We start from the raw sequence: 917,162 nt of genomic DNA on the forward strand, positions 1-917,162 counted from the left end.
GCCGGGGCCGTAGATGGGGCTGTAGCGCAGGACGGTGGACGCGAGGCCGTGCAACCGGGCGTAGTCGCGGGCCAGCAGCTCCTTGGCGATCATCGACGTGGTGTAGAAGTGGCCCGCGCCCGTGGGCAGGAACGGTTCGTCCTCGTCGATGGCCTCGATCCGCATGGCGTTGTACACCCAGCAGCTGCCCGCGAGGACGACGCGGGAGACACCGGAGGCGGCCGCCGCGTCGAGCACCACGGTGGTGCCGGTGACGTTGACGTCCATGGCGGTCACCGGGTCGGCCAGCACGGCGCGGGCGTCGGCGACGCCCGCGAGGTGCAGGACCACGTCCGGCCGCCAGGAGGCGAACAGGTCGGTCAGCTCCCGCCGCGCGGTCACGCTCAGCGCCGCGCCCGGGAAAGGATCGTCGGGCGTCCACCGCGTGTCGACGACGAGGACCTCGTGGCCCTCCTCGTGGAAGCGACGGGCCACGTGGCGGCCGATGAAGCCGGAGCCGCCGGTCACCAGAGCTCGCATCAGGTCCCCTTGGGGGTGTGGTGGGTGGTGGGGGCGGACGCCGGGCCCACTGCGCCGGCTGTCTCGGTCAGCCGGGAGTGCCATTCCGCCGCGCTGTCCACGGCGCAGCCGTCGTCCGCGTCGGGGGTGCGGTCCAGCAGCTCCAGGAACGCGCGGTCGGTGAGGTCCTCGGTGGGGTGCCGCTGCGGCAGCCGGAAGTCGCGGCGGGTGCGCTGCTCGTGCGGCATCAGCCGCCCGGCGCTGCCCAGGCAGTTGCGGCAGGCCCGCAGGGGCTCGGGCGACCGGAGGTAGGCCAGCAGCCGGTCCGCGAACCCCGGGTCGTCCGTGATCTCCAGCGCGTCCTCCCACGGGTCCGCGACGTCGTCCAGGACCCGGGGGAGGAACACGGACTGCGGGCACTTGAAGAAGTGGCCCTCGAACACGGTGTGGCAGCGCCACACGTGCGCGATCTGGCACGTCGAGTAGATCCGCCGCACCAGTCGCTCGTCTCCGGTGCCGAACTCCGAGTAGGAGTAGCGGAAGTGCGAGTAGTGGAGGAGGGTCAGGGTGACCCCGTGGTCCGTCGCGAGGTCGCGGATCCGGGCCATCTTCTCCTCGGGGATCTCCTTGCCGGGGTAGACGGAGATCTCCACCTCGTCCACCGCCGCCCAGAAGTCCTCGCGCATGCGCGGCAGCAGCACGCCGTTGGTGCACACGACGATGCGCGGCGCGATGCCGCTGGCGCGCACCGAGCCCAGGATGGGGACGAGCTCCCGGTGGAGCAGCGGCTCGCCGCCGAGGACCTTCACGAACTGGGCCCGGAAGGACTTCGCCAGCAGGGCCAGGTCGTCGGCCGCCGTCTCGGGCGCCACGAAGGACCTGGTGAAGACGGGGGAGAGGTGGCTGCACGAGGCGCAGCCGAGGTTGCAGTGGTGGGCGACGTTGAGCTCGCACCCCTCCGGGGTGACCACCCTTCCGTTCTCGATGTGATACGTCATCGGACCGCCTCGGGTTTCTGATCGGAGGCGTCCCCGGAGTCCCGCCAGGAGAAGGTCGGGTCGAAGGGGAGGGAGAAGTTGTTGGAGTAGCCGCCGAGGTAGTAGCGCAAGGTGGCCCTTCCCGTGCAGGACACCGGCTCGGCGCGGGTGCGGAGGTCCATGGCGAGCTTGTCGTCCTCGCCGATGGACTCGGCCTCGTCGTGGGCGTCGTAGACGTCCTGGAAAGGCACCTCGAGGAGCAGGTCGCGGGCCAGCAGCCACTCGCCGGTGTCGACGGAGACGACGGGATCCTCCGTGCCCGGCGGGTCGAGCCGGTCCCGCCGCACACAGCCGCCGGGGGACACGACGCCCTTGGCGCGCATCCGCGACCACTGGGCGCGGCCCTCCACCGGGTCGCGGGCCCAGGGCTCGCGCGGCTCCAGGTAGGGGCTGCCGTCGGCGTTGAGCATCCGCAGGTGGGAGTGGACGGCGCGATGGCCGGTCCGCCCGGCGCACTCCAGCAGGCTGCTGAGGTGGTCCGGTTCCCATTCGTTGTCGTCGTCGAGGAAGCCGATCCAGGGGGCGCGGCTCGCGCGGACGGCCATGTTGCGCAGCCGTGCCGAGCGTCCCGGCCCGGAGACGTCACCGGGGCCGCGCCCGGCCAGCAGCCAGCGGACATTGGCGGGCAGCGGCTCGCGGGAGCGCAGGAACGTATAGGTCTCGTGGCAGTCGTCGATCACGACGAGGTGCCGGAAGGGGGCGTCGAGGTCCTGCCGCTGGACGCTGCGCAGGGCGCGCTCCAGCAGGTGGGGTCGGTTTCGGGTGAGGGTGACGACGGTGACCAGCACGGCTGGATCGCCCTTCGCTCGGTGTGCGTTCGTGTGGCCGATGGGGGTGGTGGGAGCGGTGGTTCACAAGGGCAGGGCGACGGCCCGGGAGCCGTGCTCGGTGAAGCGGAAGCGCAGTTCCACAAGGCCCGCGCCGGTCATGGCCCGGCGCACCGCCTGCCGCCGGTCGGGGGCGCAGACCAGCAGCAGGAACCCGCCGCCGCCGGACCCCAGCAGCTTCCCGCCGGCGGCGCCGGCCGCCAGCGCCCGGTCGTGGAGGCCCTGGAGCCAGGGGCTGCTGACCCGGGTGCCGAGCCGTGATTTGAGCCGCCAGTGCTCCTCGACGAGGGGGCCGACGCCGTCGAGGTCGCCCTTGCGGAGGCAATCGGCCATGTCGTCGGCGATGCGCCGGATCGCGTGGAGGCGCTCCAGCGCGTCGCCGTTGCCCTGAAGCGTGCGGCGGTTCTGCTCGGAGAGGATGTCCCCGGCGTCGCGGCTGATGCCGGTGTAGAAGAGCAGCAGCCGCTCCTCCAGCTCGGCGCGCACGCCCGGGTCGAGGTCGAGGCGTTCGGTCTCCACCTGCCCGGAGGGGGTGAAGCGGAGCAGCCGGACGCCGCCGTGGGCCGCCATGTAGTGGTCCTGTTTGCCGACGGCCCGGCCCAGGTCCTCGATCTCGATCCGGCTCGCCGTCTCCGCGAGCGCGTCCGCGTCCGGGGCGTGGGCGTGCGGGTGGGAGGCGGCGTGGAGCACGGAGACGGCCAGGGCCGCCGAGCCGCCCAGCCCGCTGCCGCTGGGCACGTCGCCGAAGACGGTGACCTGGCGGTCGCGGAGCAGCCCCGCGCGCGTCAGGCAGGCCCGCAGCATGGGGTCGGGGTGCCGCGCCGCCTCCGCCACGGTCTCGCAGGAGTCCGCGGCGGTGCGCAGCCGGCCCCGGAACTCCCGGGGGTGGACGGTGACGCCGACGTAGCGGTCGATGGCACAGGCGATCACCAGTCCGCCGTGGCGGGCGGAGTAGCTGGGGATGTCGGTGCCGCCGCCCGCCAGGGAGATCCGCAGGGGGGCGCGGGCCGTGACGATCTCAGCCATGGGCATCGTGCCCCCGGTCGTGGCCCCCGTCGCACTCGCGGCCCCGGCGCAGCAGTTCGTCCACGGCGGCCCGCACCGCCCGGCGGGGGACGGGGGTGAGGTAGTGCTGGCCGAGGCCGAGCGGGACGCCCAGCGCGCCGAGCAGCACCATCGGCACGTCCGAGGAGGTGTGTGCCTCGTAGCCGCGCTTGTTGTCGAAGCCGATGTGGTGCATCACCGTCTCCGTGTCCAGCCCGGCGGTCAGGCAGCGGCACACGCCGACGCGTTCGATGAGCTCCTCGTGCGTGGCCACGGCGTCCGCGCCCAGCGCGCCGAGCCGGTGGGCGACGTCGGCCGCGACGGCCATGCCGAGTGCCACCGCCTCGCCGTGCTTGACGGGGACGGCCCCCGAGCCGGGCGCGGCGCTGGCGAGTTCGAGGGCGTGGCCGACGGTGTGGCCGTACTCCAGCAGCACGCCCGAGTACTTCTCATGGGGGTCCTCCAGCAGCAGCCGGCTCTTGACCGCCAGGCTCAGCTCGAAGATCTCCTCCAGGTCGGAGGCCGTGTAGTCGGCCCGGGGTCGCAGCAGCCGGCGCAGGGTGGGGATCTGGCCGGGGTCGATGGCGAGCGCGTTCTTGACGGTCTCGCAGGTGCCCGACCGCATGTCGCGCGGGGAGCCCATGGCCACCACGCCGAAGTCGACGACGATCAGCTCGGGCGGGTGGTACAGCCCCACCGTGTTCTTGGCGTGCGCGGTGTTGACGGCCTGCTTCGCGGAGATCACCGAGTCGCAGGCGGCGATGACGGTGGTGGGGACGTGGACGAGCCGGATGCCCCGGAAGAGCAGCCCGGCCAGCAGCCCGGCGATGTTGCCGGGGATGCCGCCGCCGACGGCCACCACGACGGAGCGGCGGGTGACCTTGAAGTCCAGGGAGAGGTCGATGAACCGGGAGAGCGTGGCCAGGTTCTTGTGCGCCTCGCCGGGCGGGTGGGAGAGCAGCAGGGCGGGAGCGGTCTGCTCGACGACGCCCGCGAGCTTGCTCGCGACCACGCCCTGGACGGTGTCGTCGGTGACGAACACGAAGCGGTCCGCGTCCAGTCCGGTGAGCGCCTGGGCCACGTCGTCGAGACAGTCGTGCCCGAGGAGTACCCGGACGCGCCGGTCGCCGAGGGAGAAGTGCCGTTCGGTCAGAGGCGGCGGGGAGTCGTGGGGACCATGAGGGTCGTGGGGATCGGCCTGAGAGTCGCGGGAGTCGGCCTGAGGGTCGCGGGGGTCGGCGGGGGCCGGGGGAGGGAGCTGGGAGTCCATCACCATCACCTTCGTAATGCGTCGATGCGCCGCTCGGCGATCCCGGTCGCCTCGTCCGAGAAGTCGTTGCACGCCCAGGCGCGGCCGGTGGTCTCGGCGGCCAGGGCCGTGGCCCCGGTCCCGGCGAAGGGATCGACGACGAGTTCGCCTTCGCGGGTGAGCAGGCGGATGAAGTACTCGGGCAGCGCCACCGGGAAGCGCTCGGCGTGGGCCCGTTCCCGCTCACCGGACGGATCGCCGGACGCGTCGGCGGGGCCGTGGTCGTCGGCCGCGGAGTCGCCCAGGACGAGGAAGTTGCCGTACGTCCGGGTGAGGTGGTTCTGGAAGCCGCGCACCGCTTTGACGTCCACGGGCACGTCGGGTGTCCTGGCCAGCCAGAACCACGTGCTCACACAGTCGTCGAAGCGCTCCCGGCGCCGGTCGCGCCACTCCACGTCGCTGTCCAGGAAGCCGGGGTTGTACCAGTAGAACTCCTGGAGCAGATGCCAGTCGCCGCCGGCGAGCAGGCCGGTGATCGCGGAGAAGTTCTGCACGGTGCGCACGGGGGCGTCCTTGGCCCAGCAGCAGCCCAGCTCCAGCACGAGACTGCCGTCGGGCCGGAGCACCCGGGCGATCTCCGCCACGAACGGGTCGAGCCACTTGGCGAAGCCGGGGCTGGTGGGGTCGGTGGAGGAGGCCGTGAAGGGGCCGGTGAACCAGGGGGAGGTGACCACCAGCCGGGCGGTGGCGTCGGGCAGGGTGCGCAGGAAGTCGACGGCGTCGCCCTGGGTGAGGGTGCCGCCGCCGGTCGCCGTCACCGTGCGCACGGCGGTGTCCGGCGCTGTACGGGAGTTCATGGCGTGCCCTTTCTACGTGGGGCTGCTCCATGGGGCGGGGCTGCCGGAAACGCGGATTCGCTCGGCGTCAGACGACGCCGAGCCGGGTCCGGGCCGTCTCCAGCGCCGCGGCCACGAGCTCCATGCGCTCCGGCGGGGCGAGGAACATCCAGTGCGGGAGGACGACGGCGTTCTCCCCCGCGGCCTCGGCGACGGGCAGCTCGAACCGCGCCGGGTCCAGCTCCCGGGCCCGCCGGGGATCGGTCCCGGCCCTGATCCAGCCGGAACTGAGCGGCTGGTAGAGGTCGTTGCGGTTCAGTGCCGAGTCGATGGGCTCGATATGCGCCCCCAGCTGCTGGGAGAGCAGCGCGGCGACCTTGTGCTTGGCCCCGTGGCCGAACACCTCGGGACGCAGCCGGACACAGAACTGGTAGGCGGCCTCGGCGGTCAGCGAGGCGGGCCGGACGAGGGGGTACACGCCCTCGATGTCCTTGATCAGCTCCTCCAGGCGCCGCATGGAGGCTCTGCGCCGGTCGTTCTCCTCGTCGAGCCGGCCGAGCCCGTCCAGCGCGACGGCCGCGTTGAACTCGCTCATGCAGTAGTTGTACCCCTGCACGCCGGGCAGCTCCTCCAGCTCCAGCTCGCCGGGCGGGGTGCCCGTCCGGTGCCGGCGGCCGTCGGCCCGTTTGCGGTAGAGACGGGAGTGGATCTCCGGGTCGGAGGTCACCGCGACGCCCCCCTCACCGGAGGTGAGGAGCTTGGTCTGCTGGAGGCTGAACGCAGCCGCGTCACCGAAGCTCCCCAGCCGGCGCCCGTCCCAGGTGGCGCCGTGCACGTGGGAGCAGTCCTCCAGCAGCGCGAGGCCGTGCCGGCGGGTCAGCACGCCCATGGCGTCGAGGTCCACGGCCGAGCCGTACAGATGCACCGCCATGACCACCTTGGTCCTGGGGGTGAGCGCCGCCTCGGCCGCCGCGACGGACATGCACAGGGTGTCCGGATCGACGTCGACGAGCACGGGGGTCGCGCCGACGCGCAGGACGGAGGAGGCGCAGGCCACCCAGGTGATGCCGGGGACGAGCACCTCGTCGCCGGGGCCGACGTCCAGCGCCTCCAGGGCGACGGTGAGCGCCGCCGAGCCGTTGCAGGTGGGGACCGCGTGGGCGGCGCCGAGATACTCGGCGAAGGCCCGGGCGAAGGACTCCTCGAAGGACCGCTCGCCGGTGTAGGCGCCGCTGACCGTCCAGCGGCCCGACCGCAGCGCCGCGAGCAGGCGTTCCTCGGTCTGGGGGGTGTACCTGGGCCACGCGGGCCATGAGTGGGTGTGTGTCTTCAAGCTGCCGGACCTCCGTGTTCACCGGGCCACGAGCGTGGGGAGTGGGCCGAACGCCAACGGTGTCGCGCGCACGCCGTTCCGCTGAAGCGGAACGGGATTATTGAGAAGCGTACGCATGTGCGTGTGGCAGGCGTCAACGACCAGTAGGCGGTTGGCGCATTGACTCGCCTCGGCTCCGATGGCCCTGGGACGTGCGGGAAGCTTGATTGTCCTGCGTATGGTTGAGGACGGGGACAGTTGACGCTTGTCTCAACTGTCCGCTGGGGATTGGACCTTGACCGGAATTGCGCACCGGTGCCGGTGGCCTCCGGGGGGGTGTGGCGGGCGGGGCGTCGCCTCGCGGCGCCGCCCCGCCCCGCGGCTCACCGGCCGTACTCCTCGGTCAGCCGGGCCAGCTGCCGGGGGCCGGGGATGCCGTCCGCGTCGGCCCCCGTGTCGCCGATCATCCGCTGGTAGCGGCGCACCGACTCGGTGTCGGCCTCCGTCCACTCCGGGCCCGGCCCCACCCGGTAGGCGCCGCAGCCCGCGCGCACCAGCATCTCTCCCAGGCGGGTGATGTGCTCGCCGCTGCTTCCCGGGCCGTAGGCCAGGCCGTCGATCACGACCTGGCGGGGGTCGGGGTCGGAGTCGGTGGCGGTCTCGTCCGCCGTGCGCTTTTCCTCTTGCGGTGCGGGGGCGGGGGTGGCGTCGCGGCCGGCCGGGATGTCGGACTCGTCGGCCTGCTCGCCGAAGTGGACGACGCCGGGGCGCCCCTTCCAGTCGGGGTCGGCTACGACGGCCCCCTCGGGGAACTCCGGGACGCCGTACCCGTAGACGTACGAGGACTTGCGCGGCCGGGTCTTGAGGTAGACGCCGTCGCCCTCGGCCGAGCCGGAGTCGTTGGTGTTGCCCTCGATGGTGGTGATCTCGTCGTCGGTGTAGCCGATGCAGATGCCGGTGTGGTTACCGCCGCCGGGGCCGAAGAAGACCACACTGCCGACGGCCGGGTACTCGCTCCAGCGGCCGCGCTCCTGGAACCACTCCACGCCCGCCGGGCACCACGCGTAGCGCGGCACTATGTCGCCGTTCCCGCTGCGGTCCGCGACCCAGCTCACGAACATGCCGCACCAGGCCTCTTCGTTCATGCCGTACCAGCGGCCGAACTTGTTGTCGTTGTCCCAGTGCCCGTCGGAAAAGCCCTCCTGGTATCCGATCTCTTCCCGGGCGACGCTGATGAATTCCCTGGCTCCGGCCATGGTTTATCTCTCCTGGATTCGGTGAAGGATCGCCGACACGCCCTGACCTGGGGTGACGGTCGTTGATCACCATGCCACACAAAAAATCGACGATTCATGAACGTGCCGTCGAGCGTTCTCCTATTTCCTGTCGATCGGCCGTTGATCCGCCCCCGGCAGTATTTGCGGAGCAGGAACGAGAACTCACCGCGCTAAAGATCGGTTGGAACAGGGAAAATGTCTCCGCAGAACGGTCAGATATACGTCCTCCGCTCGGCGACCGGCGTGGTCGCCGACGTCGACCACAGCAATACGGCGCCGGGCACGAGGATCCAGGGCTGGTCGGCCAACGGCTCCCGCGCCCAGAGCTGGGTCTTCTGGGCCAAGGCCGACGGTTCGTGGCTGCTGGAGACGGGGCTGACGCAGGGCACCCACGGCCCCGGCCAGGCGATGGTCCTCGACTACGACTTCTCCAACTGGCGGGCCCACCTGGTCAACGAGCACGGGCAGGCCAACCAGCTGTGGCGGCTGGAGGACGCCGGCGACGGCTACGTGCGCCTCAAGAGCCTGCGCACGGAGGGCGGCGACGCCTACCTGACCGCCGACGGCGCCGGCCGCTTCCTGGGTGTGTGGAAGCTCGACTCCGGCAGCGACGCGCAGCGGTGGCGGCTGGAGAGCGTCTCGTCCTCCGGCCAGGGCGGCCAGCCCGGCCGGCAGCCGCAGCCCCAGCCCCAGCCGCAGCCCGGTGGCGGCGGCTCCGCGGTCGAGCTGATGCTGAGTCTGGTCAACCAGGAGCGGGCGAAGGCCGGACTGCCGGGTCTGGTCCTCGACAACGCGCTGTGCGCGGCGGCCCAGCGTCACTCCGACGACATGGCGCGCAACAACTTCCTGGGCCACGACGGCTCGGACGGCAGCACGCCGTGGAAGCGGATGGGCGACGTGGGCATCGTGAACGTCCCCATGGCCGAGAACGCGGCGACCGGCTCCGACGTGCGCGGAACCATGGACATGTGGATGCGCAGCCAGCACCACCGGGACAACATTCTCGGGCGTGACGTCCGGCGCTTCGGGGCGGCCTTCTCCCCTGGCAGCGGCGGCCGCTGGACGCAGACCTTCGCCGGCTGACGGCACCGCGACGACAGTCGAAGGCCCGAGCAACACCCGAGAGGACACACCCCCCATGGGCATCACCTGGATCCCCGGTGCCGAACGCCTGGGCGACGGCGACATCGGCGGCGACATGGACACCCCCGACGAGCCGGCCCGCGTCGTCTGGCACACCACCGAAAGCGGCGCGGGCGACGCGGAGTTCGACTCCACGGCCGACTACCTGATCGAGATCGGCGCCGAGCCGCACCTGCTCTACGACCCCACGACCGACCGCCTCGGCCAGTTCGGCCCGCTGGACCAGAGCGCCCGCGCCCTGCGCAACGACGGCGACGACCGCACCAACCGCACGGGCCGCGTATGCGTCCAGGTCGAGGTGCTGGCCCGGGCGGGCGACCCCTTCACCGGCTACTGGCAGCCGGGCCCGAACTTCGCCGCGCTGCTGGCGGCCGCCCGCTCCTGGGGCGTCCCGGACGTCTGGCCGGCGGGCGACCTCGCCTCCGACGGCTCGGACTCCACCAGCCGCGACAGCGACACCTGGCACGACGAGGGCGGCCACTACGGGCACGCCAACGTCCCCGGCAACGACCACTGGGACCCGGGCGCCATCTCGCAGTCCGCGCTCCTCGCCGCCGGTTCGGGCGAGAGCCTTGCGGCACGCGACGACGAGCCGTCCGGCACGGCCGCCGACGGCGACGTCACCGATGGCACCGACGTCACCGACGCCCCCAACGTCAGCCTCGCGAACGTGATCGCCGCCGCCGGGACCGACCCCGACGCCCCGCAGGGCGCGACCACCCACCGCGACGACGTCCTCGTCGTCGAGCGGGCCCTGCGCGCGGAGGGCCTGCTGGCCGCCGAGTGGCTGGACGGCTCCTTCGGCACCAGCACGCGGGACGCCTACGCCGAGTGGCAGAGCCGCTGCGGCTACGAGGGCGACGACGCCGACGGCGTCCCGGGCCGGACCACCCTCGAGAAGCTGGGCGCGGAGCACGGCTTCCGCGTCACCGACTAACCCCCACCGACAGCCCCACCCCATTACCGAAAGGCACGGAAGCATGCCCGCCACACCGCAGAACGGCCAGGCGTTCACCCTCAGGTCCGGCAACGGCCTGACCGTCGACGTCAACTCCAGCCAGACCACCACCGGCAACCGGGTCCAGGGCTGGAAGCCCAACGGCTCCAAGGCCCAGCAGTGGGTCTTCTGGGCCAAGGACAACGGCTCATGGCTGCTGGAGACCGCCCTGACCCGGGGCACCCACGCCCCCGGCCAGGGCATGGCGCTCGACTACAACTTCAGCGCCGGGGTCACCCACCTGTTCCCCGAGCACGGCGACGCCAACCAGCGCTGGCTCTTCGAGGACGCCGGCAACGGCTCGTACCGGATCAAGACCGCGCGCGGCAACGAGGGCGACCGCTATCTGACGGCCATCGGCGAGGGCATCGCGCTGGGGCTGCGGGGCCCGGACGGACGGGACCCCGGGCAGCGCTGGGAACTGGTGCCCGTCGGCGCCCCCCAGCCGCAGCCACAGCCGGGCCAGGGCGTGCGGATCACCCTGGACGCCGGGCAGGCCCCCGACCTGGCCGGCTGGCTGGAGGAGCGGAAGCCGGTCCTGGAGGCATGGTTCCCCAAGACGGTCGCGCTGATCATAGGTGACGCCCACGCGGCCCCCGCCGGATACCGGATCGTGTTCGACCGGTCCAACACCGGAGTCGCCTACGCCATGGGCGACATGGTCAGCGTCAACCCCGACTACGTCCGCCGCAACCCGGGCGACACGGGCTTCCTGATCCACGAGCAGGTCCACATCATCCAGCAGAACCGCGTCCTGCCGGGGCACTTCGTGGAGGGCGTGGCCGACTGGGTGCGCAACTACCACTTCGAGAACGGCGGACTCGCCTCCGTCGGGTCGTCCGACAAGTACACCGACGCCTACCGGACGACGGCGTACTTCCTCAACCACGTCGCCACGCGTTACGACGGCGACATCGTGCGCAAGCTGAACGTCGCCGGGCACGACGGCTCGTACGACGGCGACGACCAGTGGTGGCGCGCCCGCACCGGCAAGACCGCCCAGCAGCTGTGGGACGAGATCCCCAAGCGCTGAGGCCCGCCGCCGGCCTGTCCCGCGCCCTCGTCATCGACGAGGGCGCCTTTTTCGGTCACTGGTGCGGGTTATTCGGACATTGCCGTTACGGGCCGCCCGATGTCAGGGCTCAAGGAGCCGCAGGCTCTTCGGGAAAAGGCGGACCGATAGGGTCCGAACCGGACAGATGTACTAGCCATTCATTGGGATACCATCGCGCTGGTAATCGAAGGGAACGGACGGGAGGGACATGCGGCCACGCGTGGACGAGATGCTCGACTACTGCACTCTCGAGGTTGCGATGACCGTCTGCGGGGGTGTCTGGAAACTCAGTATCCTGAAATATCTGTTCCGCGGGAAATTGCGTTTCGGTGAACTGAAGCGCGTGATGCCCGACATCACCCCCCGGATGCTCACCCGCCAGCTGCGCGACCTGGAGGAGGACGGTCTCGTACTGCGGACCGTGTACCACGAGGTCCCGCCGAAGGTGGAGTACTCACTGACCGACATCGGTCTGAGCCTCAAGGGGCTTGTGGACCAGTTGGAGGAGTGGGGCAACTGGTACCGGGAGCGGGTCCGTCACCCCGAAGGCCCGGTGTGCGTTCCGGAGCGGGATTCCTCGCTGGTGTGAGCCCGGCGCGAGTGGAGCCGTGCCGGCCCCGCGAGACAGTGGACGTCTCGTGGGGCCGACCGGTGCGGGCCGCCGGGCGCTCAGCCGGCGGTGGACCGCTGCGCCGCGGGCCGGTCGTCGGCCGCCGGCGCGACGGCCTCGGGCCGGCCGGCCCGCAGGAGGACGGCGACCACGGCGGCGAGCGCCAGCACGACGGCCGCGACCGTCGCGGTCGTGACTGAGAATCCGTGTCTGAACGCCTCCCGGGCGCCGGTGCGCAGGGCGTTGCCCACGGGGCCGGAGAGTTTCCCGGCGAGCTCCACCGCCGTGTTCAGGGAACCGGCGGCCGCGTCGGACTGAGCCGAGGTGAGCCCCTCGACCGGTGCGAGATCCCCCCGGTAGGCCACGGTGGCGATGACGCCCATCGCGGCCACCCCGAGCCCCGCCCCGAGGGAGAAGCCCACCTCCTGCACGGCGCCGGCCTCGGCGGCCCGTTCCGGCGGCGCCGCGCTCATCATGGAATCGGCGCCCAGGGTCATCACGATGCCCGAGCCGAGGCCGACCGCGACCAGCGAGGCGTAGTTGCCCGCCGCACCGGCGGCCGACAACGCGATCAGGGCGAGGGCGAGCACCGCCATCCCGGCCGTCACCCCCCAGCGGTTGCCGACGACCGAGGCCAGCTTGGGGGCCAGCACCCCGCCGACGGCGCTGGCCACCGCGATGGGCACCAGGGACAGGCCCGCCTTGGCCGGAGAGTACCCGTCGACCAGCTGCAACTGCTGTGTCAGCAGGAAGAGCAGCCCCGTATAGGCGCCGTAGCAGCACAGGATCGCCACGGTGGACACTGAGAACCGCCGGTCGGTGAAGAGCCGGATGTCCAGCAGCGGGTTGGGGATGCGGCGCTGACGCAGCGTGAAGATGATCAGCAGGGCCACGCCCAGGACACCCGACGCCACGGTGGCCGGCGACAGCCGCTCGGGCTGCCCGATGTGCTGCAGCGCGTACACCGCGCCGGCCAGTCCGAGGATGGAAAGCACCGCGCTGGGCACGTCCCAGCGGGGAGCTTCGGGGTTGCGGGACTCGGGGACCAGGGCCGCGCCGAAGAGCACGGCGATCACCGCGATCGGCACGTTGACCAGGAACACCGCGCCCCAGGAGAACTTCTCCACCAGCACGCCGCCCAGCACCGGCCCCAGCGCCGCTCCGGTGCTGGAGCTCGCCACCCACAGCCCGTACGCCAGTGACCGCTCCCGCGCGACGGGGAAGACCACCCGGATGATGACCACCGTGCTGGACAGCATCATCGAATAGCCCAGCCCCTGGACGGCCCTGGCCGCGATGAGCTGACCCGGCGCCGAGGACAGTGCCCCGGCGGCCGAGGCGAGCCCGAACGTGGCCAGCCCCGTCAGCAGGACCCGTTTGCGCCCGAGCCGGTCGCCGACCGTCGAGCAGACCACCAGGGTCGCCGCCACGGTGAGCGCGTAGCCGTCGACGATCCACAGCAGTTCGGAGCCCGACGGCAATAATTCCCGCCCCACGGTCGGAAGCGCGACATTGAGAATGGTGAGGTCCATGCCTCCCATGAGCATCCCGGCCAGGAGGACAGCCAGTACCGCCCAGCGGCGATCCGCTGTTTTTTCTTCCTTCATACCGACAATCGTGCAGAGCGTTGTGGGTGCATACAAGTACGGTATTTTCTGTCCCTTAGGGACAGGATGTGTACCACCCGCGAACAGCGGGAACGGCCTCGTGTTCAGATGATTGCCACTCGGTGGAACTCATTCTCGAAGGAATTTCAGGAAAGCCGGATCGGCGATCCCGCGAGGCGCGGGATCGCCAATCCGGGAGATCCGGGCGGCCTACTCGTCGCCGAGGCCATCCACGGGGTCGATCAGCCGCAGGAGTCGCGGCGGCGCAGCCACCGAGGGCAGCGTGGCGATGGACGCCAGGGCGGCGAGCAGGTCCGCCTCCCGGACGACCGAGGTCTCCAGGACCAGCCTGTCCCGCCCCGATTCCGCCCTGCGCCGCCGGACGGAATCCGTCCGCAGCCCGTGCGTCCGCAGGACGACGGCCACCTCCGCGAGGGCCTCGGCGGGATCGGCGACGTCAATCCCGAGGTGGTAGCGAGTGCGCAGGTCCGCCATAGGGCGTACGTGTCCCGGCACGACGACCGGTGGCACGGTCTCGCGGTGGCCGAGGAGCCGTCGTCTGGCCGCCGTCACCAGATCACCGAGGACCGCGCCGGCCGTCGGCGCACCGCCGGCGCCGGCACCGCGGAACAGCAACGGCCCGGCGGCGGCCGTCTCGACGAGCACCGCGTTGTCGGCGCCCCCGACCCCGGCGAGCGGATGCGTGCGCGCGACCATCGCGGGGTGGACCCGTACGAGCACCTCCTCCCGGCCGACGGCCCGCTCCAGCATCGCGACCAGCTTGACGACGCGGTCGCGACTTCGGGCGTCCGCCACATCCGTCGCGGTCACCTCGGTGATGCCCTCGAGGTACACGTCCGCGGGATCCAGCCGAGTGCGGAACGCGAGCGCGGTGAGGATGACGGCCTTGGCGGCGGCGTCCGCCCCTGACACATCGGCGGTGGGGTCGGCCTCGGCGAATCCCTGTTCCACGGCCTCTCTCAGAGCCGGTTCGAAGCCGGAGCCCGTCCGCGTCATACGGTCCAGGATGTAGTTGGTGGTGCCGTTGACGATGCCGGTGACACGGGTGACGTCGTCCCCGCCGAGCGACTCGCGCAGCGGCCGCAGCAGGGGCACGGCCGCGGCCACGGCCGCCTCGTAGAACAGGTCGACGCCCTGCTCGGCGGCGGTCCCGTGGAGGGACGGGCCGTGCTCGGCCAGCAGCGCCTTGTTGGCGCTCACGACCGACGCGCCGTGCTCCAGGGCTGTGACGACCAGTGAGCGGGCCGGCTCGACGCCACCGAGGAGCTCGACGACGATGTCGATGTCGTCCCGTTTGACCAGCGCCAGCGGATCGTCGGTCCACAGCGCCGGGTCGATGCCGGCATCCCGGGGCCGGGCGAGGTCCCGTACGGCGACGCCCGCTATCTCGACGGGCGCGCCGACGCGGCCGGCCCATTCGGCCCCCGCCCCGTGCAGCCGCCGTACGACCTCCGTGCCCACCACTCCGCAGCCGAGCACGGCCACCTTCAGGGGTCGGGTCCTCGCCATGGTCAACGTCCCGTCCCCGCGTGCACGACGGCCTCGCCGGCGGCGTCCAGCCCGAAGGATCGGTGCAGCGCGCGTACCGCGTCGTCGAGCCGGTCGTCCAGGCACAGCACAGAGACGCGGATCTCCGAGACGGAGACCGTCCGGACGCCGATGCCCGCTTCGGCCAGCGTCCGGTACAGCGTCGCGAGGACGCCCGGATCGCTGCGGATCGCCGCTCCCACAAGCGAGACCATGCCCATACCGGTGTCGCACCGCGTGGGCCCGCAGCCGATGCGCTCACGGTGGCGCTCCAGCAGCTCCACCGTCCGTGGGCCGTCCCCGGCCGGTACCGTGAAGACCAGCCCGGACCGTGGCCCGGCCGGGATGTGCTGCACCATGTCCACAAAGATCCCGGCGGTGGCCAGCAGGCCGAGGACCTCCGCCGCCGCGGCCGGATCGTCGGCCACCTCCGCCACGGCGATCCGAGCCAACGACCGGGTATGCGTCACCCCTGTGACGTACGAGCCTTCCACCGCAGCACCCTCCACCGCATCAGAGACAAGCGTTCCCGGGCGGTCCGTGAACGAGGACCGGACACGAATGTCCACGCCGTGCCGCCGGGCGTACTCCACACAGCGCGGCATAAGAACCTTCGCGCCGGTGGCCGCCATTTCGAGCATTTCCTCAGAACTGATGGCTGCCAGGGGCCGTGCGCCGGGCACGATGCGCGGATCGGCGGAGAACACGCCGTCGACATCTGTGTATATCTCACACATATCGGCCTTCAGTGCCGCGGCCAGCGCCACCGCCGTCACATCCGACCCGCCGCGCCCCAGCGTGGTGGTGTCGTCGGTGTCCCGGCTGAGCCCCTGGAACCCCGCCACCAGGGCGACGGCCCCCTGGTCCAGCACCTGGCGGACCCGCACGGGCGTCACGCGGACGATGCGGGCGCCACCGTACGACGCGTCCGTGAAGATGCCCGCCTGCGCACCGGACAGGGAACGGGCGTCGCCCCCCAGGTCCCTGATGGCCATGGCCATCAGGGCGTTGGAGACCCGCTCCCCGGCGGTCAGCAGCATGTCCATCTCCCGCGCGGGTGGGGCGCCGCTCACCCTGCCCGCCAGGTCGATCAGTTCATCGCTGGTGTCGCCCATCGCCGAGCAGACGGCGACGATCTCATGACCGCTGCGGTGTGCTTCGAGAATCCGTCCGGCGATGCTTCTTATCCGGTCCGTGTCCTCCAGCGAGGACCCACCGTACTTCTGGACGATCAGCACTCACTTGCTCCGTTTCGCAATCGTGGGCCGGGTCAGAGGGACGAGGCGAGCCAGTCGGCGACCGCGCGCGCCGTCGATTCGGCGAACTCGTCGATCATCGTGACGTGGCTGCCCGGAACGGTGACCTCGGTGTGCGCCAACGGCCAGGTGGACCGCTTCCCGCCGGAGTCCCCGGGCAGTTCGGACGCCCTGACCATCAGCGTCGGCACATCGCTCCGCGCGGGCGTCCAGCGCCGGAAGAGGCCGAGATGACGGCCCATCGCGGTGAGGTTGGCGTCCTCGACCAGATCGGCCACCTCCGGCTTGGCGGCCAGTTCGTCGAACAGGGTCGACTGGATCCGCAGGATCTCGGGGTCCCCGGGCAGATAGCTGTCCAGCAGCACCAGACCGGAGGGCCGGTCCTCCTCGCGCAGTTCCTCGGTGACCGCCTGGGCGAGCCAGCCGCCGGAGGAGTATCCGACCAGGACGAACGGCCGGCCCGCCGCGCAGGCGCGCACCGCCTCGGCCTGCGCCCGGGCGAGTGCGCCGAGGGACGCGGGCAGCGGCTCGCCGTCGGCGTAGCCCGTGGCGGTCAGCGCGTACACCTCTCGCTCGTCGCGGAAGCCGGCCGCGAACCTGGCGAACTGGTAGGGGCTCGCGGGTGCCACGAACGAGGGCAGGCACACCAGGGTGGTTCCCTCCCCCCGGGAGAAGCGGATCGGGGGCCGTGCCGGCGTGAGCCGTTCGGTGTCCGGACGCAGCCGGGAGACGGCCGTCAGCATGTCCAGTCCCTCGCTGATCCGCCCCGTCGCGCACGCCTCCTGGAACAGGGTCCTGAGCGTCGTGGACGGTGCGACGGACCCGGTCGCGGCCGTGCCGACCCTGGGATCGCCGCCGGTGACCACGCCCGTCGCGGGCCCGTCCCCGGATGCCCGCCCGGTCCCCGTGCCGTCCTCGTCGTCGGCCGTGAGCGCCGATTCCGTGATCAGTTCGTCGAGCACCTTGGTGAGCTGTTCGACGGTCGGGTGGTCGAACAGGGCCGTGACCGGCAGGCGGACCCCGGTGACGGTCGCGATCCTGGTGCGCAGCTCCATCCCCGAGAGGGAGTTGAGACCGAGCTCCGTGAATGTCTCCGTCGGCTCCACCGTGCCGCCCCTGCCCCGGCCGAGCGCCAGCGCGAGCTCCTCGACGACCACCTCGGTGAGCAGCGCGGAGCGTTCCTGGCCGACCAGTCCGGCGAACCTGTCCACCGGACCTCGCGGACGTGCGGCGGTGGTGGTGACGTGCACGCCGGCGCGATCGAGCCAGAAGCGCTCCCGCTGGAACGCGTACGTCGGCAGGCCGACCCGGGACGCGCCCGTCCCGTCGAACACCGCGGCCCAGTCGACGTGGACCCCGTCGGCGAAGAGCCGTGCCGCGGAGCGGAACAACTCGGCGGTGCCGCCGCTGTTCCTGCGCAGCGAGCCGGTGACGACGGCGTCGCCGGCGCCCGCGTCCACTGTGTCCTGGATCCCGATCGTCAGCACGGGGTGCGGGCTGATCTCCACGAACACGGTGTGCTTCGCGTCGAGCAGGGCCTGGGTGGTGTCCTGCAACCGGACCGTGCTCCGCAGATTGCGGTACCAGTAGTCCTGGTCCAGCGCCGTGGTGTCCAGGCGCTCCGCGGTCACCGTCGAGTAGAACGGAACCTCCGAAGGGCGCGGCCGGATTCCGGAGAGACGGGTGAGCACCTCCTCCCGGACGTCCTCCACATGGGGGGAGTGCGAGGCGTAGTCCACGGGCACCATCCGTGCCCTCACCCCGTCGCCGGTCAGCCGCTCACACAGCGCCCGCAGGGCGTCCGCGTCCCCGGCCACGACCGTCGAGTTGGGGCCGTTGACCGCCGCCACCGACAACCGGCCGGGCCGCGGCTCCAGCAGGGTCCGCACCCGGTCGTGGGCCAGAGGCACGGACAGCATGCCCCCACGGCCGGCGATGGACGTCAGGGCCCGGCTGCGCAGCACCACGATGCGCACGGCGTCCTCGAGCGTCAGTCCGCCCGCCACGTACGCGGCGGCGATCTCGCCCTGCGAGTGGCCCATCACGGCCGACGGGACGACGCCGAGCGCCTTCCATGCCTCCGCGAGCGAGACCATGACCGCGAACAGGGCGGGCTGCACCACGTCGTCCCGGTCCAGGCCGGGAGCGCCGGGAGCGCGCCGCAGCACCTCGGTCAGGCTCCAGTCGGTGTGCGCGGCCAGCGCACGCTCGCACCGCGCGATGGATTCCGCGAACTCGGGCGAGGCGTCGAGCAGTTCGGCGGCCATGCCCTCCCACTGGGAGCCCTGCCCCGGGAAGACGAAGACGACCTTGTCGCGGGCGCGGGAGGCGATCGGTACCGCCTCGGAGGCCGCCACGTCGGCGAGCCCGCCCAGCAGTTCCTCGCGGTCGGTGCCGACGACGACGGCGCGGTGGTCGAGGACGGACCGTGTGGTGGCCAGGGAGAAGCCGACGTCGGTCGCGTCCCAGTCATCGTCCCGCGCGGTGAGGTGTTCGTGCAGCCGGTCGGCCTGGCACCGCAGTGCCTCGGGGGACCTGGCGGTCAGGGTCCAGGGAGTGGCGGGGAGCGGAGCGGGCGTGGAGCGCGGTGCCTCCTGGGGTGCCTGCTCGATGATGACGTGGGCGTTGGTGCCGCTGATGCCGAACGAGGAGATCCCCGCCCGTCGGGGCCGTGAGGCATCCCACGGCCGGGCCTCGTCAAGGAGCCGTACCGCCCCCGAGGACCAGTCGACGTGCTCGGTCGGCCGGTCCGCGTGCAGGCTCCGGGGCAGCAGCCCGTGTTCCATGGCCTTGATCATTTTGATGATGCCGCCGACGCCGGCGGCTGCTTGGGTGTGGCCGATGTTGGATTTGAGGGAGCCGAGCCAGAGGGGTTGGTTGCGGTTGTGGCCGTAGGTGGTGAGGAGTGCTTCGGCTTCGATGGGGTCGCCGAGGCGGGTTCCGGTGCCGTGGGCTTCGACGGCGTCGATGTCGGCGGGGGTGAGTTTGGCGTTGTGAAGTGCTTGGGTGATGACGCGTTGTTGTGAGCGTCCGTTGGGTGCGGTGAGTCCGTTGGAGGCGCCGTCCTGGTTGACGGCGGTGCCGCGGATGATCGCGTGGATGTGGTGTCCGTTGCGGCGGGCGTCGGAGAGTCGCTCGATGAGGAGGAGTCCGACGCCTTCGGCCCAGCTGGTGCCGTCCGCGTCCGCCGAGAACGACTTCGACCGGCCGTCCGGGGCCAGCCCCCGCTGCCTGCTGAACTCCACGAACGTGCCGGGCGTGGACATCACCGTCACACCACCCACCAGCGCCATGGAGCATTCGCCCGAGCGCAGCGCCTTCGCGGCCAGGTGCAGGGCCACCAGCGACGACGAGCACGCCGTGTCCACCGTCACCGTGGGACCCGTCAGATCGAACATGTACGACAGCCGGCCGGAAATGACACTGGCCGTGTTCCCCGTCAGCAGCGCCCCTTCCAGCTCCTCCGGCATCTCGTGCACCGGAGGGGCGTAATCGTGGTACATCGCGCCGATGTAGACGGCGGTGTCGGTGCCGCGGAGGGTGTGGGGGTCGATGCCGGCGTTTTCGAGGGTTTCCCAGGTGGTTTCGAGGAGGAGCCGTTGTTGGGGGTCCATGGCGACGGCTTCTCGGGGGGAGATGCCGAAGAAGGGGGCGTCGAAGCGGTCGGCTTCGTGGAGGAAGCCGCCCATGCGGGTGGTGGATTTGCCGGGGGTGTCGGGGTCGGGGTCGTAGAGGTCGGGTGCCCAGCCGCGGTTGGTGGGGAAGGGGGTGATGGCGTCCCGGCCGTCGCGGACGAGGTTCCACAGGTCGTCGGGAGAGGCGACGCCGCCGGGGTAGCGGCAGGCCATACCCACCACGACCAGCGGATCATCATCGACGGGACCGGCGACGGCCCTCGGAGCGGCACTCGCGACGGGCCCGGCCAGCCGCTCGACGACATGGCTCACCACGTCCTCCGGCGTCGGATGGTCGAAGACCAGACCGGTCGGCAGGGACAGGCCCACGGCCGTCCCGAGCCTGTTGCGGAACTCCACGGCCATCAGTGAGTCGAAACCGAGCTGGTGGAACGATTCCTCGGCACGGACAGCGGACGCGTCCGCGTGCCCGAGCACCGCCGCGGCCTCGGCGCGCACCAACTCGCCGACCCGCTCCCGCCGCTCCGCCTCGGGCAGCGCCGTGAGAAGCGGCCCCAGCGGCTCCCGCGCCCCGGCCCGCTCGCGCCGCCGGCGTGTCCGCGCGCCGACGAGCCCGCGCATCGGTACGGGAACACCGCCGCCGGACGCCCCCGCCGAGGCGGGATCGAGCCGCAGGGCCGCGACGACGGCCTCGTCCGTACCGAGGGCACGGTCGAACAGCGCGAGTCCCTCGGCGTGCGACAGCACGCCGACACCGGCCCGCGCCATGCGCTGGATGTCGTTGTCCGCCAACGACTCCGCCATGCCGCCCCGCTGCTCCCACAGCCCCCACACCACCGAGGTGGCCGTCAGGCCGAGTGCCCTGCGGTGCTGGGCGAGCGCGTCCAGGAACGTGTTGGCGGCCGCGTAGTTCGCCTGCCCCGCCGCGCCGATGACACCCGAGATCGAGGAGTACAGCACAAAGGCGGAGAGGTCCAGGTCGCAGGTCAGCTCGTGCAGGTTCCACGCGGCGTCCGCCTTGGGCCGCAGCACGCCGAGCAGCCGCTCGGGGGTGAGCGCGGTCACGACGCCGTCGTCCAGCACACCCGCGGTGTGCACGACGGCGGTCAGCGGGTGCTCCGCCGGGACCGAGGCGAGCAGCCCGGCAAGGGCGTCGCGGTCGGCGGCGTCGCATGCCTCGAGACGGATCTCCGCGCCGAGTCCGGTCAGTTCGGCCACGAGTTCGGTCGCCCCGGGCGCCGCCGCGCCGCGCCTGCTGATGAGCAGCAGGTGCCGTACTCCGTGCCGGGTCACCAGATGCCGGGCCAGCAGCCCGCCCAGTGCTCCGGTGGCGCCCGTGATCAGGACGGTGCCCGCGGCGTCGAACACCGTCGGCTGCCCGGCTGTGTCGCGGGCCGTGTCGCGCGCCCGGACCAGCTCGGGCACCGAGGCCGTGCCCGTTCGGAGGGCCAGCTGGGGCTCACCGGTGGCGACGGCGGCCGCCAGCGCCTCGGCCGAAGCGGGCGTGTCGTCCGTGTCGACCAGGACCACTCGGCCGGGGTGCTCGGTCTGTACGGACCTGATCAGGCCCCAGGCCGTCGCGGCCGCCGGGGCGGTCTCCCCGTTTCGCGTCAGGACCACCAGTGTCCGGGACGCGAACCGCTCGTCCGTGAGCCAGGTCCGTACGGTCTCCAGTACGGTCGTGGCGGTGTCCCCCGCCGGCGCGGCCGGCACTGGCAGGACCACCACCGGTGGCAGGTCCTCCGCTGCCAGGTCCCGGGGCGTCTCCAGGATCCGTGGGGAACCGGCCGGCTCGCCCAGCGGAACCTCCCGCCACTCCATCGTGAACAGCGACACCGGCTCGCTGCTCCGGCCGAGCGCGGCGGCGGGCACCTCCCGCCACAGCAGTTCCTGGACCGTCGCGACCGGGGCCCCCGCCCCGTCGGTGACGGTCAGCGCCACGGTGTCCGCCCCGGTACGGGCGAACTCGGCCCGCAGCCGTACGGCACCCGCCGCGCGCAGGCGCACTCCGGACCACGAGAAGGGCAGACGTGTCGGGCCGGGCTCGGCGGCCGCGCCGGGCAGCAGGACGTGCAGGGCCGCATCCAGCAGCGCCGGGTGCAGCAGGAAGGACGTGTCCGGCTCGCCCTCGTCCAGGTAGACCTCGGCGAAGACCCGGTCGCCCCGGGTCCAGGCCGCGCGCAGCCCCCGGAAGGCGGCGCCGTACCGGTAGCCGTGCTCGGCGACGCGCTCGTAGACATCCCGCAGGTCCACCTCCTCGGCGTCCCGGGGCGGCCACTCGGCGGCCCCGGCCGCCGTCTCCGCCGACTCGGCGGACAGTGCTCCGGCGGCGTGCAGGACCCACTCGTCCTCGTCCGCCCGCCGGGAGTGCACGGTGAAGTCCCGCCGCCCGGACCCGTCGTCCCCAGTGACCGTGAGCTGTACCCGCACACCGCCGCTCTCGGGGATCACGAGCGGATCGGTGAGCGTCAGCTCCTCGACGGCGGCGCAGCCGACGAGGTCGGCCGCGTACAGGGACATCTCGATGAACGCGGTCGCCGGCAGTACCACCGTGTCCAGAACGGCGTGGTCGGCCAGCCAGGGGTGCGTCGACAGCGACAGGTGCCCGATGAACGTGACTCCCTCGCCGTCCGCCCGCTCGACCGACGTGCCGAGCAGCGGGTGGGCGAGCGGGTCGAGACCGGTCGTGGTGAGGTCCCGGTCGCCCGCCGAGGGCGTCAGCCAGTGGCGTTCGCGTTGGAAGGCGTAGGTCGGCAGGTCGACGGAGTGGGCGCGCGAGCGGTCGTAGGCGCGGGCCCATGTGACGTCGATGCCTCGGGTGAAGAGATGTGCGAGGGCGCTGACGAACGTCTTGGTCTCGGCTTGTGCTGTGCGGAGGAGGGGGACGGCGGTGGTCTCGGGTTCCTGGGCGCAGTCGGGGACGAGTGCGGAGAGGGTGGCGTTGGGGCCGAGTTCGAGGAAGGTGCGTACGTTGTGTTGTTCGGCGGTGTGGATGGCGTCGAGGAAGCGTACGGGGTTGCGTGCGTGGTCGATCCAGTAGTCGGGGGTGGTGAGGAGTTCGGGGGTGGCGGGTTGTCCGGTGACGGTGGAGATGATGGGGATGGTGGGCGGGTTGAAGGTGAGGCCGTCGAGGGTCCGGCGGAATTCTTCGAGCATGGGTTCCATGAGGGGGGAGTGGAACGCATGGCTCACGACGAGGCGTTTGGTCCTGTGGCCTTGGGCCGCGAGGGCTTCGGCGATGCTCAGGGCGGTGGTCTCGTCGCCCGCGATGACAACCGATTCCGGACTGTTGACGGCGGCGATGCTCACATTCCCGGTGAGCAAGGGGGTCACGATGGATTCGGCGGCGTTGACGGCGATCATCGTGCCGCCTGCCGGGAGCTCCTGCATGAGTCGTCCGCGGGCGGCCACGAGGGTGGCGGCGTCGGTGAGGGAGAGTACTCCCGCCACGTGGGCGGCGGCGATTTCGCCGATGGAGTGGCCGATGAGGTGGCCGGGTGTGACACCCCAGGAGGTGACCAGGCGGAAGAGGGCGACTTCGAGTGCGAAGAGCGCGGGCTGGGTGAGCTCCGTACGGTCGAGACCGGTGCCGGAGAAGACGGCTTCGCGCAGGGGCAGGTTCGGGAATTCGGCGAGGATCTCGTCGAGGGCCTGGGCGAAGACGGGGTGGTGGGCGTAGAGCTCGGTGCCCATGCCGGCGTGCTGGGAACCCTGGCCGGCGAACAGGAATCCTAAACCGCCCGGGACTTGGGTGGATGACGTTTCGGTGACCCCGGCGAGCCCGGCCAGCAGTTCGTCCCGGTCGGTGCCGACGACCACGGCGCGGTGGTCGAAGACGGACCGTGTAGTGGCCAGGGAGAAGCCCACATCGGTGGGGTGCCAGTCCGTCTCCCGCGTGGTGAGGTGTTCGCACAGCCGCTCCGCCTGCGCCCGCAGCGCCTCAGGGCTGCGGCCCGAGACGACCCACGGCGTGACGGGGAGCACGGCCGGTGCGGGGCTGGGGGTGTCCTGGGGTGCCTGCTCGATGATGACGTGGGCGTTGGTGCCGCTGATGCCGAAGGAGGAGATCCCCGCGCGTCGAGCACGCGGGGTGTCCCATGCCCGGGCCTCGGTGAGGAGCCGCATAGCGCCGGAGGACCAGTCGATGTGCTCGGACGGCTTCTCCGCGTGCAGTGTGGGAGGAAGGACACCCGATTGCATGGCCTTGATCATTTTGATGATGCCGCCGACGCCGGCGGCTGCTTGGGTGTGGCCGATGTTGGATTTGAGGGAGCCGAGCCAGAGGGGTTGGTTGCGGTTGTGGCCGTAGGTGGTGAGGAGTGCTTCGGCTTCGATGGGGTCGCCGAGGCGGGTTCCGGTGCCGTGGGCTTCGACGGCGTCGATGTCGGCGGGGGTGAGTTTGGCGTTGTGAAGTGCTTGGGTGATGACGCGTTGTTGTGAGCGTCCGTTGGGTGCGGTGAGTCCGTTGGAGGCGCCGTCCTGGTTGACGGCGGTGCCGCGGATGATCGCGTGGATGTGGTGTCCGTTGCGGCGGGCGTCGGAGAGTCGCTCGATGAGGAGGAGTCCGACGCCTTCGGCCCAGCTGGTGCCGTCCGCGTCCGCCGAGAACGACTTCGACCGGCCGTCCGGGGCCAGCCCCCGCTGCCTGCTGAACTCGAGGAACATGCCCGGCGTCGACATCACCGTGATGCCGCCGGCGACGGCCAGCGAGCATTCGCCCGAGCGCAGCGCCTTCGCGGCCAGGTGCAGGGCCACCAGCGACGACGAGCACGCCGTGTCCACCGTCATCGCCGGGCCGACGAGGCCCAGTGTGTAGGCGACGCGGCCCGCCATGACGCTCGCGGTGGTGCCGGTGAGCAGATGACCCTCGACGTTGTCGGGTGCCGCGTGCATGCGGGGCCCGTAGTCGCCCGCGGTCGCGCCGATGTAGACGGCGGTGTCGGTGCCGCGGAGGGTGTGGGGGTCGATGCCGGCGTTTTCGAGGGTTTCCCAGGTGGTTTCGAGGAGGAGCCGTTGTTGGGGGTCCATGGCGACGGCTTCTCGGGGGGAGATGCCGAAGAAGGGGGCGTCGAAGCGGTCGGCTTCGTGGAGGAAGCCGCCCATGCGGGTGGTGGATTTGCCGGGGGTGTCGGGGTCGGGGTCGTAGAGGTCGGGTGCCCAGCCGCGGTTGGTGGGGAAGGGGGTGATGGCGTCCCGGCCGTCGCGGACGAGGTTCCACAGGTCGTCGGGAGAGGCGACGCCGCCGGGGTAGCGGCAGGCCATACCCACCACGACCAGCGGGTCATCGTCATCGGGTCCGGCCGCGACGGCCGTCCGCTGCTCCGGCGCGGTCGAGCCCGCGAGCCGTCCGACGAGATAGTCCGCCACCTCGCCGGGGGTGGGGCGCTCGAAGACCAGACCGGTCGGCAGGGACAGCCCCACGGCGGCGCCGAGGCGCGTGCGGAACTCCACGGCGGCGAACGAGTCGAAGCCCAGGTCCGCGAAGGTGTGCCGGGGGTCGACGTCCCGCGCGTCGGCGTAGCCGAGAACAGCGGCGGCCTGTTCGACCACCGTCGTGCGTACGGCACGCGGATCGAGCGCCCCGGTCGGGGGGGCGACGTCGCGTTCCGGAGCGGGGACGGCGGCGCCTTCGGCGGTCCGCGGCTCCGGCTGGGCATGGGTGGCCAGGGTGTCGAGCCAATGGCGTTCGCGTTGGAAGGCGTAGGTCGGCAGGTCGGCGGAGTGGGCGCCTGAGCCGTCGAAGGCGCGGGCCCAGTCGATGTCGGCGCCTCGGGTGAAGAGATGCGCGAGGGCGCTGACGAACGTCTTGGCCTCGGCTTGTGCTGTGCGGAGGAGGGGGACGGCGGTGGTCTCCGGGTTCTGGGCGCAGTCGACGGCGAGTGCGGAGAGGGTGGCGTTGGGGCCGAGTTCGAGGAAGGTGCGTACGTTGTGTTGTTCGGCGGTGTGGATGGCGTCGAGGAAGCGTACGGGGTTGCGTGCGTGGTCGATCCAGTAGTCGGGGTCGGCGAGGAGTTCGGGGGTGGCGGACCGGCCGGTGACGGTGGAAATGACGGGGATGGTGGGCGCATTGAACGTCAGGCCGTCGAGGGTCCGGCGGAATTCTTCGAGCATGGGTTCCATGAGGGGGGAGTGGAACGCATGGCTCACGACGAGGCGTTTGGTCCTGTGGCCTTGGGCCGCGAGGGCTTCGGCGATGCTCAGGGCGGTGGTCTCGTCGCCCGCGATGACAACGGAGTCGGGCCCGTTGACGGCGGCGATGCCGACGTCGCCGGTCAGCAGGGGCCGGACCACCGACTCGGCGGCGTTGACGGCGATCATCGTGCCGCCTGCCGGCAGCGCTTGCATGAGTCGTCCGCGGGCGGCCACGAGGGTGGCGGCGTCGGTGAGGGAGAGCACTCCCGCCACGTGGGCGGCGGCGATTTCGCCGATGGAGTGGCCGATGAGGTGGCCGGGTGTGACACCCCAGGAGGTGACCAGGCGGAAGAGGGCGACTTCGAGTGCGAAGAGCGCGGGCTGGGTGAGCTCCGTTCGGTCGAGACCGGTGCCAGAGAAGATGGCTTCGCGCACCGGCAGTTCACCGAAGGTGGCGCAGACGTCGTCGAGGGCCTGGGCGAAGACGGGGTGGTGGGTGTAGAGCTCGGTGCCCATGCCGGCGTGCTGGGAACCCTGGCCGGCGAACAGGAATCCTAAACCGCCCGGGACTTGGGTGGATGACGTTTCGGTGACCCCGGCGAGCCCGGCCAGCAGTTCGTCCCGGTCGGTGCCGACGACCACGGCGCGGTGGTCGAAGACGGACCGTGTAGTGGCCAGGGAGAAACCGACATCGGTCGCGTCCCAGTCGTCGTCCAGCGTGGTGAGGTGTTCGCACAGCCGCTCCGCCTGCGCCCGCAGCGCCTTCGGGCCGCGGCCCGAGAGGACCCAGGGGATGACGGGCGGGGCCGCCGGGGTACCGACAGCGGTGGGTGTCGGGGAATCGGACACCACTACATGGCAGTTGGCACCGCCCATGCCGAACGAGCTGACGCCCGCGATCAGCGGCTCGTCCGCCGCGCCCGGCCAGTCGGACGCCTCCTGCTGGACGGTCAGCCGCAGCTTGTCGAAGGGGATCTCCGGGTTGGGCGTCCGGTAGTTGAGGCTCGCCGGCAGACGCCGGTGCCAAATGCTCAGCGCGACCTTCAGGAATCCCGTGATGCCCGCCGCGCCCTCCAGGTGGCCGAGGTTGGTCTTCACCGACCCGACGCGCAGCGTACGGCCGGAGCCGGCGGTGCCCACGACGGCTCCCAGGGCGGCGGCCTCGATCGGGTCGCCGACCCTTGTCCCCGTGCCGTGGAGCTCGACGTACCGTACGTCCGCCGGGGCGACTTCGGCGTTCTCGTAGGCCAGCCGGAGGACCTCGCGCTGGGCCCGCTCGTCGGGGGTGGTCATGGTCGATCCGCCGCCGTGGCCGACCGCGCCACCGCGTATCACGCAATAGACGCGGTCCCCGTCGGTCAGCGCGCGGTCCAGGGGCTTGAGCACGACCGCGACGCCACCCTCGCCCCTGACGTAGCCGTTCGCGCGGGCGTCGAAGGTGTGGCAGCGCCCGTCCGGGGAGAGTCCGCCCCACTTGCTGGAGATCACCGATGTCTCGGGCAACAGACTCAGGTTGACGCCGCCGGCGATCGCGAGCTCGGACTCGCCCCGGCGCAGGCTCTCGCACGCCAGGTGCAGCGCGACGAGCGAGGAGGACTGCCCGGTGTCCACGACCAGGCTGGGGCCCGTAGTGCCCAGGAAGTACGACAGCCGGTTGGCGATCATGCCTCGGTGGAGGCCGGGCATGCTGTGCTGGGTGGTGCTCTCGGCCATGGCGTCCCGGTAGACGAGGCGGGCGAAGTCGTCCCAGATGGAGCCGACGAACACGCCGGCCCTGCGCCCGCGCAGCTCGGTGGGGCGCGTCCGGGCGTCCTCCAGCGCCTCCCAGCCCAGTTCGAGCATGAGCCGCTGCTGCGGGTCCATCGTGGCCGCCTCGCGCGGTGACACATGGAAGAAGGCCGGGTCGAAGCGGTCCACGCCGGTGAGGAAGGAACCCCGCCTCGAGACCATCCGCCCGGGCGCCGTGGGGTCGGTGTCGTGGAACGCCGTCGCGTCCCACCGGTCCGGTGGGACTTCCCCGACGGCGTCGCGGCCCTCGTCGAGAAGCCTCCAGAACTCCGCGGGCGTCGCCGCGCCGGCGAACCGGCAGGACAGGCCGATCACGGCGACGGCCCCGGGCACGTACGGAGGGGCTCCGGCTCCGGTCGACGTTGTGTTGTGCACTGTTTCCCCCTTCTCACTCGGGATGGGACGCTGTGGTGTGCGTGATGACCGCGGCGGTCATCCGGGCAGTGGGCCGGCCGCCTGGTGGCCGACGGCGGAGAGCGCGCCGTCCAGTTCCCGCCGGTCGATCTCGATGTCGAGGGTCGTGGTGACACGGGAGACCAGGAAGTACACACCGACCAGCCCGATGATCTCGACGAGCCGCCGGTCCCCCCGGTCCCTTCGCACCGGCTCGAGCGACTCGTCCCCGGCTCGGGTGTGGGTCGCCACGTCCGCGACGAAGGCCAGCAGATCCCGCTGCGGGCCGTCGAAGCACGGGGCGGCGAAGTCCCCCGAGCGGAGCGCGGCGAGCTGTTCGCGGGAGACACCGAAGCGCGCGGCGAGTCGCTCGTGCTGGGCCCAGACGTAGGTCGATCCGAAGCATTGGGAGCTGGCCAGAATCACCAGTTCCCTTTCGAAGTCGGACAGTTCGCCACCGGTGAGCTGGGCGAAGCCGATGTTCGCCACGGCCGTGAGCAGGCCGGGGCTGTGCCCGAGCACGCGGAAGACGTTGAGCAGGGTCGAATCCTGCGGGTCACCGTAGATGTGGGTCGGCATGCGGAAGTCCCGGTCGAACTCCGGGTAGGGGATGCGGGCCACGATGATTCCTTTTCGGGTAGTTCTCAGCCGTCGGCGAGTCGCAGCGTGGCGGCCAACAGCGCGCCCACGGCGCCGGTCTCGGTGAGGAAGCCGTCGTGCCCCTGACGGGAGTCGATCACCGTCAGTTCACGGCAGCCGGGCAGCTTCTCGGCCAGCTCGCGTTGCAGCCGCAGGGGATAGAGCCGGTCGCTCGCGATGCCGGCGACCACCGTCGGCACCGGACAGCCGGCCAGCGCGGCGTCCACGCCGCCCCGCCCCCTGCCGACGTCGTGTCCGTTGAGGGCTCGGGTGAGCACCACATAGCTGGACGGGTCGAAGCGGTCGACCAGCTTGCGGGCCTGGTGGCGCAGATAGCTCTCCACCGCGGACAGTTCTCGGCCGGGCCGCTGCGGAGCGTTGGCGAAGCGCTCGTCGAGTTCGAGTTCCGTGCGGTAGGTGAGGTGGGCGATACGCCGGGCCAGGGCGAGGCCGGCTGTGGGCGCACGGCCGGTCCCGTGGTAGTTCCCCTCCTGCCAGTGCGGGTCGCCGGTGATCGCCTCGATCTGGGTGCTCTGGGTGCCGATCTGATCGGCGGTGGCCCGGGCCCCGACTGCCAGCACCAGTGCGGCGGCGACCCGGTGCGGATGCCCGATCGTCCATTCCAGGGCCCTGGCCCCGCCCATGGAGCCGCCGGCCACGGCGGCGAACCGCCCGATGCCGAGCACATCGGCCAGCGCCGCCTCGGCGGCGACCTGGTCGCGCACGCTCACCTCGGGGAATCGCCCGCCCCACACCCCGCCGTCGGGGTGTGGGGCGGCCGGGCCGGTGCTGCCCCGGCAACCGCCGAGCACATTGGCCGCCAGCACACACCAGCGGCCGGTGTCCACCGCCCGGCCCGGGCCGATCAGCCCGTCCCACCAGCCGGGGGTGGGCTGACCGGGCCCGGCGGGCCCGGCCGCGTGCGCGTCGCCGGTCAGCGCGTGCAGCACCAGCACGACGTTGTCCCGTGCTGCCGAGGGACGGCCCCAGCACTGCACCGCCAGGCGCACCTCGGGCAGCACCTCGCCGGACTCCAGCGTCAGTGGCCCCACGTCGACGCGGCAGGGCCGGCCGTCGGGAGGCGGGAAGTCCACCCGGGGCGCGGGCAGCAGGTCGACGGTCACCGGGCCGCGGCGGCGAACCCGGTACGCAGGTCCGCCAGAATGTCGTCGATCGCCTCCAGGCCCACGGACAGCCGCACCGTGGCGGGGGTGACCCCGGCCGTGAGCTGCTCCGCCGTGCTCAACTGCGCGTGACTGGTCGTGGCCGGGTGCAGTACCAGCGACCGTACGTCGCCGATGTTGGCGACGTGGCTGTGCAGCGTCAGCGCGTCGATGAACCGGGTCGCCGCTTCCTCACCGCCCGCGATCTCGAAGGCGACCACGGCACCCGCGCCCCGGGGGGCGAGCCGCCGGGCGCGCTCGTACCAGGGAGAGGTGGGCAGGCCCGCGTACGCCACTGATGTCACCTCCGGCCGAGCGGCGAGGAACTCGGCCACGGCGGTGGCGTTTTCCACGTGCCGCTGCACCCGGAGGCTGAGCGTCTCGATGCCCTGTCCCAGCATGAAGGCGCTGAACGGGGAGACGGCGGCGCCGATGTCGCGCAGCAGCGAGACCCGTGCCTTGACCGCGTAGGCGGGCGGACCGAGCTCGGCGTAGACCAGACCGTGGTAACTCGGGTCCGGGGTGGTGAAGTTGGGGAACCGGCCGGACGTCCAGTCGAAGGTGCCGCCGTCGATCACCGCCCCCGCGATCGTGGTCCCGTGCCCGCCGAGGTACTTCGTGGCCGAGTGCACCACGACGTCGGCCCCGTGTCGCAGCGGCTGGATGAGATAGGGCGTCGCCACGGTGTTGTCGACGATCAGGGGAATGCCGTGCTCATGGGCGACGGCGGAGACACCCTCGACGTCGAACACGTCGTTGCGGGGATTGGAGATGGTCTCCCCGAAGAACGCCTTGGTGTTCGGCCGGACCGCCGCACGCCACTGCTCCGGGTCGTCGGGGTCGTCGACGAAGGACACCGTGACGCCGAAGCGGGGGAGCGTGTGGCAGAAGAGTGTGTAGCTGCCGCCGTAGAGCCGAGGGCTGGCCACGATGTGGTCGCCGGCCGCGGCCAGGTTGAGTACTGCGAAGGCCACCGCGGTTTGCCCGGAGGAGAGCAGCAGCGCCGCCACACCACCCTCCAGTGCCGCGATCCGCTGCTCGATCGCGTCCTGGGTCGGGTTCATGATGCGGGTATAGACGTTGCCGGTTTCCTCCAGCGAGAACAGCGCCTTGGCGTGCGCGGTGCTGTCGAAGGTGTAGGAGGTGGTCTGATAGATCGGCAGCGCCCTGGCGTGGCTGGCCGGGTCCGGCGTGTGCCCCGCGTGGATCTGCTTCGTCTCGAAGCCCCAGGCCCGGGTGGGATCCGCGGGGGTGCCATCGGTGACGGGTGCGGCGTCGTCAAGAACGGACATGGCTTTCCTCTCATAGGAAGGGAAAAAAGGAACCGGAGCGCGCGTCGGCACGCCGGGCGGCGGCTCGCCGTCGATGCCGAGCGAATTTGGGTGAATCGGGAGGACCGGGAAAAGGGGCCGAGTGCGCTTTCGTTTCGACCGCAAGAGATGCTAACGAGAGGGATCACGGTCCGGCAGGCACGTTCGGTGGACGCGCGAACGGGCGTCCGGCGTGCGCGAAGACGTTATTCAGCCGGTTGCGTCAAGCATTTGTCATGGATTCCCCGGATGCGTTTCCCGAGACGCGCGGGGACCCGTACGGCAAGGTCCGTGAACGCGAAGGGACCCGCCGTGGCGGGACCTGCCGGGATGTGAGGGCATCCCGGCAGGTCCCGCCACGGCGGGTCCGCCGACGGGAAACGCTATGCGCTTGTGGGGTGTACGGTCCGGCTCAAGCCGTCCGGCTCATGCGCTGCTCCAGTTGATCGGCGAAGTCCAGCCATCGCTCGGCGCAGCGGCGTATGAGCTCGGCGACCGGTTCCACGCAATGGGCCGGCACATCGTCGAGCAGCCTGATCTGTTCCTCTGTGTCGACCGCCTGCCGATGCAGCCAGCGCAGCAGGAGCCTGCCCGCCTCGGTGAAGCGGAGCGCCGGATCCCTGGCGAGGCTCCGCAGCAGAACATCCAGGTCGTCGTGGCCCGCGCCCCCGCGCGGGCGCCGTTCGGTCCGGTGGGGCAGGGGCCGGCCAGGCGCCTTGCGGCGGCCGGCCGGCACGGGGTCGTCGCCCCGGTCGAGCCGGCGGCGCACGTCGAGCACCGTGGTGGGCGACAAGCCGACCAGACGGGCGATCTGGCGCAGAGAGGCGTTGGGGTCGCTCGCCATCAACTCGCTCGCCATGCGCCTGCTCTCCGCGCTGTTCACGGGCCTGACCCGGCCGTCCCGGCCGATCCGGTTGTCCGACCGCGCAATCGCGTCGCTTGAACGCCTGCGCAGCGCGGCCACCGTGCGGGCGGACAGCCCCGTGACGGCCGCGATGGACCGATCCGACCACTGCGGGTGGGACGCGATGATCCGGTCCGCGGCGACCGTCCGCTCCATCCTGGTCAGTGGCAGCCCGTGAGTGGTGTTCGCTCTGACCGCGAGGACGTAGGCGTCCTGGGGGCTGCCGGAGAAGAACCGCACCGCGATGTCGGTGTCGCCGCGCAGTTCGGCGGCGCGCAGCCGGTGGGCGCCGTCGACCACGCGCATCGTCGCCTGGTGCACGACGATCGGCGGCAGCTCGGCTCCGGACTCGGCCAGCACCCGGCAGTACTCGTCGTCGGCACCGCACAGTCGGGGTGAATCGCCTGCCGACAGAGCGCCGATCGACACTCTCACGACGCCCTCGGGAGCTCTCGGCGTCGGCTGACCGGATACGTCGGCGCACAGACCGTTCGCGATGCGTGACGTGACAGGCAATTGATCCCCCAGGCCTCGTGCGGCAGACGGCGGATACGTTGCCTCATCACGCCGGCGCGCTGCTTCACCTCGCCTGGAACATACACATCCGGGTCGCGTGCCTGTCAATTGATTCCAGGTCGGCGGAGCGGGCTGTTCCGGGTCTTACCGACCGTGACCGTCATTGCCGCGGAATTCATCCGCGAGGTATGGACACGAGTGATACCGAAGAGGTCTGCGCGGGGAGTGGTATTTGGGCTCCCGGTCACTGTGAGCAGGGTGGGACCGGAATTTCGGACCCGGGACCGGCAGGTGCCCGACAATTCAGTTGAACGCTGTGATATGCATCATGCAAGTATCTGGGGCCGGAATTCGGCCGCCGCGGCGGGAACGGTGTGCCCGTGCCGGATCCGGCACGGGCACACCGTGGGGGCGGGGCTCAGTCCGTGGTCGCCGCCACCGCCTTCCAGGCGGGCGCCAGCAGCTCATGCAGGTCGCGTGCGGGATCGGCGAGGCCGTCGAGCACCGTCTCCGCGATGTTCTCCGGGACGGCGAGGGTCATGGTCTCGAGCCACTTGGCCCGCAGCCGCGCGGCGGACAGCGGGGCACCGGGGTCGCCCGGCGCCTCGGTGAACAGATCGGTGGCCTCCGCGCCGCCGGTGGAACGTACCCGTACATAAGAGGGGTAAGCGGCGGGGGAGCGTCGTCGAGGTCGGGTGCGTGGGTCACCCGGACCCGCCGGGCGAGGGCGGCGCGCGACGGGTCGCCGAGGCGGTCCTCGTTGATCTGTCGTGCGCCCGCGGCTCCCTCCAGGGCCACGGCGGCGAGCACATGCGGGAAGCTGTACTGGGCGTGCTCCAGGGTGCGCGGGTCCTGCTCGGACAGGAAGAGGGCGCCGGCGTGCGTCCGCACCTCGATCTCCTCGATCTCCCCGGCGCCGATCCCCAGGCGGTCCATCAGCGTGCCGAGGCCGTGCGCGGCCGCGTGGATATAGCGACAGCAGGCGTACGCCTTGAAGTACGTCCGCCCGGCCTCGAACTCCTCGCCCAGGCTCGCGACGATCTCGTTCTTCTCGGCGCCGGGGACGTCGAAGGGTGTCGCCGCGAATCCCGGCGGCGCCGGGGGCGTGTACCCGGCCGGGAGGGCGAGGTAGCCGGCTCGGGCCAGCTCCGCCGCCGCCACTCCCACGGAGGCTCCCCAGCCGATGGATTCCTTGGCCATCGGCAGGGCGAAGGTGGCCATGGGAGCGTGCTGCCACGCCAGGACGAGCGCCCGGGTGACGGCCTCGCCATCCAGGCCGCGCAGCCGGGCCGCTGTCGCGGCGGCGCCGAGGCTCCCGGCCGTCCCGGTGCAGTGGTACCAGTCCCCGCTGTGCCGGGGCCACAGCAGCGCCCCGGCACGCAGCCCCACTTCGTACCCCGCGACTTGCGCGGTGAGGAAGTCACGGACGGTGGTACCCGCGGGGGCGGCGGCGAGGCCCGCGGCGACGACGATGGACCCGGGGTGGATCCCGCCGCCGAGGTAGTGGCCGTCCTCGAAGTCCAGTGCGGTGGCCGCCGTCGCGTTGGCGAACGCGGCCCGGTCCGGGGCGGCGGATCCGCCGGCGGCCAGGGGCACACCTCCGGGGCCGGTACGGGCGTAGGCCGCGCCGAGCCGGGCGGCGGTCGTCCCCGCCCCGCCGAACATCACCGCGACGGTGTCCCGGAGCGCGTCGGCCGCCCTGTCGCGCACGGGCTCGGGTAAGTCATGCCAGCGCAGGTGGCTCGCCCAGGAGCCGACGCGCCGGGAGAAATCAGGAGAGTTCTGAGGCACAGGCCGATTCTGGGGCGCACGCCCATGGCGGACAAGTACGGACTTAATTGACCCTTGGTGACGAGATGTGTACCACTCCGGGCGTGCGGAGCCCCGGGGACGGGGTCCTGTCGAAGAGACGCCCGGTACGAGATATCTTGATGTCAAGCAATGTTATAGACGTGGAGCGGAGCACCCGGTGACTGACTCGACCATCATCTATACCCACACCGACGAGGCCCCGGCCCTGGCGACGCATTCCTTCCTGCCCGTGGTCAAGGCCTACGCCTCGCAGGCCGGGGTCACTGTGGAGACCCGTGACATCTCCCTGGCGGGCCGGATCATCGCCGGGTTCCCCGAGTACCTCGAGGAGGGCCAGCGCGTCGCCGACGCCCTCGCCGAGCTCGGTGAGCTCGCCAAGACGCCCGGCGCCAACATCATCAAGCTGCCGAACATCTCGGCCTCGATCCCGCAGCTGAAGGCCGCCGTCGCGGAGCTCCAGGAGCAGGGCTACGCGCTGCCGGACTACCCGGACGACCCGAAGACCGACGAGGAGCGCGACATCCGCGCCCGCTACGACAAGGTCAAGGGCAGCGCCGTCAACCCGGTCCTGCGCGAGGGCAACTCCGACCGGCGCGCCCCCGCCTCGGTGAAGAACTACGCCAAGACCCACCCGCACCGCATGGGCGCCTGGACCGCCGAGTCCAAGACGAACGTCGCCACCATGGACGCCGACGACTTCCGCTCCACCGAGAAGTCCGCGATCATCGCCGAGGACGGCGCGCTGCGCATCGAGCTCGCCGGTGACGACGGCTCCACCACCGTCCTGCGCGAGTCCGTGCCGGTGCTCGCCGGCGAGGTCGTCGACGCCTCCGTGATGCGCGTCGCCGCGCTGCGCGAGTTCCTCACGGCGCAGGTGGCCCGCGCCAAGGCCGAGGGCGTGCTGTTCTCGGTGCACCTGAAGGCCACGATGATGAAGGTCTCCGACCCGATCGTCTTCGGCCACGTGGTCCGCGCCTTCTTCCCGAAGACCTTCGCCGCGCACGGCGGTGCCCTGGCCGCGGCCGGCCTCACCCCGAACGACGGTCTCGGCGGCATCTTCAAGGGCCTGGAGGCGCTGCCCGAGGGCGCCGCGATCAAGGCGTCCTTCGAGGCCGAGCTCGCCGAGGGCCCGGCCCTGGCGATGGTCGACTCCGACCGCGGCATCACCAACCTCCACGTCCCCAGCGACGTCATCGTCGACGCCTCCATGCCGGCCATGATCCGCACCTCCGGCCACATGTGGGGCCCGGACGGCCAGGAGGCCGACACCCTCGCCGTGCTGCCCGACAGCAGCTACGCGGGCGTCTACCAGGCCGTCATCGAGGACTGCCGCGCCCACGGCGCCTTCGACCCGGCCACGATGGGCACGGTGCCCAACGTCGGCCTGATGGCCCAGAAGGCCGAGGAGTACGGCAGCCACGACAAGACCTTCGAGATCCCGGTCACCGGCACCGTCCGCCTGGTCGACCAGGCCGGGAACGTCGTCCTGGAGCAGACCGTCTCCGCCGGCGACATCTTCCGCGCCTGCCAGACCAAGGACGCCCCGATCAAGGACTGGGTGAAGCTCGCTGTCACCCGCGCCCGCGCCACCGGCGACCCGGCCGTCTTCTGGCTCGACGCGACCCGCGCCCACGACGCCAACCTGATCGCCAAGGTCGAGCAGTACCTGCCCGAGCACGACACCGAGGGCCTGGACATCCGCGTCCTGTCCCCGGTCGAGGCGACCAAGCTGTCCGTCGAGCGCATCCGCCGCGGCGAGAACACCATCTCCGTCACCGGCAACGTGCTCCGCGACTACCTCACGGACCTGTTCCCGATCCTGGAGCTGGGCACCAGCGCCAAGATGCTCTCGGTCGTCCCGCTGATGGCGGGCGGCGGCCTCTTCGAGACGGGCGCCGGCGGCTCCGCCCCCAAGCACGTCCAGCAGCTGGTCAAGGAGAACTACCTGCGCTGGGACTCGCTCGGCGAGTTCTTCGCGCTGGTCCCCTCCCTGGAGCACTTCGCGAAGACCACGGGCAACCAGCGCGCCCAGGTCCTCGCCGACGCCCTCGACCGCGCCACGGCGACCTTCCTCAACGAGGACAAGTCCCCGACCCGTCGCGTCGGCGGCATCGACAACCGCGGCAGCCACTTCTTCCTGTCCCTGTACTGGGCCCAGGAGCTGGCCGCGCAGACCGACGACGCGGACCTGGCCAAGGCCTTCGCCCCGCTCGCCGAGACGCTCGCCGCGAACGAGCAGAAGATCGTCGACGAGCTGAACGCCGTCCAGGGGCAGCCGGCCGACATCGGCGGCTACTACCAGCCCGACGTGACCAAGGCCGCGGCCGTCATGCGCCCGTCCGCGACCTTCAACGAGGCCATCGCGACCCTGGCCTGAACCCTGGCCTGACGCGCCCGGAAACCGGGCGGCGGCTCGCCGCCGCCCGGCCGTACGCACGCGACGCCACACCGCCCCGACCGGCGCACGCCGGTCGGGGCGGTTTCATGCCGTTTCCGCGTCGGCGTGGGCTCAGCGCGGGTTGAAGATCACGCTCTGGAAGCCGACGCCCTGCGGCGCCTGCTGCCCCGGGGCGAGCCGGATCGCGTCCCCCTTGCACTTCTTCTTGGAGTAGACGACGACCGGCGACTTCGTCTCGTTCCGGGCGGCGCGGGCCTCCTGGCCCATGTCGTAGCACTTGTTGTCCGGCGGGTTCTGGATGGAGTAGGCCTTCCCCTTCGGGCCCACCCAGAGGAACTGGCCGTTCGCGGCGAACGCGGTGCTGCCGAGCAGCGCGACGGCGAGGGGAAGGCCGGCGAGGGCGGCCACTGCGGTGCGGATGAGGCGCATCACGGATCCTTGGTCTCGATTGCGGGACAGGAGGGCGATTGGGCCCAATACGGTCAACGACGCTCGGCGCTTCCCGACACGCGCCGGACCGCCTCCGGACCGGCCGGTACGTGGCCGGTGAGCGCCCGGCGTGGCCGCGTACCGTTCGCGCGGCGGGGGGCGGCAGGGTAGACATGGGGTATGGCCCGAAGCCAGGGCCGCTCCTGGAGGCCCTCGGGCCGCTGGTTCGCCGTGGCGAGCACCCGCAGCGTCGCCGGACAGATGTTCGTGCTGCAGGTGCTGATCGTCGTGCTGCTCGTCGTGGCCGCGGCGGTCACCCTGCTGCTCCAGGCGCGGAGTGACAGATTCCAGGCGGCGCGCGACCGCTCGCTCGCCGCCGCCGAGGCGTTCGCCCACGGCCCCGGCATGGTGGCCACGCTGCGCGGCCCCGACCCGGCCGCCGTGCTCCAGCCGCTGGCGGAGGACGCCCGCCGGGAGGGCGGCGTCGACTTCATCGTGGTCATGAACCGGCAGGGCATCCGCTATTCCCACCCCGACCCCCGGCTCATCGGGAAGAAGTTCGTCGGCACCATCGGGCCCTCGCTCCAGGGCCACATCACCGTCGAGGAGGTCAACGGCCCCCTCGGAGAGGAGCTCCAGGTCGTCGTCCCGGTGACCGACCGGGGCCGGGTCGTCGGCATGGTCGCGTCCGGGATGAAGGTCAGCCGCGTGAGCAGCGCCGCCGACCGGCTGCTGCCCGTGGTGCTGGTCGCCGGTGCCATCGCGCTGCTGCTGGCCACGGGCGGCACATGGCTGGTGAGCAGACGGCTGCGGCGCCAGACCCATGGCCTGGGCCCGGCCGAGATGACCCGGATGTACGAGCACCACGACGCCGTGCTGCACGCCGTGCGCGAGGGCGTGGTCATCGTCGGCGGCGACGGCCGGGTCATGCTCGCCAACGACGAGGCCCGCCGCCTCCTCGGCCTGCCCGAGGACGTCGAGGGCCGGGCCGTCGACGGCCTCGGCCTCGACCCCCGGATGGCGGAACTGCTGGTCTCCCGCCGGGTCGCCACCGACGAGGTGATCCCCGTCGGGGAGCTGCTGCTGGCCGTCAACAACCGGCCCACCGACCGCGGGGGCGGCCCGCCCGGCAGCGTGGCCACGCTGCGTGACTCCACGGAGCTGCGCGCGCTCGCCGGCAAGGCCGAGGTCGCCCGTGAGCGACTGCGGCTGCTCTACGACGCGAGCGTGGCCGTCGGCACGACCCTGGACGTGCGGACCACCGCCACGGAGCTCACCAAGGTGGCCTCCCCCCGCTTCTGCGACTACGCCACCGTCGACCTCGCCGAGCCCGTCCTCCACGGTGAGGAGCCCCGCCCCTCGACGGCCGGCGCCCCGGAGCTGCGCCGGGTCGCGCTCAGCGGCGTCCGGGACGACCACCCCCTGTACGGGGCGGGCGAGGTGCACCGGTTCGCGGCGCCCACCCCGCAGGCCCAGGGCTTCATGAGCGGGCACCCCGTGCTCGTGGCGGAGCTCTCGGATTCCGTGGGCTGGCGCACCCAGGACCCCGCGCGCACCCAGCAGATCCTGGACTACGGCTTCCACTCGCTGATCACCGTGCCGCTGAAGGCGCGCGGCGTGCTGATGGGCATCGTGAACTTCTGGCGCGCCGAGGGCAGTGAGCCCTTCGAGGAGGAGGACCTGTCCCTGGCCGAGGAGCTGGCCGCGCGCGCCGCCGTGTGCATCGACAACGCCCGCCGCTTCACCCGCGAGCACGCCATGGCCGTCACCCTCCAGCACAGCCTGCTGCCGCGCGGAGTGCCCGAGCAGAGCGCCCTCGACATCGCCTACCGCTATCTGCCCGCCCAGGCCGGCGTGGGCGGCGACTGGTTCGACGTCATCCCGCTGCCGGGCGCCCGGGTCGCCCTCGTCGTGGGCGACGTGGTCGGCCACGGCCTCCACGCCGCCGCCACCATGGGACGGCTGCGGACGGCCGTGCAGAACTTCTCCTCCCTCGACCTGCCCCCGGACGAGCTCCTCGGGCACCTCGACGAGCTGGTCGCCCGCATCGACCAGGAGGCGGCGGAGGCGGCGGAGGCCGGCGAGGAGGCCGCGATCGCGGGTGCCACCTGCCTGTACGCCATCTACGACCCCACCTCCGGCATCTGCTCCCTGGCCCGCGCGGGCCACCCCCTGCCGGCCGTGGTCGGCCCCGACGGCGACGTCACCTTCCCCGAGCTCCCCGCCGGACCGCCGCTCGGGGTGGGCGGCATGCCCTTCGAGGCCATGGAGCTGACCCTGCCCGAGGGCAGCAGCCTGGTGCTCTACACCGACGGCCTCGTCGAGGACCGCCGCCGCGACTTCGACACCGGCCTGACCATCCTCGCCCACACCCTGGCCCGGCCCGGCCGCACGCCCCAGCAGACCTGCGAGGCCGTCCTGGAGGCGCTGCTGCCCGCCGAGCAGACCGACGACATCGCCCTCCTCGCCGCGCGCACCCGGATCCTGGAGCCCGGGCAGTCGGCCGAGTGGGAGCTGCCCGCCGACCCGGCCGTCGTCGGCCGCGCCCGCTCCGACGTCACCCGGCAGCTGGAGGAGTGGGGGCTGGAGGAGGCGCTGTTCACCACGGAGCTGATCCTCAGCGAGCTGATCACCAACGCCATCCGGCACGCCTCCGGCCCCATCCGGGTGCGGCTGCTGCGCGAGCGGGCCCTGATCTGCGAGGTGTCCGACACCAGCAGCACGGCCCCGCACCTGCGCTACGCGGCGGCGGAGGACGAGGGCGGCCGCGGCCTGTTCCTCGTCGCCCAGCTCGCCGAGCGCTGGGGCACCCGCTACACCCCCGAGGGCAAGGTCATCTGGGCCGAACTGCCCCTGACCTGAGCACTACCCGTATACCAGCGCCGTGTTCTCCAGCGGCGGGGTGCCGAGCACGTGGACGCGCCGCAGATGGCGCGGCGAGCGGCTGGTGAAGGCCTCCCGGCCGTGCAGCAGCGTGTAGTTGTCGGCGACGACGACGTCCCCGTCGCGCCAGGCGTGGGCGTACAGGTGGCGCGGGTCGTGGAGGGCCGCCTGCAGCGTGCGGTGGAACTCGGGCAGGAGCTCCCCGGGCACGCCGGTGAACTCCAGGTCCGGGTGGTTGAGGAAGACCTCGCCCGCCGGGACCGGCTCGTTGTAGCGGATCACCGCGCGGCCGCCCGGGCGCGTGGTGACGACGGGCGAGACGCACTCGCCCGCGTACTCCGCGGCCGCCCGGCGGTAGCGGCCGGTGACCCGCTCCCACAGCTCCCGGTGCTCCGGGGCGGCGTCGCGGAGCACGGCCTCGGTCTGCGAGAAGGTGGTCCGGCCGCCGTCGCCCTCGCCGGGCGCGGAGACGCACTGGAAGATCTGGAACTCGGCGATCTGCTCGCGGTACATGCCGTCCCAGTGCAGCGGGACGTAGCGGTGGTCGAAGATGTGGTCGTCGGGCTCGTCGTGCTCGACGAGCTCCAGCACGGGCCCGTAGGGCCACATGCCGATCTCGCCCCAGCGGGCGCTCCACTCGGTGAGCGCCCCGGCGTCGTCGAAGGCGGTGAACCCGCGCAGCAGCACGAGATGGTGACGTGTGGTCAGTTCGCGTAGTGCGGCTATGGACAGTCCGGTGACGTCGGTGCCGGGCGAGGCGGCGTCGACGCGCACGCCGAACGGCTCCAGCGCGGTGACGGGGTGACCGGAGAGGTTGATCATGACTGTGCCCTTCGGTGGATACGGGGTGCCCGGTCAGGCGGCGGGGACCGCGACGGGAGCGGCGGCGGTGACGAGCGCGGGCGCGGGCCGCGCGTAGTGGCTCGGGCGGCCGTCCGCCAGGACCGGCTCGGCGCCCCGCTCCTCGGCCTCGCTCCGCTTGACCAGGACGTACCGGCCGCCGCCGGTGTCCAGCGCCACGCTGTGCCAGGGCGTCAGCCAGTTGTCCGGGGTGTCCACGAGGTGGATGCCGAGCTTCTCCGCGCCGCAGGGCTGCGGGTGGATGGACAGCCGCACGGCTCCGGGGAACCGTTCGGCGAGCAGGTCGCCCCACGCCTTGCTGCGCTGCATCACGGTGTACGCGCGGTTCCGGGCGTCGCGCTGGAGGGCGGCCCGGCTGCCGGCGCGGCCGGGGGTGTCGGCGTCCTCGAACAGGAAGCGCGTCATGGCCCGGTAGAGCGCGACCTCCTCGCCCGCCCGCACGCGCTCCTTCAGCGAGTCGAGGGGCTCGGCGTACCGCTCGGCGAGGAGCTCCCGCATCCGGTCGTGGCCGAGCCCGGCGAACTCGGGGACGTCCTCCAGGTTGAACAGGCCGATGCCGCTCGGCTCCGGCAGCGCGTCGATGAGCCGCTGCATCTCCCGCTGGTAGCCGGTGATGTGGGCGTCCGGGATGCCGACCGCGTCACTGAAGACCCGGCCGTCGGAGCAGATGAGGATCTCGGCCCCCGGCGCGTACACCGCGCGGATCCGCGCGGTCAGCCCGGCGAGGAAGCCCAGCGCCAGCCGCTCCGCCATGTCGGGCAGCGTCCCGAGCACCTTGGCGGCGTTGGGGGACTTGCCGGGGAAGGCCGGCAGCACGAACCGCACCGGCTCGCCGGCCTCGACGTACCGGGTGACGCGGGCGAGATGGGCGTCCCGGCAGTCGGGGCAGGGGGTCCGCGCACAGCCGCCCGTCCGCTGCCCCTTGCGCTGATGACGCAGGACCAGCTCCATGACTCGGCGCGCGATGAGCGCGTCGTCGCCCCTGTCGGCCATCGGTGTCCTCCCGGATCCCGTTCGATGCTGTAAGCGTTCGATGCTGTAAGGAGGGACCATCCTGGCAAGAGCTAGAACTTTCAAGTAATCGCATTCATCCATAGGATGCGGGTTATGGATCTCGAAGTGCGCCACCTCAAGGTGGTCTGCGCGATAGCCGACGCCGGCAGCATCACCCGCGCGGCCGCCGCGCTCGGCGTCTCCCAGCCCTCCCTCACCGCCCAGATCCGGCGGATCGAACGGGTCCTGGGCGGCGCCCTGTTCGCCCGGTCCCGGCACGGTGCCGCGCCCACCGCGCTGGGCGAGTTCGTGCTCGCCAGGGCGCGTTCGGTGCTGCCGTCGATCGAGGCGATCCAGCGCGAGTCCGCGCTGCACACCGGCTCCACCGAGGGCCGCCGCCCCCTGCGGTACGTGGCCACCCCCGGGCCGCTCGCGGTCGGCCTGGTGCGCGAGCTCCAGGAGCTCTTCCCCGGCGCCCTGCCCACCCTGCGCACCGAGCCCAACCTCGCCACCGCCGCCGACCTCGTGGTCAGCGGCCAGCAGGACCTGGCCGCCGTGGCCGAGTACGTCCGGCCGTCCTCCGAGCTGCCGCCCGGTCTGGGATCGGCGGTCGTCGCCACCGAACCGGTCTTCGTCCTGCTGCCCCAGGTCCACCCCCTGGCCGCCCGGCCGGAGCTCCGGCTGGCGGAGCTGGCCGACGCGGAGTGGACCCTCGCGGCCAGTCAGGGCAACGGCCTGTTCGACTCCTTCACCGCCTCCTGCGCCCGCGCGGGCTTCACCCCCAGGGTCCGGCACGATGCCGAGGCCGGGGCGGCCCGCGAACTCATCGCCGACGGCCAGGCGGTGGGCCTGGGCCAGGCCACCTTCCGCGCCACCCCGGGCATCGTCCCGCGCCCCCTGGCGGGCACCCCGCTACGGATCCGCCACCTGCTGCTGTGGCACCGGCAGGGCGCGCTCAGCGCGCACGCCCCCGCCATCGCCGCCCGCGCCGACCGCGTCTACGCCACCGCCGTGCGCCGCAGCCCCCACTATCTCGACTGGCTGGCCGAGAACCCGCCGCTGGAGGAGCGACGGGCGGGCTGACGTCTACTCCACCAGCCCCGCCAGTGCCGCGAGGACCTCCGGCCAGGCGGCCGAACGCGGGTCGATCAGCGCGAAGTGCTCCACGCCCGGCAGCTCGACCAGCGCCACCGGATCGCCCAGCCGCCGGGCCCGGGCGGCGAACGTCCGGCTCATCGCCACCGGAATCTGCTCGTCCGCCGTGCCGTGCACCAGCGTCACCCGCACCCCGGTGGGCAGCAGCCACCCCGGATCGGCGGCGGCGTAACGTTCCGGTACGCCCTCGGGCGTCCCGCCGAGCAGTGCCCGGGCCGCCCCCTCGTCGAGGTCCCACAGCGCCGCCAGGGTCGGCGAGGCGCAGCCCGCGAGGCTGAGCACGGCCGCCTCCGGGCGCGCGGCGTGCCATGGCGAACCCTGCGGCAACCGGTGCCGCGACGCCGCCCACAGCGCGAGGTGGCCGCCCGCCGAGTGCCCGGCCCAGACCTGCCGGCGCGGATCCGCGCCGAGGCGGGTGGCCAGCCCGGCCGTCGCGTCCGCCACCGCCGCGATGTCGTCGAACGTGCCCGGCCAGCCCCCGCCGGGCGTCCCGGTGCGCCGGTACTCGGCCGCGACGACCGCGTACCCGGCCGCGGCCAGGGCGTTGGCCATGGGGCGGATGTGCCTGCGGTCGTACTCGGCCCGCCAGAAGCCGCCGTGGACGATCAGCACCAGGGGAGCGCCGTCCCGGGGCGCGGGCCACAGATCGACGACCTGGTCCCGGTGGGTGCCGTAGGCCAGGGTGCGGTACGGGCGCGGGGCCTGCCGGGAGAGCACGTCCCGGCTCATGGCGCGCCCCGGCTCACGGCGCACCCGCCGGACCGTCCCATTCATGCGACTTCACCGCATTCCTCCCGGTCGTCCCGGCCGTTGCGGAGCAGGTCACGGCCCATCCGAGGCAGGCCGCGGCCGTGCGGGTGCTACGTTCCCTGGTTGACAGATCCTCAGTACGTCAAGCCGTCGTCCAGGCGGCGTTTTTGTCACTTCAGGAGAACTTGTTTACATGACCGCCATCACCACTGAACCCGTCCGCGTCCTCGCGATATCCGGAAGCACCCGTACCGCCTCCGTCAACGCCGCCATCCTGCGCGCGGCCGGCGAACTGGCGGGCGCCGAGGTGAAGCTGGAGCTGTGGGACGGCCTCGCCGCCGTCGAGCCCTTCAACGAGGACGACGAGGCCGCGCCGGGCGCCGGTGTGCGGGCCATGCGCGAGGCCATGCTCGCCGCCGACGCGCTGCTGTTCGCCACCCCCGAGTACAACTCCTCCCTGCCCGGCCAGCTGAAGAACGCCCTCGACTGGGCCTCCCGCCCCTACCAGGCCAGCGCGCTCCACGGCAAGACCGCCGCCGTCATCGGCGCCAGCCCGAGCGGCTACGGTGCCAAGTTCGCCCAGGCCGAGCTGCGCAAGGTGCTGACCGCCTGCGGCAGTGACGTCGTCGGCGACGAGCTGTGCGTGGCCAAGGCCCACACCGCCCTCGGCGAGGACGGCCTGCCCGTCGGCGAGGAGCTGCGCGCCGCCCTGACCGCCCTGGTCGCGGCCGTCGTCGCCAAGGTCCGCGGCTGACCCTCCGGTCGACCGGACGCCGCCGGGCCGGGCACCCGCTCCGGCCCCGCCCGGCCCCGGCCCGGCGGCGTCGCCGGGCCGGAATGGCGTGAATCGTTCGGTCGCCCCCAGAGGTTGACCGGATCATCGCACGCCGTAACGGGTGTGGTGGGAACATCATCGGGTCGTCGCGGTGCGCGCTGAGTGAAAGCTGTCGAGCCGAGTGGGACAAGCGCTCGGTCCGGCGCCGCCGCCCGTGCTTCTCGGCGCAGGTGTACAGGTGTCACGAAGGCGCGGCCGCCCCCCTTGAGTTCGAAGACCGGGAGCCGATGTGGCACTGGACCAGGCGTCCGTCATCTCCGAGTGGGTCCTGCCCGCCGCCGTCTGCGCGCCCGTCACCTGGATCTGCCTGGTCTTCCGCTTCCGCGAGGACGGCAGGCTGCTGGGGACGGCGCGCTCCTCGGCGCTGGCGCTGTGCGTCGTGCTGTGGACCTCCGGAATGGCCGCCCTGGCCAGCGGAGTCCTGCTGCCGCTGACCCCCAGCGTGCCCCCGATGGCCGTGGGCGTCGCCACCGGCTGGGGCGTGAGCCCCCGGGGCCGGGGCGGCGAACGCAACGGCGGCGGCCCCGCCATGGCCGTCCTCACCCTCGGCAACTCCCTGCTGCTCCACCAACTGGCGCTGCGCCTGCGGACGGACCGGGCCGACTGGTGCGAGCGGATGGCCGAGGGCTTCCGGGACTGCTGGCACCTCGACTACTACGCCGACGACATCAGGTCCCACCTGCTGCTGCGGGTCGACGTCCAGGGCCGTACGAACCGGGCCCGGACGCTGGCCAAACGCGAGATCAACGAGCGGCACAAGGAGGTGCGGGCGGCGGCGCAGAGGTGGATCACCGTGGAGACGAAGGTCAAGAAGGCCGCCCGGCTCCAGGACCGGCTGCCCGAACCGGATGAGATCCGCCAGGTCAAGCGGGCGTTCGGGGAGGCCGAGCAGTATCTGCGGCATCTGCTGGAGCTCGCGCACACCCATGGCAAGCGCAGCGACGGGGTGAAGATCCTCGCCATCAAGGAGCGCTATCTGGTCCCGCCGGGCATGGACGAGGCCCTGGGCGGCGGGCCCGGCGCGCCGGACACGGACCCGCAGGGCGTTTCCCGGCGCTGATGCCCCGGCCGTCGAGTCAGCGATGCCGCGAGCGGGTGGCCAGGGGAGCGGCGGGGGCCGTCTCCAGACGGCCGGAAGCGGCGGTGTCGTCCGCCGGATGGTGGGTGGGGGCGCCGGAGGCGTCCCGGAAGGTGATCTCGATCGTGGCGTCGAGGGATTCGGCTACGGCGGCCAGCGAGCGGAGGGTGAGGTTCTCGTCGCCCGAGAGGATCTGACTGACCCGGCCGGGGGAGACGCCGAGCTGCTCGGCCAGTTCCTTGCGGGTCATGTCCCGTTCGGCGAGGAGGCCGGCCAGCGAGGCCGTCGTCTGTCGGGCGAGCCGGGCTCCCGCCGGCGCCGCGCCGTGTCCGCCTTCGTGACCGCTCCTGCGCCAGGCCATGTCGTCCCCCCACCAGCTGAACTTCCGGGCTTTCCTTGGGTGCAGCATGCCACCTTTAGCCCTGACTAAAAGACCAGTCTGGCGCAAAGGCCCGCGCGCGACAACCGGGCGGCACCGGTTCCCGCCCGGTGACCAGGGGATACGTGGTTGACGACAACTTTCGGCCAGATCCGGGGAATTCACCCCGGCGGAGGTGTCGCGGGGGGCGCCGCCGGGCGCGGGCGGAGAGTCTGGTCAACCCCCTTCCCGCCGCCTACGATGCGAACGCTCCCGGTCCCACCGGCCCCGGAAGAGGGCGTGGATTGTCATGAGCATGGCTTGTCTGGGTCGTGTCGCGAGCGTCGCGACCCGCATCGCCGCCCGCCCTCCCGGCCGTCCGGCACATGAGTCACCGGCACATGAGTCAGTCGTCACTCCCGCCGCCCAACCGATTGGAGCGCCATGCCCACCGGTCTTCTCACCGCGGGTGCGATCGCGACCCTGCTCGCGGCCCCGCTGTCCACGCACAATCCCTCCGTCATCACCAACCCGCCGCCGGACAAGATCGTGATCGAGGTCGCCACGGTCAACGGCTCGGGATGTCCGGCCGGGACCGCCGCCGTCGCGGTCTCGCCCGACAACACCGCCTTCACCGTGACCTACAGCGACTACCTCGCGCAGGTGGGCGTCGGGTCCAAGCCCACCGACTTCCGCAAGAACTGCCAGCTCAACCTGAACGTCCACGTCCCCCAGGGCTTCACCTACGCGATCGCCGCCGCCGACTACCGCGGCTACGCCAAGCTGGAGCCCGGCGCCTCGGGCACCGAGAAGGCGTCGTACTACTTCCAGGGCTCGCCCGTCACCACCCCGAGCAGCCACACCTTCAAGGGCGCCTACGAGGACAACTGGCAGACCACCGACTCCGTGCCCATCGCCGCGCTGGTCTGGGCGCCCTGTGGCGAGCTGCGGAACTTCAACATCAACACCGAGCTGCGGGTCAACGCGGGCACCTCCGACCCCACCAAGACCACCAGCTTCATGACCATGGACTCCACGGACGGCAGCCTCAAGACCATCTACCACCTGGCGTGGAAGGAGTGCCCGGCCAGATCCTGACGGGACGCCCCGTCGGGGCCCGCCCCACGCGGGCCCCGGCGGCCGACCTGTCCGAGGCGTCGTGTTCTCCCTCACATCGACTTTGCACCCCAGGCACCCGTCCCGACCTGGGGCTATCGCGCTCAGTGCGCTGGTGGTAACCCAAAGGGTATAGACCTGTGGCGGAAAGGGGGCGAATGTTGGGGGAATCCCTCGCCCGGCGCCCTCGCGCCCCCTCGAACGCCCCAGAGCCTGATGCCTGCATTCCGACGCGACACCTTGAGTCCCTCGCATACGGCCGACGCCATTCCCAGTGCCCACGAGCCGATCGCCGCGTGGACGACCCGCCCCTGGGGAGTCCTCGGCGAGCGGGGCCACGGAGCCCCCTGGTGCGTGCACAGCCCGCCGTCCCTCGGGGCGGCCCGCCGGACGCGCCCGGGCCCGCCGCCCTCCGGCGCGGTCTCCCTGCCCGCCTCGCCCCGCTCCGTCGCGGCCGCCCGCCGCTTCTCCCGGGGCCTGCTGGCCGAGTGGGGCCTCGACGAGCTCGCCGACGACGCCGTCCTGCTCCTCTCGGAGCTCGTCACCAACGCCATCGTGCACGTGCCCGGGGGCGCCGGAGAGGTCCGGCTCGCCCTCAGCCGCACCCCCGCCCAGCTGGTCGTGCAGGTCACCGACGGCGGCGGCCGCCTGCCGCTGTGCGCAGAGGCCGGGCTGGACAGCGAGAACGGGCGCGGCATGTGGCTCGTCGAGCAGCTGGCCGCCGAGTGGGGCCATCACACCTCCGGCGGCGGCAAGACGATCTGGTTCACCCTCCCGCTGCCCGGAGCCGCGCCCCTCCGCTGACCTCCGGCCGCGTGGCCGCCGCGTGGCCGTGGGCTGCGCGGTGGGCGGATTCGGAGAGAACATGGAAGACGCTGCGGCGTGACGGCGAGACGCAGGAGGACCGGGACAGGGACCGGGCGCACACCCGGGCGAGGCCGCCGCACCACCCCGAGCGGGCGGAAGGAGGACCTCGGATGGGTACGACCGACGCGTTCCGGCCGGACCCGGGCCGGGCCAGGGGCACCCCCTACGCGCCCGGCAGCCTGCTGGACGTGCTGAGCGTCGCCGCGGTGGTCCTCGACCAGGACGGCCGGATCGTCCTGTGGAGCCCGCAGGCCGAGGAGCTCTTCGGCTGGACCGCCGCCGAGGCCCTAGGGCGGTACGCCGCCCAGCTCCTGGTCGACGAGGAGAACCTCGACGAGGTCCTGCGCCTGTTCGCCAAGGTCATGGGCGGCGGCGGCAGCTGGGCCGGGGTCTTCCCCGCCCGGCACAAGGACGGCACCACCCGGCTCCTCGAATTCCGCAACATGCGGCTGGAGGACAAGGACGGCCGGGTCTACGCCCTCGGCATGGCCACCGACCAGGAGATCCTCCGGGACGTCGAACGGGACCTGGCGCTGTCGCTGCGGCTCGTGGCCCAGTCCCCGATCGGGCTCGCGATCCTCGATACCGGGCTCCGGTACGTCATGGTCAACCCGGCCCTGGAACGCATCCACGGCATGCCCGCCCGGGCCTATGTGGGCCGGCACGTGCGCGAGGCGCTGCCCTTCCTGCCCGCCCGCGAGGTCGAGGCGGTGGAACGGGCCATGCGCCGGGTCCTCGCCACCGGCGTCCCCCTGGTGGACCACTTCACCGTGGGTCCCACCGCCGACACCGCCGCCGGGGAGCGGGCCCGGCTCGTCTCCTGCTACCGGCTGGAGGACCCCGCCGGCCGCCCGATGGGGCTGGCCACCTCGGACGTCGACATCACCGACCGGCACCGGACGGCCACCGAGGCCCGCCGCAGACTGGCCCTGATCGCCGACGCGTCCGTGCTCATCGGCACCACCCTCGACCTCGACCAGACCGCCCGGGAACTGGCCGGGGTCGTCGTCCCCGACCTGGCCGACGTGGCCGCCGTCGACATCCTCGACACCGCCCTCCACGGCCACGTCACCCCGCCGGACGAACGGGCCGCCGTCTTCCGGGCCCTCGCCGTCGCCTCGGCCGGCGGCGGTGGCGGCGAGGGCCCGGTCACCGACGCCATCACCGCCGCCGTACGGGCCGCCGACCCGCCCGGGGAGATCGCCAAATACGACCCCGACCGCCTGGTCGCCCGGTGCGTGAACACCGCCCGGCCCGTCCGGCTGACCCGCGTGGCCCCCGCGGACCTGACCCGGATCGCCCGCGACGCCCCGTCCGCCGAGCTCCTCGGCCGCGCCGGGCTCCACTCCTACCTGGTCGTACCGCTGATCGCCCGGGGCGAGGTGCTCGGCGCCCTGGACCTCAAGCGCATCACCAACCCCGAGCCCTTCGGCGAGGACGACGTCGTCCTCGCCGGCGAGCTCGCCGCCCGCGCGGCCGTCTGCATCGACAACGCCCGCTGGTACCAGCGCGAACGCGCCACCGTCCTCACCCTCCAGCGGAACCTGCTGCCCCAGCGGCCCCAGAACCTCGTCGGCCTGGAGGTCGCCTACCGCTACCAGCCCGCCGGGGCGGCCGTCCAGGTCGGCGGCGACTGGTTCGACGTCATCCCCCAGGAGGGCGCCCGCAGCGCCCTCGTCGTGGGGGACGTCATGGGCAGCGGCATCAACGCCGCCGCGGCCATGGGCCAGCTGCGCACCGCCGCCCGCACCCTCTCCGGCCTCGGCCTCGACCCCGGCCGGGTGCTCCACCACCTCGACCGCACCGCCAGTGGTCTCGACCAGACCATCGCCACCTGCGTCTACGCCGTCTACGACCACGAGGAATCCTGCTGCCGCGTCGCCAACGCCGGCCACCTGCCCCCGGTCCTGATGCGGCCCGGACTCCGGCCCGTCCTGCTGGACCTGCCCACGGGCGCGCCGCTGGGCGTGGGCGGCGTCCCCTTCGAGAGCGTCGGCGTGGAGCTGGCCCCCGGCGACCAGCTCGTCCTCTACACCGACGGGCTGGTGGAGACCCGCGACGAGGCCATCGACACCCGCCTCGCGGTCCTCGTCGACCTCCTCGACCGGCACCGGCTCGACCTCGAGGCCATGTGCGACCTGCTGCTCACCGAGCTCCGCGAGGACAACGACCAGGACGACGTCGCCCTCCTCATCGCCCGGGTCCGGGGCTCGACGTAGCGCTGCCCGTTCGCCTATGTGGCCGTGGCCGGGGTGAGTTCGGCGCGGCCGAACAGCAGGGCGTAGCCGGTGGGGAGCCGGCGGAGGATGCGGGTGATCAGGTCGGAGCCGGCATAGGCGGCGACGGCGGAGAAGACGGAGCCGGTGTCCCAACGGGTGGTCGCCAGGGAGGCGCCGGTGCGGGCGGCGAGGTCCTTGACGAAGGCCCAGCCGGTCAGCGGCCGGGTGTCGGGGACCTGCGCGGTCAGCACGCGTGCGGCTTCCAGGGGCAGACAGCCGGCCAGGTCGACGCGTTCGTCGCCGGTCAGCTGGCGCCCCAGTCCGGCGAGAACCAGGCGGACGGCTTCATCGGCCCGCTCGCGGGTGGGGTAGGCGCCTTGGTAGCGGACCTTCTCCAGCATCTGCTCGTACGCCGTCCCGTACGGCCGTCGGTGCTGAAGCGGTACGCGCGCGTCGGAGATCACTGCGGTGCATGCCTTTCGTGGTCAGGTGGACTGGGGACGGCCGAAGAGGAGGTCGTAGCCGGCGGGGAGCTGGAGCAGGATCTGGCCCAGCAGGTCCTCGCCGGCCGCGTCGGCGACGGTGGACAGCACGGCGCTGACGTCCCAGGCCGCGGTCTGCTCGGTGGCGCCCTCGATCCACGCGGCGGTCGCGCGGACGAACCGCTCGGGGGACAGCGGCTCGGCGCTCTGCAGCGGGTTGAGCAGGATCAAGGCGAACGTCTCGGGCAGGCGCGCCGCCAACTGGGCGCGAACGCCGCCGACCAGGTGTGCGCCGAGGAGCGCGAGCACCACACGGGCCGCACGCTCGGCCTCCTCCAGGGTGTTGTATTCGCCGCGTTCCCTCACGTGGCCGAGGAACGCTTCGCGTCGCAGGGTCATCTCAGCCGCCACCCCTTCTCGCTCGGGCTGCGAAGGAGGGTGCGGAGAGCGGGATGAGGGGAGGTCAGGTGCCCGCTCTCCGCACCCGTCCGGCCGGTGTCAGCCGGAGATCTCCTTGTGGCCGGATCCGACGCCGATGGAGATCTTGCGGGGCTTGGCGCGCTCGGCGATCGGGATGCGCAGGGTGAGCACGCCCGCGTCGTAGTCGGCCCGGATGTGCTCGGTGTCGAGGGTGTCGGCGAGCACGATCTGGCGGGAGAAGACGCCCAGCGGCCGCTCGGACAGCTCCATCTGCACGTCGTCGGCCTTCGCCACCGGTCGCCGCTCGGCCTTGACGGTGAGCATGTTCCGCTCGACGTCGATGTCGATCGCGTCCGCGGTGACGCCGGGGAGGTCGAAGGCCACCACGTACTCGTCGCCCTCGCGGTAGGCGTCCATCGGCATCGCCGACGGGCGGGACCACGTGCCCGGGCCCATCAGCTGCTGCGCCAGCCGGTCCAGCTCACGGAAGGGGTCAGTGCGCATCAACATCGTGAAAACACCTCCAGTGGGTTCGGGCAGTTGCTGCCAATGCGCCTCACTGACTCCGTTGTAACATGTCATCCAGTGGATGACAAACATCGATGTCGTCCAGGTGATGACAACAGAGGGAGGTGCTCGTGACCGCAGCCGACCAGCCGTCCACGACCAGCACGAATGCCCACGGCCCGGCGTCGTTCCTCGCCGCCGCGGCCGCGCTGCGCGCCATAGACGACGCCCTGCGCGACGCCCGGCGGGAGGCCCCGGACACGCCCGGAGGTGCCGCTCCCGGGCCCGGGCCGGAGCAGGCGCTGGCCTCCCTGGTGCTGCTGCGCCAGGTGCGCGAGCAGCTCGCCGGGTGGGAGACGGGCCTGATCGAGACCGCCCGGGACGCGGGAGCCAGCTGGGCCGATCTCGCCCATCCGCTCGGCGTCGCCAGCCGCCAGGCCGCCGAACGCCGCTACCTGCGCGGCCGCCCCGGCCCCGAGGGCACCACAGGCGAACAACGTGTGACGGCCACCCGCCAGGCCCGGGCCGCCGAACGCACCACCGCCACCTGGGCCCGCGCCAACGCCGCCGAGCTGCGCCGCCTCGCCGGCCAGATCACCGCCCTCACCGACCTTCCCCCCGCCGCCCGAGGCCCGCTCGGCGAGCTCCACGCGGCCCTCGCCCACGACGACCCCACCGACCTCATCGCCCCCCTGGCCGCCACCCGCCCCCACCTGGCCACCGCCCACCCCGACCTCACCGCCCGGATCGACACCCTCACACCCCCCTGAACCGCAGGGCCCTGTAAACTGGCGATACAGCCCTTGACCTGCAAAAACGCAGGCAGGGAGCCTACTTCCGGGAGTACCTCGATGTATCGCACCATGATGAAGTCCAAGATCCATCGCGCCACCGTCACCCAGGCCGACCTCCACTACGTGGGTTCGGTGACCATCGACGGCGATCTGATGGAAGCCGCCGACCTGCTGCCCGGCGAGAAGGTCGACATCGTGGACATCGACAACGGCGCCCGCCTGTCGACCTACGTCATCGAGGGCCCGCGCGGCTCCGGCGTGCTCGGCATCAACGGCGCGGCGGCCCGGCTGATCAGCCCCGGCGACCTTGTCATCATCATCGCCTACGGCACCATGGACGACGCCGAGGCCCGCACCTTCCAGCCGCGCGTCGTCTTCGTCGACGAGCGGAACCGGGCCGTCGACCTGGGCAGCGACCCGGCCGCCGTTCCCGAGGGCTCGGGGCTCTCCCGGGGGGACCGGGTCGCGGTCTGACGGCTGCGTCTACGCCCTGCCGGCGGCCCTGGCGATCGCCCGGGCCGTTGTCCGGCCGGCCGCCAGTACGCCGGGGTCCTCGCTCGGGCGGCAGCGGGCCGCCGCCGGGTCGTACTCCGTCATGATCACGCCCGCGTGGTCCGTCGCCGGCTCCTCCAGCAGCACCGGCCGGTCGCGCGCGGCCAGGGCGTCCCGCAGGTCCCGCGAGCGCTCGACGGGGATCAGGGTGTCCGCCGTGCCGTGCACCAGGGTGACCGGGACGGCAGGTGTCTCCGGGACGCCGGTCAGGTCGGTCAGTGGGGCCGTGCCCGTCGTCCGGTTCGGGAGGTCATAACGCGAGGCGATGCTCACCACGGCCGCCGGGTGCCGGCCACCGACGATGTCCGGCCGCAGCGCGACACCCACCGCGGCCGACCCGCCGGCCGACCAGCCCGCCAGCACGAACCGCTCCGGATCGCCCCCGAGCCCCGCCGCCCGCGCCCGGGCGAACTCCAGCGACGCCAGCAACTGCGCCCGGCCGCCGTCCGGCTCGTCGGAACGCCAGTCCGGTACGAGGACGAGCACCCCCTCGCGCGCGACCGCCTCGGCCAACGGCCGCATGACGTCCCGCTCGTCGGGTCCGACGCCGTGCCAGAGCAGCACGACCGGTACGTGGGCGGTGCCCGGCGCGGGGCGGTGGATGTCGATGAGCTTGCCGTGCGGCATGGTTCGGGTGGTGACGGTCACGGTGCCTCTCGGGGCGGGGTGGCGCGGTTCGTCGGCAGGCCCTCCAACTCGCGTACCCGCTCGATCACTTCGTTGATGGAGTGGAGGCTCTCCGCCGACAGCCCGGCCGCGCGGAGCGCGACCCGCTGGACCTGCGGTTCGCGCAGCGCCACCAGGAGGCCCAGGTCGGCGTTGACCGTCTCCGTCACCTGGTCGTCGAAGAAATAGGCCGGGGCACGCCGAAGAACTTCGCCAGCGCCTCCACATGCCGCAGTGTCGGATTGCTGCGCTGCCCCTTCCGCAACAGCCAGATGTAGCTGCCGGAAATCGAGACACCCCCGGCGGTGATCGCACGCGCCACTTCCTCCGTGGTGTACGGCTCCCGGCCGTCCGGCACCACCGTCCGGAAGAGGTGGTTGAGCTTGTCCGCCAGCGTCCGCGCGGCCCTGGCTTCGGAATCGTTCATGATCGCACCTCCCTCCCGCGGTCAATCTAGCTTACGGGCCGACACGCACGGCCAAGTGCCGAGCCGTGCACGGTCATGTGCCCCGGCGCATAACACGGTTGACAGCGAGCGCGCTCGCTGCCTAGCGTCCTCGGTGTCGGCGGATCGACTGGTGTTGGACGGCCCGGGAGGGCCGTCGGTCACCAGTTGGCGGGGGCGGGGCCTTGGGGCGCCGTGCCCGCCGGGCGCGATCCGCCGTCGGCCGGAGGTTCTTCTGGAGGGGGTTTCGTGACGGTTTCAGGGCCGGAACAGCGGCACACCGTCGTACTCCCCCTCACGTCCCTGCTGCCCGCGGCGTCACCGCGGCTGGCGGGGGAGGACCCCCGCCACGTCCAGGCCATCGCCCGGCTGGACAGCCCCCTGCCGCCCATCGTCGTCCACCGCGCCACCCTGCGGGTCGTCGACGGAATGCACCGGCTGCGAGCCGCTCGTCTACGGGGGGATGAGCGGATCGCGGTCCGGTTCTTCGAGGGCAGCGAGGAGGACGCGTTCGTCCACGCTGTCCGGGCGAACACCCGGCCGGGTGGCCTTCCCCTCACCCGGGCGGACCGGTCGGCCGCCGCCGAGCGCATCATCCGGAGCCATCCGCACTGGTCGGACCGGCTGATCGCGTCGGCGGCGGGCCTGGCCGCCAGCACGGTGGCCACCCTGCGCCGCCGCACCGGCCACCCCGCCGCCCCCACCACGACCCGCACCGGCCGCGACGGCCGCGTCCGCCCGCTCAACGCGGCGGACGGCCGGCGCCGCGCCGGAGCGCTCATCGCCGCCCGGCCCGAGGCGAGCCTCCGGGAGATCGCCCACGACGCCGGCATCGCCGTCGGCACGGCGCGCGACGTCCGGCTGCGGCTGGCGCTCGGGCAGGACCCGGTGCCCAAGAAACTGCGGGACGCGGAGCGGCGGGATACGGGGTCCGTACCTTCCGTCGTCTCTTCCGTCGTCTCCTCCGCCGTGGGGGATGCCGCGTCGGCCGTCGTCGCGCCGGTCGTCGTCCCCTCCTCGGCGGGTGACGGTTCGTCCTCCTTGTCCAGGCTCCGCACGGATCCCTCGCTCCGGCTCACCGAAGGCGGCCGCATCCTGCTGCGCCTGCTCAACGCCCACGCCATGGGCGGCGACCGCTGGCGCCGGCTCCTCGACGCCGTGCCCGCCCACCGGCGGCAGACCGTCGCCCAGGCCGCCCGGCACTGCGCCGCCTCCTGGATGCGCTTCGCCACCGAACTCGAGCGCCGGGGCGGGTGACGGGACAGCGATGAGCGCTATCACGGTGACCGATACGGCGACCCCTGCGGGGGCTCAGGGTGGGTTTCTCGGCGGCGCCGCCTCTCCTGTCACTCTCGCGTTGTTGGGGCCCGTTGCCGCCGGTGTCGGCGGGCGGTCCGTGGCCGTCGACGGGCGCAGACAGCGCGTCGTGCTGTCCCTGCTCGCTCTCGGCCGGGGGCGGGTGGTTTCCGTCCGCACTCTCGCTGATGCGATCTGGGGTGAACGGCAGCCCCTGTCCGCGCGCCCTCAGATCGCGTTGTGCGTCCGGGCGTTGCGCGCGGCGTTCCGGGGCGCCGGACATGTGGAGCCGCTCATTGTCGGTGCGGGTTCGGGGTACCGGCTTTGCGTTGAGCAGGTTGGTGTCGATGTGTTCGAGTTTGACGCGCTGGTTGACGCGGCGGCCTGCTCGGCTGCCGCCGGGTCCTGTGGTGCCGAGGAGGCCGGTGAGCTGTATCGGCTTGCCCTCGGGCTGTGGCGCGGGCCGGCGCTGGACGGGGTGGGCGGGCGCGTCACCGAGGGCGAGGCCGCCCGGCTCCACGCGCGGCGCGCGGCGGCCGCGCGGGCGCTGCTCGACGTGGGGGAGGCCCTGCTGGCGGACGGGTTCTTCGACGAGGCGGAGGGGGCGTTCGCGGACGCGCTGAGTGCCGGTGAGGCGCTCGACGATCTGTTGCTTGTCGGTGAGGGGGCGCTGGCGCTCGGCCGGTTGTGCCGGATGCTGCGCCGTAACGCTGGGGCAGGCCAGTACCTTGCGACGGCTCGCCTTGCGTTTTTGCGGGTGGGGGACGCCTGTGGTGTGGGCAGGGTCTCGGCGGAGATCGTGGCGCTGGCGGAGTGCGTGGCCGAGGCGCCGGGTGCGGTTGATCTGGTGCCGCGTCAGGGGCGGCGGGCTTAGCCTGTCGGTCCGGTCCCGGCTCCTCGCCGTCTCCCTACGCCAGCTCCTCCGCCGTCGGGTACGACGGCTGGGCGCCCGGGCGCGTTACCGATGCCGCGCCGACCCTGACCGCGAAGCGCGCCGCCTCCTCCAGGGTCGCTCCCCGGGCCAGGCGTAGGGCCAGGGCGCCCGTGAAGGCGTCGCCCGCGCCCGTTGTATCGATTACCTCAACAGGGACGCCTGGGATTTGGGTGGGTTGCGCTGCTTCTGTGTCCAGGATCAGTGCTCCTTCGCCGCCCAGGGTGATTACCACCGAACGGGCGCCTCGCTCGCGCAACGCCTTGGCCTGGTCGGTCGGGGTTCCGTCGGGCAGGCCTGAGAGGAGTTCGGCCTCGTGTTCGTTCACCACCAGGGGGTTGGCCGCTGTCAGGAGGTCCGTGTCCAGGGTTTTCGGGGTCGGGGAAGGGTTGAGGACGATCCTTGCGCCCGATTCGGTTGCGGTTTTCACCGCTGCTCTCACCGTCTCCAGCGAGATTTCCAGTTGCAGTGAGACCACCGCCGAGGCGGCCACCACCTCCCGCGCCGCCCGTACGTCGGCCGGGGAGAGGCGGGCGTTGGCGCCGGGGGAGACCACGATCGTGTTATCCCCGTCCGGCCCCACGACGATCATCGCCGTGCCCGTCCTGGCGCCCTTCTCCACCAGTACGTGCCGCAGTTCCGTGCCCGCCGCGTGCTGGGCCTCCAGCAGGAGTTGCCCGAACGGGTCGTCGCCCACCCGGGCCAGCAGTGCCGTCCGGGCGCCGAGTCTGGCCGCCGCCGCGGCCTGGTTGGCGCCCTTGCCGCCCGCGGACTCGACCAGGTCGGTGCCCGGCACCGTCTCGCCCGGGTTCGGGCGGCGGTCCACGCGGACGGTCAGGTCCGCGTTGGCCGAGCCGATCACCAGGACGTCGTAGGTGTGTCTGTCGCTCATGTCGTCACCGTCATTCAAAGTCCGCGTCATTCGAAGTCCGCCGCGTTTCCGCGGGTCACCAGCACCACCGGGACCTTCACCCGGTCGGGCAGCCGTTCGCCGTGCGCGGCCCTGACCGCCCACTCCACCGCCCGCTTGCCCAGCAGCCTCGGCTGCTGGGCCACCGTCGCCGTCAGCGTCCCGTCGCGTACGGCCCTGACGCCGTCCGGGGTGCCGTCGAAGGCCACGATCTTCACATTTCTGTGTCCCAGTGTCTTCGCCGCGCCCAGGGCCATCTCGTCGTTGGCCGCGAACACCCCCGTGATGTCGCGGTGCGCCTGGAGCATGTTGGCCATCACGTCCATGCCCTTGGTGTGGTCGAAGTCCGCCGGTTGTCGCGCCACTACCTCTATGCCCGGGTAGGTTCTGATGCCCGACTCGAAGCCCTTGGCGCGTTCCCGGGCCGCCGACGTGCCCGGGCGGCCCTCCAGGAACGCCACCTTGCCCCGTCCTCCCAGCGCGCCGGCCAGGGCCTTCGCCGCCTGTCGGCCGCCCTCGACGTTGTCGGACGCGATGGTCGAGCCGACCGTGCCGCCGTTGACGCCCCGGTCGATGGAGATCACCGGCACCTTGGCCCGGTTCGCCACGCCCACGGCCGGGACGGCCGCGTCCGAGTCCACCGGGTTGATCACGGCGGCCTTGACGTTCTGGCTGGTGAACGTCTCCATCTGATTGACCTGCTGGACCGGGTCGTTCTGGGCGTCCGTGATGTTGATCTTCAGGCCGCGTGCCCTCGCCTCGGCCCTCGCGCCCTCCTTGATGCCCACGAAGAAAGGGTTGTTCATCGTGGAGAGGGCCAGGCCCAGGTCCGTGTCCCCTCCCCTGTCGCAGCCCGTCAGGGGCGTCAGGAGGGCAGCCGCCGCGAGGGCGTACGCGCGGCTCCTCATCGCGCGCCCCCTCATCGCGTGGCCCTGCGGCGCAGCGTGTCCAGCAGCACCGCCACCGCGATCACCGCGCCCGTGGCGACCTGCTGCCAGAACGCCGAGACGCTCAGCAGGTTGAGGCCGTTGCGCAGCACCGCCAGGATCAGCGCGCCGACGAGCGTTCCGGACGCCTTGCCGGAGCCGCCCGACAGGCTCGCCCCGCCGATCACCACGGCGGCGATAGCGTCCAGTTCGTACCCCGCGGCCGCCTGTGGCTGGGCCGAGGTGAGCCGGGCGGCGAGGACGACGCCCGCGATGGCGGCGAAGAGCCCCGACAGCGCGTAGACGGTGAGCTTGCGGCGGCGTACGTCGATGCCGGACAGCCGGGCCGCCTCCTCGTTGCCGCCGATCGCGAACATCGCCCGGCCCGTGGGGGTGCGCGTCAGGATCAGCGTCGTCAGCAGGCCCGCCGCCGCCATGACCAGGACGGGCACCGGCAGTCGGCCGGCGAGCGTGTCGCCCAGGTGGGCGAGGGAGGACGGGAAGGCGATCGGGGAGCCGCCGGAGATGACGAGCGCGAGGCCGCGGGCCACCGACAGCATCGCCAGCGTGGCGATGAAGGAGGGCAGTTTCCCGTACGCGACCAGGGCGCCCGAGACCAGGCCCGCGACCGCGCCCGTCCCGAGGCCCAGCGGCAGGGCCAGCCACACGGGCAGGCCGTGGCCGGTGGCGGCCCAGGCGACGACCGTGGCGGAGAGCGCGGCCACCGAGCCGACGGACAGGTCGATGCCCGCCGACACGATCACGAACGTCAGGCCGAAGGCCAGGATCGCCGTGACGGATGCCTGTACCCCGACGTTGAGGAGGTTCTGTCCGTTCAGGAAGTCCCGGGAGAGGACGGTCATCGCCGCGACCAGCGCGAGCAGTCCGCCCAGCGGTCCGTTGCGGAGCACCGCCCGTGTGAACCACTGCCCGGTGCTCCCGGGCGTTCGAAGCACCTCAGCCGACATCGGAGCCCTCCATCGCGCTCTCGTCCTGGATGTTCTGCCGGACCGCCAGTTCCATCACCGCGTTCTGGGTGGCCGTCGCGGCGGGGAGTTCGCCGGTCAGGCGGCCCTGTGCCATCACCAGGACGCGGTCGCTCATGCCCAGGACCTCGGGGAGGTCGCTGGAGATCAGCAGGACGGCGTGGCCCGCCGCCGTCAGTTCGTTGACGAGCCGGTAGATCTCGACCTTCGCGCCGACGTCGATGCCGCGCGTCGGCTCGTCGAGGATCAGCAGGCGGGCGCCCGCCAGCAGCCACTTGCCGATGACGATCTTCTGCTGGTTGCCGCCCGAGAGGGTGCGGGCCTCGCGGTCCAGGCCGCTGTGGCGCACCTTCAGCCGGTCGGCGACGGCGGTCGCCGCGCGGTGTTGAGCCCGTCGGTCTACCAGGCCCAGGCGGGTGTCGCGGTCCAGCCGGGCCAGGGTGAGGTTGTCGTCCAGGGAGGCGCCGAGGACCAGGCCCTGGCCCTTGCGGTCCTCGGGGACGAGCCCGATCCCGGCCCGCATGGCCGCCCGGACGTCGCCCGGGGGTAGCTGTTTGTCGTTGATTTCGACTGTGCCCGTGTCGTAGCGGTCGGCGCCGAAGACCGCCCGCGCCACCTCCGTGCGGCCCGCGCCCACCAGTCCCGCCAGGCCCACCACCTCGCCCGCCCGGACGTCGAAGCCGACGTCCGAGAAGGCCCCGCGCCTGGTCAGGCCACGGACGCGCAGCAGCGGGGCGCCGGGTTCCGTGGGGCGTTCGCGGGGGTAGCGGTCGGTGATGTCGCGGCCCACCATCAGCCGGATGAGCTCGTCCTCGGGTGTGGAGGCGGGCACCTCGGCCACCGAGCGGCCGTCGCGCAGGACGGTGACGCGGTCGCCCAGGGCGGTGATCTCCTCCAGGTGGTGGGTGATGAAGACGATGCCCGTCCCCTCGGCGCGCAGCTCGCGCACGATGCCGAAGAGCGTGCCGGTCTCCTCGGCGGTGAGGACGGCCGTGGGCTCGTCCATGATCAGGACGCGGGCGTCCAGGCTCAGGGCCTTGGCGATCTCCACCATCTGCCGCTGGGCGACGCCGAGCCCGGCCACGGGCGTGGTGGGCGGCACATCGAGGCGGACCCGGCGCAGCAGTTCCGTGGCCCGGGTCCGCAGGGCGCGCCGGTCGATCAGGCCGAGGGCGGTGCGCGGCTGGCGGCCGAGGAAGAGGTTCTCGGCGACGCTGAGGCCGGGGACGAGGGTGAGTTCCTGGTGGATGGTGGCGATGCCGAGGCGTTCGGCGTCCCGGCCGGAGCGGATCGTCACCTCCTCGCCGTCGGCGAGGATCCGGCCGGCGTCGGGGCGGTGGGCTCCGGCGAGCAGTTTGATGAGTGTGCTCTTGCCCGCGCCGTTCTCGCCCAGCAGGACGTGCACCTCGCCCGCGCGCACGCTCAAGGACACGCCGTCCAGGGCGCGGACGCCGGGGAAGGACTTCACCACGTCTTCCACGCGCAGCAGTTCGCGTGGCGCGTCGTCGTCGACGCCTGTCATGCCTCGCCCCTCTCGGCCGGCGGTGGGTGGGTCACTCGCCGCAGGAGCGGCGGCGTACGAGCCGGGCGGGCAGCAGGACCGAGCCGGCGGGGCGTCCCGCGATCCGTTCCAGCAGGGTGTGGACGGCGGCCCGGCCGAGGGCCCCGGTCGGCTGGGCGACGGCCGTGAGCGGCGGGTCGAGGTGGGCGAACCAGGGCACGTCGTCGAAGGCCACGAGCGCCATGTCGGCGGGGACGCGCAGGCCGCGCGCCCGGAGCTCGTCCAGGGCGCCGAGTGCCATCAGGTTGTCGGTGGCGAGCACGGCGTCCGGCGGCTCGGCCGTCTCCAGCAGCCGGCGCATCACCTGCCGGCCGCCGGTGGGGCTCGGGTCCGGTGAGGCGCCGACGCGGGTGGGCGGCAGGGCCAGGCCGTGCGCCGCGAGGGCCGTACGGAAGCGGGCGAGCCGTTCGTCGCCGGTCGGGGTGCCCGCCGGGGCGACGATCACGGCGGGCCGCCGCCTGCCCAGCGCGGCCAGGTGCGCGGCGAGTTCGGTGAGCGCGGCGCCGCCCTCGGCCCGGACGCAGGGCGCGGCGACGCCCGGGACGGCGCGGTCGAGGAGGACGAGCGGGGTGCCGGCGTCCACCGCCTCGCTCAGCATCGGGGAGCCGGTGCCGGCGGAGCTGACCATCAGCCCGTCGATACGGCGGTCCAGGAGGGTGCGGATGTAGTCGTCCTGCTGCTCGGGGCTCTCGCCCGCGTTGCCGATGATCAGGCTGTAGCCCAGCCGCCGGGCCTCCTGCTCGACGGCGTCGGCGAGTTCGGTGAAGAACGGGTTGCGCAGATCGCTGACGACGAGACCGAGGGTGCGGGTCCGGGCGGTGCGCAGGGCGCGGGCGACGACGTTGGGGCGGTAGCCGAGCTCCTCGACGGCGGCCAGGACGCGGTCGCGCGTCTCGGCCACGGGGGAACGGCCGTTGAGGACGCGGGAGACGGTGGCCGTGGACACCCCGGCCCGCTCGGCGACGTCCTTGATGTTCGCCACGGTTCCTCCCCCCGTCCCATGCGATCGACAGCGTTTCGTGCAATCGATTTCGCGCCCACAGGAAATCGATTGCACGGATCAGGGGTCAAGATGCGACGGGTGTGACGCCCGTCACCGGGTAGGCGTCACCCGTTCGACCCACGGCCCCGACGGGCGCGGTGAGGTAAGGGCGCGGGCGCCCGCGCACCCCGGGTGGCAATGCTCTGAGTGACGAACGGGAGCTCCGAGTCGCGAGTGGCGCGAGCCGGGGTCATGCTGGGACGACCGTGGCCGACACCGGCCGGCCCGGCCCCCGGAACCCGGCCCGGCCACGGGCGGCCCCCTGGGGCGGTCGCGCCCCCGACGGCGCCCGGCCGGCAGGCACTCCTTGACGCACGAGCGAGGGGACAACTGTGACCATGGCCGAAACCGAGCTCCCTCCCCGCGGGCGCCGCCCCGACTCGCCCGGCACCGAGGAGGCCTTCCGCCGGCTGGCGACCCTCCCCGCCGGCCCGGAGCGCGACCGGCTCCGGCACGACGTGATCGCCGCCTGGCTGCCCATGGCCGAACGCGTCAGCCTCCGCTTCCGCAGGTGCGGGGAGAGCCCGGCGGACCTGCGTCAGGTGGCCGCGCTGGCCCTCGTCCACGCCGTGGACCGCTACGACCCCGGGCTCGGCTACGCCTTCGAGTCCTTCGCCATCCCCACGATCAGCGGCGAACTCAAACGGCACGTCCGCGACCACGTGTGGTCCCTGCACATCCCGCGCCGCGACCAGGAGCTGCGGGCCGCCGTCCGCGCCGCCCGCGCCCGGCTGGAACAGCGGGGCGCGGGCAGCGCGGTCACCCCCGCCGAACTCGCCGCCGAGACCGGCCTGTCGGAGGAGGAGGTGCGGCGCGGGCTCGACGCGGACGGCGTGCACCAGACGCTCTCGCTCGACCACTCCGTCGCCGGCGCCGACGACCTCCCCCTCGCCGACACCCTGGGCCTGGCCGACCGGGCGCTGGACCTGATCGTCGACCGGCAGTCCCTGCGCCCCCTCCTGGACGCGCTGCCCGAGCGCGAACGCTACGTCCTGTACTGGCGCTTCTTCGGCAATCTCACCCAGAAGCAGATCGGGGCGCGCCTGGGCGTCTCCCAGATGCAGATCTCCCGCATTCTCAGCCGCACCTGCGCCCAGCTGCGCCGACAGCTGCTCGCCGCGGCCTGACCCGCCAGGGTCCCCGTTCCCGTCCCATCGCCCCGGTCTCCCCGACGTGAGGGGAGACGTGAGGGAAGGCTCACCGCCATGACGTCAGAGCACTCGCGGCTGACCCCCGACCTGCCGCCGATCGTGGAGATACCCGACCTGCCCGGCGCCGCCGCCGGCACCGAGGGCTCGGTGCCGACGGGGGCCGGACATGGCAGTGGCGCCCATCAGGAGGGAGATGGGCGCCACGAACGCGCGGGGGACGGGTCCGGCGGCTGACTGTGACCCGGGCCCCGGCGCTGCGCGGTCCGGCTGAGACGCGCGCAGAAAGGGGGGTGGTGATCAGCTGTTCACGCAGACGTTGCCGAATGTCGGGTTCAGCAGGGCGATGATGTCGATCGAGTTCCCGCAGAGGTTGATCGGGACGTGGATCGGGACCTGGATGACGTTGCCCGAGATGACGCCCGGGGAGCCCACGGCCGCACCCTGCGCCCCGGCGTCGGCGAAGGCGACGCCGGCGATGCCGGTCACGGCGGTGCCCACGGCGGCGGTCAGGACAGCAGCCTTGGCGATACGCGACATGGCTAAACCTTTCTAAGGGGTGTTGAGAGACGATTGTGACTGCCGTTTCGGTGGGAATTGGGCAAATGTGCTGGATAACGCCCCCAATTAACCCGGAAAGATCAATAAGTCGTATGTGATGCGCGGCGGTTGGGGGAGTGGATCGCGGCAGTTCGCGAGGGCGGCCGGCTCGCTCGCCGGGGTGCTCCGGGCGGCGCCGGGGCGGGGGAGGGGCGCCGTCGGCGAAGGCCCGGCGCACGGCCCGGCCACAAGCTCCCCGGGCAGCGGTTTGGCGCTGCCGCGCTCGGCTACGTACAGTTTCCTGGAAGACTTGTCGAACAAGCGGACTGGGAAACACAGCGGCCATGACCGTCACTGAAGAGAACCGCGACGGTGCAGGCCACCTGTCGATCACCGATCTCCCGGAGATCACGGACGCCGGCGAGCCCGGTGAGGGCGCGGGCGCCGAGGGCGTCGAGGGCATAGCCCCCGAGCGCATGGCCGTCCTCCTGAGCGTGCTCGAGGAGCTCGACCGGCTGCCCGTCGACCACCCCGACGCGATCGCCGTCCGGCGCGCCACCTCCGGCGTCTACCGCACGGTGAAGCAGCGCCGCCGCCAGGAGCGCCGCGCCGCCAAGACCGCCAACGACCGCATGGTCACCGAGGCCACCGCCACCGGCTCCGCCGAGCGGATCGACGACGAGACCGAGGGCATCCTGCCGTCCTCGATCACCGAGGCCGGCCGGATCGCCGGGATCCTCCAGCGCCCGCGCTCCTGCTACGTCTGCAAGACGCGGTACGTCGAGGTCGACTACTTCTACCACCAGCTCTGCCCGGGCTGCGCGACCGAGAACCGCGCCAAGCGCGACGCCCGCGCCGACCTCTCGGGCAAGCGCGCCCTGCTCACCGGCGGCCGGGCCAAGATCGGCATGTACATCGCGCTGCGGCTGCTGCGCGACGGCGCCCACACCACGATCACCACCCGCTTCCCCAAGGACGCCATCCGCCGCTTCAAGGCGATGGAGGACTCGGCGGACTGGATGCACCGCCTGGAGGTCGTCGGCATCGACCTGCGCGACCCGGCCCAGGCCGTCGCGCTCGCCGAGCAGGTCGCCGAGGCCGGCCCGCTGGACATCCTGATCAACAACGCCACCCAGACCGTGCGCCGGCTGCCCAGCGCGTACGCCGCGCTGGTCGAGGGCGAGGGCGCCCCGCTGCCCGCCGGCGAGCTGCCCGCCCACCACGTCATCGGCGCCTTCAACTCCGGCGCGGTCGACGGCCTGGCGGCGCTGCCGCTCGGCGCGAGCGGCCTGGACGCCCAGAAGGTCGCCGACCTCGCCCTGGTCGCGGGCAACGCCAGCCTCGAACGGCACCTCGACGGCACCGCCATCGACGCCGGCGGCCTCCTGCCGGACGTGGTCGAGACCAACACCTGGGTGCAGACCATCGACCAGATCTCCCCGGTGGAGCTGCTCGAGACCCAGCTGTGCAACTACACCTCGCCGTTCATCCTGATCAGCGCGCTGCGCCCGGCGATGGCCGAGGCGGCCCGGCGGGCGGCCAGCGGTCGCGCGTACGTCGTCAACGTCTCCGCCATGGAGGGCGTCTTCAGCCGCGGCTACAAGGGCGCGGGGCACCCGAACACCAACGCCGCCAAGGCCGCGATGAACATGGTGACCCGGACCAGCGGCCAGGAGATGTTCGAGACCGACAAGATCCTCATGACCTCGGTCGACACCGGCTGGATCACCGACGAGCGCCCCCACTACGACAAGCTGCGGCTGGCCGAGGAGGGCTTCCACGCCCCCCTCGACCTGGTCGACGGCGCGGCGCGCGTCTACGACCCGATCGTGCGGGGCGAGGAGGGGGAGGACCTGTACGGGTGCTTCCTGAAGGACTACGGCAAGTCGAACTGGTAGGCCCGCTCACACCGGCCGGCGCCACCCTGAGCGCCGGCCGCCCGCGGGTCACGACCCGAGGAAGGCCACCTGGCGGATGTAGACCCGCTGGTGGCGCGGCACGACCTGGTACACGAACATGCCCGACGCGTCGACGGCCTCCTCCTGCATGCGGGGCGAGACACCCGTGTACTTCGTCCCGTCCAGGTAGAGCGCCGCAGCCGCGCGGACCAGTTCGTCGGCGCGCTCCTCGACCCTCGCGATGAAGGCGAGATTGTCGATGCCGCCGATGACGTAGGCGGGGTCGGGGTCGTATTCCCAGGCCCAAGCGTCAGCCATCGGTCACCGCGGCCCGAGCCTCGTTCCGGACGGCCAGGCATTCGTCCATGGCCGCGCGCCATCTCGGGTCGTCGCGGTCGAAGGAGTTCGCGCCGTCCAGGGCCGCTCGGTAGCGAGCGGCCAGCGCGGGTCTGCGCTCGATCTCGATCTCGGTCGCCCACTTGATCTGGAACATGCGGATCGGGTTGAAGGAGGCGTGCTGGGTGGCGGCGGTGAACGCGGAATCCCGATCCGCCTGGAACTCGGCGAGGCGCGAGGACGCGACGCGGGCCAGCGCGGCCCGCAGCGCCGGAAACGTCGGCTCCGGCCGCGGGACGAGCTCGGCGGGTTCTTCGGCGTGCTGCGCGGTCATGGGTCCTCCGTCCTCGGCGCTCCTCGCACCGTACCGGTTTCGCCGCCGGCGTCCGCGCGGAACCAGTCGGCTACCGCCCCCCCGGAACCCTTCAGCAGCCCCGCCACCCCCTCCAGCGTCGCCCGCAGCGACTCCGCCGGTACGCCGCCCCCCTGGGCCACCTCCGGCGTGCCGCCGCCGCGGCCGCCCAGGAGGGTCTTGACCAGGGAGGCGGCCGACAGGCCGGTGGCCGTGGCGGGGCTGTTCAGGGCGAGGGCCAGGGTCGCGTGGTCGCCCGTGGCCGTGCCGATCGCCGCCACGCCCGGCCGGTCCGCCGGCAGGCGGTCGCGGACGGCCAGCGCCAAGGCGCGCGCGTCGCCGTCCGTCGTCGCCGTGACCACGAGCGTGCCGTGGACGTCGGCCGCCGCGCCCGCGAGCTCCGCCGCGCGTTCCAGCGCGGCGCGGCGACGCAGCTCCTCCGACCGCTGGTCGGCGGCCTTCAGCCGCTCCAGCAGCGCCGCGACGCGGTCCGGCAGCTGCGGGCGCGGGGCCTGGAGCTGCTCCGCCAGCCGCGTCACCAGGTCGCGCTCGCGCGCCAGGTAGCCGAAGCCCTCGAAGCCCACCGCGGCCTCCAGCCGCCGCATGCCCGCGCCCACCGAGGACTCGCCCGTGAGGGCCACCACCCCCACCTGCGAGGCGTGCTCCACATGCGTGCCGCCGCACAGCTCCCGCGACCACGGGCCGCCGATCTCCACGACCCGCACCCGCTCGCCGTACGTCTCGCCGAAGAGGGCCAGCGCCCCCAGCTCCTTCGCCTCGGGCAGCGTCATCCAGCGCACGTCCACCGGCAGGTCCCGGCGCAGCGCCCGGTTCGCCGCCTCCTCGACCTCGCTCCGCGCGGCCGGGCCGAGGGCGCCGCGCCACGGGAAGTCCAGGCGCAGATAACCCGGCCGGTTGTACGAGCCGGACTGCAGGGCCGTCGGGCCGAGGATCTGCCGCAGGGCCGCGTGGAGGACGTGCGTGCCGGAGTGCGCCTGCCGCGCGCCCAGCCGCCACTCGGGGTCGACGGCCGCCCGCACCGCGTCGCCCACCGCCAGCTCGCCCGCCGTCACCCGCACCTGATGGACGATCAGCCCCGGCAGGGCCCGCTGGACGTCCAGGACCTCCGCCTCCACCGACGCGCCCGTCAGCGCGCCCGCGTCGCTGTCCTGGCCGCCCGACTCGGCGTAGAACGGGGTGCGGTCCAGGACGGCCGTGGCGATCTCCCCGGTACGGACGGCCGGCAGCGGGCCGGACGGCCCCAGCAGGGCCAGGACCGTCGAGTCCGTCGTCAGCGCCTCGTACGCCCGCCAGTCCGTCGGCCCGTGCGCGTCCAGCACCGTCCGCAGCGCCGTGGTGTCGAGCGCGCCGCCCGACTTGCGGGCGCGGGCGTCGGCGCGGGCGCGTTCGCGCTGTTCGGCCATCAGGGCGGTGAAGCCCTCGCGGTCGACCTCGACACCCTGCTCCTCCGCCATCTCCAGGGTGAGGTCGATGGGGAAGCCGTAGGTGTCGTGGAGCAGGAACGCCTTCGGGCCCGGCAGCAGCCGGCCGCCCTGGGCCTTGACCTCGGCGACCGCCGTGTCCAGCACGGTCGTGCCCTGCCGCAGCGTGGCGCGGAAGGCGTCCTCCTCGGCGTACGCCTGCTGGGAGATCCGGCCGAACTCCTCGGCCACCTCCGGATAGCTGTGCCGCATGCAGTCCCGGGCGGCCGGCAGCAGCTCGGGCAGCGCCGGGTCCTGGTACCCCAGCAGCCGTACCGAGCGCACGGCCCGGCGCAGCACGCGCCGCAGCACGTAGCCGCGCCCCTCGTTGCCGGGGGCGGTGCCGTCGGCCAGCAGCATCAGGGCCGTGCGGACGTGGTCGGCGACGACGCGCAGCCGCACGTCCGCCCGGTGGTCGGCGCCGTAGCGCACGCCCGTGAGTTCGGCGGCGCGGTCGAGGACGGGCCGGGTCTCGTCGATCTCGTAGAGGTTGTCGACGCCCTGGAGGAGGGTGGCCATCCGCTCCAGGCCCATGCCGGTGTCGATGTTGCGGCGGGGGAGTTCGCCGAGGATCGGGTAGCCGGTCTTCCCGGCGCCCTCCCCGCGCTCGTACTGCATGAAGACGAGGTTCCAGAACTCCATGTACCGGTCCTCGTCCACGGCCGGGCCGCCCGCGCGGCCGAGCGCGGGACCCCGGTCGTAGTAGAGCTCCGAGCAGGGGCCGCAGGGCCCGGGGACGCCCATGGACCAGAAGTTGTCCTCGTCGCCCCGCCGGACGATCCGCTCCTCGGGCAGCGCGGCCACGCGCCGCCAGATCGCCGCCGCCTCGTCGTCGGAGTGGTGGACGGTGACCCAGACGCGGTCCGGGTCCAGCCCGAAGCCGCTCTCGGAAGTGGACAGCTCCCAGGCGAAGGCGATGGCCTCCTCCTTGAAGTAGTCCCCGAAGGAGAAGTTGCCGTTCATCTGGAAGAACGACCCGTGGCGGGTGGTTTTGCCGACCTCCTCGATGTCCAGCGTCCGCACGCACTTCTGCACGCTCGTCGCGCGCGGCCACGGCGGCGCCGCCTCGCCCGTCAGGTACGGCTTGAAGGGCACCATGCCCGCGTTGACGAAGAGCAGCGTCGGGTCGGGCGTCGGCAGCGGCGCGCTGGGGACGACGGTGTGGCCGCGCGCGGCGAAGAAGTCGAGGAAGCGGCTGCGGATGTCGGCGGTACGCACAGGGCGGCTCCGGACGGGTCGGGCGGGGTCGGTGGCTCGGACGTTTCAGGCGGCTCGGGCCGGGCGGGCCACGGGATGGAGGGCCGCGTACGTGAGGGGCGCGGACGGATCGACGGACACATCGAGCGGCGCGGGCTCGGCCCCCGCCCGCACCAGCAGATCGCCGACGGCGGCGATCATCGCGCCGTTGTCGGTGCACAGCCGCAGCGGCGGTACGCGCAGCTCGATGCCCGCAGCATCGCAGCGTTCCCGCGCGAGGGCCCGCACCCGCGAGTTCGCGGCCACGCCGCCCACGACGACGAGCGTGCCCACCCCGTGATCGGCGCAGGCCCGCACGGCCTTGCGGGTGAGGACGTCGGCGACCGCCTCCTGGAGGGAGGCCGCGCCGTCCGCGACGGGCAGCGGCCGGCCCGCCTGCCGGTGCCGCTCGGCCCAGCGGGCGGCGGCCGTCTTCAGCCCGGAGAAGGAGAACGCGTACGGGTCGTCGCGCGGCCCGGTCAGCGGCCGGGGGAGGGGGACCGCGCGCGGGTCGCCCTCGCGCGCCGCCCGGTCGACGGCCGGGCCGCCCGGGTACGGCAGCCCGAAGACCCGCGCGACCTTGTCGAAGCACTCGCCGGCCGCGTCGTCGAGCGTGTCGCCGAGATGGACGATCGGATCGCGGGCCAGGTCCCGGACGAGCAGCAGCGAGGTGTGGCCGCCGGAGACGATCAGCACCATGCACGGGTTCGGCAGCGGGCCGTGCTCCAGGGTGTCGGCGGCCACGTGCCCGGCCAGGTGGTGGACGCCGTAGAGGGGCACGCCCAGCGAGTAGGCGATGCCCTTCGCCGCCGCGACGCCGACCTGGAGGGCGCCGGAGAGCCCCGGGCCCGTCGTCACCGCGACCGCGTCGATGTCGCTCATGGCCAGCCCCGCGTCGTCCAGCGCCGCCCGCACCACGGGCGCGGCCGCGTGGACGTGCGCGCGGGCCGCGATCTCCGGCACGACGCCGCCGAAGCGCGCGTGCTCGTCCATGCTGGACGCCACCGCGTGGCCCAGCAGCCTTCCGTCCCGGACGAGACCGGCGCCGGTCTCGTCGCAGGACGACTCGATACCCAGCACCACCGGCGAACGCGCCACGGCGACCCTCCTGCCTATCAGTAGTAATTGCACAGTCTATGCAACAAGGTCCCGGTCGTGTCCCCGTCACCGCAGGTCAGTAGAGTTCCGGTGCCCCTGATCACCACCTCCTCGAGGGACATTCCGTGACACCAGCCCCCGTGACGGTCGTCGGCATCGGCGCGGACGGCTGGCCCGGCCTCGCCCCCGCCTCCCGGGCGGCCCTGCGCCACGCCGACGTGATCATCGGCGGCCCGCGCCAGCTCGGCCTGCTGCCCGGGGACTGCGCCGGCGAGCGCGTCGCCTGGCCCTCGCCCCTGCGCCCCGCCGTACCCGGCCTGCTCGCCGCGCACGAGGGACGGCGCGTCTGCGTCCTCGCCAGCGGCGACCCCATGTTCTTCGGCATCGGCCGCACGCTCGCCGAAATCGTGGGCGAGGAGCGGCTGGACGTCCTCCCGCACCCCTCCTCCGCCTCCTACGCCTGCGCCCGGCTCGGCTGGGCGCTGCACGACACCGAGGTCGTCAGCCTCGTGGGCCGTCCCCTCGCGGCGCTCACCGCAGCCCTCCACGACGGCCGCCGGCTGCTGCTGCTCAGCGCCGGCGCCGGGACGCCCGCCGAGGTCGCCGCGCTGCTGCGCGAACGGGGCTACGGGCCGAGCCCCCTCACCGTCCTCGAACAGCTCGGCGGCGACCGCGAACGCCGCGTCGAGGGCACGGCGGACGCATGGCCCCACCCGCCCGGCGACCCCCTCAACGTCATCGCCGTCGACTGCCGCCGCGCCCCCGGCGCGCCCCGGCTGCCCCTCACCCCCGGCCTGCCCGACGACGCCTACGACCACGACGGCCAGCTGACGAAGCGCCACGTACGCGCCGTGACGCTCGCCACCCTCGCCCCCGCGCCCGGCGAGCTCCTCTGGGACGTCGGCGGCGGCTCCGGCTCCATCGGCATCGAATGGATGCGGACCCACCCCTCCTGCCGGGCCGTCAGCGTCGAGCGCGACCCGGTGCGGGCCGGGCGCGTCGCCCGCAACGCGGAGGCGCTCGGCGTGCCGGGGCTTCGTGTGGTCACGGGCACCGCGCCGGGCGCGCTCGCCGGACTGCCCACGCCGGACGCCGTTTTCGTCGGCGGAGGGCTCACCGCGCCCGGGATGCTGGAGGCTTGCTGGGAGGCGCTCCCTCGTGGGGGGCGGCTGGTGGCCAATACGGTGACGCTCGAGTCGGAGGCGTTGCTCACGGAGTGGTACCGCGCCCATGGGGGAGAGCTCACGCGACTGGCTGTCTCCCACGCGGTGCCCGTGGGCGGGTTCACGGGGTGGCGGGCGGCGATGCCGGTTACGCAGTGGGCTGTCGTCCGGCCGTGACGCTTTATCCGCGCCTTCGGCGCGGGTTTCGCCCACCAACGTCATTCCCTTGGAGGTCTCCCATGACCGTGTACTTCATCGGTGCCGGGCCCGGTGCCGCCGATCTCATCACCGTGCGCGGCGCCCGGACCCTCGCGCGGTGCGGCGTGTGTCTCTACGCCGGCAGCCTCGTCCCCACGGAGCTCCTCGCCGAGTGCCCGCCCGGCGCCCGGCTCGTCGACACCGCCCACCTCGACCTCGACGAGATCACCGCCGAGTTCGTCCGCGCCCACGAGGCCGGCCAGGACGTGGCGCGGCTGCACTCCGGCGACCCCGCCGTCTTCAGCGCCGTCGCCGAGCAGATCCGCCGCCTCGACGCCCACGGCATCCCCTACGAGATCGTCCCCGGCGTCCCCGCCTTCGCCGCCGCCGCGGCCGCCCTCGGGCGGGAGCTGACCGTGCCCACCGTCGGGCAGACCGTCATCCTCACCCGCGTCGCCCAGCGGGCCACCCCCATGCCCCCCGGCGAGGACCTCGCCACCCTCGGCCGCAGCGGCGCCCTGCTCGTCCTCCACCTCGCCGCCCGCCACGCCGACCGCGTCGTCGAGGAACTCCTCCCGCACTACGGCGCCGACTGCCCGGCCGCCGTCGTCGCCATGGCCAGCCGCCCCGACGAGATCGTGCTGCGCGGCACCCTCGCCGACATCGCCGGGCAGATGAAGGCGGCCGGCGTCGTCCGCACCGCCGTCATCCTCGTCGGCCGCGCCCTCGCCGCCGGGCAGTTCCCCGACAGCTTCCTCTACTCGGCCGAACGGGACCGGGACAGCTGCGGCCGGACGGTCCCGGACGGCGCGAACGGCTGAACGCTTGACCCTCACACCGTGTCAGGCCCGTAACTGAGCTCATCATGTTCACCATCGGAGACTTCGCCCGACACGGTCGCGTGTCCGTCCGCATGCTGCGCCACTACGACGCCATCGGACTGCTGCGCCCCGCCCGGGTCGACCCGTACAGCGGCTACCGCTTCTACGAGGCCGGACAGCTCGCCCGGCTCAACCGCGTCATCGCGCTCAAGGACCTCGGATTCACCCTCCAGCAGGTCCAGGCGATCGTGGACGACGAGGTGGGCACCGAGGAGCTGCGCGGGATGCTGCGGCTGCGCCGCGCCGAGCTGGAGGCCGCCGCCGCGGCGGCCGAGGCCCGGCTGGCGCGGGTCGAGGCGAGGCTCCGCACGATCGAGAGCGAGGGACGGATGAGCACCCACGACGTAGTGATCAAGAGCGTGCCGGCGGTCCGGGTGGCCCGGCTGAGCACACAGGTGGCGAGCTTCGGCCCGGAGGACATCAGCCCCGTCGCCGGACCGCTGTTCGACGAACTGTGCCGTCGGCTGGCGGCCACGGGCGTCGCGCCGACGGGACCGGGCGTCCAGTACTACGAGGACGCCCCGGACGGCGGCGGGATCGTCGTCCACGTCGCCTTCCCCGTCGGCGCGGACACCCACGGCGAGGACTTCGAGGTCGTCGAGCTGCCGGCCGCGCCCACCCTGGCGACCATCGTTCACCACGGTTCCATGGACGACATCGTGCCCACCGCCCAGGCCCTGGCCCACTGGATCGACGCCAACGGCTACCGCTCGACGGGCTACGCGCGCGAGGTGTACCTCGCGTACGGCGAGGGCGACCCGGCGGGATGGGTGACGGAGATCCAGGAGCCGGTGACCCGAACCGGGTGAAACCGGAGGCAGGCTCCTGCCGCGCGTCCCGCGCGCTCACCTGCGGTACGACGTCCCAGGCGGCGAAGCCGGTCAACCGCTGAGTGCGGCTGAGGGCCGTCCGGGGCTGGTCGCGCCCGGGGGGTCCGGGGGTTGCCCCCCGGAAGGTACAGCCTCGCGCCCCTTAGGGCCCCTTCGGCTCCGCGCGCCCCACGATGACGCCCGCGCGGTCGATGCAGATGACGTCGACCGCGACGGGCGCCCCGCGCAGCACGGCCAGCGCCTCGTCGCGGGCGGTCACGGCGACGAGGTCGCCGAGGGGCACGCCCGCTGCCTCGCACAGGCGCAGCGCCTCCAGGCCGGTGTTGGCGCCGGTGACGGCGGCCGCGAGGGCGTCGTCACCGCCGCCGTGCCGGGCGAGTTCCGCGAGGAACTCCTTGTTCACCTGCGAGCGGGCCGAGTGGAGGTCGAGGTGACCGGCCGCCAGCTTGGAGAGCTTGGCGAAGCCGCCGGCGACGGTCAGCCGGTCCACCGGGTGGCGGCGGATGTACTTGAGCACCGCCCCCGCGAAGTCGCCCATGTCCAGCAGCGCGTCCTCGGGCAGCCCGTGGACGGCCACCGCGACCTTCTCCGACGTCGACCCCGTACAGCCCGCCACGTGGGTACGGCCCGCCGCGCGGGCCACGTCCACGCCGCGCCGGATGCTGTCGATCCACGCCGAGCAGGAGTAGGGGACGACGATGCCGGTCGTGCCCAGGATCGAGATCCCGCCGAGGATGCCCAGCCGCGGGTTCCAGGTGGAGCGGGCGATCTCCTCGCCGTGGTCCACGGACACCTCGATCTCGACGTCCCCCGTGCCACCGTGCCGGGCGGCGACCTCCGCGACGTGTTCGCGCATCATCTGCCGGGGCACCGGGTTGATGGCGGGCTCGCCCACGGCCAGCGGCAGCCCCGGCCGGGTGACCGTGCCCACGCCCGGACCGGCCCGGAAGACCACCCCGGAACCGGGCGGCGACAGCCGGACCGTGGCCCGGATCAGCGCGCCGTGGGTGACGTCCGGGTCGTCACCGGCGTCCTTGACTATGGCGGCCATGGCCCACCCGTCGCCCCGCTCCTCCACCGCCAGCGCGAAGGCGGGCGTCTGCCCCTTGGGCAGCGTGATCCCCACCGGATCGGGGAACTCGCCGGTGAGCAGCGCTGTGTACGCGGCCGTGGTGGCGGCGGTGGCGCAGGCGCCCGTCGTCCAGCCGTGCCGCATCCCGGTGTGCTGGAGCTGCGCGGCGCGGCCCCCGGCCGCCGTGCCGTCAGCCATGCTGGCCACCGCCCGTAGGGCCCGTAAGGCCCGTAGGCTGGGCCGACGACCGGACGACGACACGGGGCCGGGCGACGACGGAAGGGCAGTGGATCGTGAACGCCGGCGCCGAGCGCCACATCCTCATCCTCGGCGGTACGACCGAGGCGCGACGGCTCGCGGAGGAGCTGGCCGCCGACCCGGTGCTCCGGGTCACCAGTTCGCTCGCGGGGCGCGTCGCCGCGCCGCGGCTGCCGGCGGGGGAGGTGCGGATCGGGGGGTTCGGAGGCCCCGAGGGCCTCGCCCACTGGCTGCGTGAGCAGCAGGTGGCCGCGCTCATCGACGCCACCCATCCTTTCGCCGGCACGATCAGTTTCAACGCGGCGCGGGCCGCCGCCGCGGCCGGGGTGCCCCTGCTGGCCGTCCGCCGGCCCGGCTGGGTGGCGGGGCCGGGCGACGACTGGCGGGACGTCGCCTCCCTGGCCGACGCGGCACGGGCCCTGCCGGCGCTGGGGGAGCGGGTGTTCCTGACCACGGGCCGGATGGGCCTGGGCGCCTTCGCGCACCTCGAGGATAAGTGGTTCCTGGTCCGCTCCGTGGACGCGCCCGAGCCGCCGGCGCCCCCGCGCATGGAAGTCCTCCTCGACCGGGGCCCGTTCACGCTGGAGGGCGAGCGGGAACTGCTGCGGCGCCACGCGATCGACGTCCTGGTGACGAAGGACAGCGGCGCGGCGGCGACGGCGGCGAAGCTGACCGCTGCGCGCGAGGTGGGGATTCCGGTGGTGGTCGTCTGCCGGCCTCCGGCACCGGAGGGGGTGCCGGAGGCCGGCGATCCGGCTGGGGCGGTGGCGTGGCTGCGGCGGGCACTGGGCTGAGGCCCCGCCTGCGGCGAGCCGTGCCCCGGTCCCGCCCTTCCACCGTTTCCCGGGGCTCCGCCCCGGACCCCGGTCCTCAAACGCCGGACGGGCTGATTTGGCTCAGCCCTCCGGATACCGCCTCGGCGTCCAGACGATCCGCTCCGCGCCGTCCTCGCCCCGGCGCGCCACGCGCGTCTGCGTGGAGCCGACGATGAGCAGCGTGCGCATGTCGACCTCGGCGGGTTCCAGTTCGCCGAGGGTGACGATCCGTACGGACTCCTCGGGGCCGCCCACGTCACGGGCCATGACCACCGGCGTTTCGGGAGCGCGGTGCTCCAGCAGCACGTCGCGCGCCTTGCCCACCTGCCACAGGCGGCTGCGGGAGCCGGGGTTGTAGAGGGCCAGCACCAGATCGGCGGCCGCCGCCGCGCGCAGCCGCTCGGCGATGACCTCCCACGGCTTGAGCCGGTCGGAGAGGGAGACGACGGCGTAGTCGTGGCCCAGCGGGGCGCCCGCCCGGGCGGCCGCCGCGTGGGCGGCGGTCATACCGGGGACCACCCGCACCGGGACCTCCCGGTACGGGTCCTCGGCGGCGACCTCCAGCACGGCGGAGGCCATCGCGAACACGCCCGGGTCGCCCGAGGACACCACCGCGACCCGTCGGCCCTGCCGGGCCAGGTCGAGGGCGAACTCGGCGCGCTCCGACTCCACCTTGTTGTCCGAGGCGTGCCGGCACTGCCCCGGCCGCACGGGCACCCGGTCCACGTACGTGGTGTAGCCGACGACGTCCTCCGCCGCCGCCAGCGCGCCCCGCGCCTCCGGCGTCAGCCACAACGGCCCCGCCGGACCGAGGCCGACGACCACGACCTCGCCCACGACCTCGCCCACGGCCTCGTCCCGGGCGGTCTCCTCCGGACGGTCCGGGAGGGCCGCCACCCGGCTCGGCAGCACGGCCAGCGAGAAGTACGGCACCGACTCCGGGTCGACGTCCGCCACCCGGCCCGTGCGCTCCCCGGCCATCGTCGCGCGCTCGACGTACCGCGCCTCCGCCAGCCGCCCGGAGCGCTCCAGCGCGCCCCGCACCGCGGGGAACGTCCGGCCGAGCTTCATCACCACGGCGGAGTCGGCCTGGGCCAGCCGCGCGGTCAGCTCCTCCTCGGGCAGCGTGCCCGGCAGGATCGTCAGCGTCTCCTCGCCCTCCACCAGCGGGCGGCCCAGCCGGGCCGACGCCGCGCTGAACGACGTCACCCCCGGCACGACCTCCGTCGGATAGCGGTGCGCGAGGCGCTTGTGCATGTGCTGGTACGAGCTGTAGAAGAACGGGTCGCCCTCGGCGAGGACCGCCACCACGCGCCCGGCGTCCAGGTGCGCGGCGAGCCGGGCGGCGGCCTCCTCGTAGAACTCCTCCAGCGCGCCCCGGTAGCCGCCGGGGTGGTCGGTGGTCTCCGTCGTCACCGGATAGACCAGCGGTTCCTCGATCTGGCCGGGGCGCAGATGGCGTTCCGCGATGGAACGCGCGATGCTGCGCCCGTGGCGGGCGCTGTGGTAGGCGACGACGTCCGCCGAGGCGATGACCTCGACGGCACGGACGGTCAGCAGCGAGGGGTCGCCGGGCCCCAGCCCCACCCCGTACAGCCGGCCGGTGGGCGCGGGCACCGACGTGGGCACCGGCGTGGGCGTCGGCATCGGCACGGTCTTGTCGTTCACTCTTCCTCGCTCGCTATCGCGTTGATCGCGGCCGCGGCCATGGCGCTGCCGCCGCGCCGGCCCCGCACCACCAGATACTCCAGCCCCAACGGGCTCTCGGCCAGCGCGTCCTTCGACTCCGCCGCGCCGATGAAGCCGACCGGGATGCCCAGCACGGCGGCCGGGCGCGGCGCGCCCTCCTGGATCATCTCCAGGAGGCGGAACAGCGCCGTGGGGGCGTTGCCCACCGCGACCACCGCGCCGCCCATCCTGTCGCGCCACAGCTCCAGCGCCGCCGCGCTGCGGGTCGTGCCCATGCGCCGCGCCAGCTCCGGCACGGCCGGGTCGGCGAGGGTGCACACCACCTCGTTGTCCGCGGGCAGCCGCTTGCGGGTGACGCCGCTGGCGACCATGTTCGCGTCGCACAGGATCGGCGCGCCCCCGAGCAGCGCCTCGCGGGCCCGGGCCACGACCCCCGGCGAGTACGCGAGGTCCCGGACCAGGTCGGTCATGCCGCAGGCGTGGATCATGCGGACCGCGACCCGGCCGACGTCGGGCGGCAGCCCGCCGAGGTCCGCCTCGGCGCGGATGGTGGCGAAGGACTGGCGGTAGATGGACGCGCCGTCCTTGTCGTAGTCGAACACTGTGCCCTCGCTCGCTGGGTGATGCATGTCGCTGGGTTCTGCGTGGGGTTGGTCGCCGCCGCGGTGCGCTCAGCCGCGCGGGCCGTCGGCCGGCGTCGTCGTGGGGGGTGGGTTCCGTGCCGCCGTCACGGCCTCCGCCAGGCCGGCGGGGGCGGTCACGGCGACCGTCGCCTCTTCCGCCCCGTGCCGCACGGCGACCCGGTAGCCGTCGCCGGTCGCCAGGACGTCGACCCACCGGCCGCCGGGGTGGCCGCAGCGCCGCTCGCACCCGGACCAGTACACGGGCAGCGTCCCGGGCCCGCCAGGGCGCGCGGCCTCCAGGGAGGCGGTCGCGTCGGCCCGTACATCCGCGAGGGACTTGACGCACCCCGGCCGGCCGGTGCAGGCGCCCGCGCCGTGCCACGGGGAGGCGGCGGAGACGACCAGCCCCGCGTCCCCGAGCCCGGCGAGGCGCGCGGCGGCCACCGGGGCGGTGAGCCCCGGGACGACGACGCCGCGCCAGGGCGTCACCCGGAGTTCGCCGGCACCGTCCTGACCGGCCGTACGGGCGAGGAGCCGCCACTGGGCGGAGGTCAGCCGGCCCAGGGGCGCGGCCACCGACAGGGCCCACCGCCCTCCGGGACCCTCCACCGCGCCGGGGGCGGCCGGGGCACCGAGGGGGAGCGTGGCGCGCGGCACGGGCGCGGAGCCGATGCCGGCCGCCGCCAGCCGGTCCGCGAGCCGCTCCGGGCGCGGCCGCAGCGCGGGGGCCAGCTCGCGGACGCGCCACGCCTTGCCGCCGTTCTCGCGCAGCGCCGCCAGGAACTCACGGGCCGCCAGAACCGCCACGCGCGGCGCGTCCTCGACGGCGACGCGCAGGGCGTCGGGGCCGGTGCCGAAGGAGAGGAGGGCCTGGTGGCCGCCCTCGGTTGCGATCAATGTCACATCGGGTGCGAGGGCGGCGATGTCGCCCCGGCCGTCGTCGAGTCCGAAGAGGAAACGGCCCGAGAGGTTCGTGAGGTCGTCCGACGAGCAGAGCAGGCCGTCGAGTTCCCGAACCCAGGGCCGAATGTCCGCGAAGCCCTTTCCGTCCAGGCCGGACAGGGGGGAAGCCGCGACGTTCCGGATGCGGTCGTGCCGGTCGGAGGGCAGCAGCCCGGCCTCGCGCAACCGGGTGCCCAGGGCGGTGCCGCAGCCGTCGGGGAGGGCGCGCAGCTGGACGTTGCCGCGGGAGGTGAGGTCGAGGTGGCCGTCGGACAAGTCGTCGGCGAGATCGGCGAGTACGTCGGCTTGACGCGCCGTCAGGAGCCCGCCGGGCAGGCGCACGCGGGCCAGTGCCCCGTCGTCCGCGGCGTGCAGCCGCAGCGCGCCGGGGCAGGCGTCGCCGCGTTCGCGACCAGGGGATTCGGGGGGAGTGGACATGGCGGCGAGCATACCGACGGGGGACGAAGTCGGCCCCTCCGGCGTTTGAGGAGCGGGGGTCCGGGGGCAGAGCCCCCGGAAGGAACGTCCTGGCTACTATGACTCTCGCCAGCGACGGCGACAGGGGAGGAAGCCGGTGTGATCCCGGCACGGTCCCGCCACTGTGTGCCCGGCAGCGCGAGCGCGCTGCCGCGGTGAGTCAGGAACTCCTGCCGTCCTCCCACCGCCCGGGGCGCGGACCCCGAGGAAGGCATGCCGTGATCCTGCTTCTGTCGACGTCCGACACCGACCTGCTCAGCGCCCGAGCGGCCGGCGGCCCGGTCCCGTACCGGCTCGCCAACCCCGCCCGGCTCGCCCTCGACGACCTCCCGGACCTGCTGGACGGCACCGACCTTGTCGTCGTGCGCCTCCTCGGCGGGCTGCGCGCCTGGGAGGAGGGGCTCGACCAGCTGCTGGCCGGCCCGCGTCCCGTCGTCGTCCTCACCGGCGAACAGGCCCCCGACGCCCAGCTGATGGAGGCGTCCACCGTCCCCGTCGGCATCGCCGCCGAGGCCCACGCCTACCTCGCCCACGGCGGCCCCGCCAACCTAGAGCAGCTGGCCCGCTTCCTCTCCGACACCGTGCTGCTCACCGGCCACGGCTTCGAGCCGCCGGCCGCCGCCCCCGCGTGGGGCGCGCTGGAGCGGGAATCACGCGGTCTGTTCGGGCCCGTCATCGCCGTGCTCTACTACCGCGCCCACCACATGAGTGGCAACACCGCCTTCGTCGAGGCCCTGTGCGAGCAGATCGAGCGGGCCGGCGGCCGCGCCCTCCCCCTCTACGTGGCCTCGCTGCGCGCCCCTGAGCCCGAGCTGATCGACGCCCTGCGCGGCGCCGACGCCATCGTCACCACCGTCCTCGCCGCCGGCGGCACCCGGCCCGCCGACGCCTCCGCCGGAGGCGACGACGAGTCCTGGGACGCCGGCGCGCTCGCCGCCCTCGACGTGCCCATCCTCCAGGCCCTCTGCCTGACCGGCTCCCGGGAGGCATGGGCGGAGAACGACGAGGGGCTCTCCCCGCTCGACTCCGCCACCCAGGTCGCCGTGCCCGAGTTCGACGGCCGCATCATCACCGTCCCCTTCTCCTTCAAGGAGATCGACGCGGACGGCCTGCCCGCCTACGTCCCCGACCCCGAGCGCGCCGCCCGCGTCGCGGGCATCGCCGTGCGCCACGCCCGCCTCCGCCACATCCCCGCCGCCGAGAAGCGGCTGGCCCTCGTCCTCTCCGCGTACCCCACCAAGCACTCCCGCATCGGCAACGCCGTCGGCCTCGACACCCCCGCCAGTGCCGTCGCCCTGCTGCGCCGGCTGCGCGAGGAGGGCTACGACTTCGGCGACGAGGAGGTGCCGGGTCTCGCGTCCGGCGACGGCGACGAGCTCATCTACGCCCTCATCGAGGCGGGCGGCCACGACCAGGACTGGCTGACGGAGGAGCAGCTGGCCCGCAACCCCGTCCGCATCCCGGCCGCCGACTACAAGCGCTGGTACGAGCGGCTCCCCGCCGAGCTGCGCGAGGCCGTCGAGGAGCACTGGGGCCCGGCGCCCGGTGAGATGTTCGTCGACCGCAGCCGCAACCCCGAGGGCGACATCGTCCTCGCCGCCCTGCGCCGCGGCAACCTGCTGATCCTCATCCAGCCGCCGCGCGGCTTCGGCGAGAACCCCATCGCCATCTACCACGACCCCGACCTGCCGCCCTCGCACCACTACCTCGCCGCCTACCGCTGGATCGCCGCCTCCCGTGAGGACGGCGGCTTCGGCGCCGACGCGATGGTCCACCTGGGCAAGCACGGCAACCTGGAGTGGCTGCCCGGCAAGAACGCCGGCCTGTCCGCCGCCTGCGGCCCCGACGCGGCCCTCGGCGACCTGCCGCTGGTCTACCCGTTCCTCGTCAACGACCCCGGCGAGGGCACCCAGGCCAAGCGCCGCGCCCACGCCACGCTCGTCGACCACCTCGTGCCGCCCATGGCCCGCGCCGACTCCTACGGCGACATCGCGCGCCTGGAGCAGCTCCTCGACGAGCACGCGCAGATCTCCTCGATGGACCCGGCCAAGCTCCCCGCGATCCGCGCCCAGATCTGGACGCTCATCCAGGCCGCCCGGCTCGACCACGACCTGGGCATGGAGGAGCGCCCGGACGACGACGGCTTCGACGACTTCCTCCTGCACGTCGACGGCTGGCTCTGCGAGGTGAAGGACGCCCAGATCCGCGACGGCCTCCACGTCCTGGGCGGCGCGCCCACGGGTGAGGCGCGGGTCAACCTCGTCCTGTCGATCCTCCGCGCCCGCCAGATCTGGGGCGGCACGACGGCCCTCCCGGGCCTCCGCGAGGCCCTGGGCCTGGACGAGTCGGCGGCGACGCGCACAACGGCGGACGAGGCGGAGGCGGAGGCCCGCGCGCTGATCGAGGCGATGGAGGCGGCGGACTGGAACCCGGCCGCCATCCCGACCATTGTGGGCAATCGTCCCGCAGGGCGATGGGGGTCCCCCCTGCTCGAGCGAAGCCGAGAGCTTGGGGGAGGGTGGGCACAACCCACGGTGCCGGGCACCGATCCCGTCTCGGCTGTCCTCGACTTCGCGGCACGCGAAGTCGTCCCGCGCCTCGGCCGCACGACCGACGAACTCGACAACGCCGTCAAGGCGTTGGAGGGCCGCTTCGTCCCGGCGGGACCATCGGGCTCACCCCTCCGCGGACTGGTCAACGTCCTCCCCACCGGCCGGAACTTCTACTCCGTCGACCCCAAGGCCGTCCCCAGCCGCCTCGCCTGGGAGACCGGCCAGGCCCTCGCCGACTCCCTCCTGGAGCGCTACCGCACGGACAACGGCGACTGGCCGGAGTCCGTGGGCCTGTCCCTGTGGGGCACGAGCGCGATGCGCACGGCGGGCGACGACGTGGCGGAGGCGCTGGCGCTGCTGGGCGTCCGCCCGGTCTGGGACGAGGCGTCGCGCCGCGTCACGGGCCTGGAGCCCATCGCCCTGGACGAGCTGGGCCGCCCCCGCATCGACGTCACCCTGCGCATCAGCGGCTTCTTCCGCGACGCGTTCCCGCACGTCATCGGCCTGCTGGACGACGCCGTGCGGCTCGCCGCCGGCCTCGACGAGCCGCACGAGCGGAACTTCGTCCGCGCCCACGCCCAGGCCGACCTCGCCGCCCACGGCGACGAACGCCGCGCCACCACCCGGATCTTCGGCTCCCGCCCGGGCACGTACGGCGCGGGCCTGCTCCAGCTCATCGACAGCCGTGACTGGCGCACCGACGCGGACCTGGCCGAGGTCTACACGGTCTGGGGCGGCTACGCCTACGGCCGGGGCCTGGAGGGCCGCCCGGCCCGCGAGGACATGGAGACGGCCTACAAGCGCATCGCGGTCGCGGCGAAGAACACCGACACCCGCGAGCACGACATCGCCGACTCCGACGACTACTTCCAGTACCACGGCGGCATGGTCGCCACGGTGAAGGCCCTCAAGGGCACCGCCCCCGCCGCGTACATCGGCGACTCCACCCGCCCCGAGACGATCCGCACCCGCACCCTCGTCGAGGAGACGTCCCGCGTCTTCCGCGCCCGGGTGGTCAACCCCCGCTGGATCGAGGCGATGCGCCGCCACGGCTACAAGGGCGCCTTCGAACTCGCCGCCACCGTCGACTACCTCTTCGGCTACGACGCCACCACGGGCGTCGTCCCCGACTGGATGTACGACAAGCTGGCCCAGACCTACGCCCTGGACCCGGAGAACCGCGCCTTCCTGGAGGAGGCCAACCCCTGGGCCCTCCACGGCATCGCCGAACGCCTCCTGGAGGCCGAGAGCCGCGGCATGTGGGCCAAGCCGGACGCGGAGACGCTGGAGGCGCTGCGGCAGCTGTTCCTGGAGACGGAAGGAAACCTGGAGGGCGGCGACGACGACTGAGCCGACGGGCCGTTACAGGCCGGTTCCGGCCCGGACCATCCGGGCCGGAACCGCGCGCTCAGCCGACGGGCGCGCCGAACCACTTGGGCAGGTGAGCGATCAGCTCCTGCTGGTCGTCACCGGCCCACGCCACGTGCCCGTCCGGCCGCAGCAGCACGGCGGGCGCGTCCAGTTCCTCGCTGACGTCGACCACGTGGTCGACCCGGTCCGACCAGCCCGCCACCGAGAGCCGGCCGGTCTGGTCGAGCAGCAGACCGCGGCCGCCGCGCGTCAGCTCGTAGAGGCGGCCGTTCTTCAGCCGCACGTCCCGCATCCGCTTGCCGAGCAGCTCGTGGCCCTGGCCGAAGTCGTAGCGGACCCCGACCGCGGTGATCTTCTCGATCAGGTACCGGTTCACCTCCTCGAAGTCCATCAGCTCCGAGACCAACCGCCGTACGGATAGGGGGCCCGCTTCGGTGGACATCAGCAGCATCTGCGCGCGGGTGTTGTCCAGCACGTCGGCGCCCACCGGGTGGCGTTCGGCGTGATAGGTGTCCAGCAGCCCCTCGGGGGCCCAGCCGGCCACCTCGGCGGCCAGCTTCCAGCCGAGGTTGAACGCGTCCTGGACGCCGAGGTTGAGGCCCTGCCCGCCGGTCGGCGGGTGGATGTGCGCGGCGTCGCCGGCCAGCAGCACCCGGCCCACGCGGTAGCGCTCGGCCTGCCGGGTGGCGTCGCCGAACCGGGAGAGCCAGCGCGGCGAGTGCACACCGAAGTCGGTCCCGGCGGTCGCCCGCAGCCGCTGCTTGAACTCCTCCAGGGCCGGCGGGACCGTCCGGTCCTCGGCCACCCCCTCGGCGGGCACGATGACGCGGTACGTCCCGTCCCCGAGGGGCATGGCGCCGAACCGCTGCTGGGTCTTGCGGACTTCGGCCATCACGGCCGTCAGCTCCTCCAGCGGCGTGGTCAGCTCCATCTCGCCTATCAGCGTCTCCACCCGGCTGGGCTCGCCGGGGAAGGCGATTCCGGCGAGCTTGCGGACCGTGCTGCGGCCGCCGTCGCAGCCGACGAGGTAGCGCGAGCGCAGCCGCGTGCTGTCCGCCAGTTCGACCGTCACCCCGTCGTCGTCCTGGCTCAGCCCGACGAGCTCGCAGCCGCGCCGGAGCTCGGCGCCGGCCGCGGTGGCGTGCTCCTCCAGCAGGCGGTCGGTGACGGTCTGCGGAATGCCGAGGACGTACGGATGCGCGGTGTCCATTCCCGTCGGCCACGGCTTGCCGATGGCGGCGAAGAAGCCGCCGACCTTCTCGTACTTCGTGCCGTTCGCGAGGAACGTGTCCAGCAGGCCGCGCTGGTCCATCACCTCGATGCTGCGCACGTGGAGGCCCATCGCCCGGACCATCGCGGCGGGCCGCGTCTCCTTCTCCAGCACGACCACGCGCACGCCGTGCAGCCGCAGCTCACTGGCCAGCATCAGGCCGGTCGGTCCACTGCCCACAACGATGACGTCGATCATCACACATCTCATTTCCGCAGATCCTGGCTTCGCCGGGTGATTCTGCGGCACGACCGGGGCCTTGCGGCAAGGCCCCCGGTGCGCTATATGTTGAGCATGGCGAGGAACGGTTGCGTTCCTCGCCTTTGTCGTTCACGGGGCGGAAGCGCCGCGGCGCCGGGCGAGGAGCGCGCGTAAGTGTTCCGCTCGCTGATGGCCGATCAGGGCCGGGTTGCTGAGGACGTCGTTGAACTGAGCGAGCACGCTGTGGAGTTCGTTTCCCGCTTCGTCGGGCTGGGGGCCGGGTGATCCGGCCTGTTCGTGGAGGGGCTCGTCGTCCGCGCCGGGCGGAGGCTGGTCGGGGTGCTGGGTGGCCGCCTCCCACAGGGGGCGAAAGTGTTCGAGCGGGCCGCCCAGTACGTGGAGGAGAAGGGCCAGTTCGTCCCAGCTCGGTCGTTGAGTGCCCTCGAGGATGGTGGTGATGCGGTCGGAGGGGATGCGCCACCGGGAGGCGACGGCGATGTCGTAGGCGGCGGGCTGTCCCGCCCGGATGTGGAGGGTGCGTAGCGCGGACATCAGGCGGGCCGGTCCGAAGAGGCGATCGGGCTCGGTGATGATCTCGCCCGGCTTGGTGACCACGGGGGCGGGGACCTTCTCCTTGTCACGGAGGCGTTCGCTTTCCCAGACCTTGCGCAGTATCGCGGGGTCGGCGCCGCAGGCGATGGCGAAGCGTTCGGTGAGGGGCCAGGCGGGGACGCGCTCGCCGCTGAGGATGCGTGAGAGATAGGACGCCGAGCAGCCGGCGCGGGCGGCGAGTACCTGGAGCTGGAGTTTCGAGGCCCTGGCGAGCATGGACAGAACGGGGGCGAGCCGGTTGAACGCGGGGGTGTCGGGCGTACGGGCGGACAAGGGGGTGTCCACCGAACCCGGCGGTGGGGCCGGGCAGCCCGGGGCCGGCGGCCGGCCGTAGAGGGCGCTGAGCGAGGCGGGTGCCGCGGGCATATGGATGTGCTGGCTGAGCCGGCGCAGGATGTAGGCGTCGGTGTAGCGGTGGCGCGCGGTGTCCTCACTGATGTTGAGCAGGCGGCCGAGCCGGCTCCAGGTGACCCGGCGGTGGCGGGCGCGTCCGACCAGACCGGCGGTGAGGCTCTGGAGCTGGGCGTTTATCTGCTCGGCCCTGCGCAGGGGCTCCTCGGCGTCGGGGGAGTTCAGGCTGCGCTGGATCTGGCGCACCTCTTCGAGGATGTCCTTGACGATCTCCGCGAGGATCTCGTCGGCGTCCGAGCCGCGGACCGCGGCGTGTGCCGCCGGAGCGTTGCCGACGGGCACCCACCGGCGCGGCAGTGGCGGGCGGTTCTTCCGCGGAGTCGCGTCCTGGCAGGGAACGGAAGCCGCCACGGTGACGTTCTTCCTTGTGCGGTAGGCAGCCTGACGGCACTGGGTGCTGCAGTACTTCTGCGGCCGCCCCACTCTGGGCTCGCTCCCGCTTCGCAGGGGCGTATTACAGAACTGGCAAAAATTCATCCGTGCCGTCCTCGCGCTACGAAAAGGGTTCAGCCGGGGAAGTTCCGTCGCCGGTTTGGCTGGCGTAGACCATCATTTTTATGACGGGGTGAAGGAAATACCCACCGGAATCCCGGGTTTCGTCGTGGTGGGCCGGGCGCCGGCCCCCGAGTGACGGCCGGCGCCCGGCGTTCGCTACGGCCGGTGGATACGCCGCAGCAGACAGCCGCCACCAGCGGCTCCGGCCGCTGTGAGGGCCGCGTAGAGCGACTCCGGCGTGAGGGCGAGCTCGACATGGATGCTGGAGATCAGCAGGAATCCGGTGGCAGGGACGGCCAGGAACCACGCAAGCATGGGGTTGCCAGATCGGTTCAGACGACGGAAGGTTTCGTAGCGCCTGCTACTGTCTGAGTTGTTGGACAAGCGGTGCCGAATCCGTTTGACCGGCCGGCGTCGGGGGGATCGGGTCATGGAGACTCCCTGGTGTTCGAATTGCGGGAAGAACGCGTGCAGGGGCCTGGATGTAGGTTTGGCGACCGTCTGGCGCCCTGCACGCGCCCAAGCGTGACCCTAGCTTTACGCAGTGCGGAAAACGAATCGCACGAATCGCGCATCCCCGGCCATTTCGCGAAACGCCGCAGGACTGCCGGAGTTCCATCAAATAAATCCGGGATCAGCTCACCGGAATTCGCCGAAATCGCCCGCCGCCGACGGGCATATGCTAGAGGCAGTAGCGGTGTTGGGCATGCCGGCCCCTCGTCCGGCGCGCGGGTGTGCGGACAGCACCGTCGGCCGTTTTGAGCCTGGCGCTCGACGGTCACTAGGATCCTTTGGATGATCATCAGAAAACGGCTGGCGGCCGGGGCCTGTGCCCTGCTCGCCGCCCTGGCCCTGGGCGTCACACCGGCGAACGCCGCGGACGGGCCCTCGAAGGATTCCCCGAAGGTCGAGCTGGTCCTCGACGTCAGCGGCTCGATGCGCGCGACGGACATCGACGGGCAGTCGCGCATGACGGCCGCCAAGGAGGCGTTCAACGAGGTCATCGACGGAACGCCGGAGAGCGTCCGGCTCGGCATCCGCACGCTCGGCGCCTCCTACGCCGGTGAGGACAAGGCGCTCGGCTGCCGCGACAGCCAGCAGCTGTACCGCGTCGGCAAGGTGGACAGAGCGGACGCCAAGGAGGCCGTGTCCAAGCTCCAGCCCACCGGCTGGACGCCCATCGGACTCGCCCTGCGCGGCGCCGACCAGGACCTGGGGACGGACGGCGGATCGCGCCGCATCGTGCTCATCACCGACGGCGAGGACTCCTGCGGCCTGCCCGACCCCTGCGACGTGGCGCGCGAACTCGCCGCCAAGGGCACGCACCTGACCATCGACACCCTCGGTCTCGCCTCGGACGACAAGACCCGCGAGCAGCTCAGCTGCATCGCCGAGGCCACCGGCGGCACGTACACCACCGTGCACCACCGCAAGGACCTCGCCAGCCGCATCAAGCAGCTCGTCAAGCGGGCCGACACCCCCGTCGAGACGCCCAAGGCCGTCTCGGGCACCGAGGAATGCCGGACCGCGCCCGAGATCGGCGCCGGCATCTGGACCGACCGCGAGACCTTCGCCCAGCACCGCGTCTACAAGGTCAAGGTCAAGCCCGGCCAGGAGCTGCGCGTCGCGGCGAGCGTGGGCGCCGACCGCCCCGTCGACCGCGACTACGGCGTACTCGTCCGCGCGATGGGCGAGAACGGACAGGAGCTCGTGCGCGGCAGCGACGCGGGCAGCGGCCGCACCGATGTGATGGCCTCCGGACTGCGCTACCCCGTCGCCGAGGACGACAACGACAAGGCGCCGCGGACCGTCTGCCTGGAGGTCTCCAACTCCTTCTCCGCGCCCGCCTCCGTCAAGCGCGACCCCGGACTGCCGGTGGAGCTGGCCGTCGACGTGGTCAAGGGGCCCGACGACCCCTCCGACCTGGCCGCCTTCGGCCTCGGCCGGGGCTGGGTGCTGCTCCTCGTCCTGGGCCTGACCGGACTGCTCGCCGGCCTGCTGTTCGGCTGGCTGGCCCGCTGGCGCATCGCCGTGTGGAGGGAGAACTGATGCGGATGAAACGCGCGTTGACCGCCGTCCTGCTCGCGGGAGCGGCCCTGCTCGCCCCGGCCGGGACGGCCGTCGCCGACGACACCCCCAGTGAGGCCGGCACCGCCTTCCGCACCGCCGTCGCCATCGAACAGGGGCAGAAGGCCACGGCCAACGGCTCCACGGGTGACTACCTGTACTGGCAGTTCCCGGCGGGCGCCGGGCAGCGGCCCACGGTGAAGGCCACCGTCACCCTGCCCGACACGGCCACCCGGACCGGCGCCGCCACCTGGCGGCTCGACGTCTACGACGGACTGCGCCGCCGCCAGGCCTGCACCGCCGGGGAGCAGGCCGCGACGGCGAGCCGGCAGGCCGCCACCGTGGCCCTGACCTGCACGCTGCGCACGGTCCGGCCCTGGTCCGAGCGCTGGTCCAACGACCCGCTGCCAGGCGCGTACTACGTGCGGCTCACTGTCACCGACGCGCCCGACCGCGACCTCGGCCTTCCGGTCAAGGCCGAGGTCCAGGCCACGTCCGAGGACATGGGCGGGGCCCACGCCGAGGGCGGTTCCCTCGGCAAGCCGCTGCACGCGACGGCCCTCGCCGAGCCCAACGGCGGCTGGAACGGCAGCTGGTGGTCCGGCCGTTGGGGCTGGACGATCGGCGGCGCGGTGCTCTGCGCACTCGCGGCCATAGGCGGCTACACACTGACCCGCCACCCCCGACGGCGGTAGCCGCCCCGTAGGGGCGCGGGACTGGGCTGATATGCGGCTACCGCCGCGCGGGCGCGACCAGCCCCCACCGGCCCGCGGTGGACCGGTACACACCCGGCGGTGCCCCCGGACGCGAAAGGCGTCCGGCGGCACCGCCGTCCGCTTCGTCAGCGCCCGCCGCCAGGTTCGGCCGGCGCCGCCCCCTCGACCGCGTCCGCGAACAGGTCGACCAGATCGTCGCCGAAATAGGAGCTGTAGGAGATGTCGGGGGTGTCACCACCGGTGTGATAGCCGCCGATGACGCCGATCACCTCGTACCCGTCGTCGCCGCGCACCAGGAACGGCCCGCCCGACGTGCCTCCGACGTACCCCGCGCAGGCGATCTCCAGGAAGTCGCCGGGAGCGGCCGGATCCGTACTGGTGTAACGGTGCGTGGAGGACGTGCAGTCGAGCGGCTTGGGGTAGACGGCGTCGCTGCTGCCCGGATAGCCGATCAGCCGGACCACGTCGTGCGCGTACCCCGGCCGGATCCCCAGGTCGAAGCCGCCGACGGCCCGCTGGACCGGGGTCCCGTCGGCCCGGTCGCCCAGCCGCACCACCGCGTAGTCCCAGCGCGCCCCGCCGTCCGTGCCCAGGTCGTAGTAGCGCTGGTCGAGGTAGATGTCCTCGACGGGGAAGACGCCGTGCGGCTTGAGGCCGTCGTGGTACTGCGGCACGAACGAGAACTGCTTCTTCGGGTCCGGCGAGCGCAGGCAGTGGGCGGCGCTGACCACGAGATCGCGGTGCGGGCTGCGGACGACCGTCCCGCCGCAGAACCGGCCGGTGTTGTGCCCGTCGGTCCAGAAGAACGTCCCCACCTGCGGCAATCCGTCGAAGGGATGGCTGGGCGGCACGGGCCCGGCGACACCGGCCGCGACGCCCGGCCGTCTGCCGCCGTCCACGGCCGGGACGGCGGCCCGCATCCGCGCGGGCGTCCAGTAGGCGTCGGCCGCCGCGGCCGATACGCGGTGCCCGGCGGGCCGGGCACCCGCCGCCAGCGCCGGGCCCGGCAGGGCGACGGACGCCGCCACCGCCACCAGGCCGGACAGCAGCGCCACGACGCCACGGCGTATGGCGAACGGTCTGGATCCGGGTCTGTTCATGAGCGGTTCCTCCCTGATGCGCGTAAGGCACGAAGGGCACGTACGAGGTGAGCGTGTCATCGTCCTACGGCAGGGGCGCGAGGGGTGAGTCGCCGACGCGACAGGATTCACCGGGACGCCGGACAGACACCGGACAGTGAACCCGGACACGTCGGGCACGGCTGTCGGAGGGTGGCGGTAGCCTGTCGCGGACGGGCGGACGTCCGGTCCGCCCGCTCATGAGGGACACGAGGGGGGAGTCGACTGATGGTCGATCCGGTGTCGTTGGGGGCGATCACGAGCGCGGTCACGGCCGCGGCGGGATCCGTCGGTACGGAAGCGGGACGGCAGGCCTGGGGCTCGCTGGTGGGCATGGTCCGCCGGGCGTTCGGCAGGGGCCAGGCCGGCGAGGACGAGGAGGGCACGGTGGCCCTGCCCGTCGACCCCCGGGACGAGCAGCAGGTCCAGTCGCTGGCAGCGCTGATCTTCGGGCGCGTCTATCAGGACGCCGCCTTCGCCGAGGAGTTCCGGCAGTGGGCCGAACAGGCCCGGTCGGCGACGCTGTCCGTGGACAACAGCACGGTCAACAACACCTTCTCCGGAGGCCACGCCACCAACCTCTACCAGGGCAGGGACTTCACCATTGGCCGGTGAGCCGACGGCGGGTGGGACGAGCAATCACTTCGGGGGGCGGGCGGAGACGGTCATCCAGGCCCGCGACGTGACGTACCACCATCATCACGCGCCCGCGCCGCCCCCGGTCCCGGATCCGCACCAAGTGCCGCCCGGCACGCCATTGTTCGTCAACCGCACCGACGACCTGGCCGACCTCAGAGGCTGGCTGGACCCGGACGTGGGCGGACCGCCCAGGATGGCGTTGCTCACCGGATTACCGGGCGTCGGCAAGAGAAGCACCGCACGGCGCTGGGCGGAGGACACGCGCGGCCGGTACCCCGGCGGCGAGCTCTACATCGACTTCGCCGAGCTGCGCGGCCCGTCGGGCGGCGGCGACCTCTTCGTCGCGCTCGAGCGGTGTCTGCGCGCCCTCGGTGTCGCGGACCGCTACCTGCCCACGGATCTCGGCGAACTGGTCGCGCTCTACCGCACCCGCACCGCCGGGCGCGGCGTGCTCGTCGTCCTGGACAACGTCACCAGCCCCGCGCACGTCCGCACGCTCCTCCCGGCCGCGCCCGGCAGCGCCGTGCTCGCCACCAGCGGCCGCCGCCTGGGTGAGCTCGTCCTCGACGGCGCCCGCCTGCTGCCCCTCGAACCCCTGAGCGCCCACAGCGGTGCCCGGCTCCTCACGGACCTCTGCGGCCCGGAACGGATCGCCGCCGAACCCGAGGCGGCCGCCCGGCTCGTCGAGGGCTGCGGCGGCCTGCCCGCCGCCCTCCACCTCGCCGCAGCCCGGCTGCTGATCCACCGCCGGCTCACCGTCGCGGCGCTCGTCGCCGAGCTGGAGCAGGAGAGCGGCGGGCTCGCCGCCCTCGCCCTGGACTCCGCGAACGGCATGTCCGTGCTCCTCGGCATCGCCTGCCGAGACCTGCCCGCCGACGCCCTGCGCCTCTACCGCCGCCTCGGCCTGCTCCCCGGGCGCGGCTTCGACGCGGAGACCGCCGCCGCGGCCGACGGCACCGACCCCGCCACCGCGCGGCGGCTCCTCGACGTCCTCGACACCGCCAGCCTCCTGGAGGACGCCATGAGCGACCGCCACCGGCTGCACGACCTCGTCCGGCGCCACGCCCGCGACCGCGCCGAGTCCGACGAACCCGCCGCCGAACGGGAAGCGGCCCTTGGCCGGATCGTCGACCACTACACCGTCCGCGCCGCCTTCGCCGACCGGGCCGTCATGGGGAACCGACTGCGCATCACCGACCACGAAGAGCTCCTCACCGGCCAAGAGGACCCCTTCGCCGGCCCCGGCGCGCGCGACACCGCCCTCGACTGGCTGGAGGCCGAACGCGCCGACGCCCTCGCCGTACTGCGGGCCGCCGCCGCCCACGGCCTCGACCGCCGCGTCTGGCAGCTCGCCGAGTCCCTCACCGCGCTCTACCTCCACCACCGGCACCTCGCGGACTGGATCGAGTCCGGCACCCTCGGCGCCGAGGCGGCCGCCCGCACCGGCGAGCAGGCCGCCGAGGCCCGCCTGCGCAGCCTCCTCTCCCGCCCCCTCATGGACACCGGCGACCACGACCGGGCCCGCGAGGAACTCGAAGCCGCCACCACCCTCGCCGACGCCTCGGGCCACCCCGTGCTGCGCGCGTCCGTACGCGAGTTCGCCGGCCGCTACTGGGACCGCTACGACCCGGCCCGCGCCGTACGGGTCTACGTCGACTCCCTCGCCCTCAACGTCGCCGCGGACGAGCCGCGCGGAGCCGCGCTGGCGCGCTTCTTCATGGGCGGAGCGCTCATCGCCTCCGGCGACCGCGAGGCCGGTCTCGCCGCCTTGACGGAGTCGTACGAGGCGCTGAGCGCGCTCGGCGACATACGCATGGCGGGACGGGCGTTGGCGGCGCTGGGCCGCCACGCCGAAAGCGCGGAGGCGCTGGAGCGGGCGGCGGAGATGCTGCGCGAGACGCGGGCGGGGCATTACGAGGCGGAGGTGAGGGAGGAACTGGCGGGCTTGCTGGAGCGCTCCGGGGACGCGGAGGCTGCGCGGGGGCACCTGTCGCGGGCGGTCGAGCTGCTCGCGGCCGGGGGCAGTCCCCGGGCCGGGGAGCTGCGCGAACGGTTGTTGAGCATCAGCCCGTCCGGGGGCCATCCAGCCCCTCCGGCGTTTGAGGAGCGGGGTCCGGGGCGGAGCCCCGGGAAACGGTGAAGGGGCGGGGCTGGGGCGAAATCACCACGTCCTCCTCCCGCGTCCCCACCCGCACCGTGACCACCCCACCCAACTCCCGCCCGGCCCGCAACAACCCGTAGACGACGGCCGCGTGCACCCCCGGCTCCAATGCCGCGCCCGTCGCCCGCGTCTCCACCACCCGCCCATCCCACAGCGCACTCACACACCCACCCGCGAACCCCGCCGTCGCCAGCCGGCACCCCGGCCACCGGGCGAGCGTCTCGCGGGCCGAAGCCGCGGCCGCGGCAGCCCCCGGGGCGGACCCGGTCGTGATCACGGACGCGCTACCCAGCAGCCGCAGATCCCGCTCGTCCTCGTCGCACGCGAGGTGGACGAACACACCGTCGCCCTCCTCCGGCTCGGCGGCCACGACCGGCAGCCGGCTCACCGCCACCACTCCCTCGGCTGCCACCTCCGTGCGCACCCACAGAGCCGTCACCCGCCCGCCCTCGGCCCGTGGTTCGGGTGCCGCGTACAGGGGCGGCGGGCCGGAGTCCGTCGGCTCGGGCAGGCGCAAGAGGTCGTAGACCAGCGACCGCAGCCGCTCCAGCGCCCGCCCGGGGTCGACGAAGGCGCCGGACGCCACCTTGACCACACGCTCCGCGTCGTGCTCGGCCACGGCCCGCTCCAGTTGGGGGCCGATCGGCGCGGACGGGTCGAGGCGCGGGACGACGCGTCCCAGCTCGCCCATCGGCGTCCCCGGTACCGATTCCTCCCCGAACGCGGCGAGGAGGAGTGGCGTGCCGAGGGCCGCGCCGTAGAAGGTCACGGAGCCGTGGTCGCCGACGAGGACGTCCGCCGCGACGAGCGCGGCCTGCCAGCCGCGCTGCGGCGGTACGAGCAGCAGCCCGGCGTCCAGGGCCGCCGCCTCGACCTGGCGGACCTGCCAGGAGCCGTGCGCCGACCACACGTTGGGGTGGACGACGGCGGCGACGCGGTGGTCGTCGGGGGAGAGGGCGGCTGTCAGCCAGGCGGGCAGCCCGGGGTCGGTGCCGAGCAGGGACTGCGGGCCCCACGTGGAACTGAGCAGCACCAGCCGCTGCCCGTCCCGGACCCCCAGCGCCGCGCGGTAGCGGTCGCGCAGCGGCCGGGACGCCATGATCTGGTCGTGGCAGGGGTCGCCGATCAGCCGGGCGCGGGCCGCGAGGGCGGGGTGGTGCTCGGCGAGCTGGGTGATCTGGTCGGGGTGGGAGACGGTGTGCCAGGCGCGCTCGTCGTCCATGACCCCGGAGAGGCGCCGGCCGGTGCCGCGCGCGTCCGGTACGAGCTTGTGGAAGCCGACGCCGTGCGGCAGGACGAGGACGGGGCAGGCGGCGGGGACGGGCGTCAGGTCGATGTTCTCGCTGGCGGAGACGACGAGGTGACATTCCGTGCGGGCCAGTTGTCCCCAGGGCATGATCCGGACGCCGGCGGTGCGGAGGAGGTCGTGGACGCCGTCGCCGAACGCGGAGGTGGGGTCGAAGGCGAAGACGACGTCGAGGCGGGGGTCGGAGCGGCAGAGTGCCGGGAGGGTGTCGAGGAGGCGGACGGTGGAGGTGACGGTGCGGGCCGCCGCGACCAGGAGTCGGTCACCGGGGAACGTCCGCCACCGCCGGGCGTCCGGCCCCACCGGAACGCGCAGATCGCCCGGTTCGCCCGGAGAGCCCGGCTTCCGGCTTCCGGCTTCCGGCTTCCGGCTTCCGGCTTCCGGCTTCCGGCTCCCTATGCTCCCGCCGCCCTTACCGCCTGCCATGCCGCCCCCGCAACCGTTTCGCGCCACTGCGCCCCCCCCGCTTCCGCTGATGCCCCCACCGTAGGCGAACCCACCCCGGACCGATCCGCCCGGACCGCCTCAACCCGTGGTTAAGTCCGTCATCCGCTCGTAACCGCCGACGGACTAGTGCTCGGCGTTCCGGGCATGACAGGATGCCCCTCGAAGTCATCACGGAGTCGTCACGGACTTAACTGGCCGTGAAAGGCAGTAATGAGTCGTATGTCGTACCGGGCCAGGCGGCCGCGGTGCGACGCAACGCGCGTGAAGGAACGGGGCAGATGGCAAACGGGGGGGACAGGCCGGCATCGGCTGGTGACGTGGGCAGCCCGCTCGCGCAGCGGCTCAACTACCTGTTCGCGAACATGCACCCGCCCGGCGCGCCGTACACCAACGGCCACGTGGCCGAGGAGATCAGCCGCGGGGAGGAGTACGGCGACGTCACGCTCACCGAGCAGTATCTGTCGATGCTGCGCAACGGCAAGCGCGCCAACCCCAGCCCGGACGTCCTGCGGGCGCTGGCGAAGTTCTTCGCCGTGCCGGTCGGGTACCTGATGGGTGATCTGTCGGACTCCCAGGCCGAGCGCGTGGAGGAGGAGGTCCGCTTCCTCGTCGCGATGAGGGACCAGCGCGTCCGGGCCATCGCCCTGCGCTCGGTGGGCCTGCCCCCCGAGGTGCAGGACAGCCTGACCACGATCATCAGCCAGTTCCGGCAGCAGATGAACCTTCCGTCCGACCCGCCCGACGCGGGGGGTGCGGAGCGACCGTGACCGTGACAGCGGAGGACGGCCTCTTCACCAACTGGCGGCGTACCGAGGACGAGGACGGTGCAAGCATGCGCGTGGGACGGATACGTCGCCGGTGCAAGCAGCTCATCCAGGAGCTCGCCCTGCCCGCGTCGACCGATCTCCAGGGCATGTGCGACGCCGTCGCGCGCCATGTGCGCCGGCCCATCCATCTGGTGCCCATGAGCCTGGACGGCGTCGTCTCCGGCATGACGGCCACCACGGACGACGCGTACTGGGTCGTCTACGAGCAGAAGACGTCCCCGTGGCACCAGGTCCACATCGTGCTCCACGAGATCGGCCACCTGCTGCTGGGCCACGACCAGGATCCCGCCGTCACCGAGGACGCCCTCAAGGTGTGGACGCCCTCGGTCGACGTGGCCACCGCCATGCGGCGCATGGGGCTGACCATGGGCCTGGCCCGGCACCACTGCTACGACAACCTCACCGAGCGCGAGACGGAGATCCTCGGCACCCTCCTCATGGCCAAGGTGGTGCCTCCGCCGCCGGGCCAGGACGTCCTGCTGGAGGGTCAGGCCGCCGAGCTCGCCGCGTCGCTGGGGCCCGCGCTCCAGCACGTCCGGCAGAAGATCCAGGACGGGTCCGCCGACGGAAGGGGCGCCGGTGTTTGACGCCTTCGACGCCCTCTACCTGAGCTTCAGCGCCGTCACCTGGGCCATCGTCGGCTACAAGGCCCGGGCCTGGTTCCGCGACCGCGGCAATGTCGACCTGGGCCTGACCGCCCTGATGACCTCCGGCGTGCCGATCGTCTTCCTGTTCTCCGCGCCCAGCGTCTACCGCGCCTTCGACCGGCTGACGGGCGTCGCGAACCTGGCGATGGTCTTCCTCTACTCGGCCGTCGTGCTGTTCGCCTCCGGCGCCACCGTGCTGCTGCTGCGCTGGACCAGCCGGGGCGACGAGAAGTCCCACACCCGGGCCGCCGCGCGCAGCCGCCTCGCCGTCTGGGCGGTGGGGCTTACCTGGGCCGTGGCCATCGGCTGCTTCCTCGTCGGCCGCCCGGACGACGTGGAGCACCCGCGCGACTTCAGCACCGCCTACGCCGACGCCCCGGGCGTCGTCGCCTTCCTGGTGCTCTATCTGCTGATCTTCGGCGTGAGCCTCGCCGGGCTCGGTACGCTCTGCCCCCGCTACGCCGCCCAACTGGGCCGCTCCTGGCTCGCCAAGGGGCTGCGGACCCTGGCGGCGGGCTGCTGGCTGGGCCTGGTGTACTGCGCGTGCAAGCTCGTCGGGTTCGTCCTGAGCTGGGCCGGCCACGAGCAGTACTGGCTGTCCAACGGGGTGGCGCCGATGACGGCCTCGGTGGCCGCGCTCCTGGTGCTGCTCGGCTTCTCGCTGCCGGCCGTCGGCCCCCGGGCCGCCGCCTGGCGCCGGCTGCGCCGGCTGGAGCCGCTGTGGCGGGAGGTCACCGCCCACGCCCCGGAGGTCACCATCCCCGAGTCCCGCTGGACGGCCCGCTGGCCGCTCGCGGACCTGGAGTGGCGGGCCAACCGGCAGATGGCCGAGATCCGCGACATCCAGCGCGGCGTCCGCCGCCACGTCGAGCCCATCACCCTGGAGCTCGCCCGGGAGAAGGCCGGCGCCGCCGCCCTCGACGAGCACCGCACCGCCGCCGTGGTGGAGGCCGCCGCGCTCCGCAGGGGCCTGGGCAACCAGACCGTGGGGCACGTGGCCCGGCCGTCCGCCGACAGCGTGGTGATGACCGTGAGCGCCGACCCGGCGGAGGAGCACGAGCACTTGGCGCGCGTCGCCGACGTCTTCCACGATCCGCTGGTCGACGCCGTACTCCTCGAGCTACGGGAGATCAGCGCGGCACGCCGTCCCTGACGGCGCGCGGCCCATGGACGAGGCGGCCCTGGACGGGGGTCAAGGCCGCCTACGACACAGGCCGGCGCCGGATTCCGGCGGATCGACGATCCGCCGGAATCCGGCGCCGCTTGTGCGATTCCGCCCCCGCCCTTCTCGGGTGTCCCGATCGAGATCTCCGGCGTCCCGATCCAGGACAAAAGGACCGGACGGTCCGGTCTAGAGTCGGATCCCATGCGACCGACCGACACCCCACCTTCGACGGCCGACCTGATATCCGACCCCTACGGCACCTACGCCCGGCTCCGCGAGAGCGGCCCCGTGCACCGGTTCGAGGGCCCCGACGGCAAGCCCGCCTGGCTGGTGACCCGTTACGACGACGTACGCGCCGCCCTCGCCGACCCCCGGCTCTCCCTCGACCGGAGCAACGCCCTGCCCGGCAACTACGGCGGCTTCTCCCTGCCCCCGGCGCTCGACGCCAACCTGCTGAACATGGACCCGCCCGACCACACCCGGCTGCGCCGGCTGGTGGTGAAGGCGTTCACCCCGGGCCGGGTGGAGAAGCTGCGCGGCCCGGTGCGGTCGTTCGCCGACGAGCTGCTGGACGCCGTCGAGCCGGCGGGACGGGCGGATCTGCTGGCGTCCTTCGCGGGCCCGCTGCCGGTCGTCGTGATCTGCCATCTGCTCGGCGTTCCCCGGACGGACCAGGTCGACTTCCGGGCCTGGACGGACGCCATGATCACCCCCGACCGGACGCGGCCCCATCTGATGAAGGAGGCGGTCGCCTCCCTGATGGCCTTCTTCACCGCGCTCATCGAGACCAAGCGCGCCGAGCCCGGCGACGACCTCCTCTCGGACCTGATCGCGGTGCAGGAGGCCGGGGACGCCCTCTCCCGGGATGAGCTGACGTCCCTGGCGTTCCTCATCGTGTTCGCCGGCTACGAGAACGTCACCCATCTCATCGGCAACACGGTTCTCGCCCTGCTGGACCGTCCGGAACTGCTTCGGACGGTGCGTAAGGATCCGGACGGTCTCGCGGCGCTCGTGGAGGAGGTCAGCCGGTGGGACGGACCCACTCCGCTGGCGATCCGGCGCTTCCCGGTGGAGGACATGGAGATCGGCGGAGTGACGGTCCTGGCGGGTGAGACCGTCCTGCTGTCGCTGGCCTCGGCCAATCGCGACCCGGCCCGGTTCCCCGACCCCGACCGCTTCGACCTGGGACGGGACCGCTCGGGGAACCTCGCGCTGGGCCATGGCATCCACTACTGCCTGGGTGCCGCGCTGGGCCGGATGGAGACGGAGACCGCGCTCGCCGCGCTGCTGGAGCGCTTCGAAAATCTGGAACTCGACGTTCCGAGGGACGAGCTGACCTGGCGTCCGGCCATCCGGGCGCGTGGCCTGAAATCGCTCCCCGTCCGGTGGTCTTCGGACGGCCGAACAGGTTTTTGATGCATAACCCATCCTTGATGAGGTAGAACTGTCCTCGAGCCCGCCCGGTGTGCATCCCCCGTCGCACCGGGCGGGCCTTCGTCGTCACCCCTCACACGGGTCCGCTCAGGCGCTGCCGGGCGGGAACTTGAGCAGCGTCACCGCCGCCAGCATCTGGAGGCTCACCGCCGCCACCGCCCTGTGGGTGGGCAGATGGTGCTGACCCCGGATCAGCAGCGTGGCGAGCGCGTAGCCGAAGGCCGCCGTGACCGACGCGGCGGCGCGCACCGGCACCGAGCCGGCGGGCAGCCAGGTGTCGAGTATCAGCCGTGGCAGATCGCTCGCCCAGAACAGCACCACGAACAGGCTCGCCGTGGGGGCGAACCTGCCGTTGCCGCCGAGCCGGCGGGCGATGGCGTGGGTGGCGGCGCCCAGCAGCAGACTGGCGAGCATCATCACCAGCGAGCCGATGGCCATGGCCTCCAGCGCCAGCAGGGGGCTGACCCCCCACTGCACCCAGAAGGAGTCGTTGGCCAGCGTCCCCAGCGCCCCGCACAGCAGGGACAGGAAGGCCGCCGCTCCCCAGACGCTCCGGTCCCGCGCCTCGTCGAGGACCTCGACGGGCCGGTACCAGAGCCCGAATATGAGGCGGTGCCAGAGCAGCTTGCGCTGCTGGGCATCGGGGGCGCGTGGGGGAGGGGCAGTGGTCACAGGCATGGGTGCCGTTTTATCACCGTTCGGCCGGACCGCAGGAGTCCGGGCGGCCCGGCCGCTGGAGCCGACGCTCCGTCAGGCGGGGGTGGGCGCCACGCCTCCGGGGCCCGTGCCGGGGTCTGGACCGGGGTCCGTGCCGGGGTCCGTGCCGGGGTCCGGACCGTCGTCCCCCGCGTCGGTGACAGGGCTGTCGGCGACGGCGGTCGCGGGCTCCGCGAGCTCCTGCGCCGAGGCCCCGCCGGGCAGGTAGTCCTCGCTGATCTCCCGTGGCCCGAACGGCCACACCTTCTCCTTCGCCGCCCACAGCGTGAACGCCACGCACCCGGCGCCCACCCAGGCCAGCGACCACTCGATGGGATGGCGGCCGGGGGAATTGCGGTCCGCGAAGCCGTAGATCACCAGCCAGCCCGCCAGCGCCACCAGGCTCGGCAGCGGGTAGAGCCACATCCGGTACGGGCGCGGCAGCGCCGGCTGCCGGCGCCGCAGCACGGTCACGGCCAGCACCTGCGACAGCGCCTGGAGGATCACCATGACCGCCATCAGCAACTGGATGATCGTCGCCAGGTCGGTGTGACGGCCGATCAGGAAGCCCACGGCCGAGACGACTCCCATCGTCGTCAGCGGCAGCACCGGGAAGCGCAGCCGGGGGTGGAGGGCGCCGAAGCGCCGGAAGAAGACGTTCTCCCGCGCGGCGTCCACGGGGATGCGCGAGCCGCCGAGGAGCCCGGTGAAGACGGACGCGAAGGCCGTGATGAGGATCAGCACGGTGACGACGTCCGCCGCGCCCTTGCCCCAGGTCTGCTCCAGCACCGCCGAGGCCACGGAGGAGCCGGCCGTGGAGTCGGGGTCCAGCATCTCCCGCCAGTCGACGACGCCCAGGGTGCCGATCTGCAGCAGCAGGTAGATGGCCATGATGCCGAGGATCGAGTAGATGATGGACCGCGGCATGGTCCGCCCGGGGTCCTTGATCTCGGCGCCCATGTAGGCGACGGTGCTGTAACCCCCGTAGTCGTAGATGCCGATGGTCAGGCCCGCCGCGAAGCCCAGCCAGAACTGACCGGTCGTGAGGTCGAAGGCGCCCGCCGGGTAGGTGAAGGCCCGGTCCGGGCTGAAGTGGGTGAACGCGGCCACGATGACCAGGACGACGGAGACGATCATCACGCCCCACAGCACGGCGGTGATCCGCGCGATGCTCTCCACCCGCCGCCACAGCAGCCCGACGACCACCACGACGAAGCCCAGGCCCGCCAGATCGCCCTGGGTCTGCGTCATCCCCGGCCAGAGATAGCCCAGGTACTGGACGAACCCGATCACACCCGTGGCCATGGCCAGCGGGATGAAGAGCATCGCCGTCCACACGAACAGGAACGGCACGAGTCTCCCGGTCCGGTACTGGAACGCCTCCCGCAGATAGACGTAACTGCCGCCCGCGCCGGGCATCGCCGCGCCCAGCTCGGCCCACACCAGCCCGTCGGCCAGGGCCAGCACCGCGCCCGCGACGAAGCCGATGACCGCGTGCGGCCCGTTGAAGGAGGCCACCATCAAGGGAATGGTGACGAACGGTCCTATGCCGCACATCTGGCTCATGTTGATGGCGGTGGCCTGGAACAGCCCGATGCGGCGGACGAACGCCGCCCGCTCCTCCGGCACCACCGGCTCCCCCGGTTCCCCGGGCCTCCGCTCGACGTCCCCTGCCGTGTCCGCCATTGGCGCTCAGCCCTCTCGCGTCCGTCCCTGGAGTCTTCCTGCACTCGTACACCGGGCCGACCCGCCCGTCCATCACCTGCGAAGTGTCGGGGCCTTGCTGCGAAGAGATGGCAAGTACCACATTTTTGCCCCGGGGATCGGCCGGGACGTTATGGTTGCCCGGCCGTGGTGTTCGGGAAGACCGGTGAGGCCCTCGTGGGCCGACTCCGGAGCGGCCCTCGCCACTGTGATCGGGGAGTGACCGTCCTCTTCCGCGTGCCCCGGCGCGCGGAGCCACTGGCAGCGTCCGGCTGCCGGGAAGGCGGGACGGTAACGCCATCACCCGTAAGCCAGGAGACCGGCCACGGCATTCTCGAAATGATCCACGAGGTGCTGGAGCGTTCACCCCAAGATGTCCATATCCACACAACCGTCCGCGGAACCGTCCGCGCCCGCCTTCCAGTGGCGCCGCGAGGACACCGTGCGGACCGCCGGCCTGCTGGCCGTCGTCGTCGCCCTCCACGTCGTCGCCTTCGGCGTGCTCTTCCTGCTGGTCGTGCCGAACCACTACACCGTCGGCTCCAAGGTCTTCGGCGTCGGCCTCGGCGTCACCGCCTACACCCTCGGTATGCGGCACGCCTTCGACGCCGACCACATCGCCGCCATCGACAACACCACCCGCAAGCTGATGGCGGACGGGCAGCGCCCGGTCTCCGTCGGCTTCTGGTTCGCCCTCGGCCACTCCAGCGTCGTCGTCCTGCTGACGCTGCTGGTCTCCGGCGGCACCCGGCTGGCCGGGACGCTGATGAACGAGGAGTCCACCACCCATCAGACCCTCGGTGTCGTCGGCACCACGGTCTCCGGCGGCTTCCTCTACCTCATCGCCATCCTCAACCTCATCGCCCTCGCCGGCATCATGAGGGTCTTCCGCGCCATGCGCGAGGGCCGCTACGACGAGGCGGAGCTGGAGAAGCAGCTCGACTCGCGCGGCTTCATGAACCGCGTCCTCGGCCGTTTCACCCGTTCCATCAGCCGCCCCGGCCAGATGTTCCCGCTGGGCTTCCTCTTCGGCCTGGGCTTCGACACGGCCACCGAGGTCACGCTGATGGTCATGGCGGGCAGCGGTGCCGCTGCCGGGCTGCCCTGGTACGCGATCATGTGCCTGCCGCTGCTGTTCGCGGCCGGCATGAGCCTGTTCGACACGCTCGACGGCACGTTCATGAACTTCGCCTACCAGTGGGCGTTCTCCAACCCCGTCAGAAAGGTCTACTACAACCTCACCATCACCGGGCTCTCCATCGCGGTCGCCTTCCTCATCGGCACCATCGAGCTGGTGGGCGTGCTCCACGAGAAGCTCGATCTGGACGACGCGGTCACCGGCTGGATCTCCGGGCTGAACCTCGACAACGTCGGTTTCGTCATCGTCGGACTGTTCGTGCTGGTCTGGGCCCTCGCCCTCGGCTACTGGCGCTTCGCCAAGGTCGAGCAGCGCTGGGCCGCACGGACGGCCGCCGCCGGGGTCACGGGCGCTCACAGCCCTGGTTCGCACACGCCTTCCGGGCGCTGATCACCGGCGGACTGTTCCCGGCCGACTCCTCCCGCACCACCACGAGGGCCGGGCCGCCGCAGGTCAGGCACGTCCGGGTCGAGGGATCCCGCTCCCGCTCGATCGCCGCGGCGATCCTGCGCAGGGGGTCGGCGTCGACATCTGACTCGCCTCCGGTGTCGGACATGGGCCATCCCGCTCCACGGTCGTCGCTGCTCGCTCTCCCGGCGGGTGCATCGTGACGCACGACCCCTGATCACGTCAGCGTGTTGGGCCGTGATCACCCTTCACGGGGTGGCGCGGCCCGACAGGCTGACGCTCAGGGGGCGGGTGTTAGTTCATGTTGTTCATGGGCCGGCTGCCGGGAGCGTCACCTCGAACCGGCAACCGCCGGGCACGTTGTGGACGGACGCCCGGCCCGCGTGGGCCTCGACGATGCCCCGGACGATCGCCAGACCCAGCCCCGCGCCCCCGGGCCGGGTCCGGGCAGCCGAGCCCCGCCAGCCCGTCTCGAAGACCCGGGGCAGATCCTCCTCCGGGATGCCGCCGCAGCCGTCCGTCACCGACACCACCACCGCGTCCGCCTCGCGCCGCGCCGCCACCGCGACCGTGCCGTCGGGCGGGGTCCGCCGGATGGCGTTCACCAGGAGATTCCCCAGGACCCGGGTCATCTCCTTGCCGTCCACCTCCACCGGCACGGCGGCCACGCCGTCCCCGTCCCCGTCTCCTTCCCCGACCAGCTTCACCCCCTGCTCGCGCGCCAGCGGCCCGGCGCCCGCCAGGGCCTCGTCCACCAGGTCGTACACCGACATCCGGCTCGGGCGCAGCGGCAGGGCGCCGGCGTGGATGCGGGAGAGCTCGAAGAGGTCGCCCACCATGGTGTTCAGCCGGTCGACCTCGGCGCCGATCTGGCGGTGGTAACGCGCGGGGTCCTCGGCGACGCCGTCCTCCAGCGCCTCCGACATGGCGCGCAGCCCCGCCAGCGGGGTGCGCAGATCGTGGGAGATCCAGGCCACCAGCTCGCGCCGCGAGGCGTCGAGCGCGCGTTCCCGCTCCCGGGACTCGGCGAGCCGGGCACTGGTGGCGGCGAGCTCCCGGGAGAGCGCGTCGAGTTCCGCCGTGGCACCGCCGCCGGGGGCGGCGAACGTGCCGCCCTCGCCGAAGGACCGGGCCGCGCGGGTCAGGTCGGCGCTGCGGGCCACCACCCAGCGGCCGAGCACCAGGGCCGTGGCGAGCGAGACCACGGCGGCCATCGCGCACACCGTCGTCACGACCGTCAGGTCGTGCGCGGACAGGAACATCGCCCGGGCCACGGCCAGCGTCCCGGCCAGCATCGCGGTCACCGACACGGCGGCCACGACGGCGAGGGAGACGGTCACCGAGCGATGGCGCAGGGCGCGCAGCGCCAGCGCGCCCAGGAGGCCGGCGGCGGCCGCGCCGAGGAAGGCGTACAGGGCGATGAGGAGCATGTCGCTGTCACCCATGCCGGGGTTCCTCGAAGCGGTAGCCGACGCCCCACACGGTCCGGATCAGGGCGGGGTTCGCCGGATCGTCCTCGATCTTGGCGCGCAGCCGGCGGACATGGACGGTCACCGTCGACACGTCCCCGAAGTCCCAGCCCCACACCTCGCGCATCAGCTCCTCACGGGTGCAGGCGCGCCCCGGATGGCGCAGGAGGAAGGCCAGCAGGCCGAACTCGCGGAGGGTGAGGGCGAGGTCGGTGCCGTTCTTGGTGGCGCGGCGAGCCGTGGGGTCCAGGGCCAGCCCTGCGGCCCGCAGGGGCGGTGCGCTCGTGGGTGCCGATCGGCGCAGGACGGAGTCCACGCGGAGGACGAGCTCGCGGGGGCTGAAGGGCTTGGTGACGTAGTCGTCCGCGCCCACTTCCAGGCCGAGGATGCGGTCTTCTTCGTCGCCGCGGGCGGTCAGCATGATGACCGGGAGGCGGTCGTGCGTCGCGCGCAGGGCGCGGCAGACGTCGATGCCGTCGATGCCGCCGGGGAGCATCAGGTCGAGGACGACCAGGTCGGGGCGGCGGCGGTCGGCCTCAGCGAGGGCGGCTTCGCCGGTGGCGGCGTGGGTGACGGTGTGGCCGGCCCTTTGCAGGTAGCCGGTGACCACTTCGGCGACGGTGGGGTCGTCGTCGACGACGAGGATGTGGTGCATGCGGCCAGCTTCGCAGCCGGTGGGAGGTCGCGTGCGGTGCGGGTCCGCGCCCCGAAGGGGCGCGGGGAACTGCGCGACCAGCCCCCACCGGCCCGCGGATGACGCCGTCCACTCCCGCGGAGCGCTTAGTATCGGGCTGATGCACGACCCCCTCGTCCGCGTGCGCGGAGCACAGACGCACAATCTCAGAGGCGTCGACGTCGACATCCCCCGCGACGCCCTCGTCGTCTTCACCGGTGTGTCCGGGTCCGGCAAGAGCTCCCTCGCCTTCGGGACGCTGTACGCCGAGGCCCAGCGGCGGTACTTCGAGTCCGTCGCCCCGTACGCCCGGCGGCTGATCCACCAGGTGGGCGCGCCGAAGGTGGAGGAGGTCAGCGGGCTGCCGCCCGCCGTCGCGCTGGAGCAGCGCCGCTCCGCGCCGACCTCGCGGTCCTCCGTCGGCACGGTCACCACGCTCTCCAACTCCCTGCGCATGCTCTTCTCCCGCGCCGGGACCTACCCCGAGGGCGCCGGGCGCCTCGACTCCGACGCCTTCTCGCCCAACACGCCCGCCGGGGCGTGCCCCGAATGCCACGGACTGGGCCGGGTCCACACCGTCACCGAGGACTCCCTCGTCCCCGACCCGTCGCTGTCGATCCGCGACGGCGCCATCGCCGCCTGGCCCGGCGCCTGGCAGGGCAAGAACCTCCGCGACATCCTCGACACCCTCGGGTACGACATCGACCGGCCCTGGCGCGAGCTGCCGCGCGCGGACCGCGACTGGATCCTGTTCACCGACGAGCAGCCCGTCGTCACCGTGCACCCCGTCCGCGAGGCCGAGCGCATCCAGCGGCCCTACAAGGGCACCTACATGAGCGCCCGCCGCTATGTCCTCCACACCTTCGCCGACTCCAAGAGCGCCGCCCTGCGGGCCCGCGCCGAGCGGCACCTGGTGAGCGCGGACTGCCCGGTCTGCGCGGGGCGGCGGCTGCGCCCCGAGGCGCTCGCCGTCACCTTCGCCGGGCGGGACATCGCCGAGCTCGCCGCCCTGCCGCTGGCCGCGCTGGCGGAGACGCTGCGCCCGGCCCGCGACAGCGGAGACGACGGCGTGGCCGCCACCCTCACCCGCGACCTGGTCGCCCGGATCGAGGTGCTCACCGAACTCGGCCTCGGCTACCTCAGCACCGACCGCCCCACCCCCACCCTCTCCGCCGGCGAGCTCCAGCGGCTGCGGCTCGCCACCCAGCTGCGCTCCGGGCTGTTCGGGGTGGTGTACGTCCTGGACGAGCCGTCCGCCGGGCTGCACCCCGCCGACAGCGCCGCCCTGCTGACCGTGCTGGACCGGCTGAAGGCGGCGGGCAACTCCCTCTTCGTCGTCGAGCACCACATGGACGTCGTGCGCCGCGCCGACTGGATCGTCGACGTCGGCCCCCGGGCCGGGGAGCACGGCGGCCAGGTGCTCTACAGCGGGCCCGTCGAGGGGCTCGCGGCCGTAGCGGAGTCGGCGACCCGCCGGTTCGTCTTCCCCGAGGCAGCGCCCGCCCCCACCAGGACGCCCCGGAAACCGTCCGGCGCGCTGCGGCTGCGCGGCCTGAACCGGCACAACCTCCGCGACCTCGACGTGGACTTCCCGCTCGGCGTCTTCACCGCCGTCACGGGCGTCTCCGGCTCGGGCAAGTCGACGCTCGTCGGGCAGGCGCTGGCGGAGACCGTCGCCGCCCACCTCGACGGCACGGCCCCTCTTATTGAAGAAGGTGTCGAGAAGGCCGACGGGCTGGAGGCCGTCGACCGGCTCGTGCGCGTCGACCAGAAGCCCATCGGCCGCACCCCGCGCTCCAACCTCGCCACCTACACCGGGCTGTTCGACGCCGTCCGCAAGGTCTTCGCGGCCACCGACGAGGCCCGCTCCCGCGGCTACACCGCCGGGCGGTTCTCGTTCAACGTCGTCGGCGGGCGCTGCGAGGAGTGCCAGGGCGAGGGGTTCGTCGCCGTCGAGCTGCTGTTCCTGCCCGGCACCTACGCGCCGTGCGCCGCCTGCCGGGGCGCCCGCTACAACCCGGAGACGCTGGAGGTCACCCACCGGGGCGCCACCGTCGCGGACGTCCTCGACATGACCGTCGACGCGGCCGCCGCGTTCCTCGCCGACGTGCCGGCCGCCCGGCGCGGCCTGCGTGCCCTCCAGGACGTAGGCCTGGGCTATCTGCGGCTGGGGCAGCCCGCGACCGAGCTGTCCGGCGGCGAGGCGCAGCGCATCAAGCTCGCCACCGAACTCCAGCGCGCCCACCGGGGCCACACCCTGTACGTCCTGGACGAGCCGACGACCGGGCTGCACCCCGCCGACACCGAGGTGTTGCTGCGTCAGCTGCACGGCCTGGTGGACGCGGGCCATTCGGTGGTGGTCGTCGAGCACGACATGGCCGTGGTGGCCGGCGCGGACCACGTCGTGGACCTGGGGCCGGGCGGGGGCGCGGAGGGCGGCCGGATCGTCGCCTCCGGCACCCCCGAACAGGTGGCGCGGGCCGCCGGGAGCGCCACCGCGCGGTACCTCGCCGCCGCCCTGGGGCGCTGACCGGGCGCTGACGGGCGGGCGGGGGCGGGTGACGCGCTCTGGACGGGCCCCATCCCGTCTGGTTTCGTCCTAGTCACGTGTTCGACCGGCTGTGACGTGTGGGGGGACGGAAGCGGACCATGGCCCATGCCCTGATCATCGGTGGCGGCGTCGCCGGACCCGTGGCCGCGATGGCCCTGCGCCGGGCCGGCCTCGACGCGACCGTCTACGAGGCGGTCCCGGCCGGAGCCGGGCCGTCCGGCTCGTTCCTGACCCTCTTCGCCAACGGTCTCGCGGCCCTGCGCGCCATCGGCGCGGACGGGCCCGTCCGCGCGGTCTCCTGCCCGGCCGACACGGTGGAGTCCTACAGTGAGACGGGCCGGTTCCTCGGCCGGCGGCCCATGTCGGGCTCGGGCGAGGCCGGGCTGAGCCCCCGCACCGTCCCCCGGGCCGTGCTCTGCCGGGTGCTGCGGGAGGAGGCCGTCCGCCAGGGCGTCCGCGTCGAGCACGGCAAGCGGCTCGTCGGCCTCACCACCCGCTCCCACGGCCGGATGGTCGCGTCCTTCGCGGACGGCACCCACGCCGAGGGAACGCTGGTGATCGGCGCCGACGGGATCCGCTCCCGGGTCCGCGCCCTCCTCGACCCGGCCGCGCCACCGCCCCGCCACACCGGCCAGTTCACCGTCTCCGGGCGCACCGGCCCCCGCGCGGCCCTCGGCGGCGCCGAACCGGCACCGCCGCGCACCTACCGCATGTACTACGGGCGGGGCGGCTTCTTCGGCTGCACCACGGCCCCGGACGGCAGCACCTTCTGGTTCGCCAACGTCCCCGGGCCGGAGCTGTCGCGGGCCGCCCTCGCCGCCGCCACCCCCGACGGCTGGCGCCGCCGCCTCGCCGAGGTCTTCGCCGCCGACCGCACCCCCGCCGCCGCCATCGTGGCGGCCACCGGCGACGACGTCGTCGGCGTGAACTGCTACGACCTGCCCAGCACCCCCGTGTGGCACGACGAGCGGGCCGTCCTCATCGGCGACGCCGCCCACGCCACCGCGCCCAACGCCGCCCAGGGCGCGTCGCTGGCCATCGAGGACGGCGTCGTCCTCGCCCGCTGCCTGCGCGACCTGCCCGGCACGGCGCGGGCGTTCGCCGGGTACGAGCGGCTGCGGCGCGAGCGCGTCGAACGCGTCGTCGCCCTGAGCGCCGCCCTCGCCCGCCGCAGACCGGTCACCGCGGAGGAGCGACGCGCCCGCGACGCCGAGGTCGAACGCCGCCTGGCCAGACCGGGCCACCCGGTCCGCGACTGGCTCACGGGCTACCGCATCGACTGGTGACGACCTGGTTTGTGGGCAGGCGTTCCGCAGGGCTGGGGGCACCTCCCAGCGGTAGCTGGGGGAGGGTGGGCACAAACCGGCCCACCGGGCCGCACCCGGCGACGGCGCTCGGCGCCCGCGGAGTTGCCCCGCCGGCAGGGCACGGCAGACTGGACCCATGCCGGAGCTCCCTGAGGTCGAGGCCCTGGCGGGCTTCCTCACCGAGCGCCTCGTCGGCCGCACGGTCGAGCGGATCCTCCCCGTCGCGGTGAGCGTCCTCAAGACCTACGACCCGCCGCCGTCCGCCCTCGAGGGCCGCGAGGTCACCGCCGTACGCCGGTACGGCAAGTTCCTCGCCCTGGCCACCGGCGACGGCGACGGTGACGGCGACGGTGACGGCCCCCACCTCGTTTTCCACCTCGCCCGCGCCGGCTGGCTCCGCTGGCACGACACGCTCCCCGCCGCCCCGCCGCGCCCCGGCAAGGGGCCGCTGGCCCTGCGCGTCCGGCTGGCCGACGGCGCGGGCTTCGACCTCACCGAGGCGGGCACCCACAAGCGGCTCGCCGTGTACTGCGTCCACGCCCCCGAGGACGTGCCCGGCGTCGCCCGGCTCGGCCCCGACCCGCTCGCGCCCGGCTTCACCCCGGACGTCCTCGCCGGGCTGCTGCGCGGCGAGCGCCGGCAGATCAAGGGCGTCCTGCGGGACCAGAGCGTCATCGCCGGCATCGGCAACGCCTACTCCGACGAGATCCTCCACGCCGCCCGAATGTCCCCGTTCAAACTCGCCGCCTCCCTGACGGACGAGGAGCGCGCCACGCTCTACGAGGCCCTGGAGACCACCCTGCGCGAGGCCGTCGAGCGCTCGCGCGGCCACGTCGCCGCCGACCTGAAGGCGGAGAAGAAGACGGGCCTGCGGGTGCACGGCCGCACCGGGCAGCCCTGCCCGGTCTGCGGGGACACCATTCGCGAGGTCTCCTTCAGCGACTCCTCACTCCAGTACTGCCCCACCTGCCAGACCGGCGGCAAACCGCTGGCCGACCGGCGGCTGTCCCGGCTGCTGAAGTGACACCCGCCTTTCACATGTGATGACTTCTCCTGTGATCGAGTGACCTGTCGCTCAAAGGCGGCTCCGCCCTTCCCCGCGCCTCCTACGGTGACGACGCATGGAGTACGCGCGGCTCTTGCGACAGCGCCCCGTGCTGGTCCTGTGGCTGGCGCGCAGCCTGTCCATGCTGGCGGACCGGCTGTACGCGACGGCGGTGCTGTGGAGCGTGTGGGCGGGCACCGGATCCGCCTCGCTCACCGGGCTCGTGGCCCTCCTGGAGTCGCTGCCCTACGTCGTCCTTGGTGTCGTGGGCCGGCGCGTCGTCGCCCGTTTCTCCTCCTACGGAGCGCTGGGCGCCGTCGACGCCCTGCGCGCGGGCGTCGCCGTGGCCCTGCCGTTCGCCTGGTCGCCCGACGCCCGGGGCACGGCCGTCGTACTGGGCGGCGTGTTCGTCCTCGGCGTGCTCGGGGCGCTCTTCGACCCGAACTTCGAGGCGCTGGTGCCCGGCCTCGGGCGGCCCGGCCAGGTCCAGTCCCTCACCGGGCTGTTCGACCTCACCAGCCGCGTGGCCCGGATCACCGGGCACGCCTGCGCGGGCGCGCTGCTGCTGGTGGTCACGAAGAGTCAGCTCTTCACGTGCGTGGGCGCCGCGTTCGCCGTCTCGGCGGCGGCCCTGGCCGGCCTGGCCCGGCTCCTGCCCCCGCCTCCCTCGGCCGCCCCCGCCGAGGGCGGCCGGCGGCCGGCCGTGAGCGTCACCGCGCTGGTACGGGAACGGCCCGACATCGGCCTGGCCATCGGCGTGCACGGCGCCCTGCCGCTGTGCGTCGCCGCGACGACGATCGGGCTGCCCGCGCTGCTCGCCGACGGGCACGACACCCGCGCGGGCGCCTACGGCCTGATCACCGCCGTCTCCGGGATCGGCGCGCTCATCGGCAACCCGGTCGCCGGCGGCCTGCGGCCGCGCGCCTGGCTCGCCGTCTGCTGCGCCGCCTGGGCGGTCGACGGCCTGGCGACCGCCTCCATGGCGGCAGCGAGATCCGACCTCGTCCTCGGGTCGCTGTGCCTGCTGTCGGGACTGGCCGTGCCCGTGGGGACCGTCACCATGCGGGCCCGCCTGGGGACGTACCCTCCGGCCGAACGGCTGCGGCTGATGGCCGTCGAGCACACCGCCACACGTGTGGGAACGGTGGCCGCGATACTCGTCCTCCCGCCGCTCGTCGACGCCTCCCCGGCGGGCGCGTTCCTCACGGCCGGCACGGTGGTGGCCCTGCTCACGGGGGCGGTCGGCGGTCCCGCCCTGGTTGGCAGCGCCCCGAAGGGGCGCGGGACAGTGCCGATGTGCGGCTACCGCCGCATGGGCGCGACCAGCCACGACGCACCGTCGGATGACGTACCGGACTTCCCGTAGAGCGCTCAGTCCCGCGGGATCCCCCGCGCGTCCGCGTGCGCCAGCTCCGAGTGCTTGTACGAGTACGCGAAGTACACCGCCAGCCCGATCACGAACCACACCGCGAACCGCACCCACGTCTGCCACGCCAGATAGGTGATCAGCCAGATCGACGCCGCCACCCCGATCCCCGGCACCACCGGCACCCCCGGGCAGCGGAAGGAACGCGGCAGGTCCGGCCGCTTGTAGCGGAGCACGATCACCGCCGTGCACACCACCGCGAAGGCCAGCAGGATGCCGATGTTGGTGAGCTCCGCCGCCTCGCCGATCGGGACCAGCCCCGCGATCAGCGCCGAGGCGACGCCCACGATCCACGTCACCCGCGTCGGCACGTGCCGCGTCGGGTGGGTGTGCGCGAACCACTTCGGCAGCAGCCCGTCCCTGCTCATCGCGAACCAGACCCGGGTGACCCCGAGCATGAACGTGAACATCACCGTGAGGATGCCGATGATCGCGCCCACCGCGATCACATCCGCGATCCCCGACAGTCCGACCGACTTGAAGGCCGTGGAGAAACCGCTCGCCTTGTCGATGTCCTTGTAGTTCTGCATGCCCGTCAGCACCAGGCAGGCCAGCACGTACAGCACCATCGAGATCGCCAGCGAGTACATGATCGCCCTCGGCATGTGGCGCTGCGCGTCCTTGGACTCCTCGGCCGCCGTGGACATCGCGTCATAGCCGAACACCGCGAAGAAGACCGTGGCCGCGCCCGTGAACGCGCCGCCCAGCCCGAACGGGAAGAAGGGGTGGTAATTGGAGCTCTTGATGTGCATGAAGCCCACCGCGATCACCAGCAGCACCACGATGATCTTCAGGCCCACCACCACGGTCTCGAACCGGGCCGCGTTCTTGATGCCCATGGTCAGCAGATAGGCGATCAGCAGGCACAGCACCATCGCGAACAGGTCCACGCGGTGCCCGTGCCCCGTCCCCGGCGCCCCCAGCATCCACGCCGGCAACTGGGCGTTCGCCTCCCCGAGCAGGAAGTTGATGTACCCCGAGATGCCGATGGCCACGACCGCCACGATCGCCGTGTACTCCAGCAGCAGATCCCAGCCGATGAACCAGCCGCCCAGCTCGCCCAGGACCGCGTAACCGTACGTGTACGCCGAGCCCGCCCGGGGGATGAGCCCCGCGAACTCCGCGTACGAGAACGCCGCCGCCGCGCTCGCGATACCCGCGATCAGGAACGACACCAGCACGGCCGGGCCCGCCACACCATTGGCGATGGTGCCCGCCAGGCTGAAGATGCCCGCGCCGATGATGCCGCCCACGCCGATCGCGGTCAGCTGCCACAGTCCCAGAGTGCGGGACAGCCGCTCGCCGTGCGCCTCCGCCTCCTCCGCCTCCTCGATCGTCTCGATCGGCTTGCGGCGCAGCACACCACGCCCCGTCCCGAGCCCGGCCATAGCCTCGTCCTCTCGTCGGCCCGAGGGGCGGCTCGCCCCTCGGGCGAATCGCCGTCATCATGGCCGAGCGCGGGCCCCGACGGAAGCCGCCGCCCCGCACCGGCCCCCGGGATCAGCCGATGGCGGGCGGTACCGCCGCCGCGCCCGTCCCCCAGTCACCGGGCCGCGGCCCGACCCGGAAGTCCAGCCGCTCACCCTCGCGGAGCGCCTGCGTCGTCACATACGTCCGGTCGTACGCCTCCCCGTCCAGCCGCACCGAGCGGACGTACCGGTCCGTGCGCGAGGTGCCCGGCGCGCTCACAGTGAACCGGCCCCGCGGATAGAAGCGCTTGTCCAGCCGCAGGTCCACCCGCTCGAACACCGGAGTGCTCAGGCCCCACACGTCCGCCCCCGGCTGCACCGGGTACACCCCGATGGCCGACAGCACCATCCACGCCGACATCGTCCCCAGGTCGTCGTTGCCCGTCATGCCGTCCGGGGTGTCCGTGAAGAGCGTCAGCGCGGCGTGCACCACGTCCGTCGTCTTCCACGGCCGCCCGGTCGACAGGTACGTGTACGGCGCGATGAGGTCCGGCTCGTTCTGCGGGTTGTACTTGTCGGCGTTGTAGTAGTCGTACGGGCCGTTCACCCACACCTCGCGGGCGGTGCGCGCCGGGTCCGTCAGCAGCCTGTCGTAGGCGAAGAAGGAGTCCAGGCGGTGGTCCGCCTTGTCCTTCCCGCCGATCAGCTCCACCAGGCCCGGCAGGTCCTGCGGCACCAGCCACTGGTACTGCCACGCCGTGCCCTCGTGGAACCCCGGGCTCTTCGCCGGGTCGGCCGACCCCGCGAACTCGCCGTCGGCGCCGCGCGGCCGGAAGAAGCCCGTTTTCCGGTCGTAGAGGTTGCGGTAGTTCCGGGAGCGGGCCGTGTAGCGGCGCGCGTCCTCGCGATGGCCCAGGTCCCGGGCCATCCTCGCCAGCGCGCCGTCGGCCAGCGCGTACTCCAGCGTCGCCGAGGCGCCCTCGTGGAAGTCCGAGTCCCCCGGCTTGCTCCGCTGCCGGTCGGGCAGGTACGGGACGTAACCGTCCTTGAGGTACTGGGCGTTGCCTTCCCTGCCGACCCCCGGGTTCGTCGGCGGCGGCACCCCGTCCGCGTTCCTCTTGAGCGCGCGGTACGCCTCCTCCTCGTGGCCCGCCAGCAGGCCGTGGTGGAACGCGTTGGTGAGGTACGGCGTCACCGGGTCACCGGTCATGATGTTCGTCTCGACCGTCCCGTACCCCCACTTCGGCAGCCATCCGCCCTCCGCGTCGACGCGCAGTACGGACAGGGCCATGTCCCTCGCCTCGCGGGGCGCCAGCAGGGCGAGGAGCTGGGCCTGGGTGCGGTACGTGTCCCACAGCGACCAGTTCTGGTAGTACGTGAAGCCCCGGGCGCGGTGCGTTCTCTGGTCCCAGCCGGTGTAGCGGCCGTCGACGTCGCTGCCGATGTTGGGGGAGAGGAAGGAGCGGTAGAGGGAGGAGTAGAACGTGCGGCGTAGTGTCCGGGTGCCGCCTTGGGTCTCGATGCTTCGCAGCCGCTGTTCCCACGCCTCCTGTGCCGCGTCCGCCGTGCGGTCGAAGTCGTCCTCCTCCGCGCGCAGATTGCGCTCCGCGCCCGCCGCGTCCACGTAGCTGATCGCGGTCGTCGCCTCCACCTCGCGGTCGTCCGTGGTGTCGAAACGCACCCACGCGCCGTTGCGGCCGGTGGCGGCGGAGGAGGAGCGCGAGTTCTTCGTCACCCGGTCGTCCTTCCAGGTGCCGTAGGCGTGGAAGGGGCGGTCGAAGCGGGTGATCGTGTACACGGTGTACGGGCGGGTGTCCTGGCAGAAGCCGCGGCCGGTGATGGCCGTGCGCACGGTGCGGTTGTCCACGACCTGGACGGAGCTGGAGACCGCCCTGTGCAGCGACTGGCCCGCGTTGAACAGGACGTTCGCCTGCTCGGTGGCGGGGAACGTGTAGCGCTGCCGCCCTGTGCGGGCGGTGGCCGTCAGCTCGGCGGTGATCCCGCCGCTGCCGCCGGGCGAGCCCAGCCGCACCCGGTAGTAGCCGGGGCGGGCGGTTTCGTTCTTGTGGCTGAACTCGGCGGCGTAGCGGGCGTTGTCCGTCTGGGTCACCTCGCCCGTGGTCGGCAGCACGGGGAGGTCGCCGCCGATGCGGCAGCCGACACCTGAGAGGTGGACGGTGCTGAAGCCGCGGATGTGGTGGTCCTTGTAGTCGTAGCCGGTGCTGTGGCCGGTGTCGGGGGAGAGCTGGACCATGCCGAAGGGGACGGCGGCGCCGGGGAAGGTGTTGCCTTCGTTCTCGGTGCCGATGAAGGGGTTGACGAGGCTGGTGAGGTCGCCGTCGGGGGCGGTCGCCTTTGCCGGTGTTCCGGCACCCAGCGTCGCCGCCAGGGCGAGCACCGTCACTCTCCTGCGACGTGTCATGCGCCCGAGGCTCGCGTGGGCGCGTGGGGGAGTCAAGGACGCGGGACAGTCTGATCGGGTGATGTGGGTCGGGGGCGGGGTGGGGCGGACGGGCCCTTACGGGGCTGACCTCTTCGCGGTGCCTGCCACTTTGGTACGGGTTGCCCCGTCCTTGTCTCCAGCGGCGAAGAGCTCTTCACGCCCCTACCAGGGCCCGTCCACCCCACCCCGCCCCCTCACGCCGTTTGTGGGCAGGCGTTCCGCAGGGCGGAACGGGTGGGCACAAACCCGCCCACCGGGCCGCACCACCCACCCCGCGCCGCCAGGCGCGGGCACCCCCATGGCGGGTCAGCCGCGTGACACGACCGTGGAAAGCACGCGCGGCAGCGGATACCAGTCCGCCGTGGCGAAACTGGCATGCGCCCGCGCCATGAGAGCGACCCGCTCGCGCGCCTGCGCCTCCGTAGGCCGGGTGATGTCAATCGCCGGAGGCACGCGGTGCGCGTCCGTCATCACCACGAGGTAGTGACGACGGTCGTACCACCCCGTGTCGATCCCGCCGTTCACATACGTCGCCGCGTCCCCGTCGAAGAGGACGAACCAAGGCCGGAGCGACGCGTCGGCGTACCGCGTCCGAGGGTCACCGGCCACCGCCCCGTGCACCGCCGGGAACGCCGCGGCCGACCCGATCCGCCCGGCCGCGGCGAGGTCGCGCAGGTGCGCGGCGTACTCCCGGTCCGTCCACAGCCGGTCCGCCGGGTTGCCCTCCTCGACCGTGCCGGGGATGAGCTCCACGATGAACTTGCCCGCGAGCGCCGAACGCGCGGGCCAGCCGCCGGCCTGGACGGCCTCGTCGAGGTTGGCGTGCTTGCCGAGCAGGTCGCCCGGGCGGTAGAGGGCGTCGCCGAGCTTCGCCGTCAGGAGCGCGTCGAGCTCGGCCGGGCCGCGTCCGCTGTTGGCGTTGAAGCCGTCCTTCATCTCGACCTTGAGCAGCACCGGCCGGTGGTCCGGGTGGGCGTCGTGCCAGGCGCGGATGTCGGCGAGACAGCCGGACAGCGGCTGGTTGCGGGAGCCCGTGCGGAGCCGGGCGGCGGAGGTGGCGCCCTCGCAGTTGTTGTCGTTCGCGACGGGGTTGGCGTGGGAGACGCGGAAGGCACGGCCGCCGAAGCCGTTGGACCACACGTCCAGTTCGAGGAGGGCGGCCCCGGAGTCGAGGGCGTCGGCGAAGTACGGGTACTTGGCCTTCTCATAGGCGTTGTGCACGCCCACCGACGTGGTGGCCGCGTACGACGCCGAGGGCTCCGCGGCGGCCGCGTCCGTCGCCACCGCCGGTATCGCCAGGAGCGCCGCCGTCACGGACGCGATCATTCCGCTGCGTATGGTCATTTTCCGTTCGTCCCCGTCCCTTGCCGATGTGAACGGTCGGTAGGGTACGGGAACTGACGTGGGGTCACCTATTTGGTTCGGTGGGTGCCGCGTCGCCCTCGAGTAGGTGTTGGGGGACGGACCGGAACGACCAGGCGCCGCCCCGCCGGGTCAGTACCCAGACCAGGTCGAACCGGTCCGGCCAGGACTTCGGCACCCCGGGCGCGCCGGCCGCGCCCAGCCCCTTGACGATGTCCGCGATCCTGGAGTGCTCCCAGCAGATGAGGACGGGGCTTGGAGACATCAGCGCGGCAGTGGCCAGCTTCGCCTCCTCCGTCTCGGAGAAGGACGTGTTGACCGGCAGCCTTAGCTCCTCCGACAGCGGGGTGACGGTCTGCCGCATGCGGCGGGAGCCCGCGTTGGGGCCGTAGTCGGCGGCGGCGAAGATGGTGGAGGGCCGGGGCAGCCCAGCCTGTCCGGAGGCACCTGCTCCGGACGCGGCCGTCGCGGGTGCGAACAACTTCGGGAGGGCCCGGGCCCGCTCCCAGCCGCGCTGCGTCAGCGACTTCTTGTCCGGCTCGCCGTGCTCGTCCATCCCGCGCGTGCTACCGCGCGGCTTCTCCCCGTGCCTGATGATCAGGATGGTGGCGTCGGGGCCGGATCGGGCCGCTGGCGGTGGTTCCGAAGGTGCTGCCTGCGGCGACGAGTCGTTTCCGCAGCCCGTCACCGGCAGTAGCGCCGCACCGGCCAGGACGGTCAGTGCCCGGCGGCGGCCGATGCGTATCGGATCTTCGCCGTCGCTCATGGTTGTGCCCTCCCTGTCCCCCGGCTCAGGCCGCAGCGTAGCCGCTGCGGCCCTGCCTCGTCGCCGATCAGTTCGAGGAGGAGTGGACGTGCGTGGGGCTCACCCCGCCGCGTACACGTCCTCGACGTACCGGCCCGCGTCCGTCAGTTCGCGCAACCACGCGTCGGCGGCCCGGGCGTCCGCGCCCGTCCGTCGGGCGCAGAGGTCGCGCAGCGCGGCCCGGACGCCCGGCGCCATGCGGGCGCCGTCACCGCAGACGTACACCCGCGCCCCCGCCTCCAGCAGCGACCACACCTCGTCGCCCTCGGCGGCGAGCCGGTGCTGGACGTACGGGCCGCCGCCCGCCTCCGGGCGTTCGCTGAACGCCGGGCGTACGGAGACGACTCCCGCGTCCTCGGCGGCGCGGAGCTCGGCCGAGTGGAGGAAGTCCGCTTCCGGTGCGTCACAGCCGAAGTAGAGCAACGCCGGGGCGAGTTCGATGCCCTTCGCCGCGAGGGCGGCGCGGTCGGCGATCGTCCCCCGGAAGGGGGCCAGCCCCGTTCCGGCAGCGATCATCACCACCGGAGTGCGGGTGTCGGTCGGGATTCGGAATGCCTCGCGGCACGGCTGGACGCGGGCCAGCACTGTGTCGCCCGGCCGCAGCGCGGCCAGGTACCCAGAACCTGTTCCCTTGAACACACCCCGGCCCGAGCGCGCCGGGGCCTCCAGTACGGACACCATCAGGTCGGCGTGCCGGGCGTCCACGGCGGGGGAGGAGGAGATGGAGTACGTGCGCGGCCGCAGCGGCGACAGGAGCTCGGGCAGGGCCGCCGCGCCCAGGACGCCGCGCAGGGCCGGGTGGTCCTCGATCAGCTCCAGCGTCGATCGCGGGTCGTCTGCGGTGACCTGCTTCAGAGACGTCCGCTCGGGCGGGCAGGGGTTGCGCTCCGCCAGCGCCGCCAGTTGGCGGGGCGTGGGGCGCTGCGCCAGTTCCAGGTGGTGGGTGAGGAGTTCGCGCACGGTCAGTGGACGGTCGACGGGGAGGGTGTCGCGGGTGGTGCGTCGCGGGCGCAGCGACAGGACCGTGTCGAGATCCGCGCCGAAGAGCTCGGCAGCGCGTGCTACGAGGGACGGGTCATTGGCGGGCAGCACGGCCAGGTGGTCGGCGGTGCGGTACGTGACTCCCTCCGGCAGCGCCAGGCGCAGGAAACGCTTGGTGCGCGGGTGGGCCGGGTCGGTGAGCTCGTACGCCTCGGTGACGGTCATCGACACCATGCCGTGGCGCTCGGCCAGGGCGGTCAGCGGGCCGCCCGAGATCTCGGTGACCTCGTAGGCGGGGCTGTGGGAGTCCTGGGGCTCGGTGACAGCCCCTGCGCTCTCCGGGTCGCCGTGGCGTTCCAGGAGTGTTCGGAACAGCGCGCGGGTGAAGTCCGTGACGGAGCCGGTGAGGTCGCCGGACGCGTCGGCCTCGGCGCGCGGCAGCAGTCGGGTGCCGCCGAGCGCTGCCAGCCGCTCGTCGAGGAGGGTGGGAACGCGCTGGTAGGTGGCGGCCCAGTTGCGGTCGCCGACGCCCAGGACCGCGTAGTGGACTCCGTCGGCGGCACCCGGGTCGGCCGTGCGCTCGGCCCACTCCGCGAAACGGGCCGCGTCGTCCGTCGGCCGGCCGTTGTACGACGCGGCGACGAGCACCACCGGCGAATCCGTGGGCAGCGCCCCCGCACGCTCGTCGAGCGGCGCGGCGGAGGCGTCGAAGCCCAGCCGCGTCGCCTCGTCGGCGAGGTCCCGGGCCAGCTCGCGGCACGTGCCGTAGTTGGAGCCGTGGAGGACGAGGAGTCCCGTGCCGGTGCGGGCCCGGGTGGGCCCGCCTTCGCCCTTCTCCGCCCGGATGGTCTCCGTGCGCGCCGAGGTCGGCAGTGCCGCCCGGTTCACGGCCCGGTCGGCGGGCGTACGGCGGGCGAGCGTGAGGGTGAACGCGTCCGGCTTGAGCGTGAGCGTCTCCTTGATCCGCAGCCGGTAGCCGGCGGAGTCGACGAACCGGTAGCGGTGGATCAGCATCCCCAGCAGCATCGTCGCCTCGTGCAGCGCGAACTGCCGCCCGATGCACGCCCGCTCCCCGGTGCCGAACGGCTTGTACGCGTGCGGCGAGCGGGCCGCCTCCACGGCCGGGTCGAAACGCGTGGGGTCGAACAGCTCGGGGTTGTCACCCCACACCGGGTCCCGGTGCAGCATCGGTGTGAGCACGGCCACGCCCTCCCCGGCCCGCAGCGGGTACCGGCCGCCGAGCAGCGTGTCCTCCCGGGCCTCCCGCGTGAACGCGGCCGCCGTCGGCCACAGCCGCAGCGCTTCCAGCAGCACCTGCCGGGTCCAGCGCAGCCGCCCGACGTCCTCGAACGTCGGCTCGGGGTCCTCGGCGTCGCCCCACAGCTCGTCCGTCTCCCGCTGCGCCAGCCGCAGCGACACGGGGTCCTTGAGGAGGTGGTAGAGCGCGAAGGACAGGGCGCCGGACGTCGTCTCGTGCCCCGCGATGAGGAACGTGATGACCTGGTTGCGGATGTTGGCCGCGTCGAGCGTGGTCCCGTCGGACGGGTGCGGGGCACCCAGCATCAGCCCCAGCAGGTCGTCGGTACGGGTGTCGCCGGAGGCCGTCCGGGCGGCGATGACGTCGTCGACGACGCCCGCCAGGAACGCGGCGTCCCCCCGGAACGCCGCGTCCTCGGCGGTGAAGTCCACGTCGGGGTCCCGGCCCAGCTTGTTCATCGCCCAGTCCAGGCAGCGCACCATCGCCCCGACGAAGGGGTGCGGCTCGGGGCGCGCGAACGACTCGAAGTCGTAGCCGAACCCCGCCAGCCCGATGGTGTCGAGGGTCATGCGTGTCATGTCCTCGGGCACGTCGACAGGGGTGCCCGAGGACAGGTGGCCGTCCCACGACTCGATCAGCCTGCGGGCCACGCGCAGCATCGCCGGGTGGTAGGCGCGCATCGAGCCCAGGGCGAAGGCGGGCATCAGGATGTCGTGCGCCTTCGCCCAGTTCGCCTCGTCGTTGTAGGCGGTGAACAGCCCGTCGGCGGTGAACTCCCGGACGTTCTCCAGCGCCGGGCCCACGGACTTGGTGAACCGCTGCTCGTCGGCCAGCTCCGAGACGAGTTCCAGGGAGGTCACGAACAGGCGGTCCGAGCCGTGCAGCCGCCGGGTGAATATCGGCCCGTGGCGGCGGGCCAGGCGCATGACCTGCTGAAGAGGGGTGTCGGAGGCCCCGACGGCCGTGATGTCGACGAGGGGGACGGCGGAGGTGATGAGAGACGTCGCTGTCATGACTTCAGAGTCACCTCCCCGGACCGAACCGCCGGTACGTTTCACTGCATGATTGTGCAGTGACTCGCGGCGTGTCGCTCTTGCGCCGGCCGCGGGCGCCGTACGAACGAGGGGGACCGGAAATGGTGGACAGCGCGGAGCACGAGGCGTACTTCACCTGGCGCAACTACTTCATGATGCTGATGGACCGGCTGCCCGTCCCCATCGCCATCTGCCGCGCGAACGGCGAGGTGACCGCCGTCAACCCGGCCATGGCGGCCGAATGGGGCCTGACCCCCGGCCAGGTGCGCGGCCGTAACCTCCTGGACCTCTTCCGGCCCAGCGAGACGGCGGCCCCACAGCTCGACCGGCTCACCGAGGCGCTGCGCCTGGGCCGCCGGTCCCGCTACGCCATCGACGTTCGCTGGACGGCGGCCGGTGGGGAAGGGGCGGGATGTGAGGGCGAGCTCGTGGTCGAACCGGTCGGGGACGCGTCCCCGACGTATCCGGCGCTGCTGACCGTGCTGCGCGTTCGATCAGCGGAAACCTCCACGTCGGCCGGCCCGGCGATGGAGGTGAGCGCTGTGGAAGCGCGGATTCTGGAGCTCGCCGCCGCCGGGGCCACAACGGCGGCCATCGGCAAGGCGATCGGGCTCACCGTCGACGGCGTCAACTACCACCTCACCCGCCTCAGCCGCCGCTGGCGGGTGCCCAACCGTACGGCGCTGGTGGCCAAGGCGTACGTCCTCGGCGTGCTCGCCCCGGGGCAGTGGCCCCCGGCTCAGCGCCGGTCGGAGTGACGGGCGGAGTGAGGCGGCGGGTGGCGTAGTACGCAGTCGCCGCACATGCCGCCGCCAGGGACGCGGTAGTAGAGGCAGCAGGTGCGGCGGATGAAGGTGATGTTGTCGGTGGTGGTGAGCGTGCCGGTGTCGTGGAGGAGCGGGTCCGCGAAGGCGCCTTCCGCCAGGGCGATGGCGCGGGCGGCGTCCTCGGGCCGGTGACGGCCGAGCAGCCAGGCGTGGAGGACGCGCAGGGCGCCCGCGAGGGACGAGCCCGCGTTGCCCCAGAGGAGCGGGGAGGAGATGGGGGTGACGGCACGGATGCGGTCGTGCAGCGGGACCAGCAGGCCGTGCAGGACCGCTGAGCCGAGGTGCTCGCCGGGCAGCGCGACGGCGGTCGGCAGCCACAGGTCGTCGGGCGCGGTACGGGCGGGGTCCCAGCGGAGGCCGCCCGCCGCGAGGTCGGGCACCTCGCCGGTCAGCACGGCGGAGCCCAGGCCGATCGACAACAGCCGTCCGGCGATGCCCTGGAACGCGATCGATGCGGCGACGCGGGTGTCGTCCGTGCCCAGTCGCTCCCCGACGGTGGTGACGCGTCGCCGGACGGTCTCCTCGTGGAGGAGGGGGAGGCCGCCTTCGCCGGTGCGGAGGGCGAAGAACGGACCCACTTCGGCGAGTTCGTCGAAGCACATGGGCCGGGCGGATCCTTCGGTCGTGCGTACGGGGATCACCGCACCCTACCGCTCGGGCCCCCTTTGTCCGGCGGCCCTTTGGCGATCCGGGCGGGAACGACGAGAATCGGCCACGTGATCGAGAACACCGCCCCCGCGCTCGCCGACGCGCTCCTCACCACCGTCGCCCCCCTGCCCTTCCCCCAGCGCGTGCGCCACATCGCCCTGTGGGCCCGCGAGCTCGGCGCGCGCGGGGAACTGGGCGCGGCGCTGGACGAACTGTCGGGGCGCGGGACGTACGAACGGGGCGTCGCGGCCACGGCCGCGACAGCCGGCCGTGACGTCACCTGGCTGCGGGACCGGCTGACCGACCCCGATCCGGCCGTCCGACGCCACTCCGTCACTGCCGTCCGGCGGGGGCTGATCCCCGACGCCGACGTCACGGCGGCACTGGACGACGCCCCCATGGCCATCCGCCGCGAGATCGTCCGAGCCGTCGTCGCGGGCCGGCGCACAGCCGTCGCCGAGGCACTCGTCCGGCCGGTCCGCGAGCGCTGGGGCGACGCCGAGGCGGCGAGGCTGCTGCCGGCTTGCGGGCCCGCCACCGTCGCGGAGCTGCTCCCCGCTCTCTTCCACACCACCGTCCCCTGGAGCCGGCTCGCCGACCGCCACCCCGACGCCGTCCTCCGCGAGGCGGAACGCCGGCTCACGGAACTGACCGAGGACCACCGCAGGAGGTGGTGGCAGGCATACGGCTTCATCGTGGCGGCCACCATCGGGACACGGCCCTCGAAGGTGCTCGACCTGCTGGAACGGCTGTGTCCGGGCACGCTGCCCGACCGCGTCCACCAGCGGCTCGGCCGGCTGGCCGCCGCCGACCCGGACGCCACCCTCCGGCTCCTGACGGCACCGGGCCGCGAGGACAGGGAGCTCCACGGCCTGAAGCCGCGCGTACTGCGCCTGCTCGTACGTCACCGGCCGCCCGGCTTCGACGCGCTCGCCCGCGTGATGGGCCGCGACCAGCGCGCCCTCGCACGGATGCTGAAGACGATGGCACCGGCACGGCGTGCCGAGGCTTACGACATCGCGATGGACGGGCGCAGCACGAGCCACGCCGCGCTGTCGCACGGCATCCTCGACGTGCTGCCCAGGGCCCGCCGCCACGCCGAGGCCCGGCGCATGGCCGAGCAGGCCCGCGAGTACGGCGGCAGTTGGCAGCTGATCCTGTCGGCCGTGGCACACCTGCCGGTGGCGGAGGCCCGCGCGGAACTGCTGGCCGCCACCCGCCGCTCCGAGCCCACGGAACGCGCCTACGCCTACAAGCTGCTGGTGCGCAACGCGGCCCTCACCCGCGACCCCGCCGCCGTCACGGAACTCCTCGCCGGCCTGGACCGGCTGCGCAACGAGCAGCAGCCGGTACGCTCCGCCTTCCTGGCCGCGCTCGCCGACCTCCGGCCCTCGCTGTTCGAAGGCGAAGCGGCTCCCCACCTGGAGCGCCTCACCACCGACACCGTCGAGGCCCGCGACTTCTCGTGGCCCGAGAGCCACGCCCTGCGCACCCTGGCGCGCGGGGTGCTGCGCGAGCAGGTCGGCGGGGACGACGAGCCGACGGGCTGGGCGCTCCGCACCCTCGCCCGGCTGCAGGGCGCCGTGCCCTCGCGCGAGGACCTGCGTCCCGGCCAGGAGCACGAGGTCTTCGCCGCGCTGCGCCCCTCCCTCGAAGCCGCCGCCGACAGAGCCGACTTCACGGAGACCATCCGGCTCGCCGACTCCCTCGAGGAACTCGGCCACGGCATACCCGGGCTCCAGGCCCTGCTGCGGCGCGCGATCGAACACGGCACCCCCGACGACGGACAGCAGGCCGCCGCTCACTGGCTGGACGACCCCCGCACCCGGGACGCCCGCCTCACCGAGCTGCTCGCCCTGGAACCGTCCGCCGCCACGTTCTCCCACGTGCAGTGGACGCTCGTGCGCCGCCGCACCGATCTGCTGGACGCCCTGCTGGGCGACACGCCCCCGTACGGACGGTTCCTGATCGAGGGCAGCCACTGGCTGCCGCCCGTCTGCCGCGACACCGCGTCCTGGACGCCGCCGCAGCAGGCCGCCGCCGCACGGCTGCTGGCGCGCGCGGCGGCCGACGACGGCCTCACCATCCACCAGCGCGTCCACGCGCTCCGGCTGGCCGCGTGGATCCCCGGACACGGTGCCGAACTGCTGCTGCGCTACGCCGACGACAGCGACGTGCCGCTCGCCGAGGCCGCCCTCGCGGCCCTCGCCCGCACGGACACCCCCGGGCGGCATCTGCGGCTGCTGCTCTCCCACGCCGGCGGCGACCGGGCCCGGGTCGCGATCCCCGCCGCGTCCCGCGCCAGCCGGTTCGTCGCCCCCTCCGCCTTGGCGGGCGAGCTGAGGCAACTGCTCACCAGCACGAGCGGGACCAAGGTGACCAGCAGGAAGGAAGCCGCCCGGCTCGCCGCCACCGCGCTGCCCGCGCCGGAGGCGGTGGCACTCCTGACCGAGGCGTGCGCGCTGCCGGACCAGCACCACGACGTGCGGGCCGCGTGCGTGGCGGTCGCGAAGAGTCTGCTCGCGCATGACGAGGCATGGGCGCTGCTGGAGACGGCGGCGGCCGGGAGGAGCGAACTCCGCAAGGCCGTCCTGGCGAGCCGGCCCTACGACCTGCCCGAGCACCACCGGTCCCGCTACGCCGCACTCGTGCGGGCCGCGTGCGAGACCGACGACCCCGAGGTCGCGCGGCTCGGTTACCCGGTGCTCGGCATCTGGTCGCCCTGGTCCCCGGACGCCGCGCGCCTCCTGGAGGCCGCCGTCACCGACCTGGAGAACCGGGCGAGCTGGCGCCAGGCCGCCGACGCGCTGTGCGATCTCGTCGCCCTGGCACCCTCCGGCTCTCCCGACGCCGCCCCTCTCCTCCGTACCCTCACGGCCCTCGCCGAGGCCGACGCCCTGCCCGGCACCCCGGACGCGGAGCCCGACCGCGACCGTCCCGCCCGCCGGCGCCTCCGGCACCTGACCGCGGGCCTGGCGGCGAGGAGCACCTGGCAGCCGCGTGCCGTGCGGGCAGCGGCACCGGCGGTCGCCGAACTCCTCCACCGGCTGGGGGACTACGGGCCCGAGGCGGCCGACCTCCTCGCCCGGACCCTCGATCCGCACGCGGCCCCCGAGGCGCTGAGCCTGCAACTCGAGCACCTCGCCCGGTGCCACGACGGCAGGCCCGCGCTCGCCGCCCGTACGGCCGCCTCCCTCAACCAGCACCTGGGCACGCGCACCGGCGACGAGGCCCTCGCCCACGCGGCCCGCGCCCTGACCGCCGCCGGTAGCCACGCCGCCGGCCTGTTCGCGGTCGCCCTCACCACGATGGGAGGCCGCCGCACGCACTGGTCGGCCCCCTGGCGCGACCAACTACGGGCCCTGCGCCGCCACGCCCACCCCGACGTACGCGACGAGGCGCTCGCCACGGCGACGGCGGAGGAGTGACGGTCACGCGGTGAGCGTGGCCGGTACGACGGACCGGGCACGCTCGTGGAGATGGCGGGCGTGGGGGTTCTTGAGGTGGGGACGGATGCGCGTGAACATCTCCGTCATGCGCTCGTCGCACTGGCCCGACTGCACCAGCGGATAGATGTCCAACGCCCTGGCCCAGGTGTCGCACGCGGCTTCCAGATGCCCGATCTGGCACTGTCGCTCGGCGAGCATGGCGAGGTAGCGCACGCGATTGCGCCAGAGCGAATGGTGGCGCAGCCGGTCGGACTCCTCCAACGCCTCGATGGACCCGCGCAGATCGCCGAGTTCGTAACGGACTTGGCCGACGTGGTAGGTGAGCGACGACGGGTTGTAGGAACCGAAAGTCGTCGCCTGCGACTCGGCCTTGTCCATGGCGATTTCCGCTTCCTTGAGGTACATCAGCGCGGTGCTGCGATCCCCGAGCTGCGCGGCGGAGTGCGCCTGCTGCCCGGCGAGGAACGCCCGCATACGCGGCCCGGCCTGCGGGGACGCCGCCGCGGCGGCATCGGCCAGCCGCATGGCGTGCGGGCCGTGCCCCAGGTCGACGGCCTGGACGCTCATGCCGCGCAACGTCGTGCAGAACGTCAGGTGGTCCTGGGAGGCACCGGCCAGGTGCAGGGCCTTGAGGTAGTACTGCTGCGCGAGACCGTGAAGTCCTTCATCGACGGCCATATATCCCGTGAGATAACAGAGGTCGGAAGCGGCGGACATCATCGCTCTGCGCACGGATTCGGGCCCGTCGGCCTTCAGATAGGGCGCGACTGTATTCACGAGGAATGCCGCTGCCATCGGCCGGGCATGCCGCCCGCCGAACTGGTCGTCGAGTTCCGAGACTCGCTCGGTCATGGCGATGACCATCTGCACATCGGGCATTCCGATGCGGCCGATCGCCCCGCGCTGCGCCGCCTCCATCCGCCCCACCACGTCCGGCCAGCCCGGAACCGTCAAGGCCACCGAAAAGAGGCTGTAGCCGAGCACGCTTCGCCGCGACGGGTCCATGTCCTGCCGGCCGAGGTCGACGAGCCCCTCGACCGTGCCCCCGTCGGGGAACCCGTCCGGCGGGGGCGGAAAGCCCGCCTCCGCGTACGTCACCGGACGGTTCAGGCGGCGGGACAGCGCCTCCAGGATCAGCGGGCGGACCTCCTCCTTCGGGACGTAGCCCCTCAGCCACTGGTGGACCGAAGGCTCCTGGTACCTGAGCGGGGTGCCGCGCTCCGTCCCTATGCGGTTCACCTCGCGGGCGAACTGCCGCAGCGTCCACGCGGTCTCGCGGTACAGCCGCTCCAGACCCGTATTCGGCACTCGGTTCGTCAAGGCACTCAACTCCTCGCCCATGGCCCCCGTTTAAAGGGTTTAAGTCCGGCCACCGTCGCCCACAGTACCGCCGCCCACTGACAACCGGTTGCCTGGAGTGCAGGAAAGATCACCGAACGCGACAGGGAATGAGGGCCTGGCCATGGCTTTCCGTATCGGCGACATCGTCGTGGACGCGCGCACGGGCAAGATCGGTCAACTGATGGGGCGTGAGGGGCCGGACGTCCAACTCCGGCCAGTTCGCGGCGGGCTCGAGTGGGACTGCCCGAGGGAGGCGATCCGGGCCCCCGAGCCCACCGAGCTCCTCGCCCGTCCCGCCGGGCCGCCCGCCCCGCGCTGCGCCGTCTGCGCCTCCATCAAGGACCAGCGGCGCGAGGCGGAGGCCCAAGGGGACGTCCAGCGCATGAGCGACGCCGCCGCCCGCATGGGGGTCCATCAGCGGCAGGCGCACGCGCACATGTGACCGCCCCTACCGCCGGTATCACTGAGAGTGGCTGAATAGTCACTCTCCACATGATCCCCGCAGCCTACTACTGTGCGTCGGCGCGGGGGTCAGGTCGGCGCGGACAAGGGGCTTGCTGCGTGTTCTACTACTTCTTCAAGAACGTGGTGTTGATACCGCTGTTGAGGTGGGTCTTCCGGCCGAAGGTCGAGGGGCTCCACCACCTGCCGACGCACGGGTCGGCCATCATCGCGGGGAACCATCTCTCCTTCTCCGACCACTTCCTGATGCCGGTGATGGTGAAGCGCCGGATCCGGTTTCTCGGGAAGATGGAGTACTTCACCGGTCGCGGCGTCAAGGGCAAGCTCGTCGCCGCGTTCTTCCGGGGCATCGGGGCGATTCCCGTCGACCGCTCCGGCAAGGAGGCCGCGCAGGCGGCGCTCGACACGGGTCTCGGCGTGCTGGGCTCCGGCGAGTTGCTCGGCATCTACCCCGAAGGGACGCGCTCGCACGACGGGCGGCTGTACAAGGGCAAGGTGGGGGTGGCGGCGATGGCGCTGAAGTCGGGGGCGCCCGTCATTCCGTGCGCGATGATCGGCACGTTCGAGGCCCAGCCGACGGGGAAACTGCTGCCGCGCGTCGTCCCCATCACCATCCGCTTCGGGGAACCGCTGGACTTCTCGCGGTACGCGGGCATGGAGGACCATCGGGCCGTGCTGCGGGCCGTCACGGACGAGATCATGTACGCGATCTGGCGGTTGTCCGAGCAGGAGTACGTGGACACGTACGCGTCCGAGGCCAAGGCGGCCCTGCGGTCCGTGGACGGCGGGGCGCGCCCGGCGGCCGCCGTCGCGGTCCCGGGTGGCCGGGAACAGGCGGCCGTCGGCCGCTCGGCGGCGGCCTGAACCACGGAACGGGGAGGCGACCCGCGCGAGGGGGTTAGGCTCGGCTGTCATCGCCGATTCCCGGAGAGAACGATCAGCATGCACACGTGGGGCAGGACGCTCACCACCGCAGGCATCCGTGACCCACGTCTGCGCGACGACTACACCCGCCAGCGGAAACTCGTGGCGGGCTACAAGCGGAACGCCTATGTCGCCGTACGGCTGTTGCTGCCCCCGGAGCTCGTTCCGCACGTCATCGCCGCCACGGCGTTCATGCATCACACCGATCTGCTCGCCGAGGAGAGCTCCACCGACCCGGCGGGCGGCGATGACCGGTTCACGGTCTGGGAGAAGGAAGTGCGCGACGGGCTGGCTGTCGGTGACAGCACTCACCCCGTGCTCCGCCCGTTGCTGCACACCGCCTCCGTCCACCCCGGCCTGCGCGAGCACGTCGAGCGGTTTCTCGCCGGGGCGCCGATGGACAGGGACTTCGGTGGTTTCGCGGACGAGGCGGGCTATCAGCGGTACGTCGACGCGTACTCGTTTCCGGCCTTCATGCTCGTGGCGTGCCTCGTCCTCTCGCCCGACGCCGACCCCGAGGACAGCCGTGCGCTGTGCCGTTCCTACATCGACGGCAGCCAGCGTCTGGACTTCGTCAACGACCTCGCCGAGGACCTCGGGGACGGCCGGCTCACCCTTCCCGAGGAGATCCTGACGCGGCACGGGGTCTCCCGCTCCGATCTCGAGCGGAAGCGGGACACCCCGCGCTCCCGCGCCCTGCTCCGGGACCTCCTCGAGCAGAGCCGCCGCGACCTTCTGGCCAGCCGTTCGTTGCCGGAGCTGGCGCCGCCCGCTCACCGTGCCTTCGTGCGGGCCTTCCTCGCGCTGGAACTCCTCACGAACGAGGCGGCGCTGGCGAAGGGCGGCGGAGTCCTGCGCGAATCGGCCGGCCCGTCCCCGCGCGCGGCTCTGGGCGTCCTGCTCCGCGAGTACCGGCGGCGCGGTCGCTGACGAGGGCCGGGGCGGGCCGGTGCGTCAGGTGTCCTCCAGCCGGAAGCCCAGCTTGATCCCGACCTGGTAGTGCGCGATCGCGCCGTTCTCGAGGTGGCCACGGACTTCGGTCACCTCGAACCAGTCGAGTTCCCGGAGGGTCTGCGAGGCGCGGCTGATCCCGTTGCGGATCGCCGCGTCCACGCTCTCCGGCGAGGAGCCGACGATCTCGGTCACCCGGTAGGTGTGGTTGCCCATGTCCCCACCGTGCCCCAGCGGCGGCGCGGGCGCGAAGCGGGTGGGCCATCGGGGGCACGCGGCGGGGACGCGGCCAGGATCGTGTGACCGGCTACGCGCCGAGCGTCTTGAGCCAGTCGTCGACGGTGACGACGTCCGCCCACTGCGGGAACAGCCGCTCGACGAGGGCTTGGTGCAGCTCCGGGTCGGGGTCCAGGCAGCCGTCGGAGAGGACGGTGAGGCCGAAGTCCAGGTCGTTCGCCTGGCACAGGGTGGACAGCACCACGGCGCTGGTGGCGATGCCGGTGAGCACGAGGTTGTCGATGCCACGTGCCCTCAGCACCACGTCCAGGTCGCTGCCCGAGAACGCGCTGGCCCGGCGCTTGGTGACCACCACCTCGCCCGGCCGGGGCGCGACTTCGGGGTGGATCGCAGTGCCCGGGGCGCCCTCGACGAAGAGGCCGGCCCGCGCGATGGCGGCGAGGGGCTTGTTGCGCGTGCCGACCTCCGGGAAGCCGGGGCGCAAGGCGATGACCACGTAGATCACGGGGATGCCGGCCGCCCGTGCCCCGTCGATCGCCCTGCGCAGCCGTGGCAGGTAGCCGGAGCCGTCGTCGACGATGTCCACGATGGCCTGTTGGACGTCCATTACGAGAAGGGCGGTGTTGTTCATCGCCCGACTTTAGCTACTCCGTGGGCAGCTTCGAGGAGTGGTGGTTGATGATCAGCCACCTGTCGCCGCGCAGCTTGTAGACGAAGGTGTAGCGCGCGTCGACCTTGGACCTGTGGCCCTGCTTGTCGGTCAGCGTGAACTGGTAGAGGCCCGTGTCGATGGCGCTGGTGCGGCCCAGGATGTTGATGACCCGCTCCTGGATCCTGCCGACGGGCTTGTTCTCCAGGAAGTGCTTGAAGTAGTCGACCCTCGCCGCCCGGGTCTTGCGGATCTCGGCGGAGACGGTCGGCAGCAGTACGGCGTCCGGGGCGTAGAGGTCGGCGACGCGGTTCGCGTCGAGGGTGCCCAGAGCGGCGTTCCACCGGTCGAACAGATTCCTGATCTCCCGCTCGCTGGGGAGCTGGCGGCGGTGGTCGGCCGCTTGTGCCGCGCCCGTTCCGGCGAACAGGACGGCGACGGTGGTGACGGCGGCTCCGGCTGCGTACGTGTGTCGCCCCATGGGGCGCCTCCCGTGTGGTGTCGGTGATGGGGTGGGGATGTCACCTCAGCCTCACCCGGCACCGCCGATCCGGCACTTCGGGATGGTGCTTACGGCACCACCGTCACCGGCCACCGCCCCGCCTTCACCAGACGGACCGCCACCGAGCCCACGATGCGGTGGCCCGCCTGCTCCGACGCCCCGACGACCACCGCGTCCGCCTTGAGCTCGTCGGCCGTCTCCACCAGCCCGGTGTAGGGGTCGCCGCGGAAGGTGTGGAACTGCCAGCGGACCTCATGGACGCCCCGCAGGCGTTCGGTCGTCTCGCGGATCTCGGCCAGCAGCTCCTCGGCGACCTGCTCGGTCGTCTCCGCCACCGGGGCGCCCAGGGCGGCCCCGCCCACGAGGAGGGGCTGGACGTAGACGACGGCCAGCAGGGCGTTCTGCCGGCGGGCGAGGCCCGCCGCGTAGGCGGCCGCGCGCCAGGAGGTGTCGGAGCCGTCGACACCGACGACGATGACCCTGGGGCCGTCGGTGCCGCGCTCGAAACCGGACGGCAGGGGGGCGTTCCGCCCTTCGTTCGTACCCTCGCTCACGTTTTCGCTCACACGGGCAGGCTAATACCGTGACGCGCGGGCGCGCTCAGGGCACCGGCCAGAGCCGGACGGTGTCGTCGCCGGAGGGACCGGACCCGCCGAAAAGTCCCGCCGCGAGCGTCTTTCCGTCCGGGCTGAACGCCACCGACTGGATCCAGCCACTGGCCTTGTAGGTGGCGGAGGGCGTCCCCGAGGTCGTGTCCCACAGGACGAGCTTGCCCTTCATGTCGGCGCTGGCCAGGAACCGGCCCGCCGGGTGGAACGCCAGGGTCTGGATGATGTCCTCGTGGCCCTTGAGGGTGACGATGTCCTGGCGGGACGCGGTGTTCCACAGCCGGATGGTGGTGAGTGTGTCCGTCATGGCCAGGATCTGGCCGTCGGGGCTGAACACCGCCTTGTTCGCCCCGGCGCTGTCGTTGATGGTCAGCAGCACCTGATCGTCCGGCATCCGCCGCACCTGTACGGGGCTCCCGCCGGCCAGCAGTTTGCCGTCCGGGCTGAAGGCCGCCGCCCCGCCCTTCACGCCCTCGTGGACGGCGAGGCCACGACCGGAGGCCACGTCCCACACGTACTGGCCCTTCGGGGTGCTCGCGGCCAGCGTCCTGCCGTCCGCGCTCTGGCTCATGGAGGAGATGTGGCCGTCCTGGCCCCGGTAGTCCGTGGGGCCGGTGAAGGTGCCGACGGCGCGCCCGGTGGCCACGTCCCAGGCCAGGATCTTGTTCTTGTCCGCCTTGAACAGGAGCTTGCCGTCCCGGCTGAACTCGTTGGCCTGGATGAACTCGGCGGTGCTGACGCGCGTGGTCGTGCCGCGCCTGGTGGACAGGTCCCAGTGCCAGATCTTGCCATCCCCGCTGGAGGCGAGCAGTGTCCTGCCGTCCGGCGTGAAGGCGATCGCGTGCACGCTCACGGCACCCTCGAAGGTGGTGCCGTCCGCGCCCGGACTCCGCGTCGCGGCCTGCCCCGGGGCATCCGGCTCGTCGTCCCCACGGTTCAGGTAGAGGGGTATGCCCACCGAGGCGGCCACGGCGGCGACGCCGAGGCCGCCGAAGAGGAGACCGCGCCGCGACAGCTTGCGCGTCGCGTTGCCCGCCTCGCCCGCGCCAGGCGCGGGGGCGGCGGCCGGGGGTACGGCCGAAGGCGGCGCTGCGGGGTACGGGGGTGCTCCGGCGCTCGGGTTCGCCGCTGCCGGGGGCGCGGGGAGGGGGCGTGTCGGATCGGGGGCCGGTACGGCCCGCGTCCGTTCCGCCGGGGTCAGGACCACCGTCCGCTCCGGACGCTCGGCCGCGGTACCCGAGCCGGCGGCGCCCGCGAACCGCGTGGGGAGCTCGGCGACGAGCGGCCGGTCGGCCGGGTCCTTGGCCAGGCAGGCGGTCAGGAGGCGGCGGAGCTCGCCGTCGAGGGCGCCGAGCTCCGGCGGGTCGTCCAGGATCCGCTGGACGACCGACAGGAGGGTGGGCGCGTCGAAGGGGCTGCGGCCGGTGGCGGCGAAGGCCAGGACCGAGCCCAGCGCGAACACGTCGCTCGGCGGACCGGCCCGGTCGGCGCGTATCTGCTCCGGCGACATATAGGCGTAGGTGCCGATGACCGTGCCGGTCGCCGTCAGCGAGCTGGCGTCCACCGCGCGGGCGATGCCGAAGTCGATGATGCGGGGGCCGTCGTCGGCGAGGATGACGTTGCCGGGTTTGAGGTCGCGGTGGACGAGGCCGCAGCGGTGGATGGCGGTGAGCCCCTCGGCGAGCCCGGCGCCGAGGCGGAGCACCGCGTCCGGGTCGAGCGGGCCGCTCTCGGCGACCACTTGCTGCAGGGTGGGCCCCGCGATGAAGGCGGTGACCAGCCAGGGCGACGCGGCGTCCGGGTCGGCGTCGACCACCTGGGCGGTGTGGAAGCCGCCGACCTGCCGGGCCGCGTCGACCTCGCGCCTGAAACGGGTCCGGAACTGCGGGGTGTCCGCCAGTTCCGCGCGGATCAGCTTCACCGCGACCTTCCGGCCGCCCGGCGACGTCCCGAGGAACACCTGCCCCATGCCGCCCGCGCCCAGCCGGCCCTCCAGCCGATAGGGGCCGACCCACCGGGGGTCGTCGGGCCACAACGCGTCCATGAGTTACCGTCCGTGAGAGGGAATGGGGGCTCCGGTGAGAGGAGCCGAGCGGCTAGGGCAGCTTCCAGAGCTGGATCGTGTGGGCGGCCTCGTCACGCCCGGACGACGCGTTGACGGCGGCCGCCAGGGTCGCGCCGTCCGGGCTGAACGCCAGGACCGAGATCGACGGGTCGTACTTGGACTGCGGCGCGGTGGCGGTCAGCGTCGAGGCGACGCGCCCGGTGGACAGGTCCCAGAGGCTGACGGTCCTGCCGGCGTGGTGGTCCCCGACGTCGGGCTCGCGCGAGCTTCCGGCGCCCGCGATCACCGCCTTGCCCGGGCGGTACGCCGCCGTGCGGACGTACTCGTGGTCGTCGGTGAGCGTCGCGGTGGGACGCCCGGTGGCCACGTCCCAGAGCCGGACGCCGGGCCCGGAGCCCGCGACGGTCTTCCCGTCGGGGCTGAACACCGCCGTCGCGAAGTTCTTCTCCACGTCGGACGTCAAGGTTTTGACGGAGCCGCCGGTGCCGGCGTCCCAGAGCCGGATGCTGCCGTACTTGCCCGTGTCGGCGGCCACCGTAGCGACGGTCTTCCCGTCCGGACTGAACGCGATGTGGCCCATGCTGCCGGTGTGCCCGGTGAGGGTGGCGAAGGAGCGGCCTGTGTCCGGCTTCATCAGCTCGACCCGGCTGCCGACGCCCACGGCGAGCGTCGCGCCGTCCGGGCTGACCGCCAGGCAGTTGACGCTGTCGAACTCGCCGTCGTACGTGGCGAGGACGTCCAGCGGCGCGCCGGTGCGCACGTCCCAGCGCCGCAGCGTCTTGTCGAAGCTTCCGGTGAACAGCGTCCGGCCGTCCCGGCTGTAGGCCAGGGACATGACCCACTCGGTATGGCCCGTGAACGTCGCGATCGCGCGGCCGGTGACGGCGTCCCACAGTCGCGCGGTCTTGTCGAAGCCGCCGCTGACGAGGGTCCTGCCGTCCGGGCCGAAGACGAGGCAGTCGACGGACTGGGTGTGGCCGGTGAGGCGCGCGACGGGCTTGGTGGAGTCCGGGGCGGCGGTGGCCGGGGCTGCGAGCGGGCGGTCCTTCGCCGAGGCCTTCGCACCGGACTCCGGCCACAGGAAGTACGCGGCCCCGCCGGCCGCCGCCGTCGCGGCGACCGCCCCGCCGAACAGCAGGGCGCGCCGGGGGAGCGGCTTGGCGGGGGCGACGGGCGCGGTGGCGGGCGAGCCGCCGGTGACCGAGAGGCGCGAGAGGAGTTCGGCGGTGGACGGCCGGTCGGCCGGCTCCTTGGCCAGGCACGCGGCCACCAGCTCGTGCAGCTCGCCCGACAGGCCGTCGAGCCGGGGCGGTTCGCTGGTGACCCGGTGGACGATGGCCGGCACGGACGTCGCGTCGAAGGGGGCGCGCCCGGCGGCGGCGAAGGCCAGGACCGAGCCGAGCGCGAACACGTCGCTGGCCGGGGAAATCGTTTCGGCGCGTATCTGTTCCGGCGACATGTAGGCGTACGTGCCGATGACCGAGCCCGTGCGGGTCATCGTGTCGCCGGAGGTGTGGGCCACTCCGAAGTCGATGATGCGGGGGCCGTCGTCGGCGAGGATGACGTTGCCGGGCTTGAGGTCGCGGTGGACGAGGCCGCAGCGGTGGATGGCCGCGAGCCCCTCGACGAGTCCGGCGCCGAGGCGGAGCACGGCGTCGGGGGCGAGCGGGCCGCGTTCGGTGACGGTCCGTTGCAGGGTGGGGCCGGGGATGAAGGCGGTGACCAGCCACGGCGACGCGGCGTCCGGGTCGGCGTCGACGACCTGGGCCGTGTGGAAGCCGCCGACCTGCCGCGCGGCGTCGACCTCGCGCTTGAAACGGGCCCGGAACTGCGGGGCGTTCGCCAGCTCCGGGAGGATCAGCTTCACCGCGACCTTCCGGCCCGCCTGCGACGTGCCGAGGTAGACCTGCCCCATGCCGCCCGCGCCCAGCCGGGCCTCCAGCCGGTACGGGCCAATACGCCGGGGGTCTCCGGGGCGCAGCGGCTCGACCATGCGCTACTCGAATCTGCGGGGGGCTGGGGCTACGGGCGGGATCACGCAGGGCATTGAACCATGCCCCGGCGTGCCGGTGCGATGAGATGGTGATCTCACCGCACCGGTCACCGGCCTCCCGTTTCGGCCCCTCTCGTCACACGGGTACCGCCAGTGACAGGGCGAAGCGTCCTTCCCGGTCCGTCCACCAGTGGGTGAGATCGAGGCCGGCCGCCGCCAGCTCCCTCCGCACGCCCTCCTGACGGAACTTCGCCGACACCTCCGTCCGCAGCTCCTCGCCCGGCTCGAAGGTGACCGCCAGGTCCAGCGCCTGGATCTTCGCCACCACCGGGCCCCGGGCGCGCAGCCGCATCTCGATCCACTCCCGCCGCGCGTCCCACAGGGCCACGTGGTCGAAGTCGTCGGGGTCGAAGTCGGCTTCGAGCTCGCGGTTGATGACGGTGAGGACGTTCTTGTTGAACGCGGCGGTCACCCCGCGCGCGTCGTCGTAGGCGGGCACCAGCACGCTCTCGTCCTTGACCAGATCGGTGCCCAGCAGCAGCGCGTCGCCCTCGGCGAGCCCCGCGCGGATGCCCGCGAGGAACACCGCCCGTTCCGGCGGCAGCAGATTGCCGATCGTGCCGCCGAGGAACGCGACCAGCCGCGGCCCCGGGGCGTCCGGGAGCGCGAGCCCGTACTGGAAGTCGGCGACCAGCGCGTGCACCGTCAGCGACGGATGCTCGGCCAGCAGCGTCTCCGCCGCCCCGGCCAGCGCGGACTCGCTGACGTCGACGGGGACGTACACCTCCAGCGACGACAGTCCGTCCAGGAGGTGCCGGGTCTTGTCCGAGGAGCCCGAACCGAGCTCGACGAGCGTACGGGCCCCGGTCGCGGCGGCGATCTCCCCGGCGCGGGCGATGAGGATCTCGCGTTCGGCACGCGTCGGGTAGTACTCCGGCAGCAGGGTGATCTCGTCGAACAGCTCACTGCCCCGGGCGTCGTAGAACCACTTCGGCGGGAGCTCCTTCGGTGAGCGGGTCAGTCCCTCGGAGACGTCCGCGCGCAGCGCGGCCGCCGTCGCGTCGAGGGGGAGGGTACGGGTGAGGACGAACGGACTCACTGAACGGGCTCCTTGCGCGGGGAATCCGGGAAGCGTGCGATGCCTGATGTGGGTGGGGTGAGAGAGGAGACGGCCACGCCGGTGCGGTCGGCCGTCAGCAGCGACCGGTCGGGGACCTCGCTCCAGCCCGGCGCGTCGTCGTACGGCTCGGAGGCCACGACCGTGCGCTCACCGGGCCCGGCGCGGTACCAGAGCGAATCGCCCCACGCCGTGGCGGCGACCTGTGCGCCGTCCGTGAGCAGCAGATTGAGCCGCGACCCGGGGGCGGCCCGCGCCAGCGCCGTGACCGTCCCGGCCAGCGCCCGCCCCAGCGGTTCGCCGCCCAGCAGCCGGTGCTCCACCAGCGCCCAGACGAACGCCGAGTCGCAGCGGGCGGTGAGCCGCAGCAACGCGCCCGGCGGCAGCAGCGGGACCAGTGCCTCCGCCGTGTCCGGCCAGCCGGCGACGGCCCCGTTGTGGCTGAACAGCCAAGGGCCGCCCGCGAAGGGCGCCGCGGCGGCCTCCCCGTCCCCGCCTGCGAACGTCGCGTCGCGCACGGCGGCGAGCAGCGCCCGGGTCCGTACCACCCGGGCTATGTCGGCGAACGACTCGTCGCCCCAGATCGGCCCGGCCCGCCGGTAGCGGGCGGGCAGCGGGTCGCCCGGCGCGTACCAGCCCACGCCGAAGCCGTCCGCGTTGACCGTCCCGTTCCGCTGGTGACGCGGCGCCCACGACTGGCGCACCAGTGAGTACGGCGGATCCGTCAGGCTTTCGGCGAGCGGGGCGTCGGGGCCCAGAACCGCGATGTGGCGGCACATCAGACGGGTTCCGCGTCGCGCGCCGTACGGAAGCCGGAGAAGATCTGCCGGCGTACAGGCAGGTCCCAGTTGCGGAACGTCCCCCGGCAGGCCACCGGGTCGACGGCGAAGGAACCGCCGCGCAGCACCTTCAGGCCGTCGCCGAAGAACACCTCGGAGTACTCCCGGTAGGGGAACGCCCGGAACCCCGGGTACGGCAGGAAGTCGCTCGCCGTCCACTCCCAGACGTCCCCGATCAGCTGCCGCACTCCCAGCGGGGACGCACCCCGCGCGTAGGCGCCCACGGGCGCCGGACGCAGATGGCGCTGGCCGAGGTTGGCGCGCTCGGGGGTGGGATCGTCATCGCCCCACGGATAGCGCCGGGAGCGCCCCGAGGCCGGGTCGTGACGGGCGGCCTTCTCCCACTCCGCCTCCGTGGGCAGCCGCCGCCCCGCCCACGCCGCGTAGGCCGCGGCCTCGTACCAGCTGACGTGCAGCACCGGCTCGTCGGCCGGTACGGGCTCGGTCACCCCGAACCGCCGTCGTACCCACGCGCCGCCCTCGCGCCGCCAGAACAGCGGGGCCGCCAGGGAATGGCGGCGCACCTGCTCCCAGCCCTCCGGACGCCACCAGCGCGGATCCGTGTAGCCGCCGTCCTCGATGAAGCGCAGATACGCGCCGTTGCTCACCGGCAGCGTGTCGATGAAGAACGACGCCACCAGCCGGGGGTGGGCCGGGCGCTCGTTGTCCAGCGCCCAGGGCTCCGTGGACGTGCCCATGGTGAACGGGCCGCCCTCCACCAGCACTTCCGCCGGCAGCAGGGCCGCGTCCGGCGCGGCGGGCGGCGGCTCGGGCGCCGTCAGCGCCGCCGGGCCGGCCCGCAGCTGATGCGTGATGAGCATCGTCTCGTCGTGCTGCTGCTCATGCTGCGCGATCATGCCGAAGGCGAAGCTGTCCGCCAGCAGCGGCCCGCCGCCCTCCACGGGCGCCCGCTCCAGCACGTCCAGCACCCTGCCGCGCACATCGGCCGCGTAGGCGTGGGCCTCGCGCGGGGGCAGCAGCGGCAGCGACGGCCGCTCCGCCCGGGGATGCTCGAAGGCGTCGTACACCGGGTCGAGCTCGGGCCGCAGCGCCTCCTGCCCGGCCACGGCCCGCAACAGCCACAGCTCCTCCTGATTGCCGATGTGGGCGAGATCCCACACCAGCGGGGACATCAGCGGGGAGTGCTGGGCGACGAGCTCCCGCTCGTCCACACAGGTCGTCAGCGCGCCGGTGCGCGCGCGAGCGGCGAGCAGGGCACTCACGGCCCGCTCCCGCAGGGCGGCCGGGCCGGACCCGGGGGCGGGCCTCACGACCCGCCCCCCTGCCGTGCCCCCACCAGATCCAGCAGATCGTCGGCGGGGCAACGGCCCCGTTCCACATACCGGCCGGTGAACTCCTCGACGGCGTCGAGCACCCGGGGCGGCGCCCCCAGCCGGGGCAGCGCCTCCCGCGCGGCCGCGAAACAGGCCACCGCCGCCGCGTGGAGCTCCGGGTCGGCCAGCCCGTGCCGGGCCGCCCGCCGCCACAGCGCGTTCCTCGGCGGCGGCTCCCGGCCCGGGACGTCACCCAGCCCCTTGACCGCCCGGTAGGCGGTCTCCGCCGCCGACGGGTCGTCGAACAGCGCCGCCGTGACCGCCAGCGGAACCACCCAGCCGTCCTCGCCCCGCTGCGCGTCGATCATCCGCAGCTCCAGGTGGCCCCGGGGCCTTATGGGCGGGAACAGCGTGGTCAGGTGGTACGCCACATCGTCGGCCGTGGCCTGCCGGGGATGCCCGGTACGCGTCCACTGCCGCAGCGGCAGCGCCTGCTGCACGGCCCACGGCTCGTCCTCGGACCGGACGAACATCACCTTCGCGTCCAGCGCGTACGCCGCCCAGGCCGCCCGCGGATCGTGCCAGTCCGGCGGGGCCACCGTCCGCCCCGGGTCCATCCGCGCGTAGCAGGCCTGCCGGCTCGACCGCCAGCCGGACGGACGGCCGTGCAGCAGCGGCGAGTTGGCGAACGCCGCCGACAGCACCGCGCCCAGCAGATGGGCCAGCCGCCAGCGCCGCAGATACCCCAGCGGCCCCGGCCCCTCGTACCCGGCGTCCACACAGACCTGCACCGACGCCGTGCGGCACATGACATTGCGCCCGGCGCCGTTGATGCGGTCGTAGTAGACCTCCATCGCGTTGTAGCGAGGGGTGCTGCGGACCCTCGGGGGCTCGCCCCACGGCTCCTTGCCGTACCCGGCCAGCGTCAGGCCCAGATCGCGCAGCTCCGCGCGGGCGAGGGAGAGATCGGCGGAGACGTCCGCGACACAGGCGGCGAGGGACTCCGCGGGCTGGGAGCTGAACTCCAGCTGGCCGCCCGGTTCGACCGTGAACAGCGACCTCAGCGGCAGTGCGCCCACCCGGTCGGCGGCCTCCGCCAGCCGGTGCGGCGCGACGGGGCGGGTGGGGTCGTGCAGATCATGGACGAGCCATTCCAGTTCGACACCGAGAAGGCGGGGCGGTCCGGTCTTGAATGAGATGCCGCGCACATACGCGTCGGCTTCCGATTCACCGACCGGCCGGGTGAGGCCTTCCCTGTCAGCAAAGCAGTCGGTCACGCTCACTACCTCCCGTCCGTTGCTCAGTACCCCCAAAACGGCGGCACCAGTCGACGCGCGGGGAACCTAGCCACGAACCGGTCATTCCGGGGGCCCGACCGGGCCCTGACCGGCGGCGCGCGGGGCCGGGAGCATCCGGACAATTGTCCGCTCCCCTTGACGGGCCCGCCAGCCGGCGACGTACGGTCCGGCCCGTGAGCGCACACCAGACGCACCCCGGCGCGCCCGCCGGCCCCGCCGCAGTGTTCGACCCGGCCACCTACGCCCACGGCGTCCCCCACGCCCTCTTCCGGGAACTGCGCGACCACGCCCCCGTCTGCCGGGTGCCCGAGACGGCCGTCGGGCCGTGGCCGGCGGGACCCGGCTACTGGGCCGTCTTCCGGCACGCCGACGTCAAACACGTGCTGCGCGACGCCGGGACGTTCTCCTCGCACCTGGGCGCCACCCAGATCCGCGACCCGGACACGGCGGGCGACCTCGCCTTCGTCCGGGCCATGATGCTCAACCAGGACCCGCCCGCCCACCTCCGGCTGCGCCGCATCGTCGCCGCCGCCTTCACCCCGCGCGCGACCCGGGAGCTGGAGACCGCCATCGAGGCCCGGGCCCGCGCCCTCGTCGAGGACGTCGCCGGCCGGGGCGAGGCCGACTACGTGGAGCTCGCCGCCGACCTGCCGACCTGGACCCTCGCCCGCATCCTCGGCGTCCCCGAGGAGGACCGGCGGCTGCTCCAGGACTGGGCCGACCGGATCATCGGCTACCAGGACGCCGACCACGCCGGCGCCGCCACCGCCGACCCCGCCACCCTCAGCCCCCTCGGCCGGGCCGCCCTCGCCCACCGGCCCGCCTCGCTCCTCAAACCCGACGGCACGCCGCTGAACCCGCGCTCGCCCGAGGCGCTCACGGACATGTTCGCCTACGCCCACGCGCTCGCCGACGCGCCCCGGCCCGGCAGCGTCATGGCCCGGATGCGCGAGGGCGGTCTCACCGGCGCCGAGTTCGAAACCATGTTCTTCCTCTTCGCCGTCGCCGGGAACGAGACCCTCCGCAACGGCATCCCGGGCGGACTCCACTCGCTCCTGTACCACCCCGAGCAGTACGAGGCGTTACGTCGCCGCCCCGAGCTGACCGGCTCGGCCGTCGAGGAGGTGCTGCGGTACTGGCCGCCGGTGCTGGACTTCCGCCGCACCGCCACCCGTGACACCGAGCTCGGCGGGCAGCGCGTCCGGCGCGGCGAGAAGGTCGTCGTCTACCACGCCTCCGCCAACCGCGACGAGCGCGTCTTCCCCGACCCCGACCGCTTCGACATCACCCGCACCCCCAACGACCACGTCAGCTTCGGCTTCGGCCCGCACTTCTGCCTGGGCGCCCACCTGGCCCGCGCCCAGATCCGGGCCATGCTGCGGGCGACACTGGACCGGCTGCCCGGCCTCGAACGGGCGGGCGAACCGGTCCGGCTGACGTCCAACTTCCAGAACGGCCTCAAGCACCTGCCCGTCAGATGGAGAACAGATCGCTGAACGGGCCCGCCGTGTCGGACACGGCATGGCCGAAGGGGGTGTTGAAGTCCCAGATGAGGAAGAGGAGGAAGGCGATCAGCGCGCTGTAGAGCCCGGCGAGCAGCAACTCGCGCGGCGACCGCCGGATCTGCAGCGTGAAGATCAGGCCCACCGCCACCAGCGCCCCCGCGATCAGCCCGAACCAGACCACGCCCGGCATCGTCGGCCCGGCGTTCGCCGCCCGCGTGTTGCGCGCGGCGTCGGCCGCGCCGATCTGGTCGAGCAACGGCTGGTACGACTGGGCCTCGTGGTCGTCGCGCGGCTGGTACGAGGTGAGGTCGGTGCGCACCTTCTCGAGCAGCTCGGCGCCCTTGTCGTTGAGCTCGCCCGTCCTGAGCATCGACGGCCACTCCGTCTTGACCGTGTAGCTCACATAGGAGTTCACGTCGGCGCGCACCTGCTCACGGGCGGCCGGGGAGTACGCCTGGACCCGCTCGCTCACCTCGTGCAGGGCCTGTGCCTCGGCCCGGGCGGTGTCCTGCGCGCCGTTGTGCGCCTCCCAGACACCGGCGATGGCCAGACCCAGCACGATGGCGTAGACCACCCCGACCATCATGGTCATGTACTCGATGACGTCGGGGGTCTCGTGCGGGTTGTCGTCCGCACTGATCCGGCGCTGCTTCAGGACGGTGATCGACAGGACGACCGCGCACGCGGCGGCCATGGCGAGGGCCAGCATCAGCCACTCGGACAAGGGATACCTCCAAGGAGGGTCGGCGGGGTCGGCGGGGCGGAACCGGGTGGTCAGCTGCCGCCGCCCGCGGCGCCACCACCGCCGCCGCTGCCGCGCGGGCGCAGCAGGGCGGCGGCGAGCACGGCGGGGGCGGTGATCACCAGCGTGAGCGTGACGAGCGAAGCCCCGTTCTTGGCCGGCTTGGTGACGGCCTGGTGGTACGGCCGGCGCACGACGTGCCGCGCCGACGCGGGCGCGCGCGGCGGTGGGGGCGCGGGCGCGGGGCGGGCCGGGGGAGCAGGGGCCGGTGGCGGGGGCTCCTTGCCCGGCGGCTGCTCGGGCGTCACGAGCGGGGCGGGCGGCGGTGCGGGCGCCGCCTTGAGCGGGAGCGGCGGGGTGGGCGAGGGGGATGGCGGCGGGGGCTCCTTGACCGGCGGCGGTGGTGGTGCCGGGGTCGCCGGGCAGAGGGCGGCGAAGGCCATGGTCAGGGTGGATTCGGCACGGGCGATCAGGCATTCGGGCCCGGCGTGCACGAAGGTTTCGCCGGTCCGGGACTCGACGAGGTCGTCGGTGACGACGATCCCGCTCGCGGGCCCCGCGGCGTCGGGCGGCTCCGGGAGCACCCCGGCCCCCACCGTCGCGAAGGCGACCGCCAGGGTCGCGCATCCGGTCCGTGCCGTTCGGCGCCATGCATTCACGACGGGGATCTTGCGGGGGCGGTGGCCCGAATTTCCACCTGTCCGGCCGAATTACTCCGAAGGGGTGAAATTCCGGCTCGCGGGCGTGAAGAACGGGCGCTCCGGTCGTTGCGGCGCCCGGGATTCGACAGCGACGGAGGCCCAGCGCACGATGGAAGGGACGGAGGGAAGGCACGGAGGGTTCAGGGCCGATCGGCAAGGGCTGAGGCACCATGAACTACGCCATCAGACATCCCAAGGGAAAAGTCGCACCGCCCAGCAGGCCGCCCCTGGTCCGTGTCCGGCGCGGGCTGTGCCGCGGGGCCGGCGCCGTCGAGCGGTTCGTCCGAAGACTGCGGGTCCGCATGGCGGCGCGCAGCATGGTGGCGCCGGCCCGGCGGTGGTGGGCGAAGCCGTCGTTGAAGACGTGCGTGCAGCGTCTCTCCTACCTCGGCTGTCTGCTTCTCCTGGGCTGGGTCGGCGAAGGCGCGTACGGAATGATCACCCACCGTCCGTCACCCATGCAGAGATTCTGCGAGCAGGGCAAGAGCAACGGCTGCATGGTGGTGTACGGCTTCATGGCGCCGTTCCTGAGCATCGGACTGGCGACCTGCGTCTTTCTGGCCGTCCAGTACGTCCTGGTGCGCAGACCGCTGAACAAGACGGCCAAGAAGGACGCCCGTCGGCTGGTCCCGACGGCCGGTCCGACGATGGAGGACGTGGTCGGGCGGAAAGAGGTGTGCCTCATCATCGCGCGGGCACTGCGCGACCGGCGCACCAGACGGCCCTACCTGCTGGTCGGCGGTGTGGGCACGGGAAAGACGTCCGTGCTCGTCCAGCTCACGGAGCTGCTGGCCAGGAAAGGGGCCACCCCCGTGCCGGTACGGCTGCGGGACGCCGAACTGGACGGGGCAAGGCTGGACTTCCACGAGATGGGCATGAAGCGCTTCGCCGAGTTGGTGGACCGCGGTGTGCTGTCCAGCCACCAGAGCGAGCGGGTGTGGCGGCAACTGTGCATCGACGACAAAGTGGTGATCCTGGCCGACGGCCTCGAGGAGACCTTCGCCGAAGGGGACGAGCAGAAGGAACGGGACATCCAGATCCGGCACGCGATCGAGCGGGCACGGCGCCAGAAACTCCCCCTCGTCATCGCCTCCAGACCGCACTCACCACTGGAGAACACCCAGGCGGCGATCATCGATCTGGAGCCGCTCAGCGAGGAGGCGGCGCTGGAGTATCTGGAGAAGGACAGCGTCGCCCCGGACGACCACCGGCTGGACTGGATCGTCGAAACGGCGTGCGTGGCGGAATCCCCCTTGTACCTGCAGATCGCACGGCAGCTACGGGACAATCACCTGCTCGACCACCTGGGCGGAGCCAAGGGTTCGGAGAAACTGGACACCCGTGACACCGACCGCGTGGGTTTGCGGCTGCAGTTGCTGGAGACCTGGCGGAGCGCTCTGAGCGCGGGGCATATCCGGGGCAATATCGCGCTGTCCTCCGAGGACCGTGAGACCACCATCGAGGTCGTTTCCGCGCTGGCCGGCATAGGGCTGCTGCGGGACCGGCTGGAAGTCAGGTTCGACGAACTGATCGGGAAGGACAACGACGCGGAGTCGAGATTCCCGGGGATCTGGGAGCGGCTCTCGGAGAGGCTGGGAGTACGTTGTCCGGTGCGCGGGGACATGCGCCAGTGCCGGGTGCTCCTGGCCCTGTGCGCCACGCAGGGCGAACAACTCGGCCTGGTGGAGGCGCACGGCAATCGGGTCCGCTTCCCGCACAGCATCGTCCAGGCGTATCTCGGTGCCGGGTATTTCGACGTCTCCTGCCGCGATTTCTTCTCCAAGGCGCTCGAAGAGCCGGGGCCGGGCCGTGAACTGCTCATCGGGCTCGTCCTCAGGTCCCGGGCGGGCCCGCACGTTTCCCGGTGGGGACACGTCGACTGGCAGGACGTCGTCCGGCGGCTGCTCCACGCGGCCGAGGGCCGCACGGATCCCAAGGCGCTGGAGATGTACACCGCCGCCCTCGAAATCGATCAGGTCCGGAAAGGCGCCGAACTCCAGGCCATCGCGGGGTCCGTCCTCCGGCGCTGGAAGTGGATCAGGTCGGGCGACCCGAGGACCATCGAGGGGGCGAAGCTCACGCTGGTGCACCGGTTCGGCGAGGTCCTCCGGGCGATCGCCGGGGCCGGATCCGGCGAGGACATCGCCGACCGGGTCCGGAACGGCTACGGCGTCCTGTTCTCCATCGCTACCGTCGAGCCCTCGTACCCCATCAGGCTGGCCATCGCACAGGAGATGGGCGCGGGGGGCGATCTGGCCTTCGACGCCCTGCGCGATATGTTCCCGCTGCCGCCCAAGGAGGAGATGTCCCGGGAGGACGACCCCTGGGTGCAGTACGGGAGGGAGACCCGGGACGAGTCGTACGTGGAACACCGGACCCGGGAGTTCTATCTCCGGCAGATGGCGGGCAACGATCAAGTCCGTCAGCAGTACGCGAAATTCGAGAAGGACAGCGTCGAGCGCCGGGCCGAGATCTGGCGGAAGTTCGTCATGCGGGCCTGGCTGGTGCCCCTGATGACCGAATCCGTCGGGGAAGCGCACAGAAGTCAGGCGAAGGAGCGGGTCCGGCTCTGGCTCGGCCATCTGGAGCCGGAGCACACCCACTCGCACCAGGCGGACCTGCCGCTCTCCCTGGAGATCGCCCTGGCACAGGGCTTCAAGAGCGCCGCCAACCGGCGGAAGCTGCACCCGCACGTGAACGAGGAGGCCCGGGATTTCCTCATCGCGCAGGCGGAGGGCATGCTCGCCCACGCGCGTTCCTGGTTCGCACAGCTGATACTCATCCAGGCGCTGTGTCTGTGGGAGCTCCCGGACAGCTCGACGAGAAGCGGAACGGGGAAGCCCGGCCGTACCCACGCGTCGGCGAAAGCCGATCCGGTCCAGGCGGTGCGGCGCTGGCTGGAGATGGCGGGCACCAAGCAGGACCCGCAGGGCCGGAACCAGGACGAGGTCCGGCCCCCCAGAGGAGACCGGCTGCATCCCTTCGTCGCCGAAGCGGCGAACCTGGCGGTGCTCGCCCTGCAGAGCGGTCACCCCGAGCGGTTCGTCTGGATCGACGAGATGGGGACGGTCGGCAACATCGGATCCTCACCCGCCGAACCCGGCGCCTACCGCAAGCACAGCCTCTGGATTCCGCCGTCGGCGGGATGGACCACCCTGCACCCCCGTGCGCAGCAATTGCTCGCCGACGTCATCGTTCTCCTCAACCTCACGGAGCGCGACAAGGAGAACGTGGACGAGCTGGAAGCGCGCCTCAAGCGCGCGAACAGGTCCGCACTGCCGCCCTGCCTCACCAAGGACCGCCGGCCGCTGGACCCCAAGCGAACCGTCGGCATGGCCGAGAGCGCGCCACCGGGCAGCGCCTGCCTGCGTGACTGCCCCTTCGAGCTGTGCCCCTACCCCGCCATGGGCTCCCTGCCGCGCGCGGAGGTGCGCGAGACGTTCTGCCGGCAGCAACAGGCGCTCCTGCGCCCGTACCGCCGGCTGAGCTATGCGAATCCCCTGTCCTGGGTGCGACGCAAACGAGCGCCCTGGCAGGGCATGACGTGCAAGGAACTGCGGGGATTCTGGGAGGCCATGGCGGCCAGATCCCGGACACCTTCGAGCAGTACGTTCTCCCTGCAACGCAAAGGAGCCGACATGGCTGACCGGGAAAGGACGCTCCACGTACGCGTGACGGCGACGGACGACAAGACGCTGCACACCACGCTCCGGGAGGAGCGGCCGGACATCGGTGGCGGCCCGTGCCGCACCGCCGGCCCCGGGGACGAGGTGAGCATCGAGGCATATGTCACCGAGCGCAAGGCCCTGGAGATCGACGGGCGTGACGGCGTCACCGTGCACGTCCTGAAGGACGCGACTGCCACCGGCCGGGCCCGGCAGGCAGAAGTGGGCACCGGAAACCGCTTCGCGGCCCCCGACGCGGTTCCGCACGGGCTCGGGGAGAAGACGAAGGACGAGAGGCGGGAGCGTTGAGATGACGTACCTCAACATCGCCGAAGTCGACTCGGCGGCGGTGAACCTGTCACACGCCTACTCCGATCTCTGCGAACTCGTCGAGCTTCCCGAGACGTCGATCGAGGGAGTCGCCTGCCACGCGCTGCGCGTGGGCGCGCCATCCGCCAATGGCCGTGACTGTGTCGTGCTCATCGGGGGAGTCCACGCCCGGGAGTGGGGAAGCTGCGAGATCCTCGTCGATTTCGCCGCCGATCTGCTGGAGGCGTACAAGTCCGGATCCGGTCTCCGCTACGGCCACAAAAGCTTCACCGCCGACGAGGTGCGTTCGCTGCTGGACAACGTGAACATCGTCGTCTTCCCCCTCGTCAATCCGGACGGCCGCCGGTACAGCCAGACCGTCGAGGCGATGTGGCGCAAGAACCGCAACCCGGCCCACGCGCCCGCCGGTCATGACGGCGACTGCGTGGGCGTCGACATCAACCGCAATTACGACTTCCTGTTCGACGCCGCCAAGGCGTTCGCGCCCACGGCGGGCGTACGCGTGTCGAGCGATCCGTGCGACCCGCAGGTCTACCAGGGGCCTTACGCGTTCTCCGAGCCCGAGACCCGGAACGTCCGATGGCTCCTGGAAGAGAGATTCCCGCACACGCGCTGGTTCGTGGACGTTCACAGCTATTCCGAGGACATGCTCTACGTATGGGGTGACGACGAGGACCAGTCCAAGGACGGTTCCATGGATTTCCGCAACCCCGACTACGACGGACGCCGGGGCCTGGCCGGCGACACCGACTATCGCGAATACATCCCCAAGGACGACTTCGACACCGCGACCGCGCTCGCGCGGAGCTTCAGCGACGCGCTCCACGACGTACGGGGCACCACGTACACCCCGAAGTCGGGCTTCGATCTCTACCCGACCTGCGGGACCAGTGACGACTACGCGTTCTCCCGGCACATCACCGACGACAAGAAGGAGAAGACCTTCGCCTACACCATCGAATGGGGCAAGGAATTCCAGCCGCCGTGGGCCGACATGGAGGAAGTCATCAAGGACGTGAGCGCGGGTCTCCTGCAGTTCTGCCTCAGCGCCGCCGTCCTCCCTCGGTGAAGCGGGCCACCCCCTCCGCCGCCTCCGGCAACGCCCCCATTCCGTAGCTGAGTTCCACGCCCAGCGCCCGCCCCTCGTCCAGCCCCTCCTGGTCGAGGAGCGACGCCCGGTCGCTCCGCAGACAGGTCTGCGGGAAACGGGCGATCTCCGCCGCCAGGTCCTCCGCAGCCGCGCGGGAGGTCCCGGGCGGCACCAGGCGGTTGACGAGCCCCATGGCGTGGGCTTCGACGGCCGGGACCGGGCGGCCGGTGAGGATCAGGTCCATGGCCCGGGAGGCGCCGATCAGGCGGGGCAGCCGGACCGTGCCGCCGTCGATCAGGGGCACGCCCCAGCGGCGGCAGAGGACGCCGAGGACGGCGTCCTCCTCCGCCACCCGCAGATCGCACCAGAGCGCGAGCTCCAGGCCACCTGCGACGGCGTGCCCGGCTATCGCGGCGATCACCGGTTTGGTCAGCCGCAGCCGGGTGGGGCCCATCGGCCCGTCGCCGTCGGGCGCCACGCGGTTGGCGCGGGCGGTGCCGAAGGCCTTGAGGTCGGCGCCCGCGCAGAACGCGCCGCCCTCGCCCCACAGCACCGCGACGCGCGCCGCCGGGTCCGCGTCGAACGCCCGGAAGGCGTCGGCCAGGGCGGCGGCCGTCGGGCCGTCCACGGCGTTGCGGACCTCCGGGCGGGAGAGGACGATGGTGGTCACCGGGCCCCGGCGCTCGGTCCGTACAGCTGTCGTCACGGGATGTCCTTGAGCCGGGCGCGTTCGAGGATCTGCCCCAGGTCCGTGCCGGTCGGCAGGGTGCCGAAGGCGTGGCCCCACTCGCCGCCGAGCCGCGAGGCGCAGAACGCGTCGGCGACGGCCGGGGTGCTGTGGCGGACCAGCAGGCTGCCCTGGAGGACGAGCGTGAACTGCTCGGCGACGCGGCGGGCGAGGAGCTGGGCGCGGTGCGGGTCGGAGAGCTCGCCGAGCAGGGCGCGCAGGCGGGCCACGGCGGCGTCCAGCCGGGAGTCGGCGCCGGAGGCCGCTTCGACCTCCGTGAAGTAGGCGTCCAGCGAGTCGGGTTCCCGGGTCAGTGCCCGCAGCACGTCGAGCGCCGCCACATTGCCCGAGCCCTCCCAGATGGACAGCAGCGGCGCCTCCCGGTAGAGCCGGGGCATGCCGGACTCCTCGACGTAGCCGTTGCCGCCCAGGCACTCCAGGGCCTCGGCGGCGTGGGCGCTGCCGCGCTTGCACACCCAGTACTTGCCGGCGGCCAGCGCGAGCCGGCGCAGCGCGCCCTCCCGGGCGTCGCCCGCCTCGGAGCGGTCGAGCGCCGCCGCGAGCCGCAGGGCCAGCGTCGTCGCCGCCTCGGACTCGACGGCGAGGTCGGCCAGGACGTTGCGCATCAGCGGCTGGTCGATCAGCTCCGCGCCGAACGCCCGCCGGTGCGCGGTGTGGTGGAGCGCTTCCCGCAGCCCGGCGCGCATCCCGGCGGCCGAGCCGGTCACGCAGTCGAGACGGGTCATGTTGACCATCTCGACGATCGTGCGCACCCCGCGCCCGGGTTCGCCCACGGGCCAGGCCAGCGCCTGCTCGTACTCGATCTCCGCCGAGGCGTTGGAACGGTTCCCGAGCTTGTCCTTCAGCCGCTGGAGCCGCATCGTGTTGCGGGTGCCGTCGGGCAGGACGCGCGGCATCAGGAAGCAGGTCAGGCCCTCGTCTGTCTGCGCCAGCATCAGGAAGACATCGCTCATCGGCGCCGACGTGAACCACTTGTGGCCCGTGACCGCGTACGAGCCGTCGCCCGTGGGCACGGCCCGGGTGGTATTGGCGCGGACGTCCGAGCCGCCCTGCTTCTCCGTCATCGACATGCCCGCGATCAGGCCGCGCTTGCCGAGCGGCGGGCGCAGCCCGAAGTCGTACGCCCGAGAGGCCAGCAGCGGCTCGTAGACGGCGGCCAGCTCCGGCTGGGCGCGCAGGGCGGGCACGGCGGCGTAGGTCATCGAGACGGGACAGCCGTGCCCGGCCTCGGCCTGCGCCCAGGCGTAGAACTTCGCCGTGCGCACCAGGTGCGCGCCGGGCCGGGCGTCGGTCCAGGGCGCGGCGTGCTGGCCGCTCCCGACGGCGGCGGCCATCAGCTGGTGCCACGCGGGGTGGAACTCGACCTCGTCGATCCGGTGGCCGTAGCGGTCGTGGGTGCGCAGGACCGGTGGGCTCGCCTCGGCCATCCGGGCCCACTCCCGCACCTCCGCCGAACCGGCCCGCGCCCCCAGCTCCCGGACCTCGGCCTCGCCCCAGCCGCCGCCGTCCCGGCGCAGGGCCTCCAGCAGCGCGGGCTCGTCGGCGGTGGAGAAGCCGGTGAGGGGCGGGGCCTGGTTGAACACGTCGTGCGTGGCGCTCACGGCGACCTCCGGGGGCACGGTCCGAATGGCATTACACTTTTATGATGCGTGATGCGAGGCTGTAATGGATAGGGTTTCGTCAGCCATGGACGCCACCGATTCCACTGATTCCGTCGATTCCGTCGATTCCGTCGATTCCGCCGGTTCCCTCGCCCTGCGGCCGCTGACCGCGCGCTCGGTCGTGCTCTCGACGCTCCTGGGCCACCACCCGCCCGCCCTCCCCGCCCGCGCCCTCGTCCGCGTCGGCGAGCTCTTCGGCACCGCCGAGGGCACTGTGCGCACCGCCCTGACCCGGATGGTCGCCGGCGGGGACCTGGAGCAGCGCGACGGCACGTACCGGCTCACCGAGCGGCTGCTCGACCGCCAGGCCCGGCAGGACGACAGCCGCGCGCCCCGCACCCGCGCCTGGTCCGGCGGCTGGGAGATCGCCGTCGTCACCGCCGAGCGGCGCCCCGCCCCCGAGCGCGCCGCCCTGCGGCAGGCGATGGCCGCGCTGCGCCTGGCCGAGCTGCGCGAGGGGTGCTGGACGCGGCCCGCCAACCTCGTCCGCGACCCGGCGTGGCCGCCCGTCGTGGCCGGGCAGTGCGCGCTGTTCACCGGGGCGCCCGAAGAGGACCCGGCCGCCCTCGCCGCCGGCCTGTGGGACCTGACCGGCTGGGCCCGCCGCGCCCGCGCCCTGGAAGCCGCCCTGGAGGCGCTGCCGGGCGGGCCGGACCGCCTCGCCGAGCGGTTCACGGTCTCGGCGGCGGTGCTCCGGCACCTGCTGGCCGACCCGGTACTGCCCGCGCCCCTGCTGCCCGCCGACTGGCCGGGCGAGCGGTTGCGCGAGCGCTACGAGGACTTCGACCGGGACTTCCGTACCTTGCTGCTGCGGCACATCGGGGTGTAAGTGACGGGGGTCGCTTTATGAGAAGTCGGTGACAGTTCCGGCGGGAGCGAGCCCCCGGGCGCATTCGTGCGAACGAACGACCGATACTGGTGCCCATGTCACGCGTGCTTCTGATCGAGGACGACCGGGCCGTCAGGGAAGGGGTCACCCTCACCCTGCGCCGCCGCGGCCACGAGGTCGAGGGCGCGCCCACCGGCGAGGCCGGGCTGGCGGCGCTGGAGAGCTTCCGCCCCGACCTGGTGCTGCTGGACCTGATGCTGCCCGACAAGAGCGGCTTCGAGGTCTGCCGGCGCATCCGCGCCACCCAGCAGATACCCATCATCATGCTCACCGCGCGCGGCGACGACATCGACGTCGTCCTCGGCCTGGAGGCCGGGGCCGACGACTACATCGTCAAGCCCGCCCGCGGCGAGGTCCTGGAGGCCCGCATCCGGGCCGTCCTGCGCCGCGCCGCCCCCGTCGACGGCGGCGCCGACCCGGCCGTCCCGCAGGCCACCGCCGAGACCCACGGCGACCTGACCATCGACCGCGCCGGGCTGCTCGTCTCCAGACACGGCCAGGACCTCCCGCTCGCCCCCTCCGAGATGAAGCTGCTGCTCTACCTGTCCGCCACCCCCGGCCGGGTCTTCAGCCGCCAGCAGCTCCTCGAGCACGTCTGGGAGCACAGCTACCACGGCGACGCCCGCCTCGTGGACGCCTGCGTCATGCGGCTGCGTACCAAGGTCGAGGAGTCCACGCGCTCCCCCCGCTACATCCAGACCGTCCGGGGCTTCGGCTACCGCTTCGGCCCCGTGTGAGCCGCGGAAAACCCTTCATGAGCCCCTTGAACCGCCCGGTCCACCTGCGCCGCCCCTCCCTGGGACGGCCGGCCCTGCGCACCCTCTTCCGGGGCCTGCGGGCCCGGCTCGTGGTGGCGTTCCTCCTCGTCGCCGCGCTCAGCGCGCTCACCACGGCCGCGCTCACCTTCCGCGAGGCCCGCACCGCGATCCTCAAGCGCACCCAGGACACGGCCGTCTCCGCCCTGCGTTCCCAGGTCAACTCCCAGGTCCCCGACCTGCGCTTCCCGCCCGGCCACGGCGACCTGGGCAGATTCACCACCAACCTCGCCCGGGCCGGCCAGGCGCAGCAGTGGAACATCTACGCCCGCTACCGGGACGGCGCCATGGTCCCCAAGGCCCGCCCCGGCGCCAAGGGCATCCCCGACGGCGTGCAGAAGAAGGTCCACTCCGGCATCGCCGCCTTCCAGCGCGTCGAGATCAACGGCGAGCCCTGGCTCGCCATCGGCCTGCCCGTCGCCTACAGCGGCGAGGGCGGTGAGCTGTCCGGCCTGGAGGTCTACGCCCAGGTGCCCCTCCGCGAGGACGAGGCGAACGTCCAGGCACTGGTCGAAGCGGCCCAGAGCGGCGCCCTGCCCGCCCTCGCGCTGGCCATCGTGCCCGCCCTCCTCGCCGCGCGCGGCGTGCTGCGGCCCGTGCGCGAGCTGCGCCGCGCCACCCAGCGCATCACCGAGGGCGAGCTGGACACCCGGCTGAAGGTCACCGGCAGCGACGAACTCGCCGACCTCTCCCGCACCTTCAACGACATGGCCGCCGCCCTGGAGGAGAACGTCGCCGAACTGCGCCGCATGGAGGCCAACTCCCGCCGCTTCGCCGCCGACGTCTCCCACGAGCTGCGCACCCCGCTGGCCGCGATGACCGCCGTCGTCGACGTCCTCGACGAGGACGCCGAGGCGCTGGACTCCGACACCGCCTACGCCGTGCGCCTCATCAGCCAGGAGACCGGCAAGCTCGCCCGCATGGTCGAGGACCTGATGGAGATCTCCCGCTTCGACGCCGGCGCCGCCGCCCTCCACCTCGACGAGGTCGACGTGGCCGAGACGGTCCGCAAGACCCTCCAGGCGCGTGGCTGGCAGGACAAGGTCACGGCCGACCTGCCCGAGGGCGTCCGGGCCCGGCTGGACCCGCGCCGCGTCGACGTCGTCGTCGCCAACCTCGTCGGCAACGCCCTGCGGCACGGCGGCGAGCCGGTCGCCGTCGCCGTCCGCACGGAGGAGCGGTACGACGGCGGGGAGCACAGCGGCGAGCGGCTGCTGATCGAGGTCGCCGACCGGGGCGAGGGCATCGACCCGGACGTCCTGCCGCACGTCTTCGAGCGGTTCTTCAAGGCGGACGCCGCCCGGGTCCGCTCCGAGGGCAGCGGCCTCGGCCTCGCCATCACCCTGGAGAACGTACGGCTGCACGACGGGACCGTACGGGCCGCCAACGGGCCCGGGGGAGGCGCGGTGTTCACCGTCGACCTCCCGCTGCGGCGCGGAGGTGACGAGTCATGAGACGGCACATGAGACGGCGACGTACGGACAAGCGGCGGGTGGCCGCCGCGGCGGCGCTGTGCGGCGCCCTCGCGGGCGTCCTGGCGGGGTGCGGCGTCGAGCCCACCGACGTCATCGAGGTGGGCCAGCCCGCGCAGGGCGCGAAGCAGCCCGGCGCCCCCGTGCGGGAGGTCCGGCTGTACTTCGGCTTCCCCGGCGGCCTCGAGCCCCGCTCCCGCCCCGCCGCCGGCGAGGTCGGCGCGGAGGAGGCCGTGGCCCTGCTGCTCCAGGGCCCCAACGAGGCCGAGCGGATGCAGGGCCTGTTCACGGACCTGCCGAAGCTGCCGCAGAGTTCCGTCGTCGTCGCCACGGTCCCCGGCACGGTGACGATCCGGCTGCCCCTGGACCCCACCCGGCTCAGCGCCATCGCCCGCAACCAGCTCGTCTGCACGGCCTCCCACAACGGCGTGCCCGACGACCGCCGGCCCGAGGACGTCAAGGTCGACCTCATGGGCAACGGCAAGGGCCTGAAGAACCTCGTCTGCGACAACGAGCTCCTCACGCCCCGGGTCGGCAGCAGCCCCGCCCCGGCCCCCTCGACGACGCCCGCGCCCTGACGTCGCCCTGACGTCGCGGGGCCGTGCCCTGTCGGACCCCCGTGCGATGCTGGAGCGCGTGACACTCGAGGACCTCGTGAGGCTGCGCCGCGCGCGGGACGTGATCGACCGCGACTACGCGCTGCCGCTGGACGTCCCGGCGCTGGCGCGCGTCGCCCTGATGTCGTCCGGGCACTTCTCCCGCAGCTTCCGCGCCGCGTTCGGCGAGACGCCGTACAACTACCTGATGACCCGCCGTATCGAGCGCGCCAAGGCGCTGCTGCGGCGGGGCGACCTGAGCGTGACGGAGGTCTGCTTCGCGGTCGGGTGCACCTCACTGGGCTCGTTCAGCTCGCGCTTCACCGAGCTGGTCGGCGAGAGCCCGAGCGCGTACCGGGCCCGCCGTCACGAGGAGGGCGCCGCGATCCCGGCGTGCGTGGCGAAGATCTACACACGGCCGCTCAGGACCAGGGATCCGGCCGGCGCCGGGCAACCGGTCAGGATCGGAGAAGCGGATCCGGCCGTCGCCTCGTAGCGTCGAGGACATGACCATCAAGCTTTCACAGTGCTTCATCGCCGTCGACGACCATGACAAGGCCCTCGGCTTCTACCGCGACATCCTCGGCCTGGAGGTGCGCAACGACGTCGGGTTCGAGGGGATGCGCTGGGTGACCGTCGGCTCGCCCGCGCAGCCGGACGTCGAGATCGTCCTCGAACCGCCGCTCGCCGACCCCAACGCCTCGCCCGCCGACCGGCAGGCCATGGCGGAACTGCTGGCCAAGGGCCTGCTGCGCGGCGTGATCTTCTCCACGGACGACTGCGACGCCACGTTCGAGAAGATCCGGGCCGCCGGGGGTGAAGTCCTCCAGGAGCCGGTCGACCAGCCCTACGGCGTCCGCGACTGCGCCTTCCGCGACCCGTCCGGCAACATGCTCCGCTTCACGCAGCCGCGCACCAGCGCCCCGTAGGGGCGCGGGGCAGTGCCGTTATGCGGCTACCGCCGCGTGGGCGCGAACGGCCACGGACGGCCCGCAGCCGCACAACCTCACCGGTCGGCGCCGGCCGCTCACGGCTGGAGGCCACCGAGCCGTCCCTCAAGGAGGACGAGCAACTCGGCAAGGGTGTCGGCGAGCTCGTCCTGCCGGTCCTTGCCGAGCCCCGCGAGCAGCGCCTGCTCATACTCCAGCTGGCGCGGGATCAGCACGTCGATGAGCTCCCGGCCGGAGTCGGTCAGCGACAGGTGGGCCACCCGCCGGTCGCGGTCGTCCGGGCGGCGGGCGACCAGGCCGCGCTCCTCCAGCACCCGCAGCCGCTTGGTGACCGCCGCGCCCGAGGCGAACGTCTCCCGGGCGATCTGCCCGGGCGTGAGCTCCCGGCCCGTGCGCCGCAGGGTGCCCAGGATGTCGAACTCCGCCCGCGTCAGCCCCTCGCCCACCAGCGGGGCGTCCGTGGCCTGCTGGAGCAGGGCGGCGCACCGGTTGAGCCTGCCGATCACGGCCATCGGCGCGGTGTCCAGTCCGGGGTGGACCCGCTGCCACTGGCGCAGCACGCGCGCGACGATGTCCTCGGCGTCCTCGGCCACAGTTCTCGATCCTCTCCAGTCGGTGTTCCCCGGTAGATTCTGCCGCGACGCGTGCGGGCGGATCCGTCGAGGCCCGCCGGAGGGGCCGCGTGCCGTCGGCCGGCGTCAGCCGGAGGCGGGTGCGGGGGCGCGGAGGGCGGCCAGGGCCCGGTGTCCCTCGTGCTCCTCGTGGGCGACCCGTGCCTCGGGCAGCGGGTGCCGCCGCCGCTCGCCGGCCGCGACGTCCGCCGCCGCGCGCAGCTCCAGCAGCGCCGCCCCGAGCCGCTCCCGGGCCCGCGCCGGATCCCGCGTGCTGTCATGCGCGTCGGCACGTGCGTCGCGGACCCGGCCGAGGGCGGCCTCCACCCGTTCCACGGCCCGTCCGTCGGCGACCAGCAGGCAGACCAGCACCCCCACCACCGCGCCCGCCACCGTGTCGACGCCCCGGTCCGTCATGGTCCCGCCCGCCGGGTGCGCCCCGGCGAACTCGCCCAGCAGCAGCGCCATCGGTGTCACGAACACGCTGCCCAGCCAGTAGTTCCGGGCGATGGTCGCCTCCGCCGCCACCTGGAGCGCGAGCGCGACCGCCACCATGACGACCTCGCCCGTCCGGGCGAGGGGCAGCAGCGCGGCGAACAGCGCCAGCCCCACGACATTGCCGATCACGCGCTGAGCGCCGCGCTGCCAGGACGCGGAGGCGTGCGCCTGGACGACGGACGCGGCGGTGACGACGGCCCAGTGGGGGTGCGTACCGCCCAGCGCGAGGGCGGCCCACCCGGCGAGGGTGCCGCCGAGCGCGACGCGGGCCGCGGCCAAATACAGCCCGTCCGGCGTTCGAGGGCGCCGCGCGTCGGCGCGGAACGGGGGCCCGGGGGCGAAGCCCACGGCATCGGGAAGGGGCGGGATCGGGGAATTCCCACGGCGCAGCCCCCGCGCCACCTCCCGCAGCCGCCCCGCCTCCGCCTCGGACGCGGTCTCCGCCCACCCCGCCAGCGCTTCCAGCTCGGGCCGGCCCGCGCACGCCCGCCGCGCCCCTTCCGTCGTCACCAGCACCGCGTGCCGGTCGCCCCGGGCCGCCGCCTCCAGGGCCCGCGCCACGGCGATCCGCTCCGGCCCGTGCGGCCGGACGAGGCCCGGGGCCATGCAGATCAGCCAGGCCAGGGCCCCGCTCGCCGCGACCAGCCCGAGGTGCGCGGGCACCTCCGCGACCCGCTGTGGCACGAAGAAGGCCGTCGACGTGACGAACGTCAGCACCACGTTCCCCGGCGGCCCGATCCGCGCGGCATCGCACACGGCCTTGTGGGCCGCCGCGACGAGCGCCGCGAGCAGCACCAGCAGCGGAGCCGAGTGGACGAGGGCGGCACTGGTCAGGGCCACGCCCATGCCCGCGACCGCGCCCAGGACCACCCAGGCCAGCGTCCGGGCGCGCCGGGCGTAGGGCCGGTCGTGCCCGTACAGTGCGCAGAGCGCGCCGGCGGCGGTGTAGAGGGCGAGGTCGAGGCGGCCGAGCGCGAGGAGCGTCACGTCGGGGACGGCCAGCGCGAGGGCCGCGCTCAGCGCCGGCCGGGGCCAGCTGTCCGCCGCCGGCTTCAGCCGGACGACACCGCGCAGGGGCAGGGGAGGGAGCTTCGCCATACAAAAACATTAGCAGGTGTTTTACTGGTGAAAGAGTTCAGTGAAGGAGCTCCAGGGCGTCCCGGCGGCACTCCTCCGGCGACCCCCACGCCTGTCGCAGCGCCCGTGCCTTGCCCAGCCACAGCGACAGCTCGTACTCGGACGTGTAGCCGATCGCGCCGTGCACCTGGAGCGCCGTGCGCGCCGCCGCGTACGCCGCGTCGCAGGCGGCCGCCTTGGCCGCCGCCACCTCCGCCCGGGCGTCCGGGGAGCCCGCCGCCAGCGCCACGGCCGCGCCGTACAGCAGCGGCCGCGCGAACTCCAGGCCGATCAGCGCGTCCGCAAGCCGGTGCTTGACCGCCTGGAACGAACCGATCACCGTGCCGAACTGGACGCGCCGCCGTGCGTGGGCCACCGTCCGGTCGAGGAGCGCGTGCCCCACCCCGAGCGCCTGCGCGGCGGTCGCGTACGCCGCCCACAGCCGCGCGTACGCGGCCGCCGACCCCACGGCGGGCCCGGCCGCCAGCCGCTCCCCGCCCGCCGCCGGAAGAGCCAGACGCCGCGCGAGGTCGACGGACGACAGGACCGGGCCGTGACCGGGCGCCAGCCACAGCTCGGCCGCCGCGCCATCCTTTCCACTCTTGACCACGAACACCGCGTCCGCCGCGTCGGCGTCTAGCGCGTACGGCCCCCCGGCCGGCGCCGCCAAAGTCACCCGCGCCCGGCCCGCGCACAGCTTCGGCACCCACTCCTTCGCGGGCGCAGCCTCCCCGGCCTCCGCCAGGCGCGACAGCAGGGCCGTCACAGCCACCGTCTCCACCAGCGGGCCCGGTACACAGTGCCGGCCGAACTCGACGAACGCGACGCCCACTTCCACCGGCAGCGGTCCCGCCCCGCCCAGCCCGCCGGGCGCCGCCAGCGTGAACACGCCCGCGTCCGCCGCCCGGCGCCACAGCGCCAGCCCCGGCCCGTGCTCGCCGCGCGCCCACGCCCGTACCGCCGAGGGCGTGTCCGCCGCCGCGAACATCCGGTCCAGCGAGCGCCCGAAGGCCGTCTGCCCGTCGTCCAGCGCGAACCTCATCCCCGCCGTCCCTTCGGCAGCCCCAGCAGCCGCTCCGCGATCACATCCCGCTGGATCTCGTTCGTCCCGGCGTAGACCGGCCCGGCCAGGGCGAACAGCCAGCCCTGCGCCCACTCGGCGTCGACGAGCTCGCCGTCCGCGCCCAGCAGGTCGAGGGCCGTCTCGTGCAGCGCGAGGTCCAGCTCCGACCAGAACACCTTCGTCAGGCTCGCCTCCGCCTCCGGCGGTGGACCCGGCGGACCCGACCGCTCCGGCCGCTCCGGCCGCGACACCCGCTCGTAGGCGTACAGCTGGTACGCGCGCGCCTGGATCACCGCGTCCGCGACCCGGTCGCGCAACGCCGTGTCACCGGGATCGGCGGCCGAACGCCACAGCTCCACCAGCCGCCCGGCCGCCGCCGTGAACCGGCCCGGGGCGCGCAGCGCCGTCCCGCGCTCGCTGCCCGCCGTGCTCATCGCCACCCGCCAGCCCTGCCCCGGCTCCCCGACGACGTCCTCGTCGGGGACGAAGACCTCGTCCAGGAAGATCTCGGCGAAGACCGGTTTCCCGTCGAGACGCCCGACCGGCCGTACGGTCACCCCGGGCGCGTCCAGCGGGAACAGCGCGTACGTCAGCCCACGGTGCGGACGGTCCGCCCCCGGGTGGCTGCGGAACAGCCCGAAGGCCCGGTCCGCGAACACCGCCCGCGACGACCACGTCTTGTTCCCACTGAGCAGCCACCCGCCGTCCGTACGGACCGCGACCGAGCGCAGCGCCGCCAGGTCGGAGCCCGCCTCCGGCTCGGACCACGCCTGGGCCCAGACCGTCTCGCCGCGCGCCATCGGCGGCAGGATCCGCGCCCGCTGCTCCTCGGTGCCGTGCGCGAGGAGCGTGGGGGCGAGCAGCGCGATGCCGTTCTGGGAGATCCGGACGGGCGCGCCCGCCGCGTGGTACTCCTCCTCGAAGACCAGCGACTCCACCGGCGAACCTTCCCGGCCCCCGTACACGTACGGCCAGGGGACCGCCGACCAGCGGCCCTCGTACAACGCCCGCTCCCACGCGCGGTGCTCGGCGAAGCCCCGCGCTGTCTCCGGCGGGGCGAGCGGGGCGGCGGGCACGTGCTCCGCCAGCCAGGCCCGCGCCTCCGCGCGGAAGGCGGCCTCCTCGGGGGTGAGGTCGAGGTCCACGTCAGGACTCCGCTCCCGCGCTCCGGCTCATGCTCCGGGCGTCCATCCCCGCGAGCGGATCGCCGGACGTCTCCGCGTTGTGCGCGTGGGCGAGGTGGTGGAGGGCGAAGGCCGAGTCCAGGCCGCTGTGCAGCCCCTGGAGATCCTCGGCCTGGTTGACCGCCCGCTTGGTCAGGGCCAGGCCCATCCGGGGCATCCGGGCGATCCGCCCGGCCAGGGCGCGGGTCTCGGCGGCCAGCGCGTCGCGCGGCACCACCCGGTTGACCATCCCCACCTCGTACGCGCGCCGCGCGCTCATCCGGTCGCCCGTGTAGAGGAGCTCCTTGGCGATCCGGGGCGGCATCACCCACGGGTGGGCGAAGTACTCGACGCCCGGGATGCCCATCCGCACGACCGGGTCGGCGAAGAACGCGTCCTCGCTCGCCACGATCAGGTCGCACACCCAGGCCAGCGTCAACCCGCCCGCCACGCAGGCCCCCTGGACGCTCGCGATCAGCGGCTTGGGCAGCTCGCGCCAGCGGCGGCACATCCCGAGATACACCTCGGACTCGCGGGCGAAGCGCCGCTCGGCGCCGGACTTGCCGGAGTGATCCCACCACAGCCCGGCCCGGCGGGGGAACGGCAGGTGCTCGTCGCGGCCGGGCGACCCGATGTCGTGCCCGGCCGAGAAGTGCTCGCCCGCCCCGGCCAGGACGACGACGCGGACGCCGTCGTCGGCCGCCGCCTCGGAGAAGGCCGAGTCCAGGGCGTAGGTCATCGCGGAGTTCTGCGCGTTGCGGTACGCGGGCCGGTTCATGGTGACGGTCGCGACGGGGCCGTCGCACTCGTAGCGCACGACAGGACCGGCGTCCACAGGGTCAGTGGTCATCAACCATCCTTCCCTAACAAGTGTTTGGTAGGTTAGCGTGGGGCCATGAGCAGCGTCGAGAGCTCCGGCCCGCCGCCCCCGCCACCCGGCCACGACCTGCTGACCGGCCGCACCGCCGTCATCACCGCCGCCGCGGGCACCGGCATCGGCGGCGCCACCGCCCGCCGCTTTCTGGAGGAGGGCGCGAGCGTGGTCCTGGGCGACGCCCACGCGTCCCGCCTCGCACACGTAGTGGCCGGGCTCGCCGGGGAGTTCGGGGCGGACCGCGTGGCCGGGACGCCCTGCGACGTCACCGACGAGGCCCGGGTCGCCGCCCTCCTCGACCTCGCCGAGGAACGCCACGGAACCCTCGACGTCCTCGTCAACAACGCGGGCCTCGGCGGCACCGCCGAACTCGCCGACATGACCGACGACCAGTGGCACCGCGTCCTCGACACCACCCTCACCGGCACCTTCCGCTGCACCCGCGCCGCCCTGCGCCGCATGCGGGCGCGCGGCACCGGCGGCGCCGTCGTCAACAACGCCTCGGTCCTCGGCTGGCGCGCCCAGCGCGGCCAGGCCCACTACGCCGCCGCCAAGGCCGGCGTCATGGCCCTCACCCGCTGCGCGGCCCTGGAGGCCGCCGACCACGGCGTCCGCGTCAACGCCGTCGCCCCCAGCCTCGCCGCCCACCCCCACCTCGCCCGGGTCACCACACCCGGGCTGCTGGAACGGCTGGCGGAACGGGAGGCGTTCGGCAGGGCGGCCGAGCCCTGGGAGATCGCCAACGTCATCGTCTTCCTCGCCAGCGACTACTCCTCGTACATGACCGGGGAGACCGTCGCCGTCAGCAGCCAGCGCGCGTGAACGAGAATGGCACCGTGCCGACCAGCAAGAAGACCACCGCCACGCGGCGCGAGGAACTCCTCGCCACGGCCGCCGAGGTGTTCGCCGAACACGGCTACCGGGCCACCACCGTCCGCCGGATCGCCGACGAGGCGGGCATGCTCGCCGGAAGCCTCTACTACCACTTCGACTCCAAGGAGTCGATGCTCGACGAGATCCTCACCGGCTTCCTCGACGACCTGTGGGCCCGCTACGACGCCGTGCTCGCCGCCGGGCACGGCCCTCGCGAGACCGTCACCGCGCTCGTCACCGAGTCCTTCCGCGAGATCGACCGGCACCGCCCGGCCGTCGCCCTCTACCAGAGGGAATCGGCGCACCTCGCCGGGAACCCCCGCTTCGCCTACCTCGCCGACTCCCGGCGGAGGTTCGAGGAGATGTGGCTGGGCGTCCTCCGGCGCGGCGTGGCCGACCGGGCCTTCCGCGCCGACCTCGACACCCGCCTCGCCTACCGCTTCCTGCGCGACACCGTCTGGGTGGCCGCGTCCTGGTACCGGCCCGGCGGGACGCACAGCGCGGAGGAGATCGCCCGGCAGTACCTGTCCATGGTCCTGGACGGCATCGCCCCACGACCCTAGGAGCCCGCCATGGCCGCACCCGTCACGGCCGAAGCGTTCATCGTCGAAGCGGTACGCACCCCCGTCGGCCGCCGCGCCGGCGCCCTCGCCGGCGTTCACCCCGCCGACCTGGGCGCCCACGTCATCGCCGAACTCATCCGGCGCGCGGGCGTCGACCCGGCGGCCGTCGACGACGTCGTCCTCGGCTGCCTCGACACCGTCGGCCCGCAGGCCGGGGACATCGCCCGCACCAGCTGGCTGGCCGCCGGCCTCCCCGAGGAGGTCCCCGGCGTCACCGTCGACCGGCAGTGCGGCTCCGGCCAGCAGGCCGTCCACTTCGCCGCCCAGGCCGTCCTCTCCGGCACCCAGGACCTCGTCGTGGCCGGCGGCACCCAGAGCATGTCGCAGATCCCCATCGGCTACGCCTTCCACCGCGCCACCGAACCCCTCGGCCTCACCCAGGGCCCCTTCGCCGGCTCCCACGGCTGGCGCGCCCGCTACGGCGACCGGCCCGTCAACCAGTTCCACGGCGCGGAGCTCGTTGCCGACCAGTGGGGCATCACCCGCGAAGCCATGGAGGAGTACGCGCTGCGCTCCCACGAACGGGCCGTGCGCGCCACCGACGAGGGCCGCTTCACCCGGGAGACCGTGCCGTACGGGGACGTGACGGCCGACGAGGGCCCGCGCCGCGACACCTCCCTCGCCCGCATGGCCGCCCTCCAGCCGGTCGTCCCCGGCGGGCGGCTGACCGCCGCCGTCTCCTCCCAGGTCTCGGACGGCGCGGCGGCCCTACTGATCGCGGGCGAACGCGCCGTCCGCGACCACGGGTTGACCCCCCGCGCCCGGATCCACCACCTCTCCGCGCGCGGCGAGGACCCCATCCGCATGCTCACCGCCCCCATCCCGGCGACCGCCCACGCGCTGCGCCAGGCAGGCCTGGGCGTGGACGACATCGACCTCTTCGAGGTCAACGAGGCCTTCGCCCCCGTGGTCCTGGCCTGGCTGAAGGAGACCGGCGCCGACCCGGACCGCGTCAACGTCAACGGCGGCGCGATAGCGCTCGGGCACCCGCTGGGGGCGACGGGGGCGAGGCTGATGACGACGCTGGTGGCGGAGCTGGAGCGGGCGGGCGGACGCTTCGGGCTGCAGGTGATGTGCGAGGGGGGCGGGCAGGCGAACGTGACGATCGTCGAGCGGTTGTGAACGCCCTCAGTCGTCCGTCTTGATCTTCTTCATGACGAGGTGGGAGTCGACCCGGGTGACGGCCCGCAGCCCGATCAGCTTGGTGGTCAGGAACGTCTCGTACGCCGCGTGGTCCTCGACGGCGACACGGATGAAATAGTCCGGGCGCCCGAAGAGGCGGTGGAACTCGACGACCTCGTCATAGGAGGCGATCGCGGACTCCAGCTCCTCGACCGTCTGGAGGTCGTTGACACCGATCTCCACGGCGGCCATCACCTCGAAGTTCCGGCCGGACGCCGCCGGGTCGATCCGGGCCCGGTACCCGGTGATGATCCCCTCGTCCTCCAGGCGCTTGACCCGGCGCAGACACGGCGGCGGCGTCAGACCGACCCGTTTGGCCAGCTCGACGTTGGTCAGACGACCGTCCTGGCGCAGATGGAACAAAATTTCTCGGTCGACGCTATCCATGTAATGAAGTGTCCCACGGGCCTGAAACGGAGGAATGATCGGAAACCAAATTACGCGGTCAAAAACCTAAAATTGCCGCATGAACGCCCCGTCAGACGTGGCCATCGGCTTCGAGCGCCAAGACGTCACCGCACCCCCTCCCACCAGGTCCGACTTCCGGTCGGCCCTCGGGGACTCCAGCTCCGTGGGCCTGGCCCTGTTCCCGCTGGGCATAGCCCTCGGCGTGCTCGTCGTCCACGCGGGGCTGCAGTGGTGGTGGGCGACCGCGATCACCGCCTTCGTGTACGCGGGCTCGCTGGAGTTCCTCCTCGTCGGCCTGATCGCCGCGGCGACGCCGCTGGCCCAGGTCGCGCTCACGGCGTTCCTGGTCAACTTCCGGCACGTCTTCTACGCCCTGTCCTTCCCGCTGCACCGGGTCAGGAGCCGCGCCGGCAAGGTCTACAGCACCTACACGCTGACCGACGAGGCCTACGCCCTGACCACGGGGGAGTCGGCGCACAGCTGGAGCGGCCGGCGGATCGTCTGGCTCCAGGCGCTGTGCCAGGTCTACTGGGTCGTCGGCGCCACCCTCGGCGCGCTCTTCGGCGCGCTGGTTCCGGCGGAACTGACCGGCCTGGACTTCGCGTTGACCGCCCTGTTCGTCGTCCTGGCCGTCGACGCCTACCTCGCCAAGCGCGACATCCCCACGCCCGCCCTCGCCCTGGTGTGCGCGCTGGTCGCCCGGTTCGTCCTGCCGGGGCAGATGCTGCTGGCCGCGCTGGGGCTGTTCACCGCCGGGCTCCTGGCCCGCCGCGCGTTCGCGCCGCGAGGGGAGACGGCCCGTGCCTGACAACGCGACGTACGTAGCCGCCGCCATCGGCATATCCGCCGCCGTCACCTGGGCGCTCCGCTGCCTGCCCTTCGCCGCGCTCGCACCCCTGCGGGCGAGCGACACCCTGCGCTACCTCAGCGTGCACATGCCGGTCGGCGTGATGGTGATCCTCACCGTCTACACCCTCCGCGACGTCTCCCTCACGACCGCCCCACCCGTCGCCCTGGCCCTCGCGGCCACCCTCGGCCTCCACCTCTGGCGCCGCAACGCGGTCCTGAGCGTGCTGGGCGGCACGGCGATCCATGTGGCCTTGGCGAGCGCGGTGTTCAGCCACGGCTGAGCCGGACGGGCTGTATTCAGCCCGTCCGGCGTTTGAGGACCCGGGGGTCCGGGGGGCGGAGCCCCTCGGGAAACGGTGAAAGGGCGGGACCGGGGCCACTACTCCTTGCCCGGCAACCCGATCGGGTTCGGGAACCGCAGCGCGGAGGCGCACGCCTGCGCCAATGGCACGAGCAGGGCGCGTAGTTCGTCGACCTTGCGCCCGTCCCAAACCCGTCCCGCCGCCAGATCCGTCCCCTCCTCCACAACCGCCAAAAGAGCCCGCCCCTCCCGCGTAGCCACCCCGTCCGCTCCGAGCAGCCCCCTCCCCACCAGCCGCGCCCCCGCCGCCTCCCACTCCTCGTCCGTCCAGCCCCGGTAGGGCTGGAGCTCCGAGCGCGGCACGTCGATGCCCGACCGCAGCACCAGCGCCTCGCAGCCGTCGAGCCCGGCGGCGACGAGGGCCGCCACATGGCCGTCGCCCCGGTGCTCGCGCAGCAGCGTCGCCGCGTGCCACAGGCGTTCCAACGGGTCGTCGGGCCAGGCCAGCGCGGCGTGCGCCGCGAAAAGCACCCGACCGCCGGGGTCGAGCCCGCGCGCGGCCTCGGCGAGCAGTTCGCCCGCCCGGGCGGCCTCCTTCTCGCGGCCCGCCAGCAGTCGTTCCAGCGCGGCCCGCGCTCCCGCACGCCGGATCTCCAGGGCCCGCGCAGGCGGAGTGATGTCCCAAACCGATGGCAGCGCCCGGGCGACCGTCCCCGGCGCGAAGCCGAAGAACGCCGCCGTGACCGGCTCCGGGCCCACCGGCCCGAGCGGTGCCGCCCGTCCGGCGAAGTAGCCGCGCCGCCAGCCCCGCAGCCCCGCCTCCTCGAAGGCGGTCAGCGCCTCCGGGGCGAAGTAGACGACGGCGTGGACGGGTTCGTACAGCTCCCACAGCGTGCGGGCTGCCGTGTCGTTCATCGCCCGGACCTCCGATCCGCTCCTACGCTTCCGGCACATGCCGGCCCAATCCTCGCAGCACCCCCTCCGTCTCCGCCATGATCCGTTCGATCAGCGCCGCGCAGGACGGCAGGTCCTCGATGACCCCCGCCACCTGCCCGGCGGCCATCACCCCCAGATCCGTCCGGCCGTCGACCATCGCCGCCTTCAGCAGCATCGGCGTGTTCGCGGCCAGCAGCACCCGCCCCCAGCCGAGTTCCCCGCCGTGCCGCAGGGCCCGCCCGTCGCGGAGCATCCGTCCCCACGTCAGCCCCGACAGCGCCCGGAACGCCGCCGCGTGCCGCAGCGCTCGTACGAGCGTGGCGGTGCGGCCCGCGCGCTCCAGCGCGGTGACGAAGGGGGTGCGCAGCATGCGGTGGGGCAGGCCGTCGACGCGGTCGGTGACGGTGACGTCCTTGACGGACGCGGCGAGGTACGCGGCCTTCACGGGCGCCGGGACCGTGCTGTCGGAGGTGAGCAGGAAGCGGGTGCCCATGGCGATGCCCGCCGCCCCGTAGGCGAGGGCGGCGACCAGGCCCCGGCCGTCGTGGAAGCCGCCCGCCGCGACGACCGGGACGCCGACCGCGTCGACGACCTGCGGCAGCAGCACCGACGTCGCGACCTCGCCCGTGTGGCCGCCGCCCTCACCGCCCTGCACGATCACCGCGTCCGCGCCCCAGGCGGCGACCTTCTCGGCGTGCCGACGGGCGCCGACGGAGGGGATGACGACCACGCCGGCGTCCTTGAGGCGGGCGATCAGCTCCCGCGAGGGGGCCAGCGCGAACGACGCCACCCGCACCCCCTCCGCGATCAGGATCGCGGCGCGTTCGGCGGCGTCGCCCGCGTCCGCGCGCAGGTTGACGCCGAAGGGCCGGTCGGTACGGGACCTCACCTCCCGGACGGCGGCCCGCAGCCGCTCCGGGGTCATGGTGGCCGCGCCCAGGATGCCGAGGCCCCCGGCGGCGGCGACGGCCGTCACCAGCCGGGGGCCCGCCACCCAGCCCATGCCGGTCTGCACGACGGGGTGCCGGACGCCCACGAGCTCGGTGAGGGCCGTCCTCACGACCGCACCGTCCTCACGTCCACCCGCACCGTCCTCACGTCCGCACCTCGCGGTCGCGGAGGCCGTCCGGGTCGACGACCTCGCGGATCAGCCGCAGTTCGGCCGCCGTCGGCGGCCGGGTGCGCGGCACGTCCGACGGCACGTCGAGGGGGAAGCCGGTGGCCGCCCGCACCTCCTCGGCCGTGACGCCGGGGTGCAGCGAGCGGACCCGTAGCGTGCGGTCCGGCGTCTCGAAGTCCAGCACCGCGAGATCGGTGACGACGCGCCGGAGGCCGTGGAAGCGCGTCGCGGCGGGCCCGGCGGCGGCCGCCCGGTCGTAGCCGACGCCGCAGACCATGTCGACGCGCTCGACCAGGACCCGGGGGGAGTGCCGGGGGATCCAGTAACTGACCGGGTGGTTGAGGGAGTTGACGGGCGCGCCGCGCACGCCCAGCAGCTGCCGGTCGGGGCGGCGCGCGTCGCCGATGCGGCTGATGTTCTGGTTGCCGTACCGGTCGAGCTGGCTCGCGCCCATCATCACGTGCCGTCTGCCTTTGGTGACCAGTGCCAGGTGGCGGCGGAACGGCAGCCAGCCCTCGACCACCCGGGCCGGGCGGCCCAGCGCCGGCACGTCGGCGATCAGCATCGCCTCGCCGTCCGTCAGCAGCAGCTCCGGGGCGAACGTCAGCCGCGCCAGCCTCGCCCCGATCGTGGGGACCGTGCCCATCGGGCTCGCCAGGATCTCCCCGTCGCCGCGCCAGGCTTCCGCGCAGGCCACGACGCAGATCTCGGCCCTGCTGACGTTCATGAGGCCTCCCGCCTGCGTGTCGCCCTGCGTGTCGCCGCGACCGCCGCCCGGTACTCGTCCTCGTCGCCGGACAGGAAGCGCGCGACGAACTCCCGCCAGGCCGCCGGGTCGGCCGCCGCTCGCGCGTACGCCGCCTGGAACGCCTCGTCGCGGTCGTAGTCCGGCGCGCACGAGGTGAAGTGCGCGCCGCCCGGCGCCTCGACGACCCCGGTGACGCAGTGCCGCTGGACGAGCAGCGTCTGCGGCCCGCCCTCGTCCGTGAACTCCTCGGTGGTGACGAGCCGTTCGCAGGAGACGTACGCTTCCTTGGCCGCCTCGCAGAACAGGTCGTCGAAGTACGGGTCCGGGCCCAGGTACTGGGCGTTGCCGCGCGCGTCCGCGCGGTTGAGGTGGACCAGCGCCGCGTCGAGGGTCAGCGCGGGAACGGCGACCAGCTCCTCCCCGTCCTCGTACGGCGAGACCACCGTCCGCAGGCCCGGGCCCGCCGTCATGACGTCCGAGCCGAGCCCGGCCCGCACGGGCAGGAACGGCAGCCGGTGCGCGGCGGCCGTCAGGCCCCACATGACCATCGACTCGTCGAGCTCCACCAGCTCCAGCCCGCCACGCTGCCGGGCCGCGCGGAAGTGAGGTTCGAGGGGGATCGAGTCGAGGGAGACGAAGGCCGTCACCAGCTTGCGGATCCGGCCCGCGGCCGCCAGCAGGCCGACGTCCGGGCCGCCGTAGGAGACGACGGTCAGATCGGTCAGCCCGGCCCGCAGCACGGCCCGGACCAGCGCCATCGGCTTGCGGCGCGACCCCCAGCCGCCGATGCCGATCGTCATGCCGTCCGCCAGCCGGGCCACGGCCTCGTCGGCGGTCATCCTCTTGTCGGCCGTCATATCCCCTCCCTCCCCGGGCCCGGCCGGCCGGCGGTGAAGGCGGCGCGGTACCGGTCGCCGACGCCGCCGAGGGCGGCCTCGAAGGTGAAGCCCTGCTCGTAGCGGTAGCCCCGCCGGACGTCGACGGGGTCGATGCCGTTGAGCGCGGCCTTGGCCATGCGCAGCAGCACGCCGTCCTTCGCCGCGATCTCCCGCGCCAGCTCCAGTGCCGCCCCGGCGAGCCCCGGCCGGGGCGTGACGCGCCAGACCGAACCGTGCCGGTGGAGCTCGGCGGCCGTGACGGTGCGCGAGGTGTAGAAGAGCGTGCGCATCAGGTGCTGGGGTACGAGACGGGAGAGGTGGGTGGCGGCGCCCAGCGCGCCCCGGTCGAGCTCGGGCAGCCCGAACACCGCGTCGTCGGAGGCGACGACCGCGTCGGCGTTGCCCACGAGACCGACGCCGCCGCCCAGGCAGTGGCCGTGCACGGCGGCGACGACCGGGACGGGGCAGTCGTAGACGGCGGAAAAGGCTTCGGCGCAGGCGTGGTTGACGTCGACGAGGGCCCGGTGGCCCGGCGTGCCGCCGCCGCTCAGCTCCTTGAGGTCCACGCCGGCGTTGAAGCCCCGTCCGGCGGCGGTGAGCAGGACGCAGCGGGTGTCCGGGTCGGCGCCGGCCGTGCGGACCGCGTCCGCCAGCGCGTACCAGCCGCGGACGGGCAGGGCGTTGACGGGAGGGACGTCCACGGTGACGACGGCGATGCCCGGTTCGGGGCGTGCGGTGGAGATGCCCATCGGCTACCTTTCCACCAAACGTTTGTTAGGTACCGGTCCGTTGTCGACGGTAGCAGCGGACCGTTCGCCGGGGGAGGCGTGGATGAGCGGAACTCCCGGGCCGGAGCCGGACGGCCGCCGGGTCGTTCTCGTCACCGGCGGCACCCGGGGCGTGGGCGCGGGCATCGCGCGGGCCTTTCTGCGCACCGGCGCGCACGTCGTGGTGTGCGCCCGTCGCCCACCCGGGGAGCCGGTCACGGCGGCGGGGCGGACGGCCCGCTTCCACAGCGCGGATCTGAGGGAACCAGCGGCTGTCGAGGAGGTTTTCGCCTGGCTCGCCGCCGAGTACGGCCGGCTCGACGTCCTCGTCAACAACGCCGGCGGCACGCCCCACCGGCCCCTGGACTCGGCGGACGCCGCCCGGCACGTCCGCGTCCTGGAGCTCAACCTCCTCGTGCCGCTCGCCGTCTCGCTCGCCGCCCGGCCGCTGCTGCGGGCGCGGCCCGGCCCGGCGGCCGCGGCGATCGTGATGATCGGCAGCGTCAGCGGCACCCGACCCTCGCCCGGCACCGCCGCCTACGGCGCGGCCAAGGCGGGGCTCGCGAACCTGGCCCGCACGATGGCCGTGGAGTGGGCCCCGGACATCCGGGTCAACACCCTCGTCCTCGGCATGGTCGGCACCCCGGCCGCGCGGGCGCATTACGGCGGCGAGGCGGGCCTGGCCGCCGTCGGCCGGACCGTACCGGCCGGGCGGCTCGCCGAGCCCGACGAGATCGGCGAGGCCGCCGTCTTCCTTGCCTCGGACCGGGCCGCCTACATCACCGGGGCCGCCCTGCTCGTCCACGGCGGGGGCGAGGCCCCCGCCTTCCTCGCCGCGGCACAGGCCGCACAGGGAGGAACGGCATGACCGGAATCCACGCGGGACGGGTCGCCGTCGTCACCGGCGCCGGGCGCGGCCTCGGCCGCGCCCACGCGCTGGCGCTCGCCGCCGAGGGCGCCCGGGTCGTCGTCAACGACCTGGGCGCGGGGCCCGCCGGGCAGGGCGCCTCGGCGGACCCCGCCCGGCTCGTCGCCGAGGAGATCCGCGCCCGGGGCGGCGAAGCCGTCGCCCACGGCGGCGACATCGCCACCGACGAGGGCGCTCGCTCGCTCGTCGCCACCGCCCTGGAGACGTACGGACGCCTCGACGCGCTCGTCAACAACGCGGGGTTTCTGCGGGACCGCATGCTCGTCAACCTCGGCGAGGACGACTGGGACGCCGTCGTCCGCGTCCACCTCAAGGGCCACTTCCTGCCCCTGCGCCACGCCGCCGCCCACTGGCGGGCGCGGGCGAAGGCGGGGAGCGTGCCGGAGGCGCGCGTCGTCAACACCACGTCCGGCGCGGGGCTGCTGGGCAGTGTCGGCCAGGCCAACTACGCCGCCGCCAAGGCCGGCGTCGTCGCCCTCACCCTCGTGGCCGCCGCCGAACTGGCCCGCTATGGCGTCCAGGTCAACGCCGTCGCCCCGGCGGCCCGCACCCGGATGACCGAGCGGGTCTTCGCGGAGGCGATGGCCGCGCCGGAGGACGGCGGGTTCGACGCGATGGCCCCGGCCAACGTCTCGCCGCTGGTGGTCTGGCTGGCGTCGGCGGACGCGACCGGCGTCACCGGCCGGGTCTTCGAGGCGGAGGCCGGCCGCATCACGGTCATGGAGGGCTGGCACCCGGGCCCCACGGCCGACAAACGCGACCGCTGGACACCGGGAGAAGCGGGAACGGCGGTACGGGAGCTGCTGGCAGGGGCGCGGACGGAAGGGCCGGTGTACGGGGCGGAGGAGCCCGGGCAAGGGCTGTGATCGCCGCCACAGCCCGTTCCTGTCACGCCCGTCGCCCGGGCGGTGTCCTCACGGTACGAGCCACAGCGAAAGGAGCGACATCATGAAGGCCGTCATCGTGTGCACCTCCGTCTCCCACGGCAACACCAAGAGGATCGCCGACGTCATGGGCGAGGTCCTGGAGGCCCGGGTCGTCGAGCCCGAACAGATCGACGCGGCCGAGCTCGCCGCCTACGACCTGGTGGGATTCGGCTCGGGCATCTACACGCAGAACATCCACCCGCGGCTGCGCCGGTTCGCCGAGTCGCTGCCGGAGGGCCGGTACCGCAAGGCGTTCGTCTTCACCACCAGCGGACTGCCCGAGCCGCCCTTCCGGCCCCACACCCGCTCCCTCGCACGGCTCCTGGAGCGGAAGGGCTTCGACGTGAACGACACCTTCCAGTGCCGCGGGTACGACACCTGGCTGCCGTTCAAGCTCGTCGGCGGGATCAGGAAGGGACGGCCCGACGCCACCGATCTCCAGGCGGCGCGGGCGTTCGCCGAGGGGCTGCGGGCCAGGACTCTGGCCTGATCAGGACACCACGTCCTTCCCCCGGAAGTGCCGGAACGCCAGCGCGAAGAACACCACCGCGTACGCGACCGACACCGCCGTGCCCTTGACCATCCCGCCGTACTCCGGGCGCGGCTGGAGGGCGTCGGCCCACGCGTACTGCCAGTGGGCCGGCAGCAGGTCCCGCCAGTCGCCCAGCGCCGTGACGGCGTCGAGGACGTTGCCGACGATCGTCAGGCCCATCGCGCCGCCCACCGCGCCCAGCGGCGCGTCCGTGACCGTCGACAGCCAGAACGCCAGCGCCGCCGTGACCAGCTGGCCGACGAAGACGAAGGCCACGCAGAGGGCCAGCCGGCCCGTCGCCGTGCCCGCGTCCAGGGAGCCTCCGGTGGGGATCCGCAACGGCCCCCAGCCGTAGGCGGCCGTGCCCGCCGCGAGCGCCACCAGCGGCAGCAGCACCATCGCCGCCGCGCTGAAGGCCAGCGCCACGGCCAGCTTGGCCCACAGCAGCCGGGCGCGCGGCACGGGCGCGGCCAGCAGGTACCGCAGCGACGACCAGCTCGCCTCCGAGGCCACCGCGTCACCGCAGAACAGCGCCACCGGCACCACCAGCAGGAAGCCCGCCGAGACGAACAGCGCGGTGGCGGCGAAGTTCGCGCCGGAGGCGGTGGCCGTGTCCATCAGGGTCACCCGCCCGTCGCGGCCCTGGCGGTCGCCGCCGATCGCGAAGGCCGCGATCAGGACGAACGGCAGCACCGCGAGCACGGCGCCCATCACCAGTGTGCGGCGCCGCCGCAGTTGCCGCGCCGCCTCCACGCGCAGCGGAAGGGTGCGGCCGGCCCGGTAGCCGGGCGCGGATTCGACAGCCGTGGTGCCGCTCACGCGGAGCCTCCGATCAGGGTCAGGAACGCGTCCTCCAGGCGCCGGTGCGGGCCCACGCTCGTCACGGGCACTTCCAGCCGGACCAGTTCCACCAGCAGTTCCGGCACGGTCGCGCCGTCGAGCCGCACCAGCAGCCCCTCGTCGGCCCGCACGGCCGACGCCACGCCGGGCAGGGCGGCCACCTTGTCCACCGTCACCTCCGACGGCGTGCCCTCGACGCCGACCAGCAGGGTGTCGCCCGAGCCGACGATGTCCGCGACCGGGCCCGCGCCGACCAGCCGGCCCCGGTCCATGACGACCAGATGGGTGCAGGACTGCTCGACCTCGGCCAGGAGATGGCTGGAGACGATCACCGTGCGGCCGGCCGCCGCGTAACGGATCATCACCTCGCGCATCTCCCGGATCTGCGGCGGGTCCAGCCCGTTGGCCGGCTCGTCGAGGATCAGCAGGTCCGGCAGGCCCAGCATGGCCTGGGCGATCGCGAGGCGCTGCCGCATGCCCTGCGAGTAGGTGCGCACGGCCCGGTCCAGCGCGGAGCCCAGCCCCGCGATCTCCAGGGCCTCCTCCAAGTGCGCGTCCTCGGCGGGACGGCCGGTGGCCCGCCAGTACAGGTCCAGGTTGGCCCGCCCGGACAGGTGCGGCAGGAAGCCCGCGCCCTCGACGAACGCGCCGACCCGCGACAGCACGGGCGAGCCCGGCCGGATCGCGTGCCCGAAGACCCGGATCTCCCCGGCGTCGGGCCGGATGAGGCCCATGAGCATCCGCAGCGTCGTGGTCTTGCCCGCGCCGTTGGGCCCCAGCAGCCCCACCACCTGTCCGCGTTCGACCTGGAACGACAGGTCGCGCACGGCGTACCGGTCCGCCGACTTGGCGTACCGCTTGCTCAGCCCGGCGATCCGCAGCGGCACGTCGGCCAGCTCCGGGTCGGGCGCGGGGGCGGTGGTGCGGCGCCGCCCGGTGAGCAGCAGGGCCGCCGCGACGAGCACGCCGCCAGCCGGCAGCCCCCATGTCCACCACGGCAGGCCGGCCGAGCCGGTCCGCACGCCGGGGGCGGTCGGGACGCTCAGCCCGCCGCCCGCGAGGGAGACGGTGTAGGTGGCGGGGTGCGTGGGGGAGGCGTAGCCGAGGTCGGTGGCGGAGAGCACGAGCCGCATCCGGTGCCCGGCCTCGAAGGTGTGGTCGATCGCGGGCAGGCGCAGCTCGACCGTTCTGCCGTCCTTCGCGTCCTCGACACGCACCGGGGCGACGAGCTGTCCGGGCAACTGCTGCTGGCCGCCGGGGCCGACGTCGTAGACCTTGGCGAAGAGGACGGCCTCGCCGGTGTCGGAGGCGACCTTCACCTTCGCGGTGGGCGTGCCGGTGACGCGGACGCCCTCGGCCAGCGGGGCGGAGTCGAAACGGGCGTACTGGCCGGGGAAGTCCAGAGACACCCCGAGGCCGAGGCCCGACAGCTGGGAGAGCCCGCCCCCGACGCCGGGCACGGCGGAGACGGCCGGCGGAGCGGCGCCCGCCGGGTTGGCGAACGACCGCGTGCCACCGGTCAGCGGCACGGTCCGCGTGTCGGACCGCAGCCCGGGGTAGCGGGTGCCGGTCGCCGCGCGCAGCCGCGCCCTGCCGTCGGTGGTGTCGATGCCGCCGGTGCGGCTGACGCGGAAGGCGGGTCCGGTGCCCGTGGACTCGTCGTCCTTGAGGTAGCGGTCGAACCACGCGCGCGTGCGCTGCTCGATCCGGTCCTGCTCGGCCGCGACGCCGGTGTCGTGCCCGCCGGCGATCCAGTCGACGGCCACGGGCGCGCCGTTGCGGCGGATGGCGGCGGCAGCGGCGTCGGACTGGTCGAGGGGGAAGAGGGAGTCGTTCTGCCCCTGGACGATGAGCGCGGGGACCTTGACGCGGTCCGCGACGGCGGAAGGACTGCGGCGCTCCAGCAGTTTCCGCGCGTCCGCGTCGGGCTTCCCGGCGACGGCCACCCGCTCGTACATCTCGCACAGGCTCCGCTCGAACCGGCCGCAGCCGGAGGGGCCGGGGGTGCCCTTGCCGGCCGAGGCCGAGCCGGTGGTCGAGCCGGTGGTGAAGAAGATCCCGGCCCAGAGCTTCTTGAAGACGTCGCCGGGGAAGAGGGAATCGGCGAGGTTCCAGTAGGTGATCTGCGGGGCGATGGCGTCGACGCGCTTGTCGTACCCGGCGGCGAGCAACGCGATCGCACCGCCGTACGAGCCGCCCGCGATGCCGACGCGCGGGTCCCCGGCCGCGTCGAGGCGGACCTCGGGGCGCCGGGCGAGCCAGTCGATCAGCCGGCTGACGTCGGCGACCTCACGGTCCGGGTCGTTGAGGCCGATCCGCCCGGTGGAGTGCCCGAAACCCCGCGCGGACCACGTCAGCACGGCGTAGCCGGAACGGGCCAGCTCCTCCGCCTCGGGCCGCAGGTCGTTCTTGCTGCCGCCGAAGCCGTGCGCGAGCAGCACCGCCGGGCGGCGCTCGTCGGCGGGGCCGGACGTGAAGAAGGACGTGTCGATCCGGACGGTGTCCTTGCCCCCGCCCGGGCCCTCGGGCATGACGATCGACCGGTCCTCGCGGCGCACGGGAGGATCGCCGCCGGTGGCCGAGGCGACCGTCCAGGTGCCGGCACCACCGAGCACGACGACCGCGGCGACGGCGGCGAACAGCCGCCGCCCGCGCGGACGGGGGAGACGCAGCTTCATGTTCGAATGCTAAGCGGAGCCGGTGTCCGGCTGAGCGCGGCGGTCACTCCCCGGCCATGTCCGCCAGCCTCGTCACGGTGTTCCAGTTGCGCCCGGTGCCGGCTGTGCCCAGCCGCCGCTCGGTGAGCACCTTCGCCAGCCGGGAGTCCCGGATGCCGTTCGCGCAGTGGAGATACACCTCGCGCTCACCCAGCGCGAACGCCTCGGGCGCGTACGCCGCCGGGTCGAGATCCGCGACGGTGGCCGGGTCGGCCGGGCCGGCGAGGAAGGTCACCACAAACCGCGAGGGGTCGACCTCCTGCCCGGCGAACGGATTGGCGTCGACGACACGGCGTATCTCACCCGCCTCGCGCACGAGACAGGTCACGGAGAACCCCAGCTCCCGTTCGATGGCCTCCTCCAGCCGCGCGGCCAGTGTCCCCTCGTCGGCCCCGGCGTGGGTGAAGACGGCGTTGCCGCTGTTGAGATGGGTACGGACGGCCTCGCACCCCATGCCGGCCAGCAGCTCCCGCAGGGTCTGCATGGGGACACGCTTCTTGCCGCCGACGTTGATACCGCGCAGCAGCGCCACATACGTTGTCATTGCGTCACCCTAATCACGGGGACCATATTCAGCCCGTCCGGCGTTTGAGGACCGGGGGTCCGGGGGCGGAGCCCCCGGGAAACGGCGAAGGGGCGGGTCAGGGGCTCCCCCACCGCACTGTCCGGTCGCACCACCGCTCCAGCAAGACCGCGTCGTGCCCAACGGCCAGCAGCCCCGCCCCGCTCTCCCGGCGGTACTCCTCGACCACGCCCACCAACGCCGCCGTCGTCGACGCGTCCAGCATCGCCGTCATCTCGTCACAGATCAGCCACCGCGGCCGCGCCACCAGCGCCCGCGCCACGCACGCCCGCTGGAGCTGCCCGTCGCTCACCTCGTGCGGGCGGCGCGCCAGGAGCTCGGCCGACAGGCCGACGACCGGCGCCAGCCCGTCCACCCGGGCGGCGGCCTCGGCGCGGCGGCCCGTCGCCCGCAGCGGCTCGGCGATCAGGTCGCGGAGCCGCAGCCGGGGGTCGGCCGACTGCCGGGGCTGCTGGAAGACGACCCCGAACGCGGTGCGCTGCTCGCGCGGCGCGCGGTGCCGCCAGCCACGGGCGGGCTCGCCGTCGATGACGACGGTCCCCGCGTCCGGCCGGTGCAGCAGCGCGGCCACGCGCGCCAGCGTGGACTTGCCGCAGCCGCTGGGCCCGAGCAGCCCCACGGCCTCGCCGTCGCCGATGGTCAGCGACACATCGCGGACGACCGGTTCGCGCCGGTCGTACCCGGCGGTGATGCCGCGCAGCTCAAGCACGGGGGGCCTCCTCGGCGGCCGGGCGGTGCGGATGGTGGCAGGCCACCCCGCCGACGAGCGCCGGCACGGCCTCGCAAGCCGACGCCTTCACGGCGCAGCGCGCCGCGAAGGCGCAGCCCGAGGGCAGCGCCCCCAGCTCCGGCGGCATGCCTGGAATAGGGGTGAACGCCCGTTCCGGCAGCGCGTCCAGCAGCCCCCGCGCATACGGGTGCCGGGGCCCGGCGGCGCCGAAGAACACGGCCGCGTCCGCGATCTCGACGACGCGGCCCGCGTACATCACGGCGACGCGGTCGGCGATCCGCTCGGCCGCCGCCAGGTCATGCGTGATCATCAGCAGCGCGTGGCCCGCGTCCGCGTGGCGGCGCAGCTCGTCGGCCGTGCGGTCGACGAGCTCGCGGTCCAGGCCGGTCGTCGGCTCGTCGGCCAGCAGCAACGGCGCGTCGCCGACGAGCGCGAGCGCGGTGGCCGCGCGCTGCGCCAGGCCGCCGGAGAGCTGGTGGGGATAGCGGTCGAGGTGACCGGCCGGGAACGCCGCCCGCGCGGCGGCCGCCTCCACGGCCTCCGCCAGCGCGGCCCCTCGGGCGCCGGTCAGCTCCCGGACCGTCTCCGCCAGTTGCGCGCGCACGGTCCGGACGGGCGTGAGGTGCGCGGCCGGACTCTGCGGCACGAGCCCGATACGGCGGCCCCGGACGGTACGGGCCAGCGTCCGCTCGTCGGCGGAGAGCAGCTCCAGGCCGTCGCCGAGGCGCGCCTCCCCGGATGTCTCGGCGTTGCCGGGCAGCAGCCCGAGCAGCGCCGAGGCCAGGACGGACTTGCCGCAGCCGCTCTCGCCGACGAGGGCGAGGCACTCCCCGGCGGCCAGCTCGAACGAGACGTCGCCGACGGCGGCGACATGCCTGCCGCCGGGCATTCGGAACCGTACGGACAGTTCACGGACGGAAAGGACCGTCGTCACAGCGTCAGCTCCGATCGGTGCCGGGGGTTGAGCCGCGCCCGCCACGCGCCGGCCAGGCCCGCGAGGGCGAGGGTGGGGACGATGATGAACAGGCCGGGGAAGAGCGTGGGCCACCAGTCGCCCGCGAGCAGCGAACCCCGCGCGCTGTTGACCATGTTGCCCAGGCTCGCCCGGTGCGTGGGAAGCCCCAGGCCCAGGAAGGACAGCGCCGACTCGTGCCAGATCGCGTGCGGCACCATCAGGACCGCCGCGAGCCCCGCCTGCGGCAGCACCGCCGGCAGCAGGTGCCGCACTGTCACGCGCCAGCGTGACGCGCCACCGGAGACGGCCGCGTCGATGTACGGCCGGGAGCGCAGCGACAGCACCTCGGCCCGCACCACGCGCGCCGTCGACAGCCAGTGGGTGACCGCCACCGAGGCGACCACCGGCCAGATCCCGGGCCGGAACAGGGCGACGACGAAGATGCCGAGCAGCAGGTGCGGCACGGCCGAGAAGAGGTCGACGAGCCGCATCAGCAGCCGGTCCGGCCAGCCGCCGAACGCGCCCGCGAGCGCCCCGGCCGCCGTGCCCACGACGGTCGCGACGAGCGCTGCCACCACACCCACGAGCAGGGAGACGCGCAGCCCGTACACACAGCGCAGCAGCAGGTCGCGGCCGACCTCGTCGGTGCCGAAGGGGTGCGCCGCGCCCGGCGGGAGCAGCTTCGCGCCGAGGTCGACGGCCTGCTCGTCCAGCGGCACGGCGAGCGGTACGACGAGCACGGCGAGGACGACGGCGGCCATGACACCGGCCGAGACCCGCAGGGCCCACGTGCGGCTGACCATCGTGCGGCTACCCATCGAAACCTATCCTCGGATCGACCAGCCCGTACAACAGGTCGGCCAGCAGATTGCCCACCAGCACGGCCGCCGTGGCGAGCACGGTCAGGGCGGCGAGCAGCGGGAAGTCGACCTTGGTGGCCGCCTCGACCGTCGCCGAGGCGATGCCCGGCCAGCTGAACACGGTCTCCACCAGCAGCGCGCCGGTGATGAGCTCGGGCACGCGGGAGCCGATCAGGGTGAGGACGGGCAGCAGCCCGGACCGCAGGGCGTGGCCGAGGAGGACCGTCCGCTCGCGCAGACCACGGGCGCGGGCGCCGCGCACGGGGTCCTCCGCCAGCGCGTCCCCCACGCCCTGACGTACGTACAGCACGAACCACGGCAGCTGGGTGGCGGCGAGGACGGCCGCCGGGAGCACGAGGTGCGAGGCGACCTGGCCGGCCGTGGCGACGTCGGTGCCGGTGTCGGTGAGACCGCCGGCCGGGAGGACGCCCAGCTCGACGGAGAAGAACCAGACGGCGAGCAGCCCCACCCAGAACGGCGGGGCCGCCTCCAGCGTGTAGGCGAGCGCGGTGACCGCCCGGTCGAGCCATCCGCCGCGCCGCCGGGCGGCGAGAACGCCCAAAACCGTCCCCACGGTCACGGCCACGGCGAAGGCGACACCGCACAACAGCACGGACCACCCGACACGCTCGCCGATGACGTGCGAAACGGGCTGGCGCAACGCCGCCGACTCGCCGAGGTCACCGGTGAGCGCGGCGCCCAGCCAGTCCCACCAGCGGGTGACGAACGGCTCGTCGGCGCCGAGGTTGGCGCGGAGTTGGTCCAGGACGTCCCGCCCGGCGCCGAGCCCGGCGGAGCCGGCGTAGGCCTTGGCCGGGTCGAAGGGCGAGGCGGCTGCGAGGGCGAAGACCCCGAAGGTCACGACGGCGAGCAGGGGGACGGCGGCCAGCAGCCGCCGCCCCGCCATGCGGGCCATCGGCCCCCAGGGGAGGGACCGGTGTGTCACTTCTCCGGCTGCCAGTCCTCGACGTTCCACCACGGGCCGGCGCCGAGGCCGTGGTCGTGCGGCTCGACCTGGGTGGTGAGGCCCTTCCGGCCGCCGTTCATCACGTAGAGGTGGTCGACGTGGGTGAGGAAGACATAGCCGGGGTTGTCGGCGAGACCTCGCTGCACCGCGTCGTACGCCGCCTTGCGGGCGGCCTTGTCACCGCCGCGCCGGCCCTCCTCCAGGGCCTTGTCGACGGCGGGGTCGCCGTAGGCGGCCATGTTGTTGAAGCCGTCGAGGGCGAGGGAGGAGTGCAGCAGGTTGTAGAGGTCGAAGTCGGGGTCGGCGGGGTTGCCGCCGCCGGCGAGGACGGCGTCCTCCTTCATCCGCGGCTCGATGACCTCCCAGGTGCCGCTCTGCACCTTGACGTCGACACCGGCCTTCTTGGCGTCGGAGGCGAAGGCCAGGGCGTGCTCCTCGCGGAGCTTGTCACCGGCGGGGAACCAGAGGGTGAACGCGGCGCGCTGCCCGTCCTTCTCCCGGACGCCGTCGCCGCCGGCCCGCCAGCCCGCGTCGTCCAGCAGCTTCTTCGCCTTCTCCAGGTCGTGCGGCCGCTCGGTGCCCTTCGCGAACCACTCGCTGTCCGTGGGCACGGGCCCGTAGCCGGCCCGGCCCGCGCCCTCCAGCAGCTTGTCGACCATGGCGTCGCGGTCGACGGCGAGGTCGAGGGCGCGGCGCACGGCGAGATCGCCGGTGACCTTGTTCGCGGTCGGCAGGGTCACCCCGCGGAAGTCGGTGGTCCGGGCGGTGAGGGTGGTTCTGGACTTGTCGCCCTTGAAGCCCTTGACGAGGTTCGGCGGCAGGATCGCGCCGTCGAGGTCGCCGGAGCGCAGCCGGGTGGCGCGCACGTCGTCGTCCTTGATGATCGCCATGGTGAGCTTCTTGACCTTCGGCTCGCCGCCCCAGTAGGCGGGGTTGGCCTTGAAGGTCAGCTTCTCGCCCTTGCTCCAGCCGGTGAGGACGTACGGCCCGGTGCCGATGGGCGCGGTGTTGAACGAGCCGGTGTTGACGTCCTGTCCCTTGGCCGCGTGCTCCGGCACGATCGGCAGGACGGTCCGCTCGGCGAAGGGCGCGTAGGGGTACTTGAGCGCGAAGACGACGGTGTCGTCACCGGCGGCCGTGACCTTGTCGATCGCGGCGAGCTCGCCCTTGGCGGCGTTGTTCGTCTTCTCGTCGAGGATGGTCCGGTAGGTGAAGACCACGTCCTCGGCGGAGAACGGCTTGCCGTCGCTGAACGTCACGCCCTTGCGGAGCTTGTACGTGTACGTCCGCCCGTCGTCGGTGACCTTCGGCAGCTCGGCGGCCAGGGCCGGCTCCAGCTTCATCGCGGAGTCGCGGCGGAGCAGCCCGTCGAAGATCTTCGAGTTGCCGTCCTTGCCGTAGCCGAGGAGCGGGCTGAGCGTCTCCGGCTCGTTGGCGAGACCCACGACGAGCGAGTCCTTGCCCTTCCCGGCCTTGTCACCGCCGCCGGGCGTCGAACAGGCCGCCGCGCCTGCCGCGAGGATGCCGGCCATGGCCGTGGCGGCCACTCCCCGTATGGACCGGGCCGTCATGCCCACACCTCTAATCAAGATCTCTTGCTATTGCGAACAAAGTGCAATTAAACAGGAGGTCAAGGAGTGGCCATGACTTGGGGGTGTCCGGTTTCCTTCGCGAACGGTAAACAGGGCAACCCCTCGACGGCCGGTCGCGGCCGGGATGGACTCGGCCGTGCCGGTCCACGCCGGTTCCTTTCGGCCACGATGCTTTCGAGGAGCACGCCAGTGAAGCCCACCTCCCTTCGCGCCGCAGGGGTCGCCCTGCTGGTCTCGGCCGCCGGACTCGGCGCGGCGATTCCCGCGACAGCCGCCGGCGCCACCGCCACCGTCGCTGGAGGGCGTGCGCCGTTCGTGAGCGTCGACAAGATCTCCATCGGGCGGGGGAGCATTCCCTCGGTGCTGGTGTCCTTCGACTACGCCTGTACCTCGGCGACCGACCGCCTCGACATCACGCTCACCTCCTATCCGGCCCCTCCCGCCAACGCCACGTGGCTGAAGGCGACGAAGGCCAAGCGGGACCTGCGCTGTGACGGCGCGCGGCACACGGACTTCGTCGAGTGGACGCACAACACCGTCCGCCTGGACACCCCCGCGCGTGCCGCCCTGTCGCTCTACGACACCGGCGGCGAGCTCCAGGTGCCCATGGCGGAGAAGACCATGAAGCCGGGCCCGGGCACCCCGCCGATCCGCGTCAACTGACGGGACGGACGGGGACGGACGCACGGGCGGCCGGTCCGGCACGTGGGGAGCGGACCGGCCGCCCGGCGTCAGGGGCAGGGCGCCCCGGACGGCAGGTCGGTGAGGAGGCTGTGCCACTCCTGGGTGGTGCTGAGCGCGCAGACGCGGGACGCGACGTCGTCGGCGTCGAGTTCCCACAGCCGGCTCGTCCGGTCCAGGCTCGCCGTGGCCAGCGCGCGGCCGTCGGGCGGGAAGGCGAGGGAGACGACGGTGTCGTCGTGGCCCGTGAGGATGGCGGTGGTGCGGTTGCCGCCGGTGTCCCACAGCCGGACCGTGCGGTCGGCGGCGCCGCTGGCCAGGGTGCGGCCGTCGGGCGAGAACGCCAGGGCCTTGACGACGCCGGTGTGGCCGGTGAGGGTCCGGGTGCGGCGACGCGTGGCGGTGTCCCACAGGCGTACGTCCCCGTCGGACCCGGCCGTGGCGAGGACGCGGCCGTCCGGGCTGAACGCCACGGCCCACGTGGTGGCCGACTGCCCGGGAAGGACCGCGACGACGCGACGGGAGGCCACCTCCACGAGCCGCACCCAGCCGTTGGCGTTGCCCTTGGCCAGGGTGCGGCCGTCGGGGCTGAAGGCCAGGGTGACCGTTTCGTCGGTGTCGCCACAGGCGATGACGTCCGAGCTCCACGACGTGGTGTTCCACAGCCGGGTCGTACGGTCGTCGCCCGCCGTGGCGAGGTAACGGCCGTCGGGGCTGAACGCGAGGGCGAGAACGGCACGCGTGTGACCCGTGAGGGTGGCTACCGTGCGCCGGGAGGCCACGTTCCACAGCCGTACGGCCCCGTCCGCGCCCGCGCCGGCCAGCGTCCGGCCGTCGGGTGAGAAGACCAGCCCGGTGACGGCCTCGGCGGGCCCGGCGAGGGTGGTGACCAGCCGGCGGTCGCCGGCGGACCACAGGCTCACCACACCGTTGGCGTCACCGACGGCGAGCGTCCGGCCGTCCGGGGAGAAGGCCACCTGGCGGGGCGTCCGGCGCGCGCCGAGCGGCGTCGTCATCCGGCCCGCCGTCACGTCCCAGATGCCGGCGCCGGGCGCTTCGCCGGAGGTGCCCGCGGCCGGGCCCGGCCCGGGCGGGTCGAGCGACACGGTGGCGAGCGTCCGGCCGTCGGGGCTGACGTGCAGTCCGTTGACGGGCAGTTCGCTGGTCAGGGTCGTGGTCGTCTCGTGGGTGGTGGTGTCCCAGAGCCGGATGGTGCGGTCGTGGCTCGCGGTGGCGAGGGTGCGGCCGTCGGGGAGGAACGCGGCCCGGGCGACTGTCCCCGTGTGGCCGGTGAGCGTGGCGAGCGGGCGGCGGGACGCCACGTCCCACAGGCGCGCGGTGCGGTCCGCGCTCGCGGTGGCCAGCGTCCGGCCGTCGGGGGAGAAGGCCACGGACATCACCGAGTCGGTGTGCCCTTCGAGCGTCGCCGTCTCCTTCAGGGTGACGGTGTCCCACAGCTTGACCGTGTGGTCGTTGCCCGCGGAGGCCAGCGTCCGGCCGTCGGGGGAGAACGCGAGGTTCATCACCTGCTGCTCGTGCCCGGCCAGCTCGGCCGTCTGCCGGTAGGTGGCCGTGTCCCACAGCCGGATCGTGCGGTCGTGCCCGGCGGTGGCGAGAGTGCGCCCGTCCGGGGTGAAAGCCACGTCGAGGACGCCGCCCTGATGGCCCTTGAGAGTGCTGAGCAGTTTGCGCGTCGAGACGTCCCAAACCTTGGTGCTGCGGTCGTGGCTGGCGGAGGCGAGCGTCCGGCCGTCGGGCGAGAACGCGAGCGCGTTGACGCTGTGGGTGTGCCCCCGGAGCGTCGCCAGGACCTCCCCCGACGCGGCGTCCCAGAGCTTGACCGTGTGGTCGTCGCTGCCGGTGGCCGCGACGCGCCCATCAGGGGAGTAGGCGATGGTGTTGACGGTGCCCCGGTGGCCGCCGAGATCGTCGGCCCGATGCCGGGCGTAGGCACTCAGCAGGCTGCCGCGCGCCTCGACGGTGGGTGAGTGACGATAGGCCGTGAGCGCGGAGAGCATCGCCGCCTCGGGGGACTCCCGGACGAGCAGATCCGCCCGCGCCGCGGACTCGCGGGACAGGGCGAGCCGGTGGTTGCTCTTGGCCGACCGCCACTGCTGGAAGGCCAAGGTACCGGCGGTCAGGGCCAGGACGAGGAGCACGGAGAGAACCGACGCCAGAGTTCTCAGCCGCTTCACAGCGCGTTTCTTCGCCCGTCTCTTCGCGCCGTCGTGATGAACGCTGGCGTCCAGGAACACCCGCGTCGCCGAACCGAGCACCGTATGACGCCCCGGAGCGGCCGCCCACTCCCGCGCCGCCGCCAGCCGGCCGCCGCGGTAGAGCAGCCCGCTGTCCCGGCCCTCCGCCTCCCACTCGGCGGCCGTCTCCGCCAGACGCTGATGGATGTGGAGCCCCGCGCGATCGTCGTCGACCCAGCGGCGCAGCCGGGGCCATGCGGTCAGCAGCACCTCGTGAGTGAGTTCCACGCGGTCGGCGTCGTGGGTGAGCAGCCGGGCCCGGGTGAACACCTCCAGCACGGCGGCGGCGTCGGCTTTCCCGTTCGCTTCCCGTTCCGGATCCAGCAGATCGGCCCGGCGGGCGGGACGGCTGGTCTCCCGTTCCCCTTCCCCGGCGACGTTCACCAACTGGAGGAGGACGCGCCGGGCCACCTCCTGCTGAGGAGGGGTGAGGGACAGGTACGCGCGTTCCGCCGTGGACGCCACCGCGCCCGATATACCCCCGGTCAGCCGGTAGCCGGCCACGGTCAGGGCAGCGCCGTCGCGGTGCTGCCACGTGCACAGCAGGGCGTGGGACAGCAGAGGCAGCGCACCGGGGCGCGGGGCGCCACCGTTCGGCGCGAGTCCCGCGTCGCGCAGAAGGATCTCCACCAGCCCGGCCTCCACGGTCAGCCCGGACTGTCGCGCCGGGCCGGTGATGACGTCGCGGAGCTGCGCCTCGTTCATCGGCGCCAGGGCGACGTGGCCCCGCTGGAGGGAGAGCGCCAGGCCGGGGTGGGCGAGACAGCGGTGGTAGAAGTCCGCCCGTACGCCGAGGACGACCAGGGCGGGCGACCGGCCGTCGTCATGGGGCGCGCCGGTTGACAGCGCGAGGAGCGCGTTCACGAAGGCACCCCGCTCGTCCTCGTCCTGACAGAGCGTGAACGCCTCCTCGAACTGGTCGACCACGAGCACGAGGCCGCCCGGCCCTGACCTCACCTCCTGGACGAACTCGCCGAACGTCTCCGGGCCCTGCTCCCACGCGTCGGCCAGCGCTGCGGGGGCGGCGCCGCTCACGGCGGCCAGCTGAGCCAGCAGCGTCTCCAGGGGGCGCTCGCCAGGGGTGAGCACCACCGTCGGCCACGCGTGCGCGCCGCGCGCCGGCAGCGCGCCGCGTGCGAGCGCCGGCAGCAGACCCGCCCGCAGCAGCGAGGACTTGCCGGCCCCGGACGGCGCCACGACCATCAACGGCCCCCCGGCACCGTCCACGAGCCGCTCGGCCAGCCGCGCGACGAGATTGGCCACGGCCTCGTCCCGCCCGAAGAACCACTGCGCCTCGTCGGGCCCGAAGGACGACAACCCGCGGTACGGGCAGACGCCGGAGTCCTCCGACGCGGACTTCCGATCCGACGTGGCATCAGCCGCCCGCGCGAGCCGCTCCAGCGTCCCATCGGTGTCGAGCGCCCGGTCGCACGCCCGGGCCAGACCCAGCGTCAGCGGCTTCTCACCGTTCTCGACCCGGCTCAGATATCCCTTGCTGTAGAAGGCGAGCCGCGCGAGCTGTACGAGCGACACCCCCCGCTCCCGCCGCAGTCGGCGCAGCAGCTCACCGGGCGGGAGCGCCTCGGAAGCCCCGGCTTCGTCGACTCCATCGCGGCACGTCGCCCCATCCGTCACTGTCTTTGGCCTTTCCCGATGACCAGGGCCGTCGCACATCCGCCGGTGAGTGGACGCCTGTTGACATTCGGGAGGAATCATCTCATCAGGTGCCGAGTACGGAGACCCGAGGTATATGCGCAGCTCAGAGGCGGTTTCCCTGGTTGCCGGTCCGCTTGGGAAACCGGGGAACCCGTTGACCGGCCCCTCGCCCGGATCCGACTCTTCGGGCATGTGGGAACGAGATCCCGCACGGATCGATTCCCGCCCACACGGTCTTCGACGACCGGAATTCCCGAGCCGGAAAAGGTAGTGAAAAACAGAATGCTCAAGAGGCAGACCGACGCGGCACGCATGCGCAGGGCAGTGTCGCGCGGGATCGTGGCCGCCACCGCACTGGCCTCCGTCGTCGGCGTCGTCGCGCCGGGCACCGCCGTGGCGAAGCCCTCGGACGCGAAGGTGACCGCCGAGGGAGGGATCAGGACGACCGACACGCAGCGCGTCGACGCGGCGTCCGTCGTCCGCCTCGACCCCAGCCCGGACGTCCTGCTGCTCAGCGACTACGACTTCGTCCACGCGCTCTGGCAGAAGGCCAGGGACGCCGGCCAGAGCCTGGACGCGGTCCGGCTGGCCGCCGAGGACGCCATGGTCAGCGGCTCCGACGAGGAGCACGCGCGGTTCATCACGACCGGAATCCACGAGGCGTACGAGGCCGACAAGCAGCGGGAGAAGGACCGCTCCGACGCGGATCGCGCGGCCCGGCTCGCCAAGTCCCAGGCGCTGATAGCCGTGGGCATCCCGAGCAGCCCGGACCTGCTCGCGCTCGGCGACGACAATTTCATCCGCGCCGTCATGAAGCACGACGCCTCGGGCCCGGAGGTCAAGAAGGCGGCCGCCACGGCACTGGCGGGGGACGCCGCCGCGTGGCAGGAGTTCATCACCAACGGCATCCGTGAGGCCCACCGCGTCGACGTGGCGCAGGAACTCAAGGACCTCGAGGAGAAGAACCGCGAGGAGGCCGAGCGCCGCAGGGAGCTGGCCGCGCGCAAGAACACCGCCGCGCTCTTCGGCGTCACGCCGTCCGAGGCCATGCTCGCCCTCGGCGACGACAACTTCCTCCGCGAGCTGCTGCGCGGCGTCCCCGCCGACGCGCAGCGGACCGAGCTCTACACCACCGCCCAGAAGACGGTACTGAGCTCCGATCCGGCCGAGTGGAAGAAGTTCATCCACACCGGCGCCGAGCAGGCGTACAAACGCGACGACGAGGCCCGCCGCAAGAAGATCGCCGACGGCGACCGCCGGCTCGCCCTGCTGATCCAGACCAGGGCCGAGAAGACGGGCGTGAACCCCTACCTCGTGGCCTCGGCGAAGAAGGCGCTGGCCGGCAGCGACGCGGACGTCGCGCAGTTCCTCAAGGAGGACAGCCAGTACCGGGCGAAGCGCCAGTCCTTCCAGGCGGCCGCCGGCGATCTGTCGGGCTTCTACATCCGCCAGTCGAACGCGGACGGTGGGGAGGCGTTCATCGCTCCTGTCGGCGGTAAGAGCAAGCAGGCCGACCGCGAGGACGCCACCTGGGTCGTCGTCCCCGCGCTGGTCAACCAGGCCGGGTGCTACTCCTTCGAGTCCGCCCGCAAGCCCGGCTACTACCTGACGCAGAAGGACCGCCGGGTGCGGATGGGCGCCGACGACCGCGGCACCGCCTTCCGCAAGGACGCCACCTGGTGCGCCCGCAAGGCCCTGACCGGCTCCGGCACCTCCTTCGAGTCGGCGAGCCAGCCGGGGCGTTGGCTGCGGCAGTACCGGGGCGAGCTCTACGCGGCCGACAAGAGCGGCAAGAACCGCTACGACGCCGCCGAGGACTTCGCCCAGGACGCCACCTGGAAGATCTCGACGCCGCTGGCGCGCTGACGACGCCTGTTCGCTATTTCGCTTTTATCGCTCTATATCGCTCTATAGAAGACAGAACGGAACCCACCCCCATGACTCGGATCACCCGAGCCGCACTGGCCACCGCCGCCGGTATCGCCGCGCTGGCGGGCGTCGCGACGCCCGCGCAGGCCGCCCCCGCCACGCCGTCCGTCGCGCAACTCCAGCCCTCTCACAGCGGCCAGTGCCTGACCATCGCCGACGGCAGGCTGGGCAACGGCGCCAACGCCGTGCAGACGAAGTGCGCCGACGGCGCGGACAACCAGCTCTTCGACCTGGTCCCCGCCGGCGCGGGCACCTTCGAGGTGCGGGCCAAGCACAGCGGCAGGTGCCTCGAGGTCGAGAACAGCGGCACCAAGGCGGGCACGAACGTCCAGCAGTGGTGGTGCGTCTCGGCGACGCGCCGCAGCAGCGCTGGAAACTGCTCCTCGTCGACGTCGCCAAGGAGCTCTACGAGCTCCGGCCCACCCATGTCGAGGACCGCTGCCTGGACATCGCCGGCGGCAGCCTCAAGGAAGGCGCGAACGCCCAGCAGTGGGGCTGCAACGGCACCCCCGCACAGCGCTGGCGCGTCAAGCCGGTCGCGGCCTGACGGCCGCTGAAGCCCTCGCCCTTGCCCTCTCCCTCGTACGAGAACGAACGGAACGGATTCCCACGATGAAACGCCTCACCCTTACCGTCACCCGGGCGGCCCTGGCCACCGCCGCGGGCCTCGCGACCCTGGCCACCGGTACACCGTCCGCGGTCGCCGCGGGGGCGGCCGAGTCGGTCGTCCAGCTCCAGGTGGCGCACAGCGGCAAGTGCCTGGACGTCGACCACGCGCAGAAGGGGAACGGCGTCCTGGTCCAGCAGTGGAACTGCAACAACACGCCTGCCCAGCAGTGGCGCATGGTCCCCTTCGCCGACTCTTCCTTCGAGCTGCGGTCCGTGGTGAGCGGCAAGTGCCTGGAGGTGGAGAACGGCAACGGCATGCCCGGGGCACTGGTGCAGCAGTGGGGCTGCGTCGGAATCCAGCACCAGCGCTGGCGGCTGGCCCTCGTCGACGATGCCAAGAAGCTCTTCCAGCTGCGCCCCATGCACACCGAGAACGGTTGCCTGGACATCGATCACCGCGGCATGGACAACGGCGCCCTCGCGCAGCTTTGGACCTGCAACCAGACCCCCGCCCAGCTGTGGAAGGTCCTGCCGGTCAAGTGACCTCGCGGTCCGGCCGGCCCCTGGGACAGCGCCGTGCGCGGCACGGCGCTGTCCCTCGCCATGTGGGGGCCAAGAAGTGAGTCATACGTTCCTTGGGGGTCAAGAGTGAGTCGTCAGTGGTGGATCGTGCAGGCATTGGCGGTCAGCGTGCTGGCTGGTGGAGTGGCTGTGGTGGACGCGGCGCCGGCATGGGCGGACGCGCGCGTTGAGGCAGCGGCTCCGGCCGTCGAAGGGGACCAACCGACCGATGAGAGCGCTGCCGCAAAGGCCGCGGCGGCCGAAGCGTCCCGTAACTGGGTACTCAGACTGGCGAAGTCGTCCATGCCGGTCGAGGTCCGCACGTCCGCCTGGAACGCTCTGCGGAGCGCGCGCGGTGACGAGGCGATCGCGGAGTGGCTGGCTCCGGGTGGCGGTTTCGACGCCGCCAAGCAGCGGATACGGGATGCCCGTACACGGAACAGGCTGTTCTGCGAGCGGGTGGTGCGTACGCACGCGGTGGAGTTCGCTCCGGAGACGCGGGCGGCGGCCGAGCGCGCGCTGAAGGGTTCGGTCGCCGACCAGGCGGCGTTTGTGAAGACGGGCTATGCCGAGGCGCAGAAGCGCGACCGGGCCGCGCGGGAGGCGGACGTTCAGCACAAGCTGGAAGTCACGGCCAAGGACCGCGACTTCGTGTCGTCGATCGCTGATCACGACCCGGGTGAGCAGGTGCGGGTGGCGGCCCAGTGGGCGCTGCGCCCGGGCGCGACGGACGCGGACGTGGTGGAGTTCTTCGGCTACGGCTGGATGACCGGCGCGACCTTGGACACGGAGGCGTACCGGACGCGGATCGCGGAAGCGGAAACGCTTCGGCACGCCGCCTTGTCCCGGCTGCTCGCGGAAGCCGTCGCGGCGGAGAAGGCCGCGAAGGGTTCGGCGGACGCGGCGAAGGCCCGCGCCGAGGCCGAGCGGGCCTGGAGCACCGTGTCGGCTCACGCCGAGGCCGCGCGCAAGGCGTGGCTGGCCGAGCGGGAGGCGGCAGCGGCGCAGGCGGAGAACTGGAAGAACATCGCCAAGGCGGCGAAGGCGTCCGCGGACGAGCTCTGGAAGAACATCGGCCGGTCGGCCGATGAGAACGAGCGGAACTGGTCGCAGGAGCAGGCGGAAGCCGCGGAGTCGGCCGCGTTCTGGCAGAGCATGTTCGACAAGGCGCAGGCAGGCGAGACGCGCGCCAAGGCTTGATGTCTTGAAGTCCCTCCATTCTTGGGGCGTTTGAGCCCCACCTCTCGGATCCGCGTTCCTTCGGCATTCTTCGGCGGATCCGCCCTGCCCGCGTGCGCGGGTTCAGGGGACTTTCTCTGATTCCTTTCCAGTTAGGGGTTCTTCCCGTGATGGGTAGATTCCGGCCGAGGGCCGGACGGCTACGAGGGGCCGTTTCGGCGGCCGTCGTCGTAGCGATATTGGGTGGTACGACGGGCGAGGCGACGGCGGCCACGACGGCGAAGGCCGAGCCCGTCTCGGCCACGCGGGCGCTGGCGGCGCTGGACCGGCTGGCGGCGTCGCTGCCGAAGCCGGCGGCGGGCGGGCCGGCTCCGGCGCCGCGCACGGAGCTGGACAAGCTCAGCGCCGAGCGCGACCGCCAGCTGGTACAGGACTTCGCCGACCTCGACCCGGAGGAGGAAGTCCGCGAGGCCGCCAAGAAGGCCCTGGAGAGCTCGGACCCGAACGCGATCCGGGAATTCCTGGAACGCGGTGAGGCGGAGGCCCGCAAGCGCGCCCAGGAGAAGAAGGACGGCGCGGACGCCAAGAACCGCGCGGAGATCGAGAAGCTGCGCGGCACGGGCGGCCAGTTCTTCAACGCGGAAGTCGAGCGTGTCCTGGGCCCGAAGGCGACCGCCAAGGACCGCGCGGATTTCCTCGCTTTCGGCGCGAAGATCGCCAAGCAGCGTGATGAGGCGGACAAGCAGAACGCGGCGAAGCGGGCGGAGGAGAACCGCAAGCGCGTCGAGATGCTCGTGGCCTCCGGCGGTCCGGAGGTGAAGAAGGCCGCGCAGGCGGCTCTGGACACCAAGGACGACGCGAAGATCGCGGAGTTCCTGGAAAAGGGCTACCAGGTCGCGGCCCAGAAGGACGCGGACGCCCGCGCCGCCGCTGAAAAGGCCCAGAAGGAGGCGGAGGAGGCCGCGCGCAAACTGCGTGAACTGGCCGAGAAGGCGGCACGCGCGGCCGAGGCCCGTACGAAGCTGATCGCGGCGCACGGGCATGCGGTCAAGGCGCTGAAGAACGCCTCGAACGCGATGACCCAGGCGGCCGCCGCGTCACGCCAGGCGGACCGCATGCTGTCGGCCGACCGCGCCGGCAAGAAGCTGTCGTCGTACGACGACGTCAAGACTGAAGTCGCCCGCCAGGTCGAGAACGCGGGCACGGCGGCCAAGCAGGCGCAGGTGGCCGCGGCGCAGGCGAAGGTCCAGGCGGATGTGCTGGTCGAGACCGGTCTGACGTACGGCACGCAGTGGTCGGAGGTCGCGTCCGGTATCGCGGCGGCTGCGGATGCGGCGGTCAAGGCGAGCGAAACTGCGCAGCACGCGGTGGAGGCCACCGAGGCGGACGCCAAGGGCCTGAACGCCAAGAACGCGGCGGAGCTGCACGAGCAGCAGGCCAAGCAGTGGCGCGCGAACGCCGAGCAGCACGCCGCCACGGCGGCGAAGCTGGCGGAGGCCGCTGACAAGCAGGCCAAGATCGCCGCTGACGCCGCCTCGCGTGCGCGCACCGCGCGGATCGCCGCGGAGCAGGCCGAGAAGGAGGCCTGGGAGCACGCCAAGAAGACCCGCGAGGCCCGCCAGGAAGCCGAACGCCAGGCGAAGATCGCCGCCGAACAGCGAGCGATCGCCGAGCGCGAGCGCGACCTGGCCGCGGCGGCGCGTGCGCGTGCGGAGCACGAGCGCGACGTTGCCGCTGCGGCTCGGGCGCGCGCGGAGGCTGAGGCTCGCACGGCGTCGGCTGCTCGGGCGGAGGCTCAGGCGGCTGCTGCTACGGCGGCTTCGGCTCGGGCGGATGCCGAGAAGCAGGAGGGTATCGCCGCCACGGCGGACGACAACGCCCGTGGCATGGAGACCAAGGCCCGTGAGGCCTGGTACAACGCCCGCACAGCCCGAATGAAAGCCGACGCCGACAAGGCCAAGGCCCAGGCACACATCTCGATGGCGGCAGCGACACAGGGCACGGCCTATTCCGTTCAGGCGCAGACCGCTGCGGCCGCGGCGCGCGTGGATGCTGAAACCTCAAGTGCGGCTGCTGATCAGGCGCAGGGGGCTGCTGACACGGCGAGCGGTGCCGCTGTCCGTGCTCGTGCCGCCGCGACGGAGGCCGCCGGCGCGGCCGCTCGCGCCCGTGCCGCCGCCGCTGAAGCCACCGCGCACGCCGCGCGTGCGAATGAGGCAGCGAACAGGGCCGAGGCTGCCGCAGCCGCTGCCAACGCGGCGGCCAACCGTGCCGAAGCAGAGGCTGCGGCAACCCACGCCGCGGCGACGCGTGCCAACGTCAAGGCCGCCGAGGCCACGGCCCAGGAGGCGCGTGCCGGTGTGGCCGCGCACGAGGCCGCCCGTCTGGCCGGTCTGGCCGCGATCGAGGCGAAGAACGCGCTGCAGGCCGCGAACCGTACGAAGGACGAGGCGGAAGGCGCCACCCGCGAGGCCGCGATGGCCCGTCTTCAGGCCGGTATCGCCGTCCAGGCGTCCACGGCGGCCAAGGCCAGCGCGGCCGGTATCGCCGACCCGGCGAACACCGCCATCGAGCTGACCGCCCCCTTCACGGGCAAGGACATCGACGCCGACTTCGCCACCGAGGTCGCCACCGCCGCCCAGGAGGTGGGGGAGGAGCAGGTCGCCTCTGCCCAGGCCAAGGCGGATGAGGCCGTCAAGGCCGCCGAGGACGCCGAAGCCGCCGCGAAGCGCGCCAACGCCCAGGTCGCCCCGGCCTTCAAGGCAGCGGCCGACGCCGCCCGCTCGTCCGCGAACGCCACGCGCTCCATGGCCGCCGCCATGAAGTCCGCCGCTGAAGCCGCCGTCGACGGCGCCAAGGCCCGAGCGGCCGCGGCCCGCGCCAACCAGGCCGACGCACAGGCCCAGGCAGACGCCAAGGCAGCCCGCGAAGCCGCCAACCAGGCCTACGCCGACGCCGCCGCCGCACGCCAGGCCGCCAACCAGGCCGAAGCCGAAGCGGCCCGCGCCCGAGGCGCCGCCGCCGAAGCCGAGCAGCACGCCGCGGCCGCCGCTGGTGCTGCCGATCTCGCCGAACAAGAAGCCGCCACCGCACAGGCCGCGGCCACCAAGGCCAAGGAAGATGCCGACGCCGCCGGCAAGCTCGCCGAATCCGCCGAAGCCCACGCCAAGTCCGCCAAGGAGGCGGCCGACAACGCCCTCAAGTACGCCAAGGAGGCCGACGAGGTCGCCAAGAAGGCTCAGGCCGAGAAGGACGAACGCGACCGTCAGGACCGCGCGAAGGCAGTCGACGAGGCTGGCGAGAAGGGCAACCTTCCGGCACTGACGGACACCGAAAAGGAGATCCTCAAGAAGGCCGGATACGACCCCGAGGAGTACGAGAGGCTCCGGCAGCTCGCGAACAAGAGCTTCGAGGACTTCCTGATGGAAATCGGCGGTGAGGTCATCAAGGGCCTCATCGACTGGGAGGACGTCAAGAAGTGCTACAAGGAAGGCAACATCGAGGCGTGCTTCTGGGCGCTCGTCAATAACGTTCCCTGGACCAAGGCCCTCAGGGTCGCCGAAAAGCTTCCGGACATCGTCAAGTTCGTCAAGCGCCTCATGGGCATCGGCAAGATGCTCGACGAATCAGCCAAGGCCAAGAAGTACATCAAGGAAGCAAAGGAGGCGATCGAAAAGGGCAAGAAGAAGGTCGATGATATAGATGAGGTAACCGGCTGCCTGACGAAGCAGAAGCTCTTCAACAGCTTCACACCGGACACGCCGGTACTGATGGCCAACGGAGCCTCCAAACCGATCAAGGACGTCCGGATCGGGCAGCGGGTCCTGGCCACGGACCCCAAGACCGGCAAGGCCGGGGCGCGGGCGGTTACCAACGTCATCATTGGCGAGGGTCAGAAGGACCTCGTTGAGGTCGCGATCGATCTCGGTGGTTCAGGAAACGCAAGCCGCACGATCACGGCCACTTCCGCACATCCGTTCTGGGTGGAGAACCGACAGGACTGGATCGAAGCCAAGAGCCTCAAGGTAGGCGACCTGCTCCGCACCCCCCAAGGGGAGCGGAAGAAGGTCGTCAACACCCGTGCGTGGACCGAGAATCGCAAGGTCTACAACCTCACTGTTGACGACATCCACACGTACTATGTGCTCGCTGGCACAGTGCCCGTACTGGTGCACAACACAGGGTTGTGCAAGGAGAAGATCGACAGCGTCTTCAACAACACCAGTAACAGGTCCTCCGAGGCGCAGTTCGAATACCACTGGGACAAGCATGCGAAGGCGCACGGTTTCACGCGTGAGCAGTACCTCAAGGATGCGAAGGACTGGGCGACGGGCATTGCTCAGCCAGAAGGGAGGAAAGGCCTCAACTCCAGCTTGGAGCCTCTGGCTGACGGTACGCGCGGGATAAAATACGTGGACCCCCAGACGGGTAAGGGCGGGATCATCGGCCCCGACGGCAGGGTCGTAACCTTCTGGTATGGTGCCGATTAATGAGAGGATGAGTCGTTGTCGGATTTCATGGAGGACTACGCTCTCTGGCGGCGCTTGCCGTTCCCCGTCCTACGCCGCGGCGGGAATCTGTTGCGCGCAGGCGAGAACCTGGCACTCATTCATGGCGACCTGGCTCTCGCTGACGAACATGTGACCCAGGTGATCCCTTTTGTCGACGAGGGGATATTCCAGCCGTCCCGGGGGGACGTCATGGGCTTGCTTGAAGGGATCATCTCTCGCCTGGAACGATTCGGCGAAGGCGCGGCCACGGAAGAGCGAGAAGTCATCGACGCCCATTATCAGTATGCAGTCCTGCTGTATCGAATCTATGGTGAATTTCTACGCATAGGAGCCCCGTAGCCCGTCAGCTGACCAGCAGGGAACAATGAAGAGCCGCTCACAATGTGGGCGGCTCTTCGTTTCCGTTGGAGCCTTTGTACGCGCGACGGGTATCACCGCGCTGACAACGGTTGCCCGGGGTCCCCGTTCGTACGAGGTGCACGCTCAGCCGTGCCGGGCAAGCCCTGTGCACGTTGCTCATCGAACTGTACGGGACCTGTACCGGACGGGCGAGGAGCTGAGCGTCGTTCGCCGCGCCGCCGGTACCTAGTACGGCATCCCGTTCGCGAAGTCCGTCTTGAACGTCGACTCGACGCCGTTCAGTACGCCCCCGTCGTTGACGATCAAGCCGAGTTCGCGGTTGTTGTTGAGGGAGTTGTCGGAGAAGTTCTGCGAACCCGCGAAGGCCTTGGCGGATGCCGTCCCGTAGTCGGCGACGATCGTCTTGGCGTGGATGAAGAGGCCCTCCGTCGAGGAGAAGGTGACGACCGTGCCGCCGGCTTCCTTGATCTGGTCGAAGTAGGCGGCGTAGCGGTCGGGGTTCATGCCGACGACGCGGACCGCGACGCCGCGGTTCTGGGCCGCTACCACCGCGTCCACCAGGGCACTGGCGCCGAACTCCAGTTGTTCGAGGTCCAGTGAGGAACGGGCTCCGTTGATCAGCGCGAGGAGGCGGTCCTGGGAGTCCGTGGGTGACCAGAGCAGGTTGTCGCCGTCGGAGGGGGTGGTGGCGGTGTGGGTGTAGTCCGCGTCGAAGGTCTGCTCTATGGCGGCGACATCCGCGACGTCCGTGTCGATGATGCCGTAGTCGCGGCCGGTCGCGTAGTACTTCGCGTCCAGGTTGCCCGTCAGGATCAGCGACTTCGCGCGGTCCACGGTGATGGTCTTCTGGTGGGTGTAGACGAAGTCGGGGGAGGAGTACACCACGCCGACGCCCGCGGCGGTGAGGGCCTGGTAGGCCGGTTCGTTCACCGAGGGGTGCTTGGCGTCGAGGATCACCCGGACGGTCGCCCCGGCTCTCTCGCGGTTCACCAGCGCGTTCACGACCTCGGGGTCGTCCAGCTCGTACATGGTCACGTCCACCGACTTCGCGGCCGAGCGTATGAGGTCGTACACCGTGCCGTGGCTCTGATCCGGGAAGACGAGCAGGGAGTACGTGCCGGGGGCCGCCTGGGCCGTGCCCGGGGTCGCCAGTAGCGACATCGAGGAGAGCAGGAGGGCGCCGGCGGCCACGGCGATCCGGCGGAAGGGGTGGGGTGCGCGCATGCCGAACTCCGGTGGGGGCGAGGTGGGTACGTCGGCCCCCATGGTGTGGCCGTCGGCGGTTACATGGGGAGGTGTTGCCGGTGAATTTTTGTCGGTGTCACGACAAGGACCGCCGGCTCCCGGGTGCCACCGCCGTCGACTCGCGCGCCATCAGTCGGGGTGCCGCGTCCTCCACCCATCGCGCCGGGCCGCCGTCCAGCAGGGCGATCAACTCCTCGGCCGCGTGCCGGCCGAAGCCGGCTGTGTCGCGGGTCAGGGCCGTGAGGGTGGGGTGGGTGTTGCGGCAGAGCGCGGAGTCGTCCCACGCGACGATGGAGAGCGCATGCGGTACGGACACGCCGCGCTCCGCCGCCACCGCCAGGCCCGCCACCGCCATCACGTCGTTGTCGTAGACGATCGCGGTGGGCGGACGCTCGCCGGACAGGAGGCGCCGGGTCGCCTCGGCGCCCTGCGCGTCGGAGTAGTCGGTGGTCACGGACGTCACCTCGCGCAGGCCCCGGCGGGCGGCCTCCGCGCGGAGTGACGCGATGCGGCGGCGGGTGTGCGCCAACTCGGCCACTCCCGCCACGTGCGCCACGCGCCGGTGGCCCAAGTCGTGCAGCTGGTCGACGACCGAGGCCATCGCGGCCGCGTCGTCGGCCCGGACGCAGGAGATCGCGGCGCCCGACGGGACGGTACCCGCTCCCGGCGCGCCCACGATCACCGCCGGCAGCCCCAGCTCCGCCAGGAGCGCCGGGCGCGGGTCGTCCTCGCGCGGGTCGACGACGAGGAGCCCGTCCACGCGGTGCTCGGCCCACCAGCGCCGGTAGGCGGCGCACTCGGCGTCCACGTCCTCCACCACTTGGAAGAGGAGGCCCAACCCGCGCACGGCCAAGGCCTCCTGCACGCCCGAGACCAGCTGGAGGAAGAACGACTCGACGCCGAGGGTGCGGGCGGGACGGGCCAGTACCAGGCCGACGGTCGCCGAGCCCTCGCCGGACAGGGCCCTGGCGGCGGCGCTGGGCAGCCAGCCGAGCTGATCGGCGACCCGGCGGATCCGCTCGCGCGTGGCCGCCGAGACGCCCGGCCGGTCGTTGAGCGCGAAGGACACCGCGCTCTCCGAGACGCCCGCGCGCCGCGCTATGTCCTTGATCGTCGGTCTGCGGCGCATCGCTGCCTTCCACTAAAGCGCATTAGTGCCTGACGGCAGTATTGACGCAACTCCCTTGCCGGGTGCAGGTTTTGACCGGCCTCCTACCGACCGTCCGACCCGATCGAAGGAGCTCGTCCGCCATGCCCGTATCCCGCCCGGAGCCGCATAGGCGCCTCGTCGTCACCGCCACCCTCCTCGCCACCGCCATGGCGCTCACCGCCTGCGGTTCGGGCGGCGGCGGGGGAGGGAGCGGGGACGGCGGCATCACCTTCCAGACCTGGAATCTCCGCGCGAACTTCAAGGACTACTTCGAGGATCTGGTAGGCGATTTCGAGAAGGAGAATCCCGGCGTCAAGGTCACCTGGCTGGATCAGCCCGCCGAGCACTACGCGGACAAGCTCAGCGCCGACGCCGCCGCCGGCACCCTGCCCGACGTCGTCAACGTCTCCCCGGACCTGTCCTATCCGCTCGCCAGAGCGGGAATGCTGGTCAATCTCGACAAGGAGAACGCCGCGCAACGCTTCAAGGGCGAATACACGGCGGAGGCATGGCAGGGCAACACGCTCCCCGGGCTGGGCGGTTCGTACTCCTTCCCCTGGTACCTCACCACGGGGCCGCTCTTCTACAACAAGGCCCTCTTCCGTTCCGCCGGGCTCGACCCCGAGAAACCGCCGAAGGACTACGCGGAACTGTTCACCACCGCACTCGCCATGGCCTCCAAGTCCGGCGGACGGATCGCCACCCTCGCGAACACCCCGTCCGTCGAGGACTTCGGCCGCTACGGCGTGAAGCTGATGAACAGCGATGCCACGAAATTCACCTACAACGAGCCCAAGGGCGTGGAACTGCTCACCAAATACAAGGAGCTCTACGACCGCGGCGGCCTCGACCCGCAGGCCCTCACCAACACCCCCGAGAAATCCGGCCAGAAGTTCCTGGAGCAGAAGGTCGCCATGAACCCCGGCGGCGCCAACGACCTGGCCACCTTCAAGGAGAACGCCCCCACCCTCTACCGGAACCTCGGCATCGCGGAAGCGCCGAACAACACCGGAAAGCCCAACATGTACGTGATGGGTGTGGCCGTCAACGGGAAGAGCAAGCGCAAGGCCGCCGCGATCGCCTTCGCCCACTTCGTCACCGACAGAAAGAACCAGGAGGCATTCGCCCACGAGGTCACCGTCTTCCCCAGCACCCGGGGATCGCTCGACGACCCGTACTGGACGAAGGACGACGGCACCGACGAGGGCCGGGTCCGCGTGGCCTCAGCGAGGATGCTGAAGGGCGCTGTCAACTACACCCCCGTGGTGATGAGCGACGAGATGAAGACCGTCCTCAAGAACGAGGTCGCCAAGGCCCTCCAGGGCAAGAAATCCCCCAGCGGGCACTCGACGACGCCGTCGCGCAGAGTGACAGACTTCTCCGGCAGAGCTGAGCCGCCGTCGTGAAGATTCCCGCTGCGACAACGCGCGCCGGGCGAGTCCGCGCCGGGCATACGCGCGCCGAGCGCAGGCGTGCCGGGCGCAGGCGTGCCGGGAAGGACGGGAGCGCCCTCAGCCCCTGGCTCTTCCTCCTGCCCGCCCTCGCCGTCGTCGCCGTCTTCAGCCTCTACCCCTTCCTCACCACCGCCCACCAGGCGTTCACCGACGCCCGCACCCTCACCCCCGGCCGGTGGACCGGGCTCGAGAACTTCCGCGCCATGCTGGACGACGAGCAGTTCTGGACCGCCCTGCGCAACAGCGCCCTCTACGTCCTCCTCGTCGTCCCCTGCACCGTCCTCCTCCCGCTGCTGCTCGCCCTGCTGGTGCGCAAGAAACTGCCCGGCGTCACGTTCTTCCGCGCCGCCTACTACACCCCCGTCGTCGCCTCCGTGGTCGTGGTGGCCCTGATCTGGACCTGGATGCTCGACGACCGCGGACTCGTCAACGGCATCCTGCGCGCCCTCGGCGCCGGGCCCGTCGACTTCCTGGGCGACGCGTGGCTGCTGCTGTTCAGCGCCATGGCTCTGACTGTGTGGAAGGGCCTCGGGTACTACATGATCATCTATCTGGCCGCGCTCGGGAACGTCCCCCGCGAGCTCCACGAGGCCGCCGCCGTCGACGGCGCCGGAGCCCTGCGCCGCTTTCTCAGCGTCACCCTCCCTGCCGTACGGCCGACCATGGTGCTGGTCGCTGCCTTGTCGGCGGTGGCCGCGTTCAAGGTCTTCTCCGAGGTGTACCTGATGGCCGGGCCCACCGGCGGGCCGGCCGGGCAGGACACCACGCTCGTGATGCTCGTCCAGCGCACCGGCACCGGTCTCAACGGCCGCGTCGGCTACTCCTCCGCGCTCTCCCTCGTCGTCTTCGTCATTACGCTGCTGCTGATGCTGCTCGTCCTGCGGGCCGGCCGTGTCCGAGGCGAGGAGGACGGCCGCGCCCGAGGCGATGACGGCCGCTCCCGACGCGAGGAGCGCGGCTGATGCTCCGGACTCCGGGCCGGGAGAAGGTCCTGCGATACGCGCTGATGCTGCTGGTACTGGCCCTCACCGTCGGCCCGTTCCTCTGGCAGCTCTCCACCTCCCTCAAGGACACCACCGAGGACATCTACACCTCACCCCCGCGCTTCCTCCCCCAGCACCCCACCGTCCACAACTACGCCGAGGTCGCCGACACCATCCCCGTCTGGGACTACGCCCTCAACTCCCTCAAGGTCGCCACCGCCGCCGTGCTCACCAACCTCGTCGGCGCCGCCATGGCCGGGTACGCCCTGGCCCGGCTGCGCTTCCGGGGCCGGCGGGCGGCCGGGCTCGCCTTCGTCCTGGCCCTGCTCGTGCCGGTGGAGTCCATCGTCATCGCCCAGTTGACGCTCGTACGCGACCTCCACCTCAACAACACCCTCGTCGCCGTCGTCCTCCCCGGCTCCGTGAGCGCCCTGAACGTCCTCCTCATGCGGAACGCCTTCGCCGCCCTTCCCTACGAGATCGAGGAAGCGGCCGTCATCGACGGGGCGAACGCCTGGCAGCGCTTCACCCGGATCGCCCTACCGTCCGTCCGGGGCACCCTCGCGGTCGTCGCGATCTTCGCGTTCATGGGCGCCTGGGACGACTTCCTGTGGCCGCTGATCGTCCTCTCCGACCAGCACCGCTTCACCCTCACCGTCGGGCTGAACTACCTCCACGGCACGTTCACGCAGAACCCCCGGCTGGTGGCGGCCGGGACCGTCATCGCCGTCGCCCCGCTCGTCGTGATGTTCGCCTGCCTCCAGCGGTACTTCTTCCGCGGCGTCGGCGAGGGCGCCGTCAAGGGCTGAAGGGAGCCCCGACCGTCATGCGTTTCGGCGTCAACTACACCCCTACGCGCGGCTGGTTCCACCACTGGCTCGACTTCGACCTCGACGATATCCGCGCCGACCTCGACTCCATCGCCGCCCTCGGCCTCGACCACATCCGCGTCTTCCCCCTGTGGCCGCTCTTCCAGCCCAACCGCACCCTCATCCGCCCCCGAGCCGTCGACCAACTCGTGCGACTGGCCGACGCCGCCGCCGAACGCGGGCTCGACGTCGCCGTCGACGGACTCCAAGGCCATCTGTCCAGCTTCGACTTCATCCCCTCCTGGACCACCACCTGGCACCGCCGCAACATCTTCACCGACCCCGACGTCGTCGACGCGCAGGCCGCCTACCTCACGACGCTCGCCGCCGCCCTCGCCGGCCGGCCCGGCTTCCTCGGCATGACCGTCGGCAACGAGATCAACCAGTTCTCCGGCCGCCCCCACCCCGACCCCGACCCGGTCACCCCCGCACAGGCCGGCCGGTGGCTGCGGCGGATGCTCGCCGCGTGCGAGGCGGGCGCGCCCGGCCTGCCCCACGTCCACGCGTCCTACGACGCCGCCTGGTACGACGGCACCCACCCCTTCACCCCCGCCCACTCGGCCCGGCTCGGCGCCATGACCACCGTCCACTCGTGGGTCTTCGACGGCACCGCCCAGCGCTACGGTCACGACGCCCCGGCCACCGGGCTGCACGCCGCGTACCTTGTCGAGCTGTCCAAGGCCTGGGCCGACGACCCCGCTCGCCCGGTGTGGCTCCAGGAGGTCGGGGCACCGGCCCCGCACGTTCCGCCGTCGGGCGCGGCGGCCTTCGCGGAGGCGACGATCGAGGCCGTCCTGGACTGCCCGGACGTCTGGGGCATCACGTGGTGGTGCTCCCACGACGTCGACCGGGGCCTCGCGGACTTCCCGGAGCTGGAGTACGGGCTGGGGCTGCTGACGAACGACCGGGTGGTCAAGCCGGTGGGGGAGGTGGTGGGGCGGTACGCGCGCGAACGCGGCCGCCACCCGGTGGCGGAGGCGGGGGCGCGACGGACCGCGCTGGTCCTGGACGCGGGAGAGCCGGAGGAAGCGCCGGGTCGGGGGGTGTGCGCGCCGGGAGGTGCGTTCTTCGAGGCGTGGATGCGGGGGGCCTCCGGCGGGGGGAGGGTGGGGGTGGTGCTCGCGGAGCGGGCGGGGGATGCGGGGTATTTGGCCGCTCGTGGGATCACGGAGGTTGTTGGCCCCTGACCCGCCCTTCCACCGTTTCCCGGGGGCTTCGCCCCCGGACCCCCGCTCCGGGAGGACTCATGAACCTCACCCGCCGCCAGGCCCTCGCGGCCGCGCTCGTCGCCACAGCCGCCCGGCCCGTGACGCCCGCCCCCACCGACCTCCAGCCCTACGCCTCCTACTGGTACCCCGACACCCTCCCACCCGGCACCCCACCCCCCGGTGTCCGTCGGCGCAGTCTCCGCGCCTGGACTCCCGCCGGTGACCCCGACCTCGCCTTCAACAGGGCCACCGTCCCCCTCGCCCCCCGCTTCGTTCCCCCGCCCCCCAACTCCACCGCGCGGCGCGACGAGGCGCGGATCTCCGCGCTCGCCGCATTCGCGCCGACGTCCGGCAACCCCTCGCAGGGGTCGGCCACCGCCGACTACTACGCCCTCACGCACTGGGCCTATCTCGACGAGCTCGTCTTCTGGGGCGGCTCCTCGGACGAGGGGCTGATCCTCGCGCCCAACGCGCCCGTGGTCGACGCCGCGCACCGCAACGGCGTGCCCGTGCTCGGTACGGTCTTCCTGCCGCCCACCGCCTATGGCGGGCGGCTGGAGTGGACCCGCGACCTCGTGCGGCGCGACGCCGACGGCGGCTTCCCGCTCGCCGACAAGCTGGTCGAGGTGGCCCGGGCGTACGGCTTCGACGGCTGGTTCCTCAACGCCGAGACGGGCGGCGGGGACGCCCGGCTCGGGGCCGACACGCGGGACTTCGTCGCGTACCTCCGCCGGCGCGGCGGCCCGGGTCTCCGGGTGACGTGGTACGACGCCATGGCCGTCTCCGGTGACATCGCCTGGCAGAACGAGCTCAACGACCGCAACTCCCCGTTCTTCCGCGCCGCCGACACCATGTTCCTCAACTTCAACTGGAGTCGCACCGGCCTCACCTCCTCCGGCGAGCTCGCCCGGAGCCTCGGCCGGAGTCCGTACGAGTTATGGGCGGGGATCGATGTCGAGGCGAACGGCTGGGACACCCGGGTCGACTGGGACGCGGTGGTCCCCGCCGGACGCCCCCACGTCGCCTCGTTCGGCTTCTACCGCCCCGAGTGGACGTGGAAGAGCCTCCCCGGGACCGATCGCGGCCCCGCCGCGTTCCACGCGCGCGACGACCGCTTCTGGTCCAGTGCCTCCCTGGACCCCGCCCGGCCCGGCACCGGGCCCTGGCGCGCTCCGGCGGCCTCGGTCGCGGACCGCTCCACGCTCACCTCCCTCCCCTTCGCCACCACCTTCAACACCGGTCATGGCCTCGGCTGGTACGAGCGGGGCGTGCGCGTCGCCGACGCGCCCTGGAACCACCTGGGGCTTCAGGACCGGCTCCCCGGCCGCCGCTGGGTCATACGGACGGCCGGCGCCGCCCGGCCCGTCGTCGGTTTCGACTTCGCCGACGCCTGGCGCGGCGGCAGCAGCCTCCTCATCGACGGTGTCGACGGCGTTGAGAGTGTCGACGGCCGCGAGTCCGCGTTTCCCTCCACCGTCGAGCTCTACGCGGCGAGACTTCCGCTGTCACCCGCCACCGTGGCCGAGCTGGCCCACCGCACCGAACCCGGCTCGGCGGCCGTCCGCGTGGAGCTGGCCGTCGCCCTGGACGAGCCGGATCGTTTCACCTACCTCCCCGCAGGCGACCTCCCCACCGGCGGCAGCGGCTGGACCACCACCACTCTCCCCCTGGATCGCCTGTTGCGCGGCCGCGCCGCCGCCACCGCCCACGTCCTCGGCGTCCGGCTCACCGCCCCGGACGGCGGACGCGTCCGCTGGCGGCTCGGCGAGCTCGCCCTCCACGACGGCCCGCCCGTCCCGCCCGGCCCGCCCGACGCGCCGGCCGTCACCGCCTCCGCCCGCAACCCCGACGGCACGGCCGCGCTCCGCCTGACCTGGCAGCCCACAAGGCGGGGCCCCGGGACCGTACGCCACTACGAGCTCCACCAAGTGGTGCCCGGCGGCCGGCGCCGCTTCCTCGGTGGCACCTGTGGGCATGCCTACTACGTCCCGGCGCTGCGTCGCACGGCCGGCGAGGAGGCCACCCGCATCGAGGTGCGCGCCGTGGACGAGCTCTACACCGCGTCGGCCCCCGCTTCCGTCGCCCACCGCTGGTAGCCACCGGACGAAGACCGCGAAGACAGCGAAGACCGCGAAGACCGGACAAGGAGAGGCATGCACAACGACCGCACCATCACCGAGGCCCGGCTCAAGCGGGTCCTGGAGGAGCGCATCCGCCCGGCCGTCCACCCCGAGTCGGTGCCGCTGGAGGTCTCCGTGTGGCACGCGCCCGGCGAGCCGGTGCCCGTCGCGGAAGGGCTGGCGGCGCCGCGCACCCCCGTCGCGGTGGGCACGGAGTGGGGCCCGGCGTGGGGCACCAGCTGGTTCACCGTCTCCGGCGCGGTACCGGACGCGTGGGCGGGGCGTACGGTCGAGGCCCTGCTGGACCTGGGTTTCGACGAGAACATGACGGGCTTCCAGTGCGAGGGCCTGGTCTACCGCCCCGACGGCTCGCCCGTGAAGGGGCTCAACCCGCGCAACCAGTGGGTGCGGATCGCCGAGCGGGCCACCGGCGGCGAGCCGGTGCTGCTGCACATCGAGGCGGCCGCCAACCCCGTCATCCTCGACTACCGCCCCTTCCGCCCCACCGAGCTGGGCGACCGCGAGACCGCCGACGACACGCCCCGCTACCGGCTGACCCGGATGGACCTCGCCGTCTTCGACCGGACGGTGTGGGAGCTCGTCCAGGACCTCGACGTGCTGGGGCAGCTGATGCACGAGCTGCCGGTGGACTCGCCCCGCCGCTGGCAGATCCTGCGGGCCGTCGAACGCGCCCTGGACGCCGTGGACCTCCAGGACGTCGGCGGTACGGCGGAACGGGCGCGCGAGCGGCTCGCGGACGTCCTCGCCGCGCCCGCGCACGCCTCCGCGCACCGGATCAGCGCCGTGGGCCACGCGCACATCGACACGGCGTGGCTGTGGCCACTGCGCGAGACGGTCCGCAAGGTGGCCCGGACGACCGCCAATATGACCGCCCTGCTGGAGGACGAACCGGACTTCGTCTACGCCATGTCCCAGGCACAGCAGTTCGCCTGGATCAAGGAGCACCGGCCGGAGGTGTACGCGCGGGTGAAGAAGGCGGTCGCCGAGGGCCGCTTCGTCCCCGTGGGCGGCATGTGGGTGGAGTCCGACACGAACATGCCGGGGTCGGAGGCGCTGGCCCGGCAGTTCACGCACGGCAAGCGCTTCTTCCTGGAGGAGTTCGGGATCGAGACGGAGGAGGTGTGGCTCCCGGACTCCTTCGGCTACTCGGCGGCGCTTCCGCAACTGGTGCGGCTGGCGGGCGCCAAGTGGTTCCTGACGCAGAAGATCTCCTGGAGCCAGACCAACACCTTCCCGCACCACACCTTCTGGTGGGAGGGCCTGGACGGCACCCGGGTCTTCACTCACTTCCCCCCGATCGACACCTACAACTCCCAGCTCTCGGGCCGCGAACTCGCCCACGCCGTCGGCAACTTCCGTGAGAAGGGCGGCGGCGCGACGCGCTCCCTCGCCCCCACGGGCTGGGGCGACGGCGGAGGCGGCACGACACGGGAGATGCTGGCGCGGGCGAAGCGGCTGGCGGATCTGGAGGGCTCGGCGAAGGTCGCCTTCGAGAAGCCGTCGGTGTTCTTCGAGAAGGCGCATGCCGAGTACGCCGACGCCCCGGTGTGGGCCGGCGAGCTCTACCTGGAGCTGCACCGGGCGACGCTCACCAGCCAGGCCCGCACCAAGCAGGGCAACCGTCGCAGCGAGCACCTGCTGCGCGAGGCGGAGCTGTGGGCGGCCACGGCGGCGGTACGGACCGGGGCGCCGTATCCGTACGAGGCGCTGGACCGGCTGTGGAAGACGGTGCTGCTGCACCAGTTCCACGACATCCTGCCCGGGACGTCGATCGCCTGGGTGCACCGGGAGGCGGCACGGACGTACGCCGAGGTGGCCGCCGAACTCGAGTCGCTGATCGCGGACGCGCTGGCGGCGCTGGCGGGTGACGGCGAGGCGACGGTCGTCTTCAACGCGGCCCCCCACGCGCGGGGCGGCGTGCCGGCGCTCGGAGCGGCGGCCTCGGCGGAGCCGTCGACAGCCCCGGCCACCACCGTGGAGCCGCGCGAGGGCGGCGGATTCGTGCTGGACAACGGCCTGCTGACGGTCGTCGTCGACGAGCGCGGGTTGCTCGTCTCCGTGCACGACCGGCGGGCCGGCCGCGAGACCCTGGCACCGGGGGCCGCCGGGAATCTCCTCCAGTTGCACCAGGACTTCCCCAACATGTGGGACGCGTGGGACGTCGACCGCTTCTACCGCAACACGGTCACCGATCTGACGGACGTCGACACGCTGGAGCTGACGGACGACGGCGCCGCCGTTCTGATCGTCCGAACCTTCGGTTCCTCGCGGGTCGAGCAGCGGATCACGCTGCCGCAGGGGGAGCGCCGGGTGGAGGTGGAGACGGAGGTCGACTGGCACGAGACGGAGAAGTTCCTCAAGGCCGCCTTCCCGCTGGACGTCCACACCGACCGGGTCGCGGCCGAGACCCAGTTCGGCCACCTCCACCGGCCCACGCACACCAACACCAGCTGGGACGCCGCCAAGTTCGAGGCCTGCGCGCACCGGTTCGTCCATGTGGAGGAGCCGGGGTGGGGCGTGGCGCTGGTCGACGACTCGACGTACGGGTACGACGTGACGCGCTCACCGCGTGCCGGGGACACCGGCGGTACCACCACGACCCTGCGGCTGTCCCTGCTGCGGGCCCCCCGCTTCCCCGACCCGCGCACGGACCAGGGCGTCCACCGCTTCTGCTACGCGCTGGTGCCGGGAGCGTCCGTGGGGGACGCGGTACGCGAGGGGTACCGGATCAACCTGCCGGAGCGGCGCGTTCCGGGGGCGGCGGGCGGCGTCGCTCCGTTGGTGTCCGTGGACAACGACGCGGTCGTCGTGTCGGCGGTCAAGCTGGCGGACGACGGGAGTGGAGATGTGGTCGTGCGCGTGTACGAATCGCTGGGCGGACGGGCCTCGGCTCGCCTGACGGCGGGCTTCGAGGTGGAGGAGGTGGCGGTCTGCGACCTCCTGGAGCGGCCGGTCGCACCCGCGACGACCAGCCTTTCCCTCCGGCCGTTCGAGATCGTGACGTTGCGGCTGCGACCCCTTAGCCCCTCCGGCGTTTGAGGAGCGGGGGTCCGGGGGCGGAGCCCCCGGAAGCCGAGCGCTAGCGGTGCCGCACCAGCGGAAACGGCAGCGTCTCCCGGATCGACAACCCCGTCAGGAACATCACCAGCCGGTCCACCCCGATCCCCAACCCCCCGGTGGGCGGCATCGCGTACTCCAGCGCTCGCAGGAAGTCCTCGTCCAGCTCCATGGCCTCCGCGTCGCCCCCCGCCGCCAGCAGGGACTGCGCCGTCAGCCGGCGGCGCTGCTCCACGGGGTCGATGAGCTCGGAGTACGCGGTGCCCAGTTCGGTGCCGAAGGCGACGAGGTCCCAGCGCTCGGCGAGGCGGGCGTCCGCGCGGTGGGGGCGGGTCAGAGGGGAGACGTCGGTGGGGAAGTCCTTGTAGAAGACCGGGAGCGTGGTGCGCTCCTCGACGAGCCGCTCGTAGAGCTCCAGTACGAGGTCGCCGCGTCCGCACTCCGGCCGGTGCGGCACACCCGCCGCGGCGCAGTGGGCGCGCAGGGCCGCGACGGACGTGTCCGCGCCGACCTCATGGCCCAGGGCCTCGGAGAGCGCGCCGTAGACGGTCTTCACGGGCCACGGGCCCGAGATGTCGTGCCGGACGGGCCTGCCGTGCTCATCCGGCCGTACCGCCACCGGGGAACCGTGGGCGGCCGTCGCGGCCTCCTGGACGAGCTCGCGGGTCAGGTCGAGCATCACGTCGTAGTCGGCGAACGCCTGGTACGCCTCCAGCATCGTGAACTCGGGGTTGTGCTTGTACGAGACGCCCTCGTTGCGGAAGGTCCGGCCCAGTTCGAAGACCTTCTCCATGCCGCCGACGCACAGCCGTTTGAGGTACAGCTCGGGGGCGATGCGCAGGTACAGGTCGAGGTCGTAGGCGTTGATGTGGGTGGTGAAGGGGCGGGCGTTGGCGCCGCCGTGGACCTGCTGGAGCATCGGGGTCTCGACCTCCAGGAAGCCCCGGTCGAGCAGGCCCTGGCGCAGCGCCTGGACGGCCGCGCTGCGCGCCCGTACGGTCCGCCGGGCCGCCGGGCTGATCGCGAGGTCCACGTAGCGCATCCGGACCCGGGCCTCGGGGTCGGCGAGGCCGCGCCGTTTGTCGGGCAGGGGCCGCAGGCACTTGGCGATGAGCCGGGCCCGGGTGACGAAGACGGTCAGCTCGCCCCGGTCGGTGGTGCCCACCTCGCCCTCGGCCTCCAGGTGGTCGCCGAGGTCGACGTGGTGGGTGAAGCGGCGCAGCAGCTCCTCGCCGGAGCCGTCCCGGGTGAAGGTCAGCTGGAGGTCGCCGGACCAGTCGCGGAGGACGGCGAAGGCGACGCCGCCGTGGTCGCGGACGAGCAGGACGCGCCCGGCGACGGTCACCCGTTCGCCGGTGCGGGAGGCCGGGGGCAGGCCGGGGTGGGCGGCGCGGATCGCGGCCAGGGTGTGGGTGCGGCGGGCGTCGGCGGGGTACGGGTCGACGCCGGCCTCCCGCAGCCGGTCCAGCTTGTGCCGCCTTACCCGGACCTGCTCCGGCAGGCCCGCGAACTCGTCCGCCTCCGCCGCCCCGGCCCCCTCGCCGGGGGCGAAGCCCAGCTCGGACAGGGAGGGGAGGCCGGCCGTGGAGGCGGGGCTGGCGATGCCCCGGGCCCGTCCCCGGCGCCACAGCTTCCCCAGGCTCGGCACCGCGACGAAGCCCTCCGCGATGCCCGCGGCGAGCCCGATCCGGGCCAGGGCGCCGGCGTCGGCGTAGCAGAGGAAGCGGGGGCGCCATTCCGGGTTGTATTTCACGTTTGAGCGGTAGAGCGCCTCCAACTGCCACCACTTGGAGAAGAACAACAGGAGCCTGCGCCACAGCCGCAGTACCGGGCCCGCGCCGATGCGCGCGCCCTCCTCGAACGCGGAGCGGAAGACGGCGAAGTTCAGGGAGATGTGCTTGACGCCGAAGCGCCCGGCCTGGGCGCACAAGCGGCTGATCATGAACTCCATGACCCCGTTGGGTGCCGCCCGGTCCCGGCGCATCACGTCCAGCGAGATCCCGTCGGACCCCCAGGGCACGAACGACAGCAGCGCGATCATCGTGCCCTCGCTGTCGAACGCCTCGACGAGCAGGCAGTCCCCGTCGGCGGGGTCGCCCAGCCGGCCCAGCGCCATCGAGAAGCCGCGCTCGGTCTCGGTGTCCCGCCAGGCGTCGGCGCGCCCGATGACCTCGCCCATCTCCTCGTCGGAGAGCGCCGAGTGACGCCGTACGCGCACGGTCGCGCCCGTGCGCTCCACCCGGTGGACGGCCTGCCGGGTCACCCGCATCTCCCGGCCCTCCAGGTCGAAGGTGGCCACCTGGAGGATGGCCTCGTCACCCAGTTGGAGCGCGCCGAGCCCCGCGCGGGCGTAGGCCCTGGCGCCCTCCTCGCCGGCGCCCATCACCGCCGGCTGCCAGCCGTAGCGGCCCGCGACCTCCAGCCAGGCCGCGATCGCGGGGTCCCACGCCTCCGGGTCACCCAGCGGGTCGCCGGAGGCCAGGCAGACCCCGGCCTCCACCCGGTAGGTGACGGCGGCCTTGCCGCTGGGGGAGAAGACGACGGCCTTGTCGCGGCGGGTCGCGAAGTAGCCGAGGGAGTCCCGGCCGCCGTAGCGGCCGAGGAGGGCGCGGATGCGCGGCTCCTCGTCGCCGTGGAGGGCCGCTTCCAGGCGCTGCGAGCGGAAGAGCGTCATCGCCGCGTTCAGCAGGGCCAGCGCGCCGAGCAGGCCGAGGAGGAAGAACAGCCAGTGCGGCGGGTGCCCGGCGAAGTGCCGCCCGCTGACCAGACCGCCGCACACCTTGTTGGCCACGAACAGCAGCCGGTTGCCGCCGCCGCGCTCCAGCGTGCCCGGGAACAGCGACACCAGCCCCCAGCCCAGCAGAATCGCCACCGCCAGCCCCGCCGCCAGCACCAGCAGGGCGCGCAGGAACGCGCCGCGCCGGGACGCCGCGTAGAACTCCCGCCGGGCCAGGACCAGCAGCGTCATCGCGGCGAGGCTGAGCGCCAGCGAGGGGATCATGTCCCAGTAGCCCACGGCCAGCAGCACCGCGTCGGTGAAGACCAGCAGCGCCAGGTAGGCCAGCACGAACCAGAGCGTGACCCGCTTGCGGGCGGCGGTCGCGGCGGCGAGCAGCAGCAGGAAGACGGCGTAGGCGAGGTTGGCGGCGGTCGGGATCGTCAGCAGGTCCAGGGCGCGGGTCACCGGCCGCACCGCGCGGCGCAGCGGCGGGATCAGGGCGGTCAGCGCGCAGAAGACGCCGAGCAGGCCGAAGAAGAGCGCGAAGCCGTTGGGCACCCGGTGGAGGAGGCGCTGCCACGCGGTCACCCGTTCGGCGCCCCCGCGCCCTCCCGCGTCGAGCGCGCCCCCGGCGCCCCCGACTCCCGCACGGTGGCGGCGGACCGGTCCCGGACTGTGCGGCTCATTCCGTCAGCCTAGGCATCCTCTGCGTCGTCTGCCCGTCGGAATCCCTCCGTGGGGGCGTCGTCAGTAGGTGCCGAGTCCGCCGCAGACGTTGAGCGCCTGCGCGGTGATCGAGGCGGCCGGGTCCGTGACGAGATAGCCGACCAGGCCCGCGACCTCCTCGGGGGTCGCGTAGCGGCCGAGCGGGATCTTCGCCTCGAACCGCTCCTGGATGCTCTGCTCGCTCACCCCGTAGTGCGCGGCGTAGCCCTGACGCACCCGCTGCGCCATGGGGGTCTCCACATAGCCGGGGCAGACGGCGTTCACGGTGATCCCCGTCTTGGCGAGCTCCTTGCCGACGGCCTTGGTGAAGCCGATGACCCCGGCCTTGGCCGCGGAATACGGAGCGGCCAGTTCCACGCCTTGCTTCCCACCGGTGGAGGCGATGTTGACGATCCGCCCCCAGCCGGCGTCCCGCATCCCGCCGGACCTGAGCACCTCCCGGGTGACGTAGAAGACGCCGTTGAGGTTGGTGTCGATCACGTCCAGCCAGAGGCCGTCCTCAAGTTCGGCGGTCTCCCCGCCGCCGCCCCGGCCCGCGTTGTTGACCAGGATGTCGACGCGCCCGTAGCGCTCCACGGCGGTGCGCACCGCGTTCCGCACCTGTTCCGGGGAGCTGACGTCGCAGACCGTCCCGTCGGCCTCCAGCCCCGTCGCACGCAGGTCCTTGAGCAGGGCGGCCACGCCCTCGGCGCCCCGCGCCACCCCGAACACCGCCGTCCCCCGCTCCGCCAGCAGCCCGGCGACCGCGAGGCCGATCCCGCTGGACGCGCCGGTGACGAACGCGACCCGTCGTGCCGTCCGTGCCATCGTGCTCTCCCGTCGTCGGGGCCGTGGACGCTACGACGGTGGCAACGCCCCCTCGCGAGGTGCTCGACTCCGGATGGAGGGACCGCCCGGGGCGACCGGCCCGGGAATTCCGGCACCGACACCGCAGGCGGACCGGTGCCCGGTGCACCGACCCCTCTACGATGCTCAAAGGGGGCCAGGTACGGGCGAGTTGCGCCCGTCCGCCCGGCCGGACACGGCGACGGGGGCCTCCACAAGGTCACACGCGGGCCGGGCATCCGGGGGCGGGGGCGATGATAAGGATTCTGATCGCGGAGGACATGGTGCTCCTCCGTCGCGCGCTGGCCGAGCTGATGGCGCTCGAGCCCGATATGAACGTGGTCGCCGAGCTCGCCAGGGGCGACAAGATCGTGCCGATGGCCGTCGAGCTGAACCCGGACGTCGCGGTGCTCGACATCGACCTGCCCGGGGTGGACGGGATCACGGCCGCCGCCGCGCTGGGCGAGGCGGTACCCGGCTGCCGGATCCTGATGCTCACCGGGCTCCGTCAGCCGGGGACGCTGCGCCGGGCCCTGGCCGCGCGGGTGTCGGGGTTCCTCCTCAAGGACACCGAGCCCGCCCGGCTGGCCCAGGCCATCAGGGACGTCTCGGCCGGCCGGCGAGTGATCGACCCGGAGCTGGCGCTGGCGGCCCTGGAGGAGACGACGCAGCCGCTCACCCCCGTGAACTGGAGGTGCTCCGGCTGGCCGCGCAGGGCGAGGACCCGGTGAGGATCGCCAACCGGCTCTTCCTGTCCCCGGGGACGGTGCGCAACTACCTCAGCAGCACCGTGATCAAGCTGGGGGCCCGCAACCGGATGGACGCCGTCCGAATCGCCCGCGAGGCGGGCTGGCTGTGACGGCCGGCCGGCCGGCCGGTGGGCGCGGGTGGGGCTCAGGCGACGGTCGCCGAATCCGCCACCCCGGTGTCGTCGTGGCGCTCCGCCCACGCGCCGCCCAGGGGCACCCACGTCGACAGGCGGAACCAGCCCCCGGGCCGTACCTCGGTCTCGAGCCGCCCTTGGAGCGCCTCCATCCGCGTCCGCAGGTTGGCGATGCCGCTGCCCGGGACGGCCGCGCCGAAGCGGGCCCGCGCCGGCCCGGCCACGCCGTCGTTGGCGATGCTCAGCCGCACCGACCGCTCGTCCCGGCGGACTTCGATGACGCAGGTGCGCACACCGCTGTGACGGAGCATATTGGCGACGCCCTCGCGGACCACCGTGGCCAGTGCCGTCTCCACCGCCCGCGACAGGGGGACGTGCGCCACGCGCAGCGTGACGCGGACGCCCGCCGCGCTGAGCGTGGACTCGGCCGCGGCGGTCTCCGCGTACAGCGACAGGTCGCGGTAGCGGTGCGAGACCGCCCGCACGTCCGACAGGGCCTGCCGCGCGGTCTCCAGGATCTCCGTGAGCTCCTGCTGGGCCCGGGTGTTCTTGGCCGGCAGCAGCCGGCGGGTCAGCTCGCTCTTGTAGGCGATCGTGGCCAGGCTGCAGCCCAGCAGGTCGTGGAGGTCACGGGCGAACCGCTGCCGCTCCCGGCCGACCGCCTCCTCGGCGAACTCCCGCCGCGACCCGTGGACTTCACGGACCAGGCCCGACAAGCGGGCCAGCCCGAACACGACGAGGCCGACGAGCAGAGTGGCGCTGGTCACCGCGCCCAGCCAGCGGCTGTCCCAGCCGCCGTGCGACGCCATGAGGCCGGCCGAGGCGACCGACGCCGCGAACGCCGGCCACGCGAGCAGGGCGGGCAGGATCACCAGCGCGGAACCGGCCAGGAACCCCGGCATCGGCAGCCACGCCTCGCCGAACGCCGGATACGGCAGATACGTCAACAGGGCCTGGCAGCCCAGCGTCCAGTACCCGTGGCGTGCCCGGCGGGGCGCCGCCCGGGGCACGGAGTGGAGGAACTGCACGCAGAAGACCAGCGGCACCAGGGCCAGCGCGGCGCCGAGCACCGGCGGCTCCGGCCGGCTCGCGATCACGTAGCAGACGGTCAGCGCGAGGAATCCGCCGAGCACCGCGGCCGTGATCAGTGCGGGCGGATCCAGGGCGGTCTCCCCGTACCGGGTCGCGCGCCGGCCCTCCCGAAGGTCATGGCCATCGGAATTCCGCATCGATTCCCCCGTACGCCGCAGAGCACTCGTGAGAACGCGTGGTCGATCCTATGGCGAGCGTACGAGATTTGGGCCACTCCCGTTCCCGGAGCACGCGCGACCCGTTGACGGGACAGCGCCCCGCCGGGCGGACATCGCCCGTCGTCGGCGCCGGGCGCGGTGACGGACTCACGCCCCGGGCGTGAGGAGTTCACAGGGGCCCACGGCAGCATTCACGGCCCGTTCGGGTCCGTGGCACTGGCCGCGGCGGGAGCCGCCGGGAAGGCTCGAGAGCAGGGGGCGCACGAGCGTGACCACGCGCCCCGCGGGATCGTCATGGGGGAGAAGCCGTGGAGATCAGTCTGCTGGGACCTCTGACAGCCGAAGTGCGGGGCGCGTCGGTCGTTCCCACCGCCGCCAAGCCACGCCAGATCCTGGCGCTGCTGGGCATCCACGCCAACCGCGTCCTGCCGGTACGGACCCTGATGGAGGAGATCTGGGGCGCCGAGCCACCGCACAGCGCCCTCGCCACCCTCCACACCTACATCCTCCAGCTGCGCCGCCGGCTGACCACCGCGATGGGGCCGGACACGACGGTCGGCGCGAAGGGCGTCCTCGTCACCCAGTACGGCGGCTACCGCTGGGAGGCGCCCCCCGGCGCCGTCGACGTCACCCGGTACGAGGCGCTGGTCGCAGCCGGCCGCGCCGCGTCCGAGGCCTCCCGCCACGAGGTGGCGTCCGGTTGCTTCCGGGAGGCGCTGGCGCTGTGGCGGGGACCCGCCCTGGTGGACGTCCGTATCGGCCCCGTGCTGCGGATCGAGGTCGCCCGGCTGGAGGAGAGCCGGCTCGGGGTGCTGGAACGGTGCCTGGAGGCCGATCTGAGGCTGGGGCGCCATGTGGAACTGCTGTCGGAACTGGTCGAGTTGATCGGGCACCACCCGCTGCACGAGGGCCTGCACGCCCAGTGCATGACGGCCCTCTACCGGGCGGGCCGCCCCTGGCAGGCCCTCGACGTCTACCAGGCACTGCGCAGGCGCCTCGTGGAGGAGCTGGGCCTCGAGCCCTCTCCCCGGCTGCGGCGGCTGCACCAGGCGGTCCTCGCCGCGGACCCGGCGCTGGACGAACGGGAGGCGCCGGGCGCCGGAGCGAGGAGCGCCCTGCTGGACCGGCTGACCGGATGACGGGCTGACCGGGGGACGGGCTGACCGGATGACCGGCCTCCGCGTCCTTCACCGGTGTGCGCGCACCGCCCGCGCGGTGCGCGTCAGGTGAGGGACAGGCCGCCGTCGACCGCGACCACGGTCCCGGTGGCGTACCGCGCGCCCGGGTCGGCCAGCCTCACGACCCACCAGGCGATGTCCTCCGGCCGTCCCACGCGGCCCGCCGGCACGCGCTCGGCGATCCCCTTCAGGAACGCGGCGTAGTCCTCGCGGGTCATGCCCACGCGCTCGCCGATGCCGGTGTCGACGACGCCCGGGGCGAGGCCGGTCACCCGGATGCCCCGGGGGGCGAGCTCCACGGCCCAGGTCCGGGTCAGGAAGTCCAGGGCCGCCTTGGCGGCGCCGTACACGCCGTTGTGCGGCCAGGCCCGCCGGCCCAGCGAGCCCGACGACGTGACGTTCACGACCGTGCCGCCGCCGTCGGCCGCCAGGGCGTCCAGTGCCCGGTGCGTCAGGAACAGCGGTGCGAGCAGATTGGTCTCGAACTGGGCCCGCACCGCCTCCGGTTCGGTGCCGGCCAGGGCGCCGGCGGCACCCGTGGCGGCGTTGTTGACCAGTACGTCGAGGCGGCCGAAGGCCGACAGCGCCGCGTCGGTGATCCGTCCGGGAGCGTCGGGCGCGGTGATGTCGGTGGCCAGTGTCCGGACGGTGGCGTGCCCGCGCGCGGTCTCCGCCAGCGTCTCCGGCGTCCGGCCCACCACGAGGACGCCGTCCCCGAGAGCGGCGAAGGCCCGCGCGACGGCCCGGCCGATGCCGGTGCCACCGCCGGTGACGATCACCCCGCGTGTTCCGTCCGTGGTCACGCGCTACCTCCGGTCGTCCCGGGTGACCACGCGCTCCCGGACCAGCAACTCGCCGTCCTGGCGCACGAACACATCGGCGCAGGTGCACATCAGGTGCAGCCGGGGCCCCTCGCCCGGGCGGACGGCCACCACCTGCACATAGCTCTCGGCCAGCAGGGAGCCGTCCCCGCGCGGCCGGACGGCGAGCATGCCGACCCAGTGGCGGTGCGTCTCACCCTCGGCGGCCAGGGCGGCGACCGCCCCGCGCGCCCCCTCGGTGAAGGTGGCCGCCCAGGCGTCGGCCTCCCCGGAGTCCAGCAGACGCATCTGCCGGGCGTAGAAGTGCTCGACCTCCGCGTGGTCGCGGTCCACGGCCGGGTCGGCGAGAGCCGTCATGACGCAATCCCCTCCTGTCGCTTCGTTCCATGGGTTCCGGGCACCTTCTGGCGTGGGCCGGGCCCGGTCACCGGCCGTCGTGCTCCACCAGCCGGCGACGCACCAGCCAGCTGCCCCCGTCGGGGACCAGCGCGTCCTGGCACGAGGCGCTCAGCCGGAGAACGGGGGCCGAGCCCTCCTCGGTGTCCACGACCAGGGCGTAGAAACGAGTGCGCACCGTGCCGTCCGGCGACTGCCGGGCGGTGAGCATGCCGGTGAAGTGCCGGCGCCGCGCCGAGCGCGCCCGTGCCGCGGCCGCGATCGCGGCCCGCCCGCGCAGCGGCGCGGGCCCGGCGTCCTGGGCGAACTCGCCGTCCTCGGCGAAGGTACCGGCCCACGCCTGTCCCTCGCCGTCGTCCAGCAGGCGCATCTGCGCCGCGTAGAACCGCTGCAGGGAGGCGTACGTCGCCGGCGCCACCGGACGGTCCCCCGCGCGCCCCTCCGCGTACTCCTTGGCGTGCCGCATCGTGGTCGTGCTGTTGTGCCCGAGCGCCTGCCGGACGAACGCCCGGGCGTCCTCCGGTGTCGCCGCCTCGCCCAGGACGGAGGCGATCGCCGCCGTGTTGATCACCACGGTGTGGCGGGAGGTGACCACCGACCCGGCCGGGTCCTCCGCCACCGCCCAGCGCCCGGTGTGCACCGACATCAGCGCGGGCGTGCGCTGCTGCTTGTAGACGATCCGCCGGCCGGGCAGGCAGATCCGGAAGGACGAGGTGGTGTGCACCGAGCCGTCCGCCGTACGGGTGTCCATCTCCAGCAGCTGGACGTCCGGGGCGTCCTCCTTGAGCACCACCCGGGCGACGTGCGGGAGCCGCTCCTGCCACAGCTGGGCCTCCAGAAGGAAGGCGTGGACGTCGTCGGCCGGGGCGTCCACCCGCACCGTGTCCTCGAAGGTGAAGGCCGCCCCGTCGGCGCCGGCCCGCTCGGCGGCGGCCTTGAGGGCCGCCAGCTCCGCGCCGCTGTTGCGGTCGATCGCCCGCCTGATCCAGGCCACGTTCTCCGGCAGGTCGCCGACCGCGCGGAAGTCGTGGGTGAGCCGGACCCGGCTGTGCCCGTCCGGCAGCGGCTCGACGATCCACTCGCCACCCATCGACGCGACCGGATGCTGCGAGACCTCCTGACGGAACCGGACGCGCAGCCTCTCGCGGTCCAGGGTCCGGTGGGACGTCCAGCTCTTCGCCTCGCCGTTGGCCGTCGCCCAGAGGCGGATCCGTTCCTCGGCGCCGGCGCGCTCCAGGCACTCGACGTGGAGGGTCGGCGGAAAGACCTGGGGCCAGTCGTCCACGTTCTCGACCAGCCCGAAGACGGTCCCGGCCGGCGCGGCCACCGTGATCGTGTGCTCGGTCTCGTGCACTCGGGCGTGCACGTCGGGTCGGTTCATGCGCTCCCCTCCGCGGTGCGGCTCGATGGTGCGACTCGGTGGTGCGACGACTGCGAGGCTGACAGGGCCCGCTCGAATCGCGCTGGACCGGGCGACGGCGCGGCCCGGACCCGCCGGCCGGTCCACCGGTCTTCGACCCGCTTGCGAGAAACGGGCCGCACGTTGGGGACGCGAGCGCGCCCATGACGCCCTGTCAAGGGCCGTCCGGAAGCGAGGAGTCCAGCACTATGCCCGAACACGACCCCGGTGCGGCCGGCGCCGTCCTGTTCGTCAACAGGTTCACCGTGCACGCCTCCCCCGAGGAGTTCGAGGAGGTCTTCGCGCGGACGTCGGAGTTCATGGCCACGCGGCCCGGCTTCCTCCGGCACACCCTCGCCCGCCACGTTGGCCGGCCCGGACACTACGTCAACGTCGCCGAGTGGGAGGACGCCGAGTCCTTCGAGGCGGCCGTGGCGCACCCCGGCTTCCGCCCCCACGCCGCCGGGCTGCGCGCCCTGAGCACCAGCGAACCCGCCCTCTACGCGACGCGCAGGACGCGCGTCGCGGACCGCCCGGCGCACCGGGACCCGGCATGACCGGGCGCCGGGTGGTGATCACCGGGATCGGGGTGGTGGCCCCGGGCGGCATCGGGACGAAGGCCTTCTGGGAACGCGTCGTCTCCGGCGTCCCCGCGACCCGGACGATCACCGCGTTCGACCCCTCGCCGTTCCGCTCCCGGGTGGCCGCCGAGTGCGACTTCGACCCCCTGCGGGCGGGGCTCGCCCCCGCCGACGCGCGACGGCTCGACCGGGCCGCCCAGTTCGCGCTGGTCTCGGCCCGCGAGGCGCTCGCCGACAGCGGCCTGGACGTCACCGAGGAGAACGCCCACCGGGTCGGCGTCTCCATCGGCTCCGCCGTGGGGTGCACACAAAAACTGGAGGAGGAGTACGTCGCGCTGAGCGACGGCGGACGCCACTGGCTGGTCGACCACACCCAGGGCTCGCCCCACCTCTACGACTACTTCGTGCCCAGCTCCATGGCGGCCGAGGTGGCCTGGGACGCCGGCGCCGAAGGGCCCGCCACCGTCGTCTCCGCGGGCTGCACCTCCGGGCTGGACTCCGTCGGCTACGCCTGCGAGCTCATCCGGGAGGGCACCGCCGACGTCATGGTCGCCGGCGGTACGGACGCGCCCATCGCGCCCATCACCGTCGCCTGCTTCGACGCCATCAAGGCGACGACACCCCGCAACGACACCCCCGAGCGCGCCTCCCGCCCCTTCGACCGCACCCGCAACGGCTTCGTCCTGGGGGAGGGCGCCGCCGTCCTGATCCTGGAGGAGCGCGAGGCGGCCCGCGCCCGCGGCGCCGCGATCTACGCCGAGATCGCGGGCTTCGCGAGCCGGGGCAACGCCTACCACATGACCGGACTGCGCCCCGACGGGCGGGAGATGGCAGCCGCGATCACCGCCGCCCTGGACGAGGCCCGGCTCGACCCCACGGACGTGGACTACGTCAACGCCCACGGCACCGCCACCCGCCAGAACGACCTCCACGAGACCGCCGCCTTCAAACTCAGCCTGGGCGAGCACGCCCACCGGGTGCCGGTGAGCTCCATCAAGTCCGTCATCGGCCACTCCCTCGGCGCGGTCGGTTCCATCGAGGCCGCGGCCAGCGCCCTGGTGATCAGGCACGGGGTCGTGCCGCCCACCGCCGGGCTGCGCGACCCCGACCCCCAGCTCGACCTCGACTACGTGCCGCTGACGGCCCGGGACCAGCCGACCGGCACCGTCCTGACGGTCGGCAGCGGCTTCGGCGGCTTCCAGAGCGCGATGGTCCTCACCGGGCCGGAAGGGCGGCGGACGTGACCACGGCAGTGGTGGTGACCGGGATCGGGGTCGTCGCGCCCAACGGCCTCGGCCTGGACGCCTACTGGACGGCGACGCTGAAGGGCGAGAGCGGCATCGGCCGCATCACCCGCTTCGACCCCGGCCGTTACCCCTCCCCGCTGGCGGGCGAGGTGACCGACTTCGTCGTCCGCGACCATGTCCCCGGCCGGCTCGTCGCCCAGACCGACCGCACCACCCGGTTCGCGATCGCCGGGGCCGACTGGGCCCTGGCCGACGCGGGAGCTCCCGAAGCGGACCTCGACCCGCTGGACCGGGGCGTGATCACCGCCGGCGCGTCGGGAGGCTTCGAGTTCGGCCAGCGGGAGCTGGAGAACCTGTGGGGCAAGGACCCGCGCCACGTCAGCCCGTACATGTCGTTCGCCTGGTTCTACGCGGTCAACTCCGGCCAGATCTCCATCCGGCACGATCTGCGCGGGCCCACCGGCGTCTTCGTCACCGAACAGGCCGGCGGACTCGACGCGATAGCCCACGCCCGCCGCAGGGTCCGCGCCGGCACCCGGCTGATGCTCACCGGCGGCATGGACGCGTCCCTGTGCCCGTACGGGCTCTCCGCCCAGCTCGCCGCCCGGTTCCTCAGCGACCGCGACGACCCCGCCCGCGCCTACCTGCCCTTCGACCGGGACGCGGCCGGCCACGTACCGGGCGAGGGCGGGGCGATCCTCGTGCTCGAGGACGCCGGGCGGGCCCGCGAGCGTGGCGCCCGCGTCCACGGGGAGATCAGCGGCTACGGAGCCTCCTTCGACCCGCACCCCGCCACCGGGCGCGGCACCACCCTGCGCCGGGCCGTCGACGGCGCGCTCGCGGACGCGGGACTCGACGCCTCCGGCATCGATGTGGTCCTCGCCGACGGCGCGGGCAGCCCGGCCCTCGACCGGGCCGAGGCCGCGGTACTCACCGAGGTCTTCGGGCCGTACGGCGTACCGGTCACGGTCCCCAAGACCATGACCGGCAGGCTCTACTCGGGCGCGGCCCCTCTCGACGTCACCGCCGCGCTGCTGGCCCTGCGCGACGGCGTCATCCCGCCGACAGCGCACGTGGACCGGCCGGCGGAGGACTGCGCCGTCGACCTCGTCACCGGCACCGCCCGCCCCTTCACCGGCCGGGCCGCCCTCGTCGTGGCCAGAGGTCATGGCGGGTTCAACAGCGCCATGGTGGTGCGGCGCACGAGTTCCTGACGTCCCTCACTAGATGTCTCTCACGACCATCATGGAGGAAAACCCATGAGTGACTTCACCATCGACGAACTGATCCGGATCATGCGCGAGTGCGCGGGCGAGGACGAGGCGGGCGACCTCACCCCGGACGTGGCCGACCAGGACTTCGACCTCCTCGGCTACGACTCGCTCGCCCTGATGGCCACCGCGAGCAGGGTGGAGCGCGAACACGGCCTCCGGCTCCCGGAGGAGGAGATGGCGGAGATCCGTACGCCCGCCGCGTTCGTCGCCCTCGTCAACGAGGAGCTGCGCCGGACCGCGCGGGCGGCGGAGAGCCCCCGGTGAGCGGCGGCGCTCTCCCGGTCGCCCTGCTGCTGCCGGGACAGGGCTCCCAGCACGTACGCATGGCGGCCGGGCTCCACCCCGGGGTGCCGGAGTTCGCCGCGGCGATGGACGAGGTGTTCACGGCGATGGGGGAGGAGGGGGAGCGGCTGCGCTCCGACTGGCTCGCCGAGCGCCCGGCAGTGCCGATCGACCACGTCACGCGTTCGCAGCCGCTGCTGTTCGCCGTCGACTACGCGCTCGGCCGGCTCGTCCTGAGCTGGGGCGTGCGCCCGGCCGCGTTCCTCGGGCACAGCATCGGCGAGATGGCGGCGGGCGTCCTGGCCGGGGTATTCGACCTGCGGGACGCCGCCGCCCTGGTGCTGGACCGGGTGCGGCGGCTGGCCGCCGCACCGCCCGGCGGCATGCTCGCGGTGGCCGCGACCCCCGCCGAACTGGATCCGTACCTGAGCACCGACGTCGTCGTCGGCGCGGTCAACGCCCCCCGGCAGACGGTCGTCGCGGGGCCGAACGGGCCCCTGGAGAAGACCGAACGGCTCCTGAGAGAAGCCGGGTTCACCTGCCGCCGGGTGCCCTCGCTCAGCGGCTTCCACAGCCCGATGCTGGCACCCGCCTGCCGGGGCGCCGAGGAGCGGATCGCCACCGTACCGGTCCGGGCGCCGCACACGGCGGTGTACTCCGCCTACACCACGGCCCCGCTGACCCACGAGGACGTCACCGACGCCTCCTTCTGGGCACGGCACCCGGTGGCACCCGTCCTGTTCTGGCCCGCCCTCGACGCCCTGCTGGCCGGCGGCGACCACCTGCTCGTCGAGGCGGGCCCCGGCCAGGGCCTCTCCCGGCTGGCCCGCCGCCACCCGGCCGTCCGCCGGGGCGGCAGCCGGGTCGTCCCCCTCCTCCCGGCCCGCCCCGGCCCGCCGGAGCGGGATCTGGCGACACTGACGGCGGCCGCCGGCCTCCTCACACCGTCGGGTCCGGCGAGCGGATACGGCTCGTCCGGCGTCTGAGGACGAACGACGGGACCCCTACGGTCGCGGGGGTGGGGCGGGGCGGGGGCGACGAGAACCCGGTCCCCGCCCGGTCCCTGCCCGGCTACCGTGCCGCGACGGCCGTCACGTAGCGCACCGGCGTGTCGATCGTCAACGGCCCACCGTCCACGCGCAGCGCGTCCAGCGAGGACACCAGCCGCTCCCGGAGCGCCTCCCGGTCCGCCGGGCCCAGGTGCTCCCAGAGCAGCCGCATCCCCTGCGTGTGCGACCACTCCACCCATGCCGTCCCCGACGCCGCCACCAGACGCACGGTCTCGTCCTCGCACACCACGTCCCGGAAGCCGCACCCCTCCAGGGTCCGGACCAGGTCCGCCGGGTCCGCGAGCCAGCTGTTGAAGCGCTGCCGCAGCCGTTCCGGCCGCCACTCGGGCGGCAGGTTCCGCAGCAGCTCGCGCGGGATCAGCTCGGTGAACACCGGCGGCAGGAAGGGGAACGTGTCGTCCGTGAAGACCGGGGTGGTGAAGCCGATCCGCCCCCGGCCGGCGAGCAGCCGTGCGTAACGGGCCAGCGCGGCCGGGGCGTCGGGGAAGAAGATGACGCTGTAGCTGCCCGTGACGACGTCGAACGAGCCCTCGGGGAAGTCCGGGCGCTCCCCGTCCATCACGCGCAGCCGGACGTTGCCGACGCCCTGGCGGGCGGCTTCCTTCGTGGTCTCCTCGATCATGCCCGGCGCGATGTCGATGCCGACCACCGTCCCGTTCGCCCCCACCCGCTCGGCGGCGGGGAAGACACAAGCTCCCCGGCCGCAGCCGACGTCCAGGACGCGCTCGCCGGGGAGCGGCGCGAGACGGTCGACGAGCCGGTGGCCCATGGGGGTGAAGAACTCCACCCCCAGCCTGTCGTAGGCGGCGGCGGCCCGGTCGAATGCGGCGGCCACTTCGGATTTGTAGGTCGACGTGTCCAAGATGCGCTCCCGGTCCGATCGGTCTGTGCCGCCGACGCGCACGGCGCGGCGCCCTCCGGTGACGAGCCCAGCGTCGGGGCGTGATCTCGGGCGGGAATGGAGACCGGTTGGAGCGTCAGTGGACTACGCCTGGCGCGGCGTTGAATCAGGCCCGTGAGTGGCCCGGCGACCCTTGTTCCGCGCCACGGTGCCTCTTGAGAATGGGTCGGCAAGCTTTGGAGCCCATCTGCGAGGAGAGGTTCATGAGCGCGCGACTGGACAGTGTCCGACGCCTGATCGAGGCGTACAACACCGGGAAGACCGACGACGTAGCGGACTACATCCACCCGGAATATCTGAACCCGGGGACCTTGGAATTCACCTCGCTGCGCGGACCGGAACTCTTCGCCCTGAACGTCGCGTGGGTGAAGAGGACGTTCTCCCAGGACGCGCGGCTGGAGGAGGTCGACATCGAGGAGCGCGGCGACTGGGTGCGCGCGAAGCTCGTCCTGTACGGCCGGCACGTCGGCGACATGGTGGGGATGGCCCCGACGGGGCGGCTGTTCTCCGGAGAGCAGATCCACCTCTTCCGGTTCGTCGACGGCAGGATCCGTGACCACCGCGACTGGCCCGACTACCTGGGGACCTACCGCCAGCTCGGCGAGCCGTGGCCCGAGCCGGGCGGCTGGCGGCCCTGAGGCGAGGAGCGAGGCGACGGGGAGACGGGGAGACGGGGGAACGATGGAGCTGGGCGTTCTGGGGCCGTTGTACGTGCGGGCGAACGAGCGGGCGAACGAGCGGGCGGACGAGTGGGTGGACGCGCCGACCGCGCCGAAACTGCGCAATGTGCTGGCGATGCTGATGGTGCACACGGGGCAGGTGGTCTCGGTCGCCTCGCTCGTGCGGGACCTGTGGGACGACGATCCGCCGGCGAGCGGGCTGACCACCTTGCAGACGTACATCCTGAACCTGCGCAAGATGTTCTCGTCCGCCACGGGCATGTCCACGGCCGAGGTCGCGCGCGAGGTCCTGGTCACCAGGGCCGGCGGCTACCGGCTCACCGCCGGGGCGGGGTCGCTGGACGTCCACCGCTTCCAGCGGCTGGCGCGGAGCGGCCGGGAGGCGCTGGCGCGGGGCGACGACGACGCCGGTGTGCACGATCTCGACGACGCCCTGTCGCTGTGGCGGGGGCCCGCGCTGGTGGACGTCCCGGCGGGCCGGGTGCTGGAGTCCAGGCGCCGGCAGCTCGAGGAGTCGCGGCTGGTCACCCTCGAGTACCTGGTCGACGCCGAGCTGCGGCTCGGCATGTACCGGGAGGTGCTCGCCGAACTGGCCGCCCTGACCGTCGAGAACCCGCTGCACGAAGGACTGCACGGCCAGTACATGCGGGCGCTCTACCTCGGCGGCCGGCGTGCCCAGGCGCTGGAGGTGTTCCAGCGGCTGCGGAGGGCGCTGGTGGCCGAGCTGGGCCTCGGCCCGGGGCTCCGGCTCCAGCGGCTGCACCAGGCGGTGCTGAACGCGGACGGTGACATCGACGACAGGGCGTGGCGGGAAGCCGACCCCGATTCGCGCATCCGTTCCACGGTTCACGGCCGAATCGGTGATTCCCACCCGGATGGCGTATGCCCGTCGCACCGGTCCCTGCGGTGAGATGAGCAAGACTGGCGGACGTCCGCTGCCGCACCGAGGAGGTACATCATGGCCGTATCGATTTCCATGGTCCTGTTGCTTCTGATTCTGTCGGTGGTGTTCATGCGCAACGGGGGACTGCGCTTCTCGCACGCGATGGTCTGCGTTCTGCTGGGCTTCGTCCTCGCCAGCACCAGCGTCGCGCCGACCATCTCGCACGGGATCAATGCCACCGCCGAGATCGTCGGCGGCGTCAGGCCCTGACCGGCCGGGTGGCGCCCCTCAGCGCCCGATCTCCACGTCCTCCAGCACACCCAGCGCGTCCGGGACCAGGACGGCCGCCGAGAAGTAGGCGCTCACCAGGTAGGACGACACGGCCTGCTCGTTGATGCCCATGAAGCGCACATTGAGGCTGGGCTGGAACTCGTCCGGAATACCGGTCTGGTGGAGCCCGATGACGCCCTGGTTGTCCTCGCCCATGCGCATCGCGATGATCGAGCTGGTGCCGGTGTCGCTCACCGGGATCTTGTTGCAGGGCAGCAGGGGGACACCGCGCCAGGAGCGCACGGAGGTGCCCAGGAGATCGATGTTCTTCGGGTAGAGGCCTCGACTGGTGCACTCGCGCCCGAAGGCGGCGATCGTCCGCGGATGCGCCAGGAAGACCTGGGTCTTGCGGCGCCGTGAGAGGAGCTCGTCGAGGTCGTCGGGGGTGGGCGGTCCGCTGCGGGTGTGGATGCGCTGGCCGAGGTCGGCGTTGTGGAGGAGGCCGAACTCGCGGTTGTTGATCATTTCGTGTTCTTGGCGTTCGCGCAGGGCCTCGACGGTGAGCCGCAGCTGTTGTTCGAGCTGGTTCATCGGCTCGTTGTAGAGGTCGGCGACACGCGTGTGCACCCGTAGCACCGTCTGGGCGACGCTCAGCTCGTACTCGCGCGGCTTGAGCTCGTAGTCCACGAACGTGCCGGTGATGGCGGGCTCGCCGATGTGGCCCGAGGTCACCGCGATGTCCGCCTCGCCCCGCTTGTTGGCGGGGGGCGCGGGCCGGGACGCGAAGCCCGCGACATGCGCGCGCAGCGCGTCGGAACGATCGGCGATCGCCTCGAACGCCTGCCGGGTGAGCGTCAGCACCGCGCAGCGGGTCACGGCCCGGACGGTGAACGCCCAGGTGCCGTCGGGCTCCAGGGGCAGCTTCTCACCGAAGTAGTCGCCGTCGGCGAGGGTGCCGAGCGCGATCTCGTCCCCGTACTTGCCGGTGCCGGTCTTGGCGAGCTTGCCGTGCGCGATGAGGAAGATCTGGTCGGCGGGCTGCCCCGCCTCCACGAGTGCGTCGCCCGCGGCGTACTCCCGCTGCACGAAGGCGTCCGCCAGGGCCTCCAGGACGTCGGCGTCCTCGAAGCCGCGCAGGACGGGCAGCTCGCCCAGCTCCGGCGGGATGACCCGGATGTCGGCGCCGGTGGAGATGAACTCCACCCGGCCGTCCCCGACGGTGTAGGTGAGCCGCCGGTTGACCCGGTAGGTGCCGGCCGAGACCTGCACCCAGGGCAGGACGCGCAGCAGCCAGCGCGAGGAGATCCCCTGCATCTGGGGGACGGACTTGGTGGTCGTCGCGAGCTGGCGTGCCGCGCCGGTGCCCAGGCTCAGCTGTGCCTGAGCGGCCTGCTCGGTGTTCTCCGGCTCCACTGACGTGGTCATATCTGGTGATCACCCATCTGTGTGAATCAGGCTGTGAAAACGTGGTGCGGAGCACCCCGGAGAGCCGGACGGCGGCTGTGCCCGGACCGACGGGCCCGCCCGGCTGTCGGGGTGACGATCCTCTTCACGCGCTCATACGGGAAGAGGCCTTCGACGGAATTCCTCAGTGCCCGATCTCGACGTTCTCGAGGATTCCGAGGGCGTCGGGCACCAGTACCGCCGCCGAGTAATAGACGCTCACCAGATAGGACATGATGGCCTTCTCGCTGATGCCCATGAAGCGCACCGAAAGGCTCGGCTGGTATTCATCGGGAATTCCCGTGCGGTGGAGGCCGATGACGCCCTGGGACTCCTCACCGGTGCGCATCAGCAGAATCGAGCTGACACCCGTCTCCGTGATCGGGATCTTGTTGCAGGGGTAGATGGGCACGCCCCGCCAGGCGGGCAGGGAGTGCCCGCCCACCTGCGCGCTGTCCGGGTAGACGCCCCGGCGGTTGAACTCGCGGGCGATCGCCGCGATGGTGCGCGGGTGGGCCAGCAGGAAGCCCGGGTCCTTCCAGACCGTCGCCAGCAGCTCGTCGAGGTCGTCGGGGGTGGGCGGTCCGCTGCGGGTGTGGATGCGCTGGCTGAGATCGGCGTTGTGGAGGAGGCCGAACTCGCGGTTGTTGATCATTTCGTGTTCTTGGCGTTCGCGCAGGGCCTCGACGGTGAGCCGCAGCTGTTGTTCGAGCTGGTTCATCGGCTCGTTGTAGAGGTCGGCGACACGCGTGTGCACCCGTAGCACCGTCTGGGCGACGCTCAGCCCGTACTCGCGCGGCGAGGTCTCGTAGTTCGCGAAGACCCCGGGCAGGGAGGGCTCCCCGCTGTGGCCGGAGGCGACGTCGATCGCCGACTCCCCGTGCTCGTTGTGGGGGAGGGCCGACCTGCGGCGATAGCCCTCGACGTGCGCGCTGAGGCCGGGGGAGCCGTCCAGGGCCTCCTGGAACTCCCCGCGCGGCAGCGTCAGCACCGTACAGGCCGTCACCGCCCGGACGGAGAAATCCCACTCGCCCGGCTGCTCGGCGGCCAGCGCCTGATCGCCGACGTACCCGCCGTCGGCCAGGACGCCCAGCACGGCCGGCTCGCCGTACTCGCCCTCGTGGAACTTCTCGGCCTTGCCATGGGCGAGCAGCACCACCTCGTCCGCCGGACGCCCGGCCTCGACCAGCAGCTCACCGGGGCGGAACTCCCGCTGGACGAACCGCCCGGCCAGCGCCTCCAGGACCGCGGGGTCCTCGAAGCCGCGCAGCAGGGGAAGCTCGCCGAGCTCCGCCGGGATGACCCGCACCTCGGCGCCGGTCGTGAAGAACTCCACCCGGCCGTCGCCGAGCGTGTGCGTCAGCCGGCGGTTCACCCGGTACGTACCGCCGGAGAGCTGAACCCACGGCAGCAGCCGCAGGAGCCACCGCGAGGTGATCCCCTGCATCTGCGGAACGGACTTGGTCGTGGTCGCCAGATTACGGGCGGCCTCGGTGCCCAGGCTCAGCCGCCCGGGTGGATTATCCGTGCCCGCGCCGGTCTCCACTGACGTCGTCATAATCGAATGCCCACCCATCCATTACGGAAGTACCCATTGCGGAACCGTCGGGAATTCCCGCTCGCCCCCATTCGAAGCTAGCAGTGCGAATCGATGGGGGCGATCACTCAAAAGGATGGGATTGAAAGGTGATGTCAAGGTCGGATAAAAATGCCCACGCCGTTGGGGACGGGCCGTTCGGCGCCGCCCGACGGATGGTTGCGCACGGTCGGCCGGGCCTCTCCCGGCTCCCGGGCGACGAGCGTCGACGAGCCGCCGCCGTCGAGGTTGAAGCCGTCGGATGCCCCCAGCCCCTTCAGCGCCTGGGCCAGCTCCAGCAGGGTCAGCCCGGGACGGTGGGCGGCGCCGCCGTCGAGCGCCAGCAGCAACAGCCGCCGCCCCCGGTCCGCAAGGCCGGCGGCGGTCCGCACGGCGGCGGTCTCCGCGTCCAGCCCCGGGACCGGCCTGCCTCCGCGTAGCAGGGGGAAACCCCGATCGCGAAGCGCAACGACCCCGAACGCCGGGGCCGCAGGTACTCGTCGACCGTCACCCGGTCACCGACCTTGAGCTTGCGCAGCTGCCGCGCCCCGTCCTCACGCCCCAGCAGCACCACCGAACCCCGTGCGACGGCGCCCCGGCCGGGCCGCTCCGCCACGGCCGCCACCTTGCCCCCGCGCACGGTCAGTTCACGGGTGTCGTCGCTGCACGGCGCGCCCCGGTCGGTGTCCGTGCCACAGGTGGCCCGCTGCCGTGACGCCGCGCCCCAGGCCGGGGTGAACGCCCCGATGCCGTCGACCGGGATCGCGTACTGATTGAAGCCGCTCAGCGGGAACTCGTCGTTCCGCGCGCGTACGGACCCCTGCAGCGTGAGCCGGTCCAGCCGGGCCGTCCGGTCCGCGCCCACGCCCAGGACGTCCTCCGTGGTGCCGCCCGACGGCATGGCTGGCCCGAACCGCTGGCCGTCCGGCACCGCTGCCTTCAGGTCGTGCCCGCCCGCCACGGCCGGCCCCACCGGCGCGCCCGTGGCGTCCACTCCGGGGTGCTGTGCCTCGGCGATGTTGAAGAAGTCCCCGTTCACCCCGCCGACCGCGCCGCTGTCGGCGGCCATCCGGGACAGCCGCTCCCGGGCACCCACCGCGCCCGGATACAGCAGGTCCACCGACACCCGACGGTCGCGCAGGTCGACCGTGAGCAGATGCCCGTACGCCGGTCCGTTCGATCCCTTCAGCGAGAACCCCCGATACGTCACTCCGGGCCCCAGCGCCGACGGCGCGCCCAGCTCCGGCGGGGAGAAATCCTCCGTGCCCGCCCACGCCGTGCCGCCCCCGACCAGCGAGACCCATGCCACCAGTACCGTCAGAACCGCGCGCACGCGGCGTCCACGTCTTCCCACTGTCTCCCCAGAGGTCCCGTCAACTCTGTCACGACGCAAGGGACTTATCCATGCCCCGAAAGAACGACAGGGAAATCTCAGGCGGCGCCCGGCGCAACTCTCGGCCCAGCTCTGTCAAACGGCCCGGTGGGCCCCGATACTCGCAAGCGTCAGCGCGCGCAGCCCGCCCCTATTCGCTCACCGAGCCACCGGGAGGCAGCCCCATGACCCGAACGCGCCGATCCGCCGTCCTCACCCTCGGAGCCGCGCTCACCGGCTCCCTCGCCGCCCCGGCCCTCGCGGCCGCCGCCCCCGCCACTCCCACGCCCCTGCCCGCGCCCACGCTCACGGCGGCGGACGCCGGGCGCGGCAGGCCGCCGCTGCGCCGCGCCCACGCGCACAACGACTACGAGCACCCCCACCCGCTCACCGACGCCCTCTCCCACGGCTTCAACAGCGTGGAGGCCGACATCTGGCTGGTCGGGGACGAGCTCCTCGTCGCGCACGACGCCTCCGGCCTCGACCCCGCACGCACGCTCGAATCCCTCTATCTCGACCCCCTGCTGCGCCGCGTCAGAGCCAACCGCGGCCGGGTCTACCGCGGATACGACCTGACCCTCCAGCTGCTCATCGACATCAAGACCCCGGGCGACGCCACCTACCGGGCCCTGTCGCGCCGCCTGCGCCCGTACCACCCGATGCTCACCGAGTGGTCCGGCAGGCGGGTGCGCCGCGCCGCGGTGACCGCCGTCGTCTCGGGTGACCGCGGCGCCCGCGCCCCCATGGAGGCGGAGCGGACGCGGCACGCCTTCTACGACGGTCGGCTCACCGACCTCGGGGGCGCGCCCGCCTCCTTCGCGCCCCTCGTCAGCGACAACTGGGGGCAGAACTTCACCTGGCGGGGGGTGGGCCCCATGCCCGGCCGCGAGCGGGCCGCACTGCGGCGGATCGTCGCCACCGCGCACGCGGAGGGCCGGACGGTCCGCTTCTGGGCCACGCCGGACGCGCCCGGCCCGGCGCGGGACGCGCTCTGGCGGGAGCTCCTCGCGGCCGGCGTGGACTACCTCAACACGGACGACCTGGCAGGTCTGGAGACGTTCCTGCGCGCAGTTCGTTGAGCACCCGGCACACTTCCGCGTCCCGGACCGCCGGCAGCAGCAGCGCGACCGCTTGCACCAGCCTGCCCAGCACGAAGGTCGTGTCGGGCGTGGCGCGCACCAGCTCCCGTACCCTCTCCGTGTCCTTCCGCCACACGGATTCGAGCAGTACTGCGACATCCGGTGCGGCCTCCTCGTCCGTCTCGACCCAACCCGGCTCGTCCGGCACCCGCTTGACGAGGTGCCGCAGTACCCGGTCGGCGACATCGGGCCGGTAGGCCTTCCGGACGGCCTCGTTGGCGATCCAGACGAGCGCGGCGACGAGGTCCCGGGCCTCCTCGGCCGCCATGGACCCGGGCAGCGAGTCGTCGAACGCCGCCTGATTGCCGTGCCGGAAGGCGAGCAGAAGGCGGGCCGCGCCCGCCTTCGCCTCGACGGCGCGTGTCCGTGTGATCTCGGCAGTCATCGGTCGAATCATACGGTTAACGGATATTTATTCCGGTAATGCCGCATCGTCGGCGGGTCGATGGAACGTCCGGAACGTCCAGGGAACGTCCGGGGAATGTCCGGTTCCCGAGCGGGTCCCGTAGCGGAACGGTCACCGCGCGGGCCGGGCTGCCGGGGCCGGGGAACGCTGGCCGTATGGCCACCCCACCAGGCCCCCCGCTGGGGCCGCCTTCCGGCCCGCCGTACGGACCTCACGGACCGTCCGGCGGCTTCGGCCCCGCCCGCCGGCCGGACCCGCCGCCCCCGTCCGGCGGCGGGGGAGGGCGCCGGGTCGCGACGGCCGTCGCCGCGCTGCTGGGCGTCGCGGTCCTCGCGGTGGCGGCCGTGGTGCTCCTCGCCGGCAAGGATCCCGGCAGGGGCACGCCGAGCCACAGCGCGGTGCCGACCGGGACGTCGGGCACCGCCACATCACCCTTCCCGCTCCCCACCGGGTTACCGTCGAGCCTGCCCAGCGGTCTGCCGTCCGGCTTGCCCACGGTGCTTCCCTCGGCCCTGCCCACGGACATCTTCGGTCTCTGACCGGGCCCCGAAGGGGCGCGGGGAACTGCGCGACCAGCCACGATGCACCCGCAGATGACTCGCCGGCCGGCTGCCGCTAGCCAGCCACCAGAGCGAGCCGCGCAGCGACCCGTTCCGGCGGCCCCGCCGCCGCCAGCCGCTCCGCGTCCTCACGCACCGTCGGCTCCCCGGTCACGGGCGTCAGCTCATGGCCCGGCGCCAGCGCCTCCGCCAGCAGCCGCCGCGCCCGGACCGCCGCCTCCCTCGCGAGGAACGCCAGGGCCTCGACGTCGAGCCCGTGCGCCTCTGCGGCCCCGTCGCCCTCACCGGCGAGGACGGGCGGCCGCCCCGCCACGTCCACCGGCGGCGGGGGATCCGGAAGCGGCGGCACAAGGCCGCGCCCCGCGAACGCCTCACGCGCCGGTATCCCCGCCGGCGGCTCCGGGGCGTGCTCAGCGGCGCGCGGAGAACTGCGCGCTCGCAGCTCCTCCAGCAACTCCCGCTCTCCGCGCCCCCGGAGCAGCAACAGGACGAGCGGGTCGTGGTCGAGCAGCCGGGCGACCTGATGGCACAGCGCCGCCGAATGCGGGCAGTGGTCCCACGCCTCGCAGGCGCACTCGGCCTCCAGATCGCCGATGCCGGGCAGCAGGTCGACGCCCGCCGCGGCCGCGTCCTCGGCCAGGTGCGGCGGCAGTTCCCCGTCCAGCAGCGCCGCGAGGTGCTCCGGACGGTCGGCCACCACGTCCAGGAGCCGGTCCCAGTCGGCCTCCGTGAACTGCTGGACCACCACGTCCGAGCGGTACGGGACGCCGTCCCGGTCGCGGACGAGCGCGGTGATCCGCCCCGGCCGCACGGACACCGCCCCGACCGCTCCCGCGCGGGCGTACCGGCGGCCGGCCTTCACCTGCTTGCCGTCCAGGGCGGAGTCCTCCAGCGCCTTGAGCCAGGCCCGGCCCCACCGGCCGGTGGCGAAGTCCCGCCCGGCCTCCGGAGGCAGGGCCGCGAAGACGCGCTCCCGCCGGTCGTGTGCGGCCGTCGTCATCGTCCGGTCCCCCTCAGCTCCACGAGCTCCGCCAGTTCGGCGTCGCTCAGTTCGGTCAGCGCGGCCTCCCCGGCGCCGCCCAGCACCGCGTCCGCGAGGGCCTGCTTGCGCGCCAGCATCTCCGCGATGCGGTCCTCGACGGTGCCCTCGGCGACGAGCCGGTGCACCTGGACGGGCTGGGTCTGGCCGATGCGGTAGGCCCGGTCGGTGGCCTGGGTTTCGACCGCGGGATTCCACCAACGGTCGAAGTGCACGACATGACCCGCGCGCGTGAGGTTCAGGCCCGTGCCGGCCGCCTTCAACGACAGCAGGAACACCGGGATCCCGCCCTCCTGGAAGCGCCGGACCATTTCCTCCCGCCGTGCCACGGGCGTACCGCCGTGCAGCAGCGCGGTGGTCACGCCCCGCGCGGCCAGATGGCGCTCCAGAAGGCGCGCCATCTGGACGTACTGGGTGAACACCAGCACGCTCCCGTCCTCGGCGAGGATGGTGTCCAGCAGCTCGTCGAGGAGCTCGACCTTGCCGGAGCGCCCCTCGATCCGGGGGCCGTCGCCGACCTCGCCGGGCTTCCCCGGGATGGGCTCCTTGAGGAACTGGGCGGGGTGGTTGCAGATCTGCTTGAGCCCGGTGAGCAGCTTGACGATCAGCCCGCGCCGTTCGAGCCCGTCCGCCTCCGCGATCTCCGTGAGGATCTCCCGCACCACGGCCTCGTACAGCCCCGCCTGTTCCCTGGTGAGCGCGACCGGGTGGTCGGTCTCGGTCTTGGGCGGCAGCTCGGGCGCGATGCCCGGGTCGGACTTGCGGCGGCGCAGCAGGAACGGGCGGACGAGCGCCGCGAGGCGCTCGGCGGCCGCCGGGTCGGTGCCGCTCTCCACGGCCCGGGCGTGGCGCCTGCGGAAGGCGCCGAGCGTGCCGAGGAGCCCGGGCGTGGTCCAGTCGAGGATCGCCCACAGCTCGGACAGGTTGTTCTCGACCGGGGTGCCGGACAGCGCCACGCGTGCCTTCGCCCCGATGGTGCGCAGGGCCTTGGCGGTCGCGGAGGACGGGTTCTTGACGTGCTGGGCCTCGTCGGCGACGACCAGGCCCCAGCCGGTGCCCGCCAGCCTCGCCGCGTCCAGCCGCATCGTGCCGTAGGTGGTGAGGACGAACTCGCCCTCGCCGAGCGCGTCCAGGTCGCGGGACGTGCCGTGGAAGCGGCGGACCGGGGTGCCGGGGGCGAAACGTTCGATCTCGCGCTGCCAGTTGCCCATCAGGGAGGCCGGGCAGACCACCAGGGTGGGGCCGGCGGCCTCCGGCAGGGTCTGGCGGTGGAGATGAAGGGCGATCAGGGTGATGGTCTTGCCCAGGCCCATGTCGTCGGCCAGGCAGCCGCCGAGGCCGAGCGAGGTCATCCGGTTCAGCCAGTCGAGGCCGCGCAGCTGGTAGTCGCGCAGGGTGGCGGCCAGCGCGGCGGGCTGGACGACCGGCTCCCGGCGGGCCTCGGGGTCGGCGATGCGGTCGCGGAGCGCCGCCAGCCAGCCCGTCGCGCGCACCTCGACCGTCTCGTCGTCGTTCCCGGCGGGGGCGCTGCCGGTGAGCGCGACGCCCAGCGCCTCGGCGGGGGTGATCCGCCGGTCGCGGCGGGCGTGGGCGCGGCGCAGCGCCTCCGGGTCGACGAGCACCCACTGGTCGCGCAGCCGTACGACGGGGCGGCTCGCCTCGGCGAGCCGGTCCAGCTCCGCTCTCGTCAGCTCCTGGTCGCCGATGGCGAAACGCCAGCCGAAGGCGAGCAGTTTGTCGGCGGACAGCAGGGAGGGCATGCCCGAGCGGTGCCCGGACGCGTCGTCCTCGTCCGGTGGGCCGACGACGGCGCGGGCGGTGAGCTCGCGGACCAGGTCCTTGGGCCAGTGGACCTCGACGCCGGCCGCGTCCAGCGCCCGGGCGGCCGTGCCGAGGAGTTCCCCGGTCTCCTCGTCGGCGAGATCGACGGCGGTGGGCACGGAGGCCGACACCAGGGGCGAGAGCGCGGGCCAGGCGTGGGCGGCGCGCCGCAGGGCGCGCAGCGCGTTCATGCGGGCGCCGCCGAGCGCGCGGCCCGCCGGGGACGCGCCGGACCACACGTCGGCGGCGTCGGCGACCAGTGCCGGGTCCGAGAGGCTGTGCAACTGCGGCACGGCCCGGAAGCGCGGGCGGAGCTCGTCGTCCGTCCCGCCGGACCCCGTCGGCGCGAGGACCTCGACGCGCAGGGAGAGCCGTACGGCCGTGTCGTACCCGGTGGCCCAGGCGCGAGCGGCGGGCACCCGCTGGGGCTCGGGGGCGGCGAAGGGGCGGCCGCCCGCGGCGAGGGCGGCGGCGGGGGAGCGGGGCAGGCCGTCGGCGACGGCGTCGAGGAAGGACCGGACGAGCCCCTCGGGTTCGGGCAGCAGGGGCATCCCGCCGCCCGGCAGCGGCACGGCGTGCGCCGTGGGCGGCATGGCCGCGGCGAGCTCCTGGACACGGCGGGTGTCGTCGGGGGTGAGCGGTCCGGTCCGCCAGGTGTCGTGGTCGGTGCCGGTCAGCCCGGGCAGCAGCTTGCCGCGCGCGGCAAGCTGGAGGGCGAGGACGGCGACGGCGCCCCAGAAGGCGGCCGTCTCGTCGGCCCGGGCGGCCCGGGCGCGGGTGAGGACGGGGACGGCGTCGCGCACGGGCAGCACGTTCGCCCGGACGGTCGTCGTGGTCACGTCGTCGCCGTCGGGAACGGCGACGGTCAGCTCCTCGACGGCGCCGTCCGCCAGGGGCGGAGTGCCGTCCGGGAGCCAGAAGGCGACCCGCCCGGTGCGGGCGGGGTCCCCGGGGAGGAAGACCGCCTGACAGCGGGCGAGCAGGGAGACGTCGGAGGGTGTCGCGGCAGAGAGCGGAGTCACAGCGCTGCGCATTCCTCAAATTTGACTAGTGCGGGCTTCGGAGCGGCCGAGGGTACAGGAGACACGCGACAGACGAGCCGATTCCGCGGGTGAGCCGCGTCACTCCCCTCCGCGCGGGCCGACGTACGCTGAAACCGTTCGGCAGCCGTCGCGAAGGAGGCACGGACATGACTAAGAGGACGAAGGTCGCCGTGGGCGGTGTGGCGGTGGGGGTGGTCCTGCTGTGGCTGCTGCCCTTCTGGGCGGCGCTGCTGGTGATCGTCGGCATCCCCGTCGGCGCCTATCTGCTGCTCGACCCCTCGCAGCGCACGCGGCTGCGCAGGGTGTCCCGCAAACAGCTGGACCGTTAGGGGCACGGTGACCGTCAGGGGCGCGCGATGAACGCGGGGGCGAGCGCCGCCTCCGTCAGCAGCCGCGCGCGGCCGGAGCCGTCGGCCGGGACGGTCCACAGATCGGAGCCGTAGTCGCCGGGCAGGGAGTACACGAGTGTGCGCCCGTCCCGCCAGACCGCCTGGTCGTCGACGCTCCGCCGCTCCGCCGTGGCGGTCTCGCGCAGGGTACGCAGATCCAGGACGTACAGCCGCCAGGGCGCGTCGGGCGACACGCCCTCGACGCGCTTCTTGTACGCGACGCGCGTTCCGTCGGGGGACAGGGAGGGACATTCGACGTTCTCGTGGAGGGCGCGCAGCGTCCGCTCCGCGCGGTCCCCGCGCACCAGATAGGTCTTGCCGCCCGTGGCGACGGTGGCGTAGAAGTGCCCGGCGTCGGCGAAGGTGACGCCCCAGACGTTGAGGTCCGCCGCCCGGTGGGGCCGGCCGTCCAGGACGAAACGGTAGGTCTCCAGATCCCGGTCCAGTTCCCCGGTGCGGACGTCCAGGACCGAGGTGCGGGTGGAGAACGCGGTGCCCGCGTAGGAGTCGCCGCTGACGAAGACCGTCCAGGCCGCGGCGCGCCCGTCCGGGGAGACCCGCGCGCGGGTGGGGATGCCGGCCAGGTCGAAGTGGCGCAGCGGGCGCAGGCGCGCGTCGAGCACCACCGCCCGGTAGACGTCCCGCAGGCCGCTGCGCACCGACTGGAGGCAGACGCCCGTGCCCGCCGCCGTGTGGAAGCGCAGACAGCGGACTCCGGAGGATGTGCGGGGGCCGGCCGGGTCGGCGTCGGGGACCGAGACGATCTCGTCGCGGTGCGGTCCCCAGGCCATGTTCCGGAAGACGTCGCGGCCGGGGGCGTCGAGGGTGACCGCGCCGGGCCGTACGGGTGGGCCGCCCGCCCGGGGCCGGTCCTTCTCCGCCGCCCGGTCGGCGGCGCGCAGGGTGGCGCCGACCGCGACCCCCGTCAGGAGGAGGACGGCCGCGAGCAGGATCAGCAGTCGGCGGGTGCGGTTCATCCGGTTCGGGTTCTCCGGTTCGGGTTCATTCGGTTCGGGTTCATCCGGTTCAACGGGCGGGCTCCGGTGGGGCGTCGGCGGGCGGGGGTCGCAGCAGTACGGCACTGGCGGCGGCGGAGACGAGGAGGCCGGTGGCCGCCACGCCCAGCGCCGTGCGGTCGCCCCACGCGGTCCAGGCCGCGCCGAAGGCGATCGAGCAGACGAAGCGCGCCGCGGCCTGACCGGTCTGGACGACCGCGAGTCCGCTGCCCCGGATCTCCCGGGGCACGGTGTCGGCGGTCGCGGCGGCCAGTACCCCGTCGGTGGCGGCGTAGAACGTGCCGTGCAGGGTGAGAACGGCGCAGGCCAGGGCGGGGGAGCTCCCCAGGGGCGCGAGCAGCAGCCCGTACGCGCCGAGGAGCGCGAGGTGGCCGCAGAGGAAGAGCCTGCGCCTGCCGAAGCGGTCGGCGACCGCGCCGAGCGGCACCGCAAACAGGAGGAACGCCGTTGCGGTGCCCAGGGGCAGCAGCGGGAACCACGCCTCGGTGACGGCGAGGCGGCGCTGGAGAGTGAGGTAGAGAAAGGAGTCGCTGATGGTGGTCAGCCCGAGGAGCACCGCGCAGGCGGTCAGCCTGCGGACACCGGGGCGGCGCAGGAGGCCCCGGAGCGGAGTCCGCTCGCCGGGGCGGAGCCCTGGACTGTCGGGGTGTCTGGGCTTGCCGAGGCTCGTGGGTTCGTCGGGGCGGGCGGGAACGAACAGCCAGAGGACGAGCACGCCCAGGGCCGCTACGCAGCCGCTGACCGTGAAGACCGCGTCGTACCCCTCGGTGGCGGTCCGCAGGACGAGGAAGGCCAGGAGGGGGCCGAGCAGCGCCCCGGCGGTGTCCATGGCCCGGTGCACGCCGAAGGCCCGAGCGCGGTCGGAGGGTTCGCAGGCCAGTGAGATCATGGCGTCGCGCGGCGCGGTGCGCAGCCCTTTGCCGGTGCGGTCGGCCGCCAGGACGGCGCCGATCAGCGGGACGCCGTGCACGACGAGCAACAGCGGTTTGCACAGCGCGGAGAGACCGTAACCGAGGACGGCCACGGTCTTGTGGCCGCCGTCGCCGCGGTCGGCGAGCCGGCCGCCGACGAGGCGCACGAGCGCGCTGACGCCGTTGTAGAGGCCGTCCAGCAGCCCGAAGCCGAGCGGGGACAGCCCCAGCCCGGCGACCAGATAGAGCGGCAGGACGGCGCTGACCATCTCCGAGGAGACGTCGGTGACCAGGCTGACGGTGCCGAGGGCGAACACCGTGGCGGGCACGGCGGCCCGCCGGCCGGGAGCGGGTTTCCGGCCGACGGTGCCGGTGGTGGTGCGACGGTCCGCGAGATACACGGTCAGCTGTTCCAGACGCCGGTGATGTCCTTGCCGTTCGCGGCGTTTCCGGCGTGCGGGAGGCCGTACATGGTCTCCAGGGTGCGCAGTACGTCGTAGTGGTTGTACGTGGTGTCGGAGGTGGAACCGGGCTTGACCTGCTGGCCGTAGAGGACGGTGGGGATCCGGTTGCCGCTGAGGCGGTTGTCCTCGTCGAAGGTGATCAGCAGCAGGCTGTTGTGGGTCTTGGCCCAGTCCGCGTAGGACTTGAGGTTGTTCTTCAGCCAAGTGTCGCCGGTGCCGATGGAGCAGTCGTGCATGTCGCTGCACATGTTCGGCACGATGAAGGAGACCGTGGGAAGGGCGCTGTAATCCTTCGGGAAGGCACCGAAGGTGTGCGCGGTGCTGGTGGGGACGTTGCCGAAGCCGAACCAGGGGTTGTGCTTCTGGCGGTACTTGCCGCTCTCGCAGGTGGTGGAGCCCTCGGCGGGCAGGGACTCGTTGTAGCTGGCCCAGGTCCTGCCCGCGGCGAGCAGCTCCGAGCCGAGGTTGGGCTCCTCGCTGAAGCCGGGGTCGACGCAGCTGTCGTCGGTGACGCCCTGGGTGTCGCCGGAGAACAACGCGTAGTAGTTGGGCTGACTGGGATGGGTCTCGGCGTACGAGGCGGTCAGGTTCGCGCCGCCCGCCGCCAGGGAGTTGATGTACGGGGCGCTGGAGCTGCCCATGACCTGGTCGTAGGCGCGGTTCTCGAAGACGACGACCACCACGTGGTCGGGTGTGGGAACGGCCGGCGCGGCGGTGGAGTCCGAGGCCCATAGGCCGAGGGAGGTGGCGGCGAGGCCGAAGGCCGTGGCGAGGGCGAGGGAGTGGCGGCGGCGGAGTCGGAGACGGCGGCGGTGGGGACGACGGGCGGGACTGGCTGCGGCGGGCACAAGCTCCTCCGGGCGAAGCGGTATCGGTGGGGGTGTGAGCCGAGTGCGCTGGCAGCGTAGGGCGGCGCGCGGTGGCATGTACACGACTTCAACGTGACGAATCCGGGAACGTCGGCCGAGCGGAGCGCGACAGGCGCCACCTCGGACGGCGCCCCGCGTCAGGCGGCGGGCAGGCCGAGGAGGGTGCGGGCCACCGTCTGGGGAGATTCGTCGCGCTCGCGCGCGAGGGCTATGACGGCGCGGCACGCCAGCTCGTTCACGCCGAAGCTGAGGGCTTCCGGCGAGACCCAGCGCGCCGCCTCCATGCTTTTGTCGTAGTCGTTCTCGGCGCAGGCGGTGACATATGCCGCCGCTGCCTCGAAGAGATTGTGCTGGCGACTCACGAGCGGCCGTGGCGCCGGTGCCCGCCGGGCCTCTTCCGAGTGCTTGCGGAGTTTGTTGAACACGCGGATCACCTGCCCCCGTGAGCGGCAAATTCCTGCGGTCGTTCAAGTGTGCCCCGTGGGCACGGATTTGAACCTCCGGATAATGCGACGGTGTCCGCGGGATGAAGGCTTGTTTGCTCATTTTCCGCGTCATGTCCGCATCCTGTGTCAACTGGCGAACGGATGCGCATCGGAGGGGAGGGTGGGTTGCCCGGAGCGCGGAGGTGGGCAAGGCTTGCACGGCGGTTACGGGGAATTGCCGAACGGGGAGGCGGGCATGGGAATCGGTAAGGAACTCGACTCGATGCTGGACGAGTTGGCCGAGGGGGGCGGCGGGATACGCCACGCATTGGTGCTGTCCAACGATGGGCTTGTGACGGGAGCGAGCGCGAGTCTGACGAGAGAGGAGGCCGAACACCTGGCGGCGGTCGCCTCCGGACTCCACAGCCTCGCCAGAGGAACGGGCCGGCAATTCCGGGCGGGCGGCGTGCGCCAGACCATGGTCGAATTCGATCGGGGCGTGTTGTTCGTGACGGCCGCCGACGAGGAGAGCTGCCTGTGCGTACTCGGTGAGGCCGAGGCCGACATCGGCAGGATCGCCTACGAGATGACCTTGCTGGCCAACCGCATCGGGGGCCGGAGCCGCTGACTCCGGCCGTCGGCGCACCGCTGATCACCCGGGGTGTCCGCCAGGGTTATCCACAGGCTCGGCGGGGTGTCGCAGCCCACCGCTATCGTCGTCACTGTCAGTAATCGGGTGATGGCGGGAGGGCGTCGTGGAGGTAGGACAGGTACGACAAGCACGGCAGGAAACGCGGCGGCCGGAGCCGGCGCGGGGGCGGACCGGGGCGTACGGCCCGGCGGGGCCGGCTGTCCCTTTGGCCCGGGCCGCACGGGAGCTCGGGCTCAAACCGCGCGAGTTCGAACTGGCCGTCCAGCTGGGGGAGGTACGGACCGTCGCGGCCGGCCCGGACGGGCGGCGGAGGGTCCCGGCGGAGGAGATCGACCGGCACAGGTCGAGCGAGGGCTTCCCCGAAGCGCTGCGCTCCCGGCTCTGGGCCGTGGGCACGGCGGAAGGGGCCGAGCTCATGGGCGTCGGTGCCGCCCGCTTCACCCGCCTGGCCAGGGCCGGGTGCTTCACCCCGGTCCGCTTCTACGTCAACCGGTACCGTGCCGTCGTCTGGCACTATCTGGCGGCCGACCTCGCGGAGTTCGCCGACCGCGAACCAGGACTGCTCACCGGCCGCATCCCCGCCCTGCTGCGGACCGCGCTGGACGAACACTCCGACCGCCGCGCCCGGGGCTGGCGCGCCCGCCGGGTCGACCAGCTGACCGCCCAGGCCTCGGACGCCTGGCAGCGGGCGGCCGCCACCGCCGCCGTGCTCGACGCCCCGGAACTGGCACAGGTCGTGCCCGACCCGGGTGAACGGGCGTACCTGATCGCGCTGCGCCCCGAGCTGACCCGGATCCGCTCGGAGGTCCCGGCGGCCCGTGAAGTGATCGAGTCGCTGGTGCTGGCCGAGGACCCGGACGAGATCGACTGGTACCGCCACTGCCTCACGACCACCCTGCCCCAGGCCAGAGCCACCCGGCCCGCACCCGGCACCGACGGGAACAGGAAGACGGCGCAGGCACCGGCGGCCGAGCCGGAGCCCCGGCAGTGTGACGCCGAACCGCCGGCGGCCCGGTCCGTGCGCCCGGGAAGGCTGTGGTCATGGCTGCGCGGGCGTCGGTAGGCCACGGTCCGGCGGAGTGCCGCGCACGCCGCCGGACCATGACCGGGAAAGGGCCCGTGACCAGGAGAGGGTCAGAGCTGGCCGACGTCCATGACGCGGACGACCGCCCGGCCCTCCTCGTCGGAGGCCGCCAGGTCCACCTCGGCGGTGATGCCCCAGTCGTGATCGCCGTTGGGGTCGGCGAAGGACTGCCGGACCCGCCACAGACCGTCCTCGGGCCGCTCCTCGATCCGCAGCAGCTTCGGCCCGCGCGCGTCGGGGCCGGTGCCCAGATCGTCGTACTCGTCCCAGTAGGCGTCCATGGCCTCGCCCCAGCGGTCCTCGTCCCAGCCGGACTCGGCGTCCATCTCGCCGAGCTCGGCGACCTTGTCCAGGGCGGCGAGCTCCACACGGCGGAACATCGCGTTGCGCACCAGCACCCGGAAGGCCCGGGCGTTGGCCGTGACGGGCTTGACCTGGTCGGCGCGCTCCTGGGCCTCCTCCGCGCTCTCCTCCGAGGGGTTGGCGAGCTGCTCCCACTCGTCGAGCAGGCTCGAGTCGACCTGGCGGACCATCTCGCCGAGCCAGGCGATCAGGTCCTCGAAGTCGTCGGACTTCAGGTCGTCCGGCACGGTGTGGTCCAGCGCCTTGTACGCGCTCGCCAGGTAGCGCAGCACGATGCCCTCGGTCCGGGCCAGGTCGTAGTGGGCCGTGAACTCCGTGAACGTCATCGCCCGCTCGTACATGTCACGGATGACCGACTTGGGCGACAGCGGGTGGTCGCCGACCCACGGGTGGCTCTTGCGGTAGACGTCGTAGGCGTGGGACAGCAGCTCCTCCAGCGGCTTGGGGTAGCTGACGTCCATGAGGCGCTCCATGCGCTCCTCGTACTCGACGCCGTCCGCCTTCATCGCCGCCACGGCCTCGCCACGCGCCTTGTTCTGCTGCGCGGCCAGGATCTGCCGGGGGTCGTCCAGCGTCGACTCCACGACCGAGACCATGTCCAGCGCGTACGAGGGGGACTCCGGGTCCAGGAGCTCGAAGGAGGCCAGCGCGAACGTCGACAGCGGCTGGTTGAGCGCGAAGTCCGACTGGAGGTCGACCGTCAGCCGGACGATCCGGCCCTCGGCGTCCGGCTCGTCCAGCCGCTCCACCACGCCGCCGTCCAGCAGCGAACGGTAGATGGCGATGGCCCGGCGGATGTGCCGAAGCTGGTTCTTGCGCGGCTCGTGGTTGTCCTCCAGCAGCCGGCGCATCGCCTCGAAGGCGTTGCCCGGCCGGGCGATGACCGCCAGCAGCATCGCGTGGGTGACCCGGAAACGGGAGGTGAGCTGCTCGGGCTCGGAGGTGATGAGCTTCTCGAAGGTGCTCTCCGTCCAGTTGACGAAGCCCTCGGGAGCCTTCTTGCGGACCACCTTGCGGCGCTTCTTCGGGTCGTCCCCCGCCTTGGCCAGCGCCTTCTCGTTCTCGACGACATGGTCGGGCGCCTGCGCGACGACGAAGCCGGCCGTGTCGAATCCGGCCCGCCCGGCCCGGCCCGCGATCTGGTGGAACTCCCGCGCCCGAAGCGTCCGCACCCGCTGGCCGTCGTACTTGGTCAGCGCGGTGAAGAGGACCGTGCGGATGGGCACGTTCACCCCGACGCCCAGGGTGTCGGTACCGCAGATCACCTTCAGCAGTCCGGCCTGCGCCAGCCGCTCCACCAGCCGCCGGTACTTCGGCAGCATGCCGGCGTGGTGCACGCCGATGCCGTGCCGGACGTAGCGGGAGAGGTTCCGGCCGAACTTGGTGGTGAAGCGGAAATTGCCGATCAGCTTGGCGATCTCGTCCTTCTCCTCGCGCGAGCACATGTTGATGCTCATCAGCGCCTGGGCCCGCTCGACGGCGGCCGCCTGGGTGAAGTGGACGATGTACACCGGGGCCTGACGCGTCTGGAGCAGCTCGGTCAGCGTCTCCGTCAGCGGCGTCGCGCGGTACTCGTACGACAGCGGAACGGGCCGGGTCGCCGAGCGGACCACCGAGGTCGGCCGGCCGGTGCGCCGGGTCAGGTCCTCCTCGAAGCGGGAGACGTCACCCAGCGTCGCGGACATCAGGATGAACTGCGCCTGGGGCAGTTCCAGCAGCGGGATCTGCCACGCCCAGCCACGGTCCTGCTCGGCGTAGAAGTGGAACTCGTCCATCACGACCTGGCCGATGTCGGCGTCCTTGCCGTCGCGCAGCGCGATGGAGGCGAGGACCTCGGCCGTGCAGCAGATCACCGGGGCGTCGGCGTTGACCGAGGCGTCGCCGGTGAGCATGCCGACGTTCTCGGTGCCGAAGATCTTGCACAGGTCGAAGAACTTCTCGGAGACCAGCGCCTTGATGGGGGCGGTGTAGAAGGTCACCTGGTCATTGGCGAGCGCGGTGAAGTGCGCGCCCGCCGCGACCAGGCTTTTCCCCGAGCCGGTGGGCGTCGAGAGGATCACGTTCGCCCCGGAGACCACCTCGATCAGCGCCTCCTCCTGGGCGGGGTACAGCGTGATGCCCCGCTCCTCGGCCCAGGTCGAGAAAGCTTCGAAAAGGGCATCGGGGTCGGCATGGCTCGGCATCTGATCGATAAGGGTCACACCCCCATACTGCCTGGCCCCGGGCCGGATCAGGGAACCGGCCGGTCGAACGATGATCATCCGGGCGTTACGCTGAGTGGCCGACAGGGCGTCAGCGTGGCCCGGCACGGGCCGGCGAAGGGGTGGCACGACGATGATGGGACCGGCTCATTCGCTCTCCGGGGCGGCGGCCTGGCTCGGCGTGGGAGCGGCGGCCGCCGCGCTGGACCACCCGATGCCCTGGCCCGTGCTCGTCGTCGGCGCCCTGATCTGCGCCGGGGCCGCCCTGGCCCCGGACCTCGACCACAAGTCCGCGACGATATCGCGCTCCTTCGGCCCGATATCGCGGATCCTGTGCGGGATCATCGACCAGCTGTCCCACGCTGTCTACAAGGCCACGAAGTCCAAGGCCGACCCGCGCCGCAGCGGCGGCCACCGCACCCTGACCCACACCGCCCTCTGGGCGGTGCTGATAGGGGCCGGTGCTTCGGCGCTGGCGATGACCGGGGACCGCTGGGCCGTGCTCGGCATCCTCTTCGTCCATATGGTGCTCGCCGTCGAGGGGCTGCTCTGGCGGGCGGCCCGGACCTCCAGCGACGTACTGGTCTGGCTGCTCGGGGCCACCAGCGCCTGGATCCTCGCCGGGATCCTGGACCAACCGGGCAACGGCTCCCACTGGCTGTTCACCGGCCCCGGCCAGGAGTACCTGTGGCTGGGCCTGCCGATCGTCCTCGGCGCGCTCGTCCACGACATCGGGGACGCCCTCACGGTCTCCGGCTGCCCGATCCTGTGGCCGCTGCCCATAGCGCGCAAGCGCTGGTACCCCCTCGGCCCCCCGAAGTCGATGCGCTTCCGGGCCGGCAGCCGCGTCGAGGTCAAGATCCTGATGCCGGTCTTCATGATCCTCGGTGGTGTGGGCGGGCTGGGGGCCCTGGAGCTCCTCTGACCTCCCGGGCCCCCGCCCCGCCCGGCGGGCTAGCGGTGCCAGGAGCGCCACAGCGCCGCGTACGCGCCGTCCGCCGCGACCAGTTCGTCGTGGCTGCCCAGCTCGCTGACCCGGCCGTCCTCCGCCACCACGATCACGTCCGCGTCATGGGCGGTGTGCAGCCGGTGCGCGATCGCCACGACCGTGCGCCCCTCCAGCACCTTGGCCAGGGAACGCTCCAGGTGGCGGGCGGCGCGCGGGTCCAGCAGGGAGGTCGCCTCGTCCAGGACCAGGGTGTGCGGATCCGCGAGCACCAGCCGGGCCAGGGCGATCTGCTGGGCCTGGGCCGGGGTCAGCGCGAGCCCGCCCGAGCCGACCTCGGTGTCCAGGCCCTTCTCCAGGGCCCGGGCCCACCCCTCGGCGTCCACCGCGGCCAGGGCCGACCACAGCTCGTCGTCCCCGGCGTCCGGCCGGGCGAGCAGCAGGTTGTCCCGCAGGGCGCCGACGAAGACGTGGTGCTCCTGGTTGACCAGCGCCACATGTCGGCGCACCCGCTCCGTCGGCATCCGGGAGAGCTCCGCGCCGCCCAGCGTCACCGACCCCGTCCGCGGCGCGTAGATCCCGGCCAGCAGCCGGCCCAGCGTCGACTTGCCCGCCCCGGACGGCCCGACCAGCGCCACCCGGGTGCCCGGCCGGACGTCGAGCGAGACCCCGTGCAGCACATCGCCGCCGGGCGCGTAGCCGAAGCGCACCCGGTCCGCCCGCACGTCCCGGCCCGCCGGGCGCACCCGCTCGTCGGCGTCGTCGGCGCCGATCTCCCGTACACCCACGAGCCGGGCCAGCGACACTTGCGCGACCTGCAGCTCGTCGTACCAGCGCAGGATCAGCCCGAGCGGCTCGACCAGCATCTGCGCGAGCAGCGCGCCCGTCGTCAGCTCACCGACCGACAGCCAGCCCCGGAGCACACAGAACCCGCCGAGGAGCAGCACGACGCACAGCAGCAGCGCATGCGACATGTTGACGACGGGGTACAGCACCGAGCGCAGCCACAACGTATAGCGCTCCCACTGCACCCACTCGAAGACGCGACGGTCGGAGAGCGCGACGCGCTCCCGGCCCAGCCGGTGCGCCTCGACGGTCCGCCCGGCGTCCACGGTCTCCGCCAGGGAAGCGGCGACGGCCGCGTAGCCGGCGGCCTCGGAGCGATAGGCGCCCGGCGCCCGCCGGAAGTACCAGCGGCAGCCGACGTACAGCAGTGGCATCGTGACCAGCAGCGACAGCGCGAGCGGCGGCGCCGTGACGGTCAGCGCCCCCAGCAGCAGCCCCGCCCAGACGACGCCGATCGCCAGCTCGGGCACGGCCTCCCGCATGGCGTTGGCCAGCCGGTCGATGTCCGTGGTGATCCGCGAGAGCAGATCACCGGTGCCCGCCCGCTCCAGCACGCCCGGCGGCAGGCCGACCGACCGGACGAGGAAGTCCTCGCGCAGGTCGGCCAGCATCTCTTCGCCGAGCACCGCCCCGCGCAGCCGCACCATGCGCGTGAACAGCGCCTGGACGGCCAGGGCGACGGCGAAGAGGGAGACCGTACGGCCCAGGTGGAACTCGCGCGCGCCCGAGGCGAGGTCCTCGACCAGTCCGCCCAGCAGATACGGGCCCGCCATGGAGGCGAGCACGGCGACCGCGTTCGCCCCCACGAGCAGGGCGAAGGCGCCCCGGTGCCGGCGCAGTATCCCCTTCGCATAGCTCCGGACCGTGGTGCTTCCGGCCACCGGAAGGGTCGTCGCCGACTCCGGTGCGGCCGGGTCGTAGGCCGGCGGTGCCAGGCCGATCATGCCGTTCCCCCGATCTGCTCGCCGATCTGTTCGCCCTCGTCGGCCTCGGCCTTTTCGAAGCCGGCGAGCTCCACGTCCAGCGCCTTGGCGTCCATGTCCAGCGCCTTGTCGTCCATCGCTTTGTCGATCTCTTCGTCCGCCGCGTCCGGTTCCTCGTCCGTCCGGCGGGTGACGACCGCGCGGTAGGCGGGGTCGGTGCGCAGCAGCTCGGCGTGCGTCCCCACCGTCGCCACTCGGCCCTCCTGGAGGAACGCCACCTGGTCGGCCCGGTCGAGCAGCAGCGGGCTGGAGGTGAACACCACCGTCGTACGGCCCGCGCGCAGTCGGCGCAGCCCGTCCGCGATCCGCGCCTCGGTGTGCGAGTCCACCGCGGCGGTCGGCTCGTCCAGTACCAGCGCCTCCGGGTCGGTGATCAGGGAGCGGGCGAGTGCCAGGCGCTGGCGCTGCCCGCCGGACAGCGAGCGGCCGCGCTCGGTGATCCGGGCCCGCATCGGGTCGTCGCTCCCCTCCGCCGAGGACCGGGTCAGCGAGGCCAGTACGTCGTCGCACTGCGCCGCCGCGAGAGCGGCCTCGGCCGCCACGGCTCCCGAGGAGGGCACGTCCAGCAACTCGGCGAGGGTGCCCGACAGCAGTACCGGGTCCTTGTCCTGGACGAGCACGGCCTCGCGCGCCGCGCCGAGCGGCAGGTCGTCCAGCGCCACACCGCCCAGCAGCACGGAGGGTGTCCCGTCGGTGGCGCCGCCGTCGGCGTGACCGCCGAGCCGGTCGGCGAGCCGGCCCGCGGCGTCGGGGTCCCCGCACACCACCGCCGTCAGCCGCCCGGCCGGTGCGAGGAGCCCGGTGACGGGGTCGTACAGATCGCCGCGCGGTCCCGGCCCGGTCGCCTCCCGGTCGCCGTCCGGCGGTCCGACCCGCTCCAGCCCCAGCACCCTGGCGGCACGCGCCGCCGAGGGCCGGGAGAAGGAGTAGGCCTGCGCGATCTCCTCGAAGTGGCGCAACGGCAGCAGCAGGAAGCTGACCATGCCGTAGACCGTGACCAGCTCGCCCACCTCGATCCGGCCCTCCCGGACCAGTCGCACGCCGTACCAGACCACCGCGATCAGCAGCAGCCCCGGCAGCACCACCTGGACCGCCGCTATCAGCGCCCACATCCGGGCACTGCGCACGGCCGCCCTGCGCACCTCCTGGGAGGCGCGGCGGTAGCGGGAGAGGAACAGCTCCTCGCCGCCGATGCCCCGCAGCACCCGCAGCCCGGCCACGGTGTCCGACGCCAGCTCGGTGGCCCGGCCGGCCTTCTCCCGCTGCTCGTCGGCCCGCCGCGTGGCGTGCGGCAGCAACGGCAGTACCGCCAGGGCCAGTACGGGCACACCGGCCGCGACCACCAGCCCCAGGAGGGGCTGGTAGATCGTCAGGGACACGCAGAGCACCAGGGTGGTGAGCAGCGCCGCCATGAAGCGGGAGACGGACTCCACGAACCAGCCGATTTTCTCGACGTCGCCCGTGGACACCGCCACCACTTCACCGGCCGCGACCCGGCGCGTCAGCGTCGCCCCCAACTCGGCGGCCTTGCGGGCCAGAAGCTGCTGCACCCGGGCCGCCGCCGTGATCCAGTTGGTGACCGACACCCTGTGCAGCATCATGTCGGCCAGCGCCATGATCGTCCCGAGCAGCAGCATCAGACCGGCCGCCAGCGCGAGCCGGGCGCCGGAGCGGTCGACCACCGCCTGCACGGCGAGACCCGCCGCCAGCGGGAACAGGGCCACGGACGCCATGTTGACCGTGCCCCAGAGCATCGCCTTGGCCTGGCCGCCCACCTGGGTCCGCCCCAGCCACAGCAGGAAGCGGGGGCCCGACCGGACGTCCGGGCGGCCGGGATCGGCGAACGGCAGATCGCGAATGTGCATGACATCCCGGTTCGGAGTGGGTGGTTGGGGTCCGTGCCAGGCTCTCGGCAGGGGGATGTCCGGTTCAACTGGTTTTCCCGCGCGGGCCGGCCGGTCACGGCCCATCAGGCCGGGTTCGTACTGGTGCGCCACCCGGCGACGCGCTTCACTCCTGCCCCATGAGACGACTGCTTCTGGCGCTGTGCGCCGCGGCCACCGGACTCGCGCTGAGCGCGGGACCGGCCACGGCCGCCGCACCCACCGAGTTCGGCACCACCTGGCACGATCCGATCACTGCCGGCCCACCCGTGGCCACCCCTCGCACCACCTCCTGCACCGTGACCGTCGCCGAGACCGAATTCCGCGACTACACGCCCTACAAGAGCACCTACGCGCCCCCCGGGCGCTGCGGTGACCGCTGGAACAAGGTCGTCCTCAAACTCGACGGCGCCGTCGCCGGGCGGCAGTTCGACCGCCTCGGCTATCTCCGCATAGGCGGTGTCGAGGTATTGCGCACCTCGACACCCGAACCCTCACCCAAGGGCATCACCTGGCACGTCGAGAAGGACGTCACTCGCTACGCCGCCGCCCTGCGCACCCGGCAGCCCGTCGAGATGCTCATCGGCAACCTCGTCAACGAGACCTACACCGGCGTCATCAAGGTCAAGGCGACCCTGACCTTCTACAAGGCCGAGGGACGCGTGAAACCGGCCGCCACCCCGGACCGGGTCCTCACCCTCGACGGCGCGCGGGCGGCGGGCACGGCGTACGAGGGCGCGCTGACCGTTCCGCGCAACAGCGAGCGCGTCGTGGCCGAGGTCTACGCGACCGGATCGGGCGGCGGCTGCGAGGAGTTCTGGTACCTCGCCGTGCCAGAGCCCGCGCCCTACTCCTGCAAGGCCAAGGACGGGCCCACCCGGGAGGTCCGCGTCTCGGTGGACGGGAAGCTCGCCGGGATCGCCGCCCCCTACCCGACGGTCTGGACCGGCGGCTGGTCCAACCCCTTCCTGTGGTACGTGATCCCCGGCCCGCGAGCCTTCGACGTCCGGCCGGTCGAGTACGACCTCACGCCCTTCGCGGGACAGCTGAACGACGGCAAACCGCACCGGATATCGGTCGCGGTGGCCGGAGTGCCCGAGGGACAGAGCGGCTGGGACACCCCCGTCAACGTCCTGGTCTGGCAGGACGCCAAGGCGTCCGTGGTCACCGGCGCGCTCACCCGGCACCAGGACGGCACCGCGCGGGGCGGTGTCGACTACCAGCCCGGCACCCGGCACCGAGTATCGGCCGACGCCGACCACGCGCTCACCGTCTCCGGCTACCTGAACACCTCGCACGGGCGGGTCACCACCACGGTCAGCCGCCGGCTGGCCGCCACCTCCCTGCACCGCTGGAAGGACCGCGAGACCGCCGACGGCCTGCGCGCCCGCTGGACGGACGACGAGACCGTCACGGTCGCCGGCCGAGGACCGGCCACCGTGAACACGGCCCACCGGGTCTACAGCATGGAGGGAGTCACCACCATCGCCCCCGACGACCGGCTGGACACCGTACTGACCATGGGCGACCAGGCCGACCTGCGCACCACGCGGGCGGGCAAACAGCTCACCTGGAGCCGGCTGGACGACACCTACACCGGTAACGCGTCCTACATCCAGAACGTCCCCCGGGAGCGGCGTCACGCCGTGGGAGTCTCCCGTGAGCGCTATCGCCTCCTGGGCCCGGGCGCGTGCTACGACCGCACCCTGGCCACGGCCCAGGGCGAGCTGACGGAGGACAGCCGGCGCTGCTGACCGTCACCCGAAGGGACGCGGGGGTGGGGCGCGCGTTCACGCGCGTGCCACCCCCGCCTCCGTGCGCCGGGTGGCCTCCGTGAGCCGCGTGGGAAGAGCGGTTCAGGGGATGTTGCGGCCCGGGCCCGTCAGCAGCTCGGCGAGCAGATCGCCCAGCACCTCGCGCTGGTCGTCGTCCAACGGGGCCAGGACGTCCTCCACCGCCGCGCGGCGGGCGTCCCGCAGGGCGCGCAGCGTCGAGCGGCCGTGGTCGGTGAGCTCTATGCGGATCACCCGGCGGTTGGACGGATCCGGCACCCGGCGCACCGCCCCATTGGTCTCCAGGGCGTCGACCAGCGTCGTCACCGCCCGGGGCACGACCTCCAGGTGCTCGGCCAGATCCGCCATCCGCGGCGGCGCCTCGTAGTGCGCCACGGTGCGGAGCAGCCGCGATTGGGCGGGCGTGATGCCGACCGGGTCCAGATAGCGCTTCTGCGCGCGATGGAGCCTGCGGGTCAGCCTCAGCAGCTGCTCGGCGAGCTGGCCGGACGTGTCGGGGGCCGTCATGATCGCAATGTTATCAGGACAGCCTTCATTGTGAGCATAGGTAACAGTGAGCTATGCTCTGTTCGGTGCCGGACGTGTCATGCCGCATGAGCCGCCCGGCACCGACCCGGCGTCACCGTGCCGTCCGACTCCCGGACCCGACCTCGCTGAAGGAGCCCATGCCTCACGACACACTGGACTGGACACCACCTCCCGCAGACCCGGAGCGGCCCGCGCAGGTGCGGCGCATCCTCCGCCTCTTCCACCCGTACCGCGGCCGGCTCGCGCTCGTCGCGCTGCTCGTCGCCGCCTCGTCGCTCGTGACCGTCGCCTCGCCGTTCATGCTGCGCGAGGTCCTCGACGTCGCCATCCCCCGGGGCCGTATGGGCCTGTTGAGCCTGCTGGTGCTCGGCATGATCGCCGCGGCCGTCGTCAACAGCGTCTTCGGCGTGCTCCAGACCCTGATCTCCACCACCGTCGGCCAGCGCGTGATGCACGATCTGCGCACCGCCGTCTACGGGCGGCTCCAGAGCATGCCGCTGGCGTTCTTCACCCGGACCCGCACCGGCGAGGTGCAGTCCCGCATCGCCAACGACATCGGCGGGATGCAGGCCACCGTCACCTCCACCGCCACCTCGCTCGTCTCCAACCTGACCAGCGTCATCGCCACCGTCGTCGCGATGGTCGCCCTGGACTGGCGGCTGACGGTCGTCTCCCTGCTCCTGCTGCCGCTCTTCGTCTGGATAGGACGGCGCGTGGGCGACGAACGCAAGAGGATCACGGCCGAACGGCAGACCCAGATGGCCGCCATGGCCTCCATGGTCACCGAATCGCTCTCCGTCAGCGGCATCCTGCTCGGCCGCACCATGGGCCGGGCCGACTCCCTCACCAAGGCCTTCACCGAGGAGTCCGAGCGGCTCGTCGAGCTGGAAGTGCGCACCAACATGGCGGGGCGCTGGCGCATGTCCACCATCGGCGTCGTCATGGCCGCCATGCCCGCCCTCATCTACTGGGCGGCCGGCATCGCCCTGCGGACCGGCGGCCCTGGCATCTCCCTCGGCACGCTCGTGGCCTTCGTCTCCCTCCAGCAGGGCCTCTTCCGGCCCACCGTCGCGCTGCTGTCCACGGGCGTGCAGGTGCAGACCTCCGCCGCCCTCTTCCAGCGGATCTTCGAATACCTCGACCTGCCCGTGGAGATCGCCGAGCCCGCGCACCCGGTCCGCCTGGAGAAGATCCGCGGCGAGGTCGCCTTCGAGAACGTCTCCTTCACCTACGGCCCCGGCAGCGCGGCCCTCAGCGGCATCGACCTCGCCATCCCGGCCGGCGGCAGCCTCGCCGTCGTCGGCCCCACCGGCTCGGGCAAGAGCACCCTGAGCTATCTCGTGCCCCGCCTCTACGACGTCACCGGCGGCCGGGTCCTCATCGACGGGGAGGACGTGCGCGACCTCGACTTCGACACCCTCGCCCGGGCCGTCGGCGTCGTCTCCCAGGAGACCTACCTCTTCCACGCCTCCGTCGCCGACAACCTCCGCTTCGCCAAACCCGACGCCACGGACGAGGAGATCAGAGCCGCCGCCGAGGCCGCCCAGATCCACGACTACGTCGCCTCACTGCCCGACGGCTACGACACCCTCGTCGGCGAGCGCGGCTACCGCTTCTCCGGAGGCGAGAAACAGCGCCTCGCCATCGCCCGCACGATCCTCCGCGACCCGCCCGTGCTCATCCTCGACGAGGCGACCAGCGCCCTGGACACCCACACCGAACACGCCGTCCAGCAGGCCCTCGACACCCTCTCCGCGGGGCGCACGACGATCACCATCGCGCACCGGCTCTCCACCGTCCGCCACGCCGACCAGATCGTCGTCCTCGACGGCGGCCGGATCGCCGAGCGCGGTACCCACCAGGAGCTCCTCGCGGACGACGGGCACTACGCCGCGCTGGTCCGGCGCGACATCCCCCTGGTGGCCAAGGTCTGACCCAGCGGCCGGAGGTCTGGCCCCGCGCGCGAGGCGGGCGGTCGGGCCCGGCCCGGCTTGTCGGCCCGCCCGGCCGCGCGCCACCCCGCCGCCGGGCCTCAGAGCGACTCGAGCGGCACGGCCCCGGCCATCACCCGGTACCCCGCGTCATTGGGGTGCTTGTGATCCCCGCTGTCGTACGCGGGGTCGAGCGTCTCGGCGTCGTCCGGGGCGGCCAGGGCGGCGGCGAAGTCGGCCACCGCGTCGAAGACCCCGGACGTGCGGATCCACTCGTTGAGCGCGACGCGCTTCGCCTCGGCCCGCGGCGTGTGGTACTCGGCGCCCTTGAACGGCAGAAGCGTCCCTCCGATCACCCTGACCCCACGCCGGTGCGCCCGCTCGACGAGCTCCGCGTATCCGGCCGTCAGCTCGGCCACCGACACCAGCGGGTTGGGCCGGTAGGTGGGCAGGTCCACCTCGCTGAACCCGATGTCGTTGAGGCCGACGAGGACGATCACCGAGCGGACGCCGGGCTTGTCGAGGACGTCCCGGTCGAAACGGGCCGGCGCCCGCTCGCCGAACCACGGCGAGTCGTTGAGCAGCAGATTCCCGCCGATGCCCGCGTTGAGCACGGCCCGGGAGCGGCCGGCGGCCCGCAGCCGCTCGGCGAGCGCGTCGGGGTAGCGCCGATCGGCGCCGACCGTCGAGCCGAAGCCGTCGGTGAGGGAGTCGCCGAAGGCCACCACCGTCCCGGAGGCCACGTCGGCACCGCCCGTCACCTCGGTGCCCGTCATCGCCTCGCCCGTCACCTCCACGCCCGTCACCTCCACGTCGGAGAGGTAGTACCAGGAGTGGGTCCGCTCGGTGAAGCCCTCGGCCCCGGCGTCGGCGGTCCGGTCGCCGGGTGCCCTGAAGCTCGTGGCATAGGCCTGCGCGTGGAAGGTCGCCGGTCCCGTCGGGCCCGCGAAGTACACGGTCACCGTGACCGAGGACAGCGGCTCGACCGGGAGCTCCGCCGCGTCGCTGACGACCTCGCCGCCCGCCGGTACGACCACCGACGACGCCCCGTCGAAGGTCAGCGACCGCAGCGTGCCGGGCCGGGCCTCGGCGCCCGCACCGGCCAGGGCGAGCGACGCGGCGTCCACGGTCAGCGGTGCCGCGCCGTAGCGGTTCGACAGCCGGATCCGCGCCCCGGAGCCGCCGTCCGTCACCCGGACGACCTGGCGCACCGACTGGCGGTCGAAGCCGGTCTCCGCCCAGTTCTCCTCGAAGCCGCTGCTCGGCCGCTGCACCGGGGCCGACCAGCCCGCCCGCCACCGGGCCCCCGTGTCGGCTCCGCCCGTCGTCCCGGCCCGTGCCGCCCTGTCGAGGCCCGCTGCCCGTACAGCCATGGTCCGTCCCCCTTCTGGATGGGTCCGCCGGTTCCCCGGCGATCTTCCGCTTCGGGACAGATCCTGCCGATCACGGCCCGGCCCACCCAGCCCCCGGCTTCGCGTACGCACAGCGTGCCTACCACTGGCAGGGTCACCCTCGGCGGGCGCCCGGACCCTCCGGCCCCTCGAACTCCGCGCGGATCGCGGCCGTGTGCTCCCCGAGCGCGGGCACCGCGCCCATCACCGCCTCCCGGCCCGCCACCGTCACCGGCGGCAGCAGCCCGCGCAGCGGACCGGCGGGCGAGCCGAACTCCCGCCACCTGTCCCGCGCCGCCAGCTGGGGATGGGCGGTGAACTCGGCGACCGTACGCAGCCGGGCGGCCGCGATGCCCGCCGCGTCCAGCAGGGCGAGGACGCCCTCAGCCGTGTGCCTGGCAAAGCACTCCTCGATGACGGCCGTCAGTTGCTCGTCATGGGCGTGGCGCAGCGGATTGTCCGCGAAGCGCGGGTCTTCCACCAACTCCGGGCGGCGTAACACGCGTTCGCACAGCGCCCGCCACTCGCGGTCGTTCTGCACGCTGAGGAAGACCTGGCCACCGTCGCCGCACCCGTAGTGCCCGTAGGGGGAGATGGACGGGTGCCGGGCCCCGGTGCGGGTCAGGGGCGCTCCGCCGTACGCCTCCGCGTAGTACGGCTGTCCCATCCACTCGGCCAGGGCGTCGAAGAGGGAGAGGGACAGGGCCGAGCCCTCGCCGGTGCGCTCGCGCTCGTACAGGGCGGTGAGGATGCCGGTGAAGGCGTACATTCCGCCGGCGATGTCGGCGACGGATATCCCGGGCCGGGCGACGGAGTCCGGGGTTCCGGTGAGCGAGACCAGCCCGGCCTCGCACTGCACCAGCAGGTCGTAGGCCTTTCTGTCCCGGTAGGGGCCGCTCGTGCCGTAGCCGGAGACGTCACAGGTGATCAGGCGGGGGTGGCGGGCCCGCAGGGGGTCGGGGGCCAGGCCCAGCCGCTCGGCGGCGCCGGGGCCGAGGTTCTGCACGAAGACGTCGGCGCGGGCGAGGAGCCGGTCGAGCAGCGCCCGGTCCGTGGCGTCCTTGAGGTCCAGGACCACGCTCTCCTTGCCCCGGTTGACCCAGACGAAATAGGCGGAGAGGCCCTTCGCCCTGCGGTCGTAGTCGCGGGCGAAGTCGCCGCGCCCGGGGCGTTCGACCTTGATGACCCGGGCCCCCAGGTCGGCGAGCTGACGGGTGGCGAACGGGACCGCCACGGCCTGTTCGAGGGCGACGACCGTGATGCCGCGCAGGGGTGGTTCCGGCACGCTTCCTCCTTGGGAACGAGCACGGTTGACAAGGGCGGGCGCTGTCAGGAGGGCGGCTCCGGGCTCTCGACGAGGATCACCTCAAGAGTGCGCGGGCCGTGGACCCCCTCGACGCGGTCCAGCTCGATGTCGCTCGTCGCCGACGGGCCCGAGATCCAGGTCAGGGGCCGGACGGGGGAGAGGCGCTCCAGGGCCCGGGGCACCGAGTCCACCACCTGCCCGGGGGCCCGCACCACGCACACGTGGTGGTCGGGCACGAGAGTGATGCGGCGGCGGCCCTGGTCCGGGCCCGCGTCGAGGACCAGGGTGCCGGTCTCGGCGATCGCCAGCGCGCACCCGGTGACCACGCTGTCCACGGCATCCAGCTCATGAGCCGTCAGCCCGGCGCCGTCCACGACCTGTTCGATGGCCGCCTCCGTCAGCCAGCCGTCCGGCAGACCGGCCGGTACGACGACCCGGTGGGCGCCGCGCCGACGGAGCAGCTCCGCGAGCACCGCGGGCAGCCCGGGCGGGTCCGTGCGGTGCACGACGGCCCGGTAGTCCGTCAGTCGTGCGGCGAGCAGGTCGACGGACTCGGCCGACGTCCGTTCGCCGTGCGCCCGCAGATAGTCCCTGGGAACCGGGTGATCCTCGGGGCGCTCGTAGCGCGGCACATCGGCCAGCGCGCGCCGTACGCGCCCCAGGATCCGCGCCCTGCTGGAGGAGCGCGCCGGGCCGTCGGTCATGGCCGCCCTCCCCGGGTGCGGGCCCACCAGTCCCGGAAGGATTCCTCGGGCACTTCCGGCAGTTCGCGGGTGTCCGACCAGGCGCGGCCCGGGCCCGGCAGCCGCCGGGGATGGGCGTGGCGCGTCCGGGCGGCGAGGCGCTGGGCCCGGCGCAGCGCGGCCGGGTGGTCGAAGGTCCAGCCGGCGGCGCGCATCGCGGCGCGCTCCAGGGCGTGGCGCTTCGCGGGCCTGATCACGGTCCGGTTGCCGCCGACGGTGACCGGCCCGCCCTCCACGACCCGTTCCCGCAGATGGACCAGGACCTCGGGGATGTCGATGGCCACCGGGCACACCTCGTAGCAGGCGCCGCACAGGGACGAGGCGAAGGGGAGCGACTCCTCCAGCGGCGAGGCGAGGCCGCGCAGTTGCGGGGTGAGGATCGCGCCGATGGGCCCGGGGTAGGGCGAGCCGTAGGCGTGGCCGCCGGCGCGCTCGTAGACCGGGCAGACGTTGAGACAGGCCGAGCAGCGGATACAGCGCAGCGCCTGGCGCCCGACCTCGTCGGCGAGGGTGTCGGTGCGGCCGTTGTCGAGCAGCACGAGGTGGAAGTCGCGGGGGCCGTCCTCGTCCGTGGTGCCCGTCCACATCGAGGTGTAGGGGTTCATGCGCTCGGCGGTGGAGGAGCGCGGCAGCAGCTGGAGGTAGATCTCCAGGTCCCGCCAGGTCGGTACGGTCTTCTCGATCCCGACCACGGAAATCAGGGTTTCGGGGAGCGTGAGGCACATACGGCCGTTGCCTTCGGACTCGACGACGACCAGGGTGCCGGTCTCGGCCACCATGAAGTTGGCGCCGGAGATGCCGACCTTGCAGCGCAGGAACTTCTCGCGCAGATGCAGCCGCGCGGCCTCGGCGAGGTCGGCGGGCCGGTCGGTGAGCCCTTCGGGTGCCGGGCGGCCCCAGTCGGCCATCCGGTCGCGGAAGATGTCGCGGATCTCCCGGCGGCCGCGGTGGATCGCCGGAACGAGGATGTGGGAGGGCAGGTCGTCGCCGAGCTGGACGATGAGCTCGGCGAGGTCCGTCTCGTAGGCGCGGATGCCCGCCCGTTCCAGGGCGGCGTTGAGGCCGGTCTCCTGGGTGACCATGGACTTGACCTTGACGACCTCGCGCTCGCCGGTGGCCCGCACGAGGTCGGTGACGATGCGGTTCGCCTCGTCGGCGTCGGCCGCCCAGTGGACCGTGCCCCCGGCGCGGGTGACGTTCTCCTCCAGTCGCAGCAGATAGTGGTCCAGGTGGCGCAGTGTGCGGTCCTTGACGGCCGCTCCGGCCGCCCGCAGCCGCTCCCAGTCCTCCAGCTCGGCCACGGCGGCGGCCCGTTTGGCGCGGATGGTGTGGGTGGCGTGCCGGAGGTTGGCGCGCAGCATGCCGTCCCGCGTCGACTCGGCGGCGGCGCGGGGGAAGGCGGGCATGCCCAGGTACGTACGGCTCACGGTACGACTCCGTCCGTGCAGGCAAGGATCTCCGCCAGGTGGAGGGAGCGCACGGGGGAGTTCTCCCGGGCGAGGGTGCCGCCGATGTGCAGCAGGCAGGAGTTGTCGGCCGCGCAGACCGTCGCGGCGCCGGTCCGGGTGATCGCCCGGGCCTTGTCGGCGCCCATGGCGGCGGAGACGGCGGCGTTCTTGACGGCGAACGTGCCGCCGAAGCCGCAGCACTCGTCGGCGCCTTCGAGTTCGCGCAGTTCGAGCCCCTCGACGTGCTCCAGCAGCCGGCGCGGGCGGTCACGCAGGCCCAGCGCGCGCAGACCGTGACAGGTGGGGTGGTAGGTGACGGTGTGCGGGAAGCGGGCGCCGACGTCGACGACGCCCAGTACGTCCACCAGGAACTCGGTGAGTTCGTACGTCCTGGGCACCAGCCGCTCCACGGCGGCACGCAGCCGCGCCGCCTCCGTGGGGCGTCCCTCGGCGGCCGCACGGGCGGCGATCCGGGGGTAGGCGTCCCGGACCATCGCGGCGCACGAGGCGGAGGGGGTGACGACGTAGTCGTGACCGGCGAACGCGGCGGCGGTGCGCAGGAGCAGCGGCTCGGCGCCATGGCGGTAGCCCGTGTTGTACAGGGGCTGGCCGCAGCAGCTCTGCGCCGACGGGAAGTCGACGCGCACGCCGAGCCGTTCCAGCAGCGTGACCACGGCCCGGCCGGTGCTCGGCCGCAGCGTGTCGTTGACGCAGGTGACGAACAGCCCTACGCGCATGACACCTCGGCCATCTCCTCGCGGTCGGTGACGCGGTCGGTGACGCTCCGGCCAGTGATCGTCTCCGCCGCCTCATACTGCCGCAGCGAGCGCCCCCTGGGAAGAACCCGCCGCGTCCGGTGGGCCCTCCGCCAGGAGTGTCCTGATCTCGCGCACGGCGGCGCGCCCGGCGCGGTTGGCGCCGATGGTGCTCGCCGACGGCCCGTAGCCGACCAGGTGGACGCGGGGGTCGCGGACCGCGCGTGTGCCCTCGAGCCGGACGCCGCCGCCCGCCTCGCGCAGCCCCAGCGGGGCGAGGTGGCCGAGGGCCGCGCGGAAGCCGGTGGCCCACAGGATGACGTCGGCGTCGACGGCCGTGCCGTCGGCCCAGGCGACACCGGTCGGTGTGACACGGTCGAACATCGGCAGCCGGTCCAGGACCCCGGCCGCGCGGGCCCGTTCCATCGCGCCCGTCATCGGGAGCCCCGTCACCGACACGACGCTCTGCGGCGGAAGGCCCTCCCGCACCCGTCGCTCCACCAGGGCGACGGCGTCGCGGCCGCGTGCCTCGTCGAAGGGCCCCTCCCGGAAGACGGGCGGCCGGCGCGTCACCCAGGTCGTGGCGGCCGCCACCTCGGCGATCTCCATCAGGTGCTGCACCGCCGAGGTGCCGCCGCCGACGACCACGACGCGCAGCCCGGCGAAGGCGTCCGGCCCGGGGTAGTCCGCGGTGTGCAGCTGACGGCCCCGGAAGCTCTCCCCGCCGGGGTAGCGGGGCCAGAAGGGGCGCTCCCAGGTGCCGGTCGCGTTGATCAGCGCACGGGTCGACCAGACGCCCTCGGACGTCTCCACGCGCAGCCGCCCGCCGTCGCCCTCGCGTACCGCGCGCACGTCGACCGGCCGCCGCACGCGCAGGCCGAAGGCGCGCTCGTAGCCCGCGAAGTACCCGGCGATCACCTCCGAAGAGGGCCGGTCGTCGTCCGCGCCCGTCAGCTCCATGCCCGGCAGGGCGTGCATGCCGTGCACCTTGCCGTAGGTCAGCGTCGGCCAGCGAAACTGCCAGGCGCCGCCGGGATTCGGCGAACGGTCGAGGACGACGAAGTCCCGTTCGGGCTCGTACCCCGCGCGCCGCAGGTGGTAGGCGGCGGACAGGCCCGCCTGCCCGGCGCCCACGATCACGGCCTCGACGTCCCGCACCCCGGTTTCGTTCATGTTTCTACTAACTGTCGGGGTGGGTGATCTCTTCCCGGCAGGTGCCGACCGGGGTCACCGGTACGACGGCGCGCGACATCCGTACGAAGATGGGCGCATGAGCGATACCTTCCGCACCCGTGTCCTGGAGATCACCACCGGCCGTTCCGAGCGCGTGTACGACCTCACCGACCACTGCGAGGCGTTCCTGCGCGAGGCGGCCGGGGGCCGTGACGGCCTGCTCAACGTGTTCGTGCCCCACGCGACCGCCGGTGTGGCGGTGCTGGAGACGGGTGCGGGCAGCGACGACGACCTGCTGGCCGCGCTGCGGGACCTGCTGCCCGCGGACGACCGCTGGCGGCACCGGCACGGCAGCCGGGGCCACGGCCGTGACCACGTGCTGCCGGCCTTGGTGCCGCCGCACGCGACCCTTCCGGTCATCGGCGGGCGGCTGGAGCTCGGAACCTGGCAGTCCGTGTGTCTGGTCGACACCAACGTGGACAACCCGGACCGCCAGGTGCGGCTGAGCTTCCTGGGCTGAGGGTCGCTGAGGATCAGTCCTTCTGCGCCGACTGCGGCAGCTGGCGCAGCTTCAGCTCGGCCTTCGCGTCGGTCTTCGTGCCGAAGGCCCAGTCGAGCATCCGCACGGCGTCGGGGTAGCGGTTCGTGGGGTCGTTGAGGATGACGCCCACGACCGTGCGGTCGCCGCGCCGGGCGGCGAAGACCAGGCACGGGCCGGCGGCCGTGCCGGTGCCGGTCTTGATGCCGATCGCGCCGTCGTAGGACCCGAGCAGCTTGTTGGTGTTGTCCCAGCGGTAGGTGCGGTTGACGTTCACGGCCTTCTGGTTGGTGGTCGTCGTCTTGACCACCGTGGCGAGCGTGTCGTTCGCCAGCGCGTACCGGGCCAGGGTCGCCGAGTCGCGCGGGGTGGTGTAGTTGTCCCCGTTGGCCGATATGCCGTCGAACGAGTCGTACCGGGTGTTGGTCATGCCCAGGTCCTCGGCCGTCTTGTTCATCTTGGCTATGAACTGCCGGGTCCGGGCGGCCTCCGTGTTGCCCAGGCCGAAGGTGTCGGCGAGCGCGTACGCGGCGTCGCACCCGGAAGGGAGCATCAGCCCGTACAGCAGCTGACGTACGGTCAGGGTGTCGCCCGTCCGCAGGTCGGCGGTGCTGGCGCCAGTGCGTTCCACGTAGTCGCGGTACGACTGCTTGATGGTGATCTGCTTGTCCAGGTCGAGACCGCGCTTGTTCAGCACCGTGACCGCGGTCATGATCTTGGTGGTGCTGGCCATCTGCCGCCGGGTGTCGGCGTCCTTGCCCCACAGTTCGCGGTTCGCTCCGCTGTCGAGCAGGAACGCGCCCTGCGCGGCGATGTCGGACGGGCCGCCCTCGGCCTGGGCGGTCGCCGCGGGCAGCGCGACGGCCAGCGCGAGCGCCGAGGCGATCGCAGCCGCGTACCGACGGCGGACGGATCTGCTTCTAAGCTCCATGAATGGACCTTTTCCCTCGTGAATCGGGTATGGCGTGCAGATGATCGCACTATGAATCCACGAGGAAAAAACGGAATGTAAGGTTCATTCCCTACGGCCGTCGAAGACCCACGTATAGGCCCGTTCGGCATCGAACTCCCCCTGGCCGCCCGGGAACAGCAGCCCGGCCGTCCTGAACGCCGGATCCGCGGCCACGGTGGGCGCGTACGGCACACCCACGCACCGCATTCCCGCCCGGTGCGCCGCCCCGGCGCCCGGAGGCGCGTCCTCCACCACCACGCAACTCCCGGGTTCCGCGTCCAACCGCCGTGCCGCCTCCAGGAAGACGTCCGGTTCGGGCTTGCCCCGGGGCACCTCCTCGGCCGAGACCACCGCGGCGAAACGGTCCGTCAGGCCGACGCACTCCAGCACGGTTTGGATGATCCGGCGCGAGGAGCCGGACGCCACGGCCAGCGGCACCCCGGCCGCGTACAGCCGCTCCACGTACGTCCGCATACGGGGGAATGTTTCGGTGCGCGTCCCCGCCAGCTCCAGATACGCGCGGTTCAGCTCGGCGAGCAGCTCGTCCACGGGCACGTCGAGTCGGTGCTCCCGGCGTAGGGTCTCCAGCGTCTCGAGCGTGCCGATCCCGACGAACCGCAGGTGATCGTCCCAGCCGAAGCCCCGTACGCCGTGACGGGCGAGCACGGTCCGGCTCGCCTCGAAATAGTTCGGCTCGCTGTCCACCAGCGTTCCGTCGAGATCGAAGATGACCGCGAGAGGCGCGGAGGGGCTTGCGGACGGGCTTGAAGTGATCACGCGCCCAGCATGGCAGGGCTCTACGGCGCCACGGGCCCGGCGGTCAGGTGGTGCGCTGCGCCGCCCGCCCGACCGACTCCACCAGCGGCACCATCCGGTACGGCACCCGCTCGCGGAGCACCATTTCGGTCCGCGTGCGCACTACGCCGGGCAGCTGCACCAGCCGCTGGATCACGTCCTCCAGGTGCGCCGGGTCCCGGGCGACGACACGCGCCATCAGATCGCCACTGCCCGTTATCGAGAACGCCTCGATGATCTCCGGCACGTCCCCGAGCTCGTTCGCCACGCTGTCCAGATGGCCCTGGGTGACCTCGATGTGGACGAACGCCAGAACCGGGTGGCCGAGCGCGGCGGGGGAGAGACGGGGGCCGGTCCCGGTGATCACACCGTCGCGCTCCAGCCGGTCGAGCCGCGCCTGCAGCGTGCCGCGCGCGATCCCCAGCAGCCGCGCGTACTCCCGAGCGCTCGTCCGCGGCCGCTCCAGCAGCAGTCGCAGGATCCTGGCGTCCAGCGCGTCCACAGCCATGGGCCATCGGCTCCCTTGTGGTCGTTCATTCCGGCCTGCACTGTACCAATGGCTCAGTTTTTCCGGGCACTCTTGAGCCACCCGCCGTAGTGATGGTGTGATGGTCCGGTCGATGGCGCTGCGGATTCCCGCGGCGCCTTTTTCATGCCGGGTTTCCCATACAAGACGTCGAAAGGGGCGCAAAGCAGTGCTGAAGAGGGCGTTCGTGGCACCCGATCCGGGCCGGGCCAGGCTGCGGACCGCCACCCGCGCCGTGCTGGGCGTGGGCCTCGCGGTCACCGTCGTGGCACTGTCCGGGCTGCCGCTGACGGCCTCCATCACCGGCGGGCTCGCCGCGCTGCTCGCCCTGTTCACGGTCGCCGACCCGACCGTCCGCCGCCAGGCGGTCACCACCGCGCTGCTGCCCGCCGTCGGCCTGCCCGTCCTCGCGCTGGCGTCCGCCCTGCACGGGCTGCCGCTCGCCCGGGACGCCGCCTTCCTCGCCGTCGTCTTCTGCGGCGTCTACGCCCGCCGCTGGGGCCCCCGGGGCAACACTCTCGGGATCTTCGGCTTCATGATGTTCTTCGCGACGCAGTTCCTGCACGCCGTCCCCACCCAGCTGCCGCACCTGTACGCGGCGGTGCTCCTGGGCCTGGCGGCGGCCGGCGGCGTCCGCTTCGCGGTCTGGCCCATCGAGCGGCGCACCCCGCCGCCCGCCGCCCCCGCCCCCCTCGGCGCCCGGGGCCTCGCGCGCGCCACCACCCGGCAGGCCTTCCAGACCGCCTTCGCCTGCGGCCTGGCCCTCGCCGTCGGCCAGCTGGTCTCCCAGGAGCGCTGGTACTGGGCCGTCGGCACGGCCTGGTGGATCTTCGTCAACACCGCCTCGCGCGGGGAGACCCTCGTCCGCGGCTTCCGCCGCGTCGTCGGCACCCTCGCGGGCATCGCCGCCGGCCTCCTCGTGGCCGTACCCCTGCACGGCGCGCCCGCGCCCACCGCCGCCCTGGTCGCCCTCTGCGTCTTCGGGATCTTCTACACCGCCGCCCCTTCCTACAGCTGGATGATGTTCTTCGTGACCGTCATGGCCGGCCTGCTGTACGGGCTCCTCGGCGTGCTCCACCCCGGCCTGCTGGCGCTGCGCTTCGAACAGACCCTCGTGGGCGCGGCGGGCGCGGCCGTCGCCGTGGCCGTCGTCCTGCCCGTCACCACGCACGCCGCCACCGACGCCTGGATCCGGCGGGCCCTGCTGGCCGTGCGGCACTGCACCGCCGAGTCCACGCGCCGGCTGGCCGGCGACGAGTCGGCCGACCCCGGCCCGCACGTCGCCGAGCTGGAGCTCCTCCTGACCAAGGTGCGGGTCTCCCTCGCCCCGCTGCTCCACCCGCTGAGCCCGCTGCGGGCGCGCCGCGAGCGGGCCCTGGCGGTCCTCGCCCACCTCGACGACTGCGCCCGCCAGGCCCGTGGCCTGGCGGAGGTCGCCGCCGACCCCGCCGCCTCCCACGACGCCCGGCTGACCGCCGCCTGCGACCGCGTCGAATCCGCGCTGCTGGCCCTGGCCGCGCCCGGGGAGACGCCCGGAGCCGCGACGGGACCCGGCGCCGCCCCGCACCACCACCCCGGCGCCGAGACCGCCCTCGCCCACCTGCGCGACCTGGAGGCGTCCCTCGCCTCGCTGGCCACGCCGCTGCGCGAGGGGCCGCGCGGGGTTTTCGCCTCCGCGGCGTGAGCGGTCGCCCCCCGGCCCCTTGACGTCGGCCCCGCCCCTTGACGTCGGCCCGGGCCCCTGATGTCAGGTCCGGCATCCCGATGAGGCGGCGGCGCGTGGGCCGGGAAACCGGCCGGTCGCGGCGTTGTCAGTGCCGCCGTGTAGCGTCGGAGCCACTGACAGTGATCCGACGCTCGGCGGGCCGCACCGACCCGCCCGGCCGCGAGGGGGAGGACGTCATGACGAAGGACAGCGAAGGACAGCGGCGCCGGTGGGCGTACATCGGCTCGTTCACCGAGGCGGGCGGCCCCGGCCTCACCGTCGCCGAGGTCGACGCCGTGACGGGCGCGCTCACGCCCGTCCACGCCACCGACGCGGTCGTGAACCCGTCGTACCTGGCACTCTCACCCGGGGGTGACGTCCTCTACGCGGTCAGCGAGACCGACGAGGGGGCCGTCGCGGCGTTCTCGCTCGCGGATCCCGCCCGGCCCGCGCTCCTGGGCCCGCCCGTCCCCGTCCGGGGCGACGGGCCCACCCACCTCGCCACCGCCGGCCCGTGGCTGCTCACCGCCAACTACGGCTCCGGCAGCGTCAGCGCCCTGCCGGTCCGGATGGGCGGGGCGGTGGGCGCCCCCTCGGCGGTGTTCCCGCACCAGGGCGGCGGCCCCGTGCCGGACCGCCAGGCCGGGCCGCACGCGCACGCCGTCGTGCCCGACCCCACCGGGCGCTGGCTCCTCGCGACCGACCTGGGCACGGACTCGGTGTGGATCTACGGGACCGACCCCGTCACCGGCGCTCCCGGCCCCCACGGGGAGGCCCGGCTGCGCCCCGGCAGCGGCCCCCGGCATCTGGTCTTCCACCCGCGCGGCGACCGCGCCTACGTCCTCAACGAGCTGGAGCCCACCGTCACCGTCTGCCGCTGGGACGGGGCGACGGGGACGCTCGAGCCCTTGAGCGAGACGCGCGTCGTACCGGCCGGGGCGGAGGGGCCGACGTATCCGTCTGCTCCTGTGGTCTCCGCCGACGGCCGTTTCCTGTGGGCGGCCAACCGGGGCCACGACAGTGTCGCCACGCTCTCCCTCGACTCCTCCGGTGACGAGCTCGTACTGCTCGGCACCGTCGGCTGCGGCGGGCACTGGCCCCGTGACCTGACGGCCGGCCCGGACGGGCGGGTGCTGTACGCGGCCAACGAGCGTTCCGGGGACGTCACCTGGTTCACCGTCGACCCGGACACGGGCATACCGGCGCGGACGGGCTCGGTCGCGATCGCGGCAGCGTCCTGCGTGGTCTTCGCCTGAGCGGCGTTGCGCCCCGCGCTGCCGCGGAGCGGTCCTCGCTCGCGCGGGCTTGTCTTCTGGCGGGGCGCCGGTCCTCGTGGTCGTGGGGTTCTTGAAACGCCGGGAGGGGCCTCCGGCGGTGGAGACCCCTCCCGTGGCGGTGCGGACGGCCGGGTTACCGGGCGGCCGTGGCGCCCTGGGCCGCGGGCAGCGTGATGCCGAGCGCGGCCGCGTACGTGGCGAGGACGAGCTTGCCGAGCGACGGGTACTCGCCCAGCGGCTCGGCGGCGGCGCAGCCGGCCTCCTTGGCGGCCATGGCCGTGAGGGTCTCGTCGACCTCGGGGCCGATGAGGCAGGGGGCCAGCGCCAGGTTCCGGGAGCCGGAGCCGCGCAGCTGGTCGGCGGCGCGGGCGACGGCGCCGTCCTCGTCCAGCGCGGCGGCGAGCACCGGCACCGCGAGGCGGGCGGAGAGCAGCATGCCGGTGATGCCGGCGGACTGCACGGCCTCCTCGCCGCCGACCGTCGCCAGGACGATACCGTCGGCGGCCGTTGCGACTGTGAACAGTCGGGCGCGGTCGGCGCGGGCCAGCCCGGCCTCCGAGAGGCGGACGTGGAGGGCCTCCGCGAGCAGCGGGTGCGGGCCGAGCGCGTCGGTGAGCTCGCTGGCGGAGCCGCTGCTCATCACGGCCTGGCGTATGCGGCGGACGACGGCGCTGTCCGGGCCCGCCAGCAGCGGCACGACGACGGCGTCGGGCGCCTGTGCCCAGACGGCGGCGCCCTCCGGGCCCTCGGCGGCCTCGGCCTCGGCCATGCGGGCGGCGCGCTGGGCGGAGGCGTGGCCGAGGACGGCGTCCAGGGCGGGGAAGCCGTCACCGGCGTCGCCGCCCTCGGTGACGTCCACGTAGCCGATGCGCGCGTCGAGGCCCGGAAGCTCCGAGCGGGCGATGCTCAGCAGCTCCTCGGCGAGGCGGCGTGTGGTGATGTCGGGCGTCCCGGGCACGGCGAGCACCAGCGGGGGAGCACCCGCCGGAGCGGCCGCGGGCTCCGGCCGCCGGTGCCGTCCGGGCTGGCGGGGACGCGGCATTCGTACTGGCAGGCCCGGCGTGGGCCCTGTGGGGGAGCTCATGGCGCCGCATGTTAGCCGTTCATAGGACTCGTCCGTTTAGGTGGGGGTAAATGATCAAGGTCTGTCCGGTTTTATTCATCACCTCAAGCGTTGGGTGCGGATGTGATCAGCAAACGACGCGCAGGAGCGCACCGTCCACCGGCAGTGCGAGACTGTCCTCCGTCAGCGCCGTGGCCACGCGCAATGCCCCCGCGAGGGGGTCGCCCTGAGAAGTCGCCATCCGGGCTTGCGGTAGTTGCATTTGCAACTCTTCCTGGACGGGGGAGAGCAGGGGCTCGCCCATGCGGAACAGCCCGCCCGTCAGCGCCACCTCGCTCGTGGGCAGCGGTGGGCACGCCGCCGCGGCGGACGCGGCGATATGGCGCGCGGCTTCCCGCAGGATGCCCGCCGCGACCGGGTCGTCCGGCGCGCAGCGTCCCACCTCCGGGGCGAAGGAGGCCAGCACGGCGGGCCGGTCCGGCCGGGGATAGAGCTTTCCGGGCAGCCCGCACGCCGGGCCGAAGACCGCCTCCAGGCGGGCCAGCAGCGCCGGTGATCCCCCGGCGCGCCCGTCGAATGCCCGCATCGCCGCCTCCAGCCCGGCCCGTCCGATCCAGGCGCCGCCACCGCAGTCGCCCAGCAGATGGCCCCAGCCGTCGGCGCGCCACCAGCGGCCCTCCGGGCCGAGAGCGGTGCCGAGCGCGATCACTCCCGTGCCGGCGGCGACGACCACGCCCGGGCGCTGCCCCAGGGCGCCCGCGTAGGCGGTCACGGCGTCGCTGGCCAGCGCCAGCCGCCGGGCGCCGAGCTCGGCGCGCAGCACTCCGGGCAGCACGGCGTGGAGGTCGTCTCCGAGGGTCGCCATGCCGGCCGCGCCCACGCACACGGCGTCGCAGCCCGGCGAACCGGCCTCGTGGAGCAGTCGCCGGGCGGCGGGCAGCACCCGGTCGAGCAGCTCCGGGGCGTCGATGCCGCGCCCGCCCGTGCCGACGGGCACGGGCGAGGACCAGGTCAGCGCGGAGCCGCCGTCGGCCGGAGCGAGCGCCACCCGCAGGCCCGAGCCGCCCGAGTCGACGCCCAGGACCGCGCCCGCTCTGCCCCTGCCCGCCGTGCCGGTACGAAGCGACATGGCGCGCACCCTATCGCCCGGGCCGGGGCCCGTGTCAGGCCAGTCGCCAGTCGACCGGCGCCATGCCCTGCTGGGCCAGCAGGTCGTTGGTCCGGCTGAACGGGCGCGAGCCGAAGAAGCCGCGGTCCGCCGACATGGGGGAGGGGTGCGCCGACTCCACGCACGGCACCCCGCCCAGCAGCGGCCGCAGATTACGGGCGTCGCGCCCCCAGAGCACCGCCACCATCGGCTTGCCCCGCGACACCAGCGCGCGGATCGCCTGCTCGGTGACCTCTTCCCACCCCTTGCCCCGGTGGGCGGCGGGCTTGCGCGGGGCGGTGGTCAGCGCCCTGTTGAGCAGCAGCACCCCCTGCTGGGTCCACGGGGTGAGGTCGCCGTTGGACGGCCGGGGCAGCCCGAGGTCCGTGTGCAGCTCCCGGAATATGTTCTCCAGGCTGCCCGGGAGCGGGCGCACCTCCGGGGCGACGGAGAAGCTGAGGCCGACGGCGTGGCCGGGCGTGGGGTAGGGGTCCTGACCCACGATCAGTACTCTGACGTCGTCGAACGGCTGCTGGAAGGCGCGCAGCACATTGGCGCCGGACGGCAGGTAGGTCCGGCCCGCCGCGATCTCGGCGCGCAGGAAGTCGCCCATGGCGGCGATCCGCCCGGCCACCGGCTCGAGCGCCTTGGCCCAGCCCGGTTCGACGATCTCGTTCAAGGGTCTCGCAGCCACGGCTGCCGTGCCTCCCTGTCCTCACGTATGGACGGTGTCGCTCTGAGGCAAAGATCGTACGCGAGACGAGGGCGGCGCCCGTCGGGGATGCCCGGACGGGAGCGCGGACCGGCCGGTGCGACGGTCCCGCGCGTCCTGCGGATTCACCCGTCGTGGTGCCCGGGGGCCCGCCACCGGCTTGTCATCCTTTATGACTTACTTCTGGACGGGCCTTGACGGCGACAGGCCCTCCCCGTGTTGGACCTCGTGTTGGACAGGCGCCCGGACCGCGGGGAATGTAAGCAGGAAGCATGCGCCTTCAGCACCGTCTGCCGGATCCCGGTGAGTCGTGGCGCCCCAGCCGTGCGCTGATCGCGGTGCCGCTGGGGCTGATCGGGCTGATCGTGACGGTGGACCTGCTGACCGCGCCCAACATCCACCTCGGCCCCCTGCTGGTCGTGGCTCCGACGATCACCGCGGTGTTCGCCGGTCCCCGGCTCACCGCCCTCATCGGCGCCCTCGCCGTGGCCGCCCAGATCGTCATCGGCCTCTTCCACGGCGGGCTGTGGACGTCCAACCACCAGGCGCAGATCATCGCGCTGGTGGTGATCACCCTGTTCGTCGTGGCCTTCCGCTCCGTGCACGAGCGCCACCGGATGGAGCTCAGCCAGGCCCGCTGGGTGGCCGACGTCGCCCAGAAGGTCCTGCTCAGGCCGCTGCCGGCACGGCTGGGGCCGTTGCGCATCGCGTCGGTGTATGTCGCGGCGGAGGCCGGGGCGCAGATCGGCGGCGACCTCTACGCGGCCGTCCGCACTCCCCGGGGCGCCCGCGTGATGATCGGCGACGTACGGGGCAAGGGGCTGATGGCGGTGGGCGACGCGGCCCTGCTGCTCGGTGCCTACCGCGCCGCCGCCCACCGCGATCCGCCGCTGCCCCGGCTCGTGGCGCACCTCCAGAACGCCGTCTACTCGGAGTCCGAGGGGACCGATGAGCCTGAGGGGTCCGAGGAGCCCGGGTGGCCCACCGGCGACACCTCGGCCGGGGAACGGTTCGTCACGGCAGCGGTCCTCGACATCCCCGACGACGAGCAGGTGCTCCGGATCATCAACTGTGGCCACCCGCCACCGATCCTGCTGCGCGACGGGGAGCCGACGGAACTGACCGTGCGGGATCCCGCCCTCCCCCTCGGGGTGGGCGGCAGCGTCACCGAGGACGACTACGAGGCCGAGACCTTCCCCTACCGGGACGGCGACCTCCTGCTGCTCTACACCGACGGGGTCGTCGAGACCCGTGACGCCGACGGCGTCTTCTACCCCCTCGCCGACCGGCTCCGGGCATGGCGGGAAACCGACCCCCAGCGGCTCGTCCAGCGCCTCCACGGCGATCTGGTCGTCCACGCGGGCGGCTCCCTGGGCGACGACGTCGCCCTCGTCGCCATCGCCCGCCACCCGGCCGGGACGACCGGCCGGGACGTCAGTTCACCGCCGTCCCCTCCACCGGGCGCGCGGACTCCACCGAGCGCGCGGCGCCGAGGAGGCCCTCCCAGTCAGGGATCTTGACCGTGCCCCGGCCCAGCCGGCGCCCCAGCGTGGCCTCGGCCGCCTCGATGCCCAGCCAGCCCGGCCACTCCACCGGGTCCCCGCCGGCCGCGCGCAGGGCGGTGAGCGGATCCTCGGCCGGGCGGCGGGCCAGGAGGGCCCGGGCGTCGGCGAGCAGGGAGCCCACGGTCTCCTTGGCGCAGGGGCGGTTGGTGCCGATGACGCCGGTCGGCCCGCGTTTGATCCAGCCCGCGACGTACTCGCCGGGCGAGGGCGCACCGTCCCGCAGCACGCGCCCCTGGTCGTGGGGGACGGTGCCGCGCTCGGGGTCGAACGGCAGCCCGGGAATGGGCACACCGCGGTAGCCCACCGAGCGCAGGACCAGCCGTGCCTCGATTTCCTCGAACCGCCCGGTGCCCACGACGCCGCCGTTCCCGTCCGGCGCCGTCCGCTCGAAGCGCACCGCCCGTACGGCCTCGTCGCCCAGCAGGGCGACGGGCCGCAGGAAGAACCGCAGCCGGATCCGCCGGAGCCCGTCGGTATCCGGCCGCCCGGCCCACCCCCGCAGCACCTCCACATTGCGGCGGGCGGCCGCGGACAGCGCGGAGGGGTCGGCCCACGCCGGGTCCAGTGCGGCCTCGTCCGCCCGTACGTGCGCCCAGGCGCCCGGCAGGGTGCCCAGTTCGCGCAGCTCCTTGGTGGTGAACCGGGCCTGGGCCGGGCCCCGCCGGCCCACCATGTGGATCTCCCGCACCCGGCTGGCGGCGAGCGCGGCCAGGGCCGCGTCCGGCACGTCGGTGGGCCGCAGGTCGTCCGCGCGGCGCGCCAGCACCCGCGCCACGTCGACGGCCACGTTGCCGACGCCGATGACGACGGCGGAGCGCGCCTCGAGCGCGAACCCGCCGGGCGCGGCGTCGGGGTGGGCGCTGTACCAGGAGACGAACTCGGTCGCCGAGAAGCTGCCCGGCAGGTCCTCGCCCGGGATGCCCAGCCGCCGGTCGGTGGCCGCGCCCACGCAGTAGACGACCGCGTGGTAAAGATCCAGCAGCCGACGAGGCGTCACCTCGCCCGGGCCGTCGCCCACCGCGACGTTGCCGAGGAACGTCACCCCGGGCAGCTCCAGGGCGGTGCGGAGGTTGTTCTGAAGCGATTTGATCTTCTCGTGGTCCGGGGCGACGCCGTAGCGCACCAGCCCGTACGGGCAGGGCAGCCGGTCGAGCACGTCGACCCTGACTCCCGGCACCGTGCGCTGTTCCACGAGGGACTGGGCCGTGTAGACACCGCTCGGTCCCGATCCGACGACTGCGACGCGAAGCACAGGGGCTCCTTCCCGCGGGTGCGTCCAGGATCCCATCGACGGCCGTGTCACGGCAGGGGCAGAAGGGCCACACGGGTGCGGGTCCCTGAAGACGGGGCGCGCCGGTTCGCGGGTCGGGGGCCGTCGGATCCCCGGTCCGGGCCCGTCAGGCCCCGGTCCAGAGCCGTCGGGTCCCTGGTCCGGAGCCGTCAGATCCCCGGGGCCGGTGGCCGTTCTCCGGGCGGGAAGCCGAGTTCCCAGGCGAGCGCGTACCGCTGGAACAGCTCCGCGCGCAGCCGCTCGGCGGGCATCGGCGCCCCCGGCAGCAGGATGGCCACGACCGCGCCCATCAGCAGGGCGCGCAGCAGGCGGTAGTCGGCCTCCGGATCGGCGGAGCCGTAGTGGGCCATGGTGTCGCGCAGCAGGGCGGCGAGGCGCTGCTGCTCGGGGCACTGGATGAAGCCCTCGGCGGTCAGGATGCCCGCCATATGGGTGCGCATCAGCCGGGGCCGGTCCCGGGCGAGCCCGAGGATCGCGTCGATCGCGCGGGCCAGCAGGGCGTGCCCCTCGCGCGTGCGCGGCTCGTGCTCCAGGCAGGCGGCGAGCTCCAGGTGCATCAGCCGGTGCACGGCGGACTGGAGCAGCTGCCGCTTGCCCGGGAAGTAATAGGAGACCAGCCCGCGCGCGGTGCCCGCCCGGTCCGCGATGTCCGCGAGGGTCGTCGCCTCGTAGCCCCGCTCGTCGACGAGTTCGACGGTCGCCAGCAGCAGGCGCTCGATGGAGCGGCGTCGCAACTCCTCGTTGACCGCTGGGCTGCGCGGAGACATTGCTTTAACTCCTGCGTTGACTGGCTCCGAGCCAATATACTCAGGGGGCGGCCGGTTGTCCCTCCCGGCGGACGGGCTCCGGCGTGTCCGCTGATGTCGGGTCATGCGGGGGATGATCCGACATCAGCGGTTTCGTACCGCCGGTGCCGGTCAGGAGGAGAGTTCCCCGGCGTGCGGGGCGAGGACGCCCGCGCCGACGAGCGCGAAGAGCAGCGGGTGTAGCCGATCAGTAGGCCGCCGCTGATCGTCGCCCGACCGGGAGACGCCCGGGACGAGGGCCATGGCCTGGCAGAAGCCGAAGACCAGGCTGTCCTTGACGTCGAGCTCCGCCAGCCCCTTGCGCACGCGTACGGCCCGGTGGCGGCCGCCCGTCGCGCCGTGATCACGGCCGGCCCGGTGCGCCCGGCGGTCGGTGAGCGAGCGGAACCACGCGGAGACGATGCGCGCGATGTCCCGGCGGAAGTAGATGAGGACGGCGGCCTCAAAGCGGTGGTCGTGGCGTGGACCGGAACGGTCCGCGCCGACGCGGCACCTCGATCCGGTCGATCCGGTGGGACGGCCGCAGAATGTCACGCTTGGTCGAACGTGTGTCTGGGGTGCGGGAGTTCGCGCCGAGTGTTCACTCGCCGGACGGCTGGGCATCGCCAGGCGTTCGCCCGCCCCGGCGCCCGCGCCGCCGCCAGGCCACGAAGACCGCCGCCAGTCCCGTGACGGCCAGGAAGCCCGCCGCGCCGAGGAAGACGGGGGACGTGGGGGACGCCGCGCGGCTGCCCGCTATGACGTAGGCGGCGGTGTTGGGCGCGCTCCCCAGGGCGGTGGCCAGCAGAAAGGGCGCCCAGCCCATCCGGGAGACCGCGGCGCAGTAGTTCACGCCGGCGAAGGGCAGCCCGGGGAAGAGCCGCAGCGCCATCATCGAACGGAATCCGTGGAGGCTCAGCTGCCGGTCGGCGGCCGTCAGCCACCGCCCCCGTACCAGCGGCCGCAGGGCGTCCTGCCCCAGCAGCCGGCCCAGCCCGAAGGAGAGCGCCGAGCCCAGCACCGTCCCCACCACGGCGGCCGTCGTGCCGAGCGGCGCCCCGAAGAGGGCACCCGCCGCCAGGCTCAGCACCGGGCGCGGGACGAACGCCGCCGTGCACAGCCCGTACGCGCCGGCGAAGAGCACCAGCGCCGCCGCCCCGCCCGACAGCCGGTCCGGCCAGCCGCCCGTGAGCAGGCGCTCCGGATGGAGGAGCAGCACGGCCACGACGGCCCCGCCGACCAGCGAGACGAGCAGCCCCAGCCGGACCCACGGGGACAGCAGCGCACGGGCGCGGCGCTCGGCGGGGCCGGGGGACGGCGCGGCGGTATCGAGCATCGAAGGAGCGTAACCGACGTGGCCGTAAGGACGGTGTGATCTCGGTGAGACGGCACAGAAGCAGAAACGAACGGTCATTTTCCGTTCGCCCGGCCGGCCCGCCGACCTGCGGTGAAGACCGGGCGAAAAGCATTCGACGGGCCCCGGGCGGTGCGCGAGCATCGCGCTCGGGGGCCGGTGCGGTCGGGCCCGGGTGACGGGCGACGGTGCCGCGGCGGCGCCCCGTCCACAAGTCCGGAACGAGTCCGGAACGGATCCGAGCCCGGAGAGAGTCCGCAGATCCCGGAGAGAAGGAGCCATGACCCAGCAGGCCTATGCCCGCACCAAGCCGCATCTCAACATCGGCACCATGGGCCACCTCGACCACGGCAAGACCACACTCACCCGTGCCATCACCGCACGCCTCGGCCGCACCGCCGCGCGCCGCGTCCCGCCCGGCCCCACGGTCACCACCACGTACGTCGCGTACGAGACGGACACCCGCCACTACGCCCACGCCGACCTGCCCGGGAACCCCCGTTTCGTCGGGAACATGCTGTCGGGCACCGCCGGGCTCGACGGCGCGATCCTCGTCGTCTCGGCGCTGGAGGGCGTCCGGCCGCAGACCGCCGAGCATCTGCTCCTCGCCCGCCGCGCAGGAGTGGAGCACTTCGTCGTCGCCCTCACCAAGGCCGAGGCCGCCCGGCCGGAGCGCGCCGACGCCGTCGAGGCGGACGTCCGGCGGCTGCTCACCGCGCGGGGCGGCGACGGCGGCCACACCCCCGTCGTCCGGGTCTCCGCGGTGGGCGCGCTGCGGGGCGAGCCGCGCTGGACCGCCTCGATCGAGGCCCTCCTGGACGCCGTCGACACCTGCCTTCCCACGCCGGTCCGCTACACGGACGCGCCCTTCCTGCTGCCGGTCGAGCGCGTCCTGATCGTTCCCCGGCGCGGGACCGTCGTCACCGGAACCGTCGAGCGCGGCACCGTCCGCCCGCGTGACCTCGTCGAACTGCCCGAGGGATACGGCCTCACCCATGTCCTGGGCGTGGAGACCTTCGGCCGCGGCATGGAGGTCGCCCAGGCGGGCGACAGTGTGGCGCTGCTGTTGCGCGGGTTGCAGGGGGACGAGATACGGCGCGGGGACGTGGTCGCCGCGCCGGGCAGCGCCACCGTGCACCGGCGCTTCACCGCGCGGGCGCGGTTGCTGACGCCGGCCGAGGGCGGCCGGCGCACCCCGGTCCGCACCGGCTTCCGGGCCCGCTTCCATCTGCGGACCGCCGAGGTCACCGGCGAGATCGGCCTCGGGCCGCGCGGCAGCGCCGGCCCGGGCGGCAGCGCGGCCCTGACGGTCGGCCTGGACCGTCCCCTCCCGGTGAGGGCCGGGCTGCCCTTCGCGATCCGCGAGGGCGGCCGCACCATCGGCACCGGCACGGTGACGGCCGTAGCGGCGTGAGCGCGTGGCGGGGCGTGGGCGCGTGGGGCGGGGTGGCGCTCCCGGTGCCAGGGGGGACGCCGCCCCGCCACGAGGGGGGAACAATGGGGGAGTGGACGAACCGATACCCGTGACCCGCGAGGTCGACCAGGGCACCGCCAAACTCATGCCCGACGTGGACCGGGCGCGAGCCTGGCTGCTGACCATGGACGGCGCGCCCCAGTCGTACGTCGACCTCGACGAGCCGACCTATCTCGAATTCGAGTACGCGCGCCGGATCGCCCACGTCCTCGACACCGTCGCCGAACCGGGCCGGCCGCTGACGCTGCTCCACCTCGGCGGCGGGGCCCTCACCCTGCCCCGCTACGCCGCCGCGACCCGCCCCGGCTCGGCCCAGCGGGTCGTCGAGGCGGACCGTGGCCTGATCGAGCTGGTCGCCGAACACCTGCCGCTGTCCGACGGATCGGGGATCGAGGTGTGCGCCGGGGACGCCCGGGCCGTGCTGGAGGAGGCCCCCGCCGGTTCCGCCGACATGATCATCGGCGATGTCTTCGGCGGCTCCCGGGTGCCCGCGCACCTCACGTCCCTGGAGTACGCGCGGAGCGTCGCGCGGGTGCTGCGGCCGGACGGCCACTACGTGGCGAACCTCGCGGACGGCGCGCCCTTCGGCTTCCTGCGCGCCCAGGTGGCCACGTTCGCGGCCGTCTTCGAGCACCTATGCCTGATCGCGGAGGCGCCGATGCTGCGCGGCCGCCGGTTCGGCAACGCCGTGCTGGTCGCCGCGCACCGGGAGCCGCCGCTCGCCGACCTCGCCCGCCGGTCCGCCGCCGACGCGTTCCCGGCGCGGGTCGAGTACGGGGCGGGCCTGGAGCGGTTCGCCCGGGGCGCGGTACCGGTCCGGGACGCGGACGCGGTGGCCTCGCCGGAACCGCCCGGCGGGGCGTTCACGGTCGGCTGAGCGGTCGGCTGAGGGGGGCCTGGCGTCGGCCCCCCTTCAGGAGGACCGGCCTCAGGAGGAGGCGAGCGGCCTGAGGGTGCTCATGACCTTCTTGATGGTGTCGTCGGCGACCTCGCGCTGACCGCCCTTGACCCCGGAGAAGACCCAGACGGCGAAGTCGCCGTTGGTGTCCTTGAAGGCCACGGTGAAGGCCTTGCCGTCGCTGGAGCACTTGTTGGCCTGGGGCACGCCGGTCACCGTGGTGGTCGCGGTGGCGCCGCTGATGCCGTGGTCGCTCTTGAAGGCCGTGCCCTTGCCGATGTCGTACTTGCCCTGCTTCTTCTGGTCGAACATCGCCCACGCCCAGGCCGCCGCCTCGTTCTGGGCGGCCTCCTCCAGGCTCTTGGCACCCTGGGCGCCCTTGGTGCCGGCGACCCCGGACGAGTAGGTGTCGTCGGTGCCCCGGTCGTTCTTGACCGAGCACTGTTCCCGCTGGAAGTAGGCGGGCGAGGACATGGCCTCGGCCAGCTTCATGCCCGACGTGTCGGCCTCGTCGTCGATCCGCACGGCCGCCCCGTCCTGCGGTACGTCCCAGTCGGCGGGGACGTCGAAGGCGAGGTGCCGCTTGGAGTTGATGACGACCTTCCAGCCGTCGACGACGGGCTTGACGCCGCTGCCGCCCGCCCGCGGATTGTCCAGCGGAGCCTGGGAGCTCGCGGCGGGCGACGGGGCCTGGGCGGACGCGGAGGGCTTGGCGTCCTTCGCGGCGGGCGCCGGGTCGTCCTTGCCGCCGTCGTCCTTGAGGACCAGGAAGCCGGTGACGCCCGCGGCGACGACCACCGCCGCCGCGACGGAGATCGCGATCACCGTGGTGCGCTTGTCCCGGCCGCCGCCCCCACCCTGCGGCTGGGGCGCGCCGGGCGCCCCCGGCGGGGACCACTGGGGCGCGCCGGGCGGTACGGGCGGCGCCCCGGCGGGCTGCGCGTAGGGGTTGGGCTGCTGGTAGCCCGGCTGCTGCTGATACGGGTTGCCCTGGGGCTGACCCGGACCCGGCTGTGCGTACGGGTTCGCGTTCGGGCTCCCGGTCGGGTTCGCGTTCGCGTTCGGGTCCTGGGGGTTCTGTCCGCCCCCGGGCTGCTGCTGTCCTGGCCACATGGCCGACAACCATAGAGGCCGTGGGTAACGGTTGTGGCCGTCACCCCTTCCCGATCGTGCTACTGATTGGTAACTTACCGGCATGTCACAGACCACGCCCTCGATCGGCGACGCCCTCGCGGCCACCGTGCCCATGGTCCGCACCCTCAACCTCGTCTTCGACGAGATCACCGCCGAGCGCGCGGTCCTCCGGCTGCCCGACCAGCCCGACTACCACAACCACGTCGGCGGCCCCCACGCCGGCGCGATGTTCACGCTCGCCGAGTCCGCCAGTGGTGCGATCGTCCTCGCCGCCTTCGGCGCCCAGCTCTCCCGCGCCGTGCCGCTGGCCGTCAAGGCCGAGATCGGCTACAAGAAGCTCGCCATGGGCCCCGTCACCGCGACCGCCGAACTCGGCCGCCCGGCCGCCGACGTCATCGCCGAACTCGACGCCGGACAGCGCCCGGAGTTCCCGGTGCGCGTCTCGATCACCCGCGAGGACGGCGCGGAGACGGGCGAGATGACGATCTGGTGGACGCTGCGCCCCAACGCGTAGCACCTGGGCTTGCTTTCGCATCGCTTCGGCGGCGGTGACGATTCCCGCCGCCGAGATGTCCGTCCCGTGCCGTACCGCCGCCACGGTGCGGGCTCGGGCATTGTCAGTGGTGGCTGACAGGATTCACGCCATGACCGACGCCGATGCCATCACCGCCTACTGGGACGCCGCCGCCACCGACTTCGACGACGAACCCGACCACGGCCTGCGCGAGGAGACCACCCGTCAGGCGTGGGCGCGCCTGCTGCGCCGATGGATGCCGTCAGGCCCGGCTCGTGTGCTGGACGTGGGCTGCGGCACCGGCTCCCTCTCCCACCTGCTGGCCCAGGACGGACACCGCGTCACCGGCGTGGACCTCTCGCCCCGCATGGTCGGACAGGCCCGGGACAAGCTCGCCGCCGCCGGCCTCGAGGGCCGGTTCCTGGTCGGGGACGCCGCGGCCCCGCCCACCGGGGACGACCTGTTCGACGCGGTGGTCTGCCGGCACCTGCTGTGGACCCTGCCCGACCCGCACGCCGCCCTGCGCCAGTGGACCGCGCGGCTTCGCCCCGGCGGCACCCTCCTCCTGGTCGAAGGGCGCTGGCGCGAGGCCGGCCAGAGCGGCACGCCCTATGTGGCGGGAGCCGAAACCCTCCCCTGGCACCGGGGAATCGCCGCCGAGGAACTCGCGGCCGTCGTCCGCCCCCTCGCCGCCGACATACGCATCGACGACCTCAGCGACGAACCCGGCCTGTGGGGCGGCCCGGTGACGGACGAGCGGTACGCCCTGATCGCCCGCACCTGACCGGACGGTTTCCGGCGCCGCCGCGACCGCGACCTGCGGGCGTGGGCTGCTGCCCGGGCTCGGCCCTCCCCCGATGTCCGTCGCCTTCGGCCTCGGCTCCAGCGGGCCGCTGACCGTCGTCGACGCGACGCCCGGCGCCGCGTACTCCGAAGGCCCCACCCGGTTGCCCGGGTGGGGCCTTCATTGCTTCGCGACCCCGGTCACCGCCTCAGGGGGAGGTAGGCGGTGACCGTTCGATTGTCAGGCTCCGTCAGCGCCGGTCAGGAGGTGGAACCCTTGAGGTCTGCCATGGCCAGCACGTTGACGGTCGCAATGAACTGGAAGGCCGGATTCATCTTGACCGCTTCCTGCGGACGTATGTTGGCGCGCACGAGGATCGTGGCCTTGCGGCGGGCCCGGTTCTTCACCTCGAGGACGATGGACTCGCCACCGATCTCCCAGTCCTCCGGGACGCTCCCGTAGTAGTTGTCGAACTTGAACGACTTGATCGCTGCATCGACAACGTAGCCGTCGTCGTCCTGCCGGATTTCGCCGGGGAATTCGAAGTCGTATTCCACCGTCGCGTCCTGACCGCTCGGGGTGAGGCGGAGCTGGAATTCCTTGGACTTGAAGGACAGTGCCATGTCTTTTCCTCCGATGGGGCTCGGAAATGATGCCGTCCGCCGCGCCGGTGAATTCGGCGTCGGGCGGCTTGCCGGGTCATTGGTAGCACGGCTCGCAACGCATCTGCCAAATCGATGAGGAACCTGCCGTCGGGTTTCGGTCAGCCTCTGATTCCGGTGCGGATTCAACTTTATTGGCGTCATTTTTGAGCCGCTTCCATCCAAGGACGTTTACAGGTGTTTATGCCTGGTCAACGCCGTCTTGACGCCCTGTCGGCCGCAGCGGTAACCGGAGCAGGGATTCTCAAGATCGGCAATGCTGGCTCTACGGCAGTCCACTGGCTCGATACCGCGGCGTTTACCGAAGTGGACTGCTCCGTTTTGCATTTCTTTATCGGCTCACCGGTAATGTCTTCCCCGGCTCGAACGGACAAGTGAGAGGTGGATCGAATGCCCTTCGTCATTGCTCAGGCGTTACCCGTGCCGATGCGTCTCGCCAGGGAGCAGCAGGAGTTCTTCGCGATAGACCTCCGGCTGACGCCCGGTAGTGCGCCGATCAGCGGCAACAAGGAAATGATCTGGGTGGAGTTCCCGGTGGGGGCGACGTTCCCCAAGGATGGGAAGGTCTATTACCACGCCCCGAAGAAGCCCCGGGAGGAACTCGCCTGCTTCCCCTACGACTCGGCGAACCGGCGGCTTCAGTTCAACCACTCCATCCATCTCGGGGACCAGTCCGACGAGGCCGACGGCTACTACTCCGTCAACATCCAGGTGCTGCCCGACGCCCTGGAGGACCTCCTGTGGGGCCGGCTGGGGATCGGGACCGCCACCGCGCCGCTGCGCATCCAGGTCGGGCCGCCCGGGCCCCGCCCCGTGCCCGGGAACCTGCTCAAGAACGGTGGTTTCACCGACGTCCGCTTCCGGCCCGGCAACGACTGGCGCCCCCTGGAGGGAGTCCTCTACGGGCGGGAGGCCCAGAAGCTCGACGCGTGGACCGTCGGCCAGTACAAGGGCCGGGGCGTCTGGGCGGCCTCGAAGACCGGCGAGCCCGGCCGGCTCGTCGACCTGATCAACGGTGACGCCGACGGCCAGTTCCCGGCCGCCGCCGAGCCCCCCTTCGACAAGGGTGAGAACGTCGTCGACATCAACGGTGACAACACCTGCAGCTTCATCGAGCAGACCGTCGACGTCACCCCCGGCGCCTCCTACGAGCTCGCGTTCCACACCGGCTACCACGTCCTGCCCAACCCCGAGGAGCCCTACCGCCGGCCCACCTACCTGAGGGCCGAGGTGCGCTCGGGAAAGCCGGGCGGCGCCAAGACCGTCCTGGCCTGGGACGACTACGTCCAGTACTACACCGGCAAGGGCACCACGGCCTCCCACGACCCCGACAAGAAGCTCAACGACCCCGGCTGGCGCGAGCGCCGGCTGCCCTTCCGGGTGCCCCAGGGCGTCACCGCGGTGACCGTGCGGTTCGCCAACCCCGGGCGGTCCGGCTTCGACGCGGAGCTCGACGCCAACCCCGACGGCAGCTCCGGAATGCTGCTCGCCCACGTACGGCTCAGCGCCACCACCCGGTAACCGCCCGACGGAGCCGGTGGCCCCGCCCGTACGCGAGCCCCACGACGTACGCGAGCTCCGCCCGTGAGTCCGCCCCCCACAAGGGCGGGCCACCGGCTCCCGCGCGCCCGCACGCCATCGCACAAGGAGACGCCCCCAGCCATGAGTACGCCCCATGCAGCAGCGACCCCGCCGGGCGAGGACGACGCCCGCGTCCCCTTACCCGTGTCACCCGGGACCGGCCCCACGCCGGCCGGCACCGCCCACGATCTCGAACTGGTCATCCCGGCCTACAACGAGGAGCGGCGCCTGGCCCCCACCGTGCTCGCCCTCGCCGACCATCTGCGCGTCATGCCCCTGAACGCCTCGCTGCGCGTCGTCGACAACGGCAGCAGCGACCGCACGGCCGAGTGCGTGGACCGGCTCGCCGCCTCCGGCATCCCCATCACCGTCACCGGGTGCTCCCGTCGTGGCAAAGGCGCGGCGGTGGCCAGGGGAATGGTCACCACCACGGCACGCTGGGTCGGCTTCTGCGACGCCGACCTCGCCACCCCCGCCACCGCGATCGACGACGCGGTCGCCCTGCTGCGGGACGGCCGGCAGGTCGTCATCGGCTCCCGCCGCTGCACCGGGGCGAGCGTTCCCGTCCGGCAACCCGCGCTGCGGCGGCTCGGCGGGGCCGGGTTCCGGCTGGCGACGCGGCGGTTCTCCGGGCCGGTCAAGGACACCCAGTGCGGGTTCAAGTTCTTCGAGGCCGGCGCCGCGCGGCGGATCTTCGCCGACGTCACCACCACCGGCTTCGCCTTCGACCTCGAAGTGATCGCCCGGGCCCGCGCCCTCGGGCTGAGCCTGGCCGAGTTCCCGGTCGTCTGGAGCGACCAAGAGGGTTCCAGCTTCCGGCCGTTCGCCGATGGCCGCCGCGTGGCCGGCGAACTGTGGCGGCTGCACCGGACCATGCACCGCCTCCCGCCCCGCGTCGTCCACCACGCCCCCGCCACCCCCGCGACCGAGGGGGCGGGATGAACCCGACGGACTTACGAGCCGCCCTCCCCGCCACTCAGGACTGGCGCGACCGCCACGTCGTCGTGTGCAACTGGCGTGACGGTCGCCACCCCCAGGCGGGCGGTGCCGAGTTGTACTGCGAGGAAGTCGCCCGGCAGCTCCATGACGCGGGCGTCCGCGTCACCTACCTGACCTCCCGCCCCCAGGGCACGGCGCGCCGCGAGGACACCCGCTTCGGCACAGCGGTTCGTGGTGGCGGCCGGTTCACCGTCTACCTCTTCGTCCTGCTGTGGCTGCTGCGCCACCGCCGCTCGGTGGACGCCGTCATCGACTCGCAGAACGGCATCCCCTTCTTCACCCCGCTCGTCGTGCGCCGCCGCACCCCCGTCGTGCTGCTCATCCACCACGTCCACCAGGGCCAGTTCGCCCTGTGGTTCCCCCGGCCCGTCGCCGGTTTCGGTCGCTGGCTGGAGGGGCGGGGGAGCGGGCTGGTGTACGGGCGGCGCGCGGTGTGCGCCGTCTCCCCCTCCACCCGCGCCGAGATCCGCCGACGGCTCGCGGTGCGCGGACCGGTCCACTTCGCGCCCGCCGGCCTCGACACGCCCCCGCCCTCCGCCGGGCCGCGCCACCGCGCGCCCACGCCGCGCGTCGTCTGCGTCGGCAGGCTCGTCACGCAGAAGCGCGTCGACCGGCTCGTCCACGCCATGCCCGCCCTCCGCCGCGAACTGCCCGGCGCCGAACTGCACATCGTCGGCGACGGCGAGGCCCGCGACACCCTCACCGCGCTCGTGGACGAACTCGGCGTCGGCCACTGCGTCGTCCTCCACGGCCGCGTGTCACAGGAGGAGCGCGACGCCCTCGTCGACTCAGCGTGGATCACCGCCACCACCTCCCTCGCCGAGGGCTGGGGGCTGTCGGTGATGGAGGCCGCGGCGGCCGGGGTGCCGGCACTCGCCTACGACGTCCCCGGACTGCGCGACACCATCCGGCCCGACGTCACCGGCTGGCTCCTGGGCCCCGACGACGACCTCGCCTCCGGCCTCGCCAAGGCCCTGCGCACCGTCGAGGCGCCGCAGGACGCGGCCCGCTGGGAGGCCGAGTGCCGCCAGTGGGCGGGCAGGTTCAGCTGGACGGCCACCGCCGCCCACCTCCTCGCCGCCCTCACCGCCGAGGACGGCCGACTGTGCCGGACCGGCCGGGGGAAGGGCGCCGAGCGACGCACCGTGACCGACGCGTGCACCATCGTCCGTGCCCCGGCCGAGCTTCTCGAACGCGCCGAGCTCGCCGCCCTCCGCACCACCGACCTCATCGACCTCACCGGACCCCGCCCCGGGCTGCTCCTGCTCGGCGCCGACGAACGGGACGCCGAGGCCGTCCTGGCCCGGATAGGCGTCGACACCGGTGACGCACGCGTGTCCATCCGCCTCGCCCGCCACTACGACATCCTCGGCTGGCAGGCCCACCCCCCTGCCCGGGCGCGGCGGCATGAACCGGGCCGCCGCCGCGCCACCACAACCTGGGCCGTATGCCTCGGTGCCCTCCTCGCCCTCGCACTCGCCCTGCGCCTGTCCTTCATCAGCCGCTCCTACGACGTGCACGTCGACGAGCTCTACTACACCGCCATCAGCCGCCACCTCGCCGACGGCCAAGGACCCGTCTTCGACGGGCAGTTCTTCGCCCTCCACCCGCCCGCCCTCTTCGCCCTTCTCGCCGCGTTCATACGCGTCACCGGCCGGGCCTCCGGCGACCTGCTCCACCAGGTCCTGGACCTGCGGCCCGTCGTGGCCGCCACGGGCGCGCTGACCGTCGTCGCCGTCACCGCGCTGCTGCGTCGCGCGGTCCGGACCCCGACGGCGCTGCTCGCCGGGCTGTTCCTCGCCCTGGACCCGTTCCTGAACCGCTTCGACAGCCGCGTCATGCTGGAGACCCAGGCGACGGCCGCCGCCGCGCTCGGCATGCTGGTGCTCGCCCGCACCCCGGCGACCCCACGCGGCCGGGCCGCCACCGGCGTGGGCGCGGGGCTGCTGTTCGCCCTCGCGGTGACCACCAAGGAGCCCTACGCGCTGGGCACGTTCGTGCCGGTCACCGCCCTGGGGATCGCCGCGCGCGGCGAAACGCGGCGGATGCGGCTGACGGCGGCCGCCGTCACCGCCGCCGGATACGCGGTCTACGTCGTGACGACCGCCGCCACCGGCAACTGGGCGCCCTGGTGGGCGCAGAAGACCGACGGGATCGCCCGCGCGCTGGGCCTCAAGCAGATCAGCGGCTTCAACAGCGACGACGGCTCGGTCACCTTCACCGACCGGCTGTTCGTCCAGCTCGGCCAGTTCGCCGTCCCCTACGCGCTGATCGCCCTCGGCACCGCCGCGACCGCCTGGTTGCTGTGGTGCCGCGCCCGGCGCCCCGGGCTCTTCGCCGACCGGCCCGCGCGGACCCTGATCACGGCATGGGCCGCGTGCACCCTGCTGCACCTGATGTACGCGATGGCGGTGGGCACCCTTGAGGAGCAGATGTTCTACCCGCTGGTCGTCACCAGCACCGCCGCCCTCGCGCTCGCGGCCGACCTGCTCCTCCGGCCGAGGGGCATGGCGATTAGAACGGTCGCTGTCCTCGCCGCTCTCGCCCTGACCGCGAACGCCGTCGTCTGGATGCGCGTCCACACCGGCCACGACGACGCCCTCCGACGGACCCTGGCCTGGTCGCGCGCCCACCTGTCCGAGGGCAGCGTCGTCGCGGCCACCGACGAGGGCACGTCCTTCGTCCTGCCCGGCGCCCGGCTCGCCGACTGGCGGACCACGGCCGATCTCAGGCGCGACCGCGTCGACTACCTCGTGCTCTCCACCGAACTGGTGAAGCAGGGCTACGCGCGGATCGGTTCCGCGCTGCCACGAGTGCTCGAGCGCGAGGCCCGGCTCGTCCACAGCGAGCGCGGCAGGACCGTCGGCGCGCTGCGCGTGTACGACGTACGGGCCCTGGTCGCCGGCTCCGGAAAGGCGGGGTGACGATGGTGACGACCGCCGCTCCCGCCGCGACCACCGAGTCTCCGGTGACGAGGACGGCCCAGGGAGCCCTGCCCCTCGCCCTCTCCGCCGTGCTGGTCGGCATGGGCAACTACGGGCTCTCCCTGTTCCTCGTCCACCGCCTGCCCGCACCCGACTTCACCGTCTACGCAGCCGTCTCCTCGGTCCTGCTCAGCGTGGGCACCCTCGCCGGCGCCACCGTGCCCTGGGTGCTGGCCCGCGAGGTCGCCGACAGCGCCCCGGGCAGCGCACGACGGCGGTCGTCGGTGCGCACGTGCCTGTGGCTGGCGCTCGGCCTGTCCGTCCTGACCGCCGTCGCGGCGTGCGGGGCCGTCGCCTCGTACGCCGGTCCCGGCCCGCTCGCCGGTCTGGCGGCGGCATGCGTGACGCTCTGGCTCAACTCCGTGGGAGCGGGGTACCTCCAGGGGCAGGAGCGCTTCGCCGGGCTGGCCGCGCTGCGCCTCGCCGAGGTGGCCGTCCGCATCGCCGTCACCATCGGGGCCGTCGCGGCCGGGTGGGGGAGCGCCGGGGCCGTCGGCGCCTTCGCCGCCGGCGCGGCGGTCACCGCGGCGGCCGGGTTCGTCGCCCTGCGGGGGGACGCGGGGAGGCCCGCGGCGATCGACGCGGACGAACCGGTGCGCGGCGACGACCGCGCCGACCACCGGTTGTGGCGGCACGCCACCGTCATCGGCGGCATCCAGGTCCTCACCTGTGTGCTGTTCACGCTGGACGTGGTCGTCGCCACGGCGGTGCGGGGCGGCTCGGCCGGGCTGGCGCCCTATCAGGCCCTGCTCGTCCTCGCCCGGGTACCGCTCTTCCTGTCGACGGCCCTGGCCACCGTCGTCTTCCCCCGGCTCGCGGCGGGCCCGTCCCCGGCGGCACGCGATCGCTTCCGTGACGCCCTGAGGACGCACTGGATCACCGGCGCGGCCGTCACCGTCACCATCGCCACCTGCCCCGACGCCGTGACCGGCCTCGTCCTGCCCGGCCACTACGCCGCGTCGGCCGCGCTGCTGCCGCCGCTGGCCCTGGCCGGGTTCGCGGGCGCCACGACCGCCCTGGCGAGCGTCGTGTTCCAGACCTGGGGACCGGCCCGGCCGGCCGTCGTGACGCTGGGGCTCGGCTGCCTGGCCGGAGGCGCCGGCTACGCGCTCACCGCCGCCCACCCCCTGGCCCTGGCCTGGTGCTCGGCCACCGTGACCTGCGCCGTCGCGCTGGTGACGGTCGTACGGGCGCGGCGCCGGGTCCCCGGACTCGGCCCGGCGGCGGAGGCCGCCGCACCGCTCGGCGCGGGTGCCGTGGCCTGCTGCGCGCTGTTCGCGCTGCGGCCGTACCCCGTGCTGTGGTCCCTCGCGGCGCTCGCCGTCCTGGCCGGAGCGGCGGCGGCCTTACGCACTCGGCCCCGCCGCCCCGGCCCGTTCCGCGTCCTCCACCTGGGCTTCGAGGATCCCCGGCGGCCCGGCGCGGGCGGTGGCTCGGTCCGGACGCACGAGGTCAACCGGCGGCTGGCCGCGCGCGGAGTCGAGGTGACCGTCGTCGTCGCTCCGTGGCCCGGCGCCACCGAGACCGTCCGCGACGGCGTCCGCTACGTACCGCTGCCCGCGCGTCCGGGACCGCTCGCCCGCAGCCGCTTCGCCGCACAGATCGCCTACTTCGCCGTCGTCGTCACTCGGCTGGGCGCGCTGACGCGCCGTCACGACCCGGACGTCGTGGTGGAGGACTTCGCCGCCCCGTTCTCGTCCGTCTGCGTCCCGTACCTGACCCGCAGGCCCGTCGTCGGGCTCGTGCAGTGGCTGTTCGCGGCCGACAAGGCCCGGGAGTTCCACCTGCCGTTCGGCGCCGTGGAGCGACGCGGGCTCGCTTCCCACAGCACGTTGCTCGCGGTCAGTAACCACCTGGGGGAGGAGCTGCGCCGGCGCAACCCGGATGCGCGCGTGGAAGTGATCCCGAACGGGGTCGACCGGGCCGCGTTCATCCCGCCCGCAGGCCGGCGGGGCGACCACGTGCTCTACCTCGGCCGCCTCGAAACGACGTCGAAGGGCCTGGACCTGCTGCTGCGCGCCTACGCCCTCGCCGCCCCGCACACCACCGCCGACCTCCACATCGCCGGTGACGGCCCGCACGCCGCCGACGCCCGCGCCCTGGCAGCCGAGCTGGGCATCGCCGACCGCGTCCGCTGGCTGGGTCGCGTCGACGGCCCCGCCCGCTTCGACCTCCTGGCCTCGGCCCGCCTGGCCTGCGTCCCCAGCCGCCAGGAGACCTTCGGCATGGTGGCGGCCGAGGCCCTGGCCACCGGCACCCCCGTACTGGCCTTCGACATCCCTCGCCTGTGCGACCTGGTCACCGACGACGTGGGAGTACGCGTCCCGCCCGGCGACCTCGACGCGTACGCGGCCGCCCTCGTCGCCCTTACCGCCGACCCGGCCCGCTGCGCGGAGCTGGGGGCCAACGGGCCGCCGAGGGTGGCCCACCTGGACTGGGACCGGATCGCCGCCGCGCAGCTCGCGGCCTACCACCGGGTCACCCCGGGCGACCGGCTCCCGCACGAGGCACCCGTCGCCGACGGGTGACCACACAACAAGAAGAAGGAAACAGAGGAAGAGACATGGCGTTCCACATCACCCAGGGCAACCCGACTCCGCTGATCCTCCAGCCGGGGGCCAACGCCTCGTTCACGATCGAGGTGTACGTCGACGGCAACCCCGTCGGCCCCGGCGAGATCATCCAGGTGAAGCTCCCCGAGGGCCTGGTCTTCCCCCCGACCGGCGAGATCCGCTTCATCAACCTGGACTCCGGTGTCAACCGGCCGCTGCCGATCGAGAGCCGTGACCCCGACGGGCGTCTCGTGCGCTTCAAGGCCGAGGGGATCGGTAACAAGCCGGAGGGCTTCTACTCCGTCAACGTTCTGGCGGCGCCCACCGCTGCCCCCGGCGACCGTACCGTCACGGACGGCCTCACCATCGGCGCCACCTCGGCGAAGCTGAGCTTCCGCGTGAGCGCGCCGCAGCCGGTGGAGCGGCGGGTGTACGGAACCATCGGGGCCAACGCGAACATCATCTCGGGCTCCGGGTTCACCGCGGTCTGGGGAGGGACCTCGACCTTCACGATCACGTTCACCCGCCCCTTCACTTCTCCGCCCGTTGTCGTGGCCACCGCGGCACAGGGCAGCGCGACGGCGATCGTCACGGTCGCGAGCGTCTCCACGACCACGGCCGTGATCTACACGGCGAGCACGAGTGGGACGTGGGGCCGCCTGCCGTTCCACTTCATCGCCATGGGCCTCGCCGCCCCCCAGGTGTAACCGCACCCGCCCTCATAGGCCCCTCCGCCGCCCCCAGCGGCGGAGGGGCCCTTCCCTTTTCCCGCCCCGTCGGATCAGCCCCCCAAGTGCCCCAGCACCGCCCCCATCGCCCGCTCCACCGCCCCCCGCGTCTCCTCGGTGTGGTCGAGCGTCTCGAACCCGTGGTGGGCGAGCGGCACGTCGACGATCTCGACGGCGGCCGCGCACTTCTCGGCGGCGGTCAGGAACCCGACGACCGTCGCCGCGATCTCCGGCCGCTCCAGTTCCACCCGCGTGAGCACGAACGGCAGCCGCCCCGCCCGCTGGATCGCCTTGGCGGGGCGGAAGCGGTCCGGCACGGTTCCCGGCCAGTTCGGCATCGGCGCGAGGACGGGATACGTCGCGGCCACACAGCGCAGCCACGACGGCGGAGCCGACAGCCAGTCCGCCGACAGCAGCCCGCCGCCGGAGAAGAACCAGAGCGCCACGCGCTCCCCGTCGACGCGCGGATCGGCCCGGACGAGCTCGACCGCCGCCGCGACGTCCTCGGCCGCGCGCCCGAAATCGGCCAGGTCGTGCAGCCGGTGGTCCACCGTCACGCCGACGAGGCCCAGGCTCGCCGCGTACCGGCCGTACCCGGTGAAGGTGGCCGAGTCCCGGGGCGTCGGCCGCAGGCCGGCGGGGAACGGCCCGCCGTGGACGAACACCACCGCCGGACGGGGCCCGTCGGCGTCCGGAAGGTGGAGATCGACCCGTCCCACCCGCTCGCGGGGCCGCTCCGGCACGTCCAGCAGGAACGTCGCCTCCTGCGGCTGCTCGTCCAGCGACAGCCGGTGCCCCTCGCCCGCGGCGGCTCGTACGAGCACCTCGGCGAGCTCGGCGGGGCACGAGAGCATCGGCCAGTGCCCGGTGGGCAGCTCGAAGAAGCTCACCCGGGGATCGACGAGCGCCCGCAGCCGGGGGTCGCCGAGCCGCACGAACGCCTCGACCATCTCGATGCTCGAACCGTTGGCGGTGCACAGCACACCGGTCGTCGGCAGGCCCTGGACCTCCTCCGCCAGCCGCAGCGGCTGGGTGAACGTGCCCGCCGGCTGCGGCGCGGCCAGCCGGCTCAGCCGCTCCAGCGCCTCCTGCGGGACGCCGTCGAGGCTTCCCCAGCGCTGCCACTCATCGAGCGCCGGGGCGGGAACCAGCTCGTCGGCCCCCTCCCGCCCCGCCAGCAGCTCGTGGACGGTCGGGTCTGGTACCACCTTGAGCGGCGCGTCACCGTCCTGCGGCAGACCGGAGTCCAGATAGACGATCCGGGCCACGCGCCCCGCGCGGCGGCCGGCGGCGCCGAGCACCGGATGGATCCCGTAGCCGTGGCCGACCAGCACCACCTCCGGCGCGTCCACGGCGTCGATCGCCCGCACCACGTCCTCGACGTGCGTCTCCAGGTCGATCCCCCGCCCCGCCGGAAGGGCCCGGTCGCCCAGCCCCGTGAGCGTCACCGGGTGCGCCTCCGCCCCCGCCGACCTCAGCCCCGCGATCACCTCCTGCCAGATCCAGCCGCCGGTGAAGGCCTCGGATACCAGGACGAATGCCGTCATGCGCGTCTCCTCGTCAACGATCGTCCACAGGCCGGCCGATCATCAGGCCGCCCGCGCTCGCCGGTACGGTAGGAACTCCACCTGGGGGAGGTTCAAGGGCGTGTTCGCCGACGACACATGGAGCATCGGAGAGCTCGCCGAACGCGCGGGCACCACCGTCAAGACCGTCCGCTTCTACTCCGACCGCGGTCTGCTGCCCGAGGCCGGGCGCAGCACCGGCGGCCACCGCCGGTACGGCCCCGAGGCCCTCGACCGGCTCCGGCTGATCCGCTCGCTGCGCACCCTGGACCTGCCGGTCCCGGACGTGGGCCGGGTCCTCGGCCGGGAGGACGCCGCCGACAACCCTCTGGACGGTGCCCTGGAGGACGTCATCGCCGAGCGGCTGCGGGAGATCGGCTCGCGGATGGCCGCCCTGCGCTGGCGCGAGGCCGCCCTCCAGCTGCTCCGGGACTGCCCGGCCGAGGAGCGCGCCGACCGGCTGCTGCTGATCGGCTCCGTCTCCGCCCCGCCCAGCACGACCTCGCTCGTGCGCTTCTGGCGGGCCTGGATTCCCCCGAGGCTCCCGGCCCGGCTCGCCTCCGCGATCATCGACCAGGCCGTGCCCCAGCCCCCGAGGACCCGACGCCGGCCCAGGTGCTGGCCTTCGCCCGGCTCCACGCCTTCGTCTCCGGCGACTGCGACGGAGGGGACAACCGGCCCGCCGTCCACCGGCCCGAGGAGGGCTACCGCCCCGCCGTGCTCTACGACGGCCTGATCGAGGCGTACGCGCTGGCCTCGGCCGAGCTGCGGGCGGGGAGCCCCGCCCGGCCCGGTGAGGCGCTCGACTGCTTCGTCTCCGCCTACGCCCACGCCCGTGGCACGGCCGACAGCCCGGCCTTCCGCCGGTTGCTCGGCGGCCAGCTCGCCGCGGATCTGCGGATCGACCACTACTGGGGGCTCGTCGCCGAGCTGATCAGCCCGCCCTCCGGCCCGCCCGAGCCCACCGCGGGCTCCGCCCACGCCTGGCTCAGCGCCGCCCTGGACGCCGACACGGCCCGGGAGGCCGCCTGAGCCGGGAACACGCGCGGCGAGGACGGTGTGGCGAAGATGTGACCGTCCCGCCTCAACCAGCGGACCCGGATCCGAGTCTTCACCTCCAGGTAGGCTTCCGGGACGCGCGATATGGCGCGCCGGAGGCAGGTCGTACACATCAGGCCGCGCGCGAGCGGGTCGTCAACCGGGGAGGATCCGGCGTTGCACATCCAGGAGTGGCTCGAGACAGTTCCGGCCATCGCCGTCTACCTCCTGGTGGGCGGAGTGATCGGGCTGGAGAGCCTGGGCATCCCGCTGCCCGGTGAGATCGTGCTCGTCAGCGCCACGCTGCTCGCCGCCTCGCAGGACCACATCAACCCGTACGTGCTCGGCGGGTGCGCCGTCGCGGGTGCGATCATCGGCGACTCCATCGGCTATCTGATCGGCCGCAAGGGCGGCAAGCCGCTGCTGGAGTGGCTGGGCCGCAAGTTCCCCAAGCACTTCGGCCCGCACCACGTGGCCACCGCCGAGAAGGCGTTCACGAAGTGGGGCATGTGGGCCGTCTTCGTCGGCCGTTTCATCGCCCTGCTGCGGATCTTCGCCGGTCCGCTGGCCGGTGTGCTGAAGATGCCGTACTGGAAGTTCCTCATCGCGAACGTCCTCGGCGGCATCGTCTGGGCCGGCGGCACGGTCGCGCTGATCTACACCGTCGGCAAGGTCGCCGAGGAGTGGATCGGCAAGTTCTCCTGGCTCGGCCTGGTGGCCGCGCTCCTCTTCGGCCTGGGCTCCTTCGTGGTGATGCGGATCAAGGCCAAGAAGGCCGCGAGCCAGAACGAGGCGACCGCCGGCCGGCCCACCGAGGCCGAGGCCGTCGCCGCCGCGGAGTGACGAGGACGAGCACGTCGTACCGAAGGCCCCCGGTCACCTTCCGTTCTAGTGGTCGTCGCAACACCCCAGCTCAGGGGATGCGATGGACTTCGAGATTCGGGAAGAGCGGAAGGCGCCGGCGAACCGAGGGAGGGATCGGACGATGACGGAACGGGCGCTGATCAAGGCGGTGGCGGGCAGGGAACCCGCGGTCGACCCGGAGGCCTTCACGGCCCCCACCTCCGTCGTGCTCGGCGACGTCACCCTCGCGGCCGGCTCCAGCGTCTGGTACCACGCCGTGCTCCGCGCCGACTGCGGCCCCATCGAGCTGGGCGCCGACAGCAACATCCAGGACAACTGCACCGTGCACGTCGACCCCGGCTTCCCGGTGCGCGTCGGCGAGCGGGTGACGGTCGGGCACAACGCCGTGCTGCACGGCTGCACCGTCGAGGACGACGTGCTGATCGGCATGGGCGCGACCGTCCTCAACGGCGCCGTGATCGGCGCCGGCTCGCTGGTCGCCGCGCAGGCGCTCGTCCCCCAGGGCATGCGGGTGCCGCCCGGCTCGCTGGTCGCGGGCGTGCCCGCGAAGGTGCGCCGGGAGCTGACCGAGGACGAGCGCGAGCACATCCGGCTCAACGCCACGATGTACCTGGAGCTGGCGAAGGCCCACCGCGAGGTGTAGACGAACGCGGCGGTGCTCCGGGTCAGCGGGGGAGACCGACGGTGAATTCCTCCAAGGCCGCCGCGACGGTTTCGGGGGCCTCCAGGGGCAGTAGGTGTCCGCTGCCGGGGACGGTGTCGAGCCGGGCGTGCGGTATGTGGGGCAGCAGACATTCGCGCAGGACGTGGGGAGGCTCGACCTGGTCGGCCTCTCCAGCCAGGACGAGGACGGGAACGCTGACCGCCCTGGCCGCGTCCGTGATGTCGGCGGCGATTCCTCGCAGCGGCCACTCCTCGCGCGCGGCGTCGCCGCCGGCCAGGCTGTCCCGCACGGCGGCACTTCGGACAGTGCCCTCAAGGCGGGTGGCGGTCAGGGCGTGGTCGAGCGCCTCCTCGACCGTCCGCGCCGAGTCGTAGGCGTGCGCGAGGAACCGCTGGTACTCCGCCGTCACGGCAGGCGGCGGCTGCGGCGGCGCGGGAGCCACCAGCACCAGCCCCGCCAAGCCCTCCGGGTGGCGTGCGGCGGCGAGTTGGCTCACCTTTCCGCCCATCGAATGCCCGACGAGGACGAAGCTGTCGAGAGCGAGGCCCTCGACCACGGCGATGATGTCGTCGGCGAGTTGGCCGAGGTGATACGGGCCGGGCAGCGTCCGCGACGAACCCCACCCGCGCTGGTCGAAGCGGACCGTCGCGGAGTCGGCAGGCAGCTTCCCCACGACCGCGTCCCAGGTACCGGCCGATCCGCCCCAGTAGTGCGCGAACACCAGCGTGGGCCCTCGTCGCCCCTGCCTGCGGACGCCGATCGCACCACCGCTCACGGGGACGGGATGAGTTGTTGTTTCCGTAGTCGTCATGGCCTCACGCTATGGTTCCCACGCCGAAGAGACCCGGTCGAAAGGCGCATGATCCTTGTGGAAAACAGACAGCTTCCCTTGGTCCTTCCCTCGGTCCGGCAGCTGCGCTACGCCCCGGCCTCACCTGTGGGACGCGGTGTCGAGGTGCTCGGCTTTGAACAGCTGCGGACCATGGACCATGCCCGCCGGCGCGCCCTGCCCCAACGGCCGGACTTCCACGTCCTGGCCCTGGTGACCTCGGGCGCCGGCCGGCACACGGCCGACTTCGTGGACCACCCGCTGCGGGAACGGACCGTCGTATGGATCCGGCCGGGCGTCGTGCATCGCTGGACCGACGTCGACGAGGTGCAGGGGCCGCTGGTCCTGTTCGAGCCGGGCTTCCTGCCCGTTTCAGGTCCTGCGGGGCAGGCGGCGGCGGATGTCTTCGCCCCTACCAGCTGGCAACTGGGCGACCGAAACTGGCATTTGAGTATGTGCGCCGCCGATCATCTGAGCCACGAGCACGCGACGGCCGTGGCACACCCGGAGCTGGCATCGCCACCCGTACTGGTACACCTGCTCTCCGCTCTCGTCCTGCGAGTCCTGCCCTCGGCGTCGGCCTCGCCACCCGCCGCCGACGCCGAGAACCACACCGTCTTCCGCCGCTACCGGGCCGCGGTGGAGGAACACTTCGCGCACCAGCACCACGTCACCGAATACGCCCGCCAACTCGGCTACGACCCACGCACCCTGACCCGGGCGGCCCGCGCCGCCACCGGCCTGGGAGCGAAACACTTCCTCGACCAGCGGATCCTGCTGGAGGCCAAGCGGCTGCTCGCGCACACCGACCTGCCCGTCGCGCGCATCGCCGGGCACCTCGGTTTCGGGGACTCGGCCAACTTCACCACGTTCTTCCAGCGCCAGACCGCCCTGCCCCCGGCCGCTGGCGCGCCGGGCACGGAAACCACTGACCGCCCGGCGCCGGACGCTTCGTCAGCCCGGCGCCGGGCGGCCTCCGTCAGCCCGTCGCCAGCAGGACCGTTCCCACGAGCGCCAGGCCCGCGCCCGCCGCCTGCACCCCGCGCAGCCGTTCGCTCAGGAAGCCCCGGGCCGCCAGCGCGGTGACCACCGGGTAGAGGGAGGCGAGGACGGCGGCGACGGTCACCGGGCCGTTGTTGGCCGCGATGCTGTACGTGCCGTTGGCGGCCACGTCCGACAGGCCGACGAAGGCGAGCGCGGGCAGCGCCGAGCGGATGCCCTGCCAGCCGTTCTCGGGGAGGGCGGGGGCGCCTCGACGGACGGAGGCGTAGAGGGCGCCCGCGCCCACGGCCACGTTGCACAGGCGCTGGACGAACAGGGCGAGGAAGAGCCCGGTGAGGTTGTGCGAGGCCTCGGCTATCAGCGCCATCACGGAGCCGAAACCGAAGGCGGCGACGAGCGTGAGCACCAGGGTCTGGCGCTGCACGGGCGCGCCGCCCATGCCCGGGCCGCTGGCCAGGACGACACCGGCGACGGCGACCGCGATGCCCGCGACCTGCAGCAGGCCCGGGCGCTCGCCCAGGACGAGCCCGACGCCGAGCGGCACCGCCACACCGCCGAGCGCGCCGAGTGGGGAGACGACGCCCATCGGGCCGAGGGCCAGGGCGCGGTAGAAGGCGAGCATCGCCGCCGGGCCGACGACGCCGGCCGCGACCGCGTACCAGAGCTGGGGGCCGGCCTCGGACCAGCCGCCGGTGGCGACGACGATCGAGCCCAGCGCGCCCACGGCGAGCAGCTGGGAGACCAGGACCACGGTCAGGGCGGGCATGCGCCGGGTGAGCAGACCGCCGCCGAAGTCGGCCAGCCCCCACATGAGGCTGGTGGCCAGGGCGAAGACCGGTGTCATGGGAAGGACCTCGCAGTACAGTGTGGTGAACAGTGGAGTCCGGGACACCGTAGTTCATTCAGTTGAACTTGGCGAAAAAATATATTGGACGGGATCGAACGTGACGGACCTCGACCAGCTCACACAGTCACTCGCCCGTAACCTCAAGCGCTGGCGTGGCGAGCGCAACTTCACCCTCGACGCCCTGGCGGCCCGCTCCGGAGTCAGCCGCGGCATGATCATCCAGATCGAGCAGGCCAGGACCAACCCCAGCGTCGGCACCACGGTCAAGCTCGCCGACGCGCTGGGCGTCAGCATCACCACGCTCCTGGACTACGAGCAGGGCGCCCGCGTCCGGGTCGTCCCCCGGGAGCAGACGGTACGGATGTGGTCCACCGAGGCGGGCAGCCACACCTCGCTCCTCGTCGGCACCGAGGCGCGCGGCCCGCTGGAGCTGTGGGAGTGGCGCATCGTGCCCGGCGACAGCAGCGCCTCGGACGCCCACCCGCCCGGCACGGTCGAGCTGCTGACGGTCACGGCCGGCGAGCTCACCCTCGTCGTCGACGGGACGGAACACCGGGTGCCCGCCGGCAGCTCGGCCACCTTCGAGGCGAACGCGCCGCACGTCTACCGCAACGACGGCTCCGAACCGGTCGAGATGACCATGGCGGTGGCCGTGCCGCCCGCCCGCTGAGGCGTCCCGGCACCGGCCGGACGCCGCGACGACACGTCGAGCGACAGCGCCAGCGAGTGCTCGGCGAAACCGAGACCGCGGTACAGCCGCTCGGCGTCCTCCGAGGCGTGGAGATCGACGCGCGTGACGCCCTGCGCGGCGAACCAGTCGAGCAGCGCCTCTGTCGTCACACGGGCGAGACCCCGCCCCCGGTACCGGACATCGGTGCACACGTTGAAGACGAAGCCGAACAGGCCCGTCGGATGGCCCGGGGCGGGCAGCCGCTCCTCGATCCGGCCGACGCAGCACGCCGCCAGCCTCGGCACCCCCTCCACCGGTTCGCCTTCCCCGGCGAAGCCTTCCCCGGCGAAGCCGTCCACGACGAAGCCGACGAGCCCCGGCCGCCCGGTCTCCGCGAGCTGCCGCCGCGCCGTCTCCTCGGCCGCGGCCTCCCACGGTCCGGGAGAGTCCTCGCCGCTCATCTCGGCGAACATCAGCCGCCGCAGCCGGACGATCTCGGCGGCGTCCTCGGGGCGGGCCATACGCGGAACGATCATGGACTGACGCTAGCGCACGCCCGCCGGGGGGACTTCAGGCTTTCGTAAGGGATTTCATAAGGGGTTCAGGAAAGGACGGGGCCTCGGCGCAGCCGGGGGATCTCGATCGCCGGGCAGCGGTCCATGACCATCGACAGGCCCGCCGCCCGCGTCCGCTCGTACGCGTCCTCGTCGATCACGCCGAGCTGGAACCAGACCGCCTTCGCGCCCACCGCGACCGCCTCGTCCGCGACCGCGCCCGCGAGCTCCGAGCGGACGAAGACGTCCACGACGTCGACGTCGAAGGGGATGTCCGAGAGCGAGGCGTACCCCCGCTCGCCGTGCACCGTCTCGGCCTTGGGGTGCACGGGCACGACGCGCTTGCCGTGGCGCTGCAGGAACTCGGCCACGCCGAACGCCGCGCGCCGCTCGTTGGCTGACAGACCGACCACCGCCCAGGTGGGGCCGGTGCCCTCGATGATCTTCCGGATGATCCCCGGTTCTGCGTACATGCCCGCTCAACGAGCGTCCCCGTCCCCACCATTCCCGGGATCACCCACCAGATCCGGCCAAGATCCGGACGAGTTCCGGGGACGAATTAGGCTTACGGGATGCACGACGAATACCGGACGGTCGCGCGCGAGGGCGTGCACGAGATCGAGATCAACAAGTCGCGCTTCATCTGCGCGCTCGCGCCCGCCGCGACCGAGGAGGAGGCGCAGGCCTTCGTCGCCCGGATCCGCAAGGAGCACCCCACCGCGCGCCACAACTGCTGGGCCTACGTCATCGGCGCCGACGGCTCCGTCCAGAAGGCCAGCGACGACGGCGAGCCCGGCGGCACCGCGGGCGTGCCCATGCTCCAGATGCTCGTCCGGCGCGAGACCCGCTACGTCGTCGCGGTCGTCACCCGCTACTTCGGCGGCATCAAGCTCGGCGCCGGCGGGCTCATCCGCGCCTACGGCGGCGTGGTCGGCGAGGCCCTCGACACCCTGGGCACCATCACCCGGCGCCGCTTCCGGCTGGCGACCGTCACCGTCGACCACCAGCGCGCCGGAAAGCTGGAGAACGAACTGCGCGCCACCGGCCGCGAGGTGCGGAACGTGACCTACGGCACGGGTGTGAGCATCGAGATCGGGCTGCCCGAGGCGGACGTCGAGACCTTCCGCGCCTGGCTCGCCGACGCCACGGCGGGCACGGCCCGCCTGGAGCTGGGCGGGGAGGCGTACGGCGACGTCTGACGCGCGGCGGTCCGCCGCCCGCATTCGGCCGATCGTGCCGCCCGTCTCCCGACCGGATGCGAAACTGGGGGACGGAACTGGACAGAGTGCCGTCCGGAACAGGTGCGACGCGTGCGCACCCCGGGACCGGAGACGACAGCGGAGGGGACGAGACGATGCGGGCCGGAGCCGTCCTGTGAGACTGCTGCACACCTCGGACTGGCACCTCGGACGGTCCTTCCACCGCGTGAACCTCCTGGACGCCCAGCGCGCCTTCGTCGATCACCTCGTCCGCACCGTCCGCGAGCACCACGTCGACGCCGTGCTCGTCGCCGGCGACGTCTACGACCGGGCCGTGCCCCCGCTCGCCGCCGTCGAGCTCTTCGACGAAACCCTCCACCGGCTCGCCGAGCTCGCCGTCCCCACCGTGATGATCTCCGGCAACCACGACTCGCCCCGCCGCCTCGGCGTCGGCGCCGGACTCATCGAGCGCGCCGGCATACACCTGCGCACCGACCCCGACGCCTGCGGCACCCCCGTCCTCCTCGCCGACGACCACGGCGACGTCGCCTTCTACGGCCTGCCCTACCTCGAGCCCGCCCTCGTCCGCGAGCGACTCGGCGCCGCCGGGGCCGGGCACACGGCCGTGCTCCGGGCCGCCATGGACCGGGTACGGGCCGATCTCGCCGGCCGGCCCGACGGCACCCGCGCCGTCGTCCTCGCCCACGTCTTCGTCGCCGGCGGCACCACCAGCGACAGCGAGCGCGACATCACCGTCGGCGGCGTCGCCGCCGTCCCCGCCGAGGTCTTCGACGGCGTCCACTACACCGCCCTCGGCCACCTCCACGGCAGCCAGGCCATCACCGACCGGGTCCGCTACTCCGGCTCCCCGCTCGCCTACTCCTTCTCCGAGGCGAACCACCGCAAGACCATGTGGCTGGTCGACCTCGACGGGGACGGCACCGTCACCGCCGAGCGCCTCGACTGCCCCGTGCCGCGCCCCCTCGCCCGGATCCGCGGCCGGCTGGAGGAGCTCCTCGCCGACCCGGGGCTCGACCGGCACGAGGACGGCTGGATCGAGGCCACCCTCACCGACCCCGAGCGCCCCCACGAGCCCATGGCCCGGCTCACCCGCCGCTTCCCCCACACCCTCAGCCTGGTCTTCGAACCCGACCGGGCCCCCGAGGACCCCCTCGCCTCCTACGCCTCGCGGCTGCGCGGCCGCACCGACCAGCAGATCGCCGAGGACTTCGTGGCACACGTACGCGGCGGCGCCGGACCCGACGAGGCCGAGCGCGCCGTCCTCACCGCCGCGCTCGACTCCGTACGTCTGGACGAGGCCGCCCGCGAGGTGACCCCATGAGGCTCCACCGGCTCACCCTGACCGCCTTCGGGCCCTTCGGCGGCACCGAGCACATCGACTTCGACGAGCTCGCCGGCGCGGGACTGTTCCTCCTCCACGGGCCCACCGGCGCGGGCAAGACGTCCGTGCTCGACGCGGTCTGCTTCGCGCTCTACGGCGGCGTGCCCGGCGCCCGGCAGGGCGCCGGCCTCACCCTGCGCAGCGACCACGCCGACCCCGCCACCCCCACCGAGGTCGTCCTCGAACTGACCGCCGGCGAACGCCGCCTGGAGATCACCCGGCGCCCCGAGCAGCCCCGCCCCAAGAAGCGCGGCACCGGCTTCACCCGCGAGAAGGCGTACAGCGCGCTGCGCGAACTGCCCGCCGGGGCCACGGAGTGGAAGGCGCTCAGCCGCTCCCACGACGAGATCGGCGAGGAGATCACGCGGCTGCTCGGCATGAGCCGCGAGCAGTTCTGCCAGGTCGTCCTGTTGCCGCAGGGCGACTTCGCCCGCTTCCTGCGCGCCGAGGACGGCGCCCGCGCCCGGCTCCTCGGCCGCCTCTTCGACACCGGCCGCTTCGCCGCGGCGGAGGAACACCTCGCGGAACTCCGCCGCGCGGCGGAGGCCCGGGTACGCGCGGGCGACGAACGGCTCCTCGCCCTCGGCCACCGGATGCGGCAGGCGGCGGCCGACCCGTCCCTGCCGGAGGTGGGCACGCCGCACCCGGCGACGGTGCCCGACGCCCGGCGACCAGCCCCCCGGCGGGGCGCGCCCGCGCCCGCGATCGCCTCCGACGGGGCCGCGTTGCCGGAGGAGGCCGGGGGCCGGTCGGCCCCTGCGTCCCGTCGTGCCGGGCGCGTGCCCGGCCCGCGCTCCGGCGCCGAGGCCGTGCTCACCCCCGGCGACGCCGGTCTCGCCGAGGCCGTGCTGGAGTGGGCGGCCCTCGCCCGTACCCACGCGCGGGAGCGGCGGGACATCGCCGACACGGCGGCTCGCGCCGCCGAGCGCGGGCACCAGCTCGCGCGGCAGCGCGCCGACGAGGCGCGCGATCTGGAACGGCTCCAGCGGCGGCACGCGGACGCCCTGCGCCGCGCCGCCGCCCTGGCCGAGGGCCGGGACGAACGGGACGCGGTCCGCGAGCGGCTGGCGCGGGGACGGGCCGCCGAGGTCGTCGCGCCCGCGCTGGAGGCGCGCGACCGGGCCGAGGCCGCGCACCGGGCCGCCGCCCAGGCCGAGCACCGGGCCAGGACACCCCTCCCCGCCGAGCGGCGCGAGGCGGGCGCCGAGGAACTGAGCGCACTCGAACACGCCCTCCGCGAAGAGCTCGGCTCGCTCGCCGCCGCCCGCCGCGCCGAGGACCGCGCCGCGGCCATCGCCGCCGAGACCACGGGCCTGGAACGGGCCGCCGACGCCGACGAGGCCCTCCTCGCCGAGGCCGCCGACTGGCTGACCGGCTGGGACGCCACCCGCCGGGACCACCAACGGCGCGTCGACGCGGCACAGGAAGCGGCCGCGCAGGCCGAACGGCTCGCCACGCGCCTGGAGACCGAACGACAGCGGCTCGCCGCCGCCCGCCGCCGCGACGCGCTCGCCCACGACGTGTCCGCCGCCGAGGCCCGGCTGCTGCGCGCCCGCGAGGAGGCCGTCGCCGCCCACGAGCACTGGCTCGACCTCAAGGAACGCCGACTGCGCGGCATCGCCGCCGAGCTCGCCGCCGGGCTCGAGCCCGGCGCGCCCTGCGCCGTGTGCGGCGCCACCGAGCACCCCGACCCGGCCCGCGCCGCCGCCGGACAGGTGGACCGTGCCACCGAGGAGACGGCGCTGGCCGCGAGCCGGCGCGCCAACGACGCAAGGGACGCGGCGGACCTGGCGCTACGCCCCCTGCGCGAGGAACTGGCCGTGGCCGGCGCCGACGCCGGCGAGGCCACCGTCGCCGAGCTCACCGCCCTCGTCGACGACCTGGCCCGCGCCCACGCCGGGGCCCGCGCCGCCGCCGAGGACCTCCACCGCGCCCGCCAGGCCCTGGAGAGCGCCGAACGCGAGCACGAGCGGCGCCGCGCCGGACAGGAGGAGGCCCGGCTGCGCCTCGCCGCCCACGCCACCCGCCGGGACAGCCTCGACGCGGAACTGCGCGCCCTGACCGAGGAGCTGGACCGGGCGCGCGGCGGCGCCGAGAGCGTCGCCCACCGCGCCGCGCTGCTGGAACGCCGTCTGGGTCTCGTCGCCGCCGCCGCCGAGGCCGCGCGCGAGACGGCCCGTACGGCGGACCGGCTCAAGGAGGCCGACGACCGGCTCGCCGACGCCGCCTACCGCGCCGGTTTCGACACCCCCGCCCAGGCCGCCGCCGCGCTGCTGAGCACCGCCGCGCGGCGGGAGCTCGAGCAACGGGAGGAGGCGTGGCGGCGCGAGGAGGCGGCCGTCGCCGCCGAACTGGCCGACCCCGGCCCGGCCGAGGCCGCCGCGCTGCCGCCCGCCGCACCTGAGGCGGCCCACGCGGCCGCCGACGCCGCGACCCGGCTGCTGCGCCACGCCTCCGCCGAGGAGGCCGCCGCCCGGACCCGCTGCGACGAACTGGACCGGCTCTCCGCCGAGGCCGTCGCCGACGCCCGCCGCCTGGCCCCGCTGCGCGCGGAGTACCACCGGGTGGCCGAGCTCGCCTCGCTCGCCGCGGGCACCTCCGCCCGCAACGAGCGCAAGATGCGCCTGGAGTCGTACGTCCTGGCCGCCCGGCTGGAGCAGGTGGCCGCCGCCGCGACGGTCCGGCTGCGGCGGATGTCGGGCGGGCGCTACACCCTCGTCCACTCCGACGCCCGGACCTCCGGGCGCGGCCGCTCCGGCCTGGGCCTCCACGTCGTCGACGCCTGGACCGGCAGCGAGCGCGACACCGCCACGCTCTCCGGCGGGGAGACCTTCTTCGCCTCCCTCGCCCTCGCCCTCGGCCTCGCCGACGTGGTCACGGAGGAGGCGGGCGGCGTCCGCCTGGACACCCTCTTCATCGACGAGGGCTTCGGCAGCCTCGACGAGCAGACCCTCGACGAGGTCCTCGACGTCCTGGACTCACTGCGCGAGCGAGACCGCACGGTCGGCATCGTCAGCCACGTCGCCGACCTCAGACAGCGCGTCCCCGCGCAACTGCACGTCGTCAAGGACCGGTCGGGCTCGGCCGTCCGCCCGCGGACGGCTCCGCTCCCCGGCTGATCGCCCGGCGGGGCAACGGCGACGAGTACACGACGCTCGTCGTCACCGACCCCAGCGCCCCGATCCGCCCCGCGACCTCCTCCAGATGCCGCATCGACCGCGCCGCGACCTTCAGCACGAAGCAGTCGTCGCCGGTGACGTGGTGCGCCTCCAGTACCTCGGGCGTGGTGTCGAGGAGGTCGTGAAAAGGCTTGTAGTTCCCGTTGGGGTAGCGCAGCCGGACGAAGGCGAGCACCGGAAGCCCGAGCCGCTCGGGATTGACGACGGCCGTGTACCCCCCGATCACCCCCGCCTCCTCAAGCCGCCGCACCCGCTCGGTCACGGCGCTCGGCGACATGTTCACGATGCGGGCCAGCTCGGCGTATCCGACGCGGCCGCTGCTCTGGAGGGCGTCGAGTATGCGCCAGTCGGTGGCGTCGGGCGAATGTTCGGTCATGAGCGCTGTCTAACAGGGGAACCCCCGGCGAATCAAGGGTTTCGCCGTGGGAATCGGCGGCGAGAGGGGTTGTCTCCCGGGGATCGCTGGTTCCTCGACGGAAGCCGCCCGCATAGATTTGCGGGCATGACGATCACCGCCTTCGCCGAACCGGCCGACTCCGCCGCCTACTTCGCCGCCCGCCTCGCCTTCCACACCGACGTCGCCGACGTCCACGCCGCCCTCACCGCCGGCCACGCGGAGTTCACCCTCGTCGACTCCCGCTCCACCGCCGCCTGGGACCAGGGGCACGTCCCCGGCGCCGTCCACATGCCGACGGCCGACATCCCGCGACTGGCCGCCGGACAGCTGGATCCGGCCGTCCCCGTCGTCGTGTACTGCTGGGGGCCCGGCTGCGACGGCGCGACCCGGGCCGCGCTCGTCCTCGCCCGCCTCGGCTACCGCGTCAAGGAGATGCTGGGCGGCATCGAGTACTGGATCCGCGAGGGCTACGAGGTGGAGACCTGGGAGGGCCGGAGCGCCCGGGACCCCGACCCGCTGACCGCACCCGTGGGCGCCGCCGACTGCGGGTGCTGACTCATGGTGACGGCCGCCGCGGGGCGCGGCGGCCGTCACCGTACGTGCCTCAGAGCGCCGACAGCTCCGCCACCAGGTCGTCCAGGCCCAGCGACCCCTGCGACAGCGCCGCCATGTGCCACGCCTTCGCGTCGAACGCGTCCCCGTGCCGCTTCCGCGCCGCCTCACGGCCCGTCAGCCACGCCCGCTCGCCGAGCTTGTAGCCGATCGCCTGCGCCGGCATCCCCTGGTAGCGCACCAGCTCGCTGTCGACGAACTCCGCCGGGCGGCCGCTGTGCATGCCGAAGAACTCCCGCGCCAGCTCCGGCGTCCAGCGCTCGCCGGGGTGGAAGGGGGAGTGCTCGGGGATCTCCAGCTCCAGGTGCATGCCGATGTCGACGATCACCCGCGTGGAGCGCATCATCTGGGCGTCCAGATAGCCCAGCCGGCGCTCGGGGTCGGTGAGGAAGCCCAGCTCGTCCATGAGCCGCTCCGCGTAGAGCGCCCAGCCCTCGCAGTTGGCGCTGACCATGCCGACCGTGGCCTGGTAGCGGGAGAGTTTGTCCGCGACGTGCGTCCACTGCGCCAGCTGGAGGTGGTGGCCGGGCACGCCCTCGTGGTACCAGGTCGACACCAGGTCGTACACCGGGAAGCGGGTCTCGCCCATGGTCGGCAGCCACGTCTGGCCCGGGCGGGAGAAGTCCTCGGACGGCTGGCTGTAGTACGGCGCCGCCGCGCCGCCCGGCGGGGCGATGCGGGATTCGACGCGCTTGACGCGCTCGGCCAGTTCGAAGTGGGTGCCGTCCAGCGCCTCGATCGCCTCGTCCATCAGCTCCTGGAGCCAGACCCGCACCTCCTCGACGCCCTCGATGTGGGTGCCGTGCGCGTCGAGGTGGGCCAGCGCCTCCCACGGGGTCTTCGCGCCCGGCAGGATCTTCTCCGCCTCCACGCGCATCTCGCCGAGTATCCGGTGGAATTCGGACCAGCCGTAGGCGTACGCCTCGTCGAGGTCGAGGTCGGTGCCGTTCCAGTAGCGGGACCAGCGGGCGTACCGCTCGCGGCCCACGACGTCCGGCGCGTCCTCGGCGGCCGGGGCGTAGACGTCCCGCAGCCAGTCGCGCAGCACGGCGAGGCCGCCCGTGGCGGTGAGCGCCGACTCCGCCAGCTCGGCGCGCAGTTCCTCGGGCCCGCCAGCGACGAAGTCGCCGAACCAGCCCGCGCCGGTGCCTATCCACTCCGTCAACTGCCCCAGCACCGTGGTGACCTGGCGGGGGCCGCCGAGCAGGCCCCGTGACAGCCCCTCGGCGAGGGAGGCGCGGTAGCCCTCCATGGCCGCCGGCACGGCGCGCAGCCGCTCGGCGACGGCCGACCAGTCGTCCTTGCCGTCGAGCGGCATGAGGGTGAACACCTCGCGCACCGCGTGCAGCGGCGAGTGGATGTTGCTGACCGCGCGCAGGTGCTCGCCCGCTTCGTGGACGGCGAGTTCGGCGGTCAGCCGCTCGCGCAGCAGCCGGGCGCAGCGCCGCTCGCCGTCGCTGTCCCCGCCGGGCCGCGCCTCGGCCTCGGTCAGTGCCGCCAGGGTGGTGCGGGCCAGGTCGGCGACGGCCGCCTGACCCGCCGGGGAGAAGTCCGGCAGTCGCCGGGAGCTCTCCGCCAGGCCCAGATAGGTGCCGGTGATCGGATCGAGCTCGATGAGAGCGGTGACATGGGCGTCGGCGACCTGACGGGGCAGCGGTGCGCTGATGGTGTTCGGCATGCGCCCATCCTCGTACGCGCGGTACCGCCGCGTCACCGGTTTTTCCCGCGACGGACCGCCGGTCAGCCGCCCGTGGCGCGGCGTACGGTCATCGAACGCGCCGGGGCGGCCGGGGGCCGGGCGGCGAGGCGGGCGGTGATGACGAGGGTGCCCTCCTCGACCTGGTAGTCCAGGGGAAGTCCGAGGGCGCGCATGGCGGCGACGACCCCGGTGTTGGAGGCGGTCGTGACGGCGTAGACGCTTCCGCAGCCCGCCTCGGCGGCCATGGCCACCAGCCGGCGCAGCAGTTCGCCGCCGACCCCGCGCCGCTGCCAGGCGTCCTCGACGAGCAGCGCCACCTCGGTCTCGTCGCCGTCCCACAGCAGATGCCCCAGCGCCACCAGCCGTCCGTTCGTGGTGTACGCGGCCAGGGTGCGGCCGAAGCGGGGGCTCAGCAGGTGGTGGAGATAGCGGTCGGTGTCGCCGACGGGGCCGTGGTAGCGCTGGGAGAGCGTCGCGGGGGAGCAGCGTTCGTGCATCTCCCGGGCGGCGTCCAGGTCGCCGGTGCCGGCCCGCCGGACGGTGATCTCGCCGCCCTCGGGCAGCGTCAGCACATCACCCGGGCGCACCGCGCGCGGGCCCAGGCGGGCGTCGAGCTCGACCAGCGCGCGGGCGCGGGCGAACTCGGTCGGGGTGAAGGGCAGATACGGGCGGTCGATGGTGATGGTGCCGCCGGAGGGGTCGCGCAGCCGCATCACCGTCCCCTCCCACATCCCCTCGTCGGGTACGGACTCGCCGGCGGCGCCGGAGCAGGCGGACGGTATCGAGCGGATGGTGCAGCGGCCCAGCAGCCGGCGGAGGGCGAGCGGCAGTTCGGCGGCGTCCAGGGCGGTGCGGGTGGCGAGGTGGAGGACGCGGGTGGGGACGTCCACCAGGTCGTGGGCGTCGGCCCGCTCCAGCCAGGTGTCCCGGCCGCCGCCCTCGGCGGCGGCCCCGGTGAGTCCGGCGGGGCTCAGGGTGGCGGGGGCGCGCAGCAGCAGTTCGTCGGCGGTGCCGTCGCCCAGCGGATGGGTCTGGAGGGACAGTATGTCGACGCCGAGGTCCGCGAGGGCCAGGCCGAGGGCGGCCAGGCTGCCGGGTTCGTCGCGTACGGTCGTCCGCATCCGCCACAGTGTCGTGGCGCCGCCGGAGCGGGGGGTGGGCGTGGCGCCGGGGGCCGCCGCCGGGGGCGTGGCGGCCGGCGGCGCGTGGCCCCGGCGCCGGGACCACCAGGTGTGGAAGCCCGCCGTGGCCAGCAGGGCCCCGGCGGAGGCCCACAGCAGGACCGGGCCGTCGGGGCCGTGGACGACGGTGTCGGCGACGGAGTCGGCGATGGCGACCGCGGCGAACAGGGCGGCCACTTCCACCAGGTCCCGGCGCCAGTGGTGCCGGTGGGAGCTCTTCGCGATGGTCTCGTCGGTCATGCGGCCCACCCTGGCGGAGCGGTGTTGCCTGATCACGAACGCCCTGTGTCCGATGAGTAAAGGACGCTTCTGTTCACTTCTGTGCCCGCTGGGTTAATTTTCCTGATGTTTACGCGCCCAGGTCGCGCAGCGCGTCCTCCGCCCCTCGGTGGAAGGTCGGGTAGGCGTAGATCATGTGCCGGAGCGTGGTCACGGGCACCTCCGCCTGGACCGCCACCGCCAGGCCGTACATCACCTCGCCGCCCATGGGCCCCACCGCCGTGGCGCCGACCAGTACCCCGCGCTCGGCGTCCGCGACCAGTTTGACCAGGCCCTCGTTGCCCGCCTTGTGGATCCAGCCGCGCGCCGAGTCCGGCACCTTCGACAGCCCCGTGCGCACCCGCAGCCCCTTGTCGCGGGCCTGCTTCTCGGTCAGGCCCACCGCGCCGACCTCCGGGTCGGTGAAGGTCACCCGGGGCAGGGCGCGGTAGTCGGCGTCCGGGCCCTCGCGGCCGAGGATCTCGCGGAGCACGATGTCCGCCTCGTACATCGCCACATGGGTGAAGGCCCCGTGCCCGGTCACATCGCCCAGCGCCCACAGCCCCGGCGCCACCCGCATCCGGCCGTCCGTCGGCAGCGTCCTGACCGACGGGTCGAGGCCGGCGGTGTCCAGCCCGAGCCCGGAGAAGTCCGCGCGGCGGCCCGTGGCCACCAGCAGCTGATCTCCCGTCAGCTCCGAGCCGTCCGCCAGCTCCAGCACGAACGCGTCGCCGTCGTGCCGCACCCGCTCCGCCCGGGTGCCCGTGCGCAGCGTCAGCCCCTCGGCACGCAGCACCCCGGCCAGCAGCTCGCCCGCCTCCGGCTCCTCGGCGGGGATCAGGCCGTCCATCGCCTCGACGACGGTGACGCGCGTCCCGAACCGGGCGTAGACCTGCGAGAGCTCCACGCCGATCGCCCCGCCGCCCAGCACCAGCAGCGAGCGCGGCGGCTCCTTCGCGGCGATCGCGTCCCGGTTCGTCCAGTACGGCACGGCATCCAGGCCCGGCACCGGCGGGATCTGCGGCTTGCTGCCCGTGGCGATCACGATCCCGCGCCGGGCCTCGAAGACCTCGTCGCCCACCGCCACCTTCCCCGGCCCGGCGAGCCGCCCCCGGCCGCGCACCAGCCGTCCGCCCTTCCCGGTGAACCGGTCGGCGGCGACCCTGTCGTCCCAGTCGTCGGTGGCCTCGTCCCGGATCCGGGCGGCGACCGGGGCCCAGTCCGCGTCGACCCGCGCCGAGCCCGCCATGCCGGGGATCCGGCGGGCCTCGGCCAGCAGGTTCCCCGCGCGGATCATCATCTTGCTGGGCACACACGCCCAGTACGGGCACTCTCCACCGACCAGCTCGGCCTCGACGCCCACCACGGCCAGCCCGGCCTCCGCCAGACCGCCCGCGACGTGCTCGCCGCCGGGGCCCATCCCGATGACGACGACATCCACCTGTTCGGCCACGGCACCGCACCTTCCTCGCGACGGGTGAGACCGCCACCATCCCACCGCGCCGCGAGGGCGTCACTGTCCGACGCGCCCCGGTTGGAGCACCTTGGTGAACAGCACGCCGCCGGTCTCGCTCCGCAGCCGCACGGTCAGCTCGCCGCTGCCCCCGTCGATGGCCACCTCGCCGAAGAACTGGCTGTCCTGCCCGGGCGGGACGTTCGCCGTCGCGGGCGCCTTGACGAAGGGCTGCTCCGGCCCGAAGGTGCCGTCCAGCTTCACCGCCGGGAAGCCACCCGCGTTCAGCGGGCCCGATACGAACTCCCAGAACGGCGCGAAGTCCTTGAACGCCGCCCGCTCGGGGGCGTAGTGCTGCGCCGAGGTGTAGTGGACGTCCGCCGTCAGCCAGAGCGTGCCCGTGATCCGCCGGTGCTTGATGTGCCGCAGCAGCTCGGCGATCTGGAGCTCACGGCCGAGCGGCGCGCCCGGGTCGCCCTGCGCGACCGCCTCGAAGTTCACGGGCCCGTCCGTGACCACCAGGCCCAGCGGCATGTCGGAGGCGATCACCTTCCACACCGCGCGGGAGCGCGACAGCTCCCGCTTGAGCCAGCGCAGCTGGCGCTCGCCCAGGATGCCCTGGGCGTCGTCGGGCCGCCGGTTCGGCGAGTTGGCGTTCCGGTAGGTGCGCATGTCCAGGACGAAGACGTCCAGCAGCGGCCCGTGGCGCAGCACCCGGTAGACGCGTCCGTCGGCGTCGGGGCTGAGGGTGGAGAGAGGGAAGTACTCGGAGAACGCCTTCAGCGAGCGCGCGGAGAGGACGTCGGCCCGCTTCTCCGTGTACCGCGCGTCGTCCAGGAGCTGGCCGGGGTACCAGTTGTTGTGCACCTCGTGGTCGTCCCACTGCACGACGGTGGGCACTTGGGCGTTGAAGCGGCGGAGGTTCTCGTCCAGCAGGTTGTAGCGGAACGCGCCCCGGAACTCGGCCAGGGTCTCGGCGACCTTCGACTTCTCCTCGATGGTGAGGTTCCGCCAGGTGCCGCCGCCGGGCAGGGCGACGGTCGCCGGTATGGGGTTGTCGGCGTAGATGTTGTCGCCGCTGCACAGGAAGAAGTCCGGGTCCAGCCGGCGCATGTACTCGAAGATGCGGTAGCCGCCCCGGTCCGGGTTGATGCCCCAGCCCTGCCCCGCGAGATCGCCCGACCACAGGAACCGGACGTCCTCACGGCGCGTGGCAGCCGTGCGGAACGAGCCGTACACCGGGCGGCTCGTGCGCCGGGAGTCGTCGGGGTCGGCGAGGACCACCCGGTAGTGGACGCGCTCCCCGGCGGGCAGGCCGCGCAGGGCCGTCCGGCCGGTGAAGTCCGTACCGGGGCCGACCACCGGCCCGCTCCAGCGGCGGACGTTCCGGAACGACTCGGTCGCCGAGGTCTCCACGATCATCCGGGCCGGACGGTCCGAGCGCACCCACACCAGGCCCGACGAGGCCGTCACATCACCGGCCTGTACGCCCCAGTCGGCGCTCGGCCGCCCCGACAGGAGCTGCGCCGGCGCGGAGAGCACCCGTCCGGGCAGCGCTTGTGCGGGTGTGGCCCCCGCGAGCGGCGGCAGTGCGGCCGCCCCGGCGGCCGCCAGGGAACCCCGCAGCACCGACCGCCGCCCGACACCCGAGCCGCCGTATGCCTTCGCCATCGATCGAAACCTCCTGTGCCCGGCCGATGACTCGTTCATCAGCGGTTCCCTCAGTGGTTCCGTTCCTACCGGGGCCAGGTGCCCGGCAGTCGAACACGCCGTGAACGGCGTTCAGCGCGCGGTGTCCAGCGCCACGCGGGCGACGAGCGCCGGGTCGTCGTTCATGGGCACGTGGCCGCAGCCGGGCAGGCGGACCAGCCGGGCCCCGGGGATCAGCTTCTTCGCCCGCACCCCCTGGCGGCGCGGGAGCAGCCGGTCACGGGTGCCCCAGGCGATGGTGACCGGCACGTCCAGCACGTCGTGGGCGTAGAGCAGCGAGCGCCCGGCGGCCAGGGTGGCTTCGAATCCCGTCGCCTCGCGCAGCGCCCGGGTCTCGGCGACCAGCGCGTCGGGCGAACGGCGGCCCGGCCGGGCGTAGATGGCGCCGACCAGCGCGGCGCGGCCCGCCGCCGTCCGGGCCAGGCGGGCCACCGTGGGCTCGGGCAGCCGCTCCGCGCCCGTCCGCAGGGCCCGCAGCACCGCGTAGGCCCAGAGGCGCTCGCCGGGGGTCCAGAATCCGGCGGGGGAGAGGGCGGTGACGGACCGGACGAGCTTCCGGTGCCCCAGCTCCAGGGCGATCAGGCCGCCGAGGGAGTTGCCCACGACGTGCGGCCGGTCCAGGCCGAGGGCCTCGAAGAGCGCGCCGAGGACGGGGATCACGCCCTTGAGGTCGTAGGTGATCCCGCCGGGCAGCCCCGGGGAGAGCCCGAAACCCGGCAGGTCGACGGCGACCACGTCGTGCTCGGCGGCGAGCAGGCCCACCACCGGGTCCCAGACCTGGAGATGATGGCCGATCCCGTGCAGCAGGACCATGGGCTCCCCGCCGCCGAGGCGTTCGTACACCACCGTCGCCGTGCGCGGTCCGGAAGGCGTGTCGACGGGAAAGGAGATCTTCTCGGCCATGGGGCGGCTCCTCGTCATCCGTGGGGCGACATACCGAGACAGGATGTCAGCAACGGTTACCGCTGGGTAGAGCGTGGGCGCGATCTCCGGCGGCGAGCAGCCTGTGAGACCCGGTTCACGTGGACAACCGCCACCCCCTCCGCTGGGATGAGGAGGTGAACGCAACGGATCCCCTGCTCGACGTCTTCGAGGAACACCGCGCCACCCTGGGCGGGGTGGCGTACCGCATGCTCGGCCGGTTCGCCGACGCGGAGGACGTCGTCCAGGAGGCGTGGCTGCGCTGGTCGGCGGCGGACCGCGAGGACGTCCACGACCCGCGCGGCTACCTCGTGCGCGTCACCACCCGGCTGGCCCTCGACCGGCTGCGCCTCGCGCACACGCGGCGCGAGACGTATGTGGGGCCGTGGCTGCCCGAGCCCGTCGCCACCGACTTCGGCACGACCGTCCCCGACACCGCCGAGCGGGCCGTGCTCGCCGACACCGTCTCCCTCGCCCTGCTCGTCGTCCTCGAATCCCTCTCCCCGCTGGAGCGCGCCGTCTTCGTCCTCCGCGAGGCCTTCGGCTTCCCCTACGCGGACATCGCCGAGGTCCTCGACCGCTCGGAGGCGGCCGTGCGGCAGCTCGCCGGGCGGGCCCGCCGTCATGTGGCCGAGCGCAGACCGCGCTTCGACGTCGACGCCGCGCGCCGCCGCGAGCTCACCGACCGGTTCCTCTCCGCCGCCACCGGCGGCAGCGTCGAGGACATGCTCGCCCTCCTCGCGCCCGGCGTCCGCCTCGTGGGCGACAGCGGCGGCAAGGCCAAGGCCCCGCTGCGCGTGCTGGAGAGCGCCGACAAGGTCGCCCGCTTCCTGCTCGGCGTCGCCGCCAAGCCGCTGCCCGACCCGGAGCTCCGTATCGTCGAGATCAACGGCGGCCCGGCCGTGCTGGTGCTGTCCCGGGGGCTGCCCGACAGCGTCGTCAGCGTCGAGGCCACCGACGGGCTCATCACGGAGATCCACGTCATGCGCAACCCCGACAAGCTGACGGGGGTGCTGCCCTGACGCCCCGGCCGGCGCGCCGGGGCGGGCCGGGGGACGGCTAGAGGCCGCCGGCCACGCGCAGCACCGCGCCCGTGGTGTACGACGCCTCCGGCGACAGCAGCCACGCCACGGCCCCGGTGACCTCCTCCGGCTCGCCGGGACGGCCCATCGGTATCCCGGAGGCCTTGCGCCAGGGGCGGTCGGGGTCGCCCATCGAGGCGTGGATGTCCGTGACGATCATGCCGGGCTGGACGGAGTTGACCCGTATGCCCTCGGCGGCCAGCTCCTTGGACAGGCCCATCGTCATGGCGTCCACGGCGGCCTTGCTCGCCGCGTAGTGCACGTACTCGCCGGGGCTGCCGAGGGTGGCGGCGGCCGAGGAGATGTTCACGATGGCGCCGCCCTGCCCGCCGTGACTCGTCGACATCTCCAGCGCCGCCCGCCGCGCGCAGATCAGCGCGCCGGTGACGTTGACGTCGACCACGCGGCGCATCTGCTCCACGGGGGTCTCCGTGAACCGGCCCAACAGCCCCGTGATCCCGGCGTTGTTGACGAGACCGGTGACCGCGCCGAGCCGCCCCTTCACCGCCTCGAAGAACGCGTCGACCTCGCTCTCGACGCTGGTGTCCACCTGAAGGGCGACCGCCGCCACGCCCTCCGCGCGCACCGCCTCCGCCGTCTTCTCCGCGGCGTCCGCCGAGCGCTCGTAACCGATGGCCACCGCGTGCCCCGCGCGCGCCAGCCGCAGCGCGACGGCGGCGCCGATGCCCCTGCTCGCTCCGGTGACCACGGTGACCTGGTCCGGGACCTGTCGCATCGTCCGCCCCCTTGCCGTTCCTGTCGTTCCGTCGATTTCGACCGACTCGTACTGGTGATCAACAACCGTATCCGACGGTATCGGAAGGCACTGACAGTGTCCGGTTCGCGACGCCATTGGTCTTGACCAAGTACGTCCACCGCCCTATGGTCGCAGGCATACTGCAACAACCTTTAATAAATAAGCGCGCGAAAAGCTTTGCGGAGGGTCAGGGTGGGGAGTACGCAGCTGGAACCGGTGCCCGAGCCGAAGTACTGGCACCTGAAAACCGTCCTCAGCGACGCACTGGACTCGGAGTTCGCGGTGGGGGAGATCCTGCCCAACGAGCGTGAACTCGCGGCCCGTTTCGGCGTCGCCCGGGCCACGCTCCGGCAGGCGCTGGAGCAACTGGAGCTCGAAGGCCGGCTGCAGCGCCGGCGCGGCGTGGGCACCACCGTCGCCCCGCCCCGGATGGGGGTCGCGGTCACCGACCCCGAGCACTCCTGGCCCGGCGCGCCGGGCGACGCCTGGCAGCCCGTCGACGCCGCCGAGCAGACCCCGCCGGGCGCCGTGGCCCGGCTCCTCGACATGGATCCGGCCACATCGCTGCACACCGTCCGCCGCACCCGCAAGACGCGCGGCCAGCCGGTCGCCACCGAGGTGCTGTACGTGCCCGCCGCCGGCGTGCCCGGCCTCGCCGCCGACGCGCCGCCCACCGGGCCGGCCCGCGCCCACGCCGTGCTGCGCGAGCTCCAGCGGCTGCGGCTGGAGGGGCAGGACCAGGCCGTGGAGCTCGGCTCGGCCCGCGCCGACGACGCCAAGCAGCTCGACAGGCTGCCCGGTTCACCCGTCCTCGTCGTCACCACGCGCTACTTCTCGGGCGGCCGAACCGCCGCCGTCGCCGTGGCCACGTACCGCGCCGACACCTGCCGGCTGACCTTCGGGGACGCCACGGCGCCCGCCGTCCAGCTCCTGGCCGGCTGACGCCCCTGACGCCCCTGACGCGCCGTCAATCACGGCCCGCCGGGCCGCCGGTCACCGCCGGGCGGTGACCGTGCTCTCGACCGCGAAGAGCTGCTTCTCGACGTGGTCGAGGGCCAGGCGCAGCGCGCCCGTGGCCACCGCCGCCTCGCCCAGCAGCGACTGGGCCACCAGCGGCGGCCGCAGGCAGTAGCGGGCCAGCCGGGTGCGCAGCGGCTCCAGGATCCCGTCCAGGCCGGCGGCCCAGCCGCCGACCACGACCAGCTCCGGGTCCAGCGCCAGCACCAGCGCCGCCACGTCGTGCACGAGCCGGCGCAGATACCGCTCCACGGCGGCCCGCGCCCGCTCGTCCCCGCGCTCCGCGAGCGCGAACACCTCGGCCACCTGGGCCTCGTCCAGCGGATGCAGCGGTTCCCCGGTGGGGGAGAGGACCTCCTCGGGGGTGGCTTCGCGTCCCAGCAGATGCAGCGCGCCGATCTCCCCGGCCGCGCCCCCGAAGCCCCGGTGCAGCCGCCCGCCGATCAGCGCGCCCGCGCCCGGACTCAGCCCGGCCAGCACGAACACGACGTCGTCGGACTGCCGGGCCGCGCCCTTCCAGTGCTCGGCCACGGCGGCCGCGTTGGCGTCGTTCTCCACCAGCACCGGGCAGCGGAACGAGCGGCGCAGCCGCTCCCCGAGCGGCAGCCCCGTCCACCCGGGCAGCGCCGTGCCCAGCCGTACGGTGCCGTCCGCCTCCACGATGCCGGGGGTGGCCACGCCCACCGCCCGCAGCGAATCGCCGGGCACGCCCGCGCGCTTGAGCAGATCGGTGACGGCCGCCCGCACCCGCTCCAGGCGCTCGTCGGCCGACGCCGTCGCGGAGACCTCCACATGGGCCGAGCCCATGACCCGCCCGCCCAGGTCCGCCATCAGCGCGGCGACGCGGTGCGGGCCGATCTCCACGCCCAGCAGGTGCCCGGCCTCCACCCGGAAGCGGAACCGCCGGGCGGGGCGGCCCTGACGGCGCGTCGCGCTCTCGTCGACGGCCGCCTCCACCACCAGTCCGGTGTCGATCAGCCCCTCGACCACGCCTTCGACGGTCGGCCGGGACAGGCCCGTCACCTTGACCAGGTCCGTGAGCGTGGGGGCCTCGGCGGCGCGCAGCGCGTGCAGCACCACGGCCGAATTGATCCGCCGCAGCAGCGACGGATCCCCGCCGGTGAGCCGCCCCACGTGCCGCCTCCTAGCTTTGCGCGCCCTTTGCCGGACGGATCGTAGCCGGTAGGAGGGCGAGGGGCGAGCGTCAGCCCCCGGTCGCGGCGGCCCGCAGCCTGCCGTACTCCTCCGCCATCCGCGGCAGCGTCCAGTGCGCGTTCAGCCCGCTGGGGTTCGGCAGCGCCCAGATCCGTGTGTCGCCGATCGTCCGCTCCTGCGGCCCGATCCGCGCCCGCTTGTCGCCGAAGGCGACGCGGTAGGCCGTCACACCGGCTATCGCCAGCCACTTCGGCCGCAGCAGGAGGACCTTCTCCTCAAGGACGCGCCCGCCCTCGCGGTACTCCTCGTCGGTCAGCTCGTCGGCCCGCGCCGAGGCCCGGGCCACCACATTGGTGATCCCGAGCCCGTACGCGAGCAGTTCGCCCTGCTCCGCCGGGGCCAGCCGGCGCGGCGTGAAGCCGGAGGCGTGGAGGACCGGCCAGAAACGATTGCCGGGCCGGGCGAAGTGATGGCCCGTGGCGGCGCTCAGCAGCCCGGGGTTGATGCCGCAGAACAGGACGTCGAGGCCGGCCGCGACCACGTCGGGGACGAGGCGGTCGCGGGCGGCCTCCAGCTCTTCGGGGGTCATCTAGAGGATGGACCCCGGCGCGTAGGCGGCGGCCTCCGGGTACCGCTTGCCGATCTCCTCGATCCGGGAGACCACGGTGGCGACCTGGTCGCCCGCCGCGCCCGTGAAGGACAGCTTGTCGGCCATCAGCGCGTCGAGCCCGGCGCGGTCCAGCGGGATGCGCTCGTCGGCGGCCAGCTTGTCCAGCAGCTCGTTGCGCTCGGCGCCCTGCTCGCGCATCGCCAGCGCGGAGGCCACCGCGTGCTCCTTGATGACCTCGTGCGCGACCTCGCGGCCGACCCCGGCCCGCACCGCGCCCATCAGCACCTTGGTGGTGGCGAGGAAGGGGAGGTAGCGGTCCAGCTCACGGGCGACGACGGCCGGGAAGGCGCCGAACTCGTCGAGGACGGTCAGGAACGTCTCCAGCAGGCCGTCGAGCGCGAAGAACGCGTCCGGCAGCGCCACGCGGCGCACCACGGAGCAGGAGACGTCGCCCTCGTTCCACTGGTCGCCCGCCAGCTCGCCGGTCATCGACGCGTAGCCGCGCAGGATCACCATCAGGCCGTTGACGCGCTCGCAGGAGCGGGTGTTCATCTTGTGCGGCATCGCGGACGAGCCGACCTGGCCGGGCTTGAAGCCCTCGGTGACCAGCTCGTGGCCGGCCATCAGACGGATCGTCTTGGCCAGCGAGGACGGCGCGGCGGCCAGCTGGACCAGCGCGGTGACGACCTCGTAGTCGAGGGAGCGCGGGTAGACCTGGCCGACGGAGGTGAAGGCGTGCGCGAAGCCGAGGTGCTCGGCGGTCCGGCGCTCCAGCTCCGCGAGCTTCGTGGTGTCGCCGCCGAGCAGGTCGAGCATGTCCTGGGCGGTGCCGACCGGGCCCTTGACGCCGCGCAGCGGGTAGCGGGCGAGGAGCTCCTCGGTGCGGGCGAAGGCCACCAGCAGCTCGTCGGCGGTGGTCGCGAAGCGCTTGCCCAGCGTGGTGGCCTGCGCGGCGACGTTGTGCGAGCGGCCCGCGACGACCAGCTCCGCGTGGTCGGCGGCCAGCTTGCCGAGCCGGGCCAGGACGGCCACGACGCGGTCGCGGACCAGCTCGAGCGAGAGCCGGATCTGGAGCTGCTCGACGTTCTCCGTGAGGTCGCGGGAGGTCATGCCCTTGTGGACGTGCTCATGGCCGGCGAGGGCGTTGAACTCCTCGATGCGGGCCTTCACATCGTGCCGCGTGATCTTCTCGCGCTCGGCGATCGAGACCAGGTCGACCTGGTCGAGGACGCGCTCGTAGTCGGCGAGGGCGGCGTCCGGCACCTCGATCCCCAGGTCCTTCTGCGCGCGGAGCACGGCCAGCCACAGCCGGCGCTCCAGCTTCACCTTCTGTTCGGGGGACCACAGCACGGCGAGCTCGGGGGAGGCGTAGCGGCCGGCGAGGACGTTGGGGATGCGGGGCTTTGCAGTCACGTGACCGAAGTCTACTGGCGGTTCGCGCAGACGGACGCCCCGCCCCGGTTTGTGGCTTTCTACGAGTGCGCTGGCGCTGAGCCGATTTGGACGCACGCCGCGGTCGCCCCGTCGCGGGAGCTCCCCTACGAGCTCTCGATGGGCGCCGGCGAGTCAGCCGCAGGCGCGTCGTGGCCGGTCGCGCCCGCGCGGCGGAGCCGCATGGTGCGTCACAGCCCCGCGCCCCTGCGGGGCGCTGCCGCTACGACAGCGCCTCGTACGGCAGGAGCTCGGCGCGCTTGGGCGGCCGGTCGTCGCCCGAGGAGCGGCCCGTCAGCCGGCGGCCGATCCACGGGCCCAGGTGTTCCCGGGCGAAGCGCGCGTCGGCCGCGCGGCGGGCGGCCCAGCCGGGGCGCGTGGCCGGGGGCAGGGGCGCCCGCCAGTCGGACTCCGCCGGGTGGCCCAGCGCCTGCCAGACCGCCTCGGCCACCCGCCGGTGCCCCTCGGCGTCGAGGTGCAGCCGGTCCTCGGCCCACAGCCGGGGATCGCCCAGGACGTCGGCGCCGAAGAGGTCGACGACCAGCGCGCCGTGCCGCTCGGCCAGCTCGTCGACGAAGCCGAAGAGCTGCTCCATGCGCGGCCGGAACCGCTCCAGCACCGGACCCCGGCGCCCCGGGCTGCGCATCAGCACCAGCTGCCGGCAGCTCGGGGCCAGCCTGTCGGCCGCCTCGGCGAGGCGGGCGCAGACGAGGTCCACGTCGCACTTGGGGCGCAGGACGTCGTTGAGCCCGCCCACCAGCGTCACCAGGTCCGCGCCCATGGCGGCCGCCTGGTGGGCCTGCTCGTCGGCGATCTGGGCGATCAGCTTGCCCCGCACCGCCAGGTTCGCGTAGCGGAAGCTGGTGGTCCGGGCCGCGAGCCGGGCGGCGAGGAGATCCGCCCAGCCCCGGTAGGAACCGTCCGGCAGGCCGTCGGACATGCCCTCGGTGAAGGAGTCGCCGACGGCGACGAAGCTGGAGTACGGCTCGGGGTGCGTGTACGTGGCATTCATCGGCATGGCGGGGCGATCCTATCGCCCCGCCGCCGGGGAGCGCCGGTCACGGGCCCCGTCATGGACGCCCGTCACCGGCTCCCGTCACGGCCGCGAGCCGACCAGCTCCCGCAGCACGTCCTCGAAGGTGACCAATCCGGCCAGCCGGTTGTCCTCGCCGATGACCGCGGCGAGGTGGGCGCCGGTGCCGCTCATGGCCGTGATCACGTCGTCCATCGGGGTGTCCGCCCGGACGCGCGCGATCGGGCGCATCCGCCGCAGCGGGAAGGGCATGTCCCGCGGCTTGGCGTCCAGCGCGTCCTTGACGTGCAGATAGCCCAGGATGCGGCTGCCGTCGTCGACCACGGGGAAGCGGGAGTAGCCGGAGCTGGCGGAGAGCCGCTCCAGCTCCTCCGGGGTCACCCCGAAGTGGGCGCTGACCACGCGCTCCAGGGGCATCACCACGTCCTGGACCGGGCGCTTGCCCAGCTCCAGGGCGCTCCGCAGCCGCGCGGTGGCCCGCCGGTCCAGCAGGTCCGCCGCGCTGGAGTCGGCGACCATCCGGGCGAGCTGGTCGTCCGAGAACACGGCCGTCACCTCGTCCTTCGGCTCGACGCGCAGCAGCTTCAGCACCCCGTTCGCCAGCCGGTTGATGGCGAAGACGAACGGCCGCAGGGCCCGCGCCAGCGCCACCAGCGGCGGGCCGAGCACCAGCGCGGTGCGCACCGGCTCGGCGAGCGCGATGTTCTTCGGCACCATCTCGCCGAAGAGCATGTGGAGATAGGTGGCCAGGGCCAGCGCGATCACGAAGGACAGCGGGTGGATCATCCCGTCCGGCATGCCCACCGCCTCGAACAGCGGCGTCGTCAGATGCGCGATGGCGGGCTCGGCCACCACGCCGAGGACCAGCGTGCACAGCGTGATGCCGAGCTGGGCCGCGGCCATCAGCGCCGAGATGTGCTTCAGGCCCCACAGGACGCCGCGGGCCCGGCGGTCGCCGTCCTCCGCGTAGGGCTCGATCTGGCCGCGGCGCACCGAGATCATGGCGAACTCCGCGCCCACGAAGAAGGCGTTGGCGACCAGCGTCGCCAGCCCGATCAGCAGCTGGACCAGCGTCATCGCTCCGCACCCCCCTCGGCGGCCGCGCCGCCGTCCGCCTCCGGCAGGGGGGCCGTCAGCAGCACCCGGGCCGCCCGTCGCCCGGAGGCGTCGGTGACCCGGATCCGCCAGCCCGCGACCTCGAGCGTGTCGCCCTCGTCCGGGATCCGGCCGAGCTCGGTGGCGATCAGTCCGGCCACGGTCTCGTACGGTCCTTCCGGCGCGCGCAGCCCGATGTGCTCCAGCTGGTCGGTGCGGGCCGCGCCGTCGGCGTCGTAGAGCTTGCGGCCGTCGGCGTCCCGGCCGGCGGGGGCCAGGTCGGGCAGCTCGTGCGGGTCGTGCTCGTCGCGCACCTCGCCGACGACCTCCTCGATGATGTCCTCCAGGGTGACGACGCCGGCGGTGCCGCCGTACTCGTCGATGACGACGGCCATGCTGCGCTTGCCGGCGAGCCGGTCCAGCAGCCGGTCCACGGTCAGCGACTCCGGGACGAGCACGGGCTCGCGGAGGATCGCGGAGACGGGACGGCGCGGGCGCTCGTCGGCCGGTATGGCCAGGACGTCCTTGATGTGGGCGGTGCCGACGACCGTGTCGAGGCCGCCCTGGTAGACGGGGAAGCGGGACAGGCCGGTGGCGAGCGTCGCGTTGGCGACGTCCTCGACGGTGGCCCGGACGTCGAGCGCGATGACCTGCACGCGCGGGGTCATCACGTTCTCCGCCGTCAGGTCCGCGAGGTTCAGGGTGCGGACGAACAGCTCGGCGGTGTCCGCCTCCAGCGCGCCCTCCTTGGCGGAGTGGCGGGCCAGTGCGATCAGCTCCTGCGGCCCACGGGCGGTGGCGAGCTCCTCGGCGGGCTCCAGGCCCATCCGGCGCACCACGTGGTTGGCGGTGTTGTTGAGGTGGCGGATCAGCGGGCGGAAGGCGGCGCTGAACGCGCGCTGCGGGCCCGCGACCCGCTTGGCCATCGGCAGCGGCCGGGAGATCGCCCAGTTCTTGGGCACCAGCTCGCCGACGACCATCAGCACGACGGTGGAGATCACCGTGCCGAGGATCAGGGCGGTCTGGGACGCCACCGAGGCGGACAGGCCGAGCGCCTCCACCGGGCCGGTGAGCAGGGCGGCGATGGACGGCTTGGAGATCATGCCGATGATCAGGCCGGTGACGGTGATGCCCAGCTGTGCTCCGGACAGCTGGAAGGTGAGGCTCCGGACGGCCTTGAGGGCGCCCTCGGCGCCGCGTTCTCCGCTCTCCGCCGCCCGCTCCAGCTCGGCGCGCTCGACGGTCGTGAGGGAGAACTCCGCCGCGACGAAGACGGCGCACGCGAGCGTCAGCAGCAGTGCCACCACCAGGAGGAGGACTTCGGTCATCGGTTCACCTCCGTCCCATGATCGGGCAGGGGCGGAAGGACCGCGCGATGTCGGCTCCGGGGACTACTGGGGGGCTCGCCCATGGGCGGACGCTCACACCTTTCACTCATGACAGGGTCCGTGACGGGGTCCGTCACAGGGTCGGATCCCTGGGAAACAGGATGGTCACCATCAATGACGACGGTGACCATCAATGGTAAAGGACCAGCAAAGCCGATCGGGTGTGATCAGCCTCGCAGTTCCTCGATCACCGGGGCGAAGGCCTCCAGCGCGGGCTCCACAACGGTGAAGTAGGTGAAGCCGTACCGTTCGCGGTGGCCCCGCAGCTGCTCGGCCATGTCCTTGACCGTGCCGGTCAGGAGGGCCGGGTGGGCCAGCACCTCGTCCTCGGTGAGACCGGGGGTGTCGGCGAGGAGGTCGCGGGCCAGGGCGCGCCGGTCACCGCCGGCCGCCACCGTCCGCACCAGATAGTTGAGCTCGGCGGGCTCGGCCCGCCCGGCCGCGAAGCCCTGGTAGGCGGCGACGCGTTCCTGGAGCGCGTCGGGGCTGATCAGCCGGAGGTTCCCGGCGGCGTCCTTGGCCGTGCCGGTGAAGCCCGCGATGTCCGCGTGCCGGGCGGTCAGCCGCAGCACGCGGTTCCCGTTGCCGCCCAGCAGCAGCGGCACCCTGGGCGACTGGGCGGCCGCCGGGCAGTGCTCCGGGTCGGCGAGCAGCCGGGTGAGCTCGGTGACCGTGCGCTCCAGGTGGTCCACCCGCTCGCGCGGCGAACCGAACGGCAGCCCCGCCCGCTCGTGCTCGGCGCGCACGTAACCGGTGCCCAGCCCCAGCTCCAGACGGCCGCCCGTGAGCTGATCGGTGGAGGCCACCTCGCGGGCCAGCAGCGTGGGGTTCCAGAACCCCGCGTTGAGCACGAACGTGCCGACCCTGGGCCGCTCCGTGGCCTCCGCGGCCGCCACCAGGGAGGGGAAGGGCGCGGGCATGCCGAGGTGGTCCGGCACGAGGATGACGTCATAGCCGAGCGCCTCCGCCCGGCGGCACTTCTCCCGCCACTCGGCGGACGTACCGCCGCTCAGCATGTTGACCGCGAAACGGAACGGACGTGTCATGGAACTCCCCCTCGGTTGTCGTGGCCCACCAACATACCGGAGGGTGCCTCCGTTCAGTGGCCGGTGGGTTCGGCGGGCCGCCGCGCCACCCCCAGCACACAGGTCGCGGAGGGCATCGGCACCCGGGTCCGGGGCATCAGCAGCCGCCGGTACGCGCCGAGCTCGAACCCCGCCCCGGAGAGGGCGGCGAGCGGGTCACGAGCCGTGTGGCAGCCGCCGAAGAGCAACGGCCACACCGTCCGGTCCAGCCCCCGCTGCACATCCGCCAGCACCCGGCCCGGGGCGACGCCGTGCTCGAAGAACCGCAGCTCACCGCCCGGCTTCAGCACGCGCCGCAACTCGCCCAGCGAGCGCCGCACATCCCGGACGGAGCACAGCACGAGGGAGACCACGGCCGCGTCGAACGCCTCGCTCTTGACCGGCAGCGCCTCCGCCGCGCCCGGCACCACGTCCACGGGCACCCCGGCCCGCACGGCGGCCTCCACCGCCATCCGGCGCAGCCGGCGCTCCGGCTCGATCGCCACGACCTCCGACACGGTGCCGGGGTAGTGGGCGAAGTTCAGCCCGTTCCCCGCCCCGATCTCGATGACCCGGCCCGAAAGCCCGGCCAGCAACTCCTTCCGGTGCTCACCCATCCCGGCCCGCTCGTCCAGCACGGGGCTCACCTTCGCCCAGACCTGGGCGAAGACCGGATGGTGCACGGCGTCGTGCGGGTTTCTGATACTGCGGAGCGGCATGGCACACCCCTTCCCGGGGATACGGCGGCTACCGCGATTGTTCCCCGGGGCGGACGGCGAGCACCTTCTTGTCGTCAAAGGCCGGACGGGCTGCTGTGCTCTGTCCTCAAACGCCGGACGGGCTGAATCAGCGCCTTCTCGGCGTCCAGGTGAGTTGTTGCCCGTCGGGGCCGACATGCAGCCGCATCTGCTCTACAGAGGGCCGCCCGTCCTTCTGCCACCGGGAAACGTGCTCACTGATCCGGTCCCAGAGCCGGTCCGTTCCTCGCTGCCGGACCATCCATTGGCCGTCTTCCTGATGCAGGGCCGCCCATGTCTCAGTCTCTACGTCGATCACGAAGTGTTCCGTGCGCCCGTCGCGTTCCAGGGTGAGACGCTGGGCTGTCGGTGCGGCGAACTGCGCGATGAACCGTGCTGTCCAGTCGGCAAGCGCATCGGCCCCCAGCTCCGCCGGCTCCGCGTCGCCCAGGCTGAGGTTCGGCAGCAGTCCTAGCGGCGGCGGGAGCTGCGGCCGGGCGAGCATGAACGTCACCGCGCCTCCGAGGACAGGACCGCTTGCTGTCCCGTCGTCTCCGACTGTCAATCGAATCAGTTCGGATGCGTTCATCCAGCCGCCGACTGTCACCAGGATCTCGCCGCCGGGCCGGGTCTGTTCGACCCACTCAAGAGGGACGGTCCGTACGCCGCAGGTGACGATAGTCCGGTCATAAGGGCTGCCCTGGGGGCAGCCTGCCAGGCCGTCTCCGACCACTCGATTGGGCCGGTATCCGGCGCTTGCCAGCGCCATACCGGCCCGCTCGGACAAGTCGCGGTCCACCTCCACGGTGGTCACATCGTCTTCGCCGACGACGTAGGACAGCAGCGCCGTGGAGTAGCCTGTCCCCGTCCCGATCTCCAGCACCGTCATGCCCTCGGCAGCACGCGACTCCTCCAGCATGCGGACCACGAGACTGGGCAGTGTGGACGACGACGAAGGGACGCCGGTGATTCGTCCTTCCACTTGCTCGGGGAAGACAGCACCGGCCACCTGGGTCACAAGGGTGTCGTCCTCGTACGCCCGGGACAGAGCCGTTGAGGAGTCGGGCCGCACGGGGTGGTACCAGCCGCTCCCGTCATGCTCGAACCAGCCCCGCGACAGGAACGCCTCACGGGGGACCGACGATAGCGCGGCCTCCCACTGCGGGCTTCGGAGCGTGCCCGCGATCTTGAGCTGCTGGACGAGCCCGTGACGCAGATGCTCGGATGACTTGTCGCTCACGTGGGGCACTCTCCGTTCTCCAGTACATCGGCAATCGCGGCAGTGATCGGCAGGCCGGCCGCTTCTTCCAGCCACGCCCATTGACCGTTCGGGTTGCACTCCAGGAACCACCAGGCGCCATCGGCGGTTACGGCGAAGTCAAACGCCCCGAACTTCAGACCGAAATCCTGGACGAACGCCGCCAGGGCGCTGCGCACATCGGTCGGACAGTCGGTCGGCTCGTAGCGCAAGTCGCGGTACTCGGCTCGCCAGTCGAGCACGCCCGGCGGGGCTGTGATGCGCGCACAGAACGTCTGGTTGCCCACAACGACCGCGCGCACGTCGGCCACCTTGGGGACCGCCGCTTGGAACAGGTGAGCGCTGCGCTCCACAGCGTCGTCAATCTCGCCCGGCCCTACTCGCGCAGCCCAGATCCCGGCAGGCTCACCGTTCACCCAGTACGCGCCCGCGTGCAACGGCTTGTAGATCGCAGGCCACTGGTCACAGAACTCCTCAGCTTGTGCCGGATCGTTCGTGATCAGTGTTTCGGGAACCAGCAGCCCGAGCCCCAAGGCTGTTGCGAGCTGAGCGGGCTTGTACTCGGCGCGGGCAATCGCTTGGGGGTGGCTGAGGTAGAGACAGCCGGGCAGTGCGCCGAGCACGCCCCCCAGCCCACGTCGGTTCTCCTGTACAGCGAACCTCGCGTCCTGGCCCTCGTCGGCCGGCTCGAACATGCTCGGCCGTCGATGGTAGAGAGCCCGCACGGCATGCAGCTCGGCCGTGCGGGATCCCATGCTGAGCGTCCCCGACCAACCGCCCTGCCGAGTTCTCGCGGCGAGCACGGCCGCCCCGGGGAAATCCCGCCCCGGATCGAACCGCAAGACGGGCACCCGGCGGCGGTTCAACTCGGCGATGACCAGATCGGCGGTTGGATCCTCATGTCCCGTCGAAACCAGCACCGGGCGTCCGTCCACGGTGTCCCCTAGTCCTGCTCGGCGTCGTGGCCCGAGTCGGGGTCCTGCTTACCGTCCTTGCTCACCTGGGTGGGCGGGTAGGTGTTGACGGACGTACCGTGCTTGCCCAGCTCCATCGGGACGGCTCCACCGTCGTGCCCGAGCCACCGTCCGGTCTGCGTCTCGGGGTCCAGCCCCGCATACGCCGGCGTTGCCTCACCGTTGCGGAGCGGCTGCATGCGGCGCATACCCCATGGCGCCGCCGTTGCCTCGGAATTCGTCATGCTCTCCACGATCACTCCTGGTTGTGGTTAACGTGTTCCGATCCGTCCGAACCTCGTCGCGGGGGCGCGTGCTTCGTGTGCCCCAACGTTCCGCTTCCGAGGCCGGCCGTGTAGGGGCATGGGTAGGGGCAAGTCCTGCTCGAACGTGGGTTCTTGCCGTAGCTGGGGGCAGTGTTAGGGGCAAGATGGACCTATGGCCATCGGCGCATTGATCAGGGACCTCCGTGAGGCACGAGGATGGTCCCAGGGACGGTTGGCGGACGGGATCAACGATGCCTTCGGGACGGGGCTCAGTCGTGAGTACGTCAGCCGTTGGGAACGCTCCAAGGTGGAACCGGGAGCGTTCTACCTCCGATGTCTGTCGGCCGTCCTGGACGTGCCCCTAGCGGTTCTTGAGGGTGAAGTGAAACGTCGTACGTTCCTCTCCGATGTGGCCACCACCGCCATAGCGCCAGTGGTGGCCTCAGACCTGCTCAGTATCGGATTCGCTGCCCGCCTTCGCGGTGGGCCCTCCGTGGACGACTGGGAAAGCAGGCTGGCCACCTACGGAACCGAATACATGAGCCTCGGCGCCGCAGACATTCAGCGGCGCGTGGCCGGCGAATTGGTGGTGATCCAGCAACAGCTCGAAACCCCTCGGCTTTGGGCGGTTGCTTCTCGGCTCATGACTCTTTACGCGAAAACCTTCCCAGGCTCCGACGGAGCCAAGGCTGTGAATTGGTACCGCCTTGCTGCCGAGGCGGCAGACCAATCCGGCGACGACGACGCCCGAGTATGGGTCCGAGGGCGCGCGGCCATCGCCTTGGGTTATGAGGGGGCTTCCCTCGGGGTCGCCGATGTACTGGCCGACCAGGCGATTGCGATCAGCGACAAGCCGTCGCTGGGACTCCTGAATGCGATCATGGGGAAGGCACATGCCGCAGCTGTCCGGGGAGACACCGAGACAGCCCGCCGGCTCATGAACCGGGGTCGCCACGTGTTTGACAGGGCGGCATCCGATGAACAAACCTCCGACTATGCGGTGCCCTGGTGGCGCATGAACGTGTTTGTCTCTCTCCTTGCTGCGCGGCTTGGCGAAGAAAAGGTAGCAGCAGAGGCTCAATCAGCAGCCCGGTCGGAGCTGCCTTCAGCTCTTCCGCGATTCGCTACCCATCTTGAAATGCACCGAGGGTTGATGCTGGCTCGGTCCGGCGATAAGCGTGGTGGCGCCAGGTACGCACGGGCAGCGCTTGACGCGCTTCCGCCGGAAAAGCACTCCCTCACCCTTCGGATGCTTATGGCTGAAGTGGAACAGGCTTAGCCGGCGGTCGCTCGTGGCGGGTGCGTAGACCTCCAGCACTTGGCTCGGGTACCGCTGGATCGGGGTAGCTCCGGACCGTCGCCAAAGGCCGGGGCCGGGGCTCAGACTCCCTGCGCCGCCGCGAAGCGTGCGGCATCCCACGTGCCCGAAAGCTCCGGCGCCAGCCAGTTCACCGCGCCCTGGCGGAAGTCGGCGGGCGCCAACGACCCCGCCCCCTCCGGAAGCGCGCCCAGCAGTGCCGCCCCCGCCGCCTCCGGCAGTTCCGGGAGGTTGCACCGCATGGCCAGATCCGGCGCGGCCGGCCAGCTGCCGATGACCACGCCCGCCCGTCGCAGCCCCCGCGCGGCCAGCGCCTCCGCGGTCAGCGTCGTGACGTTGAGCGTGCCCAGCCCCGCCTGGGCGACGACGAGGACGGGCGCGTCCAGCAGTCCCGCCACGTCCGCGAGGGTCGAGCCCTCCTCGTCCAGCCGGACCAGCAGCCCGCCGGCGCCCTCGATCAGCACCAGGTCGTGGGTGAGCGCCAGTTCCCGCGCCGCCCGGACGATCTCGGCGGGCCGTACGGGCGCGAGGCCCGCGCGGCGGGCGGCCGTCGCGGGGGCCAACGGCTCGGGGAAACGGCCGAGTTCGACCCCGGTCACGGGACCCGCGAGCCGCAGCACCTCCGCCACGTCCCCCGGCTCGTTCACCGCGACCCCGGTCTGCGCGGGCTTGAGGACGGCCACCGAGCGGCCGGCGGCCAGCGCCGCCGCCGCTACGGCGGCCGTCACCACGGTCTTGCCGACCTCCGTGCCCGTACCCGTGACGACCAGCACCGACATGTCCTACCTCTTTCTCGACTCTTCCGCTACGCCACCCGCGCCGCGGCCTCCACCGCCGCGCAGATCCTCGCCACGTCCTCGTCGGCCGTGACGAACGGCGGCATGGTGTAGATCAGGTTCCGGAACGGCCGCAGCCACACCCCGGAGCCGACCACCGCACGGGTGGCCGCCGCCATGTCCACCTCGTGGTCGAGCTCGACGACGCCGATGGCGCCGAGCACCCGGACGTCCCGTACGCCCGGCAGGTCCGCGACGCCGGCCAGGCCGGCCCGCAGCCCCGCCTCGACCCGTTTGATGTCCGTCCGCCAGTCCCCCGAGAGCAGCAGCTCGATCGAGGCGTTGGCGATCGCGCAGGCCAGCGGGTTGCCCATGAACGTCGGGCCGTGCGCGAGCACCGGGACCTCGCCGGAGCTGATGCCCCGCGCCACCCGGGACGTGCACAGCGCCGCCGCGAGGGTGACATAGCCGCCGGTCAGCGCCTTGCCGACGCACATCGCGTCCGGGGTGACCCCCGCGTGGTCCGCCGCGAAGAGCGCGCCCGTACGGCCGAAGCCCGTGGCGATCTCGTCGAACACCAGCAGCACGTCGTGCTCGTCGCACAGCTCCCGCAACACCCGCAGGTACGCGGGGGAATGGAAGCGCATGCCGCCGGCGCCCTGCACCACCGGCTCCACGATCACGGCGGCCAGCCCATCGGCGTGCCGCGCCACCGTCTCGCGCAGGTGCGCGACATAGGCCGGGTCGGCTTCGTCCGTGAAGCCGCCGGGCGGGGCGTCCGCGAAGACGTGCTTCGGCAGCGCCCCGGACCACAGCTCGTGCATCCCGCCGTCGGGATCACAGACGGCCATCGGCTGCCAGGTGTCGCCGTGGTAACCGCCGCGCCAGGTCATCAGGCGCCGCTTCTCCGGCCGTCCCAGCGAACGCCAGTACTGGAGGCACATCTTGATCGCGACCTCGACCGACACCGAGCCGGAGTCGGCGAGGAAGACGTGCTCCAGCCCTTCGGGGGTGATGTCCACCAGGGTGGCGGCCAGCCGGACGGCGGGCTCGTGGGTGAGCCCGCCGAACATCACATGGCTCATCCGTCCCAGCTGCGCCTGGGCGGCCGCGTTGAGGACGGGGTGGTTGTAGCCGTGGACGGCCGACCACCACGACGACATCCCGTCGATCAACTCAGGTGAACCGTGGGCCGGTTCGGCCAGCCGCAGCCGCACCCCGGAGGCGGACTCGACGACCAGCGGCTCCTGGCGGCCCGGCATCGGGCCGTAGGGGTGCCAGACGTGCTGCCGGTCGAGATCGAGCAGCCGGCCGGGGTCGAGCGGCTCAGGCATTGGGCGGCAGGTCCGTCCCCGTGCCCCGGCGGCGCACGGCCACCAGGTCGCTGCGGACGTCGCCGGGCGCGGCCTGCCCCGTCGCACCGGCCGCACCGGCCTCTACGGATCCGACAACGGAGCCGACAGCCTCCGCCACCGGCGCCTCGGCCTCCGCCTCGGTCGTTCCGCAGACGCCCGCCGAGCCACAGCCGCCCGCCGCCGGAGCCGCGGCCTCCGCACCGCCGTCCCCGCACGGGCCGCAACCGCCGCCGCCCGCGTGCCCGCCACAACCACCTGCGGCGGAAACAGCGTCCGCCCGGTGCGCGGGCAGCGTCGACTCGCCCGCGCCCTCGACCTCGAAGCCCGCGTCCGCGATCATCGCCAGGTCGGCCTTGCCCTCCTGGCCCTCACTGGTCAGATAGTCGCCCAGGAAGATCGAGTTGGCGATCTCCAGCGCCAGCGGCTGCAGCGTCCGCAGGTGCACCTCGCGGCCGCCCGCCAGCCGGACCTCGACGTCCGGGCAGACGAACCGCGTCATCGCCAGGATCCGCAGGCAGCGCTGCGGGGTGAGGTGCCACTCCTTGGCCAGCGGCGTCCCCTCGAAGGGGATCAGGAAGTTGACCGGCACCGAGTCCGGGTCCAGCTCCCGCAGCGAGAAGACGACGTCCACCAGGTCGGCGTCGCTCTCGCCCATGCCCGCGATCAGGCCGGAGCAGGCGGACATGCCCGCCGCGTGGGCCTGCCGCACCGTCTCGACGCGGTCGGCGTAGGTGTGGGTGGTGGTGATGGCGCCGTAGGTGGCCTCGGAGGTGTTGAGGTTGTGGTTGTAGGCGTCGGCGCCCGCCTCGCGGAGTCGCTCGGCCTGGCCGTCGGAGAGCAGACCGAGGCAGGCGCACACCTCGACGCCCTCGTTCTGCTCCTTGATCGCCTCGATGGTCTTCGACACCCGGTCGACGTCCCGGTCCGTCGGACCGCGTCCGCTGGCGACCAGGCAGACCCGCTTCGCGCCGCCGGCGACACCGGCCGCGGCGGCCTTCGATGCCTCGTCCGGCTTCAGCCAGGTGTACTTGAGGATCTCGGCCTTGGAGCCGAGCCGCTGCGAGCAGTACGAGCAGTCCTCCGGGCAGAGGCCCGACTTGAGGTTGACGAGGTAGTTGAGCTTCACCCGTCGCCCGAACCACTTACGGCGTACCTTTCCGGCCGCCGCCACCACGTCGAGCAGCTCGTCGTCGGAGGTCGCCAGCACGGCGAGCGCCTCTTCGCGGGTCGGCAGCTCCCGCCGCAACCCCTTCTCCACCAGCGTGTTCAGCAGGTCCATGGCGCAGATCCTCGCGTACTCCACCGCCCCCGGCCAAGGAGAGATCGCACAACAGGCGGCATTCGAGGTGTGTGTATCGCCACATCCTGCCCCGGCCCCGGGACGGCTAGGTTTTATGCAAACCCACCAAACGCGAGGGACGGCCATGCACCGCGACCCGTTCGACTGGATCGACGAGCGGCAGGCGCGGCTGCGCACCGCCGGCCTCGTCCGCACCCTGCGGCCGCGCGCGGCCGACAGCGATCTCGTGGACCTGGCGGGAAACGACTATCTGGGGCTGACCCGCCATCCCGAGGTCACCGAGGCCGCCGCGGAAGCCGCCCGGCGCTGGGGCGCGGGGGCCACCGGCTCCCGGCTGGTCACCGGCACCACCGAACTGCACGCCCGGCTGGAGGAGGAACTGGCCGCGTTCTGCGGCTTCGAGGCCGCGCTGGTGTTCTCCTCCGGCTACACCGCGAACCTCGCCGCCGTCACCGCCCTGTCCGGCCCCGTCGGCAGCGGCACCCTCCTGGTCTGCGACGAGGGCAACCACGCCTCGCTGATCGACGGCTGCCGGCTCGCCCGCGCGGAGAAGGCCGTCGTCCGGCACGCCGAGCCGGAGGCCTTCGCCAAGGCCCTCGCCGCGCACGACGGCCGGGCGATCGCCGTCACCGACTCCGTCTTCTCCGTCGACGGCGACGCCGCACCGCTGGCCGCCCTCGCCGGGGTCTGCCGGGAGAGCGGCGCGGCGCTGCTCGTGGACGACGCCCACGGTCTCGGCGTCCTCGGCGACGGCGGCCGGGGCGCCCTCCACGCGGCCGGGCTCGCGGGCGACGCGGACGTCGTCGCCACCGTCACCCTGTCCAAGTCGCTGGGCGCCCAGGGCGGCGCCGTCCTCGGCCCGGCCCGGGTGATCGAGCACCTCGTCAGCACGGCCCGCACCTTCATCTTCGACACCGGTCTCGCCCCGGCGGCGGCCGGCGGCGCCCTGGCGAGCCTCGCGCTGCTGCGCCGCGAACCGGACCGCGCCGGGCGGGTCCGGGATGTGGCCACCGAGCTCCACCGCAGGGTGACCGAGGCGGGGCTCGTGGCCGTGCGCCCCGACGCGGCGGTGGTCTCCGTGCGGGCCCCCTCGCCCGAGGCCGCCGTGCGCTGGGCGGCGGACTGCCGGGCGGCCGGGCTCGCCGTCGGCTGCTTCCGGCCCCCGTCCGTGCCGGACGGCGTCTCGCGGTTGCGGCTGACCGCCCGGGCGGATCTGACGGACTCGGAGGTCGCGGCGGCGGCCGACACGATCGTACGGACCGCGCCGACCGCCGCCTGACGGTTCCGGCTTTCGTCGTGTCAGGCCCCGTCGGCGCCCTGGACCGGAACACGGACCGGGGCGTGGCCGAGGGCCCGGCCCGGGCCGGCGCCGTCCAGGTCCGTGACGAACGCGGACCAGGTGGTGCGGGGGAAGAGCAGGACCGGGCCGGCGTCGCGCCGTGAATCACGCACGGCGAGCAGCCCCGTACCCAGGAGCGCCGTCTCGACGCAGTTGTTCATTCCCGTGCTGTAGCTGCTGCGGTGCCATACCGCGTCGCACCGAGCGGGCTGGGCCGATGGAGAGGGTACGCACCGAGGCATTGCGGACATGTCGCCTCCCTACGCGCCGTCACTGATCCCGGCGATGTATTCCAACGTTTTCTCGTGCGACAGGGCGTGCGCCCGGAGCGTCGTGAATGCGGAGGCGTACGCCCGGAGGTCTTCTTTCCGCTCCAGATAGAGGCTACTCGTCAAGTGGTCGAGAACAACCACGTCCAGATCGGCGATGCGCGGAAATGAGAAGATAACGAAAGGACCGGTGATGCCGATATGGTTGCCGCTGGTGAACGGCAGTACGTGCAGCCGCACATGCGGCAGCGAGCCCCTTTCCAACAAATGCCGCAGCTGTCCCGCCATTACCTCGGGGCTGCCCACCTCGTGCCGCAGCACCGCCTCGTCCAGCACCGCGCACAGCTGCAGCGGACGGCTTCCCCCGAGCACCGCCTGCCGGGCCATCCGCACCCGCACGAGCTCCTCGACCTGCCGGGCCGGCGGCTCGCCGAGCGCCGCGCGGGTCACCGCCCGGGCGTAGTCGGGCGTCTGCAGCAGCCCGGGCACCACCGTGGTCTCCAGCGTGCGAGCGTGGGAGGCCTCCGACTCCAGGCTGATGAAGTCGAGATACGCCGAAGGCAGCAGGTCGCGGTAGGCGTACCACCAGCCGCGCCGTGATCCCTCCGCGTCCTTCGACCCCGCCCCGCACAGGGCCCCCAGCAGGGCCCGCAGCTCCGGGTCCGACACCCGGTAGACATCCAGCAGCCGGGTCACATCGGCGGGTTTCACGCCACTGCTGCCCGTCTCGATCCGGCTCACCTTCGACTGGTGCCAGCCGACCGCGCAGGCCGCCTCGCGGCTGGTCATCCCGGTCAGCTCGCGCTGGCGGCGCAGTTCCGCGCCGAGTTTGCGGCGGCGCACCGCGGGTCCGTACCGCATCAGCTCTCCCTCCCCGCCGCTCACATGGAAGCGTCGTGATAACCCTCGACGCGTTGTTCACACGCCCCGCGTCAGAGTCAATAAACCAGTGTCACGGCCAAATCCGGTCGCTCGTCGTAGAGTTCACCGCTTTGAGCGACAGATATATCCACAATCCGGTGGATCACACCCATCGTGGCCGTTATCAGTGGGACGCTGGCGCGAAGAGCCGGGCCGAGTCTCGGTGGGAAAGGGACAGCGCCATGGCTGATCACCAGGAAGCAACCGTCACCCTGCCGAGTGTGCCCGCCTCGGTCCGCGCCGCCCGTCGCCATGTCATGGACGTGCTCGCCACCTGGGGCCTGCCGGCCGGGACGGACCTGGCCGACACGATCCGGCTGATCCTCTCCGAGCTGGCCACCAACGCCGTGCAGCACACCCGGGGCCAGTCGCCCACCTTCACCGTGGAGCTCCGGCTGGACCGCGAGGAGCGCCTGCGCGTCGGGGTCACCGACAGCCATCCCCGCCACCCCAGGCGGCTGCCCGCCGACGGCCGGCAGGACAACGGCCGCGGCATGGTGATCGTCCGCGCGCTGACCGTCGAGTACGGCGGCAGGCTCGTCGTCACCCCGACCGCCGACGGCGGCAAGACGGTGTGGATCACGCTGCCCTGGACGGTGTCCGTCCGCTGACGGCAGCGCGGAGGGGCCGGGCGGAAGATCCGCCCGGCCCGGCGCTCTTGTGGAGCCGCACACAGGAACCGGTGGGTTCCGGATGTCGCTGGTGCCGCTGGGGGCACCGCACGGCAGTCGGGTCCGCTGCCACGGTAAGCGCGCCCGGCGCGCGGGGAGTCCGGCGCGACGGGTACGCCGATGGGATTCTGCGGGACGACGGGGGCGGGAAGCGGTAGCCGCGCCGGTCGTCACCCGCGCCGGTGGTTCAGTCGTTCACTCGGCCGTACGAGACGCTTCTGGTCCAGATGCGCTCGAGGCGGACGACCGAACCGGTCTTCGGGGCGTGCCAGATCAGATTGTTCCCGGCGTATATCCCCACGTGGTAGACGCCGCCCCGGCCGTGGAAGAACACCAGGTCGCCCTGTTCCCGCGAGAGGGAGGGGATGTGTTCGGTGCGGTTGTACTGCTCCTGAGCGGTACGGGGCAGCTGCTTGCCGACCCGTTTGAAGGAGTACTGCGTCAGCCCCGAGCAGTCGAAGCTGTACGGGCCCGTGCCACCCCACACATAGGGGGAGCCCGCCTTCGAGGCCGCGATCCACAGGGCTTTGGTGGAGATGGTTGCGGCTTCGGCGTCGTTGACGGCGCCGGGGCCCAGTACCGTTGCGCTGACGGCCGCCAGAGTCAGGGCGGATTTCACGGACAGGGGTACCACCCCGGCCCTGGACAGCCGTGAGGGACGTTTGTGCGCGCCCATGCCAAACCCTTCGTCAGCCGCCTGTGAAGGATGACCTGTCGGGTTCGGGCAGGCGAAGAATGCCCGGCCGCCGAGGCGGCTTCACCCCAAGGGATGGTCCGGTCCCTCCCTCGTCCCGAGGGCTGGTCCGGCCGTCCCGTCGTGCCTGGGTCCTCCATCCCCGCCGATGCACTCGTGTCGACCAGCGCCCGGGCGGCGGCGGGGTTCGGCGTCCGCCCGGACCGCCCCGCCGTGGTGGCGGGGTCTTGTCGTCGGAGGGATCTTGGCGCAGCCGCGCCGGACACGCCGAGGGGATCCAGGCATATGTGAGCCTCGTCACCGTTGGGTAATTCCGGTGGACGCGGGGCGATTTGACTCTCGCGGATCACCCCTGTTGAGCCGGTCACCTGCGGCGCGGACGATCACCGCGAGCGCAAACCGCGCGTACGGCCCGACATGATCACCACGGCTTGTCTACGATCGCATCCGCTGTCTGAAGGAGATCGAGGGAAGAATGTTTCCGCTCCTCAGTTCGCAGCCGGAGGCGGCAAGGTCACCCGCGACGCCCGGCGTTCGCCGTCCAGGACCCGCATCGCCCGCGCCAGCGTTCCCGCGAACACCTGTCGTTCGCCCCGTTCATGCATCGTCGCCAGCGCGTCACGCAGTCCCGCGGCCGCGACCACGAGCCTCTGCGCGGCTCGTAGCCCGCCGTACGTGTCCTGCGCACGCGCCGGGTTGATCCGGCCGAGCTGATCCAGTACTTCCAGATAACGGTCGACCAGCTCGCCCTCGGCCCGGGTCAGCGCGGGCAGCGGCGGCAGCTCCGGAGGGAACCGGTGGGACGGCTGCGGCACCCCGCTCACCTCCCCGCGGCCGGCGCGAGCCGCGCCCGGCGGTCGGTGACCACCGCGTCGGCCAGGCCGTGGGCCACGGCCCCCGCCGCGTCGAGGACGGTGTCGCGCTCGATGTCCCGCCGGACGCGCTCCGGGCTCCGCCCTGTGTGCAGCGCCAGCATCCCCACCAGGGTCTCGCGGGCGCGCAGCAGCTCCGCGGCCTGGATCTCCAGGTCCGAGGGCTGCCCCCGGACGGGCTCGGGCAGGGCCGGCTCATGGACGAGGACCCGGGAGTGCGGCAGCACCATCCGCTTGCCGGGGGTGCCGGCCGCCAGCAGCACCGCGGCGGCCGAGGCCGCCTGGCCCAGGCAGTAGGTCTGGATCTCGCAGTCGACATAGCGCATGGAGTCGTAGATGGCGCACATCGCGGAGAAGGAGCCGCCGGGGGAGTTGATGTAGAGCGCGATGTCCTGCCCGGGCGCCGTGTGCTCGAGGTACATCAGCTGGGCGATCACATCGCCCGCCGTCGCGTCGTCGAGGGCCGTGCCGAGGAAGATCACGCGCTCGGAGAACAGCTTGGAGTAGGGGTCCAGGGTGCGGGTCCCGCTGCTGGTGCGCTCGGTGAACTCCGGCAGGACGTGACGGGCGAGGGGTCGGGGCATGGCTGCGCCTTTCGATCGGTGCGATGGGTCGTCGCGATCGGTCTCTGTAAAAAATGTACAGGACGTACAGGCGATTAGAATGGGGTCATGGCCTACGAGATTCCTGTGACGCAAGCCCGAGCCGAGCTGGCGGACCTCATCAACCGTGTCGTCTACGGCGGCGAGCGGGTCGTCGTCACCCGTCACGGGAAGCCGCTGGTGGCCCTGGTCTCCGCCGACGACCTGCGGCGACTCGAGGAGGACGCGGCGTCCGCCGCGACCGCGCCCGAGGAGCCGGTGATCAGCACGGTCGCCACGGTCCGCCCGATGCCGTCGTCCGCTCCGGGCGAACGCGGCCGCTTCGGTATCGCGGCCGAGCACCGCGACCCGGGGGGTGCCGCGCACCGCTGACGCCCCGTCGCGGACCGGCGCGTGGGTGCCGGTCATGGGCACACCAAAAATCGGTCATCCCGGTTAACGCGTTGGAAAAGCTTGCGCCCTAATCTGCGGTCAGGGGCCGCGGGGAGAAGAACCCCAGGTCAACACTGTGTTGAGGTGGGATACATGCAACTTTCCCCGCACGAGCAGGAACGACTGCTCATCCATGTGGCCGCCGACGTCGCGGAGCGGCGCAGGGCCCGCGGGCTGCGCCTCAACCACCCCGAAGCGGTGGCCCTGATCACCTCGCACATCCTCGAGGGCGCCCGCGACGGCCGTACCGTCGCCGAGCTGATGTCCTCGGGGCGCAAGGTGCTCACCCGTGACGAGGTCATGGACGGCATCCCCGAGATGATCCACGACGTCCAGGTCGAGGCCACCTTCCCGGACGGGACGAAGCTCGTCACCGTCCACGAACCCATCGCGTGACGGGGGGCACCGTGATTCCCGGAGAGATCCTCCACGCCGACGCGCCCGTGCGGCTCAACGAAGGGCCGCGTCGCACCCGGCTGACCGTCCTCAACGCCGCCGACCGGCCCGTCCAGGTCGGCTCGCACTACCACTTCGCCGAGGCCAACCCGGGCCTCGCCTTCGACCGCGCGGCCGCCCACGGCATGCGCCTCGACATCGCCGCCGGCACCGCCGTGCGCTTCGAGCCGGGCATCCCGGTCGAGATCGATCTCGTGCCCATCGGCGGCAAGCGCGTCGTCGAGGGGCTGCGCGGGGAGTGCGGGGGCCCGCTCGATGCCTGAGCTGACCCGCGCCGAGTACGCCGCGCTCTACGGGCCGACGGCCGGCGACCGGATCCGGCTCGCCGACACGAGCCTGCTGATCGAGATCGAGGAGGACCGCTGCGGCGGCCCCGGCCACGCCGGGGACGAGGCGGTCTTCGGTGGCGGCAAGGTCATCCGCGAGTCGATGGGCCAGTCGCGCGTCACCCGCGCCGAGGGCGCCCCCGACACCGTGATCACCGGCGCCGTCGTCCTCGACCACTGGGGGATCGTCAAGGCCGACGTCGGCATCCGCGACGGACGGATCACCGGCATCGGCAAGGCCGGCAACCCCGACACCATGGACGGCGTCCACCCCGACCTCGTCATCGGCCCCGAGACGGAGATCATCTCCGGCAACGGCAGGATCCTCACCGCCGGCGCCGTCGACGCCCACGTCCACTTCATCTGCCCCCAGCTCGCCGACGAGGCGCTGGCCTCCGGCGTCACCACGCTCGTGGGCGGCGGCACCGGACCCGCCGAGGGCAGCAAGGCCACCACCATCACCCCCGGCTCCTGGCACCTCGCCCGGATGTTCGAGGCGATGGAGGGTCACCCCGTCAACATCGGCTTCCTCGGCAAGGGCAACACCGTCTCGTACGACGCGATGCGCGCCCAACTGCGCGCCGGTGCCGTCGGATTCAAGATCCATGAGGACTGGGGTGCCACCCCCGCCGCCATCGACGCCTGCCTGAGCGTGTGCGAGGAGAGCGGCGCCCAGCTCGCCATCCACACGGACACCCTCAACGAGGCGGGCTTCGTCGGCGACACCCTCGCCGCCATCGCCGGACGCTCCATCCACGCGTACCACACCGAGGGTGCGGGCGGCGGGCACGCGCCCGACATCATCACGGTGGTCTCCGAGGCCAACGTCCTCCCCAGCTCCACCAACCCCACCCGGCCCCACACCGTCAACACCGTCGAGGAACACCTCGACATGCTGATGGTCTGCCACCACCTCAACCCCGCCGTCCCCGAGGACCTCGCCTTCGCCGAGTCCCGGATCCGCCCCGGCACGATCGCCGCCGAGGACGTCCTCCACGACCTCGGCGCCATATCGATCATCTCCTCCGACTCCCAGGCCATGGGCCGCATCGGCGAGGTCGTCCTGCGGACCTGGCAGACCGCGCACGTGATGAAGGAACGGCGCGGCGCCCTGCCCGGCGACGGCCGGGCCGACAACCGGCGGGCCCGCCGCTACGTCGCCAAGTACACGATCAACCCCGCCGTCGCCCAGGGCCTCGACCACGAGATCGGCTCCGTCGAGACCGGCAAGCTCGCCGACCTGGTGCTGTGGGAGCCCGCGTTCTTCGGCGTCCGGCCGTTGCTCGTCCTCAAGGGCGGACAGATCGCCTACGCGCAGATGGGCGACGCCAACGCCTCCATCCCCACCCCCCAGCCCATCCTGCCGCGCCCCATGTTCGGCGCCCGGGGCAGGGCACCCGCCGCCAACTCCCTCAACTTCGTCACCCAGTGGGCGCTGGACGACGGGCTGCCCGAACGGCTGGGCCTGGGCAAACGCTTCGTCCCCATCCTCGGCACCCGCCGCCTCACCAAGGCGGACATGCGCGAGAACGACGCCCGCCCCCGGGTCGAGGTGGACCCGGACACCTTCACCGTGTCGATCGAGGGCGAGCTGGTCGAGCCGCGCCCGGCGGTGGAGCTGCCCATGGCCCAGCGGTACTTCCTCTTCTGACGGGCGTCATTCGATGAGCACCATCTCCGACCGGGCGCCTTCCGACCGGGCGCCTTCCGGCAGCGCGCCTTCCGGCCGGGCGCCGATGGGCGTCATGTCCGCCGCGCTCCTCGTCCTGGCCGACGGCCGCTTCCCCGCCGGGGGCCACGCCCACTCCGGTGGCGCCGAGGCGGCCGTCAAGGCCGGCCGGGTCATGGACGGCGCGTCCTTGGAGGCGTTCTGCCGGGGGCGGCTGCACACCGCCGGGCTGACGGCGGCGGGGCTCGCCGCCGCCACGGCCGCCGGGATCGACCCGCTCGCCGTCGACGCGGCCGCCGACGCCCGCACTCCTTCGCCGGCCCTGCGCGCAGCCGCGCGCCGGCTCGGCCGCCAGCTGATGCGCGCCGCGCGCGCCGCCTGGCCGTCGCCCGAACTCGACGCCCTCGCGGCGGCCTTCCCACGCGGCGCCCACCAGCCCGTCGTCCTCGGGCTGGTCGCCCGCGCCGCCGGGCTCGGCCCGCTGGCCGTCGCCCACGCCGCCGCGTACGAGGCGGTGAGCGGGCCGGCGACGGCGGTGGTGCGGCTGCTGAGCCTCGACCCGTTCGAGGCGACGGCGGTGCTGGCGCGGCTGGCGCCGGAGCTGGACGAGGTGGCCGCCTCGGCGGCCGAGGCGGCGCTGCGGGCGCTCGACGAGGGGCTCGACGCCCTCCCCGCGTCGGCGGCGCCGCTGCTCGACATCACGGCGGAGCAGCACGCGGCTTGGCCGGTGCGGCTGTTCGCCACATAGCCGCTGTCACCCGGGGGCTCCGCCCCCGGACCCCCGCTCCTCGAACGCCGAAGGGGCTGAACTCAGCCCGTCCGGCGCTCGAGGACACCAACTCCCCGGAGGACAACCAATGCACCTCGACCACCCCACCGCCTACCCCCACCGCCACACCTACACCGCCGCCACCCCCACCCGCCCCGACGGCACCCGCCGGGCCCTCCGTATCGGCCTCGGCGGGCCCGTCGGTTCCGGGAAGACGGCGACGGTCGCCGCCCTGTGCCGCGCGCTGCGCGACCAGTTGTCCATCGCCGTCGTCACCAACGACATCTACACCCGCGAGGACGCCGAGTTCCTGCTGCGCAACGCCGTGCTGGCGCCCGAGCGCATCACCGCCGTGGAGACGGGCGCCTGCCCGCACACCGCCATCCGCGACGACATCTCCGCGAACCTCGAAGCGGTCGAGGACCTGGAGGACTCGGTCGGCCCGCTCGACCTCGTCCTCGTGGAGTCCGGCGGCGACAACCTCACCGCCACCTTCTCCAAGGGCCTCGTCGACGCGCAGATCTTCGTCATCGACGTGGCCGGCGGCGACGACATCCCCCGCAAGGGCGGCCCCGGCCTGACCACCGCCGATCTGCTGGTCGTCAACAAGACCGACCTCGCCCCGTACGTCGGCGTCGACCTGGAGGGCATGGCGCGCGACGCCAAGGCCCAGCGCGGGGAGCTCCCGGTGGCCTTCACCTCGCTCGCCACGGAGGGCGGCGTCGCCCCCGTGCGGGACTGGGTGCTCGAGCGGCTCGCGGCCTGGGCGGCGGCGTGACACCGTCGGTCGCCATGGCCACGGCGCTCGCGCCCGACCCCGCCGGCGTGGTGGCGGCGGCCCGGATCGTCGCCGCCCCCGACGGCAGGGGCGCCACCGCCCTGCCCGTCCTGGAGGGGGGAGGCCCCTTCGCCCTGCGCCGGGTCGGCGGGCGTGGGGCGGAAGCTCGGGTGGCGCTCGTGGGCGCCATGAGCGCCCCGCTCGGCGGCGACCGGCTGACGCTCGACGCCCGCGTCGAGGCCGGCGCCGCGCTGGCCTTCTCCACCACGGCCGCCACGATCGCCCTGCCGGGCCGTACGGGCGCGCCCGCCACCTACGACACCCGTATCGACGTGGCCGAGGGCGCCGCCCTGCGCTGGCTGCCCGAGCCGCTGATCTCCGCGCACGGCAGCGACGTCCGGACGACCACGCGCGTCGCGCTCGGCGCCGGGGCCCGGCTGCTGCTCCGCGAGGAGCAGGTCCTGGGCCGGGCGGACGAGCTCCCGGGGCGGCTGCGCTCACGGCTGACGATCCATCAGGCCGGGCGGCCGCTGTTCGACCAGGAGCTGCGTTACGGGCCGGGGGCGCCCGGCTGGGACGGCGGCGCGGTGCTCGGGGGGCACCGCGCGGTCGGCCAGCTCGTCGTCGTCCACCCGGTCTTCGAGGAACGGCCGATGGCGGCCCGGCCGCTCGGTGCGACCGCCGCCGTCACACCGCTCGCCGGTCCGGCCGTCGTGGTGAGCGCGGTCGCGCGGGACGCACTCGAGCTGCGCAAGGTACTGGATTCCTGGGCAAGCGAGCTGAACGACATAATCCGGGCGTTTTAGCGCCAGTTGGGGTGAAGGCCACCAGTCGTGTCGCGCCTCGTTACGTCATCTTTACGGATTAGTAAAGAACGCCCTCACACCCTGTCCTTTGTGGCAGGGGAGACGAAAAGATTCCCACCTGCAGACCGCGTGATCATCGCTGCCTTCCGGGCGGCGCACGAAGCAGGGGGAATTACTGTCTTGAGACCCAACGCGATAGCCGGCGCGGCCGGCACCGTGCTGGCCGGCACGCTCGTCGCCGGCTTCCTGGCCGCACCGACGGCGGGCGCGGCGCAGGCCGTGCCGGGAGGCGCTGCCGAGGCCAAGGGCGTGAAGATCGCCGCCGAGCGGGCCGCGAAGTCGGGCGTGAAGTGGCAGGACTGTCCTGCCGACTGGGGGCAGCTGCCGAAGCCCATCCAGTGCGGCTTCGTCACGGTCCCCGTCGACTACGCCAAGCCCAACGGCCGCACCATCCAGATCGCCGTGGACCGGGCCAAGTCCACCGGCACCGCGAGCGAGCGCCAGGGCGCGCTCGTCTACAACCCGGGCGGCCCGGGCGGTTCCGGCCTGCGCTTCCCCACGCGGGTCACGAGCAAGAACCCGCTCTACGTCAACATCGCCAAGGCGTACGACTTCGTGGGCTTCGACCCGCGCGGCGTCGGCCGCTCCGCCCCGATCTCCTGCGTCGACCCCCAGGAGTTCGCCAAGGCCCCCAAGGCCGACCCGGTCCCCTCCGGCGAGGCCGACAAGCGCGCCCAGCGCAAGCTGGCCAAGGAGTACGCGGACGGCTGCTTCGAGCGCAGCGGTGACCTCCTGCCGTACCTGACGACGATGAACACCGCCCGTGACGTGGACGTCGTCCGTGCCGCCCTCGGCGAGAAGAAGCTGAACTACCTCGGTGTCTCCTACGGCACCTACCTGGGCGCCGTCTACGGCACGCTCTTCCCGTCGCACGTCCGTCGCATGATCGTCGACAGCGTCGTGAACCCGGCCCAGGACAACATCTGGTACAAGGCCAACCTCGAGCAGGACATCGCCTTCGAGGGCCGGTTCAAGGACTGGGAGAAGTGGGTCGCCCAGCACGACGACGCCTTCCACCTCGGCACCACCCAGGCCACGGTCCACCAGAACTGGCTGAAGCTCCGCGCCTCCGCCAAGGCCAAGCCCATCGGCGGGGTCGTCGGCCCGGCCGAGCTGATCGGCTGGTTCCAGAAGGCCGCGTACTACGACTCCTCGTGGGTGCCGGTCGCCCAGACCTGGAGCAAGTACGTCGCCGGTGACGAGAAGCCGCTGATCGAGGCGGCCGGCCCGAACATGGCCGACAAGGCCGGCAACATCGCCGCGGAGAACGGCAACGCCGTCTACACCGCGGTCGAGTGCGCCGACGCCAAGTGGCCCACCAGCTGGAACAAGTGGGACCGGGACAACACCCGCGTGGACCGTCAGGCCCCGTTCATGACGTGGTCCAACGCGTGGATGAACCTGCCCTGCGCCACCTGGAAGGGCCCGCAGTACAACCCGATCGAGGTCACCACGCACAAGGGCCTGCCGCAGACCCTCATCGTGCAGTCCGACCGTGACGCCGCCACCCCCTACGAGGGCGCGGTCGAGCTGCACAAGCGCTTCCGCGGCTCGCAGCTGATCACGGAGAAGGGCGCCGGCTCCCACGGCGTCACGGGCCTCGTCAACCCCTGCATCAACACCAAGGTTGACGCGTATCTCCTGACCGGCAAGCTCACCGGCGGCTCCGACGTGACGTGCACCCCGCACGCCACCCCCGAGCCCCCGAAGGCCACCGCCGCCAAGTAGTTCCCGGTAGCGGTACGTCGAGCACCCGTGCCCCGGCCCATTGTGGGTCGGGGCACGGGTGTTTTCGGAGGTGTTTCAGTCCACCCACACGCGGGCCAGGCACCTACGGGCGTACGGGTCGGGCGGGTCGGTGAAGGCGGTGCGGCCGTGCAGCACGACGGTGTTGTCCACCCAGAGAAAGTCTCCCGGACGGAGGGGGACGCGCAGGACGGTGCGCGGGTCGGACAGGATCCGGTCGACGGCGTCGAGAGCCGCCTGCTCGCCGGGGGTCAGGGTCGCGCCGGCTTCGTGCTGGGCGCGTTCGATCCCGCGCCGGTTGTAGTGCACGCGCAGGTCGGCGCCGTGCCGCTGGAAGACGGGGCGGAGCCGGTCGAAGCCGGTTCCCCGGCCGAAGTGGAAGTCCTGATAGAGGCGGGGCAGGGCCCAGGGGCTCTCCGCGAGCAGGCTGTTGTGCACGGTATGGCCGCTGGCCAGCAGCGTCTCCCCGCCTTGTGCCGCCTGTCGCACACACAGCAGCCCCAGCAGCCTTGGCGGATGGGGTGCCGGGGTCCGGTCGGTGTGGAGACCCAGAGCGAGGTCGGTCTTGCCCAGTCCGGCAGCGTCGGACACGGTGATGAGGTCACCGGGGTCCGCCGGCCTCACAGCCCCCAGCGAGGCGGCGAGTTGCCGGCCCATCGCGGCGCACTCCTGATCGGAGCGGCCATCTACCGGAAAGCCGCGGATCACGACGAACCCGCGGCCGTTCCGCAGGCGCCGGGTCACCTGCGCGGCCAGGTCCGCCGGTGCGCGCGAGCAGGCGGGCGGCAGCGGGAGCAGCCAGTCCGCCTCGCCGACGGCTTGGCGATCCCACGCCGTGAGTGCTTCGACCGGGGCGGGTCGGGTCATCCGCTCACCTTTCCGCGACGGCTGCCTGCCGACAGATTCCCTCCAGGAACGTAGCGGACGGTGGAGACCGAGTGCAGTCCCGGTGCGCCCCGTTCCGGGCGGCGACGAAGGAAACCCGGCGGTGCGAGGCGCCGCCCCTCGCCGACATCCGCCGCCCCGCCGCCAGGGGTTCTTGACGGCGCCGGGCGGGTGGGCTGGAATTCCTGGGCCGGACATCCCGCCGGTCGCCGCGCGCGGCCGGCTCGCCGAGGGACGGGGACGATGACTCCACTGCCGCAGGCCGGACCGCCGGTGACGGCCGGGCCGCTTCAGGATCTGCCCCCGCTCGTCTTCGCCGAGGAGTGCGACCGGCTGCGGGACCGGCTCGCGGCCGTCGCCCGGGGGAGGCGTTCCTGCTGCAAGGGGGCGAGAGCGCCCGGAGTTTCGACGGGACGACCGCCGAGTCTGTCGGCGGCATCCTCCGTACGCTCCTCCAGATGGCCGTGGTCCTCACCTACGCGGCCTCGGTCCCCGTGGTCAAGGTCGGCCGGATCGACTTCGGCCGCGTCGACTTCGGCGTGCCCACCGGCTCCGGCGACCCCGGCTCCCACCGGCTGCGCCGGATGTACGAGGCGTCGGCGACCACGCTCAACCTCGTACGCGCCTTCGGTATCGGGGGCATGCCGATCTCCACCAGGTGCACGAGTGGAACCGCGGGTTCGTGACCGACTCCCCGGCCCGCCGGCGCTACACGGAGCTCGCCGACGGGATCGAGCGCTCCCTGCGCTTCATGCACGCGTGCGGGGTCGACCCCAAGGAGGTCCACACCGTCGACTTCTTCGCGGGCCACGAGGGGCGGCGGCTCGACTACGAGGAGGCGCTCACCCGCACCGACGGCCGCACCGGGCTGCCCTACGCGACCAGCGCCCACCTGCTGTGGACCGCCCTGCCCGGCCGGGAGACGGCGGACGACGAGCACCTCGCGTACCTGTCCCGGATCCACAACCCCGTCGCCGTGGAGCTCGGCCCCGGCGCCGACCCGGACACCGTCCTCGCCTGCGTCGACCGGCTCGACCCCGACCGCGTCCCCGGCCGGCTCACCTTCATCACCCGGATGGGCGCCGAACTCGTCCGCGACCGGCTGCCCGCGCTGGTGCGCAAGGCCGAGGGGGCGGGCGCCACGCCCGTCTGGGTCTGCGACCCCGTGCGCGGCAACACCGTCCGGACGGCCGGAGGTCATGTCGTGCACGACTTCGACGCCCTCCTCGACGAGGTCCGGGGCTTCTTCGAGGTCCACCGGGCCTGCGGCACCCACGCGGGCGGCATCCACGTGGCGCTCACCGGCGACCGGGCCGCCCGAGGCGCCCGGCTCGACCGGGCGCACTCTCTCGACCTGGCCTTCCTCGTCGCCGAGATGATGGGGGAGCGGGTCTGACCGACGGCCCCGACGCCGACGGCGGCTTGTTCCGGCTTGTTTTGAAGCGATCGATTCAAAACGTGCTAACGTCCCGTCCCGGGGGTGGACGATCATCGCTGCCCCTATTTTGAAGCGTTCGATTCAAAATGGGAGGGGAACCATGCCGATCGCCGTCTATGTTCTGGGGCTTGGCATCTTCACTCAAGGCACCTCCGAGTTCATGCTCTCCGGGCTGCTTCCCGGTATGGCCGCTGACCTAGGGGTTTCGATTCCTCAAGCCGGGCTGCTCATCTCGGCCTTCGCCATCGGCATGGTCGTCGGTGCGCCCCTGCTCGCCGTCGCCACCCTCGGGCTTCCCCGCCGTACCGCCCTCGTCGGGCTTCAGGCCGTGTTCGTGGCCGCGCACATCGCGGGCGCGCTCGCTCCCGGTTACGGCTTCCTCTTCGCGACCCGCGTCGTCAGCGCCCTCGCCTACGCCGGGTTCTGGGGCGTCGCCGTCGCCACCGCCGTCACGCTCGTGCCCGAGAGCGCCAAGAGCCGGGCCGTCGCCGTCGTCGCCGGTGGCCTCACCCTCGCCACTATCGTCGGCGTCCCCGCGGGCACCGTCCTGAGCCGGCACGCCAGTTGGCGCGCCGCCTTCTGGGCCGTGGCCGTGGCGACCGTGGCCGGCCTCGTCTGCACCCTCATCGCCGTCCGGGCGGATCACGGCGCGCCCGGTGACGCGCCCCGCTCGGTGCGGGCGGAGCTGCGCGGCATGGCTCGGCCGCAGCTCTGGCTTTCGTACGCCATCACCGCCTGCACTTTCGGCGCGGTCATCGTGACCTTCAGCTATCTCGCGCCGCTGCTGACCGACGTCACCGGCATCGGTGAGAAGTGGGTGCCCGCGCTCCTGGCCCTGTTCGGCGCCGGCGGTCTGATCGGTCTCGTCATCGGCGGGCGCACCGCGCATGCCCGCCCGCTCGCGACCCTCGGCTGGGGGCTCGGCGCGCTCGCCGCGGTCTCCGTACTCCTCGCCCTGACCGCACACCGTGCGATCGCCGTCGTCGCTCTGGTGTTCCTGCTCGGCATCGCCGGGTACGTCACCAACCCGGCGCTGCAGTCGCGCGTCTTCGCGCTCGCGCCCGACGCGCCCACTCTCGTCGGCGCGACCAACACCGCCGCCTTCAATGTCGGCAACACCTTGGCTCCGCTCCTCGGCGGCTTCGCGATCGACGCCGGCCTCGGTTACGCCTCCGTCGCCTGGGTCGGTGCCGGCCTCGCCGCCGCCGGATTCGCGGGCGTACTCGGAGCCGTACGCATGCGGCGGAACGCTTCCGTGCCTGCCGGTTCCCTTGAGTCCCGTACCCGTGCCGTGGCCTGACCGCCGCACCCAGAAGAAACCGCCGCACCCTGAAGAAACCGCCGCACCCTGAAGAAGGAGAAAATGCCATGACCTCTTCCCTCACCCGCGTCACCGCCTCCCCCGACTGGTACGCCCCGGCCCGCATCTCGCTCGGCACGCGCGTCGGTGACCTCGTCTTCACCTCCGGCCAGGCCCCTGTCGACGACCACGGCACCACGGTCGCGCCCGGCGACTTCGCCGCGCAGGCCCGGCAGGCCATGGCGCACGTCGGCGCCGTCCTGGAACGCGGCGGATCCGGGCTGGACCGGCTGGTGAAGGTCACCGTCTTCGTCACGGACATCGCGCACCAGGAGCTGTACGAGGCGGTGCGCGAGGAGTCGTACAGCGCGCCCTTCCCGGCCGAATCGTTCGTCCAGGTCGCCGCGCTCGCCGATCCCGCGTGGCTGATCGAGATCGAGGCCGTCGGCGTCGTGCGCTGAGCCGACGCCACGTCAGCCTGTTTTGTACGGCTGTTACAAAACCTCTAGGGTGGGCGTATGGCCAGGCCACGGCAGTTCGACGAGGACCGCGTCATCAGCGCGGCCATGGAAACCTTCTGGCGCCGGGGCTACGAGGGGACCTCCACCCGCGACCTCTGCGAGAGCACCGGGCTCGGGCCGTCCAGCCTCTACAACACCTTCGGCGGCAAGCGGCAGCTGTATCTGCGCGCCCTGGAGCGCTACCACGAGACCGCCACCACCGAGCAGGTCGAGCTCCTGGCCGGGCCCGGGACCGGCCAGGAGCGGCTGCGTGCGCTGATGGCGCACGCCATCGACGCCGATGTGGCCCCGGGTGGGGACGCCGGTACGGACGGGCCGCGTGGCTGCTTCGCGATCAGCGCGGCGATCGAAGCCGCGGCGCTGGACCAGGACGTACGGAAGGTCGTGCGGCGCACCTTCGACCGCGTCGAGGACGCGATCCACACGATCGTCGTCGAGGGGCAGGCCGCGGGGGAGATCCGTACCGGCACCGACGCGCGTACCCTCGCCCGTCAGGTTCTGAGTTCGTATTACGGGTTGCGGGTCCTGGCGCGTGTCCACGACCGGCGGGACCTGCTGCTCGCGACCGCGCTCGCCACTCTCGACTCGCTGCGGGCGCGCTGAGTCCCGCTCCTCGGTCGCGTCGGCCGCCCAGCGGACCTCGCGTTCAGCGCCCCCCGGCCGCGAACACCGACGCGAAGGCCGCCCGGGTCGGCGAGTCCGTCCGCCGGTCGAGGATCGCGAAGACGACGTGCTCGAAACGGTCCGCGAACCGGCCCTCACCTGTCAGGTGCCCGGCGAACGCCGTCGCGACCCGCGCCGGATCGTTGCGGAAGACCCCGCACCCCCACGCCCCGAGGACCAGCCGGCGGTAGCCGTGCGCGGCCGCCACCTCCAGCACCCGGCCCGCGCGCTCCGCCAGCGCCGCCGGGATCCGCGCGGTGAGCTCCGGGGTGCGCTGGGCGATCACTCCCGCGTTGGGCGCCGGGGAGGTCAGGAAGCCCACCGTGTACGGGGTCTCCAGGAGCCCGTCCCGGTCGTCGCGGAAGACCGGGACGCCGGGGGAGTGGATCACCCGGTCGCTGTAGAAGGGGCTGGGGTCCGCGCGGTGGGCGGCGTAGTACTCCGGGGCCTCGCGCAGACATGTGTACAGGGCCGAGCCCCGGCACAGCGCCTCCTCCTGCGCCTGGGCGCCGTTGAGGTAGCCGCCGCCGGGGTTGCGGGCGGAGGCGAAGTTGAGCACCGCGACGTCGCCGTCCGCCGCCAGGCGGCGCGACGCGTCCAGGCTGCCCTCGGCCGTCACCTCGAAGACCGCCGCCGTCGGTTCCGCCGGTCGCACCGCCACCGGCTCCGGGCCGTACAGCCGCGTACCCCGGCGGGCCACCACGACCGCGTCGGCGATGTCCGCCCACCGCCCGCCCGGTGTCGTATAGCCCCCGTCGGCGACGATCGACTCCGTCACCCGCGCGACCTCACGCAGCCGTGCGCTCATTACGTTCCCCCTTGTCAGAAGCTTTTGTACGGACGGGAGCGTACGGACGACCTGCCGTTCACGGCGAGGGAATTTCGCCGCCGGGCCGACGGCCGCCCGGGTGGCCACGACCCCCCACACGGGTGAGGAGCCGGTGTGGTCCCTTGCCCTACGGCGGCCCCACGCGGTGCCCTGACCGGCACGACCGCGCCCGGGAGGCACCCATGTCCGTACGCACCACCGCGACAGCGGCGGCGACCGTCACCGCGACCGCCACCGCGCTGCTCGCGCTGCCTCCCGTGGCGGCGGGCGCCGACAGGATGGACGCGAAGGAGGCGGGACGGCTCCTCCTCACGATCTCCGGCGCGCGCAACACCTGGATCCGCGGCGTCCGGCTCGACTGCCCCGCCGCGGGCGGCCACCACCCCCACGCGGCCGAGGCCTGCGCGGACCTGGAACGGGCGGGCGGCCGGCCCGACCAGCTGCCCGTCAGCCCTGGCCAGGTGTGCACCCGGGAGGACGACCCGGTCGTTGCCACCGTCGACGGGGCCTGGCACGGCGCCACGGTGTCCTGGCGGCGGACCTACCCCAACCTCTGTCTCCTGGAGACCGCCACCGGAGCGATCTTCCACTTCTGAGCGCCCGACCCTCCCCACCCCCGGCGCTCAGTTCCCGCGCGCCGCCATCGCCCCGATCGTCGCCACGCCCAGCACGACCCAGGCGAACCACAGCCAGCCGTCGCTCCCGATCGTCACCGAGTAGGCGGTCACCAGGACCAGCCCCCCGACCGTGAGCGCCGCCATGGCCCTCGTCGATCCGGGCATCCAGCACCTCCTCCACGGCGGCCCCGCCACAGGACGGAAACGAAACGGCCGTACATACGCGCGGACCGCGGTCAGGAGACCATCGTCTCCCCACCGCGGTCCGTACCGCCATACCCCCGCCGGGCCCCGCCTCGTCCTAGCCCTGCTGGCCCTTCGCGTGGAGCGAGGCCAGGTAGGCGTTGTAGGCGTTGAGCTCCTTGTCGCCGCTGCGCTCCTCCGCGCGGTCGGCCCGCTTGGCCTGCCGCTGCTCCGAGCGGTACCACTGGTACACCAGCGCCAGCAGCACCAGGACCGACGGGATCTCGCTGAACGCCCAGGCGATGCCGCCGCCCGCCTTCTGGTCGTCCAGCGCGTCGATGCCCAGCGAGGCCGGCGGGTGCATATACGTGCCGATCATCGGCTCCGAGGCCATCATCAGCGCGATGCCGAAGAAGGCGTGGAAGGGCATGCCCGCGAACAGCTCCAGCATCCGCATCACATAGCCCGGCCGGTGCGGGCCCGGGTCCACACCCATGATCGGCCAGAAGAACACCAGGCCCACCGCGAGGAAGTGCACCATCATCGCGATGTGCCCGGTCCTCGTCTCCATGAGGAAGTCGAAGAGCGGCGTGAAGTACAGCGCGTACAGGCTCGCGATGAACATGGGGATCGTGAACGCCGGGTGGGTGATGATCCGCATGTAGCGGCTGTGCAGCAGGGCTACCAGCCACTCGCGCGGCCCCTTGCGGCCGCGTCCCGCCGCGGGCAGCGCCCGCAGCGTCAGCGTCACCGGCGCGCCCAGCAGCAGGAGGATCGGGGAGAGCATGCTGATCACCATGTGCTGCACCATGTGCACGCTAAACATGACCATGCCGTAGTCGTTGAGCTTGGTGCACATCACCAGCGCCACGCTCAGCACGCCCAGCGTGAACGCCACCACCCGGCCCCACGGCCACGCGTCGCCGCGTCTCCGCAGCCGCACCACGCCCCAGCCGTAGAGACCCAGCCCCAGCAGGCAGCCGATCATGAAGAACGGCTCGCCGCTGAACTGCAGACCCCGGCTCAGCGTGAACGGCGGCATGTCCATGTGCATCATGCCGTGCATGCCCTGCATGCCGTGCCCGCCGTGATCCATCCACTCTCTCCCATTTCGCACCGATGCGCCGGGACCAGACTAGAGGCGCCCCGGGCCGCGCCCACGGCCGGGGGCGCCCCGGGGCGAGGCGGACGGACCGGATCAGAGCACGCAGTCGGCCTCGGCGTAGCGCTCCGCCGGAACCGTCTTCAGCCGCTCGGTGGCCTCGGCCAGCGGCACCAGCGTGATGTCCGTGCCGCGCAGCGCCGTCATCATCCCGAACGCGCCCCGGTGCGCCGCCTCCACCGCGTGCCAGCCGAAGCGGGTGGCGAGCACCCGGTCGTACGCGGTGGGCGTGCCGCCGCGCTGGACATGGCCGAGGATGACGGGCCGGGCCTCCTTGTCCAGGCGGCGCTCCAGCTCCACGGCCAGCTGCCGGGCGACGCCGGCGAAGCGCTCGTGCCCGTAGACGTCCGTACCGCCGGTCTCGAACTCCATCGAGCCGGGGCGCGGCTTGGCGCCCTCCGCGACGACCACGATGGCGAATCGTTTTCCCGCCTCGAAGCGCTTGCCGACGACCGCCGTCAGTTCGTCCATGTCGAAGGGCCGTTCCGGCACCACGATCGCGTGCGCGCCGGCGGCCATGCCCGACTGGAGGGCGATCCAGCCGGTGTGGCGGCCCATCACCTCCACGATCAGCACCCGCTGGTGGGACTCGGCGGTCGTCTTCAGCCGGTCCAGGGCCTCCGTGGCCACGCCCACGGCCGTGTCGAAGCCGAAGGTGACGTCGGTCGAGGCGATGTCGTTGTCGATGGTCTTGGGGACGCCGACGATCGGCAGCCCGGCGTCCGACAGGAGGCGGGCCGCCTTGAGGGTGCCCTCGCCGCCGATGGGGATGACGGCGTCCAGGCCGAGCGCGGCCACGTGCTCGCGGGCGCGCTCCACGCCGCCGCGCAGATCCTCGGGCCGTACCCGGGAGGAGCCGAGGACGGTGCCGCCGGTGGCGAGGATGCCGGCCACGGACTCCAGGTCCAGCGGCCGGTGGTCGCCCTCCAGCAGACCGCGCCAGCCGTCGTGGAAACCGATTACCTCGTCGCCGTGGTCGACGACCGCGCGGTGGACGACGGAACGGATGACGGCGTTGAGGCCGGGGCAGTCGCCGCCGGAGGTGAGCACACCGATGCGCATGACAGGGGGACCTTTTGGATCGGGGCCCCGCGGGGCCGCTGAAGGACCGGACCCCGTCGTCCGGTGGGAATCCCCGCCACCCTAAACCGTCGGGGCGGCGGGGATCACGACCGTCCGCTATGCGGGCTGTGTCGCCGCGGCGATCCGCTCGGCGCGCAGCGCCTCGTACCAGCGGTCGTCGACCGGCGGCAGGGCGTTGACGTCCAGCGCCAGCTTGATCAGCATGTCCGCGATGTGCGGGTTGCGGGCCATGACCGGCCCGTGCATGTACGTACCGAAGACGGTCTCGTTGAACGCGCCCTCGGTGCCGTCGCCGGTGCCGTTGCCCTTGCCGAACCGGACCCGGGCGAACGGGCGGGCCGTCGGGCCCAGGTGGGTGACGCCCTGGTGGTTCTCGAACCCGGTCAGCGGGGCAGGCCCAGCTGGGGGTCGATGTCGGCGAGGACGTCGCCGACGCAGCGCTCGCCCTCGCCCCGGGTGCTGATGACGTCCAGCAGGCCCAGGCCCTGCTCGCGCCGGCCCAGGTCGTTGATGAACTCGTGGCCCAGGATCTGGTAGCCGGCGCAGACCGAGAAGACGATCGCGCCGTTGGCGACGGCCCGGTTGAGACCGCCGTCGCGGCGCAGCCGCTCGGCGGCCAGCCGCTGCGGCCGGTCCTCGCCGCCGCCGATCAGGTAGATGTCACCGGAGGTGGGGATCTGCTGGTCGGAGCGGACGTCCACGCGCTGGACGTCCAGGCGGCGCTGGTGGGCGCGGCGCTCCAGGACCAGGACGTTGCCCTGGTCGCCGTAGGTGCTGAGCAGGTCGGGGTAGACCCACACCACACGCAGACTGTTCTGGCTCATGCTCACAATCCTTTGAGTGCTGCCCGTGGGTCAGTTGCCGACGACGCGGCGGATGTCCTGGAAGGCGGTGTAGTTCGCGATGACCTCGATCTTGCCGGGCGGGGCCATCTGCACCGCCTCGTCGAACGTCTCGCAGACCCGGAAGTCCACGCCCGCGACCTCCAGCCGCACGGCCAGGTCCAGCTTGCGGTCGCCGATGACCATGATCGGGTGCCCGGCGAGCCGGCTGTAGTCCACGTCCCACAGCCAGGAGGTGTCGGTGCCGTCCGCGCCGCGGGCGTTCACCGAGAGGATCACCGGCGCCGGCGGGCCGTCGATCAGCGAGAACGTCTCCAGCCAGCCGGCCGGGTTCTTCGCCAGCAGCAGCCGCACCTCACGGCCGGTGTAGTTCACCACGTCGTACCGGCCGGCCACGGCCTGCACCTGGTACATCCGCTCCAGCGCCACCTGCGGCGGCACGCCGAAGGTCGCGGCCACGGCGGCCGAGGTGGTGGCGTTGGCCTTGTTGGCCCGGCCCGGCAGCTGGAGGTGGATGGGCCACGCGGAGCCGTGCGGGTCGAGGACGTAGTCCCCCGACAGCGCCCAGCTCGGCGTCGGCCGGCGGAAGCCGCACTCGCCGCAGAACCAGTCGTCGCCCGGGCGCTGCATCACACCGCCGCAGGAGGGGCACGACCAGGCGTCGTCCTTCCACTCCTGGCCGGCCGCGACCCACACCACGTTCTGCGACGAGGACGCCGCCCACACGATCAGCGGGTCGTCCGCGTTGGCGATCACCACGGCCTTGGTGCCGGCCAGGCCCTCACGCCACTTCTCCGCCAGCATGCGGGTCTCCGCGGCGCGGTCCAGCTGGTCGCGCGAGAGGTTCAGCAGCGCTATGGCCTTGGGCGAGGTGTCGCGGGCGACACCCGCCAGGTACTTCTCGTCCACCTCGATCACGCCGTAGCGCGCGTCCGAGCCGCCCGCCAGGGCGGAGGTGATGCCCGCGGGCATGTTCGCGCCCAGGGCGTTGGACACCACCGGACCGCTGGCCCGCAGCGCCTCGGCGATCAGCCGGGTCGTGGTCGTCTTGCCGTTGGTGGCCGACACCAGGACCACGTCCAGGTGCGTTGCCAGCCGGGCCAGCAGGTCGGGGTCGAGCTTGAGCGCGACCTTGCCGCCGATCACCGACCCGCTGCCGCGGCCCGCTGCGCGCGAAACCGCCGCAGCCGCCTTGCCCGCCGTCACGGCGAGCTTGGCCCGCGGCGACAGCGGCCCCGAGTTGCCTGCCATCGTCCTAGTCCTCCTTGTTCGGCGCCGGGCCGTAAATTCCTGGTCAGCCGGTGGAACGCCCCCTCAGTGCCGAGGGCCGGCCAGGAGACTCCGGTCGGGGATCAGCCTATCGAGATCCGGCCGCGGGCCCGAACCCGCGGCCCGGGGAACGTACGCTTGGGCCCATGCGACGAGGCACCATTCCCGGCAGTTCAGGACGTGTGCGGCCCATGAGGCTGCTCGGAGACCGGGGTCTCGCGGCACCCTGCGAGGAGGTCACGGCCTTTGACGCGGAGCTCGCCCGGCTCGTCGAGGACATGTTCGCGACCATGTACGCGGCGAGCGGCGTCGGCCTCGCCGCCAACCAGATAGGCGTGCCGCTGCGCGTCTTCGTCTACGACTGTCCCGACGACGAGGACCGCCGCCATCTGGGCCACATCGTCAACCCCCGGCTCGTCGCCACCGACGGCCCCGTGATCCGCGGCCCCGAGGGCTGTCTGTCCGTGCCGGGCGTAGAGGCGGGCACCCCGCGCTTCGACGAGGCCGTCGTCGAGGGCGTGCGGCTGGACGGCTCCCCGGTCACGGTGCGGGGCACCGGCTTCTTCGCGCGGTGCCTCCAGCACGAGTGCGACCACCTGGACGGCGGCCTCTACCTCGACCACCTCACGGGGGCGCGGCGGTGGCGCGCTCTGCGGGCGGCGCGGCGGGCCGGGCTGTCCCCGGCCGAGGCCGGTGCCGAGGCCCCGGCCCTCGACCGCGTGGGCTGACGCCCGCACCGCTGTCGGCTTCTGTCAGAACCCCGGGCCGTCCGCCCGGTCGCCCGACGTGGCCAGGCGGCCCCACAGCAGGTCCGCGAGGTGGCGGACGAGCTGGCCGCGCGGGAACGGGCGCTCCCGCAGCCACCAGTCGCCGGCGGCGTGCATCATGCCGACGATGCCGTGGCCCCAGGTCCGCGCCAGCTCCTCCCCGTCCGGGCCGAGGTCCACGCGCTCGACGATGACCTGCGCCAGCTCCTCACCCATGCGCCGCAGCAGCGGTGCCGAGTGGCGGCCGACGTCGAAGCCCTGGTCCGAGGAGTGGCCCTCGTCGGCCGGGTGCATCAGGAAGCGGTAGACCTGGGGCCGCGCCTCTATCGCCGCCAGATAGCTGTCCAGCGTCGTCTCCACCCGCTCGCGCCGGTTGGTGGGCGCGTCCAGCGCCGCCCGCAGCCCGGCGAGCAGGGCGTCGGTGTGGCGCACGGCCAGCGCCCGGTACAGGCCCCCCTTGTCGCCGAAGTGGCGGTAGAGGATGGGCTTGGTGATCCCCGCCTCCGCCGCGATGGCGTTCATCGACGCCCCCGGTCCCTCCCGCAGCACCACCCGGTCGGCGGCCTCCAGCAGCTCCCTCCGCCGCTGCTCGGCCGCCTTGTGCTGCTCTTCTCGCTGACTGGTCTCCATCAGACGTGTCTCCCCGCCCCAGTGATTCGAAATGCCTGCGCAAAGTAACACCCGATCCACACAGCGGATTCGGGTGGCGGTCCGTTGACAGGCTTTACCCGTGGGTAACATACTGCCGCTACCGTGAGTAGCGCATGCCGGGAGGGGACATGGCCGCCTTCGAGCCGGAGCTGAGCGACGAGCAGGAGACCGTCCGGGACTGGATCCACGGCTTCGCCGCCGAGGTGATGCGGCCGGCGGCCGCGGAGTGGGACGAACGCGAGGAATTCCCCTGGCCGGTGGTCCGGGAGGCCGCCAGGATCGGGCTCTACTCGCTGGACTTCTACGCCCGCCAGTTCTTCGACCCCACGGGCCTGGGCATCCCCATGGCCATGGAGGAGCTCTTCTGGGGCGACGCGGGCCTGGGCCTCGCGATCACCGGCACGGGGCTCGCGGCGGTCAGCGTCTTCACCAACGGCACGGACGAGCAGATCGGCACGTGGGTGCCGCAGATGTACGGCGACGCGAACGATGTGAAGATCGCCGCGTTCTGCTCCTCCGAACCCGACGCGGGCTCGGACGTCTCGGCCATGCGCACCCGCGCCCGCTACGACGGGGCCAAGGACGAGTGGGTGATCGACGGCGTCAAGGCGTGGGCCACCAACGGCGGCATAGCCGACGTCCACGTCGTCGTCGCCGTGGTCGACCCGGAGCTCGGCGCCAGGGGCCACGCCTCGTTCGTCGTCCCGCCCGGCACCCCCGGCCTCACCCAGGGCCAGAAGTTCCGCAAGCACGGCATCCGGGCCTCCCACACCGCCGAGGTCGTCCTCCAGGGCGTCCGGGTCCCGGGCCACTGCCTCCTCGGCGGCAAGGACCGGCTGGACGAGCGCCTCGCCCGCGCCCGCGAGCGCGCGAACGGCGGCGAGCGGAGCGGCAACGCCGCGATGGCCACCTTCGAGGCGTCCCGCCCGGCCGTCGGCGCCCAGGCCGTCGGCATCGCCCGCGCCGCCTACGAGGTGGCCCTCGACTACGCCCGCACCCGCGTCCAGTTCGGCCGCCCGATCATCGACAACCAGGGCGTCGCCTTCCAGCTCGCCGACATGCGCACCCGCGTCGACGCGGCCCGCCTGCTGGTCTGGCGCGCCTCCTGGATGGCGACGGCCGGCCGCCCCTTCACGGCGGCGGAGGGCTCGATGTCCAAACTCTTCGCCGGCGAGACCGCCAAACAGGTCACCGCCCAGGCCATGCAGATCCTCGGCGGCAACGGCTACACCCGCGACTATCCGGTGGAACGCATGCACCGGGACGCCGCGATCTACTCCGTCTTCGAGGGCACGAGCGAGATCCAGCGCCTGGTGATCGCCCGCGCCATCTCGGGCATGCCGATCCGTTAGCACTGCTCGGCGCTGCGATTAGCGTGGCTTCCCACATTCGATCAAGACCGATCGTGGTGGGAAGGAAGTCGTATGCCGGGCTTGCGAAGCAGTCGTCACGGAGGGACTCGGGAGTCCGAGGGGGGCCTCGACACCGACACTCTGCGGCTCGTGGCCGTGAAGGGCCCGCCGTCCCGCGCGGGCGGAGGCAGCGCGTCCGGCCTGGCGAGATCCAGTGCCGTGATGGCCGCGGGCACGCTGGCCTCCCGGCTGACCGGCTTCGTGCGCAGCCTTGTGATCACCGCCGCTCTGGGAACCGCCGTACTCGGTGACGCCTACACCGTGGCCGCCACCCTGCCCACGATGATGTACATCCTCACCGTCGGCGGCGGGCTCAACTCCGTTTTCGTGCCCCAGCTCGTGCGGGCCATGAAGGAGGACGCGGACGGGGGCGAGGCGTACGCCAACCGCCTGCTCACCCTCGTCATGGTGACGCTCGGCGCCATCGTCGCCGCCGCGTTCCTCGGGGCACCCCTGCTGGTCCGGCTGATGTCGAACAGCATCGCCCGGGACGAGGCGGCCGACAGCGTCGCCGTCGTCTTCGCCCGCTACTGTCTGCCCACCATCTTCTTCATGGGCCTGCACGTCGTCATGGGCCAGATCCTCAACGCCCGTGGCCGGTTCGGGGCGATGATGTGGACGCCCGTGCTCAACAACATCGTGGTCATCGCCACGTTCGGCGCGTTCGTCTGGGTCTACGGCACTTCCGGCACGTCGAGCATGGGCGTCGGCACGATCCCGCCGGAGGGGGTGCGGCTGCTCGGCGCCGGGACGCTGCTCGGTCTCGTCGTCCAGGCCCTGGCCATGATCCCGTATCTCCGGGAGACCGGCTTCCGGTTCCGTCCCCGCTTCGACTGGAAGGGGCAAGGGCTCGGCCGGACCGTCCGGCTCGCCAAGTGGACGGTGCTGTTCGTCCTCGCCAACCAAGCGGGCGCGACCGTCGTCACCCAGCTGGCCACCGCCGCCGGCGAGGCGTCCGGCAAGGAGGGCGCCGGCTTCACCGCGTACACCAACGCCCAGCTGATCTGGGGCATGCCCCAGGCCATCATCACCGTCTCCGTCATGGCCGCCGTGCTGCCCCGGCTCTCCCGCGCCGCCCAGGACGGCGACCGGGGAGCGGTGCGCGACGACATCTCCCGGGGGCTCCGGACGTCGGCGGTCGTCATCGTGCCCGTCGCGTTCGCGTTTCTCGCGCTCGGATCGCCGATGTCCACGCTGCTGTTCTCCGGGGTGAAACTCGAAGCCGCCCGGGGGATCGGTCTCATCCTCATGGCGTTCGGCCTCGGGCTCGTCCCGTACTCGGTGCAGTACGTCGTCCTCCGTGGCTTCTACGCGTACGAGGACACCCGGACGCCCTTCTTCAACACGCTCGTCGTCGCCGGCGTCAACGGTGCCGGGGCCGTCGCCTGCTACCTCCTGCTCCCGGCCGCCTGGGCGGTCGTCGGCATGGCGGCCTGTTACGGCCTCGCCTACGCGGTGGGTGTCGGGGTCGCGTGGAAGCGGCTGCGCGAACGCCTGGGCGGTGACCTCGACGGGCCGCGTGTCGTCCGGACGTACGCCCGGCTGTGCGGCGCGGCCGGGCCGGCGGCCCTCGTCGGTGGCGCGGCCGCGTTCGCCGTCACCCGGAGCCTGGGGGACGGCGTCGTCGGCTCGCTCGCGGCGCTGGTCGCCGGCGGTTCCTCGTTGCTCGGCGTCTTCGTCGTCCTGGCGAAACGGCTCCGTGTCGAGGAGCTCGACGCGCTGACGGGCCTGGTCACGGGCCGGTTCGGCGGAGGCCGCTCCGGGGTGCCGAGCCGATAGGCCCCATTGGCCCCGGGTCGCGGTGGATGCACCGCCACGGTTTGATCACCTGAATGTCACAGGAAGCCCACAGGCCCCCTGGTTGGCGAAAACGGCTCTGACCTGCGGGTAAGAATGTGCACGTCAAAAACCGAACCACCACGGGGGATACACCAATGCGTCGTCAGCTCTCCACCGCCGCGATCGTCATCGCACTCGCCGCCACCGCCACCGCCTGCAACAGCGACGGTGTCGACGCCAAGCCCGACAACAGCGCCAGCCAGGGTGCCGTCGCTCCCGACCCGGGCAAGGGCGGGGCCGACAAGGGCGCCGACAAGGGTGCCGGTGCCGGCGCCGACAAGGGTGGCGCCGGGCAGGACGGCGGTCAGGTCGTCGGCAACACCGTCACCATCAAGGCCAAGAACGGCGCCCAGCTCGCCGTCACGCTGAAGAACTTCGCCGACCCGGCCCAGAGCGACAACAAGTTCATGAAGCCCTCGGCGGGCAAGCGCTGGGTCGCCGCGCAGCTGGAGATCGTCAACACCGGCAAGGAGGTGTACGACGACAGCCCGGCCAACGGCGTGAAGGTCACGGACGAGGCGGGCCAGGCCTACACCCACTCCATCGGCTCCACCACCGCCGGTGCCAACATGCCCGCCACGGTCAAGCTCAGCGGGGGCCAGAAGGCCCTCGGCTACGTCGTCGTCTCGATGCCCGAGAACGCCAAGGTCAAGACCATCAGCTTCACCCCGGACTCCGGCTTCGCCAAGGAGACCGCCGAGTGGACCATCAAGAAGTAGTGGAGCTCATCAAGAAGTAGTGGGTCATCAGGAGTAGCGGCGGCGGCCCTGCCGCCGTGTCGCGCCCGCGGTCGATTCGCGGGCGCGACGCCGGAGGTGGCCGCTCCAGTGCGGACGTTCAGGCGGCGAGGCCCTCGGGGCTGAGCCGCCTGACGTCGTAGCGCACCGTGAGTTCGCCGCGCACCGCCGCGGCCGCCGAGGCCGGGCCGGCCGGTACGTCGACGATCGTCCAGCCGGTGGGCCACGGGGGCGTGTCCGGGCCGCCGTTGCCCACGTAGTCGAGGGCGGGGGAGCGGCCCAGGCCCGCGCCCAGCCCCTTGAGGTAGGCGCGCTTGCGGACCCGCAGCCGGGAGTGGACCGCCGGGCGGCGCACCACCGGGGCGGCCATCACCTCGTGGTGCTCGGCGGGGTGGAGGGAACGGGCGGCCTCGGTCACCGTGTGCACGGTCGGGAGCCGCTCGGCGGCCACGCCCACGGGGGCGGCGGCGACGCCGATGAGCACCAGCCCGTCGCCGCGCGCCAGGGAGAAGGAGGGCGCGCCGGGCGCGACCGGCCTGCCGTGCGGCCCGCCACAGCAGGGACACGCCTCGCGGGTGAGCTCCACCGCTCCGGGGGCGACGCCCAGATACGCCCCCAGGATCCGACGCAGCGTCAGATGCGCCGCCACATAGCCCGCGCGGTCGAAGGGATGGGTGAACGAGTCCGCCCGTGCGCGCTCCTCGCCGTCCAGCGGCGCCTCGTCGAGCGCGGCCGCGCCGAGCCACGGTCCGGGGAGCCGGAGCAGCCAGAGGTCGAGCGCTCCGGCGGGCGGGGCGGCGAGGGCCGTCGGCCAGGAGGCGTCGGGGGCGTCCAGGGCGTCGGGGACATGGCCCGGGCGGAGGGCGGTGGCGGGGTCCAGTGGTAACTGCACAGGGCGCTCCGGTAGGTCGGTGACGGCCGGGAGCGTACAGGAGTCATATGTCCCACACATATCGGCTTCGGGGGAGAGCGATACTTCTGAACGTTTTCTATGAAGAAGTGCAAGTTCCTTGTCGAAGTCTGGTCATTCTTCTAGGACTTTCCTGAGCGGAACCGAGGGCAGACTGGCTGAGCGCCGGATTCAACAGCGTTCATCAGCGGTTTCACCAGCCTCCGAAAGGTCAGGACCCACGTGGGAGACAACCAGCACCTGTCGCGCCGCCGTCTGCTCGGCATGGCGGCCCTCAGCGCCGCCGCCCTCAGCGGAGCCACGACGATCTCCACGGCACCCCGCGCGTACGCCGCCGGCCGGGCCGGGGACGGCGGGGGGCATGTGCCCGCCGTGGTGATCGGCACCGGCTACGGCGCCGCCGTCGCGGCACTGCGGCTCGGCGAGGCCGGGGTGGAGACCCTGATGCTGGAGATGGGACAGCAGTGGGACAAGCCGGGCGCGGACGGCAGGATATTCAGCGGCATGCTCAAGCCCGACGAGCGCTCCAGCTGGTTCAAGAAGCGCACCGAGGCCCCGCTCGGCTCGTTCCTCTGGCTCGACCTGGTCAACCGTGACATCACCCCGTACGCCGGAGTGCTGGACCGGGTCAACTACGACCAGATGTCCGTCTACGTGGGCCGCGGCGTCGGCGGCGGCTCGCTGGTCAACGGCGGCATGGCCGTGACGCCCAAGCGCTCCTACTTCGAGGAGGTCCTGCCGCAGGTCGACGCCGCCGAGATGTACGACCGGTACTTCCCGCGCGCCAACTCCACCCTGCGCGTCAACCACATCGACACGAAGTGGTTCGAGGACACCGAGTGGTACAAGTTCGCGCGCGTCTCCCGCGACCAGGCGGGCAAGGCGGGCCTGGGCACCACCTTCGTGCCCAACGTCTACGACTGGGACTACATGCGCCGCGAGGCCGCCGGCGAGGTACCGAAGTCGGCGCTCGCCACCGAGGTCATCTACGGCAACAACCACGGCAAGATGAGCCTGGACAAGACCTATCTGGCCGCCGCCCTCGGCACCGGCAAGGTCACCATCCGGACGCTCCACAAGGTCAAGGCCATCCGGCGGCAGAACGACGGCTCGTACGTCCTGAGCGTCGAGGAGACGGACGCCTACGGCAAGACGCTGGCGGCCAAGGAGATCTCCTGCGGCCATCTGTTCCTCGGCGCCGGCAGTCTCGGCACCACGGAACTGCTGCTGCGCGCCCGGGAGACCGGCGCCCTGCCCGACCTCAGCTCCGAGATCGGCAAGGGCTGGGGTCCCAACGGCAACATCATGACGGCCCGCGCCAACCACATGTGGAACCCCACCGGCGCCAAGCAGTCGTCCATCCCCGCCCTGGGCATCGACGACTGGAACAACCCGGCGGCCCCCGTCTTCGCGGAGATCGCCCCGATGCCCGCCGGCCTGGAGACCTGGGTCAGCCTCTACCTGGCGATCACCAAGAACCCCGAGCGCGGCACCTTCGTCTACGACGCCGCCGCCGACCGGGCGGACCTGCGCTGGACCCGCGACCAGAACGCCCCCGCCGTCGCCGCCGCCAAGTCGCTCTTCGACCGCGTCAACAAGGCCAACGGGACGATCTACCGCTACGACCTCTTCGGCACCCGGCTCAAGGCCTTCGCCGACGACTTCTGCTACCACCCCCTCGGCGGCACCGTCCTGGGCAAGGCCACCGACCTCTACGGCCGCGTCTCCGGCTACGAGAACCTCTACGTCACGGACGGTTCGCTGATCCCGGGCTCCATCGGCGTCAACCCCTTCGTGACCATCACCGCCCTCGCGGAGCGCAACGTCGAGCGCGTCATCCAGCAGGACATCAAGAAGAAGTGACGCGACGCCGGGCCCGCCGTCGTCGTCATCGCCGGCGGGCCACGGCATTCGCCGCGTTCTCCAGGGAACCGACCCGCCCCTCCGCCCGACTCCTTGGAAGTCAAGTGTCGCAAGAGGGAGTTGTGCCATGGAGAGAACCACCCGTCGCGCCCTGCTGGGCACCGCCGCGGCCGGCGCCCTGGCCGTCGGCCTCACGGCCGCCGGCCCCGCCAGGGCGGCGGAGAAGCGCATCCGGGTCGCCGTCCTGCTCTACGACGGTTTCACCGCCCTGGACGCGGTCGGGCCCTACGAGACGCTGTGCCGCCTGCCCGGCGTCCGCGTCGTAACGGTGGCTCGGAGAACCGGCCCCGTCCGCACCGACACCGGTCAACTCGCCCTGGCCACCGAGCGGTCCCTGGCCGACGTCTCCCGCGCCGACGTCCTCGTCGTTCCCGGCGGCGGCAACCGCGGCATCGTCGCCGCCATGGCCGACCCGGTCCTCCTGGACTGGATACGCCGCCTCCACCGGCACACCACGTGGACCACGTCCGTCTGCACCGGCTCGCTCCTCCTCGCCTCCGCCGGCCTCCTCAAGGGCCTCCCGGCCGCGACGTACTGGGCCTCACGGCCCTACCTGGAGAAACTCGGGGCCGTCCCGGCGCCCGGCCGGTTCGTCGAGACCGGGAAGATCATCACCGCCGCGGGTGTCTCCGCCGGCCTGGACATGGGCATCCACCTGGCCGCCCGCCTCTCGGACGAGGCGACGGCCAAGGCGACGCAACTCGCCATCGAGTACGACCCCCACCCGCCGTTCGACACGGGCAGCCCGGAGAAGGCGGACGAGGCGACGCGGCGGCTGGCGCTGAAGCTGGTCGAGGGCCACTAGGACATCAGCGGATCGTCCAGGACCCCGCCGTCGTGGGTGACCCAGTCGGCGACGGCGCCGCCTCCCGTGCCCCTGACCCGGGCGCTGCCGAGCCGTCCGTCCATGCCCAGCACGACCGCCACCACGCGCCCCCGGGAGTCCCGGGTGAGCGCGGCCGTGCCCCGGTGGGGGACGCCCCCGCCGAGCCAGGGGCCCGGACGGCCGGAGCCGGCGGACAGCCGCACCAGCCCGGCGTCGTCACGGGCGGCGAGCACGGTGAGCGTGCCCTCCCGCGCCAGCGCCACCCGGCCGTAGCCGCCGATCGGCGCGCACTGGGCGGTGACCCGCCAGCCCGCCCCGCCCGGCCGCAGATCGGCGACGATCACACGGGAGGTGACGGGTTCGCGCAGGGCCAGGCGCATGCCCCCGCCGGGGACCGCGACCAGGCTCAGCGGGCCGGTCGCGGCCGGGAGCAGGGTCGGCCCGGCAGGACGCGGCGGCCCGCCCGGCTCCGCGGACCGCCAGTGGTGGACGGTCCGGAGGCCGGCCGCGACGACGTGGACGCGCCCCGCGTCGTCGACGGCGGCGTCCAGGCCGTCCCGGACGGCCACGGGCCGCCCGGGGCCCGGCGGCAGGGACCGCCACGCCTCCCACTCGCCGGAGCCGTCGGTGGAGCGGAAGCTCACCCCGCCCGACCGGTTCCGCACGAAGACGAACACCCTGCCGTCCCGGCCCGTCACCGCCACCGGATAGCCCATCTCCAGCGACCCCGAGGGGTCCTTCTCCGGCGCGCCGAGGGACAGCCACGGGCCGAAGGCCGGGGCTCCGGCGGACACCGTGCCGGTCTGGGCCGCCGTCACCACCTCGCGCCGGTGGGGGACACCGGGCGCGGGCAGCACGGTGCGCACGGAGAACAGCCCCAGCGTGCCGTCCGCGTGCCGCAGCGCCTCCACCTGGCCCTCCAGCAGGGAGCCGCCGAGGGGCACCGGCCCGGACCAGACGCCGCTGCCCGCCCCGGTCTCCGTCCAGCAGTGCGCTTGGCCGCCGAGGACCGCGAAGGCCGCGAGCCGCCCGCCCGGCAGCGGCGCCACCCAGGACCGCGCGCCGGGGGCGCGGTGGCGGAGGTTGCTCGTCCAGCGGGAGTCCTTCGAGCGAGCGCCGACCTTGCGGTCGCCGCATCCCGCCGGATCCCCGCAGTTCCGGCCGCCGACCCAGCCGTAGACGTCGAGAACGGCGGCCTTGCGGGCGGTGGTGGCGGCGTCGAGGCTGTCCGGCAGGAGGGCCACCTCGTAGCCGAGGTAGCTGTCCACGGCCGTGAGCCGGGCGGGCCCCCGCCCCCAGTACCGCGCCAGGGCCGCCTGCGCGAAGTGGGCGGAGGCCGTGTGGTCCTGGTGGTCGTAGGTGGCGATGCCCTGAAGCACGGGAGGGACGCCGGCGTAGTGCGGCTGGCGCGGCAGGCGCGTGGGGTTGGGGTCGAGGGTCCGGACGACGGTGGGCCGGTGGCGCTCCAGCACGGCGGCGAGCGAGTCGATCACCTGCTCCCGGGTGTAACGGAAGACCCGGCCCACCGGGCTCGCGGTCGGCATGAGCGTGGGGAGGTCCCGCGTCGCGCCCAGCCACAGGCCCCGCAGACTGTCCCGGCGCGGCGTCCGCAGGGCCCGGGCCTCGACCAGCTCCATGAAGATCAGCTGGACGCGGGGCGCGGCGACGAGCGTCTGCGACTCGACCCGGAAGCCCGGCAGGAGCGTCAGCGGTTCGACGTGCCAGGGGCTGAGCCAGTCGCCGGTGACCATGTAAGCGGTCGCCTCCCGCAGCCCGTTGATCCGCGCGCGGGCGAAGTCGGGCCGCCGCTCGGGCAGTCCGGCGTAGCCGGGGCTGAGGCTCAGCGCGTTGCGGCCGTCGGACTCGCCGCCGGTCATGCAGACCGTCACCACCGGAGCCCCGCCGCGCAGGCACTGTTCCAGCTCCGGGTTCATGAAGTACAGGGAGTCGTCAGCGTGGGCCATGATGTGGACGAACGCCTCCGCCGGGGCGTCCTTCGCGGGCCGCGCGGTGAACCGCCCCCGTCGCGCGCTCTGTTGTGCCCCCGGTGCCGACCACTGGAGGGCGCCCGCCGCGCCCGCTCCGGCGACGAGGCCGCATCCGGCGACCCGGAGGATCCGGCGGCGCGCTATTCGCCCTGACACGACGGATCTCCCCTCGATGTCGGTGTGGGGTGTGCCGCGGAAATGGCCCGCGAGAGAAGGATCCGATCGTATGATCCGCGTCCGCCGGTTTTCCCGCTGTTGTGTAACAGCCGTGCCACGGCCAGTGGCGGTCGCAATCGAAAGCTGTGGCAATGTCCGGGGATTCGATGATCCGCGCCCGTTCTCCGGATAACCGTTTGTCATCGATCTCCGCAGCCCCCCGAAACCGATTTGTATGATCGGCGGCGTCTCCTATTGGATCAGTTGTGTGAGTCATTACCAGCAGCCTCCGGCCGGGCAGAACCCGTACGGCCAGCAGGCCCCGTACGGCCAGCAGCCCCCCTACGGCTACGGCCAGCCGCAATCCCCTTACTACCCGCCGCCGATGCCCCCGATGGGCGCGGGCGGCCCGCCGCCGCAGGCCCTCGCCGGCCAGGGCGCGCGCCTGGGCGCGCGCATCCTCGACGGCATCTTCATGCTCATTCCCATGATCGTCGTGTCGCTGATCAGCGCCGCGATCACGGAGGCCGCCGACGCGGCGGCCCCCCTCTCGGCCCTCGTCTCGATCGTCGGGATGATCGGGGTGTTCGTGCTCTACGAGCCGCTGATGCTCTCGAAGTCGGGTTCCACCTTCGGCAAGCGCATCTGCGGCATCCGCGTCGCACGCCTCTCCGACGGCCAGAACCTCTCTTTCGGCGGCGCTCTGTGGCGCATGTTCAGCTACTTCCTCATGGGCGTCGTGCCGATCCTGGGCCTGCTGAACATCCTCTGGTGCCTGTGGGACAGCCCCTACCGCCAGTGCCTCCACGACAAGGCCGCCAGCAGCGTCGTCGTCCTGCGCAACGCCTGAGCGCGGGCCGCGGGCGCGGCCCGCGCCCCGTCACAGCCGCCGGTCCACCAGGAACCCGGTGAGCGCGACGAGTTCGTCCACCGTACGGGGTGCCAGCGGCACCCCGTACAGGCATTCCCGGGCCGCCGCCACCCGGCTCCGGGCCTCCGCGAGCGCGGCGTTCCGGCCCCCGGCCGCCTCGACCAGCCCGGCCGCGCGCCGGGCGGAGACGGCGTCCAGCGGGATGCCGGGGGAGAGGAGCGCGGCGAGCTCGCGGGCGGCCGGGCCGTCCGCCGCCAGCGCGGCCAGCACCGGAAAGGTCTTCTTCCCCCGGACCAGATCGCCGTGGACCGGCTTGCCCGTCGTGCCCGGATCACCCCAGATGCCCAGCAGATCGTCCACGGCCTGGAAGGCCGCCCCCAGCTGCCGGCCCGCCTCCCCGAGCGCCTCCACCACCGGTGGCGGGGCGTCCGCCAGCACCGGACCCAGCGTCAGGGCGCAGGCCAGCAGGGAACCGGTCTTGCCCGCCGCCATCGCCTCGTACTCCGCCGGGCGCACCGCCGCCGCCCCCGTCCAGGGCCGCTCCTCGAACAGCAGGTCGTCGGCCTGACCCCGCACCAGCTCGCGCAGCGACCCGGCCAGCCGCGCCACCGCCGCCCCGGTGTGCCCGCCCCCGTGCCGGGCGAGCGTCTCGACGGCGAGCGCGAACAGCGCGTCCCCGGCCAGCACCGCGGGCCCGGTGCCGTACGCCCGCCACGCGCTCTCCCGGTGACGCCGCCGTTCGTCGCCGTCCATGACGTCGTCGTGCGTCAGCGAGAACGTGTGCACCAGCTCGACCGCCACCGCCGCCACGACGCCCTCGTCCCCGGCCGCGCCCACCGCCTCGGCACCCAGCACCGCGAGCGCCTGACGGACGCCCTTGCCACCGCCGCCCGTGACCGGGGTGCCGTCGGCCTCGCACCAGCCGAGCGCGAAGGAGGCCATCCGGCGCGGCCACGGGTGGAGGGTGCCCACCGCCTCCCGCAGGGCCGGTTCGACGAGCTCCCGGCAGCGGCCCAGCACCCCGGCCGGTGACACCGGGGGCAGCGGGGTGCGGACGGACGTCACGTCAGCCCTCCGATCCGGCCGGGCCGGGGACGACCCCGAGCTCCGCGCACGCCTTGTCGACCATGTCCCGGGCGTGCAGCAGCCCCAGCCCGCCCAGCCTGCCCCGCAGCTCCTCCAGCTCGGCCGCCGTCTCCGCCAGATCGCGCCCGAGCCGGGCCCGCGCCTTGACCAGGCCGAGCGCCGCCAGCGCCGCGCCCCGCGGCTCGGACATGGCCCGGAACTCCTCCAGGGCACCGGCGTAGACGTCCCGCGCCTCCTCGTACCGGCCCGCCCGGAAGAGCACGTTGCCGCGCATCTTGTGGTTGTAGGCCAGCGCGCCGGCCAGCTTCATCTCCCGGCAGGTGGTCTCCGCCCGGGACAGCAGCGCCAGCGCCCGGTCCGTCCCGCCCCGCAGGGACAGCACGTCGGCCATTCCGCGCAACGCCCAGGCGTGCCCCCGCGCGTCGTCGGCGCCCTCGGCTATCCGGGCCGCCTCCTCGAACATCTCCAGGGCCCTGTCGTGGTCGCCGGTGTTGCGGTGCATCTGCGCGATGCCCTCCAGCGCCCACACCGTGTGCCGGGCCTCGCCCCGCTTCCGGGCCTCCGCCAGGAGCTTCTCGTGCAGTTCGGCGACGGCCCGGTAGTCGCCCTGTATCCGGCCGGTCTCGGCCAGTCCGGCGAGCGAGTAGCCCCGGGCCACGACGTCCCCGCCGCGCTCGGCGAGCCCGGCGGCCAGGGTCAGCAGGCGCCGGGCGAGAGGGAGCGCGCCGCGCTGCCGGGCCAGGGTGCCGCCGCTCCACACCGCCCACGCCATGGCGCCCTCGTCGCCGGCCCGCCGCGCCGCCCGGTAGCTCGCCTTCCACGCCTCCTTGGCCTCGGTGACCCGGCCCAGCCGCCGGGCGGACTCCGCGACGGCCAGCCCCGCGTGCGCCGACTCCAGCGCGGATCCGGCCAGTTCCGCCCGCCGCCGCTGCTCCACCGCCCTGGCCAGCACCTCCTCCAGGGAGGAGTTGACCGACAGCTCGCCGAGCGCGCCCCGGTACTCGGGCGCGAATGCCTTGCCGTACATGTCTGCCTCTCTTCGTGACACCAGTGATCACGAAGCTATGGCCAGGGGCGCAGGGGGCGAATCCATCCGGGAGGCGGTCCCGTGTACCTCTGAGGACTGGTGGCCGAAGTGCGCGTCATACGTGAGATGTACGCGTCCGGAGAGCTGATAGTTTCTGCGCGTTGATCTTCCGTTGGCCATCTGTTGGCCTTCCGTTCACGGAATCATTACTTGTTGAAGGACGCACCAATGCTTCGCCACCGGCTCCGCCGTTTACACCGTCTCGCCTCCTGCGCGGCGGTCTCGGCCGTCGCCCTCGCCGCCCTGCCGGCGGCCCCCGCCCTCGCGGCCTCCTCCGCCACCCCGCACCTCGACGCCGTGGAGAAGGCGCTGCGCGAGGTCTCGCCCGGTCTCGAGGGCGACGTCTGGGAGCGCACCGAGGGCAACAGGCTCGACGCCTCCGCCGATGACCCGGCGGGCTGGCTGCTGCAGACCCCCGGCTGCTGGGGGGACGACAAGTGTGCCGACCGCCCGGGCACCAAGCGGCTGCTGGCGAAGATCACGGAGAACATCTCCCAGGCCAAACGCACGGTGGACATCTCCACCCTCGCGCCCTTCCCCGACGGCGCGTTCCAGGACGCGATAGCCGCCGGCCTCAAGGCGGCCGTCGCCTCCGGGAACAAGCTGAAGGTCCGGGTGCTGGTCGGCGCCGCGCCGGTCTATCACATCAACGTCCTGCCGTCGAAGTACCGGGACGACCTCAAGGCCCGGCTCGGCAAGGCGGCCGACAGCGTCACGCTGAACGTCGCCTCGATGACCACGTCCAAGACCAGCTTCTCGTGGAACCATTCCAAGCTGCTCGTCGTGGACGGCGCCTCGGCCGTCGCCGGCGGCATCAACAGCTGGCAGGGCGACTACGTCGGCACCGAACACCCGGTGACCGACGTGGACATGGCCCTCACCGGCCCCGCCGCCACCTCGGCGGGCCGCTACCTGGACACGCTGTGGACGTGGACCTGCCGGAACAAGAGCAACGTCGCCAACGTCTGGTTCACCTCCTCGGGCGGCGACTGCATGCCCACGATGGAGAAGGACGCCAACCCGGCCCCCGCCGCGCGCACCGGGAACGTCCCCGTCATCGCGGTCGGCGGTCTGGGCGTCGGCATCAAGGGCTCCGACCCGTCCTCGGCGTTCCGGCCCCAGCTGCCGACCGCCCCGGACACCAAGTGCGTCGTCGGCCTGCCGGACAAGACCAACGCCGACCGCGACTACGACACGGTCAACCCCGAGGAGAGCGCCCTGCGCGCCCTGGTGGCCAGTGCCGAGCGCAGCGTGGTCATCTCCCAGCAGGACCTCAACGCCACCTGCCCGCCCATCGCCCGCTACGACATCCGGCTCTACGACCAGCTCGCCGCCAAGCTCGCGGCCGGCGTGAAGGTCCGCATCGTGGTCAGCGACCCGGCCAACCGGGGCGCGGTCGGCAGCGGCGGCTACTCGCAGATCAAGTCCCTGGCCGAGATCAGCGACACCCTCCGCGGCCGCCTCGCCCTGGTGACGGGTGATCAGGGCAAGGCCCGGGCCGCCATGTGCGCCAACCTCCAGCTGGCCACCTTCCGCAGCTCGGACAGCGCCAAGTGGGCCGAGGGCCACCCCTACGCCCTCCACCACAAGCTGGTGTCCGTGGACAGCTCCGCCTTCTACATCGGCTCGAAGAACCTCTACCCCTCCTGGCTCCAGGATTTCGGCTACATCGTCGAGAACCCGGAGGCGGCGAAGCAGCTGGAGAACAAGCTGCTGGACCCGGAGTGGACGTACTCGCAGGCGACCGCGACGGTCGACCACGCGAAGGGCCTCTGCTCGATCTGACCGGGTATTCCGTTCGACCCTCGGGTAATCATCCGACCATATTCACTGAAGAGTGAAAGGAATTTCCTCCCGCGCGGCACCGGGTGCGAGCATGCGCACGCCCCGATCCGATCGTTCGAGGAAATCTGGAGACTCTATGCAGCGATATGGGGGACGACATGGGGGATACGACGCACGGCGGCGCCGCTGGGGAGCGGCGCTGACCGCGTCGGTCGCGGCCGTCGCGCTCGCCCTGCCGGCGGCCACCGCCGAAGCGGCGGGCGGGCCGGCGGGAATCGGCGCCAAGGGCGCCTACCTGCTCGACGGCGGCACGGGCCGCCCGCTGTGGAGCAAGGAGGGCGACACCCGGCGGCAGATGGCCAGCACCACCAAGATCATGACGGCCGTGGTCGTCCTCGACGAACACGCCGGGGAACTGGGCCGCGAGGTCCCCGTCAAGCAGGCATACCGCGACTACGTGGCCCGGACCGGCGCCAGCACCGCCGACCTGCGCACCGGCGACGAACTGACCGTACGCCAGCTGCTCTACGCCCTGATGCTGCCCTCCGGCTGCGACGCCGCCTACGCCCTCGCCGACACCTTCGGCAGCGGGGACACGGAGGAGGAGCGCACCCGCTCCTTCGTCGCCGCCATGAACGCCAAGGCCCGCGAACTCGGGATGCGCGACACCCACTACGACTCGTTCGACGGCATCTCCGGCACCGGCGCGAACTACGGCACCCCGCACGACCTCGCCCTGCTCGCCCGGCACGCGCTGCGGAACGCGGCGTTCGGCTCGGTGGTCCGGTCGCTGAACACCCAGCAGAAGGCGACGAACGTCAATCGCCTCTACACCTGGTACAACACCAACAAACTCCTTGGTTCCTACCGGGGCGTCGTCGGAGTGAAGACCGGGACGACCCAGGCGGCCGGGCCCTGCCTCGTATTCGCCGCCACGGAAAAGGGCCGCACGGTCGTCGGCGTCATTCTCAACGACGCCGCGGCCCGTTATCCGGACGCCGCGAAAATGCTGGACTACGCCTTCGGGGCGAAGACCAGGATGACGCTCCGCAAGCTGCCCAAGGGCGCCCACGAGGACTGATTCCGGCCGGTTCCCGCCGAAGGGTTCTCAGTGCTCCTTGGGCGGGCGCGGCGCGGGCACCGAACCCCGCGCCGGACGCCGCAGGTACTCGACCGGGTAGCAGTAGTCCAGCCCGTCCAGGGAGTCGCCGGAGAAGAAGCGGGTCAGCAGGTCGACCACCGCCGCCGGGCACTCCAGGTGCAGCAGGTGGTCGGCCTCCTTGAACGTGGTGAACCGGGCGTCCGCGCAGCGCGCGGCCGCCGCCCGGCTCAGCGCCGGGGTGCTCAGCGGATCGTGCTCGCCCGTCGCCACCAGGACCGGCACCCGCACCGGCGGGCCCGAGGGCAGCGCCGAGTTCGCCAGCAGCCGCAGGGAATTGTCGCGGTACTTCGTCAGATCGTCCGCGGACATGTCCCGTAGGGCCCGGGCCAGACAGCGGGAGACGGTCGCCCGGCGGGAGACGGTGACCCGCGGCGAGGTGCACATCATGCCCTCCAGGACGCACTGCACGAACTCCTCGTGCCGCTCCTGGTCCGCCAGTTCGAGCGTTCTGCGCACCCGGGCGCGCGCGGCGGGCGTCAGATGCGACATCGTGCCGAACAGGGCGATCCGCCCGGCCCGCTCGGGGTGCTGCCTGGCCCACTGGTAGGCGACCGCGCTCCCGTAGGAGGCGCCGAAGACGTTCACCGGGCAGGGCGCGACCTTGGACAGCAACTGGTCCAGCGCCTCGGCCAGGAAGTCGAAGCCGAAGCGGGCGGGCAGCCGGTCCGCGCCGCCCCAGCCGGGGAGGTCCACCGTGATGACGCTGGCCGCCTCCAGGCATCCCTGCTCCAGCCGCCCCCAGGCGTTCTGGTACTGGAACGCACCGCCCACGAAGACGATGGGCGCGATTCTGGCGTCCGGCTGGTGGACGACCCGGCCGCTGTACGCGTAACCGTCGAGAGTGAGCGGGATGACCTCTTCCAAGAGGGCGGTACGCGTCGGCACGGCCGGTCTCCGTTCGTGGGGGGCCTTCACCAGAGGAACGACGGCCAATGGGGGGACGTTACTGCCCATATGCCGTACAGGGCGTGATAACGGGGGGTCGGCCGTACGGGTCACGATCCGCCACTCAGGGACGCATCGCGTGGATCTCCTCGCGGATGAGCGACGGAAGCCGCGCGGCCAGCGCCTGGTGGCCGTGGTCGGTGACCACGGCCACCACCGCGTGCGCGTCGTGGAGGAACATGGTCACCGCCAGCGCGCGCTCCGGCCCCAGCGGCGGCAGCCCGCCGACGCCGACGAGCCGGGCCGGGCCGATGCCCACACCGGCCGCGTGGGTCGCCACACTGCTGCACAGCAGCGAGGAGTACAGGGGCGAGTTCGCGTACCGGCCGAGGGCGTCGCCCAGCGGCCCGTGCTTCCGGGGCCGCGACGCCACCAGGCGTGCCTGGGCCCGCGCCCGGCGCTTGAACTCCGCCCGCCGGGTGAAACCGTCGACGGCCGCCAGCCGCCGCCGCGGGTCGTCGTGCGCCGGCAGCGGCACGCGGACCGTGGCGTAGTGGTTGCCGAGGACCACCGGACCGTCGCCGTCCCGCACGTCGACGGGGACCATGGCGCAGACCCCCGGCAGCCACGGCAGCCGCCCGGTGGCGCCCGCCGCGCGCAGCGCCCCGGCCGTCGCGGCGAGGAAGACCGCGTTGGCCGACGCGCGTCCCGAGGGCAGGGCGTCCCGGGCCGTGCTCACCTCGGCGAGCGGCACCCGGCTCCAGCCCACCGCCCGCCGGGGGTCCACCGGCCCGTGGAACGGCAGCGGCCGGGCCCGGGGCAGCAGATCGGCCAGCGCGCGGACCGGCCCGAGGCGGGGCGGGTCCGCCCGGCCGGGCGCGGGCCGGGCGCGCGGGCCGGGCACGGCCGGCGCCGGCGCGTCGAGCAGGGCGCGCAGCAGCGTGATGGCCGACACCCCGTCCAGCAGGGCGTGGTGGGTGCGCAGCAGCAGGGCGAAGCCCTCGTCGGTGGGCAGCAGATGGAGCTGCCACGGCGGCCGGGCCGGGCCGAGGGGCTGGGCGAGCAACTGGGCGGCCCGGGCCTCCAGCCCGTCGGGCGCCGTGGACGCGACGACGTGGTGCCCGGCGTCGAAGTCCGGCCCCGGCGTCCACTCCGGCCACGCGTCCGGCGCGGCGCCGGGCGTACCGGGCGTCAGGGACAGCCGCTCGTGGTGCCCCCACCGGCGCAGGACCCGCCCGCGCAGCTCCGGGAGGGACGGCGGCGAGCCCTGGAACCAGGCGACCAGGCACCAGGTGAGGCAGATCGTCCCGCTGTTCTGGTCCCGGTACATCCAGGCGTCCAGCGGCGGCATGGGACGGGCGGCCGGGCGCTCGGCGCCCGGGGCCGGGGCCTCGGCGGCGAGGCGGGCGGGGTGGGGGTGCGGGGTCACGGGTCTCCTCGTCGCGTGGGGGCTTCCGGGGGCGCCGGGAGGCGGGCCCGTCACCGGCCGCGCTCCGCGACCGCGCGGGCCACGGCCCCCGCCCCGTCCTCCAGCCCCAGCCGGGCCGCCAGTTCGGTGGCGCGCCGGGCGAACCGGGGCTCGCCCGTGGCCCGGCGCAGGGCGGCGGCCAGCCGGTCGGCGGTCAGCCGGGCGAACGGCAGCGCCCCCGGGCTCACGCCCAGCCGCGTCAGCCGCTCGGCCCACCACGGCTGGTCGGTGAGGACCGGCACCGGCACCGCCGGGACCCCGGCCCGCAGCCCGGCCGCCGTCGTCCCGGCGCCCGCGTGGTGCACCACAGCCGCCGTGCGCGGCATCAGCCAGCCGTGCGGGATCGGGCCGACGGTGATGACGTCGTCGTTCAGCACGGACAGCCCGGCCCAGCCGGACTGCACCACCCCCCGCATCCCCGCCCGGCGCAGCGCCTCGGCCGTCAGCCCGGCCAGCCGCCCCGGGTCGCCGGGCATCATGCTGCCGAAACCCACGAACACCGGCGGCGGGCCGGCCGCGAGGAAGTCCGTGACCAGCGCCGGAGGCTGCCAGTCCGCGCACTCGTGCGGCCACCAGTAGCCCGCCACGCCCAGCCCGGGCCGCCAGTCGGCCGGGCGGGGCACCACCGAGGGGCTGAAGCCGTGCCAGATGGGCCAGCCGGCGCGCTCCCGCGCCACGCGCAACCGGTGGGTGCCGCGGTGGGCCAGGCCGAGCCGGGCGTGCAGCTCCCGGTTCGCGGCGGCGTAGACCGCGTCCAGCAGGGCGTTCGCCACATGGCCGCGCAGCCGGTTGACGTGCCCCGGCGGCCGCCAGGCCGTCGTGCACGGGGAGAACGCGGAGGTGGGGGTGTCGGGCTGGAGGAAGACGCCCATGCTCGGCAGCGCGTGGTAGTCCGCCACCACCCGGCCCAGCGGCGCCGTGATGGCCGACAGCAGCACCAGGTCGGCCTTGAGGTCGATGCCGGTGAGGATCCCGTCCACGAGGGAGACCGCCGCCCGCTCGGTGGCCCGGACGAACCGCACACCGGCCAGCGGCGACCGCGGGCCGCGCCGCATCCTGGCGTGGGCCTCCAGCAGGTCCTCGAACGGGTCCGCCGCCAGCGCGCGCATCCGCAGCCCGCAGCAGGCCACCACATCCGCGAACTTGGCGTGGGTGACGATCTCCACGTCATGGCCCTCGGCGAACAGCCGGTGGCCGAGACCGGTGTAGGGGGCGACCGAGCCCATCGTGCCCGCTGTGATGATCTGGATGCGCATCTCCCGGCCTTCCTGCCGCCGCCCTGCCGACTCAACGAGGACGCCCCCGGACCGGATACGGCACGGCGGCTATCCGGCCGCGCCGGCCGGCACGGGCAGCGGCTTGGCGGCGCAGGTGGTGTCCCGGGCGGGCAGCTTCCCGTCGAGGAGATAGGCGTCGACGGTGGCGTCCACGCAGGCGTTGCCGTTCTGGTACTGGCCGTGGTCGCCGTCGCCGGTGACGGTGACCAGACGCGAGCCGCGCAGCGCGCGGTGGGCCCGCAGCGCGCCCTCGTAGTAGGTGGCCGGGTCGTGCGTCGAGTTGACCATGAGCGTGGCCGGCAGGCCGGCGCCGGTCACCTTCACCTCGGGCGCGCCCGACCTCGGCCAGAACGCGCACACGGAGGCGTAGGTGAGCTCGCGGGCGCCGAGCAGCGGCAGGTTCACGGTGTCCTTGGCGCTCCGCGCGATCCACTGGTCGAGGTCACGGTTCCACGGGGTGTCGTTGCAGGTGACCGAGAAGTACTCGGCGAAGAAGCCCGGATCGGGGTGCTGGCCGAAGAGCTGCCCGACGAGGCCCTTCTCCTGCGGCGTCGCGTCGTCCCAGTGGTCGAGCGCCGCGAGCGCCCCCGCCAGCGCGGGGAAGTACGAGGTCTTGTAGATCGCCGAGCTCGTCCCGGCGTCGAACATATTGGGGTCGAGGACGGCCGAGCCGACGGTCAGCGGGTGGTCGTGCAGGGCCGCGCGCCGGCGCTCCCAGTTCGCCTTCGCCTCGGCGGCCGTGCGCCCGTAGTGGTACACGCTGTCGTACTTGGCCAGCCACGGCAGGAAGTCCTCGTCGAAGCGGCGCTGGAAGCTCTTCGGCTGGCCCGTCATCCACCGCTCCATCGTGCTGCCGAAGTCGATGTTGCTGTCCAGCACGGCGCGCTCGACGCGCCGGGGGAAGAGCGTGGCGTAGTAGGCGCCGACCGTCGTGGCGTACGACGCGCCGTAGTACGAGATCTTCGGCGCTCCCAGCAGCGCGCGGAACAGGTCCATGTCACGGGCCGTCTGCTCGGTGGTCAGATACGGCAGCAGCCCGCCGCTGCGCTCCTGGCAGTCGTTCACGAACTTCCGCGAGCGGTCCAGCACCGCCTGGATCGCGGCGGGGGAGCGGTCCCGGGAGTCACCGGCCATGAAGGACGGGAACTCGTCCGCCGTCTGGCACACGGCGTGGGTGCTGCGCCCCACACCGCGCTGGTCGAAGCTGACCACGTCGTACACGGCGGCCACCGAGGGCGACGCCTTCGCGAAGCCGCCGGGCCGCAACAGCCCCTTGCCGCCGGGCCCGCCCGCCGCCATCATCAGCACCCCGCGCCGCTTCGCCGGGTCGCCCGCCTTGTGCCGCGAGACGGCGATCGTGATGTCCGGGCCGGCGTCCGGGTGGTGCCAGTCGCGCGGGACGGTCATCGTCGCGCACTCCAGCGACGGGTCACCCTCGCACGGCCGCCAGTCGAGCTTCTGGTCCGCGTACCGGGAGGGCACGGACGGCGCGACCGCCGTCGCGGCCGAACGCGGGTGGGCCTCGGCGGCCTGGGCGGTGACCGCCGGAAGGGCGGCGACGGCCAGGGCGGCCGCTATGGCGCCCGAGACGGCGGACGCGGTACGACGACGGGGCTTACCGGATGCGGACATCGAAATCCTCCTGCGCGATGTGCGGTGACATCGACAATGTTCGCGTTCGGCAGGTACATGATCGATCCCGCTGGTATCCGTTCCCGGGGTGGTACTGGTGCCACCCCCGGTTCCGTGCTGAAGTCGACCGGTCGGACGACCCTTCTCCCTCAGGAGGACCGCACGTCATGGACATCGCCGCACTGCGCGCCGGCACCCCCGGCTGCGCCCACCGGGCCCACCTGAACAACGCGGGCGCCGGACTGCTCTCCCGCCGCACCCTGGAGACCGTGACCGCCCACCTCGAACTCGAGGCCCGCATCGGCGGCTACGAGGCCGCGACCGAGCGGATCGACGCCATCGAGGCGGTCCCCGCCGCCATCGCCGAGCTCATCGGCGGGCGGGCCGGGGAGGTGGCGCTGTTCGACAACGCGACCCACGCCTGGCAGGCCGCCTGCTACGCGATCCCCTTCCGTCCCGGCGACCGGATCCTGACCGGGCACGCCGAGTACGGCAGCAACATGCTGGCCTATCTCCATCTCGCCCGGCGCACCGGCGCCGAGGTCGTCGTGGTCCCGGACGACGAGCACGGGCGGCTGGACACCACCGCCCTCGAGGAGCTCATCGACGAGCGGGTCCGGCTGGTCGGCGTCACCCACGTCCCCACCGGCGGCGGCCTGGTGAACCCGGTCGCCGCCATCGGCCGGATCACCCGCCGGGCCGGAGTGCCGTTTCTCCTGGACGCCACCCAGTCGGTCGGTCAGTTTCCCGTCGACGTCGACGAGATCGGCTGCGACATGCTCGCCGCCACCGGCCGGAAGTTCCTGCGCGGACCGCGCGGGACCGGGTTCCTATGGGTGCGCACCGAGGCGCTGGAGCGTCTCGAACCCCACGTCAGCGAGGTCTCGGCGGGCGTCTGGGACGACAAGGACGGCTTCCTCTGGCAGACGGGGAGCCGGCGGTTCACCACGTTCGAGATGAACTACGCCGCCGTCCTCGGCCTGGGCAGCGCCGTCCGCCAGGCCCTGGAGCTCGGCCCGGCCGTGACCGGCGAACGGACCCTCGCCCTGGGCGCGGCGCTGCGGGAGCGGCTCGACGCGCTGCCGGGCGTCACCACGTACGACCTGGGCCGCGAGCGGTGCGCCATCGTCACCGCCCGGGTGGCCGGGGTGCCCTCGGCCGAGGTCAAGGACGCCCTGGCCCGGCACGGGATCAACGCGAGCCTGACCTCGCCCGACCAGGCGCGGACCGAGGGCCGGGACGTCCACCCGCTGGTGCGGCTCTCCCCGCACTACTACAACACCGAGGAGGAACTCGACCGGGCCGCCGACGTACTGGCCGGGGCGGCGCGGGCGGCTCAGCCCAGGTAGTCGATCTGATAGATGTGGAGGGTCTTCGTCTGGTGCCCCAGGTAGATGACGACGAGGACCTCGTCCAGCACCAGCATCCGCATGATCCCGTCGTCCTCGCCGTACGGGACGGTCACCGTGAACGGGTCCGTGCAGGCCGAGGCGAGGACGTCGCTGAGCCGTGCGCTCACCGACGGCGGGAGGGAGTCCCAGACGGCGGCTATCGTGGCGTCGTACTTGAGCGCGTACACCACCCCAGGTTCTCAGCCGCAGGGGGTCCTGTGGGAGCGAACGAGGGCGGCGTCCTCCTGGACCTTCTGGGTGATGTCGATCCACTCACCGGGGACCTCGCCGCCCGCCGCCTCGGCGGCAGCCGCCTGTCGGCCACGCTCGACGGCGGCGAGCGTGCGCTCGGCGATGCCCTGCCACTTCGCGAAGACGGTCAGCATCTCGTGCGCCGGGGCCCGGCCGATCTCGCCGATGAAGCGTTGGGAGAGGTCGGGGCTGCCGAGAGCGTCGCGAATGCGCTCGATGCTCCACGGTCCGGTGGTCATGGGTCCTCCCCGCGTCGGCGGCTCGACGGCCCAGAGTAGCGAAATTGTCCTCTCCGTATGGCGGGAACCCGATGCGGCCGCGAACTGACGACCGCCTACCGCAGGAGGACCACGCCCGGCGATCCCCGCGCGTAGCCGGGTCACCTGGTCGTGTCCGGGTGCCCGTCGGCGGTTTTCAGGCCGTACACGCGCCGGGCGTTGTCCGCGGCGATCAGGGCCGCGACCCGCTCCGCGTCCCCGGCCGGCCAGGCGCCCTCCCGCACCCACTCCGTCACCAGCCCGACGAGCGCCCGCCGGAAGAGCTCCGCGCCCACGACATAGAGCTCCGCGAGCCCATAGGCGTCCGTCGAGAACAGCAGCTTGCCGAACGGCGTCAGCTCCAGCATCTCCGCCAGCACGGCCCCGGCCCGCGCCCCGGTGTGCGCGAGGGTCAGCCCCACGTCGGCGTAGACGTGCGGGAAGACGGCCGCGAGATAGGCGGCGCCGCGGTGGTACGGATAGCAGTGCAGCAGGACCACCGTGCAACCGGTGGGGCGCACCGCCCGGACGAAATCGGTGAGCAGCAGCGGGTCGCTGCGGCGCAGCCGCAGGTCGGGGTCGCCGAAGCCGGTGTGGATCTGCAGCGGCAGCCCGGTGCCGGCGGCCGACCACAGCAGGTGGCGCAGCAGCACGGGGTCGGTCAGCCGCTCGCCGGGGGCACGGGTGACCAGCCACCGGTCGGCGGCCACGCGCACCTCGGCCGGCCGGGGCCGCTCGGGCGGGAGGTCCAGCCCGTGCCGGTAGGCGGCCAGCGACTTGAAGCCCACGGCCGTGCGGGCCGCGTCCGCCACCGCCCGGTCCAGGGCGTCCAGGAAGGCGGCCGTGCCGTCGGCGCGGTCGGCGAGCCCCTCCGTCAGCGACTCCAGGCGGACGATCTCATGGCACGGGACGCCCCCGCCGGCCGCCGCCAGCTCCTGGGGCGTCGTCAGGTCGCCCGGCAGCCCGGTGTCCACCACATAGGCGCCGATGCCGGTCGCGCCCAGCAGCCGCCGGTTGGCCTCGGCCGCGCCCAGCTCGCGGCGGCGGTCGAGATAGCGGCGGGGCGGGGCGTGCGGCTCCAGGTCCAGCAGGGGAGGGCACCAGCGGCGCACGGCGAAGCCGAGCTGGGTGTCGAAGAAACTGGTGCCGGGCGCTGCGGCCGCGTCCGACTCGGTGAGCCACGCCTCGAAGGCGGCGTCCGTGAGGTCGCCGCGCGCCACGCCGTGGCAGTGCTGGTCGACCAGCGGGGGCAGCGGCGGGGCGGCCACCTCAGTACCGTCCCCGGGTGGCCGCCGCGATCTCCTCCGGCGGAACGCCGTCGAACAGCCGTACCTCTCCCTTGCGGACGGCCACGACGGCCTCGAACAGGGCGTCGCCGAGCGCGTCGCGCAGCAGCCCCGAGCGCTCGAAGTGCTCCACCGCCTCGTCCAGCGAGGCGGGCAGGCGCGGCGCGACGCCCGTGGCCGCCGGGTCGCCGCTCACCGGCGGCGGCAGGGCGAGCCCGGCGTCCAGCCCGGCCAGCCCGGCGGTGAGGACCGCGCCGACGACGAGATAGGGGTTGGCGGCCGGGTCGAAGCACTTGACCTCGGCGTTGGCCGCCCCGGGGGCGTCCGGGGCACCGGTGATGAAGCGCAGCGCGGCCTCCCGGTTCTCCAGGCCCCAGCACTGGAACGCGCCCGCCCACCGCGAGGGCGCGAGCCGCAGATAGCTCGCGGGCGTCGGCGCGCCCAGGGCCAGCAGCGCCGGGAGTTCCGCGAGGATCCCGGCGAGGAACGCCTCGCACTCCCGCGTCATGCCGTACGGGCCGTCCCCGCCCGAGCAGAGGGGACGGTCGTCCTCCCAGAGGCTGAGGTGGAGGTGGGCGCCGTTGCCCACGCCGCCGGGCACGACGACGGGCCCGAAGAACGCGTCGAGGCCGTGGTTCAGGGACACGGCCCGGATCGTCTCCCGGACGAGCATGGCGAGATCGGCCGCGCCCACCGGGTCCGTCGCGGCGACCGACACCTCGAACTGCCCCGGCGAGTACTCGGGGTGGAGCTGGAGGACGTCGACGCGCTGGGCGGCGAGGGCTTCGAGGATGTCGCCGAGATAACCGGACAGCTCGGTCACCCGCGCCATCCCATAGGCCGGGCCGGAACAGGCGTAGGCCGGCTCGGGGCCCTCCGCGCCCGCCCGCGCCACGACCCACTCGGTCTCGAACCCCGTGCGCAGCCGCAGCCCCCGGGCGGCCGCCGCCTCGGTCGCCCGGCGCGCGAACCGCCGCTGGCAGGCGGCGTACGGGCCGCCGTGCTGCTCGTAGCGGTCGGCGGGCGCCCAGGCCCAGCCGGGCCGGGCGGCCAGCACGGTCAGCCGGTCCAGGTCGGGGAAGAGCCGCAGGTCCCCGTCCGGGCCGCCGATGTGGGGGCTGGTCACACTGGAGTCGTCGACGAGGTAGACGTCGAAGCAGGGCGACATGCCCACGCCCCAGCGGGCGGCGTGCGCGAGCCGGCTCGTGGGGACGGTCTTGACGCGGGAGACGCCCGCGTTGTCCACCCAGGCGAGGGCGACGCCGTGGACGCCCTGCGCGGTGAGCTGCGCGGCCGCTTGACGGGCCGCCGACTCCTCCCGCTCCCGGTCCGGTCGTTCCACGGCCGCTCCTTCCGTCGAGAGGACGCGCCGGGACGACGCGTCGGGAATGTCGAGAAGGCGGACCGTGTCCGGGGAACCGGGCACGGTCCGCTCGTATTACACCTCACCGCCCCCGGCTCGCGCCGGAGATCCGGGTCAGCGCAGGGCGGTGAGCTTGTTCAGGGTGTCGCGCGCGGCACCGGTGGGCTTGGCGGGGCCGCAGTACTCGGCCTGGACCAGGGAGACCAGATCGGCGTGCCAGTCGCCGTTGTAGTTGAACGCGGCGGTGTGGCCGCCCTTCTCGTCGGAGACGACGAGGGAGGTCGAGCCGTGGATGCCGCCGCTGTGGCTGAAGACGGTCACCCCGCACGACAGGGTGGCCGACATGATGCCGAGGCCGTAACCGGCCGGCGAGCCCTTGCCCATGGGAATCGTGGTGAGCAGCTCCCGCTGTTGCTTCTCGGGCAGGAGCCTTCCGCTCAGCAGGACGTTGTAGAAGCGGTTGAGGTCGCCGGTGGTGGAGATGATCGCGCCGGCCGCGCCGCCCCAGGACGGGTTGAGCTCGGTGACGTCGTACGTCTTCGCGTCCGGTTCCGTCTTCAGGAGCTTGCTGTAGGCGCGTCCGTGCGGGTTGGGCATCGCGGGCGAGGTGCCGGGGAAGGTGGTGGCGCGCAGCCCGGCGCGGCGGATGACGCGCTGGGTGATCTCGGTGGCGTAGGGGCGCCCGGTGACCTTCTCGACGATCATCCCGGCGAGGATGTAGTTGGTGTTGGAGTAGTGGAAGTCGGTGCCCGGCTCGAAGTAGGGCTCGTGCCGCAGGGCCACGTCCACGAGTTGGCGCGGCGTGCGCGTCTCGAAGCGGCGCTCCATGAACTCCGTGGAGAGGAACTTCTTGACGTCCTCGTCCTCGGTGTAGTTGTAGATCCCGCTGCTGTGGTTGAGCAGCTGGCGGATGGTGACGTGGCGGCCGTCGTGACCGCCGTTGCCGCGCAGGACGCCCGGCAGCCGGCTCTCCACGGTGTCGTCGAGGCTCAGCCTGCCCTCGGCCTCCAGCTGGAGGAGGACGACCGAGGCGAAGACCTTGCTGATGCTGCCGACCCGGAACCGGTCCTCGGGGAGCCGGGGCCGGCCGGTGTTCAGGTCGGCGACGCCGGAGGACCCGTTCCAGGTGACAGTCCTGTCCTGAACTCTCTCCCGGGCCTGCCCGAGGACGCCGGGCACACCCGCCGCGACCTCGGCGTCCATCACCTCCTGGGTCGCGCGGTGGTCGCGCCCCCCGGCGGGCGCGGCGGACGCGGCGGGGGCCGTGGCGGTGAAGGCGCCGGCGGCCGTCGCGGCCACCACGAACCCGGTCAGTGCTCTGCGTAAGGACCGTGCGGTCATCTTCCTGGCCTCTCGTACGGGAACGCGGACATCTCTGCGGACACTTCCCAGGACTCCTGTGATGTCCTGGGAGTTGAGCGGCAGTTGAGAGGCGATCGGGGAGGGGAGGGATTTCGGCCAGGCCGCGTCCGGGCATTCGGTCGTCTTATCGGTCCGGAGATATCCGGGAATTCCCCACTCAGCCGCGTAATCTCACCCGATCGACGGAATGCACCCGGGGTGGCCCGGAATCTACGCTTGGTGTATGTCGATGTGGGGTCGCACAGCGGTACCGCCGTCCGCGTTGCGGGCCGCGGTCGCCGTGCTGGCCTCCCTGCTGCTGGTGCTGACCGGGTCGGCGTCCGCCGGGATGGAGCGCGTCTCCGTCCGTGAGGAGACCCTCGCCTCCGCCTCGCTGTCCGACGACTCGTCCGACGAGTGCGTCGCCTGCGCGCCCGAGCAGCGTGTGCCACGTCCGGGGAGGGTCGGGCGGCCGGCGGGCAGGATCACCTGCCCGCCGGCCTTCGCGTCGTCCGCCGGGGGGACCGGGGGGCTCCCCGGCGGACGGGTCACGTCGCCCGGCGACACCGTAGCCGCGGGCCACGCGCAGCATTCCGTCCTGCGCTGCTGAGCACAGCCACGCCCCGCCCGCCTCGCCGCTGACGCGCGCGCCGGGCGGTGGCGTCGCTGACACCCGGGCTCGTCCCGGCAAGCCGGCAGTTCAGACACAGGAGTGACGCCATGCGCATCGATGCCGCGCGCGCTCTCGGCGCCTATGTGCGCGCCGAGGCCTATCGCGCCGACCGTCCCGCTCCCGATCCGGAGCCCGCCCCCGTCGTCGTCGAGGAACGACCGGACGCGCCCCAGGGCGCGGAGGACGGGGTCCCGTCGGAATCGCGCCGGGCGGGGGTGCTCGCCCGGCTGCTGTTCCTCCGTCAGGGATAGCCTCCGGCACCGGACGGATTTCGCGGCCCGCCGCTCCCGGCGGGCCGCTTCGCTGTGCGGGTGCGGCGCGGACGGTGAGGGCGGGAGGGAAGGGGCCCACCCCGCGAGGTGACTTTAAGGTAAGGCTAACCTAATATCCAGGTTGTCCGGCGGGAGTGATCCCGGACGGCGCCCTCTTCTCGTATTCCAACGCCCGGAGCATCTGATGACCTCGCCCAACCGTCTCCTCCAGTCCGCCCCGCGCCGCGCGGCGCAGGCTCTCGCCGCTGTGGGTGCGGCCGCGCTGCTGCTGACCGGCTGCGGCTCTGACTCGGACTCGGGCTCGGACAAGACGAAGAGCGAGGCGGCGTCCGGCGGCGAGACGCGCACCATCAAGGACGCGACCGGCACCGCCGTCAAGGTGCCCGCCCACCCCAAGCGCGTCGTCACCCTCACCCAGGAGGACCTGGACGCGGTGCTGGCACTCGGCGTCAAGCCGGTGGGCATCACCAACGGGCAGGGCCTGAGCAAGCCCCCGGCCTACCTGGAGGACAAGGTCAAGGGCATCAACGTCGTCGGCAACCTGCTCCAGCCGGTGATGGACAAGGTCCTCGCAGCCAAGCCCGACCTGATCCTCGCCGGTGACATGCAGGACGAGAACGTCCTCAAGCAGCTCCGCGAGATCACCCCGGCCACCCTGGTCACCATGGCGCCGACCGACGACTGGAAGCTGTCCTTCCGGGGTGTCGCCAACGCCGTCAACAGCCTGGACAAGGCCAACAAGGTCATCGCCGACTACGAGGCCAAGGCCAAGAAGGCCGGCGAGGAGCTCGGCGAGAACAAGGGCGCCGAGGTCTCCATCGTCCGCTGGAACCCGGACGGTCCCAGCTGGATGGAGAAGAAGCAGTTCGCCAGCGGCGTCGCCCTGGACATGGGCCTCAAGCGCCCCAAGACGCAGGACAAGGACGGTAACGCCCACACCCCGGCGCTCAGCCTCGAGAAGATCAGCGAGATCGACGGCGACTGGCTGTTCCTCTCCACGCTGACCTCGGACGGCGAGAAGGCCCTCAAGGACGTCCAGGAGAAGCCCGCGTACAAGGACCTGAACGCGGTGAAGAAGAACCACGCCGTGACCGTGAACGGTTCGGTCTGGTCCACCCGTGGCGGCCCGCTCGCCAGCGACGCCGTCATCGACGACATCACCAAGGCGCTCAAGAAGTAGCCACCCCGGACGGGCTGACTTTCGTCAGCCCGTCCGGCGTTTGAGGACAAAGCACAGTAGCCCGTCCGGCGTTTGAGGACACATCGCGCTACGCGCGGCGCGCCGCCGCGAAGTCGGCGGCCGTCCAGGCCATTCCCACCGCCCCGTCGAGGATCGCCCGCTCCGCCTCCGGCGAGACGGCCGCCTCGGCGAACTCCGGCTCGTGCGGGCCGCACGCGCCGCCCGTGATGTCCAGCACCGGGTGGATCGAGGGCACCGCGTGCGAGACGTTGCCCATGTCCGTGCAGGCGAAGGCGTCCTTCCGCTGAGGCTCGGGCCGTCCCAGCGCCCGGGTGTTGGCCGTCCACAGGGCGATCAGGCCGGGGTCGGTGCGGAAGTCCAGGTAGTCCGGCTCGGGACGGGTCAGCGACACCTCGCAGCCGGTGGCCAGCGCCCCGGCGCGGAAGCACGCCTCGACGCGCTCGCGCAGCTCCCGCAGGTCCTCGGCGGCCGACGCGCGGATCTCGTACTCGGCGGTCGCCCGGTCGGGGATCAGATTGGGTGCCGTGCCCGCCCCCGTGGTCACCCCGTGCACCTTCCACTGCGGCGGCAACTGCTGGCGCAGCAGCCCCAGCGCGACCTGCGCCACCGTCAGGGCGTCGGCGGCGTTGCGGCCTTCGTGGGCGTTCAGGCTCGGGTGGGCCGCCTTCCCCCGGTACTCGACCGAGAGCGTGCCCAGCGCGAACGAGCGGAACTCGGCCACCTCGAACGGGCAGGGGTGCACCATCATCGCCGCGTCCACCCCCTCGAAGGCCCCCGCCTCCAGCAGCAGCGCCTTGCCCGCGCCGCGCTCCTCGGCCGGGGTGCCCAGCACCCGGACGGTCAGGCCCAGTTCGTCCGCGAAGGGGGCCAGGCCCAGCGCCGCGCCGACGCCCGCCGCCGCGATCAGATTGTGGCCGCAGGCGTGCCCGAGGCCGGGCAGGGCGTCGTACTCGCAGGCGATGGCCACGGTGACCGGGCCGGAGCCGACGGTCGCCGTGAACGCCGTCTCCAGGCCGTGGGCGGGGGCGGTGACGGCGAAGCCGTGCTCCCGCAGCTCTTCCGCGCACCACGCGGCCGCCCGGTGCTCGGCGAAGGCCGTCTCGGGGTGCGCGTGAATGCGCCGGCTGAGCGCCAGAAGCCCCTCGCGGCGTTCCAGAACGCGCTCGCGTATGGCTGATTTGAGGCCCTCGGCCACGGTCATGTCCGCTCCAGTGTCGTCGTCTTCGCGCGGTGTCCTCGGCAGCCGGACCCACGCTCACAAGCGATCAGAAAATAGCTTAGGCTTACCTAAGCTGACGCACCGGGGGTTACCGGTGCGACCAGGAACGTTCGCCAGAAACCGGGAGTCCCCACGCGATGCGTCACCACCAGGACGAGAACTCCGCCGAACTGCCGCTCCTCGCCGCGCAGTCCGGAATCCTCTACGCCCAGGCTCTCGACCCCGCGAACCCGGTCCTCAACACCGGCGACCGTGTGGAGATCACCGGACCCCTGGACGAGGAGCTCTTCGAGCGCGCCCTGAAGCGGACCACCGCCGAGGCCGAGACCCTCGCCCTGCTGGCCACCGCCGGGGACGGCACCACCCCCGCCCAGCGCCTCGCCGCCCCCGCGCCCGCCCTCCACCGCCTCGACCTGCGCACCGCCACCGACCCCGAGGCCGAGGCGACGGCCTGGACCGCCGCCGACCTCGCCCGCCCCGTCGACCTCACCGAGGGCCCCCTCGTCACCCACGCCCTCATCCGCCTCGCCGACGAGCGCTACTGGTGGTACCAGCGCGTCCACCACTTCGCCGTCGACGCCTACGCCCTGAACCTCATCGGCCGCCGCCTCGCCGAGGTCTACACCGCCCTGGCCACCGGCGCCGAGCCCACTCCCCACCCCTTCGGCACCCTCCGCGAACTCGTCGACGACGAGGCCGCCTACCTGGCGGGCGAACGCCACGCCGCCGACCGCGCCCACTGGCGCGAGCGCCTCGCCGACCGGCCCGAGCCCGTCTCGCTCTCCGACCGCCCCGCCGCCCCCGCCCAGGCCGTCCTGCGCCACACCGCCGAACTCCCCGCCGGCTCCCTCGCCCGGCTGACGGCCGCCGCGGGCACGGTGAAGGCCACCTGGGCCGAACTGCTCGTCGCCGCCACCGCCGGCTACCTCCACCGCGTCACCGGCGCCGAGGACATCGTGCTCGGCCTGCCGCTGAAGAGCCGCACCAACAAGACCGCCCTGCGCACCCCCGCCATGATGGTCAACGTCATGCCGCTGCGCGTCACCGTCCGCCCCCAGGACACCGGCGCCGGATTCCTCCGCCGCGTCGTCATGGAGATGCGGGCCGCCAACCGTCACCAGCGCTACCGCCAGGAGGACCTCCGCCGCGACCTCGGGCTCACCTCCCCCCAGCAGCCGCTGTTCGGGGCGATGATCAACATCAAGCCCTTCGAGAACGAGGACCTGGACTTCGCCGGCCTCCCCGGCGCGCTGACCAACCTCGCCGCGGGCCCCGTCGACGACCTGGCCGTCGGCGTCACCCCGGGCCCCGACGGCACCCTGCGCCTCGGCCTGGACGCCAACCCCGCGCGCTACGACGCCGGCTCCCTCGCCACGCACGAGCACGGACTGCGCCGCTACCTCGACGCCCTCACCGACCTGCTGCTCGACGACGCCCAGCGGCCCGTCGGCACCATCGACCTCCTCGACGCCGACGAGATCCACCGGGCCACCGCCGGCCGCGCCGAGCCGCCCGTGGACCGCACCCTGCCCGAGCTGTTCGCCGCGCAGGCCGCCCGCACCCCCGACGCGATCGCCGTCCGCAGCGGCGCCACCGCCCTCACCTTCGCCGAACTCGACGCGGCCGCCAACCGCCTGGCCCACGAGCTGGCCGACGCGGGCGTCCGCCCCGGCACCGCCGTGGCCCTGGCCCTGCCCCGCAGCGCCGACACCGTCGTCGCCCTCTTCGCCGTCCTCAAGGCGGGTGGCGTCTGCCAGCCCCTCGACCTCGGACACCCCGCCCAGCGCCTCACGGCGGTCCTCGACGACACCCGCCCCGCCCGGATCGTCGGCACCGCCGACGCCGTGCGCGGGCTGCCCGAGCACACCGTCCCCGTCCTCCTCCTCGACGACGAGGCCACCCGCGCCCGGATCGCCGCCCGGCCCACCACGGCACCCGCCGCCCCCGCGCTCCACCAGCCCGCCTACGTCATCCACACCTCGGGCTCCACCGGCCGCCCCAAGGGCGTCCTCGTCACCCACGCCTCCCTCGCCAACCTCCACGCCGGGCACGGCACCGACCACATCGCCCCCGCCCGGATACGCACCGGACGGGACCGGCTGCGGATCGCGCACAGCGCCTCCTTCGCCTTCGACGCCTCCTGGGACCCGGTCATCTGGATGGTCCACGGTCACGAGCTCCACCTCCTGGACGACACCGCCTACCGCGACCCCGCCACCCTCACCGCCTACGTCCACGAACACCGCGTCGACTACCTCGACGCCACCCCCTCCTACGTCGAGGCGCTCATCGCCGAGGGCCTGCTGGCGGAGGGCCGCCACCACCCCGCCCTCGTCGTCGTCGGCGGCGAGACCGTGCCCGACCCCCTGTGGCGCCGCCTCGCCGCCACCGAGGGCCTGAGCCCCATCAACCTCTACGGCCCCACCGAGACCACCGTCGACGCCTACTACTGGCTGGCCGACGACGACGGCACCCCCGTCGGCCGGCCCGTGCGCGGCTCGCGCGCCTACGTCCTCGACAACTCCCTGCGCCCGGCCCCCACCGGCGTCACCGGCGAGCTGTACCTCGCCGGCGCCTGCCTCGCCGCCGGCTACCTGGGCCGACCCGACCTCACCGCCGAACGCTTCACCGCCGACCCCTTCGGCGCCCTCCACGGCGAGCCCGGCGCCCGGATGTACCGCACCGGCGACCTGGTGCGCCGCCGCCCCGACGGCACCCTGGAATTCCTCGGCCGCGCCGACGGCCAGATCAAGATCCGCGGCTTCCGCGTCGAACTCGGCGAGATCCAGAGCGTCCTGGCCGGCCACCCCGCCGTGGACCGCGCCGCCGTGATCGCCCGCGACACCGCCACCGGCAAGCGCCTCCTCGGCTACGCCGTGCCCACCGAGGGTGCCACGCCCGACCCCGAGGAGCTCCGCGCCCACCTCGCCGAGCGACTGCCCGACCACATGGTGCCCACCGCGATCCTGATCCTGGACGCCCTGCCCCGCACCGCCAACGACAAGCTCGACGTCAAGGCCCTGCCCGACCCCGAGCCCACCACCACCGGCCACCGCGCCCCCCGCACCCCCCAGGAGGAGATCGTCGCCGGTCTCTTCCAGGACGTCCTCGGCCTGCCCGAAGCCCCGTCCCCCGACGCCGACTTCTTCGCCCTCGGCGGCCACTCGCTGCTCGCCGGCCGGATCGCCGCCCGCGTCCGCGACGCCCTCGGCGACGACACCATCGGCCTCGCCGACGTCTTCCGCAACCCCACCCCCGCCGCCCTCGCCGCCCTCGCCCGCGACCGGGACACCGACCCCGACCGGCCCACGCTCGTCCCCGTACCGCGCACCGAGCGGATGCCGCTCTCCCCGGCCCAGAAGCGGCTGTGGTTCATGTACCGCCTCGAAGGCCCCAGCCCCACCTACAACATCCCGCTGCTGCTCGACCTCACCGGCCCCGTCGACCAGGACGCGCTGCGCCTCGCCCTCGCCGACCTCGCCGAGCGCCACGAGACGCTGCGCACCCTCTACCCGGCCCTCGACAACGAGCCCCACCAGCTGATCCTCACCCCCGAGCGGGCCCGCCCCGAGCTCCACGTCGCCCCGCTCGACGCCGACCTCACCGTGGCCGTACGCCACTCCTTCGACCTGGCAGAAGAACTCCCGCTGCGCGTCACGCTCTTCTCGGATGGCGGCGAGCGGCACACCCTGCTGCTCCTGCTCCACCACATCGCCGGCGACGGCGCCTCCACCACGCCCCTCGCCCGCGACCTCGCCGCCGCCTACAGCGCCCGCGCCGCCGGCCGGGCCCCCGGCGCGGCCCCCCTGACCGTCCAGTACACCGACCACACGGCCTGGCAGGAGCGCCTCCTCGGCACCGCCGACGCGCCCACCCCCGCCGCCGTCCGCATGCTCGACCACTGGAAGGCGGCCCTCGCCGGCCTGCCCGACCAGCTCGAACTCCCCACGGACCGGCCGCGCCCCGCCATCGCCTCCACCGCGGGCGACACCGTCCCCTTCGAGCTCGGCCCCGAGGCCCACGCCGCGCTCGCCGCGCTCACCCGCGCGAGCGGCACCAGCGTCTTCATGGCCGTCCAGGCCGCGCTCGCCGCCCTGCTCACCCGCTACGGCTGCGGCACCGACATCCCGCTGGGCACCCCCGTCGCCGGGCGCGACGACGACACCACCGCCGAGCTCGTCGGCTTCTTCGTCAACACCCTCGTCCTGCGCACCGACACCTCCGGCGACCCCACCTTCCGCGCCCTCCTGGAGCGCGTCCGCACCACCACCCTGGCCGCCCACGAGCATGCCGGCCTGCCCTTCGACCGGCTCGTCGAGGAGCTCAACCCGCCCCGCTCACTGGCCCGGCACCCCCTCTTCCAGGTGATGCTCGCCTGGCAGTCGATGCCCGACGCCGCGTTCGCGATGGGCCCGGATCTCGCCGCGCGGATGACCGCCGTGCCCACCGGCACCGCGAAGTTCGACCTCACCCTCAACGCAGGCGAGCGGCCCGGCGGCGGCATATCCGGCTTCCTGGAGTTCCGCACCGACCTCTTCGACACCACCACGGCGGAACGTCTCTCCACCCACCTCACCAGGCTCCTCACCGCCGCCGCGACCGACCCCGACACCCCCGTCGGCCGCCTCCCGCTCCTCGACGGGCCGGAGCTCCACCGCTCTCTCGTGGAGTGGAACGCAGGCCGGAGAACGGCCCCTTCGGAGCACCGCACCCTCGTCGAGCTGTACGAGGACGCTGCTCGCCGCCACCCCGACCGCACGGCCGTGACCTGCGACGGCGCGTCCCTCACCCACGCCGAGCTGTCCGCCCGAGCCAACCGCCTGGCCCGGCTGCTCGCCGGACGCGGCATCGGCCCCGGCGCCATCGTCGCCCTCGCCCTGCCGCGCTCGCTCGAACTCGTCACCGGCCTGCTGGCCGTCGCCAAGTGCGGCGCCGCCTACCTCCCCATGGACCCGGACTACCCGGCCGACCGGCTCGCCTACATGCTCGCCGACGCCGCCCCCGCCGCCGTCGTCACCGACACCGCGACCGCCGCCCGGATCCCGGCGCACGACCTGCCGGTCGTCCTGGTCGACGGCACCGACGCCGACGCGTACGCGGCCGGCGACCTCACCGACGCGGACCGCACCCGGGCCCAGCGCCCCGGCGACGTCGCCTACGTCATCTACACCTCGGGTTCCACCGGCCGTCCCAAGGGCGTCCCCGTCACCCACCACAACGTCACCCGGCTGTTCTCCGCCACCGACCACTGGTTCGGCTTCGACGAGAACGACGTGTGGACCCTCTTCCACTCCTACGCCTTCGACTTCTCGGTGTGGGAGATGTGGGGCGCGCTGCTGTACGGCGGCCGGCTCGTCGTCGTCCCCCACCTCGTCAGCCGTGACCCGGCCGCCTTCCTCGGCCTGCTCGCCGACGAGGGCGTGACCGTCCTCAACCAGACGCCGTCCGCCTTCTACCAGCTCATGGCGGCGGACAAGGAGCACCCGGGTCGCGATCTCGCCCTGCGCTACGTCGTCTTCGGCGGCGAGGCCCTGGAACTCGGCCGTCTCGACGACTGGTACGACCGCCACGCCGAGGACGCCCCACGCTCGTCAACATGTACGGCATCACCGAGACGACCGTGCACGTCTCCTACATCGCCCTCGACCGGGCGAGCGCCGCCGGCGGCACCTCCAGCACCATCGGCGTCAACATCCCCGACCTGCGCGTCTACGTCCTCGACCCGTACCTCCAGCCCGTGCCGCCCGGCGTCACCGGAGAGATGTACGTCGCGGGCGAGGGCCTGGCCCGCGGCTACCTCGGCCGGCACGCCCTCACGGCGGAACGATTCGTCGCCGACCCCTTCGCCCACCTCTTCGGCGAGTCCGGCAGCCGGATGTACCGCTCCGGCGACCTCGCCCGCCGCCGCCCCGACGGCACCCTCGAGTACTTCGGCCGCGCCGACCACCAGGTGAAGATCCGCGGCTTCCGCATCGAGCTCGGCGAGATCGAGGCCGTCCTCGCCGACCACCCCGACGTCGCCGACGCGGCCGTCGTAGTCCGCGAGGACACCCCCGGCGACAAGCGCCTCGTCGCCTACGCCGTCCCGGCCCACGACACCACCCCGGCCCTGCTCCGCGAGCACACCCGGGGCGAACTCCCCGGCCACATGGTCCCCTCCGCCGTCGTCCTGCTGGACCGGCTGCCGCTGACCGCCAACGGCAAGCTCGACCGCAAGGCCCTCCCGGCCCCCGACCTCGCCGCCGCCGTCACCGAGGGACGCGCCCCGCGCGGCCCCCGCGAGGAACAGCTCTGCGCGATCTTCGCCGATGTCCTGGGCCTGCCCCGCGTCGGCGTGGACGACAACTTCTTCGACCTGGGCGGCCATTCGCTGCTCGCCGTGCGCCTCGCCGGACGCGTCAAGGAGGCCCTCGGCACGGACACCGGCATCGGCACGGTCTTCCAGGCCCCGACCCCGGCCGCGCTGGCCACCGCCCTCGACGCCCAGGCGCCGGCCACCGACGCCCTGGACGTACTGCTGCCCCTGCGCCCCGCCAAGGACGGCGACAAGGCACCCCTCTACTGCGTCCACCCCGCCGGCGGCCTCAGCTGGTGCTACGCCGGACTCATCCGCCACCTCCCCGCCGACGTGCCGATCTACGGCCTCCAGGCCCAGGGCGTCGGCCCGGCGACCGCCGCCGAAGCGCTGCCGCGGACCCTGGAGGAGCTCGCCGCCCACTACGTCGACCGGCTCCGCGTGGTCCAGTCCGACGGCCCGTACCGGCTGATGGGCTGGTCCACCGGCGGCATCATCGCCCAGGCCATGGCCACCCGGCTCCAGGACCTCGGCGCCGAGGTCGAGCTGCTCGCCATCCTCGACGCCTACCCCGCCGAGGGCTTCCGCGAGCTGCCCGTACCCGACCAGGCCGAGGCCCTGGAGGCGCTGCTCACCATGGGCGGCCACGGCCCGGACAGCCTGGCGGGCAGAGCGCTGGAGCTGGCGAACGTCATCGAGGTGCTGCGCCGCGAGGGCTCCCCGCTGGCCAGCCTCGACGACGCCACCTTCGACGCCCTCAACCGCACCTACCTCAACACCAACCACCTGGTGCGCGCCTTCGACCACCGCGTCTTCAAGGGCGACGTGCTGTTCTTCCGGGCCACCGTCGACACCATCGACGACACCCTCACCCCCGACACCTGGACCCCCTATGTGACCGGGCGGATCGACAACACGAACGTCGCCTGCTCGCACAAGGACATGACCCTGCCCGAACCGATCGCGCACATCGCGAGCGTCATCGCCGACCGACTGCGGAATCTGGAGAACTGACCCCATGAGCGACGCACCCGCCAACCCCTTCGACGGCGACGGGGAGTTTCTCGTCCTCGTCAACGCCGAAGGGCAGCACAGCCTCTGGCCGGGCTTCGCCGCCGTGCCCGAGGGCTGGACGACCGTCCACGGGCCCTGCGCCCGGCAGTCGGCCACCGACTGGATCACCGAGCACTGGACCGACCTGACCCCGGTCTCCGCCCGGTGAGGGGCCTTTCTCCGCGCATCGCCGTCGTGGTCGTCTACACGGCGGCGATGTGCATGAACGGGCTCGACTCCACCGTCGTCAACCCGGCGCTGCTCACCATCGCCCGGGACTTCGGCGAACCGGTGTCGGCCGCCAACACCGTCGAGGTGGCCTTCCTCGTCGCGCTCGCCGTCGCCCTGCCCGTCGCGGGCTGGCTCGGCGACCGCTTCGGCACCAAGAAGGTCTTCCTCGGTGCCCTCGCCGTCTTCACGGCGGCCTCCGCCGTCTGCGGCCTGGCCCAGGACCTGCCGACGCTGGTCCTCGCGCGCGTCGTCCAGGGCGTCGCGGGCGGGCTGTTGACGCCCGTCGGCATGACCCTGCTCTTCCGGGCCTTCCCGCCGCACGAGCGGATGAAGCTGTCCAAGGTGCTCATCGTGCCGACCGCGCTGATGCCGGCGCTCGGCCCGCCGCTCGGCGGCTTCCTGACCGAGCACCTGTCCTGGCACTGGCTGTTCTTCGTGAACGTGCCGATCGGGGCGGCGGCCGTGCTGCTCGGGCTGTTCGGCGTCCGGGAGCACGTGGAGGGCACCGAGGGCCCCTTCGACCTGACGGGCTTCCTGCTGGCCACCCCGGCTCTGGGCCTCCTCACCTACGCGCTGGGCTTCGGCCCCGCGCACGGCTGGACCACGCCCTCCGTCCTGGTCTCCGGCACGCTCGGGCTCGTCCTGCTGGCCTCGGGGTGGGTCCACCTGCTGAAGGCGCGCACGCCCCTGCTGGAAGTGCGGCTGCTCGCCGACAAGGTGTTCGCGTCCGCCACGGTCCTCGCGCTGGTGACCTCGGCCGGGCTGATGGGCGTGCTCTTCGCGTTCCCGCTGCTCTACCAGGCGGCGCTCGGCGCCTCGGCCCTGGACGCCGGGCTGAGCGTCTTCCCCGAGGCGCTCGGACTGATGCTGGCCTCCCAGATCACCGACCGGCTGCTGCCCAGGCTCGGGCCCCGGTGGCTCGCCGTGCCCGCCCTGGTGCTCGCCACGGCCGTCTTCGGCGCGCTGGCCGTGCCGGGTGTGGCCGAGAACGCGTGGGCCGTACGGGCGCTGATGTTCTGCGTGGGCCTGGTGCTGGGGACGGCCGTGCTGACCGTCCAGATCGCCGGGTTCGCGGACGTACCGCCGCCGGCCATGGGCCAGGCGATGGCACTCTTCACCATCGTGCGGACGCTGGGCGGCGCGCTCGGCATCGCGGCCGTCGCCGCGGTGATCTCCGCGTGGGGCGGCTCCGGGACGCACGAGACGGACCCGGCCCCTTACCGGGCGGCCATAGCGGTCACGGCGGGCCTTGTCGCCCTCGGCACGCTGGGCGCGCTGCGGATGCCTAAGGAGGCGCCGGCGCCACCGCCTTTCGACGAGGAGCCGGAGGCTGCGGCAGCCGCCGCCTGACACCGGGAAAGCCCCCACGCGCGACGCGTGGGGGCTTTCTTGTCGCTTCTACGCGGGGTGCTGCTTTCCCAGCAGCCCCACGAGCCCGTCGGCGAGCCCGCCGCGCCAGCAGGCGTAGTCGTGGCCGCCGTTGAACTCGCGGTAGTCCACGTCGTAGCCGCGTGCTTCCAGGACGTTGCGCAGGTGGCGGTTCTGCGGCAGGAGCATCCACTCCTGGAGGCCCACCTCCAGATGGAAACGGACGGGCAGCTTTTCACGCGTCGCGAACTGGCGGGTCAGCCACTCGCTGCCGCCGTCGAACTCGGTCCCGTCCGGCCACCAGAAGGAGCCCGACTGCGACAGCGCGTTCCCGAACCGTGCCGGCCTGCGGAAGGCGGCGAACGCTGCCGTGAGGCCGCCCGCGCTCTGCCCCGCCACGACCGTACGGGCCGGGTCGTCCGTCACCCCGTACTCGCGCGCCGCCCACGGCAGCAGCGTGTCCGCCAGCCAGTCGACGAACTCCTCGCTGCAGCTGAGGTCGGCCATCCGCCGGTCGCGGCCCATGGTCTCCACCATCAGCGTCACGGTTGGCGGGATCCGGCCGTCGTGGTGGAGGTTGTCCAGCGTCGCCCCGAAGTCCAGCACCGGGCCCCACATCTCGCCGTCCAGCAGCACGGCCACCGCGTACGGGCCGCCGCCGGTGGTGTGACCCGCGGGCAGGTGCACGCCGACGCGCCGCCCGTCGACCTCGGCGGCGATCTGTGTGCCGCGCGCTATGGCGTCGCGCGGGGCGGCCCAGTGCTGCGCCGGCGCGTCGGGGAGCTCCAGCACGGAGGACGGGTTGCGGCCGTCACGGGCCGCGAGCGAGGGCCCGGCGGCGAGCGGGTCGGGCAGCGCCTCGTCCAGCACGCGCAGCCAGCTGCGCCGGTCGGTGCGCAGGGCGTCCTCGCGGGTGCCGCGGTGCACGGAGAACTGGTACGACGCCCGGTGATCGGCCCGCAGCCGGTGGCTGATGGCCCACACGTCGGTGCCGGGCACGTTGGTCATGAGGTGCGGGGTGAGGTCGTGGGCGTGGCGGTCCTTGTCCGTGACGGTGTGGAGCAGGGCGAGGACGGCGGAGGCGCTGTCGTCGCGCCAGAGGAAGGTGACGAGGCGCCAGGCCGGATCCCCGGCGGGGTCGGGTTCGACGAGGGGGGTGCCGGTGGCTGTGACGCGCCGCCAGAACGTTTCGGCGGTAGCGGGGGTGTCGGCGAGCTCGCGCAGGGCGGGGCTCTGGAACTCCATGTGACTCTTCCTTTCGGTGGCAGGTGCCGTGGGGAGGAGGCCCCGGTCCCGCCCTTTCACCGTTTCCTGGGGGCTTCGCCCCCAACCCCCCGGGTTGTGGGCAGGCGTTCCGCAGGGCTGGGGGCACCTCCCAGCGGTAGCTGGGGGAGGGTGGGCACAACCCGGCCACCGGGCCGCACCCGAACCCGTCGGGTTCAGACTCGCGCCGCCCCCGACCGCCCCAGCAGCACCCACAGCAGGAACGGCCCGCCGAGAACGGTCGTGACGATGCCCACCGGCACCTCGATCCCGTCGAAGACGATCCGCCCGACCGTGTCAGCGGCGACGATGAGCACGGCGCCCGTCAACATCGACCCCACCACCGGCACCCGCACCGGCCCCGCCAGCCGCCCCGCGATCACCGGTGAGGCGAGTGCCACGAAGCCGACCGGGCCGCAGATGCCCACCGCCAGCCCGGCCAGGGCCACGGCCAGCAGCAGGCAGAACAGCCGCACCCGGGCCGGGGCCACGCCCAGGGACGACGCCGTGGAGTCGTCGAAGCGCAGCACGTTGAGCTGCCGGGCGACCACGAGGGCGAGCGGTACGAGGACGGCGAGGCCGATGAGGACGGGGGTGGCCACCGAGTAGCCGCGCCCGTTGAGGCTGCCGGAGGTCCAGACGTACAGGGAGCTCGCCGAGTTCAGCGAGCGGCGGGTGAGGACGACCTGGGTGACGGCGGAGGCGAGGGCGGACATGGCCAGGCCCACCACCAGGACGCGGTAGCCGCGCTGGCCGAGGCCGCCGGAGACGGTGGTGACGACGAGGACGGCCACCAGCGCGCCGAGGGGGCCGGCCCACCAGGCGCCGAAGGTGCCGGTGAGGGTGGTGGAGATGAGGACGGCCGCCGTCGCGCCGTCGTTGACGCCCAGGAGTTCGGGGGTGGCGAGGCGGTTGCGGGCGAGGGTCTGGGTGAGGCAGCCGGCCAGGCCCAGGGCGGCGCCCGCGGTGAGCCCGGCGACGATCCGGCCGAGCCGGAACTTCTGGACGAGGAGCACGTCGAAGCGGTCGCCCGAGCCGAGGACGGCGTTGAACGTCCGGGTCAGGCCCATCTCGCTCTGGCCCGCGTACGCGGACAGGACGACGGCGGCGACGAGGAGCGCCGCCAGCGCGAGCGCGGCGAGCGCGGCGCGGCGCGGCAGCAGCACGGAGAGCGCGCCGCCGCGCAGGACGATGCTGTCCTCCCGCTCGTCGCGGCGCGCCGGCCGCAGGGCCGCGAACCGCCGCTTGGGCGGCGGCGCGGTCTCCTGCGTGGCGGGGTCGGTCATGCCCATCGCCCCCAGCCGCCGGGAGCGGACGATGCCGATGAGGACGGGGGCGCCGATGAGGGCGACGATGACGGAGACCGGTGCCTCGAAGGGCCGGGAGACCACCCGGGCCAGGACGTCGGCGCCGGTGAGGACGCCCGCGCCGATGAGCCCGGCGAAGGTGATCTGGGCGGTGAGCCGGGGCCCGGCGAGGGTGCGGGCGAGGAAGCCCGCGAGGAGGCCGAGGAAGGAGATGGGGCCGACGAGCGCCACGGCGGAGGCGGTGAGCAGGGTGACGGCCACCGCGACGATCACCCGGATGGTGGAGGGGCGGTGGCCGAGCCCCTTGGCGAGGTCGTCGCCGAGCGCCAGCGCGGACAGTGGCCGGGCGACCAGCAGGGCGATCACGAAGCCGACGGCGAGGACCGGCAGCAGACCGGTGAGCTTGCCGAAGTCCTCGACGCCCGCGAGGGAGCCGAGGACCCAGAAGCGGAAGCGGTCGTAGGTCTCGGCCGAGTTGACGACGATGACGCTGGTGAGCCCGCCGAAGGTGGCGCCCAGCGCGGAGCCGGCCAGCACCAGCCGCATCGGTGAACCGCCGCCGCGCCGCCCCGCGATGAGCAGGACCAGCGCGCTGGCGGCGATGGCGCCGCCGAACGCCCACAGCAGGTGGCCGAGGCCGCTCTGCACCCCGAGGAAGGCGATGCCGGCCACGACGCCGAGCGAGGCGCCGGCGTTCACACCGAGCAGGCCCGTCTCGGCGAGGGGGTTGCGGGTGACGGCCTGGAGGAGGCTGCCGGAGGTGCCGAGGGCGGCGCCGACGAGGAGCGCGGTGAGGGTGCGGGGGATCCGCAGGTCGCCCACGACGAGGGAGAGGCGCGCGTTGTCGCGCGCGCCGTGCCGGCCGAGGAGGTAGTCCAGGACGGCACCCGGGCCGACCTCGCCCGCGCCGACGGACAGGGAGAGGGCGGCGAGCACGAGGACGGCGAGCAACAGTCCGGCGGCGATGGCCGCCAGTCGCCGACGGCCGTGGGACGGTCTGGGAACTGCCTGGTCGGCGGCGGGTTTCGCCTCGGTGTCCACGTGCGCCAAAGTCATAAGGTAAGGCTAGCCTAATGCCCTCCGTCGCCCGGAAGCTCCGGGGTCGTACCGCCGGACACCGGCATGCGAAGCGGTATGTACCGCCATAAAGTGGTCATGCTTTGTCGTCAGCCCCCTCCGAGGAGGGTCGCATGCCCAGCCGTACGCTCAAGGACAAGGTCGTCGTCATCGGGGGAGCGTCGAAGAACCTCGGCGGCCTCATCGCCAGGGAGGTCGCCGCGGACGGCGCGAAGGTCGTCGTCCACTTCAACAGCCCGTCCTCCAAGGAGGGCGCCCAGCGGACCGCCGAGGCCGTGAAGGCGGCGGGCGGCGAGGCGATCGTGCACGAGGCCGACCTGACCCAGGTCGCGGAGGTCGAGGGGCTGTTCGAGGTGGCCGTCGGCGCCTTCGACAAGGTCGACTGCGTGGTGAACACCGCCGGCATGGTCCTCAAGAAGCCGCTGACCGAGGTCACCGAGGACGAGTACGACAAGATGTTCGCGGTGAACTCCAAGGCGGCGTTCTTCATGATGCAGGAGGCCGCGAAACGGGTGGAGGACGGCGGGAAGATCGTCACCATCGTGACCTCGCTGCTCGCCGCCTACACCGGCCTGTACTCCGTCTACGCGGGCAGCAAGGCCCCCGTCGAGCACTTCACCCGCGCCCTGTCCAAGGAACTGTTCGGGCGGAACATCTCCGTCAACAACATCGCCCCCGGTCCCATGGACACCGGCTTCTTCTACCCCGCCGAGACCGACGACTCCATCGCGTACCACAAGTCCTCCGCCATGAACGGCGAGCTGACGAAGATCGAGGACATCGTGCCGTATGTGAAGTTCCTGCTCACCGACGGCTGGTGGCTCAACGGGCAGACCCTCTTCGTCAACGGCGGCTACACCACCCGCTGACCTCCCCGCCCTGCCCGCCCCGGAACGGCTACGACCGCGCCGGCCCGCTCCGGACGAGCGGCACGGGCCCGGTAGCGGCGGCCTCCGACCCCTCCAGCGCGAACAGCCGTATCACCGGCGGGACGACATACGACGGCTCCGCCGCCCGCCGTCCGTCGAGGGCCTCCAGCAGATGGCCGTCCAGCAGGTCGCCGAGGATCCGGTGGGTCCGCGCGGTCCCGCAGCCCAGCAGCGTCGCCGCGCCCCGCAGACCGAACCCCGGCGCCCGGGCCGCCGCCAGCCGGCGCAGCGCCCACCGCGTCTGGTCGTCCAGCACGCCGAACGCCGCCGCGACGGCGGCGCGCACCGTCAGGTCGCCCGAGCTCAGTTCCCGCAGCCGGGTGCGCGGATCGTGGAGGACCTCGTCGACGAGCGTCCGCATCGTCCAGTGCGGCCGCGCCAGCAGCCGGCAGCCCACCACGCGCAGGGCCAGCGGGATCCGGCCGCACAACTCCGCCACCAGCGCCGCCTCCGCGCGCTCCCGGCGCACCCGCTCCTCGCCCACCATCCGCGCCAGGAAGGCCAGCGACTCCTCCGTGGTGAACGCCCCCACGTCGACGCGCCCGGCGCCCGGCAACGCGGAGAGCCGGCGCCGGCACGTCGCGAGCACCGCCGAACCGCCCACCCCCGGGCAGGCGCAGCGCACCTGCCCCTCCGCGACCGCGTCGTCGAGGACGATCAGCACCCGCCTGCGGGCCAGCGCGGCGCGCAGCCGCGCGCCCGCCTCCTCCACCGGGCCCGCCCCGCCCGCCGGGTCGCCCAGGGAGCGCAGCAGGTGCCGGACCACGTCGTCCGGGCCGAGGGCGGGGTGCCCGGCGGGGGAGAGCTGGACGAAGAGCTGGCCGTCCGGGAACCGGGAGCGCATCCGGTGCGCGGCGCGCACCGCCAGTGCCGTCTTGCCCGCGCCCGGATGCCCGGCGACCAGCGTCAGCCGCTGCCCGCACCGGACCCCCTCGGGCGCCAGCGCCCCCTCGATCCCCAGCAGTTCGCGCTGACGGGCCGTGAAATCCGGGGTGTCCGGCGGCAGTTCGCAGACGGGCGCGCCGGGGACGCGCATCCCCGGCGCCCGGCCTCCGTCCGTCCGCGCGGCGTGCGCCGCCGCGTCGTCGCCGGGCCGCTCCTCCGGCGCGTCGTCGGGCTCCGGCGCGAGCCGCGCGGCCCTCGCCGCCTCCACGAGCCGCCGCGCGGCCTCGTCCCCCTGGGCCAGCGCCCCCGCCAGGAGCTCCACGGACTTCCGCTGGGGGCGGCCCGTCCTGCCGCGCTCCAGATCGCCGATCGCGCGCACGCTCAGCGTGGACGCCCCGGCCAGCTCCTGCTGGGTCATGCCCGCCGAGAGCCGGTAGCGGCGCAGCAGCGGGCCGAACGCGAGCCCCTGGCCACCGTCCGTCAACGTCATTCCCCCTCGGGCCCCTTCCCCGCCGGCACACGGCCGGCCACGACCGGCCTGCGGGCCTCCTCGTTACCGGCCCACCCCAGCGTAGGACGCTCATCCCAGCGGTCAAGATGCCCCCTTCGCTCGCCGACGTCCGCTATGGACCGGGCCGCCGGCGCACCGCCGCCTCGCGCCCCGCTCGGTCCGGCGGCGGTCCACCGGCAGTCGCCCGGCAGTCCGCCGGAGAAGACCCGCGAAGGCGTTGCGGGCCGCGCCGCGACTGCCGCACGATGCCGCAGTAGCCAGGGGCCGGAGGGCCCGGACCTCCGCCCGGGAAGGTGGTCGATGACCGCGCACCGGCCCGCCGTCGAGCCCGGGCCCCGCTATGTGAAGGGCCACTGCGGCGGCGACGGCTTCCTCCTCCTGCTCGACCCCGGCAACCGGGTCGCGCTGACCGAGGACGCGATCCGGGGACTGTGCCACCCGCGCACCGGGCTCGGCGGGGACGGCCTGCTGCGCCTGACGGCAGCCGGCCCCGGCAAGGGGTCCGCCCGTCCGCGCGGCGAGTGGTTCGTGGACTGCCGGGACGCCGACGGCTCGCACTCCCTGGCCTGCGGCCCCGGCGCCGGTTTCGTCGCCCGCTATCTGACGGTCGCCGGCCTCGCCGGGCCCGGGGCGCTGTGGATCGGCACCCGCGCGGGCGATCAGCGCGTCACCGTCGACGCCAAGGGCCGGACGACCGTGGAAATGCCCACCCCGCTCGTCCTCGGCACGGCGGGCGTGACGGCGGACGGGCAGTCCTTCCCCGGCACGCTCGTGTCGCTGGGCGCCCTCCACCTGGTGTGCGTCATCGACACCCCCGTGTCGTACCTGGACTTCACCAAGGAGCCGCAGCCGGACACCGCCGCCTTCCCGAAGGCCGTCGGCGTGCTCGTGCCGTCCGCCGACATGGTCTTCGTCAACGTGCTGCCGCGCGGCAGCCTGCGCGTGCGCGCCTACCGGCCCGGGGCCGGGGAGATCCGTGCGGGCGGCGCCGCCGCGTGCGCGGCGGCCGCGGCCGTCCAGCACGCCGCGGGCCGCCGGGAGACCACGGTCGTCGAGAACGTCACGGGGCCGCTGACGGTGGCGCTCGACGCGTCCGCCGTCACGCTCCTCACAGGGTCGGCGGGCGTCGCGGCGGAGGGCGTCCTGGACGCCCGGTGGCTGGCCGCGCTGTGAGGCGGGGGCGTGGCGGGGCGTCAAGTGCGTGCGGCGCAACGCTCGGTTGACAACCTTGCACTGGAGTCACGGCCCGTTCCGGGGTGAGGATCGAGGCATGAACTCCCCTGAGCGGAACACCGCTTCTTCCGATGTCTCCTTCGCCACCCGTGACCAGCTGGCGGTCGTCAGCCAGACCGGGTGCTCCATCACCTTCTTCGACGCCGCCACCCATGAGCGGCTGGACGTCGTCGACGTGCCCGCCGAACCGCACGAGCTGTGCTTCGACCCGGACCACCGGGTGCTGTACTGCGCGAGCAGCTACGTCCACGGCTACTACGGCATGCACGAGGCCCGGGCCCGGCAGATCACCGTCATCGACGCCGACACCCACGCCGTCGTCGACGTACTCGACACCGCCCCCGACCACGCGCCCCACGGCCTCGCCCTCGACCGGGCGCGCGGCCTGCTCTACGTCAGCGTGGAGGCCACCGACACCGAGCCGGGCGGCGTGATCGTCTACGACACGGCGACGCGTGAGCGGCGCGGCAGGATCCCGGTGATGGCCGGCGGCCCCCACTGGGTCGAGATCACCCCGGACGGCCGCCGGGGCTACACCACCAACAAGGAGGCGCCCTTCGTCTCCGTGCTCGACCTGGAGCGCGGCGAGTTCGCCGGGCGGATCGAGGTGCCCGGCAGCGAGGGCCTGGCCGTCTCGCCGGACGGCGCGCATGTCTACGTGGCCGCTCCCAAGGGCGACTTCTCGGGGGCCGAGCCCGCCGCCGACCCGGGCGTCCGGGTGATCGAGACCGCCACGGGGGAGATCGTCCGCACCCTGCCCACCGAGGGCGTGGTCTTCCCGGTGCACACGACGGTCACCGGGGCCGTGCTCGCCGGCGAGCTGCGGATGGCCCGGGGCGAGGGGGGCAAGCTCGGCGCGCAGACCAACGGTGTGCTGACCGTCTTCGCGCCGGGGTCGCTGGAGGTCGTGGGCCGGGTGGAGGTCGGGGTCTTCCCGCTGACCGTCACCTCTTCGCCGGACGGCAGGACGGGCTATGTCTCGGCGGTCATGTCCAGCACGGTGACGGTGGTCGACCTGACCGCCCCGAAGGTGCTCGCCACCCTGGACGTGGGCAGCAAGGGCGAGGCCGGGGCCCATGGCCTGGCGTATATCACCGCCGCCCGCGGCTGACGCCCGGGCACGGCACGGCCGCCCGGGTGCCACCACCCGGGCGGCCCAACCGTCCCGGCCGCCGCGGTTGCGAGAGTGCCCGTCCGGCCCGAGGGTTGGTGTCAAGATCATCGAACCGGTGTCGATGCCGGGGTGAGGTGACGGGTCGCGTCTGCCGACGGGCCGTCATCCGTGAGGAGTCAGCATGTCCGGATACGGTGAGGTCTTCCGGCGTGGTCGTGGGCGCCACCGGCGGCGCCGGCGGGCTCCGCTGAAGACGGCCGCCGCGGTCTCCGCGCTGGTGACGTGCTCGGCCTTCGCGGTGCACGCGGTGGACGACGACCAGGAGGACTGCGTACCGCTGCCGGCGGGCGCCAAGGGCGGCCGCGGCGACCTGCCGGCCTGGTGCCACGGCCACCGTGCCGGGGGTGCCCCGGCGGGCAAGGGCGGCCCCGGTGACACCGGCGACGGGGTGGCCCGCGACGGCGACAGCGGCCACCGGGACCGGCCCGCCGCCCCGCCCGCCCCCGAGGGTGTCTACGACCGCGAGCGCTGCGGCAACACCTCCGGGCGGGTCCTGCTGACGCTGGACGACTGGCCCTACAACGACCCCGAGCGGTCGGTGCGCATCGGCGCCCAGCTCAAGGCGCAGGGCATCCGCGCGGCGTTCTTCCTGATCGGCAAGTTCGCCGCGCAGTACCCGCAGATCACCCGGCAGCTGCGGCAGCAGGGCCACTGGGTGGGCAACCACTCCTACACCCACCGCCATCTGCCCAGCCTCGACGACGACGAGCTGCACGACGAGATCCACAACGGCGTGGCCGGCAACCTCCTGCGGCCGCCGTACGGCGACGCGGGGGAGCGCGAGCGGGAGCTGGCGGCCGAGCTCGGCTTCCGGATCTGCAACTGGACCATCGACACCCACGACTGGGAGAAGACCCAGGGCCACGCGCGGAGCGTGGACGACATCCGCGCGAGCGTCCGCGACGCCACACCGGAGGAGAAGCGCAACGGCGTCGTCCTCGGCCACCTGTTCAGCAACTTCCCCGACGCCCTGCCCGACATCGTCAGCGACCTCCAGGCCCAGGGCTACCAGGTCTGCCGCAACAACGGCCCCGTCACCGAGAAGGTCCCCTACCCCCTGGACTGCTGACGGGCGCGAGGCCCGGGGGCCGGATCCGGCGGATCATGCAGTGCCCCGCGCCCCTACGGGGCGCCGTGGTGGCGCGTGACGAAGATCCGCCGGACGCGGCCTAGTAGCGCACCGGCAGCGCGGCCAGACCGCGCAGGGCCAGGCTCGGCCGCCAGTCCAGCGTCTCCGGGCGGTCGGTGTCGAAGGCCAGGCGGGGGCAGCGCTCCAGGAGGCTCCGGAGGGCGACGGCCGCCTCCAGCCGGGCGAGCGGGGCGCCGAGGCAGTGGTGGAGCCCGTGGCCGAAGGCCAGATGGCCGCGCGCGTCGCGGTGGATGTCGAAGCGGTCGGGGTCGGCGAAGTGGCCGCCGTCCCGGCCGGCCGCGGAGAGGATCACGATGACGGGCTCGCGGGCGGGCAGGGTGATGCCGCCGATCTCCACGGGCTCGGTGGTGAAGCGGTAGGAGGCCCGCTCCACGGGCGCCTGGTGACGCAGGGTCTCCTCGATCGCGCCGTCCAGCAGCGACCAGTCGGCCCGCAGCTCGGCGAGCTGCGCCGGGTGGTTCAGCAGGGAGTACACGGCGCTCGATATGAGGTTGACGGTGGTCTCGTGCCCCGCGACCAGCAGGACGAAGGCCATGCCCAGCAGTTCGGCGGGGGAGAGGCGGTCGCCGTCGTCGGCGGCCGCCGCCAGGGCGCTGAGCAGGTCGTCCTCGGGGAGCGGCGCTTCGCCTCGATGAGGCCGTGGAGGTACTCCGTCATGGCCTGCGCCGCGGCGGCCGCGGCCGCCATGTCGGTGAGCTGGACCATCTCGTTCGACCAGGCGCGGAAGTCCGCCCTGTCGGCCGCGGGGACGCCGAGGAGTTCGCAGATGACGGTCAGGGGGAGGGGCAGCGCGAAGGACTCGACGAGGTCGGCGCGGCCGGTGGCCGGCAGGCCGTCGAGCAGTTGGTCGGTGATCTCCTGGATCCGGGGCCGCAGGGCCTCCACGCGGCGGGCGGTGAACTCCTTGGCGACCAGCTTGCGCAGCCGGGTGTGGTCCGGCGGGTCGGTCTGCAGCATGTTCGTGCCGATGGGGACGCCGCCGTCACCCGTCCAGTCGGGCGAGTTGCGCAGGTCGTTGCTGAAGCGGGGATCGGCCAGGGCGGTGCGGGCCTCGTCGTACCCGACGATCAGCCAGGACTCCTTGCCGTCGGGGGTGCGCATCCGGTGGACGGGGCCCAGCTCGCGCAGGCGCGCGTAGGCGGCGGTGCGGTCGGCGGCGAGGTCCGCGCCGGGGTCGGAGTAATCCATGAGAACGGGTGTGGACATGGTGGAGTCCCTTCCGCGTCCGGAGACGACCGGAGTGAAAGTGGGGTATGTTCCCCGTTTGCCTGGCCGACTGTAGCAGTAACCGGGGAGTGCTCCCCGGATGGCGGGCTCGCGCGGGAGGGCACCCGGTCGGGCGCCCTCCCGCGCGCGGTTCAGCGCGGAGCCCGCCGCGGGACGCCGTCCGGGTCCCGGGAGCCGGGCACCGCCGGGCCGTCCTCCGCGAACTGCCCGCGCTGGAGCTCGTACAGATCGCGGAAGACGCCCGCCGAGGACGGGCCCATCAGCTCCTCGAAGGTGCCGCTCTCCCGGAGCCGGCCGTGCTCCAGGACGTGGATGACGTCGGCGTGCCGCACCGAGGCCAGCCGGTGGGTGATCAGCAGCACGGTCTGGCCGCCGTCCGCGAGCCGCCGGATCTGGTCGAAGACCTGGAGCTCCGCCCGGGCGTCCAGGGCCGAGGTGGGCTCGTCGACGATGAGGATCCGCCCCTCCCGGTAGCGGGCCCGGGCGATCCCCAGCCGCTGCCACTGCCCGCCGGAGAGCTGGTGCCCGCCCTCGTAGCCCCGCGCGAGCAGCGTGTCCCAGCCGCGCGGCAGCTGCTCGACCACCTCGTCGGCGCCCGCGTACCGGGCCGCCGTCTCGAGCCGCTCCTGGGACACGGCGTGATCGGTGCGCCCGATCGCGACGTTCATCCGGCAGGTGAACGGCCACCGGTGGAAGTCCTGGCTGACCATCGCGAAGCGCGCGAACACCCCGGCCCGGTCGAGGCCCGCCATGTCCTGGCCGTCCCAGAGGATCCGCCCCGAGTCCGGGCGGTAGAGCCCGGCCAGCAGCTTCACCAGGGTGCTCTTGCCCGAGCCGTTCTCCCCGACCAGCGCCACGATCTTCCCCTGGGGGATCGTCAGGCTGACGCCGTCCAGCGCGGGCCGCCGCGCGGCGGTGCCCGGATAGCCGAACGAGACGTCCTCGAACCGGATCTCCTTGGGATTGTCCGGCACGGGCTCCCCTCCCTCCGGGATCGCCCGCTCGGCCGCCTCCTGGCACAGCCGCTCCAGGTCCTGCACGTAACAGGCCTCCTCATAGAGGCTGTTGATCTGGAGGATCAAGGAGGCCAGGCTCGCCGAGCCGCTGCGCGTGGCCAGCACGGCGGTGCCCGCGACGGACAGCCGCATCACCCCGGTCAGCAGCAGCCCGCCCAGCGCGGCATAGGTGGCGAGGACGGCCGTCCCCGTCAGCGCCGAGGCGATCAGCCGGACGCGCGCGGCCTCGCGCGAGAGCCGGGTCTGCTCGGCCTCCGAACTCTCCGACATGCTGCGGAAGTGCCGCAGGAGGAACGGGCCGACGCCGTGCACCCGCACCTCCGGCGCGGGCTCCGTCTGGATCAGCAGACCGCTCAGCAGCCGCCCCGCACGCGCGTGCTGCACCCAGTGGTGGAACGAGGAGTAGCGGGCCCGGGCGATGCGCAGCGAGGCCCACGCGCGGGGCACGGTCGTCAGGGCCAGCAGCGGCAGCAGCACCGGGTGGAGCACGGTCAGCACCCCGGCGGCCGCGACGAACGCCACCAGCGCCCCGACGACCCCCGAGCAGTACTTGATCATGCGGCGGGCCGACGACGCCCCGTACTGCGCGGAGTCCAGCAGGCGGTGGAACTCCTCGTCCTCGATGGCCGCCAGCTCGACGTGGATGACCCGCTCCAGGTACATCTCCGTGGCCACGCGCTCGACCTTGGGCTCCAGCCGGCCGGTGCCCGAGGTGGACGCCGACGTCGCCAGCGCGCCCACCACGCCCGTGACGGCGACGACCAGCAGGGCGGGCAGGGCCGCGGTCAGCCGCTGCCCGGTCGGGCCGGCGGCCAGCACCGCGGCCAGGACGTGGTTGATCGCGATCAGGCCGACGGCCTGGCTGACCCCCTGCCCGAGCTCCGCCGCCGCCACCGTGCGCAGCGCGCCGCGATCGGCCCGCGCGGCCAGCCGGATCGTGGCGCCGACGAGGCGCGGCAGCCGCAGCGCCATCGACCACAGGGACAACTCCAGATGGGCGTTCTCGTGCTTGTTCCAGCCCTGGTCGTGCCGGAGCGGCCCGCCGAACAGCAACCGCTCGGACGGCGAGGCCTCTTGGGGACGGGGGTGGCGGGGCGGGCTATGACGCACAGAGCCTCCTCGTTGACGCCGGACCGGACGAGTGCTCGGAAAACGACGCCCGCGAGGGGGCCGCCACGGCCCCCCAAGGGCGCTTTCTCGTCCGGAAGTTCGAGCATGCGTCAAGCGGCGGTGGGGAGGCGGCGGTCCCGCCGGTGATTCACTCCGCCGTGGCGGGTCACCCGATCCGGGGGTTGCGCCGCCGCCACCACGGCCGGACCGGGAGCGCCGGCCGCTCCGGGAAGCGGGCCAGGACCGGCAGGGTCAGCGCCAGCCAGCCCGTGGCCAGCAGCCAGCCGCCCACGAGGTCGGACGCCCAGTGGACGCCCAGCACGACCCGGGTGAGCGCCACCCCCACGGCCCACAGCAGCGCGCAGCCCGCCGCCGCACGGCCGGGCCCGCCCGGGCACCGGCGCAGCAGCGCCCAGGCGAGCAGCCCGCCCGCCAGCGCGCTGGTCGTGGCGTGGCCCGAGGGGAAGGACGCGCCGTGGGCCGCGCTCAGCCAGCCGTCGGCCGGCGGGCGCGGCCGGTCCACGGCGACGCGCAGCCCGATCCGTACCAACTGGCCCGCGCCCAGCACCGCCTCCGCCGCCACGACGCCCAGCGCCCGCCCCGACGCGATCCAACCCGCCACGCCTGCCAGCAGATACGGGACCACGCCCGTGCCCGTCGAGGTCAGGGCCTTCGCCGCCGGGCCGAGACCCGCGCGATGATTCAGGGCCACGTCCCGCACCGCCGTGTCCACCGCGAACGGCGTGCCGCTCCTGGCCAGCACCAGGGCCGTCAGGACGGCCAGCGCGATCAGGGCCGGGGCCGCGACCACCACCGCCACGGGCACGGCCCGGCGGCGGTTCACGCGGCCGTCACCAGCAGCGGCCGCAACCGGCCCTTGCGGGCCCGCTCCACCCAGGGCGCGCCCCGGGTCGCCAGTACGGTCAGGGGCGCCGCGAGCGCCACGCCCGTCAGCGCGCCGGCGGCCACGTCGTGCGGATAGTGGGCGCCGATCCACACCTGCGAGGCGCCCATGGCCGCCGCCGCCAGCCCCGCGACCGCCCCGAGCCGGCGCTCGACCAGCCACAGCGCGGCGGCCGTCGCGAAGGCGATCACCGCGTGGCCGCTGGGGAAGGACCAGTCACCGGGAGCCGGGCACGACTCCAGGGTGAAACTCCGCGGTATCGAACGGCAGGGCCGGTCCTCCCGCACCGCCACCCTCACGACCATGTCCACTCCGTACACCATCGCCACCACCAGGGGAGTGGCCAGCGCCCGGGCCATCATCGGGGAGTCCGAACGCCGGGCGAGCCACCAGGCGGTCAGCATCAGCGCGGCGAACAGCGCCAGTCCGAATGCCGACCACGTGGAGACCGTATCGTTCAGCAGCCACGGCGCGTGCCGCGCGTCCCGGGTGATCTCCGTGTAGAGACCACCGTCGATGCCCGAACCGTCGAAGCCGGGGGAGCCGGGCAGGAGCGCCGGCGATATCACGATCACGAGTGCGGACCCTCCCATGGTCAAGGGCCGGCCGGTGGCCGGCCCCGTGTGCGTCGCCGTATTCCTCGATTCCCGGATCACACCGGGTGGTTCGCTTCTCCCTACATCCGGACATACAAGAATCCCCCCGCCCCGGGGCCCGTACACCCGGAGCGGGGGGAATTCCCGCGGAATCGCGAGACCGTCAGCCGTCGCCGTTGCCCGAGCCGTTGCCCGAGATGATCGGGATCTCGTCGACCAGGTGCGACAGCGGGTCGTCGCCGTCGTTGATCGTGGAGTTGTCCGTGCACTGCTGCTGTTGCTGCGACGTGAGGATCGGCACGTCCTGGACGCCGATGTTGAGCAGCCCGATGACGGACTGGATGCCGACCTTCCCGATGCCCAGGCAGAGCTTGTTGAGCGAGCCCTGGATCAGGCTCATCTGCGGGCTTTCCACGCCCCCGGTCGCCGTGTCGCCGTAGGCGGTCTTCGCGCCGTTGGCGTTCGCGACGTCCTGGTCGTTGCCGATGGCCATCGCGGGGGTGGCGACGGCGCCGACCGCCGAGGCGGTCAAGGCCGCCGTGGCGAGAACCTTCTTGAGCACGTCAATGCCTTTCGATCGATCGATGTTTCCCTCCGGGAAGCGAACTGAGTAACTGCAAGTGAATGGGGAAGTTCCGGAGTTTCACTCATTCGCCCCAGCGAGTCATTTACTTTCCGGGGTATCCAACTCCTTTTGGCCCGGGGCTTACCGGGAAGTGCCGGCCGCCCGCGTCACGGCTTCCGGAGTTCGCGCCGTTCCGGCTGGTAGCGTGCCCGGCGCGGCGGGAACTCCGGCCGTCGGCCCGCTCGGACAGCGCCCCCACACGCCCGCGTCCGGGCGGGCTCGCCGGACGCCGGGAGATTCCGCCGGCGCCCAGGAAGGAGGCCCGCGTTGACCGTCGAGTACGTCCGCTACCGCATCGCCGACCCCGTCCGCCGCGGCACCTTCGAGAAGGCGTACGCCGCGGCCGCCGAGCACCTCTACGCCGCGCCCCAGTGCCTGGCGTACGAGCTGTCGCGCGGAGTGGAGGACCCGGAGCGCTACGTCCTGCGGATCGAATGGACCTCGCTGGAGGACCACGAGCACGGCTTCCGGCACGGCCCGCACTTCCCGCCCTTCCGCGACGCGGTCCGGCCCTATACCGGGGACATCGAGGAGACGCGCCACTACGAGCGGACCCTGGTCGTCGACAAGCGCCGCGGCCGACCGGCCCGGGCGTGATCACCCCGGGCGCCCCACCCGGAACGGCCGGCGCCGATTGTTAACGGCATGTGACGCGTGCCACCCCCGTGCGACGGCGTGATCGCCCGCCGGGGCGTATACCCTTCGGAATGTGAACCCGCTCGTCAAACGCCGCCACGTGGACTTCGTCCGTGTCACGAGCATGTCCTGTCGCCGGTCCGGCTGACCTTCACACCTTCGCGACGCCCGCTTCCAGGGCGGCCGCCCCGCGGTCTTTCCCCGCGCTCTTGGCTTTCTTCGCTTTTCTCTTATTCCTAGCCGCTCCCCGGTCCCGTCGCCGCCGCACACCCTGCGCCGGTCGCACGGGTCGTCCGGCCATCCCCGGACGCTTAACCGGGCCCTCATGCTGTGGACATTTCATGAACAAGCTTCCGGTCATCGACCTCTCCGCCGCCTCCGCGGGCCCCGACGAGCGCGCCCGCCTCCACGAGGCCCTCCACGCCGCCGCCCGCGACGTCGGCTTCTTCCACCTGACCGGCCACGGCGTCACCGCCGACGAGACCGCCGACCTGATGCGCACGATGCGCGCCTTCTTCGCCCTCCCCGAGGCCGACCGGCTCGCCATCGGCAACCTCAACTCCCCCCACTTCCGCGGCTACACCCGCATCGGGGACGAGCGCACCGGCGGCAGCCAGGACTGGCGCGACCAGCTGGACATCGGCGCCGAGCGCCCCGCCCGCGTCCCCGGCCCGGAGGACCCCGGCTACTGGTGGCTGGAGGGCCCCAACCAGTGGCCCGCCGCCCTGCCGGAGCTGCGCACCGCCGCCCTGCGCTGGGTCGAGCGGCTGAGCTCGGTCGCCGAGCGGCTGCTGCACGAACTGCTGGCCGCCATCGGCGCCCCCGAGGACTTCTACGACCAGGCCTTCGCCGACCGCCCCCACCTCCACCTCAAGCTCGTCCGCTACCCCGGCAGCGCCCCCGACGGCGCCGGCCAGGGCGTGGGCGCCCACAAGGACTACGGCTTCCTGACCCTGCTCCTCCAGGACGAGGTCGGCGGACTCCAGGTCGAGGGTCCCGACGGGGAGTTCATCGACGTGCCGCCGATGCCGGGCGCATTCGTGATCAACCTCGGCGAGCTGCTCGAGGTCGCCACCGACGGCTACCTCAAGGCCACCAACCACCGCGTGGTCAGCCCGCCCGGGAACCGGGAGCGCTTCTCCGTCCCGTTCTTCTACAACCCGCGGCTGGACGCCCGCATCGAGCCCGTGCCCTTCCCGCACGCGGACCGGGCGCCCGGCGTCACCCAGGACGTGACCAACCCGCTCTTCGCCGAGTACGGCCGCAACGAGATCAAGGGCTGGCTGCGCGCCCACCCGGGCGTGGCCCGCAAGCACCACCCCGGCCTGCTGGAGGACGCCGGGACCCCCGCCGCCTGATACCCGGAGGAACCCTCCCCCGAAGATCGCTTCAAGGATTACCCTCTCCCTGACCAAGGATTGATCAAGTCGGGACGGGGAATCTCCTTCGCACCGGGCGCGACGCGCCACGGGGGAGCCACGGGGGTGGGGATGAGCACGGTGCTGGGCACCGGCGTCGGCTGGCGGCCGGAGATCGCCGGGGACATCGAACGGCTGCCGGGGATCGACTGGGTGGAGGTCGTGGCGGAGAACGTCTGCCCCGACCACCTCCCCGCCCCGCTCCAGCGGCTGCGCGCCCGGGGGACGACCGTCGTCCCGCACGGCGTCTCCCTGGGCCTGGGCGGCGCCGACCGGCCCGACCTGACCCGGCTCGTCGCGCTCGCCGAGCTGGCCGAGGCCCTCGACGCCCCGCTCGTCAGCGAGCACATCGCCTTCGTCCGCGCCGGAGGCACCGCGGCCGCCCCGGCCGGAGCCCCCCGGATCGAGGCCGGGCACCTGCTGCCCGTGCCCCGCACCCGGGACGCCCTCGACGTGCTCTGCGAGAACGTCCGCATCGCCCAGTCGGTGCTGCCCGTACCGCTCGCGCTCGAGAACATCGCGGCCCTTTTTGCCTGGCCCGGTGAGGAGCTCAGTGAGGGACGGTTCCTCGCCGAGCTGGTCGAGCGCACCGGCGTACGGCTCCTCGTCGACGTCGCCAACCTCCACACCAACCACGTCAACCGCGGCGAGGACCCGGCCACCGCCCTCGACGAACTCCCCCTCGACGCCCTCGCCTACGTCCACGTCGCGGGCGGCGTCGAACGCGACGGACTGTGGCACGACAGCCACGCCCACCCCGTCACCCGGCCCGTGCTGGACGTCCTCGCCGAGCTCTGCGACCGCGTCACCCCGCCCGGCATCCTGCTGGAGCGCGACGACGACTTCCCCGAGGCCGGCGAGCTGGCCGCCGAGCTCGACGCGATACGGGCCGTCGCCGAAGGGGCCCGCTGCCATGGCTGACCCGATCACTCGTGCCATGGCACCCGGCGAGCGGCACCCCGCCCCGGACACCGACGCCGCCCGGCGCCGGCTCGCCGAGGCCCAGCTCGCTCTCCTCTCCGCGCTCGTCGCGGACGCCCCGCCCCCGCCCGGCTTCGACCCGGCACGCCTGGACGTCCAGCGCCGCGCGCTGCTCGCCAAGCGCCTCGGCGTCGTCCGCAAGATCGCCCCCGAACCGGCGGAGATCCTCGGCGACGACTTCCGCGACCTCTTCCTCGGCTACGCCCGGGGCCGCCCCATGACCGACGGCTACCGCCGGGACGCCCTGGACTTCGCCCGCCACCTGCTGCGCACGGGCGCCGTGACCGACCCGGACCGGGTCCGCCGGCTCACCGCGTGGCTGGCCGAACGGACCGGCCCCGCCGCACCGGCCCCGGGGCGCCCGCGCCGCCGGGTGGCCGCCGTCCTGCGCCGGCTGCGTTTCGCGCGCTGACCGAAAGGCAACCGATCCCATGCTCTATGCCCTTCTGGTGACGCTGTGCTGCGCGGCGCTGATCGCCGTGCCCTCCGTCCTGCTGTGGCGCGTCCGCCGGCAGGCCCGCGGCCGGAGCGTCCCGCCCGGCACCGAGGACATCCCGGACCTCCTCGGCGTGGCCTTTCTCCTCGGCGATGCCGAACGCGTCGTCGACACCGTCATCACCGCCATGCACGCCGACGGGCGCGTCACCGTGCGCGACGGCAGGGTGGCCGTGGGGGACGCCACCGCGCACAACGCCGTGGAACGCGCGCTGCTCAAGCACTGCGGCGCGGGCTGGGGCGACTCCCTGCGGACCGTGGTCCAGGAGTTGCGCCGCGATCCCCTCGTCCACGCGGTCGGCCGGTCCCTGGAGAAGCTGGACATGCTGTTGCCCCGGGGCTTGCAGGCCCACTGGGAGCGCGTGGCGCGCGCGCAGACGGCGGGGCTGGTCGTCGGGGCCGTCGCCGGTGTCGTCCTGCTTTTCCTGGCCGCCTTCCGGCCCATGGGCGTCGTCCTGCTGGCGCTCGCCCTGGCCGGGGTCCTGGCCCGGGTGGCGTACGGCCCCCACAAGTCGTGCGACCCCTACACCGACTTCGGCAGGAACGTCGTCCGGTTGATCAACACCGATGCCTCCTGGAGCCGGAAGTCCGTCGGGGAACACCCCCACGGGGCGGCGGGCGTCGTCGCCGTGCACGGCCGCGTGCCGGACAAGAAGCTCAGGGCCCAGTTGATAGAGGCGTCCAGGACCCGGACGAGCCACCGGGCCGGTGCCACGAGCCGGACCGGCCGCTCCCGTCGCTCCTCGGCCACGACCTCGTCGTCCTCCTCCTCGACGTCCTCGGCTTCCTGCGGCGGAGCCGTCCTCGACACCGGCGGCGGCAGCGACACGAGCGGTTCCGGCCACTCCGGGCACTCGGGCGGGCACAGCTGTTCGAGCGGCCACAGCTGCTCCTCCGGCTCCAGCTGCGGCGGTGGCGGCTGCTCCTGACCGGCCCGGGCCCCGGCAACGGCGCTGACCTGCGCATAGATCACTTGTTAATCACGCGTAGACGACTCCGGGGCTACCGTCCGTTCCCATGAACGGAGACGGGGCGAACATGACCGGAACGGACATTGGCGGACTGCGGTTCGCCGTGCTGGGCCGGATGCGCGCGTGGCGCGGCGACGAGGCGCTGGAGCTCGGCTCCCCGCAGCAACGCACGTTCCTCGCGGAGCTGCTGCTGCGCGAGGGACGGGCGGCCTCGGCCGCCGAGATCGTCGACGCCCTGTGGGGCGCGGAACCGCCACCGCGCGCCGTGGGCACTGTCCGCACCTACGCCTCCCGGCTCCGCAAGCTGCTGGAGCCGGAGCGCGCCCCGGGCACGCCGTCACGCGTCCTGGTGTCCGTCTCCGGCGGCTACGTCCTGCGGGTGCCCCGGGAGGCGCTGGACGCGGCCCGCTTCCAGGATCAGGTCGCCGCGGCCGCCCGCGCCCGGGCCGCCGGGCGGCCCCGCGAGGCCCGGGAACTGCTGCGCTCCGCCCTCGCCCTGTGGAGCGACGAGCCGCTGCTCGGCCTCCCCGGGCCCCGCGTCCCCGCGCGCCGGGCGCACCTCTGCGACCAGCGGCTGATGGCGTTCGAGGCACGCCTCGAACTCGACCTGGAGCTCGGCGACCCCGACGCCGCCCTCCGCGAGCTGGCGGACCTGGCCGCCCGGCATCCGCTGCACGAGCGGCTGAGCGCGCTCCACATCCTGGCCCTCCACCAGGGCGGCAGGCGCGCCGACGCGCTCGCCGTGTACGAGGAGACGCGCCGCGTCCTCGCCGAACACATGGGCCTCGAACCCGGCCGGGAGCTCACCGAGGCCCGCCGCCGGCTGCTGACCGCCGACACCGACGCCGGCGCCACTCCGGACGGCCCGCACGAGCCCGTCCGCCCCGCCCGGTTGCCCGGCGGCCTCGCCGACTTCACCGGGCGGGCCGCCGCCGTCGAGGAGGTGTGCGCGGCGCTGATCACGGGAGAGGCGACCGTCGTGGTCTCCGGCCCGAGCGGCGTGGGCAAGAGCGTCCTCGCCGTGCACGCCGCCCACCGGGTGCGCGAGCACTTCCCCGACGGCCGGCTCTACGCGGACCTGCGCGAGCCCGACGGCCGGCCCGCCCCGACCGCCGCCGTGCTCGGCACGTTCCTGCACGCCCTCGGCGTCGCCGCGGCCGACGTGCCCGACGGCGAGGCCGAGCGCGCCGCGCTGCTGCGCCGTCTGCTGGCCGGCCGCCGGGTGCTGATGGTCCTGGACAACGCGGAGGACACCGGCCGGGCACGGCCGTTCCTGCCCGCCCCGCCGGGCTGCGCCGTCCTGCTCACCAGCCGGGCCAAGCCCGCCGGGCTGCCGCACGCCCGGCTGACCGACCTCGGCGCTTTGACGCCGGAGGAGGCTCACGCCCTGCTGGCCCGCGTCGCCGGCGAGGACCGCGTGGCCGCCGAGCCAGGGGCCGCCGCCGAGCTGGTCGAGGCCTGCGGGCGGCTGCCGGTCGCGGTCCGGATCGCGGCGGACCGGCTCGCGGCCCGTCCGTCCTGGACGCTCGGTGCCTTCGTGGAGCGGCTGGCCGACGACGGCCGGTGCCTCGCCGAGCTGAGGACCGCCGGGATGTCCGCCGAGGAGGCGCTCGCCCCGGCCTACGACCGGCTCGACGCCCACCGGCGCCGGGCGCTGGCCCTGCTGGCCCTCGCCGAGGGGCCCGGCTTCTCCTCGCACACGGCCGCCGCGCTCCTCGGCGTCCCGGAGGACGAGGCCGAGCCGCTGTGCGAATCCCTGGTGGACGCCAGCCTCCTGGAGTCCCCGGCCCCCGGCCGCTACCGCTTCCCCTGCCTGTTCCGGCTGCTCGTCCGGGAGCGCGCCGGGACGGCGCTGCCCCCGGCGGAGCGGGCGGCCGCCCTGCGGCGGCTCCTGGAGTCCGCCGCCGCCAGGGCCCGCGCGGCCACGGGCCCCGGGGCCGCCGGCGACCGGCTCCTCGCCGAGGCCCCCGAGCTCCTCGCGGCGGCGGAGGCCGCGGCGGACACCGGCACCGACGACGTCGCCCTCGCCGTCGACCTGCTGTGCGCGCTGGCCGGCCTCCTCGCGTACGGCGCGTACGAGCGGGAGCTGGAACGGGTGGCGCCGGCGCTGGCCCGGACCGCGCTCCGGCTCGCCGACGACCGGTCCGCCGGGCGCGCGTACGCCGTCCTGGCCCGGGTCCACGCGAGCGCCGGCCGGTTCGAGGAGCTCGCCGCCGCCTGCCGGGAGGCGCTCACCCTGAGCAGAGCGGAGGCGGACGCGCCGACCGCGGCGGACTGCCTGGTGCTGCTGGCGCGCTACGCCGTCCACACCGGCTGCCCGGGGGAGGCGTACGAGGCGCTGGCCGAGGCACGGGCCGCCTACCGGGCGTGCGGCGACCGGGCCGGCGAGGCGGACGTGGCGGGCGCCCTGGCCGAGGCCCACCTCGCCCTCGGCCGGACCGACCGCGCCCTGGCGGCGGCCGAGCTGTGCCTGGCCGTCCACCGCCGGCGCGGCACCGGCCACCCGGTGGCGGCCGGCCTGTACCGCCTGGGCCGGGTCCTGGCGCGCGCCGGCCGGGCCGAGGAGGCCGCCGGGCGCTACGCAGAGGCCCTGGACCTCTTCCGGGTCCAGGGCAACCGGCTGTGGGAGGGCCACACCCTGCTCCGGCTGGCGGAGATACGGCCGGACACCGGGCGCGACGCGGGCGTCGATCTCCTGAACGCCTGAAGGGCGGGCGGGGGAACGGCGGTTACCGGACAGTCGTGGCCTTCACCGTCCGTTATGCGCACGCGCTGCGCACAGGGCCCCGTCGCGGGCGAACGTGAGCGTGACCTCTGACGCTCGCCCGGTGGACCGTCGGCGGAGCCGGATCGGGTGGGCGTTCGTGGGTGGTCGTGTGCGACCGGATGTCTTCTTGTGCGTCCGCTTGTCCGGACGGGACACTCGTCCGGCAACTCTTGGCATGCACGCGACGTGCGGTCGCTGCTGTGCCGTACGAATCCTCCGGGCCCGGACGCGCGGTGCGCGCGACGGGCACACCCCCACTCGCAGGAGGTCGACGAGTTGAACCACTCACGCATACCCGGGCGCCGGGCCGCCCTGGCCGTCGCCGGAGCCGTGGTCCTGACCACGGCCTCGCTCACCCTCCAGAGCGCCCAGGCGGCTCCCGTCCCCCACTCCGCCGCCGAACTGGCCTCCGCCAGAGCGGAGCTGAACGCCCACGCCGCCGTTCCCGGCACCGCCTGGGCGGTCGACCCCAGGATCGGCAAGCTCGTCGTGACCGTCGACAGCACCGTCAAGGGCGCCCGCCTGGACCAGGTGCGCAAGGCCGTCGCCGACCTCGGCGACAAGGCGACGATCAAACGGACGGCGGGCATCCTGCGCCCGTTCGTCGCCGGCGGCGACGCCATCTGGGGCAGCGGAGTGCGCTGCTCGCTGGGGTTCAACGTCACCAAGGACGGCCAGCCGTACTTCCTCACCGCCGGGCACTGCGGCAAGGCGTCGGGCGACTGGTCCGACTCGCAGCTCGGCGGGGTGATCGGCTCCACCGAGGCCGCCGAGTTCCCCGGCCACGACTACGCCCTCGTGCGCTACACCGGCAGCGCCGACCACCCCAGCTCCGTGGACCTCTACGACGGCGGCCAGCAGAGCATCGCCAAGGCCGGCGAGGCGCGCGTCGGCGAGAACGTCCGGCGCAGCGGCAGCACCACCCAGGTCCACGACGGCCAGGTCACGGCCCTCAACGTCACCGTCAACTACCAGGAGGGCCAGGTCGACGGCCTGATCGGCACCAACGTCTGCGCCGAGCCCGGCGACAGCGGCGGCGCGCTCTTCGACGGCGACACCGCGCTCGGCCTCACCTCCGGCGGCAGCGGCGACTGCTCGTCCGGCGGCGAGACGTTCTTCCAGCCCGTGCCCGCCGCCCTCCAGGCGACAGGAGCCCAACTGCCCTGAACCCTGACCGGAACGCGACCCGGCGCGCCGACTAAGCGCCGGGTCGCGTCACGGAAGCCGAATGCTCCGCCGGAGCGGCCTCCAGGGTCCAACTGGCCAGCAGCCGCAGCGACTCGGCGGACGGCGAGCCGGGCTCGGCGTGATAGGTCACCAGCACCTGGTCCGGATCGGCGGGCAGGACGAACGTCTCGCACGCCACGGTCAGCTCGCCCACCAGGGGATGCAGCAGCCGCTTCACGCCGTGGCCCTTGTCCCGCACGTTGTGGGCCGCCCAGAGGCGCCGGAACTCCTCGCTCTTGACGGACAGCTCGCCCACCAGGGCCGCCAGCTGGGGGTCGTCCGGATGGCGCCCGGCCTCCAGCCGCAGACAGGCGACGAGGTCGGCCGCCTTGGCCTCCCACTCCACGTACAGCTCGCGCGCGGCGGGGTCGAGGAACAGCTGCCGGATCATGTTGCGCCGCTGCGGCGGCACGGCGGGGAAGTCGCCGAGCAGCGCGCAGGCCAGCCGGTTCCAGGCGATGACGTCCGTCCGCCGCCCCAGCACGTACGCCGGGACGCCCTCCATGGTGTCGAGCAGCTGCTGCAGGGTGGGCCGGACGCGCTGCGGGCGCGCGGCCCGCGAGCGGCTCGGGACGGGCCTGACCAGACGACCGAGGTGATCCCGCTCCGTCTCGCTGAGCCGCAGGGCACCGGCTATCGCCTCCAGCACCGAGGCGGACACGTTCTGCCCGTGCCCCTGCTCGAGCCGCGTGTAGTACGCGACGCTCACCCCGGCCAGCTGCGCCAGCTCCTCACGCCGCAACCCCGGCACCCGCCGCCTGCCCCCGTACGGCGTCAGCCCGACGTCCTCCGGCCGCAGCCGGGCGCGGCGGGAGCGGAGGAACTCGCTGAGCTCGGTGCGCTGATCCATACCCACCAGTATGCGGGGGCGCGCCGGACGGAGGGTGACCCTGCCAGTGGTAGGAACCGCAAGCGTACTTCCAGCCGAGTCCTGGTTACCGGACGAGACGGACCGCAGGATCGAGGCATGACCCACACCACTGTCCACGCATACGCGGCCCCCGCTCCCAAGGCTCCGCTGGAGCGCACCACCGTCACCCGCCGCGCGCTGGGCGAGCACGACATCCTGATCGAGATCAAGTACTCCGGCATCTGCCACTCCGACATCCACACCGTGCGCGGCGAGTGGGGCCACGAGACGTTCCCGATCGTGCCCGGCCACGAGATCGCGGGCGTCGTCGCCGAGGTCGGCGCCGGGGTCACCCGCCACGCGCCCGGCGACCGGGTCGGCGTCGGCTGCTTCGTCGACTCCTGCCGCGAGTGCGACAACTGCCGGGCCGGTCTGGAGCAGTACTGCACCGGCGCGAGCGGCCCGGTCGGCACCTACGCCGCCACCGGCCGCGACGGCGAGTTCACCCAGGGCGGCTACTCCACGCACATCGTCGTCGACGAGAACTACGTCCTGCGCGTACCCGACGGCATCCCTCTGGACGCCGCCGCGCCCCTGCTGTGCGCGGGCATCACCGTCTACTCACCCCTCGCCCACTGGCAGGCCGGCCCCGGGAAGAAGGTCGCCGTCATCGGCCTGGGCGGCCTGGGCCACATGGCGGTGAAGATCGCCCACGCCATGGGCGCCGAGGTGACCGTCCTCAGCCAGTCCCTCCGCAAGAAGGACGACGGCCTGCGCCTGGGCGCCGACCACTACCACGCCACGTCCGACCCGGCCACGTTCGAGGCCCTGGCGGACGGCTTCGACCTGATCCTCAACACCGTCTCGGCCGACCTGGACCTCAACGCCTTCCTGGGCCTGCTGCGCACCGACGGCGTCATGGTCCAGCTCGGCGCCCCCGAGAACCCGCTGCCGGTCGTCTCCGGCTCCCTCTTCCGCCGGCGCCGCACCCTCGCCGGGTCGATGATCGGCGGCATCCGGGAGACCCAGGAGATGCTCGACTTCTGCGCGGAGCACGGCATCGCCGCCGACATCGAGCTGATCGACGCGGACCGGATCAACGAGGCGTACGAAAGGGTCCTGACGAGCGACGTGAGGTACCGCTTCGTGATAGACGCGCAGACGATCTGACGCCGGCACGCGCGGCGGCCCGCCCGGGCCGCCGCGCGAGCGGGCCTCAGCGCCCCCGCTCCAGGACGAGCCGGAACCGGCCGTGCAGCCGCGCGACCCACCGCGGCGCCCACCAATTGAGCCGCCCGGCCACCGTCAAATAGGCCGGCACGAGAACCCCCCGCACCAGCACCGCGTCGACGAGCACCGCTGTGGCCAGCCCCGTCCCCAGCAGCTTGAGCTGCGTCACCCCGGAGGTGACGAGCGCCCCCGTGACCACGGCCACCGCCAGCGCGCCCGTCGTCACCAGCCGCCCGGTCCGCGCGACGCCCTCCACCACCGCTCCCCGGTTGTCGCCGGTCAGCAGATAGTGCTCCCTGACCCGGGAGAGCAGGAAGATCTCGTAGTCGATCGCCAGCCCGAACGCGATGGCGAACAGCAGCAGCGGCATCGTCATGTCCACCGTCCCGGTGGCCGTGAAGTCGCCCACCACGCGCCGCAGATGGCCGTCCTGGAAGCCGAACACCATCGCCCCGAAGCTCGTGCCCAGGCTCAGCGCGCCGATGAGCAGCGCCTTCAGGGGGAGCACCACGCTGCCGGTGAGCACGAACAGCATCAGCCACGTCGTGACCGCCGCGATGCCCGCCGCCAGCGGCAGCCGGGCCCGCACCGCGTCCTTGGTGTCGGCGAGCAGCGCCGCCCGCCCGGTGACCAGGTGTTCGCCCGGCGGGCCCGGCAGGGCGCGCAGCGTCCGCACCAGGTCCTGTGCGCCCCGCGCGTACGGCTCCCGCGCCCCGGCCACCAGCAGCACCGCGCCCTTGCCGGACCCCGCGCCCGCCCCCGACCGGGCCCAGCCCACCGAGCGCACCGACCGCTGGTCCGACACGTCGCGCTCGTACGCCCGCAGCGCCGCCGCGTCCCGCACCGGGTCCACGTCCGGCAGCACGATCGCGAGCGTGCGGTCGGCGGGGGAGGCGAAGCCCGCGCGGATCGCGTCGGCGGTGCGGTGCGCCTCCGCACCGACCGGCAGCATCCGGTCGTCCGACAACCCGAAACGCACATGGGCGAAGGGCGAGGCCATCAGCAGCAGAACCGCCGCGCACACCCCGCCGAACCACAGCGGCCGCCCGGTCACCGTCCGCGCGACGCGCCGCCAGAACGGGCTGTCCGGGCGCGGCGGCCCCGCCGCCCGGCCCCGGCGCAGCGGGCGCGACGGGTCCCAGCGGTCGATCCGGCGGCCGAGGAGGGCGAGCACGGGCGGTACGAGCAGCGTGGCCGCGGCCGCCGAGAACAGCGCGACGGCCATGCCCGCGCAGGCCATCGACCGCAGGAAGGGCAGCGGCAGCACCAGCAGGGCCGACATCGACAGCGCCACCGCGCAGGCGGACACCAGGACCGTACGCCCCGCGCGGCGCGCCGTGCGTCGCACGGCGGCCTCGACAGGCCGGCCGGCGCGCAGCTCCTCCCGGTAGCGGGTGACGAGGAACAGGCCGTAGTCCACGGCCAGCCCGAAGCCCAGCGCGCTGGTGAGGTTCATCGCGAAGACCGACACCGGCATGGCGTAGGTGAGCAGCCGCAGCACCGCCATCGTGCCGACGACCGAGACCACGCCGATCAGGAGCGGCACCAGCGCGGCCACCAGCGACCGCAGCGCGATCACGAGCAGCAGCAGCGTCAGCGGGGCCGCCACCAGCTCGGCCCGTACCAGATCCGGCTTGCTGTACCGCTTCGCCTCCACACTCACCCACGCGGACCCGGTCGCGGAGACGGTCAGCGCCCCGTGAGTGCCGGTCAGGCCGGGCACGAGCGCCTCGGCGGTGCGGGTCGCGTCCCGGTCGCCGCCCGCCAGATCGGCGGTGACCAGCGCCGCCGAGCCGTCCTCGGCCCGTAGCCCCGCGTCCTCGCCCGCCCAGTACGACCGGACGCTCGCCACCCCGGCTGACTCGGCGAGCCGCCGGGTCAGCCGCAGTCCCTCCTCCCGCGCCCGCTCGTCGTCCACGCCGCCCTCGGCGCGGACGAGCAGGACGAGGTCGGGCGTGCCGGCGCCGAAGCGGTCGGCCAGTATCCGGTCGGCGCGCGCCGACTCCGTACCGGAGGCGAAGTAGCCGCCGTTGGCCAGCCGCCCGGAGGCGCCCGCGCCCACCGCCGCCAGCAGCAGCGTGAGCACGGCGGCCGCCGCGGGAACCAGCCACGGGCGCACCCGGCGCGGCCGGTCCGTCGCGGGGCCGCGCGTGTGCGGAGGGGCCCCGGCGCCGAGGGGGCCCGGCGTCAGGGCCGCGGTGTCGAGGTCTCCCGGGGGCGTCACGTGGACCGGAAGAACAGGACGGCGTTCTGGCCGCCGTGGCCGAACGCGTTGCTGATCGCGCCGGCCATACGGTGCCGCCGGGGCACCTTCGTCACCACGTCCAGGTCGATCCCGTCGTCGAGGCGGTCGAGATTGGCGGTGGGCGGGACGAGCTGCCGCTCCAGGGCCAGGACCGTACAGGCGGCGTTGATCGCCCCGGCGGCGCCGAGCGAGTGACCGATCACTCCCTTGAGCGAGGTCACCGGTGGCGGAGCGCCGAACACCGCGCACAGCAGGGTCGCCTCCACCTGGTCGGTGACCGGCGCGGCGGTGCCGTGCGCGATGACGTGGTGGACCTCGTCGACGCCGGCGCGGGCGTCCGCGAGCGCGGCCTCGAGGGCCCGCCGGGCGCCGGCGCCGTCGGGGGCGGGGTAGGTGGGGTGACGACCGTCGCTGGAGGCGCCGTAGCCGGACAGCACACCACGTGTGCGGGCACCCCGGGCACGGGCGTCCCGCGGCCGCTCGAGGACGAGCACGGCCGCCCCCTCGCCCAGCACGAAACCGTCGCGCTCGGCGTCGAACGGCCGGGACGCTCCGGCCGGGTCGTGGCGGCGCCCCGAGAGTGCCCGCATCCGGTGGAAGGCGGCCGAGGCCATGGGGAGCCGGGCGCACTCGGCGCCCCCTGCGATCGCGATGTCGCAGGCGCCGGAGCGCAGCAGGTCGCGGGCGGTACCGATCGCCGTCGCCCCCGAGGCGCAGGCGGTGGACGTGGTCAGGCACGGCCCCAGCGCCCGGAGGTCCGTGGAGATCTCGCCCGCGGCCATGTTGGGCAGCGAGCGCAGCAGGGCGGTGGGGGAGATGGCCTCGATCCGGCCCTCGGCCAGATTCCCGTACTCCCGGCCCCAGCAATCGGCGCTGTTGCCCCCCACGCCCATGACGACAGCCACCCGGGCGCCGTCCCAGGTCGCCGGGTCCAGCGCGGCGTCGGCCACAGCCTCGCGCGCGGCGACCAGCGCCAGGTGGATGAAGCGGTCGTTGCGCCAGGCGACCTGCCGGCCCACCAGCGCCCCGCCGTCGAAGCCCGGCACCCGGCAGGAGAAGTCCACCGGCAGCCCGGCCAGTTCGTCGTCGTGGGCGCCGAGGCCCACGCCCGCGCACAGCCCGTCCCAGGTCGCCTCGCGGCCGATGCCGGCCGGGGTCACCATGCCGATGCCGGTGACCGCGACCTCCCGCTCGCTCACCGTCCCGGCCGGACCGGCGCGGCGGCCGGGGCCGGCGGCTCCACCCTGGCGACGGAGCCGATGCCGAGCTCCTCGAAGGTCGCGTCCGGGGCGATCCGCTCCCCGGGAACGCCGAAGTGGTCGGTGAGCAGACGGGTCATCAGGTCGTACGCGGTTTCCATCGATCGTTCTCCTCGATCGGGACCGGACATCGGGACCGGACTCCGGACACCGGGCAGCAGACATACCGTTCGTCTGATGCCATAGGACTCTTTTCCGGTTGATTGGTGCGCAGCAGCGTCCCACCGGCGACGGGCCCGGCCACCGGCGACACGCACGCGGCCCACGGGCGAGTCACCCGTCCTGCCGACCGTTCCGAGGCTGTCCCGAGGCCGTCCCGCCGACCGTCCCGCCGACCGGGCGGGCGGCGCGGGGGCGGCTCCCCGGCGGCCCGGAAAACCCGGGGCGCCACGCCCCCGCGCGATGGCATGCTGGGCTGCGTGAACGGTCCCGTGATCTTTGTCAGCGTCGCCCCTGAACTGCGGCTTTTCGTGTCCCCCGAGCGCCGGGTGGCGGCCGCGCCGGTGGTCACCGACGGCGTCTCCACCCTGGGGCACGTCGTGGAGTCCCTCGGCGTCCCGCTCACCGAGGCGGGCCCGCTGCTCGTCGACGGGCGCCCGGTGCCGGTCTCGCACGTGCCGGCCGAGGGGGAGCGCGTGGAGATCGAGGCGGTGGCCCGGCCGCAGGAGGTGCCGGGGGCGCCGCTGCGCTTCCTGCTGGACGTCCACCTGGGCACGCTCGCCCGCCGGCTGCGGCTGCTGGGCGTCGACGCGGCGTACGAGAGCGAGGACATCGGCGACCCCGCCCTGGCCGCGCTCTCCGCCGCCGAACGCCGGGTGCTGCTCTCCCGGGACCGGGGGCTGCTGCGCCGCCGGGAGATCTGGGCCGGCGCGTACGTCTACAGCGACCGGCCGGAGGAGCAGTTGAGGGACGTCCTGGGTCGGTTCGCGCCCGAGCTCGCCCCCTGGACGCGGTGCACCGCCTGCAACGGCCCGCTCCAGGACGCCGACAAGGACTCCGTCCGCGAGCACCTGGAGCACGGCACGCGCCACACCTACGACGTCTTCGCGCAGTGCCTGGCCTGCGGCCGGGTCTACTGGCGGGGCGCGCACCACGCGCGGCTGGAGGCGATCGTCGACGGCGCGATGCGCGAGTTCGGGGCCGCGGCGGCCTGACGGGCTTCCGGGCCTGACGGGGCCGCTGCGTCCGGTGTCGCAATCGGGCCGCCTGGTGCACGCTGGAGGGGTAGCGCAGAAGGGGCGGGCCAGAGGAGGACGCCATGACGCAGATCGCTGGCTGGCACGTCGAGGTCGAATTCGACGAGATCGAGAAGAAGACCCGGGCGGCCGCTCTGCTCAGACTCCAGGACGGCACCGAGCTGCGGGCCAAGGGCAAGGCCGTCAGGCACCCCGACGACCCCGAGCAGCAGCGGGTCGGCGAGGAGGTCGCGGCGGCGCGGGCACTGAACAAGCTGTCGCGGGAGCTGCTCGACAAGGCCGGGCACGACATCGAGGAGGCCACTCACATCCCGGCGCATCCGGCGATGTGAAGCGGGTCCCGGGGCGGGCCTTCAGCCGCGTCCCGGGGGGCCCGAGGCGAGCCCCCGAGGCCCTAGGCGAGCCCCCGAGGTGGGCCTCGGGGTGAATCCGGGGCGCCGTCCCCGTGCCGCACGAGGGGAAAAGTGGGGCAAAGGGTAGCTTTTCGGCGTGCCCAAGGGATTCAAGAACTTCGTCATGCGCGGTGACATCGTCACCGTGGCCGTCGGCCTGATCATCGCGCTGGCGCTCTCCACGCTGATCAAGGCGTTCACCGACTTCGTGATCAACCCGGTCATCGCCCGGCTCCAGGGCGGGCACGGCCTCGGGCTGGGCTGGCAGCTCGGCCGCGCGGGCAACCGGGCCACCTACCTGGACATCGGGTCCTTCATCTCGGCCGTGATCTACTTCATCGTCTTCATGGCCGTCGTCTACTTCTTCATCGTCGTGCCCTACAAGCACGTCCAGGCGCGGCGCGGGGTCGTCGTCTTCGAGGAGCCCGGGCAGCTGAAGACCTGCCCGGCGTGCCTCTCGGAGGACCTTCCGGCGGCGGCCGCGAAGTGCCGGCACTGCGGCACGGACCAGCCGTCGGGCACGGCACGCCCGGCCTGACGGGCGGGGCCGGCCGCCCCGCCTCGCCGGGCGGCCGGGCCGGGCTGCCGGACCGTCGGGCCGCCGGGCCCTTCGTCCGTGGTCGTATCAACTTTCGTCGCACGCGCGAGCGACCTTCGGTGCCTGTGCCGGGGTGGGGGAAGTGCCTAGAGTGCGGGGGTGAACGCGACATCGTGGGCCCGTGAACTGTCGGGGCGGCTGACCGATCCGGGGCTGTGGAGCCGGCGCAGGCTGGTGGGGGAGTGCCTGCTCGCCGCCGCCTTCGCGCTGCTCGCGGGGGTGGCCGAGGGCGGCCACGGCTGGCCGCGGATGGCCGCCGTCGCCGTGGTGGCCGCGGTGCTGTCGCTGACGCGCCGGGCCCTGCCGATCACCGCGCTGCTCGCGACGTCGGCCCTGTCCGGGGGCACCGAGGGCGGCGCGAGCCTGCTGCTGATGGCCGTGGGCTGGTCCGCCGGGCACCGGATCGCGGGAGTGCTGCGGGCGTCGACGGCCTTCGGCGCCGCCTTCGCGCTCTATCTGACCCTGAGCCTGTGGCAGGCGGAGCTCTCGCCCGCCGGGACGGTCACGCTCGCCACGGTCTTCTTCGTGGTGACCGCGGTCTTCCCCGGCCTCGCGGGGCGCTACTGGACGCAGCGGCGCACCCTGCTGGACACCCTGCGGCTGCGCAACGCCCAGCTGCTGCGCGAGCGCGAGATGATCGCCGGGCAGGCGCGGATGCGCGAGCGGCAGCGCATCGCCCAGGACATGCACGACAGCCTGGGCCACCAGCTCGCGCTCATCGCGGTGCAGACCGGCGCGCTGGAGGTGGACCGGGAGCTGACCGGCCGTCAGCGCGAGGCGGTCGGCGTGCTGCGCGAGGCGTCGGTGGCCGCCATGCGGGAGCTGCGCGAGGTCGTGGGCATCCTCAAGGACGGCGTCCCGGAGGACGAGCGGCCCGGCTCCCGGGTGGTGGCGGGCATAGAGGGCCTGGTCGAGTCCGCCGTGTCGGCGGGCATGAAGGTGACCCTGGAGCGCTCGGGCGAGCCCCGGCCGCTGGCGCCCGCCACCGATCACGCCGGGTACCGCGTCGTCCAGGAGGGCCTGACCAACGCCGCCAAGCACGCCCCGGGCGCCGCCATCACCGTGGGCGTGCGCCACGAGCCGGACGCGCTGGTGGTGGAGGTGGCCAACGGCCCGGCGGCGCCGACCGCGGCGGCGGAGCCCCGGGCGGACACGGTCAGCGGGGGAGAGGGGCTGACGGGGCTGCGGGAACGGGCCCGGCTGGTCGGCGGCATGGTCTTCACCGGCCCCGGGGCGGCCGGCGCGGGCTTCCGCCTCGCGGCCGTCCTCCCCTATGACGCGGCCGAGGCGCGGGAGTCCCGAGGGAGCGCCACCGGCGCGACCTTCGTCGACCCGGCGGAAGACTTCCGGCGGCAGCCCCGGGCGGGGGCCCCGGGTGAGGGTGGAGCGGTCATCGACCGGCTCGACCCTCGCGAGGAGTTCAAGGACATCATGGGTACGAAGAAGAGCAACGGCTGCCTGCTCGGCTGCGGAATCGCGCTGCTGCTCCTGGTGGCCCTGGTGGTGGCGGCCGTCTTCACCATGGGCAAGGTCATCGACCAGGTCGACAAGGGCATGATCGACCCGAGCACCTACGCGTCCGTCAAGGTCGGCGACTCCGAGCGGGACGTCCGGGAGAAGCTGCCGTCCGGCAAGTCCTTCCTCACCTCCGACGCCAAGGACAAGATACCGGCCGCCCCCGCCGGGACCAGCTGCCTGACGCTGCTGTCCACGGACGACTCCCGGGGGCTGTCCGTCGACACGGTTTACCGCTTCTGCTTCAAGGACGGCAGACTGTCCGACAAGCGCGAGTTCCACGTCAAGAGCTAGCGAACAGCACACCATCCCAGGAGAAGACACCGGTGATCCGCGTCCTCATCGCCGATGACGAGCCGCTCATCCGGGCCGGCATCAGGATGATCCTCACGTCCGCCGACGACATCGAGGTCGTGGCGGAGGCGGTGAACGGACGGGAGGCCGTCGAGCTGGCCCGGCGGCACCGGGTGGACGTCGCGCTGCTCGACATCCAGATGCCGGTCCTCGACGGCCTGACGGCCCTCGGTGAACTGGGCCGGCACGCCCCCGGGGTCCGGGTGCTGATCCTCACCACCTTCGGCGAGCCCGACAACGTCCTGCGGGCGCTGCGCCAGGGCGGGGCCGGCTTCCTGCTGAAGGACTCCGCGCCGGGCGAGCTGATCGGGGCCGTCCGGGCGGCGGCGACGGGCGCCGCCTATCTCTCCCCGGCCGCCACCCGGCACGTGGTGGACTCGCTGGCCGCCGGCCCCGTCGCCACCCGGGGCGAGGAGGCGCGGCGACGGGTGGCGGAGCTCGGCGAACGGGAGCGCGAGGTACTGGCCCTGCTCGGCGAGGGCCTGTCCAACGCCGACGCCGGGCGCAGGATCCATATGAGCGAGGCCACCGTGAAGACGTACGTCAGCCGGATCCTCGCCAAACTGGGCTGTGAGAACCGGGTGCAGGCCGCCCTACTGGCCCGGGACGCGGGCCTGGGGGCGTAGGGCCGTCCACGCCATAAGAAGTTCGGTAAGAACGGCTTTCAACAAAAGAAACAGAGGTTTCGCGCCACCTTCACCTGACATGTGGTGAGCAGAGGGCGGATTCTGCGATATCTTCTACGACGTTCCCTCGTGACCGAGCGTCAGACCCTGACGCCGGAGCGACGCCGAGAGCGGTACCGCACGCCTCTCGCGGAACACACGGGCACCGGCACGTGGCGAGCGACCGCAGTCCTCGCCGCGCCTTCGCCGTGCCCCGGAGACACGCACCCCTGTCCGCATCACCTAGGCAAAGGCCGCATGTCCGTTCACCCGCTATCGGACCTCATACGTTTCACCCGCCGGAACTCACCGTTCTACGCGGAGCTCTACGCCGACCTCCCCCCGGACGTCCGGCACCTGACCGACCTGCCCGTCGTGGAGCAGAGCGCCTTCTGGGCCGCCAACACCCCGGGCGACAACCGGGTGCTGACCGCACCCCTCGGCGAAGCCGTCGTCTACAAGACCGGCGGCACGACCGGCGCCCCCAAGTTCTCCTGCTACACCCGCGAGGAGTGGCGCGACTTCGTCACCGCCTTCGGCGGGGGACTCGTCGAGGCCGGGCTGCGCCCCGGCCACCGGGTCGCCGACCTCTTCTACGCGGGCGAGCTCTACGCCAGCTTCCTGTTCGTCCTGGACTCGCTCGCCCACGCGCCCGTCGACAACGTCCGGCTGCCCATCGGCGGCGGCGCCCCCCTCGAGACCACCGTCCCCACCCTTGAGGACCTCGGCGCCCAGGTGGTGGCGGGCACCCCGACCACCCTCTGCCGGCTGGCCGAGCACCTGATCGCGACGGGTCGTCAGCTCCCCGCCGTGGAACTGCTGTTCTTCGGCGGCGAGGCGCTCTTCTCCGACCAGCGACGCCTGCTCGCCGCCGCCTTCCCCAACGCCGAACCGCGCTCCCTCGGCTACGCCAGCGTCGACGCCGGCCTCCTCGGCTGCCCCGTCCCCGGGCCCGACCCCCGGGTGCACCGCGTCTTCACCCCGCACACGATCGTCGAGATCCTCGACGAGACCACCGGGGAACCCATCCACGAACCCGGCCGCCCCGGCCGCGTCGTGGTGACCCAGCTCTTCCGCCGCCTCATGCCCGTCATCCGCTTCCCCGCCGGTGACCGCGCCGAGTGGACCGACGTCGAGGCCGGACACTTCCGCATCCTCGGCCGCGCCGAGGAGGGCGTCCGCGTCGGACCCGTCTCCCTCTACTCGCAGGACGCGCTCGACGCCGTCGCCGAGGCCGACACCGACGGCCGGGTGACGGGCACTCAGCTCGTGGTGCGCCGCTGGGACGGCCGCGACGGCCTCGTGCTGCGCCTGGCCACCGCCCCCGGCGACGACGACCCCACGGGCCTGGAACCCCTCGCCGAGGCCGTCACCGAACGGCTCAACACCGTCCGTCCGCTCTACCCCGACAGCGTGGCCGCCGGCTTCGTCCACCCCCTGACCGTGGAGTGGGCCCGCAACAGCGACCTCGTCGTCAACACCCGCTCGGGCAAGCTCGTCCGGGTCATCGACGAGAGGCCCACCGCATGACCGCCGTGACCACCGACGAGGGCCGCCGCCCGCCCCTCGTCCTGCGCAACCGCGCCTTCGGCACGGTCTGGCTGGCCCAGGTGCTCACCCAGGCCGCCGTGCGGATGTTCCAGGTCGGCGTCTCCTGGTGGCTGATCGCCTATGCCGTCGCCGACGGACGCGGGCTCGCCTCCGGGCTGTTCATGGCGGTCAGCACGCTGCCCGCCGTGGCGCTCGCGCCCGTCGTCGCCCGGTCCGTCGCCCGCTTCGCGCACCGCTCCGTGCTGCGCGCGGCCGCCGGGGCGGCGGGCACCGCCGCGGCGGCCCTCGCCGTCTGGGCGTACGCGGGCGGGCTGCCGCTCGCCGCCGCCTACGCCGCGACCCTGGCCCTGGCCGCCTGCCAGGCCTTCTTCGACCCCTGCCTGACCACCTCCGTGCCCGAACTCGTCGACGACGAGGACATCGAGGCCGCCACCGGCTTCGAGATGTCCACCCAGTCGCTGGCGAGCCTCGGCGGCGCGCTCATGGGCGCCCTGATCGTCGACGCCGCCGGAGTGGCGGGCCTCGCCGTCGGCTGCGCGAGCGCCTATCTCGTCGCGGCCGCGCTGATCACGACCGTCCGCTTCCGCGCCCAGGCCGCCGCGCCCGGCGCGGAGGATGCCGCCGGGGAGGGCGAGGCCGGTGGACGCCGGTCGCTGCGGGGGATCCTGGCCGGGCTGCCGTTCGTCCGCCGGATCCTGCTCTGCTTCACCGCGGCGAACCTCTTCACCACCGCCGTCTTCGTCGTCATCCCGCTGTACACCAAGTCCGTCCTGGCGGACGGCGGTTCCACCGTCGCCCTGCTGGAGGCGTCGCTGGGTGTGGGCACGCTGATCGGCTCGTTCACCGGCGCCCGCGTCCCCGGCCGGCCCACCACCCTCGGCGCGTGGCTGCTGACCCTGATGGGCCTGGCCCTGGCCGCCCCCGGCCTGTTCACGGGACGGTTCGTCTTCGCGGGCTGCCTGGTCGTCGCGGGCTGGTGCGTCGGCGTCATCGGGGTGCGGTTCGTGGCGCTGTTCCAGCGGCTCGTCCCCACCGCCGACAAGCCGGGCTTCTTCGCCGTCATGCAGGCCGTGCTCGGGGCGACCTTCCCCCTGGCCTCCCTGCTCTTCGGCCTGCTGGGCGACCGGCTCTCCCCGCAGACCCTGTGCCTGATCCAGGCGGCCGGACTCCTGCCCGCGGCCTGCGCGCTGGCCCTCCTGCGCGACCCGGACACCGGCGCCGCCGCCGAGACCGCCGACGCCGCCCAGGACGTCCCCGCTCACCCGTCCGAGCCCGTGGTCACCGGAGGAAAGCGATGACCGTCACGATCGACCGGGCCACGCCCGCCGACATCGCCGAACTGCGCCAGCTCTACTACGCCGTCTACGGCCCGCACTACCCCACCGCCCTGGGCACCGACCCCGCCGAGATGTCCCGGCTCATCGCCGACCCGCACACCCTCTGGCTGGTCGCCCGTCACTCCGGCTCCGGCGGGCTCGCCGCGTCGGCGGCCGTCCACGGCGAGGCCGGCAGCCGCGTCGGCCGGCTGGAAGGGCTCGCCGTCCACCCCGAGCGCCGCTCCGGCGGCCTCGCCCACGCCCTGACCGACGAGCTGTGCCGGCGGACGCTGGACACCGGGCGCCTGGACTCCGTCTACGCCACGGTCCGCACCGTCAGCGCCGGCCCCCAGCGCGTCGTGTCCCGCAACGGCTTCCGGCCCATGGGCGTCCTGCCCAACGCCGTCGACCTCAACAGCCGGGAAAGCCTCGCACTCTACGCGCGTCACTCGCCGGGCGTGCTGGACCGGCGGCTCCCCGTCGCCGAGGTCCCCGCACCGCTCGGCCCCCTCCTGCGCACCGTCGGCGCGAGCCTCGGCATCGACTACGGGCACGTCCGGCGCACCGCGCCGAAGACGGTGCCCGCCCGCCCCACGACGGCGGCCCGGCTGGAGATGATCGAGGCCCCCTCGTTCGTCCGCCGCCGCTTCCACGAGCGCTTCCCCGACAGTGAGCGCTGGTTCTACCCGCTGCACACCCCCAACGCGCTGCTGGCGTCCGACGACGACAGCTTCGAGGTCTACGCCTACCTCAACCGCACCGGACGCTACTGCTCCCTGATCGCCGCCGCGCCCGACCCGGCCGCGGCCGCCGACTACCTGGAGCCCATCACCCGCACGCTCACCCGCGCGGGCGCCGGTTACGTGGAGGCGCTGGTGCCGCTCTCCGAGCACGGAGCGCTCTCGGCGTTCCTCGCCCAGGGCTTCATCCCCAGCGCCCTCTACCCGGCCATGCGCCCCGAGTCCGACGGCGACGGCTTCCACGACTACGTCGTGATGTCCCGCACCGCCGAACAGATCGACTTCCGTGAAGTGGTCGTCGACGCGCCCCTCCAGCCGTTCCTGGACGCCTACGCGGCGGCCTGGGCGTCGACCTACCTGCCCACCCTCGAGGTTGCCTCATGACACCCGTCAACCCCCATCTCGCCCCCGTCGACGTCCCCGACCCGGCGCTGCTGCCGCACGTCCAGCGCCTGTGCGACCTGACGGACCCCTACGCCTCCGGCCCCGCCGAGGAGGAGCTCTTCGCCGCCGCCATGGCCGAGAGCCACGCCTGGCACGCCGAACGCTCCCCGTTCTTCCGCTCGCTGTACCAGGGGACCGCCCCCGAGGAGCCCTACCGCGCGCCCCTGGTGCACGCGAACTTCTTCAAGCGGCACGAGGTCCTGTCGATCCCGCGCGACGACGTCCACCTGCACCTCACCTCGTCCGGCACCACCGGGCAGAAGTCGCAGATGTTCTTCGACGAGTGGACCATCCGCTCCGCCCAGCGCATGGTCGCCCGGATCTTCGAGCGCAATGGCTGGATCACCCCCGATCAGCCGGTCAACTACCTGCTCTACAGCTACGAGCCCGCCCCCGACCTCAAGCTCGGCACCTCCTTCACCGACAACTACCTCTGCGACTTCGCCCCCGCCCGCAGCGTCGAGTACGCCCTCCGCAACACCGGCGGCGGCCACGAGTTCGACCCCTTCGGCTGCGTCGCCGCGCTCCGCCGCTTCGCCGAGGAGGACGTCCCCGTCCGCATCCTGGGCTTCCCCGCGTTCCTCTGGTTCACCCTGGAACGGATGCGGGCCATGGGCCTTCCGCCCCTGAACCTCCCCGAGGGCTCCCTGATCGTCCTCGGCGGCGGCTGGAAGGGCCACACCGACCGGCAGATCGGCAAGCACGAGCTGTACGCCCGCGTCACCGAACAGCTCGGCGTGCCCTCCGAGCGGATCCGCGACACCTTCGGCTCCGTCGAGCACTGCGTCCCCTACATCGAGTGCTCGCACCACAACCTCCACGCGCCCGTCTGGTCCCGCGTGTTCATCCGGTCCACCCGCACGCTGGAGCCGCTCGGGTACGGCGAGCGCGGCTACCTCCACCTGGTCTCCCCGTACATCACGTCCGTGCCCGCGCAGAGCGTCGTCATGGGCGACCTGGCCTCCCTCCACCCCGGCGGTGAGTGCGGCTGCGAGCTGGACACCGACTGGTTCACCATCCACGGCCGCGCCGGAGTGAGCCGCAACAAGAGCTGCGCGGTGGCCGCCGCCGAACTGATGAAGGGCATGTCGTGACGACCGAGACCAACCCGCACTACTGGCAGGGCGCCTTCATCGACGACGAGGAGGCCGGCCGGCGCCTCGCCGCGCTGCCCGCCACCGTCGAGGCCGCGCTCGCCGAACCCCTGGACACCGAGACCGTCCTCGCCGCCTGCGACGCGCTGTCCACCGCCCTCCTCGACCCCGCCCACCCCACCCGCGCCCGGCTCGCCACCCACCTGCCCGAGGGCGAGGACGGCACTCTCCTCGCCGAACTCGGCGCGTTCCTCGCCCGCGACGGACTCACCCGCAAGCTCCGCGGCGAACTCGGCGGCACCGCCCCCCAGCGCCTGAACCGCCCCGACGCCAAGGAGACCGTCTACGAGGCCTGGGCCCCCGTCGGCCTCGTCGCCCACATCGCCCCCGGCAACGCCGCCTCCGTCGCGCCCCTGAGCCTCGTCGAAGGACTGCTCGCCGGCAACGTCAACATCCTCAAGACGTCCGGCGCCGACACCCTCCTCGCCCAGCACCTCCTCGCCGAACTGGCCGCGCTGGACGAGAGCGGGGCCATCGCCCGGCGCGTCATCGTGCTGCGCTTCTCCTCCTCCCGCCAGGAGTGGCTGCGCCTGATGTGCGCGCCCGCCGACGCCGTCGCCGTCTGGGGCGGCGAGACCGCCGTCGAGGGCGTGGCCGCCCACGTGCCGCCCGGCTGCCGCCTGGTGGAGTGGGGCCACAAGATCTCCTTCGCCTACCTCGCCCGCGACGCCTGGCGGGACGAGGCGACCCTGGCCGCCCTCGCCGCCGACGTCTGCCTGCTGGAGCAGCAGGCCTGCTCCAGCCCCCAGGTCGTCTACCTCGACACCGACGACGACAAGGACGTCTTCGCCTTCGCCGAACGCCTCGCCGCCGCCCTCGCCGCCGCGCCCCCCGGCCCGTCCGGCGACGAACTGGACACCGCCGAACAGGCCGAGCTCACCACCACCGAGCTCATCGCCCGCCTCGAGGAACACCTCGGCCTCACCCGCGTCCACACGGCCCCCGACGGCTCCTGGCGCGTCATGGCCGACACCCGCCCCGCGCTCACCGCCTCCCCGCTGCACCGCAGCGTCTGGGTCAAGCCCCTGCCCCGGGAACGGATGCTCGCCACGCTGCGCCCCATGCGCCGCTACCTCCAGACCGCCGGCGTCGCGGGCACCCGCGCCGACATAGCGGAGCTCTCCCGTCTCGCCCTGGCCGCCGGCGCCACCCGCGTCACGCCCGTCGGCTCCATGCTGGGCAGCTACGCGGGCGAGCCCCACGACGGCGTCTACGCGCTCCAGCGCTACAGCCGCCGCGTCGCCGTCCAGGCCGACGAGCGCTTCGCCACCGTCGCCTGCCTCGACGACCTGGTCCGCCCGACCGCGCTGCCCACGCCCACCGGGCCGCTGCTGGACAAGGCCGCCGTCCAGGAGCTCAACGGCTCCGTCGACCGGCGCGACGCCGAGCTGTACTTCCGCAGCGGCGGCAGCACCGGCACCCCCGCCCTGTCCCTGTTCACCTACGACGACTACGACACCCAGATGCGCGCCGCCGCCCGCGGCCTGCTCGCCGCCGGCTACGACCCGAAGCACGACCGCACCGCCAACCTCTTCTACTGCGGCGGCATGTACGGCGGCTTCATCAGCTTCTTCTCCATCCTGGAGCGGCTGGGCGGCACCCAGATGCCCATCGCGGCCGGCCCCGACCACCGCGCCACCGCCGAGGCCCTGGTCGCCCACGAGGCGGACACCCTCTTCGGGATGCCCTCCTACCTCTGGCAGCTCCTTCACGACCAGAGCGACCTGCTGCGCTCCTACGGCGGCATCCGCAAGATCTTCTACGGCGGGGAGCACTTCACGGCCGAGCAGCGCCGCGTGCTCGCCGAGAGCTTCGGCATCGAGACCGTCCGCTCCATCACCTACGGCAGCACGGACCTCGGCCCGCTGGGCTACCAGTGCGTGGAGAGCGCGGGCGGAGTCCACCACCTCCACGCCGACCTCCACACGCTGGAGATCCTCGACGTCGACGCCGACCGGCCCGTGGCACCCGGCGGGACCGGCCGTCTCGTCTTCACCACCCACGCCCGGCGCGGCCAGCGCCTCGACCGCTACGTCATCGGCGACCTCGGCCGCGCCGTCCCCGGCCGCTGCCCCTGCGGCAACCACGCCCCGCGCTTCGAACTGCTGGGCAGGCTCGGCGACGTGATGCGCGTCGCGACGTACTTCCTCAACCACGGGCGCTTCGTGACCCTCGCGGAGGGAGACTGCGGCTACGCCGGGGAACTTCAGGTCCTCCTCGGGAACGGCACGGCGCGCGAGCGCCTCACGGTCCGCGTGGAGCGCTCGGCCGACCCGTCCGCGCTGCGCACGGCCCTGCTGGCCGGGTACCCGGAGCTGCGCTCGGCGGTGGAGGAACGGCTGCTCGACCTCGACGTCGAGGTGGCGGACACGGCGGAGTTCGCGCGCACGGCGACGACCGGGAAGCTCCGGTCGGTGGTCGACTGCCGGCAGTAGACGAGGGGCCTGCGGCGCTCGCCCCTGTCCCACCCCTTCCCGTTTCTTTCAGGGGCTTCGCCCCCGAACCCCCACCCGGGGTGCGAGGGAGCGGAGCCCCCTCGGAAACGGTGAAGGGGCGGGACAGGGGCAAACCCCTCACTCACCCAGCCCCGCCTCCTCCAGGTCCAGCGCCCGCTGCACCCGCCGCCGCGTCATATCGCTGACGCGATTCCCCTCGTACAGCCGCCGCAACTCCGCGCTCTCCGCCGCTATCACCGCCCGTCGCAGCTCGCGGTAGTCGGCCGCCGAGACGCTGTCGCCGTCGTGATCGGCGTCCGCCTGGTCCAGCCGCGCCAGCAATCCCCGCCGCAGCTGGTCGATGACGGTCGCGGAGGCCGCCTCCACGGACTCCAGCTCGGCGAGGCAGGCCAGGCCCGCCTCGGCCAGAGCGGCCCGGCAGCGGGCCTCCTCGTGGGCCGTGTGCTCGGGCTCCAGCGCGATGCCGGACCAGCGGACCACCGGGGCCAGGGTGAAACCCTGGACGACGAGGGTGAGGACGACGACGCCCGTGGTGAGCACGAGGATCAGCGGACGGTGGGGGAGCGGCGCGCCACCCTCCGCCGTGAGCGGGATCGACAGCGCGGCGGCCAGCGGCATCACTCCCCGGGTGCCCGCCCAGGACAGCACCGCCGGGACGCGCCAGGACACCCGCCCGTCGCCCTGCCGGCGCTGTGTCAGCACAGACAGCGGCAGGATGCCGAGCAGGCGGGTCGTCAGAACCGTGCCGGTCATCGCCAGCACCCCCAGCGGCCAGCCGCGCCCGGCGGAGCCCAGCTCGTGAACGAGCGCCGGCAGCTCCAGCCCGATGACGGCGAAGACCACGCTCTCCAGCAGGAAGACCACCGTGCCGTAGACGGCGTGCACCTGAAGCCGGACGGCCGCGTTCGTCAGCCCGTGGCCCGTGCTGCCCAGCACCACACCCGCCACCACCACCGCGGTGACCCCGGACGCCCCCAGGTCCTCGGCGAGCGCGTACGCCGCGTACGGCGTCACCAGCGCGACGACCGTCACCAGCACCGGATCGGCCGTGCGCCGCCGGATCAGCGCCGCGGCCCCCGCGACCGCGCCGCCGACCAGCACCCCGCCACCGCCCAGGACCAGGAACGCGCCGCCCGACGCCACCGGGGACACCGCGCCCGTCGTCACGGCCGTGGCGACGGCGACCTTGAACAGCACCAGCGACGTGGCGTCGTTGAACAGGCTCTCCGCCTGCACCAGCACCCGCGCGCGCGGCGGCAGCGACAGCCGGCGCCCCAGCGCCGTGACCGCCACCGGGTCCGTACTGGCCAGCACCGCGCCGAGGACGAAGGCCGTGGAGCCGCCCAACGGGGTGACGGCGGAGGCAACCACGCCCACGGCCGCCGCGGTGGCCAGCACCAACCCGAAGGCCAGCACGGTCACCGGCCGCCACACCGGCCGCAGTTCGCGCCACGATATCTCCTCGGCCGAGGCGAACAGCAGGGGCGGCAGCACCACGACGCTGATCGTCTCCGGGGCGATCCGGATCGCGGGCACCCACGGCAACATCCCGATCAGCACCCCGCCGACGACCAGCAGCGAGGGCGCGGGGACCCGCCAGCGCCGGGCGCCCGTGGCGATCAGCGTGGCGCAGGAGACCAGGAGGAGCACAGCGGTCAGAGCGGTCACGTGAGGCTTCCCCCATCCGGCGCGCTGGAGCGGCTCGCAGGCCGCACTGCCGCCGACCAGGCTTCCCGGCACGCCCCGAAGAAATCCACCGGGTTCCACCCCGTCCCCCGGTCCCCGCCCCGCCCGTGACCTGGCGAAGTCAGGAACGCGTCAACGTCGGCCCCCGTACCGCCGCCCACGGGCCGGATCGGCCGACGATGGCCGTGTACCCCTCCACACCGGGCGACCCGCCTCGCCCCCGACAGAAGGAACACCCATGGCCCAGGCCGGCGCTCCGCCTGAAACTCCGGGCATCCGCCCCGGCAGACTGAAGGTCTTTCTCGGCGCTGCCCCCGGAGTCGGCAAGACGTACCGCATGCTGGACGAAGGATGGCGCCGCGCCCTGCGCGGCACCGACGTCGTGGTGGCCTACGCCGAGTGCCACCACCGCCCGCACACCGAGGAGATGCTCGAGGGACTGGAGACGCTGCCGCGTCTGCGCCACGACCACCGGGGCCTGGAGTTCACCGGACTCGACGTCGCCGCCGTGCTCGCCCGCCGCCCCGCCGTCGCCCTCATCGACGAACTCGCCCACACCAACGTGCCCGGCACCGGCAACGCCAAGCGCTGGCAGGACGTCGAGGAACTCCTCGCCGCCGGCATCGACGTGCTGACCACCGTCAACATCCAGCACCTGGAATCCCTCAGCGACGTCGTCGAGAAGATCACCGGGGTGCCGCAGCGGGAGACCGTACCGGACGACGTCGTACGCCGCGCCCACCAGATCGAGCTCGTCGACATGGCCCCCGAGGCGCTGCGCCGCCGGATGGCCCACGGCAACATCTACGCCCCCGAGAAGATCGACGCGGCGCTCTCCCACTACTTCCGCGTCGGCAACCTCACCGCCCTGCGCGAACTGGCCCTGCTGTGGCTCGCCGAACGCGTCGACGAGACCCTCCAGCGCTACCGCGCCGAGCACGGCATCGGCGGCGTCTGGGAGACCCGCGAACGCGTCGTCGTCGCGCTCACCGGCGGCCCCGAGGGCGACACCCTCGTCCGCCGGGCCGCCCGCATCGCCGCCCGCTCCTCCGGCGGCGACCTCCTGGCCGTGCACGTCACCCGCAGCGACGGCCTCGCCGGCGCCTCGCCCGCCGCGCTGGCCGGACAGCGCCGGCTCGTCGAGAGCCTCGGCGGCACCTACCACACGGTCGTCGGCGACCAAGTGCCCGCCGCGCTGCTGGAGTTCGCCCGCGCCGAGAACGCCACCCAGCTCGTCGTCGGCGTCAGCCGCCGCGGCTGGCCGGCCCGCGTCCTCGCCGCGCGCGGCGTGGGCGACAGCGTCGTCGAGATGTCCGGCGACATCGATGTCCACATCGTCACCCACGAGCGCGCCGGCCGGGGGCGCGGCCTGTCCGTCCCCGGCAGCGGCCTCTCCCGCGTCCGCCGGATCTGCGGACCCGCGGCCGGACTGCTCCTGCCCCTCCTGCTGACCGCGACGCTGCGCGCGGACGCGGTCGCCGAGGCCGTCGCCCTCAACCTGACCAGCGAGGCCCTGCTCTTCCTCGTCGCCGTCGTCGGAGTGGCCTGCATCGGCGGGGTGGCCTCCGCGCTGCTGGCCTCACTGACGGCCTCCCTCCTGCTCAACTACTACTTCATCCCGCCGACGGGCCGTTTCACCATCCACGGCGCCAACAACATCCTCGCGCTCGTCGTCTTCGCCCTCCTCGCCGTCACCGTCGCGGCCGTCGTGGACCGCTCGCTGCGCCTGAGCCGCCGCGCCGCGAGCGCCACCGCCGCGGCCGAGACCCTCACTTCGCTCGCCGGCGGCATCCTCCGTGGCGAACAGGACGTCCCCGACCTGCTGGAACGTACCCGCCGGACGTTCGGCATGGAGTCGGCCGAGCTGCGGCCCCGGGGCCGCGACCGGGAGCCCCCCACCGACATGGCCCGCGCCGGGTCAGGGCGCGTCCCGACCGAGGAGATCAGGACGCCGATAGGAGAGGACGCCGAACTCGTCCTGCGGGGCCGCGCGCTGCCCTCCTCCGACCGCCGGGTGCTCGCCGCCTTCGCCGCCCACCTGACGGCCGCCGTGGAACGCGCCCGGCTGGCCCGGGCGGCGGCCGAGATCGAGCCGGTGCGGGCCGCCGACCGGATGCGCACCGCCCTCCTGGCCGCCGTCAGCCACGATCTGCGCACCCCGCTCGCCAGCGGCTGGGCCGCCGTCAGCTCCCTGCGCAGCAGAGAGGTCGACTTCTCGCCCGAGGACCGCGAGGAACTGCTGGCCACCGCCGACGAGTCGATGGCCAAGCTCAACCGCCTCGTCGACAACCTCCTCGACATGAGCCGCCTCCAGGCGGGCGCCCTGACCCTGAGCCTGCGCCCCACCGCCCTCGTCGAGGTCCTGCCCCTGGCCCTGGACAGCCTGCCGGAGGCGCCGGAGTGCGAGGTGGCCGCCCCGGACCTGGAACGGGCCCCCGACGTCCTCGCCGACCCGCCCCTGCTGGAGCGCGTCCTGGCCAACCTGGTGGCCAACGCCGCCCGGCACTCCCCGCCCGGCCGCCCGGTCACCGTCGCGGCCAGCGTCCTCGCCTCCCGGGTGGAGCTGCGGGTCGTCGACCGGGGCCCCGGACTCCGGCCCGCCGACCGCGAGCGCGCCTTCGAGCCGTTCCAGCGGCTGGGGGACACCGACAACACCACCGGGCTCGGCCTGGGCCTCGCGCTGTCCCGGGGCCTGACCGAGGCCATGGGCGGCACGCTCACCCCCGAGGACACCCCCGGGGGCGGCCTGACGATGGTCGTCTCCCTGCCCGCCGCCCCGGCCCACGCGTAAAGCCCGGCCGCGCGTAGAGCCGGCCCACGCGTAAACCCGGACCGCGCATAAAGCCGGTCCTCCGGGTAGCCGTTCCGGGAGGGAACTGTTCCGCCAACTCGCCCGCTGTACAAGGTGAATCCCACAACCCGGGGGTCCCGCAGAGGACACCCGACAACCGAGGGGGAGCCATGCGTACGACCCGATCGACCCGATCGACCCGACCCACCTGGCGCTCAGGAGTGGCATTCGCCCTGCTGGCCGCGCTCACCGTCCCGGCCGTCGCCTTCGCGGCCTCCGCCGGGGCCTCCACCCGGTCCGCCGCCACGGCGGCGGACGACGCCCCGCAGACGCACGAGGGCGGCACGTCCTCGGTCGTCGACCGGGTGGCGTCCTTCTACGGCGCCTACGTCGACGCCCGTACGGGCACGCCCGACGCCTCCCTGTCCAACGCCCTGCGCGCGCACTACCTCACCAAGGACTTCCGCGCCCGCCTGGATACCTGGGAGCGTAAGAACGCCGTGGACGGCGTCCTCCGCGCGCAGAACACCCCGCGCGCCTGGCAGGTCACGTACGACAACAGCGGCGCCGGGCACACCTGGACGAAGGTCCGCCTGACCTGGGGCGACGAGAAGAAGCCGACGTACACCTACCTCAGCGTGCAGTCGGACCTCGCCACCAGGCTGATCTCCGACATCAAGGAGGGCACGGCGACGGGCGGCGCCGCCGACGACTGACGGCGGGTCAGCGGCCGTGCGCGGGAGGGGCGGCCCGCCGGACGAAGGACATCCCGTACAGGCCGCCCGGCCCGGCGCTCGCGCCCGAGACGTACGCGGCGTTGGCGCCGTGCCAGTACAGGGAGTCGACCTGGAGGGGCTCGTCCAGGAACCGCGCGGGCGTCAGCGTCCTGCCCGCGAGAGGGTCGCGCTGCCGGTCGTAGGGCCACCGGCGGACCTCGGACTCGCGCAGGGCCGTCCCCCAGGTCATGCCTCGGTCGACGTCCACCAGCCGGAAGGCGATGAGGGTGCCCTCCGGGGTGTCCTCGCGCCGTACGGTCAGCTCGGCGGGACGGCCGTCGAGGTCACCGGCGTAGTGGCCCTCCCCGGCGTACCCGCCGTACCAGTCCCGGTAGTCGCGGAACGGCCGGTTCTCGACGTAGGCGGGGCCCGTGCCGGAGCGGCGGAAGGACAGGGGGAAGCCGCGGCCGTCCCGGACACTCGTCCCCGAGAGCCGGTCGGTGTCCCGGGTGTGCAGCACCAGGGCGCGCAGGGTGAGCGCGGCGGACCCGCGCAGCGCGATGCCGCCGGCCAGGTGGGAGGTCGCGGGGAGGTCCTCGAGGCTGCCGGTGAAGGTCTCGTCCCGGTCGAGGTCGGTGAGGGTGAGGTAGAGGGTGTGGAGGGTGCTGGGGGACTGCCGTACGACGACGATCCTCAGCCGCGCCCGGTGGCCGTCGTACACCCCTTCCCATGTGCCGCCGAAGGCGCGCACGTCCCGGAAGACCCCGCCTTGGCGGGCGGCAGCCGCAGTGCCGGTACCGAGGCCGGCGCAACCCAGGACGATGGCCGTGCCGAGGGCGGATCTGAGGGTGGTGCGGCGGGACGGTGAGCGGTGCTGCATCGGGCCTCCCGGAACTCGCGGAAATCTCCCGTACTGAACGACGCCGCTCATGATGTGCGCTGTCACGGGGACAGCACAGCCCCGAATGAGCCGACCGAGGATCAGCCCGATTCGTAACAGTCGTAGTTGCGCTGGGAGATGATCCGGCCGTCGCGGAACTCCAGGAACGTCGCGATGTGCGCGCGCAGGACGTGCCCGGCGGGCAGCTTCCCCAGGGGCACGGCCAGCGTGCCCGACCAGACGGCCTCCAGGGCCACCCGGTCACCGGCCGCGACCACGCCCGTCACCTCGAAGCGCTGCTCGGAGAGCAGATCGCGACCCCGCTCCGCCGCGGCCAGGACGGCGGGCAGATCGCGCACGACGCCCTCGGGGAAGAGGGCGTTGGGCAGCTCGTGGTGGACGGCGTCCTCGTGGAAGAACCGGGCGAGTTCCTCGCCCGTGGCGAAGCGGGCGACGGCCTCGTGATAGCGCAGGGCCGTCTCGACATGGGGGTGACGCGGCACGTCCGGCATGTCACGACCATAGCGGTGCCCCGCGACGCCGGAGCGTCGCGGGGCACGACTTCGTACGGACCGTCAGGCGGTCTGCTCCTCGGTGCGGTCACCGCTCCAGGGGGTGTGGAAGGAGCCCTCGCGGTCGGTGCGGCGGTAGGTGTGGGCGCCGAAGAAGTCCCGCTGCCCCTGGGTCAGGGCGGCCGGCAGCCGCTCGGCGCGCAGCGCGTCGTAGTAGGCCAGGGCGGCGGCGAAGCCCGGCGTCGGCACCCCGCGGCGCACGGCGGTGGCGACGACCTCGCGCCACGCGTCCTGGGCCCGGCCGACCTCCTCGGCGAACTGACGGTCGGCCAGCAGCGTGGGGAGCTGCGGGTCGGCGGCGAACGCGGCGCGGATGCGGTCGAGGAAGGCGGCCCGGATGATGCAGCCGCCGCGCCAGATGGCGGCCATGGCACCGAGGTCGATGTTCCAGCCGTACTCGTCGCTCGCCTTGGCGATCATGTTCCAGCCCTGGGCGTAGGACACGACCTTCGACGCGTAGAGCGCCTCCTCCACCCGGGCGGCGAACTCCTCGGCCGCGGCGGGGGAGAGGGCCGCGGCCTCGGCCGAGGGCCCCGGCAGACCGTTCGCCGCCTCGCGCAGCTCCTTGTGCCCGGAGACGGAACGGGCGAACACGGCCTCGGCGATCCCGGACACCGGCACCCCGAGGTCCAGCGCCGTCTGCACCGTCCACCGCCCGGTGCCCTTCTGCTCGGCCTCGTCCGCCACGATGTCCACGAACGGGCGCCCGGTGGCGGCGTCCTTGTGGGCGAGCACCTCGGCGGTGATCTCGATGAGGTACGAGTCCAGGCGCCCGGTGTTCCACGTGCGGAAGATCTCCGCGATCCGCTCGGGCGCGAACCCGCCGACGGTGCGCAGCAGGTCGTACGCCTCGGCGATCAGCTGCATGTCGGCGTACTCGATGCCGTTGTGCACCATCTTGACGAAGTGGCCGGCGCCGTCGGGGCCGACGTGGACGGCGCAGGGGGTGCCGTCGGCGGCCTTGGCGGCAATGGACTCCAGGAGGGGCCCGAGCGACTTGTAGGATTCCGCCGATCCGCCGGGCATGATCGAGGGCCCGTTCAGCGCGCCCTCCTCACCACCCGAGATGCCGGCGCCGACGAAGTGGATGCCCTTGTCGCGGAGGTCCTTCTCGCGGCGGCGGGTGTCGGCGAAGTGGGCGTTGCCGCCGTCGATGATGACGTCGCCCTCGTCGAGGAGTGGCGCGAACTCGTCGATGACGGCGTCGGTGGCCTCGCCGGCCTTGACCATGATGATGATGCGGCGCGGCTTCTGCAGGGCGGCGACGAACTCTTCGGCGGTCTCGGCGGGGACGAAGGTGCCCTCGTGGCCGTGCTGCTCGACGAGGGTCTTGGTCTTGGCGGCGGTGCGGTTGTGGACGGCGACGGTGTGGCCGTGGCGTGCGAAGTTGCGGGCGAGGTTGCTGCCCATGACGGCGAGCCCGGTGACGCCGATCTGTGCGGTTGCCGTGGTGGCGGGGGTGCTGGGCATTGCGGTGGTCCACTCCTGTCGCTGTGCAGTCGAAGGCTGGTGCGTGCGTCAACACGGCAGGTCCCGGGGATCTTCCCGGGATCGTCCACGCGGGTGACCGGGCAGCAGCCCGGGCATGCTCGCACGGGGGGCTTGAGTACGACTGGGGGCACGCTGGAGGATGCCCTGAGCCAGTCGCCTTGCTGTAGCCCGTTTGCGTGACCTGGACAAATGCGGAGCGAGGTGCCGTAGTCCATGTTCCGGGGCCTCGATACTGCCCGGGCCGCCCGAAGGCACGGTCTGGCGGTTGCGTGATGGTGGCGCTTGGCGGCGGTCCGGGGCGGGTTCCGACGGGTCCGATGCCGACTTAATGCTGACTTAGCTGACGACTAGTCAGCTATGTGCGGGCGGGCCCTGGCCGGTGCCGTGGCGTCGGCGAAGGCGACAGTGATGCCGTGTCAGGGGTTACGGAGGGTGACGGATGCGCCGGCCCGGCAGTGACACTGCAGGGGTGTCGGCGCCGTGAGGCTGAGGAGCCGTGATTCTTGAGTCGGCGACCCGGCTGGGCCGAGTCGCCACCAGGCTGTCGCAGCCACTCGCGCATGCCCCCGCATGCGTTCCTCGACTCGCCCGACGGCCCGATCACCCTCCGGTCGTACGGCGTCGCGGTGGGCGAGACGGCCTACGGTCCCGGTGGGGCGCGGGGAGTCCCCTGGGTGCCACATGGCACAGGTAGGCGGAAGCGTCTCTTGGCGTCCACGTGGTCCAGACCGTGGCCGTTCACGCAGGTGGGGCCTTTGTGGTCCAGGTGCGTCGACGGAGTTGGTGACAGGAATGTGACAGCTGAGGAACCCCAGCCGGCCAGGTGTCGGCGGGGGTTCTCGCGTTGAGGGACTGACTGGGGCACGGTGTTCGGCGCGATCTTTCTGTGCTCCGGCTCATCGTTCTCGACGCGACAGGAGGGGCGAGGTGGTGGCTGAGGCGACGTATCGAGGGCGCATGTCGGCGACTGGGGCTCGCGATGCGCGCAGGCGCGCTGTTCCGTAGCGACCAAGATCCCGGGGGCGCGTGGGCGCTGCTGGGCCTCATCGAGTATCCCCTCGACGAGGGGCAACGGTGTATTGGTGATCCGCAGGTGGAAAGGATGGCAGCGGTGCTGCCGTCGTGCCGTGATCTGGCTCCTGAGATTTCTGACCCAAAGCGTCCTGATAACCCCCCAAGCCGCTCGCGGGGCGAGGCAGTGCGCATAGACGCTGCTCCGGGGGAGTGTCTGCTCGACGAGGACGAGGGCCTGTCTGCGGATCACGCCGGACAGACCCTCGTACCGAGGAGGGCTCAGCGTTTGGGCGTGGGAGCCCTGCCTCGCAGTGGCATGGCGCTTTCCGGACCCTCCGGCCACGCCAGGGGCTCTTGGGCCGCCGCTACGGAAGGACGCGTCCCAGCAAGCGCGTTCCCGCGGGGCGGCCACGCACGGACGGTACCGAGAAGTCTGAATGTTCATCACCTGGACCACTGACCCCTCAGCCCTGGCGGCCCCTGCTGGGACGGGCGAGCTGTACTGGGTGTCTTGCCGGCAGGCGGCATGCACGGTCGCCAACCTGGGCCTCCCCGAGCTGGGTAGTTTCCTCGTCGGTCACGTCGGAGGCTGGAGCTCGGACAGCTGGATCACCATGGGCGAGCCGGGGCGACGTTCAGAGGTGGCGTCGGTCACTGGCTGGTCGGTGCGCCGTGCCGGGGAGGGTGCCGGCGCTGGAGCGGCAGGACTGAAGAGACACCGCAGGCTGCGGGCTGTGGGGCGCCGAGGGGTGGGAGCCGCATGAGTGATGGCGGCCTCCTGGGAGTGCGCTCGTGCAGAAGGCCGGCCCGCCATACCTCCGATCCCCGGCCGCACTGCCGCCCGTCCCGTCGTGGCCATCCGAGCCAGGGCCCCAGGCCACGAGAGCGCTGTGACCGTTCACGACCGCTCACCGTTTCGGGACGGGCGTGAAGCCCCCGGTTCCGGGGGTGCGGGCGGTGATCTCCGTGTCGATGCCGAGGGTCGCTGCATCCTCGACGAGGCGCTGGTATTGGTCGCCGTTCACCGACACTTTGCGGATGCCGTCCCTCACGCCCTCACGTTGTCCGGTCGCTGCCGCGGGTGAGCCAGCCCTGGCGGCGGATGGTGAGGAGCCCGAAGGCGTCGAGGGCGTGGGAGAGGACGTCGGTGGCCAGGAGCTTGAAGGCGAGGGCCCTCCGTCGGCCGGTGCGGTGCAGTAGGCGGCTGGTGCGCAGGAGACGCCGGCCGCACCAGTAGGTCACCACTACGGCCGGTGCGAGGAGGTGGCCGGAGGTGGCCAGCCAGAGGTAGTACGCCGTGCTGAGGAGGAATCCCAGGCGCAGGATCACCGAGACGGTGACGCAGCGTGCGAGGTAGGGGTGGTGCCAGATCCATCCGCCGGTCAGGGCGCTCAGGTGTTCCCGCCAGCTGTTGCGCTGGTGGCGCAGTCTCTGGCGGACGAGGCCGGTGAAGGTGTCGGGGAAGCGGGACCAGACGTGCGCGTTGGCCTGCAGGACCGTCCGGTAACCCGCCCGGAGGGCCAGGGCGGACAGCCGCGTGTCGTCACCGGGGCCGCAGCGCACGCCCAGGAAGGTCTGCTGGACCAGGTCGGGGCCGACCTGTTCGAGCAGGGTGCGCCGGTAGACGGCGGTGCGGCCGGGGAGGCAGCCCAGTGCCTGTCCTCGGACGGTCTGGGCGGCCATCACCACGATCGGTCCTCGGCCGCGGCGGATCTCCTCCCAGAACGTGGCCGGTTCCAGGACGAACGACTGGGTCGCCACCCCGCCGACCGTCGGATCCGTGAACGGTGCGCTGACCGTGGGCACGAGATCGCGGGCCCAGACCGTGTCCGAGTCCGTGAGAGCGACCAGGCCCGCCGTGACCGCTTGCCAGCCGGTTCGCAGCGCCCGGCGCTTGTCCCGGTCCGCCGTGGTGATCACTCGTACGCCATGCGCCCGTGCCACCTCGGCACACGCGGTGTCGCTCTCATGGATCACACAGGCGACTTCCGCCACGTCGTTGCGCAGCCATGAGCGCAGGGCCCGGCCGAAGAGGGCCGGGTCCTCCCGGTAGACGGGGCACACCACGGCCACCGGCTCCCGATGGCCGCGCCGGGCCGGCCGGTACCGCCTGGCCGCGCGGAGACGGCTGGCCCGTTCGAGGCGGCCCAGGACGGCCAGCGCGATCGCCGGGGCCAGTTGGAGCAGCACCGGCCACGCCGCCGCGGCCGTCATAGCCATGGAGGCGCCGGCTCAGGGGAGGTCGTCCGGAACGGGGTCCGCCGACACCATCAGGTTCATGAAGCCGAAGGCGTCACTGTCGGCGATCTTCAAGTCGTCCGTGTCCATGGCGGACGGGTGCTTACCGCCATCCATGACGAACAGCGAATAGCCCTCGTCCAGCTCGTATGTCACGGGGCGGTGACCACTCATCGGTTCCTCCTCCGGATCGCCCGCCTTCCATGGATTCCACGGATCCCGTGAGAAATCAACGGCTCCTTCAGGACGACTCGAGCGCCAGCGGAAGCTCCACCATGCTGAGCAGTATCGGAACAACGACGAGCAGATCCGCCATGCGCGCGACCTGCGCGTGGGTTCTGCGCGTGGCGACGGGTCGCGCGGTGGCGAGTTGGCCTCCGCCGCGGCCTTCGCCAAGGCGCTGGGGTGCCGGCCGCGCTCGACGAGGACGAGGTGGCCGACGCCGGCGAGGCGTGCGCCAAGGGTGCCGCGGTCAAGGCGCTCGTCCGCGGGCTCGGCGTCGTTCTCGAGATCATCCGTAGGGTGTTCGACGTGGTCGGTGCCTGCGGCGTCGGCAATGTCCTTGAGGAACTCGACGGCGTAGCCGCCGGGATGCGGTCAGTGCTCGGCTGCTGGACATGCGGACAACTGCGGCACGCCCTCGTCGAAGCGGTATCCGGAGGGGAAATTCGCAGGCTGGGGGTCTGCATCTGCCCGTGCAAGGAGGGTGTCCGTGGCGGGAGTCACTGGCGGACGAGGGGTTTGTTCGCGTCTAGGGCCCCTGCGAGGTGTGTCTGGCGCCGTGGGTATGTATGGAGGAGTCCTGGAACGCGACGGCGAGCTCGGCGCTGACGTGCTGCCGTTCGTATACCGGTGGTCGCCTGCTTAGCAGGCCCCGCATACCGTGGTGCCCACGCCGGTCTGTCGCGTCGAGAACTTCTCGGCACACCACGCGCCGATGCTCTGCTCTCCTACGCCATCTCCCGGCGGGCAGGCTTCACGGCGGGGACCGTGATGGACCCGCTGACCGGCGTGCTCTCGCACAAGGACCGCGATTCGCTGGTCCTGCCTGTCCAGGGCGTGGTCTTCCACCAGTACCTCGCCGACTGCCTCCCGCAAGTCATCGAGATCCTGGGCATGGACAACACGCTGACCCATGGGTACACGGTCCTGACGGCACACGGAACGGACAGCTACTTCGGCATCCACACCGACGCGACCAAGATCGAACCCGACCACGACACGATCGTCTTCTTCCCCTCCAGCGCGTTCCGCGAGGTGACGGCCTCCCACTGCCCTTCCGGCGAGTTCGCCGACCACCGAAACACCTATCGAGCGGCCGGGATACGTCAGTACGCCGACGCCCATGACTGGCTGACCAGCATCCACTTGCCGACCTGTGCACCCGATCTCAACCCCGTCGAGGGCATCTGGTCCCTGCTGCGGCGCGGCCCCCTGGCCAACACCGCCTTCGCCGACGCCGACCACCTCACCCGCACCCTCCGCCACGGCTTGCGGCAGATCCACTACCGGCCTGACCTGATCGACGGCTGTCTCACCGAAGCCGGCCTCGCGATCACCCGTCACGACCCGACACCCACGCGAAAACTTCAGTAACTGGCCTGTCTACGTGATGCGTGCCAGGCCGGCGGTCAGGCTGTTGAAGACAGCGGACCGTGAAGGCGAGCGGCCTTGGTTGACGCACCGTCGTGGAGGTGGGCCGGGTCAAGCGCCAAGTACTTCGTCGGCGCTTCGGGGCTCTGTGCGCGGCTGTTGGTTGAGCTTGTGACGCGCGATGGAAGACCGGCGGTAGACCTCTTTGCGGGCCCGCATGATGTTGCCCAGGGGGGCGTGTTCGGCGGTGACCCGCCAGGGTGTGAAGGAGAGTGCGTCCATTTTTTCCAGGTTCTCCGGGCCGGAGATGTCCTGCTGTGGCAGCCGCAGCTTGGCCACGGTGACGGGCGGCGAGAGCTGCTCGGGCCACTCCACGGTGGTGTCCTCCACCGGCATGCGCTCCAGGTCGGTGCAGAGCTGGACCTGGATGCCGAACGCGTAGGGCCGCTCCTGCAACTCGGCTTGCAGGGCCGGTCGGAAGACCTCCTGGGCGGAAGCCGGGTCGATGGTGCGCCGGACCACTGCGGCGGCACTGGAAGGGTCGGGGGTGATGCGCACCTTGGCGATGTAGTCCCCGTGCCGGACCGCGCCCATCGTCCAGTAGCTCGACAGCAGCAGGTTCGCCGGAGGGATCTTCGACAGGCGGAGGAAGGCCAGGAACTCGTCCCATGCCCAGTCGTCCTGGTCCAGGGTTCCCTTTCCGGTCACGAAATCGGTGTAGAAGCGATGTGCGCCGGGTCGGCCCTGGGAGAAGTAGGCCGGTGCGTCCAGGAACAGTTCCTGGATGAACAGGTAGTGCTCGACTGTGTTGCAGAAGAAGACCGGTCCGTTGATGTTGGCGTAGTCGAAGGTGCCTGTGTCCGGTTCGTCTTCCAGCAGGGTTGGGCCGGGGATGTCGAAGATCTTCAGTGCCAGTCCGGTGGCGGCGCCCAGGCGTGCGTCGGCTCCGGCATGGGGCGAGCCGTTGGAGAAACGGATGAGCGCGTCGTGGGTTCCCGGGGTCGCGTAGATTCCTTGGGCGTACTCGGCGGGGAGCCCGGACAGGATCTCCACTTCCCCGCGGACCAGCCCGTAGCCCTTGGCATGAGCGTCGCGGAGGGCTCGTCCGGTGCCGCCGGCCGTGATCGACTCGGCGATGTAGCTCTCGGTCTTTTCGATCACCGTCTGAACGTTGCGGTCGAAGTCCGGGTCGTCGTCTTCGACGTCAGGTGTGTAGCGGACGAACTGTGCTGCCATGACCTTCGACCTCTCCTCGGAGAGCGTGATCGGACCTCAGGGGGGAATCGCTGTCAGTCCTCAAGTTCGGCGAGCCAGCGCAGGGCGCGCAGTCCTGGCACGAAGCAGTACTCGCCGCCGCGGGTGACCACGAAGCTGGGCAGGTTCTGAAGGCGGCGGCGGACCGGCTTCTCCGGGATGGTGACACTGCCGGTTCCGCCGTGATGCCCGGCCACCGGATCCTTCTCGCCGGGGTAGCCGATGAAGTTGCCGTCGTTGACCCACTCGGCCTTGACGAACTCGAACTGCCGCTCCAGGTGGGCTCCGATGAAGACTCCGATCAGGCCGCGCTCGGCGCCGTCGTCCTCCAGCACGCCCTCCGGCAGAGGCGGGCCGTAGGTCGTGCCACGGCGGATCAGGCGGTGCATGCGCGCGTCGCCGATGATGGTGGCATCGCGGGGGTTGGTGCGCCGGATGTGCGCACCGGCGGGGCACCGGTACCCCCGGTCGTCGTTCTCCCGGTACAGGAAGTTGTTGACGCGGTGCGGATCGGCCGCCAGCTCCGGATCATCGTGCTCCGGAGTCAGCGTCAGCGGGGCGCCGCTCGGCCAGCGCCCGACCATCTTGGCCGCCAGGAGCGCCTCCGCCTCGGCGCTGGAGGTGTTCGCGCGCAGGTACTGCCGCCAGGCCGCCACGTTGGTGTGGATCTTGCGGACGGCCGCGTAGGTCCCGTTGCGTCCCAGCACATCGGGTTGGGGCATGGGCGGCAGATTGCCGGTCTCGTCGGGGTAGCCGAGGATGAACTCGCCGGCCTTGATGGGGGCTTCCTGCGGGTTGGAGCCGGGCAGCCCGACGCCCTCGATATTCGGATGGCTGATGCCGTCACGGAAGCCGAAGGTGGTACGCCCGGTCGGGAGCTGGCGGACGTCCTGCTGCCAGATCACCTGGACACCGGGGGTGTCCGCGTAGGCGACACGGGCCCGCTCCAGCTCCTTGTCCAACTGTGCCGTATCGGAGGAGAGAGCGCTCAACGCGATGTGGACATCGCCGGTTCCGAACGGTGCCTCCCACTGGGCGGGCGCACTCTCGCCCGCGTCGCCGATCAACTCCGCCCGAGCGGCCATGCCCTCACGAAACGCCCGCGGAAAGCTGTCCAGCGACTCCTGGGGGAGCCCCAGAGCCCTCAGCCCCTCATAGGTGAAAGCCACCGCGACCCAGGCATCCTGGCTCGGGTCCACGTCGGGCAGACCACCCGCCGTCACCGGAAGCAGCCGCCGCAGCAGGGCGCGCCCGGCGTGGCGGTCATCGACGCGCAGGAAGACGAACTTTCCCTCGTAGGGCACGGGCCGTGGACGCAGCGCCCCGCTCTGGACGTCATCGATCTCAACGCCCATGTCGGCTGCGCCGCTGCTTGCCCTTGCCACCGTGTTCATGATCGCCTGTGCCTCCATATCGGCCCTATCGGCCTCTGCCTGGGCAAACCCGCAGCGGCCGACCCGTGCCCGGCACGGTCCACCGATCGTGGGTCGTTCTGAGGGTTGGTTGTGTCCGACTGCTAGGCCGAGGCTTCCTCCAGCAGCTTCTGGAAGGCAGGCGTGGCCACCAGCTCCGCGTTGGCCGGGTTGTCCAGCATCGCCCGGAACTCGGGGGTATCCAGCACCGCCTGGAACGCGTTGTCCACGCGTTGGTCCTTCCAGATCTGCTGAACGGTCAGATCGGGATAAGAGCTGACGAAGGCTTCTGCGGGGGCTTGGTGGGCGACAAACCAGTCCTTCACCCCTGGGTCAGCGACGCCGGGGAACCCAACGCTGTGCGAGAAGATCTTGTCGAAGTTCGCCCCGACGACCGTCTGGGCGAAGTCGTCGATGTAGGTGTCCCAGGAGCCGTCGAAGACGCTGGCGAACATGAACCGGGTGTCATTGTCGAAGATCACGTGCCGTGCGTCATGCAGGGTGCCGATCTGGCGCAGCGCCGCACGGGAGTCCTTGTCAGACGACCCGCTGGAGAGCGCGGCGAGATCCTTACGCAACGCATCAGCATGGCCCGGCTTGATCTCCGTATAGACGGTGAACTCGCTACAAACCCCATCCGACCTGCCCGGACGCTCGGGGTGAGCCGATTGGGTTGCACCTGTCGTCGCATTCATCGTGCCGTCCTCCTGCCACGGCTCGGTCCGGGGGTCGCCAAGCGCCCAGACATGAGGCGCCATCGCCCTCACCAATCAATCCTCACCACGGACGCACCGCCGCGCATCCCGGGCCCCGGCCGTCGCGGTCACCTCAGGCGGATCCCCGGGGAACTCCGACACTGCGAGGGCCGGCCCGATCCCCCGTCCCGAGAGACTCCCGAGGACAGATCCGGCCAAGGGCAGGAAAATGGAACGAGTGGGACGTACCGAGTATGTCGTCGTCACCATTCCCGGGCAGCCGCTTGCGCACAGCCGGGGAGACGCCGTGGAGACAGTGGATCGTCCGATCGCACACCGACCCGTTGCGCGCCGAGGCGATCGGGCACCCTCTCGCGCCTTGCCCTCCTCGGCCGGATCGCCACCCTGACCTCATGCGGAGGTAACCATGGGCGCAGTTCTCGGTGACGTACTGGGTTTCGCCGCCGCCGTCGCGGTCAGTCCGCTCCCCATCATCGCCGTCATCCTCATACTCGCCACGCCCCGAGGGCGTCTCAACGGGGTCCTCTTCACCGTCGGCTGGATCCTGGGACTCTCGGTGCTGGGCGCGGTGATGCTGGCGATCGCTTCCCCGGCTGGTGCCTCCACCCGCAACCACCCGGCCACCTGGGTGGGAGCCCTCAAGCTCGCCCTGGGCCTGTTCCTCGTCCTCTTCGGCACCCGGCAATGGCACCGGCGCCCAAGGGATCCCTCACAAGCCAAGCTGCCGAAGTGGATGAGCGCGATCGACCGCCTCACGCCGGTCAAGGTCTTCGCGCTCGGACTGGCCCTGGCCGCGCTCAACGCCAAGAACGCCCCGCTGACCATCGCCGCAGGCACCGCGATCGGCTCGGCCGGCCTTCCGGTGGGACAGCAGATCGCATCTCTGGCGATCTTCGTCCTGGTCGCCACCCTCGGCCTGCTGGCCCCACTGGGGGTCTTCCTGCTCGGAGGAGAGCGAGCCAGGACCACGCTCGGCAACTGGAAAGACTGGGCAGCGCAGCACAACGTCGCCGTGATGGCGGTCCTGTTCTTCGTCCTCGGGCTGAAGCTGCTGGGGGACGGTATCTCCGCCCTCACCTCCTGACAGGCATACCAACGCGTGCCGGTGCGGTCTGATCACAGACATGCGACTTCGGAGGCGGGCCATTCAATGCGAGATGCCCCGACAGACCGGCTACCGCCGCTTCAACCAACCGCTACGAGCGGAATCCAGGCAACTACTGGGCCTTCCTTGGACTGGCCGCCGCCTTCTCCTGGTACGAACACCGCAGCCTGTGCGGTACGGGCTGTACGAGGCTCTGCGGATGAACCTGTACACCGACAAGGTCCGCGAGACGGTCGGGTGGGAAGCGGAACCGATGGCGGGGCGGTGGTAGCCATCACGGAGCCGTCGTGAGGGGCCCCGCACCACCAGGACTACGGCAGGTAAGCGGGCTTGGTGAACGCGCTGAGCATCAGCTGGCGGATCAGGGCGGGGTAGCCGATGCCGTCTGCGCGGGCCATGGTCGCGAGGTTGCCCCGGGGCGACAGGCCCGGCAGCGTATTGGCCTCCAGCAGCGTCACCCACCCACTCGGGATGGCCAGGAAATCCCCCCGTAGTACGCCGTGCGCCCCGATCAGCCGGAACACGTGCCGGGCCAGTTGCCCATGCCGGCGGTCAGGTCCTTCGGAAGGACCGACGGGCAATGCTCGGTGCGCAACGAAGCGTCCCGTTTGGCCTGGTTTTCGTAGAACTCGCGGCTGGTGGTCACGTCCAACACCGGCAGCGTGCGAAAGCGCCCGTCGAACTCGACCAGGCCCACGGTGCAGTCGCGGCCGCCGGGCACGTACTCCTCGATCACGAACTCCGTGTACGGTAACTCGCCTGCGGCGGTGGGGATATCACGCACCTGCTGCTCGTCGCGGGCGATGCCCGATGCCAGGCCGGCACCGCCGGAGGCCGGCTTGACGAACACCGGGTAGGTCAGCCCGGCCGAGGCCAGGGCTGCGTCGACAGCGTCGCCCGGCCGCAGCACCGTCCAATGGGGTGTGTCGATGCCCGCCTGCCGGACGAGCCTTTTGAACGTCGGCTTGTGCATCCCCAGGGCCGACGCCAGTACTGCCCCGCGCAAGTTCGCGGAGGGGTGTTCAGCCTGATCAGGCCAATGACACCCGTGCGCTCTGCAGCCATACCGACTACCTCCACATGATGTCGGATGTCTGCGCGTCCGGAGAACATCGCCCGAATGGCCGTCACCTTTGCGGGTGTCGACCGTTGGAGTCTTCGCCCGTCTTTGGAGACTCCTCGAAAGGACACGCATGCCCCATGGCCGTCGCCGCAGTCGCGAACCGGACCGCCCCCGGTACGTGGTCCGACTTCGGATGCGAGGTGAATGCGATACCGCCCGCCGAGCTCTTCGACCGGTACGAGCGCTCCCGCTTCCTCTACCCGGCCAAACGGGCCAGACTCGCCCCCTACTGGCCACTCATCCTGGAGAACTGGAAGCGCGCCCGCCGAGCCGGGGAACTGCTCCACTGGGTCGCGAGCTACGACGAGCCTGACGGCGGCTGGGCCTCGCTCACCTCTTGGCGTTCCACGCACACGGGCTGGCAGATCCAGCACCTGGTCAGTTCGGGCACCCTCGCCGGCGGGCGGGCGGTGATGCTGGCCGCGCAGGCGGCCGGGATGGCCGAGCGGCAGCATGGTGCCGCGCAGAACTGGTTCAGCCCGTCCAACCGCTTCGCCGCCCTCGCGTTCGGCACCATCGCGCACAGTCTCGGCCCCGAGCACTCCCTCGTGGCACCCGGCGACTACGTGATGGTCCCGCTGGCGCTTGCCCACGCGCTCGGTGCGGCCGGAGCGGCCGGGACCGTCGTCGAGCTGGACGGTGGCGCCTGCCCCGAGCTGGCGGAGCTGGCCCGCTACTGCCGGGGCGAGGTGTATGTACGGGCTGAGGGCCTGGACCGCGACGACCTGCGCCTCACCGACGTCGACCGGCTCTACCGCCTCGTCGGGCTGCGCCGCCACCGCCGCGTCTGGGCGCTGTACGACACCTCCGGTACGGTGCGGGCCGCCGCGCTCGCCTACCGGGGGCCGTTGGGCTTCAACTTCTCCTTCCTGGAGAATCGTTGCGACCTGCTGATCGCGCCGGATCTCGACGCGGCCGAGGCCCGGCGGGCGACGGACACCCTGCTGGCGGCCGCCCGCGACGCCTACGCGGACTTCGAGCCCGCCGCCGTCCCCCTCACCACCGCCACCCCGGTCGGCCACCTGATCCTGGCCGGGGCCGAGCCCGTACGCCCGTACACGCGCGCGCTGTGGCTCGCGGAGGCGTACCCGGATTTCTACCGGCACATCGACGAGCTGTACGCCCGACGGCTGAACGGCCGGGGCGCCCACCCGAGGAGCAACCCATGACCGTCCCGTACCTGATGGAGGACCGCCGCGAGGCCGGCCGGCTGGTGGCCAAGGTCGACGCCGACGAGTGGGTACGCACCTACCTGGAGCCGGTGCTGCCGGCCGCCCCCGGGGCCCGCGTGCTGGACGTGGGCGCGGGCCCCGGGCACATCGCCGAGGCCGTGCTCCGGGCCCGGCCGGTGGCGGAGGTCGTCGCCTTCGACGGCAACCCCGAACGGCTGGCGGCGGGCCGCCCGGGGGCGGCGGGCCTGTCGCGGCGCTCCGGCGACGCCCGTGCGCTGCCATTCGACGACGGCTCCTTCGATGTCGTCTACTCGCGTCTGATGCTCCAGTACGTCGCCGAACGGGACGTCGCCGTAAGCGAGATGGCCCGGGTCACCCGGCCCGGTGGCACGGTCGTACTCTTCGACCTCGACGGCCAGCTCGTCTGGCACGACCCCCTGGGCCCCGAACTGCGCGCCCTGCTCGACCCGGTGACGGCCGCGCTCGCGGCAGCCGGGTTCGACCCGCACACCGGGCGCCGTCTGTACGGGCTCGCCCGCCGCGCCGGGCTGACGGACCTGGACGTCCGGGTCGATCCGTACCACCTGATCGCCGGACGGATCGACCCGGTCCAGCGCGCCCAGTGGGAGCTCAAGCTCGACATCGCCCGCCCCCTCATCGCCCGCGCCCTCGGCTCGCCCGAGGCCGGGGAGGAGGCAGTCGCCGCGTTCCTGGCGCACCTGGACAGCGAGGAGACGCTGACCTACTCGGTGGCCTTCACAGTCACCGGCCGCCGCGTCTGAGCCCTGATTCCGGGCACACCTGCTACCGGACCCCGGACTGTGGATCCGCACCTTGGCCGCCGCGGCCGGAGACGCTCCGGGGGAGTCTCGATCGGTGGCTACAAGAAGGTCGAGAACGCGGTGCTGACATATGCGTGCCATGCTCCTCGTGGGTCGGCATCACGTATTGGGCGGACCAGGTAGGCGGCACATAGTCGCAATGGGCGCCGGTCTTGCGCGGCAGTCTGGGGGGGGAAAGCCCGGGTGATGTGACCTTCCAGGCCGCCACTTGACACCAGGTCCAGCTCCGGCCTGGGGGGAGCGCAGTGGCGGGATGCCCCTGGAGGGCAGGCGTGGTGGGACCGAAGGGGGCACGAGTCGAGCGATGCGTGCTGCTGGGCTGACTTCGCCACGCGAATCGAGGAGCTCTGGGAGACGGCACGGGTAGCGCTGCTTGCCGTATGGGTGTTCTTTTTTGGCGGTCCGACGAGGACACCGAGGCTCGCTAACGCGACGGGGACAAGGGCGGGTCCTCCACAGCCGATCCCGATGAACTTCCACTTCGAGCGGGGTGGGGGAGAAGCGCGGGGAATGCTCTGATCGGGCGCGGGCAATGGAGGACTCCCCGGTGTTCGATACCTGGGGAGCGCCAGAGTCCCAGAGGGCTCGCACGTACTTGGCAAGTCTCTTGGGCTCATACGCGAATGTGTGATCAGAGATCTGCGGATGCTGCCAGAATCGGGCAGGCCCTCCGCGGCTGTGTGCGGGTCACTGTCTGTGACAGCGTGTTCCTTGGCTGGCTGGCGAGAGGCGTCTGTGGTTGGTGCTGAGAAGCGATCGCGTTCAGGCGGCCAGTCGGTCGTGCAGATGAGGGCGGTAGCTGACCGTCCGGTGCGATGCTGACGAATTGCTGACCCGGACCCTGTCATGGTGTCGCTGACCTGCGAAAACGCTGGATTCCTCGCTGTTGTGCACCATCTTGACGAAGTGGCCGGCGCCGTCGGGGCCGACGTGGACGGCGCAGGGGGTGCCGTGTATGTTCCTGGTTAGTTGAGTTGACGGCCGCGGCAGTCCCCGCCTCGTCGCTTCACTTCGGCCGGGCGGGGGTGCCATGTCGTCGCAGAAGAAGTATCCGGTTGCCTTGAGTGCTGAGGATCGTCAGGCGTTGGTGCGGGTGACCACGACGGGAGTTCGTAGTGCGTCGATGATCAGGCGGGCGCGGGTGTTGCTCGCGCTGGATATGCCGGTGGGCGAGGTCGATTCGCGGGCGGTGATCGCGGAGCGGGTCGGGGTCTCGTGTGAGTCGGTCCGGCTGGTCTCGAAGCGGTACGCGGAGACCGGTGGCGATGTGTGGGCATGTGGGCCACGGTCGGCCGGAAGGAACGCGCCTGCCCTCCGGTGCCTTCCCCGGTGACCGGTGAGGTCGAGGCGAGGCTGATCGCGCTGGCCTGCTCGACGCCGCCCAAGGGCCACGCCCGGTGGTCGCTGCGCCTGCTGGAGAGGCACGTGGCGCTGATCGAGGACATCCCGGACCTGGACCACTCCACGATCGGCCGGGTTTTAAAAAACGGAACTGCGTCCTCACCTGAGGAAGGGCTGGACCATCCCGCCCGCCGCGAACGCGGCCTTCGCCGCGGCGAAGGAAGACGTCCTGGCGGTCTACCGCCGCTAGTCACGCCGGCGCCCGGGGGGGGACCCTAACCGGCCCCTACGCGCCCCGGGCCCCCGGGCGCCCCGCGCCCCCGGCCCGTCCGGCCCGGCTCTAGCGGATGGCAGGCCGAGGGCCGCGACATGCGGGAACAGGTCGCGGCCCTCGGGGGCGGGAGACGGTGCCGGCTAGCCGAGCAGAGCCTCGCGCCGGGTGGCGAAGAACTCCGCCAGGGAGGCGGGCCGCCGGCCGGTGAGGCGCTCGACCGCGTGGGTGGTGACGTCCAGCCAGCCCTCGCTCACGCTGCCCCAGAACTGGGTGGCGGCGGCGATCATCGCGGGCTCGACGCCGCGCGCGGCGAACGCGGCGGCGGCCTCCTCCTCGGTCTGCTTCTCGAAGCGCACCGCGCGGCCGGTGGCCTCGCCCAGCGCGGCCGCGATGCCCGCGTAGTCCACCGCCTCCGGGCCGGTGATCTCGAGGAACTGACCCGTGTGCCCGCCCTCCGCGAGGACGGCCGCGGCCGCGACCGCGCAGTCGGAGCGGGTGATGTAGGAGACGTGGCCCTCTCCGTTGGCGCCTTCCAGCACACCGGTGCGGACCGCTTCGTTGAGCGGTGCCAGCATCAGCAGCATGTCGGGGTAGATATTGTTGCGGAGGACGGTGAACTCCAGACCCGACTGGGCCAGGACGCGTTCGGTCTCCCGGTGTTCGGGCACGAGCACGAGGGGGTTGCCCGGTTCACCCGCCCGAGTCAGCGAGGTGTACAGCACATGACCGACCCCCGCCTTGGCGGCAGCGTTGATGGCGTTGGTGTGCTGCTGGACCCGCTGTCCCATGGCGTCCGTGCTGACGATCAGCACCCGCTCGGCGCCGTCGAACGCGGAGACCAGCGAATCGGGGTCGCCGAAGTCGGCGGCCCGCACCCGCACCCCGAGATCGGCGATCTTCTCCGGGGTGCGCGTGAGCGCCACGACCCGCGACGCGTCGACGCGCTCGATGAGGTGCTGGACGGCGAGCCGCCCCAGCTTGCCGGAGGCCCCGGTCACCACGAACATGCGAACTCCTCGAGTCAGTACGAATGCGGTCGGCCAGCGGCCGACTCCCCGATTGTCAGCGGCCTTTCCCCGGCCCGAAAGGAGGCACATTCATGTCAGTAGGTAACACCGAGGTGCCCGTGGTGATCCGTGCGGACATCCCCCTGCCCATCGGCGTCGACGACCACCGGGCGTGTCCGGCCACGGACGTCCTGCGCCGGGTGGGCGACAGATGGAGCGTGCTCGTCGTGATGCTGCTCGGCAGGCGCAGCTACCGCTTCAACGAACTGCATCGCGCCATCGAGGGCATCAGCCAGCGGATGCTCACCTTGACCCTGCGCTCGCTGGAGCGCGACGGCTTCGTGTCGCGGACCGTCCATCCCAGCGTTCCGCCGGGCGTGGAGTACGCGCTGACGGATCTCGGACACACTTTTCTCGTCCCGATTTCGGCGGTCGCCGAATGGGCGGCCGCACATGACAGGGAAATCGACGCGGCGCGGGCCCGGTACGACGGAGCCGCCGGGTCGGTGAACCCCTAACCACCGATGACCTGGGCGACTCATCACCTGGGGTGGACAGATGACACAGACATTATCGCCGGCCCGCACCACGGCGCGGATCGTGGGCCTCGGCACGGCCGTGCCGGCATTCTCCTATCCGCAGCAGGAGTTGCTGGACATCTTCTCCATCGAGGATCCGCGGATCCGGTCGGTCTTTCTCAACAGCGCGATCGAACGCCGATTCCTCACCCTGCCGCCCGAACTCCCGGACGGTACGCGCCACATCGAATCCCAGGGCGAGTTGCTCCGGAAGCATGAACCCCAGGGCGGCGAATCCGAGGGACCGCTGCTGCAACTCGATCTCACGTCCTGTACGACCACGCGGCTCGCCCCCGACGCCTCCCAGCGGGAGCGCCATCGCCGGTACCGGTCGGTCAAGAAGCCTCCACACCAGCGCGTCGGCGCCGAGCGCAGGCCGACGATGCGCGGGTTCCCTCTCAGGGTGGCATCCGGGCGGCGTCCCACAGAGCGCAGTGATCCGTCGGGTGATGGCGAACAGTGTCCCGGACCGGTCCGGCGGCCCGTCTCACCCGTTCACCAGGTGCCGGCATGCGCTCCCGACGCACCTGGTTTTGACTGTGCTCGGGGGCGGCGACGATCACCGGAGGGCGTGTGTCCGGACGGGGTGAGCCGCAGGCCCGTGGGCCGCTGCTGAGGCTGGGGGAGTGGTGCGCCCGGCACTTCTTGATCGTCTTTATGGTGTGGCTGGCCGCGCTGGCCGCGCTGGCCGCGCTGGCCGCGCTGGCCGCGCTGGCCGCGCTGGCCGCGCTGCAGGGGCTGAACAAGGCGGTCGGGGGATCGTTCTCCGACAACTTCACCCTCCCCGGTACGCAGTCGCTGACGGGCCTGGACGTGCTCAAGGCGCACAACCCGGCGGCCGGCGGCTATGCCACGCCCGTGGTCCTGCATGACGCGGCCCAGCCCCTGACGGCCTTCTCCTCGCAGATCGGCGGCACGGTCTCGGCCCTGCAGGGGCTGCCGCACGTGCTGGCCGCGACCAACCCCCTGCTCGTATCGCCCACGACGGCGGGTCCGCTGTCGGCCGACGGGCGGACCGCCTACATCACGGTGCGGTTCGACATCCCGCCGACCACCCTGGACAACGACTACCTGAACGGGGTGAACCAGGCGGTGGCACCGCTGCGCGCGGCCGGCGTGGAGGTCGAGTACGGCGGACCGCTGGGCGAACTCGCCCGGCCGCAGCCCAACGACACGCTCAGCGAAGGCATCGGCTTCGCCGCCGCGGTGGTCCTGCTGGCCGGGTTCGGCAGCATCCTGGCGGCCGCACTGCCCCTGCTCGCCGCGCTCGTCGGCGTCGTCACGGGCCTGGCCTGGCTGGGACTGCTGGCGACCGCGTTCACCTTCTCCACCGTCTCGCCGACCCTGGCCACCATGATCGGCCTCGGGGTCGGCATCGACTACTGCCTCTTCCTCCTCACCTGCCACCGGCAGAACGTGATGGACGGCATGGACGTCGCCGTCAGCGCGGGACGGGCAGTGGCCACCAGCGGCCGGGCCGTCCTCGTCTCCGGCTGCACCGTCATCATCGCCCTCGCCGGGCTCTGGGCCTCCGGCATCTCCTTCGTCGGCAAACTCGGCACCGCCGCCGCCCTCACCGTCGTCACCGCCGTCCTGAGCGCCCTCACCCTGGCCCCTGCCCTCCTCGGCCTGGCAGGGCGACGCATCGACCGCTACCACGTCCGCACCCCCGTCGCCGAGAAAGCCCCCGACACCACGGAGAACAAGGCGGGCTGGCACCGGTACTCCCAGCGCGTCGAACGGCATCCCTGGCGGTTCCTGGCCGGCGGCCTCGTCATCGTCGGCATCCTCGCCATCCCGCTGTTCTCCATCCGGCTCGGACGCATCGGCGACGGCGCCGACCCCACGAGCTTCACCGACCGCCGCGCCTACGACCTGATGTCCACCGCGTTCGGCCCCGGCTCCAACGGCCCGCTCACGGTCGTCGTCAACGGCACCCGTGTACCGCCCACCGACTGGAACACCCTCGTCCACCAGGTCACCGTGGCCCTCACCAACCTGCCCGGGGCGGCGAGCGTCAGCCCCCTGCAGACCACCACCGACGGCGATGTCCTCACCGCCACCGTCATCCCCACGGCCTCGCCCCAGGCCGCGAGCACCACCGACCTGATCGACCATCTCAAGGATTCGGTCCTGCCCAAAGCCGTCGCCGGAACCGCCGCCCACGGCTACGTCACCGGCACCACCGCCGTCCAGGTCGACTTCGCCGACCTGCTCACCAGCCGCCTCCCGCTCATCATCGCCATCGTCGTCGGCCTGGCCTTCCTCATCATCCTCACCGTCTTCCACGGACTGCCCGTGGCCCTCAAGGCGGCCCTCCTCATCCTCGCCTCCATCGCCGCGTCCTACGGCGTCGTCGTCGCCGTCTTCCAATGGGGCTGGGGCGGACCCACCCTCGGCGTCAACGGCACGGTGCCGATCGAGAGTTACGTACCGATGATGATGTTCGCCATCGTCTTCGGCCTCAGCATGGACTACGAGATCTTCCTGCTCTCCCGCGCCCACGAAGCCTGGCTGCGCACCGGAGACCCCCACCACAGCGTCGCCCACGCCCTGGAGATCACCGCACGCGTCATCACCTGCGCGGCGCTCATCATGACCAGCGTCTTCGCCGCGTTCATCATCAGCGAGAACATCGTCGTCAAGATGCTCGGCCTCGGCCTGGCCGTCAGCGTCCTCATCGACGCGACCGTCATCCGCCTCGTCCTCGTCCCCGCGACCATGACACTGCTCGGCAAGAACAACTGGTGGACGCCACGCCGGCTCGACCGGCTCCTGCCCCGCCTCGACGCCGAAGGCCACGACGGGCCGGGCAGCGGGTCCTCGGCGTGATGGAGGCACGGCAGGACTACGCCTCCGCCGGGGTCGGTCCTGCCGAGCGTTCCTCGGGACGCTGACAGTTTCGTCGTCTCCACCGTGGCGGCGACCGTCAGGTGAATGCCGCGCTCCATCGCATCGTGTTCCACCCGTCAGCGGGGCGACCCGCGCACTGAGGAGTATGACGAGCGCCGGATTAGGGAGGGCAAGCCCCGTCGCGAATCGTCCGTTGCCTCAAACGCTATGCGGCCCGGGAGATCTTCCACCTGGTCGGACAGCTACAGCCAGGACCCCGCTCATAGCGCTGCTGCGGGGATTTCCGGCGATGATGCCGGCGCTCCGGCTGAAGGAGCGGGTGATCTGCGCGGGGGAGTTCGTGGAAGTCATGAGCTTCTGACGGTGCGGAGTGAATGCCGGGCTCTACGCCACGGCGAGGTCTGTAGGGAACGCGACTTCATGAGCAGTGGTTCCTGGGGGAACGCTGGATTCCACGTGTGGTGAGCAGCGTGCTTGTGTGGCGATCACGAGCAGAGCTGATGTGGCACAAGTCCCGGGAGGGTGTCACCAGACCAGCGTTGCTGGGGCTTTGGTGGCGTTAGCGCTCGACGTGGATCCCCGATCCCTCGGTGCCTGGAGAAGAGAACCAGTCATAGATGTGTCTTGAATACATACGAGATGGGGATCACGTGATGGAAGGTCATATTCCGCCTGGCCTGGGGTGACTAGTACGTAAGCACGACATAGACACCTCACAGGAAGACTGAGATGAGACCCTCTCTCAGACGCGTCGGGCGACTGTTGGTCGTCCCGTTCACCGTCACCGCTCTGCTGGGCCCGGCTCTCGCCCTGACCGCGACCCCGGCCGCAGCCGCAGCCGCGACCCCGGCGGACGCCTACACGTTCACCAACGGTAACGGCACCCTCAACGCGACGGGCAACAACGACGGAAACCAGATCTCCGTCACGCCGGACGGCACCAACTACCAGAACTTCCGCCTCATCAAGCTGGGCGACCCCGGCCAGTTCAACATCGCCAATACGTCGTCCGGGAAATGCGTCTACGCCACCCAGCCGGCCACACAGAAGTCATGCGGTCAGGACGGCGAGCAGTGGCACTTCCGTCCCGTGGACGGCAAGCCCAACACCTTCGGGATCGTCCGCCGTGACGACCGCAGTGGTACCGAGTGGTGCATGGACAACCGGGGCGGCCTGCACCTGTGGGGGATCCTCGCCCAGCCCAACGCCTGCAACGGCAGCGCGACCCAGGAGTGGACGGTTCCCGCGTCGAAGGCGGCCGAAGCCAGGAGCCTGGCGCTGGACTACTACGCCGACCTGTGCTCCAAGAAGACCTCCACCTGTTCGTGGACGCAGAAGTCCGAGGGACAGCCCGAGGCGCTGCCCCGTCAGCCCGCCTCGTCGGTCTGGTACAACGACACCGGCGACAAGGTGACGCAGGTCTTCACCACGATCTATCACTCCGGCTGGTCGCAATCGTTCGGTGTGGGCCTTTCGTCCTCGGCCGGTGTGTCCGTCCCGGTCCAGGCCATGGTCTCCACCCAGCTCCAGTCGACCACCACCTACCAGTCCGACGAGTCGACCATCAACGGCATCGCCGTGACCGTCCCCAGCAAGAACTACGGATGGGTCGACTTCGCGGCCATCGGCAAGAAGGTCACCGGTACGTGGACGTTCGACACCGACAACCAGCCGTGGACGACGGACGCCACCGTGACCGTCCCCGTCATCAATTCGGCGGCCGGCTCCACGATGTACGTCGCCCACACCAGCCCGAACCAGCCCGGCACCGCGAACGTGACGAGCGCTGACGCACCGGCGCTGACCATGGCCACGAAGGCCTCGTTCACCCCGGATCTCCCCGACGGCACCATCGCGTCGCAGGACGGCCCCAACAAGCTGAAGCTCACCGACACCGTCACGGGCAAGACGATCGGCACCATCAAGCCGAGCGCCGTCGTGGACACCAAAGGGACCACCCACTCGGTCGGTCTGACCGTGTCCGGCAACGTCGTCACGCAGACCATCGAGAACGCGCCCGGTGACACCATCGACGGCTCCATGACCATGCCCGCCGTCAGCTACACCACCGCCAAGACCGCTGCGGCCCCGGCCGCCAAGGCCGCTTCGCTCAAGGGAGCGTCCACCGGCATCGAGAACGCCGGGTTCACGCACGCCGCCACCTCGGTCCGGCACACCTCGTTCACGCCGATGGGCACGGTGCGCCCCGCGATATGGCCGATCCCCGAAAAGGAGCACCCCAAGAACTCCGACGAGTGGAACAAATGCATGGCGAAAATCCTTGGCAAGAGCATGGGGGAAGGAGCGATTAAGTCCGCACTGCTGGGCGCTATGGGGACCGGCGCTTCCGTCGGCGCTGCCGCGGGCCCCGAAGGTGCGGCGGCGGGAGCCGCCGTCGGTCTGCTGACCGGCACGGTCACGGGGCTGGGCAAGGCGTACTACGTCTGCGGTACCGACCCGGGCTGATCCACACGATCCGGTGCCGCACGTCGTTGCGGAGGCGTAGACGCCTGAGTAGCGCGCCGTACCGCGTGCCGAACGGACCCGTCGACACGGTTCGGCTCGTCGAAGTCCCTCAACCGCGCGGGTGGCCGAACTCGACGACGAGCTGCCGGTCGGCGAGATCGCCCAGACTGCCGGTGAAGACGAGCCGGGCGAGAGCGTCGTCGGCAGCCTCGTGGCTCAGCCTGCCCCGTCGTACGGCGCGGTCCAAAGAGGCGGCGACGCGGTCCCGGGCGACACGGGCGGCGACGGCGTCCACCTCGCACACCACCGTGTCCAGCCCGGCCCGAGCGCACACCTCGGCGATCCCCGCCCCCATCTGGCCGCCGCCGACCACGCCGACGCGTGCGATGCCCGCGCTCACGCCTGCGCCTCCGGGCGGCGCACGAGGTGGCGGGTGTAGGCGTCCGGGGTGAAGAACAGCGGCAACTCGCCTGTCATCGCCGTCCGTTCGAAGAGGTCGCGGATGTCGTCGACGGGTGCCCACGGGTGCTCGGCGCCGAGCGCGACGAGTTCGTCGTCGAGCAGTCCCGTCACTGTCTCCCGGTCGATCACCCTGTGCCGTAGCCACTGCCAGATCTGCACACGGGCGATCTCGGCGGTGGCCGCGTCCTCCATCAGCCCGTCGAGCGCGACCGCGCCCTGTCCACGCAGCCAGGCGGCGTAGTACCGCAGCGTGACGGAGATGTTGGTGCGCACCCCCTCCGCGGTGGGCTTGTCGCTGATCCGGCGCACGGACAGCAGATCGGCAGGGGTGACCTCGACATCGTCACGGGTGCGGTCGAGCTGGTGGGGGCGTTCGCCGAGGACGTTGTCGAAGACGTCGCGGCAGACGGGGACGAGTGCGGGGTGGGCCACCCAGGACCCGTCGAAACCGTCCTCGGCCTCCCGCTCCTTGTCCAGCCGGACCTTGGCGAACGCGGCTTCGTTCGCGGCGGGGTCCTTGCCGGGGACCTGGGCGGCCATGCCGCCGATGGCGTGGGCGCCGCGCCGGTGGCAGGTGCGGACGAGGAGTTCCGTGTATGCCCGCATGAAGGGCGCGGTCATCGTCACCTTCGCGCGGTCGGGAAGGAGGAAGTCGGTGCGGTGACCGAAGGTCTTGATCAGGCTGAACAGGTAGTCCCAGCGGCCCGCGTTCAGCCCGGCGCTGTGCTCCCGCAGTTCGTAGAGGATCTCCTCCATCTCGAACGCGGCGGTGATCGTCTCGATGAGGACGGTGGCACGGACCGTGCCGCGGGGGATGCCCAGCAGTTCCTGGGCGAGCAGGAAGACGTCGTTCCACAGCCGGGCCTCGTAGCGGTTCTCCAGCTTGGGGAGGTAGAAGTACGGGCCGTATCCGGCGTCGATCTGCCGCTGGGCGCAGTGGAAGAAGTAGAGGCCGAAGTCGACGAGTGCGGCGGGCACCGGGCGGCCGTCGTACCGCAGGTGCTCCTCGTCCAGGTGCCAGCCGCGTGGGCGGACCATGATGGTCGCCGGCCGGTCACCGAGCCGGTACTCCTTACCCTCCTGCGTGGTGAAGTCGATGCGCCGCTCGATGGCGTCGAGCAGGTTCAGCTGTCCGCCGACGACGTTGTCCCACAGGGGTGCGGTCGCGTCCTCGAAGTCCGCCATCCACACCTTGGCGCCGGAGTTGAGAGCGTTGACGGCCATGCGGCGGTCGGGCGGGCCGGTGATCTCCACGCGGCGGTCGGTCAGGCCGGGGGCAGGTGGCGCCGCCCGCCAGGTGGGATCGTCGCGCACGGCAGAGGTGACCATGGGGAAGTCGAGAGGCGAGCCCGACGCCAGTCGCAGGATCTGCCGGCGGCGTTCCTTCAGCAGATCCCGTCGACGCGGCTCGAACGCCTCGACGAGCCGGCCGACGAACTCCAGGGCGGCGGGGGTGAGGATCTCGTCGTGCCGGTGGCCGGGTGCGGCGAGGACACGGACCTGTCGGGTGAGTGCGGTGATGGTCATCGGGCTCTCCTGGGGATGGGAGCGGAGAGGGACGGAGACGGTTCGTCCCCCTCCGCTCGACCGAGGGCCGGCCGGACTCGGGGCGTCTTGCCGGCGGCCTGGTAGCGGCCTGGTGGCGGCCTAGTGGAACTGTTCTTCCTCCGTGGACCCGGCCAGGGCGGTGGTGGAGGAGGCGGGGTTGACGGCGGTGGAGACCAGGTCGAAGTAGCCGGTGCCGACCTCGCGCTGGTGCTTGACGGCGGTGAAGCCCTGCGCCTGTGCGGCGAACTCCTTCTCCTGCAGGTCGACGTAGGCGGTCATGCCGTGCTCGGCGTAGCCGCGGGCCAGGTCGAACATGCCGTGGTTGAGGGAGTGGAACCCGGCCAGGGTGATGAACTGGAACTTGTAGCCCATGGCACCCAGTTCACGCTGGAACTTGGCGATCTGGTCTTCGTCCAGCGCGGCCTTCCAGTTGAAGGAGGGTGAGCAGTTGTAGGCGAGCATCTGGTCCGGGTACCGGGCGTGGACGGCCTCGGCGAACTCCCGGGCCTGCTCCAGGTCGGGCGTGCCGGTCTCGACCCAGATGAGGTCGGCGTAGGGGGCGTAGGCCAGACCGCGGGCGATGACCGGCGCCATGCCGTTGCGGACCCGGTAGAAGCCCTCCGCCGTGCGCTCTCCGGTGACGAACTCGGCGTCGCGCTCGTCGACATCGGTGGTCAGCAGGTTGGCCGCGAGCGCGTCCGTGCGAGCGATGATCACCGTGGGCACGTCGGCGATGTCGGCGGCGAGCCGGGCCGCGTTCAGGGTGCGGATGTGCTGCGAGGTCGGCACCAGGACCTTGCCGCCGAGATGACCGCACTTCTTCTCGGAGGCGAGCTGGTCCTCGTAGTGGATGCCCGCGGCACCGGCGGCGATCATCGCCTTCGTCAGCTCGAAGGCGTTCAGCGGTCCGCCGAACCCGGCCTCCGCGTCCGCGACGATCGGGGCGAGCCAGTCCGTACGGTCCCCGGAGCCCTCGGCGGTGGCGATCTGATCGGCGCGCAGCAGCGCGTTGTTGATCCGACGGACCACCTGGGGAACGGAGTTGGCGGGGTAGAGGCTCTGGTCGGGATAGGTGTGGCCGGCCTGGTTGGCGTCGGCGGCGACCTGCCAGCCGGACAGGTAGATGGCCTGAAGGCCGGCCTTCACCTGCTGGACGGCCTGGCCGCCGGTCAGAGCGCCGAGCGCATGGATGTAGTCCTGCTCGTGCAACTGGCGCCACAGCCGCTCGGCGCCACGCCGTGCGAGGGTGTACTCCTCGCGGACGCTGCCGGACAGGCGGACCACGTCCTCAGCGGCGTAAGTGCGCTCGATGCCCTGCCACCGGGGGTCAGTGGCCCAGCGGCGCGTCAGTTCCTCGGCCGTCTGCGCCCTCGCTTCTGCCATGGCTGTCACCGTCTCCTCGGTCTGTGATGGTTGCCAATCCCGCTGTCAGGATGAACAGAGGTGGCACTGCGTGTCGTATTGCTGGAGGATGCGGCCCACGCTCACCGGGAGGTGGAGCTGAGCAATGTTGCGGGTTGCAGGTCGCTGCCGATACCGGGTCTCCGATGTCAGGGCGGAAATCGCGCCCCGGTTCCGGGCTGTGACTGCCGGGTCCGGCGGGCCGCGCTACGACTCTGGCACTGGCACTGGGTGCCATCAAGCTGGGACGGGTGCCAATCTTTGTGAATCTTCCTGCCGGGATTTGCCAATCCTGCCAAGGGTTTGAAGGCGGATCGTTCCCGTACGCTGACCGGAGTCGGATCCTGGTGGGGAGGAGCGGTTCGGTGAGCAAGACGTACGCGGGTGCGCGGCTGCGGCGGCTGCGCGAGGAGCGTCGGATGAGCCAGGCGGACCTCGCCCGTGTGCTGGCCATCTCCCCCAGCTATCTGAACCAGATGGAGCACGATTCCCGCCCGCTCACCGTGCCCGTGCTGCTCCGGCTGACCGAGGCGTTCGGCGTGGACCCGGGATTCTTCTCCGAGCGGGACACGACACGCTTGCTGGCCGACCTCCGTGAGGCGCTCGCCGGGGAGATCGCCGAGTCCCGGGTCTCCGCCGCCGACCTCGGTGACCTGGCCGCCCGGCTTCCGGACGTCGCCAAGATCCTGCTCGACCTCGGCCGCCGCAACCAGCAGTTGTCCGAGCGCCTGGCCGGTGCGGCGGACGGCAGGGACCGTGATCGAGGCACCGTTTCCTCGCCTCATGAGGAGATCCGCGACTTCTTCTACCGCCGCCAGAACTACCTGCACGAGACCGACCTCGCGGCCGAGCGTCTGGCCGGTGAGATCGGCGTCCGGCCGGGGGAGGTGATCGGGGCCCTCACCGTGAGACTCACGAAGACGCACGGCGTTCACCTGGCCGCGGAGCCCGGCACACGGCTGCACCACTATGACGACAGAAGCCGTACCCTCCACCTCTCCTCGCGGCTGCGGCCCGGTCAGCGCGCGTTCCGCATGGCGACCCAACTGGCCCTGCTGGAACACGGGGAGGACCTCGACCGGCTGGCCACCGAGGACTTCTCATCAGGATCACCCGCCCACGCGCTGGCTCGTATCGGCATCGCCAACTACTTCGCCGCCGCCCTGATCCTGCCCTATGCCGCTTTTCACGCGACGGCCGAGGAAGCGCGATACGACATCGAGCGTCTGACCGACCACTTCGGTCTCGGCTACGAGACCATCTGCCATCGGCTGAGCACCCTTCAGCGGCCGAGGCTGCGCGGGGTGCCGTTCTCCTTCGTGCGCGTCGACAGGGCCGGCAACCTGTCCAAACGCCAGTCGGCGACAGGCTTCCACTTCTCCCGGGCCGGCGGCACGTGCCCCCTGTGGAACGTCTACGAGGCATTCGCCGCCCCCGGACGCATTCACGTCCAGATCGCCGAAATGCCCGACAAGCAGCGGTACTTGTGGACAGCGCGAGCCGTCACCCGGCACCGTGGAGGCTGGGGCGAACCCGGCAAGACCTACGCCGTCGGCCTCGGCTGTGAGATCCGCCACGCCCACAGGCTCGTCTACTCCGACGGCCTCGACCTCACCAACACCTCCGCCGCAACCCCCATCGGCATGGGCTGCCGCGTCTGCGAACGCCTCGACTGCTCCCAGCGGGCCGCACCACCGCTGGGCCGTCCGCTGCTCATCGACCAGAACAGCAGCACCTTCGTGCCCTACCCGGTCGAGAACGACCGGACCGCCGGGTGACCGGGGCGTGCGACCCCGCTGCCTGACCCGCCGTGCCGTTGGAGGGCCGCGCTCCACCGGCCGACGTTACGCGTAGCACTCACCGAGGCGCTGTCAAGCAACGGTTTGACCGGCCGTCAGGTGACTTCTTGAGGCGTTCGTCGCTTGTTCCGGGTCACAATGCGGATGCGCAGCACGAGTCGGCGTGGTTCGAGCAGGGCGGCGACGCGTGCGGGACGGCCGTCGGTCTCGGCTGTGACCCTGCTCCGCGACGCACTTGTGGGCCCCCGCCCCGAAGGGAATGCAGGCGCCCTGCCGGACAGGGGTGCGCTCGGGGAGCCGGCGGTCGGGGGCGGGCACGGTTCAGGCCGGCCGAGCGCCGGCTCCGGGGGCAGGCAGCCCGGCCCTCGCGTTGCGCCGGACGCTGCGGGCCATGGCGCGGAGCACGCGGCCTTCCTCCAGTGCGTCCACCGCGGCGACGAGCACGATGCGCCCGGCTCGGACGGCAGCCGCGAAATCGTGATCCAGCGTTGCCCGAGCCGACGACGAGGACCTTCCGTCCCCGGTAGGGCGTGGGGCTCCGGAAGTCGGTGGAGTGCAGCAGCGGTGCCGTGAAGCGGTCACGGCCGGGCCAGGCCGGCAGCGTCGTCTCCGTTCGGCCACGGCCCTGTTGACCGTGGCATGGCCGGCCCGGGCAGGCTGAGGAAGCGGCGGGGGGACGTGCTGTCATCGGTGCCTCCAACGCGTCGGGACGCGCAAAGTCCGTTCACAGCCGTCCGGTTCCTCTTCCGCTCCGGATCACGAGATGTGGCCTTCTGCCTGTTCCGTGGAGGGCGGCGCCCCGGCCGGCTCCGCCGGTGCGGTGTGCCGGCCGTGGCCCCGGGTGCGGGCGAGATCGACGACGGCCGCCGTGCCGAGGGCGGCCGCGCACCACAGGATCCCGAGGGCGGCGTGTGCGACGCCCGGGTCGGTGTGGGTGAACGCCGCGGCGGTGGCGGTCTGGCCGGGACCGTACAGCGGCAGCAGGACCAGCCAGGGCTGGTCCGCCTGCGGGTTGGCGAGGGGGCTTTGCAACGTGAGTTCCATGAAGACGCACGTGATGATGAAAAACAGTCCGCTCAGCTCGCTGTGCAGCAGTGTGCCGAGCATGGTCCCGATGCCGCCGTAGGCCAGTGCGGCACAGAAGCCAGCCAGCCACAGCACGCCGGGTTGCGGCGCCCCCTCGGCCACCCGGAGCAGCACGGTCACCTGGGTGGCCAGCACCGCGGCCACCAGGGCCAGAGCGACGACTCTCGCCAGCGTCAGGGCGGTACGGGAGTATCCGGCGAGGATCAGTCGCTGGTCCATCTCCCGGGCCTTGAAGGTGGCCATGAACATCATGAAGCCGATCACGGTGGTGGCGCTGGGCAGGGCGCTGGCGACCTGCATGGAGTGGCTGACATCGGTGGCGACATGGAGGCTGAGGGCGGGGAGACGGATGGTGAGAGGCGCACGCGGGGTGCAAGCACCGGCGACCCAGACCCATCCGGGGGTGAAGACCACAGCCATGAGCAGGGCGAGGCGGTTGTTCAGGTGGCCGAGGACGGTGAAGCGCAGCGCGACCGCGAACGAGGTGCCCCAGTGCCTCATGCCGCCCTCCTCTCCGGGTGCAGGCTGCCGGCGCGCAGATGGTGGAGGGTGTCGAAACGGTCCTGGTCGTGGAGGAGGTGAGAGACCACGACGATGGCGCACCCGGAGTTCCTGAGCTTCTCCATGACGGCCCAGAAGCGTTCATAGGCGTCCCAGTCGAAGCCCTGGTGGGGTTCGTCGAGGATCAGCAGGTCCGGTGTGTGCATCAGGGCGAGCGTGAGGTTGAGTTTCTGCCGCGTTCCGCCGCTGAGTTCGCGGGTTCTGCGCTGTCGGCAGTCGGCGAAACGGAACGTCTCCAGGAGTTCGTTCGCCCTGCCGAGGTCGGGCAGCCGGTAGGCGGCCTGGAAGAGGCGCAGATGCTGCCCCACCGTCAGTGCCTCGTCCAGGCGGACGCGCTGGGGGCAGTAGCCCAGGGTGCCCGCGCGTTCGGCCCGCCCGCGGTCGGGGGCGAGTTGGCCCACGGCGATACGCAACAGGGTGCTTTTGCCCGCGCCGTTCTCACCCACCACACCCACCAGGGAACCGGCCGGCACGGACAGGGAGACCCCTCGCAATACCGGTGTACGGCCGTAGGACTTGTGGACCCCGCTCAAGCGCAGCCGTTCCTGTCGGCTCATCTCTCTCCGCATCACGAAGGGTGGTTACTGCCGGATGCGCGGCGTTGCCGGGGCACGGAGGCGGTATCCGTCGCGATGACCCGGGCGATGCGGCGGGCCTCGACACCCGCCTGGTGCAGGGCTCCGCTGAGGAGATTGGTGTAGCCGGCGAAGTACAGGTGCGGTGCGGCGGCGCAGGTCCGCGGTCCGGTGACGACGGGGCGCCCCGAGTCGTCGAGGACGTCCAGTCCCGGCAACAGCTCTTCGAGGCACGGGCGGTAACCGGTCGCGGCGATCACAGCGTCGGGGGTCAGGCGGGACCCGTCGGCCAGGTTCACCCGGGACCCGTCGAAACCGGTCACCGCTGCCACCGGTTGGACGCGGCCCGCCCTGACCGCCGCCACGAACCCGTGGTCCAGCACTGGGTTGTTCCCCTCTTGCGCGTTGCGGGTGAAGGGACCGGTACGGGGGCGGGGAACGCCGAAAGGGGTGAGGTCGGGCAGCGCGCAACGCTGGGTCATCAGTGCGGACCGATCACGCAAGGCCAAGGGCAGGAGCTCTGTCATCCGCCCGGCCAGGTGCCAGCGGCTGACGTCGCGCGGCAGGATGTTCGGAGGGGTGCGAAGGGACAGCCACACCTTCTTGGCCCCTGCGCCCGCCAGCGCGGCCGCGATCTCCGTGCCGCTGTTCCCGGCACCCACCACCAGCACCGACCGCCCCCGGTAGGGGGCGGGGGCACGGTAGTCGGCCGAGTGCAGCAGCGTGCCGCCGTATCCCGCCAGCCCGGGCCAGTCGGGCACACGGGGGGTGTGGCAGCGCCCTGTGGCCACCACTACCGCCCGCGCCGCCACGATGCCGTCGCCGGTGTGCACCCGCCACCGGCCTCCTGGACCGGCCGGGGCGGGCGTGACCTGGTGGACCGCGGTGCCCGTCCGCACCTGGAGCCGGTGATGTTCGCGGTAGTGCTCCAGGTAGCGTACGAAATCGTCCCGCGCCACCCAGGAGCCGTAGCGACGAGGCAGAGGCAGGCCGGGGAGGTGCGAACCACGGCGGGCGGTGTGCAGTGCGAGGTGGTCGTAGTGCCGGGCCCAGCTCGCCCCGATCCGTTCACGCTCCAGCACGACCGACGGCACGCTCGCCCGGCGCAGCATCGCGGCGGCTGCCAGGCCACTCGGCCCGGCTCCGATGATCACGACTGGCGCGGTACCGGTGGCGAACTGTCGGCTCGTCATGATGCAACGTCCCCTGAAGCTGGATGACTTGGTGTCGAAGTCGCCGTCGGCCGGGGCAGGGAAACACTCGCGGAGGAAGATTCGGGTGTTACTGCCCCATTTGCTGCCTGCCCATTATGAGATGGACATATCCTTGGCTTCTCCTCGCCCACTCCGATGAATGTCTGCTCACACGTTCGAGGGGACGTCATCTGTCGGGTAGTCGACAGCGGCCGGCACCTGCGGTCCCCGGCGAGGTGGACCTTGCTGGTCAGCCCGCCCCTGGACCTGCCGAGCAGGGCTCGCTTCAAGCGCAGTCCGCGGCGTCGCCGGACGCGTCGCCCTTCTGCCCGTCGGGGGTCGTTTCCATTGCCCTGCCCATTCTGTCCCTGCGGGTCGCCCCCTTAACCCGATGCCCCGCCGGAGAAGCTTGAGTTCTAGTGGTCGTCGCAACACCCCAGCTCAGGGGATGCGATGGACTTCGAGGTCCGCAAGGTGCGGAAGGCTCAGGGGGCCAAGAAGCTGCATCGGGAGCGGGAGGAATACTTCCGCCTCATGCAGCTGGGGTACTCGAACAAGGAAGCCTGCCGGGTCGTCGGGATCAACCTGAGGACCGGCCGTGAATGGCGGAACGGCAGGACGAGTCCCCACCGGACCGTGGCGCCCGCGCTTGCTCCGCGGACGCCACGGTCCACTGCGTCGCGGTACCTGCGCGAGGACGAACGCATCCACATCGCCGACCGGCTGCGGGAGAAGGCCACCGTCCGCGCCATCGCGGCCGAACTGGGCCGCAGCCCTTCCACTGTCAGCCGGGAGATCCGCCGCAACCGCACCATCGGAACGCGCGGCCAGTGGTACTACAGGCCGCACGCGGCCCAGGCCCGCGCCGATGCCCGCCGGCCCCGGCCCAAGCCCGGAAAGATCGGTCAGAACCCCGAACTGCGGGACTTCATCCAGGAGCATCTGACCCGGCGGTGGAGCCCCGAGCAGATCTGCCACGCTCTGCGCAGGCAGTTCCCCGACCGGCCGGAGATGCACGTGACCCACGAGACGGTCTACCAGGCCCTCTACGTCCAGGGCCGGGGTGAGCTCCGCCGTGAGCTGGCCAAGGCCCTGCGGACCGGACGCGCCCGTCGGCGCCCGCACCGCCAGTCCGGCAAGCGGCAGCCCCGCGCGGTCAGGGACATGGTGATGATCAGCGAGCGTCCGGCAGAGGCCGCCGACCGGGCCGTCCCCGGCCACTGGGAGGGCGACCTCATCGTCGGCACGGAGAACAAGTCCGCGATCGGCACGCTCGTCGAACGCACCACGCGCTACGTGATGCTGGTCCATCTCCCTATCGACCACACCGCGCCGAACACCCGGGACGCCCTGGCCGAGACAGTCAGGACCCTTCCGGCGAATCTGCGACGCTCACTGACCTGGGACCAGGGATCGGAGATGGCCGCCCACCGGGCGTTCACCATCGCCACGGACGTCCCGGTCTACTTCTGCGACCCCGCCAGCCCCTGGCAGCGCGGCACCAACGAGAACACGAACGGTCTGCTGCGGCAGTACTTCCCCAAAGGCACCGACCTGTCCGTCCACAGCCGCGAGGACCTCAACGCCGTCGCCGCCGAACTCAACAGCCGCCCACGCAAGACGCTCGGCTGGGAAACCCCAGCCGAGCGCCTGTCTAAACTGCTCGCGGCCTGATCAACCGACCACGGTGTTGCAACGACCCCTCGAATTCACCGAAGTCCGGCGGGGCATCAGCGGTTCTTGACGGTATCCGCCTCCGAAGAGGCCGGGTGGCCCCGGCGCGGGGCCGTGGGGAAGGCGGTGGGGACGGGTCAGCGGTCGAAGCTGATCGAGCTGGCCTGGTCGTTCATGGCGTCGCCGACGTAGGGGACGGCGCCGCGGTAGGTCTGGCTGAAGCCGAGGAAGTTGGAGTGCTGGAAGAGGGTGATGTCGCACTGGCCGGAGGAGGTGGAGCTGATCGAGTCGTTCCAGCCGTCGTACAGGTTGGCGAACCAGGAGTAGCGCTGGCAGCCTTGGGTGCCGGTGAGGTTGAGCGAGTTGCCGCCGAAGTCCTTGTCGCTGTAGATCGTGGCGAGGACGCGGGACTCGGCGGCCGCGGCGGACCGGGCGTTCTGGACGGACTTCGCGCCGTGCTCGCTGCGCGGACCGCTCAGGCGCTCCTGAAGCTTCTTGTCGTGCGCGGCGGCCCGGGAGTCGTCGGGGGCGTCGGTGACGCGGCCCTTGGTGGCGGCCGAGATGGCCGCTCTGTAGCTGGAGAAGCAGGACTTGCTGTTGGTGTCGGTGTCGATCACACAGTGCTGGGCGGTCGTGGCGCGGGTGGGCTTGGTGTCCTGGGCGACGGCGGGCGAGACGACGGCGGCCATGGTGGCCAGGGTGCCGAGGCCGAGGGTGGCGAGAGCGCGAGCGGTCTTCACGGGTTCCTCCCGGGAACTGTGAGGGGTGGCGGTTGTCGCTGTGCCTCGAAGACTGCCGCCCCGCGTTCACCGCGCGATAAACGGCGCTGTCGCGAGCTCGTCCGGCGCGTGCTCGTCCAGCAGCCGGCGGAGCTCCGCGACGTCCTGCTCGGCCCGCAGCCCCTCGAAGAGTTCCAGCGCGGCCCGCAGGCAGGCGCCGGCGCGGGCCCGCTGCCCCAGGTGGACGAGGCTGCGGCCGAGCGTCCGGAGCAGGCCGCCCTCCAGCATCGCGCTGACCTTGCGGGCGAGCGGCAGGAACGTCTCGGCGGTCCGCGCCGCCAGCGCGTACCGCTCCTCCTCGGCGTGGAGTTCCGCGATCAGGTTGCCCGACGCGGCCTCGAAGGAGGACACGTTCAGGGTGCGGAAGAGCGGCAGGGCGGCGCCGGCCCGGCGCAGCGCCTCGTCCCTGTCCCCGCACAGCCGCAGCACCCGGGCCAGGTAGTACAGGCCGATGGCCTTGGACACCGACTCCCGCCCGCCGAGCAGCTCCGCGCCGCGCTCGGCCGCCGCCCGCGCCTCGGAGAGGCGGCCCTGGCGGGCGTAGTTGAAGGCCAGCTCGCCCAGCGCGGTGCCCTCGGCGGTCGCCGCGTCCAGCGACCGGAAGAACCGTACCGACGCCTCTCCGTGCGCGACCGCGTCGGCGAAGCGGCCGCGGACCCGGGCGTGGGCGCACAGCGTGAGATGGGCCGAGGCGCACAGCCGCAGGTCGGCGTCGTGGCCGCAGAGCTCCAGGCAGCGGTGGAGCTCGGTCTCGGCCTCGGGGAAGGCGTTGGCGTGCCACAGCGCGTTCCCGCGCACGTAACGGGCCAGGGCCTCGGACGGCCGGTCGCCGCGCCGGGCGGCGACCTCGGCGACCTGCCGGGCCTGTTCCGACACCGCCGTGAGGTGGGTGATGCCGGAGAGCACCGTGTTGAGCCGGTCGAGGAGATCGGCGGCTTGGGACAGCGGCAGGCCGTCGTCGGCGGCGCAGGCGCGGGCGATCAGCGCCCGTTGCAGGGCGGTCTCCTCGCGCATCCAGTCGGTGGCCTCCCGGGCGGTGGCGAAGGAGAGCCCGGGGGAGGCCGGTACGACGTCGATGAGCGTGCGTTCGTCCGGCTCGGCGGAGTGCGCGACCGCGTCGGCGTTGCGGGCCGTGGCCAGGCAGAAGTCCAGCAGGCCGGCGAGGGCGCGGGTGATCGTGCCGGGGGAGTCCTCGCGGGCGCCCCGGGCCCGGGCGAAGGCGCGGACGAGGTCGTGGAACTGGTAGCGGTCCAGGCGGTGCGACTCCAGCAGGTTGAGTTCGACGAGGGATTCGAGGAGCTCCTCGGCCTCGTCGGCGCCCAGCCCCAGCAGGGCGGCCGCGCTCGGCAGGGCGAGGTCGGGGACGTCGAGGACCGCCAGCAGCCGGAAGGCGCGGGCCTGTTCGGGGGTGAGGGTGGTGTAGGAGAGTTCGAAGGCGGCGTCCACGGCGGCGTCGCCGGTGCGCAGTTCGTCCAGGCGCCGGCGTTCGTCCGCCAGCCGCCGGACCATGTCCGCCAGTGGCCTGCCGGGTTCGGCCGCCAGGCGGGAGGCGACGATCCGCAGGGCGAGCGGGAGGTGTCCGCAGGCGGCCACGAGTGCGACGGCCGCCTCCGGTTCCGCGTCCACGGCGCGGTCGCCGATGGTACGCCGCAGCAGGTGGAGGGCGTCGGCGGGCGGCATGACGTCCAGCCGCAGGTGATGTGCCCCGGCGAGTCCGGTGAGCCAGGCGCGGCTGGTCACCAGGACGGCACAGTCGGCGGCGCCGGGGATCAGCGGTCTGAGCTGTTCGCAGGAGGCCGCGTTGTCCAGCAGCAGGAGCATCCGGCGGTCGGCCAGCAGGGTGCGGTAGAGCGCGACGCGTTCGTCGGCGTCGTCGGGGACGTCCTCGTCGGCGACGCCCAATCCCCGCAGGAACCCCTCCAGCACGTGGTGGGGGTGGAGGGGTTCGGCGTCGGCGCCGCGCAGGTCGACGTACAGGCGTCCGTCCGGGAACGCGGCGTCGCCGAGCTCGTGCGCCGTGTGCACGGCGAGCGTCGTCTTGCCGACGCCCGCCATGCCGTTGACCGCCGAGACGACGACGGCCGAGGCGTCCGTCCTAGTCAGCAACCCGGTCAGCTCCCGGAGCTGCTCCTCGCGCCCGGTGAAGCCGGGGACGGGGGTGGGGAAGGCGCCGCCCGAACCGGGTGTGCGGGGCCGGGGTCCGCTGTCCTCGGGCAGCCGCAGGGCGGGGTCGCAGCGCAGGATCCGCTGGTGCAGCGCGGCCAGTTCGGGGCCGGGCGGAGTGCCGAGGTGGCGCCGGGTGTCCTCGTGGACGCCCAGCGCCTCGGCCTGGCGGCCCGCGCGGTACAGCGCCAGCATCTGTATCGCGCGCAGCGGCTCGCTGGCGGGGAACTCCATGACCAGGGCGCCCGCTTCGGCGGCCAGGTGGGGCCGGTCGCCGAGCTCGGCGTCGAGGCGGAGCCGGGCCTCCAGCAGGGATTGCCGCGTCCGCTGGAGGCGGGCGCGCAGGGACCGGGTGTGCGGTCCGTGGAGCCCGGCCAGGGGCTCGCCCGTCCACAGCTCCAGCGCGCCGGTGAGGACCTCGCGGGCCTGCCCGGCCGTGCCGCCGGAGGCCCGGATCTCCTCGGCCCGGGCCACGGCGCGCTCGAAGGCCCAGGCGTCCACGGCACGGGCGGGGACGCGCAGCGCGTACCCCCCGCTCCTGCCGTCGCCGACGGTGACGAGCAACGGCTCGGCGGTGTGCCGGGCCAGCGCCCGGCGCAGCCGCCACACATGGGTACGGACCGAGTGCTCCGGACGGGACGGCCGGTCGCCCTCGTCCCACACGGCGTCCACGAGCAGCGGCATCGACACCGTCCGGCCGGCGGCGGCCAGCAGCACCGCCAGCACCTCGTGCGAACGGGGCTGCCCGAGGTCGACCGGCAGCCCGTCGCACCAGGCCCGCATCGGGCCGAGCAGAGCGAATCCCAGCGCCGGGGCGGGGGCCGGGACCGGGGCGGGGGTGTTCACCGGGCGGGGGAGCCGCAGGGGAACTGGAGCCCGTAGGAGGCCGACCAGAGGCGGACGAAGTAGGGCGCCTCACTGTCGGTCGTCGCCAGGATCGACATGTCACCGCCGGATCGGACGGTGAGTTTGGTCCACGGCATGTGCCGGCAGTCGTCGCTGCCGGTACGGCTCTGCCAGAGCGCGCCGCCGTCCGGGGCGGTGACGACGAGGTTGCCGTCGGCGCGCAGCTCGGCCTTGTTGCCCTCGCCGGTGGTCCCGGAGTGCCAGCGCGGCTGCCGGTCCTCTGCGCCGTCGGCACTGGTGGTGTAGAGGGCGAGGTCGCCGTTCTGCTGCATGACGAGGCGGGTGTCACCGGAGGTCAGGCTCGTGCCTGGGGTCAGGGTGCCGCCGTTGGCGAGGGTGTCGGAGGCGGCGGGCGCTGCGGCGCGGGGCATGGCGGCGGACACGGCGGCGGGCATGGCGGCGTTGGCCGCGCCGCCGGTGGCCAGGAGCCCGGTGGCGGCGAGGAGGACGGCGGCCGCGGCGGAGGCGGGGCGCGTGACGGTCGGGCGGCTCGTTCTCAGTGACATTGCGAGACCTTTCCGGCTGGGTGGTACGTCTTTTGCGTACTGGTCTCGACCATCCCGGGTGCCGCTCTACAAACGATCGACAACTCGTTAACGGGTGGGGACTTGCTCATTGCTCCGCTCTGGTGAGGGTGCCTGCGATGAGGGTGGTCAGCATCTCCTCCAGGGTGGTGGTGAACTCCCTTACTTCTCTGACCGACCGGACTCGGTAGGATCCACCCGGAACATGGCAGAAAGAAGCGCTTGACCATGGGAGCGGACATCACCGTCCTCATAGTGGACTGGCACCACATGGCGAACATCCCCGAACTCGAACGCGAGAGCGCGCTCATGGAGGCGGCGGATCCGGACGACGATGACGGACCGGTCGAGGACGGCTGGGCCTGGCTGCCACCGGCCCCCGAGAGGTTCCCGGCCTGGTGCGGACGGTACGAGTTCGGCGGCACCCTGGGCTCGTACAAGCCGCACTTCTGGGCGGGCGAACGGTGGAACGCCATGCGCGAGCACGTCCCGGACGACCTGCGCACCGCGCTGGACGCCTTCCTCGCCGGGCTGATCTGGGACCCGCCCGGCACCGACCCCGGTGAGGACGACGCCGAACCGTGGCACGGCGCCCTGTGGACCTACTGCCCACCCCCCGACGTCCGCGCCCTGGTACAGGCGTGGGACGCGGTCGTCCCCAGGCTCGAAGAACTGCGCGGACCGTTCACCGCCCACGTCACCGCCGACCCCGGGGACTGGGTCGAGCGGTTCGAGGAATTCACCAAGCTGCTCCACGGCTGGGCCGAGGTCGTCGCTCAGGCCCACCGTCGCGGATGGGGGCTGGTCGGGCTGCCCATCTGATCCCGTTCCGCCCCGCGTCGCATCGGACGAAGGTTCGGGCCGGGTCTGCCTGATCGAGGGACTCCTCGGCGGCCGTCCAGTGCCGCGACATGCTCGCTCAGCTCTGCGAGCAGCGGCGGGTTGACGATGCGGACGATCGCCTCGATGTCCTCCTGGCGCGCGGCCGGCCACAGCTGGGCTCTCGCGGACCGGTATTTCACGGCGAGGCGCTCCCGCTTGTCCGGCGGTAGCTGAGCGGCCCGGTCCGGGCGTGAGTTGTGAGCGTTGTCGGAGATTTTCACCAGGGTCGCCTGGGGGTCGGCGGTGATGCGTGCGATCTTCTCCTCGTACGGCATGCCGGGCACGTTGGTCACCGCCTCGACGATCTCGACGACCCGGGCGGGGACCCCGGTCTCACGCAGCCTCTCGGCGGTCCAGTCGGTGTCTTCCAGGATGTCGTGGAGCAGACCTGCCTTGACCAGGTCGTCACCGAACGGGGCGAGCCCGGCGGCCACCGCTCGGACGTGCTCGATGTACGGCACGCCGTTCTTGTCGACCTGCCCGGCATGTGCCCGGGCCGCAAGCAGGTCGACCTCGCTGACGGACTTCATACCCGCTCCTCCCAGCGGCCTCCACCGCGTGTACCGCTTCTTCGCGCTGAACTGTTGTGCGAAGGGCTACCGGGGGCATCTTGCCCGGGGGCGGCGGTGCGGGGCCAGTCGGCACGGTCTTCGTGGGTACAGCCCGGAGCCGGGCTACCGCGTGTGGACCCGGGTCCGGGTCATTGACACGCTCGCGGAGGCGGCCCTGGCGGGCCCCGCGCCGAAAACCCCCGCGCCGGAGGGGGCCACGGCTGCGGACGCGACCGAGGCGACGGACGCGACCCCGGCGGCGGCCGCCGGGCGCGCATCCGTCCCCGAGGTCACCCGCCCCCGGTGGGAGACCGATCCGGGGATCGTGGGGGGAGCGCTTCCGGCTGGAGCGCGGCACCCGGTGACGCCGGACCGCCGCCCACGCGGAGGCGACCGCTACACCCCGGCCGGCCGCAACCCGGCCGGCGCCGGCACCGGAACCGGGGCCGGGGCCGGTTGTCCGAACGGGCGGCCGTCCAGGGTCCAGTGCGGGTCGATGGGTCGGCCGAGCGAGGCGTAGACCTGGGCGGCGACGTCCGGGTGGCGGACGGTGCCGGCGGGCGTGCCCGGCGGGAAGTGCGGGCCGCAGCCCGGGAGCCAGGCCGTGCGCTCCTCGGGGGTGTCGCCCCCGTGGCCGCCCGCGTCCACGTGGCCGTGGTCGGTGACCACCAGGACCGTCCACCACCACCAGGCGGGCCACAACCTCGGCGTCATCAGTCGCTACCCCATCACCGACCGCTTCGGCGAGCCCGCGCCCTCCGGCTACGGCGCCACCGGCGTCACCGTCCGCCTGGACGACACCAAGGGCGTCACCGTCTGGAACGCGCACCTCAACCACACGCCCTACGGGCCGTACGACGCCTGCCTCGACCGGCGGCCGGTCCCGGTGCTCGTCGAGCACGAGAGGGCCTCCGGGCGGGTCGCCGGGATCGAGGACATCCTGCGGGCGATGGCACCCGGCCTCGCGACGCGCGATGCCACCCCCGTTCTTCTCCTGGGCGACTTCAACGCCCCCTCGCACCTCGACTGGACCGAGGCCGCCGCCCCGCTGCACGGCGGGTACGGGCCCGTCGCCTGGCCCGTCAGCAAGGCGGCCGAGGAAGCCGGACTGCGCGACTCCTACCGGATGGCCCACCCCGACCCGGTCAGCGCGCCGGGCGCCACCTGGTCCCCGCTCCACCCCCTGCACGAGGACGGCAGCGGCCGGGCCGAACCACAGGACCGCATCGACTACGTCCTCTTCGCGGGCGACGGCCTGACGGTCCTGGACTCCACCACCCTCGTCACCGGCGGCCCGAGCCCGTACCCCGCCGTCGCCGCCAACACCTGGCCCTCGGACCACGCCGCCGTCATCACCACCTTCGCCGTCCGGTGACGGTGTGGCTGCTCCTCGCCGGAGCCATCGGCGCCGAGGTCACCGCCACCGTCGCCCTGCGCGCCTCGGACGGCTTCAGCCGCCCTCTCGCCTTCGCCGTGGTGGTCGCCGGATACGTCACCGCTTTCTTCCTGCTGTCACGTGTGCTCGCCCGGGGCCTGGCGCTGGGCGTGGCCTACGGCATCTGGTCGGCGATCGGCGTGACGCTCGTGTCGGTCATCGGCGCGGTGTGGTTCGGCGACCGGCTCACCTGGGCCCAGATCGGCGGCATCGCGCTCGTGGCGGCGGGAGTCCTCGCCCTGGAAGTGGGCCGGGCGCACTAGCGCTCGCGCGGGCGGCGGGCCTCGCGGCGGTCCTCCTCGTCGTGGAAGAGGTCGGCCGCCCGCCCGCTGTGCTCGTCTCGCTCGACGGAGGCGTCCTCGTCGTCGGTGTCGACGCCCCGCGCGCGCAGCCACTGGTCTTGCACCTGCACCTTCAGGGGAGGCGTCGAGTCCAGGTCGCAACGACCAGCCCCTCGGGCTGTCAGGCGGGTGTTCCGTTCGCGTTGCGGATCAGTTGCCGGAGCACTTTCACGGTGGTGACGTAGTCCGCGTCGCTGATGCCCTGGTGGAGGGCGGCGCGGATCGCGGGGGCGTTGCGCGCGAGGTCGACGCGGGCATGTTCGCCCTTCTCGGTGAGCAACAGCCGGTCCTCGGCGTCCCGGGTCAGCCAGCCGCGCTCGACGAGCACCTTGGACTCCGCCGACAGGTCGTCCTCCGGCCGGATGTAGGAGGCCATGGCCTCCCGCAGCTCGGTCAGGGTCATCCCCGCGCCGTCGGGCGAGATGTCGTTCGCCGACAGGTTGCGCAGCAGCCAGAACTGGGGCTGGGTGTAGCCCTTCTCGGCCTGCCGGGCGCGGGTGTACGCGATGAGCGCCTCGTAGGCGACGCCGGTCCAGTGGGCGGCCGGCTGCCCGGCGAGTTCGGCGTCGGGGGTCTGCTCGGTCGTCATGGGATGCCCCTCCTGGTGCTTCGGTTCCGCGCCCGCCCATGGGGCAGGCCGTACGGGGACGGTAGGGCCTCAAGTGCGGTTGAGGGCAAGTGTGTGATCTTCCGGACGCCGTCGACGCCACGGTGGCGCCGGGTCCTCGGGACGCAGGGGCCCGGTAGCGCGGGAGCCGGCAGCGGGTGGCGACGTGCTGGACGACCTGCGCAGCATCCGGAGGCATGTCTGTGTAGGACATCTGGTGGCACCTGTCCCACTGACTTTAGGCTCCCGCTCACCTGTGTGCTTTCCACCCATTCGCAGAGAGGACGTCGGGTGTCCGATGAAGCGACCGGCGACGAGAGAGTCACCGAAGGTACCTGGGCCATACCGCTGCTCATCACCATCCCCTTGGTGGCCATCAGGTATTTCTCGAGCATGTCCACGCCGTGGCTGGTGATCGCCTGGGCGCTGTGGGGTCTTGCGGCCCTGCTGGCCGTTGTCGGTTGGGTCAGCGTGGTGCGGCATGGTGTGGGTGACACCAAGTCGTGGTTCACCTGCGCGCTGCTGCACGTCGCTCTCGCCGGCCAGGTTGTTGCGCTTCTGCGCTGAACAGCGGGCCGCTGAACGTGGGTCTGCCTCCCCGGTCAGGTACGACCGGGGAGGGTGAGCGGCTTGTGCCGCCAGACCACCGCCGGCCGCGGTTTTGAGACATTCCCGCGGTCCACGCCCTCTCCCTCATGGTTCCCCCACCCACACCTCTCTCCCAAACTATGTAGCCCCACGACATAGGTCCCGGGCCTGCCCCTTCCTACGGTGTGGCGACGCAACGACGCGTCCCTCGCCCACCCGGAAGTGATCACATGGCCACCCCCTCCCCACACACCCCAACGTCCAACTCGCTCCCCAGGATCGTTGTCGCGAGTCTCATCGGCACCACCATCGAGTGGTACGACTTCTTCCTCTACGGGTCCGCGGCCGCGCTCGTGTTCAACAAGCTCTTCTTCCCCGGCTCCGATCCGCTCGTCGGCACGTTGCTGTCGTTCCTCACCTACGCCGTCGGGTTCGCCGCGCGGCCGTTGGGGGCGCTGGTGTTCGGGCACTTCGGGGACCGGCTGGGGCGGAAGCGGCTGCTGGTGACCAGCCTCCTGATGATGGGTGGTGCGACGTGTGCCATCGGGGCGTTGCCGACGCACGCGACCGCCGGATCCCTCGCCCCCGTCCTGCTCACCACGCTCCGCCTCGTGCAGGGGTTCGCACTGGGAGGTGAGTGGGGTGGGGCGGTGCTGCTCGTGGCGGAGCACGGGGACCCGCGACGGCGGGGATTCTGGGCCTCGTGGCCGCAGACCGGCGCTCCGGCCGGACAGTTGCTGGCGTCGGGCGTGCTGTCCGTGCTGACGACCCTGCTGCCGGACGAGGAGTTCACGGCGTGGGGCTGGCGGATCCCGTTCCTGCTGTCCGGCGTCCTGGTGGTCGTGGGCCTGTGGATCCGGCTGTCCGTGGACGAATCCCCGGTGTTCAAGGCGGCGCGGGCACAGGCCGAGGCGCGGCGACGGGACGTCGGTACGCGCGAGCGGATGCCCGTCGTCGCCGTGCTGCGGGACCAGTGGCGGGACGTCCTGGTGGCCATGGGCGCGCGCATGGCCGAGAACATCGGTTACTACGTCATCACCGCCTTCGTCCTGGTCTACGCGACCGAACACGCCCACCTGTCCAAGCAGACCGCGCTCAACGCCGTACTGATCGGCTCCGCCGTGCACTTCGCCGTCATCCCCGCCTGGGGCGCCCTGTCGGACCGCGTCGGGCGGCGGCCCGTGTATCTGCTGGGCGCGGTGGGCGTCGGGGCGTGGGCCTTCCCGTTCTTCGCCCTCGCCGGCTCGGGGTCGTCCTGGGCGCTGGTCGTCGCGGTGACGGTCGGGCTCGTGTTCCACGGGGCCATGTACGCGCCCCAGGCGGCCTTCTTCTCCGAGATGTTCACGACCGGCGTGCGGTACTCGGGGGCCTCGATCGGGGCGCAGTTCTCCTCCGTGGCGGCCGGCGCCCCGGCCCCCCTGATCGCCACGGCGCTGCTCGCCGAGCACGGCAGCGGAGCCCCGGTCGCCCTGTACGTGATGGCCGCCGCGGCCCTGACCGTGGCGGCGGTCGGCTGTGCCCGGGAGACACGGCACCGCGACCTCTCCGACGACCGGGACGAGCACGACCAGGAGGAGGACCGGAACGACCCGAACGGGCGCGGCACGCCCTCACTCGCCCCCGAGCGCCGGTGAGATCCGGTGCAGGCGCAGCGCGAGCTGGATCTCCAGGGCGCGGGCGGGCGACTGCCAGTCCGCGCCGAGGAGGCGGCCGACCCGGTCGAGCCGCTGCGCGACCGTGTTGACGTGCACGTGCAGGGCGTCCTTGGTGCGGGCCTGGCTCATGCCGCAGCGGAAGTAGGCGTCGAGCGTGGCGACGAGGTCGGTGCCGCGCCGCGCGTCGTAGGCGACGACCGGCCCGATCGTCCGGCCGACGAACCGGCCGGCCGCCTGTGTGCCGCCGCCGGTACCGGTCAGCAGCAGGCCCACGAAGCCGAACTCGTCCGCCGCCGCTCCCTCACCGCCCCGGCCGAGCGCGTGGAGCACCTCCAGGCAGCGGCGGGCCTCCGCGTAGGCGGCGGCGACCCCCTCGGGACGGGCGGCGGGCGCGAGGACGGGAGTGGAGGCGCCCACGGTGACGGGGGAGTGGACGGCCTCGCCCAGGCGACGGGCGATGCCGCCGGCCTTGACGCCGGCTCCGTCCTCGGGGCCACTGTCCTGGGGGCCGTGCGGCAGGAGCAGCACGGCCCCGCCGTCGCGGGCCACCGCCAGGCCCTGCTCCGTGGCGGCCAGGTGGGCGGCCGCGGCCCACAGCCGCTGCCGGTCGGCGGGGGCGTCGGCGGACTCGTCGGCGATGCGGGCGGCGAGGACGACGTGGGGGGCGTCGAGGTCGGCGCGCAGGCGGGCGGCGCGCTCGCGCAGGAGGCGGGGCGCCCGGCCGGGCGCGTCGAGCAGGTCGTCCAGGAGCTCCCCGCGTACGCGCTGTTCGGCCTCGCTCGCCGAGCGCCGGGCCAGGCGCAGCAGCGCGGTGACCATGGCGGCGCGTTCGAGGGTCCGCCGGTCGGCGGGGTCGAGTCCGGGACGCTCGCGTAACCGGATCGCGCCCAGCGGTTCGTCGCCGGCGGACACCGCGGCGACCCAGTCGTCACCGTGCCGGACCGCCCGGCCCTCGGAGCGGGAGCGCTCGACGGCGTCCGGAGGCCCGTCCCCGGAGGCGGGTTCGAGGAACTCGGCCGCACCGCCGAGGACTTCGGCGAGGGTCTCCAGGACGCCGGGGACCCCGCCGCCGCGCAGGACCAGCTCGGTGAGCCGGTCGTGGATCTCGGCGGCGCGTTCGACAGCGGCGCTGCGCTCACGGACGATCGCGTTGGCGGCTTCCAGATCGGCCAGCGCCGAGCGGGTCTCCGCGAGGAGGTCGGCCGTGTCGATGGCGACCGCGGCGTGGGCGGCGAAGGACGACAGCAGCGCGATCTGCTGCTGATCGAAGACACGGGAGCGGCGGTCGGCGGCGAAGAGCACGCCGATGACGCGGCTGCCCAGCCTCAGCGGGACCCCGAGGATGGCGACGAGTCCTTCGTCCCGCACGCCGGAGTCGATGGTCGTGGTGTGCCGGAAGCGGGGGTCCCGCAGGTAGTCGTCGGTGGCGTACGGGCGCGCCGTCTGCGCGACCAGTCCCCCGAGCCCTTCCCCCATGCCGAGCCGCAGCGCCTGGAAGCGGGCGGACACCGACCCGTCGGTGACGCGCATGGAGGTGTCCCCGACGGCCGCGTCGTTGAGGGTGAGGTACGCGGCGTCGGTGCCCAGCAGCGAACGGGCGCGCCGGACGATGGCCCGGAGTACCTCGTCGATGTCCCGCAGCCCCGCCAGGTCGTGGGCGGTGGCGAAGAGGGCCGACAGTTCGGCTTCGCGCCGCCTGCGGTCCTCCAACTCGGCCCGTACGCGCAGCGCGAGGAGCCGGGCGTGCTCGGCCGCGGCGAGCACGCCCGGCGGCGCCCCGCCGGCGCGGGCGCGCAGGACGGGCCGCTCGTAGGCCTCGGCGGGGGCACTGTTCGCGAGGAGCTCCAGATAGGCGGCGGAGGCGCAGCCCGCCGGGCAGCCGGCGAAGCCGTCGGCGGGGGAGGAGACGGGGGAGGAGACGGGGGAGGAGACAGAGGCGGAGACGGGGGCTCCGGCGGGCCGGCGAGTCCACTCCTGGACCTGCTCGTGGGTCTGGTCGTCAGGCATGACGACATCGTCGTGGATCCGCCTCGACGGGCGGTCCATGCGCCGTCGCGAGGCGGCGGGTCATCGTCGCGGGGCGGGAAGGGAGGACGTGGCGATCCGGCCGAGGAGAGTGGCCAGTCGCCGGGGCATGGAGAGGAACGGCGAGTGGCTGCTCGGCAGCCGGTGGACGGAATCGGCGCGCTTGGCGAGCTCGCGTTGCCGGGACGGGTCGAGCGCCTGGTCGCGGTCGCAGACGATGTAGGCGGAGGGCACGGTGCGCCATCCTGCCGCGGTCACCCGCTCCGTGGAGGCGCGGACGCTCTGCGGGCGCAACTGGGCCACGGCGCGGCGGGCCTCGGCCTCGGGCACGTCGTCGAAGAGTATCCGCCGGGCGTCCTCGTACGGCGGGGTGTGACCCGTGCCGTCGTCCGGCGCGGGTGTTCCAAGGATCGTGAGCATGCTTTCGCCCACGTCCGCTTGGAATGCGGCGAGGTACACGGCCCCTGCCACGTTCTTGGCATCCGCGATGGCCTCCGTGGCGGGGACGCCGCCGTAGGAGTGGGCGATGACCACTACCGGGCCGTCGATGCGCCGGAGGCTGTCCCGGATGACGTCCGCGTCGTCCAGCATGCCCGCCGGGCGGGTGCCGTCCCGTCGGTCGGCCGGGTGATTGGCGCTGGGCAGGTCGACGGCGTGGGACCGCCAGCCGTCGGCGTCGAGCGCGGCGCGTACGGGGTCCCAGCACCAGGCTCCGTGCCAGGCTCCGTGGACCAGCAGGAAGGTCGGCCGGTCGGTGTCGGCATGCAAGTGCGGTACCTCCGTTGTCCGAGCTGCGGATGGCGGGAGACCGTGGCGTGAAGCGGGCCGCCCCGCACATGGGTCGCGGGCCGAGTGGCCGCGCTCAGGACTCCCGACGATACGTCACCGCCCTGGTGGACCTCGCGGCCGTTCGAGACGACTGTCACACGGCCCGTCACATGGTCGCGGGCCGACCGTGGTCCGGGGCGGGGCGGGTCGCGAGGTAGAGGGCGATGGCCCAGCCGATGAGGGTGCTGCCGAGAACGAGGTTGATCGTCAGGACGAGCAGCCGTCTGGGATGCCCGCGGCGGAACGCGATGACCGACGGCGCGAGGTACAGGGCCACGATGACGACGCCGAGGACAAGTGCCTCGAACGGTCCTATTCTGCTGAACATCGGCTCAGCCTATCCGGGTGCTCCCGCCGTCGGACAGGAAGCGGAGCGGGTTGCGTCGTGTGATCAGGTCGATCACCTCGTCGCCGACGCCGGCCGCCCGTGCCCTCGGGAGGAACGAGCGGAAGAGGTGCCCGTAGCCGTGGCCGCCCTCTGCCGACAGGTAGGCGTGCCGGGAGATGTCGCAGCTGAGCAGCACCCGGTCGGCGAAGCCGGCCTCGAGGAGGGCGATCAGCAGCCGTAGTCGTGTGCCGTCGTCGGTGTACCGCTCCTTGCCGATCGTGTCGAAAGCGACGTACGCGCCCGCGGCGGCCAGGGCGCGGTGGACGGCGTGGTCGTCCAGCAGGTCCTGGTGGCCGATGGCGACGCGGTGCGCGGGCAGCCGCGCGCCGGTGAGCAACTCCAACTGGGCGGGGCCGCCGACGCCCAGGTGGGCGTGGGTGGTGACGGACAGGCCGGTCGCGGTCGCGGCCAGGGCGGCGGCGGTCAGGACGCGCCGTTCGGCGGCGCTGGGCCGTTCACCGCCGCTGCCGACCTCTCCGATCACCCCGGGACGGACCGCGCCGCCGGCGATGCCGTCCTCGATCTCCCGCACCAGCACCTCCGCGAGGTGAGCGGCGTCGGCGGCGCGGTGGACCTCGGGTGGGAGGAAGGAGCCGTAGTACCAGCCGGTGCCGGCGACCACCGTCACCCCGGACTCCCGGGAGATCCGCGCGAGGGCACGCGGGTCGCGGCCCATGCCGCGGCAGGTGAGCTCGACCACCAGGGCGAGGCCGTACTCCTCGCGGAGCCCGGTGAGCTCCGCCGTGACGTGGCGACCGTGAACATCCGGCCGCAACACGGCCTCCCGGTCGGTGCGCCGGGTGAGGTCCAGCGCCAGGTGCTCGTGGGGGAGGACCGGGCCCCGTACGGCGGAGACGGGCAGCGGTCCCGTGGCGGTGCGCAGACTGCTGTTCATGGGGTAGTGATGCCCTTGCGGCAGCGGCAGCGGCAGCGGCAGCGGCAGCGGCAGCGGCAGCGGCGTCGGGCAGAGGGTTGAGGATTGTGGCGGCGTGAGGTGCGGCGGATCGCCGAGGCGGTCGAGGGGTGTGCGGCCGAGGGCGGCGGCTGTGTGCTCGCCGCGCTCGACGGCCGGGCGGGGGCCGGGAAGTCGACGCTGGCGGCCCTGCTGGCCGAGCACCTGGGCGGGACGGACCGCGCGACGGTGGTGCACGGCGACGACTTCCTGCACCCGATGCCCGACGACCGGCGGTTCTCGCTGGACACCGTGGAGGGCTACCACGGCTACTTCGACTGGCCGCGGCTGCGCGACCAGGTCCTCGCGCCCCTCACCCGAGGACAGCCGCCGCGCGGCACGGTGATCGTCGAAGGCGTCCTGACCGCCCGCCCCGAGCTGGCCGGCTTCTACGACCTGACCGTTTTCGTGGACACCCCGAGCGAGGTGTGCCTGCAGCGCCTGTACGCCCGGGGCCGCACCCCACGGCGAGAGGCGTGGATCGCCCGCTGGCGCGCGCCGTCGAGGAGTACTACCTGACGTCCACCGGACTGCGCGAACGCGCCCATCTCACCGTCCAGGCCGTTGAATCCGTCCACCGCCGGTGAATCCGTCCACGGCCGGTGAATGGCCCGGGCGAGGTCGTTACGATGCGGGGATGCTGTCGATGGTGGTGGCGCCCCGGGGGAGCGGACCGGTGGTGTCGCGCAACGCGGACGTCCCCCACGACGCGGCGAGCACCATGAAGGTGGCCGTGCTGGCGGCTCTGCACCGCAGCGGCCTGGACCTGGACACACGGATACCGGTGGTCAACGAATTCCGTTCCGTGGCGGGCGGCGGCAATTACGGCAACGACCCCGCGTGGGACAGCGATGAGCTACCGTGGCGGCGGCTCGGCGAGCCGGTCTCACTGCGCTGGCTCGCCGGCCGTATGGTCACCCACTCGTCCAACCTCGCCACCAACCTGTGCCTCGCCCAGGTGGGGCAGGAGGCCGTGGACCGGGTCTGGCGGCGGGCCGGTGCCACGGCCGGGGGCAGCCCGCGCGGGATCGAGGACTACGCGGGTCGCGACGCCGGCGTGCACAACCGGGTCTCCGCGCGGGATCTCGTCCGGCTGCTGGAATCCCTGGAACCGGAGGTGCTGGCGCTGCTGGAGCACAACGTCCACCGCGTGGACATCGCGGCCGGGCTGCCGCCGGGCACGCGGCTGGCCGGGAAGAACGGCTGGTTCCCCGGGCTGCGCCACAGCGCCGCCGTCGTCCATCCCACGGACGCGCCGCCGTACGTCCTCGCCGTCTGCTACACCGGGCCGCTCGCGAACGGCCGCGCGGCCGACGATCCGGCGGCCCGGCTGCTGGCCCGCCTCTCAGCCGGAGTGTGGCGCCACCGGCACGCCCTGGCCGGCCACGTCACCACCTGACACGCCACCACCTGACGCCAAGCTGTCGACGGTGGCGGCCAGCGCCTCGATGGCGGCCCGGTTGAGGAGGTTGACGCGGACGTAGCCGGGGTGGCCGTCGAGTTCGAAGTGCCGCTCGTCGAGCGCCAGGAACCAGCGGTGCGGGACGTGCGGCCGGGCGAAGAGGAAGAAGCCCGTCTCGACCGGCATTCGCGCGGCGAGCGCGCCGCTCGCCGTGAGCCGCGCGTGGTTGTCGCGGATGTGCCCGACCAGGTCGCCGTTGCCGTGCTGTGTCATGACGTCCACGGCGCGGTGGGCGAAGAGGCGGTCGGAGACGGCGACGTCCCCGTGGAGGTTGATGTGGAGGTCGGCCAGCTCCTGGCGCAGCGCGGCGGGCACCAGCAGGTGGGCGCAGCGGTATCCGTGGATCGACAGGTACTTGGTGGGGCACACCATGCGCAGCGTGCGCTCGACGGGCAGGCGGGCGCTGGCCTCGCCGGGTCTGCCGTCCCAGGGCATGTACTGGAACGTGCCGTCCACGAACACCAGCGAGCCGGTGGTCCGCTGCCATGCCGCGATCGCGTCCAGGACGTCCTGCGGCACGCGGCGACCGGCGTACCAGACGGGGTCGGTCAGCACGAGGACCGTTCGCTCGTCGGGCAGGCTCAGGTCGAATTCCGGCTGGTACGCGTGGCCTGACGCCACCGGAACCGGCTCGATGCCGAACGCGCGGAAGAGGTACGCGAGTTTGTAGTAGACGGGCGCCACGTAATGAACCCGCCGGTGGCCGTTCATGGCCAGCCAGGTGACGAACGTCCCGAGCAGACTGCTCGAACCGCCGGACGGGACGACGTTCCGCTCGCTGTAGGCCACTCCGTCGTACCGCTCGTGCATCGCCGCGATCCTGGACCGGAGCCGCACGTCCTCGTCGAGACCGGCGTAGCGGGTGATGTCCGCCAGATGGCGCGGCGCGGTATCGGCGAGTTCGCCGAGGTACTTCTCCACATAGGGGTGGTCGCCGTTGTAGTCGGACAGGAACACGCGAGCGCCCGGTTGTTGGCGTTCCGCCTCGATGTGTTCGTGCCACTCCAGCATGCGGAACAGCGAGGGGCTCGCCGAACGTCCTGGACCGGTGTGTCGCATACTCTCCCCTGACGTGGCCGGAGATGGACCGGGCCTACCCGCCGTGTGCGCGTCCGGCCGGCAGCACGCCCTTCCTACCCGCCCCGTCCGCGCGGGAAGCGGGCGCGCCCGAGGATGACGCGGACAGGTAGCCGGCCACCCGCCGGACCCCGTCCGCGCCGGCCTCGGACACGGCGCCGAGGACCTCCGGTGCCAGCGCGACCGGGACGCCCAGCCGTTCCACGCACTCCCGCGCCAGCCGCCGGCCCGCCGCGGCGATCGGCTCCGTGTCCAGGAAGTACGGAAGCTTCATGCCCCGTTCCGTGGCGACGAGGAGCGCCATCTCCGCGAAGCGTTCCGCCGCGTCGTCCACCGTCATCGTCTGGATGGGCTCGCGGCCGGGCGCGAAGACCGCGTACGGATCGCTCTCCGCGGGGGCGTCCTCGGTGAGGAGTCCGGCCAGGTGGCGGGCGATGGCCGGGGCGCTGTGGAAGCCGTCCCGGTAGGTGCCCGTCGCGAAGAGCAGGCCGCGCATCGGCGCGCGGCCCAGGAGCGGGAAGGTGTCCAGCGTGACGGGCCGCAGGCCGTAGTGCCAGTGCCGCACGGCCGAGAACGCGATGTTCCGGTCGAACTGCGCGACGCAACCGGCCAGCAGTGCCTGGACGATGCCCAGTCGCGGCCCGGCGGGCGCGTCGAGCAACACGTGGTTGGTCGCCCCCAGGTACTCGGCCTTTTCCCCGAGCGGCACCGCGTGCAGTCCGCAGCCGCCGACGAGGGTGGGCGTGCGCACGACGTACGGCACGGCCTCGCCCAGTACGCGTTCGGTCTCCAGCGCCACGCCCGTACCGTTCAGCATCGGCTGCACCATGCCCGGAGGCAGCCGCTCGATCAGACGCCCGGTCGCCGCGCCGGCCGCGAGGACGACGGCGCCCGCCGCGAGCGTCGTTCCCGAGGCCAGTCGCACTCCGGTGACCGCGTCCTCGGCCGAGGACGTCACCAGGGACGTCACCTCGTCGGCGACGCGCGTGACGCCGAGCCCGGACGCGGCGGCGTCCAGCGCCGCGAGCACACGCCGGGCGTCGACCGCCCCCTCGTTCTCCAGGTACAGGGCGTCCACGGGCTGATCGCCCGCCGCCGCCTCCAAGAAGCCGATGCCGTAGGGATCCACGTCCTCGCACGGCTCGCCGTGCTCCTCGGTGGCCGCGCGGATCGCCCGCATGCCGCCCACGCCGTCACCGGCGGAGCGCGCCCCCAGCACGACCAGCGTTCCCCGGGCGCGCCCGACCGGCATCGCCGCGTGCCGTGCCGCCTCCGCGAGCCGGGCCGGCCAGTCCGGCCACAGCCGGGCCGCTTCGCGCGCCAGCGCGAACTTCGCCCGGGACGCCGGATGGTCACCGGTACGCTCCGTGACCTCGGCGAAGCAGTTGAGCATCGCTCCCGCCGCCACCGACGCGGAACCCGGGCGCGGCTCCGGGCCGACCACGGCGATCCGCAGGGCCGGATCGCGCAGCGCCGTCTCGACGGCGACCGACAGACCCAGCGCCCCGTTCCCCACGATCATCACATCGGCTGTCACGGCCTTCACCATCCCGGAAGACAACAGGACGCGTGTGCCGAGCGGAAGGCCGCGAACGAGACACGGCGGCCGTTCTGCCGCCGTCCCCCGACGCGGAGACTGGACCGTTCGCGCTACTCCCGGCACGGTGGAGACGGCGGCAATGCCCGATCCACGCACGCTCCCGCACTCGGCCGGCCCTGGAGGCAGCGTGATCCACATCAGTGAGACCCTGGTACTGCAGACCGTCGAGGACTTCCTCGTCGCCGACGAACTCTCCCAGCTCCGCAAGGTGATGGCGGAGGAGCGGCAGGCCGCCGGCTGGGTGCCGCGCCACCAGGCGGAGGTCGTTCCGGCCCCGGCGGCCGCGCAGGAGGTCCTGCGGCAGGCCACCGAGCGCGCGCTGCCCGTCATCCGCCGGGTCATGCCCTCCGTCCGGGCCGCCGCGCCCTGGGGCTACACCGAGCTCGGCACGGGCGAGCGGGTGCCCACCCACCTGGACGGCATCCCCCGGCCGTCGGTGGCGCCCCGCCGCATCGGCCGTATCCGGGTGGTGCTCGAGGAGGCGGACGACGGAGGGGACTTCTACGTCGAGACCACGTCGAGCGGTTCGGTCTGGACGGGCGAACTGGCCGGCGAGGCGGAGGGCTTCCAGCCCGCGACGGCCCTGACGCACCGGCTTCCGCACGCTCCCGGGCCCGACACCCACCAGCACGACGCGGAGCCCGCGTGGCTGCGGGGCGCCCGTCGTACCCGGTGGACCACCGCGGCCGGGGCGGGCGTCGCCGTCGCGTACGGCGCCCAGGTGATCCACGGCGTCTCTCCCGTACGGGCGGGACGCGTACGGAAATTCGTCACCGACCTGCTCGACACCGGGCGGGACTGAAACCCGGACGCGCTCGCGCCCGGGGGCGGTGGTGATCCACCGCCCCCGGGCACACCCCCGTGGCCACTGGTCCCCGTGGAGGGGAGCTGGTCAGGGCTCGTACCAGACGACTCCCTCGCCACCGTCCTGGGCGATGGTCTTCGTCATGACGTTGCCGTCCCGCTGGTACTTCGGGTGCTGCTGCAGGAAGCCGCCGATGGACGACAGCGCCGTCGCGTCGCACACGCCGTCGGTGCGGATGCAGAAGCGCCGCACCGGGATGCCGTCGAACTTCTCCGGGCCCGGGCCGGGAGAGGTGAAACCGAAGGCGCTCCAGCCCTTGGGCAGCTTGGCCCAGATGCCCGTGCCCGGCTGCATCGGGTCGGAGTAGAGCTTGCCGCTCACCAGGGAGCGGGGGATTCCGGTCTCACCGCTCGCTATCTTCTGGAGGACCTGGTCGGCCGCCTGCGCGCCCTGCGAGTAGCCGACGATCGTCAGGCGGGCGCCGGGGTCGCGACGGTGGGTGTCCTCGGCGGCGGCCAGCAGATTGCGGTAGCCCTCGCGGACGCTGGTGTCGAAGCTCGGCGCGGTCGGGTCCGGGAACTGGTTGTGGCCGTTGAGCCAGGGGCCGGCGCTCGCCGGGTAGCACACCGGCACCGGAATGCCCCCGTCGAGGTGCTGGTTGGCGAACGCGTAGCTGCCGGTGCAGCCGGGCGCGGGCGCCGCCGAGCCGGTGCCGCCCAGCTCCAGGTAGTAGTGGCGCGCCGGATCCGCGTGGGCGACGGTGGGCACGGCGGCGGTCATGGCCACCATGACCGCCGCCGCCCCGGCGACGATCGCCTTCCTCCATCTGCGGGCCAGGGTCATCGCTCTGTGTCTCCTTGTGGTCGTCGAGCCGGATCAGAACCGGCTTGGAACGCTTGGACGTTAGGGGCCGCCGTTGACATCGTGATGAAACCGCTCGCCAGGCCGCTGCTGGTTCGCCGAGAGTTCAGCGTGCGCCGCCGCCCGGGCCGAGGCGCTCCACGAGCGCGCGGAGGACGGCGGTGTTGGGGATTCCGGATTCGGTGGGGGACGGTTCGTGCCACGTCCCGTCGATGTCGAGCGCGACGACTCCCGGCCCCGGCCCGGTCCGGAGGCAGCGGACCCGCGACCACCGCGCGCGGACCTCTCCCCACCCGATCTCCGCCCCGGTGAGCCAGACGGCCCCGAAGACCAGGCGCTCGCCCCCGGCCAGCGCGGCCAGCGCCCGGGGCAACTGGGCGCGGACGACGCCCCGCTCGACCTCGGACCACCATTCCGGCGCCCCGCCCGGCCTCGGACCGCCGGGCAGCCGCAGGACGACCCGCTCCCCGTCGACGTCCGTGAGCGCGCAGGCCGCGCCCGTACGGCCCGCATCGCCCGGACGCGCGGCTTCCGTCCGGAACACGGAGGTCGTGTCGTAGCGGACGACGTGGATCCGGCCCTTGACGGCGACCGTCATCCCGTTCTCGTACAGGTCCAGGCGCGCGGCGTCGCGCGCGTTCGCCGCTCCGGCGGCCCCGCCGTGCCGGACGAGGGCCAGCAGACCGCGGATGCCCGCGTGCGCCGCGCGTGCCGTGCGCGCGGCCGTCGCGTGGGTGGCGCGCCGCCTGCCGAGCCCCTCGCGGCCCGCGGCCGCCGAGATCCTCGCCAGCAGCAGCTCCTCGCCGCGCGTACGCCGCGTCGGGTCGCTCACCGCGTCGTTCCGGTGAGACCGAGGCGGATGTCGTCCCCGCGCAGAATCGTCCGGTGCGTGTGCCGCAGCAACCGGCCCGGGGAGACGCCCAGATCGTCGGCCAGGCGGCGGCGGGTGCGGTCGTAGACGGTCAGCGCGTCGCCCTGCCGGCCGCTGAGGTACAGCGCGCGCATCAGCATCGCGGCGACGGGTTCGTTCAGGGGCTGCGCCACGGCCAGGGCCGACAGCTCGGCGATCGCCTCGGCGTGCTGGCCCAGCCGCAGCTGCCAGTCGAGCTTGCGCTGCACGATGACGATCCTGCGCTCGGTGAGCCGCAGCCGCTCCAGCTCCGCGAAGGGGCCCGGCTGGCCGGCCAGCGGCTCGCCGCGGAACAGGTCCAGCGCCTGGGAGCAGGCGCGGACCGCCTCGGCCAGATCGCCCGCCCGCTCGGCCCCGCCGGCCGCGGTGACCAGCTCCTCGACGCGTGCCACGTCCACGCCGACCGCGCCGGGGAGCAGCCGGTAGCCGCTCCGGTCGCGCTCGATCACCGAGTCGGGGCCGCCTCCCGCGTGGAGGGCCTTGCGCAGCCGGTAGATGTACACCGGCACGACGTTGGTGTTCGGCGGTTCCTCCCCCACACCCCGTCGGTCAGTTCCTGCCGGCTGACCGACCGGCCCAGGCACAGGGCCAGCGCCGCCAGCACGGCTTGCTGGCGCAGGTGGCCCAGGTCCAGGGGCTGCCCGTCGCGCCAGGCCCGCAGGGGGCCGAGCACCGAGATCCGTAGCCGCGGGCCGGGGGCGTGGCGGGCGGCGCCGGCCGGTGGCGGGGGGCTCGTCGCCAGCGGGCTCGTCCCCGGCAGGCTCGTCGCCTGCCTGCGGGGGCCCCGGCCGGGGGCGACGAGGCCGCAGTCGAAGGCGTGGACGATCGCGGCGGCCCGGTCGCGCAGCCCGAGCGCGGCGAGGATCCGCGCGAGGTGTCCGGCCACGGCCTCTTCGGGGATGGCGAGGACGGTGGCGATCTCGTCGTCCCGCAGGCCGCAGCCGACCGCGTAGAGGACGTCGCGCTCCTGGCGGCCGAGCGGGACGGCCTGCCGGCCGGTGGTCTTGGTGATCGGCATCGTGGCTGCTCCCCGTGAGTCGAACCGCTTCCGCTTTCCGCGGTGGATCACGTCGAAGGTGGCCCCGGGGGAGGGGGAACGGACAGGCCAAACGACCGGCCGTATGCGGCCGGTGGCCACGCTAGAGTCCGTCACCTGGTGAAACACCTGTCCGAGTGGTCGAGAGTTCGACGGTTCGAGGGGGAGGCCGTGATCTGTGGCCAGTGAGTTCAGCACGCTGTTACGGCGGCTGCGGCGCGACGCGGGAATGACTCAGGAGGCATTGGCGGAACGTGCCGGGGTGGGCGTGCGCACCATCCGCGGCCTGGAGACCGGCGAGCGAGTGGACCCGCGAGTGACCACGGTGCGGCGCCTGGCGGAGGCGCTCGCGCTGGCGCCGGCGGAGAGCGACGAACTACTCGCCGCCGCCGTCCGCCGCACCGGGCCGGAGGCCCGGGCGGAGGGACGGGCCTCCGGTCTGCCCGACGGTCTGCCTGACGGAGGGCCGGGCGAGTGGTCCGGCGACCGGTCGGACGGTCGGCCCGACGGGCGGCCTGACGGCCAGACCGAGGGTCGGCCTGACGGTCTGCCCGGCAGCCGGTCCGACGGCTGGCCCGGCCGCGCTCGACCGGCCACGGGGCGGCCGGTTCCGGCCGAAGGGGGCACCGGGCCGTCGGCCCCCGCCGAACCGGCCACCGGACGCTCGGTTTCGGCCGAACAGGCCGCCGGGTCGTCGGCTCCCGCCGAACCGGCCACGGGGTGGCCCGTTTCAGCCGAGCAAGCCGTTGGGGCCTCGGCCTCCGCCGAACCGATCCCTGGACATCCGGGATCCGTCGAAGCGGCCACGGGACCATGGCGTCCAGCCGAACGCGCCGAGGGAACGTCGGCTTCCGCCGGTCCCGTCGCGGGGCGGCCGGTTCCCGTCGGCTCGGCCACCGGGGGGCCGGTCCCAGCCGAGTCGCCCGCCGGGCGCCCGGCCCCCATAGAGCGGGCCGCAGGCCAGCCCGCTCTGCGTGACACCCTCGCCGGCGTCGCCGAGCAGCTCGCTCACGCGGTGGCGGCGCGGTGGCAGCGGGAGGAGGAGCAGCGGCAGGTGCATGATCCGTATCCGTTGCCCGTGCGGTGGGGGGCCGTGGCCGAGGAGTTGACCGATCACTGGGCCAACATCCGGCGGCTGCCCGCCGGAGCCGCGCGCGGCGGCGCGCACGGGCCGTTGGCGCTCGGGGGGCGGCTGGACGAGGTCGTGGAGGTATACCGGCGGATCCCCTCCGGGCGGCTGGTCGTGCTGGGGCGGCCCGGTTCCGGGAAGTCGATTCTCACCACGAGGTTCGTCCTCGATTACGTCGCGTCGAGGAGCGGCGGCGACCCCGTACCCGTCATCTTCGGCATCGGCGCCTGGGACCCCACCGCCATCACCTTCCGGGACTGGCTCACCGCCCAGCTGATCCGCGACCACCCCGGCCTCGCCGGCGCGGCCGCGCCCGGTGGGCCGAGTCTGGCCGCCGCGCTGGTCGAGGCCGGCCGGGTGCTCCCCGTGCTCGACGGCTTCGACGAGATCGCCGGGGGACTGCACCGCCCCGCGCTGGAGGCGCTCAACGCCACCACGCTCCCCCTGCTGCTGACGAGCCGCCCGGCCGAGTACGCCACAGCGGTGGCGGAGACCGACGTGCTCACGTCCGCCGCCGCCGTGGAGCTGACGGACCTCACCCTCGACGACCTGGCCGACTACCTGCCGCGCACCACGCGCAAGGCCCGTGGCGGGGACGCCGCGACGACCGGGTGGCACCCCGTGCTGAGCGCGCTGCGCGAGCGGCCGCGCGGCCGGGAGGCCGAGCAGCTCGCCGCGGTGCTGACCACCCCGCTGATGGTCACGCTCGCCCGCGCCGTCTACAGCGACACCCCGGGCCGCGACCCGGCCTCGCTCCTCGACATCCACCGGTTCGCCGGCCCCGGAGGAGTGGAGGACCACCTTCTGGAGACGTTCACCGCCACCGCCTACCGCCTCCGCCCGGAGCACCGCCCGGACGGCGCCCCGCGCCGCGGCGTCGACCCGGAACGGGCGCAGTACTGGCTCGGCTACCTCGCCCACCACCTGACCCGGCTCGACACCCCCGACCTGGAGTGGTGGCGGCTCGGTTCAGGAGTGCGCCGCCCGGCGCGCGTCCTGGTGACCGCGCTGCTGACCTGTGTGGTCGTCGGGGTCGTCGACTGCGTCGTCGGCCTCCTCTTCGACACCCTCCGCTTCCAAATCGCGGAGGGGCTGACGACGGGGTTCCTCTCCGGGCTCATCAGCGCGCTCGCCTACTGGCTCCTCGTCGCGGGCAGGAACACGGAGGTGCCGCCGTCCGGCATGCGCGTGAGGGTCTTCGGCAGGGCCGGCGCGGCGTCCGGCCGGAGGGCGAGGGGCCGCATGGTGCTGGGGCTGCTGTGCGGGCTCGTCTTCGGGATCGGCTACGGCTTCCAGCACGGCGTGCTCAAGGGCCTCCTCCGGGGCACCGGCCCGCTGGGCATGCTGTCCTTCGGGCTCTACGACGCCGTGTTCTTCGGGTTCGTGTTCACGCTGGGAGGCGGCGCCGCCCTGGGGCTCCTGGCCTTCCTCGAAACCCCTCTCGACATCAGGTCCGCCGTCAACCCGGTCGGCCTGCTGCGGACGAACCGGCGGACGGTCGTCGCCCAGTTCCTCGTCTGGGTACCCGCCTTCGGGCTCCTGGCCGGCGTCGGGTCCTCGCTGGCGGTCCGGCCCCTGTCGGTGCTCCTGGGCCCGCTCGTCTGGGGCGCCGGGGCCTCGGTCAAGCTCGGCCTCATCAGCGGGCTCTGCGTCGCCATCGGCTACGTCTTCGCCCTGAGCGCGTGGGGCCAGTGGGTGGTGTTCTGCCGGATCTGGCTGCCGCTGACGGGCCGGCTGCCCTGGGCCGTCGTCGCCTTTCTGGAGGACGCCTATCAGCGGGGCGTGCTGCGTCAGGCGGGCGCGGTCTACCAGTTCCGCCACGCCCGCCTCCAGGACCACCTCGCCCGCACCTACCGGGCGCGCCGCGCCGCCGCCCCCACTCGATGACGGTCGTTCGGCGCCGCCCTCAGGCGGCGCCGAACACCACCGCCGAGTTGTGGCCGCCGAACCCGAAGTTCTGCTTGACGGCGACGCCGATCGGGGCGGGGCGGCCCACGAGTGGGGTGTAGTCCAGGTCGCAGTCGGGATCCGGGTTCCGCAGGTTCGCGGTGGGCGGCACGTACTTCTCCCGGATGGCGCGCAGCAAGCCGACGCTCTCCAGGATCCCGCTCGCGCCGCACGCGTGGCCGACGACCGACTTGGGCGCGGTGATCGCCACGCGCCGCGCGTGCGCGCCGAACGCCCGTTTGACGGCCGCGGTCTCGGCCCGGTCGCCCTGCGGCGTCGAGGTGCCGTGGGCGCTGACCAGGTCCACGGCGGCGGTCTCCAGGCCGGCGTCGGCGCAGGCCAGCTCGATCGCCCTGGCCGCCACCGCGCCGTCCGCCCGGGGCGCCACGGGGTGGTGGGCGTCGCAGGTGGACGCGGCGCCGAGCACCTCGCCGTGGACGGTCGCGCCCCGGCGCAGCGCGGACCGTTCGGACTCCAGGACGAGCACGGCGGCGCCCTCGGCCGGCACCATGCCGTCGCGGTCACGGTCGAACGGCCGGGAGGCGAGCGCCGCCTGTGCCGCGGGCCGCTGGGAGAGCGCGTCCAGCAGACGGAACGAGGCCAGCGCCGGTATGTCCAGCCAGCTCTCCACACCGCCGACGAGAACCACGTCGGCGGTGCCGTCGCGCACCGCGCGCAGGCCCGCTCCGATGGCGTCCGTCGAGGCCGCGCAGGCGGTCGAGAGGGTGAGCACCGGGCCCGTGACGCCCAGTTCCTGGGCGACGAGCCCGGCGGCCTGGTTGGGCAGCAGCCGGAGCAGCCCGAGCCGGTCCATCCGGGGCCACCCGCTCCGGTTGAGTACGGTCACGAGTCGCGCGGTCTCGTCGAGCCCGCCGCCACCGGTGCCGACGTACAGGGCGCCCGGCGCGGTGCGCAGCCGCGCGTCGTCCCGTGCCTTCATCGCCGCGGTGAACAGCAGTTGCTGGAAGCGCGAGGTGCGGCGGACCTGCTGGGCGGACATGTGCTCGCGGGGGTCGAACCCCCGGATCACGCCCGCGACCTGGCAGGGCAGGGGCCCTTCGAGCTCCAGCGGCGAGATCGCGGGCCGCCCCGCGGCCAGGGCGTCCCACAGCTCGTCCGGTGTGCCGCCCGCGCACGACTCGACGCCGATGCCGGTCACCAGCACGCGGTGGCGCGCCGCCCGGGGTGTCACGGCGTCCCCGGGTGTCACAGTGCCGCTGGGTGTCACAGTGCCCCCGCCATCGCGTCGGCCACGTCCCCGACCGTGTGGAGGTCGGCGATCCGGATGCCGGTGTCCGCCAGCTCGACCCCGAACTCCTGCTCAAGGGCACTGATCAGCTCCAGCGCCTCCATGGAGTCGAGGCCGAGCACCGGCTGGCCGGGGTCGGCCGCGTAGAACAGCGCGGAATCGCGGGTGACGGCCGTTCCGGAGTCGCCCAGATCCGGCCGGATGCCGGTGATGGCGCGGGTGACGACGTTCCATACCTCGGTCATGACGAATTCCTTTCGTGGCGTGACGTGGGGTGTTTCACGGCCGGGCGGCGGAGAAGTAGACGCAGCGCCGCGTGATGGTGAACGGGGTGCGCTCGTACAGTTCTTCCAGCGTTTCGGTGAGCAGTTCCGCGGCGATGTGCGGCGCTACCCCGGGTAACGCGGCGGTGGCGAACATCGGGGTCGAGCACAACGCGGTGAGAAAACGCGGGCCGAGGATGAACGCCCGCTCGTCGGTGACGACATGGGTGAATCCGGCCACCGCGAGGGCGGCCTGGTAGTCCTCGGCCGTCCTGCGCAGCCCCGAGGGCCGGCCGGCGACCGACCGGGTCAGGGGGAGTCCGCGCTTCCGGGCGGTGGCGCGGGCCGTGCCGACCAGCTCGGCGTACCGGGGCAGGTCGGCCGGAGACTCCGCGCCCGAGTAGAACGCCGAGTTGAACACCAGGCGCCCGCCGCCGGCGAGGACCCGCCCGATCGCGTCCAGCGCCTCGGCCAGGTCCGGGACGAGATGGACGCAGTTGGCCAGCACGACGACGTCGAAGACCTCCGACGGGAACAGCCGGGAGACGGACGAGGCGTCACCCACGGCGAACCGGGCCCGGTCGCCCAGCCGGGCCCGCGCCGCGTCGAGCAGCGCCGGGTCGGGGTCGACGCCGACCAGGGACGTGGCCGGGTCGCGCCGCAGCAGGAGCTCGCTGACGGCCCCGTCCCCGCACCCCACGTCGAGGACGGCCGGCGCCGGGCCGGCCGGGACCAGGCCGAGCAGCGCGCGGTTCAGTTCGGCGTATTCGGGGTCGCGGCGCAGCGCGGCGTAATCCGAGGACGGTTGCGGGAACGGTGCGTTCATGAATTGACCCTCCGTCGGCCCGGCCGGGAAATGGCGCGGTGCGGATCGAATGACGGGGGCAGACGCTAGCAGCGCGTTTGGCGGGCAACAAGGCAAGTTTTTTCCGGGCCGCCGTCCCGGCCTCCGTGATCAGCGAAAAGATCGCTCCTTCATTTTTGTTTCATCGTGCCCGGATAGCTTCCGCAGGCCACACCGGGGATTTCTCGCCGGGGGTTTATCGAGGAGGGAATCCTTGGAATTCACAGAATTGGGCGACAGCGCCGTTCCCGCCGGCCGACTGGTCTTCTGGACACCGGCCGCCCCGGCCTCGGCCTGGGCCGACGACCCCCGGACGCCCGCGCTCGTCCACGAGCACCACGTGCGCACGGCCGCCGCCCGGGGGCCGGGGTACGTGGAACCCGCCTGGATCGGGGTGTCGTTCGCCGTGGGCCGCGCAGGCCGGCACCAGCTGGGTGCCGCGCTCACGGCCTGGCTGCGCGGGCACGAACACCTGCGCAGCACCCTGGTGCCGACCCCCGGGCACTGCGTGCGTCGTACGCTCCCCGCGGGCGCCGTCACGCTGCGGCAGGAGGACGCCGGCGTCTTCGCCGACGGCGCCTCGGCCCGGCGGCAGATCGAGGCCTTCTTCGACCGGAGGGCCGACCCGCTGGGCTGGCCGCAGATGGTCTTCGCGACGGTCGAGGGCGCGGGCGGGACGACGGTGTTCGCCGGGGCGGATCACGGCGTCGTGGACGCCTACACGCTCGCCATGGTCCCCGGGCAGATCCGCGCCGCCCTGACAGGCCGTGCCGAGGGCCGGGCCGGGCCCACCTACCTGGACTTCGGGGCCGAGGAGCGGGACCTGATCGGCCGGCTGCCGAGAGGGCCCGAGCGCACGGACCACTGGGAGGCCCTGCTCGACGACGCCCGTGGCGGGACGCCCGCGTTCCCCCTGCCGCTCGGGACGTCCGGGACACCGCTCGCACAGCGCAGCGCCTACCGCCGGCTGCTCGACGGACCGGCCGCCGCCAGGTTCGCCGCCGCGTCACGCGCGAGCGGCGGCACCACCGCCGCGGGCATGCTCGCCTGCCTGGCGCTCGCCACGGCGGACGTCGCGGGGGAGCGGCCCCTGGCGGCGATCGGCCTGGCCAACACCCGCACCGGCCCGTGGCGTTCGGCGCCGGGCTGGTTCGTCGGCCTCCACCCGGTGCGGATCCCGGCGGCGGCCGGGGCGCCCTTCGCCGGCACGGTCGCCCTCGCCGCCGCCGAACTGCGCCGGCGCGGGCCCGGACCGGGCAGTTCGCCGCCGCACATCAGCCGGATGCTGCGCCGGGAGATCCGCCCCCGGTTCGTCGTGTCCTATATCGACGTACGCCGCGTGGCGGGCACCCCGCCCCAGCGGGGGGACACGATGCTGCGCAGCCGCGTCCACGGCCCGGCCGAGGTGTACGTGTGGCTGACCAGGAGCGACCACGGCGTGCACCTGTCGACCCGCTTCCCCGACACACCCGTCGCCCGCGCGAACGTCGAACGCTTCGTCCTGGCCACCGCGCACGCCGCCACCCGCGCCGCCGACGGCCACCGGGCCGAAGCCCTGCCCACCCCCGCCTAGGCGCTCCGCTGGAAGTCCGGTACGTCACCTGCGGGTGCGTCGTGGCTGATCGCGCAGTTCCCCGCGCCCCTGACGGGGCGCGGTACCGCAATGGAGAAGGAGCCCCGCAGTGCGTATGACCCAGATCCTCGACTGGCGGCCCGAGCCGGGCGAAGTGATCGAGTTCGAGCCGGCCACCGACCGGGCCCCCGTCCCGCACGACGTGCCCGCGTCGCTCTTCCAGAGGTCGCACTTCGAGCTGGCCGCCGCCCACCGCGCCATCGGGCGACGGCAGTCGCCCTGGGTGGCCATGACGTTCGACCTGGAGGGCCGGGCCGACCTCGACGCGCTCACCGGCGCGTGGCAGGGGCTCGTCCGCCGGCACGAGGCCTTCCACAGCTGGTACGAACCGGAGGACGGGAACCCGGCCGGCTTCCGCCTCCCACCCGATTCGCTCACGGTGCGCCCGGTGCGCGTGGGCGACTTCACGGACGGGGACGACCTGCGCGCCCACGTGCACCGGAGGATCGACGAGCAGACGGCCGTGGGATGGCCGAGCCTGCTGGCCGGAGTGATCCGCCGGGACACGGTGTCCACCGTGTACTTCGCGATCGACCACGCCTACACCGACGGGCACTCGCTGGCGCTGCTGTTCCACGAGCTGCGCGCCCGCTACCACGCGGCCCGTACCGGCGCGGCGCTCCACCTGCCGCCGGCACCCGGCTACCTGGACCACAACCGCCGCGAGCGGGAACGCTCCGCGTCGCTGACGGCGGACTCGCCGGAGCTCGCCACATGGTCGGAGTTCCTGGCCGCGGGGGACGGCGGCTTCCCCGGCTTCCCCGTCGAGCTCGGCAACGACACCGACGAACTGCTGCCCGGCGTACGCCACGCGTACCCGGTGCTCACCAGCGACGAGGCGCGCGCCTTCCGCGCCCACTGCGCCCGGCACGGCGGCGGGTTCGCCGCAGGCGCCTTCGCCGCGCTGGCCCTCGCACAGCGGGAGTTCACCGGCAACGACGTCTACCGTGTGCTCACCGTCGTGTCGACCAGGGGCACCCCCCGGATGCTGCACGCGCACGGCTGGCTGGTGAACTTCGTGCCCCTGATGTTCCGGCTGCCCTCCTCGCCACATCTCGCCGACGCGATCTCCGCCGCGCAGCAGGGCTTCCAGCGCGCCCGCACGGGCTATGACGTGCCGCTGCACCGGGCGCTCGAACTGCTGCTCGACGGCCGGGAGGCCCCGACCATCCCGCCGATGGTGTCCTACCTGGACGGGCGGTCCGTGCCGGGCTCCCGTGACTACCTGAGCGCGGACGCGACGGTCCTGGCCGGCCCCGACAACGCCCGTGGCGTGTCGCTGTGGTTCAACTGGTTCTCCGACCGGGCCGAACTGGTGGTCAGCATGCCCGACACCCCGCAGGCCGCGGCGGGTGTGCCGAAGTACCTGGACCGGGTCAGGGAGATCATGCTCGCCGCGGCGGCCGGCTCGCCGCGCGTGCCCGGCCCGGTCGGCGTCGTCACCGGCACCGGGCGGCGGGTCGCGCAGGGGGTGTGAATCCGGCCTCTCCGGGCAGGAGCCCGTTCTCGCGGAGAAGCGAGGGCGGGCTCCCGCCGTACCGGGGAGCCGTACCGGGAGCGGGCCCGGCGGCTGACCCGATCGGCGGCGCTCTCCCTGCGCGGACGTACGCCCGGTGCCACGGTGAGTCGTGGAGACGGAGGTGGGAGCGGTGCCGGGCGGCCATCCGCTCGCGCGCCGGCCGCGGTGGACCGAGCGCGTGAACCCCGGTGAAGCCCGCAAGAGCACGCTCGAAGGGAGAACCATGTCCGTCAAGGTGTCCGACCATCTCCTGCAGCGCCTGCGCGAATGGGGTGTGGAGCGGGTGTTCGCCTATCCGGGGGACGGCATCAACGGACTGCTGGCCGCGTGGGGCCGGGCCGACGACAAGCCCCGCTTCATCCAGGCGCGCCACGAGGAGATGGCGGCCTTCGAGGCCGTCGGCTACGCCAAGTTCTCCGGCGAGGTGGGCGTGTGCGCGGCCACGTCCGGGCCGGGGGCCATCCACCTCCTCAACGGGCTCTACGACGCCAAACTCGACCACGTGCCCGTGGTCGCCATCGTCGGGCAGACCAACCGCAGCGCCATGGGCGGCTCCTACCAGCAGGAAGTCGACCTCCACACCCTCTTCAAGGACGTCGCCTCGGACTTCTGCGAAGTGGTGACCGTCCCGGAACAGCTGCCCAACGTCCTGGACCGGGCGATGCGCACCGCGCGGGCCAAACGGACCGTGACCGCCCTGATCATCCCGGCGGACGTCCAGGAGCTGGACTACTCCGCGCCGACGCACGCGTTCAAGATGGTGCCGTCCAGCCTGGGCGCCCCCGCGTACGCGCCGGTGCCGGCGGACGAGGAGATCACCCGGGCCGCCGAGCTGATGAACGACGGCGAGAAGGTGGCGATCCTCGTCGGCCAGGGGGCCCGGTCCGCGCGGGCGGAGGTGGAGCGGCTCGCCGACCTCCTCGGCGCCGGCGTGGCCAAGGCGCTGCTCGGCAAGGACGTGCTCCCCGACGATCTGCCGTATGTGACCGGCGCGATCGGCCTGCTGGGCACCCGGCCCTCGTACGAGATGATGCGCGACTGTGACACGCTCGTCGTCGTCGGCTCGAACTTCCCCTACACCCAGTTCCTGCCGGAGTTCGGGCAGGCGCGGGCGGTGCAGATCGACATCGACCCGTTCATGGTGGGGCTGCGCTACCCCTTCGAGATCAACCTCGTCGGCGACGCCCGCGAGACGCTCACCCGCCTGCTGCGGCAGCTGAAGCCGAAGAAGCACGGCGGCTGGCGGCACGGCATCGAGAAGAACACCGCCCGCTGGTGGGAGGTGATGGAACGGCGCGCGGCGGTCGACGCGGACCCCGTCAACCCCGAGTACGTCGTCCACGCGCTGGACAAGCTGCTGCCACGGGACGCGATCATCACGGCGGACTCGGGTTCGGCGGCGAACTGGTACGCGCGGCACCTGCGGATGCGCGGGGACATGCGCGGTTCCCTCTCCGGCACGCTGGCGACGATGGGACCGGGCGTGCCCTACGCGATCGGCGCCAAGTTCGCCCACCCCGACCGGCCCGTCATCGCGCTCGTGGGCGACGGCGCCATGCAGATGAACGGCCTGGCCGAAATGATCACGGCCGCCAAGTACTACCGCGAGTGGCAGGACCCCCGGATGGTCGTCGCCGTCCTCAACAACCACGACCTCAACCAGGTCACCTGGGAGATGCGGGCCATGTCCGGCGCCCCCCAGTTCCTGCCCTCGCAGTCCCTCCCGGACGTGCCGTACGCGGACGTGGCCCGCTCCTTCGGGCTGGACGGCGTGCGCGTCGAGAAACCGGAGGAGGTCACCACCGCGTGGGAGCGGGCCCTCGCCGCCGACAAGCCCTTCGTCATCGACTTCCGCACCGACCCGGCCGTACCGCCCATCCCGCCGCACGCCACCCTCGACCAGATCGAGGCCGCCACGGCCTCCGTCCTCAAGGGCGACAGCGACCGCGCCGCCATGGTCCGGCAGGGGTTCAAGGCGAAGATCCAGGAGATGCTGCCCGGCGGCAAGCACCGGGGGCACGGGACGGAGGAGGGGAAGTGATCCCGCGCTCCCGGAACCCGTTCGCTCCGGCCCGGCTGGCGCGCAACGTCCGCCACGGCCGCTTCGAACGCTCCCTGTCCCTGCTGACGGCGGCCGGCTCGGTCATCACCGCCGCCGAGATCTACCTGGAGCACGACCGGGCCAGCTTCGGCAACCGGGTGATGTGGTGGCCGGTGGTACTGGGCCCGGTCGGGGCGGCCGCCGGCGTCGCCGGGTTCCTCAGCGAACGGATGGCGCGCACCGCGCTGCCCATCGCCTCGGCGGCCATCGCCGCCAACGGCCTCCAGGGCGCGTACCTCCACGTACGCGGCATCGCGGAGAAGCCCGGCGGCTGGTCGCTGGCCCGCTACAACATCGAGACGGGCCCCCCGCTGTTCGCCCCGCTGCTGGTGACCATGGTCGGCGGCATGGGGCTGCTGGCCGCGCTGCTGCGCAGGGAGCGATGACCCGTGGCACGCGAGGGAGGGCGCGGGGGGCCGCCGGGGACGACACCGGGCCGGCGCCCCTCCCGGTTCGCCGGCCATGACGTCCTCGCACAGGCCGGCACCTGGGACGCCACGACCTCGGCCGTGGTGTTCGCCCGCACGGCCCGCCAGCCCGAGCCGCGGTTCTTCACCCTCGCCGAGGAAGCCGTCGCCACCCCGCTCTTCGACCACCTGCTGGCCCAGTGGGACGACCCCAAGGTGCCGGTCCTGGAGATGATCGACGCACGGCTCGCCGAACGGCAGACAGACGGGTGGCGGTTCGAGGACATGCCCGAGGACGACACGGCGTGGCGGCTCTCGCTGCGCGGCCTCGACGACGACGCGCGCGAATGGTACGACGCCCCCTTCGCCGAGCTGCCGCGGGAGCGGCGGGGCGCCCTGATCGAAGCCGTCCGCGCCCGGGGCGCAGGCCGCTGGCGCGGCCTGACGGCCGGTCACGTCTGGGGCCTGTGGACCCGTTACACGGCCACCGCCTTCTACTCCCACCCCTGGGCCTGGAACGAGATCGGCTACGGCGGCCCCGCCTACCCGCGCGGCTATATGCGCCTGGGCCTGGGCCTCCGCGAGCCCTGGGAAGTGCCGGACACCGAACCGGGGGAGGCGCCGCCCGAGGACGACGGGAGCGAGGGCGAGAAGGACGACGACCTGCCCGCGCGGCCCGGCGCGCCGCGCACGGGCATCGCCGGCCTCCTCAGGAGCGCGACCGAGACCCTCCGGCAGACCACCTCCCCCCTGGGCCGGGTGCGCGACCGCAACGCCTCGGCCTGGCTGCTCCCCCGGGGCGACGCCCGCTTCGACCGCCGGCTCGTCGACGGCATGCGGCGCTTCGACGACCGCGACGAGGTGGACCTCGTCGTCGTCGGCTGCGGCGCGGGCGGCGCGACCCTGGCCCAGCGCATGAGCCGGTACGGCTGGTCGGTCGTCTGCCTGGAGGCGGGCCCGTTCTGGGACCCCGACAGCGACTGGGTCAGCGACGAGGCCGCCTCCCACCACCTGTACTGGAACGACCCCCGGGTGATCGCGGGCGAGGACCCCGTCCCCCTGGGCGCGAACAACTCCGGGCGGGGCGTGGGCGGCTCGACCGTCCACTTCGCCGGGTACGCCCCCAGGTTCCACCCCTCCGACTTCCGGACCTACACCGAGGACGGCGTGGGCGCCGACTGGCCGCTGGACTACGCCGACCTGCGGGCCTCGTACGAACGGATCGAGCAGGAGCTCCCGGTGGCCGGGCAGTACTGGCCCTGGGGCGACCCCCACCCCTATCCGCACGCGCCGCACCCCGTGGGCGGCAACGGGGAGGTGTTCCTGCGCGGCGCCGCGGCGCTGGGCCTCGAGGCCCGCGTGGGGCCGGTCGCCATCACCAACGGCCGCTTCGGCAACCGCCCGCACTGCGTCTACCGGGGCTTCTGCCTCCAGGGCTGCAAGGTCAACGCCAAGGCGTCCACCCTGATCACCCATGTGCCCGACGCCCTCGCCCACGGCGCGGAGATCCGCGCCCAGTGCATGGTCACCGGCGTCGAACTGGACGAACAAGGGCGCCTGGCCACCGGCGTCCGCTACGTCCGCGACGGCCGCGAACGGTTCCAGCGCGCCCGTACCGTCGCCGTCGCCGGATACTCCATCGAGACGCCGCGCCTGCTGCTGAACTCCACCAGTCGGCGCTTCCCCGACGGCCTGTGCAATGACCACGACCTCGTCGGCCGCTATGTGATGGTGCAGGGCGCGCCCCAGACCTCGGGCCGGTTCACGGAGGAGGTGCGCTCCTACAAGGCGCCGCCGCCGGAGGTCACCAGCGAGGAGTTCTACGAGACCCGCTCCGACCGGCCCTACCGGCGCGGCTTCTCTATCCAGAACGTCTCGCCCCTGCCCATCGTCTGGGCCGAACACGTCACCGCCCAGGGCCACTGGGGCGAGGACCTGCGCCGCTACATGCGCGACTACGTCCACTGGGCCACCCTAGGCGCCCTGTGCGAGCTGCTGCCGCAGCCCGGCAACCGCGTCACCCTCGCCGAGGAGAAGGACCGTTACGGGCTCCCGGTGGCCCACTTCAGCTACAGCCAGTGCGAGAACGACCGGCAGGTGATCCGGGCGGCGGAGGCGGTGATGGAGGACATCCTGCGGGCCGCCGGGGCGAGCGAGGTGATGACGATCAACCGGTACGCGCACCTCGTCGGCGGCTGCCGCATGGCGCGCGACGCCGAGCACGGCGTCGTGGACGCGGACCTGCGCACCTTCGCGGTGCCCAACCTGCTCCTCACGGACGGCAGCGTGCTCCCCACCCAAGGCAGCGCCAATCCCGCGCTGACCATCATGGCGCTCGTGGACCGCGCTGCCGGAAGGCTGGCCGCCGGGGCCCGCGCCGGACTCCGCACCCCAGCCGGGGGCCGGCGATGACCCCGGTGGTGGGCGGTGTCGAGACCGCCGTCTACACCGTCCCCACGGACGGGCCGGAAGCCGACGGAACGCTGGCCTGGAACTCGACGACCCTCGTCCTGGCCACCGTCCTCTCCGAAGGCACCACCGGCCTCGGCTACACCTACGGCGCGCCCGCCACGGCCGACGTGATCGCCTCAGAGCTCGCCCCGCTCCTCGTCGGCCACAGCGCCTGGGACGTCCCCGCCGCGCAGGAGACGATGAGCCGGGCGGTGCGCAACATGGGCCGGCCCGGGCTGGTCGCGGGCGCGATCTCCGCCGTGGACCTGGCCCTGTGGGACCTCAAGGCCCGGCTGCTGGACCTCCCCCTCGTCCGGCTCCTCGGCGCCCACCGGGCGGAGGTCCCCGTCTACGGCAGCGGCGGCTTCACCACGTACGACGACGAGCGGCAGGACCGCCAACTGCGGCACTGGGCCTCGGAACAGGGCATTCCACGCGTCAAGATCAAGATCGGGGAGGACCGGGGCCGGGGGGAGGGCCGCGACCGGCACCGCGTCGCCCGCGCACGCGGGAGCGTCGGGGACGGCGTGGAGCTCTACGTCGACGCCAACGGCGCCTACACCCGCAAACAGGCCGTCCGCGTCGCCCGGTACCTCGACGACCACGGCGTCACCTGGTTCGAGGAACCGGTCTCCTCCGACGACCTGGCCGGCCTGGCCCTCGTCCGCGCCGCGACCGCCGTGGACGTGACAGCCGGTGAATACGGCTACACGCTGCCGTACTTCGGCGCGATGCTGGCCGCCGGAGCCGTGGACTGCCTCCAGGCCGACGCCACCCGCTGCGGCGGCCCCACGGTCTGGCTGCGCGCCGCCGCCCTGGCGGAGGCCCGCGGACTCCACGTGTCGGCGCACTGCGCCCCTCACGCCCACGCCCACATGGCGGCCGCCGTGCCCAACCTCCGGCACGTGGAGTGGTTCCACGACCACGTCCGGATCGAGAACCTGCTCTTCGACGGGACCCTCGACCCCGAAGGAGGCGTCATCCACCCCGGCCGGGACGGCACCCCCGGACACGGGCTGACGCTGCGCAACGACCGGGCCGGCCCCTACCGCGTCCGCTGACCCACGCACCCGGCGAGAACACACGCACACGAGCGAGAAAAGGCGAGAAAAGGGCAGACACCATGCACGAGACGGCCTCGGCGGCGACCCCGCCCCCCACCGGCGGCTCACCCCGCGAGCCGCGGAGCCGGACGCGGGGGTGAAGGTCTCCACCGCTCAGGCCGAGCCCGCCACGCCGCTCGCGCCCGGCCCCGGGCCCGGCGCGAAGGGGCTCAGGGCCGGTGCCCTGGGGCTGTTCTCCTCGGTGGCCATCGGCATGGCCTCCACCGCCCCCGCGTACAGCCTGGCGGCCACACTCGGCCTGATCGTGGCCGGCGTCGGCCTCCAGGCACCGATCATCACCATGCTGGCCTTCGTCCCCATGCTGCTGATCGCGTACGCCTTCCGGGAGCTCAACGCGACCGACGCCGACTGCGGAACCACCTTCACCTGGGCCTCCCGCGCCTTCGGCCCGCGCGTCGGCTGGATGGGCGGCTGGGGCATCATCGTCGCCGACATCATCGCCATGGCGAACCTCGCCGAGATCGCCGGCATCTACGGCTTCCGGCTCCTGGGGTACGACTCGCTCGCCGGAAGCCGGCTGTGGACCACCGTCGCCGGCATCGCCTGGATCGCCCTGACGACCGCCGTCTGCTACGTCGGCATCCAGGTGTCGGCCGTCCTCCAGTGCTGGATGGTGTGCGTCGAGGTCGTCGTGCTGCTCCTGTTCGCCGTCACCGCCCTGGTCAGGGTCTACGGCACCGGCGCCCCGCCGACGTCGCTGCCCGTCTCCGCCTCCTGGTTCAACCCCCTCCACGTCCCCTCCGCCAAGGCCCTCACCGAGGGCATCCTCGCCGCCGTCTTCATCTACTGGGGCTGGGACACCGCCGTCGCCGTCAACGAGGAGACCGCCGACAGCAGGAACACCCCCGGGCGGGCCGCGGTCGTCTCCACCGTGCTCCTGCTCGTCGTCTACGCCCTGGTGGCGACCTCGGCACAGGCGTTCGCCGGCATCGGCACCGACGGCACCGGCCTCGGCAACGCGGCCAACGCCGGCGACGTCCTCTCCGGCCTGGGCGGCGCCGTCTTCGGCACCCAGGGCTCAGGCTGGTTCCTCACCAAGCTGCTCATCTTCACCGTGCTGACCTCGGCGGTCGCCTCCACCCAGACCACGATCCTGCCCCTGGCCCGCACCGTCTTCTCCATGGCCGCCCACAAGGCCGTCCCCTCCCGCTTCGCCCGCGTCCACCACAGATTCCTCACCCCCACCTGGTCCACCGTCGGCGTGGGCGCCGTCTCCATCGGCTTCTTCGCCCTGCTCACCGTCATCAGCGGCGACGTCCTCGCCGACTCCATCAAGGCCGTCGGCCTCGCGATCGCCTTCTACTACGGCCTCACCGGCTTCGCCTGCGTCTGGTACTACCGCGCCCTGCTCACCCGCAGCCCCCGCGACTTGCTGTACAAGGGACTGCTGCCGGGCCTCGGCGGGCTCATGATGCTCTGCCTGTTCTGCTACGCCGCCTTCGTCGTCTACGCCGACCCCCACTACGGCGCGACCTCCTTCGACCTGCCGATCATCGGACGGACCGGCGGCGTGAGCGTCGTGGGCCTCGGCGCCCTGCTCATCGGCGTCGTCCTGATGCTCGTCATCACCCGCGAGCACACCGCCGCCCTCAACCTCCAGCGCGACCTGCTGCCCCGACACCTGCCCGCGCTCACCGGCGTCGAGACGGCCAGCCGCTACCTGCCCGCCGACAGCCGCTCCGGCGTGGGCGGCGACTGGTTCGACGTCATCCCGCTCTCCAGCGCCCGGGTCGGCCTGGTCGTCGGGGACGTCATCGGCCACGGGCTGAGCGCCGCCGCCACCATGGGCCGACTGCGCACCAGCGTCCGCGTCCTGGCCCGGCTCGACCTGCCGCCGGACGAACTCCTCGACCGCCTGGACGACGTGGTCGGCCAGAACGCCGAGGAACAGGCCGCCGAGGAACGGGCGCGCGGCCACGCCCGCGCCGGGCCGGACACCGGCCGCGACGAGGCCCTCGGCGTCACCTGCCTGTACGCCGTGTACGACCCGGTGTCCGGATTTTGCAGCATGGCGCGCGCGGGACACTCGCCGCCCGCCGTCGTCGACCCGGGCTGCGGCGCCGTCAGCTACCCGGACCTCCCGGCGGGACCGCCCCTGGGCCTGGGCGGCCCGCCCTTCCAGAGCACGGAATTCCACCTGCCCGACGGCAGCCTGCTCGCCCTGTTCACCGACGGGCTCGTCCAGACCCCCGACCACGACACCGAGACCGGGCTCCGCCTGCTCACCCGCGTCCTCACCCACTGCCACCGCCCCCTCGAGGAGCTCTGCGACCGCACCGTCGCCGCCCTGCTGCCCGGCCCGGTGGACGACGACGCCGCCCTGCTCCTGGCCCGCGCCCGGCGGCTCGGCGAACACCAGGTGGCCGTCTGGGAACTGGAAGCCGAACCGACCGCCGTCGCGGACGCCCGGGCCGCCACGACCCGCCGGCTGCGCGAATGGGGCCTCGACGACCTGGCGTTCACGACCGAACTGATCGTCAGCGAGCTGGTCACCAACGCCGTCCGCTACGCCGCCGGCGGTCCCGTCCACGTCCGGCTGATCCGCGACAGCAGCCTCGTCTGCGAGGTCTCCGACACCGGCCACACGGCGCCCAACCTGCGCCACGCCGCCGCCGACGACGAGGGCGGCCGGGGCCTGTTCATCATCGCCCAGATCACCCAGCGCTGGGGCACCCGCTACACCCCCACCGGCAAGACCATCTGGACCGACCAGCCCCTGCCGGCGACGGAGTGAGAACCACTCCCCGACTACTCCCTGCTCCCGAAGTCCTGTGTCCAGAAGGGCCCTTCGGGGCCGGCGGCGACACCGACGCCCAGCTCCCGGAACGAGCAGTCGAGGATGTTCTCCCGGTGGCCCGCGCTGCCCATCCAGGCGTCCATCACCGCGGCCGGGGTCGCCTGGCCGCGGGCGATGTTCTCCCCGTAGGCGTCCCAGTGGTAGCCGGCCGCGGATATCCGGCTCCCGGGGCCCGCGCCGCCCGGGTCCGTGTGGCTGAAGAAGTGCCCCTCGGCCATGTCGTCGGAGTGCTTCTGGGCGGCGGCGGTCAGCTGGGGGCTCACCCGCAGCGGCGAGCAACCAGCGGCATACCGCTGGGCGTTGACAAGGGTGACGATCTCCTTCCGGAGGGACTCCGTCGTCGCCGCCTGGGCGGCGGGCGGCCGGACGAGGCCGCAGACGGCGACGGTGGCGAGGGCGGTGGCGAGGGCGAGCGGGGCCGGACGGAGGGCGTGGATCGCCGGACGAGGGCGCACGAGGACTCCCGGTGGTCGAGGCCGGCTCTTCGCGGGAGGGCAGGGCAGGGCGGGGCGAAGGGGCCGGAGCGGCGTGACGGCCGTTCCAGGATTCCCGACGCTCCGGGTCCGGTGAACCGGCGTTTCGCCGCTGACGGGGGCGCGCGGCGGGGCCCGTGCGGGACTGGGCGCGCCGCGGTCGTTCTGTTGCGGCGGCTGCGACGCGTGGGATCCCCGTGCGCGGCCCCGGGGCGGTCAGGCCCCCCAGGTCCAGTCGGCGACCTCCGGGAGGTCCGTGCCGTGTTCGCGGATCCACGTGTGGTGGCGGGTCCGGGCGTCCTCCATGGCTTGGCGCACCCCGGTGGCGCGGACGGCGAGGCCGGGGACGCGGTCGATGACGTCCATGACGAGGCGGTAGCGGTCGAGGTCGTTGCGCACGACCATGTCGAAGGGCGTCGTCGTGGTGCCGATCTCCTTGTAGCCGCGGACGTGGAGGTTGGCGTGGCCGGCGCGGCGGTAGGCGAGGCGGTGGATGAGCCAGGGGTAGCCGTGGTAGGCGAAGATGACCGGTTTGTCGGTGGTGAAGAGGGCGTCGTACTCGCGGTCCGGCATCCCGTGGGGGTGCTCCTCGGTCGGCAGCAGCCGGGCCAGGTCGACGACGTTGACCACGCGGAGCGTCAGCCCCGGCAGATGGCGGCGGAGGAGCTGGGCGGCGGCCAGGACCTCCTGGGTGGGGACGTCCCCGGCGCAGGCGAGGACGGCGTCGGGTTCGCGGGTGCCGTCCTCGGTGCCGGCCCATGCCCAGGTGCCGGCGCCCCGGGCGCAGTGGGCGCGGGCTTGTTCCAGGCTCAGCCAGTCGAAGCAGGGCTGTTTGCCGGCGACGACGACGTTGACGTAATCGCGGCTGCGCAGCACGTGCTCGGCCACCGACAGCAGGGTGTTGGCGTCCGGCGGGAGGTAGACCCGTACGGCTTCGGGGCTCTTGTTGAGGATGTGGTCGATGAAGCCGGGGTCCTGGTGGGAGAAGCCGTTGTGGTCCTGACGCCAGACGTGCGAGGTGAGGAGGTAGTTGAGGGAGGCGATGGGTCGGCGCCAGGGGAGGCGGCGGGTGACGCGCAGCCATTTGACGTGCTGGTTGACCATGGAGTCGACGATGTGGACGAACGCCTCGTAGCAGGAGAACAGCCCGTGCCGGCCGGTGAGGAGATAGCCCTCCAGCCAGCCCTGGCAGGTGTGTTCGGACAGGATCTCCATGACGCGGCCCTGCCGGTCGAGGTGCTCGTCGACGGGCAGTACCTCGGCCTGCCATGCCTTGCCGGTGGCCCGGTAGACGGCCTGGAGCCGGTTGGAGGCCGTCTCGTCGGGGCCGACGAGCCGGAAGTCACGGCGCTCGCGGGTGGCCTCCATGACGTTCGCCAGCAGTTCGCCCAGGACGCGGGTGGGTTCGTGGAGGCTCGCGCCGGGCTTGTCCACCGGCACCGCGAAGCGCTCCAGCGGGGGCAGGGGCAGTTCGCGCAGCAGCAGGCCGCCGTTGGCGTGCGGGCTCGCCCCGAGCCTGCGGGTGCCCTCGGGAACGCAGGCGAGCACCTCGGGCCGTGGCCGGCCCCGCTCGTCGAAGAGCTCCTCCGGGCGGTACGAGCGCAGCCAGGCCTCCAGTTGCTCCAGGTGCTCGGGGTTGTCGCGGACCCCGGCCAGCGGCACCTGGTGGGCGCGCCAGGTGCCCTCGACGGGCAGGCCGTCGACCTCGGCGGGACCGGTCCAGCCCTTGGGCGTACGCAGGACGATCACCGGCCAGCGGGGGCGCCCGGTGGCGCTTTCCCGCCGGGCGGCGCGCTGGACGACGGCGATCCGGTCGAGGGCGGTGTCCAGGGCGGCGGCCATGGCCCGGTGGACGGTCAGGGGGTCGTCGCCGGTGACGTGGAGGGGTTCGTGGCCGTAGCCGCGCAGCAGGTCGTCCAGCTCCTGTTCGGGGAGGCGGGCGAGGACGGCCGGGTTGGCGATCTTGTAGCCGTTGAGGTGGAGGATCGGCAGGACCGCCCCGTCGTGGACGGGGTCGAGGAACTTGTTGGAGTGCCAGGAGGCGGCCAGCGGCCCGGTCTCGGCCTCGCCGTCGCCGATGACGCAGGCGACGAGCAGGTCCGGGTTGTCGAAGGCGGCTCCGTAGGCGTGGGAGAGGGAGTAGCCCAGCTCCCCGCCCTCGTGGATCGATCCCGGTGTCTCGGGGGCGACGTGGCTGGGCACGCCGCCGGGGAAGGAGAACTGCCGGAACAGCCGTTCCATGCCCGCCGCGTCACGGCCGACGTCGGGGTAGGTCTCGGCGTAGGTCCCCTCCAGCCACGAGTTGGCCAGTACCGCGGGGCCGCCGTGGCCCGGCCCCCAGACGCACAGGGCGTCCAGGTCGCGGGCCCGGATGACGCGGTTGAGGTGGGTGTGGACGAGGTTCAGGCCCGGCGAGGTGCCCCAGTGCCCCAGCAGCCGGGGCTTGACGTGCTCGCGACGCAACGGCTCCCGCAGCAGGGGATTGCCCATCAGGTAGATCTGCCCGACGGCCAGGTAGTTCGCGGCCCGCCAATGGGCGTCCAGGCCCCGTAGCTCCTGGTCGGTGAGGGTGCCGACCGGGGCCGGGGTGGTGGCCGGGGTGGTGGTGGCCTCCCGCATGACAGCCTCCGGGAAAGGGGACGGGCGTGCGACGATGCCGTCCCAGCTTGCTCCTCGCCCCGGGCGGGGTGAAGACCGCCCTGCCGGAATCGGACTCGGGTCCGGTGGATTCAGGCCCGGTGGACTCAGGTCTGGCTGTCGCGCCTCAGCTTGGCCGCCCGCTCGGCGGCCTTGAGAGCACGGTCGAGAGACTCCGCCGTGCCCCGCTTCGCCTCACGCATCGCCTCCTCCTCCAGCTCCGTGATCTCCTGGGACCGGTGGGCGGCGTCGCGTGATTCGGCGGCCGGTTCTGCTTTCTCGCGCTTGTCCTTGTCGCGCGGGGTGTCGCCCATGCGGATCAGTCCTTCCGTGAGCCGTGACCTGCCTGGCGATCCTCCGGCCAACATCGCACGGTCCGTCCAGCCCCGCCAACGCACATCGGCCGTCTCCGGTACGCGTTTCCCGATCCGCACGAGTCATGCGGTTTTGGTCCGGCCGTCGAGGGCACCCGAAGGGACCGGAAGGAACGGTTCATCGCGACCTGACGAGAGGAAGGGCTCACGTGGCCGCCCATCACGAGCCGTCGCACCGGGACGCCCGGACGGCAGAGGACCCGAAGGACGAACAGCTGACGTGTTTCCGCGCGGCGCCGGAGCACGACGCCCTCACCACCGACCAGGGCGTACGCGTCGACGACACCGACAACGCGCTGCGCGCCGGCACCCGGGGCCCGACCCTGCTGGAGGACTTCCACAACCGTGAGAAGATCACGCACTTCGACCACGAGCGGATCCCCGAGCGGGTCGTCCACGCCCGTGGCGCCGGGGCGTACGGGTACTTCGAGCCGTACGCGTCCCTGAGCGAGTACACCTGCGCCGACTTCCTCGCCGAGGCGGGCCGCCGCACCCCGGTGTTCGTGCGTTTCTCCACCGTCCAGGGCCCGCGCGGCTCGGCCGACACCGTCCGTGACGTACGGGGTTTCGCCACCAAGTTCTACACCCGCGAGGGCAACTACGACCTGGTCGGCAACAACATGCCGGTGTTCTTCATCCAGGACGCCGTCAAGTTCCCCGACTTCGTGCACGCGGTGAAGATGGAGCCGCAGCACGAGATGCCGACGGGGGGCTCGGCCCACGACACCTTCTGGGACTTCGCCTCCCTCCAGCCCGAGACCACCCACATGCTGATGTGGCTGATGTCGGACCGGGCCATCCCGCGCAGCTTCCGGATGATGCAGGGCTTCGGGGTGCACACCTTCCGGTTCGTGACCGCCGACGGGCGGGGCACCTTCGTGAAGTTCCACTGGAAACCCCTGCTGGGCGTCCACTCGCTCGTCTGGGACGAGGCCCAGATCGCCGCAGGCCGCGACCCCGACTTCAACCGGCGGGACCTGTGGGAGGCCATCGAGGCCGGCTCGTACCCCGAGTGGGAGCTGGGTGTCCAGCTGGTCCCGGAGGAGGACGAGTTCTCCTTCGACTTCGACCTGCTCGACGCCACGAAGATCATCCCCGAGGAGCAGGTGCCGGTCCGCCCCGTCGGCAGGCTGGTCCTGAACCGCAACCCGCAGAACTTCTTCGCCGAGACCGAACAGGTCGCCTTCCACACGGCGAACGTCGTGCCCGGCATCGACTTCACCAACGATCCGCTGTTGCAGGGGCGCAACTTCTCGTACCTCGACACCCAGCTGATCCGGCTCGGCGGCCCGAACTTCAGCCAGATCCCCGTCAACCGTCCGCTCGCCGACGTCAACCACAACCACCGGGACGGCTACGGACAGCAGATCATCCACCCGGGCACCAACTACTTCCCCAACTCGCTGGGCGGCGGCTGCCCCGCCCACGCCGGCGCGGGCGGCGGCCCCGGCGTGTTCCGGCACTACGCGGAACGCGTCGAAGGGCAGAAGATCAGGGAGCGCAGCCCCAGCTTCCAGGACCACTACAGCCAGGCCGCGCTCTTCTGGAACAGCATGGCCGAGTGGGAACGGCGCCACATCGTGGAGGCCTTCCGCTTCGAACTGGGCAAGGTCGAGTCCGGCCCGGTCCGCGAGCGCATGGTCGGCAACCTGACCCATGTCAACGGCGACCTGGCCGCGGCCGTCGCCGACGGGCTGGGGCTGCCCGCCCCGGAGGCCGAGGCCGGCATCACCGCGGCGTCGTCGCCCGCCCTGAGCCAGGAGAACCTGCGCGGGGAGAACGCCGCCCGGACGCGCAAACTCGCCGTCCTCGTCGCCGCCGGCACGGACGCCGGCCAGGTCGCCTCGGTCCGCGAGCGGCTGACGGACAGCGGTGTGCTGGTGGAGGTCCTGGCCGCCAAGGACGGTGAGGTACCGGCCGTCGGCGGCGGGACCGTGAAGGTCGACCGGGCGCTGCCCACCATGGCCTCCGTCCTCTACGACGCCGTGCTCGTCCCGGACGGCGCCGAGGCCGTGAACGCGCTCGCCGCCGAACCGGCGGCCGTGCGCTTCGTCGAGGAGGCCTACCGCCACGGCAAGCCCCTGGCCGTCCTCGGCGAGGCCACCCGTCTGCTCACCGCGGCCAAACTGCCCGGGGACGTCGTCCTGGGCGAGGCGGCGGCGGAGTACGGCATCCTCACGGCCAACGGCACGGCGGCCCCCGGGGAACTGGCCGACGCGCTGGTCCAGGCCCTGGAACAGCACCGCTTCCCGTACCGCCCCGGACTGCTGAACTGAAGCGGGCCGGACCGCGGCGGGGGCCGGGCCCTTCCCGCGCCCCGCCCCGCACGACAGACGGGTTTACCGCGGCGGTGTCCGGCAACCCGACGCTGGATGGGCCCCGTACGCCCGAGACCCGTACTGCCCGAGCCCCGTACTTCCGAGGAGGGACGCGCCCATGCCGAGCCCTGACGACGCCCCCGGGCGTCTGCGACGGAACCTGGAGGAGGAAGGCGAGGCCTACACCGGCGGTGAGGACCACCCCTTGGGGGCCTACGCCGGAGCGATGGGCGTCTACGTGGCCTCGATCGCCGCGCTGGCGGCCGCCGCCGGAATGGTCTTCGCGCCGCGCGCGACACGGCTGGCGACGGCGACGCTCACCGCGCTCGCCTGCTCGGACCTGCTGCACTTCGCGCGCGTGCGGACGCAGCGGACCGCCGAGGAATGAGGGGCCCGGCGGCGTGCCCGCCTCCCCGGGGCGAGCTCTCCGCGGCACTGGCCGAGACCCTCGCCCACGCCCCGGGCCGCCGAGCGCTGCCCGGCCCCGGGCTCGCCGAGCGGGCGGACGTGTACGGGGACGACCTCCAGCTCGCCCTGCACCTCTGTTACGAGCTCCACTACCGGGGCTGGGCGGGCGTCGACGAGCGCTGGGAGTGGGACCCGGCGCTGCTGGAACTGCGTCAGACCCTGGAGCGGCGCTTCCTGTTCGCCCTCCGCGCCGACGTCCCGCAAGCCGGTGACGTGGAGGACGCCCTGCGGGAACTGGTGCTGGACCGGGCGGACGGCCAGGACGTGACACGGTTCCTGCGGGACCAGGGCGAGCGGTGGCACCTGCGCGAGTACGCGGCCCACCGGTCGCTCTACCAGCTGAAGGAGGCCGATCCCCACGCGTGGATGATCCCCCGGCTGACAGGCCGGGCCAAGGCCGCCCTGGTCACCGTCGAGTACGAGGAGTTCGGCGCCGGCCGTGCCGAGCGGGTGCACGCGGAGCTCTTCGCCGGCCTGCTGCGGGACCTGGACCTCGACGACTCCTACGGCCACTACGCGCCCGCCGTCCCGGCCGTCACCCTGGCCACCGTCAACCTCATGTCGCTCCTGGGGCTGCACCGGGTCCACCGGGGCGCCCTGGCCGGGCACTTCGCCGTCCTGGAGTGCACCTCCCCGCCCGGCTCCCGCCGGCTCGTCGAGGCGCTGCGACGACTGGGCGCGGGGGAGGCGGCCATCGGCTTCTACGCCGAGCACGTCGAGGCGGACGCCGTGCACGAACAACTCGTCCGCCACGAGGTCATCGGCGACCTGCTGGAGAAGGAGCCCCGGCTGGCGCCGGACGTCGCCTTCGGGATCGCCGCCACCGTATGGCTCGAGGAGCGCCTCGCCGAGCACCTCCTCACCGCGTGGAAGGCGGGCAGGAGCTCCCTGCGCGCACCCCTCGACTGATCACGCGGCGTGACGTCATCCTCCGTCGCGGTCGGAGGCCGGACGGTTGCGGTGACTGGTGTCGCACCACGGGAGGATCTGGCTGCGCCCGCAGGTGCACAGGGCGACCACGGGCCGGTCCGAGCGCGTGATCGTGCCGTCCTCGGCGACGGCCTCGACGGGGCCCTCGACGAGCACGGGGCCGCCGGGTTCCTGCCGTACCCGCGTCGCCCGCGGTTCAGGGGCGCTGTGCACGGATCACCACCAGTTCCTCCGTCTCCTGCCCGGGCGCGAGGAGCCCCCGTCGGCGGAGCCAGTCGGTACGGGAGCGCGTCATCGGGCCCAGGGGCACGACGCGGCGCTCCATGACGTGGGGGCGCAGCCCCGCGGCGGTCAGCAGCGCGAGGGTGGGACCCACCCCGCAGAGCGCGGAGTGCACGAGCAGCAGCACGCCCGACGGCCGCAGCACCGCGGCCACGTCCGCGCACAGCCGGTCCAGCACCACACGGCCGTCCCGGCCGCCGTCCAGGGCCCGGGCGGCCCCCGCGGCGGACACCGGCCCGGGGAGTGGGCAGGTACGGCGGATTGGCGAGCACGACGTCGAACCGCTCGCCGGCGACCGGGGACAGCAGGTCGCCGCGCACCGCCCGGATACGACGCCGGGCCAGCAGCCCGTTGAGACGAGCCGTGAGCACGGCCCGGGCGCAGACGTCGACCGCCGTGACCTCGGCGGCCCCCTGCCGGGCGGCGGCGATCGCCAGGACGCCGCTGCCCGTACCGACGTCCAGCACACGGGCCGCGCGCGGCAGGCCCTCCCGGCGCAGGGCGGCCGCCAGGAGACGGGTGTCCTCCTGCGGCCGGTACACGCCCGGCGGAACGAGAAGTCGCATCCACCACGAGTGACCCGGACGCCCCTGCTTCAAACACCGGACGGCCCCCGTCGGATGGCGGGCGGCTCAGGGCTCTTCGACAGTGGACCCATGCCCGCCCCGCCGCGATGACCCGTGAGGAACGCGCCGACGATGCCCCGACGGCCCCGTGCACGTGAAGCCCCCGACACCGCGGCGGCCTTCGCCCGGCTGAGGAGGCTCAGACCCGGCGGGCCGGAACACGAGCGCGTCCGCCGGGAGATCATCGAAGCCTGGCTGCCGATGTCCGAACGGATCAGCCGGCGCTTCCGCGGCCGTGGCGAAACCGCCGCCGACCTGCGGCAGGTCGCCGCGCTGGCCCTGGTGAAGGCGGTCGACAACTTCGACCCGGACCTGGGCCACGCCTTCCCCTCCTACGCGGTCCCCGCCATCACCGGAGGACTGCGGCGGCACTTCCGGGACTTCGTCTCGACCGTGCGCGTCCCCCGCCACCTCCAGCACGCGTGCTCCGTCCTCCGCGAGGCCCGCGCCGCCCTGGAGCAGGAGCTCCGCGCCGCTCCCACGGCGGCCGACCTGGCGGCGGTCACCGGCATGAGCGAGACGGACGTACGCGAGGGCCTGCGGGCCGAGAGCACCCAGCACACCCGCCTCCTCGAGGACTACGGCAGCGCGTCCGGGCCGTCACTGGCGGACACGATGGGAGGAGCCGACGGAGCGCTGGACCTCGTCCTGGACCGGCACGCGGTGCGGCCGCTGCTCGCCGCCCTCCCCGAGCGCGAACGGCGCGTGCTGTACCTGCGGTACTTCGAGGACCGTACGCAGAAGGACATCGGTGCCGTGCTCGGCGTCTCGCAGATGCACGTCAGCCGCATCCTCACGAGGGCCCTCGGCAGTCTGCGCCGCGGTCTCACGGCCGGCGAGGGTGGCGTGAGCGACCCCACAGGCGGCGCGCTTCCCCTGGCGGGGAAGCGCTTGTGACCATGCCGGGGATGCCGGAACCGGCCCAAGAGGCGCCGCTCCGGGCCGCGATCACACGATCGCGGCCCAGATGAGGACGGTGACGGCGAAGAGGAACACCAGGGCGCCGATGACGAACACCGGACCCTTGGCCCAGCCCCGCGAGAGGTCGTCGCGCGGGCCGGCGCCCCCGGTGCTGTCCTCGCCCGGCGGGGTCTCACCGGGCGGTACCCCGCCGCCCGGCTCCAGACCGGGGGTGCGCTCGGGTTCGGGATCGTGCGTCATGATGATGCCCCGTTTCCTCGGTGCGCGGGACCGTGCGGGTCCGGATCCGCCGATCGTCCCGTTCGGCCCACCTTCACACGCTCCGGTCCCGGACGCGCGCCGGGGCGCCCAGGGGTGTGAACCTGTGTGGGAACCTCCGGCCACGCCGATGACATCGCGGACGCCGGCCAGGACTTCCGGGACCCCGACGCGCAGGAGCAGCGGGTCCGGCACGTCACCGTGCGGATCCCCCGGGGGCCCCGGGTGCCAGAGTGCCGCGTGCCTCGGCGAAGGGGGCGGGCCCCACAGGGCCGGGGCGACGGGCCCGAAGAGGGTGACGCTGGGCGTGCCGTGGGCGACCGCGAGATGGGCGAGGCCCGTGTCCCCGCTGACCACGGCGGACGCCCCGGCGACCAGCGCCGACAGCACCCCGAAGGGCAGGCCGCCCGGGAACGGCTCGGCCCCCGGCATCGCGACGGCGCCCACCAGCTCCTCCTCGCCGGGGCCACCGGTGACCACCACCCGGTGCCCCCGCCGCAGCAGCCCGCGTACGACGGCGGCGTAGCGCCCGCCCGGCCAGCGCCGGGCGGCGGAAGCCGCGCCCGGGTGCACCAGGACCGCGCCCGGGGCGGGCGAGGCGGCGGCCGGGCGCGGCAGCAACAGGTCGCGCGCGTCGGCGGGGATGCCGTAGGCGCGCAGCAGCCGGCACCAGCGCTCGCGTTCGTGCTCGTGGGGAGTCCAGGGCGGGCCGTCCACCTCGGGCGTCTCCGGATGGGCGAAGGCCAGCAGCCTGGCGGGGCGCAGCGCCTGCAGCAGCCGGTGGCTGGGCGGGCCGTTGCCGTGGAGGTCCACGGCGATGTCGGGTGGCGGCCCGGTCCAGTCGAGGGCCGCCGGCACGGCGCGCCCGGGGGCGGCGGCCGGGAGCAGGGTGTCCACGGCGCCGGTCGCCGCCACGGCCTCGCCGAGCTCCGGCGGGGCGGCGAGGACCAGCTCGTGCCCGGGATGCGCGCGGCGCAGGGCCCGCAGCGCCGGCACCCCGGCGAGCAGGTCGCCGAGGCCCAGCGCCCGCAGGACCAGCAGCCGCCGGTTCACGACGGCCGGCGCGCGGCGGCCGCGCGCGTGGCGAGCAGGGTGCTCGACCGGCCGTCGACGTACGGCAGTAGCACCGCCTGCCCGCCCCACGAGGCCAGTTGCGCGGCCTCCGGCATCTGTTCCACGGAGTAGTCGCCGCCCTTGACCCAGACGTGCGGGCGGAGCCGGGCGACCAGGTTCTCCGGGGTGTCCTCGTCGAAGGCGACGACGGCGTCGACGCACTGCAGGGCCCGCAGCACCCGGATGCGGTCCGCGAGCGGGTTGATGGGCCGCCCGGGGCCCTTGCGGCGGCGCACCGAGGCGTCGGAGTTGAGGCAGACGATCAGGCAGTCGCCGATGCCCCGGGCCTGTTGGAGCATGCTGACGTGTCCGGCGTGCAGCAGGTCGAAGCAGCCTCCCGCCGCGACGACCGTGCCCCCGGCCGCCCGGACCCGCCGGGCCAGCCGGACGCCGTCGTCCCGTTCGTCGCCCGCGTCGGCGGGCGCCTCCGGGACGTCCTCCCGGACGGCGGTACGGGGCCCGCCCTCGGCGACGTACCGGGTGGCCGCCGCCACCGCGCCCTGCACGGCCTCGGCCGGCAGCGCGCCGTCGCCCAGCAGCCCGGCGGCCGTGGCCGCGAAGCAGTCGCCGGCTCCGCACGCGTCGCCGTCGTAGCGGGCGGCCGCCGGTACGAGCAGGGGGCTGTCGCCGTTGGAGAGCAGCGCGCCGCGCGGGCCCAGGGTGACCGCCACCCCGGCGGCCCGCCACCGTACGACCAGCTCCTCCGCCATCCGGGCCGTCGCGCGCAACTCCGCGCCGCCCTCGGTGTCGTGGCCGAGGAACCGGCGGGCCTCCGCGCCGGTGGGGGTCACCAGCCGGGCTCCCGGAACGGGGGGTCCGCCACGGGGGTGAGGGTCCCATACGAGGGTCGCGCGGCGGGCGCGGGAGGCGAGCTCGTCCCGCAGCGCGTCGGCCGTGCCCCGGGCGTAGTCGGCGACGAGCAGTGCCGCCGCCCGCGACACGGCCCGGCGGGCCGTGTCGGTGGCCGCCGCGGCCCGGCCGGTGCCCCGGTCGAGCCGCACCATGGGCCGTCCGCCAGCCAGGACGCGCGTCTTCTCGGGCAGCTCGCCGTCGAGGGGCAGCGCCACCACCGTCATGACGGCCTCCAGGAGCCCGCGCACCCGCAGGCTGGCCGGGTCCGTGCCGAGCGCGGTGACGAGGGTGACGGCGCGCCCGGCGCGGGCGGCGAGGCAGGCGGCCAGGGCCGCCCCGCCGGGCCGGACGTGCTCCGAGCAGTCGTCCAGGACCGGCACGGGGGCGTCCGGCGCCAGCCGCTCGGCGGTGCCCACGAGGTCCCGGTCGAGCAGGGTGTCCCCGACGACCACCAGGGGACTCGTACCGGTCGTGCCGTTCATGGGCGACAGCCCCTTTCTCGCTCCGCTCGTTCTCACACGCCCAGTTCGGTGTCGAAGGCGCCGCACATCAGGTGCACCGCCACCAGGTGGAGTTCCTGGACGGTCGCGGTGGAGCCCGCCTCCACGCACAGCGTCTCGTCGCCGGCCTCGGCCAGCGGGTTGGGGGCGGGTCCGGTCAACGCCCATACGTGGGCGGCTGATTCGTGCCCGGCCCTCGCGGCGGACAGCAGGTTGGGGCTGGCGCCGCTCGTGGACATCAGGATCAGCACGTCGCCGGGGCGGGCGTGCGCCCGTACCTGGCGGGCGAACAACTCGTCCGGGCCGTAGTCGTTGACGATGGCGGTGCAGCTGGAGGTGTCCGCGTGGAGGGCGATGGCGGAGAAGGGCGCCCGGTCCACGCGGTAGCGGCCCACGAGCTCCGCCGTGAGGTGCTGGGCCTGGGCGGCGCTGCCGCCGTTGCCCGCCGCGAGGAGCCTGCCGCCGGCGGCCAGCGTCGTGGCCAGCCGCGCCCCCCAGCGCTCGGCGGTGGCCGCCTGCTCGGCGCGGAACCGTTCCAGGGCGGTCAGGAGACGTCCGCAGTGGTCGCCGTGCGCGGCGAGGGGCCTGCTCGTGCGGGTGGCGGTCATCGGGCACCTCCGGAGGAAAGGGACAGCGGGGCGGCGACCCGGTCGTAGACGCTCTCCACGCCGTCCGCCACGTGGTCCCAGGTGAATCCGCCGAGCATGCGCGCCCGCCCGGCCGCGCCGAAGGACGCGAGGCGCCGCTGTGAACCGAGGAGACTCCGCACCGCCCGGGCGAGTTCCGCCGGGTGGTCCGGTTCGACCAGCAGTCCCGTCTCGCCGTGCGCCACCGTGTCCCGGTGCCCGCCGACGTTCGTGGCGATCACCGGCACGCCACAGGCCATGGCCTCCAGCGGCACGATCCCGAACGGCTCGTAGACCGGGGTGCACAGCACCACGTCGGTGCTGCGGATCAGGGCGGGCATGTCCTCGTGCGGCACGCAGCCGAGGAGGAGCAGCCGGTCGGCGACGCCCAGCCGCCGGGCGAGGGCCGTCAGCCGTGCCGCCTCCGGGTCCTCCGGGACGCCGTCGGCGGGTGGTCCTCCCGCCACCAGGAGTTCCGCGTCGGGCACGTCCGCCAGCGCGCGCACCGCGACGTCGACGCCCTTGCGGGCGACGAGCCGGCCGATCGCGAGGAGCCGGTGCCGGTTCCGCCGGCCCGGGGCGGCGGCCGTCCCGCCGCGGGCGGTGAAGTGCTCGGTGTCCACGCCGCACGGCACGACGGAGCAGCGGTGCCCGGGGATGCCCATGGCCCGCAGTTCCCGCACCTCGTCCGAGCAGGTGGCCAGGACCCTGGAGCAGGACATGCCGATCCGCCGCTCCACGTCCGGCCGTCCGGCCGGGCTGGTGTCGGCGGCGCCCTGGTGGCGCCGCTTGACGGTGCCCAGCGCGTGGTAGGTCTGCACGACCGGCACGGTGAGGTGGGTGGTGGCCAGCAGCGCGGCGAGGCCGGACATCCAGAAGTGGGCGTGCACCACCTCGGGCGGTTCCGCCTCCCACGCGTCGGCCAGCCGGGCGCCGAAGCACGGCATGTGCGCGTACAGCTCGTCCTTGGGGACCGCCCGCGCGGGACCGGCCCGCACGTGCTCGACCACGGCGCCCGACGGGAGGGGGACGCGGTCGGGCAGGGCGTCGTCGTCCCGGCGGGTGTAGACGGTCACGTCGTGCCCCCGCTCGGCCAGCCGGCCCGCCAGCCGGGCGACGTAGACGTTCTGCCCTCCGGCGTCCGGCCCGCCGAGGGCGGCGAGCGGGCTCGCGTGCTCGGACACCATGGCGATCTTCATCGGGTCACCTCCTTGAGCAGCCGGTCCCAGTCGTCCAGGAACCGGGGCAGGCCGTAGCGGGCGAGCGCCGCCGCGCGGGCCGCCCGGCCGGTCTCCCGGGCCGCCTCGCGGTCGGCGACGAAACGGCGGAGGGCGTCGCGCAGGACGTCCAGCCGGTTGGAGACCACCCCGGCGCCCGCCGGGACGGCTTCGGCGACCTCGGTCGTGGCCAGCGCCACCACCGGCATGCCGAGGTGCATGGCCTCCAGGAGCGAGAGGCCCAGGGACGTCCAGCGCACCGGATGGAGGTACGCGCGGCGCTCGGCCATCGCCCGGTGCAGCGCGGCCTGAGGCAGGTCCTTCCCCCGGCACCGCTCGGGCGGCAGGCCGAGGCGCTCCGCGACGTGCTCGGTGCGCATCCCGAAGACGTCCAGCGGGGCCGCCTCGGAGAAGTGGCCGAGCAGGTCGGTGCCGGTCGTACGGCCCCGCCGCAGCGGCTCGTTGACCACGACGGCGACCCGTGGCAGCTCGCCGGTCCACAGCGGTCCGGGATCCACGATGCCGTGCTCGATCACCGTCGTGGGCGTCGTGCCGCAGTCCCACAGCAGCCGGTTGAAGTGGGTGACGTGCGCGATCGTCAGCTCCGGCCGGTCGGCGGCGGGGTGCCGGGTGTCGGGCACGGGCCCGCCGGGGGCGTTGTGCTCCAGGTAGACGGTGGGCACGTCCCGTCCGGGACGTCGGCCGAGGAGGCGCCGGACGAGCTCGAACTCGCGCGGGCGCTGGAGGACCAGCAGGTCGACGTCGGTGTCGCGCAGCCGGTCCACGGGCACCTCGACGACGGAGGCGGGCCAGTCGAAGGTGGCGGCGCGCCCCCGCCCGTCGGGCCCCCGGTCCGGGGTGACGGGCACCAGGTAGGTGTGCGGGCCCTGGACGAACGCCGTCGTCCACGAGCCGTGCACGTGCCACAACAGGATCCTCACGGTGACCACTCCATCCGGTCGGCCGGCTCCGCCCCGCCCGGGCCGGGCTCCAGGCCGGGCGCGCGCCCGGTGAGCTTCTCCACGGCGGCCAGCACGTCCTCGGGGGACACCTCGTTCAGGCACGGATGCCCGGCGACGGGGCACACCCGGGCGCGGCTGCCGGCGCACGGGGCCCGCTGGTCCCCGAGGAGCACGTGCGGCACGCCGAAGGGCGCCCACCGCTCGGCCGGCACCACCGGGGCGAACAGGGACACCACCGGAGTGCCCACGGCGGCCGCCAGATGGGCGGGCCCGGTGTTGCCGGCGACGACCACGGCCGCCCGGGCGAGCACCTCGGTGAGTTCGGCGGGCGTGGTGCGGCCCCCGAGGTCGAGGGCGGAGCCGTGGGCGACGGAGGCGGTCAGCTCCCGTTCGCCGGGGCCGCCGGTGACCACGGTCCGGTAGCCCGCCCGCGACAGCAGCCGCACGGTCGTGGCGAGCCGGTCCCGCCCCCAGCGGCGGGCCGGCACCGCGGCGCCGGGGTGGACGACCACGTAACCGTCCGCGCCGGCCGGGCGGTTCCCCGGCGGCGTCCGGCGGACCGCGAGCCGCCCGTCGTCGCCCTCCGGCAGCGGGAAACCCGCCGCCCCGGCGAGGTCGAGCGCGGCCTCCACCTCGTGCCGGTGCGGCAGCCTGCGGTGCCGCAGGTCCAGCAGCGCGCCCGGGTAGTCCTCGCAGTCCGCCGCCAGCCGGCGTGCGCCGGCCATGCGCAGCAGCAGCGCCAGCGGCAACGGGCTCTGGTGGTACGACGTCAGGACGAGCGCCACGTCCGGCGGGTCCTGCGCGACGCGCCCGACGAACCGCGCCACGTCGGCCGCGTCCACCGGCGGCGGCTCGAAACCCACCCAGGGGGCGTCCCACTCGATCACCTCGTCCACCCCCGGCAGCATCCGCGCCGCCGGGGCGCCGAGCGGGCCGCACAGCAGCGTGACGCGCTCGGCGCGGGCGGCGACGGCACGGATCGCGGGCCCGGCGAGGAGAACGTCGCCGAAGCTGTCCAGCCGCGCCACCATGGCCTTCACCGCCGGCCACCCCCCTCCGGCACCGGCAGGACGGTCGTGCCCAGGGCCAGGCGCGCCGCCGTCGGCAGATCGGGTGCCGGGCGGAGCGCGCGGGCGACCTCCTCGGGCCGGGTGAGCGGTGTCGGCACGAGCACACCCGTCGCCCCGGCCGCCGCCGCGGCCTCCATGTCGCCGCCGATGTCACCGATCACCACGCACCGGTCCGGGGCCACGCCCAGCGCCCGGGCGGCCGACAGGACCAGCCCCGGCGCCGGTTTGCGGCAGGGGCAGCCGTCGTCCGGATGGTGGGGGCAGATCCGCCACACGTCGAACGGCCCGAGCAGCCGCTCCACCCGGGCGTTGACCGCCGCCACCTGACGTGCCGTCAGCAAGCCCCGGCCGATGCCCGACTGGTTGGTGACCACACCGGTGCGCACGCCCCGCCACCGCAACAGCGCGAGAGCCTCGTGGGCACCCGGCAGCGGCACGACCCGGGCCGGGTCGCCGTTGTAGGGGACGTCCTCGATCAGCGTGCCGTCCCGGTCGAACAGTACGGCGGCGGGCAGGGCGCGGCCGCTCATGCCGGGGGCCTCACGGGTGCCGCCACCGGTTCCGGGGGCACCGGGGGTGGGAACCGGCCGGGCAGCGGCCGCCGGCCGCGGTGCCGGAGGGTGCCGCGCAGCCGGTGCCAGACGGCGAGCGGCGGAATGGCGACGCTCGTGGCCACCATGGCCGTGACCTCCCTGGGCGTCCGGGGGCCCGGCGCGATCCGCGCCCACGCGAACTCGGCGGTCCCCGCCGCCCAGCCGAGTGCGGCCGCCGCGCCGAGGGCCGGGCGGCGGGCGAGCGCCAGGGCGGCCGCCCCCGCCCCGGCGGCGGTGATCAGCGCGTGCCGCCGCAGCCGCCCGCGCGGCGCCTCCGCCCGCCCCCACCAGTCGCGCCCGTGGAGCCGCACCATCAGGGCGTCGTCCGCGTTGCCGGCCTGCTGCCGCAGCGAGACCAGGAGGCCGGACGGGCGCACCGGGTGCCGGGTGACGCGCGTCCCCCGCTCCAGCCGCCACCCGACGGCCATGACCCGCAGGGCGAGGTCGGCGTCCTCCCGGAAGGCCCGGGGGAAACGCTCGTCGAAGCCGCCCACGGCGTCGAGCACGGAGGTGCGGTAGGCCATGTCGGCCGTCGCCCAGCGGGCCCGGGCCAGCCCGGCGGTGCCGCGTTCCCAGTCCGTGGGCCGCCGGTCGGTGGGCAGGGGCACGTCGAGCACGCCCTGCACGCCGCCCGTCCACGGCTCCGCCCGGGCCAGGTCGCGGGCCAGGTCGGCGCGCCAGGCGGGGGTCACCCGCACGTCGTCGTCGAGGAACACCACCCAGGGCGTGGTCACCGTCAGCCAGCCCGTGTTGCGGGCGGCGGCGGGACCCCTGCCCCCGCTGTGGGCCGCTCTGGCGACGCCGCGCAGCTCGCCGAGCGCGTCCAGCGGCAGCGGCGACAGCCCGCCGCGCGGCCCTGGCCGGTCGTCCACGACGGCGACCTCGCGGGGGGCGGGGCCCACGGATCCGGCCAGCGCGGCCAGACAGCGCTCCAGACAGGGGCGCCCGAGCGTGGGAACGACGACCGCGTAGGCCGGCGGGGTGCTCATGGCTCCTCCGGCGTGCCGCAGAGCAGGGTCCGGCGCACGGCGTACGGGCCGAGCGCCAGCAGGTCCACCGGTGCCGAGCCGAAGCACTCCAGCGCGTCCCGGGGATCGTCGACCATCGGCCGGCCCGCCGTGTTGAGACTGGTGTTGACGACCACGGGCAGGCCCGTCCGCCGTTCGAACGCGGCCAGCATCCGGGCCACCAGCGGCTCCCGCGCCGGGTCGACCGTCTGGATCCGCGCGGTGCCGTCCACGTGCACGACCGCCGGGATCCGGTCCCGCCACGGCCGCGTCACCCGGTGGACGAAGAGCATGTACGGGCTGGGCAGCGGCCCTTCGAAGATCTCGGCGGCCCGGTCCGCCGCGACCATCGGGGCCACCGGACGGAACTCCTCGCGCCCCTTGACGTGGTTGAGCCGTTCCAGGTTCGCCACGTGCCCGGGATGGGCGAGCAGCGACCGGTGCCCGAGGGCGCGCGGCCCGTACTCGCTGCGCCCCTGGAACCAGGCCACGATGCCGTCCCGCGCCAGCTCCCGGGCCACCGCCTCGGCGATGTCGGGAGGCCGTTCGTACGGCACGCGAGCACGCTCCAGCCAGCCCCTCAGCTCCTCGTCCGACCACTCCCGGCCCAGGTCCGCCCCTTTCATGGGAGTGGGCAACAGGCCGCCGTCCGCCTCCAGTTGCAGCGCGCCGCCCAGCGCGGTCCCCGCGTCACCGGCCGCCGGCTGCACCCACACCCGACGGAAGGGGCCCTCCACGGCGAGCCGCGTGTTGGCCACGCAGTTCAGGGCCACCCCGCCCGCCAGGGCCAGCGTCCCGGCACCGGTCCGGCCGTGCAGCCAGCGCGCCAGGTCCAGGAGCACCTCCTCCAGGCACGCCTGGGTGCTCGCGGCCAGGTCGGCGTGGTCCTGCGTCCACTCCCGCCCCGCCGCGCGGGGCTCGGTGAGCGCCTCCCACGGCACCGCGCGGGCCAGGAAACCGCCGTCCCCCGTCGCGTGGATGTGGGTGCGCAGCTCCGGCAGGAACCTCGGCTTCCCGAAGGCCGCCAGCGCCATCACCTTGTACTCGTCGCTGCTGCGCAGGAAACCCAGATGCTCCGTCAGCTCCTCGTAGACCAGCCCCAGCGAGGACGGCAGATCCTGCGCGGCCAGCACCTCCAGCTCCCCGCCCCGGTACACCCCCGCCAGATGCGAGGCGCACTCGCCGCGCCCGTCCAGGACCAGGACGGCGCTGTCGCGGTCCGGCCCGGCCAGCGCGGCGGAGGCGGCGTGGGCGACGTGATGGGGGACGAAGCGGACCTGCTCCGCCGCCAGGCCCGGCAGCGCGTCCGCCAGGAACCTGGGCGCCTCCCGGGCGTACGTCTGCCGCAGCCCGTCCCAGGGGTCGTCGAGCCCCATGGCGTCCGCCGGGCGGGCCAGCGCGGGGTCGTAGGAGTAGGCGACCGCGTCGAGATCGGCCGGGCGCAGCCCGGCGCGCTCCAGGCACCACGCCGCCGACCGGACCGGCTGCTCCCAGGCCGCGAACGGCACCGGTCGCTTGCCGTGCTTCCGCCGGGAGAACCGCTCCTCCTCGGCGGCGGCGACGATCCGCCCGTCGACGACGAGGGCGGCCGCGGGGTCGTGGAAGAGCGCGTTGATTCCGAGGATGCGCATGGCGTGCTCCGTCTTCGGCGACAGGGGGCGGCCGCTCGAGGGAACGGCGTTTCAGGGGGGTGAGGGGTTCTCAGGGGGCGAGTGGCCGGGTGAACCACTCGACGGTCCGCTTGAGCCCTTCCTCGCAACTCACGCGCGGCCGCCAGCTCAGCAGCCGCTCGGCCGTCGTGGTGTCGGGACGGCGCTTTCCGGGATCGTCCACCGGGCGGTCGACGAAGCGGACGGTGGACGCCGAACCGGTCAGGCCGATGATCCGCTCGGCCAGTTCGAGGACCGGCTCCTCGTCGGACCCGCCGATGTTGACCGGTCCCGGGTAGCCGCTGGCGGCGAGGGCGAGAATGCCGTCGACCGTGTCGTCGACGTAGGTGAGGCAACGCGTCTGGCTGCCGTCCCCGGCGACCGTCACCTGTTCCCCCGCGAGGGCCTGCCGGATGAACGTGGGCACGGCGCGCCCGTCGTCGGCCCGCATCCTCGGGCCGTAGGTGTTGAAGATGCGGACGATGGCGGTGTCCGCGTCGTACGTGCGCCGGTACGCGCTGACCAGCGCCTCCGCGTAGCGCTTGGACTCGTCGTAGACGCTGCGCGGGCCGATGGGGTTGACGTTGCCCCAGTACCGCTCGCGCTGAGGATGCTCCAGAGGGTCGCCGTACACCTCCGAGGTGGAGGCGAGGAGGAAGCGGGCATGGTCCCGCAGGGCCCGCTCCAGGGCCGTGTGGGTGCCGACGCTGCCGGCCTCCAGGGTCTCGATGGGCAGCCGGAGGTAGTCGCGGGGGGACGCCGGGCAGGCCAGGTCGAGGACCAGGTCGACCGGCCCGGGTATGGAGTCGAGGGCCGCCGGGTCGGTGACGTCGGCCTCGACGAAGCGGAAGCCCGCGCTGCCCGTCAGGTGTCCGATGTTCTCGCGGGATCCGGTCGACAGGTTGTCGACGCAGTGCACTTCCGTCCCGCCGGCCAGCAGCCGTTCACAGATGTGGGACCCGATGAAACCGGCTCCGCCGGTGACCACCGCGCGGTTCCACTCTCCGCCCATGACGGCCCTCCTTCGCACAGTGCGCGGCCGACAAGTCCGGCGCGGGGCCGGGGAGATGAGGGGGACCGTCGGCAACGCGGGATCGATTCCGGCCGCTCGCGCTCCTGGCGCGAAAGATGGAGGCCCGGGGTCCGTTGCTTTTCGGGGGGCTGCTCACGGGCCCGATCACGGATGCCCGGTCTGTGCAGCGAGTAGCGACTCATCACAGCTTCGCACAGCACCCCGGACCACTCCACTCGGGACACGATTGCCGGTCCGGGGGAGCGGGGCGAGCCTGGAGGGGCGACGAGGAAGGGAGCGGCTCCATGCGTGTATCCGTCATCGGCTGCGGCCATCTGGGCATCCCGCACGCCGTCGCGATGGCCGAGATCGGCCACGAGGTCATCGGCGTCGACCTCGACCGGCCGAAGATCGACCGCCTGACGCGAGGTCAATGCCCCATCCACGAAGGTGGGTTGGCCGACCTGCTGGCCCGGCATGCCGGCACCGGACGGCTGCGCTTCAGCACCGGCTTCGCCGAGGCGGCCGCCTTCGCGGACGTCCACTTCCTCGCCGTCGGCACCCCCCTCGACGCCGCCGGACGCGGCTACGACACCACCCAGGTCCTCGGCGCCGCCGAAGCCCTGGCCCCCACCTGACCAGGCCCTGCGTCGTCATCGGCAAGTCCACGGTGGCCGTCGGCACCACCCGCGAGCTGGCCGGACTGCTGGCCCGCCGGGCACCGGCGGGGGAGGGCGTCGAGGTCGTCTGGAACCCCGAGTTCCTCCGTGAGGGACACGCCATGGAGGACACCCTCGCGCCCGACCGCATCGTCGCCGGAGTGCCCTCCCGGCACGCCGAGGACGTCGTCCGCGAGCTCTACGGCCCCCTGCTGCGCCGGGGGATCCCGCTGTGCGTCACCGACCACGCCACGGCCGAGCTGATCAAGAGCGCCGCCAACGCCTACCTCGGCCTGAAGATCGCCTTCATCAACGGGGTGGCCGACATGTGCGCCGCGGCCGGAGCCGACGTCCAGCAGCTCGCCGAGGCCATCGGCCTCGACCCGCGCATCGGCCGCGGCGGCCTGACCGCCGGGCCCGGCTACGGCGGCGGCTGCCTGCCCAAGGACATCCGGGCCTTCACCGCCGCCGCCGAAGCCCTCGACGCCCCCGAGGCGGCCGCCCTCCTGAACGCGGCCGAGCGGGTCAACGACTCACGGCCCGCCGCCGCCCTCCGCCTCGTCGAGGAGACCCTGGGCCGCGCCGTCACCGGAGCGAAGGTCACGGTGTGGGGCGCGGCCTTCAAGGCCGGCACGAACGACATCCGTGAATCCCCCGCCCTCGCGATCGCCACGCTCATGCACCGGCGGGGCGCCGCCGTCACCGTCCACGACCCCCTCGCGGTGCCCACCGCGCTGACCCACCACCCCTACCTCACCTACGAGACGGACCTGGAGGCGTCCGTCACCGGGGCCGAACTCGTCGTCCTGGCCACCGAATGGCCGCACTTCCGCCACGCCGCCCCCGACCGCCTCGCCACCCTCGTCGCCAGGCCGGTCCTCGTCGACCTCCGCAACCTCCTCGACGCCGGCACCTGGCGCTCGGCGGGCTGGACGGTCCGCCAGCTCGGCCGCCCCGCTCACGAAGGGCGGTGACCCCGCCCCCCGCCGGGCCCCGGGGCGGCGACCACCCGCACGCTCCGCACGGTCGTGTCGGCGTCCATGAAGGACCGCCTTCCCCGGTCGGCGGCGGACAGACGTCCGTGCGGCGGATTCCCCTACGCGTTCCCGACGCGGAGCGTCGGTGTGGCGGGCAGCGGCGGCCGGGGCCGGCTCGCGAGCGACGGGTCCACCCGGGCGCAGCGCCACAGCTCCTCGGCATAGGGGACGGCGACGCACAGGGCGACGGACGCCAGGACGCCCGCCCGGGCGCGGCCGGACAGCGGCCGGGCCTTGGGGCGCAGTGAGAAGTCCGGACGCGCGGGGCCCCGCCCGAAGAGCGCCAGGGCCTGGTCCCAGTGGAGGGCGGTCAGGGAGAGGACGGCCATGAGCGGCACGGTCTCCAGCAGGCTGTGCACGTGCTGCTCGGTCGTCGTGACCCGGCGCCGCTCCTCCGCGTACGCCACGTCCCAGAACGCCGTGGCCTGATGGGCGCACAGCCCGAGCAGGGCCCACGCGAGCACGCCCGCGTCGACCTGGCAGAACAGCCCGAGCACCACCGGGAACCCGGCCTCGGTGAGCATGACCGCGTGGATGACGGACTCCCGGGTGCCGGCGGTGCTCTCGATGCCGGAACGCCGGTGCAGCCACCAGTCGGCCAGGCCCGCGCCGATCCACAGCGGCACCACGAAGCCGACCAGGATCCGCCGCGTGGCGTCGTCGACCCCGGCGTGGCGCCGGGCCTCCCGGTTCACGAAACGCTCCGCCCCGGGCACCCCCGCCCCGAGGAACCGCCGCAACCGCCGTCGTAACGTCACCCTCACCGCAATGACCTCCACTCCAGCCGGGAATCTCCACCCCACGCCGCCCGGCCGGCGTCCGCAACCGGGACGGACCGTCCAAACGGAGCAGGCATGGCGGGCACCGGCCCGGGGCAGGTGCCAGCCTGACCTGTGAGGACGGCACCGGCCGTCCCCTCGACCCCCGATCGCCTACCCGCGACCTCCGAGGCGGTAACCATGACCGCGTACGACGACATGACCACCGCCGCCCGGTCCCCGCACCCCCGCGCGGCGGTCTTCGACGTGGACGGCACGCTCGTGGACACCAACTACCTCCACGCCGTCTGCTGGTGGGAGGCCTTCCAACAGCAGGGCCACCGCGTCGCCATGACGGACATCCACCACACCGTCGGCATGGGCTCGGGCCGCCTCCTGGACCGGCTGCTCGGCGAGGACCGCGACCACGAGGGCGACGACGCCCTCGACGCGGCGCACAAGTCCCTCTACGCCACCTATTTCGACCGCCTCCCCGTGCTCGACGGAGCGGCCGACCTGCTGCGCGCCCTCGCCGACCGGGACTGGCGGATCGTCCTGGCCACGTCCGCGCAGGGCAGCGAACTCGAGGCGCTGCGGCGCGCGATCGGCGCCGACGACGCGATCCGCGACGCCACCAGCGCCGACGACGTGGACGCGAGCAAGCCCGCGCCGGACCCGGTGCGGCAGGCCCTGGAGGACGCGGACGTGCCCCCGGAACGGGCACTGTTCGTCGGGGACACCGTCTGGGACGTCGAGGCGGCGCGCAGGGCCGAAGTGGGCTGTGTGGCGCTGCTGTCCGGGGGGATCGGCCGGGCCGAGCTCGAGGAGGCGGGCGCGATCGCCGTCTACCGCGACCCCGCCGCGCTCCTGGCGGACCTGGACGCCAGCCCGTTCGGCCGGATGGAACGGGCCTGAACCGACAGCCGTACGTGTGGGTTCCGGTTTCCGCCCACCGATGCCGGGAAACCGGAACCCATGGCGCGAATCGGCTACACGATGATGACGGAACAGGCAGGACCGAGGGATCTCGTCGCCCATCTCGTGGGCGCCGAGGAGGCGGGTTTCGACTTCTCGGTGATCTCGGACCACTACTTCCCCTGGCTCGCCTCCCAGGGACACAGCCCCAACGCGTGGGCCGTCCTCGGGGCCGCCGCGCAAGCCACCTCCCGCATCCCGCTGATGACCTTCGTGACCTGCCCCACCACCCGCTACCACCCCGTCGTGGTCGCCCAGCAGGCGGCCACCGTCCAGGCACTCTCCCAAGGGCGCTTCCGGCTCGGGCTCGGCTCCGGGGAGAACCTCAACGAGCACGTGGTCGGTGAGGGCTGGCCCTCGGTCGACATCCGGCAGGAGAAGCTGGCGGAGGCGGTGACGATCATCCGGGCCCTGTTCGAGGGCCGGACGCTCACCCACCACGGCGCCCACTACGACGTCGCCCACGCGAAGCTGTGGGACCTGCCCGACCCCGTCCCGCCCATCGGCATCGCCGTCTCCGGCGAGGACTCCTGCCGCATCGCCGGCCACCTCGCCGACCTGGTCATCGCCACCGAGCCGCGCAAGGAACTCCTCGACTCCTTCGACAGCCACGGCGGCTCCGGCAAACCCCGCGTCGGCCAGCTGCCCGTCTGCTACGACCGGGACCGCGACGCGGCCGTCGCCCGCGCCCACGACCAGTTCCGCTGGTTCGGGCTGGGCTGGCCGGTGAACGCCGAGCTCCCCCACGACATCGCCTTCGCCTCGGCGTCGCGGTTCGTCACCAAGGACGACGTGGCGGACGCCATCCCGTGCGGCTCGGACGTGCGGGACTTCGTCGAGGCCGTCCGCCCCTACGCCGAGGCCGGGTTCACCGAGATCGCCCTCGTCCAGATCGGCGGCGGCCACCAGGAGGAGTACCTCCGCTGGGCGGCCGCCGAACTCCTCCCGGCCCTGCGCGAACTCTGAACCCCGCGCGAACTCCGAGGGCCGCGGACGCCCCGCGTCAGCCCAGCAGCCGGGCCGCGACCTTCAGGTCCGCCACCAGCCCCGCGTGCATCGCGGCCCGCTCCTCCGCCAGCCACGGCTTGCACGCCCTGATCTCCTTCAGGTCCGGCGCCTTGTGGATACGGCGCTTGCCGCGCCGCGCCGGCTCGAACTTGAAGTGCTTGACGGCGTTGGTGACATACGTCCCCTCGGGGTCGATGCCGGCCTCGCCGAGGGCCCGGTCCAGCACACCGCCGGCGGGGCCGACGAACGGCCGGCCCTGCCGGTCCTCCTGGTCGCCCGGCTGCTCGCCCACCAGGAGCATGCGCGCCGAGGTGTCACCGGCGCCGAAGACCGTCTGGGTCGCCTCCCGGTACAGGGGACAGCCCTGACAGCCCGCCGCCGCGTCCCTCAGGGCACGCAGGCCGGCTCCTTCGGGCACATAGGGCCCCGCGTCGTAGCCCTCGGGTCCTTGTGACATGTCGATCCTCCCTGGGGTCGGTCACAGTGTCGCCCCCGCACCGTCCGATCGGCGGCTCTCGCCCTGCGCCGTGGTGTCGCCAGTGCCACGGTGGGCATGTGCGTGAATGAGCGAGAGGAGTCGGTGATGCCCAGGGGTTCCAGCTCCAAGCGTGAGCGGCAGTACGAGCACATCAAGGACAGCGCGCTGGACCGGGGGAGAGTACGAAACGGGCGGAGGAGATCGCGGCGCGCACCGTCAACAAGGAGCGGGCCCGCTCGGGGGAGTCGAAGACGGCCAGCCGTTCCTCGCTCCAGGACATGTCGTCCTCGCAACGCGGCGGGAAACGCTCGCACTCCGGCTCCCAGGGCCCGACCAAGGAACAGCTCTACAACGAGGCCAAGCAGAAGAACATCGAGGGCCGCTCGAACATGAACAAGGACGAGCTGAAGCGGGCCCTGGGCCGGAGCTGACCCGGTCACGGGGGGCCGCATGCCCGCGAACGGAGCAGCCGGAACGGACCCGCCGGAAGCCGAGGGGCCCAGGCGGGACGGCCGTCACGAGTCCCCGGCCCAACGGGCGGACCGCCGCTGGACCGAACTGCTCCAGGAAGTACGCGTCACCCAGACAGGTGTCCAGATCCTCTTCGGCTTCCTGCTCACCGTCGCCTTCACCCCCCGCTTCGCCACCCTCGGCGACACCGACCGTGCCATCTACGTCGTCACCGTGGTGCTGGGCGCGGCCACGACCGGCGCCCTGGTGGGGCCGGTGGCCTTCCACCGGATCGTCAGCGGACACCGGCTCAAGGCACAGACCGTGACCTGGGCCGCGCGGCTGACCATGGCCGGCGTGGTCCTGCTGCTGGCCACCGTCACCTCGGCGCTGCTGCTGATCCTGCGGATCGCCCTCCACAACGCGGCGGTGCCCTGGGTGGTCGGCGGCGTGGTCGCCTGGCTGGTGCTCTGCTGGTTCGGGCTCCCCGGCTGGGCGCTGCACCGGTACGAACGCAGGAAATAACCGCGGGACCGGACCCCTGGGAAAGGAGTGTCACCCGAGATGCGCATCGCGTTCCTCGTGGCACCGGAAGGTGTCGAACAGATCGAACTCACCGACCCCTGGCAGACCGTGCGGGACGCCGGAGGCACCCCCGAGCTGGTCTCCACCAAAGCGGGGCGCGTCCAGGCGTTGCACCACCTGGACAAGGCGGACACCTTCGCCGTCGACACCGACCTGGACCGGGCCCGGCCCGACGACTACGCCCTGCTGGTGCTGCCGGGCGGAGTCGCCAACCCCGACGCGCTGCGCCTGGACGAACGCGCCATCGCCTTCATCCAAGCGTTCTTCACCGCCGGGAAGCCCGTCGCCGCGATCTGCCACGCCCCGTGGACGCTGGTCGAGGCCGACGTCGTCGACGGTCGCACCCTCACTTCCTGGCCCAGTCTGCGCACCGACATTCGCAACGCGGGCGGGAACTGGGTCGACGAAGAGGTCGTCGTCTGCGGTGACGGCCCCAACATGCTGATCACCAGCCGTAAGCCCAAGGACCTCAAGGCGTTCGGCGCCGCGCTGACCGAAGAACTCCGGAAGCAGCGCGGCGGGTGAGTCTCAGCGGGTGAAGCGGTGGTCCTCCTCGATGACCGGGGCGGCCGGAGGTGGCGGCTGGGTATGCCGGCGTTTGAACACGCTCACATACGCGGCGGTGCCGAGGAAGCCGACCGCCATCAGGATCAGGCCGACAAGCGTGATGTTCATGCCTTGTACGTGCCAGTCCACGGCGAAGCTGAGGATCGCGCCCACAGCGATGAGGCCGATGCACCATCCCATGCCCATGGTTGATTACCTCCATCGGTTCGGCTCAGGAGCGCGTACCCCCGGCCGGGAGAGTCAACCATCGGGCCTCTCACGTATGACCGCGGCCTCCTACCAATAGTGACGCCGGCCGCCGACGGCGTGACCCGCCGCCCCCAGGACCCACAGAATCAGGCCTACGACCAGCAGGATGATGCCGATCGTCCACAGGATATGGAGACCCAGCAAGAATCCGACGATGAGAAGGATGACACCTAGGATGATCACGACGATCTCCTGAGTTTTACTCGGTTGTTTCATCAAGTTTCAGGATATCTCCGGGGCGGTGCGCCGGGAAGGCCCGGGAGTGCCGCCGGGGGCGGCGCTCCCGCATCGCTACTTGCCGGACTTCCTGACCTTGGCGGCCGCCTCCTGGGCCTTTCCCTCCAGCTTCTCGATATGGCCCCGGGCCTCTTGCTTCGGGTCACCCGTGACGCGCCCGGCGGTTTCCTTCAGGGTGCCCTTGACCTGCTTGGCCTTTCCCTTCGCCTTGCCCATGATCCCCACTCCAAAGGACGGAAAGGACGGAATTGCCTGTGCCTCCAGCTCACTCCTTGCCTTCCGGGACCGCAACCGGGGTCCGGCGCGGGCGAACGGGTGACGCTCCCGTGCCCGACGGCTGAATGCCCCGTTTACCGGTCACGGCCGCAGGGAACGGAGAGGCGATGCCGCAGCTGGAGATCGATCGCGTCCTGGAGCCCCCGGAGGACTCCTCCGACCTGGGCGGCGGCCTGGGCGGCCGGATCAGGGAATACCTCACCACGACCGATCACAAGACGATCGGGAACATGTACCTGGTGACCTCCTTCGGGTTCTTTCTGCTCGGAGGCCTGCTGGCGATGCTGATGCGGGCGGAGCTCGCCCGGCCGGGACTTCAGCTCTTCAGCACCACCCAGTACAACCAGCTGTTCACCATCCACGGCACGATCATGATGCTGCTCTTCGCGACCCCCACGTTCACGGGGTTCGCCAACGCCGTCATGCCACTCCAGATCGGCGCCCCCGACGTCGCCTTCCCCCGCCTGAACGCCCTGACGTACTGGCTGTTCCTCTTCGGCGGGCTGATGGTCGTCTCCGGGCTCGTCGTGCCCGGCGGGGCGGCGTCCTTCGGCTGGTTCGCCTACGCCCCGCTGAACGGCGGCGTCTACTCGCCGGGCGCGGGCGGCGACCTGTGGGCCATGGGCCTGGTGCTGACGGGAGTGAGCACGACGCTGGGCTCGGTCAATTTCATCGCCACGATCCTGTGCCTCCGGGCCCCGGGGATGACCATGTTCCGGATGCCGCTGTTCACCTGGAACGTCCTGCTCACGGCGGTTCTGGTGCTGCCCGCCTTCCCCGTGCTGACGGCGGCCCTGTTCGCGCTGGAGGCGGACCGGAAATTCGGCGCCCACGTATTCGACGCCGCGAACGGCGGGGCCCTGCTCTGGCAGCACCTCTTCTGGTTCTTCGGCCACCCCGAGGTCTATATCGTCGCCCTGCCGTTCTTCGGCGTTGTGACCGAGATCGTGCCGGTCTTCAGCCGCAAACCCGTCTTCGGTTACACCGGAATGGTCGGCGCGACCATCGCCATCACCATGCTCTCGGCCACGGTCTGGGCCCACCACATGTTCGCCACCGGCGCCGTACTGCTGCCGTTCTTCTCACTCATGTCCTTCCTCATCGCGGTACCGACCGGGGTGAAATTCTTCAACTGGATCGGCACCATGTGGCGGGGCAGTGTCTCCTTCGAGACACCCATGCTGTGGTCGGTCGGATTCATGGTGACCTTCCTGCTGGGCGGGCTCAGCGGAGTCGTCATCGCCTCCCCGCCCCTGGACTTCCATCTGACCGACAGTTATTTCATCGTCGCCCATCTCCATTACGTCCTCTTCGGCACCATCGTCTTCGCCATGTTCGGCGGCTTCTACTTCTGGTGGCCCAAACTCACCGGGAAAATGCTGGACGAGCGCATCGGCAAGGTGCACTTCTGGACGCTGTTCACCGGATTCCAGACGACATTCCTCGTCCAGCACTGGCTCGGCGAGATGGGCATGCCCCGCCGCTACGCCGACTATCTGGCGGCCGACGGGTTCACCGTCCTGAACACCGTCTCCTCCATCGGCGCGTTCCTGCTCGGCCTGTCCACCCTGCCGTTCCTGTACAACGTCTGGAAGACGGCGCGGTACGGCGAGAAGGTCGAGGTCGACGACCCCTGGGGGTACGGGCGCTCGCTGGAGTGGGCCACCGGCTGCCCACCGCCCCGCCACAACTTCGAGGCGATTCCACGGATCCGCTCCGACTCGCCCGCCTTCGACCTCCACCACCCGGAGGTCCGCGCCCTGCCGGCCGGCTCCGGCAAGGCCGAGCCGACCCCCGACACGCTGGGAGAGCACAGCGAATGAAGACCGAGGCCTGTCTCTTCGCCGGTGTCGCGGTCTTCTTCCTCCTCACCGACGCGGTCTACATGTGGTTCGCCCGGGAACCGGCCGGCGGCGCGGCGCTGACCGTCTGCTTCCTCATGGCGTCCGTCATCGCCTTCTTCTGCGCCGTGAACCACCGCCGCAAGGGCGGCAGACCGGAGGACCGCCGCGACGGGCGGATCCACGAGCGCGGCGGCGCGCTGGACTTCTTCCCGCCGCACAGCGGCTACCCGCCCCTCACCGCCCTGGGCGCGGCCCTGCTGGTGCTCGGCATCGTCTACGGGCTGTGGCTGTTCATCATGGGAGCCGCCGTCACCGTCGCCGGAATCCTCGGCATGGTCTTCCAGTTCGTGAACGCGGACGACTGACCCGGGCGCCCCGGCGCCTATTCCTCCTCCGCCCCCGGGAGCGGCCCCAGCGTCCGGCCCGAGACCTGGAGCCGCTGCTCGGTGGTGGCCGGCATCTCCACCCGGTCCCGGTAGTACCAGGAGCTCAGCGCCGCCCGGAGCCGGTACCGGCGCGGCGACCCCACCGCCGGGCGGGACAGCGGCGCCGGGACGTCGCGCACCAGCAGCCGGTAGCGGTACGCGGCCCCCAACGGCCGGCTCCCCTCGCGCATCCGCCCCTCCGGCGACTGGCTGACCGCCCCCGTCTCCTCACCCTCCCGCAGCAGCTTGCGGTCGTGGGCCTGCAGCGCCAGGCAGACCCGCTTGGTGACGAGGAAGGCGAGCGGCGGCCCGGCGACCACCGCCACACGGTAGATCCAGGTCAGCGTCTCCAGGGACACCCGGAAGATCATCGCTGTGACGTCGTTGCCCGCGGCCGCCAGCAGCACCGCGTAGAACACGACGGCCGCCACGCCCAGGGCGGTGCGCACGGGCCGGTCCCGGGGACGGTCGCACAGATGGTGCTCCATGAGGTCCCCGGTGACCCACCTCTCGAAGAAGGGGTAGAGGTAGAGCACCAGGAAGAGCACGCCGGGCAGCACCACCGCGGGCAGGAGGACGTTCCACATCAACGTGTGACCGCCCACCACGTTCTCCCACGGCGGCATGAGCCGCAGGGCGCCCTCCAGGAACCCCACGTACCAGTCCGGCTGGGCGCCCGTCGACACCTGGTCGGCCCGGTAGGGCCCGTACAGCCAGACCGGGTTGACCTGGGCGATGCCGCCCAGCAGCGCGAGCACACCGAAGACCGTGAGGTTCAGCCCCACCGACCGGGTGGCGAACTGCGGGAACATCGGCATGCCGACCGCGTTGCGGTTCGTCCGCCCCCGCTCCGCCCAGTGGGTGTGCTTCAGATACACGACCAGCAGCAGGTGCGCCGCGACCAGCGCGATCATCAGGCCCGGCACGAGCAGCACATGCGCGATGTACATGCGGCGCATCACGATGTGTCCCGGGAACGGCCCGCCCCACACGAAGAAACTCAAGTAAGTGCCGACCACCGGGATCGACATCACGATCGTATTGGCCGTCCGCAACCCCGTGCCCGACAGCAGGTCGTCCGGCAGCGAGTAGCCGCAGAAGCCCTCCAGCAGCGCGAGCATGAACAGCGTCACGCCGATCATCCAGTTGAGCTCACGCGGCCGGCGGAACGCGCCGGTGAAGAAGACCCGCAGCATGTGCACACCCAGGGCCGCCACGAACACCAGGGCCGCCCAGTGGTGCGTCTGCCGGATCAGCAGCCCGCCGCGCACGTCGAAGCTGATGTAGAGCGTCGAGGTGTAGGCGTTGGAGGCGAGGAGCCCGCGCAGCGGCCCGTACGAACCCTGGTAGACCTCCTTGCTCAGGTCCGGGTCGAAGAACAGCGTCAGATAGGTGCCGGTGATCAGCAGCACCATCAGGCTGTAGAGCGCGATCTCGCCCAGCAGGAACGACCAGTGGTCCGGGAACGCCTTCCTGAACAGCGCCCTGGCCACTTCGGAGACCGGGGCGCGGCGGTCGAGCCCGACGTACCCGGTGAAGGCGGCCTGCCGCGCCCGGGCCCTGAGCATCGCCCTCCGCTTCCGCAGCAGCATGCGTTCACCACGCTCCCTCCGGGACCGGTCCCACCGCCGGTGGACAGATGTCGACAGATAGATCACGGCACGGCCCCGGCCGTGCGCCGGAGAGCCCCGGCCCGACGGGCCGGGCGTTCCTCCCAACGGGTGCTGCCGATCGGCCCAACCGCCGCGCGGTTCCGCCCGGAGAGGGGAAGGAGTGAGGCACACGAGGCAGCCCCCGCCCGCCGGAAGGAGCACGGTGCCCAGGGACCCCGCGGACGCGGACCTCATCGGCGAACTCACCGCCGACCACCTGAAGGTGCAGCGTCTCTTCGAGCGCGTCCGCGCCGCCGCCCCGGGCAGCACGGAGCGCAAGGAACTGACCGAACGCGCCACCATCGAGCTGGTGCGCCACGGGGCCCTGGAGAAGCAGCACCTGTATCCCGCCGTCCGCGAGCACCTGCCCGGGGGAGCGGAGTGGGAGGGGCGGGAACTCGCCGAACACGCCGGCATCGAGCGCGTCCTCGCGGAGCTGGAGCGACGCGGGCCCGCCGAGGAGGAGTTCGACCTCCTGCTCCTGGCGCTGGTGGATCAGGTCACCGCGCACGTGCTGGAGGAGGAGCAGCGGCTCTTCCCCCGGATGCAGGCCGTCTGCCCGGCCGAGGTGCTGCGGGAGCTGGGCGAGAAGGTCCGCGCCGGGAGGGCCACGGCCCCGACCCGGCCCAGGCCGCCGGCCCCGCGCGCCGAGCCGGCCGTCAGACCGCTGGTGCCCGGCACGGGGCTGCTCGACCGGGCCAGGGACTTCCTCACCGGCCGGGGCCGGCGGGCCTCCGGGTGAACCGTCCGCCGGCCCGCCGGGGCTCACCGGCGCGGCGGGCCGGACGGGCGGTCGAGAAGAGGCCGTTCAGGAACGGGCCGTCCTGGGCGGGCGGTCAGGAACGGGCCGTCCTGGAGCGGAGGCCCACCATCCGCCAGATGCGGATCTCCCGGACGAGCCCCGGGAACTCCTTCACCAGGATGCCGAGCGTCACCGCTCCGGCCACCAGGGCCTGCGTGATCAGCAGTCGTCTGGCCATGAGTCGCACTCCTTCGGTCGACGGGCGCCCGGCTCAGCCGGGCGGGATGTTCGGCATGACGTCCAGGAGGGCGTCGTGCCCCTTCGCGTGGATGCCCGTCGACCGCCGGGCGTCGGACGTGCCGTCCTCGTGGTGGCCGGTCTGGCGGGTGTGCGGGCCCTTGTTGCCCTCGTGGACGCCCCGGACGTGGGTCGGGGTGTCGGGTTTGACGTCGGCCTTGCCGACCCGGATGCGGCCCATGCGCTCTCTCCTTACCTCCGGGCGTCCTCGCCGCGTTCGGCGAGATCCGCGAAGAAGCCCTCGATCGCCGGCCGGATCCGGTCGCCGCCGGACAGGCCGCGCCACTCCCGCCGTACCAGGGCGACGAGCCGGTAGCAGTCGTCGACGGGGATGATCCAGTGGTCCTGCCGTCCCCGGGCGGTGTTGACGAGCAGGGCCTCCACCTCGGGGACGAGCGTGCGCAGCGGCGGGCACCGGTCGACGACCTCGCGCCAGCTCTCCGGGACGACCTCCCAGCGCGTCGCCCCGGCCGGGCTCGGATAGTGGGCCGTCACCTCGCCGTCGGCGCGCGGGACGAAGAAGGCGAGCCCCACCGGCACGCCGAGCCCCTCCGTGGGCACGGGCGGAAGGCGGACCCGGCGCGTCGGGATCAGCAGGTAGTGGTCCTCACCGGCCGCCTCGGGGGTCTCGCGGGTGAAGAGCAGGGCGCACGCCCGGCAGGCGCACAGCACCTCGGCCCGTCCGGTGCCGTACAGATGCCGGTGGCCGTCCTCGGCGGGGACGCCGCACAGATCGCAGCGGTCCGGGTCGTCGGCGGGCCCGGCGGCCGGCCGGGCGATGACCCGGGCCAGGGCCCCGCCGGTCACGAGGGCCTCCCGGCGGTCGCCGCCCGGGTGCGCACGGCGTCGAGGGGGACGAACGCGCCGGGCCGTCGCTCGTCCGGCGGCCGTTCCTCGTCCTCCGGCGCCCGGCGGACGTCCGACAGCTCGGGGGCGAGCGCGAGCACGGCCTCCCGGACGGCGTCCGCCAGACCGGCGGCGGAGGAGGGACAGCCGGACGTTCTGAGCCGGACGGTGGCGACACCGTCGGCGACCCCGGCCAGGCGCAGCTCGCCGCCCCGGTCCCGTACGGCGGGCCGGACGGCCTCGACGGCCCGGGCCACCCGCCGTTCGACCGGCTCGGGGTGGATGCCGTGGAGCGCCAGCAGATGCCCGACGAGCTCGTCGTCGGCCAGGCGCTCCGCGAGCGCGGGACCGGCCGCGTCCAGCACCCGGGTCAGGGCCTCGCCGTAGAGCTCGGTGAGGACCCGGACGGCCTCCAGGGCGGTCCGCGCGGTGGGCCCGGGGGCGGCCTCCAGCTGCCCCAGCAGGTCGTCGGCGCGGGTCAGCAGGGGCGTGGGGTCAGCCATGGCCGGCGCCGAAGGTCGGGGAGTGCACGGTCTTCCGCACCTGGCCGCGGCCGAGGTACATGTGCACCCCGCAGGGCAGACAGGGGTCGAAGCTGCGGACGGTGCGCATGATGTCGACGCCCTTGAAGTCGTCCGGCCCGTTCTCCTCGAAGATCGGTTGCCCCTGCACGGCGTCCTCGTACGGGCCGGGGGTGCCGTAGCTGTCGCGCGGGCTGGCGTTCCAGGGGGTGGGCGGGTAGGGGTGGTAGTTGGCGATCTTCTTGTCCTTGATCACCAGGTGGTGGGAGAGGACGCCGCGCACCGCTTCGTGGAAGCCGCAGCCGATGGCCTCGTCCGGCACCTCGAAGTCGGTGAAGGTGCGGGTCTCGCCGGAGCGGACCATGTCCATGGCGCGCTCCAGGAAGGTGAAGGCCATGGCGGCGGCGTAGGCCACGAAGTAGGGGCGGGCCCGGTCGCGTTCGATGGTGTTGCTCCACCGGGGGATCTTCCACTCCAGCGTGGTCTCGGGCAGCTTCTCGCTCCTGGGCAGGGTGATCCGCACGCTGTGGCCGGTGGCCTTGACGTAGGGGGTGTCGACGAGCCCGTTGAGGGCGGTGGACCACAGCCGGGCCAGGGGGCCGCCGCCGGTGTCGAGGGCCAGGTGGTTGCCGGTGCCCTGGTCGTACCAGCGGGGGCTCATCACCCAGCTGTAGTTGCCGTCGAAGTCGCGCTTCTGCGGCTCGGGCAGGGTGGTCTGGTTCCACGGGTGGCGGATGTCGACGGGGTTGCCGAGCGGGTCGTGGGTGACGAACGGCTCCTCGGCCGTCCAGTCCCCGTAGAAGGAGCTGCCCAGCAGGACGCGCAGGCCGAGGTTGATGTCGACGAGATTGTTGGTGACGAGCTTGCCGTCCACGATGATGCCGGGGGTGACGTACATGGCCTTGCCCCAGTCGTTCATCGTCTCGTAGCGGTAGTCGCAGACGTCGGGGTTCTGCCAGGCGCCCCAGCAGCCGAGGAGGATCCGGCGGCGTCCCACCTCCTCGTATCCGGGGAGGGCCTCGTAGAAGAAGTCGAAGACGTCGTCGTTCATCGCCACCGACTGTTTGACGAAGTCGAGGATCCGCATCAGGCGGGAGAGGTACTCGGTGAAGGTGGTGGGGGTGGGCTGGGTGCCGACGCCGCCGGGGTAGAGGGTGGAGGGGTGGACGTGCCGGCCCTCCATCTGGCAGAACATCTCGCGGGTGATCCGGCTGATCTTGAGCGCCTGCTTGTACACCTCGCCCTCGAAGGGGTTGAAGGCGCGCATGATGTCCGCGACGGTGCGGTAGCCGTGGATCTCGCCGCGGGGCGCCTGGGTGCGTTCGGCGCGGGCGAGGACACCGGGGTTGGTGGCCTTGACCATCGCCTCGCAGAAGTCCACGAACACCAGGTTGTCCTGGAAGATGGTGTGGTCGAACATGTACTCCGCCGCCTCGCCGAGGTTGACGATGCTCTCGGCGAGCGGCGGGGGCTTGACGCCGTAGGCCATCTGCTGGGCGTAGTCGGAGCACGTGGTGTGGTTGTCGCCGCAGATCCCGCAGATGCGCGAGGTGATGAAGCCGGCGTCCCGGGGGTCCTTGCCCTTGAGGAAGACGGAGTAGCCGCGGAACAGCGACGAGGTGCTGTGGCACTCGGTCACTTCGCGGTTGGCGAAGTCGATCTTCGTGTAGATGCCGAGGTTGCCGATGATCCGGGTGATGGGGTCCCAGGACATCTCCACGATCCGCGCGGGTTCGCGCTCCCCCGTGGACCGGTCGGCCGTTGCCGTCATGTGAGTTCTCGCCTCTTCGTTCGTGTCGTCGCCCGGGTCTTCCGCGGTGCGTGGGTGCCGCGCGAGCGCCAGGTGGGGTCGTAGCCGCTGGTCAGGTCGGGGCCGTTGTGGTGCCACTTGGGCTCGCGGTTGACGGCCGTGTTGGTGATGCCGCGCAGGCGCCGGACCAGCGCGCCGTACGGTTTGATGAGCGTGGCGGAGAGGGCGCCGCCGGTGGGCTCGTCCATGAACGGCATGAAGGCGTCGGGGAAGCCGGGCATGGTGCAGCCGATGCAGATGCCGCCGACGTTCGGGCAGCCGCCGACGCCCGCCATCCAGCCGCGCTTGGGGACGTCGCAGTTGACCACCGGGCCCCAGCAGCCGATCTTCACCTGGCACTTGGGCGAGTTGTAGTCCATGGCGAAGTCGCCCTGCTCGTAGTAGGCCGCCCGGTCGCAGCCCTCGTGCACGGTCCTGCCGAACAGCCACTGCGGGCGCAGCATGTGGTCCAGCGGTGGCGCGGGGGCCGTGCCGGCGGCGTGCTGGAGCATCCAGCCGAGGGTCTCCATGAAGTTCTCGGGCTGGATCGGGCAGCCCGGTACGTTCACCACGGGCAGCCCGGCCCTGGACCGGAAGTCCCAGCCCAGGTAGTCGGCCAGGCCCATGCAGCCGGTGGGGTTGCCCGCCATGGCGTGGATGCCGCCGTAGGCGGCGCACGTCCCGGCGGTCATCACGGCCCAGGCCTTCGGCGCCAGCCGGTCGATCCACCAGTTGAGGGTGAGCGGCTCGCCGGTCTCCGGGTCGTTGCCGAAGGACGTCCAGTAGCCGTCGCCCTCGATGATGTTCTGGTTGGGCACCGACCCCTCGATGACGAGGACGAAGGGCTCCAGTTCGCCCCGGACGGCGGCCCGGAAGGGGGCCAGGAACTCCTCGCCGCCCAGGGTGGGGGAGAGGACCTTGTTGTGGAGGTTCACCTTCGGCAGGCCGGGGACGAGCCCCAGCAGCACGTCCTCCAGGGCGGGCCGGTCGGCGGCGGTCAGGGAGACCGTGTCGCCGTCGCAGCTCATCCCCTCGGAGATCCACAGGATGTCGATCTCGTCGAAGCCCGTCGCCTCGCCGGTACCGGCGGAACCGTTGTCGCCGCTCATGTCCTCGTCCTCCCTCGTTCCCGGTCATGGACCTGGTCGTGGGTGCTCGCGGCCAGGGGCCGTACCTCCTCCGGCCGGAAGTAGTGGAACCGGCCGTACCAGTCGTGGAGTTCCGCCGCCGGGTCGTCCTCGATCGTCACCGCCAGCCGCACACTGCCGTCCACGTCGTGGAAGACCCCCGCCACCCGGGCGGTACGGCCGGCGAGGAACATGTCCTGCGCGTCGGCGCCCCGGCCGCGCGGTGCCAGCACCACCCTGCCGCCCGCCGCCACCACGACCCCGTCGACGAGCACGCTGTCCGTGGCCGGGCAGACCCCGTCGTCCCCGCCCTCCCGCCACCACGGCACCGGCGCCCCGGTGGCGCGCGGCCCCATCGAACGGATCGCGCCGTGCAGCCGGCCGAACACCTCCGGCGGCATGGTGTCCACGCGGTCGAGGATCTCCGCGGCCCGCCGGTCGGTGGCCCGCGCCTCGCGTTTCTCCTCGTCGGTCAGGAGCAGCGTGCGCAGGGTGAGGATCTCGTCGATCTCGGCGGCGTCGTGGAGATCGCCCGGGCTCTCCGGGGCCACCCGGGGACGGTCGGGCAGGATGATGGGCGAGGAGAGGACGAGGTCGCATGTGCCGGGCTCGCCCGCCAGCACCGGGAAGGTGTGGAGGTTCCGGCAGCCCGCGGCGTGCGCGCGCGCCCACGGCGGCGGGTCGAGGAGGGAGAGGAAGCACAGGCCGTCGCCGCCGATGACGGTGTGGGTGGCGATCAGCGCGTGGCGCAGCGCCTCCTCGCGCGTGCTCCGAGGCCCGGCCGCCCCGGTGTTCTCCGTGCGCACCCTGAGCCGGAACAGCCCCTTCCGGGCGTCGAGGCGCTCGGCGCGCAGCAGCGTCCGGGCCCGCAGCGGCAGCCGCTGCCGCACCACCCGCCCGGCGCCCCCGTCCAACTCCTCGGTCTCCGTCCCGCCGGGCGCCCCCACGGCGAACTCCCGCTCGTGCGCCAGGAGGTCGGCGAGCGGGACGGCGATGTCGCACTCGTGCGGGACGGCCTCGTCGAAGGGGACGTGGACGGCCCCGGCCACCTCCAGGGTGTCGACCGGGGCGTGACCGCCGGTGGGCGTGCGCCGCTCCACCCGCTTCCGCCGCACCTGGAGGAACCGCACCCGTACCCGCACCACGGGGTCGGGGCCCGTCGCCCGGACGAGGCACTCGGTGCGCTGCCGCCACGAGTCGGCGGAACCGGCCACGCCGGGCGTCTCCGGCCCCTGGGCCTCGGCCCAGTCGCGCGGCGCGAGCACGCCGAACTGCCAGCGCACCCTGTTCTTGCCCGACGAACGGCGGTAGGGGTAGAGCAGATAGCCCTCGTAGAGGACGGCGTCCGCGACGGCGCGCACCCGGTCGAAGGCGGACTCCGACGGGGAAGCGGGATCGGCTGCGGTGCCCACCCGGTTCGGTGCCAATGCGGTCTCCCTAGTGCGCGCGGAGTCACCCCACTTTCACATGATCTGTCCGGATGTGCTCGCTCCGGCGCGCAGTGGTGTGACCGGGAGCCGGACGGGTACCCGGAAGGGCGTGACGATCCGGCACCCGGCCGAGCGCGGTGGTGAACGACGGCCCTTCGAGCGGCTGGCGGAGAAGGCCTCCCACTTCACCAGCTCCCGCGCGTTCTTCGGGCTGTGCTTCCTGCTGGTGGCCAACTTCGTGGCCATGCACGTCGTCCAGCTGTCCACGGAACTCGAACTGCTCGCCGCCGGCCTGATGACCAGTGTGACGCTCCTGTTGCTCGCCCTCCTCAAGAACTCCGAGCTGCGGGCCGAGCACGCGATCCAGCGCAAGCTCGACGCGATCGCCAAGGCCCTGCTGGCGCACCACGAGGGAAAGGAGGGCGGCGAGGCCTTCGACGAGCTGCGCGACGCCATCCGGATGGAGGAGGAGATCTGAGCGCCCTCCCGGGGGTGCCCTCAGCAGATCCGGGGCAACTGCTCGCCCACCGGCAGGTCCACCACGCGCGTGCCGCCCAGCCCGGTGCGGGCCACCACCATGCCCGGGTGCTCGGCCACGCACTCCCCGATGACGGCCGCCCCGGCCCCCTGCGGGTGCGCGCGCATCGCGGCGAGTACGGCGTCCGCGTGCTCCCGGGGGACGAAGGCCACCAGCCGCCCCTCGTTCGCCACATAGAGCGGATCGAGGCCGAGGAACCCGCAGGCGTTCGCGACCGCCTCCGGCACCGGCACCGCCTCCTCGGTGAGGACGACGCCCGTCCCGGAGGCGGCGGCGATCTCGTTGAGGGCCGCCGCCACGCCGCCCCTCGTGGGGTCGCGCAGCACGTGCAGATCGCGGGTGGCGGCGAGCATCGCGGCGACCAGGCCGCCCAGCGGCGCGGTGTCGCTGACGACGTCCACACCGAACTCCAGGCCCTCGCGCACACTGAGCACGGCCACGCCGTGCAGCCCGACGGGCCCGCTGACGAGGACCACGTCGCCCGGCCGGGCCCGTTGCGGGCGGATGTCCACCCCGTCCGGGACGAGCCCCACGCCCGAGGTGGTGACGTAGATACCGTCGCCGTGCCCGGCGTCGACGACCTTGGTGTCCCCGGTGGCGACGACGGCCCCGGCCGCCTCGGCGGCGGTGCCGATCGCCCGGGCGACCCGTTCGACCACCGCCAGCTCCGTGCCCTCCTCCAGGACGAGGGCGCAGGAGAGGTAGGCGGCCCGCGCCCCGCTCATGGCCAGGTCGTTGACGGTGCCGTTGACGGCCAGGTCGCCGACGCAGCCGCCCGGGAAGAACAGCGGCCGCACCACGTAGGAGTCGGTCGAGAAGGCCACCCGGGCCCCGCCCAGGGGCAGCACGGCCGAGTCGCCGAGGACGGCCAGGATGTCGTTGCCGTAGGCGGGGGCGAACACCTCGGTCATGAGCTCCGCCGACAGCGCCCCGCCGCCGCCGTGGCCCATGACGACGACGGGCCGGTCCGGCAGCGGCGCGGGGCAGCTCCACTCCGCCGGGTCCGGCAGCGCGCCGGCCGTCTCCACGATGCCCTCAGCCAACGGAGCTCGCCTCCTTGCCGGTCGTGGCCGCCGGACCGTGGGCCAGGCGGCGGTAGAGGTAGTAGGCCGCGCACGCCCCCTCGCTGGAGACCATGGTCGCCCCCAGGGGCGTGCGCGGGGTGCAGGCCGTGCCGAAGGCCTCGCACTCGTACGGCTTGAGCAGGCCCTGGAGCACCTCGCCGCTGCGGCACGCCGCCAGTTCGAGCGTCCTGACGTCCGTCACGGCGAAGCGGTGCTCGGCGTCGAACTCCCGGTAGTCCTCCGCCAGACGCCAGCCGCTGGCCGGGATGGTGCCGATGCCGCGCCAGGCGCGATCGGTCACCTCGAAGACCTCGGCGAGCATGCGCAGCGCGGCGGTGTTGCCCTCGTCGCGGACGGCGCGCGGGTAGGCGTTCTCCACCCGGTGCTCGCCGCGCTCGAGCTGGCGGACCGTGCGGCGGACGCCTTCGAGGATGTCCAGCGGTTCGAAGCCGGTCACGACGATCGGCACCCGGAACCGCTCGGCCAGCTCCGGGTACTCGCCCACGCCCATCACGCTGCACACATGCCCGGCGGCCAGGAATCCCTGGACCCGGCAGCGGGGCGAGCTCATGACGGCCTCGATCGCCGGTGGCACGCGGACGTGGGAGACGAGCAGGCTGAAGTTGCGGACGCCCAGCCGGCGCGCCTGGTGCACGGCCATGGCGTTGGCGGGCGCGGTCGTCTCGAAGCCGATGCCGAAGAACACCACCTGCTTCCCCGGGGTGCGGCGCGCGATCTCCAGCGCGTCCAGCGGCGAGTACACCACCCGCACATCGCCGCCGGCGCCCTTGACCCGGAACAGGTCCCGGCCGGTGCCGGGCACGCGCAGCATGTCCCCGAACGAGCAGAAGACGACGTCCGGGCGGGAGGCGATGGCCAGCGCCTTGTCGATCACCTCCAGCGGGGTGACGCACACCGGGCAGCCGGGGCCGTGGATCAGCTCCACCTCGGCGGGGAGCAGCTGGTCGATGCCGTGCCGGATGATCGAGTGGGTCTGGCCCCCGCACACCTCCATCAGCGCCCAGGGCCGGGTGACGGTCGCGTGGATCTCGTCCAGCAGCCGCCGGGCGAGCGCGGGGTCGCGGAACTCCTCCAGATACCTCACCTCGGCACCTCCGGCTCTCCCGCCTCGGCGGCCGCGAGCCCCCACGCGTCGCCGAACTCCTCCTCCAGCGCGCCCATCCGGGCGAACAGCTCCAGCGTCGCCAACGCCGCCTCCTCGTCCAGCCGTTGCAGGGCGAAGCCGACGTGCACGATGGCGTAGTCGCCGACCTCGATCTCCGGCAGATAGGCCAGGCACACGTCCTTCACGACGCCGCCGAAATCCACCTTGGCCATGCGGGTGCCGTCCCGCTCCTCAACCCCGACGACTCTGCCGGGCACCGCAAGACACACGGTCCTCTCCTCTCCGCTCGCCCGCCCGCGCGGCCACGAGCAACTGACCCAGCGCCAGCCCCCCGTCGCCGCAGGGCACGTTCCGGTGCCGCACCACCGTGAAACCGGCGCCGGCCAGCCGCCGGGCGCACTCCTCCTCCAGCACCGCGTTGGCGAACACCCCGCCGGTCAGCGCCACCGTGCCCACACCGGACCGGCGGCGGACGACCGCGCACACGGCCGCCACCGCGTCGGCGACGGCCAGGTGGAAACGGGCGGCGACCACCTCCACGGGCGTCCCGGCGCGGACGTCCGCCACGACCGCGCGCAGCACCGGCGCCGGGTCGAGCAGCCACGGCCCGTCCTCCGCCGCCCGGCCGCCGCGCAGCGCGAACGCGTACGGCGGGCCGTGATCGGCCAGGCCCCGGGCCGCGTACGCCTCCAGCTCCACCGCCGCCTGCGCCTCGTACCCGGCCCGGTGGCGGACGCCGGTGAGCGAGGAGACGGCGTCGAAGAGCCGCCCCATGCTGGACGTCGGCACGCACGCCACCCGCCGCTCCAGCTGCTTTGCCAGCAGCCGGAGTTCGTCCTCCGCGCAGGCGGCCACCGCCGGAAGGGCCGGGTCCCAGGGGAGCCGGGCGCTCCGCAGGTGGGCCAGGGCCATGCGGCAGGGGTTGCGGACGGCCGCGTCGCCGCCGGGCAGCGGCACATAGGCGAGGTGGGCCGCGCGCCGGTGGCCGGTGTAGTCGGCGAGCATGACCTCGCCGCCCCACACCGCGCCGTCGTCCCCGTAGCCGGTGCCGTCGAAGGCGACGCCGATGACGGGCGCGGTGCCGTCCAGGCCCGCGTCGGCCATGGCGGAGGCGATGTGGGCGTGGTGGTGCTGCACCAGCCGCAGCGGGCGCCCCCGGGCGCGTTCCCGGGCCCAGGCGGCCGAGCGGTAGCGGGGGTGACGGTCGGCCGCCAGCGCCTCGGGCCGCACTCCGGTGAGGCCGGTGAGGTGCTCGACGGCCCGCTCCAGGGCCGTGAGCGCGGAGAGTTCACCGAGGTCGCCGATGTGCTGGGACATCCAGGCCGAACGGCCGAGCCCCAGGCAGAAGGCGTTCTTCACGTCGCCGCCCACGGCCAGGAGGGGCGGGATGTCGAAGGGCAGGGCGAGCGGTTCGGGGACGTAGCCGCGCGAGCGGCGCAGCGGCAGGACGCTGCCGTCGGCGCGCACGCGGACCATCGAGTCGTCGCACGGCGCGTGGATCGGCCGGTCGTGGGCCAGGCGCGCGTCGGCCAGTTCCGACAGCCGTTCGGCGGCCTCCGCGTCGTCGGTCACGATCGGCTCGCCGGACCGGTTGCCGCTGGTCATCACCAGGACCCTCGGGCCGGGCGGGTCGCCGGGCAGCCCGAACAGCAGCCGGTGCACGGGGCTGTAGGGCAGCATCACCCCGATGTCGGGGGCACCAGGGCAGACGGAGGGGGCGAGCGGCACGGCGGGTGGGCCGGCCCGGCGCAGCAGGACGACGGGGGCCCGGGGCCCGGTCAGCAGCCGCTCCTCGGCCTCGCCCACCGGGGCGAGGGACCGGGCGGCCGACAGGTCGGCGGCCATGACGGCGAAGGGCTTGCCACCGCGCTCCTTGGCCGCCCGCAGCCGGGCGACGGCGTCCTCGTCGCCCGCGTCGCAGGCCAGGTGATAGCCGCCCACCCCTTTGACGGCCAGCACCGCGCCGCGCGCCAGCAGCGCCCGGGCCTCCGCCATGGCCCCGGCGCCGTACCGCGTGCCGTATGCCGTGTCGGGGCCGTCTTCCAGCCGCAGCCGGGGGCCGCAGCCGGGGCAGCACACGGGCTGCGCGTGGAAGCGCCGGTCGGTGGGGTCGGCGTACTCGCCGGCGCACCGCTCGCACAGCGGGAAGGAGGCCATCGTGGTGCGCGGGCGGTCGTAGGGCAGGCCGGTGACGAGGGTGAACCGCGGCCCGCAGTGGGTGCAGGTGATGAAGGGGTGCCGGTGGCGGCGGTCGGCCGGATCGGTGAGCTCCGCGAGGCAGCCGTCGCACAGGGCCGCGTCGGGCGGCACCCGGGTACGCCCGGGGCCCGTCCCGGACGGGAGGATCGTGAACCCCGCCCCGCCGCCCCGGGCGGGCAGGGCCCGCTGCGAGACGGAGACGACCACGGCCAGCGGAGGGGGCGCGGCGGTGAGCCGTTCGCAGAACGCCCGCACCGGCTCCGGCGCTCCCTCCACCTCGGTGACGACGCCCTCCGGGTCGTTGACGACATAGCCGGAGAGGCCGAGCTCACGGGCCAGGCCGTGCACGAACGGGCGGAAGCCGACGCCCTGCACCGTGCCGCGCACGACCAGACGGCACCGGACGGGGGACGCCTGACGGGCCGTCGTCACGGCAGGCGGCCCGCCGGGTCCCCGAGGGGGAGGGCGTGCCCGCCATCCGTGCCATGGGAGTGCGCGGGGGCGGCCGCCGCCATCACCGGCCGGTGGACGGCCGCTCCCCGCACCACCGCCAGCACCCGGTCCACCAGCGACTCCACGCCTTCCCCGGACCGCGCCGACGTCTCCGCGATCTCCACCCCGGGATTGACGCCGGTGACGTTCCGTACGAACGCCGCCCGGTCGAAGCCCACCGCCCGCTCCAGGTCGGTCTTGGTGAGCACGACCAGATGCGCGAGGCCGAAGGCCGTCGGGTACTTCAGCGGCTTGTCCTCGCCCTCCGTCACCGACATCAGCGTGATCCGCAGCGTCTCGCCCAGGTCGTAGGAGGCCGGGCAGACGAGATTGCCGACGTTCTCCACGTACAGCACCCGGGTGCCGGCCGGCAGCCAGCCCTCCAGATGGGCGCGGAGCTGCGCGGCCTCCAGATGGCACAGCCCGCCGGTCAGCACCTGCCGGACGGGCACGCCGGAGCGGGCCAGGCGGCGCGCGTCGTGCTCCGTGGCGAGGTCCGCCGTCAGCGCCGCCGTGGGCACGCCCCGCGCGCTCGTGTGCGCCAGGACCCGCTCCAGCAGGGCGGTCTTGCCGCTGCCCGGACTGGACAGCAGGTTCACCACGATCGTGCCCAGGCCGGCGAGTTCCTCGCGCAGCGCACCGGCCAGGGTGTCGTTCTTCGCCAGGACCGCCCGTCGCACATCCACCACGCGGCACATCACCCGCTCGCCTCCTCGAGTTCGATGGCGGTGACCTCCAGCTCCCGGCCCCCCAGCAGTTCCCGCGACAGCTCGTCGCAGCGCGGACACCACATCGAAGGGGGCGAGCCGACGGCGAAATCGCCGCCACAAGGCGCGCAGCGGGCCAGGGCCGGGACGTCCCGCACCACCAGCCGCGCCGATTCCAGCGCGGTGCCCGCCCTGGCCAACTCGAAGGAGAAGCGCAGCGCGTCGGGTACGACGCCCGCCAGCTCGCCCACCCTCACCCGCACCGCCGTGACGCGTCCGCCGCCGTGGAGCCGGGCGGTCTCCGCCGCCCGTTCGACGATCGCCTCGGCGATGGACAGCTCGTGCATCCGCCTCGCCGCTCCCGTCGCCCGTGACCGTCAAGTGCCCCACGGGAGCACGTACGCCCCCACAGTGACCGGCTCGCGGCGCCCCCGGCCGTGCGGCGGGGCCGGAGCGGTCCATGCGGCCGCACGTATTCGCCCGCGCGGCGCAATCCCGCACACCCGCACGGCCGCGCGCCGTCGCGCCCCGCCGCCGCTCGGTGACGATCGCCTCGGGAACGGCGGGCCACACCCGCCCCCCAGTCCCCATCCGACGCATCCCACACGGGAGGACGGTCGCCGTGCGCATTCTGCTCGTCGCCAGCGCGTTCAACAGCCTCACCCAGCGGGTCTTCGCCGAACTCGGCGACCACGGCCACAGCCCGGCCGTCGCCGTGGTGGACGACGAGGACGCCGTGCGCGCGGCGGTCGACCGCCACCCGGCCGACCTGGTCGTCGCGCCGATGCTGCGCACGGCGATCCCCCGGGACGTCTGGTCCCGGCACACCTGCCTGGTGGTCCACCCAGGGCCGCCGGGGGACCGGGGCCCGTCCTCCCTCGACCACGCCCTGCGCGACGGCGCCCGCCACTGGGGGGTGACGGTGCTTCAGGCCGAGGAGGAGATGGACGCCGGGGCCGTCTGGGCGGACGAGGGCTTCGCCGTGCCCGACGGGGTGGCCAAGAGCGACCTGTACCGGGGGGAGGTCGCGGACGCCGCCGTCCGGGCCGTCCTCCTCGCGGTCGAGCGTCACGCCTCGGGCCGCTGGACACCCCGCCCCCAGGCCGGCCTGCCCGTGCGGGCCCGCCCGTACCTGCGGCAGGAGGAGCGCCGGATCGACTGGCGGGAGCAGCCGACCGAGTCCGTGCTGCGCGCCCTGCGGGCCGCCGACTCTCAGCCGGGGGTACGGGACGAACTCCTGGGCGCCGAGTGGTTCCTGCACGGCGGCCACGCCGAGGACCGGCTGCGCGGCCGGCCCGGGCGGGTGCTGGCCACCCGGGCGGGCGCCGTCTGCCGCGCGACCGCCGACGGAGCGGTGTGGATCCCCGAACTGCGGCGCTGCCGCACGGAATCCGGTCCGCCCGGCCTGAAACTGCCCGCCGCCCTCGCCCTCGGCGACCGCCTGCCGCCCGTCCCCGAGATCCCGGCCCCCCTCCAGCCGCCGCCCGGCCGGCACACCTGGAGCGACATCCGCTACACCGAGGCCGGACCGGTGGGCTTCCTCCGGTTCCGCTTCCCCGGCGGCGCGATGAGCACGGCCCACTGCCGGCGCCTGCTCAACGCCTACCGCCAGGCCTGCCGGCGCCCCACCGCGCTGCTGGTGCTCGGCGGCGAACGCGACATCTTCTCCCACGGCATCCACCTCAACGTCATCGAGGCCGCGGCCGACCCCGCCGCCGAGTCGTGGGCGAACATCAACGCCATGGACGACCTGGTCGAGGCCGTGCTGACCACCACCGACCGGCTCGTCGTCGCGGCCGTCGGCGGCGGCGCCGGCGCGGGCGGGGCCATGCTGGCGCTCGCCGCCGACGAGGTGTGGTGCCGCGACGGCGCCGTCCTCAACCCCCACTACCGGCTGATGGGCCTGTACGGCTCCGAGTACTGGACCTACACCCTGCCCCGGCGCGTCGGCGCCGAACAGGCGGCGGCGCTGACGGAACAGGCCGCGCCGGTCAGCGCCGCCCGCGCCCTCGTCCTCGGGCTCGTCGACCGCGTCCTGCCCGCCTCACCGGGGGAGTTCGCGGCCGCCGTCGCCCGCACGGCCGACGCCCTCACCCGCCACACCGACACGGCCGCCCGGATCGCCGCGAAGAAGGCGGCCCGCGAGAAGGACGAGCGGATCCGGCCGCTCGCCGCATACCGCGCCGACGAACTGCGCCACATGCGCGCGGCCTTCTTCACCCCCGACGCCCCCTACCACGCCCTGCGCTCGGCGTTCGTCCGCAAACAGCCGGCACCGGGCGCAGGGGAACACCTGGACCGGCTCTCACGGCCGCGCCCGGTCCGCCGTTTCCCGGAGCGGCGGCGGTGACCGCCCCGGCCCGCCCGCGCGTCCTCGTCGCGGGCATCGGCAACATCTTCCTCGCCGACGACGCCTTCGGCCCCGAGGTGATCGCCGCCCTGCGCGAGGCCTCCCTGCCGGACGGCGTGGACGCCGCCGACTTCGGCATCCGGGGCATGGACCTCGTCTACCGGCTGCTGGACGGCTACGACGCCGCGGTCCTCGTCGACGCCGTGCCGCGCGGCGGCGCCCCGGGCACCCTGTACGTCCTGGACGTCGACGGACCCGGTACGGACCTCGCCCCGGCCGTCCCCGAGGCGCACGGCATGGACCCGGTGAAGGTCCTGGCCACCGCGCGCGAACTGGCCGGTTGGGAGGGTCTGGCCTTCCCCCGCGTGGTGCTCGTGGGCTGCGAGCCGCTCACGCGCATGCGCGGCGACGAGCCCGACGTCGTCCACGGCCTCAGCGACCCCGTCCGCGCGTCGGTCGGCGAGGCGGTACGGCTCCTGGAGACCGTCGTGGCGGAGCTGCTGCCCGGGCACGCGGCCGAGCGGCTGCCGGGCTGACGCCCGACGACCGCGTGGTCGTCGCTCAGGAGTCCCCGGCGGCGAGGACGAACTCCCGCAGCGCGTCCGGAGCCGGCGCCACCACCTCCGCGAGCCTGCTGCCGCCCCGGAAGGCGATGAAGGCGGGCACGGGACCGACGCCCGCCTTCTGGACGACGTCGTACGCCTCGTCCACGTCGACGCTGTAGAAGCCCACCGCGCGAGTGAACTCGGGCAGCTCCGAGAGCTTCTCGAACACCGGGACGATCGTCCGGCAGAGATTGGCCCAGGTGGCGCAGAAGCACACGACCACGGGCCGCTCCAGGGCGATGGCCCTCTCGAACTCGTCCAGGCTCGTCAACGACGTGACCGACATGCTTCCGCATCCCCTCGCGACGGGTCGGCTTCCGCGGCGGCCCGCGGCACCTCGCCACACCGTTCCACGAGTCCGGCCGCCCCGCACGTCGGCGGAGCGCCGGACACCGGACCGGCGGCGAAACCGCGACACACCATCACCATTCCCCTGGTCCCCATCGCCCGGAGGCCGATACTGGGGCGCGTTCTCGCCGGGCACGGAGGTGAAACCGGGTGCGGATCAAAAGCGGCCCGCTGGAGGCCGCCGGCTGGTGGGCCGGGCTCACCGCGCTGTGGATCATGCTCATCAGCACGGTCGACGTCCTGGAGCTGGCCGTCGGGGCGGCGGCGGCCCTGGCCGGGGCCTGGGCGGCCCGCGCCGCCCGGCGCGCGGCGCGCGAGTGAACGGGTGGCTGGCCGCCGCCGCGCTGCTCCTGATCGCCGGTGTGGGCCCGAGCCTGTGGGGCGCCGCGCGGGGCGCCCCCGGGCGGCGCGTCGTGGCGCAGAACTACGCGACGCTGCTGCTGTGCCTGGTGTTCCTGCTGCTGGCGCAGGGCTACGGACGACCGGCCTACGTCGACCTCGCGCTCGTCGTCTCGGTGCTCGGGCCCGCCGGGACGCTCGTCTTCGCCCGGCTCCTCCTCGCCGGGGAGGAAGGTGAGCCGCCCGGGACGCGCCGGCTCACCCCCGTCGTCGCCGCCGGCACGGCCGCGACGGTCCTCCCGCTGTGCGTGGTCACCGGACCGGGCCGCGCGACCGTCAAACTGCTGGTCATCGGCGCGCTGCTGCTGGCCGGGGGAGTGGCCACGACCAAGGCGGTGCGCCATGGCTGACCCGGCCGTCGACGACGTCCTCGTCGTCGCCTCGCTGCTGTTCGTCGCGGCGGCCGCCACCGCCGCCGTCCTCAACCGGGACCCGGCCCGCCAGGCCGTGGTCCTCTCCCTGCTCGGCCTGGGGCTCGCCGTGCTCTTCACGGTCCTCCAGGCGCCCGACGTCGGCCTCTCCCAGCTCGGCGTCGGATCCGCCCTCACCCCGCTGATGATCCTGCTGACGGTGCGCAAGGTCCGGCGGCAGCGGGAGCGGCACGGCGGAAAGCGACACGAATGAGCCGGCGCGCGCGGCTGTGCGTCCTCGCCGCCGGCCTCCTGGCGACGGCGGCACTGCTGGTGGCCGCCGTCCTCCGGATGCCGTCCTTCGGCGGCCCCTGGCACCCCTACGGCGACCGCGCGGTCGAGGCCGCCCTGCGCCGGAACACCGCCAACACCGTCTCCGCCGTCAACTTCGACCAGCGCGCCTTCGACACCCTCGGCGAGGAGAGCATCCTCTTCGCCTCCGTGCTCGGCACCGTCGTCCTGCTCCGCCGCACCGAGGACGAGCGGACCTCGGAACCACGCCCCGTGCCCGTGCCCGCCACGATGCGCCGCTACGGGATCGCCGCCCTGCCGGTCACCCTCCTCGTCGGGCTGTACGTCATCGCGCACGGCCAGCTCAGCCCCGGCGGCGGATTCCAGGGCGGGGTCGTCGTCGCCACCGCCTTCCACCTGCTGTACGTCGCCATCGACTACCCGGCGCTCAAACGCGTCCGGGCCGTCGGCCTGTACGAGATCGGCGACGCCCTGGGCGAGGCGGCCTACGTCCTGACCGGCGTGGGCGGGCTGGTCGCCGGCGCGGCGTACCTCGCCAACGTCCTGCCGTACGGAACCTTCAACACGCTCGCCTCCGGCGGCACCGTCCCGCTGCTCAACGCGGCCGTGGGCGTGGAAGTGGCCTCGGCCGTCGTCGTCCTGCTCGCCCGTTTCCTGAGCCAGGCCCTGGAGATCGAAGGAGACCGGGAATGACGGTGCTGCCCTACCTCGTCGCGGGATGGATCTTCCTGGTCGGGGTGTACGGCCTGGCCACCAGCCGCGACCTGGTGCACGCCGTGGGCTGTCTGGCCGTCGCCCAGTCCTCCACCTATGTGCTGCTGCTGTCCGTCGGCTACCGCCACGGCGGCACCGCGCCCGTCTTCTCCGACGTCAAGCCCGGCGTCACCGTGGTCGACCCGGTCGTCCAGGCCCTGGCCCTGACCGACGTCGTCGTGGGAGCGACGGTGACCGCGCTGCTGCTCGCCCTGGTCGTCCAGACCGCCAAACGCTTCGGCACCACCGACCCCGACGAACTCTTCGCGCTGAGGGGCTGAGGGGCCATGGACCGGTTCCTGCCGCTGATCGTGGCGGTACCCCTGCTCGGCGCCGCCCTCCTGGTGGGCGCGGGCCGGCGGATGGCACGCCCGGTGGCGGAGTCCGTGGGCCTCGCCTGCGCCGCCGGCAGCACCGGGCTCTCGGCGGTGCTCCTCACCGGGGGCACGGCCGTGACCTGGGTCGGGGACTGGACGCCGCTCCACGGGCACAGCGCGGGCATCGTGCTCGTCGGCGACCGGGTCGGCCTGGGCCTGGCCGGGCTGACGTCCCTGCTGGTGACCGCCGTGCTCGTCTACTCCTGGCGCTACTTCGACGAGCCGCCGCACGGCCACCCGGGTGCCTACCCCGCGCTCGTCCTGCTCTTCCAGGCGGGCATGTGCGGCTTCGCGCTCACCGGCGACCTCTTCGACGCGTTCGTCTTCTTCGAGCTGATGGGCGTCGTCGGATACGCGCTGACCGGCTACCACGTCGAGGAGAAGCGTCCGGTCCAGGGCGCCCTGGCCTTCGGGTTCGTCAACTCCCTCGGCGGCTACGCCTCGCTGCTCGGCATCGCCCTGCTCTACGCCCGCACCGGCGAGCTCGGCATGGCCCAGGCGGGCCGGCAACTGGACACCCGGCCGCGTGCCGACGTCCTCGTCGTCACCGCGTTCGTCCTGATCCTGACGGGGCTGCTGGTGAAGGCGGCCGCCGTGCCCTTCCACTTCTGGCTGCCGGACGCCCACGCAGTCGCCCCCACCCCGGTGTGCATGCTGCTGTCCGGGGTGATGGTGGAGATGGGCGTCTACGGGGCCGCGCGCGTCCGCACCACCGTGTTCGCCGGACCCGGCGGCGTCCCGGCGGGCGACGCCCACCGGGTCCTCCTCGTCCTGGGGGTGACGACCGCGCTGGTGGGCGCGGTGATGTGCTGGCAGCAACGGCACGTGAAGCGGTTGCTCGCCTACTCCACCGTCGGGCACTCCGGGCTGTTCCTCGTCGCGCTGGCCGCCGCCGAGCCGGAGAGCACGACGGGCGCGTGCCTGTACGTCCTGGGCCACGCCGGGGCCAAGGCCGCACTGTTCGCCTGCTCCGGCATGCTCCTCGACCGGTACGGCAGCGTCGACGAGTGCGAACTCCACGGGCGGGGCCGGGACATGACGGGCATCGGCCTGCTCTTCGCCGCCGGCGGCCTCGCGCTCGCCGGGCTGCCCCCCTTCGGCACGGGCCTGGGCAAGGCCCTGGCCGAGGAGGCGTCCCCCTGGTTCGCCGCGCTGTTCGTCCTCGTCTCCGCGATCACGGGCGGCGCGGTGCTGCGCGTGACCGCGCACGTCTTCCTGGGCGCCGGGCGACAGCCCAGCACCCAGGAACCGGAGACCGGCGGCGACGAGGAACCCGAGACCGGACGCCCGGTGCGCAGACCGCCCCCGCCGATGGTGACGGTGGCGGCCCTGCTCCTCGTGGGCGCCCTCGCCGTGGGCACCGTCCCCGCGCTCGCCCGGGGCGTCGCCGGCGCGGCACACGCGTTCACCGACCACGCGGGCTACGCCGCCGCCGTCCTCGACGGCCGGGCGACGGCGTACCCCGGGGCCACCCCGTGGTGGACCTGGTCCGGCGCGGGCCTCGGCCTGCTGTCCGCCGCGCTGGCCACCGGCATGGCCGCGGCGGCCGTACGCACCGGCCGGCCCGGCGGGCGCTGGAGCGCCCCGCTGCGCCGGCTCCACTCGGGCCACGTCGGCGACTACGTGGCGTGGGCGGCGGCCGGCATCGGGCTGCTGGCGGCGCTCGCCCTGTGGCCCGCCGGCTGAGGGGCCGCCCGCTCAGGAAGGGCCCCTGCGCGCGGTGACATAGCTGAACGGCGCGGACACCCCGGCGCTGTGGTGACCGGCGGCCGTGAGGGCCAGGGACAGCCGTGCGCGCGGCTTGAGGCCGAAGCCCGCGGTGGCGTGCAGTGCGCCGAGCGCGAGTTCGCTGCCGCACCCCACGGCCGCGTAGCCGTCGGCCGGTTCGGCGATCTGGTAGTCGTCGTAGACGGTGAACAGGCGGCCGTATATGCCGACGAGGAACGTCCCGGCCTGCTCCTGCTCCGAGTCCTTGCGTGCCCAGCCGCCGTCCTTGAGGCAGGCGCGCAGCTTGTCGACGAAGACGGTGGTCATGAACCGGTCCAGATCCCCCTTGGGCCGGGGCGCCTTGAACGCGTGGTGCAGCAGCTGACCCATGCGGAAGCTGGTGGTGAACCCCATGGCGTAGGGGCCGTTGCGGAAGACCTTCGGATCCCGGCGGACGGTGATTCTCAGCCCGGCGACGCCCGCCGAGTCCCCGCCCAGATGCACCCGCCCGTTGTACGCGAGCCCGACGATCACCGTCATGTCCGCCCCCTCCTCAGTGGCCCCCTTTCGATACTTCGCCGACGGAATCGGGCGGAAACCGGGCAACGGCACCGGCCTTCCCGTCACATGTCCCAGCCGTACGGCGTCGACTCCCTGGGGGAGGGAGCGGCGCCCCTGGCCTCGACGTCGTGCTCCGCCGTCCGCAGGAGCTTGCCGCCCAGGTCGCGCAGGGCGCGGGCCGCGGCGAACTCGTCGCCGATGTCCGGCACGTCCTCGTCGCCGGCCGCGCGCCGGGCGGTGCCCGTGCCGGTCAGGGAGGACGTGCCCGTCTCCAGGACCGCTCGCGCCGTCGTCTTTCCTTCGTCCTCGAAGAGGTGGAGGCGGACCTCCCAGTCGGCTGTGTGCGGCATGCTCGCTCCTCGGTCTCAGTGCGACAGTTGCGCGTCCTCGTGCATGACCTCCCTGATGTCGTCACTGGCCTTGGCCAGCAACTGTTCGGCGAGGTTGTTGAGGGCCCGGGCGGCCGCCACCTCCTCGCCGACGCGCTGCTGGCGGCGGTCGTCCGGATTGCGGTTGGCGATGCCCTGGGCGCTCATGCCGGAGCCGTCGTGCATCCGGAGCCGGACATCCGCCTGGGTGGTGGCGTCGATCTCCCGGAACTGCATGTCGATGGCGCAGTCGACGATCTTCTCCATGGTGCTCACCTGCCGTATGACGATGGTTCAGCCCGCCGGGGCGGGCGGTGCCGCCAGGTGCCCGGTGAACCACTCGCGGGCGAGGTCCGCCACGGCGTCCAGAGTCCCGGGCTCCTCGAAGAGATGGGTGGCGCCCGGCACGACGGCCAGGCGGTTCTCGCAGCGGAGCGCGGCCGCCGCCTGCCGGTTGAGGTCGAGGACCGTCTCGTCCCGGCCGCCGACGACGAGCAGGGTCGGCGCGGTGACCTGGGCCAGCCGGTCGGCCCCGGCCAGGTCGGGGCGGCCGCCCCGGGACACCACGGCGGTGATGTCCTCGCCCTCGCCCCGCGCGTGCTCCTCCGCCGCGTCGGCGGCGGCCAGCAGGGCGGCCGCCGCGCCCGTGCTCGCGCCGAAGTAGCAGACGGGCAGGGCCGTGTGGCGCCGCAGCCAGCGGGTCACCTCGGTCAGCCGGCGGGCCAGCGGCCCGACGGCGAAGACGTTCGCCCGGTCGGCCTCCTCCTCCGGGGTGAGGAGGTCGAACAGGAGCGTGCCCAGCCCCGCCTCGGCCAGCGCCTCGGCCACCGCGCGGTTGCGGGGGCTGAAGCGGCTGCTGCCGCTGCCGTGGGCGAAGACGACGATGCCGGCGGCCCCGGCGGGCATGTGCAGATCGCCGGGCAGACGGACGCGCCCGTCCTCCACCGGCAGCTCGACCGGGCCGGTACGGGACCGGCAACCCCCGTCGTTCCCGTCGCTTTCGTCGTCCCCGTCGCCGCCGGATTCCTCGGCGTTCCTGTGCAGCAGGGCGACGACCTCCTCGTCGGCGGTCTGCGAGAAGTCGCGGTACCACTCGCCCACGGCGGAGAAGAGGGGCGGCGTGCTGAGGCAGATCAGTTCGTCCACCTCCGGGCCGATCCGCTCGGCCGCGTCCGGGGGCGCGACGGGCACGGCGAGCACGACCCTGGCCGCCCCCTCGGCCCTGGCCACCCGGCAGGCCGCCGACGCGGAGGCGCCGGTGGCGATGCCGTCGTCGACCACGATCACGGTCCGGCCCGTCAGCGGGATCCGCGGCCGTCCGCCCCGGAAGCGCTTCGCCTGCCGGGCCAGCTCCGCCTCCTCGGCGCGCTGCACCTCGGCCAGGTCGTCCTCGTCCACCCGGCTCATCCGCATGATGTCCTCGGAGATGACGCGTATCCCGCCCTCGCCGATCGCCCCGAACCCCAGCTCCCGGTGGTAGGGGACGCCCAGCTTCCGGACCAGGATGACGTCCAGCGGGGCGCCGAGCGCGTGCGCCACCTCGAAGGCGACCGGGACCCCGCCGCGCGGCAGGCCCAGCACCAGCGGATCGGCGTCGCGGAGGTCCTCCAGCCGGCCGGCGAGGCGCCGGCCCGCGTCCACTCGGTCGTCGAATCGCATGCGCACACCTCCGGCCCCCGTAATCCCAATATGACCGGATCGGGGGTGATAGTCCACGCGGGACCTTCCGTGGTCCAGTCCAGGTCCGGCCCAGGTCTAGTCCTCCAGCGCCGCCCGGACCCGGGCCGCCACCTCCGCCGCCTCGTCCTGCGACGCGTAGCGCCCGCGCGGCCAGAAGAAGCCGCGCAGACCGTCCTTGCGGTCGCGCGGCACCACATGCACATGGAAGTGCGGCACGGACTGGCTGACCCGGTTGTTCGCCGCCACGAACGACCCCGCGGCGCCCATGCCGCGCTCCACCGCGCCCGCGATCCGCCGCACCCGGGTGAAGAACGGACCGATCTCCTCCGGCAGCAGGTCGGTGAGCGTCTCGGCGTGCCGCCTGGGCACGACGAGCACATGGCCGGGGAACAGCGGACGGGCGTCGAGGAACGCCACCGCCGTCCCGTCGTCGAGGACCCGGTGTCCGTCGGCCTCGCCGGCCGCGATCGCGCAAAAGAGGCACTCCACGGAGACCAGTGAACTACGCGCGCCGTCCCGGGGCAGGGATCACCCATGCCCCTCCTCGTCGGCACCTCGGGATGGCAGTACAAGGACTGGCGCGGCGGCCTCTACCCCGCCGACGTTCCGCAACGGCTGTGGCTGGAGGAGTACGCGGGGCACTTCGCCACCGTCGAGAACAACAACGCCTTCTACCGGCTCCCCACGCCCGAGACCTTCGCGGACTGGCGCGCCCGCGTCCCCGACGGGTTCGTCATGGCCGTCAAGGCCAGCCGCTACCTCACCCACATCAAGCGGCTGCGCGAACCGGAGGAGCCCGTCGACCGGCTGATGCGGCACGCCGCCGGGCTGGGGGACCGGCTGGGGCCCGTGCTGCTCCAGCTCCCGCCCACCCTCCGCTGCGACGCCGCCGCCCTGGACACCGTGCTCGGCTGCTTCCCGGCGGGCGTCCGCGTGGCCGTCGAGCCCCGGCACGACAGCTGGTGGACGGACGACGTCCGCGCCGTCCTCACCGGCCACGGCGCGGCGCTGTGCTGGGCGGACCACGGCTCCCGGCCGGTGACCCCGCTGTGGCGCACGGCGGACTGGGGGTACGTCCGCTTCCACTGCGGCGCGGCCGAGCCGTGGCCCCGCTACGGCCGGCAGGCGCTGGCGAGCTGGGCCGGGCGGATCGCCGACACCTGGCCCGACCGGGCGGACGTCTACTCGTACTTCAACAACGACCCCGGCGGCGCCGCCGTCCACGACGCGGCCGCCTTCGCCCGGGCCGCCGCCCGGCTGGGCCGCACGGTCAGCCGCACCCCGGCCGACTCCCGGTGAGGGCTTCGTAGGAACCGCAGGGCTTTGTAGGAACCGCACAGGCCCGCCCCCGCAGCGCTGACAAGGCCCCGGGGCCGGGAACGCACCGTGATCGGTGAGGATGAGCGGGTGCCCGAAACCCTGAACCCCGCGGACCCCGGCTTCGCACACGACCCGTACCCGTACTACGCGCGGCTGCGCGCCCGGGGCCCCGTGGCGCGGGTGGCCCTCGCCAACGGCACGCACGCCTGGCTCGTCACCGGCTACGACCGGGCGCGGGAGGTCCTCGCCGACCCCCGCTTCTCCAATGTGCCGCCACCCCGCGCCGGGCGCCCCAAGCCGGACTCCCCGGCCCGGCGGGCCCAGGCCTGCCTCGCCCGCCACATGCTCAACTCCGACGCCCCCGACCACCTCCGGCTGCGCCGGCTGACCACGGCCGCCTTCACCCCGCGCCGCGTGGACGCCCTGCGCCCGAGGATCGAGCGGCTGACCGACGGCCTGGTCGCGGAGGTGTCCAGCCTGCTGGCCCGCGAGGGGACCGTCGACCTGGTGGACGCCTTCGCCTTCCCGCTGCCCGTGCTCGTGATCGGCGAGGTGCTGGGCGTGCCCGAGGCCGACCGGGCTTCCTTGCGGGAGTGGACCTACCGCGTCGGCTCGCCCACCGACGCCCTGGAACGGGGGGCGACCGACGAGGCGTGGGCCGCGCTCCACGCGTACTTCACCACGCTGATCGCGCACAAGCGCCGCTCCCCGGGCGACGACCTCTTCAGCGCGCTGGTGCACGACGCGAGCGAGGGCGGTCTCGACGACGGCGAACTGCTGGCCATGGCGTTCCTGCTGCTCTTCGCGGGCTATGAGACGACCATGAACCTGCTGGCCTCCGCGTCGCTGCTGCTGCTCACCCACCCGCGCGAGCTCGCCGCCGCCCGGGAGGGCGGCGAGGCGCGGTGGGCCGCCGTGGTCGAGGAGACCCTGCGGCACGCCAGCCCCCTGGAGGGCACGACCTGGCGGCGTACGACGGAGCGCGTCGACCTCGGCGGGGGAGCGGTGATACCGGCGGAGGAGTCCGTGCTCGTCGTGCTCGCGGCGGCGGGCCGCGACCCGGAGCGCTTCCCCGACCCGGACGCCTTCCGCCCCGCCCGCTACCTCGCGGGCACGGCGACGGGCGACGGCACGGCGACGGACGACGGCGCGCGACGGGACGAGGGCGGGGAACGGGACGCGGGCGTGGGGCGGCCCGCCCCGCACCTCGCCTTCGGTCACGGGCCGCACTTCTGCCTCGGCTCCCGCCTGGCCCGGATGGAGGCGACGATCGCCCTGCCGCGGCTCTTCGACGCGCTCCCCGGACTGGCCCTGGCCACCGAGCCGGAACGGCTGCCGTACCGCCCGGGGCTCCTGGTGCGCGGCCCGCGCGAACTCCCCGTCACCCACGCCGCACGGCATTGAGGTCCCCTGCCCCGCCGGGCCAACGCCCAATCCCCGGGCGGGTGTTGTTCATCAGGACGGGTGGACGGGGCCCGGACGCCTTGCCGGTCACCCTCCGTGTTCGAGAGGCTGCGGTCAGTAAGTATGGCCGTCGTGCCGCGGGCTCCCACAGGCGCCGGACCGACGCGCTCCGGTGATGCGCGCCCGTATCGAGCCCGTCGGCAGGTGACCCATGCGAGCGGTCCGGTCCGCCCTGGCAGCCCTGGTGGCGGCCGTCCTCCTCACGGTGTCCGCCATGGCCCCGGCCGTGGCCGCGCCCGCCGCCGTCCGGGCCGTGCGCGGCGGCCCGGAGGTCACCGCGATCGAGGTCGCGCCCGGGGTGCGGCTCCGGGCGGAGGTCCACGCGCCCGCGGGCCCCGGGCCGCACCCGCTGGTTGTGATGCCGGCCCCCTTCCCGTACCCCGCAGCCCACCAGGACCCGGCGGCCCGGCGGCTGGCCGCCGCCGGGTACGTCGTCGTCGGCTACCGGCCGCGCGGCCTGCCCGGCTCGGGCGGCGCGTTCGGCATGGCCGGGCCGCGGGACGTCGCCGACGCCTCCGCCGTGATCTCCTGGGCGCTCGCCCGCACCCCCGCCGACGCCCGGCGGGTGGGCCTGTACGGCACGGCGTACGGCGCCGGCATCGGGCTGCTCGCCGCCTCCGAGGACCGGCGGGTACGGGCGGTGGCCGCCCTCGGCGGCTGGGTGGACCTCCTCGACGGGCTCTACGGCGGCGGCACCAGGCGGCGGGCCCACCCCCTGTTCCGGGCCGCCGCCCGCCCCGGGGCGGTCCGGCCGGACCCGGAGGTCCGCCGCGCCCTGCGGGAGTACGCGGAGCACCCCGACCCCACGCCCGCCTTCCGCTCCTTCGCCCGCGCCCGTTCCCCGATCACCCACCTGGACCGGCTCAACGCCCACGCCCCCGCCGTCCTGCTGGCCCACACCTGGTCCGCGACCGTCGAGTCACCCAACCGGAACGGGCGGTACTTCAGCCGCCTCCGCACGGCCAAGCGCCTGGAGTACCGGCGGGACGACCACGCCACGGAAGCGCCGCCGGCGAGCGCGGAGCGCTGGTTCGACCGCCACCTGCGCGGCCGGCCCGGCGGCCCCGGCACCGAGCCGCCCGTCTTCCTGGAGGCCCGGGGCCGGCCCCCCGGCCACCCCGGGGAGCACTACGACGACCTGTGGGCGACCGCCTCCGCCAACCACGTCCCCCCGCTGGAGCCGAGGACGGGCCCAGACCCCGTCATCCACACCGGCCCGGACCGCGGCCCGCACGCCGACGCCCCGTCACCCGGCCACGGCACCGCCGCCCTCTGGTGGACGTCCCCCGACCCCCGCCCCCGGCGGCTGCGGGGCATCCCCGCCCTGCGCACCCGGGTGACCCCCTCGGCGGCGGAGGGGACCCTCGTCGCGCGCCTCTACGACCTGGCCCCCACCGGCACCGCCACGCTCGTCACCCACGCCCCGTACTCCTTCGCCCACCGCGCCCCCGGAACCCCCTTCGAGGCGTCCTTCGACCTCTTCGCCACCGTCTACGACCTCCCCGCCGGCCACCGGCTCGCCCTCGTCGTCACCGGCACCGACCCGCTGTACGTGGCGCGCAACCCGCCCGGGGCCACCCTCGCCCTCCACTCCGCCGCGACCGGACTCGCCCTGCCCGTCCGCTGAACGGGTGACGCGAATCGCGCGCGGGCGGGGGCTGCCGGAAGGTTGAGGGTGTGAAGGCTGCCTCCCCGACCCCCGACGACCACGTCATCGTGCTCTTCGGCGCCACCGGCGACCTCGCCCGGCGCAAGCTGCTCCCCGGCCTCTTCCGGCTCGCCCTGGCCGGCCTGATGCCCCGCGCCTACCGGGTCGTGGGCACCGCGCCCGCCTCGGAGGCGCTCACCGACGAGGAGTTCCGGGAGCGCGCTCGGGGCGCCGTCGCCGAATTCTGCTCCGCCAAGCCCGTCGGCGAGGAGTGGGAGGCCTTCGAACGCGCCCTGAGCTTCGGGGCCGCCGACCCCAAGGACACCCGGCCGCTGCTCGACGCCGTCCGCGCGGCCGAACGCGACCTCGGCGGCAGCCCCCGCCGCCTCCACCACCTGGCCGTGCCGCCCGCCGCCTTCGCCTCCGTCGTCGAGGAACTCGGCCGCACCGGACTCGCCAACGGCGCCCGCGTCATCGTCGAGAAGCCCTTCGGCACCGACCTCGCCTCCGCGCGCGCCCTCAACGACACCCTCCACACCGTCTTCGACGAGGAACGGGTCTTCCGCATCGACCACTTCCTCGGCAAGGAGTCCGTCGACAACATCCTCGCCCTCCGCTTCGCCAACGGCCTCTTCGAACCCGTCTGGAACCGCGACCACATCAACCATGTCCAGATCGACGTCCCCGAGGCGATCGGCATCGAGGGCCGCGCCTCGTTCTTCGAACAGACCGGCACCTTCCGCGACATGGTCGTCACCCACCTCTTCCAGGTGCTCGGCTTCGTCGCCATGGAACCGCCCGCCGACCTCGGCGCGAAGGCCCTGCGGGACGAGAAGAACAAGGTCTTCCAGGCGATGCGGCCGCTCGACCCCCGCCGGGCCGTGCGCGGCCAGTACGACGGCTACCGCGCCGAGCCCGGCGTCGACCCGCGCTCCGGCACCGAGACCTTCATCGCCCTGCGCGCCGAGATCGACAACTGGCGCTGGTCCGGCGTCCCCTTCTACCTCCGCTCCGGCAAATCGCTCGCCCACCGGCGACAGGTCGTCACCCTCCACTTCAAGGAGCCCCCGCTGCGGATGTTCCCCGGCGCGCAGCCCCCGGCCGACTCCTGCGCCAACGCCATCGTCGTCGACTTCGACGACCCCGGCTGGATCGCCGCCCGCTTCCTCGTCAAAGAACCCGGCCCGAGCATGCGGCTCGGCCCCGCCAGGATGACGTTCCGGTACGCCGACTCCGTCCGGCGGCGGCACGGCCTGGAGGGCTACGAACGGCTCATCCTCGACGCCATGCTGGGCGACCAGGCCCTCTTCACCCGCTCCGACGGCATCGAACGGCTCTGGGAGGTCTCCGCCCCCCTGCTGGAGTCGCCCGGCGACGTGCTGCCCTACCCGCCCGGCTCCTGGGGGCCCGACGCCGTCCGCGACCTGATCGCCCCGCACCGCTGGTACCTCCCGGATGACATCGGTGACAGCGGGGAAGGCGCCACACCATGACCCGTCTCGGCCTGCCCGACACCGTCCACGCCTGCCTGTTCGACATGGACGGCGTCCTCACCCGCACCGCCACCGTCCACGCCGCCGCCTGGAAGGAGACCTTCGACGCCTTCCTGAGCCGCCGCGACGGAGCGGACTTCCGCCCCTTCGACGCCACCGACTACGACCGCTACGTCGACGGCATGCCCCGTGCCGACGGCGTCCGCACCTTCCTCGCCTCGCGCGGCATCCACCTCCCCGAGGGCAGCGAGGACGACCCGCCCGACCGCGACACCGTGCACGGGCTCGGCAACCGCAAGAACGCCCTCGTCCTGACGAAGATCCAGGAACTGGGCGTCGAGGCCTTCCCCGGCTCCGTCCGCTACGCCCGGGCCGCCCGCGACGCCGGACTGCGCCGCGCCGTCGTCTCCTCCAGCGCCAACTGCCAGGCCGTACTGGCGGCGGCGGGCATCGAGGACCTCTTCGAGGTGCGGATCGACGGGATCGTCGCCGCCGAACGGCACCTGCCGGGCAAGCCCCACCCCGACACCTTCCTCGCCGCCGCCCACGACCTCGGCACACCACCCGGGGCCGCCGCCGTCTTCGAGGACGCCCTGGCGGGCATGGAGGCCGGCCGCGCCGGCGCCTTCGGCTTCGTCGTCGGCGTGAACCGGGCCGACCAGGCCGAGGAACTGCGCCGGCACGGCGCCGACGTCGTCGTCGACGACCTCGCGGAACTGCTGGAGGAGGCCCCGTGATCACCCATCCGTCCTATATGGTCGAACCCTGGTGCCTGCGCGAGACCGAGCTCAGCATGGACGTGCTCTCCCAGAGCGAATCGGTCTTCGCCCTCTCCAACGGCCACGTCGGCTGGCGGGGCAACCTCGACGAGGGCGAGCCCCACGGCCTGCCCGGCTCCTACCTCAACGGCGTCTTCGAGTTCCGGCCGCTGCCGTACGCCGAGGCGGGCTACGGCTACCCGGAGTCCGGCCAGACCATCATCAACGTCACCAACGGCAAGCTCATCCGCCTCCTCGTCGACGACGAGCCCTTCGACCTGCGCTACGGGAAGTGCCACAAGCACGAGCGGCTGCTCGACTTCCGGACCGGGCTGCTCCACCGCACCGCCGAGTGGACCTCGCCCAGCGGCCGCAGCGTCCGCGTCCGCTCCACCCGGCTGGTGTCCTTCAGCCAGCGCGCGGTGGCGGCCATCGCCTACGAGGTCGAGCCGCTCGACGACGAGATGCGGATCGTCGTCCAGTCGGAGCTCGTCGCCAACGAACAACTGCCCCGCGCCGAGGGCGATCCGCGCGCCGCCGCCGTCCTGGAGACCCCGCTGGTCTCCGAGGAGCACGCCGCCCACGGCAACCGCATTCGGCTGCTGCACCGCACCGCCCGCAGCGACCTGCGGGTCGGCGTGGCCGCCGCGCACTTCGTGGACGGCCCCAAGGCCGAGACCGCGTCGGAGAGCGTCGACGACCTCGGCCGCTTCACCGTCACCTCACGGCTGCGACCGGGCGAGAAGCTGCGCGTGGAGAAGATCGTCGCCCACGGCTGGTCGGCGGTGCGCTCGGCGCCCGCCGTACGCGACCAGGTCGACGCCGCCCTCGCCGCCGCCACCAGCGCCCGCTTCGCGGGCCTGGCCGCCGAACAGCGCGCCTACCTGGAGGAGTTCTGGGCGGGCTCCGACGTCGAGGTGGACGGTGACGCCGAGATCCAGCAGGCCGTCCGCTTCGCCCTCTTCCACGTCCTCCAGGCCGGTGCCCGCGGCGAGGCCCGCGCCCTGCCCGCCAAGGGCCTGACCGGCCCCGGCTACGACGGCCACTGCTTCTGGGACACCGAGACCTTCGTCCTGCCCGCGCTCACCTACACCGCGCCCCAGGCCGTGGAACAGGCCCTGCGCTGGCGGTACAACACCATGCCCGAGGCCCAGGAACGGGCCCGGCAGCTCGGCCTGGCGGGCTCCGCGTTCCCCTGGCGGACCATCAACGGCAGCGAGTGCTCCGGCTACTGGCCGGCCGGCACCGCCGCGTTCCACATCAACGCCGACATCGCCGACGCCGTCGTCCGCTACATCCGCGCCACCTGCGACGACGCCTTCGAACGCGAGGTGGGGCTGCCCCTGCTGGTGGAGACCGCCCGGCTGTGGCGCTCCCTGGGCCACCACGACCACCACGGCGACTTCCACATCGACGGGGTCACCGGCCCGGACGAGTACAGCGCCATCGCGGACGACAACGTCTACACGAACCTGATGGCCCAGCACAATCTCCGCGAGGCCGCGGCCGCCGCCGAACGCCACCCCGACCTCGCCTCGAACCTGGGCGTGGACGACGAGGAGACCGCCGCCTGGCGGGACGCGGCCACCCGGATGACCCTCCCGTACAACGACGAGCTGCTGGTGCACGAGCAGTCCGAGGGCTTCACCCGCCACCAGCTCTGGGACTTCGCCCGCACCCACCCCGACCAGTACCCGCTGCTGCTGAACTTCCCCTACTTCGACCTCTACCGCAAACAGGTCGTCAAACAGGCCGACCTCGTCCTCGCCATGTGCCTGCGCGGGGACGCCTTCACCCCGGAGGAGAAGGCCCGCAACTTCGCCTACTACGAGCAGCTGACCGTGCGCGACTCCTCCCTGTCCGCCTGCGGACAGGCCGTGATGGCCGCCGAGGTCGGCCACATGCGGCTCGCCTACGACTACGTGGGCGAGGCCGCGATGATGGACCTCTCCGACCTGGAGGGCAACACCCGCGACGGCATCCACATCGCCTCCCTCGCCGGCACCTGGTTCGCCCTCGTCATCGGCTTCGGCGGGATGCGCGAGGACGACGGGCTCATCGCCTTCAACCCCCGGCTGCCCGAACAACTCGGCCGCCTCGCCTTCACCGTCCAGTTCCGCCAGCGCCGGGTGCGCGTGGAGATCACCGGGACCACCGCCACCTACACCCTCCTGGACGGCGACAGCCTCGACATCCGCCACTGCGGCGAGCGCATGACCCTCCTCTGCGCCGCCCCGGAGTCCCGCCAGATCCCGCCCATCCCCACCGGCCCCGCCCCCGAGCAGCCGGCCGGCCGCGCCCCCGCCCGCCGCGGCCGCGCGACCGGCCACGAGGTGGACGGGGCGCGCTAGCCGCGACGGGCGGCCGGCGGGCGCGTCCGCTACCCGGTTCTCATCGCAGTGCACCGGGCTTTAGCCTGGTGGTGAAGCGATTCCGAGAAGTGCTCTGACTCGCGCTGTGCGCACGGGTCCGCGTTGTCGACTTCAGCTCGGACGGGCCGGTTCTGCTGCTCGATGTACTGCTTCACGATCGACAGTGGAGCCCCGCCGACCGACCCGGTGAAGTACGAGCCGGACCACAGCCGCTGTGCCCGCCAGTAGTGTCGGACCAGTTCCGGATACTCCTGGCGGAGCCTGCGAGAACTGACGCCCTTGAGGCTGTTGACCAGCTTGGACAGGGCAACTTTCGGAGGGAAGTTCACGAGCAGGTGGACGTGGTTGTTCTCGCCGTTGAACTCGACCGGCTCGCATTCGAAGTCGGCGCAGACGGCCCGCATGATCTCTTCCATGCGCGTCAGGTGGGCGTCCTTGAAGACCTTGTGCCGGTACTTCGTCACGAAAACCAAGTGTGCGTGGAGGATGAAGACACAGTGCCGGCCAGTGCGGATGTCCTGATACTCAGACATAAACCAACTGCAGTAGGGTGATCGGTATGCAGTTGAGGTACAGCTTCCGCCTGTATCCGAACGGTCCTCAGCGCTCAGCGCTGGCCAGGGCGTTCGGGTGTGCGCGGGTGGTCTACAACGATGCGCTTCGCGCCCGTGAGACCGCCCACGCCGCAGGCGAGGCGCTCCCGAAGACCGGGGACCTGTCCAAACTGCTGATCACCAAGGCCAAGCTCACCGAAGAGCGCGTGTGGCTCGGCGAGGTGTCCGCCGTCGTCCTCCAGCAGTCCCTCCGGGACCTGGACACCGCATACCGGAACTTCTTCGACGGCCTCAAGGGCAAGCGCCCGCGCATGGGAGCGCCCCGGTTCAAATCCCGCAAGGACAACCGGCAGGCCGTACGGTTCACCGCGAACGCCCGATGGAAGATCACGACCGGCGGGGACCTGTCCCTGCCGAAGATCGGCGACGTGCGGGTCAAGTGGTCCCGTAACCTCCCCTCCGTGCCGTCCACGGTAACCGTGATCAAAGATGCCGCCGGGAGATACTTCGCGTCCTTCGTTGTGGATACCGCCCCCGAGACGCTGCCCGACGTGGCATCCGCCGTCGCCATCGACCTGGGCCTCGGGCACTTCGCGGTCCTCTCCGACGGTACGAAGATCGACGCCCCGCGCTTCCTGCGCCGGGCCGAGAAGAAACTCAAGAGGGAACAGCGCCGCCTGTCCCGCAAGGCCAAGGGATCGAAGAACAGGGACAAGGCCCGCACCAAGGTCGCCCGCGCTCACGCGCGGGTGGCCGACGCACGGCGCGAGTTCCACCACCAGCTCTCAACGAGGATCATTCGCGACAACCAAGCGATTGCCGTTGAGGACCTGGCGGTGAAGGGGCTCGCCCGTACGCGCTTGGCCAAGTCCGTCCACGACGCGGGATGGTCCGCGTTCTTGACGATGCTGGAGTACAAGGCCGCGAAGTTCGGCCGCGGCTTCCTCCCCATCGGACGGTTCGAGCCGACCTCCCAGGCCTGCTCGCAGTGCGGCGTCAAGGACGGCCCCAAGCCCCTGCACATTCGCGTGTGGGAATGCGGGGCTTGCGGGGCCGTCCTCGACCGGGACATCAACGCGGCTGTCAACGTAGCCAAGGCCGCCGGACTGGCGGTGTCAGCCTGTGGAGCGCAGGTAAGACCGGTACTCGTACCGGCCCAGCGCGGTGAAGCAGGAACCCACCGAGACGGTTAGTCGACCGTGGTAGGAATCCCCGGGCTCCTAGTCCGGGGAGCGGAAGTCAATCGACCCGCTGCCCGCCCGTCGCGCTGCGCCAGCCGTAGCCCGTGCTGCGGAGGCGGCGCTGGACGCGGTGGAGCGTCGGGTGGCGGTCGCGTTGTTCGCGGGCGGCGCGGTCCAGCTCCTCGGCCAGGCGCTCGGTCCGTTTCTCCACGTCGAGCTCGTCCAGGATCCGGTCCATCTCCGCCAGCAGCGCCCCGTGGAGCTGCCACTGGCGCGGGTGCCGCCGGACGCCCTGGAGGAGCAGCTCGGCCGCCCGGTCGCGGCTCTCGCGGCCGGCGGCCAGTTCGGCGACGAGCCGGGACTCGGCCTCCTCGGCGTTGGCGCTCACCTGGGTGGTGATCAGGACGGCGAAGCTCTCCACCGCGCGGGCGAGGTGGAGGAACACCTCCCGCAGGGCCTCCGCCACATCGGGGGCGAACAGGGTCTCCCCGGTGCGCTCCTTGGCGAGGTCGGTGAGCGTGCGGCAGATGACGCGCAGGACGACTGCGGTGATCTCCAGGGCGTCGAGGCCGGTGCGCAGTACGACCCGGTGGAGGAGCCCCTCCCTGACCCGGGGGTTGAGGCGCAGGCTGTCCTCGGCCTGCCGCAGCGAGGCGTCGACCTGCACGATCTCCTGGTCCAGGCGGCGCGCCTCGTGGAGCCGGGCCGCCGCCTCCGCGACCGGGGTGTGGCCGACGAGCTCCTCGCCGACGCGCTGGAGCAGCCGTCCCATCCGGCGCGAGAGGTGCTCGATGGCCTCGCTGGCGGGTTGCACCCACACCGGGGGGACGAACAGGACGTCGAACAGCAGGCCGACGACGGCGCCGATGAGGGTCTCCAGGACCCGGTCCCACGCGGTGTAGCCCACCCGGGTCACGCCCAGGACCAGCATGGCGCTGATCGCCACCTCGGGCACGAATTCACCCGCGCGGACGAACCGCCCGATGATCAGCGAGGCCAGGATGATCAGCCCCAGGCTCCACCAGGTCAGGCCCACGACGACGCTGAAGCCGATGGCGATCAGCACGCCCGCCACCACGGAGTTCACCCTGCGGATGCCGGTGGTGAGGGTGGAGTACAGGGTGACCTGCACCACGAGGATCGCGGTGAGCGGGGCGGTGAGCGGCGCCTGCTCGCTGCTCAGCTGGAGGGCCACCACATAGGAGATCACCGCCGCCAGCGTGGAGCGGACCGCCTGTACGACGGCGGGCTCCCGGTGGCGCCGCACCAGGGTCGTCAGGGGGTCGGGCAAGTCGGGCAGCACGTTGTGCCTCTTCCCTCGTCCGGGTCCGCGGCTGGTTCAATCACCCGCATGGCTGATCACATAGTGGTGCGGGTGTTCACGGGACCGGATGGCGGAGGCGGCAATCCGCTCGGGATCGTCGAGGACGGACGCGCGGTCCCCGGGGAGTCCCGGCAGGCGCTCGCGGCGGAACTGGGCTTCAGTGAGACGGTGTTCGTCGACGACCCCGGCACCGGCCTCGTCGACATCCGGACGCCCGGTTCCGTGCTGCCGTTCGCGGGGCATCCGCTGGTCGGCGTCGCGTGGTGGCTGCGGCGGCGGGGGCGGGGAGTGGACGTGCTGCGCCCGCCGGCGGGGGAGGTGCCCACGTGGCAGGAGGAGGAGACGACCTGGATCCGGGCGCGGGCCGGGTGGGCGGCAGGGCGGCGCACCCAGCGGTTCGCCTCGGTCGCCGAGGTGGACGCGCTGCCCGCGCCGCCGCCGGGGGAGGGCTGGTTGTACGCCTGGGCCTGGGAGGACGAGGCCGCGGGGCGCGTCCGGGCCCGGGGCTTTCCCCGGCGCGGCGACGGGATCGTCGAGGACGAGGCCACCGGCGCCGCCGCCCTGACCCTCGCCGCCGAGCTCGGACGGGACCTCGTCGTCCGGCAGGGCGTGGGATCGGTGATCCTGACGCGTTGTCACGGGGACGGCACGGTGGACCTCGGCGGCCGCGTGACCGTCGGCTGACGGCCGGCGGCGTCGGGGCCTGCGGGGTCACGGCCGGCAGTGCCGGGACGTGGGCGCGCGGTTGGCGGTGATGGCGCGGTCGAGGTTGGTCGCGGCGCTGATGAGCGCGAGGTGGGTGAAGGCCTGGGGGAAGTTGCCCAGGGCCTCGCCCGCCGCGCCGATCTCCTCCGCGTACAGGCCCAGGTGGTTGGCGTGGGTGGTCATCTTCTCGAAGATGTACCGCGCTTCGCCGACCCGCCCGGCCCGGGCCAGCGCCTCGACGTACCAGAAGGAGCAGAGGTTGAACGTGCCCTCCCGGTCGAGGAACCCGTCGGTGCCGTCGGTCCGGTAGCGGTGGACGAGGCTGTCGCTGACCAGCTCGTCCTCCAGCCGCCGGACCGTGGAGAGGAACCGGGGGTCGGACGGGCCGGCGAACTTCACCAGCGGCATGACCAGCAGGGACGCGTCCAGCGTGCGGCCCTCGGCGTACTGGACGTACGCGCCGAGCTCCGGCGACCAGCACTCCTCCTGGACGTAGCGGTACGCCGCGGCGGCGGCGTCGCGCCAGCGCTCCACCGGGGCGGGCATGCCGCGGTGACGGGCGATGCGCATGGCCCGCTCGAAGGCGACCCAGGTCATCAGCGCGGAGTAGGTGAAGCGCCGGCGGCCGCCGCGCGTCTCCCAGATCCCGTCGTCCGGTTCCTCCCAGTGCTTCTCCAGCCATTCGAGCTGGCGGCTCAGCGCCTCCCACAGCTCGTAGGAGATGGGCTCGCCGTGCTTGTTGTAGAGGTAGACGGAGTCCATCAACTCGCCGTGGATGTCGAGTTGGAGCTGGTTCGCGGCGGCGTTGCCGATGCGCACCGGGCGGGAGCCGCGGTAACCGGCGAGGTGGTCGAGCACGGTCTCCGGCAGCTCGGAGCGGCCGTCGATGCCGTAGAGCACCTGGAGGCCGGTGCCCGGTGGCGCCTCCACACAGCGGTGGTGGAGCCAGTCGATGAACGCCGCGGCCTCCTCCGTGAACCCCAGCCGCATCAGCGCGTACAGCGTGAACGCGGCGTCCCGGACCCAGGTGTAGCGGTAGTCCCAGTTGCGGCCCCCGCCCAGCGACTCGGGCAGTGAGGTGGTGGGCGCGGCGACGAGGGCGCCGGTGGGCTGGTGGACGAGGAGCTTCAGGACGAGCGCGGAGCGCTCGACCGCCTCCCGGTAGCGGCCCTGGTAGGTGGAGCGGCGCAGCCAGCCGTCCCAGTAGCGCAGGGTGTCGTCCAGCAGCCGGGACGCCTCCCCGCGGCCGAACGGGCGGACCTCGCCGCCCCACTGGGCCGCGAGCTCCAGCGTCCGGCCCGGTTCCAGCACGACGGTCGCCACGGCGGCGTCCCTCTCGGCGCGCAGCGGCACGGTCGAGCGCAGCACCAGCGTGCCGGCGGGGCTGGTGAAGACGGCGCCGACGCCCTCGACCACCTCGACCGTGTGCGTGGCGCGGGCGTAGTCGAACGCCGGCCGGCACTCCACCTCGACCGTGGCGCTCCCGCGCACCATCCGCACCTGGCGGACGATCTGCCGGACGTCGCTCGCCGGGCAGGACGGATGGTCCGGCACCATGAAGTCGTACAGCTCCGCGACCGCGGCCTCGGCGAGGAAACGGGTCAGCAGCACATTGGAGTCCGGCAGGTACATCTGTTTGGTGCGCTCCACGTCGCGCACCCGGACCGAGAACGAGCCCCCGCGCCCGGTGTCGAGGAGGGCGCCGAAGACCGAGGGCGCGTCGAAGCGGGGCAGACAGCACCAGTCGATGGTGCCGTCGACGCCCACCAGCGCGACGGTGTGGAGATCGCCGATGACGCCGTGGTCCTCGATGGGCGGCGCGACGGCCTGCCGCGGCCCGATGTCGTGTTTCATGACCGACCCTCCTCGGCGGAGGCGCGACACCACCCGTTATACCTCCGGGGGCGCGGGCACGACAGCGCGCGGAACGGCCGGGGCGTCGGCCGGGGCGTCGGCCGGGGGTTACGCGTCGGGGTGCGAGCCCAGCTGGAGCCGTACCTCCAGCTCGTGCTCGCCCGGCACCGTGCCGTGGTCCTCCACCCCGAAGACGACGCCGAGCTCCTCCTTGACCTGGCGCACCGGGTCGGCGGCGCCGAAGAGGTCGACGGTGACGGGCGACGCCAGCCGGGCCGGCGCGACGGCGCGCGGGGTGGCACGGGTCCGCGCGTCGACGATCATGCACCACACCGTGGCGCCCCCCTTGGCCTCCTCGGCGGGTCCCCGGCCCGTCGTCCCCGGCTCGCCGACCTCGGGGAACGCGGCCTCCAGCGCGCCGAACACGGTACTCGCGTCCTCCTTGGCGCAACCGGTGAGGTGAACGCTGACATGGTCCGCAGTCTCGAGGCCGCTCATCACCCGGTGCTCCTCCGCCGTCCGCTCAGACTTCGTCGGGTTCGACGGTAGGAGAAGCCGGGCCGGCCCGCCACTCAGAGCTCAAAGGATTCCTTTGATCCAATAACGGAATTCATTATTCGACTTATGGGTCGAATCTCGGTAGCGTCGCAGACGTTGGTTTTCCCGACCCGTCAGAGGCGGTGTTTCCGTTGGTGGGCGAGCGCCGAGTGGCGACCCCTTGGAAGTTCATGGCCGCGACCGCGATCCTGTGGGGCTCGGCCTTCCCGGCGATCCGTGTCGCGCTCGACGGCTACACGCCGACCGCCATGGCCGTCCTGCGGCTGGCCGTCGCCGTCGTCCTCCTGCTGCCGTTCCTGTTCACGGGCCGCGTCAGCAGGCTGCGCCGCGGCGACATCCCGCGCATGGCGGGCTTCGGGCTCACCGGCATGACCGCCTATCAGCTGCTGCTCTACGCCGGCGAACGGCACGTCGAGGGCGGCACGGCCGCCATGCTCGTCGCCACCTCCCCGGTGTTCGCCACCGTCCTGGGCATGCTCGTGCTGCGCGAACGGCCCGGCGCCTGGGGCGTCGGCGGACTGCTCGTGGCCCTGACCGGCGCCCTGGTGGTCGCCATGTCCGGCGGCGGCGGAGGCGGTTCGCACTCCGGCATGATCATGGTCGTCCTCGCGGCGGCCGCCCAGGCGACGTCCTTCATCCTCCAGAAGCCCCTGCTGTGCCGCTACTCCGGCATGGACTGCATCTTCTACGGCAGCCTCTTCGGCCTGGTGCCCCTGCTGCTCTTCGCCCCGCGGGCGGTGGGCCAGGCGGCGGCGGCCGGCTGGCACCAGAGCGCCGCGGTGGTGTGGCTGGGCCTCGGCTGCACGGCGCTGGCCTTCTGCACCTGGTCGCGCGTGCTGGAGGCGGCCACGGCCTCGACGAGCTCCCTCGTGCTCTACGCGGTGCCGGTCGCGGCGCTGGCCCTGGACGCGGCCCTCATGGGCGTCCTGCCGACCCCCGTGGCGGCCCTGGGCGGCCTGATCGTCCTCGCCGGCGTCGGCATCGCAGCCGTCCGCCGCCCGTCGGGGCGCAGCCGCGTGGTGGCCGGCTCGGCCCCACGCGAGCAATCCGGCGCGGCGGTCCCGGCCGACGCGCCGAAGACCCCCGCCACCCGCTGAACCGGCGTCGCCGGACACCGCACTCGGTGTCCGGCGACGCCTCGTTCACCCTCTCTCCGGGCCCCCGAAGACCGCGTGGTGGGCGGCCGCAGACCCGTGTGGACTGTGATTGTCGGACCCCGGTGCGACACTCTCCGTCATGAGATGGGCGGTGGCCGAGACGGACGACGGGAGCGCGCGCCTGTGCCCGGTGGACGGGGAGGGGCGGGCCGCCGGGCCCGTCGAGACGGAGAAGAGCCTGGCCGAGGCGGTCCGGTCGCGGCCCGGCGTGGACCGCTGGGTGTGGCGGTCCACGGCCGAGGCCTACGGGCGGCTGCTCGCGGCCGGCGTCCGGGTCGAGCGCTGCTATGACGTCGAGGCCGCCGAGGCGCTGCTGATCGGGCACGAGGAGGGCCAGTCCGGCCAGCCCCGCTCACTGCCCGCCGCCTGGGCGCGGCTGCGCGGGCTGCCCGTGCCCGCCGACCCGCCCGCGCGGGCGGCGGAGACCCAGCCGTCCCTGTTCGCCCCCGGCCCGGTGCCCCTGCCGCCGGGCACGGACGAGCTGACGGCCCTGCTGGAGGTGTACGCGGAGCAGCTGGCCCGGACGGAGCGCACCGCCCACCCCGGCCGGACGCGCCTGCTGACCGCCGCCGAGTCCGCCGGCACCCTGGTGGCCGCCGAGATGGGCCGCGCCGGGGTGCCCTGGCGGGCCGACGTCCACCACGAGCTGCTGCTGGCGCTGCTGGGCGAGCGCTATCCGGGCGGTCAGGAGACCCGGCGGCTCGCCGAGCTGGCCGACGAGGTGTCCCGCGCCTTCGGGGACGGCGTGCGCGTACGGCCCGACCTGCCGGCCGACATCGTGCGGGCCTTCGCCCGCGAGGGCATCGCCCTGTCCTCCACCCGGGCCTGGGAGCTCCAGGAGATCGACCACCCGGCGGTCCCCGCCCTGCTGGAGTACAAGAAGCTCTACCGGCTGCACACGGCCCACGGCTGGTCCTGGCTCCAGTCCTGGGTCCGCGACGGCCGCTTCCGGCCCGAGTACCTGCCCGCCGGCACGGTCACGGGCCGGTGGACCACCAACGGCGGCGGGGCGCTGCAGATCCCCAAGGTGGTGCGGCGGGCGGTCGTCGCCGACCCGGGCTGGTGCCTGGTCGTCGCCGACGCCGACCAGATCGAGCCCCGGGTGCTGGCCGCCGTCTCCCGCGACCCCGGGCTGATGGACGTCGCGGGCAGCGGCCGCGACCTCTACGCCGACCTGGCCGAGCGCGCCTTCTCGGGCGACCGGGAGCGGGCCAAGCTCGCCATGCTGGGCGCCATCTACGGGCAGACCTCCGGCGACGGCCTCAAGCACATGGCCGACCTCCGCCGCCGCTTCCCGGCGGCCGTCGCCTTCGTGGACGACGCGGCCCGCGCGGGCGAGGAGGGCCGCCTGGTGCGCACCTGGCTCGGCCGCACCTGCCCGCCCTCCGCCACGGCCGGGGCGTACGACGAGGCGGGCATCCCGCAGGACGAGGAGCCCGCCGCCCCCGGCGGCACGGCGGGCGCCCGCGCCCGGGGCCGGTTCACCCGCAACTTCGTCGTCCAGGGCAGCGCGGCCGACTGGGCGGTGATGGTCCTCGCCCTGGTCCGCCGGTCCCTCGCGGACATGGCGGCGGAGCTGGTCTTCTTCCAGCACGACGAGGTGATCGTGCACTGCCCCGAGGAGGAGGCCCCCGCCGTCGCGGCGGCCATCCGCGAGGCGGGCGACCGCGCCGGGCGCATCGCCTTCGGCGACACGCCCGTGCGGTTCCCGCTCACCACGGCGGTGGTGCGGTGCTACGCGGATGCCAAGGAGTAGGCGGGCGGCCGGCAACGACATCGGCCGGACGGGCCGTCGGCTTCAACCAGTCCCCGCGCGGGCGCGGGTGCCCAGGGCCGAGGCCAGTTCCCGTGCGCCGACGGTACGGGGATGCCGGTTGATCAGGTCGTCGGCGACGCGCCGGATGGCGGGCCGGTCCCGTACCTCCGCCGGGGAGACACGCAGGGCGTGGAGGAGAGCGTCGGCGGTCTGCTGAGGTTTGTCCCACTGCCACCAGGCGCGGGCGAGGTCGGTGTGCATGCGGGCGCGCCGTTCGGCTGTGGAGAACTGCGCGGGGTGCAGGCTCCGGCCGGCGTGGAGGGCGGTGCCGGCGTCACCGACGGCCCAGTGCACGCCGACCTCGTAGAGAGTGACCGCGGCCGGGCTGATCGAGAACACGGCGCCCGCCGCCGGCTGGTCGGGGAGGCGCGCGGCCGCACGGCCGGCTTCCCGCACGAGTGTCAGGGCCCGGTCGCGATCACCGGCGCGGGCGGCGGTGTACGCGGTGGTGCAGAGCATCTGGGCGTATGCCATCGCCTGTGCTTGTGTGGCCAGCCCCGTGCGCTCGACGGCGGTCAGGGCGCGGTCGACCAGACGCTGGGCCGCCTTCGGCTGATCCTGATGCCGGAGCACGATGCTCAGCTCGCGGGACGCCTCGGCTGTGGCGAGGGCGCTGCCGGACAGGTCCGCGTAGGTCAGTGCCCGGTCCGCGGTCAGCCGGGACCGCTCGTAGCGACCGATCTTCGTCAGGACCCGGGAGGCCAGGGAGTAACACGACGACACGGTCGCGTACGCCGTCCGCGACCCGGTGCGGGTGGCGGCGTGGGCTTCGGCCAGCAGCGTCGGCAGCGCTTCGAGGAGCCGGGCGTGCCGGCCGGCGTCGAAGAGGGCTTGGGCCTGTGCCAGGCGGGGAGGGCCCGGCGCGGCCCCGCCTGGTGAGGTGGGGATGGCTGCCAGGGCGTCGTCGATACCGGCCGGCAGTTGGATGGTGCCCGCCACTCCGGCAGTGGTGAGCAGTGTGCGGCGGCGCAACGGGTCCTCCTCACGACGCGGACCAGACGGCGCCACTGTAGTGGCTGCCGCCTCGGTGAGGCCGATGGCGGTGGCCAGAACATCTGTCGGTAACCCCACCTCGCGCGCGGCGTGTCGGAGCAGGCCGAGGTCGCCCGTCCCGTGGCGTTCGAGCCGGGAGACGGTGGAGGCCGAACACCCCAGTCTCCGGCCGAGGTCGGCCTGGCGCCAACCGCGGCGGGTCCGGCCGAGCCGGATGAGGGCGCCGACCTGACGTCCTTCGGCCAGGGCGGAGGCCTCGGCCGTCCTCCACAGCGGATCGGTGCTCATCACACCCCCAATGGGCGCGGGACCGGCGCGCCCACGGTACGCGTCGCCGCGGGGCGCGTCGAGGGCGTGTGCAGCATCTGCACACCGTGTGCGACCTGCGGCAATGGATCACCGAGAGCGGCGTGGGCGCGGTGCACTGAGGGAGCGCCCCGGCCGTGGGGTGAAGGCATCGGACCAAGGAGGACAGCATGGCAACGGCAGTCGAGGGCAGGCCGAAGGTCCGCGACCCCCGGGAGTACGTGAAGCCGGAGGTGTGGGAGCGGGAGATCCTGCTGCTGATGCGCGACTACCCCTTTGACGAGGTGTACGCGAACCGCCTGTTCCACGCGGCTGTGTCGTACCTGATCACCGCGATGGACAAGTGGGGTCAGCAGCTGGAGATGTGCTGCGGCCGCACCGTGGACATCGCCGTTCACACCTTCATCCTGGACACCAGGAACTACCGGGAGTTCTGCGCCGAGCACTTCGAGGGCCGATTCCTGGAGCACATCCCGAGATCGAGTTCAAGTACGACGGCTCGGTGGAACGCACCGCGAAGATCATCCACGACAACGGGTTCGAGGTGGACTGGAAGCTCTGGGAAGCCGACTACGCCAAGTGCGGCCCATGTGCCCCGGGCACCAGTTGTCATTGAGCGAACCGGAAACGGTCAGGCCCGGGGGCGCCACGAGCGCACCCGGGCCGCTTCATGGGCCAAGCGGGCGGAGTCCGGCGAACACGCCTCGGCGGCAGGGCGGTGCCGGTACGGTGGCGAACTCACGCGGCCCGCCGTTCCTCGCGAGGAGGCCCATGTCCCGCCCGCCCCTCACCCCCGCCGAGTACTGGGACCTCTACAAGCCCCACCGGGGTGAGGGCGCGCAGCCGGCCCCCGAGCCGGGCCGGTTCGAGTGGACGCAGTTCCCCGGCCACGGTCCCGGCCCCGAACTCCTCGGCGCGCCGCGCACGGTTCTCGAACTGGGTCCCGGCGAAGGCACCGACGCCGTCCACCTGGCCCGCCGGGGCGCCCAGGTCACGGGCGTCGACTTCTCCGCGTTCCAGACCGAGCGCGCCCGCCGCTGGTGGGCGGACGAACCAGGCGTCACCTTCAATCACGCCGACGTGTGCGACTTCCTCGTCACCGAGGCCACGGAGTACGACGCGATCTATTCCATGTGGGGCGCGGTCTGGTTCACCGACCCCGAACAGCTCCTCCCGCTGGTCGCCAAGCGGCTGGCGCCGGAAGGCGTCTTCGTCTTCAGCCACGCCGAGCCCGGCCCGGACGCCTACGGCCCTCAGCGGATGCACGGGAAGTGGCTCGAAGGCCGGCAACGGGAACTCACGGTCCTGCGCTGGCAGTACCCGCCCGAGATGTGGGCCGACCTGCTCAAGCGCAGCGGCTTCACGGACGTCGACGCGCGCGTCGTGCCCCCGCCGGGCGACGAGGCCCTGGGAACCCTCCTCGTACGCGCCGTCGTCGCCTGAACTCGGCAGGACGCCAACCACACCACAGCGACCGTGAGTCCCGGGGCGCCGGATCGGCTGCTCACCCACGTGTCGGGCGACCGCACGGGCGCATCGCCTTCGGCGACACGCCCGTGCGGTTCCCGCTCACCACGGCGGTGGTGCGGTGCTACGCGGACGCCAAGGAGTAACGATTCGCCCGCCCTGGCGCGCCCGTCACGCCGCGGCCCGCTCCGCCTCCGCGCGCAGCCGGTTCTTGTCCGGCTTGCCCGCCTCGGTCAGCGGCAGCGCCTCGGCGAAGGTGAGGCGGGCGGGCTCGTACATGGCGCCACGGCTCTCGCGCACCAGCGCGCGCAGCCCGGCCTCGTCCACCTCGGCGCCCGGCCTGGGGACGACGACGGCGTGCACCTGTTCCATGCGGTCCGCGTCGCGGACGCCGAAGACGGCGCTCTGCGTCACGTCGGGGTGGGAGTTGAGGAGGTCCTCCAGCTCGGAGGTGTAGACGTGGCCGCCCACCACGATGATCATGTCCTTGAGCCGGTCCACGACCGTCAGGAAGCCCTCGTCGTCCAGCCGGCCCACGTCGCCGGTGTGCAGCCAGCCGTCGCGCAGTACCTCGGCGGTCAGCCCGGGCTGCTTCCAGTAGCCGTTCATGACGTGCGGGGAGCGGACGCAGATCTCGCCGAGCTCGCCGTGCGGCAGCACCCGCCCGGACTCGTCGCGTATCTCCACCTCGACGTCCGGCAGGATCCGGCCCGCCGTGCGCAGCAGCTCCGGGCGGGCCAGGTCGTGCTGATCGTGCAGCAGCATGCTGATGCCGCCCACCTCGCTCTGCCCGTAGAACTGGACGAGCACGGGGCCGAAGCGCCGGATCGCGTCGGCGAGCCGGGCGGGGGAGGCCTGGCAGCCGCCGTAGGTGAGGGAGCGCAGGCTGGAGGTGTCGGTGGTGGCCGCGTCCGGGTGGTCCATCAGCCGGTAGAGCAGCGGCGGCAGCAGGAAGAGGTCGGTGATGCGCTCGCGCTCGACGGCGGCGAGCACCTGGGCGGGGTCGAAGTCCTCCTGGAGCACCACGAAGCCGCCCGAGTGGAGGGTGGTGTCGGCGAACATGCCCCCGGCGTGCGCGACGGTGGTGCACAGCAGCTGCCGGCGCGGGTAGTCCTTGGGCCAGATCCGGTGGGAGGCGATCTGCCCGAAGGTGGTGCAGATCCCCTTGGGGTGGCCGGTGGTCCCGCCGGTGTGGCGGATGGTGCAGAAGTCGTCCGGCCGCGCCTCGCCGGGCAGGGGCTCCGCGGACTCGGCGGCGGCCAGCTCCAGGAGGTCCTCGCCGAGCGGCGCGGGCCCCAGGGTGAGGACGTGCTTCACCGGCGCCTGCGCGCTCACCTCGACGGCCCGGTCGGCCCAGCGCGGGTCGACGATCAGGGCCCGGGTCTCGACGTCCTCGATGATGGCGGCCTGCGACTCCGCCGACAGCTTGTTGTAGAGGTGGTTGACGGTGCAGCCGAGGAGATTGGCGGCGTACCGGGCGGCGATGACCTCGGGGAGGTTGCCGCTGAGCAGGGTGACGGTCTGTCCGCGACCGATGCCCAGCCGGCGCAGGGCGCGCGCCATGCGGAAGACGAGAGCGCGGAGTTCACCGGCCGTCACGGTCCGGCCCTCGTGCTTCAAGGCGGGCCGGTCCGGGGTGGTGTTCAGGGCATCGAGGATGTCCTCCACGTAATTGCGGAAGGTGATGGGGGTGGCGGTCATCAGGGTTTCCTCCCGGCGGCGGCGGTGACGGCCGCCGCTCACATAGTTACCTGGGGCAAATATATGAGCGGTCCATCTTTCGATCAAACCGGAGGACCGGTTTCCTGATGCCGGGTGTGGGACGCACCGGCGCCCGGCGCCGTCGAGGACGTCGGCGCCGGGCACCGGCGAGGGCTCACCGCCCCATGACCCTCACGAAGGCCGCCGGATCGGCGTCGAATCCGTGGACGCCGCCCCGGAAGGTCCAGGCCCCCGAACCGTCGCGGACGAACTCCGCGACCCTCGCCGCCGTCGCCCCGCCGACCCCGGAGAAGTCGTCCTCCGCCAGCTGCTCACGGCCCTCCCGCACGTGCACGCTCGTCCCCGCGACGCCGCCGAACGTCAGCCGCCCGTCGCCCTGCTGTATGGCGACGCCCACGACGACCCGGACGTAGTCGGGGCTCAGCCGGTCGAGCTCCAGCGTCAGGACCTCGTCGTCGCCGAAGCCCTTGCCGTCCTGGCTGTCCCGGTTGAGGGTGATCGTGCCGTCGGGGGAACGGCTGTCGAAGTGCACGAGGTAGGCGGGCTCGCCGTGGGGGTCGCCGGCGCCGTACGTCGCCGCGATCAGGTCCAGATCGTGGGGAGCCGCGCCCGGAGGGCTCGGATCCCACCGGAGGGCCACCACGACCCGTTCCAACCCCTTGTTGAGACCGCTCCCCTTGTTGGGACCGCTCGCGGAACTCTTGTCCAGACCGCCCACAGGACCTCCCCTTTCCTCGGCGCGCCGACCTTCCATGGTGCCATGACACACCCGTTCGCCGACGGCCGACAGCCCACCGTCCGGGCGGGGTTGACGGGCCGTCTTCGACGCTGACCGAATACCGGTGACCGCGCGCCCGCCGCACCCCACCATCCGGAGTGGATCCCCGACCACCGCGGCACACCGCGGAGCCGGTCGCATCGCGGGGATCGCCGTCCGGGAGGAGAGCGCGTTGCAGATCCGCTTCATCGGTGTCCTGAGGCCGGCGGTGGTCCTCACCGTCCTGGCCCTGGCCGCCCTGTGCACCACATCCGCCGTCGGCGCGGCGTCCTCCGCGCGCTCGGCGGCCATCGGCCTGCCGGCCGGAGTGAGCGCGGGCATCGCGGTGTTCGACCGGCAGACCGGCACGTTCACCGAGCGACTGAACGCCCGGGCCCGGTTCCGTTCCGCCTCGGTGGTCAAACTGCTGATCGCCCTCGACTACCTGTGGGACCGCGGTCCCTCGTACCCCATACCCGACGCCGACCGGGCGCTGCTGGACGTCATGCTGCGCAGCAGCGACGACGGCGCGGCCGGCACGTTCTGGGACCGCGACGGCGGTGGCGCCATCGTCGAGCGGATGGTGGCACGGCTGAAACTGGCCGACACCGCGCCGCCACCGGCCGACCGGCCCGGGTACTGGGGTTACACCGCCCTCTCGGCGGAGGACACTGTCCGGATCTACCGGTACCTCCTCGACGAGGCGCCCGCGCCCGTCCGCGACTATGTCATGGGCAACCTGCGCGCCTCGACCCGCTGCGGCACGGACGGCTACGACCAGAGCTTCGGCATCGCGGCCGTCTTCGACCGGCCCTGGGCCGTCAAACAGGGCTGGTCCGGCTTCGACTCCAACGGCTGCGCCACCGGCCCGGCCGCCACCCGGCCCCCGGCCCCGGCCCGGACGCCCGCCCGGGCCCCGGCCCCGGCCGACGGCGTGGACCTGCGCCGCCCCGCCCTCCACACCACCGGCACCGTGGGCGCCGCCGACCGCACCATCGTCGCCGTGTTCACCCTCCACGCCGAAGGCACCCCCTACGGCAAGGCGTACTCCGACCTCGGCGCGGTGGTGCGGCAGCTGAACGTCCCCGGCGCCACCCGCACCCCCGGAAGCTGGTTCGGCACCTGGGGTTCCGGCGTACGAGTACGGGCCCGGGCCGGCACCGACTCCGCCGTGCTCACCACGCTGCCCGCCGGGGTCGACGTGCTGGCGGGCTGCCAGAAACGCGGACAGGTGGTCACCGTTCCCCCGTACACCAACGACTGGTGGGCCTACCTGCCCAAGTACGGCGGCTGGATCACCAACATCTACGTCTCCTCGCCCGGCGACAAGCTCCCGGACGTCCCCGACTGCTGACCCGCCCGGCCCCGCCGGGGGAGCGGCCGGCCGCCGGACCCGCCGAGGGCGGGCCCCGGCGGCCCCTCGGCTAGCCTGAAGGCACAATGAACCGTTTCACGACGTCACGGGGTGAGTACGAGCTCACCCGCTTCCCCGAGGACCCCCGCGACACCCTCCGCGCCTGGGACTCCGCCGACGAGTACCTGCTCGAGCACCTCGCGGAGGCCGGCACGGACCTCTCGGGCACCGTGGTCGTGGTGGGCGACCGGTGGGGAGCCCTGGTCACCGCCCTCGCCGGGCACCGGCCCACCCAGATCTCCGACTCCCACCTCGGCCAGGAGGCCACCCGGGCCAACCTGGCGCGCAATGGCGTCCCCGCCGGTGACGTCCGGCTGCTGTCCACCCGCGACACCCCGCCCGAGCGGATCGACGTCCTGCTCGTCCGCGTGCCCAAGAGCCTCGCGCTCCTGGAGGACCAGCTCCACCGCCTCGCGCCCGCCGTCCACGAGAACACCGTGGTCATCGGCACAGGCCGGGTCACCGAGATCCACACCTCGACGCTCCGGTTGTTCGAGACGATCCTCGGTCCCACCCGGACGTCCCTGGCCGTGAAGAAGTCCCGGCTCATCTTCTGTACGCCGGACCCCGCCGCCGCCCGCCCCGCCAACCCCTGGCCGCACCGTTACGCCCTGCCCACCGGCATCGGCCCGGCCTCCGGGATGACCGTCACCAACCACGCGGGTATCTTCTGCCCCGACCGCCTCGACATCGGCACCCGCTTCTTCCTCGCGCACCTGCCGGAGCGCCGAGGCCCCGAGCGCGTCGTCGACCTGGGCTGCGGCAACGGCGTCGTCGGCACCGCCGCGGCGCTGGCCAACCCCGAGGCGGAGCTGCTGTTCACCGACGAGTCCCACCAGGCCGTGGCCTCCGCCGAGGCCACCTTCCGGGACAACACCGGACCGGACGCCGTCGCCACGTTCCGCGTCGGCGACGGCCTGGAAGGCGTCCCCGCCGCGTCGGTTGACCTCGTCCTGAACAACCCGCCCTTCCACAGCCACCAGGCCACCACCGACACCACGGCCCGGCGGATGTTCGCCGGCGCCCGCGCGGCGCTGCGCCCCGGCGGGGAGCTGTGGGTCGTCGGCAACCGGCACCTGGGCTACCACGTCCGGCTGCGCAGGCTCTTCGGTGAGTGCGAGGTCGTCGCGAGCGACCCGAAGTTCGTGATCCTGCGGGCCGTCAAGCGCTGACCCGCCCGTACGTGGACGTCCCGTCCCCGCCACGCGGGGGCGGGACGTCGCGCGTAGGCGTCAGGTGTTCTGCGCCGTGTCGTAGAGGTTCTTGGCCTCGTCGCCGAAGTAGGGGCCGAACATCGTGTTCGGCAGGAACGTGTAGCCGAAGCTGTTGACCGACGCCTGGAGCCCGGCGCCGGTGGACTCGTCGAAGGACGTGAACCACGGGCCGCCGCTGGACCCGCCGGTCATATTGCAGCCCAGGCCGTGGTCCTGGGTGAGCAGGAAGTCCTTCGTGGACGTCCCGCTGCAGTAGATCAGCTTGCTGCCGTCGTACGGGGACGCCGCCGGGAACCCGAAGGCGTACATGTCCTTGTTGTAGCCGCCGTTGAACTCGAGGCCCTGGCCGCCGACGACGTCGGTGAGCCGCTTGCCGTCCACCGGGCCGACGACGGCGGCTCCGATGTCGTTGTTCATGTCCTCGCTGGCCGTCCACTGCGGGGTGGAGAGCGTCTTGGCCGCCGCCCAGGTGCCGTACGGCGACTGCCCGTCGTGGTAGCCGGGGACGAAGACCCAGTTGGTGTGCCAGCTTCCCTGGTACTTCACACAGTGCCCGGCGGTGAGCACGACACTGCCGTTCTTGCTGGTCACGGCGTCGCCGGAGCAGGAGGCCGTGCGGTTCTGGAAGGTGAAGAACACTCGCCCGATCGTGTGGGTGACGGCGCCGCCCCCGGTCCACGGCCCGCCGGCCTGCGGGATGGACGCCACCCGGGTGGACGGGACGGCCGGGGCGGTGGGCGCGACGGTGGACACCGCGCCGCGCGACTCCGCGGCGGGACGGACCGCCGAGGCGGCCGGACCGTCCGGGGCGGCGGCGGGCAGGTCGAGCGGAGTGGCCGAGCGCATCCGTTCGGGGGTCCAGAAGGCGGTGGCGTCCCGCTGGGCCGCGCTCGTGTGCGCGGTCTCCGGGGCCCGTTCGGCCCCGGCCGGCGCGGCGCCGGACGCGGTGGCCGGAGTGCCCAGGGCGACCAGGGTGCCGGCGGCCAGCAGGATGCCGGAGGTGCTGCGGTGGGGACGTCTCACGCGTACTCCTTCTGCCGAGGCCGGGCGCGTGGGGCGCGGGGCCGTGTGGGGGGCCGGACCGGCTGCCGGGGTCCGGGCAGACGAGTGGTGCGGATTCGACGGTGCGTCAGAAAAGCGTGCCACGCACGGCGAGGGATTGACAGGGGCGCGTCAAAGGCGTGCGGTCGGCCCCGGCCGTTTTCCGCCGTGATCGCGGCCCATCGCTTACGGTTCCGGTATGACGATCCACCGCACCGGCACTCCGGCCGCGCCCACCGACGGCGACGGACGCAGGACCCTGGTCGTCGGCGCGGGGATGGCCGGGCTATACGCCGCCCGGGAACTGCGCCGCGCGGGCCACGACGTGACGGTCCTGGAGGCCCGGGAGCGCACCGGCGGGCGGCTGTGGACCGAGGAGTGGGAGGGGCTCCGCATCGACCTGGGCGCCTCGTGGATCCACGGCGTCGAGGACAACCCCGTCGCGGAGCTCGCCGAGGAGGCGGGGGCCGCCACGGCCGTGTACGACGTCGGCACCCTCGACTACGGCAGCCAGGACGGCACGGTCTCCTACACCCCCGACGGCCGGCGCCTCACCCGCGCCGAGGCGGAGACCCTGGGGAAGGACCTGAAGACCGTCGGCGGTGCGCTGGAGGCCCTCGCCGCGCGGGCCGAGCCGGGGCTGTCCCTCGCCGAGGGGCTGCGTGCCGTGCTGGGCGCCGCGGGCCTGCAGCCGGCGCGGGCCAGGCGCGTCCTCGAGGCGTGCGGCCGGATGGCGGAGGACGACTGGGGCGCGGGCATCGGGGAACTGGCCCTGACCGCCGTGATCTGGGGCAAGGACTACGAGGGCGTCGAGGCCGTCTTTCCCGGCGGCTACGCACAGCTGACGGACCACCTGGCCAGGGGGCTGGACGTACGGCTGGGCCACCGCGTCACCCGCGTCGAACACGGAGGCGGCCAGGTGGAGGTGCACACCGACGGCCAGGGCGTCCTCACCGCCGACCGGGTCGTGGTCACGCTGCCGCTCGGGGTGCTGAAGGCCGGCGCCGTCACCTTCGCCCCGGAGCTCCCCGAGGCCAAGGCGGATGTCATCGAGCGCTTGGGCATGGGCGTCTACGACAAGCTCTACCTGCGCTTCGCGGAGGCGTTCTGGGACGACAGCGACGTGATCCGCCTGGAGGACACCCCGCACGGCGCCTTCGCCAACTGGTTCGACCTCCGGCGTGTCACCGGGGCCCCGGTGCTGGCCGTCCTCCACGGCGGGCCCGTCGCCCGCCGCCTTGAGGAGCTGGACGACGCCACCGTGGTGGGCGACGCCCTCGCCGTCCTGCGCGGCGTCTACGGGGACAGGGTGCCGGACCCCTCGGCGTACCGGCTCACCCGCTGGGCGGCCGACCCCTTCGCCCGGGGCTCGTACTCCTTCCCGGCCGCCGCCTTCGAGCCCGGCGACCACGACGTCCTGGCCGAACCCGTCGGGGACCGCCTGTTCTTCGCGGGCGAGGCGACGAGCGCCGACCACAGCAGCACGGTCCACGGCGCGCTGCTCTCCGGCCGCCGCGCGGCCCGGAGCGTCCTGGCGCTCTGAGCGGCCCGGGGGCGGCCGGGGGCGTCGTGGGCCCGGGACGTCAGCCGGCTCTGTCCTCCCGGACGGTGGTCCTGTCGCTCCACGCGAGCTGGATCGACTCCAGGAGCCGGGCGTTGCAGCGGCTCGGGTCGTCGCTGAAGCCGGTCAGCCCGGCGGCCCAGTCCCGGATCCGGACCAGATCGGCCGTCACCGGCCGGGTGGTGGGGTGCTGTTCGGCGAGGGCCGCCGCGATCTCTTCGATGTCCGTCCATCGCATGGGCCAGAGTGTGGCGGAGGGTGCCCGCGAGGTCCAGGGAGCCCTCCGGCGGGGCGCTCGCCGGACACCGGTCATCGTCCGGTCATCGTGGGCTGTCCTGCGGCGATGACCGGGCGATTACCGCACGGTGGGCACGGGTTGGGTGACTGCGCGTTACGGTCGGCGCGGGATTGACGCACGGTCAAGTGCGACAGCGAGAACCCTCCCGAAAGAGAGCATGAGCGCCATCGTCCTACTTGTAGGTGCGGATCAGCCGGGCCAGGTGCCGGCCCGCCGTCAGCAGGGGCTCCTCGCTCCGCAGTACCTGCGCGGTCAGCTCGGCGCCCTCCAGGGTGCTGATCGCCGCGCAGGCCAGATCGCGGGCGGTGTCCTCGTCGAGGCGGCCGCGCAGCTTCTCGGCGACCAGGTCCGTCCAGTGGCCGATGGCCTCGGCGCAGGCCTGCTGGATGGCGGGGGCGCGCCCGACGGTCTCGAGGGCGGTGGCCGCCACGGGGCAGCCGTCCATCCAGTCGGACTCCCGCAGGGAGTCGGCGAGCAGCCGGGTGCAGGCGGTGATCGCCTCGGCGGGGTCGTCGTCGGCGGCCAGTCCGGTGCGCAGGATGTCGGCGAACTCGCGCTCGCCGTGCTGGATCGCGGCCACGGCGAGCTCCTGCTTGCCGCCGGGGAAGAAGTGGTAGACGGAGCCGAGGGTGGCTTCGGCGTCACGGGCGATCTGTTTGATGCCCGTCCCTTCGTATCCCTGGCGCTGGAGCAGCCGGGCCGCCGCCCGGACGATCCGGTCCCGGGTGCCGACGGCGGCGTCCGTTCCCTCGGTGGCGTCGTGTCGCGGCTTGGTCGTCTGCATTCCATGAGTTTAACGGATAGAGCGTTCGCTCTAGCGCTGTGCTATGTTTCTTCTGGGTAGAGCGTTCGTTCTAGAACGGGCGGACCGCCGCCCCTCCGTCCTGCTGCACCCCCGTCAGGACGGCGGAGCGACACCCAGCGGTATCAGCGGCACAGCGGTATCAATCGCGGTAACAATCAAGGAGAACCAGTGAGCAAGCAGGCAGTGACCGTCATCGGGCTCGGCCCGATGGGCCAGGCGATGGTGACCGCGTTCCTGGAGAACGGCCACCCTGTCACCGTGTGGAACCGGACCGCGAGCAAGGCCGACGAGCTCGTCGCCAAGGGCGCCGTCCTGGCTCCCTCGATCGAGGACGCCCTCAAGGCCAACGAGCTCGTGGTGCTGAGCCTCACGGACTACGACGCCATGTACGCCATCCTCGAGCCGGCCACGGCCGCCCTCGAGGGCCGGGTGCTGATCAACCTCAGCTCCGACACCCCGGAGAAGGCCCGCGCGGCCTTCGAGTGGGCCGCCGGCCACGGCGCCAAGCACGTCACCGGTGGCGTCCAGGTGCCCCCGCCCCTGATCGGCAAGGAGGGCTCCTCCACCTACTACAGCGGCCCGCGCGAGGTCTTCGACACGTACAAGGAGACCCTCGAGGTTCTCACCGCCGCCGACTACCGCGGTGAGGACCCGGGCCTCGCGGCCATGTACTACCAGGCCCAGATGATCATCTTCTGGACCAGCATGCTGAGCTTCTACCAGGCGCTGGCGCTGGGCAAGGCCAACGGGGTCTCCGCCAAGGAGCTGCTCCCCTACGCCTCCAACATGATGACGATGATGCCGCACTTCCTGGAGCTCTACACCCAGCACGTCGACAACGCCGAGTACCCCGGCGACGTGGACCGCCTGGCGATGGGCGCGGCCAGCGTCGACCACATCCTCCACACCAGCGAGGACGCGGGCGTCGACACCACCCTGCTCAAGGCCGTCCAGGACATCTTCCAGCGCGGCATGGGCAAGGGCTTCGAGGCCAACAGCTTCTCCAGCCTCATCGAGGTCCTGAAGAAGCCTTCCGCCTGACCCGGGCGAAACAGCGAAAACGCCCCCCGCCGAAGCCTTCGGCGGGGGGCGTTTTCGCTGTCAGCGGCGCGTCAGTGGCGCGTCAGCGGCGCGGAGGATCAGCCCGCGAGGGTCGCCGCCTGCTGCGCGGCGCGCAGGCCCGACTCGATCGCGCCCTCGATGAACGCGCCGTGCCAGCCCTTGGCGATGTCCGCGCCGGCGAAGACGATCCGGCCGTGCGGCTGCTCGATCTGCGGGAACAGCTGGAGCAGCTGGTTGGGACGGCGCATGCCCCAGCCGCCCATCGCGTACTTGTCCTCGTGCCAGGCCGTGGCCCGGTAGTCGGACACCTCGGCCCCGGGCAGGAACGCCTGGACCGCCGTCTGGACCTTCGCCTTGTCGTTGGTGTCCAGCGACGGACCGCCGAAGGCGACGAAGAGGCGGCCCTCGGGAAGCTGCTGCTGCGGCACCAGCATCAGGATCGGCGAGCCCTCGGGGGCCTGCCCGTAGACCGCGTCCACCTTGCCCTTGACCAGCACCCAGATCTTGGTGGCGTGCGGCACGCCCATGCCCTGGGTGGTCGCCTGGGTGTGCGCCTTGGGCAGGCCGGGGTTGAAGGTGATGGACTTCCAGACGTTGGCCGGGGTCGCGACGACCGCCACGGGAGCGGTGTACGCGCCGCCGCCCTGGACCTGGACGGTGACCTTGCCGTTGGCCTCGGTCACGGAGCTGACCGGGGAGTTGAGCTTCACCATGGCCTTGGAGTCGGCCAGCATCGCCGTCAGCAGAGCGGTCATACCGCCGACGGGCTTGATGCCCATCGTGGACTCGAAGCCCTCGTAGGTGCCGCCCGCGAGCTGGTACCACTGGGCCATGCTGGTCAGCCCGGCCCAGGAGCTCGAACCACCGGCGTAGACGGCGGAGCCGCCGTTGAGCCACTTCAGGTCGACGGGGGAGACCGACAGCTGCCGCAGCCGGTCCTCGAGCGAGAGCGGGTCCACCGCCGCCAGCAGGTCCTTGCGGAACAGCGGGTCGGCGGGGTGCTCGAAGTAGGACTCGGAGTTCTTGAACAGCTCCTTGAACAGCCCGGACAGCCGGCTGGACACCGTGGAGAGGTCCGTCCCGACCAGGCCGGTCTCGCCCGGCATCATGGCGCGGTCACCGGGGGTCTCGTAGAAGGTCTTGATCCCGTAGCGCGCCACCTCCTTCTGGGCCAGCTCCTGCTGCGGGCCGAGCCAGCCGCCGCCGAAGTCGACGGTCTGGCCGGCGAAGCTGCCGGTCCATATCCGGCCGCCGATGCGGTCGCGGGCCTCCAGGACCAGGGTCCGCAGACCCTTGGCCCCCAGCTCACGGGCCACGGTGCCGCCGGCGTAGCCGGCGCCGATGACGATCGCGTCGAGCCGGGTCTCCTCGGCGGCCCGCGCGGTGCCGGCCAGGACCGGGCTCAGGGAGGCCGCCAGGGAGGTGGCTCCGACGGCCTTCAGCAGCGACCGGCGGCCCAGCCGGCGGTCGGTGACCTTCACGGAGCCGGAGTCGTGAGCGTTCATGGCAATCCTTCGATGGGATGTCGGATGGCCGTGTCGTCGGAGCGCCGACGGCACGGCCGGGGAAGGGAGCGGGTGGGGGAGCGAGGGCCCGAGGGGGCCGGGCCGTGCGGGGGTCGTACACGTCGTGCGGTCATGCGCGAGGACCGGCGGAAATGCCCGCCGGTCCTCGCCCGTTCACGCCACGGGTCGCCGCGGCGGCGGATCAGATGTAGTCGGTGCCCGGCTCCAGGCCGAGGAGGACGCGGCCGTGCGCCTCCAGGGAACCGACGGGCGTCAGCAGGCCGTGCAGCGACAGCGCCGCGATGTCACGGAAGCTCCGCTGGAACGGCGCGCCGCGCAGGATGGCCGACGCCGAGCTGATGTTGAACAGCGTCTCGACGGCCTCCTTCGTGGCCTGGACGACATAGCCGACCTGACCGCGGACGGCGACCTTCTCCTCCGTCGTCATCTTCTCGCCGGCGTCGGTGGGACGCTGCATGGCCTCCAGCCAGACGTTCTGGAGCGCCTCGCACGCCGCGATCTTGTTGGCCGCGTGGGCCACCTGGACCTGGGTGTAGGGGTGCTCGGCCTGGTCGGTCCAGTTGGTGTAGGTGATGGCCTTGCCCGGGGTGCGCTCCAGGAACAGCTCCAGGGCGCCCTTGGCCAGACCGAGGTACACCGGGGCGCAGGTGGCCAGGATGTAGCTGGTGAGGTTGTAGTTGCGGCCCTTGAGGTCGGCGTTCCAGCGGTCGCGGGTCGAGGCGTCGTACACGTCGACACCGACGATCCGGTGCGCCGGGACGAAGACGTCCTTGGCCGTGGAGGTGGCGCTGCCGGTACCGGAGGCACCGAAGACGTCCCAGTCGTCGGCGATCTCGATGTCCGAGGTCGGCACGATCGCAAAGAGCTCCTCGTGCTCACCGCTCTCGTTCTCCACCAGCGCGGCGTGGACGTTCCACTGGGCACCGGGGACACCGGTGTTGAAGCGCCAGGTGCCGTTCAGGATGTAGCCGCCGTCCACCGGCTTGAGGGTGCCGCCCGGCGTGAAGCCGCCGGAGATGCGCACCGAGCCCTCGGCGAAGATCTCCTCCTGGGCCTTGTCCGGGTAGAGGCTGGCGATCCAGGCGGTGGAGATCCACACCATGGACACCCAGCCGGTCGAGCCGCAGCCGCGGGAGATCTCGGAAATGATCTCGGCCTGGTCGGCCACCGGGAGGTCCAGGCCACCGAATTTCTTGGGCACGGCGACACGGAAGACGCCCGCCTTTTCCAGCAATTCGATGTTGTCGGCCACTATCCAGCGCTGGTCCTCGGTCTTCCGGCCGTTGTCCCGGAGCGTCGGAACAATGTCCCGGACCGCTGCCAGCACCTCGGCGGCACCGATTTCTGACGCGCTCATCCTGCCTCCTGGCATTGATAATTGGTGCAAGGGGCCGCCCCGGCGGGCGTCCCTGTCAGTCCAGCGGCGACTGTACCTGCGGCCTGCATCGACATCGGGCGGGGACGGTAACGCGACGGTCATCGCGGGAGCGGCCGATGAATGCCCGATGACCGTCGGATGAGCCGTTGATGGGAATTACCCCCGAACCGGCGCGGGGGCAAATCCGGCAGTGCCGCGCAATGAGCCGAATGGCCTCGCCCCAGGCCGCGAGGTCCCGGGCCGGGGCCCCGCGAGGGCCCGTCCTTCACTCCTGTGGGTGCATTCCCCGGCCCGGCGAATGCACCTTTCCGGCGTGGGAATAGCCAGTATGTCCGGGACTGTTCCGTCGGGCGGCCCGGGGCCTCCGGCACGAGATGAGGACGTGAACGCGCATGACCGCTTCCTTCCCGGAGTCGTCCCAGGCCGAGGGGGCCGCTCCCGACCGCCGTCCCGGCGGCGTGGTGCACGACTGGCCCGTGGAACCGCTGCCCGCCCTCGAATTCGACCCCCTGCTCCACCGGTTGCTGCGGGAGGAGCCCATCGCCCGCGTCCGGATGCGCTTCGGCGAGGGGGACGCCTGGCTGGTCACCCGCTACGAGGACGTCAAGACCGTCGCCTCCGACCCCACCCTCAGCCGCGCCCTGACCGTCGACCGGCCGGTCACCAGCATGACCCCGCACGTGGTGGCCCCCGCCGGCGGCATCGGCCGCACGGACGCGCCCGACCACACCCGGCTGCGCCGCCTGGTCGCCCAGACCTTCGGGCGCAAGCGGGTGGCCGCCCTGCGCCCCCGCGCCCAGGAGCTCGCGGACCGGATGACCGAGCGCATGGCCCGCCAGGGCCCGCCCGCCGACCTGACGGAGTGCCTGACCGGCCCGCTGCCCGCCCAGCTGATCGGCGATCTGCTCGGCGTGCCCACCCGCGACATCGACCTCCTCCAGAGCTGGCGCGCCGTCATCCTCTCGAGCGACCACACCCAGACGGAGAGCGAGGCGGTCAAACGCGAGATCGCCGGCTACTTCCGCACCCTGGCCGACCGTCGCCTCACCGACCCCGGCGACGACCTCTTCAGCGCCCTGGTCGCCGCCCACGCGCAGGAGGAGCTCAGCCGCGCCGAGCTGGTCTCGCTCGCCGTCATGCTCGTCCTCAACGGCATGGACGCCGTGCGCAACCAGGTCTCCAACATGGTCTACGCGCTGCTCACCCACCCCGCGCAACTGGAGCGGCTGCGCGCCGAGCCGGAGCTGCTGCCGGGGGCCGTGGAGGAGCTGCTGCGCTACATCCCCCACCGCAACGGCGTCGGCCTGCCCCGCATCGCCACCGCCGACCTGACCGTCGCCGACACCACCATCCGCGACGGCGACGTCGTCTACGTCTCCTACCTGGCCGCCAACCGGGACTCCTCGGTCTTCACCGACCCCGACCGCCTCGACCTCGGCCGGGACGAGGCACCCAACCTGTCCTTCGGCCACGGCGCCCACTACTGCGTGGGAGCGCTGCTGACCCGGATGGAGGCCGAAGTCATGCTCTCCACCCTGCTGGACCGCTTCCCCCGGCTGCGCCTGGCCGTCGAGCCCAAGGACATGCGCTGGCGGCGGGGCTCCATCAACAGGGGTCCCGAGACCCTGCCCGTGGCCTGGTGAGCGCGGGCGCGAGCCCTCAGCAGCCGTCCGCCGGGCCCGGCTCCAGCCGCTTCAGCTGCTCGGCCGTGACGCCCTCGGGGACGGGCACCGGCGCCGGCGTCCGCAGCGGCGGCTGCCAGCCCGCCTCCCGGTCCCAGGTGCGCACGATCCGGGCGGGCGCCCCCGCGACCACCGCGTGGTCGGGCACCACGCCCCGGACGACCGCGCCCGCCGCGGCGACCACGTTCCGGCCGAGCCGCGCGCCGGGCAGGACCACCACCCCGGTGCCCAGCCAGCTGCCGGAGCCGATCTCCACGGCCTCGCTGCGCGGCCACTGCTTGCCGACGGGCACCTCGGGGTCGTCGTAGCTGTGGTTGGTCGTCGTGATGTACACGCCCGGGCCGAAGAAGCAGTCGTCCCCGATGGTCAGCGGCGCGTCGGCGATCACATGGCTGCCGCGCCCCAGCACCACGCCGTCGCCCAGCCGTACGATCGTCTCCCGCCCCAGGTCGAGCCCGGGCAGCATCCCGGCGGTGAGCGTCACGTCCTGGGCTATGACGCAGTGCTCCCCGATCTCGATCCACGGCTCCCCGAAGATGGTGCCCTGCGGAAACGCGAGCCGGGAGTGCCGGCCGAGCCGGCGGAAGCGGTACGGGCCCGGGCACTCGGCGGTCACGGCCCCGGCCTCCCGCACCCAGCGGGCGCCGCGGTGGACGGCCGCCGAAGCGGCCCGGCGCCGCCAGCGCGCCAGGGTGGGGAACACGTTCTGCATGGGCACCCGCTCACCGTACTCAGCGCCCACCGGCCGGATCCCGCCCCGCCCTGTGATCTTCGCCCCACCCCGACCCCCACCCCGGCCTCCACCGCCGGCCACCGACCACCGGCCACCGCCAAGGAGACCTCCCGATGCCCCGTCGTCCGTCCTCCCCGGCCCGGCACGCCCTTCTGCGCGGCGCGCTGGCCGCCGCGCTCGCCACCACGGCCCTCCTCGCCCCGGCCGACCGGGCGACGGCCGGCGGGGGCGGCACCTATCTGAGGTTCACCAAGCACACCCCGGACGACTCCCGGCTCACGTACGTCCGGCACGGCCGGCCCGTCGTCACCTACCGCGCCGGCTCGGGCAAGGTGCCCGACGAGTGCCTGCGCGGCCGCGGCTGGCTGCCCGACGGCACGTACACCCTCGGCCGGCACCACCGGGCATATGACGGCAACCTCATCAAGGGCTACGCCGTCGAGCTCGGCACCAAGCGCTGCCACGACGGCACCGACCGCACCGAGCTGTTCATCCACAGCCAGATGACCCGCTCCGGGGGCCAGGGCCGGGGCGGGTACCAGCGCTGGGACGGCCCCGCCGACTACACCTCCCACGGCTGCGTCAAACTCCGCCCCGCCGACATCAAGGAGCTCTACCGGATCCTCGACCGCCACGGCTGGCCCACCACCCTGCGGGTGACCGGCGGCTGAGCCAACACGCCCCCATCTCCGGCCGGTTCGCCCCCGCGACCGCACCGGAGCCGCCCTGGCGCGGAACGTACCTGTCACCGGGTATATGCCTGGCCGCCCGCCGCACCCGGCTCATACGATTGCCGTAACCGGGGGAGAGGCTGGGAGCCATGGCGGGCACGGCGGCACGGCTGGGGCGGGGCGTGGAGAACGCCGTCGCCTGGACCATCAGGAACCTCGACGGCGTCATCGCCCTCGGCGCGGCCCTGACCATCGGCGTCCTCGACGTCCTCGACATGCCGGTCAAGGACAACATCACCTCCGGGGCGATCCTGCTGGTCCTCGCCGCGCTGGTGCTGGGGACGCTCACCGAGCGGCGGCGCCGGACGACCGACATCCGCGCGGCCATGAGCGGCACCCGGCACGCCCTGGAGGACCTCACCATGGTGCGCTCCCTGTCCGGCGCCGAGCTGGAGGCGGCCCTGGACCGGGCCCGGCTGACCACGGACCGCTGGGTCTTCAAGGGCGGCACCGGCACCTATCTGCGCGCCGTGACCCTCCCCGTCTGCGTCCGCGAGGCCCAGCGGCAACGCCGCTCCCTCACCATGAAGATAGACATCGTCAGCCCGGCCGACGAACAGGCCTGCGCGGCCTACGCGCGTTTCCGCCAGACCTTCGCCCACCGGCTGCACGCGGTGCCCGCGGAGGCCTGGACCGCCGAGCGGACCCGCAGGGAGTCCCTCGCCACCGTGCTCGCCGCCTGCTGGTACCGGCAGCGCCTGGACACCCTGGAGATCGACGTCCATCTCTCCTCCGTCGTCCCCACGCTCCGCTTCGACCTCTCCAGCTCCTGCCTGATCATCACCCAGGACGACCCCCAGCGCGTCAACCTGCTGGTGGAGCGCGACCGTCCGCTCTACGACTACTACCTCACCGAGCTCCACCAGAGCCGGGAACAGGCCCACACCCTGGACCTCACCCGCACCGTCCCCCTCGGCGACGAGCCCACGGTCGACGAGGTCGTCCGGCTCTTCGAGGGGCTCGGCCTGCCGCTCCCGGCCTCCTACACCGACCGCGACGTCGGCGACATCATCGACAAGGCCCTGCACGCGGAGAACCCCTACCGGAGGTGAGCTTCCAGTGCGCAGCCCCGTGGACTGCCGCGGCGTCGAAGCGGCCATGGCGAGGGGGACGAGAGACGGGGCGGCGGTCGGCGAGCTGTTCGCGGCGGCCGTGACGGTCCTGGAGGAGGTCGCCTTCGGGCGGCGCGCGCTGCGCGCCGTCCGCCATCCGCTGGGGTTCCTGTGCCTGCCGGTGCGGCGCGAGGGCGACCGGGGAGTGTGCGTCCACGTCTTCGGCGACGCGCCGGCGGGCCCGCCCGCCCGGCCGACCACCTCGCCCGTGCACGCGCACAGCTGGGACCTGACCAGCTGTGTGCTGTACGGGGAGGTCGGCAATCTGCGGGTCCGGGTGCGCGACGAGCCCGACCGTCCCACGCACCGGCTCTTCGAGGTGCGCAGCACCGCCGCCGGCCCCGGCCCGGCCGGTGGGCCGTGCGACGCGCCGGCGGTGGACGAGATCCGGCCGACTCCCCGCCTGGTGAGCTGCGCGCCCGGCCCCGAGGAGACCGGCGTCGCCGGCGGGATCTACCGGCTCCCGGCGGGGGAGTTCCACACCACCGTCGTCCCGCCGGGCACCGTCGCGGCCACGCTGCTGCTCGGCCGTTCCCTGCCCGGGCGCCGCGACCTCACCCTGGGACCGGTGCATGGCCCCGCGCACCGGGTGGTACGACAGACATGCGACGCCGCGCAGACCGCCCGGACGGCCCGCACCGTCCTGAGGAGGATCGATGGACACCACTGCCGATGACGACGGCCGCGCCGGGTCCCCGGACCCGGGCGGGCCGGCCGGTTCCCTGGCGGCGGAGCGCCGGGTGGCCGTCGGCGCCGCCCGGGAGGCGGGCGCGCTGCTGCGCTCGCGCTTCCACGACGACTACGGCGTGCGGGCCAAGGACGACCGGGGCGACGTGGTCACCGAGCTCGACCTGATGGCCGAGAGCCTGGTGGTCGGCCGGCTCCGGGAGAGCTTCCCCGGCGACCGGATCCTCTCCGAGGAGGCGGGCCCCGTCCCGGCGGCGCCCGGCGGCGAGCGGACCGGCCGCACCTGGCTGGTGGACCCCCTCGACGGCAGCAACAACGTCGTCATCGGCCTGCCCGCCTACGCCGTCGGCATCGCCCTGTGCGTCGGCGAGGCGCCCGTGCTCGGCGTCGTCCACGACCCGGTGACCGACCGCACGTGGACGGCCTCGGCGGGCCTCGGCGCGTACGGGCCGCGCGGCCGGCTGACCGGGCCGGCGGGCCGCCCGTCCGCCGCCGGGCCCCTGCTGGCCTGGACGCAGGGCCACGCGGTCGCCCGCCGGGACCCGGTGGCGCGCGCCCTCAAGGACGCCCTGGAGGCGCGCTCCCGGCGGGTGCTCCAGCTGTGGGCGCCCCTGCTGGCCTGGGCGATGCTGGCCCGCGGCGACATCGACGGCTTCGTCGGCTACCGCGCCGAGGCCATCGACCTGCCCGCCGGGGCGCTGCTGGCCGCCGAGGCGGGCCTGGCCATCCGGGCCCTGGACGGCGGCGCCTTCCACGGGGGCGTCGGCGGCCCCGACACCGACCGCAGTTTCGTCGCCGGGCGGCCGGAGGTTCTCCCCGACCTCCTGGAACTGGTCGCGGAGGGCCGCCCCACGACGGCGCCCACGCCGTAGGGCTCAGCCCGTCAGGGCCAGCGCGCCCACCGACGCCAGCAGGGCCCCCACGGCCAGCACCGCGCCCGTCCCCATGAACCGCCCCGGGGACACCCGAACGCCCTGCGCGTGACAGCGCTCGAACCACAGCAGGGTCGCCAGGGAGGCCCACGGGGTGATCACCGGGCCGACGTTGGTGCCGATCAGCAGGGCCAGCAACTGGTCGTGGTTGCCCACCGGCACGGCCGACTCGCCCGCCAGGTAGACCGGCAGGTTGTTGAGGACGTTGGCCAGTCCCCCGCCCACGCCCGCCGCCCGCAGCATCCCCGGCAGGCCGCCGTCCGTGCCCACCGCCCGCGCCAGCAGCTCGTGGAGCCCGTTGACATTGACCGTCTCCACCACCAGGAACAACCCCGGCACCAGGATCAACAGCCGCCACGGCACCAACGACAGCCGCAGCGCCGCGCGTCGGCGTACCGCGAAGGCCGCCACGGCGAGCGCGGCCGCCACCGCCGACGCCGTCCACAGCGGCACCGCGTCGATCAGGATCGCCAGCAGGAAACCCGCGCAGGCCACCGCGCACACCCGGAACAGCACCCGGTCGGCGGGCCGGTGGACCTCCGGCGGAACGTAGCACTTCGCACCTCGGCGGCCCCGGCGCCAGTAGAAGAGCCACAGGCAGCCCATCGTCACCGCGATCGACGCCAGTTGGGGCGCCCACATCCGCTCCGCCAGCCCCATGGGCGAGAGCGCCACCCGGTCCGCCGCCAGCAGGTTCGTCAGGTTCGACACCGGCAGCAGCAGACTCGCCGTATTGGCCAGCCACACCGTCGTCATCGCCAGCGGCACCGCCGCGATCCCCACCCGGCCCGCCAGCGCCAGCATCACCGGCGTCAGCAGCACGGCCGTCGTATCGAGATTGAGCGTGATGGTGGTGGCCGAGGCGAACACCACACACAGCACGAACAGCCTCGCGTAACTGCCCCGCCCGACCCGCGCCACCCCCGAGGCCACCACGTCGAACACCTCGGCCCGGCTGGTGAGTTCGGCCAGCACGATCACCGTGCCCAGGAACGCCAGCAACGGCGCGATCCGCCGCATCGCGTCCCCGGCCGGCCCCGCCGGAAGCAGCCCCGTCGCCAGGGACAGCAGACCACAGACCAGGATCCCGCCCGCGAGCCAGTCCAGGGGATGAAGACGCGAGGACAGCCCTCGTAAGACACGCACGCCCCGAGCATGACACAGCGTTCATGACGAACACAGTGACCCAGGAGAACTCCGTTCCTAGGATGGGGCCATGGTGGCACGCCAGGAAACCGACGAGCGGCAAAGGCCGTTGGACTTCTTCATCAGCTACTCCCCGGCGGACGAACGCTGGGCGGCCTGGATCGCCTGGACCCTGGAGGAGGCCGGATACCGCATCGTCCTCCAGGCATGGGACTTCGTACCGGGCACCAACTTCGTCGACTTCATGGACCGGGGCGTCAGCGAGTCCGCCGCCGTCATCGCCGTCCTCTCCCGCAACTACGAACGCTCCCGCTACGGGCGCATGGAGTGGCAGGCCGCGCTGCGCGCCGACCCCGACGCCCCCGAACGCAGACTGATCACCGTGCGCGTGGAGGACATCCCCGTCGAGGGCCTCCTCGCCACCATCACCTACGTCGACCTCGTCGGCGTCCACGACACCGCCGCCGCCCGGGAACTCCTCCTCACCCGCGTCGGCCACGCCCTCGACGGCCGCGCCCGCCCCGACCACCACCCCGGCTTCCCCGGCCACCCCCACGGCCCCGCACCCACCCCCGTCATGAGCGTCCCGCCCGCCGGGCCCGGCCCCGGCAGCCCCGGCTGGGCCGGCCGCCGCCGCCCCGCGACCGCCCCCGGCTACCCCCAGGCCGCCACCGGCCACCGCGCCCGGGACACCGTCTCCGTGCTCCACCTCGCCGGCCCCGGCTTCGGCCGCGGCGCCGACCCCGCCGAACTCCAGGCCGCCGTCTGGGGCGACCTCGTGGAGCTCACCGACGCCGGGGCCCCCGCCCCCGACCTCCTCGTCGTCACCGGCGACCTCACCGCCTCCGGCAGCCCCCGCGAATGCGACCAGGCCCTGACCTTCCTCACCGGCCTGCGCGCCCGCCTCGGTCTCGCCGCCGACCGGCTCGTGATCGTCCCCGGCGGACAGGACGTCAGCGAGGCCGCCTGCCGCGCCTACTTCGCCACCTGCGAGGCCGACGAGATGCGCCCCCGGCCCCCCTACTGGCCCAAGTGGCGCCACTACGCCCGCCTCTTCCGCGAGCTCTACCAGGGCCTCGACGCCGTCTTCGACGGCGACCAGCCCTGGACCCTCTTCCCCGTCCCGGCCCTGCGCACCGTCGTCGCCGGACTCAACTCCTCCATGGCCCACAGCCACCGCCCCGAGGACCAGTACGGACTGCTCGGTCCCGAACAGGCCGCCTGGTTCGCCCAGGCCCTGCGCCCCTACGAACGCGACGGCTGGCTGCGCCTCGGCGCCCTGCGCCACGCCCCGGAGACCCGTGGCACCCTCGCGCCCGATTCCGGCACCGCCCCGGACCCCGCCCCCACGGCCCCCGCGCCCGGCCGTGCCCTGGGCCCCGACCCCGGCCGCCTTGGCGGCACCACGCCCGGCCGGCGGCCCGCCGCCGCGACGCTGCGCGACACCGACGTCCTCACCCGGCTCACCGCGCCCCGGCTCCACCTGCTGCTCCACGGCCCCGCCACCACCGCCCGCGCCGTCGGCCCGGCCGGGGCCGGCGCCGCCGTCCTGCCCCTGGCCGGCCGCGACCTGCCCGTCCTCGGCGCCGCCGCCCCCGGCCACTACCGCCTCCTGGAGATCACCCGCGACGGGCTCACCCGCTGGCCCGAGAGCCCCGGCGAGGCCCCCCGCCGCTACACCCTCGGCTGGCGCGGCTCCCACCACGTCTTCGCCCCCGAACAGCCGGCCGCCCCGGCCCCCGACGATCCCGGCACCCCCGCCCCCGACGCGCCGCCCACCGGACCCGACGAGTCCCGCGCCGCCCCCGGACCCCAGCAGGCCCTGCTCTCCCGCGTCGCCGAGGTCTGCCGCGTCCGCCACCAGAACGTCCAGCTCCGCCGCCTCCCCGGCGACCCGCCCGGCCTGCTCGTCACCTGGACCGAGTCCGGCTTCGTCCGCCAGCAGCGCGTCGGCGTCCTCGTCGGCACCCCCCGCGCCGAGGACGTCGACAGCTTCATCGACCACGTCCACGCCTCCGGCGCCGAACCCGACGCCGAGCTCGTCCACGACGGCCCGCCGCCCCCGCGCGAGCTCCGCGAACACGCCCGCCGCCGGGGCGTCCTCGTCCGCAGCTTCACCGAGTTCCAGGGCCTGCTCGACCTGCGCGGCTACGTCGCCGCCCAGACCGAGCGGCTCGCCGCCGACCCCCAGTACCAGCCCTCCCTCTACCTCCCCCAGCGCTACCGCGAACTGGAACGCCCCGGCGGCACCGAGCGCGACGGGCTCGTCGACGACGTCCTGCGCCTCCTCGACGCCGACCACGGCCGCTTCCTGCTGCTCCTCGGCGACTTCGGGCACGGCAAGACCTTCGCCCTGCGCGAGATCGCCCGCCGCGTCCCCGCCGAACTGCCCCACCTCGTTCCCGTGCTCATCCAGCTCAGCGGGCTCGACCGGGCCCACACCCTCGACGGGCTCGTCGCCGCCCACCTCGCCGGCCAGGGCGTCGACACCATCGACCTGCGCGCCTTCCGCTACATGCTCGGCCAGGGCCGGATCGTCCTGCTCTTCGACGGCTTCGACGAACTCGTCAACCAGGTCACCTACGACCGGGCCGCCGACCACCTCCAGGTCCTCCTCGACGCCGCCGTCGACAGCGCCAAGATCGTCGTCAGCAGCCGCACCCAGCACTTCAGCTCCCAGGCCCAGGTGCTCACCGCCCTCGGCGAACGCGTCGGGCTGCTCCCGCAGCGCCGGGTCCTCGCCGTCCAGGAGTTCACCCCCCAGCAGATCCGCTCCTACCTGGTGAACCGCTACGGCGACGAACAGGCCGCCGACCGTCGGCTCCGGCTCCTGGAGGGCATCCCGGACCTGCTCGCCCTCAGCCGCAACCCCCGGCTGCTCAGCTTCGTCGCCGACCTCGACCACGACCGGCTGCGCGCCGTCGCCGGCGCCGGCCGCGCGCTGAGCCCCGCCGGGCTCTACGAGGAGGTCTTCACCTCCTGGCTGCGCTTCGAGGCCCGGCGCGGCCGGGGCGGGCCCGGCGCCGTCCCCGGACTGGACCTGGCCCAGCTGTGGCAGGCCGTCACCACCCTCGCCCTGCGGCTGTGGGAGAGCGGCGAGAGCGCCCTGCGCCTGGACGAACTCAACGACGTGGCCGAGACCCTCACCGAGCTCGCCGACTCCCGGCTCTCGGTGCCCCAGGCGGCCCACTCCGTCGGCTCCGGCAGCCTGCTCGTACGCACCGACGACAGCCTCTTCCGGTTCATCCACGGCTCCGTCGCCGAATGGCTGGTGGCCCGCGAGGCCGCCGTCCGGCTCGGCCGGGGCGAGACGGGCGAGGCCGACCTCCTGGCCCGCCGCCCCTTCAGCCGCCTGGCCGTGGAGTTCCTCTGCGACCTCGCCGACCACCGCACCTGCCAGCAGTGGGCCGAACGGGCCCTCGGCGGTGAGGACGGCGCGGCGGAGGGCGCGGCCGGCGAGACGGCCCGGGCCAACGCCATGAAGATCCTCAGCAGGCTGCGGATCCCCGCCCACACCGACCTGCGCGGCGCCGTCCTCGCCGGGGAGGACCTCTCCTACCGCGACTTCTCCGGCGTCGACCTCACCCGCGCCGACCTCACCGACGCCGGCCTGGTCGGCGCCGACCTCTCCGGCGCGATCCTGCGCGACACCCGCCTCGCCGGCGCCCGCCTCGACGACGCCGATCTGCGCGGCGCCGACCTGCGCGGCGCCGACCTGCGCCGGGCCCGGCTCATCGGCACCGACCTGCGCGGCGTCCGGGTCGACGGCGGCCGCTGGCACCGCGCCGCCCTGATCAACGCGGTCACCGAACCGGCCGTCCTGGACACCCCCGAACTCCGCGCGGCCGCCGTCGCCCCCGGCCTGACCGCCGAGCCCGGATTCCGCCCCGCCGCCGTCGGCGTCCCCTACGGCTTCGACACCCGCACCAGCCGGCTGCCCGAACCCGTCTCCTTCAGCCCCGGCGGCGAACTCCTCGCCCTCGGCAGCGAGGACGGCGGCGTCCTGGTCTGCGACGCCGCCACCGGCACCGCCCTGCGCACCCTCCACGGCCACACGGGCCGCGTCTACGCCGTCAAGTTCCGCGGCGGGGTCCTCGCCACGGGCGGCGCGGACGGCACCGTACGGCTGTGGGACCCCGTCTCCGGCCGGTGCCTCCACCGGCTCGAGGTCCACGAAGGCGGCGTCTGGCCCGTCTCCCTGGACCTCACCGGGGAACGGCTGGCCACCGGCGACGCCGACGGCACCGTCACCCTCTGGGACGTCACCGGCGGGACCGCCGAGCACCGCCTCCCCGGCCACAAGGCCCCCGTCTACACCGCCGTGTTCAGCCCCGACGGCACCGTCCTGGCCACCGGCGACGCCGCCGCGTGCGTACGGCTGTGGGACACCCGTACCGGCCGGCTCCTCGGCGAGCTCGACGGTCACCGGGGAGCCGTCTACCGCGCCCGCTTCAGCCCCGACGGCACCCTGCTGGCCACCGGCGACATGGGCGAGGGCGACGGGGGCACGGTCCGGGTCTGGGACGTCGCCACCCTGCGGCAGCGACACGCCTGCGCCGGCCACCCGGGCCGCGTCTACACCCTGGACTTCCACCCCTCCGGCACCCTGCTGGCCAGCGGCGACACCGAGGGCCACGTCATGCTGTGGGACCCGCGCACGGGCGAGGCCGCCGGGCCCCCGCTGCTCGGCGGCGGGGCCGTGTACCAGGTGGTCTTCGACCCCGAGGGCGGCATGCTCGCGGCCGGCGGCAGCGACGGCTCGGTCCGGCTCTGGCGGATCACCCAGGCCGCCCCGCCCGCGGCCGGCTGGACGGCCGCGCCCCTGCGCCGGCAGCCCGCCGACCACCAGGGCTCGGTGTGGGCCTGCCGCTTCCGCCCCCACGGCGGCCCGGCGGCCCCCGAGTCGGGACCACTGCTGGTGTCGGCCGGCAACGACGGCTCGGTCCGGCTGTGGGACACCACCACCGGCCGGGGCCGCAGCGTCCTGCGCGGCCACGGCCGCAAGGTCGTGAGCCTGGCCTTCGGCGCGTCGGGCGACCGGCTCGCGGCCTGCGGCAACGACGGCGTCGTCCGGATCTGGGAGCCCGCCACCGGACGCCGGGTGCGCGAGCTCACCGGCGACAACGACCGGCTGGTCTCCGCGGTGTTCACCCCGAACGGCCCGCTGCTCGCCACCTCCAGCAGCGACGGCGACGTCTATGTGTGGAACGCCGAGACCGGCGAGTACCAGCGCGAGATCGACGCCGAGACCGACCACGTCTGGGCCGAGACCTTCAGCGCCGACGGCGAGATCCTCGCCACCGCCAACGACGACGACACCGTCCGGCTGTGGTATCGCAGCACCGGCGCCCATGTGACCACCCTCGGCCAGCACCGGGGCCGGGTGCGCTCCCTGTCCTTCACGGCGGACGGCAGGGGGCTCGCCACAGGCTGCGACGACACCTACGTACGGCTGTGGGACCTCACCGAGAGCCGGCTCGTCGCCGAACTCGCCGGCCACACCGACCGGGTGTACGCCGTCGTCCACGGCCCCGGTGACGCCTGGCTGGCCAGCGCCTCCTGGGACGGGCAGGCCATCGTCTGGCGGGACGGCGCCGTCGCGCACCGGCTGCGCGGCCACACGGGACGGTTGTGGACGGCCGCCGCCCACCCGCACCGCTCCCTGCTGGCCACCGCCGGCGACGACCGGACCGTCCGCCTGTGGGACCCGCTGACGGGCACCGGGACCGGCAGGCTGACCGGGCACACCGGCCGGATCCTCGCCCTCGCCTTCAGCCCCGACGGCTCCCTGCTGGCCAGCGGCGCCGAGGACGGCACGGTACGGCTGTGGTCCCTGCCGGAGGACGGCGACCCGGCGGCGCGGGCCACGCTCATCGGCGTCCCGGGCGGCTGGGCCGCCCTCAACCCCTCGGGGGGCTACAAGTTCGACGGCGACATCGCGGGCGAGTTCTGGCACGTCGTGGGCATGTGCCGGTTCGAGCCCGGCGAGCTCGACGGCCACCTGCCGGGGGTGCGGCGGCTGGCCATGGACGACGAGCTCTGACGGCCCATCACCGGATGGTCCTGACCCTGATCCGCAGGAAACGGGGGCGGTAGACGCCCGCGCGGTCGATCACGTCCCGGGGGACGAGGCTGTTGACGTTGTAGGAGACGACCAGTTCGTCCGCGCCGCGCTCCAGCTCCGGGTGCTCGTGCGGGTTGTACGCCAGGACGTTCGGGTTGCGGTAGCCGCCGTCCGGGCCCGCCTCCGGCGCCGTGTACACCGTGCGCTGCGCCGTGAAGGGCCCGCCGGGGGAGCGCGCCCAGGCCAGCCGCAGCTCGGCGCTGAACGGCTGGTCCGTCCGCTGGGTGACCAGGGCGTACCAGGCCCCGTGCCGGACCACGCTCAGCTCGTCCGAGACCCGCGGGGCGGCCCCGCCGGGACCGGTGAGCCGCGCGGCCCGCGACTCCTCGCCGGACCAGGAGCCGTCGGCGGCCCGGTACCGCCACGCGCCACGCAGGCCGGGACCGTCGACCCGGGCCAGGTGGAGGTAGGAACCGCCGGAGGGGGCCGCCTCGGTGCCGTAGACGTAGGTGCGGTTCCCCTCCCGGGCCAGCCACGCGCCCCAGGAGATCCCGGCCGACGACGGCAGCGCCGTGACCGACTCCGGTCGCGAGAGCCGCTCCTCGCGGAACCGCGCCAGCACCGAGCCGCGCCAGGCGATGTCCAGCGGCCCGGTGCCGGTCCGCGCGTACCGGGCGTAGACGACCGCGACGCCCCGGCCGTCGGGGATCCCCGCCCGCGCCCAGTACCACTCGCCCGCCTCCGGCGGCGACACCAGGGCGTCGGGCCGCCCGGCCCGGTCCCGGCCGGTCACCGTGCGCGGGGCGCCGGAGGGGGGCCACAGGACGAAGCTGTTGTGGACGAACGGCGTCGTACCGCCCTCCCCGGTGACGGGCGAGCGGGAGCCGTCGGGCCGTACCGTGCCGAGGAACGTGTCCGAGAAGACCCACAGTTCACCGGCGGACGCCGGCACCGAGTACGTGCTGTCGCCGCCCGTCCAGTGGCCCGGATCGCGCACCCGGTCGGCGTACTTCCCGAACGCCTCGTCGAGCGCCGTCAGCGGACGCGCCGAGACGACCTCGGGCGGCCCCCCGGTGTCCGGCACCGCCCCCGGCGGCAGGAAGGCGCAGACCACGGCGGCGGCCACGAGCGGCAGCCGGGACACGACCGGCCGACGGCGCGTCCGGTTCGCCATCCACGAGATCAACATGGCGCACAGTCAACCGGCGCGTCGGCCCGCGACCCCGGCGGCCGTTCCCGGCGCTCCGCCGAGCGGGTGATAAATGGCAGCACGGTCAGAGTGCACAGTGACGGCCGCGCACCCGGGGCGCGACGATGCCGTGGGCCGGGACCGTACGTGTGGTCCCGGATCCCCCCGTCCGTTCGTGGAGGTGTCCGTGTACGCAACCGAGTTGGCCGTCAAGGCGCTGGAACCGACCCCCGAGGAGGAGCGCCTGGCCGAGGACTACGTCACCATCCTCGGCTCGCTCTCCGCCATGGAGCAGGCAGTGCGGGAGGGCGCCTGGCACCGTCTGCGCGAGGAGGCCGACGAGCTGATGAGCGCCGCCGAGGAGATGTGGGCCGGTCTCCCCGGGGCCGACGACGAGGGCGTCCCCGTCCGGGCCGCCCATGTGCCGTCCCAGGCCGACGGCTCGAAGATCCGCCAGCTGATCGCCGTGTACGCCCAGCCCTACGCGCTCGGCCGCGTCCTCTACCCGACGAGCCTCATCCAGGACGCCCAGCTGCGCCGGGCGGTGGAGGAGGAGAACACCGAGCGGGAACACGCGGCGGAGCACACGGCGGTGGAGTGAGGGCCCGCCGGGCCGGCGGCCCCTCACGGCGCGCCCCGGCGGGCGTCCGGCAGCGCCACGGCGATGTTGTCGGCCCGGTGGATCCGCAGGCCGTCGCGCCACACACTGCCGTCGGCGCGCACCAGCACCGTGCCGCCGGCCGCGCGGACCTCGCGGATGTGGACCTCGCCGCGCACCCGCCGGTGCCCGCGCAGGATCTGGCCCCGGTAGGTCCAGCGCAGCTCCTCGCCCGGCACGGCATCGGGGCCCGGCCCCGGCGGCCCGTCGGTGAGCCCCGTGTACAGCGCGAAGGCCCGCACGGCCTGGAAGAGCATCTGCACACCGACCGACCCGGGCAGCACCGGGTCGTGGGGGAAGTGCCGGCCGAAGAACCAGTCGCCGGGGTCCACCGCCTTGGCGCACAGCACGTACCCGGCGCCGTGCTCCCCGCCGCCGGGGACCAGCACCACGTCCTCCAGCAGCGCCAGCCGGCCCCGCCCGAGCCGGCCGTCGTGCCGTACGTCCGGCCGACGCGCCCCGGCCGGGGCGACGGGCCGCCTCTCCAGCCACGGGAGCGTCTCCGTGCCGCCGTCCAGGCCCTGCCGCAGGGCGAGCACCTCGGGCGTGAGATAGCCGTGTGCCGCCTCGCCCGTGCAGAAGACCTCGCCGCCGGTGCTCAGCGAGAACGCGTACCGGTCGACCACCGCCCCCGGCAAGACGGTCGCGGACAGCAGCACGGACTCCTGGACGACCGTCGACGAGCGCGGGTCGCACGCCCGGGTCAGCCGTGCCCGGCCCTCGAGATTGCGGCACACGAGGGGCCGGTCCGGATGCGCGTGCGCGGCCCCGGAGAGTCCGCCCAGGAGCCCGAGGGGCTGCAGGGCCATCTCCATCAGGGCGAAGACGGGTAGGCCACTGCCGTGTTCCCGGGCGTACCAGGGGTCCGCCGGGACGTCGTGCTCGGTGACCAGCCGGGCGCCCGCCCGCTCCGGTCCGTCGCTCCGGTGGAGGTCGACGACCCGGTCGACCATGCGCAGCCCCGCGCGCGGCAGGCGTGGCCGGACCGGTGCGGTGACCGCCGCGCCGAGCGTGCCGAGCTCCGCCGGATCGCCCTCGGCGGTGTGGGCGATGTGCAGCTCGTGGTAGCGGGCCCGGGCGCCGGAGGACGTCTTCCGGCAGCAGCCCCGCTCCGGATGCGGCGCCAGGCCGGCGCCGGGCCGCTCCCGTACCGTCGCGCCGAGGTCGTGCAGCCGTGCCACGACCCGCCCGCCGGAGGTGATCTCGCAGTCGGCGACCGCGTACGGGCGCGGCAGCAGCCCGAGTTCGACGACTTCCACCGTCAGCCGCCACGGCTCGCCGGGCGTTTCCGGCCCGGCCGGGCCGCCCCGCCATTCGACGCGCACGGGACGGCCGGGCAGCGGGAGCACCCGGGCCCCGGGCAGGCACAGATGCAGCCCCTGGTGGAAGGCGTACACGCGCAGCGCCTCCAGGGCCGCCGCGACCGGGTACGGCCACCGCGGACCGACGTTCCCGTCGTCGGCCGGTCGTGCCGTGGCGGTCAGCAGGCCCTGGCCGTACCGGCCCGCGCGCGGGCCGACCGTGATCTCCTCCAGCAGCCGGGCCGGCCAGGGCGCGGGCAGCTCGTCCGGCTCCAGGCCGCGCTGGTCGTGGGCGGGGCCGAACACGCCCGCGACGTCCCCGGCGGCGAGCGCGTCGAGCTCCGCGCGGGTCAGCCGGTGGATGTCCGTCACCGCGTGCGGGTGGAACTCCTCCGGGAACCGGGGCACCTGACGCCGTGGCGGCCCCTCGTCGGTCGCGTCGTCGGTCGCGCGGAGCGTGAGGATCGCGCGCTCGCCGTCGAGGACCTCGCAGGCGCCGTCCGGTGCCGAGTGGGCGCGGAGCGGGGCGGGCGCGTACGGCACCGGATCGTGCCAGGTCGCGGTGAACACGCCGGGGCACGGGCGGGGTGCCATGGCCTCGGCCAGCGCGCGCGCCGCGGCGCGCAGCGCCGACGCGGGGCCGCCCCACCGCTCCCACACGTCGGGCACGCCGCCGGGGCGGGGGGCCGGGGCGAGGAGGGTGCCGGCCGCGACGAGGCCGGCCTGCCAGGCGCTGAGGGCGCGGTGGGCGTCGAGCGCCGCCGCGTGAGCCCGCTGCGCTTCGCGCGCGAGCATCCGGGCGATGCCGGTGGGTGTGGCCGTGCCGTCCGGCACCGGTGCCGCCGGGTCGTGGTCCGGGCGCGGTCGGTGGAGTGGCTCCAGGGGGATGCCGTCGAAGTCGAGTTCGTCCACGCCGTCCTTCCCTCTCAGCCCGTCGTCGGGGCGGGGCGGGGTGCGGTGATCCGGGCCTTGAGTTCCTCATCGGTGAAGGAGACCAGCGTCAGGCCCGTCCAGCGCTGGAGCACCCGGCCGTCCGGGGCGCACGCGGTGACGTCGCACCGCAGGTCGATGACCGACGCGGCCCCGGGTTCGGCCACGATGAAGAACGGCTCCCCGTCGGGCAGCGGGGCGAACAGCTCCACCCGCTCGACGCCGACGGGCGCCGGGGCGCGGCCGAAGCGCGTCATCCCCAGCAGGGCCGCCGCCTGGACCAGCAGATCGGCGAGGCAGGGGCTGTACAGCCGTCCCCCGTACGCGCCGTGCGCGAGGCCCGGGTCCCGCAGCGCGGCCCCCACGACCAGCCGGTCCGGGCCCTGTTCCAGCACCGCCTTGAGCCCCCGCAGGGACGGCCCGTGAAAGAGGCCGCCGTCCGCGTAGACGGGGTGCGGCTCGTCCCGGAACGGGTGCGGCGGCAGGTTCCGCCGGGGTGGCTCGGGCGGCGGCCCGGCCGCTCGGTAGCGGCCCTCGTAGAGCACTCGGGTCTCCCGGCCGTCGTCCACCGCGCACACCGTGACGACGGCGGCGCCCGGGTCAGCCGGGTCCGGCACCAGCCGGGCCAGGGCGTGGCCCGGCTGGGAGCCGTCGAGGTACAGACCCCGCCGGACGCGGAAGTCCCGGCACTCCGTCACCGGCCCGGCCGCGCCCCGGCACCGCTCCAGGACGTGGAGGCCCCAGCCGACGGCGGCGGTCAGCGGCAGCAGCGCGGCCCCCGACCAGCGGTGGTCGCGCAGCGCCGGTTCCGTCTCCAGGCCGGCGAGGGCGCGCCGGGCGGCCAGGCCCGAGGCGGGCGGCTCGGTGGCGAGGGTGAACGGCGCGCGCAGCGGCCCGACGAGGACGGTGCCGTCGGGGTGGTCCGGCCGCGTCAGGTCGAGGAAGTGCTCGCAGCCGGTGCTCCGCGTCAGTACGGGGAAGCCCTGCCGGCTGTAGAACTCGCTGAGACGGGCGGCCATGCCGCCCTCCCACGGCCCCCAGACGACGGGTGTCACCCGGCAGTGGGGGTGCGCCGCCGCGAAGGCCAGGCCGTAGCGGGTGAGCGCCTCGTTGGCCAGGGCGTAGTCCGTCTGCCGGACGTTGCCCCAGTAGCCCGACACGGAGGAGAAGAGGACCAGCCGCCGCAGCCGGTCCGGGGCGAGGCAGGAGAGCACGTTGTGCAGTCCGGCGAGTTTCGTGTCGACCACCCGGGCGACGGACTCGGCCGTCAGCTCCCCGAGCGTCGAGTCCCCCAGCACACCGGCCCCGTGCACCACTCCCGTGATGCGGTCGGCGTACGGCGCCAGGGCCGTGGCCAGGGCGGCGGCGTCGCGGACGTCCGCCGCGACGTAGTGGGCCTCGGCGCCCCGGGCGCGCAGCTCCTCGACCAGGGACCGGATCCGGCGGTGGGGCGGCGGCTCGTCGGCCCGATCGTCCTCGTCGGCGAGCTCCGTGCGGCCCAGCAGCACGAAGCCGCAGGGGAGTTCGGCGCCCAGGGCGGCCACGCACCACGCGGTGATGCCGGACGCCCCGCCGGTGACCAGCAGCAGATCCTCGGGTGAGAGGCCCGCCGGATCCGGCCGCGCGGGCACGACGGGGTCCGGGGCGTCGGCCAGGACGAGGGCGCGGCGCAGGGTGCCGTCCCAGCCGACCTCGCGGACGTCGGTGGCGCAGTCGGAGACCTCCGCCAGGAACGCCGCGCCGATCGCGTCGGCCGACAGCTCCGGGGAGACGTCCAGCGCGCGGCAGAAGAGCGAGGAGGCCTCCAGCGCCACGGACTTGACGAGTCCGCCGAGGCCCCCGGCCAGTGCCGCCACCGGGTCGCCGCCCGCGCCCGCGTACCCGAGACGCCCGTCCAGCCCGGTGAGCGTGACGAACGCGGCCCGGGTGCCGCGCGCGGCGGACTTCCGCAGGGGAGGGCACAGGTGCTTGGCGACGAGGACGGCGTGCCGCAGCCGGGCGATCACCTCGTCGGCCTCCGCGCCGGCGGGGCGGCTCATCGCGATGGCGCACAGGTCGACGTGTTCCGTCGCCGACAGCAGCGTGCCCACGCCGCGCGCGAGCGCCTCCTCGGACAGGTCGGACAGGACGTGGCCGTCCTCCGCCACGGCTTCGGCACCGGGCGGCAGCAGCCGGAGGACGCGCCAGCCGGCGGGGCGGAGCGCCCCGGCCACCGCCGCGCCGAGCGGGCCGCCTTCGTCCAGCAGGACGGCGCACGGCCGGTCCGGGTAGGCGTCCGTCCGCACGTCCACGGCGGGCAGCGGGCGAAGGACGGGGAAGGCGCGGCCGAGCGGGATGTCCTCGGTGTGGCGGAGCGCGCGGGCCGGTTCGGCGAGGATGCGTTCCAGCATCTCGGTGAGCTCGGCGACGGTCCGGGCCTCGCTGAACCGGAACAGTTCCTCCCTGGTGATCACCGGGTAGCGGCGCCAGACCTCCGCCGCGATCTCCACCTGCTTGAGCGAGTCGATGCCGAGGTCCTCCTGGATGGAGAGATGCGGTTCGATCATGTCGACGTCGTAGCCGGTCTTCTCGGCGACCACTTCGTGGAAGACCCGCGTCACTTCCGCCCGGTCGGCGGCCGTCGGTCCGTCGGGCGCCGGGCGGTCCGGTTCGCCGCTCCGGTGGGCGGCGACGAGCTCGGCGAGGGCGGAGCGGTCCGGTGACGGTAGGTCGGGGGCGGCGACGGGTACGGCGTCGTCGTCGGCCGGAGCCGGGGGCGGGGCATCCGGGCTGAGCAGCCGGGCGACGACCTCGCTCGCGTGGGTGTGGGCCCGGGCCACCGCCACGTCGTGGTCCGCGATGGCCCGGACGGCCGCGGCCAGGGAGGCGTAGACCCCGCCGTTCGCCGCGCCCGCGCGCAGCAGCCGGCCCAGCTCCTCGGAGGTGGCCAGCTGGCCGTCCAGGAACCGGGTGTGGGCGGCCAGGTGCTCGGCGGCGGCACGCGTCAGGGCCACCGCGTCCGCCGGGGGAACCACCGCGCCGGACGAGGCGGGCCGCCGCTCGGCGGCCCCTTGCCCGGTGGTCCCCTGATGGGCGGGCCGCCGCTCCGCCGCCCGCCGCGCCGCCACGGCCGCGAAGTTCGGGCCCTCCAGCCGCCGGGCGACCTTCGAGGGCGCCGGCCGCTCGGGCGGGGGAGGGGCGTCGTAGCGGTTGAGCCCCACGAGCGGGAGGCCGAGCACGGCGAGCCGGAGCGCCGCTTCCTTCAGGGCGGCCGCGCCGTCGGCCTCCGGCCCGGTGTCGCAGGCCACGGTCTCCACCCGTCGCCCGGCGAGCGTGCGTTCCACGAGCGCGGTCAGCACGCTCCGGGGGCCGAACTCGACGAACACGCCGACGCCGTCCTCACGCATCTCCCGCACCCGGGCCGCGAAGTCCACCGGCCTGCGCAACTGCTCGGCCAGTGTCCGGCGGTCGGCGTCCGGGCCGTGCCCGTACGCCGCGCCCGCCGTGTTCGCGTACACCCGCAGGCGAGGCGCGGCGAAGTCCGTCGTGGCGCACGCGGTGGCGAAGGCGTCGTGGGCCCGCGCCACGAGCGGGGTGTGGAAGGCGGCGGCGACCGGCAGCCGCCGGACGGGCACCGAGAGCTCGGCGCAGTGCGCCACGAAACGTTCCAGCAGGGCCGTGGGGCCGCCCAGGACCTGCTCGTCCGGGGCGTTGCGGCAGGCCACCACCAGCCCCGGGCACGCGGCGAGAAGCTCCCGCACTCTCTCCTCCGGGGCGCGCACCGCCACCAGCCCGCCCGGGTCCGCTCCTTCGGTGGCCTCCGCCATCGCCAGCCCCCGGGCCCGTGCGAGGGCCGGGAGGGCGGCGTCGTCCAGGACCCCGGCCGCCCACAGCGCCGTCAGCTCGCCGAAGCTGTGGCCGAGGACCGCGTAGGGGTTGAGTCCGAGCTCCGCGAGGTACCGGTACTGGCCCATCGCCAGCGCGCCGACGGCCGGCTGGGCGTAGGCGGTGCGGCGCAGGCGCTCCTCGGCCCGCCGGGCGTCGACGGCCGGGCACGGCGGCGGGAACACCGTGCGGGCGAGGGTGTCCGAGGGCGGGAAGAGCGCGCCCGCCGCGTCGAAGGCCGCGCGCACCGGGGGCAGGGCGAGCAGCGCGCCCAGCCCCATCCCCACGTACTGGCTCCCCTGCCCGGCGAACAGCGCACCCACGCGGGTCCCCTCCGGGAGCGCCGCCCGCCGGTAGTGGACGCCGCGCCGGTGCCGCCACGCCTCTCGCCCGGGGCCGTTCCGCAGGTGTTCGACGGCGGTGGCCAGGAGCGCGGCCCGGTGCGCGGCGTCACCGGCGACGAACCCGAGGCGCGCGTGCCCGGGCGGGACGGGCCCCTCGTCCGGGGGCTCGCCGCGCTCCAGCCGGGCGAGGAGCTCGTCGGGGCCGGGCGCGTGCCACAGCAGCGCCCGGGGGACCCGGTGCCCGGCCGGGGGCTCCGCGCCGGGGCCGGGCCGGTGCTCCTCCAGTACGGCGTGGTAGTTGACCCCGCCGAACCCGAAGGCGGACACCCCCGCCCGGCGGACCGGCCGCCCCGGGTCGTGGAGCCAGGGCCGCGCGGAGGTGCTGAGGTAGAGGACGCTGTCGGCGCGGGCCGCCTCCGGGCCGGGCCGCTCCACATGGAGCGTGGGCGGCAGCACCTTGTGGTGCAGCGCCAGGGCCGCCTTGATGAGCCCGGCCGCGCCGGCCGCCGCCTTGGTGTGCCCGATCTGTGACTTGACGCTGCCGACGGCGACGAACCGGTCGCCTTCCGCCCCGCCGTCCCCCGCCCCGTCGTCCGTGGTCCCGTCCACCGTCCCGTCCGCCGGGCCGGTGGCCATGAGCCGGTTGAGGGCGGCCAGTTCCGCCTCGTCCCCGGCCGGGGTGCCCGTGCCGTGCGCCTCGATCAGTCCCACCGAGCGGGGCGCGCAGTCCGCGTCGCGGTAGGCGCGGCGCAGCGCCGTGAGCTGTCCGGTGCCGCTGGGCGCGTAGATGCTCGTGCCCCGGCCGTCGCTGGAGCCGCCCAGGCCCCGCAGGACGGCGTAGATCCGCTGGCCGTCCCGTTCGGCGTCGGCGAGGCGGCGCAGCGCCAGCATGCCGACGCCCTCGCCGATCAGGGTGCCGTCCGCCCCGGCGTCGAAGGGGCGCACTCGCCCGCTCGGCGAGAGCGCGGGTGTTTTGCTGAAGCACATGAACGAAACGATGGAGTTGTCGGCGTCGCAGCCCCCGGTGATCATCAGGTCGGCCCGGTCGGAGACCAGCTCGTCGACGGCGGCCCGCAGCGCCGCCAGCGAGCTGGCGCAGGCCGCGTCCACGGTGTGGTTGGCCGCCCCGAGGCCGAAGCGGTTGGCGATCCGCCCGGCCACGACGTTCCCCAGCACCCCCGGGAAGGAGTCCTCGGTCCACGCGGGCAGCCGCTCCAGATACGTCCGGACGACCCGCCGGGCCTCCTCCTCCGGCGTCCCGTGCTCCGTGACGGCCCGGGCGAGGGCGGGGCCCAGCAGCCGCGCGGCCAGCGGTATCAGGGTGGAGTTGGTGCCGCACACGCCCAGGACCACGCCGGTGCGGGCGGGGTCGTACCACTCGGCGCCCGGGCAGCCGGCGTCGCGCAGCACGTCCTCGGCCACCATCAGGCCGAGCAACTGGACGAGCCCGGTGGAGTCCACGGTCCGCGGTGTCATCCCGAAGGCGCGCGGGTCGAACAGCGGGGGCGTCAGGAACGCGCCGCGGCGGGCGTAGGTGCGGTCCGGGGCGAAGGGGTCCGGGTCGTAGTGGTCGTCGAGGCTCCACCAGGCGGGCGGCACCTCGGCCGTGCAGTCCCGGCCGGAGACGATGTTGTCCCAGAACTCCCGGACGTCGTTTGCCTCGGGGAACATTCCGGCGATGCCCACGATCGCGACGGGGGCGGCGGCGAGCGGACGCATGAGTCGAGTGTTCAGCGACCGGTGGCGCGCCCCAATAGGGCGGACGGAAATATTCACGACTTCCGCGCATAAAGGGACATGTCGCTCCTGGCTTCTCCGTACCCGCTTCACGAGTCGGGCAGCGCCCGGCCGGCGGCGCGAACCACACCCCTCCGGGGCGTCGTTGGCGCGCTCCCGTCCCCTTCCGGCGCGCCCCATCAGCACATCCCGGCCAACTTCGCACACCTGTCCCCATGGGGTATCGAGCCACGCACCAGCAACGTACGCCACATCACCGGGCTAAACCTTGGCTGATCCTCATCCGGGGGTGCTGTCAGGTCGCGGTCGCGTGTCTACTGTCCTCGGCCATGCGCTCACAGAGATTCAGACGCCTCGGTCTGTCCGCCACCCTCGCCCTCGCCGCCGGCCTGACCTGCATGGCCCAGCCGGCCTCCGCCGCCCCCGCCGCGCCCATGACGGTCACCGTCGACAAGGCGACCGCCAAGCCCGGCGACACGGTCACGGTGACCCTCACCTTCACCAACGACCAGACCACGAACACCCAGTTCGTGTACCAGTCGATCCAGCCCACCTGGAACACCTCGCAGGACCCCGCCCTGAAGTACGCGTTCAAGTCCTGCACCGGCGACACCGTGCAGTGCGACGTGGCCAACCAGAGCGGCACCCTGCGCTACCACGTGCCGGTCCTCCCGGGAGCCACCCGCACCGCCAAGCTGACCTACCAGATCGCCCCCGACTCGGCCTGCGGCCCCAGCCGGAAGATCGAGCTCTACTCGTACCTCTACTACGAGTACCAGGGCGGCCAGGCGAAGAAGGACGGCGTCTTCCAGACGAGCACCGACATCGCCTGCGCCACGCCCGCCCCGGCGGCGGCGCACAAGTAGGCCCGGCGGCACCCGGCCCCCGGGCCGGGGCGCACGCGCGGTGGGAGCGGTTCCGGCGGCGGCCGGGCCGCTCCCGGCGAATCCCCTTCTGAGCTGGGGCGATTGTCAGTGCCCGGCAGTAGAATCGGGGGTGTGGAGCAAGGGTCCACGACCCCTGAGGAGGACGCCCATGGCCGCTGCCGTCGCGACACCGCACCCCAACCTGCCGAGCCTTCCCACCCTGCCCAAGAAACGCCTGCCCGCGGGACAGCCGCGCGACTGGTACGAGACGTACAACCGCCAGCTGAAGGCGATGCGCCTGGCCATCGCCCTGCTGCACTCCGGTGTCTACACCCCCGACCGGGCGACGGACCGCAGGATACGGACGGCGGCCGTCCAGATCGGGGTGCGCGAGCCCTCCGTGACCACCTGCCGGCTGGTGCGCACCCTCGTCGCCCGCGGCACCCCGTCCTGAACCCCGGCCGGCCTCGACCGACCCCGGTCGAGGCCGGCTCGCTTCCCGCCCCGGGGCTCCCAACCCCGGGGCGGAACAGACGCATTCCCTCTACCGTTGAGCCCGAGACAGCATGTTTCGCAGGTGAATCGCAGGAGGGCATGTGACCAGCGCGGTCGAGCACAGCACGGTCGAAGTCAACGGCATCAGGCTGCACATCGCCGAACAGGGGCGAGGACCGCTGGTCCTGCTGCTGCACGGTTTCCCGGAGAGCTGGTACTCCTGGCGCCACCAGTTCGGGCCGCTGGCCGAGGCCGGCTATCGCGTGGTCGCGCCCGACCAGCGCGGCTACGGCCGGAGCGAACAGCCCGAGGCCATCGACGCCTACAGCATCTTCCACCTCACCGGCGACGTCATCGCCCTGATCCACGCCCTGGGCGAGGAGAGCGCGGTGGTCGTCGGCCACGACTGGGGCGCCCCCGTCGCCTGGCACACCGCCCTGTTCCGCCCCGACGTCGTACGCGGCGTCGTGGGCCTGAGCGTGCCGCCGGTCCCGCGCGGCCCCGTGCCCCCGCTGACCGCCCTCGGGTCGGTGCTCGGCGACGGCTTCTACCAGATCTACTTCCAGGAGCCCGGCCGCGCCGACGCCGAACTGGCGGCCGACCCCACGGCGGTCTTCCGCCGGCTGCTCGTCGGCGCCTCCGGCGACAGCCCCGTCACCGACCCGCCCCGACCGTGGGTCATCGTCAAGGGCGAGTCCCTGCTGGGCACCATGCCCGAGCCCGACGGCCTCCCCGGCTGGCTCACCGAGGACGACATCGCCGCCTTCGCCCGGGAGTACGCCAACCACGGCGACCACGCCTTCACCGGCGGCCTCAACTGGTACCGCAACATCGACCGCAACTGGGAGCTCACCGCCCCCTTCCAGAACCGCGCCATCGACGTGCCCGCGCTGTACATGGCGGGCGACCGCGACGTGGTGCGGTCCTTCCCCGGCATGGACCAGGTCATCGCGAACCTGGAACACATGGCGCCGAAGCTGCACAGCAGCGTGACCCTGCCGGGCTGCGGCCACTGGACGCAGCAGGAGCGCCCCCACGAGGTCAACGCCGCGCTCCTGGACTTCCTCGGGACGCTGCCCGCCGCGAAGTGACCACCGCCGGCCCGGCCGTCCGGCCGGGCCGGCGGCATGGTGTCAGCCGCCGTGACCACCATGACCGTCATGGCCGCCGTCATGCCCACCGCCACCGTCGTGACCGCCGTCATGACCACCCGACATGCCGTGGTGGAAGGCCATCACCTCGCGCGGCATGACGACGTACGGCCGCATCATCCCCATGTCCTCGTGCTCCAGCAGATGGCAGTGGTACATGAACCGGCCCTTCGCGCCCTCGAACCGGCCGATGACCTTCACCAGCTGACCCGGCGGCACCTGGATCACGTCCTTCCAGCCCGCGTCGCTCTCCGACACCGGCGCCGCCCCGCCGTACTCCAGCGGGGCGCGCGTACCGCCCAGCGTCTGGTCGAAGCCGCTTCCCGCGCCCGTCGGATAGAGCTCGCGGCCCAGGACCTGGAAGTCGATCAGATGGATGTGCATCGGGTGCATGGGACCGCCCAGGTTGATGAAGCTCCACTGCTCCCACGCGCCGTGCTCGACCATGAAGCCCAGCGCGTCGTCGAAGGTCGTGGCGCCCCGGCGGTAGGTGCGCACCGTGCCGTCCGGGCCCTTGATCTGGATCACGCCCTCGCTCGGCACGGCCACCGCGCCGGGCTCCACCGGATGCATCTCCCACAGCCCCGGGTGGCCGCTGCCCGCGGTGCCGGGCGGGGTGAGGGCGAGCAGCCGGTGGCCGTGCTCCGGCGCGGTCTCGTGCGTGATGCGCCGGAACGAGCCGGAGACGACCTCCGGCAGCGTGAACGGGTCCCGTACCTCCGCCTCGTCCACCCGGAACTGCATGATCTGCGGATACCGCACCCCCGCGGCCGCGTTGACCAGCCGGACCCGGCGGCCGCGCAGCGCACCGAAGTCGATCAGCACGTCGAGGCGCTCGGCGGGCGCCACGGGCAGCGGCTCGTCCAGGGCCACGGGCCGCGGCAGCAGCCCGCCGTCCGTGCCGATCTGCCACATCGCGCCCCGCACCGGCTCGCCGGTCTCGTCGTCGACCAGCCCGATCTCGAACGTCCGGGCGTTCGCGGCGTTGAGCACCCGGAACCGGTACCACCGGGCCGCCACGTCCAGATGCGGCCAGATGACGCCGTTGACCAGCGTGTACGGGCCGGTGAACGCCCGGGTGAGGTTCCCGCCCTGCGCGTCGTGGGCCACGACGACGGTCTTGTGCAGCAGCCCGCCCGTCAGCCGGCCGTCCTCGTCCCGGTCGAGATTGCGGTCCTGGACGATCAGCGGGATCTCGTACGCGCCGCGCGGCAGCCGCAGGGCGTCCTCCTCGTCGTCCCGCACCAGGTACATCCCGGCCAGGCCCGCGAAGACGTTCCAGCGGGTGATGTCCATCGCGTGGTCGTGGTACCACCAGGCCACGGCCCGGTGGTCGTTGGGGTATTCGGCGAGCTGGCTGTCGCCGGGCGAGACGGCGTTCTCCGTCCAGCCGTCGTTGCCGCCCCCGGTGTTGGCGCCGTGCAGATGCGTGACCGTCCACGCGGGCAGCGCGGCCACCTCGGCCAGCGGCTTTGCGCCGCCGCGCCCCGGCTCGTCCGCCGGGTCGGGCCCGCCCGGCACGGGCACGGCCTCGACGGCCACCACCGGATGCGCGCCCGTCAGCCGGTTGCTCCAGGCGACGCGGAGCCGGCGGCCCCGCCGGACCTCGATGGTCGGCCCCGGGAAGTGGCCCTCGTACGTCCACGCCCGGGTGGGCGGCAGCTGCGAGTGCAGGCGCGCCCAGGTGGTGGTCTGGTTGATCTCGATGCCCCTGAGCGCCTCGGCGCGGCCGGGCCGCAGCACCGGCGGGACGCGCAAGGCGTCGACGAAGGGCGTGAGCTCCGCTGCGGCTTCCTGCTTTCCGGCAGGGCCGAGCACTGTTTCGGTCATGCGGTACCCCCGTACACGCTTCCCCCGTGCCGCCGGCCGGAGCCCGGCGGCAGCTGTCACCACTCAAGACGCTTTTGCGCACAACAGGGTTGCGTGTAAACGGGAGTTCGAGTCAGAGCCAGCCGAGCCGGGCGCGTGCGGGCGGCCGGGCGCCGCGCAGCACCTTGCCCTCCGTGCTCAGATAGCCGCGCGCGTAGTCGAAGCGGGGGGTGTCGGAGAAGGTGAGGTAGAGCCATTTGAAGTTCTCGGCGAAGACGTACGCGGGGCAGTGGTCGCCCTTGGTCATGGGCCGGCGGGTGACGTCCGCGACGACCGTGTAGCCGCCGGGCACGCGGTGGTGGGTCTTGAGGTTCTCGAAGTAGCGCCACGCCGTGGTGCGGTAGAAGGGGTCCCCGGTCTGCCAGTACAGCTCGAAGGCGCAGTTGGCGTACTCGGGCCGCAGCTCGTTGCGGGGGTCGGTGACCTTCAGCCCCGGATACTCGATCTCCTCGGGGATGACGGCGTACTTGTCGAGGACGGCGGTCCAGGAGCGGTAGTAGTCGGCCGCCAGGACGTTGTCGCCGCCCACCGGGAGGATCGCGACGGCCAGCGAGGACTGGCGCCGCCCCAGCGGGGCGCCGGTGCGGAAGTCCACCCGCCGGAACCACAGCAGCCCGTCCGACCGCTCCGCCTGATGCTTCTTGATCGCCGCCGTGAGCGTCCGGAACCACTCCCGGCAGTCCTCGTCCCGGAACATCGTCCAGGCGCCCCACAGATATTCGTAGAAGGAGTCCACAGGGGGATTGACGGCGATCGCCGCCCGGTCCGCCCACTCGCCCGTCTCCACGTTCATGGTGGTGGCGAGCAGATCGAGCGAGGACCGCCGCCGCACCACAGCGCCCAGCGCGTCCTTGGCGGCCCGAAGATAGCGAGGATCACCGGTGAGTTCGGACAGCAGACCGAATTCGAGGATGTGGGTGCCGATCTCGGCCAGCGGCACGGTACGGCCCGATACCGCACCCGTGCGGAGGTTGACGAACCGGTAGGGCATGCCGGTGGGGGAGCGGGTGAAGGCGGGCAGCAGCCGGTCCGTCAGGTCGGCGCACAGGTCCAGCAGCGCCCGCCGGCCGGTGACCAGATGTCCCGCGAGCAGCCCGCCGACCAGCCGGATGGTCGTCTCGAAGACCTGGAAGGGGGCGTCGATGTCGAAGTCGAGCCGGTCGTCGATCCAGTCGAGGCACAGGCCCACCTCGTCGTCGAGCCCCATCAGGAAGTGGGTGTCGAGCGCCTCGACGATCGACAGCCCGACCGGGTGCCCGGCGGCGAAGAACTCCCGGTGCCCGCCCGAGACCGGCAGCACCTCGTCGTGCCCCCACGCGAACCGCTTGTAGCCCGACCAGGCGTGGAGGAACTCGGCCCGGATCTCCCGCGCCTTCCCCATGTCGGCCCCGGCCCCGGCCCCGGCCTCGGCACCCCGTTCCCGCGCCGCCGCACCCGTCCCTCCCCCCACGGCGACCCCGCCGGCGGCCGCCAGCGCGTACAGCAGCCTGCGGCGGGTCGTGCTCGCGGCGAGCGATGTGCTGATCATGACCCGTGGCCCTCCTGACGACCCGGTTCCGGTCCGGCGCCGTGATCGCAGTATGCGGCCGCCCGGACCGCTCCGGGGGCGTGACACGTCGTCGAGAGGCCGGTTCAGGCCCCTCCGACGGCTGTCGGCGCCGGGCGGCCGGAGCGGCCCGCCGTGTCGGGGCCGGAGCGGTCGCGGGCGCGGTGGCGCGTGGCGGGCCACCAGTTGGCCCGGCCGGCCAGCGACATGATCGCGGGGACGAGCAGGGCGCGGACGAGCGTGCAGTCCAGGAGCACGGCCACGGCCAGCCCGAAGCCGATCAGCTGGAGCATGACGAGGTCGCATGCGGCGAGGGAGCCCATGACGACGGCGAAGACCAGCGCGGCCGAGGTGAACAGCCGCGCGGTGCGCTGGAGGCCGACGGCGACCGCCAGGTCGGTGGGGCTGCCCCGGCGGTGCTCCTCGAGGATCCGGGAGAGGAGGAAGACCTCGTAGTCCATGGAGAGGCCGAACGCGGTGCAGAACATCACCGCCGGGATGACCACATCGGTGGTGCGGGGGCCGTCGAGCGGCCCCAGCAGCACGTCGAGCCGGCCCTGCTGGAAGACGGCGACGATGATCCCGAACGTCGCCGCCAGGCTCAGCGCGTTGAGCAGCACGGCCTTGACGGGCACGAGCAGGCTGCGGGTGTAGACGAACAGGAGCAGCAGCGTGGCGGCCACGGTGATCAGGACGGCCGCGGGCAGCCGGTCGCCGAGCGCGTCCTCGGTGTCGGTCAGCCGGGCGCCGGGCCCGCCCACCAGGGCGGCCGTGGGCGCGGGCGCCCGGCGCAGCCGCTCGGTGAGCAGCCGGCCGTCGGGGGAGAGGACGGAGACGCCGGCGTCCGGCATCACGCTCAGCCAGGTGCCGGCGGGCCCGGTGAAGCCCGCCGCCCAGGGCCCGGGCTCCACCGCGCGGCGGCCGTGGGCGTAGAGGCCCGTGGCCGTCCGTACCTGCCGTACGCCGGGGAGACGGGAGAGGCGCGCGGCGTAGGTGTCCACGGCGGTGGTGGAGGCGTCGGGTGGTCGGGGCGTGCCGGGCGCGTCCGCCGCGTCCTCGGGATCCGCCGCCTCGGCCGCACCGGCCCCCGCCTCCGCCGTGGCCCCCTCCTCCGGCCGGGGCGTGACGCGGAGGCCCGGGAGCACGACGCTCGCCGCGTTCCCGCTCTCGTCGTCGAAGTCCGCGCGCAGCCGCTGCGAGGCCCGGGCGACCGGCGAGGACGCCGGGAGGATCCGGTCGTCGTACATGCCGAACCGCGCGTCCGCCCCCGGCGCGGCCAGCAGCCCGAGCAGGAGCAGCGTGCCGAGGGCGACCGGCGCGGGCCGCCGGGTCACCCACATCGCGAGCCGGTACCAGCGGCCCTCGGCGAAGGCGCGCCGGCCGCGCCGGCGCCAGCGGGCGAAGACGTCGTAGCGGTTGATCCGGGGGCCGAGCAGCACCAGCAGCGCGGGGAGCAGCAGCAGCGCCCCGGCCGCCGAGCACACCGCGACGGCCGCGCCGCCCAGGGCCAGCGAGCGTGTCAGCGGCAGGGGGAAGACCAGCAGGGCGCCCAGCGCGGCGGCCACGGTGGTCGCCGAGAAGGCGACGGCCCGGCCCGCGGTCGCGAGGACCCGCTCGGCGGCCCGTACGGGCGTCGCCCCCGCCGCGAGCTCCTCGCGGTAGCGGCTGACCATCAGCAGGCAGTAGTCGACGGCCAGCCCGAAGCCGAGCGCGGTGGCGATGTTGAGGACGAAGACGGAGACCGTCATCACCTCGCTCAGCAGCCGCAGCAGCGCGGTGGTGGTGACGACGGCGAAGGCCCCGACGACGACCGGCAGGAGCGCGGCCACCAGGCTCCCGAAGATCCACAGCATGATCAGCAGCACCAGCGGGGCGATGATCATCTCGGCGAGCGTGGCGCCCTCGGTGCTCAGCCGCTCCATCTCGGCGAAGAGCGCCGCCTCCCCGGCGACGGTGACCTCCAGCGGCCCCGACCGCCCGGACTCGCGGGCCGTGACGGCCTTGGCGGCCGCCAGCACGGCCCGCTCGTCCCCGCTGAACCGCACCCCGACGGCGGCGGCGCGCCCGTCCCGGCCGCGCAGCTCGGGCCGGGACCCCGGCCAGTAGCCCCGCACCCACGCGGTGTGCGGGTCGGCGGCGAGCCGCTCGGTCAGCGCCCGGCCCGCCCGGGCGGCCCCGGGCTCGTCGACGCCGCCCCGCGCCGTGGCGAGCAGCACGAGGTGCGGCCGGCCGGCCCCGAAGCGCTCGGCCAGGAAGGCGTCGGCCCGCGTGGACTCCGCCCGGGCCGGCGTCCAGCCGCCCGGGGCGAGGCGCTCCGAGACCCCGTGGCCCCCCACCGCCGCGAGCAGGGCGACCAGCCCCAGCAGGACGAGCGTGGCCAGGGCGCGGTGCGGGGTGCCGTGGGCACATCGCGTGAGGAACGACAGACGGGGCCGGTGGAGGAGCATCAGGGGGCGTCCTTCGCGGGTCGGCAAACGCGCGTTCGTAGGCCCCATAACGTAGCGCCGATATGTGTAAATATGCCGGATTTACGGTGCGTCGTGGGGTGTGCTCTGTCCGCTGATCGGAGGAGTCGGGGTCTCTTCGGGGGCCATTGGGACGAATGAGTGAGTGCTCGGAACCTCTCCGGAACGCCGCAGTTACTCAGGTCGCCTCCCGCGCGGGAGGAACACTCGACCGAGAGGCAGGGACGTGCTCCACAAGGTACTCGCGACGGTCGCCCTCACCGCCACGGCGGTCGGGGTCTCGGCCACCCCGGCCGTGGCCCTCGATCGCGACGGCAGGACCACCCTGAACGCCAACGGCGCGGAGACCGAGCACGGGGCCACGGCGACCGGCGGTCAGCAGAGCCCGCAGATGACCGCCGTCCAGGGCAGCCTCGACAAGGTGTGCGTCGGTATCGGGAAGCTCGGCCTCCAGTCGGTCCTGCTGCTGATCAATGTGGGCCTCGAGGACATCCCGGTCCTCACCTCGCAGCAACAGCAGCAGTGCACGGACAACTCCACCCTTCAGGACGGCGACGACCCGCTCTCGCACGTGCTGAACGACATCCCGGTGGTCAGCGGCAACGGCTCCGGGAACGATGAGGAGCCCTGACATGTGACCCTGATCACCAGGGTGCGGAAGGACACAGGGGCCCCGGCAGCGCCGGGGCCCCTTTCCGGTGCCCCGAGCGGGCTCCAAGATCGCCCCGGGACCGGAAAAGCACCGTATGCAGGCGCAAATGGGCGGCCCGCCCGGAGGCGCGGGGGATAGGTGGAATAGGCAGCGATATCCACCCGCCGTCAATGATCCGTAGCGGAAAGTCAAAAAGGGCGCACGTCGGGCCCCGCCTAGTCCGGGCTTTCGAAAATGTCAACTTTCCGTTAACCCTTGACGGAATCCTTGCGCGCCTCTCACCATTCACGGCATGACCTCGTGAAACACCACCGAGGACCGGCGTCGCCAGCCGGTTCCCGGAATGAACACCGGGCCATCGCCGGGAAGCCCCGGCGATGCAGGGGAGAGGGCCGTGCGCGGCCGTTCCCCGGGCATGGAGGTCACCCCCACATCAGCGTGCGGCCCGGTCCTGCCTCCCCCACGGAACGAAGGCGAAGAAATACATGAGTGACCGCACCCTCACTGCGGCCGACACCCCGGCTCCCGCCGCGACGTCCTCGCACGTCGACGCGGGTGACGCGGGCTACAGCAAGGACCTCAAGTCCCGCCACGTCAACATGATCGCGATCGGTGGAGCGATCGGCACCGGCCTCTTCCTCGGCGCCGGCGGCCGTCTCCACACCGCGGGCCCGTCCCTTTTCATCGCCTACGCGGTGTGCGGCCTCTTCGCCTTCTTCGTCGTCCGGGCCCTGGGCGAGCTCGTCCTCTACCGTCCGTCCTCCGGCGCGTTCGTCAGCTACGCGCGTGAGTTCATGGGGGAGAAGGGCGCCTTCACCGCGGGCTGGCTCTACTTCCTGAACTGGGCCACGACCGGTATCGCCGATATCACGGCCGTCGCGACCTACACCCATTACTGGAAAATGTTCAGCGACATCCCGCAGTGGGTGCTCGCGCTGATCGCCCTCGCGGTCGTCCTCACGGTGAACCTGATCTCCGTGAAGTACTTCGGTGAGATGGAGTTCTGGTTCGCGATCATCAAGGTCGCCGCGATCACGATCTTCATGGTCGTCGGTATCTTCCTGCTGGCCAGCAGCCACAAGGTCGGCGACAGCACCCCGGGCATCTCGAACATCCTCGACCACGGTGGTGTCTTCCCGACCGGTGTGATGCCGATGCTGCTCGTCATCCAGGGTGTCGTCTTCGCCTACGCCTCCGTCGAGCTGTGCGGTGTCGCCGCGGGCGAGACCAAGAACCCCGAGAAGATCATGCCGAAGGCGATCAACTCGATCATGTGGCGTGTCGGTCTCTTCTACGTCGGCTCGGTCATCCTGCTCGCGTTCCTGCTGCCGTACACCGCCTACCACGCCGGCGAGAGCCCGTTCGTCACCGTCCTGTCGAAGGTCGGCATCCCCGGCGCGGCCGGTGTGATGAACCTCGTGGTCCTCACCGCGGCGCTGTCCAGCCTGAACTCCGGCCTGTACTCCACCGGCCGCATCCTCCGCTCGATGGCGATGTCCGGCTCCGCGCCGAAGTTCACGGGCCTGATGAACAAGGGCCAGGTGCCCTACGGCGGCATCCTGCTCACCGCGTTCTTCTGTGTGCTGGGTGTCGGCCTGAACTTCGTCGTCCCGGCGGACGCCTTCGAGATCGTGCTGAACTTCGCCGCCATCGGCATCATCGGCACCTGGGGCATGATCATGGTCTGCTCCCTCCTCTTCTGGCGCCGCTCCAAGGACGGCCGGGTCACCCGCCCCGGCTACAAGCTCCCCTGGGCCCCCTACACCCAGATCGTCACCCTGGTCTTCCTGGCCGGTGTGCTCGGTCTGATGGCGGCCGAGCCGGGCGCCGGTCGCGACACGGTGTTCTGCCTGCCGGTCATCGTGGCCGCCCTGGTCGGCGGCTGGTACCTGGTCCGCGGCAAGGTCGCCCGCGCCCAGCAGGAGGCCGCGGCCGAGAAGGCCGTCGCCACCGGCGACAACGCCTGATCCACCACCGCCGCGCCCCGCGCGGCACCTGACGGCCGAGGGGCCGGACACCCGCTAGGGCGTCCGGCCCCTCACCGTTTCCACCCCGGCAAGCCTGTTCCCTCCGTGTACCACCCGCCGTCACACTGACGACACCACCGCTTCCCCGGCGCTGGATGCTCTTGGACCACTCTGCTGCTGCCAGCCCTCACACCCGAGAGGTCCCTCACCCATGGCTGAACTCAATCGACGGCGCTTCCTCCAGATCGCCGGCGCGACCGCGGGCTTCGCGGCCCTCTCGGACAGCATCGGCCGTGCCGCCGCCATCCCCGCCCGCCGCCGCTCCGGCACCATCGAGGACATCGAGCACATCGTCGTCCTGATGCAGGAGAACCGGTCCTTCGACCACTACTTCGGCTCCCTCAAGGGCGTCCGCGGCTTCGGCGACCCCCGCCCGGCGACCCTGGGCGACGGCAGGACGGTCTTCCACCAGCCCGACGGCGCCAAGGACGTCCTGCCCTACCGCCCCGACGCCGAGAACCTGGGCATGCAGTTCATCGCCGGCCTCAACCACGACTGGGCCGGCGGCCACAAGGCATGGAACAACGGCAGGTACGACCAGTGGATCCCCGCGAAATCCGCGGGCACGATGGCGTACCTGACCCGCGAGGACATCCCCTTCCACTACGCGCTCGCCGACGCCTTCACCGTCTGCGACGCCTACCACTGCTCCTTCATCGGGGCCACCGACCCCAATCGCTACTACATGTGGACGGGCCACACCGGCAACGACGGCAAGGGCGGCGGCCCGGTCCTCGGCAACGAGGAGGCCGGCTACGGCTGGACGACCTACCCCGAGCGGCTGGAGAAGGCCGGGATCTCCTGGAAGATCTACCAGGACCGGGGCGACGGCCTGGACAAGGCCGGCTCCTGGGGCTGGATCAGTGACGCCTACCGCGGCAACTACGGCGACAACTCCCTCCTGTACTTCGACGCCTACCGCGACGCCAAGCCCGGCGACCCGCTCCACGAGAAGGCGCGCACCGGCACGGACGTCAAGAACGGCGACGGCTACTTCGACATCCTGCGGGCCGACGTCCAGGCCGGCCGGCTCCCGAAGATCTCCTGGATCGCCGCCCCCGAGGCCTTCTCCGAGCACCCCAACTGGCCCGTCAACTACGGGGCCTGGTACATCTCCCAGGTCCTCGACGCCCTCACCTCCGACCCCGAGGTGTGGAGCAGAACGGCCCTGTTCATCACCTACGACGAGAACGACGGCTACTTCGACCACGTCGTCCCGCCCTTCCCGCCCGCCTCCGCAGCGCAGGGCCTCTCCACCGTCGACACCGCCCTCGACGTCTTCAAGGGCAACGGCCACTACGCCGCCGGCCCCTACGGCCTCGGCCAGCGCGTCCCGATGATCGTCGTCTCCCCGTGGAGCACCGGCGGGTTCGTCTGCTCCGAGACCTTCGACCATACCTCGATCCTCCGGTTCATGGAGCGCCGCTTCGGGGTCGCCGAGCCCAACATCTCGCCCTGGCGCCGCGCCATCTGCGGCGACCTCACCTCGGCGTTCGACTTCGGCCTCAAGCGCACCGAGTACGACGGGCTGCCGGACACCGACGCCTACGCCCCCAAGGACCGCGAGCGCCACCCCGACTATGTGCCGAAGCCACCCGCCGACCCCGCCATGCCCCGGCAGGAACGGGGTACGAAGCGCACCCGGCCGCTGCCCTACGCACCCCTCGCGGACGGCGCCGCGACCCCCGCCACCGGGCGCTTCACCCTCACCTTCAGCGGGGGCGAGTACGCCGGGGCCGCGTTCACGGTCACCTCCGCGAACCGCGCCGACGGCCCGTGGACGTACACCGCCGAGGCCGGCAAGAAGATCTCCGACACCTGGAACACGGCGTACTCCAAGGGCGCCTACGACCTGTCGGTGCACGGCCCCAACGGTTTCCTGCGCGTCTTCAAGGGCCCCGGCACCACCGCGGCCCCCGAGGTCACCGCCCGCCACGACGGCCGCCGCGGCCGCCTGGAGCTGACCCTGACCAACCCGGGCGGCGCCGACCGCAGGCTGACCGTGACCGACGCCTACGGCGGCGGGCGCGCGACGATCACGGTGCGGGCGGGCCGGACCGTGACCCACACCGTGGACCCGCGCCACGGCAAGCGCTGGTACGACGTCACGGTGGTCTCCGAGACGGACCCCGGCTTCCTGCGCCGGTTCGCCGGACATGTCGAGACCGGCGAGCCGGGTGTCAGCGACCCGGCGCTCCATACGGACTGAGCGCTCTGCCGGGAGGACGGTGTCCGGTCACCGCGGGCCGGTGGGGGCTGGTCGCGCCCGCGCGGCGGCAGCCGCATATCGACACGGCCCCGCGCCCCTTACGGGGCGCCCTCGTGCGTACGCGGGAGGCGGCCCCTCGCTACACCCACGTGCCGGTCACCGCCACCGTGGTGACCCCGGGCCCGAACGCCACGACCAGCCCCTGGGCGCCGGCGCGCGGCGGGTCGTCGAAGGTCTGCTCCAGCACGTCGAGGACGACGACGCTCGCGGTGTTGCCCCGCCGGGTCAGGGAGTTCTCGCTGAGCTCGAACATGGCCGGCGGGATGCCCAGCCCCTTGCTGACCTCGTACATGATGCGCGGCCCGCCGGTGTGGCCGACCAGGAAGTCGGGCTGCGGAGCGAGCACGGGCGTCTCGTCCTCCAGCCAGCGCCGCAGGCCGGGCATCGCCTCCGCGACCACACGCGATATCCGCGGGTTGGTGTCGAAGTGGAAGCCGAGCTCGTCGACCTCGTAGGAGATGTGGCCCAGGGTGTCCGGCGCCAGGTCCTCGTAGGAGGCGTCGAGCCGTAGCCCGGGCCGGTCCTCCCGGACGACGCAGGCGGCCGCCGCGTCGCCGAAGAGCGCGGTCGAGACGAAGGAGGCGATCCTGTCGTCCCCCGGCTGGTACGACAGTGAGCACAGCTCGACCGCGACGATCAGGGTGACGGACCCCGGGCGGACGGCGGCCAGCTCCCGGGCGCGCGCCAGCGCGTACGCGCCGCCCGCGCAGCCGACCTGGGTGAAGGCCAGCCGGCGGACGTCCCGGCGCAGCCCCAGCCGGCCCGCCACACGCGCGTCGAGCCCCGGCAGGAGATACCCGGTGCACGAGACGAGCACGAGGTGGTCCACCTCGTCCGGCGCCGTGCCCGCCTCGGCGAGCGCGCCCCGGGCGGCCCGTGCGCCCAGCTCGGTACCGGCCTCCGCGTAGCGGCGCATGCGCTCGCCGAACGTCCGTGGGCGTACGACGTCCGCGAAGGGGTCGACGAGATGCCGGGTGCGCACCGAGGTGTTGCGCATCAGCCGCTGGGCCGTGCCGATCCTCGGATGCCCGGAGTGCAGCGCGCCCATATGGGAGACGGCCTCGTCGAGGGTCACGGTGTGTTCGGGAAGACAGAGCACGGGTCGGCAGACGGTGGACACGGAACTCCCTGGGAAAAGGCGGGCAAGAGAAACACGGATGGCCTCGGAAAGCCAACCACGCATGCGACGGAACGTCAGGTCACGCCGTGTTACAAGTTCCTTACGTCAAGCCCCCGCGCCTCGTGCGATAACACCAATGCATTGCCGGAACTTTGCGCTCCATAAATGTTGCTGGCCGAAACGCTTCGCCGGACACCACTCGGACCCCGGTCGCGCGGCGCGTCGATCGCCCTCGTCGCCGCAGCTCAGGGGCGTTATCCAGGAAGGAGCGCGGCGCCGGGGAACGTTCTCGTCCGCTGTCCGGAATCACTCGTTGACATGATTTGACCTGCCCGGATAGCGTGATCACGCCTTTACCGCCAGCGAATTCCCCTCCACTTCCTCGCTTCCGGCTCACGCCGTTCTGAAAAGCGCCTGCGCTCGTGTTCGCACCTGCCTGGAGGAAACACCGTGGCCCTCGTAGCGGAAATAAGACGGACCCACCGGCTGAGCGGGCCGGACCGCGAGAAATTATGGAAGCTCTCCGAAATGGCCGCCCGCTTCCCCGACGCCGGGGCGGGTGCCATGTCCTTCCTCCGCCTGGACCTGCCACCGGCCCTGCGCGAGCCCCTCGTCGACTTCGCCGAGGGCACCTCCCCCCACGGTCACTTCCTGCTGCGGGGCCTCGACGTCGGCGACGTCCCGCCCACCCCGGCCGGCCAGGGCACCGCCGCCCTCGACGGCCACCCGACCGACGGGACGCTCACCCTCGTCGCCGACCTCCTCGGCTCCCTCGTCGGATACCAGGACGAGAAGTCCGGCGCCCTCATCCACGACGTCCACCCCGTGCCCGGCGAGGAGACCCGCATCGAGAACAGCGGCTCCGTGGCCTTCGACTTCCACACCGAGAACGTCCATCACCCGCTGCGTCCCGACTTCCTCGGCCTGCTCTGCCTGCGCCGCGACCACGACGGCGTCGCCGCCACCCGGGTCGCCTCGGTCCGCGAGGCGATCGCCCACCTGACGCCCGAGGACGTCGAGGCCCTGCGGCGGCCCGTCTACCACAGCGCCTACCCCTCCTCCTTCACCCGCGACACCGCCGCCGGGCCACCACCCCTCTCGGGCCCCCACCCCGTCATCTTCGGCGACCCCGACCGGGCCTTCCTGCGCTTCAACTCCCACCACACCCGCGCCGCCGACACCCGGGGCACCCGCGCCCTGGACGCCCTCGCGCGGGCGCTGGAGACCGTGTGCCGGGACATCGTCCTCGAACCCGGCGACCTCGTCATCGTCGACAACCACGTCGCCGCGCACGGCCGTTCCGCGTTCGCGCCCCGCTACGACGGCGCGGACCGCTGGCTGCGCCGCTTCTACTCGCTGCGCTCCACCCCCCTGTGGGCCCGGCGCATGATGCGGCGCCCGCGCGTGATCCCACGGATGGCCGACATCCGGGGCGTGGTGTGATCAAGGTGCCCGCCGGGCCGGCGGCGGGCACCAGGCATCGTTCCGGCACGTGAAATCGAGGACGACATGGACTGGTACGACGTGGCCGGGCTGCTCCTGGCCGCGGGCGCCGCGGGCTGGGTGGACGCCGTCGTGGGCGGCGGGGGAGTGCTGCTCATCCCCGTACTGCTGCTGACGTTCCCGCAGTTCCCGCCCGCGACCGCGCTGGGCACCAACAAGATAGCCGCGATCATGGGCACGACCACCGCGGCCGTCATGTACGCCCGCCGCACCGAACTGGACCGGTCCGTCGTCCTGCCGGCCGCGGGACTGGCCATTCCCGCGGCGGCACTCGGCGCGCTGTCCGCCGCCAGCGTCCCCACCCACTGGTTCCGCCCCGTCATCATGGTGCTGCTGGTGTCCGTGGCCCTCTTCGTCGCCTTCCGCCCCAACTTCGGCGTCCAGAGCCTGCAGTCGGCCACGAGCACCCGCCGCCGCATGGGTGTCATCGCCTTCGCGGGCTGCGGCATCGGCTTCTACGACGGCCTCTTCGGGCCCGGCGTCGGCACCTTCCTCATCATCCTCTTCACCTCCCTGCTGGCCAAGCAGTTCCTCGAGAGCGCGGCCATGGCCAAAGTCGTCAACGCCGGTTCCAACCTCGGCGCCCTGGCCGTCTTCGCGCTCCAGGGAAACGTCCTGTGGGCCCTGGGCCTCGGCATGGCGGTCGGCAACATAACCGGCGCGCTCCTGGGCTCCCGCATGGCGCTCAAGAAGGGCTCGGGATTCGTCCGCACCGTCCTCGTCCTCGTCGTGACGGGCATGGTGGTGAAGATGGCCTTCGACCAATTCGCCTGACATTCGGTTCGCCTGACATTCGGCCGGCAAGTGAAATTCCCTTTCCCCGGAGGACATTCAAGTGCCAGCACACAGAGAACTCGCCGGATTACTGACCCTGCCCGACTTCGAACGCGCCGCGGAAACCGTCCTGTCCGCCGACATCCGGGCCTATGTGGCCGGCGGCGCCGGCACCCAGGAGACCGTGCGCGCCAACACCGCCGCCTTCGACGAGGTGTGGCTGCGCCCCCGCGTCCTCACGACGGCCGGCACCACCCCCGACACCCGCACCGGCGTCCTCGGCCAGCAACTCTCCCTGCCCGTGCTGCTCGCCCCCACCAGCCCCCAGCGGCTGCTCCACGAACACGCCGAGATCGCCACGGCGCTGGCCGCCGAGGACGCCGGCACCATCTCCGTCGTCAGCACCGACAGCCACTACCCCTACCCCGAGATCGCCGAATCCGCGCCCGGCGGAAGCTGGTTCCAGCTCTACGCCTACCGCTCCCTCGACGACGTCGACGCCACCGTCGCCCTGGCCGAGAAGGCCGGGGCCTCGGCCCTCGTCGTCACCGTGGACGCCAGCCACGCGGCCCGCCGCGTCTCCACCCTGCGGTCCGGGTTCCGCACCCCGCCCTTCGTCGACTTCGGCACCCTGCGGGCGCTGGGCATCCTCGAAGGCGACATCCCCGCCAACGCCCGCCTCGACCGCCTCGCCCTCACCTGGGACGACCTGCGCCGCATCCGCGAGCGCACCGCTCTGCCGCTGCTGGTGAAGGGCGTCCTCAGCCCCGAGGACGCCCGCCGCTGCTTCGACCTCGGCGCCCAGGGCGTCATCGTCTCCAACCACGGCGGCCGCCAGCTCGACGGCGAGATCCCCAGCCTCGTCGCGCTGGACCAGGTCGCCTCCGCCGTGGGCGACCGGGGCGTCGTCCTGGTCGACGGCGGCATCCGCTCCGGCGTCCACGTCGTCAAGGCCCTCGCCCTGGGCGCGGACGCCGTATGTCTGGGCCGCCCCTACCTCTGGGGCCTCGCCCTCGCCGGGCGCGCCGGCGTCCGCGCGGTGCTGGAACTGCTGCGGCGCGAGATCGAGGACACCCTGCTGCAGCTCGGCGTCGAAAGTGTCGCGGACATCGGGCGCGACGTCGTCGTCCCCGCCGGCCGCGGCTGAGCACTCAGTCCGACGCGCGGTCAGTCGGCCGCGGGCCGTCGGTGGCTGGTCGCGCAGTTCCCCGCGCCCCTTACGGGGCCACAGACTACGGAGGCACCCATGTTCCCCTTCTCCCGCGGCATCCCCCCGCGCGAGGCCATCCCCGCGCAGGAACTCGCCGCCCAGGCCGCGGCCGTCCTCGCCGAGCAGCCGGACGACGTCTTCCAGTACGCACCCATCGGCAACCACACCGGCGACCTCGCCCTGCGCGAGGAACTCGCCAAGCTCCACACTGCCGACCCCGAGCGGATCTTCGTCACCAACGGCTCCCTCCAGGCCCTCGACCTGCTCGCCGCCCACCTCTTGCGCGACACCGGGCCGGACGTCTACGTCGAGGCCCCCACCTACGACCGCGCCGTGCAGATATTCGAGCGCCACGGCGCCCGGGTGACGGGCATCCCGCTGCGCCACGACGGCCTCGACCTCGATGTCCTGCGCGAGCGGCTCGCCGAGCGGACGCCCGCCTTCCTCTACGTCATCCCCGACTTCCAGAACCCCAGCGGCGTCACCACCAGCGAGGACAAGCGCCGCGCACTGGTGGGCCTCGCCGAGGAGCACGGCTTCGTCATCGTCGAGGACATCCCCTACCGGGAACTGCGCTTCGAGGGGACCGCCCCCACCCCGCTCGCCGAGCTCTCGCCCGGCGGGCGCGTCCTGACCGTGGGCTCCCTCAGCAAGATCCTCAGCCCCGGGCTGCGCGTCGGCTACGTCATCGCCGAGCCCCACACGGTGACCGCCCTCGCCGCCCTCGCCGAGGGCACCTACCTCTCGCCCGCGCCCCTGCTCCAGGCCGTCGCCGCCCGGAGCCTGGCCGCCGGGCTGGCCGCGAGCAACATCGAGCGGGCCGTCCGGTTTCTGAAGCCCCGTCATGACGCCGCCGTGGCCGCCGTCCGACGGCACCTCGGGGAGGACGCGCTGATCGCCGTCCCCGAGGGCGGCTACTACGTCAGCGTCCACCTGCCCGTCCCCACGGACGAGAAGACGTTCCTGGCGGCGGCGAAGAAGGACGGCGTGCTCCTGACCCGGGGCTCGGCCTTCTATCCGGGGTCGGCCGCCCCGCCCGCCGGCACGGTCTTCCTCCGCCTCCCCTTCCAGGCGCTGACGCCCGAGGAGTTCGCCGCCGGCGTCGAGAGGCTGGCCGCCGTCACCGCGCGCCTCGCCTGACCCCGGCCGTCACCGGCGCCCGGTGTCCAGGACGTGCGGCAGCCCCCGCCGCCAGCGCTCCCGGTCCTCGCGCTTGAGCACGGCGAACTCCGGCGCCTCGTACCCCCGGAACGTCCGTACCTCGGGCGCCTCCGAGGCGCCGGCGGCGGTCAGCACCCCGGCGGCCGCCCGCCGGCCCGCCTCGTTGGCCGTCTCCATCGAGGTGAAGTCCACATTGGCGTACGTCCGGACGTAGTCCGCGGCGAGGAACAGATTCCCGACGGCGGTCACGGCGTCCGGACGCAGCTCCCAGGAACTCGTGCTGTTGAGGAGGTACGGGTCGTCCTCGCGCAGCCCGTCCGGGCCCTCGGTGATCGCCTCGTCCAGGTACCACGAGTGCAGCAGGGAGTCGTCCAGGACGGACCGGCCGGCCCGGCCGAGGTGGGCGCGCATCTGCGCCCACACCTCCCGGGCGACCTCCTCGCGGGTGCAGTGCCGGGCGGGCCTGCCGTAGAGGATGCCCGGCGTCTCCCAGTCGGAGATGTCCACGGACAGCGACTCCCGTACCTGGCCGTCGCCCCACGTCCGCTCGAACGGCGCGCGCCAGAGCTTCGACTGGCTGATCGACACCAGTTTCCACGGGGAGTCGACGTGCACGATGTGCCCGGCGATGACCGGCGCGGGGCGGCGGAGGAAGTACTGGACGCCGTTGCACCAGGTGTGCCGCAGCCCGTCCATGGCCGCGAGCCGGGGGTCGGCGGCGCGCAGGGCGGCGTTCCACAGCCGTACGGCCCGGTCGGCGGGGACCGCCGCGACGAACCAGTCGGCGTCGATACGGTCCGGCGCGCCCCGGTGGTCGCGGGCGGTCGCGGAGACGACGCGTCCGGCGCGGCACTCCAGCCGCGTAACCGTCCGGCCGAAGGCGAACCGGACGCCCAGGGCGCGCAGATGGGCGACCCAGGGGCCGATCCACTCCTCGCTCGTGGGCCCGGCGAAGATCCGGTCGGCGGGCCCGTCGCTGCCGCGCCCGAGCAGGTCGTAGAAGATGGCCTCCAGGCCCTGGCCGCAGGTGCGGGTGCTGGCGGTCGGGGGCCGCAGGGCCTGGAGCAGCTGCGCCCCGCCGCCGAGCAGCTTTTGATAGTCCTCGGACATGCGGTCCGCCTGGATGTAGTCCCACCAGGCCAGGTGTTCCCACTGGCCGAACCGGCGCTCGTCGCAGCTGGTGAAGAGGGTCACGGCCAGCCGGGCGAAGTGGGCCGCCTCCCACGGCGGCAGCCGCAGCCCCTCCGCGAGCAGCCCGCCGAGTGTGGCGACCAGCAGCGGCGCGCCGGACAGCGAGAGCGAGCCGGGTCTGACGGGGAGGGGGATGTCCGGTCGGTTCCCGGTGCGGGCGAACTCGATCCAGGTCACCGGCGTGAGCCGGCCGAAGACGCTGCCGCCGCCGGGCAGCGGGATCCGCCGGAGGGTGTCCGGGAGGTTGTGGTAGAAGCCGAAGACCCCTCGGTGGCCGTGCTCGCCGGGCAGGTCGCGGCGGCCTCCGGTGCCGCTGTGCGGGACGTACAGGGACCGGGCCTTGCCGCCGGCGACGGCGCGGCGCTCGACCACGGTCACCTCGAAGCCCCGCTCGGCGAGCTCGTGGGCGACCGTCAGCCCGCCGACGCCCGCGCCCAGCACGGCCACCCGGCGGCCGCCGCGCCGCCCGCTCCCGCCGCCGCGCGGGGCGGCGAACGCGGCGGCGGGCCCGGCGAGGCCGGCGGCGCCGGCCCCGGCCGCGCCCGCCGCCCCGTACCGCAGGACGTCACGGCGGGGCGGCCGTCCGCCGCCCGGCCCGGATCCGGTGGCGATCCCGTCAGCTGTCGTCATGTCCCCGTCCCCCTCGACGATCCCCGCACATCCCCCGCACACCGTTCACGACCGGACGCTACGTGTCCGGTACGGGGGCGGGGGAACGAATCGGCGCGGGATCCGTCGATCGGGTAGTCGACGCGGGCCGGAGGTTTCGGGCCGGAGGTTGTGAGGCCGTGACGTCCCGTGAGGTGACGCACGAACAGGGCGTCCGGCCGCCTACTGGCTGTATCGCGCAAATGTTTCGATTCCCCGTGCAACCGTACAAGCGTGCAGATCATCTGTAGAGGTGTCTGTCGCTGCGAGAAAGGGTCATTCACGTGCACGTCGGAACGGGCCGTCGCTCCGTCCTGTGGGCCTCCGCCCTCATGGGCTCCCTCGTCCTCACCGCCTGCTCGGGCTCCGGTTCCGGGGCCGACGCCGGGGCGGAGGCCAAGGTGACCATCACGCCGGGGAGCGGCACGGCCGTCAAACTCGGCTCGCCGATCTCGGTGAAGGCCGACGGCGGGCGGCTCACCGAGGTGGAGGTGAAGGACGCCAAGGGAAACAAGGTCGAGGGCAGGATGTCCGGCGACGGCGCCTCCTGGACCTCGGACGGCAACGCCGGCCCCGGCGCCACCTACACCGTCCACACCAAGGCCAAGGGCGGCAAGAGCGGCAAGGGCAAGGAGTCCACCGCCTCCGCGACCTTCACCACCGAGCAGGCCGAGAAGGTCAACAAGCTCACCAACACCCCCGGCAACGGCACGACCGTCGGCACGGGCATGCCGGTCTCCATCCTCTTCGACCACCCCGTCGACAAGGACAAGCGGGCCGGGATAGAGAAGTCCCTGACCGTCACCACCCAGCCGAAGGTGGAGGGCGCCTGGGGCTGGGTCAAGGACTGGTCCGGCCAGGACCGCATCGACTGGCGGCCCAAGGACTACTGGCCCACCGGCACCAAGGTCTCCGTCAAGGGCAACCTGTCCGGCGTCGACTCCGGCGAGGGAGGCTGGTTCGCGCGGAACTACGACTTCGGCTTCTCCATAGGCGCCGACCGCAAGGCCGTCATCGACGTCCCCGCCCACAAGCTGACGATGATCGAGGACGGCAAGGAGGTCGGCCACATCATGGGCTCCGCCGGCTCCCCGACGGACCCCACCCGCGGCGGCATCCACACCGTGCGCAGCAAGAACGCCGCCGAGACCATGGACTCCGCCACCATCGGCTACGGCAACCAGTGGATGCTGGACTCCAAGTGGGTCACCCACCTGACCGCCTCCGGCACCTTCCTCCACTCCGCGCCCTGGAACAACTCCATCGGCGTGGAGAACAACAGCCACGGCTGCTTCGGCATGACCACGAGCGACGCCAAGAAGATCTACGACTTCCTGCTGATCGGCTCCACCGTCGAGGTCAAGAACACCGACAGCACCAAGATCACGGACGTCGGCAACGGCCTCGAGGTCTGGCAGGAGACCTGGGACCAGTGGAAGAAGCGCAGCGCCCTCAAGTGACGCGACCGCCGGGTACCGTGCGGAGCAGCCGCACCATGGAGGAGAAGTGGGAGGAGAAGTGAAGGCCGTGCCCGCACCTGACGACGCTCCCGTCGACGCCCCCGTGATCCGGAGCGACGAGCCCGGCTCGTTCGCGTGGGAGGTGTGGGCCAAGCGCCACCCCGCCCTCGTCCAGCGGCTGCGCGACGCCTCTCCTTACGGGCCGGACGGGCACCGGGCCCTCGACGCCCTGCTGGCCGAGCTCGCCGACGGCGTGATCGAGCCGCTGCCCGCCGGCGCCCACGACCACGAGCGGTGGCGGGCCTGGGACCGGGGCCACCTCGGCACCTCGTGGTTCGCCGCGCCGTTCCTGTGGGCCGAGAGCTACTTCTACCGCAGGCTCCTCGACGCCGTCGGCTACTTCGCCCCCGGCCCGTGGCAGGGCGTGGACCCCTTCGCCCCGTTCAAGCACGCGGAACTCGCCGGCCCGGCGGTCGACGACGCGCTGGCCGTCCTCGACCGGCTGGAGGAGGCGGACCCCGCCGCCCGGGGCGCGGCCCTGCTGCGGGCCGCGCTCTGGGGCAACCGGGCCGACCTGGGCTTCCGCATCACCGCCGGCGACGTGGGCGCCGGCGGCGCGGACCCGGCCCTCGTCGCGGACGACAGCGCCCTGCTGTGGTCCCTGCTGCCCGAGGGCCGCCCGGCCGAGGTCCACCTCGTCGCGGACAACGCCGGCCCGGAGCTCATCCCCGACCTGGTCCTCCTCGACCACCTCCTGCGGAGCGGCCGGGCCCGCCGCGCCGTCCTCCACGTCAAGCCGCACCCCTACTACGTCTCCGACGCCACCATGGCCGACGTCGCCGACGCCCTGCGCCGGCTGCGCCGGGCACCGGGCAGGAGCGCCGCGGAGACGGGCGACCGGCTGTGGCGGGCGATGGCCGGCGGGGAACTCGAGGTCCGCGCCCACCCGTTCTTCTGCGCCCCGCTGCCGTACGCCGAGATGCCCGGCGACCTGCGCGCCGAGTTCGCGGCGGCGACGGTGACCGTCATGAAGGGCGACCTGAACTACCGGCGGCTCGTCGACGACCGGCACTGGCCGGCCACCACGCCCTTCACCGAGCGGACGGCCCACTTCCCGGGGCCCGTCGCCGCCCTGCGCACCCTCAAGTCCGATGTGATCACGGGCCTCGACGAGGCGACGGTGACCACGCTGGAGAGCGGCGGGCTGCCCTGGCGTACCAGCGGCACCCACGCCCTCGTCCAGGTCGACGCCAGGGGCGGCCGGGACGGCTGACCGGCGCCACCGCACGCGAAAGGGCGCCACCCTCCGGGGTGGCGCCCTTCGTTCGGCCTCGCTCAGCCGGCGGCCAGCAGTGGACGGAGCTTGCCGCGCCGGGCGCGCTCCACCCAGGGCGCCGCCCGGCCGGAGGCCGCCGCCAGGGGCAGGGCGACCAGCACGCCCACCACCGCGCCGGCGGCGACGTCGTGCGGATAGTGGGCGCCGACCCAGATCCGGGAGAAGCCCATCGCCACGGCCGCCAGGAAGGCGAGCGCCCCCAGCCTCCGGTCCAGCAGCCACAGCGCCGTGGCGGCGGAGAAGGCGATGACCGTGTGGTTGCTGGGGAAGGCCCAGTCGGACGGCGCCGGGCAGGACTCCAGCGTGAAGCTGTGGGGGATCGACCGGCAGGGCCGCACCTCGCGCACCACCGACTTCAGCACCATGTCCACGCCGTAGACGAGGACGACCACCAGTGGCACGGCCAGGGCGCGGGCCATCGTCGCGGCGTCCGCGCGCCGCGCCCGCCACCACACCACCAGCATCAGCAGCGCGAACAGGGCGAGGCCGTAGGAGGACCACGCGGACATGACGTCGTTGAGCAGGGGCGAGGAGTGCCGCGCCAGCTGGGTGACGTCCGTGTACCAGCCGCCGTCGACCGTGGAACCGTCGAAGGCGAGCGAGGGGCCCGTCGGCGCGGCCGCGGCCGGGACGGGGGCGGCCGGAAGGGCGGAGGGTGGTGCGAGCATGGGGCGCGGGGCCTCCCATAATCGGGGACGGACGGACGTGCCCCACGGGCACGCCACCGTCTACATTCCGATAGACGGTCTACATGACGGTAGACGATCGCGAGGAGAGGAAGGTTCCGGTGACCGAGGACATACGCCGACAGGCCGGCGAGCTGGAAGCGGCCGTACTGGTCGTCCTCTGGGCGGCCGACCGCCCGCTCACCCCGCCGGAGGTCCAGGCCGCGCTCACCGAACCCCTCGCGCGCACCACCGTCGCCACCACCCTGGCCCGGCTCCACGCCAAGGGCACCCTCGACCGGGTCCGCGCCGGGCGCGCCTACGCCTACAGCCCGGCCGTCGAGGACCGCGCCGCCCTCGCCGCCCAGCGCATGCACACCGAGCTGGACAAGGGCGACGACCGGCAGGGCGTCCTCGCCCGCTTCGTCTCCCGTCTCACCTCGGCCGACGAGGTCGTGCTGAGGGAGCTGCTGGAGCAGGCCGCCGAACCGGGGGAGCGATCGTGACCTGGGCCGTCTGGGCGCCGCTGATCATCCCGTTCCTCGCCGTGCCGGCCGCCCGCCGGCTGGCCGCCGCCCTGCCGCCGCGCCCGGCCGCGCTGCTCCTCGTGGCCGCCGCCGTCACCCTCGCCTGCCTGTCCGGGGCGGCCCTTGCGCTGCTGGCGGGCGCCGCGGTGCTGCGGCTGCCCGTGGTGGCGTCGCTCGGCCATCTGTCCGTGCCGCTGCTGGAGCGCGTCGCGCCGGCGGCCGTGCCCGTCGGTGTCGTGGCGGCGGTGGCCGCCGGGGCGGTGGCCGTCGCCGTCGCCCGGGTGCTGCACGGCCACCGTGCCGCGCGGGCCCGGGTCTCCCGGGAGCTCGCCGGGCACTCCCGCGCGGGCGACCTCACCGTGCTGCCCGACGAGGGCGCCGACGCCTACGCCCTGCCCGGCCGGCCGGGCGGCGTCGTGGTCACCGCCGGCATGCTGCGCGGCCTCGACGCGGACGAGCGCGCGGTGCTGCTGGCGCACGAACGGGCCCATCTGACGGGCCGGCACCACCTTCTGCTGCTGCTCGCGCGGCTCGCCGCCTGCGCGCACCCCGCGCTGCGCGGCCTGCGCGAGCCGCTGGCGTTCCAGGTGGAGCGGTGGGCCGACGAGGCGGCCGCCGTCGCGGTCGGCGACCGCAGGCTGGCGGCCCGGGCCGTGGCGCGGGCGGCGCTGGTCGCCTCGGCCGCGCCCGCCGGACGGGTCCGCCCGGCCGGGGCGCTGCCGGCGGCGGCGGGGCCGGTGCCCCGCCGGGTGGCGGCGCTGCTCTCCGCGCCGCCGGTGGCGCGGGGCGCCTTCGCCCGGGCGCGGAGCGTGTCGGCCGTGCTGCTGGCGTGCCTGCTGGTCTCCGGCGCGGCCGCCGCCGAGGCGACCACCGATCTCCACGAGGACATCGAGACGGCCCAGGCCGGGAGCGCGGCGCCTCCCGGGCCGTAGCCCGGCAGAGCGCGGGAAAAGGGTCGCGCCCCCTGTCCGTCCGGAGTGCGCCGGACGGACAGGGGGCGCGGGTTCACGCGGCGCGGGCCGGGTCAGGCGCGCTTCCACTTCTGGTGGTTGCCGCCGTTGCAGTACCAGAGGCCGACCGGGGAGCCGTTCTCGGTCGCCTCGTGGCTGACGTCCACGCAGAGGTTGGACGGGACGCCGGAGATGCTGCCGTCGTCGTTGAGGTTCCACTTCTGGTTGCTGCCGCCGTTGCAGGACCAGATGATCAGCGGGGTGCCGCCCTCCGTGCCGCCGCCGGCCGCGTCGAGGCACATGTCACCGAAGACGCGCAGCTCCTTGTCGGCGGTGTAGGTCCACTTCTGGTTGTTGCCGCCCCAGCAGTCCCACACCATCGGAGTGGTGGTGCCCTTGTCGTTGGGCACGTCCAGGCAGCGGCCCGAGGCGACGCCCACCACGTTGGTGTTGCTCTTGACGGTGGTGCGGATCCAGTCGCCGAGGTCGTCGGTGCGGGTGGCGACCGCGCCGGTGCGGGTCTCGCCCGTGGCGGCGCCGAGGCAACCGCCCTGCCAGGAGGCGACGTTGACGCCGACCAGCTCGGCCTTGCCGTCCTTCTCGCGCAGCAGCGGGGCGCCGGTGTCGCCCTTGCACAGCGAGTCGTCGAGGCTCTTGCCGGTGATGTTCACGGTGGTGGCGGCGAGGCCGTCCACGGTGGCCTGGGCGGTGTGCGCCTTGTTGGGCACCCACTCGGTCTTCGTCCGGCCGTAGCCGACGGCCTTGAGGACCTCGCCCTTGGCGGGCGCGATGGCGGCCAGGGCCACGGGGGAGACGCCGGCGGCCGGCTGGGCCAGCCGGGCGAGGACCAGGTCGCGGCCGGCCTGGGGCACCAGCTCCACGACCTCGGTGACGAGGCCGGTGGAGGTGCCGAGGTCGGCGCGGCCGACGGTGGCGGTCGTCTTGCGGGACGGCCTGCCGTGCGCCAGGGAGGTGGCCTGCTGGGCGGTGTCGGTGAAGCAGCTCGCCGCGGTGACGACCCACTGCGCGTCGACCAGCGCGGCCGAACAGGACCGCTTGCCCTCGCCGATGTCGAGCTTGGCGGTGTAGGCGTAGGCGCCGTCCTTGGCCTCGGGGCCCGTGACCGCGCCCGCCGGAGCGGCGGCGAACAGTCCCGCCGCCATCGTGGCGGTGGCGAGACCGGCCGACCACACCGAGCGTGAACTTCTGCCAGACATATGTCTTCCTTAACGCTTTGCGAAAAAAGCTGGATAAAAACGGTGTCAAAAACGTGTCAAAAATGTGCGGGCATACACCGATACAGACCCCGATGTGGGCTCAAAGTAGCGCCTCTGGCTGGAATTTGACATTCCGTTGATCGGAACCGGTGGGCGACCGGTGTGTGAAGTGACCCGGTGGGGTAGGAGTTGGCCATGGGGAGATCACTGAGGGGTTCCTTACGTGCCGTCGTCGCCCTGGCCCTCGCCTGCGCCGGAGCCCTGGCGGTCGCGCCGCCGGCCCCGGCGGCGCCGCCCGGCGCGGCGACCGCCGCGAGCGGCTGCGCCATGGACGGCGGAGCGCGCGGCGTGGCCGGAGGCGCCGCGGGCGACGCCGTCTCCGTGACCCGGTCCGACGGCCGCGTCGACCAGTTCCAGGTGTTCTACGACCCCACCGCCACCCAGGGCCTGCCCTTCGTCTGGCACCGCGCGCAGCGGGAGCCCGGCGGCGCCTACGAGACCTGGGAGCGCGTCAGCGCCGGCACCGTCGGCCCCAAGGCCTCCTTCGTCACCGCCACCGAGAACGCCGCCGGTGGCCTGGAGCTGTTCTGGCTCGACCACGGCGGCTTCTGCCACTCCGTCCAGGGCCCGGACGGCGGCGCCTGGTCCGCCCCCGAGGGCTTCGGCCTGGCCCCCTTCCCGTACCACGGCTTCCTCTCGCTCTTCACCCGCTCCGACGGCACCCTCGTCGCCATGGCCTCCTCCCGCACGACGGGCCGCGCCATGGAGTCCCGTGCCCAGTCGCCCGACGACGGCGTCTGGCAGCCGCCCGCCCCCATGGGCGCCGTGCCCGAGACCGGCGTCGGCCTCAGCCAGCCGAGCACCGTCACCGAACTGCCCGACAAACGGCTCAAGGTGACCGCCCGCGAGTGGAACCGCGACCGCTACTGGCAGATCACCGAGAACACGCCCGGCCGCGGAGCCCCCGACTGGCCCGCCCAGTGGCGGCTGTGCGCCACGTCCCGCTGCGACTGACCCCCGCACGCCCGGTATCCGCGGCTCAGAGCGGAGCCCACCGTTCTGCCTGAACTCCTCAGCCGCACTTGAGTACGCGTACTCACGCCGCCACCCCGAAGCCGCCGGAAGCTTGACGGCATGTGCGAGAACAGCAAGACCGTGTGCCGGCCCCGGGGCGGGGCCGGCATCACCGCCACCGGGTCGTACCTGCCCGAACGGACCCTGACCTCCGAGCGGTTGCAGGAGGAGGTGGCCCGCGCCGCCGGGCTCCCGCTGCCCCGGGGGCTCTTCCGGCGGACCACCGGCATCGTCACCCGCCGCGTCGCGGCCGACGGCGAGTACGCCTCGACGCTCGCCCTCGGCGCCGCCCGCCGCGCCCTGGACTCCGCCGGTCTCCACCCGCTCGACATCGACCTGCTGATATACGCCTCCGCGACCCGCGACGTCGCCGAACCCGCCACCGCGCACATCGTCCAGGCCGCCCTCGGCTCCACCGCCCACGCCCTCGACGTCAGCAACGCCTGCAACAGCTTCCTCAACGGCATCGACACGGCCCGCGCGATGATCCTGGCCGGCCGCGCCCGGCGCGCCCTGGTGGTCACCGGCGAGACCCCCAGCCGCGCGATACGCCGTTCCCCCGCCGGCCCCCGGCAGTTCCGAGACGGCTTCGCCGGCTACACCTTCGGGGACGCCGGCGCCGCCGTCGTCGTCGAGCCGGTCGACCGGGGCGGCATCCTCGACGTCGGCACCGAGACCCGCTCCGAGCACTGGGCCGTCGGCGGCATCTTCGGCGGCGGCTCCCGCCACCCGCGCTCGGAGGAGCACACCTACTTCCACGGCGACGGCCGCGAACTGCGCGAGGTGTTCGAGAAGACCGGCACCGCCGTCCTCGACCGCGTACGCCACCGCACCGGCCTGCGCTGGGACGACTACCGCCACGTCCTCGTCCACCAGGTGACCCTGCCCTACCTGGAACGCTTCGTCGAACTCAGCGGCGTCCCCCAGGACAAGCTCGTCCTCACCGTGCCCGAACTCGGCAACATCGCCAGCGCCACCCTCGGCGTCCAGCTCGACCGGATCCACGGCCGACTGGCCCCCGGCGACCGCGTCCTGTTCGTCGGCCTCGGCGGCGGCATCAGCGTCATGACCATGGTCTGGGAGAAGTCGGAGGCGGCCGCGTGACCACCGAACTGTGGGTCGTCGTCCCCGCCCACCAGGAAGAGGCCCGCATCGGCGACACCCTGCGCGCCCTCGCCGCCCAGCACGACCGCGACTTCACCCTCGTCGTCGTCGACAACGCCTCCACCGACGCCACCGGCCGGATCGCCCGGGACTTCGCCGCCCGCGCCCCCTTCCCCGTCCACGTCCTGGACGAGCCCGAGAAGGGCGTCGGCAGCGCCGTCGACACCGCCTTCCGCCACGCCATCGACCACGGCGCCGCCTACCTCGCCCGCACCGACGCCGACTGCCTGCCCCGGCCCGGCTGGACCGCCGCCGCCCGCGCCGCCCTCACCCGGCGGCCCGGCCCACGGCTGGTCTGCGGCCGCGTCGACGCCCGCCACGACGAACACGGGCCGCTCGGCCGCGCCGCCTTCCGGACCGCCGTCGCCCTCGCCGCCGCCTTCGGCCGGCTGCGCCCCGCCCACGCCCGCCGGCACGGCTACCTCGCCCCCTACCGGATGCACGCCGGCAACAACATGGCCATCACCGCCGGGCTGTACCTCACCGTCGGCGGCATGCCCCGCCGCCCCTCACCCACCGACCGGGCCTTCCTCAACCGCGTCCGCCGCCACACCACGGCCATCACCCACGCCGAGGACATGGTCGTGGAGAACTCCACCCGGCGCCTGCGCGCCTACGGCCTCCTCGCCACCGCCCGCTGGTACCTCGACAAGGGCTGCGGCCACCTGGGGGAGGACCCGCGCTGATGCTCGACCGCCTCGACCACACCCTGCGCCGCAGCCCCCACCACCCCGCCGTCCTCACCACCACCCGCACCGGGGCCGTCCGCGTCCGCGCCACCCGGGGCGAGCTCGCCGAGCTCGCCGACGCCTACGCCGCCGCCCTGCGCGCCCGGGGCCTCACCGCGGGCGATACCATCGGCGTCGCCGTACGCCCCGGCCCCCGCGCCCTCGCCGTCCTCCTCGCCGCCGACCGGCTGGGCCTGCGCGCCGCCGTCCTCGACCCCGGCGCGGGCCCCGACGTGCTACGCGCCCGCCTCGCCCTGGCCCGGCCCGCCCTCGTCCTCGCCGACGCCACCGCCCAGGCCGCCGCCGGCTGGGCCCGGCCCCTGGCCCGCCGCGCCCGCCTCGCCCTGCCCGACCTCGCCGCGCTCGGCCCCGTCGCCACCCTCGGCCCCCGCCTCCCCGGCTGCGCCGCGCCCCTGGACCTCACGGCCCCACGCACCGCCCTGCCCGCGCGGCCGGACGGCGACGGCGACGCCGCCATCGTCTTCACCTCCGGCACGACCGCCCGCCCGCGCGCCGTCGTCCACACCCGCTCGTCCCTCGCGGCGGGCATGCGCGCCGTCACCGAACTCGTCGCGCCCCGCGCCGGACGGGCCGTGCTCGGCGGCACCTTCTTCGTCCTCGTACCGTCCCTGGCCCAGGGCGCCCCCGTCGCCCTCCCCGCGCGCCCGCCCCGCGTCCTCGCCCGCCAACTCGCCCGGCTCCGCCCCCAGTCCACCTACCTGACGCCGCCCCAACTGCGGGCGGCGCTCGGCGCCGGCGCCCGTTTCACCGGCGGCGTCTGGACGGGCTCGGCGCCCGCGAGCGCCGAACTGCTCACACGCGTCAAGCGCGCCGGGGCGGCCGAGGCGTGGGGCGTCTACGCGCTGACGGAACTCTTCCCGGCCGCCGCCGTGGAACAGGCCGAGAAGGCCGCGTTCACGGGCGACGGGGACCTCGTGGGCACCCCGCTGCCGGGCGTCGAGGCCCGCCGCCATCCCGACGGCGAACTGCTCCTGACCGGGCCCGCCGCCCGCCACCGCTACCTCGGCGAGGACCCCGACCCGTGGGTGCGCACCGGCGACCGGGCGCGTCTCGACGCGGGCGGCCGGATCGTTCTCGAAGGCCGCCGCAAGGACATGGTCCTGCGCGGCGCCGAGAACATCTACCCCGGCCTGTACGAACCGGCCCTGCACATTCCCGGCGTCGAACTCGCCCTGCTCGTGGGCGTCCCCGCGCCGGACGGCGACGAACGACTCGCCGCCCTCGTCCAGCCCGCCCCCGGCACCGATCCCCGCGCCCTGCGCGAGGCACTCGCGGCGCCCCTCGCCCGCATGGGCACGGCCCGCCCCGACGCCGTCCTCCTCACGACCGTCCCCCTCGCGGGCCGCTCCCGCAAACCGGACCGCGCGGCGGCCGCGAGCAAGGCGGCGGCGATCCTCGCGGGGCGCGGGACGGACCAGGGCCCGAGGGGCGGGGCGCGGTGACGGCCCGTCCGGCCGCCGTGGCCGCCGCGCGCAGGCGCGACCTGCGGGTCTACCGGGCCGGCCACCCGGTCCTGTTCACCCTGCTCGCCGCCGCGCGCCGCAGGCCGGTCCTGCGCGTCGGCCGCACCCTGATCGTCAACGACGCCGACGCCCTGCGGCACGCGCTGACCCGCCTGCCGCTGGACCGGGCCGCCGCCGGGACGACCGGGCAGGCCGCCCGGACCGCCCTGGGCGCCGGCGACGCCCCCACCGGCGGGGTGCTGTTCGACCAGCAGGGCGCGGCACACCGCGCCGCGCGCCGGGCCCTCGCCGACGACCTGTCCACCGCGGGCGTCGCCCGCCTCCGCCCGCTGTGGCAGGCCACCCTCACGCGCGGCCTCGCCCCGCTGGCCGAGGGACGTCCTGTCGACCTCGTGGCGCTCGCCCGGGAGACGGCCGGGGTCACGGCGTGCGCACTGCTGGGCGTGGACGCCGACCCGGTGCGGCTCGCCGACGCCGCCGCCGACGCCGCCGCGGCGGCCGTACGGGAACACCTCCCCACCCTGCCCCGCCCCCGGGCCCGTTCCCGGACCGGCGCCGCGGCACGGCGGCTGAGCGACCTGCTCGCCGAGGGCGCCCACTCCGACGACGCCGCCGCGCGGGCGATGCTCGCCGTCGCCTCCGTCACCACCGTCGTCGCCGCACTGCCCCGCGCCGCCGCCTGGTGCGCGGACGCCGGCTGGTGGGACCTGGCCGCCGACGACACGACGCGCCCCGCCCTGGCCCGGGAACTGCTCCGCGTCACCGCGCCGTCCCCGCTGCTGCCCCGCGTCGCCGCCGGACCGGGCACCCTGGGCGGCCGGCCCGTGCGGGCCGGCGACCGGCTGCTGCTCGTCGCCCGGCACGCCGTCCGCGCCCACACCGACGACCCCGACTGCCACCACCCGGCCGAACCTGCCCTGTCCCGGCTCGTCTTCGGTGCCGGACCGCACGCCTGCCCCGGGGCCCGGCTCGCCACCGCCCAGCTGGAGGACTTCCTGCACGCCCTCGCCCCCCACCGCCCCGTCGTCCTCCGCGCCCGCGCCGACCGGCGGGCCGCGCTGCCCGGCTGGAGATCGCTGGTGGTCGGAGCGTCGACATGAGCCGCTTGCTCCGCATAGCCGTCACCGGGGCAAGCGGCTTCTGCGGCTCCCACATCGCCCTCGCCGCAGCCCGGTTCGCGGACGTGGTGTGCGTGGGACGCCGCCCCGGCCCCGTCGGCCGGCACGTCCCCTGGGACGCCGCGCGCGAGGCGCCCGGCCTCGCGGGCGCCGACGTGATCGTCCACTGCGCGGCCGCCGTCGGCGACCCCGCCCCCGGCTCCCGCGCCGAGGCCATGATGCGCGCCGTCAACGTCGACGGCACCGCCCGTCTGATGGACGCGGCCGCCGGGCGACCCGTCGTCTGGATCAGCAGCGCCAGCGTCTACGACCCCCGCGCCGACCGCTCCCTGGTCCGCGAGGACCACCCGGTCTCCGGCCAGCTCAACGCCTACGGCCGCACCAAGGCCGCCGGCGAACGCCTCGCCCTGGCCGCCGGGGCGGTCGTCCTGCGCCCCCGGGCCGTCTACGGACCGGGCGACCCCAACCTGCTGCCCCGGCTTCGCTCCCGCGTCCGCGCCGGCACGCTCCTGCTGCCCGGCCCGGACGTACCGCTGAGCCTGACGGCGGTGGAGAACCTCGCCGACGCCGCGCTCGCCGCCCCCGGCTGGCCGCCGGGCGCCTACAACATCGCCGACGCCGTCGCCCACCACCGCGACGCGGCACTGCGCCGGGTGCTGCGGGCCCACGGCGTCCGTGCCCGGATCCGCCACCTGCCCCTCGGCCTGGCCCGGTCCGCCGCCCGCGCCGCCGAAGCGGCGGCACGGCTGCGCCCGGGCGCCGAGGCCGGGCTCTCCCGCTACGCCGTGGACCAGCTCGCCCACCCCGTCGTCCTGGACACCGGCAAGGCCCGCGCCCAGGGCTGGCTGCCCCGCCGCGGCCTCGAGGACTACCTGGCGGAGGTGGCCGGTCGGTAATCCGGCCGACTTGCCGCCGCCGTCGTCCGGGGTGTGCCGCATGGGCCCTGGTGGGCGGCTGGCGTGTTTGCCCGCCCCGGCCGGTCGTCGCCCTGGCGACGTACGCGCCCCCTGCGGTAGGCAGCAGGGGCAACCACCCTTGGATGGAGGACCCATGCGTACATCCCACAGAGCCGCCCTCGCCGCGGCCGTGGCCTTCGCCGGACTGTCCGCCGCCATCGTGCCGACGAACAGCGCCGCCGACACCCGCTCCGCCTTCACGGACCAGGCCGTGCGCGCGGGCCTGACGGCGGCTCAGGCGGACGGGTTGCGGCAGCGCGTCGACGCGTACGTCGACGCGACGGGCGGCAGGCGGATCGCGCTCAACAAGATCGCCGTCAAGGGCGGCACCATCCTGGTCACGGTCCCCGGCGAGACGTACGCGCGCGAGCTGAACGGCGTGCTGGACCGCACCGCCGTGGCCGCTTCCTGCCCGTACCTGTACTTCTGCGGCTGGAAGGGCGCCAACCGCTCGGGCGACCAGTGGAACGTCTCCGACTGCGGCGTCCAGCAGGAGATCCCGGACGGCTGGAACAGCGGCGGATCCTGGCAGAACAACCAGTCCAGCGGCACCCGGGCCCGGATGTACAACAAGAACCACGGGCTGATCTACACCACCCCGCCGGCACCCTACGGCCCGGTCAACGGCGACTGGGGCCCCGTCTGGTACGTCCGGGCCTGCTAGGTCGTCCGGGCCTGCTGTGGCCGCCCGGGCCTGTCAGGCCTCGGGCAGCCGCAGGGCGGCCCGCGCGCCGGCCGCGTCCGGATCCCTCCGGTCGAGCCGGCGCCGGGCCGCGGTCAGCGCCGCGTCGATGTCGCGGGTGCCCGTCGACACGCACAGCGTGTAGACGACGTCCTCCCGCCGCCGCAGGGTCGCGGGGTCCTCGTCGCCCGACGCCAGTGCGCGCTCGAGCGCTGTGTACCGCCGGACGAGCTCGTCGAGCAGGGCAGGGTGGGCGAGCAGCATGGATTCTCCTCCGGGCGGATCTGGACGACAGTTCTTCGTGCGTCTGCCCGGACGTCCCGGTCCCATGCCACTCGGCTCCCACCCGGCCGCCGGGGATCAGTGCGCGACGGGGGAGGGCTCCAGGACGAAGACGGGGATCTCACGGGAGGTCTTCGTCTCGTACTCGGCGTAGTCCGGCCACACCTCGACGGCCCGCGCCCACCACGCGGCCCGCTCCTCGCCGGTGACCTGACGAGCCGTCATGTCCTGGAGCAGGGTGCCGTCCCGCAGTTCCACCCGGGGGTCGGCGACAAGGTTGTGGTACCAGACCGGGTGCTTGGGGGAGCCGCCCTTCGAGGCGACGGCGGCGTACGCGCCCTCGTGCTCCACCCGCATCAGCGGCGTCTTGCGGAGCTTGCCGCTCTTCGCTCCCCGGGTGGTCAGGAGGATGACCGGCACGCCCTGCAGGGTGGTCCCCTCGGTGCCCCCGGAGCGCTCGATCAGTTCGACCTGGTCCCGCACCCACTTGGCCGGGCTCGGCTCGTACTCGCCTTTGAGTGGCATGTCATCCGTCCCCTCGTTCTTCGTCGTACGGCTGCCTCCATGGAATACCACCTGCCGCGCGGTTATTCCCGTAAGCCGCCGGGCCGGCCCCGAAGGACCGGCCCGGGGGCTCCGGACGGGTCAGCCCCTCAGCGGACCCTCACAGCTGAAGTCCGCCGTGCCCGCGGCACGGTCGGACCACAGGTCGACCTTGCCGAAGGAGCAGTTCATGTCGGCGAAGTTGTTGGCGCCCGCCTTGGTGCGCTCGAGGACGAAGTAGTCGATCGTCTTCGACATGTCCTTGAACACCAGGTCGGCGTTGCCCGGGCTGCTCAGGTTCGCGGTGATCCGGCCGGTGCAGACGAAGCGCGGGCGGTCGGAGGAGCCCGCCGCCTTGCAGTCGGGCGACTGTCCCGTCGCGGCGGCGAAGGACGAGCGGACGGCGGCCGCCGAGGCGTCCTGCAGCCGGTTCACCGGGGTGAAGACGGTGGCCGGCACGTACAGGTCCTTGACCTTGCCGATCTGCTTGTCGAGGAACGCGTTGTAGTCGCGCTGCACATTCGTGTCGCGGCCCATGCGGCTTCGCCAGGCGTCGAAGCCCGCCACGTCGTTCGCGCGCAGGTAGCCGTACATCTCCCGCAGCAGCGACGGCCGCTCGCTCCACAGGTACTCGAAGAACGTGCCGGCGTAGTTGTAGAACCGGAAGCCGTCGCGGTCGTACTCGGCGTGCAGCAGCTGGTCGACGGTCATGCGCGGCTTGCCGCCCGCCGTGTCGTTGATGATGCCCTGCACCAGCGACTTGCGCACCCGTATGCCCTCGCCGCGGGTCGACCCGTCGAAGAACTCGGCCGTGCCCTCGTCCATGGCCGTGGTGCGGTCGTTCTGGTACCACGGGCCCTCGCCGAAGCTGCCGGGCACCGCCCAGCGGCCGTTGAGGTAGTGGGTGTACTCGTGGCGGAAGAGCTCCTCGAGCGTCAGCGTGGAGTCCTGCGGCACGCGGCGCTCGTACGTGTAGAAGGTGGCGCCGTTCTCTATGTAGATGCCGCCGTTGTTGGTGCTCATGCCCGTCAGCAGCGGGTGGTAGATCTCGTAGTCCGAACGCGAGGCGTACAGGACGATGTTCAGCGTGGAGTTGGTGTCGTCCGCCAGCGGCTGGTCGGTGCCGAGAACGCGGTGGTACTGCGCCTTGACCTGCTTGCTCGCGTAGTACAGCCGGTCGACGGTGGCCCGGTCGAGCGCGGTGCGGACCTTGATGCCGCCGTTGTCGTAGGTGTACGTGTTCGGGAACAGGCGCCGGTCGATGTCCGCCTTGCACACCCCGTACTGCTTGCAGGCGCCGTACTCGTTGAGCCAGTTGACGACCTTGCCCCAGGGCTCGCTGCCCTGGCCGAAGGAGCGGACGACCGTGTCCAGCAGCCCGCCCAGCGAGGAGGTGACCTCGCCCTTGAGCGCGTCGATCTGGCCGAGGCGGCCGTATTCGTTGACCGCGTCGCGGGCCACCCAGGCGTTGTCCGTGCCCTTGAGGTGGGCGTAGCCGGCGAACGCCTTGAGGGCGGCGCGGTAGGCGGGGTCGGCGGCGACGGCCGACCGGAAGGCGGTGTCGTTGTTGTTGACGCCCAGGTAGCTCACGGACAGCGCGCCGAGCGCGGCGCCGCCCCAGCCCGCGTCCTTGGCGGTGTCGGGGTGGGAGGCGTCGGACATGCCCAGGATCCGCTTCATCAGCGGGAGTTGGTGCTGGCGCAGCCCGGGGGAGCTGGCGGCGTACAGGGCCTCGCGCAGCGTCTCGCCGTTGACGCGGGTGGCGTCGAACGTGTGCTGCCCGATGCCGAAGTAGTACACCGCCCGGCGGATGGCCTCGACGGTCGTGGCGTCGGAGAGGTCGATCTCGTCGTGCGAGAAGTCGTGGTAGGCCGCCGCGTGGAGGTAGGTGAACATCTCCAGCACGTGGGAGGTGTTCTTCCCGTCGTGCCAGTAGCCGTAGCGCTCGGCGCGCTGGGCGACGGCCCGGACGTTCTCCCGTGAGAAGACCCGGGTCATCCGCGAGTCCCACGTCCACAGGACGTCGCGCAGGCAGCCGTCGGCGGTGACGGCCGGGTCCATGAGGAAGTCGGCGAACTGCTCGGGCGAGAGCCGGCTGACGCCGTCGACGGTGCAGGGAACGCTGGTGCCGCCGATGTTGACGCGCGGGGCGACGGGCTTCGCCACGCCCTTGGCGACGCCCTTGCCGCCCTTGGCCTCCTGCGGCCCGGGCACGCGTCCGTCGGTGAGTTCGCCGGGCGCGCTGGACTTCGCCGTCCGCTGCTCGGGGGCCTTGGCGAGGCGGGTGACCTCGTCGAAGGGGTTGGGCGTGCCGGCGTCGGGTCGTACGGCCGCGGTGGGGGCGGCGGCGGGTCTCGCGGGGGCGGGGGAGTCCGCGTAGCCGGTCTGGACGGCCGTGGCGCAGAGGGTCACCGCGATGGCGGTGGTCAGCAGGGATCTGCGCACGAGGGTGGAGTGGAACACCGATGAACTCCTGTGTGGGAGGTGGAGTGGCCGCCTCTGTTACGGGTGGGCTCTGTTGCGGGTGGTGCGTGGGGGACCCGTGCGGCGGCATGTGATGTGTAACGTAGTAATGTGAAATGGCACTGACAAGCCCTCAGAACGAACCGATTTTCGGAGGAGTTAAACGGAAGTTAGGAATCCGTTGGCTCGGATGATGTCGCGAGTCAGTGCGACAACTGCGCTGACCTGGGGTGACGTTCACGTCACCGTGCATGCGCTGCCTCCCGGGCCGCCGGCGGATGCGTGGACATGTGCCTCAGCACTCTTATGCGAAACATCACGCGCCCCAACGACGGGAGTTCGCGATTCCATGAGCGGAAACCCTTCCCACCGACCGGCACTTCTACCGGCCATGGCCGCCCTGTTCCTCCTCTGCGCACCACCCGCCTCGGCGACCGCGCCGCCGCGCGACCGGCCGTCGGCCTGTGCCCTGCCCGGCACCACCGGCTGGACCGACGAGGGCCACGACACCGACCACTCCGTCTTCAAGCGCCCCTCCGGCCCGGTCCGGGTCGCCATGGTCTTCGTGGACTTCCCCGACGCGCCCGCCACCGAGTCCCCGGCCGAGGTCGCCGCGGGCGTCACACCCGGCGCGGACTGGATGCGGAAGGCCTCCTATGGCAAGGCGTGGCCGGCCATCACCGAGCACCGGCGCTGGGTGCGCATGCCCCACGCGTCCACCGACTACGGCTTCGCCCGGGGGCTGAGCCACGAGACCCACGAGGCCTACGTCAAGGACGCCGTGACCGCGGCCGACCCCCACGTGGACTTCGCGCGGTACGACATGGTCTACGTCGTGCCCACCCGGAACGCCACCGCGATCTCCTTCTCGCCCACCTACATCCACGAGCCGGGCACGCCCGGCGTCGTCGCCGACGGCCACCGGCTGAAATGGGCCGTGACCTTCGGCCAGGACATCCGGCGCTGGGGGCCCAGGATCGTGGGCCACGAGACCGCCCACACCTTCGGCCTGCCCGACCTCTACGCCTTCGACGCGGGCGACGACGCCCACCGCTTCACCGGCGGCTGGGACGTGATGGGCCTGATCGGTGGCGCGGCGCCGCAGTACTTCGCCTGGCAGTCGTGGAAACTCGGCTGGACCGAGGACCGCCAGGTGGTCTGCCGCGCCACCAGGGGCGGCGACACCGTCCGCCTGACCGCCGTCGAACACGGCGGCGGCGTCAAGATGGCCGTCGTCCGCACGGGCCCCACGACCGCCTACGTCGTCGAGTCACGGCGGGCGGCCGGGACGGACGCGCGCGCCTGCGCGACCGGTGCGCTGGTGTACAAGGTCGACTCGTCCGTGCCGACCGGCAAGGGGCCGATCCGGGTGATGGACGCCCGGCCCGGCACCACCCCGCCGAGCGGCTGCCGGCCGCTGGACGACGCGCCGTACCGGGCGGGCGAGTCGTTCGTCGACGCCGCGGCCGGAGTGCGTGTCGACGTGCTGCGTTCCGACGTCCTTGGCGACACGGTCCGCGTCACGAAGTCGTAGCGTCCGCTCCGAGAGACCCCGGGGGCCGGGGCTTGCCCCCGGTTACGGGAAGGGGCGGGCCTGGGGAAAGGAATCCCCGCCGCGACGGTGCTCAGCCACCGTCCACCGTTCCGGCGGTGCCGAACCGCCCCTCGCCCCCAGCGCTCAGACCGCCTCCACCGCCGGGAAGTGACAGGCCACCTGCCGCGCCTCGCCCGGCACAGCGATGCGCAGCGCCGGCGCCTCGCTCCGGCAGATGTCCCGCGCGGCGGGGCAGCGCGGGTGGAACGTACAGCCGGGTGGGGGCGCGGCCGGGCTCGGGGGGTCGCCGAGCAGGGTGATCCGCTCGCGCGTCCGTTCCGCCGCCGGGTCCGGCAGGGGCACCGCCGAGAGCAGGGCCCGTGTGTAGGGGTGGGCCGGGGCCGTGTACAGCAGCTCCTTGGCCCCGATCTCCACGATCCGCCCCAGGTACATGACGGCGACCCGGTCGCACACCCGCTTCACCACGGACAGGTCGTGGGCGATGAAGAGGCAGGCGATGCCGAGCTCCCGCCGCAGCCGTTCGATGAGGTTGACGATCTGGGCCTGCACGGAGACGTCGAGGGCCGAGACCGGCTCGTCGGCGACGATCAGGCGGGGGCCGGTGGCGAGCGCGCGGGCGATGCCGATGCGCTGGGCCTGGCCGCCGGAGAACTCGTGCGGATAGCGGTCGACGTGCTCGGGGATGAGCCCCACCAGCTCCATCAGTTCCACGGCCCGTCGGCGGGCGTCCGCCGCCGAGGCGCCCCGCACCAGTAGGGGGTCGGCGATGATCCGGGCGACCGTCTGGCGCGGGTTGAGGGAGGAGTGGGGGTCCTGGAAGACCATCTGCAGCTCCTTGCGGAGCGGTTTCAGCTCGCGTTGCCGCAGCCGGCCGATGTCCCGGCCGTCGTAGGCGATCGACCCGGAGGTCGGTTCCAGGAGCCGTACGATCATGCGGCCGGTGGTGGACTTGCCGCAGCCGGACTCCCCGACCAGGCCCAGGGTCTCGCCCGGGGCCAGGTCGAAGGAGACCCCGTCGACGGCCCGTACGGGAGCGGAGCGGCTTCGTCGGCCGGGGAAGGTCATCGTCAGGTCCCGGACGGAGAGCAGGGGACGGGCGGTCGTGGTCATCGGGCGCCTCCGGGGGTGCCGGCGCCGGAGCGCAGGGGAAGGTGACAGGCCGTCAGGCGGTCCCGGTCCCGGACGAGCGGAGGCCGCGTCTCCGCGCACCGGCGCCGTTCGGCGCCCGTCGCGGCGGCCGCCACGGGGCAGCGCGGCGCGAAGGGGCACCCGGGGGACGGGGCCAGCAGCGAGGGCGGGCTGCCCGGGATCGCCCGCAGGGGCGCGTCGTCCGGGTCGTCGAGACGGGGGACGGAGTCGAGCAGCCCCCGGGTGTAGGGGTGGGCGGGGTCGGCGAAGAGGGCGTCGACGGGAGCGTGCTCGGCCACCCGGCCCCCGTACATCACCAGCACGTCCTGGGCGACGCGGGCGACGACGCCGAGGTCGTGGGTGATCAGGACGACGGCGAGGCCGCGCTCCTGCTGCAGCCGGGCGATCAGCTCCAGGATCTGGGCCTGGACGGTGACGTCGAGGGCGGTGGTCGGCTCGTCGGCGACGAGCAGGTCGGGTTCGCAGGCCAGCGCCATGGCGATCATCGCGCGCTGGCGCATCCCGCCGGAGAACTGGTGCGGATACTCGCCCGCGCGGCGCGCGGGCTCCGGGATGCCGACCTCGCCGAGCGTCTCGACGGCCCGTCTGCGGGCGGCGCGGCGGCCCGAGCCGAAGTGGACGCGGTGGTGTTCGGCTATCTGCTCGCCGACGGTGTAGTAGGGGTGGAGGCTGGAGAGCGGGTCCTGGAAGATCATCGCCATCCGCCGTCCGCGCAGCCGGTTCAGTTCGCGTTCGGGCAGTCCGACCAGCTCGCGGCCGTCGAGGACGATCGAGCCGGTGACCTCGGCGGAGGTGTGGAGGCCCAGCACGGCCAGGGAGGTGACGGACTTGCCGGAGCCGGACTCGCCGACGATGCCGAGGGTACGGCCGCGTCGTACCGAGAAGCCGAGGGAGTCCACGGCCCGTACGGGCCCGTGCCGGGTGGGGAAGGTGACGGTCAGGTCCGTGACGGTCAACAAGGGCGCGTCGGCGGTCATCAGTACCTCACTCGCGGGTCGACGACGGCGTAGAGCAGGTCGACGGCCAGATTGGCGACGACGATGAAGGCGGCGGCCAGCAGCGTGACGCCGAGGACGACCGGCTGGTCGCCGGTGGACAGCGCGCCGTAGAAGAGCCGGCCGATCCCCGGGAGCCCGAAGATGGACTCGGTGATGACCGCGCCCGCGAGGAGCCCGCCCAGGTCCATGCCGAAGAGGGTGAGGATCGGGGTCATGCCCGCGCGCAGCCCGTGCTTGACGACGACGGTGCGGCGCGGGAGGCCCTTGGCTCGGGCGGTGCGGATGTACGGCTCCGCCATCGTCTCGATCATCGAACCGCGGCTCTGGCGGGCGTACATGGCGGCGTACAGGACGGCCAGGGCCAGCCATGGCAGGAGCAGGTTCGACGCCCAGTGGACGGGGTCGTCGCCGAGGGACACGTACTGCGGGTAGGGGAGCAGCCCGGCCGTGCGGATCAGGGCGTAGATCAGCATCATCGAGGTGAAGTAGACCGGCAGCGAGGCGGCGGCGACGGCACCGACCATGAGGACGCGGTCGGTGAGGGTGTCCTTGCGCAGGGCCGCGGTGACCCCGGCGCCCAGGCCGAGGAGCAGCCAGAGCACGGCCGCGCCCACGGCCAGGGAGGCGGAGACCGGCAGCCGGTCCATCAGCAGGTCCCAGACGGCCTCGGAGTTCTCGTACGAGTAGCCGAGGCAGGGGAAGCCGCAGTGGAGGGCGTACCGGCCGCTGCCCAGGGTGCGGCCGGTGAAGATGCCCGTGACGAAGTCCGCGAACTGCCGCCACAGGGGCTGGTCGAGGCCCATGTGGGCGCGGATGGCGGTCAGCCGCTCGGCGCTGCACGACTTGCCGCAGGCGGCGGCCGCGGGGTCGGAGGGCAGGACGTAGAAGATGATGAAGGTGACGGCGGCGATGGCGACGAGCACACCGATGACGCCGAGGAGCCTGCGGCCGATGTAGAGGATCACGTGCGGGCGCTCCTCGGGTCGAGGACGTCGCGCAGCGCGTCGCCGAGCAGGGTGAAGGCGAGCACCGTCAGGAACAGGCAGGTGCTGGGGATGACGAAGTACATGGGGTCGGTGTCGTAGAAGGCGACGCTCTCGGCGATCATCTGCCCCCAGGAGGGCGTGGGCGGGCGGACCCCGACGCCCAGGTAGCTCAGCGCCGCCTCGGTCGCGATCATGCCGGGGACGATCAGGGTGGTGTAGGCGATGACGGGTCCCGCGACGCCGGGGAGGATCGCGCGGGTGAGGATCCGCCAGGGGCCGGAGCCGCTGACGCGGGCCGCGTCGACGTACTCGCGGCGCTTGAGCGAGAGGGTCTGGCCGCGGACGACCCGGGCGACTCCGGGCCAGCCGAACAGGCCGATGACGGCGGTCATCAGCAGGACGCGGTTGACGTCTTTCGCCACCGACAGCATGGCGATCATGAAGATGAGGGAGGGGAAGGACATGGTGAGGTCCATGAGGCGGGAGAGGACGGCGTCGGTGCGGCCGCCGAAGTAGCCCGCCGCGATGCCGGCCGCCGTCCCGGCGGCGACGACGATCGCGGTGGCGGTGAGGGCGATGAGCAGTGAGACCTGGGCGCCGTGGACGACGCGGGCGAAGAGGTCGCGGCCGGTGATGGGCTCGACGCCGAGCCAGTGGTCGGCGGAGACGCCGCCGAGCGGGCCGATGGGCGTACCGCCCAGGTAGGGGTCGACGGCGGTCTTGTCGAACTCCTCGGGCGAGAAGCCGCACAGCGCGCTCAGCAGCGGGGCGCCCGCCGCCATGAGCAGGAAGAGCGCGATGACGCCGAGTGAGATCTTCACGGAGGCGCGGCGGAGCAGTTCCGCGCGGGCGAGCCGCCAGGGGCCGCTGCCGGCGGGCGCGTCGGCCGGTACGGGGGTCGTGGTGGTGGTCATGTCGGGTCGGCCCTCTCAGCCCTTGCTCTTGGCGGGGTCCTTGAGACCGACCGTCGCGTAGTCGAGCTGGCCGCCGAAGGAGGTCTGCCCGTAGGCGCCGGCGACGTTGCCGCCGACGACCAGGGGGTAGCGGCGGACCAGCACCGGCACGGCCGGGGCCTTGGCGAGGATGGCGCCGTCCAGCCGCTGCCAGGCCTCGGCCGCCTGCCGGGTGTCGGTCATGGCGGCGATCTCGTCCATCCGCTTCATGGTCGCGTCGTCGCGGAAGAGCGAGTGGTTGCCGGAGTTGCCCTTCTCCTTGATGTAGCGGGCGTCGAAGACGAAGGGCAGGAAGGTGGAGCCGGAGGGGTAGTCGGGGCACCAGCCCGTGTACACCATGTCGGTGCGGTTCCTGGTGTCGCCGATGGTGGCGTAGAACGCGGAGGGGTCGACCGTCTCGATGGTGACCTTGATGCCGGCCCGGGCGAGGGACTGCTGTATCGCCTCGGCCCGGCCCTTGTCGCCGGACGAGACCGTGATGCTGGTCGAGAAGCCGTCCGGCTTGCCGGCCTCCTTCAGCAGTTGCCTGGCCTTCGCCGTGTTGCCCTCGGCGGGGACCTTCAGCGTGTCGGGCTGGGTGCCGCCGAAGAGCGCGGCCGGCATGTACGCGGTCGACAGGTCGTTGAAGGCGGGGCCGCCGGACGCGGTCAGGACGGCGTCCCGGTCGAGGGCGTAGCGCACGGCCTGACGTACCTTCACGTTGTCGAAGGGCGCGCGGCCGGTGTGCATCTGGACCATGTCGGTGCAGCTGGTGGACTCGGCCACGAGCCGCTCGCGCACCGCCGCGTGGGGCAGCACCTTGACCGCGCTCTCCGGCCGCAGCGCGTACCAGGGGACGGCGGAGGCGTCGGGGCCCTGGTCGGCGATCATCCGGTCGTCGATCTGGTTCGCCTTGAGCCCCATCACCATGACCAGCCGGTCCGGGTAGGCCTTGCGCACCTCGTCCGTCCCGGGGTCCCAGTGCTCGTTGCGGACCAGGACCAGCTTCTTGCCCCGCGCGTACGTATCGATCTTGTAGGGGCCGGAGGAGAACGGCCGGTTGTCGTACTGCGGGCCCTTGTCCCGCGCCCGTGGTACGGGCGCGAAGGTGGGCATCGCGGTGGCGTTGGGGAACTCGGCGAAGGGCTTGCGCAGTTCGAAGACGATGGTGTGGTCGTCGGGGGTCTTCACCGAGTCCAGGTGCCTGCCCTGGGCGGGGCCCTGGTAGCCGTCGGCGCCGGCGAGGTAGCGGGCGGCGTAGTCGGCGCCGCCGGGCAGGTCGGGGGAGAAGGACCGCTCGACGTTGTATTTGACGTCCTGCGCGGTGACGGGTGTCCCGTCCTCGTACTTCACCCCCTGCTTGAGGTGGAACGTCCAGGTCCTGGCGCCGTTCGAGGGTGTGCCGAGGTCGGTGGCGAGGTCGGGCACCAGCTCGTTGCCGTGGACGCCGGGGGCGGCCTTGTAGGTCACCAGGGTGCGGTAGAGCAGCCGGGTCCCGAAGTCCATCGCGTTCATGACCCAGTTGCGGGCCGGGTCGAGGTGGGAGAAGTCCTGGTTGGAGAGGACGGTGAGGGTGCCGCCCTTCCGCGGCGTGCCGCCGACCACGGTGCCCTCCTTGGCCGCGGCGGGGTGCCCGGTGCCGTCCCCGCCGCCTCCGCCCGCCCGGTGTCCGCCGGAACAGCCGGACGCGCCGAGCGCGAGGGAGGCCGCCAGGGCGGCGAGAGCCGTACGGGTGCGCTTGTTCATCAGTGGTCACTCCGTGAACAGTCGAACAGCCGAACTGCTGGCTGAAATGTGACCCGTAACATAGTAATGTGAAATTGCACTGACAAGGGATCAGCTGCTCCGTTACCCACCTGTGTCCGAGGAGGAGTCCCATGAACGAACCGGCGAACGAATCGGCGGCCACCGCGCTCCGGACGGTAAGTCACGACCTGCCCATCACTCCGGAGTTCGAGCGCTTCATGGCCGGCGGCTGGGCGGCCACCCCGCTGCCCGGCGACATCCGGCTGCCCGTGGCGGACCTCGCCGCCGCCCGCCGGGCGAAGCTCTCCGCGCGCTTCCCCGGCGAGCGGCTGCTCGTCCCCGCCGGGGAGCTCACGGTCCGCTCCAACGACTGCGACCACCGCTTCCGCCCGCACAGCGCGTACGCCTGGCTCACCGGGCTGACCGGCGAGGAACAGGCGGGCCACGTCCTCGTCATGGAGCCGGACGGCCCCCGCGGCCACGAGGCGGTCCTCCACCTGCGGCCCCGCTCGCCGCGCGTCGGCGAGGAGTTCTACCGGGACCGCCGCTACGGCGAGTTCTGGGTCGGCCGACGCCCCGACCTGGCCGAGGCCGAGCGCATGACCGGCATCCGCTGCACGGCCCTCGGCTCGCTGCCGCCCGGCCGCGACGCGTCCACCGACGCCGAACTCGCCTCCGTCCTCAGCGAGCTGCGCCTGGTCAAGGACGCCTGGGAGGTCGAGCAGCTCCAGCTGGCCGTGGACCACACCGCCGCCGGGTTCGAGGACGTCGTCCGGGCGCTGCCGCGCGCCCTCGCCCACCCCCGCGGCGAGCGGTGGATCGAAGGGGTCTTCGGGCTGCGCGCCCGCGCCGAGGGCAACGGCACCGGCTACGAGACCATCGCCGCCTCCGGAGCCCACGCCTGCGTCCTGCACTGGATACGCAACGACGGACCACTGAACCCCGATGAACTGCTCCTGCTGGACGCCGGAGTGGAGACGGACACTCTCTACACCGCCGACATCACCCGCACCCTGCCGCTCTCCGGCCGCTTCTCGCCCGTCCAGCGCCAGGTGTACGAGCTGGTCCTCGCCTCCCAGGAGGCGGGTATCGCCGCCCTCAAGCCGGGCGCGAGCTTCCGCGACTTCCACCGGGCCGGCATGCGGGTCATCGCGGAGGGCCTCGCCGAGTGGGGCGTCCTGGCCGATGCCGAGGGCGACTTCCACCGCCGCTACACCCTCTGCAGCAGCGGCCATATGCTCGGCCTGGACGTCCACGACTGCGCCCAGGCCCGGGCCGACGCCTATCTCGACGGCGTCCTGGAGGAGGGGCAGGTGCTCACCGTCGAACCCGGGCTCTACCTCCAGCCCGACGACGAGACGCTGCCGCCCGAGCTGCGCGGGATCGGGGTGCGGATCGAGGACGACCTGGTGATCACGGCCGAAGGGGCGCGGCTGATGTCGGGGGCGCTGCCGCGCACTCCGGACGCGATCGAAGCCTGGATGGGGGAGTTGCTCGAGGGCTGATCGCTCGTCAAGTCTTGGCAGCGGCTAGTGCAATGTGAAATATTACTGCCGTGTTCACGAGCGACTCACCGGACGTCATCGTCGTCGGAGCGGGCGTGGTCGGCGCGGCCTGCGCCTACTACGCCGCCCGCCACGGCCTCTCCGTCACCGTGCTCGACCGTGGTCCCGTCGCGGGCGGGACCACGGGGGCCGGTGAGGGCAACCTCCTGGTCTCCGACAAGGAGCCCGGCCCCGAACTCGAACTCGCCCTGCTCTCCACCGGCCTGTGGCACGAGCTGGCCGACCGGCTCCCGGAGCGGGTCGAGTACGAGCCCAAGGGCGGCCTGGTCGTCGCCTCCGCCGACGCCGGCATGAAAGCGCTGCGGGACTTCGCCGCCGCGCAGGCGACGGTCGGCGTCACCGCCCACGAGATACCGGCGGACCGCCTGGCCGACCTGGAGCCGCACCTGGCCCCCGGCCTCGCCGGCGGCTTCCACTACCCCCAGGACGCCCAGGTCCAGCCCGCCCTCGCCGCCGCCCACCTGCTGCGCGCGTCGGGTGCGCGGGTGCGCACCGGTGAGGAGGTCACCGCGATCCTCACCGGGCCGGACGGCGGGGTGCGGGGCGTCCGCACCCGGGCCGGCACGGTGCGCGCCCCGCGCGTCGTGAACGCCACCGGCACCTGGGGCGGCGAACTCGCCCGCCTCGCCGGGTCCCACCTGCCCGTCATGCCCCGCCGCGGCTTCGTCCTCGTCACCGAACCCCTGCCGCGCGTCGTACGGCACAAGGTCTACGCCGCCGACTACGTCGCCGACGTCGCCAGCGGCTCCGCCGCCCTCCAGACCTCGGCCGTCGTCGAGGGCACCCCCTCCGGACCCGTCCTCATCGGCGCCAGCCGTGAGCGCGTCGGCTTCGACCGCACCCTGTCGGTGGAGGCGCTGCGCCGCCTCGCGGCGCAGGCCACCGCCCTTTTCCCGGTCCTGGCCGGGATACGGGCGATGCGGACGTACGCGGGATTCCGCCCGTACCTGCCCGACCACCTGCCCGCGATCGGCGCCGACCCGCGCGTACCCGGACTGCTGCACGCCTGCGGCCACGAGGGCGCCGGCATCGGCCTCGCCCCGGCCACCGGGCTGATCCTCGCCCGGCTCCTGACGGACGCCGAACCACCGCTCGACACCGGACCGTTCGACCCCGGTCGCTTCATGCCCGGATCCTGACCCGACCGCGCCGCTCGCGCGCCATCACGTGCCGACCGCCGCGCGCCGCGCGATTCCGCCCGACCGCCGCCCGAAGCCGCCCGTCGCATCCCGCCGCCTGCCGCCCAAAGCCCACCGTCCGCCGACCGTCGTCCGTCGCATCCCGCCGACCGCCGTCCGAAGCCCGCCATCCGCCGCCCGAAGCCCGAAGCCCAAGGTCCGAAGTCCGGTCACCATCCCGTGCCGGGTCGGCCGCCCGTCGCCCGAAGCCCGCTCACCGTCCCGTGCCGGGTCTGCCCGTCCCACGCCCGCCCGTCCAGGGCAGGGCTCCGTTCCCCCGCTCATCCACCCCCGAAAGGAGGCCCGCAGTGGCCCGTACGCCCGTCGAACTGGCCGGGGCGGAGCCCGGTCCGCCGTTCGCGATCACCTTCGACGGCCGTGACGTCCCCGCCCTGCCCGGCCAGAGCATCGCCGCCGCGCTCTGGGCGGCCGGCATCCTCGCCTGGCGCACCACCCGCGACGGCGGCCGCCCGCGCGGCGCCTTCTGCGGCATCGGCCAGTGCTTCGACTGCCTCGCCACCGTCAACGGCCGCCCCAACCGACGCGCCTGCCTCGTACCCGCCCGACCCGGCGACCGCGTCACCACCCAGGAGGGACACGGCCGTGCCGACCTCGCCGTCTGAGGCCTTCGACCTCGCCGTCATCGGCGCCGGCCCTGCCGGCCTCGCCGGTGCCGTCACCGCGAACGAGGCCGGGCTGTCCGTCGCCCTGCTGGACTCCGCCGCGCACACCGGCGGCCAGTATTTCCGCCACCCCGCCCCCGCCCTCGGCACCGGCCGGCCGCAGGCCCTCCACCACGACTGGCCCGCCTATGCCGCCCTGCGCGCACGCCTCGCCGCGAGCGGCGTGAGACACCTGCCCGGCCACCACGTGTGGACCGTGACCAGGGAGGCCGAGGACCGCTGGACCGTGCACGCCCTCACCGGCACCGACGGCGAAGCGGACGAACCGGTGACCGTACGGGCCCGCGCCGTCCTGCTCGCCACCGGCGCCTACGAGCGGCAACTGCCCTTCCCCGGCTGGACCCTGCCCGGCGTCGTGGGCGCCGGCGGAGCCCAAGCCATGCTGAAGGCCGGACTCGTCCTGCCCGGCAAGCGCGTCGTCGTCGCCGGTAGCGGCCCCCTGCTGCTCGCCGTCGCCTCCTCGCTCGCCACCGCCGGCGCCCGGGTGCCCGCCGTCGTCGAGGCCTCCGGCTACCTCGGCTACGCCCGCCGGCCCCGCGCCCTCGCCACCAACCCCCACAAGCTCCTCGAAGCGGCCGTCCACGGCTCGGCACTGCTGCGCCACCGCGTACCGGTGCGCACCCGCAGTGTCGTCACCCAGGTGCACGGCACCGACCGCGTCGAGGCCGTCACCGTCGCCCGTACCGACCGCCACTGGCGGCCCGTGCCCGGAACCGGGCGCCGCATCGCTTGCGACGCCCTGGCCGTCGGCCACGGGCTCGTACCCCAGATCGAACTCGCCACCACCCTCGGCTGCGCCACCCGGCGCACCCCCGACGGCACCACCGCACTCGACCTCGACGACCTGCAGCGCACCTCCGTACCCGGCCTCTGGGCCGCCGGCGAGCCCGGCGGCATCGGCGGCTGGGCGCTGGCCCGCACCGAGGGCGAACTGGCCGGTCTCGCCATCGCCGCCCGGCTCGTCGGCCGGCCCCCGCACACCGGTGGACGGCTGCGCGGCCTGCGCCGCGACCGCGCCAGGATGCGGGCCTTCGCCGAGGCCATGGCCGCCGCCCACGCCCCCGGCCCCGGCTGGACGCGGTGGCTCACCGACGACACCGACGTCTGCCGCTGCGAAGAGGTCACCGCCGGCCGCGTCCGCGAAGCGGCGCGCGACCTCGGCGCCCATGACGCCCGCACCGTCAAGCTCCTCACCCGCGCCGGCATGGGCTGGTGCCAGGGGCGGATGTGCGGGGCGGCCGTCGCCTGTCTGGCGGCGGAAGGCACGGCGGACGGCGGCGTGGCGGAGGGGATCGTGCCGCCGTCCGCCGAACGCAGACCACTGGCCGTACCCGTCTCGCTAGGGGCCCTCGCCTCCCGACCCGAACCCGAACCCGGCCCTGACCCCGGCCTCGCACCCGGCCTCGCACCCGGCCTCGCACCCGAGTCCGGGCCGCACCACCCACCCACCGGCTGATGACAGAAAGGCCCGCACCATGACCGTCAACTCCTGGACCCCCGTCCGCCCCTGGCGCGGCATCATGGTCGCCACAGCGCTCCCGCTGCGCGACGACCTCTCCGTCGACCACGACGCCTACGCCGAGCACGTCCGCTGGCTCCTCGACAACGGCTGCGATGGCGTCGTCCCCAACGGCTCCCTCGGCGAATACCAGACCCTCACCGCCGACGAGCGCGCCCGCGTCGTGCGCACCGCCGTCGAGGCGGCCGGCGACGGCGCGCGCGTGATGCCCGGCGTCGCGGCCTACGGCGCCGCCGAGTCCCGCCGGTGGGCCGAGCAGGCCGCCGAGGCCGGCTGCGGCTCCGTCCTGCTGCTGCCCCCCAACGCCTACCGCGCCGACGAGGACGCCGTACGCGCCCACTACGCCGAGGTCGCCCGGGCCGGCATACCGGTCGTCGCCTACAACAACCCCATCGACACCAAGGTCGACCTCACCCCCGCCCTGCTCGCCCGGCTGCACGCCGACGGTCACATCGTGGCGGTCAAGGAGTTCTCCGGCGACGTCCGGCGCGCCTACGAGCTCGCCGAGCTCGCCCCCGAACTCGACCTGCTCATCGGCGCCGACGACGTCCTGCTCGAGCTCGCCGTCGCCGGGGCCGTCGGCTGGATCGCCGGCTACCCCAACGCCTTCCCCGCCGCCTGCGCCGAGCTCTACCGCGCAGCGGTCGCCGGTGACCTGACCACGGCCCTGCCGCTGTACAAGTCCCTCCACCCGCTGCTGCGCTGGGACTCGAAGACCGAGTTCGTGCAGGCCATCAAGCTCTCCATGGACATCGCCGGACGCCACGGCGGCCCCACGCGGCCGCCGCGCTTCCCCCTCACCGGGGAGGCCGAGGCGCAGGTCCGGGCCGCCACCGAGAAGGCCGTCGCCGACGGCCACTGCTGAAAGGACGTCCGTGCGTACCCGTCACGTCTTCCACGCCGTCGACTCGCACACCGAGGGCATGCCCACCCGCGTCATCACCGGCGGCGTCGGGGTGATTCCCGGCGACACCATGGCCGAGCGCCGGCTGCACTTCATCGAGCACCTGGACCACCTGCGCACCCTGCTGATGTACGAGCCGCGCGGCCACGCCTCGATGAGCGGGGCGATCCTGCAGCCGGCCACCCGGCCCGACGCCGACTACGGTGTGTTGTACATCGAGGTCTCCGGCGTGCTGCCGATGTGCGGGCACGGCACGATCGGGGTCGCCACCGTGCTCGTCGAGACGGGCATGGTGCCGGTCGTCGAGCCCGTCACCACCGTACGGCTCGACACCCCGGCCGGCCTGATCGCCGTCGACGTACGGGTCGAGGACGGCGCGGCCAGGTCCGCCACGCTCACCAACGTGCCCTCCTTCTGCCTCGGCCTCGACCGCAAGGCCGAGGTGCCCGGATACGGCGCGGTGACCTACGACCTGGCCTTCGGCGGCAACTTCTACGCCTTCGTCGAACTCGACGCGCTGGGGCTCCCCTTCGACCGCGCGCGCAAGGACGACCTGCTGGCCGCGGGCCTCGCGATCATGGACGCCGTCAACGCCTCCCCGGACCGGCCCGTCCACCCCGAGCGCCCCGAGATCAGCGGCCTCAAGCACGTCTACCTCGCCGCCCCCGGTTCGGACGCCCAACACTCGCGGCACGCGATGGCCATCCACCCGGGCTGGTTCGACCGCTCGCCCTGCGGCACCGGAACCTCCGCCCGGATGGCGCAGCTGCACGCCCGGGGGCTGCTGCCCGTCGGCCGGGACTTCGTCAACGAGTCCTTCATCGGCACCCGCTTCACCGGCCGCCTGGTGGGGGAGACCGAGGTCGGCGGGCTGCCGGCGGTCGTCCCCACCATCACCGGCCGCGCCTGGATCACCGGCACCGCCCAGTACTTCCTCGACCCGGACGACCCCTTCCCCGGAGGCTTCCTGCTATGACGACGTCCTCGACGTCCTTCGTCTCCCGCAACCCGGCCGACCCCTCCGACGTCCTCGGCGAGTTCCCGGCGGCCGGCGCGCCCGCCGTGGCCGCCGCCGTGGAGCGGGCCCGCGCCGCCCAGCCGGGCTGGGCGGCGTCCGGCGCCGCCGCCCGTTCCTCGGCGCTCACCGCCGTCGCCGCCGCCGTCGAGGCCGCCGCCGGGGAACTGGCCGCGCTCGCCGTACGGGAGGTGGGCAAGCCGATCGCCGAGGCGCGGGCCGAGGTGGCCCGCACCGCCGCGATCTGGCGGTACTACGCCCAGGCCCCCTACGAGCCCACCGGAACCGTCCACGAGGCGGCAGCCGGTTCCGGGCTGCTGCTCACCCGCCGCCGCCCGCACGGTGTCGCCGGCCTGATCACTCCCTGGAACTTCCCTCTCGCCATTCCGAGCTGGAAGGCCGCCCCGGCGCTGGCGATGGGCAACACCGTCGTCCTCAAGCCCGCCCCCGAGGCCACCGCGTGCGCCCGCCGCCTGGCTGAGATCCTTACGGACGCGCTGCCGGACGGGGTGTTCACCCTCGCCCCCGGCGGCGCCGACGAGGGCGGCGCCCTGGTCGCCACCGCCGACGTCGTCTCCTTCACAGGCTCCACCGCCGTCGGGGACGCGGTCGTCCGCGCCGCCACCGCCCGTGGCGTCCCCGTCCAGGCCGAGATGGGCGGCCTCAACGCGGCGATCGTCCTGCCCGACGCCGACATCGAGACGGCCGCCGCCCACATCGCCGCCGCGATCGCCGGGTACGCGGGCCAGAAGTGCACCGCGACCAGCCGGGTGATCGCCGTCGGCGCCGCCCAGGAGCCTCTGCGCGGGGCCCTGGCCGAAGCGCTGAGGACGCTCGCTGTCGGCGATCCGGCGGACCCGGCCACCGTGTGCGGACCGCTGATCTCCGAGCAGGCGCGTGACCGCTTCGAGCGGGCCCGGGAGGGCCTGTATGCGGTCGCGTCGGGTCCCTCGTTTGCGGGCCCGGGCTGGTACGCGGCCCCCACGCTCGTCGAAAAGGTGCCGGAGGGTCACCGGTTGCTGAGCGAGGAGGTGTTCGGCCCGATCGCGGCCCTGCTGTCGGCGCGGGACACGGCGGAAGCCGTACGGATGGCGAACTCCGTCGCGCAGGGGCTGGTCACCTCGGTCCACACCGCGGACCTCGACGCGGCGCTGCACGCTCTGGACCGCCTGGACACCGGCATGATCCGCGTCAACGCCCCGTCCACCGGAGTCGACTTCCACCTGCCCTTCGGCGGCGCGAAGGCATCCGGCCACGGCCCGCGCGAACAGGGCCGCGCGGCGCTGGAGTTCTACACGTCGAGCCGTACGTACACCCTGGCGCCCGGTCACGCAATGTGACATTGTACGCTGGATGGTCCAGACCGCGTCCGGGTACACACCAGACCGCGTCCGCGTACAAAAGGGAGTCGGACACCATGGGGCACCTCAAGCAGCGCAACCTCATCACCGCCACCGAGCGGCTGCGCGACCAGGTGGCCCATGCCCTGCGGGCCGCCCTGATCTCCGGCGAACTCCGCCCCGGCCAGGTCTACTCCGCGCCGGGGCTCGCGGAGGACTTCGGCGTCTCCGCCACGCCCGTGCGGGAGGCCATGCTCGACCTGGCCCGCGAGGGCCTCGTCGAGCCGGTCCGCAACAAGGGCTTCCGGGTGACCGAGGTCAACGAGCGGGACCTGGACCAGTACACCGAGATCCGCACGCTGATCGAGGTCCCCACGGTCGGCCGGATCACGCGCACCGCCGCCCGCGAGGACCTCGAGGCGCTCCGCCCGGTCGCCGAGGAGATCGTGCGCGCCGCGCGCGACCACGACCTCATCGGCTATCTGGAGGCCGACCGTCAGTTCCACCTCGCGCTGCTGACCCTGTCCGGGAACGAGCGCCTCGTCGAGACGGTCAGCGACCTCCGCAAGCGCTCGCGCCTCTACGGCCTGGACGCTCTGGACGAGCGTGGCGAGCTGATCCACTCGGCGGAGGAGCACCTGGAGCTCCTCGACGTGATGCTGGCGGGGGACGCCGAGGGCGCCGAGGCGTGCATGACGCGCCACCTGGGGCACGTCCGCTCGCTGTGGGCGAAGGACGGCGAGGCGTGATGTGGACAGCTACTGCCGGATCAACTGAGTGGCTTGTTCGTCCACCCCGGCCGCAGGCCCGGGGTCGGGCCGACGGGCGGAATCGCTGATCTTGAGCAGCAGTGCAATGAGTATCCACGTGGCGACTTGCGAGGAGCCGCCGGAGGCGAGGAAGGGAAGCGCCTTGCCGGTGAGCGGGATGAGGCCCATGACGCCTCCGGAGACCACGAACACCTGAAGCGCCAGCGCCCCCGACAGCCCCGTGGCCAGCAGCTTCCCGAAGGGGTCGCGGGCGTCGAGCGCGGTCCGCAGACCGCGCTCGATCAGCAGCGCGAACAGCAGGAACAGGGCCGTCATGCCGACGAGCCCGAGCTCCTCGCCGACCGTGGTGAGGATGAAGTCGCTGCGCCCGGCGAACTTGATGAGGTCGGAGTGCCCCCGCCCCAGCCCGGTGCCCAGGACGCCGCCGCTGCCGAAGCTGAACAGGGCCTGCGCGGCCTGGTCGGAGACGACCCCGGGTGGCCGGGGCACCTTGTAGTAGTCCATCGGGTGGAGCCAGGCGGCGACACGGCCGTGGACGTGCGGCTCGAAGGACGCCACCACGACCGCTCCGACAGCGAACATCAGCAGCCCGGTCACCACCCAGCTGGTGCGTTCGGTGGCCACATAGAGCATGATCACGAAGAGCCCGAAGAAGATGAGCGACGTGCCGAGGTCCCGCTCGAAGATCAGGACCAGCAGGCTCAGCACCCACACCCCGGCGATCGGCCCGAACTGCCGCCCGCGCGGCAGCTGGAAGCCCATCACCCGCCGGCCGGCCAGCGCCAGGGCGTCCTTGTGCACGGTCAGGTACCCGGCGAAGAACACCGCGATGGCGATCTTGACGAACTCGCCCGGCTGGAACGACAGCGCGCCCAGCTTGATCCACCGCTTGGCGCCGTAGGCGTCCGCGCCGAAGAACGCCGGGGCCATCAGCATCACCAGCGCCGCGAACACCATGATGTAGGTGTACCGCTGGAGCAGCCGGTGGTCCTTGAGCAGCGCCACGATCCCCAGACAGACGGCGAGACCGATGCCGCTCCACATCAGCTGGTTCCGCTCGAACGGCTCGGAGTGCCAGCGCAGGGCGTACGAGATGTCCAGACGGTGGATCAGGACCAGCCCCAGCCCGCTCAGCCCGATGGCGATCGGCAGGATCAGCGGATCCGCGTACGGCGCGAACCCCCGCACCACGGCGTGCGCGACCGCGGCGGCCGCCGACAGCCCGAGGGCGTACCACGGCAGCGCCTCGGGCACCCGGCCATCGATGGCCAGCCCCACGGAGGCGTAACCGAGCACGGTGAGCAGCACCGCGAAACCCAGCATCAGCAGCTCGGCCCCACGCCCCCGCCCCACCCCCGCCCGGGACGTCACCCTTCCTCCCACGCCCATGTATCCCTCGTTTTCCCGCGTGCCGTACGCGATGAAGTCGATGAAGCCCGCGCCTCGCTCGTGCGTGACGGTGCGGCCGCACACAACAGAAGGAGGCACGGGCCCGGTGACAGGTTGCCCGCTTTCCCCTTCCCGAACGGGCGGATCTCACCGATCGCTGCGTAAAACCGCAGGCAGGACTGCCCCGTACCCGGATAATGTGGCTGAATACGGTGTCATGACCACCATCACCTGTGTCCAGGGCGACATCACCGAGCAGCACGTCGACGCCATCGTGAACGCGGCGAACTCCTCCCTCCTCGGAGGCAGCGGCGTCGACGGCGCCATCCACCGCAAGGGCGGCCCCGACATCCTCACCGCCTGCCGAGCCCTCCGCGCCGCCCACTACGGCAAGGGCCTCCCCACGGGCCAGGCGGTCGCCACCCCGGCGGGCCGCCTGCCGGCACGGTGGGTCATCCACACGGTGGGCCCGGTGTTTCGGATTTCCCACGGCGGTGACGAATCTCTGCTGGCGTCCTGCTACCGGGAGTCCCTGCGGGTCGCGGACGAGCTGGGCGCGAAGACGGTCGCCTTCCCGGCGATCTCCACGGGCGTCTACCGCTGGCCGATGGAGGACGCGGCGCGCATCGCGGTGGAGACGGTGCGGCAGACGGAGACGCGGGTGGAGGAGGTCTGCTTCGTCCTCTTCGACGAGCGTGCGTACGAGGCATTTGCCGCGCAGGTGAGGTGACTGACCTGCTCTTCACCAAGAGCGTCTGCCCGGCCTGAGCCCCGGCGCGCTTGGAGATGGCCCTGATCACCGCGCCCTCGGGCGGGGATACGGTCTCCCGTCGGGCCGGTTCGGGATGCCTCGTGCAGGGCGTTCGCGGACGCCGTCGTGGTTGCGGACCAGGGGCTTGGCGGCGCGGAGCTCGGTGTCTGCGGCGGGTGCCGGGCCGGGGCGGACGGCATCGCCATAGAGGCTGAACAGAGCCTCGGCGGTGTAGGTGCCGGATCCAGTGATGGTGGCGGTCACGGCGTCGGCGTGCTCGGGTACCGGCCGAGCTGTCCTTGGCCGTGGCCCGCCTACGTACCCGCCGTCGGGGCCACTGGGCCCGGCCGCCGGTGGCCGTAGCGGCTGCGCATGGCGTCGCTGGCTGCAGGGCCCGCTGCGAAGACGTATGCATGGCTGTCGTCGAGTCGGCGGCCGGTGCCGGCGTCGACGACTACGGGCTCGACCTCCTCCCCGCTTTCCGCGTCGACGAGAATCATGCTGCGTTCGTGCGGCTCCAGCCGGGCATTGCCCCACGCGGCCAGGGCAACGATCACCGGGCGCAGGGAGCGCCCGAGTTCGGTCAGCACGTACTCGTGGCGGACCGGGTTGGTCCGATAGGGCCGACGCTCCAGCAATCCGTCCGTCACGAGGGTCTTCAAGCGGACCGTGAGCATGCTCGAGGAGATGCCCAGGTTCTCCTGGAACTGATCGAAGCGGGTGTAGCCGTCGAAGGCGTCGTGGAGGATCAGCAGCGTCCACCACTCACCGACATGCTCCACCGTCGTGGACAGCGGGCACTCCCGGTCCTCCAGCCTGACGCGGCTCGCCAAGGTGGCCATCCCCTCGGTTGCTGCTAAAATCGAAGTTAGTGGCTTCTATTTTAGCAGTTCCGGTTTAGCAGCTCGGGTATTTTAGCAGTTCCGGTTTAGCAGCTCGGGCGTCGCGCCGTACACGCACACCAGGTATCGGGAGACACGATGACCAGCCCCGTCAGCGAATCGCTCGAAGGCCGCCGTGCCCTTGTCACCGGCGGCACCAAGGGCACCGGGGCCGCCATCGCCCGACGGCTCGCCGAGGCCGGCGCCGACGTGCTCGTCACCGCCCGCAGCCGCCCCGAGGAGGTCGAGGAAAAGACCTTCATCGCTGCCGACCTGTCGACCGCCGAAGGTGCCGACCAGGTGACCGCCGAAGCGGAGGCACGCCTGGGAGGTGTCGACATCCTGGTCCACACCCTCGGCGGCTCCGAGGCTCCGGCCGGTGGATTCTCGGCGCTCGGCGAGGTGGACTGGGCCCGCGAACTCAACGTCAACCTGCTGGCCGCGGTCCGCCTGGACCGCGGCCTTCTGCCCGGCATGATCACGAGCGGCAGGGGCGTGATCCTGCATGTCACCTCGATCCAGCGCCGCATGCCGCTGTGGAACGGCACCCTGGCCTACGCCGCGGCAAAAGCGGCACTGACCACCTACAGCAAGGGTCTGGCCAACGAGGTCGCCCCGCACGGCGTTCGCGTCAACGCCGTCTCACCGGGCTTCATCCGGACCGCCGCGGCCGACAACCTGGTCGCGCGGATCGCCCAGGAGGCCGGTGTCACCCAGGAAGCCGCCCTGGACCGGCTCATGGACTCGCTCGGCGGCATTCCCCTCGGCCGCCCCAACCGACCGGAGGAGGTCGCTGAACTCGTCGCCTTCCTCGTCTCCGACCGCGCCTCGGCCATCGTCGGCGCCGAACACGTCATCGATGGCGGCACGACCCCCACCGTCTGAGCCCCCACGGCCAAGAGGACCGTCATGATGAGCCATCAGCCCCGCACCGTCACCCCGGGCGACCTGCCCCAGGCGATCACCCGCTACCTGAAGGCCCACCAAGACCACGACACCGCGACCGCGGTCACCGCCTTCACCGGCGATGCCACCGTGATCGACGAGGGCAGGACGTACCAGGGTGCTCCTGCGATCGAACAGTGGCTGAACCGCTCCGCCACTGAATTCACCTACACCATCGAGCTCACCGAGGCGCAGCAGATCGATCCGACCCACTACGTCGCCACACACCACCTCGAAGGCGACTTCCCCGGGGGCAGCGTCGACCTGCGCTATCGGTTCGCCCTCCGCGACAACCTGGTCGAACGTCTGGTCATCGAGCCCTGAGCACGCCGTCGCGTCCCGCCAGGACGCCGGGACACCGACCCGTGGCACGACGATGTGCGGGTTGTGGACTCCACACCCGTCGAGTGCGCCCGCTCACGGCCCACAGCCAAGCGCTCGAAGCCGGCCGGCTGGGCCGGATACGGCTACTGCCCTTCCCGCTCCCGCTTCTTCCGGGGTCTGCGGCTGCATCTGCTCTGCACACCGGGCGGGTACGCGTGGCAAGTCGGCTGCAAGTGGCGTGCAACCGGGCTCCGAAGACTGGGAGTCATGAACGCGAGCAACCCTTCCGACACCACCGTCCACCCCTACACCCGCGAGATGGCGATGATCCACCAGGTGTTCCGCCGCGAGTCGCGCCTGCTGGCCGAACTCGTCCAGGAGGTCCGCCCCGCCGACACCGCCCGCTCCCGGATCCTCGCCGAGCACTGGCGGCTGTACTCCGTCGGCCTGCACACCCATCACACCGGCGAGGACGAGATGCTGTGGCCGGTGCTGCTGCCCCACCTGGACCTCGATGCCGAACAGGTCCTGGCGATGGAGGCGCAGCACCACGCGCTCACCGAAGGGATCGCCGAGGTCCAGCGGCTCATGGACCGGTGGCAGGTCCGAGCCCTGCTCGAGGACCGCGACGAGCTCGCCGAGGCGCTGCGCACGCACCACCGGCAGCTGTGCGCCCACCTCGACGAGGAGGAGCGGGAGGTGATGCCGCTGGTCGCGCTCCACGTGAGCGCGGAGCAGTGGCACGCGGTGGGGGAGCGCGGCCTCGCCGAGACGCCCCGCGACCGGCTGATGATCGCCCTGGGCGCCATCCTGGAGGACGCCTCGCCCGAGGAACGCGAGGAGTTCCTCGCCACCGAGAGCGTTTACCTGGCCTGAGCCCCTTGGGAGCCGCTGGGATGCCGCCACACGCCATCAGGCAGCGACATCCTGGCGGTATGACTTTTCAGGGACGTTGATCTCCTCAGGGGCGGGGTACGTTGAATAATGCGTTGACGGCTACAGAAGGTGCCCTGCTAGCCTGAGCCGGTCGTTCTGATTCGTTCTGGGCCTGTGTGCCCTGGAAAAAGGTGTTTGATGTCCCGGCCCGCGCCGAGTGCGCCTCGCCGTACCGCGTAACCGTCCGCAGCCTTCCGCTGCCCGACTCTCCGGGCCGCTGCCGGACGTGTCCTCCGGTGCTCTGACCTGCCTGCCCGCCGTCCCACGGCGTCATCGGGCTGCTCTCTGACGAGGCCACTCGGCCTGCTCTTGCTGTCTTGACCGACTTCCCAGCAAGGAGCACCCGGGTGTCCAGCCACACCACCAACAACACTCTCAACCTCAGCACCTTCGCCTGCGCGTGGTGCGGTCTGACCGTGTCCGCGTACGCCGCCGACGGCGTGCCGCGCAACCACTGCCCGTCCTGCCTGCGCTCCCGGCACGTCCTCGACCACGTCGAGGGCGGCCCGAGCGACTGCGAGGGCCGGATGTCCCCGATCGCCATCGCCGTGCTCCGCACCGGTGACTGGATGGTGATCCACCGCTGCGTGCGCTGCGACGAGCTCACCTCCAACCCGGTCTGCGCGGACGACAACCAGCTCATCCTGATGCGCATGGCGGTCCGCCCGCTGGCCCAACCTCCTTTCCCGCTCGAAGCGTTCGGAACCCTCTGACCGCCCGAGAAGGAAAGGAACACGGCCATGTCACGCAACAACAACCGTCGTCAGCACCGCCGCCCGCAGCGGCACAAGGACGTCCTGCACACCCAGGGCGGCCACCGGGCCAACGACTTCCGGTGCGCCTCCTGCCGCCTCGACGTGTCCCTGGACGCCCCCGGCACCGCGCACCGCAACCACTGCCCCAACTGCCTGGCCAGCCTGCACGTCGACCGGAAGATCCCCGGCGACCGCGACGCGGACTGCCGCGGCCGGATGGAGGCACTGGGCATGTCCGTCCGCACCGACGGCGAGTGGATGATCATCCACCAATGCGCGACCTGCGGCGAGCTCAGTGCCAACCGCATCGCCGGCGACGACAACCCGCTCGCCCTGGTCCGCCTCGCCCTCAGACCCCTCGCCGACCCCAAGGCCGCCGGCCGCGCCCTGCTCACCCTGTGACCCGGCCTCGGCGGCCGCGGGCAGGGTTCACCCGCAGCCGCGCCCCGCCCACACCACCACCCCGACCACGACTCCATCGCCATAGAAAAGGAAACCCCGACAGTGAAGATCAGGACCGAGACCCCGCACGACATCGACCGCGTGCGCGAGGTGATCACCGCTGCCTTCGGCTCCTCCGAGGACGCCGACCTCGTGGACGCCCTGCGCGCCGACGCCTGCTGGATCCCCGAACTCTCCCTCGTCGCCGAGGACGAGACCGGAACCGTCATCGCGCACATCCTGTTCACCCGCGCCGCCATCGGTGATACCCCGTCGCTGACCCTCGCCCCGGTCTCCGTCGACCCCGCCCGTCAGGGCACCGGCGTCGGCAGCACCCTCATCCGCGCGGGCCTCGACGCCGCCCGGGCCCTGGGCGAACACACCGTCACCGTCCTCGGACACCCCGCCTACTACCCGCGGTTCGGCTTCGAACGCGCCGACGCACACGGGGTCACCTGCACCCTCAGCGCTGGCCCCGACGAGGCCAAGATGGTCCTCTCCCTCGACGCCCGCCCGATCCCGTCCGGTGACATGACCTTCGGCAAACCGATGGCCGACGCCGTCAGCGCCTACCAGCCGCAATAGCCGAAGCGGCGAAGCCCCAGGTCGCTGACCTGGGGCTTCGCCATAGCGCATGACGGGAATCGAACCCGCGCCATCAGCTTGGAAAACCGTCCGGCACTTGGCAGTGATCTTTCGGGACGAGTTTCGCAAGCGACGTAGGCACATGAGGCCGCAGGCCGGAACGAGCAGACGCTGATGGAAGCGAAGGCACACTCGATCACCCAGCGCTGGGCGATCTGTTCGCTGTGCGCACCGCCGGGCACGTCATGGGACCGGAGGTGCTGGGGCGCCTCTGGTCGTGGTGCTCGGCCACGACGCGTGCGGCGCGGTCGCGGCAACCCGCTCCGCCGTTCAGGACGGCACGACGGCCGGCGGCTACGTACAGGACGTGATCGGACGGGTGACGCCCAGCGTGCTGGCCGTCCGCGCCGCTGGGGGGGGCAGAAGACCAGGACTTCATTGCCGAACACATACGGCACCGTCGACCTGCTGCTGGACCACTCCCACGTCCTCGCGGAGGCGGTGGACGCCGGGCGCGCCGCAGTGGTGGAGGTCACCGGGGGCGAACCGGCCACCGACGACATCGGAGCCCTCGTACCGACGCTCACCAACCCGGCGCGCCGCCACCCGGCCCTGCACGACTCGCTGGACCCGGGCTGATGCCACAGGACATCACGCGGCTGGACGAGATCTTCACCCGCATTCACGAGACCTGATCAGCATTGCGGGCCCATGTCCGGGGAGGAGCAAGGGCCCGCAATCATGGGGACGGGCTTCCTCGTCGTAGGGAGGTCTGCGAGAGATGACCCTAGACCCGTGGCCTAAGCTTCGAGATCCCTCGGACGAGGTATTCACTGGCCGGCTTCACGATGCTTCTTTGCCCCGTGAATCCGCACCGTCAGCGCGCTCGGGTCACAAGGTGTCGGCGCGGTACGAGAAGTAGTTGTCCACCGGCATGTTGGACAGCGGCTGGACCTGAACGCCGCTGGGCACGGTGCAGTTCTTGTCCAGGAACAGCACCAGGTTGTGGGTGGTGTTGTTCTCCGTCGAGTGCGCGCGGAAGTTCGTCGTCACGCACTGATCGGTGGCGGGGTTGTCGACCTCGGCGGCGTCCCCGTAGAACGAGTGGCTGAAGTCGCACACCCTGTTGGCGGGGCAGGTGAAGGCGTGGGCTGGAGCGGCCATCGTCACCATCGCGCCGGCCGCGAGAACGGTGGCCGCGGTGACACCAGCGAGGCGACATCGTATAGAGCGCATGACCAGTACCTCCTTGGAGTGGGGAGCCGGGAGAACGCCTGTGGGTGTCCCGGGGCTCGAAGTGTCACCCCAAGCGATGGAATTCAGCCATACCAGTGAATGGGCGCACAAGGGTGCGCCTACGGCTCGCGTGCTCGCATGTGCGCCCCATCGGGGTCGGCCGGGAGCTGTGCCGCTGCGGCGGCGTGGTTGGCCTCTGAAGATTTTGAAGGTGATGTCCAGGCTTCGGTGTCCCATCCGTTCGGCGACGTCGGTGATCGGGATGCCGTGGGTGAGGCAGTTCGGGCGAAGAAGTGGCGGAAGCTGTAGATGACTATGCCGTCGGGGATGTCCACCTCGCCGGCCTTCTTGATCTTCTTCCACTGGTTCGACAGACAGTGGTTCGGGAACGTCCTGCCCGGGTCAGGCAGACCATCGAGTGGTACGCGGACAAGCACGGCACCGTCCGTGGACCGTCGTGCACGGCTCCGGGCTGCCGTGTGGTGGCACATGCCTGCTGGAACGCCATGCCAGGGCATGCTTCAGGTACTCGTGGCGCCCGGCTGTCGGGCGGATCTCCTCGTGCTCATGTGGTGGCGGGCGTGACTCGGCCGGGGAGCACGCTCTCCTCCACGTCCGGTGTGCGGTGCGGGATCAGCATCACCGCCTGCCCGCCCACCTGCCCGGGCTTCGGCATGGCCGAGCGCGTTCGTCGGCGAGCCGTTGGATCATCCGCTCAAGGACCCGCTCGGCGATGGCGAGTTCATCTCGCTCGGCCGTATCTCGGTCAACTGTTTGGCGAACTGTTCTTCGAGTTCGTCCAGTTCCGCGCACCGCGCGGTGATCCGGTCCAGCAGCTCGGGATCCATGCACTGGATCGTAGAAGGCCGCCCGGCCACAGCGGGGCTGGGGCCGGCGAGCCGACCGCTGAGCCATGACCAGGCGCATCACCCGAGGTGCGAACTCCGCATCGACCGCTGGGACAAGGGACAGCGGTCTTCGAACTGACCAGGATGCGCAAATCGTCGCTGAAATCAGAGCACGCGCTGGTAGCGGAGCTCAGTGAGAGTGATCTCGTCGTCGACGTCGTCTTGAGCCGTATCGTCGGCTCGATAGCCGGCCCGTTCGTAGAAGCGCGGCGTTCGGCGGAGGCCGTGCTGCTCGGTGCTCGATCTTGGCCCCGCGCTTCTATCTCTGAGACCACGCCCTCGCGTCGTTCTCAAGAGAGGGTGGTCTCAGAGTTTCCGGAGGTACAGGTCGGGGTGGGGGTTCGAAGCCAGGGTGAGGTTCTGGTCGGAGTTGATCAGGACAGGTGGGTGCCGCGACGGGTGGTCAGCACCAGCTTCCGTCTCCGCCCTGACCGAGGTGGGAGAACTTCTTCCAGGCGTCCCTGGTCTTGGGTCCGGCGACACCGTCGACGCCGCCGGTGTCGTAGCCAAGCTTAACGAGGAAGCTCTGGAGGCCGCTGATGGTCTTGGGGCCGACGATGCCGTCGGCGGTTCCAGCGGGGAATCCGCGGTCGTTGAGGAAATTCTGCCAGGCTATCCAGCTGTTGGTGCCGAGCCGGCCGTCGATCGTGCCGGGGTCGAATCCGGCATCGCGGACGTAGCACTGTACGCTCTTGCCTTCGCTGGTGCTGAGGCCGAGGTTGTTGACGGCCTGGACGGTGACCGTCTGGGTGTGTACCTGCTGGGCGGGTGCGGCAGTGGCTGTGGTTGCGCCAGCGAGAGTGCCGGTCGGACCGAGGACCAGGCCGGCGGCCGTGAGGCCGACAGTGGCCTTTGCGTGTGTGAGCATGAATGTTCCCCCTTCTTCCGATTGGGCCTTTGCCCGGGGTTGAGCGCATGCAGGGAGGGATTTACCAGAACCCTGCAGACGGGACGAGTGCTGTGCAGAGGGTTGCCCATCAATCCGGCCCATCGAGAACCTGACCGATAGCCACACCTGCCCTGGCATCGTTCGAGAAATCCAGCCACTTGAACGCCTGGTGAGGTAAGTAGGGGCGATCCAACGAGCTCGGACCGCGTGACTAATTGTCGTCGCAGTGTCATGCTTCGCGCTCGCCAAATTGACCAGGGGGTGTCCCGTGGATCTTTCCTGGTCCATATCAACAAGGCGGCCAGGTGGAGGGCAGCGTGGTAGTGGTTGGCAAGCTTGTCCGTGCGTGGGGCTAGGCCGTGCCAGGGCCCTGACCCCGGAGTTTGGACACGGGGTTATGCGGCTTGGGGAAGTGTAGTTGAGGGTGCGAAGAACGCGTTCGCGTAGGTGATCGGGGAGCGTTGTCCGAGGCGGGAATGACGGCGTCGGGTGTTGTAGCGGCTGGCCCAGCGGAACGCCGAGAGCCGTGCGTGGCGAGCGGTGGGCCATGCCTTTGCACCCTTGAGGGTTTCCCTCTTCATGGACGCGTTCCAGCTTTCCGCGGCGGCGTTGCCCGCCGAGCTGCCGACGGCGCTCATGCTCCTTCTCACGCCCGTCCTGGCGCAGGCGTCGGCGAACGCGGCACTCGTGTATTGCGAGCCGTGACCGGTGTGCATGATGGCGCCGGCCATACTGCCGCGGGTCCGCTCGGCCGCCGCCAGGGCGTCGACGACGAGTTCGGCCCGCATGTGGTCGGCGATCGCCCAGCCCGCCAGACGGCGTGAGCACAGGTCGATGACGGTCGCCAGGCAGAGCGGTTTCGCGCCGCTGACAGGAAGGTAGGTGATGTCGCCGACGTACTTGATGTTCGGCCGCTCGGCGGTAAAGTCACGTCCGATGAGGTCGGCGGCCTTCACGGCGGCCGGGTCCGGGATCGTGGTGCGGTACTTCCTGCGCAGGCGCAGGCCGGCGAGCCCGATGGTCCGCATGACACGGGCGACCTTCTTGTGGTTCACACGCTCGCCGTCGTCGTGGAGTTCGGCGGTGATGCGCGGGACCCCGTAGGTGCCGTCGGAGGCGGTGTGCACGGCTCGTATGCGTCGCGCGAGCTGGTCGTCGGCTGCCTGCCGGGCGGCCCGTGCGGGCACGGTCCTGCGCCAGTAGCAGAAGCTGGACCGGGCGATCCCGAGGATGGTGCACAGCCGCTTCACGCCGTAGCGGCGCCGGTGATCGTCAACGAACTGGAAGCGGTTCACCAGCGCGTCTCCCCAGCGAAATACCGGGCGGCCTTGCGCAGAATGTCGCGCTCCTCCTCCAGCTCGCGGATCCTCTTGCGCGCGGCGGCGAGCTCAGCCTCCGTCGGCTCCGGGACCTGGGCCGGCGCGGCGGCCTGCGTCGGGGAGTGGGCACCGGGGCGTCGTCCGTCGTCGGCCCGGATCCAGTTGCGCAGCGTCTCGGTGTTGACCCCGAGGTCCTCGGCGACCGACTTGATCGTCGCTCCCGGCCTCGACCGGTACAACGCGACCGCGTCCGCCTTGAACTCGGCGGGGTAGTGCTTCATTGCCATCTGTACGGGACTCCTGACCACCCAGACCATCAAGATCCAAGTGTCTCTGGTGTCCAAACTCCGGGGTCAGGGCCCGTGTAGTGGTCGCCCCGGCCCCGCGTGCGAGATCGCGCCTGGCGGATGGAATCCCGGGCCTATGAGTCGAACCAGCGGAACCAGATAGGCGTGTCCGTTCCCGCCTGCCAGCTCCGGTGGGCGGCGTGGCGTTGTTCGGGGGTCGTCAGCGGCTCCTCGCGGGCGAGCCAGTCGAGGTACCACTCCGCGAAACTCGCGGGTCGGCGGGCATCGTTCAGCAGCGGGTTCAGACGATCGCAGGTCGCGCGTCCGTCGAACCACATGGTCCCTCGCATGGGGCCGCTCGTCACCAGGAGCGTGGAGAAGCCGCAGCCGTCGTCGCAGAGAAAGGCGGCCCCGTAAGCCCGGGCCTCTTCGGCCGCGTCGGCGGCCTCTTGCCAGGCGTCGTGATCAGCTTGGTACGCCGCGGCCGAGGCGTGGTCCTCCCGCTTCGGCTCCTTCTCGCAAAGATCTTCACTCGCCGCGAGAGCCGTGTCGTGATCGGGGAAGGGGACATGCAGCTTCGCGTGGTCCGCGTCCCGGGCGCCGTCCCAGCCCCAGCGTGACCCGTCGAACCGCAGCGTGCGCACCCGGCCACCGGCGCTGACACGAAGCAGGTACTGACGATAGTCGTCGGGGAACGTCACGCCGAACTGTTCCTCGGCCTGGCGTACCTGCGTCTCGCTCAAGGCCGGCGGGAGACCGCTTTGCCCGCCGGCGTCCGTTCCCCGTCGTGCGTAGAGGGCGATGGTCCGCTCCCGCACCTCGTCCCAGTCCACTGCCTGCATGCCCGGCAAGATAGCGCGGCGATAACGATCACGATCTACGGCTGGAGTACTGGCTGGAGTACTGGGCGCGTCGGAAACGGATCTCCGCTTGTGTCGTGTCATCGACGCAGGCGGAGCGATCAGTACCACAGAGCCGGGTCGAAATATCACTTTGTGTTATCCTCAAACGTTTGGACGGCTGTGACAGCTGGCGACTCCGTCCGTGCGGTTCCTCTTGTTCGTCGGCTGCTCGTTCCTGCCGGGCCTTCCTCGGTACGTTCCCCATGCGGAAGGCTCTTCATGAACCACCCGGACCGCCTCGGCACCTCGCACGGCGACCTCGCCCAGCCGGTGACCCTCACCCCGACGGCGTCCCCGGCCGCCTTCGCCGACATGGGACTGCCGGCCGAGGTTCTGCGAACGCTCACCGAGCTCGGCGTGCGCGAGCCCTTCCCGATCCAGGCGGCCACGCTGCCCAGCGCCCTCGCGGGACGCGACGTCCTGGGGCGCGGGCGTACGGGATCGGGCAAGACGCTCGCCTTCGGCCTGCCGCTTCTCGCACGGACGGCTGGGCGGCGCGCGGAGCCGAAGCAGCCCCTCGCCCTGATCCTGGTGCCCACCCGGGAGCTGGCCCAACAGGTGACCGAGGCGCTCGCGCCGTATGCCGACGCGCTCCGGCTGCGGATGGCCACGGTCGTCGGCGGCATGTCGATCGGTCGGCAGATCGCTGCGCTGCGCGATGGCGCCGAGGTCGTCGTCGCCACCCCCGGCCGCCTGCACGACCTCATCGAGCGCAAGGCCTGCCGCCTGGGACGAGTGCGGATCACCGTTCTCGACGAGGCCGACCAGATGTGCGACATGGGCTTCCTGCCGCAGGTCACCGAGGTGCTCGACCAGGTGCACGCCGACGGCCAGCGGATGCTGTTCTCGGCCACCTTGGACCGCGACGTCGACCAACTGGTCCGCGGCTACCTCCACGACCCGGTCGTCCACTCGGTCGACCCCTCCGCGGGCGCGGTCACGACGATGGACCACCATGTGCTGGTCGTCCACGGCCCCGACCGGTACGCCGTCACCACGGAGATAGCCGCCCGCGACGGCCGCGTACTGCTGTTCCTGGACACCAAGCACGCGGTCGACCTGCTCACCCGGCATCTGCGGGCCAGCGGAGTGCACGCCGCGGCCCTGCACAGTGGCAAGTCCCAGCCGCAGCGCACGCGGACCCTCGCACAGTTCAAGAACGGCCAGGTCACCGTCCTGGTGGCGACCAATGTCGCGGCCCGTGGTCTGCACGTCGACGACCTCGATCTCGTGGTCAACGTCGACCCGCCCACCGACCCCAAGGACTATCTGCACCGCGCCGGCCGCACCGCCCGGGCCGGTCGGTCCGGCATTGTCGTCACGCTGGTGCTGTCGGCCCAGCGCCGCGAGACGAGCCGGCTGATGGCTGAGGCCGGCATCGAGCCGACGGTCACCAAGGTGCGCTCGGGTGAGGCGGAGCTGAGCCGGATCACCGGTGCCAAAGCCCCCTCCGGCACCCCGCTCGACGGCGGGCCCGCCACACCCCGGGCCAAGAACACCAACGCCCCCTTCCGCGGCCTGGGCACCAGCAAGAGCGCCTCCCGCGGCACCGGCGGCAAGTCCCGGAAGGCCGGCGAGGCCCGTATGCTCGCCGAGGCCCGCAAGGCTGCCCGGGTGCGGCGCGGCGACTGAGAGCCACCGCCCTGACAGCCGTAGATTCCTGATCACATGCTCGGGAGCCTCCGGCCCTGTCCAAAGCGCTCCCGCGAGTACACCTGCGAGATGAACGCCCTCGTGGTGTGCCCGGCCACGAATGGCTGTTCGTCGCCCCCTCGGGCCTGACCGGGCAGCTACTGGACCCGCGGCCCGTTGAGCGCGCCCACGGCGCTGTCTATTTGCTGCCCGCCCCCCTTGCCGGCTTCGGCCACGTACACCTCCCGGCCGCCGGAGGCTGCCGGATCGGCGACAGGAACTCTGGCGCCTGTCCGGCGCACCAGTACGCCGAGGCGCTCCGGCGCCGCGGCATCGCGCGGGCGCTGCCGGCCCACGCGCTGGGGACGCCGCACCGCTCCGGGTCCGCCGCGGCCTGGTGTTCCGGTACCGGAACCAGCAGCGGTCGGCACCTTCCGCAGTAGCTGATGCTGGGGCCCCGGTCACGGCGTTTGTGTGACACGTGACAGGGGTCCCGATGATGGCTCGCGATGGCCACTGTGCAGCACAAGCTCCAGACGTTCGATGACACGGCCGGCTCCACTGCTCGTCGCGACCTGAGGCGCGATGTCTCCGGGCACGTTCACGGGTGCGCTGCTGGCCTTGAGCACTGGTCACCACAACCATCCGGGAGACCTTCCCCGAGGTGGCCGACACCCGGGTGGACGAGTGGACAACAGCGCATGCCGATCTGACATGGGCGAATGTGACCGGCCCTGAGTTCACGATGATCGACTGGGAGGACTGGGGCATGGCGCCCCGCGGACTCGACGCGGCAACCCTATGGGGCAACGCACTCGCCGTCCCCGCCCTGGCCGCCCGAGTGTGGAAGGAACGGCGCCAGGACCTGGAGAGCAGATCAGGGCGGCTGATGGCGCGGTTCTTCTGTGCGAAGGCCGCAGGACGGCACGCTCACCTGCAGGACCCCCGGCTCGAGCCGGCCCGCCACGAAGCCGCCCGGCTCGTCGACGAGCTCGCTGGCCGCCGACTCTAAAGCCCACTGCATGGCGCCCCTAACTGATCGTTTCAGAATGAGTTGAGTCACGGGCCTTGTGCTTGGAGATCTTGGTCGGCAGGGTGTCCGGGGTGTTTGGTGATCTTGTTCCTGACGGCCTTTGGGAGCGGGTGGTCCCGCTGCTACCGCCTGCTCCCGAACGGCGCCGGCGTCATCCCGGGCGACTTCGCACGCCGGACCGGGTAGCTCTCGCTGGCATCATGTGCGTCCTGCGGACCGGTGTTGCCTGGCGCGACGTCCTCGCCGAGGCCGTGGGCTGCTCCGGAGTGACTGCCTGGCGTCGTCTGCGGGACTGGACTGAGGGCGGTGTCTGGGCCCGCCTGCACGCGGCCCTGCTGACTGAGCTTCGCCGTGCCGACCTGCTGGATCTGGACGACTGCTCCGTGGACGGGTCGCATGTCCGGGCCCTCAAAGGGGGGATCATGTCGGCCCTTCGCCCGTGGACCGAGCCCGTCCCGGATCCAAGCATCACCTGATCGTTGACCGCCACGGAACCCCGCTCGCTGTCACGCTCACCGGTGGCAACCGGCACGACGTCACCCAGCTCCTGGCGCTGCTGGATGCGGTCCCGCCGATCCGGGGCCGACGGGGGCGGCCTCGCCGTAAGCCCCGGCGCCTGTTACGCGGACCGGGGCTACGACTTCGACAAGTACCGTCGGCTGTTGTGGAGGCGTGGCATCAAGCCGATGATCGCCAGACGCGGCGTGGCCCACGGTTCCGGACTGGGGCAAGGTGCGCTGGGTGGTCGAGCGTGCCTTCGCTTGGCTGCACCAGTTCAAACGGCTCCGCACCCGCTACGAGCGACGCGCCGATCTCCATCAGGGCCTGCTCGTTCTGGCCTGCAGCCTCATATGCCTCCGTCGATTGCGAACTTCGTCCTGAAACGATCAGTGAGGACGTACTTGCAGTTCGGGAGCCTGATCACTGCCACGTGGCGGCCGGTTCGCGACCTGATGGGGCGGGTTCGATTCCCGTCGTGCGCTTTATGGCGAAGCCCCAGGTCAGCGACCTGGGGTTTCGCTGCTTCGGCTATTGCGGCTGGTAGGCGCTGACGGCGTCGGCCATGGGTTTGCCGAAGGTCATGTCACCGGACGGGATCGGGTGGTCGTCGAGGGAGAGGACCATCTTGGCCTCGTCGGGGCCGGCGCTGAGGGTGCAGGTGACCCCGTGTGCGTCGGCGCGTTCGAAGCCGAACCGCGGGTAGTAGGCGGGGTGTCCGAGGACGGTGACGGTGTGTTCGCCCAGGGTCCGGGCGGCGTCGAGGCCGGCGCGGATGAGGGTGCTGCCGACGCCGGTGCCCTGGCGGGCGGGGTCGACGGAGACCGGGGCGAGGGTCAGCGACGGGGTATCACCGATGGCGGCGCGGGTGAACAGGATGTGCGCGATGACGGTTCCGGTCTCGTCCTCGGCGACGAGGGAGAGCTCGGGGATCCAGCAGGCGTCGGCGCGCAGGGCGTCCACGAGGTCGGCGTCCTCGGAGGAGCCGAAGGCAGCGGTGATCACCTCGCGCACGCGGTCGATGTCGTGCGGGGTCTCGGTCCTGATCTTCACTGTTGGGGTTTTCCTTGGAGAACTGGCGCTGGCCGGACCATCCGCGGTAGGACCAGCGTGCGTCATCAGGCAGTCCCGGCATCGTGAATCCCGAAGTACGTCACCGGCCAAGGTCGACCTCACCGACAACCGCTGTGCTGATGACCCCGAGGGCGTGTCCGCCCCGTGCCGTGGCGGTGGAAGCCCGGCCCCTTACGTCTTCCCACACGCTCTGATCCGCGCGGTCAACGCAACAGCAGCGGCCGCTCAGCCGGCCTGCGAGGGAATATCGTCGCTCTGGTCGGTGGAGTGCATCAGTTCCGCGAGGCGCTCTTCGTAGCGGATACGGGCCGGAGAGAAGTCGTAGGGCATCTTGCCGATGGCCTCCATCGTGCTCATCGCCGGCTCACCTTCCTCCTCTTCGGCGCTCTCCGCCCGGTCTTCCTCCTCGTCCCCGGTTTCGGCGTGCTCTTCCAGAAGAGTGTCGAGGGCTTCTTCCAGGCATTCCTCCTTGATGGCGGAGTAGAGGGCGCTCTCGTGGGTGCTCCGCTGGGCGGCGAGGACGTCGATGCGGGGGTCGTCGGGGGAGACCGTGTCGTCCAGGGCCGCTTCGGCCTGCGCGAGACGGTCTTCCTCGGCCCGCAGGCCGGGGCGGGCGGCCAGGGCGAGGAACCGGTTGGCGGCGATGGCGGCGCCCAGCGGGCCGACGATGCGCTCGAAGACCAGCAGGGCGTCGAGGTCGGAGGAACGCAATGCCCCCGGCGGGAGGTGACGCAGTCGGTCAGCGACCAGCGGGGAGAGCAAACCCAGGGGACTGCCCGTCTCGCGGAGGCGGTGGATGGCGGCCTGCTGGCCTTCGATGGTCGCCGCCTTGGCGGCGAGGGACTCCTCCAGCCGGGCCAGGGAGTCCTCGATGCCGTCGGCGTCCGCGAAGGCGGTACGGATGTCGTCCAGCGGGATGCCGGCGTCGGCCATTTTCCGGATCCACAGCAGGCGGACCATGTCGTCGTAGCCGTAGCGGCGGCGGTTGTCGGCGCCCCGCTCCGGCTCGGGCAGCAACCCGATCGCGTGGTAGTGGCGAATGGCCCGGGGCGTGGTCCCGGTGAACGCCGCGGCATCACCGATCTTGACACTGCGGGGAATCGCGGGCAGGTGCATGAAGGAAACCTCTCAAAGTCGTGCTCGCCCCACACTGGACCACATACCGCTACGGCATGTGCAAACCCCGGGCCGGCTCAGAGGGCCGCTCGATCGAAGCCATCCCCCTCGACACCGGCCCCTGCGGGGAGACGCCCACACGCCCGCGCGATCACCACCAGCCGGCAAGCCCAGCAAGATCAGAACCGCAGAACCCGGGACAGAAACCATCTCCTGGCAATAAAGGGCAATAAAGGGAGGTGAGCGTGGGTCAGTAACGAGCAACTGGCCGGGGGCCGTGATCGCCTGGATCGGTCTGGGGAATCCGGCCCGGGTTTCCGGCGCTGATGGATGAGACTGCCGGTGCGGGACGTCGTGGAAGAGGCCGGTGGCCGGGGCGTTCAGGCGATCGCGGCGGCGAGTCCTGCGGTTGCGGTGTGGCGGAAGACCTTCCGGAAGTTGTGGCAGGCGGCCAGCAGGCGTCACTCTCCTCGGGCTCCGTCCTCGCCGCGCAGGAGGAGCCGGCGGCCGTCCTGGCAGGTCATGATCTGGCCGAAGACGGGTTCGACGATGGCCTTGCGGCGGCTGTAGGCCTTCCGGCCGGGCTTGGTCCGCGGTTTGCGGGCCATGCGCTCCTTCAGCGTGGCGTCCTTCGGGATGCGTCCGCGGGGTGCGGGCGGAACCCGCTCGTCGTGGCCGAGGCGGCCGGTGGCCATGAAGGTGTCGGTGCCACAGGACAGTTGGCGGTCTTTCGCGGCTTCGAGGTTGGCCTCGGAGCAGTATCCGGCATCGACGAGGGCCTGCTCGGGGTGGGTACCGGTGTTGGCGGCGGACTGGTCGAGCATGGCGGTGTAGTTCAGCGCGTCCGAGGCGTTGGTCGTCACGTCGGCGGCGGTGATGATCTGGTGCTGCTCGTCGACGACGGCCTGGGCGTTGTAGGCCTGGATGTAGGCGCCGTCGCTGTTCTTCATGATCCGCGAGTCGGATCGGTGAAGTTGGCCCGGTTCTTCGGCTTCGGGCGGGCCTTGGCGGCGGCCTTCTCGCCGGCGTCGATGACGGCCTGCTCGTCGCTGCCGCCCGCGCGTGCCTGGCGGCTCCGTTCCTTGTCCTGGGCGTGGCGGCGAGCCTTGTCGGTGGCCTCGGCCTCGATCTGGGCGCGGGCGGCCTGCAACCGCGCGAGGCGCTTCTCGCGGCGGTCCAGCTCGGCGGGCAGGTCCGTGTCCTTGCCGTCGAAGCCGACCCGGGCGTCCTCGGCGGTGTCGGTCGCCTCGGCGTCGGCCAGCAGGGCGGCGGTCATGGCCTCCAGGGCGGCGATCTTGGCCTCGACGCGTTCCTCCTTGTCGATGAGCCGACCGTAGCTCATGGCCTTGTGCCTGGAGACGTTGGCCTCCAGCTTCGTGCCGTCCAGAGCGACGCGGCCCATCTTGACTATGCCGATCTGCGCGAGGTGCAGGGACTGCAGGAACAGGTCGGCGAGGGCGTCCAGGTGGCGGCGGCGGAACCGGGCGATCGAGCGGAAGTCCGGGGCCTGGTCGGCGGCCAGGAACCGGAACGCTACGTCGTCGACACACTTGCGCTCGATCGCCCGGGAGGAGCGCACCCTGGTGGTGTAGCCGTAGATGAGCAGGCGGACCATCAGCCTGGGGTCGTAGGGCGGGTAGCCGCGCTTTTCGGTGTAGTCGGCCAGGACCGGGGACAGGTCGAGTACCTCGTCGACCAGGTCGGCGACGAACCGGGCCAGGTGGTCTTCGGGTAGCCAGTCGTCCAGCGATGGCGGCAGGAGCAGCACCTGGCCCGGGTCGAACGCCCGGAACTTCTTGCCCATCCCGGCCGCACGCGCCTGCGGTCGCTTCGGTTCGACCGGCTTGGCCTCGAACAGCCGCTCTGATTGCGCATACCATGATATTCCGCATGAATGATCACGATCCGTACGCGGGCTACACGCTTCTGGGACGATGAAGCCCCCCCGCCAGGCCGTAGCCGAGCGAGGGTGCAGTGGTTCAGCGGATGAGGGGGAAGGCTACTGCGACGACGGCGGGGATTCCTGTCCGTGGAACTCTGGCGCTCCGCCTGGCGACGGGTGACGCTACGGTACGCGCATGCATTTCATCGGTGCCGGTTTCCGCACGCTCATGAACGCACTCATCAACGGCGATCCGCTGTGGCCTGCGGTGACGCTCTTCCTGGTGTCCATCCTGATCGCGATCGTTGTCGCCGGGGTTCGTGCCTCCCGTAGGTAGCGCGGCAGACCGCTGAGTGCCCCGCTGCCCTTCAGACGTTGCGGCGGGCGGACTCGTGCTCCTGGGTGAGGCGGCGCAGGGCGAGCATGGCGGGCTCCATCAGGACGGTGAGCGCAGGTCCCGCACCCGCCACCGGCACACCGGACCAGACAGACGCCCGGTTACCGGCGATCACACACGCCAGACCAACTTCCCGTTACTGACCCACGCTCCTGGCCCCCTCAAGATCCGCCAACAAGGATTCTCGGGAAGCTCCTGACCTCCACGGTTCAGAACATGATCCGCCAGCTAAAACTCTCGGTCACAACCATTAGGCGCCAACGCCTCCCAGGTGGATCACCTCAACATGAAGGTGTGGCTCTTGGACCACGGTGTGGAACCAGTCACGCTGCGCGCGGAACGCCTCGTTCTCGTATCCCAGTGGCACGGTGGAAGACATATCACCTGGAATGAGATCGCCGACGTGAGGCTGGGTAGCAGCCGATGAGCCCGGGCCACTGCACTGTGGAGCGGACCCACAGGCAGCGGCAAAGGGCACGGCAGCCTAATGAGTGGCAGCGTTGTCGACGTCACCGTCGAAGGATGCGAACGAGCTTCGCCGGGGCGAGAAGGGGCGCGCCCCCCTCCGGGCCCCTTGAGATGATCGTCGATCCACAACGGCCGGGTGGTCTGACGGGACGGGAACCAGCGATCACGCCAGGGGTCAGTCGGCGGCGGTCTCCCGTTCGAGGGCGCAGCGCAGTTGTTCGAGTTTCGGGGGTAGGAGATCCGCGAGCCCGTAGCGGTGGCGTCCGCTGTTGTAGCTGCGGATCAGCCCGCGCTGTTGCAGGGGCATGCCCTGACGACGCCGCGTGTACGAGTCGTCGGCGTGCGGTGTGCCGACGTGATTGTGGGCGAGCGAGGGCGCGCACCGACAGCCTCATCGACAACGTCTACGTCACCGTGAACGCCGCCCACCGCGACGGCGACCACATCACCACCGAAGCCGTGTACGCCGGCCACATCAAGGGCGCACCCAAGCCCTTCGCCGTGCCGATGGCCACCCTCCTCGACCTGAACGGCCGCCAGATCACCTCCGACCAGGACTACTACGCCATCAACCGCGTCCTCGCCCAGTCCGGCCTGCCCGCTGACTGGACCCCGCCCACCCCGTGACCACCAGCGTCCCGCGGCCGAGCCGCACACCGCGCCCATTCCACGCGGTTCGTGATCTCGCGAATGCGCTGGTCACCGGGGACGTAACCGGGCAGACCGAGGCCCCGTTGTGAGCCGTCCATCCGGGCCGGGTCAGATGGCGAGGGCTTCGCCGAGCCGTGTGTGGGCGGGGCCTCAACATCACCGAAGCCCGCCACCGCCTCGCCCGCCGGATCTTCTTCGGCCAGCGCGGCGAACTGCGGCAGAACTACCGGGAGGGCATGGAGGACCAGCTCGGCGCGCTCGGGCCGGCGCTGAACGCCGTGGCGCTGTGGAGCAGCCTCTACCTGGACAGGGCGGCCAAGCAGCTCGCCGCCGACGGCTTTCCCGTCACCGACGACCTCCTCGCCCGCCTGTCCCCGCTCCGGGTTCGACCACATCAATTTCCTGGGCCGATACGCCTTCTTCCGGCCGCAGGAGGCAGGGCACCGGCCGCTGCCGGAGCCGACGGCCGATGACGACCACCGCGACGGGTAGCGGCCGTTGCGAACGACTCTGGGCGCGCCTGCGCATGACGAAACGGTTACTCTTGGTAATGGTTTGGTTACTGCCCCTCGCGCTGCCGTCGAGGCAGCGACTGGCGCTCTGCAACCGCAGGCCGACCACAGTGCTGTCCGCAGCGCCCGTCCCTCGGAGGGATCATGACCGACTCGCCTGTCCGCCTCGGGCACTCCTACTTCCTCAAGAACGGCCGCGACGACCTGTTCCTCAGCGTCCACAACCACAGCAGCAGCGCGGAGATCGCGAACACCTGGAAGCTCGACAACAAGGACGCCCAGGCCTGGTACCTGATGCCGGTCGACGTATCACGACCTGGGCCGTGCCGATCTGGGGCAGCAGCACTTCGCCGAGGCCCTGGAAGAGGCCAGTGTCGCCGACGCCTTCCTGGAGGCGTTCGTCCTGCACCGCATGTGCATGGCGGACATGGCCGTCAGCCCGCCCGAGGAACTGCTGCACCGCGCCCGTCAGGCACGACAGCTCCTGGCCGACCGCCCGCTGTCCCAGATGGCCCTGGGCACTCTGGGCTTCGAGGCCCACGCCCTGGATCGGCTCGGCCGCACCACGGTGGCCGAGACTACCTGGCGTCGTCTCGTCGAACTCAGCGGTGACGCCGGCGACGACCACCTCCACGGGCTCGCCCAGGCCCAGTTCGCCGCATTCCTGGACAGCCACGGCCGCACAGCTGAAGCCGCCGCCCACCTCGACACCGCAATCGCCTTGTACCGCAAGCGGGAAGACGGCTGTGCCGTCGCCGCGCTCAGACGCCGGCTCACTACCCTCGGCGCCACCGGTCAGATCCTGGCTGTCGGGTGAGACGACAGCACGTCGCAGTCAGCGACCCGTCCTTCGGGCCCGCATCGTACGGTGCGGCACTCCTGACACGTCCCAGCGCAGCTCCAGGACGTAGTTGCGACCGCCCCGGATCACATGGAGGTGAGAGTCGTTGAGACCGGGCACCACGCGCCGGCCGAGGGCGTCCACCACGGTGGTGGACAGCCCGACGAGTGGAGCTGAGCGGTCTTGGCGAACTTCGCTACGGCCCCCGTCAGGTCCTCATCCGGCGGGGACCGTCTCGTCAGCCGCAAGTGAGTTGCCTTCGGCGATGCTGCCGCAGGAGGACGGGGCCTCCTTGCCGGCGAACCGGGCGCGCAGCCAGGCGAGCGCGGTGGGCACCGTGGCCGTGGGCGCGGTCAAGTGGCTGAGGGCGTCGTACTGCTGGTACCAGACCGCGGCGTCGCCCTCGGCGCAGTACTTCCGCGCCAGCGCCCGTGTGTCCCCGGCGACCGTGATGCCGTCGCCCGAGCCGATGCCCGCGATGTTGCTCGTCGTTCCCTCGAGAAAGCCGGCATTGCCCTGACCGATGTAGCCGGGGACGGTCGGGGTCGGTGCCAGGCCGAGGTTGGACTTGTTGACCGCCTCGACGAGCTCGGGTACGGAGTTCGGGTTCGCGTACTCCGGCTTCGCCATCTTCTTCCACGTCAGACCGGGGTAGTGGCCCAGCGCGTCGGCGATCGAGGAGTGCTGGTGCTCGTCGACCAGCTGCTTGCCGTAGTCGTTCAGGTACTTCTTGAGGTCGAAGTCGTACGAACGCGCTTGCCCGATGAGCAACTCCGGGATGAGCCCGGACCACACCTGACTGCCTTCGATGTACCTGAGGATGTGCGAGGGCTTCACGAGCACCCCGCCCTCGGCGTACCCCACCAGGCGCTTGTTGACGTCAGGGGCGTATTTGGGCGCGAGGGAGGCGGCCCAGTTGGTCGCGACGGCGCCGCCGGAGTAGCCCATGAGGCCGACGCGCGCGTCGGGGCTGATGCCGGTCCTCGACGCCGCGCTGGAAGCGGCACGCAGGGAGTCCAGCGTGTTGTACCCGTACTCGCGGGAGGCCGTGAGGTGGGCGGCCTGCCCCTCGGTGTCAGGGAGGACGACGTCGTAGCCGGACAGCAGGAGCGGCGCCACGAGCGTGGACTCGCCGTTCGCGATCAAGCCGCCGGGCAGCCTGACGTTGCCCGCGACCGCCCGGGATGGACCGTCTTCGGGGTCGAGCGAGTCGTAGAACGACTGGTACGACACGACCTTGCGGCCGTCGCCACCAGGGCTGCGCAGCACGGAGGTCACGCCTGCGGACGGGTGGCCCTGCGCGTCGGTGGTGCGGTAGAGCAGCTGCGTCGCCTGGAGGGGGGTCGCGATACCCAGGACGTGGTACGGCAGCGTCCGGACCTTGAGCACGTCCCCGGGACTGTACGAGGACAGCGGCTTGCTGCTGTTGTAGGCGTAGAACGCGTCGCTCCCGGCAGTCATCGACGAAGGCTGCCCCTGAACGCCGGACGCGACAGAGGGCACGGCGGCGACGGCGACGGCGACGATGCCCGTGATCGCGGCGTGCCACACTCTGAATTTGCGCATGCCTCTCCCAAACGGTGTCAGCGGATCAGAGAGATGACCGCTACGGCCCGAAGGGCGAGTGGCCGAAGGTCGGTTCCGACGCAACCTAACAAAGGCACACGGCAGTTGGCCAGGGGTGCACCAGAGTCTTCACGGGACGAACGGCGGCTGAGTCATTGACTCCGCTCCGCCAATTCCCTTGTGCCGCCGACCGGTCGGAACGGTGCAGCGCCGGGGCCCCGGCTACCGGCCGAGCGCGTCATGCCACGAGCGCGAGCCCTCGATACTCGCGCAGTGCTCCACAGGGCCATGCGGATCGCGACGCGCACAACGTCCTCGCGCGTTTCCGCGAGTTGCAGAGGCGGGAAGCCTGCGCGGAATGCCGGCTCTTGGACCGCTGTCGCGAGGAGCTGCTGTGCGGGCCACAGCCAGCTGCCCGGCGACCGGGGCCAAGCATAGTCCGGTCGGGCATTCCCAGCCTCTGCGCCCGTGTCCGCCCTCCCTACATGCCTTACTTGCCTGTGCTTAGCAGTGTCTTCCTACCTGCGAAGACGCTTCACAACACTAAGCGGCCCTGGGTATTTGAGTTGCGTGTGGGGTCATCGTGGCTGCTCGCCGCGTCAGGGCGGTGTCGATGGCGGTGTGCAGTTCGGGGGTGCTGGTATAGGCGCGGACGGGCGTGTCCTGGTACTTGACCGAGCGCCACACGCATTCGATGCGGTTCAACTCCGGTGATCTCGGAGGGAGGTAGAACAGATGGACCCCGATGTCCGCGCGTTCCTCGCGGCGTCCCTTGAAGAGCTGGGTGTGGTGGATGGAAGCGTTGTCCAGCACGATGGCGCAGGGGCGGTGCCGCTGGACGCCGGACAGTGCGCCGAGGCTGTCGGCGCCGCCGGGCAACCGGGCGATGTGAGTGCAAACGAAGTCGAGGACCATCTCCGCGTCGATCTTCCCCTCGACAGTGGTCCACACGAGCTCGGGCCGGGGGCCGGTGTCGTTCAACGCGCCGAGTGCGTTGACCCGGCGGTTCTTGGTGTCCTCCCGGTTCACCACCACCCGTGTCCCGGTGCGAGCCCAGGTGTAGCCGGTGGGCAGGGTCGGCGAGAACCCGCACTCGTCCAGGTAGTACAGATCCTCCACACCGGCTTCGGACCTCAGCCGTACAGCCGTAAACCCTCCAGCCGCTCCCATGCGGCGGCCTGGAGGGCCGGATCGGCCTGGTGCCGGATGCTGTCGCGGGTGCGTTTCCAGCGGAACCCGTCTCGGTGCAACAGCACCGACAGCCAGGAGGAATCCAGGTCGACTCCGCGCTCACGGCGCAGCCACTCGGCCAGCGCCGGCAGCGTCCAGATCCGCCCCTCGGCGGCGGAGGCATCCAGCATGTCCTCCAGCGCGTCCAGGTCCTCGCGCTTCCACCGGGGTGGCCGCCCCGGTCGCGGCGCATCGGCCAGGGCCTCGAACCCACCGTCGAGGAAGCGATGCAATGCCCCTCGTACCGTGACCACGTGCTTCTCGAGGACCATCGCGATCTCGGGCGCCGTGCGGCCCTGGGCCGCGAGCCGTACACATTCCAGTCGCATCCGCTCGTTGGGCACGAGCTCCCGACACCTCAACCGCCGCCGCAACTCGGCGACTTGGGCTGGTGAAAATTCCACCCGCAGCGGCGTCATCACCATGGCAACCCCTCCCACCAGGTCGCCTACCCAAGCCACACCACAAATCACCAAGATCGCTTAGTCCACGTCGTCCCCCACGGCCGTGATCCGGCCGTCGCGGATGGCGAGGGCACCCGCCTGGGGGCGACGGGCATCCCCGGTATGGATCTTCGCGTTGCGGACGACGACGTCAGCGGCGTTCTCGACGGCGCGGGGTACCAGCCCGCCGACCGGCATCGCAGACACCTCGACAGCCTCCTGTCATACGCTCGGCCGTCGCCCGGTGCGGGCGGCGGGGTGGGTGTCCGAGCGGAGCGGGGCCACTGTCCCGCCCTGTCCGGCTGGAGACGGCCCAGCAGGTTGAGGGCGTCGGTGACCTGTGCGTCCACGAGCTGGGCGCGGGCCTCCTCATCGTTCCATGCGATCCTCGGTTTGCCCGGATCGGTGTAATCGTGGGCCCGGCAGTGCACGGCGGCTACCGCACCGGCGCCGGGGACATCGCGGATCACCCGGCGGATCGCGGCGACGAGCTGGGTGACCGTGTCCTGGGTCGCCACCGCGTCCTCCAGCACCGCCGAGTCCAGAGCCCGTGAGCGGGCGCATCGCCGCCATCCGCGGCACCATCGCCCTCCAGCAGGCTCTCTCCGCACAGCGCGACGGTGACGAGGGGGAGAGCTGGCGGACGGCCTGACCGGCTACCGCTGAGCCCATGCCGTCGCCTCCCCCGTGGAGTGCGGGCCCTGCTCCATGAGCTGCTCCTCCCACCAAAGCCGACCGCTCTCGGGCAGGACGGACAGCGGGTCGTAGAAGGGGAAGCGACGGGGGCGGTCACCTGACCTGGCCGCGCACCACGTGCCGTACCACCTCACCAGCGCGGCACTGATCTACGTGGACTGCATCGAGCGAGGCCGCTGGGAGTCGGAGTCTCTGCGCTCACTACGGGCAGTAGAACCGGAAGGAAGAAATCCTGTCGTTGTTGTACGCCTTGGAGGTCCCGAAGGCGTAGTCGCCCTTCAGGCCCCACTGCCAGGACGGCGCGTAATCCAGGTCGGAAGGGTGGAGCTCTCCGCTGGGGTCGTCCCAGAACTGCACCGAGCACTGTGAGTTGTTCAGCCAGGACGAGACTTGGTTGTCGGCCAGTTCCCCGTTCAGGAAATGGGTGTTTATGAGTCTCACGATTTTTGTGTTGCCGCCCGCCGGGGGAGGTGTGACAACCACCTTCGAACCCGTTCCGCCGCCATTCTGGTAGAGGCACAGTGCCCACGCCGGGCAGTCGCTGTAAGGAGGGTTGTCCGCGGACGCCGGTCCCGCCGAGAAGAGCAGCGCCGCTCCGGCAACTGCACTTGTGAAAGCGGCGACCGTCAGCTTGAACGGTTTCAGTGTCATGGGTTTCTTCTCTCTGGGTCGTATCGAGACTCGGCATCACCGAACGGAACGGCTGCCTGACTGCGCCACGCCTGGATCACCTGGAGGGCGCTAGTGACCTGAGTCGGAGATTCGCCGTTAGTTGGACATGAGTCGTCCGGGTCCGAAGATTCCACCGTTGTCGGTCACTGATGCCCAGCGGGCGGTGCTGGAGGGCTGGTTGCGTCGCCGTACGACGGCTCAGGCTTTGGCTCAGCGGTCGCGGATTGTGCTGGAGTGCGCCGAGGGCCATTCGATCATGGAGGTGTCGCGTCGGCTGCGGATCGCACCGGACACGGTCCGCACCTGGCGGCGGCGCTTCCTGGAGCGGGGTCTGGACGGCTTGTGCGACGACCCGCGGCCGGGTGTCCCGCGGAAGATCACTGACGCTGACGTCGAGCGGGTCATCGTCAAGACGCTCGAGGAGACCCCCAAGAACGCGACCCACTGGTCGACGAGGTCGATGGCCGCGGCCACGGGAATGTCGCAGTCGACCATCTCGCGGATATGGCGTGCGTTCGCCCTGGCACCGCACCGGTCGCAGACGTTCAAGCTGTCGACGGACCCGCTGTTCATCGACAAGGTCCGCGACGTCGTGGGCCTCTACCTGGACCCGCCGGAGAAGGCCCTGGTGCTCTGCGTGGACGAGAAGTCGCAGATCCAGGCCCTGGACCGGTCCCAGCCGGTCCTTCCGATGATGCCCGGCGTTCCCGAACGCCGCAGCCACGACTACGTCCGGGCCGGCACGACCACTCTTTTCGCGGCTCTCGAGGTCGCCACCGGCAAGGTGATCGGATCGCTCCACCGTCGCCACCGGGCAGCGGAGTTCAAGAAGTTCCTCGCGAAGCTCGACAAGGAGGTCCCGGCCGGTCTGCGGGTTCATCTGATCCTGGACAACTACGCGACCCACAAGACACCCGACATCAAGAAGTGGCTGCTGGCCCATCCGCGGTTCCACCTGCACTTCACACCGACCAGCGCGTCCTGGCTGAACCTGGTCGAGCGGTGGTTCGCCGAACTCACGCAGAAGAAACTCAAGCGCGGCGTCCACCGCTCCGTCCAGGCCCTCGAACGCGACATCCGAGCCTGGCTCACCGACTGGAACGAGCACCCCAGGCCCTTCGTCTGGACGAAGACAGCCGACGAGATTCTCGACAAGGTCGCCGCCTACTGCCGACGAATCTCTGACTCAGGTCACTAGTAGGACTCCGTTAGGTCTTCCTGGCGGGTTTGTTCGGTGGCATGTTGGGTGTATGGACGCGCTTGAAGTGGGCCGTGTTCGGGTGAAGTTGGGGTTGTTCGTCGCTGATGTGTTCGCGTCGGTGCCGCGGAAGGACCAGCGGGCCAAGAGCGACTGCTATCTGCGGGGGCTGATGCTGGACGGCCGCCGGAAGTCCGTCCAGGCGATGGCCGCGCGGCTGCCGGACGGCAACGAGCAGAACCTGCAGCAGTTCGTGAACCAGTCGACGTGGGACCCCGTTCCGGTGCAGCGCCGTATCTGTGAGCGGATGCTGCCGCTGATCGACCCGGTGGCCTGGGTGATCGATGATGTGTCGGTGCCCAAGGACGGCCGGATGTCGGTCGCGGTGGCCCCGCAGTACTGCGGGGCGCTGGGCAAACAGGCCAACTGCCAGGTCGCGGTCAGTATCCACGCCGCCACCGACACGGCTTCCTGCCCGCTGCAATGGCGCCTGTTCCTGCCCGAGGAATGGGCATCGGACACCGCCCGCCGGACCACGACCCGGATCCCGCCCGGGGTCACGCACCGCGAGAAATGGCGACTGGCCCTGGACATGCTCGACACCCTCGCCGGCTGGAACATGAGCCCACCGGTCGTGGTCGCCGACGCCGCCTACGGCACCAACACACACCTACGGGCCGCACTGGCCGACCGCAAACTCGCCTACGTCCTGGCCATCCGCGCGGACGTGACCGCCCACCCCTTCGACGCCGAGCCTTCGGCCCCGGCCCGCAACGGGCCCACCGGATGCCGGCCCCAGCCCCGCTACCGCCACCGGGCACCCTCGGTAGCAGCCCTGGCCACCGGCCTCGGACAAGAAGCCTTCACCACCGTGACCTGGCGGAACGGATCAAGAGGGAAACTGCGTTCCCGGTTCGCCGCCGTGCGCGTCCGTCCCGCGGGCAAGGCCGTCGAGCGTCCGGTCAAAGCCGCGGCCTCGGCCGGGCAGGGCTGGTGGGACGGGGTCCTGCCCGACTGCTGGCTGCTGGCCGAATGGCCCGAAGACGCCGAGACCCCCACCGGTTACTGGCTGTCCAGCCTCCCGGCGGACACCCCCATCGCCGACCTGGTGCATCTGGCCAAGATCCGCTGGCGGATCGAGCACGACTACCGCGAACTCAAACACGGCCTGGGCCTGGACCACTTCGAAGGCCGCTCCTGGCCAGGCTGGCACCACCACGTCACCCTCGTCACCGCCGCCCACGCCTTCCTCACCGAACAACGCCTGGCCCCAAAAGCCCCCACACCGGTCTCACCCTCTACCAAATCCTCGACACTCTCCAGGACATCCTGAGGTGCTGGACCGGCATCTGCACCACCTGCCACCAACCCCTGCCCACCAGGACACACACAACAAGACCAAGACAGACCTAACGAAGTCCTACTAGGTGTGTGCCACATATGGCTGCTGACTATACGTTAGCCAGAGACACGTATGCATGGGGCCGCATCGCCAGTCACACGTATGCATGGCTGGTATTGCACTCACCCACACACGCTTGAACATGCGAGGGTTCACCATCGACCACACTCGCCCGAACGAGCCGGGCGGCCGATGTCTCCACCGGCCGATGTCTCCACCGGTCTCGTCAGACACGAAAGGTGTTCGCATGTTCATCCCCAGGGTGGAATTCCGTGCCGTCGCCGCTGCCGTCACCACGGCCGTGGCTCTGATCGGCCTCGGGGCCGGGACGGCGAACGCCGCCGACTGGCCTCCGTTACGGGAGGGCGCGTACCTGTACTCGGGAGTCCACGGAACGGGGACGGTGTCGAAGGTCGACCTCGACGACCTCGGTACGTGTCACACCCTGCCGGCATCGGCCCGCTCCGTTCAGGTCGTCTCCGGCTCCGCGTCCGTGGTGCTGTATCCCGGGGCAGGCTGCACCGGCGCCTACTCGTGGGCCACCGGTTCTCTCGCACAGGCCGACCTTCCGTGGGCGGGGCTGAGCTACCACGTCGTCCCGGCGTGATGGGGCCTCAGGTCGCGTGTGCCGGACGGCGGGTCACACGGTGATGGTCTTGTACTCGGTGTAGGTGCCGAGGCCGACCGCGCCGTATTCGCGGCCGATACCGCTGGCCTTGAAGCCACCGAACGGCCCGTCGAAGCCGATGGAGGCGCCGTTGACCGTGACGGTACCGGTTCGGACACGGTGGGCGACCGCCAGGGCGTGCTCCTCGTCGGAGGACCAGACGCCACCGGAGAGGCCGTACTCGGAGTCGTCGGCGATGCGGACGGCGTCGTCCTCGTCGTCGTAGGGGATGACGACGAGGACCGGGCCGAAGATCTCCTCCCGCGCGATGCGCATGGAGTTGTCGACATCGGCGAAGACGGTGGGCGTGACGTAGTTGCCCTTCTCCAGGCCCGCCGGGATCTGCGGGCCGCCGGTGACCAGGCGGGCGCCCTCCTCGATGCCGAGCCGGATGTAGTCGCGCACGCGCTCCTGCTGATCGGGGCGGATCATCGGGCCGATGAAGGTGTCGGGGTCGTTCGGGTCGCCGACCCGCAGTGACTCCACCAGTTCCTTCAACGCGGCCACGACCTCCTCGTACCGGCCGCGTGGTGCCAGGATCCTGGTCTGGGCGACGCACGACTCGCCGTTGTTGAGCAGGGAGCCGAACTTCACACCCGCGACGGCCTTCTCGATGTCGGCGTCCGGGAGGATGATCGCGGCGGATTTGCCGCCCAGCTCCAGGCTGACCCGCTTGAGCCGCTCGCCCGCGATCGAGGCGATGCGGCGGCCGGCCCGCGTCGAGCCGGTGAAGGCGATCTTGTCGACCTCCTCGTGCGACACCAGGTACTCACTGGTCTCCCGGTCCGCGGGCAGGACACTGATCACGCCCTCGGGCAGGCCCACTCGCTCCAGCAGGTCGGCCAGGAAGCCCATGCTCAGCGAGTTCTCCGGGGACACCTTGAGGACCACGGAGTTGCCGGCGAGCAGAGCCGGGATGATCTTCGAGGTTGCCGAGGAGAACGGCGAGTTCCACGGGATCACCGCCGCCACGACGCCGACCGCCTCACGGCGCACCACGCTGCGCACGGGGGACGCCGGGTCGGAGGGGGCGAACGTCTCCTCCCAGCCGAATTCCTCCGCCGCCTTCAGGTAGGCGTTCGCCTGCCGGGTCAGGCCGAGCTGTCCGGCGCGGGTGAACCATCCGGCCGAACCGTTCTCCAGGGAGATCAGGCGCGCGATCTCCTCCGCGCTCTCCTCGCGCAGCGCGTTGAACCTCCGTAAGGCCGCGATCCGTTCGGCCGGCGGGGTCAGGCGCCAGTCACCCACCTCGAAGGACGCCCGTGCCGCGGACGCCGCCCGGTCGATGTCCGCCGGCCGCGCCTGGGCGGCGCGGCCGACCACCGACCGGTCGTGCGGCGAGGCGATGTCGAGCAGGTCCGGGTTGCTCGGCTCGACCCAGGAGCCCCCGATGAAAAGCCGACCGTACGTGATCACGTGCTTTCCCTCTTCCGGTGGTATCGCTTCGTTTTGACGATCCATCTCGTCTAACTGTCACGGCAATGTAGCACTTAAATGTGTCTGTGCCGCCAGCTTGTGGCGCTAGACTCGGTGCGGTGAGAGCCGACGCAGCGCGCAACCTGGAAACCGTCCTGACCACCGGGGCCCGCATGCTCGCCACCGACCCCGGCGCCAGCATCGCGAGCATCGCCGCGGCGGCGGGCGTCGACCGGCGTACCGTCTACCGGCGCTTCGCCTCCCGCGAGGAACTCCTCACCGCCATCTACGAAGCCCGCCTCACCGCCGTCGAGCAGGCCATCGAAGACGCCCGGCTGCGGGAGGCACCCGTCGCCGTCGCCCTGCACCGCTACGTCGAGAACGTCATCGCCGTCAATCGCACCTGGCCCGTCGATCTCGCCCGCATGCTCACCGACGAGGCCATCCGCCGGCGCAGGGACGTGTCCGTCCGCGAGGTCGACGGCTTTCTGCGGCGGGCCACCGACGAGGGCGTCCTGCGCCGCGACCAACCCGAGGGGTGGGCGAGCGCGCTACTGCCCCAGCTCATGCACTTGGTGTCACGGCAGCTGCCCGAGCTGAGTCCGGGTCAGGCGGCGGACGTCGTCGTCGACACCCTGCTCCGCGGCCTCGGAGCGTCCTGACACGGCGCGTTCCTGAGGTTCGCAGGGGCCGGTCCGGCGGAGGAGAAGACGGGGGAGGAAGCGGGGAGGAAGTGGGGACGATGGAGTCGATCGACGGGACGCTGATCGGCCGGGAGCCCGAGCAGGAGGCGCTGTCCGGGTTCGTGACGGGCACCGGGGGCGGGGCTCTTGTCCTGCGGGGCGACGCGGGCGTAGGGAAGAGCGCCCTGCTGGATCACGCCGCCGACCTCGCCTCGGGCAAGGAACACAGGGTGATCAGGGCGGCCGGTGCCGAGGCCGAGTCGGAGCTGCCGTTCGCCGGCCTGCACCAGTTCCTGTATCCGTTGCTCCCCTGCGTCAACCAGCTGGACGACAGTCACCGAAGGGCCTTCGACGTGGTCTTCGGCGGGGGCGAGGGCGCGCCGCCCTCGGTCATGACGCTCGGTATCGCCGTCCTCGACCTGCTCTCCCTCGCGGCGTCGCGGAAACCCCTCCTGCTGGTACTCGACGACGGCCAGTGGTTCGACACCTCCAGCATCGAGGTGTGCGGGTTCGTAGGACGAAGACTCAGCGGCAGCTCGGTCAGGCTCCTCGTCGGCCTGCGTTCCGACATACCCTCCGGCTTCGACACGGCGGCGCTCCCGCAACTGGCCGTGACCACGCTGTCGGGGAAGGCCTCCGAGCAGCTCCTGGACCTGCGCAGCCCCGGTCTGGATCCCCGGATCCGTCGTCTGATCCTGGACGAGGCCCAGGGGAACCCGCTGGCTCTGCTGGAGCTGCCACCCCATGTGACGCACGGTGGCCGGGCAGGAGGCGACCGGGACGAATCGCCCGGACACACCGGCATACCCCTGCCCCTGCCATTGCCCCTGCGCCTTCAGCAGGTTTACGGCGCCCGTATCGCGGCACTCGGTGACGCCGTGCGCGCGGAACTGCTGCGCGGTGCCCTGGACGGCGTCGGAGCGGGCACGGCGACCGGACACGGCCGTGGCACGCGCTATCGCATGACGGACGCCGACGAGGCGGCGGCACGCGGCCTGCTGGACATGGATCCCCTCAGCGGCGACTTCGTTTTCCGGCACCCTCTGGTTCGGTCGGCGGTCGTCCGGACGGCGACCGCCTGCCAACGGCGCGCCGCCCACGCGGTCCTCGCGCACGTGCACCGCGAGGACGTGGAACGGCGCGCCATCCACCTGGCGGCTTCCGCGGTCGACCCCGACGAGCGGGTCGCGGCAGCGCTGGAGGCGGCTGCCGACTCCGCCACCCTGCGCGGCGCCTCGCTGACCGCCGTGTCCTGGCTGACCCGGGCGGCGGAGCTGAGCCGGAGCGACGAGGAACGGTCCCGGAGACTGGGTGACGCGGCGTTCGTCGCCGGCCAGGCCGGGCTGCTGGACCGGGCCCGGCAACTGGTCCGCTTTGACACCACGACAGGGACGAGCGAATCCCCGGCCTCGGTCCTCACATCGGCCTACGTCGCGCTGTACGAGGACGGGGACGTGCGGTCCGCGCAGCGTCACATCATGGCGGCGATCGAGAACATCCGTGACGGGGGAGTGCGGGAACCGAACGAGGTACTCACCCGGTTGGTGAACCTTCTCCTGGCCATCAGCCAGTACGCGAGCGACAAGACGTCGTGGGAGCGGACACACGAGCTGCTCGGCTCCCTGGGCGACCTGGTGTCCCCGAACTCCCGCACCTACGAGGACGCCTGGAGTGACGTGGTGCGTCGTGGCACCGGCGTGCACGAGCGGGTGGAGCGCGCCCTCGCCGATCTCCGCACTCTCGAACCGTGGGAGACCACCAACCTGGGCGTCGCCGCCTACCACGTCGACACCCTCAGCCAGTACCAGCCGCACTTCCGGCGCACCGTCGACCGCGAGGTGGAGACCGGGGCCGTGGCGTCGGCCATGACCATGCTGCATCTGATCATGCTCGACCAGATGGCGGTGGGGGAGTGGGACGAGGCCGAACGGACCGGACAGCGCACCCTGGACCTGACGATGGCGCACGACTACGCGCTGTTCACTCACCACACACACGCGTACCTCGGCCTCCTCGCCGCGATGCGCGGACGGACCGAAAGCGCACGAGAGCTCCAGGCCACCGTCGACACCTGGGCCCGCCCCCGCGGCGTCGGCTTCCTCACCCAGATCGCCGATGCCATCGGCACCGCCGCCGCCCTCACCGAAGGCGACTACGAAGCCGCCTATCTCCACGCCATCGGCATCACATCCCCCGGCACCTTCACCTCCTACGCCCACCAAGCCTCCCGCACCCTCCTCGACCTCGTCGAGGCCGCCCTCCACACCGGCCGCGCCGAACAAGCACGTCGCCACGCCCTCGCCGCACACCGCGCCGGCCTCCCCGCCGTCTCCCCCCGCCTCGCCCTCCTCACCTACGGCGCCCTCGCCATGACCGCCACCGACCCCGCCGAAGCCGACGACATGTACCACCGCGCCGAAACCCACCCCGCCGCCGCCGGTTTCCCCTTCGAACTCGCCCGCGTCCGCCTCGCCCACGGGATCCGCCTCCGCCACACCCAAGGGCGCAAAGCCGCACGCCACCCCCTCACGCTCGCCGCCGAAACATTCGAACGCCTTGGCACACCCCCCTGGGCCGAACGAGCCCGGGCCGAGCTCCGCGCCGCGGGCGCGCCCAGCTCCACCTCCCCCTCCGCGGAGTGCCTCGCGGCACTGACGTGGCAGGAACGCCGGATCGCGGATCTCGCCGCCGGTGGCCTGACCAACAAAGAGATCGGCGCACGCATGCACCTGTCACCGCGCACCGTCGGCTCGCACCTCTACCGGGTCTTCCCCAAGCTCGGCATCACCTCCCGGGCCGCGCTGCGCGACGCCCTGGGCAGTCGAATGACTTAACGCCGCCGATCGCCGAACGCGGTCAGGGCCTGATTTCGGCGGTCAACTTACTTATGCGCGGTGCTCCGCAGGGGACGAGAGTGGGTCGGGCCAGCTTCCCCCCAGGTAAGGACCCACGCGTCATGAGCGGCTACGAACCAGGTGTACATGCCGACAGAACGGCACGGCACGGTCGACCCCACCTGACCTTGGACATCGAGCGCGTGCTGAGCGTCTCTGCACGCCAGGCGATCAGGGCCGAGTTCAGCTTCGACCCGCGAGCCCCCTTGATCGTGTGTGTGGAGTTCGGCGTCGAGGGCGGTCCGCGCGCCCTGTGGCGGATCGGACGGGACCTGCTCCGGCAGGGGCTGCGCTCGAGGAGCGGAGTCGGCGACATCCAGATCTGGCCGTCGAACCCGGAGAACCGGGCGACCGCTTGGCTCCAGTTGACCTCCGGCGACATGGCGGCGCTGTTCGAACTGCCGATACCACCGCTCTCGGAGTGGCTCGATCACACCTACGCGCTCGTTCCCGCCGGCCATGAGCTCTCCGGAGTCGACTGGGACGTCACCACCACGGACCTTCTCGCCGGCTAGTAGGTCGTCACGAGGGGCTTCGTCGCGTCGACGACGTATGTGGAGAGCATCATCGTCGTCACCGTGCCGACGTTGCGGGCGTTGTGGATGGCGCCTTCCGGGATGAAGAACGGGTCCCCCGTGCGCAGGCGGAGAGGCGGTCTGTCGTCGAACTCCATCAGGACGTCACCGCGGATGATGTAGCCGACCTCGACGCCGGGATGGCTGTGCCGCCCCGACTCCTTGTGGCGCGGGATCTCCACGAGTGTCTGCACGGCTTCCCACCCCTCGGCGGGCGAAGGGTGCTCCTGGAGGAGCCTGCGCGTGACGCCATCGGTCGGACCGGAGCCCCCGATGGGGCGGGCCGAAGGGCCCGGGGTGGCCTCGGCGGCCGTCGCCACGGTGTCCGGCAGGGCGGCCGCGCCGAGCGCGCCGGCCACCGCTGCGCTGCTCGTACGCAGAAGAAGGCGTCGGTTCATCATCGTGTCTCTTACATGTCGACCGTTCACACCTGAAGGCAATCACGCCCTCGAAACACACACAAGGTTGAAAGTCGGCCAACGCACACGTGTGAACAAATAGATCTCACCCATATGCCAGGGAGTCATACGAGGCGCGCCCGCTTCCAGCGGGCCGAAATCCGCTGGAAACGGGCGCGCACGGCCACGGGTCGAACTCAGGAGCGGTAGTCGCGCAGGAACAGGGAACGACCGGCGTCGGCTCTGGAGGCGTTGACCCCGTCACCGCCGGTGTAGTCGTGGCGCTCGTTGTCCGCCCAGTCCTGGATGGGGCCGCCCGCGCCCTTCAGGTGCTGGAAGACGCTCGCGTCGCCGGCGGCGGAACCGAACTGGAACACCCTGGAGGTGTCGGCGTAGGGCTGGTACGGCTCGTAGGGGCCGCCTGGGGTCGTCTGCTTGGTCAGAGTGTTGCGGAAGAAGACGTTCTGCGGGCCGGTGGATCCGGACCAGCCGATGCCCTTGCTGCCGGCGGCCCAGTAGACCGGCCACCAGGTGCCCTTGTCGCCGGCGCCACCTTCACCGCCGCAGTTGGTGGTGCACTCGCCGGAGGAGTGGTTGTAGGGAACATGCACGGTGTTGTTCTCGAACAGGTTGCGGTGTTCCCAGCCGCCGTGCAGGTTCAGGTCGGAGTCGAGGTCGTTGCCGATGGCGACGTTGCCGGAAGCCGACCACTGGAAGGTGAAGTGCCGGAGGTTGCGGCTGGTGTTGAAGGCGTAGACGGAGTCCCAGACGCGGGATCCGCGCAGATAGCCGTTGCCGCCCTTGCCCTTGTTCCAGGCGCCGTCGAAGACGTTGTGCTCGATCTGGATGTTCCTGGCCACCTCGGTGACGACCGGGTGGGAGCCGGTCATGTCGGCGCGGACACCGCGTACCCAGGAGTCGGCGGCCCACTTGAAGACGATGCCGTGCATGGCGTACTCGGGTGCCATGTTGCCGTAGTTGTGGACCGCGTCGGCCGGACTGAGCCGATACGTACCGCCGCCGAGCTTGGGCAGACCGTTGATGTCCTCGGTGAAGGAGAAGTCCTCGAACCCCACATCGCTGATCATCTTCAGCGCGGTGACCTTGCTGGGGTAGGGCTTGCCGTTCACCCCCAGCGGCGGGGAGCCGTCCGAAGTGGAGTCGACCGGGACGTCGAACTCCAGCGGCTTGTCGATCGTGACGGTGTGGCGGGCGGCGTCCACCGAGGCGATGGTGAACACCTGCTGGCGCATGTGGAGGTTCTCCAGTCGGCCGTCGTCCGCCGCGGCCCCGGCCACCTCCTGGGACTGGTAGAACTTGAGGCTGTTGGCCGCGCCCACCCACAGATCACCGCCCGGCTTGAAGGCGTCCGTCTTCGCCTTGGGGTCCAGCTGGATCACCCGGTCGCCCTGATGCGCGGCGTACTTGGCGTCGGCCGGGGAACCGGCCACGGCGACGCCCGACTCCCAGTGCTGGTTGACGGAGCCCTCGAAGAGGTCACGGCGGTTCTCCGGGATCTTGGAGGGGTAGCCGCAGATCTTGAGGTACTTCTCGGCGACCTCGCGGGTCTGCACCCGGAACAGTCCGCGTCCGGGCCATATCCAGCCACCCGATCCGACGTTGTTGCCCGTAGTGAACTCACACTTGTGTTCCATCGCCCCCTGGTTCCAGCGCTCGCCCTTCTCGGTGAGTTTGTCGTAGCGGGTGTTCTCGTCGGGGCGGAAGACGATCCGCGTGCCGCCGTCCGGGTCCGAGCCCTGTCCACGGATGACCAGGTAGGAGGCGTCCACGGCGAGCTGTTTGCTGACATCGAGCCTGCCCTTGGGCAGCTCGATCACCGACAGCCGGTTGGGACCCGCGCCCGGCGTGCAGGATTCGCGGATCCGGTCGATGGCGCTCTGCAGCCCCGCCGTGTCGTCCTGCCCGTCGTCGGGCCTCACCTTGAACCGCTGCTCGAGCTCGGACGGGGTGATGCGGCAGGTGGGGTCGGAGGTGCGGGAAGCGGCGGCGGGCAGCACCTCACCGGCGCGGTATCCCGCCCGGCTCCAGTCCGGCAGTCCGGCCACGGGAGCACGGCGGTTGCTCTTGCTCAGCACCGTACTGTTGTCGACACTTCCGTCGACGGAGCCGGGAGCGCCGGACGGCTTGCCCACGCAGGACGAGGCCACCGGGGCCGGGCCGAGCTTCGCCGTGATCTTGGTCAGGCAGGCGGACAGGGCGAGCTGGCCGTAGTGGTTGGGGTGGATCGCCTCCTGTTGGTTCCCCTGGGCCTGCCAGGGCAGGTCCTTGAGGCCGTCGACGAGGTACGGGACCCACCGCACCCACTCGGCGCGCTCGGCGGGGAGCGGGGAGGAGAGCTTGTGGTCCTTGCCCGCCTGCTGTGTCGTCCTGCCGCACAGCTCGTGCCCGGCGAACGCGTCCTGCAGGTCCAGGAAGGACACCCCGGCCTCGTTGGCGGCGCCACGCAGCATGGCACTGATCCGGGGCACCACGGAGGAGTGCGCCCAGTCGCTGTCCGCGTCCAGGAAGGGACATCCGCCACTCAGGTACCGGCTGTAGTTGGCGGGCGGGACCGGCGCGTTCTCCGGGTCGCGGTAGTCGCGGCCGAGCGGCAGGGGGTTGGGGTAGGACTGCAGCACGATCTGGTACGAGCCGTCCTCCTGCCCGGCCTCGCGCAACACGTTCCGGATCGCTTCGACCGACTTCACGATCTTCGCCCGTGCGGGGTCGAGGCCGTCGGCGAACTCCTTCTCCTTGGCGCCGCGGCAGCCCTTGTTGAACAGGGACGGGTAGAAGTACGCCTTGACGCAGTCCTGGAGGATGTCGGCGAACTTCAGGTCGTTGCCGCCGATCGACAGCACGACCAGTCGCACCTCGTTGCTCCGGGCGATGTCGCGCAGATCGTCGATCTGGGGCCGCCGGCCCTTGAAGCCGGTCGTGGTGACGTTGTCCGTCGTCGCTCCCGAGCAGGCGATGTTGAAACGCCGTTCCAGCGGTACGTCGTCGACCGTCAGGCCCTTGATCTCGGCGGAATCCGATCGGTCGCACCCGCTTCCGCCCTTGTCGTACGACGTGTCGCCGTACACCTTGGACGCGTCGTGGTCGCACAGGCTCTCGTCACCGTTGCAGTTCACCGCTGCCCGGTCGGTGCCCCACGCCGAGCCGGCCGCGGAGGCGGGGGCGTTACCGGCCCACCGTCCCGCCTCGCCCGAAATGTAGCTGTCTCCCATGGAGACGACCGCAGGAGGCGGGCCGCACGCGTCCTCCACGGCACGCGCGGCGAGCCAGACGGCGGCGTCGTAGTTGTAGCGCGTCGGCTCGCTCCAGTCAGTGGCGCACGCGCGGGTGTTCCGCGGGGTGAACCTGACGGGATTGTGGTCGGAACCGCCGTTCCGGCCGGTCGTCGACACGTCGAGGTTCTTCAGCTGATCGCTCGCGATCATGTAGTCCAGTGCGAAGCCGCTCTTCTGCGTCGTGGTGGGCGTGCCGTCGGGCTTGCCGTTCTTCGTCGCGTAGAACGTGTTGGGGAACCTGCCGCGAGTGGGGGCGGCGGCGCTGTTGAAGTCGCCCAGGGCCCGCCATCGCTCGCCGGCCATGGTCCGGGAGATCGTGTCGATCAGAGCGACGGTGTGATGGTTGGGCGTGTCACCGGAACGGATCGACGCGGCATGGATGTCGAAGTACCAGGTGTTGCCGACCTTCACACCGAACGCCGGACGGGACCTGATCCACTTGTTGCCCACGTCCTGGGCGGGGAAGACTTTGACGCGGTCCTTGAGGTCCTTGAGGTCGTCGGGCGCGTCCCGCAGCCAGATCGCCATGGACTTCTGGCTGTTGTTCTCCGTTTCCGGATCACCGGTGTCGGCGCCGGTACCGGCGCCCCAGGCGTCCCTGCCCAGGATGTCCAGGTAGAGCAGCACCCCCTGCTTCCTTCGCTCACCCCATTGCTGGGCGTAGACCCGGTACTTCAGGCTGGGCAGCCCGGTCGGGGTCTTCGCGGTGTCACCGAGGTTGTCGGTGATCACTTCGTTCTTGGTGAAGTCCCAGGGAGCGGTCGTGGCCTCCTGCAGTGTCACGACGTCGGCGTCCTTGATCAGATTCGTCCTGACGGTTTCCCAGCGGGTGCCACCCTGCATGTTGAACGTGATGGCGCGCTTGTCGAGGTCCTCGACCGCCTGCGCCGGCGCGGGCGGTGTGAATAACGTGACGAGCGAGGCGAGCATCGCCGCGCACAGGGCCTGCGCCGCGGCGCTTGCCCACCAAGGTCTCGGTCTGCGCCGGGACCCGCGTCCCGGCGTGCGTATGGACAACTGTCCGTCTCTCTTTCCCGTCCGCCGCGGCCCGTCACGAGCCCGGAACCCGATGCCGATCACCGCGACGGGCCTTGCGTGACGACCGGGCGGATCAGTCATGGGGGTGGATGGGCGGGCCGGAGCCGCGTGAGTGTGTCGCGCGGCCGCGGCGTCGGAGCCCGTTCAACGGGTGGCGATGCTGACATGTGTGCGATCGGGCTGTCAACGTAAGGCAGGTGTGACCACAAGGTGTGAGTCACCGTTCGATATGTGCTGACGGACGGACATACGTGAAGTCCCGGCATGCCTGTGCCTACACGCAGAGGCATGTCTGCCCTTAAGGTGAGGAGCGAACATGTTCGACGAGCCGTCCGGCGTCGACATCGCGTCGTCCATATCAAGGGAGTGAAGGTGTGAGCAGCCAAGCAGCGGCCGAGCTCCGATCGCGGTACGTGGAACAGGTCGCATCGGAACTGGAGGAGAACCGCAGGCGCCAGGAGGAGCTGGCGAAGAAGATCGAGCTGCTTCAGCAGGAGGAAGCCCTGCTGTCGGACATCCTCAATCTCGCCGAGAGGTACGAAGGCTTCGCCGATGCCTCGCGTCTGCCGGAGCAGGCACAGGGCGAGCCCGCGGTGGCGAAGGCGAAGCGCCGAAGTGCCGCCGGAGCGACCACGCGGCGTTCGACGCCGAGCGGGACGGCGTCGGCAGGGACCAGGACGAAGAGCGACGCGAAGGGGAAGCCGGGCCGGCCTCTGCTCGGGGACTCGCTGATGGACCTGCTGACCGGTCATGACGAACCCCGTTCGGCGAAGGAACTGCGGGACGAACTTCTGGAGAAGGACCCGAGCCGTAATCCGACACCGCAGGTGGTACGGAACACCCTCGAGTCCCTGGTCGCCAAGGGACGCGTCCAACGCCACAAGCAGCAGCGGGCGGTCATGTACACCCTCGTGAAGCCTGCCGACGACGCTGACGCCGGCTGAGGTTCCGCCGAACTTTCAAAAAGCGAGCGCCTTTTCGGGCTCACGATTCAGGGAGGTGCAGAGCTGTGCGTTCCATCACCGCTCCAGCGGTGGCGGCCCCCATCGTGCCGGGGCGCTTACCCTTGCTCGGCCACCTGCCACAGTTGGCCGTCAAACGGGTGGAGTTCCTGCAATCGGTCAGGACGCGGGGCGACATCGTCAGGATATTCCTCGGCAATCGGCCGGTGTTCATCCTGAACTCACCGGAGGCCGTCCACGACGTTCTTCTGACGCAGAGCAGGAAGTTCGGCAAAGGGCTGCTGTTCGACGTCGCACGGCCTTTCATCGGGAACGGCATCATCACGTCCGAGCGGGATTTCCACCTTCGGCAACGGCGCGCACTCCAACCGGCTTTTCACCGGAACAGCATCGCGGCGTGCGTCGGCACGATGACCGACATCGCCGAGGAGCAGGTGTCGGCCTGGCGTCCGGGCGAGGTGATCGCCATGGACGTGGTGATGCGCCGGATGATGACGGTCATGCTCGTGGCGACGCTGTTCAGCACCGAACGCCCGGAGGGTGCCGCGGCCGTCGCCGAACTGGGGGAACAGGTCGCCGAGCATCTGACCACGGTGATGCGCGGGGTCTTCGTGGGTACTGTGCTGCCCGCGCCGATCGCCTCTTCACGTGTGCTGGGGCACCGCAAGTACCTGGCCGCGGCCGCGGCGCTGCGCGAACTCGCGGACACCGCCGTCCGGCAGGCCCGGCAGACTCAGCAGGCCGGTCAGGCCCCCACCGCCCGCGGTGACCTGCTGTCGGTCATGCTCGCGGGCACCCCGGGGAATCCGCGGGGGATGACCGACGTGGAGGCCCGCGACGAGCTGCTGTCCCTGCTCATGGCCGGTGCCGAGACCACATCGACCACCTTGTCCTGGGCGCTCCACGAACTCGGCCGGCGCCCGGAGATCACCCGGCGGATGAGGGCCGAGTGCGACGCGCTGCCCGCCGGCGCCCTGCCCGGCGCGGCCACGCTTCCCTTCACCGACCGGTTCCTCCGGGAGGTACTCCGGCTCCACCAGCCCAGCTGGCTGCTCATGCGGCGCGCTCTGGAGCCGGTGCGGGTCTGCGGGGTCGAGCTCCCGCGAGGAGCCGAGCTGGTCTACAGCGCGGTGACGATGCACCGCGACCCGGCGTACTACCCGGAGCCACTGCGGTTCGACCCGGACCGGTGGCTCGCCCGTACCGAGAAGGACCTTCCACCGGGCGCCTACGTCCCGTTCGCCCTCGGCAACCGGAAGTGCATCGGCGACCACTTCGCGATGACCGAGATGCTCGTCGTCCTGCGCGCGATCGTCTCGCGGTGGCGACCTCGGCCGGTCGAGGGGCACCGGGTCCGGCCGGTGGTCCAAGCGCTGATCCGGCCCAATGCGCTGCCCATGCGCGTCTCACCCTGGCCGGCCGGCTGAGCCGGCCCCGTTTCCCGGAGGTGCGCCACACCATGACATCGACGGCATTGACGACTTCGACAGCAGAGTACGTGTCCGTGGATCCGGGGCCACCGGCCCCGGTCCAGACCCCGGATCCCGTTCCCTTCCCGCGCCGGATCAGTCCGGACTTCCGGGCCGCCCACGACCGTCACCTCGCCTGGCCGAAGTCCTTCGGCTTCCTGTCCTCGGAAGCGGCGGAGGCCCACCACCTCAGGGGCCAGTTCCCGCTGATCGCGGCCATGTTCTATCCGAACGCGACCGGAAGCGAACTGGACCTCGGAGTCGACCAGCAGAGCTGGTACTTCCTGTTCGACGACGCGCTCGACGAAGAGTGGGGCCGGTCACCCGAGCGGGTCCGCCACCTCGTCGGACTCGTCAAGGAGGGCACCAGCGGCGAGGCGTCCCCGCTGCCCCTGGCCGGTGCTTTCGCCGACATGCGCCGACGCAGCTGCCAGGACATGCCCGAGGACTGGATCCAGCGATCGGCGGCCCACTGGTCGTCCTACCTCGACCACCACGTCCATGAGGCGCGCAGCCGACAGACCGGCGCGCCCATGTCGCTGAGCACATACCTGCGGGTCCGGCGCCACACCATCGGCGTGGCACCGGTCGTCGACCTTGCCGAGCGTCTGTCCTCGTGCGTCCTGCCCGACCACCTTTACGCGCTGCCGCACCTGTCGGTCATGCGTGAGATGACGAAGACCTTCATCATCTGCGACAACGACATCGTCTCCCTGGAAAAGGACACGGCACTGGGGGAGCGCAACAACCTGGTGCTCTGCCTGGAACGGGACCACGGCCTCTCCCGGGCCGAAGCGATCGACCAGGCCCTCTGCCGCCGGGCCGAAGCCCTGGAACTGTTCACCGGCGCCCACCGGGCCCTGCTCGGCGCCACGGCGACGAGCCACCTCGACCCGGCCGAACGCGACCTGCTCCAGCGCTACTGCACGGAGGCGCTTCGGACCACCATCCGCGGTGCCCACGACTGGCACCACGCCTCCACCCGGTACCACGGGCAGTCGGCGCCTCCCGTTCCACTCACACGACCGCGTTCCCAGGACCGAAGCAGCTGAGGAGCACCAGCATGCCCGACCACCGCCCGGCGTCCTTCGTAGCCTCTGAACGAGACGGGACCTGCCCGTTCGACCCGTCGCCGGACCTGCGCCGGATGCGCGAGGAGGACGGCCTTCCGCGACTGCGCGTCCTCCATCCGGTGCGCGGCGAGATCGAGGCCGTCGTCATCACCGGATACGGCGACGTCCGGGCCGCCTTCGCGGACGAGCGCCTGGTGACGGGCAACGGCATCGACCCGACGCTGCCGCGCACCCTGTTCAACCACCCGGGCTTCCTGCCCGCCTACAGCGGCCCGGAGCACGCCCGCCTCCGCCGCATGCTCACCGGCAGTTTCACCGTCCGTCAGGTCGAGCGACTGCGTCCCGCGATCGAGACGATCGTCGCCGACCACCTCGACGCCATGGCGGAGCAGGGACCGGTCGTCGACCTGGTCGAGGCGTTCGCGCTGCCCATCCCGTCGCTGGCGATCTGCGAACTGCTCGACGTTCCCTACGGGACCCGGTCCATGTTCCAGCGCTGCTCCCAGGTGATCATGGACGGGACCGTCGACGCCGACCGGCTGGTCGCCGCCTCGGCCGAGTTGAACGCCGCCATGGCAGACATCGTCGCCCGCAACCGGGCAACCCCCGGGGACGGAGTGCTGGGCACGGTGGTGCGGCAGCACGGCGCGGAGCTCACCGACGAAGAACTCATCGGGTTCGGCACCACCCTCCTGGTCGGGGGACACGAGACCACGGCGACCATGCTCGCGCTGAGCGTGCTGGCCCTGCTCCGCGGCCCGGACCAGCTCGCCGCCCTCCGCGACGACCCCGCGGTCACCGGTACGGCCGTCGAGGAACTCCTGCGCCACCTCGCCATCCCCGCACCGCTCCTGCGCACGGCCGTGACCGACGTCGAGATCAACGGCCACCGGATCGCCGAAGGCGAGCACGTACTGCTCTCTCCCCTGACCGCGAACCGTGACCCCGGGCTCGTCCCCGAGCGCCCCGACGACCTCGACCTGCGTCGCCGTCCGGTCGCCCAGCTGTCCTTCGGCTTCGGCGCCCACCAGTGCCTCGGCCAGCAACTGGCCCGCCTGGAAATGAAGATCGCCCTGCCGGCCCTGCTCCGCCGCTTCCCCACCCTCCGACTCGCCGTCCCCGAAGCCGCCCTCCGTTTCCGTGAGGGCTCGACGGTCTACGGGGTCGAGGTGCTCCCGGTCACCTGGTGAGGCGTGGCGTCGTCAGGCCGTGCCGAGCCAGGCCTCGGCCAGGGCGGGCAGCGTCCCGGCGCCGAGGCGCCAGTGGGGCGCCGTCGAGGTCGCGGCGCGGCGCCACGCCTCGGTCACCACGTCGCGCATCCATGTCCGGACGCGGACTTGTTGCTCCGTGCCCCGATGCGTCCCGTATGCTCCCGGGCATGAGCACTGCGCAACCCGCCCGTAAGCGCGACGCCGCCGCCACGCGCGAGGCGATCCTCGCCGCCGCGGTCGTGGAGTTCACCGAGCACGGGTACGCGGGTGCCGGAGTGCGTCGGATCGCCGAGCGGGCGGGGGTGACAGCGATGATGGTCAACCGTTACTTCGGCTCCAAGCAGGGCCTGTTCACGCAGGCCGTCGCGCGTTCCTTCGCGCCGCCGACCATCGTCGGCGACGAACGCGCCGACTTGGCGGGGGCCATCGCCCATACGCTCACCGAGCGCACGGCGTCCGACGCCGAGCGGCTCGACCCGTTCCTCCTGTTGCTGCGCTCGGCACCGGATCCCGAGGCGGCGGACATCGTCCGGCGGGGCGTGGAAGCCAATGTGGGTGCTCGCCTGGCTGGGCTGCTCGACGGGCCGGACGCCGACGTGCGTGCGCAGCTCGCCCTCGCGCTGGTCGCCGGGACGTGGCTGCTGCGCGGCGTCGTCGGCACCACCGCGCTCGCCACGGCCGACGACGCCCGCCTCATCGCCCTGCTCACCGACATGCTCGAACCGGTCGTCCACGAGGTGGGTGGCACGTCCGCGGCGACGGGAACCGGTCCTGACGGCACCCAAGGCTAGCGACCCGCCGTCGGTGCTCAGAAGGCGGAGCGGATGAGCCCGCCGTCGACGCGGATGGTGGCTCCGCTGATGTACTGCGCGTGGTCGCCGCAGAGGTAGGCGACGGCCGCGGCGACCTCCTCGGGCTTGCCGAAACGTTCCTGGTCGTTGGGGATGAGGGCCTGGACGGCGTTGGGCTCGACCTCGTCCCAGGTCCGGCCCCAGCCGCGGGCGGGCCCGATCCCCGTGAAGAAGTCCTTGGTGGCCTCGACGAGGATCGCTCCGGGGGAGACGACGTTGGACGTGACGCCGGTGCCCTTGAGTTCGCGGGCAAGGGAGACGGCGAGGTTGTGCCGGGCGGCCAGGGTGGCGTTGTACTGGGGGTGGGCGTCCATCGGCTGGGAGGCGAGCCCGCCGCCGATGGTGACGACACGGCCCCAGCCGCGTTCGCGCATGGCGGGGACCAGGTGCCGGATCATCCGGACGCCTGAGACGACGTTGGCGTCGTAGGTGTCGCGCCATTCGTCGGGGGTGGCCTCGGCCCAGGTCAAGTGCCGGTAGGAACCGGCGTTGTTGACGAGGATGTCGACCGGACCGCCCGCGGTGGCGGCGCGGGCGACGCCGGCTGCGGCGTCGTCGTCGGCGAGGTCGCCGACGACCACGTCGGCCGTCCCGCCGGCCTCCCGGATCTCCCGGGCGACCCGCTCCGTGCGGCGCGCGTCCCGGCCGTGCACCACGACCCCGGCGCCCTCGGCCGCCAGGAATCTCGCGGTGGCCTCGCCCAGCCCCGCGCTCGAGCCGGTGACGAGTGCGCGCTTGCCGATGAGATTGAGGTTCATCCTGTGTTCCCTCTCAGGGCCCGCTTCGTGGCCCGCGCTGTGTGGTGGTGCGAGGCATCCGACACGCGCAAGTCTACACTCGTAGACTTATGCCTGTCGGGCGCAAGGGCGTCGCAGCCCGCCGGGCGCACCCTCAGCCGCCACATCGCGGACCCGCCGGACGAGATGGCACCTCGGGCGCCCCGCCCTCACACCCCGGCCAAGCGCCTGCCTACGCCGGAACGCAGCCCGCACCAGCGCAAAGGCCCTAGAGAAACGGGCCTGTCCCCTCTGTAACAGCACCGTCGAGACGTCACGCAGCGTCCGGCAGATCTACTGCTCTCCCGCCTGTCGCAGAAAGGCCGACCGTCTCCGCGGCCAGGCCCGCGACCAGGGCCGAGCCCGCCGGCTCGGTGAGAGCCGCCCAGCCGGACACGGACCGAGCCTCCATCACCCGCCTGGTTCCACACCCCACCCCGCAGCACCTCGGCAACTCTCCAAGGGGTACGACCCGTTGGAGCCCGCAGCTACTCGCAACTGCCCACACTGCGACCAGCCGATCACGATCGTCGCCCTGCTGGCCACCCCCGAAGCCATCTGGAGGCTCCCGGGCAGGGTCGTCGCCCGCCTCGACCGCTTTAACGGGCAGGAGATCGCGGAACGGGAACTGGCCGTGGCCCGATGGCTCGCCGACAACGGCGTTCACACCGCCCGTCCGGCGGTCGTCGATCGACCTGCCCTCGTCGATGGGCAGCCGGTGACGTTCTGGGATGAGCTCACACCCCACCGGCCGGGAACCGCCGCCGACGTTGCCCGGTTGCTGAAGCAGATGCACCAGCTACCCCCGCCGGCCTCCCTCCGCCTGCCGCCGCTCGAACCCCTCACCAAGCCCACACGCCGCATCGCCAACGCTGGCATTCTCACCACCGATGACCGCCGCTGGCTCCAGGACCACGCTCGCCGGCTCGCCGCGGATTTCGCCGGCCTCCCGGCCGGCCTGCCGCTGTGCGCTCTGCACGGCGACGCCTGGGACGGAAACGACGCCGTCGACGCCGACGGCACCGCCTGCCTCCTCGACCTGGAGAACACCTGCTGTGGACCACCGGAATGGGACCTCGTCTCCACCTCGGTGAAGCACCGCACGACCGCCACCGTCACGGCAGCCGCGTATGAGGACTTCTGCTCGGCCTACAGCATGGACGTCACCTAGTGGCCCGGGTACTCAGTCCTGGCGGGCATCCGGGAACTGCGCATCGTCACCTTCGCCCTCCAGATCGCCGACCAACACCCTCACGCCCGCGCGGAAGCACAGCACCGTGTCGACTGCCTGCGCGGCCGCAAGGGCCCACGCCCGTGGACATGGACGGCCGTACCGTGACCGGGGCGGGTTTCCCTCCGGTCCGAGCGGTCCAGTGTGCCGGGCTGAGCGCAGAGCGCTGCGCGCCCGGGCGGCGCCTGCCATGCCGTAGGGCGGGAAGCGCCGGTGGCGGGACGGGGGCTCACCGTCATCGGCCCTGGCCTGACCAGCGGCATCGGCGGTGGTCTCCCGGGCTGCAGCGCCGAGAAGGCCACCGGCGTCAGCCCCTGCGAGGAAATCATGGGCATCGCCTCCAAGGCCTACAACGAGATCCAGCGCTACGCACTCACCCACGAGCAGGACGACCAGCCCCGGACGCACCAGGAACTGGGTGACAACCGCTGACTCCCGGTGAGCGGCCGGGGGATCCGCGCTCCGCGAGGGCGCGATGTGCCGTCAACGCCGAGCAACTCGCGGACCGTCCCGTCAGGCTGCCGGGCGTCGCCCGGGCAACGGCTTCGCCCCGGGCTCGGCGTGTGGCCGGGCCCGGGGCGAAGGAGGGGTGCCTTACCGCGCCGGTACGGTCAGTGCGAGGCGGCGCGCCTGCGGCTCCGTAGGCGTGGGAGAGGGAGTAGCCCAGCTCCCCCGCCCTCGTGGATCGACCTGCGGGTCTCGGGGGCGACGTGGCTGGGTACGCCGCCGGGAAGGAGAACTGCCGGAAGAGCCGCTCCATGCCCGCCGCGTTCCGGTTGACGTCGGGGTAGGTCTCGGCGTACATCCCTTCCAGCCACGGGTTGGCCATCAGATAGATCTGCCCGACGGTCAGGTAGTTCGCGGCCCGCCAGTGAGCGTCCAGGGCCCGCAGCTCGTCGTCGGTGAGAGTGGTGGCCGGTGCCGACGTCGTGACGTCCCGCATGACTGCCTCCGAAGGGTTGGACGGGGCCCTGTCAGGAGCCTTTCCCCAGCCTGGGTTTCGCGCCGGGCTGCCGCCAGGGCCGATCGGAGGGCACCCGGGCCCATTCGGCCCAGGCGGGGCCGGCCGGGTAGGTCCGCGCCGTAGTGTCGGGAGGGGCGTACGGGAGGAGAGGACAGTGACTGACGACGATCGACCGCACCGGTTGTCGCGCCCGTTGTACGAGCGGGAGCTGCTGCGGCTTCAGGTGGAGCTGGTCAAGCTCCAGGAGTGGGTGCGGGCCGAGCGCCGGCGGCTCGTTGTGGTCTTCGAGGGGCGCGACGCGGCGGGAAAAGGTGGCGCGATCCAGCGGGTCGTCCAGCGCCTGAACCCGCGTGTCGTCCGGATCGCCGCGCTGCCTGTGCCGACCGAGCGGGAACGCACGCAGTGGTACTTCCAGCGTTACGTGGGACAGCTGCCCGCCGCCGGGGAGATCGTTCTGTTCGATCGCAGCTGGTACAACCGCGCGGGCGTCGAGCACGTCATGGGCTTCTGTACCGACGAGGAGTACGCGCGTTTCCTCCGCCAGTGCCCCGTATTCGAACGGCTTCTTGTCGAGGACGGGATCCTGCTGCGCAAGTACTGGTTCTCGGTGAGTGACACGGTGCAGGAGCAGCGGTTCCGTGACCGGCTGGCGGATCCGACACGGCGCTGGAAGCTGTCGGCGATGGACCTGGAGTCGATCACCCGCTGGGAGGCGTACTCGCGGGCGAAGGACGAGATGTTCGCGCACACCGACATTCCCGAGGCGCCTTGGTACGTCGTCGAGAGCGACGACAAGCGCTCGGCCCGCATCAACATGATCGCCCACCTGCTGTCGACGGTGCCGTACCGCGACATCCCGATGCCTGCCATCGATCTGCCGCCCCGCCCACCCTCCACCGGATACCAGCGGCCTCCTCGGGATCGACAGACACGGGTGCCCGATCGCGCAGCGGAGCTTGCACGATAGGACTGGAACGATGCCGAGGTGTGGTGGCGAAGCTGTGCGGGACGACGTACCACGACGGTGCGCCGCTTCCGATCGCCGGTGGTCGAGCGGCTGGACGAGCGGAGTGCGGTCAGCAGTCAGCGGTCAGCGGACGATGCGGGGCGGCAGCTGCGCCAGGAGCAGGGTCACATCGTCGTCGCCCGCGCTGCGCGGCAGCAGGGCCGAGAGGACCGAGTCCGCCACTGCCTCCAGGTCTTGTGTTTCCAGGTTCTGCTGCTTGTCCAGCGCCGTGCCCAGTGCGGTGGTGAGGGCCGTGATTTGCTTCTCGATGTCGGTGCCGGGCGTCTCCACCAGGCCGTCGGTGTACAGCACGAGAGTGGCGCCCGGTGGCGCGGTGCGGGTCACCTGCTCGTGCGGGAAGCCGCTCACGCCCAACGGCACGTTCACCGGTGCGGGCAACGGCAGGACGTCGCGCTCGGGAGCGGCCAGGAGCACCGGTAGGTGCCCTGCCGAACAGAGGGTGATCTCTCCGCTGCCGGGGTCGACCACCAGGTAGCAGCAGGTGACCAGTTGGCCGGGGAGGTCGGTGACGATGGCGTCGAGGACCTCCATCAGCCTGTGGGGCGGCATGCCGGTGCGGGCCAAGGCGTTGGCGGCGGAGCGCAGCCGGCCCATGACGGCGGCTGCTTCCAGACCTCGGCCCATCACATCGCCGATCAGGACACCGACCTTGCCGTCCGCCAGCGGGACGAGGTCGAACCAGTCGCCGCCGACGCCGGCGCCTTGGGTGGCGGGCAGATAGCGGCTGGCGGTGAGGAGGCCGGGCACGTCGGGTGGGGTGCCCATGAGGCTGTGCTGCAACGTCAGCGCGACGTGCCGCTGCTGCTCGTAGAGCCTGGTCAGCTCGGCTTCCGCCGCCTTGCGTTCGGTGACGTCGCGCACGGCCGCCGAGAACAGCACTCCCTCACCCGTTCGCAGCGGGCTGAGGCTGATCTCGACAGGGAACTCGTGCCCGTTCTTGCGGAGCCCGTAGAGGTCCAGCCCGGCGCCCATGGGACGGAACTGCTGATTGTGCGCGTAGTCCTTGCGGTGTGCCGCGTGCCGGTCGCGGAACCGGCCGGGTACGAGGACTTCCACCGGACGACCCAACAGCTCGTGCCGGTTGTAGCCGAACAGAACCTCCGTCTGGGAGTTGACCAGACGGATGGCGCCCGTGTCGTCCACGATGACCATGGCGTCGGGGGCTGATTCGAGCAGCCCCCGGAACTGTTCGTTCGCCGCCTCGCAACCGTCCGCGCGGATGACCTCGGCCCCACAGGGGCAGGCCGCCCGGCCTTTGGGGTCATGCCCGTGAGAAACGGTGCGTCTGGTCATCCGCCTGCCTTTCCTGGGCGCAGGGGGTGCTTGCGTCGCGCGCACAAAGGTCCCACCGCTGCGAGCCGATCGTGGCACGCAGGCCCGGCCTGTGACGTCCCATGGTTGTAGTTGATCGCTTCTCACCGGGAAAGGGCGAAGAACTGTCCGTTCATGGCCGGACGCCTGAAGCGCGATTCCTTCGGCCATGGCCGGTACGGCGTATCCCAGTTGTGATGGGGCCTGACAGGCGAAGCAGAAGATTTCGATGGCTCGGTGAAGGGCTGCGCCCCTGGGGCCAGGGGCTGTTCTGGGTCTGCTCAGTCGTCTTTCACGGTGAAGCCGACGTGTTGTGCCAGGAGGGGTGCCAGGTCGAATAGCTGGGTTGTGCTGATTGTCGCGCCACTCAGGGATCCGGTCCCGGAAGCGATGCGCAGGGTGGTGGCCTCGCGCAGGTCGACGGCGGTCAGCGTGGCCTTGTCGAAGCGGGCCCCGTCGAGGGCGGAGCCGGGGAAGCACACGCCATTGAGTGTTGCTCCGCTGAAGTCCACGTCACGCAGGAGACAGTCGACGAACGTCACGTCCTTGAGTGTGGCTGCGCGCAGGTTGGCTGAGTCGAATTTGCACTGATGGAAGACGGTGCGGCGCATCTCGGCGCCGTGGACCTCGGCGCCGGCGAAGATGCTGGCGGTGCACTCGCTGTCCAGCCAGGTGGTCTCGGCGAGGTTGGTGCCGACCATCCGGACGGTGTGCAGCCACACGTCGTCGAAGCGCGAGCGGCGGAAACGGCCGCGGTTGAAGGTGACCGAGGAGAAGGCCGACTCACTGAAGAGGGAACTGCTGCCCTCCGCGTCGTCGAAGGTTCGGCCTTCGAAGTGGAGCCATTCGTATGTGCCTGATCGCTCGATCTCCCCGGTGAAGGGGTTGAGGCGGTGCGCAAACGGCAGTGTGGCCAGGTCTCGCGGGGCGCGGGTTCGCATAGGGCTTCCTCCAGGGGACGGGGGTGGGCAGCCCTCACCTGCGGGCCTTGGCAGGACCACGGTGAGGGGGAGGGCCTCATGCTGACGCCAGGCGCGTCGTTTTATCCAATCGCGCTCGGGTCCGACGACCGGCTCCGGAGGCGGAGGAGATCTAGCGCCACTCCAGAAACTATATAAAAACATAGAAAAGGGACACATGGTCTTGCTGTGGTTGTGACATTCCTCCGGTACCCGAGTTGCAGGTATCCCGTAGTGATCTCTCTTCAGATCACCAAGTACGCCCTGCGGAAGGCGAATTGGCTCGCGTGCGGCCCCTGTCCGGCGACCGGTTCTGCCTGGAGACGCAGTTCCCCGAAATTGATTCTGCGCTTTGTTCCCTGAGCGGCTTAACTGCCGGCCTTGCTCACGAGCCGTCCTGGAGAGGAGAGGCGATCCCCGCTTCGCCGGTGGTCCTCACTGCTGCAGGGGCTTGTCGGCACGTCTCCCGGGTGCGAGTAGTTGGGTACAGGAAATCCCGGCGATATTGATCTTGGTCGGCCAGCACACCGTTCCGTGGCCTCGCCGAGGTTTACGGAAAGATCGTCGAGTGGTACCGGCGCTGGCTACGGTCCGCCTCGTGCCGGTGGAGTTTCTGACTGATGAGCAGGCCGAGGCGTACGTGACGTTCACCGAGGCACCCACGCGCCCGGAGCTGGAGCGGTTCTTCTTCCTCGACGATGACGACCGCGATCTGATCGCGCTGCGTCGTGCGGACGCGCACCGGCTGGGTATGGCGGTGCAGATCTGTACGGTCCGCTACGTCGGCCGGTTTCTGGGGGAGGACCCGCTCGCCGTGCCGTGGGAGACCGTGGAGTACCTGGCCGGACAGCTCGGCATCGCGGACGCCTCGTGCGTGAAGCGGTACGCCGAGCGGCGCTCGACGGTGTACGAGCACGCCGATGAGATCCAGAGGCGGTTCAAATACCGCGACTTCACCGACCGGAAGTGGGGGCGGGAATTACGCAGCTTCCTGTACGGGCGGGCGTGGACGCACGCTGAGGGGCCGGTGGCACTGTTCGGCCACGCGGTGACGTGGCTGTGGAAGAACCGGGTGCTGCTGCCGGGTGTCTCGGTGCTGGCCGGCGGGTGTCGGAGGCGCGTACGGCGGCCGAGCGGCGCCTGTACAAGGCGGTGGCCCGCGCGGCGGACCGAGCGGATGCGGCGCTCGCGCCGGCGTTGGCCGAGCTGCTGGTGGTGCCGGAGGGCAGGCGGGTCTCGGAGCTGGAGCGGCTGCGCGCCCCGCCGGTGAAGTCGACGGGCACGGCGATGGTGCGGGCCATGGAGCGGGTGGAGGAGATCTCCGCGTGCCCGACGGCGAGACGCCGGCCGCCGGGTACGGGCCGCTGGAGGCCATCGCCTGCACAAGGTGAACCTCAAGCGGATCGCCACGCACTGGCCGGACATGCTCCGCGTCGCCGGGTCGCTCATCACCAACCAGGTCCGCGCCTACGACCTGCTGCGGATGTTCGGCCGCGAGGGCCACCGACCCCGCTCGGCGCAGCGTTCGTCGAGTATGGCCGGGTCGACAAGACCATGCACCTGGTCGCGCTGGTCGCACCCGGTCGACGACACCTACCGCCGGCTGATGAACCGGCAGCTGACCGTGCAGGAGTCCCGCCACCGCCTGGCCCGCGCGATCTGCCACGGCGGCTGGGGCCAGATCCGCCCGGCGTACTGCGGGGGTCAGGAGGACCAGCTCGCCGCCCTCGGCCTGGTCCTCGACGCCGTCGTCCTATTGGAACACCCGCTACCTGGACGCCGCCGTCACCCAGCTCCGCGCCGAGGGCCACGACATCAAGGACGAGGAGGTCGCCCGCCTCTCCCAGCTCAAGGACCGGCACATCAACTTCCTGGGCCGCTACCTGTTCAACATCAAGGCCAGCGGCCCCGGCCAGGGCCTGCGCCCGCTGCGGGACCCGGAGGCCGTCGAGTAGTACGACGAAGGCGAGTCGGCCGCCGACTGAAGCGGGGCGTCAGCCTGCGGGTACCGGCACGGCGTCGTACTGCTCGACGGCCTCCGGGTCAGAACATGGTGTTGTCATTCTTGGAGGTGGCCGGGACGACTTGGAGGACGTCCCAGTGTTCGACGATCTTTCCGTTCTGGTCGAAGCGGAAGATGTCGATGCCCGCGTACTCCTCGTCGGGCCAGGTCTGGTGGCAGTGGAGGATGACGTGGTCGCCTTCGGCGAAGGCGCGCTTGTACTCGACGTGTTTGCCGGGGTACTCGGCGGCCATGCGAAGTGGGGCGACGCACCGCAGAAGATTCCGGTGCTGGAGCGTATCCGAGTGCCGCGCCCTGCTGGTGGTCATCCCCGGAGCCGTCCCGATCACCTCGGCGGCGACCGGGCGGACTCTTCCCGCCGGAACCGGCGCTACCTGCGCAGACGGCAGATCGAGCACACCATCGCCGAACCAAGATCCCAGCAGGCCAATCGTCGGCGCCGGGGCAGTCAGGGCGGCCGGCCCGCCGGCTTTGACCGCGAACGGTATGCCCGCAGGAACGAGGTGGAACGCACCGTCCTGGCGCTCAAGGGTTTCCGTGCCGTGGCCACCCGTTACAAGAAGCGGGCGTACGTCTTCCACGGCACGGTCGCCCTCGCCGCGATCCGGCTGTGGCTCCGATGAGGATTCACCCGGACAGTCCTGAGCGTCTGATGCATTCCCCCCCATCATGGGGGGCGGGGTCACGGAATCGTCAATACCTGGCCAACATCCAACACGTCCGGGTTGTCGATGCCGCTGGCGGCGGCGATGTCGCGGTATCGGTTGCCGTCACCGTAGAAGCGTTCGGCAATGGCCCACAGGGTGTCGCCGGATTCGACGGTGTAGGTCTGGGGGGTCGGCGAGGGTTCCTCTTGGGCAACCGCGGCTGCGACCGGTTCCTCGACGGCGATCGGGTCGTCGGTGTTGGTGTCCGACGCCCACAGCGGGCTGTCGTCCTTGCCGTACAGCACCACGTTGCGGTCAGCCTGCACCACCAGCCGGTCGGCGTCCTCGCCGTTGGTGTCGGTCGCCCACACCGCGCCGTCGTCGGTGTAGAGCACGAAGTTGCCGTCCTCCTGGAGTACGGCCCGCTGAACCCCCTTGTCATGGGTGTTGGTCGCCCACACAACGCCACCCGGCTCGGAGAGCACCAGGTTGCCGTCGTTCTGCAGCGTCAGGGTGTAGGCACCACCCTGCAGGGATCGACCGAGACCGAGTTCATCGCCCACGTGCAGCGTGTCACCCATGCATGTTCCTCTCGCGAAAGAGTGTGCGCACCGTCAGTATCGACTGTCCGCGACCAGAACCTCGTGGCCGCGCAAGAGGCATGACCAGCAGAAACGGTCCCGCATGCGGGATGTCACCCGAACGAGACCCTAAAATCTGGGCCAGCCTCAGGCGTGCAGAGCCTGAGGCCACACGACAACCGAGGCTCAGCCCGGCGACTCGTCGGACACGCTCGAGTAGCAATACCGCTGTTTTAAGTATGTTTCTGGCGTTTGCTGGTGGGTTTGGTGGGTGGTACCAGTGTGGGGACGGGGTCCGGTGGGTGGGGTGGGTTGCGGTGGTGGGGGTGTTTGAGCTTCCAGTTGCTCACTTTGCGTTTGATGACGCGGGGGTTGGTGCGTGGTCTGCGGGGTGGCAGGAGCCGTTCCAGCAGTTCACGGCCGGTCTGTGCCAGGGCCCGGCTGAGTCGGGAGGGGGAAAGTGCCGCCTGGTCCGTGACATGGCGGCGTGCGCAGCAGTTGACGTTCACCACGCGTCCGGGCAGGCGTCCACGCGCATCGGGCGGCGCCTGACTCGCAACCCTGGTTGCGCAGGGTCAGATGCCGCTTCCGGCCCCGGCCGCGGTTTCCAGGGCGGGCAGGTATCCCTGGCGCCGGCCGGTGGCGTTGGGGTGATAGGCGCTGTCCAGGGTGAACAGGGAGGGGGAGATGGTCCAGGGGGCGTCCGAGCAGAGCTCGTGGCCGGTGAACGCGCGGGTGACGTCGGCGAAGACGAACCCGTGGGCCTGCGCGCGGTCGCGGGTGACCGCGTTGAGGCGGTCGGTGGCGTCGTTGAGCGCGGCCTGACCCCGCGGGCTGACCAGCTGCCCGCCGCAGGTCCCGGCGGAGAACAGATGCGGGTAGCCGAGGACCGCCACACGGGCCTGCGGGGCCTTCTCCCGTACCGCCTTGTCCAGGGCGTCCAGCCGCCCGGGGAGCGTGTGATCGATGTCGTCCCTGGCCTGCCCGACGCGCTGCAGGCACTCCTGCTCGCCCTGCATGGCGCACGCCTTCAGGACATCGGAGAACCCCACATCGTTTGCTCCCACGGTCATGCTGACCAGCCTCACGCCGCCATCGAGGCCGGATAGCTGCGTGGCGGTGACATCGGAGGTCTTCGCTCCCGAGCACGCCGCGAAGCGGAACTCGCCCACGTGATGCTCCGCGGCCCACAGCGCAGGATGCGCACTGGCGCTGCGGCTGCATCTGCCGCTGGACGCCTAGTAGTTGCCGGCGCCGAGGCCGGACGCGATCGAATCGCCGAGCGCGGCGTATCCCAGCTCGCGCCCGGTACTGGCAGGAGCACTGCCGGCGTGCGCGGGTGACGCGACGGCGACAGACGCAACGGTCAGCGGGCACACCAGCATCGCCAGGAGACGGCGGCCCCACCACGAAGTTCGCCTCATGCCCGTCACCATGCCCATCAGGCAGCGCAGCACCTACCCCTGCGCAGACGGGAAGTGGGCTCACTGCTGCATCCACCGGCTCGCACCACGCAGGGGCAGCGCGCATCAATGGCGGCGCGCCCGTAACGGAAGGCGTCAGTACACCGGGCAGGGGGCGGAGGCTCAGGATTCGTCGGCTCGGCGCGTTCCTCCCGGGGGCTGTCCGGGGCTGCCGAGGGTGATCCAGCCGTCCGGGAGCCAGCCGCCGATGTATCCGTCGAGGAAGTCACCGAGCTCGGGGATGTCCAGGTGGGTGAGCACGCGCGGCGCGTGCCGGTAGGGCACCCAACACAGCTCCCCTGCCCCCGCGGGGGCGGTCACCGGCTGGAGGGTCGGCAGCGCGGGTGAGGAAGATGCGCGGCTCGTGTCGCCGCGCGAGAGCATCGCGCGCGGGCGGTGTTGCCTCCACGCGCGGCCGCCCGGTGCCTGGGGAATCTCCACCACCGCCTCGTGCGCGGGAAGGTTCAGCTGTCCCAGCCGCTCCGGCTCTGCGGGGAGAACGCACAGAACTTGCACCCAGCCACCCGTGCCCCGCGTTGCCCACCTGTCCACATCGGCCGACCGGCCGGCCCGCCCTGGCGCTGTCCCTGCTCCTTCTGTACCTTCCTGGTCCACGCAACACCGGCCCGACCGGAGGGAGATGCCTGCGATGGGTAAGCATGGTGACGGCAAGGGTGGCGAGGAAGGCGACAAGAACCAGTCCAACAAGGAGAAGGACGGCCAGTGGAACAAGCCGGTGACCGACCCTCCGAAGAAGAAGTGAGTCGTCCGTGAGCTCACCGGGACGACTCCTGGAGATCCTGACCAACAAGGGCGCGGTTCTCCCGGAGTGGAAGGACGCCGTGGCCTCCGTCGACCGCAAGCTCTTCGTGCCCGACACGATCGAGGTCGACGACCGGCCCCTGTCGCGTGGGGAGCGGCCGGAGCGGTGGTTGACCGTGGTCTACGGCGACCTGCCGCTCGTCACCCAGATCAACGACGGCAGAGACCTCGGCGAGGACGCGTACCGGCTGCCGACGTCCTCGTCCTCCATGCCCTCGCTCATGCTGGAAATGCTCCAGCTCCTCGACGTGCACGAGGGACACCGCGTGATGGACGCCGGAGCCGGCACGGGCTACAACCTCGCCTGGCTGGCCCACCGGCTCGGCTCCGGCGACGTCTTCGGCATCGACGTCGACCCCGCGATCGTCGGGCAGGCCATCAAGAACCTGGCATCCGCCGGGTACAGCCCGCACGTCGTGTGCGGCGACGCCGAGAAGGGATACCCGGACGGTGCGCCGTACGACCGGTGGCTCGCGACGTTCACCGTCCCCGAGATCCCCTACGCGTGGGTCGAGCAGACCCCGGCCGGGCGCATCGTCGCGCCCTGGGGCGGCAGCTACCACTCGTACTCCTTCGCCGTCCTTGACGTCCGGGACGGCGTCGCCGAAGGCAGGTTCAGCGGTTACCCCGCCTTCATGCGCTCACGCACGAACCGGCCTCCCCGCGGCTACCTGCACGACTTCCTTCACCACCAGGACGACGCCGTCCGCAGCACGACCACGGTCTCGCCCAGGGACCTGGAGGCCGAGTACGAGGCGAAGTTTTTCATCGGCCTCGGCCTCCGGGACGCGTGGTCCCTGCTGGTTGAGGCCAACGATGGCAGCGACGAGGCCACCTTGTGGGTGCTCGCCGATGACCGGAAGTCCTGGGCATCGGTGGACTACGTCCCCGGACACGACACCTTCACCGTCGAGCAGTACGGGCCCCGGCGGCTGTGGGACGAGGTCGAAGCCGGCTACCGGAAGTGGGAGGCTCTCGGCCGTCCCGACCGCGACCGCGCCGGCCTGACCGTCACCCGCGACGGCCAGCGCGTGTGGCTGGACGCAGCGCCTGCTGACCGTGGCGAGGGTCCGCAGGCGCCGCCTCCGCTCAGCGGTCACACGGTGACATCGAGCATGTAGTTGTTGGTGATCAGGAATGTCACCAGGCCCGTCCCCGTTCCGAAGGTCCCGGTCCCGGAGTCCCGTCCCTGGCCGCCGGTGCTGCGTTCGGTGGCGTTGCCGGATGCCGCGGTGGAGTCCCGGTCGAAGCGGCGGTCGATCGTGAACTGGATGACCTGACCCGTGTCGGTCCGCCTGAGGCTGTCGGTGGTCCTCGTGGTGAAGACGAGGTCGCTGCTGCTCGTCACCGAGCCGGAGATGGTGAGCTCGGCCGGGAAGGACGCGTCCGGCGTCGCGCAGCGGAAGCCGCTGCCGCTTCTGCCGTCGACGGCCCCGTTGAGGGGATGGACGTTCACGTTGATCGAGCCGGCGCAGTTGAAGGTCGCCAGTCGAGCGCGAGCGGCGTGGGCCATGGCGGACGGTGCCGTGGCAGTCGCCGTCAGGAGCAGTGCCGCCGCCGCACCGGTGGCGGCCCGGCTACGAGTGGACGCAGGGAACATTGCGGTCCTCCTTCGGCTTGCGGATCTTGCAGAACATGACAAGCACAGACGATGTCAAAGGGCTCAGAACGCCTGGGTGGTGTTCCAGGTGGCCTGGCTGGTGGGATGGGCCAGGTCGGTCGAGACCCCGCTGAGGTGGCGGTCGGCGCCGAGGGATCCGATGTAGCGGCCCTTGGTGCCGTCGGACCAGGGGATGACGAAGTAGATGTAGTTGCCGTCCACAAAGCCCTGGTCGATGGTGCCTGTCGCGCTGCTGCCGCTCTTCGAGGCGGTGCCGGTGAGGTTCCCTTGGGCGTCCTGGGTCACATTGAGCGTGGCGATGAGCACGTTGCTCTGGTAGATGGACCAGGTCCCAGCGGCATTGAAGCCGGGCGCCTTCACGAGCCTCGCGACGGACAAGGGGGCGGATTGATGGTGGGCGGCGTCTGCCGTGGGAGCCAGAGCGATGCCACCGAGGCTGGCAGCAAGGGCGAGGGAGACTACAGCGAATCTGGTGCGCATGCGAAATCCCTCCACTTTAGTGGGACTTATCTGGCATGAGCTGTGTCGTGCACGAGCATGACAGTCCCGGCAACCCCGCACCAGAGGTAGCTGAATCGAGTGAAGTTCATCTATTGGTTGGCGGTCGGGTGTGGGTCCACCACCCGAGGTCGGCCGCCCGTCTTTTGCGTCGCCCCGCGGCTCGTCGGGCAAGGGGTGACGTAGGCCGCGACTGCTCGAGCCATCCGCCATCCTCCGGGCGGCGCTGTAAGCGGGCAGTCGGCTGCTACGGTCCGTCCATGGCGTTGCCCGTGTCGCGTGCCGTCGATCTCCGCCGTGAGCCTGTTGACGAGGTGCTGGAGCGTGTGGAGCGGTCGCTGCTGACGGTTCTCGACCGGCTGTCGCTGGTGCGTAAACGTCGTTCGGTCGGGGCCCGGACGGACCGGCACACGTGGGTGCGCATCGAGCGGCGCGGCTTCGGCCGCATCGCTACTCAGGGGTGGAACGGGCCGGGAGGCCGTCACCGTCCTGCGTGGCGTCGCCTTGGCCCCGCGCTGCCCGCTCGGCCGCCCCGACCCCACCGGACCGGAACACCCCGTTATCAAAGCCCTGACCAGCCGCGCGCCACACAGAGATACCGGCAGCTCATCAAGGCGCTGGCGGCGTACGCCGACTCCCTGACCCAAGCACCGGAGGACTCTGGAGGTCGTACAAGGTAGTCGGACCGTGCCTATGCACGCCGCTGTAGTTGCAGTCGGCGCATTTCTGCCACAAGCAGTCCGGATCGGCGACGGCGGCGTGGCGAACGGAGTGGTGCGAACCGTAGCCGTGGGCGTGAAGCAGTTGAGCGACAGACCCGTCGTATTTGAGGGCCATCTGCGGCGCGGTAGGAAAGCCGTCCTCGGCCCGTCACGGGGCAGCGGCCGGTGTGGGGGCACCGACGGAAGTCCTCTGCCAGGACTGATTCCGCGGTTGGCACTCATCAGTGCCCACGGTCGCAGAGATCATTTCCCGGCGTGGCCAGGATCCGCCTTGCGTACGTGTATGCGGCCTGGCCCGCCGCTCGGTATCGAAGACGAAGAGTATTCGGATGCTCACCGTCCCACCGCTACGCGGACGCAGCTCCCGCATGTTCCGGTAGCGGCTCTTCTCGATCCCGCCGACCGTCGGGCGGCGGAGCGCCGGACGAGCCGGCGCCTCCTGCCGGCGCGGGCTACATCGTGATTGCCGATCCGGAGGGAAACGAGTTCTGCTGGGACTGAACGGCGGGGAACTTCACGCCGGTGAGGTCTTCGGAGACGGCCCACAGCCGCTGTTGGACGGCTACCTCGTACGACTCCGGGCTGGAGGTGACCAGTCGGGGGTGGCCCTTGACCTCGTTGCGCCCGCCGGGACCGTAGTACTGGCCGCCGAGCGCGCCGGGGTCGGTGGCGGCGCGCAGGGTGGGCAGGGCGCCCATGGCCGGCGTCTGGGTGATCAGCGGCGCGAGCCAGGTGACGGGCAGGCGGAGCGCGGCGGGGGTGTTGCGGATGAGGTCGGTGTTGGACACGCCGGGATGGGCGGCGACCGCGACGGTGGTGCCGTGCGCGGCGAGCCGGCGCTGCAGCTCGTACGTGAACATCAGGTTGGCCAGCTTGGACTGACCGTAGGCGGCGGCCCGGCTGTACGACCGCTCCCACTGCAGGTCGTCGAAGTGGATCGCGGCCCGGATGCGGTGACCGGTGCTGCTGACCGTCACCACACGCGAGCCGGGCACCGGCAGCATCAGGTCAAGCAGCAGCCCGGTGAGCGCGAAGTGGCCGAGGTGGTTGGTACCGAACTGCCTCTCGAAGCCGTCGGCGGTGGTCTGCTTCGGGGTGTACATCACGCCGGCGTTGTTGATCAGCAGGTCGATCCGGTCGTGCCGGGACCGCAGCGCCGCCGCCGCGGTCCGCACGGAGTCGAGCGAGGTCAGGTCCAGCGCCTGCACGGTCACCTCGCCGCTCATGCGGGCCGCGGCCTGTTCGCCCTTCTCGACGTTGCGCACGGCGAGCACCACGGACGCCCCATGCTCGGCGAGCGCCTTGGCGGTCTCGAACCCCAGGCCGGTGTTGGCCCCGGTCACCACGGCCACCCGCCCACGCTGATCCGGAATATTCGCCGTCGTCCACTTCTCGCCCATGCCAGGCTCCCAGCTAGATAACGTACCGAAGGTATCTTGTGTTGCCGACGTTAAAATACCTTCGGTATGTTGTCAACGTACCGAAGGTACCTAATCTAGACTGGCGATCGTGACTTTCCAGCGGGCGCGAACTGAAGAGCAGCGGGAGATCCGCCGACGGGCGATCCTCGACATGGCGTCGGCGATGCTCGACGAGATGCCTGTGGCCGCGGTCACCCTGAACGAGCTCAGCCGCCGGGTAGGCCTGGCGAAGCCGAACGTGCTGCGCTACTTCGAGTCTCGCGAGGCGGTGCTGCTGGAGCTGCTCGACCGCTTTCTGCGGGAGTGGCTGACGGAACTGGCAGGGGAGTTGGCCGCCGGCATCGACGAAGATCTCCCCATGTCCGAGCGAGCGGCAGCGGTGGCCGAGATCCTCAGTCGCTCGCTGTCCGGCCGAATGGTGCTGTGCGAGCTCTTCGGCGCACAGGGCAGCGTCCTGGAACACAACGTCTCCGTCGAGGTCGTAGCACGCTACAAGCGCGCCTCCCTGGACCGCCTGACAACCATGACCGCCCTGATCCGGAAGTACCTGCCGGAGCTGGGTGAGAACGCAACACTGTTCAGCCTGCAGACCATGGTCATGGCCGGCGCGCTGTCGGCGTTCAGCACGCCCCCACCCAGCCTGCAGGCGGCCTACGAGGCCGAGCCCGACCTGGCCCGCTTCCACTTGGATCTGAAGGACTACTTGAAGCAGGCCTTGACCGCAACCCTCCTGGGCGTGCTACCCCGCCGCTGACCAGCGTTGCACTGAACAGGCCAAAACATCTGTGCCTCTTGGGCTGAACCTTTTCGACTTCTCTGCCGCCCCGTTGTGAGCTATCAGAGAGGATGGGCGGCATGAACCGCTGCGGCGATCCCGCCGACCAGCTCAGCCGGGAGCGGGGCACCGCCGGCTTCCTGGTGGACCAGGTCGGGGTGTCCCACGCGTGGGACACCCCGAGTTCGGCCCGGACGGTGCCTTCGATTGCCTCGGCGGCGGCCGCCAGGTCGAGTAGTCGGTACGCCGTCGAGCGGCCGATCCCGAACTCGGCGAGCGCGTACGCCGACCACGACGGGTGCCCGAGGACGGTCCACGACGTGCTGCTGTTGCCCGGGACCACCGCGGTTCGCGTGGCGCGCACACTCTCCTCCGCCGCGGTGCTGCCGCGCCAGGCCGAGTTGCTACGCCGGCTGGCACGGCTGGGCCTGCCGTTCAAGGTACCGGGGCCGCTGTCCGAGGGGGACTGTGGCCCACTCCGGGACGTGCTGGGTGTTCCGCACGAAGGCGTGGGCGGCCATGGCGCCAGGGCTGGGGTGAACCGATACTCGGTGAGGTGCTTCCGCGGCTGCCGTGGACCAGGCGCCGCGAAGCACGTCGGCGTATCGGCCAGGCGCGGGACCTCCTCGTGCCGGAGCCCTGCCTGGTGCACGGCAGGCTGGATGCCGAAAACCTCCTGTGGGACGGGCGGGGGCGGTTGGTCAGTGTGCTGGGCCGGGACCGGGCCCAGCTCTTCGGCCCCGCGCTCGACGCGGCATGGCTGTTCGCGCAGCAGTGGGACCCGAGGCGGGCCGGCGCCGACCGGGAGCAGATGCGTCGGACCCGGATCTGGGTGCGTACCCTGGGTCTGGAGCCGCTGGCTCGCGCGATTCTCGGCCACAAGCCTGAAGAGCACCTGGCATACCAAGTCGGCAATACAATCGAATGGCTGGACCAAACCACCGGCTGGTGAACCCATCAGGCGCTGTGTCGCGGTTGCCCGACGGCGGGAACCCACAGGATCGCGCCGGGCGTCGTGCAGGGATGGGGCGGTTCGTTCGCTCGAGGGAGGGGTGGATCCGTGTGCCGTGATCGGCCGACCGACGACCAGTTGACGAGGGTTTTCGCCGCCGTGCTGGAAGAGGTGCTGAGCGGCCAGGGTTTGCGGACCCACACCGGGCTCGACATGGAAACGGATGACGCGCTGTGGGAGATCGCCAAGTATGGTCCGGGGGCCCCTCCCGAACTCGTTGACGCCGCCCGTGCCGCCTTCGCCGGACAACTGGACGGGAGCAACGCCGCGCGCTGGCACGCAGAGCTCACGCGCAAGATCGAAGCCCGCCGGCAGCGCGCCACCGAGCGCGAGTCAGGGCCCAGGGCCACCGAGGCTCGCGGTGGTGCCGAGCCGCCGGTGAAACCGACCAGGGCGACGCCGACCTCAGTGCAGGCGGTACGCGTCAAAGGCGATCAGACCTACTTGGACGAGTACGGGCGCACCTGCTACGAAGGGGAACTGTTCACCGGCGAAGTCGAGGAACTCGCGGACAACGGGCACACCTTGCTACTCGGCACCTACTTCTCGGGCATCGAGCACGGGCGGCAGCAGGAGTGGTGGCCGGACGGGACCAAGCGGGCCGAGGGCGTGACCGACATGGGTGCCGCGGTAGGTGAGTGGCGGTACTGGCACGCCAACGGCCGGCTGTCGGAGTTGGTCGTTCTCGACGAGAACGGCCGGGAGATGACGAGAAAGCGCTGGAATGCCGCGGGTGAGGTGATCATGGATCATGTGACTCTCCGGGCCTGATCCTGAAACAGGATCACCGAAGCGCTCGCGCCACACCAGGAGGGGCAGGCTGGTGCATCTCTGTGGAAGCCGGCTGCTCCCGCATCAACCAACGGCGCCGCACGCACCTGGACGCCAAGTCCAGCAAATGGGCGTCCGCCACGGCCGCGGTGGACGCGGCTTGGTGCCCAAGCGAACCCCATGGGCGCGGCAACTGCCGTCGGCGCGGCGGGAAACGCGTCTGCCCCATCTGGCGGGGCGCGGGCCAGTTGGCAGTCTCCGAGCCCTTCTGGCCTGACGCTCCGTGACCACGTCACACAACCTGGGCCAGACCCTCGAATGACCCGACAAAATCATGATGTCGCTTCTGTGGCGGTCGTTCCGGTCCGGCGGGCGACCGGTTCGCCGCGCGGGCGCGATTATCCCGCGTTCCTTTCGTCGGCGTTCGCCTGCCAGGTACGTCCGATGGCCCGGAGCAGTGCCGGGTACACCCCGAGGAACCGGAAGGGCTTGATGGCGGCCATGTAGACGGTTCCGAGCAGCCCGTTCGGCTTCACCAGGACGGCCATCCGGCCGTTATATCCGCCCGCTTCGTCCGGTACCCAGCCGAGGTGCATCACCGCGTGCACGGGTCCGGTTGGCCAGCTCGGCCGCCCACTCGTCGGGCAGTTGGTAGAGAGGGGTGAACGGGCCGGAAGGAGCATCGGCGTCCTGGGGGCCCTTGCGAAGGTCCGCCGGCAGCCGGTCCCGCAGCGTCCGTACCCGGGCACCCGTGCCGGCGTCGTCGTTGTCCCAGCCGAGCAGTGCCCCGAGCTTCCAGCGGATCGCGAAGAGCAGGCGGTAGACGGGGGAGGAGACGGCGGTCCCGCCTCCGGCCCCGTTCGCGATCTGGCGCACCAGGTGCGGGAAGTCGTCGGGACCGCCGGGTGTCGGGAGTGCCCACACGTCCTCGACCCGGAAGTCACCGGCGATCTCGTGGATCCGCCAGCGGCGGGAGGTGCGCGCGGTCCTGGGGAGCCTCATGCGCCGACCCCTAGACGGGGGAGTGTTGAAGGGAGACACAGCATGGCCACGGCCCGCACACCCCGCGGCAAGTGGATCGAGATCGAACAGGTCGAGAGCGGCGGAGGCGACGCCAGGGCCAGGCTGGAGCGGTTGTTCGCGATCGCCTCGGTGGACGAGGGGCCCGTCACGGGCATCACCACCGAATTCGCCATCCGCGACTGGGCCCGGCGCGACGAGGCCGTGGCACAGCGCCCGCGACGGGTCGACAACCGGCGCATGGACTATCTGCGCCGCCTGTTCGCGGCCATCACGCGACAGGTCGGTGGAGCGGAGCACGTGGCCGGGCGACGACAGCACCACCTTTAGGGTGTTGCGCATGCCGCTCCCCATACATGCCCTTGCCCACCGGCCGCTGACTGCCGGGGCCGTCGCCGAACTCGTCTCTCTGGCGGCCGCGTCCCACGTCGCCGACGACTTCGACGCGGTCGAAGACGAAGTACGGCGGCGGGGGTGGTCCTGGGAGGACAGCCTGGTCTGCGAGTCCTTCCGCACCGCGGACCAGCATGTGCTGTGTTGCGACAGCGCCAGCCCCTTCGGGGACCCCGACGCACGGACTTTCCTGGTATTCGGAGAGGTCTACCCCGTCAACCCGCACGACGAGGACATGGCGAACGGGCCCTGGCTGTACGGCCTCATGGACCGCTGGCAGGAGCTGCCGGGCTGGAGCGGCCGCAGGCCCGGCACCGACGAGGACTGCGAAGCCGTACTCGCGCAGGCCGCGCAGGTGGTGACCGCCCATCTCGGCGCGCCCCCGGAGCGGACGATCTCGTCCCCCGCGGCCCTGGTGGCGGGGCCCGCGCTGACGCACCGCGTCTGGCGCACCCTCACCCACGCGTTGATCCTCGGGCCCGCAGCCGACAACGGCCCCTACGGATACCTCACCCACCTGCAGCTGTCCTGCACCCCCCTCTCCTGTGGCCCCGACCTGCCCTCCGCGGACGACGAAGACGGCCTGGCCGACTGGATGGCAGCGCACATCGACTGGTGACGGCGTGCCGCGTCCGTCGTCGAGCGAACCCCTTGTATGCCATGCCGGCCCAGTCACCTGTACGCCCGGCGCCGCTGACCGGAAGATTGCGATTCGGTCCATCATGGTGGGTCGGTGAGTAGTTCTTCGGCCCCGAGCGGGCAACCCTCGCACGAGGAGCGGCGCCCTTCCGCTCGGACGGACTACGCGGGCGCGGTGTACGGCTCGTTGCTCGCGGCGTCCGTGGTGGCCACGGCCGGAAGCGTCGGTGATTTCCCGCGGCTTCAGCTGATCGTGCTGCTGCTGGTCACGGGCGTGGTGTTCTGGGCGGCGCACGTGTACGCGCAGGTCGCCGGCGAGCGGGTCATCGGCAGACCCCTTGACCACCGCGAGGTGCGGCGGGTCGCGGGACACGAGTGGTCCATCGTGGAGGCCGCGGTGCTGCCCGCGGTAGCGGTGGCGATCGGCCCGCTGCTCGGAGCGGACCGGTCCGGCACGGCCTGGCTGGCTCTGGCCGTGGCGGTGGCCCAGCAGGTCGTCTGGGCGACCCTCGGCGCGATCCGGGCGGGCGCGTCCCGGCGGATGGCAGTCGCGGAGGGCGTCATCAACCTGTTGCTCGGCCTCGTCATCGTCGCGGCCAAGGCGGCGCTGGGGCACTGACCCTCGCAAGTCCAGCCCGTGGGGGACTCGGCGTCCCCGGTGGAGCGCCGCGAGAAGCTGATCACCTGGGGTGTCAGGGTGTTCGCCAGCAAGCGGGGCGTGTGGTTCGAGTACGGGAAGGGCTTTCCCGCCCCGGTCCGCTTGGCCGAGCTGCGCTTCGACGGCTCTCACTCACGTCCGGGCCACGGCACGGTGTCGGTGGTCGTGGACCTGGCAACGAACACCGCTGAGCTCATGCTCGTCGGCGGGCAGGTGACTTCACTCCCTCTCCCCTTGGGGGCTCGGGCGCTGACGGTCGCTGGTCACTGGGTGAGCAGTGGGTAAACGCGCAACACCGGGGCCCGCTGTTCCAGGTTTCCGGCGGCGACGAGTCGCTGCTGGCGTCCTGTTACCGGGAGTCCCTGCGGGTGGCGGACGAGCTGGGCGCGAGGACGGTGGCGTTCCCGGCGATCTCGACGGGCGTCTACCGCTGGCCGATGGAGGACGCGGCCCGCATCGCGGTGAAGACGGTGAGGGCGACGGAGACGAACGTGGAGGAGGCCCGCTTCGTCCTCTTCGACTACGTGCGTACCCAGGCGTTCGCCCGCCAGGTGACGTGACTGACCGCTTGTCCGCCAGCTCAGAGCGGTTCTGGTCACTGCCGTCCAGCGCTGAGAGAAGAGCTGGCCGGCTTGAAGCGCCCAGCTCTCATTCGCGCCTGTGCGCTGCTGGGCGAAGGCGGAGAGGGCACGGATCCTGTACTGCGGGCTACGAGATTCACCTTGCGCACGCTGGCTGAGCGAATCGAGCAGCTCGACGGGCAGGTCAGAGAACTGCAACAACGTCTGTCCGAGTTGATTGAGGAGCACTACCCCAGGCTGTTCGCCGCTGTGGGGGTCGGACCGCGGAGCGCCACTGTTGTTGGCTGCTATGAGCTCGTAACAGGATCATCTAAGTTGGCCCAGGGTGAATCGGTCGGGAGAGATCTTCGAATGGTGCAAGCTGACGAAGCGATCTTCCGGGCTACTACTCGCTCGGTCGCTTTCCGTAATAGCGGCTGACCGTCCGGGCCAGCTTCCGCTGGATTACGCGCAGCATCCTGATCGTCGCCTCGTCATCGCGCCCCGTGGTCGTTGACCATTCGACGCCCGAACCGGCGAGGTCGCTGACGAAGACGATCTCTGTAGCCAGAAGTGTCCTCGCCCAGTCCGCTGCGTTGAGGGGGGCGTCTTCGCGGAGCGCGTTCCGGAGCCTACGGCCCTGGTCGAGCAGGTCCTGTGTGCCGCCGAACCCCATGCCGACCGCGAGTTGATCGCTGCAGTGCGCGGGTCCGCCCCATTCCAGGAGTGCACGAGTCAGCAGTCCGACCTCGTCCTGGGTCAGCAGCTCGCTCGCTCTCACCATGCCGTGCGACACAGATGCATCCTTCCCCATAGTCCGCAGATGTGGTCGGGCCCGGTGCCGCCCAGACGGACGCCATGGCCCACCGGATCCGGGATGGCATTTGCCGTCGCATCCGGTCTGGATCTTCACTCAACCCTCAGGTGATCACGCTACCTGTCTCTTGAGCCGGCGCCGGCAGATGATGCTGCAGGCCAGCGAGACGAAGGCGTCGTGGAGTTCGAGTCGTCGTTCCCAGCGGACGGCGAGGCGTTTGAACTGGTGGAGTAGTGCGAAGGTCTGCTCGACGACGAATCGGAGCTTGCCCAGGCCCTTGATGTTCGGGGATCCCTTGCGGGAGATCACCGGCAGGATCCGGCGGCGACGCAGGTCACGCCGCACAGTCTTCGAGTCGTACGCCTTGTCGCCCAGAACGCACTCGGGCCGCCGTCGCGGTCGGCCGGGTCGCCCGGCGACGGGCGCGATGCCGTCGACCAAGGGGGGAGCGTCTGGGTGATGTCGTTGCCGTCCACGCACGCGTGACTCCAGTCGAGTGCGCCGGCCGCGTTGAGCTCGGCGAGCAGGAGGCGGTGCAACTGCTCGAAGACCCCTGCCTCTTCCCAGCGGTCCAGGCGCCGCCAGCAGGTCTGTCCGGAGCCGAATCCCAGCTCCAGGGGCAGCAGGTGCCAGGCAATGTCTTGATGCAGGACATAGAGAATGCCCTGCAGGCCCAGCCGATCCGGCCCCGGTCTCGGCCCAGGTGAACGCTCCGGCCAAGGCGGCAGCAACGGTTCGATCAGCACCCACAAGCCATCGTCCACGATCCACGGCCGAGTCGTCACACACCACGAACGGTCGAATCCTCACATCGGTCACGCCCGGCCAGGGCACTTCGGCAAGATCCTGTTACGAGCTCTATGAGGGACAATGCGGACCGCTTGCGCGGCGAAGCGTCGTTCGCCGCCTTGTGTGGGGCGAGCCCGGTTGAATACTCCTCGGGCAGTAGATGCCATCGTCGGCTCAACCGTGGCGGAAACCGGTAGGCGAATGCTGCCCTGTACCGCATTGTGCTGACTCGACGCTGTGCTGGGATCCGCGTACCCAGGCGTATTACGAGAGACGGGTCACGGAAGGGAAGACCCGGCGGGAGATCATCCGCTGCCTGAAGCGGTATGCGGCCCGGGAGGTCTACCGCCTCGTCCAGGGTCAGCGCCAGGTCCTGAGCTGCTCGTGAGCGGCCCTATCGCGCGCCCTGATGAGGGCGCGGGGCGCGGCGCGATCGGCCGCGGTCGGCGCACCGGTCGGCGCAGTAGCTTGTTACTGCGATTGCTCGTTGTGCGGCCTCGCAGGCGAAGGCGTGCCAGGCCGCACATCGGGTCGGGGTGACCGGTTACGGTACGCCGATGACGAGTCGCCATGATGTGGCTGTGGAGGTCCTCCGGGGGTTATCGGGTCCTGAAGTGGCGGTAGAGGTTTCGGGCCACGTACACGCCCGGGCCGCCGAAGCCGACGATGTCGACGCGTCCGTCACCGGTGATGTCGGCGAGGAAGCGGGGGTGGCGGCCGACCCGCCAGGCGCCGGCGTGGTCGTGGTAGCCGAAGCCACGGCACACCAGTTGGGCCTGCTCGAAGCTGCCGTCGCCGCGGTTGTGCGATACCCAGACGCCCTCGTTGCCGAAGCCGATGATGTCCGGGTTGCCGTCGCCGGTGACGTCGGCGAGGAAGCGGAGGTGCTTCTTGCCCGTCCAGCCCTGGGCGAACCCGAAGTCGTTCAGGACGAGCTTGGAGGGGTCGAACGTGCCGTCGCCGCGCCCGTGTGAGACGACCACGCCCTGCGGGCCGAACCCGACGATGTCCACTGCTCCGTCACCGGTGGTTTTGAGCAGGAACCGCGGGTGCTCCTCGACCGAGCTCCACCCTTGGTCGACCCCGAAGTCGTCCAGGATGTACAGAGGGTCGGGGAACGTGCCGTCCTCGTCCTGGAGGGACACCCAGACACCGTCGTCGTGGAAGCCGACAATGTCGAGCCTGCCATCGCCGGTGGTGTCGGCGAGGAAGCGGGGATGCTTGTCGGTGAGCCAGCCGCCCGCTTCTTCGTCGCGGCCGAAGGCCCGGAGGACCGGCTCGTCGGCGAGCGGAGCGAACTTTCCTTCCTCATCCTGGAGGGACACCCAGACACCGTCGTCGTGGAAGCCGACGATGTCGAGCCTGCCATCGCCGGTGGTGTCGGCGAGAAGGCGCGGATGCTTGTCGGCCAGCCAGGCGCCGGCCTGGTTGCCGTGTCCGAACGCTTTGACGACGGGCTCGCCGCCCGGGGGCGGATACGTCCCGTCCTCGGCTTGAGGGTGCACCCGGACGCCGTCGGCGGACAGCACGACGACGTCGGGCCTGCCGTCGCCCGTCGTGTCCGCCAGGGTCCACAGGTCCGCGGGGCTCGGGGAGGGCGCGGGTGGGTGCAGGACGCGCTCTCCGTCGTCGAATGTGCCGTCACCTTGGCTGGACGACGTCACCATGCCCTTCGCGGGCTTGAGCCCGACGATGTCCGCCCGCCCGGTTCCCGCGGCGTCGGCGAGAAACCGCGCACCGAGCCCAGCCCACCAGGTCGGCTGCCCGCTGGGAGAGCGCTGGGCCCCGTCGCTCTTCCAGCCGCCAGCGTCCTGGTCGCTTCCGAACCGCTGAAGGACCAGCAGCATGTCGCTGAAGGAGGGCGTCGCGCCGGGTGCCGGCCGCAGCGCGCCCGAGCAGGCCAGCCGCCAGGACTGGCGACTGTTCCAGTGGCTCAGGGGCGACCAGCGCAGCACCGGGTCGCTGGTGCGCTCGGGCTCGGCCGGCATCAGGCGCCAGCGCTGGCTCTGAGCGCTGTCGTCGTACTCGTGCAGGACGATCCGGGTGTCGTCCGGGCCGGGGTCGGCGAGGTCGAGGACCGCGTCATCGGTCGCGCTCTCGATGAAGTAGAGGCCCGCTTCCCCCTCAACGGGGACGAGGCGCCACTGCTGGGCCTGGTTGTTCCCGGCGGCGGCGTTCCACTGGCGGACACCGCGGTCCGCGGCGGCGGGGTTGTCGAGCACCTTGCCGCTGGCCGCGTTGCGGATCACATATGCCTGCTCGTCCTGCGCGGCCTGCACGGGGATGAGCTGCCACTGCTCTGGGCTCGGGCCGTCATCGGGGAAGTCGCGGACGACGAGCGCACCGTCCGCGCCCGGCGCGGCCTTGGCACCGAGGACCTTTCCCGTGGCGGCGTTGACGATCTGAAGCTTCACTTCTTCCGTGGGCACGGGCATCGGTCTGCCTCTTCCAGGCGGTCGGGGCGTGGGCTCGGGACCGGGGCGGCGCGGTAGTGGCCGCCGGTCACGTGAAGACGTGGTGGTAGGGAACGCTCCACTCGTTGGGCAGCCGCGGGTAGAACGTGTTGATGACCGTCCCGGTGAAGTCCCCGCCCCAGTTGTAGGTGAGGCGCACCTCGCTGTCGGCCGCCACCGCGTGGTCCTTGAACCCGAGGATGGCGTCGGGGTGGGTGATCGGCACGAACGTGATCCCGCCCCACGGCGTCACCGTGACGACCCACAGCTGGGTGTCCTCGGGCGCGCCGTTCTTCCCGCGCCACTTGTCGCCCACCTTGTCGGGCAGGCCCACCTGTACGGTGTCGGCCGTGCTCTTGGGAGCGTCCTGGTGGATGGTGATGCGCCTGCGCTGCGGCTTGGGTACGCCGTCGTCGCCGCGGCCGTCGTCGGCCTGGCTCGCTCCTGCGGGTTGGGGCGGGACCTGGCCCGCGGCGCTCTCGATGAAGTACAGCGGCCGCTGTCCGAAGAAGCCGGCGGGGGTGATGTGCCAGAGGTGGCCCTTCGCCTCCTTGGTGGCCGGGTCCAGCGCGGTGGCCAGTTTGACTCCCTTGTCGTGGCTCGCCTCCGCCAGCTCGGTCGGCCGGAGGTAGCCGCCGTTGAAGGCGTGGACGAGCATGACCGGCCGGTTCTCGATCAGCGCCGCCACGATCGCGTTGTCATAGCTGTTCACCGCTACCGGGCCGCCGACCACCAGGTTCGACATTACCGTGCGTTCTTGGGTGTACATCGCGGAAACCTCACCTGTTCCGAAGGGGAGAACAACGGGTTGGACGCTCAGTGCAGTGGCCTGTCGCGCGATATCTCCGCATACTCAGCCGCATTCGATCGAAGCGACTCCAAAGCCGATTGGACACCTCGTCCGCAGCCACGGTCAAGGCTACGGAATCGACAGGAAAGAAGATTCCGGAAGTCTTCGATCGGGCAATCGTCAGCTCTCAATCTACCTTATAACTCAGATGAGTTGAGATAGTCGTCGAGTCCTGTCACTCGATTGAGCACATAATACGGAGACACCTTCCAGGCGGGCGGAGCCCGTGCTAGGTTCGCCTTTCGGAACGTACGCAGAGCCTTGTTTGCATTTCACCGGGCAGAATTCGGCCAGATTAGTCGAGGGCGGGAAATGTCTTCCAACGCGTACAACCTGGATCGGGCCAAGCGCCAGCCGCTGACGAAGAAGAACCTGCGGGAGCTCAACATCGAGCAGACCTGGCAGGCCATCCTCAACCACCCCAACCTGGTCTACGTCGACGACTACGGTGTGCTGCACAAGCCCGTCGGGTTCTCCGTGAACAAATCGAGCTTCGGCTCTTTCCCCGGCTCCGCCTTCCAGTTGGGCTGGATCGCCTACATCAACCTCGGGGAGCCGCTGATCGAGGAGCGGTGCGATATCGGCCAGCCCCCGCCCGACACGTTCTCCTCGCGCGCCTACGTCAACCGCAATCAGGCATCTCCGATGACCTTCACCGACTCGGTCGATTTCACCGTGTCGAACGGGATCACGTGGTCGCTCCAGGGGACAGCCCAGCTCACCTTCGGTGGCAGCGTCAGCGCGCAGCTCCAGTTGCAGTTGCAGAACACGCTCCGGATGGACCTTCAGACGCAGCTTCAGACACAGCTCCAGAACGAGGTGTCGGGCAGGAACTCGAACACGGTGACCAACAAGAACAGCAAGGACAACGTCGGGGTGGACAACGCCAACGCCACCGAGATGGGCATGCGGAACGCGATGACGAACTCCGCGGCGAACTCGATGACGAACTCGGTGGGCTTCAATACCACGGGCACCGCCACCGGCACCGCGACGCTCAACGCACAGTTGATGCTGGGTATCACGGCCTCCGTCGGCGGCTCCCTGACCACCAGCTGGACCTCGCGATCGCAGATTTCCGGCCAGGTCCCGCCGAGCTCCCGTGTGCAGACCATCGCCACGCAGCGGCGTTGCCGCAAGCAGTACTGCTACGAGATCCCGGTGACCTTCTCCGGGCTGATCGCGGTGAAGTACGACGTGCCGGTGGCAGTCCTGTCTCCCCCTCAGTCCGGGGACTACCCCGGCCTCGACCGGGTGGTCGCCCGCCCCATCGGCGACCTCGACCTGGCGGGCGGTGGCTTCCGGATGCAGGGGCTGGCCGAGATCGTCTCCGCCCTGGATGTCCACCACACGATGTTCGACAGCGAGAGCCTGACCGACAGCCAACGGGCGCTGCACAAGCAGCCCTAACCGGGCAGACGACGACCAGGGGTGACGACCATGGTGTTCGACAACATCTTCGGCTTCGCGGGCCAGGGCGCGGGGCTCTTCTCGGTGACCACCGAGGGCGACAAGCCACAGCCGGGGGCGGGAGTCGACTTCGAGGACTCCGACGACGACACGTACGACGACAAGACCACGAGCCTGTTCACCAGCGGCATCCACGGGGCATCCTCCCGGGCGAAGGTCGTGCAGGAGCAGTCGCCCGAAGCGCGGGCCGTCCTGGGCTTCCTCGGCTCCTTCATCCGGACCACCCAGAAGTCGGCCGGTGCGCAGGCGCAGTACGCGCGGGATCCCGGCTCGGTGTCCACGGCGGCGGCCGCCGGTATGCAGAAGTCGAGTACGACGGTGACGGGGCACCCCGACCTTCAGAAGAACCAGGACCTGGAGGACAAGCCGAAGAAGAGCGATTACAGCAAGGCCCCCAAGGCGCCCGAAGCACCCAAGGCACCCGAAGCCCAGGCGTCCAAGCCGACCGCCGAGAAACCATCCCGATTCGAGTAGGACCGGAGCGCCGAGGGGGGCGGGGACGAGGTCGTCCCCGCCCCCCTCGTGCGTCATACGGGAAGCAACTGCCACTGCCGGCGCCGATGGTCGCCCTCCGACCCATCCTGCTTGATCGCCGTGCGGGCGTTGGTGTCGACTTGCAGAAGCAGACCGCTGTTCCGGTTCGCGATCTCGTACACCCGCGGGGTGTCGGTCACCGACCCCACCGGGATCAGCCTCCACTGCTGGTGGTGTGCGTCACCGCCCTCGTAGGCGCGCTGCGCGATCACCGCCCAGGCCGTCTCCTGCGGCCCGCCGGCCTCCAGGACCTTGCCGCTGCGCACGTTCTCGATCCTGTACAGGACCTCACCGTTGTCCTGGCCCGTCGCGACGAGCCGCCACCGCTGGTGATCCCTGGAGGCGGCGAGCAACTGATGGACCTCGGCCCCGTCCTTGGTGGACTCACGCAGGACCCCCATCCGCAACCTGCTCCGGACGTTGGCCCAGGAGACCACCGTGCCCGACTCGGGCAGCCCTGCCATCTTCGCCGACGCGACCTTCCGAACCCGGTTGTTGGCGTGGTCGGCGATATAGAGGGTGTCGACGCAGTCCACAGCGAGCCCGAGCGGGGTCTTCAACTGGGCGGCGGTGGCGGGGCCGCCATCACCACCGAAGGTCCCGGCGCCCGTCCCCGCGTAGGTGCTGATCTTCCCATCGGCCGTGACCTTCCGGACCCGGTGGTTGGTTTGGTCGGCGATGTAGAGGGAGCCAGTGCTGTCCACCGCCACCGCCGCCGGGTACTGCAAGTGGGCGGCGGTGGCGGGGCCGTCATCACCACCGAAGGTCCCAGCACCCGTCCCGGCGTACGTGCTGATCTTCCCGTCAGTCGTGACCTTCCGGACCCGGTGGTTGTTCGTGTCGGCGATGTAGAGGGAGCCGGCGCTGTCCACCGCCACCCCAAACGGGTACTGCAAGTGGGCGGCGGTGGCGGGGCCGTCATCACCACCGAAGGTCCCAGCACCCGTCCCGGCGTACGTGCTGATCTTCCCGTCAGTCGTGACCTTCCGGACCCGGTGGTTGTGTTGGTCGGCGATGTAGAGGGAGCCAGTGCTGTCCACCGCCAGCCCCGCCGGGTACTTCAAGTAGGCGGCGGTGGCGGGGCCGCCATCACCACCGAAGGTCCCGGCGCCCGTCCCCGCGTAGGTGCTGATCTTCCCATCGGCCGTGACCTTCCGGATCCGATGGTTGTGTTGGTCGGCGATGTAGACGGTGCCAGTGCTGTCCACTGCCACCCCAGTCGGGTATTGCAACTGGGCGGCGGTGGCGAGGCCACCATCACCACCGAAGGTCCCAGCACCCGTCCCGGCGTACGTGCTGACCTTCCCGTCAGTCGTGACCTTCCGGACCCGGTGGTTGTGTCGGTCGGCGATGTAGACGGTGCCAGTGCTGTCCACCGCCACCCCAATCGGGTATTGCAACTGGGCGGCGGTGGCGAGGCCACCATCACCACCGAAGATCCCGGCACCCGTCCCCGCATACGTGCTGATCGGAGGGGCGGATTGCTCGCCACCTGTGGCTGCCGCGTGGGCAGTGCTCATCGTCATCCCCCTTAACCGTTCACCAACCGTCCACTACAGGCGGTTGTCGATTGATTGCAAAAGGCCATGAGAGTCTTGGCGCTGCGAGGGCGGGGATGGCCGTGGTGGTGAGCATCGGGTGCAGGTGATGCCGGGCTTCACGGGCCCCCTCCCGCCACCCACGACGGGGGGCACGCCCCCGCGGGCCCCCGTGTGACACCGGCATCTCCCACGGCGACGGCGACCGACAACTGCCGGACGCAGCCGGCCCGCTGCTACGTCGGCGTGGGGGCAGCGGATGTCAGGGCGAGATCGCGTATCCCGCTGCCTGCTGGCCGAACATCTGGGCGACGTGCCAGACCGCGTGGTCCGTGCCATGGAAGAACACTTCCAGACATCCGTCGGCGTTGGCCTCCACGACGGGTTCGCCGCCGATGTTCTGCGCGATCCGCTCGTGGGCGCTCCAGTCGGCGCCGTTGACGATGGTCTGCTCGCTGACCCAGAGGTGGCCGCCACCCCAGTGGAAGGCGGCGAGCCGGGCGTCGGCGGCCCTGGCGACGGCCGGGTTTCCGGTGAGGGTGCCTCCGAGGCCGGTCAGTTTGTCCCAGCCGTTGTAGTCGTCGGTCTGCGGCAGGTGCCACAGTGCGTTGTCGGTGCCCCGGAAGAACACCTCCAGACGCCCGTCGGCGTTGATGCCGACGACCGGGTCGCCGCCGATGTTCTCCACGATGCTCACCGGGCTGTCCCAGCCGTCGCTGTTGGCGTCCCGCTGCCGGACGACCCACAGATGACCGTCGGTGCTGCGGAAGAACACCTGGAGCCTGCCACGGGCGTCCGTCGCCACGGCCGGGTCGCCGGACATGGATCCGCCCAGGCTGGCCGGGCCGGTCCAGTTTCCGTAGCCGGACTTCGTGGTCTCCCACACGTGCCACAGAGCGCCGTCGGTGCCCCGGAAGAACGCTTCCGGACGGCCGTCGGCGTCCAGCCCGGGGACCGGGTCGCCCGCGATATGGGTGGCCAGCGTCGCCCCAGTGCCGTAGCTCCCGTTGATGACCGTTTGCCAGGGGTGTTCGAGGTTGCCGTCGCTGTTCCGGAAGAACACCCCGATGCGCCGCGCGGCCGTCCGCAGCACGGAGGGATCGCCGGACAGGACGCTGTTGCCCAGTTTCTCCCAGTCGGACCAACCGCCCCACGTCTGCTGATGACTGGTCGACAGTGCGTTGTCGGCACGGTTCCTGATGAACACCTCCAGGCGGCCGTCCGACGAGGGCGCCACCGCCGGATTGCCGGTCAGCTGCCCGCCGAGCGAGGTCACCGTGCCCCAGGTCATGCCCGGAGTCGAAGGAACCGTCATGTTCTTCCCCCTCTACTCGCCCCCGGCGCTCTAAACGCGGGGGAATGTTCCCATATGCATGGGATTAGTTGTCCTCTGTGACCACTTGTAGGCTCAGCACTGCTATGTGACGGAGGAAGTCAGCTCCTGTCCCGACTGCTCCGAGGTCTTGGCTCCCGTCGCTGGTGCCCTCGCCCGCGCTCTCATCGACGCCGGCCGGCCCGATCGCGCTGCCCACCTCCTGCATGACCGCATCACCGGCCGCCACGACATCTACGGAGACCTTCTCCTCGCCCTCGCCCACAACCCGTCCCCGTGTCCCCGGCGGACGCCCCGACGCGGTGGCGGCCGCCAGCCATTGGTCACAAGCGCCGCAACTTCTCGCTGCCGTCCGGCCGGATGGTGGCCCTCCATGACGGAACGGTTCGCGGCTCCCTCTGGCAGGCGGGCGACGCCCGGCAGCCGCCCTGGCCTCGGCCGTTCACGGAGCGGTCAGGGCCCCCGGGCGGTCAGACCAGTGGGATTTCGAGGTAGGACGGGTCGTCGGCCGCTGACGAGACGGTGATGGTGGTGCCGAGCTTGTTGGCGTCGCTGTAGAAGGGGTCCTTGGAGTCCAGGACGAGCATCAGCCGGTGCCCGGCCGGGACGCTGTAGCCGGTGGCCTGGAGCAGGATGTCGGCGGTTACCGGCCGGCCGATGGCGGCGTCGGCATCCGTGAACGGCGCGTGCGTGATGATGTGCGCCTTCCCGGTGTCGTCGACGTCGAAGAGGTGCGCCACGAACGTCATCTGCGGGGAGCTCGCAGTGTACGTCAGCCGCAGCCGTGGGATGCCGCGGAGCGTGGCGCCGGTGGTCATCGGCGCGCTCACCCACACTCCGGCGTCGGCACGGTTGATGTCACCGGTCCGGTACTCCTTGGGGCGCCCGTTCATCTCCTGGTAGCCGGTGTTGATGATCCTGTCGGCGACGGTGGCAGGTGTGTCCATGCCGGTCCGGAAGGTCAGGGTCCAACCAGTTTCGGGTTTGTCCGTCAGCGCGCCGTCGCCCGTGCCCTCGGCCGCGCCGGTCAGGTACAGCGGCTCGGGACGTCCGGTGAAGGCGTCCCAGGTCTCGGCGTCGTCCCGGGGGCCCTTCCACATCAGGTGACCGGACACCTGCCCTTCGGTGTCGTTGTCGTCGGGCTCCCCTTTGAGATGGTGGGCCAGCCAGCGGTGCGCGCCCTCCCAGATCCGGTTGGGTAGCCCGATCGTGCCGGGTGACTCAGGGCCGGAGTGGTCGCCGATCGACAGGATGAGGCGCTTCGGTCCGGTGAGCGCGTTGAACACCTTCAGCGTCTGGTTGGTCGGGAAGAGCGTCTCGTGCCAGGCATGTGCGAAGTACACAGAAACCGCACGGCTGTTGAGACAATCCACGTAGGTGTACGGGGACCGCTTGCGGGCCCACTCCAGGGTCTTGGGAATGTTCCGGCCGGCCAGCACGTCGGCGATGTCCTCGGGCCCCGCGACCTCGACCTCTCCCTCGGACTGGCCGAAGCCGCGTGCGGTGTAGGCGAGGACGTTGTAACCCTCCAGCGCGAAGAGGGTGGCCTGGACGGCGTAGATCCACCAGCCGAAGTCGGTCCACGGCGAGGGCATGACGATCAGCGGTCGGGACTCGCCGGGCGGGTGCTTCCACAGTGCGCCGTCCAGCCCGGCCCCTCCAGCCCTGGGCACCGTCACCCGGCTGAACCGGACCAGCCGGCGGGCTTCCGTGGCCTCCTCGGCGCGCAGGGGCGCCAGCCCGATGGTATTGCCCGACTCCAGCGCGCCGACGAACCGCGTCAGTAGCGCCTCGTCCAGCTCCGGGTGGAGACTCACCGGCAGGGCCCGGTTCTCCCGGCCTTCGTCCGATGGCACATCTGCTGAGTCCACATCCGCCCCCATCCCATGGTTGCCGCCCTGTGCCGGGCCGACCGGGGCCAGGGCGGCTCCGTCGCCGCATCCGTCAACGGAGCTGGTCTGCGGATTCACCGTAAGGGCCTACAAGTCACCCTGCCAGCAGGCGATTTGTGTGGGGTTGTGCTTCCGGCCAATGCCTGTGGCAGACCTCGCGGCAGGGACCTTGCGGGGCCTCCCCTTGGAGCGGCGGCCGGTCCGGGCTGAGCGTCGGGCGGCCGTCCGGCGCATGGGACGCCATGTGGCATCGACTGCCACAACTGTTATGGCGCATTACTCATCGCGAACGCTTGTGCGTCATTGTCCCCGTTCATTGGGGGCGTTTGAATGCAGCGGCCCGCTGTCATGGTTCGGTGATGGATGGGTGAGGATAGTGCGCGCCAGGTGATGAGCGGCTCGTGTCATCTCACCGCGTCGGCGCCTCAATTCCCACTGCCGAAAAGGCTCGCCGCCCCAGCTGCATGCGAGCTATCTATTCATCACGCATGCCGACGAGGCCCATTACAACTTGTTGGTGCGAGCGCTCAACGGGTTCACGGTAAAGACCAGGGGCGCACCGCACCACCTTGCGCGCGCCCCTCGCGCGGCGAACCGTCCGTACCGGCTCCGGCGGGTGCGCCGCACGGTGGACTACGACGGTGTGCAGCGTTCGGTGCTGGGGCGGTTGCACTCCGGCTCTCCGCCTCGCCTTGCTCCGGTCCGGAGTCAGGCCGCCGAGCGCGCGACCGGGACGGATGCGGGGGCCTCGTCACGGCGCGTTCGGGCTGCCCACCGCGTCACCGGCGACAGCGTGGACGAGGCCGCGAGGAACAGCCCGCCGAGCAGGAACCAGCCCAGCACTCCCAGGCCCGTCAGCAGACCTGTGAGCACCAGTGGCCCGAGAGTGCGGGCGATCGTGGTGCCGGTGCCGAAGAAGCCCTGGTACTCACCGATGCGCCCGGGCGGCGCCAGGTCGAAGCCTATCTGTCAGGAACCGGCCGACTGGAGCATCTCCGCAGCCGCCAGCAGTACTGAACCGGCGATCAGCACGGCCACCGCGACCGCGGGCGACTGCCCCGCCGAGAAGGCGAAGACCACGCAGGTCGCGAGCGCCAGCACGCCGGAGCGGCGGACGGCTCGCGCGGCCGTGGGCAGCCCGCTCACCGAGCGGGCCGTACGGACCTGGAAGAGCACCACAGCGCCGGTGTTGAGCACGAACAGCGCGGAGACCAGCCACTCGGGGGCGTCCGTGCGCTCCGTGATCCACAGTGGCAGCCCGAGGCTGAGCAACGGCATCCGGAGCAGCAGGACGGCGTTGAGGAGCGTGACGACGGCGTAGGGCCGATCCCGCAGGACCTCGAACTTCGACCCTTGGGGCGCGGTCGCGGGTGCGACGGCCGGCAGGCGTGCGAGCAGCAGCGCGCAGAGGACGAAGCTCAGGGCATCGACCGCGAAGACCGCCCGGTAGGCCGTCCCCGTCCCGTAGGAGGCCGCGAGGCCGCCGAGCGCGGCGCCCACGGCGAGGCCCGCGTTGAGCGTCGACTGCAGGTGGGCGAGCACGCCGGTGCGCTCCCGCTCGGAGACCAGACCCGCCAGCAGCGCCTGCCGGGCCGCCGCCAGACCCGACTGCGCCGTGGCGTAGAGGCAGGCGGCGACGAGGAACGGCAGGAAGCCCCGTACGACCAGGAAAGAGGCGACGGCGGAGCCGGTCGCGAGGGCGAGCAGCACGGCCGTGCCGCGCGGCCCGCGCCGGTCCGCGATTCTGCCGAGCGGCACGCCGACGAACGAGCCGACCGCCCAGGCCACGGTGAGGCCGAGACCGATCCTGGCCGGCGCCAGACCGACGACGTGCGTGAAGTAGAGGGCCGAGGTGACGTAGTAGGCGCCGTCGCCGACGGAGTTGCTCAACTGCGCCAGAGCGAGAGTGCGTTGCGGCCCGGTGGGCGGAAGGAGCTGGGGCATGCCTTGACAGTACACAGGCATTGGATCACGCAAGGAGGCCAATTGAAGGCGATGTCCGTGGGCCACTTCGAGCGGGGTGAGAGGGCTGGACGCCAGGAAGCGGAGGGCGGGAAGCCGAGGTGGTGCCGCGCGGGCCGGCGGCAGGACGCCGCCGGCCCGCGCGGTCACGAGAGGGTCAGAAGGACGCGCCGAAGTTCTGCGTCCACCAAGGGCCGTTCGACGCGAAGTTGACGCCCACGCCGATCTCCTTGAAGGAGCAGTTCAGGATGTTGGAGCGGTGGCCGGAGCTCTTCATCCAGCCGTCCATCGCCGTGCGGGCGTCCTGGGGGCTCTTGAAGATGTTCTCGCCGTACGTGCTCCAGTGGTAACCGGCGGCGGTGATCCGGTCGCCGGGGCCCTTGCCCTCCGGGCTGGTGTGGTCGTAGTAGTTCCGGGCGGCCATGTCGTCGGAGTGGCCCTGGGCCGCCGCCTGCAGCTTCGCGTTGATGGCGACCGGGGAGCAGCCCGCCTTCGCGCGCTCGGCGTTGACCATGTCGACGATCTGCCGCACGTACGTGCCGTTCGCGCCGCCGGCCCTGGCGCCGCCACCGCCGGATGAGGTCTCGCGGACACTGCTCGGGCCCTTGCCGCTCCCGTTCCCGTCCCCATTCCCGCTGTTGCTCCGGCTGCTGTTCCTGCTGCCGCTGCCGCTGCCGCTGCCGCTGCCGCTGTCGCCGGTCGAAGGCGTGTCCCCGGACTTGGCGGACGTACGGGCATCCTGCCCCGCCCCCTCCTGGGCGCCCGTCCCGGCCTGCTTCTTCTTTTCCTCGTCCCGGCCCTTGCCCGCGGTCTCCGGCGTACTCGCGCTCGGGGACGGGGTCGCCGTGCGCGCGCCGGGAGCCGACGAGGCGGCCGCCGCCACGGAGGGACGGTCCTCGGACGGCACGGTGGCCTGGTCCGCGGTCGACTCGGACGCCGTTGGGGCGCTCGCGCGGGGCTCCCCGCCGCCCGACAACGACTGGGCCATGCCGTACCCACCGCCCACGACGGCTATCAGACCCACCGTTCCGCCTATGACCATCGCCCGCCGGGGGCGCCTGCTACGGCGTCGGCGCGTGCGCCGACCGCCCTCGGAGTCCGGGCCGAACGCCGGAGCCTGGGGTTCACGATTCACGTGGATCACTTCCGATGCGGGTCACTGAGTACTGGTCCAACACTTGGGAGACGCCGGACCGGAGCCCTGATAACAAGAATTCGCGAACAGGTTCGTCCCACTCGGCGGCCACTCGGCGGCCGACGCCGACGGGTGAGCCGTTGTCAGTGCCGTATGACAAGGTCTGTCGCACGAGTGACAAGAGCTGTCACACGAGCACGGAACGGAACGAGGAGTTCGCGATGACGGGGGCCTGGGACGAGGCACGCGTGCTGGAGCTGGCGCGAAGGCTGAAGGCGGCGAAGACCGACGGCTGGAGCGGGCCGGCGCTGCGCGCCGTGGTGGAGGGCCTCGGCTGGGAGTGGCGGGACGGCCCCGACGGGCCGCGGCCGGCCACCGGCCCGGAGCCCGGGGCATCCCCGTGGTGGACGCCCCGGTTGCGGCCGACGGGCCGCTTCGAGAAGGACTACGTGCACGGCGGCGAGGAGTACGTGGGGCTTTATGTTCCCGTCGCGCTGCCGGAGGGGGGTGCCGCAGGGAAGGCCGCGGCCTTCCGGACGGTTGCCGAGGCGCTGACGGAGGAGTTCGGACCCGCCCCCGTCATGGGCGCGTACGGCGACCCCGGGCCGTTCTACGACTCGGCCCCGCCGTGGGGCAGCCCGTTCCTCCGCTGGCGCGAGCGGGTGAACACGCTGGAGCTGCACGCCGGCGAGCACGGCCCCGAACTGCTGCTCCAGCCGACCGGTCCGGTGGAAGACTGGTTCTGGCGGCAGGGACACGGCGAGCACTACGCGGTCGGCGGGTTCTTCGGCTCCCGCCGCGTCGCCGCCAACGCGGGCCTGGGCTTCCCGGGCCGCTGGCGCACCGATGACTGGGACGTCTTCTCCCACACCCTCGGCGACTTCCTCCACACTCTCCCCGCCGAGACCCACGCCCTCGGCATCGAGCTGGACCTGGGCTTCCACGCCCGGGTGCCCGGCACCTACGGCCCCATCCTCTTCCACCTCGCCTGCGGCGAACGGCTGGAGATCGTCTACGACACGGAGCCGCTCGGACCGGGCATCGCCGATCCGGGCTCCTTCGGCTGGATCCCGCATACCACCCGCCCGGCGGCCCTGGACCACTGGCTCGAAGCCCCCTACCACTCCGGGGACTTCGGCATCGGCGAGGTGGACGGCCGCCGACTGGCCCGGATGATGACCGACACCTTGCGCGCCCTGGGCGTCCCGTCCCCGCTGGACCTCAGCCTGAGCGACCACGCGCAGCGGGTCGGGGACTACCACGTCGACTACTACGGCTTGACCCTGCAGGAGAACCCGTAGCCGGGACGCCGCCTACGCCGTCCCGCGGCCGAAGAGTCAGCGGAACCGGGTCGGCAGTACCCGCACTGCGGCCGTCGGCGGGGCTCAGGGAGCGACAGGCAGCCGGCGCTTGTGCTCGGTGAGGCGGTAGCGGCGGACGATCGCCTCAAAGGCCCGCTCGTCCACCGGCTCGCCCTCCACGGCACGCACGCCCGGGCACGTGGTTCGGGCCGCTGCAGCGCACGCGGGACTCGCTGCACTTCGTGTTCGTCATGAACATCCCTGCCGAGCGGTTCCGCGGTATCCGTCGGCAGGAGGACGAGGTCCTCGATGTCCGGTGGTGGGCGCCCAGGAACTGGGCGACAACCGCTGACTGGTCACGAGCGGCCGGGGGACCCGCGCCCCGCAAGGGCGCGGTGTGCCGTCGGCGCCGAGAGGCTCGCGGACCTTCCTGTCAGGCAGCCGGGCATCGCCCGGGCAACGGCTTCGCCCCGGGCTCGGCGTGTGGCCGGGCCCGGGGCGAAGGAGGGGTGCCTTACCGCGCCGGTACGGTCAGTGCGAGGCGGCGCGCCTGCGGCGGATGACGAGGGCGCCGCCGGCGAGGGCGAGCGCGGCGCCCGAACCGCCGACGATCAGCGGAGTCGTGGACGCCTGCCGTCCGGCCGGGTGCCCCGGACCGTAACCGCTGGAGAGGCCCTTGGTGTCGTAGTCCGAGCCGGGCTGCTTGTCGGAGTAGCGGGCCTTGACCAGGTTCTGGTAGTCGGCGAGCGACACCGACGGCTGGCCGCCGAGGCCCTGCCTGGCCTGGTCGTTGAGCGGCTCGACGGTGGTGAGCTTGAGCTGGTACCAGCCGCGGATCTGCGGCTCGCTGAACACCAGCGTCCCCACGGTGGCCTTGCTCGCCTGGACGGCGTCGTCGTCGCCGTCGCGCACGGCCGCCAGGTGCCAGCCGCCGCCCGTGGTGGGCGCGAGCAACACCGTGACGTTCCGCCCGTTGACGGTGGCGCTGAGCGAGGACACCAGTTGGGTGAGCTTGATCGCCTCGGTGGCGATCGGCCGGGCCGTGCCCGCGACAAAGCCCGGCGTGATCTCGTTCAGCGCCACCGGGTCCTTGATCGTGAACGCCGGCAGGCCCTCGCACGGATCGGCCTTGTCGGGGATCGGCTTCGCCGTCGCGGTTCCGCCACCCGTGGGCAGCGGGGCGCTGAGGAACCGGCAGACGGTGTTGCGGACCGCGGTCGACTTCACCGCGTCGAGGGCGGCCTGGTAGTTGGGGATGTCGGCGGGGAGCGGGTCCTTGGCCGCGTGAGCCGGGCCGACGCCGCACAGCAGCGCGGACGCGCCGAGTGCGAGCACGATGGACAGGCGGGAGAGCCGGGAGGCCGCCTGCCGGCTGAACGCTCTTGTGCCCCTGATGAAGCGCATGTCGCCTGCCTTAGCCGGAGATGCCGATGCGGGAATGGGTCCACTTGAACGAGCTGTTGCTGACGTAGTCGTTGTAGTTCCACCACGTGTACGTCTGGGTGTCCGGCCACGGGTCGCCGACGGCGATGGTGCTGTTCGACGTGTCGAAGCCATAGACGACGTTCATGTGGCCTCCGCCGGACGTCCAGCCGATGCGGGCGGCGACGGGCCGGGCGGCCTTGACGTCGGTGTAGACCTGGTTGAACGTGGCCGCGCTGGACAGGCCCGAGCCGGTATGGGTCATGCCCAGACTGCCCCAGCCCCGGGCCATGTCGTCGAGCGTGGCCGGCTGGTTGTTGCAGCCGTAGTAGGGCTGCGCCCGGGTGCAGAAGTCCGTCTGTGTGGTGCCGAACCCCTGGTACTTGGCGATCGTCAGCCCGGAGGCGACCCAGCACCACTGGGTCTTCTCCTGCTTGAGCATGGTGATGTCGTCGTAGGCCGCTTCGGCGTGCGCCGTGCCTGCTGCGGCCACGAGTACCCCCGACACCGCCAGTGCCACGGCCGATGCCGTGGTGGCGAACCTGATTCTGCCCATGTTCCTGCCTTCCCGCGGATGGGTGCGACGAGTACGGGGCTGCTCCGGCCTCCCGGCGGGCGCCGGGCTCTCCCTCCCGGTGGGAGCCCGGTCCCGTGAGGGCCGGTGACATCAGAGCACGCATGTGCCTACGTCATAGGAGGATCGAGGGGGAACCTAGCCCAAGAGGGTGATTCCCCCGATAAGCATCATGCGAAGGCTTTTTCGCGAAATGGAACGCGATGAGGCGGACCCGCAAACGCCGCCCGGCCGGGGGTGCGGGGGCTTGCCGGGAGCCCTGTTTCCTCCGGTCGGTCCTGATGAATGCCATGATGGGATCGTCGGATTGCCGGGCATGGGGCATCGGAGCCGAAAGCGACGACAAGCAACCCACGGGTCTCGAAAGGGAAGAGAAGGGCCGCGGAAAGAACGTGCGCCACTCGAACGGCTGGGACCCCGCACAACGCACCTGGAAGCGGGGGCACCTTCCGCCGTGGCCGTCGCCGAGCGGCGGATCAAGGAGTGTCGGCGCGGACGGCGGTTGTCGCCACAGTGGTGTGGTGCATCGTGAAGCGGCCGACCAGGGTGTCGATGGCAGGGCCGACCGCGCCCAGGATTCGGTCGGCTGGTCGCAGCGAAGTCGTGTGAGGCCGTCAGTCGTGGGCAGCAGGTTCAGTCACTGGTCGCGGGTGTGGGACTGCCCCCAGTCGAATCGCCACTGCTCCGGGTCGTGGAACCGCTCGGTCTCACGGATCCTGTCGGCGATCTGCGCGTACCCCGCTTGGTACATCTCCAGTGGGCGTCGCGCCGGCTGATTGGCGAACGGCGAGTCGGGCGCCACCCGCCGGTAGGCCGCGGCGAAGGGTTCGGCCGCCTCGGCAGGCGGTTCGAAAACGTGCCCGAAGATCGCCAGGCGACCCTTCGGACGCAACACCTGGGCCGCCTCCACGGCACCGATGGGCGGGATCCACCCAGTGCCACGACTGGGCGGCGATCAACGCGTCGGCCGAGGGCCCGAACGGGCTGACCAGCCGGGCTGTCACCGACGGGGCGGGCTGCGCCAAGGGTGTCCTGCACCGGCGCTTCAGCGACTTCGACGTCTTCCTCACGAACTCGCTGCTCGACGGCGAGGCCGTCGTCTTCGCCGCGCTGCCGCTGTTCCACGTCAACGCCCTGGTCGTCACGCTGCTGGCGCCGCTGTTCAAGGGCCGGCAGGTGGTGTGGGCAGGACCGCTCGGCTACCGCGAACCGGCCCTGTACGGGGGGGGGTCTGGTCGATCGTCGAGCACTACGGCATCGCCGCGATGAGCGCCGTGCCGACCGTCTACCAGGTGCTCGCCCAGTGCCCGGTCGGGGCGGCGGACATCAGCAGCCTGCGGTACGCCATGGTCGGCGCATCACCGCTGCCAGAGGCCGTCCGCACCGCGTTCGAGGCCCGCACCGGGGTGACCCTGGTCGAGGGCTACGGCCTGACCGAGGCCACCTGTGCCGGCGCCCGCGGCTTCCCTGACGCGCCGCGCCACGGCGCGGTCGGGCAGCGCATGCCCTACCAGCAGGTGAAGGTCGTCCACCCGGAATCGTGGGCAGAGCTGTCCGCCGGGCGGACCGGCCTGCTGGCGATCGCCGGCCCGACCGTGTTCGTCGGCTACGTCACCGGCCGCGACACCCAGGGCCGTCCGGTCCTCGACGGCCTCGGCAAACTCGTGGACGGCCGGCTCGACACCGGCGACCTGGCCCGACTCGATACGGACGGGTTCGTCCACCTGGCCGGCCGTGCCAAGGACCTGATCATCCGCGGCGGCCACAACATCGACCCGGTCGTCATCGAGGACGCGCTGCTCGCCCACCCGCACGTCAGGGGCGCCGGCGCGGTCGGATGCCCGGACCCGCACGCGGGCGAGGTCCCGGTGGCGTACGTGACCCTCGTACCAGAGGTGGTGGCGTACGTGACCCGCGTACCGGAGGTGGAGGTGAGCGAGGACGAGCTCTGTCTGTGGGCCGCCGAGCACGTCCCGGAACCCGCGGCCGCACCAAAGTCCGTGACCGTCCTCGCCGCGCTGCCGGTGACCGATGTCGGCAAGCCCTGCAAACTCGCCCTGCGAGCCGACGCCACCCGGCGCGCCGTCGCGGAGGCCCTGGTCGGCCACGGCCACGATACCCACGTCGACGCGGCGATCGAGGACGGCGCTCCGTCCTCCTGTCCATCACCCCCGGCACCGGTGACCGCGAGGCCGTCAGCGCGGTCCTCGACCAGTACGCCCTGCGGCGGACCTGGTCCCGGCCGACGCCCGGACCGGTGATGTCATGACCGTCCGCGCTGTCCCGGTCGTCGTCATCGGCGCCGGCCCCACCGGGCTGGCCGCGGCGACACATCGAGCAGTCCGACGAAGGACAGGTGCGGGTCCGGCTCACCGACCGAAGCACCGGCGAGACCAGCGCCGTGACCGCCGGGTACGTGCTCGGCTGCGACGGCGCGAACAGCCTGGCTCGCTCGACGATCGGCTCCACCATGCAGGATTTGGTCTTCACGCAACGCTGGCTGGTCGTCGACCTCGCCACCGACGCCGACCTGGCCCAGTGGGAGGGCGTGCATCAGGTCTGCGACCCGGTGCGTGCGGCCACCTACATGCGCATCGGCGAGCGCCGCTACCGCTGGGAGTTCCAGCTCCTCTCCGGTGAACGCGCGGAAGACTACCGCGACATGACCCGCCTGCACTCCCTCGTCCGACCCTGGACCGGCGACCTCCGCGCGGAGCAACTGGAGATCGTGCGCACGGCGGAGTACACCTTCCGCGCCCAGATCGCCGACCATTGGCGCGAGCAGCGGCTCTTCCTGCTCGGCGACGCCGCCCACCTCACGCCGCCCTTCATCGGCCAGGGCATGGGCGCGGGCCTGCGCGACGCCGCCAACCTCACCTGGAAGCTCGCCGCCGTCCTCGACGGCCGTCTCCCCGAACACGTGCTGGACAGCTACGAGGCGGAACGCAAGCCTCACGCCCGCTCGATGATCAACCTCGCCAAGCTGGTCGGCGCCGCGATGACCGCGGGCGGGGACACCGGCAGCGCCCTTCGCCGTCTGCTCGCACCCCGCCTGCACCGGCTGCCCGGTCTGAGCAACCGCATTCTCGACAGCCGGACCCCGGCCCTGCACCGGTCAGCCCTGGTCGACCGCGGACGGCTCGGGCTCGGCCTCGCGGGACGTCTGTGCCCCAACGCCCCGTTGCCGGACGGCCGACGCTTCGACGACCTGACCGCGGGCCGCTACGCGCTGGTCACCTCCGCAGCCGTCACCCCCGCACTGCGCTCCGAGATCCACGACCGCGGCGGTGTCCTGGTCACCGCCCCGCCCGGCACCGCCCTGCACCGCTGGCTCCGCAGTGGCCACACCGCGGCGGCACTGGTCCGCCCCGACGGCACCGTCCAACGCACCGCACCCGACCCGAAGGCCCTGTGCGGGCTCCTGCGCGCACCGAGCTCCTACGGGCGTTTTCGAGGGTGATCCTGTTTCAGTGCGAGGCGAGTTGACGGACGCGGCACGGGAGCGGAGTGGACCTCTGCTGCCGAAGCGGGGCGGACGTGGCCGTCCATGGCGTGACCACCGCCAGGTGGTCGACGGTGTGCTGTGGCGGCTGCGGACCGGGGCTCCCTGACGCGGTCTCCCTGACGCGGTCTCCCTGAGCGGTACGGGCCATGGCAGACCGTCTACGAGCGGTTCGCCCGCTGGGAAGTGGACGGGATCTGGGCGACGTTGCTGGAGCACCTCCAGGTTTGCGACGACACGGTGGGCCGGGTGGACTGGACGGTGTCAGTCGACTGTGACGGGCCGACCTCGCACGACACCGGCACGGGTACTGGGCGACAAAGCGTATGCCAGCTGGGCGACACGCCGCTTGCTGCGGCGCCGGGGGCATCGCTGCCACTTACTGATCGTTTCAGAATGAGGTTCGTAGGCGGCGGAGGCATATGAGGCTGCAGGCCAGTTCGAGCAGGCCCTGGTGGAGATCGGCGCGTCGCTCGTAGCGGATGCGGAGCCGTTTGAACTGGTGCAGCCAGGCGAAAGCGCGCTCGACCACCCAGCGCACCTTGCCCAGGCCGGATCCGTGGGCGACGCCGCGTCGGGCGATCAGCGGTTTGATGCCGCGTTTCCACAGCAGGCGGCGGTACTTGTCGAAGTCGTAGCCCCGGTCGGTGTACAGGCGTCGGGGCTTGCGGCGGGGGCGTCCCCGTCGGCCCCGGATCGGCGGGACGGCGTCAAGCAGCGGCAGGAGCTGGGTGACGTCATGGCGGTTGCCGCCGGTGAGCGTGACGGCGAGCGGGGTTCCGTGCCGGTCGACGATCAGGTGATGCTTGGAGCCGGGGCGGGCGCGGTCGACGGGCGAGGGGCCGACGTGATCCCCCCTTTGAGGGCCCGGACGTGCGATCCATCCACGGAGCAGTCATCCAGGTCCAACGAGTCCGCGCGGCGGAGTTCGGTCAGCAGTGCGGCGTGCAGGTGTGGCCAGACGCCGGCCTCGGTCCAGTCCCGCAGCCGGCGCCAGGCCGTGACTCCGGAGCAGCCCACGGTCTCGGCCGGGACGTCGCGCCAGGCGACGCCGGTCCGCAGGACGTACATGATGCCCGCGAGAGCCGCCCGGTCCGGAACGCGAAGCCGCCCGGGATACCGGCGGCGCCGTTCGGGAGCGGGTGGCAGCAGCGGGGCCACCCGCTCCCACAGGTCGTCAGCAACAAGATCATCACGCACCCGGACACCCTGCCGACCAAGATCGGCAAACACAAGGCTCGCAGCTCAACTCATTCTGAAACGCTCAGTTAGGGCGACCACGTTGGGCTTGGCGGCGAACGCTGTGGGCATGCGTTGTGGATTCAGAACGCAGCCCGCCTCGCTGCGTGCTGTCCTCGGGATGCGAGCATCCCCCAACCGAGGTGGCATTGATAGTAAAGGTGGCTACGTCACCGGGAGCTGACTCACCAGTTCCCTCCGCCGGGTCGGCGGTGCAGATCACTCGGCGATACACGCGGAGGATGAACATGAATGCCAGGTGGTGGGTGTCTGGAATCGTAACGCTGGCCGTTTTTTGCGTATTCACATGGCTCGCGGGCGCGTTTGCGCTACCAGCTCTGATGGAATCCTCACCGGAGCGGTGGGGGGTGGCATGTGGCGTCGGGCTGGCCCTCGCCGCCCTCGCGGCCCTATGGGGAGCGTCGTGGGCGAAACGGATGAGCCCCACAGTCCAACATCCCTCAGCTGAGGATAGGTCGATCAACGCCGGCGGGGATATCTCGGGAATCGCTTCCACCGGCGATGACACAACCAATACCCAGAGCCCATGAGTAGCCGACCTCGGTGGGGAAAAGATGAACCCCCCACGCCAGCATTGCCCTCCTCGAACACGGCGGTCGATCGGTCGATCAGCGCGGAAGGTGATATCTCGGGAATCGCTTCCACCGGCGACTATGCAACGAACGTGCTCTACCGTCCAGAACATGCCACGCTGCTGCCCCCAGGAGCATTCCGGCCTGCGGCGGAGGTCCAATCCGCACCTGGGCTGGCGAACTTTCCGAAGAAATCAGGGGTATTCGTAGGTCGGAACCATGCGCTGGCGGATCTGGACGGAGCTATGACCCGACCAGGCGGGGCGGTAATCCAGGCGGTACATGGTCTTGGCGGGATCGGCAAGAGTGCCCTTGCCGTTCATTGGGCGGTCAGCCGTGCCGCCGACTACAACCCAATTTGGTGGATTGCCGCCGACTCCCCGGCCGCCATCGACGCCGGGCTGGCCGCGCTTGCCGTCGCCCTACAACCGGCGATGTCCGGAGTCCTAGAGGTGCAGGAGCTGCGCGGATGGGCGGTACGGTGGCTTGCAGCCCACGACCAATGGCTCGTGATATTGGACAACGTTAGCAACCCCGGCGACGTCGAACCTTTGCTAGCCAACGCGCCTACCGGCCGCTACTTGATCACCAGTAGACGGGCTACCGGGTGGCACGGAATCGCGGAACAAATTCGCCTAGACGTCTTGGACCATGCAGAGGCAGTAGACCTCATCGCCAGAATTCTGACCCACCGCGGGCCGCACGACCTCGATGGCGCAGGGGACCTATGTACCGAGTTGGGATGCCTGCCACTAGCGATAGAACAGGCCGCTGCATACTGTGCGGAGGCAGGCGCCACCCCCCGCCGATACCTGGCTCTGCTGGCCGACTACCCAGTCACCATGTATAACGTGACTGCCGAAGGCGGGGATGCTGAGCGCACAATCGCCCGGATCTGGCATGTAACTCTGGATCGGCTGGCTTCTGTTCCTTTCGCTGAACACTTCCTGCGGATTCTGGCCTGGTATGCGCCAGATGGCATCCCTCTCTCTCTGCTAAATGGACTTGCGGAACCGCCGGCAATACTTCATGCGATCGGACGACTTGCCGCCTATAGCATGCTCACCGTGGACGGTGAGACCCTCGCGGTGCACCGACTAGTGCAGGCCGTTACACGCACTCCTGACCACGATGATCCACATCGCCAATCGCAGGACATCGAAAAGGCGTGGACGCAGGCAACCAAACAACTACTCCGGGGGCAGCCTCACGGGATGGGGCCGGAACGCTGGCCGGCATGGAGATCGTTCCTACCCCATGTGGATGCCCTCACATCATATTCGCGACCCGCCGTCGATACCTTCGAAATCGCCGAGCTTCTCTCCGACGCGGGAGCATTCCACTACTTTCAGTTTTCTTATGGTAGGGCGATCGAGTGCCTGGAGCGTGCTATATCTTCATATCGGCGTTCTGTGGGAAGCCTGCATCAGCGCACACTCGTCGCCCGCAATAACCTGGCCAGCGTCTACCTGGCTACAGGCCATGAGGGTAGAGCCATCACCATTCTGGAAAAGATTCTTGCCGCTCACGAACGCATCGCCGGTGAAAATCATCCTGAGTGCCTGACAACGCGTAATAATCTCGCCGCTGCCTATCGCGCGGCAGATAGGCTGAACGAGGCGATCCCCCTATACGAGAAGACCTATTTTGCGTTGAGTGAAACCTTGGGTCTCCATCGGTTCACGATGATGGCGGCGCATAATCTCGCCGCCGCCTACAGTGATACTGGGCATCGAGATGACCAGGCCATTCCCCTGTACGGGATACTTCTCGCAGTCCAGTGGCAGGATCTGGGAGGGAGTGACCCCGATACGCTTCGGACATGCCATAGCCTCGCGCTGCTTTATGATGCCGCGGATGATATGGACCGGGCCATCCCGCTGTATGAAATAGCATTTGCTGGTCGACGTCGACTGTTTGGTGATGACTATCCCGACACCTTGGATTCACGCAACCATCTCATAAGGGCCTACTATCGGAGAATTATGAGGAAGGCTACCTGAACCCCGCATCTCGGGAAATTCGCCTTGCCGAGTGCGAAGCGGCAATGAGGCATGGACGGCGACTGCCAGGTCCGCTGCTATGACGGCTGGCACTGGCCAAGTACCGCCGCCTGCTGTGGAAACGCGGCATCAAACCGCTGATCGCCCGACGCGGCGTCGCCCACGGATCCGGCCTGGGCAAGGTGCGCTGGGTGGTCGAGCGCGCTTTCGCCTGGCTGCACCAGTTCAAACGGCTCCGCATCCGCTACGAGCGACGCGCCGATCTCCACCAGGGCCTGCTCGAACTGGCCTGCAGCCTCATATGCCTCCGCCGCCTACGAACCTCATTCTGAAACGATCAGTTAGGGCCGGAAGCCTCGGGCCAAGGAAGGTCCCGAGGCTTCCCCCGCCCGAGGCCCTGGGAAGCGGACTGTTCTCAGAGCAGGCTAGCCAGCTGGGTGATCACGCCTCCGACGAGGGCGTGGAGCCCGACCACGGCTAGGCCCAAGAGCTGACCGACAATGGGCAAGAGCATCGCTGCACTCCTGTCGTATGAGCCGCTCATCATTGCGGCCTGGTGGCCGGATCAACGACGCCCCGTCCGGCCAGACACGCTCTACAGCAACGGCTGCCCGACGGGTTAGAGGCAGCCGGCTTGCCTCCTCGCCGGGCCCCGGTGCACCATCGGCCGATGTTCGAGTTGCTGCCCGGTGTCGGGGTCGCCCTGCCCGGCGACACGGGTACCCTGCGCTTCGGGTCGGACTGGCGGACGGCGGCCGGGGTCCTGGCGGGGCTCGGCCGCGTCCGGCCGCTGCCGGAAGCCTCCTGTACCCACACCGCCCGCTGGGGCGACGTCGAAGTGACCGCCCACGCGGGCCAGGCGGGCCGGGCCGCGGCCACGTCCGGCGAACTGCCGCTGCGTTCCGTCGTGCTGAGTCGCGGCGGGTCGGCGTCGGGCGTCCCGGGCGGCACACCCGTCGTCCTCGGAGACATCGACCTGTTCGGCTACCCGGCCGCCGAGGTGCTGGAGGCCCTCGGCGACCACCGGCCTCCAGAGTTGCAGATCCGGCCCGCTGACTGGCGTGGCTACCTGACGAGCGTCACCCTGCACACCATCCCGCCGCCCGCGCCGGCCGGCCGCCGTGCGAGGGCTGGGGCCGAGGCGGCCGAGGTCGAGCGCGCCCTGGCCGAACTCGAGCCGCTGTGGACCACGGAACGCGACCAGTGGCAGTTGCTGGAGGCCGGCGGCGGCCACCTGCCCTGCCACCGGGGGGATCCGCAGACCATGCTGATGATCTGCGACGAGGCTGTGGCCCGACGGGTCACAGCCGCGATGCTCGCGGCCGGCGTGGAGGTCGTCCCGGAGCAGCTCTGAGGCGGTCCGGCGCCCTCGGGTCTGGATGCCGCGGGCGGTTCGGGATGCGGCCGACCGGGGTGCAGGCGGTGTGGCGGGACCGGGAGGTGCGGGATGGACCCGTCCCGCACGGGTTCAGTCCGCAGGTCGTGCCGCGGCCCGGTGACTGGTTCCCCCGTGTCGGTGCCCCTGGCGTGACGGAGCCGAGAGGCACATGATCGCAGGCCGTGCCAAGAGCCCCTATGCCTTCCGGACAGCAGTTGCCGCACCGCGATCCGCAGACGGCCTGCCCCGGCGGCCCGCGTTCACGGCACGGCGAGGACGCCGTGCGTCCAGTCCTCGTGCTGCTGGCGGGGGCTGGTGGCCGCGAAGACGTAGGGGGCGCCGAGCAGCCGTAGTGCCGCCGCGTCCCACTCCTGGTGCGTCATCTTCGGCATGACCGCGGTCCGGCGTCGGTGACGCGCACTGCCTGCGGAGAACCCGACGGCCTCTACCCCCCCCGTCGGGGCTCTTCGAGGCCGGGCCCCTGGGGCATCCGGCGGTGTGGTGTCACGGTTCGCCGGTGCGCCGGATCAACCGCCCTGACCGGCGCTTCCGATCGGGCCGACCTTCACCGGGGAGCCGGAGCCGTCCGTGACGGGCAACGTGGCGGCGCCCGGCCAAGGAAGGGAGACCGTCTTCGTCTCGTTCGGCGGGGTCACCAGAACTCCCGTGACGCGGATACCGGAGCCACCCGACTTGTTGTACGGATAGTTGATGCCGAAGAACGTCGACTCCCCGGCCTTGACGATGGCCGAGGGGGCTTGCTCACCAGTGCGCTTCGCTGACAGTGACCCCGCGTTGGTCTTCAGATCGACGCCCGCGTACCCGGAAATCGCACAGCTGCGGCCACCCCGGTTCTTCAGCTCCACCACGACGGTGCCATCGGGGTCACCGTCGATGGTGCCGTCCTTCGCCGTGATCTCCAGATCGTCGGCGCGGCCGTCGCCCGCGCCCTCGCCGCCATGCTCCGCCATCCCGGCCCGTCCGGCGGCAAGGACAGGACTGGCATCTCCCTCGACGAGGTCTTCGCCCACCTGCGCATCTCGTCCGACGGGAACTGACGTCGCCCTGTCGGCTGTGTCACCGGCTGTATCGATCTCCGCTTCGTGCCCCGCTCGTCAGGGCAGGCGGGCGTGTTCGGCTCGGCTGGCGGCGATCCGCTCACGCGCGAGCGTACGGGCCCGCTTGGTGTCGCCGCCGCTGAGCCGGGCGAGGATCGTCGCGAGCGGTCTGATCCGGCCCCGACCGCCCCAGTGGCCCTCGGGGATCTCGGTGGGGAACACCCAGATCCGGCGGGCGTCACGCGGCCAGGCGTCGTTCTCGGCGTCCAGGATCGCCTCGGTGACCTCGGCGATGACGCTCGCACGCTTGCGCTCGTCGAGCTGGCCCTCGGGGACGGAGGGGACGACCTTGTAACGCGGCGCGTCCGCGGGTTCTCCGCCGATGTAGACGCCGGCCGGCCGGTGCAGCCAGAGCCAGGAGACGGAACGGACCACCGGGTCGGCGGGGTCGAATCCCTCGTTGCGGATGAGGATCTCGGTGATGCGGTTCAGCAGCGCCGCTTCGGCGTCCGGCTGGAGCGCGCCGTCGGGAATGTATACGTCGAGCATGGGCATGGCCGATCGATTCCCCTCTGGGTTTAGTTCTGCAACTCAGATGGGAGCCTATGAGGGCTGAGTACAGCTTGTAAACCCAGATGGATACACTCGTCCCATGGAGACGCGGCGAATCGACCCGGTGAACTGCTCGGTGGCGCGCGCCCTCTCGGTGGTGGGGGAGCGCTGGTCGCTGCTGATCGTCCGCGAAGCGCTGGACGGCGCGCGCCGGTTCGGGGAGTTCCACTCCCGCCTCGGGGTCGCCAGGAATCTCCTGGCGACCCGGCTCGACACCCTGGTGGCCGCGGGAGTGATGCGCCGCGTGCCGTATCAGGAGCCCGGGGACCGTCAGCGCTTCGCCTACGAACTCACCGAGCGGGGCTGGGCGTTGCGGCCCACGCTCGTGGCGCTGCTGGAATGGGGCGACGCATACCTCGCCGACCCGCAGGGCCCGTCGGTCATCGTCCGCCACCGGCCCGTCGACGACGCGAGCCCATGCGATGAGCCGGTCAAGGTCGTCCTCGAATGCACCGCTGGGCACAGCCACCTCGCCCCGGAAGACGTTTGCCGCACGCCCGGGCCGGGTGCGCGCTTCGTGGAAGGCTCCTGAAAACCCGGGATCGTACTTGCCGGGCTCATCGCGAGAAATGCGATCCAAATAGGGGAACCCACGCCTGTGTTACGAGGCAAAGGTTGCCTGACGTGGCACAGGGTGGGCCGTGCCCGGCCGGCACGGGCGTGGAGGACCTCGCTGTAGGACACGGCATTGTTCTCTGTTGTCGGGTTTGACCGCCGGTTTGACGAACCCGCCGGTAACCACTCGTCACCGGTGGAAGTCTGCTCGTTCCAACCAAGCGGTTGGAACGGTCGGTTCCCGGTTTGACTGACCCAGCGGCGAGACGCAGGCTGAATCAAGGAGGGGACGCTCCCATAGGCGCACCATGTGCGCACGGTGCGAACAGCAATGGCTCACGGGAAGGCCGCGTGACCATGACTCCACAAACAGACCCGAGTAAGCCGCACGTCGAACACGAGGACAAACCCTGGACCATCAACATCCCCGGGCATCCTCCACGCAGTGATTCACCCGAGTATGTGGCATCCCGCAAGCAGATGCACAAACTCGTGGACAGCTTGGACCACCCGTTCTACGGACCGGAACCAGTTGAGGACCACCACGGCGGCGGCCTCTGGGTCAAGGACGACCAGGGCTGGTTCATGGTCCGCAACATGGCCGGCATCGAGTGGTCCGCGCAGTTCTGCGCCGACCCCGCCAAGGTCGACCTGCTGCGCCAGAACGCGCGGCGGCTCTACGCGGGCTTCCCCGACGCCGTCGAGGAACTCGGCATCCGGGAACTGCTGGACACGCCCATCACGGACGCCGACGGCGTCCAGCGGTGGACCGATTCCATCTGCAACGCCAGCGTGCCCCTGGCCAAGAAGGACCACAGCGCCGAGCTGCCGAAGGGCGGCGGCGTCCACCACTACCCGAGTCCGATCACCGAGATCGGCTTCTTCAAGAGGGACGATTTCATCCTGTGGGTCACGGACGACGCGGGCGAACCGGTGGCCGTCGCCCCGGTGGACCGACGGGGTTCGGGGGACGGGCGTGTGAACGTCCTGTTCGCGTCCGAACAGTCCCCCCTCCACGCGGAACTGCACAAGGCCCAGGCCAAGGGCCAGGCACTGGTCCTCGACGCCGGCCATGCGGTGGCCCGGGCCGCCTTCGCGCGACAGGCCTGACCTGGTGGTGTCCGGGGACGCGGTGGCGGCGTCAATGGTGCGTGGCGTACTGGAAAATCAGTGAACCCTTTTCATCCTGGCTCTTGAAGGGTGAAACGTGCGGGTCAGGTGGGGTAACACAGCAGGGCCCCTCGTCGTTGGCGTGGTGACTTCACTCATCACACCGGCATCCGAGGGGCCCTGTTGGTTCCGTATTCTTCCATGCTTGATGTCCCGCATGAGCTCGTTGAGCATGTCGCGTGGCTGATCCATGCCCGTCGGCAGGAGCTGAAGTCGCCGTGGAGGAGACTGGGCTGCTTCAGGCAGGCCCTGCTGGTGCTCGCCCATCTGCGGAAGAATGAGACGTTCGCGCAGGTGGCGGGTGGCTTCGGCGTCTCCACGACGACAGCCTGGCGTTACGTGGACGAGACCATCAAGATCCTGGCCGCCTGGGCCCCGGGCCTGCGCGAGGCTCTCGCCGGCCTGGGTGAAGGAGACTTCGTCATCGTTGACGGCACCCTGATCCCGACCGACCGTATCGCCGCGGACGAGCCGTACTACAGCCAGAAACACCGCAAGCACGGGATGAACATCCAGGTCGTCGCCCGCCCGGACGGAACCCCGCTGTGGTTCTCCCGCGCGCTGCCCGGACGCACCCACGACCTCACCGCAGCCCGGGCCCACGGCATCCTCCAGACCTGTCTGACCAGGGAGATCCTCGTCCTGGCCGACCGGGCCTACCAGGGCGCCGGCGCCACCGTCCGCACCCCCTACTACGGCCATCGTGAACTCCCCGCCCACTACCAACGGTTCAACCGCGTCCACGCCAGACTCCGAGCGCCCGGCGAACGCGCCTTCGCCCAGCTGAAGCAATGGCGGATCTTCCGCAAGACCCGCTGCAGCACCAACCGCATCGGAACCATCGTCCAAGCCATCCATACCCTGCTGATCTGCGAAAACAGAGGATGAAAAAGGCTCAGTGACCCATCGTCAGGCGAAGCCGCGAGCGACCAGGTACGCGATCGACCAGGTACGCGACGAGGATCAGCGCGGGCAGGACCGGTGCCGTCTCGGCGGCCGGAAGCATCTCGGCGCCGACGTGGGTCATGGCCTCGCCGCCGACCCCCTCGAGCGCGATGTCACCGCTGATGCGGCCCGGGGAGGAGGTCTCCACGCTGACGTCCAGCCCGTCGGTACGTCACCCACAGGCCCAGCCGCATCGGGCCATCGCCCAGGTCGCCCACCGCTTAGCTCGACAAGTCCCCGTCGACGCCTTCCGCTCGACGCCTGCAACGAACCGGGCGGAAGTCAGTCGGCTTTCTCCTGGCCCTGCCAGGGGGTGCCGTTGTCGTTGGCATATCGCAGGGCGTCGTCGATGGCTCCGGCAGAGCGCTCCTCCCGGCCGTATCCGTAAATGCGTGGCGGCTCGTACGGGGTGCCATCGGGGTCGACGTAGGCCATCTTCGTCTTGATCTTGATCTCTTTCCGGCCGTACTGAGGGATGACGAACCCGCCGTAGCCGTACCGGAACTGCCGGCCGATCCGGTCGTACCAGTTCTGGAGCCCGGCGATCTGGATTCCCAGGTGTTGTACGTAGTTCTCTACTGCCGCTTGGTGGGGGCCGAAATCGGGGAGGCACTGCTGGAGGGACCATATTTCCTCCACGTCCCGGTTGTGCATGGCCACCACTTCGTCGACGGCCTGCTGGAGGCTCACCTGGCGGTGGTGGCGGACGCTCAGGATCTGGCTGACCACCTCGTTCTGCCCGAGGGCGAGTTCCTTGTGCAGGGAGCTGATGTCGTTCTGAAGGGCGATCACGCACGCCTGAAGGTCTCTGAGCCGCTGGACGACCGGATGGTTGAAGACGTCGCCCGGCAGCAGCACACCGGTCACCGGCTCAATCTGGTCGGCGAAAGGCCGCTGGCCGATGGAGTGCATGCGGATCATGCGGCAGCGGTGGATCGATGGGTAGATGCCCTGCCTGCGAAATGCGACCTCCTCCATCAGCCCGTAGTGGATGTACTGCCAGTGGCTGAGCGCCATCCGGTCGATCCAGAACTGCGGCACGTACCGGCGGAACTCCTCCCTTGCGGCGGCCAGCTGCCGCAGCAGGCCGAGTTCCCCTGGCCTGGGATCGTCACGACCGGTCATGACCTGATAGATGCGGTTTCGCAGCGGGGCGATCTCCTCCGCCGGGGTGAGGTCGAAGAAGTCGTCCATCAGCGTGATGTGGTTCATCCACCGGGCGGCCGGGCGCAGTCGGTCGATGTCGTTGGCGGTCGGGAACATATACGGGGTGACCCGGGAGAGAAGCTGCTTGCGGTAGCGTTCCCGGTCGGCCGGATCCGGGAAAACGTCCGCGTAGTCCTCGTCGTACCAGCGGAAGGTCTCCTCGTCGAGAGCGTCGGCCAGCGGGCTGTCGATGGTTGGCCACGGGTAGGTCAGGCGGGGGATGACGAGTTCCTCGCCGGTATCGGACTGGCCGGGGGCGGTCGGGCCTTGGTGGTCGGTGCTGGTCACGTCGGGTCCTTTCCGGCGGTGGCGCAGAGGGTGTCCTGGTCGGGGTAGTACTCGGGGTCGTAGCGGTGGATATGTTTGTCGACGCCTCGCCAGCCGGATATCACGAAACTGAAGTGGTGGATGTGCTGGGCGACCGGGTCCGACCATCTGCCGAAGTCCGGAAGGTCTCGCTGAAGGCGGACGAATTCGTCCAGTTCACGGTCGTGGATGCTGAACAGCTCCTCGCGGGCCTGGTCGATGCAGATGCGGTGGTGGTGCGCCAGGACGTTGATGAAGTTCACGTTCCCCATGCCGGTGCGCATGTCTTTGTCGTAGGACTGGAATTCGTTGAACCAGCCGGTGATCCGTACGGTGAGCGATTTCAGCCGCCGGACCACGGGGTGGTCGTGGATCCCCTCCGGCAGCACGGTGCCGGTCTCGATCTCCTTCAGGGCCAGAAACGGGTGGATCATCAGCGCCTTCTCCCGCATGGCCATGTACTCCTCGATGCCCGGGACGGTGTCGGCGGCGAGGTGTGTGGTCTCGGCTTCCAGGCCCTGGAAGTACAGGTCGAGGTCATCGGCCCACCGTGCCACCGAGGTGGGCGGGATGAAGGCGAGGGCTTCGGCGCGGATCTGCGCGATCGCCCGGGCGAGCGGCACCCCCGCCTCCTGCGGCGTGATCTCGCCCCGGGCGACGGCCACCGTCTGATGCCGCAGGTGCTGCACCTGGTCAGGGGAGGCGTGCTCGTACACGTCATCCTGGTAGAGGGAGAACAGCATCATCCGGGCCAGCGGGATCAGACGCTCCCAGGTCGCCGACGGAAAGAAGAACGCCGTCATGTAGGCGGTCCGGACCTGCTTGAACCCTTCGGCGATCTCGGGCGGCACGATGCCCGCCCACTCCTCGTCGATCCACACCCGGTCGGTGTGCTGCTGCAGCGCCTCGGCATGAGGGTTCATCAGGCTGGGAAACGGGTAACGCAGCCTGGCCATCGTGGTCGAATCCATCATGTCGTCCTCACCATGGCGTCGTTGACTTCGAGGGCCGCCCTCGGCGCGGTCGGGAAACCCCGGCGCGGTCCAGACCCGCTCGATCCGCGGGTGCCTCCTTGGCCATCGGCCCGCTCCGCCTGCAGATCGTTCGACGTCGTGTGACGTGCGGCCGCCGGCTGTACTGCGTGATCCTTGCGGTGGTGGTCATGACGTCCTCGCGGTTGCGGCGCCGGTGAGCTTGCGCAGGGCGGCGGTGGCGGCGGGCGGAAGCCGCGCGGCCTCCAGGACGCGCAGTGCCTGTGTGCGGCGGATGATGATCATGTGTTCCGCCTCGGCCCGGGCGCCGGTGGCGGTGAGCACCCGGCGGATGCGGTCGGCCCCGGCGTCGTCGAGGTCCGGGTTGCCGAGCAGCGCGTCCAGGATGTGCCGCTGGCTGGGAGTGGCGCGCTCAAGGGCCAGGGCCACCAGGACGGTGTGCTTGCCCTCGCGCAGGTCGTCCAGCGACGGCTTGCCGGTGATCTGCGGCTTGCCGAAGACACCAAGGAGGTCATCGCGGAGTTGGAAGGCCTCACCGACCGGCAAGGCAAAGGCGCTCAGCGCCTCGCGCACCGCAAGCGGGGCACCGGCCATGGCGGCGCCGATGTGCAGGGGCCGCTCAACGGTGTACTTGGCGGTCTTGTAACGCGCGATCCGCAGCGCGTACTCAACATCCCCGGTGGGGTGGCCGGCGGCGGTGACGTCCAGGTACTGGCCGTACATCACCTCACTGCGCATGACATCGATCAGCGGTAGCACGGCACCGAGTTGACGGGAGGTGAGGTCGACGGTGGGCAGCAGTTCGTCGGACCAGGCCAGTGCCAGGTCGCCGACGAGCACTGCCGTGCTGACCCCCAGGTGTCGGGCGGCCGTCATGCTCCGCCCCTCTCGGTGGTGCTGGGCGAGGCGGCGGTGGACGGTGGGGGCGCCGCGGCGGGTGGCGGCGCGGTCCATGACGTCGTCATGGATGAGAGCGAACGCGTGGAACATCTCCAGCGACGCGGCCGCTCGCACGATCGTGGTGGTGTCGCCGTGGCCGCCGGCGGCGCACCAGCCGCAGACGCACAGCAGCGGACGCAGGCGTTTGCCACCGGACGTAAGGAACCGTCGCAGGACGCTGATGGCCTCGGTGGGCATGCCCTCTGAGGCTGCGGCGCGCATTTTGCGGTCGAGGAAGCCGGTCAGGCAGGTATCGACGGCTTCTCTGGTCCCGGCGAGGTCCACCGCGGGAGTGAGGGGCGGTGTCGGGGCGCTCATGACGGTGTTTCCCCTTGATTGTCCTTGTGTCCGGCCAGGAGGAGGGTCTGACCCGGGCTGGTGGAAGAAGACCTTCGGCCGACCGGCACCACGGGGTCGCTGCCGGTCGGGCCCAGAGTCCGGCCAGAGCAACATGGTTGTCCACGAGAGGTGCGCTTTCCCCGGGTTGAACTCCGGACCATGCGTGTTGCTGCCGTAGCGGTTAATCAAAATGTCGATTCCGCTGTGCGTGCTCGCATGTGCCCAGGCCTACCAGTACCGTTCTTTTGCCGGGCCTAATTTGCGGGGTTTTGCCCCCGTGGGAAGTTCTACCGTCGGTGTCGACCTTGTTCCAGTGCGCAACATTCGCATCGCTGCAATCAGCAGGCTGCTGCCGAGTGCGGCCACACCCCGGCCCGGTGCCTCCGACGCTTGCAAGTGGAGCCAGGCAGGTTAGTAATTGTTATCCGGTGACCCAGAGCATGGGAACGCCTCATTCCCGCCAATCGCGTAGCGATGCCCCAGTAGTTGGTATTGAAAGTGACCGTTCGATAGGGGTGAGACTTGGCCGGCCGATGGAGGACGCGGCGCGCATCGCGGTGGAGACGGTGCGGGAGACGGAGACGTCGGTGGAGGAGGTCCGCTTCGTCTTCGCGGGCTGCTGTCCAACATCGCCGCCTGGGACGCGACGGGGCACAGCGACAACTGCGGCAACCCCGACTTCGCGGTACTCAGCGACACCACCTGCATCACCGAGGGCATCCACCACGGGCACTGACTCCTGGTCTCACTCCCGGCCTCAGAACCTGCCGGATCGCCGGGGGAAGTAGTCCTCGAGTACGCCTTCGCGGTGGACGTCGAGCGTGGCGCAGTGCAGTCCGCCGCCGAAGGGGGCCACGTCCCAGAACGGCACCGGGACGACCTCGAAGCCCAGCCGGTCGAGCTGTTCCATCTGTGCGGTCTCGCTCGCTTCCACGCAGACCGTCCCGGGGTCCAGCACCAGCACGTTCATCGACAGCCAGCGGCTGCACGCGGACAGGGGTGGCGGGGTCTGCCGCCCGGGGGTGGCGGCCCGGACGACCTGCCAGTCGTTGATCTTGAAGTACTGCAGCAGGTCCTCGTCGGCGGGCCGCTCGGCGCAGTGCAGCACGAGCCCCGGGCGGAGCGGCACCCAGGTGGCGTCGATGTGCATGGGGTGGAGGTTCTCGAACGTCACCCCGTGTACGCGGTGCTCCGGCAGGTGCTGCCGGAGCCAGCGGATCCCGGCCGCGTTCGTGGCGAGGGACTGCTGGACGAACAGGTCCTTGCCGCAGCGGGCGATGTCCGCGGCGTCGAAGAGCGGTTCGGCCTCGGTCAGCACGAGCTCCCCGGCCCTGACACGGGCGATCTGCTCCTCGTACGGCAGCGCGTCGTACTCGTCCCGGAAGCCCGGCCGGTAGGACGCCTCGGTCAGCCGGGGCTTGGGGGCCGCCTCCCAGCGCATGCCGGGGTCGGCGCGGTAGTAGGACTCGATCAGCGGCCGGTGTGCCAGGTACTCGAACCAGCGGCTGCGGAACGACATGGTCGCCTCCAGCAGCTCGTTCCCGATCACCACCAGGACGTCCCGGACCGGCATGGCACCGAACATGCTCTGCTGCGACCACTCAGGGGTGGCGACCGGCCGGCTGAAGTCCAGCGGCCGGGGCCGGTCGACCCGGATGCCGCGTGACTCGAGGACGTGGGCGAGGTTGTCCAGTTGCTCGTTGGCCGCCGCCGTCATCTCCTCGGGCAACGGCCCGTACGTGCCGAGTGGAAAGCCGTCCTCCGGCCAGTCACGGACGACCGCCGACTCGGGCGCCTGCACCATGGTGCCGTCCGCCCGGCCGACGACGACGTGCTTCAGCGGATCCCACTCGTTCCAGGAACCGACCTTCACCGATCCTCCCCTTGGGGGCGCCGTGTACGGCCCGCTCTCCGAAAGCGGGAAGCGGCGAGGAGACACAGTCTGGCGTCTCCCCGGCCGCGGTACGAGGGGACAGGCCGGGGCGCGTGAGGTGCTGTCCGGAGAGCGCGTGCCCTCTCCGGACAGGCGGGCATCAGGGACGGAGCAGTACGCCCACGGTGCCGAACGCGTACGAGGCCCGGTACAGCTCGTCGCCCCGGAAGGCGGCGACGTAGCCGTTGGTCCGCGTGCCCGCGCTCCTGACGTACTTCGAACTGACCCGGGCGCACGGCCTCAGCCCTTTCCGGGCGGCCCGGCGCACCAAAGCCCCCGGCGGCGGCGCCCACCTGATGCGCACCGGCCTCCTCTGCATCGCCGCCGGCCTTCTCACGGGAAGCCTCGGCGGCGGCAGGCCCACACCCCTGTGGCTGAACGCCGGCTCCTGCGCCCTGACCGGCTGCGGCCTGGGCCTGGCCAACGGCGCCGCGATGACGACGGTCGCCATGGGCACATCAGGCGCCACGGGCGCCACGGGCACACCCCCACACCTGGCACTCTGCTCGGCGGCCCCGGCCCTCGCCCTGACCGCCGTCGCCCTCACCCGCCGTGGCGGGGGACTGGCGCCTCTTCTCCCCTCGGGGGTTCGGGCGCTGACGCTTTCGGCGAGCGGGCGTGCGAAGCGTTCGCCGCGCGGGTGGGATGACCGATGGGGATGGCCCGGAATTCCCCCGGACCGCGCTACCGCGCTGCGCTTTTGATGGGGAGTCATGTGTCGCGGCCCTCTTCCGGCGAAAGGCGTCCGCGTCCGAAACGGTCGGATTCCCGTAGAAGTCCGCAAGATTTCTGCGGGTCAGCCGCAGGAAATTGAATTTTTGACCGTCCTTTTCGGGAATTTCGTCGGTTGACAAGGTTGGCCACTACATCGGAAGGTGAACGCATTCACTGGGGCGGCAAAACAGCCATGTTTTCCTCGCGCCCGAGAGGCTATGCAGAAGAGGGGGGTCCCGTGCGAGTGGTCCTGGCCGAGGATCATCCGACCGTTCGAGCCGGAACCCGGGCGTTCCTGGAGCCCGAGGGCTTCGTCGTGGTCGGGGAGGCCGCCTGCGAACGCGAGGCCTTGGAGGTCGTTTCCGAGCAGCGGCCCGATGTGCTGATGCTGGACATGAGGCTGGAGTCGGGGCTGGCGCTCAAGGTCATTCCCCAGTTCCTCGCCGCCGCGCCGGGGATGGGAATTCTCGTGCAGAGCTGCTATGAGGACCGTGCGATCATTTGCGGCGCGCTGGCCGCCGGTGCCGCGGGCTATCTGCTGAAGAGCAGTCCCGTGTCGGAGCTGGTCCTGGCGGTACGGACGGTGGCGTCGGGAGGACGGTACGTACAGCCCTCCCTCGGTGCCGGGCTGGCCCGTGACCAGGGCCGGGAGCCGGAGCTGCAACTGCGGGAGCGGCAGGTCCTGGGCCTGCTGGCCGAAGGGCACACCAACCGTGAGGTGGCCGCGCGGCTGACGGTCAGCGTCCGCACGGTGGAGAGCGTCAGGGCCGCTCTGCGTGCCCGGCTGGGCCTGGTCACCAGGGCCGAGCTCGTCGCGTACGCCCGGCAGAACCGCTCCGCCGATGTGTAGCGGGACCGCCGGGCCGGCCACCGCACGACAGCCGCTCGCCCTGGGCGCGCTCAGCGGCTTCTGCATCGCGGTCACCCTGGTCAGCGTCGTGGCCTACGCGGCCAACTTCCTCACCCACGACCGGCTGCCGCCCCGGACGATCTCGACCCCGAGCATCGCCCTGGCCACCGGCACCCTCGCACTGCTGACCTGCGGGATGCGGCGGGCCCGCCGTTTGCTGATCATGATCTGCTGCGGGTTCACGGCCCTGAGCGTGGACCGGCTGGCCCATTCCGCGGCGACGGACCACGTGGCCCTGGCGTTCCTGCTGGCGGCATCGGCGTACGCCGTCCCGGCCTGGCCCGAGGTGAAGGTGCTCCTCAGCCGGGGAAGGGCCAGTGCCATGGTGGAGCGGCAGGAGCACCACGCGGGCCTGCTCGCGGGCGAGCTGCACGACGAAGTCCTCCAACTGCTGGCACTGACCCGGCGGCGGCTCGACGCGGCCCGCGCGCTGGACGACCCCGACGCGCTGCGCGCGGCGATGGAGGACGCGTCCCGCACCCTCGACGAACAGGCCGGCACGCTGCGCCGCATCATCGCCACCGTGAGCCCGGCGGCCGTCCAGGGGCTGGGGCTCGCCGAGTCGGTCACCTCCCTCGCCGCACAGGTCGCCGCCGAGAACGGGCTCGTGGTGGACGTGGAGGTCCAGGGCGACCGGCCCCATGTGTGCGCGGGGGAGAACGGTGTGAATCTCGCCGTCTACCGGGTCGCCCAGGAAGCGCTCACCAACGTGGTCAAGCACGCCGACGCCCGGCACATCACCCTTGCCCTCGCCTGTCGCGACGAGGGCATCAGCCTCACCGTCACCGACGACGGGCGCGGTCTCGGACCGAACCCGCCGAGAGTCACCGAGGGGTACGGCATGCAGGGCATGCGCTGGCGCTGCGAAGCGTACGGCGGCACCTTCAGCGCCAGGACCGCGGGCGCCGCCGGCACGGTCGTCCGGGCCGTGTTCCCGCTGCGCAGCTGCCGGAGAGCCCGGTCGTCCTAGCCGGCCGGCCGGGCGTGCGGGCGCCGGCGTGGCCCCTGGCCCGTACGGGCCAGGGGCGGGATCAGGCCGAGCGGCGTCGGCGGTACAGGTGGAGGACCGCCGCGCCCGACACTGTCAGGGCCGCCGCGCCGGAGGCGGCCGGGAGCCAGGGGCGGGAAGGGGCGGTGGCGGCCTGGTCCTCGGCGAGGGCGTAGCCGCCCGCGAGGCCCTTGCGGTCGTAGGCCGAGCCGGGGAGCTTGTCGCCGTAGCGCTTGGCGACGAGCTGCTGGTACTCCGCGAGCGGGACGCGGGCCTTGCCCTGCAGGGCCGTCCGGGCTTCCTTGTTGAGAGGCTCGACGGAGCCGCTGCCGGTCAGCCGGTACCAACCGTGGATCTGCGGCTCCATGAAGGTCCGTTCCTGGTCCGTGCCGCGTTCGGCGGCGCTGATGTCCGTGTCGCCGTCACGGATGCCGGCCAGTTGCCAGGCGCTGCCGCCTTGTCCCGGAGCGAGCAGGACGGCGGCCTGACGGCCGTTGGCGGCCGAGACGCGGGAGGCGAGGTAGGACAGCCGCAGCGCCGCGCCGGCGGTGGCCTTGGCCTTGCCGGCGACGAACTCGGGCGACAGCTCGTAGAAGGGGACCGGCTTCTTGAGGTCGAAGCCGGGTGCGGTGGCGGGCGACCGCTCGGGGCTGCGCGGGGCGCCGGCCACGCCGCCGTCCGCGCCGCCGCCGCCGGCCTGGGCGTCGCCGTTCGGGTCGTCCCGCTCGGCGGCAGCCGTCAGGAAGCGGGCGACGGTGTCACGAAGCTGGCCGGAGCGCAGCACCTTCTGGGCGGCGGTGATGTCGGTCGCCGCGGGGGTGGTGGGTCCGTCAGCGGCCTGCGCGGGAACGACTCCGCAGAGGGCGGCGACGGCAGTGGCCGCACACAGGGTGGCGGCGCGTCGGGTTGAGTGGTGCATGGTGGGTCGTTTCCTCCGGTCGTTCTAGCCGTGTATGCCGACGCGCGTGTGGGTCCACCGGAAGGAGTTGTTTCCGGAGTAGGTGGAGTAGTTCCACCAGGTATAGGTCTTCGTGGTGGGCCAGGGGTCGCCGACCGCGATCATGCTGGTGGTGCTGTCGTAGCCGTAGACGACGTTCATGTGGCCGCCGCCGGAGTTCCAGCCGATACGGACGGCGAACGGGCGCCCGTTCGCGATCTCGGTCCGGGTCTCGCCGAAGGAGGCGTTGCGGTACAGGTCGCTGCCACTGTTGCGGAAGCCCATGTTGCGGAGGGCGTTGGCCATGTCGCCGAGGGTGGCGGGGCGGTTGTTGCAGTCCAGCCGGTTGTTCTGGGCGGCCAGGCGGCAGAAGTCGTACTGGTCGTAGCGGTTGTAGCCCCAGAAGTTGGCTATGGTCAGGCCGGTGGCGTCCCAGCACCACTGGTCCTTGACCTGCTTCTGCATGCTGATGTCGAGGGCCTTCCGGCCGGTGGGATTGCCGGTGGGCCTGTCAGTGGGGTTACCGGTGGGCCTGTCGGTGGGCCGGGTGGAGGCGCAGAGCGGTAGCCCCCCGGTGTTCTCCCGGATGAACGCGTCGGCGATGTAGTACTTGCCGGACCAGATCCAGCGGGAGTTGTTCTCGACGACGTCGCCGGTGGTGCGACAGGTCATCGGGATCTGGTCGCCGACCCATGACTTTCCGGTGATGGCGGCTGAAAGCGACGGCTGGGACCGCTGGTTGACGGTGCTGAAATTGCCCCGGCCACCGGTGACCGAGCCGGTGACGCTGGCCTGGGCCTGGGGGGAGAGGCTCAGCAGGAGCCCGCCCGACAGGACGGCGGCGCCGGTCGTGGCCAGAAGCACCTTTTTGCGCCGTGACGCGGGGGCGGCATGTGTGTGCGTCGATGTGCGGGTTGATCCACGAAATATGTGCATGGGGTTTCTTCTCTTGCTGATCGGCGAGGCGGATCAGTACTGGATGGTGTGGTTGTAGAGGCCGTCACGGGCCGCCGTGACGGCCACGGTGAGGGAGAGAGGAGGGCGCTGCCGCGGTCATCAATCAGTGGTGAACGGCAGCGCCTTGATCGACAACTCGCCGAGACATTACGTCATATGGATTACGCATGTCATATTCGGCATGCAACTACACGACACAAAAGGCGAATAGATGCGGTGTCACCTGTGGTTTTGCGGGAAACCCGCAATGGGTGCGGTAAACCCGCAATAGGCAAAGGGAATTGAGGCGCCGCCTATCGGGCGGTCCGAGCGCCGGCGCGTCAGTGGCGCCGGGGCCTGCCGCCGCCGGACTGGTCCTTGTCACCGGGCTTCGTGTCACCCGGCTTCGTGTCGTCCTGCGGAGTGCGCGGCTGGGGGATCCGTATGGCTCCCTTGCCGTGTGCGAGTTGCACCTCGCGCCGCACCTGGGGCATCGGCAGGCGCACAGCGAGCGCCTGGACGCCGCCGATCTTCAGATACGGCATGACCCAGCCCTCCAGGTCCACTCCCGCGAACAGCTTCCAGTCGGCGTCGGCCGCGGCCCTGCCCTCGGTCGACGCGCCGGCCCCGCCCTTGACCTCGGTGCGCACGTACGGCGCGGCGACGTCGCCCTTCACGCCCACGCTGCCGTAGAGACCGAGGTTCGCCTCGGTGCCGAACCGGATCTTCGCGTCAGCCGCGGCCGACGCGCTCGCCTTCAGCGTCCCGGGCGTGAAGCCGGCCTTGGCCTCGGGCTGCCAGCCCTCGCGCAGACTGAACGCGGAGCCGAGAGTGAAGTCTCCCTTCACCGGGTCCTGCTGGACGTCAAGGCTCATCCTGCCGGCCGCGTCGATCAGGACGTAGCAGGTGAGATCGATGTTGACGGTGACCGGCAGCTCGCCGATGTAGAAGGTCGGGTTGGCGTGGAGGACGACGAACGGCACCCTCACCGGCTTGCCGTTCGTCGTGGGAGCCGTCCGCCCCTTGAAATGGAACGCCGAGGACCAGTCACCGGTCAGCCGCAGCCCGGTCCCCGACGGGCCGTCGCCGGAACCGCGGCCGTAGTAATTGAAGTCGACCTCGGGTGCGAGCTGGACGAAGCCCTTGAACGACGCCTTGGTGGGGCTTTCCACCCCTTCCCCCTTCGCGTCCTTCTCCGTGTCGAGCGAGGTGTCGACGTCGACGCGCAGGCTGCCGAAGGGCAGCTTGAGGCCCTCGGGTCCGGCGTGGACGTTGCCGCGCTCGGCCCAGGAGACCTTCACCCCGGGGACGAGCGAATCGACCTTGAAGCCGGACGGGGCGACGGGCAGCTTGCTCTTGACCTCGGTGTCGCCCAGCACGGTGGAGAGATCGACCGGGGCGGTACGGACCTCGGTGCCCTTCGAGGTCGTCCTCTCCACCTTCGTGACCTTGGCCAGGAGGCCCTGGGGCGCTCCGGGCACGGGTTTGCTGGCGACGATGTCGCCCACGGCGACGGGCTTGCCCTCCGTGGGCTGCTTCTCCGCGCCCGTCGCCGACGGCCCCGGCGTACCGGACGCGCTCGGGGTGGGCCGCGCGAGGGTCTGGGAGATGACGGCGCGCCCGCTGTTCCGGTCGATGGAGTCGACCTTCACCGCCGACTTCCGCGTCTTGACGCCGCCGCCCGCCGGAATGGCCACCGCGCTGGGTTCGGATCCCGCCGGGGGCGTCTTCCCGAGGAGGAAGTCGTTGGGGGGAGCGCTGATTGCACTGTTCGCCGTCTCGTCCGAGGCGTCGGTGGAGCCGCTCCCCAAGGGTGAGCAGCCGGCCAGGGCGAGCGAGAGGGAGGTGAGCAGCACTGGTGCCAGTGCCGCTCCTCTGCGGAGGTTGCGCATAGTGGATCCTCGTGGATTGGTGTGAGGGGTCTGTTGTCCCTGCGAGAGGGGGCGTGGGAACACGTCACGTCAGGTCATGGGCGGAACCTTTCGTTCGGCAGGGCCTGTGGGCTTACGGGCCTGCGGGTCACTTCGCCCCGGCCGCCAGGGCCTCGAGGTGCGCGGCCGCGGCCGCGGCGCCCCCCGCGGCGCGGAACGACGCGCGCACCCTCCCAGCCGCCTCGCGGCAGCCGGGTTCGTGGAGGACGGTGTCCAGCGCCGTGCCCAGCACGTCGGCGGTCGCCCGGTTGAACCGGACCCGTACGCCCGCCCCGGCGTCCGTCACCTGGGCGGCGACGGCGGGCTGGTCGTCCCGGATGGGCGCGACGACGAGGGGGAGGCCGTGCCACAGGGCCTCGCACACGGTGTTGTGGCCGCCGTGGCAGATCACCGCGTCGCACCGTTCCAGCACGGCCAGTTGGGGAACGTGCGGCCGGACCAGCACCCGGTCGGCGAACTCCGGCACCGTGCCCGTCGGGTCGACGATCACCGCCTGTGCCCGGTCCGGCCGTCCGCGCACCGCCTGGGCGCACGCGGCGAGGAAGCGGGGCGCCACCTCGGCGTTGGCCGTGCCGAGGGTGATCAGCACGGTGGGCGTCCGGGGGTCGAGCCGGTGCCAGGGGAAGTCGCCGGTGGCCGGCCGGGCGGTGAGCGACGGTCCGACGAACCGGACCTGTCCGCCGCCGGGCGGGACCGGTCCGGCCAGGGCCTCGGTGCTGAAGGCCAGCACCAGCCGGTCGGACAGCCGGGGGTCCGCGGTGCTCCGGGGGTCGCCGATCCGCCGCCGCAGTTCCCCAATCCTCCCGGCGATCCAGGCGTCGACCTCGGGCAGGCCGGACAGCGAGGTGAAGCCCGCCGTGGTGGTCGCCGAGGTGGCCCACACCAGCCCCAGCCGCTCGGCCACGAGGCCGCCGGCGACGGCCTGCTGGTCGGCCACCAGGACGTCCGGCCGGAACTCCCCGACGGCCGCCCGCACTCCGGGCGCCATGTGCTCGGCGAGCGGCCCGAGGAAGCGTTCCCACAGGAACTTGGAGGGCCGCGCGGGCCGCGCGGCGCCGACCCCTTCCGAGATCGAGCACGCCCAGGCCGCCGGCCCGGCAGACCGCCGCTACCAGGCGTGGATCGGGTTCGCCGAACGGGCTGACGCCCAGGATTGTTTCTGTGGACACGGGCACTCCGGAGACAAGAGGGAGGCGAGAGGGAGGCGAGAGCGAAGCAAAGGGTCGTTGGGGGGGAGCACCGGGACCGCGCGGGAGCCTCGGGCACCCGAGGCCGGAGAGGGACGCCGCGATCGGTGCCGGTGAGGGCGGGACAGGACAAGAGGCGCGCGACCTCGAAGGTCGTCGGAAACGCGGCCCGACTTTCCCGGTGGGGCCTGGCTGGATCATTGCACGGCAAGGCGCGAAGGGAATACCTGGATCGGTATTGTCGCGTGAATGGTGTACATCACATTCATGGTCGGGTCGATACCGGTTGCGGGCTTCCCGCAAGGGAATTGTGGGAAGCCCGCAACGGGTGCGGAATTACCGCAAGAATAGTCCGTACCAGTCGAGGTGACAGGCTCAACTCCCTTGTAATTACTGCTGATTGAGGTAGCTTCGGATCGGATGCGAATTCCGCTCGAAAACTTTTCTCCGACTCGGGGTTGTCATTCGTGATCCGTGTGCGAGGATTCCTGCTGCCCGGCTCGGAAAGGGCCGGATGGAGAATGGAGTCCCGTGAAATCATTGACGCTCAGAGCCGCCGCCGGTGTGGTCGCCTCCTTGGCGTTGCCGGTCGCGCTGATGCCGGCGAACCCCGCGGGGGCGGCGGCCCGGCCCGGGGGCGTGGACAGGGCGACGGCGGAGTCCTTCGGCCGTATCGCGGGTGTCGTGCTCACCGACCGGACGGCGGCGATCGTCGACGGCAAGGTGCAGGGGAACGCCACTCCGCCGTCCGCGGAGAAGGCGCACCTCTCCTCCGCGATGGCGCGTTCGGAGAAGTCCGTGGTGGCCTCGCTGCGACAGCGCAAGAAGGAGCTCAAGGTCCTGGGCGAGGCGTACTCCGCCGGCGACACCCGGGTCGCGGTGGACCGGACCGGCATCGACGGCAAGAAGGCCGTGATACGGGTGACCGAGACCACGCGGCTGACCTACCGGAAGATCCGCGGTGACGAGCCGGAGGACACCGGCTTCCAGGCACACCACGAACTGAGCTTCGCCGTCGCCGGGGACGGGGCGTGGGAGCTGACCGGTATCAGGGCCCTGGACGAGATGCCGCAGATCAACGCGCCCGCGCCGACGGCGCCCAAGGTGAAGGCCGCCGCCGCGGGCGACATGCCGAACGCGCCCGAGGCGAGCGTCTGGCCCTTCCCCAAGCGGCTGCCGAAGGACACGGCGACCGGCCTCGACTACAAGGCGATGGCCGAATACGCCGAGAAGTACTGGAAGAACTACAACCCGGACTACCGGGCGTATCCGCTGGGGACAGGCGGCGACTGTACGAACTTCGTCAGTCAGGCGCTGAAGGCGGGCGGCTGGAAGCACGCCCCCGGCAAGGCCGGTGACTACACCAAGTGGTGGTACGGGTCCGACACCCAGTCGGATTCCTGGACCGGCGTCAACGAGTGGTCGTGGTTCGCGCAGAACTCGAAGCGGGTGAAGCCGCTGAAGTACGTCTACCAGATGGAGGTCGGGGACGTCCTCCAGGCGGACTTCGACCGTGACGGGTCCAAGGACCACACCATGCTGGTGACCTACCGCGACAGTCTCGGCACTCCCTATCTGACGTACCACTCCTTCGACACCTACCGGCGGTCGATGCTGAGCCTCTCGGTGATGTTGCCGCTCACCAAGTGGTACGCCTACCGCACCTGATGCGTACGGCACGCGGCGCGGTGGCCCTGGTGACCGGGACCGCCCTCACGCTGGGGCTGCTGTCGGGCTGCGGCTCCGGTGGGCACGAAGCCGGGAAGAGGGCCGTTTCCCCTCCCTCCACCCGTTCCTCGTCCGCTCCTCCGTCCGTTCCACCGACCCCCACCCCACCCCTGCCGGAGGCCTCGAAGCCGGAGGGGAAGTGGGACGGAAAGGTACGGATCCTGGGGGACGGCTCGACCTCCTCCACCGGCCCGCAGCCCCACCAGCCCAAGCCGGTGAAGCTCAAGCCGGGCGAGAAGCCGCCGCAGTTCGTGGTGTTCTCCTGGGACGGCGCCCTCCAGGGCGACGACGAGCAGTTCTCGCACTTCCGCGAGGTCGCCAAGGAGAACAACGCGCAGATGACGTTCTTCCTCACCGGGACCTATCTGCTGCCCAAGTCGAAGGCGCCGGAATACCGGCCACCGCAGCACAAACGCGGTGAGATGGAGATCTCGTACGCCACCGATCAGCACATCAGGGACACCCTGCGACAGTTGCGCGGCGCCTGGCTGGAGGGCAACGAGATAGGCACGCACTTCAACGGGCACTTCTGCGGCACCAAGGGCGGCGACGACTGGAGCGTCGACGAGTGGAAGAGCGAGATCGAGCAGACCTACTCCTTCGTCGAGAACTGGAAGACCAACACCGGATACAAAGACCTTCCCCCACTGCCCTTCGACTACCGCAAGGAGCTGGCCGGCGGCCGGGCTCCCTGCCTGGAGGGCCAGAAGAACCTGCTCAAGGCCGCCAAGTCCTTCGGCTGGCGCTACGACGCCAGCTCACCCGGCGACTTCCAGCTCTGGCCGTCGAAGACCGACGGCATCTGGAACTTCCCGCTGCAGCTCGTCCCCTATCCCGGGACCGAGCGACAAGTCCTCTCCATGGACTTCAACTTCCTCTACAACCAGTCCGGTGACAGCACCCAGGGCGATCCGGCCAAGTACGAGCAGTGGCGCAAGCTGACCAGGGACAGCTACCTCAACGGCTTCGAGCGCGTCTACAACGGCAGCCGGGCGCCCCTGTTCATAGGCAACCACTTCGAGAACTGGAACGGCGGCATCTATATGAAGGCCGTCGAGGACGTCGTGAAGTCGGTCTGCACACGCGAGGACGTGCGCTGCGTGACCTTCAAACAGCTCGCCGACTGGCTGGACGTCCAGGATCCCCAGGTTCTGGAGAGGATGCGCCGGCTGGACCCGGCGCAGTCCCCGGACTGGAAGTCCCTGGTCGAGTAACTCCCCACTCCTGCCCACCCCACCCTGTGAGGTACCCCCCCATGTCCCCGCGCAAGAGATCCGTCCCCACCCTCGCCTGCGCCGCCTCGGCGCTGGCCCTGGGCGTGACGGCGATCGCCGCCTCCGCGCCCGCCGCCCCGGCCGTCGCGAAGACCGGAAAGGCCGGCAAGACCGTCACCAGCGGCTGGAACAACTGGTCCTGCAAGCCGTCCGCCGCCCATCCCAACCCCGTCGTCCTCCTCCACGGCACCTGGGCCAACCAGCTGGACACCTGGTTCGTGCTGGCTCCGGAACTGGCCGCCCAGGGCTACTGCGTCTACTCCCTCGACTACGGCAAGCTGCCCTACATGCCGGGGCTCAACGGCCAGGGACCGCTGGTCAAGTCGGCCGGAGAGGTGTCCGCCTTCGTGGACAAGGTGCTCACGTCCACGGGCACGAAGAAGGTGGACATCGTCGGTCACTCCGAAGGCGGTGGCCCCCTGCCCCGCTATTACCTCAACTTCATGAACGGCGCCTCCAAGGTCGACAAGCTCATCGGCCTGGCCCCGGACAACCACGGCGCGACCGCCTCCGGACTGGGCACCCTCGCGCGCAAGGTCCCCGGCGTGAGCCAGGTGCTGTCCCTCTCCGTCCCCGGCGTGGAGGACCAGATCGTCGGCTCCGAGTTCATGAAGAAGCTGAACTCCAAGCCCGACACCGTGCCAGGGGTGAAGTACACGGTCATCTCGACCAAGTACGACGAGATCGCCACGCCCTACAAGTCGCAGCAGCTCTCGGGCCCGAACGTGCGCAACGTCGTGGTCCAGGACCTGTGCAAGCTCGACGTCTCCGAGCACATCGCGCTGGGCCTGGTCGACCGCATCGCCTTCCACGAGGTGAAGAACGCGCTCGACCCGGCGCACGCGACCCCCACCACCTGCAAATCCGCCGTCAGCTGACCCCGTAGGCCGGCCCGAAGCCGGTTCCCTCAACCCCCACTCGCGAGGTAGCTCCATGTCCGTACGCGAAAGCTCCGTCCGTAGAAGATCCCTCCGCGTGCTCGCCGGTACCGTCTCGGCGCTGGCGCTGGCCCTGTCCTTCGGCTCCGCCTCCGCGTCCGCGGCCCCGGTCGACGCGAAGACCGGCAAGGCCGAGAAGACCGTCACCAGTGGCTGGAACGACTGGTCCTGCAAGCCGTCCGCCGCTCACCCCCAGCCCGTCGTCCTGATGCACGGCACCTTCGGCAACTCCTGGGACAACTGGCTGGTGCTGGCCCCGTACCTGGTCAAGCGCGGCTACTGCGTCTACTCCCTGGACTATGGCCAGAAGGCCGGCGTGCCGCTCTTCAACGGCCTGGGTCCGGTGGAGAAGTCGTCCGGGCAACTGTCCGCGTTCGTGGACAAGGTCCGGCAGTCCACCGGAGCCGAGAAGGTGGACCTGGTCGGTCACTCCCAGGGCGGCGGCCCCCTGCCGCGCTACTACCTCAACTTCCTGGACGGTGCCGGCAAGGTCGGCAAGCTCGTGGGCATCGCCCCCGACAACCACGGGACGACCGCCTCGGGGATGAACCGCCTCGTGGACACCGTCCCCGGCGCGCGCAAGGTCTTCTCCCTCACCCTGCCCGGGGTCGAGGACCAGCTGGTGGGCTCGGAATTCCTGAAGAAGCTGAACTCCAAGCCCGACACCGTGCCGGGGGTGAAGTACACGGTCATCTCGACCAAGTACGACGAGATCGCCACCCCCTACACCTCCCAGTTCCTGAACGGCCCGGACGTCCGCAACGTCGTCCTGCAGGACCTGTGCAAGCTCGACATCTCCGAGCACGCCGCGATCGGCACGATCGACCGCGTAGCCTTCCACGAGGTGGCCAACGCGCTCGACCCGGCGCACGCGACCCCCACCACCTGCGCCTCCGCCATCAGCTGACCCACCCCCCCCGTACCGGCCCGGCCGTCTCCCCTTGGGCGGCCGGGCCCCTTACCCCGTTCACCGTTGCCCCGTTCACCGGACGTTCCAATGATCATTCGCCCCCGTCCGTACGGACTCCGCCTCCGGAAGCGGGAAGCCCCGCCCGCCGGGTCACGACTGCGCCCGGCCTATCCCCGCCCGGGCCGGACAGGCTTCAGGCGCTGGGTACCGTCGTGGCGCCAGACGCTGGGGCTGCTCGGCCTCGCTGTCACCGTCGTGGCCGGACTGTTGACGGTCATGTTCCTGCGCACCGACATACCAGCCGACCTCAACGCCTTCGCCACCCAGCAGGACAATGTCTACTACTGGGCCGACGGCAGTGAGATGGCTCGCACCGGCGAGGTCGACCGGCAGGACACGCCGCTGGACCAGGTGCCCGAGAAGGTCCGCTGGGCGGCGCTGGCCGCGGAGAACGAGACGTTCTACTCGGACAGCGGGGTCTCTCCCAGCGGCATGGTCCGCGCGGTCTCCAGGATGGCCACCGGGGGTGACACCCAGGGCGGTTCGACCATCACCCAGCAGTACGTGAAGAACGCCTACCTCAACCAGGAGCAGACCTTCTCGCGCAAGCTCACCGAGATGTTCATGGCCATCAAGCTCGACAACAGGATGAGCAAGGACGAGATCCTCGAGCAGTACCTCAACACCAGCTGGTACGGGCGCGGAACCTACGGCATTCAGCGGGCCGCCCGCGCCTACTACGGCAAGGACGTCTCGCAGCTGAACGTGAGCGAGGGCGCCTTCCTGGCGTCCCTGCTCAAGGGGGCCGCGCTCTACGATCCGGCGGCCGGCGCCGAGAACCACAAGCGCGCGGTGGAGCGCTGGAACTGGGTCCTGAACCGGATGGTGGCCACCGGCAGGCTCTCCCAACAGGAGCGCGCGCGGTACACGCACTTCCCCGAGCCGCTCGCCCCGCCCAAGGTCACCGGTCTGGCCGGCCAGACCGGCTACCTGGTCGAGACGGCCCGTGCTTATGTGCTGGCCCACTCCCGTGTCTCCGAGCGGGACTTCGCGCTCGGCGGCTACCAGATCCGCACGACGTTCGAGAAGAAGCGGATGGCAGCGCTCACGCGGGCGGCCGAGCAGGCGCGGAACGGTCTGGCCCCGGACCGGCAGCCGTCCGACCGCGATGTGCGCATCGGGGCCGCGTCGGTGGCCACCGATGGGCGCGTCGTCGCCCTGTACGGCGGGCCGGACTACCTCGAACAGGGCTTCAACGACGCCAATTCGTCCGCTGTCCCGGCGGGCACCGCCTTCACCCCCTTCGTCTACGCGGCGGCCCTGCGTGATGGGGTGCGGCGCGAGCGCGGCAAGCCCCGCGCCCCCGTGACCCCGGCGACGCTCTACGACGGCGACAACAAGATCTCGCTGCTCACCCCGGAGGGCCCCTACTGGGACCGGTCGGGGAAGATCGTCAGGGCGGTCAACGACGGCGACGAGTCCTGGGGGAAGATCTCGCTCAAGGACGCGGTCGCGCGGTCGGTCAACACCCCCATGCTGCAGCTGGGCATGGATGTGGGACTGGACCGGGTCGGCACGGTGGCCACGCGGGCGGGCCTGCTGGAGAGCAGCCTCGGAGAGCAACGGCCGTCGTTCTCGCTCGGCACCTCCACACCCAGCGCCATCCGCATGGCCGACGCCTACGCCACGTTCGCCGCCAAGGGCCGGCACACCGAGCCGTACTCGGTCGCCGGGCTCCGGCGCAACGGCGACGACGTGCCCGTGGAGAGGCCGGAGCCCGAGCAGGCCCTGCCGCCGCGTGTGGCGGGGGCCGTGGACGATGCCCTGCGCGAGGCGGTCCGCGTCGGCACGGCTCAGCCGGCGCGGGCCGCCGGGCCCGGCACGGCCGGCAAGACCGGCACCGCGCAGGACAACAAGTCCGCTTGGTACGTCGGTTACCGCGACTCCCTGTCGACCGCGGTCTCGCTCGCCCGCATCGAACCCAGGACGCAGGAGCTGCTCCAGCTGGACGGCATAGGCGGAACACCCGACGGCACGGTGGGCAGTTCGCTGCCGATCGAGCTGTGGACGCGCTACATGACCGCGGCATGACCGCGGCATGGAAGACTGGCTCGCGTGAGACGTGAGGAGCCTCGCCGGAGTGCTCCGACGCGGGTTCTCACCACGGTCATGCCCATGGTGGCCGGTACCCGGATAGACGCCATTGCGGGACGCCGGGCAGCTCGTCGGGTTGCTTTCGGCCGGTTGCGACGACAGCGGGTCCGCGGCACTAGGGGCCCGCCGGCCGGCCAGGCGTTGTGATGGTTCTTGCGGGCCGGTTCAGATCGTCCGGACGTCCAGACTCGCCGAGGGTTCGGCGGTCAGGGCGCGCACTCAGGCGATTGACCAGCTCAAGTCGGCTCTGATGCCGCCTTCCTGACGGGCCGACCGGGAACGGTACCGAGGCGGTGTCGTCCGTGCCGGGTCCAGGGCCCGCACCCCCTCGCGGAAGTGATGGAATCCCAGCCTTCCCCGCCTACCGGATCAGCCTTTCAGGCTGTAGAAGTGGATTGGCGTGTTCGGCTTGAACCCGATGCGTGGGTACACGGGGGCTCCGGCGGCGGTGGCGTGCAGCGTGGCGCGGGTCGGCCCGGCGGCCCGCGCGCCTTCGTAGAGCGCCTTGCGCGTGACCGCCTCGCCGTAGCCCTTGCGCTGCCACCGCGGGTCCGTGGCGACGAATGCGACGAACAGGCGGCCTTGTGCTTCGACCGTGGCGGCGCACGCCACCGGTTCGTCGCCTCGCATGGCCAGGTAGGCGTAGACCTCGTTCTTCCAGAGCGCGGACCCGGCCAGGCCGTCGCGGCCATCCTCCAAGGGGAGCCCGTACGCGCGCGATTGGAGGTCGGCGTAGGCCTGCAACTGCTCGTCGGTGCCGATGCGGGCGAACGTCAGATCGGGGTGGACCGGCTCGGGGATGGGGAGCAGGTCGCCGGCCATGCCCGTACCGGGGAAGGCGTACTGGAGGCCGGCCTGCTCGGCTGTCGCCTCCAATGCGGAGCGGGCCTCGTTGTCGAGAAGGTCTTCGAAGAGCCACAAGAAGCCCGGGTGCTTCTTCGTCCGCATGATCCCCGCCGCCTGGCCCAGACGGTGCCTGACGAGCTCCGCTCCTGCTCCCTCCTCGGTCAAGGTGACGCAGTTCAGGAATCCGAACCGGCTGTCGGCCCAGCGAACAGCGATGCCCGGAAGGTCGCGCACGTCCGCGTCCGCGTCGCGATCGAGCACCAGAGTCCGCCAGACCGTGGTGAGCTGCTGTACCGATTCGATGGACTCGGCGGAAACTGTCACCGTGCCTCCATGACTTGTTGTGCCGGGAGAGGTCCCTGAGCAGTCAGCGGGGACTCTACTCGAGGCATGTGGTTCGGATGTCATCAGATGATGTTCTCGGCCTCTTCGGCCTGGTCGTGGGGCGTTCGCTGTGCCGGAGTGGGCACACCGTAGGAACGGCGTCCGAAGCGCCACCACACGGAGGCCATGACGAGGGCCACCAGCAGGGCGACGGGCGTGTAGTTGAAACTCGTGGCGGTGACCGGGCTGGACTGCGGCAGCAGGAACAGCACGGTGACCCCGGCCGCCCAGAGCACCGCCACCCAGCCGATCGGCCGGCTCCAGCGGCCCAGGTGCCAGGGCCCGGGGGTGAACCGGTCCCGGTGGCGCAGTCGCAGGAGCACGGGGATGGCGTAGGCCGGGGTGAAGCCGACGATGGAGATCGCGGTTACCGCTGAGAACGCCGTGGCGGAATACAGGGACGGCAGGGCGAGCACGAAGGCGACACCGACTGCGAGCCAGACGGCGTTGGCCGGAACGGCCGTGCGGCGGGCGACCTTCTGCCAGCGCGCCGAGCCGGGCAGGGCACCGTCCCGGGCGAAGGCGTAGATCATGCGGCTGGCGGAGGCGGTGACGGTGTAGCCGCACAGGAATTGCGCCACGATGATCACCAGAAGCAACGCCTTCGCCGTCGCCACGCCCAGCGCGTCCAGGAAGATCTGCGCCACCGGCACCCCGGTCCGGCTGCTCAGCGTCGCGGCGTAGTCCTGGATGGCGAACAGCAAGGCGGCCAGCAGGATGCCGCCGGCGATCCAGGACACCGCCACCGAGCGGATGATCCCGCGCGCCGCGGCCACCGAAGCCCCACTGGTCTCCTCGCTCAGGTGGGCCGACGTGTCGTAGCCGGCCAGAGCGAAGCACGGCAGCAGCATGCCCAGCAGGATCACGTACACGGGGCTCGACCAGCCGGTGTTGTTGGTGAACTCGGAGAACACGAAGCCGGCCGACTGGTGGTGAGAGGGGATGAGAGTCAGGGCGCTGATGATGACGACTGCCCCGGCCAGGTGCCACCACGCGCTCAGGGAGGTGAGGACGTTCATCAGTCGGCTGCCGAGGAGGTTCAGGCCCGCGTGCAGTGCGAGGATGACCGCGTACATGACCAGCAGGGACCCCGGCGTCGGCTCGTAGTCGAACTGCAGGTTCGCCCAGGCGGCGGTGAAGGTCGCGATGCCGTAGTCCTGGGCCGCGATCCCGCCGAGCAGCCCCAGAAGGTTGAGCCAGCCGGTGTACCAGCTCCACCGCTCACCGCCGAGTCGGCGGGCCATGTAGTACAGGCCGCCGCTGGTGGGGTAGCGGGAGGTGATCTCGGCCAGCGCCGCGGCCAGGCACAGCACCAGCGGCCCCACGGCGAGCCACCCCCACACCACCACCGCCGGTCCACCGCTGTTCAGGCCGTAGCCGAAAAGCAGCAGCGTCCCGGACATGATGGAGATGGCCGACAGCGAAGCGGAGAAGTTACCGAAGGCGCCCATCCGCCGGTGCAGTTGCTGGGTGTAACCGAGCTCCTTGAGTATGCGCTCGTCGTCGTCCAGCGGCTCGGACCGCTGCCGTCGTGCATGTGCTGAGGTACCCATCGAGAACCTCCGCATGGAAAAGAGCAGAAAGGGCAAGGGGGGTCTCAACCACCTATGGGGGAACAGGAAATCGGGTGGCGGGCCACATGATGCTCCGGAAACCGTCCGGCGTCGGTGGCAGAGCTGGTTGGCCGGCAGGCACCGCGCGCGGCGTGGCACGATCAGTCGGCCGCCGGAGCGTGGCGGGAGGAGGGTGTCGCAAGCTCCGGGTGCCCGAAACCGCGGCGTCCCGCACCGCGGACGGCGAAGGCCCGCAGCGGACGGAACGGGGCAATCGCGATGCTACGGTGCTCCGGGGCCGGGACGGATCTCCTGAGAAGAGCATCAACGCTCCAATGCGAGCCAAGGCAGGGCACGGGGGCGAGAACGGGGGTACGGATGGCCGTGACGTGTCTGGCGCCTGACAGTCGCTGACGATGTGGGGCACCATAGCAGTGCGGCATGCGTGCGACGAAGCGAATCCCCTTTAACGTCGGTGTAGTTGGGAGTTGTCGTCCTGCCGCGCCGCCATGGAGTCGGATCACCGTGAGGGGGCTTCGATGCTGGCGAGTAGCAGCAGAGGCGGGGGCCGGGAACGGGTCAGTAGCCGTAGTCGGACTGGCGGAGCGGGCGGGCGAGACCACCTGGCGGTCCCTCAGTGCCCAGTCGGATTGCCGGAGGGAGACGGCGGCGAGGCGGGAGCGGACTCGCCGCAGGGTCATCGGCGCGTGAGGAGGCCTTCCGCGTCTCCTCAGAGGCGCTGGCCGTGTCCGAGCAGGTGGCGACGGCCGGAGCGGCGGCCGACGGACCGGTTCTGGTCTGGGCACCCGCCCACCACGGCCTGCGGCTGAGCGAGGCCGGGCGGCACACGGAGGCCCTGGACGCCACCGCCCGGGCGGTTCCCCTGAGCCGCGGCCTGGCCGCCCGCCACCGCGCGGCACACGAGGACCACCTCGCCTTCGCGCTCTACGCGTACGCCACGACGACCCGGCTGCTCGCGGACATCCGATGGGAGGAGGCGATTGACGTCATCACCGAAGTGGCTCTCCTGTGGCGGGCGATCGCCGAGAGCGAACCAGGACTCGTCGGCCCGTACCTCGACGCGGTGACCGACACTCATGCGCGCCCCACCGGCCCGGGCTGAGGCGGCCTTCCTTCGTATGCCGCCGCATACACGGTGGACCAGCACGTACTGGCGTGGACCCGCCACTCTGGCCGTTCCCCGATGCCTGATGTTCCGGTGCCGGCGATGTCCTCATCCCGCACCGTCGTGAAACGGAGCGCTGACTTGTGCGCTGCCCACTGGCTGGGCGACGCGGTGGGTGAGTGCTCAAGCTCCCGGCTGTCTCGGCATCTTCCGCTGGTCGATGGAGGCCGCCGCCCGCATCGTGGTGGAGCCAGTGCGGCGCCGACGTCGGTGGAGGAGGCCTGCTTCGCCCTCTTCGACGGCCGGCGGGTTCGGCTCAATATCGGCGATCAATGACTTGGCTGGAACTCAACGCAAACCTCAGTTCAGGGGCGTTCTGAAGCAGCCCCTCCGAAACGGTCGTCGCAGGTCGCAGTCCGGGCCGCATCAAGGCATCGTTCAAATCGAAATCAAATATGGGTCATTTCCGGCCGCCGTGGGGGCGGTGCTGGTGGTGCTGGCGCTGCCGTTCCGGCATGTGTCGTTCTCCCCTGAGCGACGAGCGGGTACTGCCCGGCACTGCCCCCGCCGTCGCGGCGATGCGCGCAGTGCGCATGGAGTTCCCCGACTTCGGCCACACGGAACTGGACGCCATCCTGCCCGGCTGGGTCCCGGGCGGCAACGCTGCCCGGTCGGCGGAACTGGACCGCTATGCCCGACGCCTGTCGGCGCTGCCGGGCGCGGTCTCGGTCCGTACCGCGACCGGGATCTACGCGCACGGCTCCTGTACCGAGGGGCCGAGTTACGCGCTCGCGGACCGGTACCTGTCAACCGCGGGGACATCGCTGGCCGTCTACGGCCCCACCGAACCCTTCGGTCCCGCCGGTGCCCGGCTCGCCCGTGCCGTACGCACGACCCGCGCCCCGACAGCGCCGCTGGTGACCGGGCCGCCCGCCAGGCTGCTCGACGTACAGCAGGTCATGGCCCCCACCTGCCGGCCGCCATCGGCGTGGTGTTGTCCGCCACCTTCGTCGTGCTAATCCTGTTCTCCGGCGGGCTCTTCCTGGCGATTAAGACGTCATCTCATTTGGTGAGTCTGCGGTAGCAGATGAGGGTGCAGGCGATGCTGGTGAAGGCGAGGAAGTGTTCGGCTTTGCGCTCGTAGCGGCGGTGGAGCCGGCGGCAGCCCGCGAGCCAGGACATCGTGCGTTCGATGGTCCAGCGGTGCCGGCCCAGTCGCTGGGAGGTCTCGACGCCCTTGCGGGCGATGCGGTGGGTGATACCGCGCGCGCGTAACCATCGCCGCAGGTGGGAGTAGTCGTAGCCCTTGTCCGCATGGAGCTTGCCCGGTCTGCGTCGCCGGGGTCCCCGGCGGGAACGGACCGGCGGTATGCCCTTGACCAGAGGGATGAGCGCCTGGCTGTCGTGCAGGTTCGCTCCTGAGATCCCCACGGAGAGGGGCAGACCGGTCCGCTCGGTGACCAAGTGGATTTTCGAGCCGTACTTGCCTCGGTCCACAGGATTCGGACCCGTCAGGTCCCCCTTTTCAGGGCCCGCATATTCACCGAGTCGATCGCACAGCGGGACCAGTCCAGCTCCCCGCGGGAGCCGAGCTCGTCCAGGACCAGGCGATGAAGCTTCGCCCACACCCTGGCCTTGGTCCACTCGGAAAACCGCCGGTGAGCCGTGGCCCCGGACGGCCCGAACGACACTGCAGGCAACTGCTGCCACGTGCAGCCGGACGTCGCTACGAACACGATCGCCGCCAGCACCTCCCGGTCTCCGTGCCGGCGTCGCCCGCCGCCCTGCGGCCGCGACGGCGCCTCCGGCACCACCCGCTGGAACAAAGTCCGCTCGAACGGCCAGCTCGAGGACTTCGAGATCGGTGTCCAGAAGGTCTCGGCGTTGTGGCGGAGCAGTGGTCACACGTCCGGTGAGGTGGTGGTGGAGGCCCAGCTGGCCCCCCGCCCGGACGAGGCGAGGAACCAGCGGTGGACCTACCAGGGCAGCGTCGAGGTCCTGGTCATCGCCGACCTGGAGGACACCAAGCAGTAGCGGCGGCTGAATCCGCCTCGTGATGGACGGCACGCACCCGCGCCGACGCGGCGCGGGTGCGTGCGCTGTTGTCCGCCTTAGTCGTGCAACACCCGCGCCACTCCCGCGAACCTTGCACGCGCAGCACCCAACGCTTCGTACCTGGTACCTCGCACCTTGTACTTCGCGCGAAGGAGACACCCGCAGTGGAATCGCCCCACACGGCAGCTCGGGACGTGCACCTTCCCGTGCCGCGTGCCCGATCCGTACCGGCCGTCGCCCGGGACCACCGGTCTCGCTTTCGCCCTCGAGGTGATCGCCCCGGCCCGTGCCCCCGGCCCGTGCCCTCGGGCTGAGCCTGACGGAGTTTCCCGTCGTATGGAGCGGCTGGCAGGGCTCCGGCTTCGGTCCCGTCCCCATGTCCCCTTTTCGCTCCGGCGGGATAGCTACGCCCAAGGGTGCCTCACGCACACCCAGAGCCGTACTCTGACACCACATTCACGGCAGCACGTGTAATAGATATGCCACGCAGAGGGCCACAAAGACGCAGAGAAGCCAAATGCTTGAACGTGCACCTCACGTCGTGTGTTCAAGCCAATCTTCCAGCGGCCGCTTGCACGGCGCCCATGACGGGCCGATAGTATCCGATATCGATCGATTTCGTCCGGAAGACGCTACATTCTCGAGCTGTGCATCTAGGGAGTGGTCCAGAATGCCCGGCGCCGGCGAACCCGAGGAATATCCTCTCCTCAATGGCATCGTTACTCCGCACTCCGTCACCGTCGGGCCGGATGGATACCTTTGGGTGACGACCCAGGACAGCAAGCTCGTCCAGGTGAATCCGACAAGTCTTGCCAACCAGGTCCCGGTACGCAACGACGTCCCCATCCCTTCCGCCGGGATCATTCCGGACCCCAGCCCGAAGGGAACGGAGGATAGGAAGGTCGTATGGTTCGCCTCCCCCTCGGATTCGGACGAAGACCCGATCGTCAAATATGACATCGTGAACCAGAAGCGACTCACCGCGTTCAAGTTCGGCTATTGCTCCAGGGCTGAGGCCATCACATGGCTTCTGATCGACACGGGCGCCGCCGGGACGCCCGTGTATTCCTATTGGGTCATGTTCGCCGAGCCCGTGTACACCATGGTCGGATACTGTGACCCAGAAGACGAGACCGGCACTCCTCGCAACTATCCGTTTCCCGACGCCCGGCAGAACCCCGTCTACGACACCTGGCTCTGGTCCGTGGCCGTTACCGCTCCGGTGAACGCGAAATCACCCGGAGATTGCACCTATTGGGCGACGGGTCAGGCCGGCACAGGAGACTGCCCGCGGAAAACGAACAGCCTATATAGGTATACCCCGGCCAAGGACAAGCAACCTGAGCCCATTCCGCTCCCCGGGGGCAGCCGTCAGAAACCGGTTCATGTCGTCGCCAGCCCCAACGGGGATGCGATATGGGTAGGTACCGAACATCCGAACCAGATCTGCCGGTACGACACGGCCCTCCGCAGCTGGACGCGGCGGTACATCGCCGAAGGCGGCGCCCCTCGGCAAATGATGCTGGGCACGGACGGGAATCTCTGGGTGGCGTGCAGCAATAGGATCGCGCGCTTCCGTACGGACATGAGCATCACCGAGCTTCCGGGCTCGGCTCTTCCGAGCGGCGGCGAGGCCATGGGGCTGTGCGTGGACAAGCACGGTAAATGGGTCTGGTACACCAACCCGGCCAACATGTCGATCGGGAAGTATCCGATTCCCGACGACCCTGAAAGCGTCGTCGGGAAAACCCAGTTCGTGTCCCAGCTCGTGACAGAGACGGTGCCGGGGCAGCTCACCGGGATGCCGGGCGTGGTGCAGTACGTCAGCAAGGGACTGCCCATTCCCGGTGTGCCGCTCACCTGCCATGTGGTCTCCGACAGTGGCACGACGTTCGGCGACGGAACTACAGAGACCCTCCTGTTCACGGACGCCCGGGGCCGGGCCGCGCTCCCCGCGCTGCGGGCCGGCCGGGAGGAGGACCGGGTGGTGCTGAAGGTCAGCCATGGGGACTCGGAGCCTGGCACCACGATCTTCCTCCGTGTACGGCCTGAGCCGGGCAAGGGTACCGATTCGCCAAACGGCGGCCGGACGGGCTGACCGACGAGCCCGAGAGCCCGGTCCCCAGCTGGTGCGCAAGCAGGCTGGGGGCCGGTTAACGCGCCGGACTGTCGCCGCAGGGTCGCTGCGTCGTGGCGGTGGGCTCCATTCCCGCCTGGCCGGCGGGCGACCGCATTGTGTCCCCGGTGCAGAAAACGCATCCTGCCCAGTAGGGCAGGGCGTCCAGGACCCGGTGGTGGACGCACGAGGCCGTGAGGGCCATGTCCGGGGTTGGGAAGACCTCCTCGTCGGAGGGGTGTGGTGGTGGGGTGAAGGCAACGACCACGGCCCGGTACCGCTGGAGGTAGCCGGGTACGTACGGTGGCTCGTAGTTCAGCTCGTCCCAGCGGTGCCGTTCCAGGGCGAGATCGATCACCCGCAGCACAAAATCCTTGTTCCGCGCCCGCTCGGCCGGGGTCCTGCCCCAGTCGAGGTCTTCCAGGTCGAATCCGACGACCCCGCGTCCCATGACGGTCTGGTCCTGCAGGGCGAGGAGTGCGGCGAACCGGAAGTCCCACGGCCGGCGGGCGAGGTCCGAGACGGCCAGCCACAGCACGTCGAGGAAGACGGCCGTCCCGCCGTTGGACAGGTCCAGGTCGTCACCCGCGCCGCCGCTGCCGAAGATATTGCCCATCACGCCAGCCTAGTTGTTGCCGGCCATGACGTTGGTGGCGCTCGCGCGGGAGACGCCGGTCTCGGTGGCGGCTTGGGCGATCGGCACGGGGCGACAGCGCTCGACGAGCCTTCGGCGGCCCTCGATGCTCAACGGGCGTTCGCGCGCGTCACCGGAGAGCCTCACTGCTTCGCCTGGCCGTGAGCACCCCGCGTGAGGGGAACGCGATCAGCAGCGCGGTGGCGACGAGGAGTCCGCTTGCCCACAGCGGCCCGAGGTCTCCGACCGCGGAGCCGAGGGTGGTCGCGGCGATGAGGGGTCCGGCGGCGGCTCCGATGTTGAGGGCCGCGGTCGCGTAGGAGCCGGCCATGACGGGTGCTCCGGCCGCCTCGTAGAGGACTCGCGTTATCAGCGTGCTGCCCAGTGCGAACGACAGCGCGCCTTGGACGAACACGAGGACGAGCAGAGCGACCGGCCGAGCGGCCAGCGCGGCCAGGGTCGGCCAGCCGATGAGCAGCAGCGGACCGCCGGCTGCGATGACCAGGCTCGGACGCTTGTCGGACAGCCGTCCGGCGACGGTGACGCCGACGAAGGAACCGGCACCGAAGAGCACCAGGACGACGGAGACCCACAGCTCGCCCAGCCCGGCGGTGTCGGTCACGATGGGGGCGAGGAAGGTGAAGCTCGCGAAAGTGGCCGCGTTCACCAGCGCGCCGAGCAGCATGACCAGCAGCAGCCGCGGACTTTTGAGCTGCGCGAACTCCGCTCGCAGCGGCGGCCCGTCAGCCGGGTTCTTCGGCATGCGGCGTACCGGGATTCCGGTGAGGATGCCGACGGCGGCGGGCAGGCAGAGCGCGGCGACGGCCCAGAACGTGGCCCGCCAGCCGAGCAATGCGCCGAGCACTGATCCGCCGGGGACGCCGGCGATCGTGGCCACCGTGGTGCCCGACAGCAGCACGGCGAGCGCCCGTCCCTTCTTGTCGGCGGGGACCAGCGTGGTGGCGGTCGTCAGAGCGACGGCGAGGAACCCGGCGTTCGCGAGCGCCGCGACCATCCGGGTCGTGCACAGGACCGGAAAGCTTGAGTTGACAGCGCCCACCGCGTGGGCTGCCGAGAACACGAGGACGAATCCGAGCAGGCTCGACCGCACGGGCCAGTGGCGGGCGAGCGCTGCCATGAGCGGGGCACCGAGGACCATGCCGATTGCGAAGGCCGGGGTGAGCACGCCTGCTGCCCCGACGGTGACGCCGAGGTCCGAGGCGATGTCCGGCAGGAGGCCGGCGAGCATGAACTCCGAGGTGCCCATGGCGAAGACAGCCAGGGCAAGCAGGTACAGCGGGAAAGGCATCGAGTGGCTCCGAGGTGAGGAGAAGCACGAGAAGGTCATCTCGTCACCGCGGTCAGCCCCCAAGGGCATGCTCGTCCGGCCACGGAACGACGCGCGGCGGGACGGCAGAGCTGTGAACTCAGTGATTCAGGGGGCTGACGGCGTGACCGTAAGCCCCCACCCTGTCCGACTCAGGACTCGACATGGCCCGCACGCTACCCGACCAATGCCCGTCGAAGCACCTCCATTTCACAGCATCGGCCTGTGCCACCAACGTCATGTCCCACAACACCTGGCCGGGAACGGCCGGCCCCCGATTGCCTGGTGACCGAAGCTGATCCACCCCAAGCACAGGCACTCACCTCAAGCACCGTCAGGCGGCCGTGCGCCGCGCCGACCAGGAAGTGTCGGCGCGCTCGGCCTGCTTGCGCCACTCGGGATAGGCCGAGATGTGGAACGACATCCAGGCGAACCCGACCCGGTGGACCAACCCCGGCTCCCATGACCGACCAGGTCCCCTTCGGCTGATTCCGGAGGAGACGGGCCCGGGGACCGGCCGCTGGCGACGTGGGTCGCGCGGCGGACGGTCCCTTCTGGGGTTCTGGGCGGACGCGCGGGACGATCCTCAGGGTCGCAAGGCGCCGTCGAACTGTGCCTAGGACGACCAGTCGCCGGTCGCACCCTTGGTCTCGTAGCGGTGGAAGACGGCGTCACCGCTGTTGGTTCCGAAGAGTTCGAGCCGGCCGTCCACGTTGCGGGCCGCGGCGATGGAGGAACCGAAGACGATTCCGGTCGTACGGGCGGCGGAGCCGGCCGCCGTGGCGACGCCCGGTGCGGCGACCATGAGCACCAGGGCGCTGAACAATTGAAGGACGCGTCTGTACCTCTTGCCCATGCGACTGTCCTTTCCTGACCGAGGAACGGAACACCCACGTGATCGGGGCACGCGCACCGTACAACGGTGGCGCGGCTCCTGCACAGCCGGACCGACAGAGCTTTCCGGCCGATCGGCCGGCACCGTAGAGGACCGCAGGGCGGTGCGGGTGTTCGCCCGTAGGACATCGGAGCAGAAGCTCCGCATCGTCAAGTCACGGCGACAGGCCGGGCACGTGGTGGCCGTGACACGCGACGGCGTCAACGATGGGGCCGCCCCGCGCCGGGCCGACATCGGTGTGGCCATGGGCCGGCGCGGGACCGAGGTCGCCCGGCAGGCCGCCGACCTCGTCCTGCCGGCGATGCCATCGGCACCCTCGTGGCGGCGGTCGAGGAGGGGCGCCGCGTGTACGCCAACGTACAGCGCTTCCTGCCAGGCGACGGTGGATCAGTACTGGATGGTGTGGTTGTAGAGGACGTTCCGGGCCTTGGCGCCGGTGTCCAGGCCGTAAGCGGGCCGGTCGGTGAGGAAGTACTCGCGGAAGCTGGACTGCCAGGTCTTGGACATCATGGTGTTGCTCCTGGTCCAGCCGCCGTCGACCTGGGACCACAGGTCGAGCAGCGCGGTGGCGACGCGGGCCTCGCAGGCGTCGCCCTGGTCGATGCCGGTGGTGGTGCGGTCATTGGCGAGGTTCAGCGAGCTGCCGTTGCCCCAGTAGTAGGTGGTGTCGTTGAAGGTGTGGAACGACACCGCGTTGGCGAAGCCCTCGGTCCAGCCGCAGCTGGTGGAGGAAGCGCGGTTGACGTAGTGAGGCGAGCAGTTGGTCACGTTCGGCCACCAGCCGTTGTAGAGCTTGCCCATGAGGGCGTGGCCGGCCTCGTGGACGGTGGTGTGCTCGGAGTCGGGGTCGTTGTCCGCGAGGTGGATCTTGTCCTCACTGGTGGTCCAGTACGTGCCGTCGGTGGAGCCGGGGTACCACTGCACCGTGATCGGGGTGCAGCGGCCGTCGCTCTGGCTGCCGGCCCAGCAGTTGGTGGTGGAACCACGGTTCCACCACAGCTTGTTGAGGGTGTCGAACGCGTGCCAGGCGCGGCTCTGGCCGCTGTTGGCGTACACATTGCCCAGGCTGATGCCGCGCGAGACGTTGTCCTGCGAGTACGTGGCGGTGGAGTAGAGGCGACCGTTGCCGTCGACCACTGACCACATCCCGCCGGCCTGGGTCTGGAACTCTACCCAGAGCTTGGAGGTGACGGAGGTGGTCGGGGTGTAGCAGAGGTTGAACCTGCCGTCGCCGTTGCCGGTCATCCCCGTTGCGAGCTTCTGCGTAGCGCTGTTGGCGGTCGGCTTGCCCCACAGGGTGATGTTGGCGTTACTGACCGGCTCGTCCCGGTTGGCCTTGCCGTTCCAACTGCCGCCCTCGGCGGACTGGAAACGGTTGCGGTAGGTGCCACTGACGCAGACCTGGGCGGTGGGGGCGGCGGGGGCGGCCGGCGCGGTGGCGCGCGGGGATGCCGGGCCGGAGGCGGCCGACCCCGGGGCGGGAGCCTTGGGGGTGACGAGGCGCGGCGGGTGGATGCCGGGCCCGGGGCTCTGGACCGGGGCTGTGTCGGCCTTGGTGACCGACATGCCCTTGATGGAGGAACCGTTGGCCTTGCCGATGGTGAGCTCCACCGAGTCGTGCCCCGCGCGGCGCGGGTCGGGTCGGTCGATGTCGCTGATGTCCGCCTGGATCTGGGCGGGTCCGGCGGCGACGGCCTTCACCTTGAGCTTGATGGTGCGGGTGCCGGGGGTGAGGGTGAGTACCCGGCTGGTGCGCTGGCCGAACGCGTCCGTCGTGGCCTCGGTGAGGCCTGAGTCGTTGCCGCTCATCCGGAGCGCGGGCGGCAGCTGCACCGACAGACCGGCTCGCTTGACGCTGGTCTGCACTGTGACGTTCACGGCGAGGGTGGCCTGCTCGCCGACGGCGGGCAGGCGGTCGAGGGAAGTGGTGACGCCGAGACAGCTGAGCGGTGCCTCGGACTCCTTGCCCGTAGGGGCGATCGTGCAGGCGCCGGCCTGAGGCGTCGTGCTCGCGGAGGCGGACGGTGCGGCGATCGTCGCCAGACAGGTGCCGATACCTGCCAGTGCGGCCAGAACGGTGGGTCTCCGGAGTCGTATTCGGGACATGGGCATGCCTTTCCGCGACGTGCGCAACCGTGTCCGGTGCACGTCGGCAGGGCTGAGGGGGGTTGGGTGATTCGCCGAGAAGTACAACAACGAACAATCGTTGGCCACGAGTTGACCGTGGGTAACAATGGGCGAAACCATATACCTATGGCTGGGACATGTCACCGCCCCCGGAGAAGGTGCCGACCAGGGAGGCCGGTCCGGCGGCTCCCTCGACGTCCGGGAGCGCAGGGCTCGGCAGCCGGCCAAGTCGTGCGTGAGGTCAACCGATTGGGCGGGGCGGCGTGGTCATTCGCCCAGGCATGGGTACGGGTGCGCCTTTCCCAACCTGCCCGGCCGGGTGCCCAGCCGGGTGGACTTCGACGGACCCCTCACCAGGGCCTGGCTCAACAGGATGGGGAGAGCGCCCGCGCGGACGGCGATGCGACGCAGTGCCCACTACTGGCAACCCCGGGCAGTTGGCAGGCCCCGAAAACGTCGGCGTTCCGGGTTCAGTGAACCCCTGTCAGGGATCCGTCCTCGGGGCGAGGGCGGCGAGGATGGTGGCGATGTGGTCGAAGCGGGTGGGGTCAAGGGAGTAGAGGACGTAGTAGCCCTCGCGGCGGGTAGTGGTGAGTCCTGCCTGGGTGAGCTGGTGGAGGTGGCGGGAGGTCACCGACGGGGAGAGGCCGACGAGGGTGGCGAGTTCCTGGGTGGTGCGGCTCTGGGCGGAGAGGTGGGTGATGATCTGCAGGCGTGGGGCCGCGGCCAGGGCCCGTAGGGCGGTGAGGGTGTCTTCCTGGCTGGTGGGGCGGGCGGCGGGGGCGAGGGGCAGGGAGGGGTAGGTGATCCGCAGAGGCCAGGGGGCGTCGCAGGTGACGCGGACGTGGGGCCACACGTAGCGGCTGGCGGTGAAGGTGACTGGGCGGTCACGGGTGACGGCGATGTCGTGGTGGTGGGGGCGGTCGAGCCGGAGAGCCCGCCTGGCGGGGTCGATACGGATCTGGGGGACCAGGGTGCGGAGCATCGGGAACAGACCCTGCCGGGCGATCCGGGCTCCCGCCTGCGCGATCGACTCGTAGAGGGAGGGCTCGACGCGCTCCCACTCTTCGGCGAAGGCGGCGCTCCAGTAGTCCTCCAGGACGGTGAACGCCTCTTCGAGGACGGGGAGGGGGTCGGTGAGGACGCGGTCCAGCCGTGCCGCCCGGTTGGCGTCGGTCCGCCGGCACTCGGCGAGAACCGCATCGCGGATGGCGGGATCGCGGACGAGGTCGTGTCCGGTCCAGCGGGTGGTGTCGACGAGCGTCCGGGCGAGTTCGACCGCCAGCACGGCGGGCGGCAGCGTTCGTACGGCCGAGAGCTGGTCCGCGAAGTCGGCGTCGTGATCACCGGCCCGGCTTTCGAAGAACGCGGGGATGTAGTCGGCCACCAGGAATCCTTGCTCGCGCATCCGTCGGCGCAGAGCGGCGGGCAGCCGGCGGCACCGCCGGACCCACGGCACGTGCAGCGCGTGGTGTCCGGGGTCGGTGAGCACGTGCCAGGAGTGAACGGCTTCGAGTAGCGGTGACACGGAGAAGGCGATGTCCTCCTCGGCCGTCTCGGCGAAGCGCATGGTGATCACGATTGCAGGATTTCACAATCAGTTGATCGGATCCCGCCGTGTCGATCAGTCTCAAGGCAGACCGCGCACCGCCTTGCCGCAGGTCACCCACCCTTCGCCGAGCGAAAGCCGCAGGTCCCCATGAGCAGGCCCGAGGCACCCTGGCGAGCCGTGCCGGACGCGGACGGCTGCCCGTACGCCGTCCACGATCACACCGCCGCGCACACCGCCGCGCGCAGCGTCGCCGAACGCAAGGCACTGACCTTCCCCCGGTCGCAAGCGGTCAAGACGCTCGCCTGTACCACCCCGGACATCCCGCTGCCGCTCGTGGCCCTGCGCGCGGAGGACCGGGTGGACTCCGCCGTCCGGGCCCACCTCCCGCGCGCCCAGGTGGTCCCCGTCTCCCGGTAGCCGCCCCCCACCCTGTCCCGGGTTCATGCCGACCCCGCCCCACGCACACCACGCACACCACGCACACACCACACGGCCCCACCGGCCGTGTGGCACAGATCAGGAGTACCGGCCCACATGGTGACCACCGAAAGCCTTCTCGCGTTCGCCGCGATGTCCTTCGTCGTGATCGCGATCCCCGGCCCGAGCGTCCTGTTCGTCGTCGGCCGCGCCCTCGCCCACGGCCGCCGCACGGCGCTCGCCACCGTCCTGGGCAACCTCCTGGGCTGCTATGCCCTCGTCCTCGCCGTCGCCCTCGGCCTGGGCACCCTCGTCCAGAGTTCAGCCACCGTCTTCACCACCGTGAAACTCGCCGGCGCCGCCTACCTCGTCTACCTGGGCGTCCAGGCGTTCCGCAACCGCGACCGGATGCGCACCGACCTGACAGCCCAGAAGGGCGAACGGCGCGGCGATCTGCGCACAGTCCTGGACGGTCTGCTCGTCGGTGCCACCAACCCCAAGGGCCTGGTCTTCTTCGCCGCGGTCCTCCCACAGTTCGTCAACCACGACGCGGGGCACATCCCGCTGCAGATGATGCTCCTCGGCCTGATCCCGGCCGGTATCGGTCTGATCTGCGACACCCTCTGGGGCCTGGGCGCGTCGGCCGCCCGGACCTGGCTCACCGGCTCCGAACGCCGCCTGTCGATGATCGGCGGCGCGGGCGGCATCGCGCTGATCGGCCTCGGGCTCACCGTCGCCGCCGCCGACCACTGACCTCCCCGGGCAAGTCGGGAGAGCCAAGCACACCTCCGGGAAAGGCGCCTTCGGGAAGCGCACCTCCGGAAAGGGCGCCTCCGGGAAGAGCCCTCGACCACTCCGAGCGGCGTGCCGTCTCATGGCATCGGTTCCTCGCTGTCAGGCCTCCTGCCAGGCTTGGCGCGGGCGTAGGACGTGAGGCGATCGGCGAGCGTGGTGACGAGGCCGCGCAGTTCATCGGGGCGCTCGATGACGAACGGCCGGTCGAGTGAGGCGAGTACCGGAGGCAACCAGTCGAGCCGCTCCACCCGCAGCTCGACGCGCAGCCAGCGCTCGGTCGCCCGGTCCTCGCCCGCCACGGGCGCGTCCTCCTCCAGCTCCTCCAGGCTCGCGACGCCGGCGGGAAGGCGGGCACGGATCTGCCCGACCGTCCCGTGGATCCGCAAGGTCACCTCGTGCCGGTACTCGGCCGTGGCGAACGCCGACAACACGCGCTGCGCCGGACCGGGGCCCACGGGCGGTTCGAACGAGCCGGGCAGGGTCCTCGCGTCCGCGATGCGATCGAGCCGGAAGGTTCGGTCCTCGCCGATCCGGGCGTCCTGTCCCGTGACATACCACCGGCCCGCGTGGGCGACGATCCCGTACGCGTGCAGCGTGCGTTCGCTCCGCCGTCCGCCGCGGTCGGTGTAACGGATCGAGACCGGTCGGCGGTGGCGCACCGCATCGGCGATGGTGAGCAGGACTCCGGCGTTCGGGGTGTCGAACTCGCCGGGCTCATCCGTGAAGGCGAGAGCTTCCAGGAGGGTGTCGAGCCGACGGGCGATGTGCTTGGGCAGCACCCGCCGGATCTTCGCCGATGCCGTCTCGCTCGCCGTGTGCTGCGTCGTCGTCAGCCCTGTTCGGCGGCCGGCGATCAGGCCGAGCAGCACGGCCAGCGCCTCGTCGTCGCTGAGCATGAGGGGAGGCAAGCGGTGCCCGGGGGCGAGCCGGTATCCGCCGTAGCGGCCGCGCACCGATTCCACGGGCACGTCCAGGTCGATCAGCTGGTCCACATATCGCCGCACGGTGCGCCCTTCGACGCCGAGCCGGTCGGCGAGCTCGGCCACCGTTCGGGTGCCACCCGACTGCAGCAGCTCCAGAAGGGTCAGCACGCGGCCGGTGGGTCGAGACATGTTCGCAGCCTAACGCGAATACAGGACCGATTCTGTCCCCTATTTCTCCTAGCCTGCGACGCGACGTGCACACCTTCAGCACAGCCAGGGAGATCCCCATGAACTTCGTCTCGATCCGCATCATCACCGGCGACGTAGCGCGCCTCGTCGAGTTCTACGAGCGAGCCACGGGAGCGCGGGCGACGTGGGCCACCGAGGACTTCGCCGAACTCAGGACCGCGGGCGCCACCCTCGCGATCGCCGGCACCCGCACCGTCCCGCTGTTCGCCCCGGGCTCCGCCCGCCCGGCGGACAACCACAGCGTGATCACCGAGTTCCTCGTCGACGACGTGGACCGTGTTCACCAGAACCTGACCGGCTTCGTCTCCGACTTCGTCACCGAGCCCACGACGATGCCCTGGGGCAACCGGTCGCTCCTGTTCCGCGACCCCGACGGCAACCTTGTCAACTTCTTCACTCCCGTCACCCCAGCGGCCGTCGAAAAGTTCGCACGCTGACGCCACGTATGCTGCTGGTCAGGCATGGGGCGCAGGCACCAGTGGCGGACGATGACGACGAGGGCGATCGCCGCCCGCGTGCCGCCGCCCTGCCGAACCGTGCCGCAGGTGACCACCGGTAGCCAGGCGCGGGTGGGGCACGGGGGAGGAGGGCTCTCCGGTCAAGTGATAGCGGTCGGAGTCGTGTTGGGCGACCTGGCGTCAAACAGACTCGCCCCGCAGGGTCACGTCCAAGGCGGCGACGCCGGCGATGGACGGCACATGCTGCCACTGGGCCGCCAAGGTGGCCCCGACACCGGCGCGCCCGGTCAAGGAGCTCATCGGCTCGGTCGTCCCGTGCGAGCCGGTCGTGTACCCACATCGACAGAGTCACTCTGTGGCGCGCACCGGGCGCACCGCACCGCCCAGTGCGCACCGCGCGCCGTCCTGCACGCCGGTGAGGCGCACCGGGTGCGCGCCGGCCGGTGAGGGCCGCGCCCCGAGGGCTTGGCCCACGGCGTCGGCTCACAGCGTCGGCCCACGGCGTCGGTCTACGGCCGGTAGGCGGGCTTGGTGAACGCGCTGGCCACGGGGTGGCGGATCAGGGTGGGGGTAGTGGATGCCGTCTGCGCGGGCCATGGTGGCGTGGTTGCCCCGTGGTGACAGGCCCGGCAGTGTGTTGGCCTCCAGTAATGTCACCCGCCGCCGGACGTGACCAGGAAGTACCGGGAACCTTGCGCGGTTTCCCGGAGCTGGCCGAGGCGATCGAGCAGCACACCGCGACGTCGAGAGAGGCCCGGATCGAGGCCGGACAGCGCGAGTGTCCGGCCCGGATGATCCCAGCGGGACGCCATCGAGGTATACGCCACGACCCACCTGAGCTGAGCCGCAAGAGGGGCCACCGCCGCGAGAACGGAGTGCGCGGCGGCGGCCCTGCGGTGCGAACAGACCGGGGCGTCCACGGTTCGGGCCCCTTTTCCCGGAGCTGGCAGCGGTGCCCGGTGTCACCCGCCCTCGGACGGCGCGCCGGTGGATGGATCCGCGCCGGTCCGACGCAGGAAGTCCTTGACGACGGCAGCGAGCTTTTCGGGCTGGTCCTCGGGGACGAGTGTGGAGGAGTCGGTGATCTCGACCAGCTGTCCTTTCGGGTACAGGTCGGCCAGCCGGGGGCCGTGCTCACGCGGCATCAAGGGGTCCTCGGTGGCCCAGACGACCAGAACCGGGCGGTCGAAACCACTCAGCTGCCGGCTCCAGTCCAGCAGCGTCTCGCGGTCGGGGGCCGAGGTGGCGAACTTGGCGAAGTCCCTGCGGATGTCCTTGTTCCGAGTCGCCGGAGCGAACCAGCCCTTCACGATCTCGTCCGGGAGACCGCGACGGCTCATTCCGCCGTATCCCTTGGGGTGGGACCGGACAGCGGGGATGCGCATCAGCTGGGTCAGAAGCCGGAGGCCGCCGGGGATCCGGCACACGGCGGCCAGTGCCTTCGCCGGTCCCGGGGGGTAGTTGTCGAATGCCTCGCAGGCCACCAGCACCATCCTTGCGACCTTTCGGCCCTGCTCCTCCAGGACGAGGAACTGGCCGCCACCCCAGTCGTTGAGGACGAGGGTCACGTCGTCCAGCCCCAGCCGCTCGATGAACTCGCCCAGGAGCCGTGCGACACCACGATGGGAGAGATCGGCGCCGGGCTCCATCGGCCGAAGATGGCCCCCCAGGGGCAGCGTCGGCAGGATGCAGCGATACCCGTCCAGCAGCGGCACCACCTTGCGCCACTGCGCACCGTCCATCGGCACGCCGTGGCCGAACACGAGCACCGGGCCGTTCCCGCCGGTGTCCTGGTAGCCGATCGGCCCGGACGACAGCTCGATACTCGACATCGAACCCCCTTCAACGGATTGTTCCGGGTGCATGCCCCGATGGTCTGTCCGGCGTACCTGGCGGGCGTCCGTCGGGAGGCGGCCCGGGCAGGCCCTACGAAGTCTGGTGATGGGGCCTGCCGACTCCGGCGGCGCGAGCCCAGGGCTGAACCGTTCCGCCATTCCCCCGAGACGGCGGAACGGTTCAGGCCCGTGCTCGCGCCGCTCGCTCCTCCGCGTGGGCGAGCCAGAAGTACACGGGAGACAACGTGAGTTCGATCGTCATCAGCATCACCTGGAACCCGTTCGGCCGGCCCTCCACGGCGATCGACAGCACCCGGCTGAGCCCGCCGAGCAGGAATATCCCGGTCAGCACCCGCACCGCCACCGCCGGGACCGGCTTCTGCCGGACGGCCCACAGCCAAGCCAGCCCGTATCCGGCGAAGATCGCGCCCATGAACCGGCCGAAGCTGTCGACCGTCGCGCCCGCGTCCTCGGCGCCCGTGATCGCCGCGTTCCCCGCGACCACGTGATACAGCCCTATCGCCACGCACGCGATCCCCATCACCCATGCGAGTACCCGCAGAGTTCTGGCCATGACCCACCGCCCCCTACTTAGTGGACACGCGTCTACTAGCGTAGCGGCCACTAGTAGATGCGTGTCAAGTAGCCTTCCTTCATGCCACCCCGCCAGCGCCTCACCCCCGCCGACCGCCGCGCCCAGCTCCTCGCAGTCGGCGCGCGCCTCTTCGCCGCCCGCCCTTACGAGGAAGTGCTGATGGAGGACGTCGCCGCGCACGCGGGCGTATCCCGGGCACTGCTCTACCGGTACTTCCCCAACAAGCGCGACCTCTTCGCGGCCATCTACCAACAAGCAGCCGACCAGCTACTCGCCAAGAGCCGGTTCGACTCCACCGGCAGTCTCACCGAGCAACTCGTCGAGGGCATGGACGCCCACCTCGACTACTTCATCGCGAACCGCAACGCCGTCCTCGCCGGCAATCGCGTCCTCGCCGGAGACCCCCTCATCCAGACCATCATCGCGAACGAACTCGACGTCATCCGCGCCCGGCTGCTGAGCGTCCTGCCCCTCGCCGACGACACCGCACGCGAGGCCGTCTCCCAAGTCCTCAAGAGCTGGCTCGTCTTCGTCCGGGTACTCGTCGTCGACTGGCTCACCAGCGAAACCTGCACCCGCACCGAACTCCGCGACGTATGCGTCGGCTCCGTCCTCGGCGCCATCCGCCCGCTCCTGCCCGCCGACCCCGCACCCCAGTAGAGGCGCCAGAGGGTGCTCGCGGAGCTGTCCGCTTTCTTAAATGCCCCTGACGAGACGAGCTGACGGGCGCGGCGCTATCGCCGGTCCTGCTGAGGGCGAGTACGGCGGTCAGCAGGCCGTAGGGGATCAACAGCGTTCCCGCCCAGGCCGGTGTGAGCGGCAGCCGCCGGGGGAGTGTCCGTCCCCATGGCCGGACAAGGGCGAGTGCTGGCAACACCCCCATCAGCGCCAGCACGGCCGTGAAGTCGATGCCGTGTCGTTCCAGCCACAGCAACGCATCGGGGGCACCGTTCTTCTCGAATCTTCTCGAGCTCGTCCATCATGTCGAACCCATCCGCAAGCCCCGCCCTGCCGCCGAACGCCCAGTACCGTCGGCCCCATGCGGCTGACGCCTCCAACTGTCAACCGGAACCAAGATCGGCTTGGTGCCGCCTACCGGTCGCTCCGGTCCGCTCAGGGGCCGGGAGGGCGGAAATTGCTCGTTCGGGTGACGAAGAAACGATTCTTCTCCTCTCTCGTCGTGCGGTGCCGACGGGGCCGGAAAGCATGCTCCTGTTCACTGGTTCATCTCTGTCCGATCTGTCCGAGCACCACACCGGCGGCACGGACGCCGCCACGCGACCAGTGGACTCCACCTCGAACGGAAGAAGGAAGTCCCTGTGCCTCTGACGACCCAGAACGTGGAGCAGGAGCTCGAGCTCGCCAACCAGGCGGGTGATCCGCCGGCCGACCAGCTGGTGTCCGACCTGATCGACAACAAGGAAGTGGACGGGGTCAACGCCCTCTTCCGCACCATCGGCACTCTCAAGCCCGGCCAGGACTACTCGAACCTGCCGCCTCGGCTGGCGGACTTCCTGAAGCAGGCCGAGGCACCGCCGCCGGGCTGGACGGACGCGGACTCCACCGCCGTCGAGGGCTTCTTCCGCCACCACCACGGCACGGCGTCGATGCTGCAGGGCACCGTCGGCCTGATCGGCACCTACCTCTCCCCGACTGGGGCGTTCACCCTGCGCTCCACCGGCCGCCTCGGCGGCGTCGACGGCCCTGGCCGGCGCCTGTCGCAGTCCTCGCGGCTGTTCATCGACATGGGGAACGCCGGCGCCACGCGTGACGGGACCCTCGCGGCGAACGTCACGAAGGTCCGTCTGGTCCACGCCTCGGTACGCCAGCTCCACAAGAAGAGCGGCGTGTGGGACTACGCCAAGTGGGGCGAGCCGGTCCCGCAGAAGTACACCACCGGCGCCATCTGCGTGTTCAGCGTGCAGATCCTCGAGGCCATGAAGAACCTCGGCATCGACGTCTCCAAGGACGACGCCAACGGCTTCATGCGCGCCTGGTACTACGTCAACCACTACCTCGGCACCCCGGAGAAGTGGATGGTCTCCAAGGACGCCGACGAGACCACGCGCCTGTGGAAGCAGGTGCGGGACAACGAGTGGAAGAAGACCGACGACGGCGTCTTCATGACCAAGCAGGCCCTCGACTTCTACAAGAAGTTCTACCCCGGTCCCGTCCACGACGCGTTCGTCGCGATGATCCGCCACGCGCTCACCGACAAGTACGCCGACATGGCCGGACTCCCCAAGAGCGCCCTCGACCTCGCCGCCCAGCCTCTCGCTACCGGCCACGGCCTGGTCAGCGGCATCGGCGGAGGCCTCCTGGGCGGCAGCGCCGAGAAGGTCACCGGCGTCAACCCCTACAAGGAGATCATCGGCATCGCCTCCAAGGCGTACAACGAGATCCAGCGCTACGCACTGACCCACGACCAGGACGACCAGCCCCAGATGCACCAGGAACTGGGCGACAACCGCTGACTTCCCGTGAGCGGCCGGGGGACCCGCGCCCCGTAAGGGGCGCGGTGAACCACGTGACTCAATGCCCACATCCACTGAGACTGGGCACCCACCCGGCTCGGCGAGGAGGACATCGAGGCATTCCTGGCCGCGGCCGGCGACGTGGCCCGGGACGAGCTGCCGGTGCTCGGCTGAGCCGGGGCGTACGTCTGCCGGGGTGCGGTCGCCCTCGCCGCGTCCGGCTATGGATCTGTGAGAACCTGCTGGACACCCTCTAGCCAGCCCATCCCTATCTCTGACGGGGCAGCGTCCGTCGCGCCATCGCGGCGGTCTCGGCGAGCAATTCGGTGCCGAACACCCCGGTCAGCCCGGCGATGATCTGCGCCTTGGCTTGCTCTAGCGCTCGCGGAAGCCGCCGAGGAAGCGGCGGAAGACGCCGCCTTCCCGGGGGAGTGGCGTGGACGGCGGTGGAGCCGTGGGCCGCTCGCGGGCGATCGGCTTGTCGTAGTCGGCCCGGACGATGGCGTCGACGGTCTGGTCGACGTCGAAGTCCTCGGAGCCCTCGATGCAGGGTACGAAGCCGACGAGGATCCCGTCCCGCATGACCTGCGCTTCCAGGCCGGCCGTGTCGTCGGTGTCCCAGACCGCCTCGCGGCCGTCGCGCAAGGCCACGCGCACGCCGATCTGGTAGACGCCCTCGCGGGCGAGGTGAGCATCCGTGCCCCGCTGCCGCAGCGCGTCCACGACGCGAAGCGCTCGCTTCTCGTCCATGCGGCCACGATAACGCCGAGGGCCCTCGTGCACCGAAGATCTCCCGGGCCGACCGGGTCCTGGACCGTGGGTATGAAGCCCGCCAGCGACGGCGAGCTCGTCCCGGGTGCCAGGCGCCTGGGCAAGACGCCCTCGATGCCGCGACAGCCGCCCACGCCCACCGCTCCCATCACAGGGACCGTCGGCGAAGACCATGGACGGCTGGCATGGGCGGCATGGGCTGATCCGCGATGCGCAGGATGGCTCGCACACCGGGCGGGCCGAAAGGTCACCGCCCTGGGGCCGACCGGGACGAGCCGGGGCGCGGTCGTCGTCCAGGTCCTGCGCGAGGTATCCGACGCGCACGCGAAGGCGTGGATGACGACAAGAACGCCCGGACGCGTGCCGTCCCGCCGTTTACGGGTCAGCCGCCGGCTACCGCGACGGGCAGTCAACAGCGCGGTAGCACTGGCCGGTCGGGGACCGGGAGCTCCGGCCTCGGCGCACGATCATTCGGGCACATTCGCCGAGGCGGATGACACCCCGCGGGCGGACCCGTCGAGGAACTCCAGCACGATCGTGTCCACGGCCGCAGCGCCGGCGGTGGGCAGCGCGTGGTGGCCCAGCCCCGGCAGCACTTCGACCCGGGCCCGCGGCAGCAGCCGACGGGCCCGGTCCGCCGTCGCTTCGGCGTCGTGCACCCGGCTGCGCCCGGCGAACAGCACCAGCACAGGCATGGCGAGCGGCGCCGGGTCGAGCGTGTGCCCCACCACCGGCCGGCCCCGCCCCCGCAGAGTCGCGCCCAGCACGTACAGACGCTTGAAGTCCTCGTCCACGCCGGTCCCCGCGCTCTCCCAGTCGAGGAACGCGCCGACTCGCCGCGCGGTGGGCCGCAGCAGCATCGGCAGCGCGCGCAGCAGGTAGCCCGGCCGGTACCCGCCGAACACCTGCGTCGGGTCGAGCAGCGCGAGTCGCTGCACCCGCCGCGGCGCGTGCAGCGCGTACGCGGCGGCCACCCAGCCACCGTACGAGTGCCCGCACAGGGCGGCTGTCGTCAGCCCCAGCCCGTCCAGCACGGCATCCAGCCACGTCATGAGGTCCCGCGGCGTCCGCAGCGGCAGGCCCGCGCGTTCGCTGCGGCCGACGTCGCCGAGGATGTCGACCGCGTACACCCGGTGCCGGGCACCCAGCGCCGGGGCGTTGGCGAACCACGCGGTGCCAGTGGCCCCGCCGCCGTGCAGCAGCACCAGCGGCGGGCTGTCCGGCGGTCCGTAGGCGTGCACCCGGGTCGGGCCGTAGGGCGTGGGCACGGTCTGCTCGGCAGTGCCGGCCGGCCAGCGGGCCAGCAGCGCGTCGTACGCGGCGAAGAATGTCTCGGACACACCGGCTCCTCGGGAGATGGCGATATTCTCTCGCTGGGCGAGATACTAGGCAAGCGAGAGGATGATGCGTCAATGGATACCGAGGAGAGCCGGCATGATCCCCGGCTGCGACTGGTCCATCAACTGCGCGCGTTGACCGTCGAGTTCGACCTGTTGGCCGCGGAGTTCGCCGCCCGTCACGGACTGCACCCCACCGACTTGCGGGCCCTGATCGCCCTGCTCGACGCCGCCCGGGCCGAGCGCCCCATGACCCCCGGCCGGCTCGGCGAACAACTGCGTCTCAACTCCGCCGGCACCACCACCCTCATCGACCGGCTGGAGCGGCTCGGCCTGGTCCGCCGCGAACGCGACACCACCGACCGCCGGCGGGTCCTGCTCACCGTCGAACCACAGGCGGTCGACCTCGGCTGGACGTTCTTCGGCCCCGCCATCGGCACGCTGCTCACCGCGATGGACGCCTTCACCCCGGCCGAACTCGACACCGCCGAGCGCTTCCTCACCGCGATGACCGCCACCGCCGCCGCCACCCGCACGAACGTCGCCGGCTACCACTCCTGACCCGCAGCCGGTGAGCGTCGGCGTGCGCGAGGGCGTATACAGCGCGTGTCCTGCCCATGACGTTTGTCATCCCTGAACTGCTGCCTGCGGACACTGACAGCGGGCCTGGCCCCGGACATAACTTGGGGGACATGGAGATCACGAAGAACACCGCGTCCCACCCCTGCCGCACCGAATGGAGCCTCTCGCTCCTGGGTGGTCTGAAGCAGCAGGGCGCCTTCGCGGCCCGGGAGCGGACGGTGCACGTGGCTGCGGTGGGCGGGGCCAAACTCGACCACACGGACGCCGAGCTGCCCGCAGGCCCTACTCACGTGGTGAAGGCGGCCCTGGTCGGCGGCGCGGAGCTCGCCTACCCCGAAGGGGCCTCCGCCGAGGTCGACGCGTTCTCCGTCCTCGGTGGCGTCGACCTGACCGTCCCCGCCGGTACAACGGTCGAGGTCAGCGGCTTCTCCCTCCTCGGCGGCCGCAGCAAGGACATCGCCGGCGAGCCCGGCGGCGCCGTCATCAAGGTCCGCTCCTACTCCCTCATCGGCGGTGTCAAGGTACGCCAGGCCCGATAACCCACTGCCCCCGCGCGAAGCTCCCCCGGAGACCAGCTGGCGTCACTACGGCTTCGGTGAGTTCCTCATGGAGGACTCCCTGGAAGACACGCAGGCCAGTGACGTGAACGTACGGGCCCTCCGGCCGGGCGGACAGTGGCCGGATGCGGCCGGACGTTGTCTCCCGTGGCACTGTGGATCTGCCCGTCCTTCATCAGCGAGACCCGGGCGCCATCGACGCCCTCTACCGCCGCATGCCCGCGCGCTTCGTGGCCCCTTGGTGCGTCGCGGCGCAGGTCAGGGAGCCGGGCAAGGCGTACATCGATCTGCTTCCCGCGCGCGAGGGCCGCCCCCGCGGGGACATCGACGCCGTGGCGATCGCCCGCTCAGGACCGGCACCGCCGGTGCGTCTGGCATGCCCCCGGTCCGGTCGCGTCACCTGGTGCCGGGCGGGTCGCCCCGACTGGAACTCGGGCTACCGGCGCGGGAGGGGGCGGTGTGGCTTCGCCCCTTAGATGTTGAACGCTTTCAGCTGGACCCGGGCCGAGTCGCGGTCCTCGTAGCGGACCTCCAGCTGCACGATCGCGGCCTGGCCGGTGGGCGCGCTGTCCTCGCGGCTGTTGCTGAAGCAGGTGTCCCACTCGCAGCCGGCTACGGCGCAGGAGTTGCCCGAACACTCGGTCACGTGGTGTCTGACCCGGGGGAAGGCCTCCTGGAGCCTGGCCACGACGTCCTCGCGCGGCATCGTGAACTCCGCCGAGTACGAGCGGTCGAGCCATCCGCCGTCATCGACGCACTTCTTGCCGGTGGCCTGCCGGGGCATCCGGGCTCCGGCGAACTCCATGACCTCCGAGCACGATGTCGCATGAGGCCCGAACACCGCCTCCACCACGACGAAACGCAAAGGGCTCACCACGGCCGCGATGACGGCCGCAGTGCCCACGACGGGCACCAGCCATCGCCAGCGCGCCCTTGGACGCCGGCCAGGCCGGCCGCCGGGCCTGGGCGAGTGAGCGGGCCAGGGGGAGGAAGCGTGGTCCGGGAGAGTCACGAGATTCCATTCTTGAGGCGATTGGTCCGCTTCATCCGGACGCGCCGTTTCCCGGTGACGGTTCCGGTGTGTGATCAATACGGCACGCTCGTCTTGGCTGAGTGGGTGGCGGGCTCCCACCTTCGATGCGGCGGTGCTCGTTGGCCTGCCAGGGACTGTTCGGCGGGCTTCGACGGGGACCGTGGAGCCTGAACGGCACGCACGAGGAGGACCTCGGTGCCGGACGGCGACACCGCTACCGGTACACCGGGCTGCGGCGCCTGGTCGAGGGCCCGGACGCCTACTACGTCGTCCCTCTCGGATGGAACGGGGGTACCGACCTCCTGTACGTGATCCCTAGGACTGCGGACACTTGGGTCGGCCTCACGCCAGGAAGCTGACGCTTGTCTCATGGCGCTGTCATCAGCGGACGAACGCGGCCGTCGCGCGCCGCCGGCGCCGAGGACGCCGAGACGGCGCTCGTGTTACCCGTGTTGCTCGCCCTGGTCCGCCGCATGCCCGACCGGGACGAACGTCGGCTGCCGACTCCGCCACCCGCAAGAAGCATGCCTCCGACCGAAGTCCCAGGCGTGTCCAGCGGATCCGGAAACCGGCCACGTACCGTGGCGTGCGGGCCTGCCGTCAGTTCACGTGGTGCGAGGGGTGATTCCACCATGCTGCCGAGACGGTCTCGTCGGCCTTGGGGTGGTTGGCTACCGGGGATGCCAGGGCAGCGATGATAGCGAGGGTTGTTGCGGTGATGATGCCGGCGGCGATGTGCTTGAGCACGAGTCCTCCATTGTCTCGGCTGGGCGGATTGTCAGGAGGGAGTACATCACCCTGAGATCAACGGACGATCAACAGGCGGACGACGCCCGGGATCCGCACCGACCCGTCGGACGCGCCTCAGCCCTGGGTGAACGTGGCGACGATCAGCGGCTTCCGCTTCCGGCTGCCGCGCGCCGCTGTGAATCGTTGGCCGGCGGGCCGGCGTGGCCATCCGTGCCCCGACCGAGTGGTGGCTGGTCCCCCTGAACAGGGCCCCGGCTCACCGCCGCCCGCGGCTTCCTCGGCGTGGCCGTTGGAACAGCGGATCATCACCACCTACAGCGCCTACCTCGACCCGCGCACGCACGCCATCGCCGTTGCTGACCACATCGACCAGGGCGGCGGCCTTGCCACACAGGACCTGCTCGCTCGGCTCGCCTCACAGCTGCCCGGCGTCGTGGGCACACCGGCCGCAGCTGATCCCGGGCGCCGTGCCCGTTTCGTCTCCCAGGGCCCACCGAGCTCACGACGCCCCAGGCGGTCGAGGCTCCCGGGCGACCGAGTGACCGAGTGACCGAGCGGCTGGGCCTTCGGGCGGTCGGCCGTGTCCGCTGAGCGGGCGGTCACCGCCGCGTCCTCCGTTTGGCCCAGCCCGGCAGCTGTGCCGGGCGCGGGCCGAACGGGCCGGTGTGTCGTCTGCCGAGCCGCCGCGGCAGGTGCGCCGGACCACGTGATCACGCGACTGCCCGGGGCCGGTGCGCCCGTTGGGAGTGGTGGTGAGACCGCCGCAAGTGCACCACACCCGCTCGGATCGCCGATACGGGCCGGGCGGATGGTGCCCAAGGACATCGGCGGCACCCGGGATGCGCGCGGCAGCGCCCGGGGCATGGCCCGGGCGCGTACACCGTCGACCAGCCCTCAGGGGCTCCCGTGCACCTTGTTCGGCAAGTGTGGAATGGGCTGTGGGGTGGGGAGGCTGACAGCCGTTCACGCATGTGCCGACACGCCTTTTCAGTGACCGTCGCCCGTTCACCTCATCGAGACACGGCCCGGCAGCCCCGTCGGGCCACCACTGGCCAGAGCCGGGCGAGCACCGGAACGGGCTGGCACCTCGCCCCCCCCCGAGCGAGCGAATGGAGACCCCGCCGATGAGTACCGTTCCCGTCGAGTTCGCCGACCGGGTCGCCCTGGTCACCGGCGCCGCTTCCGGCATCGGACTTGCCGTCGCCCACCGCCTCGCCGAGGGCGGGGCGACCGTCGTCCTCGCCGACTCCAACCTCGCCGGCGCCGAACAGGCTGCCGCCGCACTGCGCACCGCTGAGCGCGACGCGAACGCCGTCGCCGTCGACGTCACCGATCCTGCCTCGGTGGAGGCGGCCGTCGCACATACAGTCGACACACACGGAGGCCTGCACCTCGCGGTGAACAACGCCGGCATCGCCGCCATCCCGCAGAAGACCGGTACATACGACGTCGGGACCTGGCACCATGTCGTCGCCACCAACCTGCACGGAGTCTTCCACTCCCTGCGGTACGAGATTCCCGCGCTGCTCGCCGCCGGCGGCGGCGCGATCGTCAACATGGCGTCCGTACTCGGTGTGACCGGCTTCCCGGGCTGCTCCGCCTATGTCGCCGCCAAGCACGGGGTCATCGGCCTGACCAGGACCGCCGCCCTCGAATACGCCAACCGGAACATCCGGATCAACGCCGTCGCACCGGGCTTCGTCGACACCCCGCTACTCGCCGACACCAACGCCACCCTGCGCTCCGGCCTGGTCTCCCTCCACCCGCAAGGACGCCTGGGGCGGCCGCAGGAAGTCGCCGAACTCGTCGCGTTCCTCCTCTCCGACCGCGCCTCCTTCATCCAGGGCAGCCACCACCTGATCGACGGCGGCTACACAGCACCATGACCACGACCATGACCGTGGAGCAGCAGCCGTCGAGCCGCCGCTCCACGGTCACTTGGGGAGCCCACCAGCAAGTGCGCCGTCCCCGGTCCGGCGGGCTGGCCCCGGTCTGGTTCAGGCTCTGCTGCGCGGTCGTGCGTGCCTCGTGCGTGTTGTGGTCCGCCTGCGAGACGGCGGTCGCGGAGGTGTCGAGGGAGGATCGTCGCCGCTGCGGTCGCCCCGGAGACGCTGCGCCGTCCGGATGTCGTCGCGAAGGTCGCGGCTTCCTGGTCGGCCGTTGCTTGCGACTGGTTGGTCAGACGAGCGCCGGTGCGGGAACGGGCAAGTAGGGGGCGATGTTGCGCCAGGCGCGCTCGACGTATTCTTCCTTCTCACCGACCGGGGCGACATAGTGCAGCGCGCCTTCGGCGGCTTCGTTCCCCTCAAGGCGAGCGATGATCCAGGCGGCGAGGTAGTGCGAGGCCAGGCAGCCGCCGGCGGTGGCGATGTTGTCCTTGGCGCAGAAGGGCTGGTTGAGGACCTCGATGCCGGCGGCGACGACCCACGGCTTGGTGGTGAGGTCGGTGCAGGCGGGGATGTCGTCGAGCAGGCCGAGCCTGGCCAGCACGAGCGCGCCGGAGCACTGCGCCGCGATGAGTTGGCGCGAGGGGTCCAGGCCCCGCAGAACGTTCATGATCGCCGGGTCTTCGGTGACCTCGCGGGTGGCGATGCCGCTGCCGATGATGACGGCGTCAGCGGCGCAGGCCTCCTCAAGAGTGGACATCTGCTCGATGACCACCCCGTTCATCGACGTCACCTTGGGGCTGGGGGTCGCGATGGTGACGCGCCAGTCATCGGTCCTGATGCGATTGAGCACACCGAGCGCGATCAGGGAGTCGAGCTCGTTGTAGCCCTCGAAGGTGAGGATGGCGATGTGCACGACGGCTGTCCTTTCCGGGTGAGTTGGGACTCGAAGGTAAGGACCCGCGAGCAGGACAGCCAAAGAATTGTCATGGATACAATCCGGCGCATGGCAGCCCCGCGATACAAAAAGCTGGTCGACGCGCTCGCGTCCGACATCCGGACCGGGCGTCTGGCACCGGGGGCGCGGCTGCCGACCCACCGCGCTCTCGCCGCCCGCGAGGGCATCGCCGTGGTGACCGCGACCCGGGTGTACGCCGAGCTGGAAGCGATGGGCCTGGTGAGCCGGGAGCAGGGTCGCGGCACGTTCGTGCGTGACATCACGATCCCCGCCGGTCACGGCATCGATCAGCAAGCCGTCGCCCCGGACACGGTCGACCTCAACTTCAACTACCCGTCGCTGCCCGGCCAGGCCGATCTCCTGCGGCAGGCCCTGCGAGAGATGGCCACCTCCGGCGATCTCGACTCGCTGCTGCGCTACCAGCCACACCGAGGGCGTCCACAGGACAGAGCCTCCATCGCACGACACCTCAGGCGCCGGGGAATCACCGCCGACGCGGATCGGATCCTCATCGCCAACGGTGCCCAGCACGGCCTGGCCATCACCATCATGGCCACGCTGAACGCCGGCGACGTCGTCGCGGTCGACGCACTCACCTACCCGGGTTTCAAGGTGCTCGCGCACGCCTTCCATCTCGACCTGGAGCCCATCCCCACTACCGCCGACGGACCGGATCTCGATGCCCTGGAGAAACTGTGCGCGACCCGCCCGGTGCGCGCGATCTACACCATGCCCACCCTGCACAACCCCCTGGGCTGGGTCATGTCGGCAACCGACCGCACCCGCCTGATCGGGATCGCCCGACAATACGGTCCGCTCATCATCGAGGACGCCTCATACGCCTACCTGGTCGAGGACCCACCACCGCCTCTGGCCGCAACCGCGCCGGACATCACCGTCTACGTCTCGGGACTGTCCAAGAGCATCGCCACCGGCCTGCGGGTCGGCTTCGTCCTCGCCCCGCCACCTGCGGTGCCCTCGCTCGAACGCACCATCCGGGCGACCACCTGGAACACCCCCGCCCTCACCACCGCCATCGCCTGCCGATGGCTCGACGACGGCACGGTGAACCACCTGGAAGCGCGGAAACGAGACGACGCCAAGACGCGCCAGGCACTCGTCAGGCAGGAGCTGGCGGGCCTCCCGCTCATCGGCCACCCCTCGTCCTACTTCACCTGGCTGCCACTGCCCGACGACGCACGCGCCGACCGCCTGACCGCCACCCTCACGCGCCGGCACATCTCGGTCACCACGGCGGAGCCGTTCACCACCTCCACGCACACACCACAGGCGATCCGCCTCGCCCTGGGCTCGACCGATCTGGACAGCCTCAGGTCGGCGCTGCGCACAGTGCGCCGAGCCGCCGTCGAGGACGCCTACGCCTGAACCCGGGGCATCAGCCCTTGTGCCGACAATGTCGGCAGACCGCGGTGCGCCCTGGCGTTAGCGCGTACGTTGTCATAGTTGGACGGGGAGGTGGCGGGGTCCGCGGAGCATGGCGTTCTGCCGGTAGGGGGCGGGTCCTGGACCAGGCGGGCCGTACCGAGGTGGGGGATCAGCGCGCCGAGTGCGGCCTGGGCTTCGATGCGGGCTAGGGGGGCGCCGTAGCACAGGTGGATGCCGCTGCCGAAGCCGAGGTGCTGGTTGTCCGGGCGAGTGGGGTCGAACCTGTCGGGCTCGGGGAACCGCATGGGGTCGCGGTTGCCCGAGGCCAATACCAGTACGACGGATGCGCCTGCGGGAATCGTGGTGCCGGCGACGTCGATGTCGGCGAGGGGGACGCGCTCGCGCATATGGACCGGGGGTTCGTAGCGCAGCAGTTCCTCCACCGCTCGTGGCAGCAGGTCGGGCTCGCGACGCAGGCGGTCCAGCTGCTCGGGGTGGCGCAGCAGGGTGAGCACACCGTTGGTGATGAGGTTGACCGTGGTCTCGTGCCCCGCGATGAACAACAGGATCGCGGTTTCCGCGAGCTCCTCTGGGGTGAGCCGCAGGCCGGGGTCCGGCTCGTTGACGAAGGCGGAGAGCATGTCGTCGGTCGCCTGGTCACGGCGCTGCTCGGCGAGGTCCAACAGGTAACGGCCCATCTCGGTCCGTGCCTGATCACCCGCCCGGGTCCGTTCGGTGGCGTCTTCACCAGGCTTCACGTCGGCGGATGTGACCAGGGCGTCGGACCATTCCCGGAGCAGCGGTTCGTCCTCGCGCGGTACGCCGAGGAGCCGGCAGATCACCGTGACGGGCAGGGGGTAGGCGAAGTCGTCGACGATGTCGATCTGCCGGCCCGCCTGGACGGTGTCCGTCAGCTCCTTGGTGATCCGGGCGATTTCGTCGCGCATGGCATCGACCCGGCCCGGGCTGTGCGGTGGGCCGAACGGCCGCATGGCCAGGGTGCGCAGCCTGTGGTGCTCGGGGTCGTCGAGCCGCAGGAACGGCAGGTGCGGTGCCGTCTCGCCTCGGCTGCGGGGGTCGGCACTCATGCGCGGGTCGTGGAGCAGAGCGGCGATCTCGTGGTAGGTGCCGACCAGATGGCTGCCGTCCGTTTGCCGCACCACGGGACCGGCCTCGCGGAGTTCCGTGTACAGCGGATAGGGGTCGGGACGGCTGGCGTAGTCGGTGATCCGTGCCAGCAGGGTGTCGGAGGCCATGGTGGCTCCTCGTCGTCGGGCGGGACGCGGGTCGGTGGGCGGGTTCTACACCACGGTCAGCCGGCGGTCGGGCAGGTACCCGGTGAGTGCCACGGTGGGGCCGTGGGTGAGCCCCTTCGGGTCCGGCACGTCGGAGGGAATGGTGATGTCGGCCGCGATCGCGCGGTCCGCCGCGCCGGGTGGGGGCGGGAACGGAGCGGCGGTCTCGATCAGGTGCCGGTAGTAGTTGAGCGATTTGGCCATGTCGACGGTGACCGCGGCGGTGACCCGCCCCTGGTAGCCGTAGACCATCGCCAGACGCCGCGCCTCCAGAGAGCCCTGGGCGATCACCACCTGGTCGGAGAAGGCGGGCACACCCACCGACTTGATGTTGAGCCCGAACTGGCTCGACCAGAACTCGGGGACGGCGAGGTGCGGGCGTCGTAGAGGGCCCGGACTGACCATGTTGTGGGCCGCCACCTCGGCCTGCGCGATCGCGTTGCCCCAGTGCTCCAGGGAGAGCATCTGATACCCGAACAGCGGATGGGGGAAGCGGGAGACGTCGCCGGCCACGAAGACGTCGTCGGTGACGATCCCGTACATGTTGAAGGCCCGGCAGCCGGCGTCGCAGGCGATACCGCGCGGGCCCGCCGCCAGTCCGGAATCCGCCAGCCATTCCACGTTGCGGACCGCTCCCAGCGCCACGACGCACACGTCCGCGTCGACGCGGCTGCCGTCGGACAGGTCCGCACCGTTGAAGCGACCGTTCCCGTCGCCGCGCAGGGTGGTGACCGTCACCCCGCAGCGCAGGTCCACCCCGTGGTTGCGCTGCATGACGGCCGCGAGTTTCGACAGGGTGCCGCCGAGCGCGCCCACCAAGGGCGCGGGGCCGCGCTCGGCGACCGTGACCTCCAGCCCCCGTTCCCGGCAGGCCGAGGCGATCTCCGAGCCGGTGAAGCCGCCACCGATCACCAGGACCCGCCGCGGCCCGGCGGCCAGCCGCTTCGCCAGCCCTCCGGCGTCGTCACGGGTGCGCAGGGTGAACACCCCGTCCAGGGCGGCCTCCTCCGGGTGGGGCCAGGGCCGCGCACGGGTCCCGGTGGCGATCAGCAGCCGGTCGAAGGGCAACGACTCGCCGGTGTCCAGCGCCACCCGTTTCGCGAGCGGGTCCAGGCCCGTGGCACGTACGCCCAGCCGCCAGTCGGCGTCCGGGTCCCGCCGCATCGGCAGCCCGGTGGTGTCCGCTGCCGCGTGGCCGAGGAGCACCTGCTTGGACAGCGGTGGCCGGTCGTAGGGCGGATGGGGCTCGTCCCCCACTACGGTCAGTGAGCCGGTGAAGCCCTCGTCGCGCAATGCCTCCGCGGCCCTCAACCCGGCCAGCGACGCGCCGACGATGACGAAGCGGCCGTCCTTGAGGTCACCGGGCACCCGCGTTCACCTCTTCACCGAGGAGGATCGCCTGGACCGGGCACGCCGCCGCGGCCTGGCGCACGCGCTCGACCTGGTCGTCGGGGACGGCCGGGGCGTACAGCAGCCCCTCCTGCCCGTGCAGGTGGAACACCTCCGGCGCGAGGAACACGCACTGCGCGTAGCCCTGGCAGCGCGTGAGGTCCACAACGGTCTGCATCCTCACTACTTCCTCCGTGACCTCGCCCCCTCATTTCCATCATGGGGGGAAATGCGGTCGCCCGCACGACCACGCCGGGCGCGGCACACCCAACCGGCGCATCCTGCTCGCCCAGGCACTGCCGGGTGCGCCGGCGTTCGGCGCCGTCCTGGCATCCCGATGAGCGGCGTGCACGAAGACCGCCGCGCGGCACGGACCCGGGCCAAACTGCGCCAGGCGCTGCTGGAGGAGTGCGCCGGCCGTCCGCTGGCGCAGGTCAGTGCCTGTTTCTGAACCCCGGCTGGCACAACGGGCAGGCCGGCCCGGGGCCTCAGCCCCGCAGCTGCGAGGCTCGCCTTTCGTGCTGCTTCTGTACGCGGAATGCGCGGTGACTGGTGGAGCAGCCGGGTCGTTGAAGACGCGCACTGAATCCGCCGCTACAAGGAGCGACGCTTGAGCACCGACCAGCCGGAGTTCCCAGAGTCCGATGAAGAAGACACCCCGGACAATGACCAGCCGGAGGACGAGCAGCAGCCCAAGACCAGGATGCGCGACATGACGCCGTACACCGAGGACGTGATCACTCTCGACGAGTAGCAGGCGCGGCCGATCGAGTATCGCGGGGCTCGTTCGCGGTCGCCATGCCATCGGCCGCCCCGGGGTTCCGTTTAAGCTCACACGTCGCGATACCTGCGCAGCCGGGGGGCTCGTACGGCGGGTAGGCGGACCAGGGTGTCCTCGAAGGCGTGGCGCTGGGGTGCCAGCGGGTAGCGGGGGCGAGGAGGCAGGGGGTAGTCGTCGCGGAGGACGCCCTCCGGGAGGGCCCCGGTCGCGGGCATCGGCGAGGTCTCGCCCGGGTGGGCGAGATAGGCCCAAACCCCGCTGTCCAGCGGTACCACAGCCCCCTCATCGTCTGGCGAACGCCAGGGCACCCCGGTGAGGGGGTGGCGTGGGACGAGGAGGACGTCGGGACGAGGCCTGGGCAGGGGGATGCCCGGGCCGGCCAGCCCCACGGACCGGGCCCCGGGCCCTGCGGGGAGATACCGGCCGACGGCGTGGCCGAGCAACTCGGCGACGGGACCGTCGGGGAGGTTCACCGAATGGTCCTCGGTGACCGCCACGAGATGGGCCAGGGCGACTCCGATCGCCGCCTCCCAGCGACGGCTCCACGACCCGTCGGGTTCGACGGGTGGGACGCGATGCTCAGCGTGTTCCAGATCGTTCCAGTCGGGAGGCGGACCGGCCGGGACTCCCGAGGGGCGGCGTACGACCGCGTCGGGCTCGAGCCACACCGTCTGCCACGATCCGCAGTCGTCGATGCGGGTTGCCACGGCCCGCTCGCATCCCTCGCACGCCAGGTTGGGACCGGCCCGGCCATCCACACCCCGGCAATACCCTTCGCACTTGTCGAGGAGCAGGGTCATGGACCGGGAGTCGCCGGGGGCGATGACGATCCTGTTCCGCGCGCCGAAGGAGACGGAATACACCCGTGCGAACACGCCCTGCTGAGCAGCCGATTCCGCTCCGACCTCCTCCCACAGCCGCCAGGGCGGCCCGGTGGGCTCAGGTTCGACGGCGTACGTCGAGGGCTCCATCAGCGGGGGGTGGAGTTCCTCCCACCCACCGTGGTGGGTATGAACGGGGAGGGCGACCCGGGACACCGGCGCCGTCAACTCCGTGCCGCACCCGGCACACACGAACACATCCAAAAAAGCTCTCCCCGCCCCGATTCTCCAGGGATTGTGGCTCGCCCGCAGCGGAGAATCCACCGGATTTGCGGGCGACCACCGCCCCCTGCCGAACGGTCATGCCGTGGCCCTGCCACCCCCGGCTCGAGGGGGGGACCTCGAAGTCGTCGACTTCGTCGCCAGCCCTTCGGCCGGGGGAGTCCCCGGACCGCCCCGCGAGCCGCAGCCGGAGGTCGTGGCGACGACCGCCAGAACCATGGCCGGCGAGGCAACCGCGAACCGCGCACGAACCCCTTGTCTGTGCGTATACGTGATCACCACGATACGGAGCCGGAGCCTGCCCTCATCTGCTGCTGCTCCTTGCCCCGCCAGCGGCACACCAGTGGACGGCGACACACAGGCTTCCGACCGCCGGGACCATCGCCTCGAGAATGTCCACATGGCTTGGGATCTCGGTCAGCGCAGATTGTGTTGTGACTCGTACAAGCCCGGTGAGAGACTGCGTCGGCGGTCGACACCGACCTGGCGGCGTGGATACCTGGGGGGAAAATGAAGGACTGGATACCTTTTCTTCAGACTTTGATCTGGCCGATCGTGGTGCTGACACTCGCATTCAAGTTCCGCGCCGGGTTGGGGCGGCTCATCGAAGCGATCAACAGCAGAGTCGAGCGTGGCGACTCCTTCGAGGCGGGGGCATCAGGGATAAAGCTCGGTCCCTCGTCACCGCAGACCCCGTCAGGGGCCGAGCCCCAGCCGGGCGCGCAGCCCGTTCTTGAAGTGCCGCCGCCACTGGCCGAATTGACCGAGACCCCGACCGATGCCGCTCCCAGAGTCCACCTGGTTCACAGCGCGCACCGCGACAGTGCGGTCGACCGTAATGGCTACAGGTACTTCCGGCTCCGCATCGCCCTTGAGGGCGACAACGACTCCGATCTCGACCGTGTCACCAGGGTTGTCTACCACCTGCACCCGACATTCCGGGACCCCGACCGCGTCGTCACGAATCGCTCGACGGGCTTCGAGCTCACCACGGCGGCCTGGGGGATGTTCAACCTGACAGCGGACGTCTATGTGAAGGGCAGCACCGAGCCCATCCGGCTGGAGCGGTACCTGAATTTCTGAGGCGCGCGACCAACCTCAACCGAGAGCCAGAGCCAGAGCCAGAGCCAGAGCCAGAGTCAATGAGGCAGGAGAACTGCGTCGCACTTCAGTGGCGATCGGCCCGGCTTGGGCGGGCCTTCAGGGGATTACGCGGCCAGGTCAGACAATGTCCTTGACCTGGCCGCCCAGGGCACAGCCCTGCTCGATCGGCGAGCCGGAGTTAACCGCCGAGGCGGCGAAGACGTGGAGCACCAGGCACCCGCCAGGGGCGGTCGTTTCGAGCGCCGGAAGATCCGGATGCAGCCTGCTTCGGTGAGGGCGTGGATCTGCCAGTCGGGTAAGTCCCTTGATAGACACGCGCCGCGTATCCCACGAGGTCGCCGGTCCGTCGCGTCGGGACAGGGGCAAGGAGGCCGACGCGTGACCCGGCGCTGTTCCGGCCACGGACTGTCAATGTCCGAAGTCGCTTGCACGGGGGTCCGAAGTAGTGTGCGCCCGCGGTAGAGGGCCAGTGCGATGGCGATGGTCGCGGTGTCGGTGCTGAAACGCTCCTGTCCGACCTCATCTGGGGCCACCTCGACCCCACCGAACAGAAGAACGCCGCCTGCGCGCTGGACGAACTGTGGACCTACTGCAACACCCACGTCGACCAGCTGGCCACCGCCCCGCCCCCACTCGTCGAGCAGGCCGGCACACGCCCCGGCACCAACGTGCTGCGAGCCCTGCTCGACTACCACGCCAAGGGAAACCGGCACCCCGAACTCACCCGGGTCGAGGTCGCCTCCATGGCCGTCGACCTGCTCATCTCCAACGCCGAACTCACCCCGCGCCTGATCGCCAACACCCTTCACCACCTCCTGGCCACCAACGCCTACACCACCCTGCTCCCCGAACCGCACACCGTCGCCATGGCCGTCCAGGAAACCCTCCGCTACGACCCGCCCCTGATCGGCTGGCTCCGCGTCACCACCCGCGACACCCGCATCGCGGACACCCGCCTCCCCGCCGGCGCCCGACTGCTCCTCCTCCTCCTCCTCCTCGGCTCCGCCGCCCGCGACGAACGCCACCCCACCATCGACCCCGACACGTACAACCCCACCCGCACCGATGCCCCGCCCCTGCTCGCCTTCGGCGTCGGCATCCACTACTGCCCCGGCGCCCCCCTCGCCCTCCACCTCGCTCGGCAAACCCTCACCAACCTCCTCCACACCTGCCCCCATCTCGCCCTCAGCCTCCCGGAGGCCGACGCCCCCGCCCACTGGCCGACCAACACCGCCCTGCGCAGCCCTGAACACCTCACCGTCACCTGGTGATTCCTTCACACCACACCCGGCAGCGGGCGTCCTGGGTGGGTCGGTGCACAGAGAAATCCGGAACGGATGCATCAGCAGGGCGAACGTTGTCTGATACGGCACTGGCCACGACAACCTCCGTCAGATCGAGGCCCCCGGCGCTGGAGAGTTCGCACACGTGACGGCCCGGCCCCTTGCTCCTCTTCGCGGGATGGCCTCGAGCCACTTCGCCGGTGCGCCGACCTGACCCGACCGGACCGGGCCGGAGGTCAAAACTGAAGGGCGGGCTTACGGCAGTTGTGTCAGCTGGATGAGGTTGCCGCAGGTGTCGTCGAGAACCGCCGTCGTGAACGGTTCCATGAGCGTCGGCGGCTGGGTGAACTTGACGCCGAGGCCGGTCAGGCGCGTGTGCTCCGCGTGGATGTCGTCCACGGAGAAGGAGGCGGCGGGGATTCCGTCCGCCATCAGGCCTTCCTTGTACTGCTTGGCCACCGGGTGGGTATCCGGCTCGAGCAGCAGCTCGACGCCGTCGCGGGCGGCCGGGGAGACGAGGGTGAGCCAGCGTGCCGGCCTCATGGGGATGCGGGGTACCGACTGATTGCCTGGTGAGGCGGGCGCAGGCCTCGAAGAGCGCGTGGCTGTTCCGCTCGGAGATCTCGTCGGGAATCGTGCGTCGGGGGTGGTCCGCGAGTGCCTGGAAGACATCGTCCGTCATGCCGCCGCGAAATAGGCAAGATTTCACCTGCCTGTCTAGCCCGGCCAGCCGGGATACCATGATTGGCATGGGCTGAATTTCGCACGTGCCGGGTGGGGGCGCTCTGAGTTGGCCCAAGGCAATGCTCGCCGATGCGATGGCGGAGCTCGGCGACCGAACCCCGCGCGGTGAGTCCAGCCTCGCCGGGAAGATTTCGCTCAAGAGAAGGGGCCCCGGCGGGTCGTACCGTGGACGGATCGTAGCGGCGGCTGTTCATCTCCGCCGGCGGTGCGCCATGATCAGGGTGCAGGCGAGCGGATCGCTTTGCTCAGGTGCCCGCAGCACGGCAATGTGTTCCACGAGGAAGCCCGCTTCGACGAGAAGGTCCTCCCAGAGCAAGGGACTCAGGACCCACATACGAACGGTCAGCTCACCGCCGCCAGCCAGCGGAAGGATCTCCTCCCGTGGAGTGACCGTGCCCTCCGGGCCCGCCCCGCTCGAGTTCGTGTGCAGCACGGAGAAGACGAGGCTCCCACCCTCCCGCACCCGGCGGGCCAGAGCGTCCAGGAGCTGGTGCGGATCGATGTACCCGAAGCCGTGCACCGAATACGCGATGTCGTATGCCGGCGCTGCCCCCTCCTTGAGGAAGTCCACGGCATCGGCCCGCACCAAGCGCACGCCTCGAACCTTGCTGTAGCGGGCCGTAGCGCGCAAGTGCTGGGTGGGCGAGGCCTCGACCGCGTCCACGGTTGCCCCACGGGCGAGAGCGAGGTGGGCAGGATAGCGGCCCGTGCCGGAACCGATATCGAGCAGGCGCTTCCCCGACAGGTCGCCCAGCACCTCGGCGCCGGGCCCTGTTCCCCAGAACCCCCAATCGAGTCGCTCGACCTCCGGTAGGCGAGTGCCTCGATCCAGATGATGCTGCCCATACCTGGCCCACGCCCGCCCATTGACAATCTCGTCGTCCACTCCGACTCCCTTATTCCTTCCCTGGCTTCACGGGCGCAGGGCGAAACACCGCAGGTAGTCCATGTCCGTCGCGCGGACAGCGAACCATCCGCTGGACAGCAACTCTTCCTCGGCCGCCGTGATTCCGGTCGGCGCCTGGTGCGCAGGAACGCGCGCGGTCAAGGGTGTGACGACCCAGAAGAGCCCGCCGGGCGCGAGTAGTCCGCGTACGCGGCTGAGGAAGGCCGGCTTGTCCTTGACGAAGGCGTAGACCAGGCGCGCCGTGACCACGGCGAAGGCCCGCTCCGCCAGGGGCGGCGGCTGGGACGACTCGATGTCGGCGCGACAGAAGGTCACCGCGGCCGAGGACGGGCCGGTGCTCGCGAGGGCAAGGGCGCTCGGGGCACAGTCCACGCCGGTCGTCTTGAAACCGCGGCTGGCGAGGTGGCGTGCGAGGGCGCCGTCGCCGCTGGCGATGTCGAGGGCGAGCCGCCCGTCTCCCGGCCCCGTTTGACGGTCCAGGACGGTGGTCTCGCAGTCGGTGAGCCGACGGTACTGGCGCCCGGCGGCCCAGAGGGTTTCCCAGTAGGCGGTCGGATTCTCGATCATCAAGCCGGTTCTCCTTCAACGTGCGGCGGCCCGGGGGAGGGCGTGACGACGGGGACGTGGTGCAGGGTGCGGATGGTGGAAGCGAGGAGCACCAGGAACGGGAGGACCAGGGCGGCCGTGCCGAGGGCGAGGGTGTTCCACAGGCCGAGCCAGGTGCCGGAGGCCCCGGCGAGGAGGGCGGCCAGGGGGCGGGTGCCGTAGGTGACCCACTGGCCGGTGGCGAGCATGCGCCCCTGCATGCCGGGGGTGCACATGGCCTGGCGGATGCTGCGCTGGGTGGAGCCCTGGACGGTGGCGCACGCCAGCTGAACGAACATGCCCGCGGCGATCGTGACCTGGCCGGTGAGGCCGGGGGCGGCTAGCAGGAGCGGTAATTCGGTGAACGGGATGATGGCCAGGGCGGTGAGCATGACGCGGGCGGGCCCGTACCGGTCGACGAGTCGGCGGACGGCGAGGGCGCCGGCGACCCCGCCGAGGGCGGCCACACTGAGTAGGGAGCCCAGGGTCCCGGCGGTGTAGTGGAGTTCGCGCAGCAGGTACACAGTCCACAAGGTGGTGAGGAAGGCGAAGGCTGCGGTGAAGGCGGTGCCGGTCAGCAGCAGCGGCCGGATCGTCGGATGGCGCAGCACGTACCGGATGCCTTCTGCGATCTCAGCGCGCAATGAACCCTTCCGCGCGGATGGGTCCGGTGCCGGTTCGGGAGCGCGGATGCTGCCGAGGAGGAGCGCGCAGACCAGGTAGGAGGCGACATCCAGGGAGACGGCGTGGGCGGCTCCGAGGAGTGCGACGACCGCGCCGCCGAGCTGGGCTCCGGCGCTGTCGGCCAATGAGGCCACGACGCCGATCTTCGAGTTCGCCTCCAGCAACTGTTCGCGGGGGACTAGGGACGGCAGGTAGCTGATCCTTGGGGTGGACCCGATGAGGCTGGCGGCCGAGGTCACCAGGGCCACCGCGTACAGCAGCTCCAGCGTCAGGCAGCCTGCGGCGTCGGCGAGTGGGACGGCGGCGAACGCGGCGCCACACGCGAGTACCGCGCCGGTCATCAGGGGGCGCTTGCGGTGGCGGTCGGCGAGTGCCCCGGCGGGAAGAGCGACGAGTAGGGGCGGTAGCCGTTCGGCGAACGACAGCAGTGACACCTGCCACACGCTGGCGTGCAGGGAGACGACGGCGATCAGCGGCAGCGCCACCGCCGTGACGCCACTGCCCGCGACATCGACCGCGCACGCCGACCAGTAGCGCACGAAATCCGGGTGCCGCCACAGGCTCTTTCCCGCCGGGGCGCCGCTCACCTGGCGTTGCTCCTTTCCGCCGCGTCGGCCGCCTTGCGCTGGCCCGGCAGCGTGGTGTCCTGGAACTGGGCGCGCTGCATCTCATACAGCTCGCGGAAGACGCCCGCGGCCGGCTTGTGCAGCAGTTCTTCGAAGGTGCCGGACTCGGCCAGTTCGCCCTGGTCGAGGACGTGGATGAGGTCGGCGTGGCGGACGGAGGCGAGGCGGTGGGTGATCAGGACGACGGTCTGTCCGCCGTCGGCGAGTTTGCGGATCTGCTCGAAGACCTCCAGCTCGGCTTTCGCGTCGAGCGCGGACGTGGGTTCGTCGACGATGAGGATCTCGGCATCGCGGTATCGGGCCCGGGCGATCCCCAGGCGCTGCCACTGCCCGCCGGAGATCTGGTGCCCGCCCTTGTAGCCCTTGGACAGCAGCGTGTTCCAGCCCCTCGGCAGGTCCTGCACGACCTTGTCGGCACCCGCGTACGCGGCGGCCTCTTCCACATCCGCCTGGTCGACGGGGCGCCCGGGCCGCCCGATGGCGATGTTCATACGGCAGGTGAAGGGCCAGCGGTGGAAGTCCTGGCTGACCATGCCGATCCGCGACCACAACTGCCTGCGGTCCAGGGCGCGGGCATCGACGCCATCCCACCGGATGCTGCCACTGTCCGGCTGGTACAGACCCGCCAGCAGTTTGGACACGGTCGTCTTCCCGGAGCCGTTCTCCCCGACCAAGGCGACGATCTTCCCCATGGGGATGTCGAGGGTGACGCCCTTCAGTGCCGGCCTCTGCTCCTTGGCGTCCGCTTCCTTCGGGTCGTCGGCGTCTTCGGGGTAGTGGAAGGTGACCTTCTCGAAGCGGATCAGCGACAGGTCGTCCGGTACGGGGGTGCCGCCGGTCGGGATGGCGTACTTCGCCGCCTCGGTGAAGAGGCGCTCGAGGTCCCCGACGTAGGCGGATTCCTCGTAGAGGTTGTTGACCTGGAGGACGAGGGTGGTCAGGCTCTGTCCGCCGCTGCGGATGGCCAGCACGGCGGTGCCGGCGATGGACAGGGACATCACGCCGGTGGCCAGCAGTCCTCCGAGGGCGGCGTAGGTGAGGGCGGCGGCGATACCGGTCAGGGCGGAGGCGATCAGGCGGATCCGGGCGCTGCTGGCGGCGAGGCGGGACTGCTCTGCCTCGGATGCCTCGGACATGCCGCGGAAGTGGTGCAGCAGGAACGGGCCGACGTCGTGGACGCGGATCTCCGGCGCCGGACCGGTGCGCGTCAGGGTGCTGGAGAGCAGCCGTCCGGCGCGGGAATGCTGCATCCACTTGAGGTAGCTGGCGTAGCGGGCCCGGGCGTTGCGCAGCGAAGCCCACGAGCGCGGCACCGTCATGAGGATCAGGAGGGGGAGCAGGGCGGGGTGCAGGACGGTCAGGACACCTGCGGCGGCGACGAAGGAGACGAGGGAGCCGACGACACCGGTACAGACGTTGACCATCCGGCGTGCCGCGCTCGCGCCGTACTGGGCGGAGTCCATGAGGCGGTTGAAGTCGGCGTCCTCGATCGCCGACAGCTCGACGCCGGCCACTCGCGCGAGGTACATCTCGGTGGCGACGCGCTCGACTTTGGGCTCGAGGCGGCCGGTTCCGGTGGTGGAGGCGGCGGTGGCCAGGGCGCCGATGATGCCGGTGATCGCCACACCGATCATGGCAGGAATCGCGGCCTGCACGCGGTAGCCGATCGTGTCGGCCGCCAGCACGGTGGCCAGGACGGCGTTGACAGCGATGAGGCTGATGGCCTGGCTTATCCCGCGGGCGAGCTCTCCGGCCCCGACGGTCCACAGGGACCGGCGGTCGGCCCGCCAGGCCAGGCGGACGGTGAGAGCGACCAGACGGGGCATCTTGGCCGCCATGGTCCACAGCGACATCTCGAAGAACGCCTTGTCGTGGTCGGCCCACCGGGCGGCGTAGAGCAGGGGCCCGCCGAACAACAGCCGCTCCGACTCCGAGCCTGCCGGCTCGGCAGGAGCTGTTGTCGTCCTCAGCTTCATGCCGTGCCCCCTGCGGTGGTGGGCCAGCCGTGTTCGGACAGCAGGTCCCCGGCGCAGAAGCGCGTCAGGACGGCGGCGGTGTAGGGCACGCAGTCCGCGGGTGGTCGTGCGGGGTCCGCCCACACCAGGCCGGAGCACTTCTCCGGCTCTCGGTTGGTCGGCTCGCCCGTCCACCGCTGCGCGGTGAACACCATCCCCATGCGGCCCTCGCCCTCGGGGCTGCGGTGATGGATGGCGTGGCAGAACTCCAGGTCCCGGGGCGTGATCGTGACCCCAACCTCCTCGGCGACCTCGCGCAGGGCGCCGGCGGTGACTGGTTCGCCGTGTTCCAGGTGGCCGCTGGGCGGGCAGAGCAGCCCGGAGGCGTAGACGTTCCCGGCCCGGCGGAGCAGCAGGACGCGCCCGTCGCTGCGGACCATGAGCACCATCACGTCCACCACGAGCCGGTAGCGGGGCGGCTTCCTCACGCTCGCCTCCCCGGGGCCGTTCCAGCGTGGCGGGAGGCGGGTCCTGTCTGGTCATGTTCGATTCGCAACCGCACCCCCGTGGCATTTGTGGACCGGTTGTAGTGGTGATGCACTTCGCCTCCTCATTGACGAGCGGGTCGGACGAGTGATCGGGAAAACGGCCCCCGGACGGGTGTGGTCACGGCCTTCCGGGGGCGCTTTGTCGCGCAGAAATTCGATGACGGGTCAACGGGCCCGGCGTTGCTGGGATGGGCGCCTGTGGGTCGTTGTGCGATTCACCCTGTCGTGTCCCGTCACCCGATCGAGAGCTTGCGTTGCGGCCGGAAACGATCAAGCGGTAGCTGGTTCTGCGGTATCTCCGGCCGGGCTGCCGGCCGGGGTTTGCAGACGAGCAGGGGGTGGTCAGGGCTGGGCCTCGCGGGCGGCGATGAGGCGGTGGGGGCCTGCTGGAGGGCAGCTCGAAGGCGACGGTCGTGCCGAGGTCCAGCGGGGCCAGAATGCGGCCCTGCCCGAAACGGGCCTGCCAATCCTGAGCTTCGACTTCTCCGGGCTCATTGGGTGAGGCTCGCGGCTTCTACGAGCCTCTCGCGCACCACGGGCCGGGAAGACGGCTGATTTCCTCTGCGGGATTCCCGGCGCTGGGCTCGGGGCGCGGGAAGGTGTACGTCAGAGGCAGCCCTCTGCGGCGGCACCGCCTGCTCCGGGGAGGGTCAGGGTGAAGGTGGTGCCGGGGTGGGGGTGGTCGGAGTGAGCGGTGAGGGTGCCGTGGTGGCGTTCGGCGATGTCGCGGGCGATGGCCAGCCCGAGGCCGCTGCCGCCGGTGTCGCGGGCGCGTGCCTCGTCGAGGCGGGTGAACCGCTCGAAGATGTGCTCGTACTCGTCCGGGGGTAGCGGTGGGCCGTCGTTGTGGAGGGTGAGGGTGTGTGTCCGGCCGTCGGTGGTGACGTCGAGGACGACGGCGGTGTGCGCGTGCCGTACGGCGTTGTCGAGGAGGTTGCGCAGCAAGCGGTGGAGCTGTGCGCCGTCGCCGCGGACGGGCGCCTGGTCGGGTTTGTTGCCCAGTGAGACGGGGTGGCCGCGGTGCTGGTACTCGTGGACGAGTTCCGAGGCCAGGCCGGCCAGGTCGACGAGGGAGTGGGCGGCGGGGTGGTCGGGGCGGGCCAGCAGGAGCAGGTCGTCGGTGAGGGCGTTGAGGCGGTGGGTGGCGGCGAGGGCGTCGCGCAGGGCCTCGTGAGGGTTGATGGTGTCGGGGTGGGCGAGCGCGGTTTCGAGCTCGTAGCGCAGGGCGGCGACGGGGGAGCGCAGTTCGTGCGAGGCGTCCGCGACGAAGCGGCGCTGGCGTTCCACGGCGGTCTCCAGCCGGTCCAGGGTGATGTTGGTGGTCAGGGCCAGGCGGCGGACGGGATCTCGGGCGTCGGGCACGGGGACCCGGCGGTCGAGGCTGGTGTCGGTGATCTCGGCGACCTCGCGTCGGATGGCCTCGACCGGGCGCAGGGAGCGGCGCGCGGCGGCCCATGCGAGGGCGGCGACGAGCAGCGCGGCGAGGGGCACACCCACCAGGAGCGGGACGCGCAGGGGAGCGCCGGCCTGCTCGGTGATGTATGAGGGCACGAGGACGTAGAGGGTGGAGCGGCACGACCCGTCGGGCTCGGTGGGCAGCCGGCAGGCGTGCGCGGGGGTGCGCACGGCGGTGGCGAAGACGGTCATGGTGTGGTGGGCGAGAGCGTGGGCGTTCTGGTGGGCGGTGCGAGCATCCTCCTCGGCCCGGGTGTCGGCGTCGGCGGGCGGCTTCAGCGTCCCGTCGGACCGGTGGAAGCGCTCGTGCTCGCGTTCGTCGACCGCGCCGACATGCACGGTGCCCCGCTCCGGGGAGCCGGTCGCCCGGTGGGGAGGCGGGGCAGGCGGCGGGGGAAGCAGCTTGGGCAGGTCGGCGAGGTCCTGGGCACCGCCGGCCGCGACCGTGACGCGACCGGCCCGGTCGATCTCGATGAGGGGCCAGCCGAGCAACGGATCGCTGAGGGGCTGCTTGCCGGTGGCCGCCTGGGCGGCGAGCTGGAGAGACAGCCCGAACGCCCGCTCCTCCGTCCTGGCGTAGACGTCCGCGCGGACGTGCTGGAACAGCCACCACGCACCGCTGCCGCACAGCACGAAGGCGGTGACACCCGCCACGAATGCGATGCGCACCTGTCCGGGCAGGGCGCGCAACAGTGCCGCCGCCCGGAGTAGGTGATGCCGTCGGGCGGTCACCGGGGCAGTTCCCGGGCGGTGAGGCGGTAGCCGTATCCGCGGACGGTTTCGATGCTGTGCGCGGCGAAGGGGGCATCGACCTTCTTGCGCAGCGCGGAGATGTACACCTCCACGATGGCGGTGCCCCCGGTGTACGCCGGGTCCCAGACCTCGGCCAGGATCTCTTCCTTCGACACCGGGTGGTCCGGCGTCCGCGCCAGGCAGGTGAGGATGGCGAACTCCTTCGGCGTCAGGGCGAACTCGACCGGACCCCGGCCCGCGCGATGGAGGGTCAGGTCGACCCACAGGTCGCCGGCACGCAGCACGGACCGCCCGGCCGTGGCGGTGGTGCCCCGGCGCAGCAGCGCCCGCAGACGTGCGAGCAGGACTACCGAGGAGAACGGTTTGACCAGATAGTCGTCGGCGCCGGTGTCCAGCCCCTCCGCCTCGTCGTACTCGCCGTCCTTCGCGGTCAGCATGAGCACGGGCGTACGCAGACCGGCGGAGCGCAGAGCGGCGCAGACCCGGTAGCCGTTCAGGCCGGGCAGCATGATGTCCAGCACGATGAGCGCGTGGTCCCCGGCCAGAGCCCGCTCGAGTCCGGTGTTGCCGTCACGGACGAGTTCGACGCGGTAGCCCTCCGCGGTCAGGCCGCGACGCAGGGCGGGCCCGAGCTGAGGGTCGTCCTCGACGACCAGGATGTCTTGCACACGGTCAAGACTTGCACGCCGAGCCCCTTCTTCCCTGAAGACGATCTTCAGGATCTTTAGATCATCTTTGGGTCGGCTCCGGCAGTGTGTGACCCCACCACGCCGGACACGAGCACCTGCCCGCCGTCGAGCCGGGATCCGACGGGCCCGTGCCGGCCCGCGCTGGCCCGCTCCGGCCCGTGCCGCACCTGCGATTCCGCCCTGCGGCCGGCCCAGTGAAGCTGAACGACGAAAGCACCACGATGACGACTACCGCGCCCGATAGCGACCTGCCTGTCATACCGGACGCATCCACCCGCCGCGTGCGGTGGACGCGTGCGGCGGGGTGGGTGTCGCCGGCCCTCGCGCTCGGCCTCGGGCTCTGGGGAACACGATTCCTTCGGCGTGGACCGACGAAGTCGTCACCATCGACGTGGCGCGGCGGTCCTGGCCGGAGCTGATGGAGTTGCTGGGACGGGTCGACGCGGTGCACGGCCTGCACTACGTGCTGATGTACCTGGTCGGGCAGCTGAACGGGGGGCTCAACGAGTTCCTCGCGCGGGTGCCCTCCGCGATGGCGGCGGCCGTCGCGGCGGCCGGCCTCAACCGGCTGGGACGGCTGCTCGGCGGTCCGCGTCTCGGCCTCTACGCCGGGCTGCTGCTGGCCGTGTTGCCGACCACGTCGCGCTACGCGCAGGAAGCCCGCTCGTTCGCCTTCGTCATGGCGGCGGCGGTGCTGGCCACATGCGCCTTGGTGAAAGCCCTGCACAGCCATGCCCGGGGCCGGTGGCTCGTCGGCTACGCCGTGCTGCTCGCCCTGCTGGGCTGGTTCAACCTGCTGGGACTGCTCCTGGTGCCTGCCCACACGGTCACCTTGGCCCTCCGGCGCCCTGGCCGCCGCATGGTCAAACGTCTGCTACTGGCCCAGGCAGCGGGCATCGCCGCCGTCGTCCCGCTGCTGATCCTCGCCTCGGCCCAGAGCTCCGCCGTGGGCGAAGCCGCCCCCGTCACCGCCGGAACCCCCTTCAGCTACTTCACCTGGCTCCTCACCCCCGGCCAGGACACCCTCCCCACCACCCTGAAACTCCTGCTCACCCTCACCGCCCTCACCACCCTGACCCTCCTGGTGGCGCGCCGGCACAAGGCCCCGCCCCTGGCCCTCGCGGTGGGCGCGCCCTGGCTCACCGTCCCCCCGCTGCTCCTGGCGGTCGTCTCGCTCGGCCACCCCCTATTCGCCTACCGCTACCTGCTGTTCTGCCTGCCGGCCCTGGCCCTGCTGCTCGCCACGGCCACCACCCTCACCACCCTGCGCCTGCGCGTGCTGTTCGTGGTCCTGGTGGCCGTCCCCCTCGCCTCGTCCCACCTGGCCATACGCCAGGAGGACAGCCGCCCCTGGGACACCCGCGCCGTGATCAGAACCCTGCGCGTCCACGACGCCCCCGGTGACGCCCTCCTCTTCAGCGGCGCCCGCTGCGGCCTGATCGCCACCGCCTTCAAAGAGGCCTTCGCGAATCGCCCCGACCTGGGCCGGGCACAGACGGCCGCCGTACTAGGAGACCTGAACCACCTGCCCGCAGACCCGGACCTTCTACAACAGCGCCTGGCCCACACCTCCCGCGTCTGGCGCGTCGACTGCAACCACCTCTCCAGCGCCGCCCGCCAGGCCGCTGCCCGCGCCACCGCGGCCCAAGAAGAGGCCCTCATCCATGCCGGCTTCTCCCCGGTCTACCACCACAGCGTCCGCGGCATGGACATCACCCTCGAACAACGTTCCACCACCGGACAGCGCGCCCACTGACCCGGAAGCACCGGCCGGCGTCCGGAAACCGTGACAGCAGGGGCAACGCTGCTCTGCAGCGCCTCCATCATTCATACGGCCCCGCCGACCGCTGTGTCCGGCCCCGGTGGCCTCGGACGCGGACGGAGTGGGCAGCAGAGCCCCCGGATTTTCCGCAAAGGCTTCCCAGCTTCTGGGCTCACACCGCCCCCATCTGCGCTGCCAAGCGTGAGCTGATTGCCGAAGGGTTCGTTCACGAGTGGCGGCGGCAGGGCGACGGAGGTCGCTGGGTCACGGAGCAGATGATCAGCAATGTGCCGCTGACGGCTGCCGAGGCCGAGGCGGCCCGGGACGGGCGACCGAGTGCTCAGTCTCCGGCCACCGGTGAACCGAACCGCCCGGCCGTCGGCCGCTCCCCTAATAAGACTGAGAAGAAGAACTACAACTCTCCCACCCCCACCCCCGGCCCCGCCCCTGCCGTCGAGCCGGAGGCCGCGGCCGACGAGGTTCCTGCGGCCGCAGAGCGGGAGGGGGAAGAGCCTTCCGCCAGCAGGCAGCGCCCGGTGTGCACGGTCCCGCCGCCGCTGGTGGAGCGCGGTGGCCTCGCCCTCGCTGCCATCGCGCACGCCGAACCACGCCTTCGGCTCTCCGGCAGGGACGTGGCGAAGCTGGCGGTCCTGGCCGGTGAGTGGTTCCAGCGCGGCGCCGATATGCCGGACCTGCGGGAAGCGCTGGTTGTGGGCCTGCCCGAGGTCGTGCACAGCCCGGGTGCGTTGGTGCGTAACCGGCTGACGCGGAAGATGCCGAGCACCCCGACGTTCGCCGAGCAGCGCGAAGCCGACCGCCGTACGACCGCGAGCCCGCGAGTGAGCGAGATGCGGGAGTGCGCCGGGCATCACGTACAGCCCCGGCTGTTCCGGCCGGTGGACGGCGAGACGCTGTGCCCGGCATGCCGGTCCGATGACGACGCCGAAGCCGGTGTTGCTCCCGCCATCGATGCTGCCGTGCGCGGTGGCGCGGCTGCCCGCGAGCTGCTGCACGCCCGCCGGGCGGGGGCGGCGGCATGAGCTACCACGGCCCTGTGGAGTGCTGGGGTTGCGGCGATACGGCCAGGCATTCGTCTGCCTCGGTGGTCAGCTCCTATGCAAGACGTGCGACGACACAGGAAAGGGTGAGCCTCGCCAAGCCAAGGACTGCGGCGAGGACGACGCCGGTTACGGCCCGGCGGTGGAGGGTGCCCATGCTCGGGTAACACGGCACCGAGCAGGCTGGTCACGGGTATTGCGTCTCCGTCCGATCGAATGCCCACGCGGAGCGGAATCGCAAGCGCGCGTGCGGAAGCGTTGGGTAATGGCGGCGGGGCGCGGCACAGTCCCCGCCTGGATGGGTGCGGGCAGGTTCGGGGAGACGGTGGCCGCGATGGCCCGGCCACTGGTCCAGGACGTCGCCGTCAGCGGCGGGGAGGTTCTAGGCGCGGTCGGACATCAGGCTCTCGAACACGGCGGCGAACCCGGTCGGCTCCTGGCCGTCGCGGCGCGCGGTCGGCGCCGATCCGGCGCCTCGTGAAGCGCCGGCGGTGAAGGCAAGAGAAAGGGCCCGCGCGGATCACGCGGGCCGCATTCGCTTTTCCTGCCGGCGGCTGGACTTCAGGCTCTCTGGCTGTCAGAAGCGCAGCGGGTGGGCATCACGCGGCCCACCACCCATCGGATTGAGCGGAGGAGTTGAAAAGAGATCTGAAGTCGCCGCCATCCAGGACACCGAAGGTGGGCGCCCTTGCTGGTCGGGGGTCTACGCGTAGCCCCTTCCCTGCACGGGGAAAACCCTACACTCGTCTCGATGGCTGAACTCTGCCAAGCAGATCCGTTTCTCAGAGGAATTTACGAAGAGGGCGTCACCCCCTATGCCACACCAGCGGTCGAGGGGATGCCGGTCCGTCACTCTGTGCGTGGCGCGGGCACACTTACTGAACTTGTCAGTGAACTGCGAGACACCTCGGGCGCGCTCCTGCACGTATGGCTGTTTCAGCCGGAAGGGCACTCCTGGCCAGAAGCCAAGTCCCTTGCGCCGGCGGAAGACCGCGACCCAGCTGGCTTCTTCCCCAGCCAGGACCCGACTCCTGCCGAGTCGTGTCCTGGCGAGCGAGGCGGCTACCTCTAGGTTCTATCCCCTTGGACGGTCGTACCGTCCGGCCTCCGACCGACGGCGGCCTCGAGAACGGCGGGAAGGTCCGCCTCGGGGACTGCGCCGCGCACCTCCGCCAGGACGTGGAAGAAGGAGTCGTCATCGATGACGCCCAGATACTCCTGGCGAAGTCGGTATATGACCTCGACGAGCTCGGGCCGCAGCCGCATCCAGCCGCGGGAGGTGCGGACCTCCTCCTCGACCTGGTCCATGAACCAGCGCATGACCTCGTACGGGACGTCCAAGTGCCGCGCATGGGGGTTGAAACACACGGTCGGCTCTCGGGCCGGGTCCTCGTCGGGCACGATCGCGGTCAGGAGGTTTCGCTGCTCGGCGACGAGGTCCAGTTCCAGGTACCAGGCGTCATCGGGCACGGAGTACATGGTGGTGATCGCGTAGTCGCCGTCGGGGTGCGGGAAAGGCATCCGCGCATGGTGTCACGCCCGCTGGACGGTTGCGCGATTTTTGTTCGACGCCCCTGCCGCGAGGGAAGGATCACCGGTGTGTGTAGGGGAGGATCCCCTCACAGGTCGTCGACCAACCGGGGGTAACAGTTGAACCGATTATGGCCGGGCGCCGCGCGCGGGCGGTGGAGAGAGGTTCTCGCCCTGCTCGGGGCGGTGTTGGCAATGATGTGCGGCACGGCGTCGACCGCGTCGGCCGCCGCCACGGCGCCCAACCCGATCATCGGGGGCTCCCCGGTGACGGATGCCGCCGCGTACCCGTGGATGGCCCAGGTCCAGTTCGTCGGGCCCGACGGACGGTTCAGAGGGGCATGCGCGGGATCCTTGCTGGACCGGCAATGGGTGATCACCGCCGGGCACTGCATCGGGCAGAAGACCACCATCCGCGTCCAACTGGGCACCATCGCTCGCAAGACCAGCACCTCGGGCAGCATCGGCGTCGCCCAGACCATCCGCCATCCCGACTTCCGCGAGTCGGACCCCATTCAGTACGACGCGGCGCTGTTGCGACTCGAACAGCCCGTCACCTTCACTCGGGCCATCCGGCCCATCGCCCTGCCGAGCAACCGGCTGGTGCGCTACTCCGGGCGCCTGATCACCGCCGGATGGGGCCTTACGAACGAACAGGGAAAAACCCTCCCCGAGATGCTGCAAAAGATCACCCAGCGGGAGGGCACCCACTGCTACCGAAGCCCCGGTATCAACCGCGACATTCATGTCTGCACCCTGATACGGAACCACAAGGCCACCTGCTATGGAGACTCCGGCGGCCCACTGATGCACAAGAACCACGGCCGACTTGAACTCGTCGGACTCACCAGCGGAAGCGTCGGCGCGCCCGAGTGCGATGCGGAGGGACGCGAGGACTACTTCGCCCGTGTGTCCGGGCTGGTCGATTGGATCCGGCAGATCACCGGCCTTCCACAGCGCGAGGCGAGGGCTATCGCCGATGTGCCTCAGCCGTCGCGGTGAGCACGTCCGCGCGGTGAGTGAGCACGTCCGGCAGTCTGTGCCGGGTTCCCCGACCTGGCAGTTCTCCGTCTGGCCCGCGGTACCGGACCACTGCCGCTGTACCCCGGCCGAGGCACTGCCTTTCTTCAGGAAGCCGGTGTCGTCCACGATCAGGGCCGCCTCCGGGTCACCGAGATACTCGACCACCTACTCCCGGACGACGCCGAGGACGCCGTCCGGCGTCCCAGCCGATCGGTTCAGCAGCCGGTGGATCCGGTCCGGGCCTGTATGCCCGGCCTCTTCCGCCAGCGTCTAGCCGTATTTCCGCTCCGGTGGGGCCATCACCCCCCCGCATAGGCCAGGGACGACTCACGCGGCTCCGACCTGCCGAGACCGTGCACAAACCGCTCATGCAGAGCCTTCAGCCCACCAGCCCACGACCTGACAGCAGCAACTTTGAAAGGCCCCCGCTTCTCGGCCGAGAAGGAGAGCCAGACAACTGGCGGTCCCCCCGCTCGTGGCTGGTCGTGCTCGACGACCTCACCGATCTGGAGGGCATCGGGCCGTGGTGGCCGCCGCCCTCTCCCTCCGGTGATGGCAGGGAAAGCTGGGGCTGAGCCCCTACGGCTACGACCAAGCCACCCTCTACGCCTAGGCCCAATACCGCTGTTTTAAGGACGTTTCTGGCGTTTGCTGGTGGGTTTGGTGGGTGGCACCAGTGTGGGGACGGGGTCCGATGGGTGGGGTGGGTTGCGGTGGTGGGGGTGTTTGAGTTTCCAGTTGGACATCTTGCGTTTGATGACGCGGGGGTTGGTGCGTGGTCTGCGGGGTGGCAGGAGTCGTTCCAGCAGTTCACGGCCGGTCTGTGCCAGGGCCCGGCTGAGTCGGGAGGGGGAAAGTGCCGCCTGGGCGGTGACGTGGCGGCGTACGGTGTTGAGGGTGCGGGTGAAGGAGATCCGGTCGGGGTCGAGGCCGGCCTGGTGGGCGGTGTGGTGCATGACGTCCCGTAGCGCGTGGTGGACGAGGAGGAATCCGTAGACCTCCTGCTCGACTCCGTCGGGGTCGCGTGAGCGCAGGACGAGGTGGTGCCCGCCCTGGTGGGTCTTGATCTCGTCGAGGGTGTTCTCGATCTCCCACCGCTGGTGGTAGAGGGCGGCGAGCTCGGCCGCGGGCGCCTGGCCGGGGTCGCGGATGGTGGTGATCAGCCGGTAGACCGTGTCGTCGTCACGGCCGTCGAGGGTGTACTCGATCACCCGGACCACGGCGGGGTTGCGCCGGGCGCGGTCTTCGCCGGCCACGATCTCCGAGAGGTAGGAACCGTCGCCGAAGTACTCGAGGACCGGGAGGACGATGTTCTTGCGGACTCGCCACAACAGGTCCGCGCCCGTGTCCGAGGCGGCTCGCCACAGCTCGAAGCCGGTGATGCCGCGGTCGGCCATCAGCAGCATCCCTGACTCGAGCCGGTCCAGCAGGCGGGGGATCAGGTGCTGTTCGTGAACCGAAAGGGGCCCGGTCGTCGCGGCGAACACCGCATGCGTTCCGCACTCCACCAGGGCGGCGACCCTCACCTGCGGATACGCGCCGCGTTGCTGTCCCCGGCCCGAGCCGGGCCGGCCGAAGAACCCCGCGTTGGCGTCGGTGTCCGGGACATCGAGGACAGTGCCGTCCACCGCGACCAGCCGCCACTGGCGATACCAGGCACCGGCTGTGTCCTCGCGGGCCACCGGCCGGCACACCCGTGTGAACAACATCTTCAACGGCTCCGGGCCCAGCCGCCGGCGGGCCCGGCCGATCGCCGCCGTGGTAGGCACCCGCCACGGCCTGTCCCACCGCCGGACACCCTCCAGCCCCTGTGTCAGCAGCCGGGCGACCTCCTCATACCCCTGCCCGGAGAACAGGCACATCGCGAGCACGAAATAGACGACCACCCGGGCCGGCAGCAACCGCGACCGCTGTTCCGTACGCCCACACCCCGCAACCACCTCATCCACCAGCTCCGGCGGGAACACCCGCGTCAGCACCCCCAGAGCAATCCGGTCCGACAGACGCTCACCCGACGACGACTTCACCTGACCAGGCCTCGGCACACCACACCCAACGACCAACAAGCACCAAAGTCACCGGTATTGCGCCTAGGCCTCCACCAGCCCGACCTCGCCCGCCGCGCCCGCACCGCCTTTCCCGAACTCGGCACACCCGCTACCTGGACGGGCGAGACCACGATCGCCGCCGAACTCCTCCAGACCGTCGCCCGCGGCGAGAACGCAGAGCTGGCCGAGCCCTTGCACGCATGGAGCCAAGCAGCTACACGCCCGCGCCCGTGTCACTGAGCGTTCGAGCTGGCCGGCCTGAGCGTGCCGAGCCGGGTGCTCGGGTGATCGCCGGCAGCACTTGGACGGACGGCCTGATACCGGGCAGGGTCAGTCGCCGAGTGTGACGGGGCCGGGGCTTGGCAGGTGGCGCACTGCCAAGGCCACGGCCTCATGTGCTGTGGCGCACTGGCCGAGGTCCGCGCTGATCAAGCTCCTTCCCACCCCGTATGTGCCGTCGCGGTTGGCCGTCAGACATGGACCGACGATGGTCAGGCGAGGGCGGGTGGTGGTCGAGAAGCGCAGCGCCCAGTGGCTGGTGAACGGGTAGAGGGCGCGCAGCGCCGGCTCGGCGTACGCCGCCTCGACGAGGGCTTGATAGGTCTCCTGCCACGCGACCTCCAGCTCGCTCGCCTCCTGTCGCAGGCTCTGCCACTCGACTTCCGTCAGGTGCACGGGGTCGGGGCCGGAGGCAGCGAGATCACGAGAGGTAGACACGACTCCTGATTGTGCCCGAACCGCTGATTTTTCAGCCGAGCGGCCCAACGGAGTTGCCTTCCGGCCTCATCGGTGCCGTGCGCTCACATGTCCAGGTTCGGCACCCAGTTGCCAAGGAGCGCGCTCAGGGCGGGGCCCGTACGGCACTGTGGGGTCGGGGGTTGCGTCACACGTCCGGCGATGTCGCCATTACCGTGTGCTCGGCCCGCTCCAGCCAGTCGGTGTACCAGCGGGCGAAGGTGACCGGCTTGCCGTCATCGTCAAGGAGCGGCTTGAGGTCGACGTCATCCACCCGGCTGTCGGCCCAGACCGTCCCTCGGTGGCTGCCACTGATGATCAGCCACTCTCGCAGGGCGCAGCCAAGGTGGCAGATCACGATGGCGCCGGCGGTGCGCTCGGGCGCGAACATGACGGCGTCCCACTGCTCATCCCAGGCTTCGACGGCGTCGTCGAAGTTCTCGATCTCGTCGAAGTCCTCTTCCTCGGGGCGCTGGGCGAGGAGTTCTTCGAGGGCTTTGGGGTCCGGGCCCTGTTCAGGGAATGGCTCGGCGAGCAGGGAGAGGTCGGCCAGGTCGACGCCGTCGCCTTCCCAGCGCCAACGTCCTTGCGTACGCCGCACGGGAAACAGGCCGTAAGCGGGGCCTGCGCCGCCCGCGGCTACGTGGAGAAGGAAGGTGCGGTACTCCTCCGGCAGCCTCACGCCTATCTGCTCTTCCAGCTCAGCGAGACCATCCTCAGCGAGCGGCTCCTCCAGGACCCAGCCGTGCCCGAGCGCCCCGAACACTTCATTACCGGCCGACTGAACGCTCAACGTCGCGACGCGTTCGCGAATCCCTGCCCATTGATCAACCATGCACAGACCGTACGTGCTGCCACTGACACCGACCGGCTCCTCCTCAACGCCGCCGTCACGGCATGGGCGACGCCTCCGTTCCCTGACCGGGAACGAACCTCGATCCGCTTCCAGGACAACGGCCTCGGGCCCGTCCTCGGGACCGCGTGGCGGACCGGCGCCGGGGGCGACAACGTGTGGACGCACGGACTGCTGTGTGTGGCTGCCGCAACTGTTCGGCGAGCTGCCGCGCGGCGTCGGCTTCCGGGTGGCACTCTGGCGCGCCACGCGGGCACGGGGCAATGTGGACGTCCCTCTGGAGGACCTCGGCGTGCGGGCGGACCACTTGCACCTGTTGAGTGAGGGGGCGTCACCGGCCACAACGACGACCTGCCGGCGGCCGCCGCGCTCCCCGCCTGAGGCCGGGAGCCGCTGCCCGTCGGGCTCAGCGGGCTGCCCGGGGCAAAGCGGGCGCGGGCGCGCTCCTGTACCTACTGGTATGTACACTGCACAGTGATCACAACGGGGCCCGCCGTCCTACGGCCCCGCCGATTTGACGCTCCCTCACCGATCCCGAGGAGACAGCCGACATGCCCTTCGTTCGCATCGACGCGATAGGCGCCGACCGCCCCCGCCTCGACGCACTCGGTCGCGCCGTGCACCAAGCCCTCCAGGAGACGCTGGGCATCCCGCCGGACGACCTGTTCCAGGTCCTGACCGGTCACGACGGCACCACCAGCGTCCTGCGCTACGGCCATTACCTCGGCGCCGACCGCGACGACGGAATCGTGTACGTCGCGATCACGCTGCGCTCCGGACGCACGGCCGCGCAGAAGCAAGCGCTGTACCGGCGCATCGCCGAGCTCGCCCGCGAGTACGCGGGGACCGAGCCCCGGAACGTACTGATCACCCTGGCCGAGAACACCTCGGCCGACTGGTCGTTCGGACATGGGACGGCTCAATACATGACCGGAGGCAGCGCGCCCCACGATTCCGCGACAGGAGCGGGTTCTCAGCAGGACTCGTAGACGTAGCCGCGCTTACCGGCAGGGCTGACCTCCCGGTCGCGCAGGGTGATGGACAACTCCTTCCCCCACGCCTGGCAGGCAGCGGTGAAGTCCTTCTTTCCGTACTCGATGTCGAAGACCCGGGCGTCGTAGGCGTGGCTGAATTCGGGGCATTCCTTGTAGCGGCCGCATTCTTCGACGACGGCGAAGTCGAAACCGATGCGGGCGTGCTGGGGCAGCAGGGCGGTGGTGTTCTTCTGGGCGATGGCCAGGTTCCGCTTGTGTGCGCGTGCCGCCAGGAGCTGGGCGAAGGCGGTCGCGTGCTGGGAGGTGAGCTTGCCGTCGGACCGTTCGTAGGAGTCGAGGTTGTCCGGCTCCACCGCGTCGTAACGCGCCGTGGCGCAGCCGTCGATCCATGGGCCGACGATGTTCATCAGGGCCTCGCGCTTGGCCGGGGTGGAGATGTCCAGAAGGGGCTCGTCCCAGTCCTTGTCGACGATCAGGTGTCCGTCGTCGTTCTTCAGGAGCAGGTCGGGATGGTGCTTCTTCCACCAGCCGACGGCTTCGCCCGGTTGCGTCTGGAAGGCGTTGACGTAGCAGATGTTGTAGAGCCCGTCGGCGGGCTTGGCCTCGCGGTCGCGGGAGACGGCCCGCACTTTCCCGGCGGGCGGGTACGCGCCGCCGAGTTGGTAGTCGAAGACGGCGTCCGGGCTCGGTCGCCGTACGTTCGCCGGCGCTCCGGAGGCGTCGGGGCCGGCGGTGGCCGGGGACGCGGTGTCCTCGGGGTCGTCCCGGTCCGTTCCGGTGGCGGAACAGGCCGTGACGAACAGCGTGGACAGGGCTATGGCGGCGCAAGCGGCGCGAGTGCGGAGAAGGAACACCAAGGCACCTTACGTTCCGGCCGATCCGTGGACGCGCTGCAGCCCCTACTGCCTCCGGCCGGGAGGGGGGTAGCCGCATCGGTCCCCAGGGCGCAGGGGACGGTAGCGCAGGAGCCCGTAGCGGGTGGCGACGTGCTGGATGGCTTGCTGGGCCCAGCGGGCGGCGGCCGCCGCGGCCGCCGATTTGCGTGACGATGCCGATGGGGTCGGGGAGGACGTCGCCCATGCGGAGGGTGCCGGAGGTGATGAGAGCGGCGAGTCGGCGGGTGAGAGCGTCACCGAGGTCCGCCGGCCGCGGGTCGGCCCGCGGGACCGGGACACAGCCGTGCCCGTCCCACATCCTCAACACGAGCTGCCCGTCGCGCTCGCTGTGCAGCCGCAGGCCCGGGATCCCCGCCACGAACGGCTCCTCGCCCGGGAAGCCGCGCACGGCCGGCAGCCAGGTAGGAGCTGGGTGCTGGGGAAGGATCGGTTCCTTGCTGCCGCCATTCATGGCGGGGACAGCTCCTCCAGGTGGGTGATCGTGCCGAAGTCGGTGAGGTGCAGGTGGGCGCCGTCGCCGTCCCAGCGGGAGATCGAAGCGTTCGGTACGGGAGGGGCATCAGGGGCTGGGCTGCCGAGGCCCGCGAGGGCGTGCCGGATCGCCACGACGACCGCGTCGTGGGCGATGACCATCACTCGCCGGCCTGTGGCACTGTCGTGGAGGTCCCGCAGGAAGTCGCGGGTGCGTACGGTGACGTCGGCGAGTGATTCGCCTCCTGGCGGGCGGTAGTACCACTCTCCGGTTCGTTCGCGCCGGGCCGCTTCGTGGGGAGCCTGAGCTCCGATGGCTGCGGGGGGCAGGAGTTCGAATATGCCCATCTCGCGGTCCCGCAGCCGCTCGTCGACGAGTGTCGGTGGAGGTGTGTATCCGGTTTCGCGGGCGGCGGTGAGCATGCGGTCCTAGGTCTCGAGGGCCCGTTGGTAGGGCGAGCAGAGTACGAGCTCGGGAGAGTCGGCGGGGCTCAGGGCCGCGAGCCATCGCCCGGCGGCCCGGGCCTGCTGCCGGCCCAGGCCGGACAGTGGCACCTGGGCGTCGCCGCCCTCCATCAGCACGTCCGTACTCCCGGTCTTCCCGGCCTCGGCGAAAAGGACGTTGGCCGTGCTCTGCCCATGGCGGACGGCCGTCAGCGCCGCGAGACCGCAACGTAAAGCCATTGGTCCATGCACGCGAGTTCCCTCCCCTTCGTGCGATTCCTTTTCGGGCTCCTGGGGATCCGGCCCACCGCGGGCTCCTGCTGGGCGAAACAGGGTGAGCCGAACCGGCTGTCGGTGACCTACCGCCGTACTCACGGCGTCACCTACTTCCACGGCTGCTACCCGTGGGCGACGACCGCCTGTGGTGCGTCAACCGACGTCGCAAGGGCACCGCCAATACCCTGGCCGCGCTCAAGCCGATCCGCGCCGCCCGACTCGACGGCGCCCCGGTCTACATCATCCTGGACAACCTCTCCGCCCACACCGGCGCCGACATCCGTCGCTGGGCGAAGAAGAGCAAGGTCGAGCTGTGCTTCACCCCGACCTACGCTTCCTGGGCCAATCCGATCGAGGCCCACTTCGGCCCGCTGCCTTCGGCCCGCTTCGGCAGTTCACCCTGGCCGACTCCCACCACCGCGGCCACCCCACGCAAACCCAGGCACTGCATCGCTGCCCGCGCCGGCGCAATGCCAACACCCGCCACCCCGACGTACTCACCGCCCAACCCAAGGAACGCGCCCGCGTCCGCAGCGAGAAGGGCATCCGCTGGGGCGGACGCCCCCTCAACACCACGGCCTGACCCACCGCGAACCGCAGCCCCCGAGCGCCGAAAGGGGGCAAGTTCAGGACAAGGACAGCGACAGAAGGACGACTCAAGAGGCGGGCGGTTCGATCTCCCCCGCAAAGACGATGACCTGGTCGATGAGGCTCCGCCGCAGATGGACGACGTCCGTTCCCGCCAGGCGGGGGCCTCCATTCGGCGTGGTGAAGACCCACTGGTACCGGGCCCACTCGTCAGGCATGTCCACCGCCGAGCAGCGCACCATCGTGCCGGTCCCCGCCGGGTGGCGCCGGATGTCCAGCACGAACCGCTCGACCGCCGCGATTCCTTCGCTGCGACCCAACGGCCCCCAGAAGACCACGTCTGAGGTCAGAGCCTGGCAGAGCAGGGCAGTCACATAGCTGTCGTCCGAGGCGTTGAACGCGGAGATGAACGTGTCGATCGCGGAGCGTGCAATCTCTTCCTGCATGCCCCAGTAATACCAGCCGTTTCGCGTGCGCTCGTCGCGCGGGCCGCCTTTCGACCACGGTGAACCATGCCAGTCACAACACTAGCGACGGCGGAAAGACCAGCGCGGCGGCGCGGGCCACGTCGCAGTGCGTGGTCACGGATTCCTGTTCCGCTTTCGTGAGTCGGGGCAGCAAGTCCCGTACGACCGCACGTACGTCGGCCGACTGGACGACGGACAGTCCTCAGCGTGCCGGTTTGTGAGCCACCGGGCAAATGAAGAGAGCGCATCTCGCGAACGCGGCTCCGTCCCTGCTGGAACCGCCTGCTCCGCGCGGGGTCAGGTCCGCCCGTGGGTTCCCGGCGGCCGGGGCGCCCGGGCCGTCGGTGCCCCAAGGGCGGAATCTAGTCACTTGTGGTGAGATTCTTGAGCTGGTCCAGCGTTTCCCGCATCACTTGCGTCATCTCGCGTTCCTCTGCTTCCGCGACCCAGCGTTTGAAGCCGATCTTGAAGACGGCGATTCCCGCTTCGGCGGTAAGGCTCGCGGCCGGCTCCGTGACGCCGCGCCGACGCAGGGCCTCGGCGACCGCGGCCGACAGCGTGGCGAGCTTGACCAGCTCCCGCTCGTGGAGTTCCGCGTTCGCCAAGATCACGGCTTGTCGCTTCCGCGCGTACTCCCGGCGGCCGACGAACATCTCGCAGACCGCGTCGAGCCCCGCCGCCAGCGCGTCGACCGGTGGCGCGGACGGCGGCGCGTCGGTGACCGCCGCCACGAGCAGTTCTCTCATCGCGGGAGCGCCGGCGAACAGCACTTCGCGCTTGTCGGCGTAGTGCCGGAAGAAGGTCCGCTCCGTCAGGCCGGCCCGTTTGGCGATCTCCATCACGGTGGTCTGCTCGAAGCCGTGCTCGTTGTAGAGCTCCAGCGCGGCATTGGCCAGGCGCCCGCGCGCGTTCGGCTCCCATCTCCCCATGTCTGGAATTCTACGTGATGACAGTGAATGACATCAGGTGTAGCTTCGATGGCAGTAACTGGCATCAACTGGTCTCAGAGGTGCGGGAGTTCCTCTCAGGCGTCCCCGTGACGGGACCTACGCGCGCGATCGTCAGGAGCTCGTGCCCCCTCGATCGACCGGAAAGGACCTCCAGTCATGAAGTTGGCCATGCGCACCGGACTGGCCGTGGCAGCAGCGGCCGCGACCCTCGCCACTGCCTCACCGACCGCCGGCGCGACCGGCGAGCGGGGCGACCAGGCCGTCGCCGTGCAATGCAGGGTGCGCTCCGTCGTGACGGATACCAGCACTCTGGCGAACCCGACCAGGATCAAGGCCGCCGCGTACAATCAGGCCCGAAGCATCCTCGCCAAGGCCGGCAGCGACACCGCCGCGAAGTCGCACCCCGTACACGGCACGGGCGACGTGCCGGTCGGCTATGGCACCAACCTGCTCGCCTGCTCGCGTGACGAGTTCCGGGCAAAGGACAAGAACGCCCCGATCAAGAGGTCGGGTATGACGCCCTATCACTACGTGGCCATTCACGACGCGGCACGGACCATGGGCATCGACCGCTGGTGACGTGACTGGCAGCGCACCAGCCACGGCCACGGCCGGACTGGTGGGCGCAGGGCCCGACGACCGGCAAGTCCCCGCATGGGGCACCGTCCTATCGGATGCCGGGGAAGGTGTGCAGGACACGGTTCAGGAGGAAGTCGAGGAAGAGCTCGGGCCGCTTGTAGGCGGCGAAGCGACCGGCGTCCTCGATCAGGGCGAACTCCTTGACCGGGGCCCGGACGTCGCTGACGCAGTCCCGGAGCGGCCCACCGAAACCCTCGTGTCAGAGGAGACTCCGGTGGGCCGTTTGGGGTGACGTCAGCTACCGGCCCGCGATGGAGAATGCGGGTCCGCCGACCTTTTGCCACACCGTCCCGTTACCGGTCCACCGGAACACCGCGTCGCTGTTGGGCGACAGGCCGTACAGCGCGTCTCCGGCGACGGCGAAGTCACGGCCCGCGCCACCGACCTTGCTCCAGTTGTTGGGTCCGTTCATCTTGTACAGGTCGCCGTTGGTGGGGTTGGCGGCGAACAGGCCGACTCCACCGCCGTAGAGGGTTCCGGCAGCGCCGCCGACTTTGTTCCACGCGGTGCCGTTACCGGTCCACTGGAAGACGGCGCTCTTGTCGGGGCTGAGTCCGAACAGGCTGTCTCCGGTGACGGTGAACTGTGCCCCGGCGCCACCGATTTTGCTCCAGTTGTTGGGCCCGTTGAACTTGTAGAGGTCCCCATTGTTCGGGTTCGTGGCGAACAGGCCGGCGCCACCGCCGTAGAGGGTTCCGGCGGCCCCACCGACTTTGTTCCAGGTGGTGCCGTTGCCGGTCCACTGGAAGACGGCGCTGCCGTCGGGTGAGAGCCCGAATAGGCCGTTGCCGGTGACGGCGAACATCTTGCCGGGTCCACCGACCTTGCTCCAGTTGTTCGGCCCGTTCATCTTGAACAGGTCCCCGTTGTCGGGGTTGGTGGCGAATACACCGGCGCCGCCCGCGTACAGCCTGCCCGCCGGCCCACCGACCTTGATCCAGCTGCTGCCGTTGCCGGTCCACTGGAAGACGCCGGAACGGTCCGGGGACTGGGCGAACAGGCTACTGCCGGTCGACACACCACAGTTGCCGCTGGTCTCGAAGTGCTGGTTGTACTCCCACGTGACGGGCACGAGGTGCCCGTCAATGGTGGCCTGCACGACGGAGCCGTTCAGTTTCTGCTCGTAGTGCAAGTGTGCCCCGGTGGTCCAGCTACCGGTGTTGCCGACGGCGCCGATCTGTCGGCCCTGCTCCACGTCGTCGCCGACGGCGACGTCGCGCCGGTCCAGGTGCAGGTACCGGGTCTGCCAGCCGCCGCCGTGGTCGATCACGATGAAGTTGCCGGCTTGGCTGTCGAACTGCGAGGTGACGACGCGCCCGCCTGCCGAGGCCAGGGCGGGTGTGCCCTGGGTGGCTCCGCCGACGGAGACCATGTCGACCATGTACTGGCTGGCGTGTCCATCGTGCGTGGACGTCGTCCACCGTTGCCCGCAGGGAATGGGGAGCTGGAACGAGGGGGTGGTGGCGACCTCGGTGTTCGCCGCCGGGACTGTCGCGGTGGTTGCGCCCGCCGCCGGGGCGGCGGGCAGGAGGGCTGTGGCCGGTGCGAGCAGCAGTGCTGCCGCCGCCAGGAAGCCGGTCCATCTGATCCTCATGCATCTCCTTGGGACGGGGGTGCGATAGGGGAGGGGGAGGTGTGTCTGGCGATCGCTATTCGGTGACGATGCTCGCGGCGGGTCCGCCGACCTTGGTCCATTGGAAGGTCGCCGACCCGGACCACTGGAAGATGCCGCTCTTGTCGGGGCTCAACCCGTAGAGCCGGTCACCAGTGACCACGAAGGTCTTCCCGGGACCACCGACCTTGGACCAGTTGTCCGGTACGCCGCTGAACTTGTAGAGGTCGCCGTTGCCGGGGTTGGTGGCGAACAACCCTGCGCCACCGCCGTAGAGAGTTCCGGCCGGTCCGCCGACCTTGGTCCAGGTCGTGCCCGACCCGGTCCATTTGAAGACCGCACCACCGTTGGGCGACAGGCCGTACAGTGCCTCGTTGGTGACCGCGAAGGTCTTTCCGGGGCCGCCGACCTTGGTCCAGTTGTCCGGGGTGCCGTTGTACTTGAAGACGTCGCCGGTGGTCGGGCTGGTGGCGAACAGGCCGGCGCCGCCTGCGTACAGTGTGGCGGCCGGTCCGCCGATCCTCGTCCAGGTGGTCCCTGATCCGGTCCACCGGAAGACGGCTTTTTTGTCCGGGCTGAGCCCGTACAGTGCGCCGCCCGTGACGACGAACTGTGCCCCTGGTCCGCCGATCTTGGTCCAGTTGTCCGGGGTGCCGTTGTACCTGAAGATATCGCCGGTGGTCGGGTTGGTGGCGAACAGGCCGCCGTCGCCGCCGATCAGTGTGCCTGCCGGTCCGCCGATCCTCGTCCAGGAGTCTCCGGACGTCCGCTGGTGGACGGCGCTCTTGTCGGGGCTCAGCGCGTACAGATGACGCGGGGTGTAGGGAGACGCCCGCCAGGTGAGCGGTGCCAGGTCCACTCCGCCCGTGCCCCAGCCGGCGCTGCTGAGCCATTGACTCCCGTCGCGGTCGGTGACGACTTCGGCGGCGTGGGACGGCAGGCGGCCCACCTGGCCGGTGGCCGTGAAGTGCAGCGGATCGGAACTGGCGTACACCTCGGCCCCGACGTAGTCGGCCGGTGCGGAGCCGCCGGTGAACAGGTACCAGAGGCCGTTGTGCTGTGTCACGTACGGGGATTCGGTCCAGCCGTCGCCGGAGGCGGTGAACGCGGTCTTGCGGGGGCTCCAGGTGATCAGGTCCTGACTCGTCCGGTACGCGACGATGTTGCGTCCCCCGGTGGCCGTCTCGGTGGCGGTGTAGTACATGACCCACTGGGATCCGACCCGGGCGACCATCGGATCGCGTGCTTCGAGCCCGTCACGGAACAGTGGCCCTCCGGGCCGCCGTTCCCAGTGGACCAGGTCGGTGGAGGTGGCCAGGTTGATCTGGCTCCTGGTCGGGTCGCCGATGGTCTGCCCGCCCGCGTAGAACATGTAGTACTGACGTTTTCGCTGTGGTGTCGGGCCGTGACGGTTGATGATCCCTGCGGTACGCCGGTTGCATGCGATACGCGCAAGGGGGCGGGCTGACCGCCGGCCAGCAGGCGTTGAGAGAGCGGGTCCGGATGGAAGCAGGCGAGCGGTTTGCCCAGGGAGTGAAGACCGCGGTGATCGCCAGGGACCTGCGCGTGAGTGAACGCTCGGTGGAACGCTGGCGCCGTGCCTGGCGTGAGAGCGGGATGCGGGGCCTGGAGGCCACAGGCCTGGTAAATCGGTCGAAGCTGAGCGCCCGGCAGTTCGCCGTGCTCGAAGAGCTGCTGGCCCAGGGGCCGGCGGCGCATGGCTGGAAGGACCAGCGGTGGACACTGGCGCGGGTCAAGACGGTGATCGGCAGGCATTTTCACCTGACCGTGTCGGTGGCGGGCGTGTGGCGTCTGCTGCACCGCAACGGCTGGTCCTGGCAATGCCCGGCCCGCCGTGCCATGGAGCGTGACGAGCATGCGGTGCGGTTGTGGAAGAAGGACGTGTGGCCACGCGTGGAAACACCGCGGCGGCGCTCGGGGCCTGGGTCTGCTTCGAGGATGAGGCCGGTTTCTCGATGACGCCGCCACGCGCCCGCACCTGGGGCCGGCGCGGGCACACCCCGGTGGTGCGGGTCAGAGGCCGTTCCTTCCGGCGCATCTCGGTCGCGGCCATGGTCTGCTACCGGCCCGGCGAACGCTCCCGGCTGATCTACCGGCCCCGCGTCTACAACAAACGCAAACATGAACGGACGAGCTTCGCCTGGACCGACTACCGGGACCTGATCACCTGCGCTCACCAGCAGCTGGGAGGCCCGATCATCCTTGTCTGGGACAATTTGAACACCCATCGGGCAGCCGGGATACGGCAATACGTCGACGCCCATGACTGGCTGACCATCGTCCACCTGCCCACCTATGCACCCGATCTCAACCCCGTCGAGGGCATCTGGTCCCTGCTACGGCGCGGCCCCCTGGCCAACACCGCCTTCACCGACGCCGACCACCTCACCCACACCCTCCGCCACGGCTTGCGGCAGATCCAATACCGGCCCGACCTGATCGACGGCTGCCTCACCGAAACCGGCCTCACGATCACCCGACACAACCCGACACCCACACGAAAACCTCAGTAGGTGGAGCCGGAGCGGATGACGTGCGGTGCCCACAGGTGCGACTCTCCGTAGGAGGGGTCGACTGTCAAGGCCATGGGTTGCTTGGTCCACGGCCCGCGCAGGCTGGGTGCCGTGGCGTGCGCGAAGGAGTCCTCGTTCTCCGGGTCGGCCGGTTCGGCGTGGGTGATGCCGAACAGGTGCCAGGTCCCGGTGGTCTCGTCACGGATGAAGGTGTGGTCGTTGATGTACCAGGGCTGTGATTCCCCGGTGCCAGGGTTGTAGACCTGCACGAAGTCTCCGGTGGTCACCGAGTCGGCGGTCACCGAGTCGGTGTTGGCGGAGGCGGTGTTGGCGGATGCGGGGGAGGGGGGTCGGTCAGGTGCCGGGGCGGCGACGGCGGGGAATACCCCGAGTGAGACCGCGAGTGACACCGTGACGAAGGCAGCAGCCAGGGTGATGCGTGAGAACACGTGGCTCCAGAGGAAAGAGCGGACGGGCCCGGCCCAGGCGGCCAGGGCCCGTCCGCTGGTGACGTCGCCGGCTACCGGCCCGCGATGAAGGAGGCGGGACCGCCGACCTTGTTCCACGCGGTGCCGTTGCCGCTCCACTTGAAGACAGCGTCGCTATTGGGCGACAGGCCGTACAACGCGTCTCCGGCGACGGCGAACTGGTGCCCTGCACCGCCGACCTTGCTCCAGTTGTTGGGCCCGTTCATCTTGAACAGGTCGCCGTTGGTGGGGTTGGTGGCGAACAGGCCCGCACCGCCTGCGTACAGCGTCCCAGCCGGACCGCCGACTTTGTTCCAGGTGGTGCCGTTGCCGGTCCATTGGAAGACGGCGGTGCCGTCGGGTGAGAGTCCGAACAGGCCGTTGCCGGTGACGGCGAACATCTTGCCGGGTCCGCCGACCTTGCTCCAGTTGTTCGGCCCGTTGAACTTGTAGAGGTCCCCGTTGGTGGGGTTGGTGGCGAACAAGCCTGCTCCACCTGCGTACAGTGTTCCGGCCGCTCCGCCGACTTTGTTCCAGGTGGTGCCGTTGCCTGTCCATTGGAAGACGGCGGTGCCGTCGGGTGAGAGCCCGAAGAGGCCGTTGCCGGTGACGGCGAACATCTTGCCGGGTCCGCCGACCTTGCTCCAGTTGTTGGGCCCGTTCATCTTGAACAGATCCCCGTTGGCGGGGTTGGTCGCGAACAGACCCGCACCGCCCGCGTACAGCGTTCCGGCCGGCCCGCCGACTTTGTTCCACGCGGTGCCGTTGCCGGACCACTGGAACACACCGGAACGGTCCGGGGACTGGGCGAACAGGCTGCTGCCAGTGGACACGCCACAGTTCGTGCTGGTCATGGTGATCGGGTTGTCGGGGTCCATGACCAGCGGCCCCCGCCCCTGAAGGACGGGGTTGACGATGTGCTGGTTGTCGGCGTCCTGGTCGCTGTCGGGGTTGTAGAGCTGCTCGTAGTGCAGGTGCGGCTTGCCTTCCGATCCGACGTCCCCCATGTAGCCGACCACGTCACCGCGTTTGACCCACGTGCCGGCCTTCGCGACGCCGGTCATGTGCATGTACGTGGTGAACCACCCGCCGCCGTGCCGGATCTCCAGCCCGCCCGGCGAGAAGTTCTCGTGCACGTAGCCGTCGGCCGAGGCCAGGACGGGGCTTCCCTCCCGCATGCCCTGCCGGTACATGTCGATCTTTTTGTCGTCCGGGTTGTGACCCCGGTAGGTCTTCAGCTCGATCACGCTGTCGCAGGGGAAGGGAAGCTGGAAGTCCGGCCGGTCGGCCACCCCCTTCGCTTGAGGAGCCTGGGCGGGGGCCGGGGCGGAGGCCGAGGCGGGCGTGGGCGTGAGCGGCGCGAGCAGCAGCGCCGCCGCCGCTGCCAGGAGGCCGACCCGTGTGAATCTCATGCATCTCCTTGGAATGAGATGGATTTAAGAGGCCGTGACGAACCGGCCGAAAAGTGAATGAAGGCCCGGCTTGAATCGCAGAATGGCGTCAGTCGTGTGGTGATTTCCGGCGTCTGCGTTCGGGGGCGCGGGGCCATCCCATATCGCCGTCCTGGTGTCGACCTGCACTCTGGCAGCGCGGACTGAAATTTCAGTGAAGTCGGGGTCCGGCCAGCCGGCCCCGGCATTGATGAGGCGTGACCACTGCGGTCAACAGCGCGGCCATCTCTGATTGGAAGCGGCTACAGTATTCTGCCCGCGTGGACGGTACGGATGAGGTGAGGAGTCTTCCCGACTGGCGGGTGCTCGTCGTCGGGGGCGCGTCGGGGATGGGGAAGACCGGTGTCGGGCGGGCATTGGCGCGGCGGTACGGCGTCCCTGTCGTGGAGGTCGACGACATCGTGGAGGCCCTCCTTGCGGTGACACTGCCCGAGCACCTGCCGGAGGTCCACTTCTGGCGCACTCACCCGGAGGCCGCCCGCCAGACGCCCGAATCGGTGGTTGAGCGGCAGATCGCGATCGCCGAAGCGCTGGCGCCGGCGATCGAGGCGGTGGTGGCCAACCATGTGGGCACCGACACCCCGGTGATCCTGGAAGGGGACTACGTCCTGCCCGGACCGGCGACGCCCAAAGGTCCGGTCCGTGCCGTCTTCCTCCACGAGGACGACGAGGGGCAGGTGACGGCCAACTACCTGCGCCGGGAGCCGGAGGCCGGACCACAGCGCCATCGCGCACGCGTCAGCGTGCTGTACGGCCGGTGGCTCGCCGCACAGGCGCGGGCGGTCGACGTGCCGGTCGTCGCTCCACGTCCGTGGGAGGACCTGGCCAGCCGTGTCGCCGAGACGGTGGAGGATGCCTCTACTAAAACCGTGGCGTCAACCCGAACCACCGCTACCCAGAGCCTTCCGAGGAGCCCGGCGGCTTGATTGATCCCGGTTCTGCCCACGTCGTAGCGGGTGACGGGGTGCCGGTTCTTGGAGCCGGGTCGGCCGTCCTGGTCCTGGCCGGGTGGGTTTGGGTGCACGGGCCGGACTGCCCAGGCGGGGGGCGGATGTTCCTGAACCCGCGCCGGACGCGGGTCGGGGTGAGCGCAGTGCCGGGACGGGTGGTCTTCTCCCAGGGCTTGAGCTGGTCGGCTGCGAGCGGCAGCGCGAGGCGGAGCTGCGTATAGGCTGCGATGACGAGCCAAGTCCACCGGTCCGCTGCCCGCGGGTCGCGCAGCCTGGGGCGGGTCCAGCCCAGGGACTACTTGAACAGGCGAAATGTGTGTTCAAGATCGAATCTGCGCAGGTAGCACGACCAGACGAAGTCGACGTCGTCCAGGGCGGTGCCAGTGGCCGAGGACCATAACCAGACAGGTGGCGCGTCCCGGTCGCCGGGAAGGTGGTCGACCTTGAGGCGGATCAATGTGCCTTCGACCAGGGGGAGTTCGCTGTCCAGGCCGATCCAGGCCGAGTGGTGGGTGAGCCGGGGGCGGACCCGGTTCCACGCGCGGGCCTCGGCCTTGCCGTAGCGGGGCGTGTCGTTGAAGGTCACCACCGCTGGCTCCGGCCAGGTCTCCGGCTTCGCCAGGCGGAACTCCGGTCCGTGTTTCGCCGGCCGACCGCCCCTCGGGTCATAGACGCGAGGCGGCTTCGGTAGCCGCAGCACGCGATCCCAACGAAAGCGCCCGACCAGCTCGATGGGCAGGTCGCGCAGCACCTAGGCGAGGCGCATCACGTCATAACCCGCGTCCATCACGACCAGGATGTCCCGGTCGTCACGCTGCCACTGACCAGCCGCGATAAGCCGCTCGGCCACAGCCCGCAGCTGGTCGGCGGTCACGGCCGCGGCGTCGTCGGCGGGCCCCAGCCGGACCGCGTCCAGGACCTGCGTCCACGAGGTGCGGTCCGGGGTGAGCGCGGCGACGAACGAGTACGGCCAGCCCGGCACCAAGTGGTCCGATGAGCGGCCGTTGCGGCCGTGGACCAGGCAGAACAGCCGATCCGGCGAGCAGGAAGCGTCCGAGCACAACAGCGCGTCGGCCAGTTCGAAGAACGCGTCCGCCCGCCTGGACAGGCACCCGTGGAAGGCCGTCCGAAAGCGTGACAGCTCCGCAAACACATCCCGTCCGCCAGCCGGCATCAGCGGACTCATCCCAACGACTCTCCCAGTGCACTCCTGCATCTCGTCGCCGAGTTCAGGATCACGGGGAAACCTCCCCCATACCCTGCGATCACGCCAAAGAGTGACCACATGGCCGGGCTCGACGGTAAGGAACAGGGTCAGAGGGCCAGTTGAGCAGCACCAGTTCGGTGGTGAGTCCCGGGCCGAGGGCGAGCAGCAGGCCGTGCGATCCGGGGGCGGGCGGGCCGCCGGCATCGGCCAAGGTCCGGTGCAGCACATCCAGTACAGAGGCGGACGAGATGTTGCCGCACTGGGCCAGCGAGGTCCGGCTGTGGGCGAGCGCACCGGGCGGCGGGCAGAGGGAACGGTCCAGGGCCTCGAGGACCTTCGGGCCGCCGGGGTGGCAGATCCAGGAGGTGATGTCCGCCGTGGTCAGCCGGTGTTGCGCCAGAAAGCCGTGCACCTCGCCGGGCAGGTGCTTCTCGGCGGCGTCCGGGACGTCCGGGGCCAGGAATACTGCGAACCCGTCGGTCCCCAGATGCATGCCCATCAGGTGTTCGGTGCCCGGGTGCAGGCAGCTGCGGGCCGCGATCAGCTCCGGACCGAGAGCCCGCCGCGCCCGGTGGGCGCCGAGAACCACGACGGCCGCCCCGGCATCGCCGAACAGGCCGGTGGCCACCAGATTTTCCACCGAAGTGTCGGCGCACTGGAAATTCAGCGAGCACAGCTCGACGGAGACCAGGACGGCCACCTGGTCCGGATGGCCGCGCAGATAGTCATGCACCCGCGCCAGTCCGGCGGCGCCCCCCGCACAGCCGAGGCCGAACAGTGGCATCCGGACCACATGCCGATCCAGGCCCACCTGATGGACGAGGCCGGCGTCGAAGGACGCGACCGAGGCCCCGGTGGTGGTGGTCGTGACGATGGCCCCGACCTCGTCGGGTGAGATCTCCGCCGCCTGAAGGGCGCGGGTCAGGGCCTGCTGGCCGACTTGACGGGCCATTGCCGCCCATGTCCGGTTGTACTCGGTGAAGTCACGGGGCTTACGGTATTCGGCCAACGGCAGGGAGAGGTTGCGGTAGTCGATGCCGGAACGGGCCGCGAGTCCGGTGAACTTCCGGCGCGCGGCGGCGTCGGCGCCGAGGAACGCCTCGGCGAACACGGCTGCGATCTCCTGCTGCCGGTGCCGGTGTGGAGGTGCGGCCATCGCCACGGAGGCCACCCTGGGTGCTGCCGGACGCGCGTCACTCATCGGTAACTCCTTTTGCGCGTGGGTCCCGTGATGGTTCACGGTGACGCCGCCGCAATGCCCCGGGTAGGGCTCGCGGTGAGGCGCAAGGCGCACACCGGGGTGTGGGGACGCCATGATGCTCCTGCCCGTCCAGGAAGGCGGTGCGATCCGAGATGTCAGTGGGTAGCCAAGTGGCGCTGTCCACACCGTGTTCGGGCTACGAAAGGACTCATCGTGATCGGCAAGTGCGGCGCAGGAGTCACCTTGTCCTCCCTCGTCCTGCTCGCGGGCACCGTCGCCGGGGTACCCGCGGCGCAGGCGCACGACCATGCCGCCATGGATTGCACGGGCCAGGAGAACATCACCTACGGGCCGGGGCTCGGCCTGTCCTCCGCCGGATCCGCCAAGGTCACCGTCGATGGGACGTACCACTGCACGGACGCCTCAGGCCACGGCATCACGGCCGTGTACCACACCGAAGGGGAGACCGGAGGAAGCTGCCTGCTCCTCTCCTGGAACCGGTCCAAGGAGATCCTGCACTACGCGGACGGTGCCACTACGGTCATCGCCTACCAGGCCGGGCCCTCTGTCCGCGTGGCGGGTATCAACACCGCCCTGCTCAAGGGAACAGTCGTCGGCGGCCGCGGCAAAGGGGCGGCTGCCGAGAAGATCATTCAGACAGTGCCGGGCAGCCTTCCGACCGACTGCGTAATCGGTGAGGGCATCCGACACACCACGGCACTGACCCGGCTGAGCATCCACCCATAGGGACGCGCCCCACGTCACCAGCGGACAGGTGCTGTTCGGCCTGAGCTTGTTCCTTAACCTCCTCATCGCACAGCGTGATGGGGAGGTTAAGGAACAAGCTCGGCTTTTCGTTTAACCTTGCTCTGTTGGAGGTGGGGATGGGACAGGCAGTGTTGGAGTCCATCACGTACTCGGCGGTGTGCCAGGACTGCGGTGCCCGGCTGGAGTGCTGCGGCGTCCAGGCCCTGGTGGACGGCTCTCTGCGGTGGGACGTGGAGGTCACCTGCTCGGTTTGCGGGTTCGCGATGGCTGTGTGCGACGACGTACTGCCATCTGACCTCCGCGATCAGTTGCTCTCCGAGCACGGAGCGGCATGGTTGCGGGTAACTTCCCCGTGGGGGAAGAGCATCGCGATCATACGGGTGCTGCGGGCTGAACTCGGCCTTGACCTGACCGAGGCCATGACTGCACTGGACCGTGTGCTGGCCGAGGAGTTCTCGGGAACCCTTCCCGAGATGGAATTCCTCGCCCGCAAGCTGCGGTCGGTCGGAGTCTCCGCGGTAGCCGCTCGGCCATAGTGCCCTGCCCCGGTCTGGACCGGTCTCCTTCGCTCGTCACGTAACCGCTGGCCCGAACGGCGTCTCGAACGGTGTCACTCACCTGGGCATTCACCGGACATGCGGACGACCCTCCCATGAGCATGTGTTCCGTCACAGAACCGCACTTATACGAAGGCCGCACCTCGTGGTGCCAGCTGCTGGCCGCGGTTCATCTCGGCCCCGACGATGATGTCGCCGAGGTCACCGCCCGGCAGGTTCGCCGCGTCGTGAACGACTTGACCAGCCAAGGCCAGTGGGAGGACGGCGACCCGGACATCCTGGTCGTCTTCGACGCCGGCTCGACGTCCCGCGTATGGCCTACCTCCTTACCGGCCTGCCCGTCGAGGTGCTGGGACGGATGCGTGCGGACCGTGTCATGCGACGGCCGACACCCTCACTCAAGGAGTATGCTCTGCCCCTACCCCCAGGGCGGGCGACCGCCGAAGCACGGCAAGTAGTTCCGCTTCGCCAAGCCCGATGCCTGAGGTGGGCCCGACACGGAGACGGTGCAGGTCACCGACCGCTACGGAACCGCGACCGCGATGGCTTGGGATCGCATCCACCACCGCCTCACCACCCGCAGCGCGTGGATCGACCACGACGGTGACTTCCCCATCATCGAGGGCACCCTCATCCGCCTCCAGGGGGGCATCTGCCCGGCGGAGGTGACCCGCTGCCCGTCTGGCTGTGGTCCTCCAAGACCGGCATGACCAGCGAGGACGTCGACCTGCGGTGGCAAGTGTTATTGAGGCGCTTCGATCTTGAACATACTTTCCGTTCTGTGAAGCAGACGCTCGGCTGGACCCGCCCCAGGCTCTGTAGTCCCGAGGCCGTGGACCGTTGGACGTGGCTCGTGATCGCGGCGCATACCCAGCTCCGGCTCCCCCGCGCGGCCGCGGCGGCCTACTTTCGTCACGTCACGTGCAATCGTGTGGCCGGGCCGTCGAGCGTGGATTCTCCGCGGCTGTCGATTGCCCTCACCGTTGGGGTGATGAATCGGCAAATCGGCTTCGGTTGATGCCGATCTCGGCCAAGTGCCTGATCACGGTCTCCCGGATGATTGGCGTTCCGGACTGGGCCAGTTCGAAGGCGATCCTGACAGCAGACCATTTGTGTGTCCGGCGCAGCTCTTCCATGAGCACAAGGAGCTCGGACGGTGTCGCGGTCGGCTGGTGGCGCGGCGTAGAAGAGCGGTCCCCCAGCCCGAGTTCGCCGTGACGCCGGTATCGATTGGCCCACTTCGGTGCGCACGCCCCCGGGAAATCCCCATCCCGGCTGCGGCGTGGGCGATGGGTCTCGTGCGTCAACGATCGATGAGGCGGCATCGCCCTTCCATGGTGAGGGGGCGTGTTCTTGTGTGTCACGCAGTGGAGCCGGGTGCTGAGGCTCGTGGTGTGCGGTCCTGTTCGGCGATGGCCTCGGCGACCTCTTGGATCGCGCCCCGGATCAGGTCACCGTAGGGATCCTGAGAAAGGCTGGGGGCGTGTGTTTTGGCCGCGTTGATGTGCTGGGTGGCGGCTTCGAAGGAACCCAGCCGGCGGTAGTTGTCGGCCAGGTTGAGGTGGAGGGAAGGGTAGAAGCCGGCGATGTGGAGGCTGGCGTGGTGCTCCTGGACACGCTGCTCGGTCACGGCGTCGGCGGCGTCCAGGGCGCGGATGTCCCAGGCGAGGGCCTGGGCGGGATCTTCGTAGAGATCCGCCAGGTAGTGAGCGAGGGAGCAGCGGTGGAGCGGGTCGCCGGTGACGCCGATCGCCGACCACAGGCTCAGGAGCTTCTGGCGGCGGAAGCACCGTCACCGGTTCGGCTTTCCGTGACGGCTTGGCCGATGGCTTCCATGGTCGGGTCGGAGCTGGCAGGTGCGGTGGTCATGGATGTTCCTCGTCGGCGTTCTCAGATCGAGTGGTCGGGTTTTCAGATTGCGTGGTCGGGTTTGATGGGCATGGCCAAGGTGGTGAGATCGCCGCGGTCGGCGGAGCGGATGGTGACGGGCTGGTTGTTTCCTCTCAGGTCGAGCATCAGGTCGGGGCCGATCGCAGTGCTCACGGCGGGATAGAGCGTGGTCAGCTCGAACCAGATCTGGAGGGACTCGCCCGTCACGGTGGCTGGGAGTGGGATGCCGGGATGTCCGTCGTCTGCTGACCGGATGTGCACGCCGTGGTCGGCGATGTGCAGCGCGATACGTTCGCCAGGGTGTTCTTCCAGGGCGCGCAGGAGCAGGTCCTTCGAGACCGTCGCGCGGGTGGTGACCTCGCCCAGTGACGCGAGCATCAGCCGATGGTCGGGGAACTCCTCGGACAGCAACCGGCAATGCCGGTCCTCCCGTTCTGCCACGCGGAACCAGATCCCGTGTGGCACCGCTTCGAGCCGGACCAGCGCGCTGCGGCGGATCTCGACGACCGCGGCCCGCAGATCGTCGCCGTTGACCGTGCCGGCCCACGTCTGCCCCGGTGGTTCCGTCGGCACCAGGGTTCGAATGGAGAATCGGTACCGGTCGGTCGCGGTCAGAGTGACCGCCTCATGATTCGCCTCGATGCGCAGGCCGGCGAGTACCGGCATCCCCGGCTCATATGCGGTCGCGGTCAGGACCTGCTCGACCGCGTCCGCCAGCACGGGCCCCTTCAGCGCCGCGATCGGCAGACCGGGCATGTTCCCGAGCGCGGCCTTGATGACAGCCGCCTTCTGGAGTGCCACTGCCGCATTCCCGACGATCTTCGCGACATGCTCATCGAGCAGCCGGGACGCCTCGTCAGCACCCGCGGCGAGGACCGCCTCGACAGCAGCGAGGGGCATGGCGATCTCGCGGAGCCGACGCAGCACGGTCGCCCGCACCACCTGGTCAGCACCGTAGTAGCGGTATCCCGTGACCGGGTCGACTTCGGCAGGGGGCAGCAGCCCGGAGTCGGCGTAGAACCGCAACGCGCTGGAGGTCAGGCCACTGCGCCGGGCAAAGACCCCGATCGGCATCAACTCGGAATTTGGCACCTCGCCATCATCGAGCTTCAACCGACTCGAAGGTCAACATCAACGGGCGGGGGTGTGGAGGATGCCGTTGATGAGGACGTTCAGGCCCCAGGTGTCGCGGTCGCCGGGGGAGAACAGGGCCTGGCGCAGTGAGGTGATCATCGGGTAGCGGTCGGGGGGAGGGAGGCGTAGCGGCGGTCGGCCGCGCTGATGGTGGCCTCTTCCTCGGACCCTCTGGCGTCGTAGGCGCTCTGTTCGGTGGCGGCTGCGGCGATGTGGAGCCAGAAGAGGTCGACGGCCCAGGCGGCGGTGGTGTCGTCGAGGCCGGCCTGTTTGAGGAGGGCGAGCATGCGGTCGAGGACGAGCAGGGCGTTGTCGCTCGTGGGGATGGCGCCGAGGGCGACCGCGGCCAGGCCCTCGTGGCGGCTCATGGCCTCGATGGCGGCGGTGGCCAGGGCCTGGAGCTGTTCCCGCCAGGTGCCCTGTGAGGTCAGCGGGACCTGGGTGAGGGCTTCGTCGAGCATGGCGGCCATGAGGTCGTCGCGGTTGGCGACGTAGACGTAGAGCGAGGCCGGGCCGGTGTCGAGTTCTTTGGCGACGCGGCGCATGGTCAGGGCGTCCAGGCCGTCGCGGTCGAGGATCTCCAGCCCCGTGCGCACGATGACGTCGCGGCTGAGGGGAGCCTTGGCGGGCCGCGTGCGGCGGCTGATCGGCTGCGTGCTCATGGGGTAAGCCTAGCCCCCGGAGCGAACGCTGTTTGACACGAACAGCGTTCGTTACCTACCGTCGAAGCGAACGTTGTTCGTGACGAACGTGATTCGTCCATGATTTGTCCGCGATTCGTCCCGCTGCCTGGAAGTCCTCTCATGACCAGCACCACCGCCATGCCCGCCACGGCGGGCACACTCTCCCCCTCCCGGCGATGGGCCGTTCTCGCCGTGATCCTGGCGGCCGAGGTCCTCGACCTGATCGACGCCACGATCACCAACCTCGCCGCCCCGACCATCACCGCTTCCCTCCACGGCGGGCCGTCCCTCGTCCAGTGGCTCGGCGCCTCCTACGCCCTCGCGCTCGGCGTGCTCCTGGTCCTCGGAGGCCGTCTCGGCGACAAGTACGGACGCCGCCGGATCTTCCTGACGGGCCTGGTCGGATTCACCGCGGCCTCCGTCGCCTGCGGCCTGGCCACCGGCCCCAGCATGCTGATCGCCGCCCGCCTGGTGCAGGGGGCCTTCGGCGCCCTGCTGATCCCGCAAGGTTTCGGCATCCTCGGCGCCGTCTTCCCGCGCGACCAGATCGGCAAGGCGTTCAGCGCCTTCGGCCCGGTCCTGGGTCTGTCCGCGGTCGGCGGACCGATCCTGGCCGCCACCTTGATCGACACCGACCCCTTCGGGCTCGGCTGGCGTTCCATGTTCCTGATCAACATCGTGCTCGGCGGCGCGGCCCTCCTGGCCGCCCCCCGCCTCCTGCCCCGCGACCCCGGCGACCGTACCGTCGCGATCGACACCCCCGGCTCACTGCTGCTGGCGGGAGCGATGTCCGGCCTGCTGTACGGGCTGATCCACGGCTCCGCGAACGGCTGGCGCCTGACCGCCTGGGCCGCCCTCGCCACCGGAGCGGTGTTCTTCACCCTCTTCGCCCACCGCCAGACCACCGCCGCGAACCCGCTGATCCAGCCCTCGCTGTTCCGCAACCGCGGGTTCGCCTCCGGGCTGGCCCTGGGCATCGCCTTCTTCGCCGCCGTCGCCGGGCTGCTGTACGTGGTCTCGCTGTTCCTCCAGGGCGGCCTGGGCTACTCGCCCCTGCGCACCGCGCTGACCGGCAGTGTGCCCATGGCCGTCGGCATCGTCATCGCCTCGATCGCCTGCTACCGGCTCATCGGCAGGCTCGGCCGCACCCTCGTTCTGATCGGCCTGCTCACCACCCTCGCCGGCACGCTCGGCCTCTGGGCCGCCGTCCACGCCACCGGCACGGCCACCGGTCCCACCGTCATCGTCCCCGCCGCCCTGGTCATCGGGCTCGGCATGGGCACCTGCTTCGGCACCGTCTACGACATCACCCTCGGCGACGTCACCCCCACCGAAGCCGGCTCGGGCTCGGGCTCCCTGACCGCGGTGCAGCAACTCGCCAACGCCCTCGGCGCGGCGGCCGTCACCACCGTCTACCTCCACACCCCCACTCGCCCCGCCCACGCCATGACCACCAGCCTCCTGATCGTGGCCGCCATCACCCTCGGCTGCTGCGGCCTGGTCCGCCTGCTTCCCCGCGCCGCCCAGCCCCAGCACCACTGACTTCTCACCACTACCTGACTCTGACCTCTGACCAGCGGAAAGAACCGAACACCATGATTCTGATCACCGGAGGCCGCGGCGCGGTCGCCACCCACCTGACCACCCTGCTCCACCACGACGGCCTGCCGGTCCGGCTCGGCTCCGCCCGCCCCGAGGGCCTCACCCCGCCCGCGGGCGTCCCCACCATCCGCCTCGACCTCACCGACCCGGCGACCTTCCCCACGGCCCTGACCGGCATCACCACCGTCTTCCTCTACGCTTCCCCCGACCGTGTCACCGACTTCATCGACCACGCCCGCCGGGCCGGAGTCACCCACATCGTGCTGTTGTCCTCCTCCAGCGTGCTCGGCCCCGACCCCGACAACGACCCGCTCGCCAAATCCCACCTCGACGTGGAGCGGGCCCTGCTCGCCTCGTCGATCACCACCACGATCCTGCGGCCCGGCTCCTTCGCCTCCAACGCCGGCGCCTGGGCCTGGCTCATCAAGGCCGGACGGCCCGTCAGTCTTCCCTTCCCCGCCGCCCACAACGACCCCATCCACGAGAAGGACGTTGCCGAAGCCGCCCACGCCGTTCTGAGCGACCCCCGCCACCACGGCGGCCGGTTCACCCTCACCGGCCCCGAGTCGCTGACCTTCACCCAGCAGATCGACCAACTCGCCGCCGTCACCGGCCGACCCGTCACGATCAACCACGTCACCCGCGAGGAATGGAAGCAGGAGATGGCCGACTACATATCCGCCACCTACGCCGACGCCCTGCTGAACTGGTGGGAGTCCCACGACGGCAAGCCCGCCACTCTCACCCGCACCGTGGAGGAGCTCACCGGCCACCCCGCCCGCCCCTTCACCACCTGGGCCACCGAACACATCGCCGACTTCACCACCGACTTCACCACCCTCTGAGCTCATTGGCGAAGAACCGTACGCGGCCCATCAGGCCCGCCCCGTTGCGACGGCTCGCCGCAGTGAGCTGAACGCGACCACGCGGGGTGCCCCCTCGGCGGATGGCTCGCCGGGTTGCTCGTCGCCGACACCAGCGACCAGGAGGATTCCGGCCCCAGTTGACGGCCCCCAGCTGACGGCACAGGCCGTTGGGGGGCGGGCAGCAGCCCACGCGGCGTCAGCCCCCGACGGCCGTCGGCGGGGCTCACGCCAGGTGCAGCCGCAGGCCGGTGGGCGTCACGGGGTCGGCCTGTCGTACACCGTGTAGCCCAGCGTGCGGGCCTGTGTGGCGATGGCGTCGAAGTCCGCGGTGGGGGAGAGCGATGCGACGGTCCGGCGGGTGAGCGGGGCGCCGGCCAGGACCGCGGCCACGGCCCCGGGATCGACCGGCCTTTCGTAGTAGTCCTCGGCGAACTCCACGTACGCCCCCGGGCTGCCGTCGGCGAGGAGGTCGAAGAGCCTTTCGGCGCCGTCGGACTCGCCGGCACCGAACTCGACAGGCCCGCACCGCCACCCGTCGGCACCTGTCTCGTACCACGCGCATACCGTCGCGTCGAAGAACCCGTCGAACTGGAACTCCGGATCCACGGGGTAGTGGGCGAGCGAGGCCGGCAGGCCGTCGAGCAGGCCGGGCCAGTGCGCCCGGGGCTCCTCCCGCCAGGGGGTGGCGTCACACTCGTGGTCGAACCCGTGGAGGAACACCCCGGCCGCGTCGAACACGATCGCGTACTGGTCACCGGAGCCGTTCTCCATACAGGCCAGGTCGGCGCTCCCACGCCAGCCGGGCACGAACGTGTGCATCGGGGCAGAGGCGTCGAGAATGCTGCCCAGCAGCGCGAACGCACGAGAACGGGCAGCCAGAACGGTGGGGCCTGGCAGCGCGGCCACAAGATCGTGAACAGTCATGGCCCGTATTCAACAGCCCACCACTGACACTCCCCGTCGTGATCACCGGGTCCTTCGCCAGCACTTCGCCAAGACGCCCTTCGGGAGGAGACCGGTGTCCTGCAGCACATCATCAACCGCTCGCCGGCCGATGGGTCTGCCGAAAGTGGACGTGAGCCTCGGCGACGGCCCACCGGCCGCCACCCCACCACAGACCGTGAAAGCCTGAGCGCCGCGCACTGCCGCGCAGACAGTCCATCCTGCTGTGCGACACGCGGCAAGCCGGTGTCGTGTCGTGACGTGGCGCGCGCCCGTTCGACCCCACTGGCGGCCATGCCAGGCCGACCAAGCACTGCCGGTGGGATGGCGCAGGGGACGGTTCGCTTCACCATGCCCCGTGCCCCCGATGGATGTGTGCCAGGTGTCAGATGGCTAGAAGAGGCCGGCCGACCTGTGGTGTGGGAGGTTCTCGAGGATGTTGCGCAGCCATGGGCTGCGAGCGGCTGGTAGTCGGACCAGAGTGTGCTGGAACGTGCTTGAGTCGGCCTGGAACAGGTAAGCGGGGCGTGGTGGGAGCGGGTCGTCACGCAGGACATCGCGGGGTATGCCGCCCGACGAGGGAACGGGCAAGTGCGGCGGGGCAAAGGCCATCCAGGCCCATACCCCCAGCGGCAGCGGCACCGGGTACGCGGGTGCGGCAGGGCCGACGGGGGTCCAGACCTGGCCTGTCTGCGGATGCACCGGCACAAGGAGGATGTCCGCGCCTGTTTCGGGGGCGGGCCGTCCTGGCCCGGCCAGGACCGCGCGTCGTCGCGGCGGCCCGGCGGGCAGGAGTGTATCGAGGGCGCGTTGGAAGATCTCCGTGATCAGGCCGTCCGGGACCGTCACCGGCCGGCCTTCGGACGCCGCCACCAGATGGGCGAGCGCCTGGCCGGCTGCCGCCTCCCATCGCGGACTCCATGACCAGTAGTGACTCGGCCCAAGCCTTGACGCCCCTCTGGTGATGATTGGTTCGAACGGGGGTGAGCTCTTCCCCTCCTCGATCAGCTCGTCCCAGGAGAGCGGTGCCGCGGCGGTACCGCCCACTGGGACGCGGCGCACTGCGTCCGGGACGAGCCACACCGCCTGCCAGAGCGAGCAGTCGTCGATCCTGCTCGCCACGGCCAGACCGCAGGCCGAGCAGGCCATGTTGGGGCCGCCGCTCCCGTCGAGGCCGCAGCAGCCGCCGCTGCCACTCTTCTCAGGAATCAGGTGGGTGCCCCGGATATCCCCGGGTGCGACCACGATCGTGCCGGACGCGCCGTCGGACAGGGCGTGGACCGGCGCGTAGATGCCGCGTGCCTCCGCCTCGGCCGGGTCGATCTCGTCCCACAGCCGCCACGGCCGTCCCCAGGGTTCCGGGTCCACGGCGAATGTCCCCGATTCCATGAGCACGGGCAACTGTGCCCCGTTCCCATAGCTTTGATGCGCGTGGACCGGTAGAGCGACCTGGGACAACGGGGTGGTCAGCTCGGCCTCACACCTCGCACAGACGAAAACGAACAAAAGCACTCCACGCGGAAAACAAGCATCGTCGCACCTCGGCGGTAGCCGGCCAACGTGTTTTCTCGCCCGTCGCGGGCCGAGGCGCCGACACCGCGGGCTCATTCACGCGTGGCGGGGCTGCGAGGATGCGCTGTGTGGTTACGGACGCGGAGTGGGAGCGGATTCGGGGGAGCCTTCGATTCGGGCAGGTCTTCCGAGGCACTGTTGTGAGGGTGGCCACGCCTGCCTCACCGCCGCCACAGCGCCCAGCTGCCCTTGCGACCATCGCTCACAACAGCGATCCGGCGAAGGCGCCGGCGCGCCTCTCCGGGGCAGCGCCGCGTCCACGGCCGCGCTGCCGGCGAAGGCCAGGAAGTGGTCGGTCTCGCCTCAGCGGCTGCTCGGCGGCGAAGCGCTCGTCGATGGTCCGCCGCCTGGGCCCGATCCGGTGCGCAGCCGCAGCATGCGGCGGGCGGCATCGATGGCGGCGGCGACGGCCTGCTCGCTCAAGCCTCGCTGGCGGTTCGTGGAACGGTCACGGTGGCCGTTCCGCGAACGGAGCCCTCGGAGGGCTGTGGGATGTGCGAGGAGAAGTCCTCAAGCGGGCAGTCATCGAGGCGCTCGGCGAGCGCACCCTGCGCTTCAGCGAGCTGCGGAACGAGGTCGAGGGCGTCAGCCATAAGATGCTCACCCAGAACCTGCGCATGCTGGAGCGCAACGGCCTGGTCGACCGGAAGGCGCACCCCACGGTGCCGCCGCGAGTCGAGTACACACTCACCGATCCGGGCCGTGCCCTGCGCACCGTGGTCGACGCCATCTGCGGCTGGACCCACCAGCACCTCGGTCACATCGAGAGCGCACGCGGCCGTTTCGGCGCCTGACAGGCACGCAGCGGCACCCTGCCGTTGACGGATGCCCAGCGGGCGCGGATCGATCCGTTGCCGCCGGACCGGGCTCCCCGAACCGGTGGTCGGTGGCGTGATCGCCGTGAGGTGATCGACGCGATCGCCTGGCAGTTCCGGACTGGTTCGCAGCGGGTCCACCTGCCACAGAAGTACGGCTCGTGGAAGGGTGTCTGCAACCGCTTGCGGAACTGGGCGATCGACGGCACCTGGGAACGGGTCTTCACCACCCTGCTCGCCCAGGCCGACGCCGAGGAGGACCTGGATTGGGTCGTCGCGGTGGACTCCACGATCGTGCGCGCTCACCAGCACGCGGCCGGGGCCCGCAAAAGGCCCGCAAAAGGCCCGCAAAAATAGAGGCCCCGGCCGGCGAGCCCGGCGACTGTGCCCTCGGACGGTCCCGCGGCGGTCTGACCACCAAGATCTATCTCTCGCCGACACCCCTGGAATCCGGTCACCCGACACCGTGACGATCGAGCAACACGCCCAGGTCCCCGAGGCTGGGCTCGGGGTAGGGGCGCAGAGGGCCCCGCACGGAACCGGGAGGTCGGGGTTCACGCGCGGGGCCGCGCTCACAGGGTGGGGGCCGTCAGACTGCGGTCAGGGTGTATGTACCCGTGCCGTCCTGCCTGCCGCTGGAGAACTGGCGGATGAGTTCCCCGTCCGCGTACCGGTCGTGGCCCAGCATGGAGCCGGTGTACTTGTTCTGCAGACCGATCTTCGTGCTGCCGGGTACGTCGCGGTAGATGTAGAACCGCTGGAGGTCGTCCTCCCCGCAGTTGGCCGTCGTCAGGTAGGCCTGCTCCAGGTTGGCGATGTCCGCCGGGATGGTCGCGCATCCGCCGTTGCCCCAGTTCCACAGGGACGCCTCGATGACCCCGTTGCGCTCCGTCACGTTGCACAGCCGCCAGTTGTCCAGGTGGGCGCTGGTCCAGTTGGATTCGCGCAGGCGGATGCCGTCGTTGGCCAGGAGTGGTGCGCTCCAATTCAGGGGCTTGCCGGGAACGTCGATCTTGTAGGCGCCGGGCCGGCAGTCCAGGGCGGCGCGCGGGGCGGGCCTGGCGGCCCGGGTGGCCTTCATGCTCTTCTCGGCCTTGGCGGCTTTCTCGGCTTCGTGCCTGGCCTTGTCGGCCTTCGCCGAGGGGACCGGCCCGGCCGGGTGCTTCGCGGTGGAGGCGGGGGAACCGCAGTCCAACAGGCGCTGGGCCTTGGCCATGATGCTGTTGGCGGGGACCTTGTCCTCGCAGCGCACCGCGCCTTCTTCGAGTGCGGTGTAGGTGGTGTAGCTGCCGGTGTCGGCCCCTTCGATCCACTTCAGCGCCCAACTTCCGTCGCCCTGCAGGACGCGGTTGCAGTTGAGACTGCCATAGGTGCCGGTGACCTTCTTGGTGCCCTTGTATACGCCGTAGTAGCCGGGCTGGTTGAAGTTCCAGTTCACCGTGTCGGACACGCTGGACGTGGAGGAGTAGGTGACCTGGACGTTGAGGCCCAGGCTCGCGCCGACCATGCCGAGAGCCTCGGTGCCGAAGCTGCCCTGGATGTTGCCGTTGAGGCCCACCGAGACGGAGATGGACGTCTGGGTGTTGGTGGAGACGGAGTGGCTTCCGGTCGTGCCCTCGGTGACGTACCAGCCCTTGAAGTGGGTGATCGTCGGGGCGACTTCGGTTGACTTGATGAACGGGTGGCGCTTGCCCAGGTCGGCCGCCGTGCAGGACTGCCCGGCCTGAACGGCGCTGGCGTCGGCGGCGGGCGTGGCGCCCTGGGCGGCGGCGGGGCCGGCCACGGCAGTTATGGCAGCGAGCGTGGATGCAGCGGTTACGGTGAGGGCGATCAGCCCTCTGGCTCTGCGGCCGGGAGTTCTTAAGTGGCTCATCATGCCCTTTCTTTGGCCGGGCTCCATGTCGGCCCGGGCCGGAACCCTGCCAGTTATGTGGTGGGGATCGATGGCCGATCGAGGCGAATTTAGCGTCGGCAGCGATGCAGTGACGATGACGGAATCAGCCGGTCCGAGGCGGAACTCACGCCCCTCATGGGCTGTTGGGCAGCCTTGACCTGCCCGGGGTTCATCAGGATTTCATCCGCGGTGCTACGATCCGGCACCGCCGCCGCACGGATGGGCTGTTTCAGTCGTGATTTCGCTGGCCGCCTCGACGGCCAGCGACTGCCAGAACGGATTTCATCGTCTGTCGGCGCGGCCGACTGCCGCCAAGCCGTCGCGATATTCGGCCAACTTGCGCATTCTGAAATCGAGGACCTCCGACGGCAGTGACGCCTTGAACGTTTGCGCGCCAGCGTGAACGGCCCTATGAACGATGGGGGCAGAGAGGCATCGGCGCGACAGAAAGGAATCCAGCGAATCGAGCCAGACGGTGCCTGGCGGTGAGCCGGAAGGAGATGCGTCGATACCGACGGCCGACCCGGCAGCTTCCGCAGGATCCCCGACCGCATCCAGCACGGGAACGGAACACAACTAATCGGAAAACAAGGAGAAAGCGAACATGCTCTTACCAGGTTTACTTCGTCACCACGGAGGATGGGGCCGAAGACCGAACAGACGGCGCCGTGCCCTGTCAGGGGCGACGCCGGTCTCCGCTGCCCCATTCGGCGGCCCAGCGACGGCCGCCGTGCCCGCGCGTCCTGCCGACCGCGGAAGTGACGCTTCGAAGACGGGCGTCGGTGTGAGGCCCGAACGGGCCGAAGAACGATCGTGGAAGACCCATTTCTGGCTGACGCAGACGGGCACTACGCCGGTTCGATCCCGAGTGGATTTACATGCCACCGGAAAAAAAAGGGGGGGGACCACCTTTGAAACGCGCCAGACGGCTGCCGGCGGCTATAGCCGCCCTCGCCCTCACCGCAGCCCTTCTCACCCTGGGCGCCTCACCGGCCGCCGCCGCACCGCCGTCGGCCGGCCGGGCGGCCCCCAAGGCCACGGCACCTGCGCGGCCACCGCCCCTGGCTCCGCACTCCGGCGCCAGGGCGCCGCCTGGTTCTGCTTCAAGACGGGCGGCCCGGCCACCGCCCGCGACCTGGCCGCCATGCACCGCCTGGCCGGCGCCCACGGACCGGCTACGGCCCGCGTCGCGGCCCGCGACCCCGACGTCGACCCGGCCGATCCGCTCGATCTGTGCAGGGAAGGCATAAAGGAGGTCAACACCGCCCGTAGTACGTACTGCGTACAGCGCCCGATCGGCTACGAGCTTCGTGGTGCTGACGGGAAGACGGTGATCGAGCACGCCGAGGGCGTCGTCATCACCTCGGCCAGGGTCGGCAAAACTGAGTGGGAGGAGGAGGTTCGCGCGGCCATCACTCAGAAAACAGAAAAAATGCCCAAGATGACGCTTAACCTGAGGGCCGACTGCACCGGCCCGTGCACGGGCGGGACGGCTTTTGGCGGGCAGGTCCTTCCGGCGGTGGGCAGGGAGCTCTTCACGAAGATCACTTACAGGACCACGGTCGCCAAGGACAGCGAGACACGGTCCCAGCTCCTCTACCACGCGACAGGGACGATCCTCGCGCCCGGAACGCCCCGCAACACCATGGACGACTGGCAGGGCCCCTGGCTTCGCTGTGACAACAAGGTCGGTAACGGGCCCGGCTGCGCCGACGATACGCACATGGCCAACGTGACGTTCCACAAGTCGCAATACAGGGCCGCCGCCGTCAGCTACGAGTGGGCGCAGAAGAATCTCAAGTCCGCTGTCACCGGTACCAAGATGAACCCCCTGCACCGCGACCCTAATTCCGAGGAGTCCTGGACGAAGACCAAGCGCCGTAGGACGTGCGAGAACCTCCCGTACCCGTTCCCGAGGGACCCTCTTTTGGTACCGGAAGACTCCTGTGACGAGTTCCCCTTTGCCCGGTCCTCTGAGGGCGGCAAGCCGAACAACCTGTGTGTGGACATCCTGCCTAAGGCGGTCGGCGGCGTGTGGGATGTGGCGAATGTGAGGGTCATGCGGGGTGACCCCGATACGGCGGCGTGCGTGCGCTCTCATGTCACCGAGCAGGACAACGAGGCGGCGGGCAACGAGCTGGCCCAAGCGACCCGTTCAGCCCGCATCATCAATGGTGAGCCGTATTTTGTGATCGTCGACAACTGAGCGGATGTGTGCGGGGCCGGCAACTTCTCCTCGGCCGCGCTGTTCGCCTACATCAGCGGGTCCAGCTTCGTCTTCGAGCACCTGCACGGTGTCTCGTCCAGGGCCTTACGTGCGGGCTGGATGAGCTCCTCGGTCCGTACGGGGTGGGCGGGGCCGTACGGGATCTGCTGGTGCTGGGAGAAGCGTGGCCTCGGCGGTGGACGACGACGTGGCGGTTCGCCGGGGACGAGGTGGTCTGGCCGGTCCCCGGGACCTGGTCTCGGTGCCGGTGCTTTCTGCGGAGCCTGTACGCGGTTTCTCGTGACGGGCCCGGCGGCGTCACCGGCCGGGGAGGCAGTTATCGTCCAGTCGCATGACAACGGTCACAACCCATACGGTCGAATACCCGGCCGACAACCTGACGATGAGCGGATACCTCGCGCTCCCGGCCGGTGCCGAGCGCCGGCCCGCAGTCCTGATCGGACCCGAGGGGATGGGGCTCAGCGATGTCGAGCGCCGGCGGGCCGAGGCTCTGGCCGAGCTGGGGTACGTGGCGCTGGCCTTCGACCTCCACGGCGGACGCTACTTGGAAGACCCAGAGGAAATGCTGGCCCGTTGCATGCCGCTGCTCGCCGATCCCGACCGCATGCGAGGAATCGGTCACGCCGCGCTCAACGTGTTGCGTGCCGAACCACGGGCCGACCCCGACCGGACCGCCGCCGTCGGCTACGGCACCGGGGGCGCGGTCGCACTGGAACTCGGTCGCGATGGCGTCGACCTGCGCGCGATTGGGACAGTCAACGCACTGACCACGGGCCGGCCGGGCGAGGCGGCACGCATTCGCTGCCCGGTATGGGCCGGGGTCGGGTCGGAAGACCCGATCATGCCGCCCGCGCAACGAGAGGCGTTCACCGCAGAGATGCAGGCCGCGGGCGTCGACTGGCGCCTCGTGGTCTACGGAGGAGCCCTTCACGCCTTCCACCACCCAACGGTCGACCACACCGCGCCTCCCGGCGTCGGCTACCACCCACGGCACGCGCAGCGAGCCTGGCGTGACATCGTCGCCCTGCTCGCCGAGTGCCTGCCCGTCACGGATTGATCCGATCGGCTCCTGATACTCACTCCTGCCCGCCGTCGTCGTCTTCGGCCGCTCGGTGTACCGCTTCACCACCGAGGGGTCCTCGATACCGAGCTGCACGGCCAGGTGCTCGACCACCGGCCACGGCGCGTCGAGCGGATCGTCCGGGAGGAACCGGCCGACGTAGCGGACCGTGCACATCTGGAGCGCGGAGCCAAGTTGGTGGTGCGAGGAGCGTCGCCGGGCGATCAGGTCACGGTCGACGTCGTCCAAGAAGAAGACCCGCTCCAGCTCGGGGCGGGTCGGCTCCTCGGCGAACTTCCTGTATGCCTCGGCCTGCCAGCCCCGGCATCCGCCCGGCGACCTTTCGCGAACCCCAGCGGAGCCCCTGACCGGTGCGCTGGCCGACCATGATCGATCTCAGCGCCAACCGCTGCACCGATGTTCCCCGAGGCCGAGCCAGGGGCCGTCATGGCAGCCGCACGCGGCTCCAGCCCTCCCGGTCGGTCGCAAAACCCACGGTCGGCGATCACGCCGCGCCCCTTCCTGAGGCCCAAACGAAATGACCGTGCACATGTCCTGATTGCGATGCTGCGTTTCTCCCGGCCGGAAGGAAGTGGTACCTGCGAGAGGAGGCCCGCCCGGGCCCCCGGCATCGGCGCAGGCCAGCGATAGCCGTTGTTTTTGCGGTCGATGATCCGGCTACCCCCGTCCGGTACGAGGCGATCGACCAGGCGCTGCACCACCTCGCCGAGGTCGCGCTGCGCCTGGGCGCGTCCGTCCATATGCCGCGCATCGGTGCTGGTCTGGCCGGGGGCTCTGGGAGCGGATCGAACCGCTGATCCGGGCCCGGCTCGTCAGCCGGGGCCTGGCCGTCACGGTCTACGACCTCTAGCTGGACCCGGGGGAGCGACGAGCGCGAGGGTGCGCGGGCCGGCCAGGGCCCGTCGGCCGCCCGGTTCTGGTCACCGCGGACGGGAGCCGACGCCGACGCCGACGCCGACGTCGGGGCCGGGATCGGGCTGTCGGGCGGCGGCGCGGGCGATGTTGCGGGCCATGCCGCCGAAGACGGCGGCGTGGAAGGGGCTGACGGCCCACCAGTAGAGGTGGCCGAGCAGGCCGTGGGGGTGGTACACGGCGCGTTGGCGGTAGCGGGAGCCGGCCCCGGGCTCGCCTCCCGCACCGCCCGGGGCGTCCTCGGCGTACATTTCCAGCCAGCCCAGACCGGGCATGCGCATCTCGGCGCGCAGCCGCAACAGACTGCCGCGGTCCAGGGCCTCGACGCGCCAGAAGTCGAGGGAGTCGCCGACCCGCAGGTAGCGGTCGTCGCGGCGGCCGCGGCCGAGCCCGACGCCGCCGGCGAAGCGATCCAGCCAGCCGCGCGCGGCCCAGGCGAGCGGCATGGAGTACCAGCCGTTGACGCCGCCGACGCCCTCGATGACCTGCCACAGTGCCGCGCGCGAGGCCGGGACGGCGATGTGCCGCTCGTCCGTGTAGAGACTGCCGCCCGCCCATCCCGGGTCGGTGGGCAGCGGATCGCTGGGGGCGCCGGGCACGGCTGCGGACGACCAGCGCGTGGCGACCTGGGCCTGCCGGACCCGGCACAGGGCCAGTTCGATCGCCTTGGCCAGACCGTAGGGATGACCGGGCGGGTCAGGCACGTACTGGGCGATGTCGTGGTCGCGGCAGACCACCTCGTGGCGCAGGGACTCCGTCAGCGGCCGGGCGATGCCGGCGGGGACGGGGGTGACCAGACCGACCCAGTAGCTGGACAGCCGCGGGGTGAGCACGGGCAGCGTGAGGATCAGGCGCCGGGGCAACCCGGCCACCTGCGCGTACGTGCGCATCATGTCGCGGTAGGTGACGACGTCGGGGCCGCCGATGTCGAAGGCGCGGTCGACGGCGGGCGGCAGCCCGGCGGCGCCCACGAGGTAGCGCAGCACGTCGCGGACGGCGATCGGCTGGACGCGGGTGCGGATCCAGCTGGGGGTGACCATGACCGGCAGGCGTTCGGTCAGGTAGCGCAGCATCTCGAAGGAGGCCGAGCCGGAGCCGATGACGACCGCGGCGCGCAGGACGGCGGTGGGCACGCGACTGGCCAGCAGGATGCGGCCGACCTCCGCGCGCGAGCGCAGGTGGGGCGACAGTTCTCGCTCGGGTACCCCGGCCGGGAGCAGGCCGCCGAGGTAGACCAGGCGGCGTACCCCGGCGGCCTCGGCGCGCTCGGCGAAGTTCTGGGCGGCTCGCCGGTCGGTGGCCTCGAAGTGGCGGCCGGTGCCGAGGGCGTGGACGAGGTAGTAGGCGACGTCGACCCCCTCCAAGGCGGCGGCGACCGATCCGGGGTCGGTGACGTCTCCCCGCACCACCTCGGCCTCGCCGGCCCAGGGATGGTCGCGGAGTTTGTCGGGCGTGCGGGCCAGGCAGCGCACGCGGTACCCGGCGGCGAGGAGTTCGGGGACGAGGCGGCCGCCGATGTATCCGGTCGCGCCGGTGACCAGGCACAGCCGCCCGGCGCCGGGGGCCGTGCCCCGTGCGCCGGTGGACGCCGGGTCGCTGGGGCCGCTGTTCATGGCAGTGCGTGCCTTCCTGATGCCGGGCCGCCTGCCGGGGCCTTCCGGCGGCGGGCTTCCAGCATCCCGCAGGGACGGGGCGCGGCGGGGCAGGCGTGATCGTGTCGCGGCGGGAGGCCGGCTGTGTCAGTTCTGCGCGGCCTGCGCCTGCGGGGGTGTCCGTTCCAGGTGACGAGCACCGATGTCGTCGCCGAGACGAGGGTGGCCGAATCCCTCCCAGGTCGAAGACGACCCAGCCGCGCTTGACGGGGAAGCTGCGGACCTCACTCACCGGCCGCGGAGGGCTCCTGTGCCGCGGGCCGTGCGGACGCCGTGGCGGGCGGTGCGGGCGGTGGCGGGCGCTGCGGTTTTTGTGCCGCGCACCACGCCTCGAACGCGTTGGTGGTGGAGTCCCGGCTGGCCAGGTCTTCCTCGGTCAGGTGGAAGTCGTCGTCCGTCCATGGTGGCCGCTGGCCGGCGAGCAGTGGCTCGACGCGGTGCGACGCCGCGAAGATGACCGCCGGCCTGCTGTCGCGGTCATCGCTCCACGCCTGCGTCCCGAGCGGGGCCGGCGTTGCGGACAGGCCGACGGTGTGCATCATCTGGGAATCCACGACAGCGCAACGACCGTCACAGCGGCAGCCGGTGGCGGGCTCCGGGCCCCGGGTGTCAGTTGCAGTTCGAGTATGGGTGGTTGTTGGTGGTACTCGGGCCGCCGTAGGAGAAGTTCCACGTCGTGGTCTGGCCGGAGCAGGAGTGCCCATTGGCGGTGAAGTTCCAGTTGCCGGTGTATTCGCGGTTGTTTGTTACGCCAGTCACCGGAATGTACCCGGCGTCAAACCAATACGTGCCGTTGTTCAGCACCGGCTTGTTCGAGTTCGCGGAGCTGTTCGAGCTGGACTTCACGTCAACCTGGCCGAAGCTCCAGTTGTTGACGTAGTTGGTGTTCCACAGGTTGACCTCGGTGTAGGCGCCGCTGCAGTTCCATCCGAGGTAGAACTGGCCGATGGTCTGCCTGCCCACCTTGATGCTCTGGATAGCCCCGAGTACCTGGCCGCCCGAAGGGCAGCTTGCCGCGTTGGCGGATCCGGTTCCGGCTGTGGTGAAGGCGAGGCTGGCCGCAACGACAGCGAGCGCAACCGAGGCGGTGCGCATACGGGTGCCTATCCGCATGATTCCCCCTGAAAGTCATCAAGGCGACCGACGCTATTCCTTGGCGTGTTCATGCTCCCACCGGCCTTGAGGTCGACCCAGGGCCGTTCCCAGCCATTTGAGCAGCGAATGGTTACGCCTGGGGCGAGCACCGCGGTCCCGTCCGGGGCCCCCGGTCGACCTCTTGGGCGAGCGTGCACGGGGGAACCGAAAACCCTTGGCGCGCCGGTTCGCCGGCCCCCTACAGTGATCAGCGTCCAGGTGCGAAGGCAGGACCTACTTCCACTCTTAATGGGGAGGCCGCGGGTTCGAGTCCCGCCGCCGGCACACAGGCCGGTGTAGCTCAGTTGGCAGAGCACCTTGTCGGTTCCGCCGCCTCGATCTCTGGACGCTAGGCTTCACGCACCTCCCGGTGCGTCGGGCACGGCTACTTCGTTGTGATCGAATCCCATGCCGTGGCCACATCTGAACTCGGGAGGCGCGGCACCGGGGCGTCCGGTGCGCAGGTGACGGTTACTTCTCGGAACAGCCGGCCGCGGGTTCGAATCCCGTCCCAGCTTCGGGCTGGTGTAGCTCAGTCAGGAAGAGCAGCTGTCTTGTACCGTCGCCGACCTTTACGAACGATCTCGGACGCCCCTTCGCCGTGCTTCCCCGAATGAATTCGGGGGAATTCACATGGCACGCTTCAACACCCGAGCGCCCAAGACGGCCCGCGCGACCTCGCCCGTGACCACGACCGGGCACACCCGCACCCACCTCGGCGGCAAGGGACACCTGCGCGACGACCGCTCCGAGCTGTTCCTGCTCGCGATCGCCAACTTCGTCTCCCAGCAGACCTTCCACGAGAACGGCACCGCCCGCGACGGCCGCTTCGGCACGCTCGTGCGTAAGCTCGCCGTCGAGGACGCCGCCTGGACCGCGGGCCTGCTCGGTTGGCTGCGCGGCGAGGGCCAGATGCGCACCGCCTCCCTCGTCGGCGCCGCCGAGTACGTCAAAGCCCGCCTCGACGCCGACGCCACCGACGGCCCGACGAACCGTCAGGTCGTCGACTCCGTGCTGCGCCGCGCCGACGAGCCCGGCGAGATGCTGGCCTACTGGACCTCCACGTACGGGCGGAACGTGCCCAAGCCCGTCAAGCGCGGCATCGCCGACGCCGTACGGCGCCTGTACACCGGCCGGAACCTCCTGAAGTACGACACCGCCTCCAAGGGCTACCGCTTCGGCGACGTGCTCAACCTCGTCCACCCCACGCCCCACCCGGACAAGCCCTGGCAGAGCGACCTGTTCCAGTACGCCCTGGACCGCCGCCACAACCCCGACACCGCCACCCCGCCCACCACGGACCGCACCCTCACCGCGCACCGCGCGCTGATGGCCGTCCCGGTCGCCGAACGGCGCGCCCTGGTCACTGGTCCGGGCGGTGCCGAGCGTCTTGCAGAGGCCGGCATCACGTGGGAGGCGCTGGCGGGCTGGCTGCAGGGCCCGATGGACGCGGCGGCGTGGGAGGCCGTCATACCCTCCATGGGCACTATTAGGACTCCGTTAGGTCTTCCTGGCGGGTTTGTTCGGTGGCATGTTGGGTGTATGGACGCGCTTGAAGTGGGCCGTGTTCGGGTGAAGTTGGGGTTGTTCGTCGCTGATGTGTTCGCGTCGGTGCCGCGGAAGGACCAGCGGGCCAAGAGCGACTGCTATCTGCGGGGGCTGATGCTGGACGGCCGCCGGAAGTCCGTCCAGGCGATGGCCGCGCGGCTGCCGGACGGCAACGAGCAGAACCTGCAGCAGTTCGTGAACCAGTCGACGTGGGACCCCGTTCCGGTGCAGCGCCGTATCTGTGAGCGGATGCTGCCGCTGATCGACCCGGTGGCCTGGGTGATCGATGATGTGTCGGTGCCCAAGGACGGCCGGATGTCGGTCGCGGTGGCCCCGCAGTACTGCGGGGCGCTGGGCAAACAGGCCAACTGCCAGGTCGCGGTCAGTATCCACGCCGCCACCGACACGGCTTCCTGCCCGCTGCAATGGCGCCTGTTCCTGCCCGAGGAATGGGCATCGGACACCGCCCGCCGGACCACGACCCGGATCCCGCCCGGGGTCACGCACCGCGAGAAATGGCGACTGGCCCTGGACATGCTCGACACCCTCGCCGGCTGGAACATGAGCCCACCGGTCGTGGTCGCCGACGCCGCCTACGGCACCAACGCACACCTACGGGCCGCACTGGCCGACCGCAAACTCGCCTACGTCCTGGCCATCCGCGCGGACGTGACCGCCCACCCCTTCGACGCCGAGCCTTCGGCCCCGGCCCGCAACGGGCCCACCGGATGCCGGCCCCAGCCCCGCTACCGCCACCGGGCACCCTCGGTAGCAGCCCTGGCCACCGGCCTCGGACAAGAAGCCTTCACCACCGTGACCTGGCGGAACGGATCAAGAGGGAAACTGCGTTCCCGGTTCGCCGCCGTGCGCGTCCGTCCCGCGGGCAAGGCCGTCGAGCGTCCGGTCAAAGCCGCGGCCTCGGCCGGGCAGGGCTGGTGGGACGGGGTCCTGCCCGACTGCTGGCTGCTGGCCGAATGGCCCGAAGACGCCGAGACCCCCACCGGTTACTGGCTGTCCAGCCTCCCGGCGGACACCCCCATCGCCGACCTGGTGCATCTGGCCAAGATCCGCTGGCGGATCGAGCACGACTACCGCGAACTCAAACACGGCCTGGGCCTGGACCACTTCGAAGGCCGCTCCTGGCCAGGCTGGCACCACCACGTCACCCTCGTCACCGCCGCCCACGCCTTCCTCACCGAACAACGCCTGGCCCCAAAAGCCCCCACACCGGTCTCACCCTCTACCAAATCCTCGACACTCTCCAGGACATCCTGAGGTGCTGGACCGGCATCTGCACCACCTGCCACCAACCCCTGCCCACCAGGACACACACAACAAGACCAAGACAGACCTAACGAAGTCCTACTATGGCCCTCGTCCGCAACCTGCGGAACTTCGACGAGGCCGGCGTCTCCGACGACGTCGCCCAGCGGGTGGCCGCCCGGATCGCCGACCCGCAGGAGGTCGCCCGCTCGCGGCAGTTCCCCTTCCGGTACCTGGCCGCGTACCAGCACGCCCCGTCGCTGCGCTGGGCCTGGTCGCTCGAGCAGGCCCTCGGTCACTCGCTCGCGAATGTACCGGCGCTCGCGAGACGGACGCTGATCCTGGTGGACCGCTCGGGCTCGATGTGGTCGCCGCTGTCCGACCGGTCGCAGCTCAACCGCGCGGACGCCGCCGCCATCTTCGGCACGGCCGTGGCGATGCGCGCCGCCGACGCCGACCTCGTCGAGTTCGGCACCACCAGCGCGCCCGTGGCGTACCGCCGGGGCGAGTCGGTTCTGAAGGTGCTGGAGCGTTTCGGGAGCCTGGGTGGCACCGACACCACGGAAGCCGTACGCCGGCACTACCGGGGTCAGGACCGGGTCCTGATCGTCACCGACGAGCAGGCCTCGTACCACCACGCGGGCGGCCCGACCGAGCAGGTCCCGGCCGATATCCCCGTCTACACCTGGAACCTCGCCGGCTACCGGCCCGGCCACGGCCCGTCCGGCTCCGCCCACCGGCACACCTTCGGTGGCCTCACCGACGCGGCGTTCCGCATGGTGCCGCTGCTCGAAGCGGGCCGGGACGCGTACTGGCCCTGGGAAGACTGAGCAGGACAGCTGCCGTCGGCCGATAACGCAGCATCGTAGCGATATCGGTCGCCGGCGCCTCGCGCCGCTGTACAGGCGGTGAGGAACTCCTGTGGAGTAGCCGGGGGGACGACCTGACGGTATGTGGAGGAGAAGGCGCGGCGGGGCGGCCGGCCGGCCCGCGCGATGACCTCGTGTATCCGGCGCTCCCGGCCGGATCGTGAGTCCTCTTGAGGTCCGGCTGGCGCGCGTCCGGCCGACGATACGGCTCTGCCCCGGGCCGGCCCCGGTGTGTCAGTGCCACGGTCTACGCTCCCCATCACCTACGAGTTCTGGGGAAGACCGGATGTCCTACGACGATGACGAGTACGAGTACCTGCCCGCGCTGAGCGCGGTCCTGGCCGATCCGTCCGAGGCGGAGGGGACCGTCGACGGCTGGCGGATCGAGCGGCTCGGCCTGATCCAGGGGGTCGCTGCCAACGGCACGATCTACGACCCGCTGGGGCCGGAGGGCGGGGGCTTCCCGATGCGGCCCGGCGGCACGCCGGTCTACCTCGTCTCCCGCGAGGACGCCCCCGGCGTGCCGGTGGCGGTCCTGGTGCACCCCGGCGAGACCGTCCCGGTCCGGACGCAGGAGTGGGGCGACCGCGTGGCGACCCCGTCCGGCCTGGCCGTGGTGCACGCGAACCCCAGCAGCACCTGGATCGAGCCGGGCGCCGGGATACTCAAGCGCGCCTGGGCCACCCTGCACGCGCGCGCCGCCGGGGGCGACGACTGGATGCTGGAGAATCTCCGCGAGATGCTCCAGCGCGCCTCGGTGGACCCGGCCGACTGGCCGGTGGAGCCGGTCGAGGGGGACTTCACGAACGACTGGCTGATGATCCCGGACGAGGCCGGCACGGGCACCGTGCTGGGCGTCCTGGTCAGCCCGGACGGCTCCAATACGACCGAGTGCCTGGACGCCGAGGGCAACACGGTCGCGATCCTGCTCACATTCGACTAGCCACCGCCGTTCCAGGTCGCCAGGAGGTGCGGAGGGGTGCTTCGACGGCCTGGTAGGCAGTCATGGCTGGGCACATGCGCCGCTTCGGTGAATGCCCCCTACGATCTCGGCCTCGTGTCGGGGGCATACGACCCGAACCCGGCCGTCGACTGATGTCCCGTCGGCCCTTCTGCGCACCGTCGCGGGAGTGAAGTGCTCGGTCTCCAGGGCCTCGCCGCCCACCAGATTCCCGGCTGCGGCGAGGCTGCCGATCCAGCCCTCGTATTCCTTGCGGTACGCAGCCCGGTCGGCTGGACCCGGCGGCGTGACTCGTCCGTTTCGAGGGCGATGCGGATGGGTGGGCCGCGTGCATGCGGAGGGAAGCGGCAGCGCTCAGAACACAGGGCGGCTCTCGGCGGCGGGCAGGATGTTCTCGATGAGGTCGGCAGCGCGCCGGGTGCCGCCCTCGGCTTGGGCGGCGGCCTGCAACTGCTTGGACCGGTTGATCCGTTCCGGGTCCGTGAGCAGGTCGTTCAGCGCCGCGCGAAGGGTTTCGGCGGTGGCGTGGGCGGTGTCCACGCGGCGGGCGACGCCGAGTTCCACGAGCCGGTCGGCGTTCATGAACTGTTCGGCTCCCTGCGGCAAGGCGTCGGTCTGTTCCAGGATCGTCCGCTGCGGGACCCAGGAGCGCACCTCGACATTGGGCGGGACGGTGCCGAGTTCCTCGGGGTCGGTGTGCTTGCCGATCTGGAGTACGACGTGCCGGCCGGGCAGGTCGCCGAAGGCGGCGATGCACTGGCGGTAGAACGTCGGCCGGCGCGTGTACGCCGAACCGAGCGAGATCAGCAGCACATGCTCCGCGGCCGCCGGGCGGGTCCAGCCGTCCGTGACCGCCCGGCTGCCGAAGCAGGTGCCGACGAAGGTCACCGTGCCGGTGTCGACTCGATCGGCGTGCGGCTGCATCGCGCGCGGGATCAGGGCGAGCGCTTTGGCGGGCGGGCCGGAGAATGTGTCCACGTCTGTAGTGGTCGCCCCGCCGCCGGCGAGCCACCGCCCGAACCTGTCCCGGTAGGCGTCGGCGCCCGGCAGCTTCCGCAAATGCGCCGCGACCTCCTCCTGGTAGCCGTCCCAGCCGACGAACGTCGGGGACAGTTGCACGAGGGGACGGCCCTGCGCTTCGGCGAGGGCGCGTGCGGCATAGGCGCCGATGTCGTAGAGGTACAGGTCGGCTGGATCGTCGTCGTAGGCGGCGCGCAGTTGCGGGAGCGCCTGGACGGCGTCGTCGAGGAAGAGGCTCGCCGCGGAGATGGGATCGGCGGGCCAGTCGTTGTCGGCGACGGGCAACCTGGAGGTGCAGGGCACAAGCTCCGCGCCGGTGGACTCGATCCGGTCGGCCACGAACGGATCGTTGGTGTAGGTGACCCGGTGTCCGCGGGTCACCAACTCGTGGATGAGCGCGAGGACGCGGCGTCAGGGCCGGTCGGCGGTCGGCTTGGTGCGGTCAGGGCTGGTCGATCCGCGCGGCGGCCTCCTCCAGGTCGGCGACGGTCCCCGACATGATCGTCCGTACGTGCCTGGTGATGTACTCGAGCGGCCAGTCCCACCACGCCACGGCGAGTAGCCGGGCGATGTCCGCGGCGTCGTAGCGGGTGCGGATGAGCCGGGCGGGGTTGCCGCCGACGATGCCGTAGTCGGGGACGTCGCCGGTGACCACGGCGCCGGCGGCGATGATCGCGCCGTGACCGATGCGTACACCGGGCATGACCGTGACGCCGTGGCCGAACCACACGTCGTTGCCGACGACCGTGTCACCCCGGCCGGGCAGGTCGGTGATCAGATCGAAGTGCTCCGCCCAGGAGCCGCCCATGGTGGGGAACGGGAAGGTGGAAGGGCCGTCCATGCGGTGGTTGGCGCCGTTCATGATGAACCGGGTGCCCGTGCCCAGCGCGCAGTACTTGCCGATGACGAGCCGCTCGGGACCGTAGTGGTACAGGACGTTGCGCGTCTCGAACGCGGTCGGGTCGTCCGGGTCGTCGTAGTAGGAGAAGTCACCGACCTCGATCAACGGCGACTTCACCAGTGGCTTGAGCAGAACCACGCGCGGGTGCCCGGGCATCGGGTGGAGCACGGTGGGGTCGGCGGGAACGGGAGGCATCGCGGAGATAGCCCCTCTCTGTGGATGTGAATCTCTGGGGATGTGAAAGCGACAACCGTCGCGTTAAGATGCTGGCACAGCCCGCCACCTAGATCAACCGGATATCGATCCCTGATGACAGACCCACTGGACACGCCAACGGACCGCCGTCCGGGCGGTCGCACCGCCCGCGTCCGCGCCCAGGTACTCGACGCGGTGCGCGCCGAGCTCGCCGAGGGCGGTCACGAAGGACTCACCATGGAGGGCGTCGCGACGCGGGCCGGAGTGCACCGTGCCACGGTCTACCGGCGCTGGCGCGATGTCGGCGGCCTGCTCGTCGACGTCATCGACGCCGCCGGTGAGATCGACTGGCAGCCGCCGGACACCGGCTCCCTGCGCGGCGATCTGACGGCTCTCAACCAGGAGATCCAGGAGTCCCTGGTCGTACAGCCGTCGTTCGCCGTCGCCCTGATGGCCGCCTCGTTCCACTCCGAACAGGCCGCGCGGGCCCAGACGCGGCTGTGGGCGGACCGGTACGCCCAGTGCGAGATCCTCGTCGAGCGCGCCATCGAGCGCGGCGAACTCCCCACGCGGCACACGGACGCGCGAAGCCTGCTGATCGCCGCCACGGCACCGCTCTACCACCAGCTGGTGCTCCTGCGTGCTGCTCCGGACCCGCAACTCCCGGCACGGGCCGCGGAGACGGCGGTCCTGGCTGCTGCCGCAGGTGCCTTCTCCGCCCACCGAGAAGAGAGCACGTGATCGAGGAGGCGGAAAGCGGAAGGGCGCCGGACCCGGACCCGGACCGCGGGCCAGGCTGGGCGTAGGCCGCAGCCGCCGCAAGGCCAGGTGGCTGCCACCACCCCGGCCAGGCGGCTGCCACCCTGGTCAGGCCGGTCCAGCGACCAGCGGCCCATACCCCCGAGGGCAGGCACCTACCGGCGAGCACGACCGATCGTGGCGATCAGCCCGCTCCGGCCGCCGTCTGCTCGTTACCGGCCCACCCTTCTAGCCGATCAGACGTCGGCGCCAGTCCAGGGGAGTGACGGTGATGGCACGGGCGGGGTCATGGTCCCACTCGACGCCCAGTCCGGCTGCCTCCAGGGCGGCCACGACTTCGCGGCCGATGGACGCGGTGGTCCCGGACGATCCGTCGAAGCCGCCGTAGAGGAGCGTCAGTCCGTGACCGGCTGCGGCGGAGTCCGTGCACTGGGCGTGGAAATAGACGAACCCGCGGGCATCAGGCTCGCCTTCGAGGCCGATCTCGGACTGGCCGCAGCTGCGACAGCAGGTGAAGTTCTCGCGGGCGGTGATGCCGGCCTCCCGCAGGGCGGTGAACGCGCGGGTGAGCCGTTCAGGATCGGTCTCGCCCTGCCATTCGGCCTGCTCCGCGACACGCTCCAGCCACATTCGGTCGGCCAGCGCCACGGCCTGCTCGCGCGAGACGGGTCGGCGATCCTCGGTGGCCGGATACTCCTCGGCGAGCTCGGCCAGTTCGGCGCGCGAGGAGTAGCCGCCGACCAGCAGTTCGCGGACGCGCTTCTCCAGCTCTTCGCGCTCGTCCTCGTCGAGGTCGAGCGGCGGGACCTCGCGCGTGCGGCCCATGTCCAGCAGCGACCACGCCAGTCCGGCGTCCCAGCCGGGCTCCCGGCGGGCCCAGCCGACCAGCGCGGCGGCCACGTCCTCGGGCTTGTCGGCCATCGCCTGGAAGTGCCGGTCGGCAGCACCTTCGCGGTGCTCCAGCGTGTAGTCACCGCCGGCCTCGTGCCACACCTGGGCGAAGTCGTCAGGGAGGTCGGGTATCCGCTGGATCACGAGGAAACGGTCACCGTCACCGCCGATGCGCCGCACCAGCCCGGCCAGTTCCTCCGCGGTCACGCGAACGTGCCGCTCCCGGTTCTCCGTCTTCACCACGATCTCGAGCATGCCCGGACTCTGACACATCCCACTGACAACAGGCTCTTCGGTCGGCAAGCCCTGATCGCTCCGGGCCGCGCGACGGGCGATCCGGCCAGGGACCGCCGACGGCTCGGCGGTCGACGGTCGGCCGGCCCCGCCAAGCTGCGCCCACGTCTCGGACAGGGCCACACCCCGGATGGCGACGGACAGTGCCGGTACGCTGACGGTCGAATCTTCACAAGGGGGATGCAACACTCATGAGCATGGGCACAACGGCCAATGGCGCTCTGTCCGATTTTTCCGACCTCACGATCAGTGGCGGTGAGCACCTGCCGCAGGCGCCCTGGACGGATTCCGACCTCGACGCGCTGGCACGGCACCCGTGGCCCTCGATCCACCAGGACGCCGCGAGCCTGCTCGACGAGCTGGCACGCGAGCCCGGGGTCGTACTCACTCTTGAGGCGCTCGCCACCCGCCTCGGCCGCAGCAGTGCGGGGGTCACCGGCACGCTGTCCAAGCTGAGCCGAGTCACCCACGCCGACCACGGACGCCGGAACTGGCCGCTCCACTGGCGGGAGCAGGGTAACGAGTATTCCTATGCACTGGACGAGGCAGTTGCCTTGAGCTGGCGGGGGCTGCGGGGGTTGTAGCCGTACTCGGGCCGGGCGCGGCAACGTCGGCATCGCTGACTGTCAGCTCTTCGAACGAGGGCGCGGGCGCGGGCGGCGTCGGGGGCCCGGGGCCCGTTGGTCCGCGGCGGTCGGGGGAACGGCCTTCCGTACGCGTAGCGCGCGATCAGGCCGCCGGGCTGGAGCGACGGAACCGAACTGCTGAAAGCCCCTTCCATGGCGCATGAGACTCATTAGGGTTTGCGCCATGCCACCTGTCTCTCTCCTCGTCATCGGTGCCGGCGACCGAGGCACCGGATACGCCAAGTGGGCCCTTGGGCATCCTGACCGGGCGGCCGTCGTCGGTGTGGCCGAACCACGAACCGTGCGTCGCGCCCGGCTCGTCGAAGAGCACGGCATCGTGCCGGGGAACGCGGTTTCGGACTGGAAGGAGCTCGCCGCTCGCGGCAGGATCGCCGACGCCGTGCTGATCTGCACGCTCGACCGCGCGCATGTCGAGCCCACCGAGGCATTCGCCGCTCTCGGGTACCACATCCTGCTGGAAAAGCCGATGGCGCTGGACGAGGACTCCTGCCGACGGGTGGTGACCGCGGTGGAGAAGGCCGGCGTGATGCTCGCCGTGGGCCATGTCCTGCGCTACACCCCCTATACGCAGGCGCTCAAGGCCGTCGTCGACTCCGGACGGATCGGTGACATCGTCAGCGTCCAGCACTTGGAGCCCGTCGGCTTCTGGCACCAGGCCCACTCGTTCGTCCGTGGCAACTGGCGGAACACCGACGGGGCCACGTCCATGCTGATGGCCAAGTCGTGTCACGACCTGGACTGGCTGCAGTACATCGTGGGGCAGTCGCCGAAGCGGCTCTCCAGCTTCGGCCGGCTCTCGCACTTCACCCCGGCCAACCGGCCCGCCGGGGCGGCCGACCGGTGCGTCGAATGCCTGGTCGAGGCCGACTGCCCCTACTCGGCCGCGCGCTTCTACGGCGGCATGCTCGAACGGGGCGAACACCGCTGGCCACTCGGCGTCATCGTCGACGACTTCACCCCGCAAGCACTCGAGCGGGCCCTGCGCACCGGGCCCTACGGCCGGTGCGTGTACGCCTGCGACAACGACGTGGTCGACCACCAGGTTGTCGCGATGGAGTTTCCCGGAGGAGCCACCGCCACCTTCACCATGACCGCGTTCAACGAGGCCGCCGACCGCAAAACCCGGATCTTCGGTACCCGAGGCGAACTGTACGGTGACGGCAAGACCATACGGATCTACGACTTCCTGACCCGTGGCGAAGAGGACGTCACGCCTCTTCGGCTGGGCGAGATGACGGCGGCAGGCGGCCACGGCGGTGGGGACGCGGGACTCATGGATGCCTTCGTCGAGGCCGTGGCGACGGGAGACGCCACGCGGATCAAGTCGGGCCCGCGTGACTCCCTCGCCAGCCACATGGCGGTCCTCGCGGCCGAGCGAGCACGACTCAACGGCACCGTCGAAACGGTCCCGGACCTGCGCTGAGACACGTCAGCCTGGCCTCACCTGCGCGGCGGGACGTATCGAGCCGGACGCGCTCGCGCCCGGGTTCCGCCGCACCGGCCACTCGCCCGTGCCCCTGCTGCGCGGCGTGGAGGCCGACAGCCACCAGGCCCGCGCGATGGAGACGAGGGGCGCCCGCTGTGGTTCCGGCCGGCGCGGTGGACGGCCGGTCAGCCGACGTGGACGCGGGGGCGGCGGTCGCGGGCCGGTTCGGCCTCGCGCAGGATCTCGCGGGTGACCGGAGCGACCTCGCCCTGGCCGAAGAGGAAGAAGCGGACGAAGTTGGTGAAGGGGTTGCCCTCGGTCCACTCGAAGAAGACGTGGGGGCGGGTGCCGGTGAGGTCGCGGGAGTGGAGGAGGAAGGCCGCGAGGGCGTTGGGGACGGAGGAGCTCTCCATCGTGAGGACGCGGTAGCGGCCGTGCATGATCTCGCCGCGTACCGTCAGGCCGGCCTCGAACTCGGAGGGGTCGGTGACCGTGACCTCGACGAAGACGAAGTCCTCGGTGGTGGGGATGTCGTTGTCGGCCCGGATCTGCTCGATCTTCTCGCGGTATTCGGTGGCGTCGCGCTCGTCGGGTTCGTTGGCTATGAAGCGCGGCGTGCGCTGGGAGATGTCGCGAACGAACCGCTCGGCCATCTCGTCGAGCTCCACATGCGTGACGCGGAGCTCGAAGGCGCGGCCGAGGCGGGAGAGGAGGGAGACGAGGAGGATGCCGGCGGTGAAGCAGGCACCGATCTTCACACCGTCCGGGCGCTCGATCACGTTGAGGACGGTGGTGTAGAGGAAGACGGCCGAGATGACGCCGAAACCGATGGTCCAGCCGCGCTGGCCGGCCTTGCGGGCGGCGATGGTGACGGCGATGGCGGCGGAGCAGATGAGGACGAGGACACCGGTGGCGTAGGCGCCGCCCTGGGCGTCGACGTCGGCGTCGAAAAGCCAGGTGACGAGGAAGGCGACGAGGGTGAAGACGATCACCATGGGCCGCACGGCGCGGGCCCAGTGCGGGGCCATGCCGTACTTGGGCAGGTAGCGCGGCATCAGGTTGAGCAGACCGGCCATGGCGGAGGCACCCGCGAACCACAGGATGAGGATGGTCGAGACGTCGTAGACCGTGCCGAAGGCGTTGCCCAGGTATTCGTGCGCCAGGTAGGCGAGCGCGCGGCCGCTGGCATTGCCGCCGGGCTCGAACTCCTTGTGCGGGATGAGCACGGTCGTGATGAAGCTGGTCATGATCAGGAAGGCGCTCATGATGACCGCGGCGGTCGTGAGCAGCTTCTTGGTGTCGCGGATCCGCCCGGCGGGCCGGTCCTCCGTGTCGTCCGGGGCGCCCTTGACGTGCGGCATCACGGCCACACCGGTCTCGAAGCCGGACAGACCGAGCGCCAGCTTCGGGAAGACGATCAGGGCGACGCCGATCATGACGAAGATGTTGCCGTGCTCGGTGGTGAGGGCGGCGGTCCAGTCGGTGACGACGTGGCCTTCGGTGAGGACGTGCCACAGGCCGGTGACCACGACCACCGCGTTGAGCGCGAGGTAGACCGTGACCAGGACGACGGCGACGCCGATCGCCTCCAGGAAGCCCTTGAGGAACACCGCGCCGAGCAGCGCGATGAGGATCAGGGTGATCAGCACCTGCTTGTCGTGCAGGGCCCCTTGCAGATTGGGGTTCTCCACCAGGTGGGTGGAGGCGTCCGCGGCCGACAGTGTGATCGTGATCAGGAAGTCGGTCGCGGCGAAGCCCAGCAGCGTGAGGACGAACAGCTTGCCCTTCCAGAAGGACAGCAACCGCGACAGCATCGAGATCGAACCCTCGCCGTGCGGGCTCTCCTCGGCCACGCGCCGGTAGACGGGCAGCGCGCCGGCCAGGGTCACGATCACGAGCACGATCGTCGCGATGGGGGAGAGCAGCCCGGCGGCCAGGGCGGCGATGCCCGGCTGGTAGCCGAGCGTCGAGAAGTAGTCGACACCGGTCAGGCACATCACCCGCCACCAGGGCTGACCCTTGTGCTCGAGTGCCGGCGCGGCCTGGGACGGACGCCCCTTGCCCATGTCGGAGAGCCCCTCCAGCATCCACCCCCGCAGACGACTCGTGCGCGTGTCGGTCGGGGTGGCCATGTGGTGCTCCTGGTGCTCTGCTGGGCTGGTGCTCTGTCGAGGTGGGAATTCGGCCATCGTGTGGACAGCCGAGCCAGCGTAAGCAACGGATTCCTGGCCTTGCCCGGGACAGGCGTCAGGAAAACGTCAAGATCTGGCGTGCCGGACATAGCCGGGCCAGGCCAGGCCGGGTCCGCATGCAGGGCGCTCGGAGGCCCCATGCGTCACAGAGCGGTCGCAAGCGGCCCTCGCCGTCGACTGCCCCGGACCGCTGCCCGTTGTGCCGGTGACCGCAGCGAGCAGGCGGGAACGTGACGCTGCCGTCCGTTGCTGGGCGACCATGTCCGCCTCCAGTACACCTCCGGGAACCACGCGATCCCGGACGCTCTCGCAGGTCTCGCAGGTCGGGTGGTGGCAGCCGAACGCCTCATGAATCAGACGCGGTCCCGGAGTTCCGTGATGTCGAGTGGTGGCAGCTGTGGCAGCTCCGCGTTGGCGGCGGTCATGGCGTCGTTGTAGTGGGAGTCGCCGAGGACGGCTGTCACGGCATCAGCGATCTCGCCGCGCCTCGCCGTGAGTTCCAGCGCGCGGCCGAGGCCGCGCCGGGCGAACACGGCGGCATTGTCGGGCTGGTCGGCGAGAACGCCCATGCCCAGGACGGGTGTGATGCCCTGCACCGCGTCGAGCAGGGATGCCCGGCCCGCGTGCGTCACGAACAGGTCCACGCGGCGCAAGAGCACGGGCTGCGGGACGTGCTCGACGACCTCGATGCTGGGGTCCGTGCTCGGCAGGTCCTGCGCGAGATCTCCCGCGGACACGATCGCATCGCAGTCGATTCCGGAAAGTGCGGCCAGGATCTCCCGGTACACACTCCCCACGACAGCCCGGAGACCGGGCATCGCGGTGGCCAAGGTGCCCAGGCTCACGTAGACGAGCGGGCGGGAGGAGGGGGAGCGGTCCAGCCGCTCGGGGAGGACGGTCCGGAATTCCGCGACGGTGCGTCGGACCGCGCGTGCCGCGGGTGGGGGCGGGGGCGTCCGGTAGAACCACGGAACCGGTGCGGGGGTGAGCATCGCGGGCAGTACGGGCGTGTCCTGGCCGTGCCGCTTGTAGAGGGACGTCAACGCGGGCGCGATGTCGGTATCCCAGAGTTCCAGGAGTACCGGGCCGAGACCATTGTCCGCCGCGAATACGGGCAGATCCAGGACCTTCGCCGCAAGGTGCGCGCCGAGATCGCTGCACTCGGCGATCACCAGGTCAGGCCGCGCCCGCCTCCACGCGATGATCAGGTCATGGGCCTTCGCTGCTGCCTGATCCGGCCATACCTGGCCGAAGATATAGCGGTTGAAAGGTGAGTTTCCGGACTTCTTCCAGATCTCACCCGCCGCTTGCTGGACGGCGGGATCGCAGGTCCAGTCCGTTCCCGCCCCGTGGAACTCCACCCCTCGCCGCCAGGCTTCAGAAGCTGTCCCGCATCCTCGGCGAGGTACCCCAAATGTGACGTGAGGTCCGCGCCAGTTGATCGGCACGGACCTCAACCCCGCCACATGTGCGCACCGGGCGGTGCTGGGAGCGGATCGGCAGCTGGATGTTCATCGTCCTCGGGATTGGGCTCGTCGCCGCCGGATAACACCCGTTAGGACCGTGTCGCCCTGGCGCACGCGTCGCCGGAGGATTCGCCCCGCCCGACCGGCGCGCTGCGGTCGTACGGGTCGATCTTCGTGCCGGCCTTGTCCGCACGGCGGTCCGTGCCGAAGGGTGGGGTGAAGTAGCCCGTGGGGGCGCCGCAGCCGCCGTTGGTCATGTCGTATTTGTACGAGACGATCGAGAAGGTGCCCGGTTCGGTGATCACCTTGTCGGGGTTGTCCCAGCTCAGGACCAGCTCGCGCCGGACGATCGTGCGCACGATCTCGTCGCCGCCCGCGTCCGCGCGGGTTACCGGGTAGACGAAGGTGACGTCGGCGGTCACCTGGAGCGCGCCGCGCTCGCCCTCCCGGTACGTGAGCTGGCCCCGGGTCTTCACGACATCGCCGACCAGGTGGGTGCGGGAGGGCTGGAAGCGGCTGAAGAGGAGGAGGGGGTCGTTTTTCTCGCTCGGAGTCAGGAAGGCGGTTTTCAGAAGGTCCTGGACGTCTTTCTGGTGCGGGTTGATCAGCGCGATCGCCTTCTCGGGGCGCTCGCCTTGCAGCACCCCGCGGTCCAGGCCGGACGCGACGAGGAAGTCCCGGCTGCTGGCGAGGGCTCGCTCGACCTCGGCCGCGCTCATCCAGCCCACCGCCCCGGCCTTCGGCATGGTGATTCCCGCCGCTCCGCCCGCCCAGCTTGCCGCCGGCGAGCCACGGAACGGCTCGTCCACGGTGGGGCGCTGGGCTGCCTCCGCCGGGGTACCCGGGCCGGGCGCTGCCGATGATGGGGAGTCATCGCCGGCGAACAGGTCCACTACCCGCCCCGGCACGAGCGCCACCACCAGCAGCACCAGCGAGGCCAGCAGCCCGACCACATACCAGCCCGTACGCCTCCTGGGCCGCGCGGGCGTGTAGCTGCGCCAGCCCTCCATGCCGTGACCGGGCTCCGCGCGCAGCCGCTCCGTCACGGCACGGGCCCGCGCCGACGGCTCCTTGGGCGCGTCGGCGGCACCCGCCACCGACTCGCGCAGAAACCGCTCCCACTCCTCGTCGGACCTGGACGAACCGTCCGGCTCCGTACCCGCACCCATCTCCAGCCCCTGACAATCAGTAGTCCACGGCCCACTCCCCTGGGACGTGCCCGCATCATGACACAGAGCACTGACAATGAAGCCAGCTGGACGGACGGTGTAGCCGCGCCACAAACTGGCCGCCTGAAAAGCACAGTCACAGTGACAGTCAGAAGTGGGACAGCTTCTCACGGCAGAACATACGGGGGGGCGTAAAGCGCGACATCATGGCCCTGCTCAAGGGCCGGGCCTGCGACGTAATCGAGCGCGGACACATGCGAAGGTATCGGCTCAGCGGTGATGGCTATCCGTAAGGCCACAAAGTCTCCAAGGGGCAGCGACGTTGGCTGCGCCGATCCGATCACGGCGCACCGGCTCGTGTCCCTTTCGGGCGTCAGGTTTCCAACTCCTTGACTGAGCGGGAACAGCGAGCCGGGCCGCGTACCCTTGGGTCCGTGCCCCGTCGTTCGAGAAAGCCCCGGCAATTGGTCGTCGATGGGTGCACGTACCTGTGGACGCTCCGCCATAGTCACCGTGTGCTGGCCGACGGCCGTTCCCAGGGCTGCCGCCAGACGCTCACGCTGTACCCGCAGTCGGCCGACACCGGCGGGTCGCTGCACATCGTCTTCGTCGAGGGTCCGGGCCGGTACGTCCCGGGCGGGTTCCCTTCGGGCTCCGGGGACGTGGGGTACGTCCAGGGCGGCTCCCTGAACCTGCACGAACCGGGCGCCGTCCGGGCCCTGCTCGATGAGGCATCGGCTCGCGGATGGGAGCCGGGGGAGTGGCGGGCGGTAGAGATCGACGGCTGGTCCCTGCTGGAGGCGGCGGCCGCCGCCCGAGCCGGGGACGCCGGCCCCGCAGGTTCGTAGAGGGTGGCTCCGGCCTCGCCGGACCGGTCCGCGGTGCTCCGGGGTGCGGATGCGCAGCCCTGGACGGCCGGGGGCGGTGATGACGGCCGCCGCCGAGGCCCCGCGCTGGGGGCCCGACAGCGAGAGGCGTCAGGCGGGTCGGCTGACGTCGTCGAAGTCGGTGGAGGCCGACAACTCGGCCCATGCCAGCATGTCGCGCTCGAAGGCGTCGCGTCCGGCCTGGACGAGCCGAAGCGCGTCGGTGCCGAGCAGTAGGCGCGTCGGAGGCTGGTCGGCCGCCACGATGCGCAGCACCGCGGCCGCGGCCTTGTCCGGATCTCCCGGCTGCTGCCCGCGACCGTGGACGCGCCGGGCGCGCAGCGGCTCGAACAGCTCGTCGTAGTCGGCGATCACACGGGGTGCTCGGATCATCGAGCGGCCGGACCAGTCGGTCCGGAAACTGCCCGGCTCGACGGCGGTGACATGGATGCCGAAACCCGCGACCTCCTTGCCGAGCGTTTCGAGGATGCCCTCCACCGCGAACTTGCTGCCGTGATAGAAGCTGAGGCCCGGCATGGTGACCAGCCCGCCCATCGAGGTGACGGCGATGACGTGGCCCGAACGGCGCTCCCGCATGTGCGGCAGCACGGCCTTGATCACCGCCACGGTTCCGAAGACGTTCACCTCGAACTGACGGCGGAGGTCATCCATCGACGACTCCTCGAACAGGCCCTCATGGCCGTACCCGGCATTGGCGACGAGCACGTCGATCGGGCCCAGGTCGCGCTCGGTCTCGGCCACGACCGTCTCCACCGCGTCATGGTCGGTGACGTCCAGGATGCGGGCGTGCGCGTCGCCGGCGAGCGCCTCAAAGGCCCGTGCGTCGGCGGGCGTGCGCACCGTGCCCACCACCCGGTGGCCCGCGGCCAACGCCGCGCACGCGAACGCGCGGCCCAGGCCGGTGCTGACGCCGGTGATCAGGAATGTCTTGGTGCTCGACACAGTAGTTCCCTTCGAACGATGCGAACAGGTGCGAACAGATGTGAATGGATGCGAACGGAGGTCGACCGGGGCGGTTGGGCCCCGGTCGGTCTCGACACGTTCCACTTCAGCACCGGAATCGGCCGTTGATCGGCTTCCGGGGGGTCCGCTTCGCCCCGGGGACAGCCGGACCGGGGGACTGGCAGTCCCCCCTTCTCCGGCCGCCGGGGCGATCTTGGGACCTATCCTGAAGGGCATGGACCGCAACACAGCCCTCGGTGAATTCCTCCGCTCGCGGCGGGCACGGATCACCCCGCGCCAGGCGGGCCTGTCCGACGACAGCGGCTCCCGGCGAGTGCCAGGACTGCGCCGCGAAGAGGTCGCGCGACTGGCGGGCGTGAGCGTCGACTACTACATACGCCTGGAACGCGGACGCCGGCTGAACGTCTCCGAGACCGTGCTGGACGCCATCTCCCGCGCGCTACGCCTCGATCCCGTCGAACGCACCCATCTGTTCCAGCTCGCCAAGCCCGCCGCGGGCAGGCCCCGCCGCACGGCGACGCGTCCGCAGCCGGTTCGCCCGGGACTGCGCGACCTGCTCCGGATCCTCGAGGACACCCCCGCCCTTGTGCTGGGCCGGCGACTGGACGTACTCGCGTCCAACCAAATGGCACGTGCGCTGCTCACCGACTTCGACGCGCTGCCGCACCGCGAGCGGAACCTGGTGCGGTTCATGTTCTGCGACGAGACCGCCCGCTCGCTGTACACCCACTGGGACACCCACGCCCAGGACATCGTCGCCTCGCTCCGGCGCGACGCCGGACGCCATCCCCACGATCCACTGCTGGCCGAACTCGTCGGCGAACTCTCGATCAGGGATGAGGACTTCCGCCGCTGGTGGGCCGACCAGAACGTGCATCGGCACACGCATGGCTCCAAACACTTCCATCACCCGATCGTCGGCCCGCTCACCCTCAATTACGAGTCCCTCACCCTGCCCGCCGACCCGGACCAGCGGCTGAGTGTCTACACAGCCGAGGCGGGCTCCAGTTCCGAAGAGGCGCTCCGGCTACTGGCCGCGTGGATACGGCAGCCCGGGACCTGGCACGAGCAGCACGCAGATCATTGGACTCCGAAGGGCACCTTCCCCGCTTGAGCCCCTCTCCGGACCGTCGGGAAGCCGTCGTGTCATCAGCCACGCAGTCACTCGTCCAGGAGCGCGGCTCCGGTTTTGCTGAGGGTGGGTAGTTCGGGCAGGAGTGTGCGGAGGACCGCGACAGCCTGCCGGTTCCTGATCGGGCACCCGATGCGCCCGACCGGGACCCGGAGACGTCAGCGGACGATGGCTCACTGGCCGGGCCGAGCGGTGCCCGATGATGTTCTCAGGTGCTGAGCAGCCGGTTGAAGAAGGAGCGGTAGCGTCGCGGTGCCCCGCGGAGTTCCTCCGTTGACGTTCCGGCTTCGCCCTGGGCGTCGGTCGCGCTGGTGGCGGACTCGCCGCCTGAGCCCTCGGCCTCCTCCGGCGTGGTGCTCTCACCTGGGTAGAGGGGAGTCTCCGCGGGTGTCGTCCTCTCTTCTGTGCCGGTGTCGGTCGGCTGGGCGAGATCGTCGGCGGGCAGGCCGGCCGTGCGGTCCGGTTCCTCGTTGATGTGCATGGAGAGGGTTTCCACCTCGTGGTGCTCAGAGCGGTACAGACCGCTCGACCGCCCACATTGCTCGTTTCGTTGATTGCACGGGGTCAGGCCGTCCGGGATATGGCTTGTTCGAGAAGCTGGTGCATGACCTGGGGGTGTCGACTCTCGGCCGCGGCCCATAGGGCGCGTGCTGTGTCGTCGTCCAGTTGGATGAAGCAGGCCAACAGCAGTGTGCGTTGCCGACGTTCAAAGAGCAGCTCGGCGTGCAGTCCGAGGGTGGGGTCGGCGGCGAGGAGCACGATGTCCGGGGTGCTGTGGCGCACCGGCCAGCCGAGCAGGTATCCGTCGGACCGGGCTGGACCGAGGGTTAGGCCGAGCGACGTCCATCCCTGTGTGAGGGCCCGCTGCATGCCGGTGGGTGCGTCTTCCAGAACGGCTCGCGCCCATTGTTCGGCGGTGCGGTCCTGTGCCGGATCGAGCTCGGCGAGCAAAGCGTTCTCGTAGTCGATCCGAGCGAGTGTGCTGAGCGCATGCGCGGCAGGTGGCACCGGGACGTGGCGCACCCTGTCCGAAACCTGCGGATGGGACGTGGAATGAACCATCGATGTTCCTCACGCGTGGCGTTGGAAATACCCCTGTTGGGCGGGCAGTCGTGGAGGTGTGGGGTGCCGGTTCGGGCTTGGCTCCGCCCTCCTCGGGGAAGACGCCTTGCTACTGTGACTGGGCGCACAGACGTTCGCGGTCGAGCCAAGCGCGTTCCCACTGGCGGGTCAGCGCCGGGTAGACGATCAGATGGCGGAACGGCTTGATGCCGGCCATGTACAGCCGTCCGAACCGGCCGTTGGGTTTGACCAGGGCCGCCATCCGCAGTTCGTACTCACCGCTGTCGGTCTGTACCCATCCCAGGTGGCAGACGGTGTGGACGGTCTTGTTCGCCAGCTCGTCGGCGCATTCGTCGTGCAGCTGGTACACGGTGGTGAACGGGGTGTCCGGCCCCGCCGTCGCGGTCAGGGGGCCGCGCAGGTCGTCCGGCAGGCGGTCGCACAGCGACCGTACCCGCCCGTCGAGGCCGGCCTCGGGGGAGTCCCAGCCGAACAGGGCGCCGAGCTTCCAGCGCACCGCGAACAGGAAGCGGATCAGCGGGGGTTGCGTGCTGAGCCCGCCCGCCGCTCGCAGCGCGGTGAGCAGTATGGGAAAGTCGTCCGGCCCGGCCCCGGGGGTGCGGAAGGACCACACGTCCTCCACCCGGAAATCGGGGGCGAGTTCATGGATGCGCCACGGCCGAGAGGTGTGGGCGGCGTCAGGAAGCCTCATCGTCGGCGGTCTCCTACCTGGACTCGAGGTAGTGGACCTGACGGGGCTTGCGCTCCCGCTCGTCGAAGACGGTGATCGGGGCGAGCTGCTCGCGGGTCGCGGTGAACGCCGCGTCCAGGGCGTCCTGGGACTCGAATTCCACAGTGGAGACGACTGCGTCGTTCCCGGGCGTGACCCAGGGGCGGGCCGACAGGCATCCAGGCTGGGACCGCAGAATGTCGGCGACCTGGCGTACGCGGTCGCTGAACTCCTCGACGTACTCGGGGGCGGGGTAGTGGAAGGCGACAAATCCGACGGTCATGGAATCTCTCCCGCGTCGCTGTATACGGTGGCGTACAACAGTGAGGCTAGCCCGCTTATACGATGCCGTATAGCAGGTGCGGGGAGTGAGAGGAGACGCATCGTGGGTGCGAAGCGCACACCGCCCGAGGCTTGGGTCGAGGAGGGGCTCCGGGTGCTTGCCTCCGGAGGCGTGGACGCCGTACGGGTCGAGGCTCTCGCCAAAGCGCTCGGGGTCACCAAAGGCGGCTTCTACGGGTACTTCGCGGATCGCGACGCACTGTTGGAGGCGATGCTCGACGCCTGGGAGCGGAAGAGCGTCGACGAGGTACTCGAACGAGTCAGGAACCTCGATGGCGATCCATGGGACAAGATCCGCCTGGCCGGACAACTGACGCTGTCAGCAGACCACTTGTTGCCGATCGACCTCGCGATCCGCGACTGGGCACGGCGCGACGAGGCCGCCGCCGCGCGCCTGCGCCGGGTGGACAACGAGCGCATGACCCTGCTGCGCGAGACGATCGGCACCTTCTGCGATGACCCCGACGAGATCGAGGCCCGCAGTCTGCTCGCCTTCAGCCTGGCCATCGGCAGTCACTTCCTCGCCGCCGAGCACCCCGGCCACACCCACGCCGAAGTGCGCGCCATGGCCGCCGACATCGTGCTCAGCCGGCCTCGCAGTCGCTGAATCGGGTAGTCAGGTGGTTGTCGTTGGGCGAGAGGACAAGCATGCGTGGATGTGATGAGGCCGTGGACAACTGCCGGGCCGTGCGGGCATTCAGCCGTGGCATGTGTATGTCGTGGCCGGTGAACCCTTGGCCGAACTGAAGCGGCACGCGACGGCCAGGGCGCTGGCGGGGGCGGTGGTCGAACGCGAGTATCCGATGTACCCGGCCGAACTGACCTCGCCGTATCTGGACCGTTTCTCCGCCGCGGCCGCCCAGCGATACCAGGCGCTGGGCATCGATCGCGACGACCCCGACAGGCCCGAGAAGATCGCCGCCTTGAACGCGGGGGCGTAGGTTTCATCAGCGCCCAGGCCCTGCACAAGCGGCTCGTGGCCGGCGGCTCGTCCGTCGGCCTCTCCACCGTCTATCGCACCCTGACCACGCTGGCCGAGGCCGGCCGTGCGGACATCTTCCGCGACAGCAACGGCGAGCGGCTCTTCCGCCACCGCCCCGGCCCCGACCACCGCCACTACCTGATCTGCACCGAGTGCGGCCTCAGCCTGCCCGTCGAATCCGGCCCTGTGGAGAAGTGGGCGGAACGGATCGTCCGGACCTCCGGGTTCGCCGACGTCCGCCACGCCGTCGAACTCTCCGGCCGCTGTCCGGACTGCCGCCCGAAGGACGATCAGGCACGGACGCCCTGAAGATCAGTGGTCGTCCCAGGATCAGTGGTCGTCCCAGTGCCCCTCGTGCCGGGCGTGACGGTGCCCGTCGTGGACGTAGTCCACATGGTCGCCGTGCGGCACGGCGACGTGCCCGCACTCCGCACCGTGCTCGTGGGTGTGGTTCGCGTGAGAAGTGTGCGCGCTGGTCTGCATGGCGAAGCCTTCCTTCTCCCCCGCGTGATCGGATCTGTCCGACGGGAGAGCCTGCCCTTCCAGTGTCGGCCGCGCCGGGGATTCACGAAAGTCGCCGGAAGTCGGCTGGAAACACGCCGTGCGACAGAAGGTGACCCGGGCACCAAGAAGCCACCGCCGCCCCGCAGCCGCAGGCGCGCATCCGGCGAGAGGGGCTGGTTCTCCCTTCCCAGGACCGCTACCCACGTCCTGCCTCTTGCGGTCAAGAACCGGCCGGGTGTTCGCTTTATGGGACAGCCGCATGAGCGAAGAAGGAGCGCTGACCATGACCGTTCACGCTTCGGGCCCGACGTGCAGCTCAGGCTGCACCTGCGGTCCGGGCTGCAGCTGCGGATGCCAGTCCGGCGGCTCGTGTCAGTGCGGCGGGTAGCCGAGCACCGCCCACCGCCCACCGTGTGAAGGGACCACAACGAGTCGGATGCCGGCGTCGTTACGCCGAGTGCCGTCCCGCCAGGGCAACCCTGGCGGGACGGCTGACGTCCGGGTCTCATGCTCGAGGCAGTTACGCTCGGGCTGCCGCCAGCCCGTGGTCGTGCCCGTGGTCGTGCTCGTAGGTGACCTCGTCCAGGCCGTGGGCATCCCAGGCGGGGAAGGGATCGGACCATGACGTCCCCGACTCGTCCGGCTGTACGAGGCAGGCGGACAGCGCCTGCCGCAGTGCCTCGGGACGCAACTCCGTACCGATGAAGACGATTTCCTGCCCCTGCCCCTGCCCGTCCTGACCGTCCTGCTCGCGGGCGCCGGCGGGCTCGAACCGGGCCACGGCTCCGGCCTGCGACCACAGCCCGGTCACCCGGTCACGTCCGGCCAGCCAGAAGAACCCCTTGGAACGCAGCACGTGGCCATAGGCCCCGGAGTCGAGCTCCTCGGTGACGAACGTCCACAGCCGTTCGGGATGGAAGGCCCTCCCGGCGCGGAAGACCGTCGAGGAGATGCCGTACTCCTCGGTCTCGGGGGTGTGGTCGCCGTTGAGCTCCCTCACCCAGCCGGGCGCCTGCTGGGCGCGCTCCAGGTCGAAGAGGCCGGTGCCGAGGATCGCCGACGGGTCCACCCGGCCGTGCTCGGCCGGCACGATGCGGGCGGCCGGATTGAGACGGGCGAGCGACGCCCGGAGCCGGACGGCGTCCGCCGCGTCCACCAGGTCGAGCTTGTTGACCACGATGACGTCGGCGAACTCGATCTGGTCCATGAGGAGATCGCTTACCGTCCGCTCGTCGTCCTCGTACTGGTCGAGGCCGCGTTCCGCCAGGCCGTCGCCGCCCTCGAGCTCGGGGAGGAAGTTCGCGGCGTCCACGACGGTGACCATGGTGTCGAGCCGGGCCAGGTCGCCGAGCGTCGCGCCGTCGTCCCGGGGAAAGGCGAACGTGGCGGCGACGGGCATCGGTTCGGAGATCCCGCTCGACTCGATGAGCAGGTAGTCGAAGCGTCCCTCGCGGGCCAGCCGGTCCACTTCCTCGAGGAGATCGTCCCGCAGGGTGCAGCAGATGCAGCCGTTGGTCATCTCGACGAGGCGTTCCTCGGTCCGCGACAGTGCGCCTTCTCCGCCCCGCACCAGCGCGGCATCGATGTTGATCTCGCTCATGTCGTTGACGATCACGGCGACGCGCAGCCCGTCGCGGTTGGCGAGGACGTGGTTGAGGAGGGTCGTCTTGCCCGCGCCGAGGAAGCCGGAGAGGACAGTCACCGGCAGTCGGTGATCGGTCATGGCCGTCAGCCCTCCGGGCGCAGCAGCCCACGCTCGTACGCCTTCACCAGGCGCTGTGGAACCAGATGCACGGCGCCCTCGACAGTGACCGGCACCAGGTGGGGCGCGCTCGCCTTCCACTGGGAGCGGCGGTGGCGGGTGTTGGAGCGGGACATCTTCCGCTTGGGCACGGCCATGGGAACGGGACCTCCATCGTCGGGTGTGTGCCGTCACGCTATATGAAAACAGAAACCATTACCAATAATGGGGGAGTTTTAAGCGCGGGCGTCTGGTGCGCCGTCGGGTGGCGATCATGAAGATCACCAGAAGGGAGGGGCATCGCCCGCCGCGCAGGACCTTCGTGACGAGGCGATGCCCTGCGTTGAGCTGTAGTGCAACGCCACCGGCCCGTTCTGCGCCATGAGGTCGGTCATGACGGCGCCGACGGTGTCCATGGGCAGCGCGGAGACGTTGGGCAAGCCGTCGGCCAGGGAGACGACCTCCGGGCGGGAACCCGAGAGTGAGCAGGGCGCGCACGTCGGAGGCGATCATGTGGGCCGCGCGGTCCGCGTACTGCCCCCGCCACGGGTCGAGCGAGTGTTTCTTGGGCGAATCATCGGGCACGAGCCGGGCTCCCTCGCCAAACTTCCGGGACTCCTGACCCCAGTGAGACGAAGCCGCCCCGGCTGGAGGCGGGCGGGATTTCGCCCGCCGACCCTCTGCAGCGCCTCACCGAGACAGTTACCGTCGCCTTCCAAGGCCACGAGGTGGGAAGAGTCCTGGATGCCGGCGAGGCGTATGCCTCGACAGCCCACCACAAGGTGTGCCCTTCACCTCGGTGCTGGTGCTGGTGCTGGTGCCGGTGCGTACGGCGTAGCGAGCGGCACGAGCACCGTGTCGGCGTCCCGAATCAGTCGTTGCGGCCTATCACCTCATGGATCCAGCCCACGTAGGCGGGCGCGCTGGTGTAGAGCCCCGGGCTCTCGCCGCAGCGCACGCCTGGGGCACCGGGGCCCGAGGTGACGCCGATGAGTTCCCAGCGCCGCTTCCGGTCCTGCTGGAGCTGGGGGCTGCCCGAGTCGCCGTTGCATGCCATGGCCTTGGGCACCTGGCTGATCGTGCACAGGCGGGTGCTGTCCGCGAAGCCCGGCGCGCACTCGGAGACCGCACCTCTGCGCGTGTCGAGTTCCTGGAGCCGGTCGGGGAAGACCCATTTGGTGGGGTCCGGTGTGTCGTCGATGGTGCCGAAGCCCAAGAGCCGGGTCGGAGTACCGGGCTGCCCCGGCCTGTCGGCGACGCGGATGGGCTTCTCGGCGACCGGGCGGTTCAGGCGGATCAGAGCGACGTCGTTGAGGTTGGGGCCGGCGCCCTCGCCGTTCCTGTAGCCCGGGTGGGACACCGTCTTCGCGGCGGTCCGGACCGTGCCCCCGGACTTCCTCCACTCACTGCCGATCCGGACGGCGCCGTCCAGGGTGACAAGCGTCGGGTCCACGCAGTGGGCGGCTGTGAGCACCCACTTCGAGTCGATCAACGATCCCCCGCAGACACCCTTGAACGTGGGGTCGTCCACACCTGTCACCGGTATCGACACCATGGACGGGTAACGCTGCGTGGAATCCTTGCCGTTGACGATGGCGTCGGCGCTGCCGGCCATCATGGCGGCGCACGCAGTTCCGGCCAGGGCCACCACGGCGGTGCGCGCCGCCGTGCGGCGCGGGGACTTCAAGCTGAACACTGGTTCTCCGATCGGACGAGCATGTGCGACGTGCTCAGCCTCCGCGATCAAGAGGAGCTGATCCATCCGGTCAGTGGGCCCATCCGAGGTTCGGCCAACGGGCCCCTGCGGAGTAGGGAGAACCCCCGGACGGCATGTTTCGCATCCGTTCGGCGCAACGGTCCGTCCCCATCAGGGAAGGTAGTGAGGGGCGGAGTCGTATGGGGCCCACTGCACGGGATGCCGTCACCCATCTCGACGCGCAGGAAGGCGGGCCGCCGTGCTGTGCGTCGGGCGGGTGCGGCAGTTGCGCGAGCCTTCGAGGATGGCCCCCGCGCTTCGCACAACCCGCCCCACAGGGCGGGTGCCGGGGCGGTGCTCCAGGGCCCGGGTCTTCGTGAACACCCGCACCACGCCGGCTCGCCATCCCCTGGTAGCCGACAGGCCCCTACACTGGACCGTCCGGCCGCGCGCCGCAAACGACGTCCGAGCCCGGACGCTGCGCCCGGCGCGGGCTGACCGCAAGGCGCGCTTGGCCCTCATCTTCGAAAGGCTCCCCCCACTCCCTGTGCACATGGCTTCCCCTGAACACCCGCTCCTCGCGGCCGTCCGCAACAGCGACACCACGGCAGTGGCCGCCCTGCTCCAGGAGGAGTACGGCACCCCTCACGCACGCGGCCCGCACGCCGCAGCCGCCCTGCGCCTGGCCGCGGATGCCCTCGACCACCGGATCCTCGATGCCCTGCTGAAGCTGGCCGGTCCCGACGCGCTGGACTTGGACGGCGTCGACGCCGACGGCCGCACGCCGCTGCTGCGCGCCGTGGACCGCGGTGCCTACGACATCGCCACCGCCCTGCACTTCGCCGGCGCCGACCCCCGGGTCACGGACCGCGAGGGCCGCGACGCCCTCGCACTGGCCCGCCACTGGCACACGATCGGCACCGGAGCGGGGATCTACCGGCGGACCGTACGCGACGGCGACGGCGAGATCTGCCGCGAGCTGGTGATCGGCGGGCGGACTGTCCGCGACGGCCACACCGCGATCCTCACCCACCTGGAATGGTGCTGCGGAATCGCCACGCCCTTCGCCGAACTGCTGGACCGCGCCATGACCGAGCCCGAGGTCGACCACCCGGTGTGGGGAGCGACCGTCGTCGCGGCCGCCGGACGCAAGGGCCTGGCACTGCCGCCCGTCTGGGACGCCGCAGCCGCCCTTCGGCACCACCCCGACCCGTTGGCGCGCTATTTCGGAGCGGACGTGCTGCGCTGCGTCAACCTCTACGACGAAAGCGGTGAGGACGAGGAGTCTCCTTTCGACACCCCGCTCGTCGACCTCTTCCTGCCCTGGGCGGAGCAGGAGAAGGACCCCCGTGTGATGCGGCCTCTGACCGCCGGACTGGCCGGCGCGATGGACCCCCGCGCCGAGGGGCCGCTGCCCGCTCTCACCCGTTATCCCGACGCCCAGGTGCGGTCCTGGGCGGTCGGCGGCCTGCACTGGCAGGTCCAGCAGGCGGACCCCGAGGCCCTGGCCGCCGTCCTGGCCTGCACCCGGGACACGGACGCCCAGGTCCGCGAAGGCGCCTGCCGGGCCCTCCTGCGGGCCCGGACCGACGACCCGGCCCCCTGCGACGCCTTGGCCGCCTGCCTCTCCGACTCCGAGGAGGCCGTACGCGTCACCGCCGCGGTGCAGCTGGCTCTGCGCGACGACCACCGTGGTGACGCACTGCTGGACGCCCTCGACGGCACCGTCGACCGGACGTCGCCGTACTACTGGCCGCTGCAGGACGTGTGGCGGCACCGCCAGAACCAGTGAGCCAGGACCGGTGTGTCCGCTGCCTTCACCAATGGAATGCGCCATCGGGCCGCTTTCGCTGGGCACTGAAACGGCCGTCGATGACTACGGGACCCGTCGACGGACTCCCGCCACAGCCGACGGCTTCAGCCTCGGCATGCCCGGCCACGTCGCCCAGCGCAGCGTTGCTGCGGCCTCGGGCGGCAGCAGCCCCGCGCCGATGAGAACCGCCCGGCCTGCCTGCTGTCCGGCAATCTTGTAGCCGAGCTCGCAGGAGTCCACGTCGTGGAAGCTGCCGTCGGTGACCAGCACAGCGGCGGCAACCCCGCCGAGGCCCTCCCACGGGCCCTCCTTCAACCACGGGAGGTACTCCGAGGGCAGTCGGCGCTCCGGCAGCAGGCTGAGCAACTCCAGGCCGCCGTCGGGGCCTGGCGGCTCGAAGTCCGCCACGATGTGCGCGTACGGCCCACAGGCACCCGCGTGCTCGCTCTCGCTGGTGTGGCCGTGGCCACACCGGCCCAAGCCGACGGCCCAGTCCAGACCATTGTCTGCGGGGCGATCGGCGACGTCAGCGACCAGTTCGTCCCCCCCGTGTGCGACAACTGACCGGCCGAGGAGGCACAGCGTGTTCACTGCGCTTCGCAGGGTGCTGACCGGGACGGTTGTGGCAGGGCTGGCGCGAACGGCGGTTGTGGCGTGATGAGTACGCTTTGCCGCCGCTCAGGTGTTCCGGGCCTGGTGCGCGGATGGCCACCGTTAGGGCGGGGCACGCGAATACGTTCCAGAACCGGGAACATCTGCGGGGCATCGCCCCACTGCCCAGGCGCGATCAGCATGGCCAACGGCCGGAGTCCGCCCTCACCTGCCAGGTGAATCTTCGTCGTCAGGCCACCGCGGGAACGACCGAGGGTCTCATCCGCACGGTGCCGCATGGGCTGGGCGTGCTTGCCAGGTTTCCACGGCGCCTGCTTGCGCGCGCCGGCTGCGGCCTTTCGTATCGGCATCAGCCTGGACAACCCGGAAGATCCTCTCCCATGTCCCGTCCGCGGACCAGCGCCGATGCCAGTCGTAACAGGTTCTGCCGGCTCCCGAACCTCCTTGGAAGGTCCCGCCATGGGATGCCAGTCCGTATACGGAACAAGATCCCGCTGATGACTTCCCGGTGGTCCTTCCACCGTCCGCTCACTACAGGTGTCGCAGCATGTCATGTTCGATCGGATGCGTCGTCATACCTCGGAACCGGTAACCGTAAGGAGAAAGCGCTCGTCATGGACGTTCTCGAGAAGTACCGCGTGTTGCTGGAGCGGCTGCTGCCCGGTGACAGGCCCGACGAGTGGGTCGTGCACCAAGGGCAGTTCCACCATGTAGTGATCGGCGCCGAGCGGGTCGTGTGCTTCGCCCGCACCGAGGCCGCCGCGGCCCGGCTGCCCGAGCGGGCCGCCGTGCTGCGCGCCCTGGCCGGCATCGACCTCGGCTTCCGTACCCCCGAGCCGTTGGACGAGGGCGCCGCGTCGGTCGGCGTCCCGGCCTACCTGGTGCTCAGCCGCATCCCCGGCGCCCCGCTGGAGGAGGACGCCCTCGCCGCCCCCGGCGTGGCCGTGGCGGTCGCCCGGCAGTACGCCACCCTGCTGGCCGGGCTCGCCGCGGCGGGTGCCGACGACAAGGTGCGCGCGGCCCTGCCGGAGGCACCGGAGGGGGAGTGGCGGGAGTTCGCGGACGGTGTCCGCGCGGAGCTCTTCCCGCTGATGTCCCCCGCCGGCCGCGAGCGGGCCGAGCGGGAACTGGCCGCCCTCGGCGACCTCCCGCACCTCACCGCTGCCGTCGTGCATGGCGACCTCGGCGGCGAGAACGTTCTGTGGGAGACCGCCGACGGGCTGCCCCGGCTGAGCGGCGTTGTCGACTGGGACGGGATCTCCCTCGGCGACCCCGCCGAGGACCTCGCCGCCATCGGTGCCGGCTACGGCGAGGAACTCCTCCGGCAGGTCCTCGCCCTGCGCGGGGCGGACGAGGGCGTGAGCGGGCGCATCGCCGCCATCCGCGGCACCTTCGCCCTCCAACAGGCCCTCTACGCACGGCGCGACGGTGACGAGGAGGAACTGGCGGACGGCCTGACCGGCTACCGCTGAGCCCATGTCGTCGCTCACCCATCAACGCCGGCCGCTCTCGGGCAGGGCGGACAGCGGGTGTCGTGGAAGGGGAAGCGACGGGACAGGACACCGGGATCGTCGACGTTCATGGGTCTCTGGCGGCAATCAGTTGATGGGGTGTCAGGCCGCTGTGATTTCCCGCCACCGGCGTTTTTCAACCCGCATCCCCAGAAGCCACAATCGATCGCTGTCGACGTCCTCCTCGCCTGGGAGTACCTCATCTGGCGACCCGGACGCGTGAGCGGCGCGCGCTCATCCGGTCGAGTGCCCCGCGCTCTCTACGGGCAGTAGAACCGGAAGGAGGAAATTTTGTCGTTGTTGTACGCCTTGGAGGTCCCGGAGGCGTTGTCACCCTTCAGGCCCCACTGCCAGGGCGGTGCGTAATCCAGGTCGGAAGGGTGGAGTTCTCCGCTGGGCTCTCGCCGTCCCCGAAGACGCCCTCCGCTTCCGCGAGGGCTCGGCGGTCTACGGAGTCGAGGCGCTCCCGGTCACCTGGTGAGGACCGGCCTGGCCCCGAAGGCAGGCCGTTGCTTCCTGGCCAAGGGACCTACACAGGGTGGTCCGGCGTCTGGCCGTGCGGCGGTGTGGTGTTCGCCCATCGGCGCGTCAGGCCGTGCCGAACCATGCCTCGGCCAGGGCGGGTAGCGTCCCTGTGGTGGGTACGGGCAGTTCCCGCAGATACCGGGGGAG

The 917,162-nt window shown here is 72.2% G+C and carries 770 protein-coding genes, 66 pseudogenes and 2 riboswitches (2 of these 838 only partly in view); of the genes and pseudogenes, 387 read left to right on the forward strand and 449 right to left on the reverse strand.

Features of this window, described 5'->3' with window-relative positions:
- The 8 genes from EKH77_RS27290 to EKH77_RS27325 all read right to left on the reverse strand — a co-directional run.
- Positions 1 to 519, reverse strand: the 5' portion of a protein-coding gene (locus EKH77_RS27290) for an NAD-dependent epimerase/dehydratase family protein (protein ID WP_164737876.1). Its footprint begins 423 nt before the window's first position; the window shows 519 of its 942 coding nt (coding positions 1–519); the start codon lies at positions 517 to 519; its stop codon lies beyond the left edge, outside the window.
- Positions 519 to 1,496 carry a radical SAM protein gene (locus EKH77_RS27295; RefSeq protein WP_126916925.1) on the reverse strand — a complete coding sequence of 326 codons (978 nt, stop codon included), beginning with the start codon at positions 1,494 to 1,496 and terminating at the stop codon, positions 519 to 521. Before EKH77_RS27295 ends, EKH77_RS27290 begins: the two co-directional genes overlap by 1 nt.
- The gene (locus EKH77_RS27300) at positions 1,493 to 2,323 is read right to left on the reverse strand and encodes a glycosyltransferase family 2 protein (protein WP_126916926.1); all 831 of its coding nucleotides are present in this window, start codon (positions 2,321 to 2,323) and stop codon (positions 1,493 to 1,495) included. The genes EKH77_RS27295 and EKH77_RS27300 overlap by 4 nt, the downstream gene beginning before the upstream one ends.
- A 63-nt stretch (positions 2,324 to 2,386) precedes the next feature.
- Positions 2,387 to 3,388: a hypothetical protein gene (locus tag EKH77_RS27305; protein WP_164737877.1), complete on the reverse strand. Its 1,002-nt coding sequence runs from the start codon at positions 3,386 to 3,388 to the stop codon at positions 2,387 to 2,389.
- Positions 3,381 to 4,676: a 2-deoxy-scyllo-inosose synthase gene (locus EKH77_RS27310; protein WP_164737878.1), complete on the reverse strand. Its 1,296-nt coding sequence runs from the start codon at positions 4,674 to 4,676 to the stop codon at positions 3,381 to 3,383. The genes EKH77_RS27305 and EKH77_RS27310 overlap by 8 nt, the downstream gene beginning before the upstream one ends.
- Positions 4,677 to 4,681: 5 nt before the next feature.
- Positions 4,682 to 5,512 carry a DNA methyltransferase gene (locus EKH77_RS27315; protein WP_126916929.1) on the reverse strand — a complete coding sequence of 277 codons (831 nt, stop codon included), beginning with the start codon at positions 5,510 to 5,512 and terminating at the stop codon, positions 4,682 to 4,684.
- 67 nt (positions 5,513 to 5,579) lie between these two features.
- Complete coding sequence (locus EKH77_RS27320) at positions 5,580 to 6,824, reverse strand: DegT/DnrJ/EryC1/StrS family aminotransferase (protein WP_126916930.1); 1,245 nt, start codon at positions 6,822 to 6,824, stop codon at positions 5,580 to 5,582.
- Positions 6,825 to 7,186: 362 nt separating this feature from the next.
- Positions 7,187 to 8,059 (reverse strand): peptidoglycan-binding protein, encoded by an 873-nt coding sequence (locus tag EKH77_RS27325; protein WP_126916931.1) that lies wholly within the window; start codon positions 8,057 to 8,059, stop codon positions 7,187 to 7,189.
- 216 nt (positions 8,060 to 8,275) lie between these two features.
- On the opposite strand from EKH77_RS27325, the gene EKH77_RS27330 reads away from it, so the two are divergent.
- From EKH77_RS27330 to EKH77_RS27345, 4 genes are all read left to right on the forward strand, one after another.
- Positions 8,276 to 9,163, forward strand: coding sequence for a CAP domain-containing protein (locus tag EKH77_RS27330; protein WP_126916932.1), 888 nt, complete (start codon positions 8,276 to 8,278; stop codon positions 9,161 to 9,163).
- Between the two features lie 55 nt (positions 9,164 to 9,218).
- A complete protein-coding gene (locus EKH77_RS27335; protein WP_126916933.1) occupies positions 9,219 to 10,160 on the forward strand; it encodes a peptidoglycan-binding domain-containing protein in 942 nt (313 codons plus the stop codon).
- A 43-nt stretch (positions 10,161 to 10,203) separates the two neighbouring features.
- The gene (locus tag EKH77_RS27340; protein WP_126916934.1) at positions 10,204 to 11,253 is read left to right on the forward strand and encodes a basic secretory protein-like protein; all 1,050 of its coding nucleotides are present in this window, start codon (positions 10,204 to 10,206) and stop codon (positions 11,251 to 11,253) included.
- A gap of 250 nt (positions 11,254 to 11,503) precedes the next feature.
- Positions 11,504 to 11,863, forward strand: coding sequence for a winged helix-turn-helix transcriptional regulator (locus tag EKH77_RS27345; protein ID WP_240667808.1), 360 nt, complete (start codon positions 11,504 to 11,506; stop codon positions 11,861 to 11,863).
- 80 nt (positions 11,864 to 11,943) lie between these two features.
- Here the strand turns inward: EKH77_RS27345 and EKH77_RS27350 are convergent, their stop codons facing one another.
- The 10 genes from EKH77_RS27350 to EKH77_RS27390 all read right to left on the reverse strand — a co-directional run bounded on the left by EKH77_RS27350 (position 11,944) and on the right by EKH77_RS27390 (position 34,566).
- Positions 11,944 to 13,491, reverse strand: a complete 1,548-nt coding sequence (locus EKH77_RS27350) for an MFS transporter (protein ID WP_346429078.1) — start codon at positions 13,489 to 13,491, stop codon at positions 11,944 to 11,946.
- A gap of 210 nt (positions 13,492 to 13,701) precedes the next feature.
- Positions 13,702 to 15,021 carry a homoserine dehydrogenase gene (locus tag EKH77_RS27355; RefSeq protein WP_126916936.1) on the reverse strand — a complete coding sequence of 440 codons (1,320 nt, stop codon included), beginning with the start codon at positions 15,019 to 15,021 and terminating at the stop codon, positions 13,702 to 13,704.
- A gap of 2 nt (positions 15,022 to 15,023) precedes the next feature.
- Complete coding sequence (locus tag EKH77_RS27360) at positions 15,024 to 16,277, reverse strand: aspartate kinase (RefSeq protein WP_126916937.1); 1,254 nt, start codon at positions 16,275 to 16,277, stop codon at positions 15,024 to 15,026.
- A 32-nt stretch (positions 16,278 to 16,309) separates the two neighbouring features.
- Complete coding sequence (locus tag EKH77_RS27365) at positions 16,310 to 28,225, reverse strand: type I polyketide synthase (RefSeq protein WP_126916938.1); 11,916 nt, start codon at positions 28,223 to 28,225, stop codon at positions 16,310 to 16,312.
- 57 nt (positions 28,226 to 28,282) lie between these two features.
- On the reverse strand, positions 28,283 to 28,864 hold the full coding sequence (locus EKH77_RS27370; protein WP_126916939.1) for a carboxymuconolactone decarboxylase family protein: 582 nt from the start codon (positions 28,862 to 28,864) through the stop codon (positions 28,283 to 28,285).
- Positions 28,865 to 28,887: 23 nt separating this feature from the next.
- Positions 28,888 to 30,006 (reverse strand): homoserine O-acetyltransferase MetX, encoded by a 1,119-nt coding sequence (gene metX, locus EKH77_RS27375; protein WP_206279935.1) that lies wholly within the window; start codon positions 30,004 to 30,006, stop codon positions 28,888 to 28,890.
- Complete coding sequence (locus EKH77_RS27380) at positions 30,003 to 31,337, reverse strand: bifunctional o-acetylhomoserine/o-acetylserine sulfhydrylase (RefSeq protein WP_126916940.1); 1,335 nt, start codon at positions 31,335 to 31,337, stop codon at positions 30,003 to 30,005. Before EKH77_RS27380 ends, metX begins: the two co-directional genes overlap by 4 nt.
- A 430-nt stretch (positions 31,338 to 31,767) precedes the next feature.
- Positions 31,768 to 32,688, reverse strand: a complete 921-nt coding sequence (locus EKH77_RS27385; RefSeq protein WP_240667562.1) for a ParB/RepB/Spo0J family partition protein — start codon at positions 32,686 to 32,688, stop codon at positions 31,768 to 31,770.
- A gap of 505 nt (positions 32,689 to 33,193) precedes the next feature.
- Entirely contained in the window at positions 33,194 to 33,316 is a 123-nt protein-coding gene (locus EKH77_RS34435) for a hypothetical protein (RefSeq protein ID WP_276319242.1), read from the reverse strand.
- Positions 33,313 to 34,566: an MmgE/PrpD family protein gene (locus EKH77_RS27390; protein ID WP_164737879.1), complete on the reverse strand. Its 1,254-nt coding sequence runs from the start codon at positions 34,564 to 34,566 to the stop codon at positions 33,313 to 33,315. The genes EKH77_RS34435 and EKH77_RS27390 overlap by 4 nt, the downstream gene beginning before the upstream one ends.
- 178 nt (positions 34,567 to 34,744) lie before the next feature.
- On the opposite strand from EKH77_RS27390, the gene EKH77_RS27395 reads away from it, so the two are divergent.
- A complete protein-coding gene (locus EKH77_RS27395; RefSeq protein WP_126916942.1) occupies positions 34,745 to 36,964 on the forward strand; it encodes an NADP-dependent isocitrate dehydrogenase in 2,220 nt (739 codons plus the stop codon).
- A 132-nt stretch (positions 36,965 to 37,096) separates the two neighbouring features.
- On the opposite strand, the gene EKH77_RS27400 is transcribed toward EKH77_RS27395, so the two are convergent.
- Positions 37,097 to 37,414, reverse strand: a complete 318-nt coding sequence (locus tag EKH77_RS27400; RefSeq protein WP_126916943.1) for a hypothetical protein — start codon at positions 37,412 to 37,414, stop codon at positions 37,097 to 37,099.
- 180 nt (positions 37,415 to 37,594) lie between these two features.
- Here EKH77_RS27400 and EKH77_RS27405 point away from each other — a divergent pair, with 180 nt between their 5' ends.
- Positions 37,595 to 40,276, forward strand: coding sequence for a SpoIIE family protein phosphatase (locus tag EKH77_RS27405; protein WP_126916944.1), 2,682 nt, complete (start codon positions 37,595 to 37,597; stop codon positions 40,274 to 40,276).
- 3 nt (positions 40,277 to 40,279) lie between these two features.
- On the opposite strand, the gene EKH77_RS27410 is transcribed toward EKH77_RS27405, so the two are convergent.
- Together EKH77_RS27410 and EKH77_RS27415 are read right to left on the reverse strand one after the other, a co-directional pair.
- Positions 40,280 to 41,119, reverse strand: coding sequence for a TauD/TfdA dioxygenase family protein (locus EKH77_RS27410; protein ID WP_126916945.1), 840 nt, complete (start codon positions 41,117 to 41,119; stop codon positions 40,280 to 40,282).
- A 33-nt stretch (positions 41,120 to 41,152) separates the two neighbouring features.
- Positions 41,153 to 42,151 carry an L-tyrosine/L-tryptophan isonitrile synthase family protein gene (locus tag EKH77_RS27415; RefSeq protein ID WP_126916946.1) on the reverse strand — a complete coding sequence of 333 codons (999 nt, stop codon included), beginning with the start codon at positions 42,149 to 42,151 and terminating at the stop codon, positions 41,153 to 41,155.
- A gap of 114 nt (positions 42,152 to 42,265) precedes the next feature.
- On the opposite strand from EKH77_RS27415, the gene EKH77_RS27420 reads away from it, so the two are divergent.
- Entirely contained in the window at positions 42,266 to 43,234 is a 969-nt protein-coding gene (locus EKH77_RS27420) for a LysR family transcriptional regulator (RefSeq protein ID WP_164737880.1), read from the forward strand.
- Between the two features lie 3 nt (positions 43,235 to 43,237).
- Here the strand turns inward: EKH77_RS27420 and EKH77_RS27425 are convergent, their stop codons facing one another.
- Positions 43,238 to 44,080: an alpha/beta hydrolase gene (locus tag EKH77_RS27425; RefSeq protein WP_206279936.1), complete on the reverse strand. Its 843-nt coding sequence runs from the start codon at positions 44,078 to 44,080 to the stop codon at positions 43,238 to 43,240.
- 169 nt (positions 44,081 to 44,249) lie between these two features.
- On the opposite strand from EKH77_RS27425, the gene EKH77_RS27430 reads away from it, so the two are divergent.
- Complete coding sequence (locus tag EKH77_RS27430; protein WP_126916948.1) at positions 44,250 to 44,810, forward strand: NADPH-dependent FMN reductase; 561 nt, start codon at positions 44,250 to 44,252, stop codon at positions 44,808 to 44,810.
- A gap of 310 nt (positions 44,811 to 45,120) precedes the next feature.
- Positions 45,121 to 45,951 (forward strand): hypothetical protein, encoded by an 831-nt coding sequence (locus EKH77_RS27435; RefSeq protein WP_126916949.1) that lies wholly within the window; start codon positions 45,121 to 45,123, stop codon positions 45,949 to 45,951.
- 16 nt (positions 45,952 to 45,967) lie between these two features.
- Here the strand turns inward: EKH77_RS27435 and EKH77_RS27440 are convergent, their stop codons facing one another.
- Positions 45,968 to 46,378, reverse strand: a complete 411-nt coding sequence (locus tag EKH77_RS27440; RefSeq protein ID WP_240667563.1) for a helix-turn-helix domain-containing protein — start codon at positions 46,376 to 46,378, stop codon at positions 45,968 to 45,970.
- 393 nt (positions 46,379 to 46,771) lie between these two features.
- On the opposite strand from EKH77_RS27440, the gene EKH77_RS27445 reads away from it, so the two are divergent.
- From EKH77_RS27445 to EKH77_RS27455, 3 genes are all read left to right on the forward strand, one after another.
- Positions 46,772 to 47,425, forward strand: a complete 654-nt coding sequence (locus EKH77_RS27445; RefSeq protein ID WP_126916950.1) for a DUF4360 domain-containing protein — start codon at positions 46,772 to 46,774, stop codon at positions 47,423 to 47,425.
- Between the two features lie 258 nt (positions 47,426 to 47,683).
- Entirely contained in the window at positions 47,684 to 48,247 is a 564-nt protein-coding gene (locus EKH77_RS27450; RefSeq protein WP_164737881.1) for an ATP-binding protein, read from the forward strand.
- Between the two features lie 173 nt (positions 48,248 to 48,420).
- Complete coding sequence (locus EKH77_RS27455; protein WP_126916952.1) at positions 48,421 to 50,529, forward strand: SpoIIE family protein phosphatase; 2,109 nt, start codon at positions 48,421 to 48,423, stop codon at positions 50,527 to 50,529.
- 14 nt (positions 50,530 to 50,543) lie between these two features.
- On the opposite strand, the gene EKH77_RS27460 is transcribed toward EKH77_RS27455, so the two are convergent.
- From EKH77_RS27460 to EKH77_RS27470, 3 genes are all read right to left on the reverse strand, one after another.
- A complete protein-coding gene (locus EKH77_RS27460; RefSeq protein WP_126916953.1) occupies positions 50,544 to 50,993 on the reverse strand; it encodes a DUF2267 domain-containing protein in 450 nt (149 codons plus the stop codon).
- A 21-nt stretch (positions 50,994 to 51,014) separates the two neighbouring features.
- On the reverse strand, positions 51,015 to 51,410 hold the full coding sequence (locus EKH77_RS27465; protein WP_126916954.1) for a DUF2267 domain-containing protein: 396 nt from the start codon (positions 51,408 to 51,410) through the stop codon (positions 51,015 to 51,017).
- Between the two features lie 99 nt (positions 51,411 to 51,509).
- Positions 51,510 to 51,941, reverse strand: a complete 432-nt coding sequence (locus EKH77_RS27470) for an Hsp20/alpha crystallin family protein (RefSeq protein ID WP_126916955.1) — start codon at positions 51,939 to 51,941, stop codon at positions 51,510 to 51,512.
- A 128-nt stretch (positions 51,942 to 52,069) separates the two neighbouring features.
- Between EKH77_RS27470 and EKH77_RS27475 the strand changes: the two genes are divergently transcribed.
- Both EKH77_RS27475 and panD read left to right on the forward strand, forming a co-directional pair.
- Entirely contained in the window at positions 52,070 to 52,708 is a 639-nt protein-coding gene (locus EKH77_RS27475; RefSeq protein ID WP_126916956.1) for a type III effector protein, read from the forward strand.
- An 81-nt stretch (positions 52,709 to 52,789) separates the two neighbouring features.
- A complete protein-coding gene (gene panD / locus EKH77_RS27480) occupies positions 52,790 to 53,206 on the forward strand; it encodes an aspartate 1-decarboxylase (protein WP_126916957.1) in 417 nt (138 codons plus the stop codon).
- Between the two features lie 9 nt (positions 53,207 to 53,215).
- Here panD and EKH77_RS27485 read toward each other — a convergent pair whose 3' ends face one another.
- The 3 genes from EKH77_RS27485 to EKH77_RS34610 are packed head-to-tail and all read right to left on the reverse strand — an operon-like array spanning position 53,216 to position 54,377.
- A complete protein-coding gene (locus EKH77_RS27485; protein ID WP_240667564.1) occupies positions 53,216 to 53,932 on the reverse strand; it encodes an alpha/beta hydrolase in 717 nt (238 codons plus the stop codon).
- Positions 53,929 to 54,120 (reverse strand): hypothetical protein, encoded by a 192-nt coding sequence (locus EKH77_RS34605; protein ID WP_346429079.1) that lies wholly within the window; start codon positions 54,118 to 54,120, stop codon positions 53,929 to 53,931. The genes EKH77_RS27485 and EKH77_RS34605 overlap by 4 nt, the downstream gene beginning before the upstream one ends.
- The gene (locus tag EKH77_RS34610; protein ID WP_346429080.1) at positions 54,117 to 54,377 is read right to left on the reverse strand and encodes a hypothetical protein; all 261 of its coding nucleotides are present in this window, start codon (positions 54,375 to 54,377) and stop codon (positions 54,117 to 54,119) included. Before EKH77_RS34610 ends, EKH77_RS34605 begins: the two co-directional genes overlap by 4 nt.
- Positions 54,378 to 54,644: 267 nt before the next feature.
- Here EKH77_RS34610 and EKH77_RS27495 point away from each other — a divergent pair, with 267 nt between their 5' ends.
- The gene (locus EKH77_RS27495; RefSeq protein WP_126916958.1) at positions 54,645 to 55,652 is read left to right on the forward strand and encodes a ParB/RepB/Spo0J family partition protein; all 1,008 of its coding nucleotides are present in this window, start codon (positions 54,645 to 54,647) and stop codon (positions 55,650 to 55,652) included.
- Positions 55,653 to 55,821: 169 nt separating this feature from the next.
- On the forward strand, positions 55,822 to 56,565 hold the full coding sequence (locus tag EKH77_RS27500) for an AfsR/SARP family transcriptional regulator (protein ID WP_164737882.1): 744 nt from the start codon (positions 55,822 to 55,824) through the stop codon (positions 56,563 to 56,565).
- A 34-nt stretch (positions 56,566 to 56,599) separates the two neighbouring features.
- On the opposite strand, the gene rbsK is transcribed toward EKH77_RS27500, so the two are convergent.
- From rbsK to EKH77_RS27525, 4 genes and pseudogenes are all read right to left on the reverse strand, one after another.
- On the reverse strand, positions 56,600 to 57,514 hold the full coding sequence (gene rbsK / locus EKH77_RS27505; protein ID WP_126916960.1) for a ribokinase: 915 nt from the start codon (positions 57,512 to 57,514) through the stop codon (positions 56,600 to 56,602).
- A gap of 26 nt (positions 57,515 to 57,540) precedes the next feature.
- Positions 57,541 to 59,426: pseudogene (locus tag EKH77_RS34840) on the reverse strand (ABC transporter permease/substrate-binding protein).
- A complete protein-coding gene (locus EKH77_RS27520) occupies positions 59,416 to 60,966 on the reverse strand; it encodes a sugar ABC transporter ATP-binding protein (protein WP_126916963.1) in 1,551 nt (516 codons plus the stop codon). The pseudogene EKH77_RS34840 and the gene EKH77_RS27520 overlap by 11 nt, the downstream one beginning before the upstream one ends.
- A gap of 31 nt (positions 60,967 to 60,997) precedes the next feature.
- On the reverse strand, positions 60,998 to 61,987 hold the full coding sequence (locus EKH77_RS27525) for a LacI family DNA-binding transcriptional regulator (RefSeq protein WP_126916964.1): 990 nt from the start codon (positions 61,985 to 61,987) through the stop codon (positions 60,998 to 61,000).
- A 398-nt stretch (positions 61,988 to 62,385) separates the two neighbouring features.
- On the opposite strand from EKH77_RS27525, the gene EKH77_RS27530 reads away from it, so the two are divergent.
- Both EKH77_RS27530 and EKH77_RS27535 read left to right on the forward strand, forming a co-directional pair.
- Positions 62,386 to 63,174, forward strand: a complete 789-nt coding sequence (locus EKH77_RS27530; protein WP_126916965.1) for a sigma-70 family RNA polymerase sigma factor — start codon at positions 62,386 to 62,388, stop codon at positions 63,172 to 63,174.
- Positions 63,175 to 63,252: 78 nt separating this feature from the next.
- Complete coding sequence (locus EKH77_RS27535; protein ID WP_126916966.1) at positions 63,253 to 63,432, forward strand: hypothetical protein; 180 nt, start codon at positions 63,253 to 63,255, stop codon at positions 63,430 to 63,432.
- 63 nt (positions 63,433 to 63,495) lie between these two features.
- Here the strand turns inward: EKH77_RS27535 and EKH77_RS27540 are convergent, their stop codons facing one another.
- Positions 63,496 to 63,735: a chaplin gene (locus EKH77_RS27540; protein ID WP_126916967.1), complete on the reverse strand. Its 240-nt coding sequence runs from the start codon at positions 63,733 to 63,735 to the stop codon at positions 63,496 to 63,498.
- Between the two features lie 476 nt (positions 63,736 to 64,211).
- On the opposite strand from EKH77_RS27540, the gene EKH77_RS27545 reads away from it, so the two are divergent.
- A complete protein-coding gene (locus tag EKH77_RS27545) occupies positions 64,212 to 65,633 on the forward strand; it encodes an SDR family NAD(P)-dependent oxidoreductase (RefSeq protein ID WP_126918332.1) in 1,422 nt (473 codons plus the stop codon).
- A gap of 48 nt (positions 65,634 to 65,681) precedes the next feature.
- On the opposite strand, the gene EKH77_RS27550 is transcribed toward EKH77_RS27545, so the two are convergent.
- Genes EKH77_RS27550 through tsaD form a run of 4 tightly spaced genes read right to left on the reverse strand, consistent with a single transcriptional unit; the run spans position 65,682 to position 70,136 of the window.
- Positions 65,682 to 65,951, reverse strand: coding sequence for a hypothetical protein (locus EKH77_RS27550; protein WP_126916968.1), 270 nt, complete (start codon positions 65,949 to 65,951; stop codon positions 65,682 to 65,684).
- Positions 65,944 to 66,303, reverse strand: coding sequence for a hypothetical protein (locus tag EKH77_RS27555; protein ID WP_126916969.1), 360 nt, complete (start codon positions 66,301 to 66,303; stop codon positions 65,944 to 65,946). Before EKH77_RS27555 ends, EKH77_RS27550 begins: the two co-directional genes overlap by 8 nt.
- Positions 66,300 to 69,020 carry an alanine--tRNA ligase gene (gene alaS / locus EKH77_RS27560; RefSeq protein WP_126916970.1) on the reverse strand — a complete coding sequence of 907 codons (2,721 nt, stop codon included), beginning with the start codon at positions 69,018 to 69,020 and terminating at the stop codon, positions 66,300 to 66,302. Before alaS ends, EKH77_RS27555 begins: the two co-directional genes overlap by 4 nt.
- A gap of 45 nt (positions 69,021 to 69,065) precedes the next feature.
- Positions 69,066 to 70,136, reverse strand: coding sequence for a tRNA (adenosine(37)-N6)-threonylcarbamoyltransferase complex transferase subunit TsaD (tsaD, locus tag EKH77_RS27565; protein WP_240667565.1), 1,071 nt, complete (start codon positions 70,134 to 70,136; stop codon positions 69,066 to 69,068).
- A 125-nt stretch (positions 70,137 to 70,261) separates the two neighbouring features.
- On the opposite strand from tsaD, the gene cbiE reads away from it, so the two are divergent.
- The 3 genes from cbiE (at position 70,262) to EKH77_RS27580 (ending at position 73,187) form a co-directional block, all read left to right on the forward strand.
- Positions 70,262 to 71,476 (forward strand): precorrin-6y C5,15-methyltransferase (decarboxylating) subunit CbiE, encoded by a 1,215-nt coding sequence (gene cbiE, locus EKH77_RS27570; protein ID WP_126916971.1) that lies wholly within the window; start codon positions 70,262 to 70,264, stop codon positions 71,474 to 71,476.
- A 62-nt stretch (positions 71,477 to 71,538) separates the two neighbouring features.
- Positions 71,539 to 72,318: a precorrin-4 C(11)-methyltransferase gene (cobM, locus tag EKH77_RS27575; RefSeq protein WP_126916972.1), complete on the forward strand. Its 780-nt coding sequence runs from the start codon at positions 71,539 to 71,541 to the stop codon at positions 72,316 to 72,318.
- Positions 72,319 to 72,362: 44 nt separating this feature from the next.
- On the forward strand, positions 72,363 to 73,187 hold the full coding sequence (locus EKH77_RS27580; RefSeq protein WP_126916973.1) for a MerR family transcriptional regulator: 825 nt from the start codon (positions 72,363 to 72,365) through the stop codon (positions 73,185 to 73,187).
- Between the two features lie 163 nt (positions 73,188 to 73,350).
- Here EKH77_RS27580 and EKH77_RS27585 read toward each other — a convergent pair whose 3' ends face one another.
- On the reverse strand, positions 73,351 to 74,478 hold the full coding sequence (locus EKH77_RS27585; RefSeq protein ID WP_126916974.1) for a cobalt-precorrin-5B (C(1))-methyltransferase: 1,128 nt from the start codon (positions 74,476 to 74,478) through the stop codon (positions 73,351 to 73,353).
- A 95-nt stretch (positions 74,479 to 74,573) separates the two neighbouring features.
- Between EKH77_RS27585 and EKH77_RS27590 the strand changes: the two genes are divergently transcribed.
- Positions 74,574 to 75,332, forward strand: a complete 759-nt coding sequence (locus tag EKH77_RS27590; RefSeq protein ID WP_126916975.1) for a cobalt-precorrin-6A reductase — start codon at positions 74,574 to 74,576, stop codon at positions 75,330 to 75,332.
- Positions 75,333 to 75,434: 102 nt separating this feature from the next.
- Here EKH77_RS27590 and EKH77_RS27595 read toward each other — a convergent pair whose 3' ends face one another.
- Genes EKH77_RS27595 through cobG form a run of 3 tightly spaced genes read right to left on the reverse strand, consistent with a single transcriptional unit; the run spans position 75,435 to position 79,045 of the window.
- A complete protein-coding gene (locus EKH77_RS27595) occupies positions 75,435 to 77,000 on the reverse strand; it encodes a precorrin-2 C(20)-methyltransferase (protein ID WP_126918334.1) in 1,566 nt (521 codons plus the stop codon).
- A gap of 17 nt (positions 77,001 to 77,017) precedes the next feature.
- Positions 77,018 to 77,671, reverse strand: coding sequence for a precorrin-8X methylmutase (locus EKH77_RS27600; RefSeq protein WP_126916976.1), 654 nt, complete (start codon positions 77,669 to 77,671; stop codon positions 77,018 to 77,020).
- 42 nt (positions 77,672 to 77,713) lie between these two features.
- Positions 77,714 to 79,045 (reverse strand): precorrin-3B synthase, encoded by a 1,332-nt coding sequence (gene cobG, locus EKH77_RS27605; RefSeq protein WP_240667566.1) that lies wholly within the window; start codon positions 79,043 to 79,045, stop codon positions 77,714 to 77,716.
- Positions 79,046 to 79,137: 92 nt separating this feature from the next.
- Positions 79,138 to 79,269, forward strand: a riboswitch (cobalamin riboswitch).
- Between the two features lie 33 nt (positions 79,270 to 79,302).
- Between cobG and cobN the strand changes: the two genes are divergently transcribed.
- Complete coding sequence (gene cobN, locus EKH77_RS27610; protein ID WP_126916978.1) at positions 79,303 to 82,986, forward strand: cobaltochelatase subunit CobN; 3,684 nt, start codon at positions 79,303 to 79,305, stop codon at positions 82,984 to 82,986.
- A 58-nt stretch (positions 82,987 to 83,044) separates the two neighbouring features.
- Here the strand turns inward: cobN and rox are convergent, their stop codons facing one another.
- The 3 genes from rox to EKH77_RS33145 form a co-directional block, all read right to left on the reverse strand.
- Positions 83,045 to 84,475 carry a rifampin monooxygenase gene (rox, locus tag EKH77_RS27615; protein ID WP_126916979.1) on the reverse strand — a complete coding sequence of 477 codons (1,431 nt, stop codon included), beginning with the start codon at positions 84,473 to 84,475 and terminating at the stop codon, positions 83,045 to 83,047.
- 132 nt (positions 84,476 to 84,607) lie between these two features.
- Positions 84,608 to 85,852, reverse strand: coding sequence for a helix-turn-helix domain-containing protein (locus EKH77_RS27620; RefSeq protein WP_164737883.1), 1,245 nt, complete (start codon positions 85,850 to 85,852; stop codon positions 84,608 to 84,610).
- Positions 85,853 to 86,152: 300 nt separating this feature from the next.
- Positions 86,153 to 86,311 (reverse strand): hypothetical protein, encoded by a 159-nt coding sequence (locus EKH77_RS33145; RefSeq protein WP_164737884.1) that lies wholly within the window; start codon positions 86,309 to 86,311, stop codon positions 86,153 to 86,155.
- A gap of 480 nt (positions 86,312 to 86,791) precedes the next feature.
- Between EKH77_RS33145 and EKH77_RS27625 the strand changes: the two genes are divergently transcribed.
- The gene (locus EKH77_RS27625) at positions 86,792 to 88,045 is read left to right on the forward strand and encodes a VWA domain-containing protein (RefSeq protein WP_126916981.1); all 1,254 of its coding nucleotides are present in this window, start codon (positions 86,792 to 86,794) and stop codon (positions 88,043 to 88,045) included.
- Positions 88,045 to 88,758, forward strand: coding sequence for a hypothetical protein (locus EKH77_RS27630; protein ID WP_126916982.1), 714 nt, complete (start codon positions 88,045 to 88,047; stop codon positions 88,756 to 88,758). The genes EKH77_RS27625 and EKH77_RS27630 overlap by 1 nt, the downstream gene beginning before the upstream one ends.
- Before the next feature lie 146 nt (positions 88,759 to 88,904).
- On the opposite strand, the gene EKH77_RS27635 is transcribed toward EKH77_RS27630, so the two are convergent.
- Positions 88,905 to 89,879 (reverse strand): trypsin-like serine peptidase, encoded by a 975-nt coding sequence (locus EKH77_RS27635; RefSeq protein WP_126916983.1) that lies wholly within the window; start codon positions 89,877 to 89,879, stop codon positions 88,905 to 88,907.
- Between the two features lie 246 nt (positions 89,880 to 90,125).
- Here EKH77_RS27635 and EKH77_RS27640 point away from each other — a divergent pair, with 246 nt between their 5' ends.
- Both EKH77_RS27640 and EKH77_RS27645 read left to right on the forward strand, forming a co-directional pair.
- On the forward strand, positions 90,126 to 90,512 hold the full coding sequence (locus EKH77_RS27640) for a hypothetical protein (protein WP_126916984.1): 387 nt from the start codon (positions 90,126 to 90,128) through the stop codon (positions 90,510 to 90,512).
- Complete coding sequence (locus tag EKH77_RS27645; RefSeq protein ID WP_206279937.1) at positions 90,502 to 92,676, forward strand: tetratricopeptide repeat protein; 2,175 nt, start codon at positions 90,502 to 90,504, stop codon at positions 92,674 to 92,676. The genes EKH77_RS27640 and EKH77_RS27645 overlap by 11 nt, the downstream gene beginning before the upstream one ends.
- On the opposite strand, the gene EKH77_RS27650 is transcribed toward EKH77_RS27645, so the two are convergent.
- Positions 92,600 to 94,306, reverse strand: a complete 1,707-nt coding sequence (locus EKH77_RS27650) for a hypothetical protein (RefSeq protein ID WP_240667567.1) — start codon at positions 94,304 to 94,306, stop codon at positions 92,600 to 92,602. The two genes, EKH77_RS27645 and EKH77_RS27650, sit on opposite strands and share 77 nt — an antisense overlap.
- A 422-nt stretch (positions 94,307 to 94,728) precedes the next feature.
- Here EKH77_RS27650 and EKH77_RS27655 point away from each other — a divergent pair, with 422 nt between their 5' ends.
- The 4 genes from EKH77_RS27655 to EKH77_RS27670 all read left to right on the forward strand — a co-directional run bounded on the left by EKH77_RS27655 (position 94,729) and on the right by EKH77_RS27670 (position 98,505).
- Positions 94,729 to 95,217, forward strand: coding sequence for a helix-turn-helix domain-containing protein (locus tag EKH77_RS27655; protein ID WP_126916985.1), 489 nt, complete (start codon positions 94,729 to 94,731; stop codon positions 95,215 to 95,217).
- Positions 95,214 to 95,864 (forward strand): hypothetical protein, encoded by a 651-nt coding sequence (locus EKH77_RS27660; RefSeq protein ID WP_126916986.1) that lies wholly within the window; start codon positions 95,214 to 95,216, stop codon positions 95,862 to 95,864. Before EKH77_RS27655 ends, EKH77_RS27660 begins: the two co-directional genes overlap by 4 nt.
- Positions 95,857 to 97,077, forward strand: coding sequence for an MAB_1171c family putative transporter (locus tag EKH77_RS27665; protein ID WP_126916987.1), 1,221 nt, complete (start codon positions 95,857 to 95,859; stop codon positions 97,075 to 97,077). The genes EKH77_RS27660 and EKH77_RS27665 overlap by 8 nt, the downstream gene beginning before the upstream one ends.
- 213 nt (positions 97,078 to 97,290) lie before the next feature.
- On the forward strand, positions 97,291 to 98,505 hold the full coding sequence (locus EKH77_RS27670) for a cytochrome P450 family protein (RefSeq protein ID WP_126916988.1): 1,215 nt from the start codon (positions 97,291 to 97,293) through the stop codon (positions 98,503 to 98,505).
- 105 nt (positions 98,506 to 98,610) lie between these two features.
- Here the strand turns inward: EKH77_RS27670 and EKH77_RS27675 are convergent, their stop codons facing one another.
- Complete coding sequence (locus tag EKH77_RS27675) at positions 98,611 to 99,201, reverse strand: YIP1 family protein (RefSeq protein ID WP_126916989.1); 591 nt, start codon at positions 99,199 to 99,201, stop codon at positions 98,611 to 98,613.
- A 72-nt stretch (positions 99,202 to 99,273) separates the two neighbouring features.
- The gene (locus EKH77_RS27680) at positions 99,274 to 100,905 is read right to left on the reverse strand and encodes an APC family permease (RefSeq protein WP_126916990.1); all 1,632 of its coding nucleotides are present in this window, start codon (positions 100,903 to 100,905) and stop codon (positions 99,274 to 99,276) included.
- A 149-nt stretch (positions 100,906 to 101,054) separates the two neighbouring features.
- A riboswitch (cobalamin riboswitch) is annotated at positions 101,055 to 101,265 on the forward strand.
- 31 nt (positions 101,266 to 101,296) lie between these two features.
- On the opposite strand from EKH77_RS27680, the gene EKH77_RS27685 reads away from it, so the two are divergent.
- A complete protein-coding gene (locus tag EKH77_RS27685; RefSeq protein ID WP_126916991.1) occupies positions 101,297 to 102,451 on the forward strand; it encodes a HoxN/HupN/NixA family nickel/cobalt transporter in 1,155 nt (384 codons plus the stop codon).
- Here EKH77_RS27685 and EKH77_RS27690 read toward each other — a convergent pair.
- The 3 genes from EKH77_RS27690 to EKH77_RS27700 all read right to left on the reverse strand — a co-directional run bounded on the left by EKH77_RS27690 (position 102,405) and on the right by EKH77_RS27700 (position 104,593).
- Complete coding sequence (locus EKH77_RS27690) at positions 102,405 to 102,617, reverse strand: hypothetical protein (RefSeq protein WP_126916992.1); 213 nt, start codon at positions 102,615 to 102,617, stop codon at positions 102,405 to 102,407. The two genes, EKH77_RS27685 and EKH77_RS27690, sit on opposite strands and share 47 nt — an antisense overlap.
- Before the next feature lie 160 nt (positions 102,618 to 102,777).
- Positions 102,778 to 103,914: a sensor histidine kinase gene (locus EKH77_RS27695; RefSeq protein WP_164737885.1), complete on the reverse strand. Its 1,137-nt coding sequence runs from the start codon at positions 103,912 to 103,914 to the stop codon at positions 102,778 to 102,780.
- Complete coding sequence (locus EKH77_RS27700) at positions 103,907 to 104,593, reverse strand: response regulator transcription factor (RefSeq protein WP_126916993.1); 687 nt, start codon at positions 104,591 to 104,593, stop codon at positions 103,907 to 103,909. The genes EKH77_RS27695 and EKH77_RS27700 overlap by 8 nt, the downstream gene beginning before the upstream one ends.
- Before the next feature lie 139 nt (positions 104,594 to 104,732).
- Here EKH77_RS27700 and uvrA point away from each other — a divergent pair, with 139 nt between their 5' ends.
- The 4 genes from uvrA (at position 104,733) to EKH77_RS27720 (ending at position 110,880) form a co-directional block, all read left to right on the forward strand.
- On the forward strand, positions 104,733 to 107,141 hold the full coding sequence (uvrA, locus tag EKH77_RS27705; protein ID WP_126916994.1) for an excinuclease ABC subunit UvrA: 2,409 nt from the start codon (positions 104,733 to 104,735) through the stop codon (positions 107,139 to 107,141).
- 119 nt (positions 107,142 to 107,260) lie between these two features.
- Positions 107,261 to 108,448, forward strand: coding sequence for an FAD-dependent monooxygenase (locus EKH77_RS27710; protein ID WP_126916995.1), 1,188 nt, complete (start codon positions 107,261 to 107,263; stop codon positions 108,446 to 108,448).
- Between the two features lie 157 nt (positions 108,449 to 108,605).
- Positions 108,606 to 109,493 carry an Fpg/Nei family DNA glycosylase gene (locus EKH77_RS27715; protein ID WP_126916996.1) on the forward strand — a complete coding sequence of 296 codons (888 nt, stop codon included), beginning with the start codon at positions 108,606 to 108,608 and terminating at the stop codon, positions 109,491 to 109,493.
- Positions 109,494 to 109,590: 97 nt separating this feature from the next.
- The gene (locus EKH77_RS27720) at positions 109,591 to 110,880 is read left to right on the forward strand and encodes a hypothetical protein (protein ID WP_126916997.1); all 1,290 of its coding nucleotides are present in this window, start codon (positions 109,591 to 109,593) and stop codon (positions 110,878 to 110,880) included.
- Between the two features lie 5 nt (positions 110,881 to 110,885).
- On the opposite strand, the gene EKH77_RS27725 is transcribed toward EKH77_RS27720, so the two are convergent.
- The 5 genes from EKH77_RS27725 to EKH77_RS27745 all read right to left on the reverse strand — a co-directional run bounded on the left by EKH77_RS27725 (position 110,886) and on the right by EKH77_RS27745 (position 120,211).
- Positions 110,886 to 112,328 (reverse strand): amino acid permease, encoded by a 1,443-nt coding sequence (locus EKH77_RS27725; RefSeq protein WP_126916998.1) that lies wholly within the window; start codon positions 112,326 to 112,328, stop codon positions 110,886 to 110,888.
- Positions 112,329 to 112,440: 112 nt separating this feature from the next.
- On the reverse strand, positions 112,441 to 114,771 hold the full coding sequence (locus tag EKH77_RS27730; RefSeq protein ID WP_126916999.1) for a GH92 family glycosyl hydrolase: 2,331 nt from the start codon (positions 114,769 to 114,771) through the stop codon (positions 112,441 to 112,443).
- 327 nt (positions 114,772 to 115,098) lie between these two features.
- Entirely contained in the window at positions 115,099 to 116,118 is a 1,020-nt protein-coding gene (locus EKH77_RS27735) for a phosphatidylinositol-specific phospholipase C domain-containing protein (protein ID WP_126918336.1), read from the reverse strand.
- A gap of 82 nt (positions 116,119 to 116,200) precedes the next feature.
- Positions 116,201 to 116,920 carry a hypothetical protein gene (locus EKH77_RS27740; RefSeq protein WP_126917000.1) on the reverse strand — a complete coding sequence of 240 codons (720 nt, stop codon included), beginning with the start codon at positions 116,918 to 116,920 and terminating at the stop codon, positions 116,201 to 116,203.
- Positions 116,921 to 117,019: 99 nt separating this feature from the next.
- Positions 117,020 to 120,211, reverse strand: a complete 3,192-nt coding sequence (locus tag EKH77_RS27745) for a bifunctional cytochrome P450/NADPH--P450 reductase (protein WP_126917001.1) — start codon at positions 120,209 to 120,211, stop codon at positions 117,020 to 117,022.
- 122 nt (positions 120,212 to 120,333) lie between these two features.
- On the opposite strand from EKH77_RS27745, the gene EKH77_RS27750 reads away from it, so the two are divergent.
- Complete coding sequence (locus tag EKH77_RS27750; RefSeq protein WP_126917002.1) at positions 120,334 to 120,990, forward strand: helix-turn-helix transcriptional regulator; 657 nt, start codon at positions 120,334 to 120,336, stop codon at positions 120,988 to 120,990.
- On the opposite strand, the gene EKH77_RS27755 is transcribed toward EKH77_RS27750, so the two are convergent.
- A complete protein-coding gene (locus tag EKH77_RS27755; RefSeq protein ID WP_126917003.1) occupies positions 120,972 to 121,661 on the reverse strand; it encodes a (2Fe-2S)-binding protein in 690 nt (229 codons plus the stop codon). The two genes, EKH77_RS27750 and EKH77_RS27755, sit on opposite strands and share 19 nt — an antisense overlap.
- A gap of 114 nt (positions 121,662 to 121,775) precedes the next feature.
- On the opposite strand from EKH77_RS27755, the gene EKH77_RS27760 reads away from it, so the two are divergent.
- On the forward strand, positions 121,776 to 125,135 hold the full coding sequence (locus EKH77_RS27760; RefSeq protein WP_240667568.1) for a hypothetical protein: 3,360 nt from the start codon (positions 121,776 to 121,778) through the stop codon (positions 125,133 to 125,135).
- A 3-nt stretch (positions 125,136 to 125,138) separates the two neighbouring features.
- Here EKH77_RS27760 and EKH77_RS27765 read toward each other — a convergent pair whose 3' ends face one another.
- Positions 125,139 to 126,497 (reverse strand): tetratricopeptide repeat protein, encoded by a 1,359-nt coding sequence (locus EKH77_RS27765; protein WP_126917004.1) that lies wholly within the window; start codon positions 126,495 to 126,497, stop codon positions 125,139 to 125,141.
- Between the two features lie 121 nt (positions 126,498 to 126,618).
- Between EKH77_RS27765 and EKH77_RS27770 the strand changes: the two genes are divergently transcribed.
- The 3 genes from EKH77_RS27770 to EKH77_RS27780 all read left to right on the forward strand — a co-directional run bounded on the left by EKH77_RS27770 (position 126,619) and on the right by EKH77_RS27780 (position 128,813).
- Positions 126,619 to 126,939 (forward strand): hypothetical protein, encoded by a 321-nt coding sequence (locus tag EKH77_RS27770; protein WP_126917005.1) that lies wholly within the window; start codon positions 126,619 to 126,621, stop codon positions 126,937 to 126,939.
- Between the two features lie 119 nt (positions 126,940 to 127,058).
- Positions 127,059 to 127,823 (forward strand): lysophospholipid acyltransferase family protein, encoded by a 765-nt coding sequence (locus tag EKH77_RS27775; RefSeq protein WP_126917006.1) that lies wholly within the window; start codon positions 127,059 to 127,061, stop codon positions 127,821 to 127,823.
- Positions 127,824 to 127,901: 78 nt separating this feature from the next.
- Positions 127,902 to 128,813 (forward strand): phytoene/squalene synthase family protein, encoded by a 912-nt coding sequence (locus tag EKH77_RS27780; protein ID WP_126917007.1) that lies wholly within the window; start codon positions 127,902 to 127,904, stop codon positions 128,811 to 128,813.
- A 24-nt stretch (positions 128,814 to 128,837) separates the two neighbouring features.
- Here EKH77_RS27780 and EKH77_RS27785 read toward each other — a convergent pair whose 3' ends face one another.
- The 10 genes from EKH77_RS27785 to egtA all read right to left on the reverse strand — a co-directional run bounded on the left by EKH77_RS27785 (position 128,838) and on the right by egtA (position 139,401).
- Positions 128,838 to 129,050, reverse strand: coding sequence for a dodecin (locus tag EKH77_RS27785; RefSeq protein WP_126917008.1), 213 nt, complete (start codon positions 129,048 to 129,050; stop codon positions 128,838 to 128,840).
- 91 nt (positions 129,051 to 129,141) lie between these two features.
- Positions 129,142 to 129,702, reverse strand: a complete 561-nt coding sequence (locus EKH77_RS27790; RefSeq protein WP_126917009.1) for a cysteine hydrolase family protein — start codon at positions 129,700 to 129,702, stop codon at positions 129,142 to 129,144.
- A gap of 13 nt (positions 129,703 to 129,715) precedes the next feature.
- Positions 129,716 to 130,201: an SgcJ/EcaC family oxidoreductase gene (locus EKH77_RS27795; RefSeq protein WP_126917010.1), complete on the reverse strand. Its 486-nt coding sequence runs from the start codon at positions 130,199 to 130,201 to the stop codon at positions 129,716 to 129,718.
- Between the two features lie 89 nt (positions 130,202 to 130,290).
- Entirely contained in the window at positions 130,291 to 130,740 is a 450-nt protein-coding gene (locus EKH77_RS27800) for a universal stress protein (RefSeq protein ID WP_126918338.1), read from the reverse strand.
- 82 nt (positions 130,741 to 130,822) lie between these two features.
- Complete coding sequence (locus tag EKH77_RS27805) at positions 130,823 to 132,874, reverse strand: WD40 repeat domain-containing serine/threonine protein kinase (RefSeq protein WP_126917011.1); 2,052 nt, start codon at positions 132,872 to 132,874, stop codon at positions 130,823 to 130,825.
- Between the two features lie 52 nt (positions 132,875 to 132,926).
- Positions 132,927 to 134,888: a WD40 repeat domain-containing serine/threonine protein kinase gene (locus EKH77_RS27810; RefSeq protein ID WP_206279939.1), complete on the reverse strand. Its 1,962-nt coding sequence runs from the start codon at positions 134,886 to 134,888 to the stop codon at positions 132,927 to 132,929.
- A gap of 136 nt (positions 134,889 to 135,024) precedes the next feature.
- Positions 135,025 to 135,987, reverse strand: a complete 963-nt coding sequence (egtD, locus tag EKH77_RS27815; protein WP_126917012.1) for an L-histidine N(alpha)-methyltransferase — start codon at positions 135,985 to 135,987, stop codon at positions 135,025 to 135,027.
- Entirely contained in the window at positions 135,984 to 136,784 is an 801-nt protein-coding gene (egtC, locus tag EKH77_RS27820) for an ergothioneine biosynthesis protein EgtC (protein ID WP_126917013.1), read from the reverse strand. Before egtC ends, egtD begins: the two co-directional genes overlap by 4 nt.
- Positions 136,784 to 138,115 carry an ergothioneine biosynthesis protein EgtB gene (gene egtB / locus EKH77_RS27825; RefSeq protein ID WP_126917014.1) on the reverse strand — a complete coding sequence of 444 codons (1,332 nt, stop codon included), beginning with the start codon at positions 138,113 to 138,115 and terminating at the stop codon, positions 136,784 to 136,786. The genes egtC and egtB overlap by 1 nt, the downstream gene beginning before the upstream one ends.
- A complete protein-coding gene (egtA, locus tag EKH77_RS27830) occupies positions 138,112 to 139,401 on the reverse strand; it encodes an ergothioneine biosynthesis glutamate--cysteine ligase EgtA (RefSeq protein WP_397612070.1) in 1,290 nt (429 codons plus the stop codon). The genes egtB and egtA overlap by 4 nt, the downstream gene beginning before the upstream one ends.
- Positions 139,402 to 139,589: 188 nt before the next feature.
- On the opposite strand from egtA, the gene EKH77_RS27835 reads away from it, so the two are divergent.
- Positions 139,590 to 140,912 carry a cytochrome P450 gene (locus tag EKH77_RS27835; RefSeq protein WP_240667570.1) on the forward strand — a complete coding sequence of 441 codons (1,323 nt, stop codon included), beginning with the start codon at positions 139,590 to 139,592 and terminating at the stop codon, positions 140,910 to 140,912.
- On the opposite strand, the gene EKH77_RS27840 is transcribed toward EKH77_RS27835, so the two are convergent.
- Positions 140,890 to 141,645 (reverse strand): DUF4239 domain-containing protein, encoded by a 756-nt coding sequence (locus EKH77_RS27840; RefSeq protein WP_126917016.1) that lies wholly within the window; start codon positions 141,643 to 141,645, stop codon positions 140,890 to 140,892. The genes EKH77_RS27835 and EKH77_RS27840 overlap by 23 nt on opposite strands.
- A 50-nt stretch (positions 141,646 to 141,695) precedes the next feature.
- A complete protein-coding gene (locus EKH77_RS33420) occupies positions 141,696 to 142,322 on the reverse strand; it encodes a hypothetical protein (protein WP_206279940.1) in 627 nt (208 codons plus the stop codon).
- 212 nt (positions 142,323 to 142,534) lie between these two features.
- Between EKH77_RS33420 and EKH77_RS27850 the strand changes: the two genes are divergently transcribed.
- Together EKH77_RS27850 and EKH77_RS27855 are read left to right on the forward strand one after the other, a co-directional pair.
- Complete coding sequence (locus tag EKH77_RS27850) at positions 142,535 to 146,338, forward strand: ATP-binding protein (protein ID WP_126917017.1); 3,804 nt, start codon at positions 142,535 to 142,537, stop codon at positions 146,336 to 146,338.
- Between the two features lies 1 nt (position 146,339).
- Complete coding sequence (locus EKH77_RS27855; protein ID WP_126917018.1) at positions 146,340 to 147,428, forward strand: M14 family metallopeptidase; 1,089 nt, start codon at positions 146,340 to 146,342, stop codon at positions 147,426 to 147,428.
- On the opposite strand, the gene EKH77_RS27860 is transcribed toward EKH77_RS27855, so the two are convergent.
- Positions 147,403 to 148,155 (reverse strand): crotonase/enoyl-CoA hydratase family protein, encoded by a 753-nt coding sequence (locus tag EKH77_RS27860; protein WP_126917019.1) that lies wholly within the window; start codon positions 148,153 to 148,155, stop codon positions 147,403 to 147,405. The two genes, EKH77_RS27855 and EKH77_RS27860, sit on opposite strands and share 26 nt — an antisense overlap.
- Positions 148,152 to 149,798, reverse strand: a complete 1,647-nt coding sequence (locus EKH77_RS27865; RefSeq protein ID WP_126917020.1) for an acyl-CoA dehydrogenase family protein — start codon at positions 149,796 to 149,798, stop codon at positions 148,152 to 148,154. Before EKH77_RS27865 ends, EKH77_RS27860 begins: the two co-directional genes overlap by 4 nt.
- A gap of 85 nt (positions 149,799 to 149,883) precedes the next feature.
- Here EKH77_RS27865 and EKH77_RS27870 point away from each other — a divergent pair, with 85 nt between their 5' ends.
- The 6 genes from EKH77_RS27870 (at position 149,884) to EKH77_RS27895 (ending at position 154,559) form a co-directional block, all read left to right on the forward strand.
- Positions 149,884 to 150,687, forward strand: coding sequence for a PaaX family transcriptional regulator C-terminal domain-containing protein (locus EKH77_RS27870; protein ID WP_126917021.1), 804 nt, complete (start codon positions 149,884 to 149,886; stop codon positions 150,685 to 150,687).
- A gap of 95 nt (positions 150,688 to 150,782) precedes the next feature.
- Complete coding sequence (locus tag EKH77_RS27875; RefSeq protein WP_126917022.1) at positions 150,783 to 151,484, forward strand: response regulator transcription factor; 702 nt, start codon at positions 150,783 to 150,785, stop codon at positions 151,482 to 151,484.
- A 17-nt stretch (positions 151,485 to 151,501) separates the two neighbouring features.
- Positions 151,502 to 153,016, forward strand: a complete 1,515-nt coding sequence (locus EKH77_RS27880) for an ATP-binding protein (RefSeq protein WP_126917023.1) — start codon at positions 151,502 to 151,504, stop codon at positions 153,014 to 153,016.
- A gap of 8 nt (positions 153,017 to 153,024) precedes the next feature.
- Positions 153,025 to 153,612 (forward strand): hypothetical protein, encoded by a 588-nt coding sequence (locus EKH77_RS27885; protein WP_126917024.1) that lies wholly within the window; start codon positions 153,025 to 153,027, stop codon positions 153,610 to 153,612.
- 58 nt (positions 153,613 to 153,670) lie between these two features.
- Positions 153,671 to 154,126, forward strand: coding sequence for a helix-turn-helix transcriptional regulator (locus tag EKH77_RS27890; protein ID WP_240667571.1), 456 nt, complete (start codon positions 153,671 to 153,673; stop codon positions 154,124 to 154,126).
- Between the two features lie 10 nt (positions 154,127 to 154,136).
- Positions 154,137 to 154,559, forward strand: a complete 423-nt coding sequence (locus EKH77_RS27895; protein WP_126917026.1) for a VOC family protein — start codon at positions 154,137 to 154,139, stop codon at positions 154,557 to 154,559.
- Between the two features lie 98 nt (positions 154,560 to 154,657).
- On the opposite strand, the gene EKH77_RS27900 is transcribed toward EKH77_RS27895, so the two are convergent.
- The 5 genes from EKH77_RS27900 to EKH77_RS27920 all read right to left on the reverse strand — a co-directional run bounded on the left by EKH77_RS27900 (position 154,658) and on the right by EKH77_RS27920 (position 159,881).
- Positions 154,658 to 155,173, reverse strand: a complete 516-nt coding sequence (locus EKH77_RS27900) for a MarR family winged helix-turn-helix transcriptional regulator (protein WP_126917027.1) — start codon at positions 155,171 to 155,173, stop codon at positions 154,658 to 154,660.
- Between the two features lie 105 nt (positions 155,174 to 155,278).
- Positions 155,279 to 156,787, reverse strand: coding sequence for an FUSC family protein (locus EKH77_RS27905; RefSeq protein ID WP_126917028.1), 1,509 nt, complete (start codon positions 156,785 to 156,787; stop codon positions 155,279 to 155,281).
- Positions 156,788 to 156,824: 37 nt separating this feature from the next.
- The gene (locus tag EKH77_RS27910) at positions 156,825 to 157,847 is read right to left on the reverse strand and encodes an acyl-CoA dehydrogenase family protein (RefSeq protein WP_126917029.1); all 1,023 of its coding nucleotides are present in this window, start codon (positions 157,845 to 157,847) and stop codon (positions 156,825 to 156,827) included.
- A complete protein-coding gene (locus tag EKH77_RS27915; protein ID WP_126917030.1) occupies positions 157,844 to 159,013 on the reverse strand; it encodes an acyl-CoA dehydrogenase family protein in 1,170 nt (389 codons plus the stop codon). Before EKH77_RS27915 ends, EKH77_RS27910 begins: the two co-directional genes overlap by 4 nt.
- 1 nt (position 159,014) lies before the next feature.
- The gene (locus EKH77_RS27920) at positions 159,015 to 159,881 is read right to left on the reverse strand and encodes an enoyl-CoA hydratase (RefSeq protein WP_126917031.1); all 867 of its coding nucleotides are present in this window, start codon (positions 159,879 to 159,881) and stop codon (positions 159,015 to 159,017) included.
- Between the two features lie 45 nt (positions 159,882 to 159,926).
- Here EKH77_RS27920 and EKH77_RS27925 point away from each other — a divergent pair, with 45 nt between their 5' ends.
- From EKH77_RS27925 to EKH77_RS27935, 3 genes are read left to right on the forward strand one after another with little or no spacing between them, the layout of a single operon-like run.
- Positions 159,927 to 160,727, forward strand: coding sequence for an SDR family oxidoreductase (locus EKH77_RS27925; protein ID WP_126917032.1), 801 nt, complete (start codon positions 159,927 to 159,929; stop codon positions 160,725 to 160,727).
- Between the two features lie 14 nt (positions 160,728 to 160,741).
- Complete coding sequence (locus EKH77_RS27930) at positions 160,742 to 161,341, forward strand: TetR/AcrR family transcriptional regulator (RefSeq protein ID WP_126917033.1); 600 nt, start codon at positions 160,742 to 160,744, stop codon at positions 161,339 to 161,341.
- Between the two features lie 9 nt (positions 161,342 to 161,350).
- Positions 161,351 to 162,523: an acetyl-CoA C-acetyltransferase gene (locus EKH77_RS27935; RefSeq protein ID WP_126917034.1), complete on the forward strand. Its 1,173-nt coding sequence runs from the start codon at positions 161,351 to 161,353 to the stop codon at positions 162,521 to 162,523.
- A gap of 6 nt (positions 162,524 to 162,529) precedes the next feature.
- Here the strand turns inward: EKH77_RS27935 and EKH77_RS27940 are convergent, their stop codons facing one another.
- The gene (locus tag EKH77_RS27940) at positions 162,530 to 162,970 is read right to left on the reverse strand and encodes an Lrp/AsnC family transcriptional regulator (RefSeq protein WP_126917035.1); all 441 of its coding nucleotides are present in this window, start codon (positions 162,968 to 162,970) and stop codon (positions 162,530 to 162,532) included.
- A gap of 79 nt (positions 162,971 to 163,049) precedes the next feature.
- Here EKH77_RS27940 and EKH77_RS27945 point away from each other — a divergent pair, with 79 nt between their 5' ends.
- Both EKH77_RS27945 and EKH77_RS27950 read left to right on the forward strand, forming a co-directional pair.
- Positions 163,050 to 163,799 (forward strand): AzlC family ABC transporter permease, encoded by a 750-nt coding sequence (locus EKH77_RS27945; RefSeq protein WP_126917036.1) that lies wholly within the window; start codon positions 163,050 to 163,052, stop codon positions 163,797 to 163,799.
- Positions 163,792 to 164,121 carry a branched-chain amino acid transporter permease gene (locus tag EKH77_RS27950; RefSeq protein WP_126917037.1) on the forward strand — a complete coding sequence of 110 codons (330 nt, stop codon included), beginning with the start codon at positions 163,792 to 163,794 and terminating at the stop codon, positions 164,119 to 164,121. The genes EKH77_RS27945 and EKH77_RS27950 overlap by 8 nt, the downstream gene beginning before the upstream one ends.
- A 98-nt stretch (positions 164,122 to 164,219) precedes the next feature.
- Here the strand turns inward: EKH77_RS27950 and EKH77_RS27955 are convergent, their stop codons facing one another.
- The 5 genes from EKH77_RS27955 to EKH77_RS27975 are packed head-to-tail and all read right to left on the reverse strand — an operon-like array spanning position 164,220 to position 168,572.
- Positions 164,220 to 165,056, reverse strand: a complete 837-nt coding sequence (locus EKH77_RS27955) for an SCO6745 family protein (RefSeq protein WP_126917038.1) — start codon at positions 165,054 to 165,056, stop codon at positions 164,220 to 164,222.
- Between the two features lie 22 nt (positions 165,057 to 165,078).
- Entirely contained in the window at positions 165,079 to 166,137 is a 1,059-nt protein-coding gene (locus EKH77_RS27960) for an NAD(P)H-dependent flavin oxidoreductase (protein ID WP_126917039.1), read from the reverse strand.
- Positions 166,138 to 166,171: 34 nt separating this feature from the next.
- Positions 166,172 to 166,924, reverse strand: coding sequence for a CoA-transferase subunit beta (locus tag EKH77_RS27965; RefSeq protein ID WP_126917040.1), 753 nt, complete (start codon positions 166,922 to 166,924; stop codon positions 166,172 to 166,174).
- On the reverse strand, positions 166,921 to 167,802 hold the full coding sequence (locus tag EKH77_RS27970; RefSeq protein ID WP_126917041.1) for a CoA transferase subunit A: 882 nt from the start codon (positions 167,800 to 167,802) through the stop codon (positions 166,921 to 166,923). The genes EKH77_RS27965 and EKH77_RS27970 overlap by 4 nt, the downstream gene beginning before the upstream one ends.
- Positions 167,799 to 168,572 carry an enoyl-CoA hydratase family protein gene (locus EKH77_RS27975; RefSeq protein ID WP_126917042.1) on the reverse strand — a complete coding sequence of 258 codons (774 nt, stop codon included), beginning with the start codon at positions 168,570 to 168,572 and terminating at the stop codon, positions 167,799 to 167,801. The genes EKH77_RS27970 and EKH77_RS27975 overlap by 4 nt, the downstream gene beginning before the upstream one ends.
- Positions 168,573 to 168,654: 82 nt before the next feature.
- Between EKH77_RS27975 and EKH77_RS27980 the strand changes: the two genes are divergently transcribed.
- The 3 genes from EKH77_RS27980 to EKH77_RS27990 all read left to right on the forward strand — a co-directional run bounded on the left by EKH77_RS27980 (position 168,655) and on the right by EKH77_RS27990 (position 170,934).
- Positions 168,655 to 169,458, forward strand: a complete 804-nt coding sequence (locus tag EKH77_RS27980) for an SDR family oxidoreductase (RefSeq protein ID WP_126917043.1) — start codon at positions 168,655 to 168,657, stop codon at positions 169,456 to 169,458.
- A complete protein-coding gene (locus EKH77_RS27985; RefSeq protein WP_126917044.1) occupies positions 169,455 to 170,384 on the forward strand; it encodes an SDR family oxidoreductase in 930 nt (309 codons plus the stop codon). The genes EKH77_RS27980 and EKH77_RS27985 overlap by 4 nt, the downstream gene beginning before the upstream one ends.
- Before the next feature lie 82 nt (positions 170,385 to 170,466).
- Positions 170,467 to 170,934, forward strand: coding sequence for a flavodoxin family protein (locus tag EKH77_RS27990; protein WP_126917045.1), 468 nt, complete (start codon positions 170,467 to 170,469; stop codon positions 170,932 to 170,934).
- Here the strand turns inward: EKH77_RS27990 and EKH77_RS27995 are convergent, their stop codons facing one another.
- The 8 genes from EKH77_RS27995 to EKH77_RS28030 all read right to left on the reverse strand — a co-directional run bounded on the left by EKH77_RS27995 (position 170,935) and on the right by EKH77_RS28030 (position 180,199).
- Positions 170,935 to 171,795: an ABC transporter permease gene (locus tag EKH77_RS27995; RefSeq protein WP_126917046.1), complete on the reverse strand. Its 861-nt coding sequence runs from the start codon at positions 171,793 to 171,795 to the stop codon at positions 170,935 to 170,937. It abuts the gene before it with no gap.
- Positions 171,792 to 174,494: an alpha/beta fold hydrolase gene (locus tag EKH77_RS28000; RefSeq protein WP_126917047.1), complete on the reverse strand. Its 2,703-nt coding sequence runs from the start codon at positions 174,492 to 174,494 to the stop codon at positions 171,792 to 171,794. Before EKH77_RS28000 ends, EKH77_RS27995 begins: the two co-directional genes overlap by 4 nt.
- Positions 174,495 to 174,537: 43 nt before the next feature.
- Entirely contained in the window at positions 174,538 to 175,077 is a 540-nt protein-coding gene (locus tag EKH77_RS28005; RefSeq protein ID WP_126917048.1) for a DUF1697 domain-containing protein, read from the reverse strand.
- A 97-nt stretch (positions 175,078 to 175,174) separates the two neighbouring features.
- Complete coding sequence (locus tag EKH77_RS28010; protein WP_126917049.1) at positions 175,175 to 175,825, reverse strand: ABC transporter ATP-binding protein; 651 nt, start codon at positions 175,823 to 175,825, stop codon at positions 175,175 to 175,177.
- A complete protein-coding gene (locus EKH77_RS28015) occupies positions 175,818 to 176,735 on the reverse strand; it encodes an ABC transporter ATP-binding protein (RefSeq protein ID WP_126918340.1) in 918 nt (305 codons plus the stop codon). The genes EKH77_RS28010 and EKH77_RS28015 overlap by 8 nt, the downstream gene beginning before the upstream one ends.
- A gap of 41 nt (positions 176,736 to 176,776) precedes the next feature.
- Positions 176,777 to 177,619, reverse strand: a complete 843-nt coding sequence (locus EKH77_RS28020; RefSeq protein ID WP_126917050.1) for an ABC transporter permease — start codon at positions 177,617 to 177,619, stop codon at positions 176,777 to 176,779.
- A complete protein-coding gene (locus EKH77_RS28025; RefSeq protein ID WP_126918341.1) occupies positions 177,612 to 178,577 on the reverse strand; it encodes an ABC transporter permease in 966 nt (321 codons plus the stop codon). Before EKH77_RS28025 ends, EKH77_RS28020 begins: the two co-directional genes overlap by 8 nt.
- A 26-nt stretch (positions 178,578 to 178,603) precedes the next feature.
- Entirely contained in the window at positions 178,604 to 180,199 is a 1,596-nt protein-coding gene (locus EKH77_RS28030; RefSeq protein WP_126917051.1) for an ABC transporter substrate-binding protein, read from the reverse strand.
- Between the two features lie 210 nt (positions 180,200 to 180,409).
- Between EKH77_RS28030 and EKH77_RS28035 the strand changes: the two genes are divergently transcribed.
- The gene (locus tag EKH77_RS28035; RefSeq protein WP_126917052.1) at positions 180,410 to 180,883 is read left to right on the forward strand and encodes a hypothetical protein; all 474 of its coding nucleotides are present in this window, start codon (positions 180,410 to 180,412) and stop codon (positions 180,881 to 180,883) included.
- Between the two features lie 68 nt (positions 180,884 to 180,951).
- Here the strand turns inward: EKH77_RS28035 and EKH77_RS28040 are convergent, their stop codons facing one another.
- Positions 180,952 to 185,004, reverse strand: a complete 4,053-nt coding sequence (locus EKH77_RS28040) for a helix-turn-helix domain-containing protein (protein WP_126917053.1) — start codon at positions 185,002 to 185,004, stop codon at positions 180,952 to 180,954.
- Between the two features lie 90 nt (positions 185,005 to 185,094).
- On the opposite strand from EKH77_RS28040, the gene EKH77_RS28045 reads away from it, so the two are divergent.
- From EKH77_RS28045 to EKH77_RS28075, 7 genes and pseudogenes are all read left to right on the forward strand, one after another.
- Positions 185,095 to 186,678: an AbfB domain-containing protein gene (locus EKH77_RS28045; RefSeq protein ID WP_240667572.1), complete on the forward strand. Its 1,584-nt coding sequence runs from the start codon at positions 185,095 to 185,097 to the stop codon at positions 186,676 to 186,678.
- Positions 186,679 to 186,749: 71 nt separating this feature from the next.
- Positions 186,750 to 187,034 (forward strand): annotated as a pseudogene (locus EKH77_RS34845) (RICIN domain-containing protein); the annotation flags it as partial.
- Between the two features lie 41 nt (positions 187,035 to 187,075).
- On the forward strand, positions 187,076 to 187,288 hold the full coding sequence (locus EKH77_RS28055) for an RICIN domain-containing protein (protein WP_164737887.1): 213 nt from the start codon (positions 187,076 to 187,078) through the stop codon (positions 187,286 to 187,288).
- Positions 187,289 to 187,353: 65 nt separating this feature from the next.
- A complete protein-coding gene (locus tag EKH77_RS28060; RefSeq protein WP_126917055.1) occupies positions 187,354 to 187,893 on the forward strand; it encodes an RICIN domain-containing protein in 540 nt (179 codons plus the stop codon).
- A gap of 105 nt (positions 187,894 to 187,998) precedes the next feature.
- Positions 187,999 to 189,111 (forward strand): hypothetical protein, encoded by a 1,113-nt coding sequence (locus EKH77_RS28065; RefSeq protein ID WP_240667573.1) that lies wholly within the window; start codon positions 187,999 to 188,001, stop codon positions 189,109 to 189,111.
- Positions 189,112 to 189,329: 218 nt separating this feature from the next.
- Positions 189,330 to 193,580, forward strand: coding sequence for a Hint domain-containing protein (locus EKH77_RS34440; RefSeq protein ID WP_206279941.1), 4,251 nt, complete (start codon positions 189,330 to 189,332; stop codon positions 193,578 to 193,580).
- Between the two features lie 15 nt (positions 193,581 to 193,595).
- The gene (locus EKH77_RS28075; RefSeq protein ID WP_126917056.1) at positions 193,596 to 193,940 is read left to right on the forward strand and encodes a hypothetical protein; all 345 of its coding nucleotides are present in this window, start codon (positions 193,596 to 193,598) and stop codon (positions 193,938 to 193,940) included.
- A gap of 246 nt (positions 193,941 to 194,186) precedes the next feature.
- Here EKH77_RS28075 and EKH77_RS28080 read toward each other — a convergent pair whose 3' ends face one another.
- Together EKH77_RS28080 and EKH77_RS28085 are read right to left on the reverse strand one after the other, a co-directional pair.
- Positions 194,187 to 195,185, reverse strand: a complete 999-nt coding sequence (locus tag EKH77_RS28080) for a phospholipase D-like domain-containing protein (protein ID WP_240667574.1) — start codon at positions 195,183 to 195,185, stop codon at positions 194,187 to 194,189.
- A gap of 97 nt (positions 195,186 to 195,282) precedes the next feature.
- Entirely contained in the window at positions 195,283 to 196,335 is a 1,053-nt protein-coding gene (locus EKH77_RS28085; RefSeq protein WP_126917057.1) for a LacI family DNA-binding transcriptional regulator, read from the reverse strand.
- A 122-nt stretch (positions 196,336 to 196,457) separates the two neighbouring features.
- Here EKH77_RS28085 and EKH77_RS28090 point away from each other — a divergent pair.
- From EKH77_RS28090 to EKH77_RS28115, 6 genes and pseudogenes are all read left to right on the forward strand, one after another.
- Positions 196,458 to 197,749: pseudogene (locus EKH77_RS28090) on the forward strand (ABC transporter substrate-binding protein).
- Positions 197,750 to 197,764: 15 nt separating this feature from the next.
- Positions 197,765 to 198,772, forward strand: coding sequence for a carbohydrate ABC transporter permease (locus tag EKH77_RS28095; protein WP_126918345.1), 1,008 nt, complete (start codon positions 197,765 to 197,767; stop codon positions 198,770 to 198,772).
- Entirely contained in the window at positions 198,772 to 199,602 is an 831-nt protein-coding gene (locus tag EKH77_RS28100; RefSeq protein ID WP_126917058.1) for a carbohydrate ABC transporter permease, read from the forward strand. Before EKH77_RS28095 ends, EKH77_RS28100 begins: the two co-directional genes overlap by 1 nt.
- A gap of 17 nt (positions 199,603 to 199,619) precedes the next feature.
- Complete coding sequence (locus EKH77_RS28105; RefSeq protein WP_126917059.1) at positions 199,620 to 200,849, forward strand: glycoside hydrolase 5 family protein; 1,230 nt, start codon at positions 199,620 to 199,622, stop codon at positions 200,847 to 200,849.
- Between the two features lie 59 nt (positions 200,850 to 200,908).
- Positions 200,909 to 202,966, forward strand: a complete 2,058-nt coding sequence (locus tag EKH77_RS28110) for an endo-beta-N-acetylglucosaminidase (protein WP_126917060.1) — start codon at positions 200,909 to 200,911, stop codon at positions 202,964 to 202,966.
- Positions 202,967 to 203,023: 57 nt separating this feature from the next.
- Positions 203,024 to 206,050: an alpha-mannosidase gene (locus tag EKH77_RS28115; RefSeq protein ID WP_126917061.1), complete on the forward strand. Its 3,027-nt coding sequence runs from the start codon at positions 203,024 to 203,026 to the stop codon at positions 206,048 to 206,050.
- A 40-nt stretch (positions 206,051 to 206,090) separates the two neighbouring features.
- On the opposite strand, the gene lysX is transcribed toward EKH77_RS28115, so the two are convergent.
- The gene (gene lysX, locus EKH77_RS28120; protein WP_126917062.1) at positions 206,091 to 209,375 is read right to left on the reverse strand and encodes a bifunctional lysylphosphatidylglycerol synthetase/lysine--tRNA ligase LysX; all 3,285 of its coding nucleotides are present in this window, start codon (positions 209,373 to 209,375) and stop codon (positions 206,091 to 206,093) included.
- A 159-nt stretch (positions 209,376 to 209,534) separates the two neighbouring features.
- Positions 209,535 to 210,320 (reverse strand): SDR family NAD(P)-dependent oxidoreductase, encoded by a 786-nt coding sequence (locus EKH77_RS28125; protein ID WP_126917063.1) that lies wholly within the window; start codon positions 210,318 to 210,320, stop codon positions 209,535 to 209,537.
- 272 nt (positions 210,321 to 210,592) lie between these two features.
- Between EKH77_RS28125 and EKH77_RS28130 the strand changes: the two are divergent.
- Positions 210,593 to 211,197, forward strand: a pseudogene (locus tag EKH77_RS28130) (response regulator).
- A 35-nt stretch (positions 211,198 to 211,232) separates the two neighbouring features.
- Here the strand turns inward: EKH77_RS28130 and EKH77_RS28135 are convergent.
- The gene (locus tag EKH77_RS28135) at positions 211,233 to 212,450 is read right to left on the reverse strand and encodes a histidine kinase (RefSeq protein ID WP_126917064.1); all 1,218 of its coding nucleotides are present in this window, start codon (positions 212,448 to 212,450) and stop codon (positions 211,233 to 211,235) included.
- A 329-nt stretch (positions 212,451 to 212,779) separates the two neighbouring features.
- Between EKH77_RS28135 and EKH77_RS28140 the strand changes: the two genes are divergently transcribed.
- Complete coding sequence (locus EKH77_RS28140) at positions 212,780 to 213,610, forward strand: AfsR/SARP family transcriptional regulator (protein WP_126917065.1); 831 nt, start codon at positions 212,780 to 212,782, stop codon at positions 213,608 to 213,610.
- Between the two features lie 83 nt (positions 213,611 to 213,693).
- Here EKH77_RS28140 and EKH77_RS28145 read toward each other — a convergent pair whose 3' ends face one another.
- From EKH77_RS28145 to EKH77_RS28155, 3 genes are all read right to left on the reverse strand, one after another.
- Complete coding sequence (locus EKH77_RS28145) at positions 213,694 to 214,452, reverse strand: SDR family NAD(P)-dependent oxidoreductase (RefSeq protein WP_240667576.1); 759 nt, start codon at positions 214,450 to 214,452, stop codon at positions 213,694 to 213,696.
- Between the two features lie 3 nt (positions 214,453 to 214,455).
- The gene (locus tag EKH77_RS28150; RefSeq protein WP_126917066.1) at positions 214,456 to 214,827 is read right to left on the reverse strand and encodes a nuclear transport factor 2 family protein; all 372 of its coding nucleotides are present in this window, start codon (positions 214,825 to 214,827) and stop codon (positions 214,456 to 214,458) included.
- 67 nt (positions 214,828 to 214,894) lie between these two features.
- On the reverse strand, positions 214,895 to 216,247 hold the full coding sequence (locus EKH77_RS28155; RefSeq protein ID WP_126917067.1) for an SRPBCC family protein: 1,353 nt from the start codon (positions 216,245 to 216,247) through the stop codon (positions 214,895 to 214,897).
- 227 nt (positions 216,248 to 216,474) lie between these two features.
- Here EKH77_RS28155 and EKH77_RS28160 point away from each other — a divergent pair, with 227 nt between their 5' ends.
- From EKH77_RS28160 to EKH77_RS28180, 5 genes are read left to right on the forward strand one after another with little or no spacing between them, the layout of a single operon-like run.
- The gene (locus EKH77_RS28160) at positions 216,475 to 216,822 is read left to right on the forward strand and encodes an antibiotic biosynthesis monooxygenase family protein (RefSeq protein WP_126917068.1); all 348 of its coding nucleotides are present in this window, start codon (positions 216,475 to 216,477) and stop codon (positions 216,820 to 216,822) included.
- A complete protein-coding gene (locus EKH77_RS28165) occupies positions 216,819 to 218,090 on the forward strand; it encodes a beta-ketoacyl-[acyl-carrier-protein] synthase family protein (RefSeq protein WP_126917069.1) in 1,272 nt (423 codons plus the stop codon). Before EKH77_RS28160 ends, EKH77_RS28165 begins: the two co-directional genes overlap by 4 nt.
- Positions 218,087 to 219,307 (forward strand): ketosynthase chain-length factor, encoded by a 1,221-nt coding sequence (locus EKH77_RS28170; RefSeq protein WP_126917070.1) that lies wholly within the window; start codon positions 218,087 to 218,089, stop codon positions 219,305 to 219,307. Before EKH77_RS28165 ends, EKH77_RS28170 begins: the two co-directional genes overlap by 4 nt.
- A gap of 45 nt (positions 219,308 to 219,352) precedes the next feature.
- Positions 219,353 to 219,631 carry an acyl carrier protein gene (locus EKH77_RS28175; protein WP_126917071.1) on the forward strand — a complete coding sequence of 93 codons (279 nt, stop codon included), beginning with the start codon at positions 219,353 to 219,355 and terminating at the stop codon, positions 219,629 to 219,631.
- A complete protein-coding gene (locus tag EKH77_RS28180; protein ID WP_240667577.1) occupies positions 219,628 to 220,635 on the forward strand; it encodes an acyltransferase domain-containing protein in 1,008 nt (335 codons plus the stop codon). Before EKH77_RS28175 ends, EKH77_RS28180 begins: the two co-directional genes overlap by 4 nt.
- Before the next feature lie 85 nt (positions 220,636 to 220,720).
- Here the strand turns inward: EKH77_RS28180 and EKH77_RS28185 are convergent, their stop codons facing one another.
- On the reverse strand, positions 220,721 to 221,581 hold the full coding sequence (locus EKH77_RS28185; protein WP_126917072.1) for a class I SAM-dependent methyltransferase: 861 nt from the start codon (positions 221,579 to 221,581) through the stop codon (positions 220,721 to 220,723).
- Positions 221,582 to 221,823: 242 nt separating this feature from the next.
- Between EKH77_RS28185 and EKH77_RS28190 the strand changes: the two genes are divergently transcribed.
- From EKH77_RS28190 to EKH77_RS28200, 3 genes are read left to right on the forward strand one after another with little or no spacing between them, the layout of a single operon-like run.
- Positions 221,824 to 222,258: an ester cyclase gene (locus tag EKH77_RS28190; protein WP_126917073.1), complete on the forward strand. Its 435-nt coding sequence runs from the start codon at positions 221,824 to 221,826 to the stop codon at positions 222,256 to 222,258.
- Positions 222,259 to 222,301: 43 nt separating this feature from the next.
- Positions 222,302 to 223,210: an AfsR/SARP family transcriptional regulator gene (locus tag EKH77_RS28195; RefSeq protein ID WP_164737889.1), complete on the forward strand. Its 909-nt coding sequence runs from the start codon at positions 222,302 to 222,304 to the stop codon at positions 223,208 to 223,210.
- 48 nt (positions 223,211 to 223,258) lie between these two features.
- On the forward strand, positions 223,259 to 223,453 hold the full coding sequence (locus EKH77_RS28200) for a hypothetical protein (protein ID WP_126917074.1): 195 nt from the start codon (positions 223,259 to 223,261) through the stop codon (positions 223,451 to 223,453).
- 18 nt (positions 223,454 to 223,471) lie between these two features.
- Here EKH77_RS28200 and EKH77_RS28205 read toward each other — a convergent pair whose 3' ends face one another.
- The 3 genes and pseudogenes from EKH77_RS28205 to EKH77_RS28215 all read right to left on the reverse strand — a co-directional run bounded on the left by EKH77_RS28205 (position 223,472) and on the right by EKH77_RS28215 (position 227,805).
- Positions 223,472 to 224,878 carry a family 2B encapsulin nanocompartment shell protein gene (locus EKH77_RS28205; RefSeq protein WP_126917075.1) on the reverse strand — a complete coding sequence of 469 codons (1,407 nt, stop codon included), beginning with the start codon at positions 224,876 to 224,878 and terminating at the stop codon, positions 223,472 to 223,474.
- Positions 224,879 to 225,041: 163 nt separating this feature from the next.
- Complete coding sequence (locus EKH77_RS28210) at positions 225,042 to 226,454, reverse strand: family 2B encapsulin nanocompartment shell protein (RefSeq protein ID WP_126917076.1); 1,413 nt, start codon at positions 226,452 to 226,454, stop codon at positions 225,042 to 225,044.
- Positions 226,455 to 226,588: 134 nt separating this feature from the next.
- Positions 226,589 to 227,805 (reverse strand): annotated as a pseudogene (locus tag EKH77_RS28215) (phosphodiester glycosidase family protein).
- Between the two features lie 224 nt (positions 227,806 to 228,029).
- Here EKH77_RS28215 and EKH77_RS28220 point away from each other — a divergent pair.
- Positions 228,030 to 228,923 carry a phosphatidylinositol-specific phospholipase C/glycerophosphodiester phosphodiesterase family protein gene (locus EKH77_RS28220; protein ID WP_126917077.1) on the forward strand — a complete coding sequence of 298 codons (894 nt, stop codon included), beginning with the start codon at positions 228,030 to 228,032 and terminating at the stop codon, positions 228,921 to 228,923.
- On the opposite strand, the gene EKH77_RS28225 is transcribed toward EKH77_RS28220, so the two are convergent.
- The gene (locus EKH77_RS28225) at positions 228,871 to 229,368 is read right to left on the reverse strand and encodes a hypothetical protein (RefSeq protein ID WP_126917078.1); all 498 of its coding nucleotides are present in this window, start codon (positions 229,366 to 229,368) and stop codon (positions 228,871 to 228,873) included. The two genes, EKH77_RS28220 and EKH77_RS28225, sit on opposite strands and share 53 nt — an antisense overlap.
- A gap of 176 nt (positions 229,369 to 229,544) precedes the next feature.
- On the opposite strand from EKH77_RS28225, the gene EKH77_RS28230 reads away from it, so the two are divergent.
- The gene (locus EKH77_RS28230; protein WP_126917079.1) at positions 229,545 to 229,928 is read left to right on the forward strand and encodes a hypothetical protein; all 384 of its coding nucleotides are present in this window, start codon (positions 229,545 to 229,547) and stop codon (positions 229,926 to 229,928) included.
- Positions 229,929 to 230,007: 79 nt separating this feature from the next.
- On the opposite strand, the pseudogene EKH77_RS28235 reads toward EKH77_RS28230, so the two are convergent.
- Positions 230,008 to 230,949, reverse strand: a pseudogene (locus tag EKH77_RS28235) (SWF or SNF family helicase); the annotation flags it as partial.
- A complete protein-coding gene (locus EKH77_RS28240) occupies positions 230,946 to 233,843 on the reverse strand; it encodes a DEAD/DEAH box helicase (protein ID WP_126917081.1) in 2,898 nt (965 codons plus the stop codon). The gene EKH77_RS28240 and the pseudogene EKH77_RS28235, both read right to left, overlap by 4 nt.
- A 155-nt stretch (positions 233,844 to 233,998) precedes the next feature.
- On the opposite strand from EKH77_RS28240, the gene EKH77_RS28245 reads away from it, so the two are divergent.
- The gene (locus EKH77_RS28245) at positions 233,999 to 234,181 is read left to right on the forward strand and encodes a hypothetical protein (RefSeq protein WP_126917082.1); all 183 of its coding nucleotides are present in this window, start codon (positions 233,999 to 234,001) and stop codon (positions 234,179 to 234,181) included.
- A 14-nt stretch (positions 234,182 to 234,195) separates the two neighbouring features.
- Here EKH77_RS28245 and EKH77_RS28250 read toward each other — a convergent pair whose 3' ends face one another.
- The 4 genes from EKH77_RS28250 to EKH77_RS28265 all read right to left on the reverse strand — a co-directional run bounded on the left by EKH77_RS28250 (position 234,196) and on the right by EKH77_RS28265 (position 237,926).
- The gene (locus tag EKH77_RS28250; protein WP_126917083.1) at positions 234,196 to 235,218 is read right to left on the reverse strand and encodes a PD40 domain-containing protein; all 1,023 of its coding nucleotides are present in this window, start codon (positions 235,216 to 235,218) and stop codon (positions 234,196 to 234,198) included.
- 49 nt (positions 235,219 to 235,267) lie between these two features.
- Complete coding sequence (locus EKH77_RS28255; RefSeq protein WP_126917084.1) at positions 235,268 to 236,569, reverse strand: MFS transporter; 1,302 nt, start codon at positions 236,567 to 236,569, stop codon at positions 235,268 to 235,270.
- Between the two features lie 2 nt (positions 236,570 to 236,571).
- Positions 236,572 to 237,480, reverse strand: a complete 909-nt coding sequence (locus EKH77_RS28260) for an alkaline phosphatase family protein (RefSeq protein ID WP_240667578.1) — start codon at positions 237,478 to 237,480, stop codon at positions 236,572 to 236,574.
- 158 nt (positions 237,481 to 237,638) lie between these two features.
- Positions 237,639 to 237,926, reverse strand: a complete 288-nt coding sequence (locus tag EKH77_RS28265) for a hypothetical protein (protein WP_397612118.1) — start codon at positions 237,924 to 237,926, stop codon at positions 237,639 to 237,641.
- 256 nt (positions 237,927 to 238,182) lie between these two features.
- Between EKH77_RS28265 and EKH77_RS28270 the strand changes: the two genes are divergently transcribed.
- Together EKH77_RS28270 and EKH77_RS28275 are read left to right on the forward strand one after the other, a co-directional pair.
- Positions 238,183 to 238,554, forward strand: coding sequence for a roadblock/LC7 domain-containing protein (locus tag EKH77_RS28270; protein WP_126917086.1), 372 nt, complete (start codon positions 238,183 to 238,185; stop codon positions 238,552 to 238,554).
- A 229-nt stretch (positions 238,555 to 238,783) separates the two neighbouring features.
- Positions 238,784 to 239,641 (forward strand): DUF6397 family protein, encoded by an 858-nt coding sequence (locus EKH77_RS28275; protein ID WP_126917087.1) that lies wholly within the window; start codon positions 238,784 to 238,786, stop codon positions 239,639 to 239,641.
- A gap of 71 nt (positions 239,642 to 239,712) precedes the next feature.
- Here EKH77_RS28275 and EKH77_RS28280 read toward each other — a convergent pair whose 3' ends face one another.
- A complete protein-coding gene (locus tag EKH77_RS28280) occupies positions 239,713 to 242,226 on the reverse strand; it encodes a DEAD/DEAH box helicase (protein ID WP_126917088.1) in 2,514 nt (837 codons plus the stop codon).
- A gap of 133 nt (positions 242,227 to 242,359) precedes the next feature.
- On the opposite strand from EKH77_RS28280, the gene EKH77_RS28285 reads away from it, so the two are divergent.
- Positions 242,360 to 243,151: a metal-dependent hydrolase gene (locus EKH77_RS28285; protein ID WP_126917089.1), complete on the forward strand. Its 792-nt coding sequence runs from the start codon at positions 242,360 to 242,362 to the stop codon at positions 243,149 to 243,151.
- A 29-nt stretch (positions 243,152 to 243,180) separates the two neighbouring features.
- Here EKH77_RS28285 and EKH77_RS28290 read toward each other — a convergent pair whose 3' ends face one another.
- Positions 243,181 to 244,962, reverse strand: coding sequence for an ABC transporter ATP-binding protein (locus EKH77_RS28290; protein ID WP_126917090.1), 1,782 nt, complete (start codon positions 244,960 to 244,962; stop codon positions 243,181 to 243,183).
- A complete protein-coding gene (locus EKH77_RS28295) occupies positions 244,959 to 246,866 on the reverse strand; it encodes an ABC transporter transmembrane domain-containing protein (protein ID WP_126917091.1) in 1,908 nt (635 codons plus the stop codon). The genes EKH77_RS28290 and EKH77_RS28295 overlap by 4 nt, the downstream gene beginning before the upstream one ends.
- A gap of 158 nt (positions 246,867 to 247,024) precedes the next feature.
- On the opposite strand from EKH77_RS28295, the gene EKH77_RS28300 reads away from it, so the two are divergent.
- Positions 247,025 to 248,638: a peptide-N4-asparagine amidase gene (locus EKH77_RS28300; protein ID WP_206279942.1), complete on the forward strand. Its 1,614-nt coding sequence runs from the start codon at positions 247,025 to 247,027 to the stop codon at positions 248,636 to 248,638.
- A 102-nt stretch (positions 248,639 to 248,740) separates the two neighbouring features.
- Here the strand turns inward: EKH77_RS28300 and EKH77_RS28305 are convergent, their stop codons facing one another.
- On the reverse strand, positions 248,741 to 249,184 hold the full coding sequence (locus EKH77_RS28305) for a MarR family winged helix-turn-helix transcriptional regulator (protein ID WP_126917092.1): 444 nt from the start codon (positions 249,182 to 249,184) through the stop codon (positions 248,741 to 248,743).
- A gap of 158 nt (positions 249,185 to 249,342) precedes the next feature.
- On the opposite strand from EKH77_RS28305, the gene EKH77_RS28310 reads away from it, so the two are divergent.
- Positions 249,343 to 251,139 carry an ABC transporter ATP-binding protein gene (locus EKH77_RS28310; protein WP_126917093.1) on the forward strand — a complete coding sequence of 599 codons (1,797 nt, stop codon included), beginning with the start codon at positions 249,343 to 249,345 and terminating at the stop codon, positions 251,137 to 251,139.
- A gap of 98 nt (positions 251,140 to 251,237) precedes the next feature.
- Here the strand turns inward: EKH77_RS28310 and EKH77_RS28315 are convergent, their stop codons facing one another.
- The 6 genes from EKH77_RS28315 to EKH77_RS28340 form a co-directional block, all read right to left on the reverse strand.
- The gene (locus tag EKH77_RS28315; protein ID WP_126917094.1) at positions 251,238 to 252,509 is read right to left on the reverse strand and encodes an SGNH/GDSL hydrolase family protein; all 1,272 of its coding nucleotides are present in this window, start codon (positions 252,507 to 252,509) and stop codon (positions 251,238 to 251,240) included.
- A gap of 133 nt (positions 252,510 to 252,642) precedes the next feature.
- Entirely contained in the window at positions 252,643 to 253,812 is a 1,170-nt protein-coding gene (locus EKH77_RS28320; protein ID WP_126917095.1) for a CaiB/BaiF CoA transferase family protein, read from the reverse strand.
- A gap of 44 nt (positions 253,813 to 253,856) precedes the next feature.
- Entirely contained in the window at positions 253,857 to 254,537 is a 681-nt protein-coding gene (locus tag EKH77_RS28325) for a LutC/YkgG family protein (RefSeq protein ID WP_126917096.1), read from the reverse strand.
- Positions 254,534 to 256,003, reverse strand: a complete 1,470-nt coding sequence (locus EKH77_RS28330; protein WP_126917097.1) for a lactate utilization protein B — start codon at positions 256,001 to 256,003, stop codon at positions 254,534 to 254,536. The genes EKH77_RS28325 and EKH77_RS28330 overlap by 4 nt, the downstream gene beginning before the upstream one ends.
- Entirely contained in the window at positions 256,000 to 256,761 is a 762-nt protein-coding gene (locus EKH77_RS28335; protein ID WP_126917098.1) for a (Fe-S)-binding protein, read from the reverse strand. The genes EKH77_RS28330 and EKH77_RS28335 overlap by 4 nt, the downstream gene beginning before the upstream one ends.
- Before the next feature lie 72 nt (positions 256,762 to 256,833).
- Positions 256,834 to 257,952: an NAD(P)-binding domain-containing protein gene (locus EKH77_RS28340; RefSeq protein ID WP_126917099.1), complete on the reverse strand. Its 1,119-nt coding sequence runs from the start codon at positions 257,950 to 257,952 to the stop codon at positions 256,834 to 256,836.
- Between the two features lie 97 nt (positions 257,953 to 258,049).
- Between EKH77_RS28340 and EKH77_RS28345 the strand changes: the two genes are divergently transcribed.
- Complete coding sequence (locus EKH77_RS28345; RefSeq protein ID WP_126917100.1) at positions 258,050 to 258,472, forward strand: secondary thiamine-phosphate synthase enzyme YjbQ; 423 nt, start codon at positions 258,050 to 258,052, stop codon at positions 258,470 to 258,472.
- A 13-nt stretch (positions 258,473 to 258,485) separates the two neighbouring features.
- Here EKH77_RS28345 and EKH77_RS28350 read toward each other — a convergent pair whose 3' ends face one another.
- The 3 genes from EKH77_RS28350 to EKH77_RS28360 all read right to left on the reverse strand — a co-directional run bounded on the left by EKH77_RS28350 (position 258,486) and on the right by EKH77_RS28360 (position 260,745).
- Positions 258,486 to 259,421, reverse strand: a complete 936-nt coding sequence (locus EKH77_RS28350; RefSeq protein ID WP_126917101.1) for a D-alanyl-D-alanine carboxypeptidase family protein — start codon at positions 259,419 to 259,421, stop codon at positions 258,486 to 258,488.
- Positions 259,422 to 259,505: 84 nt separating this feature from the next.
- A complete protein-coding gene (locus EKH77_RS28355; RefSeq protein ID WP_126918351.1) occupies positions 259,506 to 260,216 on the reverse strand; it encodes an HAD family hydrolase in 711 nt (236 codons plus the stop codon).
- A gap of 46 nt (positions 260,217 to 260,262) precedes the next feature.
- A complete protein-coding gene (locus EKH77_RS28360; RefSeq protein ID WP_126917102.1) occupies positions 260,263 to 260,745 on the reverse strand; it encodes an Lrp/AsnC family transcriptional regulator in 483 nt (160 codons plus the stop codon).
- A gap of 112 nt (positions 260,746 to 260,857) precedes the next feature.
- Here EKH77_RS28360 and EKH77_RS28365 point away from each other — a divergent pair, with 112 nt between their 5' ends.
- Both EKH77_RS28365 and EKH77_RS28370 read left to right on the forward strand, forming a co-directional pair.
- A complete protein-coding gene (locus EKH77_RS28365; protein ID WP_126917103.1) occupies positions 260,858 to 262,447 on the forward strand; it encodes an FUSC family protein in 1,590 nt (529 codons plus the stop codon).
- A gap of 218 nt (positions 262,448 to 262,665) precedes the next feature.
- Positions 262,666 to 263,724, forward strand: a complete 1,059-nt coding sequence (locus EKH77_RS28370) for a lactonase family protein (RefSeq protein ID WP_126917104.1) — start codon at positions 262,666 to 262,668, stop codon at positions 263,722 to 263,724.
- Between the two features lie 154 nt (positions 263,725 to 263,878).
- On the opposite strand, the gene EKH77_RS28375 is transcribed toward EKH77_RS28370, so the two are convergent.
- The 3 genes from EKH77_RS28375 to EKH77_RS28385 all read right to left on the reverse strand — a co-directional run bounded on the left by EKH77_RS28375 (position 263,879) and on the right by EKH77_RS28385 (position 266,649).
- A complete protein-coding gene (locus tag EKH77_RS28375) occupies positions 263,879 to 264,829 on the reverse strand; it encodes a sirohydrochlorin chelatase (RefSeq protein WP_126917105.1) in 951 nt (316 codons plus the stop codon).
- Positions 264,830 to 264,935: 106 nt separating this feature from the next.
- Positions 264,936 to 265,937, reverse strand: a complete 1,002-nt coding sequence (locus EKH77_RS28380) for an N-acetylglucosamine kinase (RefSeq protein ID WP_126917106.1) — start codon at positions 265,935 to 265,937, stop codon at positions 264,936 to 264,938.
- A 34-nt stretch (positions 265,938 to 265,971) separates the two neighbouring features.
- Positions 265,972 to 266,649 (reverse strand): uracil-DNA glycosylase, encoded by a 678-nt coding sequence (locus EKH77_RS28385; RefSeq protein WP_126917107.1) that lies wholly within the window; start codon positions 266,647 to 266,649, stop codon positions 265,972 to 265,974.
- A 290-nt stretch (positions 266,650 to 266,939) separates the two neighbouring features.
- On the opposite strand from EKH77_RS28385, the gene EKH77_RS28390 reads away from it, so the two are divergent.
- The gene (locus EKH77_RS28390) at positions 266,940 to 268,187 is read left to right on the forward strand and encodes a PP2C family protein-serine/threonine phosphatase (RefSeq protein WP_126917108.1); all 1,248 of its coding nucleotides are present in this window, start codon (positions 266,940 to 266,942) and stop codon (positions 268,185 to 268,187) included.
- On the opposite strand, the gene EKH77_RS28395 is transcribed toward EKH77_RS28390, so the two are convergent.
- From EKH77_RS28395 to EKH77_RS28410, 4 genes and pseudogenes are all read right to left on the reverse strand, one after another.
- Positions 268,102 to 269,484 (reverse strand): FAD-dependent oxidoreductase, encoded by a 1,383-nt coding sequence (locus tag EKH77_RS28395; RefSeq protein WP_126917109.1) that lies wholly within the window; start codon positions 269,482 to 269,484, stop codon positions 268,102 to 268,104. The two genes, EKH77_RS28390 and EKH77_RS28395, sit on opposite strands and share 86 nt — an antisense overlap.
- 188 nt (positions 269,485 to 269,672) lie before the next feature.
- The gene (locus EKH77_RS28400) at positions 269,673 to 270,290 is read right to left on the reverse strand and encodes a TetR/AcrR family transcriptional regulator (protein WP_126917110.1); all 618 of its coding nucleotides are present in this window, start codon (positions 270,288 to 270,290) and stop codon (positions 269,673 to 269,675) included.
- Positions 270,291 to 270,502: 212 nt separating this feature from the next.
- Positions 270,503 to 270,773, reverse strand: a pseudogene (locus EKH77_RS28405) (undecaprenyl-diphosphate phosphatase); the annotation flags it as partial.
- A 136-nt stretch (positions 270,774 to 270,909) separates the two neighbouring features.
- Positions 270,910 to 271,644, reverse strand: coding sequence for a TVP38/TMEM64 family protein (locus EKH77_RS28410; RefSeq protein WP_126917111.1), 735 nt, complete (start codon positions 271,642 to 271,644; stop codon positions 270,910 to 270,912).
- A gap of 298 nt (positions 271,645 to 271,942) precedes the next feature.
- Here EKH77_RS28410 and EKH77_RS28415 point away from each other — a divergent pair, with 298 nt between their 5' ends.
- Both EKH77_RS28415 and EKH77_RS28420 read left to right on the forward strand, forming a co-directional pair.
- Positions 271,943 to 273,076, forward strand: coding sequence for a GTP-binding protein (locus EKH77_RS28415; RefSeq protein WP_126917112.1), 1,134 nt, complete (start codon positions 271,943 to 271,945; stop codon positions 273,074 to 273,076).
- 91 nt (positions 273,077 to 273,167) lie between these two features.
- On the forward strand, positions 273,168 to 274,013 hold the full coding sequence (locus tag EKH77_RS28420) for a spermidine synthase (protein WP_126917113.1): 846 nt from the start codon (positions 273,168 to 273,170) through the stop codon (positions 274,011 to 274,013).
- Positions 274,014 to 274,064: 51 nt separating this feature from the next.
- Here the strand turns inward: EKH77_RS28420 and EKH77_RS28425 are convergent, their stop codons facing one another.
- Complete coding sequence (locus tag EKH77_RS28425) at positions 274,065 to 275,147, reverse strand: hypothetical protein (RefSeq protein ID WP_126917114.1); 1,083 nt, start codon at positions 275,145 to 275,147, stop codon at positions 274,065 to 274,067.
- A gap of 82 nt (positions 275,148 to 275,229) precedes the next feature.
- Here EKH77_RS28425 and EKH77_RS28430 point away from each other — a divergent pair, with 82 nt between their 5' ends.
- Positions 275,230 to 275,682, forward strand: a complete 453-nt coding sequence (locus tag EKH77_RS28430; protein WP_126917115.1) for a DUF4442 domain-containing protein — start codon at positions 275,230 to 275,232, stop codon at positions 275,680 to 275,682.
- A gap of 130 nt (positions 275,683 to 275,812) precedes the next feature.
- Entirely contained in the window at positions 275,813 to 276,466 is a 654-nt protein-coding gene (locus EKH77_RS28435; protein WP_126917116.1) for a class I SAM-dependent methyltransferase, read from the forward strand.
- 260 nt (positions 276,467 to 276,726) lie between these two features.
- On the opposite strand, the gene EKH77_RS28440 is transcribed toward EKH77_RS28435, so the two are convergent.
- Entirely contained in the window at positions 276,727 to 277,089 is a 363-nt protein-coding gene (locus tag EKH77_RS28440) for a hypothetical protein (protein ID WP_126917117.1), read from the reverse strand.
- 429 nt (positions 277,090 to 277,518) lie between these two features.
- On the opposite strand from EKH77_RS28440, the gene EKH77_RS28445 reads away from it, so the two are divergent.
- From EKH77_RS28445 to EKH77_RS28465, 5 genes are all read left to right on the forward strand, one after another.
- Entirely contained in the window at positions 277,519 to 278,649 is a 1,131-nt protein-coding gene (locus tag EKH77_RS28445) for a hypothetical protein (protein ID WP_126917118.1), read from the forward strand.
- Positions 278,650 to 278,790: 141 nt separating this feature from the next.
- Positions 278,791 to 279,651 (forward strand): glycosyltransferase, encoded by an 861-nt coding sequence (locus tag EKH77_RS28450; RefSeq protein WP_126917119.1) that lies wholly within the window; start codon positions 278,791 to 278,793, stop codon positions 279,649 to 279,651.
- Entirely contained in the window at positions 279,648 to 282,632 is a 2,985-nt protein-coding gene (locus EKH77_RS28455; RefSeq protein WP_126917120.1) for a glycosyltransferase, read from the forward strand. Before EKH77_RS28450 ends, EKH77_RS28455 begins: the two co-directional genes overlap by 4 nt.
- Positions 282,633 to 282,634: 2 nt before the next feature.
- Entirely contained in the window at positions 282,635 to 285,220 is a 2,586-nt protein-coding gene (locus EKH77_RS28460) for a glycosyltransferase (RefSeq protein WP_126917121.1), read from the forward strand.
- Between the two features lie 35 nt (positions 285,221 to 285,255).
- Complete coding sequence (locus EKH77_RS28465; protein ID WP_126917122.1) at positions 285,256 to 285,951, forward strand: hypothetical protein; 696 nt, start codon at positions 285,256 to 285,258, stop codon at positions 285,949 to 285,951.
- A gap of 74 nt (positions 285,952 to 286,025) precedes the next feature.
- Here the strand turns inward: EKH77_RS28465 and EKH77_RS28470 are convergent, their stop codons facing one another.
- Positions 286,026 to 287,519, reverse strand: coding sequence for an alpha/beta hydrolase (locus tag EKH77_RS28470; RefSeq protein WP_126917123.1), 1,494 nt, complete (start codon positions 287,517 to 287,519; stop codon positions 286,026 to 286,028).
- A gap of 100 nt (positions 287,520 to 287,619) precedes the next feature.
- On the opposite strand from EKH77_RS28470, the pseudogene EKH77_RS28475 reads away from it, so the two are divergent.
- The 3 genes and pseudogenes from EKH77_RS28475 (at position 287,620) to EKH77_RS28485 (ending at position 290,082) form a co-directional block, all read left to right on the forward strand.
- Positions 287,620 to 288,569 (forward strand): annotated as a pseudogene (locus EKH77_RS28475) (MerR family transcriptional regulator).
- 183 nt (positions 288,570 to 288,752) lie between these two features.
- A complete protein-coding gene (locus EKH77_RS28480; protein WP_126917124.1) occupies positions 288,753 to 289,418 on the forward strand; it encodes a DedA family protein in 666 nt (221 codons plus the stop codon).
- Positions 289,419 to 289,560: 142 nt separating this feature from the next.
- Positions 289,561 to 290,082: a gamma carbonic anhydrase family protein gene (locus tag EKH77_RS28485; protein WP_126917125.1), complete on the forward strand. Its 522-nt coding sequence runs from the start codon at positions 289,561 to 289,563 to the stop codon at positions 290,080 to 290,082.
- A 22-nt stretch (positions 290,083 to 290,104) separates the two neighbouring features.
- Here EKH77_RS28485 and EKH77_RS28490 read toward each other — a convergent pair whose 3' ends face one another.
- On the reverse strand, positions 290,105 to 290,914 hold the full coding sequence (locus EKH77_RS28490; protein WP_126917126.1) for an alpha/beta fold hydrolase: 810 nt from the start codon (positions 290,912 to 290,914) through the stop codon (positions 290,105 to 290,107).
- Between the two features lie 78 nt (positions 290,915 to 290,992).
- On the opposite strand from EKH77_RS28490, the gene EKH77_RS28495 reads away from it, so the two are divergent.
- Positions 290,993 to 292,018, forward strand: a complete 1,026-nt coding sequence (locus EKH77_RS28495; protein WP_240667580.1) for a helix-turn-helix domain-containing protein — start codon at positions 290,993 to 290,995, stop codon at positions 292,016 to 292,018.
- Here the strand turns inward: EKH77_RS28495 and EKH77_RS28500 are convergent.
- The gene (locus tag EKH77_RS28500; protein ID WP_126917128.1) at positions 291,912 to 292,778 is read right to left on the reverse strand and encodes an EamA family transporter; all 867 of its coding nucleotides are present in this window, start codon (positions 292,776 to 292,778) and stop codon (positions 291,912 to 291,914) included. The two genes, EKH77_RS28495 and EKH77_RS28500, sit on opposite strands and share 107 nt — an antisense overlap.
- 100 nt (positions 292,779 to 292,878) lie before the next feature.
- Between EKH77_RS28500 and EKH77_RS28505 the strand changes: the two genes are divergently transcribed.
- Positions 292,879 to 293,451, forward strand: coding sequence for a helix-turn-helix domain-containing protein (locus EKH77_RS28505; protein ID WP_126917129.1), 573 nt, complete (start codon positions 292,879 to 292,881; stop codon positions 293,449 to 293,451).
- On the opposite strand, the gene EKH77_RS28510 is transcribed toward EKH77_RS28505, so the two are convergent.
- Positions 293,385 to 293,987 carry a GNAT family N-acetyltransferase gene (locus EKH77_RS28510; RefSeq protein ID WP_126917130.1) on the reverse strand — a complete coding sequence of 201 codons (603 nt, stop codon included), beginning with the start codon at positions 293,985 to 293,987 and terminating at the stop codon, positions 293,385 to 293,387. The genes EKH77_RS28505 and EKH77_RS28510 overlap by 67 nt on opposite strands.
- A 65-nt stretch (positions 293,988 to 294,052) precedes the next feature.
- Complete coding sequence (locus tag EKH77_RS28515) at positions 294,053 to 294,478, reverse strand: CoA-binding protein (RefSeq protein ID WP_126917131.1); 426 nt, start codon at positions 294,476 to 294,478, stop codon at positions 294,053 to 294,055.
- 99 nt (positions 294,479 to 294,577) lie between these two features.
- Here EKH77_RS28515 and EKH77_RS28520 point away from each other — a divergent pair, with 99 nt between their 5' ends.
- From EKH77_RS28520 to EKH77_RS28530, 3 genes are all read left to right on the forward strand, one after another.
- Positions 294,578 to 295,204, forward strand: a complete 627-nt coding sequence (locus EKH77_RS28520) for a YigZ family protein (protein WP_126917132.1) — start codon at positions 294,578 to 294,580, stop codon at positions 295,202 to 295,204.
- A gap of 175 nt (positions 295,205 to 295,379) precedes the next feature.
- Positions 295,380 to 296,546, forward strand: coding sequence for an exonuclease SbcCD subunit D (locus EKH77_RS28525; protein WP_126917133.1), 1,167 nt, complete (start codon positions 295,380 to 295,382; stop codon positions 296,544 to 296,546).
- Positions 296,543 to 299,725 carry an AAA family ATPase gene (locus EKH77_RS28530; protein ID WP_126917134.1) on the forward strand — a complete coding sequence of 1,061 codons (3,183 nt, stop codon included), beginning with the start codon at positions 296,543 to 296,545 and terminating at the stop codon, positions 299,723 to 299,725. Before EKH77_RS28525 ends, EKH77_RS28530 begins: the two co-directional genes overlap by 4 nt.
- Here the strand turns inward: EKH77_RS28530 and EKH77_RS28535 are convergent.
- Positions 299,670 to 300,161 (reverse strand): Lrp/AsnC family transcriptional regulator, encoded by a 492-nt coding sequence (locus EKH77_RS28535; protein ID WP_126917135.1) that lies wholly within the window; start codon positions 300,159 to 300,161, stop codon positions 299,670 to 299,672. The two genes, EKH77_RS28530 and EKH77_RS28535, sit on opposite strands and share 56 nt — an antisense overlap.
- A 126-nt stretch (positions 300,162 to 300,287) precedes the next feature.
- Here EKH77_RS28535 and EKH77_RS28540 point away from each other — a divergent pair, with 126 nt between their 5' ends.
- Complete coding sequence (locus tag EKH77_RS28540; protein ID WP_126917136.1) at positions 300,288 to 300,737, forward strand: rhodanese-like domain-containing protein; 450 nt, start codon at positions 300,288 to 300,290, stop codon at positions 300,735 to 300,737.
- A gap of 49 nt (positions 300,738 to 300,786) precedes the next feature.
- Here the strand turns inward: EKH77_RS28540 and EKH77_RS28545 are convergent, their stop codons facing one another.
- The 5 genes from EKH77_RS28545 to EKH77_RS28565 all read right to left on the reverse strand — a co-directional run bounded on the left by EKH77_RS28545 (position 300,787) and on the right by EKH77_RS28565 (position 307,998).
- Complete coding sequence (locus EKH77_RS28545; RefSeq protein ID WP_126917137.1) at positions 300,787 to 302,472, reverse strand: DUF885 domain-containing protein; 1,686 nt, start codon at positions 302,470 to 302,472, stop codon at positions 300,787 to 300,789.
- Between the two features lie 62 nt (positions 302,473 to 302,534).
- On the reverse strand, positions 302,535 to 303,914 hold the full coding sequence (locus EKH77_RS28550) for a GNAT family N-acetyltransferase (protein ID WP_126917138.1): 1,380 nt from the start codon (positions 303,912 to 303,914) through the stop codon (positions 302,535 to 302,537).
- A 109-nt stretch (positions 303,915 to 304,023) separates the two neighbouring features.
- Complete coding sequence (locus EKH77_RS28555; RefSeq protein WP_126917139.1) at positions 304,024 to 305,385, reverse strand: dihydrolipoyl dehydrogenase family protein; 1,362 nt, start codon at positions 305,383 to 305,385, stop codon at positions 304,024 to 304,026.
- Positions 305,386 to 305,445: 60 nt separating this feature from the next.
- Positions 305,446 to 307,056, reverse strand: coding sequence for an alkaline phosphatase D family protein (locus EKH77_RS28560; protein WP_126917140.1), 1,611 nt, complete (start codon positions 307,054 to 307,056; stop codon positions 305,446 to 305,448).
- Between the two features lie 111 nt (positions 307,057 to 307,167).
- Positions 307,168 to 307,998, reverse strand: coding sequence for an alpha/beta fold hydrolase (locus EKH77_RS28565; protein ID WP_126917141.1), 831 nt, complete (start codon positions 307,996 to 307,998; stop codon positions 307,168 to 307,170).
- Between the two features lie 155 nt (positions 307,999 to 308,153).
- Between EKH77_RS28565 and EKH77_RS28570 the strand changes: the two genes are divergently transcribed.
- Positions 308,154 to 309,038 (forward strand): RNA polymerase sigma-70 factor, encoded by an 885-nt coding sequence (locus EKH77_RS28570; protein WP_276319244.1) that lies wholly within the window; start codon positions 308,154 to 308,156, stop codon positions 309,036 to 309,038.
- A gap of 37 nt (positions 309,039 to 309,075) precedes the next feature.
- On the opposite strand, the gene EKH77_RS28575 is transcribed toward EKH77_RS28570, so the two are convergent.
- Positions 309,076 to 309,834 carry an SDR family oxidoreductase gene (locus EKH77_RS28575; RefSeq protein ID WP_126917142.1) on the reverse strand — a complete coding sequence of 253 codons (759 nt, stop codon included), beginning with the start codon at positions 309,832 to 309,834 and terminating at the stop codon, positions 309,076 to 309,078.
- A gap of 213 nt (positions 309,835 to 310,047) precedes the next feature.
- Between EKH77_RS28575 and EKH77_RS28580 the strand changes: the two genes are divergently transcribed.
- Entirely contained in the window at positions 310,048 to 310,797 is a 750-nt protein-coding gene (locus tag EKH77_RS28580; RefSeq protein WP_126917143.1) for a GntR family transcriptional regulator, read from the forward strand.
- 51 nt (positions 310,798 to 310,848) lie between these two features.
- Here EKH77_RS28580 and EKH77_RS28585 read toward each other — a convergent pair whose 3' ends face one another.
- From EKH77_RS28585 to tgmA, 11 genes are all read right to left on the reverse strand, one after another.
- Positions 310,849 to 312,006 carry an ROK family transcriptional regulator gene (locus EKH77_RS28585; protein ID WP_126917144.1) on the reverse strand — a complete coding sequence of 386 codons (1,158 nt, stop codon included), beginning with the start codon at positions 312,004 to 312,006 and terminating at the stop codon, positions 310,849 to 310,851.
- A 70-nt stretch (positions 312,007 to 312,076) separates the two neighbouring features.
- Positions 312,077 to 312,616, reverse strand: a complete 540-nt coding sequence (mug, locus tag EKH77_RS28590) for a G/U mismatch-specific DNA glycosylase (protein ID WP_126917145.1) — start codon at positions 312,614 to 312,616, stop codon at positions 312,077 to 312,079.
- Positions 312,617 to 314,050 carry an adenylosuccinate lyase gene (gene purB, locus EKH77_RS28595; RefSeq protein ID WP_126917146.1) on the reverse strand — a complete coding sequence of 478 codons (1,434 nt, stop codon included), beginning with the start codon at positions 314,048 to 314,050 and terminating at the stop codon, positions 312,617 to 312,619. It lies immediately after the preceding gene.
- 241 nt (positions 314,051 to 314,291) lie between these two features.
- Positions 314,292 to 315,086, reverse strand: coding sequence for an SGNH/GDSL hydrolase family protein (locus EKH77_RS28600; RefSeq protein ID WP_126917147.1), 795 nt, complete (start codon positions 315,084 to 315,086; stop codon positions 314,292 to 314,294).
- 78 nt (positions 315,087 to 315,164) lie between these two features.
- Positions 315,165 to 316,178: a hemolysin family protein gene (locus EKH77_RS28605; RefSeq protein WP_126917148.1), complete on the reverse strand. Its 1,014-nt coding sequence runs from the start codon at positions 316,176 to 316,178 to the stop codon at positions 315,165 to 315,167.
- Positions 316,175 to 317,524 (reverse strand): hemolysin family protein, encoded by a 1,350-nt coding sequence (locus EKH77_RS28610; RefSeq protein WP_126917149.1) that lies wholly within the window; start codon positions 317,522 to 317,524, stop codon positions 316,175 to 316,177. Before EKH77_RS28610 ends, EKH77_RS28605 begins: the two co-directional genes overlap by 4 nt.
- A 227-nt stretch (positions 317,525 to 317,751) precedes the next feature.
- Complete coding sequence (locus EKH77_RS28615; protein WP_126917150.1) at positions 317,752 to 318,630, reverse strand: LLM class F420-dependent oxidoreductase; 879 nt, start codon at positions 318,628 to 318,630, stop codon at positions 317,752 to 317,754.
- A 53-nt stretch (positions 318,631 to 318,683) separates the two neighbouring features.
- On the reverse strand, positions 318,684 to 319,367 hold the full coding sequence (locus EKH77_RS28620; RefSeq protein ID WP_126917151.1) for a class I SAM-dependent methyltransferase: 684 nt from the start codon (positions 319,365 to 319,367) through the stop codon (positions 318,684 to 318,686).
- A gap of 127 nt (positions 319,368 to 319,494) precedes the next feature.
- On the reverse strand, positions 319,495 to 320,625 hold the full coding sequence (gene tgmC, locus EKH77_RS28625; protein WP_206279943.1) for an ATP-grasp peptide maturase system methyltransferase: 1,131 nt from the start codon (positions 320,623 to 320,625) through the stop codon (positions 319,495 to 319,497).
- The gene (gene tgmB / locus EKH77_RS28630) at positions 320,622 to 321,578 is read right to left on the reverse strand and encodes an ATP-grasp ribosomal peptide maturase (RefSeq protein ID WP_206279944.1); all 957 of its coding nucleotides are present in this window, start codon (positions 321,576 to 321,578) and stop codon (positions 320,622 to 320,624) included. Before tgmB ends, tgmC begins: the two co-directional genes overlap by 4 nt.
- Positions 321,579 to 321,586: 8 nt before the next feature.
- Positions 321,587 to 321,841, reverse strand: a complete 255-nt coding sequence (tgmA, locus tag EKH77_RS28635) for a putative ATP-grasp-modified RiPP (protein ID WP_126917153.1) — start codon at positions 321,839 to 321,841, stop codon at positions 321,587 to 321,589.
- Between the two features lie 193 nt (positions 321,842 to 322,034).
- Here tgmA and EKH77_RS28640 point away from each other — a divergent pair, with 193 nt between their 5' ends.
- Positions 322,035 to 323,141, forward strand: coding sequence for a helix-turn-helix domain-containing protein (locus EKH77_RS28640; protein WP_126917154.1), 1,107 nt, complete (start codon positions 322,035 to 322,037; stop codon positions 323,139 to 323,141).
- A gap of 101 nt (positions 323,142 to 323,242) precedes the next feature.
- On the opposite strand, the gene bioD is transcribed toward EKH77_RS28640, so the two are convergent.
- From bioD to bioB, 3 genes are read right to left on the reverse strand one after another with little or no spacing between them, the layout of a single operon-like run.
- A complete protein-coding gene (gene bioD / locus EKH77_RS28645; RefSeq protein ID WP_126917155.1) occupies positions 323,243 to 323,959 on the reverse strand; it encodes a dethiobiotin synthase in 717 nt (238 codons plus the stop codon).
- Between the two features lie 26 nt (positions 323,960 to 323,985).
- Positions 323,986 to 325,290 carry an adenosylmethionine--8-amino-7-oxononanoate transaminase gene (locus EKH77_RS28650; RefSeq protein ID WP_126917156.1) on the reverse strand — a complete coding sequence of 435 codons (1,305 nt, stop codon included), beginning with the start codon at positions 325,288 to 325,290 and terminating at the stop codon, positions 323,986 to 323,988.
- Positions 325,283 to 326,590 carry a biotin synthase BioB gene (gene bioB, locus EKH77_RS28655; protein WP_126917157.1) on the reverse strand — a complete coding sequence of 436 codons (1,308 nt, stop codon included), beginning with the start codon at positions 326,588 to 326,590 and terminating at the stop codon, positions 325,283 to 325,285. The genes EKH77_RS28650 and bioB overlap by 8 nt, the downstream gene beginning before the upstream one ends.
- A 145-nt stretch (positions 326,591 to 326,735) precedes the next feature.
- Between bioB and EKH77_RS28660 the strand changes: the two genes are divergently transcribed.
- The gene (locus EKH77_RS28660; protein ID WP_126917158.1) at positions 326,736 to 327,890 is read left to right on the forward strand and encodes an 8-amino-7-oxononanoate synthase; all 1,155 of its coding nucleotides are present in this window, start codon (positions 326,736 to 326,738) and stop codon (positions 327,888 to 327,890) included.
- Positions 327,891 to 327,910: 20 nt separating this feature from the next.
- Here EKH77_RS28660 and EKH77_RS28665 read toward each other — a convergent pair whose 3' ends face one another.
- Both EKH77_RS28665 and EKH77_RS28670 read right to left on the reverse strand, forming a co-directional pair.
- A complete protein-coding gene (locus tag EKH77_RS28665) occupies positions 327,911 to 328,201 on the reverse strand; it encodes a DUF397 domain-containing protein (protein WP_126917159.1) in 291 nt (96 codons plus the stop codon).
- A gap of 9 nt (positions 328,202 to 328,210) precedes the next feature.
- Positions 328,211 to 329,080: a helix-turn-helix domain-containing protein gene (locus EKH77_RS28670; protein ID WP_126917160.1), complete on the reverse strand. Its 870-nt coding sequence runs from the start codon at positions 329,078 to 329,080 to the stop codon at positions 328,211 to 328,213.
- Positions 329,081 to 329,322: 242 nt separating this feature from the next.
- On the opposite strand from EKH77_RS28670, the gene EKH77_RS28675 reads away from it, so the two are divergent.
- Positions 329,323 to 329,751: an ATP-binding protein gene (locus tag EKH77_RS28675; RefSeq protein WP_126917161.1), complete on the forward strand. Its 429-nt coding sequence runs from the start codon at positions 329,323 to 329,325 to the stop codon at positions 329,749 to 329,751.
- A gap of 247 nt (positions 329,752 to 329,998) precedes the next feature.
- Here EKH77_RS28675 and EKH77_RS28680 read toward each other — a convergent pair whose 3' ends face one another.
- The 3 genes from EKH77_RS28680 to EKH77_RS28690 form a co-directional block, all read right to left on the reverse strand.
- A complete protein-coding gene (locus EKH77_RS28680; RefSeq protein ID WP_126917162.1) occupies positions 329,999 to 330,487 on the reverse strand; it encodes a C40 family peptidase in 489 nt (162 codons plus the stop codon).
- Between the two features lie 506 nt (positions 330,488 to 330,993).
- On the reverse strand, positions 330,994 to 331,320 hold the full coding sequence (locus EKH77_RS28685; protein ID WP_126917163.1) for a hypothetical protein: 327 nt from the start codon (positions 331,318 to 331,320) through the stop codon (positions 330,994 to 330,996).
- Positions 331,321 to 331,325: 5 nt separating this feature from the next.
- Positions 331,326 to 331,961 carry an ATP-dependent Clp protease proteolytic subunit gene (locus tag EKH77_RS28690; protein WP_126917164.1) on the reverse strand — a complete coding sequence of 212 codons (636 nt, stop codon included), beginning with the start codon at positions 331,959 to 331,961 and terminating at the stop codon, positions 331,326 to 331,328.
- A gap of 87 nt (positions 331,962 to 332,048) precedes the next feature.
- Between EKH77_RS28690 and EKH77_RS28695 the strand changes: the two genes are divergently transcribed.
- From EKH77_RS28695 to EKH77_RS28730, 8 genes are all read left to right on the forward strand, one after another.
- Positions 332,049 to 332,351, forward strand: coding sequence for a type II toxin-antitoxin system Phd/YefM family antitoxin (locus tag EKH77_RS28695; protein WP_126917165.1), 303 nt, complete (start codon positions 332,049 to 332,051; stop codon positions 332,349 to 332,351).
- A gap of 153 nt (positions 332,352 to 332,504) precedes the next feature.
- A complete protein-coding gene (locus tag EKH77_RS28700; protein ID WP_126917166.1) occupies positions 332,505 to 332,807 on the forward strand; it encodes an urease subunit gamma in 303 nt (100 codons plus the stop codon).
- Positions 332,808 to 332,818: 11 nt separating this feature from the next.
- Positions 332,819 to 333,130, forward strand: a complete 312-nt coding sequence (locus tag EKH77_RS28705) for an urease subunit beta (RefSeq protein ID WP_126918354.1) — start codon at positions 332,819 to 332,821, stop codon at positions 333,128 to 333,130.
- Positions 333,123 to 334,844 carry an urease subunit alpha gene (locus EKH77_RS28710; RefSeq protein WP_126917167.1) on the forward strand — a complete coding sequence of 574 codons (1,722 nt, stop codon included), beginning with the start codon at positions 333,123 to 333,125 and terminating at the stop codon, positions 334,842 to 334,844. The genes EKH77_RS28705 and EKH77_RS28710 overlap by 8 nt, the downstream gene beginning before the upstream one ends.
- 85 nt (positions 334,845 to 334,929) lie before the next feature.
- Positions 334,930 to 335,610 (forward strand): urease accessory protein UreF, encoded by a 681-nt coding sequence (locus tag EKH77_RS28715; RefSeq protein ID WP_126918355.1) that lies wholly within the window; start codon positions 334,930 to 334,932, stop codon positions 335,608 to 335,610.
- A 109-nt stretch (positions 335,611 to 335,719) separates the two neighbouring features.
- A complete protein-coding gene (gene ureG / locus EKH77_RS28720) occupies positions 335,720 to 336,409 on the forward strand; it encodes an urease accessory protein UreG (RefSeq protein ID WP_126917168.1) in 690 nt (229 codons plus the stop codon).
- 14 nt (positions 336,410 to 336,423) lie between these two features.
- Positions 336,424 to 337,215 (forward strand): urease accessory protein UreD, encoded by a 792-nt coding sequence (locus EKH77_RS28725; RefSeq protein ID WP_126917169.1) that lies wholly within the window; start codon positions 336,424 to 336,426, stop codon positions 337,213 to 337,215.
- A 180-nt stretch (positions 337,216 to 337,395) separates the two neighbouring features.
- Positions 337,396 to 339,003 (forward strand): alpha/beta hydrolase, encoded by a 1,608-nt coding sequence (locus EKH77_RS28730; RefSeq protein WP_126917170.1) that lies wholly within the window; start codon positions 337,396 to 337,398, stop codon positions 339,001 to 339,003.
- Between the two features lie 75 nt (positions 339,004 to 339,078).
- Here EKH77_RS28730 and EKH77_RS28735 read toward each other — a convergent pair whose 3' ends face one another.
- Positions 339,079 to 339,888 (reverse strand): TauD/TfdA family dioxygenase, encoded by an 810-nt coding sequence (locus EKH77_RS28735; RefSeq protein WP_164737890.1) that lies wholly within the window; start codon positions 339,886 to 339,888, stop codon positions 339,079 to 339,081.
- Between the two features lie 261 nt (positions 339,889 to 340,149).
- Here EKH77_RS28735 and EKH77_RS34850 point away from each other — a divergent pair.
- The 4 genes and pseudogenes from EKH77_RS34850 to EKH77_RS28755 all read left to right on the forward strand — a co-directional run bounded on the left by EKH77_RS34850 (position 340,150) and on the right by EKH77_RS28755 (position 343,768).
- Positions 340,150 to 341,302, forward strand: a pseudogene (locus EKH77_RS34850) (3-deoxy-7-phosphoheptulonate synthase).
- 142 nt (positions 341,303 to 341,444) lie between these two features.
- Entirely contained in the window at positions 341,445 to 342,644 is a 1,200-nt protein-coding gene (locus EKH77_RS28745) for a Cmx/CmrA family chloramphenicol efflux MFS transporter (protein ID WP_126917172.1), read from the forward strand.
- Between the two features lie 68 nt (positions 342,645 to 342,712).
- Entirely contained in the window at positions 342,713 to 343,105 is a 393-nt protein-coding gene (locus EKH77_RS28750) for a RidA family protein (protein WP_126917173.1), read from the forward strand.
- A 57-nt stretch (positions 343,106 to 343,162) separates the two neighbouring features.
- Positions 343,163 to 343,768, forward strand: a complete 606-nt coding sequence (locus EKH77_RS28755; RefSeq protein ID WP_206279945.1) for a TetR/AcrR family transcriptional regulator — start codon at positions 343,163 to 343,165, stop codon at positions 343,766 to 343,768.
- Positions 343,769 to 343,811: 43 nt separating this feature from the next.
- Here EKH77_RS28755 and EKH77_RS28760 read toward each other — a convergent pair whose 3' ends face one another.
- Entirely contained in the window at positions 343,812 to 344,636 is an 825-nt protein-coding gene (locus EKH77_RS28760; RefSeq protein ID WP_126917174.1) for a TIGR02452 family protein, read from the reverse strand.
- 203 nt (positions 344,637 to 344,839) lie between these two features.
- Here EKH77_RS28760 and EKH77_RS28765 point away from each other — a divergent pair, with 203 nt between their 5' ends.
- Positions 344,840 to 345,253 carry an SSI family serine proteinase inhibitor gene (locus EKH77_RS28765; RefSeq protein WP_126917175.1) on the forward strand — a complete coding sequence of 138 codons (414 nt, stop codon included), beginning with the start codon at positions 344,840 to 344,842 and terminating at the stop codon, positions 345,251 to 345,253.
- Positions 345,254 to 345,280: 27 nt separating this feature from the next.
- Here the strand turns inward: EKH77_RS28765 and EKH77_RS33150 are convergent, their stop codons facing one another.
- From EKH77_RS33150 to EKH77_RS28785, 6 genes and pseudogenes are all read right to left on the reverse strand, one after another.
- Positions 345,281 to 345,439, reverse strand: a complete 159-nt coding sequence (locus tag EKH77_RS33150) for a hypothetical protein (protein ID WP_164737891.1) — start codon at positions 345,437 to 345,439, stop codon at positions 345,281 to 345,283.
- 136 nt (positions 345,440 to 345,575) lie between these two features.
- A complete protein-coding gene (locus EKH77_RS28770; RefSeq protein ID WP_126917176.1) occupies positions 345,576 to 346,553 on the reverse strand; it encodes a cytochrome c oxidase assembly protein in 978 nt (325 codons plus the stop codon).
- A 102-nt stretch (positions 346,554 to 346,655) separates the two neighbouring features.
- The gene (locus tag EKH77_RS28775) at positions 346,656 to 347,681 is read right to left on the reverse strand and encodes a 6-phosphofructokinase (RefSeq protein ID WP_126917177.1); all 1,026 of its coding nucleotides are present in this window, start codon (positions 347,679 to 347,681) and stop codon (positions 346,656 to 346,658) included.
- Between the two features lie 117 nt (positions 347,682 to 347,798).
- A complete protein-coding gene (locus EKH77_RS34855) occupies positions 347,799 to 347,948 on the reverse strand; it encodes a hypothetical protein (RefSeq protein ID WP_430981046.1) in 150 nt (49 codons plus the stop codon).
- A gap of 33 nt (positions 347,949 to 347,981) precedes the next feature.
- A pseudogene (locus EKH77_RS28780) lies at positions 347,982 to 348,526 on the reverse strand (type 1 glutamine amidotransferase); the annotation flags it as partial.
- A gap of 30 nt (positions 348,527 to 348,556) precedes the next feature.
- Entirely contained in the window at positions 348,557 to 349,795 is a 1,239-nt protein-coding gene (locus EKH77_RS28785) for a Mur ligase family protein (protein ID WP_126917178.1), read from the reverse strand.
- Positions 349,796 to 349,959: 164 nt separating this feature from the next.
- On the opposite strand from EKH77_RS28785, the gene def reads away from it, so the two are divergent.
- Entirely contained in the window at positions 349,960 to 350,541 is a 582-nt protein-coding gene (def, locus tag EKH77_RS28790; RefSeq protein ID WP_126917179.1) for a peptide deformylase, read from the forward strand.
- A gap of 24 nt (positions 350,542 to 350,565) precedes the next feature.
- On the opposite strand, the gene EKH77_RS28795 is transcribed toward def, so the two are convergent.
- Positions 350,566 to 351,210 carry a TetR family transcriptional regulator gene (locus EKH77_RS28795; protein ID WP_126917180.1) on the reverse strand — a complete coding sequence of 215 codons (645 nt, stop codon included), beginning with the start codon at positions 351,208 to 351,210 and terminating at the stop codon, positions 350,566 to 350,568.
- Between the two features lie 149 nt (positions 351,211 to 351,359).
- Here EKH77_RS28795 and EKH77_RS28800 point away from each other — a divergent pair, with 149 nt between their 5' ends.
- The 3 genes and pseudogenes from EKH77_RS28800 to EKH77_RS28810 all read left to right on the forward strand — a co-directional run bounded on the left by EKH77_RS28800 (position 351,360) and on the right by EKH77_RS28810 (position 355,201).
- The gene (locus EKH77_RS28800) at positions 351,360 to 352,583 is read left to right on the forward strand and encodes an acyl-CoA dehydrogenase family protein (protein ID WP_126918357.1); all 1,224 of its coding nucleotides are present in this window, start codon (positions 351,360 to 351,362) and stop codon (positions 352,581 to 352,583) included.
- A gap of 183 nt (positions 352,584 to 352,766) precedes the next feature.
- Positions 352,767 to 354,422 (forward strand): annotated as a pseudogene (gene murJ, locus EKH77_RS28805) (murein biosynthesis integral membrane protein MurJ); the annotation flags it as partial.
- Between the two features lie 155 nt (positions 354,423 to 354,577).
- Positions 354,578 to 355,201: a DUF4352 domain-containing protein gene (locus tag EKH77_RS28810; RefSeq protein ID WP_126917182.1), complete on the forward strand. Its 624-nt coding sequence runs from the start codon at positions 354,578 to 354,580 to the stop codon at positions 355,199 to 355,201.
- Positions 355,202 to 355,319: 118 nt separating this feature from the next.
- Here EKH77_RS28810 and EKH77_RS28815 read toward each other — a convergent pair whose 3' ends face one another.
- Positions 355,320 to 356,111, reverse strand: coding sequence for a 4'-phosphopantetheinyl transferase family protein (locus EKH77_RS28815; RefSeq protein WP_126917183.1), 792 nt, complete (start codon positions 356,109 to 356,111; stop codon positions 355,320 to 355,322).
- Positions 356,112 to 356,393: 282 nt separating this feature from the next.
- Here EKH77_RS28815 and EKH77_RS28820 point away from each other — a divergent pair, with 282 nt between their 5' ends.
- Both EKH77_RS28820 and EKH77_RS28825 read left to right on the forward strand, forming a co-directional pair.
- Entirely contained in the window at positions 356,394 to 357,992 is a 1,599-nt protein-coding gene (locus EKH77_RS28820; RefSeq protein WP_126918358.1) for a GMC oxidoreductase, read from the forward strand.
- A gap of 127 nt (positions 357,993 to 358,119) precedes the next feature.
- On the forward strand, positions 358,120 to 358,857 hold the full coding sequence (locus tag EKH77_RS28825; protein ID WP_126917184.1) for a DJ-1/PfpI family protein: 738 nt from the start codon (positions 358,120 to 358,122) through the stop codon (positions 358,855 to 358,857).
- Here the strand turns inward: EKH77_RS28825 and EKH77_RS28830 are convergent.
- Complete coding sequence (locus EKH77_RS28830; RefSeq protein WP_240667583.1) at positions 358,854 to 361,022, reverse strand: PIG-L family deacetylase; 2,169 nt, start codon at positions 361,020 to 361,022, stop codon at positions 358,854 to 358,856. The genes EKH77_RS28825 and EKH77_RS28830 overlap by 4 nt on opposite strands.
- 268 nt (positions 361,023 to 361,290) lie before the next feature.
- Between EKH77_RS28830 and EKH77_RS28835 the strand changes: the two genes are divergently transcribed.
- Complete coding sequence (locus tag EKH77_RS28835; RefSeq protein ID WP_126917186.1) at positions 361,291 to 361,872, forward strand: RDD family protein; 582 nt, start codon at positions 361,291 to 361,293, stop codon at positions 361,870 to 361,872.
- A 30-nt stretch (positions 361,873 to 361,902) separates the two neighbouring features.
- Here the strand turns inward: EKH77_RS28835 and EKH77_RS28840 are convergent, their stop codons facing one another.
- Both EKH77_RS28840 and EKH77_RS28845 read right to left on the reverse strand, forming a co-directional pair.
- Complete coding sequence (locus EKH77_RS28840; RefSeq protein ID WP_240667584.1) at positions 361,903 to 362,958, reverse strand: polyprenyl synthetase family protein; 1,056 nt, start codon at positions 362,956 to 362,958, stop codon at positions 361,903 to 361,905.
- 1 nt (position 362,959) lies between these two features.
- The gene (locus EKH77_RS28845) at positions 362,960 to 364,006 is read right to left on the reverse strand and encodes a tetratricopeptide repeat protein (RefSeq protein ID WP_126917187.1); all 1,047 of its coding nucleotides are present in this window, start codon (positions 364,004 to 364,006) and stop codon (positions 362,960 to 362,962) included.
- Positions 364,007 to 364,234: 228 nt separating this feature from the next.
- On the opposite strand from EKH77_RS28845, the gene EKH77_RS28850 reads away from it, so the two are divergent.
- Positions 364,235 to 365,851 carry a phospholipase D-like domain-containing protein gene (locus EKH77_RS28850; protein ID WP_126917188.1) on the forward strand — a complete coding sequence of 539 codons (1,617 nt, stop codon included), beginning with the start codon at positions 364,235 to 364,237 and terminating at the stop codon, positions 365,849 to 365,851.
- A gap of 136 nt (positions 365,852 to 365,987) precedes the next feature.
- On the forward strand, positions 365,988 to 366,932 hold the full coding sequence (locus EKH77_RS28855) for a D-alanyl-D-alanine carboxypeptidase family protein (protein ID WP_126917189.1): 945 nt from the start codon (positions 365,988 to 365,990) through the stop codon (positions 366,930 to 366,932).
- A gap of 27 nt (positions 366,933 to 366,959) precedes the next feature.
- On the opposite strand, the gene EKH77_RS28860 is transcribed toward EKH77_RS28855, so the two are convergent.
- From EKH77_RS28860 to EKH77_RS28875, 4 genes are all read right to left on the reverse strand, one after another.
- Positions 366,960 to 367,898 carry an alpha/beta fold hydrolase gene (locus EKH77_RS28860; protein ID WP_240667585.1) on the reverse strand — a complete coding sequence of 313 codons (939 nt, stop codon included), beginning with the start codon at positions 367,896 to 367,898 and terminating at the stop codon, positions 366,960 to 366,962.
- Positions 367,899 to 368,022: 124 nt separating this feature from the next.
- A complete protein-coding gene (locus EKH77_RS28865; RefSeq protein WP_126917191.1) occupies positions 368,023 to 369,327 on the reverse strand; it encodes a wax ester/triacylglycerol synthase domain-containing protein in 1,305 nt (434 codons plus the stop codon).
- 50 nt (positions 369,328 to 369,377) lie between these two features.
- A complete protein-coding gene (locus EKH77_RS28870; RefSeq protein ID WP_206279946.1) occupies positions 369,378 to 370,622 on the reverse strand; it encodes a glycosyltransferase in 1,245 nt (414 codons plus the stop codon).
- Positions 370,623 to 370,691: 69 nt separating this feature from the next.
- On the reverse strand, positions 370,692 to 372,275 hold the full coding sequence (locus EKH77_RS28875; RefSeq protein WP_126917192.1) for an alpha/beta hydrolase: 1,584 nt from the start codon (positions 372,273 to 372,275) through the stop codon (positions 370,692 to 370,694).
- Between the two features lie 167 nt (positions 372,276 to 372,442).
- On the opposite strand from EKH77_RS28875, the gene EKH77_RS28880 reads away from it, so the two are divergent.
- Complete coding sequence (locus EKH77_RS28880) at positions 372,443 to 373,624, forward strand: aminotransferase class V-fold PLP-dependent enzyme (protein WP_126917193.1); 1,182 nt, start codon at positions 372,443 to 372,445, stop codon at positions 373,622 to 373,624.
- Here EKH77_RS28880 and EKH77_RS28885 read toward each other — a convergent pair.
- The 5 genes from EKH77_RS28885 to EKH77_RS28905 all read right to left on the reverse strand — a co-directional run bounded on the left by EKH77_RS28885 (position 373,612) and on the right by EKH77_RS28905 (position 378,165).
- Positions 373,612 to 373,854: a hypothetical protein gene (locus EKH77_RS28885; RefSeq protein ID WP_126917194.1), complete on the reverse strand. Its 243-nt coding sequence runs from the start codon at positions 373,852 to 373,854 to the stop codon at positions 373,612 to 373,614. The two genes, EKH77_RS28880 and EKH77_RS28885, sit on opposite strands and share 13 nt — an antisense overlap.
- 12 nt (positions 373,855 to 373,866) lie before the next feature.
- Complete coding sequence (locus tag EKH77_RS28890; RefSeq protein ID WP_126917195.1) at positions 373,867 to 374,157, reverse strand: hypothetical protein; 291 nt, start codon at positions 374,155 to 374,157, stop codon at positions 373,867 to 373,869.
- 140 nt (positions 374,158 to 374,297) lie between these two features.
- Complete coding sequence (locus EKH77_RS28895; RefSeq protein ID WP_240667586.1) at positions 374,298 to 375,443, reverse strand: amidohydrolase family protein; 1,146 nt, start codon at positions 375,441 to 375,443, stop codon at positions 374,298 to 374,300.
- Position 375,444: 1 nt separating this feature from the next.
- Positions 375,445 to 376,803, reverse strand: a complete 1,359-nt coding sequence (locus EKH77_RS28900) for a glutamine synthetase family protein (RefSeq protein ID WP_126918362.1) — start codon at positions 376,801 to 376,803, stop codon at positions 375,445 to 375,447.
- A gap of 135 nt (positions 376,804 to 376,938) precedes the next feature.
- On the reverse strand, positions 376,939 to 378,165 hold the full coding sequence (locus EKH77_RS28905; protein ID WP_206279947.1) for a serine hydrolase domain-containing protein: 1,227 nt from the start codon (positions 378,163 to 378,165) through the stop codon (positions 376,939 to 376,941).
- Positions 378,166 to 378,409: 244 nt separating this feature from the next.
- Here EKH77_RS28905 and EKH77_RS28910 point away from each other — a divergent pair, with 244 nt between their 5' ends.
- The 3 genes from EKH77_RS28910 (at position 378,410) to EKH77_RS28920 (ending at position 380,290) form a co-directional block, all read left to right on the forward strand.
- Entirely contained in the window at positions 378,410 to 378,775 is a 366-nt protein-coding gene (locus tag EKH77_RS28910) for a hypothetical protein (RefSeq protein ID WP_126917196.1), read from the forward strand.
- Positions 378,776 to 378,885: 110 nt separating this feature from the next.
- The gene (locus EKH77_RS28915; protein WP_126917197.1) at positions 378,886 to 379,089 is read left to right on the forward strand and encodes a hypothetical protein; all 204 of its coding nucleotides are present in this window, start codon (positions 378,886 to 378,888) and stop codon (positions 379,087 to 379,089) included.
- Between the two features lie 205 nt (positions 379,090 to 379,294).
- Positions 379,295 to 380,290, forward strand: a complete 996-nt coding sequence (locus EKH77_RS28920) for an ABC transporter substrate-binding protein (RefSeq protein ID WP_126917198.1) — start codon at positions 379,295 to 379,297, stop codon at positions 380,288 to 380,290.
- An 88-nt stretch (positions 380,291 to 380,378) separates the two neighbouring features.
- Here the strand turns inward: EKH77_RS28920 and EKH77_RS28925 are convergent, their stop codons facing one another.
- A complete protein-coding gene (locus tag EKH77_RS28925; RefSeq protein WP_126917199.1) occupies positions 380,379 to 381,512 on the reverse strand; it encodes a M20 family metallopeptidase in 1,134 nt (377 codons plus the stop codon).
- 155 nt (positions 381,513 to 381,667) lie between these two features.
- Between EKH77_RS28925 and EKH77_RS28930 the strand changes: the two are divergent.
- From EKH77_RS28930 to EKH77_RS28940, 3 genes and pseudogenes are all read left to right on the forward strand, one after another.
- Positions 381,668 to 388,839 (forward strand): annotated as a pseudogene (locus EKH77_RS28930) (amino acid adenylation domain-containing protein).
- Between the two features lie 4 nt (positions 388,840 to 388,843).
- Positions 388,844 to 389,047 carry an MbtH family protein gene (locus EKH77_RS28935; RefSeq protein WP_126917200.1) on the forward strand — a complete coding sequence of 68 codons (204 nt, stop codon included), beginning with the start codon at positions 388,844 to 388,846 and terminating at the stop codon, positions 389,045 to 389,047.
- A 47-nt stretch (positions 389,048 to 389,094) separates the two neighbouring features.
- Positions 389,095 to 390,459: a DHA2 family efflux MFS transporter permease subunit gene (locus EKH77_RS28940; protein ID WP_126918364.1), complete on the forward strand. Its 1,365-nt coding sequence runs from the start codon at positions 389,095 to 389,097 to the stop codon at positions 390,457 to 390,459.
- Between the two features lie 48 nt (positions 390,460 to 390,507).
- Here the strand turns inward: EKH77_RS28940 and fes are convergent, their stop codons facing one another.
- Together fes and fhuB are read right to left on the reverse strand one after the other, a co-directional pair.
- The gene (gene fes / locus EKH77_RS28945; RefSeq protein WP_126917201.1) at positions 390,508 to 391,722 is read right to left on the reverse strand and encodes an enterochelin esterase; all 1,215 of its coding nucleotides are present in this window, start codon (positions 391,720 to 391,722) and stop codon (positions 390,508 to 390,510) included.
- Positions 391,723 to 391,916: 194 nt separating this feature from the next.
- Positions 391,917 to 394,103 carry a Fe(3+)-hydroxamate ABC transporter permease FhuB gene (gene fhuB / locus EKH77_RS28950; protein WP_126917202.1) on the reverse strand — a complete coding sequence of 729 codons (2,187 nt, stop codon included), beginning with the start codon at positions 394,101 to 394,103 and terminating at the stop codon, positions 391,917 to 391,919.
- Positions 394,104 to 394,237: 134 nt separating this feature from the next.
- Between fhuB and EKH77_RS28955 the strand changes: the two genes are divergently transcribed.
- Positions 394,238 to 394,993: an SDR family oxidoreductase gene (locus tag EKH77_RS28955; protein WP_126917203.1), complete on the forward strand. Its 756-nt coding sequence runs from the start codon at positions 394,238 to 394,240 to the stop codon at positions 394,991 to 394,993.
- A gap of 28 nt (positions 394,994 to 395,021) precedes the next feature.
- Here EKH77_RS28955 and EKH77_RS28960 read toward each other — a convergent pair whose 3' ends face one another.
- Entirely contained in the window at positions 395,022 to 396,428 is a 1,407-nt protein-coding gene (locus EKH77_RS28960) for an NB-ARC domain-containing protein (protein ID WP_126917204.1), read from the reverse strand.
- A 321-nt stretch (positions 396,429 to 396,749) separates the two neighbouring features.
- Between EKH77_RS28960 and EKH77_RS28965 the strand changes: the two genes are divergently transcribed.
- The 3 genes from EKH77_RS28965 (at position 396,750) to EKH77_RS28975 (ending at position 399,925) form a co-directional block, all read left to right on the forward strand.
- The gene (locus EKH77_RS28965) at positions 396,750 to 397,622 is read left to right on the forward strand and encodes a diaminopimelate epimerase (protein ID WP_164737892.1); all 873 of its coding nucleotides are present in this window, start codon (positions 396,750 to 396,752) and stop codon (positions 397,620 to 397,622) included.
- 97 nt (positions 397,623 to 397,719) lie between these two features.
- Entirely contained in the window at positions 397,720 to 398,793 is a 1,074-nt protein-coding gene (locus EKH77_RS33155) for a YncE family protein (protein ID WP_164737893.1), read from the forward strand.
- Between the two features lie 184 nt (positions 398,794 to 398,977).
- A complete protein-coding gene (locus EKH77_RS28975; RefSeq protein ID WP_126917206.1) occupies positions 398,978 to 399,925 on the forward strand; it encodes a polysaccharide deacetylase family protein in 948 nt (315 codons plus the stop codon).
- A gap of 100 nt (positions 399,926 to 400,025) precedes the next feature.
- Here the strand turns inward: EKH77_RS28975 and EKH77_RS34860 are convergent.
- The 5 genes and pseudogenes from EKH77_RS34860 to EKH77_RS29000 all read right to left on the reverse strand — a co-directional run bounded on the left by EKH77_RS34860 (position 400,026) and on the right by EKH77_RS29000 (position 405,421).
- Positions 400,026 to 401,212, reverse strand: a pseudogene (locus tag EKH77_RS34860) (cytochrome P450 family protein).
- A 152-nt stretch (positions 401,213 to 401,364) separates the two neighbouring features.
- The gene (locus EKH77_RS28985; RefSeq protein WP_126917207.1) at positions 401,365 to 403,359 is read right to left on the reverse strand and encodes an ABC transporter ATP-binding protein; all 1,995 of its coding nucleotides are present in this window, start codon (positions 403,357 to 403,359) and stop codon (positions 401,365 to 401,367) included.
- A 166-nt stretch (positions 403,360 to 403,525) separates the two neighbouring features.
- Positions 403,526 to 404,203 carry a phosphatase PAP2 family protein gene (locus EKH77_RS34445; protein ID WP_276319246.1) on the reverse strand — a complete coding sequence of 226 codons (678 nt, stop codon included), beginning with the start codon at positions 404,201 to 404,203 and terminating at the stop codon, positions 403,526 to 403,528.
- A complete protein-coding gene (locus EKH77_RS28995; RefSeq protein WP_240667587.1) occupies positions 404,200 to 404,838 on the reverse strand; it encodes a phosphatase PAP2 family protein in 639 nt (212 codons plus the stop codon). Before EKH77_RS28995 ends, EKH77_RS34445 begins: the two co-directional genes overlap by 4 nt.
- Positions 404,839 to 405,022: 184 nt before the next feature.
- Positions 405,023 to 405,421: a rodlin gene (locus EKH77_RS29000; RefSeq protein ID WP_126917208.1), complete on the reverse strand. Its 399-nt coding sequence runs from the start codon at positions 405,419 to 405,421 to the stop codon at positions 405,023 to 405,025.
- A 330-nt stretch (positions 405,422 to 405,751) separates the two neighbouring features.
- Between EKH77_RS29000 and EKH77_RS29005 the strand changes: the two genes are divergently transcribed.
- From EKH77_RS29005 to EKH77_RS29030, 6 genes and pseudogenes are all read left to right on the forward strand, one after another.
- Positions 405,752 to 406,081: a putative quinol monooxygenase gene (locus EKH77_RS29005; RefSeq protein WP_126917209.1), complete on the forward strand. Its 330-nt coding sequence runs from the start codon at positions 405,752 to 405,754 to the stop codon at positions 406,079 to 406,081.
- Positions 406,082 to 406,461: 380 nt separating this feature from the next.
- Positions 406,462 to 407,478 carry an isopenicillin N synthase family dioxygenase gene (locus EKH77_RS29010; RefSeq protein WP_126917210.1) on the forward strand — a complete coding sequence of 339 codons (1,017 nt, stop codon included), beginning with the start codon at positions 406,462 to 406,464 and terminating at the stop codon, positions 407,476 to 407,478.
- A 132-nt stretch (positions 407,479 to 407,610) separates the two neighbouring features.
- Positions 407,611 to 408,931 (forward strand): annotated as a pseudogene (locus EKH77_RS29015) (DUF692 domain-containing protein).
- Positions 408,932 to 408,950: 19 nt separating this feature from the next.
- Positions 408,951 to 409,943 carry a TIGR04222 domain-containing membrane protein gene (locus tag EKH77_RS29020; protein ID WP_126917211.1) on the forward strand — a complete coding sequence of 331 codons (993 nt, stop codon included), beginning with the start codon at positions 408,951 to 408,953 and terminating at the stop codon, positions 409,941 to 409,943.
- A gap of 88 nt (positions 409,944 to 410,031) precedes the next feature.
- On the forward strand, positions 410,032 to 412,692 hold the full coding sequence (locus EKH77_RS29025; protein ID WP_126917212.1) for an AfsR/SARP family transcriptional regulator: 2,661 nt from the start codon (positions 410,032 to 410,034) through the stop codon (positions 412,690 to 412,692).
- 336 nt (positions 412,693 to 413,028) lie between these two features.
- Positions 413,029 to 413,919 (forward strand): S1 family peptidase, encoded by an 891-nt coding sequence (locus tag EKH77_RS29030; protein ID WP_126917213.1) that lies wholly within the window; start codon positions 413,029 to 413,031, stop codon positions 413,917 to 413,919.
- Positions 413,920 to 413,950: 31 nt separating this feature from the next.
- Here EKH77_RS29030 and EKH77_RS29035 read toward each other — a convergent pair whose 3' ends face one another.
- The gene (locus EKH77_RS29035) at positions 413,951 to 414,829 is read right to left on the reverse strand and encodes a helix-turn-helix domain-containing protein (protein WP_126917214.1); all 879 of its coding nucleotides are present in this window, start codon (positions 414,827 to 414,829) and stop codon (positions 413,951 to 413,953) included.
- 117 nt (positions 414,830 to 414,946) lie between these two features.
- Between EKH77_RS29035 and EKH77_RS29040 the strand changes: the two genes are divergently transcribed.
- Positions 414,947 to 415,999, forward strand: a complete 1,053-nt coding sequence (locus tag EKH77_RS29040; protein ID WP_126917215.1) for an NAD(P)-dependent alcohol dehydrogenase — start codon at positions 414,947 to 414,949, stop codon at positions 415,997 to 415,999.
- Positions 416,000 to 416,045: 46 nt separating this feature from the next.
- Here the strand turns inward: EKH77_RS29040 and EKH77_RS29045 are convergent, their stop codons facing one another.
- Genes EKH77_RS29045 through EKH77_RS34080 form a run of 3 tightly spaced genes read right to left on the reverse strand, consistent with a single transcriptional unit; the run spans position 416,046 to position 419,664 of the window.
- On the reverse strand, positions 416,046 to 418,283 hold the full coding sequence (locus EKH77_RS29045; RefSeq protein ID WP_126917216.1) for an MMPL family transporter: 2,238 nt from the start codon (positions 418,281 to 418,283) through the stop codon (positions 416,046 to 416,048).
- The gene (locus EKH77_RS29050; RefSeq protein WP_126917217.1) at positions 418,280 to 419,503 is read right to left on the reverse strand and encodes a beta-ketoacyl-[acyl-carrier-protein] synthase family protein; all 1,224 of its coding nucleotides are present in this window, start codon (positions 419,501 to 419,503) and stop codon (positions 418,280 to 418,282) included. Before EKH77_RS29050 ends, EKH77_RS29045 begins: the two co-directional genes overlap by 4 nt.
- The gene (locus EKH77_RS34080; protein ID WP_164737895.1) at positions 419,500 to 419,664 is read right to left on the reverse strand and encodes a hypothetical protein; all 165 of its coding nucleotides are present in this window, start codon (positions 419,662 to 419,664) and stop codon (positions 419,500 to 419,502) included. Before EKH77_RS34080 ends, EKH77_RS29050 begins: the two co-directional genes overlap by 4 nt.
- 318 nt (positions 419,665 to 419,982) lie before the next feature.
- On the opposite strand from EKH77_RS34080, the gene EKH77_RS29055 reads away from it, so the two are divergent.
- From EKH77_RS29055 to EKH77_RS29100, 10 genes are all read left to right on the forward strand, one after another.
- On the forward strand, positions 419,983 to 420,717 hold the full coding sequence (locus tag EKH77_RS29055; RefSeq protein ID WP_126917218.1) for a Mut7-C RNAse domain-containing protein: 735 nt from the start codon (positions 419,983 to 419,985) through the stop codon (positions 420,715 to 420,717).
- Positions 420,718 to 420,821: 104 nt separating this feature from the next.
- A complete protein-coding gene (locus EKH77_RS29060; RefSeq protein ID WP_126917219.1) occupies positions 420,822 to 421,091 on the forward strand; it encodes a DUF1876 domain-containing protein in 270 nt (89 codons plus the stop codon).
- A 157-nt stretch (positions 421,092 to 421,248) separates the two neighbouring features.
- Complete coding sequence (locus EKH77_RS29065) at positions 421,249 to 421,689, forward strand: MscL family protein (RefSeq protein WP_126917220.1); 441 nt, start codon at positions 421,249 to 421,251, stop codon at positions 421,687 to 421,689.
- A 159-nt stretch (positions 421,690 to 421,848) separates the two neighbouring features.
- The gene (locus tag EKH77_RS29070) at positions 421,849 to 423,558 is read left to right on the forward strand and encodes a sensor histidine kinase (RefSeq protein WP_240667588.1); all 1,710 of its coding nucleotides are present in this window, start codon (positions 421,849 to 421,851) and stop codon (positions 423,556 to 423,558) included.
- Positions 423,559 to 423,590: 32 nt separating this feature from the next.
- Positions 423,591 to 424,244: a response regulator transcription factor gene (locus EKH77_RS29075; RefSeq protein ID WP_126917221.1), complete on the forward strand. Its 654-nt coding sequence runs from the start codon at positions 423,591 to 423,593 to the stop codon at positions 424,242 to 424,244.
- A 297-nt stretch (positions 424,245 to 424,541) separates the two neighbouring features.
- A complete protein-coding gene (locus tag EKH77_RS29080) occupies positions 424,542 to 425,813 on the forward strand; it encodes a phenylacetate--CoA ligase family protein (protein WP_126917222.1) in 1,272 nt (423 codons plus the stop codon).
- Positions 425,810 to 427,132, forward strand: a complete 1,323-nt coding sequence (locus EKH77_RS29085; RefSeq protein ID WP_126917223.1) for an MFS transporter — start codon at positions 425,810 to 425,812, stop codon at positions 427,130 to 427,132. The genes EKH77_RS29080 and EKH77_RS29085 overlap by 4 nt, the downstream gene beginning before the upstream one ends.
- Positions 427,129 to 428,274, forward strand: coding sequence for a GNAT family N-acetyltransferase (locus EKH77_RS29090; RefSeq protein ID WP_126917224.1), 1,146 nt, complete (start codon positions 427,129 to 427,131; stop codon positions 428,272 to 428,274). The genes EKH77_RS29085 and EKH77_RS29090 overlap by 4 nt, the downstream gene beginning before the upstream one ends.
- Positions 428,271 to 429,428: an acyl-protein synthase gene (locus EKH77_RS29095; RefSeq protein WP_126917225.1), complete on the forward strand. Its 1,158-nt coding sequence runs from the start codon at positions 428,271 to 428,273 to the stop codon at positions 429,426 to 429,428. Before EKH77_RS29090 ends, EKH77_RS29095 begins: the two co-directional genes overlap by 4 nt.
- Positions 429,425 to 431,923, forward strand: a complete 2,499-nt coding sequence (locus EKH77_RS29100) for an acyl-CoA reductase (RefSeq protein WP_240667589.1) — start codon at positions 429,425 to 429,427, stop codon at positions 431,921 to 431,923. Before EKH77_RS29095 ends, EKH77_RS29100 begins: the two co-directional genes overlap by 4 nt.
- Before the next feature lie 138 nt (positions 431,924 to 432,061).
- Here the strand turns inward: EKH77_RS29100 and EKH77_RS29105 are convergent, their stop codons facing one another.
- On the reverse strand, positions 432,062 to 433,612 hold the full coding sequence (locus tag EKH77_RS29105) for a Na+/H+ antiporter (protein WP_126917226.1): 1,551 nt from the start codon (positions 433,610 to 433,612) through the stop codon (positions 432,062 to 432,064).
- A gap of 256 nt (positions 433,613 to 433,868) precedes the next feature.
- On the opposite strand from EKH77_RS29105, the gene EKH77_RS29110 reads away from it, so the two are divergent.
- Together EKH77_RS29110 and EKH77_RS29115 are read left to right on the forward strand one after the other, a co-directional pair.
- Positions 433,869 to 436,421, forward strand: a complete 2,553-nt coding sequence (locus EKH77_RS29110; RefSeq protein WP_126917227.1) for a sensor histidine kinase — start codon at positions 433,869 to 433,871, stop codon at positions 436,419 to 436,421.
- Positions 436,422 to 436,642: 221 nt separating this feature from the next.
- Positions 436,643 to 437,137, forward strand: coding sequence for a hypothetical protein (locus EKH77_RS29115; protein ID WP_240667590.1), 495 nt, complete (start codon positions 436,643 to 436,645; stop codon positions 437,135 to 437,137).
- Positions 437,138 to 437,144: 7 nt separating this feature from the next.
- On the opposite strand, the gene EKH77_RS29120 is transcribed toward EKH77_RS29115, so the two are convergent.
- The 6 genes from EKH77_RS29120 to EKH77_RS29145 all read right to left on the reverse strand — a co-directional run bounded on the left by EKH77_RS29120 (position 437,145) and on the right by EKH77_RS29145 (position 443,506).
- A complete protein-coding gene (locus EKH77_RS29120) occupies positions 437,145 to 438,017 on the reverse strand; it encodes a hypothetical protein (protein WP_126917229.1) in 873 nt (290 codons plus the stop codon).
- A gap of 101 nt (positions 438,018 to 438,118) precedes the next feature.
- Complete coding sequence (locus EKH77_RS29125) at positions 438,119 to 438,529, reverse strand: nuclear transport factor 2 family protein (protein ID WP_126917230.1); 411 nt, start codon at positions 438,527 to 438,529, stop codon at positions 438,119 to 438,121.
- Between the two features lie 63 nt (positions 438,530 to 438,592).
- Positions 438,593 to 440,059, reverse strand: coding sequence for an NADP-dependent phosphogluconate dehydrogenase (gndA, locus tag EKH77_RS29130; protein ID WP_126917231.1), 1,467 nt, complete (start codon positions 440,057 to 440,059; stop codon positions 438,593 to 438,595).
- Positions 440,060 to 442,002: 1,943 nt separating this feature from the next.
- Entirely contained in the window at positions 442,003 to 442,146 is a 144-nt protein-coding gene (locus EKH77_RS29135) for a hypothetical protein (RefSeq protein WP_240667591.1), read from the reverse strand.
- Positions 442,147 to 442,150: 4 nt separating this feature from the next.
- Positions 442,151 to 443,314 (reverse strand): glycosyltransferase, encoded by a 1,164-nt coding sequence (locus EKH77_RS29140; RefSeq protein WP_126917232.1) that lies wholly within the window; start codon positions 443,312 to 443,314, stop codon positions 442,151 to 442,153.
- Positions 443,315 to 443,326: 12 nt separating this feature from the next.
- Positions 443,327 to 443,506, reverse strand: a complete 180-nt coding sequence (locus EKH77_RS29145) for a hypothetical protein (protein WP_126917233.1) — start codon at positions 443,504 to 443,506, stop codon at positions 443,327 to 443,329.
- 231 nt (positions 443,507 to 443,737) lie between these two features.
- Between EKH77_RS29145 and EKH77_RS29150 the strand changes: the two genes are divergently transcribed.
- Together EKH77_RS29150 and EKH77_RS34865 are read left to right on the forward strand one after the other, a co-directional pair.
- Complete coding sequence (locus EKH77_RS29150; RefSeq protein ID WP_126917234.1) at positions 443,738 to 444,163, forward strand: hypothetical protein; 426 nt, start codon at positions 443,738 to 443,740, stop codon at positions 444,161 to 444,163.
- Positions 444,164 to 444,625: 462 nt separating this feature from the next.
- Positions 444,626 to 444,928: pseudogene (locus EKH77_RS34865) on the forward strand (transposase); the annotation flags it as partial.
- Positions 444,929 to 445,036: 108 nt separating this feature from the next.
- Here the strand turns inward: EKH77_RS34865 and EKH77_RS29160 are convergent.
- The 3 genes from EKH77_RS29160 to EKH77_RS29170 all read right to left on the reverse strand — a co-directional run bounded on the left by EKH77_RS29160 (position 445,037) and on the right by EKH77_RS29170 (position 448,286).
- Positions 445,037 to 446,161 carry a catalase family protein gene (locus tag EKH77_RS29160; RefSeq protein WP_126917235.1) on the reverse strand — a complete coding sequence of 375 codons (1,125 nt, stop codon included), beginning with the start codon at positions 446,159 to 446,161 and terminating at the stop codon, positions 445,037 to 445,039.
- Positions 446,162 to 446,214: 53 nt separating this feature from the next.
- Positions 446,215 to 447,573: a Dyp-type peroxidase gene (locus EKH77_RS29165; RefSeq protein ID WP_240667593.1), complete on the reverse strand. Its 1,359-nt coding sequence runs from the start codon at positions 447,571 to 447,573 to the stop codon at positions 446,215 to 446,217.
- Between the two features lie 122 nt (positions 447,574 to 447,695).
- Positions 447,696 to 448,286, reverse strand: a complete 591-nt coding sequence (locus EKH77_RS29170) for a hypothetical protein (protein ID WP_240667594.1) — start codon at positions 448,284 to 448,286, stop codon at positions 447,696 to 447,698.
- Between the two features lie 427 nt (positions 448,287 to 448,713).
- Between EKH77_RS29170 and EKH77_RS29175 the strand changes: the two genes are divergently transcribed.
- Positions 448,714 to 449,391: a GAP family protein gene (locus EKH77_RS29175; RefSeq protein ID WP_126917237.1), complete on the forward strand. Its 678-nt coding sequence runs from the start codon at positions 448,714 to 448,716 to the stop codon at positions 449,389 to 449,391.
- A 332-nt stretch (positions 449,392 to 449,723) separates the two neighbouring features.
- Here EKH77_RS29175 and EKH77_RS34450 read toward each other — a convergent pair whose 3' ends face one another.
- The gene (locus EKH77_RS34450) at positions 449,724 to 449,936 is read right to left on the reverse strand and encodes a hypothetical protein (protein ID WP_164737896.1); all 213 of its coding nucleotides are present in this window, start codon (positions 449,934 to 449,936) and stop codon (positions 449,724 to 449,726) included.
- Positions 449,924 to 450,385 carry a hypothetical protein gene (locus EKH77_RS29185; RefSeq protein ID WP_164737897.1) on the reverse strand — a complete coding sequence of 154 codons (462 nt, stop codon included), beginning with the start codon at positions 450,383 to 450,385 and terminating at the stop codon, positions 449,924 to 449,926. The genes EKH77_RS34450 and EKH77_RS29185 overlap by 13 nt, the downstream gene beginning before the upstream one ends.
- Before the next feature lie 227 nt (positions 450,386 to 450,612).
- On the opposite strand from EKH77_RS29185, the gene EKH77_RS29190 reads away from it, so the two are divergent.
- The 3 genes from EKH77_RS29190 (at position 450,613) to EKH77_RS34870 (ending at position 454,169) form a co-directional block, all read left to right on the forward strand.
- Positions 450,613 to 451,704 carry a hypothetical protein gene (locus tag EKH77_RS29190; RefSeq protein WP_126917240.1) on the forward strand — a complete coding sequence of 364 codons (1,092 nt, stop codon included), beginning with the start codon at positions 450,613 to 450,615 and terminating at the stop codon, positions 451,702 to 451,704.
- On the forward strand, positions 451,701 to 452,489 hold the full coding sequence (locus EKH77_RS29195; protein ID WP_126917241.1) for a methyltransferase domain-containing protein: 789 nt from the start codon (positions 451,701 to 451,703) through the stop codon (positions 452,487 to 452,489). Before EKH77_RS29190 ends, EKH77_RS29195 begins: the two co-directional genes overlap by 4 nt.
- A gap of 1,335 nt (positions 452,490 to 453,824) precedes the next feature.
- The gene (locus EKH77_RS34870; protein WP_430981014.1) at positions 453,825 to 454,169 is read left to right on the forward strand and encodes a helix-turn-helix domain-containing protein; all 345 of its coding nucleotides are present in this window, start codon (positions 453,825 to 453,827) and stop codon (positions 454,167 to 454,169) included.
- 135 nt (positions 454,170 to 454,304) lie between these two features.
- Here EKH77_RS34870 and EKH77_RS29210 read toward each other — a convergent pair whose 3' ends face one another.
- The gene (locus EKH77_RS29210; RefSeq protein WP_126917243.1) at positions 454,305 to 455,171 is read right to left on the reverse strand and encodes an SDR family oxidoreductase; all 867 of its coding nucleotides are present in this window, start codon (positions 455,169 to 455,171) and stop codon (positions 454,305 to 454,307) included.
- 92 nt (positions 455,172 to 455,263) lie between these two features.
- On the opposite strand from EKH77_RS29210, the gene EKH77_RS29215 reads away from it, so the two are divergent.
- From EKH77_RS29215 to EKH77_RS29235, 4 genes are all read left to right on the forward strand, one after another.
- The gene (locus EKH77_RS29215) at positions 455,264 to 455,689 is read left to right on the forward strand and encodes a winged helix-turn-helix transcriptional regulator (protein ID WP_126917244.1); all 426 of its coding nucleotides are present in this window, start codon (positions 455,264 to 455,266) and stop codon (positions 455,687 to 455,689) included.
- 40 nt (positions 455,690 to 455,729) lie between these two features.
- Positions 455,730 to 456,365 (forward strand): hypothetical protein, encoded by a 636-nt coding sequence (locus EKH77_RS34875; protein ID WP_430981015.1) that lies wholly within the window; start codon positions 455,730 to 455,732, stop codon positions 456,363 to 456,365.
- Positions 456,323 to 458,581 (forward strand): MMPL family transporter, encoded by a 2,259-nt coding sequence (locus EKH77_RS29225; RefSeq protein ID WP_240667595.1) that lies wholly within the window; start codon positions 456,323 to 456,325, stop codon positions 458,579 to 458,581. The genes EKH77_RS34875 and EKH77_RS29225 overlap by 43 nt, the downstream gene beginning before the upstream one ends.
- 750 nt (positions 458,582 to 459,331) lie before the next feature.
- Positions 459,332 to 461,068, forward strand: coding sequence for an RICIN domain-containing protein (locus EKH77_RS29235; protein ID WP_126917245.1), 1,737 nt, complete (start codon positions 459,332 to 459,334; stop codon positions 461,066 to 461,068).
- Positions 461,069 to 461,198: 130 nt separating this feature from the next.
- On the opposite strand, the pseudogene EKH77_RS29240 reads toward EKH77_RS29235, so the two are convergent.
- From EKH77_RS29240 to aceA, 3 genes and pseudogenes are all read right to left on the reverse strand, one after another.
- Positions 461,199 to 461,468 (reverse strand): annotated as a pseudogene (locus EKH77_RS29240) (3-hydroxyacyl-CoA dehydrogenase NAD-binding domain-containing protein); the annotation flags it as partial.
- Positions 461,465 to 463,057: a malate synthase A gene (aceB, locus tag EKH77_RS29245; RefSeq protein WP_126917246.1), complete on the reverse strand. Its 1,593-nt coding sequence runs from the start codon at positions 463,055 to 463,057 to the stop codon at positions 461,465 to 461,467. The pseudogene EKH77_RS29240 and the gene aceB, both read right to left, overlap by 4 nt.
- A 120-nt stretch (positions 463,058 to 463,177) precedes the next feature.
- Complete coding sequence (gene aceA / locus EKH77_RS29250) at positions 463,178 to 464,461, reverse strand: isocitrate lyase (protein WP_126917247.1); 1,284 nt, start codon at positions 464,459 to 464,461, stop codon at positions 463,178 to 463,180.
- Between the two features lie 383 nt (positions 464,462 to 464,844).
- On the opposite strand from aceA, the gene EKH77_RS29255 reads away from it, so the two are divergent.
- Positions 464,845 to 466,257, forward strand: coding sequence for a short-chain fatty acyl-CoA regulator family protein (locus tag EKH77_RS29255; protein WP_126917248.1), 1,413 nt, complete (start codon positions 464,845 to 464,847; stop codon positions 466,255 to 466,257).
- 154 nt (positions 466,258 to 466,411) lie between these two features.
- Here the strand turns inward: EKH77_RS29255 and EKH77_RS34635 are convergent, their stop codons facing one another.
- The 4 genes from EKH77_RS34635 to EKH77_RS29275 all read right to left on the reverse strand — a co-directional run bounded on the left by EKH77_RS34635 (position 466,412) and on the right by EKH77_RS29275 (position 469,693).
- The gene (locus EKH77_RS34635; RefSeq protein ID WP_126917249.1) at positions 466,412 to 466,966 is read right to left on the reverse strand and encodes a hypothetical protein; all 555 of its coding nucleotides are present in this window, start codon (positions 466,964 to 466,966) and stop codon (positions 466,412 to 466,414) included.
- 68 nt (positions 466,967 to 467,034) lie between these two features.
- Positions 467,035 to 467,865 carry a hypothetical protein gene (locus EKH77_RS29265; RefSeq protein WP_126917250.1) on the reverse strand — a complete coding sequence of 277 codons (831 nt, stop codon included), beginning with the start codon at positions 467,863 to 467,865 and terminating at the stop codon, positions 467,035 to 467,037.
- Positions 467,862 to 468,482, reverse strand: coding sequence for an ABC transporter ATP-binding protein (locus EKH77_RS29270; RefSeq protein ID WP_240667596.1), 621 nt, complete (start codon positions 468,480 to 468,482; stop codon positions 467,862 to 467,864). Before EKH77_RS29270 ends, EKH77_RS29265 begins: the two co-directional genes overlap by 4 nt.
- An 11-nt stretch (positions 468,483 to 468,493) precedes the next feature.
- On the reverse strand, positions 468,494 to 469,693 hold the full coding sequence (locus tag EKH77_RS29275; RefSeq protein ID WP_126917251.1) for a flavin-containing monooxygenase: 1,200 nt from the start codon (positions 469,691 to 469,693) through the stop codon (positions 468,494 to 468,496).
- A gap of 453 nt (positions 469,694 to 470,146) precedes the next feature.
- Here EKH77_RS29275 and EKH77_RS29285 point away from each other — a divergent pair, with 453 nt between their 5' ends.
- Complete coding sequence (locus EKH77_RS29285; RefSeq protein WP_126917252.1) at positions 470,147 to 471,367, forward strand: IS30 family transposase; 1,221 nt, start codon at positions 470,147 to 470,149, stop codon at positions 471,365 to 471,367.
- A 137-nt stretch (positions 471,368 to 471,504) separates the two neighbouring features.
- Here EKH77_RS29285 and EKH77_RS29290 read toward each other — a convergent pair whose 3' ends face one another.
- The 3 genes from EKH77_RS29290 to EKH77_RS29300 all read right to left on the reverse strand — a co-directional run bounded on the left by EKH77_RS29290 (position 471,505) and on the right by EKH77_RS29300 (position 475,721).
- Positions 471,505 to 472,107, reverse strand: coding sequence for a hypothetical protein (locus EKH77_RS29290; protein WP_126917253.1), 603 nt, complete (start codon positions 472,105 to 472,107; stop codon positions 471,505 to 471,507).
- Positions 472,108 to 472,173: 66 nt separating this feature from the next.
- Positions 472,174 to 475,155, reverse strand: a complete 2,982-nt coding sequence (locus EKH77_RS29295) for an AfsR/SARP family transcriptional regulator (protein ID WP_126917254.1) — start codon at positions 475,153 to 475,155, stop codon at positions 472,174 to 472,176.
- Positions 475,152 to 475,721 carry a hypothetical protein gene (locus EKH77_RS29300; protein WP_126917255.1) on the reverse strand — a complete coding sequence of 190 codons (570 nt, stop codon included), beginning with the start codon at positions 475,719 to 475,721 and terminating at the stop codon, positions 475,152 to 475,154. The genes EKH77_RS29295 and EKH77_RS29300 overlap by 4 nt, the downstream gene beginning before the upstream one ends.
- A gap of 246 nt (positions 475,722 to 475,967) precedes the next feature.
- On the opposite strand from EKH77_RS29300, the gene EKH77_RS29305 reads away from it, so the two are divergent.
- Positions 475,968 to 476,561 (forward strand): hypothetical protein, encoded by a 594-nt coding sequence (locus EKH77_RS29305; RefSeq protein WP_126917256.1) that lies wholly within the window; start codon positions 475,968 to 475,970, stop codon positions 476,559 to 476,561.
- Between the two features lie 98 nt (positions 476,562 to 476,659).
- Here the strand turns inward: EKH77_RS29305 and EKH77_RS29310 are convergent.
- Together EKH77_RS29310 and EKH77_RS33165 are read right to left on the reverse strand one after the other, a co-directional pair.
- Positions 476,660 to 477,151: pseudogene (locus EKH77_RS29310) on the reverse strand (HD domain-containing protein); the annotation flags it as partial.
- Positions 477,152 to 477,643: 492 nt separating this feature from the next.
- A pseudogene (locus EKH77_RS33165) lies at positions 477,644 to 477,853 on the reverse strand (HAD-IA family hydrolase); the annotation flags it as partial.
- On the opposite strand from EKH77_RS33165, the gene EKH77_RS29315 reads away from it, so the two are divergent.
- Positions 477,834 to 478,547, forward strand: coding sequence for an endonuclease/exonuclease/phosphatase family protein (locus EKH77_RS29315; RefSeq protein WP_346429084.1), 714 nt, complete (start codon positions 477,834 to 477,836; stop codon positions 478,545 to 478,547). The pseudogene EKH77_RS33165 and the gene EKH77_RS29315 sit on opposite strands and share 20 nt — an antisense overlap.
- Entirely contained in the window at positions 478,544 to 478,870 is a 327-nt protein-coding gene (locus EKH77_RS29320; protein WP_206279951.1) for a DMT family transporter, read from the forward strand. The genes EKH77_RS29315 and EKH77_RS29320 overlap by 4 nt, the downstream gene beginning before the upstream one ends.
- On the opposite strand, the gene EKH77_RS33170 is transcribed toward EKH77_RS29320, so the two are convergent.
- Together EKH77_RS33170 and EKH77_RS29325 are read right to left on the reverse strand one after the other, a co-directional pair.
- Entirely contained in the window at positions 478,867 to 479,013 is a 147-nt protein-coding gene (locus tag EKH77_RS33170) for a hypothetical protein (RefSeq protein ID WP_164737898.1), read from the reverse strand. The genes EKH77_RS29320 and EKH77_RS33170 overlap by 4 nt on opposite strands.
- A 56-nt stretch (positions 479,014 to 479,069) precedes the next feature.
- Positions 479,070 to 479,537 carry a MarR family winged helix-turn-helix transcriptional regulator gene (locus tag EKH77_RS29325; protein ID WP_126917259.1) on the reverse strand — a complete coding sequence of 156 codons (468 nt, stop codon included), beginning with the start codon at positions 479,535 to 479,537 and terminating at the stop codon, positions 479,070 to 479,072.
- Positions 479,538 to 479,846: 309 nt separating this feature from the next.
- Here EKH77_RS29325 and EKH77_RS29330 point away from each other — a divergent pair, with 309 nt between their 5' ends.
- The gene (locus tag EKH77_RS29330; RefSeq protein WP_126917260.1) at positions 479,847 to 480,122 is read left to right on the forward strand and encodes a hypothetical protein; all 276 of its coding nucleotides are present in this window, start codon (positions 479,847 to 479,849) and stop codon (positions 480,120 to 480,122) included.
- Positions 480,123 to 480,373: 251 nt separating this feature from the next.
- A complete protein-coding gene (locus EKH77_RS29335) occupies positions 480,374 to 481,777 on the forward strand; it encodes an MFS transporter (RefSeq protein WP_126917261.1) in 1,404 nt (467 codons plus the stop codon).
- Here the strand turns inward: EKH77_RS29335 and EKH77_RS29340 are convergent.
- The 4 genes from EKH77_RS29340 to EKH77_RS29355 form a co-directional block, all read right to left on the reverse strand.
- Positions 481,754 to 483,805, reverse strand: coding sequence for a helix-turn-helix domain-containing protein (locus tag EKH77_RS29340; RefSeq protein WP_126917262.1), 2,052 nt, complete (start codon positions 483,803 to 483,805; stop codon positions 481,754 to 481,756). The genes EKH77_RS29335 and EKH77_RS29340 overlap by 24 nt on opposite strands.
- A 60-nt stretch (positions 483,806 to 483,865) precedes the next feature.
- Complete coding sequence (locus tag EKH77_RS29345; RefSeq protein ID WP_126917263.1) at positions 483,866 to 484,591, reverse strand: alpha/beta fold hydrolase; 726 nt, start codon at positions 484,589 to 484,591, stop codon at positions 483,866 to 483,868.
- Positions 484,592 to 484,757: 166 nt separating this feature from the next.
- Positions 484,758 to 484,979, reverse strand: coding sequence for a superinfection immunity protein (locus tag EKH77_RS29350; protein WP_126917264.1), 222 nt, complete (start codon positions 484,977 to 484,979; stop codon positions 484,758 to 484,760).
- Positions 484,980 to 484,983: 4 nt separating this feature from the next.
- Positions 484,984 to 485,934, reverse strand: coding sequence for a phosphotriesterase family protein (locus EKH77_RS29355; protein WP_126917265.1), 951 nt, complete (start codon positions 485,932 to 485,934; stop codon positions 484,984 to 484,986).
- Positions 485,935 to 486,033: 99 nt separating this feature from the next.
- On the opposite strand from EKH77_RS29355, the gene EKH77_RS29360 reads away from it, so the two are divergent.
- Both EKH77_RS29360 and EKH77_RS29365 read left to right on the forward strand, forming a co-directional pair.
- Positions 486,034 to 486,510 (forward strand): uridine kinase family protein, encoded by a 477-nt coding sequence (locus tag EKH77_RS29360; RefSeq protein ID WP_164737899.1) that lies wholly within the window; start codon positions 486,034 to 486,036, stop codon positions 486,508 to 486,510.
- A gap of 118 nt (positions 486,511 to 486,628) precedes the next feature.
- Positions 486,629 to 487,390: a serine hydrolase gene (locus EKH77_RS29365; protein WP_126917267.1), complete on the forward strand. Its 762-nt coding sequence runs from the start codon at positions 486,629 to 486,631 to the stop codon at positions 487,388 to 487,390.
- On the opposite strand, the gene EKH77_RS29370 is transcribed toward EKH77_RS29365, so the two are convergent.
- Both EKH77_RS29370 and EKH77_RS29375 read right to left on the reverse strand, forming a co-directional pair.
- Entirely contained in the window at positions 487,337 to 488,464 is a 1,128-nt protein-coding gene (locus tag EKH77_RS29370; protein WP_164737900.1) for an aminotransferase class I/II-fold pyridoxal phosphate-dependent enzyme, read from the reverse strand. The genes EKH77_RS29365 and EKH77_RS29370 overlap by 54 nt on opposite strands.
- An 82-nt stretch (positions 488,465 to 488,546) precedes the next feature.
- A complete protein-coding gene (locus EKH77_RS29375) occupies positions 488,547 to 490,067 on the reverse strand; it encodes an NAD(P)/FAD-dependent oxidoreductase (RefSeq protein WP_164737901.1) in 1,521 nt (506 codons plus the stop codon).
- A 190-nt stretch (positions 490,068 to 490,257) separates the two neighbouring features.
- Between EKH77_RS29375 and EKH77_RS29380 the strand changes: the two genes are divergently transcribed.
- A complete protein-coding gene (locus EKH77_RS29380; RefSeq protein ID WP_126917270.1) occupies positions 490,258 to 490,932 on the forward strand; it encodes a hypothetical protein in 675 nt (224 codons plus the stop codon).
- Between the two features lie 90 nt (positions 490,933 to 491,022).
- Here EKH77_RS29380 and EKH77_RS29385 read toward each other — a convergent pair whose 3' ends face one another.
- From EKH77_RS29385 to EKH77_RS29395, 3 genes and pseudogenes are all read right to left on the reverse strand, one after another.
- On the reverse strand, positions 491,023 to 491,778 hold the full coding sequence (locus EKH77_RS29385) for a PE-PPE domain-containing protein (protein WP_126917271.1): 756 nt from the start codon (positions 491,776 to 491,778) through the stop codon (positions 491,023 to 491,025).
- Positions 491,779 to 491,902: 124 nt separating this feature from the next.
- Positions 491,903 to 492,628 carry a hypothetical protein gene (locus tag EKH77_RS29390; protein ID WP_126917272.1) on the reverse strand — a complete coding sequence of 242 codons (726 nt, stop codon included), beginning with the start codon at positions 492,626 to 492,628 and terminating at the stop codon, positions 491,903 to 491,905.
- A pseudogene (locus EKH77_RS29395) lies at positions 492,625 to 493,724 on the reverse strand (BTAD domain-containing putative transcriptional regulator). Before EKH77_RS29395 ends, EKH77_RS29390 begins: the two are co-directional and overlap by 4 nt.
- 247 nt (positions 493,725 to 493,971) lie before the next feature.
- Here EKH77_RS29395 and EKH77_RS34095 point away from each other — a divergent pair.
- Together EKH77_RS34095 and EKH77_RS29405 are read left to right on the forward strand one after the other, a co-directional pair.
- Positions 493,972 to 494,061: pseudogene (locus EKH77_RS34095) on the forward strand (helix-turn-helix domain-containing protein); the annotation flags it as partial.
- 774 nt (positions 494,062 to 494,835) lie between these two features.
- On the forward strand, positions 494,836 to 496,758 hold the full coding sequence (locus EKH77_RS29405; protein WP_240667813.1) for a hypothetical protein: 1,923 nt from the start codon (positions 494,836 to 494,838) through the stop codon (positions 496,756 to 496,758).
- A 19-nt stretch (positions 496,759 to 496,777) separates the two neighbouring features.
- Here EKH77_RS29405 and EKH77_RS29410 read toward each other — a convergent pair whose 3' ends face one another.
- The 3 genes from EKH77_RS29410 to EKH77_RS29420 are packed head-to-tail and all read right to left on the reverse strand — an operon-like array spanning position 496,778 to position 499,156.
- Positions 496,778 to 498,010 (reverse strand): beta-ketoacyl-[acyl-carrier-protein] synthase family protein, encoded by a 1,233-nt coding sequence (locus EKH77_RS29410; RefSeq protein ID WP_126917274.1) that lies wholly within the window; start codon positions 498,008 to 498,010, stop codon positions 496,778 to 496,780.
- A gap of 32 nt (positions 498,011 to 498,042) precedes the next feature.
- Positions 498,043 to 498,312, reverse strand: coding sequence for an acyl carrier protein (locus EKH77_RS29415; protein ID WP_126917275.1), 270 nt, complete (start codon positions 498,310 to 498,312; stop codon positions 498,043 to 498,045).
- Positions 498,313 to 498,346: 34 nt separating this feature from the next.
- Positions 498,347 to 499,156 (reverse strand): class I SAM-dependent methyltransferase, encoded by an 810-nt coding sequence (locus EKH77_RS29420; RefSeq protein ID WP_126917276.1) that lies wholly within the window; start codon positions 499,154 to 499,156, stop codon positions 498,347 to 498,349.
- A 232-nt stretch (positions 499,157 to 499,388) separates the two neighbouring features.
- Here EKH77_RS29420 and EKH77_RS29425 point away from each other — a divergent pair, with 232 nt between their 5' ends.
- The 7 genes from EKH77_RS29425 (at position 499,389) to EKH77_RS33430 (ending at position 511,143) form a co-directional block, all read left to right on the forward strand.
- On the forward strand, positions 499,389 to 500,747 hold the full coding sequence (locus EKH77_RS29425) for a condensation protein (RefSeq protein WP_126917277.1): 1,359 nt from the start codon (positions 499,389 to 499,391) through the stop codon (positions 500,745 to 500,747).
- Positions 500,748 to 500,862: 115 nt separating this feature from the next.
- Positions 500,863 to 502,284, forward strand: coding sequence for a condensation domain-containing protein (locus tag EKH77_RS29430; protein WP_240667814.1), 1,422 nt, complete (start codon positions 500,863 to 500,865; stop codon positions 502,282 to 502,284).
- Between the two features lie 265 nt (positions 502,285 to 502,549).
- Positions 502,550 to 504,367, forward strand: a complete 1,818-nt coding sequence (locus EKH77_RS29435) for a thiamine pyrophosphate-requiring protein (RefSeq protein WP_126917279.1) — start codon at positions 502,550 to 502,552, stop codon at positions 504,365 to 504,367.
- The gene (locus EKH77_RS29440; RefSeq protein WP_240667597.1) at positions 504,364 to 504,813 is read left to right on the forward strand and encodes a hypothetical protein; all 450 of its coding nucleotides are present in this window, start codon (positions 504,364 to 504,366) and stop codon (positions 504,811 to 504,813) included. The genes EKH77_RS29435 and EKH77_RS29440 overlap by 4 nt, the downstream gene beginning before the upstream one ends.
- Positions 504,814 to 504,816: 3 nt before the next feature.
- A complete protein-coding gene (locus tag EKH77_RS29445) occupies positions 504,817 to 507,246 on the forward strand; it encodes a GMC family oxidoreductase (protein ID WP_126917280.1) in 2,430 nt (809 codons plus the stop codon).
- Positions 507,243 to 508,346 carry an enolase C-terminal domain-like protein gene (locus EKH77_RS29450; RefSeq protein WP_126917281.1) on the forward strand — a complete coding sequence of 368 codons (1,104 nt, stop codon included), beginning with the start codon at positions 507,243 to 507,245 and terminating at the stop codon, positions 508,344 to 508,346. Before EKH77_RS29445 ends, EKH77_RS29450 begins: the two co-directional genes overlap by 4 nt.
- Positions 508,347 to 508,485: 139 nt before the next feature.
- Positions 508,486 to 511,143: an amino acid permease gene (locus tag EKH77_RS33430; protein WP_240667598.1), complete on the forward strand. Its 2,658-nt coding sequence runs from the start codon at positions 508,486 to 508,488 to the stop codon at positions 511,141 to 511,143.
- Positions 511,144 to 511,157: 14 nt separating this feature from the next.
- On the opposite strand, the gene EKH77_RS29460 is transcribed toward EKH77_RS33430, so the two are convergent.
- The 3 genes from EKH77_RS29460 to EKH77_RS29470 form a co-directional block, all read right to left on the reverse strand.
- Complete coding sequence (locus EKH77_RS29460) at positions 511,158 to 511,661, reverse strand: CAP domain-containing protein (protein ID WP_126917282.1); 504 nt, start codon at positions 511,659 to 511,661, stop codon at positions 511,158 to 511,160.
- Positions 511,662 to 511,895: 234 nt separating this feature from the next.
- On the reverse strand, positions 511,896 to 514,298 hold the full coding sequence (locus EKH77_RS29465) for a phosphoketolase family protein (protein WP_126917283.1): 2,403 nt from the start codon (positions 514,296 to 514,298) through the stop codon (positions 511,896 to 511,898).
- Positions 514,299 to 514,423: 125 nt separating this feature from the next.
- The gene (locus EKH77_RS29470) at positions 514,424 to 514,630 is read right to left on the reverse strand and encodes a hypothetical protein (RefSeq protein ID WP_126917284.1); all 207 of its coding nucleotides are present in this window, start codon (positions 514,628 to 514,630) and stop codon (positions 514,424 to 514,426) included.
- 209 nt (positions 514,631 to 514,839) lie between these two features.
- Here EKH77_RS29470 and EKH77_RS29475 point away from each other — a divergent pair, with 209 nt between their 5' ends.
- The 3 genes from EKH77_RS29475 (at position 514,840) to EKH77_RS29485 (ending at position 518,385) form a co-directional block, all read left to right on the forward strand.
- Positions 514,840 to 516,966 (forward strand): catalase, encoded by a 2,127-nt coding sequence (locus EKH77_RS29475; protein WP_417923921.1) that lies wholly within the window; start codon positions 514,840 to 514,842, stop codon positions 516,964 to 516,966.
- 160 nt (positions 516,967 to 517,126) lie between these two features.
- The gene (locus EKH77_RS29480) at positions 517,127 to 517,396 is read left to right on the forward strand and encodes a hypothetical protein (RefSeq protein WP_126917285.1); all 270 of its coding nucleotides are present in this window, start codon (positions 517,127 to 517,129) and stop codon (positions 517,394 to 517,396) included.
- Entirely contained in the window at positions 517,393 to 518,385 is a 993-nt protein-coding gene (locus EKH77_RS29485) for an iron-containing redox enzyme family protein (RefSeq protein WP_126917286.1), read from the forward strand. The genes EKH77_RS29480 and EKH77_RS29485 overlap by 4 nt, the downstream gene beginning before the upstream one ends.
- Before the next feature lie 15 nt (positions 518,386 to 518,400).
- On the opposite strand, the gene EKH77_RS29490 is transcribed toward EKH77_RS29485, so the two are convergent.
- Positions 518,401 to 518,619 (reverse strand): CDGSH iron-sulfur domain-containing protein, encoded by a 219-nt coding sequence (locus EKH77_RS29490; protein WP_126917287.1) that lies wholly within the window; start codon positions 518,617 to 518,619, stop codon positions 518,401 to 518,403.
- Positions 518,603 to 519,254, reverse strand: a pseudogene (locus EKH77_RS29495) (HemK2/MTQ2 family protein methyltransferase). The gene EKH77_RS29490 and the pseudogene EKH77_RS29495 overlap by 17 nt, the downstream one beginning before the upstream one ends.
- 132 nt (positions 519,255 to 519,386) lie before the next feature.
- On the opposite strand from EKH77_RS29495, the gene EKH77_RS29500 reads away from it, so the two are divergent.
- On the forward strand, positions 519,387 to 520,211 hold the full coding sequence (locus EKH77_RS29500; RefSeq protein ID WP_126917288.1) for a sigma-70 family RNA polymerase sigma factor: 825 nt from the start codon (positions 519,387 to 519,389) through the stop codon (positions 520,209 to 520,211).
- A 51-nt stretch (positions 520,212 to 520,262) separates the two neighbouring features.
- On the opposite strand, the gene EKH77_RS33435 is transcribed toward EKH77_RS29500, so the two are convergent.
- From EKH77_RS33435 to EKH77_RS29550, 11 genes and pseudogenes are all read right to left on the reverse strand, one after another.
- On the reverse strand, positions 520,263 to 520,475 hold the full coding sequence (locus tag EKH77_RS33435) for a DUF6480 family protein (protein WP_206280057.1): 213 nt from the start codon (positions 520,473 to 520,475) through the stop codon (positions 520,263 to 520,265).
- Between the two features lie 168 nt (positions 520,476 to 520,643).
- A pseudogene (locus EKH77_RS29505) lies at positions 520,644 to 521,546 on the reverse strand (glycosyltransferase family 9 protein); the annotation flags it as partial.
- Positions 521,543 to 522,940 carry a D-glycero-beta-D-manno-heptose 1-phosphate adenylyltransferase gene (gene rfaE2, locus EKH77_RS29510; RefSeq protein WP_126917289.1) on the reverse strand — a complete coding sequence of 466 codons (1,398 nt, stop codon included), beginning with the start codon at positions 522,938 to 522,940 and terminating at the stop codon, positions 521,543 to 521,545. The gene rfaE2 and the pseudogene EKH77_RS29505, both read right to left, overlap by 4 nt.
- Before the next feature lie 32 nt (positions 522,941 to 522,972).
- Positions 522,973 to 523,566 carry a D-sedoheptulose-7-phosphate isomerase gene (locus EKH77_RS29515; protein WP_126917290.1) on the reverse strand — a complete coding sequence of 198 codons (594 nt, stop codon included), beginning with the start codon at positions 523,564 to 523,566 and terminating at the stop codon, positions 522,973 to 522,975.
- On the reverse strand, positions 523,563 to 524,783 hold the full coding sequence (locus EKH77_RS29520) for a glycosyltransferase (protein ID WP_126917291.1): 1,221 nt from the start codon (positions 524,781 to 524,783) through the stop codon (positions 523,563 to 523,565). The genes EKH77_RS29515 and EKH77_RS29520 overlap by 4 nt, the downstream gene beginning before the upstream one ends.
- Positions 524,780 to 525,742 carry a glycosyltransferase gene (locus EKH77_RS29525; RefSeq protein ID WP_126917292.1) on the reverse strand — a complete coding sequence of 321 codons (963 nt, stop codon included), beginning with the start codon at positions 525,740 to 525,742 and terminating at the stop codon, positions 524,780 to 524,782. Before EKH77_RS29525 ends, EKH77_RS29520 begins: the two co-directional genes overlap by 4 nt.
- The gene (locus EKH77_RS29530) at positions 525,739 to 526,803 is read right to left on the reverse strand and encodes a glycosyltransferase family 9 protein (RefSeq protein ID WP_126917293.1); all 1,065 of its coding nucleotides are present in this window, start codon (positions 526,801 to 526,803) and stop codon (positions 525,739 to 525,741) included. Before EKH77_RS29530 ends, EKH77_RS29525 begins: the two co-directional genes overlap by 4 nt.
- Positions 526,800 to 527,363: a D-glycero-alpha-D-manno-heptose-1,7-bisphosphate 7-phosphatase gene (locus EKH77_RS29535; protein ID WP_126917294.1), complete on the reverse strand. Its 564-nt coding sequence runs from the start codon at positions 527,361 to 527,363 to the stop codon at positions 526,800 to 526,802. The genes EKH77_RS29530 and EKH77_RS29535 overlap by 4 nt, the downstream gene beginning before the upstream one ends.
- Positions 527,360 to 528,415 carry a glycosyltransferase family 2 protein gene (locus tag EKH77_RS29540; protein ID WP_126917295.1) on the reverse strand — a complete coding sequence of 352 codons (1,056 nt, stop codon included), beginning with the start codon at positions 528,413 to 528,415 and terminating at the stop codon, positions 527,360 to 527,362. The genes EKH77_RS29535 and EKH77_RS29540 overlap by 4 nt, the downstream gene beginning before the upstream one ends.
- The gene (locus EKH77_RS29545; protein WP_126917296.1) at positions 528,412 to 530,064 is read right to left on the reverse strand and encodes a carbamoyltransferase family protein; all 1,653 of its coding nucleotides are present in this window, start codon (positions 530,062 to 530,064) and stop codon (positions 528,412 to 528,414) included. The genes EKH77_RS29540 and EKH77_RS29545 overlap by 4 nt, the downstream gene beginning before the upstream one ends.
- Positions 530,065 to 530,134: 70 nt before the next feature.
- Complete coding sequence (locus tag EKH77_RS29550) at positions 530,135 to 531,094, reverse strand: NAD-dependent epimerase/dehydratase family protein (protein ID WP_126917297.1); 960 nt, start codon at positions 531,092 to 531,094, stop codon at positions 530,135 to 530,137.
- A 305-nt stretch (positions 531,095 to 531,399) separates the two neighbouring features.
- On the opposite strand from EKH77_RS29550, the pseudogene EKH77_RS29555 reads away from it, so the two are divergent.
- Positions 531,400 to 532,727 (forward strand): annotated as a pseudogene (locus tag EKH77_RS29555) (UDP-glucose dehydrogenase family protein).
- A 122-nt stretch (positions 532,728 to 532,849) separates the two neighbouring features.
- Here EKH77_RS29555 and EKH77_RS29560 read toward each other — a convergent pair.
- A complete protein-coding gene (locus tag EKH77_RS29560; RefSeq protein ID WP_206279952.1) occupies positions 532,850 to 533,485 on the reverse strand; it encodes a diguanylate cyclase in 636 nt (211 codons plus the stop codon).
- Between the two features lie 264 nt (positions 533,486 to 533,749).
- Here EKH77_RS29560 and EKH77_RS29565 point away from each other — a divergent pair, with 264 nt between their 5' ends.
- The gene (locus EKH77_RS29565; protein ID WP_240667599.1) at positions 533,750 to 534,463 is read left to right on the forward strand and encodes an HAD family hydrolase; all 714 of its coding nucleotides are present in this window, start codon (positions 533,750 to 533,752) and stop codon (positions 534,461 to 534,463) included.
- 60 nt (positions 534,464 to 534,523) lie between these two features.
- The gene (locus tag EKH77_RS29570) at positions 534,524 to 535,489 is read left to right on the forward strand and encodes a TIGR03557 family F420-dependent LLM class oxidoreductase (protein ID WP_126917298.1); all 966 of its coding nucleotides are present in this window, start codon (positions 534,524 to 534,526) and stop codon (positions 535,487 to 535,489) included.
- A gap of 52 nt (positions 535,490 to 535,541) precedes the next feature.
- On the opposite strand, the pseudogene EKH77_RS29575 reads toward EKH77_RS29570, so the two are convergent.
- A pseudogene (locus EKH77_RS29575) lies at positions 535,542 to 535,988 on the reverse strand (uracil-DNA glycosylase family protein); the annotation flags it as partial.
- 126 nt (positions 535,989 to 536,114) lie between these two features.
- On the opposite strand from EKH77_RS29575, the pseudogene EKH77_RS29580 reads away from it, so the two are divergent.
- From EKH77_RS29580 to EKH77_RS29590, 3 genes and pseudogenes are all read left to right on the forward strand, one after another.
- A pseudogene (locus tag EKH77_RS29580) lies at positions 536,115 to 536,440 on the forward strand (plasmid stabilization protein).
- 19 nt (positions 536,441 to 536,459) lie between these two features.
- Positions 536,460 to 536,984 (forward strand): DUF6328 family protein, encoded by a 525-nt coding sequence (locus EKH77_RS29585; RefSeq protein WP_126917300.1) that lies wholly within the window; start codon positions 536,460 to 536,462, stop codon positions 536,982 to 536,984.
- Between the two features lie 39 nt (positions 536,985 to 537,023).
- A complete protein-coding gene (locus EKH77_RS29590) occupies positions 537,024 to 537,569 on the forward strand; it encodes a type 1 glutamine amidotransferase domain-containing protein (RefSeq protein WP_126917301.1) in 546 nt (181 codons plus the stop codon).
- Between the two features lie 3 nt (positions 537,570 to 537,572).
- On the opposite strand, the gene EKH77_RS29595 is transcribed toward EKH77_RS29590, so the two are convergent.
- The 3 genes from EKH77_RS29595 to EKH77_RS29605 form a co-directional block, all read right to left on the reverse strand.
- Positions 537,573 to 537,797: a DUF6458 family protein gene (locus tag EKH77_RS29595; protein ID WP_126917302.1), complete on the reverse strand. Its 225-nt coding sequence runs from the start codon at positions 537,795 to 537,797 to the stop codon at positions 537,573 to 537,575.
- 90 nt (positions 537,798 to 537,887) lie between these two features.
- Positions 537,888 to 538,043, reverse strand: a complete 156-nt coding sequence (locus tag EKH77_RS29600; protein ID WP_240667815.1) for a DUF6131 family protein — start codon at positions 538,041 to 538,043, stop codon at positions 537,888 to 537,890.
- 108 nt (positions 538,044 to 538,151) lie between these two features.
- Positions 538,152 to 538,313, reverse strand: coding sequence for a CsbD family protein (locus tag EKH77_RS29605; protein WP_126917304.1), 162 nt, complete (start codon positions 538,311 to 538,313; stop codon positions 538,152 to 538,154).
- Positions 538,314 to 538,480: 167 nt separating this feature from the next.
- Between EKH77_RS29605 and ctaD the strand changes: the two genes are divergently transcribed.
- Complete coding sequence (gene ctaD / locus EKH77_RS29610) at positions 538,481 to 540,196, forward strand: aa3-type cytochrome oxidase subunit I (protein ID WP_126917305.1); 1,716 nt, start codon at positions 538,481 to 538,483, stop codon at positions 540,194 to 540,196.
- Positions 540,193 to 540,582 carry an aa3-type cytochrome oxidase subunit IV gene (gene ctaF, locus EKH77_RS29615; RefSeq protein WP_126917306.1) on the forward strand — a complete coding sequence of 130 codons (390 nt, stop codon included), beginning with the start codon at positions 540,193 to 540,195 and terminating at the stop codon, positions 540,580 to 540,582. Before ctaD ends, ctaF begins: the two co-directional genes overlap by 4 nt.
- A 17-nt stretch (positions 540,583 to 540,599) precedes the next feature.
- Here ctaF and qcrB read toward each other — a convergent pair whose 3' ends face one another.
- Positions 540,600 to 542,234 carry a cytochrome bc1 complex cytochrome b subunit gene (gene qcrB, locus EKH77_RS29620; protein WP_126917307.1) on the reverse strand — a complete coding sequence of 545 codons (1,635 nt, stop codon included), beginning with the start codon at positions 542,232 to 542,234 and terminating at the stop codon, positions 540,600 to 540,602.
- 223 nt (positions 542,235 to 542,457) lie between these two features.
- Between qcrB and EKH77_RS29625 the strand changes: the two genes are divergently transcribed.
- Positions 542,458 to 543,036, forward strand: a complete 579-nt coding sequence (locus tag EKH77_RS29625) for a hemerythrin domain-containing protein (RefSeq protein ID WP_126917308.1) — start codon at positions 542,458 to 542,460, stop codon at positions 543,034 to 543,036.
- A gap of 94 nt (positions 543,037 to 543,130) precedes the next feature.
- Here the strand turns inward: EKH77_RS29625 and EKH77_RS33175 are convergent, their stop codons facing one another.
- From EKH77_RS33175 to EKH77_RS29655, 7 genes are read right to left on the reverse strand one after another with little or no spacing between them, the layout of a single operon-like run.
- On the reverse strand, positions 543,131 to 543,274 hold the full coding sequence (locus EKH77_RS33175; protein ID WP_164737902.1) for a hypothetical protein: 144 nt from the start codon (positions 543,272 to 543,274) through the stop codon (positions 543,131 to 543,133).
- 33 nt (positions 543,275 to 543,307) lie between these two features.
- On the reverse strand, positions 543,308 to 543,514 hold the full coding sequence (locus EKH77_RS29630; protein WP_126917309.1) for a hypothetical protein: 207 nt from the start codon (positions 543,512 to 543,514) through the stop codon (positions 543,308 to 543,310).
- An 11-nt stretch (positions 543,515 to 543,525) separates the two neighbouring features.
- Positions 543,526 to 544,140, reverse strand: coding sequence for a DUF5947 family protein (locus tag EKH77_RS29635; RefSeq protein WP_126917310.1), 615 nt, complete (start codon positions 544,138 to 544,140; stop codon positions 543,526 to 543,528).
- Complete coding sequence (locus EKH77_RS29640) at positions 544,137 to 544,682, reverse strand: NifU family protein (RefSeq protein ID WP_126917311.1); 546 nt, start codon at positions 544,680 to 544,682, stop codon at positions 544,137 to 544,139. The genes EKH77_RS29635 and EKH77_RS29640 overlap by 4 nt, the downstream gene beginning before the upstream one ends.
- Positions 544,675 to 546,471 (reverse strand): nickel-dependent hydrogenase large subunit, encoded by a 1,797-nt coding sequence (locus EKH77_RS29645; RefSeq protein WP_126917312.1) that lies wholly within the window; start codon positions 546,469 to 546,471, stop codon positions 544,675 to 544,677. The genes EKH77_RS29640 and EKH77_RS29645 overlap by 8 nt, the downstream gene beginning before the upstream one ends.
- Positions 546,468 to 547,598, reverse strand: coding sequence for a hydrogenase expression protein HypE (locus EKH77_RS29650; RefSeq protein WP_126917313.1), 1,131 nt, complete (start codon positions 547,596 to 547,598; stop codon positions 546,468 to 546,470). The genes EKH77_RS29645 and EKH77_RS29650 overlap by 4 nt, the downstream gene beginning before the upstream one ends.
- Complete coding sequence (locus EKH77_RS29655; RefSeq protein ID WP_430981016.1) at positions 547,595 to 549,043, reverse strand: hypothetical protein; 1,449 nt, start codon at positions 549,041 to 549,043, stop codon at positions 547,595 to 547,597. Before EKH77_RS29655 ends, EKH77_RS29650 begins: the two co-directional genes overlap by 4 nt.
- A gap of 112 nt (positions 549,044 to 549,155) precedes the next feature.
- On the opposite strand from EKH77_RS29655, the gene EKH77_RS29660 reads away from it, so the two are divergent.
- Positions 549,156 to 549,524 carry a hypothetical protein gene (locus tag EKH77_RS29660; RefSeq protein ID WP_126917314.1) on the forward strand — a complete coding sequence of 123 codons (369 nt, stop codon included), beginning with the start codon at positions 549,156 to 549,158 and terminating at the stop codon, positions 549,522 to 549,524.
- A gap of 20 nt (positions 549,525 to 549,544) precedes the next feature.
- Here the strand turns inward: EKH77_RS29660 and hypE are convergent, their stop codons facing one another.
- The 6 genes from hypE to hypA form a co-directional block, all read right to left on the reverse strand.
- Entirely contained in the window at positions 549,545 to 550,534 is a 990-nt protein-coding gene (gene hypE, locus EKH77_RS29665; protein WP_126918377.1) for a hydrogenase expression/formation protein HypE, read from the reverse strand.
- An 85-nt stretch (positions 550,535 to 550,619) separates the two neighbouring features.
- Positions 550,620 to 551,753: a hydrogenase formation protein HypD gene (hypD, locus tag EKH77_RS29670; protein ID WP_126917315.1), complete on the reverse strand. Its 1,134-nt coding sequence runs from the start codon at positions 551,751 to 551,753 to the stop codon at positions 550,620 to 550,622.
- Positions 551,750 to 552,043 (reverse strand): HypC/HybG/HupF family hydrogenase formation chaperone, encoded by a 294-nt coding sequence (locus tag EKH77_RS29675; protein ID WP_126917316.1) that lies wholly within the window; start codon positions 552,041 to 552,043, stop codon positions 551,750 to 551,752. The genes hypD and EKH77_RS29675 overlap by 4 nt, the downstream gene beginning before the upstream one ends.
- Positions 552,006 to 554,360 carry a carbamoyltransferase HypF gene (gene hypF / locus EKH77_RS29680; protein WP_346429085.1) on the reverse strand — a complete coding sequence of 785 codons (2,355 nt, stop codon included), beginning with the start codon at positions 554,358 to 554,360 and terminating at the stop codon, positions 552,006 to 552,008. Before hypF ends, EKH77_RS29675 begins: the two co-directional genes overlap by 38 nt.
- Positions 554,361 to 554,401: 41 nt before the next feature.
- Positions 554,402 to 555,163, reverse strand: coding sequence for a hydrogenase nickel incorporation protein HypB (gene hypB / locus EKH77_RS29685; protein WP_126917318.1), 762 nt, complete (start codon positions 555,161 to 555,163; stop codon positions 554,402 to 554,404).
- Positions 555,163 to 555,519, reverse strand: coding sequence for a hydrogenase maturation nickel metallochaperone HypA (gene hypA / locus EKH77_RS29690; protein WP_126917319.1), 357 nt, complete (start codon positions 555,517 to 555,519; stop codon positions 555,163 to 555,165). Before hypA ends, hypB begins: the two co-directional genes overlap by 1 nt.
- A gap of 275 nt (positions 555,520 to 555,794) precedes the next feature.
- Here hypA and EKH77_RS29695 point away from each other — a divergent pair, with 275 nt between their 5' ends.
- Both EKH77_RS29695 and EKH77_RS34100 read left to right on the forward strand, forming a co-directional pair.
- Entirely contained in the window at positions 555,795 to 557,522 is a 1,728-nt protein-coding gene (locus tag EKH77_RS29695; RefSeq protein WP_240667600.1) for a hydrogenase maturation protein, read from the forward strand.
- Positions 557,519 to 558,058 carry a hydrogenase maturation protease gene (locus EKH77_RS34100; protein ID WP_240667601.1) on the forward strand — a complete coding sequence of 180 codons (540 nt, stop codon included), beginning with the start codon at positions 557,519 to 557,521 and terminating at the stop codon, positions 558,056 to 558,058. Before EKH77_RS29695 ends, EKH77_RS34100 begins: the two co-directional genes overlap by 4 nt.
- Before the next feature lie 25 nt (positions 558,059 to 558,083).
- Here the strand turns inward: EKH77_RS34100 and EKH77_RS29700 are convergent, their stop codons facing one another.
- A complete protein-coding gene (locus EKH77_RS29700; RefSeq protein ID WP_126917320.1) occupies positions 558,084 to 558,413 on the reverse strand; it encodes a thioredoxin family protein in 330 nt (109 codons plus the stop codon).
- 212 nt (positions 558,414 to 558,625) lie between these two features.
- On the opposite strand from EKH77_RS29700, the gene EKH77_RS33180 reads away from it, so the two are divergent.
- Genes EKH77_RS33180 through EKH77_RS29725 form a run of 6 tightly spaced genes read left to right on the forward strand, consistent with a single transcriptional unit; the run spans position 558,626 to position 562,352 of the window.
- Positions 558,626 to 558,796 carry a hypothetical protein gene (locus tag EKH77_RS33180; RefSeq protein WP_164737903.1) on the forward strand — a complete coding sequence of 57 codons (171 nt, stop codon included), beginning with the start codon at positions 558,626 to 558,628 and terminating at the stop codon, positions 558,794 to 558,796.
- Positions 558,793 to 559,224, forward strand: a complete 432-nt coding sequence (locus tag EKH77_RS29705; protein ID WP_126917321.1) for an MrpF/PhaF family protein — start codon at positions 558,793 to 558,795, stop codon at positions 559,222 to 559,224. Before EKH77_RS33180 ends, EKH77_RS29705 begins: the two co-directional genes overlap by 4 nt.
- A complete protein-coding gene (locus EKH77_RS29710) occupies positions 559,217 to 559,498 on the forward strand; it encodes a Na(+)/H(+) antiporter subunit B (protein ID WP_126917322.1) in 282 nt (93 codons plus the stop codon). The genes EKH77_RS29705 and EKH77_RS29710 overlap by 8 nt, the downstream gene beginning before the upstream one ends.
- A complete protein-coding gene (locus tag EKH77_RS29715) occupies positions 559,495 to 560,229 on the forward strand; it encodes an MnhB domain-containing protein (RefSeq protein WP_126917323.1) in 735 nt (244 codons plus the stop codon). Before EKH77_RS29710 ends, EKH77_RS29715 begins: the two co-directional genes overlap by 4 nt.
- A complete protein-coding gene (locus EKH77_RS29720; protein ID WP_126917324.1) occupies positions 560,226 to 560,570 on the forward strand; it encodes a sodium:proton antiporter in 345 nt (114 codons plus the stop codon). Before EKH77_RS29715 ends, EKH77_RS29720 begins: the two co-directional genes overlap by 4 nt.
- A 6-nt stretch (positions 560,571 to 560,576) precedes the next feature.
- Positions 560,577 to 562,352: a complex I subunit 5 family protein gene (locus EKH77_RS29725; RefSeq protein ID WP_126917325.1), complete on the forward strand. Its 1,776-nt coding sequence runs from the start codon at positions 560,577 to 560,579 to the stop codon at positions 562,350 to 562,352.
- Between the two features lie 12 nt (positions 562,353 to 562,364).
- On the opposite strand, the gene EKH77_RS29730 is transcribed toward EKH77_RS29725, so the two are convergent.
- From EKH77_RS29730 to EKH77_RS29750, 5 genes are all read right to left on the reverse strand, one after another.
- On the reverse strand, positions 562,365 to 562,913 hold the full coding sequence (locus tag EKH77_RS29730) for a hypothetical protein (protein WP_126917326.1): 549 nt from the start codon (positions 562,911 to 562,913) through the stop codon (positions 562,365 to 562,367).
- 83 nt (positions 562,914 to 562,996) lie between these two features.
- On the reverse strand, positions 562,997 to 563,284 hold the full coding sequence (locus EKH77_RS29735; RefSeq protein WP_126917327.1) for a DUF1876 domain-containing protein: 288 nt from the start codon (positions 563,282 to 563,284) through the stop codon (positions 562,997 to 562,999).
- A gap of 15 nt (positions 563,285 to 563,299) precedes the next feature.
- Positions 563,300 to 563,569 carry a dsRBD fold-containing protein gene (locus EKH77_RS29740; protein WP_126917328.1) on the reverse strand — a complete coding sequence of 90 codons (270 nt, stop codon included), beginning with the start codon at positions 563,567 to 563,569 and terminating at the stop codon, positions 563,300 to 563,302.
- Positions 563,570 to 563,596: 27 nt separating this feature from the next.
- Positions 563,597 to 564,961 (reverse strand): alpha/beta family hydrolase, encoded by a 1,365-nt coding sequence (locus EKH77_RS29745; RefSeq protein ID WP_126917329.1) that lies wholly within the window; start codon positions 564,959 to 564,961, stop codon positions 563,597 to 563,599.
- A gap of 96 nt (positions 564,962 to 565,057) precedes the next feature.
- The gene (locus EKH77_RS29750; RefSeq protein WP_126917330.1) at positions 565,058 to 565,471 is read right to left on the reverse strand and encodes an HIT family protein; all 414 of its coding nucleotides are present in this window, start codon (positions 565,469 to 565,471) and stop codon (positions 565,058 to 565,060) included.
- Between the two features lie 45 nt (positions 565,472 to 565,516).
- Between EKH77_RS29750 and EKH77_RS29755 the strand changes: the two genes are divergently transcribed.
- The 6 genes from EKH77_RS29755 to EKH77_RS29780 all read left to right on the forward strand — a co-directional run bounded on the left by EKH77_RS29755 (position 565,517) and on the right by EKH77_RS29780 (position 574,016).
- Entirely contained in the window at positions 565,517 to 566,281 is a 765-nt protein-coding gene (locus EKH77_RS29755) for a DUF72 domain-containing protein (RefSeq protein WP_126917331.1), read from the forward strand.
- A 108-nt stretch (positions 566,282 to 566,389) separates the two neighbouring features.
- On the forward strand, positions 566,390 to 567,706 hold the full coding sequence (locus tag EKH77_RS29760) for a cytochrome P450 family protein (protein ID WP_126917332.1): 1,317 nt from the start codon (positions 566,390 to 566,392) through the stop codon (positions 567,704 to 567,706).
- 211 nt (positions 567,707 to 567,917) lie between these two features.
- Positions 567,918 to 569,393, forward strand: coding sequence for a CocE/NonD family hydrolase (locus tag EKH77_RS29765; protein WP_126917333.1), 1,476 nt, complete (start codon positions 567,918 to 567,920; stop codon positions 569,391 to 569,393).
- Between the two features lie 50 nt (positions 569,394 to 569,443).
- A complete protein-coding gene (zwf, locus tag EKH77_RS29770; protein ID WP_240667602.1) occupies positions 569,444 to 570,907 on the forward strand; it encodes a glucose-6-phosphate dehydrogenase in 1,464 nt (487 codons plus the stop codon).
- On the forward strand, positions 570,904 to 571,644 hold the full coding sequence (locus EKH77_RS29775) for an HAD family hydrolase (RefSeq protein WP_126917334.1): 741 nt from the start codon (positions 570,904 to 570,906) through the stop codon (positions 571,642 to 571,644). Before zwf ends, EKH77_RS29775 begins: the two co-directional genes overlap by 4 nt.
- Positions 571,641 to 574,016: a glycoside hydrolase family 65 protein gene (locus tag EKH77_RS29780; protein WP_126917335.1), complete on the forward strand. Its 2,376-nt coding sequence runs from the start codon at positions 571,641 to 571,643 to the stop codon at positions 574,014 to 574,016. Before EKH77_RS29775 ends, EKH77_RS29780 begins: the two co-directional genes overlap by 4 nt.
- Before the next feature lie 143 nt (positions 574,017 to 574,159).
- On the opposite strand, the pseudogene tnpA reads toward EKH77_RS29780, so the two are convergent.
- Positions 574,160 to 574,570, reverse strand: a pseudogene (gene tnpA, locus EKH77_RS29785) (IS200/IS605 family transposase); the annotation flags it as partial.
- Positions 574,571 to 574,596: 26 nt separating this feature from the next.
- Here tnpA and EKH77_RS29790 point away from each other — a divergent pair.
- Entirely contained in the window at positions 574,597 to 575,784 is a 1,188-nt protein-coding gene (locus EKH77_RS29790) for an RNA-guided endonuclease InsQ/TnpB family protein (RefSeq protein WP_126917336.1), read from the forward strand.
- A gap of 46 nt (positions 575,785 to 575,830) precedes the next feature.
- Here EKH77_RS29790 and EKH77_RS29795 read toward each other — a convergent pair whose 3' ends face one another.
- Positions 575,831 to 577,072: an FUSC family protein gene (locus tag EKH77_RS29795; protein ID WP_126918380.1), complete on the reverse strand. Its 1,242-nt coding sequence runs from the start codon at positions 577,070 to 577,072 to the stop codon at positions 575,831 to 575,833.
- A gap of 51 nt (positions 577,073 to 577,123) precedes the next feature.
- Between EKH77_RS29795 and EKH77_RS29800 the strand changes: the two genes are divergently transcribed.
- The gene (locus tag EKH77_RS29800; RefSeq protein ID WP_126917337.1) at positions 577,124 to 577,780 is read left to right on the forward strand and encodes a PhzF family phenazine biosynthesis protein; all 657 of its coding nucleotides are present in this window, start codon (positions 577,124 to 577,126) and stop codon (positions 577,778 to 577,780) included.
- 27 nt (positions 577,781 to 577,807) lie between these two features.
- Here EKH77_RS29800 and EKH77_RS29805 read toward each other — a convergent pair whose 3' ends face one another.
- Positions 577,808 to 579,655: a glycoside hydrolase family 15 protein gene (locus EKH77_RS29805; protein ID WP_126917338.1), complete on the reverse strand. Its 1,848-nt coding sequence runs from the start codon at positions 579,653 to 579,655 to the stop codon at positions 577,808 to 577,810.
- A 108-nt stretch (positions 579,656 to 579,763) separates the two neighbouring features.
- The gene (locus EKH77_RS29810; protein WP_126917339.1) at positions 579,764 to 580,153 is read right to left on the reverse strand and encodes a hypothetical protein; all 390 of its coding nucleotides are present in this window, start codon (positions 580,151 to 580,153) and stop codon (positions 579,764 to 579,766) included.
- A gap of 230 nt (positions 580,154 to 580,383) precedes the next feature.
- Here EKH77_RS29810 and EKH77_RS29815 point away from each other — a divergent pair, with 230 nt between their 5' ends.
- Both EKH77_RS29815 and EKH77_RS29820 read left to right on the forward strand, forming a co-directional pair.
- Positions 580,384 to 581,310, forward strand: a complete 927-nt coding sequence (locus EKH77_RS29815; RefSeq protein ID WP_126917340.1) for a DMT family transporter — start codon at positions 580,384 to 580,386, stop codon at positions 581,308 to 581,310.
- Positions 581,311 to 581,449: 139 nt separating this feature from the next.
- Positions 581,450 to 583,126, forward strand: a complete 1,677-nt coding sequence (locus tag EKH77_RS29820; RefSeq protein ID WP_126917341.1) for a bifunctional 3'-5' exonuclease/DNA polymerase — start codon at positions 581,450 to 581,452, stop codon at positions 583,124 to 583,126.
- Positions 583,127 to 583,168: 42 nt separating this feature from the next.
- Here EKH77_RS29820 and EKH77_RS29825 read toward each other — a convergent pair whose 3' ends face one another.
- Positions 583,169 to 584,467, reverse strand: coding sequence for a helix-turn-helix transcriptional regulator (locus tag EKH77_RS29825; RefSeq protein WP_126917342.1), 1,299 nt, complete (start codon positions 584,465 to 584,467; stop codon positions 583,169 to 583,171).
- A gap of 188 nt (positions 584,468 to 584,655) precedes the next feature.
- Here EKH77_RS29825 and EKH77_RS29830 point away from each other — a divergent pair, with 188 nt between their 5' ends.
- Both EKH77_RS29830 and EKH77_RS29835 read left to right on the forward strand, forming a co-directional pair.
- Complete coding sequence (locus EKH77_RS29830) at positions 584,656 to 585,318, forward strand: hypothetical protein (RefSeq protein WP_240667603.1); 663 nt, start codon at positions 584,656 to 584,658, stop codon at positions 585,316 to 585,318.
- On the forward strand, positions 585,257 to 585,928 hold the full coding sequence (locus tag EKH77_RS29835) for a class I SAM-dependent methyltransferase (protein WP_126917343.1): 672 nt from the start codon (positions 585,257 to 585,259) through the stop codon (positions 585,926 to 585,928). The genes EKH77_RS29830 and EKH77_RS29835 overlap by 62 nt, the downstream gene beginning before the upstream one ends.
- Before the next feature lie 195 nt (positions 585,929 to 586,123).
- On the opposite strand, the gene EKH77_RS29845 is transcribed toward EKH77_RS29835, so the two are convergent.
- The gene (locus EKH77_RS29845; RefSeq protein WP_126917345.1) at positions 586,124 to 587,653 is read right to left on the reverse strand and encodes an AMP-binding protein; all 1,530 of its coding nucleotides are present in this window, start codon (positions 587,651 to 587,653) and stop codon (positions 586,124 to 586,126) included.
- Positions 587,654 to 587,828: 175 nt separating this feature from the next.
- A complete protein-coding gene (locus tag EKH77_RS29850) occupies positions 587,829 to 588,392 on the reverse strand; it encodes a TerD family protein (RefSeq protein WP_240667604.1) in 564 nt (187 codons plus the stop codon).
- A 232-nt stretch (positions 588,393 to 588,624) separates the two neighbouring features.
- On the opposite strand from EKH77_RS29850, the gene EKH77_RS29855 reads away from it, so the two are divergent.
- Both EKH77_RS29855 and EKH77_RS29860 read left to right on the forward strand, forming a co-directional pair.
- Positions 588,625 to 589,785: a hypothetical protein gene (locus EKH77_RS29855; RefSeq protein ID WP_430981017.1), complete on the forward strand. Its 1,161-nt coding sequence runs from the start codon at positions 588,625 to 588,627 to the stop codon at positions 589,783 to 589,785.
- Between the two features lie 86 nt (positions 589,786 to 589,871).
- Positions 589,872 to 591,017, forward strand: coding sequence for a methyltransferase (locus EKH77_RS29860; protein ID WP_126917347.1), 1,146 nt, complete (start codon positions 589,872 to 589,874; stop codon positions 591,015 to 591,017).
- Between the two features lie 60 nt (positions 591,018 to 591,077).
- Here the strand turns inward: EKH77_RS29860 and EKH77_RS29865 are convergent, their stop codons facing one another.
- Entirely contained in the window at positions 591,078 to 592,082 is a 1,005-nt protein-coding gene (locus EKH77_RS29865; protein ID WP_126917348.1) for a trypsin-like serine peptidase, read from the reverse strand.
- Between the two features lie 217 nt (positions 592,083 to 592,299).
- Between EKH77_RS29865 and EKH77_RS29870 the strand changes: the two genes are divergently transcribed.
- The gene (locus EKH77_RS29870) at positions 592,300 to 593,643 is read left to right on the forward strand and encodes a flavin monoamine oxidase family protein (protein ID WP_126917349.1); all 1,344 of its coding nucleotides are present in this window, start codon (positions 592,300 to 592,302) and stop codon (positions 593,641 to 593,643) included.
- A gap of 40 nt (positions 593,644 to 593,683) precedes the next feature.
- On the opposite strand, the gene iscX is transcribed toward EKH77_RS29870, so the two are convergent.
- Positions 593,684 to 593,899, reverse strand: coding sequence for a Fe-S cluster assembly protein IscX (iscX, locus tag EKH77_RS29875; RefSeq protein ID WP_126917350.1), 216 nt, complete (start codon positions 593,897 to 593,899; stop codon positions 593,684 to 593,686).
- Between the two features lie 232 nt (positions 593,900 to 594,131).
- Positions 594,132 to 594,743 (reverse strand): TetR/AcrR family transcriptional regulator, encoded by a 612-nt coding sequence (locus EKH77_RS29880; RefSeq protein WP_126917351.1) that lies wholly within the window; start codon positions 594,741 to 594,743, stop codon positions 594,132 to 594,134.
- Positions 594,744 to 594,887: 144 nt separating this feature from the next.
- Here EKH77_RS29880 and EKH77_RS29885 point away from each other — a divergent pair.
- A pseudogene (locus EKH77_RS29885) lies at positions 594,888 to 595,805 on the forward strand (NAD(P)-dependent oxidoreductase); the annotation flags it as partial.
- Positions 595,806 to 595,903: 98 nt separating this feature from the next.
- On the opposite strand, the gene EKH77_RS29890 reads toward EKH77_RS29885, so the two are convergent.
- Positions 595,904 to 597,331, reverse strand: a complete 1,428-nt coding sequence (locus tag EKH77_RS29890; RefSeq protein WP_126917353.1) for a flavin monoamine oxidase family protein — start codon at positions 597,329 to 597,331, stop codon at positions 595,904 to 595,906.
- Positions 597,332 to 597,533: 202 nt separating this feature from the next.
- Positions 597,534 to 598,709 carry an acyl-CoA dehydrogenase family protein gene (locus tag EKH77_RS29895; protein ID WP_126917354.1) on the reverse strand — a complete coding sequence of 392 codons (1,176 nt, stop codon included), beginning with the start codon at positions 598,707 to 598,709 and terminating at the stop codon, positions 597,534 to 597,536.
- Positions 598,710 to 599,122: 413 nt separating this feature from the next.
- Between EKH77_RS29895 and EKH77_RS29900 the strand changes: the two genes are divergently transcribed.
- Positions 599,123 to 600,373 carry a cytochrome P450 gene (locus EKH77_RS29900; RefSeq protein WP_126917355.1) on the forward strand — a complete coding sequence of 417 codons (1,251 nt, stop codon included), beginning with the start codon at positions 599,123 to 599,125 and terminating at the stop codon, positions 600,371 to 600,373.
- 16 nt (positions 600,374 to 600,389) lie between these two features.
- Here EKH77_RS29900 and EKH77_RS29905 read toward each other — a convergent pair whose 3' ends face one another.
- Complete coding sequence (locus EKH77_RS29905) at positions 600,390 to 601,124, reverse strand: acyltransferase (RefSeq protein ID WP_126918382.1); 735 nt, start codon at positions 601,122 to 601,124, stop codon at positions 600,390 to 600,392.
- A 134-nt stretch (positions 601,125 to 601,258) separates the two neighbouring features.
- Between EKH77_RS29905 and EKH77_RS29910 the strand changes: the two genes are divergently transcribed.
- The 4 genes from EKH77_RS29910 to EKH77_RS29925 all read left to right on the forward strand — a co-directional run bounded on the left by EKH77_RS29910 (position 601,259) and on the right by EKH77_RS29925 (position 604,547).
- Positions 601,259 to 601,816, forward strand: coding sequence for a L,D-transpeptidase (locus EKH77_RS29910; protein WP_126917356.1), 558 nt, complete (start codon positions 601,259 to 601,261; stop codon positions 601,814 to 601,816).
- A 149-nt stretch (positions 601,817 to 601,965) separates the two neighbouring features.
- Complete coding sequence (locus EKH77_RS29915) at positions 601,966 to 602,928, forward strand: hypothetical protein (RefSeq protein WP_206279953.1); 963 nt, start codon at positions 601,966 to 601,968, stop codon at positions 602,926 to 602,928.
- A 7-nt stretch (positions 602,929 to 602,935) separates the two neighbouring features.
- Entirely contained in the window at positions 602,936 to 603,664 is a 729-nt protein-coding gene (locus EKH77_RS29920; protein WP_126917357.1) for a hypothetical protein, read from the forward strand.
- Positions 603,645 to 604,547 (forward strand): inositol monophosphatase family protein, encoded by a 903-nt coding sequence (locus EKH77_RS29925; protein WP_126917358.1) that lies wholly within the window; start codon positions 603,645 to 603,647, stop codon positions 604,545 to 604,547. Before EKH77_RS29920 ends, EKH77_RS29925 begins: the two co-directional genes overlap by 20 nt.
- Before the next feature lie 3 nt (positions 604,548 to 604,550).
- Here the strand turns inward: EKH77_RS29925 and EKH77_RS29930 are convergent, their stop codons facing one another.
- Complete coding sequence (locus tag EKH77_RS29930; protein WP_240667606.1) at positions 604,551 to 605,753, reverse strand: SLC13 family permease; 1,203 nt, start codon at positions 605,751 to 605,753, stop codon at positions 604,551 to 604,553.
- 70 nt (positions 605,754 to 605,823) lie between these two features.
- Here EKH77_RS29930 and EKH77_RS29935 point away from each other — a divergent pair, with 70 nt between their 5' ends.
- Positions 605,824 to 611,796, forward strand: a complete 5,973-nt coding sequence (locus EKH77_RS29935) for a TIR domain-containing protein (protein WP_126917359.1) — start codon at positions 605,824 to 605,826, stop codon at positions 611,794 to 611,796.
- A gap of 7 nt (positions 611,797 to 611,803) precedes the next feature.
- Here EKH77_RS29935 and EKH77_RS29940 read toward each other — a convergent pair whose 3' ends face one another.
- Positions 611,804 to 613,006: a hypothetical protein gene (locus tag EKH77_RS29940; protein ID WP_126917360.1), complete on the reverse strand. Its 1,203-nt coding sequence runs from the start codon at positions 613,004 to 613,006 to the stop codon at positions 611,804 to 611,806.
- A gap of 187 nt (positions 613,007 to 613,193) precedes the next feature.
- Between EKH77_RS29940 and EKH77_RS29945 the strand changes: the two genes are divergently transcribed.
- The gene (locus EKH77_RS29945) at positions 613,194 to 613,607 is read left to right on the forward strand and encodes a hypothetical protein (protein WP_126917361.1); all 414 of its coding nucleotides are present in this window, start codon (positions 613,194 to 613,196) and stop codon (positions 613,605 to 613,607) included.
- A 23-nt stretch (positions 613,608 to 613,630) separates the two neighbouring features.
- Here the strand turns inward: EKH77_RS29945 and EKH77_RS29950 are convergent, their stop codons facing one another.
- Together EKH77_RS29950 and EKH77_RS29955 are read right to left on the reverse strand one after the other, a co-directional pair.
- Positions 613,631 to 615,877 carry a 3-hydroxyacyl-ACP dehydratase gene (locus tag EKH77_RS29950; RefSeq protein ID WP_126917362.1) on the reverse strand — a complete coding sequence of 749 codons (2,247 nt, stop codon included), beginning with the start codon at positions 615,875 to 615,877 and terminating at the stop codon, positions 613,631 to 613,633.
- 14 nt (positions 615,878 to 615,891) lie between these two features.
- On the reverse strand, positions 615,892 to 621,822 hold the full coding sequence (locus EKH77_RS29955; RefSeq protein ID WP_164737904.1) for a type I polyketide synthase: 5,931 nt from the start codon (positions 621,820 to 621,822) through the stop codon (positions 615,892 to 615,894).
- 347 nt (positions 621,823 to 622,169) lie between these two features.
- On the opposite strand from EKH77_RS29955, the gene EKH77_RS29960 reads away from it, so the two are divergent.
- From EKH77_RS29960 to EKH77_RS29970, 3 genes are all read left to right on the forward strand, one after another.
- Positions 622,170 to 622,706, forward strand: a complete 537-nt coding sequence (locus EKH77_RS29960) for a hypothetical protein (RefSeq protein ID WP_126917364.1) — start codon at positions 622,170 to 622,172, stop codon at positions 622,704 to 622,706.
- 169 nt (positions 622,707 to 622,875) lie between these two features.
- Positions 622,876 to 623,160 carry a hypothetical protein gene (locus tag EKH77_RS29965; protein WP_126917365.1) on the forward strand — a complete coding sequence of 95 codons (285 nt, stop codon included), beginning with the start codon at positions 622,876 to 622,878 and terminating at the stop codon, positions 623,158 to 623,160.
- A gap of 142 nt (positions 623,161 to 623,302) precedes the next feature.
- Positions 623,303 to 624,292, forward strand: coding sequence for an alpha/beta fold hydrolase (locus EKH77_RS29970; protein WP_126917366.1), 990 nt, complete (start codon positions 623,303 to 623,305; stop codon positions 624,290 to 624,292).
- A gap of 42 nt (positions 624,293 to 624,334) precedes the next feature.
- Here EKH77_RS29970 and phsA read toward each other — a convergent pair whose 3' ends face one another.
- The 3 genes from phsA to EKH77_RS29985 all read right to left on the reverse strand — a co-directional run bounded on the left by phsA (position 624,335) and on the right by EKH77_RS29985 (position 630,241).
- Positions 624,335 to 626,182: an O-aminophenol oxidase PhsA gene (phsA, locus tag EKH77_RS29975; RefSeq protein WP_126917367.1), complete on the reverse strand. Its 1,848-nt coding sequence runs from the start codon at positions 626,180 to 626,182 to the stop codon at positions 624,335 to 624,337.
- Between the two features lie 112 nt (positions 626,183 to 626,294).
- Positions 626,295 to 627,749 (reverse strand): glycoside hydrolase family 47 protein, encoded by a 1,455-nt coding sequence (locus EKH77_RS29980; protein WP_126917368.1) that lies wholly within the window; start codon positions 627,747 to 627,749, stop codon positions 626,295 to 626,297.
- Positions 627,750 to 627,853: 104 nt separating this feature from the next.
- Complete coding sequence (locus tag EKH77_RS29985) at positions 627,854 to 630,241, reverse strand: MMPL family transporter (protein ID WP_126917369.1); 2,388 nt, start codon at positions 630,239 to 630,241, stop codon at positions 627,854 to 627,856.
- A gap of 217 nt (positions 630,242 to 630,458) precedes the next feature.
- On the opposite strand from EKH77_RS29985, the gene EKH77_RS29990 reads away from it, so the two are divergent.
- The 3 genes from EKH77_RS29990 (at position 630,459) to EKH77_RS30000 (ending at position 635,120) form a co-directional block, all read left to right on the forward strand.
- Entirely contained in the window at positions 630,459 to 630,863 is a 405-nt protein-coding gene (locus EKH77_RS29990) for a rodlin (protein ID WP_126917370.1), read from the forward strand.
- A gap of 506 nt (positions 630,864 to 631,369) precedes the next feature.
- Positions 631,370 to 632,851 (forward strand): amino acid permease, encoded by a 1,482-nt coding sequence (locus EKH77_RS29995; protein ID WP_126917371.1) that lies wholly within the window; start codon positions 631,370 to 631,372, stop codon positions 632,849 to 632,851.
- Between the two features lie 211 nt (positions 632,852 to 633,062).
- A complete protein-coding gene (locus tag EKH77_RS30000) occupies positions 633,063 to 635,120 on the forward strand; it encodes a phosphocholine-specific phospholipase C (RefSeq protein WP_126917372.1) in 2,058 nt (685 codons plus the stop codon).
- A 139-nt stretch (positions 635,121 to 635,259) separates the two neighbouring features.
- Here EKH77_RS30000 and EKH77_RS30005 read toward each other — a convergent pair whose 3' ends face one another.
- Positions 635,260 to 636,255, reverse strand: a complete 996-nt coding sequence (locus EKH77_RS30005; RefSeq protein WP_164737905.1) for a type III polyketide synthase — start codon at positions 636,253 to 636,255, stop codon at positions 635,260 to 635,262.
- Positions 636,256 to 636,828: 573 nt separating this feature from the next.
- On the opposite strand from EKH77_RS30005, the gene EKH77_RS30010 reads away from it, so the two are divergent.
- The 4 genes from EKH77_RS30010 to EKH77_RS30025 all read left to right on the forward strand — a co-directional run bounded on the left by EKH77_RS30010 (position 636,829) and on the right by EKH77_RS30025 (position 640,927).
- A complete protein-coding gene (locus EKH77_RS30010; RefSeq protein WP_126917374.1) occupies positions 636,829 to 637,743 on the forward strand; it encodes a TauD/TfdA family dioxygenase in 915 nt (304 codons plus the stop codon).
- Between the two features lie 66 nt (positions 637,744 to 637,809).
- On the forward strand, positions 637,810 to 638,577 hold the full coding sequence (locus EKH77_RS30015) for a TSUP family transporter (protein WP_126917375.1): 768 nt from the start codon (positions 637,810 to 637,812) through the stop codon (positions 638,575 to 638,577).
- Positions 638,578 to 638,638: 61 nt separating this feature from the next.
- On the forward strand, positions 638,639 to 639,724 hold the full coding sequence (locus EKH77_RS30020; RefSeq protein WP_240667607.1) for an alpha-hydroxy acid oxidase: 1,086 nt from the start codon (positions 638,639 to 638,641) through the stop codon (positions 639,722 to 639,724).
- A gap of 99 nt (positions 639,725 to 639,823) precedes the next feature.
- Positions 639,824 to 640,927 (forward strand): PLP-dependent aminotransferase family protein, encoded by a 1,104-nt coding sequence (locus tag EKH77_RS30025; RefSeq protein ID WP_126917376.1) that lies wholly within the window; start codon positions 639,824 to 639,826, stop codon positions 640,925 to 640,927.
- Between the two features lie 9 nt (positions 640,928 to 640,936).
- Here the strand turns inward: EKH77_RS30025 and EKH77_RS30030 are convergent, their stop codons facing one another.
- Positions 640,937 to 642,769 carry a hydroxysqualene dehydroxylase gene (locus EKH77_RS30030; protein WP_126917377.1) on the reverse strand — a complete coding sequence of 611 codons (1,833 nt, stop codon included), beginning with the start codon at positions 642,767 to 642,769 and terminating at the stop codon, positions 640,937 to 640,939.
- 302 nt (positions 642,770 to 643,071) lie between these two features.
- Between EKH77_RS30030 and EKH77_RS30035 the strand changes: the two genes are divergently transcribed.
- Both EKH77_RS30035 and EKH77_RS30040 read left to right on the forward strand, forming a co-directional pair.
- Positions 643,072 to 644,247 (forward strand): L,D-transpeptidase, encoded by a 1,176-nt coding sequence (locus EKH77_RS30035; protein ID WP_240667608.1) that lies wholly within the window; start codon positions 643,072 to 643,074, stop codon positions 644,245 to 644,247.
- Between the two features lie 67 nt (positions 644,248 to 644,314).
- The gene (locus EKH77_RS30040; protein WP_240667609.1) at positions 644,315 to 645,520 is read left to right on the forward strand and encodes a damage-control phosphatase ARMT1 family protein; all 1,206 of its coding nucleotides are present in this window, start codon (positions 644,315 to 644,317) and stop codon (positions 645,518 to 645,520) included.
- A gap of 62 nt (positions 645,521 to 645,582) precedes the next feature.
- Here the strand turns inward: EKH77_RS30040 and EKH77_RS30045 are convergent, their stop codons facing one another.
- Positions 645,583 to 646,251, reverse strand: a complete 669-nt coding sequence (locus tag EKH77_RS30045) for a phosphatase PAP2 family protein (RefSeq protein ID WP_126917379.1) — start codon at positions 646,249 to 646,251, stop codon at positions 645,583 to 645,585.
- 119 nt (positions 646,252 to 646,370) lie between these two features.
- Between EKH77_RS30045 and EKH77_RS30050 the strand changes: the two genes are divergently transcribed.
- Entirely contained in the window at positions 646,371 to 646,754 is a 384-nt protein-coding gene (locus EKH77_RS30050; protein ID WP_126917380.1) for a BlaI/MecI/CopY family transcriptional regulator, read from the forward strand.
- Complete coding sequence (locus EKH77_RS30055) at positions 646,751 to 647,707, forward strand: M48 family metalloprotease (RefSeq protein WP_126917381.1); 957 nt, start codon at positions 646,751 to 646,753, stop codon at positions 647,705 to 647,707. The genes EKH77_RS30050 and EKH77_RS30055 overlap by 4 nt, the downstream gene beginning before the upstream one ends.
- Before the next feature lie 92 nt (positions 647,708 to 647,799).
- On the opposite strand, the gene EKH77_RS30060 is transcribed toward EKH77_RS30055, so the two are convergent.
- Complete coding sequence (locus EKH77_RS30060; RefSeq protein ID WP_126917382.1) at positions 647,800 to 648,942, reverse strand: ricin-type beta-trefoil lectin domain protein; 1,143 nt, start codon at positions 648,940 to 648,942, stop codon at positions 647,800 to 647,802.
- A 195-nt stretch (positions 648,943 to 649,137) separates the two neighbouring features.
- On the opposite strand from EKH77_RS30060, the gene EKH77_RS30065 reads away from it, so the two are divergent.
- The 7 genes from EKH77_RS30065 to EKH77_RS30095 all read left to right on the forward strand — a co-directional run bounded on the left by EKH77_RS30065 (position 649,138) and on the right by EKH77_RS30095 (position 656,130).
- A complete protein-coding gene (locus EKH77_RS30065) occupies positions 649,138 to 649,956 on the forward strand; it encodes a hypothetical protein (protein WP_126917383.1) in 819 nt (272 codons plus the stop codon).
- Between the two features lie 120 nt (positions 649,957 to 650,076).
- A complete protein-coding gene (locus EKH77_RS30070) occupies positions 650,077 to 651,120 on the forward strand; it encodes a 3-oxoacyl-ACP synthase III family protein (protein ID WP_126917384.1) in 1,044 nt (347 codons plus the stop codon).
- Positions 651,117 to 651,866 carry a glycosyltransferase family A protein gene (locus EKH77_RS30075; protein ID WP_240667610.1) on the forward strand — a complete coding sequence of 250 codons (750 nt, stop codon included), beginning with the start codon at positions 651,117 to 651,119 and terminating at the stop codon, positions 651,864 to 651,866. Before EKH77_RS30070 ends, EKH77_RS30075 begins: the two co-directional genes overlap by 4 nt.
- The gene (locus tag EKH77_RS30080) at positions 651,866 to 653,371 is read left to right on the forward strand and encodes a class I adenylate-forming enzyme family protein (protein ID WP_126917385.1); all 1,506 of its coding nucleotides are present in this window, start codon (positions 651,866 to 651,868) and stop codon (positions 653,369 to 653,371) included. The genes EKH77_RS30075 and EKH77_RS30080 overlap by 1 nt, the downstream gene beginning before the upstream one ends.
- Complete coding sequence (locus tag EKH77_RS34455) at positions 653,368 to 654,492, forward strand: cytochrome P450 (RefSeq protein WP_206279955.1); 1,125 nt, start codon at positions 653,368 to 653,370, stop codon at positions 654,490 to 654,492. Before EKH77_RS30080 ends, EKH77_RS34455 begins: the two co-directional genes overlap by 4 nt.
- A complete protein-coding gene (locus tag EKH77_RS34460) occupies positions 654,489 to 655,406 on the forward strand; it encodes an NAD-dependent epimerase/dehydratase family protein (protein ID WP_126917386.1) in 918 nt (305 codons plus the stop codon). The genes EKH77_RS34455 and EKH77_RS34460 overlap by 4 nt, the downstream gene beginning before the upstream one ends.
- A 154-nt stretch (positions 655,407 to 655,560) precedes the next feature.
- Positions 655,561 to 656,130 (forward strand): hypothetical protein, encoded by a 570-nt coding sequence (locus EKH77_RS30095; RefSeq protein ID WP_126917387.1) that lies wholly within the window; start codon positions 655,561 to 655,563, stop codon positions 656,128 to 656,130.
- A gap of 33 nt (positions 656,131 to 656,163) precedes the next feature.
- Here EKH77_RS30095 and EKH77_RS30100 read toward each other — a convergent pair whose 3' ends face one another.
- From EKH77_RS30100 to EKH77_RS30110, 3 genes are all read right to left on the reverse strand, one after another.
- Positions 656,164 to 656,412, reverse strand: a complete 249-nt coding sequence (locus EKH77_RS30100; protein ID WP_126917388.1) for a DUF5133 domain-containing protein — start codon at positions 656,410 to 656,412, stop codon at positions 656,164 to 656,166.
- Positions 656,413 to 656,508: 96 nt separating this feature from the next.
- A complete protein-coding gene (locus EKH77_RS30105; RefSeq protein WP_126917389.1) occupies positions 656,509 to 656,955 on the reverse strand; it encodes a nitroreductase family deazaflavin-dependent oxidoreductase in 447 nt (148 codons plus the stop codon).
- Positions 656,956 to 657,075: 120 nt separating this feature from the next.
- Positions 657,076 to 659,436, reverse strand: coding sequence for a collagenase (locus tag EKH77_RS30110; protein ID WP_126917390.1), 2,361 nt, complete (start codon positions 659,434 to 659,436; stop codon positions 657,076 to 657,078).
- Between the two features lie 349 nt (positions 659,437 to 659,785).
- Here EKH77_RS30110 and EKH77_RS30115 point away from each other — a divergent pair, with 349 nt between their 5' ends.
- On the forward strand, positions 659,786 to 660,970 hold the full coding sequence (locus tag EKH77_RS30115) for a M6 family metalloprotease domain-containing protein (protein ID WP_126917391.1): 1,185 nt from the start codon (positions 659,786 to 659,788) through the stop codon (positions 660,968 to 660,970).
- A 144-nt stretch (positions 660,971 to 661,114) separates the two neighbouring features.
- Here EKH77_RS30115 and EKH77_RS30120 read toward each other — a convergent pair whose 3' ends face one another.
- From EKH77_RS30120 to EKH77_RS30140, 5 genes are read right to left on the reverse strand one after another with little or no spacing between them, the layout of a single operon-like run.
- The gene (locus EKH77_RS30120) at positions 661,115 to 662,101 is read right to left on the reverse strand and encodes an ABC transporter ATP-binding protein (RefSeq protein WP_126917392.1); all 987 of its coding nucleotides are present in this window, start codon (positions 662,099 to 662,101) and stop codon (positions 661,115 to 661,117) included.
- A complete protein-coding gene (locus tag EKH77_RS30125; RefSeq protein ID WP_126917393.1) occupies positions 662,098 to 663,117 on the reverse strand; it encodes an ABC transporter ATP-binding protein in 1,020 nt (339 codons plus the stop codon). Before EKH77_RS30125 ends, EKH77_RS30120 begins: the two co-directional genes overlap by 4 nt.
- Positions 663,117 to 664,103 (reverse strand): ABC transporter permease, encoded by a 987-nt coding sequence (locus tag EKH77_RS30130; RefSeq protein WP_126917394.1) that lies wholly within the window; start codon positions 664,101 to 664,103, stop codon positions 663,117 to 663,119. The genes EKH77_RS30125 and EKH77_RS30130 overlap by 1 nt, the downstream gene beginning before the upstream one ends.
- Positions 664,100 to 665,038: an ABC transporter permease gene (locus EKH77_RS30135; RefSeq protein ID WP_126917395.1), complete on the reverse strand. Its 939-nt coding sequence runs from the start codon at positions 665,036 to 665,038 to the stop codon at positions 664,100 to 664,102. Before EKH77_RS30135 ends, EKH77_RS30130 begins: the two co-directional genes overlap by 4 nt.
- Before the next feature lie 15 nt (positions 665,039 to 665,053).
- Positions 665,054 to 666,802, reverse strand: a complete 1,749-nt coding sequence (locus EKH77_RS30140; protein ID WP_126917396.1) for an ABC transporter substrate-binding protein — start codon at positions 666,800 to 666,802, stop codon at positions 665,054 to 665,056.
- 131 nt (positions 666,803 to 666,933) lie between these two features.
- Here EKH77_RS30140 and EKH77_RS30145 point away from each other — a divergent pair, with 131 nt between their 5' ends.
- From EKH77_RS30145 to EKH77_RS30185, 8 genes are all read left to right on the forward strand, one after another.
- The gene (locus EKH77_RS30145) at positions 666,934 to 668,307 is read left to right on the forward strand and encodes an aminopeptidase P family protein (RefSeq protein ID WP_126917397.1); all 1,374 of its coding nucleotides are present in this window, start codon (positions 666,934 to 666,936) and stop codon (positions 668,305 to 668,307) included.
- A gap of 50 nt (positions 668,308 to 668,357) precedes the next feature.
- Positions 668,358 to 669,506: an NAD(P)/FAD-dependent oxidoreductase gene (locus EKH77_RS30150; protein WP_126917398.1), complete on the forward strand. Its 1,149-nt coding sequence runs from the start codon at positions 668,358 to 668,360 to the stop codon at positions 669,504 to 669,506.
- Between the two features lie 347 nt (positions 669,507 to 669,853).
- A complete protein-coding gene (locus tag EKH77_RS30160; RefSeq protein ID WP_126917399.1) occupies positions 669,854 to 670,168 on the forward strand; it encodes a (2Fe-2S)-binding protein in 315 nt (104 codons plus the stop codon).
- Positions 670,149 to 671,684: an NAD(P)/FAD-dependent oxidoreductase gene (locus tag EKH77_RS30165; RefSeq protein WP_126917400.1), complete on the forward strand. Its 1,536-nt coding sequence runs from the start codon at positions 670,149 to 670,151 to the stop codon at positions 671,682 to 671,684. The genes EKH77_RS30160 and EKH77_RS30165 overlap by 20 nt, the downstream gene beginning before the upstream one ends.
- Positions 671,685 to 671,703: 19 nt before the next feature.
- Positions 671,704 to 672,612, forward strand: a complete 909-nt coding sequence (locus EKH77_RS30170) for a dihydrodipicolinate synthase family protein (protein ID WP_126917401.1) — start codon at positions 671,704 to 671,706, stop codon at positions 672,610 to 672,612.
- 10 nt (positions 672,613 to 672,622) lie between these two features.
- Positions 672,623 to 673,627 (forward strand): proline racemase family protein, encoded by a 1,005-nt coding sequence (locus tag EKH77_RS30175; RefSeq protein ID WP_126917402.1) that lies wholly within the window; start codon positions 672,623 to 672,625, stop codon positions 673,625 to 673,627.
- A complete protein-coding gene (locus EKH77_RS30180) occupies positions 673,624 to 675,006 on the forward strand; it encodes an aldehyde dehydrogenase family protein (RefSeq protein ID WP_126917403.1) in 1,383 nt (460 codons plus the stop codon). Before EKH77_RS30175 ends, EKH77_RS30180 begins: the two co-directional genes overlap by 4 nt.
- Positions 675,007 to 675,083: 77 nt before the next feature.
- Positions 675,084 to 675,755, forward strand: coding sequence for a GntR family transcriptional regulator (locus EKH77_RS30185; RefSeq protein ID WP_126917404.1), 672 nt, complete (start codon positions 675,084 to 675,086; stop codon positions 675,753 to 675,755).
- Between the two features lie 9 nt (positions 675,756 to 675,764).
- On the opposite strand, the gene EKH77_RS30190 is transcribed toward EKH77_RS30185, so the two are convergent.
- The gene (locus EKH77_RS30190) at positions 675,765 to 677,099 is read right to left on the reverse strand and encodes an FtsW/RodA/SpoVE family cell cycle protein (protein ID WP_126918389.1); all 1,335 of its coding nucleotides are present in this window, start codon (positions 677,097 to 677,099) and stop codon (positions 675,765 to 675,767) included.
- A gap of 283 nt (positions 677,100 to 677,382) precedes the next feature.
- Here EKH77_RS30190 and EKH77_RS30195 point away from each other — a divergent pair, with 283 nt between their 5' ends.
- The gene (locus EKH77_RS30195) at positions 677,383 to 677,895 is read left to right on the forward strand and encodes an O-acetyl-ADP-ribose deacetylase (protein ID WP_126917405.1); all 513 of its coding nucleotides are present in this window, start codon (positions 677,383 to 677,385) and stop codon (positions 677,893 to 677,895) included.
- Between the two features lie 66 nt (positions 677,896 to 677,961).
- Here EKH77_RS30195 and EKH77_RS30200 read toward each other — a convergent pair whose 3' ends face one another.
- Both EKH77_RS30200 and EKH77_RS30205 read right to left on the reverse strand, forming a co-directional pair.
- On the reverse strand, positions 677,962 to 678,180 hold the full coding sequence (locus tag EKH77_RS30200) for a hypothetical protein (protein WP_126917406.1): 219 nt from the start codon (positions 678,178 to 678,180) through the stop codon (positions 677,962 to 677,964).
- 50 nt (positions 678,181 to 678,230) lie between these two features.
- Positions 678,231 to 678,758: a winged helix-turn-helix transcriptional regulator gene (locus EKH77_RS30205; RefSeq protein WP_206279956.1), complete on the reverse strand. Its 528-nt coding sequence runs from the start codon at positions 678,756 to 678,758 to the stop codon at positions 678,231 to 678,233.
- Positions 678,759 to 678,896: 138 nt separating this feature from the next.
- On the opposite strand from EKH77_RS30205, the gene EKH77_RS30210 reads away from it, so the two are divergent.
- From EKH77_RS30210 to EKH77_RS34465, 8 genes and pseudogenes are all read left to right on the forward strand, one after another.
- Positions 678,897 to 679,682 carry an SDR family oxidoreductase gene (locus tag EKH77_RS30210; protein ID WP_126917407.1) on the forward strand — a complete coding sequence of 262 codons (786 nt, stop codon included), beginning with the start codon at positions 678,897 to 678,899 and terminating at the stop codon, positions 679,680 to 679,682.
- A 24-nt stretch (positions 679,683 to 679,706) separates the two neighbouring features.
- Positions 679,707 to 680,066 carry a nuclear transport factor 2 family protein gene (locus EKH77_RS30215; protein WP_126917408.1) on the forward strand — a complete coding sequence of 120 codons (360 nt, stop codon included), beginning with the start codon at positions 679,707 to 679,709 and terminating at the stop codon, positions 680,064 to 680,066.
- A 30-nt stretch (positions 680,067 to 680,096) separates the two neighbouring features.
- Positions 680,097 to 680,276, forward strand: a pseudogene (locus EKH77_RS34115) (IS982 family transposase); the annotation flags it as partial.
- A gap of 57 nt (positions 680,277 to 680,333) precedes the next feature.
- Positions 680,334 to 680,942, forward strand: a complete 609-nt coding sequence (locus EKH77_RS30225; RefSeq protein ID WP_126917409.1) for a hemerythrin domain-containing protein — start codon at positions 680,334 to 680,336, stop codon at positions 680,940 to 680,942.
- Between the two features lie 407 nt (positions 680,943 to 681,349).
- Positions 681,350 to 681,715: an RNHCP domain-containing protein gene (locus EKH77_RS30230; RefSeq protein ID WP_126917410.1), complete on the forward strand. Its 366-nt coding sequence runs from the start codon at positions 681,350 to 681,352 to the stop codon at positions 681,713 to 681,715.
- 27 nt (positions 681,716 to 681,742) lie between these two features.
- On the forward strand, positions 681,743 to 682,159 hold the full coding sequence (locus tag EKH77_RS30235; RefSeq protein ID WP_126917411.1) for an RNHCP domain-containing protein: 417 nt from the start codon (positions 681,743 to 681,745) through the stop codon (positions 682,157 to 682,159).
- Between the two features lie 102 nt (positions 682,160 to 682,261).
- The gene (locus EKH77_RS30240) at positions 682,262 to 682,783 is read left to right on the forward strand and encodes a GNAT family N-acetyltransferase (RefSeq protein ID WP_126917412.1); all 522 of its coding nucleotides are present in this window, start codon (positions 682,262 to 682,264) and stop codon (positions 682,781 to 682,783) included.
- Positions 682,784 to 682,989: 206 nt separating this feature from the next.
- A pseudogene (locus EKH77_RS34465) lies at positions 682,990 to 683,422 on the forward strand (carbonic anhydrase); the annotation flags it as partial.
- A gap of 252 nt (positions 683,423 to 683,674) precedes the next feature.
- Here EKH77_RS34465 and EKH77_RS33185 read toward each other — a convergent pair.
- The 5 genes from EKH77_RS33185 to EKH77_RS30270 all read right to left on the reverse strand — a co-directional run bounded on the left by EKH77_RS33185 (position 683,675) and on the right by EKH77_RS30270 (position 688,264).
- On the reverse strand, positions 683,675 to 684,019 hold the full coding sequence (locus EKH77_RS33185) for a peptidase inhibitor family I36 protein (RefSeq protein ID WP_164737906.1): 345 nt from the start codon (positions 684,017 to 684,019) through the stop codon (positions 683,675 to 683,677).
- Positions 684,020 to 684,726: 707 nt separating this feature from the next.
- Positions 684,727 to 684,867: a hypothetical protein gene (locus EKH77_RS33190; protein WP_164737907.1), complete on the reverse strand. Its 141-nt coding sequence runs from the start codon at positions 684,865 to 684,867 to the stop codon at positions 684,727 to 684,729.
- Between the two features lie 463 nt (positions 684,868 to 685,330).
- Positions 685,331 to 685,795, reverse strand: a complete 465-nt coding sequence (locus EKH77_RS30260) for a peptidoglycan-binding domain-containing protein (protein ID WP_240667612.1) — start codon at positions 685,793 to 685,795, stop codon at positions 685,331 to 685,333.
- Between the two features lie 416 nt (positions 685,796 to 686,211).
- Positions 686,212 to 687,422 (reverse strand): IS3 family transposase gene (locus EKH77_RS30265; RefSeq protein ID WP_126917413.1). Its coding sequence is split into 2 segments (ribosomal slippage): positions 686,212 to 687,122 and positions 687,122 to 687,422, totalling 1,212 coding nucleotides; the frame shifts between segments, so codons are not numbered across the junction.
- A 134-nt stretch (positions 687,423 to 687,556) separates the two neighbouring features.
- Positions 687,557 to 688,264, reverse strand: a complete 708-nt coding sequence (locus tag EKH77_RS30270; protein ID WP_126917414.1) for an SMI1/KNR4 family protein — start codon at positions 688,262 to 688,264, stop codon at positions 687,557 to 687,559.
- Between the two features lie 279 nt (positions 688,265 to 688,543).
- On the opposite strand from EKH77_RS30270, the gene EKH77_RS30275 reads away from it, so the two are divergent.
- The 3 genes and pseudogenes from EKH77_RS30275 to EKH77_RS30290 all read left to right on the forward strand — a co-directional run bounded on the left by EKH77_RS30275 (position 688,544) and on the right by EKH77_RS30290 (position 691,871).
- Positions 688,544 to 689,956, forward strand: a complete 1,413-nt coding sequence (locus tag EKH77_RS30275) for a DEAD/DEAH box helicase (RefSeq protein ID WP_126917415.1) — start codon at positions 688,544 to 688,546, stop codon at positions 689,954 to 689,956.
- 628 nt (positions 689,957 to 690,584) lie between these two features.
- Positions 690,585 to 690,968 (forward strand): annotated as a pseudogene (locus tag EKH77_RS30285) (hypothetical protein); the annotation flags it as partial.
- Positions 690,969 to 691,060: 92 nt separating this feature from the next.
- Positions 691,061 to 691,871 (forward strand): annotated as a pseudogene (locus EKH77_RS30290) (IS5 family transposase).
- 147 nt (positions 691,872 to 692,018) lie between these two features.
- Here the strand turns inward: EKH77_RS30290 and EKH77_RS30295 are convergent.
- The 3 genes and pseudogenes from EKH77_RS30295 to EKH77_RS30305 all read right to left on the reverse strand — a co-directional run bounded on the left by EKH77_RS30295 (position 692,019) and on the right by EKH77_RS30305 (position 695,481).
- Complete coding sequence (locus tag EKH77_RS30295) at positions 692,019 to 692,540, reverse strand: GNAT family N-acetyltransferase (protein WP_240667613.1); 522 nt, start codon at positions 692,538 to 692,540, stop codon at positions 692,019 to 692,021.
- Between the two features lie 246 nt (positions 692,541 to 692,786).
- Entirely contained in the window at positions 692,787 to 693,677 is an 891-nt protein-coding gene (locus EKH77_RS30300; RefSeq protein WP_126917417.1) for a MerR family transcriptional regulator, read from the reverse strand.
- Positions 693,678 to 694,057: 380 nt separating this feature from the next.
- Positions 694,058 to 695,481: pseudogene (locus EKH77_RS30305) on the reverse strand (IS1182 family transposase).
- A 274-nt stretch (positions 695,482 to 695,755) separates the two neighbouring features.
- Between EKH77_RS30305 and EKH77_RS33195 the strand changes: the two are divergent.
- Positions 695,756 to 695,896 (forward strand): hypothetical protein, encoded by a 141-nt coding sequence (locus tag EKH77_RS33195; protein WP_164737908.1) that lies wholly within the window; start codon positions 695,756 to 695,758, stop codon positions 695,894 to 695,896.
- 703 nt (positions 695,897 to 696,599) lie between these two features.
- Here EKH77_RS33195 and EKH77_RS34470 read toward each other — a convergent pair.
- On the reverse strand, positions 696,600 to 696,731 hold the full coding sequence (locus EKH77_RS34470; RefSeq protein WP_276319247.1) for a hypothetical protein: 132 nt from the start codon (positions 696,729 to 696,731) through the stop codon (positions 696,600 to 696,602).
- Positions 696,732 to 696,838: 107 nt separating this feature from the next.
- Between EKH77_RS34470 and EKH77_RS30310 the strand changes: the two genes are divergently transcribed.
- The 3 genes from EKH77_RS30310 to EKH77_RS30320 all read left to right on the forward strand — a co-directional run bounded on the left by EKH77_RS30310 (position 696,839) and on the right by EKH77_RS30320 (position 698,404).
- A complete protein-coding gene (locus tag EKH77_RS30310) occupies positions 696,839 to 697,051 on the forward strand; it encodes a hypothetical protein (protein ID WP_206279958.1) in 213 nt (70 codons plus the stop codon).
- Between the two features lie 158 nt (positions 697,052 to 697,209).
- Positions 697,210 to 697,548: a Tn3 family transposase gene (locus tag EKH77_RS30315; RefSeq protein WP_126917418.1), complete on the forward strand. Its 339-nt coding sequence runs from the start codon at positions 697,210 to 697,212 to the stop codon at positions 697,546 to 697,548.
- Between the two features lie 457 nt (positions 697,549 to 698,005).
- Positions 698,006 to 698,404 (forward strand): hypothetical protein, encoded by a 399-nt coding sequence (locus tag EKH77_RS30320; RefSeq protein ID WP_126917419.1) that lies wholly within the window; start codon positions 698,006 to 698,008, stop codon positions 698,402 to 698,404.
- Positions 698,405 to 698,473: 69 nt separating this feature from the next.
- Here the strand turns inward: EKH77_RS30320 and EKH77_RS30325 are convergent.
- The 7 genes and pseudogenes from EKH77_RS30325 to EKH77_RS30360 form a co-directional block, all read right to left on the reverse strand.
- Positions 698,474 to 698,602: pseudogene (locus EKH77_RS30325) on the reverse strand (amidohydrolase family protein); the annotation flags it as partial.
- A 42-nt stretch (positions 698,603 to 698,644) separates the two neighbouring features.
- On the reverse strand, positions 698,645 to 699,994 hold the full coding sequence (locus tag EKH77_RS30330; RefSeq protein ID WP_126917420.1) for a lipase family protein: 1,350 nt from the start codon (positions 699,992 to 699,994) through the stop codon (positions 698,645 to 698,647).
- 543 nt (positions 699,995 to 700,537) lie between these two features.
- Positions 700,538 to 701,113, reverse strand: coding sequence for a transposase (locus tag EKH77_RS30335; RefSeq protein WP_164737909.1), 576 nt, complete (start codon positions 701,111 to 701,113; stop codon positions 700,538 to 700,540).
- Positions 701,114 to 701,127: 14 nt separating this feature from the next.
- Positions 701,128 to 701,649: a helix-turn-helix domain-containing protein gene (locus EKH77_RS30340; RefSeq protein ID WP_126917422.1), complete on the reverse strand. Its 522-nt coding sequence runs from the start codon at positions 701,647 to 701,649 to the stop codon at positions 701,128 to 701,130.
- A 57-nt stretch (positions 701,650 to 701,706) separates the two neighbouring features.
- A complete protein-coding gene (locus EKH77_RS30345; protein ID WP_397614672.1) occupies positions 701,707 to 701,874 on the reverse strand; it encodes a hypothetical protein in 168 nt (55 codons plus the stop codon).
- A gap of 80 nt (positions 701,875 to 701,954) precedes the next feature.
- Positions 701,955 to 702,218 (reverse strand): annotated as a pseudogene (locus EKH77_RS30350) (IS5/IS1182 family transposase); the annotation flags it as partial.
- A 346-nt stretch (positions 702,219 to 702,564) separates the two neighbouring features.
- Entirely contained in the window at positions 702,565 to 703,014 is a 450-nt protein-coding gene (locus tag EKH77_RS30360; protein WP_126917423.1) for a peptidase inhibitor family I36 protein, read from the reverse strand.
- Between the two features lie 127 nt (positions 703,015 to 703,141).
- Here EKH77_RS30360 and EKH77_RS30365 point away from each other — a divergent pair, with 127 nt between their 5' ends.
- The 3 genes from EKH77_RS30365 (at position 703,142) to EKH77_RS30375 (ending at position 706,242) form a co-directional block, all read left to right on the forward strand.
- Positions 703,142 to 704,233: an IS630 family transposase gene (locus tag EKH77_RS30365; RefSeq protein WP_126917424.1), complete on the forward strand. Its 1,092-nt coding sequence runs from the start codon at positions 703,142 to 703,144 to the stop codon at positions 704,231 to 704,233.
- Positions 704,234 to 704,285: 52 nt separating this feature from the next.
- Entirely contained in the window at positions 704,286 to 705,566 is a 1,281-nt protein-coding gene (locus EKH77_RS30370; RefSeq protein WP_126917425.1) for an IS701 family transposase, read from the forward strand.
- Positions 705,567 to 705,882: 316 nt separating this feature from the next.
- Positions 705,883 to 706,242: a hypothetical protein gene (locus EKH77_RS30375; RefSeq protein ID WP_126917426.1), complete on the forward strand. Its 360-nt coding sequence runs from the start codon at positions 705,883 to 705,885 to the stop codon at positions 706,240 to 706,242.
- 33 nt (positions 706,243 to 706,275) lie between these two features.
- On the opposite strand, the gene EKH77_RS30380 is transcribed toward EKH77_RS30375, so the two are convergent.
- Positions 706,276 to 707,718, reverse strand: a complete 1,443-nt coding sequence (locus EKH77_RS30380; RefSeq protein WP_126917427.1) for an aldehyde dehydrogenase — start codon at positions 707,716 to 707,718, stop codon at positions 706,276 to 706,278.
- Positions 707,719 to 707,891: 173 nt separating this feature from the next.
- On the opposite strand from EKH77_RS30380, the gene EKH77_RS30385 reads away from it, so the two are divergent.
- From EKH77_RS30385 to EKH77_RS30395, 3 genes are all read left to right on the forward strand, one after another.
- Positions 707,892 to 708,380: a TetR/AcrR family transcriptional regulator gene (locus EKH77_RS30385; protein WP_126918392.1), complete on the forward strand. Its 489-nt coding sequence runs from the start codon at positions 707,892 to 707,894 to the stop codon at positions 708,378 to 708,380.
- Positions 708,381 to 708,460: 80 nt separating this feature from the next.
- Positions 708,461 to 711,235 (forward strand): ATP-binding protein, encoded by a 2,775-nt coding sequence (locus EKH77_RS30390; RefSeq protein ID WP_126917428.1) that lies wholly within the window; start codon positions 708,461 to 708,463, stop codon positions 711,233 to 711,235.
- A 188-nt stretch (positions 711,236 to 711,423) separates the two neighbouring features.
- Positions 711,424 to 711,810, forward strand: a complete 387-nt coding sequence (locus EKH77_RS30395; protein ID WP_397614669.1) for an SsgA family sporulation/cell division regulator — start codon at positions 711,424 to 711,426, stop codon at positions 711,808 to 711,810.
- On the opposite strand, the gene EKH77_RS30400 is transcribed toward EKH77_RS30395, so the two are convergent.
- Together EKH77_RS30400 and EKH77_RS30405 are read right to left on the reverse strand one after the other, a co-directional pair.
- Complete coding sequence (locus tag EKH77_RS30400) at positions 711,807 to 712,271, reverse strand: cupin domain-containing protein (protein WP_126917429.1); 465 nt, start codon at positions 712,269 to 712,271, stop codon at positions 711,807 to 711,809. The two genes, EKH77_RS30395 and EKH77_RS30400, sit on opposite strands and share 4 nt — an antisense overlap.
- A gap of 194 nt (positions 712,272 to 712,465) precedes the next feature.
- Positions 712,466 to 716,491, reverse strand: a complete 4,026-nt coding sequence (locus EKH77_RS30405) for a GDSL-type esterase/lipase family protein (protein ID WP_206279959.1) — start codon at positions 716,489 to 716,491, stop codon at positions 712,466 to 712,468.
- Positions 716,492 to 716,973: 482 nt separating this feature from the next.
- On the opposite strand from EKH77_RS30405, the gene EKH77_RS30410 reads away from it, so the two are divergent.
- The 5 genes from EKH77_RS30410 to EKH77_RS30430 all read left to right on the forward strand — a co-directional run bounded on the left by EKH77_RS30410 (position 716,974) and on the right by EKH77_RS30430 (position 722,105).
- Positions 716,974 to 717,543, forward strand: coding sequence for a BlaI/MecI/CopY family transcriptional regulator (locus EKH77_RS30410; RefSeq protein WP_206279960.1), 570 nt, complete (start codon positions 716,974 to 716,976; stop codon positions 717,541 to 717,543).
- A 104-nt stretch (positions 717,544 to 717,647) separates the two neighbouring features.
- Positions 717,648 to 718,988, forward strand: a complete 1,341-nt coding sequence (locus tag EKH77_RS30415) for a cytochrome P450 (protein WP_276319268.1) — start codon at positions 717,648 to 717,650, stop codon at positions 718,986 to 718,988.
- A 71-nt stretch (positions 718,989 to 719,059) separates the two neighbouring features.
- Complete coding sequence (locus tag EKH77_RS30420; RefSeq protein WP_126917432.1) at positions 719,060 to 720,082, forward strand: terpene synthase family protein; 1,023 nt, start codon at positions 719,060 to 719,062, stop codon at positions 720,080 to 720,082.
- An 11-nt stretch (positions 720,083 to 720,093) separates the two neighbouring features.
- Positions 720,094 to 721,293, forward strand: coding sequence for a cytochrome P450 (locus EKH77_RS30425; RefSeq protein WP_126917433.1), 1,200 nt, complete (start codon positions 720,094 to 720,096; stop codon positions 721,291 to 721,293).
- A gap of 188 nt (positions 721,294 to 721,481) precedes the next feature.
- The gene (locus EKH77_RS30430) at positions 721,482 to 722,105 is read left to right on the forward strand and encodes a TetR/AcrR family transcriptional regulator (protein ID WP_240667615.1); all 624 of its coding nucleotides are present in this window, start codon (positions 721,482 to 721,484) and stop codon (positions 722,103 to 722,105) included.
- 17 nt (positions 722,106 to 722,122) lie between these two features.
- Here the strand turns inward: EKH77_RS30430 and EKH77_RS30435 are convergent, their stop codons facing one another.
- The gene (locus EKH77_RS30435) at positions 722,123 to 722,923 is read right to left on the reverse strand and encodes an SDR family NAD(P)-dependent oxidoreductase (protein ID WP_126917435.1); all 801 of its coding nucleotides are present in this window, start codon (positions 722,921 to 722,923) and stop codon (positions 722,123 to 722,125) included.
- A gap of 493 nt (positions 722,924 to 723,416) precedes the next feature.
- Here EKH77_RS30435 and EKH77_RS30440 point away from each other — a divergent pair, with 493 nt between their 5' ends.
- Both EKH77_RS30440 and EKH77_RS30445 read left to right on the forward strand, forming a co-directional pair.
- Entirely contained in the window at positions 723,417 to 724,112 is a 696-nt protein-coding gene (locus EKH77_RS30440) for an aminoglycoside phosphotransferase family protein (RefSeq protein WP_240667616.1), read from the forward strand.
- Between the two features lie 273 nt (positions 724,113 to 724,385).
- The gene (locus tag EKH77_RS30445; RefSeq protein WP_126917436.1) at positions 724,386 to 724,604 is read left to right on the forward strand and encodes a hypothetical protein; all 219 of its coding nucleotides are present in this window, start codon (positions 724,386 to 724,388) and stop codon (positions 724,602 to 724,604) included.
- Here the strand turns inward: EKH77_RS30445 and EKH77_RS34880 are convergent.
- Positions 724,546 to 725,115 (reverse strand): hypothetical protein, encoded by a 570-nt coding sequence (locus tag EKH77_RS34880; protein ID WP_430981018.1) that lies wholly within the window; start codon positions 725,113 to 725,115, stop codon positions 724,546 to 724,548. The two genes, EKH77_RS30445 and EKH77_RS34880, sit on opposite strands and share 59 nt — an antisense overlap.
- Before the next feature lie 175 nt (positions 725,116 to 725,290).
- Between EKH77_RS34880 and ppk2 the strand changes: the two genes are divergently transcribed.
- Entirely contained in the window at positions 725,291 to 726,103 is an 813-nt protein-coding gene (gene ppk2 / locus EKH77_RS30455) for a polyphosphate kinase 2 (protein ID WP_126917437.1), read from the forward strand.
- 123 nt (positions 726,104 to 726,226) lie between these two features.
- Here ppk2 and EKH77_RS30460 read toward each other — a convergent pair whose 3' ends face one another.
- Together EKH77_RS30460 and EKH77_RS30465 are read right to left on the reverse strand one after the other, a co-directional pair.
- Positions 726,227 to 727,456 carry a PP2C family protein-serine/threonine phosphatase gene (locus tag EKH77_RS30460; RefSeq protein ID WP_126917438.1) on the reverse strand — a complete coding sequence of 410 codons (1,230 nt, stop codon included), beginning with the start codon at positions 727,454 to 727,456 and terminating at the stop codon, positions 726,227 to 726,229.
- A 299-nt stretch (positions 727,457 to 727,755) separates the two neighbouring features.
- Positions 727,756 to 728,415 (reverse strand): pentapeptide repeat-containing protein, encoded by a 660-nt coding sequence (locus EKH77_RS30465; protein ID WP_126917439.1) that lies wholly within the window; start codon positions 728,413 to 728,415, stop codon positions 727,756 to 727,758.
- A gap of 616 nt (positions 728,416 to 729,031) precedes the next feature.
- Here EKH77_RS30465 and EKH77_RS34885 point away from each other — a divergent pair.
- The 3 genes and pseudogenes from EKH77_RS34885 to EKH77_RS34895 all read left to right on the forward strand — a co-directional run.
- Positions 729,032 to 729,774: pseudogene (locus EKH77_RS34885) on the forward strand (DUF4158 domain-containing protein); the annotation flags it as partial.
- 82 nt (positions 729,775 to 729,856) lie between these two features.
- Positions 729,857 to 730,126: pseudogene (locus tag EKH77_RS34890) on the forward strand (Tn3 family transposase); the annotation flags it as partial.
- Between the two features lie 121 nt (positions 730,127 to 730,247).
- Positions 730,248 to 730,388, forward strand: a complete 141-nt coding sequence (locus EKH77_RS34895; RefSeq protein WP_430981037.1) for a hypothetical protein — start codon at positions 730,248 to 730,250, stop codon at positions 730,386 to 730,388.
- 88 nt (positions 730,389 to 730,476) lie between these two features.
- On the opposite strand, the gene EKH77_RS30475 is transcribed toward EKH77_RS34895, so the two are convergent.
- The gene (locus tag EKH77_RS30475; RefSeq protein ID WP_240667831.1) at positions 730,477 to 730,689 is read right to left on the reverse strand and encodes a nuclear transport factor 2 family protein; all 213 of its coding nucleotides are present in this window, start codon (positions 730,687 to 730,689) and stop codon (positions 730,477 to 730,479) included.
- 3 nt (positions 730,690 to 730,692) lie between these two features.
- On the opposite strand from EKH77_RS30475, the pseudogene EKH77_RS30480 reads away from it, so the two are divergent.
- Positions 730,693 to 731,079 (forward strand): annotated as a pseudogene (locus tag EKH77_RS30480) (IS5/IS1182 family transposase); the annotation flags it as partial.
- Positions 731,080 to 731,138: 59 nt separating this feature from the next.
- Here the strand turns inward: EKH77_RS30480 and EKH77_RS34475 are convergent.
- From EKH77_RS34475 to EKH77_RS33200, 4 genes and pseudogenes are all read right to left on the reverse strand, one after another.
- A complete protein-coding gene (locus EKH77_RS34475) occupies positions 731,139 to 731,684 on the reverse strand; it encodes a LysM peptidoglycan-binding domain-containing protein (protein ID WP_126917440.1) in 546 nt (181 codons plus the stop codon).
- Positions 731,685 to 732,259: 575 nt separating this feature from the next.
- A pseudogene (locus tag EKH77_RS30495) lies at positions 732,260 to 732,898 on the reverse strand (SGNH/GDSL hydrolase family protein); the annotation flags it as partial.
- Between the two features lie 24 nt (positions 732,899 to 732,922).
- Positions 732,923 to 733,108, reverse strand: coding sequence for a hypothetical protein (locus EKH77_RS34140; RefSeq protein WP_240667618.1), 186 nt, complete (start codon positions 733,106 to 733,108; stop codon positions 732,923 to 732,925).
- A gap of 162 nt (positions 733,109 to 733,270) precedes the next feature.
- Entirely contained in the window at positions 733,271 to 733,432 is a 162-nt protein-coding gene (locus tag EKH77_RS33200; RefSeq protein WP_164737913.1) for a hypothetical protein, read from the reverse strand.
- Between the two features lie 485 nt (positions 733,433 to 733,917).
- On the opposite strand from EKH77_RS33200, the gene EKH77_RS30500 reads away from it, so the two are divergent.
- The gene (locus EKH77_RS30500; RefSeq protein WP_126917441.1) at positions 733,918 to 735,090 is read left to right on the forward strand and encodes a methyltransferase domain-containing protein; all 1,173 of its coding nucleotides are present in this window, start codon (positions 733,918 to 733,920) and stop codon (positions 735,088 to 735,090) included.
- Here EKH77_RS30500 and EKH77_RS30505 read toward each other — a convergent pair.
- Both EKH77_RS30505 and EKH77_RS30510 read right to left on the reverse strand, forming a co-directional pair.
- Positions 735,066 to 735,569 carry a hypothetical protein gene (locus EKH77_RS30505; RefSeq protein ID WP_126917442.1) on the reverse strand — a complete coding sequence of 168 codons (504 nt, stop codon included), beginning with the start codon at positions 735,567 to 735,569 and terminating at the stop codon, positions 735,066 to 735,068. The two genes, EKH77_RS30500 and EKH77_RS30505, sit on opposite strands and share 25 nt — an antisense overlap.
- 63 nt (positions 735,570 to 735,632) lie before the next feature.
- Positions 735,633 to 735,968, reverse strand: a complete 336-nt coding sequence (locus tag EKH77_RS30510) for a hypothetical protein (protein ID WP_240667619.1) — start codon at positions 735,966 to 735,968, stop codon at positions 735,633 to 735,635.
- Positions 735,969 to 736,348: 380 nt separating this feature from the next.
- Between EKH77_RS30510 and EKH77_RS34145 the strand changes: the two are divergent.
- Positions 736,349 to 736,585, forward strand: a pseudogene (locus EKH77_RS34145) (hypothetical protein); the annotation flags it as partial.
- 677 nt (positions 736,586 to 737,262) lie between these two features.
- Here the strand turns inward: EKH77_RS34145 and EKH77_RS30525 are convergent.
- Complete coding sequence (locus EKH77_RS30525) at positions 737,263 to 738,210, reverse strand: SDR family NAD(P)-dependent oxidoreductase (protein ID WP_126917444.1); 948 nt, start codon at positions 738,208 to 738,210, stop codon at positions 737,263 to 737,265.
- A 109-nt stretch (positions 738,211 to 738,319) separates the two neighbouring features.
- On the opposite strand from EKH77_RS30525, the gene EKH77_RS30530 reads away from it, so the two are divergent.
- The 3 genes from EKH77_RS30530 (at position 738,320) to EKH77_RS33455 (ending at position 740,789) form a co-directional block, all read left to right on the forward strand.
- Complete coding sequence (locus EKH77_RS30530) at positions 738,320 to 738,985, forward strand: TetR/AcrR family transcriptional regulator (protein WP_126917445.1); 666 nt, start codon at positions 738,320 to 738,322, stop codon at positions 738,983 to 738,985.
- A 577-nt stretch (positions 738,986 to 739,562) separates the two neighbouring features.
- Entirely contained in the window at positions 739,563 to 739,958 is a 396-nt protein-coding gene (locus EKH77_RS30535) for a hypothetical protein (RefSeq protein ID WP_126917446.1), read from the forward strand.
- Between the two features lie 108 nt (positions 739,959 to 740,066).
- Positions 740,067 to 740,789, forward strand: a complete 723-nt coding sequence (locus tag EKH77_RS33455; protein ID WP_206279962.1) for a toxin-antitoxin system YwqK family antitoxin — start codon at positions 740,067 to 740,069, stop codon at positions 740,787 to 740,789.
- 398 nt (positions 740,790 to 741,187) lie between these two features.
- On the opposite strand, the pseudogene EKH77_RS30545 reads toward EKH77_RS33455, so the two are convergent.
- Positions 741,188 to 741,791 (reverse strand): annotated as a pseudogene (locus tag EKH77_RS30545) (DUF2867 domain-containing protein).
- Positions 741,792 to 741,833: 42 nt separating this feature from the next.
- Between EKH77_RS30545 and EKH77_RS30550 the strand changes: the two are divergent.
- From EKH77_RS30550 to EKH77_RS30565, 4 genes and pseudogenes are all read left to right on the forward strand, one after another.
- Positions 741,834 to 742,139 (forward strand): hypothetical protein, encoded by a 306-nt coding sequence (locus EKH77_RS30550; protein WP_240667621.1) that lies wholly within the window; start codon positions 741,834 to 741,836, stop codon positions 742,137 to 742,139.
- Positions 742,140 to 742,149: 10 nt separating this feature from the next.
- Entirely contained in the window at positions 742,150 to 742,821 is a 672-nt protein-coding gene (locus EKH77_RS34150) for a hypothetical protein (protein WP_240667622.1), read from the forward strand.
- A 114-nt stretch (positions 742,822 to 742,935) separates the two neighbouring features.
- A complete protein-coding gene (locus tag EKH77_RS30560; RefSeq protein WP_126917447.1) occupies positions 742,936 to 743,460 on the forward strand; it encodes a hypothetical protein in 525 nt (174 codons plus the stop codon).
- A gap of 269 nt (positions 743,461 to 743,729) precedes the next feature.
- Positions 743,730 to 744,059 (forward strand): annotated as a pseudogene (locus EKH77_RS30565) (macro domain-containing protein); the annotation flags it as partial.
- Positions 744,060 to 744,465: 406 nt separating this feature from the next.
- Here EKH77_RS30565 and EKH77_RS30570 read toward each other — a convergent pair.
- On the reverse strand, positions 744,466 to 744,855 hold the full coding sequence (locus tag EKH77_RS30570; protein WP_240667623.1) for a hypothetical protein: 390 nt from the start codon (positions 744,853 to 744,855) through the stop codon (positions 744,466 to 744,468).
- A 132-nt stretch (positions 744,856 to 744,987) separates the two neighbouring features.
- Positions 744,988 to 745,643 (reverse strand): annotated as a pseudogene (locus tag EKH77_RS30575) (transposase).
- A 99-nt stretch (positions 745,644 to 745,742) separates the two neighbouring features.
- Here EKH77_RS30575 and EKH77_RS34900 point away from each other — a divergent pair.
- Positions 745,743 to 746,053, forward strand: a pseudogene (locus tag EKH77_RS34900) (transposase); the annotation flags it as partial.
- 211 nt (positions 746,054 to 746,264) lie between these two features.
- On the opposite strand, the gene EKH77_RS30585 reads toward EKH77_RS34900, so the two are convergent.
- Positions 746,265 to 748,100 carry an FG-GAP-like repeat-containing protein gene (locus EKH77_RS30585; protein WP_126917448.1) on the reverse strand — a complete coding sequence of 612 codons (1,836 nt, stop codon included), beginning with the start codon at positions 748,098 to 748,100 and terminating at the stop codon, positions 746,265 to 746,267.
- Positions 748,101 to 748,167: 67 nt separating this feature from the next.
- Positions 748,168 to 748,887 carry a hypothetical protein gene (locus tag EKH77_RS30590; protein ID WP_126917449.1) on the reverse strand — a complete coding sequence of 240 codons (720 nt, stop codon included), beginning with the start codon at positions 748,885 to 748,887 and terminating at the stop codon, positions 748,168 to 748,170.
- A 393-nt stretch (positions 748,888 to 749,280) separates the two neighbouring features.
- On the opposite strand from EKH77_RS30590, the gene EKH77_RS30595 reads away from it, so the two are divergent.
- Together EKH77_RS30595 and EKH77_RS30600 are read left to right on the forward strand one after the other, a co-directional pair.
- Positions 749,281 to 750,378 (forward strand): hypothetical protein, encoded by a 1,098-nt coding sequence (locus EKH77_RS30595; RefSeq protein ID WP_126917450.1) that lies wholly within the window; start codon positions 749,281 to 749,283, stop codon positions 750,376 to 750,378.
- Positions 750,379 to 750,408: 30 nt separating this feature from the next.
- Positions 750,409 to 750,912: a hypothetical protein gene (locus EKH77_RS30600; protein WP_126917451.1), complete on the forward strand. Its 504-nt coding sequence runs from the start codon at positions 750,409 to 750,411 to the stop codon at positions 750,910 to 750,912.
- 53 nt (positions 750,913 to 750,965) lie between these two features.
- Here EKH77_RS30600 and EKH77_RS30605 read toward each other — a convergent pair whose 3' ends face one another.
- The 6 genes and pseudogenes from EKH77_RS30605 to EKH77_RS33460 all read right to left on the reverse strand — a co-directional run bounded on the left by EKH77_RS30605 (position 750,966) and on the right by EKH77_RS33460 (position 758,721).
- Positions 750,966 to 752,492 carry an RICIN domain-containing protein gene (locus tag EKH77_RS30605; RefSeq protein WP_126917452.1) on the reverse strand — a complete coding sequence of 509 codons (1,527 nt, stop codon included), beginning with the start codon at positions 752,490 to 752,492 and terminating at the stop codon, positions 750,966 to 750,968.
- A 280-nt stretch (positions 752,493 to 752,772) separates the two neighbouring features.
- Positions 752,773 to 753,825, reverse strand: coding sequence for a hypothetical protein (locus EKH77_RS30610; protein ID WP_126917453.1), 1,053 nt, complete (start codon positions 753,823 to 753,825; stop codon positions 752,773 to 752,775).
- 64 nt (positions 753,826 to 753,889) lie between these two features.
- Entirely contained in the window at positions 753,890 to 754,108 is a 219-nt protein-coding gene (locus tag EKH77_RS30615) for a hypothetical protein (RefSeq protein WP_126917454.1), read from the reverse strand.
- 205 nt (positions 754,109 to 754,313) lie between these two features.
- Entirely contained in the window at positions 754,314 to 755,699 is a 1,386-nt protein-coding gene (locus EKH77_RS30620) for a S15 peptidase family protein (RefSeq protein ID WP_240667624.1), read from the reverse strand.
- A gap of 744 nt (positions 755,700 to 756,443) precedes the next feature.
- Positions 756,444 to 757,679, reverse strand: a pseudogene (locus EKH77_RS30625) (MFS transporter).
- Positions 757,680 to 757,854: 175 nt separating this feature from the next.
- The gene (locus EKH77_RS33460; RefSeq protein ID WP_240667625.1) at positions 757,855 to 758,721 is read right to left on the reverse strand and encodes a CAP domain-containing protein; all 867 of its coding nucleotides are present in this window, start codon (positions 758,719 to 758,721) and stop codon (positions 757,855 to 757,857) included.
- Positions 758,722 to 759,053: 332 nt separating this feature from the next.
- Here EKH77_RS33460 and EKH77_RS30635 point away from each other — a divergent pair, with 332 nt between their 5' ends.
- Positions 759,054 to 760,133: a hypothetical protein gene (locus EKH77_RS30635; protein ID WP_126917455.1), complete on the forward strand. Its 1,080-nt coding sequence runs from the start codon at positions 759,054 to 759,056 to the stop codon at positions 760,131 to 760,133.
- Positions 760,134 to 760,217: 84 nt separating this feature from the next.
- Here the strand turns inward: EKH77_RS30635 and EKH77_RS30640 are convergent.
- The 4 genes and pseudogenes from EKH77_RS30640 to EKH77_RS34155 all read right to left on the reverse strand — a co-directional run.
- Positions 760,218 to 760,313, reverse strand: a pseudogene (locus EKH77_RS30640) (ammonia-dependent NAD(+) synthetase); the annotation flags it as partial.
- Positions 760,314 to 760,664: 351 nt separating this feature from the next.
- The gene (locus EKH77_RS30645) at positions 760,665 to 761,537 is read right to left on the reverse strand and encodes a hypothetical protein (protein ID WP_126917456.1); all 873 of its coding nucleotides are present in this window, start codon (positions 761,535 to 761,537) and stop codon (positions 760,665 to 760,667) included.
- 10 nt (positions 761,538 to 761,547) lie between these two features.
- On the reverse strand, positions 761,548 to 762,111 hold the full coding sequence (locus EKH77_RS30650) for a papain-like cysteine protease family protein (RefSeq protein ID WP_126917457.1): 564 nt from the start codon (positions 762,109 to 762,111) through the stop codon (positions 761,548 to 761,550).
- Positions 762,112 to 762,605: 494 nt separating this feature from the next.
- Positions 762,606 to 763,112: pseudogene (locus EKH77_RS34155) on the reverse strand (SAM-dependent methyltransferase); the annotation flags it as partial.
- A 198-nt stretch (positions 763,113 to 763,310) separates the two neighbouring features.
- On the opposite strand from EKH77_RS34155, the gene EKH77_RS30660 reads away from it, so the two are divergent.
- From EKH77_RS30660 to EKH77_RS30670, 3 genes and pseudogenes are all read left to right on the forward strand, one after another.
- Complete coding sequence (locus EKH77_RS30660) at positions 763,311 to 764,390, forward strand: AMP-binding protein (protein ID WP_240667626.1); 1,080 nt, start codon at positions 763,311 to 763,313, stop codon at positions 764,388 to 764,390.
- Between the two features lie 71 nt (positions 764,391 to 764,461).
- The gene (locus EKH77_RS30665; RefSeq protein WP_276319269.1) at positions 764,462 to 765,589 is read left to right on the forward strand and encodes a bifunctional 3-(3-hydroxy-phenyl)propionate/3-hydroxycinnamic acid hydroxylase; all 1,128 of its coding nucleotides are present in this window, start codon (positions 764,462 to 764,464) and stop codon (positions 765,587 to 765,589) included.
- A 10-nt stretch (positions 765,590 to 765,599) separates the two neighbouring features.
- Positions 765,600 to 765,908, forward strand: a pseudogene (locus tag EKH77_RS30670) (transposase); the annotation flags it as partial.
- A 114-nt stretch (positions 765,909 to 766,022) separates the two neighbouring features.
- On the opposite strand, the gene EKH77_RS30675 reads toward EKH77_RS30670, so the two are convergent.
- Positions 766,023 to 766,831, reverse strand: a protein-coding gene (locus EKH77_RS30675) for an IS5 family transposase (protein ID WP_126917459.1) whose coding sequence is annotated in 2 segments (ribosomal slippage) — positions 766,023 to 766,492 and positions 766,492 to 766,831 — 810 coding nt in all. Because the reading frame shifts where the segments join, the coding sequence is not laid out codon by codon here.
- A 724-nt stretch (positions 766,832 to 767,555) separates the two neighbouring features.
- On the opposite strand from EKH77_RS30675, the gene EKH77_RS30680 reads away from it, so the two are divergent.
- From EKH77_RS30680 to EKH77_RS30690, 3 genes and pseudogenes are all read left to right on the forward strand, one after another.
- The gene (locus tag EKH77_RS30680; RefSeq protein WP_164737914.1) at positions 767,556 to 769,466 is read left to right on the forward strand and encodes a tetratricopeptide repeat protein; all 1,911 of its coding nucleotides are present in this window, start codon (positions 767,556 to 767,558) and stop codon (positions 769,464 to 769,466) included.
- A gap of 101 nt (positions 769,467 to 769,567) precedes the next feature.
- A pseudogene (locus EKH77_RS30685) lies at positions 769,568 to 769,798 on the forward strand (transposase); the annotation flags it as partial.
- Positions 769,799 to 770,136: 338 nt separating this feature from the next.
- Positions 770,137 to 770,820, forward strand: a complete 684-nt coding sequence (locus EKH77_RS30690; protein ID WP_126917461.1) for a hypothetical protein — start codon at positions 770,137 to 770,139, stop codon at positions 770,818 to 770,820.
- A 284-nt stretch (positions 770,821 to 771,104) separates the two neighbouring features.
- Here the strand turns inward: EKH77_RS30690 and EKH77_RS34480 are convergent, their stop codons facing one another.
- The 3 genes from EKH77_RS34480 to EKH77_RS30700 form a co-directional block, all read right to left on the reverse strand.
- A complete protein-coding gene (locus tag EKH77_RS34480) occupies positions 771,105 to 771,236 on the reverse strand; it encodes a hypothetical protein (protein ID WP_276319248.1) in 132 nt (43 codons plus the stop codon).
- Between the two features lie 135 nt (positions 771,237 to 771,371).
- Positions 771,372 to 771,938, reverse strand: coding sequence for a DUF4232 domain-containing protein (locus EKH77_RS30695; RefSeq protein ID WP_430981038.1), 567 nt, complete (start codon positions 771,936 to 771,938; stop codon positions 771,372 to 771,374).
- Positions 771,939 to 771,959: 21 nt separating this feature from the next.
- Positions 771,960 to 772,457, reverse strand: a complete 498-nt coding sequence (locus EKH77_RS30700) for a Tautomerase enzyme (RefSeq protein WP_126917463.1) — start codon at positions 772,455 to 772,457, stop codon at positions 771,960 to 771,962.
- A 97-nt stretch (positions 772,458 to 772,554) separates the two neighbouring features.
- On the opposite strand from EKH77_RS30700, the gene EKH77_RS30705 reads away from it, so the two are divergent.
- From EKH77_RS30705 to EKH77_RS30715, 3 genes and pseudogenes are all read left to right on the forward strand, one after another.
- Entirely contained in the window at positions 772,555 to 773,046 is a 492-nt protein-coding gene (locus tag EKH77_RS30705) for a winged helix-turn-helix transcriptional regulator (protein WP_126917464.1), read from the forward strand.
- A gap of 269 nt (positions 773,047 to 773,315) precedes the next feature.
- Complete coding sequence (locus EKH77_RS30710; protein ID WP_346429089.1) at positions 773,316 to 774,179, forward strand: DUF6424 family protein; 864 nt, start codon at positions 773,316 to 773,318, stop codon at positions 774,177 to 774,179.
- Between the two features lie 142 nt (positions 774,180 to 774,321).
- Positions 774,322 to 775,127 (forward strand): annotated as a pseudogene (locus tag EKH77_RS30715) (transposase family protein).
- Between the two features lie 7 nt (positions 775,128 to 775,134).
- Here the strand turns inward: EKH77_RS30715 and EKH77_RS30720 are convergent.
- From EKH77_RS30720 to EKH77_RS30735, 4 genes are all read right to left on the reverse strand, one after another.
- Positions 775,135 to 775,332 carry a hypothetical protein gene (locus EKH77_RS30720; protein ID WP_126917467.1) on the reverse strand — a complete coding sequence of 66 codons (198 nt, stop codon included), beginning with the start codon at positions 775,330 to 775,332 and terminating at the stop codon, positions 775,135 to 775,137.
- 134 nt (positions 775,333 to 775,466) lie between these two features.
- Positions 775,467 to 776,678, reverse strand: a complete 1,212-nt coding sequence (locus EKH77_RS30725) for a terpene synthase family protein (protein WP_126917468.1) — start codon at positions 776,676 to 776,678, stop codon at positions 775,467 to 775,469.
- Positions 776,675 to 777,670, reverse strand: coding sequence for a terpene synthase family protein (locus tag EKH77_RS30730; RefSeq protein ID WP_240667629.1), 996 nt, complete (start codon positions 777,668 to 777,670; stop codon positions 776,675 to 776,677). Before EKH77_RS30730 ends, EKH77_RS30725 begins: the two co-directional genes overlap by 4 nt.
- A gap of 186 nt (positions 777,671 to 777,856) precedes the next feature.
- Positions 777,857 to 778,945, reverse strand: a complete 1,089-nt coding sequence (locus EKH77_RS30735) for a polyprenyl synthetase family protein (RefSeq protein ID WP_126917469.1) — start codon at positions 778,943 to 778,945, stop codon at positions 777,857 to 777,859.
- Between the two features lie 545 nt (positions 778,946 to 779,490).
- Here EKH77_RS30735 and EKH77_RS34905 point away from each other — a divergent pair.
- Positions 779,491 to 779,574, forward strand: a pseudogene (locus EKH77_RS34905) (O-acetyl-ADP-ribose deacetylase); the annotation flags it as partial.
- A gap of 149 nt (positions 779,575 to 779,723) precedes the next feature.
- On the opposite strand, the gene EKH77_RS30745 reads toward EKH77_RS34905, so the two are convergent.
- A complete protein-coding gene (locus EKH77_RS30745) occupies positions 779,724 to 780,839 on the reverse strand; it encodes a serine/threonine protein kinase (protein ID WP_164737916.1) in 1,116 nt (371 codons plus the stop codon).
- A 254-nt stretch (positions 780,840 to 781,093) separates the two neighbouring features.
- On the opposite strand from EKH77_RS30745, the gene EKH77_RS30750 reads away from it, so the two are divergent.
- The 3 genes from EKH77_RS30750 (at position 781,094) to EKH77_RS30760 (ending at position 783,493) form a co-directional block, all read left to right on the forward strand.
- Positions 781,094 to 781,603, forward strand: coding sequence for a hypothetical protein (locus tag EKH77_RS30750; RefSeq protein ID WP_126917471.1), 510 nt, complete (start codon positions 781,094 to 781,096; stop codon positions 781,601 to 781,603).
- Between the two features lie 248 nt (positions 781,604 to 781,851).
- A complete protein-coding gene (locus EKH77_RS30755; protein ID WP_240667630.1) occupies positions 781,852 to 782,463 on the forward strand; it encodes a response regulator in 612 nt (203 codons plus the stop codon).
- A complete protein-coding gene (locus EKH77_RS30760; RefSeq protein ID WP_126917473.1) occupies positions 782,456 to 783,493 on the forward strand; it encodes a sensor histidine kinase in 1,038 nt (345 codons plus the stop codon). Before EKH77_RS30755 ends, EKH77_RS30760 begins: the two co-directional genes overlap by 8 nt.
- A 61-nt stretch (positions 783,494 to 783,554) precedes the next feature.
- Here the strand turns inward: EKH77_RS30760 and EKH77_RS30765 are convergent, their stop codons facing one another.
- From EKH77_RS30765 to EKH77_RS30780, 4 genes are all read right to left on the reverse strand, one after another.
- Positions 783,555 to 784,430, reverse strand: coding sequence for a hypothetical protein (locus EKH77_RS30765; RefSeq protein ID WP_126917474.1), 876 nt, complete (start codon positions 784,428 to 784,430; stop codon positions 783,555 to 783,557).
- Between the two features lie 24 nt (positions 784,431 to 784,454).
- A complete protein-coding gene (locus EKH77_RS30770; protein WP_164737917.1) occupies positions 784,455 to 785,312 on the reverse strand; it encodes a papain-like cysteine protease family protein in 858 nt (285 codons plus the stop codon).
- Between the two features lie 413 nt (positions 785,313 to 785,725).
- Positions 785,726 to 787,276: a hypothetical protein gene (locus tag EKH77_RS30775; RefSeq protein WP_126917476.1), complete on the reverse strand. Its 1,551-nt coding sequence runs from the start codon at positions 787,274 to 787,276 to the stop codon at positions 785,726 to 785,728.
- A gap of 127 nt (positions 787,277 to 787,403) precedes the next feature.
- Entirely contained in the window at positions 787,404 to 788,303 is a 900-nt protein-coding gene (locus EKH77_RS30780; RefSeq protein WP_126917477.1) for a glycosyltransferase, read from the reverse strand.
- A 730-nt stretch (positions 788,304 to 789,033) separates the two neighbouring features.
- Between EKH77_RS30780 and EKH77_RS30785 the strand changes: the two genes are divergently transcribed.
- From EKH77_RS30785 to EKH77_RS30805, 5 genes are all read left to right on the forward strand, one after another.
- On the forward strand, positions 789,034 to 790,170 hold the full coding sequence (locus EKH77_RS30785) for an amidase domain-containing protein (protein WP_346429090.1): 1,137 nt from the start codon (positions 789,034 to 789,036) through the stop codon (positions 790,168 to 790,170).
- The gene (locus tag EKH77_RS30790; RefSeq protein WP_126917478.1) at positions 790,170 to 791,444 is read left to right on the forward strand and encodes a hypothetical protein; all 1,275 of its coding nucleotides are present in this window, start codon (positions 790,170 to 790,172) and stop codon (positions 791,442 to 791,444) included. The genes EKH77_RS30785 and EKH77_RS30790 overlap by 1 nt, the downstream gene beginning before the upstream one ends.
- A 41-nt stretch (positions 791,445 to 791,485) precedes the next feature.
- The gene (locus tag EKH77_RS30795; RefSeq protein WP_126917479.1) at positions 791,486 to 792,382 is read left to right on the forward strand and encodes an esterase/lipase family protein; all 897 of its coding nucleotides are present in this window, start codon (positions 791,486 to 791,488) and stop codon (positions 792,380 to 792,382) included.
- A 55-nt stretch (positions 792,383 to 792,437) separates the two neighbouring features.
- A complete protein-coding gene (locus tag EKH77_RS30800) occupies positions 792,438 to 793,349 on the forward strand; it encodes an esterase/lipase family protein (protein WP_126917480.1) in 912 nt (303 codons plus the stop codon).
- 90 nt (positions 793,350 to 793,439) lie between these two features.
- Positions 793,440 to 795,443, forward strand: a complete 2,004-nt coding sequence (locus tag EKH77_RS30805) for a transglycosylase domain-containing protein (RefSeq protein ID WP_126917481.1) — start codon at positions 793,440 to 793,442, stop codon at positions 795,441 to 795,443.
- Between the two features lie 432 nt (positions 795,444 to 795,875).
- Here the strand turns inward: EKH77_RS30805 and EKH77_RS30810 are convergent, their stop codons facing one another.
- Entirely contained in the window at positions 795,876 to 796,676 is an 801-nt protein-coding gene (locus tag EKH77_RS30810; RefSeq protein ID WP_206279965.1) for a GNAT family N-acetyltransferase, read from the reverse strand.
- Between the two features lie 83 nt (positions 796,677 to 796,759).
- Positions 796,760 to 798,289: an amino acid permease gene (locus tag EKH77_RS30815; protein WP_126917483.1), complete on the reverse strand. Its 1,530-nt coding sequence runs from the start codon at positions 798,287 to 798,289 to the stop codon at positions 796,760 to 796,762.
- Positions 798,290 to 799,034: 745 nt separating this feature from the next.
- Between EKH77_RS30815 and EKH77_RS30820 the strand changes: the two genes are divergently transcribed.
- Together EKH77_RS30820 and EKH77_RS30825 are read left to right on the forward strand one after the other, a co-directional pair.
- On the forward strand, positions 799,035 to 799,412 hold the full coding sequence (locus tag EKH77_RS30820) for a hypothetical protein (protein ID WP_126917484.1): 378 nt from the start codon (positions 799,035 to 799,037) through the stop codon (positions 799,410 to 799,412).
- Positions 799,413 to 799,930: 518 nt separating this feature from the next.
- Entirely contained in the window at positions 799,931 to 800,434 is a 504-nt protein-coding gene (locus EKH77_RS30825; protein ID WP_126917485.1) for a hypothetical protein, read from the forward strand.
- 43 nt (positions 800,435 to 800,477) lie between these two features.
- On the opposite strand, the gene EKH77_RS30830 is transcribed toward EKH77_RS30825, so the two are convergent.
- A protein-coding gene (locus EKH77_RS30830) for an IS5 family transposase (protein ID WP_397614618.1) occupies positions 800,478 to 801,241 on the reverse strand; the annotation gives its coding sequence in 2 pieces (ribosomal slippage) (positions 800,478 to 800,929 and positions 800,929 to 801,241; 765 coding nt in all).
- On the opposite strand from EKH77_RS30830, the gene EKH77_RS34160 reads away from it, so the two are divergent.
- Both EKH77_RS34160 and EKH77_RS30835 read left to right on the forward strand, forming a co-directional pair.
- Positions 801,126 to 801,449 (forward strand): hypothetical protein, encoded by a 324-nt coding sequence (locus EKH77_RS34160; RefSeq protein WP_240667832.1) that lies wholly within the window; start codon positions 801,126 to 801,128, stop codon positions 801,447 to 801,449. The two genes, EKH77_RS30830 and EKH77_RS34160, sit on opposite strands and share 116 nt — an antisense overlap.
- Before the next feature lie 691 nt (positions 801,450 to 802,140).
- Positions 802,141 to 803,568 carry a hypothetical protein gene (locus EKH77_RS30835; protein WP_126917487.1) on the forward strand — a complete coding sequence of 476 codons (1,428 nt, stop codon included), beginning with the start codon at positions 802,141 to 802,143 and terminating at the stop codon, positions 803,566 to 803,568.
- Between the two features lie 55 nt (positions 803,569 to 803,623).
- Here EKH77_RS30835 and EKH77_RS30840 read toward each other — a convergent pair whose 3' ends face one another.
- The 6 genes from EKH77_RS30840 to EKH77_RS30865 all read right to left on the reverse strand — a co-directional run bounded on the left by EKH77_RS30840 (position 803,624) and on the right by EKH77_RS30865 (position 810,139).
- Positions 803,624 to 804,202, reverse strand: coding sequence for a hypothetical protein (locus EKH77_RS30840; RefSeq protein WP_240667633.1), 579 nt, complete (start codon positions 804,200 to 804,202; stop codon positions 803,624 to 803,626).
- Between the two features lie 9 nt (positions 804,203 to 804,211).
- A complete protein-coding gene (locus EKH77_RS33205) occupies positions 804,212 to 804,367 on the reverse strand; it encodes a hypothetical protein (protein ID WP_164737669.1) in 156 nt (51 codons plus the stop codon).
- Positions 804,351 to 805,529, reverse strand: a complete 1,179-nt coding sequence (locus EKH77_RS30845; RefSeq protein ID WP_126917488.1) for a Cmx/CmrA family chloramphenicol efflux MFS transporter — start codon at positions 805,527 to 805,529, stop codon at positions 804,351 to 804,353. Before EKH77_RS30845 ends, EKH77_RS33205 begins: the two co-directional genes overlap by 17 nt.
- Before the next feature lie 634 nt (positions 805,530 to 806,163).
- On the reverse strand, positions 806,164 to 806,403 hold the full coding sequence (locus tag EKH77_RS30850) for a hypothetical protein (protein WP_126917489.1): 240 nt from the start codon (positions 806,401 to 806,403) through the stop codon (positions 806,164 to 806,166).
- Between the two features lie 426 nt (positions 806,404 to 806,829).
- A complete protein-coding gene (locus EKH77_RS30860; protein ID WP_126917490.1) occupies positions 806,830 to 808,548 on the reverse strand; it encodes a mycolysin in 1,719 nt (572 codons plus the stop codon).
- A 505-nt stretch (positions 808,549 to 809,053) separates the two neighbouring features.
- Complete coding sequence (locus tag EKH77_RS30865; RefSeq protein ID WP_240667817.1) at positions 809,054 to 810,139, reverse strand: ArsR/SmtB family transcription factor; 1,086 nt, start codon at positions 810,137 to 810,139, stop codon at positions 809,054 to 809,056.
- 129 nt (positions 810,140 to 810,268) lie between these two features.
- Between EKH77_RS30865 and EKH77_RS30870 the strand changes: the two genes are divergently transcribed.
- On the forward strand, positions 810,269 to 810,538 hold the full coding sequence (locus EKH77_RS30870) for a hypothetical protein (protein ID WP_126917492.1): 270 nt from the start codon (positions 810,269 to 810,271) through the stop codon (positions 810,536 to 810,538).
- A gap of 117 nt (positions 810,539 to 810,655) precedes the next feature.
- Positions 810,656 to 811,291: a LysE family translocator gene (locus tag EKH77_RS30875; RefSeq protein WP_126917493.1), complete on the forward strand. Its 636-nt coding sequence runs from the start codon at positions 810,656 to 810,658 to the stop codon at positions 811,289 to 811,291.
- 119 nt (positions 811,292 to 811,410) lie between these two features.
- Here EKH77_RS30875 and EKH77_RS30880 read toward each other — a convergent pair whose 3' ends face one another.
- Positions 811,411 to 812,445 carry a helix-turn-helix transcriptional regulator gene (locus EKH77_RS30880; protein ID WP_126917494.1) on the reverse strand — a complete coding sequence of 345 codons (1,035 nt, stop codon included), beginning with the start codon at positions 812,443 to 812,445 and terminating at the stop codon, positions 811,411 to 811,413.
- Positions 812,446 to 812,543: 98 nt separating this feature from the next.
- On the opposite strand from EKH77_RS30880, the gene EKH77_RS30885 reads away from it, so the two are divergent.
- Positions 812,544 to 812,942, forward strand: a complete 399-nt coding sequence (locus EKH77_RS30885) for a VOC family protein (RefSeq protein WP_126917495.1) — start codon at positions 812,544 to 812,546, stop codon at positions 812,940 to 812,942.
- 983 nt (positions 812,943 to 813,925) lie between these two features.
- Here the strand turns inward: EKH77_RS30885 and EKH77_RS30895 are convergent.
- Together EKH77_RS30895 and EKH77_RS30900 are read right to left on the reverse strand one after the other, a co-directional pair.
- The gene (locus tag EKH77_RS30895) at positions 813,926 to 814,795 is read right to left on the reverse strand and encodes an alpha/beta fold hydrolase (protein WP_126917496.1); all 870 of its coding nucleotides are present in this window, start codon (positions 814,793 to 814,795) and stop codon (positions 813,926 to 813,928) included.
- A gap of 184 nt (positions 814,796 to 814,979) precedes the next feature.
- Positions 814,980 to 815,372, reverse strand: coding sequence for a DUF4345 domain-containing protein (locus tag EKH77_RS30900; protein ID WP_126917497.1), 393 nt, complete (start codon positions 815,370 to 815,372; stop codon positions 814,980 to 814,982).
- 81 nt (positions 815,373 to 815,453) lie between these two features.
- Here EKH77_RS30900 and EKH77_RS30905 point away from each other — a divergent pair, with 81 nt between their 5' ends.
- Both EKH77_RS30905 and EKH77_RS30910 read left to right on the forward strand, forming a co-directional pair.
- A complete protein-coding gene (locus EKH77_RS30905) occupies positions 815,454 to 816,053 on the forward strand; it encodes a TetR/AcrR family transcriptional regulator (protein WP_126917498.1) in 600 nt (199 codons plus the stop codon).
- Between the two features lie 659 nt (positions 816,054 to 816,712).
- Entirely contained in the window at positions 816,713 to 817,867 is a 1,155-nt protein-coding gene (locus tag EKH77_RS30910) for an oxygenase MpaB family protein (RefSeq protein WP_240667634.1), read from the forward strand.
- 375 nt (positions 817,868 to 818,242) lie between these two features.
- Here EKH77_RS30910 and EKH77_RS30915 read toward each other — a convergent pair whose 3' ends face one another.
- Both EKH77_RS30915 and EKH77_RS30920 read right to left on the reverse strand, forming a co-directional pair.
- Entirely contained in the window at positions 818,243 to 818,617 is a 375-nt protein-coding gene (locus EKH77_RS30915) for a hypothetical protein (protein ID WP_126917499.1), read from the reverse strand.
- A gap of 488 nt (positions 818,618 to 819,105) precedes the next feature.
- The gene (locus tag EKH77_RS30920) at positions 819,106 to 819,978 is read right to left on the reverse strand and encodes an alpha/beta fold hydrolase (RefSeq protein ID WP_126917500.1); all 873 of its coding nucleotides are present in this window, start codon (positions 819,976 to 819,978) and stop codon (positions 819,106 to 819,108) included.
- A gap of 72 nt (positions 819,979 to 820,050) precedes the next feature.
- On the opposite strand from EKH77_RS30920, the gene EKH77_RS30925 reads away from it, so the two are divergent.
- Positions 820,051 to 820,536, forward strand: a complete 486-nt coding sequence (locus EKH77_RS30925; protein ID WP_126917501.1) for a MarR family winged helix-turn-helix transcriptional regulator — start codon at positions 820,051 to 820,053, stop codon at positions 820,534 to 820,536.
- Positions 820,537 to 820,667: 131 nt separating this feature from the next.
- A complete protein-coding gene (locus EKH77_RS30930) occupies positions 820,668 to 821,096 on the forward strand; it encodes a hypothetical protein (protein ID WP_126917502.1) in 429 nt (142 codons plus the stop codon).
- Positions 821,097 to 821,586: 490 nt separating this feature from the next.
- On the opposite strand, the gene EKH77_RS30935 is transcribed toward EKH77_RS30930, so the two are convergent.
- Both EKH77_RS30935 and EKH77_RS33210 read right to left on the reverse strand, forming a co-directional pair.
- Positions 821,587 to 822,018: a hypothetical protein gene (locus EKH77_RS30935; RefSeq protein ID WP_126917503.1), complete on the reverse strand. Its 432-nt coding sequence runs from the start codon at positions 822,016 to 822,018 to the stop codon at positions 821,587 to 821,589.
- A 729-nt stretch (positions 822,019 to 822,747) separates the two neighbouring features.
- Positions 822,748 to 822,894, reverse strand: a complete 147-nt coding sequence (locus EKH77_RS33210) for a hypothetical protein (RefSeq protein ID WP_164737918.1) — start codon at positions 822,892 to 822,894, stop codon at positions 822,748 to 822,750.
- Positions 822,895 to 824,021: 1,127 nt separating this feature from the next.
- Here EKH77_RS33210 and EKH77_RS30940 point away from each other — a divergent pair.
- Positions 824,022 to 824,783 (forward strand): SDR family NAD(P)-dependent oxidoreductase, encoded by a 762-nt coding sequence (locus EKH77_RS30940; RefSeq protein WP_240667635.1) that lies wholly within the window; start codon positions 824,022 to 824,024, stop codon positions 824,781 to 824,783.
- 292 nt (positions 824,784 to 825,075) lie between these two features.
- Here EKH77_RS30940 and EKH77_RS30945 read toward each other — a convergent pair whose 3' ends face one another.
- Positions 825,076 to 825,699 carry a DJ-1/PfpI family protein gene (locus EKH77_RS30945; protein WP_126917505.1) on the reverse strand — a complete coding sequence of 208 codons (624 nt, stop codon included), beginning with the start codon at positions 825,697 to 825,699 and terminating at the stop codon, positions 825,076 to 825,078.
- A 90-nt stretch (positions 825,700 to 825,789) separates the two neighbouring features.
- On the opposite strand from EKH77_RS30945, the gene EKH77_RS30950 reads away from it, so the two are divergent.
- A complete protein-coding gene (locus tag EKH77_RS30950; protein WP_126917506.1) occupies positions 825,790 to 827,127 on the forward strand; it encodes a PLP-dependent aminotransferase family protein in 1,338 nt (445 codons plus the stop codon).
- A gap of 72 nt (positions 827,128 to 827,199) precedes the next feature.
- On the opposite strand, the pseudogene EKH77_RS30955 reads toward EKH77_RS30950, so the two are convergent.
- The 3 genes and pseudogenes from EKH77_RS30955 to EKH77_RS30965 form a co-directional block, all read right to left on the reverse strand.
- Positions 827,200 to 828,383 (reverse strand): annotated as a pseudogene (locus EKH77_RS30955) (cytochrome P450).
- Between the two features lie 45 nt (positions 828,384 to 828,428).
- Complete coding sequence (locus EKH77_RS30960) at positions 828,429 to 829,790, reverse strand: NAD(P)/FAD-dependent oxidoreductase (RefSeq protein ID WP_126917507.1); 1,362 nt, start codon at positions 829,788 to 829,790, stop codon at positions 828,429 to 828,431.
- A complete protein-coding gene (locus tag EKH77_RS30965; RefSeq protein ID WP_126917508.1) occupies positions 829,780 to 829,989 on the reverse strand; it encodes a ferredoxin in 210 nt (69 codons plus the stop codon). Before EKH77_RS30965 ends, EKH77_RS30960 begins: the two co-directional genes overlap by 11 nt.
- Positions 829,990 to 830,421: 432 nt before the next feature.
- On the opposite strand from EKH77_RS30965, the gene EKH77_RS33215 reads away from it, so the two are divergent.
- Positions 830,422 to 830,565: a hypothetical protein gene (locus EKH77_RS33215; RefSeq protein WP_164737919.1), complete on the forward strand. Its 144-nt coding sequence runs from the start codon at positions 830,422 to 830,424 to the stop codon at positions 830,563 to 830,565.
- Positions 830,566 to 830,642: 77 nt separating this feature from the next.
- Here the strand turns inward: EKH77_RS33215 and EKH77_RS30980 are convergent, their stop codons facing one another.
- Positions 830,643 to 831,563, reverse strand: coding sequence for a hypothetical protein (locus EKH77_RS30980; protein ID WP_240667636.1), 921 nt, complete (start codon positions 831,561 to 831,563; stop codon positions 830,643 to 830,645).
- 642 nt (positions 831,564 to 832,205) lie between these two features.
- On the opposite strand from EKH77_RS30980, the gene EKH77_RS30985 reads away from it, so the two are divergent.
- Positions 832,206 to 832,778 carry a pYEATS domain-containing protein gene (locus EKH77_RS30985; RefSeq protein ID WP_126917510.1) on the forward strand — a complete coding sequence of 191 codons (573 nt, stop codon included), beginning with the start codon at positions 832,206 to 832,208 and terminating at the stop codon, positions 832,776 to 832,778.
- A 689-nt stretch (positions 832,779 to 833,467) separates the two neighbouring features.
- On the forward strand, positions 833,468 to 834,070 hold the full coding sequence (locus tag EKH77_RS30990) for a cytochrome P450 (RefSeq protein ID WP_126917511.1): 603 nt from the start codon (positions 833,468 to 833,470) through the stop codon (positions 834,068 to 834,070).
- Positions 834,071 to 834,337: 267 nt separating this feature from the next.
- Here the strand turns inward: EKH77_RS30990 and EKH77_RS30995 are convergent.
- The 8 genes and pseudogenes from EKH77_RS30995 to EKH77_RS31030 all read right to left on the reverse strand — a co-directional run.
- Positions 834,338 to 834,619 (reverse strand): annotated as a pseudogene (locus tag EKH77_RS30995) (VOC family protein); the annotation flags it as partial.
- Between the two features lie 397 nt (positions 834,620 to 835,016).
- A complete protein-coding gene (locus tag EKH77_RS31000; RefSeq protein ID WP_126917512.1) occupies positions 835,017 to 835,712 on the reverse strand; it encodes a class I SAM-dependent methyltransferase in 696 nt (231 codons plus the stop codon).
- 27 nt (positions 835,713 to 835,739) lie between these two features.
- Positions 835,740 to 836,300 carry a class I SAM-dependent methyltransferase gene (locus tag EKH77_RS31005; protein WP_126917513.1) on the reverse strand — a complete coding sequence of 187 codons (561 nt, stop codon included), beginning with the start codon at positions 836,298 to 836,300 and terminating at the stop codon, positions 835,740 to 835,742.
- Positions 836,300 to 837,589 carry an MFS transporter gene (locus EKH77_RS31010; RefSeq protein WP_126917514.1) on the reverse strand — a complete coding sequence of 430 codons (1,290 nt, stop codon included), beginning with the start codon at positions 837,587 to 837,589 and terminating at the stop codon, positions 836,300 to 836,302. The genes EKH77_RS31005 and EKH77_RS31010 overlap by 1 nt, the downstream gene beginning before the upstream one ends.
- Entirely contained in the window at positions 837,586 to 839,604 is a 2,019-nt protein-coding gene (locus EKH77_RS31015; RefSeq protein WP_126917515.1) for an ABC transporter ATP-binding protein, read from the reverse strand. The genes EKH77_RS31010 and EKH77_RS31015 overlap by 4 nt, the downstream gene beginning before the upstream one ends.
- Complete coding sequence (locus EKH77_RS31020) at positions 839,601 to 840,071, reverse strand: NUDIX hydrolase (RefSeq protein ID WP_206279967.1); 471 nt, start codon at positions 840,069 to 840,071, stop codon at positions 839,601 to 839,603. The genes EKH77_RS31015 and EKH77_RS31020 overlap by 4 nt, the downstream gene beginning before the upstream one ends.
- Positions 840,072 to 840,737: 666 nt before the next feature.
- Positions 840,738 to 842,318: a sensor histidine kinase gene (locus EKH77_RS31025; protein WP_126917516.1), complete on the reverse strand. Its 1,581-nt coding sequence runs from the start codon at positions 842,316 to 842,318 to the stop codon at positions 840,738 to 840,740.
- Positions 842,315 to 843,007: a response regulator transcription factor gene (locus tag EKH77_RS31030; protein WP_126917517.1), complete on the reverse strand. Its 693-nt coding sequence runs from the start codon at positions 843,005 to 843,007 to the stop codon at positions 842,315 to 842,317. The genes EKH77_RS31025 and EKH77_RS31030 overlap by 4 nt, the downstream gene beginning before the upstream one ends.
- 412 nt (positions 843,008 to 843,419) lie before the next feature.
- Here EKH77_RS31030 and EKH77_RS34485 point away from each other — a divergent pair, with 412 nt between their 5' ends.
- Together EKH77_RS34485 and EKH77_RS31040 are read left to right on the forward strand one after the other, a co-directional pair.
- Complete coding sequence (locus EKH77_RS34485) at positions 843,420 to 844,784, forward strand: glycosyltransferase family 39 protein (RefSeq protein WP_276319249.1); 1,365 nt, start codon at positions 843,420 to 843,422, stop codon at positions 844,782 to 844,784.
- 281 nt (positions 844,785 to 845,065) lie between these two features.
- Positions 845,066 to 845,830 (forward strand): hypothetical protein, encoded by a 765-nt coding sequence (locus EKH77_RS31040; RefSeq protein WP_126917518.1) that lies wholly within the window; start codon positions 845,066 to 845,068, stop codon positions 845,828 to 845,830.
- Positions 845,831 to 846,916: 1,086 nt separating this feature from the next.
- Here EKH77_RS31040 and EKH77_RS31045 read toward each other — a convergent pair.
- Positions 846,917 to 847,369, reverse strand: coding sequence for a hypothetical protein (locus EKH77_RS31045; protein ID WP_126917519.1), 453 nt, complete (start codon positions 847,367 to 847,369; stop codon positions 846,917 to 846,919).
- A 204-nt stretch (positions 847,370 to 847,573) separates the two neighbouring features.
- Between EKH77_RS31045 and EKH77_RS31050 the strand changes: the two genes are divergently transcribed.
- Positions 847,574 to 848,380 (forward strand): serine protease, encoded by an 807-nt coding sequence (locus EKH77_RS31050; RefSeq protein WP_126917520.1) that lies wholly within the window; start codon positions 847,574 to 847,576, stop codon positions 848,378 to 848,380.
- Between the two features lie 48 nt (positions 848,381 to 848,428).
- Here EKH77_RS31050 and EKH77_RS31055 read toward each other — a convergent pair.
- The 5 genes and pseudogenes from EKH77_RS31055 to EKH77_RS31070 form a co-directional block, all read right to left on the reverse strand.
- Positions 848,429 to 848,784 (reverse strand): annotated as a pseudogene (locus EKH77_RS31055) (transposase); the annotation flags it as partial.
- A gap of 465 nt (positions 848,785 to 849,249) precedes the next feature.
- Positions 849,250 to 850,446 (reverse strand): annotated as a pseudogene (locus tag EKH77_RS31060) (IS4 family transposase); the annotation flags it as partial.
- 45 nt (positions 850,447 to 850,491) lie between these two features.
- Complete coding sequence (locus EKH77_RS33220; RefSeq protein ID WP_164737920.1) at positions 850,492 to 850,647, reverse strand: hypothetical protein; 156 nt, start codon at positions 850,645 to 850,647, stop codon at positions 850,492 to 850,494.
- A gap of 132 nt (positions 850,648 to 850,779) precedes the next feature.
- Positions 850,780 to 851,166 carry a DUF6193 family natural product biosynthesis protein gene (locus tag EKH77_RS31065; protein ID WP_240667637.1) on the reverse strand — a complete coding sequence of 129 codons (387 nt, stop codon included), beginning with the start codon at positions 851,164 to 851,166 and terminating at the stop codon, positions 850,780 to 850,782.
- A gap of 166 nt (positions 851,167 to 851,332) precedes the next feature.
- A complete protein-coding gene (locus tag EKH77_RS31070) occupies positions 851,333 to 852,019 on the reverse strand; it encodes an SMI1/KNR4 family protein (protein ID WP_126917521.1) in 687 nt (228 codons plus the stop codon).
- 569 nt (positions 852,020 to 852,588) lie between these two features.
- Between EKH77_RS31070 and EKH77_RS31075 the strand changes: the two genes are divergently transcribed.
- On the forward strand, positions 852,589 to 853,026 hold the full coding sequence (locus EKH77_RS31075) for a tautomerase family protein (RefSeq protein WP_126917522.1): 438 nt from the start codon (positions 852,589 to 852,591) through the stop codon (positions 853,024 to 853,026).
- Here the strand turns inward: EKH77_RS31075 and EKH77_RS31080 are convergent.
- Together EKH77_RS31080 and EKH77_RS31085 are read right to left on the reverse strand one after the other, a co-directional pair.
- A complete protein-coding gene (locus tag EKH77_RS31080) occupies positions 853,011 to 853,886 on the reverse strand; it encodes an endo alpha-1,4 polygalactosaminidase (protein ID WP_126917523.1) in 876 nt (291 codons plus the stop codon). The genes EKH77_RS31075 and EKH77_RS31080 overlap by 16 nt on opposite strands.
- A gap of 489 nt (positions 853,887 to 854,375) precedes the next feature.
- Positions 854,376 to 855,083 (reverse strand): annotated as a pseudogene (locus tag EKH77_RS31085) (histidine phosphatase family protein).
- 42 nt (positions 855,084 to 855,125) lie between these two features.
- Between EKH77_RS31085 and EKH77_RS33465 the strand changes: the two are divergent.
- A pseudogene (locus tag EKH77_RS33465) lies at positions 855,126 to 855,702 on the forward strand (transposase); the annotation flags it as partial.
- Positions 855,703 to 855,775: 73 nt separating this feature from the next.
- On the opposite strand, the gene EKH77_RS33470 reads toward EKH77_RS33465, so the two are convergent.
- Both EKH77_RS33470 and EKH77_RS31100 read right to left on the reverse strand, forming a co-directional pair.
- Entirely contained in the window at positions 855,776 to 856,153 is a 378-nt protein-coding gene (locus EKH77_RS33470; RefSeq protein WP_126917524.1) for a nuclear transport factor 2 family protein, read from the reverse strand.
- Between the two features lie 383 nt (positions 856,154 to 856,536).
- Positions 856,537 to 857,103 (reverse strand): TetR/AcrR family transcriptional regulator, encoded by a 567-nt coding sequence (locus tag EKH77_RS31100; RefSeq protein ID WP_126917525.1) that lies wholly within the window; start codon positions 857,101 to 857,103, stop codon positions 856,537 to 856,539.
- A 177-nt stretch (positions 857,104 to 857,280) separates the two neighbouring features.
- On the opposite strand from EKH77_RS31100, the gene EKH77_RS33475 reads away from it, so the two are divergent.
- Entirely contained in the window at positions 857,281 to 857,703 is a 423-nt protein-coding gene (locus EKH77_RS33475) for a hypothetical protein (RefSeq protein WP_206279968.1), read from the forward strand.
- A gap of 298 nt (positions 857,704 to 858,001) precedes the next feature.
- On the opposite strand, the gene EKH77_RS31110 is transcribed toward EKH77_RS33475, so the two are convergent.
- Both EKH77_RS31110 and EKH77_RS33480 read right to left on the reverse strand, forming a co-directional pair.
- Positions 858,002 to 859,357 carry a peptidoglycan DD-metalloendopeptidase family protein gene (locus EKH77_RS31110; protein ID WP_126917526.1) on the reverse strand — a complete coding sequence of 452 codons (1,356 nt, stop codon included), beginning with the start codon at positions 859,355 to 859,357 and terminating at the stop codon, positions 858,002 to 858,004.
- Between the two features lie 55 nt (positions 859,358 to 859,412).
- Positions 859,413 to 860,747, reverse strand: coding sequence for a tectonin domain-containing protein (locus tag EKH77_RS33480; protein WP_126917527.1), 1,335 nt, complete (start codon positions 860,745 to 860,747; stop codon positions 859,413 to 859,415).
- A gap of 68 nt (positions 860,748 to 860,815) precedes the next feature.
- Here EKH77_RS33480 and EKH77_RS34910 point away from each other — a divergent pair.
- Positions 860,816 to 861,909, forward strand: a protein-coding gene (locus tag EKH77_RS34910) for an IS630 family transposase (RefSeq protein ID WP_430981019.1) whose coding sequence is annotated in 2 segments (ribosomal slippage) — positions 860,816 to 861,277 and positions 861,280 to 861,909 — 1,092 coding nt in all. Because the reading frame shifts where the segments join, the coding sequence is not laid out codon by codon here.
- On the opposite strand, the gene EKH77_RS33235 is transcribed toward EKH77_RS34910, so the two are convergent.
- Both EKH77_RS33235 and EKH77_RS31135 read right to left on the reverse strand, forming a co-directional pair.
- On the reverse strand, positions 861,903 to 862,358 hold the full coding sequence (locus EKH77_RS33235) for an arabinan endo-1,5-alpha-L-arabinosidase (RefSeq protein WP_164737921.1): 456 nt from the start codon (positions 862,356 to 862,358) through the stop codon (positions 861,903 to 861,905). The two genes, EKH77_RS34910 and EKH77_RS33235, sit on opposite strands and share 7 nt — an antisense overlap.
- Positions 862,359 to 862,429: 71 nt before the next feature.
- Positions 862,430 to 863,788, reverse strand: coding sequence for a peptidoglycan DD-metalloendopeptidase family protein (locus EKH77_RS31135; protein ID WP_126917530.1), 1,359 nt, complete (start codon positions 863,786 to 863,788; stop codon positions 862,430 to 862,432).
- A 299-nt stretch (positions 863,789 to 864,087) separates the two neighbouring features.
- On the opposite strand from EKH77_RS31135, the gene EKH77_RS34490 reads away from it, so the two are divergent.
- Positions 864,088 to 864,753, forward strand: coding sequence for a hypothetical protein (locus EKH77_RS34490; RefSeq protein WP_276319250.1), 666 nt, complete (start codon positions 864,088 to 864,090; stop codon positions 864,751 to 864,753).
- An 8-nt stretch (positions 864,754 to 864,761) separates the two neighbouring features.
- On the opposite strand, the pseudogene EKH77_RS31145 reads toward EKH77_RS34490, so the two are convergent.
- Together EKH77_RS31145 and EKH77_RS31150 are read right to left on the reverse strand one after the other, a co-directional pair.
- Positions 864,762 to 865,963, reverse strand: a pseudogene (locus EKH77_RS31145) (transposase); the annotation flags it as partial.
- A 79-nt stretch (positions 865,964 to 866,042) separates the two neighbouring features.
- Entirely contained in the window at positions 866,043 to 867,185 is a 1,143-nt protein-coding gene (locus EKH77_RS31150) for a type III polyketide synthase (protein WP_126917531.1), read from the reverse strand.
- 243 nt (positions 867,186 to 867,428) lie between these two features.
- Between EKH77_RS31150 and EKH77_RS31155 the strand changes: the two genes are divergently transcribed.
- The 3 genes and pseudogenes from EKH77_RS31155 to EKH77_RS33485 form a co-directional block, all read left to right on the forward strand.
- Complete coding sequence (locus EKH77_RS31155; protein ID WP_126917532.1) at positions 867,429 to 867,932, forward strand: hypothetical protein; 504 nt, start codon at positions 867,429 to 867,431, stop codon at positions 867,930 to 867,932.
- Positions 867,933 to 868,009: 77 nt separating this feature from the next.
- Positions 868,010 to 868,489, forward strand: coding sequence for a hypothetical protein (locus EKH77_RS31160; protein WP_240667818.1), 480 nt, complete (start codon positions 868,010 to 868,012; stop codon positions 868,487 to 868,489).
- Positions 868,490 to 868,635: 146 nt separating this feature from the next.
- Positions 868,636 to 869,411: pseudogene (locus tag EKH77_RS33485) on the forward strand (transposase); the annotation flags it as partial.
- On the opposite strand, the pseudogene EKH77_RS31175 reads toward EKH77_RS33485, so the two are convergent.
- From EKH77_RS31175 to EKH77_RS31190, 4 genes and pseudogenes are all read right to left on the reverse strand, one after another.
- Positions 869,409 to 869,846 (reverse strand): annotated as a pseudogene (locus EKH77_RS31175) (helix-turn-helix domain-containing protein); the annotation flags it as partial. The pseudogenes EKH77_RS33485 and EKH77_RS31175 sit on opposite strands and share 3 nt — an antisense overlap.
- Positions 869,847 to 869,870: 24 nt before the next feature.
- A pseudogene (locus EKH77_RS31180) lies at positions 869,871 to 870,379 on the reverse strand (hypothetical protein).
- A gap of 42 nt (positions 870,380 to 870,421) precedes the next feature.
- Entirely contained in the window at positions 870,422 to 871,492 is a 1,071-nt protein-coding gene (locus EKH77_RS31185) for a MerR family transcriptional regulator (protein WP_126918409.1), read from the reverse strand.
- A gap of 137 nt (positions 871,493 to 871,629) precedes the next feature.
- Positions 871,630 to 872,196, reverse strand: a complete 567-nt coding sequence (locus tag EKH77_RS31190) for a TetR/AcrR family transcriptional regulator (RefSeq protein ID WP_240667640.1) — start codon at positions 872,194 to 872,196, stop codon at positions 871,630 to 871,632.
- A 141-nt stretch (positions 872,197 to 872,337) separates the two neighbouring features.
- On the opposite strand from EKH77_RS31190, the gene EKH77_RS31195 reads away from it, so the two are divergent.
- Together EKH77_RS31195 and EKH77_RS31200 are read left to right on the forward strand one after the other, a co-directional pair.
- Entirely contained in the window at positions 872,338 to 873,759 is a 1,422-nt protein-coding gene (locus EKH77_RS31195; RefSeq protein ID WP_126917534.1) for an MFS transporter, read from the forward strand.
- A 53-nt stretch (positions 873,760 to 873,812) separates the two neighbouring features.
- On the forward strand, positions 873,813 to 874,664 hold the full coding sequence (locus EKH77_RS31200) for an SDR family oxidoreductase (protein WP_126917535.1): 852 nt from the start codon (positions 873,813 to 873,815) through the stop codon (positions 874,662 to 874,664).
- Between the two features lie 276 nt (positions 874,665 to 874,940).
- Here EKH77_RS31200 and EKH77_RS31205 read toward each other — a convergent pair whose 3' ends face one another.
- On the reverse strand, positions 874,941 to 875,609 hold the full coding sequence (locus EKH77_RS31205; RefSeq protein ID WP_126917536.1) for a hypothetical protein: 669 nt from the start codon (positions 875,607 to 875,609) through the stop codon (positions 874,941 to 874,943).
- A gap of 411 nt (positions 875,610 to 876,020) precedes the next feature.
- Positions 876,021 to 877,133: a hypothetical protein gene (locus EKH77_RS31210; protein ID WP_126917537.1), complete on the reverse strand. Its 1,113-nt coding sequence runs from the start codon at positions 877,131 to 877,133 to the stop codon at positions 876,021 to 876,023.
- 560 nt (positions 877,134 to 877,693) lie between these two features.
- Here EKH77_RS31210 and EKH77_RS31215 point away from each other — a divergent pair.
- A complete protein-coding gene (locus EKH77_RS31215) occupies positions 877,694 to 877,993 on the forward strand; it encodes a winged helix-turn-helix transcriptional regulator (protein ID WP_240667641.1) in 300 nt (99 codons plus the stop codon).
- Positions 877,994 to 878,017: 24 nt separating this feature from the next.
- Positions 878,018 to 878,371, forward strand: coding sequence for a transposase (locus EKH77_RS31220; RefSeq protein ID WP_164737923.1), 354 nt, complete (start codon positions 878,018 to 878,020; stop codon positions 878,369 to 878,371).
- 232 nt (positions 878,372 to 878,603) lie between these two features.
- On the opposite strand, the gene EKH77_RS31225 is transcribed toward EKH77_RS31220, so the two are convergent.
- Positions 878,604 to 879,887, reverse strand: coding sequence for a hypothetical protein (locus EKH77_RS31225; protein WP_164737977.1), 1,284 nt, complete (start codon positions 879,885 to 879,887; stop codon positions 878,604 to 878,606).
- 1,165 nt (positions 879,888 to 881,052) lie between these two features.
- On the opposite strand from EKH77_RS31225, the gene EKH77_RS31230 reads away from it, so the two are divergent.
- On the forward strand, positions 881,053 to 882,114 hold the full coding sequence (locus EKH77_RS31230) for a NucA/NucB deoxyribonuclease domain-containing protein (protein ID WP_126917540.1): 1,062 nt from the start codon (positions 881,053 to 881,055) through the stop codon (positions 882,112 to 882,114).
- Between the two features lie 352 nt (positions 882,115 to 882,466).
- Entirely contained in the window at positions 882,467 to 883,192 is a 726-nt protein-coding gene (locus tag EKH77_RS31235) for a dienelactone hydrolase family protein (protein WP_126917541.1), read from the forward strand.
- Positions 883,193 to 883,231: 39 nt separating this feature from the next.
- Here the strand turns inward: EKH77_RS31235 and EKH77_RS34180 are convergent.
- A pseudogene (locus EKH77_RS34180) lies at positions 883,232 to 883,510 on the reverse strand (DUF4158 domain-containing protein); the annotation flags it as partial.
- 368 nt (positions 883,511 to 883,878) lie between these two features.
- Here EKH77_RS34180 and EKH77_RS34185 point away from each other — a divergent pair.
- Positions 883,879 to 884,066: pseudogene (locus EKH77_RS34185) on the forward strand (Appr-1-p processing protein); the annotation flags it as partial.
- Between the two features lie 70 nt (positions 884,067 to 884,136).
- Here the strand turns inward: EKH77_RS34185 and EKH77_RS31250 are convergent.
- The 3 genes from EKH77_RS31250 to EKH77_RS31260 form a co-directional block, all read right to left on the reverse strand.
- Positions 884,137 to 885,741 (reverse strand): SDR family oxidoreductase, encoded by a 1,605-nt coding sequence (locus EKH77_RS31250; RefSeq protein WP_126917542.1) that lies wholly within the window; start codon positions 885,739 to 885,741, stop codon positions 884,137 to 884,139.
- A 263-nt stretch (positions 885,742 to 886,004) separates the two neighbouring features.
- On the reverse strand, positions 886,005 to 886,322 hold the full coding sequence (locus EKH77_RS31255) for a hypothetical protein (RefSeq protein ID WP_126917543.1): 318 nt from the start codon (positions 886,320 to 886,322) through the stop codon (positions 886,005 to 886,007).
- Positions 886,323 to 886,389: 67 nt separating this feature from the next.
- On the reverse strand, positions 886,390 to 886,893 hold the full coding sequence (locus EKH77_RS31260) for a hypothetical protein (protein WP_126917544.1): 504 nt from the start codon (positions 886,891 to 886,893) through the stop codon (positions 886,390 to 886,392).
- A 654-nt stretch (positions 886,894 to 887,547) separates the two neighbouring features.
- On the opposite strand from EKH77_RS31260, the pseudogene EKH77_RS31265 reads away from it, so the two are divergent.
- The 4 genes and pseudogenes from EKH77_RS31265 to EKH77_RS31280 all read left to right on the forward strand — a co-directional run.
- Positions 887,548 to 888,405 (forward strand): annotated as a pseudogene (locus tag EKH77_RS31265) (TROVE domain-containing protein); the annotation flags it as partial.
- A 51-nt stretch (positions 888,406 to 888,456) separates the two neighbouring features.
- Entirely contained in the window at positions 888,457 to 889,737 is a 1,281-nt protein-coding gene (locus EKH77_RS31270) for an IS701 family transposase (RefSeq protein ID WP_126912897.1), read from the forward strand.
- Between the two features lie 89 nt (positions 889,738 to 889,826).
- Positions 889,827 to 890,555, forward strand: a pseudogene (locus tag EKH77_RS31275) (TROVE domain-containing protein); the annotation flags it as partial.
- Positions 890,556 to 890,880: 325 nt separating this feature from the next.
- Positions 890,881 to 891,537 (forward strand): hypothetical protein, encoded by a 657-nt coding sequence (locus EKH77_RS31280; RefSeq protein ID WP_126917545.1) that lies wholly within the window; start codon positions 890,881 to 890,883, stop codon positions 891,535 to 891,537.
- A 372-nt stretch (positions 891,538 to 891,909) separates the two neighbouring features.
- Here the strand turns inward: EKH77_RS31280 and EKH77_RS31285 are convergent.
- Together EKH77_RS31285 and EKH77_RS31290 are read right to left on the reverse strand one after the other, a co-directional pair.
- Positions 891,910 to 892,977: pseudogene (locus EKH77_RS31285) on the reverse strand (glycosyl transferase); the annotation flags it as partial.
- Between the two features lie 40 nt (positions 892,978 to 893,017).
- Positions 893,018 to 893,671 carry a CatB-related O-acetyltransferase gene (locus EKH77_RS31290; protein WP_126917547.1) on the reverse strand — a complete coding sequence of 218 codons (654 nt, stop codon included), beginning with the start codon at positions 893,669 to 893,671 and terminating at the stop codon, positions 893,018 to 893,020.
- A gap of 114 nt (positions 893,672 to 893,785) precedes the next feature.
- Here EKH77_RS31290 and EKH77_RS31295 point away from each other — a divergent pair, with 114 nt between their 5' ends.
- On the forward strand, positions 893,786 to 894,412 hold the full coding sequence (locus tag EKH77_RS31295; RefSeq protein WP_126917548.1) for a TetR/AcrR family transcriptional regulator: 627 nt from the start codon (positions 893,786 to 893,788) through the stop codon (positions 894,410 to 894,412).
- Positions 894,413 to 894,658: 246 nt separating this feature from the next.
- On the opposite strand, the gene EKH77_RS31300 is transcribed toward EKH77_RS31295, so the two are convergent.
- Positions 894,659 to 895,576 carry a DUF6891 domain-containing protein gene (locus tag EKH77_RS31300; protein ID WP_126917549.1) on the reverse strand — a complete coding sequence of 306 codons (918 nt, stop codon included), beginning with the start codon at positions 895,574 to 895,576 and terminating at the stop codon, positions 894,659 to 894,661.
- Positions 895,577 to 895,806: 230 nt separating this feature from the next.
- Between EKH77_RS31300 and EKH77_RS31305 the strand changes: the two genes are divergently transcribed.
- Positions 895,807 to 896,199, forward strand: a complete 393-nt coding sequence (locus EKH77_RS31305; RefSeq protein WP_126917550.1) for a DUF6416 domain-containing protein — start codon at positions 895,807 to 895,809, stop codon at positions 896,197 to 896,199.
- A 226-nt stretch (positions 896,200 to 896,425) separates the two neighbouring features.
- On the forward strand, positions 896,426 to 897,685 hold the full coding sequence (locus EKH77_RS31310; RefSeq protein WP_126917551.1) for a Gfo/Idh/MocA family protein: 1,260 nt from the start codon (positions 896,426 to 896,428) through the stop codon (positions 897,683 to 897,685).
- Between the two features lie 188 nt (positions 897,686 to 897,873).
- Here the strand turns inward: EKH77_RS31310 and EKH77_RS31320 are convergent, their stop codons facing one another.
- From EKH77_RS31320 to EKH77_RS31330, 3 genes are all read right to left on the reverse strand, one after another.
- Positions 897,874 to 899,820, reverse strand: coding sequence for an APC family permease (locus EKH77_RS31320; RefSeq protein WP_126917553.1), 1,947 nt, complete (start codon positions 899,818 to 899,820; stop codon positions 897,874 to 897,876).
- A gap of 413 nt (positions 899,821 to 900,233) precedes the next feature.
- Positions 900,234 to 901,241: a glycosyltransferase gene (locus EKH77_RS31325; protein WP_240667642.1), complete on the reverse strand. Its 1,008-nt coding sequence runs from the start codon at positions 901,239 to 901,241 to the stop codon at positions 900,234 to 900,236.
- Positions 901,242 to 901,435: 194 nt separating this feature from the next.
- A complete protein-coding gene (locus EKH77_RS31330; RefSeq protein WP_126917555.1) occupies positions 901,436 to 902,515 on the reverse strand; it encodes a hypothetical protein in 1,080 nt (359 codons plus the stop codon).
- A gap of 515 nt (positions 902,516 to 903,030) precedes the next feature.
- On the opposite strand from EKH77_RS31330, the gene EKH77_RS31335 reads away from it, so the two are divergent.
- Positions 903,031 to 903,363: a hypothetical protein gene (locus EKH77_RS31335; RefSeq protein WP_346429091.1), complete on the forward strand. Its 333-nt coding sequence runs from the start codon at positions 903,031 to 903,033 to the stop codon at positions 903,361 to 903,363.
- Between the two features lie 129 nt (positions 903,364 to 903,492).
- On the opposite strand, the gene EKH77_RS31340 is transcribed toward EKH77_RS31335, so the two are convergent.
- A complete protein-coding gene (locus tag EKH77_RS31340; RefSeq protein ID WP_126918412.1) occupies positions 903,493 to 904,344 on the reverse strand; it encodes an oxidoreductase in 852 nt (283 codons plus the stop codon).
- 235 nt (positions 904,345 to 904,579) lie between these two features.
- Between EKH77_RS31340 and EKH77_RS31345 the strand changes: the two genes are divergently transcribed.
- Positions 904,580 to 905,479, forward strand: coding sequence for a helix-turn-helix transcriptional regulator (locus tag EKH77_RS31345; protein WP_126917556.1), 900 nt, complete (start codon positions 904,580 to 904,582; stop codon positions 905,477 to 905,479).
- Between the two features lie 226 nt (positions 905,480 to 905,705).
- Here the strand turns inward: EKH77_RS31345 and EKH77_RS31350 are convergent, their stop codons facing one another.
- From EKH77_RS31350 to EKH77_RS31365, 4 genes are all read right to left on the reverse strand, one after another.
- On the reverse strand, positions 905,706 to 905,978 hold the full coding sequence (locus EKH77_RS31350) for a hypothetical protein (protein WP_126917557.1): 273 nt from the start codon (positions 905,976 to 905,978) through the stop codon (positions 905,706 to 905,708).
- An 83-nt stretch (positions 905,979 to 906,061) separates the two neighbouring features.
- A complete protein-coding gene (locus EKH77_RS31355; protein WP_126917558.1) occupies positions 906,062 to 906,559 on the reverse strand; it encodes a hypothetical protein in 498 nt (165 codons plus the stop codon).
- A 109-nt stretch (positions 906,560 to 906,668) separates the two neighbouring features.
- Positions 906,669 to 907,271 carry a DUF2867 domain-containing protein gene (locus tag EKH77_RS31360; protein WP_126917559.1) on the reverse strand — a complete coding sequence of 201 codons (603 nt, stop codon included), beginning with the start codon at positions 907,269 to 907,271 and terminating at the stop codon, positions 906,669 to 906,671.
- Between the two features lie 13 nt (positions 907,272 to 907,284).
- Positions 907,285 to 907,572 carry an antibiotic biosynthesis monooxygenase family protein gene (locus EKH77_RS31365; protein ID WP_126917560.1) on the reverse strand — a complete coding sequence of 96 codons (288 nt, stop codon included), beginning with the start codon at positions 907,570 to 907,572 and terminating at the stop codon, positions 907,285 to 907,287.
- Positions 907,573 to 907,674: 102 nt separating this feature from the next.
- Here EKH77_RS31365 and EKH77_RS31370 point away from each other — a divergent pair, with 102 nt between their 5' ends.
- The 3 genes and pseudogenes from EKH77_RS31370 (at position 907,675) to EKH77_RS34920 (ending at position 908,922) form a co-directional block, all read left to right on the forward strand.
- Positions 907,675 to 908,238, forward strand: a complete 564-nt coding sequence (locus tag EKH77_RS31370) for a TetR/AcrR family transcriptional regulator (RefSeq protein ID WP_126917561.1) — start codon at positions 907,675 to 907,677, stop codon at positions 908,236 to 908,238.
- A 70-nt stretch (positions 908,239 to 908,308) separates the two neighbouring features.
- A pseudogene (locus tag EKH77_RS34915) lies at positions 908,309 to 908,569 on the forward strand (nitroreductase); the annotation flags it as partial.
- A gap of 8 nt (positions 908,570 to 908,577) precedes the next feature.
- The gene (locus EKH77_RS34920; RefSeq protein WP_430981039.1) at positions 908,578 to 908,922 is read left to right on the forward strand and encodes a Fur family transcriptional regulator; all 345 of its coding nucleotides are present in this window, start codon (positions 908,578 to 908,580) and stop codon (positions 908,920 to 908,922) included.
- A gap of 21 nt (positions 908,923 to 908,943) precedes the next feature.
- On the opposite strand, the gene EKH77_RS33245 is transcribed toward EKH77_RS34920, so the two are convergent.
- From EKH77_RS33245 to EKH77_RS31395, 5 genes are all read right to left on the reverse strand, one after another.
- Positions 908,944 to 909,159 (reverse strand): hypothetical protein, encoded by a 216-nt coding sequence (locus EKH77_RS33245; RefSeq protein ID WP_430981040.1) that lies wholly within the window; start codon positions 909,157 to 909,159, stop codon positions 908,944 to 908,946.
- Positions 909,160 to 909,637: 478 nt separating this feature from the next.
- Positions 909,638 to 910,840 carry a GTP-binding protein gene (locus EKH77_RS31385; RefSeq protein ID WP_126917563.1) on the reverse strand — a complete coding sequence of 401 codons (1,203 nt, stop codon included), beginning with the start codon at positions 910,838 to 910,840 and terminating at the stop codon, positions 909,638 to 909,640.
- A gap of 5 nt (positions 910,841 to 910,845) precedes the next feature.
- Positions 910,846 to 911,016 (reverse strand): 50S ribosomal protein L32, encoded by a 171-nt coding sequence (gene rpmF, locus EKH77_RS31390; protein WP_126917564.1) that lies wholly within the window; start codon positions 911,014 to 911,016, stop codon positions 910,846 to 910,848.
- A gap of 123 nt (positions 911,017 to 911,139) precedes the next feature.
- Positions 911,140 to 911,298, reverse strand: a complete 159-nt coding sequence (locus EKH77_RS33250) for a hypothetical protein (RefSeq protein ID WP_164737924.1) — start codon at positions 911,296 to 911,298, stop codon at positions 911,140 to 911,142.
- A 431-nt stretch (positions 911,299 to 911,729) separates the two neighbouring features.
- A complete protein-coding gene (locus tag EKH77_RS31395) occupies positions 911,730 to 912,554 on the reverse strand; it encodes a S1 family peptidase (protein ID WP_164737925.1) in 825 nt (274 codons plus the stop codon).
- A gap of 553 nt (positions 912,555 to 913,107) precedes the next feature.
- Here EKH77_RS31395 and EKH77_RS31400 point away from each other — a divergent pair.
- A complete protein-coding gene (locus EKH77_RS31400) occupies positions 913,108 to 914,346 on the forward strand; it encodes a HEAT repeat domain-containing protein (protein WP_126917566.1) in 1,239 nt (412 codons plus the stop codon).
- Between the two features lie 84 nt (positions 914,347 to 914,430).
- On the opposite strand, the gene EKH77_RS33255 is transcribed toward EKH77_RS31400, so the two are convergent.
- Positions 914,431 to 914,958 carry a hypothetical protein gene (locus EKH77_RS33255; protein ID WP_276319251.1) on the reverse strand — a complete coding sequence of 176 codons (528 nt, stop codon included), beginning with the start codon at positions 914,956 to 914,958 and terminating at the stop codon, positions 914,431 to 914,433.
- 370 nt (positions 914,959 to 915,328) lie between these two features.
- Positions 915,329 to 915,511: a transposase gene (locus tag EKH77_RS34925; RefSeq protein ID WP_358219332.1), complete on the reverse strand. Its 183-nt coding sequence runs from the start codon at positions 915,509 to 915,511 to the stop codon at positions 915,329 to 915,331.
- A gap of 82 nt (positions 915,512 to 915,593) precedes the next feature.
- On the opposite strand from EKH77_RS34925, the gene vph reads away from it, so the two are divergent.
- Positions 915,594 to 916,451, forward strand: coding sequence for a viomycin phosphotransferase (gene vph / locus EKH77_RS31415; protein ID WP_126917568.1), 858 nt, complete (start codon positions 915,594 to 915,596; stop codon positions 916,449 to 916,451).
- Between the two features lie 627 nt (positions 916,452 to 917,078).
- Here vph and EKH77_RS31420 read toward each other — a convergent pair.
- Positions 917,079 to 917,162, reverse strand: the 3' end of a protein-coding gene (locus EKH77_RS31420; protein ID WP_126917569.1) for an aminoglycoside phosphotransferase family protein. It continues 846 nt past the right edge of the window; the window shows 84 of its 930 coding nt (coding positions 847–930); the start codon falls outside the window, past its right edge; it ends in the stop codon at positions 917,079 to 917,081.

The sequence above is a fragment of the Streptomyces luteoverticillatus genome (assembly GCF_003970715.1).
GTDB classification, from domain to species: Bacteria; Actinomycetota; Actinomycetes; order Streptomycetales; family Streptomycetaceae; genus Streptomyces; species Streptomyces abikoensis.

Coding starts and splice junctions, on each gene's coding strand:
- EKH77_RS31310 (WP_126917551.1), top strand. CDS start 896,426: ATGCCACCTGTCTCTCTCCTCGTCATCGGTGCCGGCGACCGAGGCACC.
- EKH77_RS29710 (WP_126917322.1), top strand. CDS start 559,217: ATGGCTGACCCGGCCGTCGACGACGTCCTCGTCGTCGCCTCGCTGCTG.
- EKH77_RS30800 (WP_126917480.1), top strand. CDS start 792,438: ATGTCCGTACGCGAAAGCTCCGTCCGTAGAAGATCCCTCCGCGTGCTC.
- EKH77_RS30180 (WP_126917403.1), top strand. CDS start 673,624: ATGACGACGTCCTCGACGTCCTTCGTCTCCCGCAACCCGGCCGACCCC.
- EKH77_RS28085 (WP_126917057.1), bottom strand. CDS start 196,335: ATGCGCCGCAGACCGACGATCAAGGACATAGCGCGGCGCGCGGGCGTC.
- EKH77_RS31255 (WP_126917543.1), bottom strand. CDS start 886,322: ATGATGCACACCGTCGGCCTGTCCGCAACGCCGGCCCCGCTCGGGACG.
- EKH77_RS28940 (WP_126918364.1), top strand. CDS start 389,095: ATGTGCATGAACGGGCTCGACTCCACCGTCGTCAACCCGGCGCTGCTC.
- EKH77_RS28515 (WP_126917131.1), bottom strand. CDS start 294,478: ATGTACGCAGAACCGGGGATCATCCGGAAGATCATCGAGGGCACCGGC.
- EKH77_RS27535 (WP_126916966.1), top strand. CDS start 63,253: ATGACGTCAGAGCACTCGCGGCTGACCCCCGACCTGCCGCCGATCGTG.
- EKH77_RS27675 (WP_126916989.1), bottom strand. CDS start 99,201: ATGCCTGTGACCACTGCCCCTCCCCCACGCGCCCCCGATGCCCAGCAG.
- EKH77_RS29485 (WP_126917286.1), top strand. CDS start 517,393: ATGAGGGGCCCGGCGGCGTGCCCGCCTCCCCGGGGCGAGCTCTCCGCG.
- EKH77_RS29765 (WP_126917333.1), top strand. CDS start 567,918: ATGCGAGCGGTCCGGTCCGCCCTGGCAGCCCTGGTGGCGGCCGTCCTC.
- EKH77_RS29085 (WP_126917223.1), top strand. CDS start 425,810: ATGACCGCCGTGACCACCGACGAGGGCCGCCGCCCGCCCCTCGTCCTG.
- EKH77_RS34435 (WP_276319242.1), bottom strand. CDS start 33,316: ATGACCCTCGCCGTCCCGGAGAACATCGCGGAGACGGTGCTCGACGGC.
- EKH77_RS29910 (WP_126917356.1), top strand. CDS start 601,259: ATGCCCCGTCGTCCGTCCTCCCCGGCCCGGCACGCCCTTCTGCGCGGC.
- EKH77_RS28415 (WP_126917112.1), top strand. CDS start 271,943: ATGACCCAGCAGGCCTATGCCCGCACCAAGCCGCATCTCAACATCGGC.
- EKH77_RS30275 (WP_126917415.1), top strand. CDS start 688,544: ATGAACCACCCGGACCGCCTCGGCACCTCGCACGGCGACCTCGCCCAG.
- EKH77_RS28615 (WP_126917150.1), bottom strand. CDS start 318,630: ATGACACGTCCGTTCCGTTTCGCGGTCAACATGCTGAGCGGCGGTACG.
- EKH77_RS31350 (WP_126917557.1), bottom strand. CDS start 905,978: ATGCACATCAACGAGGAACCGGACCGCACGGCCGGCCTGCCCGCCGAC.
- EKH77_RS28820 (WP_126918358.1), top strand. CDS start 356,394: ATGGCGGCCCTCAGCGCCGCCGCCCTCAGCGGAGCCACGACGATCTCC.
- EKH77_RS31365 (WP_126917560.1), bottom strand. CDS start 907,572: ATGACCGTCGGATTTGTCGCCTTCCACTACCCCGCCCCCGAGTACGTC.
- EKH77_RS27720 (WP_126916997.1), top strand. CDS start 109,591: ATGGAGTACGCGCGGCTCTTGCGACAGCGCCCCGTGCTGGTCCTGTGG.
- iscX (WP_126917350.1), bottom strand. CDS start 593,899: ATGCGATGGACGGACATCGAAGAGATCGCGGCGGCCCTCGCCGAACAG.
- EKH77_RS27810 (WP_206279939.1), bottom strand. CDS start 134,888: ATGGTCGAGCCGCTGCGCCCCGGAGACCCCCGGCGTATTGGCCCGTAC.
- EKH77_RS30805 (WP_126917481.1), top strand. CDS start 793,440: ATGATCATTCGCCCCCGTCCGTACGGACTCCGCCTCCGGAAGCGGGAA.
- EKH77_RS30205 (WP_206279956.1), bottom strand. CDS start 678,758: ATGGCCACCTTGGCGAGCCGCGTCAGGCTGGAGGACCGGGAGTGCCCG.
- EKH77_RS27445 (WP_126916950.1), top strand. CDS start 46,772: ATGCCCACCGGTCTTCTCACCGCGGGTGCGATCGCGACCCTGCTCGCG.
- EKH77_RS28410 (WP_126917111.1), bottom strand. CDS start 271,644: ATGCTCGATACCGCCGCGCCGTCCCCCGGCCCCGCCGAGCGCCGCGCC.
- EKH77_RS29860 (WP_126917347.1), top strand. CDS start 589,872: ATGAACCGTTTCACGACGTCACGGGGTGAGTACGAGCTCACCCGCTTC.
- EKH77_RS28680 (WP_126917162.1), bottom strand. CDS start 330,487: ATGGGCGCGCACAAACGTCCCTCACGGCTGTCCAGGGCCGGGGTGGTA.
- EKH77_RS27985 (WP_126917044.1), top strand. CDS start 169,455: ATGACCGGAATCCACGCGGGACGGGTCGCCGTCGTCACCGGCGCCGGG.
- EKH77_RS30125 (WP_126917393.1), bottom strand. CDS start 663,117: ATGACCGCCGACGCGCCCTTGTTGACCGTCACGGACCTGACCGTCACC.
- EKH77_RS27855 (WP_126917018.1), top strand. CDS start 146,340: ATGACGTACCTCAACATCGCCGAAGTCGACTCGGCGGCGGTGAACCTG.
- EKH77_RS30595 (WP_126917450.1), top strand. CDS start 749,281: ATGTCTTCCAACGCGTACAACCTGGATCGGGCCAAGCGCCAGCCGCTG.
- EKH77_RS29110 (WP_126917227.1), top strand. CDS start 433,869: ATGGCCCAGGCCGGCGCTCCGCCTGAAACTCCGGGCATCCGCCCCGGC.
- EKH77_RS27310 (WP_164737878.1), bottom strand. CDS start 4,676: ATGGACTCCCAGCTCCCTCCCCCGGCCCCCGCCGACCCCCGCGACCCT.
- EKH77_RS27755 (WP_126917003.1), bottom strand. CDS start 121,661: ATGTGCTTCGACGAACTCGCCGAAGTGGGTCCGTTCTTCGCCCTCCGC.
- EKH77_RS30185 (WP_126917404.1), top strand. CDS start 675,084: ATGGGGCACCTCAAGCAGCGCAACCTCATCACCGCCACCGAGCGGCTG.
- EKH77_RS30215 (WP_126917408.1), top strand. CDS start 679,707: ATGATGAGCCATCAGCCCCGCACCGTCACCCCGGGCGACCTGCCCCAG.
- EKH77_RS30980 (WP_240667636.1), bottom strand. CDS start 831,563: ATGGAGCCCTCGACGTACGCCGTCGAACCTGAGCCCACCGGGCCGCCC.
- EKH77_RS28250 (WP_126917083.1), bottom strand. CDS start 235,218: ATGAACCGCACCCGCCGACTGCTGATCCTGCTCGCGGCCGTCCTCCTC.
- EKH77_RS29790 (WP_126917336.1), top strand. CDS start 574,597: ATGCAGTTGAGGTACAGCTTCCGCCTGTATCCGAACGGTCCTCAGCGC.
- EKH77_RS31280 (WP_126917545.1), top strand. CDS start 890,881: ATGTCCTACGACGATGACGAGTACGAGTACCTGCCCGCGCTGAGCGCG.
- EKH77_RS29090 (WP_126917224.1), top strand. CDS start 427,129: ATGACCGTCACGATCGACCGGGCCACGCCCGCCGACATCGCCGAACTG.
- EKH77_RS28240 (WP_126917081.1), bottom strand. CDS start 233,843: ATGCGCAGCGCTGTGACTCCGCTCTCTGCCGCGACACCCTCCGACGTC.
- EKH77_RS30840 (WP_240667633.1), bottom strand. CDS start 804,202: ATGGGCAATATCTTCGGCAGCGGCGGCGCGGGTGACGACCTGGACCTG.
- EKH77_RS27630 (WP_126916982.1), top strand. CDS start 88,045: ATGCGGATGAAACGCGCGTTGACCGCCGTCCTGCTCGCGGGAGCGGCC.
- EKH77_RS28340 (WP_126917099.1), bottom strand. CDS start 257,952: ATGAACGAAACCGGGGTGCGGGACGTCGAGGCCGTGATCGTGGGCGCC.
- EKH77_RS28795 (WP_126917180.1), bottom strand. CDS start 351,210: ATGGAGACCAGTCAGCGAGAAGAGCAGCACAAGGCGGCCGAGCAGCGG.
- EKH77_RS31400 (WP_126917566.1), top strand. CDS start 913,108: ATGGCTTCCCCTGAACACCCGCTCCTCGCGGCCGTCCGCAACAGCGAC.
- EKH77_RS27780 (WP_126917007.1), top strand. CDS start 127,902: ATGCACACGTGGGGCAGGACGCTCACCACCGCAGGCATCCGTGACCCA.
- EKH77_RS29900 (WP_126917355.1), top strand. CDS start 599,123: ATGACCGCTTCCTTCCCGGAGTCGTCCCAGGCCGAGGGGGCCGCTCCC.
- EKH77_RS27715 (WP_126916996.1), top strand. CDS start 108,606: ATGCCGGAGCTCCCTGAGGTCGAGGCCCTGGCGGGCTTCCTCACCGAG.
- EKH77_RS28890 (WP_126917195.1), bottom strand. CDS start 374,157: ATGACCACCGGACCGTGGAGCATCGAGCGCATTCGCGACGCTCTCGGC.
- EKH77_RS28220 (WP_126917077.1), top strand. CDS start 228,030: ATGACCCGAACGCGCCGATCCGCCGTCCTCACCCTCGGAGCCGCGCTC.
- EKH77_RS27700 (WP_126916993.1), bottom strand. CDS start 104,593: ATGCACCACATCCTCGTCGTCGACGACGACCCCACCGTCGCCGAAGTG.
- EKH77_RS29140 (WP_126917232.1), bottom strand. CDS start 443,314: ATGGCTATGACGGCCGCGGCGGCGTGGCCGGTGCTGCTCCAACTGGCC.
- EKH77_RS29595 (WP_126917302.1), bottom strand. CDS start 537,797: ATGGGCATGGGATGGTGCATCGGCCTCATCGCTGTGGGCGCGATCCTC.
- EKH77_RS30340 (WP_126917422.1), bottom strand. CDS start 701,649: ATGGTGATGACGCCGCTGCGGGTGGAATTTTCACCAGCCCAAGTCGCC.
- EKH77_RS29355 (WP_126917265.1), bottom strand. CDS start 485,934: ATGAACAGCAGTCTGCGCACCGCCACGGGACCGCTGCCCGTCTCCGCC.
- EKH77_RS29570 (WP_126917298.1), top strand. CDS start 534,524: ATGGCGCGAATCGGCTACACGATGATGACGGAACAGGCAGGACCGAGG.
- EKH77_RS30115 (WP_126917391.1), top strand. CDS start 659,786: ATGAGCGGAAACCCTTCCCACCGACCGGCACTTCTACCGGCCATGGCC.
- EKH77_RS28430 (WP_126917115.1), top strand. CDS start 275,230: ATGTCACAGACCACGCCCTCGATCGGCGACGCCCTCGCGGCCACCGTG.
- EKH77_RS30925 (WP_126917501.1), top strand. CDS start 820,051: ATGGATACCGAGGAGAGCCGGCATGATCCCCGGCTGCGACTGGTCCAT.
- EKH77_RS30860 (WP_126917490.1), bottom strand. CDS start 808,548: ATGTCCCGAATACGACTCCGGAGACCCACCGTTCTGGCCGCACTGGCA.
- EKH77_RS30765 (WP_126917474.1), bottom strand. CDS start 784,430: ATGCACCACTCAACCCGACGCGCCGCCACCCTGTGTGCGGCCACTGCC.
- EKH77_RS29430 (WP_240667814.1), top strand. CDS start 500,863: ATGACCCAGATCCTCGACTGGCGGCCCGAGCCGGGCGAAGTGATCGAG.
- EKH77_RS28225 (WP_126917078.1), bottom strand. CDS start 229,368: ATGACTGCCGAGATCACACGGACACGCGCCGTCGAGGCGAAGGCGGGC.
- EKH77_RS29275 (WP_126917251.1), bottom strand. CDS start 469,693: ATGACGAGCCGACAGTTCGCCACCGGTACCGCGCCAGTCGTGATCATC.
- EKH77_RS33475 (WP_206279968.1), top strand. CDS start 857,281: ATGAAGTTGGCCATGCGCACCGGACTGGCCGTGGCAGCAGCGGCCGCG.
- bioB (WP_126917157.1), bottom strand. CDS start 326,590: ATGGACCTGCTGAACACGCTGGTGGAGAAGGGGTTGCGGCGGGAGCTG.
- EKH77_RS27770 (WP_126917005.1), top strand. CDS start 126,619: ATGGCTTTCCGTATCGGCGACATCGTCGTGGACGCGCGCACGGGCAAG.
- EKH77_RS31015 (WP_126917515.1), bottom strand. CDS start 839,604: ATGAAGCTGAGGACGACAACAGCTCCTGCCGAGCCGGCAGGCTCGGAG.
- EKH77_RS34150 (WP_240667622.1), top strand. CDS start 742,150: ATGCCGCTCCCCATACATGCCCTTGCCCACCGGCCGCTGACTGCCGGG.
- EKH77_RS27965 (WP_126917040.1), bottom strand. CDS start 166,924: ATGAACGTCAGCAGGGCCGAGATCTGCGTCGTGGCCTGCGCGGAAGCC.
- EKH77_RS29470 (WP_126917284.1), bottom strand. CDS start 514,630: ATGGGCGACACCCCGCGCGACAAGGACAAGCGCGAGAAAGCAGAACCG.
- EKH77_RS29550 (WP_126917297.1), bottom strand. CDS start 531,094: ATGGGCGGAGAGTGGAACCGCGCGGTGGTCACCGGCGGAGCCGGTTTC.
- EKH77_RS31200 (WP_126917535.1), top strand. CDS start 873,813: ATGATTCTGATCACCGGAGGCCGCGGCGCGGTCGCCACCCACCTGACC.
- EKH77_RS30505 (WP_126917442.1), bottom strand. CDS start 735,569: ATGTTCCCTGCGTCCACTCGTAGCCGGGCCGCCACCGGTGCGGCGGCG.
- EKH77_RS28435 (WP_126917116.1), top strand. CDS start 275,813: ATGACCGACGCCGATGCCATCACCGCCTACTGGGACGCCGCCGCCACC.
- EKH77_RS30430 (WP_240667615.1), top strand. CDS start 721,482: ATGAGCACTGCGCAACCCGCCCGTAAGCGCGACGCCGCCGCCACGCGC.
- EKH77_RS28550 (WP_126917138.1), bottom strand. CDS start 303,914: ATGACCGACGAGACCATCGCGAAGAGCTCCCACCGGCACCACTGGCGC.
- EKH77_RS28710 (WP_126917167.1), top strand. CDS start 333,123: ATGCCTGAGCTGACCCGCGCCGAGTACGCCGCGCTCTACGGGCCGACG.
- EKH77_RS28905 (WP_206279947.1), bottom strand. CDS start 378,165: ATGACCGCACGGTCCTTACGCAGAGCACTGACCGGGTTCGTGGTGGCC.
- EKH77_RS28030 (WP_126917051.1), bottom strand. CDS start 180,199: ATGACGGCCCGGTCCATACGGGGAGTGGCCGCCACGGCCATGGCCGGC.
- EKH77_RS28310 (WP_126917093.1), top strand. CDS start 249,343: ATGCCTCACGACACACTGGACTGGACACCACCTCCCGCAGACCCGGAG.
- EKH77_RS28765 (WP_126917175.1), top strand. CDS start 344,840: ATGTCCGTACGCACCACCGCGACAGCGGCGGCGACCGTCACCGCGACC.
- EKH77_RS30600 (WP_126917451.1), top strand. CDS start 750,409: ATGGTGTTCGACAACATCTTCGGCTTCGCGGGCCAGGGCGCGGGGCTC.
- EKH77_RS28650 (WP_126917156.1), bottom strand. CDS start 325,290: ATGCCTGAGCCGCTCGACCCCGGCCGGCTGCTCGATCTCGACCGGCAG.
- EKH77_RS30635 (WP_126917455.1), top strand. CDS start 759,054: ATGACGGGGGCCTGGGACGAGGCACGCGTGCTGGAGCTGGCGCGAAGG.
- EKH77_RS28955 (WP_126917203.1), top strand. CDS start 394,238: ATGCCCAGCCGTACGCTCAAGGACAAGGTCGTCGTCATCGGGGGAGCG.
- EKH77_RS29350 (WP_126917264.1), bottom strand. CDS start 484,979: ATGTTCAGCAGAATAGGACCGTTCGAGGCACTTGTCCTCGGCGTCGTC.
- EKH77_RS28760 (WP_126917174.1), bottom strand. CDS start 344,636: ATGAGCGCACGGCTGCGTGAGGTCGCGCGGGTGACGGAGTCGATCGTC.
- EKH77_RS27340 (WP_126916934.1), top strand. CDS start 10,204: ATGCCCGCCACACCGCAGAACGGCCAGGCGTTCACCCTCAGGTCCGGC.
- EKH77_RS33435 (WP_206280057.1), bottom strand. CDS start 520,475: ATGACGCACGATCCCGAACCCGAGCGCACCCCCGGTCTGGAGCCGGGC.
- EKH77_RS30875 (WP_126917493.1), top strand. CDS start 810,656: ATGGTGACCACCGAAAGCCTTCTCGCGTTCGCCGCGATGTCCTTCGTC.
- EKH77_RS28575 (WP_126917142.1), bottom strand. CDS start 309,834: ATGCGACAGGTCCCGGACCAGGTCACCGTGGTCACCGGAGCGAGCAGG.
- EKH77_RS30845 (WP_126917488.1), bottom strand. CDS start 805,529: ATGCCTTTCCCGCTGTACCTGCTTGCCCTGGCTGTCTTCGCCATGGGC.
- EKH77_RS29210 (WP_126917243.1), bottom strand. CDS start 455,171: ATGTTCGTGGTGACCGGGGCCTCCGGCAAGCTGGGGCGGCTCGCCGTC.
- EKH77_RS30195 (WP_126917405.1), top strand. CDS start 677,383: ATGACCACCATCACCTGTGTCCAGGGCGACATCACCGAGCAGCACGTC.
- EKH77_RS28755 (WP_206279945.1), top strand. CDS start 343,163: ATGGCCAGGCCACGGCAGTTCGACGAGGACCGCGTCATCAGCGCGGCC.
- EKH77_RS30790 (WP_126917478.1), top strand. CDS start 790,170: ATGCGTACGGCACGCGGCGCGGTGGCCCTGGTGACCGGGACCGCCCTC.
- EKH77_RS29605 (WP_126917304.1), bottom strand. CDS start 538,313: ATGGGCAAGGCGAAGGGAAAGGCCAAGCAGGTCAAGGGCACCCTGAAG.
- EKH77_RS31150 (WP_126917531.1), bottom strand. CDS start 867,185: ATGAGTGACGCGCGTCCGGCAGCACCCAGGGTGGCCTCCGTGGCGATG.
- EKH77_RS28455 (WP_126917120.1), top strand. CDS start 279,648: ATGAACCCGACGGACTTACGAGCCGCCCTCCCCGCCACTCAGGACTGG.
- EKH77_RS27790 (WP_126917009.1), bottom strand. CDS start 129,702: ATGAACAACACCGCCCTTCTCGTAATGGACGTCCAACAGGCCATCGTG.
- EKH77_RS28000 (WP_126917047.1), bottom strand. CDS start 174,494: ATGAAGCTGCGTCTCCCCCGTCCGCGCGGGCGGCGGCTGTTCGCCGCC.
- EKH77_RS27730 (WP_126916999.1), bottom strand. CDS start 114,771: ATGACACGTCGCAGGAGAGTGACGGTGCTCGCCCTGGCGGCGACGCTG.
- EKH77_RS30645 (WP_126917456.1), bottom strand. CDS start 761,537: ATGCGCTTCATCAGGGGCACAAGAGCGTTCAGCCGGCAGGCGGCCTCC.
- EKH77_RS29080 (WP_126917222.1), top strand. CDS start 424,542: ATGTCCGTTCACCCGCTATCGGACCTCATACGTTTCACCCGCCGGAAC.
- EKH77_RS27530 (WP_126916965.1), top strand. CDS start 62,386: ATGGCCGAAACCGAGCTCCCTCCCCGCGGGCGCCGCCCCGACTCGCCC.
- EKH77_RS29300 (WP_126917255.1), bottom strand. CDS start 475,721: ATGTCACTGAGAACGAGCCGCCCGACCGTCACGCGCCCCGCCTCCGCC.
- EKH77_RS29370 (WP_164737900.1), bottom strand. CDS start 488,464: ATGCTGGAGTGGCACGAACACATCGAGGCGGAACGCCAACAACCGGGC.
- EKH77_RS31320 (WP_126917553.1), bottom strand. CDS start 899,820: ATGGCCACCCCGACCGACACGCGCACGAGTCGTCTGCGGGGGTGGATG.
- EKH77_RS28560 (WP_126917140.1), bottom strand. CDS start 307,056: ATGGCGAAGGCATACGGCGGCTCGGGTGTCGGGCGGCGGTCGGTGCTG.
- EKH77_RS29915 (WP_206279953.1), top strand. CDS start 601,966: ATGGCGGGCACGGCGGCACGGCTGGGGCGGGGCGTGGAGAACGCCGTC.
- EKH77_RS28110 (WP_126917060.1), top strand. CDS start 200,909: ATGAACCTCACCCGCCGCCAGGCCCTCGCGGCCGCGCTCGTCGCCACA.
- EKH77_RS28210 (WP_126917076.1), bottom strand. CDS start 226,454: ATGACGACGTCAGTGGAGACCGGCGCGGGCACGGATAATCCACCCGGG.
- EKH77_RS27970 (WP_126917041.1), bottom strand. CDS start 167,802: ATGACGGCCGACAAGAGGATGACCGCCGACGAGGCCGTGGCCCGGCTG.
- EKH77_RS28445 (WP_126917118.1), top strand. CDS start 277,519: ATGCCCTTCGTCATTGCTCAGGCGTTACCCGTGCCGATGCGTCTCGCC.
- EKH77_RS27640 (WP_126916984.1), top strand. CDS start 90,126: ATGGTCGATCCGGTGTCGTTGGGGGCGATCACGAGCGCGGTCACGGCC.
- EKH77_RS27455 (WP_126916952.1), top strand. CDS start 48,421: ATGGGTACGACCGACGCGTTCCGGCCGGACCCGGGCCGGGCCAGGGGC.
- EKH77_RS28245 (WP_126917082.1), top strand. CDS start 233,999: ATGACTAAGAGGACGAAGGTCGCCGTGGGCGGTGTGGCGGTGGGGGTG.
- EKH77_RS28915 (WP_126917197.1), top strand. CDS start 378,886: ATGCGCATCGATGCCGCGCGCGCTCTCGGCGCCTATGTGCGCGCCGAG.
- EKH77_RS29925 (WP_126917358.1), top strand. CDS start 603,645: ATGGACACCACTGCCGATGACGACGGCCGCGCCGGGTCCCCGGACCCG.
- EKH77_RS29700 (WP_126917320.1), bottom strand. CDS start 558,413: ATGTCGGTCACGTCGTTGACGAGCCTGGACGAGTTCGAGAGGGCCATC.
- EKH77_RS28800 (WP_126918357.1), top strand. CDS start 351,360: ATGGCCGCCTTCGAGCCGGAGCTGAGCGACGAGCAGGAGACCGTCCGG.
- aceA (WP_126917247.1), bottom strand. CDS start 464,461: ATGGCAGAAGCGAGGGCGCAGACGGCCGAGGAACTGACGCGCCGCTGG.
- rbsK (WP_126916960.1), bottom strand. CDS start 57,514: ATGAGCGACAGACACACCTACGACGTCCTGGTGATCGGCTCGGCCAAC.
- EKH77_RS30320 (WP_126917419.1), top strand. CDS start 698,006: ATGGCGGACATGGCCGTCAGCCCGCCCGAGGAACTGCTGCACCGCGCC.
- vph (WP_126917568.1), top strand. CDS start 915,594: ATGGACGTTCTCGAGAAGTACCGCGTGTTGCTGGAGCGGCTGCTGCCC.
- EKH77_RS27990 (WP_126917045.1), top strand. CDS start 170,467: ATGAAGGCCGTCATCGTGTGCACCTCCGTCTCCCACGGCAACACCAAG.
- EKH77_RS28770 (WP_126917176.1), bottom strand. CDS start 346,553: ATGGATCACGGCGGGCACGGCATGCAGGGCATGCACGGCATGATGCAC.
- EKH77_RS27350 (WP_346429078.1), bottom strand. CDS start 13,491: ATGAAGGAAGAAAAAACAGCGGATCGCCGCTGGGCGGTACTGGCTGTC.
- EKH77_RS28775 (WP_126917177.1), bottom strand. CDS start 347,681: ATGCGCATCGGTGTGCTCACCTCCGGCGGCGACTGCCCCGGCCTCAAC.
- EKH77_RS28270 (WP_126917086.1), top strand. CDS start 238,183: ATGGGAATCGGTAAGGAACTCGACTCGATGCTGGACGAGTTGGCCGAG.
- EKH77_RS30940 (WP_240667635.1), top strand. CDS start 824,022: ATGAGTACCGTTCCCGTCGAGTTCGCCGACCGGGTCGCCCTGGTCACC.
- EKH77_RS27710 (WP_126916995.1), top strand. CDS start 107,261: ATGGCCCATGCCCTGATCATCGGTGGCGGCGTCGCCGGACCCGTGGCC.
- ctaD (WP_126917305.1), top strand. CDS start 538,481: ATGCCGCAGCTGGAGATCGATCGCGTCCTGGAGCCCCCGGAGGACTCC.
- EKH77_RS28365 (WP_126917103.1), top strand. CDS start 260,858: ATGGCGCTGCGGATTCCCGCGGCGCCTTTTTCATGCCGGGTTTCCCAT.
- EKH77_RS34080 (WP_164737895.1), bottom strand. CDS start 419,664: ATGGAAACCGCGTACGACCTGATGACCCGTCTGCTCACCGACCACTTC.
- EKH77_RS31190 (WP_240667640.1), bottom strand. CDS start 872,196: ATGAGCACGCAGCCGATCAGCCGCCGCACGCGGCCCGCCAAGGCTCCC.
- EKH77_RS27345 (WP_240667808.1), top strand. CDS start 11,504: ATGCTCGACTACTGCACTCTCGAGGTTGCGATGACCGTCTGCGGGGGT.
- EKH77_RS30865 (WP_240667817.1), bottom strand. CDS start 810,139: ATGCGCTTCGCCGAGACGGCCGAGGAGGACATCGCCTTCTCCGTGTCA.
- EKH77_RS30425 (WP_126917433.1), top strand. CDS start 720,094: ATGCCCGACCACCGCCCGGCGTCCTTCGTAGCCTCTGAACGAGACGGG.
- EKH77_RS29515 (WP_126917290.1), bottom strand. CDS start 523,566: ATGACCGCCACCCGCACGAGCAGGCCCCTCGCCGCGCACGGCGACCAC.
- EKH77_RS28735 (WP_164737890.1), bottom strand. CDS start 339,888: ATGACCCGACCCGCCCCGGTCGAAGCACTCACGGCGTGGGATCGCCAA.
- EKH77_RS27745 (WP_126917001.1), bottom strand. CDS start 120,211: ATGACAGCGACGTCTCTCATCACCTCCGCCGTCCCCCTCGTCGACATC.
- EKH77_RS28390 (WP_126917108.1), top strand. CDS start 266,940: ATGCGCCTTCAGCACCGTCTGCCGGATCCCGGTGAGTCGTGGCGCCCC.
- EKH77_RS28160 (WP_126917068.1), top strand. CDS start 216,475: ATGCCCGAACACGACCCCGGTGCGGCCGGCGCCGTCCTGTTCGTCAAC.
- EKH77_RS27550 (WP_126916968.1), bottom strand. CDS start 65,951: ATGGCTGACGCTTGGGCCTGGGAATACGACCCCGACCCCGCCTACGTC.
- EKH77_RS29465 (WP_126917283.1), bottom strand. CDS start 514,298: ATGCGGGAGGCCACCACCACCCCGGCCACCACCCCGGCCCCGGTCGGC.
- EKH77_RS29955 (WP_164737904.1), bottom strand. CDS start 621,822: ATGCGTCCGCTCGCCGCCGCCCCCGTCGCGATCGTGGGCATCGCCGGA.
- EKH77_RS28290 (WP_126917090.1), bottom strand. CDS start 244,962: ATGATCGGCCTGGCACCGCCGGCCTACGACCCGGCCGCACCGGAGTCG.
- EKH77_RS28015 (WP_126918340.1), bottom strand. CDS start 176,735: ATGCCCGGCGGCAGGCATGTCGCCGCCGTCGGCGACGTCTCGTTCGAG.
- EKH77_RS27670 (WP_126916988.1), top strand. CDS start 97,291: ATGCGACCGACCGACACCCCACCTTCGACGGCCGACCTGATATCCGAC.
- EKH77_RS30000 (WP_126917372.1), top strand. CDS start 633,063: ATGGCTGAACTCAATCGACGGCGCTTCCTCCAGATCGCCGGCGCGACC.
- EKH77_RS27905 (WP_126917028.1), bottom strand. CDS start 156,787: ATGGCGAAGCTCCCTCCCCTGCCCCTGCGCGGTGTCGTCCGGCTGAAG.
- EKH77_RS30610 (WP_126917453.1), bottom strand. CDS start 753,825: ATGACGGTTCCTTCGACTCCGGGCATGACCTGGGGCACGGTGACCTCG.
- EKH77_RS27355 (WP_126916936.1), bottom strand. CDS start 15,021: ATGGCGAGGACCCGACCCCTGAAGGTGGCCGTGCTCGGCTGCGGAGTG.
- EKH77_RS28060 (WP_126917055.1), top strand. CDS start 187,354: ATGAAACGCCTCACCCTTACCGTCACCCGGGCGGCCCTGGCCACCGCC.
- EKH77_RS34610 (WP_346429080.1), bottom strand. CDS start 54,377: ATGAACGATTCCGAAGCCAGGGCCGCGCGGACGCTGGCGGACAAGCTC.
- EKH77_RS34635 (WP_126917249.1), bottom strand. CDS start 466,966: ATGACAGCACGTCCCCCCGCCGCTTCCTCAGCCTGCCCGGGCCGGCCA.
- EKH77_RS27555 (WP_126916969.1), bottom strand. CDS start 66,303: ATGACCGCGCAGCACGCCGAAGAACCCGCCGAGCTCGTCCCGCGGCCG.
- EKH77_RS28005 (WP_126917048.1), bottom strand. CDS start 175,077: ATGACAACGTATGTGGCGCTGCTGCGCGGTATCAACGTCGGCGGCAAG.
- EKH77_RS29215 (WP_126917244.1), top strand. CDS start 455,264: ATGTCAGTAGGTAACACCGAGGTGCCCGTGGTGATCCGTGCGGACATC.
- EKH77_RS29830 (WP_240667603.1), top strand. CDS start 584,656: ATGGCAACGGCAGTCGAGGGCAGGCCGAAGGTCCGCGACCCCCGGGAG.
- EKH77_RS34880 (WP_430981018.1), bottom strand. CDS start 725,115: ATGCGGGACGTCACGACGTCGGCACCGGCCACCACTCTCACCGACGAC.
- EKH77_RS28080 (WP_240667574.1), bottom strand. CDS start 195,185: ATGCGCGCACCCCACCCCTTCCGCCGGATCGCCGTGGCCGCCGGCGCC.
- EKH77_RS31205 (WP_126917536.1), bottom strand. CDS start 875,609: ATGACTGTTCACGATCTTGTGGCCGCGCTGCCAGGCCCCACCGTTCTG.
- EKH77_RS27935 (WP_126917034.1), top strand. CDS start 161,351: ATGGCCGCACCCGTCACGGCCGAAGCGTTCATCGTCGAAGCGGTACGC.
- EKH77_RS27380 (WP_126916940.1), bottom strand. CDS start 31,337: ATGTCCGTTCTTGACGACGCCGCACCCGTCACCGATGGCACCCCCGCG.
- EKH77_RS30140 (WP_126917396.1), bottom strand. CDS start 666,802: ATGAACAAGCGCACCCGTACGGCTCTCGCCGCCCTGGCGGCCTCCCTC.
- EKH77_RS28335 (WP_126917098.1), bottom strand. CDS start 256,761: ATGCGCGTAGGGCTGTTCGTCACCTGCGTCAACGACACGCTGCGGCCG.
- EKH77_RS30475 (WP_240667831.1), bottom strand. CDS start 730,689: ATGGCCGCCGAGTACCCCGGCAAACACGTCGAGTACAAGCGCGCCTTC.
- EKH77_RS30030 (WP_126917377.1), bottom strand. CDS start 642,769: ATGACGACAGCTGACGGGATCGCCACCGGATCCGGGCCGGGCGGCGGA.
- EKH77_RS29420 (WP_126917276.1), bottom strand. CDS start 499,156: ATGAACGCACCGTTCCCGCAACCGTCCTCGGATTACGCCGCGCTGCGC.
- EKH77_RS28485 (WP_126917125.1), top strand. CDS start 289,561: ATGACGGAACGGGCGCTGATCAAGGCGGTGGCGGGCAGGGAACCCGCG.
- EKH77_RS30605 (WP_126917452.1), bottom strand. CDS start 752,492: ATGAGCACTGCCCACGCGGCAGCCACAGGTGGCGAGCAATCCGCCCCT.
- EKH77_RS29010 (WP_126917210.1), top strand. CDS start 406,462: ATGAACAAGCTTCCGGTCATCGACCTCTCCGCCGCCTCCGCGGGCCCC.
- EKH77_RS30700 (WP_126917463.1), bottom strand. CDS start 772,457: ATGCCCATGCTCGACGTATACATTCCCGACGGCGCGCTCCAGCCGGAC.
- EKH77_RS30795 (WP_126917479.1), top strand. CDS start 791,486: ATGTCCCCGCGCAAGAGATCCGTCCCCACCCTCGCCTGCGCCGCCTCG.
- EKH77_RS30060 (WP_126917382.1), bottom strand. CDS start 648,942: ATGTCTGGCAGAAGTTCACGCTCGGTGTGGTCGGCCGGTCTCGCCACC.
- EKH77_RS30895 (WP_126917496.1), bottom strand. CDS start 814,795: ATGTCGAGTATCGAGCTGTCGTCCGGGCCGATCGGCTACCAGGACACC.
- EKH77_RS29195 (WP_126917241.1), top strand. CDS start 451,701: ATGACCGTCCCGTACCTGATGGAGGACCGCCGCGAGGCCGGCCGGCTG.
- EKH77_RS29125 (WP_126917230.1), bottom strand. CDS start 438,529: ATGCCGGACGTGCCGCGTCACCCCCATGTCGAGACGGCCCTGCGCTAT.
- EKH77_RS28670 (WP_126917160.1), bottom strand. CDS start 329,080: ATGCGGTACGGACCCGCGGTGCGCCGCCGCAAACTCGGCGCGGAACTG.
- EKH77_RS28045 (WP_240667572.1), top strand. CDS start 185,095: ATGCTCAAGAGGCAGACCGACGCGGCACGCATGCGCAGGGCAGTGTCG.
- EKH77_RS27695 (WP_164737885.1), bottom strand. CDS start 103,914: ATGGGTGACAGCGACATGCTCCTCATCGCCCTGTACGCCTTCCTCGGC.
- EKH77_RS27765 (WP_126917004.1), bottom strand. CDS start 126,497: ATGGGCGAGGAGTTGAGTGCCTTGACGAACCGAGTGCCGAATACGGGT.
- EKH77_RS28620 (WP_126917151.1), bottom strand. CDS start 319,367: ATGCCGCTCCGCAGTATCAGAAACCCGCACGACGCCGTGCACCATCCG.
- EKH77_RS30360 (WP_126917423.1), bottom strand. CDS start 703,014: ATGACACTGAAACCGTTCAAGCTGACGGTCGCCGCTTTCACAAGTGCA.
- EKH77_RS29265 (WP_126917250.1), bottom strand. CDS start 467,865: ATGAGGCACTGGGGCACCTCGTTCGCGGTCGCGCTGCGCTTCACCGTC.
- EKH77_RS30985 (WP_126917510.1), top strand. CDS start 832,206: ATGAAGGACTGGATACCTTTTCTTCAGACTTTGATCTGGCCGATCGTG.
- EKH77_RS29585 (WP_126917300.1), top strand. CDS start 536,460: ATGCCCGCGAACGGAGCAGCCGGAACGGACCCGCCGGAAGCCGAGGGG.
- EKH77_RS33190 (WP_164737907.1), bottom strand. CDS start 684,867: ATGGATCCCGAGCTGCTGGACCGGATCACCGCGCGGTGCGCGGAACTG.
- EKH77_RS29960 (WP_126917364.1), top strand. CDS start 622,170: ATGCGCTCACAGAGATTCAGACGCCTCGGTCTGTCCGCCACCCTCGCC.
- EKH77_RS30460 (WP_126917438.1), bottom strand. CDS start 727,456: ATGACCAGACGCACCGTTTCTCACGGGCATGACCCCAAAGGCCGGGCG.
- EKH77_RS30065 (WP_126917383.1), top strand. CDS start 649,138: ATGGGGAGATCACTGAGGGGTTCCTTACGTGCCGTCGTCGCCCTGGCC.
- panD (WP_126916957.1), top strand. CDS start 52,790: ATGTATCGCACCATGATGAAGTCCAAGATCCATCGCGCCACCGTCACC.
- EKH77_RS28450 (WP_126917119.1), top strand. CDS start 278,791: ATGAGTACGCCCCATGCAGCAGCGACCCCGCCGGGCGAGGACGACGCC.
- EKH77_RS27625 (WP_126916981.1), top strand. CDS start 86,792: ATGATCATCAGAAAACGGCTGGCGGCCGGGGCCTGTGCCCTGCTCGCC.
- EKH77_RS30365 (WP_126917424.1), top strand. CDS start 703,142: ATGAGTCGTCCGGGTCCGAAGATTCCACCGTTGTCGGTCACTGATGCC.
- EKH77_RS27425 (WP_206279936.1), bottom strand. CDS start 44,080: ATGAATGGGACGGTCCGGCGGGTGCGCCGTGAGCCGGGGCGCGCCATG.
- EKH77_RS30225 (WP_126917409.1), top strand. CDS start 680,334: ATGAACGCGAGCAACCCTTCCGACACCACCGTCCACCCCTACACCCGC.
- EKH77_RS31045 (WP_126917519.1), bottom strand. CDS start 847,369: ATGCCTTTCCCGCACCCCGACGGCGACTACGCGATCACCACCATGTAC.
- EKH77_RS33195 (WP_164737908.1), top strand. CDS start 695,756: ATGCATTTCATCGGTGCCGGTTTCCGCACGCTCATGAACGCACTCATC.
- EKH77_RS29385 (WP_126917271.1), bottom strand. CDS start 491,778: ATGACCCTGGCCCGCAGATGGAGGAAGGCGATCGTCGCCGGGGCGGCG.
- EKH77_RS28020 (WP_126917050.1), bottom strand. CDS start 177,619: ATGGGTAGCCGCACGATGGTCAGCCGCACGTGGGCCCTGCGGGTCTCG.
- EKH77_RS29185 (WP_164737897.1), bottom strand. CDS start 450,385: ATGCACAAGCCGACGTTCAAAAGGCTCGTCCGGCAGGCGGGCATCGAC.
- EKH77_RS28150 (WP_126917066.1), bottom strand. CDS start 214,827: ATGACGGCTCTCGCCGACCCGGCCGTGGACCGCGACCACGCGGAGGTC.
- EKH77_RS27910 (WP_126917029.1), bottom strand. CDS start 157,847: ATGAGGTTCGCGCTGGACGACGGGCAGACGGCCTTCGGGCGCTCGCTG.
- EKH77_RS28700 (WP_126917166.1), top strand. CDS start 332,505: ATGCAACTTTCCCCGCACGAGCAGGAACGACTGCTCATCCATGTGGCC.
- hypB (WP_126917318.1), bottom strand. CDS start 555,163: ATGTGCCGCGTGGTGGATGTGCGACGGGCGGTCCTGGCGAAGAACGAC.
- EKH77_RS28745 (WP_126917172.1), top strand. CDS start 341,445: ATGCCGATCGCCGTCTATGTTCTGGGGCTTGGCATCTTCACTCAAGGC.
- EKH77_RS27850 (WP_126917017.1), top strand. CDS start 142,535: ATGAACTACGCCATCAGACATCCCAAGGGAAAAGTCGCACCGCCCAGC.
- EKH77_RS28715 (WP_126918355.1), top strand. CDS start 334,930: ATGGGCGTCATGTCCGCCGCGCTCCTCGTCCTGGCCGACGGCCGCTTC.
- EKH77_RS31235 (WP_126917541.1), top strand. CDS start 882,467: ATGACAACGGTCACAACCCATACGGTCGAATACCCGGCCGACAACCTG.
- EKH77_RS31295 (WP_126917548.1), top strand. CDS start 893,786: ATGACAGACCCACTGGACACGCCAACGGACCGCCGTCCGGGCGGTCGC.
- EKH77_RS30585 (WP_126917448.1), bottom strand. CDS start 748,100: ATGCCCGTGCCCACGGAAGAAGTGAAGCTTCAGATCGTCAACGCCGCC.
- EKH77_RS29480 (WP_126917285.1), top strand. CDS start 517,127: ATGCCGAGCCCTGACGACGCCCCCGGGCGTCTGCGACGGAACCTGGAG.
- EKH77_RS31300 (WP_126917549.1), bottom strand. CDS start 895,576: ATGCTCGAGATCGTGGTGAAGACGGAGAACCGGGAGCGGCACGTTCGC.
- EKH77_RS29720 (WP_126917324.1), top strand. CDS start 560,226: ATGACGGTGCTGCCCTACCTCGTCGCGGGATGGATCTTCCTGGTCGGG.
- EKH77_RS34460 (WP_126917386.1), top strand. CDS start 654,489: ATGAGCCGCTTGCTCCGCATAGCCGTCACCGGGGCAAGCGGCTTCTGC.
- EKH77_RS27785 (WP_126917008.1), bottom strand. CDS start 129,050: ATGGGCAACCACACCTACCGGGTGACCGAGATCGTCGGCTCCTCGCCG.
- tgmA (WP_126917153.1), bottom strand. CDS start 321,841: ATGACGAATTCCGAGGCAACGGCGGCGCCATGGGGTATGCGCCGCATG.
- EKH77_RS29285 (WP_126917252.1), top strand. CDS start 470,147: ATGGACTTCGAGGTCCGCAAGGTGCGGAAGGCTCAGGGGGCCAAGAAG.
- EKH77_RS28305 (WP_126917092.1), bottom strand. CDS start 249,184: ATGACGGCCCCCGACACGTCCGGCCAGCTCGCCGAGCAGCTGCTGAGG.
- cobG (WP_240667566.1), bottom strand. CDS start 79,045: ATGTCCACTCCCCCCGAATCCCCTGGTCGCGAACGCGGCGACGCCTGC.
- EKH77_RS28195 (WP_164737889.1), top strand. CDS start 222,302: ATGGAGCTGGGCGTTCTGGGGCCGTTGTACGTGCGGGCGAACGAGCGG.
- EKH77_RS30950 (WP_126917506.1), top strand. CDS start 825,790: ATGGCAGCCCCGCGATACAAAAAGCTGGTCGACGCGCTCGCGTCCGAC.
- hypE (WP_126918377.1), bottom strand. CDS start 550,534: ATGGGCCACGGCGGCGGCGGGGCGCTGTCGGCGGAGCTCATGACCGAG.
- EKH77_RS27740 (WP_126917000.1), bottom strand. CDS start 116,920: ATGAGCGACGGCGAAGATCCGATACGCATCGGCCGCCGCCGGGCACTG.
- EKH77_RS29175 (WP_126917237.1), top strand. CDS start 448,714: ATGGGCGCAGTTCTCGGTGACGTACTGGGTTTCGCCGCCGCCGTCGCG.
- EKH77_RS28380 (WP_126917106.1), bottom strand. CDS start 265,937: ATGTCGCTTCGTACCGGCACGGCGGGCAGGGGCAGAGCGGGCGCGGTC.
- EKH77_RS30010 (WP_126917374.1), top strand. CDS start 636,829: ATGGCCGCCCGCTTCCCCGACGCCGGGGCGGGTGCCATGTCCTTCCTC.
- EKH77_RS27315 (WP_126916929.1), bottom strand. CDS start 5,512: ATGAACTCCCGTACAGCGCCGGACACCGCCGTGCGCACGGTGACGGCG.
- EKH77_RS31345 (WP_126917556.1), top strand. CDS start 904,580: ATGGACCGCAACACAGCCCTCGGTGAATTCCTCCGCTCGCGGCGGGCA.
- EKH77_RS29450 (WP_126917281.1), top strand. CDS start 507,243: ATGACCCCGGTGGTGGGCGGTGTCGAGACCGCCGTCTACACCGTCCCC.
- EKH77_RS30045 (WP_126917379.1), bottom strand. CDS start 646,251: ATGCTCGCACCACCCTCCGCCCTTCCGGCCGCCCCCGTCCCGGCCGCG.
- EKH77_RS29235 (WP_126917245.1), top strand. CDS start 459,332: ATGAGACCCTCTCTCAGACGCGTCGGGCGACTGTTGGTCGTCCCGTTC.
- EKH77_RS27410 (WP_126916945.1), bottom strand. CDS start 41,119: ATGATCAACCTCTCCGGTCACCCCGTCACCGCGCTGGAGCCGTTCGGC.
- EKH77_RS27655 (WP_126916985.1), top strand. CDS start 94,729: ATGGCAAACGGGGGGGACAGGCCGGCATCGGCTGGTGACGTGGGCAGC.
- EKH77_RS29145 (WP_126917233.1), bottom strand. CDS start 443,506: ATGAGTGGTCACCGCCCCGTGACATACGAGCTGGACGAGGGCTATTCG.
- EKH77_RS30825 (WP_126917485.1), top strand. CDS start 799,931: ATGTGTCGTTCTCCCCTGAGCGACGAGCGGGTACTGCCCGGCACTGCC.
- EKH77_RS30905 (WP_126917498.1), top strand. CDS start 815,454: ATGCCACCCCGCCAGCGCCTCACCCCCGCCGACCGCCGCGCCCAGCTC.
- EKH77_RS31270 (WP_126912897.1), top strand. CDS start 888,457: ATGGACGCGCTTGAAGTGGGCCGTGTTCGGGTGAAGTTGGGGTTGTTC.
- EKH77_RS28470 (WP_126917123.1), bottom strand. CDS start 287,519: ATGACGGCATTCGTCCTGGTATCCGAGGCCTTCACCGGCGGCTGGATC.
- EKH77_RS30300 (WP_126917417.1), bottom strand. CDS start 693,677: ATGCACCTGCCCGCGATTCCCCGCAGTGTCAAGATCGGTGATGCCGCG.
- EKH77_RS29820 (WP_126917341.1), top strand. CDS start 581,450: ATGAGATGGGCGGTGGCCGAGACGGACGACGGGAGCGCGCGCCTGTGC.
- EKH77_RS28510 (WP_126917130.1), bottom strand. CDS start 293,987: ATGATCGTTCCGCGTATGGCCCGCCCCGAGGACGCCGCCGAGATCGTC.
- EKH77_RS29545 (WP_126917296.1), bottom strand. CDS start 530,064: ATGCGCATCCTCGGAATCAACGCGCTCTTCCACGACCCCGCGGCCGCC.
- EKH77_RS27600 (WP_126916976.1), bottom strand. CDS start 77,671: ATGCATCACCCAGCGAGCGAGGGCACAGTGTTCGACTACGACAAGGAC.
- EKH77_RS31230 (WP_126917540.1), top strand. CDS start 881,053: ATGCACCGCCTGGCCGGCGCCCACGGACCGGCTACGGCCCGCGTCGCG.
- EKH77_RS28375 (WP_126917105.1), bottom strand. CDS start 264,829: ATGAGCTCCCCCACAGGGCCCACGCCGGGCCTGCCAGTACGAATGCCG.
- EKH77_RS28810 (WP_126917182.1), top strand. CDS start 354,578: ATGCGTCGTCAGCTCTCCACCGCCGCGATCGTCATCGCACTCGCCGCC.
- EKH77_RS27735 (WP_126918336.1), bottom strand. CDS start 116,118: ATGATCGCGTCCGTGACGGCGGCGCTCCTGGCGATACCGGCGGTGGCG.
- EKH77_RS28920 (WP_126917198.1), top strand. CDS start 379,295: ATGACCTCGCCCAACCGTCTCCTCCAGTCCGCCCCGCGCCGCGCGGCG.
- EKH77_RS28295 (WP_126917091.1), bottom strand. CDS start 246,866: ATGCACATTCGCGATCTGCCGTTCGCCGATCCCGGCCGCCCGGACGTC.
- EKH77_RS33480 (WP_126917527.1), bottom strand. CDS start 860,747: ATGTTCTACGCGGGCGGGCAGACCATCGGCGACCCGACCAGGAGCCAG.
- EKH77_RS30070 (WP_126917384.1), top strand. CDS start 650,077: ATGTGCGAGAACAGCAAGACCGTGTGCCGGCCCCGGGGCGGGGCCGGC.
- EKH77_RS28565 (WP_126917141.1), bottom strand. CDS start 307,998: ATGGCCGAGAAGATCTCCTTTCCCGTCGACACGCCTTCCGGACCGCGC.
- EKH77_RS33470 (WP_126917524.1), bottom strand. CDS start 856,153: ATGCAGGAAGAGATTGCACGCTCCGCGATCGACACGTTCATCTCCGCG.
- EKH77_RS28640 (WP_126917154.1), top strand. CDS start 322,035: ATGGCCATCGGCGCATTGATCAGGGACCTCCGTGAGGCACGAGGATGG.
- EKH77_RS28115 (WP_126917061.1), top strand. CDS start 203,024: ATGCACAACGACCGCACCATCACCGAGGCCCGGCTCAAGCGGGTCCTG.
- EKH77_RS28285 (WP_126917089.1), top strand. CDS start 242,360: ATGATGGGACCGGCTCATTCGCTCTCCGGGGCGGCGGCCTGGCTCGGC.
- EKH77_RS30650 (WP_126917457.1), bottom strand. CDS start 762,111: ATGGGCAGAATCAGGTTCGCCACCACGGCATCGGCCGTGGCACTGGCG.
- EKH77_RS30900 (WP_126917497.1), bottom strand. CDS start 815,372: ATGGCCAGAACTCTGCGGGTACTCGCATGGGTGATGGGGATCGCGTGC.
- EKH77_RS29035 (WP_126917214.1), bottom strand. CDS start 414,829: ATGGATCAGCGCACCGAGCTCAGCGAGTTCCTCCGCTCCCGCCGCGCC.
- EKH77_RS30120 (WP_126917392.1), bottom strand. CDS start 662,101: ATGACCACGACCGCCCGTCCCCTGCTCTCCGTCCGGGACCTGACGATG.
- EKH77_RS29120 (WP_126917229.1), bottom strand. CDS start 438,017: ATGCAGCACCGCTCACCGTCCCGCCGCACCACCCTCAGATCCGCCCTC.
- EKH77_RS30235 (WP_126917411.1), top strand. CDS start 681,743: ATGTCACGCAACAACAACCGTCGTCAGCACCGCCGCCCGCAGCGGCAC.
- EKH77_RS29415 (WP_126917275.1), bottom strand. CDS start 498,312: ATGACCGAGGTATGGAACGTCGTCACCCGCGCCATCACCGGCATCCGG.
- EKH77_RS30375 (WP_126917426.1), top strand. CDS start 705,883: ATGTTCATCCCCAGGGTGGAATTCCGTGCCGTCGCCGCTGCCGTCACC.
- EKH77_RS28545 (WP_126917137.1), bottom strand. CDS start 302,472: ATGCCGAACACCATCAGCGCACCGCTGCCCCGTCAGGTCGCCGACGCC.
- EKH77_RS29870 (WP_126917349.1), top strand. CDS start 592,300: ATGACGATCCACCGCACCGGCACTCCGGCCGCGCCCACCGACGGCGAC.
- EKH77_RS30690 (WP_126917461.1), top strand. CDS start 770,137: ATGTTCGAGTTGCTGCCCGGTGTCGGGGTCGCCCTGCCCGGCGACACG.
- EKH77_RS28100 (WP_126917058.1), top strand. CDS start 198,772: ATGCTCCGGACTCCGGGCCGGGAGAAGGTCCTGCGATACGCGCTGATG.
- EKH77_RS34470 (WP_276319247.1), bottom strand. CDS start 696,731: ATGCCCCTGCAACAGCGCGGGCTGATCCGCAGCTACAACAGCGGACGC.
- EKH77_RS27330 (WP_126916932.1), top strand. CDS start 8,276: ATGTCTCCGCAGAACGGTCAGATATACGTCCTCCGCTCGGCGACCGGC.
- EKH77_RS33175 (WP_164737902.1), bottom strand. CDS start 543,274: ATGGCCAGACGACTGCTGATCACGCAGGCCCTGGTGGCCGGAGCGGTG.
- EKH77_RS30885 (WP_126917495.1), top strand. CDS start 812,544: ATGAACTTCGTCTCGATCCGCATCATCACCGGCGACGTAGCGCGCCTC.
- EKH77_RS29535 (WP_126917294.1), bottom strand. CDS start 527,363: ATGAGCGGCCGCGCCCTGCCCGCCGCCGTACTGTTCGACCGGGACGGC.
- rox (WP_126916979.1), bottom strand. CDS start 84,475: ATGATCGACGTCATCGTTGTGGGCAGTGGACCGACCGGCCTGATGCTG.
- EKH77_RS31290 (WP_126917547.1), bottom strand. CDS start 893,671: ATGCCTCCCGTTCCCGCCGACCCCACCGTGCTCCACCCGATGCCCGGG.
- EKH77_RS27925 (WP_126917032.1), top strand. CDS start 159,927: ATGAGCAGCGTCGAGAGCTCCGGCCCGCCGCCCCCGCCACCCGGCCAC.
- EKH77_RS30730 (WP_240667629.1), bottom strand. CDS start 777,670: ATGATGGATTCGACCACGATGGCCAGGCTGCGTTACCCGTTTCCCAGC.
- EKH77_RS29715 (WP_126917323.1), top strand. CDS start 559,495: ATGAGCCGGCGCGCGCGGCTGTGCGTCCTCGCCGCCGGCCTCCTGGCG.
- EKH77_RS34855 (WP_430981046.1), bottom strand. CDS start 347,948: ATGCACGGGCCGGTCATGGCCCGCAACCCGCACATCGCGGACATGCTG.
- EKH77_RS30870 (WP_126917492.1), top strand. CDS start 810,269: ATGAGCAGGCCCGAGGCACCCTGGCGAGCCGTGCCGGACGCGGACGGC.
- EKH77_RS31225 (WP_164737977.1), bottom strand. CDS start 879,887: ATGAGCCACTTAAGAACTCCCGGCCGCAGAGCCAGAGGGCTGATCGCC.
- EKH77_RS27805 (WP_126917011.1), bottom strand. CDS start 132,874: ATGGACGCGTTGTGGCCCGACGACCCCCGGTGGGTCGGCCCCTATCGG.
- EKH77_RS30385 (WP_126918392.1), top strand. CDS start 707,892: ATGCTCGCCACCGACCCCGGCGCCAGCATCGCGAGCATCGCCGCGGCG.
- EKH77_RS33185 (WP_164737906.1), bottom strand. CDS start 684,019: ATGCGCTCTATACGATGTCGCCTCGCTGGTGTCACCGCGGCCACCGTT.
- EKH77_RS29965 (WP_126917365.1), top strand. CDS start 622,876: ATGGCCGCTGCCGTCGCGACACCGCACCCCAACCTGCCGAGCCTTCCC.
- EKH77_RS29270 (WP_240667596.1), bottom strand. CDS start 468,482: ATGAGCCGACAGGAACGGCTGCGCTTGAGCGGGGTCCACAAGTCCTAC.
- EKH77_RS27885 (WP_126917024.1), top strand. CDS start 153,025: ATGAGACGGCGACGTACGGACAAGCGGCGGGTGGCCGCCGCGGCGGCG.
- EKH77_RS34140 (WP_240667618.1), bottom strand. CDS start 733,108: ATGAGGCGAACTTCGTGGTGGGGCCGCCGTCTCCTGGCGATGCTGGTG.
- EKH77_RS30705 (WP_126917464.1), top strand. CDS start 772,555: ATGGAGACGCGGCGAATCGACCCGGTGAACTGCTCGGTGGCGCGCGCC.
- EKH77_RS27520 (WP_126916963.1), bottom strand. CDS start 60,966: ATGACAGGCGTCGACGACGACGCGCCACGCGAACTGCTGCGCGTGGAA.
- EKH77_RS28125 (WP_126917063.1), bottom strand. CDS start 210,320: ATGGCACGGACGGCACGACGGGTCGCGTTCGTCACCGGCGCGTCCAGC.
- EKH77_RS27880 (WP_126917023.1), top strand. CDS start 151,502: ATGAGCCCCTTGAACCGCCCGGTCCACCTGCGCCGCCCCTCCCTGGGA.
- EKH77_RS27635 (WP_126916983.1), bottom strand. CDS start 89,879: ATGAACAGACCCGGATCCAGACCGTTCGCCATACGCCGTGGCGTCGTG.
- EKH77_RS29835 (WP_126917343.1), top strand. CDS start 585,257: ATGTCCCGCCCGCCCCTCACCCCCGCCGAGTACTGGGACCTCTACAAG.
- uvrA (WP_126916994.1), top strand. CDS start 104,733: ATGCACGACCCCCTCGTCCGCGTGCGCGGAGCACAGACGCACAATCTC.
- EKH77_RS29590 (WP_126917301.1), top strand. CDS start 537,024: ATGCGCATCGCGTTCCTCGTGGCACCGGAAGGTGTCGAACAGATCGAA.
- EKH77_RS28135 (WP_126917064.1), bottom strand. CDS start 212,450: ATGCGGAATTCCGATGGCCATGACCTTCGGGAGGGCCGGCGCGCGACC.
- EKH77_RS28675 (WP_126917161.1), top strand. CDS start 329,323: ATGGCTGATCACCAGGAAGCAACCGTCACCCTGCCGAGTGTGCCCGCC.
- EKH77_RS29040 (WP_126917215.1), top strand. CDS start 414,947: ATGACCCACACCACTGTCCACGCATACGCGGCCCCCGCTCCCAAGGCT.
- EKH77_RS27980 (WP_126917043.1), top strand. CDS start 168,655: ATGAGCGGAACTCCCGGGCCGGAGCCGGACGGCCGCCGGGTCGTTCTC.
- EKH77_RS29305 (WP_126917256.1), top strand. CDS start 475,968: ATGGGAGCGGACATCACCGTCCTCATAGTGGACTGGCACCACATGGCG.
- EKH77_RS29165 (WP_240667593.1), bottom strand. CDS start 447,573: ATGAACACGGTGGCAAGGGCAAGCAGCGGCGCAGCCGACATGGGCGTT.
- EKH77_RS29725 (WP_126917325.1), top strand. CDS start 560,577: ATGGACCGGTTCCTGCCGCTGATCGTGGCGGTACCCCTGCTCGGCGCC.
- EKH77_RS30405 (WP_206279959.1), bottom strand. CDS start 716,491: ATGCTCGCCTCGCTCGTCACGTTATTCACACCGCCCGCGCCGGCGCAG.
- EKH77_RS29810 (WP_126917339.1), bottom strand. CDS start 580,153: ATGAGCGGCCTCGAGACTGCGGACCATGTCAGCGTTCACCTCACCGGT.
- EKH77_RS28850 (WP_126917188.1), top strand. CDS start 364,235: ATGCTTCGCCACCGGCTCCGCCGTTTACACCGTCTCGCCTCCTGCGCG.
- EKH77_RS33145 (WP_164737884.1), bottom strand. CDS start 86,311: ATGCTTGCGTGGTTCCTGGCCGTCCCTGCCACCGGATTCCTGCTGATC.
- EKH77_RS28690 (WP_126917164.1), bottom strand. CDS start 331,961: ATGCCCCGACCCCTCGCCCGTCACGTCCTGCCGGAGTTCACCGAGCGC.
- EKH77_RS31040 (WP_126917518.1), top strand. CDS start 845,066: ATGATCAGCAATGTGCCGCTGACGGCTGCCGAGGCCGAGGCGGCCCGG.
- EKH77_RS29845 (WP_126917345.1), bottom strand. CDS start 587,653: ATGACCGCCACCCCCATCACCTTCCGCAATTACGTGGAGGACATCCTC.
- EKH77_RS30590 (WP_126917449.1), bottom strand. CDS start 748,887: ATGTACACCCAAGAACGCACGGTAATGTCGAACCTGGTGGTCGGCGGC.
- EKH77_RS28230 (WP_126917079.1), top strand. CDS start 229,545: ATGGCCACCCCACCAGGCCCCCCGCTGGGGCCGCCTTCCGGCCCGCCG.
- ctaF (WP_126917306.1), top strand. CDS start 540,193: ATGAAGACCGAGGCCTGTCTCTTCGCCGGTGTCGCGGTCTTCTTCCTC.
- EKH77_RS30390 (WP_126917428.1), top strand. CDS start 708,461: ATGGAGTCGATCGACGGGACGCTGATCGGCCGGGAGCCCGAGCAGGAG.
- EKH77_RS31005 (WP_126917513.1), bottom strand. CDS start 836,300: ATGATCGAGAATCCGACCGCCTACTGGGAAACCCTCTGGGCCGCCGGG.
- EKH77_RS29905 (WP_126918382.1), bottom strand. CDS start 601,124: ATGCAGAACGTGTTCCCCACCCTGGCGCGCTGGCGGCGCCGGGCCGCT.
- EKH77_RS29995 (WP_126917371.1), top strand. CDS start 631,370: ATGAGTGACCGCACCCTCACTGCGGCCGACACCCCGGCTCCCGCCGCG.
- EKH77_RS30525 (WP_126917444.1), bottom strand. CDS start 738,210: ATGGGCGAGAAGTGGACGACGGCGAATATTCCGGATCAGCGTGGGCGG.
- EKH77_RS31355 (WP_126917558.1), bottom strand. CDS start 906,559: ATGGTTCATTCCACGTCCCATCCGCAGGTTTCGGACAGGGTGCGCCAC.
- EKH77_RS31135 (WP_126917530.1), bottom strand. CDS start 863,788: ATGAGATTCACACGGGTCGGCCTCCTGGCAGCGGCGGCGGCGCTGCTG.
- EKH77_RS27325 (WP_126916931.1), bottom strand. CDS start 8,059: ATGGCCGGAGCCAGGGAATTCATCAGCGTCGCCCGGGAAGAGATCGGA.
- EKH77_RS30550 (WP_240667621.1), top strand. CDS start 741,834: ATGGCCACGGCCCGCACACCCCGCGGCAAGTGGATCGAGATCGAACAG.
- EKH77_RS30025 (WP_126917376.1), top strand. CDS start 639,824: ATGTTCCCCTTCTCCCGCGGCATCCCCCCGCGCGAGGCCATCCCCGCG.
- EKH77_RS27875 (WP_126917022.1), top strand. CDS start 150,783: ATGTCACGCGTGCTTCTGATCGAGGACGACCGGGCCGTCAGGGAAGGG.
- EKH77_RS27465 (WP_126916954.1), bottom strand. CDS start 51,410: ATGACCCTGCGACGCGAAGCGTTCCTCGGCCACGTGAGGGAACGCGGC.
- EKH77_RS27975 (WP_126917042.1), bottom strand. CDS start 168,572: ATGGGCATCTCCACCGCACGCCCCGAACCGGGCATCGCCGTCGTCACC.
- EKH77_RS31260 (WP_126917544.1), bottom strand. CDS start 886,893: ATGCGGATAGGCACCCGTATGCGCACCGCCTCGGTTGCGCTCGCTGTC.
- EKH77_RS27750 (WP_126917002.1), top strand. CDS start 120,334: ATGGTGGACAGCGCGGAGCACGAGGCGTACTTCACCTGGCGCAACTAC.
- EKH77_RS29095 (WP_126917225.1), top strand. CDS start 428,271: ATGACACCCGTCAACCCCCATCTCGCCCCCGTCGACGTCCCCGACCCG.
- EKH77_RS27440 (WP_240667563.1), bottom strand. CDS start 46,378: ATGCTGCACCCAAGGAAAGCCCGGAAGTTCAGCTGGTGGGGGGACGAC.
- EKH77_RS29775 (WP_126917334.1), top strand. CDS start 570,904: ATGACCCGTCTCGGCCTGCCCGACACCGTCCACGCCTGCCTGTTCGAC.
- EKH77_RS27540 (WP_126916967.1), bottom strand. CDS start 63,735: ATGTCGCGTATCGCCAAGGCTGCTGTCCTGACCGCCGCCGTGGGCACC.
- egtC (WP_126917013.1), bottom strand. CDS start 136,784: ATGTGCCGCCACATCGCGGTTCTGGGCCCCGACGCCCCGCTCGCCGAA.
- EKH77_RS28530 (WP_126917134.1), top strand. CDS start 296,543: ATGAGGCTCCACCGGCTCACCCTGACCGCCTTCGGGCCCTTCGGCGGC.
- EKH77_RS30080 (WP_126917385.1), top strand. CDS start 651,866: ATGCTCGACCGCCTCGACCACACCCTGCGCCGCAGCCCCCACCACCCC.
- EKH77_RS31360 (WP_126917559.1), bottom strand. CDS start 907,271: ATGAGGCTTCCTGACGCCGCCCACACCTCTCGGCCGTGGCGCATCCAT.
- fes (WP_126917201.1), bottom strand. CDS start 391,722: ATGGAGTTCCAGAGCCCCGCCCTGCGCGAGCTCGCCGACACCCCCGCT.
- EKH77_RS30930 (WP_126917502.1), top strand. CDS start 820,668: ATGGAGATCACGAAGAACACCGCGTCCCACCCCTGCCGCACCGAATGG.
- EKH77_RS29335 (WP_126917261.1), top strand. CDS start 480,374: ATGGCCACCCCCTCCCCACACACCCCAACGTCCAACTCGCTCCCCAGG.
- EKH77_RS31050 (WP_126917520.1), top strand. CDS start 847,574: ATGATGTGCGGCACGGCGTCGACCGCGTCGGCCGCCGCCACGGCGCCC.
- EKH77_RS30095 (WP_126917387.1), top strand. CDS start 655,561: ATGCGTACATCCCACAGAGCCGCCCTCGCCGCGGCCGTGGCCTTCGCC.
- EKH77_RS30465 (WP_126917439.1), bottom strand. CDS start 728,415: ATGCGAACCCGCGCCCCGCGAGACCTGGCCACACTGCCGTTTGCGCAC.
- EKH77_RS28465 (WP_126917122.1), top strand. CDS start 285,256: ATGGCGTTCCACATCACCCAGGGCAACCCGACTCCGCTGATCCTCCAG.
- EKH77_RS28660 (WP_126917158.1), top strand. CDS start 326,736: ATGCACCGCGACCCGTTCGACTGGATCGACGAGCGGCAGGCGCGGCTG.
- mug (WP_126917145.1), bottom strand. CDS start 312,616: ATGACCCCCGAAGAGCTGGAGGCCGCCCGCGACCGCCTCGTCCCCGAC.
- EKH77_RS28460 (WP_126917121.1), top strand. CDS start 282,635: ATGGTGACGACCGCCGCTCCCGCCGCGACCACCGAGTCTCCGGTGACG.
- EKH77_RS28975 (WP_126917206.1), top strand. CDS start 398,978: ATGTCCGGATACGGTGAGGTCTTCCGGCGTGGTCGTGGGCGCCACCGG.
- EKH77_RS28935 (WP_126917200.1), top strand. CDS start 388,844: ATGAGCGACGCACCCGCCAACCCCTTCGACGGCGACGGGGAGTTTCTC.
- EKH77_RS33155 (WP_164737893.1), top strand. CDS start 397,720: ATGAACTCCCCTGAGCGGAACACCGCTTCTTCCGATGTCTCCTTCGCC.
- EKH77_RS30260 (WP_240667612.1), bottom strand. CDS start 685,795: ATGCTCACACACGCAAAGGCCACTGTCGGCCTCACGGCCGCCGGCCTG.
- EKH77_RS28155 (WP_126917067.1), bottom strand. CDS start 216,247: ATGAACCGACCCGACGTGCACGCCCGAGTGCACGAGACCGAGCACACG.
- EKH77_RS29895 (WP_126917354.1), bottom strand. CDS start 598,709: ATGAGCGCGTCAGAAATCGGTGCCGCCGAGGTGCTGGCAGCGGTCCGG.
- EKH77_RS27685 (WP_126916991.1), top strand. CDS start 101,297: ATGTCCATATCCACACAACCGTCCGCGGAACCGTCCGCGCCCGCCTTC.
- EKH77_RS29730 (WP_126917326.1), bottom strand. CDS start 562,913: ATGACGGTGATCGTCGGGCTCGCGTACAACGGGCGGGTGCATCTGGGC.
- EKH77_RS28855 (WP_126917189.1), top strand. CDS start 365,988: ATGCAGCGATATGGGGGACGACATGGGGGATACGACGCACGGCGGCGC.
- EKH77_RS27335 (WP_126916933.1), top strand. CDS start 9,219: ATGGGCATCACCTGGATCCCCGGTGCCGAACGCCTGGGCGACGGCGAC.
- EKH77_RS31195 (WP_126917534.1), top strand. CDS start 872,338: ATGACCAGCACCACCGCCATGCCCGCCACGGCGGGCACACTCTCCCCC.
- EKH77_RS29825 (WP_126917342.1), bottom strand. CDS start 584,467: ATGAGCACCGATCCGCTGTGGAGGACGGCCGAGGCCTCCGCCCTGGCC.
- EKH77_RS30015 (WP_126917375.1), top strand. CDS start 637,810: ATGGACTGGTACGACGTGGCCGGGCTGCTCCTGGCCGCGGGCGCCGCG.
- EKH77_RS28325 (WP_126917096.1), bottom strand. CDS start 254,537: ATGACCGACGGCCCGGCGCGCTCCTCCAGCAGGGCGCGGATCCTGGGG.
- EKH77_RS28910 (WP_126917196.1), top strand. CDS start 378,410: ATGTCGATGTGGGGTCGCACAGCGGTACCGCCGTCCGCGTTGCGGGCC.
- EKH77_RS29745 (WP_126917329.1), bottom strand. CDS start 564,961: ATGCGATTCGACGACCGAGTGGACGCGGGCCGGCGCCTCGCCGGCCGG.
- aceB (WP_126917246.1), bottom strand. CDS start 463,057: ATGACCATCACCGCACTCACCCGACAGGTCCGTGTCCTCGCCGCACCC.
- EKH77_RS28960 (WP_126917204.1), bottom strand. CDS start 396,428: ATGACGTTGACGGACGGTGGCCAGGGGCTCGCGTTCGGCCCGCTGCTG.
- EKH77_RS30330 (WP_126917420.1), bottom strand. CDS start 699,994: ATGCGCAAATTCAGAGTGTGGCACGCCGCGATCACGGGCATCGTCGCC.
- EKH77_RS28345 (WP_126917100.1), top strand. CDS start 258,050: ATGAGCGATACCTTCCGCACCCGTGTCCTGGAGATCACCACCGGCCGT.
- EKH77_RS29340 (WP_126917262.1), bottom strand. CDS start 483,805: ATGCCTGACGACCAGACCCACGAGCAGGTCCAGGAGTGGACTCGCCGG.
- EKH77_RS27295 (WP_126916925.1), bottom strand. CDS start 1,496: ATGACGTATCACATCGAGAACGGAAGGGTGGTCACCCCGGAGGGGTGC.
- EKH77_RS28300 (WP_206279942.1), top strand. CDS start 247,025: ATGAGACGACTGCTTCTGGCGCTGTGCGCCGCGGCCACCGGACTCGCG.
- EKH77_RS27595 (WP_126918334.1), bottom strand. CDS start 77,000: ATGCCGACGCCCACGCCGGTGCCCACGTCGGTGCCCGCGCCCACCGGC.
- EKH77_RS28370 (WP_126917104.1), top strand. CDS start 262,666: ATGACGAAGGACAGCGAAGGACAGCGGCGCCGGTGGGCGTACATCGGC.
- EKH77_RS30190 (WP_126918389.1), bottom strand. CDS start 677,099: ATGCTGGGTTTCGCGGTGCTGCTCACCGTGCTCGGTTACGCCTCCGTG.
- EKH77_RS30735 (WP_126917469.1), bottom strand. CDS start 778,945: ATGAGCGCCCCGACACCGCCCCTCACTCCCGCGGTGGACCTCGCCGGG.
- EKH77_RS28535 (WP_126917135.1), bottom strand. CDS start 300,161: ATGACCGAACATTCGCCCGACGCCACCGACTGGCGCATACTCGACGCC.
- EKH77_RS27430 (WP_126916948.1), top strand. CDS start 44,250: ATGACCGCCATCACCACTGAACCCGTCCGCGTCCTCGCGATATCCGGA.
- EKH77_RS29650 (WP_126917313.1), bottom strand. CDS start 547,598: ATGAGCGGCGACAACGGTTCCGCCGGTACCGGCGAGGCGACGGGCTTC.
- EKH77_RS27420 (WP_164737880.1), top strand. CDS start 42,266: ATGGATCTCGAAGTGCGCCACCTCAAGGTGGTCTGCGCGATAGCCGAC.
- EKH77_RS29890 (WP_126917353.1), bottom strand. CDS start 597,331: ATGAACGCTCACGACTCCGGCTCCGTGAAGGTCACCGACCGCCGGCTG.
- EKH77_RS30965 (WP_126917508.1), bottom strand. CDS start 829,989: ATGCAGACCGTTGTGGACCTCACGCGCTGCCAGGGCTACGCGCAGTGC.
- EKH77_RS30100 (WP_126917388.1), bottom strand. CDS start 656,412: ATGCTGCTCGCCCACCCTGCCCTGCTCGACGAGCTCGTCCGGCGGTAC.
- EKH77_RS28785 (WP_126917178.1), bottom strand. CDS start 349,795: ATGGCAGGCAACTCGGGGCCGCTGTCGCCGCGGGCCAAGCTCGCCGTG.
- EKH77_RS34875 (WP_430981015.1), top strand. CDS start 455,730: ATGACACAGACATTATCGCCGGCCCGCACCACGGCGCGGATCGTGGGC.
- EKH77_RS29520 (WP_126917291.1), bottom strand. CDS start 524,783: ATGAAGATCGCCATGGTGTCCGAGCACGCGAGCCCGCTCGCCGCCCTC.
- EKH77_RS29565 (WP_240667599.1), top strand. CDS start 533,750: ATGACCGCGTACGACGACATGACCACCGCCGCCCGGTCCCCGCACCCC.
- EKH77_RS28190 (WP_126917073.1), top strand. CDS start 221,824: ATGAGCGCGCGACTGGACAGTGTCCGACGCCTGATCGAGGCGTACAAC.
- EKH77_RS34480 (WP_276319248.1), bottom strand. CDS start 771,236: ATGCCGAAGATGACGCACCAGGAGTGGGACGCGGCGGCACTACGGCTG.
- EKH77_RS31070 (WP_126917521.1), bottom strand. CDS start 852,019: ATGGTTGATCAATGGGCAGGGATTCGCGAACGCGTCGCGACGTTGAGC.
- EKH77_RS30145 (WP_126917397.1), top strand. CDS start 666,934: ATGAACGAACCGGCGAACGAATCGGCGGCCACCGCGCTCCGGACGGTA.
- EKH77_RS30135 (WP_126917395.1), bottom strand. CDS start 665,038: ATGACCACCACCACGACCCCCGTACCGGCCGACGCGCCCGCCGGCAGC.
- EKH77_RS30815 (WP_126917483.1), bottom strand. CDS start 798,289: ATGGGTACCTCAGCACATGCACGACGGCAGCGGTCCGAGCCGCTGGAC.
- EKH77_RS28725 (WP_126917169.1), top strand. CDS start 336,424: ATGGCCACGGCGCTCGCGCCCGACCCCGCCGGCGTGGTGGCGGCGGCC.
- EKH77_RS30170 (WP_126917401.1), top strand. CDS start 671,704: ATGACCGTCAACTCCTGGACCCCCGTCCGCCCCTGGCGCGGCATCATG.
- EKH77_RS29630 (WP_126917309.1), bottom strand. CDS start 543,514: ATGGGCCGCATCCGGGTCGGCAAGGCCGACGTCAAACCCGACACCCCG.
- EKH77_RS28025 (WP_126918341.1), bottom strand. CDS start 178,577: ATGGCCCGCATGGCGGGGCGGCGGCTGCTGGCCGCCGTCCCCCTGCTC.
- EKH77_RS28490 (WP_126917126.1), bottom strand. CDS start 290,914: ATGACGACTACGGAAACAACAACTCATCCCGTCCCCGTGAGCGGTGGT.
- EKH77_RS29645 (WP_126917312.1), bottom strand. CDS start 546,471: ATGACGGCAACGGCCGACCGGTCCACGGGGGAGCGCGAACCCGCGCGG.
- EKH77_RS27585 (WP_126916974.1), bottom strand. CDS start 74,478: ATGGCTGACGGCACGGCGGCCGGGGGCCGCGCCGCGCAGCTCCAGCAC.
- EKH77_RS29060 (WP_126917219.1), top strand. CDS start 420,822: ATGACGCAGATCGCTGGCTGGCACGTCGAGGTCGAATTCGACGAGATC.
- EKH77_RS28880 (WP_126917193.1), top strand. CDS start 372,443: ATGGACATCGCCGCACTGCGCGCCGGCACCCCCGGCTGCGCCCACCGG.
- EKH77_RS28825 (WP_126917184.1), top strand. CDS start 358,120: ATGGAGAGAACCACCCGTCGCGCCCTGCTGGGCACCGCCGCGGCCGGC.
- EKH77_RS27920 (WP_126917031.1), bottom strand. CDS start 159,881: ATGACCACTGACCCTGTGGACGCCGGTCCTGTCGTGCGCTACGAGTGC.
- EKH77_RS28400 (WP_126917110.1), bottom strand. CDS start 270,290: ATGTCTCCGCGCAGCCCAGCGGTCAACGAGGAGTTGCGACGCCGCTCC.
- EKH77_RS28600 (WP_126917147.1), bottom strand. CDS start 315,086: ATGCCGATGAATGCCACGTACACGCACCCCGAGCCGTACTCCAGCTTC.
- EKH77_RS34870 (WP_430981014.1), top strand. CDS start 453,825: ATGTGGGCCACGGTCGGCCGGAAGGAACGCGCCTGCCCTCCGGTGCCT.
- EKH77_RS30915 (WP_126917499.1), bottom strand. CDS start 818,617: ATGGACGAGAAGCGAGCGCTTCGCGTCGTGGACGCGCTGCGGCAGCGG.
- EKH77_RS30850 (WP_126917489.1), bottom strand. CDS start 806,403: ATGGGCAAGAGGTACAGACGCGTCCTTCAATTGTTCAGCGCCCTGGTG.
- EKH77_RS27470 (WP_126916955.1), bottom strand. CDS start 51,941: ATGTTGATGCGCACTGACCCCTTCCGTGAGCTGGACCGGCTGGCGCAG.
- EKH77_RS31305 (WP_126917550.1), top strand. CDS start 895,807: ATGAGCATGGGCACAACGGCCAATGGCGCTCTGTCCGATTTTTCCGAC.
- EKH77_RS29160 (WP_126917235.1), bottom strand. CDS start 446,161: ATGGCAGCACAGTTCGTCCGCTACACACCTGACGTCGAAGACGACGAC.
- EKH77_RS27400 (WP_126916943.1), bottom strand. CDS start 37,414: ATGCGCCTCATCCGCACCGCAGTGGCCGCCCTCGCCGGCCTTCCCCTC.
- EKH77_RS29880 (WP_126917351.1), bottom strand. CDS start 594,743: ATGCAGACGACCAAGCCGCGACACGACGCCACCGAGGGAACGGACGCC.
- EKH77_RS29540 (WP_126917295.1), bottom strand. CDS start 528,415: ATGAGCACCCCGCCGGCCTACGCGGTCGTCGTTCCCACGCTCGGGCGC.
- EKH77_RS28040 (WP_126917053.1), bottom strand. CDS start 185,004: ATGCCCGAAGAGTCGGATCCGGGCGAGGGGCCGGTCAACGGGTTCCCC.
- phsA (WP_126917367.1), bottom strand. CDS start 626,182: ATGACCGAAACAGTGCTCGGCCCTGCCGGAAAGCAGGAAGCCGCAGCG.
- EKH77_RS28540 (WP_126917136.1), top strand. CDS start 300,288: ATGACGATCACCGCCTTCGCCGAACCGGCCGACTCCGCCGCCTACTTC.
- EKH77_RS31110 (WP_126917526.1), bottom strand. CDS start 859,357: ATGAGGATCAGATGGACCGGCTTCCTGGCGGCGGCAGCACTGCTGCTC.
- EKH77_RS29500 (WP_126917288.1), top strand. CDS start 519,387: ATGCCCCGACGGCCCCGTGCACGTGAAGCCCCCGACACCGCGGCGGCC.
- ureG (WP_126917168.1), top strand. CDS start 335,720: ATGCACCTCGACCACCCCACCGCCTACCCCCACCGCCACACCTACACC.
- EKH77_RS33150 (WP_164737891.1), bottom strand. CDS start 345,439: ATGCCCGGATCGACGAGGGCCATGGCGGCGCTCACGGTCGGGGGGCTG.
- EKH77_RS28175 (WP_126917071.1), top strand. CDS start 219,353: ATGAGTGACTTCACCATCGACGAACTGATCCGGATCATGCGCGAGTGC.
- rfaE2 (WP_126917289.1), bottom strand. CDS start 522,940: ATGAACGGCACGACCGGTACGAGTCCCCTGGTGGTCGTCGGGGACACC.
- fhuB (WP_126917202.1), bottom strand. CDS start 394,103: ATGACTTTGGCGCACGTGGACACCGAGGCGAAACCCGCCGCCGACCAG.
- EKH77_RS30775 (WP_126917476.1), bottom strand. CDS start 787,276: ATGCGCAACCTCCGCAGAGGAGCGGCACTGGCACCAGTGCTGCTCACC.
- EKH77_RS29325 (WP_126917259.1), bottom strand. CDS start 479,537: ATGACGACCGAGCAGACCCCCGACGCCGAACTCGCCGGGCAGCCGGCC.
- EKH77_RS29190 (WP_126917240.1), top strand. CDS start 450,613: ATGGCCGTCGCCGCAGTCGCGAACCGGACCGCCCCCGGTACGTGGTCC.
- EKH77_RS28965 (WP_164737892.1), top strand. CDS start 396,750: ATGACCGCGCACCGGCCCGCCGTCGAGCCCGGGCCCCGCTATGTGAAG.
- EKH77_RS30370 (WP_126917425.1), top strand. CDS start 704,286: ATGGACGCGCTTGAAGTGGGCCGTGTTCGGGTGAAGTTGGGGTTGTTC.
- EKH77_RS27415 (WP_126916946.1), bottom strand. CDS start 42,151: ATGGCCGACAGGGGCGACGACGCGCTCATCGCGCGCCGAGTCATGGAG.
- EKH77_RS28845 (WP_126917187.1), bottom strand. CDS start 364,006: ATGTACGGCAAGGCATTCGCGCCCGAGTACCGGGGCGCGCTCGGCGAG.
- EKH77_RS30210 (WP_126917407.1), top strand. CDS start 678,897: ATGACCAGCCCCGTCAGCGAATCGCTCGAAGGCCGCCGTGCCCTTGTC.
- EKH77_RS29640 (WP_126917311.1), bottom strand. CDS start 544,682: ATGGCTGACCCCACGCCCCTGCTGACCCGCGCCGACGACCTGCTGGGG.
- EKH77_RS27895 (WP_126917026.1), top strand. CDS start 154,137: ATGACCATCAAGCTTTCACAGTGCTTCATCGCCGTCGACGACCATGAC.
- EKH77_RS27580 (WP_126916973.1), top strand. CDS start 72,363: ATGTTCACCATCGGAGACTTCGCCCGACACGGTCGCGTGTCCGTCCGC.
- EKH77_RS28200 (WP_126917074.1), top strand. CDS start 223,259: ATGGCCGTATCGATTTCCATGGTCCTGTTGCTTCTGATTCTGTCGGTG.
- EKH77_RS29735 (WP_126917327.1), bottom strand. CDS start 563,284: ATGCCGCACACAGCCGACTGGGAGGTCCGCCTCCACCTCTTCGAGGAC.
- EKH77_RS31075 (WP_126917522.1), top strand. CDS start 852,589: ATGCCCTTCGTTCGCATCGACGCGATAGGCGCCGACCGCCCCCGCCTC.
- gndA (WP_126917231.1), bottom strand. CDS start 440,059: ATGCCCAGCACCCCCGCCACCACGGCAACCGCACAGATCGGCGTCACC.
- EKH77_RS28870 (WP_206279946.1), bottom strand. CDS start 370,622: ATGCGCATCCAGATCATCACAGCGGGCACGATGGGCTCGGTCGCCCCC.
- EKH77_RS31250 (WP_126917542.1), bottom strand. CDS start 885,741: ATGAACAGCGGCCCCAGCGACCCGGCGTCCACCGGCGCACGGGGCACG.
- EKH77_RS29020 (WP_126917211.1), top strand. CDS start 408,951: ATGCTCTATGCCCTTCTGGTGACGCTGTGCTGCGCGGCGCTGATCGCC.
- def (WP_126917179.1), top strand. CDS start 349,960: ATGCGACGAGGCACCATTCCCGGCAGTTCAGGACGTGTGCGGCCCATG.
- EKH77_RS27955 (WP_126917038.1), bottom strand. CDS start 165,056: ATGAACGACACGGCAGCCCGCACGCTGTGGGAGCTGTACGAACCCGTC.
- EKH77_RS28500 (WP_126917128.1), bottom strand. CDS start 292,778: ATGACACCGGTCTTCGCCCTGGCCACCAGCCTCATGTGGGGGCTGGCC.
- hypA (WP_126917319.1), bottom strand. CDS start 555,519: ATGCACGAGCTGTCCATCGCCGAGGCGATCGTCGAACGGGCGGCGGAG.
- EKH77_RS27690 (WP_126916992.1), bottom strand. CDS start 102,617: ATGTCCGACACCGGAGGCGAGTCAGATGTCGACGCCGACCCCCTGCGC.
- cobM (WP_126916972.1), top strand. CDS start 71,539: ATGACCGTGTACTTCATCGGTGCCGGGCCCGGTGCCGCCGATCTCATC.
- EKH77_RS27945 (WP_126917036.1), top strand. CDS start 163,050: ATGAACGCCCCGTCAGACGTGGCCATCGGCTTCGAGCGCCAAGACGTC.
- EKH77_RS29435 (WP_126917279.1), top strand. CDS start 502,550: ATGTCCGTCAAGGTGTCCGACCATCTCCTGCAGCGCCTGCGCGAATGG.
- EKH77_RS29980 (WP_126917368.1), bottom strand. CDS start 627,749: ATGATCAGCACATCGCTCGCCGCGAGCACGACCCGCCGCAGGCTGCTG.
- EKH77_RS29740 (WP_126917328.1), bottom strand. CDS start 563,569: ATGGAGAAGATCGTCGACTGCGCCATCGACATGCAGTTCCGGGAGATC.
- EKH77_RS30270 (WP_126917414.1), bottom strand. CDS start 688,264: ATGCAGGCAGTGGACTGGGACGAGGTGCGGGAGCGGACCATCGCCCTC.
- EKH77_RS29815 (WP_126917340.1), top strand. CDS start 580,384: ATGGCCGCGACCGCGATCCTGTGGGGCTCGGCCTTCCCGGCGATCCGT.
- EKH77_RS29805 (WP_126917338.1), bottom strand. CDS start 579,655: ATGAAACACGACATCGGGCCGCGGCAGGCCGTCGCGCCGCCCATCGAG.
- EKH77_RS28875 (WP_126917192.1), bottom strand. CDS start 372,275: ATGTCCGCATCCGGTAAGCCCCGTCGTCGTACCGCGTCCGCCGTCTCG.
- rpmF (WP_126917564.1), bottom strand. CDS start 911,016: ATGGCCGTGCCCAAGCGGAAGATGTCCCGCTCCAACACCCGCCACCGC.
- bioD (WP_126917155.1), bottom strand. CDS start 323,959: ATGTCGGTGCTGGTCGTCACGGGTACGGGCACGGAGGTCGGCAAGACC.
- EKH77_RS30400 (WP_126917429.1), bottom strand. CDS start 712,271: ATGATGAACCGACGCCTTCTTCTGCGTACGAGCAGCGCAGCGGTGGCC.
- EKH77_RS29940 (WP_126917360.1), bottom strand. CDS start 613,006: ATGTTGATCTCGTGGATGGCGAACCGGACGCGCCGTCGGCCGGTCGTG.
- EKH77_RS28205 (WP_126917075.1), bottom strand. CDS start 224,878: ATGACCACGTCAGTGGAGCCGGAGAACACCGAGCAGGCCGCTCAGGCA.
- EKH77_RS29025 (WP_126917212.1), top strand. CDS start 410,032: ATGAACGGAGACGGGGCGAACATGACCGGAACGGACATTGGCGGACTG.
- EKH77_RS31100 (WP_126917525.1), bottom strand. CDS start 857,103: ATGGGGAGATGGGAGCCGAACGCGCGCGGGCGCCTGGCCAATGCCGCG.
- EKH77_RS28520 (WP_126917132.1), top strand. CDS start 294,578: ATGCACGACGAATACCGGACGGTCGCGCGCGAGGGCGTGCACGAGATC.
- EKH77_RS28350 (WP_126917101.1), bottom strand. CDS start 259,421: ATGGAGCTTAGAAGCAGATCCGTCCGCCGTCGGTACGCGGCTGCGATC.
- EKH77_RS27305 (WP_164737877.1), bottom strand. CDS start 3,388: ATGGCTGAGATCGTCACGGCCCGCGCCCCCCTGCGGATCTCCCTGGCG.
- EKH77_RS27545 (WP_126918332.1), top strand. CDS start 64,212: ATGGCCGTCCTCCTGAGCGTGCTCGAGGAGCTCGACCGGCTGCCCGTC.
- EKH77_RS27795 (WP_126917010.1), bottom strand. CDS start 130,201: ATGGGGCGACACACGTACGCAGCCGGAGCCGCCGTCACCACCGTCGCC.
- EKH77_RS29935 (WP_126917359.1), top strand. CDS start 605,824: ATGGTGGCACGCCAGGAAACCGACGAGCGGCAAAGGCCGTTGGACTTC.
- EKH77_RS28750 (WP_126917173.1), top strand. CDS start 342,713: ATGACCTCTTCCCTCACCCGCGTCACCGCCTCCCCCGACTGGTACGCC.
- EKH77_RS30780 (WP_126917477.1), bottom strand. CDS start 788,303: ATGGCGCCCGGAGTGCGGGCGGCCGTCGGGGAGTTCCGGCCGGACGTC.
- EKH77_RS30760 (WP_126917473.1), top strand. CDS start 782,456: ATGTGTAGCGGGACCGCCGGGCCGGCCACCGCACGACAGCCGCTCGCC.
- EKH77_RS28610 (WP_126917149.1), bottom strand. CDS start 317,524: ATGACCGAAGTCCTCCTCCTGGTGGTGGCACTGCTGCTGACGCTCGCG.
- qcrB (WP_126917307.1), bottom strand. CDS start 542,234: ATGCTGCTGCGGAAGCGGAGGGCGATGCTCAGGGCCCGGGCGCGGCAG.
- EKH77_RS28315 (WP_126917094.1), bottom strand. CDS start 252,509: ATGGCTGTACGGGCAGCGGGCCTCGACAGGGCGGCACGGGCCGGGACG.
- EKH77_RS28105 (WP_126917059.1), top strand. CDS start 199,620: ATGCGTTTCGGCGTCAACTACACCCCTACGCGCGGCTGGTTCCACCAC.
- EKH77_RS28695 (WP_126917165.1), top strand. CDS start 332,049: ATGGCCTACGAGATTCCTGTGACGCAAGCCCGAGCCGAGCTGGCGGAC.
- EKH77_RS28165 (WP_126917069.1), top strand. CDS start 216,819: ATGACCGGGCGCCGGGTGGTGATCACCGGGATCGGGGTGGTGGCCCCG.
- EKH77_RS30105 (WP_126917389.1), bottom strand. CDS start 656,955: ATGCCACTCAAAGGCGAGTACGAGCCGAGCCCGGCCAAGTGGGTGCGG.
- EKH77_RS27405 (WP_126916944.1), top strand. CDS start 37,595: ATGGCCCGAAGCCAGGGCCGCTCCTGGAGGCCCTCGGGCCGCTGGTTC.
- EKH77_RS31385 (WP_126917563.1), bottom strand. CDS start 910,840: ATGACCGATCACCGACTGCCGGTGACTGTCCTCTCCGGCTTCCTCGGC.
- EKH77_RS28425 (WP_126917114.1), bottom strand. CDS start 275,147: ATGTGGCCAGGACAGCAGCAGCCCGGGGGCGGACAGAACCCCCAGGAC.
- EKH77_RS31330 (WP_126917555.1), bottom strand. CDS start 902,515: ATGGGTGCGGGTACGGAGCCGGACGGTTCGTCCAGGTCCGACGAGGAG.
- EKH77_RS28925 (WP_126917199.1), bottom strand. CDS start 381,512: ATGACCGTGGCCGAGGGCCTCAAATCAGCCATACGCGAGCGCGTTCTG.
- EKH77_RS27680 (WP_126916990.1), bottom strand. CDS start 100,905: ATGGCGGACACGGCAGGGGACGTCGAGCGGAGGCCCGGGGAACCGGGG.
- EKH77_RS28605 (WP_126917148.1), bottom strand. CDS start 316,178: ATGACGCTGGTCCAGCTGCTGATCGGGCTGGCGACGCTGGTCGCCAAC.
- EKH77_RS29365 (WP_126917267.1), top strand. CDS start 486,629: ATGCTGTCGATGGTGGTGGCGCCCCGGGGGAGCGGACCGGTGGTGTCG.
- EKH77_RS27940 (WP_126917035.1), bottom strand. CDS start 162,970: ATGGATAGCGTCGACCGAGAAATTTTGTTCCATCTGCGCCAGGACGGT.
- EKH77_RS27870 (WP_126917021.1), top strand. CDS start 149,884: ATGGACGCCACCGATTCCACTGATTCCGTCGATTCCGTCGATTCCGTC.
- EKH77_RS28360 (WP_126917102.1), bottom strand. CDS start 260,745: ATGGCTGTGGACGCGCTGGACGCCAGGATCCTGCGACTGCTGCTGGAG.
- EKH77_RS28665 (WP_126917159.1), bottom strand. CDS start 328,201: ATGTCCGCAATGCCTCGGTGCGTACCCTCTCCATCGGCCCAGCCCGCT.
- EKH77_RS30880 (WP_126917494.1), bottom strand. CDS start 812,445: ATGTCTCGACCCACCGGCCGCGTGCTGACCCTTCTGGAGCTGCTGCAG.
- EKH77_RS29170 (WP_240667594.1), bottom strand. CDS start 448,286: ATGAATGCGACGACAGGTGCAACCCAATCGGCTCACCCCGAGCGTCCG.
- EKH77_RS34475 (WP_126917440.1), bottom strand. CDS start 731,684: ATGGGTGACACGCTGCACGTGGGCGATGAACTCGGTCTCGGTCGATCC.
- EKH77_RS30835 (WP_126917487.1), top strand. CDS start 802,141: ATGCCCGGCGCCGGCGAACCCGAGGAATATCCTCTCCTCAATGGCATC.
- EKH77_RS31160 (WP_240667818.1), top strand. CDS start 868,010: ATGGGGAGGTTAAGGAACAAGCTCGGCTTTTCGTTTAACCTTGCTCTG.
- EKH77_RS29800 (WP_126917337.1), top strand. CDS start 577,124: ATGGCTGATCACATAGTGGTGCGGGTGTTCACGGGACCGGATGGCGGA.
- EKH77_RS30435 (WP_126917435.1), bottom strand. CDS start 722,923: ATGAACCTCAATCTCATCGGCAAGCGCGCACTCGTCACCGGCTCGAGC.
- EKH77_RS29755 (WP_126917331.1), top strand. CDS start 565,517: ATGCCCCTCCTCGTCGGCACCTCGGGATGGCAGTACAAGGACTGGCGC.
- EKH77_RS28440 (WP_126917117.1), bottom strand. CDS start 277,089: ATGGCACTGTCCTTCAAGTCCAAGGAATTCCAGCTCCGCCTCACCCCG.
- EKH77_RS27725 (WP_126916998.1), bottom strand. CDS start 112,328: ATGGCCGGGCTCGGGACGGGGCGTGGTGTGCTGCGCCGCAAGCCGATC.